General features: G+C 63.8%; 805 protein-coding genes, 13 tRNA genes, 6 rRNA genes, 1 other RNA gene, 7 pseudogenes and 6 riboswitches (1 of these 838 running past the window's edge). Of the genes and pseudogenes, 312 read left to right on the forward strand and 520 right to left on the reverse strand.

What is annotated here, in order from left to right:
- A protein-coding gene (locus BC1002_RS11820; protein WP_013090266.1) for an amino acid permease crosses the window boundary here: on the reverse strand, positions 1-692 show its 5' portion. It extends 691 nt beyond the left edge of the window; 692 of the gene's 1,383 nt are visible here — the first part of the coding sequence; it begins with the start codon at positions 690-692; its stop codon lies off the left edge, out of view.
- A gap of 263 nt (positions 693-955) precedes the next feature.
- Between BC1002_RS11820 and BC1002_RS11825 the strand changes: the two genes are divergently transcribed.
- A complete protein-coding gene (locus tag BC1002_RS11825; protein ID WP_013090267.1) occupies positions 956-1,843 on the forward strand; it encodes an alpha/beta fold hydrolase in 888 nt (295 codons plus the stop codon).
- A 40-nt stretch (positions 1,844-1,883) separates the two neighbouring features.
- Here the strand turns inward: BC1002_RS11825 and BC1002_RS11830 are convergent, their stop codons facing one another.
- From BC1002_RS11830 to BC1002_RS11870, 9 genes are all read right to left on the reverse strand, one after another.
- Entirely contained in the window at positions 1,884-2,717 is an 834-nt protein-coding gene (locus tag BC1002_RS11830; RefSeq protein ID WP_013090268.1) for a M55 family metallopeptidase, read from the reverse strand.
- Complete coding sequence (locus BC1002_RS11835) at positions 2,714-3,799, reverse strand: DmpA family aminopeptidase (protein WP_013090269.1); 1,086 nt, start codon at positions 3,797-3,799, stop codon at positions 2,714-2,716. The genes BC1002_RS11830 and BC1002_RS11835 overlap by 4 nt, the downstream gene beginning before the upstream one ends.
- Complete coding sequence (gene gsiD / locus BC1002_RS11840; protein ID WP_013090270.1) at positions 3,796-4,701, reverse strand: glutathione ABC transporter permease GsiD; 906 nt, start codon at positions 4,699-4,701, stop codon at positions 3,796-3,798. The genes BC1002_RS11835 and gsiD overlap by 4 nt, the downstream gene beginning before the upstream one ends.
- A 7-nt stretch (positions 4,702-4,708) precedes the next feature.
- Entirely contained in the window at positions 4,709-5,629 is a 921-nt protein-coding gene (gsiC, locus tag BC1002_RS11845; RefSeq protein WP_013090271.1) for a glutathione ABC transporter permease GsiC, read from the reverse strand.
- Positions 5,630-5,767: 138 nt separating this feature from the next.
- Positions 5,768-7,330 carry a glutathione ABC transporter substrate-binding protein GsiB gene (gene gsiB / locus BC1002_RS11850; RefSeq protein ID WP_013090272.1) on the reverse strand — a complete coding sequence of 521 codons (1,563 nt, stop codon included), beginning with the start codon at positions 7,328-7,330 and terminating at the stop codon, positions 5,768-5,770.
- Positions 7,331-7,466: 136 nt separating this feature from the next.
- Positions 7,467-9,389 carry a dipeptide ABC transporter ATP-binding protein gene (locus BC1002_RS11855; protein ID WP_013090273.1) on the reverse strand — a complete coding sequence of 641 codons (1,923 nt, stop codon included), beginning with the start codon at positions 9,387-9,389 and terminating at the stop codon, positions 7,467-7,469.
- A gap of 70 nt (positions 9,390-9,459) precedes the next feature.
- Complete coding sequence (locus BC1002_RS11860) at positions 9,460-10,449, reverse strand: isoaspartyl peptidase/L-asparaginase family protein (protein ID WP_013090274.1); 990 nt, start codon at positions 10,447-10,449, stop codon at positions 9,460-9,462.
- Positions 10,446-11,504 carry a MurR/RpiR family transcriptional regulator gene (locus BC1002_RS11865; RefSeq protein ID WP_013090275.1) on the reverse strand — a complete coding sequence of 353 codons (1,059 nt, stop codon included), beginning with the start codon at positions 11,502-11,504 and terminating at the stop codon, positions 10,446-10,448. The genes BC1002_RS11860 and BC1002_RS11865 overlap by 4 nt, the downstream gene beginning before the upstream one ends.
- Before the next feature lie 134 nt (positions 11,505-11,638).
- Positions 11,639-12,904 (reverse strand): MFS transporter, encoded by a 1,266-nt coding sequence (locus tag BC1002_RS11870; RefSeq protein WP_013090276.1) that lies wholly within the window; start codon positions 12,902-12,904, stop codon positions 11,639-11,641.
- A gap of 94 nt (positions 12,905-12,998) precedes the next feature.
- Here BC1002_RS11870 and BC1002_RS11875 point away from each other — a divergent pair, with 94 nt between their 5' ends.
- The gene (locus BC1002_RS11875) at positions 12,999-13,709 is read left to right on the forward strand and encodes a pseudouridine synthase (RefSeq protein WP_013090277.1); all 711 of its coding nucleotides are present in this window, start codon (positions 12,999-13,001) and stop codon (positions 13,707-13,709) included.
- Positions 13,710-13,876: 167 nt separating this feature from the next.
- Complete coding sequence (locus tag BC1002_RS11880; protein ID WP_013090278.1) at positions 13,877-14,065, forward strand: hypothetical protein; 189 nt, start codon at positions 13,877-13,879, stop codon at positions 14,063-14,065.
- Positions 14,066-14,181: 116 nt separating this feature from the next.
- Here BC1002_RS11880 and BC1002_RS11885 read toward each other — a convergent pair whose 3' ends face one another.
- On the reverse strand, positions 14,182-15,219 hold the full coding sequence (locus BC1002_RS11885) for an NAD-dependent epimerase/dehydratase family protein (RefSeq protein ID WP_013090279.1): 1,038 nt from the start codon (positions 15,217-15,219) through the stop codon (positions 14,182-14,184).
- A gap of 94 nt (positions 15,220-15,313) precedes the next feature.
- Here BC1002_RS11885 and BC1002_RS11890 point away from each other — a divergent pair, with 94 nt between their 5' ends.
- The 4 genes from BC1002_RS11890 to BC1002_RS11905 all read left to right on the forward strand — a co-directional run bounded on the left by BC1002_RS11890 (position 15,314) and on the right by BC1002_RS11905 (position 18,885).
- Positions 15,314-16,345, forward strand: a complete 1,032-nt coding sequence (locus tag BC1002_RS11890) for a CDP-6-deoxy-delta-3,4-glucoseen reductase (RefSeq protein WP_013090280.1) — start codon at positions 15,314-15,316, stop codon at positions 16,343-16,345.
- A 313-nt stretch (positions 16,346-16,658) separates the two neighbouring features.
- Complete coding sequence (locus BC1002_RS11895) at positions 16,659-17,843, forward strand: acetylornithine transaminase (RefSeq protein WP_013090281.1); 1,185 nt, start codon at positions 16,659-16,661, stop codon at positions 17,841-17,843.
- 19 nt (positions 17,844-17,862) lie between these two features.
- The gene (locus tag BC1002_RS11900; protein WP_013090282.1) at positions 17,863-18,336 is read left to right on the forward strand and encodes a GNAT family acetyltransferase; all 474 of its coding nucleotides are present in this window, start codon (positions 17,863-17,865) and stop codon (positions 18,334-18,336) included.
- Positions 18,337-18,591: 255 nt separating this feature from the next.
- On the forward strand, positions 18,592-18,885 hold the full coding sequence (locus BC1002_RS11905) for a GYD domain-containing protein (RefSeq protein WP_013090283.1): 294 nt from the start codon (positions 18,592-18,594) through the stop codon (positions 18,883-18,885).
- 122 nt (positions 18,886-19,007) lie between these two features.
- Here the strand turns inward: BC1002_RS11905 and BC1002_RS11910 are convergent, their stop codons facing one another.
- The 7 genes from BC1002_RS11910 to BC1002_RS11940 all read right to left on the reverse strand — a co-directional run bounded on the left by BC1002_RS11910 (position 19,008) and on the right by BC1002_RS11940 (position 26,079).
- The gene (locus BC1002_RS11910; protein ID WP_026228503.1) at positions 19,008-19,712 is read right to left on the reverse strand and encodes an ABC transporter ATP-binding protein; all 705 of its coding nucleotides are present in this window, start codon (positions 19,710-19,712) and stop codon (positions 19,008-19,010) included.
- 17 nt (positions 19,713-19,729) lie between these two features.
- Entirely contained in the window at positions 19,730-20,521 is a 792-nt protein-coding gene (locus BC1002_RS11915; protein WP_013090285.1) for an ABC transporter ATP-binding protein, read from the reverse strand.
- Positions 20,522-20,541: 20 nt separating this feature from the next.
- Positions 20,542-21,711 carry an ABC transporter permease subunit gene (locus tag BC1002_RS11920; RefSeq protein ID WP_013090286.1) on the reverse strand — a complete coding sequence of 390 codons (1,170 nt, stop codon included), beginning with the start codon at positions 21,709-21,711 and terminating at the stop codon, positions 20,542-20,544.
- Between the two features lie 26 nt (positions 21,712-21,737).
- Positions 21,738-22,688 carry a branched-chain amino acid ABC transporter permease gene (locus BC1002_RS11925; protein WP_013090287.1) on the reverse strand — a complete coding sequence of 317 codons (951 nt, stop codon included), beginning with the start codon at positions 22,686-22,688 and terminating at the stop codon, positions 21,738-21,740.
- Between the two features lie 228 nt (positions 22,689-22,916).
- The gene (locus tag BC1002_RS11930; protein ID WP_013090288.1) at positions 22,917-24,119 is read right to left on the reverse strand and encodes a branched-chain amino acid ABC transporter substrate-binding protein; all 1,203 of its coding nucleotides are present in this window, start codon (positions 24,117-24,119) and stop codon (positions 22,917-22,919) included.
- Positions 24,120-24,661: 542 nt separating this feature from the next.
- Complete coding sequence (ispH, locus tag BC1002_RS11935; protein ID WP_013090289.1) at positions 24,662-25,621, reverse strand: 4-hydroxy-3-methylbut-2-enyl diphosphate reductase; 960 nt, start codon at positions 25,619-25,621, stop codon at positions 24,662-24,664.
- A 2-nt stretch (positions 25,622-25,623) separates the two neighbouring features.
- The gene (locus BC1002_RS11940; protein ID WP_013090290.1) at positions 25,624-26,079 is read right to left on the reverse strand and encodes an FKBP-type peptidyl-prolyl cis-trans isomerase; all 456 of its coding nucleotides are present in this window, start codon (positions 26,077-26,079) and stop codon (positions 25,624-25,626) included.
- 212 nt (positions 26,080-26,291) lie between these two features.
- On the opposite strand from BC1002_RS11940, the gene radC reads away from it, so the two are divergent.
- The 4 genes from radC (at position 26,292) to nadB (ending at position 29,650) form a co-directional block, all read left to right on the forward strand.
- Positions 26,292-27,203, forward strand: a complete 912-nt coding sequence (gene radC, locus BC1002_RS11945) for a RadC family protein (RefSeq protein WP_013090291.1) — start codon at positions 26,292-26,294, stop codon at positions 27,201-27,203.
- A 210-nt stretch (positions 27,204-27,413) separates the two neighbouring features.
- A complete protein-coding gene (gene rpmB, locus BC1002_RS11950) occupies positions 27,414-27,647 on the forward strand; it encodes a 50S ribosomal protein L28 (RefSeq protein WP_006050117.1) in 234 nt (77 codons plus the stop codon).
- A gap of 10 nt (positions 27,648-27,657) precedes the next feature.
- Positions 27,658-27,825: a 50S ribosomal protein L33 gene (rpmG, locus tag BC1002_RS11955; protein ID WP_008919555.1), complete on the forward strand. Its 168-nt coding sequence runs from the start codon at positions 27,658-27,660 to the stop codon at positions 27,823-27,825.
- A 226-nt stretch (positions 27,826-28,051) separates the two neighbouring features.
- Entirely contained in the window at positions 28,052-29,650 is a 1,599-nt protein-coding gene (gene nadB / locus BC1002_RS11960) for an L-aspartate oxidase (protein WP_013090292.1), read from the forward strand.
- A 123-nt stretch (positions 29,651-29,773) separates the two neighbouring features.
- Here the strand turns inward: nadB and nadC are convergent, their stop codons facing one another.
- From nadC to purN, 6 genes are all read right to left on the reverse strand, one after another.
- Positions 29,774-30,697: a carboxylating nicotinate-nucleotide diphosphorylase gene (gene nadC / locus BC1002_RS11965; protein ID WP_013090293.1), complete on the reverse strand. Its 924-nt coding sequence runs from the start codon at positions 30,695-30,697 to the stop codon at positions 29,774-29,776.
- On the reverse strand, positions 30,697-31,836 hold the full coding sequence (gene nadA, locus BC1002_RS11970; protein ID WP_193373040.1) for a quinolinate synthase NadA: 1,140 nt from the start codon (positions 31,834-31,836) through the stop codon (positions 30,697-30,699). The genes nadC and nadA overlap by 1 nt, the downstream gene beginning before the upstream one ends.
- 130 nt (positions 31,837-31,966) lie before the next feature.
- Complete coding sequence (locus BC1002_RS11975) at positions 31,967-33,163, reverse strand: DesA family fatty acid desaturase (RefSeq protein WP_013090295.1); 1,197 nt, start codon at positions 33,161-33,163, stop codon at positions 31,967-31,969.
- A gap of 200 nt (positions 33,164-33,363) precedes the next feature.
- Positions 33,364-34,752 (reverse strand): mechanosensitive ion channel family protein, encoded by a 1,389-nt coding sequence (locus BC1002_RS11980; RefSeq protein ID WP_238537893.1) that lies wholly within the window; start codon positions 34,750-34,752, stop codon positions 33,364-33,366.
- A 72-nt stretch (positions 34,753-34,824) separates the two neighbouring features.
- On the reverse strand, positions 34,825-36,084 hold the full coding sequence (locus BC1002_RS11985; RefSeq protein ID WP_013090297.1) for an RsmB/NOP family class I SAM-dependent RNA methyltransferase: 1,260 nt from the start codon (positions 36,082-36,084) through the stop codon (positions 34,825-34,827).
- Positions 36,081-36,734: a phosphoribosylglycinamide formyltransferase gene (gene purN, locus BC1002_RS11990; protein ID WP_013090298.1), complete on the reverse strand. Its 654-nt coding sequence runs from the start codon at positions 36,732-36,734 to the stop codon at positions 36,081-36,083. Before purN ends, BC1002_RS11985 begins: the two co-directional genes overlap by 4 nt.
- A 129-nt stretch (positions 36,735-36,863) precedes the next feature.
- Between purN and BC1002_RS11995 the strand changes: the two genes are divergently transcribed.
- The 6 genes from BC1002_RS11995 (at position 36,864) to dut (ending at position 44,326) form a co-directional block, all read left to right on the forward strand.
- Positions 36,864-37,859 (forward strand): bifunctional riboflavin kinase/FAD synthetase, encoded by a 996-nt coding sequence (locus tag BC1002_RS11995; protein ID WP_041734688.1) that lies wholly within the window; start codon positions 36,864-36,866, stop codon positions 37,857-37,859.
- Positions 37,860-38,025: 166 nt separating this feature from the next.
- Positions 38,026-40,863: an isoleucine--tRNA ligase gene (gene ileS, locus BC1002_RS12000; RefSeq protein ID WP_013090300.1), complete on the forward strand. Its 2,838-nt coding sequence runs from the start codon at positions 38,026-38,028 to the stop codon at positions 40,861-40,863.
- Complete coding sequence (gene lspA, locus BC1002_RS12005; RefSeq protein WP_013090301.1) at positions 40,863-41,369, forward strand: signal peptidase II; 507 nt, start codon at positions 40,863-40,865, stop codon at positions 41,367-41,369. The genes ileS and lspA overlap by 1 nt, the downstream gene beginning before the upstream one ends.
- 127 nt (positions 41,370-41,496) lie before the next feature.
- Complete coding sequence (gene coaBC, locus BC1002_RS12010) at positions 41,497-42,714, forward strand: bifunctional phosphopantothenoylcysteine decarboxylase/phosphopantothenate--cysteine ligase CoaBC (protein WP_013090302.1); 1,218 nt, start codon at positions 41,497-41,499, stop codon at positions 42,712-42,714.
- An 81-nt stretch (positions 42,715-42,795) separates the two neighbouring features.
- Positions 42,796-43,812 (forward strand): LLM class flavin-dependent oxidoreductase, encoded by a 1,017-nt coding sequence (locus BC1002_RS12015; protein WP_013090303.1) that lies wholly within the window; start codon positions 42,796-42,798, stop codon positions 43,810-43,812.
- 67 nt (positions 43,813-43,879) lie between these two features.
- Positions 43,880-44,326, forward strand: coding sequence for a dUTP diphosphatase (gene dut, locus BC1002_RS12020; protein WP_013090304.1), 447 nt, complete (start codon positions 43,880-43,882; stop codon positions 44,324-44,326).
- Between the two features lie 148 nt (positions 44,327-44,474).
- Here the strand turns inward: dut and clpA are convergent, their stop codons facing one another.
- Both clpA and clpS read right to left on the reverse strand, forming a co-directional pair.
- A complete protein-coding gene (gene clpA / locus BC1002_RS12025) occupies positions 44,475-46,772 on the reverse strand; it encodes an ATP-dependent Clp protease ATP-binding subunit ClpA (RefSeq protein WP_013090305.1) in 2,298 nt (765 codons plus the stop codon).
- A complete protein-coding gene (gene clpS, locus BC1002_RS12030; RefSeq protein ID WP_008919570.1) occupies positions 46,769-47,083 on the reverse strand; it encodes an ATP-dependent Clp protease adapter ClpS in 315 nt (104 codons plus the stop codon). The genes clpA and clpS overlap by 4 nt, the downstream gene beginning before the upstream one ends.
- A 555-nt stretch (positions 47,084-47,638) precedes the next feature.
- Between clpS and BC1002_RS12035 the strand changes: the two genes are divergently transcribed.
- Complete coding sequence (locus BC1002_RS12035) at positions 47,639-47,845, forward strand: cold-shock protein (protein ID WP_007180614.1); 207 nt, start codon at positions 47,639-47,641, stop codon at positions 47,843-47,845.
- A gap of 183 nt (positions 47,846-48,028) precedes the next feature.
- On the opposite strand, the gene icd is transcribed toward BC1002_RS12035, so the two are convergent.
- Positions 48,029-49,285, reverse strand: coding sequence for an NADP-dependent isocitrate dehydrogenase (icd, locus tag BC1002_RS12040; protein WP_013090306.1), 1,257 nt, complete (start codon positions 49,283-49,285; stop codon positions 48,029-48,031).
- Between the two features lie 260 nt (positions 49,286-49,545).
- On the opposite strand from icd, the gene BC1002_RS12045 reads away from it, so the two are divergent.
- From BC1002_RS12045 to BC1002_RS12065, 6 genes are all read left to right on the forward strand, one after another.
- Complete coding sequence (locus BC1002_RS12045) at positions 49,546-50,115, forward strand: pseudouridine synthase (RefSeq protein WP_013090307.1); 570 nt, start codon at positions 49,546-49,548, stop codon at positions 50,113-50,115.
- 440 nt (positions 50,116-50,555) lie between these two features.
- Complete coding sequence (locus tag BC1002_RS36250) at positions 50,556-50,747, forward strand: hypothetical protein (protein WP_083788686.1); 192 nt, start codon at positions 50,556-50,558, stop codon at positions 50,745-50,747.
- A 144-nt stretch (positions 50,748-50,891) separates the two neighbouring features.
- Positions 50,892-51,407 carry a DUF192 domain-containing protein gene (locus tag BC1002_RS12050; protein WP_013090308.1) on the forward strand — a complete coding sequence of 172 codons (516 nt, stop codon included), beginning with the start codon at positions 50,892-50,894 and terminating at the stop codon, positions 51,405-51,407.
- A 331-nt stretch (positions 51,408-51,738) separates the two neighbouring features.
- Entirely contained in the window at positions 51,739-53,847 is a 2,109-nt protein-coding gene (fusA, locus tag BC1002_RS12055; RefSeq protein ID WP_013090309.1) for an elongation factor G, read from the forward strand.
- Between the two features lie 161 nt (positions 53,848-54,008).
- Complete coding sequence (locus tag BC1002_RS12060) at positions 54,009-54,536, forward strand: cupin domain-containing protein (RefSeq protein WP_013090310.1); 528 nt, start codon at positions 54,009-54,011, stop codon at positions 54,534-54,536.
- A 110-nt stretch (positions 54,537-54,646) separates the two neighbouring features.
- Positions 54,647-55,666 carry a HoxN/HupN/NixA family nickel/cobalt transporter gene (locus BC1002_RS12065; protein WP_013090311.1) on the forward strand — a complete coding sequence of 340 codons (1,020 nt, stop codon included), beginning with the start codon at positions 54,647-54,649 and terminating at the stop codon, positions 55,664-55,666.
- Between the two features lie 541 nt (positions 55,667-56,207).
- Here the strand turns inward: BC1002_RS12065 and BC1002_RS12075 are convergent.
- The 6 genes and pseudogenes from BC1002_RS12075 to BC1002_RS12095 form a co-directional block, all read right to left on the reverse strand.
- A pseudogene (locus BC1002_RS12075) lies at positions 56,208-56,582 on the reverse strand (IS66 family transposase); the annotation flags it as partial.
- A gap of 48 nt (positions 56,583-56,630) precedes the next feature.
- Positions 56,631-56,801 (reverse strand): annotated as a pseudogene (gene tnpB / locus BC1002_RS38845) (IS66 family insertion sequence element accessory protein TnpB); the annotation flags it as partial.
- Positions 56,741-57,209, reverse strand: a pseudogene (tnpA, locus tag BC1002_RS38850) (IS66-like element accessory protein TnpA). The pseudogenes tnpB and tnpA, both read right to left, overlap by 61 nt.
- A 137-nt stretch (positions 57,210-57,346) precedes the next feature.
- On the reverse strand, positions 57,347-58,591 hold the full coding sequence (locus BC1002_RS12085; RefSeq protein ID WP_013090312.1) for an HlyD family type I secretion periplasmic adaptor subunit: 1,245 nt from the start codon (positions 58,589-58,591) through the stop codon (positions 57,347-57,349).
- Complete coding sequence (locus BC1002_RS12090; protein WP_013090313.1) at positions 58,588-60,981, reverse strand: type I secretion system permease/ATPase; 2,394 nt, start codon at positions 60,979-60,981, stop codon at positions 58,588-58,590. The genes BC1002_RS12085 and BC1002_RS12090 overlap by 4 nt, the downstream gene beginning before the upstream one ends.
- A gap of 769 nt (positions 60,982-61,750) precedes the next feature.
- Complete coding sequence (locus BC1002_RS12095) at positions 61,751-62,080, reverse strand: hypothetical protein (RefSeq protein ID WP_083788687.1); 330 nt, start codon at positions 62,078-62,080, stop codon at positions 61,751-61,753.
- Between the two features lie 181 nt (positions 62,081-62,261).
- Here BC1002_RS12095 and BC1002_RS12100 point away from each other — a divergent pair, with 181 nt between their 5' ends.
- Complete coding sequence (locus BC1002_RS12100; protein WP_013090314.1) at positions 62,262-62,969, forward strand: response regulator; 708 nt, start codon at positions 62,262-62,264, stop codon at positions 62,967-62,969.
- 308 nt (positions 62,970-63,277) lie between these two features.
- Here BC1002_RS12100 and BC1002_RS12105 read toward each other — a convergent pair whose 3' ends face one another.
- Positions 63,278-64,621 carry a TolC family protein gene (locus BC1002_RS12105; protein ID WP_238537894.1) on the reverse strand — a complete coding sequence of 448 codons (1,344 nt, stop codon included), beginning with the start codon at positions 64,619-64,621 and terminating at the stop codon, positions 63,278-63,280.
- Between the two features lie 924 nt (positions 64,622-65,545).
- Positions 65,546-66,892 carry a pyridoxal phosphate-dependent aminotransferase gene (locus BC1002_RS12110; protein ID WP_274380038.1) on the reverse strand — a complete coding sequence of 449 codons (1,347 nt, stop codon included), beginning with the start codon at positions 66,890-66,892 and terminating at the stop codon, positions 65,546-65,548.
- 658 nt (positions 66,893-67,550) lie between these two features.
- On the opposite strand from BC1002_RS12110, the gene BC1002_RS12120 reads away from it, so the two are divergent.
- Positions 67,551-67,627 (forward strand) — tRNA-Asp (locus BC1002_RS12120).
- Positions 67,628-68,021: 394 nt separating this feature from the next.
- Here the strand turns inward: BC1002_RS12120 and BC1002_RS12125 are convergent.
- From BC1002_RS12125 to BC1002_RS38855, 6 genes are all read right to left on the reverse strand, one after another.
- The gene (locus BC1002_RS12125) at positions 68,022-68,978 is read right to left on the reverse strand and encodes a D-alanine--D-alanine ligase (RefSeq protein ID WP_013090317.1); all 957 of its coding nucleotides are present in this window, start codon (positions 68,976-68,978) and stop codon (positions 68,022-68,024) included.
- 411 nt (positions 68,979-69,389) lie between these two features.
- Positions 69,390-70,448 (reverse strand): alpha/beta hydrolase family protein, encoded by a 1,059-nt coding sequence (locus BC1002_RS12130; protein ID WP_013090319.1) that lies wholly within the window; start codon positions 70,446-70,448, stop codon positions 69,390-69,392.
- A 125-nt stretch (positions 70,449-70,573) separates the two neighbouring features.
- On the reverse strand, positions 70,574-73,714 hold the full coding sequence (locus BC1002_RS12135; RefSeq protein ID WP_013090320.1) for a UDP-N-acetylmuramoyl-tripeptide--D-alanyl-D-alanine ligase: 3,141 nt from the start codon (positions 73,712-73,714) through the stop codon (positions 70,574-70,576).
- A 182-nt stretch (positions 73,715-73,896) separates the two neighbouring features.
- On the reverse strand, positions 73,897-74,112 hold the full coding sequence (locus tag BC1002_RS12140; protein WP_013090321.1) for a hypothetical protein: 216 nt from the start codon (positions 74,110-74,112) through the stop codon (positions 73,897-73,899).
- Between the two features lie 523 nt (positions 74,113-74,635).
- On the reverse strand, positions 74,636-75,658 hold the full coding sequence (locus BC1002_RS12145; protein ID WP_013090322.1) for an OmpA family protein: 1,023 nt from the start codon (positions 75,656-75,658) through the stop codon (positions 74,636-74,638).
- A gap of 116 nt (positions 75,659-75,774) precedes the next feature.
- Entirely contained in the window at positions 75,775-82,317 is a 6,543-nt protein-coding gene (locus BC1002_RS38855; RefSeq protein ID WP_157874664.1) for an Ig-like domain-containing protein, read from the reverse strand.
- A gap of 944 nt (positions 82,318-83,261) precedes the next feature.
- On the opposite strand from BC1002_RS38855, the gene BC1002_RS12170 reads away from it, so the two are divergent.
- The 6 genes from BC1002_RS12170 to BC1002_RS12195 all read left to right on the forward strand — a co-directional run bounded on the left by BC1002_RS12170 (position 83,262) and on the right by BC1002_RS12195 (position 91,100).
- The gene (locus BC1002_RS12170; protein ID WP_013090326.1) at positions 83,262-84,935 is read left to right on the forward strand and encodes an ABC transporter substrate-binding protein; all 1,674 of its coding nucleotides are present in this window, start codon (positions 83,262-83,264) and stop codon (positions 84,933-84,935) included.
- A 40-nt stretch (positions 84,936-84,975) separates the two neighbouring features.
- Positions 84,976-86,004: an ABC transporter permease gene (locus BC1002_RS12175; protein WP_049870228.1), complete on the forward strand. Its 1,029-nt coding sequence runs from the start codon at positions 84,976-84,978 to the stop codon at positions 86,002-86,004.
- Positions 86,001-86,915, forward strand: a complete 915-nt coding sequence (locus BC1002_RS12180; RefSeq protein WP_013090328.1) for an ABC transporter permease — start codon at positions 86,001-86,003, stop codon at positions 86,913-86,915. Before BC1002_RS12175 ends, BC1002_RS12180 begins: the two co-directional genes overlap by 4 nt.
- Positions 86,912-89,101: an ABC transporter ATP-binding protein gene (locus BC1002_RS12185; protein ID WP_013090329.1), complete on the forward strand. Its 2,190-nt coding sequence runs from the start codon at positions 86,912-86,914 to the stop codon at positions 89,099-89,101. Before BC1002_RS12180 ends, BC1002_RS12185 begins: the two co-directional genes overlap by 4 nt.
- Before the next feature lie 396 nt (positions 89,102-89,497).
- Positions 89,498-90,310 carry a hypothetical protein gene (locus BC1002_RS38435; RefSeq protein ID WP_013090330.1) on the forward strand — a complete coding sequence of 271 codons (813 nt, stop codon included), beginning with the start codon at positions 89,498-89,500 and terminating at the stop codon, positions 90,308-90,310.
- 328 nt (positions 90,311-90,638) lie between these two features.
- Entirely contained in the window at positions 90,639-91,100 is a 462-nt protein-coding gene (locus tag BC1002_RS12195; protein ID WP_013090331.1) for a Rap1a/Tai family immunity protein, read from the forward strand.
- A 93-nt stretch (positions 91,101-91,193) separates the two neighbouring features.
- Here the strand turns inward: BC1002_RS12195 and BC1002_RS12200 are convergent, their stop codons facing one another.
- Positions 91,194-92,039, reverse strand: coding sequence for an aldo/keto reductase (locus tag BC1002_RS12200; RefSeq protein WP_013090332.1), 846 nt, complete (start codon positions 92,037-92,039; stop codon positions 91,194-91,196).
- 195 nt (positions 92,040-92,234) lie between these two features.
- Here BC1002_RS12200 and BC1002_RS12205 point away from each other — a divergent pair, with 195 nt between their 5' ends.
- Positions 92,235-92,981 (forward strand): GntR family transcriptional regulator, encoded by a 747-nt coding sequence (locus BC1002_RS12205; protein WP_013090333.1) that lies wholly within the window; start codon positions 92,235-92,237, stop codon positions 92,979-92,981.
- Positions 92,982-93,062: 81 nt separating this feature from the next.
- Here the strand turns inward: BC1002_RS12205 and BC1002_RS12210 are convergent, their stop codons facing one another.
- Complete coding sequence (locus BC1002_RS12210) at positions 93,063-94,472, reverse strand: CoA transferase (RefSeq protein ID WP_013090334.1); 1,410 nt, start codon at positions 94,470-94,472, stop codon at positions 93,063-93,065.
- A gap of 126 nt (positions 94,473-94,598) precedes the next feature.
- Here BC1002_RS12210 and BC1002_RS12215 point away from each other — a divergent pair, with 126 nt between their 5' ends.
- Positions 94,599-95,840 carry a citrate/2-methylcitrate synthase gene (locus BC1002_RS12215; protein WP_013090335.1) on the forward strand — a complete coding sequence of 414 codons (1,242 nt, stop codon included), beginning with the start codon at positions 94,599-94,601 and terminating at the stop codon, positions 95,838-95,840.
- Positions 95,841-95,886: 46 nt separating this feature from the next.
- Here the strand turns inward: BC1002_RS12215 and BC1002_RS12220 are convergent, their stop codons facing one another.
- Positions 95,887-96,192, reverse strand: a complete 306-nt coding sequence (locus BC1002_RS12220; RefSeq protein WP_013090336.1) for a DUF2917 domain-containing protein — start codon at positions 96,190-96,192, stop codon at positions 95,887-95,889.
- Positions 96,193-96,374: 182 nt separating this feature from the next.
- On the opposite strand from BC1002_RS12220, the gene BC1002_RS12225 reads away from it, so the two are divergent.
- The 3 genes from BC1002_RS12225 to BC1002_RS12235 all read left to right on the forward strand — a co-directional run bounded on the left by BC1002_RS12225 (position 96,375) and on the right by BC1002_RS12235 (position 100,979).
- A complete protein-coding gene (locus BC1002_RS12225) occupies positions 96,375-97,793 on the forward strand; it encodes an aminotransferase-like domain-containing protein (protein ID WP_013090337.1) in 1,419 nt (472 codons plus the stop codon).
- Between the two features lie 129 nt (positions 97,794-97,922).
- A complete protein-coding gene (gene mdtD / locus BC1002_RS12230) occupies positions 97,923-99,383 on the forward strand; it encodes a multidrug transporter subunit MdtD (RefSeq protein WP_013090338.1) in 1,461 nt (486 codons plus the stop codon).
- A gap of 321 nt (positions 99,384-99,704) precedes the next feature.
- Positions 99,705-100,979: an EAL domain-containing protein gene (locus tag BC1002_RS12235; protein ID WP_013090339.1), complete on the forward strand. Its 1,275-nt coding sequence runs from the start codon at positions 99,705-99,707 to the stop codon at positions 100,977-100,979.
- Here the strand turns inward: BC1002_RS12235 and BC1002_RS12240 are convergent.
- Complete coding sequence (locus BC1002_RS12240; protein ID WP_013090340.1) at positions 100,935-101,990, reverse strand: sigma-70 family RNA polymerase sigma factor; 1,056 nt, start codon at positions 101,988-101,990, stop codon at positions 100,935-100,937. The two genes, BC1002_RS12235 and BC1002_RS12240, sit on opposite strands and share 45 nt — an antisense overlap.
- Positions 101,991-102,250: 260 nt before the next feature.
- Here BC1002_RS12240 and clpP point away from each other — a divergent pair, with 260 nt between their 5' ends.
- Together clpP and BC1002_RS12250 are read left to right on the forward strand one after the other, a co-directional pair.
- Positions 102,251-102,898, forward strand: coding sequence for an ATP-dependent Clp endopeptidase proteolytic subunit ClpP (clpP, locus tag BC1002_RS12245; protein WP_013090341.1), 648 nt, complete (start codon positions 102,251-102,253; stop codon positions 102,896-102,898).
- A gap of 153 nt (positions 102,899-103,051) precedes the next feature.
- Positions 103,052-104,599, forward strand: a complete 1,548-nt coding sequence (locus BC1002_RS12250; protein WP_013090342.1) for an NYN domain-containing protein — start codon at positions 103,052-103,054, stop codon at positions 104,597-104,599.
- Between the two features lie 121 nt (positions 104,600-104,720).
- On the opposite strand, the gene BC1002_RS12255 is transcribed toward BC1002_RS12250, so the two are convergent.
- The 3 genes from BC1002_RS12255 to xseA all read right to left on the reverse strand — a co-directional run bounded on the left by BC1002_RS12255 (position 104,721) and on the right by xseA (position 107,898).
- On the reverse strand, positions 104,721-105,275 hold the full coding sequence (locus tag BC1002_RS12255; protein ID WP_013090343.1) for a glycine zipper family protein: 555 nt from the start codon (positions 105,273-105,275) through the stop codon (positions 104,721-104,723).
- A gap of 449 nt (positions 105,276-105,724) precedes the next feature.
- Positions 105,725-106,303, reverse strand: coding sequence for a superoxide dismutase [Fe] (gene sodB / locus BC1002_RS12260; protein WP_013090345.1), 579 nt, complete (start codon positions 106,301-106,303; stop codon positions 105,725-105,727).
- Between the two features lie 215 nt (positions 106,304-106,518).
- On the reverse strand, positions 106,519-107,898 hold the full coding sequence (xseA, locus tag BC1002_RS12265; RefSeq protein ID WP_013090346.1) for an exodeoxyribonuclease VII large subunit: 1,380 nt from the start codon (positions 107,896-107,898) through the stop codon (positions 106,519-106,521).
- A gap of 557 nt (positions 107,899-108,455) precedes the next feature.
- On the opposite strand from xseA, the gene lpxK reads away from it, so the two are divergent.
- The 5 genes from lpxK to BC1002_RS12290 all read left to right on the forward strand — a co-directional run bounded on the left by lpxK (position 108,456) and on the right by BC1002_RS12290 (position 112,549).
- On the forward strand, positions 108,456-109,472 hold the full coding sequence (gene lpxK / locus BC1002_RS12270) for a tetraacyldisaccharide 4'-kinase (protein WP_013090347.1): 1,017 nt from the start codon (positions 108,456-108,458) through the stop codon (positions 109,470-109,472).
- Positions 109,453-109,656, forward strand: coding sequence for a Trm112 family protein (locus tag BC1002_RS12275; protein WP_007180583.1), 204 nt, complete (start codon positions 109,453-109,455; stop codon positions 109,654-109,656). The genes lpxK and BC1002_RS12275 overlap by 20 nt, the downstream gene beginning before the upstream one ends.
- A 203-nt stretch (positions 109,657-109,859) precedes the next feature.
- Positions 109,860-110,654 (forward strand): 3-deoxy-manno-octulosonate cytidylyltransferase, encoded by a 795-nt coding sequence (kdsB, locus tag BC1002_RS12280; protein ID WP_013090348.1) that lies wholly within the window; start codon positions 109,860-109,862, stop codon positions 110,652-110,654.
- A 211-nt stretch (positions 110,655-110,865) separates the two neighbouring features.
- The gene (gene adk, locus BC1002_RS12285) at positions 110,866-111,531 is read left to right on the forward strand and encodes an adenylate kinase (RefSeq protein ID WP_013090349.1); all 666 of its coding nucleotides are present in this window, start codon (positions 110,866-110,868) and stop codon (positions 111,529-111,531) included.
- 259 nt (positions 111,532-111,790) lie between these two features.
- Positions 111,791-112,549, forward strand: coding sequence for a 3-hydroxyacyl-CoA dehydrogenase (locus BC1002_RS12290; RefSeq protein ID WP_013090350.1), 759 nt, complete (start codon positions 111,791-111,793; stop codon positions 112,547-112,549).
- Positions 112,550-112,631: 82 nt separating this feature from the next.
- Here the strand turns inward: BC1002_RS12290 and BC1002_RS12295 are convergent, their stop codons facing one another.
- Positions 112,632-113,474, reverse strand: coding sequence for a SirB1 family protein (locus tag BC1002_RS12295; protein WP_013090351.1), 843 nt, complete (start codon positions 113,472-113,474; stop codon positions 112,632-112,634).
- Positions 113,475-113,479: 5 nt separating this feature from the next.
- The gene (gene murJ, locus BC1002_RS12300; RefSeq protein ID WP_013090352.1) at positions 113,480-115,030 is read right to left on the reverse strand and encodes a murein biosynthesis integral membrane protein MurJ; all 1,551 of its coding nucleotides are present in this window, start codon (positions 115,028-115,030) and stop codon (positions 113,480-113,482) included.
- A 476-nt stretch (positions 115,031-115,506) separates the two neighbouring features.
- On the opposite strand from murJ, the gene rpsT reads away from it, so the two are divergent.
- Complete coding sequence (gene rpsT, locus BC1002_RS12305; protein WP_013090353.1) at positions 115,507-115,785, forward strand: 30S ribosomal protein S20; 279 nt, start codon at positions 115,507-115,509, stop codon at positions 115,783-115,785.
- Positions 115,786-115,941: 156 nt separating this feature from the next.
- Here rpsT and BC1002_RS12310 read toward each other — a convergent pair whose 3' ends face one another.
- Entirely contained in the window at positions 115,942-116,289 is a 348-nt protein-coding gene (locus tag BC1002_RS12310; RefSeq protein ID WP_013090354.1) for a DUF3579 domain-containing protein, read from the reverse strand.
- 538 nt (positions 116,290-116,827) lie between these two features.
- Here BC1002_RS12310 and argF point away from each other — a divergent pair.
- A complete protein-coding gene (gene argF, locus BC1002_RS12315) occupies positions 116,828-117,757 on the forward strand; it encodes an ornithine carbamoyltransferase (protein ID WP_013090355.1) in 930 nt (309 codons plus the stop codon).
- 135 nt (positions 117,758-117,892) lie between these two features.
- Here the strand turns inward: argF and murB are convergent, their stop codons facing one another.
- Entirely contained in the window at positions 117,893-118,933 is a 1,041-nt protein-coding gene (gene murB / locus BC1002_RS12320) for a UDP-N-acetylmuramate dehydrogenase (RefSeq protein ID WP_041734422.1), read from the reverse strand.
- Between the two features lie 284 nt (positions 118,934-119,217).
- Between murB and BC1002_RS12325 the strand changes: the two genes are divergently transcribed.
- A complete protein-coding gene (locus BC1002_RS12325) occupies positions 119,218-119,703 on the forward strand; it encodes a YajQ family cyclic di-GMP-binding protein (RefSeq protein ID WP_013090357.1) in 486 nt (161 codons plus the stop codon).
- A 90-nt stretch (positions 119,704-119,793) separates the two neighbouring features.
- On the opposite strand, the gene plsY is transcribed toward BC1002_RS12325, so the two are convergent.
- Together plsY and ybaK are read right to left on the reverse strand one after the other, a co-directional pair.
- Positions 119,794-120,429, reverse strand: a complete 636-nt coding sequence (gene plsY, locus BC1002_RS12330) for a glycerol-3-phosphate 1-O-acyltransferase PlsY (protein ID WP_013090358.1) — start codon at positions 120,427-120,429, stop codon at positions 119,794-119,796.
- Between the two features lie 142 nt (positions 120,430-120,571).
- Positions 120,572-121,063 (reverse strand): Cys-tRNA(Pro) deacylase, encoded by a 492-nt coding sequence (ybaK, locus tag BC1002_RS12335; RefSeq protein ID WP_013090359.1) that lies wholly within the window; start codon positions 121,061-121,063, stop codon positions 120,572-120,574.
- Positions 121,064-121,211: 148 nt separating this feature from the next.
- On the opposite strand from ybaK, the gene BC1002_RS12340 reads away from it, so the two are divergent.
- Positions 121,212-122,795 carry a class I adenylate-forming enzyme family protein gene (locus BC1002_RS12340; RefSeq protein WP_420798738.1) on the forward strand — a complete coding sequence of 528 codons (1,584 nt, stop codon included), beginning with the start codon at positions 121,212-121,214 and terminating at the stop codon, positions 122,793-122,795.
- Positions 122,796-122,828: 33 nt separating this feature from the next.
- Here the strand turns inward: BC1002_RS12340 and xerD are convergent, their stop codons facing one another.
- From xerD to queG, 3 genes are read right to left on the reverse strand one after another with little or no spacing between them, the layout of a single operon-like run.
- Positions 122,829-123,779 (reverse strand): site-specific tyrosine recombinase XerD, encoded by a 951-nt coding sequence (xerD, locus tag BC1002_RS12345; protein WP_013090361.1) that lies wholly within the window; start codon positions 123,777-123,779, stop codon positions 122,829-122,831.
- Complete coding sequence (locus tag BC1002_RS12350; RefSeq protein WP_013090362.1) at positions 123,776-124,246, reverse strand: methylated-DNA--[protein]-cysteine S-methyltransferase; 471 nt, start codon at positions 124,244-124,246, stop codon at positions 123,776-123,778. Before BC1002_RS12350 ends, xerD begins: the two co-directional genes overlap by 4 nt.
- A 52-nt stretch (positions 124,247-124,298) precedes the next feature.
- Entirely contained in the window at positions 124,299-125,573 is a 1,275-nt protein-coding gene (gene queG, locus BC1002_RS12355; RefSeq protein WP_013090363.1) for a tRNA epoxyqueuosine(34) reductase QueG, read from the reverse strand.
- A 17-nt stretch (positions 125,574-125,590) separates the two neighbouring features.
- Between queG and tsaE the strand changes: the two genes are divergently transcribed.
- The gene (gene tsaE / locus BC1002_RS12360) at positions 125,591-126,187 is read left to right on the forward strand and encodes a tRNA (adenosine(37)-N6)-threonylcarbamoyltransferase complex ATPase subunit type 1 TsaE (protein ID WP_013090364.1); all 597 of its coding nucleotides are present in this window, start codon (positions 125,591-125,593) and stop codon (positions 126,185-126,187) included.
- Positions 126,181-127,785, forward strand: a complete 1,605-nt coding sequence (locus tag BC1002_RS12365) for an N-acetylmuramoyl-L-alanine amidase (protein ID WP_157874665.1) — start codon at positions 126,181-126,183, stop codon at positions 127,783-127,785. Before tsaE ends, BC1002_RS12365 begins: the two co-directional genes overlap by 7 nt.
- Positions 127,786-127,867: 82 nt before the next feature.
- Here BC1002_RS12365 and BC1002_RS12370 read toward each other — a convergent pair whose 3' ends face one another.
- Positions 127,868-128,749 (reverse strand): O-acetylserine/cysteine exporter, encoded by an 882-nt coding sequence (locus BC1002_RS12370; RefSeq protein ID WP_013090366.1) that lies wholly within the window; start codon positions 128,747-128,749, stop codon positions 127,868-127,870.
- 167 nt (positions 128,750-128,916) lie between these two features.
- Between BC1002_RS12370 and BC1002_RS12375 the strand changes: the two genes are divergently transcribed.
- Together BC1002_RS12375 and trxA are read left to right on the forward strand one after the other, a co-directional pair.
- Positions 128,917-129,792, forward strand: a complete 876-nt coding sequence (locus tag BC1002_RS12375; RefSeq protein WP_013090367.1) for a pirin family protein — start codon at positions 128,917-128,919, stop codon at positions 129,790-129,792.
- 90 nt (positions 129,793-129,882) lie between these two features.
- Positions 129,883-130,731 carry a thioredoxin gene (gene trxA, locus BC1002_RS12380; RefSeq protein ID WP_013090368.1) on the forward strand — a complete coding sequence of 283 codons (849 nt, stop codon included), beginning with the start codon at positions 129,883-129,885 and terminating at the stop codon, positions 130,729-130,731.
- A gap of 68 nt (positions 130,732-130,799) precedes the next feature.
- Here trxA and tcdA read toward each other — a convergent pair whose 3' ends face one another.
- On the reverse strand, positions 130,800-131,657 hold the full coding sequence (gene tcdA, locus BC1002_RS12385) for a tRNA cyclic N6-threonylcarbamoyladenosine(37) synthase TcdA (protein ID WP_013090369.1): 858 nt from the start codon (positions 131,655-131,657) through the stop codon (positions 130,800-130,802).
- Positions 131,658-131,906: 249 nt separating this feature from the next.
- On the opposite strand from tcdA, the gene pdxH reads away from it, so the two are divergent.
- From pdxH to BC1002_RS12400, 3 genes are all read left to right on the forward strand, one after another.
- Complete coding sequence (gene pdxH, locus BC1002_RS12390) at positions 131,907-132,548, forward strand: pyridoxamine 5'-phosphate oxidase (RefSeq protein ID WP_013090370.1); 642 nt, start codon at positions 131,907-131,909, stop codon at positions 132,546-132,548.
- Positions 132,549-132,697: 149 nt separating this feature from the next.
- Positions 132,698-133,912, forward strand: coding sequence for an SAM-dependent methyltransferase (locus BC1002_RS12395; protein WP_013090371.1), 1,215 nt, complete (start codon positions 132,698-132,700; stop codon positions 133,910-133,912).
- A gap of 84 nt (positions 133,913-133,996) precedes the next feature.
- Complete coding sequence (locus tag BC1002_RS12400; protein WP_013090372.1) at positions 133,997-135,349, forward strand: DUF72 domain-containing protein; 1,353 nt, start codon at positions 133,997-133,999, stop codon at positions 135,347-135,349.
- A 63-nt stretch (positions 135,350-135,412) separates the two neighbouring features.
- On the opposite strand, the gene msrA is transcribed toward BC1002_RS12400, so the two are convergent.
- Positions 135,413-135,952: a peptide-methionine (S)-S-oxide reductase MsrA gene (msrA, locus tag BC1002_RS12405; RefSeq protein ID WP_013090373.1), complete on the reverse strand. Its 540-nt coding sequence runs from the start codon at positions 135,950-135,952 to the stop codon at positions 135,413-135,415.
- Between the two features lie 563 nt (positions 135,953-136,515).
- Between msrA and BC1002_RS12410 the strand changes: the two genes are divergently transcribed.
- On the forward strand, positions 136,516-137,025 hold the full coding sequence (locus tag BC1002_RS12410) for a flavin reductase family protein (RefSeq protein WP_013090374.1): 510 nt from the start codon (positions 136,516-136,518) through the stop codon (positions 137,023-137,025).
- Between the two features lie 74 nt (positions 137,026-137,099).
- On the opposite strand, the gene BC1002_RS12415 is transcribed toward BC1002_RS12410, so the two are convergent.
- Positions 137,100-137,615 (reverse strand): Lrp/AsnC family transcriptional regulator, encoded by a 516-nt coding sequence (locus BC1002_RS12415; protein WP_013090375.1) that lies wholly within the window; start codon positions 137,613-137,615, stop codon positions 137,100-137,102.
- Between the two features lie 130 nt (positions 137,616-137,745).
- Between BC1002_RS12415 and kynB the strand changes: the two genes are divergently transcribed.
- From kynB to BC1002_RS12445, 6 genes are all read left to right on the forward strand, one after another.
- Positions 137,746-138,408 (forward strand): arylformamidase, encoded by a 663-nt coding sequence (gene kynB, locus BC1002_RS12420; RefSeq protein ID WP_013090376.1) that lies wholly within the window; start codon positions 137,746-137,748, stop codon positions 138,406-138,408.
- 27 nt (positions 138,409-138,435) lie between these two features.
- Positions 138,436-139,686 carry a kynureninase gene (gene kynU, locus BC1002_RS12425; RefSeq protein WP_013090377.1) on the forward strand — a complete coding sequence of 417 codons (1,251 nt, stop codon included), beginning with the start codon at positions 138,436-138,438 and terminating at the stop codon, positions 139,684-139,686.
- A 10-nt stretch (positions 139,687-139,696) separates the two neighbouring features.
- The gene (kynA, locus tag BC1002_RS12430; RefSeq protein ID WP_013090378.1) at positions 139,697-140,632 is read left to right on the forward strand and encodes a tryptophan 2,3-dioxygenase; all 936 of its coding nucleotides are present in this window, start codon (positions 139,697-139,699) and stop codon (positions 140,630-140,632) included.
- A gap of 121 nt (positions 140,633-140,753) precedes the next feature.
- Positions 140,754-141,584 carry an RNase A-like domain-containing protein gene (locus tag BC1002_RS12435; protein ID WP_013090379.1) on the forward strand — a complete coding sequence of 277 codons (831 nt, stop codon included), beginning with the start codon at positions 140,754-140,756 and terminating at the stop codon, positions 141,582-141,584.
- A gap of 17 nt (positions 141,585-141,601) precedes the next feature.
- Positions 141,602-141,886 (forward strand): contact-dependent growth inhibition system immunity protein, encoded by a 285-nt coding sequence (locus BC1002_RS12440; RefSeq protein ID WP_013090380.1) that lies wholly within the window; start codon positions 141,602-141,604, stop codon positions 141,884-141,886.
- 71 nt (positions 141,887-141,957) lie between these two features.
- A complete protein-coding gene (locus BC1002_RS12445; RefSeq protein WP_013090381.1) occupies positions 141,958-142,242 on the forward strand; it encodes a contact-dependent growth inhibition system immunity protein in 285 nt (94 codons plus the stop codon).
- Positions 142,243-142,254: 12 nt separating this feature from the next.
- Here the strand turns inward: BC1002_RS12445 and BC1002_RS12450 are convergent, their stop codons facing one another.
- The 7 genes from BC1002_RS12450 to BC1002_RS12480 form a co-directional block, all read right to left on the reverse strand.
- Positions 142,255-142,992, reverse strand: a complete 738-nt coding sequence (locus tag BC1002_RS12450) for an SDR family oxidoreductase (protein ID WP_013090382.1) — start codon at positions 142,990-142,992, stop codon at positions 142,255-142,257.
- Positions 142,989-144,533 carry an FGGY-family carbohydrate kinase gene (locus BC1002_RS12455; protein WP_013090383.1) on the reverse strand — a complete coding sequence of 515 codons (1,545 nt, stop codon included), beginning with the start codon at positions 144,531-144,533 and terminating at the stop codon, positions 142,989-142,991. The genes BC1002_RS12450 and BC1002_RS12455 overlap by 4 nt, the downstream gene beginning before the upstream one ends.
- Before the next feature lie 31 nt (positions 144,534-144,564).
- On the reverse strand, positions 144,565-145,653 hold the full coding sequence (locus BC1002_RS12460) for an erythritol/L-threitol dehydrogenase (protein WP_013090384.1): 1,089 nt from the start codon (positions 145,651-145,653) through the stop codon (positions 144,565-144,567).
- Positions 145,654-145,696: 43 nt separating this feature from the next.
- Positions 145,697-146,704, reverse strand: coding sequence for an ABC transporter permease (locus BC1002_RS12465; protein WP_013090385.1), 1,008 nt, complete (start codon positions 146,702-146,704; stop codon positions 145,697-145,699).
- The gene (locus BC1002_RS12470) at positions 146,691-148,211 is read right to left on the reverse strand and encodes a sugar ABC transporter ATP-binding protein (RefSeq protein ID WP_013090386.1); all 1,521 of its coding nucleotides are present in this window, start codon (positions 148,209-148,211) and stop codon (positions 146,691-146,693) included. The genes BC1002_RS12465 and BC1002_RS12470 overlap by 14 nt, the downstream gene beginning before the upstream one ends.
- A gap of 62 nt (positions 148,212-148,273) precedes the next feature.
- A complete protein-coding gene (locus tag BC1002_RS12475; RefSeq protein WP_013090387.1) occupies positions 148,274-149,227 on the reverse strand; it encodes a substrate-binding domain-containing protein in 954 nt (317 codons plus the stop codon).
- A 110-nt stretch (positions 149,228-149,337) separates the two neighbouring features.
- Positions 149,338-150,315 (reverse strand): AraC family transcriptional regulator, encoded by a 978-nt coding sequence (locus BC1002_RS12480; RefSeq protein WP_013090388.1) that lies wholly within the window; start codon positions 150,313-150,315, stop codon positions 149,338-149,340.
- Between the two features lie 434 nt (positions 150,316-150,749).
- Here BC1002_RS12480 and dalD point away from each other — a divergent pair, with 434 nt between their 5' ends.
- The 3 genes from dalD (at position 150,750) to BC1002_RS12495 (ending at position 154,750) form a co-directional block, all read left to right on the forward strand.
- The gene (gene dalD / locus BC1002_RS12485) at positions 150,750-152,162 is read left to right on the forward strand and encodes a D-arabinitol 4-dehydrogenase (RefSeq protein ID WP_013090389.1); all 1,413 of its coding nucleotides are present in this window, start codon (positions 150,750-150,752) and stop codon (positions 152,160-152,162) included.
- Positions 152,163-152,243: 81 nt separating this feature from the next.
- Complete coding sequence (gene xylB, locus BC1002_RS12490; RefSeq protein ID WP_013090390.1) at positions 152,244-153,725, forward strand: xylulokinase; 1,482 nt, start codon at positions 152,244-152,246, stop codon at positions 153,723-153,725.
- A 77-nt stretch (positions 153,726-153,802) separates the two neighbouring features.
- On the forward strand, positions 153,803-154,750 hold the full coding sequence (locus BC1002_RS12495; RefSeq protein WP_013090391.1) for a sugar-binding transcriptional regulator: 948 nt from the start codon (positions 153,803-153,805) through the stop codon (positions 154,748-154,750).
- Between the two features lie 542 nt (positions 154,751-155,292).
- On the opposite strand, the pseudogene BC1002_RS12500 reads toward BC1002_RS12495, so the two are convergent.
- The 7 genes and pseudogenes from BC1002_RS12500 to BC1002_RS12530 form a co-directional block, all read right to left on the reverse strand.
- Positions 155,293-156,015, reverse strand: a pseudogene (locus BC1002_RS12500) (RNase A-like domain-containing protein); the annotation flags it as partial.
- Positions 156,016-156,309: 294 nt separating this feature from the next.
- Positions 156,310-157,419, reverse strand: coding sequence for an ABC transporter ATP-binding protein (locus BC1002_RS12505; RefSeq protein ID WP_013090392.1), 1,110 nt, complete (start codon positions 157,417-157,419; stop codon positions 156,310-156,312).
- Between the two features lie 87 nt (positions 157,420-157,506).
- Positions 157,507-158,217: an HAD family hydrolase gene (locus BC1002_RS12510; protein ID WP_013090393.1), complete on the reverse strand. Its 711-nt coding sequence runs from the start codon at positions 158,215-158,217 to the stop codon at positions 157,507-157,509.
- On the reverse strand, positions 158,217-159,092 hold the full coding sequence (locus BC1002_RS12515) for a carbohydrate ABC transporter permease (protein WP_013090394.1): 876 nt from the start codon (positions 159,090-159,092) through the stop codon (positions 158,217-158,219). Before BC1002_RS12515 ends, BC1002_RS12510 begins: the two co-directional genes overlap by 1 nt.
- Positions 159,089-160,024, reverse strand: coding sequence for a carbohydrate ABC transporter permease (locus BC1002_RS12520; protein WP_013090395.1), 936 nt, complete (start codon positions 160,022-160,024; stop codon positions 159,089-159,091). Before BC1002_RS12520 ends, BC1002_RS12515 begins: the two co-directional genes overlap by 4 nt.
- Before the next feature lie 194 nt (positions 160,025-160,218).
- Positions 160,219-161,541: an ABC transporter substrate-binding protein gene (locus BC1002_RS12525; protein WP_013090396.1), complete on the reverse strand. Its 1,323-nt coding sequence runs from the start codon at positions 161,539-161,541 to the stop codon at positions 160,219-160,221.
- Between the two features lie 97 nt (positions 161,542-161,638).
- The gene (locus BC1002_RS12530; protein WP_013090397.1) at positions 161,639-162,418 is read right to left on the reverse strand and encodes an L-iditol 2-dehydrogenase; all 780 of its coding nucleotides are present in this window, start codon (positions 162,416-162,418) and stop codon (positions 161,639-161,641) included.
- A 251-nt stretch (positions 162,419-162,669) separates the two neighbouring features.
- Between BC1002_RS12530 and BC1002_RS12535 the strand changes: the two genes are divergently transcribed.
- From BC1002_RS12535 to BC1002_RS12550, 4 genes are all read left to right on the forward strand, one after another.
- Positions 162,670-163,167: a Fur family transcriptional regulator gene (locus BC1002_RS12535; protein WP_013090398.1), complete on the forward strand. Its 498-nt coding sequence runs from the start codon at positions 162,670-162,672 to the stop codon at positions 163,165-163,167.
- Positions 163,168-163,258: 91 nt separating this feature from the next.
- Complete coding sequence (locus BC1002_RS12540) at positions 163,259-164,242, forward strand: metal ABC transporter solute-binding protein (RefSeq protein ID WP_013090399.1); 984 nt, start codon at positions 163,259-163,261, stop codon at positions 164,240-164,242.
- Entirely contained in the window at positions 164,239-165,207 is a 969-nt protein-coding gene (locus BC1002_RS12545) for an ABC transporter ATP-binding protein (protein ID WP_013090400.1), read from the forward strand. The genes BC1002_RS12540 and BC1002_RS12545 overlap by 4 nt, the downstream gene beginning before the upstream one ends.
- A complete protein-coding gene (locus BC1002_RS12550) occupies positions 165,200-165,982 on the forward strand; it encodes a metal ABC transporter permease (protein ID WP_013090401.1) in 783 nt (260 codons plus the stop codon). Before BC1002_RS12545 ends, BC1002_RS12550 begins: the two co-directional genes overlap by 8 nt.
- 86 nt (positions 165,983-166,068) lie before the next feature.
- Here the strand turns inward: BC1002_RS12550 and fghA are convergent, their stop codons facing one another.
- The 3 genes and pseudogenes from fghA to BC1002_RS12565 form a co-directional block, all read right to left on the reverse strand.
- On the reverse strand, positions 166,069-166,923 hold the full coding sequence (gene fghA / locus BC1002_RS12555; RefSeq protein WP_013090402.1) for an S-formylglutathione hydrolase: 855 nt from the start codon (positions 166,921-166,923) through the stop codon (positions 166,069-166,071).
- A gap of 105 nt (positions 166,924-167,028) precedes the next feature.
- Positions 167,029-167,163, reverse strand: a pseudogene (locus BC1002_RS38860) (zinc-binding alcohol dehydrogenase); the annotation flags it as partial.
- A 154-nt stretch (positions 167,164-167,317) separates the two neighbouring features.
- Positions 167,318-168,784 carry a xylulokinase gene (locus tag BC1002_RS12565; RefSeq protein ID WP_013090404.1) on the reverse strand — a complete coding sequence of 489 codons (1,467 nt, stop codon included), beginning with the start codon at positions 168,782-168,784 and terminating at the stop codon, positions 167,318-167,320.
- A 467-nt stretch (positions 168,785-169,251) separates the two neighbouring features.
- Between BC1002_RS12565 and BC1002_RS12570 the strand changes: the two genes are divergently transcribed.
- Positions 169,252-170,661: a nucleobase:cation symporter-2 family protein gene (locus BC1002_RS12570; protein ID WP_013090405.1), complete on the forward strand. Its 1,410-nt coding sequence runs from the start codon at positions 169,252-169,254 to the stop codon at positions 170,659-170,661.
- 115 nt (positions 170,662-170,776) lie between these two features.
- Here BC1002_RS12570 and BC1002_RS12575 read toward each other — a convergent pair whose 3' ends face one another.
- From BC1002_RS12575 to BC1002_RS12585, 3 genes are read right to left on the reverse strand one after another with little or no spacing between them, the layout of a single operon-like run.
- On the reverse strand, positions 170,777-172,297 hold the full coding sequence (locus BC1002_RS12575) for an efflux transporter outer membrane subunit (RefSeq protein ID WP_013090406.1): 1,521 nt from the start codon (positions 172,295-172,297) through the stop codon (positions 170,777-170,779).
- Between the two features lies 1 nt (position 172,298).
- Positions 172,299-175,529 (reverse strand): efflux RND transporter permease subunit, encoded by a 3,231-nt coding sequence (locus tag BC1002_RS12580; RefSeq protein WP_013090407.1) that lies wholly within the window; start codon positions 175,527-175,529, stop codon positions 172,299-172,301.
- Positions 175,530-175,547: 18 nt separating this feature from the next.
- Positions 175,548-176,771, reverse strand: coding sequence for an efflux RND transporter periplasmic adaptor subunit (locus BC1002_RS12585; RefSeq protein WP_013090408.1), 1,224 nt, complete (start codon positions 176,769-176,771; stop codon positions 175,548-175,550).
- Positions 176,772-177,198: 427 nt separating this feature from the next.
- Between BC1002_RS12585 and BC1002_RS12590 the strand changes: the two genes are divergently transcribed.
- Complete coding sequence (locus BC1002_RS12590) at positions 177,199-177,840, forward strand: TetR family transcriptional regulator (RefSeq protein ID WP_013090409.1); 642 nt, start codon at positions 177,199-177,201, stop codon at positions 177,838-177,840.
- A gap of 93 nt (positions 177,841-177,933) precedes the next feature.
- Here the strand turns inward: BC1002_RS12590 and BC1002_RS12595 are convergent, their stop codons facing one another.
- Positions 177,934-178,572: an isochorismatase family protein gene (locus tag BC1002_RS12595; RefSeq protein ID WP_013090410.1), complete on the reverse strand. Its 639-nt coding sequence runs from the start codon at positions 178,570-178,572 to the stop codon at positions 177,934-177,936.
- Positions 178,573-178,745: 173 nt separating this feature from the next.
- Between BC1002_RS12595 and BC1002_RS12600 the strand changes: the two genes are divergently transcribed.
- Positions 178,746-179,741, forward strand: a complete 996-nt coding sequence (locus BC1002_RS12600) for a helix-turn-helix domain-containing protein (protein WP_013090411.1) — start codon at positions 178,746-178,748, stop codon at positions 179,739-179,741.
- Positions 179,742-179,835: 94 nt separating this feature from the next.
- Here BC1002_RS12600 and BC1002_RS12605 read toward each other — a convergent pair whose 3' ends face one another.
- The 6 genes from BC1002_RS12605 to BC1002_RS12630 form a co-directional block, all read right to left on the reverse strand.
- On the reverse strand, positions 179,836-180,570 hold the full coding sequence (locus tag BC1002_RS12605; RefSeq protein WP_013090412.1) for an SRPBCC family protein: 735 nt from the start codon (positions 180,568-180,570) through the stop codon (positions 179,836-179,838).
- A 34-nt stretch (positions 180,571-180,604) separates the two neighbouring features.
- The gene (locus BC1002_RS12610; RefSeq protein WP_013090413.1) at positions 180,605-180,985 is read right to left on the reverse strand and encodes a DUF427 domain-containing protein; all 381 of its coding nucleotides are present in this window, start codon (positions 180,983-180,985) and stop codon (positions 180,605-180,607) included.
- Between the two features lie 146 nt (positions 180,986-181,131).
- The gene (locus tag BC1002_RS12615; protein ID WP_013090414.1) at positions 181,132-181,626 is read right to left on the reverse strand and encodes a hypothetical protein; all 495 of its coding nucleotides are present in this window, start codon (positions 181,624-181,626) and stop codon (positions 181,132-181,134) included.
- Positions 181,627-181,896: 270 nt separating this feature from the next.
- On the reverse strand, positions 181,897-183,423 hold the full coding sequence (locus tag BC1002_RS12620; RefSeq protein ID WP_013090415.1) for a DegQ family serine endoprotease: 1,527 nt from the start codon (positions 183,421-183,423) through the stop codon (positions 181,897-181,899).
- A 167-nt stretch (positions 183,424-183,590) separates the two neighbouring features.
- Positions 183,591-184,889, reverse strand: coding sequence for an ATP-binding protein (locus tag BC1002_RS12625; RefSeq protein WP_013090416.1), 1,299 nt, complete (start codon positions 184,887-184,889; stop codon positions 183,591-183,593).
- A 4-nt stretch (positions 184,890-184,893) separates the two neighbouring features.
- Positions 184,894-185,556, reverse strand: coding sequence for a response regulator (locus BC1002_RS12630; protein WP_013090417.1), 663 nt, complete (start codon positions 185,554-185,556; stop codon positions 184,894-184,896).
- 258 nt (positions 185,557-185,814) lie between these two features.
- On the opposite strand from BC1002_RS12630, the gene dacB reads away from it, so the two are divergent.
- From dacB to BC1002_RS12645, 3 genes are all read left to right on the forward strand, one after another.
- Complete coding sequence (gene dacB, locus BC1002_RS12635; RefSeq protein ID WP_041734425.1) at positions 185,815-187,455, forward strand: D-alanyl-D-alanine carboxypeptidase/D-alanyl-D-alanine endopeptidase; 1,641 nt, start codon at positions 185,815-185,817, stop codon at positions 187,453-187,455.
- 185 nt (positions 187,456-187,640) lie between these two features.
- Positions 187,641-188,648, forward strand: a complete 1,008-nt coding sequence (locus tag BC1002_RS12640) for a sterol desaturase family protein (protein ID WP_013090419.1) — start codon at positions 187,641-187,643, stop codon at positions 188,646-188,648.
- Between the two features lie 95 nt (positions 188,649-188,743).
- Positions 188,744-189,949 (forward strand): SGNH/GDSL hydrolase family protein, encoded by a 1,206-nt coding sequence (locus BC1002_RS12645; RefSeq protein ID WP_013090420.1) that lies wholly within the window; start codon positions 188,744-188,746, stop codon positions 189,947-189,949.
- A gap of 160 nt (positions 189,950-190,109) precedes the next feature.
- Here the strand turns inward: BC1002_RS12645 and BC1002_RS12650 are convergent, their stop codons facing one another.
- The 9 genes from BC1002_RS12650 to BC1002_RS12690 form a co-directional block, all read right to left on the reverse strand.
- Positions 190,110-191,162: an L-threonylcarbamoyladenylate synthase gene (locus BC1002_RS12650; protein ID WP_013090421.1), complete on the reverse strand. Its 1,053-nt coding sequence runs from the start codon at positions 191,160-191,162 to the stop codon at positions 190,110-190,112.
- Positions 191,163-191,172: 10 nt separating this feature from the next.
- Positions 191,173-192,369: a 5-(carboxyamino)imidazole ribonucleotide synthase gene (locus BC1002_RS12655; protein ID WP_013090422.1), complete on the reverse strand. Its 1,197-nt coding sequence runs from the start codon at positions 192,367-192,369 to the stop codon at positions 191,173-191,175.
- Positions 192,370-192,473: 104 nt separating this feature from the next.
- Positions 192,474-192,992 carry a 5-(carboxyamino)imidazole ribonucleotide mutase gene (gene purE, locus BC1002_RS12660; protein WP_013090423.1) on the reverse strand — a complete coding sequence of 173 codons (519 nt, stop codon included), beginning with the start codon at positions 192,990-192,992 and terminating at the stop codon, positions 192,474-192,476.
- Positions 192,993-193,049: 57 nt separating this feature from the next.
- A complete protein-coding gene (locus BC1002_RS12665; RefSeq protein WP_013090424.1) occupies positions 193,050-193,940 on the reverse strand; it encodes a phosphoribosylaminoimidazolesuccinocarboxamide synthase in 891 nt (296 codons plus the stop codon).
- Positions 193,941-194,073: 133 nt separating this feature from the next.
- Complete coding sequence (gene fba / locus BC1002_RS12670) at positions 194,074-195,138, reverse strand: class II fructose-bisphosphate aldolase (protein WP_008920440.1); 1,065 nt, start codon at positions 195,136-195,138, stop codon at positions 194,074-194,076.
- 187 nt (positions 195,139-195,325) lie between these two features.
- Positions 195,326-196,762, reverse strand: coding sequence for a pyruvate kinase (gene pyk / locus BC1002_RS12675; RefSeq protein ID WP_013090425.1), 1,437 nt, complete (start codon positions 196,760-196,762; stop codon positions 195,326-195,328).
- A gap of 394 nt (positions 196,763-197,156) precedes the next feature.
- A complete protein-coding gene (locus tag BC1002_RS12680; protein ID WP_013090426.1) occupies positions 197,157-198,350 on the reverse strand; it encodes a phosphoglycerate kinase in 1,194 nt (397 codons plus the stop codon).
- A 284-nt stretch (positions 198,351-198,634) separates the two neighbouring features.
- Positions 198,635-198,958, reverse strand: a complete 324-nt coding sequence (locus BC1002_RS12685; RefSeq protein WP_013090427.1) for an AzlD domain-containing protein — start codon at positions 198,956-198,958, stop codon at positions 198,635-198,637.
- Complete coding sequence (locus BC1002_RS12690; RefSeq protein ID WP_013090428.1) at positions 198,955-199,710, reverse strand: AzlC family ABC transporter permease; 756 nt, start codon at positions 199,708-199,710, stop codon at positions 198,955-198,957. The genes BC1002_RS12685 and BC1002_RS12690 overlap by 4 nt, the downstream gene beginning before the upstream one ends.
- Before the next feature lie 225 nt (positions 199,711-199,935).
- Between BC1002_RS12690 and BC1002_RS12695 the strand changes: the two genes are divergently transcribed.
- From BC1002_RS12695 to BC1002_RS12720, 6 genes are all read left to right on the forward strand, one after another.
- On the forward strand, positions 199,936-200,859 hold the full coding sequence (locus tag BC1002_RS12695; RefSeq protein WP_013090429.1) for a branched-chain amino acid transaminase: 924 nt from the start codon (positions 199,936-199,938) through the stop codon (positions 200,857-200,859).
- A gap of 74 nt (positions 200,860-200,933) precedes the next feature.
- The gene (locus tag BC1002_RS12700) at positions 200,934-201,128 is read left to right on the forward strand and encodes a zinc-finger domain-containing protein (RefSeq protein ID WP_013090430.1); all 195 of its coding nucleotides are present in this window, start codon (positions 200,934-200,936) and stop codon (positions 201,126-201,128) included.
- A gap of 201 nt (positions 201,129-201,329) precedes the next feature.
- A complete protein-coding gene (gene waaF / locus BC1002_RS12705; RefSeq protein WP_013090431.1) occupies positions 201,330-202,355 on the forward strand; it encodes a lipopolysaccharide heptosyltransferase II in 1,026 nt (341 codons plus the stop codon).
- A 166-nt stretch (positions 202,356-202,521) separates the two neighbouring features.
- Positions 202,522-202,968 carry a nuclear transport factor 2 family protein gene (locus BC1002_RS12710; RefSeq protein WP_013090432.1) on the forward strand — a complete coding sequence of 149 codons (447 nt, stop codon included), beginning with the start codon at positions 202,522-202,524 and terminating at the stop codon, positions 202,966-202,968.
- 52 nt (positions 202,969-203,020) lie between these two features.
- Positions 203,021-204,073 (forward strand): hydrolase, encoded by a 1,053-nt coding sequence (locus BC1002_RS12715; protein ID WP_013090433.1) that lies wholly within the window; start codon positions 203,021-203,023, stop codon positions 204,071-204,073.
- The gene (locus BC1002_RS12720; RefSeq protein ID WP_013090434.1) at positions 204,066-204,641 is read left to right on the forward strand and encodes a DUF2946 family protein; all 576 of its coding nucleotides are present in this window, start codon (positions 204,066-204,068) and stop codon (positions 204,639-204,641) included. Before BC1002_RS12715 ends, BC1002_RS12720 begins: the two co-directional genes overlap by 8 nt.
- A gap of 30 nt (positions 204,642-204,671) precedes the next feature.
- On the opposite strand, the gene BC1002_RS12725 is transcribed toward BC1002_RS12720, so the two are convergent.
- A complete protein-coding gene (locus tag BC1002_RS12725) occupies positions 204,672-206,405 on the reverse strand; it encodes a M48 family metalloprotease (RefSeq protein ID WP_013090435.1) in 1,734 nt (577 codons plus the stop codon).
- A 186-nt stretch (positions 206,406-206,591) separates the two neighbouring features.
- Between BC1002_RS12725 and moaC the strand changes: the two genes are divergently transcribed.
- Both moaC and BC1002_RS12735 read left to right on the forward strand, forming a co-directional pair.
- Entirely contained in the window at positions 206,592-207,071 is a 480-nt protein-coding gene (gene moaC, locus BC1002_RS12730; RefSeq protein WP_013090436.1) for a cyclic pyranopterin monophosphate synthase MoaC, read from the forward strand.
- Between the two features lie 31 nt (positions 207,072-207,102).
- The gene (locus tag BC1002_RS12735) at positions 207,103-207,453 is read left to right on the forward strand and encodes a nucleotide pyrophosphohydrolase (protein ID WP_013090437.1); all 351 of its coding nucleotides are present in this window, start codon (positions 207,103-207,105) and stop codon (positions 207,451-207,453) included.
- 57 nt (positions 207,454-207,510) lie between these two features.
- Here the strand turns inward: BC1002_RS12735 and BC1002_RS12740 are convergent, their stop codons facing one another.
- The 8 genes from BC1002_RS12740 to recA form a co-directional block, all read right to left on the reverse strand.
- A complete protein-coding gene (locus BC1002_RS12740) occupies positions 207,511-209,295 on the reverse strand; it encodes a PglL family O-oligosaccharyltransferase (protein ID WP_013090438.1) in 1,785 nt (594 codons plus the stop codon).
- 163 nt (positions 209,296-209,458) lie between these two features.
- The gene (locus tag BC1002_RS12745) at positions 209,459-210,082 is read right to left on the reverse strand and encodes a pilin (protein ID WP_013090439.1); all 624 of its coding nucleotides are present in this window, start codon (positions 210,080-210,082) and stop codon (positions 209,459-209,461) included.
- Positions 210,083-210,239: 157 nt separating this feature from the next.
- Positions 210,240-210,944, reverse strand: coding sequence for a TerC family protein (locus BC1002_RS12750; protein ID WP_013090440.1), 705 nt, complete (start codon positions 210,942-210,944; stop codon positions 210,240-210,242).
- 166 nt (positions 210,945-211,110) lie between these two features.
- A complete protein-coding gene (sucD, locus tag BC1002_RS12755) occupies positions 211,111-211,992 on the reverse strand; it encodes a succinate--CoA ligase subunit alpha (RefSeq protein ID WP_013090441.1) in 882 nt (293 codons plus the stop codon).
- 130 nt (positions 211,993-212,122) lie between these two features.
- Positions 212,123-213,292: an ADP-forming succinate--CoA ligase subunit beta gene (gene sucC, locus BC1002_RS12760; RefSeq protein ID WP_013090442.1), complete on the reverse strand. Its 1,170-nt coding sequence runs from the start codon at positions 213,290-213,292 to the stop codon at positions 212,123-212,125.
- A gap of 55 nt (positions 213,293-213,347) precedes the next feature.
- Complete coding sequence (locus BC1002_RS12765) at positions 213,348-214,022, reverse strand: DUF2889 domain-containing protein (protein ID WP_013090443.1); 675 nt, start codon at positions 214,020-214,022, stop codon at positions 213,348-213,350.
- A 129-nt stretch (positions 214,023-214,151) separates the two neighbouring features.
- Positions 214,152-214,919, reverse strand: coding sequence for a recombination regulator RecX (gene recX / locus BC1002_RS12770; protein WP_041734429.1), 768 nt, complete (start codon positions 214,917-214,919; stop codon positions 214,152-214,154).
- Between the two features lie 7 nt (positions 214,920-214,926).
- Positions 214,927-216,003, reverse strand: coding sequence for a recombinase RecA (gene recA / locus BC1002_RS12775; protein WP_013090445.1), 1,077 nt, complete (start codon positions 216,001-216,003; stop codon positions 214,927-214,929).
- Between the two features lie 253 nt (positions 216,004-216,256).
- Between recA and BC1002_RS12780 the strand changes: the two genes are divergently transcribed.
- The 4 genes from BC1002_RS12780 to BC1002_RS12795 all read left to right on the forward strand — a co-directional run bounded on the left by BC1002_RS12780 (position 216,257) and on the right by BC1002_RS12795 (position 220,653).
- On the forward strand, positions 216,257-217,054 hold the full coding sequence (locus BC1002_RS12780; protein WP_013090446.1) for a response regulator transcription factor: 798 nt from the start codon (positions 216,257-216,259) through the stop codon (positions 217,052-217,054).
- A gap of 9 nt (positions 217,055-217,063) precedes the next feature.
- Positions 217,064-218,602: a sensor histidine kinase gene (locus tag BC1002_RS12785; RefSeq protein WP_013090447.1), complete on the forward strand. Its 1,539-nt coding sequence runs from the start codon at positions 217,064-217,066 to the stop codon at positions 218,600-218,602.
- A 229-nt stretch (positions 218,603-218,831) separates the two neighbouring features.
- On the forward strand, positions 218,832-220,490 hold the full coding sequence (locus BC1002_RS12790; protein ID WP_013090448.1) for an MFS transporter: 1,659 nt from the start codon (positions 218,832-218,834) through the stop codon (positions 220,488-220,490).
- Between the two features lie 86 nt (positions 220,491-220,576).
- A tRNA-Met gene (locus BC1002_RS12795) sits at positions 220,577-220,653 on the forward strand.
- A gap of 178 nt (positions 220,654-220,831) precedes the next feature.
- Here the strand turns inward: BC1002_RS12795 and BC1002_RS12800 are convergent.
- Entirely contained in the window at positions 220,832-222,043 is a 1,212-nt protein-coding gene (locus tag BC1002_RS12800; protein WP_013090449.1) for an MFS transporter, read from the reverse strand.
- 299 nt (positions 222,044-222,342) lie between these two features.
- Positions 222,343-222,442: riboswitch (guanidine-I (ykkC/yxkD leader) on the forward strand.
- 57 nt (positions 222,443-222,499) lie between these two features.
- Between BC1002_RS12800 and BC1002_RS12805 the strand changes: the two genes are divergently transcribed.
- The 8 genes from BC1002_RS12805 (at position 222,500) to BC1002_RS12840 (ending at position 232,817) form a co-directional block, all read left to right on the forward strand.
- The gene (locus BC1002_RS12805; protein WP_013090450.1) at positions 222,500-223,570 is read left to right on the forward strand and encodes a putative urea ABC transporter substrate-binding protein; all 1,071 of its coding nucleotides are present in this window, start codon (positions 222,500-222,502) and stop codon (positions 223,568-223,570) included.
- Between the two features lie 75 nt (positions 223,571-223,645).
- A complete protein-coding gene (locus tag BC1002_RS12810) occupies positions 223,646-224,458 on the forward strand; it encodes an ABC transporter permease (RefSeq protein WP_013090451.1) in 813 nt (270 codons plus the stop codon).
- The gene (locus BC1002_RS12815) at positions 224,455-225,246 is read left to right on the forward strand and encodes an ABC transporter ATP-binding protein (protein WP_013090452.1); all 792 of its coding nucleotides are present in this window, start codon (positions 224,455-224,457) and stop codon (positions 225,244-225,246) included. The genes BC1002_RS12810 and BC1002_RS12815 overlap by 4 nt, the downstream gene beginning before the upstream one ends.
- Positions 225,247-225,259: 13 nt before the next feature.
- The gene (locus BC1002_RS12820) at positions 225,260-225,976 is read left to right on the forward strand and encodes an urea amidolyase associated protein UAAP1 (RefSeq protein ID WP_013090453.1); all 717 of its coding nucleotides are present in this window, start codon (positions 225,260-225,262) and stop codon (positions 225,974-225,976) included.
- Between the two features lie 15 nt (positions 225,977-225,991).
- Complete coding sequence (locus tag BC1002_RS12825) at positions 225,992-226,633, forward strand: urea amidolyase associated protein UAAP2 (RefSeq protein WP_013090454.1); 642 nt, start codon at positions 225,992-225,994, stop codon at positions 226,631-226,633.
- 172 nt (positions 226,634-226,805) lie between these two features.
- The gene (gene uca / locus BC1002_RS12830) at positions 226,806-230,405 is read left to right on the forward strand and encodes an urea carboxylase (protein ID WP_013090456.1); all 3,600 of its coding nucleotides are present in this window, start codon (positions 226,806-226,808) and stop codon (positions 230,403-230,405) included.
- Between the two features lie 18 nt (positions 230,406-230,423).
- Positions 230,424-232,256 (forward strand): allophanate hydrolase, encoded by a 1,833-nt coding sequence (gene atzF, locus BC1002_RS12835; protein WP_013090457.1) that lies wholly within the window; start codon positions 230,424-230,426, stop codon positions 232,254-232,256.
- Between the two features lie 225 nt (positions 232,257-232,481).
- Positions 232,482-232,817: a hypothetical protein gene (locus BC1002_RS12840; protein ID WP_013090458.1), complete on the forward strand. Its 336-nt coding sequence runs from the start codon at positions 232,482-232,484 to the stop codon at positions 232,815-232,817.
- A gap of 77 nt (positions 232,818-232,894) precedes the next feature.
- Here BC1002_RS12840 and BC1002_RS12845 read toward each other — a convergent pair whose 3' ends face one another.
- Complete coding sequence (locus BC1002_RS12845; RefSeq protein WP_013090459.1) at positions 232,895-233,338, reverse strand: MarR family winged helix-turn-helix transcriptional regulator; 444 nt, start codon at positions 233,336-233,338, stop codon at positions 232,895-232,897.
- Between the two features lie 212 nt (positions 233,339-233,550).
- Here BC1002_RS12845 and BC1002_RS12850 point away from each other — a divergent pair, with 212 nt between their 5' ends.
- Positions 233,551-235,020, forward strand: a complete 1,470-nt coding sequence (locus BC1002_RS12850; RefSeq protein WP_420798753.1) for a DHA2 family efflux MFS transporter permease subunit — start codon at positions 233,551-233,553, stop codon at positions 235,018-235,020.
- A gap of 23 nt (positions 235,021-235,043) precedes the next feature.
- Here BC1002_RS12850 and BC1002_RS12855 read toward each other — a convergent pair whose 3' ends face one another.
- Positions 235,044-235,757: a FadR/GntR family transcriptional regulator gene (locus tag BC1002_RS12855; RefSeq protein ID WP_041734431.1), complete on the reverse strand. Its 714-nt coding sequence runs from the start codon at positions 235,755-235,757 to the stop codon at positions 235,044-235,046.
- A 134-nt stretch (positions 235,758-235,891) separates the two neighbouring features.
- On the opposite strand from BC1002_RS12855, the gene dgoD reads away from it, so the two are divergent.
- Both dgoD and BC1002_RS12865 read left to right on the forward strand, forming a co-directional pair.
- The gene (gene dgoD / locus BC1002_RS12860; RefSeq protein WP_013090462.1) at positions 235,892-237,040 is read left to right on the forward strand and encodes a galactonate dehydratase; all 1,149 of its coding nucleotides are present in this window, start codon (positions 235,892-235,894) and stop codon (positions 237,038-237,040) included.
- A 179-nt stretch (positions 237,041-237,219) separates the two neighbouring features.
- The gene (locus tag BC1002_RS12865) at positions 237,220-237,522 is read left to right on the forward strand and encodes a hypothetical protein (RefSeq protein WP_013090463.1); all 303 of its coding nucleotides are present in this window, start codon (positions 237,220-237,222) and stop codon (positions 237,520-237,522) included.
- A gap of 180 nt (positions 237,523-237,702) precedes the next feature.
- Here the strand turns inward: BC1002_RS12865 and BC1002_RS12870 are convergent, their stop codons facing one another.
- Both BC1002_RS12870 and copC read right to left on the reverse strand, forming a co-directional pair.
- Positions 237,703-238,632: a CopD family protein gene (locus BC1002_RS12870; RefSeq protein WP_013090464.1), complete on the reverse strand. Its 930-nt coding sequence runs from the start codon at positions 238,630-238,632 to the stop codon at positions 237,703-237,705.
- Positions 238,629-239,006: a copper homeostasis periplasmic binding protein CopC gene (gene copC / locus BC1002_RS12875; protein WP_041734432.1), complete on the reverse strand. Its 378-nt coding sequence runs from the start codon at positions 239,004-239,006 to the stop codon at positions 238,629-238,631. Before copC ends, BC1002_RS12870 begins: the two co-directional genes overlap by 4 nt.
- Before the next feature lie 341 nt (positions 239,007-239,347).
- Between copC and BC1002_RS12880 the strand changes: the two genes are divergently transcribed.
- From BC1002_RS12880 to BC1002_RS12895, 4 genes are all read left to right on the forward strand, one after another.
- Positions 239,348-240,079, forward strand: a complete 732-nt coding sequence (locus BC1002_RS12880) for a c-type cytochrome (RefSeq protein ID WP_013090466.1) — start codon at positions 239,348-239,350, stop codon at positions 240,077-240,079.
- A gap of 21 nt (positions 240,080-240,100) precedes the next feature.
- Entirely contained in the window at positions 240,101-241,402 is a 1,302-nt protein-coding gene (locus tag BC1002_RS12885; protein WP_013090467.1) for a c-type cytochrome, read from the forward strand.
- A gap of 133 nt (positions 241,403-241,535) precedes the next feature.
- Entirely contained in the window at positions 241,536-242,156 is a 621-nt protein-coding gene (trhA, locus tag BC1002_RS12890) for a PAQR family membrane homeostasis protein TrhA (protein ID WP_013090468.1), read from the forward strand.
- 226 nt (positions 242,157-242,382) lie between these two features.
- Positions 242,383-243,939 carry a DEAD/DEAH box helicase gene (locus tag BC1002_RS12895; RefSeq protein WP_013090469.1) on the forward strand — a complete coding sequence of 519 codons (1,557 nt, stop codon included), beginning with the start codon at positions 242,383-242,385 and terminating at the stop codon, positions 243,937-243,939.
- Positions 243,940-243,998: 59 nt separating this feature from the next.
- On the opposite strand, the gene BC1002_RS12900 is transcribed toward BC1002_RS12895, so the two are convergent.
- The 4 genes from BC1002_RS12900 to BC1002_RS12915 all read right to left on the reverse strand — a co-directional run bounded on the left by BC1002_RS12900 (position 243,999) and on the right by BC1002_RS12915 (position 249,019).
- Positions 243,999-244,532: a hypothetical protein gene (locus BC1002_RS12900; RefSeq protein ID WP_041734701.1), complete on the reverse strand. Its 534-nt coding sequence runs from the start codon at positions 244,530-244,532 to the stop codon at positions 243,999-244,001.
- Between the two features lie 109 nt (positions 244,533-244,641).
- Positions 244,642-245,469: a ferritin-like domain-containing protein gene (locus tag BC1002_RS12905; protein WP_013090471.1), complete on the reverse strand. Its 828-nt coding sequence runs from the start codon at positions 245,467-245,469 to the stop codon at positions 244,642-244,644.
- A gap of 351 nt (positions 245,470-245,820) precedes the next feature.
- Positions 245,821-247,191, reverse strand: coding sequence for an MFS transporter (locus BC1002_RS12910; protein WP_013090472.1), 1,371 nt, complete (start codon positions 247,189-247,191; stop codon positions 245,821-245,823).
- Between the two features lie 187 nt (positions 247,192-247,378).
- Positions 247,379-249,019: a gamma-glutamyltransferase family protein gene (locus BC1002_RS12915; protein WP_041734702.1), complete on the reverse strand. Its 1,641-nt coding sequence runs from the start codon at positions 249,017-249,019 to the stop codon at positions 247,379-247,381.
- A gap of 337 nt (positions 249,020-249,356) precedes the next feature.
- On the opposite strand from BC1002_RS12915, the gene BC1002_RS12920 reads away from it, so the two are divergent.
- The 3 genes from BC1002_RS12920 to BC1002_RS12930 all read left to right on the forward strand — a co-directional run bounded on the left by BC1002_RS12920 (position 249,357) and on the right by BC1002_RS12930 (position 251,394).
- A complete protein-coding gene (locus BC1002_RS12920; RefSeq protein WP_013090474.1) occupies positions 249,357-250,136 on the forward strand; it encodes a DeoR/GlpR family DNA-binding transcription regulator in 780 nt (259 codons plus the stop codon).
- A gap of 307 nt (positions 250,137-250,443) precedes the next feature.
- On the forward strand, positions 250,444-250,641 hold the full coding sequence (locus BC1002_RS12925; protein WP_013090475.1) for a hypothetical protein: 198 nt from the start codon (positions 250,444-250,446) through the stop codon (positions 250,639-250,641).
- Between the two features lie 99 nt (positions 250,642-250,740).
- Positions 250,741-251,394, forward strand: coding sequence for a TetR/AcrR family transcriptional regulator (locus tag BC1002_RS12930; RefSeq protein ID WP_013090476.1), 654 nt, complete (start codon positions 250,741-250,743; stop codon positions 251,392-251,394).
- Positions 251,395-251,451: 57 nt separating this feature from the next.
- On the opposite strand, the gene BC1002_RS12935 is transcribed toward BC1002_RS12930, so the two are convergent.
- Positions 251,452-251,811, reverse strand: a complete 360-nt coding sequence (locus BC1002_RS12935; protein WP_013090477.1) for a hypothetical protein — start codon at positions 251,809-251,811, stop codon at positions 251,452-251,454.
- Between the two features lie 213 nt (positions 251,812-252,024).
- Here BC1002_RS12935 and glpD point away from each other — a divergent pair, with 213 nt between their 5' ends.
- The 3 genes from glpD (at position 252,025) to BC1002_RS12950 (ending at position 256,031) form a co-directional block, all read left to right on the forward strand.
- Positions 252,025-253,554, forward strand: coding sequence for a glycerol-3-phosphate dehydrogenase (gene glpD, locus BC1002_RS12940; protein WP_013090478.1), 1,530 nt, complete (start codon positions 252,025-252,027; stop codon positions 253,552-253,554).
- A gap of 167 nt (positions 253,555-253,721) precedes the next feature.
- Positions 253,722-255,221: a glycerol kinase GlpK gene (glpK, locus tag BC1002_RS12945; protein WP_013090479.1), complete on the forward strand. Its 1,500-nt coding sequence runs from the start codon at positions 253,722-253,724 to the stop codon at positions 255,219-255,221.
- A gap of 123 nt (positions 255,222-255,344) precedes the next feature.
- Positions 255,345-256,031 (forward strand): HAD family hydrolase, encoded by a 687-nt coding sequence (locus BC1002_RS12950; RefSeq protein ID WP_013090480.1) that lies wholly within the window; start codon positions 255,345-255,347, stop codon positions 256,029-256,031.
- Positions 256,032-256,126: 95 nt separating this feature from the next.
- Here the strand turns inward: BC1002_RS12950 and ribB are convergent, their stop codons facing one another.
- From ribB to BC1002_RS12970, 4 genes are all read right to left on the reverse strand, one after another.
- Positions 256,127-256,846: a 3,4-dihydroxy-2-butanone-4-phosphate synthase gene (gene ribB / locus BC1002_RS12955; RefSeq protein WP_013090481.1), complete on the reverse strand. Its 720-nt coding sequence runs from the start codon at positions 256,844-256,846 to the stop codon at positions 256,127-256,129.
- A 146-nt stretch (positions 256,847-256,992) separates the two neighbouring features.
- A riboswitch (FMN riboswitch) is annotated at positions 256,993-257,176 on the reverse strand.
- A gap of 115 nt (positions 257,177-257,291) precedes the next feature.
- On the reverse strand, positions 257,292-257,999 hold the full coding sequence (locus BC1002_RS12960) for a helix-turn-helix domain-containing protein (RefSeq protein WP_013090482.1): 708 nt from the start codon (positions 257,997-257,999) through the stop codon (positions 257,292-257,294).
- A gap of 130 nt (positions 258,000-258,129) precedes the next feature.
- Complete coding sequence (locus BC1002_RS12965) at positions 258,130-259,296, reverse strand: MFS transporter (RefSeq protein WP_013090483.1); 1,167 nt, start codon at positions 259,294-259,296, stop codon at positions 258,130-258,132.
- Between the two features lie 26 nt (positions 259,297-259,322).
- The gene (locus BC1002_RS12970) at positions 259,323-259,730 is read right to left on the reverse strand and encodes a VOC family protein (protein ID WP_013090484.1); all 408 of its coding nucleotides are present in this window, start codon (positions 259,728-259,730) and stop codon (positions 259,323-259,325) included.
- 109 nt (positions 259,731-259,839) lie between these two features.
- On the opposite strand from BC1002_RS12970, the gene BC1002_RS12975 reads away from it, so the two are divergent.
- From BC1002_RS12975 to lnt, 7 genes are all read left to right on the forward strand, one after another.
- A complete protein-coding gene (locus BC1002_RS12975) occupies positions 259,840-260,793 on the forward strand; it encodes a LysR family transcriptional regulator (protein WP_013090485.1) in 954 nt (317 codons plus the stop codon).
- Between the two features lie 156 nt (positions 260,794-260,949).
- Complete coding sequence (miaB, locus tag BC1002_RS12980) at positions 260,950-262,335, forward strand: tRNA (N6-isopentenyl adenosine(37)-C2)-methylthiotransferase MiaB (protein ID WP_013090486.1); 1,386 nt, start codon at positions 260,950-260,952, stop codon at positions 262,333-262,335.
- Positions 262,336-262,387: 52 nt separating this feature from the next.
- On the forward strand, positions 262,388-263,461 hold the full coding sequence (locus BC1002_RS12985) for a PhoH family protein (RefSeq protein ID WP_013090487.1): 1,074 nt from the start codon (positions 262,388-262,390) through the stop codon (positions 263,459-263,461).
- Between the two features lie 90 nt (positions 263,462-263,551).
- Entirely contained in the window at positions 263,552-264,013 is a 462-nt protein-coding gene (ybeY, locus tag BC1002_RS12990; protein WP_013090488.1) for an rRNA maturation RNase YbeY, read from the forward strand.
- A gap of 32 nt (positions 264,014-264,045) precedes the next feature.
- Positions 264,046-264,705: a gamma-glutamylcyclotransferase gene (locus tag BC1002_RS12995; RefSeq protein ID WP_013090489.1), complete on the forward strand. Its 660-nt coding sequence runs from the start codon at positions 264,046-264,048 to the stop codon at positions 264,703-264,705.
- A 219-nt stretch (positions 264,706-264,924) separates the two neighbouring features.
- On the forward strand, positions 264,925-265,830 hold the full coding sequence (locus BC1002_RS13000; protein WP_013090490.1) for an HlyC/CorC family transporter: 906 nt from the start codon (positions 264,925-264,927) through the stop codon (positions 265,828-265,830).
- Positions 265,831-265,949: 119 nt separating this feature from the next.
- Positions 265,950-267,701, forward strand: coding sequence for an apolipoprotein N-acyltransferase (gene lnt / locus BC1002_RS13005; RefSeq protein ID WP_013090491.1), 1,752 nt, complete (start codon positions 265,950-265,952; stop codon positions 267,699-267,701).
- An 87-nt stretch (positions 267,702-267,788) separates the two neighbouring features.
- On the opposite strand, the gene BC1002_RS13010 is transcribed toward lnt, so the two are convergent.
- Positions 267,789-268,403, reverse strand: coding sequence for a glutathione S-transferase C-terminal domain-containing protein (locus tag BC1002_RS13010; protein ID WP_018437709.1), 615 nt, complete (start codon positions 268,401-268,403; stop codon positions 267,789-267,791).
- A 210-nt stretch (positions 268,404-268,613) separates the two neighbouring features.
- Here BC1002_RS13010 and BC1002_RS13015 point away from each other — a divergent pair, with 210 nt between their 5' ends.
- The 5 genes from BC1002_RS13015 to purH all read left to right on the forward strand — a co-directional run bounded on the left by BC1002_RS13015 (position 268,614) and on the right by purH (position 274,426).
- Positions 268,614-270,032, forward strand: a complete 1,419-nt coding sequence (locus tag BC1002_RS13015; protein WP_041734434.1) for an aminopeptidase P N-terminal domain-containing protein — start codon at positions 268,614-268,616, stop codon at positions 270,030-270,032.
- Between the two features lie 6 nt (positions 270,033-270,038).
- Positions 270,039-271,310 (forward strand): UbiH/UbiF/VisC/COQ6 family ubiquinone biosynthesis hydroxylase, encoded by a 1,272-nt coding sequence (locus BC1002_RS13020; protein ID WP_013090494.1) that lies wholly within the window; start codon positions 270,039-270,041, stop codon positions 271,308-271,310.
- A gap of 187 nt (positions 271,311-271,497) precedes the next feature.
- A complete protein-coding gene (gene dusB / locus BC1002_RS13025; protein WP_013090495.1) occupies positions 271,498-272,574 on the forward strand; it encodes a tRNA dihydrouridine synthase DusB in 1,077 nt (358 codons plus the stop codon).
- Positions 272,571-272,804, forward strand: a complete 234-nt coding sequence (locus BC1002_RS13030; RefSeq protein WP_013090496.1) for a Fis family transcriptional regulator — start codon at positions 272,571-272,573, stop codon at positions 272,802-272,804. Before dusB ends, BC1002_RS13030 begins: the two co-directional genes overlap by 4 nt.
- A 56-nt stretch (positions 272,805-272,860) precedes the next feature.
- Complete coding sequence (purH, locus tag BC1002_RS13035) at positions 272,861-274,426, forward strand: bifunctional phosphoribosylaminoimidazolecarboxamide formyltransferase/IMP cyclohydrolase (RefSeq protein WP_013090497.1); 1,566 nt, start codon at positions 272,861-272,863, stop codon at positions 274,424-274,426.
- A 74-nt stretch (positions 274,427-274,500) separates the two neighbouring features.
- Here the strand turns inward: purH and BC1002_RS13040 are convergent, their stop codons facing one another.
- Entirely contained in the window at positions 274,501-274,740 is a 240-nt protein-coding gene (locus tag BC1002_RS13040) for a hypothetical protein (RefSeq protein ID WP_013090498.1), read from the reverse strand.
- Between the two features lie 131 nt (positions 274,741-274,871).
- On the opposite strand from BC1002_RS13040, the gene ruvC reads away from it, so the two are divergent.
- From ruvC to BC1002_RS13060, 4 genes are all read left to right on the forward strand, one after another.
- Entirely contained in the window at positions 274,872-275,414 is a 543-nt protein-coding gene (gene ruvC, locus BC1002_RS13045) for a crossover junction endodeoxyribonuclease RuvC (protein WP_008919621.1), read from the forward strand.
- Positions 275,415-275,503: 89 nt separating this feature from the next.
- Positions 275,504-276,085, forward strand: coding sequence for a Holliday junction branch migration protein RuvA (gene ruvA, locus BC1002_RS13050; RefSeq protein WP_013090499.1), 582 nt, complete (start codon positions 275,504-275,506; stop codon positions 276,083-276,085).
- Positions 276,086-276,115: 30 nt separating this feature from the next.
- Positions 276,116-277,177, forward strand: a complete 1,062-nt coding sequence (gene ruvB, locus BC1002_RS13055; protein WP_013090500.1) for a Holliday junction branch migration DNA helicase RuvB — start codon at positions 276,116-276,118, stop codon at positions 277,175-277,177.
- A gap of 23 nt (positions 277,178-277,200) precedes the next feature.
- Positions 277,201-278,175, forward strand: coding sequence for an oxygenase MpaB family protein (locus BC1002_RS13060; RefSeq protein WP_013090501.1), 975 nt, complete (start codon positions 277,201-277,203; stop codon positions 278,173-278,175).
- Positions 278,176-278,211: 36 nt separating this feature from the next.
- On the opposite strand, the gene BC1002_RS13065 is transcribed toward BC1002_RS13060, so the two are convergent.
- From BC1002_RS13065 to tyrS, 3 genes are all read right to left on the reverse strand, one after another.
- Complete coding sequence (locus tag BC1002_RS13065) at positions 278,212-278,886, reverse strand: histidine phosphatase family protein (RefSeq protein ID WP_013090502.1); 675 nt, start codon at positions 278,884-278,886, stop codon at positions 278,212-278,214.
- A 103-nt stretch (positions 278,887-278,989) separates the two neighbouring features.
- Positions 278,990-279,448, reverse strand: coding sequence for a D-aminoacyl-tRNA deacylase (gene dtd, locus BC1002_RS13070; protein ID WP_013090503.1), 459 nt, complete (start codon positions 279,446-279,448; stop codon positions 278,990-278,992).
- Positions 279,445-280,695 carry a tyrosine--tRNA ligase gene (tyrS, locus tag BC1002_RS13075; protein ID WP_013090504.1) on the reverse strand — a complete coding sequence of 417 codons (1,251 nt, stop codon included), beginning with the start codon at positions 280,693-280,695 and terminating at the stop codon, positions 279,445-279,447. Before tyrS ends, dtd begins: the two co-directional genes overlap by 4 nt.
- A 179-nt stretch (positions 280,696-280,874) precedes the next feature.
- On the opposite strand from tyrS, the gene BC1002_RS13080 reads away from it, so the two are divergent.
- The gene (locus tag BC1002_RS13080) at positions 280,875-282,005 is read left to right on the forward strand and encodes an anhydro-N-acetylmuramic acid kinase (protein WP_013090505.1); all 1,131 of its coding nucleotides are present in this window, start codon (positions 280,875-280,877) and stop codon (positions 282,003-282,005) included.
- A gap of 97 nt (positions 282,006-282,102) precedes the next feature.
- On the opposite strand, the pseudogene BC1002_RS13085 reads toward BC1002_RS13080, so the two are convergent.
- The 4 genes and pseudogenes from BC1002_RS13085 to rplM form a co-directional block, all read right to left on the reverse strand.
- Positions 282,103-283,421, reverse strand: a pseudogene (locus tag BC1002_RS13085) (IS4 family transposase).
- Between the two features lie 135 nt (positions 283,422-283,556).
- Positions 283,557-283,922, reverse strand: coding sequence for an iron-sulfur cluster insertion protein ErpA (gene erpA / locus BC1002_RS13090; RefSeq protein WP_013090506.1), 366 nt, complete (start codon positions 283,920-283,922; stop codon positions 283,557-283,559).
- 234 nt (positions 283,923-284,156) lie between these two features.
- Complete coding sequence (gene rpsI / locus BC1002_RS13095; RefSeq protein ID WP_013090507.1) at positions 284,157-284,549, reverse strand: 30S ribosomal protein S9; 393 nt, start codon at positions 284,547-284,549, stop codon at positions 284,157-284,159.
- Positions 284,550-284,560: 11 nt separating this feature from the next.
- Complete coding sequence (gene rplM / locus BC1002_RS13100) at positions 284,561-284,989, reverse strand: 50S ribosomal protein L13 (RefSeq protein WP_013090508.1); 429 nt, start codon at positions 284,987-284,989, stop codon at positions 284,561-284,563.
- A gap of 621 nt (positions 284,990-285,610) precedes the next feature.
- On the opposite strand from rplM, the gene BC1002_RS13105 reads away from it, so the two are divergent.
- Positions 285,611-286,033: an OsmC family protein gene (locus BC1002_RS13105; RefSeq protein WP_013090509.1), complete on the forward strand. Its 423-nt coding sequence runs from the start codon at positions 285,611-285,613 to the stop codon at positions 286,031-286,033.
- An 87-nt stretch (positions 286,034-286,120) separates the two neighbouring features.
- Here BC1002_RS13105 and rnpB read toward each other — a convergent pair.
- The 3 genes from rnpB to pyrC all read right to left on the reverse strand — a co-directional run bounded on the left by rnpB (position 286,121) and on the right by pyrC (position 288,569).
- Positions 286,121-286,534, reverse strand: an RNA gene (rnpB, locus tag BC1002_RS35645) — RNase P RNA component class A.
- A gap of 35 nt (positions 286,535-286,569) precedes the next feature.
- A complete protein-coding gene (locus BC1002_RS13110; protein WP_013090510.1) occupies positions 286,570-287,496 on the reverse strand; it encodes a DUF3025 domain-containing protein in 927 nt (308 codons plus the stop codon).
- An 11-nt stretch (positions 287,497-287,507) separates the two neighbouring features.
- Positions 287,508-288,569 (reverse strand): dihydroorotase, encoded by a 1,062-nt coding sequence (gene pyrC / locus BC1002_RS13115; RefSeq protein ID WP_013090511.1) that lies wholly within the window; start codon positions 288,567-288,569, stop codon positions 287,508-287,510.
- A 161-nt stretch (positions 288,570-288,730) separates the two neighbouring features.
- Between pyrC and BC1002_RS13120 the strand changes: the two genes are divergently transcribed.
- Positions 288,731-289,690, forward strand: a complete 960-nt coding sequence (locus BC1002_RS13120; protein ID WP_013090512.1) for a class II glutamine amidotransferase — start codon at positions 288,731-288,733, stop codon at positions 289,688-289,690.
- Positions 289,691-289,791: 101 nt separating this feature from the next.
- On the opposite strand, the gene BC1002_RS13125 is transcribed toward BC1002_RS13120, so the two are convergent.
- From BC1002_RS13125 to BC1002_RS13150, 6 genes are all read right to left on the reverse strand, one after another.
- Entirely contained in the window at positions 289,792-290,517 is a 726-nt protein-coding gene (locus tag BC1002_RS13125) for an amino acid ABC transporter ATP-binding protein (RefSeq protein ID WP_013090513.1), read from the reverse strand.
- Positions 290,514-291,191, reverse strand: coding sequence for a glutamate/aspartate ABC transporter permease GltK (gltK, locus tag BC1002_RS13130; protein ID WP_013090514.1), 678 nt, complete (start codon positions 291,189-291,191; stop codon positions 290,514-290,516). Before gltK ends, BC1002_RS13125 begins: the two co-directional genes overlap by 4 nt.
- A complete protein-coding gene (locus BC1002_RS13135) occupies positions 291,191-291,931 on the reverse strand; it encodes an amino acid ABC transporter permease (protein ID WP_013090515.1) in 741 nt (246 codons plus the stop codon). The genes gltK and BC1002_RS13135 overlap by 1 nt, the downstream gene beginning before the upstream one ends.
- Before the next feature lie 91 nt (positions 291,932-292,022).
- Positions 292,023-292,916 carry a glutamate/aspartate ABC transporter substrate-binding protein gene (locus tag BC1002_RS13140; protein ID WP_013090516.1) on the reverse strand — a complete coding sequence of 298 codons (894 nt, stop codon included), beginning with the start codon at positions 292,914-292,916 and terminating at the stop codon, positions 292,023-292,025.
- A gap of 283 nt (positions 292,917-293,199) precedes the next feature.
- Positions 293,200-294,522 (reverse strand): Glu/Leu/Phe/Val family dehydrogenase, encoded by a 1,323-nt coding sequence (locus BC1002_RS13145; RefSeq protein ID WP_013090517.1) that lies wholly within the window; start codon positions 294,520-294,522, stop codon positions 293,200-293,202.
- Positions 294,523-294,684: 162 nt separating this feature from the next.
- Entirely contained in the window at positions 294,685-295,641 is a 957-nt protein-coding gene (locus tag BC1002_RS13150; RefSeq protein WP_013090518.1) for a LysR family transcriptional regulator, read from the reverse strand.
- Positions 295,642-295,827: 186 nt separating this feature from the next.
- Between BC1002_RS13150 and purB the strand changes: the two genes are divergently transcribed.
- Entirely contained in the window at positions 295,828-297,216 is a 1,389-nt protein-coding gene (gene purB / locus BC1002_RS13155) for an adenylosuccinate lyase (RefSeq protein WP_013090519.1), read from the forward strand.
- Between the two features lie 111 nt (positions 297,217-297,327).
- Here the strand turns inward: purB and BC1002_RS13160 are convergent, their stop codons facing one another.
- The 4 genes from BC1002_RS13160 to edd all read right to left on the reverse strand — a co-directional run bounded on the left by BC1002_RS13160 (position 297,328) and on the right by edd (position 302,079).
- A complete protein-coding gene (locus tag BC1002_RS13160) occupies positions 297,328-297,822 on the reverse strand; it encodes a gluconokinase (protein ID WP_013090520.1) in 495 nt (164 codons plus the stop codon).
- A 10-nt stretch (positions 297,823-297,832) separates the two neighbouring features.
- The gene (locus tag BC1002_RS13165; protein ID WP_013090521.1) at positions 297,833-299,218 is read right to left on the reverse strand and encodes a GntP family permease; all 1,386 of its coding nucleotides are present in this window, start codon (positions 299,216-299,218) and stop codon (positions 297,833-297,835) included.
- Between the two features lie 252 nt (positions 299,219-299,470).
- On the reverse strand, positions 299,471-300,112 hold the full coding sequence (eda, locus tag BC1002_RS13170; protein WP_013090522.1) for a bifunctional 4-hydroxy-2-oxoglutarate aldolase/2-dehydro-3-deoxy-phosphogluconate aldolase: 642 nt from the start codon (positions 300,110-300,112) through the stop codon (positions 299,471-299,473).
- A gap of 2 nt (positions 300,113-300,114) precedes the next feature.
- Positions 300,115-302,079, reverse strand: a complete 1,965-nt coding sequence (gene edd, locus BC1002_RS13175) for a phosphogluconate dehydratase (protein WP_013090523.1) — start codon at positions 302,077-302,079, stop codon at positions 300,115-300,117.
- Between the two features lie 298 nt (positions 302,080-302,377).
- Here edd and BC1002_RS13180 point away from each other — a divergent pair, with 298 nt between their 5' ends.
- Complete coding sequence (locus BC1002_RS13180) at positions 302,378-303,223, forward strand: MurR/RpiR family transcriptional regulator (RefSeq protein WP_013090524.1); 846 nt, start codon at positions 302,378-302,380, stop codon at positions 303,221-303,223.
- A gap of 113 nt (positions 303,224-303,336) precedes the next feature.
- Here the strand turns inward: BC1002_RS13180 and BC1002_RS13185 are convergent, their stop codons facing one another.
- The 9 genes from BC1002_RS13185 to BC1002_RS13225 form a co-directional block, all read right to left on the reverse strand.
- On the reverse strand, positions 303,337-303,753 hold the full coding sequence (locus BC1002_RS13185) for a CopD family protein (protein WP_013090525.1): 417 nt from the start codon (positions 303,751-303,753) through the stop codon (positions 303,337-303,339).
- Positions 303,754-303,816: 63 nt separating this feature from the next.
- Positions 303,817-305,088: a glutamate-5-semialdehyde dehydrogenase gene (locus BC1002_RS13190; protein ID WP_013090526.1), complete on the reverse strand. Its 1,272-nt coding sequence runs from the start codon at positions 305,086-305,088 to the stop codon at positions 303,817-303,819.
- 246 nt (positions 305,089-305,334) lie between these two features.
- Positions 305,335-306,462 carry a DNA polymerase III subunit delta gene (gene holA / locus BC1002_RS13195; protein ID WP_013090527.1) on the reverse strand — a complete coding sequence of 376 codons (1,128 nt, stop codon included), beginning with the start codon at positions 306,460-306,462 and terminating at the stop codon, positions 305,335-305,337.
- 54 nt (positions 306,463-306,516) lie between these two features.
- Positions 306,517-307,068 carry an LPS-assembly lipoprotein LptE gene (locus tag BC1002_RS13200; RefSeq protein ID WP_013090528.1) on the reverse strand — a complete coding sequence of 184 codons (552 nt, stop codon included), beginning with the start codon at positions 307,066-307,068 and terminating at the stop codon, positions 306,517-306,519.
- 88 nt (positions 307,069-307,156) lie between these two features.
- On the reverse strand, positions 307,157-309,748 hold the full coding sequence (gene leuS / locus BC1002_RS13205; protein WP_013090529.1) for a leucine--tRNA ligase: 2,592 nt from the start codon (positions 309,746-309,748) through the stop codon (positions 307,157-307,159).
- A 197-nt stretch (positions 309,749-309,945) separates the two neighbouring features.
- Positions 309,946-310,377 carry an ExbD/TolR family protein gene (locus BC1002_RS13210; RefSeq protein WP_013090530.1) on the reverse strand — a complete coding sequence of 144 codons (432 nt, stop codon included), beginning with the start codon at positions 310,375-310,377 and terminating at the stop codon, positions 309,946-309,948.
- Between the two features lie 91 nt (positions 310,378-310,468).
- On the reverse strand, positions 310,469-311,185 hold the full coding sequence (locus BC1002_RS13215) for a MotA/TolQ/ExbB proton channel family protein (protein ID WP_013090531.1): 717 nt from the start codon (positions 311,183-311,185) through the stop codon (positions 310,469-310,471).
- A gap of 78 nt (positions 311,186-311,263) precedes the next feature.
- A complete protein-coding gene (dapB, locus tag BC1002_RS13220) occupies positions 311,264-312,061 on the reverse strand; it encodes a 4-hydroxy-tetrahydrodipicolinate reductase (RefSeq protein ID WP_013090532.1) in 798 nt (265 codons plus the stop codon).
- Between the two features lie 367 nt (positions 312,062-312,428).
- Positions 312,429-313,265 carry an outer membrane protein assembly factor BamE gene (locus BC1002_RS13225; protein WP_013090533.1) on the reverse strand — a complete coding sequence of 279 codons (837 nt, stop codon included), beginning with the start codon at positions 313,263-313,265 and terminating at the stop codon, positions 312,429-312,431.
- Positions 313,266-313,417: 152 nt separating this feature from the next.
- Between BC1002_RS13225 and fur the strand changes: the two genes are divergently transcribed.
- Complete coding sequence (gene fur, locus BC1002_RS13230) at positions 313,418-313,846, forward strand: ferric iron uptake transcriptional regulator (RefSeq protein WP_013090534.1); 429 nt, start codon at positions 313,418-313,420, stop codon at positions 313,844-313,846.
- 104 nt (positions 313,847-313,950) lie between these two features.
- Here the strand turns inward: fur and BC1002_RS13235 are convergent, their stop codons facing one another.
- The 3 genes from BC1002_RS13235 to BC1002_RS13245 all read right to left on the reverse strand — a co-directional run bounded on the left by BC1002_RS13235 (position 313,951) and on the right by BC1002_RS13245 (position 316,961).
- On the reverse strand, positions 313,951-314,463 hold the full coding sequence (locus tag BC1002_RS13235; RefSeq protein ID WP_013090535.1) for an ureidoglycolate lyase: 513 nt from the start codon (positions 314,461-314,463) through the stop codon (positions 313,951-313,953).
- 27 nt (positions 314,464-314,490) lie between these two features.
- Positions 314,491-315,501: an allantoicase gene (alc, locus tag BC1002_RS13240; RefSeq protein ID WP_013090536.1), complete on the reverse strand. Its 1,011-nt coding sequence runs from the start codon at positions 315,499-315,501 to the stop codon at positions 314,491-314,493.
- Between the two features lie 131 nt (positions 315,502-315,632).
- The gene (locus tag BC1002_RS13245; protein ID WP_013090537.1) at positions 315,633-316,961 is read right to left on the reverse strand and encodes a C4-dicarboxylate transporter DctA; all 1,329 of its coding nucleotides are present in this window, start codon (positions 316,959-316,961) and stop codon (positions 315,633-315,635) included.
- Between the two features lie 235 nt (positions 316,962-317,196).
- Between BC1002_RS13245 and BC1002_RS13250 the strand changes: the two genes are divergently transcribed.
- Positions 317,197-317,883: a FadR/GntR family transcriptional regulator gene (locus tag BC1002_RS13250; RefSeq protein WP_013090538.1), complete on the forward strand. Its 687-nt coding sequence runs from the start codon at positions 317,197-317,199 to the stop codon at positions 317,881-317,883.
- Between the two features lie 76 nt (positions 317,884-317,959).
- On the opposite strand, the gene gap is transcribed toward BC1002_RS13250, so the two are convergent.
- Together gap and tkt are read right to left on the reverse strand one after the other, a co-directional pair.
- A complete protein-coding gene (gap, locus tag BC1002_RS13255) occupies positions 317,960-318,970 on the reverse strand; it encodes a type I glyceraldehyde-3-phosphate dehydrogenase (RefSeq protein WP_013090539.1) in 1,011 nt (336 codons plus the stop codon).
- Between the two features lie 112 nt (positions 318,971-319,082).
- The gene (gene tkt / locus BC1002_RS13260; RefSeq protein WP_013090540.1) at positions 319,083-321,104 is read right to left on the reverse strand and encodes a transketolase; all 2,022 of its coding nucleotides are present in this window, start codon (positions 321,102-321,104) and stop codon (positions 319,083-319,085) included.
- A 269-nt stretch (positions 321,105-321,373) separates the two neighbouring features.
- Here tkt and BC1002_RS38280 point away from each other — a divergent pair, with 269 nt between their 5' ends.
- From BC1002_RS38280 to BC1002_RS13275, 3 genes are all read left to right on the forward strand, one after another.
- Positions 321,374-321,682, forward strand: coding sequence for a hypothetical protein (locus BC1002_RS38280; RefSeq protein ID WP_162094065.1), 309 nt, complete (start codon positions 321,374-321,376; stop codon positions 321,680-321,682).
- A 133-nt stretch (positions 321,683-321,815) separates the two neighbouring features.
- Complete coding sequence (locus BC1002_RS13270) at positions 321,816-322,229, forward strand: VOC family protein (RefSeq protein WP_008923880.1); 414 nt, start codon at positions 321,816-321,818, stop codon at positions 322,227-322,229.
- Positions 322,230-322,248: 19 nt separating this feature from the next.
- On the forward strand, positions 322,249-322,989 hold the full coding sequence (locus tag BC1002_RS13275; RefSeq protein WP_013090541.1) for a 16S rRNA (uracil(1498)-N(3))-methyltransferase: 741 nt from the start codon (positions 322,249-322,251) through the stop codon (positions 322,987-322,989).
- A 129-nt stretch (positions 322,990-323,118) separates the two neighbouring features.
- Here the strand turns inward: BC1002_RS13275 and BC1002_RS13280 are convergent, their stop codons facing one another.
- From BC1002_RS13280 to BC1002_RS13290, 3 genes are all read right to left on the reverse strand, one after another.
- A complete protein-coding gene (locus BC1002_RS13280; protein ID WP_013090542.1) occupies positions 323,119-323,679 on the reverse strand; it encodes a barstar family protein in 561 nt (186 codons plus the stop codon).
- Positions 323,680-323,695: 16 nt separating this feature from the next.
- Positions 323,696-324,109, reverse strand: a complete 414-nt coding sequence (locus BC1002_RS13285) for a ribonuclease (protein ID WP_013090543.1) — start codon at positions 324,107-324,109, stop codon at positions 323,696-323,698.
- A 420-nt stretch (positions 324,110-324,529) separates the two neighbouring features.
- Positions 324,530-326,869 (reverse strand): NADP-dependent malic enzyme, encoded by a 2,340-nt coding sequence (locus tag BC1002_RS13290; protein WP_013090544.1) that lies wholly within the window; start codon positions 326,867-326,869, stop codon positions 324,530-324,532.
- 176 nt (positions 326,870-327,045) lie between these two features.
- Here BC1002_RS13290 and thiL point away from each other — a divergent pair, with 176 nt between their 5' ends.
- From thiL to BC1002_RS13310, 4 genes are all read left to right on the forward strand, one after another.
- Entirely contained in the window at positions 327,046-328,047 is a 1,002-nt protein-coding gene (thiL, locus tag BC1002_RS13295; protein WP_013090545.1) for a thiamine-phosphate kinase, read from the forward strand.
- Positions 328,037-328,612 (forward strand): phosphatidylglycerophosphatase A family protein, encoded by a 576-nt coding sequence (locus BC1002_RS13300; RefSeq protein WP_013090546.1) that lies wholly within the window; start codon positions 328,037-328,039, stop codon positions 328,610-328,612. Before thiL ends, BC1002_RS13300 begins: the two co-directional genes overlap by 11 nt.
- 108 nt (positions 328,613-328,720) lie before the next feature.
- Complete coding sequence (locus BC1002_RS13305; RefSeq protein ID WP_013090547.1) at positions 328,721-329,221, forward strand: CinA family protein; 501 nt, start codon at positions 328,721-328,723, stop codon at positions 329,219-329,221.
- Between the two features lie 33 nt (positions 329,222-329,254).
- The gene (locus BC1002_RS13310) at positions 329,255-329,785 is read left to right on the forward strand and encodes a cupin domain-containing protein (RefSeq protein ID WP_013090548.1); all 531 of its coding nucleotides are present in this window, start codon (positions 329,255-329,257) and stop codon (positions 329,783-329,785) included.
- A gap of 61 nt (positions 329,786-329,846) precedes the next feature.
- On the opposite strand, the gene pyrF is transcribed toward BC1002_RS13310, so the two are convergent.
- The 16 genes from pyrF to mpl all read right to left on the reverse strand — a co-directional run bounded on the left by pyrF (position 329,847) and on the right by mpl (position 347,659).
- Complete coding sequence (gene pyrF / locus BC1002_RS13315; protein ID WP_013090549.1) at positions 329,847-330,662, reverse strand: orotidine-5'-phosphate decarboxylase; 816 nt, start codon at positions 330,660-330,662, stop codon at positions 329,847-329,849.
- Between the two features lie 110 nt (positions 330,663-330,772).
- Positions 330,773-331,834, reverse strand: a complete 1,062-nt coding sequence (locus tag BC1002_RS13320; protein WP_013090550.1) for an aldose 1-epimerase — start codon at positions 331,832-331,834, stop codon at positions 330,773-330,775.
- Positions 331,835-332,053: 219 nt separating this feature from the next.
- A complete protein-coding gene (locus BC1002_RS13325; RefSeq protein ID WP_013090551.1) occupies positions 332,054-332,995 on the reverse strand; it encodes an SMP-30/gluconolactonase/LRE family protein in 942 nt (313 codons plus the stop codon).
- A complete protein-coding gene (locus BC1002_RS13330; protein WP_013090552.1) occupies positions 332,992-333,792 on the reverse strand; it encodes an SDR family NAD(P)-dependent oxidoreductase in 801 nt (266 codons plus the stop codon). Before BC1002_RS13330 ends, BC1002_RS13325 begins: the two co-directional genes overlap by 4 nt.
- A 41-nt stretch (positions 333,793-333,833) precedes the next feature.
- A complete protein-coding gene (gene araH, locus BC1002_RS13335; RefSeq protein WP_013090553.1) occupies positions 333,834-334,850 on the reverse strand; it encodes an L-arabinose ABC transporter permease AraH in 1,017 nt (338 codons plus the stop codon).
- 54 nt (positions 334,851-334,904) lie between these two features.
- Positions 334,905-336,467 carry an L-arabinose ABC transporter ATP-binding protein AraG gene (araG, locus tag BC1002_RS13340; RefSeq protein WP_013090554.1) on the reverse strand — a complete coding sequence of 521 codons (1,563 nt, stop codon included), beginning with the start codon at positions 336,465-336,467 and terminating at the stop codon, positions 334,905-334,907.
- 103 nt (positions 336,468-336,570) lie between these two features.
- Positions 336,571-337,569: an arabinose ABC transporter substrate-binding protein gene (locus tag BC1002_RS13345; protein WP_013090555.1), complete on the reverse strand. Its 999-nt coding sequence runs from the start codon at positions 337,567-337,569 to the stop codon at positions 336,571-336,573.
- A gap of 120 nt (positions 337,570-337,689) precedes the next feature.
- Positions 337,690-338,472 (reverse strand): SDR family oxidoreductase, encoded by a 783-nt coding sequence (locus BC1002_RS13350; RefSeq protein WP_013090556.1) that lies wholly within the window; start codon positions 338,470-338,472, stop codon positions 337,690-337,692.
- Positions 338,469-339,149, reverse strand: coding sequence for a 2-dehydro-3-deoxy-6-phosphogalactonate aldolase (locus BC1002_RS13355; RefSeq protein WP_013090557.1), 681 nt, complete (start codon positions 339,147-339,149; stop codon positions 338,469-338,471). Before BC1002_RS13355 ends, BC1002_RS13350 begins: the two co-directional genes overlap by 4 nt.
- A 45-nt stretch (positions 339,150-339,194) precedes the next feature.
- Complete coding sequence (locus tag BC1002_RS13360) at positions 339,195-340,310, reverse strand: 2-dehydro-3-deoxygalactonokinase (RefSeq protein WP_013090558.1); 1,116 nt, start codon at positions 340,308-340,310, stop codon at positions 339,195-339,197.
- Complete coding sequence (locus BC1002_RS13365; protein WP_013090559.1) at positions 340,307-341,314, reverse strand: IclR family transcriptional regulator; 1,008 nt, start codon at positions 341,312-341,314, stop codon at positions 340,307-340,309. The genes BC1002_RS13360 and BC1002_RS13365 overlap by 4 nt, the downstream gene beginning before the upstream one ends.
- A gap of 362 nt (positions 341,315-341,676) precedes the next feature.
- Positions 341,677-342,411 carry a monofunctional biosynthetic peptidoglycan transglycosylase gene (gene mtgA / locus BC1002_RS13370; RefSeq protein WP_013090560.1) on the reverse strand — a complete coding sequence of 245 codons (735 nt, stop codon included), beginning with the start codon at positions 342,409-342,411 and terminating at the stop codon, positions 341,677-341,679.
- 25 nt (positions 342,412-342,436) lie between these two features.
- Positions 342,437-343,300: a shikimate dehydrogenase gene (gene aroE, locus BC1002_RS13375; RefSeq protein ID WP_013090561.1), complete on the reverse strand. Its 864-nt coding sequence runs from the start codon at positions 343,298-343,300 to the stop codon at positions 342,437-342,439.
- Complete coding sequence (locus tag BC1002_RS13380; protein ID WP_013090562.1) at positions 343,297-345,435, reverse strand: ribonuclease catalytic domain-containing protein; 2,139 nt, start codon at positions 345,433-345,435, stop codon at positions 343,297-343,299. The genes aroE and BC1002_RS13380 overlap by 4 nt, the downstream gene beginning before the upstream one ends.
- A gap of 218 nt (positions 345,436-345,653) precedes the next feature.
- Positions 345,654-346,268: a YqiA/YcfP family alpha/beta fold hydrolase gene (locus BC1002_RS13385; protein WP_013090563.1), complete on the reverse strand. Its 615-nt coding sequence runs from the start codon at positions 346,266-346,268 to the stop codon at positions 345,654-345,656.
- Positions 346,265-347,659 carry a UDP-N-acetylmuramate:L-alanyl-gamma-D-glutamyl-meso-diaminopimelate ligase gene (gene mpl, locus BC1002_RS13390; RefSeq protein WP_013090564.1) on the reverse strand — a complete coding sequence of 465 codons (1,395 nt, stop codon included), beginning with the start codon at positions 347,657-347,659 and terminating at the stop codon, positions 346,265-346,267. Before mpl ends, BC1002_RS13385 begins: the two co-directional genes overlap by 4 nt.
- Before the next feature lie 189 nt (positions 347,660-347,848).
- On the opposite strand from mpl, the gene BC1002_RS13395 reads away from it, so the two are divergent.
- The 10 genes from BC1002_RS13395 to BC1002_RS13440 all read left to right on the forward strand — a co-directional run bounded on the left by BC1002_RS13395 (position 347,849) and on the right by BC1002_RS13440 (position 356,210).
- Positions 347,849-348,499, forward strand: a complete 651-nt coding sequence (locus BC1002_RS13395; protein ID WP_013090565.1) for a hypothetical protein — start codon at positions 347,849-347,851, stop codon at positions 348,497-348,499.
- A gap of 19 nt (positions 348,500-348,518) precedes the next feature.
- Positions 348,519-349,079, forward strand: a complete 561-nt coding sequence (locus tag BC1002_RS13400) for a TlpA family protein disulfide reductase (protein ID WP_013090566.1) — start codon at positions 348,519-348,521, stop codon at positions 349,077-349,079.
- A gap of 209 nt (positions 349,080-349,288) precedes the next feature.
- Positions 349,289-349,744, forward strand: a complete 456-nt coding sequence (gene aroQ, locus BC1002_RS13405; protein ID WP_013090567.1) for a type II 3-dehydroquinate dehydratase — start codon at positions 349,289-349,291, stop codon at positions 349,742-349,744.
- A gap of 76 nt (positions 349,745-349,820) precedes the next feature.
- On the forward strand, positions 349,821-350,288 hold the full coding sequence (gene accB / locus BC1002_RS13410) for an acetyl-CoA carboxylase biotin carboxyl carrier protein (RefSeq protein WP_013090568.1): 468 nt from the start codon (positions 349,821-349,823) through the stop codon (positions 350,286-350,288).
- A 116-nt stretch (positions 350,289-350,404) separates the two neighbouring features.
- On the forward strand, positions 350,405-351,769 hold the full coding sequence (gene accC / locus BC1002_RS13415; protein ID WP_013090569.1) for an acetyl-CoA carboxylase biotin carboxylase subunit: 1,365 nt from the start codon (positions 350,405-350,407) through the stop codon (positions 351,767-351,769).
- Positions 351,770-351,772: 3 nt separating this feature from the next.
- Positions 351,773-352,675, forward strand: a complete 903-nt coding sequence (prmA, locus tag BC1002_RS13420; protein ID WP_013090570.1) for a 50S ribosomal protein L11 methyltransferase — start codon at positions 351,773-351,775, stop codon at positions 352,673-352,675.
- 47 nt (positions 352,676-352,722) lie between these two features.
- Positions 352,723-354,102, forward strand: a complete 1,380-nt coding sequence (locus BC1002_RS13425) for a zinc-ribbon and DUF3426 domain-containing protein (RefSeq protein ID WP_013090571.1) — start codon at positions 352,723-352,725, stop codon at positions 354,100-354,102.
- 72 nt (positions 354,103-354,174) lie between these two features.
- Complete coding sequence (gene tpx, locus BC1002_RS13430) at positions 354,175-354,675, forward strand: thiol peroxidase (RefSeq protein ID WP_013090572.1); 501 nt, start codon at positions 354,175-354,177, stop codon at positions 354,673-354,675.
- 94 nt (positions 354,676-354,769) lie between these two features.
- Complete coding sequence (locus BC1002_RS13435) at positions 354,770-355,708, forward strand: carbohydrate kinase family protein (RefSeq protein ID WP_013090573.1); 939 nt, start codon at positions 354,770-354,772, stop codon at positions 355,706-355,708.
- Positions 355,709-355,733: 25 nt separating this feature from the next.
- The gene (locus tag BC1002_RS13440) at positions 355,734-356,210 is read left to right on the forward strand and encodes an outer membrane lipoprotein (protein ID WP_013090574.1); all 477 of its coding nucleotides are present in this window, start codon (positions 355,734-355,736) and stop codon (positions 356,208-356,210) included.
- Positions 356,211-356,442: 232 nt separating this feature from the next.
- Here BC1002_RS13440 and BC1002_RS13445 read toward each other — a convergent pair whose 3' ends face one another.
- The 7 genes from BC1002_RS13445 to BC1002_RS13470 form a co-directional block, all read right to left on the reverse strand.
- Positions 356,443-357,069, reverse strand: a complete 627-nt coding sequence (locus BC1002_RS13445) for a histone H1-like DNA-binding protein (RefSeq protein ID WP_013090575.1) — start codon at positions 357,067-357,069, stop codon at positions 356,443-356,445.
- 29 nt (positions 357,070-357,098) lie between these two features.
- On the reverse strand, positions 357,099-357,416 hold the full coding sequence (locus BC1002_RS36265; protein WP_013090576.1) for a hypothetical protein: 318 nt from the start codon (positions 357,414-357,416) through the stop codon (positions 357,099-357,101).
- Between the two features lie 87 nt (positions 357,417-357,503).
- Positions 357,504-358,727 (reverse strand): ribonucleotide-diphosphate reductase subunit beta, encoded by a 1,224-nt coding sequence (locus tag BC1002_RS13450; RefSeq protein WP_018437643.1) that lies wholly within the window; start codon positions 358,725-358,727, stop codon positions 357,504-357,506.
- A gap of 585 nt (positions 358,728-359,312) precedes the next feature.
- Positions 359,313-362,324 carry a ribonucleoside-diphosphate reductase subunit alpha gene (locus BC1002_RS13455; protein WP_013090578.1) on the reverse strand — a complete coding sequence of 1,004 codons (3,012 nt, stop codon included), beginning with the start codon at positions 362,322-362,324 and terminating at the stop codon, positions 359,313-359,315.
- Positions 362,325-362,856: 532 nt separating this feature from the next.
- The gene (gene ampD / locus BC1002_RS13460; protein ID WP_013090579.1) at positions 362,857-363,453 is read right to left on the reverse strand and encodes a 1,6-anhydro-N-acetylmuramyl-L-alanine amidase AmpD; all 597 of its coding nucleotides are present in this window, start codon (positions 363,451-363,453) and stop codon (positions 362,857-362,859) included.
- Positions 363,450-363,752 (reverse strand): PP0621 family protein, encoded by a 303-nt coding sequence (locus tag BC1002_RS13465; protein WP_013090580.1) that lies wholly within the window; start codon positions 363,750-363,752, stop codon positions 363,450-363,452. The genes ampD and BC1002_RS13465 overlap by 4 nt, the downstream gene beginning before the upstream one ends.
- Before the next feature lie 8 nt (positions 363,753-363,760).
- A complete protein-coding gene (locus tag BC1002_RS13470) occupies positions 363,761-364,684 on the reverse strand; it encodes a cytochrome C assembly family protein (protein ID WP_013090581.1) in 924 nt (307 codons plus the stop codon).
- Between the two features lie 81 nt (positions 364,685-364,765).
- Between BC1002_RS13470 and ffh the strand changes: the two genes are divergently transcribed.
- Both ffh and BC1002_RS13480 read left to right on the forward strand, forming a co-directional pair.
- Entirely contained in the window at positions 364,766-366,133 is a 1,368-nt protein-coding gene (gene ffh, locus BC1002_RS13475; protein ID WP_013090582.1) for a signal recognition particle protein, read from the forward strand.
- Between the two features lie 156 nt (positions 366,134-366,289).
- The gene (locus BC1002_RS13480; protein WP_013090583.1) at positions 366,290-366,841 is read left to right on the forward strand and encodes a hypoxanthine-guanine phosphoribosyltransferase; all 552 of its coding nucleotides are present in this window, start codon (positions 366,290-366,292) and stop codon (positions 366,839-366,841) included.
- A 93-nt stretch (positions 366,842-366,934) separates the two neighbouring features.
- On the opposite strand, the gene BC1002_RS13485 is transcribed toward BC1002_RS13480, so the two are convergent.
- Positions 366,935-367,534 (reverse strand): MarC family protein, encoded by a 600-nt coding sequence (locus tag BC1002_RS13485; RefSeq protein ID WP_013090584.1) that lies wholly within the window; start codon positions 367,532-367,534, stop codon positions 366,935-366,937.
- Between the two features lie 12 nt (positions 367,535-367,546).
- Entirely contained in the window at positions 367,547-369,283 is a 1,737-nt protein-coding gene (locus tag BC1002_RS13490) for a proline--tRNA ligase (RefSeq protein ID WP_013090585.1), read from the reverse strand.
- Positions 369,284-369,582: 299 nt separating this feature from the next.
- Here BC1002_RS13490 and BC1002_RS13495 point away from each other — a divergent pair, with 299 nt between their 5' ends.
- Complete coding sequence (locus BC1002_RS13495) at positions 369,583-370,332, forward strand: RNA pyrophosphohydrolase (protein WP_013090586.1); 750 nt, start codon at positions 369,583-369,585, stop codon at positions 370,330-370,332.
- 77 nt (positions 370,333-370,409) lie between these two features.
- Positions 370,410-370,967, forward strand: a complete 558-nt coding sequence (locus BC1002_RS13500; RefSeq protein WP_041734440.1) for a CNP1-like family protein — start codon at positions 370,410-370,412, stop codon at positions 370,965-370,967.
- A 121-nt stretch (positions 370,968-371,088) separates the two neighbouring features.
- On the opposite strand, the gene proB is transcribed toward BC1002_RS13500, so the two are convergent.
- From proB to rplU, 4 genes are all read right to left on the reverse strand, one after another.
- Entirely contained in the window at positions 371,089-372,207 is a 1,119-nt protein-coding gene (gene proB, locus BC1002_RS13505; protein ID WP_013090588.1) for a glutamate 5-kinase, read from the reverse strand.
- Between the two features lie 69 nt (positions 372,208-372,276).
- Positions 372,277-373,398, reverse strand: a complete 1,122-nt coding sequence (cgtA, locus tag BC1002_RS13510; RefSeq protein WP_013090589.1) for an Obg family GTPase CgtA — start codon at positions 373,396-373,398, stop codon at positions 372,277-372,279.
- 234 nt (positions 373,399-373,632) lie between these two features.
- On the reverse strand, positions 373,633-373,893 hold the full coding sequence (gene rpmA / locus BC1002_RS13515) for a 50S ribosomal protein L27 (RefSeq protein ID WP_008923994.1): 261 nt from the start codon (positions 373,891-373,893) through the stop codon (positions 373,633-373,635).
- Positions 373,894-373,918: 25 nt separating this feature from the next.
- Positions 373,919-374,230 (reverse strand): 50S ribosomal protein L21, encoded by a 312-nt coding sequence (gene rplU, locus BC1002_RS13520; protein WP_007180329.1) that lies wholly within the window; start codon positions 374,228-374,230, stop codon positions 373,919-373,921.
- Between the two features lie 285 nt (positions 374,231-374,515).
- On the opposite strand from rplU, the gene BC1002_RS13525 reads away from it, so the two are divergent.
- The 9 genes from BC1002_RS13525 to yacG all read left to right on the forward strand — a co-directional run bounded on the left by BC1002_RS13525 (position 374,516) and on the right by yacG (position 382,741).
- Positions 374,516-375,508: a polyprenyl synthetase family protein gene (locus BC1002_RS13525; RefSeq protein WP_013090590.1), complete on the forward strand. Its 993-nt coding sequence runs from the start codon at positions 374,516-374,518 to the stop codon at positions 375,506-375,508.
- Between the two features lie 49 nt (positions 375,509-375,557).
- A tRNA-Pro gene (locus tag BC1002_RS13530) sits at positions 375,558-375,634 on the forward strand.
- A 240-nt stretch (positions 375,635-375,874) separates the two neighbouring features.
- Entirely contained in the window at positions 375,875-377,173 is a 1,299-nt protein-coding gene (locus BC1002_RS13535; RefSeq protein ID WP_013090591.1) for an HlyC/CorC family transporter, read from the forward strand.
- Positions 377,174-377,320: 147 nt separating this feature from the next.
- Positions 377,321-378,577, forward strand: coding sequence for a GspE/PulE family protein (locus tag BC1002_RS13540; RefSeq protein ID WP_013090592.1), 1,257 nt, complete (start codon positions 377,321-377,323; stop codon positions 378,575-378,577).
- Entirely contained in the window at positions 378,574-379,812 is a 1,239-nt protein-coding gene (locus tag BC1002_RS13545) for a type II secretion system F family protein (protein ID WP_013090593.1), read from the forward strand. Before BC1002_RS13540 ends, BC1002_RS13545 begins: the two co-directional genes overlap by 4 nt.
- A gap of 27 nt (positions 379,813-379,839) precedes the next feature.
- Positions 379,840-380,781 carry a prepilin peptidase gene (locus tag BC1002_RS13550; protein ID WP_013090594.1) on the forward strand — a complete coding sequence of 314 codons (942 nt, stop codon included), beginning with the start codon at positions 379,840-379,842 and terminating at the stop codon, positions 380,779-380,781.
- A 3-nt stretch (positions 380,782-380,784) separates the two neighbouring features.
- Positions 380,785-381,399, forward strand: a complete 615-nt coding sequence (gene coaE / locus BC1002_RS13555) for a dephospho-CoA kinase (protein WP_013090595.1) — start codon at positions 380,785-380,787, stop codon at positions 381,397-381,399.
- 259 nt (positions 381,400-381,658) lie between these two features.
- A complete protein-coding gene (gene zapD, locus BC1002_RS13560; protein WP_013090596.1) occupies positions 381,659-382,414 on the forward strand; it encodes a cell division protein ZapD in 756 nt (251 codons plus the stop codon).
- Positions 382,415-382,537: 123 nt separating this feature from the next.
- Positions 382,538-382,741, forward strand: a complete 204-nt coding sequence (gene yacG, locus BC1002_RS36275; protein ID WP_013090597.1) for a DNA gyrase inhibitor YacG — start codon at positions 382,538-382,540, stop codon at positions 382,739-382,741.
- 88 nt (positions 382,742-382,829) lie between these two features.
- Here yacG and BC1002_RS13565 read toward each other — a convergent pair whose 3' ends face one another.
- The 4 genes from BC1002_RS13565 to secA all read right to left on the reverse strand — a co-directional run bounded on the left by BC1002_RS13565 (position 382,830) and on the right by secA (position 388,396).
- Positions 382,830-383,276, reverse strand: a complete 447-nt coding sequence (locus BC1002_RS13565) for an NUDIX domain-containing protein (RefSeq protein ID WP_013090598.1) — start codon at positions 383,274-383,276, stop codon at positions 382,830-382,832.
- Entirely contained in the window at positions 383,273-384,142 is an 870-nt protein-coding gene (locus BC1002_RS13570; RefSeq protein WP_013090599.1) for an ATP-binding protein, read from the reverse strand. Before BC1002_RS13570 ends, BC1002_RS13565 begins: the two co-directional genes overlap by 4 nt.
- Before the next feature lie 37 nt (positions 384,143-384,179).
- Entirely contained in the window at positions 384,180-385,421 is a 1,242-nt protein-coding gene (argJ, locus tag BC1002_RS13575; RefSeq protein WP_013090600.1) for a bifunctional glutamate N-acetyltransferase/amino-acid acetyltransferase ArgJ, read from the reverse strand.
- A gap of 152 nt (positions 385,422-385,573) precedes the next feature.
- A complete protein-coding gene (secA, locus tag BC1002_RS13580) occupies positions 385,574-388,396 on the reverse strand; it encodes a preprotein translocase subunit SecA (RefSeq protein ID WP_013090601.1) in 2,823 nt (940 codons plus the stop codon).
- Positions 388,397-388,680: 284 nt separating this feature from the next.
- Here secA and BC1002_RS13585 point away from each other — a divergent pair, with 284 nt between their 5' ends.
- Positions 388,681-389,163 carry a DciA family protein gene (locus BC1002_RS13585; RefSeq protein WP_018437619.1) on the forward strand — a complete coding sequence of 161 codons (483 nt, stop codon included), beginning with the start codon at positions 388,681-388,683 and terminating at the stop codon, positions 389,161-389,163.
- A 40-nt stretch (positions 389,164-389,203) separates the two neighbouring features.
- On the opposite strand, the gene BC1002_RS13590 is transcribed toward BC1002_RS13585, so the two are convergent.
- From BC1002_RS13590 to coq7, 19 genes are all read right to left on the reverse strand, one after another.
- Entirely contained in the window at positions 389,204-390,532 is a 1,329-nt protein-coding gene (locus BC1002_RS13590) for an IS4 family transposase (RefSeq protein WP_041734442.1), read from the reverse strand.
- 135 nt (positions 390,533-390,667) lie between these two features.
- Entirely contained in the window at positions 390,668-391,585 is a 918-nt protein-coding gene (gene lpxC / locus BC1002_RS13595; RefSeq protein WP_013090604.1) for a UDP-3-O-acyl-N-acetylglucosamine deacetylase, read from the reverse strand.
- Positions 391,586-391,872: 287 nt separating this feature from the next.
- Positions 391,873-392,376, reverse strand: coding sequence for a peroxiredoxin (locus tag BC1002_RS13600; RefSeq protein WP_013090605.1), 504 nt, complete (start codon positions 392,374-392,376; stop codon positions 391,873-391,875).
- 264 nt (positions 392,377-392,640) lie between these two features.
- The gene (ftsZ, locus tag BC1002_RS13605; RefSeq protein ID WP_013090606.1) at positions 392,641-393,843 is read right to left on the reverse strand and encodes a cell division protein FtsZ; all 1,203 of its coding nucleotides are present in this window, start codon (positions 393,841-393,843) and stop codon (positions 392,641-392,643) included.
- A 116-nt stretch (positions 393,844-393,959) separates the two neighbouring features.
- On the reverse strand, positions 393,960-395,192 hold the full coding sequence (ftsA, locus tag BC1002_RS13610; RefSeq protein ID WP_008921172.1) for a cell division protein FtsA: 1,233 nt from the start codon (positions 395,190-395,192) through the stop codon (positions 393,960-393,962).
- A 27-nt stretch (positions 395,193-395,219) separates the two neighbouring features.
- Positions 395,220-395,972 carry a cell division protein FtsQ/DivIB gene (locus tag BC1002_RS13615; RefSeq protein ID WP_013090607.1) on the reverse strand — a complete coding sequence of 251 codons (753 nt, stop codon included), beginning with the start codon at positions 395,970-395,972 and terminating at the stop codon, positions 395,220-395,222.
- 24 nt (positions 395,973-395,996) lie between these two features.
- Positions 395,997-396,938, reverse strand: a complete 942-nt coding sequence (locus BC1002_RS13620; RefSeq protein WP_013090608.1) for a D-alanine--D-alanine ligase — start codon at positions 396,936-396,938, stop codon at positions 395,997-395,999.
- Position 396,939: 1 nt separating this feature from the next.
- Positions 396,940-398,343 carry a UDP-N-acetylmuramate--L-alanine ligase gene (gene murC / locus BC1002_RS13625; RefSeq protein WP_013090609.1) on the reverse strand — a complete coding sequence of 468 codons (1,404 nt, stop codon included), beginning with the start codon at positions 398,341-398,343 and terminating at the stop codon, positions 396,940-396,942.
- Positions 398,340-399,464 (reverse strand): undecaprenyldiphospho-muramoylpentapeptide beta-N-acetylglucosaminyltransferase, encoded by a 1,125-nt coding sequence (gene murG, locus BC1002_RS13630; protein WP_013090610.1) that lies wholly within the window; start codon positions 399,462-399,464, stop codon positions 398,340-398,342. Before murG ends, murC begins: the two co-directional genes overlap by 4 nt.
- 246 nt (positions 399,465-399,710) lie before the next feature.
- A complete protein-coding gene (ftsW, locus tag BC1002_RS13635) occupies positions 399,711-400,988 on the reverse strand; it encodes a putative lipid II flippase FtsW (RefSeq protein ID WP_013090612.1) in 1,278 nt (425 codons plus the stop codon).
- Positions 400,985-402,523, reverse strand: a complete 1,539-nt coding sequence (gene murD, locus BC1002_RS13640; protein ID WP_013090613.1) for a UDP-N-acetylmuramoyl-L-alanine--D-glutamate ligase — start codon at positions 402,521-402,523, stop codon at positions 400,985-400,987. The genes ftsW and murD overlap by 4 nt, the downstream gene beginning before the upstream one ends.
- A 25-nt stretch (positions 402,524-402,548) precedes the next feature.
- The gene (mraY, locus tag BC1002_RS13645; RefSeq protein WP_013090614.1) at positions 402,549-403,718 is read right to left on the reverse strand and encodes a phospho-N-acetylmuramoyl-pentapeptide-transferase; all 1,170 of its coding nucleotides are present in this window, start codon (positions 403,716-403,718) and stop codon (positions 402,549-402,551) included.
- Between the two features lie 15 nt (positions 403,719-403,733).
- A complete protein-coding gene (locus BC1002_RS13650) occupies positions 403,734-405,146 on the reverse strand; it encodes a UDP-N-acetylmuramoyl-tripeptide--D-alanyl-D-alanine ligase (RefSeq protein ID WP_013090615.1) in 1,413 nt (470 codons plus the stop codon).
- Positions 405,143-406,705 (reverse strand): UDP-N-acetylmuramoyl-L-alanyl-D-glutamate--2,6-diaminopimelate ligase, encoded by a 1,563-nt coding sequence (locus BC1002_RS13655; RefSeq protein ID WP_013090616.1) that lies wholly within the window; start codon positions 406,703-406,705, stop codon positions 405,143-405,145. Before BC1002_RS13655 ends, BC1002_RS13650 begins: the two co-directional genes overlap by 4 nt.
- A complete protein-coding gene (locus BC1002_RS13660) occupies positions 406,702-408,567 on the reverse strand; it encodes a peptidoglycan D,D-transpeptidase FtsI family protein (protein WP_013090617.1) in 1,866 nt (621 codons plus the stop codon). The genes BC1002_RS13655 and BC1002_RS13660 overlap by 4 nt, the downstream gene beginning before the upstream one ends.
- The gene (ftsL, locus tag BC1002_RS13665) at positions 408,564-408,914 is read right to left on the reverse strand and encodes a cell division protein FtsL (protein ID WP_013090618.1); all 351 of its coding nucleotides are present in this window, start codon (positions 408,912-408,914) and stop codon (positions 408,564-408,566) included. The genes BC1002_RS13660 and ftsL overlap by 4 nt, the downstream gene beginning before the upstream one ends.
- The gene (rsmH, locus tag BC1002_RS13670) at positions 408,911-409,864 is read right to left on the reverse strand and encodes a 16S rRNA (cytosine(1402)-N(4))-methyltransferase RsmH (protein ID WP_035492159.1); all 954 of its coding nucleotides are present in this window, start codon (positions 409,862-409,864) and stop codon (positions 408,911-408,913) included. Before rsmH ends, ftsL begins: the two co-directional genes overlap by 4 nt.
- A 15-nt stretch (positions 409,865-409,879) precedes the next feature.
- Positions 409,880-410,308 carry a division/cell wall cluster transcriptional repressor MraZ gene (gene mraZ, locus BC1002_RS13675; RefSeq protein ID WP_013090620.1) on the reverse strand — a complete coding sequence of 143 codons (429 nt, stop codon included), beginning with the start codon at positions 410,306-410,308 and terminating at the stop codon, positions 409,880-409,882.
- Between the two features lie 457 nt (positions 410,309-410,765).
- A complete protein-coding gene (gene coq7 / locus BC1002_RS13680; RefSeq protein ID WP_013090621.1) occupies positions 410,766-411,404 on the reverse strand; it encodes a 2-polyprenyl-3-methyl-6-methoxy-1,4-benzoquinone monooxygenase in 639 nt (212 codons plus the stop codon).
- 303 nt (positions 411,405-411,707) lie between these two features.
- Between coq7 and BC1002_RS13685 the strand changes: the two genes are divergently transcribed.
- Positions 411,708-412,904 carry a porin gene (locus tag BC1002_RS13685; RefSeq protein WP_013090622.1) on the forward strand — a complete coding sequence of 399 codons (1,197 nt, stop codon included), beginning with the start codon at positions 411,708-411,710 and terminating at the stop codon, positions 412,902-412,904.
- Between the two features lie 123 nt (positions 412,905-413,027).
- Here BC1002_RS13685 and BC1002_RS13690 read toward each other — a convergent pair whose 3' ends face one another.
- Both BC1002_RS13690 and BC1002_RS13700 read right to left on the reverse strand, forming a co-directional pair.
- A complete protein-coding gene (locus BC1002_RS13690; protein WP_013090623.1) occupies positions 413,028-414,701 on the reverse strand; it encodes a long-chain fatty acid--CoA ligase in 1,674 nt (557 codons plus the stop codon).
- A 147-nt stretch (positions 414,702-414,848) separates the two neighbouring features.
- Positions 414,849-416,927 carry a molybdopterin-containing oxidoreductase family protein gene (locus tag BC1002_RS13700; RefSeq protein WP_013090624.1) on the reverse strand — a complete coding sequence of 693 codons (2,079 nt, stop codon included), beginning with the start codon at positions 416,925-416,927 and terminating at the stop codon, positions 414,849-414,851.
- A 187-nt stretch (positions 416,928-417,114) separates the two neighbouring features.
- Here BC1002_RS13700 and BC1002_RS13705 point away from each other — a divergent pair, with 187 nt between their 5' ends.
- Positions 417,115-418,311, forward strand: coding sequence for a M20 aminoacylase family protein (locus tag BC1002_RS13705; RefSeq protein WP_013090625.1), 1,197 nt, complete (start codon positions 417,115-417,117; stop codon positions 418,309-418,311).
- 117 nt (positions 418,312-418,428) lie between these two features.
- On the opposite strand, the gene rrf (BC1002_RS13710) is transcribed toward BC1002_RS13705, so the two are convergent.
- The 6 genes from rrf (BC1002_RS13710) to BC1002_RS13735 form a co-directional block, all read right to left on the reverse strand.
- Positions 418,429-418,542, reverse strand: a 5S ribosomal RNA gene (gene rrf / locus BC1002_RS13710).
- 200 nt (positions 418,543-418,742) lie between these two features.
- Positions 418,743-421,623: ribosomal RNA gene (locus BC1002_RS13715) — 23S ribosomal RNA — on the reverse strand.
- 307 nt (positions 421,624-421,930) lie between these two features.
- Positions 421,931-422,006: transfer RNA gene (locus BC1002_RS13720), tRNA-Ala, on the reverse strand.
- Positions 422,007-422,064: 58 nt separating this feature from the next.
- Positions 422,065-422,141 (reverse strand) — tRNA-Ile (locus BC1002_RS13725).
- An 80-nt stretch (positions 422,142-422,221) separates the two neighbouring features.
- A 16S ribosomal RNA gene (locus BC1002_RS13730) occupies positions 422,222-423,754 on the reverse strand.
- Together the 16S, 23S and 5S rRNA genes with 2 tRNA genes alongside form the textbook arrangement of a ribosomal RNA operon.
- 461 nt (positions 423,755-424,215) lie before the next feature.
- Positions 424,216-424,992 (reverse strand): enoyl-CoA hydratase, encoded by a 777-nt coding sequence (locus BC1002_RS13735; protein WP_013090626.1) that lies wholly within the window; start codon positions 424,990-424,992, stop codon positions 424,216-424,218.
- A 135-nt stretch (positions 424,993-425,127) separates the two neighbouring features.
- On the opposite strand from BC1002_RS13735, the gene paaN reads away from it, so the two are divergent.
- The 4 genes from paaN (at position 425,128) to paaK (ending at position 429,668) form a co-directional block, all read left to right on the forward strand.
- Complete coding sequence (gene paaN / locus BC1002_RS13740) at positions 425,128-426,828, forward strand: phenylacetic acid degradation protein PaaN (RefSeq protein WP_013090627.1); 1,701 nt, start codon at positions 425,128-425,130, stop codon at positions 426,826-426,828.
- Positions 426,829-426,996: 168 nt separating this feature from the next.
- A complete protein-coding gene (gene paaG, locus BC1002_RS13745) occupies positions 426,997-427,788 on the forward strand; it encodes a 2-(1,2-epoxy-1,2-dihydrophenyl)acetyl-CoA isomerase PaaG (protein WP_013090628.1) in 792 nt (263 codons plus the stop codon).
- 1 nt (position 427,789) lies between these two features.
- On the forward strand, positions 427,790-428,251 hold the full coding sequence (paaI, locus tag BC1002_RS13750; RefSeq protein ID WP_013090629.1) for a hydroxyphenylacetyl-CoA thioesterase PaaI: 462 nt from the start codon (positions 427,790-427,792) through the stop codon (positions 428,249-428,251).
- A 112-nt stretch (positions 428,252-428,363) separates the two neighbouring features.
- Complete coding sequence (gene paaK, locus BC1002_RS13755) at positions 428,364-429,668, forward strand: phenylacetate--CoA ligase PaaK (protein ID WP_013090630.1); 1,305 nt, start codon at positions 428,364-428,366, stop codon at positions 429,666-429,668.
- A 195-nt stretch (positions 429,669-429,863) separates the two neighbouring features.
- Here paaK and mltA read toward each other — a convergent pair whose 3' ends face one another.
- On the reverse strand, positions 429,864-430,982 hold the full coding sequence (mltA, locus tag BC1002_RS13760) for a murein transglycosylase A (RefSeq protein ID WP_013090631.1): 1,119 nt from the start codon (positions 430,980-430,982) through the stop codon (positions 429,864-429,866).
- A 28-nt stretch (positions 430,983-431,010) separates the two neighbouring features.
- Between mltA and BC1002_RS38440 the strand changes: the two genes are divergently transcribed.
- Positions 431,011-431,172 carry a hypothetical protein gene (locus tag BC1002_RS38440; RefSeq protein WP_013090632.1) on the forward strand — a complete coding sequence of 54 codons (162 nt, stop codon included), beginning with the start codon at positions 431,011-431,013 and terminating at the stop codon, positions 431,170-431,172.
- A 144-nt stretch (positions 431,173-431,316) separates the two neighbouring features.
- On the opposite strand, the gene apaG is transcribed toward BC1002_RS38440, so the two are convergent.
- Positions 431,317-431,691 (reverse strand): Co2+/Mg2+ efflux protein ApaG, encoded by a 375-nt coding sequence (gene apaG / locus BC1002_RS13770; protein WP_013090633.1) that lies wholly within the window; start codon positions 431,689-431,691, stop codon positions 431,317-431,319.
- 329 nt (positions 431,692-432,020) lie between these two features.
- On the opposite strand from apaG, the gene rpe reads away from it, so the two are divergent.
- The 8 genes from rpe to BC1002_RS13810 all read left to right on the forward strand — a co-directional run bounded on the left by rpe (position 432,021) and on the right by BC1002_RS13810 (position 439,380).
- A complete protein-coding gene (gene rpe / locus BC1002_RS13775) occupies positions 432,021-432,704 on the forward strand; it encodes a ribulose-phosphate 3-epimerase (RefSeq protein WP_026228348.1) in 684 nt (227 codons plus the stop codon).
- Positions 432,705-432,711: 7 nt separating this feature from the next.
- Positions 432,712-433,428, forward strand: a complete 717-nt coding sequence (locus BC1002_RS13780) for a phosphoglycolate phosphatase (protein WP_013090635.1) — start codon at positions 432,712-432,714, stop codon at positions 433,426-433,428.
- A gap of 379 nt (positions 433,429-433,807) precedes the next feature.
- Positions 433,808-435,301: an anthranilate synthase component I gene (gene trpE, locus BC1002_RS13785; RefSeq protein ID WP_013090636.1), complete on the forward strand. Its 1,494-nt coding sequence runs from the start codon at positions 433,808-433,810 to the stop codon at positions 435,299-435,301.
- 13 nt (positions 435,302-435,314) lie between these two features.
- Positions 435,315-435,932, forward strand: a complete 618-nt coding sequence (locus BC1002_RS13790) for an aminodeoxychorismate/anthranilate synthase component II (RefSeq protein WP_013090637.1) — start codon at positions 435,315-435,317, stop codon at positions 435,930-435,932.
- A gap of 19 nt (positions 435,933-435,951) precedes the next feature.
- Positions 435,952-436,983, forward strand: coding sequence for an anthranilate phosphoribosyltransferase (trpD, locus tag BC1002_RS13795; protein ID WP_013090638.1), 1,032 nt, complete (start codon positions 435,952-435,954; stop codon positions 436,981-436,983).
- Positions 436,984-437,001: 18 nt separating this feature from the next.
- Positions 437,002-437,787: an indole-3-glycerol phosphate synthase TrpC gene (gene trpC / locus BC1002_RS13800; protein ID WP_013090639.1), complete on the forward strand. Its 786-nt coding sequence runs from the start codon at positions 437,002-437,004 to the stop codon at positions 437,785-437,787.
- Positions 437,788-437,819: 32 nt separating this feature from the next.
- The gene (locus tag BC1002_RS13805; protein WP_013090640.1) at positions 437,820-438,446 is read left to right on the forward strand and encodes a CYTH domain-containing protein; all 627 of its coding nucleotides are present in this window, start codon (positions 437,820-437,822) and stop codon (positions 438,444-438,446) included.
- Positions 438,447-438,555: 109 nt separating this feature from the next.
- Complete coding sequence (locus BC1002_RS13810) at positions 438,556-439,380, forward strand: uracil-DNA glycosylase (protein ID WP_013090641.1); 825 nt, start codon at positions 438,556-438,558, stop codon at positions 439,378-439,380.
- A 122-nt stretch (positions 439,381-439,502) separates the two neighbouring features.
- Here the strand turns inward: BC1002_RS13810 and BC1002_RS13815 are convergent, their stop codons facing one another.
- The 5 genes from BC1002_RS13815 to BC1002_RS13835 form a co-directional block, all read right to left on the reverse strand.
- The gene (locus BC1002_RS13815; protein WP_013090642.1) at positions 439,503-440,099 is read right to left on the reverse strand and encodes an FMN-dependent NADH-azoreductase; all 597 of its coding nucleotides are present in this window, start codon (positions 440,097-440,099) and stop codon (positions 439,503-439,505) included.
- Between the two features lie 192 nt (positions 440,100-440,291).
- A complete protein-coding gene (locus BC1002_RS13820) occupies positions 440,292-442,082 on the reverse strand; it encodes a M61 family metallopeptidase (RefSeq protein ID WP_013090643.1) in 1,791 nt (596 codons plus the stop codon).
- A 144-nt stretch (positions 442,083-442,226) separates the two neighbouring features.
- Positions 442,227-442,952 (reverse strand): DsbC family protein, encoded by a 726-nt coding sequence (locus tag BC1002_RS13825; protein ID WP_013090644.1) that lies wholly within the window; start codon positions 442,950-442,952, stop codon positions 442,227-442,229.
- Positions 442,953-443,152: 200 nt separating this feature from the next.
- Positions 443,153-444,325: a UbiH/UbiF family hydroxylase gene (locus BC1002_RS13830; protein WP_013090645.1), complete on the reverse strand. Its 1,173-nt coding sequence runs from the start codon at positions 444,323-444,325 to the stop codon at positions 443,153-443,155.
- Between the two features lie 86 nt (positions 444,326-444,411).
- Positions 444,412-444,774, reverse strand: a complete 363-nt coding sequence (locus tag BC1002_RS13835; protein WP_013090646.1) for a hypothetical protein — start codon at positions 444,772-444,774, stop codon at positions 444,412-444,414.
- 274 nt (positions 444,775-445,048) lie between these two features.
- Here BC1002_RS13835 and ychF point away from each other — a divergent pair, with 274 nt between their 5' ends.
- Positions 445,049-446,143 carry a redox-regulated ATPase YchF gene (gene ychF / locus BC1002_RS13840; RefSeq protein WP_013090647.1) on the forward strand — a complete coding sequence of 365 codons (1,095 nt, stop codon included), beginning with the start codon at positions 445,049-445,051 and terminating at the stop codon, positions 446,141-446,143.
- A gap of 78 nt (positions 446,144-446,221) precedes the next feature.
- On the opposite strand, the gene BC1002_RS13845 is transcribed toward ychF, so the two are convergent.
- A complete protein-coding gene (locus tag BC1002_RS13845) occupies positions 446,222-446,698 on the reverse strand; it encodes a hypothetical protein (protein WP_013090648.1) in 477 nt (158 codons plus the stop codon).
- 465 nt (positions 446,699-447,163) lie between these two features.
- Here BC1002_RS13845 and ugpB point away from each other — a divergent pair, with 465 nt between their 5' ends.
- The 6 genes from ugpB (at position 447,164) to BC1002_RS13875 (ending at position 454,696) form a co-directional block, all read left to right on the forward strand.
- Positions 447,164-448,489, forward strand: coding sequence for a sn-glycerol-3-phosphate ABC transporter substrate-binding protein UgpB (gene ugpB, locus BC1002_RS13850; RefSeq protein WP_013090649.1), 1,326 nt, complete (start codon positions 447,164-447,166; stop codon positions 448,487-448,489).
- Positions 448,490-448,561: 72 nt separating this feature from the next.
- A complete protein-coding gene (gene ugpA, locus BC1002_RS13855; RefSeq protein ID WP_013090650.1) occupies positions 448,562-449,446 on the forward strand; it encodes a sn-glycerol-3-phosphate ABC transporter permease UgpA in 885 nt (294 codons plus the stop codon).
- Positions 449,443-450,288 carry a sn-glycerol-3-phosphate ABC transporter permease UgpE gene (ugpE, locus tag BC1002_RS13860; RefSeq protein WP_013090651.1) on the forward strand — a complete coding sequence of 282 codons (846 nt, stop codon included), beginning with the start codon at positions 449,443-449,445 and terminating at the stop codon, positions 450,286-450,288. The genes ugpA and ugpE overlap by 4 nt, the downstream gene beginning before the upstream one ends.
- Before the next feature lie 50 nt (positions 450,289-450,338).
- A complete protein-coding gene (locus BC1002_RS13865; RefSeq protein WP_013090652.1) occupies positions 450,339-451,427 on the forward strand; it encodes a sn-glycerol-3-phosphate import ATP-binding protein UgpC in 1,089 nt (362 codons plus the stop codon).
- Between the two features lie 315 nt (positions 451,428-451,742).
- Positions 451,743-453,407, forward strand: a complete 1,665-nt coding sequence (gene ettA, locus BC1002_RS13870; protein ID WP_013090653.1) for an energy-dependent translational throttle protein EttA — start codon at positions 451,743-451,745, stop codon at positions 453,405-453,407.
- A gap of 164 nt (positions 453,408-453,571) precedes the next feature.
- A complete protein-coding gene (locus tag BC1002_RS13875; protein WP_013090654.1) occupies positions 453,572-454,696 on the forward strand; it encodes a DUF748 domain-containing protein in 1,125 nt (374 codons plus the stop codon).
- Between the two features lie 14 nt (positions 454,697-454,710).
- Here the strand turns inward: BC1002_RS13875 and BC1002_RS13880 are convergent, their stop codons facing one another.
- The 3 genes from BC1002_RS13880 to BC1002_RS13890 are packed head-to-tail and all read right to left on the reverse strand — an operon-like array spanning position 454,711 to position 457,468.
- Positions 454,711-455,334, reverse strand: coding sequence for an HAD family hydrolase (locus BC1002_RS13880; RefSeq protein ID WP_013090655.1), 624 nt, complete (start codon positions 455,332-455,334; stop codon positions 454,711-454,713).
- Between the two features lie 34 nt (positions 455,335-455,368).
- Positions 455,369-457,183 (reverse strand): aminopeptidase P family protein, encoded by a 1,815-nt coding sequence (locus BC1002_RS13885; protein WP_013090656.1) that lies wholly within the window; start codon positions 457,181-457,183, stop codon positions 455,369-455,371.
- A gap of 18 nt (positions 457,184-457,201) precedes the next feature.
- Entirely contained in the window at positions 457,202-457,468 is a 267-nt protein-coding gene (locus BC1002_RS13890; RefSeq protein WP_013090657.1) for a hypothetical protein, read from the reverse strand.
- 229 nt (positions 457,469-457,697) lie between these two features.
- Here BC1002_RS13890 and BC1002_RS13895 point away from each other — a divergent pair, with 229 nt between their 5' ends.
- The 7 genes from BC1002_RS13895 (at position 457,698) to BC1002_RS13925 (ending at position 463,862) form a co-directional block, all read left to right on the forward strand.
- A complete protein-coding gene (locus BC1002_RS13895) occupies positions 457,698-458,408 on the forward strand; it encodes a response regulator transcription factor (RefSeq protein WP_013090658.1) in 711 nt (236 codons plus the stop codon).
- Positions 458,409-458,487: 79 nt separating this feature from the next.
- Positions 458,488-459,774: a glutamyl-tRNA reductase gene (gene hemA, locus BC1002_RS13900; protein ID WP_013090659.1), complete on the forward strand. Its 1,287-nt coding sequence runs from the start codon at positions 458,488-458,490 to the stop codon at positions 459,772-459,774.
- Between the two features lie 120 nt (positions 459,775-459,894).
- Complete coding sequence (prfA, locus tag BC1002_RS13905) at positions 459,895-460,977, forward strand: peptide chain release factor 1 (RefSeq protein ID WP_013090660.1); 1,083 nt, start codon at positions 459,895-459,897, stop codon at positions 460,975-460,977.
- A gap of 10 nt (positions 460,978-460,987) precedes the next feature.
- A complete protein-coding gene (gene prmC / locus BC1002_RS13910; protein WP_013090661.1) occupies positions 460,988-461,875 on the forward strand; it encodes a peptide chain release factor N(5)-glutamine methyltransferase in 888 nt (295 codons plus the stop codon).
- A 112-nt stretch (positions 461,876-461,987) separates the two neighbouring features.
- Positions 461,988-462,299, forward strand: coding sequence for a Grx4 family monothiol glutaredoxin (gene grxD, locus BC1002_RS13915; RefSeq protein WP_008918687.1), 312 nt, complete (start codon positions 461,988-461,990; stop codon positions 462,297-462,299).
- A gap of 40 nt (positions 462,300-462,339) precedes the next feature.
- Positions 462,340-462,942: a UbiX family flavin prenyltransferase gene (locus tag BC1002_RS13920; protein WP_013090662.1), complete on the forward strand. Its 603-nt coding sequence runs from the start codon at positions 462,340-462,342 to the stop codon at positions 462,940-462,942.
- Between the two features lie 134 nt (positions 462,943-463,076).
- Positions 463,077-463,862 carry a DODA-type extradiol aromatic ring-opening family dioxygenase gene (locus tag BC1002_RS13925; protein ID WP_013090663.1) on the forward strand — a complete coding sequence of 262 codons (786 nt, stop codon included), beginning with the start codon at positions 463,077-463,079 and terminating at the stop codon, positions 463,860-463,862.
- Between the two features lie 122 nt (positions 463,863-463,984).
- On the opposite strand, the gene BC1002_RS13930 is transcribed toward BC1002_RS13925, so the two are convergent.
- A complete protein-coding gene (locus BC1002_RS13930; protein ID WP_013090664.1) occupies positions 463,985-465,580 on the reverse strand; it encodes an APC family permease in 1,596 nt (531 codons plus the stop codon).
- A gap of 422 nt (positions 465,581-466,002) precedes the next feature.
- On the opposite strand from BC1002_RS13930, the gene BC1002_RS13935 reads away from it, so the two are divergent.
- The gene (locus BC1002_RS13935) at positions 466,003-466,206 is read left to right on the forward strand and encodes a cold-shock protein (protein ID WP_013090665.1); all 204 of its coding nucleotides are present in this window, start codon (positions 466,003-466,005) and stop codon (positions 466,204-466,206) included.
- 133 nt (positions 466,207-466,339) lie between these two features.
- On the opposite strand, the gene BC1002_RS13940 is transcribed toward BC1002_RS13935, so the two are convergent.
- Entirely contained in the window at positions 466,340-467,590 is a 1,251-nt protein-coding gene (locus BC1002_RS13940) for an Hsp70 family protein (protein WP_013090666.1), read from the reverse strand.
- A 188-nt stretch (positions 467,591-467,778) separates the two neighbouring features.
- Here BC1002_RS13940 and BC1002_RS13945 point away from each other — a divergent pair, with 188 nt between their 5' ends.
- A complete protein-coding gene (locus BC1002_RS13945) occupies positions 467,779-469,302 on the forward strand; it encodes an MFS transporter (protein WP_013090667.1) in 1,524 nt (507 codons plus the stop codon).
- 42 nt (positions 469,303-469,344) lie between these two features.
- On the opposite strand, the gene BC1002_RS13950 is transcribed toward BC1002_RS13945, so the two are convergent.
- Together BC1002_RS13950 and BC1002_RS13955 are read right to left on the reverse strand one after the other, a co-directional pair.
- A complete protein-coding gene (locus BC1002_RS13950) occupies positions 469,345-469,938 on the reverse strand; it encodes a nitroreductase family protein (RefSeq protein ID WP_184141689.1) in 594 nt (197 codons plus the stop codon).
- A 191-nt stretch (positions 469,939-470,129) separates the two neighbouring features.
- Positions 470,130-471,413: an MFS transporter gene (locus BC1002_RS13955; protein ID WP_013090669.1), complete on the reverse strand. Its 1,284-nt coding sequence runs from the start codon at positions 471,411-471,413 to the stop codon at positions 470,130-470,132.
- A 153-nt stretch (positions 471,414-471,566) separates the two neighbouring features.
- Between BC1002_RS13955 and BC1002_RS13960 the strand changes: the two genes are divergently transcribed.
- Complete coding sequence (locus BC1002_RS13960) at positions 471,567-472,214, forward strand: TetR/AcrR family transcriptional regulator (RefSeq protein WP_013090670.1); 648 nt, start codon at positions 471,567-471,569, stop codon at positions 472,212-472,214.
- Positions 472,215-472,272: 58 nt separating this feature from the next.
- Positions 472,273-472,827: a DUF1415 domain-containing protein gene (locus BC1002_RS13965; protein WP_013090671.1), complete on the forward strand. Its 555-nt coding sequence runs from the start codon at positions 472,273-472,275 to the stop codon at positions 472,825-472,827.
- A 20-nt stretch (positions 472,828-472,847) separates the two neighbouring features.
- Here the strand turns inward: BC1002_RS13965 and BC1002_RS13970 are convergent, their stop codons facing one another.
- Positions 472,848-473,690, reverse strand: coding sequence for a class I SAM-dependent methyltransferase (locus BC1002_RS13970; protein ID WP_041734706.1), 843 nt, complete (start codon positions 473,688-473,690; stop codon positions 472,848-472,850).
- Between the two features lie 387 nt (positions 473,691-474,077).
- On the opposite strand from BC1002_RS13970, the gene BC1002_RS13975 reads away from it, so the two are divergent.
- Positions 474,078-474,398, forward strand: a complete 321-nt coding sequence (locus BC1002_RS13975; protein WP_013090673.1) for a type II toxin-antitoxin system HicA family toxin — start codon at positions 474,078-474,080, stop codon at positions 474,396-474,398.
- Between the two features lie 133 nt (positions 474,399-474,531).
- Here the strand turns inward: BC1002_RS13975 and BC1002_RS13980 are convergent, their stop codons facing one another.
- A complete protein-coding gene (locus tag BC1002_RS13980; protein WP_013090674.1) occupies positions 474,532-474,741 on the reverse strand; it encodes a DUF1059 domain-containing protein in 210 nt (69 codons plus the stop codon).
- 338 nt (positions 474,742-475,079) lie between these two features.
- Here BC1002_RS13980 and BC1002_RS13985 point away from each other — a divergent pair, with 338 nt between their 5' ends.
- Positions 475,080-476,348, forward strand: coding sequence for a TIGR03862 family flavoprotein (locus BC1002_RS13985; RefSeq protein ID WP_013090675.1), 1,269 nt, complete (start codon positions 475,080-475,082; stop codon positions 476,346-476,348).
- A 15-nt stretch (positions 476,349-476,363) separates the two neighbouring features.
- Here the strand turns inward: BC1002_RS13985 and BC1002_RS13990 are convergent, their stop codons facing one another.
- Together BC1002_RS13990 and BC1002_RS13995 are read right to left on the reverse strand one after the other, a co-directional pair.
- Positions 476,364-477,488 (reverse strand): methyltransferase, encoded by a 1,125-nt coding sequence (locus BC1002_RS13990; protein ID WP_013090676.1) that lies wholly within the window; start codon positions 477,486-477,488, stop codon positions 476,364-476,366.
- A gap of 622 nt (positions 477,489-478,110) precedes the next feature.
- Positions 478,111-478,752 carry a CGNR zinc finger domain-containing protein gene (locus tag BC1002_RS13995; protein WP_013090677.1) on the reverse strand — a complete coding sequence of 214 codons (642 nt, stop codon included), beginning with the start codon at positions 478,750-478,752 and terminating at the stop codon, positions 478,111-478,113.
- Between the two features lie 173 nt (positions 478,753-478,925).
- Here BC1002_RS13995 and BC1002_RS14000 point away from each other — a divergent pair, with 173 nt between their 5' ends.
- Together BC1002_RS14000 and BC1002_RS14005 are read left to right on the forward strand one after the other, a co-directional pair.
- A complete protein-coding gene (locus BC1002_RS14000; protein WP_013090678.1) occupies positions 478,926-479,621 on the forward strand; it encodes an alpha/beta fold hydrolase in 696 nt (231 codons plus the stop codon).
- Positions 479,622-479,719: 98 nt separating this feature from the next.
- Positions 479,720-480,574 carry an alpha/beta fold hydrolase gene (locus tag BC1002_RS14005; RefSeq protein WP_013090679.1) on the forward strand — a complete coding sequence of 285 codons (855 nt, stop codon included), beginning with the start codon at positions 479,720-479,722 and terminating at the stop codon, positions 480,572-480,574.
- Positions 480,575-480,733: 159 nt separating this feature from the next.
- On the opposite strand, the gene BC1002_RS14010 is transcribed toward BC1002_RS14005, so the two are convergent.
- The 7 genes from BC1002_RS14010 to BC1002_RS14040 form a co-directional block, all read right to left on the reverse strand.
- Positions 480,734-480,809, reverse strand: a tRNA-Thr gene (locus BC1002_RS14010).
- A gap of 19 nt (positions 480,810-480,828) precedes the next feature.
- On the reverse strand, positions 480,829-481,326 hold the full coding sequence (locus tag BC1002_RS14015; RefSeq protein WP_013090680.1) for a ClpXP protease specificity-enhancing factor: 498 nt from the start codon (positions 481,324-481,326) through the stop codon (positions 480,829-480,831).
- A gap of 65 nt (positions 481,327-481,391) precedes the next feature.
- Positions 481,392-482,003 carry a glutathione S-transferase N-terminal domain-containing protein gene (locus tag BC1002_RS14020; protein ID WP_006052302.1) on the reverse strand — a complete coding sequence of 204 codons (612 nt, stop codon included), beginning with the start codon at positions 482,001-482,003 and terminating at the stop codon, positions 481,392-481,394.
- Between the two features lie 95 nt (positions 482,004-482,098).
- Positions 482,099-482,854, reverse strand: coding sequence for a cytochrome c1 (locus BC1002_RS14025; protein WP_013090681.1), 756 nt, complete (start codon positions 482,852-482,854; stop codon positions 482,099-482,101).
- Between the two features lie 23 nt (positions 482,855-482,877).
- The gene (locus BC1002_RS14030; protein WP_013090682.1) at positions 482,878-484,257 is read right to left on the reverse strand and encodes a cytochrome b; all 1,380 of its coding nucleotides are present in this window, start codon (positions 484,255-484,257) and stop codon (positions 482,878-482,880) included.
- Positions 484,257-484,877 (reverse strand): ubiquinol-cytochrome c reductase iron-sulfur subunit, encoded by a 621-nt coding sequence (gene petA / locus BC1002_RS14035; protein WP_041734446.1) that lies wholly within the window; start codon positions 484,875-484,877, stop codon positions 484,257-484,259. The genes BC1002_RS14030 and petA overlap by 1 nt, the downstream gene beginning before the upstream one ends.
- 220 nt (positions 484,878-485,097) lie before the next feature.
- The gene (locus tag BC1002_RS14040; protein WP_013090684.1) at positions 485,098-485,844 is read right to left on the reverse strand and encodes a Nif3-like dinuclear metal center hexameric protein; all 747 of its coding nucleotides are present in this window, start codon (positions 485,842-485,844) and stop codon (positions 485,098-485,100) included.
- A gap of 21 nt (positions 485,845-485,865) precedes the next feature.
- Here BC1002_RS14040 and BC1002_RS14045 point away from each other — a divergent pair, with 21 nt between their 5' ends.
- Positions 485,866-487,086 carry a Do family serine endopeptidase gene (locus tag BC1002_RS14045; RefSeq protein WP_013090685.1) on the forward strand — a complete coding sequence of 407 codons (1,221 nt, stop codon included), beginning with the start codon at positions 485,866-485,868 and terminating at the stop codon, positions 487,084-487,086.
- 87 nt (positions 487,087-487,173) lie between these two features.
- Here BC1002_RS14045 and tatC read toward each other — a convergent pair whose 3' ends face one another.
- From tatC to BC1002_RS14185, 28 genes are all read right to left on the reverse strand, one after another.
- Positions 487,174-487,959, reverse strand: a complete 786-nt coding sequence (gene tatC / locus BC1002_RS14050) for a twin-arginine translocase subunit TatC (RefSeq protein WP_013090686.1) — start codon at positions 487,957-487,959, stop codon at positions 487,174-487,176.
- A 34-nt stretch (positions 487,960-487,993) separates the two neighbouring features.
- Positions 487,994-488,536, reverse strand: coding sequence for a Sec-independent protein translocase protein TatB (tatB, locus tag BC1002_RS14055; RefSeq protein WP_013090687.1), 543 nt, complete (start codon positions 488,534-488,536; stop codon positions 487,994-487,996).
- Positions 488,537-488,584: 48 nt separating this feature from the next.
- On the reverse strand, positions 488,585-488,827 hold the full coding sequence (gene tatA, locus BC1002_RS14060) for a Sec-independent protein translocase subunit TatA (RefSeq protein WP_013090688.1): 243 nt from the start codon (positions 488,825-488,827) through the stop codon (positions 488,585-488,587).
- A 274-nt stretch (positions 488,828-489,101) separates the two neighbouring features.
- Positions 489,102-489,467: a histidine triad nucleotide-binding protein gene (locus BC1002_RS14065; RefSeq protein WP_013090689.1), complete on the reverse strand. Its 366-nt coding sequence runs from the start codon at positions 489,465-489,467 to the stop codon at positions 489,102-489,104.
- Positions 489,468-489,559: 92 nt separating this feature from the next.
- Positions 489,560-489,955 carry a DUF4870 family protein gene (locus BC1002_RS14070; protein ID WP_013090690.1) on the reverse strand — a complete coding sequence of 132 codons (396 nt, stop codon included), beginning with the start codon at positions 489,953-489,955 and terminating at the stop codon, positions 489,560-489,562.
- Positions 489,956-490,045: 90 nt separating this feature from the next.
- A complete protein-coding gene (locus BC1002_RS14075) occupies positions 490,046-490,441 on the reverse strand; it encodes a phosphoribosyl-ATP diphosphatase (RefSeq protein WP_013090691.1) in 396 nt (131 codons plus the stop codon).
- Positions 490,438-490,848: a phosphoribosyl-AMP cyclohydrolase gene (gene hisI, locus BC1002_RS14080; RefSeq protein WP_013090692.1), complete on the reverse strand. Its 411-nt coding sequence runs from the start codon at positions 490,846-490,848 to the stop codon at positions 490,438-490,440. The genes BC1002_RS14075 and hisI overlap by 4 nt, the downstream gene beginning before the upstream one ends.
- 1 nt (position 490,849) lies before the next feature.
- Positions 490,850-491,623, reverse strand: a complete 774-nt coding sequence (hisF, locus tag BC1002_RS14085; RefSeq protein ID WP_013090693.1) for an imidazole glycerol phosphate synthase subunit HisF — start codon at positions 491,621-491,623, stop codon at positions 490,850-490,852.
- Between the two features lie 245 nt (positions 491,624-491,868).
- Positions 491,869-492,621: a 1-(5-phosphoribosyl)-5-[(5-phosphoribosylamino)methylideneamino]imidazole-4-carboxamide isomerase gene (hisA, locus tag BC1002_RS14090; RefSeq protein WP_013090694.1), complete on the reverse strand. Its 753-nt coding sequence runs from the start codon at positions 492,619-492,621 to the stop codon at positions 491,869-491,871.
- A gap of 181 nt (positions 492,622-492,802) precedes the next feature.
- Entirely contained in the window at positions 492,803-493,444 is a 642-nt protein-coding gene (gene hisH, locus BC1002_RS14095) for an imidazole glycerol phosphate synthase subunit HisH (protein ID WP_013090695.1), read from the reverse strand.
- 159 nt (positions 493,445-493,603) lie between these two features.
- Positions 493,604-494,191, reverse strand: a complete 588-nt coding sequence (gene hisB, locus BC1002_RS14100; protein WP_013090696.1) for an imidazoleglycerol-phosphate dehydratase HisB — start codon at positions 494,189-494,191, stop codon at positions 493,604-493,606.
- A 114-nt stretch (positions 494,192-494,305) separates the two neighbouring features.
- Complete coding sequence (gene hisC / locus BC1002_RS14105) at positions 494,306-495,376, reverse strand: histidinol-phosphate transaminase (RefSeq protein WP_013090697.1); 1,071 nt, start codon at positions 495,374-495,376, stop codon at positions 494,306-494,308.
- A 142-nt stretch (positions 495,377-495,518) separates the two neighbouring features.
- Complete coding sequence (gene hisD, locus BC1002_RS14110; RefSeq protein WP_013090698.1) at positions 495,519-496,853, reverse strand: histidinol dehydrogenase; 1,335 nt, start codon at positions 496,851-496,853, stop codon at positions 495,519-495,521.
- Between the two features lie 59 nt (positions 496,854-496,912).
- On the reverse strand, positions 496,913-497,611 hold the full coding sequence (gene hisG, locus BC1002_RS14115) for an ATP phosphoribosyltransferase (RefSeq protein ID WP_013090699.1): 699 nt from the start codon (positions 497,609-497,611) through the stop codon (positions 496,913-496,915).
- Positions 497,608-498,870 (reverse strand): UDP-N-acetylglucosamine 1-carboxyvinyltransferase, encoded by a 1,263-nt coding sequence (gene murA, locus BC1002_RS14120; protein WP_013090700.1) that lies wholly within the window; start codon positions 498,868-498,870, stop codon positions 497,608-497,610. Before murA ends, hisG begins: the two co-directional genes overlap by 4 nt.
- A gap of 111 nt (positions 498,871-498,981) precedes the next feature.
- Positions 498,982-499,221 carry a BolA family protein gene (locus tag BC1002_RS14125; RefSeq protein WP_013090701.1) on the reverse strand — a complete coding sequence of 80 codons (240 nt, stop codon included), beginning with the start codon at positions 499,219-499,221 and terminating at the stop codon, positions 498,982-498,984.
- Positions 499,222-499,236: 15 nt separating this feature from the next.
- Complete coding sequence (locus BC1002_RS14130) at positions 499,237-500,001, reverse strand: ABC transporter permease (protein WP_013090702.1); 765 nt, start codon at positions 499,999-500,001, stop codon at positions 499,237-499,239.
- Positions 499,998-500,930 (reverse strand): ABC transporter ATP-binding protein, encoded by a 933-nt coding sequence (locus BC1002_RS14135; protein WP_013090703.1) that lies wholly within the window; start codon positions 500,928-500,930, stop codon positions 499,998-500,000. Before BC1002_RS14135 ends, BC1002_RS14130 begins: the two co-directional genes overlap by 4 nt.
- Positions 500,931-501,120: 190 nt before the next feature.
- A complete protein-coding gene (locus BC1002_RS14140) occupies positions 501,121-501,441 on the reverse strand; it encodes an STAS domain-containing protein (protein WP_013090704.1) in 321 nt (106 codons plus the stop codon).
- The gene (locus tag BC1002_RS14145) at positions 501,438-502,070 is read right to left on the reverse strand and encodes an MlaC/ttg2D family ABC transporter substrate-binding protein (RefSeq protein WP_013090705.1); all 633 of its coding nucleotides are present in this window, start codon (positions 502,068-502,070) and stop codon (positions 501,438-501,440) included. Before BC1002_RS14145 ends, BC1002_RS14140 begins: the two co-directional genes overlap by 4 nt.
- A gap of 114 nt (positions 502,071-502,184) precedes the next feature.
- On the reverse strand, positions 502,185-503,249 hold the full coding sequence (locus tag BC1002_RS14150; RefSeq protein WP_013090706.1) for an MlaA family lipoprotein: 1,065 nt from the start codon (positions 503,247-503,249) through the stop codon (positions 502,185-502,187).
- 12 nt (positions 503,250-503,261) lie between these two features.
- The gene (mlaD, locus tag BC1002_RS14155) at positions 503,262-503,801 is read right to left on the reverse strand and encodes an outer membrane lipid asymmetry maintenance protein MlaD (RefSeq protein ID WP_041734708.1); all 540 of its coding nucleotides are present in this window, start codon (positions 503,799-503,801) and stop codon (positions 503,262-503,264) included.
- Positions 503,802-503,881: 80 nt separating this feature from the next.
- On the reverse strand, positions 503,882-504,649 hold the full coding sequence (mlaE, locus tag BC1002_RS14160; protein WP_013090708.1) for a lipid asymmetry maintenance ABC transporter permease subunit MlaE: 768 nt from the start codon (positions 504,647-504,649) through the stop codon (positions 503,882-503,884).
- Complete coding sequence (locus tag BC1002_RS14165) at positions 504,646-505,467, reverse strand: ABC transporter ATP-binding protein (RefSeq protein ID WP_041734709.1); 822 nt, start codon at positions 505,465-505,467, stop codon at positions 504,646-504,648. Before BC1002_RS14165 ends, mlaE begins: the two co-directional genes overlap by 4 nt.
- Positions 505,468-505,561: 94 nt before the next feature.
- A complete protein-coding gene (gene thiE / locus BC1002_RS36280; protein ID WP_013090710.1) occupies positions 505,562-506,665 on the reverse strand; it encodes a thiamine phosphate synthase in 1,104 nt (367 codons plus the stop codon).
- Entirely contained in the window at positions 506,662-507,477 is an 816-nt protein-coding gene (locus BC1002_RS14175) for a thiazole synthase (protein ID WP_013090711.1), read from the reverse strand. Before BC1002_RS14175 ends, thiE begins: the two co-directional genes overlap by 4 nt.
- 106 nt (positions 507,478-507,583) lie before the next feature.
- Complete coding sequence (thiS, locus tag BC1002_RS14180) at positions 507,584-507,781, reverse strand: sulfur carrier protein ThiS (protein WP_041734713.1); 198 nt, start codon at positions 507,779-507,781, stop codon at positions 507,584-507,586.
- A 65-nt stretch (positions 507,782-507,846) separates the two neighbouring features.
- The gene (locus BC1002_RS14185; protein ID WP_013090713.1) at positions 507,847-508,977 is read right to left on the reverse strand and encodes an FAD-dependent oxidoreductase; all 1,131 of its coding nucleotides are present in this window, start codon (positions 508,975-508,977) and stop codon (positions 507,847-507,849) included.
- A gap of 221 nt (positions 508,978-509,198) precedes the next feature.
- Positions 509,199-509,322, reverse strand: a riboswitch (TPP riboswitch).
- Positions 509,323-509,751: 429 nt separating this feature from the next.
- Here BC1002_RS14185 and BC1002_RS14190 point away from each other — a divergent pair.
- The 4 genes from BC1002_RS14190 to BC1002_RS14205 all read left to right on the forward strand — a co-directional run bounded on the left by BC1002_RS14190 (position 509,752) and on the right by BC1002_RS14205 (position 513,788).
- The gene (locus BC1002_RS14190; protein ID WP_013090714.1) at positions 509,752-511,503 is read left to right on the forward strand and encodes an ABC transporter ATP-binding protein/permease; all 1,752 of its coding nucleotides are present in this window, start codon (positions 509,752-509,754) and stop codon (positions 511,501-511,503) included.
- A 233-nt stretch (positions 511,504-511,736) separates the two neighbouring features.
- The gene (locus BC1002_RS14195; RefSeq protein WP_013090715.1) at positions 511,737-512,210 is read left to right on the forward strand and encodes a hypothetical protein; all 474 of its coding nucleotides are present in this window, start codon (positions 511,737-511,739) and stop codon (positions 512,208-512,210) included.
- 64 nt (positions 512,211-512,274) lie between these two features.
- On the forward strand, positions 512,275-512,943 hold the full coding sequence (locus BC1002_RS14200; protein ID WP_013090716.1) for a hypothetical protein: 669 nt from the start codon (positions 512,275-512,277) through the stop codon (positions 512,941-512,943).
- A 101-nt stretch (positions 512,944-513,044) separates the two neighbouring features.
- Positions 513,045-513,788 carry a response regulator gene (locus BC1002_RS14205; protein ID WP_013090717.1) on the forward strand — a complete coding sequence of 248 codons (744 nt, stop codon included), beginning with the start codon at positions 513,045-513,047 and terminating at the stop codon, positions 513,786-513,788.
- An 83-nt stretch (positions 513,789-513,871) separates the two neighbouring features.
- Here the strand turns inward: BC1002_RS14205 and BC1002_RS14210 are convergent, their stop codons facing one another.
- The 4 genes from BC1002_RS14210 to BC1002_RS14225 all read right to left on the reverse strand — a co-directional run bounded on the left by BC1002_RS14210 (position 513,872) and on the right by BC1002_RS14225 (position 515,777).
- Positions 513,872-514,543: a flagellar basal body L-ring protein FlgH gene (locus BC1002_RS14210; protein WP_013090718.1), complete on the reverse strand. Its 672-nt coding sequence runs from the start codon at positions 514,541-514,543 to the stop codon at positions 513,872-513,874.
- Positions 514,544-514,655: 112 nt separating this feature from the next.
- Positions 514,656-515,369: a hypothetical protein gene (locus BC1002_RS14215; protein WP_013090719.1), complete on the reverse strand. Its 714-nt coding sequence runs from the start codon at positions 515,367-515,369 to the stop codon at positions 514,656-514,658.
- 3 nt (positions 515,370-515,372) lie between these two features.
- Positions 515,373-515,531, reverse strand: coding sequence for a DUF6726 family protein (locus tag BC1002_RS38445; protein ID WP_041734448.1), 159 nt, complete (start codon positions 515,529-515,531; stop codon positions 515,373-515,375).
- A gap of 54 nt (positions 515,532-515,585) precedes the next feature.
- Entirely contained in the window at positions 515,586-515,777 is a 192-nt protein-coding gene (locus BC1002_RS14225; protein WP_013090721.1) for a hypothetical protein, read from the reverse strand.
- A gap of 392 nt (positions 515,778-516,169) precedes the next feature.
- Here BC1002_RS14225 and BC1002_RS14230 point away from each other — a divergent pair, with 392 nt between their 5' ends.
- Together BC1002_RS14230 and BC1002_RS14235 are read left to right on the forward strand one after the other, a co-directional pair.
- Positions 516,170-516,910: a response regulator gene (locus BC1002_RS14230; RefSeq protein WP_013090722.1), complete on the forward strand. Its 741-nt coding sequence runs from the start codon at positions 516,170-516,172 to the stop codon at positions 516,908-516,910.
- A complete protein-coding gene (locus BC1002_RS14235) occupies positions 516,907-518,214 on the forward strand; it encodes an ATP-binding protein (protein WP_013090723.1) in 1,308 nt (435 codons plus the stop codon). Before BC1002_RS14230 ends, BC1002_RS14235 begins: the two co-directional genes overlap by 4 nt.
- A 176-nt stretch (positions 518,215-518,390) precedes the next feature.
- Here the strand turns inward: BC1002_RS14235 and BC1002_RS14240 are convergent, their stop codons facing one another.
- The 4 genes from BC1002_RS14240 to BC1002_RS14255 all read right to left on the reverse strand — a co-directional run bounded on the left by BC1002_RS14240 (position 518,391) and on the right by BC1002_RS14255 (position 526,994).
- Positions 518,391-519,266 carry a tyrosine-protein phosphatase gene (locus BC1002_RS14240; RefSeq protein WP_013090724.1) on the reverse strand — a complete coding sequence of 292 codons (876 nt, stop codon included), beginning with the start codon at positions 519,264-519,266 and terminating at the stop codon, positions 518,391-518,393.
- A gap of 391 nt (positions 519,267-519,657) precedes the next feature.
- On the reverse strand, positions 519,658-521,127 hold the full coding sequence (locus BC1002_RS14245) for a glutamate synthase subunit beta (protein WP_013090725.1): 1,470 nt from the start codon (positions 521,125-521,127) through the stop codon (positions 519,658-519,660).
- 104 nt (positions 521,128-521,231) lie between these two features.
- The gene (locus BC1002_RS14250; protein ID WP_041734450.1) at positions 521,232-525,935 is read right to left on the reverse strand and encodes a glutamate synthase-related protein; all 4,704 of its coding nucleotides are present in this window, start codon (positions 525,933-525,935) and stop codon (positions 521,232-521,234) included.
- Between the two features lie 351 nt (positions 525,936-526,286).
- Positions 526,287-526,994 (reverse strand): transposase, encoded by a 708-nt coding sequence (locus BC1002_RS14255; RefSeq protein ID WP_013090727.1) that lies wholly within the window; start codon positions 526,992-526,994, stop codon positions 526,287-526,289.
- Between the two features lie 187 nt (positions 526,995-527,181).
- Here BC1002_RS14255 and BC1002_RS14260 point away from each other — a divergent pair, with 187 nt between their 5' ends.
- Positions 527,182-527,907: an OmpW/AlkL family protein gene (locus tag BC1002_RS14260; protein WP_013090728.1), complete on the forward strand. Its 726-nt coding sequence runs from the start codon at positions 527,182-527,184 to the stop codon at positions 527,905-527,907.
- 364 nt (positions 527,908-528,271) lie between these two features.
- Positions 528,272-528,652, forward strand: coding sequence for an ElaB/YgaM/YqjD family protein (locus BC1002_RS14265; RefSeq protein ID WP_013090729.1), 381 nt, complete (start codon positions 528,272-528,274; stop codon positions 528,650-528,652).
- A 100-nt stretch (positions 528,653-528,752) separates the two neighbouring features.
- Here the strand turns inward: BC1002_RS14265 and BC1002_RS14270 are convergent, their stop codons facing one another.
- From BC1002_RS14270 to pilM, 7 genes are all read right to left on the reverse strand, one after another.
- Positions 528,753-529,940: a deoxyguanosinetriphosphate triphosphohydrolase gene (locus tag BC1002_RS14270; protein ID WP_049870230.1), complete on the reverse strand. Its 1,188-nt coding sequence runs from the start codon at positions 529,938-529,940 to the stop codon at positions 528,753-528,755.
- A gap of 159 nt (positions 529,941-530,099) precedes the next feature.
- Positions 530,100-531,185, reverse strand: a complete 1,086-nt coding sequence (aroB, locus tag BC1002_RS14275) for a 3-dehydroquinate synthase (protein ID WP_013090731.1) — start codon at positions 531,183-531,185, stop codon at positions 530,100-530,102.
- The gene (locus BC1002_RS14280) at positions 531,185-531,736 is read right to left on the reverse strand and encodes a shikimate kinase (protein WP_026228368.1); all 552 of its coding nucleotides are present in this window, start codon (positions 531,734-531,736) and stop codon (positions 531,185-531,187) included. The genes aroB and BC1002_RS14280 overlap by 1 nt, the downstream gene beginning before the upstream one ends.
- 114 nt (positions 531,737-531,850) lie before the next feature.
- A complete protein-coding gene (locus tag BC1002_RS14285) occupies positions 531,851-533,569 on the reverse strand; it encodes a type IV pilus secretin PilQ (RefSeq protein ID WP_013090733.1) in 1,719 nt (572 codons plus the stop codon).
- Entirely contained in the window at positions 533,566-534,504 is a 939-nt protein-coding gene (locus BC1002_RS14290; protein WP_013090734.1) for a hypothetical protein, read from the reverse strand. Before BC1002_RS14290 ends, BC1002_RS14285 begins: the two co-directional genes overlap by 4 nt.
- The gene (locus BC1002_RS14295) at positions 534,501-535,196 is read right to left on the reverse strand and encodes a hypothetical protein (protein ID WP_013090735.1); all 696 of its coding nucleotides are present in this window, start codon (positions 535,194-535,196) and stop codon (positions 534,501-534,503) included. Before BC1002_RS14295 ends, BC1002_RS14290 begins: the two co-directional genes overlap by 4 nt.
- Positions 535,193-536,182, reverse strand: coding sequence for a pilus assembly protein PilM (gene pilM, locus BC1002_RS14300; protein WP_013090736.1), 990 nt, complete (start codon positions 536,180-536,182; stop codon positions 535,193-535,195). Before pilM ends, BC1002_RS14295 begins: the two co-directional genes overlap by 4 nt.
- 249 nt (positions 536,183-536,431) lie before the next feature.
- On the opposite strand from pilM, the gene BC1002_RS14305 reads away from it, so the two are divergent.
- Positions 536,432-538,828 carry a penicillin-binding protein 1A gene (locus tag BC1002_RS14305; RefSeq protein WP_013090737.1) on the forward strand — a complete coding sequence of 799 codons (2,397 nt, stop codon included), beginning with the start codon at positions 536,432-536,434 and terminating at the stop codon, positions 538,826-538,828.
- A gap of 101 nt (positions 538,829-538,929) precedes the next feature.
- On the opposite strand, the gene cyaY is transcribed toward BC1002_RS14305, so the two are convergent.
- Positions 538,930-539,250 (reverse strand): iron donor protein CyaY, encoded by a 321-nt coding sequence (cyaY, locus tag BC1002_RS14310; protein ID WP_013090738.1) that lies wholly within the window; start codon positions 539,248-539,250, stop codon positions 538,930-538,932.
- Between the two features lie 35 nt (positions 539,251-539,285).
- Between cyaY and lptM the strand changes: the two genes are divergently transcribed.
- Both lptM and lysA read left to right on the forward strand, forming a co-directional pair.
- On the forward strand, positions 539,286-539,630 hold the full coding sequence (lptM, locus tag BC1002_RS14315; RefSeq protein WP_013090739.1) for an LPS translocon maturation chaperone LptM: 345 nt from the start codon (positions 539,286-539,288) through the stop codon (positions 539,628-539,630).
- Between the two features lie 9 nt (positions 539,631-539,639).
- Positions 539,640-540,902 (forward strand): diaminopimelate decarboxylase, encoded by a 1,263-nt coding sequence (lysA, locus tag BC1002_RS14320; protein ID WP_013090740.1) that lies wholly within the window; start codon positions 539,640-539,642, stop codon positions 540,900-540,902.
- Positions 540,903-541,022: 120 nt separating this feature from the next.
- Here lysA and msrQ read toward each other — a convergent pair whose 3' ends face one another.
- The 5 genes from msrQ to BC1002_RS14345 all read right to left on the reverse strand — a co-directional run bounded on the left by msrQ (position 541,023) and on the right by BC1002_RS14345 (position 547,131).
- Complete coding sequence (gene msrQ / locus BC1002_RS14325; RefSeq protein WP_013090741.1) at positions 541,023-541,724, reverse strand: protein-methionine-sulfoxide reductase heme-binding subunit MsrQ; 702 nt, start codon at positions 541,722-541,724, stop codon at positions 541,023-541,025.
- A gap of 10 nt (positions 541,725-541,734) precedes the next feature.
- On the reverse strand, positions 541,735-542,730 hold the full coding sequence (msrP, locus tag BC1002_RS14330; protein WP_013090742.1) for a protein-methionine-sulfoxide reductase catalytic subunit MsrP: 996 nt from the start codon (positions 542,728-542,730) through the stop codon (positions 541,735-541,737).
- A gap of 205 nt (positions 542,731-542,935) precedes the next feature.
- Positions 542,936-544,144 (reverse strand): c-type cytochrome biogenesis protein CcsB, encoded by a 1,209-nt coding sequence (gene ccsB, locus BC1002_RS14335; RefSeq protein ID WP_013090743.1) that lies wholly within the window; start codon positions 544,142-544,144, stop codon positions 542,936-542,938.
- Between the two features lie 4 nt (positions 544,145-544,148).
- On the reverse strand, positions 544,149-546,359 hold the full coding sequence (locus BC1002_RS14340; protein WP_013090744.1) for a cytochrome c biogenesis protein ResB: 2,211 nt from the start codon (positions 546,357-546,359) through the stop codon (positions 544,149-544,151).
- Positions 546,360-546,477: 118 nt separating this feature from the next.
- The gene (locus tag BC1002_RS14345; RefSeq protein WP_013090745.1) at positions 546,478-547,131 is read right to left on the reverse strand and encodes a c-type cytochrome; all 654 of its coding nucleotides are present in this window, start codon (positions 547,129-547,131) and stop codon (positions 546,478-546,480) included.
- Between the two features lie 220 nt (positions 547,132-547,351).
- Between BC1002_RS14345 and yihA the strand changes: the two genes are divergently transcribed.
- Positions 547,352-548,014 (forward strand): ribosome biogenesis GTP-binding protein YihA/YsxC, encoded by a 663-nt coding sequence (gene yihA, locus BC1002_RS14350; RefSeq protein ID WP_013090746.1) that lies wholly within the window; start codon positions 547,352-547,354, stop codon positions 548,012-548,014.
- Positions 548,015-548,299: 285 nt separating this feature from the next.
- Positions 548,300-549,298: a porphobilinogen synthase gene (gene hemB, locus BC1002_RS14355; protein WP_013090747.1), complete on the forward strand. Its 999-nt coding sequence runs from the start codon at positions 548,300-548,302 to the stop codon at positions 549,296-549,298.
- Positions 549,299-549,421: 123 nt separating this feature from the next.
- Here the strand turns inward: hemB and dsbD are convergent, their stop codons facing one another.
- From dsbD to BC1002_RS14630, 56 genes are all read right to left on the reverse strand, one after another.
- Positions 549,422-551,302: a protein-disulfide reductase DsbD gene (dsbD, locus tag BC1002_RS14360; protein WP_013090748.1), complete on the reverse strand. Its 1,881-nt coding sequence runs from the start codon at positions 551,300-551,302 to the stop codon at positions 549,422-549,424.
- Positions 551,295-551,627 carry a divalent-cation tolerance protein CutA gene (gene cutA / locus BC1002_RS14365; RefSeq protein ID WP_013090749.1) on the reverse strand — a complete coding sequence of 111 codons (333 nt, stop codon included), beginning with the start codon at positions 551,625-551,627 and terminating at the stop codon, positions 551,295-551,297. The genes dsbD and cutA overlap by 8 nt, the downstream gene beginning before the upstream one ends.
- 191 nt (positions 551,628-551,818) lie before the next feature.
- A complete protein-coding gene (gene rplQ / locus BC1002_RS14370) occupies positions 551,819-552,211 on the reverse strand; it encodes a 50S ribosomal protein L17 (RefSeq protein ID WP_013090750.1) in 393 nt (130 codons plus the stop codon).
- Between the two features lie 182 nt (positions 552,212-552,393).
- Positions 552,394-553,371: a DNA-directed RNA polymerase subunit alpha gene (locus BC1002_RS14375; RefSeq protein ID WP_013090751.1), complete on the reverse strand. Its 978-nt coding sequence runs from the start codon at positions 553,369-553,371 to the stop codon at positions 552,394-552,396.
- Between the two features lie 124 nt (positions 553,372-553,495).
- Positions 553,496-554,119: a 30S ribosomal protein S4 gene (gene rpsD, locus BC1002_RS14380; protein WP_013090752.1), complete on the reverse strand. Its 624-nt coding sequence runs from the start codon at positions 554,117-554,119 to the stop codon at positions 553,496-553,498.
- Positions 554,120-554,266: 147 nt separating this feature from the next.
- Positions 554,267-554,671 (reverse strand): 30S ribosomal protein S11, encoded by a 405-nt coding sequence (gene rpsK, locus BC1002_RS14385; RefSeq protein ID WP_006052224.1) that lies wholly within the window; start codon positions 554,669-554,671, stop codon positions 554,267-554,269.
- 28 nt (positions 554,672-554,699) lie between these two features.
- Positions 554,700-555,065, reverse strand: coding sequence for a 30S ribosomal protein S13 (gene rpsM, locus BC1002_RS14390; RefSeq protein ID WP_008923332.1), 366 nt, complete (start codon positions 555,063-555,065; stop codon positions 554,700-554,702).
- A 41-nt stretch (positions 555,066-555,106) separates the two neighbouring features.
- On the reverse strand, positions 555,107-555,223 hold the full coding sequence (gene rpmJ / locus BC1002_RS36285; RefSeq protein WP_004199844.1) for a 50S ribosomal protein L36: 117 nt from the start codon (positions 555,221-555,223) through the stop codon (positions 555,107-555,109).
- 20 nt (positions 555,224-555,243) lie between these two features.
- On the reverse strand, positions 555,244-555,462 hold the full coding sequence (infA, locus tag BC1002_RS14395; protein WP_004521905.1) for a translation initiation factor IF-1: 219 nt from the start codon (positions 555,460-555,462) through the stop codon (positions 555,244-555,246).
- 8 nt (positions 555,463-555,470) lie between these two features.
- Positions 555,471-556,817 (reverse strand): preprotein translocase subunit SecY, encoded by a 1,347-nt coding sequence (secY, locus tag BC1002_RS14400; protein WP_013090753.1) that lies wholly within the window; start codon positions 556,815-556,817, stop codon positions 555,471-555,473.
- A gap of 46 nt (positions 556,818-556,863) precedes the next feature.
- Positions 556,864-557,298, reverse strand: a complete 435-nt coding sequence (rplO, locus tag BC1002_RS14405) for a 50S ribosomal protein L15 (protein WP_013090754.1) — start codon at positions 557,296-557,298, stop codon at positions 556,864-556,866.
- 29 nt (positions 557,299-557,327) lie between these two features.
- Complete coding sequence (gene rpmD, locus BC1002_RS14410; RefSeq protein ID WP_008923335.1) at positions 557,328-557,510, reverse strand: 50S ribosomal protein L30; 183 nt, start codon at positions 557,508-557,510, stop codon at positions 557,328-557,330.
- Between the two features lie 11 nt (positions 557,511-557,521).
- Positions 557,522-558,040 (reverse strand): 30S ribosomal protein S5, encoded by a 519-nt coding sequence (rpsE, locus tag BC1002_RS14415; protein ID WP_004197945.1) that lies wholly within the window; start codon positions 558,038-558,040, stop codon positions 557,522-557,524.
- A 14-nt stretch (positions 558,041-558,054) separates the two neighbouring features.
- Entirely contained in the window at positions 558,055-558,420 is a 366-nt protein-coding gene (gene rplR, locus BC1002_RS14420) for a 50S ribosomal protein L18 (RefSeq protein ID WP_008923336.1), read from the reverse strand.
- 12 nt (positions 558,421-558,432) lie between these two features.
- Positions 558,433-558,963, reverse strand: a complete 531-nt coding sequence (gene rplF, locus BC1002_RS14425) for a 50S ribosomal protein L6 (protein ID WP_013090755.1) — start codon at positions 558,961-558,963, stop codon at positions 558,433-558,435.
- An 18-nt stretch (positions 558,964-558,981) separates the two neighbouring features.
- A complete protein-coding gene (rpsH, locus tag BC1002_RS14430) occupies positions 558,982-559,377 on the reverse strand; it encodes a 30S ribosomal protein S8 (protein WP_013090756.1) in 396 nt (131 codons plus the stop codon).
- A 14-nt stretch (positions 559,378-559,391) separates the two neighbouring features.
- The gene (gene rpsN, locus BC1002_RS14435; RefSeq protein WP_013090757.1) at positions 559,392-559,697 is read right to left on the reverse strand and encodes a 30S ribosomal protein S14; all 306 of its coding nucleotides are present in this window, start codon (positions 559,695-559,697) and stop codon (positions 559,392-559,394) included.
- A 7-nt stretch (positions 559,698-559,704) separates the two neighbouring features.
- Positions 559,705-560,244 carry a 50S ribosomal protein L5 gene (gene rplE / locus BC1002_RS14440; protein ID WP_008923339.1) on the reverse strand — a complete coding sequence of 180 codons (540 nt, stop codon included), beginning with the start codon at positions 560,242-560,244 and terminating at the stop codon, positions 559,705-559,707.
- A 16-nt stretch (positions 560,245-560,260) separates the two neighbouring features.
- A complete protein-coding gene (gene rplX / locus BC1002_RS14445; RefSeq protein ID WP_008923340.1) occupies positions 560,261-560,569 on the reverse strand; it encodes a 50S ribosomal protein L24 in 309 nt (102 codons plus the stop codon).
- A gap of 9 nt (positions 560,570-560,578) precedes the next feature.
- Complete coding sequence (gene rplN, locus BC1002_RS14450; RefSeq protein ID WP_006998478.1) at positions 560,579-560,947, reverse strand: 50S ribosomal protein L14; 369 nt, start codon at positions 560,945-560,947, stop codon at positions 560,579-560,581.
- 290 nt (positions 560,948-561,237) lie between these two features.
- Entirely contained in the window at positions 561,238-561,510 is a 273-nt protein-coding gene (gene rpsQ, locus BC1002_RS14455) for a 30S ribosomal protein S17 (RefSeq protein WP_007180129.1), read from the reverse strand.
- Positions 561,507-561,701, reverse strand: coding sequence for a 50S ribosomal protein L29 (gene rpmC / locus BC1002_RS14460; RefSeq protein WP_007180130.1), 195 nt, complete (start codon positions 561,699-561,701; stop codon positions 561,507-561,509). Before rpmC ends, rpsQ begins: the two co-directional genes overlap by 4 nt.
- Positions 561,702-561,711: 10 nt before the next feature.
- Positions 561,712-562,128: a 50S ribosomal protein L16 gene (rplP, locus tag BC1002_RS14465; RefSeq protein WP_008923342.1), complete on the reverse strand. Its 417-nt coding sequence runs from the start codon at positions 562,126-562,128 to the stop codon at positions 561,712-561,714.
- A gap of 2 nt (positions 562,129-562,130) precedes the next feature.
- On the reverse strand, positions 562,131-562,937 hold the full coding sequence (gene rpsC, locus BC1002_RS14470; RefSeq protein WP_012434570.1) for a 30S ribosomal protein S3: 807 nt from the start codon (positions 562,935-562,937) through the stop codon (positions 562,131-562,133).
- A gap of 11 nt (positions 562,938-562,948) precedes the next feature.
- Positions 562,949-563,278 carry a 50S ribosomal protein L22 gene (gene rplV / locus BC1002_RS14475; protein WP_007730533.1) on the reverse strand — a complete coding sequence of 110 codons (330 nt, stop codon included), beginning with the start codon at positions 563,276-563,278 and terminating at the stop codon, positions 562,949-562,951.
- A gap of 12 nt (positions 563,279-563,290) precedes the next feature.
- On the reverse strand, positions 563,291-563,566 hold the full coding sequence (gene rpsS, locus BC1002_RS14480; RefSeq protein WP_006998484.1) for a 30S ribosomal protein S19: 276 nt from the start codon (positions 563,564-563,566) through the stop codon (positions 563,291-563,293).
- Positions 563,567-563,576: 10 nt separating this feature from the next.
- Positions 563,577-564,404, reverse strand: coding sequence for a 50S ribosomal protein L2 (gene rplB / locus BC1002_RS14485; RefSeq protein WP_013090758.1), 828 nt, complete (start codon positions 564,402-564,404; stop codon positions 563,577-563,579).
- Positions 564,405-564,406: 2 nt separating this feature from the next.
- Positions 564,407-564,721 carry a 50S ribosomal protein L23 gene (rplW, locus tag BC1002_RS14490; protein WP_008923345.1) on the reverse strand — a complete coding sequence of 105 codons (315 nt, stop codon included), beginning with the start codon at positions 564,719-564,721 and terminating at the stop codon, positions 564,407-564,409.
- On the reverse strand, positions 564,718-565,338 hold the full coding sequence (gene rplD, locus BC1002_RS14495; protein ID WP_008923346.1) for a 50S ribosomal protein L4: 621 nt from the start codon (positions 565,336-565,338) through the stop codon (positions 564,718-564,720). The genes rplW and rplD overlap by 4 nt, the downstream gene beginning before the upstream one ends.
- Entirely contained in the window at positions 565,338-565,997 is a 660-nt protein-coding gene (rplC, locus tag BC1002_RS14500) for a 50S ribosomal protein L3 (RefSeq protein WP_013090759.1), read from the reverse strand. Before rplC ends, rplD begins: the two co-directional genes overlap by 1 nt.
- Before the next feature lie 201 nt (positions 565,998-566,198).
- A complete protein-coding gene (gene rpsJ / locus BC1002_RS14505; RefSeq protein ID WP_006998489.1) occupies positions 566,199-566,510 on the reverse strand; it encodes a 30S ribosomal protein S10 in 312 nt (103 codons plus the stop codon).
- Positions 566,511-566,637: 127 nt separating this feature from the next.
- Entirely contained in the window at positions 566,638-567,828 is a 1,191-nt protein-coding gene (gene tuf, locus BC1002_RS14510) for an elongation factor Tu (RefSeq protein ID WP_013090760.1), read from the reverse strand.
- Between the two features lie 48 nt (positions 567,829-567,876).
- Positions 567,877-569,979 carry an elongation factor G gene (fusA, locus tag BC1002_RS14515; RefSeq protein ID WP_013090761.1) on the reverse strand — a complete coding sequence of 701 codons (2,103 nt, stop codon included), beginning with the start codon at positions 569,977-569,979 and terminating at the stop codon, positions 567,877-567,879.
- A gap of 132 nt (positions 569,980-570,111) precedes the next feature.
- Positions 570,112-570,582 (reverse strand): 30S ribosomal protein S7, encoded by a 471-nt coding sequence (rpsG, locus tag BC1002_RS14520; RefSeq protein ID WP_006053291.1) that lies wholly within the window; start codon positions 570,580-570,582, stop codon positions 570,112-570,114.
- A gap of 180 nt (positions 570,583-570,762) precedes the next feature.
- Positions 570,763-571,143, reverse strand: a complete 381-nt coding sequence (rpsL, locus tag BC1002_RS14525) for a 30S ribosomal protein S12 (RefSeq protein ID WP_006053290.1) — start codon at positions 571,141-571,143, stop codon at positions 570,763-570,765.
- 220 nt (positions 571,144-571,363) lie between these two features.
- On the reverse strand, positions 571,364-573,211 hold the full coding sequence (gene recQ, locus BC1002_RS14530) for a DNA helicase RecQ (RefSeq protein WP_013090762.1): 1,848 nt from the start codon (positions 573,209-573,211) through the stop codon (positions 571,364-571,366).
- A gap of 225 nt (positions 573,212-573,436) precedes the next feature.
- Positions 573,437-577,675 carry a DNA-directed RNA polymerase subunit beta' gene (gene rpoC / locus BC1002_RS14535; RefSeq protein ID WP_013090763.1) on the reverse strand — a complete coding sequence of 1,413 codons (4,239 nt, stop codon included), beginning with the start codon at positions 577,673-577,675 and terminating at the stop codon, positions 573,437-573,439.
- Between the two features lie 21 nt (positions 577,676-577,696).
- Positions 577,697-581,803: a DNA-directed RNA polymerase subunit beta gene (gene rpoB, locus BC1002_RS14540; protein WP_013090764.1), complete on the reverse strand. Its 4,107-nt coding sequence runs from the start codon at positions 581,801-581,803 to the stop codon at positions 577,697-577,699.
- A gap of 369 nt (positions 581,804-582,172) precedes the next feature.
- Positions 582,173-582,550: a 50S ribosomal protein L7/L12 gene (gene rplL, locus BC1002_RS14545; protein WP_013090765.1), complete on the reverse strand. Its 378-nt coding sequence runs from the start codon at positions 582,548-582,550 to the stop codon at positions 582,173-582,175.
- Between the two features lie 63 nt (positions 582,551-582,613).
- Entirely contained in the window at positions 582,614-583,117 is a 504-nt protein-coding gene (gene rplJ, locus BC1002_RS14550) for a 50S ribosomal protein L10 (protein WP_008922978.1), read from the reverse strand.
- A 303-nt stretch (positions 583,118-583,420) separates the two neighbouring features.
- Positions 583,421-584,119: a 50S ribosomal protein L1 gene (gene rplA, locus BC1002_RS14555; RefSeq protein ID WP_013090766.1), complete on the reverse strand. Its 699-nt coding sequence runs from the start codon at positions 584,117-584,119 to the stop codon at positions 583,421-583,423.
- Positions 584,120-584,551 (reverse strand): 50S ribosomal protein L11, encoded by a 432-nt coding sequence (gene rplK, locus BC1002_RS14560; RefSeq protein WP_008922976.1) that lies wholly within the window; start codon positions 584,549-584,551, stop codon positions 584,120-584,122.
- A 161-nt stretch (positions 584,552-584,712) separates the two neighbouring features.
- Positions 584,713-585,270 (reverse strand): transcription termination/antitermination protein NusG, encoded by a 558-nt coding sequence (gene nusG, locus BC1002_RS14565; RefSeq protein WP_013090767.1) that lies wholly within the window; start codon positions 585,268-585,270, stop codon positions 584,713-584,715.
- Position 585,271: 1 nt separating this feature from the next.
- Complete coding sequence (gene secE, locus BC1002_RS14570) at positions 585,272-585,652, reverse strand: preprotein translocase subunit SecE (RefSeq protein ID WP_041734457.1); 381 nt, start codon at positions 585,650-585,652, stop codon at positions 585,272-585,274.
- A gap of 35 nt (positions 585,653-585,687) precedes the next feature.
- Positions 585,688-585,763: transfer RNA gene (locus tag BC1002_RS14575), tRNA-Trp, on the reverse strand.
- Positions 585,764-585,827: 64 nt separating this feature from the next.
- Positions 585,828-587,018, reverse strand: a complete 1,191-nt coding sequence (gene tuf, locus BC1002_RS14580; protein ID WP_013090760.1) for an elongation factor Tu — start codon at positions 587,016-587,018, stop codon at positions 585,828-585,830.
- Between the two features lie 62 nt (positions 587,019-587,080).
- Positions 587,081-587,155: transfer RNA gene (locus tag BC1002_RS14585), tRNA-Thr, on the reverse strand.
- A 16-nt stretch (positions 587,156-587,171) separates the two neighbouring features.
- A tRNA-Gly gene (locus tag BC1002_RS14590) sits at positions 587,172-587,245 on the reverse strand.
- Between the two features lie 40 nt (positions 587,246-587,285).
- Positions 587,286-587,371, reverse strand: a tRNA-Tyr gene (locus BC1002_RS14595).
- 156 nt (positions 587,372-587,527) lie between these two features.
- Positions 587,528-587,641: ribosomal RNA gene (rrf, locus tag BC1002_RS14600) — 5S ribosomal RNA — on the reverse strand.
- Positions 587,642-587,841: 200 nt separating this feature from the next.
- Positions 587,842-590,723, reverse strand: a 23S ribosomal RNA gene (locus tag BC1002_RS14605).
- 307 nt (positions 590,724-591,030) lie between these two features.
- A tRNA-Ala gene (locus tag BC1002_RS14610) sits at positions 591,031-591,106 on the reverse strand.
- 58 nt (positions 591,107-591,164) lie between these two features.
- A tRNA-Ile gene (locus tag BC1002_RS14615) sits at positions 591,165-591,241 on the reverse strand.
- A gap of 79 nt (positions 591,242-591,320) precedes the next feature.
- A 16S ribosomal RNA gene (locus BC1002_RS14620) occupies positions 591,321-592,853 on the reverse strand.
- Between the two features lie 352 nt (positions 592,854-593,205).
- Positions 593,206-594,486, reverse strand: a complete 1,281-nt coding sequence (locus BC1002_RS14625) for an SGNH/GDSL hydrolase family protein (protein ID WP_013090769.1) — start codon at positions 594,484-594,486, stop codon at positions 593,206-593,208.
- Positions 594,487-594,571: 85 nt separating this feature from the next.
- Positions 594,572-596,194: an NAD(P)/FAD-dependent oxidoreductase gene (locus BC1002_RS14630; RefSeq protein ID WP_013090770.1), complete on the reverse strand. Its 1,623-nt coding sequence runs from the start codon at positions 596,192-596,194 to the stop codon at positions 594,572-594,574.
- A 248-nt stretch (positions 596,195-596,442) separates the two neighbouring features.
- Here BC1002_RS14630 and paaA point away from each other — a divergent pair, with 248 nt between their 5' ends.
- From paaA to BC1002_RS14670, 8 genes are all read left to right on the forward strand, one after another.
- Positions 596,443-597,441 (forward strand): 1,2-phenylacetyl-CoA epoxidase subunit PaaA, encoded by a 999-nt coding sequence (gene paaA, locus BC1002_RS14635; RefSeq protein ID WP_013090771.1) that lies wholly within the window; start codon positions 596,443-596,445, stop codon positions 597,439-597,441.
- A 36-nt stretch (positions 597,442-597,477) separates the two neighbouring features.
- Positions 597,478-597,762, forward strand: coding sequence for a 1,2-phenylacetyl-CoA epoxidase subunit PaaB (gene paaB, locus BC1002_RS14640; protein WP_013090772.1), 285 nt, complete (start codon positions 597,478-597,480; stop codon positions 597,760-597,762).
- A gap of 16 nt (positions 597,763-597,778) precedes the next feature.
- Positions 597,779-598,582, forward strand: a complete 804-nt coding sequence (gene paaC, locus BC1002_RS14645; RefSeq protein WP_041734458.1) for a 1,2-phenylacetyl-CoA epoxidase subunit PaaC — start codon at positions 597,779-597,781, stop codon at positions 598,580-598,582.
- A 7-nt stretch (positions 598,583-598,589) separates the two neighbouring features.
- Positions 598,590-599,174: a 1,2-phenylacetyl-CoA epoxidase subunit PaaD gene (gene paaD, locus BC1002_RS14650; RefSeq protein ID WP_013090774.1), complete on the forward strand. Its 585-nt coding sequence runs from the start codon at positions 598,590-598,592 to the stop codon at positions 599,172-599,174.
- A gap of 1 nt (position 599,175) precedes the next feature.
- Entirely contained in the window at positions 599,176-600,264 is a 1,089-nt protein-coding gene (gene paaE, locus BC1002_RS14655) for a 1,2-phenylacetyl-CoA epoxidase subunit PaaE (protein ID WP_013090775.1), read from the forward strand.
- A gap of 171 nt (positions 600,265-600,435) precedes the next feature.
- Positions 600,436-601,257 (forward strand): DUF1835 domain-containing protein, encoded by an 822-nt coding sequence (locus tag BC1002_RS14660; RefSeq protein ID WP_013090776.1) that lies wholly within the window; start codon positions 600,436-600,438, stop codon positions 601,255-601,257.
- A 12-nt stretch (positions 601,258-601,269) separates the two neighbouring features.
- Positions 601,270-601,881, forward strand: coding sequence for a TetR/AcrR family transcriptional regulator (locus BC1002_RS14665; protein WP_013090777.1), 612 nt, complete (start codon positions 601,270-601,272; stop codon positions 601,879-601,881).
- Between the two features lie 277 nt (positions 601,882-602,158).
- On the forward strand, positions 602,159-602,827 hold the full coding sequence (locus BC1002_RS14670; RefSeq protein WP_013090778.1) for a GNAT family N-acetyltransferase: 669 nt from the start codon (positions 602,159-602,161) through the stop codon (positions 602,825-602,827).
- Positions 602,828-602,917: 90 nt separating this feature from the next.
- Here the strand turns inward: BC1002_RS14670 and BC1002_RS14675 are convergent, their stop codons facing one another.
- Entirely contained in the window at positions 602,918-603,415 is a 498-nt protein-coding gene (locus BC1002_RS14675; RefSeq protein ID WP_013090779.1) for an Lrp/AsnC family transcriptional regulator, read from the reverse strand.
- A gap of 188 nt (positions 603,416-603,603) precedes the next feature.
- Between BC1002_RS14675 and hppD the strand changes: the two genes are divergently transcribed.
- Positions 603,604-604,701, forward strand: coding sequence for a 4-hydroxyphenylpyruvate dioxygenase (hppD, locus tag BC1002_RS14680; RefSeq protein ID WP_013090780.1), 1,098 nt, complete (start codon positions 603,604-603,606; stop codon positions 604,699-604,701).
- Positions 604,702-604,845: 144 nt separating this feature from the next.
- Here hppD and BC1002_RS14685 read toward each other — a convergent pair whose 3' ends face one another.
- Positions 604,846-605,046, reverse strand: coding sequence for a hypothetical protein (locus BC1002_RS14685; RefSeq protein ID WP_013090781.1), 201 nt, complete (start codon positions 605,044-605,046; stop codon positions 604,846-604,848).
- Between the two features lie 388 nt (positions 605,047-605,434).
- Between BC1002_RS14685 and BC1002_RS14690 the strand changes: the two genes are divergently transcribed.
- Entirely contained in the window at positions 605,435-609,034 is a 3,600-nt protein-coding gene (locus BC1002_RS14690; RefSeq protein ID WP_013090782.1) for an indolepyruvate ferredoxin oxidoreductase family protein, read from the forward strand.
- A 164-nt stretch (positions 609,035-609,198) separates the two neighbouring features.
- On the opposite strand, the gene BC1002_RS14695 is transcribed toward BC1002_RS14690, so the two are convergent.
- Positions 609,199-611,481 carry an NADP-dependent malic enzyme gene (locus BC1002_RS14695; protein WP_013090783.1) on the reverse strand — a complete coding sequence of 761 codons (2,283 nt, stop codon included), beginning with the start codon at positions 611,479-611,481 and terminating at the stop codon, positions 609,199-609,201.
- Positions 611,482-611,774: 293 nt separating this feature from the next.
- Positions 611,775-613,019, reverse strand: coding sequence for an MFS transporter (locus BC1002_RS14700; protein ID WP_013090784.1), 1,245 nt, complete (start codon positions 613,017-613,019; stop codon positions 611,775-611,777).
- 312 nt (positions 613,020-613,331) lie between these two features.
- On the opposite strand from BC1002_RS14700, the gene BC1002_RS14705 reads away from it, so the two are divergent.
- Positions 613,332-614,018: an orotate phosphoribosyltransferase gene (locus BC1002_RS14705; RefSeq protein ID WP_013090785.1), complete on the forward strand. Its 687-nt coding sequence runs from the start codon at positions 613,332-613,334 to the stop codon at positions 614,016-614,018.
- Between the two features lie 158 nt (positions 614,019-614,176).
- Here the strand turns inward: BC1002_RS14705 and BC1002_RS14710 are convergent, their stop codons facing one another.
- A complete protein-coding gene (locus tag BC1002_RS14710) occupies positions 614,177-614,866 on the reverse strand; it encodes a response regulator (RefSeq protein WP_013090786.1) in 690 nt (229 codons plus the stop codon).
- 269 nt (positions 614,867-615,135) lie between these two features.
- On the opposite strand from BC1002_RS14710, the gene BC1002_RS14715 reads away from it, so the two are divergent.
- The 3 genes from BC1002_RS14715 to argC all read left to right on the forward strand — a co-directional run bounded on the left by BC1002_RS14715 (position 615,136) and on the right by argC (position 617,561).
- Positions 615,136-615,732: a YbhB/YbcL family Raf kinase inhibitor-like protein gene (locus BC1002_RS14715; protein ID WP_013090787.1), complete on the forward strand. Its 597-nt coding sequence runs from the start codon at positions 615,136-615,138 to the stop codon at positions 615,730-615,732.
- Positions 615,733-615,823: 91 nt separating this feature from the next.
- Positions 615,824-616,396 (forward strand): flavodoxin family protein, encoded by a 573-nt coding sequence (locus BC1002_RS14720; RefSeq protein ID WP_013090788.1) that lies wholly within the window; start codon positions 615,824-615,826, stop codon positions 616,394-616,396.
- Positions 616,397-616,613: 217 nt separating this feature from the next.
- Positions 616,614-617,561 (forward strand): N-acetyl-gamma-glutamyl-phosphate reductase, encoded by a 948-nt coding sequence (gene argC / locus BC1002_RS14725; protein ID WP_013090789.1) that lies wholly within the window; start codon positions 616,614-616,616, stop codon positions 617,559-617,561.
- Between the two features lie 307 nt (positions 617,562-617,868).
- Here the strand turns inward: argC and BC1002_RS14730 are convergent, their stop codons facing one another.
- Together BC1002_RS14730 and BC1002_RS14735 are read right to left on the reverse strand one after the other, a co-directional pair.
- The gene (locus BC1002_RS14730) at positions 617,869-618,504 is read right to left on the reverse strand and encodes a LysE family translocator (protein WP_013090790.1); all 636 of its coding nucleotides are present in this window, start codon (positions 618,502-618,504) and stop codon (positions 617,869-617,871) included.
- Positions 618,505-618,612: 108 nt separating this feature from the next.
- On the reverse strand, positions 618,613-619,482 hold the full coding sequence (locus BC1002_RS14735; protein ID WP_013090791.1) for an NAD(P)-dependent oxidoreductase: 870 nt from the start codon (positions 619,480-619,482) through the stop codon (positions 618,613-618,615).
- A gap of 93 nt (positions 619,483-619,575) precedes the next feature.
- Here BC1002_RS14735 and BC1002_RS14740 point away from each other — a divergent pair, with 93 nt between their 5' ends.
- Together BC1002_RS14740 and BC1002_RS14745 are read left to right on the forward strand one after the other, a co-directional pair.
- Positions 619,576-620,334: a Mut7-C RNAse domain-containing protein gene (locus BC1002_RS14740; protein WP_018432580.1), complete on the forward strand. Its 759-nt coding sequence runs from the start codon at positions 619,576-619,578 to the stop codon at positions 620,332-620,334.
- A gap of 51 nt (positions 620,335-620,385) precedes the next feature.
- Positions 620,386-620,664, forward strand: a complete 279-nt coding sequence (locus BC1002_RS14745) for a hypothetical protein (protein ID WP_013090793.1) — start codon at positions 620,386-620,388, stop codon at positions 620,662-620,664.
- Between the two features lie 151 nt (positions 620,665-620,815).
- On the opposite strand, the gene BC1002_RS14750 is transcribed toward BC1002_RS14745, so the two are convergent.
- Together BC1002_RS14750 and BC1002_RS14755 are read right to left on the reverse strand one after the other, a co-directional pair.
- The gene (locus BC1002_RS14750; RefSeq protein WP_013090794.1) at positions 620,816-621,025 is read right to left on the reverse strand and encodes a hypothetical protein; all 210 of its coding nucleotides are present in this window, start codon (positions 621,023-621,025) and stop codon (positions 620,816-620,818) included.
- Between the two features lie 269 nt (positions 621,026-621,294).
- A complete protein-coding gene (locus BC1002_RS14755; protein ID WP_013090795.1) occupies positions 621,295-622,047 on the reverse strand; it encodes an IclR family transcriptional regulator domain-containing protein in 753 nt (250 codons plus the stop codon).
- A 238-nt stretch (positions 622,048-622,285) separates the two neighbouring features.
- Here BC1002_RS14755 and BC1002_RS14760 point away from each other — a divergent pair, with 238 nt between their 5' ends.
- Complete coding sequence (locus BC1002_RS14760) at positions 622,286-623,215, forward strand: DMT family transporter (protein WP_013090796.1); 930 nt, start codon at positions 622,286-622,288, stop codon at positions 623,213-623,215.
- A gap of 79 nt (positions 623,216-623,294) precedes the next feature.
- Here the strand turns inward: BC1002_RS14760 and BC1002_RS14765 are convergent, their stop codons facing one another.
- The 3 genes from BC1002_RS14765 to BC1002_RS14775 form a co-directional block, all read right to left on the reverse strand.
- Entirely contained in the window at positions 623,295-623,546 is a 252-nt protein-coding gene (locus BC1002_RS14765) for a hypothetical protein (RefSeq protein WP_013090797.1), read from the reverse strand.
- A gap of 780 nt (positions 623,547-624,326) precedes the next feature.
- Positions 624,327-625,139, reverse strand: coding sequence for a DUF2242 domain-containing protein (locus BC1002_RS14770; protein ID WP_041734715.1), 813 nt, complete (start codon positions 625,137-625,139; stop codon positions 624,327-624,329).
- Positions 625,140-625,323: 184 nt separating this feature from the next.
- Positions 625,324-626,007, reverse strand: a complete 684-nt coding sequence (locus tag BC1002_RS14775) for a lytic transglycosylase domain-containing protein (RefSeq protein ID WP_013090799.1) — start codon at positions 626,005-626,007, stop codon at positions 625,324-625,326.
- Positions 626,008-626,531: 524 nt separating this feature from the next.
- Between BC1002_RS14775 and BC1002_RS14780 the strand changes: the two genes are divergently transcribed.
- Positions 626,532-626,792, forward strand: a complete 261-nt coding sequence (locus BC1002_RS14780) for a DUF6723 family protein (protein WP_013090800.1) — start codon at positions 626,532-626,534, stop codon at positions 626,790-626,792.
- Between the two features lie 49 nt (positions 626,793-626,841).
- Here BC1002_RS14780 and BC1002_RS14785 read toward each other — a convergent pair whose 3' ends face one another.
- The 6 genes from BC1002_RS14785 to BC1002_RS14810 all read right to left on the reverse strand — a co-directional run bounded on the left by BC1002_RS14785 (position 626,842) and on the right by BC1002_RS14810 (position 633,324).
- Positions 626,842-627,441, reverse strand: coding sequence for a rhomboid family intramembrane serine protease (locus BC1002_RS14785; protein ID WP_013090801.1), 600 nt, complete (start codon positions 627,439-627,441; stop codon positions 626,842-626,844).
- A 185-nt stretch (positions 627,442-627,626) separates the two neighbouring features.
- Positions 627,627-629,444 carry a glutamine--fructose-6-phosphate transaminase (isomerizing) gene (gene glmS, locus BC1002_RS14790; protein WP_013090802.1) on the reverse strand — a complete coding sequence of 606 codons (1,818 nt, stop codon included), beginning with the start codon at positions 629,442-629,444 and terminating at the stop codon, positions 627,627-627,629.
- 59 nt (positions 629,445-629,503) lie between these two features.
- On the reverse strand, positions 629,504-630,865 hold the full coding sequence (gene glmU, locus BC1002_RS14795) for a bifunctional UDP-N-acetylglucosamine diphosphorylase/glucosamine-1-phosphate N-acetyltransferase GlmU (RefSeq protein WP_013090803.1): 1,362 nt from the start codon (positions 630,863-630,865) through the stop codon (positions 629,504-629,506).
- Between the two features lie 141 nt (positions 630,866-631,006).
- On the reverse strand, positions 631,007-632,008 hold the full coding sequence (ttcA, locus tag BC1002_RS14800) for a tRNA 2-thiocytidine(32) synthetase TtcA (protein WP_013090804.1): 1,002 nt from the start codon (positions 632,006-632,008) through the stop codon (positions 631,007-631,009).
- Between the two features lie 3 nt (positions 632,009-632,011).
- Entirely contained in the window at positions 632,012-632,407 is a 396-nt protein-coding gene (locus BC1002_RS14805; protein WP_013090805.1) for a dihydroneopterin aldolase, read from the reverse strand.
- An 89-nt stretch (positions 632,408-632,496) separates the two neighbouring features.
- Positions 632,497-633,324, reverse strand: a complete 828-nt coding sequence (locus tag BC1002_RS14810) for an SDR family oxidoreductase (RefSeq protein ID WP_013090806.1) — start codon at positions 633,322-633,324, stop codon at positions 632,497-632,499.
- Between the two features lie 13 nt (positions 633,325-633,337).
- Here BC1002_RS14810 and BC1002_RS14815 point away from each other — a divergent pair, with 13 nt between their 5' ends.
- Together BC1002_RS14815 and BC1002_RS14820 are read left to right on the forward strand one after the other, a co-directional pair.
- The gene (locus tag BC1002_RS14815) at positions 633,338-634,540 is read left to right on the forward strand and encodes a class I SAM-dependent methyltransferase (RefSeq protein WP_013090807.1); all 1,203 of its coding nucleotides are present in this window, start codon (positions 633,338-633,340) and stop codon (positions 634,538-634,540) included.
- A gap of 31 nt (positions 634,541-634,571) precedes the next feature.
- On the forward strand, positions 634,572-634,766 hold the full coding sequence (locus BC1002_RS14820; protein ID WP_013090808.1) for a DUF2905 domain-containing protein: 195 nt from the start codon (positions 634,572-634,574) through the stop codon (positions 634,764-634,766).
- 31 nt (positions 634,767-634,797) lie between these two features.
- Here BC1002_RS14820 and BC1002_RS14825 read toward each other — a convergent pair whose 3' ends face one another.
- From BC1002_RS14825 to BC1002_RS14840, 4 genes are all read right to left on the reverse strand, one after another.
- Positions 634,798-636,030 carry a multifunctional CCA addition/repair protein gene (locus BC1002_RS14825; RefSeq protein ID WP_013090809.1) on the reverse strand — a complete coding sequence of 411 codons (1,233 nt, stop codon included), beginning with the start codon at positions 636,028-636,030 and terminating at the stop codon, positions 634,798-634,800.
- Positions 636,027-636,680, reverse strand: a complete 654-nt coding sequence (locus BC1002_RS14830; RefSeq protein WP_013090810.1) for a glutathione S-transferase family protein — start codon at positions 636,678-636,680, stop codon at positions 636,027-636,029. Before BC1002_RS14830 ends, BC1002_RS14825 begins: the two co-directional genes overlap by 4 nt.
- A gap of 29 nt (positions 636,681-636,709) precedes the next feature.
- Positions 636,710-637,663, reverse strand: a complete 954-nt coding sequence (locus BC1002_RS14835; protein ID WP_013090811.1) for a complex I NDUFA9 subunit family protein — start codon at positions 637,661-637,663, stop codon at positions 636,710-636,712.
- An 82-nt stretch (positions 637,664-637,745) separates the two neighbouring features.
- On the reverse strand, positions 637,746-639,713 hold the full coding sequence (locus tag BC1002_RS14840; protein WP_041734461.1) for a lytic transglycosylase domain-containing protein: 1,968 nt from the start codon (positions 639,711-639,713) through the stop codon (positions 637,746-637,748).
- A 77-nt stretch (positions 639,714-639,790) separates the two neighbouring features.
- Here BC1002_RS14840 and BC1002_RS14845 point away from each other — a divergent pair, with 77 nt between their 5' ends.
- Positions 639,791-640,333 carry a 5-formyltetrahydrofolate cyclo-ligase gene (locus BC1002_RS14845; protein ID WP_013090813.1) on the forward strand — a complete coding sequence of 181 codons (543 nt, stop codon included), beginning with the start codon at positions 639,791-639,793 and terminating at the stop codon, positions 640,331-640,333.
- 50 nt (positions 640,334-640,383) lie between these two features.
- Here the strand turns inward: BC1002_RS14845 and BC1002_RS14850 are convergent, their stop codons facing one another.
- Positions 640,384-640,896 (reverse strand): winged helix DNA-binding protein, encoded by a 513-nt coding sequence (locus BC1002_RS14850; RefSeq protein ID WP_013090814.1) that lies wholly within the window; start codon positions 640,894-640,896, stop codon positions 640,384-640,386.
- Between the two features lie 210 nt (positions 640,897-641,106).
- Between BC1002_RS14850 and pxpB the strand changes: the two genes are divergently transcribed.
- The 5 genes from pxpB (at position 641,107) to BC1002_RS14875 (ending at position 645,517) form a co-directional block, all read left to right on the forward strand.
- Positions 641,107-641,760, forward strand: a complete 654-nt coding sequence (gene pxpB, locus BC1002_RS14855; protein ID WP_013090815.1) for a 5-oxoprolinase subunit PxpB — start codon at positions 641,107-641,109, stop codon at positions 641,758-641,760.
- On the forward strand, positions 641,757-642,809 hold the full coding sequence (locus BC1002_RS14860; protein WP_013090816.1) for a 5-oxoprolinase subunit C family protein: 1,053 nt from the start codon (positions 641,757-641,759) through the stop codon (positions 642,807-642,809). The genes pxpB and BC1002_RS14860 overlap by 4 nt, the downstream gene beginning before the upstream one ends.
- A 20-nt stretch (positions 642,810-642,829) precedes the next feature.
- On the forward strand, positions 642,830-643,582 hold the full coding sequence (gene pxpA, locus BC1002_RS14865) for a 5-oxoprolinase subunit PxpA (RefSeq protein WP_013090817.1): 753 nt from the start codon (positions 642,830-642,832) through the stop codon (positions 643,580-643,582).
- Positions 643,583-643,790: 208 nt separating this feature from the next.
- On the forward strand, positions 643,791-644,564 hold the full coding sequence (locus BC1002_RS14870; RefSeq protein WP_013090818.1) for a DUF969 domain-containing protein: 774 nt from the start codon (positions 643,791-643,793) through the stop codon (positions 644,562-644,564).
- Entirely contained in the window at positions 644,561-645,517 is a 957-nt protein-coding gene (locus tag BC1002_RS14875) for a DUF979 domain-containing protein (protein WP_013090819.1), read from the forward strand. Before BC1002_RS14870 ends, BC1002_RS14875 begins: the two co-directional genes overlap by 4 nt.
- A gap of 65 nt (positions 645,518-645,582) precedes the next feature.
- Here the strand turns inward: BC1002_RS14875 and BC1002_RS14880 are convergent, their stop codons facing one another.
- From BC1002_RS14880 to BC1002_RS14935, 12 genes are all read right to left on the reverse strand, one after another.
- A complete protein-coding gene (locus BC1002_RS14880; protein ID WP_013090820.1) occupies positions 645,583-646,851 on the reverse strand; it encodes a TraB/GumN family protein in 1,269 nt (422 codons plus the stop codon).
- Entirely contained in the window at positions 646,844-647,863 is a 1,020-nt protein-coding gene (locus tag BC1002_RS14885; protein ID WP_013090821.1) for a peptide ABC transporter ATP-binding protein, read from the reverse strand. The genes BC1002_RS14880 and BC1002_RS14885 overlap by 8 nt, the downstream gene beginning before the upstream one ends.
- Positions 647,860-648,864: an ABC transporter ATP-binding protein gene (locus BC1002_RS14890; protein ID WP_013090822.1), complete on the reverse strand. Its 1,005-nt coding sequence runs from the start codon at positions 648,862-648,864 to the stop codon at positions 647,860-647,862. The genes BC1002_RS14885 and BC1002_RS14890 overlap by 4 nt, the downstream gene beginning before the upstream one ends.
- A 2-nt stretch (positions 648,865-648,866) precedes the next feature.
- Complete coding sequence (locus BC1002_RS14895) at positions 648,867-649,784, reverse strand: ABC transporter permease subunit (RefSeq protein ID WP_013090823.1); 918 nt, start codon at positions 649,782-649,784, stop codon at positions 648,867-648,869.
- A 6-nt stretch (positions 649,785-649,790) separates the two neighbouring features.
- On the reverse strand, positions 649,791-650,801 hold the full coding sequence (locus BC1002_RS14900; RefSeq protein ID WP_013090824.1) for an ABC transporter permease subunit: 1,011 nt from the start codon (positions 650,799-650,801) through the stop codon (positions 649,791-649,793).
- Positions 650,802-650,941: 140 nt separating this feature from the next.
- Positions 650,942-652,573: an ABC transporter substrate-binding protein gene (locus tag BC1002_RS14905; RefSeq protein WP_013090825.1), complete on the reverse strand. Its 1,632-nt coding sequence runs from the start codon at positions 652,571-652,573 to the stop codon at positions 650,942-650,944.
- Positions 652,574-652,776: 203 nt separating this feature from the next.
- Positions 652,777-654,420 carry an ABC transporter substrate-binding protein gene (locus BC1002_RS14910; RefSeq protein WP_041734463.1) on the reverse strand — a complete coding sequence of 548 codons (1,644 nt, stop codon included), beginning with the start codon at positions 654,418-654,420 and terminating at the stop codon, positions 652,777-652,779.
- A 173-nt stretch (positions 654,421-654,593) separates the two neighbouring features.
- Positions 654,594-655,424 (reverse strand): methylenetetrahydrofolate reductase [NAD(P)H], encoded by an 831-nt coding sequence (gene metF, locus BC1002_RS14915; protein WP_013090827.1) that lies wholly within the window; start codon positions 655,422-655,424, stop codon positions 654,594-654,596.
- A gap of 11 nt (positions 655,425-655,435) precedes the next feature.
- Positions 655,436-655,789 (reverse strand): phage holin family protein, encoded by a 354-nt coding sequence (locus BC1002_RS14920; RefSeq protein ID WP_013090828.1) that lies wholly within the window; start codon positions 655,787-655,789, stop codon positions 655,436-655,438.
- Positions 655,790-655,969: 180 nt separating this feature from the next.
- On the reverse strand, positions 655,970-657,388 hold the full coding sequence (ahcY, locus tag BC1002_RS14925; protein ID WP_013090829.1) for an adenosylhomocysteinase: 1,419 nt from the start codon (positions 657,386-657,388) through the stop codon (positions 655,970-655,972).
- Between the two features lie 33 nt (positions 657,389-657,421).
- Positions 657,422-657,556, reverse strand: a riboswitch (S-adenosyl-L-homocysteine riboswitch).
- Positions 657,557-657,620: 64 nt separating this feature from the next.
- On the reverse strand, positions 657,621-658,346 hold the full coding sequence (locus BC1002_RS14930; RefSeq protein WP_013090830.1) for an LrgB family protein: 726 nt from the start codon (positions 658,344-658,346) through the stop codon (positions 657,621-657,623).
- Positions 658,343-658,834 carry a CidA/LrgA family protein gene (locus tag BC1002_RS14935; protein ID WP_013090831.1) on the reverse strand — a complete coding sequence of 164 codons (492 nt, stop codon included), beginning with the start codon at positions 658,832-658,834 and terminating at the stop codon, positions 658,343-658,345. The genes BC1002_RS14930 and BC1002_RS14935 overlap by 4 nt, the downstream gene beginning before the upstream one ends.
- Before the next feature lie 112 nt (positions 658,835-658,946).
- Between BC1002_RS14935 and BC1002_RS14940 the strand changes: the two genes are divergently transcribed.
- Positions 658,947-659,897 carry a LysR family transcriptional regulator gene (locus tag BC1002_RS14940; RefSeq protein WP_013090832.1) on the forward strand — a complete coding sequence of 317 codons (951 nt, stop codon included), beginning with the start codon at positions 658,947-658,949 and terminating at the stop codon, positions 659,895-659,897.
- Positions 659,898-659,974: 77 nt separating this feature from the next.
- On the opposite strand, the gene BC1002_RS14945 is transcribed toward BC1002_RS14940, so the two are convergent.
- Entirely contained in the window at positions 659,975-661,600 is a 1,626-nt protein-coding gene (locus tag BC1002_RS14945; RefSeq protein WP_013090833.1) for a GMC family oxidoreductase, read from the reverse strand.
- A gap of 317 nt (positions 661,601-661,917) precedes the next feature.
- Between BC1002_RS14945 and BC1002_RS14950 the strand changes: the two genes are divergently transcribed.
- From BC1002_RS14950 to BC1002_RS36295, 4 genes are all read left to right on the forward strand, one after another.
- Entirely contained in the window at positions 661,918-663,606 is a 1,689-nt protein-coding gene (locus BC1002_RS14950; RefSeq protein WP_013090834.1) for an isovaleryl-CoA dehydrogenase, read from the forward strand.
- Positions 663,607-663,713: 107 nt separating this feature from the next.
- Positions 663,714-665,132 (forward strand): coniferyl aldehyde dehydrogenase, encoded by a 1,419-nt coding sequence (locus BC1002_RS14955; RefSeq protein WP_013090835.1) that lies wholly within the window; start codon positions 663,714-663,716, stop codon positions 665,130-665,132.
- Positions 665,133-665,162: 30 nt separating this feature from the next.
- Positions 665,163-665,414: a hypothetical protein gene (locus tag BC1002_RS37715; protein WP_157874669.1), complete on the forward strand. Its 252-nt coding sequence runs from the start codon at positions 665,163-665,165 to the stop codon at positions 665,412-665,414.
- Between the two features lie 86 nt (positions 665,415-665,500).
- Entirely contained in the window at positions 665,501-666,019 is a 519-nt protein-coding gene (locus tag BC1002_RS36295; protein ID WP_013090836.1) for a DUF2778 domain-containing protein, read from the forward strand.
- Between the two features lie 703 nt (positions 666,020-666,722).
- On the opposite strand, the gene BC1002_RS14965 is transcribed toward BC1002_RS36295, so the two are convergent.
- The 9 genes from BC1002_RS14965 to fliE all read right to left on the reverse strand — a co-directional run bounded on the left by BC1002_RS14965 (position 666,723) and on the right by fliE (position 672,782).
- On the reverse strand, positions 666,723-666,926 hold the full coding sequence (locus BC1002_RS14965; protein ID WP_013090838.1) for a hypothetical protein: 204 nt from the start codon (positions 666,924-666,926) through the stop codon (positions 666,723-666,725).
- A 38-nt stretch (positions 666,927-666,964) separates the two neighbouring features.
- Positions 666,965-668,098 (reverse strand): LAPAL motif-containing putative phage structural protein, encoded by a 1,134-nt coding sequence (locus tag BC1002_RS14970; RefSeq protein ID WP_049870216.1) that lies wholly within the window; start codon positions 668,096-668,098, stop codon positions 666,965-666,967.
- Positions 668,099-668,128: 30 nt separating this feature from the next.
- Entirely contained in the window at positions 668,129-668,587 is a 459-nt protein-coding gene (locus tag BC1002_RS14975) for a hypothetical protein (protein WP_013090840.1), read from the reverse strand.
- 160 nt (positions 668,588-668,747) lie between these two features.
- Positions 668,748-669,335: a phage major capsid protein gene (locus tag BC1002_RS14980; protein ID WP_083788691.1), complete on the reverse strand. Its 588-nt coding sequence runs from the start codon at positions 669,333-669,335 to the stop codon at positions 668,748-668,750.
- A 183-nt stretch (positions 669,336-669,518) separates the two neighbouring features.
- Positions 669,519-669,887, reverse strand: a complete 369-nt coding sequence (locus tag BC1002_RS14985) for an EscU/YscU/HrcU family type III secretion system export apparatus switch protein (protein WP_013090841.1) — start codon at positions 669,885-669,887, stop codon at positions 669,519-669,521.
- Positions 669,887-671,311 carry a flagellar hook-length control protein FliK gene (fliK, locus tag BC1002_RS14990; protein WP_013090842.1) on the reverse strand — a complete coding sequence of 475 codons (1,425 nt, stop codon included), beginning with the start codon at positions 671,309-671,311 and terminating at the stop codon, positions 669,887-669,889. The genes BC1002_RS14985 and fliK overlap by 1 nt, the downstream gene beginning before the upstream one ends.
- A gap of 106 nt (positions 671,312-671,417) precedes the next feature.
- The gene (locus BC1002_RS14995) at positions 671,418-671,744 is read right to left on the reverse strand and encodes a flagellar protein FliT (RefSeq protein WP_013090843.1); all 327 of its coding nucleotides are present in this window, start codon (positions 671,742-671,744) and stop codon (positions 671,418-671,420) included.
- Positions 671,741-672,175 carry a flagellar export chaperone FliS gene (gene fliS / locus BC1002_RS15000; RefSeq protein WP_013090844.1) on the reverse strand — a complete coding sequence of 145 codons (435 nt, stop codon included), beginning with the start codon at positions 672,173-672,175 and terminating at the stop codon, positions 671,741-671,743. Before fliS ends, BC1002_RS14995 begins: the two co-directional genes overlap by 4 nt.
- A 271-nt stretch (positions 672,176-672,446) precedes the next feature.
- Positions 672,447-672,782 (reverse strand): flagellar hook-basal body complex protein FliE, encoded by a 336-nt coding sequence (fliE, locus tag BC1002_RS15005; protein ID WP_013090845.1) that lies wholly within the window; start codon positions 672,780-672,782, stop codon positions 672,447-672,449.
- A gap of 236 nt (positions 672,783-673,018) precedes the next feature.
- On the opposite strand from fliE, the gene fliF reads away from it, so the two are divergent.
- The 6 genes from fliF (at position 673,019) to BC1002_RS15035 (ending at position 680,156) form a co-directional block, all read left to right on the forward strand.
- The gene (gene fliF / locus BC1002_RS15010; RefSeq protein ID WP_013090846.1) at positions 673,019-674,815 is read left to right on the forward strand and encodes a flagellar basal-body MS-ring/collar protein FliF; all 1,797 of its coding nucleotides are present in this window, start codon (positions 673,019-673,021) and stop codon (positions 674,813-674,815) included.
- Positions 674,805-675,800, forward strand: a complete 996-nt coding sequence (gene fliG, locus BC1002_RS15015) for a flagellar motor switch protein FliG (RefSeq protein WP_013090847.1) — start codon at positions 674,805-674,807, stop codon at positions 675,798-675,800. The genes fliF and fliG overlap by 11 nt, the downstream gene beginning before the upstream one ends.
- Entirely contained in the window at positions 675,793-676,476 is a 684-nt protein-coding gene (fliH, locus tag BC1002_RS15020; protein ID WP_013090848.1) for a flagellar assembly protein FliH, read from the forward strand. Before fliG ends, fliH begins: the two co-directional genes overlap by 8 nt.
- The gene (gene fliI / locus BC1002_RS15025) at positions 676,470-678,110 is read left to right on the forward strand and encodes a flagellar protein export ATPase FliI (protein WP_013090849.1); all 1,641 of its coding nucleotides are present in this window, start codon (positions 676,470-676,472) and stop codon (positions 678,108-678,110) included. Before fliH ends, fliI begins: the two co-directional genes overlap by 7 nt.
- Before the next feature lie 2 nt (positions 678,111-678,112).
- On the forward strand, positions 678,113-678,562 hold the full coding sequence (fliJ, locus tag BC1002_RS15030; RefSeq protein WP_013090850.1) for a flagellar export protein FliJ: 450 nt from the start codon (positions 678,113-678,115) through the stop codon (positions 678,560-678,562).
- 61 nt (positions 678,563-678,623) lie between these two features.
- Positions 678,624-680,156 (forward strand): flagellar hook-length control protein FliK, encoded by a 1,533-nt coding sequence (locus BC1002_RS15035; RefSeq protein WP_013090851.1) that lies wholly within the window; start codon positions 678,624-678,626, stop codon positions 680,154-680,156.
- Positions 680,157-680,329: 173 nt separating this feature from the next.
- Here the strand turns inward: BC1002_RS15035 and BC1002_RS15040 are convergent.
- A pseudogene (locus tag BC1002_RS15040) lies at positions 680,330-681,471 on the reverse strand (IS481 family transposase).
- A 618-nt stretch (positions 681,472-682,089) separates the two neighbouring features.
- On the opposite strand from BC1002_RS15040, the gene BC1002_RS15045 reads away from it, so the two are divergent.
- Positions 682,090-682,869, forward strand: coding sequence for a hypothetical protein (locus BC1002_RS15045; RefSeq protein WP_013090852.1), 780 nt, complete (start codon positions 682,090-682,092; stop codon positions 682,867-682,869).
- A 1,294-nt stretch (positions 682,870-684,163) separates the two neighbouring features.
- Here the strand turns inward: BC1002_RS15045 and BC1002_RS15050 are convergent.
- The 10 genes from BC1002_RS15050 to BC1002_RS15095 form a co-directional block, all read right to left on the reverse strand.
- A complete protein-coding gene (locus BC1002_RS15050; protein ID WP_013090854.1) occupies positions 684,164-684,355 on the reverse strand; it encodes a hypothetical protein in 192 nt (63 codons plus the stop codon).
- 148 nt (positions 684,356-684,503) lie between these two features.
- Positions 684,504-685,133 carry an HK97 family phage prohead protease gene (locus BC1002_RS15055; protein ID WP_013090855.1) on the reverse strand — a complete coding sequence of 210 codons (630 nt, stop codon included), beginning with the start codon at positions 685,131-685,133 and terminating at the stop codon, positions 684,504-684,506.
- A complete protein-coding gene (locus BC1002_RS15060; RefSeq protein ID WP_013090856.1) occupies positions 685,130-686,143 on the reverse strand; it encodes a phage major capsid family protein in 1,014 nt (337 codons plus the stop codon). Before BC1002_RS15060 ends, BC1002_RS15055 begins: the two co-directional genes overlap by 4 nt.
- A gap of 87 nt (positions 686,144-686,230) precedes the next feature.
- Positions 686,231-686,509 (reverse strand): hypothetical protein, encoded by a 279-nt coding sequence (locus BC1002_RS15065; protein WP_013090857.1) that lies wholly within the window; start codon positions 686,507-686,509, stop codon positions 686,231-686,233.
- A 21-nt stretch (positions 686,510-686,530) separates the two neighbouring features.
- A complete protein-coding gene (locus BC1002_RS15070; protein WP_013090858.1) occupies positions 686,531-687,418 on the reverse strand; it encodes a hypothetical protein in 888 nt (295 codons plus the stop codon).
- A 154-nt stretch (positions 687,419-687,572) separates the two neighbouring features.
- Entirely contained in the window at positions 687,573-688,664 is a 1,092-nt protein-coding gene (locus tag BC1002_RS15075) for an AAA family ATPase (RefSeq protein ID WP_013090859.1), read from the reverse strand.
- Positions 688,661-688,909 (reverse strand): hypothetical protein, encoded by a 249-nt coding sequence (locus BC1002_RS15080; RefSeq protein ID WP_013090860.1) that lies wholly within the window; start codon positions 688,907-688,909, stop codon positions 688,661-688,663. The genes BC1002_RS15075 and BC1002_RS15080 overlap by 4 nt, the downstream gene beginning before the upstream one ends.
- 11 nt (positions 688,910-688,920) lie before the next feature.
- Positions 688,921-689,166: a helix-turn-helix domain-containing protein gene (locus tag BC1002_RS15085; protein WP_013090861.1), complete on the reverse strand. Its 246-nt coding sequence runs from the start codon at positions 689,164-689,166 to the stop codon at positions 688,921-688,923.
- A gap of 116 nt (positions 689,167-689,282) precedes the next feature.
- Complete coding sequence (locus BC1002_RS15090) at positions 689,283-689,861, reverse strand: hypothetical protein (RefSeq protein ID WP_013090862.1); 579 nt, start codon at positions 689,859-689,861, stop codon at positions 689,283-689,285.
- Between the two features lie 132 nt (positions 689,862-689,993).
- Positions 689,994-691,310, reverse strand: coding sequence for a site-specific integrase (locus tag BC1002_RS15095; RefSeq protein ID WP_013090863.1), 1,317 nt, complete (start codon positions 691,308-691,310; stop codon positions 689,994-689,996).
- Between the two features lie 361 nt (positions 691,311-691,671).
- Here BC1002_RS15095 and fliL point away from each other — a divergent pair, with 361 nt between their 5' ends.
- The 7 genes from fliL to fliR are packed head-to-tail and all read left to right on the forward strand — an operon-like array spanning position 691,672 to position 696,125.
- Complete coding sequence (gene fliL, locus BC1002_RS15100; RefSeq protein ID WP_013090864.1) at positions 691,672-692,172, forward strand: flagellar basal body-associated protein FliL; 501 nt, start codon at positions 691,672-691,674, stop codon at positions 692,170-692,172.
- 58 nt (positions 692,173-692,230) lie between these two features.
- Positions 692,231-693,229: a flagellar motor switch protein FliM gene (gene fliM, locus BC1002_RS15105; protein ID WP_013090865.1), complete on the forward strand. Its 999-nt coding sequence runs from the start codon at positions 692,231-692,233 to the stop codon at positions 693,227-693,229.
- Complete coding sequence (gene fliN, locus BC1002_RS15110) at positions 693,222-693,686, forward strand: flagellar motor switch protein FliN (protein WP_013090866.1); 465 nt, start codon at positions 693,222-693,224, stop codon at positions 693,684-693,686. The genes fliM and fliN overlap by 8 nt, the downstream gene beginning before the upstream one ends.
- The gene (fliO, locus tag BC1002_RS15115; RefSeq protein WP_013090867.1) at positions 693,683-694,198 is read left to right on the forward strand and encodes a flagellar biosynthetic protein FliO; all 516 of its coding nucleotides are present in this window, start codon (positions 693,683-693,685) and stop codon (positions 694,196-694,198) included. Before fliN ends, fliO begins: the two co-directional genes overlap by 4 nt.
- Positions 694,198-695,007, forward strand: a complete 810-nt coding sequence (gene fliP / locus BC1002_RS15120; protein ID WP_013090868.1) for a flagellar type III secretion system pore protein FliP — start codon at positions 694,198-694,200, stop codon at positions 695,005-695,007. Before fliO ends, fliP begins: the two co-directional genes overlap by 1 nt.
- 34 nt (positions 695,008-695,041) lie before the next feature.
- Positions 695,042-695,311: a flagellar biosynthesis protein FliQ gene (gene fliQ, locus BC1002_RS15125; RefSeq protein WP_013090869.1), complete on the forward strand. Its 270-nt coding sequence runs from the start codon at positions 695,042-695,044 to the stop codon at positions 695,309-695,311.
- Between the two features lie 31 nt (positions 695,312-695,342).
- Positions 695,343-696,125: a flagellar biosynthetic protein FliR gene (gene fliR / locus BC1002_RS15130; RefSeq protein WP_013090870.1), complete on the forward strand. Its 783-nt coding sequence runs from the start codon at positions 695,343-695,345 to the stop codon at positions 696,123-696,125.
- A gap of 75 nt (positions 696,126-696,200) precedes the next feature.
- Here the strand turns inward: fliR and flgL are convergent, their stop codons facing one another.
- The 12 genes from flgL to flgB all read right to left on the reverse strand — a co-directional run bounded on the left by flgL (position 696,201) and on the right by flgB (position 708,672).
- Positions 696,201-697,427, reverse strand: coding sequence for a flagellar hook-associated protein FlgL (flgL, locus tag BC1002_RS15135; RefSeq protein ID WP_013090871.1), 1,227 nt, complete (start codon positions 697,425-697,427; stop codon positions 696,201-696,203).
- An 11-nt stretch (positions 697,428-697,438) separates the two neighbouring features.
- Positions 697,439-699,433, reverse strand: coding sequence for a flagellar hook-associated protein FlgK (gene flgK, locus BC1002_RS15140; protein ID WP_013090872.1), 1,995 nt, complete (start codon positions 699,431-699,433; stop codon positions 697,439-697,441).
- 227 nt (positions 699,434-699,660) lie between these two features.
- A complete protein-coding gene (locus tag BC1002_RS15145; RefSeq protein WP_184139714.1) occupies positions 699,661-700,434 on the reverse strand; it encodes a flagellar brake protein in 774 nt (257 codons plus the stop codon).
- A 359-nt stretch (positions 700,435-700,793) separates the two neighbouring features.
- A complete protein-coding gene (flgJ, locus tag BC1002_RS15150) occupies positions 700,794-701,792 on the reverse strand; it encodes a flagellar assembly peptidoglycan hydrolase FlgJ (RefSeq protein WP_013090874.1) in 999 nt (332 codons plus the stop codon).
- A 12-nt stretch (positions 701,793-701,804) separates the two neighbouring features.
- Positions 701,805-702,974 (reverse strand): flagellar basal body P-ring protein FlgI, encoded by a 1,170-nt coding sequence (locus BC1002_RS15155; protein WP_013090875.1) that lies wholly within the window; start codon positions 702,972-702,974, stop codon positions 701,805-701,807.
- A gap of 2 nt (positions 702,975-702,976) precedes the next feature.
- Positions 702,977-703,675, reverse strand: a complete 699-nt coding sequence (gene flgH, locus BC1002_RS15160; RefSeq protein WP_041734720.1) for a flagellar basal body L-ring protein FlgH — start codon at positions 703,673-703,675, stop codon at positions 702,977-702,979.
- A 29-nt stretch (positions 703,676-703,704) separates the two neighbouring features.
- Positions 703,705-704,493, reverse strand: a complete 789-nt coding sequence (gene flgG, locus BC1002_RS15165; protein WP_013090877.1) for a flagellar basal-body rod protein FlgG — start codon at positions 704,491-704,493, stop codon at positions 703,705-703,707.
- A 54-nt stretch (positions 704,494-704,547) separates the two neighbouring features.
- The gene (flgF, locus tag BC1002_RS15170) at positions 704,548-705,306 is read right to left on the reverse strand and encodes a flagellar basal-body rod protein FlgF (protein WP_013090878.1); all 759 of its coding nucleotides are present in this window, start codon (positions 705,304-705,306) and stop codon (positions 704,548-704,550) included.
- 17 nt (positions 705,307-705,323) lie between these two features.
- Entirely contained in the window at positions 705,324-706,856 is a 1,533-nt protein-coding gene (locus BC1002_RS15175) for a flagellar hook protein FlgE (RefSeq protein WP_013090879.1), read from the reverse strand.
- A 43-nt stretch (positions 706,857-706,899) separates the two neighbouring features.
- Entirely contained in the window at positions 706,900-707,607 is a 708-nt protein-coding gene (locus tag BC1002_RS15180) for a flagellar hook assembly protein FlgD (RefSeq protein WP_013090880.1), read from the reverse strand.
- Between the two features lie 10 nt (positions 707,608-707,617).
- Entirely contained in the window at positions 707,618-708,043 is a 426-nt protein-coding gene (gene flgC / locus BC1002_RS15185) for a flagellar basal body rod protein FlgC (protein WP_013090881.1), read from the reverse strand.
- Between the two features lie 128 nt (positions 708,044-708,171).
- Entirely contained in the window at positions 708,172-708,672 is a 501-nt protein-coding gene (gene flgB, locus BC1002_RS15190; protein WP_013090882.1) for a flagellar basal body rod protein FlgB, read from the reverse strand.
- A 216-nt stretch (positions 708,673-708,888) separates the two neighbouring features.
- Between flgB and flgA the strand changes: the two genes are divergently transcribed.
- From flgA to BC1002_RS15210, 5 genes are all read left to right on the forward strand, one after another.
- Positions 708,889-710,370 carry a flagellar basal body P-ring formation chaperone FlgA gene (flgA, locus tag BC1002_RS15195; protein ID WP_013090883.1) on the forward strand — a complete coding sequence of 494 codons (1,482 nt, stop codon included), beginning with the start codon at positions 708,889-708,891 and terminating at the stop codon, positions 710,368-710,370.
- A gap of 177 nt (positions 710,371-710,547) precedes the next feature.
- The gene (gene flgM, locus BC1002_RS15200) at positions 710,548-710,907 is read left to right on the forward strand and encodes a flagellar biosynthesis anti-sigma factor FlgM (protein ID WP_013090884.1); all 360 of its coding nucleotides are present in this window, start codon (positions 710,548-710,550) and stop codon (positions 710,905-710,907) included.
- Between the two features lie 94 nt (positions 710,908-711,001).
- Complete coding sequence (locus BC1002_RS15205; protein ID WP_013090885.1) at positions 711,002-711,448, forward strand: flagella synthesis protein FlgN; 447 nt, start codon at positions 711,002-711,004, stop codon at positions 711,446-711,448.
- Between the two features lie 291 nt (positions 711,449-711,739).
- Entirely contained in the window at positions 711,740-711,922 is a 183-nt protein-coding gene (locus BC1002_RS36300) for a type II toxin-antitoxin system HicA family toxin (RefSeq protein WP_013090886.1), read from the forward strand.
- Positions 711,919-712,329 carry a type II toxin-antitoxin system HicB family antitoxin gene (locus BC1002_RS15210; RefSeq protein WP_013090887.1) on the forward strand — a complete coding sequence of 137 codons (411 nt, stop codon included), beginning with the start codon at positions 711,919-711,921 and terminating at the stop codon, positions 712,327-712,329. The genes BC1002_RS36300 and BC1002_RS15210 overlap by 4 nt, the downstream gene beginning before the upstream one ends.
- A gap of 94 nt (positions 712,330-712,423) precedes the next feature.
- On the opposite strand, the gene BC1002_RS15215 is transcribed toward BC1002_RS15210, so the two are convergent.
- From BC1002_RS15215 to flhD, 20 genes are all read right to left on the reverse strand, one after another.
- Positions 712,424-713,158: an RNA polymerase sigma factor FliA gene (locus tag BC1002_RS15215; protein WP_013090888.1), complete on the reverse strand. Its 735-nt coding sequence runs from the start codon at positions 713,156-713,158 to the stop codon at positions 712,424-712,426.
- A 30-nt stretch (positions 713,159-713,188) separates the two neighbouring features.
- Positions 713,189-714,058 carry a MinD/ParA family ATP-binding protein gene (locus BC1002_RS15220; RefSeq protein WP_013090889.1) on the reverse strand — a complete coding sequence of 290 codons (870 nt, stop codon included), beginning with the start codon at positions 714,056-714,058 and terminating at the stop codon, positions 713,189-713,191.
- On the reverse strand, positions 714,051-716,039 hold the full coding sequence (gene flhF, locus BC1002_RS15225; protein ID WP_013090890.1) for a flagellar biosynthesis GTPase FlhF: 1,989 nt from the start codon (positions 716,037-716,039) through the stop codon (positions 714,051-714,053). The genes BC1002_RS15220 and flhF overlap by 8 nt, the downstream gene beginning before the upstream one ends.
- Positions 716,040-716,321: 282 nt before the next feature.
- The gene (gene flhA, locus BC1002_RS15230; RefSeq protein WP_013090891.1) at positions 716,322-718,424 is read right to left on the reverse strand and encodes a flagellar biosynthesis protein FlhA; all 2,103 of its coding nucleotides are present in this window, start codon (positions 718,422-718,424) and stop codon (positions 716,322-716,324) included.
- The gene (gene flhB / locus BC1002_RS15235) at positions 718,421-719,656 is read right to left on the reverse strand and encodes a flagellar biosynthesis protein FlhB (RefSeq protein ID WP_013090892.1); all 1,236 of its coding nucleotides are present in this window, start codon (positions 719,654-719,656) and stop codon (positions 718,421-718,423) included. The genes flhA and flhB overlap by 4 nt, the downstream gene beginning before the upstream one ends.
- Before the next feature lie 174 nt (positions 719,657-719,830).
- Positions 719,831-721,147: a DUF3443 domain-containing protein gene (locus tag BC1002_RS15240; RefSeq protein WP_013090893.1), complete on the reverse strand. Its 1,317-nt coding sequence runs from the start codon at positions 721,145-721,147 to the stop codon at positions 719,831-719,833.
- 14 nt (positions 721,148-721,161) lie between these two features.
- Positions 721,162-721,707 (reverse strand): DUF2844 domain-containing protein, encoded by a 546-nt coding sequence (locus BC1002_RS15245; protein WP_013090894.1) that lies wholly within the window; start codon positions 721,705-721,707, stop codon positions 721,162-721,164.
- Between the two features lie 337 nt (positions 721,708-722,044).
- Positions 722,045-722,755 carry a protein phosphatase CheZ gene (cheZ, locus tag BC1002_RS15250; protein WP_013090895.1) on the reverse strand — a complete coding sequence of 237 codons (711 nt, stop codon included), beginning with the start codon at positions 722,753-722,755 and terminating at the stop codon, positions 722,045-722,047.
- Position 722,756: 1 nt separating this feature from the next.
- A complete protein-coding gene (cheY, locus tag BC1002_RS15255) occupies positions 722,757-723,152 on the reverse strand; it encodes a chemotaxis response regulator CheY (RefSeq protein WP_008923965.1) in 396 nt (131 codons plus the stop codon).
- Between the two features lie 61 nt (positions 723,153-723,213).
- On the reverse strand, positions 723,214-724,302 hold the full coding sequence (locus tag BC1002_RS15260; protein WP_013090896.1) for a protein-glutamate methylesterase/protein-glutamine glutaminase: 1,089 nt from the start codon (positions 724,300-724,302) through the stop codon (positions 723,214-723,216).
- A gap of 5 nt (positions 724,303-724,307) precedes the next feature.
- The gene (cheD, locus tag BC1002_RS15265) at positions 724,308-725,021 is read right to left on the reverse strand and encodes a chemoreceptor glutamine deamidase CheD (protein ID WP_013090897.1); all 714 of its coding nucleotides are present in this window, start codon (positions 725,019-725,021) and stop codon (positions 724,308-724,310) included.
- Positions 725,018-725,980, reverse strand: a complete 963-nt coding sequence (locus BC1002_RS15270; protein WP_013090898.1) for a CheR family methyltransferase — start codon at positions 725,978-725,980, stop codon at positions 725,018-725,020. Before BC1002_RS15270 ends, cheD begins: the two co-directional genes overlap by 4 nt.
- Positions 725,981-726,184: 204 nt before the next feature.
- Positions 726,185-728,044 (reverse strand): methyl-accepting chemotaxis protein, encoded by a 1,860-nt coding sequence (locus tag BC1002_RS15275; RefSeq protein WP_013090899.1) that lies wholly within the window; start codon positions 728,042-728,044, stop codon positions 726,185-726,187.
- A 39-nt stretch (positions 728,045-728,083) separates the two neighbouring features.
- Positions 728,084-728,617, reverse strand: a complete 534-nt coding sequence (locus tag BC1002_RS15280; protein ID WP_013090900.1) for a chemotaxis protein CheW — start codon at positions 728,615-728,617, stop codon at positions 728,084-728,086.
- Between the two features lie 78 nt (positions 728,618-728,695).
- Complete coding sequence (cheA, locus tag BC1002_RS15285; protein ID WP_013090901.1) at positions 728,696-731,035, reverse strand: chemotaxis protein CheA; 2,340 nt, start codon at positions 731,033-731,035, stop codon at positions 728,696-728,698.
- 96 nt (positions 731,036-731,131) lie between these two features.
- Entirely contained in the window at positions 731,132-731,509 is a 378-nt protein-coding gene (locus tag BC1002_RS15290) for a response regulator (protein WP_013090902.1), read from the reverse strand.
- Between the two features lie 83 nt (positions 731,510-731,592).
- A complete protein-coding gene (motB, locus tag BC1002_RS15295; RefSeq protein WP_013090903.1) occupies positions 731,593-732,603 on the reverse strand; it encodes a flagellar motor protein MotB in 1,011 nt (336 codons plus the stop codon).
- Between the two features lie 22 nt (positions 732,604-732,625).
- Entirely contained in the window at positions 732,626-733,486 is an 861-nt protein-coding gene (gene motA, locus BC1002_RS15300) for a flagellar motor stator protein MotA (protein ID WP_013090904.1), read from the reverse strand.
- Positions 733,487-733,622: 136 nt separating this feature from the next.
- Positions 733,623-734,273, reverse strand: coding sequence for a flagellar transcriptional regulator FlhC (gene flhC, locus BC1002_RS15305; protein WP_013090905.1), 651 nt, complete (start codon positions 734,271-734,273; stop codon positions 733,623-733,625).
- Positions 734,273-734,593, reverse strand: a complete 321-nt coding sequence (gene flhD, locus BC1002_RS15310) for a flagellar transcriptional regulator FlhD (RefSeq protein ID WP_013090906.1) — start codon at positions 734,591-734,593, stop codon at positions 734,273-734,275. Before flhD ends, flhC begins: the two co-directional genes overlap by 1 nt.
- An 802-nt stretch (positions 734,594-735,395) precedes the next feature.
- On the opposite strand from flhD, the gene BC1002_RS15315 reads away from it, so the two are divergent.
- Positions 735,396-736,460 (forward strand): glycosyltransferase family 4 protein, encoded by a 1,065-nt coding sequence (locus BC1002_RS15315; protein WP_013090907.1) that lies wholly within the window; start codon positions 735,396-735,398, stop codon positions 736,458-736,460.
- 291 nt (positions 736,461-736,751) lie between these two features.
- On the opposite strand, the gene BC1002_RS15320 is transcribed toward BC1002_RS15315, so the two are convergent.
- Entirely contained in the window at positions 736,752-737,054 is a 303-nt protein-coding gene (locus tag BC1002_RS15320) for an H-NS histone family protein (protein ID WP_013090908.1), read from the reverse strand.
- 286 nt (positions 737,055-737,340) lie between these two features.
- On the opposite strand from BC1002_RS15320, the gene aqpZ reads away from it, so the two are divergent.
- The 3 genes from aqpZ to BC1002_RS15335 all read left to right on the forward strand — a co-directional run bounded on the left by aqpZ (position 737,341) and on the right by BC1002_RS15335 (position 739,604).
- Complete coding sequence (aqpZ, locus tag BC1002_RS15325; protein ID WP_013090909.1) at positions 737,341-738,081, forward strand: aquaporin Z; 741 nt, start codon at positions 737,341-737,343, stop codon at positions 738,079-738,081.
- A gap of 174 nt (positions 738,082-738,255) precedes the next feature.
- Positions 738,256-739,023, forward strand: a complete 768-nt coding sequence (locus BC1002_RS15330) for a histidine phosphatase family protein (protein ID WP_013090910.1) — start codon at positions 738,256-738,258, stop codon at positions 739,021-739,023.
- Between the two features lie 287 nt (positions 739,024-739,310).
- A complete protein-coding gene (locus BC1002_RS15335) occupies positions 739,311-739,604 on the forward strand; it encodes a PXPV repeat protein (protein WP_013090911.1) in 294 nt (97 codons plus the stop codon).
- Positions 739,605-739,717: 113 nt separating this feature from the next.
- Here the strand turns inward: BC1002_RS15335 and BC1002_RS15340 are convergent, their stop codons facing one another.
- Together BC1002_RS15340 and BC1002_RS15345 are read right to left on the reverse strand one after the other, a co-directional pair.
- Complete coding sequence (locus BC1002_RS15340) at positions 739,718-740,539, reverse strand: Cof-type HAD-IIB family hydrolase (protein WP_013090912.1); 822 nt, start codon at positions 740,537-740,539, stop codon at positions 739,718-739,720.
- Between the two features lie 47 nt (positions 740,540-740,586).
- Positions 740,587-741,477, reverse strand: coding sequence for a glucosamine kinase nucleotide-binding domain-containing protein (locus BC1002_RS15345; RefSeq protein WP_013090913.1), 891 nt, complete (start codon positions 741,475-741,477; stop codon positions 740,587-740,589).
- A gap of 140 nt (positions 741,478-741,617) precedes the next feature.
- Between BC1002_RS15345 and BC1002_RS15350 the strand changes: the two genes are divergently transcribed.
- Complete coding sequence (locus tag BC1002_RS15350) at positions 741,618-742,214, forward strand: DNA-3-methyladenine glycosylase I (RefSeq protein WP_013090914.1); 597 nt, start codon at positions 741,618-741,620, stop codon at positions 742,212-742,214.
- 162 nt (positions 742,215-742,376) lie between these two features.
- The gene (locus tag BC1002_RS15355; protein WP_013090915.1) at positions 742,377-742,802 is read left to right on the forward strand and encodes a hypothetical protein; all 426 of its coding nucleotides are present in this window, start codon (positions 742,377-742,379) and stop codon (positions 742,800-742,802) included.
- Between the two features lie 101 nt (positions 742,803-742,903).
- Here the strand turns inward: BC1002_RS15355 and rpsU are convergent, their stop codons facing one another.
- Positions 742,904-743,116, reverse strand: coding sequence for a 30S ribosomal protein S21 (gene rpsU, locus BC1002_RS15360; RefSeq protein WP_006050883.1), 213 nt, complete (start codon positions 743,114-743,116; stop codon positions 742,904-742,906).
- A 418-nt stretch (positions 743,117-743,534) separates the two neighbouring features.
- Complete coding sequence (locus BC1002_RS15365) at positions 743,535-744,476, reverse strand: aldo/keto reductase (RefSeq protein WP_013090916.1); 942 nt, start codon at positions 744,474-744,476, stop codon at positions 743,535-743,537.
- 272 nt (positions 744,477-744,748) lie between these two features.
- Here BC1002_RS15365 and BC1002_RS15370 point away from each other — a divergent pair, with 272 nt between their 5' ends.
- Positions 744,749-749,653, forward strand: a complete 4,905-nt coding sequence (locus BC1002_RS15370) for an O-linked N-acetylglucosamine transferase family protein (protein ID WP_013090917.1) — start codon at positions 744,749-744,751, stop codon at positions 749,651-749,653.
- Positions 749,654-749,746: 93 nt separating this feature from the next.
- Here BC1002_RS15370 and BC1002_RS15375 read toward each other — a convergent pair whose 3' ends face one another.
- From BC1002_RS15375 to BC1002_RS15425, 11 genes are all read right to left on the reverse strand, one after another.
- On the reverse strand, positions 749,747-750,382 hold the full coding sequence (locus BC1002_RS15375) for a DapH/DapD/GlmU-related protein (RefSeq protein ID WP_013090918.1): 636 nt from the start codon (positions 750,380-750,382) through the stop codon (positions 749,747-749,749).
- A complete protein-coding gene (locus BC1002_RS15380; protein WP_013090919.1) occupies positions 750,379-751,515 on the reverse strand; it encodes an aromatic ring-hydroxylating oxygenase subunit alpha in 1,137 nt (378 codons plus the stop codon). The genes BC1002_RS15375 and BC1002_RS15380 overlap by 4 nt, the downstream gene beginning before the upstream one ends.
- A gap of 9 nt (positions 751,516-751,524) precedes the next feature.
- Entirely contained in the window at positions 751,525-752,757 is a 1,233-nt protein-coding gene (locus BC1002_RS15385) for an FkbM family methyltransferase (protein WP_013090920.1), read from the reverse strand.
- Between the two features lie 19 nt (positions 752,758-752,776).
- The gene (locus tag BC1002_RS15390) at positions 752,777-753,508 is read right to left on the reverse strand and encodes an acetyltransferase (RefSeq protein ID WP_013090921.1); all 732 of its coding nucleotides are present in this window, start codon (positions 753,506-753,508) and stop codon (positions 752,777-752,779) included.
- A 32-nt stretch (positions 753,509-753,540) separates the two neighbouring features.
- A complete protein-coding gene (locus BC1002_RS15395; RefSeq protein ID WP_013090922.1) occupies positions 753,541-754,296 on the reverse strand; it encodes an SDR family NAD(P)-dependent oxidoreductase in 756 nt (251 codons plus the stop codon).
- Between the two features lie 2 nt (positions 754,297-754,298).
- On the reverse strand, positions 754,299-755,336 hold the full coding sequence (locus BC1002_RS15400; RefSeq protein WP_013090923.1) for a ketoacyl-ACP synthase III: 1,038 nt from the start codon (positions 755,334-755,336) through the stop codon (positions 754,299-754,301).
- A gap of 4 nt (positions 755,337-755,340) precedes the next feature.
- Positions 755,341-755,583: an acyl carrier protein gene (locus BC1002_RS15405; RefSeq protein WP_013090924.1), complete on the reverse strand. Its 243-nt coding sequence runs from the start codon at positions 755,581-755,583 to the stop codon at positions 755,341-755,343.
- Positions 755,583-756,701: a DegT/DnrJ/EryC1/StrS family aminotransferase gene (locus BC1002_RS15410; RefSeq protein WP_013090925.1), complete on the reverse strand. Its 1,119-nt coding sequence runs from the start codon at positions 756,699-756,701 to the stop codon at positions 755,583-755,585. The genes BC1002_RS15405 and BC1002_RS15410 overlap by 1 nt, the downstream gene beginning before the upstream one ends.
- A gap of 91 nt (positions 756,702-756,792) precedes the next feature.
- Positions 756,793-758,469, reverse strand: a complete 1,677-nt coding sequence (locus BC1002_RS36305) for a glycosyltransferase family 2 protein (RefSeq protein WP_013090926.1) — start codon at positions 758,467-758,469, stop codon at positions 756,793-756,795.
- 306 nt (positions 758,470-758,775) lie between these two features.
- On the reverse strand, positions 758,776-759,966 hold the full coding sequence (locus tag BC1002_RS15420) for an FkbM family methyltransferase (RefSeq protein ID WP_013090927.1): 1,191 nt from the start codon (positions 759,964-759,966) through the stop codon (positions 758,776-758,778).
- Positions 759,967-760,087: 121 nt separating this feature from the next.
- The gene (locus BC1002_RS15425) at positions 760,088-761,203 is read right to left on the reverse strand and encodes an aromatic ring-hydroxylating oxygenase subunit alpha (protein WP_013090928.1); all 1,116 of its coding nucleotides are present in this window, start codon (positions 761,201-761,203) and stop codon (positions 760,088-760,090) included.
- Positions 761,204-761,698: 495 nt separating this feature from the next.
- On the opposite strand from BC1002_RS15425, the gene BC1002_RS15430 reads away from it, so the two are divergent.
- Positions 761,699-762,916, forward strand: coding sequence for a flagellin (locus BC1002_RS15430; protein ID WP_013090929.1), 1,218 nt, complete (start codon positions 761,699-761,701; stop codon positions 762,914-762,916).
- A 105-nt stretch (positions 762,917-763,021) separates the two neighbouring features.
- Here BC1002_RS15430 and BC1002_RS38875 read toward each other — a convergent pair whose 3' ends face one another.
- Positions 763,022-763,225, reverse strand: coding sequence for a hypothetical protein (locus BC1002_RS38875; RefSeq protein WP_238537896.1), 204 nt, complete (start codon positions 763,223-763,225; stop codon positions 763,022-763,024).
- Between BC1002_RS38875 and fliD the strand changes: the two genes are divergently transcribed.
- A complete protein-coding gene (gene fliD, locus BC1002_RS15435; RefSeq protein ID WP_238537897.1) occupies positions 763,218-764,663 on the forward strand; it encodes a flagellar filament capping protein FliD in 1,446 nt (481 codons plus the stop codon). The two genes, BC1002_RS38875 and fliD, sit on opposite strands and share 8 nt — an antisense overlap.
- A 19-nt stretch (positions 764,664-764,682) precedes the next feature.
- Positions 764,683-764,982 carry a flagellar protein FliT gene (gene fliT, locus BC1002_RS15440; protein WP_013090931.1) on the forward strand — a complete coding sequence of 100 codons (300 nt, stop codon included), beginning with the start codon at positions 764,683-764,685 and terminating at the stop codon, positions 764,980-764,982.
- Positions 764,983-765,233: 251 nt separating this feature from the next.
- Here the strand turns inward: fliT and BC1002_RS15445 are convergent.
- Positions 765,234-765,309, reverse strand: a tRNA-Arg gene (locus BC1002_RS15445).
- A 307-nt stretch (positions 765,310-765,616) separates the two neighbouring features.
- Here BC1002_RS15445 and BC1002_RS15450 point away from each other — a divergent pair.
- A complete protein-coding gene (locus tag BC1002_RS15450) occupies positions 765,617-766,534 on the forward strand; it encodes a c-type cytochrome (RefSeq protein ID WP_013090932.1) in 918 nt (305 codons plus the stop codon).
- A gap of 117 nt (positions 766,535-766,651) precedes the next feature.
- On the opposite strand, the gene BC1002_RS15455 is transcribed toward BC1002_RS15450, so the two are convergent.
- On the reverse strand, positions 766,652-768,742 hold the full coding sequence (locus tag BC1002_RS15455; RefSeq protein ID WP_013090933.1) for a UvrD-helicase domain-containing protein: 2,091 nt from the start codon (positions 768,740-768,742) through the stop codon (positions 766,652-766,654).
- 249 nt (positions 768,743-768,991) lie between these two features.
- Here BC1002_RS15455 and BC1002_RS15460 point away from each other — a divergent pair, with 249 nt between their 5' ends.
- The 8 genes from BC1002_RS15460 (at position 768,992) to BC1002_RS15495 (ending at position 780,413) form a co-directional block, all read left to right on the forward strand.
- Positions 768,992-770,041, forward strand: a complete 1,050-nt coding sequence (locus BC1002_RS15460) for an oxidoreductase (protein WP_013090934.1) — start codon at positions 768,992-768,994, stop codon at positions 770,039-770,041.
- A gap of 218 nt (positions 770,042-770,259) precedes the next feature.
- Positions 770,260-770,610: a hypothetical protein gene (locus tag BC1002_RS15465; RefSeq protein ID WP_013090935.1), complete on the forward strand. Its 351-nt coding sequence runs from the start codon at positions 770,260-770,262 to the stop codon at positions 770,608-770,610.
- 216 nt (positions 770,611-770,826) lie between these two features.
- Positions 770,827-770,928: riboswitch (glycine riboswitch) on the forward strand.
- Between the two features lie 20 nt (positions 770,929-770,948).
- Positions 770,949-771,109: riboswitch (glycine riboswitch) on the forward strand.
- An 80-nt stretch (positions 771,110-771,189) separates the two neighbouring features.
- Positions 771,190-772,308: a glycine cleavage system aminomethyltransferase GcvT gene (gene gcvT, locus BC1002_RS15470; RefSeq protein WP_013090936.1), complete on the forward strand. Its 1,119-nt coding sequence runs from the start codon at positions 771,190-771,192 to the stop codon at positions 772,306-772,308.
- A gap of 61 nt (positions 772,309-772,369) precedes the next feature.
- Positions 772,370-772,750, forward strand: coding sequence for a glycine cleavage system protein GcvH (gene gcvH, locus BC1002_RS15475; protein WP_013090937.1), 381 nt, complete (start codon positions 772,370-772,372; stop codon positions 772,748-772,750).
- Between the two features lie 82 nt (positions 772,751-772,832).
- Positions 772,833-775,769 carry an aminomethyl-transferring glycine dehydrogenase gene (gcvP, locus tag BC1002_RS15480; protein WP_013090938.1) on the forward strand — a complete coding sequence of 979 codons (2,937 nt, stop codon included), beginning with the start codon at positions 772,833-772,835 and terminating at the stop codon, positions 775,767-775,769.
- Between the two features lie 124 nt (positions 775,770-775,893).
- Positions 775,894-777,024, forward strand: coding sequence for an alginate lyase family protein (locus tag BC1002_RS15485; RefSeq protein ID WP_013090939.1), 1,131 nt, complete (start codon positions 775,894-775,896; stop codon positions 777,022-777,024).
- Between the two features lie 28 nt (positions 777,025-777,052).
- Complete coding sequence (locus BC1002_RS15490; RefSeq protein ID WP_013090940.1) at positions 777,053-778,441, forward strand: L-serine ammonia-lyase; 1,389 nt, start codon at positions 777,053-777,055, stop codon at positions 778,439-778,441.
- 244 nt (positions 778,442-778,685) lie between these two features.
- Entirely contained in the window at positions 778,686-780,413 is a 1,728-nt protein-coding gene (locus BC1002_RS15495) for a thiamine pyrophosphate-binding protein (RefSeq protein WP_013090941.1), read from the forward strand.
- A 99-nt stretch (positions 780,414-780,512) separates the two neighbouring features.
- Here the strand turns inward: BC1002_RS15495 and BC1002_RS15500 are convergent, their stop codons facing one another.
- The 6 genes from BC1002_RS15500 to hemE form a co-directional block, all read right to left on the reverse strand.
- The gene (locus tag BC1002_RS15500; protein WP_013090942.1) at positions 780,513-781,661 is read right to left on the reverse strand and encodes a branched-chain amino acid ABC transporter substrate-binding protein; all 1,149 of its coding nucleotides are present in this window, start codon (positions 781,659-781,661) and stop codon (positions 780,513-780,515) included.
- Between the two features lie 88 nt (positions 781,662-781,749).
- A complete protein-coding gene (gene putA, locus BC1002_RS15505; RefSeq protein ID WP_013090943.1) occupies positions 781,750-785,688 on the reverse strand; it encodes a trifunctional transcriptional regulator/proline dehydrogenase/L-glutamate gamma-semialdehyde dehydrogenase in 3,939 nt (1,312 codons plus the stop codon).
- A gap of 598 nt (positions 785,689-786,286) precedes the next feature.
- Positions 786,287-786,460, reverse strand: coding sequence for a hypothetical protein (locus BC1002_RS15510; RefSeq protein WP_238537898.1), 174 nt, complete (start codon positions 786,458-786,460; stop codon positions 786,287-786,289).
- A 110-nt stretch (positions 786,461-786,570) separates the two neighbouring features.
- Positions 786,571-788,001 (reverse strand): YeiH family protein, encoded by a 1,431-nt coding sequence (locus BC1002_RS15515; RefSeq protein WP_013090946.1) that lies wholly within the window; start codon positions 787,999-788,001, stop codon positions 786,571-786,573.
- 169 nt (positions 788,002-788,170) lie between these two features.
- On the reverse strand, positions 788,171-790,417 hold the full coding sequence (locus BC1002_RS15520) for a primosomal protein N' (RefSeq protein ID WP_193373025.1): 2,247 nt from the start codon (positions 790,415-790,417) through the stop codon (positions 788,171-788,173).
- 464 nt (positions 790,418-790,881) lie between these two features.
- Positions 790,882-791,982, reverse strand: a complete 1,101-nt coding sequence (gene hemE / locus BC1002_RS15525; protein ID WP_013090948.1) for a uroporphyrinogen decarboxylase — start codon at positions 791,980-791,982, stop codon at positions 790,882-790,884.
- A gap of 294 nt (positions 791,983-792,276) precedes the next feature.
- Between hemE and BC1002_RS15530 the strand changes: the two genes are divergently transcribed.
- Positions 792,277-793,068 (forward strand): transporter substrate-binding domain-containing protein, encoded by a 792-nt coding sequence (locus tag BC1002_RS15530; protein WP_013090949.1) that lies wholly within the window; start codon positions 792,277-792,279, stop codon positions 793,066-793,068.
- Positions 793,069-793,886: 818 nt separating this feature from the next.
- Here BC1002_RS15530 and BC1002_RS15535 read toward each other — a convergent pair.
- The 26 genes from BC1002_RS15535 to BC1002_RS15660 all read right to left on the reverse strand — a co-directional run bounded on the left by BC1002_RS15535 (position 793,887) and on the right by BC1002_RS15660 (position 824,423).
- Positions 793,887-795,617, reverse strand: coding sequence for an AMP-binding protein (locus BC1002_RS15535; RefSeq protein WP_013090950.1), 1,731 nt, complete (start codon positions 795,615-795,617; stop codon positions 793,887-793,889).
- A gap of 219 nt (positions 795,618-795,836) precedes the next feature.
- Positions 795,837-796,262, reverse strand: coding sequence for a F0F1 ATP synthase subunit epsilon (locus tag BC1002_RS15540; protein ID WP_008917918.1), 426 nt, complete (start codon positions 796,260-796,262; stop codon positions 795,837-795,839).
- A gap of 158 nt (positions 796,263-796,420) precedes the next feature.
- Entirely contained in the window at positions 796,421-797,815 is a 1,395-nt protein-coding gene (gene atpD / locus BC1002_RS15545; RefSeq protein WP_013090951.1) for a F0F1 ATP synthase subunit beta, read from the reverse strand.
- 101 nt (positions 797,816-797,916) lie between these two features.
- Complete coding sequence (gene atpG / locus BC1002_RS15550; RefSeq protein WP_013090952.1) at positions 797,917-798,801, reverse strand: F0F1 ATP synthase subunit gamma; 885 nt, start codon at positions 798,799-798,801, stop codon at positions 797,917-797,919.
- A gap of 91 nt (positions 798,802-798,892) precedes the next feature.
- Positions 798,893-800,434, reverse strand: coding sequence for a F0F1 ATP synthase subunit alpha (gene atpA / locus BC1002_RS15555; RefSeq protein WP_013090953.1), 1,542 nt, complete (start codon positions 800,432-800,434; stop codon positions 798,893-798,895).
- A gap of 56 nt (positions 800,435-800,490) precedes the next feature.
- Complete coding sequence (locus BC1002_RS15560) at positions 800,491-801,030, reverse strand: F0F1 ATP synthase subunit delta (RefSeq protein ID WP_013090954.1); 540 nt, start codon at positions 801,028-801,030, stop codon at positions 800,491-800,493.
- 2 nt (positions 801,031-801,032) lie between these two features.
- The gene (locus BC1002_RS15565; RefSeq protein WP_013090955.1) at positions 801,033-801,503 is read right to left on the reverse strand and encodes a F0F1 ATP synthase subunit B; all 471 of its coding nucleotides are present in this window, start codon (positions 801,501-801,503) and stop codon (positions 801,033-801,035) included.
- Between the two features lie 136 nt (positions 801,504-801,639).
- Positions 801,640-801,909: a F0F1 ATP synthase subunit C gene (atpE, locus tag BC1002_RS15570; RefSeq protein WP_007180033.1), complete on the reverse strand. Its 270-nt coding sequence runs from the start codon at positions 801,907-801,909 to the stop codon at positions 801,640-801,642.
- A gap of 81 nt (positions 801,910-801,990) precedes the next feature.
- Positions 801,991-802,842: a F0F1 ATP synthase subunit A gene (gene atpB / locus BC1002_RS15575; protein ID WP_013090956.1), complete on the reverse strand. Its 852-nt coding sequence runs from the start codon at positions 802,840-802,842 to the stop codon at positions 801,991-801,993.
- A gap of 164 nt (positions 802,843-803,006) precedes the next feature.
- Positions 803,007-803,552: an ATP synthase subunit I gene (locus BC1002_RS15580; protein WP_013090957.1), complete on the reverse strand. Its 546-nt coding sequence runs from the start codon at positions 803,550-803,552 to the stop codon at positions 803,007-803,009.
- Positions 803,553-804,128: 576 nt separating this feature from the next.
- Complete coding sequence (locus tag BC1002_RS15585) at positions 804,129-805,016, reverse strand: ParB/RepB/Spo0J family partition protein (RefSeq protein WP_013090958.1); 888 nt, start codon at positions 805,014-805,016, stop codon at positions 804,129-804,131.
- A gap of 18 nt (positions 805,017-805,034) precedes the next feature.
- Positions 805,035-805,826 carry a ParA family protein gene (locus BC1002_RS15590; RefSeq protein ID WP_013090959.1) on the reverse strand — a complete coding sequence of 264 codons (792 nt, stop codon included), beginning with the start codon at positions 805,824-805,826 and terminating at the stop codon, positions 805,035-805,037.
- 71 nt (positions 805,827-805,897) lie between these two features.
- Positions 805,898-806,581, reverse strand: a complete 684-nt coding sequence (rsmG, locus tag BC1002_RS15595; RefSeq protein ID WP_013090960.1) for a 16S rRNA (guanine(527)-N(7))-methyltransferase RsmG — start codon at positions 806,579-806,581, stop codon at positions 805,898-805,900.
- Positions 806,578-808,536, reverse strand: coding sequence for a tRNA uridine-5-carboxymethylaminomethyl(34) synthesis enzyme MnmG (mnmG, locus tag BC1002_RS15600; RefSeq protein ID WP_013090961.1), 1,959 nt, complete (start codon positions 808,534-808,536; stop codon positions 806,578-806,580). The genes rsmG and mnmG overlap by 4 nt, the downstream gene beginning before the upstream one ends.
- A gap of 175 nt (positions 808,537-808,711) precedes the next feature.
- Positions 808,712-809,488, reverse strand: a complete 777-nt coding sequence (locus BC1002_RS15605) for an ABC transporter ATP-binding protein (protein WP_041734471.1) — start codon at positions 809,486-809,488, stop codon at positions 808,712-808,714.
- Positions 809,488-811,272 carry a branched-chain amino acid ABC transporter ATP-binding protein/permease gene (locus BC1002_RS15610; RefSeq protein WP_013090963.1) on the reverse strand — a complete coding sequence of 595 codons (1,785 nt, stop codon included), beginning with the start codon at positions 811,270-811,272 and terminating at the stop codon, positions 809,488-809,490. Before BC1002_RS15610 ends, BC1002_RS15605 begins: the two co-directional genes overlap by 1 nt.
- A gap of 4 nt (positions 811,273-811,276) precedes the next feature.
- Positions 811,277-812,332, reverse strand: coding sequence for a branched-chain amino acid ABC transporter permease (locus tag BC1002_RS15615; RefSeq protein ID WP_013090964.1), 1,056 nt, complete (start codon positions 812,330-812,332; stop codon positions 811,277-811,279).
- A 220-nt stretch (positions 812,333-812,552) separates the two neighbouring features.
- On the reverse strand, positions 812,553-813,713 hold the full coding sequence (locus BC1002_RS15620) for an ABC transporter substrate-binding protein (RefSeq protein ID WP_013090965.1): 1,161 nt from the start codon (positions 813,711-813,713) through the stop codon (positions 812,553-812,555).
- A 418-nt stretch (positions 813,714-814,131) separates the two neighbouring features.
- Entirely contained in the window at positions 814,132-815,298 is a 1,167-nt protein-coding gene (locus tag BC1002_RS15625) for an ABC transporter substrate-binding protein (protein WP_013090966.1), read from the reverse strand.
- A gap of 559 nt (positions 815,299-815,857) precedes the next feature.
- The gene (locus BC1002_RS15630) at positions 815,858-816,829 is read right to left on the reverse strand and encodes a branched-chain amino acid ABC transporter permease (protein WP_018432441.1); all 972 of its coding nucleotides are present in this window, start codon (positions 816,827-816,829) and stop codon (positions 815,858-815,860) included.
- Positions 816,829-817,713, reverse strand: coding sequence for a branched-chain amino acid ABC transporter permease (locus BC1002_RS15635; RefSeq protein ID WP_013090968.1), 885 nt, complete (start codon positions 817,711-817,713; stop codon positions 816,829-816,831). The genes BC1002_RS15630 and BC1002_RS15635 overlap by 1 nt, the downstream gene beginning before the upstream one ends.
- A 191-nt stretch (positions 817,714-817,904) precedes the next feature.
- On the reverse strand, positions 817,905-819,119 hold the full coding sequence (locus tag BC1002_RS15640; RefSeq protein ID WP_013090969.1) for an ABC transporter substrate-binding protein: 1,215 nt from the start codon (positions 819,117-819,119) through the stop codon (positions 817,905-817,907).
- A 62-nt stretch (positions 819,120-819,181) separates the two neighbouring features.
- Entirely contained in the window at positions 819,182-819,940 is a 759-nt protein-coding gene (locus BC1002_RS15645; protein ID WP_013090970.1) for an ABC transporter ATP-binding protein, read from the reverse strand.
- Entirely contained in the window at positions 819,937-820,716 is a 780-nt protein-coding gene (locus tag BC1002_RS15650; protein ID WP_013090971.1) for an ABC transporter ATP-binding protein, read from the reverse strand. The genes BC1002_RS15645 and BC1002_RS15650 overlap by 4 nt, the downstream gene beginning before the upstream one ends.
- A gap of 300 nt (positions 820,717-821,016) precedes the next feature.
- Complete coding sequence (locus BC1002_RS15655) at positions 821,017-822,732, reverse strand: GMC family oxidoreductase (protein ID WP_013090972.1); 1,716 nt, start codon at positions 822,730-822,732, stop codon at positions 821,017-821,019.
- A gap of 137 nt (positions 822,733-822,869) precedes the next feature.
- Complete coding sequence (locus BC1002_RS15660; protein ID WP_013090973.1) at positions 822,870-824,423, reverse strand: CoA-acylating methylmalonate-semialdehyde dehydrogenase; 1,554 nt, start codon at positions 824,421-824,423, stop codon at positions 822,870-822,872.
- 145 nt (positions 824,424-824,568) lie between these two features.
- Here BC1002_RS15660 and BC1002_RS15665 point away from each other — a divergent pair, with 145 nt between their 5' ends.
- Positions 824,569-825,468 (forward strand): LysR family transcriptional regulator, encoded by a 900-nt coding sequence (locus BC1002_RS15665; RefSeq protein ID WP_013090974.1) that lies wholly within the window; start codon positions 824,569-824,571, stop codon positions 825,466-825,468.
- Between the two features lie 239 nt (positions 825,469-825,707).
- The gene (locus BC1002_RS15670) at positions 825,708-826,244 is read left to right on the forward strand and encodes a class IV adenylate cyclase (RefSeq protein WP_013090975.1); all 537 of its coding nucleotides are present in this window, start codon (positions 825,708-825,710) and stop codon (positions 826,242-826,244) included.
- Between the two features lie 84 nt (positions 826,245-826,328).
- On the opposite strand, the gene BC1002_RS15675 is transcribed toward BC1002_RS15670, so the two are convergent.
- Positions 826,329-826,820, reverse strand: a complete 492-nt coding sequence (locus tag BC1002_RS15675) for an Lrp/AsnC family transcriptional regulator (protein ID WP_013090976.1) — start codon at positions 826,818-826,820, stop codon at positions 826,329-826,331.
- 151 nt (positions 826,821-826,971) lie between these two features.
- On the opposite strand from BC1002_RS15675, the gene phhA reads away from it, so the two are divergent.
- Both phhA and BC1002_RS15685 read left to right on the forward strand, forming a co-directional pair.
- Positions 826,972-827,862 carry a phenylalanine 4-monooxygenase gene (phhA, locus tag BC1002_RS15680; RefSeq protein WP_013090977.1) on the forward strand — a complete coding sequence of 297 codons (891 nt, stop codon included), beginning with the start codon at positions 826,972-826,974 and terminating at the stop codon, positions 827,860-827,862.
- A 92-nt stretch (positions 827,863-827,954) separates the two neighbouring features.
- Entirely contained in the window at positions 827,955-828,269 is a 315-nt protein-coding gene (locus BC1002_RS15685) for a 4a-hydroxytetrahydrobiopterin dehydratase (RefSeq protein ID WP_375791802.1), read from the forward strand.
- 103 nt (positions 828,270-828,372) lie between these two features.
- Here BC1002_RS15685 and BC1002_RS15690 read toward each other — a convergent pair whose 3' ends face one another.
- Positions 828,373-828,597 carry a DUF3717 domain-containing protein gene (locus BC1002_RS15690; RefSeq protein WP_013090979.1) on the reverse strand — a complete coding sequence of 75 codons (225 nt, stop codon included), beginning with the start codon at positions 828,595-828,597 and terminating at the stop codon, positions 828,373-828,375.
- A 149-nt stretch (positions 828,598-828,746) separates the two neighbouring features.
- On the opposite strand from BC1002_RS15690, the gene BC1002_RS15695 reads away from it, so the two are divergent.
- Positions 828,747-829,433, forward strand: coding sequence for a response regulator (locus BC1002_RS15695; protein ID WP_013090980.1), 687 nt, complete (start codon positions 828,747-828,749; stop codon positions 829,431-829,433).
- Between the two features lie 168 nt (positions 829,434-829,601).
- The gene (locus tag BC1002_RS15700) at positions 829,602-831,116 is read left to right on the forward strand and encodes a sensor histidine kinase (RefSeq protein ID WP_013090981.1); all 1,515 of its coding nucleotides are present in this window, start codon (positions 829,602-829,604) and stop codon (positions 831,114-831,116) included.
- Between the two features lie 83 nt (positions 831,117-831,199).
- On the opposite strand, the gene BC1002_RS15705 is transcribed toward BC1002_RS15700, so the two are convergent.
- The 7 genes from BC1002_RS15705 to mnmC form a co-directional block, all read right to left on the reverse strand.
- Positions 831,200-831,733, reverse strand: coding sequence for an SET domain-containing protein (locus tag BC1002_RS15705; RefSeq protein ID WP_013090982.1), 534 nt, complete (start codon positions 831,731-831,733; stop codon positions 831,200-831,202).
- 212 nt (positions 831,734-831,945) lie between these two features.
- Positions 831,946-833,058, reverse strand: coding sequence for an NADH:flavin oxidoreductase/NADH oxidase (locus BC1002_RS15710; RefSeq protein WP_013090983.1), 1,113 nt, complete (start codon positions 833,056-833,058; stop codon positions 831,946-831,948).
- Between the two features lie 85 nt (positions 833,059-833,143).
- The gene (locus BC1002_RS15715) at positions 833,144-833,881 is read right to left on the reverse strand and encodes a glutamine amidotransferase (RefSeq protein ID WP_013090984.1); all 738 of its coding nucleotides are present in this window, start codon (positions 833,879-833,881) and stop codon (positions 833,144-833,146) included.
- 142 nt (positions 833,882-834,023) lie between these two features.
- The gene (locus tag BC1002_RS15720; RefSeq protein WP_013090985.1) at positions 834,024-834,662 is read right to left on the reverse strand and encodes a MarR family winged helix-turn-helix transcriptional regulator; all 639 of its coding nucleotides are present in this window, start codon (positions 834,660-834,662) and stop codon (positions 834,024-834,026) included.
- Between the two features lie 580 nt (positions 834,663-835,242).
- A complete protein-coding gene (locus BC1002_RS15725; protein WP_013090986.1) occupies positions 835,243-836,358 on the reverse strand; it encodes a YbdK family carboxylate-amine ligase in 1,116 nt (371 codons plus the stop codon).
- 86 nt (positions 836,359-836,444) lie between these two features.
- Positions 836,445-837,650 carry a cation:proton antiporter gene (locus BC1002_RS15730; RefSeq protein WP_013090987.1) on the reverse strand — a complete coding sequence of 402 codons (1,206 nt, stop codon included), beginning with the start codon at positions 837,648-837,650 and terminating at the stop codon, positions 836,445-836,447.
- A 970-nt stretch (positions 837,651-838,620) separates the two neighbouring features.
- Positions 838,621-840,588, reverse strand: a complete 1,968-nt coding sequence (mnmC, locus tag BC1002_RS15735) for a bifunctional tRNA (5-methylaminomethyl-2-thiouridine)(34)-methyltransferase MnmC2/FAD-dependent 5-carboxymethylaminomethyl-2-thiouridine(34) oxidoreductase MnmC1 (protein WP_013090988.1) — start codon at positions 840,586-840,588, stop codon at positions 838,621-838,623.
- A 447-nt stretch (positions 840,589-841,035) separates the two neighbouring features.
- Between mnmC and BC1002_RS15740 the strand changes: the two genes are divergently transcribed.
- Entirely contained in the window at positions 841,036-841,314 is a 279-nt protein-coding gene (locus BC1002_RS15740; protein ID WP_013090989.1) for an HU family DNA-binding protein, read from the forward strand.
- A 99-nt stretch (positions 841,315-841,413) separates the two neighbouring features.
- On the opposite strand, the gene BC1002_RS15745 is transcribed toward BC1002_RS15740, so the two are convergent.
- Positions 841,414-842,775, reverse strand: coding sequence for a GTP-binding protein (locus BC1002_RS15745; RefSeq protein ID WP_013090990.1), 1,362 nt, complete (start codon positions 842,773-842,775; stop codon positions 841,414-841,416).
- Between the two features lie 145 nt (positions 842,776-842,920).
- Positions 842,921-843,364 carry a lytic transglycosylase domain-containing protein gene (locus BC1002_RS15750; protein ID WP_013090991.1) on the reverse strand — a complete coding sequence of 148 codons (444 nt, stop codon included), beginning with the start codon at positions 843,362-843,364 and terminating at the stop codon, positions 842,921-842,923.
- A 495-nt stretch (positions 843,365-843,859) separates the two neighbouring features.
- Between BC1002_RS15750 and gspD the strand changes: the two genes are divergently transcribed.
- The 3 genes from gspD to gspF are packed head-to-tail and all read left to right on the forward strand — an operon-like array spanning position 843,860 to position 849,037.
- A complete protein-coding gene (gene gspD, locus BC1002_RS15755; RefSeq protein WP_013090992.1) occupies positions 843,860-846,295 on the forward strand; it encodes a type II secretion system secretin GspD in 2,436 nt (811 codons plus the stop codon).
- 5 nt (positions 846,296-846,300) lie between these two features.
- Positions 846,301-847,815, forward strand: a complete 1,515-nt coding sequence (gene gspE, locus BC1002_RS15760; protein ID WP_041734725.1) for a type II secretion system ATPase GspE — start codon at positions 846,301-846,303, stop codon at positions 847,813-847,815.
- A 4-nt stretch (positions 847,816-847,819) separates the two neighbouring features.
- The gene (gene gspF / locus BC1002_RS15765) at positions 847,820-849,037 is read left to right on the forward strand and encodes a type II secretion system inner membrane protein GspF (protein ID WP_013090994.1); all 1,218 of its coding nucleotides are present in this window, start codon (positions 847,820-847,822) and stop codon (positions 849,035-849,037) included.
- A gap of 74 nt (positions 849,038-849,111) precedes the next feature.
- Here gspF and BC1002_RS15770 read toward each other — a convergent pair whose 3' ends face one another.
- Positions 849,112-849,525 carry a general secretion pathway protein GspC gene (locus tag BC1002_RS15770; protein WP_013090995.1) on the reverse strand — a complete coding sequence of 138 codons (414 nt, stop codon included), beginning with the start codon at positions 849,523-849,525 and terminating at the stop codon, positions 849,112-849,114.
- A gap of 136 nt (positions 849,526-849,661) precedes the next feature.
- On the opposite strand from BC1002_RS15770, the gene gspG reads away from it, so the two are divergent.
- From gspG to BC1002_RS15810, 8 genes are all read left to right on the forward strand, one after another.
- Positions 849,662-850,126, forward strand: a complete 465-nt coding sequence (gspG, locus tag BC1002_RS15775) for a type II secretion system major pseudopilin GspG (RefSeq protein ID WP_013090996.1) — start codon at positions 849,662-849,664, stop codon at positions 850,124-850,126.
- Between the two features lie 118 nt (positions 850,127-850,244).
- Positions 850,245-850,784, forward strand: coding sequence for a GspH/FimT family pseudopilin (locus tag BC1002_RS15780; RefSeq protein WP_013090997.1), 540 nt, complete (start codon positions 850,245-850,247; stop codon positions 850,782-850,784).
- A 52-nt stretch (positions 850,785-850,836) separates the two neighbouring features.
- On the forward strand, positions 850,837-851,229 hold the full coding sequence (gene gspI / locus BC1002_RS15785; protein ID WP_018438258.1) for a type II secretion system minor pseudopilin GspI: 393 nt from the start codon (positions 850,837-850,839) through the stop codon (positions 851,227-851,229).
- Complete coding sequence (locus BC1002_RS15790; protein WP_013090999.1) at positions 851,207-851,881, forward strand: PulJ/GspJ family protein; 675 nt, start codon at positions 851,207-851,209, stop codon at positions 851,879-851,881. Before gspI ends, BC1002_RS15790 begins: the two co-directional genes overlap by 23 nt.
- A 1-nt stretch (position 851,882) precedes the next feature.
- Positions 851,883-852,986: a type II secretion system minor pseudopilin GspK gene (gene gspK, locus BC1002_RS15795; protein WP_013091000.1), complete on the forward strand. Its 1,104-nt coding sequence runs from the start codon at positions 851,883-851,885 to the stop codon at positions 852,984-852,986.
- A 28-nt stretch (positions 852,987-853,014) separates the two neighbouring features.
- The gene (gene gspL, locus BC1002_RS15800; protein WP_013091001.1) at positions 853,015-854,424 is read left to right on the forward strand and encodes a type II secretion system protein GspL; all 1,410 of its coding nucleotides are present in this window, start codon (positions 853,015-853,017) and stop codon (positions 854,422-854,424) included.
- Complete coding sequence (locus BC1002_RS15805) at positions 854,421-854,924, forward strand: type II secretion system protein M (RefSeq protein WP_013091002.1); 504 nt, start codon at positions 854,421-854,423, stop codon at positions 854,922-854,924. The genes gspL and BC1002_RS15805 overlap by 4 nt, the downstream gene beginning before the upstream one ends.
- Positions 854,925-854,952: 28 nt before the next feature.
- Entirely contained in the window at positions 854,953-855,732 is a 780-nt protein-coding gene (locus BC1002_RS15810) for a type II secretion system protein N (RefSeq protein WP_013091003.1), read from the forward strand.
- Positions 855,733-855,838: 106 nt separating this feature from the next.
- Here BC1002_RS15810 and BC1002_RS15815 read toward each other — a convergent pair whose 3' ends face one another.
- Positions 855,839-857,434 (reverse strand): efflux transporter outer membrane subunit, encoded by a 1,596-nt coding sequence (locus tag BC1002_RS15815; protein ID WP_013091004.1) that lies wholly within the window; start codon positions 857,432-857,434, stop codon positions 855,839-855,841.
- A 182-nt stretch (positions 857,435-857,616) separates the two neighbouring features.
- The gene (locus BC1002_RS15820; protein WP_013091005.1) at positions 857,617-858,096 is read right to left on the reverse strand and encodes a hypothetical protein; all 480 of its coding nucleotides are present in this window, start codon (positions 858,094-858,096) and stop codon (positions 857,617-857,619) included.
- Positions 858,097-858,355: 259 nt separating this feature from the next.
- On the opposite strand from BC1002_RS15820, the gene BC1002_RS15825 reads away from it, so the two are divergent.
- Together BC1002_RS15825 and BC1002_RS15830 are read left to right on the forward strand one after the other, a co-directional pair.
- Entirely contained in the window at positions 858,356-858,865 is a 510-nt protein-coding gene (locus tag BC1002_RS15825) for a MarR family winged helix-turn-helix transcriptional regulator (RefSeq protein ID WP_013091006.1), read from the forward strand.
- Between the two features lie 211 nt (positions 858,866-859,076).
- Positions 859,077-860,639, forward strand: a complete 1,563-nt coding sequence (locus tag BC1002_RS15830) for a DHA2 family efflux MFS transporter permease subunit (protein WP_013091007.1) — start codon at positions 859,077-859,079, stop codon at positions 860,637-860,639.
- Positions 860,640-860,690: 51 nt separating this feature from the next.
- On the opposite strand, the gene BC1002_RS15835 is transcribed toward BC1002_RS15830, so the two are convergent.
- The 4 genes from BC1002_RS15835 to ada all read right to left on the reverse strand — a co-directional run bounded on the left by BC1002_RS15835 (position 860,691) and on the right by ada (position 865,343).
- Positions 860,691-861,206, reverse strand: a complete 516-nt coding sequence (locus tag BC1002_RS15835; protein WP_013091008.1) for a hypothetical protein — start codon at positions 861,204-861,206, stop codon at positions 860,691-860,693.
- Positions 861,207-861,430: 224 nt separating this feature from the next.
- Entirely contained in the window at positions 861,431-863,047 is a 1,617-nt protein-coding gene (gene gshA, locus BC1002_RS15840; RefSeq protein ID WP_013091009.1) for a glutamate--cysteine ligase, read from the reverse strand.
- A gap of 218 nt (positions 863,048-863,265) precedes the next feature.
- Positions 863,266-864,186, reverse strand: a complete 921-nt coding sequence (locus BC1002_RS15845) for a DNA-3-methyladenine glycosylase family protein (RefSeq protein ID WP_013091010.1) — start codon at positions 864,184-864,186, stop codon at positions 863,266-863,268.
- Positions 864,183-865,343, reverse strand: a complete 1,161-nt coding sequence (ada, locus tag BC1002_RS15850; RefSeq protein ID WP_041734473.1) for a bifunctional DNA-binding transcriptional regulator/O6-methylguanine-DNA methyltransferase Ada — start codon at positions 865,341-865,343, stop codon at positions 864,183-864,185. The genes BC1002_RS15845 and ada overlap by 4 nt, the downstream gene beginning before the upstream one ends.
- 435 nt (positions 865,344-865,778) lie before the next feature.
- On the opposite strand from ada, the gene BC1002_RS15855 reads away from it, so the two are divergent.
- Positions 865,779-866,204 (forward strand): VOC family protein, encoded by a 426-nt coding sequence (locus BC1002_RS15855; RefSeq protein ID WP_013091013.1) that lies wholly within the window; start codon positions 865,779-865,781, stop codon positions 866,202-866,204.
- Positions 866,205-866,249: 45 nt separating this feature from the next.
- On the opposite strand, the gene BC1002_RS15860 is transcribed toward BC1002_RS15855, so the two are convergent.
- Together BC1002_RS15860 and BC1002_RS15865 are read right to left on the reverse strand one after the other, a co-directional pair.
- Complete coding sequence (locus BC1002_RS15860; RefSeq protein ID WP_026228986.1) at positions 866,250-866,804, reverse strand: YaeQ family protein; 555 nt, start codon at positions 866,802-866,804, stop codon at positions 866,250-866,252.
- A 142-nt stretch (positions 866,805-866,946) separates the two neighbouring features.
- A complete protein-coding gene (locus BC1002_RS15865; protein ID WP_013091015.1) occupies positions 866,947-867,924 on the reverse strand; it encodes a LysR family transcriptional regulator in 978 nt (325 codons plus the stop codon).
- A gap of 171 nt (positions 867,925-868,095) precedes the next feature.
- On the opposite strand from BC1002_RS15865, the gene BC1002_RS15870 reads away from it, so the two are divergent.
- The 4 genes from BC1002_RS15870 to araH (BC1002_RS15885) all read left to right on the forward strand — a co-directional run bounded on the left by BC1002_RS15870 (position 868,096) and on the right by araH (BC1002_RS15885) (position 873,460).
- The gene (locus BC1002_RS15870) at positions 868,096-869,544 is read left to right on the forward strand and encodes an aldehyde dehydrogenase family protein (protein ID WP_013091016.1); all 1,449 of its coding nucleotides are present in this window, start codon (positions 868,096-868,098) and stop codon (positions 869,542-869,544) included.
- A 179-nt stretch (positions 869,545-869,723) separates the two neighbouring features.
- A complete protein-coding gene (locus BC1002_RS15875; RefSeq protein WP_013091017.1) occupies positions 869,724-870,728 on the forward strand; it encodes an arabinose ABC transporter substrate-binding protein in 1,005 nt (334 codons plus the stop codon).
- 93 nt (positions 870,729-870,821) lie between these two features.
- The gene (gene araG, locus BC1002_RS15880) at positions 870,822-872,381 is read left to right on the forward strand and encodes an L-arabinose ABC transporter ATP-binding protein AraG (RefSeq protein WP_013091018.1); all 1,560 of its coding nucleotides are present in this window, start codon (positions 870,822-870,824) and stop codon (positions 872,379-872,381) included.
- 74 nt (positions 872,382-872,455) lie between these two features.
- Positions 872,456-873,460, forward strand: a complete 1,005-nt coding sequence (gene araH / locus BC1002_RS15885) for an L-arabinose ABC transporter permease AraH (protein ID WP_013091019.1) — start codon at positions 872,456-872,458, stop codon at positions 873,458-873,460.
- Positions 873,461-873,714: 254 nt separating this feature from the next.
- Here araH (BC1002_RS15885) and sap1 read toward each other — a convergent pair whose 3' ends face one another.
- A complete protein-coding gene (gene sap1, locus BC1002_RS15890) occupies positions 873,715-874,053 on the reverse strand; it encodes a surface attachment protein Sap1 (protein ID WP_013091020.1) in 339 nt (112 codons plus the stop codon).
- 494 nt (positions 874,054-874,547) lie between these two features.
- On the opposite strand from sap1, the gene BC1002_RS15895 reads away from it, so the two are divergent.
- Complete coding sequence (locus BC1002_RS15895; protein ID WP_013091021.1) at positions 874,548-874,727, forward strand: hypothetical protein; 180 nt, start codon at positions 874,548-874,550, stop codon at positions 874,725-874,727.
- 204 nt (positions 874,728-874,931) lie between these two features.
- Here the strand turns inward: BC1002_RS15895 and BC1002_RS15900 are convergent, their stop codons facing one another.
- Together BC1002_RS15900 and BC1002_RS15905 are read right to left on the reverse strand one after the other, a co-directional pair.
- Positions 874,932-875,357 (reverse strand): HIT family protein, encoded by a 426-nt coding sequence (locus BC1002_RS15900; protein ID WP_013091022.1) that lies wholly within the window; start codon positions 875,355-875,357, stop codon positions 874,932-874,934.
- A 103-nt stretch (positions 875,358-875,460) separates the two neighbouring features.
- On the reverse strand, positions 875,461-876,396 hold the full coding sequence (locus BC1002_RS15905) for a GlxA family transcriptional regulator (RefSeq protein WP_013091023.1): 936 nt from the start codon (positions 876,394-876,396) through the stop codon (positions 875,461-875,463).
- A 175-nt stretch (positions 876,397-876,571) separates the two neighbouring features.
- On the opposite strand from BC1002_RS15905, the gene BC1002_RS15910 reads away from it, so the two are divergent.
- Complete coding sequence (locus BC1002_RS15910) at positions 876,572-877,411, forward strand: SDR family NAD(P)-dependent oxidoreductase (protein ID WP_013091024.1); 840 nt, start codon at positions 876,572-876,574, stop codon at positions 877,409-877,411.
- A gap of 34 nt (positions 877,412-877,445) precedes the next feature.
- Here the strand turns inward: BC1002_RS15910 and BC1002_RS15915 are convergent, their stop codons facing one another.
- Entirely contained in the window at positions 877,446-878,561 is a 1,116-nt protein-coding gene (locus tag BC1002_RS15915) for a diguanylate cyclase (protein ID WP_013091025.1), read from the reverse strand.
- Between the two features lie 273 nt (positions 878,562-878,834).
- Here BC1002_RS15915 and BC1002_RS15920 point away from each other — a divergent pair, with 273 nt between their 5' ends.
- Positions 878,835-879,164, forward strand: a complete 330-nt coding sequence (locus BC1002_RS15920; RefSeq protein WP_013091026.1) for a hypothetical protein — start codon at positions 878,835-878,837, stop codon at positions 879,162-879,164.
- 98 nt (positions 879,165-879,262) lie between these two features.
- Here the strand turns inward: BC1002_RS15920 and BC1002_RS38450 are convergent, their stop codons facing one another.
- The 3 genes from BC1002_RS38450 to mnmE form a co-directional block, all read right to left on the reverse strand.
- Positions 879,263-879,424 carry a hypothetical protein gene (locus BC1002_RS38450; protein WP_013091027.1) on the reverse strand — a complete coding sequence of 54 codons (162 nt, stop codon included), beginning with the start codon at positions 879,422-879,424 and terminating at the stop codon, positions 879,263-879,265.
- A gap of 246 nt (positions 879,425-879,670) precedes the next feature.
- Entirely contained in the window at positions 879,671-880,861 is a 1,191-nt protein-coding gene (locus tag BC1002_RS15930) for a tyrosine-type recombinase/integrase (RefSeq protein ID WP_013091028.1), read from the reverse strand.
- Between the two features lie 182 nt (positions 880,862-881,043).
- Positions 881,044-882,438, reverse strand: coding sequence for a tRNA uridine-5-carboxymethylaminomethyl(34) synthesis GTPase MnmE (gene mnmE, locus BC1002_RS15935; RefSeq protein WP_013091029.1), 1,395 nt, complete (start codon positions 882,436-882,438; stop codon positions 881,044-881,046).
- A 380-nt stretch (positions 882,439-882,818) separates the two neighbouring features.
- Between mnmE and BC1002_RS15940 the strand changes: the two genes are divergently transcribed.
- Positions 882,819-883,226, forward strand: a complete 408-nt coding sequence (locus BC1002_RS15940; RefSeq protein ID WP_013091030.1) for a transcriptional regulator — start codon at positions 882,819-882,821, stop codon at positions 883,224-883,226.
- Between the two features lie 135 nt (positions 883,227-883,361).
- Here BC1002_RS15940 and yidC read toward each other — a convergent pair whose 3' ends face one another.
- From yidC to rpmH, 4 genes are all read right to left on the reverse strand, one after another.
- Positions 883,362-885,020, reverse strand: coding sequence for a membrane protein insertase YidC (gene yidC, locus BC1002_RS15945; RefSeq protein WP_013091031.1), 1,659 nt, complete (start codon positions 885,018-885,020; stop codon positions 883,362-883,364).
- 30 nt (positions 885,021-885,050) lie between these two features.
- Positions 885,051-885,281: a membrane protein insertion efficiency factor YidD gene (gene yidD, locus BC1002_RS36315; RefSeq protein WP_013091032.1), complete on the reverse strand. Its 231-nt coding sequence runs from the start codon at positions 885,279-885,281 to the stop codon at positions 885,051-885,053.
- A gap of 112 nt (positions 885,282-885,393) precedes the next feature.
- Positions 885,394-885,873: a ribonuclease P protein component gene (gene rnpA, locus BC1002_RS15950; protein ID WP_013091033.1), complete on the reverse strand. Its 480-nt coding sequence runs from the start codon at positions 885,871-885,873 to the stop codon at positions 885,394-885,396.
- 19 nt (positions 885,874-885,892) lie between these two features.
- A complete protein-coding gene (rpmH, locus tag BC1002_RS15955; protein WP_004198824.1) occupies positions 885,893-886,027 on the reverse strand; it encodes a 50S ribosomal protein L34 in 135 nt (44 codons plus the stop codon).
- Between the last annotated feature and the right edge of the window lie 21 nt (positions 886,028-886,048).

Raw genomic sequence — 886,048 nt, forward strand, 5'->3', positions numbered from 1 at the left:
TTCTGCGGCTCGGCGGCCTCGGCCGCCGTAATGCCGATCAGCTCCAGCCCGCCGAACGAGAACATGATCACCGCGAGCATCATGAACAGACCGTGAAAGCCGTGCGGGAAAAAGCCGCCGTGGCTCCACAGGTTCGCGACCGTCGCCTGCGGGCCACCGTGACCGCTGATCAGCAGATAGCCGCCGAATACGATCATGCCGATCACCGCCGCGACCTTGATGATCGCGAACCAGAACTCGGTTTCGCCGTAGGCCTTCACGTTGGCGAGATTGATCGCGTTGATGATCGAGAAGCACACCAGCGCCGACAGCCATGTCGGCACGCCCGGCCACCAGAAATGCACGTAGGTGCCGACTGCGGTCAGCTCGGCCATGCTGACGAGCACATAGAGCACCCAGTAGTTCCAGCCCGACAGGAAGCCCGGAAAATCGCCCCAGTACTTGTACGCGAAGTGGCTGAACGAGCCGGCGACCGGCTCCTGCGCGACCATCTCGCCGAGCTGGCGCATGATCATGAACGCGATGATGCCGCCGATCGCGTAGCCGAGGATCATCGACGGACCGGCGGCCTGCAGCACGCTGGCGGAGCCGAGAAAGAGGCCGGTGCCGATCGCGCCACCCAGCGCGATCAACTGGATGTGACGATTCTTGAGCCCGCGCTTCAGGCCCTCTTGCTGCTTTGCACTATTCATTACGCCCTGCTGTGTGGAGATCGCTGCGTGTGGCCTCTGCGTGTAGAACGCTGTCGAAGGCAGCGCCGTGGCCGATTGCGCGGCCGGACAGAGCGGGTCCGGCCCGGCAAAACCGGTAATTTTATCCCGACCGATATTCCTCCGACATTCGGAGCCGCCCGCCTTCGTTCTGCGCCGCACTTAAGCGCGCGGATTGTGATTGTCACGGGCATGGCACGCGAGTATGTTGCCGAAGTCCACTTTTCAAGCCGCGGAGCTTCAACATGTTGCCGAAACATCCGCTTTGCGCCGCCATGTTGTGCCTCTGTTTCGCGGGCGTCGGTACGTCCGTGCTCGGCCAGACGGCGCCCGCCGCCCAGCAACCGGCCAACGACGCCGCTTCGCCGGCAAGCGGCCAGCCGCCGCCCGCCCCCGCTACCGCCAGCACGGCGCCGGCCGCCGCGCTCGGCGGCCCGGTGCGCAACATCGTGCTCGTGCATGGTGCATTCGTCGACGGCTCGAGCTGGAACGGCGTGGTCGCGAAGCTGCAGCAAAAGGGTTATCACGTGAGCTCGGTGCAGAACCCGCTGACGTCGCTCGCCGACGATGTCGCCGCGACCCGCCGCGTGCTCGATCGCGAGAACGGCCCGGTGCTGCTGGTCGGGCATTCGTGGGGCGGCGTCGTGATCACCGAGGTCGCAGCGAATGCGCCGAACGTCGCAGGGCTCGTGTATGTCGCCGCGCTCGCGCCGCAACTGCATGAATCGGCGATGGACGTAATGAAGGCCGGCGGGCCGATGCCGGCCGGCCAGAGCATCAGTAAGGACGCGAACGGGTTTTTGTGGATCGACCGCGCGCGCTATCACGCCGACCTCGCCGCGGACGTGCCCGAGACCGTCACCCGCGTGCTCGCCGCCGCGCAGGTGCCGATCGCCGCGAGCGCGTTCGACGAGCCGGTCGATCAGGTCGGCTGGAAAGACAAACCGTCGTGGTACGTGCTGACGACGAAAGACCGCGCTGTGTCGCCTGATCTACAGAAAATGATCGCCGGGCGCATCGGCGCGAAGGTGGTGCCGGTCGCGTCGAGCCATCTCGCGCCGGTGTCGCACGCGAGGGCGGTGGCCGAAGCAATCGATCACGCGGCGCGCGAGTTGAACCGGCAGCAACAGTAGGCCACCGCGATGAGCTGTCAGCGGCCCGGCGTGCCGCGGCTCAGCGCAGCATGAACGACATCGCGGACAGACAGTTCAGCATCCGCACCGCATGCTCGGCCGATTCCGCACCGAAGCGCAACGTCACGCCATCGACACGCGTGAGCGTCGGCCATTGGCCGAACAGATCGGCGAGCCCGCTCGTTTGTACGCGCAGTTCGCAGTCGATGGCTTGCGGCTTTGCGCGTGTCGCGGCAGGCGCGTGGCCCGCTTCTCTGTGCTGACGGACCACGTCGCGCGCGGCGGCCTGCAGCGCCTCGCGCACGCTCGCGGGCGACTGCGTGACGCCGCTTGCCTGGCCGGTCGCGGTCTTCGTGACGACGAAACGCGCACCGGGAAAACGCGGCGCGGTTTCCTCGGCGAACACGTCGTCACCCGATAAAAGCGCGACACGTGCGCCATATTCTTCAGCGAGCGCGCCGTACAACCCCGCTTCGCCGAGCTCCACGCCATTGAACGCGACACGCGCGAACGCGAAGCTGTTGATCGTGTGCGCGAGGATGCCGCGCGTTTGCGCCTTCGAGTGATAGCCGATCATGAAGACCAGCGCTGCGCCGTATTCGAGTCCGGCCATCATGCCGAGCGTGCGCGGCTTGCCGAGCACGACCTGCGCGCGCGGATCGAGCAGATCGGGCAGCAGGTTGCGAAAGCCGCCGTGCGAATCGTTGACCCACACGTCGGTCGCGCCGCCCGCGAACGCGCCTTCGATGGCGGCATTGGCTTCGAGCGTCATCCAGCGTCGCGCGGCTTCGTATTCGCCGTTGCCCGCGCGCGTCTGCTCGGCATGGAAGACCCCGGCGACGCCTTCGATGTCGGTGGAGATCAGGACTTTCATCGCGCGGAATTCCTCAGTAGTTGGGCAAGGTCGGGCACGCTGTCGCGCAGTGACAGCCGCCGGTGGCCGTCGCGACCGGTGACGGACTCGGCACTCCACAATGCATCGACGATCGCTTGTTCGACGCTGTCGGCGCAGGCGCGAAATAGGGGGTCGAGGCAATGATCGGCGACCAGCGGCGGCAGCGCGACGAAGTCCGCGCCGTGCGGCACCGTGTACGCGGTCGAAAACGCCAGCGCGATATCGCCGCTGCCGTGACCGTACACCGAGCCGGTACGCGCGAGACCGGCCGCCGCGCGCAACGACAGGCGTTTCAATTGGCGCGCATCGAGCGGCGCATCGGTTGCGACGATCATGATGATCGAGCCTTGCTCGGGTTTGTCGCAGCTTGCATTGGCGGCGGCCGCGCGTTCGGCCAGCACGCGGCCGAGCGGCGTGCCGTCGATCGTCAGCATCGGCAGACGGCCGAAGTTGGCCAGCACGAGCGCGCCGACGATGTAGTCACGGCCCGCCGCGCTGACCACCCGCGACGCAGTGCCGATGCCGCCCTTCAGATCGAAGCACGACATGCCGCGCCCGGCGCCGACCGCACCGCTCGCGACATCGGAACTCGCCGCGTCGAACGCCTCGTTGAAATGCTGTTCGGTCACGACGAGCGCCTGAATATCGTTCAGGTAGCCGTCGTTGCATTCGAACACGAGCGGATTGACCGTCGACCATTCGCGGCCGATGCGCGGATTCGCGCGAATCGCCGCGCGGATCTGCGCCTGCGCGAGCGCAGCGACGCCGAACGTGTTGGTCAGCGCGATCGGCGTCTCCAGCGTGCCGAGTTCGTCGAGCTGCACGAGACCGACGCTCTTGCCGAAGCCGTTGATCACCGACGCGGCGGCCGGCACCTTTTCGACGAACGGATCGCCGCGATGCGGCCGGATCACGGTCACGCCGGTTTGCAGCGCGCCTTCGGCAAGCGTGCAATGACCGACGCTGACGCCCTCCACGTCGGCAATCGTGCCCAGTGCTCCGGCCGGCAACGTGCCGATATGCGGCGCGCGCTCAGCCGAATGATGGTTGCCCATGCTCATGGCCGATCCAGCTTCGGATCGAGCGCATCGCGCAGACCGTCGCCGAGCAGATTGAACGCGAGCACGGTCAAGAAGATGGCGAGGCTCGGAAACAGCGCGATATGCGGCGCGGTCACCATATCGGCGCGCGCTTCGTTGAGCATTGCGCCCCACTCGGGCGTCGGCGGCTGCGCACCGAGACCGAGGAACGACAAACTCGCCGCCGTGATGATCGACGTGCCGATGCGCATCGTCAGATACACGACGACCGATGAAATCGTGCCCGGCAGAATGTGCCGCACGATGATCGTCCAGTCCGACGCGCCGATGCTGCGCGCCGCCTCGATATAGGTGAGCTGCTTGAGCATCAGCGTATTGCCGCGCACGAGCCGCGCAAACGCGGGAATGCTGAAGATCGCCACCGCGCTGATCACGTTGATCATGCCGTTGCCGAGAATCGCGACCACGCCGATCGCGAGCAGAATGCCGGGGAACGCGAACAGCACGTCGGCCACGCGCATCGTGATGCGATCCCACCAGCCCTCGTAGTAGCCGGCAAGCAGACCGAAGAACGTGCCGATCACCGCGCCGATCGCAACGGACAGGAAGCCGGCTTCGAGCGAAATGCGCGAACCGACGAGGATGCGGCTGAAAATATCGCGGCCCAGCGAATCGACGCCGAACCAGTGCGCGGCCGACGGCCCCGCGTTCAGCGCGTCGTAGTCGAAGAAATTCTCGGGGTCGTACGGCACGATATGCGGCGCGATGATCGCGACCACGATCAGCAGTAGCACGAACACGCCGGCGGCCAGCGCGACATGCTGCTTGCGGAACTTGCGCCAGAACTCGCTCCACGGTGTGCGGATCGCGCGTTCGGCTGCTGGGGGATTGGCCGCGTTCGGCCCGGTGGCAGTGGTGCTCATGCGGGCCTCACTTGAAACGGATGGTCGGGTTGATCACCGCGTACATCACGTCGACGATCAGGTTGATGATGATGAATTCGAGCGAGAACAACAGCACCTCGGCCTGGATGATCGGATAGTCGCGCATCGACACCGCATCGACGAGCAAGCGCCCGAGGCCCGGCCAGTTGAACACGACTTCGACGACGATCGAACCGCCGAGCAGAAAGCCGAACTGCAGACCCATCATCGTGACGACGGGAATCAGCGCGTTGCGCAGGCAGTGCTTGATGATCACGAGCCGCTCGGGCACACCCTTCGCGCGCGCGGTGCGCACGAAGTCCTCGTGCAGCACCTCGACGAACGAGGCCCGCGTGAAGCGCGCCATCACGGCCGCGACTGCGGCGCCGAGCGTCAGCGACGGCAGCACGTAGCCGCGCCACGAACCGTCACCGACGATCGGCAGCCAGCCGAGCTGCACCGAGAAAATCTCCATCAGCAGCATGCCGAGCGCGAACGCCGGAAACGAGATGCCCGATACCGCGAGCGTCATGCCCAGGCGATCCGGCCAGCGGTTGCGCCACACCGCCGAGGCGATGCCGGTCGCCATGCCGATCACGACCGCCCACACCATGCTCGCGATCGTCAGCCACAGCGTCGGGAAGAAGCGCTCCGCGATCTCCTGGCTCACCGGTCGCTTGCTGCGCGTCGAAATGCCGAAGTCGCCGTGCGCCATGCGCCAGAAGAAACGGACGAACTGCTGCGGCATCGGTTTGTCGAGGCCGAGGTCGGCGCGCACCAGCGCGACGGTCGCCTCGTCCGCTTCAGGACCGGCGGCGAGCCGCGCCGGATCGCCCGGCAGCAGATGCACGAACAGGAACACCAGCACGGCGACGATGAAAAGCGTCGGCAGCAGGCCTAGCAGACGTTTGACGAGGAAGTTCAGCATGAGACCGGTCCGGCAGATGAGCGGCAGATGAGCGGCGAATGTGCGGCAAGCGAGGCGGCCAACGACGAAACGTGTGCGGCGGTGGCGCGGCGGCGGGCTCAGTGAACCGCCGCCTGCGCATGCCGCCTCGTCAGCTCATCACTTGATCGCGATCTCGTCGAAGTTGAACGAGCCGTCCGGCGCGACGTAAGCGCCCGACAGACGCTTGCTGCGCGCATACACGACCTTCTCCTTGACGAGGAAGATCCACGGCGCGTCGGCCCAGATGCGCTTCTGCGCGTCGGCGTACAGCGCGGCCTTCTGCGTGCGGTCGGTGGTTTCGAGCGCCTGCTTCAGATCGTTGTCGACCGCGTCGCTCTTGTAGTACGACGTGTTGACCATCTTCGGCGGGATCGAGTAGCCCGCGAGCAGCGGGCTGATCGCCCAGTCCGCCTCGCCGGTCGACGACGACCAGCCCGCGTAGTACATGCGCACCGGCGCGGTCGCCGGGTCCTGCGCGCTTTCGACCTTGGCGACGCGCTGACCCGCTTCGAGCGCCTCGACGCTCGCCTTGATGCCGACCTGCGCGAGCTGCTGCTGCACGAACTGGATCACCTTCTGCGCGGTCGAGTAGTTATACGCGGACCACAGCGTCGTTTCGAAACCGTTCGGATAGCCCGCTTCCTTCAGCAGTGCGCGCGCCTTCGCCGGATCGTACGGCCAGGGTCCGAGCTTGACCGCGTAGTCGACGCCCTCCGGCACCACGCCGTCGGCCGGCGTCGCGTAACCGGCGAACGCGACCTTCGTCAGCGCTTCCTTGTTGACCGCGTAGTTCAGCGCTTCACGCACCTTCGGGTTGTCGAACGGCTTCTGGTTCATGTTCATGCTGATGTAGCGCTCGATGATCGACGGCGCCGCGATCAGATCGACCTTCGGGCTCGACTGTAGTTGCGCGGCCTGTTCGAACGGCACCTGGAACGCGAAGTCCGCTTCGCCGGTGCGCATCAGCGCGGCGCGCGTGTTGTTGTCGACGACCGGCTTCCAGTCGATCGCATCGATCTTCGGATAGCCCTTCTTCCAGTAGCCGCCGAACTTCTTCACAGTCAGGTCGCCGGCCGGGTCCCACTTCACGAGTTCGAACGGACCCGTGCCGACCGGATGAAACGCGATGTCCTTGCCGTACTTCTTCAGCGCGTCCGGCGAAATCATCACCGCCGACGGATGCGCGAGCACGTTGATGAACGCCGAGAACGGCGCCTTCAGCGTGACGCGCACCGTGTACGGATCGACTACTTCCGTTTTCTCGATGCGGCTGAACATGTTGTAGCGCTTCAGCTTGTTGGCCGGATCGGTCACGCGATCGAAGTTCGCTTTCACGGCGGCCGCGTTGAAGTCGGTGCCGTCCTGGAACTTCACGCCATGGCGCAGCTTGATCGCATAGACGCGCGCGTCGGGGCTCGCCTCATAGCTGTCGGCGAGCACGTTGACGAGCTTCATGTCCTTGTCGAAACCGAACAGCCCCTGGTAGAACGATTTCGCGACCGCCTGCGACAGCGTGTCGTTCGCGTCGTACGGATCGAGCGACGTGAAGGTCGACGCGACGGCCATCACGGCCGTGGTTTCGGCGTGCGCCAGATTGCCCGCGAGCATCGCGAACACCACCGCGCCGCCGCTGACGAGCGCGCGCAAACGAAACGGAGAGGACGGGAACAGCAGGTTCATGAGATTGCTCCAGGCTGCGAGTTAAAGGTGTGACAGGGTCTTTATGGTTGGCTTGATTTCAATTGCGGGTGTTTCTATTGCGGGTGCTTCGAGTTTTGTTTCAGGTCTTCCGCTTCGACGCGATGCGGCGCTTCGCTCAATAGGCACCGCCGACGCGATGCTGTGCGACGAAGTGATCCGGTCCCACCGCCACGAGCGGCGCGACCACCGGCTCGTCGTGCAGAGCGCGAATCGGGCTCGGTATATCGTCGGCGGCAAGCAGGCGTTTCGCGTGACGGCGCGCGGGATCGGCGACCGGCACCGCGCTCATCAGCTTCTTCGTGTACGGATGCTGAGGCGCCTCGAACACCGCGCGGCGCGGACCGATCTCGACGATCTGGCCGAGGTACATCACCGCGACGCGATGACTGACGCGCTCGACCACCGCCATATCGTGCGAAATGAACAGATACGCGACGCCGAGTTCACGCTGCAGATCGAGCATCAGGTTGACGATCTGCGCCTGCACGGACACGTCCAGCGCGGACACCGATTCGTCGGCGATCACGACTTTCGGATTCAGCGCGAGCGCGCGTGCAATCGCGATACGTTGACGCTGCCCGCCCGAAAATTCATGCGGATAGCGGCGCGCGGCCTCGGCCGGCAAGCCGACTTTCTCGAGCAGCCACGCGACGCGCGCCTGCGCTTCGGCACCCTGCGCGACGCCGTGCACGAGCAGCGGCTCCATGATCGAGAAGCCGACGGTCAGGCGCGGATTCAACGACGCGAACGGGTCCTGGAAAATAAACTGGATATCGCGGCGCAGCGCCTGCAACGCGGGCCCGCTCAGCGAGCTGATTTCCTTGCCGGCGAATTCGATCGAGCCGCTCTGACTTTCGACGAGCCGCAGCAGCGAGCGGCCCGTGGTCGACTTGCCGCAACCCGATTCGCCGACCAGCGCGAGCGTCTCGCCGGGCCGCAGATCGAAGCTGACTTTTTCGACCGCATGCACGCGGCCCGTCATGCGGCCGAACAGGCCGCTACGCACCGGAAAACGCGTGACCAGATCGCGCACGCGCAGAATCGGCGGCGTGTCGTCGCGCACCGGAGGCTGCGCCTCTTCGGCGACGGCCGCGGCGGGCTGCACCGCGGCATCGGCGCCGGCCGCGCCGGCCTGCTCCACGGTCAGGATCGGGAAGCGCGCGGGCTGATCGGTGCCGTGCATCGAGCCGAGCCGAGGCACCGCCGCGAGCAGCGCCTTCGTGTACGGATGCGACGGCGCGGCGAACAGCGCGTCGGACGCGCCCTCCTCGACCTTCTCGCCCCGATACATGACGAGCACGCGGTCGGCCACTTCGGCGACCACGCCCATGTCGTGCGTGATGAAGATCACGCCCATGTTCATCTCGTCCTGCAAGCCGCGGATCAGTTGCAGAATCTGCGCCTGGATCGTCACGTCGAGCGCGGTGGTCGGCTCGTCGGCGATCAACAGCGCGGGCTTGCACGACAACGCCATCGCGATCATCACGCGCTGGCGCATGCCGCCCGACAACTGATGCGGGTAACGCGCCGCGACGCGCCTCGCCTCCGGAATCCGCACGAGTTCGAGCAGACGCAAGGTTTCGGCGCGCGCAGCCTCGCGGCTCTTGCCCTGGTGCAGCGCGATCGCCTCGCCGATCTGGTCGCCGACCGTGAAGACCGGATTGAGCGAGGTCATCGGCTCCTGGAAGATCATCGCGATGTCGGCGCCGCGCACCGTGCGCATCGTGCCGGAAGACGTCTTCGCGAGATCGAGCACGCTGCCGTCGCGCCGCCGGAACGCGATGCTGCCGCCGGCAAGACGGCCGCCGCCATGCTCGATCAGCCGCATCAGCGCCAGCGACGTGACCGACTTGCCCGAGCCCGATTCGCCGACGATCGCGAGCGTCTCGCCGCGCTCGACCGTAAACGACAGATTGCGCACCGCGTTGAAGGTCGAGTCGCCGCGGCGGAACGCGACCGTCAGATCGTCGACCGCGAGCACGCGCTGCGGCGGCAGGGTTTCGATCAGCGGGCGGGCGGTGTGCGAGGAAGTCGGCACGGTGATTCCTTTGCTTTGAATTCGAACGCGGCTAACGGGGTTTCAGCAGTGTGGCGACACACCGCGGCGCCTAGCGATAGATCGCCGTGACCGGCGCTTCGCCCAACCGCGCGAAACCTCGGTACATGCCTTCGGTGTTGAACGGCAGCGTGACGTTGCCATGCACGTCGACAGCGACGAGTCCACCGCGTCCGTCGATCTTCGGCAGGCGGTTCATCACGACGTCGTGCGCGGCTTCTTCGAGCGATATCCGGCGATAGGCCATCTGCGCGGCGACGTCGTAGGCGGCGACCATGCGCATGAACATCTCGCCGGAGCCGGTGGTCGAGACCGCGCAGGTCGCGTCGTCGGCGTAGCAGCCGGCGCCGATCAGCGGCGTGTCGCCGACGCGGCCCACCTGCTTGTTGGTCACGCCGCCCGTCGAGGTCGCGGCGGCCAGATGCCCGTGACGGTCGAGCGCGACCGCGCCGACGGTGCCGAACTTGCGGTTCGGATCGATCGGCTCGTGCGGCATCGGGTCGCCGTTGTTCGGCGACGTGGACACGAGCGTCGCGGCGTCGTGATCGAGCATTGGACGCTGCTGCTCGCGCGCAAGCTGCCATTGGCGATAGCGCGCGTCGGTATCGAAGTAGCTGTTATCGACAAATTCGAGCCCCTGCGCGGCCGCGAACGCTTCCGCACCTTCACCGGTGAACAGCACGTGGTCGCTGCGCTCGAGCACGCGACGCGCGGCGAGGATCGGATTGCGCACGCGCTTCACGCAGCAGATTGCGCCCGCGTCGAGCGTGCGGCCGTCCATGATCGCGGCGTCGAGTTCGTGGGTGCCGGCCGCGGTGTAGACCGCGCCGTGACCCGCATTGAAGAGCGCGCAGTCTTCGAGCAGCCGCACCGCTTCACTGACCGCGTCGAGCGCGCTGCCGCCGTCGGCGAGCACGCGCTGGCCGGCGCTTAGCACCGCGTTGAGCGCCGCGTGATATTCGGCTTCGGCGTTGGCCGACATCGACGTGCGCAGGATCGTCCCTGCCCCGCCGTGAATGGCAATGACTGCGTTGGAGTTCATCGTTTGGATCGTGGAGTGCGGTTGGTTCGGGAAGTGCGGACTGCCGCGATGGCTTTTGCCTCGGTATCCGTTGCTTTGATGCCTTTGACCTGGCTGCCGTCGGCCTTCGCGCGTGCGGCTTTGCTCGGGGCGCGCGCCGGTTCCTGCGCGGCGCCGGCAGCGCCGGATTGCGGATCGAACAGCCACGGCAGCACGAACTCGCTGACCTCGGCGGCCGCCTTGACCGAGCGCTGCGCACGATACGCGACCGCGTCGCACAACGCCTCGATGACCGCGAGCACGGCCGAATCGGCATTCGACGCGAGACGCCGGTCGGTGCGGACATACAGCGCTAGCTCCGCGAACCGCACGAGCGGCGAGCGCGGACCGTCGGTCAGCGCGAGCACGCGCGCACCGCGTTCGGACGCGCGGCGCGCAAGCTCGATCGTGTCCTCGACATAGCGCGGAAACGCGATGCCGATCACGAGATCGCCCGCGCCCGAACGCACGAGGTGCCGCGCCGCATGCGACGGCCCGCCGCTCAGCGCAAGCGAATGCACGTTGTCGTGATACGGCAGCAGCCCGTGCTCCATCAGGCTCGCGAGAAACGCGCTGGCGCCGAAGCCGATCACGAACACGCGGCGCGCGGCGATGATCGCGTCGACGGCGGCGTCGGCGGTCGCGCGATCGATCGACGTACGCGTTGCATGCAGATTGTTGGCGGCCTGCTCGAGCGACGCGTCGATCAGGTCGTCACCGGCCGCGAGCGTTTCCTGCGCGCTGCGCAGCCGCTCGACCGGCGCGAGCGTCGCCTCGAAGCCACGCACGAGCGCCTCGCGAAACTGCGGATAACCGTCGAAGCCGAGCGCGCGCGCAAAGCGATTCGCGCTCGCGACCGACGCGCCGACCACGCTCGCGAGCTCGTCGATACGCATCGTCGCCGCGCGGAACAGATTGGCCAGCACGTACTCGCCCATGCGCTGGTGGATCGGCGTCAGCGTCGGCATCGCGGCGCTGATGCGCGCGGCAATGGCCTGCTCGGCGGGGTTCGACACAGCGGACGGGTGATGGATCATGCGAGCGGACAGGCGCGGTTGTTCTAGATGGACTCGATGAAAACATATTTACATGAAACCCGCACCGAAAAAAATTCATTTTCATGTTGCGAGGGTTTTCACCGACCAAAGCCCTTCAGGGAAAGGGGGTTCGCTCAGCACGCCGTCGTGCTCTGCTCGGGAATGTCCATGAGCCGCGCCACGGGCGACATCAAGATGATCAGCGCCTGCACGAGAAACGCGAGCGCGGCCGCGACGAGACATACGTCGATGCTCCAGCGCGCGCTGAGCGCGGCGCCCAGCAGCGCGCCCACCGGCCGCGCGCCATAGGTAGCCGTGCTGATCAGCGCCGACACGCGGCCGATCATTCGTTCGGGCGTGATCGCCTGACGCAGCGTGGTCGAGGCGACGACCCACAGGATCGGTCCCGCGCCGAGCAGGAAGAAACTCGCGAGCGCGAGCCAGAACGATGGCGCGACGAGCGTCGCGACCATGACCAGCGACGCGAGCAGGCCGCACGACGGTCCGATGATCAGCAGACGGCCGAACGCGACCCGCCGCGCGATCGCGGGCGCAGCGAGCGCACCGCACACCATACCGACACCGTACGCGCCGAGCGTCACGCCGACCGCCGATGCATCGAGCCCGAGCCGATGCACCGCGTACGGCACATAGACCGCCTGCAGGATGAAGAAGCCGAGGTTAAAGAACACCGCGGTCAGCAGGATCGGCAGCAGCAACGGATCGCGCAGCACGAAGCGCGTGCCGTCGCGCAGCTCCAGCATGAAGTGCCGCCGCGGCGCGGCCGCGCGTGGCGGCTCGCGCAATCCCGCGAGCAACGCGACCGCGAGCGCCGACAACGCCGCCGCGGCGCCATACGCCCAACCCGCGCCGATCCAGCCGACCAGCACGCCGCCCAGCGCCGGCCCCGCCGAGTACGCGACGCTGCGCGCGAGTTCGAGCCGGCCGTTCGCGCTCGCATAGGCGTCGCGCGGCACGATCGACGGCACCAGTGAAGGCGCCGCGACGTTGTAGGCAACCGTGCCCGTCGCGGCGACGAAGCCGAGCGCCGCGAGCAGCGGCAGGTTCAGCGCATGCGTGAGCACCAGCAGCAGCACGCACAGCATCGCGCAGAGCCGTACGCTTTCGGCGAGCGTCATCAGCACGCGGCGCGAGCGGCGATCGGCCCAGACGCCGAGCGGCATCGACAGCAACAGGAACGGCAGCGTCTGCGCGGTTTGCAGCAGGCCGGTATCGCGCGCGTTGGCGCCGAGCGCGAACACCGCGACGAGCGGGGCGGCGGCGAGGCTGATCTGCTCGGCCGATTGCGCGCACAGGTTCGACCAGGCAAGGCGCTGGAAAGCGCCGGGCAGTCGCTGTGCGTTGGAAGGCGAAGACGACGAAGACGTGGTGGCGGACATCGATGCACTCCCGAGGTTTGACGTGAGGCATTCATCGTCGGCGCTTGGGACTTGCGGGGCGCCCCGCTTCTTGCGGTGTTATTCTTCGCTCGCCATGAATCTCGAAAGCATCCTTTTTACTCAAGGTTTCGGTTCGCGCCGCCAGTGCCGCGCGCTGATCGGCGACGGCCGCGTCGGCATCGACGGTGCAATCTGCACCGATGCCGACGCTGATTTCGCTGTCGATAGCGGCGCGTTGCGCTTCAGCGTCGACGGCGTCGAATGGCCGTATCGCGAGCACGCGTACCTGCTGCTGAACAAGCCCGTCGGCTATGAATGCTCGCGCGATCCGCAGCATCATCTGAGCGTGTTCAGCCTGCTGCCGCCGCAGTTCGCCGAGCGCGGCGTGCAGTGCGTCGGCCGTCTCGATCAGGACACCACAGGCCTGCTGCTGCTCTCCGACGACGGCAAGTTCGTGCATCAGTTCACGTCGCCGAAACGCAAGGTGCCGAAGCTTTACGTCGCGACCACGCGCCATCCGCTCGACGACGCGCAGCTCGCCGCACTGCGCGACGGCGTACTGCTGCACGGCGAGACGAAACCGAGCGCCGCGCTCGACGCAGAGGCGCGCGACACCCACACGCTCGCGCTCACCGTGCTCGAAGGCAAATACCACCAGGTCAAGCGGATGATCGCGGCCTCGGGCAACCGCTGCGAGGCGCTGCATCGCGAGCGGATCGGCGGCCTCGTGCTGCCCGCGACGCTCGCGCCCGGCGCATGGCAATGGCTCGACGAAGCGGGCCTCGCCGCGCTGCGGGCCGGGTAAACGACTAGCGCGCAGTGAGTGCCACCTAAGCCTTTGATGCGCCGGAGAAAGACTGCGCGCATTGCGGTGCACCGCACATAGGCCGCTGCGTTGCAGCATGCCGTTGCTTACATGTCGCCCTATACTCGTCTAAACAAACGACTACAAAGGTTTCAAGGAGGGGCGCCATGCATATCGACGGCACGATGGCGTTTTCGCACGCGATGATCGCGTTTATCTGCTTTGCTCTGCTGCTGGTCGGCGGATTGCTGGTCATCATGCGGCGGCGGCACCAGTACCACCCGAACCTGATCGGCGCGTTGATCGGCGGCATGCTGTGCTTCCTGTTGCTGGAAGTGCTGCCGACGCTGACCTGATGCCGGTTGGACCGCGCGGCTCGTTTTGCGCGGTGCATTGATGCGGTGCGGCGCAGGTGCTATTTCTGCGGGGCCAGGTGGCCCCGCGAGGCGGCATTTTTGCTTCTGTTGCTGGCCTAGCCGCCCTTGCCCTTCCCCTTCGCTTCGCGCAAGAAATCGTCGACGCTCGGATAGCGCAGACGTACTCCCAATTCCTCCTTCAGACGCCGGTTCACGAGGCGGCGCGACTCGCGCATGAACGACAGCAGCATCGGATCGATCTGCTGCTCCGCCTGCTCGCGCGTGATGCGCGGCGCTCGCGCGAGCCCGAAGGCATCGGCGACCGCGTCGAAATACTCTCCCATTTTCAGCGACGAATCGTCGGACGCGTGCAGCGCGCGCGCCGGCCGGCCATGCTTGGCGAGACGCACGAGGATCGCGGCGAGGTCGTCGGCGTGGATGTGATTCGTGTAGACGTCGTCGGCATCGACGAGCGCTGGCGTGCCTCTTTCGAGCCGCGCGAGCGGCAGACGGTTAGCCGCATAGATGCCCGGAATCCGCGCGATGCTCGCGGCGACGCTGCCGCGCGCGGTCGCGCGCCGCAACTGCCGCTCTGCCGACACGCGACGTTTGGCGCGCGCATTCGCGGGCTGCGTCGCGCGTGTTTCGTCGATCCACGCGCCGCGACAATCGCCGTAGACGCCCGTCGTGCTTGCGTAAACGATGCGCACCGGTGCCCGCGAAGCGCCGGTCCGTCGCACCCCGTCGGGTACAATAGCGGGTGTTTCAGCGCCCAGACCTGAAGCGCGCGCACGGCGCAGCCGCGCGATCGGCGCGACGGACGACCGCGCCGCGCAAGCGTTCATGCGGCCCGCTGCACCTAGCGTCGCAAGCAGCGCGCGAGTGCGCCGGTCGTCGTCGCCGGACTTTTGCGGTGGCGCCAGATGCAGCACCGTCGGCGCGAGGCGCGCGAGCCGTTTGAGGCTGCCGCGCATGTCGAGATCGCCGACGAGCGGCGTCACGCCCGCGGCGCGCAACTCGTCGCAGCGCGCGGCATGGCTGGTCAATGCGAAGACATGCGCGCGCTGCCGCAACAGAGGCACGCAGCGCATGCCGACGTCGCCGCATCCTACGATCAGCACGCGCGGCCGGCGGAAGTTTCGTGTCGCTTTCATGGTGGGCGCATTGTAGCGGTCACACGCAACAGGTACCGCGCGGTTGATCCGGCGGGTCCGATTTCGATTCCGTTTTTTCGATTCCGAACACTTTATGGCATTTAACGTCACGCTCCGGCAAAGCGGCCGGCAGTTTCAGGTAGAACAGGACGAACCGGTGCTCTCCGCAGCCCTGCGTCAAGGCATCGGCCTGCCGTACGGCTGCAAGAACGGCGCGTGCGGTTCGTGCAAGGGCACAGTCGTCAGCGGCGAGGTTGAACAGCGTGCGCACTCGTCGTCGGCGCTGTCGAACGACGAAAAGACGCGCGGCATGGCGCTCCTGTGCTGCGCGACCGCGTGCTCCGATCTCGAAGTCGACATCCGCGAAGTGGCCGGCGTCGGCGACGTGCAGGTCAAGAAGCTGCCGTGTCGCGTGAACGCGATCGAGCGCAAGGCCGACGACGTGATCGTCGTCAAGCTGCAACTGCCCGCCAACGAGCGTCTGCAATATCTGGCCGGCCAGTACCTCGAATTCATCCTGAAGGACGGCAAGCGCCGCAGTTATTCGATGGCGAATGCGCCGCACGTCGAAGGCCCGATCGAGCTGCACATCCGCCATATGCCCGGCGGCGCGTTCACCGATCATGTATTCAACACGATGAAGGAGCGCGACATCCTGCGCTTCGAAGCACCGCTCGGCACGTTCTTCCTGCGCGAAGACTCGGACAAGCCGATCGTGCTGCTCGCGTCGGGCACCGGCTTCGCGCCGCTGAAGGCGATCGTCGAGCATGCGGTGTTCAAGAACCTCACGCGCCCCATGACGCTCTACTGGGGCGCGCGCCGCAAGAAAGACCTGTATCTGCTCGAACTCGCCGAGCAATGGGCGCGCGAGATTCCGAACTTCAAGTTCGTGCCGGTGCTCTCCGAGCCCGATGCGGGCGACGCATGGACGGGCCGCATCGGCTTCGTGCATCGCGCGGTGATCGAGGATCTGCCCGATCTGTCGGCCTACCAGGTGTACGCATGCGGCGCGCCGGTGATGGTCGAATCGGCGCTGCGCGACTTCACGCAGCATCACCAGCTGCCGGAAGACGAGTTCTACGCGGACTCGTTCACGAGCGCCGCCGATCTCGCGAACGCGGTCTGATTGCACGCCGGCAAAATCGCCCTGATGCAGCACCAGTGCAAATTCATGGTTTACACCGGTGCTTTTCTTATCGTATTCTTTCGCGCATGAACCGCATCCAGTCCGAACTCCGACGTCGCCGCTCGCCGCTCCCCTAGGGACGCCGCTGGCTTCGTCACGGACTCGCGCCACACACAAATTTGGGCGCAAGCTGTTCGAATCATGAAAGCCACGGCATGCCGTGGCTTTTCTGCTTTTCCGGCCGCCGTTTTTATTGGCCGAACCGTCACCGTTTCTTCATTCTGCTTTTACCTTTGCCCTGGAGCCCGCCGACATGAATTTCAATGAGTATCCAATCGATTCGCTGATGTACATCACGAACCGGCCCGAAATCGTTTTCACGCACGGCAAAGGCTCGTGGATTTACGACAACAACGGCAAGCGCTACCTGGATTTCATTCAGGGCTGGGCAGTCAACAGCCTCGGCCACTGCAACGACGGCATGATCGAAGCGCTGAACAGCCAGGCCAAGCTGCTGATCAACCCGTCGCCGGCGTTCTACAACGAGCCGATGGCGAAGCTCGCGGGTCTGCTCACGCAGCACAGCTGCTTCGACAAGGTGTTCTTCGCCAACAGCGGCGCCGAGGCGAACGAAGGCGCGATCAAGCTCGCGCGCAAGTGGGGCAGGAAGTTCAAGGACGGCGCGTTCGAGATCATCACGTTCGACCACAGCTTCCACGGCCGCACGCTCGCGACGATGTCGGCCAGCGGCAAGCCGGGCTGGGACACGATCTACGCGCCGCAGGTGCCGGGCTTCCCGAAGGCGGAGCTGAACGACATCGCGTCGGTGGAAAAGCTGATCAATGCGAAAACCGTCGCGGTGATGCTCGAGCCGATCCAGGGCGAAGGCGGCGTGATTCCCGCTACCCGCGAATTCATGCAGCAACTGCGCGAGCTGACGAAAAAGCACAACATTCTGCTGATCGTCGACGAAGTGCAAAGCGGCTGCGGTCGCGCCGGCACGCTGTTCGCGTATCAGCTGTCGGGCATCGAGCCGGACATCATGACGCTCGGCAAGGGCATCGGCGGTGGCGTGCCGCTCGCGGCGCTGCTGTCGAAGGCGGAAATCGCCGTGTTCGAAGCGGGCGACCAGGGTGGCACCTACAACGGCAATCCGCTGATGACCGCGGTCGGCTACTCGGTGATCTCGCAGCTGACGGCGCCGGGCTTCCTCGAAGGCGTGCGCTCGCGCGGCGAATATCTGCGCGCGAAGCTGCTCGAGCTGTCCGAGGAGCGTGGCTTCAAGGGCGAGCGTGGCGAGGGTCTGCTGCGCGCGCTGCTGCTCGGCAAGGACATCGGCAACCAGATCGTCGAGAAGGCGCGCGAAATGCAACCCGACGGCGTGCTGCTGAACGCCGCGCGCCCGAACCTGCTGCGCTTCATGCCAGCGCTGAACGTGACGACCGAAGAGATCGACCAGATGCTGGCGATGCTGCGCTCGGTTCTCGACTCGCTGTAATCCACTGCGGAGCGCACCGATGACGACGAACACGACGCCGTCGATCCGCCGCTTCGACGCGAGCGATACCGAAGCGGTGATCGCGCTATGGCAGCAGGTGTTTCCCGAGTATCGCGACGTGACGCGACCGCAGCGTAATCCGCGTCTGTCGATCGCGAACAAGCTCGCGATGCAACCGGAACTGTTCTTCGTCGCGGTGCTCGATGGACGCATCGTCGGCACGGTGATGGGCGGCTATGATGGACATCGCGGCTGGCTGTATTCGCTCGCGGTCGACACTTCGCTGCGACGTCATGGCATCGGCACGCGGCTCGTCGCGCACGTCGAGAGCGAGTTGACGAAGCTTGGCTGTCCGAAGCTGAACCTGCAGGTACTGTCGTCGGCGTCGCCTGAAGTGCGCGCGTTCTACGATGCGCTCGGCTATCGCGCCGATGCGGTGATCAGCCTCGGCAAGCGGCTCGGCCAATACGCGGACGCAGCCCCGGCGAGTTGATTCGCGTCGCACACCTCATGAAAGAAGGCCGCATGCGCTGGTTGGCGGATGCGGCCTTTTTCATTGTTCTCGCGAGCAGCGCACATATCGGCGGATTCGGACAAATAGCAGATGGCGGGCAGACGGATTGCCTAGAATCGTTTACGCACGAGACGACGCCGGGGCTGGAAGAGACCTTCGCGGCGGTTCGCGACGCTCCCCGCGGCGGCTCATGCATCCGAGTCCCAACGCGTTTGAATCCTGAGGGGAATCTTCATGGCGACTTATGTGGTGCTCCTGCAATTCACGGATCAGGGGATCCGCACGATCAAGAACACAGCACAGCGAGCCGGGCAGACGGCAGAGATGGCGAAAACTTTTGGCTGCGAGATGAAGCAGATCTACTGGACCTTGGGGGAATACGACATTGTCTCGGTCGTCGAAGCGGCAGACGAGCAGAGCTTCCTCGCCTTCGGCTTCGCACTCGGCTCGGCCGGCAATGTCCGCTCGCAAACACTGCGTGCGTTCACCAAAGACGAAATCAGTGCGGTTATCGGGAAACTCCCATAATTCACGCCCTGGTCGGCAAGAAAAAACGCGCCGCACGACGTTGCATCGTGAGGCGCGTCGCAAGCCGGATGTGTGCGAGAAAACGGGCACACGTCCAACTCATCAGCTACTTATTCAGCCACTCATTCACCCAGGTAGGCGGCCCGAACCTTCGGATCGTCGAGCATCTGCTTCGCGTCGCCCGACATCGTGATCAGACCGGAGTCCATCACGTAGCCGCGATTGGCCGCCTGCAGCGCGAGACGCGCGTTCTGCTCGACGAGCAGCACCGTCATACCTTCCGCGGAAATCGAGCGCACCACTTCGAAGATCTTCTCGACCATGATCGGCGACAGGCCCATCGACGGTTCGTCGAGCAGCAGCAGTTTCGGGCGCGAAATGATTGCGCGCGCCATCGCGAGCATCTGCTGCTCGCCGCCCGACAGCGTGCCCGCGTATTGCGAGGCGCGCTCCTTCAGACGCGGAAAGAAGCCGAACATGCGCTCGACGTCCGACTTGATACCGTCGACATCGTTGCGCAGATAGGCACCCATCTGCATGTTCTCGACGATCGACATGCGCGCGAAGATGCCGCGCCCTTCCGGCACCATCGCGAGACCGCGCTTGAGCAACTCATGCGCGGGCAGGCCTTTGATCGACTGGCCCATGTACTCGATGTCGCCGGCCGCGTACGCCTTCAGGCCCGTGATCGCCTTCATCGTCGTGGTCTTGCCCGCGCCGTTCGCGCCGATCAGCGTGACGAGTTCGCCCTGCCCGACCTCGAGGTCGACACCCTTGACCGCCTGGATGCCGCCGTAGTTGACCTGCAGGCCCTTGATTTTCAACATTGCTTGCGTCGTGGACATCAGTGGACCCCCGCACCCAGATAAGCTTCGATCACCTTCGCATCCTTCTGCACGTCCTGCGGCAGACCCTGCGCAATCACCTTGCCGTAGTCGAGCACCGTCATCTGGTTGCACAGGCCCATCACGAGCTTCACGTCGTGTTCGATCAGCAGAATCGTCTTGCCGTCCGCGCGGATCTTGTCGAGCAGCCTGGTCAGCTCGACCTTCTCGGTGGCGTTCATGCCGGCCGCCGGTTCGTCGAGCGCGAGCAGCTTCGGATCGGTCGCCAGCGCACGGGCGATTTCGAGGCGCCGCTGGTGGCCATACGACAGGTTGCGCGACGTGTAGTCCGCGTATTGCGTGATGCCGACGTAGTCGAGCAGTTCGAGCGCGCGCTCCTTGATTTCGCGCTCTTCCTTGCGTTCGGCCGGCGTCTGGAACACCGCGCCGAGCAGACCGTGCTTGGTGCGCACATGACGGCCGACCATCACGTTTTCGAGCGCGGTCATGCCGCCGAACAGGCGAATGTTCTGGAACGTGCGCGCGATGCCCGCCTTCGCGACCTGATAGACCGCGGTCGGCGTGTAGTTCTCGCCGTCGAGCTTGAACTCGCCCGAATCCGGCGTGTACAGACCCGTGATCACGTTGAAGAAGGTCGTCTTACCGGCGCCGTTCGGGCCGATCAGACCGTAGATTTCGCCCGCGCGGATCTGCAGGCCGACCTCGGAAAGCGCCTGCAAACCGCCGAAGCGCTTGTTGACGCCCTTCACCGACAGACGGATCGCCGCGTTGTTGCTTACGTTATCGCTCATGTCTTTTTCTCCACCGGACCTTATGCGCGCACCGGCTTCTTGCCGCTACGCTTTGCCAGCTTCGCAATCTTGTCTTCGTGCTTCGGCGCGGGCCACAGGCCTTCCGAGCGATACAGCATGATCACGACCATCGCGAGACCGTACAGCAGCTGACGGATCACTTCGGTATCGACCATTTCATGGCCGAAGATCATGTTCTGCAGCGGACCCATCGTCGAGCGCAGGAACTCGGGGAACACCGCGAGCAGCACCGCGCCGAGGATCACGCCAGGAATGTGGCCCATGCCGCCGAGCACCACACAGGCGAGCACCACGACCGATTCCCAGAACGTGAACGATTCCGGCGACACGAAGCCTTGGAACGCACCGAACATCGCGCCCGACAAGCCGCCGAACGACGCGCCCATCGCGAACGCGAGCAGCTTCACGTTGCGGGTGTTGATGCCCATCGCCTTGGCGGCAATTTCATCTTCGCGGATCGCGGCCCATGCGCGGCCGATTCGCGAATGCTGCAGACGCGTACACGTCCAGATCACGAACAGCGCGCACAGCACGAACAGGTAGTAGTACAGGTACACCGCCGGGAACTGCATGCCGAACAGCGAGTGCGACTGCGCGAAGCTGAAGCCGCCGATCTGCACCGGAGCGATCCCGGTGATCCCCTTCGGACCGTTGGTGATATTCACCGGACGGTCGAGGTTGTTCATGAAGATCCGCACGATTTCCCCGAAGCCGAGGGTCACGATGGCCAGATAGTCGCCACGCAGTCGCAGCGTCGGCGCGCCGAGCAGAATCCCGAACATCGCGGCCAGCGCCATCGCGATCGGCACGATGATCCAGATCGGCACGTTCAGACCGTGCGGCGCGAGCGCCGCGATCCACTCGAATTGCGTCGACAGGTGCGGCGAGCTGAGCAGCGCGGCCGTGTAGGCACCGATCGCGTAGAACGCGATGTAGCCCAGGTCCAGCAGGCCGGCAAAACCCACCACCACGTTCAGGCCCAGTGCGAGCATCACGTACAGCATCGCGAAGTCGAGCACGCGGACCCAGTAGTTGCCGCCCGCCGCACCGATGATCATCGGCGCCGCGATCACGAAGATCGTCGTCAGGATGCCGATGGTCAGCGTCTTGGTGCGGTTCTTTTCGGGAATGAGCGTCGTGGACGGCTCGATCGGTTGAATTGAGGTCATGATTGTTGACTCCTTGTGGCCCGGGATCAGGCGCGATCCGCGACACGTTCGCCGAGCAGACCCGACGGACGGAACACGAGCACGACGATCAGCACGATGAACGCGAACACGTCCTGGTAGTTACTACCGAACACGCCGCCCGTGAGGTTGCCGATATAGCCGGCACCCAGCTGCTCGATCAGGCCGAGCAGCACGCCGCCGACCATCGCGCCGCCGAGATTGCCGATACCGCCGAGCACCGCCGCGGTAAAGGCCTTCAGGCCGGGGATGAAGCCCATGTAGAAGTGCGCGTTGCCGTATTCGGACGCGATCATCACGCCGGCGAGGGCAGCCAGCGCCGAGCCGATCATGAAGGTTGCCGAAATCACGAAGTTCGGGCTCACACCCATCAGGCTCGCGACGTTCGGATTCTCGGCGATCGCGCGCATCGCGCGGCCGAGCTTGGTCTTGTGCACGAGCAGCAGCAGGCCGCCCATCACGACGAACGCCACCACGATGATCACGATTTCGGTCATCGAGATCACGGCGCCGGGCGTTGTGTCGGTGGCCTTGATCACGTTGATCGGGTCAGTGGGCAACAGCTGCGGGAACGGCAGCGGATTGCGCGACCAGATCATCATCGCGAGCGTCTGCAGCAGAATCGACACACCGATCGCGGTGATCAGCGGCGCGAGACGCGGTGCGCGGCGCAACGGCCGGTAGGCCACGCGCTCGATCGTGTAGCCAACCACCGCGCAGACTGCCGCCGCGATGACCAACGCGATGACCAGCGTCAGCACGTTGCCGAGGCCGGGGAAGTGGTTCTGCAGCACACCTATGGCGGAGAGCGCAACCATCGCGCCCACCATCAACACATCGCCGTGAGCGAAGTTGATGATGCCCAGAATGCCGTAAACCATCGTATAGCCCAGTGCGATGATGGCGTAGACACTGCCAAGCACCAGTCCATTCAGGATCTGCTGGATGAAGATATCCATTTATTGCTCCTTAGCCCGTGCGACTGGATTCGCGTTTCTCATCTGCCGGTGGGCGGTGATGCACTACGAATCTCAACGGCACTGCGGGTACTGATGTAAAAGACCGGTAAGGGTTATCCGCTGCCGGCTTGCCCTGACGACCGTGATGCGGTCGCGGGCTCCCCTTGGGCGGATGCAAAAACGGCACCGTTGGATGGTGTCGGTGCCGTCAGGCCGAACTTCCCGTCATCACATCTTTACGACGTCGAGCACTGCTTTCTTGCCGTCCTTGAAGTCGTAAAGCGTAATGGCGCCCTCTTTCAAATCACCCTTGTCGTCGAACGCGATGTGGCCGATTACCCCGTTGTAATCGGTCGAAGGCATCGCAGCCAGCACCTTGGGCGCCTCGATCGAATTAGCGCGCTTCATTGCATCGACGATCACGTACACAGCGTCATACGTGAACGGCGCGTAAATCTGCACCGGCGTGTGGAAGCGGTCCTCGTACTTCTTTTCGAAGTCCGCTCCATTGGTCATTTTCGAAAGCGCGAGTCCTGCTTCCGAACACACCAGGTTTTGCACGGCGGTACCCGCCAGCTCACCTACCTTGTCGGTACACACACCGTCGCCGCCAAGGATTTTTGCCCTGATACCGAGCGCCGCCGCCTGCTTCGCAAACGGCCCGCCCGTCGCGTCCATGCCGCCGAACATGATCGCGTCCGGCTGAACACTCTTGATCTTCGTGAGAATGGCCCGGAAATCCGTGGCCTTGTCGTTCGTCGCCTCCCGCGCGACGATCTTCGCGCCGCTCGCCTCGGCGGTCTTCGCGAATTCGTCCGCGAGACCTTTGCCATAGGCGGTCGCATCGTCCACGACCGCAATACGTTTGGCACCGAGCGCCTTCGTCGCGTAATTGGCGAGCGCCGGACCCTGCTGCGCATCGGTCGCGACCACCCGATAAGTCGTCTTGAACCCCTGCTGCGTGTAGGCCGGATTCGTCGACGACGGCGAGATCTGCACGATGCTCGCGTCGCTGTAGATCTTCGACGCCGGAATCGAAACCCCGGAGTTCAGGTGCCCAATCACCGCGACCACATGATCGTCGACCAGTTTCTGCGCGACGGCGGTGCCCGCTTTCGGGTCCGCCGCATCGTCCTGCGCGTCGAGTTGCAGCTGGATCTTGCGACCGTCGATCGTCAGACCCTGCGCATTGATTTCCTCGACCGCGAGGCGCGCCCCATTTTCGTTGTCCTTGCCCAGATGCGCGATGCCGCCCGTCAACGGGGCCGCATGACCGATCTTCACGATAGTCGCTTCGCTCGCCGCGGCGACCGCCGCGGACGAAGCCGCCGATGCGCCCGCTCCCGCTTCGCCATCCTGTTTCTTGCCGCACGCGGTCAGCAGCGCGACCGCGGCCGCGATGGACACGGCGTAAGCAAATTTGACTCGCATCAAGTAAGGTCTCCTGCGCCTTGCAAAATCCACTGTCCAGGACCTCAAGGCCTTGAGAACGCGCGCATTGTAACTCCAATTATGCGGGTGGCAATATTGTTGAACCGGTGGGGTTTTCCTGCATTGCAACCTGCTATTTAAAGCAAAATCCGCTAAAAAGAGCAACCCGGTTGCGATCCATTTTCGTGCATCAGTTGCACCGCCGCCGAACCCGATGGCATCAAGTGTTGCGGCCCGTCGGCTTGAAGCCCGGATAGGCCGGGGCTTGCGTCAGATATGTCCTTTTAGCTCGCGCCGTCAAGAGCACCAATTCAGTGCATGATTAATTCGTCTTAAGCCCCTTGCTTAGCTTAAAACGGGGGCGCATCGCTCGAAAATCAATAAAAGACCCGATCACAATCCGAAATAATTTGTGCGCGAGAGCACTGAAACGTGCGAATTCGCTCGATCCGGCACCTAATTTCCTCAGTGACTCCGCAGAGCGTCGCCATAAAAAAACGCGCCCTCGGGCGCGCTTTCCTTTCAGCGATGCAAACTGATTGTCAGGCTGGCAGACCGAGCCCGCGCGGCAGCGGAAACGCGATGTTTTCCTCGATGCCTTGGAGCGCGCGCACGTTGCGCACGCCCAGTTCACGCAGACGCGCGATCACTGCCTGCGCCAGCACCTCCGGCGCGGACGCACCGGCGGTGACGCCGATGCGGCGCTTGCCCTCGACCCAGACCGGATCGATCTGATCAGGCGAATCGACCATGTAGGCCGGCACGCCGAGCTTCTCGGCAAGCTCGCGCAAGCGGTTCGAATTCGAGCTATTCGGGCTGCCGACGACGATCACCAGGTCGCACTGCGGCGCCATGAACTTCACGGCGTCCTGGCGATTCTGCGTGGCGTAGCAGATGTCCTGCTTCTTCGGCTCACGGATGGACGGATACTTGGCCTTCAGCGCGCCGATGATTTCGGCGGCGTCGTCGACCGACAGCGTGGTTTGGGTGACGAACGCGATCCGCTCGGGATCGGCGAGCTGCAGCGCCTGCACATCCTCGATGTCCTCGACCAGATGCATGCCCTCGGCCGCCTGGCCCATCGTACCTTCGACTTCCGGGTGGCCCTTGTGGCCGATCATCACGATGTCGAAACCGTCCTGGCGCATCTTCGCGACTTCGATATGCACCTTGGTCACGAGCGGACAGGTGGCGTCGTAGACCCGCAGCCCGCGCGACTCCGCCTCCGAACGCACGGCCTTCGACACGCCGTGCGCGCTGAAGATCACCGTGTTGCCCGCCGGCACTTCCTCCAGGTTCTCGATGAAGATCGCTCCCTTCTTGCGCAGGTCTTCGACCACATAGGCGTTATGGACGATTTCGTGACGCACGTAGATCGGCGAGCCATACAGCTTGATGGCCCGCTCGACGATCTCGATCGCCCGGTCGACGCCGGCGCAGAAACCGCGTGGCTGGGCCAGCAGGATCTCCGCTTCGGCAAGAGTCGTATCCGTGATGCTCATGTTTACAAAATCCCGATGATTTTCACTTCAAACGCCAGCGCCTGGCCGGCAAGCGGGTGATTGAAATCGAACAGGGCCGACGTTTCGCCGACTTCCTTCAGCACGCCGGCGTAGCGCCCGCCGCCCGGCGCGTTGAATTCGACCAGGTCACCCGGGGAAAAATCCTCGCCGATCATGCTGTTCTCCCGCAGCGTGGCGAGGGACACGCGCTGGATCAAATCCGGATTGCGTGGGCCGAACGCCTGACCCGGCGCTAGCTGAAAGGTCGAGTGGTGGCCCACCTGCAAACCTAGCAAAATATCTTCCAGCGGCGGCGCCAGTTGGCCTGCACCGAGCAGCAACGTGGCCGGCTTGTCGTTGAACGTGTTGATCACTTCGGCGCCATCGGCAAGGGAAAGCCGGTAATGCAGCGTGACGTGTGAACCGGGTTTCACCTCGGAAATATCGATGATGCTCATGCAATGCTCGCTCAGTCGAAGCGCGCTGCACGCGTGCGCCGCGGGCGCAGTCGACGCGTGTGGCAAACCGTCGGGGTGCCGTGCGCAAAGCGTCTATTGTAAGCCACCTAGCGGGTGCCGGCTTGAGTCCGTCGCGCGCAAGGGCGGCACGGCCCTCCGGCGCGTTGCGCCGCGTGTGCGCCGTCAACCCATACGCGGAGGACTCTATATATATGGCTGATTTCGCCAGCACAATCGACGAAACACCTGCGGCAACGCTGCGACCGAAGGCGCGCGCACGCGCCAAAGGCGGCGCGAAAGATGCCGCGGATCGGTCGGCCAAGGCTCCTCCAGAAGCCACCGACTCCGCCGTCCGTAGCCGGCGGCAGCTATTCCGGGGCAAATGGCTCCGGCGCGACATGCCGCGCGAGCGACTGATTGACCAGGGCCCCGAGGTGCTGTCGGACACCGAAATGATCGCGCTCGTGCTCGGCTCCGGCCTGCCCGGTCACGACGTGTTCAGCGTCGCGCGGGCGCTGCTCGATCGCTTCGGCTCACTGCGCGCGATGCTCGACGCGACTTATGCGGACTTCGACGGCATTCGCGGCATTGGCCCGGCGAAAAAAGCGCAATTGCTCGCGATTATGGAAATGGCGCGTCGCTCCCTCGTCGACAAGATGCGCAAGCGCGAGTTGATGAATTCGCCTGAAGCGGTCGAAAGTTATCTGCGCCTTCTGATCGGCGGACAGCCGCAGGAAGTCTTCGTATCGCTGTTTCTCGACGCGCGGCATCGGCTGATCCGCTGCGAGGAAAGCGCGCGAGGCTCGCTCACGCGCATGGCCGTGTATCCACGCGAAATCGTGCGGCGGGCGCTCGCCGCGAACGCGGCCAGCCTGATCGTCGCGCACAATCATCCGTCCGGCGCCGTCGAGCCGAGTGCCAGCGACTGCCGCCTCACGCAGACACTGCGCGACGCGCTCGCACTCGTCGATGTGCAGCTGATCGATCATCTGGTGATCGGCGCGGACAGCGTATACTCGTTCGCCCGCGCCGGCTGGCCGGGGCTCGCGCGCAAGCCCGCTCGAGCGCGGGAAACGGAAGGACCACCGCACAGCGCCGTGTCTCGCGTCGCAAATAAGGTTTGATTTTGCGGCTTTTTTTCTGCTAGAATTCCGGTTTGCCTATTTCCAACCCCCTGTTCCGAAGCCATCAAGGCGTTCCGCAAAGGTCAGGCGGCTGTGGTAGCGAAGTGCCTCGATGCAAATTCGACGCAACATCGCACACCTTCAGCGCGGCTCTTTTCGGGAAACTTTCACGGCGTTCGAACTCAGAATTAGCGTATTAGGAGTGCTCTCATGGCACGCGTATGCCAAGTAACTGGGAAAGCGCCGATGAGCGGCAACAACGTTTCCCACGCGAACAACAAGACCAAGCGCCGGTTCCTGCCGAACCTGCAAAGCCGCCGTATCTGGGTGGAAAGCGAAAACCGTTGGGTGCGTCTGCGTATTTCGAACGCCGGCCTGCGCCTGATCGACAAGAACGGTATCGACGCTGTGCTCGCAGACCTGCGCGCACGCGGTGAAGCCTAAGGAGTAAATCATGGCGAAAGGCGCACGCGATAAGATCAAGCTGGAATCGACCGCAGGCACGGGTCACTTCTACACGACAACGAAGAACAAACGCAACATGCCGGAAAAGATGCTGATCAAGAAATTTGATCCGGTCATCCGCAAGCACGTTGACTACAAGGAAACCAAGATCAAGTAATCTTGGCTCTCCAGCCTGACGAAGGCAAAAACATAAAAAGCCTCGCATCCGTGCGAGGCTTTTTTGTTTTTGGGCGGGCTTCGCGATAGCGCAGCAATGCGCGCGCAAACCGCCCTATTCCGTTCGGCCAGCTTTCGCTAGTGCGTCGCGGCGCGTATCCTTTGTCGTTTTCGCGGCGTGCGGTTCGCGCGCCGTCATCGCAATATGAAAGACGGAGATGTGGGCAATGGAATTCGATGTGGCGATTGTCGGTAGCGGTCTGGCTGGGTTGAGCGTCGCGCTCAACCTCGCGCAGACACGGCGCGTTGCTGTGATCGCCAAGCGATCGCTGACCGAGGGCGCGAGCGACTGGGCGCAAGGCGGCATCGCCGCGGTGCTCGATTCCGCAGACAGCGTCGAGAATCACGTGCGCGACACGCTGATCGCAGGTGGCGGCCTATGCGACGAGGCGGCAACGCGCTTTATCGTCGAGCACGGGCGCGCCGCGATCGAATGGCTGATCGAACAGGGCGTGCCGTTCACGAAAGACGACGCCGCCGAACTGGGCTTTCATTTGACGCGCGAAGGCGGCCATAGTCATCGCCGGATCATTCACGCGGCCGACGCGACCGGCCATGCGGTCGTCGCTACGCTCAGCGAGCAGGTGCGCCATCATCCGAACATCACGCTGTTCGAAGATCATCACGCGATCGACCTGATCACGTCCGAACGCCTCGGCCTGCCCGGCCGTCGCTGCCATGGTCTGTACGCGCTCGATCTGCAAAGCGGCCGCACCGTTACGATCGAAGCGCCGCATACGGTGCTCGCGACCGGCGGCGCCGGCAAGGTCTATCTGTACACGACCAACCCCGACACCGCGACTGGAGACGGCATCGCGATGGCATGGCGCGCCGGCTGCCGCGTGTCGAACATGGAATTCATCCAGTTCCACCCGACGTGCCTGTTTCATCCGTACGCGAAGTCGTTCCTGATTTCTGAAGCAGTGCGCGGCGAAGGCGGCATTCTGAAGCTGCCTGACGGCACGCGCTTCATGCCCAACCATGACGAGCGCGCGGAGCTTGCGCCGCGCGACATCGTCGCGCGGGCGATCGACTTCGAGATCAAGAAACGCGGCATCGACTGCGTGTACCTCGACATCAGCCACCAGCCGGCCGCGTTCCTGCACGAGCATTTCCCGACGATCCTCGCCCGCTGCCTGGAGTTCGGCATCGACATCACTAAAGAGCCGATTCCGGTGGTGCCGGCCGCGCATTACACGTGCGGCGGCGTCGTCACCGATCTGGCGGGGCGAACTGACCTCGCGGGTCTTTACGCGGTCGGCGAAACGTCCTGCACCGGCCTGCACGGCGCGAACCGGCTCGCCAGCAATTCGCTGCTCGAATGCCTCGTAGTTGGCCGCGCCGCCGCCGAGGCGATCGAAGCGGAAGGCTTCGCTGCCGCCGTGCACGCGCCGCTGCCGGCGTGGGACGAAAGCCGCGTGTCCGATCCGGACGAGGAAGTGGTGGTCGCGCACAACTGGGACGAACTGCGCCGGCTGATGTGGAACTACGTCGGCATCGTGCGCACCGACAAGCGGCTCGAGCGCGCGAAGCACCGGCTCGCGCTGTTGCGCGACGAGATCCACGAGTACTACGCGAACTTCAAGGTGAGCCGCGATCTACTGGAGCTGCGCAATCTGGTCGATGTGGCGTCGCTGATCGTGGACGGCGCGCGCTCGCGGCGCGAGAGCCGCGGCCTGCATTTCAGCCGCGACTGGCCGGCCACATTGCCCAAGGCGCTGCCGACGGTGCTCACGCCGAAGTATGTCCGCAGGCCGAATGCCTGATGGCGTCGCGACGAAATACGCGCTGAATCAGCGCCGTAAACGACAAGGCCATTGCCGGCAAATCCGGCAATGGCCTTGTTCAGTCTTCACGAACGTCGACCGATGCGCTAAAACGCGCGACGCTCAAACGAGCCGCATAGAGTAGTCGGTCGCGCGCACGTCCTTGGTCAGCGCGCCGATCGACACGCGGTCCACGCCCGTCTCCGCGATCGTCCGCACGGTCTCGAGATTGACTCCGCCGGACACCTCGAGCACCGCGCGCCCGGCCGTGGTGCGAACGGCGTCGCGCATCATGTCAAACGAGAAGTTGTCGAGCAGGATCGACTGCGCGCGATGCGCGAGCGCGATTTCCAGTTGTTCGAGCGTTTCGACCTCGATCTGGATCGGCACGCCCGCATTCAATGCGAGCGCCGCGTCCATCGCCGCACCCACGCCGCCGGCCGCAGCAATGTGGTTTTCCTTGATCAGAATGCCGTCGTACAGCGCGAGCCGCTGATTGGCACCGCCGCCGACGCGCACCGCGTACTTCTGCGCGAGCCGCAAACCCGGCAGCGTCTTGCGTGTATCGAGAACGCGCGTGCGCGTGTGAGCAATCGCGTCGACATAGCGGCGGGTCGCGCTTGCCACGCCCGACAGCAGCTGCAGGAAATTCATCGCGTTACGCTCGGCGGTCAGCAGCGCGCGTACCGGCCCGCGCAGATCGCAGACCGTCGTGTCGGCGCTCATGCGGTCGCCCTCGCCGTAACGCCATCGAACTTCGATGCGCGGATCGACCGCACGCATTACCGCGTCGAACCAAGGTACACCGCACAGCACCGCTTCCTCGCGCACGATGATGCGCGCGTTGCGAACGTCATCGGCAGGCACGAGGCGGCCGGTCTGATCGCCGCTACCGATATCTTCGGCGAGCGCATCGGCGACGTTGCGCGCGAGCGCCGCGTCGAACGCCGCGCCGTACTGCGCGTGAATCTCCGCGAAAAGCTGCGACGTTGCGTTGGCCCCTTCGCGCGCCACTGCCTGCTCAGGCGCCTTCTGCACCACTGTCATTACGCTGCCCCCACGTTCGAATACAGTTGCGCGTCGCGCGCGAGATCGCCGCTCGCCTGCACACGCTTCTTGTGACGCGCCGCGAAATCGAGCATGCGGTCAATCGGCAGACGCGCACGCTCACCAATCTCGCGATCGACGAAGATCTCGTTGTGGCCGCGCTCGAGCACATCGGCCAGGTTCGCGAGTCCGTTCATCGCCATCCACGGGCAATGCGCGCAGCTCTTGCAGGTCGCGCTGTTGCCGGCTGTCGGCGCGGCAATCAGCGTCTTGCCGGGCGCGGCGAGTTGCATCTTGTGCAGGATGCCGAGGTCAGTCGCGACGATAAAGTGCGTCGCGTCGAGCTTCTGCGCAGCCTCGATCAACTGCGTGGTCGAGCCGACCACGTCCGCCTGCGCGACCACGTTGGCAGGCGACTCCGGATGTACGAGCACCTTCGCGTGCGGATACTCGGCGCGCAGCAGATCGAGCTCGATGCCCTTGAATTCGTCGTGCACGAGGCACGAGCCCTGCCACATCAGCATGTCCGCGCCGGTCTTGCTCTGGATGTAGCTACCGAGATGACGGTCCGGCGCCCAGATGATTTTCTCGCCGCGCGCATGCAGATCGGCGACGATCTCCAACCCGATCGACGACGTCACCATCCAGTCCGCGCGCGCCTTCACGGCCGCGCTCGTGTTCGCGTACACGACCACCGTGCGGTCTGGGTGTGCGTCGCAGAACGCCGAGAACTCGTCGACCGGACAGCCGAGGTCGAGCGAACAGGTCGCGTCCAGATCCGGCATCAGAATGCGCTTGTCCGGGCTGAGAATTTTTGCGGTCTCACCCATGAAGCGCACGCCTGCGACCACCAGCGTCTGCGCTTGGTGATCGCGCCCGAAGCGCGCCATTTCCAGCGAATCGGCCACGCAACCGCCGGTTTCGTCGGCGAGCTCCTGCAATTCAGCGTCGACATAATAATGCGCGACTAGCACCGCTTTCTCGCGCTTGAGTAACTCGCGAATGCGCGCCTTCAGCGCCCGCTTCTGCTCCGCCGACGGCGTCTCGGGCACCTTGGCCCACGCCTGCCCGATCCCACAGGTCGTGCCCTGCGCCTGAGGCCGATCGAATTCGACGGTCCTGATCGCCTGCTGCTCCATCATCTTCTCTGCCCTCACCTGGCCGCCGCGGCCTGCCACTTGCGCTACCCACGCAATGCATTTCCACGGCCCAAAAATGCAAAACCCCGCCAACGCGGGGTTTTGTGACGTCCTGAAATTTTAATGGATTTCAGGCATAGCGACGCAGTCGCATCGCGAAGTCTTGCAGCGCCTTGATACCGCTCTCCTCGGCGCGATGGCACCAGTCCTGCAATTGCGCCAGCAATTGCTCACGCGACGCGTTGGAGCGCTCCCACATCGCTGCCAGTTCATTGCGCATGTCGATGTAGATCTTCAACTTCTGGCTGCTCGCAAAAATCTGCGGCAGTTGGAGCCTCTGCGGCTCATTGAGGCCCGCCTCTTCCTTGTGGAACCAGCTACGCGCACCGCGCATCACCTGGTACTTCTCGCGAGCGCCGACTTCCTTCAGATGCGCGAGCTCCTGACGGTACGCGCGCTTGATCGCCTTCGCGTAACGCTCCATCACTTCGTAGCGGTTTGCCAGCACGGCCTGCAGCGTGTCCTGATCGAGCACGAGCTTGCCGGTGGTCAGGCGCGGCGTCGGCGCGATTTTCTTCACCTTGGCCAGACGAAACGCCTGCATGATTCGGATGTACATCCAGCCGATGTCGAACTCGTACCACTTGTTCGACAGCTTCGCCGACGTCGCGTAGGTGTGGTGATTGTTATGCAGTTCCTCGCCACCGATGATGATGCCCCACGGGAAGATGTTGGTGCTCGCATCCGACGAATTGAAGTTGCGATAGCCCCAGAAGTGCGCGAGGCCGTTGACCACGCCTGCGGCCCAGAAAGGAATCCACACCATCTGCACGGCCCAGATAGTCAGGCCGACGACGCCGAACAGCGCGACGTTGATCACCATCATCAGGCTCACGCCAAGAATCGGGTATTTCGTGTAGACGTTCCGCTCGATCCAGTCATTCGGCGTACCGTGACTGAACTTGCGCATCGTTTCTTCGTTTTTCGCTTCGCTGCGATAGAGTTCGGCGCCTTCGAGCAACACCTTCCAGATGCCGCGCGTCTGCGGGCTGTGCGGATCCTCTTCGGTTTCGCACTTCGCGTGATGCTTACGGTGAATCGCGGCCCACTGGCCGGTCAACATGCCGGTGGTCATCCACAGCCAGAAACGGAAGAAATGGCTGGCGACCGGGTGCAGATCCAGCGCGCGATGCGCCTGGCAGCGATGCAGATAGACGGTCACGCCGATAATCGTGATGTGCGTCACGATCAGCGTGTACACGACGAGTTGCCACCACGAGAAATGCAGCAGTCCGTGGGCAAGAAAATCGAGCAAAGAATTCAACAAGGTAAGTTACCTGCAGAACGAGGGATACGAAGCACACGCGGCGCGTGTGTCATGAAAGTGAAAGCATACAGCGGGATAGGACGATATTCTACTGGAAGCGTTCCAAGTGTTTGTAACAAATAGGGATTTTTTGTGCGCTATCAAGCTGATAGCGATTGGCTGGGCACTGGCGTATCACTTGCGACGGCCAAAAGCTGGGCCTAGCGACCGTCGTTGGTAGCCCCGTCGGCGGGCCTGAGCGCTGAATCGGTCGCGGCGTCGGGCGCTGGGTCGGTCATGGCTGCCGGGTGCGGCATTGCGCCGCTTGCCTGGCCGACGATGCGCACCTCGCGTTGCGCAAGCGGAATCCTGATGCCGTGCTCGGAAAAAAGACGCCAGATGTTACGGTTGACCGCCGAGAGCACGCCACGTGTGCCGCTTGCCGCGTCTTCGATCCAGAATCCCAACTCGAGATTGACGCCGTCCGGGCCGAAACCGACCAGAAATGGCGTCGGCGCCGGTTCGCTCAACACCCGCGGCACGTCGGCGGCGGCCAGCGCGAGCAGCGTCATCGCCTGTTCGACGTCGGATGTGTAGGCGATCTGCACCGGCACCCTCGCGTGGCCACGAGTCAGAAACGACGACTGGTTCTGTACGACGTCGGTGATCAGCTTCTCGTTCGGAATCAGCGTTTCGATACCGTCGAGTCCGCGCACGACGGTATAGCGCGTGCGGATCTGCGTGACGCGGCCCTGCAGGCCGCCCACGTTGATCGCGTCGCCGATCCGCAACGAGCGATCGAGCAGGATGATGAAGCCCGACACGTAGTTGCTCGCGATCTTCTGCATGCCGAAGCCGAGCCCGACACCGAGCGCGCCGCCGAACACGCCGAGCACCGTGACGTCGATGCCGACGATCGACAGGCTGATCAGGATCGCCGCGAGCACGAAGGTCGCGCGGCCGACGCGCGCGACCACCACCTTCAGATTCGCGTCGAGCGTCTTCGAGCGCATCAGGCGATCCTCGAACGACGAGCCGAGCCACATCGCGACGATCATCGTGACCGCGACCCACAACAGCCCCGTGATCAGCGACAGCAGCGTCATATGCGCATTGCCGATGCGAAAGCGCACGCTGTCCATCCATGCGATCACGGCGTTCTGAATGCCCAACAGCGTGAGCACCATGCCGACCCAAACGACCACCGACACGACTTTCTCGACCAGAAACAGCCACGGATGCTCGCCCCCTTCGCGGTTGAACACCCGCCGCGCGAAGAAGAACACGATGTAGATCAGCCCGATCCCGACGAGCGGCACCAGCGCCAGATCGAGCAGCGCGGTGTCCATGAACTGGCCGGCGATCGCCCGCGCGAGCCACACGAGCGCCGCGCCGATCAGCGGAAAAGCCGCCCGGTCGAGACTCTCCATGCCGAAGCGCAGGCTCTCGTAGCGCGGCGATTGCGACCGCTTGATCCGGCGGCGCAGCGTCCGCGCGAACAGCCACGCGACCAGCAGCGTCCCGAGCAGGATCGCGACCTGCCACAGCATCACGGGCTGACCGAAGTCGCGGGCGATGTCGCTGAACATGTGAGGAACAGTCGTGTGCATGGATGTCGCCGAAATCGCCGGCACGTGCGGATTCTTCAGCCGATCCGCGCGCGCCGGCCTGCAGCCGCTTGCCTAGCTCTGGCGCTCGAGCACTGCGGCGAAGAAACCGTCGGTCGCGTGGCGGTGCGGCCACAGCGACAGGTAGTCGCCCATCTCCAACTCGATGCGCTGCTCGGCGAGCACGTCGCGCACGGGCACCAGCGCGAAATCACTGTGCTCGGCGAGGAACTGCTGCACGACCGCCTCGTTTTCCGCTTCGAGAATCGAGCACGTCGCATAGACGAGCCGCCCGCCCTTCTTCACGAGCCGCGCCGCGCTCGCGAGAATCGACGCCTGCTTCGGCGCCAGCTCGGCGATCGACTCCGGCGACTGGCGCCACTTCAGGTCCGGATTGCGGCGCAGCGTGCCGAGGCCGCTGCATGGCGCATCGACGAGCACGCGGTCGATCTTGCCAGCCAGACGCTTGATCTTCGCGTCGTGTTCGCTGTCGATCAACACAGGGTTCACGTTCGACAGGCCGCTCCTCGCGAGCCGCGGCTTCAGCTTGGCGAGACGCCGCTCGGAGATGTCGAACGCGTAGAGCCGGCCGGTCGAGCGCATCGCCGCGCCGAGCGCCAGCGTCTTGCCGCCCGCGCCGGCGCAAAAATCGACGATCATCTCGCCGCGCCGCGGCGCGACCAGCGAGCAGAGCAGCTGGCTGCCCTCGTCCTGCACTTCGAGCCAGCCCTGCTGGAACGCGTCGAGCTTCGTCAATGCCGGCTTGCCGACCACGCGCACGCCGAACGGCGCGAACGGCGTCGCGCCCGCCTCGATGCCGGCCTTCGCCAGCGCACCCAGCACGTCGTCGCGGCTCGCCTTGATCGGGTTCGCGCGCAGATCGAGCGGCGCCGGGTAGTTCAGCGCAGCGGCCAGCTGCGCGAGTTCGGCACCCTCGAAACGCATGCTCAAAGCCTGGCAGATCCAGTCGGGCAGATTCAGGCGAATCCGCAGCGGCAGGCTTTCCGGGTCGATCTTCGACACGTGTTCGAGCCACGTCGCCTCGGCCTCGCTGACGAACGGCTTGAGCGCCGAACGTCCGACCGTCTGCATCAGGCCCAGCAGCGCCATGCGGCGCGCCGGACTGCCGGTGCCGCTTTCGGCCAGATGCGCGAACTCCATCCGGCGGCGCAGCACCGCGAACACGGCCTCCGCGATCACACCGCGCTCGGCGTGGCCGAGCTTCGGATGCGCGCGGAAGAAGCGGCTCGTGGTGGCGTCGGCGGGGCCGTTCAGCCGCAGCACTTCGGCCAGCAGCGTTTCAGTTTGTCCAATCAGGAAACCATGCAATCTCATGCGCCCTCTCCGGCGGTGTGACCGGCAAAGAGCCATTGCGGCTCCGACGGCGTAAGCGTGACGCGCGAGCCGTCCAGAGCGAGACGCCCTTCGACGAACCAGCGCACCGCGCGTGGATAAATGATGTGTTCGGTGGCGAGCACGCGTGCGGCGAGCGTCTGTGCGGTATCGCCCGCCTCGACAGGCACGGCCGACTGCAAGACGATCGGCCCGTGATCCAGCTTTGATGTGACAAAATGCACCGACGCGCCGTGGAACCGCACGCCGGCGTCGAGCGCCTGCTGGTGAGTCTTCAGGCCTGGAAAGCTCGGCAGCAGCGATGGATGCACGTTCAGCATGCGCCCGGCGTAATGGTCGACGAAGCGCTCGGTCAGCACCCGCATGAAGCCCGCGAGCACGACGAGATCCGGCGCGATGGCGTCGATCTGCTCGGCGAGCGCCGCGTCGAAGCTGTCGCGATCCGGAAACTGGCGGTGGTCGACCACCGCCGTGGCGATGCCGTGCGACGCCGCGAATGCGAGCCCCGCGGCATCGGGACGGTTGGCAATCACGGCGGCGACCCGCGCCGGCCAGCCTTCGCTCGCGCAAGCGCGCACGATGGCTTCCATGTTGCTACCCCGCCCGGAAATCAGGATGACGAGTTTTTTCATGCGCGGATTTTATCATTCGGCAATCGCCCGACCGCGACCGCGCAGCCGTCTGTTGCGCCAAGCGTTTATAATCGATTGTTTTGCGGCATCCTGCCCGCGTCCCTATTGCAATCGCAGCAACCCGCTATCGTGAGAGTCTTCCGCGGTCTTCCCAATGCCGAGAGCCGCGCGCCGTGCGCGCTGACCATCGGCAACTTCGACGGTGTCCACCGCGGCCACCAGGCTCTGCTCGCGCACGTGCGCGCGGCCGCCAACGCGCGCGGCCTGCCCGTCTGCGTGATGACCTTCGAGCCGCACCCGCGCGAGTTCTTCAACCCGGCCGGCGCGCCGCCGCGCATCGCGATGCTGCGCGACAAGCTCGAGGCGCTGCGCACCAACGGCGTCGACCGGGTCGTCGTCGAGCACTTCAATCACACGTTCGCGAGCCAGTCGCCCGATGCGTTCGTCGAGCGGATCATCGTCAACGGACTGCACGCGCGCTGGGTCATGATCGGCGACGACTTCCGCTACGGCGCGAAGCGGGCCGGCGATTTCGCATCGCTGCGCGAGGCCGGCAAGCATTACGGCTTCGAAGTCGAACAGATGGCGACCGTCGCCGATCCGTCGGGCGCGCGCATCTCGAGCTCGGGCGTGCGCGCGGCGCTGGTCGCGGGCGACCTCGACTCGGCGCGCGCCGCGCTCGGCCGCGACTATCTGATCAGCGGCCACGTCACCCATGGCATGAAGCTCGGCCGCGATCTCGGCTTTCCGACGCTCAATCTGCCGATCGCGCACAAGCGTCCGGCTCTGGCCGGCATCTTCGTCGTACAGGTGCACGGCATCGACGAGCACCCGCTGCCGGGCGTCGCGAGCCTCGGCCTGCGCCCCACCGTCGACGATTCCGGCCGCGTGCTGCTCGAAGTGCACCTGCTCGACTGGCATGGCGACGCGTATGGCAAACTCGTGCGCGTCGAATTTCTGAAGAAGCTGCGCGACGAGGAGAAGTTCGTCGACCTCGAAACACTGACCGCCGCGATCGCGCGCGACGTCGCCAATGCGCGCGCCTGGTTCGCCGCGGTCGGCGCCGGCACGTCGGGCAGCCGTTCCACCGGTTTCGCCACCTCGGCCACCGACCGAATTAGATAACCGCCGCGGTTCGGGCCGGCGCGCCGCGCCGCACGAACCGTCGCCGCGTGCATCGAAGGGCGTCCGGGCTTCACGCGGAGCCGCCTGCCGGGCGCGCCCCGCTCCTCGCGCAGCGCGCAATCCGCGCGCCGCTACGCATAGAAACGAATTCACCGCCACCCACATCATGAGCAACAAGAAAGCCGATTCGAAACCGCAGTCCCGCTACCCGGTCAACCTGCTCGACACGCCGTTTCCGATGCGCGGCGACCTGCCCAAGCGTGAGCCGCAATGGGTCAAGGACTGGCAGGAGCGCAAGGTGTACGACAAGATCCGCGCCGCCTCCAAGGGCCGCACGAAATTCATCCTGCACGACGGCCCGCCGTATGCGAACGGCGACATCCACCTCGGCCACGCGGTGAACAAGATCCTGAAGGACATGATCGTCAAGGCGCGCAATCTGGCGGGCTTCGACGCGGTCTACGTGCCGGGTTGGGACTGCCACGGCATGCCGATCGAAATCCAGATCGAAAAGCAGTTCGGCAAGTCGCTCCCGGCGGCCGAAGTGATGCAGAAGGCGCGCGCCTACGCGACCGAGCAGATCGAGAAGCAGAAGGCCGGCTTCCGCCGTCTGGGCGTACTCGGCGACTGGGACAATCCGTACAAGACGATGAACTTCGCGAACGAAGCCGGCGAAATCCGCGCGCTCGCGAAAATCATGGAAAAGGGCTACGTGTTCCGCGGCCTGAAGCCGGTCAACTGGTGTTTCGACTGCGGCTCGGCGCTCGCTGAAGCGGAAGTCGAGTACAAGGACAAGACCGATCCGACCATCGACGTGCTATTCAGCTTCGCCGAACCTGAGAAGACCGCGCAGGCGTTCGGCCTCGCCGCGCTGCCGCACAACGAAGGCGGCATCGTGATCTGGACCACCACGCCGTGGACCATCCCCGCCAACCAGGCGCTGAACCTGCATCCGGAAATCGTCTACGCGCTCGTCGACACGCCGCGCGGCCTGCTGATCCTCGCCGAGGAACGCGTCGAGGCATGCCTGAAGCTGTACGGCCTCGAAGGCACGGTCGTCGCGACGACGCCGGGCGAAAAGCTCGTGAACCTGCGCTTCAACCACCCGCTCGCGTCCGCGCATCCGGGCTACAAGCGTACCGCGCCGGTCTACCTCGGCGACTACGTGACGACCGAAACCGGCACCGGCATCGTGCACTCGTCGCCGGCGTACGGCGTGGAAGACTTCGTGTCGTGCAAATCGCACGGCATGGCCGACTCCGACATCATCAACCCGGTGATGGGCGATGGCCGCTACATCGAATCGCTCGCGCTGTTCGGCGGTCTGTCGATCTGGGCGGCGAATCCGCAGATCGTCGAGGCGCTGCAAGGCGCCGGCGCGCTGCTGCGCACCGAAAAGTACACGCACAGCTACATGCACTGCTGGCGCCACAAGACGCCGATCATCTACCGCGCCACTTCGCAGTGGTTCGCCGGCATGGACGTGAAGCCGAACGACGGCGACAAGACGCTGCGCGAGACCGCGCTCGAAGGCATCGAGAACACGGCGTTCTATCCGTCGTGGGGCAAGCAGCGCCTCTTCAGCATGATCGCGAACCGGCCGGACTGGACGCTGTCGCGCCAGCGCCAGTGGGGCGTGCCGATGGCGTTCTTCGTACACAAGGAAACCGGCGAGCTGCATCCGCGCACGCTGGAGTTGCTCGAACAGGTCGCGCAGCGCGTCGAGAAGGAAGGCATCGAGGCATGGCAAACGCTCGATCCTCGCGAGCTGATCGGCGACGACGCCAACCTGTACGAAAAGAACCGCGACACGCTCGACGTGTGGTTCGACTCGGGCACCACGCACTGGCACGTGCTGCGCGGCTCGCACAAGGACGAGCTGCAATTCCCGGCCGACCTGTACCTCGAAGGCTCGGACCAACATCGCGGCTGGTTCCATTCATCGTTGCTGACGGCGTCGATGCTCGACGGCCGCCCGCCCTACAACGCGCTGCTCACGCACGGCTTCACCGTCGACGGCGAAGGCCGCAAGATGAGCAAGTCGCTCGGCAACGGCATCGACCCGCACGAAGTGGCGAACCGCCTCGGCGCGGAAATCATCCGCCTGTGGATCGCGTCGACCGACTACTCGGGCGAGCTCGCTATTTCCGAGGAAATCCTGAAGCGCGTGACGGAAGGCTATCGCCGTATCCGCAATACGCTGCGCTTCCTGCTCGCGAACCTGTCGGACTTCGACTTCGCGCAGCACGCACGTCCGGTCAAAGACTGGCTCGAAATCGACCGTTACGCGGTGGCGCTGTCGGCGAATCTGCAGAACGACATCCTCGCGCACTACGAGAAGTACGAGTTCCACCCGGTCGTCGCCAAGCTGCAGACGTTCTGCTCGGAAGATCTTGGCGGCTTCTACCTCGACGTGCTGAAGGACCGCCTGTACACGACCGCGGCGGATTCGGTCGCGCGCCGTTCGGCGCAGACGGCGCTCTACCACATCGCCCACGGCCTGCTGCGCGTGATGGCGCCGTTCCTGTCGTTCACCGCGGAAGAAGCGTGGAAGGTGTTCCAGCCGAACAGCGAAACGATCTTCACCGAGACTTACCACGCGTACCCCGCCGTGCCGGATGCGGGTGCGCTGCTCGACAAGTGGACGCTGCTGCGCTCAGTGCGCGGCGACGTGACCAAGGCGCTCGAAGAGGCACGGGTCGCGAACCTGATCGGCTCGTCGCTGCAGGCGGAAGTCGAAATCCGCGCGAGCGGCGCGCGTTACGACGCGCTCGCGAGCCTCGGCGACGACCTGAAATTCGTGCTGATCACGTCGGCGGCGAACGTCGTCAAGGTCGACAGCGAAGCGGACGAAGGTGTCGAAGTGATCGCCTCGAAGTACCTGAAGTGCGAACGCTGCTGGCACTATCGCGCAGACGTCGGCGCGAACGCCGAGCATCCGTCGCTGTGTGGCCGCTGCTTTAGCAACCTGTTCGGCGGTGGCGAAACGAGGAGCGCGGCATAATGGCGAGAACCATGTCGAAAACGTCCACCGCAAGCGGTTCGCTCGCACCCTGGCTCGGCATCGCGCTGATCGTCATCCTGTTCGACCAGCTGACGAAAATCGCCGTGCGCAAGGTGTTCGCCTATGGTGTGCCGCATGAGGTCACGCCGTTCTTCAACCTGATTCTCGTGTTCAACCGCGGCGCCGCGTTCAGCTTCCTCGCGATGGCGGGCGGCTGGCAGCGCTGGGCGTTCACCGCGCTCGGCGTCGTCGCGGCGCTCGTGATCTGCTACCTGCTCAAGCGGCATAGCGGGCAGAAAATGTTCTGCACGGCGCTCGCGCTGATTCTCGGCGGCGCGCTCGGCAATGTGATCGACCGGCTCGCGTACGGCCACGTGATCGACTTCCTCGACTTCCACGTGGGCGGCTGGCACTGGCCGGCGTTCAATCTCGCCGACAGCGCGATTACGATCGGTGCGATCCTGCTCGTGATCGACGAGCTGCGGCGGGTGCGCGGCACACGCTAACGTCGCCGACGTAAGGCACGGCCGCGATTGCGAGAGCCGCGCCTCACGTCCTGTTTGAAACGCGCGGCGACGGCGACGGGCTACGCCCCCGCGCCGCCTCGCGATCACGCTTTGTCGGAGGCTTTCGTTGGCAACCGCTGAACTCGCAGGCAAACACCTCGTCCTCGGCATGACGGGCGGCATCGCCTGCTACAAGATCGCCGAACTCACGCGTCTGCTGACCAAGGCAGGCGCGACCGTGCAGGTCGTCATGACCGAAGCGGCCACGCAGTTCATCACCCCAATCACGATGCAGGCGCTGTCGGGCCGGCCGGTCTACACGAGCCAGTGGGACGCACGCGTGCCGAACAACATGGCGCACATCGATCTGTCGCGCGAAGCCGATGCGATCGTGATCGCGCCGGCGTCGACCGACTTCCTCGCCAAGCTCGTGCACGGCATTGCCGACGATCTTCTGTCGACGCTGTGCATCGCACGCGACTGCCCGCTGCTCGTCGTGCCGGCGATGAACCGGCAGATGTGGCAGAACCCGGCAACGCAACGCAACGTCGCGCAATTGCGCGCGGACGGCGTCGAAGTGCTCGGCCCCGATTCGGGCCCGCAGGCCTGCGGCGAGATCGGCGATGGCCGCATGCTCGAAGCGGCGGCGACCTATGAAGCGATCGCGTCGTTCTTCGCGCCGAAAATCCTGTCCGGCCGGCGCGTGCTGTTGACCGCCGGGCCGACCTTCGAACCCCTCGACCCGGTGCGCGGTATCACCAATCGTTCGAGCGGCAAGATGGGCTTCGCGCTCGCGCGCGCCGCGCAGCAGGCCGGCGCCGACGTGCATCTGGTGGCTGGTCCGGTCGCGCTGGAAACGCCGTGGGGCGTATTGCGCGAGGACGTGCAGACCGCGCAGCAGATGCACGACGCGGTGATGCGCGCGGTCGTGGAGGCGGACATCTTCATCGGCGTCGCGGCGGTGGCCGACTGGCGCGTCGACCACGTCAGCGATCAGAAGATCAAGAAGACCGCCGAGCGCACGCTGCCGAGCTTTTCATTCGTCGAGAATCCGGACATCCTCGCCGCGGTCGCCCGGCTGCCGAAGCCGCCGTTCGCGGTCGGCTTCGCCGCCGAAAGCGACAATCTCGAGGTCCACGGCGAGGAAAAGCGCGCGCGCAAAAACGTGCCGCTGTTGATCGGCAATCTGGGGCCGCAAACGTTCGGGCTCGACGACAATGAAGTGGTTCTGTTCGAAGCAGGCCGCGCGACGAAGCTGCCACGCGCCGACAAGCAGACGCTGGCGCGCGCGTTGATCGCGGAAATCGCAAAGCGTGTGCCGCCCGGCATCAGTCCGGTTGGCTGAACGAGCGAGCGGCGGTGGGCCAGTGTGACCCTGCCGCCTTAGCCCGGCTAGCCGACCGGAATCATCTGGAGCACCACTGCCATGACGCTACTCTCCGTGCTCGATCAAACACCGGTGATCGCCGGCCATTCGGTGGCGGACGCGATCGCCGCGACCGTCGAACTCGCGCAACTCGCCGACGACCTCGGCTACACGCGCTACTGGTGCGCCGAGCACCACGGCCTGCGCGGCGTGTCGAATCCGTGCCCTGAGGTGATGCTGGCGCGCCTCGGCAGCGTGACCAAACGCATTCGCATCGGCTCGGGCGGCATCATGCTGCCGTACTACAGCCCGTTCAAAGTCGCCGAGCAGTTCATGATGCTCGAGGCGCTGTTTCCGAACCGCGTCGATCTCGGCGTCGGACGCGCGCCGGGCGGCGACATGCGCACCGCGCAGGCGGTCGCCGCCGGCGCATACAATCGCGGCGAGCTTTTTCCGCAGCAAGTCGCCGAGCTGATCGGCCTGATGCACGGCGCGCTGCCAGACGATCATCTCGCGCAGGGTGTGCTGCTGCAGCCGCAGATCGAGACGCGCCCGCAACTGTGGATGCTCGGCTCGAGCGAATTCGGCGGTCTGCTCGCGGCGCAGCTCGGCATCCGCTTCTCGTTCGCGCATTTCATCAACGCGCATTTCGGCAAACAGGTCGCGCTGGCGTATCGCGAGCGCTTCCAGCCTGGCAACGAAGCGTCGCAGCCGTATCTGGCTGCTGCCGTCTTCGTGATCTGCGCGGACACCGAGCAGGAAGCCGCGGACCTCGAAAAAGCCGTCGATCTGCGTCGCGTGCAGATGGCGTACGGCCTGAACGAACCGATTCCGTCAATCGAGCAAGGCATCGCGCAGGAATATGGCGAGCGCGAACAGCTCGTGATCGACCGCGAAAAGCCGCGCAGCATCATCGGCACGCCTGAGCGCGTGACCGAGCGGCTCACGGATTTGCAGCAGCAGTTCCAGGCCGACGAGCTGATGGTATTGACCGTCGCGGGCAGCTATCGCGCCCGGCTGCGCTCCTACGAACTGCTCGCCGAGGCGTTCCAGCTCGGCTCGAATCAGGCGGCTTGATCGCAGAGGTTTTGCCAGAGTCCGCCGCGTGCCCCTTCACCACACCCACCCCCACTATCGAACCTGAATGAAACTCGACCTGAAGATTCTCGATCAGCGCATGCGCGAACAGCTCCCCGCTTACGCGACGACCGGTAGCGCCGGCCTCGATCTGCGCGCTTGCCTCGACGAACCGCTGACGCTGAAGCCCGGCGAAACCGCGCTGGTACCGACCGGACTCGCGATCCACGTCGGCGACCCCGGCTATGCGGCGCTGATTCTGCCGCGCTCGGGTCTCGGCCATAAGCATGGGATCGTGCTCGGCAATCTGGTCGGCCTGATCGATTCCGACTACCAGGGCCAACTGATGATTTCGACGTGGAATCGCGGCGAAACGACGTTCGTGCTGAATCCGATGGAACGCCTCGCGCAACTGGTGATCGTGCCGGTCGTGCAGGCCAGGTTCAACATCGTCGAGGACTTCGAGGAAAGCGTGCGCGGCGCGGGCGGGTTTGGCAGCACCGGCAAGCATTGATCGATTGCTGCGACGCGGCGGCTGCGGCGTTCAGCGTACGCCGCCGCGAGCAGAAAATCAGAGCATAAAAAAACGGCGCGGGATAAAACCCGCGCCGTTCTGTTTTTATGTGTCTGGCCAGCTGGACTTCACGCCGGCCTGACTGACATCACTCGACTTCCACCGCCTCCGGATTCGGATTACGCGGCGCCGGATGCTCGTCGAAGGTCAACTGCACCTTGTCGTCGGCATCGACGTCGACCGTTACGCGGCCGCCGTTCATCAGCTTGCCGAACAGCAGCTCGTCGGCGAGCGCGCGACGGATCGTGTCCTGGATCAGGCGTTGCATTGGCCGCGCGCCCATCAGCGGATCGAAACCGTGCTTCGCCAGATGCTTGCGCAGCGCGTCGGTGAACAGCGCATCAACCTTCTTCTCGTGCAGCTGATCTTCCAGTTGCATCAGGAACTTGTCGACCACGCGCATGATGATTTCCTCATCGAGCGCACGGAAGCTGATCGTCGCGTCCAGACGGTTGCGGAACTCCGGCGTGAACATGCGCTTGATGTCGACCATCTCGTCGCCCGCCTCGCGGCGGTTCGTGAAGCCGATCACCGACTTGCCCATCGCCTCGGCGCCCGCGTTCGTCGTCATGATGATGATGACGTTGCGGAAGTCCGCCTTGCGGCCGTTGTTGTCCGTCAGCGTGCCGTGGTCCATCACCTGTAGCAGCACATTGAAGATATCCGGATGCGCCTTCTCGATTTCGTCGAGTAGCAGCACGCAATGCGGCTTTTTCGTGATCGCCTCGGTCAGCAGGCCACCCTGGTCGAAACCAACGTAGCCCGGCGGCGCGCCGATCAGCCGGCTCACCGCGTGACGCTCCATGTATTCCGACATGTCGAAGCGGATCAGCTCGATGCCGAGGGTGAACGCGAGCTGCTTCGCGACCTCGGTCTTGCCGACACCGGTGGGACCCGAGAACAGGAACGCGCCGATCGGCTTGTCGAGCTTGCCGAGGCCCGCGCGCGCCATCTTGATCGCGGCCGACAGTGCGTCGATCGCCGGGTCTTGCCCGAACACGACGCTCTTCAGGTCGCGGTCGAGCGTCTGCAGCTTGCTGCGATCGTCCTGCGACACGCTCTGCGCCGGCACGCGCGCGATCTTCGAGATGATTTCCTCGATCTCGTTCTTGCCGATGGTCTTCTTCTGCTTCGACTTCGGCAGAATGCGTTGCGCCGCGCCCGCTTCGTCGATCACGTCGATCGCCTTGTCCGGCAAATGGCGATCGGTGATGAAGCGGGCCGACAGCTCAGCCGCCGCCGACAGCGCACCCGACGAATACTTGACGCCGTGGTGCTCTTCGAAACGCGACTTCAGTCCGCGCAGGATCGCCACCGTCTGCTCGACGGTCGGCTCGGTCACGTCGACCTTCTGGAAACGACGCGACAGCGCCGCGTCCTTTTCGAAGATGCCGCGATATTCGGTGAAGGTGGTCGCGCCGATGCACTTCAGCGTGCCCGACGAGAGCGCCGGCTTCAGCAGGTTCGACGCATCCAGCGTGCCGCCCGACGCGGCGCCCGCGCCGATCAGGGTATGGATTTCGTCGATGAACAGAATGGCGTGCGGACGCTCCTTCAATTCCTTCAGCACCGTCTTCAGACGCTGCTCGAAGTCGCCGCGATACTTGGTGCCAGCGAGCAACGCGCCCATGTCGAGCGAATACACCTGGGCATCCGCCAGGATGTCCGGCACCTCGCCGCGCGTAATGCGCCATGCGAGCCCTTCGGCGATCGCGGTCTTGCCGACGCCGGCCTCACCGACCAGCAGCGGATTGTTCTTGCGCCGGCGGCAGAGCACCTGCACCACGCGCTCGACTTCCGACTCGCGCCCGATCAGCGGATCGATACGGCCGTCCTTCGCCATCTGGTTCAGGTTCTGCGTGAACTGGGCGAGCGGCGTTTCCTTCTGCGCGGCGGCTTCGTCGGACTCGGCATTCGCGTCGCTTGCTTTCGCGGCGTCGGAGCTGCTGGTCTTGGCGATACCGTGCGAGATGAAATTGACCACGTCCAGACGCGTGACGCCCTGCTGCTGCAGGTAGTACACCGCATGCGAATCCTTCTCGCCGAAGATCGCGACCAGCACGTTCGCGCCGGTCACTTCCTTCTTGCCGTTCGAGGTGGACTGCACATGCATGATCGCGCGCTGGATCACACGCTGGAAACCGAGCGTGGGCTGCGTGTCGACGTCGTCCGTGCCCGGCACGGTCGGCGTGTTGTCATGAATGAAGTTGCGCAGGTTCTGGCGCAGATCCTCGATATTGGCCGCGCATGCGCGCAGTACCTCTGCCGCCGTCGGGTTATCCAACAGCGCGAGCAAAAGATGTTCGACCGTTATGAACTCGTGCCTTGCCTGGCGCGCTTCCATGAACGCCATATGCAGGCTGACTTCCAGTTCCTGGGCAATCATGCTTCCTCCATCACACACTGCAGCGGATGCCCGGCCTGCCGTGCGTGGGTAACGACTTGCTCGACTTTGGTCGACGCGATGTCCCGCGTATAGACCCCACAAACTCCCCTGCCCTCGCGATGCACCTTCAACATGACCTGCGTTGCGGTTTCACGATCCTTATTGAAATATTCCTGCACGATCATCACGACAAATTCCATCGGCGTGAAGTCGTCATTCAGCAGCACCACCTTGTACATGGATGGCGGCTTGAGTTTCTGCTCCTGCCGCTCCAGTACGGTGCCGTCCTGCTTGTCCGGGATAATCGCCATACACCCATTCTAAACAACTAGGACAGGCCCGCAATCCTGTCAAAACCCGGCCGCCTGGCCGATGAGCCCGTTCGCTGCCGCCCGGCGGTCACGACGCTGTCATGATCGGCCGGTCTGTCGCGTTTTCGACGGGCCGATTGCGGTGCCGGCCCCCATCCTGTCATGCACGGTGCGTGCTGCACCGCGGTCGGATCGAGTATCGCACAACCTGCCGGTACTGGCTGCCAGCGCTCGCCGCGCTGGGCGTCGGCGCCGCGGGCACAGTCAGCATGTGAGTCGATTATGCGACTTTTCAAGCCACGCCGCTTGCGCCACCGCACATACGGAAGCGGTAAAAACCCTGGAAAGCGGCCTGTTTGCAACGCGACAACGACGTCTCAAAATTTTCTTGACACTCGAATAAAGAGCCCCAACAATCAAGCTGGCACTTTTTTCACTAAGCCATAATTTCGAAAAAATGCCGATGGTGAGCTTGTGAGGAGGGAACGACTGCCTCGCGTAGTCGTAGCTTTTCGAGGGCTCGTGGTAGTGACATGAGTTACAGGGGAAGTTGGAATGGCAACTGGTACGGTCAAATGGTTTAACGACGCAAAGGGTTTCGGATTTATCACGCCTGACGAGGGCGGTGAGGATCTGTTTGCACACTTCTCGGCCATCCAGATGAATGGCTTCAAGACGCTGAAGGAAGGCCAGAAGGTCACCTTCGAAGTCGTGCAAGGCCCGAAAGGTAAACAGGCATCGAACATTCAGGCACCAGCCTGAAGCGTTTCGATACCCGTCCTTTTTGAAACCCGGCTCCGCGCCGGGTTTCTTTTTTGCGGCGGCTTTCTGTTGCGGCGGATTTTCCCGCCGGAAAATCGCGCGAAAATTCCGGGTAAAAAAATACCCCGGCCGCTCGCTGGCGCCGGGGTTTTTTATGCAAACCGGATAATCCCGGCGCATCAATTACATATTTTCGATCATCACTTGCCCAAATGCGGAGCACGACACCTGGGTCGCACCTTCCATCAGGCGGGCAAAATCGTAAGTCACGCGCTTTTGCAGGATCGATTTTTCCATCGAACTGATTATCAGATCCGCCGCCTCGAACCACCCTAAGTGGCGCAGCATCATTTCCGCTGACAGGATTTCCGAGCCGGGATTCACGTAGTCCTTGCCCGCGTATTTCGGCGCCGTGCCGTGAGTCGCCTCGAACATCGCAACCGAATCCGACATATTCGCGCCCGGCGCGATGCCGATACCGCCGACCTGCGCGGCGAGCGCGTCCGAGATGTAGTCGCCGTTCAGGTTCAGCGTGGCGATCACGTCGTATTCGGCCGGGCGCAGCAGGATCTGCTGCAGGAACGCGTCGGCGATCACGTCCTTCACGACGACGTCGCCGCCGGTCTTCGGATTCCTGACTTTCATCCACGGACCGCCGTCGATCAGTTCCGCGTTGAACTCTTTCTGCGCGAGTGCGTAGCCGTAGTCGCGAAACGCGCCTTCGGTGTACTTCATGATGTTTCCCTTGTGCACCAGCGTCACCGAGCGGCGTTCATTGTCGATCGCATACTGGATCGCCTTGCGCACCAGACGCTCGGTCCCTTCGCGCGACACCGGCTTGATGCCGATGCCCGACGAATCCGGAAAGCGGATCTTCTTCACGCCCATTTCTTCGCGCAGAAACCTGATGATCTTCTTCGCCTGTTCGGACTCGGCCGGCCATTCGATGCCCGCGTAGATGTCTTCCGAGTTCTCGCGGAAGATCACCATGTTGGTCTTCTCGGGCTCGCGCACCGGCGACGGCACGCCCTTGAAATACTGCACCGGGCGCAGGCACACATAGAGGTCCAGTTCCTGACGCAACGCGACGTTCAGCGAGCGGATGCCGCCGCCGACCGGCGTGGTGAGCGGCCCCTTGATAGATACGATGTATTCCTTGACCGCCTGCAGCGTTTCGTCCGGCAGCCATACGTCCGGGCCGTACACCCGGGTCGCCTTCTCGCCCGCGTAGATTTCCATCCAGTGGATTTTCTTTTTGCCGCCGTACGCCTTTTCAACCGCCGCATCCACGACCTTGAGCATGACCGGCGTGATGTCCAGACCGGTGCCGTCGCCTTCGATGTACGGGATGATCGGCTCGTCTGAAACGTTGAGCGAGAAGTCGGCGTTGACGGTGATCTTATCGCCACCTGTCGGAACCTTGATGTGCTGATACGGCATGATCGGACTCCATTGAAAGCCGTGCAAAAGCTGATGGGAGACTGCCAAGAGATGCCCTCGCCACGCAATGCCGCACCGCCGCGAGCGGCCTGGCCGCTATTCTAGCCCACGCCCCAAGCCCGACGCGGCCGCCCCGGGCTGCGTGTTTTCCAACATGGACGGCACCTCGGGCGCGCCACGCTCGTCTATAAGATACAAGAATCTGCCTCCCGATTTATGCATTATCATCGCGCCGTATCGCTCTGCCGTCTCGCTCTCCTATGCGCCTTCTCGCCTTCAACAAGCCATTCGGCACCATCTGTCAATTTTCGCCACATGAGACGCGCGCGTCGCTTGCAGACTGGGTCAAGGTACCGGGTGTCTATCCGGCCGGCCGGCTCGACTCCGATAGCGAAGGCCTGCTGCTGCTCACCGACGACGGCGCGCTGCAGGCGCGCATCGCGGAGCCGCGTCACAAGCTCGTCAAACGCTATTGGGCGCAAGTCGAAGGCGCGCTCGACGACGCCGCGTTGAAAAAGCTCGCACGCGGCGTCGATCTCGGCGACTTCGTGACACGCCCATGTCAGGCGAACTACGTCGAACCGTCCAGCTCACTATGGACGCGCACGCCGCCGATCCGCTATCGCGCGGCGATCCCGACCACGTGGATCGAACTGTCGATCACAGAAGGCAAGAACCGACAGGTGCGTCGCATGACGGCAGCGGTCGGTTTTCCGACGCTGCGACTCGTGCGCGTCGGCATCGGTGCACTTGACATTTTTTCACTCGGACTACAGCCCGGCGAGAGCATCGAGTTGCGAGCGAACGCGCCATGGGATGGTGTCGCCTGAACGTGAATCAGCGTGCACGTGATCACTCGAAACAGGTTTCACGGCTGTGCCAATCAACGCTAACTCGTTGTAGCTACAGGCGAAACAATGCGTGAAACGCAAGCGCGAAGTGCGTGAAACTAATGAGCTCGCGCGAGCCTGCGTGATGCAGTCCGATCGCGTGTGATGACGATAAAAATTTCCGCGCAATTCGCGTCAACCGCCGTACAACTCCATGCGTTATTCGACGCAGATGCCGCCGAAGCTATCCGGCATTCAGCCTTAAAGACCTTTGCATAAGCCGTTTTTGCGCGGCGAGTACGAAAGTCCGAACGCTAGCAGACGCGTCGAAAATTTTGTTCGATGCGGCTGTCAACCGAAAGGTGGATGGCACGTTTACCGACATGACTCTACATTTGCCGGGTCATTTGGTTAATTAACTCAAGCTGAGGATTCACAAAATGAACAAACTGATCGCCGCTCTGGTCGCTGGCCTCTTCGCAACGGCAGCATTCGCACAAGCATCCGCACCGGAAGCAGCTCCGGCAGCTCCGGCAGCAGCTTCGTCGGCAAAGAAGACCACCAAGCACGCTCACAAGAAGTCGCACAAGAAGGCAGCAGCAGCTGCTGCAGCTTCGGCAGCTTCGGAGTAAGTTGCTTGTAAAAACGCAGTAAAGAACTAGCTTCGTTGCCGTTCTTACGGCGTTGTAAGGCAGATCACCGCGAGGCGATCTGCCTTTTTGTTTTTGACGCGCTCGCGTAACATGCGCGAGTTGATTTCAGCAAGGAGTCTTGTCGTGCGATTTTCCATCCGCTCGTCGATGGCGCGTTTCGCCGTCGCCGTTGCACTGCCGCTCGCGGCGCTGTCATTCGCCGCCACCCCGGCTCCCGCCGAGGCGCAGCAGATGCCCTCGGGCGCCAAGCAGCCGAGCGAGTTTCCGCGCGTCAAGCTGACCGCCGGCATGTTCGTGATCGACGCGGCCGTCGCCGCCAACGACGCGGATCGCGAACAGGGTTTGATGTATCGCACGAAGCTCGGGCCGAACGAAGGCATGCTGTTCGTGTTCAACGAGAACGCGGGCCACTGCTTCTGGATGAAGAACACGCTGATTCCGCTGTCGATCGCGTTCATGCGCGCCGACGGCACGATCACCGACATCGACGAAATGCAGGCCGAGACCACCAACAACCACTGCCCGACGCACAACGGCGTGTTCGCGCTGGAAATGCCGAAGGGCTGGTTCACGGCGAAGGGCATCAAGCCGGGCATGCAGATCCAGGGCTTGCCGCCGGTGCCGGGGATCACGCAGTAACGCCTCTCACCGCCGGGCTGCGCGCCTACGCAGCCCTATAAATGGCCACCTGAGCGGTTCCGCAAGCCGCCATCTGGGCAGCCCGACCGCCCCGCCCTGCTGTCCGAGAAAAGCCGGCGCCTCGACCCGAGGCGCCGGCTTTTTTTCGCCCGCGCAGCCCCGCGCGGTCAGCCTTCGCGCCGGCTGGCAGGATTCATGCAAAAGACCAATCGACGCGCTATCCTTGTAATCTCGATTTGGTAACGCCACATACAGCACCACCCAGACTCCCCGGGCGGCTTACGCGGTCGCCCGGCATGCGTTTCAGGCGCGCCATTACAAGGAGATTCACGTGCCCCGCAAGACTCCCATCGAGCGCTACCGGAATATCGGCATCAGCGCTCACATCGATGCCGGCAAAACCACCACCACCGAACGGATTCTGTTCTACACCGGCGTGACCCACAAGATCGGCGAGGTTCACGACGGTGCGGCCACGATGGACTGGATGGAACAGGAGCAGGAGCGCGGCATCACGATCACGTCGGCCGCCACGACAGCGTTCTGGAAAGGCATGGCCGGCAACTATCCCGAGCACCGGATCAACATCATCGACACCCCCGGGCACGTCGACTTCACGATCGAAGTCGAGCGCTCGATGCGCGTGCTCGACGGCGCGTGCATGGTGTACGACTCGGTCGGCGGCGTGCAGCCGCAATCGGAAACCGTGTGGCGCCAGGCGAACAAGTACAAGGTGCCGCGCATCGCGTTCGTCAACAAGATGGACCGCGTCGGCGCGGACTTCTTCCGCGTGCAGCGGCAGATCGGCGAACGCCTGAAGGGCGTCGCCGTGCCGATCCAGATTCCGATCGGCGCGGAAGAGCACTTCCAGGGCGTGGTCGACCTCGTCAAGATGAAGGCGATCTACTGGGACGACGCGAGCCAGGGCATCAAGTTCGAGTATCGCGACATCCCGGCTGAACTCGCCGCAACGGCGAAGGAATGGCACGACAAGATGGTCGAGGCCGCGGCCGAGGCGAACGAGACGCTGCTCGAAAAGTACCTGGGCGGCGAGCATCACCTGACCGAAGAAGAAATCAAGCAAGGCATCCGCGCGCGCACGATCGCCAACGAGATCGTGCCGATGCTGTGCGGCAGCGCGTTCAAGAACAAGGGCGTGCAGGCGATGCTCGACGCGGTGATCGACTATCTGCCGTCGCCGGTCGACGTGCCTGCGATCACCGGTCACGACGAGCACGACAAGGAGATCGAGCGTCATCCTAACGACGACGATCCGTTCTCGGCACTCGCCTTCAAGATCATGACCGACCCGTTCGTCGGCCAGCTGATCTTCTTCCGCGTGTACTCGGGCGTCGTCAATTCGGGCGACACGGTCTACAACGCGGTCAAGGAAAAGAAGGAGCGCCTCGGCCGCATCCTGCAGATGCACGCGAACGAGCGCAAGGAAATCAAGGAGGTCTACGCGGGCGACATCGCCGCGGCCGTCGGCCTGAAGGAAGCGACTACCGGCGACACGCTCTGCGATCCAAACCACGTGATCATCCTCGAAAAGATGATCTTCCCGGACCCGGTGATCTCGCAGGCCGTCGAGCCGAAGACCAAGGCCGACCAGGAGAAGATGGGCATCGCGCTGAATCGTCTCGCGCAGGAAGATCCGTCGTTCCGCGTGCAGACCGATGAAGAATCCGGACAGACGATCATCTCCGGCATGGGCGAGCTGCACCTGGAAATTCTGGTCGACCGGATGAAGCGCGAGTTCGGCGTCGAAGCAACTGTGGGCAAGCCGCAGGTCGCCTATCGCGAGACGGTGCGTAACAAGGTCGAGGACGTCGAAGGCAAGTTCGTCAAGCAGTCGGGCGGCCGCGGCCAGTACGGTCACGCGGTGATCGCGCTCGAACCTTCCGAACAGGGCAAGGGCTACGAGTTCGTCGATGCGATCAAGGGCGGCGTGATTCCGCGAGAATTCATCCCGGCCGTCGACAAGGGCATCCAGGAAACGCTGAAAGCCGGCGTGCTGGCGGGCTATCCGGTCGTCGACGTGAAAGTCACGCTGACCTTCGGTTCGTATCACGACGTCGACTCGAACGAAAACGCGTTCCGCATGGCTGGCTCGATGGCGTTCAAGGAGGCGATGCGCAAGGCGAAGCCCGTGCTGCTCGAACCGATGATGGCCGTCGAGGTGGAAACGCCCGAGGACTTCATGGGCAACGTGATGGGCGACCTGTCGAGCCGTCGCGGCATGGTGCAAGGCATGGAAGACATCGCGGGCGGCGGCGGCAAGCTGGTCCGCGCGGAAGTGCCGCTCGCCGAGATGTTCGGCTACTCGACGTCGCTGCGCTCGGCCACCCAGGGCCGCGCGACTTATACGATGGAGTTCAAGCACTACGCCGAAACGCCGGGCAACGTCGCCGAAGCCGTGATCAACGCGAAGAAGCAATGACGCTGACGCGGCGCTGCCGGGCATCATGAGTCGAAGCCCGCTCCATGTGAGCGGGCTTTTTATTTCGTGGCGCCCGTGGCATGGTCGCGCGACGCAGCCGTTTTTTGAACGTGCCAGAATGTCGACCAGGTACGCGGCACGCAAGCCGAGGAGGAGAGACGATGAGCCAGGATCACGAACATCCGCATTACCGGGCCGAGCACGAAGCCGCCGAAACCGGCGGTCAGGTCGACTGGCGCGAGCACGGCGTGAAGGTCATCCGCGGCGATCAGCTCGATACCAATACCGCACAAACGCCGGGCATGAACCGCGCGGCTGCGATCAACGCCGCGCGCGTCGGCGCGCAGAAGATCTGGGCCGGCACCGTGACGATCCATCCGAACGCGAAGACCGGCGCACATCATCACGGCGCGCTCGAAAGTGTGATCTACGTGGTGCGCGGCCAGGCGCGCATGCGCTGGGGCGAGCATCTGGAATTCACCGCCGAGGCCGGTCCCGGCGATTTCATCTTCGTGCCGCCGTACGTGCCGCATCAGGAGATCAATGCGAGCACCGACGAGCCGCTCGAATGCGTGCTCGTACGCAGCGACAACGAAGCGGTCGTCGTCAATCTGAACATCGACGCGGTCGAGCAGCCGGACACGGTCTACTGGGTCGATCCGATCCACAAGCATCCGCACGATCACTAAGGCGCTCATTTGCCAGCTCATTTGCCAGCTCATTTGCCAGCTCATTTGCCAGCTCATTTGCCAGCTCATTTGCCCGCTCATTCACCTGCTGATCGACCCGCCCGCGCCACATGACGCCTACCGCTTCGCTGCGCCATCGCCTCGTCACGCTCTACGCGGTGCTGATCGCCGCCAACGTCGGCGCGTGGCTGTGGGCGCTGATCGCGTTTCGCCAGTACCCGCTGCTGCTCGGCACCGCGCTGCTCGCGTATGGTTTCGGTCTGCGTCATGCGGTCGACGCCGACCACATCGCGGCGATCGACGCCGTCACGCGCAAGCTGATGCAAACGGGCAGGCGACCGCTCGGCATCGGGCTCGCGTTTTCGCTCGGACACTCGACGATCGTGATCGCGGCGACGATCGGCATCGCGTGGACCACGCATTCGCTGCATGGGCGCTTCGAGAGCCTCAGGGAAGTCGGCGGCGCGCTCGGCACGCTGGTTTCCGCGACGTTCCTGCTGGTGCTCGCGGCGGTCAATCTCGTGATCCTGCGCGATGTGTGGCGCCGCTACCGGCACGCGCAACATGATAGCGTGGCGGCCACCGCGTCAGCCGATCCGCTCGCCCCAGCCGGGCTGCTGTCGCGTGCGTTGCGGCCGCTGTTCCGGCTGGTCACCAAAAGCTGGCACATGTACCCGGTCGGCGTGCTGTTCGGGCTCGGCTTCGATACCGCGACCGAGATCGGCCTGCTCGCGATCGCCGCGTCGCAGGCGAACACCGGCCTGCCGCTCTACTCGATCCTCGTGTTTCCGGCGCTCTTCACGGCCGGCATGACGCTCGTCGATTCGACCGATAACGTGCTGATGGTGCACGCATACGGTTGGGCGATGGACGACCCGAAGCGCAAGCTGTACTACAACGCGAGCATTACGTTCGTGTCGGCGGTGGTCGCGATCGTGATTGGCGGCATCGAGGCGTTGGGACTGTTGTCGGACGGCTTCTGCTGGAGCGGCGGCGTGTCGGATGCGATCGCCCGCATCAACGATCATTTTGGCGCGCTCGGCTATGCGATCGTCGCGGCCTTCATGGCGTGCTGGATCGGCTCGGTACTGTTTCATCGCTGGAGACGGCCGGATGTGGCGGAACGATAAGTCGCCGCTGGCCGCCGTGGCGAGAAATTGCCCAATGCGCCGCAGTTGAATGCGGATACCGAACCCTCACGATGACTATTCGTGAGAGTGATCGAATGATTTTGTGAGGCGTCGTTGTCTTTCAAGCTCGCCATGAAGCTGGCGCCGATGCTGTGTGAACGAGCAAAGGATCTCTCTCATGATGCGCAGTAGCTCCCGGGATTGCGACGAGTCCATCCCTTTTCTCTGGGCGTCCTGAACGCGCCTTTCTTGGAGGCTGATTCGCTGCAGTGCTTCCATGATATGGCGAGCCGCAAGCGCGAGTGTTGACTCTTCCTCAGTCAGGAACGTCACGGAGGCCTCCCGGTTCGATCACCGCAGCAAGCGGCGCGCTTGCTGCCGTTACGAGCATACACCTGGCAACTCGCGGCGGACCGTCTGGCAGGACCATGTCGCGCGGCCATCAGCATGAGCGACATCTTGTGAACGCAGACTACGCGAAGGCACCGCAGGCGCGAGTAATGGGGCGCTGTCGCGGGTTAAGTCACGCAGGGTCGCCAGTTGTGAGCATCAAACTGTAGACCATGGCGCTTGCTTTCGCGCCGGCAACCGTGTCACTGAACAGCCGTGACGACCGGCCGGTACAGAATGGTCTGATGTCGCGCTCGATGACATTATTTTCGATGGCGGCACGCCCGTCGCTTACGTATCGACAGAGATACGTCCACTGGTTTCTCGCGTATGAGATCGCCTTGCCCAGCAGGCTTTCGGGCAAGACCTGCGGCGCCTGTTCGTCCAGCCAGGCTCCAAACGCTTCGAGCAGTGGCACGCTGTGCTGCTGACGCAGCTGGTACGTATAGTCAACCCGTGTTTCGCCTTCGCGCAGATCGGCCTTGGCGAGCGTTTCGACCTGATACAGCGCCTTGAAGTATTTGATCCGGTTGCGTCTGCGGTTGTGGAAGGCGGACACGGCACGCGCAAACGTGTCCAGTTGCATGGACTGCTCGACCAGCGTCACCAGACTGTTGATGCCTGCTCGGAAGTCGACTGGCTCGCGGTGCAGGAACACCCTCAGGTCGGCCTCGAAGCGAAACATCAGTGCAGTCCCAATGCCGCGATCATGGCGCTCACGAGGGCGGCGTCGTGTTCCGAGCATTCAAGCTCCAGCTTCACGCCATTGGGCAACTGGGCCGACAGCCAAGCCGAGGTCGGCGACCGCGAAGACCGATGCGGCGACCGATCTTGTTGCTGCGCGTATACAGCCGGCGTTGAAGCCGGCGCCGGTGCCGGCTTCGCGATCGCGACGACTGGCACAAACGCCGACGCTGAAGCGGTCATGTCGCTGTTGCTCGCGGGCGTTTCCGCCTGCCGGTGCAGCCGAACCTATTTGCGCAACTGGTTGGCGTTCACCCCGGCCTTCAGCGCCAGACCAGACAATGACGCCCCCGGGTTGCTCGCAGGCCGCGACCAGTCGCCGCTTGTCCAGAGGATCGAAGCTGCGCTTGCCGCCTATCCCAACGCGCGTCACGCGCAAAGGCAAAAACGAAAGGTCATCCTGGGTCATGAATTGCGTCCGCAAGTTGTGGTTGCGGACGCAATCGTGGCGCTTGCTGGATGCAAAAGCCGGGTGGCGGAAATTGCGCGCTTACGGAACTATTGCAGACCTTCCCAACCGCGCGAAAGCATATTTCGCAGCAACTTCTAACGCTCCCGGAACGCTTCTCGCGCTTTGAAAATCGGCTTCAGCAGATAGTCAAGGATAGTTTTCTCACCGGTACGGATGTCGACCGTCGCAACCATGCCCGGCAGAATCGGCAAGCTTTTCCCGCCAGCATGCAACTCACTGGTGTCTGTCAGCACAAGCACGCGGTAGTAGGTGGCATCGGCACGACCCGCTGCGGCCTTCTGGTCATCCTTGAGGGTGTCAGGACTGATGTGCTCGACCTTGCCCGTCAGGCCGCCATAAATGCCATAGTCGTAGGCGGTGATCTTCACCGTGGCCGGTTGACCGGGATGCAGAAATGCGACGTCCGAAGGCTTGATATGGGCCTCCACTAGCAACTGATCCTCCAGCGGCACGATTTCCATGATGTGCTCGCCCGGCTGAATGACGCCCCCAATCGTATTGACGCGCACGTTCTTCACCGTGCCATATACCGGTGCCACCACCGTCGTCCGCTCCAGGACATCCGCGCGACCAACCACAGTTTCGCTGGTTTGCGCCAGTTCCAGTTCCAACTTCGTCAGTTCCGAGTTCGCATCGGCCTGAAACTTGTTACGCCGCTCGACGATCTGAGAACGCAAGTCGTTTGCCTGACGACGCATGCGTAAAAGTTCGACTTCGGATACCAACCCCTTGGCCGCAAGCGGCTCCGCCAGACCGATTTCCTTGCCCGAGAGCGAATAGCTCTTTTCCAGCGCAGCCACGCTGTCGTCCAGTGCTCGCCGCCGCGCATTGTATGCGAGCGTCTCCTGCTTCACGACCGCAGGCACGCCTTTCACGTCGTCCGGAAAGGTCAGAGCTTGCCCGTACGCCTCGGCGCGCAAACGCGCAATCGTCGCCTTCAGTCCAACTGATTTCGACCACGCTTCGCGATAGCTCGTCTCTGCTCGCGTTGGATCGATCTTTGCCAACACCTGGCCCTTTTTGACGATATCGCCTTCGCGTACATCCAGTTGCTCGAGAATCCCGCCTTCGAGACTCTGGATAACCTGCTCGCGGCTCTTCGAAATGATGGTTCCGTCGCCGTGCGTAATCTCTTCCACGCGAGCGAAATGCGACCACGTCAAACCGACTGACAGAATCGCGAGAATAACGTAAAGCATGATCACCGAGCCTGGAGTCGACTGCGTAAGCAGCGATTCCTTGATGTCGTTCATGAATGCGGCGTCGCCTGGGGTGAGCTTGGCGTCCTTTGCGCCGCGTCTGCGAATATTGAAGTTCATTGAAATTGCTCCTCGTTCGGCACGCCTGCCCGTGTGTTACCGACTTGCGCCGTAACTGCTGAAACCGGCCTTTGTGCGGCCATGATCTTGATACTCCGAGCGGCCGCATTGGGCGCCACGGGCGTACCGGATGTGTCGGGAGCGGTTGTGGCCACGGTTCCCGGCGAAGTGCGCTGTTGCACGTGCGAGTGCGCTTCACCCTCTCCAGCTGTCTTGGCCTTACCCGACAGCGCGGCGAGAATCTTGTCCTTCGGACCGTCAGCAACGACTTTACCTTCCTCGACAACGACAATCCGGTCAACCAGGGCCAACAAGGACGGCCGATGGGTCACGACAACCAACGCCTGTCCGACCGTTGCACGGGCGAGGTGCTCGAGGAAAACCGCCTCGGTCTGGCTGTCCATCGCACTGGTCGGCTCGTCGAGCAACAGAAGCTGCGGCCGGGCCAGGAGGCTGCGAGCTAACGACACCAGTTGACGCTGGCCGCCGGAGATGCCCAGGCCACCTTCTCCGATCGGAAGGTTGATCCCCTTTGGATGGCGGCTGGCGAAGTGGTCAAGGCCGGTCAGACGCATCACGCGCAAAAACTCGTCAGCGCTCGCTTCGGGCCGGCCGATCATCACGTTTCCGCGCAGGGTGCCGTGAAAGAGACGCGCGTCTTGACCCACGTAACCCACCGCTTTGCGCCAGTCGGCCAGGTCAATCTGCTCGACATCCAGACCGTCCGTGAATACTTGGCCGCCGACCGGTGCATAAAGACGCGCCATCACACGCAGCAGGGTCGATTTACCGCTACCCACGCGTCCCAGTATGGCAACCCGCTCACCCGCCCCGATGGTCAGATTGACGTCCTTGAGAACCGACGGAGTCGGCTGCGTGTCTGGCGCGGGATACGAGAAGCACACGTCCTTCAGCGTGATTTGTCCCGAGAGCAGTGGTTTGGGCAGATAGGTGCGTGACGAATCACGATCGACGGGCATCGCCATCAGGCTATTCAGCGAGTGCAGCGCGGCCTTCGCCTGCTGGAAGCGCAAGGCGAGTCCCATCACCTGGCCTAGCGGCGCGGTAATTCGACCGGCCAGCATCACGGTACCGATTAGCGCACCTTGCGTCAGCTCACCGTCGCCAATCAGGTACACACCGAGCACGACCAGTACCACCGTCTGCAACTGCTGCATCAGAGTGATGAAGCTCATCGCCTTGCTGGAAATCTGGCGAGACTTCATCGACGACGATGCCGCCATCCCGCTGAAGGTCTCCCAACGTTTTTGCATATGGCCTTCACCACCCACCGCCTTGAGTGTTTCCAGACCTTCAATCGACTCGATCAGTACACCTTGCTTGAGCGAGGCTTCCTTGAGATTCTCTTTCATCAGTCGGGCAAGCGGCCACTGCACAAACAGACTCGCCCCGATGATCAACGGAATCATCAGCAACGGCACCCAACCGAGCAAGCCTCCGACCGCGAAAACCACACCTACGAAGACGAACACGAACGGCAGATCGGAAATCGCGGACAGCGTCGCGGAGGCCGCGAAGTCTCGTACTGACTCGAACTCACGCAGTTGGTTCGCGAAGGAACCCGCCGATGTCGGCTTATGCTCCATCCGGATGGAGAGCGCTCGCCGGAATAAAAGCGTGCCCATGATGAGATCCGCTTTCTTCCCGGCGACGTCCAGCAGATGGCTGCGAACATGACGAGAGATCGCTTCAAACAACATCGCAATTCCAACCCCGATCGCGAGTGACCAGAGCGTGACGTAGGCTTGGTTCGGTACCACGCGGTCGTATACGTTCATCGTGAAAAAGACGCTGGCGAGGCCGAGCACATTGATAAGCAATGCGCCAAGCGCCGCACTCGCGTAGTAGCGCCGATAACGCCATAGCGTACCGAGGAGCCAGTGGCCGGCCGGCTCGACGCTGTCCCCTTCGCTCAACTCGACCCTGGCCGTCGGCTTGACCAGAATGGCGTAGCCTGCGTAGATGTCATCCATTTCCTCTTGGGTGTACTCCACCGGCTCGTAGCCGATTTCCGGCACGATCACCTGGTACAAAATGCGGCTTTTGGCCTCCCTGTCTGGATTCGCTCGTCGACCAACTAACACGCAGCCGCCCATGCGGCGATGCAGCAAAATGACCGGCAACACATGCCCCGGCAGCAATTGCAGGTGGCGCTCCACGAGGCCGGCCGTAAGACCCGCATTAGACAGAGCGCCGAGCGCCAGTGACGGCGAAAGCATACCGCTCTTGGGAAGGCCCGCGGTCAGCGCCTCCGCGGTCTTGCCACAACCGTAGCGCTCACAGATCCACATTACGGAACTGAGTAGGCCGTCCTCGTTGGTGAGGGCCTGTGCCGCAGCCTGCACGTCAGGAAAAACGTCTTGAGTCATGATCGGAACCGGTTAGATTGATCGTGGTAGCGCGATACCTGAACCGTGATCTGGACGTACAGAACGTTGAAATCCTTGTCGTCTAAGGGTCGATTCGGTTACTTCGCGTGATTGGTAAACGAAACATGAAATTTCGCAACGGCTTCCATTGTCTAAAAAACATTCAGTTGAAGAAATCAGACGGTCGCACCGATATGGCAGGACCAGTACGAATTAGTAGTTCGCTCCCCTTTCGCCGCAACGCCATTGGACGAAGCAGCGTTAAGACCTCGCACTTACGGGAGTGGCCGTAAAACCAAGACGGAAGTTCGCTTTTGCACCGCGCATCGGTGCACGACGACACTCTGAACTGAGATTGACCCGCGAAGACGGACACCTATCCTTTTGATGAGGGGGTGTCGAAATGGGAGAGGCTCGTACCTCATAGCCTATGGAGTCAAAGCTAAGGCTCTATGGGCTGAATTCTGACAAAGCGTTCCAGTTGTTTTCCGGGTGGGCTGCCTATTTTTGTGCCGTCGCGATTGTTGTGCGCGATATTCTGACATAATCACTCAACTTCGGAATAACTAGGAATTTCTCAGAGTGGTCACCTTGTTGAACTGGACGAACCCTCCGCACGCGAACTGAGAGAGGTGGCCCCGCACGGTCCGACCGGTTTTCGATATTTTTGAGCGGAGCGTACGACGCAAACATGCTGCCGACTTGATCGCTGGCAGCGTCGCGTATGCTTCATCCGGCGTCTGATCTCTGCCAGACTCGAATGGGGCCATTACGGGTTGTACAGCTCTATGTAATTGCCAATGGAGCGCCGAGCATGGCTGACCGACTCGCTGGGCTTCAGATAGACTTCCGCGTTCTTGATGCGCCGGACTCTTTCGACGAACACGTTGTCACGCCAGCTGCCACGGCCATCCATCGACAGCCGGATGCCACACGCGTCGGTGAATGCGCCCGCCTCGAACAGACGCCCCTGATCGGTACTCAGGATGTCGGGCTGCACGTAGTGAGCAAATGCCTTTTCGACTATCTCAACAGCTTGCGTGGCTTTCAGCGCAATGACGACCCGGTGACCGAGCACCTTTCGGGCCGGCCAGTCCATGCCGACCAACCCCGTCTGTCGCTAAACCGACAGCACATACGTACGGTCGATCATCGCTTTGCGCCTTGTACTCCCGCCTTGGTGAGTACCGTCCAAATTTGCGCGACTAGCATTCAATTGTTACCGATCAGATCGAAATCTGTCACGTATGTGACTACACCTCAAAGCAGGAAGCCTTCAAATGGATGACTTTACCATCCGGGTCATTCTCGCCGATGACCATCCAGCTGTCGTTGCCGGATTACTCCATACGCTCAAGAAGTACCCCACGCTTGACGTTGTAGATACGGTTGGCAACTCCACTGAATTACTTGCTGCGCTTGGCAAACAGCCCTGCGACGTCCTCGTATCCGATTACTCGATGCCCGGCGGCGATTACGGCGACGGTATCACACTGTTTTCGTTTTTGCGACGCCGGTACCCGGCTCTACGAATCGTTATATTGACTATGATCGACAATCCTGGCGTTATTCGCTCTATTCTCAAGCTCGACATTCAATGCATTCTCAGCAAGGCTGATACGACCGACCATCTGCTAGCGGCGATCCACGGCGCATATGCAAATGGTCGTTATTTTTCCCCTGCTATTTCGAAGATTGTCTGGCAGCTTGACATTGAATCATCGACTTCCAGTAGCCGGACGCTCACCAAGCGCGAGTCCGAGGTAATTCGGCTGTTTGTATCGGGACTCTCCGTCAACGAAATTGCGGCGCAACTCAAGCGCAGCAAACAGACCATCAGCGCGCAAAAAACCAGTGCGATGCGCAAACTTGGAGTGGCAACCGACACTGATCTGATCAAGTACTCCATCGGCGCGGCGCTGGCGCAAGAGCCGGATAGCGAAGATCGCAATAATGGGCCGGACGACACAAAACCGGAGGCAAGCTAGTGTGAACCGCCGTGTATTTGGTAGGAGGCTCCAACTCTCGAGGGAATGGAGCTATAAGCAAGTCGAACAGGTTTTTTGCTGAAGTCCGCGAACATCCCGTGCGCATGGTGCAAGAGCATCGGGGGCGAGTATGGCAGACAGGATTCAGCAGCGAATCCATCGCCCGCGAAGTTTGGTGTACGAACAGGATGCTGCAGGGATTGGGTAAGCGATAAGAAGTTAATCGCCTCGTCTGTCGCGACAGCGGACAACGCATACATGAGGGTCGATCATCGCTTTGCGCCCTGCAATCCCGCTTTCGTGGGCCCTCAACCGCCTGTGCGGCCAGTCTCTAGCCAGCCGACCAGCGCACCTGCCGACGAATATTCCTGCAGTACCGCCGCGTAGCCGTCGAAGCGATTCGTCACTTCGCTCACGCTGTTGCCATAGTGATCGTTCTCGGCGAGCAATACATCCAGCAGAGTTCGTTTGCCCAAGTGGTACCACTGTTCGAAAAAGGCCTTGCGCACCTGATCGGTCTCGGCGGAAAGTCGTGCGTATTGGTCGGCGCGGCTCAGCATGGTGTGCGCATCCTGATCCGCGGCACGGATGCCATACTCAAGGTCACGTCGCTGCTGATCGAAGCGCTGCCACGTGGCCTGTGCCCGATACCCGGCCGCGGCCGTTGCCGCCTTCGTCGAACCGCCGCGAAATGCCGCCCAGTTAAGCGTCAGCATGGTCTGCCACGGCGCCCGTTGTCCCGAACCTCCTACCCCAGCATTCGCACTGACAACCCAGTTCACCGTCGGCAGCCCCGACGCTTTCACCGCCTTTGCATTCAGATCGGCCGCATTAGCCTCGGATTGAATTTGACGCAGACTCGAATGAGCATCTACCTGCTGCAGAAGTTGCGGCAGATTGCCCGGTTGGATGGGCCAATTGCGCGTGCGCGGAATCTCGGGCGTTGTCTCACCCACCAGCTTTTGCAATTTCAGTTCCGCATCGCGCACCTTGGCTTGTGCGGAATCGCGCGCGGCTTCTGCCTGCAACAGACGGGCCTTCGCCTGCGTGAGTTCGCTGCCTCGGCCTCGGTCGACAGCCACGATTTCACTGAGCATTTTCACGAGCGTGGCCATGCGCTCGACGAATTTCTGACTCAAGTCAACGATCGCACGTTGCTTCCCCAGCTCGACAAGCGTGCTAGTCACGTCGAACGCATTCTGATCTCGAGCCATAGTGTAATTGCTACGCGCCGCATCCGAGAGATGCTCACGGCTTCCGATCGTGTTCTTTGTGCGGCCCCAGTCGTACACCGTCGTCGTGATGGTCGCCGTGGCCACATTGCCGTTGTCGTAGCCATTCCGATTGCTGGGACCAAAATTAATGCCCTGCGTCTGCGAGCCGATGTCGACTTGTGGCCACCGCAGCCCTTTCGCTTCGTCCACATCTGCATTCGCAGCTTCGAAGGCTGCATACGCCTGCCCCACTTCGGGACTACGCTTCTCTGCCTTCTCGACAGCGTCAAGGAAGATACGACGTAGCGTGGCGGAATCCACCGAAGGCACGCCATCGGTACTGGACGGTTGCGCTTCAAGCCACTGCGCGAACGTCTCTGGGGGCGTGCGGCTTTCCGACTTCGACGGCTGTTTCGCTTCCGCGGAAATTGACTTCATTGCAATTTCGGCGTCGCTTGCCAATGACTGATCGGGCTTCGTGTGCGCACCCACATGGCCACTCACCGCCAAGCTAAACAGTGACAGAATCAGCCATGTTATAGGGCGTTGCGCCAAACCGTGGGAGCCGTCCTCTAAGCTCGAGGCCTCCACCGCAGCTTGCACGTTAGGTCGAATTGCTTGAGTCATAATCGGAATCGGTCAGATTGATCGTGATGACGCGACACCTAGCCGAGGCCGGAACTTACAAAGCGATGAAACAATCCTTGTCGTTTTTGGGGGCCGATTCGGCTACTTCGCGTGACAGATGAACGAAAAATGAAAATTTTGTAGTGCATCCATTGTCGGGAATTCAGTCAGTTGCCGAAATCAGACCGGCGCACCGAGCCGGCAGGACTAGTACGAATTTGTATATCGCCCGGACTTCGACTATTTGCCGGCTTCGCCCGCGCCACCTTCGCCTTGGCCGCTGGGGAGTGCGCACGTCGATTCCTTCTCTTTGCGTTTTTGGGTTTTTCTCTGTCGGCCATCATGGCCGACTAAAGTTGAGCAGCATTGGCGCAAATGTTGAGCGCGCACGGAGACATCGAGTTGTCGCACCTGGAAGCTGAGGACAATCCCCCGCAGATGGGGTTGACAATGAAAAAGATTGCAGCGGCGTTCTTGTGCGGCTGCAACAAACTCCGCCGACTCAATGACCGCGCGTTGGACGTGAACCCGCGTCCGCATCCGAAATCCTGGCAGGATGCCGCTGACCGATCACGATCGCCACAGTGTGGTCATGCGCGCCCGTTCATCGCGAGTGTATTTTGGTACGGCATACTGATTTCACGGATTGCGTCGAACAGACTCATTCATAGGGTCATGGCTTCCTTTGTCTTCCAATTGGGTTCGAACGTGATGCTGACATTTGCGAAACATTCCTCAAATCAGTCTGCTCGCTTGTCGTCCACGACAGCTTCCGTCGAGCGAAACACCGTTCTCTAGCCCACTTTTAAGCGATATGGCTGTCTGGGCCGCGCTTAAGACCGCGTGACGCTTGCGGTAGCCATCGAGGAAGCGCGCGATCCGGTTGATCGAATCCGCGAGGTCGTCGACGTTCGGCAGGAACACGACGCGGAAGTGATCCGGGGTCTTCCAGTTGAAGCCGGTGCCCTGCACGAGCAGCACGCGCTCTTCGAGCAGCAGATCGAGGATGAACTGCTGGTCGTTCTGGATCGGATACACCTTCGGGTCGAGGCGCGGGAACATGTACAGCGCCGCTTCTGGTTTCACGCAGCTTACACCGGGGATCGCCGTGAGCATGTCATACGCGAGCTCGCGCTGCTTGTACAGGCGACCGCCCGGCACGATCAGGTCGTTGATGCTCTGATAGCCGCCGAGCGCGGTCTGGATCGCGTATTGGCCGGGCACGTTCGGGCACAGCCGCATCGATGCGAGGATGCCGAGCCCTTCCAGATAGTCTTTCGCCAGCCGTCGGTTCTCGCCGGTCAGGCCCGAAATGGCCATCCAGCCGGCGCGGTAGCCGCACGAGCGGTAGCTCTTCGACAGGCTGTTGAACGTGACGGTCAGCACGTCCTCGGACAGCGACGCCATCGACGTGTGCTTCTTGCCGTCGTAGATGATCTTGTCGTACACCTCGTCGGCAAAGATCACGAGGCCGTGCTGGCGCGCGATCTCGGTCAGGCCGAGCAGCAGTTCGTCCGAATACAGCGCGCCGGTCGGGTTGTTCGGGTTGATCACGACGAGCGCACGCGTGTTCGGCGTGATTTTCGCGCGGATGTCGTCGAGATCGGGCATCCAGCTATTCGACTCGTCGCAGATGTAGTGCACCGGCGTGCCGCCCGCGAGGCTCACGCCGGCGGTCCACAGCGGGTAGTCGGGCGCCGGCAGCAGCACTTCGTCGCCGTCGTTGACGAGGCCCTGCAGCGCCATCACGATCAGCTCGGACGCGCCGTTGCCGATGTAGATGTCGTCGAGCTCGACGCCGTGCACGCCCTTTTGCTGCGTGTAATGCATGATCGCCTTGCGCGCGGCGAACACGCCCTTCGAATCGGAGTAGCCCGACGAACTGGGCAGGTTCAGGATCATGTCCTGAATGATTTCATCGGGCGCCTCGAAGCCGAACGGCGCCAGATTGCCGATGTTCAGCTTGATGATGCGATGGCCCTCTTCTTCGAGCCGCTTCGCGTGTTCGAGGACGGGCCCGCGAATGTCGTAGCAGACATTCAACAATTTGTTGGATTTGAGAATCGGTTTCACGACAGCCACTCTCATACTGAACAATTAACCGGGCAAACCCTCAACTTGTGGGGCTAGCAAACAACTGCAACTCCATAAGGTACTGAAGTCCATTGCCGTGCAACCAGCAACTTTGCATTCCTTAAAACATAACTAATTAACCTGCATAAAATCCTGTTTGCCGCGCAGCAACTTCAACTTAACGGATGGCGGGAGTCATGAGATGACTAATAGGAAACCGATAGATCGTGAACAGGCCAGAAGATTCCTTTTTTTCGGCATGAGGTTCAACCTTCTTCTTTCTTACCCCTCTGTTACAGCCTTCACGACAATTGCTGATTTGGCGAGCGGCTCCATCATGATTCTTGCCTCGGGTGACATCATGGCCTCGCCCTCGATCGAACCGGAAAGCGCCCGGACAGCAAGGCACCGTCCAACAATGAGGTAATCGCCACCACCCAATCTCGAGGGGCCCTTACCCGCTCAAGGTCCAGCAAGCTAAGCACCACAAGCAGGCGCTCATCGCTCTTGCCCGACAACGCTATAAGGCGCTGCTTGCCATGGACGACGGTATCGTCTGCCACGCGAAATTCGCCCTACTGTTTGACGAAGCACATAAACTTCGCATTCCGACAGAAATCCAGCTCGCAAAATGCGTTCAGATGCACTAAACTTAACCCACGAATTAGGCGTGGTAGTTCAGTTGGTTAGAATACCGGCCTGTCACGCCGGGGGTCGCGGGTTCGAGTCCCGTCCACTCCGCCAGCATCACCCAAAGGCGAACAATTGTTCGCCTTTTTTATTTGGGTTGGCGCGATACACGGATGCCCCTTCGCGCATTGAAGTTCGTTGCGCTTTTGTACAGGGAAGCGTCGCGGACCCTCAGGCGGCACAGAACGCCCGCCTGCTGATACCCCGGCCGAATGCCCGGCAGTGATCGCCACGCAGAGGTTCTCAAACGGACTCCGCGACAATCGGCCGATACACGGGTGCCTTCCGCCGTCCTGTTCCAATCCGGGGCGTCGTGTGATCCGTCAATTGCCTGCCTTCGGAACCGCGATGTTAAGAAATCCGTAAGGATCGGTCCGCGCATGCGGGAGATAACGACACAAGTACAAAACAGGTCGCTGCCGGCGAAGCCGAACTGACGAACCTTGCTTCACGTACCGACTCCGTCGGCCTTCAGCGTCAGTGACAATACCGTCATGATCAGTTCCTCGTAGCTGATACCAACCGCGCGGGCGGCCTTCGGTGGTAGGGAATGGTCGGTCATTCCGGGCGCCGTATTCACTTCAAGGAAGTACGGATTGCCTTCACCGTCCAGCATAAAGTCAGCGCGGCCCCAGTCGCGGCAGCCAAGAACCTCAAACGCTCGGCGCGCCAAGGCCTGCAGGCGGATCTCCTCTGAGGATGTCAGTCCGCACGGAATCAGGTATTGAGTGGTGTCGGAAATGTACTTCGCGTCGTAGTCGTAGAACTCACCTGCCGGCACGATAAGGATGACTGGCAAGTCCAGATCACCCGCAATGCACGCAGTGTATTCACCACCGCCTTCGATGCTCTTCTCGACCAGCACTATTGTGTCGAACTTTGCCGCATGCGCGATCGCTGCAGAAAGCTTCGCGGCTGTCTTTACCTTGATCACCGCGACGCTCGACCCTTCACTCGCCGGCTTCACAAAAAGCGGCAGGCCGAGCTGCGCGACGATCGCGCGCGCGCGTGCATCGTAATCATCGCCGCGCATCACGGCTTCGAATGGCGGCGTTGGAATGCCCAACTGCTGCCAAACGAGTTTTGCGCGAAACTTGTCGAGCCCAAGTGCCGAACCGAGCACGCCGCTACCCGTATAGTGAATGCCGTAGAAATCGAGCGCGCCTTGAATCTGCCCGTTCTCGCCGTAGCCGCCGTGCAGCACGTTGAACGCGCGCGCAAAGCCCTCGTCTTTCAGAGCTGACAGCGGCCTTGCGGAAGGATCAAAAAGGTGCGCGTCGACGCCTCCATCCTGCAATCCCTGCAGCACGAGACGGCCGGAATTGATGGACACTTCACGCTCAGCGGATACGCCGCCCGACAGTACCGCCACCTTACCGAATCGTTTCGGATCTATACCAGCCATCTCATCCCCCTGTTTTTGCGCGAGGCGCCCAAGCCGCAGTCACGAAAACCGCGATCATCGCAATCACCGCATTGCGAGCGCGCGCCACCACGCGAGCGCATCAACACGCGGTCCGTTCCGCACTACCGTGGCAAATCGAGACTAGAATCGAGGCGGTGACACTCACCCGAACTTCACGCTCTCTCGAAGCCCGAAACGAGGCGAACAACAAACTATCCATCACCGCACGAGCATACGAAGATGAACACCAGCTGTCCATTAGCAGTCCGCAGTGGCGTGGATGAAATCGGCATAGCTGAGATGGCTGCCAGACAAAAAGGTGCGCGGCCCAATTTGCTGGAGAACGGTCTCACTCTGCCGTTACGGACAATGCTTCACCCGAGTTCACACTTCCCCGGCGATTTATCGAACCTACTGTACGTCAAGCTTTGCAAGCGCCATGCGGATTTCCTGCGCAGACTTTCTCTGAGCCAATAGCGCCGCTGCGCGTTTCGCGTGTCTTGCGAGCAGATGACGTTGAGGCCCGGGAGCATAGGCGTAGATGTGATGCGGCCTGAGGCCGACGCTGCGCAAGCGGCGGACGTAATACAACTGACTGTAAAAGGGAACAATACGATCCTCGGGATCCGAAATCAGATAGATTTCCGGCAGCGGGGCCCGACGAATATTCCCGATTTCGTCGACAGGATCGTAATAACTCTGTGCGTCATACAGCAGTCGGCCTGGAATTTCACGCCTGAATTCCCAGTACGCGGTGACTTGTTTCACGGAAACAAGGCCGGAAGAGATCACCGATGCCGCTATGTCCTGCCGCCTGTTCAGGAGCGCTGCGACGATCTGCGCTCCAGCGGAATGTCCGGTCAGGATGAATGACGTGATGTTGTAACGCTCCTTGAGCAGGTCCAGCGCACGCTCCATCAATTCGATCTCGCGGTGAGTGCGCCGCGTGTTGTGGTCGCCAGAGGAGCCATAGATACCTGGGCGGGCAAGATAGAGCGCGGGGTGTCCGGCATCGGCAGACCAGCCGGCCATCTCTTTCTCAATCTCCTTGGGTGAAGCAGATTGGTAGGATTGTGTAATGTACCTGACTCCTTTCGCGGTTCTTAGCATCACATCGCCGCTGAAATAAACAAGGACGGTAGGATTCTCACCGCTGGAAAGACCATGCGCATAGTACCGGATGCAATCTCCCTTGCCTTTGACTTCAACCCAGAGGCTATCGGGCACCTGTGCACAGTGTTCCCGTGAACTAAACGAACCATTCAGGGCTTGCACGGCATCGAAAGGCTCACCTTCCACAGGGATGTTGAGCTCTCCCGGGCGCGGGTCCTCGAACGGCGCTAAGGCGGGTCGCCCTCCCAGAGAGGGTTCGACCACTCCCCAAATGCCAAATGTGACGAACAGGAAACGCCGAAGTCTCCAGCGCAGAAGGTGCGATAAACGCCGAAAATATCGGCCAGGCCATTGCATGAATAAAGTTCCGTGAAGTTGTGCAGAACAAAACAGGGGAGGTCAACCATCTTTTTGCGCTCGTACGACCGACCTGCCGCGGGTTCCCGTCACGGGAACGACGCTGCCGTCTTGGGGTAATTCAGTCAAGCCTGATGGGGTGTATTGCCCGTAGGCTTGGAGGCAGTCGGTACGGCCTGCGCTTGCGCACATACCTTCATCCACGCAACGATGTGGTGTATGCCCGTACTGTTGGAACCCTTGAGCAGGACCACATCCTCGTCGGCCAGTTCTTCGCTAAGTGCCGACTTCAGTTCATCCAGAGAATTCGTGTGGCGCCCACGGCGTGCAGCGGGCAATTGCTCCCAGAAACCGGTATAGAGTTCGCCCATGACGTAGACACGATCAATCCCACAACGCTCGACCACCGCGGCGAGGTCAGCATGAAGCATCGGGGCCTCGGGACCAAGTTCGGCCATCTCGCCGAGCACAGCGACTCGTCTGCGAGCATGCTTCATGTCCCGTAAATGCTCCAAGGCCGCCTGCATCGAACCGGGATTGGCATTGTAGGCATGGTCAATGATGGTCATGTGCCGTCCGTCAAGCGTCAGTTCAAGCTCCTGGCCCCGGCCGGACAGCGCAGTAAAGCGCGCGATCCGTTCGAGCGCGGGTTCAAGCGGATAGTTGAGCGCCAGGACGGCAGCAAGGACGGCCACGCTGTTCAGCGCCATGTGCAAGCCGGCAGCCCCAATCGGGTAAGTGATATCGCGCCCTCTGATGCGGACCGTAGCCGACTGCCGCAACGCATCATGGTCCACGAGCTGAAAGTCACTCTGAGCAGTGGTGCCATAAGTGACGATATTCAGATCCTGTTCCATAGCCGCCTGGTAGACTGTCTCCCACTCCAGCATGTCGCGATTGAGTATCACGATACTTCCTGCCGACATGCCGCGGAAAATCATGCTCTTGGTACGGGCAATATCGGTGATTGTGCTGCTTTTGCCGAGGTGCGCAGGCTGGATGTTGGTGAAAATGCTGATGTTCGGGCGGGCAATGAGCGCACTCTTTCCCATATTGCCCACGGCAACTTCCAGGACGACATGAGGGGTGTCCCAGTTGATTGACGCAAGATTCCAGCTCAAACCGTGGGGGAGGTTTGCGTTGAAAGCACTCGCGGCCGTCTGGCCGTAAGCATTGAGGGCGTCAGCCAGCATGGCCACGAGCGTAGTCTTGCCAGCGCTTCCGGTTACCGCCAGGACGGCGCCGCTCATCTGCTTGCGTGCGTAGGAACCCATCGCAAGAATTGCCTTCCCCGTATCTGCGACATGTAAGACCGGCAAATCTTTGAGTTGGGCCTGCACGTCAGGATCGCTCGTGATGACACCCACCGGGCGCGTATGCATCCGTCGAATGACAGGCACGGGAATCCCCCGGTCGGTCTCACCGACTCGCGCGACCACGACATTTCCGGCCTGCATGGCAGGCACATAAATGCAAAGGCCGTTTGCTGTCCACTCCGAAGGTGGCGGCGTAAGCCATGTCCCTTGCGTGACCGACTGGATCACCGAGGCGCTCCATTGCCGCCCCGATGTAGAGGATTCCGACTGCTGCTGTTTATTCAGATAACTCAGGTAGGCGACAAAACCTGACAGATAGTGCTCGACGTCGTCAATGCGGACCCGGAAGGCGTGGTGGCGGATAAAAAAGCTGCCGGTGATCCTGCCCGGATTGGCGAAGTACATCGCCAGTTCCGGCCAGAAATAACCATTCAGAAGGCGCTGTGCCCGCGAGTGCAGTGCATGGAAGAATCTATCCAGATCAACCTCAGCGAGCAGGTGCGCCATTTCTGGCTGCTGCTGCAGACGACCGATCATCTGCTCGGCAGCCATCATTAATTCGAGCAGGGTCGGGAATGTCGTGACTCTCCCGATAACAAAGTCGAGATAACCAGCGAAATTCTGGATCCCGAACTTGTAATACGCTTCCAGCGGCTTGTGACGTGTCAATTCGTTCACGCAATAGCTAAGCCAGTGGTCATGCGCCTTCCAGTGGTCCGCCTCGATGAAATGACCGAACGCCTTTTCCACTGCTTCTAGCCATCTCGCATCAGCGGTCAGGCCGTAAAGGCGCATCAGACCGAAGGCCGCTTCCCCGTCGTAATAAATGATCCGGAATTCCTGCTTCACCGACAGATCAGGATAGTTCAGCACATGGCTGAACTTGCCGCTGTCGGCATCCTGCATGAAGAGGATGCCTGTCGCGAGCTGCTCAAGCAGTGTCAGATATTCGGCCGAGCCCGTCAGCTGGCTATATTTGACTAGCGCCAGCAGGCACACGCCGTTTCCACCCAGTTTGATTTCGTCCCGTGTATCAACCAAAAACGCCGCCTGGACGCCGGATGGCAACTCCATCGGCTTGATGAGTTCATTGACGAGATAATGCAGAGCTGCGTCGATTGCAATCTTGAGGTCGTTATCGCGGGTCACCTCCCACGCTTCGAGCATCGCATAGACCGAACTTGCATGGCGCAGAGTGTTGTAGGTGCTGATGGCGCGATCGAAGCATGGATGCCAGCCATAATGAAAGCGTCCGCCTTGCTGTACCTGCCCGGCCAGATAGCGGCTGCCGGATGTGACGAGCGCCCTGACATCCGCCGGCTGGAGATGTTCAATGATGCGGCGACCTGCATTCAGGCCAGTACCGTGCAAAAGATGCACCTCCTGCGATTGCAGACTCGTGAACGCTCCGCGGGTCGAAAAGATATACACCTCCCGCGCGTCTGCGAAATCCACATTGGCGAGCTGGTGCCGGATGGTGGCATATCGCTCGAAGTTCTTCGAGTTGACAACGGCATGTGCGTGTGCCGCGCCTCCATACAGCATGGCATTGGCATTCAGTTCGGTCTCGAGGAAGGCATGCCGGAAACTGCTGTCCAGCGACAGGCCGCAACGGAAGTAGTTGCGTTTGGTCTGTTCGAGGCGGCCCCGCAGTGCTTCCCAGGTCGTGCCCTCAACGTTTTCAACCCAGTCCACGCGCAGCCACTGGACAGCCACTCCGGTTGCACCGGCAGTCTGCTTCGCCCGCTCCATGCCGACGTCCCACGCCTCTGCAAATGTCAGTGCCGTTGCACTCACGACGTCGGCTCGCCGCTGCCCGTCGCTCCATGAAAAGAACAGGACAAAGCACGGCCAAGGCGCTGCCAGGGGATTGACCTGCGGTTCAACGATAGAGCGCAGTCGTGCGAACAGTGCGGGAAAATCTGTAGGAGTGAGCGGGGTGGGCATCATGGTTTTACTCTCGGTATGGGGAGGACAATACGTCTTCGGCCAGATAGCTGGCGACAATGCTTCGTCTGGAAGCAGCTAATCAAATCTGACCGGATACGATTGACCAATCCAGTATATACATGCGCCGAACGATGCTTTTGCAGAGGTTCGAACCTGTAATCGAAAGACCGAGCCCCTGAATTTCACCTTCCGGAGGGGCGGTCGTGCATCGACATAATGAGCGTTGTGCCGGCGGACGCGAGCTCCCGTCGCCACTGCTCGATAAACTCTCGTCTGCGCAACGGGGATGCAAAGGTGAACTCATTGAGCATCCTGTTAAATAACTCCTGATCACTGTCTTGCAATGCCGCATAGGCGAGCAATACATTGATTGCTGGAATAGTTGGTTGTTTGGCCATTCACAACTCCGTACCTGAAGCGTGGTCGTTTCGTTTGTCTATCGGACGCGACGCCTAAACAACTAACAGACGAACCGTGTCATTCGTCGAACCACTGCTGCCTGAAGCGCACCGCGCAATGAACAATATGAGGCGCAAACCGACATCCAACCACGCCGTACGGGCAGGATTGTGTTCGAGCTGCGCTCAGGCGTTGCATGGGATCCACTACCGCAATAGGTGGATACGGTTCTGGCACCGCCTCGTGGCGACAGGTCGTCGCATGGCAGGAAACAGGTGTCTCGCAACGCATTCACGAAATTTGGCCCGTCGAGCGCTCTGCATGAGTTCACTCGCTCCGACGCCGGAAGATTTGCTACGAACGCTACCTGGTATTCGCGAGGCCTTCCTGTCCCTCCCTTGCACCTTGATTTGCTGGACGCTCGTCAAGCCCCTTTTGATTCATTTCGCAACAGCTTCTTGGTGCGAACGCAACCTCTCCGATTCAGAAAGGTCGCGTGCCCAGAGCCTGCGGGCCGTGCCGTCAAGCCGGATGGGACAGGTTCACACGCACCACCACGCGGCGGTTGGGTTCGTTGCAGGCAATCTTCCGCTGCATCGTCCCGCTGCACTCCGCAACCACAGGATCGGAATTGCCCGCGCTTTCGGCTGTAATCTTCAACGTCGGAACACCCTGCTCAATCAGCATCCGGCGAACCGTCATCGCACGCTGCTCGCCAAGTTTCTGCGCCGCCGCATCCGAGCCGATCAGGTCCGCGTGACCAATCACCGTGACAGCTTCCAGCGACGCGTTCTCCGCGAGAATCTTTTCGGCAAGACGAGAAATCTCCGCCTGGCCTTTGCCGGTCATGTCCCGACTACCAGACTTGCCGAAGGCGAACAGCGTGTCGCCCTTGAGTGTGTAGTTTTTTACCACGGCAGGTTGTGCCGCCGCAGCAGGCTGTACCACGGGGACTGACGGATAGTCACACGCCTGAACGGCAGACGCGCGGGATAGCACGTGCATTTGCGCACGCATGCCCTGCAACTGGGTTTCGGCTTCGTTGCGCGGCACCACCACCGGTGCGCCATTGCTGTCAACCGGCGCGACCTTAACAAAGTAGGTCATGCCGCCCTTCAGTTCAGCGCGGGATCCACCGGTGGTCTTGCCTTTGTAGAGCGGTGCATCGTGGATGTACGCACCCAACGTATGTTCGCCCGGCTTCACGCAGAAGATGCTGTACCCCCCCGGCAACAACGCGGTATGCAGATCGCCATCAACGTAAACGTCAGCGGCGGCCGAACGGCCCGCCCCTGCGGATGCGTCACGGTAGTAGACGACCTGCGCCTGCTGCGAGCTAACCTGCCCAAGAGGCGCGTAAGTCTGGCCGAATACCTTACCAGGCTGTGTGCCAGCGCCGGACATCGAGCCGGTAACGGGTGCGCCGACCTGGGTCGCCAGCGGCGGCTGGTTGGAAAAAGTTTGCTGTGCGACGGCGGGCAGGATGCCCGCCATCACGAGCAATGCGCCTGCGAGCGCACGTTTCAGGGTTTGATTGAAAGTCATGATCAGTTCGTCAAAAACGGTCCCCCGGGCAGTGCGATGCTGCTCAGGGAGCCTGATTAAATGGTTGGTGACTCCGGGTCCGCGACGCAGGTCATGCGTCGCGGACCATCCGAAGATCAGTGGTTGCTCAGCGTTGTATCAACACCATGCTGTACCAGCAGTTCGGCGTTCAGAGCCGTGTGGTAGAAGACGTCATATGAGACACCGCCTACCGTCGTGGTGCCAGACTGCCGCACCCAGTCGCCAACATCGCCTCCGTCCGGCAACAGATCAGACAGCTCGACCTTGTCGCCCGCATCGCCCTTGACCATCACCTGCGTGCGGCCGTCAGCAACGAACAGGTCCTTGCCGCCCAGTTCGAGCACATCGCCCAGCGACAGCTTGAGCGTGTTTTTGCCGGTGCCGGTGATGTCGAACACTTCGACCGATGACAGTGTGCCCTCCGACCTCAGCCTGCTCAGGTCCAAGGTCTGGTCTGCGCCCTTCAGCTTCAGCGTGTCGATACCGCCATTACCGTAAACCGCCCCCAAAAAATCCCCAGATAACGTGAAGATGTCGTTCGCCGAAGTCCCGTGGTAGGACAGGCCCCCTGGCACGACTTCATTGTGGCCACCACCGTTGATCACCTCCGACGTATAACTGGAAGCATTGCCCGCAGAATCCACAAGCGCAACTCCATAGGCACCATTTGATCGAATGAACTCTCCTTCCTCGTCACTAACGCCACAAACCAAGCCACCTCTGCTAATCGCACCCTCATCCAATCTATAAGCGTATCGCGCGTTGCCGACTGCAAGTGAGACGAAATCGCCCACTTTGGCACTCGCGGGCAATTCCACATATACCGCCGTGCCACCATTCACAACCCGCGTCGAAATTGGCGCATCCGGGGCAGTCGTGTCGAGCGTTACATTTTGCGACGACACGTTGCTGCTATTGCCTGCTGTATCGACCACGCGCGCTTGGATCGTCCAGTCAGCATCATGTGCCGTATTGTCCTGGAACACCCAGTTCCCCAAATTGTCGATCAACGCATCGTGCCAGGTCTTTCCACCGTCCACCGAGACCTGGACCTTCTCGCCAGCTGCGAGTTGTGCCGTCAGCGAACCCATAATCAAGCGGCCCGCCGAACCATCATTGGTCAGGTAGTGTTGCCATGCAAAGCGGATGTCTCCCACGCTATCCTTGCCCATCATCGTGATGGTCGCTTCAGCGCTTGGCGGGGTCGTGTCCACGACCACCACGTGCGGCTCCGACGGCCTACTTTCGTTGCCCGCAGGATCGCGTTCCACCACCGTGAACTCATGCTCGCCCTCGGCCAGCGGCGTATCCGGCGTGAAGCTCCAGTTGCCCTCCTCGTCGACCTTCGTCTCGCCAATCGGCGTGCCGTTGTCGATCACGACGATCGTGTCACCCGGCTCACCTCTGCCCACCAGCGTCGGCGTCGTGTCGTCCGTGCTCTCACCATTTCCCACCGGACCCTGGATCGGACCCACGTCGTCAATCACTTCGCCAATTTCCGGCGTGTCCGGCCCCATCGTGTAAATCCTCACATGGGTAGTCGGGCTCGGCGATGAGATATGGCCCGCTGCGTCCGTCACCGTATAGGAGATGTCGAACTCCGCGTCCTGCCCGATCAGATCATCCACCGGAATATTGAGCTTGATCTTCCCGGTGATCTCATCGACCATCGACACCACGTGCTCATAGGTCTTGCCGTTCCACTCCAGCGTGATCGTGTCACCCACGGCCATGCCAGCATAGGACGGGATAATCACCCACGTGCCATCGCTGGCCTCTGCCGAGTCGATTACACCGTCTGCCATCTCCGGTACTTCAGGTGCCTTCAGTATCAGTGGCACTGCCGTATCGATGATCACCACGTGCGGCTCCGACGGCCTGCTTTCGTTGCCCGCAGGATCGCGTTCCACCACCGTGAACTCATGCTCGCCCTCGGCCAGCGGCGTATCCGGCGTGAAGCTCCAGTTGCCCTCCTCGTCGACCTTCGTCTCGCCAATCGGCGTGCCGTTGTCGATCACGATGATCGTGTCGCCCGGCTCACCCCTGCCCACCAGCGTCGGCGTCGTGTCGTCCGTGCTCTCACCATTGCCCACCGGACCCTGGACCGGACCCGCGTCGTCAATCACTTCGCCAATTTCCGGCGTGCCCGGCGGCGTCGTATCGATGATCACCACGTGCGGCTCCGACGGCCTGCTTTCGTTGCCCGCAGGATCGCGTTCCACCACCGTGAACTCATGCTCGCCCTCGGCCAGCGGCGTATCCGGCGTGAAGCTCCAGCTGCCCTCCTCGTCGACCTTCGTCTCGCCAATCGGCGTGCCGTTGTCGATCACGATGATCGTGTCGCCCGGCTCACCCCGGCCCACCAGCGTCGGCGTCGTGTCGTCCGTGCTCTCACCATTGCCTACCGGACCCTGAACCGGACCCGCGTCGTCAATCACTTCGCCAATTTCCGGCGTGCCCGGCGGCGTCGTATCGATGATCACCACGTGCGGCTCCGACGGCCTGCTTTCGTTGCCCGCAGGATCGCGTTCCACCACCGTGAACTCATGCTCGCCCTCGGCCAGCGGCGTATCCGGCGTGAAGCTCCAGTTGCCCTCCTCGTCGACCTTCGTCTCGCCAATCGGCGTGCCGTTGTCGATCACGATGATCGTGTCGCCCGGCTCACCCCGGCCCACCAGCGTCGGCGTCGTGTCGTCCGTGCTTTCACCATTGCCCACCGGACCCTGGACCGGACCCGCGTCGTCAATCACTTCGCCAATTTCCGGCGTGCCCGGCGGCGTCGTATCGATGATCACCACGTGCGGCTCCGACGGCCTGCTTTCGTTGCCCGCAGGATCGCGTTCCACCACCGTGAACTCATGCTCGCCCTCGGCCAGCGGCGTATCCGGCGTGAAGCTCCAGTTGCCCTCCTCGTCGACCTTCGTCTCGCCAATCGGCGTGCCGTTGTCGATCACGACGATGGTGTCGCCCGGCTCACCCCGGCCCACCAGCGTCGGCGTCGTGTCGTCCGTGCTCTCACCATTGCCCACCGGACCCTGAACCGGACCCGCGTCGTCAATCACTTCGCCAATTTCCGGCGTGCCCGGCGGCGTCGTATCGATGATCACCACGTGCGGCTCCGACGGCCTGCTTTCGTTGCCCGCAGGATCGCGTTCCACCACCGTGAACTCATGCTCGCCCTCGGCCAGCGGCGTATCCGGCGTGAAGCTCCAGTTGCCCTCCTCGTCGACCTTCGTCTCGCCAATCGGCGTGCCGTTGTCGATCACGACGATCGTGTCGCCCGGCTCACCCCGGCCCACCAGCGTCGGCGTCGTGTCGTCCGTGCTCTCACCATTGCCCACCGGACCCTTGACCGGACCCGCGTCGTCAATCACTTCGCCAATTTCCGGCGTGCCCGGCGGCGTCGTATCGATGATCACCACGTGCGGCTCCGACGGCCTGCTTTCGTTGCCCGCAGGATCGCGTTCCACCACCGTGAACTCATGCTCGCCCTCGGCCAGCGGCGTATCCGGCGTGAAGCTCCAGTTGCCCTCCTCGTCGACCTTCGTCTCGCCAATCGGCGTGCCGTTGTCGATCACGACGATCGTGTCGCCCGGCTCACCCCTGCCCACCAGCGTCGGCGTCGTGTCGTCCGTGCTCTCACCATTGCCCACCGGACCCTGAACCGGACCCGCGTGGTCAATCACTTCATCTAGCGACGGAGTCTCCGGCGCATCGGCGTCAGCGTCAGCATCAGCATCGGCATCGGCATCGGCATCGGCATCGGCATCGGCATCGGCGTCGGCATCGGCATCGGCATCAGCGTCCGCATCCGCATCCGCATCGGCATCGGCATCAGCGTCCGCATCCGCATCAGCGTCCGCATCCGCATCCGCATCAGCGTCCGCATCCGCGTCCGCATCGGCATCGGCATCGGTATCCGCGTCGGCATCAGCATCAGCATCCGCGTCGGCATCAGCATCCGCGTCCGCATCGGCATCAGCATCAGCATCAGCATCCGCGTCGGCATCCGCGTCGGCATCGGCATCGGCATCGGCATCGGCATCAGCATCAGCGTCAGCGTCAGCGTCAGCGTCAGCATCCGCATCAGCATCCGCATCAGCGTCGGCATCCGCGTCGGCATCGGCATCGGCATCCGCGTCAGCATCAGCATCAGCATCAGCATCAGCATCAGCATCAGCATCAGCATCCGCGTCGGCATCGGCATCGGCATCGGCATCGGCGTCCGCGTCCGCATCCGCATCCGCATCCGCATCCGCATCAGCATCAGCATCCGCATCAGCATCCGCATCCGCATCCGCGTCAGCATCCGCATCAGCGTCGGCATCCGCATCAGCGTCGGCATCCGCATCAGCGTCGGCATCAGCATCGGCATCAGCGTCCGCATCCGCGTCGGCGTCGGCATCCGCGTCCGCATCCGCATCAGCGTCAGCATCCGCGTCGGCATCCGCATCGGCGTCCGCGTCGGCATCCGCGTCAGCATCGGCATCGGCATCCGCGTCAGCATCAGCATCGGCATCTGCATCTGCATCCGCATCGGCATCGGCATCGGCATCAGCGTCCGCATCCGCGTCGGCATCCGCGTCGGCATCCGCATCAGCGTCCGCGTCCGCATCCGCATCAGCGTCCGCATCCGCGTCCGCATCCGCATCCGCATCCGCATCGGCATCAGCATCCGCATCAGCATCAGCATCAGCATCAGCATCAGCATCAGCATCAGCATCAGCATCAGCATCAGCATCAGCATCAGCATCAGCATCAGCATCAGCATCGGCATCGGCATCGGCATCAGCGTCGGCATCCGCGTCCGCATCAGCGTCCGCATCGGCATCGGCATCGGCATCGGCATCCGCGTCGGCATCCGCATCCGCATCCGCGTCAGCATCCGCATCAGCGTCGGCATCCGCATCCGCGTCGGCATCCGCATCAGCGTCCGCATCCGCATCAGCATCCGCATCAGCATCCGCATCAGCATCCGCATCCGCATCCGCATCAGCGTCCGCGTCCGCATCAGCGTCGGCATCAGCATCGGCATCTGCATCGGCATCTGCATCGGCATCTGCATCGGCATCGGCATCTGCATCTGCATCTGCATCTGCATCTGCATCTGCATCCGCGTCCGCGTCCGCGTCCGCATCAGCATCAGCATCCGCATCCGCATCAGCATCCGCATCGGCATCGGCATCGGCATCGGCATCGGCATCCGCATCCGCATCCGCATCGGCATCCGCATCCGCATCAGCATCAGCGTCCGCATCCGCATCCGCGTCCGCGTCAGCATCGGCGTCCGCATCGGCATCAGCATCCGCGTCCGCGTCAGCATCGGCGTCCGCATCGGCATCAGCATCTGCGTCCGCGTCCGCGTCCGCGTCCGCATCAGCATCAGCATCCGCGTCCGCGTCGGCATCCGCATCCGCATCGGCATCGGCATCGGCATCGGCATCGGCATCCGCATCGGCATCAGCATCCGCATCGGCATCAGCATCAGCATCCGCATCGGCATCAGCATCAGCATCAGCATCCGCGTCCGCGTCCGCGTCGGCATCCGCATCAGCGTCGGCATCAGCGTCGGCATCCGCATCCGCATCGGCATCGGCATCGGCATCCGCGTCAGCATCGGCGTCCGCGTCGGCGTCGGCGTCCGCGTCGGCATCCGCATCAGCGTCCGCATCCGCATCCGCATCCGCATCCGCATCCGCATCCGCATCCGCATCCGCATCCGCGTCCGCGTCGGCATCCGCATCCGCATCCGCATCGGCATCGGCATCCGCGTCCGCGTCCGCATCGGCATCGGCATCGGCATCCGCGTCAGCATCGGCATCCGCATCCGCATCAGCGTCAGCATCCGCGTCGGCATCCGCATCCGCGTCGGCATCCGCATCCGCATCAGCGTCCGCATCCGCGTCGGCGTCGGCATCCGCGTCCGCATCCGCATCAGCGTCAGCGTCAGCATCAGCATCCGCGTCGGCATCAGCATCGGCGTCCGCATCCGCATCGGCATCCGCATCGGCGTCGGCATCAGCATCAGCATCAGCATCCGCGTCACCGTCCGCGTCCGCGTCGTCTTGCTCACCCGGTGGCGTCAGCGCATCTTCAACCGGCTCTACGCCCCCTGAGCCGTCACTCTTACCCCCGCTGGCGGCAGCAATCCCTGCACCCAGCGCTGCAAGCGCACCTAGACCCAAAATGCCGAGACCGCCCACGCCCATCCCAGACGCGGCTGCGGCATTCGCGCTGAACCCGTTCAGCTGTTGCGCGCCCAGCACGAGAGGCGAGTCGGCGCCGTCCAAAAGGAACGCAGCCTCATGGTCGTTCTCGCCGTCTGCAGCGATATATTCGTGGTACGCCTCGTCTTCGCCCAAGCCGATCAGCGCGCCTTCACTGCCGTAAAAGTCTTCGATGATCAGTTGCGGTTGGTCGAGCTCCGTCCCTTCCAGGCTGACTAGAAGCTTCTTGCCCGAACGGCGCACGGTAATGTTTTGAGGAGCATGGCCAGTATCGTTGTGGGCCAGAATGAACTTGCCACCCTTGATGGCGTGGATATGAACGGGTGCGCCTTGCGCGGAATCGCGCAATTCGACCGTCTGCTTGATCGTGCTGCCGTCGATGACGGCCAGCTTCACTGAGCTCGTACTCACTGTAATATTCCTTTCCCTAGGAGTGGGCGCGCTGGCCCAGCTGGCCAGCTATAGATGGAAAACGTGAACCGGTTGCCGCCGGATTCATCTACGTTCATTTTTGATAAGTGGCCCTTAAAGCGAAACTGGACCGATCCGTTTTCAATTAGGACTGGAACGAAAACGATGTTTGGCTGGGAAATCAAGCAGGGCCACCGCCCGAGGTGGCTGCCAGGAAATGTCCGAAAAATCTCAGGCGTTCAAATCCCAGTGAACTACCTTGGGAGTACAGGACTCAGCCGCGGAGAAACTTGACCTTTCCCCGCGATTTCGCCTAGGACCTCCTCTGAAGGGCGCCTCACTTTGAGGCGCATTGCCGGTACTTTTTCGCGAGCTCGCTGTGCGAGGTTCTGTCAGTGCGGGCGAATTCAATCGGTGGATGCAATGGTTTGCTCGAACCGTTCGGCTGGCGTTCCGTAGTTCAGTGCCATCCCCGGACATTCACTGGTCCTGTCGTCGAAGCACGTGAAGCGTCGGTCGCGTTTGGGAATCAGCATTCCGATCGCGTGGCACCTCGATGCAGATCCGGCTTATTCAAGAGCAGGTCGCCCTGTGTCGAGTGGCCGATGAGGCCACCGAAGACATCAACTTTCCCTCGCGCGGCGCAGTCCCTGCCAATCCGTCCGCGATGGCGGCCGCCTCTCGCGGGCACGCGTCCGATAACCGTTGTGAGGGCGACACACCGCGGGCCATTTATCGGCCGATCGGCTAGCGCGGCGCGGCGCCGGAACGCCAGAGCCGCGAGCAATCGCTTAAACTGAGACCGCTCTGCACAACGTTGCGCTTTCGCGATGGCGGGCTCGCCATCTCGCGCCGCCCATCGCAAAGCGCGCTGCCCCTCGCGCCGTCGCGCTGCTCGCGCGACGCCTCCGAACCAGCAACAGAACGGACTGGACACGCCAACGATGAAAACACCTGCGGACCGATTTCTCGCACCCGACGCACTGAACGCAGCCCGCCTCACCGCCGACGCCTACGGCAATCACGCCCTCGACGAGTTCCTCGCCGGCCGCATCACGCGCCGCGAACTGTTGCGCCATGCAAGCGTGATCGGTCTGTCGCTGGCGGGCGGCGGCCTGCTCGGCGTGCCGCGTGCGAGGGCGCAAGCTGCGCCGGCCACATCGAACCAGACGATCCGCGTCGCGCATCTGACACCGGCGGGCGCCGTCGATCCGCTGACGGTCACCGACGCCGCGAGTCTCGCGCTGCTGAACCAGACTGGCGAATTCCTGATCGACGACGACGGCGAAAAGCTGATGCTGAAGCCGGCCCTCGCCCTATCGTGGAAACCGAATGACAAGGGCGACGTCTGGACCTTCAAGCTGCGCCAGAGCGTGAAATTCCACGACGGCCAGAGCTTCGGCGCGAAGGACGTGGTCGCCACCTTCGACCGTCTCGCCGACCCCGCGAGCGGCTCGGCCGCGCTATCGGTTTTAAAGGGCGTGTTGTCGAAAGGCGGTGCGAAGGCCGTCGACGAACACACGGTCGAGTTTCATCTCGACGCGCCGATCGGCAATTTCCCCTACTATGTTTCCTCGGATAATTACAACGCGGTGATCCTGCCCGCGAACTTCGCGGGGAACTACGAAAAGAGCTTCATCGGCACCGGTCCGTTCAAGTTCGAAAAGTATCAGCCGAAGGTCGGCGCGTCGTTCGTGCGCAATCCCGACTACTGGGGCGACAAAGCGTTACCGCAACGCGTACAGTTTTCGTTCTATGCGGATGAACAGGCGCAACTGCTCGCGCTGCAAGGCCACCAGGCAGACGTGATGGGCACCTTCACCGTGCAGGGCGGCGCGGCCATCCTGAACAATCCGGACTACAAGGCAGTCGGCGTGAAGTCGAGCGCGCATCGGCAGATCCATATGCGCAACGACAGCCCGCTCTTCAAGGACAAACGCGTGCGCCAGGCGCTCGCGTTGTCGCTCGATCGCGACGTGCTCGTGCGTGGTCTCTTCAAGGGTCGCGCTCAACTCGGCAACGACAGCCCGTTTGCGCCGGTGTTTCCGTCGTCGGACGCGGGCGTGCCGCAACGCAAGCTCGACGTCGCAAAGGCGAAGCAACTGCTCGCGCAGGCCGGCATGCCGAACGGTTTCGACGTCACGCTGACCACCGAAAAATACATGGAGATCCCCGACCTCGCGGTCGTCGTGCAGAACGCCGCGAAGGCGATCGGCGTGCGCATCAACCTGAAGGTCGAAAGCCAGTCGCTGTACTACGGCGCGGGCACGCCGGGCAAATCCGACTGGCTCGACTCGCCGCTCGGCATCACCGACTACGGCCACCGCGGCGTGCCGAACGTTTTCCTCAACGCACCGCTGACGAGCAACGGCACGTGGAACGCCGCGCACTTCAAGAATCCGCAATACGATCGACTGGTCGCGCAGTTCGTCGCGGCGATCGACCTCGCCACGCAAAAGAAAATCTCCGGACAGATCCAGACGCTGCTGCTCGACGAAACGCCGCTGATCATCCCGTTCTTCTACGATCAGCTGATCGCGATGCGCAAGGGCGTGAACGGCGTGCGTTTCACCGCGCTCGCGCAGCTGTATTTCGATCGCGCGACGCTGAGCGCATAAGTACCGCGCTGCTCAGCGTACCTCCGCAAGAGAACTCATGATGTCGGCTCCGGCGCCCTCTCCCGCCTCGAATCCATCGCGTTTGCCGCGCGCGACGAACGGCAACGCGGGCCGCATCGCGCGTTTTCTGGCGACGCGCGTGGGTCTGTCGCTGATCACGCTGTGGCTGCTGTCGCTGATCGTGTTCGCGGGCGGCCAGCTGCTGCCCGGCGATATCGGCCGCGCGGTGCTCGGACCGCTCGCCGATGCGCGCGCGGTCGCCGCGCTCAATCATCAGCTCGGTGCCGATCGGCCGCTGTTGACGCAATACGTCGACTGGATCACGCATTTCGTGCGCGGCAATATGGGGCTGTCGTACGCGTATCGCGAACCGGTCGGGCCGTTCATCGCCGACGCGCTCGCGCATTCGGCGAAGCTCGGCCTGTTCGCATTCATCGTCGTCGTGCCTCTCGGCATTGCGGGCGGCGTGTGGTCGGCAATGCATGCGGGACGCTGGCTCGATCGCACGATCAGCATTGCCGGCTTGTCGGCGACCGTGGTGCCGGAGTTCGTGTCGTCGATCGTGCTGATCCTGGTGTTCGGCGTGTGGCTGCGCTGGCTGCCGATCGAGGCCTCGTTTCCGCCCGATGCAAACGTGCTCGAACAGCTGCGGCATCTGGTGCTGCCGGTGCTGCCGCTCGTCTTCGTGTTCTTCGGCTATATCGCGCGGATGGCGCGCGCGGGCACCGTCGAAGCGCTCGACGCCGACTACACGCGCACCGCGATCCTCAAGGGCCTGCCGCGCCACGTCGTGATCTGGCGGCACGTGCTGCGCAACGCGCTGCTGCCGACGATCACCGTCGCCGCCACCCAGCTCGGCTACATGATCGGCGGACTCGTGGTGGTCGAGACGCTGTTCCACTACCAGGGAATCGGCTCGTTGATCTACAACGCCGCCAAAGCGAAAGACTTTCCGATGCTCGAAGCGGGCGTGCTGACGATCGGCGTCGTCTATACGCTCGCGAATCTGGTCGCCGATGCGCTGCACGTGCTGCTCAATCCGCGGCTGCGGGTGAGGACCACCGAATGAATACGACCGTGCCGCCAGCTTCTTCGACGCCGCCGGGCTCGCCCGCGCCAGGCGCGCCGGACTCCGCGCCGCGAGCGGCCGCCGAACCACGCTTCCCGCGCCTTCTGTTGCTTCTTAGTTCGCCGACCTTCATCGTGGGCGTGCTGATCGTCGCGTGGTGGATCGTCTGCGCGATCGCCGGGCCGTGGTTCGTGCATCTCGATCCGTACGCTTCCGATCCGCTCAATTCGCTCACGCCGCCCGATCGCACGCACTGGTTCGGCACCGACCAGCTCGGCCGCGACGTGTTCTCACGCGTGATCGTCGGCGCGCGCGACATCCTGACGATCGCGCCGCTCGCGACGCTGCTCGGCACCGCGGCGGGCACCGCGCTCGGCCTGCTGGTCGGCTACTTCGACGGTTGGGTCGACGACGTGATCGGCCGCGTGATCGACGCGGTGCTCGCGCTGCCGCTCGTGATCATCGCGCTGCTCGCGCTCGCCGCGGTCGGCGCGTCGAACCTCACCGTGATTCTCGTGATCGGCATCACGTTCACGCCGATCACCGCGCGCACCGTGCGCGCCGCCGTGTTCGCCGAGCGCCATCTCGACTACGTGGCCGCCGCGCAGCTGCGCGGCGAGCGAGCGCCGTACATCATGTTCGTCGAGATCCTGCCGAACGTGCTGCCGCCGATCGTCGTCGAAGCGACGGTGCGGCTCGGCTATGCGATCTTCGCGGTCGCGACGCTGTCGTTTCTCGGCTTCGGCATCCAGCCGCCGTCGGCGGACTGGGGGCTCGCGCTGTCCGAGTCGTACACGCTGATGGCGGGCGGCGCGTGGTGGACCGTCGTGTTCGCGGCGGGCGCGATCGCGTCGCTGGTGGTCGGCGTCAATCTGATCGCCGACAGCGTGCAGGGAGTGCTCGATCGATGAACGGCGCGCCGCCCTCCTCGTTCGCCGCGTTCGACGTGTCGAAGAGCGATCGCACCGATGCGCTGACCGTGGTCGGCCTGACGGTCACCTACCGCATCCGCGGACGCGATCGCGAAGTGCTGCAAGACGTGTCGTTTCGCGTGCGGCGCGGCGAGGCGTATGGGCTCGTCGGCGAATCGGGCTGCGGCAAGTCGACCGTTGCGATGGCGACGCTGCGCTATCTGCCGCGCAATGGCAAGGTGAAGGCCGGCAAGATCGTGATCGCCGGCACGGACGTGCAAAAGCTCGGGGCTGATGCGCTGCGCAGCATGCGGGCGACGACCGTCTCGATGGTCTATCAGGACCCGGGACGCGCGCTGAACCCATCGTTGACGATTGCCCGCCAGATATCCGAAGCATTCGAGGCGGCCGGCGTCGCGCGCGACCAGGCGTTGCATCGCACGCTCGAGATGTTGCAGCGCGTGCGCATCGCGGCACCCGAGCGCGTAATGGACAGCTATCCGCATCAATTGTCGGGCGGCATGCAGCAACGCGTCGTGATCGCGATGGCGCTCGCATCGAACCCCGCGCTGCTGATTCTCGACGAACCGACCACCGGCCTCGACGCGACCGTCGAAGCGGAAGTGCTCGACCTCGTCGCGCAGTTGCGCGAGGAGCTCGGCACCGCGGTGCTGTTCATCAGCCACAACCTCGCGGTGATCGGCCGCATGTGCGAACGCGTCGGCGTGCTGTACGCGGGCAAGCTGGTCGAGGAAGGCGCGACCCAGGACGTGTTCGCGCGGCCGCGTCATCCGTACACGGTCGGGCTGCTGCGCTGCCTGCCGAGCCCCGGACGCAGCAAGGACCGCCAACGGCTCGATACGATCGCGGGCGGCTTGCCGCTACCGGGCTCGGTCACGCAGGGCTGCATCTATGCGGAGCGCTGCCGTCTCGCCGACGAACGCTGCCGCCGCGACGCGCCGCCGCCCTATCGGCTCGGCGCTCCGCACGGCGACCAGATGGCGCGCTGCCACTATCACGAGCGCGCGATCGAGTTGCCGCGTGCGGCATCGAGCGAGGCGCCGGTGATGTCCGCATCAGCCAACGCGGCGGCGCGCGCGTTCTCTGCGCCGGTCCTGCGCGCTCGCAACCTGTCGAAAACATTCCACGTATCTGGCGCGCCGCTGCGCGCGGTCGACGACGTGTCGCTCGAACTCGCGAGCGGCGAGACGCTCGGCCTCGTCGGCGAATCGGGCAGCGGCAAGACGACGCTCGCGCGGCTGATGCTCGGCCTGCTCGCACCCGATGCCGGCAGCCTGCTCGAACTCGACGGCGCACCGCTCGCCGCGCGCGTCACGCGACGCAGCGACGAGCAGCTGAAGTCGCTGCAGATCGTGTTCCAGAATCCGGACTCGGCGCTCAATCGCGCGCATTCGGTCAAGCGGCTGATCGGTCGCGCGCTCGCGCGCTTCACCGCGCTGCGCGGACGCCAGATCGACGAAAGGCTCGGCACGCTGACGGACGCCGTGCGGCTTCCCGAGCGCTATCTCGACGCACGTTCGCGCCAGCTATCGGGTGGGCTCAAGCAGCGCGTCGCGATTGCGCGCGCGTTTGCCGGCGAACCACGCGTCGTCGTGTGCGATGAGCCGACTTCATCGCTCGACGTGTCGGTGCAGGCCGCGATCCTGAACCTGCTCGCCGATCTGCAGCGCGAGCGCGGCGTCAGCTACGTGTTCATCTCGCACGATCTGCACGTGGTGCGCTATGTCTCGGATCGCATCGCGGTGCTCTATCTCGGCCGGCTGCTGGAAATCGGGCCGGCGACGGCCGTGTTCGATGGACCGCAACATCCCTACACCGAGGCGCTGTTATCCGCCGTGCCGACGCTGCCGGGCGACGGCGCAACGGGCGACGCACATCAACGTACGCGCATCCATCTGACGGGCGAGTTGCCCGGGCCCGGCGCGATGCCGTCGGGCTGCGTGTTTCACACGCGCTGTCCGCGCAAGCTCGGCGCGATCTGCGAGCAGCAGGACCCGCCGTTTCTCGACGCCGGCGGCCCCGCTGACTCGCCTTCCGCGCACCGGATTCGCTGCCATATACCGGTCGCCACACTGCGCGAGCTGCAATGCAAGCCGCGCGACGACAACGCGGGCAAAACGACGAATGGCGCCGACTCCGACGACGCGTCGAAAAGCGCCAGCTAGCATCGACTCCAACCCATCGACTTCGCATCACCCGGCACACCGCTCCCTTGACGAATCCCGCGTCGAAACACGCTTTTGCGTCCGCGCGTTTCATCGTCGCAACGTTTTGAGCCGTTTTTCCGGCGTGCGCATCGCACATCCCGAGATCGCCCGCGTCGCTTCAAGGCTCGGCGACGCGTGGCATGGATATCGCTAAATTTGCGGCCAGAGATTCGAAGCCAAACCGGGCGCGCAACACCGCGCACATCCGCACGACGAGCGTCATCACGCGATGACGCGACCTCAAGCGATCAGCACGGCAGCGACGCGCGGGCAACTTCGACACGACGGACTCGGGGTTCGGCAAGACCCGCGTGCAGACAGGTCGGCCGCCGCTGTGGCGGCTGGAGACGCGCGATGAAAATCAGAAAATCAGATCGGCATTACTGCGCAATGATGCGCCGCGCAGCGGTGCTCGCGGGGGTGGCGGTGCTGGCGGGCGAGGCCGCGTACGGGGCGTCGACGGACGTGATCCCACGCTCGATGGTGATGGCCTACGCGTCGCCGGCGCAAACCGGAGATTCGGCGCCGCTGCTGCTCGCGCAGAACGACGACAGGGCGACCGCCGCCACGGCCGCCGACGATGCCGCTTCGGTGTTCGCGCCGACTGGCTGCGGCGGGCTCGGCGGTCCGGGCTGCGGCCGGCTCGCCGGCGGCAGTGGCAATGGCAATGGCAGCGGAAGTGGCGGCGCGGCGGGTTCGAGCAATAGCGGGGCTGGCGCAAGCGGTAACAGCGGCGCCGGGGCGGCGGGTTCAGGGAGCGGAAGTGGGAGTGGCGGTGCGGGCACGGGCGGTAAGGGAAATAGAGGCGGCGGAAGTAATGGTGGTGGTAGCAGTAGTGGTGGCGGAAATGGTGGGGGAGGCAGTGGAGGCGGTGGAGGCGGTGGAGGTGGAGGCGGAAGCGGCGGTGGCGGTGGCGGTGGCGGTGGCGGTGGCGGTGGCGGTGGAAGTGGAAGCGGAAGCAGCGGCGGCAGCGGGAGCGGCAGCTGCGGTTGCGGAGGCTCCAGCGGTGGCCCGAGTGGTGGTTTCGGCGGCGCGCATGGTGGAGGCTTTGGCGGTGGCCTCGGTGGCGGGTTCGGCGGAGGCTTTGGCGGAGGCTTCGGCGGCGGTCACGGAGGCAAGGGTGGCGGCAGCGGCGGCAGTGGCAACGGTGGCGGGAACGGGCACTAGGCGTCGCCCGTTGCTCCGGGTAGGGAGCCCCCGCGCCCTACCCGCCGGCGACATGTCCCGGCATACTGTCCGCTATCCGCTGGCAACGGCGGTGGCGTCCCGATCCCCCGGTCGGGCGTCACCGCCGCGGGCCGGTTGGAGCGGCCCGCCCGCCTGCGGCGCGCGCTGACGGAATGGCCCGGACAGCGCGCGAGCCGCGCCTCGCATCGTCGCGCGAACCGCACCGCGAGCGGCGGGAACACAACCTCCACTGCGTGTGAGTGTTATGGAACCAATCCGAGACGACCGCCTCATATCAAATTCATCGTTCGATATGAGGGCCCACAACATGCATAGAAGTGTCCCCCCCTCCGCGACCCGCACGGCAGCCGCCGTGCTGATGGCTACCGCCCTGGGCCTCGCATCGCTCGCCAATGCGCAAACACCCGCGCAGCCAATGGCGCAAACCTTGTCGCAAGCGGCGCCACCGGTCGACCCGAGTTTCTCCGCCTACTCGCTCGTACAGAGCTGCAAGCAGCGCCACGACAACGTCGCGCAAGGGCAATGCGTCGGCGCGATCCGCGGCATCATCCACGGTTATCAGTACGGCGTGCTGTTCCTCGCCCAACGCGCCACCTTCCCCGCCAACGAAACCCAGCGCGTGTCGCTATGTCTGCGCGACGTGCCGGTGTCGTCGATCGTCGACGACTTCCTCGCCGATGCCGCCCAGGTACCGGACGACGCGCTGCAGCACACGCCCGCCGAAGTCGCCGTGCTCGGCTCCGTGCATCAGCACCACCCCTGCACCTGAGCGCCGCGTCAGCGCGAGCGGCGTCAGCGGCGCCCACAGCGCTTCGAGCCACTCGCGCCGCCGCTCCGCAACGGACGGCGGCCGCGCCAGCACTTACAACATCTCCAGCGCACGCTTGCGGCGCGGCGGCTTGAAGTACGCGTCGAGCGCGGCGAGTTCGCCGGCTTCCAGCACCAGTTGCGACGCGCGATGGTTGTCGCGCACATGCTCGACCCGCGCCGCCTTCGGAATCGCGCACACATCGGACTTGCCCAGCACCCACGCGAGCGCCACCTGGAATACGGAGACGCCGCGCGCGTCGGCGATGTCGTCGAGCGGCGAGCGTTTCGGTAGCCGCGCATGATCGACCGGGCTATATGCCATCGCCGGCATGCCGCGCGCGGCGAGCCATGGCAGCAGATCGAACTCCGGCCCGCGCCGCGCCACGTTGTACAGAATCTGGTTGGTCGCGCACGCGTCGCCGCCCGGCGTCGCCACGAGTTCTTCCATGTCGTCGGTATCGAAGTTGCTCACGCCCCAGTGACGGATCTTGCCCGCGCGCCGCAGCGCCTCGAAGCCGTCGATGGTGTCTTCGAGCGGCACCGAGCCACGCCAATGCAGCAGATACAGATCGAGCCGGTCCGTCTTCAGACGCTTCAGGCTTTGCTCACACGCGGCGATCACGCCGCGTCGGCTAGCGTTGTGCGGATACACCTTACTGACCAGAAACACCTTGTCGCGCAAACCGGCGAGCGCTTCGCCGAGCAGCGACTCGGTTGCGCCGTCGCCGTACATTTCGGCGGTGTCGATCAGCGTCATGCCGAGTTCGATGCCGCAGCGCAGCGCATCGATTTCCGCCGCGCGTCGTGCCCGCTGCTCGCCCATCTCCCACGTGCCCTGCCCCAGCGCCGGAATGCTCTCGCCGCCCGGCAAGCTCACGCTTGCGATCTCGCTCGTCATGCTGACTCCTCGAATGTGGTTCGATCTGGATGCGATGCAATTGCACGCCGTCTCGCCGCGCAACGCATGCTACGAAAAACCTGGAGACGAGTTTAGCGGCTCCGCAGACTCACATCGGCGCGCCAGGCAAAAGCCCGCTATAACGGGGCGCGCCGATGTTTTAAAATTGCCGCTTGCCCATCTTGCGTGAGCCCCATGACCTCTGCCTCGGAAGACCGCTGGCGCGACCTGCGCCCGGACCCGGAAAACGACACGCCGCTCTATCTGCAACTTGCCCGCAAGCTCGGCAGCGCGATCCACGAAAACCGCTGGAATGCCGGCGAGGCGCTCCCCTCGGAGCGCGTGCTTTCGGAGGCGCTCGGCGTATCGCGCATCACGTCGCGTAAGGCGATCGCGCTGCTCGTCGAGCAGGGCTTGATTCGCCGCACCCAAGGCGCTGGCAGCTTCATCACGCCGCGCTATGAAGATCCGTTGTCGCGTCTGTCGAGCTTCAGCGAAATGCTGCGGCGGCGCGGCTTTACACCGAGTTCGAAGTGGCTGTCGCGCGAAATCTCGCCGGCCAATCGCGACGAGGTGATCCAGCTGGGACTGTCGCCGGCCGCCGCGGTCACGCGGCTGCGGCGGCTGCGGCTCGCGGACGGCATCGTGATGGCGGTAGAGAATTCGACGTTCCCCGCCGCGGTGATTCCCGATCCGCAAGCAATCGGCGACTCGCTGTACACGTACCTGGAGAACCGCGGATTGACGATCGTGCGCGCGCTGCAGCACTTTCGCGCGGTGAACGCGAGCGACGAGATCGCGCAGCAGATGAGCATCGCGCCGAACGAGGCGTTGTTGTTGATCACGCGCGTGGGCTATACGGCGGATCAGCGCGCGATCGAGTTGACGGACACGTACTGCCGCAACGATTACTACGACTTCGTGGCGGAATTGAGGAAGTAGGCTGCGACTCGGTGAATGGTCCGGCAGCCGCGCGCGCCGCGGTTCAAACTCCAAACTCCAACACGAGCGCACGCTACCCCGTCACGTCCAACGGGCTTCGTGCGCGCCGATGCGGGCAGGCGGCAGCGCATAAAACGCCGGTGTCTGTTCCAGTTCTTCGGCAGGCTGAACGCCTAGCACGCGCCCGAACTCCGATTGCACGCTCGCGACGCAATCGCGCACATCGTCGAGCGACACCTCGGGCGCCTGCTGCCCATCGGCCAGCAGCCCGAACGACTGCAGCCAACGCCCGGTCTGCGCAAGCGACACCTTCACATGCCAGCTGCCGCCTTCGCGAGCCCGCCGCGCGAGCGCGACCATCGCGCCGAACGCGGCCAGATAGCCGGTCGCGTGATCGAGCGCCTGACACGGCAGATGCCGCGGCTCGGCCGAACCCGCCGCCGCGCGCTCAGTCCACGCGATGCCGCTCGCCGACTGCACCAGACTATCGAAACCGCGTCGCTGCGCCCACGGCCCCGTGTACCCGTAAGCGCAAACCGACACATAGACGATGCCAGGCCGCAGCCGCGCCAGTTCGTCGGGCCCGAAGCCGCGCGCCGCGAGCGCGCCCGGACGATAGGCCTGCAGGAACACGTCGGCATCGCGCGCGAGTCCGCGCAACGTATCGCAGCCCGCTGCGTCGCGCAGATCGACGAGCGCCGAACGTTTGCCGCGGCCGTTGTCGATCACGAGCGGCGCGATGTTCGGCAGATGCGGCCCGTTGATCGTCATCACGTCCGCGCCATGATGCGCGAGCGCGCGGCCGGCCACCGGTCCGGCGATGATCCGCGACAGATCCAGCACCCGCACGCACGCGAGCGGACGGTCGATGCCGGGTTCGGCGTCAGCGTCGGCGTGGCGCGGCGGCTCGGCCAGCGCGTCGCCGATGCGCTCGATCTCGAACAGCGGCAGGCGCGCGATCGCTTTGGCCTGCTCGAGCGCGGCCCATTCGTCGGGCGTGCGAATCAAGGCGGCGCACAGGCCCGCGTCAGCGAGCGTTTGATCGAGCGTCGCGCCCTCCCAGCCGCGAATCGCGGCCGCCACCGATTCGCGCCCATTCTCACAGCCGAGCACGTCGAGCACACCCTTCAAGTGATGCGCAAAATTCGTGTGCAGCTGAATCCAGCGGCCGTCGCCCGTTTCGTAGAAGCCGGTAACCGGATCGCGCAGCGCGGGCGGCGGCCCATCGTCGATTCGCAGATAGCGTTCGCTGCGAAACGCCGCCAGCGCGCGACGCATCCGCACCGATACCCGTTGCCTGCGTCCGCTGCGCAGTCGCCAGTATTCGGCGGCCGCGAGGCCGGTCGCGGCGATGGTCGACGACGCGAGGCTGCCGACGTGATAGACCGACGGCAAGCCGGGGTCCGCACCGGCGAGCGACACAGCGTGCAGCGCGACCGGATCGCAGCCGGCGAGAGTCCAGATGTGCTTGAGGGCGAGTTCGGGTGTCATGGCATCGGGCGCGTTGACCGCGCGGACAGGAAGCAGGTGCACCGAGTCTAAATTTGCGCCTTGCCGCAATCAATCTTGATTATGATAATCAACATATATTGATTTCTTCGGTTTCCGCGCGCTTTCATGTCAGCTCCGCTTTACCTGACCGCCGCCGAAGCGGCCGCAACGCTCGGCGTCAGCGTGCCGACGCTGTACGCGTACGTGAGCCGCGGCATGCTCGGCTCGTCGCCGGATGCGCAAGGCCGTCATCGACTCTACGATGCCGCCGAGGTGCGCCGCCTCGCGCGTCGCAAGGCGGACGGCAAGCGTGCGGGCAAGGTCGCGCAGAAAGTGCTCGACTGGGGCGTACCGGTACTCGAATCGTCGATCACGCTGGTCGCGGACGGTCAGCTGCTATATCGCGGGCACGATGCGATCGAGCTCGCCCGCGGTGCGTCACTCGAAGACGTCGCGGCGCTGCTATGGGAATGCAGCGCACGGCGCATTGCCGATGCGCCCGCCGTGCCGCTCGCCTCCGCGCAATGGGCGGGGTGGCTCAAGTTGTGGAGTGACAGCACGCCGCTCGATCGCGCGCTCGTGCTGCTGCCGGCCGCGGCCGCGCAGATGCCGCGCGTGTGGGCGCTCGGCCGCGACGCGCAGCTCGACACCGCGTGCTGCGTGATGCGGCTGCTGGCCGCCGCGATGCTGCCGGCGGCGCCGTCGAACGAACCGCTGCATCGGCAGATCGCGACGGCCTGGCGGGTGCGCAGCCGGCAGCAAAGCGGGCTGCTGCGCGCGGCGCTGGTCGCGTGCGCGGATCACGAGCTGAATGCATCGACGTTCACGGTCCGCTGTATCACGTCGACGGGCACGCACTTGTTCGGCGCGGTCGCGGGCGGGCTCGCGGCGCTCTCCGGGCCGCGTCACGGCGGCGAGACCGTGCGCATCGCGGCGCTGCTCGACGAGGCGTCGCGCTCGCCCGATCTGGACCGCTATCTGGCGAACCGTCTCGCGCGGCACGAGCACGGCGCTCAAGGTCCGGTGTTGTCGGGCTTCGGTCATCCGCTCTATCCGGACGGCGATCCGCGCGCGCGGCTGTTGTTGACGATGCTCGCCGACTGCGCGCCGGCCCGCTCGCCGCTCAACGAGGTGCTGCAGCTTGCGCGAGCGGTGCGCGACACGACCGGCGCGGAGCCGACGGTGGATTTCGCGCTTGCGGCAATCGAGCGCGTGCTCGGCTTGCCGACCGGCGCCGCGTTCACGCTGTTCGCGCTCGGACGGGTGGTCGGCTGGATCGCGCACGCGATGGAGCAGACGCGCGATGGCCGGTTGATCCGGCCTCGAGCGCGGTATATCGGGGAGTATGAGGCGGGAGGGGCTGCTTAAGGGCTGCTTAGGGGCTACGTCTGGCCTGCTCGCCGTTCGCCCCGCATCAGACGACACCTGGCCGACGCGCGAGCCAAGTCGGTATCGGCCAGCCGAATAGCAGCGCCGGCAGCTTGCGTGCCGAACCGCTCGCCAGCGCGAAACGCGCCCCCTCCCGCCCCGCGCTGATCCAAGCCACCGATCCACGCGCCAGCTCGATCGACTGCCCTGCCGCCAGCCAGTGATCTTCATGCTCGCCCTCGACGGTCAGCCAGACATTGCCACTGATCATCTTGAAAATCGACGGACGCGCAACCCGCCAGGCCGTGACGGGCTCGCTGTGTTCCAGTTCGAAAACTCGCACTTCTCGCATCGCCGTTCTCCTCGAAGAACTTTCTGTTGTACCGATTATTGGCGTGCGATGATCGGAAACCCATGCACAGTTCCGAACACTTTCATCGGAACTGTTCAGTCAAAAAACCGAACAGTTGACATGGCTCGCGCGACGCAGGTTAAAAGCTTGCGCTTCGCAGGCCGGCGACAGAAGGCAAGCGTATGAAACTCGAAATCCGGCTCGATCGGGACAACGGCGTACCGCTTACCGAGCAGATCGTCACCGGCGTGTCGGCGTGGATTCGCTCGCGCAATGCGCATCCCGGCTCGAAGCTGCCGTCGATCCGCCAGTTCGCCGCCGACTTCGGCGTAAGCCGCTTTCCGGTGATCGAGGCGTACGACCGGCTGGTGTCGCTCGGCTATGTCGACTCGCGCCACGGCTCCGGCTTTTACGTCGCCGATCGCCAACCGACGGACATGCGCTGTCAGGGCACATCGGACCCGCGCCGAGCCGATGTCGAGTCGGACCATTTGCTCGAACAATTCAACTTTCCGGGCGAGACGCTGAAGCTCAGCACCGGATTCATTCCCGAAAGCTGGCGCGACATCGATGGCATTGCGCAGGCGATCCGTCACGTGTCGCGAACCGATCCGGCGAGCATGGTCGAGTACGCGACGCCGCTCGGCAATCCTGTCTTGCGCGAACAGTTGCGCGGCCGTATTGGCCAATTGGGCATCCAGGCGGACGCGTCGCAGATTCTGATCACCAATGGCGCGAGCCAGGCGTTCGATCTGCTGGTGCGCTACATGCTGAAGCCTGGCGACACGATCTTTGTCGAGGACCCCGGTTACTACAACTTGTACGGCCTGTTGCGACTGCACGGCATGAAGCTGATCGGCATCCCGCGCACCGGCAGCGGTCCCGACCTCGACGTGATGCAGGCGCAATTGAAGCTGCACCGGCCCAGATTGCTGCTCATCAACACCGTGTTCCACAATCCGACCGGCACCACGGTCGCACCGCAGGTCGCGTTCCGTTTGCTGCAAATGGCGCGTGAGTATGGCTTCCATATCATCGAAGACGACATCTACGCGGATTTTCAGACCGAGATCACCGATCGCCTCGCGACCCTCGACCAACTCGAACAGGTGATCTACATCGGCGGATTGTCGAAGACGCTGTCGTCGTCGCTACGGATCGGCTGCGTGGTTGCGAATCACGCGATCATCAAGGATCTGGTCGATATCAAGATGCTGACTAGCATCGGCTGCTCGCGCTTTGCCGAAGCGGTGGCGGTGTCGATGCTGGAGCGCGGCGCATATCGCAAATATCTGGAGCGACTGCGCCGCCAGATGCGCGGCGCGCTCGGCTCCACCGTCCAGACACTCGAAGATGCCGGCTGGGAGATTTTCGAGGAACCCGCGGGCGGCAAGTTCGTGTGGGCGCGGGTGCCCCATGTCGCGGACGCCGAGCGGCTCGTTGAATGCGGTGTGCCGCTCGGTGTGACGGTGCTGCCTGGACAACACTTCAGGCCGAACCGGGAGGCGAGCCCGTGGATCAGGATTCATGTGGCGTTTGGCAACGAGCCACGGGCGCAGGCGTTTTTTCAGGCGGCGGCCCAGTTGCCGGCTGATGTGTGAACACGGCGCAGAACTCGGCCTGGATGCAGCCCCGACACCTGCGCAAGGCTGCGCCGCTCGCTGCGCCGGGACCCGCTTTTCCCTAGAATAGCGAGTCCCAGCCCGACCGAGCGCGCCCTGCCGCTTCATATGTCCACGACGCCGACTCCGCCCGCCCTCGCTCCCAACCTCCCCTCTGGCCCGTCGCCCCGCGCACTGACGGTGATGCTGTGGCTGGTCGCCACCGGCTTCTTCATGCAGACGCTCGATTCGACGATCGTCAACACCGCACTTCCCGCGATGGCGACAAGCCTCGGCGAGCTGCCGCTGCGCATGCAATCGGTGGTGATCGCCTACTCGCTGACGATGGCGGTGATGATCCCCGTGTCCGGCTGGCTCGCCGACAGACTCGGCACGCGGCGCGTGTTCTTCAGTGCGATCCTCGTGTTCGCGGTGGGCTCGTTGCTGTGCGCGAACGCGCACACGCTGAACCAACTGGTGCTGTTCCGCATTCTGCAAGGCGTGGGCGGCGCGATGCTGCTGCCGGTTGGACGGCTCGCGGTGCTGCGTACCTTTCCGGCAGAGCGTTATCTGCCGGCGTTGTCGTTCGTGGCGATCCCGGGTCTGATCGGACCATTGATCGGACCGACGCTCGGCGGCTGGCTCGTCAAGATCGCGACGTGGCACTGGATCTTTCTGATCAACGTGCCGGTGGGCATCGTGGGCTGCATTGCGACGTTTATCTTCATGCCGGATAGCCGCAACGAACACACGGGCAAATTCGACCTCGGCGGGTACCTGCTGCTGGTGGTGGGCATGGTGGCAATTTCGTTCGCGCTCGATGGCCGCACCGAGTTCGGCATTCAACATGCGACGGTGCTGGTGCTGCTGATTCTGAGCATGGCGTGCTTCGTTGCCTATGGTCTGCACGCAGTGCGCGAGCCCGCGCCGATCTTCCCGCTCGATCTGTTCAAGATCCACACCTTTAGCGTCGGGCTGCTCGGCAATCTGTTCGCGCGAATCGGCAGCGGCTCGATGCCCTACCTGATTCCTCTGCTGTTGCAGGTGAGCCTCGGCTATAGCGCATTCGAAGCCGGACTGATGATGCTGCCCGTGGCGGCCGCGGGCATGGCAACGAAGCGTCTCGTGACGACGCTGATCCTGAAGTACAGCTACCGGCGCGTGCTGATGGCGAACACGATTCTGGTCGGCCTGATGATGGCAAGTTTCGCGCTCACGAGCACGAATCAGCCGCTGTGGCTGCGGCTCGTGCAACTGGCGATCTTCGGCGGCGTGAACTCGATGCAGTTCACCGCGATGAACACGTTGACGCTGAAGGACCTGGGTACCGGCGGAGCGAGCAGCGGCAATAGCCTGTTTTCGCTCGTGCAGATGCTTTCGATGAGTCTCGGCGTGACGGTGGCCGGTGCACTGCTGACGACCTTTACCGGCATCATGCAACGCGTGACCGCTGCCAATTCGCTGCCCGCGTTTCATGCGACATTCCTGTGTGTCGGCATCATCACCGCATGCTCGTCATGGATCTTTGCGCAGTTGTCGCCGCAGATCCGCACGCCGGCGAAAAAGACCGATCCTTCAGAGCGGACCTGAAAGCCGCGCGAGCCAGCACGACGCATCCCTCGCGCACTCGCAACCGGATTTCCGGGCATCCCTCCGCGGAGCCCGCACGCAGCCTCCTCGAACAGCGTCAGCGACCCGCAACAGGGCGCGTCCCGCACCAGCGAAGTGCGTGTCATCGCCTTCGTCCCGGAGCGGGCGCACAATATTTTCCTCGGAGCATTGCTGGTGGGCGCTCGACCCTTGTTGTTGCACGCGCATAGTTCTTGCTCGACTATCCTGTAAACTCTTAGTCTGCGCGTGCGAACTCCTGCCGAGCCCTGCAAGCGCCGCCATTTCCACACGACCGACACGATGAGCATGATCGAACTCGATCCTCCCGGCTTCCAGCCACCACGCCCGATGGCCGGCGACGAAGGCTCCCGCCGAACCGTTCTGTATGGCGGCTACACCGTTTTCAGCGTATTTCAACCGGTCTTCTCGGTATCGCACCGGCGCGCGATCGGCTATCACGCGTCGCTGCGCGTGCACGACGAGCATGAGCGGCAAGTGCCCTCGCACGAAGTCTTTACGCAGGCCGCGCGACGCGGCGACCTGCTGGAACTGGGACGGCTGGCCGAATCGCTTCACCTCGGCAACTTCAATGCGTTCGACAGCCACGACGAATGGCTCTTCCTGAGCCTGCATCCGGCCGCACTGATGGACACCAGCTACGGCGACGCGCTGCTTGCCAGCCTGAAGACGCTCGGCCTGCCGCCGCAACGCGTGGTGCTCGAAGTATCCGAACAGGCCGGCGGCGAAACCACGCGCTTTGCTGAAATCGTCGATTCCCTGCGCAAGTCCGGTTTTCTGATCGCGCTCGACGGCTTTGGCGCCAAGCATTCGAACATCGACCGCGTGTGGAATCTGCGGCCGGACATCGTGACGCTCGACCGCTGCATCCTCGCGCAAGCGAGTGAACACTCGCACATCGAGCGCGTGTTGCCGGGCCTCGTCTCTCTGTTGCACGAGTCCGGGCAACTGGTGCTGATGGGCGGTCTGAGCACCGAGCGCGACGCGCTGATCGCGCTCGAATGCAATGTGGACTTCGTCCAGGGCGCATTTTTCGCAGGCCCGAGCGTCGAACCCGTCAAGCCGCAAGTGGCCGCTGGCTTGATGGATTCGCTGTCCGCTTCGCTGCGCGAACGCGTTGCCGCTCGAGAGAAAGCGCAATCCGCGCGGCTCGCTCCGTATGTCACCGCGCTCGAGGCCGCCGCAGCTCAGTTGATTGCCGGGGAATCGATCACACAGGCGACCGCTCCTCTGCTCGCGCTTGGGGAAACGGCGCGCTGCTTTGTCCTGGACGGATCGGGCCGGCAGATCGGCGACAACGTGCTGCCGCCGGGCCGCACATCGCAACGCGCGAAGCGCTTTAGCCCGCTGCTGCATTCCGAAGGCGCGAGTTGGGAGCGTCGCCCGTACTTCATTCAGGCGATGCGTCAACCGGGGCGGGTTCATCTAACGCCGCCGTATCTGTCGATCAACGAAGCGCATCTGTGCGTTACGGCCTCGATTGCCGCGCATAACTCGCATGGTACGCAGGTGCTATGCGTCGACATCAACTGGGAAGTTGCGGCTCACCGCAACTGACACCCCGGGATGGCCCTTGATGCGGGCAAGCAGTTCCTTGACCGCGTCACGGCCCAGCATCTGGTTGGCCGCCCGCAAATGCGCGGCGCTGGTCAGGATGCGCAGCGAGATGATTTTCGCCGAAAGGTCCGTTGTGCCATCCGTCACCACGTCGATCAATCCGACGATGTCGCCGTCGCAGAACAGTGCGATACACACGGCACCCGCCATCGACACCACCTCGGTATAGCTCGCCTGTTGCGCGAGCGATGTAATCACAGCCATCCACTTTGGACCGGAACCCGGTTCGCGGGCACGCTGCGCTTTGGCTCCAGGCGTTGGCCCTTGCGCTCGAAGAGCCACGTTGGCCGTGGGGAATGGAGTGGGCGTCGCGTACAAAGGTGCGTCGCTGATCAGTTGAGGCGTGTCGCTGAAAAGCTGCAGCAAGCCCGCCCGGTCTTGCGCTTCGAGCGCCGCGCGCAATCGCTCGACGATTCGCCCATGCACCGCTGGATCGGGCCGCTCCAACGGCGCGCCCGCACGTTTCAGACGCTCCTTGGAACGATGAACCATTTGCCGGCAGGCGGCCGGTGTGCGCTCGAGAATCGACGCGATTTCGGCATAACCGCACTCGAACGCTTCATGCAGGACGAACGCCGCGCGTTCGTCTGGCTTCAGATGTTCGAGCAGCAGCATCACGCCGTATGACATATCCGCCGCGCGCAATGCCAACTCCTCGGCCGATGGTGCGACCTCGTCGAGCCACGGCTCCGGCAACCAGCCGCTAGCCTGCGACGCGCGCTCGCGCTGCGCGTGCCGCAGACGGTCGATCGCAGTGCGCGTGGTGAGCGTGGTGAGCCACGCGACCGGCGTTTGCACCGCCCGCGTATCGGCCAGATGCCATTTGAGCCAGACGTCCTGCATCACGTCTTCGGCCTCCGCACGACTGCCAAGCATCCGATACGCGAGCGCCAGCAGACGGGCGCGCGCGGCCTCGAAACTGGATGCCTTGTCGATTCCCTGTTCCGTCATGCGTAGACCTCCCGATGGTGCGTGGTGAAAAAGCGGCTGCATACCAGTGGCATGGCTCAGGCGCGCGTCATGTTCGCTATTCCTGAGCTTGACGCATGGGCAACGGGTGATGTGACAGTTCAGCGCAAAAAAATTTTCTGTCACAGCGCCGGCCGCTGCTTCGTCAAATGAGCAACAAGCGGCGCATGTCACCCGGCCTCTGGTTCGCGGCCGCCTGCGCATCCCCGAATGCCCGTGCATCCGTCCTGATCGAGGAATCCATGCCCTCCAGTTACCCGTCTGTCTCCGCCTTGGGCCTTGTGCCCACTGTGATCGAACAATCCGGCCGGGGCGAGCGCGCCTATGACATCTACTCCCGCCTGCTGCGCGAGCGCATCGTGTTTCTTGTCGGGCCCGTGAACGAGCAGTCAGCCAGTCTGATCGTCGCACAATTGCTGTTTCTCGAATCGGAGAACCCCGACAAGGATATTTCTTTTTACATCAACTCGCCCGGCGGCTCGGTGTATGACGGCCTCGCGATTTACGACACCATGCAGTTCATCAAGCCGGAGGTCTCTACCTTGTGCACGGGCTTTGCCGCGAGCATGGGCACCTTTCTGCTCACCGCGGGTCAACGCGGCAAACGGTATGCGCTACCCAATGCGCGCATCATGATTCACCAGCCGTCCGGCGGCGGTCAGGGCACCGCGGCGGACATCGAAATCCAGGCGAAGGAGGTGCTGTATGTGCGAGCACGTCTGAATGCGATGATGGCCGAGCGCACCGGACGCACCATCGACGATATCGCGCGCGATACCGACCGCGACAACTTCATGTCGGCGCTCGAAGCGAGGGAATACGGATTGATCGATGACGTGCTGGAAGCTCGCGCGACGTGGAACAGCGCAGGTCGTCGCGACAGCCTGTAACGGAACGCTCGGTGGGCCGCCGGATAGACCGCCTTGCCGCCAATTCCCATCCACCTATCGGTGCGAGCGCACCACAAAAGCTGCTCACCTTCGCTGGAATCGCTATCATGTCGCGATTCGTCGACTTCGACGACCGCTTCAATGGAGATACACATGGCGTCATCCAACGAAAACGTCAGCATGGCGCTGTTCTGCGACTTCGAGAATGTCGCGCTTGGCGTGCGCGACGCGAAGTACGACAAGTTCGACATCAAGCTTGTACTCGAGCGCCTGCTGCTGAAGGGCAGCATCGTCGTCAAGAAAGCGTATTGCGACTGGGATCGCTACAAGAGTTTCAAAGGGGCCATGCACGAGGCCAATTTCGAGTTGATCGAAATTCCGCACGTGCGCCAATCGGGCAAGAATTCAGCCGACATCCGGCTGGTCGTCGATGCGCTCGATCTCTGTTATACAAAATCGCACGTCAATACGTTCGTCATCATCAGTGGTGATTCGGATTTTTCGCCGCTCGTGTCGAAGCTGCGCGAGAACGCCAAACAGGTCATCGGCGTCGGTGTGCAGCAGTCCACCTCGGATTTGCTGATCGCGAATTGCGATGAGTTCTTCTTTTACGACGATCTCGTACGCGAAAGTCAGCGCGCAGTCGCGAGGCGCGAATCGTCGCGCCAGCAGCAGAGCGCGCAGCAGGCAGCCAAACGTGCGGCAGATGAAGAGAAGGCCCCACCCAAGGAGGACCTGGAGAAGCGTCGCAGCAAGGCCGTAGAAATTGCGGTTCAGACGTTCGACGCACTCGCTTCCGAACGTGGCGACAGCGGCAAGATCTGGGCGTCCGTGCTGAAGAACGCGATCAAACGGCGCAAACCGGATTTCAACGAGACGTATTACGGGTTTCGCGCTTTCGGCAATCTGCTGGAAGAAGCGCAGGCACGCGGGCTGCTCGAATTCGGCCGCGATGAAAAATCAGGCGCGTACGTTTATCGAAGCACGGCTGTGAACGTCGGGAGTGAAGCGGCCAATGAAACTATTGGCGAAACCGCGGCGGAGTCTGCCGAAACGGGGTCGGGTGAAGCGGTGCCGGCTGAACAGGCGGCCGAACATTCGTATCAAGCGCAGGCGGCACAAGCGGCCGCGTCCGAGTCGGGGGGCAAGCACAAGTCGCGTCGTAAGGACCGCAGCAACCGCAAGGCGGGGCGGGGTCAGGAGGCCGCGCACGGCAAGCGCGGTCACCATGAAACGGCTGATGAAGAACCTGCGGCTGCCGCTCCGGCTCTTGCCGAACCGGCGGAGTCCGCCGAACAGGTCCAACGGGAGGAACCGCGTGAACACGCGCCGCTCCCACATGAATTCGTCATTGAACCGATAGCTGAAGAGACCGAAGCTCGTACTGTAGCAGCGGCAGCGGATACAGCCGCTGAACAAGTCGTCCTCGGTCAAGAAAGCGACCAAACCGCCGATAGCGACCAACCCGCGCAGCGTCAAAGCGCCAAAAAGCGCGCATCGCGCAAAACGGCCGCGAAGAAAGTGAAGAAAAGCACGCCGCGCTCGATCGGGGAAGTCCTTGAGATCGCGGCGCCGGCCGAGGCCCCTGCTCCAGCAGTCAATATGGAAGATGGGCCTAAGGCCGCCACGAAGGCCCCCCGTAAAACAGCGTCTCGCAGCCGTCGTCCGCGCAAAACGGCGTCGACGGACAGCACGGAGTAAGCAGCGGCACGGATTCGACAATCGTCGCCGCAAGCTACCGCTCAACCGTTCTACGCATTTGAAACGCAGTACCGGCCGACGATGCAAGACAAGCAAGCAGGCCGGCCCCCAATATCACCGCTCAGTAAGCCGGATAAGGCGCATACATAACGGGCGGAGGCGGAGCGTAGTAATACGGACGGGGCGCGACATACACCGGCTGCGTCGAATAGTAAGGCTGCGGCTGAACAATCGTCTCGCCCTTCGAGGTCATGCACTGGGCGTAGGCGGTGTCATAGCGTGCCTGCATGCCGGCCGCCGAATACTGGGCGCCATTCGCTCCGTTCGCGCCGCCAATCAGCAGGCCGCTGCCCGCCCCGATCGCCGCGCCAGCGCCAGCGTTGCCCGCCGCGGCGCCGAGCAGCGCGCCGACGGCCGCGCCGCCGAGCGTCCCGAGCGCCGCGCTGTTCACGCTGTTCGTGCTGGCCGCCTGCGCAGCGCCGGACGGGTTCGTCGTTTGATTCGCGTAGTCGCGGCACGCGTAGTCGTTTTGCTGGAACTGGCTGAGCGGCTCGCCGCTGCGCGGCATCGCGGCTATGCTCGGCCCGCTCGGTGGCGCCACTGCGCAGCCGCCTAACGCGAGCGCGATGACGGCGGCGGGAATCGCCAGGCTGATCGTTTTATTGCTGGAAATCATGGTGGTGCACTTCGGAGGATTGGAATTCAAACGTTAGGCTAATCGGGAAATTCCGTGGTTACGGCTAAGTTACAGAAAGTTTTTGCACGGCCGGCTGGTCTCGACCCGGCAGTCGCCTCAAACGATTCCCGCCGCCCAAGCCGATCGACCGCGCGGAGGACGCCTCAATGAACCGGCTCATTCTCGCCGTCGCAGCGGCTTGCGTAGCCTGCATCGCGCCGGGCGCCGCAGTTCGGCGAAGTCGAGGGGCGTTGGCCGAGGTCCACTTCGCACCCCGCGAAACCGCAGTTACCAACTGTGACAAACTTCTTTCAGAAGCGATCCCTGCCCTTCCAATCGCCTCGGAAAAAGAAAAAGCCCTCGCGATGGAGGGCTTTCGTCTCTAGCTGTCATCTTCCATCGCGATCGCAAGGATCACGACATCAGACGACGAGCTGCAACTGGCAATCTCAAGCGAAGTTCTTCGCTGCGAAGTCCCAGTTGACGATGTTCCAGTACGCTTCGACGAACTTCGGACGCGCATTGCGATAGTCGATGTAGTAAGCGTGCTCCCAAACGTCGATGGTCAGCAGTGCCTTGGCGTCGGTGGTGAGCGGCGTGGCGGCGTTGCTCGTCGACACGAGGTCGAGCGAACCATCAGCCTTCTTCACGAGCCATGCCCAGCCCGAGCCGAACGTGCCGACCGCGGTCTTCGCAAACTCTTCCTTGAACTTGTCGAACGAACCCCACTTCGCGTTGATCGCGTCAGCGAGCGCGCCGGTCGGTGCGCCGCCACCTTGCGGCGACAGGCTGTTCCAGAAGAACGTGTGATTCCACACTTGAGCCGAATTGTTGAAGATACCGCCCGACGACTTCTTGACGATCTCTTCCAGCGACAGGTTCTCGAACTCCGTGCCCTTGATCAGATTGTTCAGGTTGGTCACATAGGTCTGGTGATGCTTGCCATAGTGAAACTCGAGCGTCTCTTCCGACATGTGCGGAGCGAGCGCGTTTTTCGCAAACGGCAGCGGCGGGAGCGTATGTTCCATGGTGCTTTCCTTCTCTATATCTGTTGTGGGGAGTCTGCGGATGACGCTATCGAGCACTCGATTGTAGGCGAGTTGGAATAACCCCGCAAACGACCGGCCTTTATGTCCGGCATGTCGAACACGCCGCGCGCAAGGCCCTTCGGAAGGGCGCGCACGGCGCGTGCCCGGGTCGTCGGTAAACAGGACATAGGCGCCACGCACTCACCGGTAAAACGTCAGAAGCCGTCGGTCAGACGCGCCTGCACGTCGGCGAGCGCGACGTCGGCCGAGCCTTCGGCGAGATGCATCGTCAAACGACGGCCGGGTTTCAGCGACGACGGCGTGCGAATCGCCCGACCGCTTTGCGTATCGAGCACGGCCGCATAACCGCGCTCGAGCGTGCGCTGTGGACTCAGTACTTCGAGTCGCGCGCTGAGCATGCAGATGCGTGCGACCTGACGTTCATGCTGGCGCGACAGCGCTGCATTCAGGCGCTGCGCCAGCGTGTCGACGCGCGTGCGCTCGCCCGCGAGATCCGGACGCCAGCGTTGCCAGCGCATCTGCAGCAGCGAGAATCGCGCACGAGCGTCGCGTACCGGCCGCGCGCCGGCCGACGCGAGCCGCACGCGCAATTGCTGCAAATGCGTGCGCTGCCGCGCGAGCCGCTCGGCCGGCGAAACGAGCCGGCGCGCCAGCCAGTCGAGCTGCTGCGCGCGCCGCTCCATCATGCGGCCGAACGCGCGCGCGAGCGTCGCGTGCCGATGATCGAGTTCGCGCAGCAGCATGACGCGCTGCGGACTCACGAGTTCGGCGGCACCGGTCGGCGTCGGCGCACGTACGTCGGCGGCGAAATCGGCAATCGTGAAATCGGTCTCGTGACCGACGCCGCTCACCACGGGTATCACGCTTTCGGCGATCGCGCGCGCGAGCACTTCTTCGTTGAACGCCCATAGATCTTCGATCGAGCCCCCGCCGCGACACACGATCAGCACGTCGACCTCGCGGCGCGCGCCAGCCGTCTCGACCATCGCCGCGAGCTTCGCGCTGACACCCGCGCCCTGCACCGGCGCTGGATAAACGATCACCGGAATATGCGGCGCGCGGCGCGACAGCGTCGTCAGCACGTCGCGCAATGCGGCCGCCTGCAACGACGTGACGATACCGATCGCGCGTGGATGGGTCGGCAGCGCGCGCTTGCGTTCAGCGGCGAACAACCCTTCGGCTTCGAGTTGCGCCTTCAACCGCAGAAACGCTTCGTATAGGCGACCCTGACCGGTGCGGCGCACCGCTTCGACATTCAGTTGCAGTTCACCGCGCGGTTCGTACATCGTCACGAGCGCGCGCACTTCGATGCGATCGCCTTCGCGCGGCATGAATTCGGCGTACTGCGCGCGACCGCGAAACATCACGCAGCGCATCTGCGCCTGTGCGTCCTTGATCGAAAAATACCAGTGACCACTTGCGGCGCGCGTGAAGTTCGACACTTCGCCCGCGACCCAGACGAGTGGAAACGAGCGTTCGAGCATCGTGCCGATCGCGCGATTGAGCGCGGAGACGGGAACGACGACCTCACCGCCTGGTGTGGCCGCCGAAGCAAAAGGATTTTCGGGGTTCATGCGAGGGATAAATAGCGCTGGCCGGACAGACGATAGACCGAGCGACGAGCGGCGTCCAGCCGGAATCGCAGGATTGTTAAAAGTGTCCACATGGCGGGAACCGCCTGACGAATTCCGCCAGAACGCCCGCCAACGCCAATAAACGCCTGGCAGACCCTTGATTTATATGGCGTTTGCATCTCAATAGCGAGCGAGCACTTCGATCCAAAGCGCACGGAATGGCCCTCCCGGACGATCGGATGGCAGGTTCTCCACAAAGTTATCCACAGACTGTGGGCGACCGCACATAGCGAGGACCGGCGTCCATGATGTCCCACGCGACTTGCCGGCCGGGATGCCCGCGCGCTAGAGTGGCGGGTTCGATGGCATGCCAATCGCGCAGCGCGCCGGGGAGCTTGCCGGCCTGAGGCCGCCTGCGGCTAATAAGTACGAGCCCTTTCGCCGCGCCGTTTGCACCTCATTTTTCGACCGTATTCGCATTCGATTGTCCGGAGAACCGCGTTGATGTTGACCCCGCGTAGTGCGCACGGCATGCAGTCCTTGCCCGCAACCCGCCCATGAGCGAACTCAGCGACCGTCTCGCAGCGCGCCTAGCGCGCGAATGGCAGCAACGCGGCCCGCTCGCCTGGGCGCTGACGCCGCTCGCCTGCGTATTTGGCACGGTCGCGGCCGCGCGCCGCGCCGCGTTTTCGCAAGGCTGGCTGAAGTCGGTGCGCGTCGGCGTGCCGGTGGTGGTGGTCGGCAACGTGACGGTTGGCGGCACCGGCAAGACGCCGACCGTCATCGCGCTCGTCGAAGCGTTGCGCGCCGCGGGCTTCACGCCTGGCATCGTGTCGCGCGGTTACGGCGCGCGCGTGAGCACGCCGACCCAGGTCACGCCCGGTTCATCGGCGCGTGTCGGCGGGGACGAACCGTTGCTGATTGCGCGCCGCACCGGCGCACCCGTATGGGTCTGTCCGGATCGCGTCGCCGCCGCGCAGGCGCTGTGCGCCGCGCATCGCGACGTCGACGTGATCGTCAGCGACGACGGCTTGCAGCACTATCGCCTCGCGCGCGACGTCGAACTCGTCGTGTTCGATCACCGGCTCGGCGGCAACGGCTTCCTGCTGCCGGCCGGGCCGCTGCGCGAGCCGTTGTCGCGCCGCCGCGACGCGACGCTGATCAACGATCCGTACGCGCGCACGCTGCCCGCGTGGCCGAACTCATTCGCACTGCAGCTCGCGCCCGCCGACGCTTGGCATCTCGACAATCCCGCGCTGCGCCGCCCGCTCGCGCAATTCGCCGGTCAACGCGTGCTGGCCGCGGCCGGCATCGGCGCGCCGGAACGCTTTTTCGCGACAGTGCGCGCAGCCGGCATCGCGCCCACGACGCGCGCCCTGCCCGACCACTACGCGTTCGAGCGTAATCCGTTCACCGACGTCGACGCCGACGCGATCCTGATTACCGAAAAGGATGCGGTAAAATTGGGGGCCTGGCACGACGCGCGCATCTGGGTAGTCCCGGTCGAAGCCGCGCTTGATCACCGCCTCACTGCATTAGTTGTGGAGAAAGTCCGTGGACGCTCGCCTGCTTGAAATCCTCGTTTGCCCGATCTGCAAGGGCCCGCTCAGCTACGACCGCGCCGCGCAGGAACTGATCTGCAACGCGGACAAGCTCGCGTATCCGATCCGCGACGGCATTCCCGTAATGCTCGTCGACGAAGCACGGCAGACCGTCGAGGGCACGCCGGTCGATCTGAATCCGGGCTCGGTCGCCTGACCCGGCGCGGCGCTGCATCGAGGCGCCGCGTCGCCTCGCTCGCCCCGCGGGTCAAGGAGCAAAGCCCGTCAACGCCAAGGCCGGCCCGCATGTGCGCCACAATCGATCCGTAGCCGTTTCCGCCGCCCCGCTTATGTCCGACTCCGCGTGCGCGTCGCGCGCAGCCTCTTCCTCCGGCCTGATCGCCGCCCGTTCTTGATCCGATGATCCACACCACCCCTCATCCGTTTATCGCCGTCGTGCCGGCCCGTCTGGCGTCGACCCGGCTGCCCAACAAGCCGCTCGCGGACCTCGGCGGCAAGCCGATGGTCGTGCGCGTCGCGGAGCGCGCGCGCGAATCGGGCGCGCAGCAGGTGCTGGTCGCGTCGGACGCGCAGGAAGTGCTCGACGCGGCGCACGACCACGGCTTCGACGCAGTACTCACGCGCGCCGACCATCCGTCGGGCACCGACCGTCTCGCGGAAGTGGCGACGCGCTTCGGCTGGAGCGATGACACGATCATCGTCAACGTGCAGGGCGACGAGCCGCTGATCGACTCGGCGCTGGTGCGCGGCGTCGCCGCACATCTGGCAACGACGAGCGACTGCGCGATTGCGACGGCCGCCCATCCGATCACCGATCCCGCCGAAATTTTCAATCCGAACGTCGTCAAGGTCGTGCCTGATGCGCGCGGCGTCGCGCTGTATTTCTCGCGGGCGCCGATCCCTTGGGCGCGCGACGCATGGCAGCCGCACTGGCCCAACGTCGCGTCGATGCCGACGCCGCCCGCCCCCGCCGTCGTATACCGGCACATCGGCCTGTACGCGTATCGTGCGAAATTCCTGCGCACGTACCCGAGTCTCGCGATCTCCCCGATCGAGCAGGTCGAAGCGCTCGAACAGCTGCGCGCGATGTGGCATGGCGAGCGCATCGCCGTCCTCGTCACGCATGACGTGCCGTTGCCGGGCGTCGATACCCCCGCCGATCTCGCGCGCGTACGGGCTTTATTCGGGTCTTGAGCGCGGGAAGCCGTGGCATAATCGAACGGTTATGCGCGCCTCCCAGCGCAGGCGACATCCGGGTTATCCCCGTCGCGCCGTGCGGATCTTGCAGCGCCGTCATCTTCGACGTGCAGCGCGAGCTAGCCAACGGTGAACGATGCGGAACCTGCGAGAATCGCCGGGAAGCCTGCTGCGTAAACAAAGAATTCACATAGATCTGGAGATATCCATGCGTTTGATCCTGTTGGGTGCACCGGGTGCTGGCAAAGGCACTCAGGCCAACTTCATCAAGGAAAAGTTCGGCATCCCGCAAATTTCGACCGGCGACATGCTGCGCGCGGCCGTCAAGGCTGGTACGCCGCTCGGCCTCGAAGCAAAGCGCTTCATGGACGCCGGTGAGCTGGTCACGGATGAGCTGATCATCAACCTCGTGAAGGAACGTCTGCAGCAGCCGGACTGCGCGAACGGCTACCTGTTCGACGGCTTCCCGCGCACGATTCCACAAGCTGAGGCAATGAAGCAGGCCGGTGTCGCGATCGACTACGTGCTCGAAATCGACGTGCCGTTCGACGAGATCATCGTGCGCATGAGCGGCCGCCGCTCGCACCCCGCGTCGGGCCGCACGTATCACGTGACGTTCAACCCGCCCAAAGTCGAGGGCATCGACGACGTGACTGGCGAGCCGCTGATCCAGCGCGACGACGACAAGGAAGAAACGGTCAAGAAGCGTCTCGAAGTGTACGAATCGCAAACCAAGCCGTTGATCGAGTACTACAACAGCTGGGCGAAGAACGGCGATACGTCAAGCTCGGTGAAAGCGCCCCAATATCGCCGCATTTCGGGCCTCGGCAGCGTCGATGAAATTCGTGCCCGTGCGTTCGATGCGCTGAAGTAAGCGGGATTGATCTAAACATTTCCGCTGTTTGCGTTAAACCAAAACCCGCCCACATTGGGCGGGTTTTTTACTGGTTCGGTGCGCCGACCGCAACGGCAAGCGCTGGGTGCGGAACGTCCAGCACAGCCAGTTAGTCTTCCATAGCACTCGCATGCCGCTGCCCGCTTCGCTTTCCGCAGCGCAGCACAGCCGCTACAATCGATCGTCGAAAAATGCTTCGATCCAGACTGCACCGAACAACCGTAGCGAAGGAGAAGACATGGAAATTCGTGACAACGTGTTCCTGATCACCGGCGGTGCATCAGGGCTCGGCGCTGCCACCGCGCGCCTGCTGGCGGAGAACGGCGGCAGGGTCGTGCTCGCCGACCTGAATCTGGACGCGGGCGAGGCGCTCGCCAAGGAACTCGGCGGCGTATTCGTCAAATGCGACGTGAGCCGGGAAGAGGACGCGCAACAGGCCGTCGACACCGCGACGAAACTCGGCACGCTGCGCGGACTCGTCAACTGCGCGGGCGTCGCGCCGGCCGCGAAGACCGTCGGCAAGGATGGCCCCCATCCGCTGGATCTGTTCACGCGCACGATCTCGATCAACCTGATCGGCACGTTCAACATGATCCGGCTCGCCGCGACGCAGATGTCGAAGAACGAGCCGAACGCCAACGGCGAGCGCGGCGTGATCATCAACACCGCATCAGTCGCCGCGTTCGACGGCCAGATCGGCCAGGCCGCGTACTCCGCGTCGAAAGGCGGCGTGGTCGGCATGACGCTGCCGATCGCGCGCGACCTGTCCCGCAACGCGATCCGCGTGATGACGATCGCCCCCGGCATCTTCGAAACGCCGATGCTGCTCGGCATGCCGCAAGAAGTGCAGGACGCGCTCGGCGCGATGGTGCCGTTCCCGCCGCGCTTAGGCAAACCGGCTGAATACGCGATGCTCGCCAAGCAGATCTTCGACAATCCGATGCTGAACGGCGAGGTGATCCGGCTAGACGGCGCGATCCGCATGCAGCCGAAGTGAGGAGCGCCTCGCGATAAAAAAACGCCTGTACATGTACGACATGTGCAGGCGTTTGCGTCTCATGCGGCGTGAAAACGCGTCGCTATTCGCCACCATCATGCCGGGTGCGCTGCCGCAATTCATGCAGTTGCGACTCGACTACGGTGGCGTCTTCCGCATCGGGTCGATCCCCGAGGTAACTTTCGAGGTCTTCGAGCGCGGGCCGCAGATAGTCGAGCCGCGCATACGCGAAACCGCGATCACGCACTTCCTCGATATTGTCCGGCAGCAGAATGACGAGCCGCTGTTGCACCGCGAGCAGACGTTGCCAACGCTCGGTTTGCAGATAGATCGCCTTCAGGTTGCGCAGCATCCGCGCGACGATCTCGCGACGCGTGGCCGGCTGTAGCAGCATGCGCAGCGCGCGGCCGACCGAATCTCCAGCCGACGCGACGTATGGTTCGAGCATCTCGACCATCTGCGCTTCGGACAGCGAATGACCGGTCGTCGGATCGAGCATCACGTCGCCGTCGGGCGTCGTCACGCGCAGCAGGAAGTGGCCCGGAAACGACACCCCGCGCACCGGAACGCCGAATTGCTCAGCCATCTCCAGATAGAGCACCGCGAGTGAAATCGGAATGCCGCGGCGACGTTTGAGTACGACGTTCAGATGACTGTTGTCGGGGTCGTAGTAATCGTTCAGATTGCTCGCGAAACCGAGTTCACGGAAAAAGAACCGATTGAGGACGCCAACCTTCTGACGGATGTCGGCATCGTCTGGCATGCGGCGGCGCAGCCGCAGCACCAGCTCATCGATCTCGGCGAGCACCGACTGCAGATCGAGATCGGGGTAGGCGTCCTGCGCGAGCGAGAGCGCCGTCTCGGTCAGCGGCAGGCTCTCGTCTTCGGCGACGAGCGTACTGAAATAATCGAGAACCCGCGACATGGTGATCACTTCACTCGCCTTTTGAAATACGCGTACTTGAAGCCCATCAGCCAAAGCATACCGAAATATAGCGCGGCGAACAGCACGAGACACGCACCGAGCAACACCATCCGGCTAACCGGCTGGGTATGCATGCCGACCCAGTCGAAGCTGATCGCAAGCCAGCGCATCACGCCGGCGAGCACGAGGCACGCGCCGAGCAATTGCACGAAAAACTTGAGCCAGCCGCTCGACGGCGTATAGATGCCGCGTTTGCGCAGACCGATGAACAGCAGCAACGCATTCACGCAAGCGCCGAGCCCGACGCTCAGGGTGAGACCCGCATGCGCGAACACCGGCACGAACGCGTAGTTGCACAGCTGCGTGACAATCAGCACGCCGATGCCGATTTTCACCGGCGTCTTGATGTCCTGCTTCGCGTAGAAGCCCGGTGCGAGGATCTTGATCAGGATCAGGCCGATCAAGCCGACCCCGTAGGCGGCGAGCGCGCGGCTCACCATTACGACCGCGTTACCGTCGAACTTGCCGTAGTTGAACAGCACGGCCGTCAGCGGCTGGGCGAAAAAGAACAGCGCGATCGCGCTCGGCGCGGCGAGCAGGAACGTGACGCGCAGCCCCCAGTCGAGCAGCGACGAATACTCGTGCGAGTCGGCGTCGACGTGCGCCTTCGATAGGCTCGGCAGCAGGATCGTGCCCAGCGCGACGCCGAGCAGCGCGGTCGGAAACTCCATCAGCCGGTCGGCGTAGTTAATCCACGACACCGCGCCGGGGCCGATGTGCGACGCGATGTTGGTGTTGATGATCAGGCTGATCTGCGCGACCGACACCGCGAACATCGCCGGCACCATCTTCGCGAGCACCCGTTTTACGCCGCGATGCGCGAGCGCGTGCAGCGGGTTCAGGCGGATGCGCGGCACCATGTCGATCTTCTTGAGGCCCGGCAACTGCACCGCGAATTGCAGCACGCCACCGATGATCACCGCCCACGCGAGCGCATAGACCGGCGTTTGCAGGCGCGGCGCGAGAAACAGCGCAGAGACGATGAACGCAACGTTCAACAGCACGGGAGCGAACGCGGGCAACGAAAAGTTCCGGTACGTATTCAGCACGCCCGACGCCAGCGACGTCAGCGAAATGAAAATGATGTAGGGGAACATGATGCGCGTCATCGCGACCGCGAGCTGGTACGCGTGGCCCTCGCGCGCGAGGCCCGACGCGACGACAAACACGACGCCCGACGCGCCGACCACGCCAATCACCGACAGCACCGCGAGCGCCCACGCGAGCACGGTCGAGGTCGCGTCGACGAGCGCCTTGGTGGCGTCGTGGCCTTGCTGGTTCTTGAACTCGGCGAGGATCGGCACGAAGGCCTGCGAGAACGCGCCTTCGGCGGAAATGCGGCGCAGCAGATTCGGAATGCGAAAGGCGACGTAGAAAGCGTCGGTGTATTGACTGGCGCCGAACGCACGGGCGATCAGCGTTTCGCGGGCCAGTCCGGTCACGCGCGACAGCAGCGTGAAGCCGCTGACCGTCAGCAGGGCTCGGAATAGATTCATGGGGCGCTTATTATACGGGTCCCGCTAATGCGGGCGACGAGCCGGAAACCCGATTCCGACCGATTTGCCGGGCGGACGTTCGCCGCAATCGGCCGGGAAATGCGATTTTTTGTGCTTTTAGCGGTTTTCCGTGCTGAGCCAACACGTCAACGTCAACATGACGCCACTCTCGTCACTGTGACGCCGTTGCGCGTTTTCCGTTGTCACGTGCCTGATTTTGTTGCTATAATCGTCGGTTTCGAAGCTTGCTCCGTTTTCGAACGGTCTTCGGACGGGATTCTCAGGTTGGCGCTGCGCCGCCTGTCAATACGTCCGGAAGCCTGGAAACACGGGCCCGCCTTCGCGTAGTTTGATCGATTTTTTCGACACTTTTGCGCCCTTGGGCAATCGCTTCCAAGGGTTCGGATCGAGAAGCAGCACCTCGCCTCATCATTGCAGGCCGGGTACTGGAAACAGGAACAGGATAAGGAACCGTCATGGCTAACTCCGCACAAGCACGCAAGCGCGCCCGCCAGGCCGCGAAGGCAAACTCGCACAACTCGGCACTGCGCTCGAAGTTCCGCACGGCTATCAAGGCTGTTCGCAAGGCAATCGACGCAGGCGACCAGGCTAAGGCCGCCGAAATCTTCAAGGCATCGTCGAAGACCATCGACATCATCGCCGACAAGAACATCATTCACAAGAACAAGGCAGCTCGCCATAAGAGCCGCCTCGCTGCAGCCATCAAGGGTCTGCAAGCGCCCGCAGCGCAGTAATTCCAGTCGGCCCGCTTCGGCGGGCTAGCTCCTGTTTCCGCTGCACAAGAAGCCCGCTTTGGCGGGCTTTTTTGTTTTGGCCGGATGACCAGCCACAAAAAAACCCGCTGCTTGCGGGTTTTCGTTTTTTGCTTTTGCCGATCCGGCCAGCTTGCGTCAGATCGCATGACGTTTGGCTTGCGGCGCAGGCGCATGCTCGAGTTCCAACTCGCACGCCTCGGTGACGAGGAGGTCGTTGTCTTTTGCGAAGTTCAGAACGAAATCGAAGGCCATTGGCTCGATGTCGCGCAGTCTCGAATCAAGAATCACGCATTTGAGGTCGCCGATCATGGTCGGCCGCACGTACAGCGAGTACTGCATATAGGCGTTCGGCCCCTTCCTCACGCCGGGCCCGAACGACGACATGACGCCCGCGAGCCGCTCCGACCAGTCGCTCGGCCGAAATCTTTTTCCGGTCGACGTAATGCCCTGAATGAAATATTCGATTGGAGCTGCTTCGGCCATGTAGAAATACCTGTGTGACTGCCCAGCGGAATGACGACCAACCGGCGGCACCAGTTGCGCGCTTACATTCACCGCAAGCGACATGCGCGGCAAGAGCTTGCAGCCACCTGCGACGTGCGTGGGACCTGGCGCTAACGCAACAATGACGAGCCGCACCACGAGAACCGCTGCGGCAAACCGGCTGTACCGCTCTGGCGCCTGTCATGACGGCCACGCCGTGACAGGCTTTCCGCGCCGCGCGAGCCGCGTTTCTTCACGCGAAACGCTGGCCTGCTGGGCTATGGGATAACCCTTAAATTATAGCGCAGAGGGCCCTTTTCCGCAGCGCACACAAACGCCCTTCGATGCTCCCGCGCAGCCCGATATGAAGCCTCCTACTCGCTTCCAAATAGCTTCCTAATCGCCTCCGAATCGCTTGCGACCCCTGCCGGCCGACTCGTCAAACAGGGCGAAATCCTTTATGCTGGATTGAGTTACCACCAAACCGACGGCGGCACAGTCCGGCAACCCTGCCGGGTGAGACCGCCGTATTTGTTTCATGACCGCCAAGAAAATTCGCCACTACCTGCAGTTCAAGGACTTCTCGCTGGAAGACTACGAGTACGTGCTGGAACGCGCGCGCATCCTGAAACGCAAATTCAAGAACTACGAGACCTATCACCCGCTGCATGACCGCACGCTGGCGATGATCTTCGAAAAGAATTCGACGCGCACGCGCCTGTCGTTCGAAGCCGGCATCTTCCAGCTGGGCGGCCACGCGGTGTTCATGAGCACGCGCGACACGCAGCTCGGCCGCGGCGAGCCAATCGAAGACGCCGCCCAGGTCATCTCGCGCATGGTCGACATCATCATGATCCGCACGTTCGGCCAGGACATCATCCAACGCTTCGCCGAGAATTCGCGCGTGCCGGTGATCAACGGGCTCACGAACGAATATCACCCGTGCCAGGTGCTCGCGGACATCTTCACGTACTTCGAGCATCGCGGTCCGATCCGCGACAAGACGGTCGCGTGGGTCGGCGACGCGAACAACATGCTGTACACGTGGATCGAAGCCGCGCAGATCCTCGGCTTCAAGCTGCGCCTGTCCACGCCGCCCGGCTACAAGCTCGACCGCGCGCTCGTCGCCGCGGAAAGCGCGCCGTTCTACGAGGAGTTCGACGATCCGAACGAAGCCTGCGCAGGCGCCGATCTCGTCACCACCGACGTGTGGACCAGCATGGGATTCGAGGCCGAGAACGAAGCGCGCAAGAAGGCTTTCGCCGACTGGTGCGTCGACGCCGACATGATGGCGCGCGCGAATCCCGACGCGCTTTTCATGCACTGCCTGCCCGCGCATCGCGGCGAGGAAGTCAGCGCGGAAGTGATCGACGGACCGCAGAGCGTCGTCTGGGATGAAGCGGAAAACCGTCTGCACGTGCAGAAGGCGTTGATGGAATACCTGCTGCTCGGCAAGCTCAATCACTGAGCGAGCCATTGGACCAGGCACCAGCCGCGAGCGCGGTAATAAAAAGCGCCGGGAGGAAACTCCCGGCGCTTTTTTTGCATTCGCCGACGGTGAAGCTCGGCGCGGCAAGTCAGCGCGAAAAGAGCGCGCTTCCGCTCACAGGCAAACCGGCTCCGCCTCCAGCTCCACGCCAAATCGCTCGCGCACGTCGTGCTGGATCGCCCGCGCCAGCGCCAGCACTGCTGCGCCACTCGCGCCACCGCGATTCACCAGCACCAGCGCCTGGCGTTCGTGCACGGCCGCCGCGCCCATCGCACGGCCCTTCCAGCCGCATCGGTCGATCAGCCAGCCGGCCGCCAGCTTGATCCGCCCGTCGGCTTGCGGATACGACACGAGTTCCGGTTCGCGGCGCTTGAGCACCTCGAACTGCGCGGCGTCGATCACCGGATTCTTGAAGAAGCTCCCCGCGTTGCCCAGTTCGAGCGGATCGGGCAGCTTCGTGCGCCGCACGGCGACGACCGCATCGAAAATCGCCTGCGCGGTCGGCTGCATGGCCGCATCGTCGGCTTGCCTGGTGCTCGCTCCCGGACCCCGCGCCGCCAGCTCGCGCGCGAGATCCGCGTAGCCCGCGCGCGGCTGCCATGCCTTCGGCAAACGGAACGTCACCGACGTGATCACGAAGCGCTCGCGCCCTTCCCGCTTGAAAAAGCTGTCGCGATAGCCGAACCGGCACGCATCGGCGCCGAGTTCGACCGCATTACCGGTCGCCAGCTCGATCGCCCGCAGCGACGCAAAGCGATCGCACATTTCGAGTCCGTACGCGCCGATGTTCTGGATTGGCGCCGCGCCGACGGTGCCAGGAATCAGCGCGAGATTCTCGAGGCCGGGCATGCCCTGCGCCAGCGTCCACGCGACGAACTCGTGCCACGGCTCGCCGCCGGCCGCCTCGACATACCACGCATGCTGATCCTCGCGCACCACGCGACGGCCTCGCAGCGCCACCAGCAGCACCAGCCCGGCGAAGTCGCCGGTCAGCACGACGTTGCTGCCGCCACCGAGCACGAGGCGCGGCAGGCCCGCGACGCGTGGATCGCGCACCGCCGCGAGTAACTGCTCCTCACGCTCGATCAGGCACGCGAACTGCGCGCGCACGTCGAAGCCGAACGTGTTGTGGGCCTTCAGCGGATAGCCGGTCATCAGGGATGCGACGGCGGGAGAGGCAAGTGCGGATTGGGGCATCGGAATGGCAACAGAGCAACAACGGGCAGCAACACGAAACAACGAAAAACGACCAATGATGCGCCTGACGACACGAGCGGCGCGGCCCGCCGCGGGATCGCCCGCCGTCGCGACGCCGCGCGGCGGCCTTGGGCAAAAGAGAGCGGCGTCGGTAAAATGACGTCCGGTCCGTGATTATAGCGAGTGCCTCGCGCGCAGCCGACCGGCCGCGTCGCGCACTGCCGCACTATTGGGAGAATGCAATGCCATCGTTTGACGTCGTCTGCGAAGCCAACATGATCGAAGTCAAGAACGCGATCGAGCAGTCCAACAAGGAAATTTCGACGCGCTTCGACTTCAAGGGGTCCGACGCGCGCATCGAGCACAAGGAAAACGAAATCACCGCGTACGCCGACGACGACTTCAAGCTCGGCCAGGTGAAGGACGTATTGCTGTCGAAAATGGCCAAACGCAACGTCGACGTTCGCTTCCTCGACTACGGCAAGATCGAGAAGATCGGCGGCGACAAGGTCAAGCAGGTCATCAAGATCAAGAAGGGCGTGTCGGGCGATCTGTCGAAGAAAATCGTGCGCCTGGTGAAGGACAGCAAGATCAAGGTTCAGGCGAGCATTCAGGGCGATGCGGTGCGCATCACCGGTGCAAAGCGCGACGATCTGCAAAGCGTGATCGCGATGCTGCGCAAGGACGTTACCGACACGCCGCTCGACTTCAACAACTTCCGCGACTAAGCGGTACGGCGCGCGAGGCTTGCAACGCAACGCCCCGCGCGCAAAGTCCAAGCCGCCTCGCCTGGGCCGGGCGCTGCGGCTCAGTCCACTTCAAAGATCGTTGCCCGCGGCCGGACTCGCGGCCTTCTTCTTGTCGCCGATCCGGCTCTCCTGCCCCTTCATCAGCTTCGCGATATTGCCGCGATGTCGCCACACGAGCAGCAGGCTCATCACCAGAACCGCGAGCGCGACGATGCGCGGCCCGAACAGGAACACGTAGAAAAGCGGCGCGAACAGCGCCGAGCACAGCGCCGCCAGCGACGAGTAGCGCGTGAAGAACGCGACGATGATCCATGTCAGCAAAGTCGCGACGCCGAGCGTCGGATTGATCGCGAGCAGTACGCCCGCGGCGGTCGCGACACCTTTGCCGCCCTTGAAGCGGAAGAAGATCGGATACAGGTGGCCGAGAAATACCGCGAGCGACGCAACCGCAATCGAGCGCTCGTCGAGCCCGTAGCGTGCGCCGAAATGCACGACCAGCCAAACCGGCAGCCAGCCCTTGAAGGCGTCGCCGATCAGCGTCAGAATCGCGGCCTTCTTGCTGCCGCTGCGTAGCACATTGGTGGCGCCCGGGTTGCCCGAGCCGTACGAGCGCGGGTCGTCGAGACCCATCGCGGCGCTCACGATCACGGCAAACGACAACGAACCGATCAGATAGGCAACGACAGCGACGATCAGGTTTTGCATCTAGGACTCTTATAAGGATCGCGGTCTGACATTCGATACCCCAACCGCAACAGGGTACGCCCGTCGAAACAAGGCGGCGCACATTTTACCGAAGGCGTCCGCGCGAAAAACATTCAGGCAAACGTCAACCCGAGCGTCGGCGTCAGTCCACGCTCGCGCACTGCACGGGCTTCGCCGCGAGCAGATCGGTGAGCACCTTCGGCTCGATGCTGACGAGAAAGCCGCGCCGCCCTCCGTTCAACCAGATTTTGTCCATCTCGAGAATGGTCGACTCGACATACACCGGCATCTGCTTGCGCGTGCCGAACGGCGACGTGCCGCCGATCAGATAACCCGAATGCCGGTTCGCGACTTCGGGCTTGCACGGCTCGACGCGCTTCGCGCCGATCTGCCGCGCGAGGTTCTTGGTGCTGACGGTGCGATCGCCGTGCATCAACACGATCAACGGCTTCGCGTGCTCGTCCTCCATCACCAGCGTCTTTACGACGTGATGCTCGTCGACGCCGAGCTGGCGCGCCGACTCCTCGGTGCCGCCGTGCTCGACGTAGTCGTAAGGATGTTCGCCGAACGTGACGCCGTGACGGCGCAGCAGCTGCGTGGCGGGGGTTTCGGACACGTGTCTGGATTTGCTCATCGGCGCATTGTAATGGCGAGATTGCACAACGGCTATTTGCCGAACGGGCGATTGTGAGGGTTCGACGCTTGTGGCACGATCGTTCGAAATTATGCCCGGTTGGCGCGATAGTACGGCTGGGCTACGAATTAGTCTTGCAATTACTTGCATGGGACCAGAGGAGACAGCGTTGAACCAGCCTTCATCCATCCGTTCCACAATCGACATCCCAGCGCTGCTCGCCGCCCTGCCCGCGCGCATCAGCGACATCCCGGCGCTCGCCGCCGCACGCGATCCGCGGCATGTCGCGCTGATCGAAGATGCGCGCCGCCTCACCAACGCGCAACTCGTAGCTGCCGTCGATGCCGTCGCCGCGCTGCTGCGCGAATGGGGCGTACGCGGCGGCGATCGCGTGATGATCGTCGCGGAGAACAGCATCGCGCAGGTCGTGCTGCTGTTCGCGACCTCCAGGCTCGATGCGTGGGCGCTGGTGTCGAACGCGCGACTGTCGGCGGCCGAACTCGATTCCATCCGCGCGCATGCGCAACCGCGTGCCGTCGCGTATGCGGTCGAAAGCTCGCCCGACGCGCGCCAGCATGCGCAGCGTCATCGAGCGACACCCGCACCCGCGCTGTCGCCGGACATCGGCGCATGGTCGTATGCGGTGGACAGCAGCGTCCGAGCCGAAGCGGTCGAAGCCGCCAGCGACCGCCAATGCGCGGCGCTGATCTACACGACCGGCACCACCGGCGCACCGAAGGGCGTGATGCTGTCGCATCGCAATCTGTTGTACATCGCGGCCGTGTCGAGCCGGCTGCGCCAGGTCGGGCCCGACGACGTCGTCTATGCGGTGTTGCCGATCTCGCATGTGTACGGCTTCGCGTCGGTATGCCTCGGCAGCCTGCATGCGGGCGCGACGTTGCGGCTCGCGCCGCGCTTCATGCCGGAAGCGGTGCGCCGCGCCCTCGCCGACGAGCACGTGTCGATCTTCCAGGGCGTTCCGGCGATGCACGCAAAGCTGCTCGAACATCTGCACACGCACGGCTACGCATGGTCCGCGCCGCGGCTGCGCTTCGCGTACTCGGGCGGCTCGCCGCTCGACGCCGCGTTGAAGGCGCAGGCCGAAGCCGTCTACGGCCTGCCGCTGCACAACGGCTACGGCATGACCGAAAGCAGCCCGACCGTGTCGCAGACGATGGTCGACGCACCGCGCGCCGATTGCTCGGTCGGCGAAGTCATCCCAGGCGTCGAGGTGAAGTTCGTCGGACTCGACGGCGTCGAAGCGGCGCCGGGCGAGATCGGCGAGCTGTGGGTGCGCGGCCCGAACGTGATGCTCGGCTACTACCGCAGCCCTGAACAGACCCGCGCGACCCTCACCGAGGATGGCTGGCTGAAGACCGGCGATCTCGCGCGTCGGGACGCGGACGGTGCGTTGCATATCGTCGGGCGCAGCAAGGAACTGATCATTCGCTCGGGCTTCAACGTGTATCCGGCCGAGGTCGAGCACGTGCTGAACGCGCATCCGCAGGTCGTGCAATCGGCGGTGATCGGGCGCGCGGTCGAGGGCAACGAGGAGGTGATCGCGTTCGTCGAGCTGATTGCCGGTGCGACGGTCATGCCCGCGGAGTTGATCGCGTGGTGCGGCGAGCGGCTCGCGCCGTACAAGCGGCCGGCCGGGGTGAAGGTGCTCGACGCGCTGCCGGCCGCGTCGACCGGCAAGATTCTCAAGCACCGATTGCGCGAGTTGGTGTGAAGTGCCCGCATGCCCGCGCGCTTCACGTCGAGCTCATCCGCGCGGATGATGCTGCGCATGCAGCGATTTCAGACGCTCTCGCGCGACGTGTGTGTAGATCTGCGTCGTCGAAATATCGGTGTGGCCGAGCAGCAATTGCACGACGCGCAGATCGGCACCGTGATTGAGCAGATGCGTCGCGAACGCATGCCGCAACGTATGCGGCGACAACGGCGCATGCACACCCGCCGCCTGCGCGTGTCGCTTGATGATGTTCCAGAACTGCTGGCGCGTCATGCCTTCGGCGCGTGCCGTCACGAAGAGCGCGTCGGCCGCGCGCGGGCCCAGCAGCGCCGGGCGCGCCTCGCGAAGATAGCGCTCGATCCACGCGTGCGCTTCTTCGCCGAACGGAACGAGCCGCTCCTTCGAGCCTTTGCCGGTGACGCGCACGACGCCTTCGTTGAGTCCCACCTCGACGGTCTTCAGCGTGACCAGTTCGGTCACGCGCAAACCACTCGCGTACATCAGCTCGAGCATCGTGCGATCGCGCAAGCCGAGCGGCGTGTCGATGTCGGGCGCGCCGAGCAGCGCTTCGACCTGTGCTTCGCTCAACGTCGACGGAAAACGCGGCGGCTGCTTCGCCGAGCGGAGGCGCAATGTAGGATCGGCGGCCGCGCGATGCTCACGCACCGCCCACGCGTAATAGCGGCGAAACACCGACAGCCGGCGGTTCGCCGAGGTCGCCTTGTCCTTTTGCCGCGCCGCGCTGTAGGCGCTCAGGTCGGCTTCGCTCGCGGTATCGAGCGACGCATTGCGCGTGTGCGCGAGCCATTCGCAGAACAGACGCAAGTCGCGGCGATACGCGTCGAGCGTGTTGCGCGACAGGCCGTGTTCGAGCCACAGCGCGTCGCAAAAGGCGTCGATCGATGCGCAGCTGGTCAGCAGCAGCGGCGATACGGCGGCTGTGTCTTCGACTCGTTCAGCGGTATCGGGGGTCGTGCTCATACGTACGGCACACCTTCATGCGCGAGCAGCCAGCGCTTCACGTCGCGAAAGAAGCCGTCGCCGCCATCGTGCGCGAAGCCGCCGATGCCGCTCGCACTCACCACGCGGTGACAGGGAATCACGATCGGAAAGAAATTCGCGCCGCAAGCCTGGCCGACCGCGCGAGGCACGCTGCCTAGCTGCTTCGCGAGTTGTCCGTAAGTCAGCACGACACCCGGCGGGATGTAGCAAATCGCCTGCCATACGCGCCGCTGGAACGCGGTGCCGCACTCGGCGAGCGGCAGCGCGAACTTCGCGGACGCGCTCTCGAAGTAACGCTCGATCTGTTCGACCGCCTCGCGTGCGAGCGGCGTCTCGGGCGCGACGTTGCGCGTCGAGTCGGGCAGATAGACGATCTCGCGCACCGCCTCGCCTTCGAGCCGGATGCCGACCTTGCCGAACGGCGCATCGATCACTGCGTTGAACATGATTGCCTGCTCCTCTAGCGTGCCGGATTGCCGGCACCGAATTGCCACGACTTTACGCCGCTTCCAGCGCCCACTCCACATGCTCGCGCACGAGCGCCGACGGATCGTCGGCTCGCTGCTTCAAAGCCCGCACGATCGCAGCCCGCGCGTCTACGTCGAGAGTTCCGGGCGCGGCGCGCAACGCGTTGCCCATGCCGACCGCGAGATTGCGCAGCCAGCACTCATAGCCGATGCGGCGAATCGCGCTGCCCTGCATGCGCGTATCGAACTCCTGCGCGCTCCACCCGAACAGTTCGACCAGCGACGCGCGATCGAGCCCGTGCCGCACGTCGAAATCGGCGACCGGCGCGGCCTGCGCGAACTTGTTCCACGGACACACGAGCTGGCAATCATCACAGCCGTACACCCGATTGCCGATCAGCGGCCGCAATTCGAGCGGAATACTGCCCTTCAGTTCGATCGTCAGATACGAGATGCAGCGCCGCGCGTCGACCTTGTACGGCGCGACGATCGCGCCGGTCGGACAGGCGCCGATGCAGCGCGCGCAGCTGCCGCAATGCGAGCCCGGCGTTTCGGGCGCGGCCTCGGGCGAGGTTTCGGCGTCGGTTGGCAGCGGGATGTCGACATAGATCTCACCGAGAAAAAACAGCGAGCCGACGTCGCGCTGCAGCAGCAAGGTGTGCTTGCCGCGCCAGCCGATACCGGCCTTCTGCGCGAGCTCGACTTCGAGCACCGGCGCCGAATCGGTGAACACGCGATAGCCGAACGGCCCGATCGCCGCTTCGATCCGGTCCGCGAGTTGTTGCAGACGCTGACGCATCACCTTGTGATAGTCGCGCCCGCGCGCATAGATCGACACGACCGCCGTCGATGGGTCCGCGAGCCTCGCATGCTCGGCCGCGCGCCAGTCGCGCGTGCGGGGTGTCGCGCGTGAGGCGCGTGGCGTTACGTCTTCCGGCATGCTTTCAGGCGCCTCTCCTTCCAGCGTCCGCGCAGGCAAATAGGCGATGCGCACGGTGATCACGCGTCGCGTGCCGGCCACAAGCTCGGCTGGCCTCGCGCGTTTCATGCCGTGTTTGGCCATATAATCCATCTCGCCGTGGCAACCCGCTTCGAGCCACGCTGCAAGCGGCGCTTCGGCGGCCGACAGATCGGTATCGCTAATGCCGATCGCCCCGAAACCGAGTTCACGGCCCCACGTCTTGATGTCGAGCGCGAGCGCACGAAGCGCCGCCTCATCGAAAAGGGACGTTGCATCAGAAGCGCGCGCGGCATCATCGGCCGATGCGGGCGTGCAGGAAACAGGGGACTTCGGACTTCGGTTCATCACGCCATTTTACGAGAATGCCCGTCAATCCCGATCACGCGACCCTACCGTCCGCTCCCGTGCTGCTCGAACGCTCTTTCGCGCTCGCGGACGAAGCCGCCACGCAGACGTTCGGCGCGCGCTTCGCACAGGCGATCGAAAGCGTGCGTGCGGCCTCGCATCAGGCACAGTCAGCACAGCGCGGCACCGCAACCGACCTCGCGTTCCACGGCCTGCAAGTCCAACTCGTCGGCGATCTCGGCGCCGGCAAAACCACGCTCGTGCGCGCGACCTTGCGCGGCCTCGGTCACACCGGCCGCGTGCGCAGTCCGACCTACACGCTCGTCGAACCGTATGTGCTCGCGCGGCCCGCCGGGGAACTCGCGCTCTATCACTTCGATCTGTACCGATTCTCCGATCCGGCCGAATGGGCCGACGCGGGCTTTCGCGAATATTTCGATAGCGGCGCGGTCTGCCTCGTCGAATGGCCGCAACGCGCGGGACCGCTGCTCGGTGTGCCGGATCTCGTCTTCTCGCTCGGGCTCGTCGGCAACTCGGACGCAAACGAGGACGCACGCGTACTCGTCGCACGCGCTTATAGCGAATCAGGAAAGGCATGTCTCGAAAGATGTTAATCAAACCATTCCATTCGATCGAATCGGCAGCGGGCGCAACGCATAACTGGCGGCGCCGGCAGATCCTGCGCGCGGGCGCGTCGACGCTGCTGCTCGGCCTCGTCGCGCCGCGTCTCGCGTTGGCGAGCTCGGTGCTCGGCGTGCGCGTGTGGCCCGCGCGCGACTACACGCGCGTGACGATCGAATCCGATCAGCCGCTGCAAAACACGCAGCAACTGCTGCAGGGACCGGACCGGCTCGTCGTCGATCTGAACGGCCTCGATCTCGATCAGGCGCTCAAGGAGCTGGTGTCGAAGATCACGCCGAACGATCCGCAGATTTCGTCGGTGCGGGTCGGGCAGTATCAGCCGCACGTGGTGCGCATGGTGTTCGACCTGAAGGGCTCGGTGAAGCCGCAGGTGTTCGCGCTGCCGCCGGTCGGCGCATACAAATACAGGCTCGTGTTCGACCTGTATCCGGCCGTCGCGCCCGATCCGCTGATGGACCTGCTCGCGCAGACCGAGCGCAAGCAGCAGGCGCTCAACGAAGAAAACAACCCGCCGCCCGCGACGCTTTCCGGCCCCGGCACGCCGCCGCCGGTCGACAACAGCGATGCATTCTTCGAGCATTACGCGCAGAACGGCGGCGCAGGCAATGGCGCCGCGGGCGTACCGCGTCCGCCCGCGCGCGGCACGACGGCGCCGTCAGCGCCGGCCATTGCCGGCAGGCAGCCCACACCCTCTGCGCCGTCGGCGCCGTCGGCGCCGCCCAGCGTGATCGCCCGCAACAAGGGTGGCAACGCCAACGGCAACAGCACCGCACGCGGCCTCGACAGCAACAACGACAACCTCGCCGACAACGGCGACACCTACGCATTCACCACGCCGAAGTCGGGCCGCAGCAACACCGTGCGACTGCTCACCGTCGCGATCGATCCGGGTCATGGCGGCGAGGACCCGGGCGCGATCGGCGGCTCAGGCACCTACGAGAAGCACGTCGCGCTCGACATCGCGAAGAAGCTGCGCGCGAAGATCGACGCGCAGCCGAACATGCGCGCGATGATGACGCGCGACGCCGACTTCTTCGTGCCGCTGAACGTGCGCGTGCAGAAGGCGCGCCGCGTCGGCGCGGATTTGTTCGTGTCGATTCACGCGGACGCGTTCACGACGCCCGAGGCGAAGGGCTCGTCGGTGTTCGCGCTGTCGGAGCACGGCGCGTCGAGCGCGGCCGCGCGCTGGATGGCGAACAAGGAAAACTCGTCGGACCTGATCGGTGGCATCAACATCAAATCCGACGACGCCACCGTGAACCGCGCGCTATTCGACATGTCGACAACCGCGCAGATTCGCGACTCGATGCGCTACGGCAACTTCGTGCTCAAGGAGATCGGCGACATCAACAAGCTGCACAAGGGCTCGGTCGAGCAGGCCGGCTTCGCGGTTCTGAAGGCGCCGGACATTCCGTCGATCCTCGTCGAGACCGCATTCATCAGCAATCCGGACGAGGAGCGGCGCCTGAACGACGACGCGTATCGCGACAAGATGGCCAACGCGATTCTGACCGGCATCAAGCGCTATTTCGCGGCGAATCCGCCGCTCGCGAAGAGCCGTATGACGTGAGGTCGGCACACAGGAAGCAACAAAAAAACGGCCTCACGGCCGTTTTTTCATTCACGCTCGCAACGCGTGGCCCAACGGTTGCTCAGCGCGCCGGCATCAAGCGCTGCACGACCCAGCCGCCGAACACGTTGACCGCGAGCCCCGCCATCACGAGCAATGCGCCCGCCACCTGCATCGCCGACAATTGCTCGCCGAGCAGCAGCGACGCCGACGCGAGTCCGACGATCGGCACCAGCAGCGAGAACGGAGCGACCTGGCTCGCCGGATAGTGCGACAGCAGACGGCTCCACAAGCCATAGCCGACCAACGTCGCGATAAACGCCAGATAGACGATCGCGAAGATCGACAGCGCGCTGATACCGGTCAGCGCGGCGGCGATCTCGCGCGGCCCCTCGAACACGAACGACGCCGCGAAAAACGGCAGCGGCGGAATCAGGCTGCCCCACACGACGAGTCCGACCAGATCGACCTTGCCGACCTTCTTCGTGACGATATTGCCAAGCGCCCACATGCACGCGGCGCACAGCGTCAGCAGGAAACCGACGAGCGACATCGTGTGGCCGCCTTGCAGGCCGATCACCGCGAGCCCCGCCGCGGCGATCAGCAGACCCACGACGTTCGGCAATCGGAAGCGCTCGTGCAGAAACAGCGCCGCGAAGATCAGCGTGAAAAACGCCTGCGCCTGGAGCACCAGCGACGCGAGCCCCGCCGGCATGCCGACGTACATCGCCGAGAACAGGAACGCGAATTGCCCGAACGAGATGGTCGCGCCGTAGGCGAACAACCAGCGCCACGGCATCTGCGGCCGCTTGACGAAAAACACCGCCGGCACCGCGGCGAGCGCAAAGCGCAGCGCGCCGAGCAGCATCGGCGGCACGCCATGCAGGCCGACCTTGATCACGACGAAATTGACGCCCCACGCGACCACGACGATCAGCGCGAGCAGCAAGTCCCTGGGCGACATCCAGGTCTCCAATGAAATGGTTCGATCCGGCAGTGTAGCCGAGGCGGCGATCCCGGTTCATCGCGCCCGCGGATGGCGAGCGTGCACCGTCGCCGTCGGACGCGCGCGACGCGCAGTAGAATCGACCATTCGAGCCTTCTCCTTCCACTTTACCGTCGAGCCTGCTCATGACTTCCTCGATTAAAGCCGTCCTCAAACCGCACGTACGCGACATCGGCAATCTGGCCGTGCGGCGCGTGCTGCCGGCGATGGCGGCCCGCCTCGTCGGCCCGTTCATCTTCTTCGACCACATGGGCCCCGCAACCCTCGAACCCGGCACCGGCCTCGACGTGCGCCCCCATCCGCATATCGGCCTCGCGACCGTCACCTATCTGTTCGACGGCGCGATCATGCATCGCGACAGCCTCGGCTCCGAGCAGAAGATCGTCCCCGGCGACGTCAACTGGATGACGGCCGGGCGCGGCATCGTCCATTCGGAGCGCACGCCGGCCGAAGACCGCGCGCGCGGCCAGAGGGTTCACGGCATCCAGACCTGGGTCGCGCTGCCGCTCGCCGATGAAGACGCCGAGCCGTCGTTCGCGCATCATGCGGCGGCGACCTTGCCGGTCGTCGAGCGCAATGGTGTGACACTGCGCGTGATCGCGGGGACCGCATTCGGCGCGGTGTCGCCGGTCGCGACGTTCTCGGGCACGCTTTACGTCGCCGCCGACTTCACGCCGGGCAGCGCGTTCGCGCTCGAACCGGAACACGAGGAGCGCGGCGTATATCTGGTGGAAGGCGATCTGGAGATCGACGGCGCCACGCTCGAAGCCGGCGAGATGGCCGTGCTCGCGCTCGACGAAACCGTGACGCTCGCGAGCACCCACGGCGCGCGCGTGATGCTGCTCGGCGGCGAGAGGCTCGACGGCGAGCGCTTCATCGAATGGAATTTCGTCGCGAGCTCGCGCGAGAAGATCGAAGCGGCGAAGCTCGCGTGGACGAATCAGGAAATGGGACACGTGCCCGGCGAAACCGAATGGATTCCGCTGCCGCAGCGCAAGTGACGGCGCGAGGGGCCGCGCGCGAATCCCCACATTGAATTCGCACGATTCGGCCCCACCTAGCCACAATCCGTTTCTATCGACGAGGACGCAATGGACACCACTCTGGCCACTTTCGAACAGGACGTCATCAAGGCGTCGATGCTGGCCCCCGTGCTGGTCGATTTCTGGGCGCCGTGGTGCGGCCCCTGCAAGAGTCTCGGCCCGATGCTCGAAAAGCTCGAAGCCGAAGCCGCCGGCAAATGGAAGCTCGTGAAGGTCAACGTGGACGAGAACCACGAGCTGGCCGCGCACTTCCAGGTGCGCAGCATTCCGCACGTGATCGCATTCGCCGACGGCCAGGCCGTCGATCAGTTCATCGGCGTGCTGACGGAAGGACAGCTGCGCGAGTTCCTCGACCGGCTCGTGCCGCAGGGCGCGCCGGCCGCGCGCATCGAAGCGCAGACCGCGCTCGCCGAAGGTCGCCGCGACGACGCCTACGACCTGCTGCAAGCGGCGCTCGCGTATGACCCGGGCTTCGACGACGCGCGCATGGACCGCATCGAGTTACTGCTCGAAGACAACCGCATCGACGAGGCGCGCAGCGAAGTCGATCTGCTGTCGCCGAAAACCACGCAAGGCATCGACGCGCGTTTCAACGCGATCAAGACGCGGCTCGACGCGGTGGACGCCGCCGCGGACCTGCCGCCCACCGATGCGCTAGAAGCACGCGTCGCGGGCAATCCCGACGATCTCGAAGCGCGCTTCGATCTCGCGAATGCGTTTATCGCGCGGCGCAAATACGCGCAGGCGCTCGAACATCTGCTCGCGATCGTGCAGCGCGACCGCGCGTTCCGCGACGATATCGGCCGCAAGACGATGTTGTCCGTGTTCGATCTGGCCGCGCATCAGCCCGAGTTGGTGGCGCAGTGGCGGCGCAAGCTGAGCGCGTCGTTGTATTGATCGTTTCTGATGTTCTGCCCGATGGCAGCCTGGGTCAGAGCGGCTGACACCGCCGCCCAGGCTGCCACCTAAACCGTCGCCTTCTTCGCCAGCTCCCGCAACACATACGCCGCGGCCGCAAAACCAAAGCTCGCGGTCACGCACACGCTCGACCCGAACCCCGCGCAGTTCAAGCCGACCGGCCCCGTATGTCCGGGCGACGTGCTCACGTGCTCGGCTGCTTCGTCGATATCGCAGACGGCCACCTCCGGATAGATCAGCGGCTCGTCGGAATACACGGCACTCACCTTGAACTTCGCTTTCGGCCCGCGCGGAAAGCCGTGCTGCTTGCGCAGCTGCCCGCGCACCTTCGACAGCAGCGGGTCCTGGATCGTCAGCGCCAGATCGTCGATGCGGATGCGCGTCGGGTCGAGCTGACCGCCCGCGCCGCCGACCGTGATCAGCGGCTGCTTGCGCTCGACACACCACGCGATCAGCGCGGTCTTCGTGCGCACGCTGTCGATCGCGTCGATCACATAGTCGAAGCCGCCGCCGAGCGTCGCTGCGAAATTGTCCGGCTCGACGAAGTCTTCGATCAGCCGCACGTCGCAGTACGGATTGATCGCCGTGATGCGCTCGGCCATCGCTTCGACCTTCGGTTTTCCGTAGTTGCCGTCGAGTGCGTGAATCTGCCGGTTAGTGTTGCTCTCCGCGACGTTGTCGAGATCGATCAGCGTCAGCGTGCCGAGCGCGCTGCGCGCAAGCGCCTCCGCGACCCAAGACCCCACCCCGCCGATGCCGATCACCGCGACGTGCGCACCCTCGAACGCGGCGAGCGCGGGCGCGCCATACAGACGGGCGATGCCGCCGAACCGGCGCGCGCGGTCGGCGGTTTCGTTCGCGTCGAGGCTGGTAGTAAGATCGGATTGCGCGGTGGTGCTGGACATGATGGCAGGGCTCGAAAACACAGGCGGAACGTAGTAGGCGGCGGCGCATTGGCTATTCGCTTTGGCCAATAAAGCGCGCAGCCCGTATTTTGCCTGAACGCGTGAAAGCAGCCGCGTAGGACCACGAGCAGCGACGCAACGTTACAGGCTTGGCGCTCGCAATACGCGCCCGTCATACGTTGATCCGCTCGCGCGCAAAAACCTGGCGCCTTGGCTATACTTGGCCCACTGTAGCGTTCGCATAAGAACATGATCTCACTCGCCGAGCTTCGAAAAAACTACTCGCTGGGCTCACTGGACGTTGCCGACGTCAACCACGATCCGTTCCGCCAATTCGACACGTGGTTCCAGCAGGCGATCGACGCCAAGCTGCCTGAGCCGAATGCAATGACGCTTGCCACGGTCGACACGCGCGGCCGGCCTTCGGCACGCATCGTGCTCATCAAGGGCGTCGACGAGCGTGGTTTCGTGTTCTTCACCAACTACGAAAGCCGCAAGGGCCGCGAACTGAGCGCGAACCCCTACGCGAGCCTGCTGTTTCACTGGATCGAGCTCGAGCGCCAGGTGCGCATCGAGGGCCGCGTCGTCAAAACGAGCGAGGCAGACAGTGACGCGTATTTCGCATCGCGTCCGCTCGGCTCGCGGATCGGCGCATGGGCATCGAATCAGAGTCAGGTGATTGAAAGCCGCTCGCAGCTCGAAGTACGCGAACGCGAAATCAGCCTGCAATACGGCGAAAATCCTCCGCGTCCGCCGCACTGGGGCGGCTACCGTCTGGTGCCCGACGCGATCGAATTCTGGCAGGGGCGGCCATCGCGGCTGCACGATCGTCTGCTTTATACGCGCGCGGAAGAAAACGCGAACTGGCTGATCGCACGCCTGTCGCCCTGACCGGACGATGACGGGACGAATGACGCCGGCGGCGCCGCCATCGTAGCGGCGTGCGTCGGCGGGATTGCGTTGCGCGGCCCGCGGAATGCGCCGCGCCCTATCGCGATCCACATAGCTTTGCTTTAAATCAACGAACACGGAGAGATCACATGTTCTGGGAGAAGAAGCTGGCGCAGTGGGTTGAAGATGTCAAAGCCACAGCTAACCTGCCCGCACGCCTCGTGCTGTGGGACGGTCAGCAACACGACTTCGGGCAGTTCGCCGCGCCCCAGGTCACGCTACACGTGAAGAGCGCAACCGCGCTGCCCTATCTGCTCGAACCGAGCCTCGACAATCTTGGCGAAGCCTATGTCAAAGGCAAGATCGACATCGAGGGCAAGCTGTCGGACATCATCAATATCGGCTACCAGCTCGCGCGCAGTACCGTGACGAGCGCCGGCAAGCTCGCGCGCGTGCGGCGCTACTTCAATCATTCGAAGACGTCGGATAAGAAAGCCATTCAGTACCACTACGACGTGTCGAACGAGTTCTACAAGCTGTGGCTCGACGAGAACATGGTCTACTCGTGCGCGTACTTCGAGACCGGCACCGAAGACCTCGCGACCGCGCAGCTGAAGAAAATCGATCACATTCTGACCAAAATCCAGTTGCAGCCCGGGCAGCGTCTGCTCGACATCGGCTGCGGCTGGGGTGCGCTCGTGCTGCGCGCCGCGCAGAAGTTCGGCGCGAAGTGCGTCGGCGTCACGCTGTCGCAGAACCAGTTCGATCTCGCCACCGCGCGCGTCAAAGCGGCGGGGCTCGAGAACCAGATCGAAATCCGCCTGCAGGACTATCGCGACATCCCGGGGCAGTTCGACCGCATCACGAGCGTCGGCATGTTCGAGCACGTGGGCCGCAAGAACCTGCCCGGCTATTTCCAGAAGATCCACGATCTGCTCGCCGACGACGGCATCGCGATGAACCATGGCATCACGTCGAGCGACGCCGATAGCGGCGAAACCGCACTCGGCGGCGGCGAGTTCATCGACCGCTACGTGTTCCCGGACGGCGAGCTGCCGCATATCAGCCTCGCGCTCGAATCGATGCAGCGCGGCGGACTCGAACCGATTGACGTCGAAAGCCTGCGCCGTCACTATGCGCACACGCTCGACATCTGGGCGGAAAATTTCGAAGCCCACGCGGATCAGGCGCGCAAGCTCGTCGACGACGAAAAATTCCGCATCTGGCGCGTGTATCTGGCCGGCTGCGCGTATGCGTTCGAAAACGACGACGTGTCGATCTTCCAGGTGGTGTGCCGCAAAGCCGGCCGCAGCGCGAAAACCCTGCCGTGGTCGCGCCGCTACATGTACGAAAAACCGCTGTGACCCGGCTGTGACCGGCTGCGCCGCGGCGGCGTGCATGAAGCCCGCGCCGCGGCGCAAATCTGATCAACAGCAGGCCGGACATTGATGGACCAGAGCAGGACGAGTGACGTTGAGGAGCCGTTGAACGGCAAGGACGGCAGCGCGGACGATGCAGCGCACGACGCCACGCAGCAGTTCGATCTGTTCGGAATGCCGGTCGAGGCTGCGGTAGAAACACCGGCTGTGCCCGCCAGCGAAGCCGATTCGGCCGCAAGCACTGCCGCGCAGCCACAGCGCAAGCGTGCGCCGAAAACCGCAAAAGCCCGCGCTGCCGCGTCGCTGTTCAAAGACGACGCCGCGCCCAACGGCCCGGGTCTTGAACCGGACCGCGCACCCGCACCCGCCCCCGCCGACGCCCCGAAAAAACGCCGCGGCCGCGACGTGCTCGCCGCGCCGCCGTCGCCCGAACTGCTCGCGCTCGCGGCGCAATTGCCGCCGCAGATCCACCTCGGCACGTCGACATGGTCGTTCCCGGGCTGGAGCGGCATCGTCTACGGCGACGACTACAGCAACAGCAAACTGTCGCGCGAGGGCTTGAGCGCGTACGGCGCGCATCCGCTGCTGAAGACGGTCAGCATCGACCGCTCGTTTTACCAGGCGCTGACGGTCACCGAATACCTGCGCTACGCGCAGCAGGTGCCCGAGCACTTCCGCTTCATCGTCAAGGCGCCGATGACGATCACCGACGCCACCGTGCGCGCCGAGCGCGGCGAGCCGGTATCGCTGAACCCGTGCTTCCTGAACGCGCAGATGGCGATCGACGATTTCGTCACGCCGTGTCTCGAAGGCCTCGGCGCAAAGGCCGGCGCGCTGGTGTTCCAGTTCTCGCCGCTGCCGGATCAGATGCTCGCGCAGCCGGCGGTGTTCATCGAGCGTCTGGGAGAGTTTTTCGGCGCGCTGCCGAGGCTGCGCGAAGGCAGTTGCTACGCGGTCGAGATTCGCGACGCGAGCCTGCTCACGCCACGCTTCATCCGTATGCTGAAGACGGCGGGCGTGCGCTACTGCGTCGGCATTCATGCGCGGATGCCCGATCCGCTGCGTCAGGCCGCGGCGCTCGCGCTGCTCGACGGCGAGCCGGCTGGTCCGCTGATCGTGCGCTGGAGCCTGCACGGCGGTTTCAAGTACGAACAGGCGAAGGCGAAGTACGAGCCGTTCAATCGGCTCGTCGACGAAGATCCGGCGACGCGCGCATCGCTCGCCGAGCTGGCCGCGCGCTACGCGCTGGCCGGTCAGCCGGTGGTGATCGCGGTCAACAACAAGGCGGAAGGATCGGCGCCGCTCAGCTGCGTGAAGCTCGCCGAAGAGATTGTCGAAGCCTGCGTGCGCGTCACTAAGGGACGCGGGGATGGTGGTTCCGGCGCTGATGATGCGCGATCACAGCCCCAGGAACCGCAGTAACGAACGGCAGCGGGTGGCCTTGCGTATCCGCCCGCCGCCGACTTCAATCCTCGCGCCGCGCCGTTAGCCTGCCTTGATCCGATGCGCGAACTTCCGGCGGAATTTCGCGACCTTCGGCGCTACCACGAACGAGCAGTAGCCCTGATTCGGATGCTGCGCGAAATAGTTCTGGTGGTAAGCCTCGGCGGGCCAGTAGTTGTCGCCGAGCGGCAGCACCTCGGTCACGATTTTGCCGTCGTAGATGCCCTGTTCGCCGATCTCGCGAATCGTCTGCAGCGCGGTTTCGCGTTGCGCATCGGATTGCGTGAAGATCACCGAGCGGTATTGCGTGCCGACGTCGTTGCCCTGCCGGTTCACCTGGGTCGGATCGTGGATCGCGAAGAAGATGTCGAGAATCTCGCGATAGCTGATCTTCGCCGGATCGAAGTCGACCTTGACCACTTCCGCGTGACCGGTGTCGCCGTCGCAGACCTGCTCGTAGCTCGGACGGCGCGTGTGACCGCCCGCATAACCCGACTCCACCGCATTGACGCCCTCGACGTCCAGATACACCGCTTCGAGGCACCAGAAACATCCACCGCCGAGCGTTGCCGTCTCGTTCATAAGCTTCACCCCAGGATCAGATTCAAACAATGATCGGCAGTCGGCCTGCGTAGCGCCGCCGGGTCTGCCACCGCATCCGAATGTATAGCCGAAAACGCGGACTAAAAGGCACAACCGATGCACCCGTCGCGCGGCGCCGCTTGCAACGCGTCGCGCATTTTCCACGCGAATCCCGCAGTGCAGATATCGAGTATAGAAAGGCCGTCGCGCGACGGGTGAATAACCATGCAGCACACCAGCAAGCGCCGCGCCCGCGCGATCGCCTGCTCAGCGAAGCGAATCGAAAAATGCGGCGAGACGATGCATGATGATCGGAGTATCCGGCGCGACACGCGGCGGCCAGTTCGTGCTCGACTGTGAGCGAGCTAGCGCCGGGACCACGCACCGTACGCAACCCCGTGCGGCGCGCGCGGCGATTACAGTTAAAATTGGCGGAAATCGATGATTTTCACCATGACTTTCGAAACATCCGCTGCCAACCGCGCATATCCGCGTTCTTATCCGCGCCTTGATTCGCGCATTAGTCCGTCTTTCACACGGCGCGCGCCGGGGACCCTGCCCCGATGAAAAGCGCAAGCCCACCCAACTTCGACCAGTCCGCGTTTAGACAGGCGCTCAGCCAGTTCGCGACCGGCGTCACCGTGATCACGACACGCGCCGCGTCCGGCCAGCTGATCGGCATCACGGCCAGCTCGTTCAACTCGGTGTCGCTCTCTCCGCCGCTCGTGCTGTGGAGTCTCGCGACGCGCTCGGCGTCGATGCCGGTGTTCCGCGCCAACAGTCACTACGTGATCAATGTACTGTCGTCGACGCAGCTCGATCTGTGCAAGCGCTTCGCGACCGTGAAGGGCGACCGCTTCGAGGGCGTATCGCACGCGGCGGGCGACACCGGCATGCCGGTGCTCGACGGCGCGCTTGCGTGGTTCGAATGTCATAACCGGAGCCGCTACGACGAGGGCGACCACGTGATTTTCGTCGGCGAAGTGGAGCGCTGCGGCGTGCACGAAAATGCCGCGGACATGCTGCCGCTGGTGTTCCAGAACGGACTGTTCCACGGCCTGAAGCCGCTTTGAGCGGCGCGGCGCTTCAGGGCGCCTGCAATGCCTGTCGGTAGGACGCACCGAAAACGGCGCGCCCCTCATCATCGTCAACGGTCGCTATGCGTGGCCCCGTGCCCGCTGTTCTTCTTCACGAGCGACACCGGCACGCCCGAATCTTCCTTCAGCGTTTCGAGCACGATGTTCGAGCGGATGTCCATCACGCCCGGCGCCTTGTACAGGCGGTTGAGCACGAAATCCGAATAGTGTTTGAGGTTGTGCGCGAGCACGCGCAGCAGGTAGTGGGTTTCGCCGGTCACGACGAACGCGCCGACCACTTCGGGCCAGTCGCGCAACGCTTCGGCAAAGCGCTCGTGCCAGTTCTGCTGGTCGTTGCGCATCGATACCTGCACGAACGCTTCCAGCTCGAACCCCAAAACTTCGCGGTTCAGACACGCGCGGTAGTGTTCGATGACGCCCTGCTCCTCCAGCAGACGCAGGCGTCGCAGACAGGCTGATGGCGACAGCGAGATGCGCTCCGCCAGGTCGAGATTGCTGATCCGTCCTTCCTGCTGAAGCACCGTCAAGATACGGCAATCGGTGGCGTCGAGCGAGATCGCGTTCATATTCGGTCTCCATTTCCGGTTTGGCTCAAATTATGTTCCAAGACACGGCTGGTTAGGAGATTTTTTCGCAATCACATTTCACGGCTTGACCTCTATCATTTAGAGATAGTCACCTTCCGTCGAAACCGTCATGCGAGCACTCTGGGACATCACCCCCGCCGTCGATCCCGCCACGCCCGTCTGGCCGGGCGACACGCCGGTCGGCATCGAGCGCGTCTGGCGCATGGAGGCTGGCTCGCCGGTCAATGTCGCGCGTTTGACGATCTCACCGCACACCGGCGCGCATACCGACGCGCCGCTTCACTACGACGCCGACGGCGCCGCGATCGGCGAGGTGCCGCTCGACGCGTATCTCGGTTTATGCAGAGTAATTGACTGTATCGGCGCGTCGCCTGTTGTGAGGCCACAACACCTGACCGGCTCGCTCGACGATCTGCCGCCGCGAGTCTTACTGCGCACTTACAGAAATGCGCCGACGCGCGAGTGGGATAGCGCGTTCTGCGCGGTCGCGCCCGAGACCGTCGATCTGCTCGCCGCGCGTGGCGTGAAGCTGATTGGCATCGATACGCCATCGCTCGATCCGCAGGAATCGAAGACGATGGACGCGCATCACCGCATTCGCGCGCACGGCATGGCGATTCTCGAAGGCATCGTGCTCGACGCGGTCGAAGCCGGTGACTACGAACTGATCGCGCTGCCGCTGAAGCTGACCACGCTCGACGCGAGCCCGGTGCGTGCAGTGCTGCGCGCACTACCCGGCTCGCGCCAAGCCACGCCCGCGGCGAGCTACTAACCCGACAACCCAACCCAGCGAACCACCATGAACCATCGTGACGAAGCCGTGGCGCTCGACAGCGCCGACCCGCTCGCAGCGCTGCGCGACCAGTTCGCGCTGTCGGCGACGACCATCTATCTCGACGGCAACTCGCTCGGCGTGCCGCCGGCCGCCGCCGCGCAGCGCGCGCAGACCGTGATCGCCGCCGAATGGGGCGAAGGGCTGATCCGCAGCTGGAACAACGCCTGCTGGTTCGCGCTGCCGCGCCGGCTCGGCAACAAGCTCGCGCCGTTGATCGGCGCAGCCGAAGACGAAGTCGTGATCACCGACACCATCTCGATCAACCTGTTCAAGCTGCTGTCGGCCGCGCTGCGGCTCGCCGATGCGCGCGAGCCGCAGCGTCGCGTGATCGTGTCCGAGCGCTCGAACTTCCCGAGCGATCTGTATATCGCACAGGGCTTGATCGAGCAGCTCGATCGCGGCTACGAGCTGCGCCTCGTCGACGATCCGTCCGAGCTGCCCGACGCGATCGGCGCGGACACCGCGATCGCGATGATCACGCACGTGAACTACCGCACCGGCTATATGCACGACATGGCCGCGCTGACGAAGCTGATTCACGACAGGGGCGCGCTCGCGCTATGGGATCTCGCGCATTCGGCGGGCGCGGTGCCGGTCGATCTGAACGGTGTCGGCGCCGACTACGCGGTCGGCTGCACCTACAAGTATCTGAACGGCGGCCCCGGCTCTCCCGCGTTCGTGTGGGTGCCCAAGCGTCACCAGAACGAGTTCGCGCAGCCGCTGTCGGGCTGGTGGGGGCATCGCGCGCCGTTCGAGATGAACCCGACGTATCAGCCCGACAACGGCGTAGGCCGCTTCCTGTGCGGCACGCAGCCGATGGTATCGATGGCGCTCGTCGAATGCGGGCTCGACGTGTTCCTGCAAACCAACATGCAGGCGGTTCGCGAGAAGTCGCTCGCGCTGACCGATCTGTTCATCGAACTGGTCGAGACGCGTTGCAGCGAATTTCCGCTGAAGCTCGTGACGCCGCGCGAGCATGCGCAGCGCGGCTCGCATGCGAGCTTCGAACATCCGCACGGCTACGAGGTGATGCAGGCGCTGATCGCGCGCAACGTGATCGGCGACTATCGCGAGCCGCAAGTGCTGCGCTTCGGCTTCACGCCGCTGTACACGCGCTTCGTCGACGTATGGGACGCCGTCGAAACCTTGCGCGACGTGCTCACCCGCCAGGCCTGGAAGGCTCCTGAATTCGCCCAGCGCGGCGCCGTTACCTGAGGACCGCACAATGACTGACCATATGCAAACGCCGGGCTTGCCAGAAGAAACGGCGGCGCAAGGCTGCCCGTTCGGGCATGGGCGGAGGGCTTCGACGACGGCCGCAAGCGCCACGAGCACGGCCGATAGCGGCTGGCACGATGCGCAGCTCGACTTCTCGGAGTCGATGAGCTACGGCGATTATCTGTCGCTCGGCACGGTGCTGGACGCGCAGCATCCGTTGTCGCCGGATCACAACGAGATGCTGTTCATCATCCAGCACCAGACGAGCGAGCTGTGGATGAAGCTCGCGCTGTACGAGCTGCGCGCGGCGCTCGCGGCCGTGCATCGCGACGAGCTGCCGCCCGCGTTCAAGATGCTCGCGCGCGTGTCGCGGATCATGGAGCAACTGGTGCAGGCGTGGAGCGTGCTCGCGACGATGACGCCGTCCGAATACACGGCGATGCGGCCGTACCTCGGCAGCTCGTCGGGCTTCCAGTCGTATCAGTATCGGCAGATCGAATTCCTGCTCGGCAACAAGAACGAGCAGATGCTGAAGCCGCACGCGCATCGCGCCGACGTGTACGACCAAGTGAAGGCATCGCTCGAAGCGCCCTCGTTCTACGACGAAGTGGTGCGGTTGCTCGCGCGTCGCGGTTTCAAGATTTCGCCGGCGCGGCTCGAACGTGATTGGACCAGGCCGACTGAACATGATGCGTCGGTGGAGGCCGCCTGGCTCGAGGTGTATCGCAATCCGTCAGAGCATTGGGAGCTGTACGAGATGGCGGAAGAACTGGTCGATCTCGAGGACGCGTTCCGCCAATGGCGCTTCCGTCATGTGACGACCGTCGAGCGCATCATCGGCTTCAAGCAGGGCACCGGCGGCACCAGCGGCGCGCCGTATCTGCGCAAGATGCTCGATGTCGTGCTGTTCCCCGAGCTTTGGCATGTGCGGACGGTGCTGTAACGGTTGGCGAGTGTAAGGCACCCGCGCATCGGGCTGCTGAAAATTCGGAGCCATCCGAATCTTGAGAGATGGTCAGCATGGCAGCATCGGAACCCCATAAAAAACATCAGAGGGTTTCGATATGCCCGGTGTCGATAACGCCGAAGGAGTGAAGGTTGTACTGAGTGCCCCGCAACTCGCGGCCGTGTTATCCCGCCAGTCGATCAGCCACACGGAGATGCTTTCCAACCGGCTTTGGGGCGGGTTACAGGTCGTCGGCGGCGTGCTGGAAATGGTCGGTGCGGGTGCGCTGTGCGTTTTGCCGGAGCCGACGATGGCGAGCAAAGCCGGGTGTGTCGTTTTCGGGGTACATGGCTCGGACTCGGCGGCGGCGGGCCTGCGGCAGGTCTGGACTGGTCGGGACACGGCCACGCTGACCCAGCGGGGCACGACGAAACTCGCTGAAGCGATGCAGGCGAGCCCCGACATCGCGAACAATATCGGCCTTTCCCTCGATATCGCTGTGCCGTTCGGCTTTGCTGGCTCGATCAGGGCGGCACGCGCTGCGCGCGTCACGATGGGCCGGATATACCTGAACATGCATGAGGCGAAGGCTGGCAGCCGGATTGGTGGACATACGCTGTTGAAACATGTCGGGAGAACTGAAGCGCAGTTGCGGGAGAGGCTCAGGCTGGAACCGGAAAGGAAAGTAGTTTCGTCTTTCGTAAATCTTGAAGAGGCGGAGTGGGCTATTTCGGAAACGATGCGCGCAAACGCCTCGCAGATTCAGGCATGGACAAAAGCACCAAACCGGGTTCTGACGCTGAGAAGGAACGTTGGAAGAAAAGTAGGTTACGCATTGGTCAGGAAGACCGACAGGTTGGTAGATAGCAGTAAAGTGGAGGTTGTCTTGAAGTACGGGACGTATAACGGGATGCCGTACTACATCCTCACGGCTATGCTCGATAATTGATTGGTGGGTATTGATGCATGAAATATTATGATCTGGGGCAATTGATCGGTGGCTACTTCAATGAAGATTTCGACTACTGGGGAAACACAATTGAAGAGTTGGTTCGGGCTTGTGCAAGCGGATGCACGCCAGAAATGATTAACGCGACGGTGGCCGACATAGACCGGTTCAAGAGCGATCATGCTGGAAATCTTGACGCCGCCTTCGAGCAGGAATTTGGCTACCAGTGCGATCCGACCGCGTGGGAGCAGACCACTGAGGCCTTCCTTGACAAGCTTAAGCGTCTTCTTCTGAGCGAGTAGCCCGCGTTTCCCCGCACCGGACGGCCACACACCGTCTGGTTCAGTGAATGATTTCGAGTGAACATCGATACATGAGATACGACAATCTGGATCAATTGATCGGTGTTTACTTCAATGAAGATTTCGACTACTGGGGAGACACAATCGAAAAGTTGGTTCGGGCTTGTGCAAGCCGATGCACGCCAGAAATGATTAACGCGAAGGTGGTCGACATTGACCGGTTCAAGAGAGATCACGCAGGAAATCTTGACGCTGCCTTTGAGGAAGAATTTGGCAGGCAGTTCGATCCGACGCTGTGGGGTCACACCGCCGAATCTTTTCTCGACAAGCTTAAGCGTCTTCTTCCGAGTGAGTAACCTGCGCCTCCTCTAGCGCGCGGTATAACCACCATCGATCGGCAAACACACCCCGCTAACCATCGACGCCGCGTCGCTCAACAGAAACAGAATCGGCGCGGCAACTTCAGCGGATTCGGCAAAGCGCCTGAGCGGAATCGCCTGCAACGCAGGATCACGTTTGACGGGATCGCTCCACGCCAGCACCGCCATCGGCGTCAGCGTGACCGTCGGGTTCACGCTATTCACCCGAATCCCGTGCGGCCCCAGCTCGATGCACAACGCGCGCGTAACCGCATCGAGCGCCGCCTTCGACGCCGAATAGCTCAGATGATCGTCGAGTGCGACGAGCGCGGCCTGGCTCGACACGTTGACGATGCTGCCCGCGCGCCCCGCGTCGAGCATGCCACGCGCGACGTGCTTCGCGACCAGCACCGCGCCGCGCGTATTCACCGCCATCACGCGATCGAAGCTCGCGGCCGTGGTATCCACCGCGCGTTCGAGCAACGCGATGCCCGCGCAATTGACGAGACCATCGAACGGTTCGAGCGACGCGAATGCTTCGTCGATCGCGGCTTCGTCGCTGACGTCGAGCTTCAACGGCTCGCAGCCGGTTTCCTCGGCGAGCCGCGCGAGCTCGTTCACGTTGCGCGCGGCCGCGACGACCGATGCGCCGCTCCCGCACAGCGCCTCGACCGTCGCGCGGCCGATGCCGCTGGAGGCGCCCGTCACCAGAATCGAGCGTCCGGAAAAATCGAAAGTAGCGTTCATGATGATTGCAAGCGATGCATGACCGGCTTCAACGCCGGATAGAGATCCACGTACACGCCGAAGCGCTGCTCGTATAACGTCATGCGCCGTGCGTCGGGCTGCGCGCGCTCGATCAGCGTGACCCAGCCGCCTTGCGCCGCTTCACGCGACACGAGACCGACGCCGACCGCGGCGAGCAACGCCGCGCCCATTGCCGCTTCGACGTCCTGCTCGATCGTGTAGACCGGATAGCCGGTGACATCGGCGATGATCTGCATCCACAGGTCCGAATGCGCGGCACCGCCTACGACGATCAGCTTGTCGTCGAGCGATTGCGCACCTTTGCGCCCGGCCTCGATGTTGTGCTTCAGCGCGAACGACACCCCTTCGAGCACCGCGCGATACAGATGCGCGCGCGTATGAAACAGCGACAACCCGACGAACGCGCCACTCGCCTTCGCATCCCACACCGGACTGCGCTCGCCCATCAGATACGGCAGAAACAGCACGCCGTCGGCGCCGGCCGGCACTTGCGCGGCCGCTTCTTCGAGCAACCGATGCGGATCGCCATGCGGTGTCGCGCGCGCGGCCTCGATCTCCGCGTGACAGAACTGCTCGCGATACCAGCTGACCGATGCGCCCGCGGTAATCGCGCCGCCGAACACGTAGATGTCGTGCTGCCCGTTGAAAACATGCGGCATGCTGATCAAACCGTGCCGCGCGTCGACGCGCTGATTGATGTAGCCCCAGCACATGCTCGTGCCGATCATCGCGACGTGCTGTCCCGCCCGTGTGACACCGGCCGCGAACGTCGCCATCGCCGCATCGACGCCGCCCGCGACGATCGCAGTCCCCGCGTCGAGCCCGAGCTGCGCGGTCCATTGCGACAACAAGCCGCCCACCACCTCCGACGAGTCCACAAGCCGCTCCGGCATCATCGTCGCGGGAATGCCGAGCATGTCGAGCGCTTCGTCCGACCAGTCGCGCCGCGCGATATCGTAGACGCCGCCGATATTGCCGGCCGAACTATGATCGACGGCGACCTCGCCGGTCAGCATGTAGATCACATACGCGTTCGGCGGCAGGAAATAGCGCGTATGCGCCCACACGTCCGGTTCGTTCTCACGCAGCCACAACATCTTCGTGTAGCCGTAGTAGCTGTCCACTCCGTTGCCGGTGATCGAATGGAGCCGTTGGACATCGACGTTCTCGCGCACCCAGTCCACTTGGGCGGTCGCGCGCCGGTCCATCCAGATCAGGCACGGCGCGAGCGGCCGCATGTCGGTGTCGACCGGAATGCCCGAGCCGCCGTACAGGCTGCTCACGCACAGCGCCTTGATCGCACCCGGCCCGATACCGGCCGCCTTCGCCTCGCCGACGCACGCGGCCACGCATTCGACCACGGCCTTCAGCCACACCGCGGGCCACTGCTCGGCCCACAACGGCTTCGGCGTGTCGGGTTGATAGCTCGACGCATGCTGCGCGACGATCGCGCCGTGCTCATCGACCAGCAGCGCCTTCGTGCTCTGCGTGCCGATATCGACGCCGATGACGTAGTTCATAGAGTCTCCGTTGAAACGCCGCACACTAGATTCATGCGCGCGGCTTCATCAGCACCTTGATCGAGTCGAGCGAGTTCGCGATCCTGATCGCTTCGTCCCATTCTTCCAACGAAAAGCCGTGCGTGACGATGCCCTTCGACGTGACGAGTCCGCGCGCGAGTAGATCGATCGCGATCGGATAGCAATAGGGACCGAGATGCGCGCCGCGCACGTCGAGTTCCTTGCGATCGCCGATCACCGACCAGTCGAGCGTCGTGTCCGCGCCGAATACCGAGAATTCGACGAAGCGCCCGAGCTTGCGGATCAGGTCCATCCCCTGATTCACGCCGATCGGTGCGCCCGTCGTTTCAATATAGACGTCACAGCCGTAGCCGTCGGTCAGTGAACGAATGATCGCGAGCGCATCGTCCTTCTGAGGATTGATCGTCACGTCCGCGCCGTATTCGCGCGCGAGTGCGAGCCGTTCTTCGACGAGATCGATCACGACGAGCTTCTTCGGCGTCTTCAGATGCGCGACCTGCGTCATCATCAGACCGAGCGGCCCCGCGCCCGCGATCACGACGACGTCGTCAAGTTGCAGATCGCCGCGATTGACCGTGTGAATCGCGCACGCGAGCGGCTCGATGATCGCGGCGTCTTCGAGCGAGATGCCATCGGGAATCTTGTGGACGATCGCGGTCGGCGGAATACGCATGTACTCGGCCATGCCGCCGTCCGCGACTTCACGCTGAAAGCCGAAGATGTTGTGCACTTCGCACATCCAGTACTGGCCGGATTTGCAGTAGCGGCACTTGCCGCACGGCACGATCTGCTCGGCGATCACGCGCTCGCCCTTTTGCACGCCGAAGTGCTCGGCCGCACCCTCGCCCAGTTCCTCGACATAGCCGAAGAACTCGTGGCCCGGAATCACCGGCGCCTTGACCCACGGGCTCGGGCCGCCCCAGAACATCTTCGCGCCCGAATGACATTTGCAGTCGCTCGCGCAGATGCCGCACGCGGCGATGCGGATCACCAGTTCATGCGCGCGGGCGCGTGGCTTCTGTACCTGCTCGACGCGATAGTCTTTCGGTGCGTGACAGACGATGGCGGTCATGTTCTGCTGGTCGGATTGAGTCGTCATTGCGTGGTCCTGCGATTAAGAGGGATGTGGGAAAGAGTGAGCGTCACTTTCTGCGGTCGCGGCTGATATAGATCGCGAGCAGAATGATTCCGCCTTTGATCACGTTCTGCACGTATGGATTGACGCCGACCATGTTCAGGCCGTTATTCAGCACACCGAGCAACAGCGCCCCGATCAGCGTGCCGATGATCGAACCGCGTCCACCGGAGATCGACGTGCCGCCCATCACGACGGCGGCGATCGCATCGAGTTCGAAACCGACGCCCGCGTTCGGCTGGCCGCTCATCAGACGCGCGGTCAGCACGATCGCGGCAAACGCGGACGTCAAGCCGGCGATCGTGTAGACGATCAGCTTCACGCGCGCGACACGCACGCCGGATAAGCGCGTCGCCTGCTCGTTGCCGCCGATCGCATACACGTAGCGGCCGAACGGCATTCGTTCGAGCAGCACCCACGCGATCACATAGATCACCGCCATGATCACGACCGGCGCCTGGATGCCGAGTATCTTGCCGCTGCCGAAGAAGCTGACCCAGTCGGGCAGACCGTCGATCGGATAGCCGCCCGTGTAGATCAGCGCGAGACCGCGCGCGATACCCATCGTCGCGAGCGTGACGATGATCGGCGGCATGCCGGCGAACGCGACGAAAAAGCCGTTGGCCGCGCCGAAGCCGAGACCGACCGCGAGGCCGACCGCAAGCGCTGCCACCGCATTCATGCCGGCGACCATCAGCCCGGCCGACAGCGTGCCCGCGAGCGCCATCACCGAGCCGACCGACAGATCGATGCCGCCCGTCAGGATCACGCAGGTCATGCCGACCGCGATGATCGCGTTGATCGACACCTGGCGCAGCACGTTCTCGATGTTCGCGGCCGATAGAAAGCTGTCGCTCGCGAACACCATCACGATGCAGACCATCAGCAGGCCGATAAATGGATAGAACAGCGTCGAGCGTTTCAGCGCGGCCCACGTGAAGCGCACCGGTGCGCCCGGCGTATCGCTGCTGACGGTCGAGGTTTTCGGCGAAGAGGAAGGATTAGGCATGTTCATGAGAAGCTCCAAGCGAACCGGCGGTCGCATAGGTCATCACGGCGTTCGATTCGATCGCGTCGCCTTCGAGCAGCGCTTCGATGCGGCCCTGCCGGAACACGGCGACGCGGTCACACATGCCGACGATCTCCGGCAACTCGGACGAGATCATGATGATCGAGTAGCCGCGCGCGGTCAGTTCGCGCATCAGCAGATAGATTTCAGCCTTCGCGCCGACGTCGATGCCGCGTGTCGGTTCGTCGAAGATCAGGATGTTGGTGTGGTGATTGAGCCAGCGCGCGATCACGACCTTCTGCTGATTGCCGCCCGACAGCGTCGCCACTTCGGTGTGCATCGTCGGCGCCTTCACGCCGACGCGCTTCATGATGTCGGCGGTCGCGCGCGCCTCGCTGCGCTGGTCGATGAAGAATCGCAGCGAGCGGTACTTGCCGAGGTTGTTGATCGAGATGTTCTGCTTGATCGAGAAGTCGGTAATGAGCCCTTCGGTCTTGCGGCTCTCGGGCAGAATGCCGACGCCCGCGCGCAACGCATCGGCCGGATCGGCGAGCTTCGCCGCTGCGCCGTTGACGCGAATCTCCTTCGCGTACGCACGGTCCGCGCCGATCACCGCGAGCGCGGTTTCCGTGCGCCCCGAACCGACGAGTCCCGCGAAGCCGAGAATCTCGCCTTCGCGCAGCGTGAAGCTCAACTCGGGGCTGTCTTTGAACAACTGCAAGCGCACGACGTCGAGCACGACCTTGGCGTCGGCGCGCGGCGCCGGCTTCGGCGGAAAGCTGCTTTCGATGCGGCGTCCCACCATCATCTGCACGAGCCGGCTCACGTCGGATTGCGCGACCTCGGTCATGCCGACGTACTGGCCGTCGCGCAGCACCGTGATGCGGTCGCACACCTCGAAAATCTCTTCGAGATGGTGCGAGATAAAGATCATCGCGACGCCCTGCTGCTTCAACTCGCGCATGATCGTGAACAGATGCGCGGCTTCGGCCGGTGTCAGCGTCGCGGTCGGCTCGTCGAGAATCAGCACGCGCGCATCGAGCGACAGCGCCTTGCCGATTTCGACGAACTGCTGCTGCGCAACGGAGAGCTCCCGGATCGGCACCGACAGATCGATCTCGACGCCGAGCCGCTGAAAAATCACGGCCGCCGCGCGCCGCATCCTGCCGCGTTCGAGCAGGCCGAAGCGATTGCGCATTTCACGGCCGAGAAAGATGTTCTCCACCGCGTTCAGATACGGAATCAGGCTGAACTCCTGAAACACGATCCCGACACCCGCAGCCACCGCGTCGTGATAGTTCGCGAAGTGGCGTTGCTCGCCGTCGAGCGTGATCGTGCCTTCGTCCGGCTGATAGATGCCGCACAGAATTTTCATCAGCGTCGACTTGCCCGCGCCGTTCTCGCCGAGCAGCGCGTGAATCTCGCCGCGCGCGATCTCGAGGTGAATGCCTTGCAGCGCCTTCACACCGGGAAAGCTCTTGCTGATGTTGTCGAGCTTCAGAATCGTGTCCATCGCGTGTTCCTCTGCCGCGCACCGCCGCGCGTGATCGTCACGCGCGGCGGCCTGCGTTTGCATTACCAGCTGAAGCCGTTCGCGTTGCTCTTGTCGATCATTTTCACGTCGACCGGAATCGCTTTCGGCACATTGGCGCCCCACTTCTTCGCGAGCGCGATGCCGAGCGCGATGCGCACCTGGTCGGCCGGGAATTGCGCCGACGTCTCGACGAATTTCGAATTCGGCTTCTGGATCGCGGCGATCGCTTCAGGCGCGCCATCGACGCTCGTCAGCTTGATGTCCTTGCCCGACGATTCGATCGCCGACAGCGCACCCATCGAGCCGCCGTCGTTGACGCTGAACACGCCCTTCAGATTCGGATGCGCCTGGATCATGTTCTCGGTGACGGACAACGCGGTCGCGCGCTCCTGCTTGCCGTTCTGCGTATCGACGAGCTTCACGCCCGGCGACTTCGCCAGCGCAGCCTTGCAGCCGCGCACGCGTTCGAGAATCGGCACGACCGGAATACCGTCGAGAATCGCCACTTCGCCGCTGCCGCCGATCGACTTCGCGAGGTAGTCGCAGGCCATCACGCCCGCGTCGTAGTTCTTCGAGCCGACGAACGAATCGACCGGACCGTTCGCGTTCGCATCGACCGCGACGACGACGACGCCCGCTTTCTTCGCCGACGTGACCGCCGACTGGATGCCGGTCGAGTCGGTCGGATTGACGAGCAGGATGTCGATCTTCTTTTGCAGCATGTCTTCGACATCGCTGACCTGCTTGCTGACGTCGTGATGCGCGTCGGTGACGACGACCGTCGCGCCGGTCGACGCAGCCGCGTCGTTCAGCGCTTTCTGCATCGTCACGAAGTACGGATTGTTCAGTTCCTGGAACGTCATGCCGATTTTCAGCGGCGCGGCCTGCGCGGTCTGCGCGGCGGACATCGCGACGAGCGACAAACCGAACGTGAGCGCGGCAACGCGGCGCGCGAACATCATCGAAGGGTTGAGCGAAAGAGTAGACGGCTTCATGGTTGTCTCCATTTTTTGAAGTGAGCACGCTCCCTCGCGCTGTGGGTACACAGCGCGATCGATGCGTGTTGAAACGCGAGTGGACTAAAACAGCGGACAACGGGCGGGCACTATGTGACCGGATACGCGACGCCGCTACGCGGCAAGCCCGGCGCGAGCACGATCGCCGGCGCATTGTCGATGCCCCGGCCATGCGCGGCCGCCTGCTCGGAAGCGTCGCGGCTCGCATCGTTCAATTGCTGATAACGGCGGAACGTCGATGGCGCCATGCCTTTCATTGCAAGAAACTGCCGGTTGAAATTCGACAGATTGTTGAAGCCCGCCTTGAAGCAGATGTCGGTCACGCTCAGTTCGCCATCGGTCAGCAACTGGCATGCGAGATTGATACGCATGCGATTCACGTACTGCACGAACGGCAGGCCGGTATGACGGCGGAAATAGCGCGAAAACGCGCTGACGCTCTGGCCGGCGAGTTGCGCAAGCTCCGACTCGCGCAACTCGTTCGAGAGGTTCTTGCCGATATACGCGAGCACATGATTGATACGGGTCGCCGCGAAGCTGGTCGGATCGGCCTGATACGCGGGACTCGCGAGCGTGTCGCGATCCGGCGCGTTCATCAGGATCTCCAGCATCGACATGAATAGCACGAGCCGGCGCAGCCCGCGCGCCGCGAGCAGTTCGAGAAAGAGCGGCTTGATCTGCGCCGAAGTCTCCAGACCAAACGACAGGCCGCGACGCGCATCGGCGAGCAGCGCCTCCACCTGACGCCATTCCGGAAAACTCTCGAGACAGTTGGATACGAACTCCTGGCCGAACTGCACGACCAGATTGCGCTGCGCGACGCTCTCGCCTTCGGGCACGTCGCTGACCCAGTTGTGCGGCAAGTTCGGCCCCATCAGCACGAGATTGCCGGGCGCGAAGCTGCCGATGTGATCGCCGACGAACATCTTGCCGGTCGTCGCGACGATCAGATGGATCTCGTACTCCGGATGAAAGTGCCAGCGCACCGTGCGATACGGATAGCCATGCGACCACACTTTGAACGACTCGTCGTGACGTACGGCCACGATTTCGAGATCAGGTTGCACTGTCTGCCTCCATGAAGCGGCACGGGTGAGGCGCCGCCGATCTTGATCTTGTAAAGCGAAAAGTAACCGCCAAACGCGTTGGCGGCCACTTAAAAAGAAACCGCGGACCGATACTTTTTTGCATTCGGGTTAGCCCCAACGGCGCGCGAAGTCAAATTTGATGCAATGCAATATGCCTGACGCAGCGCGTTTTCCGCCCTCGGATGCTCGTCGTTGCCGCCCGTGCATCCCGCATGCCGCGCTGCGCCATCAAAACCCCGCCCCGTTGCCTTGACTTTCGTTTCGCCGGGTACGATCATTCGCTCACATACAGAGCAAATGCTCTGCACGCACAAAACGCGCGCCACGAGCGCCGTTGACGTTTGCAACTACGTTGCATATGGGACCAGAGCAAGCGCTGAAGCGCTAACGCTGGCCGACACTGGAGACACGACATGAACAGCGGGCAAGGCAGCGGCGCGGCCGCACACGTAATCCTGCATATCGGCGCGGGATCGTTTCATCGCGCGCATCAGGCGTGGTATCTGCACCGGCTGAACGAAGCGGGCGCGGCCAGCGATCCGCACTGGTCGCTGACCGTCGGCAATATTCGCGGCGACATGAACCCGGTGCTCGAAGCACTCGCCGCGCAGAACGGCGTCTACACGCTCGAAACGGTCACGCCGCAAGGCCAGCGCGCTTACGAGAGGATCCACTCGATCGAACGCGTGCTGCCGTGGAGCGAAAGCCTCGACGGGCTGATCGAAGCGGGCTCCGATCCGGCCTGCAAGATCATCGCGTTCACCGTGACCGAAGGCGGCTATTACCTCGACGAACACGACCGGCTCGACACCGCGAATCCCGATCTCGCCGCCGACCTCGCCGGCGGCCACAAGACGATCTACGGCGCGCTCGCGGCGATTCTCGACGCACGCGTGAAACGGAGTGCGGGACCCGTCACCTTGCAGACCTGTGACAACCTGCGCAGCAACGGCGAGCGCTTTCATGCGGGCATGAGCGAGTTTCTCGAACGACGCGGCGCGAACGAACTGGCGCAATGGTTCGACGACAACACCTCGTGCCCGTGCTCGATGGTCGATCGCATCACGCCGCGTCCGACGCCCGACGTGCGCGAGCGCGTGAAGGCCGCGACCGGCGTCGACGACGCGAGCCCGGTGATGGGCGAGGCGTTCATCCAGTGGGTGATCGAAGACCGCTTCATCGCGGGACGGCCGGCCTGGGAGAAGGTCGGCGCGGAACTCGTCGATTCTGTGCTGCCGTACGAGGAAGCGAAGATCCGCATCCTCAACGCGACGCATAGCTGCATCGCTTGGGCGGGTACGCTGATCGGCCTGAACTACATCCACGAAGGCACGCTCGACGCCGACATCCGCCAGTTCGCGTACGACTACGTGACCGAGGACGTGATCCCGTGTCTGACTCCGAGCCCGCTCGATCTCGAACGCTATCGTGACGTCGTGCTCGAGCGCTTCAGCAATCCGCATATTCTCGACACGAACCAGCGCGTCGCCGCCGATGGCTTCTCGAAGCTGCCCGGCTTCATCGCGCCGACACTCGCCGAATGTTTCGAGCGCGGCGTCACGCCTGCGGCGACCGCGATGCTGCCCGCGTTGTTCTTCCGGTTTCTGGAACGCTGGCATTCGGGCAAGCTGCCCTACGCGTACCAGGACGGCGTGATGGACGAGCGCGTCGCGCACGGCTTTTTCACCGCACCCGATCCGCTGCGCGCGTTCGCAGCCGACCGGCTGCTGTGGGGCGGCATGGCGCAGACGCCCGAGCTCGAAGCGGCGCTCGCGGGCGCGCTCGCGCGTGTCGACGCATGGCTCGCGAAACGCGGCGCGGCTTGACGAGCCAGGCTTAATGCGCATGACAGCGCGCGCGATGTGCGGATACAGTAGCGCATCCCCAACGACGAAGGTTTCGCTCCCATGTACCTAGGTATCGACCTCGGCACGTCCGAAGTGAAAGTTTTGCTGCTCGCCCCCGATGGCCGCGTGATCGGCACCGCAGGCTCGCCGTTCACCGTTTCGCGTCCGCACCAGCGCTGGGCCGAGCAGAATCCCGAAGACTGGTGGGCGGGCACACGCACCGCGCTCGCCGCGTTGCGCGCGCGTCATCCCGACGAGTTCGCGCAAATTCGCGGCATCGGCCTTTCAGGGCAGATGCACGGCGCCGTGCTGCTCGACGCGGAGAACCGCGTGCTGCGGCCCGCGATCCTGTGGAACGACATGCGCAGCGACAAGGAATGCGCGGAGCTGACCGAGCGCGCGCCGGATCTGCACAGCGTCGCCGGCAATCTGGCGATGCCCGGTTTTACCGCGCCGAAGCTGCTGTGGGTCGCGCGTCACGAGCCGGAAATTTTCGCCAGGACTGCCTGCGTGCTGCTGCCGAAAGACTATCTGCGTCTGCAACTGACGGGCGGCAAGGTGTCCGATCCGTCGGACGCGGCCGGCACGCTGTGGCTCGACGTCGCGAAACGCGATTGGTCGGATTCGCTGCTCGCTGCCTGCAACATGAAGCGCGCGCAGATGCCTGTGCTGCGCGAAGGCAGCGCGCCGGCCGGCGCGCTGCTGCCGGAACTCGCACGCGAATTCGGCCTGCGCGACGACGTGATCGTCGCGGCCGGCGGCGGCGACAATGCGACCAGCGCGATCGGCATCGGCGCAACGCAGCCGGGCGACGGCTTCGTGTCGCTGGGCACGTCGGGCGTGCTCTGCGTGGTCGGCGACAGCTTCCGGCCGAACCCGGCCTCCGCCGTGCACGCGTTCTGTCATGCAATCCCGGACCGCTGGCATCAGATGAGCGTGGTGCTGTCGGCGGCGAGCTGTTTGCGCTGGGTCTGCAAGCTCACGTCGACCGACGAGCCGACGCTGCTCGCCGAAATCGAGGCGCTGCCCGCCGAAGCCTTGACCAGCGCGCCGCTCTTTTTGCCGTATCTGTCGGGCGAGCGCACGCCGCACAACGACCCCTACGCGCAAGGCGTGTTCTTCGGCATGACTCACGCGACCGACCGCGCGCTGCTCGGCTACGCGGTGCTCGAAGGCGTGACGCTCGCGCTGACCGACGGCCTCGACGCGCTGCGCGCGGCCGGCACCGAAGCGAAGGTGCTGTCGCTGCTCGGCGGCGGCGCACGCAGCGATTACTGGGCCCAGTTGCTCGCCGATGCGCTCGACACCGTCACCGTCAAGCATGGCGGCGGCGAGACCGGCGCGGCGCTCGGCGCGGCGCGTCTCGGCTGGCTCGCGGCAGGCGGCGAGCCGGCCACCGTGCTGACCAAGCCGCCCGTCGAAAAGGAGTTCACGCCGAATCCGCGCCGCCACGCGGAATTGCGCACGCGCCTCGAAGCGTACCGCGCGCTGTATCGCCACGTACGGCCGCTGTTCGATCCCGCCCGCGCCCCGCTCGCCTGAGCGACATCCGCGGCCGGCCTGCGCGACAGACGCGCCGCCGGTCGCTATCATCGGCACACTTCAAGCGAAATCTCATCGTGCCCAGGTCCACAGAAAAACTCGATCTCGCCACGCGCGCCGCGTGGCTCTACTACGTCGCGGGCAACACCCAGAACGAAATCGCCGAGAAGCTGCAGGTGTCGCGGCCGGTCGCGCAGCGGCTCGTCGCATTCGCGGTCGAAAAGAACCTGATCCGCGTGCGGGTCGATCACAAGCTCGCCGATTGTCTGTCGCTCGCCGATCAGTTGTCGAAGCGCTACGGCCTCAGCATGTGCGAGGTCGTGCCGATCGACGGCGATACCTCCGAGGAACTCGACCGCAAGCTCGCGGTGGCCGGCGCGCAGGTGATGGAGCGTTATCTGACCGCGGAAAAGCCGATGGTCGTCGCGGTCAGCAGTGGCCGCACGCTGAAGGCCGCGGTCGATCAGATCGCGCAGCTAGACCGTCCGCAGCACCGGTTGGTATCGATGGTCGGCGCGATCGCGCAGGACGGCTCCTCGAACCGCTACGACGTCGCACTGCACATTTCTGAAAAGACCGGTGGCAAGTATTTTCTGTTGCCGGCTCCGCTGCTCGCCGACAGTGAGGCCGAGCGCGCGCAGTGGTGCAATCACCGGCTTTATCGGATCGTGGAGTCGCTGTCCGCGCAGGCGGATGTGGCATTCGTCGGCATCGGCAACATCGGCATGACCTGTCCGTTGCACGAGGACGGTTTCATCACGGAAGGCGAGGTGAAGGAGCTGATGCACAACGGCGCGGTCGCCGAAATGCTGGGCCTGCCGATCGATGCGGCCGGCGCGTCCGTCGAATCGCCGACCGGCCGGCGCGTGACGAGCATCGCGCTCGACGCGCCGCCGCGCCGGCCGACTATTGGGTTTGCGGGCGGACAGCGCAAGCGTGAGGCGTTGATCGCGGTGCTCAAGGGTGGGTGGTTGTCGGGGCTGGTGACCGATGAGTTGTGTGCGCGGGCGGCGTTGGAGGCGTGAAAAAGCGCCCGCAAAAAAGGCGGGCGCGATCGGTGTGTAGACGCGCCGGAAATTGACGCACTCGGGGGCCTTACTCGCTCAGGAGCTGCTTCAACTCCTCAAGAAACGAGGCGGTCACTCATCAGATCAATCTTCGTCCTCAAACCAGATACAAAAATATTGCCCATCTCCACTACTTATAAGAACACCCGAGTCGAATGTTGAGTCCGTAAAACCATTCCACGAATCTGATGATGGCGATTCCTTGTTTGAAAAGTATTTGCTGTCCTTTGACTCATTTTCCGCAATTATTTCTTCAGCCAGCTCTTCCGCTTTACCCTGTCCATGCGTTCACAATCATAAGCCTGTTCTTTCCACAGCAGGTTCGTCAGAATAGCAATTGCCCCGGCTCTGTCCAAGGTCACTAGCATCGCCTGATCCTGACTCAGGCCGAACTTGGACAGTACCAGGGGCAGGTCATTTGAATAGTCCAGAACATTGGAAACTCTAACCATCGTTGGACCTCTCGCCGCAAGGATGTCCGCAATTAAACTCATTTTTACGCTCAAGGTATAGCCAACATTTTTCCCGACGTCTTTTTTTAAAGCCAAATCTCTTGACGGTGAAGCAGCCCACGATCTGATCGCAATGGCGTTCGCCCGCATCGTCTCCGATATGGCCCATTCCGCCGCAGCAATATTCGCAAATGACGAGACCCGGTCCCGCCACGGTTCCTTCAACAATCTCTCCGACAATTGTGCCTCAGTGCGTCAGACATGCTTCAAAAGCGTATGTCCGCCAAGTCCGCTGCCTGCCTTCGCTTCATGCATCTGCAACCTGATCCGGCCCAGTGTGATCGCCGACGCCCGCACAGCCTTGATCGAAGCCGCCATGCCTGCCGACACGGCGATGTCGAGCGAAATGCCGATATTGTTGGCCAAGTCGGGACTGGCCTTCATTGTTTCCGCCAGCTTCGCCGTACCGCGTTGAGTGAGCGTGGCGGTATCTCGCCCGGTCCAGACCTGTCGCAGACCTGTTGCGACGGTATCCGAGCCATGCGCGCCAAACACGATGCACCCGGCCTTGCTTGCCATCGTTGGCTCTGGCAGCACGCATAACGCGCCCGCCCCTACCATTTCCAATACCCCACCGACAACCTGCAAACCGCCCCATAACCGGTTAGACAGCATCTCAGTCTGGCTAATCGACTGACGGGCCAGAACGGCGGCCAGTTGCGGGACACTCAGTACGACGCGAACGCCGTCTGATTCATTCATCTGTGACATGCAAAGAGTCCTCTCCATTCATCTCGGACTCCCAAGCTAACCGGTAGATTCACGGTCCGTCTATGGGCGATGGATGATTCGGAGAAGAAGGCGCTGTTCGGCGGCCAAAACCGGGCCGCGGCAGCTGCTATCGCTGATCGACAGTCAGCCTGCGCGGCGGCACAACATCAGTTAATTCCAATGTGACAAAACAAGGATGCGCGAGCGTGCACGGAAAGGCGCGGCTCATGCTTATAGCGCACGCCGACCGTCGCAATCGCGAAAAACGGCGCCCACGCGCCGATTTTCCGTTGCTCAAGCCGCCAACACCTCAACAATCTTGCGTTGAAACGCCTTCCCGTCGCTATCGAACAGATGGCAATGCTCCGGCGTCGCCCCAAGCTTCTGCGTATTGCCCTTCACATGCCTCTCGAGCGGCGGAATCCGCGCGATCAAACCGTCCGGCGCGACGCTCGACTCCGCGTACAGATACGCGGCGTCGCCGAGCGATTCGACCGTCATCGTGCGTGCCTCGATACCGTCCTCGGTCGCGCTGACGTGCAGGTGCTCGGGGCGGATGCCGACCGTCACCTTGTCGCCCTGCTTCGCCGCGCCGGGCTCGACCGACACGCGCTGCGTCTCGCCGGTCTCGTAACGCACCGTGACGCCGTCGCGCGACACCGACTGCACGACGCCTTCCATGAAGTTCATCTTCGGCGAGCCGATGAAGCCAGCGACAAAGCGGTTCGCGGGCGCGTGATACAGCATCGTCGGGCTGCCGACCTGCTCCAGATTGCCCGCCGACAGCACGACGATCTTGTCGGCCAAAGTCATCGCCTCGACCTGGTCGTGCGTCACGTAAATCATCGTCGTCTTCAGCTCATCGTGCAGGCGCGCGAACTCGAGACGCATCTTCACGCGCAGCGCGGCGTCGAGATTCGACAGCGGCTCGTCGAACAGGAACACCTTCGGCTTGCGCGTGATCGCGCGGCCGATCGCGACGCGCTGCCGCTGCCCGCCCGACAACTGCTTAGGCTTGCGATCGAGCAGATGGTCGATATGCAGAATCTTCGCCGCGTTGCGCACGGCCGCGTCGATCTCCGGCTTCTTCGCGCCGGCGAGCTTCAGGCCGAACGCCATGTTGTCGTACAGCGTCATGTGCGGATACAGCGCGTACGACTGGAACACCATCGCGATGCCGCGCTTGGCCGGCGGCACGTCGTTCATGCGCACCGCGTCGATGTTCAGATCGCCGCCCGTGATGTCCTCGAGGCCCGCGATCATCCGCATCAGGGTCGATTTGCCGCAACCGCTCGGTCCGACGAATACGACGAACTCGCCATCGGCGATGTCGAGATTGATGTCGCGCATCACTTCGTTGTCGTCGTAGGCCTTTCTGATGTTGCGCAAGGTTACGCTTGCCATGATGTGTCTCCGTGTAATGCTGTTCGATGCTGCTCGTTACTTCATTCTGCTACCTGATGCCGTGTCGTGTCGCGTTCGTTCGCGCTCTCATCGCGCCGCGGCCGTCGCGGACAGTGTCCATTGCGCGACGAGGTCGGGCAACTGCCGCATGTCGTCGAACACGTGACGCGCGCCCGCCGCGCGCAGACGGTCGATCTGCGCATCGCTCGCATGACCGCCGCCGATGAACCCCAGCACCGCCATGCCCGCCGTGGCCGCCGCCGTGACACCCGTCACGCTGTCCTCGACGACGAGGCACGCGGCGGGCGCAATCCCGAAGCCTTGCGCCGCCGCCAGATAGACGTCCGGTGCGGGCTTCGGATTCGGCACCGCGTCGGCGCAGAACAGCCGTTCGCCGAAGAAACGCTTCAGGCCCGTGCGCGCCAGCACCGTCTCGACGTACGGCCGGAAGCTATTGCTCGCGCAGCCTTTGACGAGCGGCACCTGGGTCAGCGCCATCTCGATGCCGTCGACCGCGGGCGCCTCGATCGCCGCCGCTTCGACCGCGCGGCGGATCGCGTCGATATCGTCGACGCCGAGTTGCTGCCCGAGCTGCGTCGCGGTGTCCTGCAACACGCGCTCGATGCGCAGCCCGAGCAGCGGCAGCACGACCGGCTCGACATCGACGCTGGGCCAGCGCGCCTCGAGTTCTCGCACCAGCATCCGCGCAGCCACCGCTTCGCTGTCGATCAGCACGCCGTCGCAATCGCAGATCAACGCATATCGCGCGATGCCCGGACCCGCCGTCGGGTCCGCCATCACTTGACCGCCCCGAACGTGAGGCCGCGTACCAGCTGCTTCTGCGACAGCCAGCCGACGATCAGGATCGGCGCGACCGCCAGCAAAGAAGCAGCCGACAACTTCGCCCAGAACAACCCTTCAGGACTCGAATACGATGCGATGAACACGGTCAGCGGCGCGGCGTTCGAGCTCGACAGGTTGATGCTCCAGAACGCCTCGTTCCACGCCAGGATCACGAGCAGCAGCGCGGTCGACGCGAGTCCGGGCAGCGCCATCGGCATCAGCAGATAGACGATCTCCTGCCATGTCGCCGCGCCGTCGATACGCCCGGCTTCGAGAATGTCGCGCGGAATCTCGGCGAAGTACGTGAACGCCATCCAGACCGCGATTGGCAGATTGATCAGCGTGTAGACGATGATCAGGCCCGACACCGTATCGAGCAGGCCGCTGTTTTTCCACAGCAGATAGATCGGCACCAGCACGCCGACCGACGGCATCATCTTCGTCGACAGCATCCACAACAGCACTTTCTGCGTGCGGTGCGTCGGGAAGAACGCCATCGCGTATGCACACGGCACCGCGAGAATCAGGCACAGCAGCGTGACGCCGACCGAGATCAACACCGAGTTCCACGCGAATGCGAAGTAGTTGCTGCGTGCGAACACCTCGCGGAAGCTGTCGAGCGTCGGCATGAAAAACAGCGACGACGCGTAGGCCTGCTGCTCGGTCTTGAACGCGGTGATCGTCATCCAGAAGATCGGGAAGAACAGCAGCAACGCGACGAGCCACGCGATGACGCCGGGAATACCGCGGCGAATCGTGTCGAACGGCGATTTGGTCGGCACCGCGACGGGTTGCGTCGTCGATGCCGCAGTGGAGGCAACGTGGCTCATTTTTCGTACTCCCCTTTCAGGTTCTTCGCGAGCATCCGCACGAGGAAGAACGACACGATGTTGGCCAGCACGACCGCGAGAATACCGCCCGCCGATGCGAGACCGACGTCGAACTGTTGCAGGCCGAGCGAGAAGATCAGGTACGACAGCGTGGTGGTCGCGTTGCCGGGACCGCCGCCCGTGGTCGTGTAGATCTCGGCGAAGATCGACAGCAGGAAAATCGTCTCCATCATCACGACCACCGCTATCGCGCGTCTCAGGTGCGGCAGCGTGATGTAGAAGAACATCGAGAACGGACCCGCGCCGTCGATCTTCGCGGCTTCCTTCTGCTCCTGGTCGAGCGACTGGATCGCCGTGAACAGGATCAGGAACGCGAACGGCAGCCACTGCCACGCGACGATCATGATCACCGCGGTCAGCGGATAGTCGGCGAACCAGTCGATCGGCTGCATGCCGAGCCCGCGCATGCCCTGCGCGACGAGGCCATACACCGGGTGCAGGATCATGTTCTTCCAGATCAGCGCGCTGACGGTGGGCATCACGAAGAACGGTCCGATCGCGAGCAGGCGCGCGATGCCCTGTCCGTAGAACTTGCGATCGAACAGGATCGCCATCAGCACCCCGCCGACCACGGTGATCACGAGCACCCATACGATCAGCTCGATCGTGTGCGCAATCGACGGGCCGAACGACGGATCGGTGGCGAGATAGCGGTAGTTGTCGAAACCGGCGAACCCGCGCAGATCAGGATTCAGCAGGTTGTAGTGCGAGAACGAGAACCAGATCGTCATCGCGAGCGGAATGACCATCCACAGCACGAGAACGCTGACCGACGGCGCCACGAGCCAGCGGGCCGAATTGGCCTTACGCTCCTCGCGTTCTTTTTCTGTCTGGGGATGAGCGTGCATCAGAGGTAGGCGCAAAGGACGCATGATGGACCACCTGTTCGGTAATGCGCGGAGCGTTCGCCCGAGCCGCGTGCGTGCGACGGGGCGTGCCGTGCTGAATCGCGCACGGCACGCGCCGCATCGCTTACGGCGCAGACCAACGGCCGCCCTGCTTCACGAGCCGCATCGGTCGATGCGGCGGGCCTGCCGGGTCACTTCTGCGGAGTCACTGCTCGCAGTTACTTCTGGTAACCCGCCTGCTTGACCGCGCGATCCGCAGCCGCGTTGCCGGCCGCGAGCGCCTGGTCGACCGTCATCTGACCTGCGATCGCGCCGGAGATGCTCTGCCCGACCACCGTGCCAAACGACTGGAACTCAGGAATTCCGACGAACTGCACACCGGTGTACGGGACCGGCTTCGAGGTCGGATGATCCGGGTCGGCGGTCTGGATCGCCTTCAGCACGAAGTCGCCGAACGGCGCGGCCTGCTTGTACTCGGGGCGCGCATAGGTGGACTGGCGCGTGCCCGGGGGCACCGAGGCCCAGCCTTCGTCCTTCGCGACCATTTCAATGTACTCCTTCGAGGTCGCCCACTCGATGAACTTCTTCGCCGAATCGGCCTGCTTCGACGACTTCGGAATCGCCAACGCCCACGCCCACAGCCAGTGCGAGCCCTTCGGCGTGACCGCGACCGGCGCCGCGGCGAAGCCGACCTTGTCGGCGATCTGCGACTGCTGCTTGTTGTACAGCATGCCGGCCGCGACCGTCGCGTCGATCCACATCGCGCACTTGCCGGACGACATCAGCGTCAGGTTTTCATTGAAGCCGTTCGAGCTCGCTCCCGGAGGGCCGTCCTTCTTCAGCAGATCGACGTAGAACGTCATCGCCTTCTTCCATTCCGGCGAGGTCAGCTGCGCGTTCCACTTCTCGTCGAACCAGCGGCCGCCGAACGTGTTCACGACCGTCGTGCCGTACGCCATGTTCTCGCCCCAGCCCGCCTTGCCGCGCAGGCAGATGCCGTATTGCTCCTTGGACTTGTCGGTGAGCTTGTCGGCGAATTGCGCGATCTGGTCATAGGTCGGCTGGTCGGGCATCTTCAGGCCTGCCTTGTCGAACAGATCCTTGCGGTAATAGGTCATCGAGCTTTCGACGTAGAACGGTAGCGCGTACAGCTGGCCGTTCGCGGACAGGCCGTCGCGCGCCGTCTTGACGACGTCGTTCAGGTCGTAGTTCGCGGGCAGGTTCGTGATCGGCGCGAGCCAGCCGCGCTTGCCCCATTGCGGCGTTTCGTATGCGCCGATCGTCATCACGTCGAACTGGCCGCTGCCGGTCGTGATGTCGGTCGTCGCGCGCTGGCGCAGCACGTTTTCCTCGAGGATCACCCAGTTCAGCTTGATGTCCGGATTCGCTTTTTCGAACGCCGGCGACAGCTTCTTCAGCTCGATCATGTCCGGATTGTTCAGCGTCGCGATCGTCACCGTCGCCGCCGATGCGCTCAGCGCGAAACAGGTGGCCGCGCCGGCACCGGCCGCCTTCAGCGCGAATTTGAAAGCTGGTTTCATGGTTGTCTCCTTTCTCATACGTTATGTGATGCTGCGTTCGTTTGGCGGAATGACGCGCCGCTCCGTGCAGCCAACGTGCCCGCTTACTGCTCTTCGTTCAGCTCATCCAGTTGCCGCCGTCGACGTTCAGCGTCTGCGCGGTGATGTAGTCGGCATCGGCAGACGCGAGGAACAACGCGGCGCCGGTCAGGTCGTCGGGCACGCCCATGCGGCCGAGCGGCACGGCCTCGCCGACGAGGCGCTTCTTCTCGCCGAGCGGCCGGTTCTCGTAGCGTGCGAACAGCGCGTCGACCTCGTTCCACATCGGCGTGTCGACGACGCCCGGCGCGATGCCGTTTACATTGATCTTATGCGGCGCGAGCGCGAGCGCCGCGGACTGCGTATAGCTCAACACCGCCGCCTTGGTCGCGCAGTAGTGCGACACCAGCGCCTCGCCGCGCCGGCCGGCTTGCGACGACATGTTGATGATCTTGCCGCCGTGGCCCTGCTCGACCATCTGCCGCGCCACCGCCTGCATCAGGAAGAACATGCCCTTCACGTTGACCGCGAACAGGCGGTCGAACACGTCCCAGGATTCGTCGAGGAGCGGGCGCATGTCGAACAGCGCCGCGTTATTGAAAAGGATGTCGATCTGGCCGAAGCAGCCGAGCGTGCTCGTGACGATGCGCTCGATGTCCTCGCGGCGCCGGACGTCGGCGCTGACGCTCAACACGCGCTCGCCGTAGGTGCCGCGCAGCGCGCCGCCGATGCTGTCGGTCGGCTTCACGTCGACCAGCACGCAGCGCGCGCCTTCGTCGAGATAGCGCAGAGCTACCGCTTCACCGATACCGCTGGCCGCGCCCGTCAGAATGGCGACCTTGTCCTTCAATCGTGCCACTGCCTGTCTCCGGTTCGTTTTTACATTTTGGCGTAGTGAGCGAACGCTCATTGCGCGATCAATTGCTCGGCTAGTGATCGAATGATCGGATACGGGCCGGGTCATGTCAAGGCACGCGGACGAATTTCGATGGTGCAGCGCGGCAGGCTTCCCGCCACGCGAAGATGCGCGACTGACAAAAAATCGCGATACGTTATATCATTTCGACCTCGCCGCCTGCCGGGGGCTGCCACGCCAGGAGATCCACGTCGATGACTACTTCGCTCGCCGAACAGCACGCCATGCGGCTCGCGCATGCGGATGCGCACGCCGCGGCGCAGGGGCTCGCGCTGACACCGCTGCGTCGCCAGGTGTACGCGGCGATCGTCGCGAGCGAGCGGCCGGTCGGCGCGTACGAATTGCTCGACGCGCTCGCGCCCGAGCGCGGTCGCATGCCGCCGACTACCGTCTATCGCGCGCTCGACTTCCTCGTCGCGCATGGCTTCGTGCATCGGATCGAATCGAAGAACGCGTTCGTCGCCTGCTGCGAAATCGGCGTGCCGCATCGCAGCCAGTTCCTGATGTGCGACGGCTGCGGCGCGACCGTCGAAATTCCCGGCGACGAACTCGCCGACCGCCTGTCGCACAGCGCGCCGGCGCATGGCTTCGAGGTGCATCGCCAGGTGATCGAGCTGAGCGGCCTGTGCGGGCTATGCGCGCGAGCGGCGAAGCCTGGCGGCGCCGGCGGCTCGCCAGGCGCCTCGTCGTAATCAGCCGCGCGGCGCCGCGCCGGGCGCAACGCTGTATTCGGCCTTGCCACCCCGAGTGGCTCATTAAACTCTCAAGCAGCAGGAAACAACGATGAAAACGATCCGCTTGATGTTGTCGAAAGCGCAGCGCGCGCTGAAGCGTTCGATGTCTGTTCGCAACCATCTGTGGACCTGTCTGCTCGCGCTCGCGGCGCTCGGCTTCGGCCATGGCGCGTTCGCCGCCAACGCGAAAATCCCGGTCGTCGCCGCAGAAAACTTTTATGGCGACGTGGTGCGGCAACTCGGCGGCGATCGTGTCGACGTGACCAGCATCCTCAACAACCCGGACCAGGACCCGCATCTGTTCGAAGCCAGCCCAGCCACCGCACGCGCGTTGCAGCACGCGAGTCTCATCGTCTACAGCGGCGCCGACTACGATCCGTGGATGGCGAAGCTGCTGGCCGCGTCGAAAGGCACGCAGCGCACCGTGATCGTCGTGGCTGATCTCGTCGGCAAAAAAGGCGGCGACAATCCGCACCTGTGGTACGACCCGGCGACGATGCCGAAAGTCGCGCGCGCGGTCAGCGACGCGCTCAGCGCTGCTGACCCGGCGCACAAGTCGGCGTACGATGCGAACCTCGCGAAGTTTCTCGATTCGCTGAAGCCGATCGACGCCAAGGTCGCCGAGCTGCACGGCCGCTATGCAGGCCTGCCGGTCACGGCGACGGAGCCGGTGTTCGGCTATATGTCGGACGCGATTGGCCTGAACATGCGCAACCAGCGCTTCCAGCTCGCCGCGATGAACGACACCGAAGCGAGCGCGGCCGATATCGCCGCGTTCGAACGCGATCTGCGCGAGCGGCGCGTGCGCGTGCTGATCTACAACAGCCAGGCCACCGAGGCGCTGACCCAACGCATGCTGAAGCTCGCGCAACAATCGAAGGTACCGACGATGAGCGTCACCGAAACCCTGCCGGCCGGCAAGACCTATCAGACGTGGATGCTGACGCAGCTCGACGCGTTGCAGAAGGCGCTCGCGGCGGGCGACACGAACGGCGCGAACGGTGCAGCCAACGCGAAAGGAAAAACTCCATGATTCCGACTGGCCATCGAACGCCAGCAGGTGCGCTGACAGGCGCACGCACGCCGCAGGGCGACACGCCCGTGCTCGAACTCGACAACGTGACGCTCGATCTGGGCGGCCGCACGATCCTGCGCGACACCAGCTTCGTCGTAAACCAGGGCGAGTTCATCGGTGTGCTCGGGCCGAACGGCGCGGGCAAGACGACGCTGATGCGCGCGGTACTCGGCCTCGTGCCGGCCGCGGACGGCGCGATTCGCGTGCTCGGGCAGACGGTCGAGCGCGGCAACGCGTCGATCGGCTATATGCCGCAGACGCGCAGCGCGCTCGCCGGCCGCCGTGTGCGCGGCCGCGATTTCGTCGCGATGGCCGCCGATGGTCATCGCTGGGGCTTGCCGCATGCGGATGCGAAAACGCGCGCGGACGTCGATCGGGTGCTCGACCTCGTCGGCGGGACGAATCTCGCGAAGCGGCCGCTGTCGGAGTTGTCGGGCGGCGAACGGCAGCGGCTGCTGCTCGCGCAATGCCTGCTCGGTAATCCGAAACTGCTGCTGCTCGATGAACCGTTGATCAGTCTCGATCCGCATCATCAGAAGAGCGTCGTCGAACTCGTGCGGCGCGTGCAGCAGGAACTCGGCATTGCGGTGCTGTTCTCCGCGCACGAACTCAATCCGCTGCTGAACTCGATCGATCGCGTGCTGTATCTCGGCAGCGGCGTCGCGGCGCTCGGCACCGTCGATGAAGTGATCACGCGGCCGGTGCTGTCGCGTCTGTACGGCTCGCCGATCGATGTGATGCGCGTGAACGGCCGCATCTTCGTGATGTCTGGCGGTGTCGAAGTCGAGAAGCACGATCACGAGCACGAACACGACGAGGACGGCGGACATACGCATTCGCACGGTCACTCGCACGACCACGGCCACTCACACAGTCACTCAAACCCGCACGACTCACGCGACGGACACACGCACGATGTTTGAATACGATTTCATGGTGAACGCATTCGCGGCGTCGGGGATCGTCGCGGTACTGGCCGGCGTGGTCGGCTATTTTCTGGTGATGCGCGGACAGACGTTCGCGGGCCACGCGCTGTCGCATGTCGGCTTTACCGGCGCGACCGGCGCGGTGCTGATCGGCATTTCGCCGATCTGGGGGATGATCGGCTTCACGCTCGCGGCCGGTGTCGGTATGGGTGCGCTTGGCGAGCGACTCGCTGGACGCGATGTCGCGATCGGCGTGATTCTTTCCTTGTCGCTTGGCTTCGGGCTGCTGTTTCTGCATTTCTTCACCGCGTATGCGACGCAGGTGACGGCGCTGCTGTTCGGCAACGTGCTCGGCGTCAATGCATCGACGCTCGGGGTGCTTGCAGCGCTCGGTGTGGTGAGTCTCGTGGCGCTGGCGGCCATCATGCGGCCGCTACTGTTCGCATCGCTGCAGCCGGAGCTGGCCGAAGCGAAGGGCGTGTCGCTGCGCCGCGTGTCGGTGCTGTTTCTCGCGATCGCCGCGCTGGCCGTCGCCGCCTGCACGCAGATCGTCGGCGTGCTGCTCGTGTTCACGCTGATGGTGGGCCCGGCCGCCGCCGCGCAGAACCTGAGCACGCGGCTGTCGACGGGTCTCGTGCTCGCGGCCGTGTTCGCGCTCGCGCAGGCGTGGCTGGGGCTGACGCTCGCGTTCTATACCGATTGGCCGACGAGCTTCTGGATCACCGTGCTATCGGCGGCGGTGTATGGCGGGAGTTTGCTGAAGCGGCATTGAGCGGCGCTTGCGTCGATCACATGAAAAAACGGCGGCACGTGATGTGCCGCCGTTTTTTCATTTAGCGCCGCGTTTTACGACGTTTTTCAGCCGAGCAACACCTTCGCGTGATGTGCGAGATGATCCTCGATGAACGTCGAGATGAAGTAGTAGCCATGGTCGTAGCCTTCGTGCCGGTGCAACGTCAACGGCTGCCCCGCGGCCTTGCACGCCGCTTCGAACACGTCGGGATTCAGCTGCGTGGGCAGGAACTGATCCGCGAGTCCCTGATCGACGAGAATTCCCGCCGCGAACTTGTGCGTTGCGTGCGCGACCAGTTCGCTCGCGTCGTACTGCTTCCACGCCTCACGGTTCTCGCCGAGGTAGCCGCTGAACGCCTTCTCGCCCCACGGACAACGCATCGGCGCCGCGATCGGCGCGAACGCCGACACTGACCGATAAATGTTCGGATTGCGCAGCGCGAGCATCAGAGCGCCGTGCCCGCCCATCGAGTGACCGAAGATGCCGAGGCGCTCGCCATCGATCGGCAGGTTCGCAAGCACAGTCTCGCGCAGTTCATCCCGCACGTATGAGTACATCCGGTAATTCCTCGACCACGGCTCCTCGGTCGCGTCGACATAAAAGCCCGCGCCGACACCGAAGTCCCACGCATCGCTCTCGCCTGGCACACCCGCGCCGCGTGGACTCGTGTCCGGCGCGATCAATGCGATGCCGTGCTGTGCCGCGAAGCGCTGGGCGCCGGCCTTGATCGGAAACGTTTCTTCCGTGCAAGTCAGTCCGGCCAGATAGAACAATGCCGGCACACGTCCCGCATTCTCATGCAACGCCTGCGGCGGCAGATAGATCGAGAAGCGCATCGGCAGACCGATCGCGCGCGACTCGTGCCGGTAAAAGCGCTGCTCGCCGCCATGACAGGCGTGCGACGATAGTAGTTCGAGCATCGTGATATTCCTCGCTTAGTAGAGCACGACCGAGCGGATCGACTCGGCCTTCTTCATCAGGTCAAAGCCCTCGTTGATGCACTCGAGCGGCAGACGGTGCGTGATGTAGTCGTCGGTATGGCAGATGCCCGTCGCCTTCACTTCGCTCAGCACCTCACCGGCGCGCGGACCTTCGAGATCGACTTCCTCGATCGTCAACGGGGCGCCGGCTTTCCATGCGACTGCTCCTTTGCTCTTCATCATCAATGCTCCTCCGAGTGCGTGAGTGCGTGAGTGCGAAAAGCGCATCGCGTGCCCAGTGACTACGTGGCGCGCGAAAGGCGTAATGGTATTGCATAGAGCGCAAAGGCTGCGCCGCCGATCGCACTCGGCGCCGCGTTCGACGCCGTCGCTGCTACTGCGCTTCGCGCGGCGCCCTGCCACCGAACCACGGCTCGACCCGGCCATACAAATCGACGAAGCGCGCATAGCGTCCGGCAAGCGCCGCATCGCCTCGCGGACCCGCGACGCATGTCGCGCCCGGCGCGAGCGCGGCGAGATCGCGCGTTAGCCAGTGACCGCACGCGAGACCGCCGAGGATCGCCGCGCCGCGCGGCGCCGCGTTCGGGCAATCGACCGCGTGCAATTCGACGTCGAGCGCATCGGCAAGCAGCTGTCGCCAGCGCAAATCGACAGAGCCGCCGCCCGCGAGCTTGAGCGCCGTCACCGGCGCGCCGCTCGCGCGAATCGCGTCGAGCCCCGCGCGCAACGAGAACGCGACGCCCTCGAACGCGGCGCGCATCATCGTCCCGCGCGTATGCTCGAGCGATAAACCGAGCCAGCCGCCTCGCGCCTGCGGGTTCAGCCACGGCGTGCGCTCGCCGGTCAGGTACGGCAGGAAGGTCAGCGTCGACGCCGCGTGACCCGTTGCATCAGCGGCTGCATTCGCCGCATCGCCGAATGCCTCGCGGTAAGCGTCCGCCCACTCATACGACAGCCATCCGCGTACCCGCTCCAACGCGATGCCGACGTTCTGCATCGCCGCCATCCGATACCAGTGATCGCTCGCCGCGCGATAGCGATGCAAGCCCTTCAGCGGCGCCGGCTCATGGTTCGCGAGCACGACGATCTGTCCGCCGCTGCCGGTCGTCAGCAGCGCGTCGCCGTCGTGCGCGAGTCCGCTGCCGAGCGCCGCGCACGGCGTGTCCGCGGCGCCGGTCGCGAGCACGATACCGGCCCGCAAGCCGAGTGCCTGCGCGGCCTGCGGCGACAGCGCGCCCGACACCGCATACGACGGCGCCAGCGGCGCGAACCACTCGCGCGGAATCTCGAGGCGTTCCAGCAGCGCCGCGTCCCACGCGCCGGCAGGATCGGCGAGCGCGGTCGCGCACGCGTCTGACGCATCGGTCACGCACGCGCCGCCGAGCGCGACGCGCAGCCAGTCTTTCGGCTGCAGCGCCCAGCGCGTGCGGCGCGCGGCTTCCGGTTCATGCAGCACGAGCCAGCGCAGCAACGGACCGGCCATGCCGGGCGCGACCGGATTTGATTGCGACTCCGGCCATGCGTCGAGCACGGCGAGCGCGCGCGAGTCGGGCCACAGCATCGCGCGCCGCACCGCCGCGCCGTTTGCATCGAGCAGCACGACGCCGTGCATCTGGCCGGAGAAGCCGATCGCGCGCACGCCGTAACGCAACTCGCGCGGCAGGCCCGTCATCGCATCGACGAGCGCGTTCCACCAGGTCTCGACGTCGATTTCGGCCCAACCCGCGTGCGGCGTAACCAGCGCATACGCGACGCTCGATACCGCCTGCTCGCGTCCATGTTCGTCGACGATTGCCGCTTTCAGGGAGCCGGTGCCGAGATCGATGCCGAGAAAACTCATGAGCGCAGGGACGTTGAAATGAGGATCAGGAAGGAGCCAGCGAGGCTGGCGACGAGACCGGCAAGCGAAGCAAAAAACGAGGCCGCCGCGACACCGCGAACGTTCGGCGAACGGGCCAAAACACACGCGGGAAAAAGCCCATTCGCGGGTTAACCCCCTCGTGCGGCGAGCATCGTCAAAACAGGACTATGCGTGCAGCGTGATACACGTCATTGATTCTCACACATATCCCCGCCGGCGACGAAGCCGCGCCGCGCACGCGACGCACCGCCCGCAATCGCCACCGCATGGGGCTCTTCGCCGCTGCGCTGCCGATCCGTCCCACCCGTGGCTATAAATTGCCGTTCAAAATAGGCCTTTGCATATCGTCGCCGGGAATGCCGGAATAGCCACGTACGGTCTTGTTACGACTTTTCGTCCCCGCTACCTTGGAGTCATCCCAAAACGAGATGGTGGAGACAGACGACATGCAAGCGAACACGGTTCACCCGTGCGACGAGCGCCTACCGGCCGGCCAGTTGCTCACTCTCGGCATCCAGCACGTGCTGGTCATGTACGCTGGCGCGGTCGCGGTGCCGCTGATCATCGGCGCGGCGCTGAAGCTGCCGAAAGACCAGGTCGCCTTCCTGATCAGCGCCGACCTGTTTTCCTGCGGCATCGCCACGCTGATCCAGACGCTCGGACTGTGGATCTTCGGCATCCGTCTGCCCGTCATCATGGGCTGCACGTTCGCGGCCGTCGGCCCGATGGTCGCGATCGGCACCAATCCTTCGCTCGGCCTCCTCGACATCTTCGGCTCGACGATCGCGGCCGGCGTGATCGGCATTCTGCTCGCGCCCGCGGTCGGCAAGCTGCTGCGCTTCTTCCCGCCGGTCGTGATCGGCGTCGTGATTTCGGTGATCGGCTTGTCGCTGATGGAAGTCGGTATCAACTGGGCGGCCGGCGGTGTCGGCAATCCCGAATACGGCAATCCGGTCTACCTCGGCCTGTCGCTGCTCGTGCTGACGCTGATCCTGCTGATCAACAAGTTTGCCAGGGGTTTCGTCGCCAATATCTCGGTGCTGCTCGGCATCGTCGCGGGCTTCGCGATCGCGCTGATGCTCGGCCGCGTCAACCTGGACGGCGTCATGCACGCGCCGTGGGTCGGCTTCGTGATGCCGTTCCACTTCGGTTTGCCGCACTTCGATCCGCTGTCGATCGCGACGATGGTCACCGTCATGTTCGTCACGTTCATCGAATCGACCGGCATGTTCCTCGCGGTCGGCGACATGGTCGATCGTCCGGTCGATCAGAAGACGCTGGTGCGCGGCTTGCGCGTCGATGGTCTCGGCACGCTGATCGGCGGCATCTTCAACTCGTTCCCGCATACGTCGTTCTCGCAGAACGTCGGGCTGATCGGCGTGACCGGCGTGAAGAGCCGCTTCGTCTGCGCGATGGGCGGCGTGATCCTCGTGCTGCTCGGCCTGTTTCCGAAGATGGCGCAGGTGGTCGCGTCGGTGCCGGCGTTCGTGCTCGGCGGCGCGGGCATCGTGATGTTCGGCATGGTCGCGGCGAACGGCATCAAGGTGCTGTCGCGCGTCGACTTCGTCAGGAATCAGCACAACCTGTTCATCGTCGCGGTGAGCATAGGGCTCGGCCTCGTGCCGGTCGTGTCGCCGCACTTCTTCTCGCAGCTGCCGCCGGCGTTGTCGCCGCTGCTGCATAGCGGGATTCTGCTCGCGTCGGTGTCGGCGGTCGTGCTGAACCTGATCTTCAACGGCGTGAAGAGCGAGAAGAAGGCGAAGAGCGAGCTTCGCCGCGCCGGGCACGATCTGGACAAGAGCGCGGGCAGCGAGCCGCAGGGCAACGAGATGCTACGAGCGGCGGACCTGCATTGAGCTTTTGATGCACCGCTGACGCGGTGAGCGGCACCGAACGCCGCGCCTCAGCAAAAACGCCACGGCATGCCGTGGCGTTTTTGCTTTACATCAGCGGTTCATCGAGCCGAAGGGCTTACCCTGCCCCTGCCGTCGCCGCCGAAGCCGCGACCGGTGCGCTTGCCGCACCGTAGTCGACCGGCGCGTCGGCGGGACGCGGCTGGTCGCCGTTGTGCTCGATCCAGCCGCCGCCGAGCGCCTGGTACAGCGTGACCAGATTCTGCAGACGTCCCATGCGCGCGGTGACCAGCGCCTGCTGCGCCACGTACAACGAGGTCTGCGCGGTCAGCACCGCCAGGTAGCTGTCGACGCCGTTCGTATAACGGAGCGTCGACAGATCCAGCCGGCGCTGCTCGGCCGCGACGTCCCGCTCGAGCGCCGCGATCTGCTCGTCATAAGTGCCGCGCGCGGCCAGTCCGTCCGCCACTTCGCGGAAGGCCGTCTGGATCGCCTTTTCATACGTGGCGATCTGCACGTTCTTCTCGATGTTGGCGAGATCGAGATTGGCCATGTTCTGACCGCCCTCGAAGATCGGCAGCGTGATCGACGGCGCGAAGCTCCACGCCGCCGAACCCGGCTTGAACAGCCCGCCGAGCGTCGGGCTCAGCGTGCCGGCGCTGCCGGTCAGCGTGACCCTCGGGAAGAACGCGGCGCGCGCCGCGCCGATGTTAGCGTTGGCCGCGAGCAGATTCTCTTCGGCCTCCATGATGTCGGGACGGCGCGTCAGCAGATCGGACGGCAGGCCCGCCGGAATATCCGTGAGCAGGCTCTGGTCGTTCAGCGGCAGGCCCGTCGGCAGGTCAGCCGGCAACGGTTCGCCGATCAGCAGCACCAGCGCGTTGTCAGCCTGGGCCCGCAACCGCGTCTGCGTCTGCAGGTCCGCGCTCGCGGTCTCGACGACCGTTTGCGCCTGGCGCAGATCGAGTTCCGAACCGGTGCCGTTGTCGAACTGCAGCTTGGTGATCCGAAACGACTCCTGTGCCGTCTTCAGCGTGTTCTGCGTGACCTTCAGCAAATCGTCCAGTTCGAGCACCGTCATGTACTGGTTGGCCACCTGCGCCACCAGCGCGATTTCCGCGGCCTTGCGCGCCTGCGCGGTGCCGAGATACGTGGCCAAGGCTTGATCCTTCAGACTCTGCACGCGCCCGAAGAAGTCGATTTCCCACGACGCGTTCAAGCCCACCGAATACGTGTTGGAGATCGTCACGCCGGTGAACGTCAGGTCCTTCGGCGTGCGCGACCTGCTTTGCGAGGCCGCGGCGTCGAGCGTCGGGAACAGACCCGCGCGCACGATGCGGTACTGCGCCGCCGACGCCTGCATGTTCAGCACCGACACCCGCAGATCGCGGTTGTTCTTCAGCGCGATCTCGATCAGCTGCTGCAGACGCGGATCGACGAAGAAATTGCGCCAGCCGATGTCGGCGGCGGCCTGGCCGTTCGCGCTGCGCTCGCCCTGCGCGCCCGGCTGCTGGTCGTACACGCCGCCGGTCGGGAAGGTCGCCGTTACGGGCGCCGCGGGCCGCTGGTAGTGCGGCGCCAGCGTGCAACCCGTGGCGAGCAGCGCGACCGCCACTGCAATCAAAGAGTGTTTTTGCATCTCAATGCCCATCCTTGCCCGAGCCATTGCCATTCGACCCGTCGGTCGTGCCACCCGTCGCGCCGCCTTGCGGATCGTGCGGATGGTGCTGTTCGTAGTGGCGCAGCGCCTCATCCGGGTCTTCCTTCTCACCGCCGAACTTCGCGCGAATCACGACGAAGAACATCGGGATCATGAAGATCGCGAGGAAGGTCGCCGTCAACATACCGCCGATCACGCCGGTACCGATCGCATGCTGGCTGGCCGAGCCCGCGCCGTTACTGATCGCGAGCGGCAGCACACCGAGAATGAACGCGAGCGAGGTCATCAGAATTGGACGCAACCGCAGACGCGCCGCTTCGAGCGCGGCCTCGATCGGGCCCATGCCTTCACTCTGCTGCAGTTCTCGCGCGAATTCGACGATCAGAATCGCGTTCTTCGCCGACAGACCCACGGTGGTCAGCAGACCCACCTGGAAGAACACGTCGTTCTCGAGCCCGCGCAGCGTCGCCGCCAGCAGTGCGCCGATCACGCCGAGCGGCACCACCATGATCACCGAGAACGGGATCGACCAGCTTTCATACAGCGCCGCGAGACACAGGAACACGACGAGAATCGAGATGCCGTACAGGATCGGCGCCTGCGAGCCCGACTGACGCTCCTGCAGCGACAGACCTGTCCACTCGTAGCCGACACCCGCCGGCAACTTGGTGACGATCTGCTCCATCGCCACCATCGCCTGACCGGTCGACTTGCCCGGCGCGGCCGCACCCTGGATTTCCACCGACGGGATACCGTTGTAGCGCTCGAGCTTCGGCGAACCGAAGGTCCACGCGGTGTTCGTGAAGGCCGAGAACGGCACCATCGCGCCCGCGCCATTGCGCACGAACCAGGCATTCACGTCTTCCGGTTTCATCCGGAACGGCGCGTCGCCCTGCAGGTACACCTTCTTGATCCGGCCGTCGGTGTCGAGGAAGTTTTGCACGTACGCCGAGGCCCAGGCGATCGAGAACGTCTGGTCGATCGAGGCCAGCGACACGCCGAGCGCCGAAGCCTTCTCGTGGTCGATGCTCACCTTGAACTGTGGCGTATCGTTCAGGCCGTTCGGACGCACCTGCGCGAGCGTCGGGTCCTTCGCGGCGAGACCAAGCAGCATGTTGCGCGCTTCCATCAGCTTCGCGTGACCGAGACCCGCGCGATCCTGCAGCTGGAAGTCGAAGCCCGCCGCGGTGCCGAGCTCAGGAATCGACGGCGGATTGACTGGAAATACGACCGCATTCTTGTAGCTGCTGAAGTGCATGTAGAGACGCCCAACCAGCGCCTGCACCTTCTGGTCCGCATGCTGACGCTGCGCGTAGTCCTTCATCCGCACGAACACGAGACCTGCATTCTGGCCACGGCCGGCGAAGCTGAAGCCGTTCACGGTGAAGGTCGATTCGACGATCGCCTTCTCTTCGTTCAGCAGGTAGTCCGACACGTCCTTCAGCGCGTGCGCGGTGGTCTCCTGCGTGGAACCCGACGGCGTTTGCACCAGCACGAACATCGTGCCCTGGTCTTCGTCAGGCAGGAACGACTTCGGCAATCGCACGAACAGCAAGCCCACCGCGAAGATCACCACCATGTAGATGATGAGCCAGCGGCCCGAGCGCTTGATCACGTGGTGCACGCCCGAGTGATACTTGTCGCGGCTCCTGTTGAACGTACGGTTGAACCAACCGAAAAAGCCGGTGGCTTTTTCGTGATGACCCTTCGGAATCGGCTTCAGGATCGTCGCGCACAGCGCCGGCGTCAGAACCAACGCGACGAGCACGGACAGCACCATCGCCGCGACGATGGTCAGCGAGAACTGCCGGTAAATCGCCCCGACCGAGCCGCCCGAGAACGCCACCGGCACGAACACCGCCGACAGCACGAGCGCCACGCCGACGAGCGCGCCGGTGATCTGGTCCATCGCCTTGCGGGTTGCCTCGCGAGGCGATAAGCCCTCCTCCTGCATCACCCGCTCGACGTTTTCCACCACCACGATCGCGTCGTCCACCAACAGACCGATTGCGAGCACGAGACCGAACATCGACAGCACGTTGATCGAGAAGCCGACCACGCTCATGATCGCGAACGTACCGAGCAGCACCACCGGCACCGCGATCGTCGGGATCAGCGTGGCGCGCAGGTTCTGCAGGAACAGGTACATGACGAGGAACACCAGCACGATACCTTCGAGCAGCGTCTTGACCACTTCCTCGATCGACAGGCGCACGAACGGCGTCGTGTCGTACGGGTACTGCACCACCAGGCCGTGCGGGAAGTACTTCGACAGTTCGGCGATCTTCGTGCGCACCGCCTTCGCGGTGGCGAGCGCGTTCGCGCCCGTGGCGAGCTGGATACCGAAGCCTGCCGTCGGCTGACCGTTGTACTTGGTGTCGAAGTTGTAGTTTTCGCCGCCGAGCTCGATGTGCGACACGTCGCGCAGACGCACCTGCGAGCCGTCCTGATTCACCTTCAGCAGAATGTTGCCGAACTGCTCGGGCGTATTGAGCAGCGTGGCCTGCGTAATCGTGGCCTGCAGCACCTGACCCGGCACCGACGGCGTGCCGCCGAGCGCGCCGCCCGCGACCTGCACGTTCTGCGCCTGCAGCGCAGTTTCGACATCGAGCGGCGTCAAGCTGAAGTTATTCAGCTTGTTGGCATCGAGCCAGACCCGCATCGCGTACTGCGAGCCGAACAGCGTCACCGTGCCCACACCGTCGATACGGCTGATCGGATCCTGGATGTTCGACGCGACGTAGTTCGCGAGGTCGTACTTGTTCATGCTGCCGTCGGTCGACACGAACGCCATCACCAGCAGGAAGCTGCTGCTCGACTTCGTGACCCGGGTGCCGAGCTGCTGCACCGCCTGCGGCAGCAGCGGCGTGGCGAGCTGCAGCTTGTTCTGCACCTGCACCTGCGCGATGTCAGGGTTGGTGCCGGCAGCAAACGTCAGCGTGATGGTGGCCGTGCCCGAGTCGTCCGAGGTCGACGCGAGGTACAGCAGGTGGTCCAGACCGCTCATCTGCTGCTCGATCACCTGCGTGACGGTGTTTTGCACCGTCTCCGCCGAAGCACCCGGATAGGTTGCGCTGATCTGGATGGCCGGCGGCGCGATGGTCGGGTATTGCGCGATCGGCAATGTGAACACCGACGCGAGACCCGCGAGCATCAGAATGATGGCGATCACCCATGCAAAAATCGGGCGATCAATAAAGAACTTTGCCATGAGGCGGGCTCCCTGTTATTACGCGCCCGAAGCGGCGGAGGCAGGCTGAGCCGCGGGTTGACCTGTCTGGGCGCCGCCAGCGGCCGCGTTGGAAGCCGGGGTGCCGGGGAGTTGCGCCGGCACGGGCTTGACCTGCTGGCCGGGACGCGCCTTTTCGGTGCCCTGGACGATCACGCGGTCACCCGGCTTCAGCCCGTTCGACACCACCCAGTACGAGCCGAAGGTGCCCGTGGTGACGAGCTGACGCAGCTCGACCTTGTTGTCGTTGTCGACGACGAGCGCGGTGGGCTGACCCTTCTGGTCGTGCGTGACGCCGACTTGCGGCACGATCAGCGCGTTCTGGTTCACGCCCTCTTCGATCTTCGCGCGCACGAACATGCCCGGCAGCAGCACGTGGTTCGGGTTCTTGAAGATCGCGCGCACCGTGACCGAGCCGGTGCCCGGGTCGACGGTCACGTCGGTGAACTGCAGCTTGCCCTTCTCGGAATAGATGCGGCCGTCCTCCAGCACCAGCGAGACCTGCGCGGCGCCCGGGCCGGTCGTCTTCAGACGCCCTTCCTGCATGTCGCGGCGCAGCTTCAGTCCATCGAGGCTCGATTGCGTGAGGTCGACGTACATCGGGTCGAGCTGCTGGACCGTGGCCATCAGTGTGGCCGCGCTCTGCTGCACGAAGGCGCCCGGCGTGACCTGCGACACGCCGATCTGGCCGGTCACGGGCGAGGTCACGTCGGTATAGCCGAGATTGATCTGCGCGGTATCGACCGCGGCCTTGCCGGCGGCGACGTCGGCGGCGGCCTGTCCTTCGGCGGCGACCGCGTTGTCGTAGTCCTGCTTGCTGACCGCGTTCGCTGCGACCAGCACCTTGTAACGACTGGCCTGCGCAGTGGTTGTCACGAGGTTCGCCTGCGCCTTCGCGAGCGATGCCTTCGCGTTGTTCAACGACGCGATGAAGGGCGCCGGATCGATCTTGTACAGACGCTGGCCTGCCTTGACCTCGCTACCCTCGGTGAACTCGCGGCGCAGCACGATGCCGTCGACCCGCGCACGCACTTGCGCGACGAGGAAGGCACTGGTACGACCGGGGAGTTCGGTGACGACGGGCACGGTCGTCGGCTGGAGAGTGACGACGCCGACTTCGGGCGTCTGGGGCGGCGGGGCAGATTGTTTTGGTCCGCACGCCGCCAGCAAGATGGCAGCCGTCGCGGCACTGATTAAGCGGAATGGAACCCGTTCGACGCGCATGGAGCGACCTCTGTCAAAGACTGAGAATGAAAAAGTGCGCGCATCCCTACCCCGGGGACGACAGCGCACACAGGCGTCTCTCGACGCTCAACCGGAAGCCCACGGATGCAAACCTGCGCCTGCAGGGCACCCTGCTGCGAATGCGCCATACCGGGGAATGCCGCACAGCACCGCCGTTTGGCGGTTGCGATAGCGTTCTGGAAGACAACAGTGACGGATATTAACCGGTCGTCACGGCTTGGGCTATCCGATCGTGGGGTGCTATTATATATACATTCACGAATGCATGTAAAAGTGCATTTATATCTTCCAAGGGGTCGGGGGCTGCAAGTTCGCGTCGCAATTCGGTTCAGAAATAGTCAAATTGTCATCAGGCCGACTTAAAAACGCCAGCATAAACCCCAGGATCAGCGCAGGTCATACCAATATGGTCAGAAGAACCAAAGAAGAGGCGCTGGAGACGCGCAACCGCATTCTCGACGCGGCCGAACGGATCTTCTTTCAGAAGGGCGTCTCGCGCACTTCGCTGGCCGATATCGCCCAGGCCGCAAGCGTTACGCGCGGGGCCATTTATTGGCACTTCGCGCACAAGAGCGAGCTCTTCACTGAAATGTTCGACCGCGTGCTGCTGCCGCTCGACGAACTGAAGGCGGCATCGCTCGATCCCAACGAAACCGATCCGCTCGGGCGCATCATGGAAATCTGCGTGGTCTGCCTGCGCGACACCGCCAACGATCCCCGCCGCCGCCGCGTATTCGACATCCTGTTCCTGAAGTGCGAGCTGGTCGAAGAGATGGGGCCAGTGATGGAGCGGTATCAGACCAACATGCGCGAGGGGCTCGCGAAGCTCGAGGGGGGTCTGCGCAACGCGATCTCGAAAGGCCAGATGCCCGCCGACCTCGACACGAAGCTTGCCGCGGCGATGGTGCACGCGTTCGTCGGCGGCTCGTTGCGCGACATGCTGTTTTTACCCGACGCGACCGACTTCGGCGCGCACGCGCAGCGGATGGTGGAAGTGATATTCGACGGCTTGCGCGTCAGTCCGGCATTGCGCAGAAAGGCGGCGTAGAAGGCGCGCAAGGGTTGAGGATTGGCGCAGCGGGCGGTTCAGTGAACCGCCCGTTTCTATTTGTGGACCGGACCGCCCGCCCCCGCGCCGGGTTCAGGCAACCGCCCGGCGCGCTCGCGCCGCCTGATTCGACGCATAGATGTTGCCGCGCTCGAGCGGCGCGCCGCTCTTGAGCGCCGCGATCCACTGGTCGGTGCTCGCGACCGCCGCGAAGCGCGACTGCAGCACCACGCTGAACACGCGATGGATCTCCTCCGCGCTCGCGAAGCCCGCACTGTTTTCATACGGCACCGAGCCGGTTGCATCGTGCAGGAACTCGACGGCGAGGCCGGCATGCACCGCGTGGTTGATCGTCGACGCATCGCAGTTGTGGGTCATGTAGCCGGTGACCGTCAGCGTATCGATCTGCCGTGCGGCGAGCCAGTCGGCCAGATCGGTGCCAGCGAATGCGCTCGGCAGCGATTTCTCGACGAAATGATCATGAGCGCGCGAGCTCACGACCGTGTGCAGTTCCGCGGCCGCGCTGCCGCGCGCGAACAGCGGCGAGGCGGCGGGCGCGACGTTCTGCACGACGACGACCGGCACGCTGGCGGCGCGCGCCGCATCGATCGCGCGACCGATGTTGGCGAGCGACGTGCGCACGTCCGGAAATTCGATCGGCAGGTCGCCGCTCACGTACTCGTTCTGCACGTCGATGACGATCAGCGCACGGCGCGGCGCGGGTGTGCTCATGGCATGGCTCCTGGTCAGAAAAACGGTCGATGGCGCGCGCCCAGCTCAATGGCCACGGCGCGACGACAATGACGGCATTGTTGCTCCGCTGCCCGTCCGCCGACAGCGGCCCGGATGACAAGCTTCGCTAGAATCGGGCCATACTTGTGACATTCATGAGCGAGGCACCCGGCATGGCCACCGTTGCATCTTCCGACGATATCTCCGACCAGGTGCCGCGCCACGTCGTCGCCGTCGTCGCGTTCGACCGCATCAGCCCGTTCCATCTGTCGGTGCCGTGCGTCGTATTCGGCGAGGACCGTCGCGGCGGCGGCGTTCCCGCCTTCGACTTCCGCGTCTGCGCCGCGGAAGCCGGCGCGCTCGCGACGACCGCGGGCTTCTCGATCGCGGTCACGCACGGACTCGAAGCGCTTACCGACGCGCAAACGATCATCGTGCCGAGCTGGCGCGATCCCGATGAACCGCCGCCCGCCGCGCTTCTCGACGCGCTGACGGCCGCGCACGAGCGCGGCGCGCTGCTCGTCGGCCTGTGCCTCGGCGCTTTCGTGCTGGCCGCGGCGGGCATCCTCGATGGACGGCCCGCTTCGACGCACTGGGCCTGGGCCGACGACTTCGCGCGCCGCTACCCGCGCGTGCGGCTGGACCCCGACGTGCTGTACGTCGACGACGGCAACGTGCTGACCTCGGCCGGCACCGCCGCCGGTCTCGACTGCTGCCTGCATGTGCTGCGCAAGATTTGCGGCGCGCGGGTGGCGAACCACGTCGCGCGCCGGCTGGTCGTGTCGCCGCATCGTCAGGGTGGCCAGGCGCAATACGTGCAGCAGCCGATGCCGCCGAACCCGCGCGGAGATCGTCTGTCTGGCCTGCTTGACTGGGTGAGCGGCAACCTCGCCGCGCCGCATACGCTCGACACGCTCGCCGCGCGTGCGTTGATGAGCCGCCGCACCTTCACGCGACGCTTCCGGCTCGCGACCGGCAGCACCGTCGGCGCCTGGCTGCTCGCGCAGCGGCTCGCGCGGGCGCAACAACTGCTGGAAAGCACCGACGAGTCGGTCGAAGCGATCGCGGCGAGCGCCGGTTTCGGCTCGGCCGCATCGCTGCGGCAGCATTTCGCGGACGCGTTTCGCACTTCACCGAGCGCGTGGCGGCGGGAGTTTCGCGGGGATTAGGCGGGGGAGCACCGCCAATTCGTAGTGCGCCGCCGGGATTTCGTAGTCGCGCAGGGATGTTTATCGCGCGGTCCAACAGGCGCTGCACGCGACGCTAATGCTCGCTGAACCAGCGGGCGACATACAACAACAGCGCGACCAGAAAGATCATTCCAGCCCACGCCCAGTACGGCACGACATGCTGACCAGGCTCTTGATGCGGCACGCCATGCGACCAGCTATGCGACGCGCTCGCCGCGCGTCCCGCCAGCGCCTGGCCGTGCTCGATGCGCGTGCGCCGCGCGATGCCGCCGAGTGTGATCGGCCGTAAAAACACGTACTGGCGACGCGGCGCCGTGCCGCTCGCGCGGTTCGGCCCCTTGCCGTGCTTGGCGCGCACGACGGCGTCGAACTCGGCGAAAAAGTCGTCGGCGATCTGACGCAAGGCGTTCTCGAGTTGGCGCGTCGGCAGCTCGGCGAGCGGACCCGACGACGTCGCCCACAACGTGTAATCGATGCGCGTGCCGCGCTCACGCCCCTCGTCCGCGCGCAAACGCACTTCGATCTGACCGCGCAACGCGCCGATGCCCTCCGCCCGTGCCTTGAAGTTGATGGTGCGGCGCTGCGCGTCCGCCGGGCCGGAATCCTGACCGGCAACATGCGCGCGCGCCTGATAATGCGCGCGCAACGGGCCGAGCGGCACGGTCATCGTCAGCGCGTATTCGCCGTGGGCGAGACGCACGAACGATTCACAGTTGTCGAGGCTGGCACGCAACAGCGCCAGGTCCTGCAACGCGTCCCAGACCTCGGACGGCGGCAGCGGAATCCGTAACGCGTCGTTCAGTTCCATGACAACCTCCCCGATGAACGCGCCGAGTGCGGGATCAGGACGTCTGATCGATGCGGTCGACGCGCGATGCGTAAAAAGCGAGATAGCCCTTGATTCGACTGACCTGCTCGAACGGCGCTTCGTAACACCACACCGCGTTCTCGATCACGCCATCTTCGGTGCGCAGATGGAAGTACGACGCGTCGCCCTTGAACGGGCAATGCGACGTGTGCGTCGAGCGTTCGAGCCGGGCCATGTTCACGTGCTCGCGCGGGAAATAGAACACGTCGGCGAGGCCGGTCTCCGATAGCGTCAGCGCGGCCTGGGTGTCGGCCATCGTCACGCCGCCGTGAATCACGCGCACGCGATGGCCGTTGTCGCGAATCACGATGGTATGGCCGTCCGGCCGTTCCGCAGATGTCGACGCATCGCTCATGTCCAGGCTCCGTGATGGGGTGGGCGCTGCACTACCGGCTGTTGCCTGGGAAGGGCAAAGCCACGGGACACGCCCGTGGCTTCATTATCGGCCAAACTTCGGCCGATTGCGCGCGCTTCCTGCGCAGCGGCGGACGGATCGACCCGTTACTTCATGTTCCAAGTGAACGCAGATTTGACGTTGCCGTGCGCCGGCACGCTGACCGAGCGCGTCTGTTCGCTGTCGTTGTAGTTCGCGTGCACCGTATAGCGGCCGGGGCTCAGGCGCACCAGCATGAACGGTCCGCGCGACGTCGTGTTCAGCACTTCGCTGTTATGCGCATCGACGATGCGCACGTGCACATCGGCGAGAAATTCGGCGTTGGGTCCGGTGAAACGCAGCGTCAATGGCCACTGGGTTTGCGCTTGTCGCAGTGCTCGCGATTCGTCAAGGCCGACACCGCCCGACACGTACGATACGTCGCCCTGCTGCTGGATTTGCGGCAGCCCCCCGCTGTTGGTGTTGCCCGCGCTGGTGTTGTCGGTCGTCGATCCACCGGTCACGCCCGCCTGCTGCGCGTTCGCGCCGCCCGCGAGTCCGAGCGTGAGCGCCGCGCACAGCGCGGCGGCTACGATCCTTTGCTGCTTGCGTTGGATTTTCATCGATTCTCTCTCCTTGCTTCGGTCCTCGCCCAGCCCCTGAACGGTGGAAGCAACCTATGTGCCAATTACCCCGGCTGCCTCGACGGACGATGCGCGACCATCGTGCCCCCAAGCCACCCGGCGCCCTTCTGTTTGTCCGCGCCGCTCGCGGCAGCACGGTTCGGACAGGCGAAAAAAAGCCGGTCCTTGCAGTAAATGCAATGGACCGGCAATCGCTACTACAGCTCAAACTGGGGTGGGCGATCCGTTCGAATCGCCCGGATAACTGGATCAGCCGAGATCGACAGGCACGAAAATCTGCGCGTTGTCCCGCTGGATCAGCAGCGCAACGCTGTTGCCTGCGCCCGAAACCATCTGCTTCAACTGATCGATGTTGGCGACTGGACGACCGTTGACCGCGAGAATGACGTCGCCCGCCTGGATGCCGGCGCTCGCCGCCGCACCGCCCGCCTGCTGCACGAGCAGACCGTGCGACACCGACGCGCTGCTCTTCTCTTCCGGCGTCAGCGGTCGCACCGCGACGCCGAGACGGCCTTGCAACTGGGTCGGCTGATCCGTTTTGCTTGCCGACGCGACCTTCGCGTCCGAGAACGAGCCAATCGTCACCTTCACGTCCTTGCTGGCCTTATCGCGCCACACTTTCAGCGTCGCCGAGCTGCCCGGCGCGAGGCCTGCGATCTTCGACGGCAGATCCGTCGAATCGCTGACTTCGTCGCCATTCACCGACAGGATCACGTCGCCCGGCTGCAAGCCAGCCTTGGCCGCCGGACCGTTGGCGTCCACCGAACTGACCAGCGCGCCTTGCGGCTTCTGCATGCCGAACGACTCGGCGAGCGTCTGGTTCAAGCCCTGCACCGCGACGCCGAGGCGGCCGCGGCTCACGTGACCGGTCTTGACGAGATCGTCCTTGACCTTGATCGCCTCGCTGATGGGGATCGCGAACGACAGGCCCTGGAAGCCGCCCGTCTGCGAGTAGATCATCGAGTTGATGCCGATGACTTCGCCTTGCAGATTAAAGAGCGGACCGCCCGAGTTGCCCGGGTTCACCGGCACATCGGTCTGGATGAATGGCGTGTAATTTTCGTTGGGCAGCGTGCGCGACTTCGCGCTGATGATGCCCGAGGTCACGGTGTTGTCGAAGCCGTACGGCGAGCCGATCGCGACGACCCACTGACCAACCTTGCTCTGGCGCGGATCGCCGATCTTCACGGTCGGCAGATCGCTCGCGTTGATCTTCAGCACGGCGACGTCGGACTGCTTGTCGGCGCCAACCACCTTCGCCTTGAACTCGCGTTTGTCGGTGAGCTTCACGGTGACGACGTTCGCGCCATCGACGACGTGCGCGTTCGTCAGAACGTAGCCGTCATTGCTGATGATGAAGCCCGAGCCGAGGCTCGCGCTCGGCTGGTCAGGCAGGTCGCCGCCATCACCGCCATCGCCGCCCTGCATGCCGGGCACGCCGCCGAAGAACCGCTTGTAGAACTGATAGAAAGGATCGTTCGGATCGATCGGCAACTGATGGCCATTGCGGCTGCCGCCATTACCGCGCATCGCAGCTTGCTTCACGACGTGCTTCGCGCTGATGTTGACGACGGCCGGGCCATAGGTCTCGACGAGACCGGAGAAATCAGGGATACCGGTTTTGGCGGCAGCTTCTGCTGGCATCATCGCGGCGGCTTCAGCCGGCGAGATGATCTGCGGTGCGGGCACATCGCGATGGCCCGCCACATAGCCGGCTGAAAGCGCAGCGGCCACAGCTACCGCAACGGCGCCGCGGGACAAGGTTTTCGCGTTCATCATGAGCTCCTGACTGGAGAAAGTGACTTTGAATGTCGAGGAGCGTAAGCGGCATCACTTAAAAGAGGCTTAAGCAGCGCCAGATCGCGGGAACCTCATCGGACCGGCCGCAACAGCCCGTCGCGACAGCATTAGCGCCGGTTTGGCCCAACAGCAAACCACGATGTTCAGAAGCGCACGATGACCTGCAAACCACCGGCCGGCGATTCATCGAGCGAGACTTGCGCATGATGTTGCGTGGCAATCCGGCGCACGATCGCGAGACCGAGTCCGCTGCCCGCCACGTCGGTGCGCGCGCGATTCGCGCCCGCTCCCGCGCGATAGAAGCGGTCGAACACGCGCTCGCGATCGGCCGGATCGATACCGGGGCCGCTATCGGCGATCCGCACCACCGGACGGCCGTCCTCGACGCGCAGGCTGACGTCGACACTGCCGCCGCGCGGCGTGTACTTGGTCGCGTTGTCCAAGAGGTTATTGAACATGACGCGCAGCGCTTCGGCGTCGCCGGTCACGCTGGCGGGCTCGCTCGCCTCGATGCCGAGGTCGACGCCGCGATTCACCGCGAGCGGCGCGTAGGTCGCGACGCACTCCTGAAGCAGCTCGCGCAGATCGAGCGTCCCGGCGACGGCGGCGCCGTCCGGCTCGGCGCGCGCGAGCGCGAGCAGTTGCTCGGCGAGGCGCGTCGCGCGCGTGACGCCCGCCTGCAAATCGGCGAGCGCTTCGCCGCGGGCCGTGTCGTCCTTGGCGCGCGCGACCAGTTGCGCCTGAATCTGTACCGCGGCAAGCGGCGTGCGCAATTCGTGCGCGGCATCGGCGACGAACGCCTTCTGGATATCGAGCGCGGTCGCGAGCCGTTGCAGCAGCCCGTTCAACGCCCGCACGAGCGGCCGCACTTCGAGCGGCAAGCGCTGATCGGGCAATGGATCGAGCGCTTCGGGATGACGCGTGTCGAGCGCGCTCGTCACGCGCCGCAGCGGCTGCAGGCCACGGCCGACGATCACCCACACCGCCAGTCCGAGCAGCGGCAGCAGCACGATCAGCGGCCACAGCGTGCGCAGCGCGACGTTAGCGGCGAGCCGGTTGCGCACCGACAGCGGCTGCGCGAGCTGTACGACGTTATCGCCGACGATCGCGCCATACACGCGCCATTCGCCGCGGTCGGTACGCTCGGTCGAAAAACCCAGCTCGGCGCGTGGCGCGAGCGGCGCGCGCGGCCGCGAGTAATACATCAGCATGCCGTTGCGGTTCCAGATCTGCAGCACGATGCCCTCGTCGCCGGTATCGCGGCCGAGCACCTGCGAGAACGGTTCCGCCGGCAGCGCCGCGGCGATTTGCTCTAGCTGGTAGTCGAACAGCTCGTTCGCTTCGGCGAGCGCCTGCCGGTAGATCAGCCAGCCCGCTATGCCGACGCCGAGCAGCATCAGCGCGAGCAGCCAGAACAACAGTTGTCGGCGAATCGAGCGCATCGGCTCAGGCGTCCTTCGCGATCATGTAGCCCAGCCCGCGCACGTTGCGGATCAGATCGGCGCCGAGCTTCTTGCGCAGCGCGTGGATATACACCTCGACGGTGTTGCTGCCGATCTCCTCGCCCCAGCCGTACATCTTTTCCTCGAGTTGGCTCTTGGACAGCACCGCGCCGGGCCGAGCGAGCAGCGCTTCGAGCAACGCGAATTCCCGCGCGGATAGCGCGACCGGCGCGCCATCGAGCGTCACCTGGTGCGACGCGGGATCGAGGGTCAAGTTGCCGTGGCGAATCGTCGAATCGCTGCGGCCGGACTGTCGCCGGATCAGCGCTCTCATGCGGGCGCCGAGCTCGTCGAGATCGAAAGGTTTGACAAGGTAATCGTCAGCGCCGGCGTCGAGGCCTTTGACACGATCGGCGACCGCGTCGCGCGCGGTGACGATCAGCACCGGCAGCGCATTGCCGCGCGCGCGCAGTGCCCGCAGCACCTCGAGACCGTCGCGCTTGGGCAGACCGAGATCGAGCAACGCGAGGTCGTAAGGCTGGGCGGCCGCCGCGTGCAGCGCCGCTTCGCCGTCCTCGACCCAATCGACGGCGAAGCCTTCGCCGCGCAGCGCCTTGCGCACGCCTTCGGCGATCATCCGGTCATCTTCGACTAGCAGGATGCGCATGGTTGTCCGTTCCAAAACATTGGATGATGCCGCATTCTAGCGCCCGCTTCCGGCCTGCGCGGCGTGTGGCGCTTTTTTCACCGCAGCGTCGCGGCATGTCACTACAATGGGCGCTTTGCGTCGCGCGACGGCCGTCGGGTAGCGCGACGGCGCACTACCGCGCCGTCGAACCGCCCAGCTTGCCGTTTCATTGTCCCGCGCACGCTGCACACCGCACACCTTGAAATCCCGCTCGTCCGTTTGCCCGTTCACCCGTTCATGACGCACGCTTTTCTGTCTTCCGTCGCACGCCGTATGGCGCTGCGCTCGCGCCGTATGCTTCGTCGCGCAGTCTTCATGCCTAACCGCCTCGCGACGCGCGCGGCCGTCTGGCTCTGCGCCGCCGCGTTCGGCGCGGGCGCGCTGCTGCCGCTGGACGCGCAGGCACGCATCAAGGCCACACATCCGAGCGTCAACGTCACGACGGTACTGCCGCAACCGGTGATGGTCGGTCTGCACCGCGCGCACGTGCCGTTGTCGTCGATCAGCGTGGTTGTCGAAAAGGTCGGCGATCGCACGCCGATCCTGGCGTTGAACGCCGGCAAGCCAATGATGCCCGCCTCGACGATGAAGCTCGTCACCACCTATGCAGGCCTGTCGATCCTCGGCCCCGGCTACCGCTGGCGCACCAGCGCGTACGCGGACGGCCCGCTCGACGCGAGCGGCGTGCTGCACGGCAATCTGTACATCCAGGGCACCGGCGACCCGAAGCTCGTGCCCGAAGAACTGATCGACCTCGTGCAGAAGATTCACAAGGCTGGCATCAAAGGCATCGACGGCGCGCTGGTGCTCGACAAGCGCTACTTCGATCCGTCGACCCGCGACCTGCCCGCGTTCGACGACGACGTGAACGCACCGTACAACGTCGGCCCCGATCCGTTGCTGTACGCGTTCAAATCGCTGTCGTTCACGCTGACGCCATCGCCGGACGGCACGGTGGCGATCGACGTGTTGCCCTCGCTCGCTCAACTGCACGTCGACAACCAGTTGCGCGCGACCAACGGCCCATGCCGCGGCGAGCTGCCGACGCCGACCGTCACGCCGCAGCCCGACGGCACGCTCGTTGCGTCGTTCATCGGCGACCTTCCGGTGCGCTGCGACACACGCACGATCAACGTCGCCGTGCTCGATCACTCGACGTTCTTCGCGCGCGGCTTCCTCGCGCTGTGGCAGCAGACTGGCGGCACCTTCACGGGCACGACCCGCGAAGGCCCGCTACCCGTCGGCGCGAAGCTCGTCGCGACGCACGAGGGGCCGATGCTGTCGGACATCGTTCGCGACATCAACAAGTTCAGCAACAACACGATGGCGCGCAACCTGTTCCTGACGATCGGCGCCGCCGAGGAAAGAGCGCCCGCCACGCCCGCAAAAGCCGCGCGCGCGGTCGAAGCTTTCCTGACGCGCGACAGCCTGAACACCGAATACCTGTCGCTCGACAACGGCTCGGGCCTGTCGCGCGACGAGCACATCACCGCGCTCGCGCTCGCCGATCTGCTGCAGCGCGCGAACGCGAGCCCGGTCGCGCAGGTGTTCGTCGATTCGCTGCCGATCGCCGGTGTCGACGGCACGATGCGCAACCGTCTGACCAGCCAGGGCGCGGGCGGCAACGCGCACATCAAGACCGGCACGCTGCGCGACGTGCGCGCCATCGCGGGCTATGTCGCGTCGGCCGACGGCAATAGCTACATCGTCGTCAGCCTGATCAACGATCCGCATTCGGAAGCGGCGCGCGCCGTGCATGATGCTCTGCTCGAATGGGTGTACGAAGGCCCGTCGCAAGGCTTCACCAAGGTCTCCGCGCCTATCGGGGAAGTGCGCGAGAAACCCAGGAAAAACCCGCGCAAGCGCGGCGGCCACTGAGTATTCCTTCTAGCGATGCCGCGCGCGGCAAGCTTCTAACCGTGTACGCTGTCGGGCAATATGCGGTGCGCGACATCACGCGCTTGCCGCGTAGGGCGCCGGTCGTTCGGCGCAACCTTCACCAACGATAACGACACCACCCGCCGCGTACCGCGCGGCGGTCAGGGACCAGGAAGGGAGACACGATGCAATTCGATGCCGAATTGCTGCTGCTCGCCATGGCGCCCGTCTTTCTTGCCTGCATCGGCTGGGAGGCGTGGCACGTGAGCCGCACGCGCCCGGCCGAGCGGCTCTATAGCTGGCGCGACACGCTGTGCAACGCCGCGCTCGCGCTGCTGCAGCAGGCCGCCGACAAGCTCGCGTGGCTCGCGATCATCCCTGTCTACGCGTTCTTCTACGAGCACTACCGCATTCATACATGGCCGGCGACGTGGCTGTCGTTTGTGGTGCTGTTCGTCGCCCAGGACCTGCTCTACTACGTGTTTCATCGCTGCAGTCATCGCGTGCGCTGGCTGTGGGCCGCGCACGTCGTGCATCACTCGTCGGAGCGGATGAATTTTTCGACCGCGCTCCGCCAGAGCCTGATGTACCCAATCGCCGGGATGTGGCTGTTCTGGATTCCGCTCGCGTTCCTCGGCTTTGCGCCGAAGCAGATCGTCGCGATCGTGCTGATCAATCTCGGCTTCCAGTTCTTCGTGCATACGCAGGTGATCGGCAAGCTCGGCTGGCTCGAGTACGTGTTCAATACGCCGTCGATCCATCGTGTGCATCATGCGCGCAACGATCGCTATATCGATCGCAATTACGCAGGTGTACTGGTGATCTGGGATCGCCTGTTCGGCAGCTACGTCGATGAAGATCCGCACGAGGCGCCACGGTACGGCATCGTCGAGCCGCTTTACACGTACAACCCGCTGAAGGCGACGTTTCACGAATGGGCGTCGATGGCCGCGGACTTCGCGAGCGTGCGCGGCTGGCGCAACAAGTGGCGCGCGCTGTTCGCGCCGCCCGCCTGGGCCGCCGCTTATCATGCGCAGCGCGCGGTAGTGCCTAGGGGCGGCAGCGAGCTCCACGCGCAACCGAACGCGCATACGCATTCGGGTAAAGACAGCACCATGAGCAAAGCCACCGCCGAACTACCCGGCTTGAACCCAAACCATACGGCCGCGCTTAGGACATCGCGCAGGCCGTAGAAGATTCTGTAAGCTGTCGTCACGCCGTCAACGCGGTGGACGCCGCCTGCAACACATGGCATCAAGGGCCACACATACGAGGAGATGCAGTCAACATGGATCAAACCGCTTCGAAGAAACAGCAATGGATGCGCGTCACGCAGATCGCCGTGGCGAGCGCAGCGTTCGCCGCGCTCGCGGCATGCGGCGGTGGCGGCGACAACAATAGTTCGAGCAGCAGCACGCCGGCAGGTGGCGTCAAGTTGCAGGTCGTGTCGTTTGGCGACAGCCTGTCCGATGTCGGCACATATTCGCCAGTGATCCAGGCCAGTTTCGGGGGCGGTCGTTTCACGACGAATCCGGGCGAAGTCTGGACGCAGAAGGTCGCTGAGTACTATGGGGACACGCTGACGCCAGCGTTTGTGGGAGGCTTCGGCGTGCCACTGAAAGCCAACGGCGGCTTGGGCTATGCACAAGGCGGCTCCGATGTGGCGAACCCCATCGGCATTGGCTACGCCCCCAATAACATGGCGGCTACGACCATACCTGTCACGTCGCAGATCGCCCAGTATCTGACGGACCACGGCAGCTTCAATTCGAATCAGCTCGTGCTGGTCAGCGGCGGCGCCAACGACGTTCTGCAACTGTTGCAGAACACGCAGTTTATGACCGCCCTCCAGACCCAGCTCGCGACGGCGAACTCGTTGCAGCAACAGCAGTTGATCATTGGGACGGCGGTTGGAACCCAGCTTCAGACGACTATCCAGAGCTTTGTGGGCGTCGTGGGCACCGCCCTGTCTAAAGGTGCGACGCATGTCGTCGTGATGGACGTGCCGGACATCGGCCAGGCGCCGCTCGCGGCCGCCCAAGCAGCAGCAAGCAATGCGCCGCAACTGCCGACACTGATCACTGCCATCGTGACCGCATACAACACGCTGGTCGCGAATGGACTCAAGACGGCCGGGCTTGATACGAAAGTGATTCCGGTCAGTTCGTTCGCCTGGCAGCACCAGTTGCTCGCCAGCTACCAGTCGCAAGGATTCTCCAATGCAACGGGCACGGCCTGCGCGCTCCAACAGATGGAGAAGAACGCGACTGCGTATGCGACGGCGAATCCGTCGGTGCTGCAAGGTGGCATGACGGCGGCGCAGTACGGCCAGCAATTCGGCTCGTCGCTGTTCTGCTCGCCGCAGACCCTCACGGTAGCGGGCGCCGACCAGTCGTACGTCTTCGCGGACACGCTCCATCCGACGACGCACGCACACGCTGCGTTCGCGACTTTCGTCGAACAACAGATCGCGGCGTCGGGTCTGGGCAAGTAAGTGCACATCCGGCGTCCGGCGGGAGGACTGTCTCTCCCGCTGACGTGATCTCGAACTTTAGTTCGATACGAAAAAGCCCGCCTCATTACGAGCCGGGCTTTCTGCTTTTGCGTGTTCGCTCTTGCTGAGCGCGAAGTATCAGAGGCGAAAAGTAGCGCCTTCAGGACCCGTGCGCCTCGAATGCCGCCGCCGCGCGCCCGAGACGATCGTTGACCGCAATCCATTCGATCGTGTCCGGCAGCTTCTCGATCAGAATCCGCGTGACGTTGGCGCGATCCAGCGCGCGCAGCAAGCCGTAGAGTTCGCGTGCATAGACGTGCGGATCTTCCGGCGCGGCGACGAAATACACGCCGTCGGCATCGGCCCACTGTCCCGCACGCGACGCACGCGCGACCAGCGCGACGCGCTCGCCCGGCTCGCGCACCGCGAGCAGCGGCTCGAGTTCGCCGAACGGCAGCAGCGCTAGCGGCGTGCGCGGCGCGTAATGCGCTTTCAACGTGCCCGACGCGCGCGGCGCGGTCGCGTCCGACCCGTCGGGCAGACGCGGCGCCTCGCCGAGCACGTCGGCGATATCCTGCGGCGTCACGCGCCCGGGCCTCAGCAGCGCCGGAAAGCCGCGCGACAGATCCAGAATCGTCGATTCGATGCCGACATCCGACGCGCCGCCATCGAGTACATGAATCGCGCTGCCGAACTCGTCGCGCACATGCTGCGCGGTCGTCGGGCTCACATGTCCGAAGCGGTTCGCCGACGGCGCGGCGACGCCACCATGCCCACCGCGCAACGCGCTGAACGCTTCGAGCAACGCCTGCGCAACCGGATGCGACGGGCAGCGCAAGCCCACCGAGTCCTGCCCGCCGCTGACCGCCGCGGGAATGCGCGCCGCGCGCTTCAGGATCAGCGTCAGCGGTCCGGGCCAGAATGCGTCGATCAGGCGCTGGGCGTCCGCCGGCAAATGCTCGACCCAATAGTTCGGATCGCCATGTGGCGCGAGATGCACGATCACCGGATGATTGGCCGGCCGCCCCTTCGCCGCGTAAATGCGCGCGACAGCGTCCGGGTTCTCGGCATCGCCACCGAGGCCGTACACGGTCTCCGTCGGAAACGCGACCAGTCCGCCCGCGTCGAGCAAGGCCGCCGCGTGCTCGATCTGCGCGGCGCTGACCGGCAACGCGCTGGTAGCGTCCTCGGCGGGTTTCTGTTGATCCGGCATGGCGCGCGCTTCAGCTGGTAGCGATATGCAGCAGCCGCGCGCAATCGCGCGCCGCCGTGCGGGCTTCTTCGAGCGTCGGCGCGGTGAAGTTCACGTGACCCATCTTGCGGCCGCAACGCGCCTCTTCCTTGCCGTACAGATGCAGGCGTGCGGCCGGCATCGCGGCGACTTCCTGCCATGGCGGCGTGACCGCCGCGCGCTTCGGACCGTCCGGGAACCACACGTCGCCGAGGATGTTCAGCATCACCGCCGGCGAATGCTGGCGTGTGTCGCCGAGCGGCATGCTGGTCATCGCCCGCACCTGCTGCTCGAACTGGCTGGTCGCGCAGGCATCGACCGTGTAGTGGCCGGAGTTGTGCGGACGCGGCGCCATTTCGTTGGCGACTAGCGAGCCGTCCTCGAGAATGAAGAACTCGACGCACAGCACGCCGACATAGCCGAGCTTCCCGGCGATCTGCAGCGCGGCCTGTTGAGCCTGCTGCACGAGCGTGGGCGACGCGTCCGGCGCGGGAACGATGGTGTGCGACAGCACGCCGTCGCGATGGGTGTTCTGCGCGAGCGGATAGACGACCGACGCCCCGCTCGCCGCGCGTGCGATCAGCGCCGACACCTCGAACTTCAGCGGCAGGCGCTTCTCGAGCACACACGGCACGCCGCCGAGCGCCGCGTGCGCCTCGCGCACTTCCTCGGCGTTGCGCACGCGAACCTGGCCCTTGCCGTCGTAACCCATGCGCGCCGTTTTCAGGATGCCGGGCAGCACCGCTTCGAGCTCGGCGTCGCCCAGCGCCGCAAGCGCATCCGACGACTCGATCACGACGTGCGGCGCAACCGTCACGCCCGACGACGCGATAAAGCGCTTCTCGGCGATCCGGTCTTGCGCGACGGCGACGCAACGCCCCGCCGGGCTCACGAAGGTGGTCTTGCCGAGAAAGTCGAGGCTCGCAGCCGGCACGTTCTCGAATTCGGTCGACACCGCCGCGCACAGCCGCGCGAGTTCGGTCAGCGCCGCTTCGTCGTCATAGGCCGCGCGCAGGTGGCGATCCGCGACCGCGCCGGCCGGGCTGGTTTCGTCCGGATCGAGCACGGCGACGCGATAGCCCATCGCCTGGGCGGCAAAACAGAACATGCGGCCGAGCTGGCCGCCACCGACCATGCCAAGCCATGCGCCGGGCAGAATCGGTGAAACCGGTGTGTTGTCAGGGTTCATCTTGGTGGTCGGTCGCGGCCGGATACGCGTCGCGCTCGCATACAGAGCGGCGGGCACCCGACCGGGGGTCGGACAGGGGACGTCTAGTAAAACAATCGGCGCGCTTACAGCGCCGGCAATACCATCGCGTGAGCCGCTTCGTTCTGGCGCACGCGGAATGCAGCGAGCTTGTCCGCGTATTCGGCGCTCGTGCCGGACAGCAGCGACACCGCGAACAGCGCCGCGTTCGCGGCACCCGCTTCGCCGATCGCAAACGTCGCGACCGGCACGCCCTTGGGCATCTGCACGATCGAATGCAGCGAATCGACGCCCTTCAGGTACTTGCTCGCGACCGGCACGCCGAGCACCGGCACCGTGGTTTTCGCGGCCAGCATGCCGGGCAGGTGCGCCGCGCCGCCCGCGCCCGCGATGATTGCACGAATGCCGCGCTCGCGCGCGCTTTCAGCATAGGCGAACATTTCGTCGGGCATGCGGTGCGCGGACACGACCTTCGCTTCGTACGGCACGCCGAATTCCTGCAGGATCGCAACGGCGTTTTTCATCACTTCCCAGTCGGAACTGGAGCCCATCAATACGCCGACGACCGGCGCATCATGCTTATGGGCGGTTTGTGCTTCACTCATCTTTACGGCTTCCTTGTTTCCGGGCGATGCGCGCCTGACCCGGCGCGCGCAATCAGATCAGTCGAGCTTGTGCCCGGTCAGACGCTCGAGCGCTTCCTGGTACTTCTCGCCCGTCTTTGCGACCACGTCGTCCGGCAGCTTCGGCGCCGGCGGCTCTTTCTTCCACGGCTGGGTTTCGAGCCAGTCGCGCACGAACTGCTTGTCGAACGACGGCGGGTTGGTGCCGACCTGGTACTGGTCCGCCGGCCAGAAGCGCGACGAATCGGCGGTGAGTGCCTCGTCCATCAGGTACAGCTTGCCGTGGTTGTCGAGACCGAATTCGAACTTCGTGTCCGCGATGATGATGCCGCGCGTCGCGGCGTAATCAGCGGCTTCCTTGTACAGACGGATCGAGATGTCGCGGATCGTGGCCGACAGCTCGGTGCCGATGCGGCGCTCCATCTCGTCGTAGGTGATGTTTTCGTCGTGGTGACCCATCTCGGCCTTGGCGGCCGGCGTGAAGATCGGCTCGGGCAGCTTCTGCGCGTTCTGCAGACCCGCCGGCAGCTGCACGCCGCAGACCGAACCGGTGGCCTGGTAATCCTTCCAGCCGCTGCCGGCCAGATAGCCGCGCACCACCGCTTCGACGAGGATCGGCTCGAGACGCTTGACGACCACCGCGCGCCCCTTGACCTGCTCGACTTCGTCCGGCGCGACCACCGATTCGGGCGCGACGCCCGTCAGGTGGTTCGGCACGACATGCTGCAGTTTCTCGAACCAGAAATTCGCCATCGCGTTGAGCACGCGGCCCTTGTTCGGAATCGGCTCGCCCATGATCACGTCGAACGCCGACAGACGGTCGGTCGTGACGATCAGCAACTGGTCATTGCCCACCGCATAGTTGTCGCGGACTTTGCCGCGGCCGAGCAGCGGCAGCGAGCGGAGCGTGGATTCGTAGAGGGTAGACATCGTCGTGGTTCGCTAAAAATGGGGCAAAAAATATGACCGGAACAAAAGGGAAACGCCGTTCCCCCGATGATGCGGGAACGGCGATCGGACGACAACCTGGCCAAACGACCAGGCGCGGAGCCAAAACTACAGCTTAGCGGACGACTTGCGCGAGCTCGCCCGACTTGTACTTCTCCGCAATTTTATCAAGCGAAACCGGCTTGATCTTGCCAGCCTGGCCTTCGCAGCCGAATTGCATGTAGCGGTCGATACAGATCTTCATCGCCGCTTCGCGCGCCGGCTTCAGGTAATCGCGCGGATCGAACTTGCTCGGGTTGGTCGCCATGTAGCGGCGGATCGCGCCCGTGATCGCCAGACGCAGGTCGGTGTCGATGTTGACCTTGCGCACGCCGTGACGGATACCTTCCTGGATTTCCTCGACCGGCACGCCGTAGGTTTCCTTCATGTCGCCGCCGAATTCACGGATTTCCGCGAGCAGCTCCTGCGGCACCGACGACGAGCCGTGCATCACGAGGTGCGTGTTCGGAATGCGTTGATGGATTTCCTTGATGCGCTGGATCGACAGGATGTCTCCCGTCGGCTTCTTGCTGAACTTGTAGGCGCCGTGCGAGGTGCCGATCGCGATGGCCAGCGCGTCGCACTGGGTCAGCTTGACGAAGTCGGCGGCCTGCTCCGGATCGGTCAACAGCTGCTCGCGCGTCATCGTGCCTTCGGCGCCATGACCGTCTTCCTTGTCGCCCTTCATCGTTTCGAGCGAACCGAGCACGCCCAGCTCCGCCTCGACGGTGACGCCGATCGAGTGCGCCGCTTCGACGACCTTGCGCGACACTTCGACGTTGTACTCGTACGATGCGACCGTCTTGCCGTCGGCTTCGAGCGAGCCGTCCATCATCACGCTGGTGAAACCACTGCGAATCGCCGCCATACACACTGCCGGCGACTGACCGTGATCCTGGTGCATCACGACCGGAATGTGCGGATACGACTCGACCGCCGCTTCGATCAGATGACGCAGGAACGGCTCGCCCGCGTACTTACGCGCACCAGCCGACGCCTGCATGATGACCGGGGCGTTGACCTTGTCGGCCGCGGCCATGATCGCCTGCACCTGCTCCAGGTTGTTCACGTTGAATGCCGGAAGGCCATAGCCGTTTTCCGCGGCATGGTCCAGCAGTTGACGCATTGATACGAGAGGCATGCTTAAACTCCTTGGATTGAAACGAATTCTTTTGCCGTCGGCATCTTTTGCGGCGATTTTATCGCGAAGCAGGCCGCGTTCCCGCAGCGACACCGGCGCTTTGGTGCGCCGTCGCACATGGACCGTGCGGGTTTTGCCGCCCTGCTTCGCTCAATCGAGCCCGTGCCGATCGAACAGTCCTGCCTGATCAGTACGGTTCACCGACCCGCACGATCTTCAACGTATTGGTGCCGCCCGCCTGACCCATCGGCTCGCCGACCGTCAGCACGACCATGTCGCCGTGCGACGCGTAGCCCTTGCCGACCACGGTTTCGAGCGCTTGCTGCAGCGCCGTGTCGCGGTCGGTGTTGGTGTCCAGATGCAGCGACGTCACGTTGCGGTACAGCGCCATCGCCCGTTCGCTGCCGACGCGCGGCGTCAGCGCGAAGATCGGCACGTGGGTCCAGTGGCGCGACATCCACAGCGCGGTCGAGCCCGACTCGGTCAGCGCGACGATCGCCTTGGCGCCGAGGTGGTAGGCGGTGAACAGCGCGCCCATCGCGATCGACTGGTCGATCCGCGTGAACGTGCGGTCGAGGAAGTCCTTGTCGAGTTCCGACTGCTCGGACTTTTCCGCTTCGACGCAGATCGCGGCCATCGTCTCGATGGTCTGCACCGGGTACTTGCCCGCCGCCGATTCCGCCGACAGCATCACCGCGTCCGTGCCGTCGAGCACCGCATTGGCGACGTCCGACACTTCCGCGCGGGTCGGCACCGGCGCGTGGATCATCGACTCCATCATCTGCGTCGCGGTGATCACGAACTTGTTCGATTCGCGCGCCATGCGGATCATGCGCTTTTGCAGCGCCGGCACCGCGGCATTGCCCACTTCCACGGCCAGATCGCCACGCGCGACCATGATGCCGTCCGACGCGTCGAGGATGCCTTGCAGCGCCGGAATCGCTTCCGCGCGCTCGATCTTCGCGATCATCTTCGGCTTGATGCCGTACGGCGCGCCGGCGATGTTCGCGAGCTGGCGGGCCATTTCCATGTCGGTCGCGTTCTTCGGGAACGACACCGCGATGAAATCGACACCGAGCGACATCGCCGTGCGGATGTCCTCCATGTCCTTCGCGGTCAGCGCGGGCGCCGAAAGACCGCCGCCCTGGCGGTTGATGCCCTTGTTGTTCGACAGCTCACCGCCGATTTTCACGATCGTGTGGATCTCCTGCCCGATCACGCGCTGCACGTTGAGCACGATCAGGCCGTCGTTGAGCAGCAGCACGTCGCCCGGCTTCAGGTCGCGGGGCAGATCCTTGTAGTCGAGGCCGACGCGCTCGTCATTGCCGAGCTCGCATTCGGCATCGAGGATGAAAGGATTACCGGTGACGAGCGTCGTGCGGCCGTTCTCGAATTTGCCGACACGAATCTTCGGGCCTTGCAGGTCCGCCATGATGGCGACTTCGCGGCCGGCCTGGCGGGCCGCCTCGCGAACGTATTCGGCGCGCTGGCGATGATCGTCGGCGGTACCGTGTGAGAAATTGAGCCGCACCACGTCCAATCCTGCCTGAATCATTTGCAGCAGGATTTCCGGCGTACTGGAAGCCGGACCGACAGTAGCGACAATCTTGGTGGCGCGATGCATGAGTCTCCTCGTCTGGATAGGATCGCTGGAAAGAGCGCTGCGGGGCTGCTGCGGAGGTCGCGCATCGAAAGATGCTACGTGGGGTCGCGCGCCGGTTGTGGCCGGTGTCGCTTTGTGGAGTGAGGCGGGTGATGCGGTATTCGAGACCGGCGCCTCGCGCGCCGGAGATTTGCTGTCCTGCTTGCCGGAGGGCTGTTCCGGCTGGGCCGAATCGCGTTCAGCAGATTCGGCATGTGCCGTTGGCGGCGGCTCCGTTTCGGCCGCCGCGGGCGCTACCAGCGCCTCGGCGGCCGCGCGTTTCGCGCGCTCCCTTGCCGGTGTCGCCGCGTTGCCGCGCGGCGCTTTCGCGTCACGCGCCTTGGTCGACTTCGCCGCTGGGGAGCGCGTCGCCACGTTAAGCCCGCGATTCCAGAACTTCGACCGCCGGCAGCTTCTTGCCCTCGAGGAACTCAAGGAATGCGCCGCCGCCCGTCGAAATGTAGCTGACCTGATCGTGGATGCCGTACTTGGCGATTGCCGCGAGCGTGTCGCCGCCGCCTGCGATCGAGAACGCCGCCGAGCGCGCGATCGCGTCCGCGAGCGTCTTCGTGCCGTTGCCGAACTGGTCGAACTCGAACACGCCGACCGGGCCGTTCCACACGATCGTGCCGGCCTTCTCGAGCTGTGCGGCGAGCACCTTGGCCGTTTCCGGGCCGATGTCGAGGATCATGTCGTCGTCCTGCACATCGGCGACGGCCTTCACTTCGGCCTTCGCGGTCGGAGAGAACTCCTTGGCCGTGACCACGTCGGTCGGGATCGGCACCGAGGCGCCGCGGGCCTTCGCTGCGTCGATGATCGCCTTCGCTTCGGCGACGAGATCGGCTTCGGCGAGCGACTTGCCGATCTTCAGGCCGGCCGCGAGCATGAACGTATTGGCGATGCCACCACCGACGATCAGCTGGTCGACCTTCTCAGCGAGCGACTTCAGGATGGTCAGCTTGGTCGACACCTTCGAGCCCGCGACGATCGCCACGAGCGGACGCTTCGGCGCGCCGAGCGCCTTGCCGAGCGCTTCGAGCTCAGCCGCGAGCAGCGGACCCGCGCAGGCAACCGGCGCGTACTTCGCGATGCCGTGCGTGGTCGCTTCGGCGCGGTGCGCGGTGCCGAACGCGTCGTTCACGTAGATATCGCAGAGCTTGGCCATTTTCTGCGCGAGCTCGTCGGAATCTTTCTTTTCGCCCTTGTTGACGCGGCAGTTTTCGAGCAGCACGACCGAGCCCGGCGCGACGTTCACGCCGTTTTCGACCCAGTTCGCGACGAGCGGCACGTCGCGGCCGAGCAACTCGGCGAGACGCTTCGCCACCGGTGCGAGCGAGTCTTCCGGTTTGAAGTCGCCTTCCGTCGGACGGCCAAGGTGCGAGGTGACCATCACCGCGGCGCCGGCGTCGAGCGCGGCCTTGATGGCCGGGACGGAAGCGCGGATGCGGGTGTCTTCGGTGATGTTGCCTTGATCGTCCTGCGGCACGTTCAGATCGGCGCGGATGAACACGCGTTTGCCGGACAGCTTGCCTTCGGCGATCAGGTCGGAGAGACGCAATACCTTGTTCATGGGCTTGAGTATGCGAGTTGATGAGAAGGCGGTGGCGGACAGCGCGCGGGGACGAGGCGCGGCGAACTCCAGCGCTTCGGCCCAACGGCTCCGCGGGATCGGGCGCCGGCGGCCGGCCGCGGCACTAGGCGCCTTGCTGCGGCGCGCTCAACCCGGAAAAGGGCATTTTAACTGATCCCAACGGCCTTCTGACCGCGACGCGGCGAATGTCGCGTATTTGACCGCGAGGGCGTCGATGCCGCGCGGCGCGGCGCGGCATCATCGCCACATCCCGGGCCGGACCGTCACAGGAAGACACGCATCAGCGTGAACACGACCATCCCGGTCACGATCGTGCCGAGCATGGTGCGGCGCCACAAAAACCAGCCGAGGCCGGCGAGGGTCGCATAGAGCTCATGGTTGGAAGCCGCGAACGACAGCCCGTCGGGCGTCGTCAGCACGTCGGGCACCACCACGGCAGCGAGCGCGGCGGCCGGCGCGTAGCGCAGCATCTTCTGCACGCGCGGCGGCAACACCGTGCGCTCGCCGCCGATCAGGAACATCGCGCGCGTGAGCGCGGTGACGAAGGTCATGCCGAAAATGGCGAGCCAGATTTGCGTTGAGGTCATCGGGAGTCTCCGGCGCGATCGTTCACGCCACGGATGCGGCGCAGGTCCGCGCGCTCGATCATCAGGTCGGCAGCGCTGCCGGCGACGATCGCCGCAATCACCGCGAACGGCAGCGCGAGCCGGTACGGCAGATCGAGCGCGAGCAGCGCCACGACTGCAGCCACGCTGACCGCGGCCAGCGTGGAGCGCGTCGCGACCGCGGACACCATGATGGGCAGCAGCGCGAGCGTGCCGGCGAGCGCGAGCCCCCAGTTATCGGGAATCAGGCTCGCGAGCAGGATGCCGACGATCGACGATACCTGCCACGACAGCCAGCTCGCCACCGCCATGCCCCAGAAATACGCCTCCTTGCCCGGCACGTAGCCGGTCGGAAAGTTCTTTTTGACGAACAGCAGATAGATCACGTCGCCGTTGAAGTAGCCAAGCACGATGCGCCGCCACATCGGCAGATACGAGAAGTGGGGCGCGAGGCCGACACTGAAGATCACGAAGCGGGTGTTGACCATCGCCGCGGTCAGCAGCACGGTCCACACCGGCAGTTTCGCCGCGAGCAGCGGCAGCACCGCCAGCTGCGACGAACCGGCGTAGCACAGCAGCGACATCGTGAGCGCCTGTGGCAGCGTCAGCACGGACTTGCTCATCGCGATGCCCGTCACGAGGCCCCAGGAAAAAATCGCCATCAGCGTGGGGGCATAGGCGCGCGCGCCTTCACGGAAAGCGCGGCGATCGGTGTCGGACAGTCGAGCGAGCATCGGGCGAAGGGTGCGGGGGGAGAAACCCCGTCAAGAAGGCCGGGCCGGCACCAGCTTGCGAGACCACCCGCTGGCGCATCCGGATTTGATTTATGCGTGTGCTGGATTATAGCGTCCGGGGTGCGCCCAAATGCCCGTTGTGTGTGCAAAAGACGCTAAAATAGCGCTCCCGGCTATGTCCTGCGCTCATGGCCGCACCTCATAACGCACCTGCTGGAGAACCGTATGTCAATGGCCGACCGCGACGGCAAGATCTGGATGGATGGCAAGCTCATCGAGTGGCGCGATGCCAAAATCCACGTGCTCACCCACACGCTGCACTATGGCATGGGCGTGTTCGAGGGCGTGCGCGCTTACAAGACCGCCGATGGCGCCACCGCGATTTTCCGCCTGCAGGAGCACACCAAGCGCCTGCTGAACTCGGCGAAGATCTTCCAGATGGACGTGCCGTTCGACCATGAAACGCTCGCCGCCGCGCAGCGCGAAGTGGTCCGCGAGAACAAGCTCGATTCCTGCTATCTGCGCCCGATCATCTGGGTCGGCTCGGAAAAGCTCGGCGTGTCGGCCAAGGGCAACACGATTCACGTCGCGATCGCCGCGTGGCCGTGGGGCGCGTACCTCGGCGAAGACGGGATCACCAAGGGTATCCGCGTGAAGACGTCGTCGTTCACGCGCCATCACGTGAACGTGTCGATGGTGCGAGCGAAGGCGTCGGGCTGGTACGTGAACTCGATCCTCGCGAACCAGGAAGCGATCGCCGACGGCTACGACGAAGCGCTGCTGCTCGACGTCGACGGCTACGTGTCGGAAGGCTCGGGCGAGAACTTCTTCCTCGTCAACAACGGCAAGCTGTACACGCCCGACCTGTCGTCGTGCCTCGACGGCATCACGCGCGACACCGTGATCACGCTCGCGCGCGACATGGGCATCCAGGTGATCGAAAAGCGCATCACGCGCGACGAAGTCTATACCTGCGACGAAGCGTTCTTCACGGGCACGGCAGCCGAAGTCACGCCGATCCGCGAACTCGACAACCGCAAGATCGGCGCCGGCGTGCGCGGCCCGATCACCGAAAAGCTGCAGTCCGCCTTCTTCGACGTCGTGAACGGCAAGGGCGAGAAGTACGCGCACTGGCTCACGAAGATCTGAGCGACGTTTTGAGATGCGCCGCGCCGCCCATCGGCGGCGCACTGCAAGCACCCCGCATACAACGAGAAAGTGTCATGAGCGAAATCAAGGAAATGCCGCTGGTCGAACTGACGGCAAAAGATCTGCCGGCGTATTGTCCGAACCCGGCCATGCCGCGCTGGAGCGCGCATCCGCGCGTCTTCATCGACGTGTCGCACGGCGAAGCGCGTTGCCCGTATTGCAGCACGCGCTACAAGCTGCGCGACGGCGAAGTGATCAAGGGCCATTGATCCAACGCATCGAGCGGTCCTGAGCCGGCTTCAGCGGCACGAGGCGCGGGTTTCGGATCGCGCGCTCGCCGCGCCGCAGGCTCGATCGCACGACCCGCGGGCCCTCGCGCCGCGCGGCTTCCCGCTTTCCCTTTCTACCCATCCGAGGGCCACGCGCATCGCGCGCGCGGCGCTTGTTATCGACACCGGACACTCACTCTGATGCGTCGCGCGTTGGTTATCGCACCGAACTGGATCGGTGACGCATTGATGGCGCAGCCGCTGTTTGCGCGCCTCGTGAAATTGCATCCGCGCATCGTCATCGACGCGGTCGCGCCCAGCTGGGTCGCCCCCGTGCTCGAACGCATGCCGGAAATCCGCGACGTCTACGCGACCGATCTCGCCCACGGCAAGCTGCAGATGCTGCGCCGCTGGCAGCTGTCGAGCGATCTGCGCGACGTCGGCTACGACGCGGCCTACGTGCTGCCGAACTCGTTCAAGTCGGCGCTGATTCCGTGGCTGGCGGGCATTCCGCTGCGCATCGGCTACACCGGCGAGAGTCGCTACGGCATGCTGAACGTGCGTCACGCGAATCCGCGCAAGGACGCGCGTCCGCCGATGGTCGGCCACTACGCCGCCCTCGCCTATGCGCCCGGCGCAAAGGTCCCCGAGGATCTGCCGATGCCGCGCCTCGATACGGATCTGAACGAGGCGTCGCGCGTGTCGGCGCGCTTCAATCTCGATACCCGCGTGCCGCTGCTGGTGTTCTGCCCGGGCGCCGAGTACGGTCCCGCCAAGCGCTGGCCGCCCGAGCACTTCGCGGCGCTCGCGCAGATGGTCGGCCAGTCGTTCCCATACACGCAGATCGTCGCGCTCGGGTCGCCGAAAGACGCGCCGCTCGCGCAGGCAATCGCCGAAAAGGCGCCGAACGTGCGCAACCTGTGCGGCCAGACCGCGCTCGGCGAGGCCTGCGCGCTGATCTCGCGGGCCAACGCGGTCGTCACTAACGACTCCGGCCTGATGCACGTCGCCGCCGCGCTGCGCCGCCCGCTCGTGGCCGTTTTCGGTTCGACCGATCCGCGCCACACCCCGCCCTTGTCCGAGCTCGCGAAGGTACAATGGCTTCATCTCGAATGCAGCCCCTGTTTTGAGCGCGAGTGCCCGCTCGGTCATCTGAACTGTCTGAAGCTGCTGAGCGCCGAGCAGGTTTTCGGCGATTTGCGCGGCATGCTGCTCGCGCAGCGCTGAGCCGACTGGTACTTGTACGCAACACCGCACGCCCCCGAGCGCGTCGCGTCACGTTCGCGCCTTGCGGCACGGGCAAGCTGACGCCGGGGGCGATGGTCCGGCGCTCTGGACCGTCCCGCTACCGCTGACCCGCAACCGCGCGCCGCGCACTAGAGACTGACGAGCCATGCCACGTTTTGCCCATATCTTCGAAGCCGCCGCCGATACCCTGAACGCCTACTATCAGGCCGTCGCCGAGGTCAATATCGACAGCTTGATGGGCTTGTGGATCGACGAGGAGTTCGTCAGCTGCATCTGCGCGGACGGCTCGCATCTGCACGGTCTCGAGAACATCCGCAATGGCTTGCAGACTCAGCTCGAAGCGATGCCGGTGTCTATCGAGCCGCTCGACATCCGCGTTTACGACAGCCTCGGCACCGTCGTCTATGCGATTGCCGAAGCGCATCGTCCGGCCGATCCGACCGCCACGCCGGCGATGGTCTTCACCACCTACGTGATGGTCCACGAACGCGGCGAATGGCGCATTGCGCATATTCACGCGAGCCCGATGCCGAACGAGACCGCCAGCCAGTTCGCGACCAAGATGCGGCATGGCCAGGGCCCGCTGCACTGACGCGCGGCAGGCCGACAGATCCAGATTCACGCTTTCTCGCTTTTGCGCCGGTATGAGTTCGACGCCACATAAACCCGCTTCCTCCGGTACCTCCCCCGCCAGGGTGGCGGCCGCCGTCGAGGCGACCGTCGAGCTGCTGTATCGCGCGCCGCTGTGGCTGCCCAACCGGCATGTGCAGACGATCGTCCCGTCACTGTTCGCGCGCCGACCCGCCGTGTCGTTTCGCCGCGAGCGCTGGGACACACCGGACGGCGATTTCATCGATCTCGACTGGGTCGCGCACGATACTCCGCCCACCGAGACCGCCCCGCTCTTCGTGCTGTTCCACGGCCTCGAAGGCAGTTCGTCGTCGCACTACGCGGTCGCGCTGATGGCCGCCGCGCGGGAATACGGCTGGCACGGCGTGGTACCGCACTTTCGCAGCTGCAGCGGCCCGCTGAACCGGCTGCCGCGCTTCTACCATCTGGCCGACAGCAACGAAGTGGACTGGATCCTGCGCCGCCTGCGCGCCGCGCATCGCGGGCCGGTGGTCGCGGCGGGCGTGTCGCTCGGCGGCAACGTGCTGCTGCGCTGGCTCGGCGAGCGGCAACACGATGCGGTGCAGGTGGTAGCCGCCGCCGCCGCGATTTCGACGCCGATCGACGTCCATGCGGGCGGCCGCGCGCTGTCGCAGGGCTTCGGCCTCGTCTACACGCGCAGCTTCCTGAAGACGCTGAAGCACAAGGCCAATCAGAAGCTCGAGCAGTTCCCGGGCCTGTTCGATCGCGACGCGATGCTCGCGAGCCGCACGATGTACGAGTTCGACAACGTCGTGACCGCGCCGCTGCACGGCTTTCGCAATACCGACGACTACTGGAGCACCGCAACCACCCGCCCGCTGCTGCCGCACATTCAGGTGCCCACGCTGGTGCTCAACGCGCGCAACGACCCGTTCCTGCCGGCCGAAGCGCTGCCGTCGCGGCACGAGGTGTCGGCGGCGGTCGAGCTGTATCAGCCTGAGCACGGCGGCCACGCGGGTTTCATGACCGGGCCGTTCCCGGGCCGCATCGACTGGCTGTCGCGGCGCGTGTTCGGCTATCTGGAGCGACACATCGATCATGGATGACATCGTCAAACAGTCGCTCGCCAAATGGCCGAACGTGCCGAGTTGCACCGGCTGGTTGATGCTCGACCGGCGCGGCAACTGGCGCATGCGCGACGAAGCGGCCCAGGCGAGCGGCGCGCACGGCGTGCCGATCCGGCACGAGGCGCTGCTTGGCTTCATCAACCGGAACTACGAGGCCGATGAACGCGGGCAGTGGTTTTTCCAGAACGGACCGCAGCGCGTGTATGTCGAGCTGGATTACACGCCGTGGGTGGTCAGATTGTCCGCGCACGCGGATGGAACGCTCGCGTTGCACGACCAGGGCGGCGGCACGTTCGAGCCGTCGGCGGTGTTCGTCGATGAAGACGGCGGCATTCTGTTCGCTGATCGCTCGCAGCCGGCACGCATCGCGGCGCTGCACGATCACGACCTCGAGATTTTCTCCGATCATGCGACGCTCGCCGACGATGGCTCATTGAGCGGCGCATTCCACTGGAGCGCTCAACTCACACTGCCGCTGCAAAGCGTGCGACGCGATCAGGTGGCCGCGCGCTTCGGCTTCGTCGCGAGCCCGGCGGCACAGGTTTGACGCACGCGCCGGCGTGCGCCTGCGTACACCCTACCCCTTCTCGTCGAGCCGCTCCTCCTTGTAGCGGCTTTCCATCTCATGCAGGCGCGCGTCGACGGTTGCCAGGTCGTAATAGCCGATCGTCTTTAGGTCGCGCGCGTCCTTCAACTGCCGGATCGCCGATGGCCACGCGCCCTCCAGCGCGAATTTCTCCGCCATCGCGCGATGCTGCGTCAGTGCATCGCCACTGCCCGCGCTCGCCTGCGCGAGATATAGCCACCACGCGGGTTGATCGGGGTGCGCGCGGGTTTCCTGCTTCGCGAGCGCCTGCGCATCGGTGAAACGGTGCAGCGTCAACAGCGTGCGGATATGGATGTCGATCGCGGCGTTCGACTGCGGCCAGCGCTTCTGCGCGAACTCGGCGAGACGCGCGGCTTCGTCGGCGTGACCGGCGCTGCGCGCGATGTCGGTCGCGAGCACGTCGAGGCTCGGCGAATCGCGCTCCGGCTCGCCCTCTGTACGCGCGCCCGAGACGAAGGTCGCGCGCGAGTTCGCTAGCGAGGCGGCCGCGTCGTCGTAGCGCTCGAGCAGCATCTGGCCATACGCGATGCCGTACCAGTTCGCCGCGACGTTCAGCGCGGTGCGATCCTCGATTTCCGAGCGCAAACGCGAAATCTCGTCCGCGTATTCGCTGCGCGAGTGGCCCTGCAACAGACCCGCGCGCGCCCGCACGAAGCCATACTCGGGGTCTTGATGCGGCTGTCGATACGGCGCGCGGCGCGCGCGGTCGTCCATGTCGGCGATCCGTTCACCGGTCAGCGGATGTGTGCGCGCGTAGGCCGGAATGCCGTTGTCGTTTAGCGCCGCGCGGTCGAGCCGATGGAAGAACGTCGGCATCGCGTAGGGATCGTAGCCGGCGCCGGCGAGCAGCAGAAAGCCGACGCGGTCCGCCTCCTGCTCGGCCGATCGCGAGAAGCGCAACTGGCTGTCGACCGCATACGCCTGGCTGCCGAGCGCGATCGCGCTGCCGAGGTCACCGCTATGCGCGAGTACGCCTGCCAGCACGCCGAACAGCACGCCGACGAGCGCCGCGTAGCCGCTGCGCTCGCCGTTCGAGATCATCCGCGAGATGTGTCGCTGCAACACGTGCCCCATCTCGTGACCCAGCACCGCTGCCAGCTCTGATTCGGTCTGCGTCGCGACGATCAGCCCCGTGTTCACGCCGATGAAACCGCCCGGCAGCGAGAACGCGTTGATCTGCGCGTCGCGCACCCCGAACAGTTCGAAATCCGGACGATAACCGCCGATATACAACGCGCTGGCCGCTGCCGCGAGCTTGGCGGCGACCGAATTCAGGTAGTCGCGCACGAGCCAGTCGTCGAGATAATCGGGGTCGCGGCGTATGTCGCGCATCACGCGCTCGCCGAGCTTGCGTTCGGCCTGCGGAGTCAGCGAGCCGGCGCCGCCGCTGCCGAGATCGGGCAACTGCTGCGCGACGATCGGCGCGCGCCAGTCGTTGCTGCCGGTTTTGCCGCCATTGCTGCCGCTAGCGCCGCCATTGGAAAAACGGCTCTGCGCGCCGCCGTAGGTGCCGAACACGCCGCGCGCGATGTCGGGCGGCAGGATCGGATCGGCATGCGCGTCGCTCGGACCGCTAACGAGCGGCGCCTCAGACGATGAGGTTCCCGGCGCGATGGCCGCCCTGCCGGTCGATTGCGCGAACGCGCCGGGCGGCATCGCGAGCGCGACGGATAGCCATGCAGCGAGGAATCGTTTTGAACGCATCGCGAAGCCGGTCTGACGAAGTCGAAAAACGCCGCCCGTGGCCCGGACTAAGATAACGGGCAAGGGCGTCAAGGACGCGTACAAGGCAAAACGCAAGGTACGACACAGCGCAAGTGTAACCAGTCGCCGCGACGATTCGGGGCCGCGCCGCACTGCTATGATAGGCGCCCTCTGAAGGAGTCAACCATGCCTGAACTCACTCATTTCGATGCGTCCGGTGACGCGCATATGGTGGACGTCGGCGGCAAGCAGGAGACCAGGCGCATCGCGATCGCGCGTGGCTCGATCCGCATGCTGCCCGACACGTTCGCGCTGATCCGCGACGGCAACGCCAAAAAGGGCGACGTAATCGGCATCGCACGAATCGCGGCGATCCAGGCCTCAAAGCGCACCGCCGATCTGATTCCGCTGTGCCACCCGCTCGCGCTGACACGCGTGAAGGCAGATTTCGAGCTCGACGAGCAGATGCCCGGCGTGCATTGCACGGTCCGGGTCGAGACGTTCGGACGCACGGGCGTCGAAATGGAAGCGCTCACCGCCGTGCAGGTCGGGCTGCTGACCGTCTACGACATGTGCAAGGCCGTCGATCGCGGCATGACCATCACCGATGTGAAGGTGATGGAAAAGCACGGCGGGAAGTCGGGGGATTGGGTCGCGCAAGCTTGAAGCGCGGTTAGGCAACTATCCGGGTAGCACCATGACCATCGACGAACTGCTCAAGCAGCTACTTGCGTTTCGCGACGCGCGCGACTGGCGGCAGTTTCATACGCTGCGCAACCTGATCGTCTCCACCGGCATCGAAGCCGGCGAGCTTCTGGAGACGATTCAATGGAAGTCCGACGCGCAGATCGACGCGCTGCTCAGCGATCCCGAGCAATCGACGAACCTCCGGCACGAGTGCGCCGACGTGTTCATGTACCTGCTGCTGGTCGCCCATACCGCGGGCTTCGATCTCGTCGACGCGGCAGCGGAAAAACTGAAGCTCAACGAAGCGCGCTACCCCGTCGATAAGGCGAAAGGCACCGCCGCGAAGTATTCCGAGCTTTGAGCTTCGTGGCGCGGAGACCTGTCTTGGCGCGAGCATCGCCAAGCCTCCGCAGTCCGATCAGTCCTCGTCGCTGTCGTCATCCGGTGCCGCGTCCGATGCCGGCGTGCCGTAGCGTTTCACCAACTGCTCCCTGAAGCCCGCGAGCGACTTCTGCTCATCGACGAGCTGGTACACATAGCCGAGCTGCACCGGCCAGTCCTTCAGTTCCTCCGCGAAAATCCGCAAGCGTTCGACCGTATCGAGCGCCGCCGCGGTGTCGCCGGCCAGCGCCTGCAGCACCGCGTAGCGCCGCAGCACCGTTTCGCCCGGCAACAGCGCGATCGCCCGCTTGTGCATCGCGAGCTTGCGTTGCAAGTTCAGTGGATTCATCGGTTGCAGCGTCGCCAGACCGTATTCGCCCCACGCGCCGAACATGAACGACGGATCGGCGCCGTACTGCTCGGCTGGACGCTGGCCGTAGTACAGCACCTCGGCACGCGCATAGTCGCGATACACCGGATACAGCGCGGCGAGTCCGCCGAATACCACGACCCCGAACGCGCCGAGCGATAGATTCGCCGGCACCATGCGCAAGGGCCGCGTTTCGAGCAGACCGAACACGAACATCGCGGGCAGCAGGAAGAACATGTACTGCTGCGGATACTCGACGAGCGCATGCATCGTGAGCACGCCGATCAGCGCGATGCCAAACACGCGCGTGGCGCTTTGCGGCGCACGCACGACGCGCACGAGCCAGGCAACGAGACCCACGAGCACGATCGCGAGACCGATCAGGCCGGTTTTCGCGAGCAGATCGACGAAGATGTCGTGCGAGTTGTTGGCGATTTCGACGCCACCGAGTTGCCTGACGAGCTCGAACTGATAGCTCGGGAATTCGCCCCAGCCGACGCCGAGCAGCGGATGCTGCTTGAACATCGTCCAGCCGTATTTCAATAGCGCGATGCGCGGCGCGATCTGACCGGCATCCTGGAAGCGCTCGGCCGCCGACTGCCCGAGTTCGAGGTGAAAGCGCACGTTGGCCCAGCGGATCACCGCATTGACCACGAAAAACAGCACACCGAGCGCGATCGGCACCAGCCAGTCACGGTTGCTCCGGCGCGATTGCGGTTCGTTGCGAGTCTGCGCGAATGCCATCCAGAAGCCGGCCACGACGATCACACCCATCTGCAGCCACGGACCGCGCGACACGGTCAGCGCGAGGCCGACCGAGAAAATCGTCGACACGAGCAGCCAGACAGGCACCGCGATGCGGCGCGTCTGCACGAGGTACAACGCACCCGCCATTGCGAACGCAATATACGTCGCGAGGTGGTTCGCCTGCGCCATGTTGCCGAATGGCCGCCGGTCGACGGTGATGTTGTACGCGACGACGAGCGGAGCCACGCGCGCCTCGAGGTGAAACAGCTGGATCACCTGGCTGAACACCGCGAACAGACCGCCGACGATCAACGCCCCCGCCGCCCAGCGCAACGCGGTCTCGTCGAGCTTCACGCGCGCGAAGCCATAGCCCACGTGCACGGCCATCAACGCAGCGAGCAGGAAGCCGGCGCCGAGCCAGTTCATCGACGGCTCAGTGACCGGCAGCACGAACGTCTGCACGACCAGCACGAGGCCGAACAGCAAGGGCACGAGCGCGACCGTTGGCGACGCGAAGCTCACGCGAGGCCGCGTGGTCGCGACCATCAGCATGACGGCCGCCCCGGTCAGCAGATACAGCGCGAGCGACGTGAATTCGGAGTAGAAGGTTGGGATCGGATACGTATGGTTGGCAACCGCGTAGGGCAGAATCAACGCAAGAGCCAGCAGTACGAGAGACAGGTAGCGCGCGAAAGGGGTGGGCATCGAATCAACGGTGGGCGTCAGCAACCGGCGCACTATACAAAAATTTCGTTGCACTGTGCGCCGGTTCGGCCGAAATAGGCTGCAAATCAGCCCTTTACGTTGTGGCTTCGAGTCGTCCGGTCAGCGCCTGGTCGTCGTCTCGTTCGCCCCTTCATCTGCCCCCTTACGATCGGCATTCAGGCGGTGCCAGGTTCGCTGCGAGCGTGGGCGCTTCGCCCGGCATCGGCCCCGAACCCGGCGCCGGCAACGACGACGCGCTCTTGCCGCTCGCGAAGCATTCCCACGTCAGCGCGCCCGTCTGCACCGTGTCCTTGCTCAACGCGACACGTGCGCTCGGCGCGTCGGCGTTGTCCGGCACCGAGGGCACCAGCGTCATCGTGTTGGCGCCGGCCTGCGCGACGCGCGTCGAGTACGTGATCGTGATCTGGCCGGTGTCGTCGTCGATCTGGATGGACTCGACGTTGCGCGTGGCGGGCGGCGACGCATAGCCGCCACTGAACGCGTTGCCGCTCGCGGCGTTTTCGGCCACCGCGAGCCGCGCCGACGCCGCCAGCGACAAGCCCTCGCCGACCCGGCTGCGCGCCAGATAGTCCTGATACGCGGGTATCGCATAGGCTGCGATCACACCGACGATCGCCAGCACGATCATCAACTCGATCAGCGTGAAACCGACGCCGCAGCGCCGGCAAAGGCGCGCGAACCAATTCTCGCGCCAGCGTGCGCGGCGTGACCTACGCGAAAATTGCGTCGATTGAGAGTAAGGGGAATATGGCAGGATAACGATCATCGGCAGACTCCTGATACGAGAAACGCCTGGCCCGTGGATCGGGAACAGGCTTTTCAATCGTAGCGAGCGAAGCTCGCGCGTCACAGTCAGCCGGATGGCCAGGCTTGCATTCGGACGGCATCGCGGATTAGGCAGCGGCGCACCGTCAATGCCGTGCTCACACCGCCGCGCGTTTCGCGTTACGGCGCTTCAACAGATAACCGACGATCACGACGAACAGCGCGCCCGCGATGCTCATCCCGTATTCGGCGACGGGCGTGTCGAGGACCGGCCAGCGGTCGCCGGCCGGGTCGTTGACCATCAGGCCGCCCGCGATCCAGCCGAGCAGACCCGCACCGAACAGCACGATGCCCGGAAAGCGATCGAGCAGTTTCAGAATCAGCTGGCTGCCCCACACGATCAGCGGAATGCTCACGACGAGGCCAAAGATCACCAGAGCCAGCCTGTGCTCGTGCTCCGCGGCTTCGGCCGCGCCCGCGATCGCGATCACGTTGTCCACGCTCATCACCGCGTCCGCGATGATGATCGTCTTCACCGCCGAGATCAGCTTGTCGGCCGGCTTCACGTTGTCGTGAATGTCGTGCGCGGGCGCGAGCAGGCGCACACCGATCCACAGCAGCAGCAGGCCGCCCGCGAACTTCAGGAACGGCACATCGAGCAGCGCGACCGCGAACGCGATCAGCACGACCCGCAGCAGGATCGCGCCGGCGGTCCCCCACACGATGCCGCGCATGCGCTGCGACTGCGGCAGGTTGCGACAGGCGAGCGCAATGACGACCGCGTTATCGCCGCCGAGCAGAACGTCGATGACGATGATCTGAAAAACCGCGCCCCAATTGAGCGTCGTGAAGAATTCGAGCATGGAAAAAAGAATAAGAAAAAATCGACCGGGCGGACAGCACGACGGCGCGAGCACGGACGAAAAAAAAGCGGGGGAGTCTGCACTCCCCCGTTTTTCGGGACCGCTCGCTCACGAAAGGACTTCGTAAGCGTATCAAAATCGCGCGCCTACGGCACGCGAATTCTATTTACAGCATCGCCTTCAGAAGACGCGCCATTTCCGACGGGTTCTTCGTGACCTTGATACCGCATGCGTCCATGATTTCCAGCTTCGCTTCAGCGGTGTCGGCACCGCCCGAGATCAGCGCGCCGGCGTGGCCCATGCGCTTGCCCGGAGGCGCCGTGACGCCAGCGATGAAGCCAACCACCGGCTTCTTCATGTTGTCCTTGATCCAGTGCGCGGCGTTTGCCTCGTCCGGACCGCCGATTTCGCCGATCATGATGACGGCATCCGTATCCGGATCGTCGTTGAACATCTTCATCACGTCGATGTGCTTCAGACCGTTGATCGGGTCGCCGCCGATACCGACTGCCGACGACTGGCCGAGGCCGATCGCGGTCAGCTGGCCGACTGCTTCATACGTCAGCGTGCCCGAACGCGACACGACGCCGATGCGGCCCTTGCGGTGGATGTGACCCGGCATGATACCGATCTTCAGCTCGTCCGGCGTGATCGTGCCCGGGCAGTTCGGTCCGAGCAGCAGCGTCTTGCGGTTTTCGCGACGCATACGGTCCTTGATCTCGATCATGTCGCGGACAGGGATGCCTTCCGTGATACAGATTGCGAGATCCAGGTCGGCTTCGACTGCTTCCCAGATGGCTGCAGCAGCGCCTGCCGGCGGAACGTAAATCACCGACACGGTTGCGCCCGTTTCAGCCTTGGCTTCAGCGACGCTCGCGTAAATGGGGATGCCTTCGAAATCTTCGCCGGCGCGCTTCGGGTTCACGCCCGCGACGTACGCTTCGCGGCCGTTTGCGTATTCACGGCATGCACGCGTGTGGAACTGACCGGTCTTGCCGGTGATGCCCTGCGTGATGACCTTGGTGTCTTTGTTGATCAGAATCGACATGTATTGACCTCTGTTCGTTTGGCGTCGCGCGGTAGCGCCACGCGGCGCGATGCTTCACGCCTGTGTCGCTCGCGCGCCGCCACTCGTCATTTTGGCAAATGAGCTGGTAAATGCGCCGCAGACAGGTGGCTTACGCCTTGCCCGAAGCAGCCGCGACGACCTTCTGAGCCGCTTCTTCCATGCTGTCCGCCGAGATGATCGGCAGGCCGGATTCGGCGAGCATCTTCTTGCCCAGGTCTTCGTTCGTGCCCTTCATGCGGACCACGAGCGGCACCTTCAGCGACACGGCCTTCGACGCCGCGATCACGCCTTCCGCGATCACGTCGCAGCGCATGATGCCACCGAAGATGTTGACCAGAATCGCGGTCAGGTTCGGGTTCTTCAGCATGATCTTGAACGCTTCGGTGACCTTCTCGGTCGTAGCTCCTCCGCCGACGTCGAGGAAGTTCGCCGGTTCGCCGCCGAACAGCTTGATGGTGTCCATCGTTGCCATCGCGAGGCCTGCGCCGTTCACGAGGCAGCCGATGTTGCCGTCGAGCGAGATGTACGCGAGGTCGAATTTGGACGCTTCGATTTCAGCCGGATCTTCTTCGTCCAGATCGCGGTAAGCGACGATTTCCGGGTGACGGAACAGCGCGTTCGAGTCGAAGTTGAACTTCGCGTCGAGTGCGATGACCTTGCCGTCGCCGGTCAGGATCAGCGGGTTGATTTCGGCGAGCGATGCGTCGGTTTCCCAGAATGCCTTGTACAGGCCTTGCAGGATCGCGCGGGCTTGCGGGATCGAAGCGTCGGGCACGCCGATCTTCTTCGCGAGGTCGTCTGCTTCCGAGTCCTTCAGGCCGGTCGACGGATCGACAGCAACCTTGTGGATCAGCTCAGGCGTCTTTTCCGCGACTTCTTCGACGTCCATGCCGCCTTCGCTCGACGCCATCACGACGATCTTCTGCGAAACGCGATCGATCACGAGACCGACATACAGTTCCTTCTTGATGTCAGCGCCTTCTTCGATCAGAAGGCGATTGACCTTCTGGCCTTCCGGACCGGTCTGGTGCGTGACGAGCTGCATGCCGAGGATCTGGTTCGAGTACTCGCGAACCTGTTCCAGCGACTTGGCGACCTTGACGCCGCCGCCCTTGCCACGGCCACCTGCGTGGATCTGAGCCTTGACGACCCACACCGGGCCGCCGAGCTCTTCCGCGGCCTTGACCGCATCATCCACCGAGAAGACCGGCTTGCCGCGCGGTACCGCGACGCCGAATTTCCGCAGGATTTCCTTACCCTGGTACTCGTGAATCTTCATGCGTGATTCCCTTCAGTCTGAGAGTTGGATAGAACTTCGATTCCGTTGCCGCCGTTCAGGCCGACGCGTCGCCGCTTGGTGCGCGGGCCGCCGCGTCGTCCGACGAGGCCGCGCGTTCCGCCGGACGCGGTGCGTGGCCATACCAGCGCGGATAAAACTGTTTCACCGCCTCGCCGTCGAAACGCAGCGCGTGGCAGCGTCCCAACTGGAATGGCGGTTTGTCGTTGGAATGCTCGCCTGTGCCGTTGGACGATTCGTCTCCCGAACCCGCGTTCGCGCCCGGCGTGCCTTCATCGGTGTTCCACACTTCGCCGGCGAACGCCTGGATCGCGGCAGTCGGCAACATCGCGCACAGCTCGGTGAGATGCGTGCAACCGGCCGTGCCGGCCAGCAAACGGGCAGCATCGCGACGGAAGTTGTGGAACAGATTGAGCCCGATGAGGGCACGGTAGGCGGGATTGCTGGCCTGGCATAACCCTGGATAGGGCACCCAGTCGGACGACGCCTCGGCGTCGACGACATTGAGCTTGCGATCGATGGTGATGCGAAGCCAGAGTTCATGGATCGGCTGACCATTGGGCCGGATTCCCGACGGAAGCGCCACATCGCGAGGCTTTTCGTCGGTCAGGCACGCTTCCACATCCCACAGGCCATCGGCTCGCTCGTAAGCTTCCGCTCTGATTGCGCGACGGTGGCGCAACTGACGGGACACTGGCGGGGAGAGCGACATGCGGGAAGGAAAGGCCGGATTGGAAAACCTCTGGATTTTAGCATAACGGGTATTTGGGACAGCCCCGATTGCGCATGGCCTCGAGCCGGGTTACGGCGCGGCAATCGACCGGCCGTCAGGGCTGCCGTGCTAGTCGCCGTCGCAGATGTCGTCGATACCCTTCAGGATCTTGCCGATCGTCGCGCCGGAGAAGCCGCGCGACGCCAGGAAGCGCGCCTGCTTCGCGTGCTCCGCCGGCGTTTGCGGCAGCTGGCCGAACTTCTTGCGCCAGACCGCCTGGGCGCGCGCGAGTTCGGTTTCGCGCAATTGCGCACTCGCCTCTTCGACGAGCGCCGGGTTCAGCGCGTGCAGCTTCAGTTCGCCGAGGATGCGGCTCGTGCCGAGCCGCGATGCGCGCCGGTGAACCAGACTTTCCGCGAAGCGCGAGTCCGATAGCCAGTTTTCGGCTTCCAGCGAGTCAAGCACCGCGTCGAGCGAATCGGTTTCCTCGACATACGGTTTCAGCTTGCGCGCGAGTTCGGCGCGGCTATATTCGCGGCGCGACAGATAACCGAGTGCGCGTGCTTTCAACGAACGGGTTGGGCGTTGGGATTTTCTGCTGTCGTCCTGGTCGGCCTGCCCCGGCTTTGCTTCGCCCGCCTGGCGACGCGAGCGGGTGTAGGTGACTTCGGACGGGGGTGGGGAATCGCGCCCGGAGAAATCCGGGCTGGACGATGCTGCAGCGGATGCAGACCGCGTGCGCTGCGGGCCGCGGCCTGCGGCGCGGTCGTGTGCGTCGAACGATTCGAACGGATCGAATGGATCGCCGGAATCAGGCGATCCATCCGCCGTGTCGCGCGGGCCGTCCGGATAGCGTCCGGAGTCGGAACCGGACAACGGCCGGCCTTTGCGTATCACGTGATGCTTACTCTTCTTCGTCCGCGACTTCAGCGTCCGCGCCGGTCACGGCGTCCGCCATCGCGGTAACGCCCAGCGATTCGCGGATACGGTTTTCGATTTCGCGAGCGATGTCCGGATTTTCGCGCAGGAATTCACGCGCGTTGTCCTTGCCCTGACCGATCCGCTCGCCGTTGTAGCTGTACCATGCGCCGGCTTTATCGACGATCTTCGCCTGCACGCCGAGGTCGATGATTTCGCCCTGACGCGAGATGCCCTCACCGTACAGGATGTCGAAGATCGCTTCGCGGAACGGCGGCGACACCTTGTTCTTGACGACCTTCACGCGTGTTTCGTTGCCGATCACTTCGTCGTTCTTCTTGATCGAACCGATGCGGCGAATGTCCAGACGCACCGACGCGTAGAACTTCAGCGCGTTACCGCCCGTGGTGGTCTCCGGGTTGCCAAACATCACGCCGATCTTCATGCGGATCTGGTTGATGAAGATCACGAGGCAGTTCGTACGCTTGATCGTGCCGGTCAGCTTGCGCAGTGCCTGCGACATCAGACGCGCCTGCAGACCCGGCAGCGAGTCGCCCATTTCGCCTTCGATTTCCGCCTTCGGCACCAGCGCCGCGACCGAGTCGATCACGATCATGTCGATCGAGCCCGAGCGCACCAGCGCGTCGGCGATTTCGAGCGCCTGTTCGCCGGTGTCCGGCTGCGAGACCAGCAGGTCGGCAACGTTCACGCCGAGCTTGCCCGCATATTGAATGTCCAGCGCGTGTTCCGCGTCGATGAACGCCGCGGTGCCGCCGAGCTTCTGCATTTCGGCGATGACCTGCAGCGTCAGCGTGGTTTTACCGGACGATTCCGGACCGTAGATTTCGACCACGCGGCCGCGCGGCAAACCGCCGACGCCCAGTGCGATGTCGAGGCCGAGCGATCCGGTGGAGACCACCTGGATGTCTTCGACTGCCTCACCTGCGCCGAGCCGCATGACCGACCCTTTGCCGAACTGCTTTTCGATCTGCGCGAGCGCGGCGGCGAGAGCCTTGCTCTTTTCAGCAGTCAGTCCAGCCGAGCCTTTCTTGCTTTCTTCCATGAATCGTCCTTTGCTATGATGAACGGCGTCTGAGGCAGGTGTACGTCCGGAATTCGGCTCGAATTGAGCGCAGTCTTCAGGACATCACACGAAACGCAGACACTGTATAAAAAAACAGTGGTTTTGGCAAGCGCGATATGATGCGAACGCGCATTTTTACTGTCGCGTCACCCCCACTACCCACAATAATGTTCGGAGACCGCTGCGCGCCGGGGCAAGCCCCACGGTGCCGGCAAAGCCAGGCTGGCGCACCATGCGAATTCTGATTGCCGAAGACGACAGCATACTCGCGGACGGTCTGGTTCGATCACTCCGCCAATCGGCCTATGCGGTCGATCACGTCAAAAGCGGCGTAGAAGCCGATACCGCGTTGTCAATGCAGACGTTCGACCTATTGATCCTCGATCTGGGCCTGCCGCGCATGTCCGGGCTCGAGGTGCTGCGCCGCCTGCGGGCGCGCAATTCGAACCTGCCGGTGCTGATCCTGACCGCCGCAGACAGCGTCGACGAACGCGTCAAAGGCCTCGATCTCGGCGCCGACGATTACATGGCCAAGCCCTTCGCGCTGAACGAACTCGAAGCGCGCGTGCGCGCGCTGACGCGGCGCGGCGCCGGCGGCGGCCCGACCGTCGTGCGGCATGGCTCGCTGTCGTTCGATCAGGTGGGCCGCATCGCCTATGTCAACGACCAGGTGATCGACCTCTCCGCACGCGAGCTCGGTCTGCTCGAAGTGCTGCTGCAACGGATCGGCCGGCTGGTCTCGAAAGAGCAGTTGGTCGACCATCTGTGCGAATGGGGCGAGGAAGTCAGCAACAACGCGATCGAAGTCTACGTGCACCGGCTGCGCAAGAAGATCGAGCCGAGCGGCGTGCGCATCATCACCGTGCGCGGGCTCGGCTACTGCCTCGAAAAGGCGGCGCCGCCGGCAAATGCGAACGCGCCCGCTGCCCCTGCCGGCTCCGAGTCGCAAACGGCACAAGCGGCACAAACGGCACCACCGTCCACCGCGCCGTCGTCCGCCGCGATGCCGGCGAGCCATCACTACAAATAGAGGCCAGCGATGTCCGCACGCGCTGATCGCGCCACGGCGCACGCGGCGGACCTCGACGAGGCGCGCGACGCGCGCTACGCCAATCCGTTCGCCCCGCCCGACGAAACCGAGGCCGCCGCCGAAGCGCGTCCGCGCTCGCTGTTCGGCGAGATTCTCGACTGGATGCTCGCCCCGCTGCTGCTGCTGTGGCCGATGAGCCTCGCGGTCACCTATCTGGTCGCGAAGTCGATCGCGAACGGGCCGTTCGACCGCGCGCTCGAAACCGACGCCTACGTGCTCGCGCGCCAGATCCACCCGGTCAACGGCGTCGCGGAGCTGTCGTTGCCCGAGTCGACTCGCGATTTCCTGCGCGCCGACAACGTCGACAGCGTGTTCTTCCAGGTGCTCGGCACGCGCGGCGAACTGGTGGCCGGCGAGCGCGACATGCCGCTGCCGCACGAGGAAGACCGCCCGCCACCGGGCCTCGTCGAATTCCGCGACGACGTGCTGCGCGGCAACGACATCCGCGTCGCATATACCACCGTCGAGTTTCCGCAGACGCCGGGCGCTCAGCCCGTGCTGGTACAGGTCGCCGAAACGCTCGACAAGCGCAGCCAGCTCGCCAACGACATCATCAAGGGCGTGATCCTGCCGCAGTTCGTGATTTTGCCGCTCGCGATTCTGCTCGTGTGGTTCGGGCTGTCGCGCGGGCTCGAGCCGCTGCATGCGCTGCAGGCCCATATCCGCGCGCGCCGGCCCGACGATCTGTCGCCGCTCGAAGCGCGCCGCGCGCCGCCGGAAATCGAGCCGCTCGTCACGTCGTTCAACGATCTGCTCACGCGCCTCGAACAGAACATGGAGCTGCAGAAGCGCTTCATCGCCGACGCCGCGCATCAGATGAAAACGCCGCTCGCCGGCCTGCGCACGCAGGCCGAGCTCGCGCTGCGCCAGAACGCGCCCGCCGAGGTGCATCGCTCGCTCGAACAGATCGCGACCAGCTCCGAGCACGCCGCGCGGCTCGTCACACAGCTGCTCGCGCTCGCGCGCGCGGAGAACCGTCGCTCGGGGCAGATCTTCACGCCGGTCGAACTCGGCGAACTCGCACGCAGCGCGGTGCGCGAATGGGTGCAGGCCGCGCTCGCCAAGCAGATGGACCTCGGCTACGAAGCGCCCGACGAGCCGGTCGAAGTCGCCGGCAATCCGGTGATGCTGCGCGAAATGCTATCGAACCTGATCGACAATGCGATCCGCTATACGCCGGCGGGCGGCCGCATCACCGTGCGGGTGCGGCACGACGCTCCCGCGCGGCTCGTGCATCTGGAAGTCGAGGACACCGGGCTCGGCATTCCGGCCAGCGAGCGCTCGCGCGTGGTCGAGCGCTTCTACCGGATTCTGGGCCGCGAGGGTGACGGCAGCGGCCTCGGTCTCGCGATCGTGCGCGAGATCGCGGCGATGCACGGCGGCGAGCTCGCCATCGACGACAACGTCTATCAGGAGTCGCCACGGCTCGCCGGCACCCTGGTGCGTGTCAGCTTGCACGTGCTCGCACGGGGGCGGGACTTACCCTAACATGGCCGGATCGGCAGCTTGACCGTCAGCGTGTTTTTGAGATATTTCAGCGAGGATTGCGCAAACATCGCTGCACATTGACCGAAGTTGAGCGCCTCCTTGCCGCTTTACCGGACGACCCCAGGTTGTGGCGTCGAGTCAGAACGCCGTAAGTTTCCACTCCAATAATCGGTTGCACGGGGACGCCTGCGCTGGCGATCCGTGTGTATATCAATATTGGAGACGACATATGGCTACCGTTGGCGGGCAACTCTCGCACGCGCCGATGACGCGCGATGAGAAGCGGGTGATCTTCGCATCGTCGCTGGGTACGGTTTTCGAGTGGTACGACTTTTATCTGGCCGGCTCGCTTGCGGCCTTCATCAGCAAGAGCTTCTTTTCCGGCGTCAATCCGACCGCGGCGTTCATTTTCACGCTGCTCAGCTTCGCCGCGGGCTTCGCGGTGCGGCCGTTCGGCGCGGTCGTATTCGGACGGCTCGGCGACATGGTCGGGCGCAAGTACACGTTCCTGATCACGATCATCATCATGGGCCTGTCGACGTTCCTCGTCGGCTTCCTGCCGGGCTATGCGGCGATCGGCATCGCTTCGCCGGTGATCTTCATCGCGATGCGTCTGCTGCAGGGTCTCGCGCTCGGCGGCGAGTACGGCGGCGCCGCGACCTACGTGGCCGAACACGCGCCGGCGAACCGCCGCGGCTTCTACACCGCGTGGATCCAGACCACCGCGACGCTCGGCCTGTTCCTGTCGCTGCTCGTGATCCTCGGCGTGCGCACTTTCATGGGCGAAGACGCGTTCGGCGCCTGGGGCTGGCGCATCCCGTTCGTCCTGTCGATCCTGCTGCTCGCGGTGTCGGTATGGATTCGCCTGCAACTGCATGAGTCGCCGGTGTTCGAGCGCATCAAGGCCGAGGGCAAGACCTCGAAGGCGCCGCTCTCCGAAGCGTTCGGCCAGTGGAAGAACCTGAAGGTCGTGATTCTCGCGCTGCTCGGCCTGACGGCCGGCCAGGCTGTCGTGTGGTACACGGGCCAGTTCTACACGCTGTTCTTCCTCACGCAGACGCTCAAGGTCGACGGCACGAGCGCCAACATCATGATTGCGCTCGCGCTGCTGATCGGCACACCGTTCTTCCTGTTCTTCGGGTCGCTGTCGGATCGCATTGGCCGCAAGCCGATCATCATGGCCGGTCTGCTGATCGCCGCGCTGACGTACTTCCCGCTGTTCAAGGCGCTCACGCACTACACGAACCCGGCGCTCGAAGCCGCAACGTTGAAGTCGCCGATCGTCGTGATCGCCGATCCTGGCGAGTGCTCGTTCCAGTTCAACCCGGTGGGCACGGCTAGGTTCGTGACCTCGTGCGATATCGCGAAGGGCGCGCTGTCGCGAGCCGGCCTGAACTACGACAACGTCGCGGCACCGGCCGGCACAATCGCGCAGATCCGCGTGGGTGATACGGTCGTCAACACGTTCGACGGCCGCGCCCCCGACGCGAAGGAGCAAGCCAAGACGTTCGAGAAGACGCTCGCCGCGACGCTGAAGGCTGCCGGCTACCCGCCGAAGGCCGATCCGGCGCAGATCAACTGGCCGATGAGCGTCGTGATCCTGACGATCCTCGTGATCTACGTGACGATGGTCTACGGGCCGATCGCGGCGATGCTGGTCGAGATGTTCCCGACGCGCATCCGTTATACGTCGATGTCGCTGCCGTATCACATCGGCAATGGCTGGTTCGGCGGCTTCCTGCCGGCGACCGCGTTCGCGATCGTCGCGGCGAGGGGCAACATCTACTCGGGGCTCTGGTATCCGATCATCATCGCGGTGATCACCTTCGTGATCGGCATGCTGTTCGTGCGTGAGACCAAGGACTCGGATATCTACGCGAAGGATTGAGTGGACCGCCAGTTTGGGCTATCTGAAAAAGTTGTGCGCCGGGGGTTGACAGCCTCCGGTTGCCCCAGCATAATCTCGCTTCTTTCGGCGAATTAGCTCAGTCGGTTAGAGCGACGGAATCATAATCCGCAGGTCCGGGGTTCGAGTCCCTGATTCGCCACCAGCTTCAAGAAAAAGCCGCTGTCCCACAAGGACAGCGGCTTTTTTGCTTTGAAGCGCCGCCACGCCCGGTAGGCATCCGGGTTCAGGCAGTTAGTTGCCGCTACACACACCACTCACCGTTGGGAAAGCAGCGGCAACAACGCGTGCATTTTCCAGACTGATACTCCGGCTATCCCAAGTCAGCTCAACTCGTCACGAGCTTCGGCCGGTGTCGGATGAAAGAGAAGCAGCACGACGGTCATCAAACCGAAGGCTGCCCCCGCATAAAACGTCGTGGCTGCACCCAGACGCTCCCACAACTGGCCTGCGATAACACTCGCAACCAGCGTCACGATGCCGCTCAGCAGATTGAAGAAGCCAAACGCAGTCCCGCGCAGATGCGCAGGCGCCGTGTGTGCGACCATCGTCGCGAGCAGGCCTTGCGTCATCCCCATGTGCAGCCCCCAAAGCGCTACGCCCACGACGACGATGCTCCAGTGGGTGCCGTGTGCAAGCACGAGGTCGGCGCCAATCAACATGACGAGACCACCTATCAGCAGCCGCGTATGGCGCATCGTGTCCGCAAGCTTCCCGAACGGATACGCGGACAGCGCGTAGACGATATTCATTGCCACCATGACCAGCGGAACGAGCGCAATCGGTACGCCGCTACCCATCGCACGAAGCACCAGAAAAGCCTCGCTGAATCGCGCCAACGCGAAAACAGCGCCTATCCCGACGACCCACCAGTAGTCCAAGCCAAGGTCCCTGAGACTCTTCCACCGCACAGGGTTGCTCCCTTTGGCGAGAGGCTCGTGCTCAGGCTCCGTGATACCAAACATCAACAGCGCGACCGCGAGCGCACCGGGAATGACGGCAAGCCAGAAGGCAAGCCGAAAATTATCTGCCCACACCAGCATGATCAGGACGGCCAGCAGCGGTCCGAGGAACGCACCAACCGTATCGAGCGACTGACGCAGGCCGAAGGCCGCGCCACGCAGGTGCTGCGGCGTCACATCTGCGATGAGCGCATCGCGGGGCGCACCGCGAATGCCCTTGCCGACACGGTCGATGATGCGCGCAGTCACCACGACACCCACAGACGACGCAATGGCAAAGAGCGGCTTGCTCATTGCGCCGAGCGAATACCCGGCCACGGCGAGCCACTTCCGGTTGCCGAGGTAGTCGCTCAGCGTTCCCGAAAACACCTTGACGATTTGGGCCGTGGCCTCCGCGATGCCCTCGATCAAACCAATCGCGCCGGCGCCGGCGCCAAGGCTCGCCAGCAGAAACATCGGCAGCAGGCTGTGGATGATTTCGGATGAGATGTCCATCAAAAGACTCACACATCCTAGAACCCATACGCTGCGTGGAATCTGCCGGACGACATTGACTTGCGGTTCGTTTCGCATTCGATAGGAATGGCATCAAATAGCAGGTTCGAACGGCGCGGCCGCATGGCGAGCGCCAGGACAGCTCGCCACGACCGCTACATCTTATCTGGCATCGCTGAGTCGTATACCGGTCCGCTGCGCCCGAATCGAGTGCACTCGCTGACGCACATCAGTGCACGCCCTCCCAGCCCCAGGGCAAAAACTTCCCCTTCGTCGCACCTGGCCGCCGACTAGTCCAAGACAGCCGGTCTGGCACACTTCCCGCTTTAAAGAGCGCGCAAGGAGCCGGCGCAACCTCCGGTTCGACAAACAATCTGGAAATGGACGGCTAGGGTTCCGACCTGCTTCACGCAGGTGCTGGTCCGAGAGCTGTCGACCTCAGGCGAGGTTACACGGCGGGACAAAAGCCCGGGAGAGAACGCGATGTTTGCGCTGCTCCCTGCCGTCGCTAACCGTCCCCTCCGAGGTCAACCCATGTTCAAGCTCGTTCGCTGTCTTGGCATTGCCGCCGTCTCCCTCGCCACCTTCGCCTCGAGCCCCACGTTCGCCGCGGGCCGCAACGACTTCAAGGTCTGCTGGACCATCTACGCCGGCTGGATGCCGTGGGGTGAAGCGAAAACCCAGGGCATCGTGTCCAAATGGGCCAGGAAGTACGGCATCAATGTCGATGTCGTGCAGCTGAACGACTACGTCGAGTCCATCAATCAGTACACGGCCGGCAAGTTCGACGGCTGCGCGATGACCAACATGGATGCGCTGACGATTCCCGCCACCGGCGGGGTGGATTCGACGGCCCTGATCGTCAGCGACTATTCGAACGGCAACGACGGCGTGCTGATGAAGGGCAAGGGCAAGCAGATCGCCGACCTGAAGGGACAGCAGGTCAACCTCGTACAGTTCTCCGTCTCCCACTACCTGCTCGCGCGCGCACTCGAAAGCGCGCATATGAGCGAGCGCGACCTCAAGGTCGTGAACACCTCGGATGCCGACATCTCGGGCGCATTCGCGACCCCCACGGTTCACAACGCGGTCACGTGGAATCCGATGCTCGCCGATCTGAAGTCGCAGCCGAACGTCAGCGAAGTCTTCGATTCCAGCAAGATCCCCGGCGAAATCATGGACATGATGGTCGTCAACACGAAGACGTTGCAGCAGAACCCCGCTCTCGGCAAAGCGCTGACCGGCGCATGGTTCGAAATGGTCGCGCTGATGCATACCAACTCCGCTGCCAGCACGTCCGCCCTGACTGCGATGGCCAAGGCCTCGGGCACCGATCTAGCCAACTTCAAGGGCCAACTGTCGACGACCGCCCTGTTCTATTCGCCGCAAGCCGCGCTCGACTTCGTCACCAGCGCCGACATGCCGAAGATCATGACGCGCGTCGCGAAGTTCTCTTTCGATCACGGCCTGCTCGGACAGGACGCGAAAAGCGCGGACGCGGTCGGCATGGCGTTCGACAAGGGCGTCGTGGTCGGCAACAAGAACAACGTCAAGCTGCGTTTCGATCCGACCTACGTCGCGATGGCGGCCGCGGGCAAGCTCTGAGACGGACCTTGCTCGCACTCGCCGCGGGCTCGCCATTGCGGGCCTGCATTCCAGGTTTCCAACCAGGCGCTCACCATGCGACTCATCAATCGACATCCGAGCCGGATCGGCGGCTTGATGCTGCTCCTGTTGCCGTTCGTCGTGCTATTCGCGGTCTACTTCACCGGGTCCTCGATGCGGCTCTCGCTCAATCCCGATGACAAGCTGCTGCCGAGCGCGGCGCAAATGAGCGACGCGGTCAAGTTAGCCGCGTTCACCGAGGACAAGCGCACCGGCGAGTATCTGTTGTGGACCGACACGGCGTCGAGCTTGCGGCGCCTCGGCATCGGCCTCGTCGTCAGTGCCGTGATCGCGCTGGTGGCTGCGATCGCGACCGGCTCGTTGCCGCTCGTCAGCGCGACGCTTTCGCCATTCATCACCGTGGTCTCGATGGTGCCGCCGCTGGCGGTGCTGCCGATCCTGTTCATCGTGTTCGGGCTCGACGAGTTGTCGAAGGTCGTGCTGATCGTCGTCGGCATCACGCCGGTGATCATTCGCGATCTGCATGCTCGTGCCCGCGAGATTCCAGTCGAGCTGTGGGTCAAGGCGCAGACGCTTGGCGCCACCAGCTGGACATTGATTCTGCGTCTGGTACTGCCGCAACTGCTGCCGCGTCTCCTGGTGGCGACGCGTCTGTCTCTCGGCGCGGCGTGGCTCTTTCTGATCGCGGCCGAAGCGATCGCGTCGACCGATGGCCTCGGCTATCGGATCTTCCTCGTGCGCCGCTATCTGTCGATGGACCTGATCCTGCCCTACGTCGCGTGGATCACGCTGCTCGCATGGCTCACCGACGAGCTGCTGCGCCGGATCACGCAATGGTGCTTCCCGTGGTACGGAGGCGCGCGATGATCGAAGTCCGCAACGTCTGGAAAGAGTATGGCGACCAGGTCGTGCTCGAGCGTTTGAATCTGACCGTCAAGGAAGGCGAGTTCTGTTCGATGGTCGGCGCATCCGGCTGCGGCAAGTCGACGTTTCTGCGCCTGCTGCTCGGTCAGGAGCGCGCGACCCGCGGCGAGATCCTGCTGAACGGCAAGCCGCTGCCCGCTGAGCCGGACAGGCATCGCGGCGTCGTGTTTCAGCGCTACTCGGTGTTCGACCATCTGAGCGTGTTGCGCAACGTGATGCTGGGGCTCGAGCTTCCCCAGGCGAAGTTCACCGGCCGGCTATTCGGTTCCCGTCGGCGCGTAGCGCGAGACGAGGCAGCGGCCATGCTCGAGCGCGTCGGTCTGGGTGCGGCGTTGAACAAGTTTCCGCAGCAACTGTCGGGCGGCATGCAGCAGCGCCTCGCGATTGCGCAGGCGCTGATGATGAAGCCTCGCGTGCTGCTGCTCGACGAACCGTTCGGCGCGCTCGACCCCGGCATCCGCAAGGACATGCATGAGCTGCTGTCCGACCTGTGGCGCGAAGCGAAGCTCACGATCTTCATGGTCACGCATGACCTGAAAGAAGGCTTCACGCTGGGCAGCCGCGTGCTGGTTTTCGACAAGGTGCGCGTCGACCCGCAAGCGCCGGGCGCCTATGGCTCGCGTATCACCTACAACATTCCGCTCGATCGCAGCCGCGATTCGGTGTCCGCCGTGCATATCGCCGAGGCTGCCGTGCGAGACGCATCGCATATCGAACTGGTCTCCGACTGAAGGGAACTCAGGTATGAACTCAGATACGACCTTACTGCTTGAAGAAACCGTCCCGGGTGGCGGTCATATGTCGCTGATTGTCAAGCGCGGTCAATCGCTGCGCATTACCGACCTGCGCGGCGGCGCGAACGTCAGCGTGATGATGGTCAACGCGACGGAAAAAAGCGAACGGCTCAATCTGCCGGATTCGTTGAAGTGCCAGCACACGGCCAGGTTCACGGTTGGACACTGCCTTTACTCGGACATGGGCCGTGTGCTTGCCGCGATCGTCGCGGATACCTGTGGCTGGCACGACAGCATCGGCGGCGTTTCGAATGCGGACGAGGTTCGCGAACGATGCGGCGCGGGCCGCTACCAGGAGCTGCGCAACGCGTTCTATCGCAACGGCACGGACAACCTGCTCGTCGAGATGGGCAAGTGGGGACTCGGCATCAAGGACCTGTTGATGACGCTCAATCTGTTCAGCCGCGTCGACGTCAGCGACGACGGTGTGCTCAGCTTCGTGCCCGGCAACTCCAAGGCCGGCAACTACGTCGAGCTTTACGCGCCGATGAACACGCTCGTCGTGCTCACCGCGATCCAGCACCCGCTCGACCCGAACCCCGAATACGCGCCGAGGCCCGTCAAGCTCGAATTGAGCGACGCGCGGCCCGAGGTCGCCGAAGTTTGCCGTACCGCATGCGAAGAGAACGCACGCGGTTTCATCAACACAGAACGCTTCTTTCTTTGAGCGAAGGCCACGCTTATGACCAGCACGCTTATCGTCAGCGACAAACGTCCGGAAACCGCGGTCCATCGCGAGACACTCGCCGCGGGCGAGCCGTGGCTTCACGAGGTGAAGGCCGGGCAAACGCTGCGCATCGTCGATCTCGAAGGCAATCAGGCGGTCGACACGCTGTTCTACAGCCTCGCCGATCCGCGCGAGCGCTTCGATCCGCAACGCACGTTGCGCCGGCAAAAGAGCCTCTATCTGACGACGGGCTCGGTGCTGTACTCGAATCTCGGCAACCCGATGCTGACGATCGTCGCCGACACGTGCGGCCGCCACGATACGCTCGGCGGCGCCTGCGCGCAGGAGAGCAACACAGTGCGCTACGCATTGGAGAAACGCTATATGCACAGCTGCCGCGACAACTTCCTGCGTGCCTGCGCTCACGACGGCCGCCTGTCGAAGCAGGACATCGGCGCTAACGTGAACTTCTTCATGAACGTGCCGGTGACGGCGACGGGCGGGCTCAGCTTCGAAGACGGCATTTCCGCGCCGGGCAAATACGTCGAATTGCGCGCCGAGATGGACGTGATCGTGCTGATCTCCAACTGCCCGCAGCTGAACAATCCGTGCAACGCCTACAACCCGACGCCCGCGGAGCTGCTGATATGGAACTGAAGCGCATCCGCCACTGGCTCTTTCTCATCATGCTGGTTCGCTCGGGCCGCTATCTCACGCGCACGCGCGAAGAACTGACCCACACCGATCGCTGACGCGACTTCGGCCGTGGACGACCACGGCCGGCCATTCCCACGGCGGGACGGCCCGCCTCCGAATCAACACACCTTCCATGTTCGAGAAGATTCTGATCGCCAATCGCGGCGCTATCGCATGCCGCATTCTCAGGACGTTGCGCGAACTCGACGTCACCGGCGTCGCCATCTATGCGGAAGCCGACCGAGCGAGCCGCCACGTCAGCGAAGCGCCTGTCGCGCATGCGCTCGGCGACGGACCGGCCGCGCTGACTTATCTCGACGTGGACAAGATCCTCGCGATCGCGCGTCGCGAAGGCGTGCAGGCGATCCATCCCGGCTATGGGTTCTTGTCGGAGAACGCGGCATTCGGCGAAGCCTGCGAAGCGGCGGGGATCGCGTTCATCGGACCCACGCCCGCGCAGCTTCGCGCATTCGGCCTCAAGCACACGGCCCGCGAAATCGCGGCCAACGAAGGCGTGCCGATGCTCGAAGGCACCGGCCTGCTCGCAGACGTGCCGGCCGCGCTCACCGCCGCGCAGACCATCGGCTACCCGGTGATGCTGAAAAGCACCGCGGGCGGCGGCGGCATCGGCATGCGGGTGTGCTGGAATGCCGACGAACTCGGCGCCCATTTCGACGCGGTCAGACGCCTCGGCGAAAACAACTTCAGCGATGCCGGCGTGTTTCTGGAGAAGTACATCGAACGGGCGCGGCATCTGGAAGTGCAGGTATTCGGCGATGGCAAGGGCGACGCGCTCGCGCTCGGCGTGCGCGACTGCTCGGTGCAGCGGCGCAATCAGAAGGTGCTCGAGGAAACGCCCGCGCCGTGCCTGCCCGATGGCGTTCAGGCCGCGTTGTGCGAGGCAGCGGTCAGGCTCGCGAAAGCCGTCGACTATCGCTCAGCCGGCACCGTCGAGTTCGTGTACGACAGCGCCGCCGAACGGTTCTACTTTCTCGAAGTCAATACGCGTCTGCAGGTCGAGCATGGCGTCACCGAACAGGTGTGGGGCGTCGACCTCGTGCGCTGGATGATTGAACTCGCGGCCGGCACGCTCGCGCCGCTGAAGGTTCTGGCGGCGGGTCTGACGCCGCGAGGACACGCAATCCAGGCGCGACTCTACGCGGAAGATCCGGGCCGAGATTTCAAACCGAGTCCGGGCCTCTTGACCGATGTCGCGTTCCCGCACGCGGACGGCCGCGCATTGCGAATCGATACCTGGATCGAGGCCGGTTGCGAAGTGCCGCCCTACTTCGACCCGATGCTTGCGAAAGTGATCGCGTGGTCGCCGACTCGCGATCAGGCGCGCGATGCGCTCGACGATGCGCTGCGCGACACCCGCCTCTATGGCGTCGAGACGAACCGCGACTATCTGCGCCAGATTCTGCGCGACCGGCCGTTTGCGTCGGGCGAACCGTGGACTCGGTGTCTCGAAGGGCTCAGGTATCAGGCCAGCACGGTCGAAGTCGTCAGCGGCGGCACGCAGACGACGGTGCAGGACTACCCGGGCCGCCTGGGCTACTGGGCGGTCGGCATTCCGCCTTCTGGGCCGATGGATGACCGGGCGATGCGGCTCGGCAATCGCCTGCTCGGCAATGCCGCCGACGCCGCCGCGCTCGAAGTCACGATGAGCGGGCCGACGCTGCGCTTCAACACGGATGCCGTGGTCGCCATCACTGGCGCGCAGATTCCGGTGCTGCTCGACGATGTCGCACAGCCGCTGAACACGAGCCTCCATGTTCGGGCGGGCTCGACGCTCGCACTCGGCACGATACGGGGCGCGGGCGCGCGCGCTTATCTATGCGTGCGCGGCGGCTTCGACGTCGCGCTGTATCTCGGCAGCCGCAGCACCTTTACGCTCGGCCAGTTCGGCGGCCATGGCGGCCGCGCGATCCGCGCGGGCGATGTGCTGCATCTTTATCCGCTCGACGATGCGCAGGCCGGCGCGGCGCTCGTCAACGCACCGGCACTCGACGGCGTGCGCACCCTTCGAGTTATCTACGGCCCGCACGGCGCACCGGAATATTTCAGCGCCCGCTATATCGCGCAACTGCTCGACACCGAGTGGGAGGTTCACTTCAACTCCAGCCGTACCGGCGTGCGCCTGATCGGACCGAAGCCCGAGTGGGCGCGCGAGGACGGCGGCGAGGCCGGACTGCATCCGTCGAACATTCACGACAATCCGTATGCGGTCGGCGCGGTCGACTTCACCGGCGACATGCCCGTGATTCTCGGACCCGATGGCCCGAGTCTCGGCGGCTTCGTGTGTCCGGTGACGATAATCGAGGCGGACCTCTGGCAGGTCGGCCAGTTGAAAGCAGGCGACAGGATCCGCTTCTTGCCCGTCGAAGTCGACGAAGCGCGTGAGGCTGCGCGTGAGCGCCGCCGGGAAATGGAGAACCTCGACGTTGCACCGAGTGCGCCGAGCGAAAGAAGAGCCCCGCTGACGTCGCCGATCGTGCTCGATACCGGCGCGGACCGCGACAGACTCGTTGCGCGCGTATCCGGCGACACGCATCTGCTGCTCGAAATCGGACCTGCGGAACTCGACCTGGTGGCACGGTTTCGCGGACATGCGCTGATGCAGTCCCTCGAAGCGAAGCATCTGCCTGGAGTCATCGATCTGACGCCGGGCATCCGTTCGCTGCAGATCCACTACCGGCCGGAAGAATTGCCGCTCGCGCGATTGCTCGACGCCGTCGCGCAGGCGTGGGACGACGTCCTGTTGCACGAGGATCTGCGGGTGCCATCGCGAATCGTTCATCTGCCGCTGTCCTGGGACGACCCCGCGTGCCAGCTCGCGATCGAAAAATACATGACCACCGTGCGCAAGGACGCGCCGTGGTGCCCAAGCAACCTCGAATTCATTCGCCGCATCAACGACCTCGACTCCATCGACGCGGTCAGGCAGATCGTCTTCGATGCGAGCTATCTGGTGATGGGACTCGGCGACGTGTACCTCGGCGCACCGGTCGCGACACCGCTCGACCCGCGACATCGGCTGGTCACGACGAAATACAACCCGGCCCGCACGTGGACCGCCGAGAACTCGGTCGGCATCGGCGGCGCGTATCTGTGCGTGTATGGCATGGAAGGACCTGGCGGCTATCAATTCGTCGGCCGCACGTTGCAGATGTGGAATCGCTACCGCGATGTCGAGGATTTCGCCGGACAGCACTATTTGCTGCGCTTCTTCGACCAGATTCGCTTCTATGAAGTATCGGCCGACGAACTGTTGCGCATCCGCGCGGACTTTCCGCTCGGGCGTTATCCGTTGCGGATCGAGGAGTCCGAGCTTTCGCTGCCGGACTATCAGGCATTTCTCGCACGCGAGTCCGTCAGCATCGAGCAGTTCCGTTCAAGGCAGCAGGTGGCCTTCCAGGCGGAGCGCGAGCGGTGGCGTGAAGCGGGCACCGCGGAAGGCACGTTCGAGACGCCGGTCGCCGAAGACACTCAGTTCGCTCCGCTCAAAGACGGCGAAGTCGCCGTGGACAGCGAGATCGCCGGCAGCCTCTGGCAGGTCAAGGTGAAAACCGGCGACGCGATCGACGCGGGCGACGTGTTGCTCATCATCGAGTCGATGAAGATGGAAATCTCGGTGTGTGCGCCGTGCGCCGGAACCGTCGGCGAGATCTACGTGGCGCCGGGTTCGCCCGTGCGCGCGGGGCAGCGCGTCGCGGTCGTCGAACGTCATTAAATATCTGGACCGAAAACCATGTCTTCACTCTCGTCATTCGATCTTCGCCTACCGACACTTCGCGCCGCTTACCGTGCGGGAACGCTCACGCCGCGCAGGCTCGTGGCTGAACTGCTCGCAAAAGCCGCGGCGCTGAATCCTTCGTTCAATCTGTTCATCCATCTTCTGAGCGAAGATGAAGTCGCGCCCTACCTTGACTGGCTCGATACGCAAGATGTCGAAAGCCTGCCGCTCTATGGCGTTCCGTTCGCGATCAAGGACAACATCGATCTCGCCGGCACTCAGACGACCGCCGCTTGCCCCGCGTTCGCGTATACGCCGTCGCGATCGGCGACGCTCGTTGCGCAGTTGATCGCGCTCGGCGCGATACCGCTCGGCAAGACCAATCTCGACCAGTTCGCGACCGGCCTGAACGGCACCCGCTCGCCGTATGGCAAGTGCCGCAATAGCGTGCATCCCGACTATCCGTCGGGCGGCTCGAGCGCGGGGTCGTCGCTCGCGGTCGCGCTCGGCGTCGCCAGCTTCGCGCTCGGCACCGACACGGCCGGTTCCGGTCGCGTGCCTGCCGCGCTGAACAATCTCGTCGGTCTCAAGCCGACCAAAGGCCTGCTGTCCACCGCGGGTGTGGTGCCCGCGTGCCGCACGCTCGATTGCGTGACGTTCTTCACGGCGACGCCGGAAGAAGCGAGCGAGCTGCTTGCGCTGAGCGCGAACTCCGATCCTCGCGATGCATACAGCCGCGTGAATCCGCAATGGAATACGGCACGCGCGTTTGGCAGGCCGACGGCGTTCAGGTTCGGCGTGCCGACGCAACTCGAATTCGCCGGCTGCGCCGAGAGCCCCGAGCTGTTCGCGAAGGCACGCGCGTTACTCGAAGCGGCAGGCGGCGAAGCCATCGAAATCGACTTCACGCCGTTTGTCGAAGCCGCCAGTCTGCTCTATCAGGGTCCGTGGGTGGCCGAGCGTTACAGCGTGGCGGGCGAGTTGATGACGGAAAAACCCGCTGCGGTTTTGCCCGTCATTCGCGACGTGTTGGCGAAGGCGCCCGGCGCGACCGCCATCGAGCTGTTTCGCGCGCAGTATCGCTTGCAGGAATTGAAGGCCGTCTGCGACGCATCGATCGATTCGCTCGATTTCGTTCTGACGCCGACCTATCCGCGCCCCGTGACCCTCGACGAGTTGGAGCGCGACCCGATCGGCCCGAACTCCCTTCTCGGCTATTACACGAACTTCATGAATCTGCTGGACTATGCCGCCGTCGCTACGCCGACGGGCTTCATGAAGAACGGTCTGCCGTGGGGTGTGACCGTTTTTGGCCGTGCATTTACCGACCAGTATCTGTTGGGCGTGGCCGATTTGCTGCAACGAAAGAGCGGAGTGCGCTGCGTCGGAGGCGTAAGCATCGATCCGGAACAGCCCGGCGAACGGTGCGCGGCGACTCGCGATCGCATGCGGATCGCGGTCTGCGGCGCCCACATGCAAGGTTTGCCACTCAACCGGGATCTGCTCTGCCGACGCGCACGGCTCGTGCAGGCGACTCACACCGCCGCGAAATACGGGCTGTCGGCGTTGCCTGCTTCGGCGGATGGCACGAGGCGCCCGGGCCTGTGGCGCGTCGCCGAGGGCGGCGCAAGAATTGCTATCGAAGTGTGGGAAATGCCCAGCGCGGAGTTCGGTTCGTTCATCGCGACCGTTCCGTCCCCGCTCGTTCTGGGGAAGGTGGAACTACAGGACGGTTCGTGGGTTACCGGCTTCCTGTGCGAGGCGTATGGCGTGCAGTCGGGAACCGACATCTCGGAGTTTGGCGGATGGCGGGCATGGCTCGCCAGCGAGCGTTGCGCGAGCTTCTGAGGGAACGAACGATGGCGAGCGGCGTCGCATTGTATGGGCAGTGAAGCGCTGCGGGTTGTGTTGCGACCTCCGTCTCTTGAGACAATAGCGTCCCGAGCAGGTCTGGCAGGTTCTCTTCGGAGGTTCAACGCGTCCACGATGCAGGACCTGACAGGCTTCCTTCCAGAATCGCAACTTCGTCGCAACTTCGTCGCAATTCCATCGCAGCTTCGAGGAGGTTCCTTGATGACGTTCCGCACCGTCGCGCTTGCCGCAACCACCGCTGCGCTCACGCTCGCCGGCACGACCGCCGCCCTCACCGCACAGGCCCAAACGCCTGGCACGTCCGACAGTCAATGGCGCGCCAGCTCGACCATGCTCGCGACGCTGCTGCAGGACGGCTACAAGATCGTCGCCGTCGTCAACAACGGGCCGGCCGACACGATCTTCGTGCAGCGCGATCAAAGCGCGTTCAAATGCATCGATCCGCAACAACCGGAAGCAAAAACGAAAACGGCAGCAGCGGGCTGTTACGAGCTGGTGCCGCCGAGCGGCACCTCCCCCGCGTCGGAATCCAAATAACGTGATTTGAAGCGCGAGCCCAACGTCGCTCGGGCGCGCGCGAATGACTTCGACGTCGCGCCAAACACCGCGACGCTTCAGCGATCCACCAGCCGGCTCAGATTGCCGCGCACCCGCTGCAGAAGCTCGATCAACTGCGCCGCTTCTTCATCGCTGAAACCATTGAGCGCTTCGAGCGCGACTTCGTCGCCGACCTTGCGCGCCTTGCCGAGCGTGCGCTCGGCCTTCGGTGTCATGCGCACCTGGCGCTCGCGGCGATCCTGCGGATTCGCGGTCCGCTCGATCCAGCCGCCCTCCTCCATCCGGTCGAGCAGCCGGCCCGCCGAGATCGGCGCGACCTCCAGCAGATCCGCGAGCCGGGCCTGATTGATCTCGCCGTAATGGCCGAGATAAGCCAGCACGCGACACTGCGCGCGAGTCAGATCGACCGACGACTTCGCATGATCGTCGAAACGCTTGCCCGCCAGCCGGCCGACGTCGTAGATCAGAAAGCCGAAGCGCTCTTCGAATTGGGTTTTCATGCGCGGATTATACGGAAGCACTTCGGCTTGCAGCGCGCCTGCGCCTGCGCGTGTGTTCCAGGTTCAGCACAACTCCCGATAGCGCGAATTCGCATTGACGATATACTAAGCATGCTTACGATATCGACCCTCCCTACCCTTTCATGTCTTCCGCCTCCACGTCGGCGAGCGCCACTGAGCTGCTCAACCGGCCGATGATCACGATCTCGATCATGCTCGCGACGCTGATCCAGACGCTCGACAGCACGATCGCCAACGTGGCGCTGCCGCATATGCAAGGCGCGCTGTCCGCGTCGCAGGACGAGATCACGTGGGTGCTGACTTCCTATATCGTCGCCGCCGCGATCGCCACGCCGCTCACCGGCTGGCTGGCGGACCGCCTGAGCGTCAAGCGGCTGCTGCTGATCGCGATCGGCGGCTTCACGGTGTCATCGGCGTTGTGCGGACTCTCTGAAACGCTGCCGCAGATCGTCGTGTCGCGTTTGCTGCAAGGGATTTTCGGCGCGTCGCTCGTGCCGCTGTCGCAATCGATCCTGCTCGACATCAACCCGCGTGAAAAGCAGGGCCAGGCGATGGCCGTGTGGGGCATGGGCGTCATGGTCGGGCCGATTCTGGGGCCGACGCTCGGCGGCTGGCTCACCGATAGCTACAACTGGCGCTGGGTGTTCTTCATCAACGTGCCGATCGGCGCATTCGCGCTGTTCGGCGTCGCGACCTTCCTGCCGACGCGCGAGCCCAAACACGACGTGAAGTTCGACGCGTTCGGCTTCGTCACCCTCGGCCTCGCGATCGGCGCACTGCAGGCGATGCTCGATCGCGGCGAGCAGCTCGACTGGTTTTCGTCGACCGAGATCGTGATCGAGGCGCTCGTCGCGGCGATCAGCTTCGCGTTTTTCCTCGTACACACGGCGACCGTCGGCGAGCGCTCGTTCTTCAAGTACAAGTTGCTGAAGGACCCGAACTTCGCGACCGGCACGTTCTTCATCTTCGTGATCGGTGCGGTGATGTACGCGACCCGCGCGCTGCTGCCGCCGATGCTGCAAAACCTGATGGGCTATCCGGTCGCGACCACCGGCCTCGTCACCGCGCCGAGCGGCGCCGGCACGATGGTCGCGATGCTGATCGCCGGCCGGCTGCTCAAGCGCGTCGACGCGCGGCTGCTGCTGCTCTGTGGTTTCCTGATTTCGGCGTTCGCACTGTGGCAGATGATGCATTACACGATCGTGCTGTCGGAGTCGAACATCGTGTGGCCCGGCGTGATCCAGGGCTTCGGGCTCGGCCTCGTGTTCGTGCCGCTGTCCGCGCTGACGTTCTCGACGCTGTCGCCGGAGCTGCGCGCGGACGGCACCGCGACCTATAGCCTGATGCGCAATATCGGCAGCAGTATCGGCATTTCGTTCGTGCAGACGCTGATGACGCGCAACACGCAGATCTCGCACGCGGACCTCGCCGCGAACGTGACCGCGTTCAATCCGGCGCTGCAATCGATGCTCGACGGCGGCTCGCGCTACGACATCGCGGCACTGAACGCGTCGATCACGCAGCAGGCGGCGATGGTCGCGTACCTGAACGACTTCAAGCTGATGTTCGTCGCGACGCTGCTGGTCATCCCGCTATTGCTGCTGATCCGGCCGTCACACAGGGCGCCGGATGCGTCGGCCGCGCATGCGGCGATGGATTGAGCTCGAGCGCGGCGCCGTCCGTCTCAGCCTTCGATCCGCCCGCGCGTCACACCGAGCAATGACGCCATCGCCGCATACGCCGCGGCGGCATCGCGCGCGCGGATCGCGTCGTACACCGCCGTGTGCTCGGCGAGCGACGCGTTGAACACATCGGCGCGTTTCGCATTGAGCCGCAACTGTGCCTCGAGCGTGCGCTCGATCAGCGCGCCGAGCGGAATCAGCAATTCGTTGCTGCATGCGGTGAGCACGCAGAGGTGGAACTGCAGATCCGCGCGCACCCATTCGTCGACGTTACGCGCCGCCACCATCGCGGTATGGGCGGCCGCAAGCGCGCCCAACGTGTCGTCGGTGTACGCGGCGGCCGCGAGGCCGGCCGCGTAAGGCTCGATCATCTCGCGCATTTCCTGCAGCTTGAGCGCGAACGCCATTGGCTCGGCGACGCGTGAATACCAATCGAGCAGATCGGCATCGAGCAGATTCCACGCGGACTTGACCCGCACCCGCGTACCCACGCGCGGCCGCGATTCGATCAGCCCTTTCGACGTCAGCGTGCGCAGCGCCTCGCGCAGCACCGTGCGGCTCACACCGAACGTCTCCATTAACTCGGCTTCGCGAGGCAGGATCGACTCCGGCAGATAGTCGCCGCGCAGAATCGCGGTCGCGAGCAATTGGGTAACTCGCCCATGCAGATCGTGCGGAATGGTTTTCTCCTCGCGGGTGGTGGTCTCGTCGCGCAACGCGGCGACAAGTATTCCAAATCTCGCCACTATATGGCAAATAATACTATTAATAGTATTTAAGTGCACTTTTGTTGTAGCATGGAGTCCCCAAAATTCTTTGCGTGCCGGCAGATCGTCAGGAGACACACACCATGAAAATTACCAAGCTCGAAACCTTCATCGTCCCGCCGCGCTGGTGCTTCCTCAAGATCGAGACCGACGAGGGCATCGTCGGTTGGGGCGAGCCGGTGGTGGAAGGCCGCGCGCATACGGTCGCCGCGGCCGTCGAGGAACTCTCCGATTATCTGATCGGGAAGGACCCGCTGTTGATCGAGGATCACTGGCAGGTGATGTACCGCGCGGGCTTCTATCGCGGCGGCCCGATTACGATGAGTGCGATCGCCGGCGTCGATCAGGCGCTGTGGGACATCAAGGGCAAGCATCATGGCGTGCCGGTGCATGCGCTGCTCGGCGGCCAGGTACGCGACAGGATCAAGGTGTACTCGTGGATCGGCGGCGACCGGCCGAGCGATGTCGCGAACAACGCGCGCGCGGTGGTCGAGCGCGGCTTCAAGGCCGTCAAGATGAACGGCTCGGAAGAGTTGCAGATCATCGACACCTTCGACAAGGTGCAAGGCGTGATCAACAACGTTGCGGCGGTGCGCGAGGCGGTCGGCCCGAACATCGGCATCGGCGTGGACTTCCACGGCCGCGTGCACAAGCCGATGGCGAAGGTGCTCGCCAAGGAACTCGACCCGTACAAACTGCTGTTCATCGAAGAGCCGGTGCTGTCGGAGAACGCCGAGGCGCTGCGCGACATCGTCAACCAGACCAACACGCCGATCGCGCTCGGCGAGCGTCTCTATTCGCGCTGGGACTTCAAGCACATCCTGTCGGGCGGCTACGTCGACATCATCCAGCCGGACGCATCGCACGCGGGCGGCATCACCGAGTGCCGCAAGATCGCCGCGATGGCCGAAGCCTACGACGTCGCGCTCGCGCTGCATTGCCCGCTCGGCCCGATCGCGCTCGCGACCTGCCTGCAGATCGACGCGGTCAGCTACAACGCGTTCATCCAGGAACAGAGCCTCGGCATCCACTACAACCAGGGCAACGACCTGCTCGATTACATCAAGAACCCGGAAGTCTTCGAGTATGAAGACGGCTTTGTGTCGATTCCCCAGGGCCCGGGACTCGGCATCGAGGTCAACGAGCAGAAGGTCCGCGAGATGGCGAAGGTCGGTCATCGCTGGCGGAATCCGGTGTGGCGTCACGCGGACGGCAGCGTCGCCGAATGGTGATTGGTGGGCCATTGCGCCCGCGCGTTCCGGCCACGTGACGCGCGGGCAGCCCGAACCTGCCTCAATCCCCGCACCGCCTTATTCCGCCTCGCTCCCGCGACGTTTGTTCGGTATCGGACAGACGCATCGTCTGCTCCTTGCTGAAATGCATGCCAACAACGCATGCAGCGGGGAACACCATGGGCGAATTCCTTCCTGACTATCTGATCCGCGAACAGGCGGCGGTCGGTGCGCTGGTCGTCTTCGGCGTGCTGCGCATCATCGGCGCGATGGTCGCCTACGAGCGCGGCTGGAGCATCGCGGTGGTCGGGAAGTGCTTTATCGCCGCGGCAGTGCTGTACTGCCTGCCGCAGGTTTTCGATCTGCTCACGCAAATGGTCGGCACGCACGCGGCCGGCGCCGAACTCGAAGGCAAGGCCGCCGGCTGCGCGATCGCATTGTTCTGCGCGCCGATTCTCGGTCATCGCCTCGGCCTCGAGTAAGCGCGCAGCGAGCCGGTCCGCGCGATGCGACTGATGCCTGCATTGCTGGAACGGGCGCGCGACGACGCGCTGCTTGCCTGAAAAGTAGTAGCGGGTGTGCTGGCCACAGCCAGGCGACCGTGTGTATTGCGCCGCACGTGCTTCGCAGTGCGGCGCTTTTTTATGCAGCGCGCGTCGCGTTCAACCGAGCGCAGCGAACGCCGGCACGGTGTGTGACAACGCTGCCGCGACGACGAACACGCCGATCATCACGAGCGCTTCCAGATACATCACGTTGACGAAAGTATGCGCATCCATCGTCGACGCGGTGCGACGCAGGCGCGGCAGCGCCGACGTGCGGTTCAGCGCGCCGAGCACCAGCGCGAGCGCGACCAGCACGAGCTTCAACGTCAGCACGTGACCCCACGTGCTCGCCTGAATCGCTTCGAACGAGCCACCCGAGCCGCGCACCGCATTGAAGACACCCGATAGCAACACCAACGCGACCGCGACGAGCGACACGTTCGACACCTGAGTGGCCGTGCGAATCAGCATGCCGCGCGCGGTCGATGCGCCGAGCGCCGGCAGCACCGCGAAGCCCGCGGCCATCGCGACGCCGCCCCAGACGCTCGTCGCGAGCACGTGCAGCGTCTGCATGCCGATCGCGGCCGATACGACGCCGGCATCGGCCGCATGACCGAGCGACGCCTTGCCCGCCGAGATCGCGAGCACCGCGAGCCACAGCAGCGTGTTGCGTAGCATGCCCGTGCCATGGCTCAGCGCGGTGCCGAGCAGCACCAGGGCGCCGCCGAACGCGACGCTCCAGCCGTAGCCAACATGCGTTTGCGTCAGCACCGTCGGCACCGCGCCGAACGCCGCGGGCAACGCGACGCCGCTCATCGACGCCGCCTGATACAACAGCCAGCCGAGATCCGCGAGCACCAGCACGATGGTGGCCGCGAGCATCGAGCGATGCGCGCGCATCCAGCCGGGGCGCGCGGGTGACGTGCCTTGCTGCCCGTCCTTCGCGAGCCATGCGCCGAGTAGCGCCGAGCCAACGGCGAAGCCGAACGCGACGTTCATGAGCGCGGCCATTGCGACCTGCCCGATCCACAGTCCGTCGAAGTTCATTTGACGTCGAACGCGAAGTCGCCTTGCGTACGATGGCCATCGGTGGCCACCGCGATCCAGTGCACCGCATAGCGGCCGCTCGTCAGCTGAGGCAGCGCGAGGTGCATCTCGCGGGCGTCAGCGCCATCGACTGTCGATGCGGTCGAAGTCGCGGGCTTGCCGCTTGTATCGGCGAGTGTGATTTTGCTGAACGCCGGCTCGAGCGGCTCGGTGAAATGAATGGTTACGTCGGCGGGCGCGATGGCCTCGGCGTTCGCGGCCGGCACGCTCGAGATCAGATGCGCATGCGCGAACGCGGTGGATGACATGGCCAGCGCCACCGCGCCGGACATCAACGCTCGCAGCGTCGACGAGGAGAAATCGAATAGCTTCATGTAGGGCCGATAGCGGATGAGAACGAACGGAACAGAGCCTGGCCGACGACGCGCATCGTCTGCACGACGGCCGGCGAGCCCGGAAGTGTACGCTTCGATGGCGCGCGCGGGGATCGGTTCAACATGGCTCGATGAGACAAAGGCATTGACCACGACGCACGACGCAACTGAAGTCCGAAACTGGCAAACGCGACACACTGTCGCATGGCGGTCACACCTGGAACCGCATCTAATGCGGCAAATAGTCACCATTACCCTTCGATGATAGAATGCTGCGTCGCCGCAGCGACGGCTGTCCTTCACACCGAGCCGCCCGAAGTTCGGTCAGGTCCCCGATTCTGATGGAGTTACGCGTGTCTTCAAGACGCCTCTTCCGCCCGTTGCTTGCCCTTCTGCTGATCGGCTCCGCGGGTGTCTATAGCGCTGCGAAAGCGCAGACTCAACCGAAGGCCCCCGACACGATGGAAGCGCGCGTGCAAGGCTGCACGGCCTGCCACGGCTCGCATGGGCAAGGCACCGACAACGACTACTTCCCGCGTCTCGCGGGCAAGCCGGCGGGATATCTGTTCAATCAGTTGCAGAACTTCCGTGAAGGGCGTCGCAAGTACCCGCCGATGAACTACCTCGTCACGTACCTCTCCGACGACTATCTGCATCAGATCGCCACCTTCTTCTCGCAGCAGCGCCCACCGTATCCGACGCCGGCCAAGCCGACGGCCTCGGCCACCACGCTCGCGCGCGGTGAGCAGATCGTGCTGCATGGTGATGCGAACAAGCAGGTGCCTGCTTGCGTGGCCTGCCACGGCAAGGCACTGACCGGTATGGAACCGGCGATCCCCGGTCTCGTCGGCCTGCACGCCGACTACATCAGCGCGCAGCTCGGCTCATGGCGTTCGGGCACGCGCCGTGCGATCGCACCGGACTGCATGCACACCATCGCCACGCGCCTTAGCGACGAAGACGTGAACGCCGTCGCGGCCTGGCTTGCCACGCAGCAGGCTCCGCAAAACCCCGTGCCGGCTCCGGCCCGCTCCTTGAAGACTCCGCTTGCCTGCGGCAGCGCACCGCAATAAGGCGCCGGGAGAGACATTCAAATGAAACGCAAGTCTTTGTTCGCCCTCTCGGCAGTCGTCGTGGTCGCGGCCGCCGCACTCGTTCCCGTCCTGTGGTCGGGCGGCGATCATCTGCATAGCAGCGGCGCGGCCGTCGCGGCAACGCCCGCGGACCAGGCCGACCTGATCAAGAAGGGCGAGTACCTCGCCCGCGCCGGCGACTGTATCGCCTGCCACACCGTGCGCGGCGGCCAGCCGTTCGCCGGCGGCCTGCCGATGGCCACGCCGTTCGGCACGATGTTCACGCCGAACATCACGCCTGACGACCAGTACGGCATCGGCAAGTGGACCCAGGACGACTTCTATCGCGCGATGCACACCGGTCGCTCGAAAGATGGCAGCCTGCTCTATCCGGGCTTCCCGTTCACGAGCTACACGAAGGTCACGCGCGCCGACTCCGACGCGATCTACGCGTACCTGCGCTCGGTCACGCCGGTCAACGTACCGAGCCGTCCGCACGAACTGAAATTCCCGTTCAACCAGCGCAACATGCTGATCGGCTGGCGCACGTTGTTCTTCCGTGAGGGCGAGTTCAAGCCGGACCCGACCAAGTCGGTCGAATGGAACCGCGGTGCGTATCTGGTCGAAGGCCTCGGCCACTGCGGCATGTGCCATACGTCGATCAACGCGATGGGCGGCCCGGTCAGCTCTGCGGCGTTCGCGGGCGGTCTGATTCCGCTGCAGAACTGGTATGCGCCGTCGCTGACGTCGAACAAGGAAGCCGGCCTCGGCGACTGGGACCTAAAGGACATCGCCGATCTGCTGAAGACCGGCGTGTCGAGCCGCGGCGCGGTGTTCGGTCCGATGGCCGAAGTGGTTCATAACAGCCTGCAGTATCTGTCGGCCGAAGACATCAACGCGATGGCGACGTACCTGAAGACGATTCCGCAGAGGAGCGAAGCACCGGAACCGCTGCAGCTCGAAACCTCGGAAAAGTTCGGCGGCGAACTGCTGAAGCAAGGTCAGAAGATCTATGCTGACAACTGCGCGAAGTGCCACGAAGACAATGGTCTCGGCCGTCCGCCGGCATTCCCGCCGCTCGCGAACAACCAGTCGATCCAGATGCCGTCGGCGGTCAACCCGATCCGCATGGTGCTGAACGGTGGCTATCCGCCGAGCACGGACGCGAACCCGCATCCGTACGGCATGCCGCCGTTCGCGCAATCTCTGTCGAACCAGGAAGTTGCAGCGGTCGTGACGTACATCCGTATGTCCTGGGGCAACCACGGCACGGCCGTATCGCCGCAGCAAGTGGCCGAGCTGCGTTCGGCGCCGCTCGACTAAGCAGGGTTTGACGCACCCCGGGCGCGGCCTGCGAGTTTCGCAGGCCGCGCCCTTCGTTTTTGCAGGACCGGTATCATGTGGGCCTGTTTGTGTTCGTGGTCGCCTTCGTGGGACCGTGCAGGAGGAAAGAGTCGTGCCTGTCGGTGAGCGTTTGAACAGCATCACCCATCTCGTCGGCGCCGTGCTGTCGGTGGTGGGGCTGGCGGCGCTCGTTACGATGGGCGCGCTCGCCGGCGACGCGTACAAGGTCGTCAGCTTCAGCGTGTATGGGGCGATGCTGTTCGTGCTGTATGCGATCTCGACGCTGTATCACAGCGTCAGCCATCCGCGTCTGAAGGCAATTCTGCAGAAATGCGATCATTCGGCGATCTACCTGCTGATCGCCGGCAGCTACACGCCGTTCACGCTCGTCACGTTGCGTGGACCGTGGGGCTGGTCGCTATTCGGCGTGAGCTGGGGGCTCGCTGCCCTCGGCATCGTGCAGGAACTCACGCTCGGGCGACGCACCCGCAGCGTGTCGATGGTGCTGTATGTGTTGATGGGATGGCTCGCGCTCGTAGCCGTCCGCCCGCTGGTGCAGGCGTTGCCGGCCGCGGGGACCGCGTGGCTCGTGGCCGGCGGCGTCATCTATAGCGCCGGCATCTATTTCTTCATCAACGACGAGCGCATCCGCCACGGACATGGTATCTGGCACCTGTTCGTACTGGCGGGCAGTCTGTGTCAATTCGTCAGTGTCGCGCGATATGTCGCGTGACGTTCCACGGCGACGAATTGCAACTTAAGGCCAGTCGACGTGTCTGCATAGCGCGTTGAAACCATTCGGCACATCTGTGATCGTGCCGCCGATTTCTCCGTGAACGGAACCGGGCTGCGGCCTCGCACACGCCATAGAGGCGTGTCGATGCCGCGCTGGTTTTTCCGCGTTGGGGTCCTATGGGCTCAGCGGGGCCGTTCGCGAAACTGCATTGCAAAGAGCTTTTATGTCTTTTGATTCCCTCGGCTTGTCCGAACCGCTGGTCCGTGCTGTCAACGAACTCGGCTACACCAGCCCGACTCCGATCCAGACTCAGGCGATCCCAGCCGTGCTCAACGGCGGCGATCTGCTCGCCGGCGCGCAAACCGGCACCGGCAAGACTGCCGGTTTCACGCTGCCGATCCTGCAACGCCTGAATTCGATGGCGCCGGCCGCCGGCGGCAAGCGGGTGGTGCGCGCGCTGATCCTCACGCCGACGCGCGAACTCGCCGCGCAGGTCGAAGAAAGCGTGCGTGCGTACGGCAAGTATCTGAAGCTGAAATCCACCGTGATGTTCGGCGGCGTCGGCATCAATCCGCAGATCGACGCGTTGAAGCGCGGCGTCGATATCGTCGTCGCGACGCCGGGCCGTCTGCTCGACCATATGCAGCAGAAGACCATCGACCTGTCGCATCTCGAGATTCTCGTACTCGACGAAGCGGACCGCATGCTCGACATGGGCTTCATCCACGACATCAAGCGCGTGCTCGCGAAGCTGCCGCCGAAGCGCCAGAACCTGCTGTTCTCGGCGACCTTCTCCGACGAGATCAAGGCGCTCGCCGACAGCCTGCTCGACTCGCCGGCGCTGATCGAAGTCGCGCGTCGCAACACGACGGCCGAAACGGTCGCGCAAAAGATTCACCCGGTCGATCGCGACCGCAAGCGCGAGCTGCTCACGCATCTGATCCGGCAGCACAGCTGGTTCCAGGTGCTCGTGTTCACGCGCACCAAGCACGGCGCGAACCGCCTTGCCGAGCAGCTGACGAAGGACGGCATCAGCGCGCTCGCGATCCACGGCAACAAGAGCCAATCGGCCCGCACGCGCGCGCTCGCCGAGTTCAAGGACGGCACGCTGCAGGTGCTGGTGGCGACCGACATCGCGGCACGCGGCATCGATATCGATCAATTGCCGCACGTGGTCAACTTCGATCTGCCGAACGTGCCGGAAGACTACGTGCACCGCATCGGCCGCACGGGTCGCGCGGGCGCGACGGGCGAGGCGGTGTCGCTCGTGTGCGTCGATGAACTGCAGTTGCTGAAGGACATCGAGAAGCTGATCAAGCGTCCGGTCCCGCAGGAAGTGATCGCCGGTTTCGAGCCAGACCCGACCGCGAAGCCGGAGCCGATCCAGCGACGCGGCCAGGGCGGCGGCGGGCGTTCACCGCGCCAGGGACAAGGCGCGGGACGTCGTGACGGCGGTGCTGGTGGCGGCGCATCGGCCAAGCCGGCTCAAGGCTCCGGTCAGCGTTCGGGCCAGCGTGCTTCGAACGCTCCGCCCGCGCCCCGGACGCAAGGTGTGAAGCCGGCCGGCAATGGCGGTCAGCCGCGTCGTGAGACGCAGCGGCACGACGATCGGCCGCGCGCCGCCGCGCACGATGGCGCTCCCGCCCACCATGCGCCGCGCAAGCCGCAAGGCAATCGTTCGGCCAACGGCAATCCGGGCGCGTTGCTCGGCGGTGGCGTGAAGCGCAACGATGCGCCGCGTGGCGCGCAGCCGTCGCGCAACGGCGACCGCGGCCGTTAAGCGTCGCTCTGCCTAAAGGTTGCCGGCATAGCAGCCGTTAGCGCTTCCCTGCTAGAAGACTAACGGCTGCTCGCGGCGGCAGCCCGCTTCAAATGCTCGATCTGCTGTTCCCATCGCTCGAGCACCGCACTCCCCTCTCCTTGCAATTCGAACGTGATGCCGCTCGTCAGGCGTGCATAACGGACGCTTTGCGCTTCCGCTGTGTCGATCGAGCCGAGCAGATAGACGAGGCCGCTGTCGTCGCCCTCGACACCGGGCAGCGGCGCCATACGCAATTGCACCTGATAGAACGCCGCATCGCAGACGAAACTCAACGCCGCGCGCCCGCTTTTCGCGATCGCGCGCGTCGCGCGCGCCTGCGGCCATAGCGCGATGCACAGGGTGCGCGAATCGGGTGCATAGAGTTCGCCGACGCTCAGCAGCGAGGTGCGCACGTGGCCGTTCGCATCGACGCTCAGCAGCGATGCGGTGAAGCCCAGTTTGTCCGCAAGCGACGAACCGTCGAACAAAGCGCGCACGTTGGCCGGCCATTCATCGAACGCGTTCTGTTCGAGCGGACGCGCGGACGTCGATGAGGAGGAGGAATCGCTCATGCCATCGATCCAGTCGAAGTAGTGGGTAAAGCTCAATCATGCCTCGAAAAAAGCAAAGCCCGCTGATGCGGGCTGATGCGGGCTTTGCTCTTTGATTCGCTTTCAAGGCTCAGCGAAAGAACACGTGCTGCGTGATTTTCGCGAGCGGGTAATGCACACCGGGCAGAATGCGCGCCGGCAGATCGAGCGGCTTGAGCAGCATCTTTACGCACATGTCGGCGGACAGATTGCGCCGCACCAGCTTATTGATGCGCGCCGCGCGCTCGCGGTTATACGCGCAGTCGTGCACGCGCTCCGGATAGCGAATCGCGAACACGTGGCGCAGTGCGATCTCCGAATCTTCGTTCTTGATTTCCATCACGCGACGCATCAACGCGCCGAGCACCGCGAGCCGGCCATTGCCCTCGATCCGGTTGTACTTCTTGAAGTACTTGAAAAAGTGCTTGTAGTGACGGACTTCGTCGGTGCGGATGTTGTCTGTGATCTGCTTGAGCACCGCTTCGTCCGAGCATTCGTTGATCGCTCGATACAGCGTCGCGGTACCCGTTTCGACTACGCAACGCGCGACCATCTCGAGCGCGCGGGTCTTTTCGAAGTCCTCGACCGAGCACGTCAGCGAATACTCGCCCATGAAATTGCGGAACGCGGTATGCCAGTCGAACTCGGGCCATACATACGCGATATAGGTCTGCAGCGCCCGGCCGTGCTGCATTTCCTCGGGCTCCCACTCGTGGTTGAGCCAGGCCGAGACCTCGGGGTCGTCGTGGAAAAAAGTACTCAGATTACTGGTGTAGAGATCAGTGCCGCTTTCGATGAACGAAGCAGCGCATAGCAACAGCAGCAGGTCTTCGTTGGCCGCGGCCTTCTGCCGGTCGATGCGCGTCAGATCGATGTCCTCGATCCGCCAGGGCATGACATGGTTCAGCTCCGTGTGCATTGTGTCTTGCTCCCATGCTGTACCGACCCGTGGAGTTCTTTGCAACCGCCCCCGCGCTCGCGCTCGCGCTCGCCGTGATGTTCTGCGTGCCGGATACAACGCCGTGAATTAGAGTTAGGCCCTTGTACTCTGCATGTTAGCCGGAGATATCCGACCATGCAGTTCACACAGCACAGACCATGCCGCAACGACGCAGTTCCGATTTCAAGATAGTCGAAATCTTGCAGCGTATTAAAACGAGATGCGCAAGGCAAAAAAAAGCCAGCCCAAAAGGCTGGCTTTTCGGACAGACACCAGGTCCGGCGGGTTGGGCACACGGGTGGAGCGAAGCCCACGGGCGGCCCCTCCTCGTCAGGCAGGTTGTATCTCGCCCGACATCGGACGCACGCGACGCATGCGCAGCGCCACGATGATCAGCGATACGCCCGACAGCACCGCCGCAAGCAGCACGTAATAACTCGGCGCGAGTTTGTCGCCGGTCAAATGAATGAAGGTTTCGACGATGGTCGGCGCGAAGCCGCCGAAGATCGTCACGCCGATGCTGTAACCAATTGAAAGGCCAGTCGAGCGCACCTGGGTCGGGAAGATTTCCGACATCAGCGCCGGCATCGGCCCCGAGTACGAGGCCTTGAAAATACCGGCGACGCCTTGCAGCACGAGCAGCCAGCCAATCGTCGGATGGGTCTGCAACCATGCGAACATCGGATAGATCAGCAGGCCCATCAGGATCGACGTGCTCAGCATGATGCGAATTCGTCCGATGCGATCGGACAGCGCGCCCATGATCGGCGAGAAGATGAACTGCATGCCGCCGTTCAGCACGACCACGCCGAACGACGCGGCCGCCGCCATATGCAGTTGCTTGACCGCGTAGAGCGGCATATAGAGCTGCAGCACGTACACGCCGACCGTCGACTGCGCAACGATACCGATCGCGAGCAGCAGGTTGACCCACTGATTCGAGAACGACGCGTCTTTCGATCCGTTCACGACCTTGCGCTCGCCGGCCGCCTCGCTAGCCGCGCGCGCTTCACGCAGTGCGAGGAATTCGGGCGTCTCGTCGAGATGCGAGCGGATGTAGTAGCCGACCGGCCCGACCAGCAGACCGAACACGAACGGCACACGCCAGCCCCAGCTGTTCAGGTGCTCGGCCGGCAGCCATGCGGTCAGCAGTGAACCGAAGGCCGCCGCGGTGATCGCCGCGAGGCCCTGGCTCGCGAACTGCCAGCTCGCGTAGTAGCCGCGCCGCGTCGCGCTGTGTTCGACCATGAACGCGGTCGCGCTGCCGAACTCGCCGCCGACCGCGAAGCCCTGCACGAGCCGCGCGAACAGCACCAGCAGCGGCGCCGCGAGACCGATCGTCGAAAACGGCGGCATCACGGCCATCGTGAAAGTACCGACCATCATCAGCGCGATCGCGAGCGTGAGCGCCGCCTTGCGGCCCTTGCGGTCGCCGTACACGCCGAGCACGATCGCGCCGAGCGGGCGCATCAGGAACGAGATGCCGAAGGTGGCGATCGCGAGCAGCGTCGACAGCCACTCGTCCTGCATCGGGAAGAACTGCTTCGCGATGATCGTCGCGAAGTAGCCATAGACCAGAAAGTCGAACCATTCGAGCGCGTTGCCAATCGACGACGAGAAAACGATCCGCCGCACCATCGCTTTCGAAAGCGGCGCGGCGTGAGGAGAAGCAGTCGTCGAATGCGACGCGGGGGTGTTCATGATGGTCTCCTGCTTGTCTGCTGCGTGATAGCTGTCTTGGGCGCCGCTTCGCCTGCATCGGCGAGGCGGCTGGGGTGGGCGCGCAATAGCGCGGCATGGGGAACGCCGCGCATTCGTTGCCTGTTGCCTCGGTGCCGGAGCTGAGTTCCGGCGTGGACGTCAGCTCCGGGCGTTGCCTCGTCGTGCGCTAGAAGCCGGCGGCGAGACCGTCGCGGCGGCTGTCGCTGGCCGCCACGTAGCCGCGTTCCGGCTCGTTGCGATCGAGCTTCCAGATGAACTGGCCGGAACCGAAGTCCATGTACGGATCGTCGACCGACTTGATCGTGTGGCCGAGCTTCTGCAGGCCCTCGGTGGTCTTCGGATCGAGCGTCGACTCGATATCGACCGTGAAGTCGCGGTTGACCTTCCAGCGCGGCGCATCGCAAGCGGCCTGCGGCTGCTGACCGTAGTCGAGCATGCGCACCACGGTCTGCAGATGGCCTTGCGGCTGCATGTCGCCGCCCATCACGCCGAAGCTCATCACCGCTTCCTGTTGGCCATTCACCTGCTGCGTGAGGAACGCCGGGATGATCGTGTGGAACGGCCGCTTGCCGCCCTCGACGACGTTCGGCGACTTCGGATCCATCGAGAAGCCACAGCCGCGGTTCTGCAAGGCGATGCCGGTGTCCGGCACCACCACACCCGAGCCGAAGCCCATGTAGTTCGACTGGATGAAGCTGACCATCATGCCGCTCTCGTCCGCGGCCGACATGTAGATCGTGCCGCCCGCCTTCGGCATGCCGAAGTCGAAGTGCGTTGCGCGCTTCGGGTCGATCAGCTTCGCGCGCGAGCTCAGGTACGCGTCGTCGAGCATCTGCTCGGGCGTGACTTCCATCGACCGCGGATCGGCGACGTAGCGATACAGATCGGCGAACGCGAGCTTCATCGCTTCGATCTGCAGATGCTGCGATTCGACGCTGTCGACCTTCTGCGAGTTCACGTCGAACTTTTCGAGGATGCCGAGCGCAACCAGCGCCGCGATGCCCTGGCCGTTCGGCGGAATCTCGTGCACCGTGTAGCCGCGATAGTCCTTGCCGATCGGCTCGACCCAGTCCGCACGGTAGTTGCGCAGATCGTCGGCGGTCAGCGCGCCGCCGCCTGCGCGCGCGAACGCGGCGATCCGCTCGGCGATCTCGCCTTCGTAGTACGAGCGCGGACCTTGTTCTGCGAGCAGGCGCAGCGTCCTGGCGTGACCGGGGAAGCGCACCAGCTCGCTGACCTCAGGCGCGCGGCCGCGCGGCATGAAGGTCTGCGCGAAGCCCGGCTGATCCTTCAGTTCCGGCACCGCGGCCGCCCACTTGTACGCGACGATGCTCGCCACCGCGTGACCGCGCTCGGCGATCTCGATGGCCGGCTCCATCAGGTCGGCGAACGGCAGCTTGCCGAACTTCTGGTGCAGCGCTTCCCAGCCGGCGATCACGCCCGGCACGGTGACCGCATCCCAGCCGCGCTTCGGCTGCATCGCGAGGCCGTTTTCCTCGCCGTATTTGCGCTTGAAGTAGTCGACGTTCCACGCGGCCGGCGCCACGCCCGACGCGTTCAGACCATGCAGCTTCTTGCCGTCCCACACGAGCGCGAACGCGTCGCCGCCCAGGCTGCACGACACCGGCTCGACCACCGTGATCGCGGCGGCGGCCGCGATGGCCGCGTCGACGGCATTGCCGCCCTTCCACAGCATGCGCAGCCCGGCCTGCGCGGCGAGCGGGTGCGACGTCGAAACGATATTGCGTGCGAATACGGGCAGACGTTGCGTCGGATAAGGGTTTTGCCAGTTGCTGAAGCCAGTCATGTCGAACACTCTCGAAAGCGCGGGCCGGCACAAAAAGTCGCCGGACATCAGGGGAAAGGTTGTAAAGCAGCTAAATCGCGAAACCCAGGATTGCATCGCGAAGCGCGCCAAAAAACAAATTCATTTATTAAATGAATAAATGCGTAATGCGCCTGAATGAGGGTTCGAGCAGATCCGGCGTGGTCGGGGCGAGTTCCAGCGGACTGCGCCAGTTGGCGGACAAGAGGCGCGATGGTCTTACAATAGCCGCAACCGCGTTCGTCCACGGCGGGCTTCCGGCCAGCCGCTCGATAACGTCGACGGACTGCGCCGACATCACAGCCACGACACAACACACATGACACGAGACCCCCGCCTGACTCTCAACGCCCGGCAACAGGAATTGCTGGAGTGGGTGCAACGCGACGGCTTCGTGACCGTGGACGACCTCGCGAGCCATTTCGACGTCACCCCGCAGACGATCCGCCGCGACGTCAACTGGCTCGCCGATATGAACCTGCTGCGCCGCTATCACGGCGGCGCCAGTCTGCCGACCAGTTCCGAGAACGTCTCCTACACCGCGCGCCAGCGCATGTTCCATGACGAGAAGCGACGCATCGCGGCGCTGGTGGCCACTCACATTCCGGATCAGGCATCGCTGTTCATCAACCTCGGCACGACCACCGAGGAAGTCGCACGCGCGCTGAACCGTCACCGCGGCTTGCGCGTGATCACGAACAATCTGAACGTCGCGAGCATGATGAGCGGCTACCCGGACTGCGAGGTGCTGGTGACGGGGGGCATCGTGCGGCCGTGGGACAAGGGTATCGTCGGTGAACTGGCGATCGATTTCATCCGCCAGTTCAAGGTCGACTTCGCGATCATCGGCACGTCGAGCATCGAAACGGACGGTACGCTGCGCGATTTCGACACGCGCGAAGTGCGTGTCGCCGAGGCGATCATCGAGCATGCACGCACCGTTTTCCTCGCCGCCGATCACTCCAAGTTCGGCCGGCCCGCGCTAGTTCGTCAGGGACATCTGGAGCAGATCGACGCGCTGTTCACCGACGCCGCACCGCCCGCCGACATGGCAGAGGCGCTGAGCGCCGCGAATTGTCAAATCTATATTGCCGGATAATTCCAGGCGTTCTCCGCCATGTTGCGGTGCACGCAAAACCTCGCGTGAAATCAAGAATTTGGCTGCACGGGCGGACCGCCTATCGTTCGGCCAATTGTCAAAGGGAAAATTTACGGGGACCAGGTTGGCGTTTCATCGGTGCTCGCCTACACTCCAGTTCCCCAGCGTACGTTGCGAGTCTCGCACGGCGTCGGTTGTGTGAATCTGTCGTGTAAGCCGTACCTCCCGCCCTGATCCTTAGCGGACCCCGCCCCGACCTACCGGTCGGCAGCAAGGCTGTCCGCAATTTGCTGACATGGAGAGAACGATGCTGAGTCCGCATGAATTCGCCACGTTGTTGCTCGTCAAGGACGCCCCCAACCAGGTCGAAATGGACCGAGAAGAACTCGACGCGTTGCTCGAACGCCAACTGGTGCAACTCGAACGCCTCGCATCGGGCAACGAAGAATGGCGCGTGACGGAAACCGGCGACACCGCATTGCGGGCCATAAAACGTTATTCCTGAGTTATCCCTGCAGTTGACAGCGGGCCGCCTTCGCGGCCCTTTGTCGTGCGTATCTCATTTACACAGTAAATTCGCGCGACGGACTTCCCACCCTCGCGCATGCCCAAGACGCTCTCCGCCGACGACATCCAGCAGTTTCGCGAAGCCATGCGACGCGTCGCGGAAAACGCGTTCGCGACCCGCGGAGCACAAGGCGTGACGATGCGCGAGCTGGCGAAGGAGCTCGGCTGCAGCGCGATGACTCCCTATCGCTATTTCCGCGACAAGGAAGAAATTCTGGCGATGGTCCGCGCCGCCGCGTTCAACCGCTTCGCCGCGCGCCTCGAAGCGGCCGCGAAAGCCATCCCCGCGACCGCCCCCGCCATCGATCACAGCGCCGTCAGCCGGGCCTATGTCGACTTCGCGCTCGATGAGCCGCACGCCTACCGTTTGATGTTCGATCAAACGCCGCAACGGCAACGCGCTTACCCTGAACTGGCCGCAGCGTCGCAACGCGCGTGGCGTCTGCTGGAAGCGCACTTCGAGCGGCTCGTCGAGGCGGGTGTTCTCGAAGGCGATCCACGCCTGATCGGCTACGCGTACTGGACGAGCCTGCACGGCTTCACGATGCTCGCGCTCGCGAACCAGTTGCCGCCACCGGCGGCGCAACAGGCCGATTCCGCCGGCGACCACGCACATGAGCCGTCGCGCGAAGCGGTGTTCGCGCAGATCCTGCGCATGCTGTGGCGGGGAGCGTTGGCGCCGCAAAAGTGAACCGATGGGCTGGGCAGGCGGCCCGAGAGTCGGGCTCGCCAGTCAACCCGCTGGCACTTAGCCGCTACGCAAAGTCGAATCGACCGTCGCCCGCCAGCTGATCGCCCTTGCGCGCTGCTCGTTGAAGAACTCGACCCACTGGTTGCGCACCTTCGGATCGCTGCTCGTCCCCTCGCTCGCATGGCGCTGCGCGATCGACGCCTGGAACGCGCAGAAGTCGTCGTTCGATAGCCGGCCGCGCCGGTTCGCCACATAGGCATCGAAGAACGTCTCGTAGACGATCTGCGCGTCGTGGCCGTAATCGACGGTTTGCGGCGAACACATCTTCTGCAACGCCTCGAACGACGTCGCGCCCCTCGTCCCTTCCAGACTCGGCGTGCTCACGCATCCTGCCAGAAGTGCGGCAGCGCCGATCATCAAAAATCCTCGCATTCATCACCTCGAAATGGCTGCTGCCAAGAGTATCGTCCGCGGTCGCGCGTTACGCCACTGCGTCGCCATTCGGTCCACATTCGTTCGAAACAAGCGAACTTTACTTTTTCGAATATGTTCATTAAAGTTCGAAAACGAACATGATTCGTTCAATTAGCTTTCCAACTCAGTTCCGGATTCGATGCAGAGGGCTCGCAGGTGACGCAAGGCACGAAATACGATCTGCTCGTCGTCGGTGGCGGGATCAACGGCGCCGGCATCGCCCGCGACGCGGCCGGCCGTGGTCTGTCGGTGCTGCTGTGCGAACAGGACGATCTGGCCGCGCACACGTCGTCGGCGAGCACCAAGCTGATCCACGGCGGGCTGCGCTACCTCGAGTACCGCGAGTTCGGGCTCGTGCGCAAGGCGCTGCAGGAGCGCGAAACGTTGCTGCGCGCGGCGCCGCACATCATCTGGCCGCTGCGCTTCGTGATGCCGCACATGCCCGAGCTGCGCCCCGTGTGGCTGATTCGCGCGGGTCTTTTCCTCTACGACCATCTGGCCAAACGCGAACTGCTGCCGGGCTCGCGCGGCATCGCGATGAGCCGGCATCCGGCCGGCGCGCCGCTCGTCGAAACGATCAAGCGCGGTTTCGTTTATTCGGACGGCTGGGTCAACGACGCCCGCCTCGTCGTGCTGAACGCGCTCGACGCGCACGAGCGCGGCGCCACGATCCTCACGCGCACGAAGCTGATCGCCGCTGTGCGCGCCAGCGGCGAGTGGCGCGCGCAACTGCAACGCGCGGACGGCACCACGCTCGACGTGCGCGCCGCCGCGATCGCGAACGCGGCGGGCCCGTGGGTCGGCGAGCTGCTGAAGGGGCCGCTCGGCCGGCCGTCGTCGCATAGCGTGCGGCTCGTCAAGGGCAGCCACATCGTCACGCGGCGCCTGTTCGAACACGACCACGCGTACATCTTCCAGAACCCGGACAAGCGGATCATCTTCGCGATTCCCTATGAGCACGACTACACGCTGATCGGCACGACCGACCTCGAATATCGCGGCGACCCGTCCCGAGTCGCGATCGACGCCAACGAAACGCAGTACCTGTGCGATTCGATCAACCGCTACTTCAGGCAGAAGATCTCGCCCGCCGACGTGCGCTGGAGCTATTCGGGCGTACGCCCGCTGCTGGAGGACGAGAACGCGGACAATCCGTCGGCGGTCACGCGCGACTACTCGCTCGAACTCGATGCGCCCGCGAACGAGGCGCCGCTGCTGTCGGTATTCGGCGGCAAGATCACGACTTTTCGCAAGCTCGCCGAGCAGGCCGTCGATACGCTCACCGATGCGCTGCACCATGGCGCGCCAGCGTGGACCGCCGACGCGCCGCTGCCGGGCGGCGACATCGCACAGGCGAACTTCAATCGCTTCCTCGGAGAGTTCTCGCGCGAACATGCGTGGCTGCCGGCATCGCTCGCGCATCGGCTCGCGCGCGCGTATGGCACGCGTGCGAATCGCGTGATCGGTCCCGCGCGCTCACGCGCCGAGCTTGGTCGCGAGTTCGCGCCGGGTCTGCACGAAGCCGAGCTGGTTTATCTGCGCGATACCGAATGGGCGCGCACCGCGCAGGACGTGCTGTGGCGGCGCTCGAAGCTCGGCCTGCATGTCGAGCCGGGCACGCTCGAGCCGGTCACGCGCGACATCGACGCGTGGTTTGCGCATGAACCGGCCCGGCAGAGCGCATAGGCGACACGGCAGACCACACCCGCGAGCGGAGCAGGCCACCCACCGCAGCTTCGGCTGGACGACGCCGGCACACGCCCTCACACTATGGCGGCCCGCTCACAACAACACGCCGCCCGCATCGCCGGCCAGGCAATCCGGCGATCCGTACCATGCATGGAGAAGAGACAATGCAGGATCAGTACGTCCTCGCGCTTGACCAAGGCACCACCAGCTCACGCGCGATGCTGTTCGACCGCCGCGGCAACGTCGTGTCGACCGCGCAAAAGGAATTCCAGCAGATCTACCCGCACCCGGGCTGGGTCGAACACGATCCGCAGGAAATCTGGTCGACGCAGGCCGGGGTCGCCGCCGAGGCGGTCACGCGAGCCGGCATGAACGGCACGTCGATCGCGGCGATCGGCATCACGAACCAGCGCGAAACCACGATCGTGTGGGATCGCGAAACCGGCCACCCGATCTACAACGCGATCGTCTGGCAGGACCGCCGCACCGCCGACTTCTGCGACGAACTGAAGGCGCAAGGTCTCGAAGCGAGCGTGCGCGCGAAGACCGGTCTGCCGATCGACTCGTACTTCTCGGCGACCAAGATCCGCTGGATTCTCGACAACGTCGAAGGCGCGCGCGAAAAAGCGCGTCAAGGCCGGCTCGCGTTCGGCACCGTCGACAGCTGGCTCATGTGGAATTTCACGAAAGGCGCGCTGCACGTCACCGATGTGACCAACGCGTCGCGCACGATGCTGTTCAACATCCACACGCTGCAGTGGGACGACGAGTTGCTTGCCGCACTCGACATTCCGCGCAGCATGCTGCCGGAAGTGCGGCCGTCGTCGGAGGTGTATGGACCGACTGTGACCACCGTGTTCGCATCGAAGATTCCGCTCGCGGGCATCGCCGGCGATCAGCACGCCGCATTGTTCGGCCAGATGTGCACCGAGTCCGGCATGGTCAAGAACACCTACGGCACCGGCTGCTTCCTCGTGATGAACACGGGCGCCAAACCGATCGAATCGAAGAACAATCTCGTCACGACGATCGCCTGGCAAATCGGCGATCGTATCGACTACGCGCTCGAAGGCAGCATCTTCATCGCCGGCGCGGTGGTGCAGTGGCTGCGCGACGGCCTCGGCATCATCAGGAACGCGGCCGAAATCGAAACGCTCGCGCGCAGCGTGCCGCATTGCGACGGCGTGTATCTGGTGCCCGCGTTCGCCGGCCTCGGCGCGCCGCACTGGAACGCACGCGCGCGCGGCACGCTGTTCGGCGTCACGCGCGGCACGACCTCCGCGCATATCGCGCGTGCGGCGCTCGATTCGATCGCGTATCAATCGCTCGACGTGCTGAAGGCGATGGAAGCCGACTCGGGCATTCGCATCGGCGAGCTGCGCGTGGATGGCGGCGCCTGCGCGAACAATCTGCTGATGCAGTTCCAGGCGGACATCCTCGGCGTCGACACGGTGCGCCCCCAGGTGTCCGAGACGACCGCGCTCGGTGCCGCCTATCTGGCCGGTCTCGCGGTCGGCTACTGGAAGGATATCGACGAGTTGAAAAGCCAGTGGAAGCTCGAGCATCGCTTCACGCCGGCGCTGCCGCACGCGGAGGTCAGGACCTGCCTCGATGGCTGGCAGCGCGCGATCCGCGCGGCGAAGGCCTGGGCCGATACACCGTAAGGCCGCAGGCGCGCACAACATCGAAAGGACGGGGTTCGAAAGCACGTATGATGACGCTTTTCACCCCGGCGAGCGGGCCAGCAGCCCGCCGCCCGCGCGTCTTGCGCTTATCGTTCTTCAGGCATGATCGACCACCTCATCTGTGACTGCGACGGCGTGCTCGTCGACAGTGAAGTCATCGCCGATCGCGTAATGTTCGACACGCTGACGGCCACCTTTCCCGGCATCGATTTCGCCCCCGTCGTCAAAACCGCGTTCGGCCAGCAGACCTCGCGCTTTCTCGCCAGTCTCGAAAAGCAGTTCGACATCACGCTGCCCGCGAACTTCCTCGATACGATCGAGCACAACGTCGAGCTCGCGCTCGCCACGTCGCTCGGTCCGATCCACGGCGTGCGCGATGCGCTGCAACGCGTGACACTGCCGGCCGCGGTCGTGTCGAACAGCCGTATGACGCGCGTCAGCGCATCGGTACGGCGTGCCGGTCTGCAGCAGATTTTCGGCGAGCGCGTATTCAGCGCCGAGCAGGTCGCGCGGCCGAAGCCCTATCCCGATGTTTATCTATTCGCGGCCACGTCGCTTGGCGTCGAGCCGGCGCGCTGCCTCGTCGTCGAAGACAGCGTCTCGGGTTTGAACGCGGCGCGCGCGGCCGGCATGAAGACGATCGCTTTCGTCGGCGCGAGCCATATTCCGGACGGCTATGCGGATGCGCTGCGCGCGATGGGCATCACGCGGATCATCAAGCACATGGATGAACTGCCCGCGCTGATCGACGCGGGCGTGCGCGGCGAGTTCGGCGACGTGCAGTCGTAGCGGTTTTGCCCAACGCCGATAAAAAAAGCCGGTTCTTCTTGCGAAGAACCGGCTTTTTGCTTAATGGCGTCGCGCGCCGCTCGATGGATGCTTCGTCAAGCCTCAGCCACCGCACCCTCGCGCACCTGCGCGAGCATCTCGCGAAACTCGACCAGCTCGGCGATCGTCAGCATCGGCAGATCGTGTTGCGCGGCAAAGCGCTCGACGTCCGCGCCGCGCGTCATCGTGCCATCGGCGTTCATCAGTTCGCACAGCACGCCGGCCGGCTTCAGCCCCGCGAGGATCGCGAGATCGACCGTGCCTTCGGTGTGGCCGCGGCGCGCCAGCACGCCGCCCGGCATCGCGCGCAGCGGGAACACGTGGCCAGGGCGCACGATGTCGGCGGGCTTGGCCGAATCGGCGATCGCCGCGCGGATCGTGGTCACGCGATCCTGTGCCGACACGCCGGTGCTGACGCCTTCACGCGCTTCGATCGACACCGTGAACGCGGTGCCGTGACGGCTTTCGTTGTTGACGGCCATCGGCGGCAGTTCGAGCGCGCGGATCTTGTCGTCGGGCAGGCACAGACACACGATGCCGCTGCATTCGCGGATCAGCAACGCCATCGTTTCGACCGACAGGCGCTCAGCCGCGACGATCAGATCGGCTTCATTCTCGCGGTCGTGGTCGTCCTGCAGCACCACGGCGCGCCCCTCGCGCAGCGCCTGCAAGGCGGCGGCGATACGCGGCGGAACGGCTTCGGTGACAAGCAGAGGGAGATCGGCGAAGGCATCGTCTGCGATCGTCGACGGAGCGGGAAAAGTAGCAAAGGACATGTTGAAACGCTCATCGCAAAAGTTGGGCGAGAAACGTTTCAGGGCATTGCAAACAGACTGACACGCTGCCGCCGAGCACCGCACGAAGCGGACGCTTATCGGCCGCCCACGCTACGGGCGGCGTCGCGGAACGCACATGACTATCTGCACATCTTCTTCCATCCGGACTATGACCGTCGGCTCTGGCTTCTGACCAGATCTGCTGACCCCGCCGCTGTCTCCACTACTGCGAAGACCACTCGATGCGGGCGCTCGCGGGCTTGCCGGCTCACGCTATCGCGCTGCCGGCCTACCGCCGGTGGGGAATTGCACCCCGCCCTGAAGACGCACTGATTGCCGGTTCGACCGGCCGGCGAAGCATACAACAGTCGCGCAAGCACTGCAGCGCGACGAGTAAAGACCCTACTGACGGCGTTGGACTTGCGTCATCGAACGCCGTCGATTCTCAACCCGGCGCGGCTTCGCGCGCGGCTTCATCGCGTGCGGCGCTCGCGGGCCGCACCTCCCAGCGCGGCGGCGTCTCAGCCCGCAGCGTCACGCGAAACGCGCGCGCCTCGGTGTCGCCGGGATTGCGCAGGCTGTGCGGCTGGTCGGCGTCGAACACGATCGCGTCACCGGTCGCGAGCAGTTGGCGCTGGTCGTGCACGCTGACTTCGAGCGTGCCGTCGCTGACCACCAGATTCACCGTGGTGCCCGGCGCGCGACGAATGCCCGCCTCCGTATGCAGCGGCGCGATCCGCAGTTCGTGAAACTCGGCGGCGATCGACTCGTCGTCGGGATACAGCGGACGCACCGAGTAGCGCCCGTTCGCGCTGACCACGCGCGCCGAGCGCTCGGCCGGCAGATGCTCGAAGCCGTTGGTCGCGTGACGCCGCAGAAACGCCGCCACCGACACCTTCAGCGCCGCCGCCACCTTGCACAGCACCTTGATCGACGGCACGCTGCGCGCCGACTCGATCTGCGCGAGCATCGCGCGCGACACGCCGGACGCGCGCGCCAGCGCATCGAGCGAAAGCTGCCGTTCGGCGCGCAGCCGCGCCAGATTCACACCGACCAGTTGTTCGAGCGCATCGAAGGGTTCGGCGGAGCGCGGCCCGGCGTTGGAGTCGGCATCGGCCGAAGGATCGCGGACCAGCGCGAGCGGGGAATGCATATTGGCCTCCAGAGCGCCGCCACGCGGCGCAAGAGCAGTAAGTGGAGGCAAGATAGCATCGGCATTCGCCGCGCCCAACGAAGTTATCTTCACACTGTTATCAGGATCGCAGAGGCAAGCAACTGACGACTTACGTGCCTTGCGCGAGCGCGCGCGCCGGCGCATCCATGCGCGCCGCGAACCACGTGAGCAGCAGCGCGGCCACGCTGACCGCGGCCGCGACCCAAGGCAAGGTATCGAGCGCGTGACCGTGATCGATCACGAGACCGCCGAGCCACGCACCCGCCGCGTTGCCGACGTTGAACGCACCGATGTTCAGCGTCGACGCGAGATTCGGCGCGGCAGCCGCCTTCTGGACCACGCGCATCTGCAGCGGCGGTACCGTCGCAAACGCCGCGATGCCCCATACGAATACCGTGACTGCGGCGGCCACCGGCGAATGGCTGGTGCGCGCGAAGAGCGCCATCACGACCGCGAGCGCGGCGAGGATGCCCATCAGCGACGGCATCAGCGCGCGGTCCGCGAGCTTGCCGCCCACCATGTTGCCGACCGTCAGGCCCACGCCGAACAGCACGAGAATCAGCGTCACGCCGCGCGGCGAGAAGCCGCTCACCTGCTCGAGGATCGGCGCGATATAGGTGAACACGACGAACACGCCGCCGAAGCCGAGCACCGTCATCGCGAGCGCGGTCCACACTTGCGGGTCCCTCAGCACGCGCACTTCGTGGCCGAGGCCGGCCGGCCCGGTGTCGTGGCGGTTCGGCACCAGCGCGCTGATGCCCGCGAGCGACAGCACGCCGAAGCCGCTGACGATCCAGAACGCCGCGCGCCAGCCGAACTGCTGGCCGATGAAGGTGCCGAACGGCACGCCGAGCACGTTCGCCAGCGTCAGGCCCGTGAACATCAGCGCGATTGCGCTCGCGCGCTTGTCTGCCGACACGAGCGAGGCGGCGACCACCGCACCGATGCCGAAGAACGAGCCGTGCGCGAACGAGGTCACGACGCGCGCGATCATCAGCACCGAATAGCTCGGCGCCACCGCGCACAGCACATTGCCGACGATGAACACGCCCATCAGCAGTTGCAGCGCGAATTTGCGCGACATCCTGCTCGTGATCACCGCGAGCAGTGGCGCGCCGACCGCGACGCCAAGCGCATAGCCGCTGACGAGCAGGCCCGCGGACGGAATCGACACGGCCAGATCGTGCGCGACCTCGGGCAACAGGCCCATGATGACGAATTCGGTCGTACCGATCGCGAATGCGCTAATCGCGAGCGCGAGTAATGGAATGGGCATTTTTCTGCTCCGGGAATGAGGTGTGATCAGGATTCGGGTTGGATGGTCTGGCACGCCGCCGTCACGAATTCGATGACGACGCCCGGCGCGAGCGCGACGAACAACTGCCGCTCCGCCGGTTGCGCGGCGCTCGCCGGCACCTGCGCGGTTTGATAGCCGATGTGGTGCGCGTCGAGCCGCTCGAGCAACGCTTGCCATTCGCCGGCGCTATCGAGCCGAAAGGGGATGTGATCGATGCGCGGCGTGATGCGGCCCACCGCGCCGGTAGCCGGCGCGCCGATCAGATGCACGACCGGGCGGCCGCTTGCGTACAGCCAGTAGCCGTCGACGGAAAACGGCGGGCGCGCGCCGTCGGTAAGCCCGGCGATATCGACGAAGAAACGTCGGGCCGAATCGAGGTCGGCGGTGACGATGGTCGCGTGATCGAGTTGCATGGCCAAGGACAGCAGCGGAGTTTCGACGGCTGCATTGTCGTGGCGCCGCGCCGATTTGATAATTGGCGTAGCATTTGAAGCATTTTCAATTTGTGCTTGAAAGCCAGCGATGGATAACCTCGGCGACATCCGCCTCTTCGTCGAAGCGGCGCAGCAAGGCAGCCTGTCGGCGGCGGGCCGCAAGATGGGCCTGACGCCCGCCGCGGCGAGCGCGCGGCTCGCGAAACTCGAAGCGAGGCTCAAAGCGCGCCTGTTCGAGCGCACTACCCGGCAACTCCGGCTCACCGACGAAGGCCGCCTCTACCTGAACTGCTGCCGCCAGGCGCTGCAATCGCTCGACGACGCCGAAGCCGCGCTGCAAGCGGGCCAGGGCGTCGTGCGCGGCAAGGTGCGGGTGTCGGCGACTTCGGACTTCGGCCGCAATCTGCTGATGCATTGGCTCGACGAATTCAACGCGCTGTACCCGGACGTGACGTTCGCGTTGACGCTGTCGGATGCGCTGGCCAATCTCGTGCAGGAGGACATCGATCTGGCGATTCGCTTCGGCGTGCCGCAGGACAGCTCGCTGGTCGCGCGCCGGCTCGCGCCGAACCGGCGCGTGCTGTGTGCATCGCCGGAATACATCGGGCGTCGCGGCGAGCCGAAAGACCCGCTCGACCTCGCCAATTTCGACTGCATCGTGCTCGGTACCACATCGGGGCCGGCCAGCGAATGGCGCTTCACGCGCGGCGACGAGGTGCAGCACTACAGCGTGCCGTTCGAAGCGGCGCGCGAAACCAACGACGGCGCGGTCGCGCGCGAATGGGCGTTGCGCGGCTACGGCATTGCGATCAAATCGATGTGGGACGTGGAAGCGGACCTGCGCGCCGGCCGCCTGAAGATCCTGCTGCCGGAGTGGCGCTATCCGGATGCGCCGCTGCACGCGCTGTATCACCGCAACCGCTTCATGGCGCCGCGCGTGCGCGTGCTGCTCGATTTCCTCGCCGAGCGCTTCGCGCAGGTGTCGGATGAACTGGAAAGCCTGTTGGGACTGCCGCCGGACCGGCCAATGGGCGCCCAGTGAGCGACAAAAACCCCCGCAGCTTGAAGGGCTATAATATGCAGTTACGCTGCGAAGACATGCGCAAGCCGGCCATCACGCGCCGCGCTGCCCCGCGCCGCGGCCTCCTTCACCTTTTTACGACGCCCCCAGGTTAACCACTGCGACCGGCGAAATTCGATGACCAAGAAAGTTTATGTAAAGACCTTTGGCTGCCAGATGAACGAGTACGACTCCGACAAGATGGTCGACGTGCTCGGTGCCGCTGAAGGACTCGTCAAGACCGACACGCCGGAAGACGCCGACGTGATCCTGTTCAATACCTGCTCGGTGCGCGAAAAAGCGCAGGAAAAAGTCTTCTCCGACCTCGGCCGCGTGCGCGAGCTGAAGGACGCGAATCCGAATCTGATCATTGGCGTGGGTGGCTGCGTCGCGAGCCAGGAAGGCGCATCGATCGTCGCGCGCGCGCCTTACGTCGATATCGTGTTCGGTCCGCAAACGCTGCACCGCCTGCCGCAAATGATCGACGAGCGCCGCGCGAGCGGCCGCGCGCAGGTCGATATTTCGTTTCCCGAAATCGAGAAGTTCGATCACCTGCCGCCGGCGCGCGTCGAAGGTCCGAGCGCGTTCGTGTCGATCATGGAAGGCTGCAGCAAGTACTGCAGCTACTGCGTCGTGCCGTACACGCGCGGCGAGGAAGTGTCGCGTCCGCTCGACGACGTACTGACCGAAATCGCCGGTCTCGCCGACCAGGGCGTGCGCGAAGTCACGCTGCTCGGCCAGAACGTGAACGCTTATCGTGGAAAATTCGGCGGCGCGCTGACCTTGGGCTCGACCGAGATCGCCGACTTCGCGACGCTGATCGAGTACGTCGCGGACATCCCCGGCATCGAACGGATTCGCTACACGACGTCGCATCCGAAGGAATTCACGCAGCGCCTGATCGACACCTACGCGAAGGTGCCGAAGCTCGTCAGCCACCTGCATCTGCCGGTACAGCACGGCTCCGACCGCATCCTGATGGCGATGAAGCGCGGCTACACCGTGCTCGAGTACAAGTCCGTGATCCGCAAGCTGCGCGCGATCCGCCCGGACCTGTCCCTGTCGACGGACATGATCGTCGGCTTCCCCGGCGAGACCGAGGAAGACTTCGCGAAGATGATGGCGCTCGTCGAAGAGATGAAGTACGACACGAGCTTCTCGTTCATCTACAGCCCGCGCCCCGGTACGCCGGCCGCGAACCTGCACGACGACACGCCGCGCGAGGTGAAGCTGAAACGTCTTCAGCATCTGCAGGCCACGATCGAAGAGAACGTGCAGCGCATCAGCGACGCCATGGTCGGCAACGTCGAGCGCATTCTGGTCGAGCGCCCGGCGCGCAAGGACCCGAACGAGCTCGCGGGCCGCACCGAGAACAACCGCGTCGTCAATTTCCCGGCGCCGGTGGCGTCGCATGCACGGCTGATCGGTCAGATGGTCGACGTGAAGATCGTGCACGCGTACCCGCACTCGCTGCGCGGCGAACTGGTGATGGTTCGCGACGACAGCACCGCCGCGACGCACTGAGCGCACTGACCGACATTCTGAGTATCGCAACCGACAGGATCGACTCACCGCCTTGAAGACCACTCAGCAGCATCTGGAATTCACCGCACCGCGCGAAGACAACGCGCGGCTCGCCAACCTCTGCGGACCGCTCGACGAAAATCTGCGGCAGATCGAGCAGGCCCTCGACGTGACCCTGTCGCGCCGCGGCCACCGCATCACGATTCGCGGGCGCGGCGCGAAACTCGCGCTCACCGCCCTCGAAAACTTCTACAACAGCGCACGCGAGCCTTTGTCGGTCGACGACATCCAGCTCGCGCTCGTCGAAGTGCGTCATCCGGCGCGCCATCGTTCGAATGGCAATGGCGACGGCGACGGCGACGCGCACTTCGCGGGCAACCCCGATCATCCGTTCGACCAGCCCGCCGATGCGAATGCGAGCGAAGACGACTTCGAGGAATACGGCCCGAAGCTGTACACGCGGCGCGCGGATCTGCGCGGCCGCACGCCGGCGCAACGCGAATACCTGAAGCAGATCGTGTCGCACGACGTCACGTTCGGCGTCGGCCCGGCCGGTACCGGCAAGACCTACCTCGCGGTGGCCTGCGCGGTCGACGCGCTCGAGCGCGATCAGGTCAAGCGCATCGTGCTGACGCGCCCGGCCGTCGAAGCGGGCGAACGCCTCGGCTTTTTGCCGGGCGATCTCGCACAGAAGGTCGATCCGTATCTGCGTCCGCTGTACGACGCGCTGTACGACCTGCTCGGCTTCGACAAGACCGCGAAGATGTTCGAGCGGCAAATGATCGAAATCGCGCCGCTCGCGTACATGCGCGGCCGCACGCTGAATCACGCGTTCATCATCCTCGACGAGGCGCAGAACACCACGCCCGAGCAGATGAAGATGTTCCTCACGCGGATCGGCTTCGGCTCGAAGGCGGTCGTCACCGGCGACACGACCCAGGTCGACTTGCCGCGCGGCCAGAAGAGCGGGCTGATCGAAGCGCAGCAGGTGCTCGCGAACGTGCGCGGCATCGCGCTCACGCGCTTCACGAGCGCGGACGTGGTGCGCCATCCGCTGGTCGCGCGAATTGTGGAGGCGTACGATGCGCATGCGCAGAAGTCGACGGCTGCAGCCGATCCGCGCTAAAGCGATGCGCTTCGCAGCGCGACGCCCGAGTGGCCTCGCCACCACGCCGCAAAAAACGACTGAGCCACGAACGCCACGCATAGACACCGCATGAGCCGCACCCCGAAACTAACGCTGAGCCTGCAATTCCCCGCCGCCAAAGCCTGGCCGGAACATAAGGCGCTGCTGCCGCGCACGACGGTGGCAGGCTGGATCAAGGCGGCGCTGTTCGCGGACGGCGAACTGACGGTTCGCTTCGTCGACGCCGAAGAAGGCCGCACGCTGAACCGCACCTATCGCGGCAAGGATTACGCGACCAACGTGCTGACCTTCGCCTACGCCGAATCGGAAGACGACCCGGTGACGGGCGATCTGATTCTGTGCTGCCCGGTCGTCGAGAAGGAAGCCGCCGAGCAGGGCAAGCCGCTCGCTGCGCATTACGCGCACCTGCTCGTGCACGGCACGCTGCATGCACAAGGCTACGACCACGAGGTCGAAGAAGAAGCCGAGGAAATGGAAGCGATCGAAACCGAAATCCTCGCCAGACTCGGCTTTCCGGACCCTTATCAATAGGCGTCCCCGCCCCTCCTACAACCGAACCCACCGTGAGCACTCCGTCCCCCGAAGCCGAGATCCCCGTGCGCTGTCCGGACTACCCGCCGGTGCTCGGCGAATCGCGGCTTCTGACGAACGACGAACTGCACGCGTCGCTCGAATGCACATTGCGCGGCTGGGACCGCCAGAGCGATCTGTGGCTGTTCGGCTATGGCTCGCTGATCTGGAATCCGGGCCTGCCCACCGTCGAAGCGATGCGCTCGAAGGTGCACGGCTATCACCGTGGCCTCTATCTGTGGTCGCGAGTGAATCGCGGCACGCCCGAGCAACCCGGCCTCGTGCTCGCGCTCGACCGCGGCGGCTCGTGCACCGGCATGGCGTTCCGGCTCGCCGCCGATGGCTCGATGCCGCATCTCGAAGCACTGTGGCGTCGCGAAATGCCGATGGGCTCGTACCGTCCCGCGTGGCTGCCATGCGTGCTCGCCGACGGCCGGCGCGTCGACGCGCTCGCCTTCGTGATGCGCCGCGACGTACCGAGCTACACCGGCAAGCTGCGCGACGACATCATCCAGACCGTGCTGGGCTGCGCGAGCGGCCGCTACGGCACGACCTTCGATTACGTCAGCCGCACCGTGCATGCGCTGCGCGAAAGCGGCATGCCGGACCGTGCGCTCGAAGCGCTGCTCGCGCGCTGCAAGCCGGCCGTGTAATTTCGTCATCTCGGCGAAAACCCCACCCGCGACTTTTTTGCCGGCGAGCGCTTTTGCCCGCGTAATCGGTTAGGATGATTCCACGCCACGCCATCGCGGCGCGGCCGTTTCACCCTGGCTTCGCTCATCGCCCGGCCCGGCGGAACACGGTTCCGCCATGTGCCTGGTGTATCCTTAACGCTCTGTAACAGCGCGCCCAGTCTCGCCGGGCGCACTACCATGAACGACACGTATCCCAGTCGACGCCATACCGGACGCCAACTCGACAAACCGCAGGAAAAGCGCTCGCTGCTCGAGCGCCTGACCGACTTCATCTCGCCCGAACCCGACTCGCGGGCCGAACTTCTGGAAATTCTGCAGGACGCGCACGAGCGCAACCTGATCGACGCCGACTCGCTGTCGATGATCGAAGGCGTGTTCCAGGTGTCGGAACTGAGTGCACGCGACATCATGGTGCCGCGCGCGCAAATGGACGCGATCAACATCGCGGACAATCCCGCTGAATTCATCCCCTACGTGCTGGAGAAAGCGCATTCGCGCTATCCGGTCTACGAGGGCAATCGCGACAACATCATCGGCGTGCTGCTCGCGAAAGATCTGCTGCGCTACTACGCCGAAGAAGAATTCGACGTGCGCGGCATGCTGCGCCCGGCCGTGTTCATCCCCGAGTCGAAGCGGCTGAACGTGCTGCTACACGATTTTCGCGTGAACCGCAATCACCTCGCGGTGGTCGTCGACGAATACGGCGGCGTCGCGGGCCTGATCACGATCGAAGACGTGCTGGAGCAGATCGTCGGCGACATCGAGGACGAATACGATTTCGACGAGGAAAGCGGCAACATCATCGCGTCGCCGGACGGACGATTCCGCGTGCGCGCGCTGACCGAAATCGAGCAGTTCAACGACACTTTCGGCACGCATTATTCAGACGAAGAAGTCGACACGATCGGCGGGCTGGTCACGCATCACTTCGGCCGGGTGCCGCATCGGGGCGAGAAGGTCCGCCTCGACGACCTGATCTTCGAGATCTTGCGCGGCGACGCCCGCCAGATCCACATGCTGCTGGTGCGCCGCGATCCGCTCGCGGGTCAGCGCGAACGCGAGTCTCAGCACGTGCAGACCTGAGCCAGCGGCTCGGGCCGCTGCACGGCCCGAGCGCGCGCGCACTTTTATTGCGGGCGCATGTCGCCTACTCGTTTGCCTACTGATTTGCCCTTTCAACTTCCGACGCCGACCGAGCAACAATGGCCGACCCGATTACTTCCCGTTCACACCGCGGCGTGAGCGCCCCCGCTCCCACCGACGCCACCACCCGCAGCCGCGCGCTGCCGCGCTGGCACTACCTCGTCGCACTGGCCGCGGGCGCGGCCAATACGCTGTCGTTCGCGCCGACGCCGCATGGCGGCTGGCTGCAACTCGCAATCTTCGTGTTCTTCTTCGCGTGGCTCACACGCAGCACCGGCTGGAAAAGCGCCGCGCTGACGGGTGGCGCGTTCGGCTTCGGCAACTTCGTGAGCGGGGTCTGGTGGCTGTATGTGAGCATGCACTACTACGGCGGCATGCCGGCGCCGCTCGCCGGCACGGCGCTCGTGCTGTTCTCGCTGTATCTCGCCCTCTATCCGGCGCTCGCCGCGGGGATATGGTCGTTCTGCGCGGGCCATGCGCGCAACGGCGCGGCCGACGACCGCGCGCCATTCTCGCCGACCTGGCACGGCGCGCTTGCCTTCGCCAGCGCGTGGGCGATCGGCGAATGGCTGCGCGGCACGGTATTCACCGGCTTTCCGTGGCTCGCCACCGGTTATGCACAAGTCGACGGCCCGTTGGCGGGGTTCGCGCCGGTAGTCGGCGTGTATGGCGTCGGCTGGATGGTCGCGCTGACGGCCGCGTTGATCACGCAGGCGTTGCTGGCGCTGCTGCCGTCGTGGCGCCCCGGGCGTGCCAATGAATCGCGCGAGCCGAACGCCAGCGCCGCTGGTGACGTCGACACCCGCGCCGTGCAAGGCCGCGGCACGCGCGTCGCCCGCATCGCCGTGCCAGCCGGCGTCGCGCTCGCGCTGCTCGTGATCGGCCTGCTGCTGCCGCTCGTGCAGTGGACCACGCCCGCCAACGCGCCGCTGACGGTGCGTCTGCTGCAAGGCAACGTGAAGCAGGAGATGAAGTTCGAGGAAGCCGGCTTGCGCGCGGCGGTCGACGAGTATCAGAAAATGATCACGTCGAAGCCGGCCGATCTGATCGTCACACCGGAAACCGCGATCCCAGTGCTCGCGCAGCAGCTGCCGCCGAACTTCGCGGCGGCGATCCGCCAGTTCACCGATTCGACCGGCAGCGCGCTGCTGTTCGGCGCGATCGGCGGCACGATCACGCCGGACGGCCGGGTGGTCGACTACACCAACAGCCTGTTCGGCGTCACGCCCGGCTCGCACGAGATCTATCGCTACGACAAGCACCATTTGGTGCCGTTCGGCGAATTCGTGCCGTGGGGCTTCCGCTGGTTCGTGAACCTGATGAACATTCCGCTCGGCGACTTCTTCCGCGGCCCGCCGGTGCAAAAGCCGTTCATGGTGCATAACCAGCCGGTCGCGGTGAACATCTGCTACGAAGACATCTTCGGCGAAGAAATCGCGCGCACGCTGCGCGAGAACTCGACGCCCGCCGGCGTGCTGATCAACTCGACCAATCTCGCGTGGTTCGGCGACACAATCGCGCTCGACCAGCATCTGCAGATCGCGCGCATGCGCTCGCTCGAAACCGGCCGCCCGATGCTGCGCGCAACCAACACCGGCATGACCGCCGCGATCGACGCGAACGGCCGCGTGATCGGCCGCCTCACGCCGTACACGGTCGGCTCGCTCGACGTCGACGTGCAAGGCACCGCCGGCAACACGCCTTACGTGACGAGCGGCAACAACACGGTGCTCGCGGTGTCGGTGCTGCTGCTCGCGATCGGTTTCGCGTTCGGACCGGGAATCGCGCGGCGACGCAACGTCAAGCGGTAACGCCTACGCTGACGTAACGGGAACACCACCCGCAAAAAAAATGCGCCTGACATGCAGGCGCATTTTTGTATGCTCATTCGAGCTTCATCAATCCTTCGGCGCGGTATCGATGAACGACTGCCGCTGCGACAGCTTCTGGAAATGCTTGTCCAGGTTCGGATGCGATTCGCGCCAGTTCAGATCCGGCATACGGAAGTCCAGATACCCGAGCGCGCAGCCCACCGCGATGTCGGCGAGCGTGTAGTGATTGCTCGCGCACCACGGCTTGCTGCCGAGCCCCTGCGACATCGCGATCAACGCTTCGTCGATCTTGCGCTGCTGCCGCGCGACCCACGCGTCCACGCGCTGCTCGGGCGCGCGCTGCGTGCTTTCGAGACGGATCAGCACGGCCGCGTCGAGCACGCCGTCGGCGAGCGCCTCCCAGCAGCGCACTTCGATGCGCTCGCGCCCCGACGGCGGAATCAGCTTGCCTACCGGCGACAGCGTATCGACGTATTCGCAGATCACGCGTGAATCGAACACGGCTTCGCCGTCTTCCATCACGAGGCACGGCACCTTGCCGAGAGGGTTGAAGGTGTGAATCCGGGTATCCGGCGCCCAGACGTTCTCGGGCACCAGTTCGTAGTCGATCTTCTTGTCGGCGAGCACGATGCGCGCTTTACGCACGTACGGGCTGCCGAACGAACCGATGAGTTTCATCATGACCTTCTGCCTTTTTCTGAATCCGGCGAAAGTATAAGTGGTCTAAGGCTTTCGCGAGATGCTGGCGGCATCTTCGCGAACCGCTCGCCGAGCCGCTGTGGACGGATTGCAACATGACGGCGGCCGCCGCGCCGTCGGAATCCGCACAAAGCGAGGCAATGTCGTGCGCGGAGAATGGGGCCAGCAGACACGCGGCGCTACAATCGCACGATGAACCAGCCGACCGAACCCACCATCGCCATCGACGTCTACCGCACGCGCCGCGAGCGCGTTCTCGCCGCGCTGCGCGCCGCCGGCGGCGGCGTCGCCATCGTCCCGACCGCGCCGGAAGCGCTGCGCAACCGCGACACCGACTATCCGTACCGCCACGACAGCTACTTCTATTATCTGACCGGCTTCACCGAGCCCGAAGCGCTGCTGGTGCTCGATGCGAGCGCCGCGCCCGGAGCGCCCGCGTCAGTGCTGTTCTGCCGCGAGAAAAGCGTCGAGCGCGAGACGTGGGAAGGCTTCCGCTTCGGCCCCGACGGCGCGCGCGAAGCATTCGGGCTCGATGCCGCGTTCCCGATCGGCGAACTCGACACGCAGTTGCCGCGCATCATCGCCGACAAGCCGGCGCTGCACTACGCGTTCGGCACCTCGGCGCATCTGGACGAGCAGGTGCGCGGCTGGCTCGACGCGGTGCGCGCACAAAGCCGCAGCGGCACCGTCGCGCCCACGGCCGCGCGCGACCTGCTGCCGTTGCTCGACGACATGCGGCTCGTCAAGGACGACCACGAACTCGCGATCATGCGCCGCGCCGGACAGATTTCGGCGGCCGCGCATCGTCGCGCGATGGCGGTGTGCCGGCCCGGTATCCGCGAGTACGAACTCGAGGCCGAACTGCTGTACACGTTCCGCAAGTTCGGCGCGCAGGCGCCGGCCTATACGTCGATCGTCGCGGCCGGCGCGAATGCATGCGTGCTGCACTACCCCGCCGGCAACGCCATCGCGCGCGACGGCGACCTGATCCTGATCGACGCGGCCTGCGAACTCGACGGCTATGCGTCCGACATCACGCGCACGTTCCCGGCGAGCGGCCGGTTCACGCCGGCGCAGCGCGAACTGTACGACATCGTGCTGGCCGCGCAGCAGGCCGCCGTCGATGCGACGCACGCCGGCGCGAGCTTCGACGATCCGCACCGGGCCGCGCTGCGCGTGCTGTCGCAGGGGCTGCTCGACACCGGAATCGTGCCGCGCGCGAAGTTCGCATCGGTCGACGACGTGATCGCCGAGCGCGCCTACGCGCCGTTTTACATGCACCGCACCGGCCACTGGCTCGGCATGGACGTGCACGATTGCGGCGATTACCGTGAGCGTGGCGCGCCTCGCGACGAGACCGGCGCGCTGCCGTGGCGCACGCTGCGCGCGTCGATGACGCTGACGATCGAGCCGGGCCTGTACGTGCGCCCGGCCGAAGGTGTGCCCGAGCGCTACTGGAACATCGGCATCCGCATCGAGGACGACGCGATCGTCACGCCGGGCGGCTGTGAGCTGATCACGCGCGACGTGCCGGTCGCCGCCGACGAGATCGAGGCGCTGATGCAGCAAGCACGAGCGGCCGATCAAGCGTTTCCTCAACAGAGGACCTGATCCGCGATGAACGATGCATCTCCATCGGCGGTGATCCTGAGGCCCGCCTCCCACCAGCAGGGGTTCGATTTCGATGTGACGATCGTCGGCGCCGGCCCGGTCGGCCTCGCGCTCGCCGGCTGGCTCGCGCGCCGCAGCGTGACGCGCGAACTGAAGATCGCGCTCGTCGACGCGCGCGAGCCGGAAGACTCGATCGCCGATCCGCGCGCGATCGCGGTCTCGCACGGCAGCAGGATGATCCTCGAGCCGCTGCGCTGGCCGGCCGACGCCACCGCGATCGAGCGCATCCACGTGTCGCAGCGCGGTCATTTCGGCCGCACGCTGATCGATCATCGCGAGCACGGCCTGCCCGCGCTCGGCTACGTGCTGCGCTACGGCTCGATCGTGCACGGCCTCGCCGACGCCGTGCACGCGACGCCGGTCCACTGGTTCCGCTCGACGTCGGCCGGCGCGCCGGTTCAGGAGCTCGACGGCGTCACCCTGCCGATCGAAACCGCGGGCGTCGCGCGCCAGTTACGCACGCGGATTCTGGTGAACGCCGAGGGCGGTCTGTTCGGTGACCAGAAGCACGCGAAAAAACCGGGCCGCGCCCCGGACGAAGGCCCCGGCGCACACAGCATCGGTAAAAACAACACCGGCTCGCGCGACTACGGCCAGACCGCGCTGGTCGGCACGGTCACCGTGTCCGCGCCGCAGCCGCACGTCGCGTGGGAGCGCTTCACGTCGCAAGGCCCGATCGCGCTGCTGCCGATGGGCGGCGTACGTGGCGCCGACTACGCGCTCGTCTGGTGCTGCGCGCCCGACGAAGCCGCGCGCCGCGCTCAGCTTTCCGACGAAGCGTTCCTGCGCGAGCTCGATGCCACGTTCGGCGACCGCATGGGCCGCTTTACGCACATCAAGGGCCGCGCGTCGTTTCCGCTCGGTCTGAACACGGTCGACACGCTCGTGAACGGGCACATCGTCGCGATCGGCAACGCAGCGCAGACGTTGCATCCGGTGGCGGGCCAAGGCCTCAACCTCGGCCTGCGCGACGCGCACGCGCTCGCCGACGCGCTGTCCGCCGAAGGCCCGACACCGCTCGCGCTCGCCACTTTCGCGCAGCGCCGCGCGCTCGACCGGCGCCTGACGATCGGCTCGACCGACACGCTCGCGCGCCTGTTCACCATCGACTTCGCGCCGCTCGCGGTACTGCGCGGTCTCGCGCTGACCGCACTCGAATTCGTCCCTCCGGTGAAAACCGCGCTCGCCCGTCAGATGATGTTCGGCCAGCGGCGCTAGCGGCGCAAAACGCCGCGCGGCTCTATGAGCCGCGCGACTTTCATAGAAGATTTAACGGGTTACGAGACCCGGTTCGCGAGTCTCGGCAACCCGTTAACGCTAAAATGGTAGTTTTCCCTCGCATTTCGCGCTGCGTCGGCCGTCACGATTGTCAAATCCTGACCCGTCGTCGGCGCACGCTCACGTCATGCCCACTCTCGGCCCCCACAATCTGCGCAATAACCTGTTCGTCGCCCCGATGGCCGGCGTGACTGACCGGCCGTTCCGCCAGCTGTGCAAACGGCTCGGCGCGGGCTACGCGGTGTCGGAAATGGTCGCGTCGAACGCGCAGCTGTGGAAAAGCGAAAAGACCATGCGCCGTGCGAATCACGAAGGCGAGGTTGAGCCGATTGCGGTGCAGATCGCCGGCGCTGACCCGGACATGATGGCCGAGGCCGCCCGCTACAACGTCGGGAACGGCGCGCAGATCATCGACATCAACATGGGCTGCCCGGCCAAGAAGGTTTGCAACGTGGCGGCCGGCTCGGCGCTGCTGCAGAACGAACCGCTCGTGCAACGCATCGTCGAGGCCGTCGTGAACGCGGTTGGCGTCGGGCCCGACGCGGTGCCCGTCACGCTGAAAATCCGCACCGGCTGGAATCGCGAGAACAAAAACGCGCTGAACGTCGCGCGTCTCGCGCAAGCCGCGGGCATTTCGATGCTGACCGTGCACGGCCGCACGCGCGCCGACCTGTACCACGGCGACGCCGAGTACGAAACCATCGCCGCCGTGAAAGCGGCGGTGGACATTCCGGTCGTCGCGAACGGCGACATCACGTCGCCGCAAAAGGCGCGCGAGGTGCTCGCCGCGACCGGCGCGGACGCGATCATGATCGGGCGGGCCGCGCAGGGCCGTCCGTGGCTGTTCCGCGAGATCGAGCATTTCCTGCAGACGGGCGAGCTTCTGCCGCCGCCGCGCATCGATGAAATCCAGCAGGTGATGAACGAGCATCTCGAAGATCACTATGCTTTTTACGGGGAATTTACCGGTGTTCGCACTGCGCGCAAGCACATCGGCTGGTACACTCGCGGCCTTTCCGGCGCCAACCTGTTCCGGCATCGCATGAATACGCTGGACACCACGCGCGAACAACTCCTCGCCGTCAACGAGTTCTTTGACGCGCAAAAGGCGATCTCAGACCGCCTCGTCTACGTCGACGAAGCGCCCGGCAACCCCGGGCTCGACAGCCAGGGCGAGGACAACACCGACCGACTAGCAGCATGAGCAAGAACAACATCGAACAATCTGTCCGCGACAGCCTGGATGTGTATTTCCAGGATCTCGACGGCTCCAATCCGCACGACGTCTACGACATGGTCATTTCATGCGTGGAAAAACCCTTGCTCGAAGTGGTGCTCGAGCAGGCCAACGGCAACCAGTCGCTGGCCGCCGAGTATCTCGGCATCAACCGCAATACGCTGCGCAAGAAGCTGCAACAACACGGTTTGCTGTAGCGCGTTGTAGTTTCTCGCGCCCTGCCACGTTTCCCCTTCGGCTTTTCGTCTTCATCATGATCAAGCAAGCGCTCATCTCCGTTTCCGACAAGTCCGGCATCGTCGATTTCGCCAAATCGCTGTCGGACCTCGGCATCAAGATCCTGTCGACCGGCGGCACCGCGAAACTGCTCGCGGACGCGGGCCTGTCCGTCACCGAAGTCGCCGACTACACGGGCTTCCCGGAAATGCTCGACGGGCGCGTGAAAACGCTGCATCCGAAGGTGCACGGCGGCATCCTCGCGCGCCGCGATCTGCCCGAGCACATGGCCGCGCTCGAGAAGCACGACATTCCGACCATCGACCTGCTGGTCGTGAACCTGTACCCGTTCGTGCAGACCGTGTCGAAGGAAGAGTGCTCGCTCGAGGACGCGATCGAGAATATCGACATCGGCGGTCCGACGATGCTGCGCTCGGCCGCGAAGAATCATCGTGACGTCACGGTGGTGGTCGATCCGGCCGACTACGCGGTCGTGCTCGACGAAATGCGCGCGAACGGCAACTCGGTGTCGTACAAGACGAACTTCCGCCTCGCGACCAAGGTGTACGCGCACACCGCGCAGTACGACGGCGCGATCACGAACTACCTGACGAGCCTGACCGACGAGTTGCAGCACTCGTCGCGCAACGAATACCCGGCCACCTTCAACATGGCGTTCAACAAGGTGCAGGACCTGCGCTACGGCGAGAACCCGCACCAGAGCGCGGCGTTCTTCCGCGACCTGACCGTGCCGGACGGCGCGCTCGCGAACTACAACCAGTTGCAGGGCAAGGAACTGTCGTACAACAACATCGCCGACTCCGACGCGGCGTGGGAATGCGTGAAGACCTTCGACGTGCCGGCCTGCGTGATCGTCAAGCACGCGAATCCGTGCGGCGTCGCGATCGGCGCGAACGCGCACGAAGCGTACTCGAAGGCGTTCCAGACGGACCCGACCTCGGCGTTCGGCGGCATCATCGCATTCAACCGTGAAGTCGACGAGGCGGCCGCGCAGGCCGTCGCGAAGCAGTTCGTCGAAGTGCTGATCGCGCCGTCGTTCAGCGCCGAAGCGCGCCACGTGTTCGCGGCGAAGCAGAACGTGCGTCTGCTCGAAATCGCGCTGGGCGAAGGCCATAACACGTTCGATCTGAAGCGCGTCGGCGGCGGCCTGCTGGTGCAGTCGCTCGACTCGAAGAACGTGCAGCCGCGCGAACTGCGCGTCGTCACGAAGCGTCATCCGACGCCGAAGGAAATGGACGACCTGCTGTTCGCATGGCGTGTCGCGAAGTACGTGAAGTCCAACGCGATCGTGTTCTGCGCGAACGGCATGACGCTCGGCGTCGGCGCGGGTCAGATGAGCCGCGTGGACTCGGCGCGCATCGCGAGCATCAAGGCGCAGAACGCCGGTCTGACGCTGGCCGGTTCGGCGGTCGCATCGGACGCGTTCTTCCCGTTCCGCGACGGTCTCGACGTGGTGGTCGCGGCAGGCGCGACCTGTGTGATCCAGCCGGGCGGCTCGGTGCGCGATGACGAAGTGGTCATGGCCGCCGACGAGCACAACATCGCTATGGTGCTGACGGGCGTGCGTCACTTCCGTCATTGACCGGCTGAAGTTCGCTAGCTGAAAAAAGGCCCGGCGGGTTGTCCCGCCGGGCCTTTTGTCTTGCAGCGACGTGTTCAATCATCCGGATCTTTGCGCGCGTAACCGTCCCGCACTTGCGCATGCTGGCTGATGTACGTGCCCAAACCCTGGCCGCGCCGCGCGAGACGCTTCAGCACCGAGAGATGCTCGGCGCCGACACTTGCCTCTGTGTACCAATACACGACGCCCGGCCGAAAACGCACCTTGATGAAATCGTCGCCGATTTCATAGGCGTCGACGCCCGAGTCGCGGCTGAGATTGCGGTAGCGCTCCATTCCCGATCGCCCTCCTCGTGCAAAGCCTTTAGCAGGTTTTATTCCGCTAGGCATGCTGCCAGCAGTCCGCCGCACGCCGCGTTCGTTGTAGTATCGCAGGCACCTGGTTTTTATCGCTTGTGCGGCACTTCATGAGAATTCTCGGCATCGACCCCGGCCTGCGCGTGACCGGCTTCGGCGTGATCGAACAACACGGCCACACACTGCGCTACGTCGCGAGCGGCGTGATCCGCACCGCCGACGCCGATCTGCCGTCGCGGCTCGGCACCATCTTCGCAGGCATCTCGACGCTGATCCGCGAGCACGCGCCCGATCAGGCGGCGATCGAAAAAGTCTTCGTCAACGTCAATCCGCAGTCGACGCTGCTGCTCGGCCAGGCGCGCGGCGCCGCGATCTGCGGGCTCGTCGCGGGCGGCGTGCCGGTCGCCGAATACACCGCGCTGCAGCTGAAGCAGTCGGTGGTCGGCTATGGACGCGCGACCAAAGAGCAGATGCAGCAGATGGTCGTGCGCCTGCTGAGCCTGTCGGGCGTACCCGGCACCGACGCCGCCGACGCGCTCGGCATGGCCATCTGCCACGCGCACGGCGGCTCGACGCTGAGCACGCTCGGCGGCATCGCACCGGCGCTCGCGAAGAAGGGGCTGCGCGTGCGGCGCGGGCGTCTGGTCGGCTAGCGCGACGCATGGCCCGTAACGCCGTTCGCACCGCCGATCCGCTGCGCTACACTCGCGCATTCCCTTCCGACTCTGAAAACTAATCCGCCATGATCGGTCGCATCGCCGGCGTTCTGCTGGAAAAAAACCCGCCGCATCTGCTCGTCGACTGCAACGGCGTCGGCTATGAAGTGGACGTGCCGATGAGCACGTTCTACAACTTGCCGTCGACGGGCGAGCGCATCGTGCTGCTCACGCAGATGATCGTTCGCGAGGACGCGCATCTGCTGTACGGCTTCGGCACCGCACAGGAACGCGCGACGTTCCGCGAGCTGCTGAAGATTTCCGGCATCGGCGCGCGCATGGCGCTCGCGGTGCTGTCGGGCATGAGCGTCGCGGAGCTCGCACAGACCGTCACGATGCAGGACGCCGCGCGCCTCACGCGTGTGCCGGGCATCGGCAAGAAGACCGCCGAGCGGCTGCTGCTCGAACTGAAGGGCAAGCTCGGTGCGGACCTCGGCGCGATGGCGGGCGCCACGTCGCCATCCGACCACGCGTCCGACATCCTCAATGCGCTGCTCGCGCTCGGCTACTCGGAGAAAGAAGCGCTCGCGGCGATCAAGAACGTGCCGGCCGGCACGGGCGTGTCCGAGGGCATCAAGCTCGCGCTGAAGGCGCTGTCGAAGGGCTGATACGCGATCCGCGCGCGGTACAATGAACAGATGATCGAAACCGACAAACTCGCCGCCGAGCGCATCATCGCGGCCACGCCCGTGTCGCCGAACGAAGAAGCGTTCGAACGCGCGCTGCGCCCGCGTCAGCTCGACGAATATGTCGGGCAGGAGAAAGTGCGCGGCCAGCTCGAAATCTTCATCGAGGCCGCGAAGCGCCGTTCCGAATCGCTCGACCACGTGTTGCTGTTCGGCCCGCCTGGCCTCGGCAAGACCACGCTCGCGCACATCATCGCGCGCGAGATGGGCGTCAATCTGCGGCAAACGTCGGGGCCGGTGCTCGAACGCGCCGGCGACCTCGCCGCGCTGCTCACCAATCTCGAAGCCAACGACGTGCTGTTCATCGACGAAATCCACCGGCTGTCGCCGGTCGTCGAGGAAATCCTCTATCCGGCGCTCGAGGATTATCAGATCGACATCATGATCGGCGAAGGGCCGGCCGCGCGCAGCGTGAAGCTCGATCTGCAGCCGTTCACGCTGGTCGGCGCGACCACGCGCGCGGGTATGCTGACCAATCCGCTGCGCGACCGTTTCGGCATCGTCGCGCGACTCGAGTTCTACAACGCCGAGGAGCTCGCGCGCATCGTCACGCGGTCGGCCGCGCTGCTCGGCGCGCAGATCCATCCGGACGGCGCGTTCGAAATCGCCCGTCGCGCGCGCGGCACACCGCGTATCGCGAACCGCCTGCTGCGGCGCGTGCGCGACTTCGCCGAAGTGAAAGCCGACGGCAACATCACCGCGCAAGTGGCCGACGCCGCGCTCAGCATGCTCGACGTCGACGCGGTCGGCTTCGACCTGATGGACCGCAAGCTGCTCGAAGCGATCCTGTACAAGTTCGACGGCGGTCCGGTCGGTGTCGACAACCTCGCGGCGGCGATCGGCGAGGAGCGCGACACGATCGAAGACGTGCTCGAGCCGTATCTGATCCAGCAGGGCTTTCTGCAGCGCACGCCGCGCGGCCGCGTCGCCACGCTGCTCACGTATAGGCACTTCGGACTGGCCGCGCCGGATTCCTCGAGCGCGCTGCCGGGTCTGTGGAATTCCACGAACTGAGTCACACGGCGAGGCCGACCAGGATGTCCGATCAGACCCAGCAACCCGGCCCTTCCAACCGTTCACCCGTCAATCCCGCCGGCGACCCGTCCGGCAATTTCGCGGCGCGCCTCACCCACCGCCTGCGCTCGAAACTCGCCGCCGGCGTCACGCATCTGACGACCGGCAGCGGACCGGTGCTCGATTACTCATCGCCGCCGGGCGATCCTGGCCTGTTCGGGCCGGACTCCGTCTGCTGGAAAGTCCACGCCGACTTCACGTCGATGATGACGGGCGGCATCAGTGCGCTGCTGCTGCAAGCGCTGCATCCACTCGCGCTCGCGGGCGTCTGGGACCACTCGAGTTTTCGCACCGACATCCTGGGCCGGCTGCGCCGCACGGCGACGTTCATCGCCGGCACGACGTACGGCAGCAAGAGCGATGCGCTCGCGTTGATCGAGCGTGTGAAGCGCATCCACCTGGACGTCGCCGGCGTCGCGCCGGACGGCCAGTCGTATCGCGCTTGCGAGCCCGCGCTGCTGACGTGGGTGCACGTCGCGGAAGTGTCGAGCTTCATGACCGCGCATCTGCGCTATGTGAATCCGATGCTGTCCGTCGCCGCGCAGGATCAATACTTCGCGGAAACCGCGCGCATCGCGGAAATGCTCGGCGCCGTCGATATTCCTCGCTCGCGCGCCGAAATCGAGGCGTACCTGCTCGCGATGCGGCCCGCGCTCGTTGCCAGCGAGCGCACGCGCGAAGTCGTCAGGATTCTGATGAACGCGCCGGCACCGAGCTTCGCGATGCGGCCCGCCGGCACGCTGATGCTCAACGCGGGGGTCGATCTGTTGCCCGACTGGGCGCAGACGATGCTCGATTTGAATCGCTACGCGGTGCTGCGTCGAACCTTCGCACGGCCTGGCGTGCGGGTTGTCGCGCCGGTGATCCGCTGGGCGCTGGTCAATGGCGTATCGAAGCGAGCGCGGCGGCGCGCGGCGGCGGCGCGACGGCAGGATTAATTGCGCCGCGCAAGCCGGGCCATTGTCGGCTTCGGCTTACCGCTTCGACTCCGGTCCCTTCCTGAAACCATCGTCGTCGGCGCTGCCGGCTTCGAGATGCGATACGTCTGCCCACGTCACGATCGTCGCGCGATCGTTCCCGTAATCCACGACGTTCAGGCTGGTGTTCAGCAGCGGGTAATTGCGCGGTGCGTCGAGCGGCATACTGGTTGCAAAGCGGTGCACGCAGTCGAGCACGCCGCCATGCGTGACACACACGATGCGCCCACCCGGATGCGCGGCGACGAGCGGCTCGATCGCATGCATGATGCGGTGGTAGAACACGCGATGCGACTCGCCCTCGGGCGGCGCGAAGCCGGGATCGCGGGTTTGCCAGTGCGCATATTCGTCGGGGAAACGTAGCGCGATCTCGTCGCTGTCATGGCCCTGGAACGCGCCGTACGAGCGCTCGCGCAAGTTCTCGCGCGATTGCAGCGGCAGGCCGAGCGCCTCGCCGATCGGCTGTGCGGTCTGCTGCGCGCGCTGCAGGTCGCTCGAATAGATCGCGTCGAGGCGCGCTCCCTGCTTCGCCTCGGCGGCTAGACGCTGTGCGAGACGTTGCGCCTGCGCGATGCCGGTCGTCGCGAGCGGAATGTCGATGTGGCCTTGAATGCGCTTGATGCGGTTCCAGTCGGTCTCGCCGTGTCGGATAAACAGGATCTGCGTCGTCATGAGAGAGGGGGGCCGTTCGCGGTTGTGTCCAATGGCTATTGTCGCAAAAAGCGGCGGCGCGGCTCGCGTGCCGCAGCCGCGCGCTCGCATCGTTCGCGCTCTTTTACGCGTTGGTCTGCAACCAGAACGTGACCGGCCCGTCGTTGACGAGCGACACCTGCATCTCCGCGCCGAACTCGCCGGTCTCGACGATCGGATGCTTTGCGCGCGCGGCCGCGACGAAGTAGTCGAACAGGCGCTTGCCTTCGTCGGGCGGCGCGGCCGGCGTGAAGCTCGGGCGCAGGCCGCTGTTGGTATCGGCCGCAAGCGTGAACTGCGAGACGAGCAGCAGGCCGCCCGCGCGTCCGGCGCCGTCGAGATTTTGCACCGACAGGTTCATCTTGCCGGCCGCGTCGCTGAACACGCGGTAGCCGAGCACCTTGGCGAGCAGCTTGTCGGCCACGGCCTCGGTATCGCCGCGCTCCGCGCAGACGAGCGCGAGCAGGCCCGCGTCGATCGCGCCGGTTACACGATTGGCGACGCGCACTTCGGCGCGCCGCACGCGTTGGATCAGCGCAATCACGCCGTCAGCGTCACGCGTGCGAAGCGGCGCTTGCCGACCTGCACGACGTATTCGCCCGCTTCGACCTTCAGGCCTTTGTCGGACACCGCGGTGCCATCGATTTTCACGCCGCCTTGCTCGATGTTGCGCAGTGCCTCGCTCGTCGACGGCACGAGGTTCGCCTGCTTCAGCAGCTGGCCGATCGCGAGCGGTGCGCCCGCGAGCGTCACGGCCGGAATGTCGTCCGGCACACCGCCCTTGGCGCGATGGTTGAAGTCCTCGAGCGCACGCTCGGCATCCGCCTGCGAGTGGAAACGCGCGACGATTTCCTGGCCGAGCATCACCTTGAAGTCGCGCGGATTACGGCCCGCCTCGGCCTCGCGCTTGAAGCCGGCGATTTCGTCCATCGGACGGAACGACAGCAGCTCGAAGTAACGCCACATTAGCGTGTCGGAAATGCTCATCAGCTTGCCGAACATGTCGGTCGGCTTTTCGCTGATGCCGATGTAGTTGTTCTTCGACTTCGACATCTTCTCGACGCCGTCGAGCCCTTCGAGCAGCGGCATCGTCAGGATGCACTGCTGCTCCTGGCCGTACTGCTTCTGCAGCTCGCGACCGACCAGCAGATTGAACTTCTGGTCCGTGCCACCGAGTTCGAGGTCCGCGTTCAGCGCGACCGAGTCGTAGCCCTGCATCAGCGGGTACAGGAATTCGTGGATCGAGATCGGCACGCCGCCCTGGAAGCGCTTCGTGAAGTCCTCGCGCTCGAGAATACGCGCGACCGTGTAGCGCGACGCGAGCTTGATCATGCCGTCGGCGCCGAGCGGCATCGACCATTCGCTGTTGTAGCGGATCTCGGTCTTGTCGCGATCCAGCACGAGCGCCGCCTGCTCGAAGTAGGTCTTCGCGTTCGATTCGATCTGCTCGCGCGTGAGCGGCGGGCGCGTCGCGTTGCGCCCGGACGGGTCGCCGATCAGCGAGGTGAAATCGCCGATCAGGAAAATCACCGTGTGGCCGAGGTCTTGCAGCTGGCGCATCTTGTTGAGCACGACAGTGTGGCCGATGTGAATGTCGGGCGCGGTCGGATCGAGCCCGAGCTTGATGCGCAGCGGCTTGGCCGTGGCCGCGCTGCGCGCGAGCTTTTGCGCGAATTCGTCTTCGATCAGCAGTTCGTCGACGCCGCGCTTGGTCACGGCGAGCGCGTGACGGACTTCGTCGGTGATCGGGAAGGCGGAAGCGGGAGTGGGCTGGGTGGACTCGGTGCTCATGCTGGAAACGTGAAGTCGCGAAAAAACAGGATTGTCCCATAGATGCGCGCCGCCGCGCCCACTGACACGACCTGCGCGGCTCCGCGACGGGCGATTTCGTTGCCGCTCGCGTCACCTTCGGCGTTTGCGCCGATAATCTGCTACAACGAATCGCAATGAACATCGACAGGAGCAGCGACGTGGCGCAAGACCCCGCAGACGGCATCTATTTCGGACTTATGTCGGGAACCAGCATGGACGGTGTGGACGGCGTGGCCGTCCGGTTTGCCACAGGGAAACCGCCCGAAGTGCTGGCCGAGGCGTTCGTCGGGTTTTCGGCCGGCATCCGCGAGGCGCTGTTCGCGCTGCAACAGCCGGGGGACAACGAGATCGAGCGCGAAGCGCTTGCCGCCAATGCGCTCGCGACGCGCTACACGGTGTGCTGCCACGATCTGCTGCGCGACAGCCGCGTATCGGCCGATGAGGTCCGCGCGATCGGCGTGCATGGACAGACCGTGCGACATCGGCCGGAAAAGGGCTATACGCGGCAGATCAACAACCCGGCGTTGCTCGCGGAAATGTTGCATATCGACGTGGTCGCCGATTTCCGCAGCCGCGACGTCGCAGCGGGCGGCCAGGGAGCGCCGCTCGTGCCCGCTTTTCACGCGACGATCTTCGGTGCGAAGGACGAAACGCGCGTCGTCTGCAATCTCGGCGGCATCAGCAACATCACGATCCTGAACGCAACCGGCGGGGTGCGCGGCTTCGACTGCGGCCCGGCGAACGCGCTGCTCGACGCGTGGGCCGAGCGCCATCTCGGCAAGCCATTCGACGAAAACGGTCATTTCGCGGCGAGTGGTCAGGTCGATCGCGAGCTGCTGAACGCGTTGCTCGACGAGCCGTTCTTCGCCGAGCAGCCGCCCAAGAGCACCGGCCGAGATCTGTTCAACACCGCATGGCTCGATGCGAAGCTCGAGCCGTTCACCGCGCTCGCACCAGCCGACGTACAGGCGACGCTCGTCGCGCTGACTGCGGTGACGGTTGCGCGCGAGATCGAACGACATGCATCCGACGCGCGGGCCGTGTACGTGTGCGGCGGCGGCGCGCGCAATCCGGAGATCATGAAGGCGTTGCAGCAGGCGCTCGAAGACAGCGGCGTAAGCGGCGTCCCCGTGATGACGACCGACGCGCTCGGCGTGCCGCCGAGCCAGGTCGAGCCGCTGGCGTTCGCGTGGCTCGCGATGCGCTGCATCGCGCGTCTGCCGGGCAGTCTGCCAAGCGTGACGGGGGCGTCCGCGGAGCGCGTGCTGGGGGCGATTTATCCGCGTTGACGAGAGGTAAAGGCGAAGAAATTGACGCCTATTGTCGTCACGCGCTGCTTCGCGGTGTGAAAGCAATAAAAAAACGGGGCCGAGGCCCTCATGCCGTTCAGTTAAGGTCTCGTTTAAGGACTCGAACGGTATAACGAAATGGTCTGGATTTGACGGTCCGAGCGCAGGAGCGCCCGGGCCGTTTTTCATTGGGGAACTGCTTGAGTCGCTCACGCAGGCGCTTGAGCAGCGCGGGCAGTTTGCCATACGAGCGGGTCACAGCTGCCCACGTCACTTCGTACTGAAAGGTGTGGAATGCGCGGGTGAAGCTCAGTTCGTCGGGCGCGTGCCCGACACCGATCGCCGCTTTGGCCATCTCAGGTTATAGGCGATCAGGGCGCCCCAGAACTCCTGATAGACGCCCTCCACGGTCTGGCTGCGAAGGGTCAGTTCCATGCCCAGCATCGACTGCTTCAGCTCATGGTAGCTGGTCTCGATCTTCCAGCGACGCTCGTAGCACGATGCGATATCGGCTGCCTTGAAACGCCGTCGATCCGTCAGCGACGTCAGCAATATGCGTTGCCTGCCACGTGCGTCGATGGCAAGCACGGCGCGCGCTTGCCAGAATTCGGGCAGATCAGGACATTTGGTGCGGGCCTGCGGTGACACGCGCATGCGTACGATCTGGTCGCCGTCTGAGCCGCTCACGACCTGCCAGCGCAGATTGGATTTGGCCGGAATGATGAAGTGCCGGTTCTCGCCGCCTGAAACCAGATTGCACAGCAGCTGCGCCGACAGGAACCCTTTATCGAATACGGTGATGGAATTGGCTGGAACACGAGCGATGAGCTCACGCGCCCAGATCATCTCGTTGATATCGTAAGGACCGAACAGCGCATCACACACGAGGTGTGTCGCAAGGGCGGTGAGCGTGACCGCGCGCAGCTGGGGGTAACTGCCAATGCGGCCATGAGTAGCGGCCGAGGCGCCGAAATGCTTGCGATTGGCGGCGCTGTCGGCGGTTCGCAGCGTGGTGCCATCCATCGCGAACAATGAGAACCCCTTGAAGAGGTATTTCGCCTGATCCTGCACGACCCAGTTCCTGGCCGACTCGTGAAACAGCCACGCCAGGGGCGCGGCGCCGATGCGCTGCCGCGCCTGGGCGATGGCGCTCTTACTGACAAACGATGCATCGGCTGCGGGTAGCGCAAGATCCAGTTCATCAACGACTTCGCTGATCGACTGGTGCCGGTACAACGCCAGTGCAATCACCAGCCATCCGACCTGCTGTGCGGGTAGTCGACGCCGACGTACGCTGGCACTGCCACTGGCCTGCACTGCATGCTCGATCCATTCGTACGGCAGATGCTGGCCCAGCCGGTCCCATTCGAGTGGCGGCTGTGATTCAACGAGTAGGCGCAGATCATCGACCAGCATGGCGATGAAAGTTAACATCGCCGCGTCCCGTTTACAACCGGTTTGCGCCAAAAACAAAAATGCCGTTCAGTCGCTTAACTGAACGGCATTAGGGCCGGGGCCCCGTTTGCGCTGTGGCTGAATGAGCCTTTCCGCTCAGACCGAGAACGACGAACCGCAACCGCAGGTCGTGGTCGCGTTCGGGTTCTTGATGACAAACTGCGCGCCGTTGATGTCATCCTTGTAGTCGATCTCTGCGCCGACCAGGTACTGGTAGCTCATCGAGTCGATCAGCAGTTGGACGCCGCTCTTGTTCATCACGGTGTCGTCTTCGTTGATCGCTTCGTCAAACGTGAAGCCGTACTGGAAGCCCGAGCAGCCGCCGCCCTGCACGAATACGCGCAGCTTGAGCTCCGGGTTGCCTTCCTCATCGATCAGTTGCTTGACCTTGTCAGCCGCTGCGTCGGTGAAGACGAAGGGGGCCGGCATCTCGGTCACGGGGGTGTCGGTGACTGCGTTCATTCGAACTCTCCAAAAAGCTTTAGCCGATATTGTAGGGCTGTTCCGAAGATCGTGCTGATGCCCACAAAATCAATGGGTTCTTGTTGCAAGGTCGATGCAAGGCAAGCCGTTGCCGCTCGAGCGAACGAGACCGGGCCGCAAACCCCAGTGAATCATAAAAAAAGCCGCCTTCGCGCGTGGCGTTGGCGGCTTTTGTTGCAAACCGGCGTGAAGGCCGGTTCGCGCCCGAAACGATTAACGCTTCGAGAACTGCTTGCGGCGACGTGCCTTGTGGAAGCCAACCTTCTTACGTTCGACTTCACGAGCGTCACGCGTCACGAAGCCAGCGTTCGACAGTTGCGGCTTCAGCGTTGCGTCGTAGTCCATCAGCGCGCGGGTGATGCCGTGGCGAACCGCACCGGCTTGACCCGTTTCACCGCCGCCGGTCACGTTCACCTTGATGTCGAACGTGGTGCCGTGGTTCGTGAGTTCCAGCGGCTGGCGCACGATCATCAGCGACGTTTCGCGCGAGAAGTAGTCGGCGATGGGCTTGCCGTTCACAACGATGTCGCCCTTGCCTGCCTTGATGAACACGCGAGCGACGGCGCTCTTGCGGCGGCCCGTGCCGTAATTCCAGTTACCGATCATGTGGGCTCCCCTTAGATCTCGAGCGCCTTCGGCTGTTGTGCCGAATGCGGATGCGTTGCGTCAGCGTAGACCTTCAGCTTCTTGATCATCGCGTAGCCGAGTGGGCCCTTCGGCAGCATGCCCTTGACCGCCTTCTCGAGCGCGCGGCCCGGGAAGCGTTCCTGCATCTTGCCGAACGTCGTTTCATAGATACCGCCCGGGTAGCCCGAGTGACGGTAGTACTTCTTGTCGGTAACCTTGTTGCCCGTGACCTTCAGCTTGCCTGCGTTGATAACGATGATGAAATCACCGGTGTCGACGTGGGGAGTGAATTCAGGCTTGTGCTTGCCGCGAAGACGGTGTGCCACTTCGCTGGCGACACGCCCGAGAACCTTATCCGTCGCGTCAATCACGTACCATTCGCGCGTCACCTCATGGGCTTTTGCGGAAAACGTCTTCATGATCGATCCAAAAAAATTGCTGCGCCCAATGTGTTCTTTCCTGCTTGTAGTGTGCGCATCGAGGCGCGTGCAGGCTCTCCCTGGTTCTTCTTCCGCGGGCGCGGATGCGGAAAAGCCCTGAATTATAAAGGAATTTGTGCTCGCAAGTCAAAACGTGCGATGCGCACGCTAAAGCGGTCCGAAATCGGGGCAAAACGCCGGACAAAGGCAGACAAAAAAAACCCGAACAAGTGGTTCGGGTTTAATCCACCAAAGGAGGAGGTGGAGGAGACAGCGGAAGTTGCAGACCTGCTGCAACCATGGGCGAATTATAAGAGTCGCTCTTGTGCAACGCAAGAATATTTGCATTGCGAAATGCGTTTTCATAATGTGACACATCCGGCACACTGAGCACTTGGGGCAAAATACCTTATGGATCAACCGCGAACGGCGAAATAATTCATACCGCATCGGACATCTCCTAGAGTAAAAACACTAAACCGGATGCAGACAGCGAATCGAGCGCCCATTCCGCACTGCAGCAAGAAAGCAATCAGTGTGCATGGAAACAGCCTCAGCTAATTGTCAGACGCCGGGCTACAATGCCGTCTCGACAAAGCGATGCGCGGTGGGAGTGACAGCATGGAATGCAAAGTAAGCTGGATGGGACAAGACGGGATGGCATTCGCAGCCGAGACGGGCAGCGGTCATCTGGTGGCGATGGACGGCGCACCCGAGGGTGGCGGACGCAACCTCGCGCCGCGTCCGATGGAAATGGTGCTGCTTGGCACCGGCGGCTGTACCGCCTACGACGTCGTGATGATCCTGAAGAAGAGCCGCCAGGAGATCGCCGGCTGCTCGGTGACGCTGAAGGCCGAGCGCGCAAGCGAAGATCCGAAGGTGTTCACGAAGATCCACTTCCACTTCACGGTGACGGGCAAGAATCTGAATCCAGCGACCGTCGAGCGTGCGATCAATCTGTCGCACGACAAATACTGCTCGGCGTCGATCATGATCGCGAAGACCGCAGAACTCACGCATTCGTTCGAAATCGTCGCGCTCTGAGCGCGATAGCGATAGCGGCCACGGCCGCCACCCTCGCCTCAAATGAAAAAGCCGGCGCGCCAACGGACGCCGGCTTTTCTTATTCAGCGGCAAAGCAGGCCGATAAGCCGGATTCTGTGCACACGCCGTGTCCGGAGACGCGACGCGCGTGGCAGCCATTCCTCTAGGCGCGCCATTACTGACGCGCTCAAGCTTCCTACCCGCAGACGAGACGGGGGCCCCGCCCTGCATCGCGAAGATGCGCGCCTGCCTACTTGGAATTGCTCCGGGTGGAGGTTACCGTGCCGGTCTGCCTTGCGACAGCCGCGGTGCGCTCTTACCGCACCGTTTCACCCTTACCTGATCCCGGCTTGCGCCGGGCCATCGGCGGTTTGCTTTCTGTTGCCCTGTTCCGCGTGTCGCCACGGATGGCCGTTAGCCATCACCCTGCCCTGTGGAGTCCGGACTTTCCTCGCCCTCGTTGGCCAAAGCCGCCGAGGCCGCGACTGCCTGGCCTGCTTTGCTGGCGCGGATTTTACCACCGAACGCAAAAGCGTCTAACGCTTGCGCCGCCCAGCTCGAAACACGGTCGCGTCGTCATAGAACGCGGGTGATTCGTTCTCCGGCCACCAGCCCGGAATGCCGAGCACCGGCAGCGGTGCGAACAGGCTGCTCGTCAAAGCCTCGGTACCCAGCAGCGCCGTGCTGACCGCTTCATCTAGCCATGCGTCGCGCGCCAGGGTGTCCCAGTCGAAATACTCGGCCGGCACGTCGACGATCCACGCATGACCTGTGCAGCCCTTGAACGGCGCGATCAGCTTTTCCAGCAGCGCATGGCCGAAGCAGCGCACTTCGCAGCCGCGCCCCCACGCATCGCGCCGCGCGACGAACAGCATCTGCCAGTCGAAGCTCCGTAGCGCGGCGCTCAGCGCAGGATCGGCGCAAGCGAACAGCAGCGCGTTTTCGTCGAACAGAGTCAGCATGTCGCGCACGCCGCCACGCGTCGGGCCGACCCCGAGCACGTCGAGTTCGGCCGACTGGCGGGCGTTCAACGCCGCCTTGATGCGCGGAAACGCGAACCACATCGAACCGTTGAAGAAGTCGTGCAGATTGTGGCGCGTCGGCACGCAACCGGTCGACGCGATGTGCCCCTCGTACGCGGCGCCCGGTGGCAGATCGTCCTGCGCGATAAACGCGAGACGGCGGCCGCGACCAGTGGTCTGTTGCATCAAAGCGGCGTCGGCGTTCATTGCGGCGAGCAAATCGGCATAGCCGGTCAGCGCGGCTTGCTGCCAACGCTGACCGCGTGCGGCGAATTGCGCGAACCACGGCGTCGACCAGTCGATCGCGGCGAAGCCTGGTGGCACAGGCTCGGGTGCCATGCCGCGCGCAGCTTTGGCCGCGGCTTCATGTGCTAGCGCGGAGCTCGGGTTCGCCGCCACATTAACATTGGCAGCGCGCTGGCCCGCGTCACGCTCGGGCATCTAACGCAGCCTCAAACGAGACGCCACCCAATCGATTCGCCGCCGCGCAGCGGCACGACCGGCGTATCGCCAGCCGGCAGTTCGGCCGGCAGCGTCCATTCCTCGCGACGCAGCGTGACCTTCTCCGTATTGCGCGGCAGACAGTAGAAGTCCGGCCCGTGGAAGCTCGCGAAGCCTTCGAGCTTGTCGAGCGCGCCGGCCTTGTCGAATGCCTCGGTGTAGAGCTCGAGCGCGTGCAGCGCGGTGTAGCAGCCCGCGCAGCCGCACGCGTGCTCCTTCAGCCCCTTCGGATGCGGCGCGCTGTCGGTGCCGAGGAAGAAGCGCGGATCGCCCGAGGTCGCCGCCTCGACCAGCGCAACGCGATGCGTCTCGCGCTTGAGCACCGGCAGGCAGTAATAATGCGGACGGATGCCGCCCTGGAAGATCGCATTGCGGTTGTACAGCAGATGGTGCGCGGTGATCGTCGCGCCAAGCAGTTCCGGCGCGACGCCCGCTTCGCGGACGTAATCGGCCGCGTCCTTTGTCGTGATGTGCTCGAACACGACCTTCAGCGCCGGAAACGCGCGGCGCAGCGGCATCATCACGCGATCGATGAAGACCTTCTCGCGGTCGAACAGATCGATGTCCGAATCCGTCACCTCTCCGTGCACGAGCAGCGGCATGCCGACTTCCTGCATCACTTCCAGCGTCTTCGCGCACTTCATCAGATCGGTGACGCCCGCGTCGGAGTTCGTCGTCGCGCCCGCCGGGTACAGCTTCACGCCGTGCACGAAGCCGCTCTCGCGCGCGCGGCGGATTTCGTCGGGCGGCGTGTTATCGGTCAGGTACAGCGTCATCAGCGGCTCGAATTTCGCGCCCTCGGGAATCGCGGCGATGATGCGCTCGCGATACGCCTTCGCCATCTCGGTCGTCGTGACCGGCGGCTTCAGGTTCGGCATGATGATCGCGCGACCGAACTGGCGTGCAGTGTCAGGCAGCACGGCCGCGAGCATCGCGCCGTCGCGCACATGCAGGTGCCAGTCGTCCGGACGGACCAGCGTGACGGAGTCGGGGGAAACGTTGGAAGCAGTCATGGCAGGAATACGAGACTTCGCGCGCCACGCTGATCGACCGGTCAAACCGCGTTGTAGCGGCCCAAACACGTGTCAATTTTGCTATTTGGCGTCTTCGGCTCGGTGATATGCTTGGAAAATCATCATTGTAACGGCTCGCTCCGTTCACAGGCTCACCTGCAATGTGCCAACTTCTCGGAATGAATTGCGCCGCGCCGACGGACGTCACGTTTTCGTTTACCGGCTTTGCGGCGCGCGGTGGCGTCACCGATCACCACGCCGACGGCTGGGGCATCGCCTTCTTTGAAGACAAGGCCTGCCGCCTGTTCATCGATCATCAATCGTCGGCCACCTCGCCGATCGCCGAGATGGTCAAGCGCTACCCGATCAAATCGAAAAACACGATCGCGCACATCCGCAAGGCGACGCAAGGGCACATCCTGCTCGAAAACTGCCACCCGTTCATGCGCGAACTGTGGGGGCGTCACTGGATCTTCGCGCATAACGGCGATCTGCAGGCTTACGCGCCGGAGTTGAACGGCGTGTATCAGCCGGTCGGCACGACCGACAGCGAACTCGCGTTCTGCGCGCTGCTGCAAGGTTTGCGCAAGGCTTTTCCGGGCACGCAGCAGCCGCCGCTCGACGAGCTGTTCGCCGCGCTCGAAGCGCTCACGCGTGAAATCACGCAGTACGGCGTGTTCAACTTCCTGATGTCGAACGGCCAGGCGCTGTTCGCGCATTGCTCGACGCATCTGCATTACCTCGTGCGCCACTGGCCGTTTTCGACCGCGCATCTGGTCGACGCGGACGTATCGATCGATTTCGCCAAATACACGACGCCGGAAGACCGCGTCGCCGTCATCGCGACCAAGCCGCTGACCGACAACGAAGTGTGGACTGCGTTCGAGCCCGGCGATCTGCTGATGTTCCGGCATGGCGAAGTGATCGGCCAGGCCAATATCCCGGTGCCGGACTCGGTGCTCGAAAAACTGCGCAATCCCACGCTCGATGCATCCGCATCGGCCACGACGATCGCGGCATCGAACGGCGCGCTCGCAGTGGGCACGCGCGGAACCACACTTTCGCCTGACAGCGAAACCGATCTCGAAGCCGCGGATGATGCAGCGGCGTTCGAGTCATAAGCCGCTGACGTTGCCCTCAGCCAGCCAACAAAAAGCCGCTCCACGGAGCGGCTTTTTTCATCCGCACGCAAGCCTCGGCAACGAGGCCTACGCGGCGAATCTCAGTGCAGGATCTTCGCGAGAAAGTCCTTCGCGCGATCGGATTTCGGATTCGCGAAGAAGTCTTCCTTGCGGTCGTCTTCGACGATCAAGCCCTTGTCCATAAAGATCACGCGATGCGCGACCTTCTTCGCGAAGCCCATTTCGTGCGTCACGCACATCATCGTCATGCCTTCCTGCGCGAGTTCGACCATCACATCGAGCACTTCGTTGATCATTTCCGGGTCGAGCGCCGAAGTCGGCTCGTCGAACAGCATCGCGATCGGGTCCATGGACAGCGCTCGCGCAATCGCCACGCGCTGCTGCTGACCACCGGACAGCTGCCCAGGATACTTGTCCGCATGCGCGCGCAGTCCCACGCGATCGAGCAGCTTCAGGCCCTTCGCGGTCGCCTCGTCGTTCGAACGGCCGAGCACCTTGATCTGCGCGAGCGTCAGATTCTGCACGATCGACAGATGCGGGAACAGCTCGAAGTGCTGGAACACCATACCGACCTTCGAGCGCAGCTTCGACAGATTGGTTTTCTTGTCGGTCAGCGACTGGCCGTTGATGACGATCTCGCCCTTCTGGAACGGCTCGAGGCCGTTGACGGTCTTGATCAGCGTGGACTTGCCAGAGCCGGACGGCCCGCACACGACGACCACTTCGCCCTTTTTGACTTCCGTCGTGCAGTCGGTCAGCACCTGGAAATGGCCGTACCACTTCGAAACATTCTTGATAGAGATCATCTTGCGACCTTTTTCTGAAGACCTTTGACGAGGCTCGACGCGATCACGCAGATCACGAAATAAACCGCACCCGCGAACAGTACCATCTCGACATTCGTGCCGTCACGATCGCCAATATTTGTGGCCGTGCGGAAGAAGTCAGCGAGGCTGATCACGTACACGAGCGATGTATCCTGAAACAGCACGATACCTTGCGTGAGCAGCAGCGGCACCATCGCGCGAAACGCCTGCGGCAGCACGATCAGACGCATTGACTGCCCATAGGTCATGCCGAGCGCGAACGCCGCGTTGACCTGGCCGCGTGGCACCGCCTGAATGCCGGCGCGGATGATCTCCGAATAGTACGCGGCCTCGAACAGCGAGAACGCGACCATCGCCGATGCGAGCCGGATGTCGATGTCGGCCGACAAACCGAGCACGCTTTGCAGCACCTGCGGCACGATCAGGAAGAACCACAGCAGCACCATCACGAGCGGGATCGAACGGAACAGCGTCACGTAGCCCTTCGCGAACCATTCGAGCGGCTTGACCGACGACAGTCGAAACATCGCGAGAATGGTGCCCCAGATGATGCCGAACACGATCGCGATCAGCGTGATCTTGAACGTGATGATTGCGCCGGTCCACAGCGTAGGCAGCGCGCCCGGAATACCGCTCCAGTCGAAATGATGCATCACTTGCCTCCGATATAGCCGGGCAACCGGGTCTTCGCTTCGACCCAGCGCATCAGGAGCATCACGACCAGATTGATCAGCATGTACGCGACCGTGACCGCGATGAACGACTCATAAGTTTGCGACGTATAGTCGACCAGCTGGCGCGCCTGCGCGGACAGATCGAGCAGACCGATCGTCGAGGCAACCGCGGAGTTCTTGAAGATGTTCAGAAACTCGGAGGTGAGCGGCGGCACGATGATCCGGTATGCGACCGGCAGCAGCACGTAGCGATACGTCTGCCATTGCGTGAAGCCCACCGCGAGACCGGCCGCGCGCTGGCCGCGCGGCAACGCGTTGATGCCCGAGCGCACCTGCTCGCACACGCGCGCGGCGGTGAAGAGGCCCAGACACACGATCGACGCCGAGAAGAACTGTGCGCTCGGCGGCAATTGCTTGAACCAGGTGCCGATCGACACGGGCAGCAGCTCCGGTATCACCAGATACCAGATGAAGAACTGCACGATCAGCGGAATGTTACGGAAAATCGCGACGTAGACGGTGCCGACGCCCGACGCCCATTTGTTCGGCACCGTGCGCAGCACACCGAACAGCGAGCCGACGATCAGCGCGATCACCCATGCCGACAGCGACACGGTGACCGTCACCCACAGCCCCGAAAGCAGCCAGCCCAGGTAGGTGGTCGGCTCGCCCGTGGAGACGGGACTCAGCAGAATGCCCCAGTTCCAGTGATATGACATGACCAAGACTCCGGCAAAAAGAAACGGAAGAAGCGCGTGGCCCCTTCCGTTCCGTTCAGCGTTTCGAAAGTGTCGAAAAAGCAGCTAGGGTTTAGTCGATTGCCTTGTCGTTCGGATTCTTGAACAGCGCGCGCATGTCGTCGCTCATCGGGAAGTTCAGGTTCAGGCCCTTCGGCGGGATCGGCGATTCGAACCAGCGCTTGTAGATCGTTTCGCCTTCGCTCGACAATTGGACCTTCGCGATCGCGTCGTCGGCGACCTTCTTGAAGTCGGCGTCGTTCTTGCGCAGCATGCAGCCGTAAGCCTCACGCGATTGCGGCGTGCCGACGATCACGAAATCGTTCGGGTTGCTCGACTTGGCGCGCTCGCCGGCGAGCAGCGCGTCGTCCATCATGAACGCGGCTGCACGGCCCGTCGACAGCGTCAGGAACGACTCGCCGTGATCCTTCGCGCTGATGATGTTCATGCCCATGTTCTTGTCCTGGTTCATTTTGCGAAGCAGGCGCTCGGACGTGGTGCCGGCGGTCGTCACGACCGTCTTGCCCTTCAGATCCGGGAAGTCCTTGATGCCCGAATCTTTCTTGGTCATCAGACGCGTGCCGATCACGAAGATCGTGTTCGTGAACGCAGCCTGTTGCTGGCGCTCGAGGTTATTCGTGGTGGAGCCGCACTCGATGTCGACCGTGCCGTTCTGCACGAGCGGAATACGGTTCTGCGACGTGACCGGCACGAGTTTCACCTTCAGGTTCGGCATGTTCAGCTTCTGCTTGACGGCCTCGACGATCTTCACCGCGTAATCCTGCGAGTAGCCGATCACGTTCTGCTTGTCGTCGTAATACGAGAACGGGATCGACGATTCCCGATGACCCAGCGAAATGACGCCAGTATCCTTGATCTTTTTCAGCGTCCCCGAGTCTTGCGCATGCGCGCCAACCGTAAACAGTCCGAGAGTGGCGAGCAACAGCGCAGCTTTTTTAACCTTCATCTTGATCTCCTTGGCAAGAACCGGCGCCAGTGTAACAAAGTAATTTTTCTGAAAGTATGCCTATTAACCATGCTGTTGCGCGCACGCCGCGATGGGCCCGGGGCGCGGTCGCACAGCCGTGTCGCACATACGAGAAGGCGGGCGGCATCGATACGATGCCGCCCGCCGGTCAAACACGCCGTCTCGTGGACCGCGCTGATGCACAAAATTTCGACGGTTTCGCCTCCCGGCCCGGATACCGGGCCGTGTCACCGCCGCTTTCAACAAGATAGGACAGGGTCCATCAGGGATACAAGCCGCGCATCTCGCGCGCCTGCAAAATCCGCTTACACGCGACGATGAACGCCGCCGTGCGCACCGACACGCCCTGCTCGCTCGACACCTGCCACACCGCCGCGAACGCTTCGCGCATCACGCGCTCGAGGCGCTCGTTGATCTCGTCCTCGGTCCAGAAGAAGCTCGAAAAGTCCTGCACCCATTCGAAATATGACACTGTCACACCACCCGCATTCGCGACCACGTCCGGAATCACGAGGATGCCGCGATCGTGCAGGATGTCGTCGGCGGCCGTGGTGGTCGGGCCGTTTGCGCCCTCGACGATGATCCTGGTCTTGATCTTGCCTGCGTTCTTTTCGGTGATCTGGTTTTCCAGCGCTGCAGGAACCAGGATGTCCGATTCGACGGTCCAGAACTCGTCGGCGGTGATCGCATCGGCTTCGGGGAATCCGCCGACGCCGCCCTTCTTCGCGACGTAATCGAGCAGCGCGACCGCGTCGATGCCGGTGGACTTGTACACCGAGCCGGTGTGGTCCTGCACCGCGACGACTTTGGCGCCCGCCTCCTGGAACAGACGCGCGGCGATGCCGCCGACGTTGCCGAAGCCCTGCACCGCGATACGAGCGCCTTCGATGTCGAAGCCGATGCGGCGAGCCGCTTCGCAGCCCACCACGAACACGCCGCGGCCGGTCGCCTCGCGGCGGCCGAGCGAGCCGCCGAGCGTGATCGGCTTGCCGGTCACGACGCCGGTGGCCGTCTGGCCCTGATTCATCGAGTACGTGTCCATCATCCACGCCATGATCTGCTCGTTCGTGTTCACGTCCGGCGCGGGGATGTCGGTATTCGGTCCGATGATGATGCCGATCTCGCTCGTGTAGCGGCGCGTCACGCGCTCGAGCTCGCCCCGCGACAGCGTGCGCGGATCGACGCGGATGCCACCCTTCGCGCCGCCGTACGGCACGTTCACCGCCGCGTTCTTCACCGACATCCACGCGGACAACGCCATCACTTCGGAGAGCGTAACGTCCTGGTGATAACGCACGCCGCCCTTGCCCGGACCGCGCGACACGTTGTGCTGCACACGATAGCCCTCGAAGTGCGCAACCGTGCCGTTATCGAGTTCGATGGGCACGTCGACGACGAGAATGCGCTTCGGGCGCTTGAGGGTTTCGAGCCAGCGGGACAGCGAACCGAGATACGGCGCGACGCGGTCGACCTGGCGCAGATAGTTGCCCCAAGGGCCGAGGTCTTCTTTATTGAGGTAGGAGGGAACGGACTGCAACGTTGAGGCGGCTTGTGCCGATTCTGCGGCTTGTTGCTGGGATGACATGAACGCTCCGGCGTTTGATCGAGTACGGGCATTGTGGAAAAACGCCGTATTGAAATCCAATGCCGTTTCCTTATCTGGTTATGTTTTTCTTGCATAACGTTCGGAAAGCCGCAAATTCACGTCGCCGCGACGCAGGTTCGAACTCGACTTTTATGCCGCGTTTCAGGCGGCGCTCTGTCGGAGCTCCTCCGACACCACGTCCCACAACTGCCGCACGAGGATCTGGCGTGAGTCGTCGCTTTTCGCGGCAAGTTTGTCGCGGTACAGGCGAATCTCCATGCTGAGCGTCAGTTGCCCTTCGGGCGTGCCGCGGGTCGCACGATCGAGGCGGATCAGCCGGCCCTCGGCCACCGCATCTTCGACCGCGCTATGCGGCAGAAACGCGATGCCGTGACCGGCGAGCGCCATCGCTTTGAGTCCCTCGGCCATGTCGGTTTCATAGAGCCGGTCGAGGTACAGGCGCTCCGGCGCGTTCGCGAGAATCACCTCGGTCATGCGCCCGAGGTATGCGTTCGGCGTGTACGACAGATACGGCGCGGGTGCGTCGGCCGAGCCCGGCAGCGTGTGACGCGGACGGCCCGCGCGGGCCGGCGCAGAGAACGGGCTGATCGGCTCGTGACCGAGCGTCAGCATGTCGTAGCGCGCCGGGTCGAGCGCGACTGGATGGCTCGGATGGTGGTAGCCCATCATCAGATCGCAGCCGCCTTCCACCAGCGACAGCGCCGCGTCGTGCACGTTCAGCGCACGCAGCCGCGTGTGAATCGGGCCCATCTGCGCCTCGATGCGCTGCAGCCAGCGCGGGAAGTATGTCAGCGACAGCGTGTGCGGCACTGCGAATTCGATCGTCGCTTGCGGCGTCGCCGTGTGGCCGCGCAACAGCGCGCGCGCCTCGTGGAATTGCGACAGCATCGCGAGCGCCTGCTCGTTGAATACCTGGCCGGCCGCCGTGAGCCTCGTCGGATAAACAGAACGGTCGATCAGTTCCGTGCCGAGCCACGCTTCGAGCGCCTGGATGCGGCGCGAGAAAGCCGGCTGCGTGACATGGCGCAGTTCGGCCGAGCGGCTGAAACTACGCGTTTCCGCGAGCGAAATGAAGTCTTCGAGCCATTTCAGTTCCATGCGAGTGCGTTTGCCGGCGAGAGGAAGAAGTCTGCATTCTAGCGGCGCGACGTGCGGCCGACGCATCCGGACGGGCGCATCGCATCACAGTGGTAAAATCCACGGTTCCCTCCGTTCCAGATCCGCTCGCTGAGCGCTCAGTGCCTTAATCCGCGCCTCAACCTGCGCCTCAACCCGGTCCTCATCATGTCCGACACCCGCCCCGACACCCTGTTCGCGCTGAACGCGCTCTCCCCGCTCGACGGCCGCTATGCCGCCAAAACCGAAGCCCTGCGCGACTGGCTTTCGGAAGCCGCCTTCATGCGCAATCGCGTGACGGTCGAAATCCACTGGCTGATCGCGCTGTCGCGCGCCGGCTTCGCCGAAGTGCCGCGCTTCTCCGAGGCGTCCGAGCAGTTCCTGCTGCAACTGGCCGAGCGCTTCACCGCGCACGACGCCGCGCGCATCAAGGAAATCGAGCGCGTGACCAACCACGACGTGAAGGCCGTCGAATACTGGCTGAAGGAGTCGGTGAAGGGTCAGGAAGAACTGGAGCGTGCGAGCGAGTTCATCCACTTCGCGTGCACGTCGGAAGACATCAACAACACGTCGCACGGCCTGATGCTCGCCGGCGCGCGCGAGCACGTGATCCTGCCGGCGCTGCGCTCGGTGCATCAACGCCTCGTTGCGCTCGCGCATGCGCAAGCCGCCCAGCCGATGCTGTCGCGCACGCACGGTCAGCCGGCCAGCCCGACCACGCTCGGCAAGGAAATCGCCAACGTCGCCGCGCGTCTCGCACGGGCGATCGAGCGCATCGCGAAGGTCGAACTGCTCGGGAAGATGAATGGCGCGGTCGGCAACTTCAACGCGCACCTGTCCGCGTATCCGGAGTTCGACTGGGAAGCGTTCTCGAAGGACGTCGTCGAGAACCGCCTGAAGCTCACGTTCAATCCGTACACGATCCAGATCGAGCCGCACGACTACATGGCCGAGCTGTTTGATGCAATCTCGCGCGCAAACACGATCCTGCTGGATCTCGACCGCGACGTGTGGGGCTACATCGCGCTCGGTTACTTCAAGCAGCGCACCAAGGCCGGTGAAATCGGCTCGTCGACGATGCCGCACAAGGTCAACCCGATCGACTTCGAAAACTCCGAGGGCAACCTCGGCCTCGCCAACGCGACGCTGCGCCATCTCGCCGACAAGCTGCCGGTGTCGCGCTGGCAACGCGACCTGACCGACTCGACGGTGCTGCGCAACATCGGCGTCGCGTTCGGCTACTCGCTGCTCGCGTACGACTCGCTGATCCGCGGCCTCGACAAGCTCGAAGTGAACGCCCTGCGTCTGAACGAAGACCTCGACAACTGCTGGGAAGTGCTGGCCGAGCCGGTGCAGACCGTGATGCGCCGTTACGGCATCGAGAACCCGTACGAGCAGCTGAAGGAACTCACGCGCGGCAAGGGCATCACGCGCGAGGCACTGCAGAGCTTCATCGGCAGCCTGGCGATTCCGCAGGACGCGAAGAGCCGTCTGCTCGAAATGACGCCCGGCTCGTACATCGGCAAGGCCGTCGAACTGGCGAAGCGGATCGACTGATCGAGTGATCGGCTGATCGGCTGGTCCAGCTTCCGCGCATAAAAAAGCCGCTCCGAGGAGCGGCTTTTTTTCGTCCCACGTTCGAAGCTGGAACGCGGGGGAATCAAAGACTCAGCGCGCTTCGACCTGCTTGAGCACCTCGTCGACGATCTGCTCCGGCGTCAGATCGATGCTGACCGTGATCGCTTCGTCGTCACCCGGCTCCTCGAGCGTGTCGAGCTGGCTTTGCAGCAGCGACGGATCGAAGAAATGCCCGGTGCGATGACCGAGACGCTCCGCGAGCACCTCGCGCGAACCCTTCAGGTAGACGAAGCACACGTCCTTGTCGCCGGCACGCAGAATGTCGCGATACGAGCGCTTCAGCGACGAACACGTGAATACCGCCGTTTCGCCCGCCTTCTGCTTTTCCTCGATCGCCGCGCGGATCGTCTTCAGCCACGGCCAACGGTCTTCGTCGGTGAGCGGGATGCCGTGGTGCATCTTTTCCTTGTTCGCCGCGCTATGGAACGCGTCGCCGTCGGTGAACGCACAATGCAGGCGCTCGGCCAGCATTTCGCCAATCCTCGTCTTGCCGGCGCCCGACACGCCCATTGCGATCAGAATCATTTGAAACTCCTTACAGGACCGCCGCGAGTGCGAAGGTCAAGGCCAGCCCCATCACCGAAATGATGGTTTCGAGGAGCGACCACGTCTTGAAGGTCTGCACCACCGTCATGCCGAAATATTCCTTGATCAGCCAGAAACCGCCATCGTTCACGTGCGAGAAGATCAGCGAGCCCGAGCCGGTCGCGAGCACCATCAGTTCCGGTTTCACCTGCACCGCACCGGCCGCCGCGATCGGCGCGACGATGCCGCAGGCGGTCGTCATCGCGACGGTGGCCGAACCGGTCGCGAGACGGATCATCGCCGCGACGATCCAGCCGAACAGCAGCGGCGACAGATGCACCGCGGTCGCCACGTTGGTGATTTCCTTCGAAATGCCGCTATCCATCAGCACCCGGCCAAAACCGCCGCCCGCACCGACGATCAGTGTAATACCCGCGATCGGCGCCAGACACTCGCCGCAAAACTTCTGGATCTGCTCGCGGTTAAAGCCGCGGCTCGCGCCGAAGGTCCAGAAGCTGACCAGCACGGCCGTCAGCAGCGCGACGTCGGTGTTGCCGAAGAAGCGCAGCAGATCGTTCGGCAGCGTCTTCGGTTCGAACACCAGGTCAGCCCAACTGCCGACCAGCATCAGAACCACCGGCAACAGGATCGTGGCCAGCGTGATGCCGAAGCCCGGCAGTTCGCGCTTCGGTGCGTCGGTTTTCACGCCGTTGCCGTTATTCGCGTCGTGGCTGAGAAATTGCGCGGCAAGCGGATTTTCCTTCGGCAACTGGATATGGCGGCTCACCAGCAGCGCGAACAGCGGACCGGCGACGATCGCGCAGGGGATGCCGACGATCAGACCATAGGCGATCGTCTTGCCGATATCCGCGTGATACGCCTGCACGGCGAGCAGCGCGGCCGGGTGCGGCGGAATCAGCCCGTGCACGACGGACAGACCCGCGACCATCGGCAGGCCGACCAGCAGCAGCGATTTGTTGGTGCGCTTCGCAACGTTGAACGCAATCGGAATCAGCAGCACGAAACCGACTTCGAAGAACACCGGCAAGCCGACGATGATCGCGACGACCATCATCGCCCAGTGAATGTGTTTCTCACCGAACCAGTTGATCAGCGTGGTCGCGACGCGCTCGGCGCCGCCCGATTCGGCCATCATCTTGCCGAGCATCGTGCCGAGACCGACGACGATGGCTATGTGTCCGAGCGTGTTGCCGTTACCCGTTTCGAACGATTTGACGATGGTCTGCATCGGCATGCCGGCCACGAGGCCCAGCAGCAACGACACGATGATCAGAACGAGAAACGGATAGACCTTCAGGCGCGTGATCATGAAGATCAGCAACGCGATCGCGATTAACGCGTAGACCAGCAGCATGCTTCCGTGGGCAGATTCCATGAAGCCCCTCCTTAGGTTTATTGGTTTCAGAGTGCGGATGCGGCCGGCACTTCGTCTCACGGCAATCTGCGCGATGCCTGAAACCCGGCTGACCGCGCGGACGCTGAATTTTACTGTTTGTTTCAAAAACGCGCGCAAATCCAGCACGCATATCAAGCAAAAAAGAGTCTCGGCGCGACAGCCTGATGCGGCTGTATCGACGAGACTCCTGGGCCCGGTTCAGTTAACCGATGCGCTGGTGTGTCGTGGGGCTTAGTGCGCGGGCGCCGCCAACTGGCTCGCGGCGCGCGCTAGGCGCGTTACCTCGTCCCAGTTCTGCGCGGCGAGCGCGGCCTTCGGCGTGAGCCACGAACCGCCGACGCAGACCACGTTCGGCAGCGACAGGAAGTGCGGCGCGCTTTCAGGCGTAATGCCGCCGGTCGGGCAGAACTTCAGTGCCGGGAACGGACCGTGGAATGCCTGCAGCATCGGCACGCCGCCCGCCTGCTGCGCGGGGAAGAACTTGACGATCTCGTAGCCGAGTTCGAGCGCGAGGATGATGTCCGACGGCGTCATCACGCCGGGCAGCAGCGGCAGACCCACGTCCTGCGCGGCCTGGTGCATGTCCTTGGTCAGACCCGGCGACACGCCGAACTGCGCGCCCGCCTTCTTCGCTTGCGCGCAATGCTCGGGCTTCGTGATCGTGCCGACACCGACCACGATGTCGTCGGCGAGCTCACACGCACGCTCGATCGCGCCGAGGCCCGCCGGCGTGCGCAGCGTGATTTCGAGCACCTTCACGCCGCCCGCGTGCAACGCGCGCGACACGTGTTCGCCCTGTTCGACCGTGTCGAACGCGAGCACCGGAATCACCGGGCCGAGGCGCACGATATCGCTTACTGTTTTCGACGTCATAGTCAGACTCCTTGTTTCTGCAGCGCCGCGCCGGCTTGCGCGGTGCTCGCGTGATGGTCGCTGGGTTGATGGGCGTGCTTGTCGGCGTGCTTGTGGTGGCTGCCGTGGCCGTGCTGGCCGTCGAGCGCGCCGCCCTCGCCGATCAGCTTGCCGAACACCGACGCACCCTGCTCCGCCGGCGCCGCCGCGGCGCGGAATACGCCGAACAGCTCACGGCCGAAGCCGGCTTCGTTGTCCGCCTGATGCAACGGCTCGGCGTTCGGACGCGCGGCCCATTCGGCGGCGTCGATCTCGATGTCGAGCACGCCCGCTTCGGCGTCGATGACCAGCATGTCGCCAGTGCGAACCTTGCCGAGCGGGCCCTGCAGCAACGCTTCCGGCGACACATGAATGACCGCCGGCACCTTGCCCGACGCGCCCGACATACGGCCGTCGGTCACCAGCGCGACATGGAAACCCTGATCCTGCAACACACCGAGCAGCGGCGTCAAACGATGCAGCTCGGGCATGCCGTTTGCGCGGGCGCCCTGGAAGCGCACCACCGCGATGAAGTCGCGCTTGAGCTCGCCCTTGTCGAACGCTTCCTGCACCGCCTCCTGCGAATCGAACACGATTGCCGGCGCCTTCACCTTGCGATGCTGCGCCGCGACCGCTGAAATCTTGATCACGCCGCGGCCGAGTTTGCCCTGCATCAGACGCAGGCCGCCGTCCGGCTGGAACGGCTCATGGATGCCGCGCAGCACCGCGGTGTCCGCGCTCGCCTCGACGCCCGCGACCCATTGCAGCTTGCCGTCGAGCAGCTTGGGCTCCTCGGTGTAGCGCTTCAGGCCCTTGCCCGCGACGGTGTTCACGTCTTCATGCAGCAGACCGCCTTCGAGCAGATTGCGCACGAGGAACGCGACGCCGCCCGCCGCGTGGAAGTGGTTCACGTCGGCCTTGCCGTTCGGATAGATCTTCGCGAGCAGCGGCACCGCCTGCGACAGCGTGTCGAAGTCGTCCCAGTCGATGATGATGCCGGCCGCGCGCGCGATCGCGACGAGGTGCAGCGTGTGATTGGTCGAGCCGCCGGTTGCCAGCAGCGCGACGATGCCGTTGACGATCGCCTTCTCGTCGATCACATGGCCGATCGGCATGTAGTGGCCGCGCTCGACCGTCAGATCGAGTACGCGGCGCGCGGCCTGGGCAGTCAGCGCGTCGCGCAGCGGCGTGTGCGGATGCACGAAGGCCGAGCCCGGCAGATGCAGGCCCATCACTTCCATCAGCATCTGGTTGCTGTTCGCGGTGCCGTAGAAGGTGCAGGTGCCGTGGCTGTGATACGCGGCCGCTTCCGCTTCGAGCAGCGCTTCGCGGCCGCACTGGCCGGTCGCGAACTGCTGGCGCGTCTTGGCTTTGTCGTCGTTGGACAGGCCGCTCGTCATCGGGCCGGCCGGCACGAAAATGGTCGGCAGATGGCCGAATTGCAGCGCGCCGATCAACAGGCCCGGCACGATCTTGTCGCAGATGCCGAGGCACAGCGCCGCGTCGAACATGTTGTGGGTGAGCGCGACGGCTGTGCTCATCGCGATCACTTCGCGCGAGAACAGCGACAGTTCCATGCCCGCGTTGCCCTGCGTGATGCCGTCGCACATCGCCGGCACGCCGCCCGCGAATTGCGCGACGCCGCCGTTTTCGCGCGCGGCCTGCTTGATGATGTCCGGGTAGTTTTTGTACGGCGCGTGCGCCGACAGCATCTCGTTGTACGACGACACGATGCCGATGTTGGGCTCGCGGATCTGCTTGATCACGAGCTTGTCGTTGCCTTCGAGACCGGCGAAACCGTGGGCCAGGTTCGCGCACGACAACGCGCCGCGTGCCGGAAAGCGCCCCTGCGCGTGCTGGATGCGGGCCAGATACGCTTCACGCGTGGGCTTGCTGCGCTCGATCACGCGTTGCGTGACCTTCAACAATTGCGTATGCGGGGAAACCATCGGAGCTCCTTCGTCGCTGGCGGCAGGCGCACGCATGACACCAGGCGGTATCGCGGGGTTGTGATATCGAACGACGCCATATTAGTAGAAAAACTACATGCTCGCAATTACGAACGCTGTTGCGGTGCCGCATCGCATGAATCGATGAGTCGCCCAATTGGCGGCGTCTCAGCGCTTTGCAGCCGAAACCCAGGGAATACACTGACTCGCCGATATGTAGTTTTTGTACCTAGCTTTTGTGCGCCAACCACCAATCGGATATAGTCCACACGTTCTTCAGCATAGTGCGAGTTTTCCGATGATGCTGTCCCAAGTGGAAGAGATGCGTGACCAGCTGCGCCCGTCCGAGCGCAAGCTGGCCGATTATGTGATCGAGGCGCCGCGCGAAGTGCTCGATCTGTCGATGACCGAGGTCGCCGCGCGCGCGGGCGTGAGTCAGCCGACGATCGCGCGCTTCTGCCATGCGCTCGGTTTTTCCGGCTTTCGCGAATTCAAGATCCGGCTCGCGCAGGGCATCGCCAGCGAAGTGCCCGCCGTCTATCGCGACGTGCGGCCCGACGAGCCGACGCCGGGCGTCGCCGCGAAGGTGCTCGACCGGACCATCGGCGCGCTTATTCAGGTGCGCAACAATCTGTCGGCGGATAGCGTCGCGGCGGCGATCGACATGCTTGCGCAGGCGAAGCGCATCGAGTTCTATGGCGCGGGCGGCTCGGGCATCGCCGCGCTCGACGTGCAGCACAAGTTCTTCCGGCTCGGCATGCCGAGCGTCGCGTATTCGGACCCGCACACGTTTTTGATGTCGGCCGCGCTGCTCGGGCCGGGCGACGTAGTCGTCGCGATTTCCAACACGGGCCGCACGCGCGACATCATCGATGCCGCGAAGGCCGCGCTTAATGCGGGCGCGAAGGTGATCGCGATCACCCACGGCAACTCGCCGCTCGCGCGGCTCGCAACCGTGGGCCTCTTCGCAAACGTCGACGAAGACACCGACATCTTTTCGCCGATGACCTCGCGCGTATCGCATCTGGCGATCGGCGACATTCTGGCGGTCGGCGTCGCGTTGAGCCGTGGGCCCGAACTGGTGGAGAAGCTCGCGCAGACGAAGGAAGTGATTCACCGGCGGCGGGTGGACTCGCAGGGGTAATCCGGTCCGATAAAGAGCGGAACGACGGAGATAACGCAAAAGGGCGGTGTGCCATTCAACCGGCACACCGCCCTTTTGTCTTTTCCAGCGCCCTGCCGAACGCCGTCAGCCGCTCAGAACGGCTTGATCACCACCAGCGCGACCGCCGCGAGCATCCCGAGCACCGGCAGCTCGTTGAACATTCGATACCACTTGTCCGAGCGGCGATTTTCGCCGCGCTCGAATGTGCGCAGCAGCACGCCGCAATACGCGTGATAGATGACGAGCAGCACGACCACGCCAACCTTCGCGTGAATCCAACCCTGCCCGCTGCCGATGCCGATCACGAGCCACAACCACAAGCCGCACGCGATCGCGGGCACGGCGATGAAGCTCATGAAGCGGAACAGCTTGCGCGCCATCAGCAAAAGACGCGCCGTCGCGGCGGGTTCCGTTTCCATCGCCAGATTGACGAAGATGCGCGGCAGATAGAACAGGCCGGCAAACCAGGAGGCAATCAACACGATGTGAAACGTCTTTACCCAAAGCATCGGCGGGGGTCCTTGTGGTCCTTGTTGTTGTGGTGTTCGTTGTTGCGGTGCTTCGATTCGTGCTTATTGACGAGCTTCGCCGTGGCCGAGCACGACGTACTTCAGCGACGTCAGCCCTTCGAGGCCGACCGGGCCGCGCGCGTGCAGCTTGTCGTTCGAAATCCCGATCTCGGCGCCGAGGCCGAACTCGAAGCCGTCCGCGAAACGCGTCGACGCATTGACCATCACGCTCGCCGAATCGACTTCGCGCAGGAAGCGCATTGCGCGGTCGTGGTCTTCGGTGACGATCGCATCGGTGTGCTGCGAGCTATACGAGTTGATGTGCTCGATCGCCGCGTCGATGCCGTCGACCACCTTGATCGCGAGCACCGGCGCCAGATATTCGGTGCGCCAGTCTTCCTCGGTCGCGTCGACGAGCGGGCCGACGCCCGCATCGGCCAGCACCGCGCGCGCCGCCGCATCGACGCGCAGCTCGACGTCCTTGCTGCGATACAGCTTGCCCAGCGGCGGCAGCACTTCGGCCGCGATACCGCGCGCGACCAGCAGCGTTTCCATCGTGTTGCAGGTGCCGTAGCGGTGCGTCTTCGCGTTGTCGCAGACGTTGAGCGCCTTCGCCAGGTCCGCGCGATCGTCGACATAGACGTGGCAGATGCCGTCGAGGTGCTTGATCATCGGCACGCGCGCTTCGCTCATCAGACGCTCGATCAGGCTCTTGCCGCCGCGCGGCACGATCACGTCGACGTATTCGGTCATCGTGATCAGCTTGCCGACCGCCGCGCGGTCCGACGTCGCGACCACCTGCACCGCGTCTTGCGGCAGACCGGCTGCCTCGAGCCCTTCGCCGATCAGCTTCGCGAGCGCGGTATTGCATTCGAGCGCTTCCGAGCCGCCGCGCAGAATAGTCGCGTTGCCTGACTTCAGGCACAGCGCGGCCGCGTCGATCGTCACGTTCGGGCGCGATTCGTAGATGATGCCGATCACGCCGAGCGGCACACGCATCTGGCCGACCTGGATGCCGCTCGGCCGATACTTCAGATTGCTGATTTCGCCGATCGGATCGGCCAGCGCCGCGACCTGGCGCAGGCCTTCGACCATCGTCTTCAGCGCCTTGTCGGACAGCGTCAGACGGTCGATGAACGCGGCGTCGTGGCCCTTGCCGCGGGCGCGTTCGAGGTCGCGCGCGTTGGCGGCCTTCAGCAAATCGGCATCGCGCTCGATCGCCTCGGCAACGGCTGCAAGCGCCGCATTCTTCGCGGCGGTCGACGCCCGCGCCATCGCGCGCGAAGCCTGGCGAGCGCGTTGGCCGAGGTCGGTCATGTACTGGTCGATATCCATGGTCATTCTCGTGATGCCCGCACGTTGGCGTGCGGTGGTCGGGCAAGATTAGCGAAAGATCAAACGATTGTAAGTCGGGTACCGGGCCTTTGCTCGCGAGGGGCAGCGGGTGCGCTGTGCTGTCGCGGGCTTGCCGATGCGTTGCGTCGAGCGTGTGGCACGCGAAACGCAGTGGTCTGCATGCGAAGCGACTGACGGTTGCTGCGCGATAGCAATCGCTGCCGAAGCTCCCCCGCGCCCAGCTGCTTAGATTGGCCGCCGCGCTGGCGCCGCAGTCGGTGCCCGAGGTCGCGGCGGCGGCACTGGCGACGCCGCCGACGTTTTTGGCGCGGCCACCGTCATCGCGAGTTCGAACAGGCCGTCCCACGGATCGGGCGGCGGATCGTTGCGATGATTGCCCGGCGTGCCGCCCGACAAGCCCTTGACCTGCCGGTCCAGCCGCGCCGCCAAAGCGAGCGCCTTCTCGAGCGCCGCCTCGCTGACACGCGACAGCGCCGGCCCGATCAGCCGTTCGCGCGGACCCCACACGCGGTTCTCGCGCGTGAGCATCGCGAGCGGCTTGCCGGCCGCGACGCCGCGCTTGATCCGCAACAGCGTGCGCACTTCCTCGACAACGGCCCACAGCACGAGCACCGCCGCCTCGCCTTCACCGCGCAGGCCGTCGAGCATGCGCGCGAGACGGCCGACGTCGCCCGCGAGCATCGCCTCGTTGAGCTTGAACACGTCGTAGCGCGCGACGTTGAGCACTGCGTCCTGCACCTGATCGAAGCTCAGCGAACCGCTCGGATACAGCAGCCCGAGTTTCTGGATTTCCTGATGCGCGGCGAGTAGATTGCCCTCGACGCGCTCGGCGATGAACGCGAGCGCGCGCCGCCCTTCCTCGCCGGCTGCGACGCGCTGGCCTTGAGCCGCGAGTCGCTGCCCGACCCAGTTCGGCAGCTGCGCGCGCTCGACCGGATCGATCTTCAGCGCGACGCCGGCGTCGGCGAGCGCGGTGAACCATGCCGACTTCTGCGTGGCCGCATCGAGACGCGGCAGGGTGATCATCGTCAGCACGTCGTCGTTGACGGTGGACGCTAGCGCCTTCAGCGCATCGGCGCCTTCCTTGCCCGGCTTGCCCGACGGAATGCGCAACTCGACCAGTTGCCGGTCGCCGAACAGCGACATCGACTGACTCGCGCCGAGCAGCGAACTCCAGTCGAAACCGCGCTCGACCGTGAACACCGAGCGATCGGTGAAACCCGCCGCGCGCGCCGCCGCGCGGATGAGGTCGCACGCTTCCTGGGCGAGCAGATGCTCGTCGCCGTACACGACGTACAGTCCGGCAAGGCCCTTGGCGAGATGCGCTTCGAGCGCGTCAGGTCGCAGTTGCATGGCTGGCGGTTGACGGAATGGATGAGGTTCGACGCATCGCGGACGGCGCGATGCTCACAGCGGCGGCGGCGGCAGCGGCGCGCGCGGAACGATACCCGGCACGGCCTCGGCAGGCGTCGGATGCAGCGAGCGCACCACGCCGAGACGGCGGATCAACTGATCGACCGCGTCGTTTTCCATGTCGGCGAACAGGATATCGGACTCGGCGGCCTTCGCCTGCGAGAACTGGTCGCTATAGGTCATCGCGCGGTTCAGTGCGATCACGCTGCCCGGAATCAGCACGGTGCCGTCCTTGCCGGTCAGCGTGTAGGTCATCTGCAGATTCAGCTGATACTCGGCGACGACGCCCAGCGAATTCAGCGTCAGCGTGCTGAGGTTGCGGTTCTGCGTGATCTGCAGGATCGCGTCGGCATTGGCGACCGAGTTCACCACGACGGTGTCGCTGCCGCCCTGCACGATGCGCGTGAAGCGCGCGATGGCCGCGGGCGAGCCGCCCGACACATAGAGACGCTTGAATGCGAAGTCCTGCTGGCCGCGCAACTGGAAGCCGCAGGCCGACAACATTATTACGCTGCAAGCGAGCGTCAAAAACGATCTGCGAGTCACATTCGCTCCCGGTTCGCAGTGGATTCGCGGTGCCGAGGAACGTCGCCGGGTGGGCGGCGCTCCATCTGCCGGATGAGGGTTCGGAACGTCAAACGACCACGTTCACGAGACGGCCCGGCACCACGATGATCTTCTTCGGCGCCTTGCCTTCGCTGAATTTGGCGACCATTTCGTGCGCGGCCGCTTGCTGCTCGATCGCTTCGCGCGATGCGTCCTTCGCGACCGTGATCGCGCCGCGCACCTTGCCGTTCACCTGCAGCACGAGTTCGATCTCGGCCTGTTCGAGCGCCTTCTCGTCGACCTTCGGCCACGGTGCGTCGAGCAGCGGGCCGAATTCGTCCGCGTAGCCGAGTTCCTGCCACAACTGGAACGTCAGGTGCGGCACGACCGGGTACAGCACGCGCAGCATCACGCCGTAGGTCTCACGCAGCACGGCCGTCTGCGCGCCCTTCGCGCCGTCGAGCGCGTTGAGCATCTTCATCGCGGCCGATACCACCGTGTTGTACTGCAGACGCTGATAGTCGAAATCGGCCTGCTTCAGCACGCTATAGATCTCACGACGCAGCGCCTTGTCCGCGTCGTTGAATTGTGCGGCGTCCAACTGGCCACCCGTGCGCAGCGCGGCTTCGTTCGTATAGCCGAAGTTCCACACGCGACGCAGGAAGCGGCTCGCGCCTTCGACGCCCGACCCCGACCACTCGAGCTGCTGCTCGGGCGGAGCCGCGAACATCACGAACAGACGCGCAGTGTCCGCGCCGTGCTGATCGATCAGCATCTGCGGATCGACGCCGTTGTTCTTCGACTTCGACATCTTCTCGACGCCGCCGAGCACGACCGGTTGGCCGTCAGCGTTCAGCACCGCGCCGACCGGGCGGCCCTTGTCGTCGAACGACACGGTCACATCCGCCGGGTTGTACCAGGTCTTCTTGCCCGCTTCGTTTTCGCGGTAGTAGGTTTCGTTCAACACCATGCCCTGCGTGAGCAGGTTCTTCGCCGGCTCGCCGAACTTCACGAGACCGAGATCGCGCATCACCTTCGCCCAGAAGCGCGAGTACAACAGGTGCAGAATCGCATGCTCGATACCGCCGATGTACTGATCCATCGGCGCCCAGTAGTCGGTGCGCTCGTCGACCATCGTCTTCGCATCCGGCGACGCGTAGCGGTAGAAGTACCACGACGAATCGACGAAAGTGTCCATCGTGTCGGTTTCGCGCTTCGCCGCACCGCCGCAGTTCGGACACGTGCAGTTCAGGAACGCCTCGGACTTCGCGAGCGGATTGCCCGTGCCGTCCGGCACGAGGTCTTCCGGCAGCACGACCGGCAGGTCTTTTTCCGGCACCGGCACGTCGCCGCACTTCGGGCAGTGGATGATCGGAATCGGCGTGCCCCAGTAACGCTGGCGCGACACGCCCCAGTCACGCAGACGCCACGTGATCTGCTTGTCGCCGAGGCCGAGTTCCTTCAGATCGGCGGCGATGCGGTCCACCGCTTCGTCGTACGCGAGGCCGTCGTACTTGCCGCTATTGACCAGCGTGCCGGTCTTTTCGCCGTACCACTCCGCCCAGGCTTCCGTCGAAAACTCCTTGCCCTCGACCGCGACCACCTGCTTTACCGGCAGACCGTACTTCTTCACGAACGCGAAGTCGCGCTCGTCGTGCGCCGGCACGCCCATCACCGCGCCTTCGCCGTAAGTCATCAGCACGTAGTTGCCGATCCACACCTCGACCTGCTCGCGCGTCAGCGGATGCGTGACGTAGAAGCCGGTCGCCATGCCCTTCTTTTCCATCGTCGCGACGTCGGCTTCGGCGACGCCGCCGCGCTTGCATTCGTCGATGAACGCCTGCAGTTCTGGCTTGTCTTGCGCGAGACGCGTGGCGAGCGGATGCTCGGCGGCGATCGCGCAGAACGTGACGCCCATGATCGTGTCGGCGCGCGTCGTGAACACACGCAGCAGTTTCTGCTCACCGTCGATTTCGTACGGGAAGCCGAAGTTCACGCCGAAGCTCTTGCCGATCCAGTTCTGCTGCATGATCTTCACGCGCTCGGGCCAGCCGAGGCCGTCGAGATCGTTCAGCAGTTCATCGGCGTACTGCGTGATGCGCATGTAGTACATCGGGATTTCGCGCTTTTCGACGAGCGCGCCCGAGCGCCAGCCGCGCCCGTCGATCACCTGCTCGTTCGCGAGCACGGTCTGGTCGACCGGGTCCCAGTTCACGGTGCCGGTTTTCTTGTACGCGATGCCCTTTTCGAGCATCTTCAGGAACAGCCACTGGTTCCACTTGTAGTAGTCGGGGCTGCAGGTGGCGACTTCACGCGACCAGTCGATCGCGAGGCCCATCGACTGCATCTGCTTCTTCATGTAAGCGATGTTGTCGTAGGTCCACTGCGCGGGCGGCACGTTGTTGGCCATCGCGGCGTTTTCCGCCGGCATGCCGAACGCGTCCCAACCCATCGGCATCAGCACGTTGTAGCCGTTCATCCGCAGATAGCGGTACATCACGTCGTTGATCGTGTAGTTGCGCACGTGCCCCATGTGCAGCTTGCCCGACGGATACGGCAGCATCGAGACGCAGTAGAACTTGGGCTTGTCGGTGGTTTCCGTCGTCTTGTAGGCGTCGATGGCGCGCCATTGCCCTTGCGCGGCGGTTTCGACGTCGGAGGGAACGTATTTTTCGTGCATGGTGTGATGGGATCGCTAGGTTCGGTGCTTTTGCACCGGCCCGGTGCTCTGCAGAATGTCGTTGCGTCGTTTCCCCTTCGGCGGGGAAAGGGCTGATTATACCGTTCGCGGACGGGTGCGCCGCTACGCGCGGCATGGCGGGGCGGGGTATGCCGGATTCGTCGACGCGGTGCGCGCCCGGCGGCGCCCGGCGATGCTCAGTGCTGCGCGGCGGGCGGCGGCGGGTCCGTCACGAAGCCGATCCGCTCGAGCCCCGCCTGCTGCGCGGCGCCCATCACCTGCGCGATCACTTCATAGCGGGTCGAGCGCTCCGCGCGCAGTTGGATGTCCGGCTGGTTCGCCTGCTTGCCGGCCTCGGCGAACTGCGCGCGCATCTGCGCGAGCCTGATCGGCTTGCCGTTCCAGTAGAGCTTGCCGGCGCCGTCGATCGACAGCGAGATGGTCTGGGGGGTCTGGCGCGCGGGCGCCGCCGCGACCTTCGGCAGCTCGAGCCGGATCGCGTGCGAGAACAGCGGCGCGGTAATGATGAAAATCACCAGCAGCACCAGCATCACGTCGATCAGCGGCGTCATGTTGATCTCGGCCATCGGGGCGGCCGTCTGCTTCTTCTCGAGTCCGCCGAATGCCATGTCGCCTCCTTGCGTCTGAGCTTGGTCCTGCGATGGGCAGTGTGTCGTGTGGGGTAGGTCGCGATTTATCGTGCCCGCCGCACACCAGGCGTCAGCGGTGTGCCTCGTGCGCCGCCTGCTGCGCGCGCGGCGGCGTCGGCGCGTGCTCCGGGGAGCACACGTACGCGTGCAGATCGTGCGCGAAGCCGTCCAGCTCCTCGGTCAATTGCCGCACGAGGCGGCCCAGCACGTTGTACCCGAGCACGGCCGGAATCGCGACCACCAGACCGAACGCGGTCATGATCAGCGCCTCGCCGACCGGTCCTGCGACGTTCTCGATCTGCGCCTGCCCGCTCGCCGCGATGCTGCCCAGCGCGTGATAGATGCCCCACACGGTGCCGAGCAGACCGACGAACGGCGCGGTGCTACCGACCGACGCCAGCAGCACCTGACCGAACTCGAGCCGCCGGTGCGACGCGTTGAGCGCCTGGCGCAGCGCGCGCAGCACCCGTTCGCTGCGCTCGACGCGCGCGAGCAGCGCGCCCGGAATGTCGACCTCGGCCGCATGGAGCGCCGCTTCGGCGAGCGGCGCGAACACGCGCTCGCGGTCGGCGCGGCGCAGGATGGCGACGCCCTCGGCGAGCGTCGGAGCCTGCCAGAAGCGCGTGATCGCTCGCGAGGACTGGCGTTTCGCGCGCGTCAGAATCCAGCTCTTGACGATCAGAAAACACCAGCTCGCAATCGACATGGCCAGCAGCACATAGGCGACGGCATGCGTAATCGCGTCGCTCGTTTGCAGGTAATGGATGATGCCGCTGCTGCCTGTCATCTGACCTCGCCTTGGGAAAGTGACTTCGGGAGGGCGCGCTCGGGATGCGCTGCCCCGCCTATGCGCAACCAACTTCGCTCAACGCAGGCCGAGCACGTCCTGCATGTCGAAGAAGCCGTTGTCGTGACCTTCGAGGAAGCGTACAGCACGAAGTGCGCCTTGTGCATACGACAGGCGGCTCGCCGATTTGTGCGTGATCTCGATGCGCTCGCCGATGCCCGCGAACAGCACCGTATGATCGCCGACGATATCGCCGCCGCGAATCGCCGAGAAGCCGATCGTCGACGGATCGCGCTCGCCGGTCACGCCTTCACGGCCGTAGACCGCGCAATCGTCGAGATTGCGGCCGAGCGCGCCCGCGATCACTTCGCCCATCGTCAGCGCGGTGCCGGACGGCGCGTCGACCTTGTGGCGATGATGCGCCTCGATGATCTCGATGTCGTAGCCGGTCGAGAAGTGCCGCGCCGCGTATTCGAGCAGCTTCAGCGTAACGTTCACGCCGACGCTCATGTTCGACGCGAACACGACGCCAATCTTCTGCGCCGCCGCGCGCAGCTGCGCTTTTTGCGCGTTGTCGAAGCCGGTCGTGCCGATCACCATTTTCACGTCGTGGCGTTGCGCGGCTTCGAGATGCGCGAGCGTCGCATCCGGGCGCGTGAAGTCGATCAGGTAGTCGGATTCGGCAAACACGCGCTCGATATCGTCGGACAGCAGCACGCCGGTCTCTTTGCCGAGGAACGCGCCGGCGTCCTGGCCAAGCTGCGGCGCGCCCGTGCGGCAGAGCGCGCCGGACAGCGTCGCGTCGGCATCGTTGAGGACGGTTTCGATCAGCATGCGGCCCATACGGCCCGATGCGCCTGCAATGGCAATTTTCATGACGATGAGGATTCGAAAAGAGTCAACCGGGATGGAGCCCGGCAAACGCGGCCCGGCGAATGCACCGACCAGTGTGCCGGGGAATGCGCCAGCTCGATATAGGGACAAGCGGCGACAGGCGGCACGATCTTGCGGCAACACCGGTCGGCTCGCTGCGGAAGTCAATGCGCGCGGCCAACCGGGACGGCTCGCTTATATGACTGACTGATACGGCCCGCTGCGGCGACCCACTGCCGCGACCCACTGCGGCAACGGGTTCATGCGGCCCAAGCGGCGCATTTCGGCCTCGCCTGACGCCGGACAAACACACATCTGACGGGCGCCGGCCATCTGGCGCGCAGCCCGCCTTACAACACCGACGAGTGGATCAGTTGCTCGTTCCGGACGTCGACGGCGAAGCGCTCGGCGTCGAGCTGTCGCCGCTTTGCGAGCCCGTCGGGCCGACCGGGTTGCTCTCGTTTTCCGGCGCCGGCGGCGGCGGACGTTTGAACTGGAACTGCGGCTGACCACCGGCCGTCGGGCCTTGCGTCGGGATCCCGCCAGCGCCCGCTCTCGGCACGGCCGAACGCACGGACGGCGTGCCGCTCGGCGTCGACACCGCGCTGGTCGCGCGATTGGCCGCCTGGGCGGCTTCCGCGTTGGCGTCCATGGACGGCGTGGCGGCCTGCTGGGCGCCTTCTACCGACGGCGAGCGCGTCGTATCCACCGTGGCCGGCGCCGCGGCGGCTGCGGCCGCGCTTGCGGCGGCTGCGTCGCTGGCGGCCACGGCCGCGCTTGCGGCGGCCGGCGGCGTCGCGGTCGAGCGGCGGCCACTGCGGTCGCCGTCGATTTCGGCCAGCAATTCGAGATTGGTCGGCAGATCCTCGCCGCCCGTCCAGTGGGTCACGGTGTCGCCCGAGAAGAACACGACGAAGTCACGCTGCTGAACGATCGCGGTGTTGCCGCGCTTGAAATAGAACGTGTAATCCCACCGATCGGCGTGGAACATGTCGGTCAACAGCGGCGTGCCGAGCACCTGACGCACCTGCGCGCGCGTCATGCCGACCTTCATCTGGCCGGCCATTTCCTGCGACACGAAGTTACCTTGCACGACCGTAATCCGATACGGCGTAATGCTTTGGGCAACGCGCTGGGTCAGGCTGTCGTACGTGGAACATCCGGCAAGAACCGCGACAGTCGCAACAGCGATCAAGGTACCCCGCATGCGGCTCCCCCGGTAAATCAATTGAGATTTAGAAATCATTTCACTCACCGTGCGGGCCCGCTTGCGGGCCGCGCTCATTCCATCGAAAATGACCAGAACGGCAAAACACATTACTATGAGAGCCCAGCATTGTACTCTAGGGATCCCTTGTCATGACCAATCCAACCGATCTCAAGAATATCGGGCTCAAGGCGACCCTTCCGCGCCTCAAAATCCTTGAGATTTTCCAACACAGCCCGGTGCGTCACCTGACCGCCGAAGACGTGTACCGCAACCTTCTGCACGAGGAACTCGATATCGGTCTCGCCACCGTGTATCGCGTGCTGACACAGTTCGAGCAGGCCGGCCTGCTTTCGCGCAGCAATTTCGAATCGGGCAAGGCGGTCTTCGAACTCAACGAGGGGTCGCACCACGACCATCTCGTGTGCCTCGATTGCGGGCTGGTGGAAGAGTTTTTCGACCCCGAAATCGAAAGTCGTCAGCAGTCCATCGCCAAGGCACGCGGCTTCAAGCTGCAGGAACACGCGCTGGCATTGTATGGGGCATGCACGAAGGAGAATTGCCCGCATCGTAAGCACTGATGCGTCGCGGGCCGCCTGCGAGTGCGCGGCCTGGCAAGTCAGAAGAAAGACCCGACCGATGGGGATCGGTCGGGTCTTTTTCATTCAGTCGGCGGCAAATACGGCTATCCGACCAGCTCCACGCTCGGCTCGAAAGCGAGCCGCCACGGCTCGGCCAACTGCAATTCGTCGCAATTCGGCGCGTCGCCGCCACGATCGACGACAAGGAAGTCGCTAACCTGATCCAGCGCGAGCAGCGGATGGTGCCAGACCCCTTTCGCGTAGTTGACGCCCTGCCACGCGTCGGTCCAGAACCCGCGCATCTGCGTGGCGTCGAACTCGCCGGCCGGCGCGACCACCACCAGATAGCGGCCCGCGCACAAGGGAATGAAAGCCTGGCTGCCGAGCGGATGCCGCTCCATCATCGTGATCTCTACCGGCAGCGCGCGCGGCTGCGCGCGAAACAGATTGACGAGCGGCCGGCCGCCCTGCTCCGCCACGTCGACGCGCGCGAGGTCGTGATAGCGCTCGGTGGTGCCGCCATTGATCGGAAAATGACGCGCGCCGTCGAGTTCGATCACATCGCCGAACGGCGCGAAGGCCGCGCGCGTCAGGCGTTCCATCTGCAGGATCTTCATGCGTGCCGCTCCATCACGTAGCTTGCGTTAAGCGATCTCGCCCCACAGACGCAGGCGCGACACGCCGCCGTCCGGGAAGATGTTGAAGCGCACGTGCGTGACCGGCCCGAGTGCGGCGAGGTCGTCCGTGAACGTGTGCACGTGATCCATCTGCAGCTTCTGTTCGCCGAGCAGCACCGGCCAGAACATCGCCTGTGTGACGAGGGAATCGTCGGTGCCACCGGTCACCGATGCCGCCTGCAGCGAGCAGCGGTCCGGGAAGTTGCCTTTGAAGTGCGCCGTGTCCACTTCGATCCTGCGGATCACGCCGGGCCGCGCGAGCGCGACGATCGCCCAGTCGTTGCCCGGCTCGCGACGCCGCCGGGTTTCCCAGCCGTCGCCCATGTTCACGCCACGGCCCGGCATCAGCATCTGCGAGGCTGGCCCGAAATGCTGGTTGTTCGCGGCGACGAGGTACGCGCCGTTTTCGATCGCGGCAAGATCGAGCAGCGTGCCGCGCTCGACGCGGCTCCAGTCGCGCTGCGGCTGGCCGTATACACGCAGTCGCGCGAGCCCGCCGTCCGGATACAGATTCACGCGCAGATGGGTGACCGGGCGCGCGTCTTTCACCTCGACGTAGTGATGCTGGTTGCCCTGGAGCGTCGTCGCCGGCACGAGCGGCTGCCACTCGGCGTGCTCGGGCGGCACGTCGGCGTCGCTGTGGCAGGCATCGATCGACGCCGCCGGCGGGAAATTGCCGGTGAAGTGGCTCGTGTCGAGATCGACGCCATGCACGACGCCCGGCCGCGCGAGACGGATCACGCAATGGTCGTGGCCGTTCGTGCGCTTGCGACGCGTCTCCCAGCCGTCCATCCACTTGCCGTGGTCGTCGTATTTGCCCGGGATGAACACCGCCGGCTGCGGCTCGAGCATGCGCTCTTTCGGTGCGAAGAATTCGTCGCTGGCGAACAGCGCTTTCGCGCCGAGGCGCGGATCGGCGAGGTTCATGTAGCGGCGCGTGAAGGCGGGAGCGTTCGGGTCGAGGATCGGGTTGGCCATGATGTCGGTCAGTGTCGAAGAGGTCAGAAACAACCGGCGGCGCCATGGCGGCCGCCGGTCTGCGAAAAAGGTCGAAAAGCTGTCTAAAACGATGCCGGTTGGTCTGGTCCGACCAGATCGCCGTGCCGCCGTCAGACTGCCGGCGCGTGTTCGCCCGCACCCGGCTCGGCGAGCGTGTCGTCGACGGCGGGCACGTAGCGAAGTGCCGCATCGCGATTCAGCACGCGGTGCGCACGCGCCTTGTCGATATCGTTTTCCCACACGGCGACCACCACCGTCGCGACGCAGTTGCCGATCAGGTTGGTCAAGGCGCGGGCGATGCCGACGAACCAGTCGACCGGCAGAATCAGCACGAGGCCGAGCACCGGAATCGCGGGAATCGCGGACAGCGTCGCCGCGAGAATCACGATCGCCGAGCCCGGAATGCCGTGCGCGCCCTTCGACGTCACCAGCGACACCAGCACCACGACGATCAGGTCATGAATCGACAGCGGGGTGTTGGTCGCCTGCGCGATGAACAGCACCGCCAGCGTCAGATAGATCGAGAAGCCGTCGAGGTTGAACGAGTAGCCGGTCGGAATCACGAGACCGACCGTCGAGTCCTTGACGCCCATCCATTCGAGCTTGCGCATGATCTGCGGCAGCACGGCGTCGGACGACGCGGTGCCGAGCACGATCGACAGTTCTTCGCGCAAATAGCGGATCAGCTTGAAGATGCTGAAGCCGGCGAACCGCATCACCGCGCCGAGCACGAGCACGACGAACACTACGCAGCTCGCGTAGAACACCAACACCAGCATGCCGAGCTGCTTCAGCGACTCGACGCCGTAGGTGCCGGTCGTGAACGCGATCGCGCCGAGCACGCCGAGCGGCGCGAGCTTGATGATGAAGCCCATCACACGGAAAAACACCTGCGAAAGCTCATCGATCAACCCGCTCACGCGTTGCGCGCGCTTGCCGAGCAGCGACAGCGCCGAGCCGAACAGCACCGAGAACACGAGGATCTGCAGGATGTCGCCGGTCGCGAACGCGTTGATCGCCGTATCGGGGATGATCTTCAGCAGGAAGCCCGCGGTGTCCTTCAGGCTCTTCGCGTGCTCGGTATAGGTGGTGAGCGACGCCGCGTCGAGCGAACTCAGGTTCACGTTCATGCCGGCGCCCGGACGCGTCGCGTAAGCGAGCACCGCGCCGATCACGAGCGCGATCGTCGTCATCGCCTCGAAATAGATCACCGACTTCAATCCGACGCGGCCGACCTTGCGCAGATCGCCAGCGTGCGCCATGCCGCTCACTACTACGCAGAACACGATTGGCCCGATCACCATTTTGATCAGCTTCAGGAAGCCGTCGCCAAGCGGCCGCAAGGACTGCGCGAAATGCGGAAACACGGCACCGAGCACGATGCCGACCACGAGCGCTATCACGACCCGGCCAAATAGCGAATTGAAGAATTTCAACACGGCTTCCTCCTGCGGATGGTTGTCTCGATCACTTCTGTTCAGACTGGTCCGACCAGAACTGTTATGGCGAATAGTAGGAAGCGGATATAGTCCCGTCAAGGATTGATCGAACAGTGTTTACCCGTTGTTTTTTCGGCGATTCCGGGCCGGGGTCGGGTTTTCTCAGGTCGTGCGGCGCGCCGTTTTCGAGCGCGTATTAGAATTGCGGTCAGACCACGCCACCAAGTGAGTTTTTATGAAAAACGTCCCGCACACCGTCACCGACGCGGCCATCGCGACGATTCGCGAGCGTATCGAGGGGGGCGTCTATCCGGTGGGCAGCCTGCTGCCGGCGCAGCGCCAGCTATCCGATGAACTGTCGATCAGCCGAGCGTCACTGCGCGAAGCGCTGTCCACGCTCGAAGCGCTCGGCCTGCTGGTGATCCGCCCCGGCAAGGGCGTGTACGTGGAAAGCGCGCAGGCGAAAACCGCTCAGGCGTGGCGTTTCGCCGAGCAGTCGTCGCTGCCCGACACGTATCAGATGCGCTACGCGCTCGAAGGCTTCGTTGCACGCATGGCGGTACTCGCGGTCACCAAAGACGACCTCGCGTGGCTCGAGGAAAACGTCACCGCGATGCAAAGCGCGCTCGCCTGCGAGGAACTCGACGAAGCGGCGCGGCTCGACTACGCGTTCCATATGCGCATCGTCAGCATCGCGGGCAATGCGGCGATCGAGTCGATCCTGCGCAGCAGCGCCGAGATCATGAAGGAAAGCCAGCGCATGCCGTTCTACCGGCGCGAGCGGGTGCTATCCACCTACACCGAGCATCGCGCGATTCTCGACGCGCTGAAGGCCCGCGACTCGCTCGCCGCCGGCAAGGCGATCGAGACGCACATCGCGAACGCTGCGCAGCGCGCGGGCGTCTATTTCCCGACGCCGTAGCCGCCGCGCCGATACCGCAGACGAAAAAAAAGCCGCTCCGAGGAGCGGCTTTTTCATGCAGCGCGAAACCCGGAACTTACTTCGCGTTCGCGAGCGCCACAGCCGTGTCCAGCATGCGGTTCGAGAAGCCCCACTCGTTGTCGTACCAGCTCGACACCTTCACGAGACGGCCCGACACCTTGGTCAGCGTCGAGTCGAACGTCGACGAAGCCGGGTTGTGGTTGTAGTCGATCGACACGAGCGGCGCGTCGTTGTAACCGAGAACGCCCTTCAGCGAGCCTTCCGATGCTTCCTTCATGATCGCATTGACTTCCTCGACCGTCGTATCGCGCGCAGCGATGAACGACAGGTCGACGACCGACACGTTGATCGTCGGGACGCGGATTGCGTAGCCGTCCAGCTTGCCGTTCAGTTCCGGCAGCACGAGGCCGACCGCCGATGCCGCACCGGTCTTGGTCGGGATCTGGCTATGCGTGGCCGAACGCGCGCGGCGCAGGTCTTCGTGGTACACGTCGGTCAGAACCTGGTCGTTCGTGTACGCGTGGATCGTCGTCATCAGGCCGTTCACGAGACCGATCTTGTCGTTCAGCGGCTTGACCAGCGGCGCGAGGCAGTTGGTCGTGCACGATGCATTCGAGATGACCGTGTCCGATGCCTTCAACACGTTGTGGTTCACGCCGTAGACGACGGTCGCGTCGACATCCTTGCCGCCCGGCGCCGAGATGATGACCTTCTTCGCTCCGCCCTTGATGTGCGCGCTGGCCTTTTCCTTGGTCGTGAAAAAGCCCGTGCACTCCATCACGACGTCGACGCCCAGTTCGCCCCACGGCAGTTCGGCCGGGTTGCGGTTCGCCAACACACGGATCTTGTCGCCGTTCACGACGAGGTAGTCGCCGTCCACCGACACCTGGCCCGGGAACTTGCCGTGCGCGGTGTCGTACTGCGTCAGGTGGGCGTTGGTCTTCGCATCGCCCAGATCGTTGATGGCGACGATTTCGATATCGTGCTTCTTGCCGTTTTCATAGAAGGCGCGCAGGGTATTGCGGCCGATCCGGCCGTAGCCGTTGATTGCGACGCGAATCGTCATGATTTATCTCCTGATGGCTAAAAAATCCGTTTATGTTCGCCTGGTCGGACATCCGGTTCGGTGCGTCGCCCCGCGCAGCCACGAGGGGCGCAAGGGCAACGCGACGCAACCATCAGCCGAGAGCGGCCTTGACCGTCGCCACCACGTGCTCGACGGTGAAACCGAAATGCTTGAACAGCACACCTGCCGGGGCCGATTCGCCGAACGTGTCGATGCCGACCACGCCGCCTTCCAGACCCACGTACTTGCGCCAGAAATCCGACACACCCGCTTCGATCGCGACGCGGCGCACGCCATGCGGCAGCACGCGTTCGCGGTACTCGGCGTCCTGCTTGTCGAACACGGTCGTCGATGGCATCGACACCACGCGGGCGGCGATGCCTTCGCGCGCGAGCGGCTCGACGGCCTTCATCGCCAGTTCGACTTCCGAGCCCGTCGCGATCAGGATGATCTTACGCGCGACGATCTCTTCGTCCCAGTCGCGCAGCACGTAGCCGCCCTTCTCGATGTTGGCGATCTGCGCGTCGGTGCGTTCGTTGAACTGCAGGTTCTGACGGCTGAAGATCAGGCACGACGGACCTTCATGTTCGATCGCATGGGTCCAGGCCACCGCGGTTTCGACCGTATCGGCCGGACGCCACGTTTGCAGATTCGGGATCAGGCGCAGGCTCGCGACGTGTTCGATCGACTGGTGGGTCGGGCCGTCTTCGCCGAGACCGATCGAGTCGTGCGTGAACACGAAGATCGATTGCGACTTCATCAGCGCGGCGACGCGCAGCGCATTGCGGCTGTAGTCCGAGAACGTCAGGAACGTGCCGCCGAATGCCTTGTAGCCGCCATGCAGCGCGACCCCGTTGATTGCCGCGCTCATGCCGAACTCGCGCACGCCGTAGTTCACGTAGTTGCCGGCGGCACGGCCTTCGGCGTTCACGCGCACCGGCTTCGCGGCCTTCCAGTTGGTCAGGTTCGAGCCGGTCAGGTCGGCGGAGCCGCCGAGCAGTTCGGGCAGCGCGGCCGACAGGCCTTCGATGGCCTGCTGCGACGCCTTGCGCGTCGCCACGGTCTCGGCGCGTTCGTTCGCGCCGGCGATGATCGCCTTTGCCTTGTCCTTCCAGTCGGCCGGCAGCTGCTTCGCGCTGCGGCGCTTGAACTCGGCCGCTTCCTGCGGATACTTGGCCGCGTAGGCAGCGAACGCCTTGTCCCACTCGGATTCGAGACGCGCGCCCGCATCCTTCGCATCCCATGCCGCGTAGACTTCCTGCGGAATCACGAACGGCTCCCACTTCCAGCCGATCGCTTCACGGGTTGCCGCGATTTCCTTGTCGCCGAGCGGCGCGCCGTGCGAGTCGTGCGAGCCCGCCTTGGTCGGCGCGCCTTCACCGATCACGGTCTTGCAGCAGATCAGCGTCGGCTTGTCCGACTGCTTCGCCTGCCTGATCGCCGCATCGACCGCGTCGACGTCATGGCCGACCACGTTCGGGATCACGTTCCAGCCGTACGCTTCGAAGCGCTTCGGCGTGTCGTCGTGGAACCAGTGCACCACTTCGCCGTCGATCGAGATGCCGTTGTCGTCGTAGAACGCGATCAGCTTGTTCAGCTTGAGCACGCCCGCGAGCGAGCAGGCTTCGTGCGAGATGCCTTCCATCAGGCAGCCGTCGCCGACGAACACGTACGTATGGTGATCGACGATCTTCGCGTCGGGCTTGTTGAATTCGGTGGCGAGCAGCGACTCGGCGAGCGCCATGCCGACCGCGTTCGCAAGACCCTGGCCGAGCGGGCCGGTGGTGGTCTCCACGCCCGGCGTGATGCCGTATTCCGGGTGACCCGGCGTCTTCGAATGGAGCTGGCGGAAGTTCTTCAGTTCTTCCATCGGCAGGTCGTAGCCGGTCAGATGCAGCAGCGAGTACAGCAGCATCGAGCCGTGACCGTTCGACAGCACGAAGCGGTCGCGATCGGCCCATTGCGGGTTCTTCGGGTTATGGCGCAGATGACGCGACCACAGGGCAACGCCGATTTCGGCCATGCCCATCGGCATGCCGGGGTGGCCGGAGTTCGCCTTTTGAACGGCGTCCATGGACAACGCGCGGATCGCGTTGGCCATCAGGGAGGTGGGTGCGGGAGACGGGGTCGTCATGTCGAGTCCGGAGACAGAGTCAGAAAGCGGGGCGCGCTTGAGGCCCGGAAGCTCGGCGGCCAGTTCGCTACGGCGCACGATGCGGCGCCAGGAGACGCGAAACGGGCAGAGCAAGCGGACAAGGCTGAAAGCGTCACATTCTAGCAGAAGGTTAACCCCTACCCGGCCGGAAAGCCGCTTGGCCGCGTGGTTCAACGCACTCCGCCCGGCGGCGGAATTTACAATTCGAGCAGCTGTTTCGCACACGCTGCCGATCGAGCCCGTCCGCCGTGAACGCCCCGCTATTGTTCCAGCCTTGTGCCGACGCCGTCTACGGATTTCCTCATGCGCGCCTCGATTCGTTCGATGCCCAGACGCCTGTCGCGCTTCGCGACTGCCCGCCGGATTCGACCGCGGCCGGTCTGTACACCGACGTTCTGCGCACATCGCACATCGCCGGGCTGCCCGGCGATATGCGCGCCGTGCTCGCCCGCTCGCAGAACGCCTCGCCGCACGCGACATCGATTCGCTGCGTCATGACGAACCAGCCCTGCACGCGGGGCTACTCTCGGCAGCACGAACGGCGCGCGATAAACTGAGTCCGACGACGAAGCCATCCAATTGAAGAAGCGCGGCCACCTTGCGCGAATCGGTTCGAGCGATGCCGGCATGCCGCGCCCGACCGAAACCCGCAACAGTGGCCTCGCTGCCCCACGAGATCCGGAGAACCCCATGACCGCCCCCCGCCCCGCCGGTGTGCCCTGGCTGACCCCCTATCTGACGGTGCGCGACGCGCGCGCGTCGACGGCGTTTTTTTCGGCGGCGTTCGGCTTCGACGTGCGCGACAGCGTCCAGGACGACGGCGTCGTCATGCACGTCGAAATGACCTATCAAGGCCAGTTGATCGTGATGTTCGCGCCCGAAGGCGCGTTCGGCTCGACCGCGAAGACACCGAAAAGCGCGGGCACGATCGCGCCGCAATCGTTTTATGTCTATGTCGAGGACGTCGACGCCGTGTATGCTCGCGCGCTCGCGGCCGGCGCGAAGTCGCTGAGCGAGCCGCAAGACCAGTTCTGGGGCGACCGCTTCGCGCAGGTCGAAGATATCGACGGCTATCGCTGGGCGCTCGCCCGCCACCTTTCCTGAATCCAGGAGTCTTTCGTCGATGCCCCGTTTTTTTGTTGATGCGCTGCTTTACCCCGACGACGTGATTGCATTGCCCGACGACGTCGTGCGCCACGTGGCCGTGCTGCGTTTGCAGCCTGGCGATTCGCTGGTGCTGTTCAACGGCCGGGGCGGCGAATACGGCGCCGAACTCGTCGAGGTCGAGCGCCGTTCGGCTCGCGTGAAAATCGGCGAATTTCGCGCGGTGGAGGTCGAGCCGCCGTATCGGCTGACGCTCGCCCAGGGCATCGCCGGCGGCGACAAGATGGACTGGCTGATCGAGAAGGCGGTCGAGCTCGGCGCCTCGGGCTTCGTGCCGCTCGCGACCGCACGCAGCGTCGTGCGGCTGACCGGCGAGCGCGCGCAGCGGCGGCAGCAGCACTGGCAAGGTGTGGTGCGAGCGTCTTGCGAACAGTGCGGGCGGAATCGGCTGCCGGACGTCACCCCGGTGGGTGAGATTGGTCCGTGGCTCGATACCCTATCGCGCGAGCCGGCGCCCGACGAACTGCGCCTGCTGCTGTCGCCGCGCGCGAGCATCGGCTTCGCGGCGCTGCCCGACGCGCCGCCGCCTGGCGGCGTAACGCTGCTGATCGGCCCCGAAGGCGGCCTTTCCGCCGACGAGGAAGCCGCCGCCGTCGAGCAGGGCTTTACCGCGGTTGGCCTGGGACCGCGTGTACTGCGCACCGAGACCGCGGGGATCGCGGTGCTGGCGGCACTCGCGGCGCGCTGGGGCGGTTGGTAAGGGCCGCTTGGCGAAGTAGCGCCACAAAAGGCAAAGGCCCGCTAGTTAGCGGGCCTTTGCCGTCTATACTGCTTCGTTCACCGCAAGATCCGAGCAAGTACGCCCGAACAGGCGAACATCCTCCGAGCCTCAGGCGAACGAGTAAAACACCCGGAACGCAACCTTGCGCTCGGCCCAGAATTCGGCCGCTTCGCGGAACACGTCGAGCAGCGTCTCGCGCCCTTCCTTGTCGAATTTCTGCGCGATCGGCAGGTGTTCGAGCACGATCACGAAGCCGGGCTGCGCGCCGGCCTTGTGCACGAGGTCGGTCAGGCAATCGTAGAGCGCGTCGTAGTTTTTGCCGAAATGCTTGGGAAACAGGAACGACGTCGCGATCGTCTCGAGCACTTCCTGCTTCGAGGCGGCGTTCGCGCAGTATGCATACAGAAAGTGCTGACCAAGGTGGTTGGCCTCGTCGGCGAGATCCTGCACGCGAAACGCGCGGATCGACTGCACGATGTTCGGCCGCACCGTCCTGAAAAGGCTCATGGGCTCTTCGTTCGATGAAACCACCGTGCCAGCCTCGCTTTGGTTGTCGCGACCCTGCTCGTCGGCGCGCATCTTCATGACGCGTTGGAACAAATTGCCGTCGCCGGCCGCGAAAAGATCCGTCGCGACTCCGGAATCGTGCGCGTAGATGTTGTCGCTCATGCCGTTCATCCCAATGTCATTCAACAATACGGTTAAAACTGGTGTAATGGTCGTCCGAGTAATAACAATTGTCGGTTCGCTGTAGCGGACCTCCGCAGACGATGCGGCGCGCCCCGCGATTACGCTCGTGAGGCGTGGGGACGGTGTATTCGTGGTAATAGCCTCGCCGATGGGCGGGCAGCACCCGTTCGTAGTTGCCGAATACGATGCCGTCCTTCTGATATGGGTAAGGCCCGCCGGTAGCAATGAGGTTCAACGTATCGACGGCCTCGCGCGGCAATTGCGCCAGCGCGATGGTGCCTACCTGCGCTTCCGCCGCAGCTGGCGCCGAGTAATCTCGCGCCAGCGCCTCGGGCGCCGAACCTGACAACGCGCAGAGCGCGGCAGCACCGATCAGCACGCCTTTCATGCGCAACCAGTTGCGTGCCATGTATCAGGTTTCCCGCTGTCAGACCACGAGTTTGACGACCATGAAAGTCGTAAGGGTATCGCTAATAGCCTTTGGAATCAACGTTCGACGGCCCGGCGACACCCGGCGTCACTGCCTGGAAAAGCCGGCGGTCGGGCCTTTGACGACTTTTGACAGAATGTTTAGCTCGATCGGGCTAAACTGACCTCAACCCTGATCGAACGCAGTGCAGACAGTGCGAGCGGCCGCTGGCCGAGGCGATCGATTGCGGTTTTAGAGCCTGGAACTACTCAGCCGAAAGGCTGTGTCATTGCCATTTTTCGGGGTGGCGATCCCCAGCTTGCCCTGAGGGCGTGCCCATTGCGGGCACGCCATTTTTTTCAGGTTGCACCGGTTGGAGAATCGGCGCCGGGCCCGTCGCGGCCCGGTCACGATGCGCGGTTAGCGGGTTGCGCTGACGTCCGCAACCAGCAGCGCCGCCATGTTGACGATCCGGCGCACCGTCGCCGACGGCGTCAGCACGTGCACCGGCTTGGCCGCGCCGAGCAGGATCGGGCCAATCGCGATGTTGTTGCCCGCCGCCGTCTTCAGCAGGTTGTACGCGATGTTGGCCGCATCGATGTTCGGCAGCACCAGCAGGTTGGCATCACCTTCGAGCGTCGAATCGGGCAGCACTTCGCGGCGCAGATTGGAGTCGAGCGCGACGTCGCCGTGCATTTCGCCGTCAACCTGCAGCTCCGGCGCGCGTTCACGCAGGATCTCGAGCGTATCGCGCATCTTCTGCGCGCTCGGCGCGTTGCTCGAACCGAAGTTCGAATGCGAGACAAGCGCGACCTTCGGCTCGATACCGAAACGGCGCACTTCCTCGGCCGCCATGATCGTGATCTCGGCCAACTCCTGCGGCGTCGGATCGACGTTCACGTGCGTATCGACGAGGAAAATCTGCCGATTCGGCAACACCAGCCCGTTCATCGCCGCATACACCTTCGCGCCCGGCTTCTTGCCGATCACCTGGTCGATGAAGTGGATGTGACGGTGCGTCGTGCTGACCGTGCCGCAGATCATGCCGTCCGCCTCGCCCTTCTTGACCATCATCGAGCCGATCAGCGTGGTGCGGCGGCGCATCTCGAGCTTGGCCATCTGCGTGGTGATGCCCTTGCGCGACATCATCTTCGCGTATTCCTGCCAGAACTCGCGGTAACGTTCGTCATGATCGGTGTTGACCACTGTGTAATCCTGCCCGGCGACGAGCCGCAGACCATAACGCGCGATCCGCTGTTCGATCACCGCAGGCCGGCCGATCAGAATCGGCTTGGCAAGCTTTTCGTCGACGACGATCTGGATTGCGCGAAGTACACGTTCCTCTTCGCCTTCCGCGAACACGATACGCTTCTTCTCCGGCTCGACGCTGCGCGCGAGCTGGAAGATCGGCTTCATCGTCGTGCCGCTGTGGTAGACGAATTGCTGCAGATGCTGCGCGTACGCGTCCATATCCTCGATCGGGCGCTCGGCGACGCCGCAGTCCATCGCGGCCTTCGCCACCGCAGGCGCGACCTTGACGATCAGACGCGGATCGAAGGGCTTCGGAATCAGATATTCCGGTCCGAACGACAGATCCTGAATGCCGTACGCAGTCGCGACGATGTCGCTCTGCTCCTGGCGCGCCAGTTCGGCGATCGCGTTGACGGCGGCGATTTCCATTTCGCGCGTGACCGTCGTCGCGCCGGCATCGAGCGCGCCGCGGAACAGGAACGGGAACACCAGCACGTTGTTGACCTGGTTCGGGTAGTCGGTGCGGCCCGTGCACAGCACCGCGTCCGGACGCACTTCGAGCGCGAGTTCCGGCAGGATTTCCGGCGTCGGATTCGCGAGCGCCAGGATCAGCGGCTTGGCGGCCATCTTCTTGACCATATCCTGCTTGAGCACGCCGCCAGCCGACAGGCCAAGGAACACGTCCGCGCCGTCGATCACCTCGGCGAGCGCGCGCGCGCTGGTTTCACGCGCGAAACGCTCCTTGTCCGGGTCCATCAGTTCGGTGCGGCCCTTGTAGACGACGCCCGCGAGGTCGGTCACGGTGATGTTTTCGAGCGGCAGGCCGAGGTCGACCAGCAGGTCCAGACAGGCGAGCGCCGCCGCGCCAGCGCCCGAGGAGACCAGCTTGACTTCCTTGATGTCCTTGCCAACGACCTTCAGACCGTTGGTGACCGCCGCCGCGACGACGATCGCCGTGCCGTGCTGGTCGTCGTGGAAGACCGGAATCTTCATGCGCTTGCGGCATTCGCGTTCGACGATGAAGCAGTCCGGCGCCTTGATGTCTTCGAGGTTGATGCCGCCGAAGGTCGGCTCGAGCGCGGCGATCACGTCGACCAGCTTGTGCGGATCGGTCTCATTGATCTCGATATCGAACACGTCGATGCCGGCGAACTTCTTGAACAGGACGGCCTTGCCTTCCATGACCGGCTTCGACGCGAGCGGGCCGATGTTGCCGAGACCCAGCACCGCGGTACCGTTCGTGACGACGCCGACAAGGTTGCTGCGCGCGGTGAAGCGCGCGGCGTTCAGCGGGCTCTCGACGATTTCCTCGCACGCGAACGCGACGCCAGGCGAATACGCCAGCGCGAGGTCGCGCTGGTTGATCATCTGCTTGGTCGGGGCGATCGCGATTTTGCCGGGAGTCGGGAACTCGTGGTAATCGAGAGCTGCTTCGCGGAGTTTGGTATTGACGGGATTCGACATAAGGCGGGCTTCGGAGGGCAGATTAGAATAGACGTTCGACGGCATTGTAGCCCCAATTGCCTACTCAATTCCTTCAATACGGGTACAACTGCCGCGACTGAAACAGCGTGAAAGCGCGTTGCCCGTTGCACGGTTGGTCCGGCGCTTGCGGCGGGGCATTACGCTCGAACCTCTCGATCCACGCTATTTCTCCAACCGTTCTCCGCTCATCGTCCGCCATCATGCTTTCCGAGTTTTCGCTGATCGACCGCTTCTTCGCCCGCCGCGCCGCCGACGCACGGCCCTCCAATGCCGAAGGCGGCACTCTCGGCATCGGCGACGACTGCGCGTTGCTGGCACCGCCTGCAGGCGAAATGCTGGCGATATCGACGGACATGTTGGTCGAAGGCCGCCATTTCTTCGCCGATATCGATCCCGAAGCACTCGGTCACAAGGCGCTCGCGGTCAACCTGTCGGACCTCGCCGCGATGGGCGCCCAGCCGCGGGCGTTCACGCTCGCCTTCTCGCTGCCGCAAGCCGACGAAGCCTGGCTATCGGGGTTCAGCGAAGGCCTGTTCGCGCTGGCCGAGCGCTATGGTTGCGAGCTGATCGGCGGCGATACGACGAGCGGCCCGCTCAATCTGTGCATTACGGTGTTCGGCAGCGTGCCGCCGCAAACGGCATTGCGCCGCGATGCTGCGCAACCCGGCGACGACATCTGGATTTCCGGCACGCTCGGCGACGCGCGCGCCAGCCTCGGCGTGCAGCGCGGCGAATGGTCCGCCGACGCGAACGACGCCACGGCGTTCCGTCAGGCACTCGAACGGCCTGAGCCGCGCATTGCGCTCGGCCTCGCGCTGCGCGGCGTCGCACACGCGGCGCTCGACCTGTCGGACGGACTCGCCGGCGATCTGCTGCATATCCTCGAGCGCTCGTCGGTAAGTGCGAGCGTCGACGTCGATGCGGTGCCGCGCTCGGCCGCGCTGCGCCGCCTGCCGCCCGACGTGCAGCAGCGCTGCACGCTCGCCGGCGGCGACGACTACGAGCTGTGCTTCACCGCGCCCGCCGCCGCGCGCGCCGCGGTCGAGGCGGCCGCGCAGACGGCGGCTGTGCCGGTCACTCGCATCGGTACAATAAGCGCACTTGAGGCGGCCACCGACCGCCCGGCCATCGCGTGGCGCAACGCCACCGGCGCGCCGCTCACTCTGACGTTGCAAGGTTTCGATCACTTTCATGCAGAATGACCCCCCGCTCGGCCCCGCCGACGACTTCCTCGGCAGCGAGCCGCCCCAGGCGCCAAGACCGCGCGCGCCGAAGCCCGCTCAGCCACGCCGCGCGACCGCGCGCTTCATGCTGTCGCATCCGGTCCACATCCTGTCGCTCGGTTTCGGCAGCGGGCTGTCGCCCGTCGCGCCGGGCACGATTGGCACCCTGTTCGGGTGGGCGTCGTTCGCGGTACTGAGCCGCTATCTGACCGTTATCGAATGGGGCGTGTTGATCGGCGTCGGCTTTCTCGCCGGCATCGCGCTGTGCGGCTTTACCGCGAAGCGGCTTGGCGTCGAGGACCCGTCGGCGGTCGTGTGGGATGAAATCGTCGCGTTCTGGCTCGTGCTGCTGATGGTCACGCCTGCCACGCTCGCCGCTCAGGTGTGGGCGTTCGTGATCTTCCGCTTCTTCGACATGGTGAAGCCGCCGCCGATCGGCTACTTCGACCGCCGGCTGAAAGGTGGCTTTGGCATCATGTTCGACGACCTGATCGCCGCGTTCTTCACGTTGCTCGTGATTGCGCTGTGGCGGATGTCGGTTTGAGCGCTGCCCGAGTGCTACCTGATCATCGTTCGACTCTTTTAGTCACCGCCCGGCCTCGCCGTTCGCCGCGCCTCACGGCCGGCTTCGTTTTCCGGATTGACTGACGCCATGCCTACCGATTCCGTCGTTCACCAGCTTGCGATCCGCGTGAGCAACCGTCTGCGCGACGAGCGACTGATGCTCGTGACCGCCGAGTCCTGCACAGGCGGCATGGTCGCGACCGCGATCACCGACATCTCCGGCAGCAGCGGCTGGTTCGAACGCGGCTTCGTCACGTATTCGAACCAGGCGAAGAGTGAAATGATCGGCGTGCCGGCCGACCTGATCGAAAAGCACGGCGCGGTCAGCGAACCGGTCGCACGCGCGATGGCCGAAGGCGCGCTGCGTAACAGCCGCGCGCAGGTGTCGCTGTCGATCACCGGTGTCGCCGGGCCCGGTGGCGGCACCGAAACCAAGCCGGTCGGCATGGTGTCGTTCGGCTGGACCAACCGGCTGCATACGTCGGTGGAAACGAAGATTTTCAAGGGCGATCGCGAGCAGATCCGGGTACAGGCCGCGGCGCACGCGCTTCGCGGTCTGCTGGCGCTACTCGACGAACGCGAGCATTGAGCGGCGCCTGACTATCGCTGAGGAGGCGGACCTATGCCGGATTCGCGCGCGAACGCAGAACAACTGATCCGCCGCTTCGATCTGAAGCCGCATCCTGAGGGCGGTTTTTTCGCGGAGACCTATCGCTCAGCCGCGCGTGTGCTGCGCGCCGGAGAACCGAGCGAGACTGAGAACACCCGTGCGGCGTCGACCGCGATTTACTACCTGCTGTGCGACGGCGCGCATTCGGCATGGCATCGGATCCGTTCAGACGAGGTCTGGCATTTCTACGCCGGCGAGCCGCTGCTGGTCCACGTGCTCGATGAAAGCGATGCCGGCGGTGCGCTCGTCACGCACCGGCTCGGCAATCCCCTCACTCATCCCGATACGGTGTGTCAGGCCGTCGTGCCGGCCGGCATGTGGTTCGCGGCCGAGTGCGCCGATCCGGTGGCGTTCGCGCTGGTCGGCTGCACGGTCGCGCCGGGTTTCGAATTCAGCGAGTTCGAGCTCGCGGAGCTCGACTCGCTGAAGGCGCGGCATCCGCGCCATGCGGAGTTGATCGGGCGGCTCGGACCGGCGCGCTGACGCGTCGCCCGCCGCGGGATCGCCCGCCGCGGGATCGCCCGCCGCGGGATCGCCCGGCGAATCAACGAAACGCGTTGATCCGGTCGCGCGTGTCTTTCGCGGCCTGCGCGGCCGCTTGCGCGAAGTCGTCACCCTTGCCCGCGTAGATGATTGCGCGCGAAGAGTTGATCAGCATGCCGGTGCCGTTCGCGGTGCGTCCGGCGCTGACGGTGGCCTGCACGTCGCCGCCTTGCGCGCCGATGCCCGGAATCAGCAGAGGCATGTCGCCGACGATCCCGCGCACCACTTCGATTTCCTTCGGAAACGTCGCGCCGACCACGAGCCCGAGCTGACCGGTCGCATTCCACTTCTGCGCGGCCAGTTGCGCGACGACCTGGTACAGCGGCCGGCCGCCCGTCTCGAGAAACTGCAGATCCGAGCCGCCCGCGTTCGACGTGCGGCACAGCACGATCACGCCCTTGCCCGCGTGCTCGAGATACGGCTCGATCGAATCGAAACCCATGTATGGATTGACCGTGACCGCGTCGGCCTGGTAGCGCTCGAACGCCTCGCGCGCGTACTGCTCGGCGGTGCTGCCGATATCGCCGCGCTTGGCGTCGAGAATCACCGGCAGGCCCGGATGGTTCGCGTGAATGTGGGTGATCAACTGCTCGAGCTGGTCCTCCGCGCGATGCGCGGCGAAGTAGGCGATCTGCGGCTTGAACGACGACGCATACGGCGCGGTTGCATCGACGATCGTGCGGCAGAACTCGAAGATCGCGTCGGCGCGGCCCGCGAGCGCGCCCGGAAATTTGCTGGGCTCGGGATCGAGCCCAACGCACAGCAGCGAGTTCGTGCGCTGCCAGGCGTCGTTGAGTGTCTGAATGAAGTTGGACATGGTGAGTCTCGCGGCGAGCCGATAATCGGAGGAGGCGCGTATTTTACCCGTCCCACGATCGCCATCCGTCGATGGCGGTCACCGCGCGGCCCGCACCTCATTGACTGTGGCTACTGCCTGCGCCGCGCGCCACGCCCGCCCGGCATCGAGCGCAGCCCGGTCCGCTCGACCGTGAAGCGGAACGTACGCGTCAACCGCTCACCGCGTTTGAGCAGCGTCATGCCGTTTTCGCTCGCGCCGCCGGCCAGGTTCATCGCATTGATCGGATGATCGACCGGCTCGAAGCAGAAGAAGTCTTCGCCGGGCGGCGTGTACAGCACGTAGTAGTCGGTATCGGCAGCGATATTCAGCGACAGCCGGCGCTTCGGCCACACCACCGCCGCCTGACCGCTCCAGCCGGTGAACGCGTGATTGACGATCGTCTCCGGCAGCGGATACGCGACGCCGAACTGCCACGCGGGCGGCGCAGGCACATGGCGCACCGGCAGCCAGTCGTCGCCCGACAGCCACAGGCCGCCGGCCGCCGCCGACAACTCGGTGTCCTCATCGCGCACGAAGAACGGATGCACGCCGAGCCCGAACGGCAGCGTCTCGCGGCCAGCGTTTTCGATTTCGAGCGCGACGATGAGCGTCGGGCCGTCGAGCGTATAGTTTTGCGTCGCGCGGAACGCGTACGGCTTGCCGTCGCTGCGGTCAAGCGCGAGGCGCACGTGCTCGCGGCCCGCGTCGAGCACCTGCCACTGCGCGAGCCAGCCGTCGCCGTGAATCGGCAGCGGCTCGTCGGCGCGGTTGCGCGGCACCTCGACGCGCCGCCCGCCCACGCTGAAATGACCGCCGCCGATGCGGTTCGAGTACGGCAACAGCGGATAGCAGGCAAGCTGGTTCGGTTCCGTATCGACGCCGACTTCACTGCAGCGCCGGAAGATCGGCGTCAGCGCGCCGTCGTCGCGCCAGTCGAAGCGGGTCACGCCGCCGCCGAGCGTCGGCGCCACATCGAGACGCAATTGCGAGTTGGCGAGCGTGATGCACGCGACATCGCCGGCGCTGCCTTCGCCGAGCGCGACCGCCGACGTGCTCGGGCCCGCCAGCACCGGATTGGCCGCCGCGGCAAGCCGCGAGCGTCGCGTTTGAGAGGTTGGGGATGAGGCTGAAACGAGATTCGCAACAGTCATATCTGGCTCCATCGAGAGGCGTGGGACATTGCCGTCAGGGTTGACGGGAGTTGCGGGCGATTTTTTATGACCAGTTCGCCTCGAGTCCGAACTGCATGCTGCCGATTCATTGCCGGCCGGACGCGAGCGTGCCGCTCGCAGACCGAAACTGCTACATCGACTTCTGCTTCACCTTCAGGATCGCGGCCCGGCGCGCGGCCGGGGCTGCGTCATTCTGCGCTAGATAGGCGCGCCCTGGAACAGCGGCTCCGCAACACCACGCCGCGCGAGTGTGGCGACGAACAGGTCGCCCGCGAGCGTATCGGCCGCGCGCGCCGTCGCATCGAGCTCGGCGTAGGCGCTCGTGATGTACAGCGTGTCGAGCGCCGTCTCGCCCTGGGCGCTGCCCGCGGCCTTACCGAGCGCGGCACCGCCGATCGCGACGCAGCTCGGCTGCGTGGTCGGCACGTCGATGCGCTCGGTTTCCACGCCGTCGGGTCCGTAGCGCACCACGCGCGCGCCGCCCCACTGCGCGTTCCATAGGCCGCCGTCGCTGTCGACGGTCGAGCCGTCGGGGATGCCGTTCGCGTCGCTCAGCCGCGTGAACAGGCGATCGTTCGCGATGCTGCCATCGGCGCGATAGTCACACGCGCGGATTTCACGCGTCGGCGAATCGCAGTAGTACATCGTCGCGCCGTCGGGACTGAATGCGATGCTGTTCGAAATCGCCGGCGCTGGCAACGGTAAACGTTCGAGCGATAGATCGTGATTCAACCGATAGAAGCCGGCGACCGTCTGCCGTTGCCCGCTTTCGTCCTTGGTGCCGAACACGAAGCGCCCTTGCCGATCGCAGCGGCCATCGTTCACGCGCGTGTTCATGCCGGGTTCGACGTCGACGATCCGCTGCGTAGTGCCGGTCTGCAGATCGAAAAACGCCAGATGCGATGCGAGCCCGAGCAGCACGTAGCGCGGGTTTTCGCACAGCGCGAAGGTGGCGAGCCGCTCGGGCATGTCGAACGAATCGTTGCTGCCGTCGGCCGGATCGTAGCGCCACAGCCGCGCGCCTTCGATGTCGGTCCAGTAGAAACGGCCGCTGCGGGCGCACCAGGTCGCGCCTTCGCCGAGCTCGCACTGCGCGTCGAGCAGCAGCGTGGCCCGTTGCACGCGCGGGCTGCCGCTCACGCCCAGCCTCCGTCGACGACGATGTCTTGCGCGGTGATCATGCGGCTATCGTCGGCGGCGAGGAACAGCGCCATGCGCGCAAGGTCGGCCGGCATCAGCTCGGCGTCGATGCACTGGCCTTCCTTGATCTGGCGGCGGCCGTTGTCGTCGAGCCACAGGCGCAGCTGCTTCTCGGTCATCACCCAGCCCGGCACCAGCGTGTTGACGCGGATATTGAAGTGGCCGAGGTCGCGCGCGAGCCCGCGAGTCAGCCCCTGCACCGCCGACTTCGACATCACGTACACCGGATAGCCGCCGTTCTTCAGCATCCAGCTGATCGAGCCGAGGTTGATGATCGAGCCGCTACGCGCAGCCTTCATATCCTCCATCACGGCCTGCGCAGCGAAGAACTGGTGGCGGATGTTGACGGCGATGCCGGCGTCGAACGACTCGCGCGTCACGTCGGCGATCTGATGGCGCTTGTCGTTCGCCGCGTTGTTGATCAGCACCTGGATAGGACCCAGCGCCGCCTTCACGTCGGCGATCGCTTTTTGCAGCGCGTCGACATCGGTTAGATCGCAGGCCAGAAAGAGCGGCTTGTACTTCGAATCGCCGAGCTGGTCGGCGAGGGCTTCGCCCGCGTTCGCGTCGATATCGAAGAACGCGACGCGCGCGCCCTGCGCCGCGAAGTGCTCGACGAACGATGCGCCGATGCCGGTCGCGCCGCCCGTGATCAGCACCGTACGGTCGACGAGGCTCGGATAGCGCGCGTACGCGGTGTCAGCGAGACTGGCGTTTGCATTGGCCGGAGACGACATCGTTCGATTCCTTTATGAGCTTGGGATGAGGTGAAAGCGACTCAGTCGCGCGAGCCGCGGTTCTTCAACTGGTCGAGCAACACGGCCGCGAGCAGGATCGCGCCGCGTACCAGGTACTGATAGAACGCGTCGATGTTCAACAGGTTCATCACGTTCTCGACCGTGCCCATGATCAGCACGCCGATCACGACGCCCGAGATGGTTGCACGGCCGCCCAGCAGCGACACGCCGCCGAGCACGCACGCGGAGATCACGTTCAGCTCGAAGCCTTCGGCGGCGTTCGGCTGACCCGACGTGATACGCGACGCGAGAATCACGCCGGCAAGCGCGGTGACGGCGCCCTGGATCAGGAAGATGTAGACGCGCGTACGCTCCACGTTGATACCGGCCAGGCGCGACGCTTCCGGATTACCGCCGATCGCGAGCGTATTGCGGCCGTACACGGTCTGGTTCAGCATCACGCCGAACACGATGAAGCAGATCAGCGTGACCCAGATCGGCAGCGACACGCCGAAGAACGTCAGGCCGCCCAATGCGATGAAGGTATCCGACGATACGCCGACCGCCTGACCATGCGACACGATGAAGCCGAGGCCGCGGACGATTTCCATCGTCGCGAGCGTCGTGATCAGCGCGTTGATGCGCAGATAAGCGATCACCGCGCCGTTGACGAAACCGATCACCCCGCCCGCCGCGACCGCCGCGATGATCGCGATGACGGTGCTATTGGTCGCGTTGAGCACCATCGCGCACAGCACGCCGGCGAACGCGACGGTCGAGCCGACCGACAGGTCGAAGTCGCGCGACGCGAGGCAGAACATCATCGTGCACGCGACCATGCCGATCTGCGAGATCGACAGCGCGAGGCCGAGCATGTTCTCGATCGAGAAGAAATGATCGACGGTCAGCGACATCGTGACGAACATCACGATGAAGATCACGATCAGGCTGTACTCGGTGATCTGCTGCCACCACCTGGCCTTGTCGCTGGTCTGCGGAATCAGCGCGTCGGCCGCGCTCTTGGCGGCCTGCTGCGCGAGGTTTTCTCTGGCTTGCATGTTCAATACTCCTCCCCGTTCCCCACGGGTTGCGGACTCTCGTCCGGATAAGGTTCAGGCCGCGCGCGAGCCGCTCTGGTTGGCTGCGTTGGCATTCGTGTTCGAGTCACCAGGTAGCGCGGTCGAGCTTTGCGGCAGCGCGAGGCTCAGCACGGACTGCTCGGTCGCATCCTTGCGCGCGAGCTCGCCGGAAATGCGGCCCTGGCGCATCACGACGATCCGGTCGGACACGCCGAGCACTTCCGGCAATTCCGACGAAATCATCACGATCGCGCAGCCGCGCTCGGCGAGCTGATAGATCACGTTATAGATCTCGTGCTTCGCGCCGACGTCGATGCCGCGGGTCGGTTCGTCGAGAATCACGACCTTCAGATCGGGCTCGGCGAGCCAGCGCGACAGAATCGCCTTCTGCTGGTTGCCGCCCGACAGGAAGCGGATCTTCTGCCGGCGATGCGGCGTCTTGATCTTCAGCAGCTTGATAAAACGGTCGGCCGTCTGCGCCTCTTTCTTGCGATCGAGAAACACACCCGCGCGCAGATAGTGACGGCGGCAGCTGATGTTGATGTTCTCCGCGACGCTCGCCATCGCGACGATGCCCTCTTCCTTGCGATCCTCGGGGCACAGCACGATGCCGTGTTTGATCGCCTCGCCCGCGTTGCGCACCTTGATCGGCTTGCCGTCGAGCACGAGTTCGCCGCCCTTGCGATGCTCGGCGCCATACACCAGATGCATCAGCTCGCTGCGGCCGGCGCCGACGAGTCCGAAGAAACCGACGATCTCACCGCGCCGCACCTCGAAGCTGGCCGGCTGCGCGAGCGGATGACCTTCGATCGCCTTCGCCGCGAAACGCACTTCGCCGAGCGGCCGCGCCGTATAGCTATAGATGTCCGAAATTTCACGCCCGACCATCTCGCTGACGATCGTGTCGCGCGACACGCCTTCGAGCGTCGGATGCGACGCGACCTTGCGGCCGTCGCGGAAGATCGTGCACGCGTCGCACAGCTCGTAGATCTCGTCCATCCGATGCGAGATGTAGATCATCGCGCGGTTGTCGGCGCGCAGATCGCGCACCAGCTTGAACAGCACCTCGGTCTCGCGATGCGACAGCGAGCTGGTCGGCTCGTCGAGCGCGATCACGCGCGCGTTGCGCATCAGGGCCTTGCAGATTTCCACCATCTGCCGCTGCGCGATCGACAGCTTGCGCAGTTTCGCGTTCGGATCGAGCGCCACGCCCATCGCTTCGAGCCGCTCGCGCACGAAACGCTTCGCCTCGCGCTTGTTGACCCAGCCGAGCGCATTGGGCAACTGGCCGAGCAGCAGATTTTCCGCGACCGTGAGGTCCGGCACGTACTGCAGTTCCTGGTGAATCACCGCGATGCCGGCACCGATCGACGCGGCCGCGCTCGGAAAGCGCACCTCTTTGCCGTCAATCATCATGCGGCCCGAGTCGGGCTGATACTCGCCACCGAGAATTTTCAGCAGCGTCGATTTTCCCGCGCCGTTTTCGCCCATCAGGCCGTGCACCTGGCCGACGTTGACGTCGAAGGACACACCGTCGAGCGCACGCACGCCTGGAAAGACCTTGCCGATATTGTCAAAACGTAGCGTCGCTGACACTTCGCCTCCTCATCCCTCATTTGAACCCTACGCGCCGCCCTCCGCGCGATGCGGAAAGAGCGGCGCGCCAGCGGCGTACTTCAGGTCACCGCGAGACCCGCGATTACTTCGACGCGAGGCCCATCTTCTCGCGCACTTCGCCGACGTTGTCGCGCGTCGCCAGCATGCCGGTCGTCAGCGTCAGCAGCGGCGGCTCCTTGCCCTGCGTGATCCACGAGTACATCAGTTCCGAGGTTTCCTCGCCGTGGCGCTTCGGGCTGATGATCACGGTGCCGAAGAAGCCTGTCGGCTGCGGCTTCTTGAACTCGTTCAGCGCGGATTCCGAGCCGCCGATGCCGATGCCGATCATGTTGTCGGCCTTGAAGCCACGGCCTTCCGCCGCGCGCACCGCGCCGAGCACGCCTTCGTCGTTCAGCGCGTAAGCGACCCAGTGCTTGAACTGCGGGTTCTTAGTCAGCGCGATGTTGGCCGCGTTGAACGCGTTTTCCGTGTCGGTCTTTGCCTGCGGCGCGGTGATCACGTTCGCTTTCGGGAAGCCCGCGGCGATCAGCGCGTCGGTCGCGCCGGTGGTACGGTCATGCGCGGTCGGCAGCTGTTCGTAGGTTACGTCGATCGCGCCGACGTCCTTCATGTCCCAGCCGCGCTTCTTGATTTCAGCCGCGATGCCGTCGCCGACCTGCTTGCCGATGTTATACGCCGAGATGCCCATATGCGGCACCGCTTCGATCGGCTTGCCCGCGCCGTCGACGAGGCGGTCGTCGACCGTCATCATCTTCAGGCCGTCGGCCTTCGCCTTCGCGACGATGCCCGGCCCGAGCTTGACGTCGGGCGTGCAGATCACGAAGCCCTGCGCCTTCTGCGCGGCGAGGTTATCGATTGCGCTCATCACCTTCTCGCCCGACGGCGCGCCGATCTTCACGAGCGTGAAACCCTTCTCCTTGGCGGCGATCTCGGCGAACTTCCATTCGTCCTGGAACCACGGCTCTTCCGGCTGCTTCACGAGGAAGCCGATCTTGACCGTATCGGCAGCCTGTACGACCGGCGCGTTGAAGAGCACACCCGTCGCCGCCGCTGCCAGCGTGAGGAAAATTCTGCGTTTCATGATGCGTGTCTCCTGACTAATTGATAACGAGAAGGTAATCGGCCGCGTCTTCTAATACCGGTCCTGACACACGCGGCCAGCGCGTCGTCCGGTGTTCTGTGCGTCTTTGGCGATGCGAATTCAGTCGTGATACAGCGCCGAGCGGCCACCATCGACGGTGATGCAGCTCGCGTTGATGAACGGCGCCTCGTCCGATGCGAGGAACACCGCGGTCATCGCCACTTCCTCCGGGCGGCCGATGCGCTTCATCGGTTGCAGATCGAGCGTCGCCTGCCTGGCGGTGGCCGGATCGGGCTGCTCGTTCCACCAGTCGTGCGTCAGCTGCGTCTCGATGTAGCCCGGCGCGATCGCGTTCACGCGCACGTTGCGCGGCGCGTACTCGATGCCGAGCGCGCGCGTGAGGCCGATCACGCCATGCTTCGCGACCGGATACGGGAAGCAGCCCGGAATGATCTTGAACGCGTGCGTCGACGCGATGTTGACGATGCTGCCCGAGCCGCGCTCGACCATGCCCGGCAGCACCGCGCGACAGCCGTTCCACACGCCGTCGAGATCGACCGCGAAGCAGCGCCGCCAGTCGGCGTCGGTCATCGTCAGCGGATCGCAGAACACGTTGATGCCCGCGTTGTTGACGAGGATGTCGAGCGCGCCGAACGCGCGCTCGCCTTCGCTGACCGCATGCCGTACCGACGCGGGTTGCGTCACGTCGGTCTGCACCGCGAGCACGCGGGCGCCGGCGCCGACTTCCGCCTCGATCCGCGCGGCCGTGCGCTGTGCGGTATCGACGTCGAGTTCCGCCAGCACGACCGCCGCGCCCTCGCGCGCGAATGCGAGCGCGATCGCGGCGCCGATGCCGCGCCCGGCACCGGTCACGAGAGCAGCTTTGCCGGCGAGCCGGTTCATTTCTTCACGCCCGCGCGGGCGATTCGCAGACCGTTGATGAACGCCTTCGCGTGCGACGCGGTCACCGCCGCGCTCTGGCCCGGCTTGTACAGCGCCGAGCCGAGGCCGAAACCGTTGGCGCCGGCGCTCAGGAACGGGCCCATGTTGTCCGGCGTGATGCCGCCGACCGGCACGAGCGGCACCTGCGCGGCAATCACCGCACGCCATGCCTTGACGACCTGGCAGCCGAGCTGCTCGGCGGGGAACATCTTCAGCACGTCGGCGCCGTTCTTCAGCGCGATGAACGCTTCGGTCGGCGTCGCGACGCCGGGCGCGCAAGCGAGGCCGCGCGCCTTCGCCGCGATCACGACTTCCGGATCGCTGTGCGGCATCACGACGAGCTCGCCGCCCGCCGACTTCACGTCGTCGACGTACAGCGGATGCAGCACCGTGCCCGCGCCGACGATCGCGTCGGCCGGCAGCACCTTGCGGATCGCGGAGATGCTGTCGAACGGCTGCGGCGAATTGAGCGGTACTTCGACGATGCGAAAACCCGCTTCGTACAGGGCTTGACCGTGATCGGCCGCGTCGGCGGGCGTGACGCCGCGCATGATCGCGATCAGCGGACAGGCTTCGAACGCGGCGATCAGACCCGCGTGCGGCATGTACTGTCCGGGCAGATTGATGTGTGGTTGCATGTCGGTTCCTTGTTTCGTGAGCGTCGTAAAGGGCTCTGCCGCCGGTCAGCCCGCGCGCGCCGCCTGGGCGGACGGCCGGACGAGCCCCGCCTCAACGGCAACGCGCCACAGGCCGCGTTCGGTCGCGTGCCTGACCGGCTCCGCGCGCAGACAGCCGAATTGCGCGAGCGCGAGGCGGTAGCGCTCGCACAGCGCGTCGTTGCCGATCAGCCGCAGACTCTGCTGCGCGAGCGAGCTGCCTTGCTGAGCGAGTACCGCTTCGAGGCCTGCCAGTTCGTGTCCGATCAGCAGGCCCGACAGATAGTCGGGCTGTGCCTCGCTCGACAGCGCGCCGGTCAGGCCGAGCGTGCGAGTGCTGAACACGGTCGCGAGCACGCCAGCCTGACCTTTCTCGCGCGCGATGTTCACACCGCGCAAGAATGCTTCGGTATCCGGCCGATCGGGCGTGACCATCGTGCGGCCGAGAATCGTGTGCTCGCGCAGCGCGGCGAACACCTCGCCGGTCATGAAAGTATGAAAACGCTCGATGCGCTCCGCCTGCACGAGCGCCCATTTCGCGTGGGTGCCGGGCAGGCCGATCAGTGAGCGGGCGTTGCTGTCGACGGCGCTCGCGTCTTGCGCGCCGTCCGCGTCCGCGCTGAGTGCGCCGACAATCTGCGTCTCCTCGCCGCGCATCACGTTCGGCAGCTCTCCGCGCTGCAGCACGCCCGGCACGATGTGCAGCGTCGCGCCGCGCGCGGTCTGCACGCGGACGATGCCGGCCACCAGCGCATCGGCGTTCGCCGGTGTCTCGACATACGGCGCTTCGAGCCAGCCCTGCGCGCTGCCCACCATTCCCGCCGCAATCACCGGCACACCGCGCGCGTGGTCGAGCCATGCGCCGCAGGCGTCGTCGAACGCGGCGTCGAAGCCGCCCTCGGCCGCGCTGCGCGGCAGATTCATGATGCCGGCCGTCGATGCGCGCGTCGCCAGCACGCGACCGTGCGCGTCGAACAGATAGGCGCGCAGCGACGTCGTGCCCCAGTCGAGCGCGATCAGTGCGGCGTGCGTGAAATCGTCGGCGGCGGCATCCGTGCCGTCGGTCGCCTCCGACTTCACGCCCGCGTTGGGCGCGGCGGGCGCCTGGTGGTTCGCCAGCGTGGCAGTGCCCGCTTGTTTCATCGCTTGATCCTGCGCGTGGCCGGTTGCGGTGCGCGCCAACCGAGTTCTTCCGAGATCGCGCGTGCCTCGCGCTGCACGACCGGAATCAGTTCGTCCATCCGTTCGAGCGGCATATAGGGAATCGTGCTCGCCACCGACAACGCCGCGACGATCGCGCCCGACGCATCGCGCACCGGCGCCGCGACGCAACGGATCGACGCTTCGTTCTCTTCCAGATCGAATGTGTAGCCGCCGGCCGCGTAGTTCGTCATGCGCTGCAGGAAGGTCGGCGCGTCGGGGCGGTTGTCGGGCTTGAAGCTGACGCCCGCGAGCGCGCGGCGCGACGCGTCGAACAGCGACTGCCATGCGCCCGGCGCGAGGTCGAGCATCATCGCCTTGCCGATGCCGGTCGACGCGAGCGGCATCCGATGGCCGACGCGCGAGCGCATTTCAAGGCCGCGCGTGCCGGGGATCTTGTCGATGTACAGCACGTCGTCGCCGTCGCGCACACCGAGGTGGATCGTGTCGAGCGTCTGCTCGGCAAGCGACTGCAGGTGCGGACGTGCGACGGCCGTCAGCGGCATCTGTTCGAGCGCGATCGTGCCGAGCTCGATCAGCTTCGGCCCGAGCAGATAGCCGCCCTGCACCTGACGCAGATAGCGCGCCTGCACGAGGCTGCTGACGAGACGATGCGTGGTGCTGCGGGTCGTGCCGAGCGCGGCGCCGAAGCTGCGCAGGTCTCGCACGCCGGCCGCGGCGGCCTCGAGAATTGCGAGACCGCGCAGCAACGTCTGCGTGCCGGCCTGCTGCGGCGTAATTTCCAGCAGCGTGACCGGCAGCCCGAGGCCGTCGACGGTCGCCGCGCGCTGCACCGGGCGCGACGCCCTCGCGGTAGCGGACGCACTGGCGGCGACATTGGCGGTGGCCTCGCGCGGCGCGGGATTCGCGGCGCTGTCCGGCTCGCCGGTCGACCCCGGCGCCACCTCGGCCGGGCTGGCTCCGTGAGTGTGCATCGCTTTAATCATGGCGATTCGCTTTCGGATGGTTTCTGCGCTTAGCGCGCGGGGCACGAGAACAGGGCGGGAATGCGTGCGGCGCCGCGCTCGCGCGGCTGCTGTGGTCGGCTGCCAGACATGTTGGCCTCGTCTCCGGTTTTTTCTGTCGCGGCTCGCTGTTTCGGCGCGCTGGAGCGCCTACGTGCGATGGATGTTGGCTTGGATTGTAGGGCGACTTTTGAGAATCACCAATATGTGAATGTTGAGTCCAGATAATGAGATTTTAGTTGGCGAGCCGGTGTTTAGCGGAACGCCGTGGCGCTGCGAAAACACGTAAAAAAGCCCGCGCGAGGCGGGCTTCGGAACGGGATAAATAGGGAAAGCGTGCGCTTTCAGTCCGGCAATTCGGCCGCGCCCATTCGCCGCGCGATCACGCGCGCGCGTTGCGTCAGATACGCGGAATTCCGGTGTTCGTCGAAATATTTGGGGCGCGGCAGCATCACCGCGAGCCGCGCCGACTGCGCGGGCGTGAGCTTGCTCGCCGAGGTCTTGAAGTAGTACTGCGCGGCCGCCTCGGCGCCGTACACGCCATTGCCCCATTCGACCGAATTCAGATAGATCTCGAAGATGCGCTGCTTGTCCATCAGCGTTTCGAGCATCCACGTGATGATCAGCTCCTGGCCCTTGCGGATATAGCTTTTCTCGCGCGACAGGAACAGATTGCGTGCAAGCTGTTGTGAGATCGTCGAGCCGCCGCGCACGATCCGGCCTTGAGCCTTGTTGCGCTCCCATGCCTGCAGCATCGCGTCGGTTTCATAGCCCTTGTTGGTGACGAAGTTCGCGTCTTCGGACGCGATGATCGCGCGCTTCAGGTTGCGCGAAATCTGGTCGTACGGCACCCATGTGCGCTGTACCGACAGATCCGGCCGGTCCTGCGCCAGACGCCACGCGTCCGAGCGCATGAACGCGGTCGAGCGCGGATTGACGACGTTCCAGATCGCGATCTGCGCGAAGTAGTACGCCTGCGTCGCGAGCCAGGCGATGGCCACGACCGCGATCAGCCAGGCGAGCCAGCGCAGCGGGCCGGCCTGGCCGCGCGAACCGCTGGCGCGCCGCGTCGCTGTCATGGTGCGTGCTGTCCGCGCGCTGACGTTATGCGGGCGACCGCGCCGTCAGCAGCGCGCGCAACTCGGCGAGCACCGGCGCGCCGTCGGGGCGCACACCGCGCCACACATAGAACGATTCGGCGGCCTGCTCGACCAGCATGCCGAGGCCATCGGCGCCACGCGCTCCGAGCTTTGCCGCGTGCTGCATGAAGACGGTCGGATGCGCGCTGTACATCATGTCGTAAGCCAGCGTGCCGTTGCCGAACGCGCAGTCGTCGCACTCGGGCAGCGACGCATCGAGGCTGCCCGCGGTCGCGTTGACGATCACGTCGTACTGCCCCGCTTCGATCGCGCGGGCGCTGCCGCCGCTCAGACGGCAGTGCGCGTCGCCGGCAGCCTGCGCGAACTGGTCGACCAGCGCCTCCGCTTTCTGCGCCGTGCGATTGACGATCGTCAGCGTATGCGGCGCGCGGTCGAGCATCGGCAGCACCACACCGCGCGCGGCCCCGCCTGCGCCGAGCAACAGGATGCGCGCGCCTTTCAGCGACACACCGAGGTTCACCTCGATGTCGCGCACGAGGCCGAAGCCATCCGTGTTATCGCCATAGATGCCGTCCGCGTCGACCCTCAGCGTGTTCACCGCGCCGGCCGCCGCCGCACGCGGCGACAGCGTGTTCGCGAACGCATGCGCGTCGAGCTTGAACGGCACCGTCACGTTCAGCCCGCGCCCGCCCGCCTCGATGAACGCGCGCACGTGCGGCACGAACGCGTCGACCGGCGCGAGAAGATGACCGTACTCGACCGGCTCGCCGGTTTGCGCGGCGAAGCGGCCGTGGATGAACGGCGACTTGCTATGTCCGACCGGATTGCCGATGACCGCGTAGCGGTCTCGCGTTGGGTTGCCGCTCATCGTCCCGGCTCCGTGATGTGTTGGTCGTTGTCGGCGGTGTTCGCGGCGTCGTTGTCGTTGCCGTTGCCGCCTGCCGCGGATTCGCCGGCGCCGGGGTTGTCGTTCGGATTGCCGCCGTCGGCTTCGGCCTCCGCCTCCGCTTCGCTTTCGGCGCTGTCGTCCGCGGCGTCGAGCAATTCTTCGTCGCCCTCGTCCTCGCCTTCTTCGGCTTCGGCGCCGCTCGTCACGGTCGGCGCATCGAGCACGTGCAACAAACGCACCGACGCTTCGATCGTCAGTTCATCGATCGACATCACTTCCAGTTGCAAGCGCGTGCCGCGCGCATGCACGCCGAGACCCGGCACGTGCAGCAGCAGCGGAATTTCCTCGAGCCGCACGAGATCGCCCTTCACGACCGACGCGACGACCTGCTTGCGGTTTTCCTGCGTGAGCCAGCGCAGACACCAGAAGTACTCCATGCGGCGCTGGTAGTCGGCATATGCGGTGTAGGTGTCGTCGAAGCCCTGCACGACCGCGAACAGATCGGCGTCCTTCGGCTTGAACGGCGCGGCGAGCTTGGCGGTCACGCCATGCTGCACGCATGCGATCAGCTGCCACTGGTTCACGAGGTCGACGTAGCGGCGCAGCGGCGACGTGCTCCACGCGTATTGCGACACGCCGAGCCCTTCGTGCGGTGCGGCGTTGGTCTGCATGCGCGTGCGCTTCGGGCCGCTCGGCGCGCCGAACGCGCGCTGCGTGCGATAGATGCCCGGCACGCCGTGATCGTGCAGGAACGCGCCCCACGACGAGTTCGCGAGAATCGCCAGTTCGGCGACGATCGTGTCGAGCGGCGAACCGCGCCGGCGTGGCGTGATCGTGATGTGCTCGCCGTCGACGTAGAAATTGAAGTCGGTATTGCGCTGCACTTCACGGCGCAGGCCGTAGCCGGCGCGCGCGGTCTGGCGCTTTTCGAACAGAGCCTGCGCGAATGGCCACAGCACGGCGATATCGTCCTTGTGCGGATACTCGCCGGTGCCCTCGGCGAGCGCCTCCTCGGTGACGACTTCGTCGAGCGTGTTGTGGCGCAGATTGTTCTTCACGAACACGCGCTCTGCGCGCGTTTCGCTCGCGACGATCTCCTGCGTCTCGCGATTGACGATCACATACAGCGACAGCGCCGGCCGATACCCGCCCTCGGCGAGCGTGAAGGTGTCGACGACGCTGTCGGGCAGCATCGTGATCTTGTCGCCGGGCATGTAGACCGTCGACAAACGCGCACGCGCGATTGCATCGACGTCGTCGCCGCGCTGGATGCCGAGCGCCGGCGCGGCGATGTGCACGCCGATCCGCACGCGGCCGTCGGCCAGATGCTCGACCGAGAACGCGTCGTCGATTTCGGTGGTGGTGATGTCGTCGATCGAGAACGCTTCGACGTCGGCCTGCGGGAGATCGTCCGGTACGTTCGCGGCCGCGACGGACGGGAAGCCGGTGCCGTGCGGAAAGTACTCGGACAGGAATTTCGCTTCGTGCAGCGCGCGCGGCGACGCGATCGCGCCGCATTCGAGCATCAGCCGCGCCTGCGAGATGCCGCGCGCGGCCGCGGCACCTTCGAGCGCCTTGTACTCGATCGTGTTCTTGTCGGGCTTCGTCAGGAGCGCGAGGCCCTTGCCGCCCGCGAACGCTTCCGGCAGACGGCCTGCCTTCAGTTCTTCCTCGTACTGCGCCTGCACGAGCGCCTGCTGGCGCTTGCGCTCGAGGCCCGCGAGCGCCATCTTCAGCTGCTCTTGCGGCGCGCGCTGGTACATGCCGCGGCCCTTGCGCCGGAAGTACACCGGCGAACCGTGCATGCGCAGCACCAGCGCCGCGCGCTCGATCGCGCCGAAGCTCGCGCCGAAGTACTCGGCGCCCAGCGTCGCGAACGGGAATTCATCGTCCGGTGCGCATTCCCACAGGAAGTCCAGATCGATTTCCTGCGCCAACGCGTCGGCCTGCTGCATCAGTTCGGCCGCGGTGGGCTTCTCGAACTCGATCAGCACATCCTTGGCGCGCACCTTCGCGCGCCGCCCGCCCGGCAACTCGACCTGAAACGCGTCACCCTGACGCGACAATACGCTGCCGGCCTTGAAACTGCCCGATTCCTCGAAGAAAACGTTCACTCAATACTCTCGTTCTGACTTGCATCTGCCGGCGCGCCCGACGCCCTGTGGCGATCGATCACTGCATGCGCGGCACGGCAACCTGTTCGTGATAGTGAATCCGCGGCGCGCACTGCGCGTGCCAGCGGGTTGAATCTTGCGACCAGCGGCGGCGGCTGTCGGTGTGTCTTTCCGGCTGTTGTCCTTGTGGCGATCGGTGCCGCCGCCCTTGCGCGCCGTCAGGCCGCCGCGCGCGGCGCCGGCGGCTCGACGTGTTCGGCGTCGCAGAAGGCCAGCACGTCGTCGAGATACTGCGCGAACTCGCTGATCGCGTGGTCACTGCCCTCGATCAGCGTGGTGCGCGCGCCCGGATAGTGCGCGAGCATTTCGCGGTAGTCGAGCACTTCGTCGCCGGTGGCTGCCATCAAATAATAGCGTTCGGGCCGCGTGATCGACGCCACGCCGAGCGCGCGCAATTCATCCAGATGATGCGGCTCGACGACGATGCTGCCGCCGCCATGCCACAACGGCTGCTCGCCGAGATAGGCGCTCAGGTCACGCTGCGGCACGACCGCCGGGTTCAGCAGCACGGCCGGCCAGCCGTGCTTCTCGGCCAGATGCGTGGCGAAGTAGCCGCCGAGCGAACTGCCGATTACGGTCACCTGCCCTGCATCGCCGTTCGCGCGCGCGTCGGCGACCAGCGATTCGGCGAGCGCCACGGTTTCGAACGGCGACACCGGCAGCATCGGGCAGCACCATTCGTCGGCGCGGCCCAGCTCGGCGAGACGCGTCGCGAGCAGACGCGCCTTGAACGAATTCGGCGACGAACGGAAACCGTGCAGATACAGAATCACGACGCGCCTCGCGTCGAAAGACCGTCGAGCAACTTCTGATGCACGCCGCCGAAGCCGCCATTGCTCATCACCAGAATCTGATCGCCGGGACGCGCCGCGTGGACCACCGCCTTCACGAGCGCGTCGAGGTTGTCGAACGCCTGAGCCTTGCCGTCGAGCGGCGCGAGCGCTTCGCCGAGGTTCCACCCGAGCGCGTCGCGCCCGCTCGGCGCGCCGTAGCCGAACACGAGGTCGGCGTCGGCGAGGCTTGCCGGTAGTTGCGCTTTCATCACGCCGAGCTTCATCGTGTTCGAGCGCGGTTCGAGCACCGCGAGAATTCGCGTGTTGTCGCGGCCGACGCGCGCGCGCAGTCCGGCCACCGTCGTCTCGATCGCGGTGGGGTGATGAGCGAAGTCGTCGTATACGGTCACGCCGTCGACACTGCCCCGCACTTCCATGCGACGCTTGACGTTGCGGAAGCTCGACAGCGATTTCGCGGCCTGCGCGGGCGGCACGCCGATATGGCGCGCGGCGGCGATCGCGGCGAGCGCGTTCATGCGGTTATGTTCGCCCTGCACCTGCCAGTCGACCACGCCGACGCGCTCGCCGTTGCGATAGACGGCAAAGCGTTCGTCGACGGGCACGCCCTGCTCCGCCGGCTGGATCTCCCAGCCACCCTGCACCCCGAAGCGCTCGACCTCGCTCCAGCAGCCGCGCGTCAGCACGCGCTCGAGCGCGTCCTCGCGGCCGTTCGTGACGACGCGGCCAAGGCGCGGCACTGTACGGATCAGATGGTGGAACTGCGTTTCGATCGCAGCGAGATCGGGGAAGATGTCGGCGTGATCGAATTCGAGATTGTTCAGCACCGCCGTTTTCGGGCGGTAATGGACGAACTTCGAGCGTTTGTCGAAGAATGCGGTGTCGTATTCGTCGGCTTCGATCACGAAGAAGCTCGAATCGGTGAGCCGCGCCGACACGCCGAAGTTCAGCGGCACACCGCCGATCAGGAAACCCGGATTCAGGCCCGCGTCTTCGAGCAGCCAGGTCAGCATCGAGCTCGTGGTGGTCTTGCCGTGCGTGCCGGCCACGGCCAGCACCCATTTGCCGTTCAGCACGTGCTCGCCGAGCCACTGCGGACCGGACACGTACGGCAGGCCGCGGTCCAGAATCGCTTCCATCAGCGGGTTGCCGCGCGTGACCACGTTGCCGATCACGAACAGATCCGCGTTCAGGCCGTTCAGCTGTTCCGCGTCGTAACCCTCGATCAGACGGATGCCTTGCGCCTCGAGCTGCGTGCTCATCGGCGGATAGACGCCGGCGTCGCAGCCGGTCACCGTGTGGCCCGCATTGCGCGCGAGCACCGCGAGTCCGCCCATGAAGGTGCCGCAGATGCCGAGGATGTGGATATGCATAAGCCTGTCGTGCCGCGGGGGCGTTTTTTTGCGAGGGATGGGAGGCCGCAGGACGGCCGGAAACGACCGTCTGCAAAGGACGCCTATTGTAACCGACGCAGCGCGCGCCGCCCCTGCGGGCCACGCCAGGCGCCGCCCCGTCCGGGCCGCCCAACCGCGTCGCCAGGCCCGATCTAGTATGATGCAGGGATGGTCCGCAAATCATATTTCGATCCGCAACGCGTGCGCGAGGAAATCGCGATCGCGGCTGCGCGCATGATTGCCGAGGACGGTCTGGACTACGCCAGCGCGAAGCGCAAGGCGGCCCGGCAGGTCGTCGGCGAGACCCGTGTTGCCGGCGAATGGCTGCCGGATAACGACCAGATCGAAGAAGAAATCCGCGAATATCAGTCGCTGTTCCAGGGCGACAGCCAGCCGGCCCTCTTGCGGCGGCTGCGTGTGATCGCGATCGACTGGATGGAGCGGCTCGCGCCGTTCAATCCGTATCTGACGGGCGCAGTGCTCGGCGGCACGGCCGGCGAACACTCGGACGTGCATCTGCAGGTGTTTTGCGACAACCCGAAGGAAGTCGCGATCTACATGCTGAATGCGAACATCCAGTACGACGTGTCGGAAACGCGGCATTTCGCGGGACGTGGCTATGTTGAGACGCTGAGCTTTCTGTGGCGTCCCGCGGACGATCGCAACGCCGAGCCGGTCGGCATCCACGTCGCGCTGTACGAAACCGACGACCTGCGCGGCGCGGTGCGCGCCGACGCGCGCGGCCGCACCGCGCGGGCGAACTTGCAGGCGGTGCAGGCGCTGCTCGACGGCGACCAGGTGCCGTCCTTCACCAATTGACCAGATAGAACGGAGCACGATGAACACAAGACGTATGCTGGCGGGCGCGGCCGTCGCGCTGGTCGCTGCAGGCGGCGGCGTGCTGGCCAATCACTGGCTCAATCGCGGTACCGACGTCGCGTACGCGGCCCAAGGCGGGTCACAGCCCGACACTCATGCGAGCCCCGTCCAGCAGCTGTGGAGCGCGCCGGTCACGAATGTCGACGGCAAGCCGCAGTCGCTGAGCCTGCTCAAGGGCCACCCGATCGTCGTCAACTTCTGGGCGTCGTGGTGCGCTCCGTGCGTCGAGGAAATGCCGGCGCTGTCGCAAATCCAACGCGAGTACGCGAAGAAAGGCATCCAGTTCGTCGGTCTCGGCGTCGACTCGGAAAAGAACATCCAGACCTTCCTGCAGAAGGTCAAGGTCGCGTACCCCATCTACATCACCGGCTTCGGCGGCGCGGACCTCGCGCGCGCCTTCGGCAACACCGCCGGCGGTTTGCCGTTTACCGTCGTGATCGACGCAAAAGGCAACATCCGCTCCACAAAATTGGGCCAGATCGACCCCGCAGCCCTGCGCCAGACGCTCGATACGCTGTAAATTCCCCCGATTTCCGACGCTGCGCTTTTTGGCATCCGATTCCGTGCAGAACGAGTAAAAATGCATGGATAATCCCCGAATTTGAGTGAAGTTGGGCTCACGGCTGTGCGGCGGCCCGCCTCGGCCGTCGCCGCGTACGCGCGCGAAACTAGACAAGTTTCTCTAATCAGCGCTAAAGTGCGCGCAATTCCACGGAAAAAGAAGCGACCATGACGCGCCTGCTGGTACTGCACGGACCCAACCTCAACCTTCTCGGCACCCGGGAACCCGAGGTCTACGGTCGCGTGACCCTGCCGCAGATCGATCAGGCGCTGACAGACCGTGCAACCGATGCAGGCGTCGAACTCGCGTCGTTCCAGAGCAACCACGAAGGCGCGTTGGTCGACCGTATTCAGGCGGCCCGCACCGAGCAAACCGATTTCATCCTGATCAATCCCGCCGCGTACACGCACACGAGCGTGGCCATCCGGGACGCACTAGCGGGGGTCGGCATCCCGTTCGTCGAGATTCATCTGTCGAACGTGCATCGCCGGGAACCGTTCAGGCATCACTCGTATTTCTCCGACCAGGCAGAGGGCGTAATTTGCGGCCTCGGCTGGAAGGGGTATCTGTACGCGCTCGAATTCGCGCTCGACCGGCTCGCCGCCGGCACGCCGCGCGGCTGAATCCAAACACGTCCAATTTGAGCCGGCTACTGCACTTGCACACGCCGGCACACTACGCATTGAAAGGGGCACCCTGATGGATCTACGTAAACTCAAAACTCTGATCGACCTTGTCTCGGAGTCCGGTATTTCCGAACTCGAAGTGACCGAGGGCGAAGGCAAAGTCCGCATCGTCAAGAATGCGCCGCCGGTTTACGTCCAACCTTCCGCCTCGTACGCTGCACCGCAATTCCCGCAAGCCGCGCCGGCAGCAGTCGAAGCGCCGGCCGCCGCCAACGCGCCGGCCACGCCGGCAGCCGCCGCGCCGCAGGGTCACGTCGTCACCTCGCCGATGGTCGGCACGTTCTACCGCGCGCCGTCGCCGGGTGCCGATCCGTTCGTGCAGGTCGGCGACACGGTCAAGGAAGGCCAGACCATCTGCATCATCGAAGCGATGAAGCTGCTCAACGAGATCGAGTCGGACAAGTCCGGCGTGGTCAAGGAAATCCTCGTCGAAAACGGCCAGGCGGTCGAGTACGGCCAACCGCTGTTCGTGGTCGGCTAACGCGGCACGCACCAATCGCCGCCCGCGCGCCGCTCGTCCCGAGGCGCGCGACCGATCCCATGCGGCAGCCAGCGTCGTGACCGACCCGGCGCCCATTGATGAGTCGAAAACCCGCTATGTTTGAAAAAATCCTCATTGCCAATCGTGGCGAGATCGCGCTTCGTATCCAGCGCGCCTGCCGCGAGCTCGGCGTCAAGACGGTCGTCGTCTATTCGGAAGCCGACAAGGAAGCCAAGTACGTGAAGCTCGCCGACGAGGCGGTCTGCATCGGCCCGGCACCGTCGAATCTGAGCTATCTGAACATGCCCGCGCTGATCAGCGCGGCCGAAGTCACCGACGCCGAAGCGATCCACCCCGGCTACGGCTTCCTGTCGGAGAACGCCGACTTCGCCGAGCGCGTCGAGCAGTCCGGCTTCACCTTCATCGGCCCGCGTCCGGAAACGATCCGCATGATGGGCGACAAGGTCACGGCCAAGCAGACCATGATCAAGACCGGCGTGCCCTGCGTGCCGGGTTCGGAAGGCGCTCTGCCGGACGATCCGAAGGAGATCGTGAAGATTGCCCGCCAGATCGGCTATCCGGTCATCATCAAGGCGGCCGGCGGCGGCGGCGGCCGCGGCATGCGCGTGGTGCACACGGAAGCGGCGCTCGTGAACGCGGTCAACATGACCCGCGAGGAAGCCGGCCGCGCGTTCGGCAACCCGCAGGTCTACATGGAGAAATTCCTCGAGAACCCGCGGCACATCGAAATCCAGGTGTTGGCCGACTCGTTCAAGAACGCCGTGTGGCTCGGCGAGCGCGACTGCTCGATGCAGCGCCGTCACCAGAAGGTGATCGAGGAAGCGCCGGCGCCGGGCATCGCGCGCCGTCTGATCGACCGGATCGGCGATCGTTGCGCGGATGCGTGCAAGAAGATGGGCTATCTCGGCGCGGGCACCTTCGAGTTCCTGTATGAAAACGGCGAGTTCTACTTCATCGAGATGAACACGCGCGTGCAAGTCGAGCATCCCGTGACCGAACTGATCACCGGTGTCGACATCGTGCAGGAACAGATCCGCATCGCGGCCGGCGAGAAGCTCGCGTTCCGTCAGCGCGACATCCAGTTCCGCGGCCATGCGATCGAATGCCGGATCAACGCCGAAGATCCGTTCAAGTTCACGCCGTCGCCGGGACGCCTGACGTCGTGGCATATGCCGGGCGGTCCTGGCATCCGCGTCGATTCGCACGCCTACAATGGTTATTTCGTGCCGCCGAACTATGATTCGATGATCGGCAAGCTGATCGCTTACGGTGCCACGCGCGAACAGGCGATCAGCCGGATGCGCATCGCGTTGTCGGAAATGGTGGTCGAAGGCATTCAGACCAACATCCCGCTGCACCGCGAGCTGATGCTCGACGCGAAGTTCGTCGAAGGCGGCACCAGCATCCACTACCTCGAAAACCGGTTGGCCGCGCGTCAGCAGGTCGCAGAAGAAGCGTAAGTCATGAGCTATCGGGAACTGGTCGCGGAACTGGCGCGCGAGCACGCTGAGGAGTTGTCCGACGCGCTGCTCGAACTGGGCGCGCTGTCGGTGTCGGTCGAAGACGCCGACGCCGACACGCCCGACGAGCAGCCGCTGTTCGGCGAGCCCGGTCTCACGCCGGATCGCACGGCGTGGCAGCATTCGCGCGTGATCGCACTGCTCGCGCCGGAGCATGATCCGGCCGTGCTGCTGACCGCCGCGGCCAACGAAATCGGACTCGAAACCGCGCCGACATATACCGTGCGCGAGGTCGAGGAGCAGGACTGGGTGCGGCTCACGCAGTCGCAGTTCGATCCGATCCAGATCGGCGAGCGCATCTGGGTCGTGCCGTCGTGGCACGATGCGCCCGACCCCGACGCACTCGTGCTCGAACTCGATCCGGGCCTCGCGTTCGGCACCGGCAGCCATCCCACCACGCGTCTGTGCATGGAGTGGATCGAGCAGTCGATCAAGCCCGGCCAGTCCGTGCTCGACTACGGCTGCGGCTCGGGCATCCTCGCGATTCTCGCGAAGAAGTGCGGCGCCGATCCGGTGATCGGCATCGACATCGATCCGCAGGCGGTCGAATCGGCGCGTCACAATAGCGAGCGCAATCACGCCGACGTGACCTACGGCCTGCCTGATGCCTGTCCGGCCGGCGAATTCGATGTCGTGGTCGCGAACATCCTGTCGAATCCGCTGAAGCTGATGGCGTCGATGCTGTCGTCGAAGGTGAAGCCGGGCGGTCGCATCGCGCTGTCGGGCATTCTCGCGCGCCAGGCCGACGAAGTCGCGCAGGTCTACGCGCGCTGGATCGATATCAGCGTGTGGCGCGAACATGAAGGTTGGGTGTGCCTCGCCGGAACGCGTCGCGAAAGCAATTAGAATAAGGCGTATTGTCAACCTAACGGCCTCTGGCTCAACGGCTCGATATGCACCTGGCGACGCGTTGCCCCTTCTGCGAAACTGTCTTCCGTCTGCAACCGGCGCAGCTTGCACAGCGCCGCGGCCTCGTGCGGTGCGGGCATTGTCAGGAAGTCTTCGACGCGTCGAGCAGTTTGTTCGACGTCTCCGAAGGCGGCGATTTTTCCACGGCCAAACCGGTTGCCGCCGCGGCGGCGATCGAAGCGCTGTCGGGAGTGCGGCAACCAGGCCCGGACTCCAGTGGCGACGCATGGGCCCCGGGAGCACCGGCTCCGGAACAGGACTCCACCAGCATTTCCCGCAGCACGCTCGATAGCCGTTTGCGCGACCACGCGAGCAGCGTGCCGCTCGCGCCGCTGCCGCTTGGCGGCACCGGGCACGCAACCGTCACATCCGGCGCTCCGCGCCAGACCGAACCTGAATTGCCCGCTGGCGCTTTCTCGGCGCCACTACCCGCGGACGATGAGCCGACGCTGGCCGACGCGCCGCTCGAACCGTTCGCCTATCCCGCCGACGACGCGGTCGATGAACCGCCTGTCGTCCCGCCCTCCGCGCCTGCTGCCCCACCGCGAGTCGAAGACGAAGCGCCGCGCGTCTGGCACAAGGTCGAACGCCCCGAGCCGTCCATGCTCGACGAACGCGCGCGGCGCGAGCCAGCAAGCCTGCATGGCATGCGCGACAACGAACCGCACTTCGGTGCGTCCGGCTTAGGTGCGGCCGGCTTAGGTGCGGCCGGCTTAGGCGCCGCCGCGGGCGCTTCGGGCGCCGGCGGTCCCGGCGGCCCGCGCCCGCCGGGCGGTCCTTCGTCCGCCCCGTCGAGCGGCGAGCCGTTCTCGGTCAATCCTCCGATCAGCGCTGGCGACGATCCGTTCCCGGTGATGCGCGAAACCCGCCCGGTGGACGCCGGACGCGTCGGCTGGATCGTGGCCGGCGTGGTGCTCGCCGCGCTGCTCGTCATTGCGCTGCTCGCGCAACTCGCGTGGTGGCAACGCGAGACCATCATGGTCAACGTGCCGCGCTCGCAGATCCTGTATGCGCAGGCCTGCGCGCATCTCGGCTGTCAACTGACGCCGCCGCACGACATCGAAGGCCTGCTGGTCGAGCCCTCCGATCTGCGGCAGATCGACGGCCCGCACAAGCTCGAGCTGAAGATGCCGCTGCACAACCGCCTGAACATCGCGCTCGCCTATCCCGCGATCGAACTCACGCTGCTCGACGATCAGAACAACGTCGCGGTACGGCGCGTGCTGTGGCCGCAGGATTACGTGCCGCCCGGCACCGTGATCGCGGCCGGCCTGCCCGCGCATGCGACGCAGACGATGATCGTGCACCTCGACACCGGCACCGCGATCGCCTCCAATTTTCGCGTACAGATTTTTTATCCGTAACGCACCCTCGCGCGCCCGCTCCCGAGCGGGCGCATCATTGTCGTCACTGACGCCCTTTTCGGAGCACAACACATGAGTCAAGTCACGCTGGGTGGCAACCCGATCGAAGTAAGCGGTACGTTCCCGTCGGTCGGCCAGCAGGCCGCCGCGTTCTCGCTGGTCGGCAAGGACCTGAAGCCGCTGACGCTCGCCGACTTCGCCGGCAAGCGCAAGGTGCTCAACATCGTCCCGAGTCTCGACACGCCGACCTGCGCGACGTCGACGCGCAAGTTCAACGAAGCCGCCGCGAAGCTCAGCAACACGGCCGTGATCGTCGTGTCGGGCGACCTGCCGTTCGCGGCGTCGCGCTTCTGCACGACCGAGGGCATCGAGAACGTGGTGACTGCGTCGACGTTCCGCGGCCACGAGTTCGCGCAAGCGTACGGCGTCGACGTGACGAGCGGCCCGCTGACCGGCCTGACCGCGCGCGCGGTCGTCGTGCTCGACGAGAACGACAAAGTCCTGCACGCAGAACTGGTCGGCGAGATCAAGAACGAACCGAACTACGACGCAGCGCTCGCCGCGCTGAAGTAAGCCCTCTTGCGCACGAACGACAGCGCCGCGCCTCGCGCGGCGCTGTCGGCGCGGCGCGTCTTTTCCCCACCGCTTTCATACAGGAACGCTCGCCTTGGCTACGCTTATCTGCGGCTCGCTCGCGTACGACAACATCATGACCTTCGAAGGCCGCTTTCGGGAGCACATCCTGCCGGAGCAGGTCCACATCCTGAACGTAAGCTTTCTCGTGCCGACCATGCGTCGCGAGTTCGGCGGCTGCGCGGGCAACATCGCGTATGCGCTGAATCTGCTCGGCGGCGACGCGCGCATCATGGGCGCGATCGGCGCCGTCGACGCGCAGCTTTATCTGGACCGGCTCGCAGAGCTCGGACTGTCGACGGAAAACGTGCTCGTCGTACCCGACACCTACTCGGCGCAGGCGATGATCACGACCGACCTCGAGAACAACCAGATCACCGCGTTCCATCCGGGCGCGATGATGCAGTCGCATCGGAATCGCGCCGACGAAGTGAAAGGCCTGACGCTCGGCATCGTCGCGCCGGACGGCTATGACGGCATGGTTCAACACTCGGAACAGCTGGCCGCCGCGGGCGTGCCGTTCATCTTCGATCCGGGCCAGGGCTTGCCGCTGTTCGACGGCGAGACGCTGCGGCGCGTCATTGAACTTGCTACCTATGTAGCGGTCAACGATTACGAAGCCGCGCTGGTGAGCAACAAGACCGGCTGGTCGATCGAGCAGATCGCGAGCAAGGTCGATGCGCTCATCATCACGCTCGGCGAGAAGGGTGCTCAGATCCATCACGGCGGCGGTATCGAAGAGATCCCGGCGGTCACGGCCAGGCGGGTACTCGATCCCACCGGTTGCGGCGACGCATTTCGCGGCGGCTTGCTCTACGGTATCGAGAAGGGCCTCGGCTGGGCCACGACCGGCCGTCTTGCCAGCCTGATGGGCGCATTGAAAATCGAGCATCAAGGCCCGCAAAACTACGCGCCCAGCCGGGCGGAAATCAACGAGCGGTTCAAGCAGGCCTTCGGATACGACCTGCACTGATATCGCGTGCTATGGGAGTTTGGGAATGAGAACCTCGAGTCGCCTGATCGTCGCCACCTTGATCGCCGGTTCGCTGGCCATGTCGGGGTGTGCGGTCAACAGCAGCTCTCCCGACGTTTTCACGGCTTCGCAGGCGCAGCGTGAACAGACGGTTCGGATGGCCACGGTGGAGAGCGTGCGCGCGGTGCGGATCAGCACGAACGAAGGTCAGCCGATCGGCATCGGCGCACTCGGCGGCGCCGCGCTCGGCGCGCTCGCCGGCACTGCGTTCGGCGGCGGACGTGGCCAGGTCGCGACGGGTATCGTCGGCGGCATCGGCGGTGCGGTCGCGGGCAATGCGATCGAAAACCGCGTCGCGATGCGCGACGGCATCGAAATCACCGTGCGGCTCGACAACGGCGACATGCGCGCCATCACCCAAACTGCCACCGGCGAAATCTTCCGCGCCGGCGATCGCGTGAGGCTGCTGTCGAGCGGCGGCGTCACGCGCGTCACGCACTAGCGCAGTTTCCCTCCCGCGCGGCCGCGCGTAGTTCAGCGCCGCGACGACGACATCACACGCGTGCGCCCTCACGGGTCCATGCGTGTTTTTCTTTCTGGGCGACGGGCAAAAAAAACCCGCCACCGGCACGCCGGCAACGGGACATTGACCGGGTGGCGCTCGCAACAGCTTGAGCGCGACCCGGTCATCCGACACATCGTGCGATGCGTCGACGTACAGCTACTGCTACTACTTACGGACGGCTGCCCGTCGGGAACGGCCATGCCGCTGCCGGGTTCAGCGCGGTCTTCACCGTCGCCGCCGGTGCGCTCGAGACAGCAGGCGCAGCGGGAGCAGGCGCGGCCTTCTTGGCGACAGCCTTCTTCGCAGGCGCAGCCTTCTTCGCAGGTGCAGCGGCCTTCTTCGCGGCAGCCTTCTTGGCAGGTGCAGCTTTCTTGGCTGCAGCCTTTTTCGCAGGCGCGGCCTTCTTGGCAGCGGTCTTCTTCGCCGCGGCCTTCTTCGCCGGTGCTGCCTTCTTTGCTGCGGCCTTCTTCGCCGGTGCTGCCTTCTTCGCTGCGACCTTCTTCGCGGCGACCTTCTTCACCGCGGCTTTCTTCGCCGGTGCTGCCTTCTTCGCCGCGACCTTCTTGGCTGCGACCTTCTTCGCCGCGACCTTCTTCACTGCGGCTTTCTTGGCCGGTGCTGCCTTCTTCGCCGCGACCTTCTTCGCTGCAACCTTCTTCGCTGCGACCTTCTTCACTGCGACCTTCTTCGCGGCGACTTTCTTGGCCGGAGCAGCCTTTTTAGCCGGAGCAGCCTTCTTGGCTGCGGTCTTCTTTGCTGCGGTCTTCTTGGCCGCGGCTTTCTTTGCAGTTGCCATCATTTTCTCCTTCAGGTTTTCAGATGAGGTCAGTTCAAACTACACCCTTCGTCAAAACCCGCTTCCCGCGGACGCTTCTCAGGGCGCGCGCTACGAAGCGGGCTATTCATCGGCGTACGCAGGTGCGGCGCGCTTACGCTAATGAATGCGGTAAGGCGCGCCGTGCCCCAAGGCACCGCGCGCCAAATCTGGTCGGCGTCGCGAGGCGACGCCGGCAATTGCTTGATCGGGCCGCCGGCAACGACGCCAGCGGCTTTTTCCGGGGGGAAGTTTGCCCATCCCACTGAAGGGTCCGCAAAGTGCCTGTCATGTTTGTGGGCCGTCAAGGCACCGGGCACGCTTTGCATCAGGCCGTTCTGCTCCTAACCCGGGGCGCCGCGGCCACAGGCGGCGGCATCCCCATCAATGAAACCATCCGCGACGCGAATCCCGGCTCACTCCCAGGAAAGCGCACCGCCAGTCTGATATTCGATCACTCGCGTCTCGAAGAAATTGCGTTCTTTCTTCAGGTCGATCATCTCGCTCATCCACGGGAACGGGTTTTCCTCGTTCGGATACAGCGGATCGAGACCGATCTGCTGGCAACGACGGTTGCAGATGAAGCGCAGATAGCTCTTGAACATCGACGCGTTGAGGCCGAGCACGCCGCGCGGCATCGTATCTTCGGCGTAACGGTATTCGAGCTCGACCGCCTGCTGGAAGATCGCGCGAATTTCGGCGCGGAACTCAGCCGTCCACAGGTGCGGGTTTTCGAGTTTGATCTGGTTGATCAGGTCGATGCCGAAATTGCAGTGCATCGACTCGTCGCGCAGGATGTACTGGTACTGCTCCGCCGCGCCGGTCATCTTGTTCTGGCGGCCGAGCGCCAGGATTTGCGTAAAGCCGACGTAGAAGAACAGGCCTTCCATCACACAGGCGAACACGATCAGCGAGCGCAGCAGCGTCTGGTCTGCTTCGAGCGTACCGGTTTTGAAGGCCGGGTCGGTCAGCACGTGGATGTACGGAATCAGGAATTCGTCTTTCGCGCGGATCGACGGGACCTCGTGATACGCGTTGAAGATTTCGCCCTCGTCGAGACCGAGCGACTCGACGATGTACTGGTAAGCGTGCGTGTGGATCGCCTCTTCGAACGCCTGTCGCAGCAGGAACTGGCGGCATTCGGGCGCCGTGATGTGGCGGTAGGTGCCCAGCACGATGTTGTTGGCGGCGAGCGAGTCGGCCGTCACGAAGAAGCCCAGGTTGCGCTTGACGATGCGGCGCTCGTCTTCGGTCAGCCCGTTCGGGTCTTTCCACAGGGCGATGTCGCGCGACATGTTCACTTCCTGCGGCATCCAGTGGTTGGCACAACCCGCAAGATACTTTTCCCAGGCCCACTTGTACTTGAACGGCACGAGCTGATTGACGTCAGTCTGGCCGTTGATGATGCGCTTGTCGGCGACATTGACGCGCGCTTCGGAAGCAGCCGCCGCGTTGCCAGCATGAGCGACGGGAGCGACAGCGATGTCGTTCGCGAAGACTTCTTGAGCGGAGGGAGCATGAGGAGCGGAACGCGTTCCGATTTGCGAACCCACAGCCGACCCCGCAGCGTTGCGCAACACGTTCGGTTGCGTCGCGCTCGAGGGAGTTACGGCAGTGATCTCGTCATCCCAGTTGAGCATAAATGTCACCATCAATTTAGAACGGTTTGTACCATCTTTTCACGAGCGATAAAAGAGCTCACTCGCGAAAATTCCTGTTTTCGATTCGCGTTGCTACGTTCATACAACACTTTGTTCGACATGCTTCGTGCGACTCATGCAGTAACGCATCGAGTGACACGTGATGAACGCGTGTTGAACATGTGTTGCCGAGGTCCTTCGCGAGCTCGAAGAGCAACGTTACGACACGACGTTTCGTTGCTCTATCTATATGTATTGCGCAGTGCGCTCGCGGCATCCGCCGACTGATCGATGGACCGATCGATGCCGCGCGAATCGCTCATCGCGAGAGTCGGCGGTGAGCCGCGTTGAGCATGTTGCGTCAGCGTTGGCGGTTGAGGTGCGATGCCATGTCGAGCGATCGTCTGGTGTTGCCAACTACTGGGTTGCTTCTCTGCATCGACGAGCGGTGAGGCTTCGATACTGCTCACCGCTCATCGACCTGCTTCTACTTCATCAACGGGGCGCGTCGCTCGCCGCCTGCGGGTCACCACCTACGACCCTCGTGTGCAGTTAGCAAGCATCGCTCCCGCTGCTTGCCTGTCGTTACTGGCAAGCCTCGCACTCGTCGAAGCCGGGATCGCCAGGACGCATCATGCAGACCGGACCATCCGCTTCGGGTGCTGCTTCGACTGCGACCGCGGCAGTTGCTGCCGCTGCCTGGAAGCCGCCGTTCACGCCGCCCGCCAGACCACCCGTCGAGCCGCCCACACCGAAGCCGCCTGCCGCGCCGCCTGCGCCGCCCGAGCCGTCATGCCCTGAGCTCACCGCGTTCAGCGCGCCGTGCGCGACCGTCGATTTCTCGACGTGCGTCGCCGCCATCGTGCGCAGGTAGTAGGTGGTCTTCAAACCGCGCAGCCATGCGAGCTTGTAGATCTCGTCGAGCTTCTTGCCCGATGCGCCCGCCATGTAGATGTTCAGCGACTGCGCCTGGTCGATCCACTTCTGACGACGCGAGGCCGACTCGACGAGCCACACCGGATCGACTTCGAACGCGGTCGCGTAGATCGCGCGCAGGTCGGCCGGGATGCGGTCGATGCGCGACAGCGTGCCGTCGAAGTACTTCAGATCGGCGACCATCACTTCGTCCCACAGGCCGCGCGCCTTCAGGTCGCGCACCAGGTAGTCGTTGACCACCGTGAACTCGCCCGACAGGTTCGACTTCACGTACAGGTTCTGATAGGTCGGCTCGATGCACGCCGACACGCCGATGATGTTCGAGATCGTCGCGGTCGGCGCGATCGCCACGCAGTTCGAGTTGCGCATGCCGTAGGTCGCGATGCGCGAGCGCAGCGCGGGCCAGTCCATCGACTCGCTCGAATCGACCTCGACATAACCGCCGCGCGCTTCGGCGAGCAGCGCCACCGAATCTTGCGGGAGGATGCCGCGATCCCACAGCGAGCCGCGGTAGCTCGAGTAGCGGCCGCGCTCTTCGGCGAGCTCGGTCGACGCGTAGTACGCGTAGTAGCAGACCGCTTCCATCGAGCGATCGGCGAACTCGACCGCTTCGGGCGACGCGTACGGCGTGCGCAGCACGTGCAGGCAGTCCTGGAAGCCCATGATGCCGAGGCCGACCGGACGGTGCTTCAGGTTCGAGTTGCGCGCCTTGGCGACCGCGTAGTAGTTGATGTCGATCACGTTGTCGAGCATGCGCATCGCGACGCTGATCGTGCGCTTGAGCTTGTCGTGGTCGAGCGCCACCGTGCCGTCGGCCTGTTCCTTCAGGTGCGCGACGAGGTTCACCGAGCCGAGGTTACAAACGGCGATTTCGGCGTCGCTCGTATTCAGCGTGATTTCCGTGCACAGGTTCGACGAGTGGACGACGCCGACGTGCTGCTGCGGCGAGCGCACGTTGCACGGGTCCTTGAACGTGATCCACGGATGGCCGGTTTCGAACAGCATGCCGAGCATCTTGCGCCACAGCTGCGCCGCCGGGATCTTCTTGAACAGCTTGATCTCGCCGCGCGCGACCTTGTCTTCGTAAGCTGTGTAAGCCGTTTCGAACTCGGCGCCGAACTTGTCGTGCAGATCCGGGCAGGTGGACGGCGAGAACAGCGTCCAGTCGCCGCCTTCCATCACGCGCTTCATGAACAGGTCGGGAATCCAGTTCGCGGTGTTCATGTCGTGCGTGCGACGACGGTCGTCGCCGGTGTTCTTGCGCAGCTCGAGGAATTCTTCGATGTCGAGGTGCCACGACTCGAGGTACGCGCACACCGCGCCCTTGCGCTTGCCGCCCTGGTTCACCGCGACCGCCGTGTCGTTGACGACCTTCAGGAACGGCACCACGCCCTGCGACTTGCCGTTGGTGCCCTTGATGTGCGAGCCGAGCGCGCGCACACGCGTCCAGTCGTTGCCGAGACCACCGGCGAACTTCGACAGCAGCGCGTTTTCCTTCAGCGCTTCGTAGATGCCGTCGAGGTCGTCGTCGACCGTGGTCAGGTAGCACGACGACAGCTGCGAGCGGCGCGTGCCCGAGTTGAACAGCGTCGGCGTCGAGCTCATGAAGTCGAAGCTCGACAGCACGTTGTAGAACTCGATCGCGCGTGCTTCGCGGTCGATCTCGTTCAGCGACAGACCCATCGCGACACGCATAAAGAATGCCTGCGGCATCTCAATGCGGACGTTGTCGTGATGCAGGAAGTAGCGGTCATACAGCGTCTGCAGACCGAGGTAGCCGAACTGCAGGTCGCGGTTCGCGTCGAGCGCGGCGCCCAGACGCTTCAGGTCGAACTGCAGCAGCTTGTCGTCGAGCAGCTCGGCTTGCACGCCGCGCTTGATGAACTGCGGGAAGTACTCGGCATAGCGCTCGCCCATTTCGGCTTGCGTGACTTCTTCTTCGAGGATCTCGCGGCGGATCGTGTGCAGCAGGATGCGCGCGGTGACCTGGCTGTAGGCCGGGTCCTTTTCGATCATCGTGCGGGCAGCGAGGATGGCCGAGTCATACACCTGGCTCATCGGCACGCCGTCGTACAGGTTCTTCACCGTTTCCGCGACGATCGGCTCGGCGCTCACCGCGTCGCCGAGGTTCGCGCAGGCGGACTCGATGATGCCGCGCAGCGCGGCCATGTCCAGCGGACGCGTGATGCCGTTGTCGGTCACGTTCAGGCCCGGCGTGCTCGCGGCATCTGCGTGGTCGTCATGCGCGCGCGCCTGGTTGCGCTTCTCGCGATACAGTACGTAAGCACGCGCGACGTTGTGCTCGCCGCCGCGCATCAGCGCGAGTTCGACCTGATCCTGAATGTCTTCGATATGGAACGTGCCGCCGTTCGGACGGCTGCGCAGCAGCGAGCGCACCACGTTCTGCGTGAGTTGCTCGACCAGTTCGCGCACCCGTGCCGACGCCGCGCCCTGACCACCGTTGACGGCGAGGAACGCCTTCGTCACGGCGATCGCGATCTTCGACGGCTCGAACGACACCACGGTGCCGTTGCGGCGGATCACCTTGTAGTCGGCGTAGTTCGCTTGCGGCGCGAGCGACTGTGCGCCTTGAGTCTGGCCGAACGCCTGGCCAGTCGGTGAGCCCTCGTACCGGGTCGTCACGTTGTCGGTGGTTTGCATTTGCAAAGCTCCTGGTCTTGGAAATGGCGGCGGATGCCGCGGATTAAATCGAACGCCGCGCCGTCGCGTGCGCGAGCGATGAGGTGCAGGAAGGCCGGCTACGCCGGTTGGCGGGATGCAACTGCGAGGAAGCCTGGTTCGATTTGATGACGGTCTTCATCGGGTCGGTCGCGATCACTGGCTGGTCCTTTCCTGAATGCTTCTGGATGCGGCCGGAGATCCCCCAACGGCTGCGCCCCAGGAATTTTTTCGCTGTCTGGAATGCTTGCGGCGCCGTGCTCGGGGAGCGGGGCGCCGCAGACTTATCCACTCTTATTCACTCGGTTATGCACATGGTTATTCACAGCACAACACAAGATATAGTGCGAAACTCAGTTGTCGGCACCAAGTATAGTGGAGATTCGAGACAGGTCAAACCGTTTTATTTGCGTTCGAAGTCTTGACTTTTGCGTCGCACGACGCGCAGAAGCTCCCCGGAGAAGCAGGCTGCGCCTCGTTCTCTGCGGATCACGCAAGATCGTGCGAAGGGGGATTACCGCGTTTCGGAAAACTTGAGATAGGGGAAATACCGAGCGTCGAGCAACGTGTCGCGTTGCAGCCGCGGCCACTCGAAATGTGGACCGGGATCGGTCTTGCGACCGGGTGCGATGTCGGAGTGTCCGGCAAGCGCGTCGATCGGATAACGCGCCTTCAGTGCGATCACGAGCGCGGCGAGTGTGCGGTATTGCGCCGCTTCGAAGGCGGTAGTGTCGCTGCCTTCGAGTTCGATGCCGATCGAGAAGTCATTGCAACGCTCGCGGCCGAAAAAATTCGACGGTCCCGCGTGCCACGCGCGCTCATTGCAGGACACGAACTGCTCTAGCGCGCCGTCGCGATGAATCACGAAATGCGCGGACACGCGTACGCCGCGCAGATGCGAGTCGTAGTACGGGTGAGCGTCGCAGTCGAGCGTGTTCTGGAACAGCTCGGCAATCGCGGTGCCGCCGAACTCGTTCGGCGGCAGGCTGATGTTGTGAACGACGATCAGCGTCGGCACCGTGCCTTGCGGCCGCGCTTCGAAGTTCGGCGAGGGGAGCTTGCGTGCGGCGGGAACCCAACCGTCGGCATCGACGGTGAACACGTTGCTCATCGGGCGTCGCGGCCGCTCGGACGCGCGCCGTGGCGCTGCGCGTGCGCGGCGCAGCAGAACGCCTGCCCCGCGACGCTGACCGAGTCGCTTTTCGGTGCGTGCACGCCGCACTCGACGCAGCGAATCATCGGTTCGGCGAGCTGCGGCTGTTGTCCATTCGAAGTACGCGCGCTGCCATTCGCGGCGCCGGCACCGTCGGCGCCGCGGGCGCCGGTGCGTTGCGCGTCGTGGCGGCGCAGCGCCTTAACGAGCCACTGACCGACGATGAACAGCAGAATCAGCAAAACGATTTGTCGCATGGGGACACTCACACTACAGGCCGGTGCAACAGCACCTCTAAAACGAAACGGCTGCCGACGTACGCGAGCAACAACGCGACGAACGAGGCCAGCACCCAGCGCAATGCCGCGCGGCCGCGCCAGCCGGACACCTTGCGCGCGGTCAGTAGCGCGCCGAACATCACCCACGAAAGAATCGCGAACACGGTCTTGTGATCGAGCCGCAACGCGCGGTCGAGCAGCTGCTCGCTGAACAGGATGCCCGACAGCAGCGTCAGCGTGAGCAGCACGAAGCCGGCGCCGATCAGACGAAACAGCAGCTTCTCGAGCGTGAGCAGCGGCGGCAGCGTGTCGAGCCAGCTCGACCACCAGCCGTTGCCGGCCGACGCGTGTCGCTGCGCGAGAGCGCCGCGCATCGAATGCAAACGCCGCTCGACCGCCAGCATCAGCACCGCGTGTAGCGCGGCGATCGCGAACAGACCGTACGCGATGTTCGCGATCAGGAAGTGCAGCTTGAACATCGGCGCGGCCGCATACGGCAGCACGCGCACGCCGCCGAACGCGAGCGGCAGCAGCGACGCGGCGCACGCGAGCGGCAACACCAGCAGGCGCAGTCCGTCGAGCGGGAAGAAGAAGCTTTCGATCCAGTAGATGCCGGCGCCGAGCCAGAACATCGCCGACAGCGCGAACGCGAAGCCGAACACCATCGCGTTCTGCGGGAAGATCGTGGTATGCAGCAGTACGCCGTGAGCGAGCAGCGCGACGAATAACAGCGCGCGCCCGGGCGCGCTCATGCCGGAGGAGACCAGAGCGCCCGCGTGGGCGGCTTGATCGGGCAGCGGCGGCACGCTCTCGAGCAGCGGACGCACTGCCGCGTGCCGGTGCGAGCGCCAGCCGGCCACGGCGAGGCCGCCGTAGAGAAGCGCGGTGAGGGCATACAGTACAATATCCATATTCGAAGTTTACACTAGGGCCCCTCCCCGCGACGCCTTCCGCTTCGCGCGCTGCGCGGGCCCCACCGTTCATCGCTCCCCATGCTCGACAATCTGACTCAACGGATGGCGCGCGTCGTCAAGACGCTGCGCGGCGAAGCCCGGCTCACCGAGGCGAACACCCAGGAAATGCTGCGCGAGGTGCGTCTCGCACTGCTCGAGGCCGACGTGGCGCTGCCCGTCGTGCGCGAGTTCATCGCGAAGGTCAAGGAGAAGGCGCTCGGCGAGGAAGTGATCTCCAGCCTGTCGCCAGGTCAGGCGCTCGTCGGCGTGGTGCAGCGGGAGCTGACCGCGGTGATCGGCGGTGACTACGAAGGCAAGGCCTCCGAGCTCAATCTCGCCGTCACGCCGCCCGCGATCATCCTGATGGCGGGTCTGCAGGGTGCCGGTAAAACGACCACGGTCGGCAAGCTCGCGAAGCTGCTGCGCGAGAAGTACAAGAAGAAGGTGCTGACGGTTTCGTGCGACGTCTATCGTCCCGCCGCTATCGCGCAGCTGAAAACGGTGACCGAGCAGGTCGGCGCGGACTTCTTCCCGTCGGAGCCGAACCAGAAGCCGGTCGACATCGCGCGCGCCGCGGTCGACTGGGCCAAGCGCCACTATCACGACGTGCTGCTCGTCGACACGGCCGGCCGTCTCGGTATCGACGAAGCGATGATGAACGAAATCGCCGCGCTGCATGCCGAGCTGAAGCCGGCGGAAACGCTGTTCGTCGTCGACGCGATGCTCGGTCAGGACGCGGTCAACACCGCTAAGGCGTTCAGCGACGCGCTGCCGCTCACCGGTGTGGTACTGACCAAGCTCGACGGTGATTCGCGCGGCGGCGCGGCGCTGTCGGTGCGTCATGTGACGGGCAAGCCAGTCAAGTTCGTGGGTGTCGCCGAAAAGCTCGACGGCCTCGAAGTATTCCACCCCGACCGCATGGCGAGCCGGATTCTCGGCATGGGCGACATTCTCGCGCTCGTCGAGGAAGCGCAGCGCGGCGTCGACGTGCAAGCCGCGCAGAAGCTCGCCGACAAGGTCAAGAAAGGCGGCGACTTCGACCTCAACGATTTCCGCGCGCAGCTCTCGCAAATGAAGGGTATGGGCGGCTTGTCGTCGCTGATGGACAAGCTACCCGCGCAGTTCCAGCAGGCCGCAGCCGGCGCCGACATGAGCCAGGCCGAGAAGCAGATGCGCCGCATGGAAGGCATCATCAACTCGATGACACCGACCGAGCGCGCCAAACCCGAGTTGATCAAGGCGACCCGCAAGCGTCGCATCGCCGCGGGCGCGGGCGTGCAGGTACAGGAAGTCAACCGCATGCTGAACCAGTACGAACAGATGCGCACGATGATGAAGAAGCTCAAGGGCGGTAACCTGCAGAAGATGATGCGCGGCATGAAGGGCATGATGCCCGGCATGCGCTAAGCTTGATGGGACGCGCGCGCTCGCGCCGATGCGCGGCGCGGCTGACTTCGGTATCGTGCGGGTTTATTCTGTAGCGCATCGCGTCGTCCCTCGCGGGAACGTCCCTCGGGATGTTGCCACCCACACTATGTATACAGTTATCGGCCGTCAGACGTCATGAACCGCGAAGAAGCCCTGCAGATTTTTCAACATTCCGAAGAGATCGTTTCGGCCTCGGACGTCACTGCGTCGATCGCCCGCATGGCGACCGCCATCCGCGACGAGATGAGCGAGGACTTCCCGCTCGTGCTGTCGGTGATGGGCGGTGCCGCGGTGTTCACCGGCATGCTGCTGCCGCACCTCGATTTCCCGCTCGAGTTCGACTACATCCACCTGACGCGCTACCGCAATACGACGAAGGGCAGCAACGAGATGCAATGGCGCGTCGCGCCGGCCGAGTCGGTCAAGGATCGCGTGGTGCTCGTGCTCGACGACATCCTCGACGAAGGCGAGACGATGGCGGCGATCCGCGACCGCATCCTCGCGATGGGTGCGAAGCGCTTCCTGTCCGCGGTGCTGTGCGAGAAGATCATTCCGAAGGCGAAGCCGCTGCGTCCCGATTACTGCGGCTTCGAAGTGCCGGACCGGTACGTGTTCGGCTGCGGGATGGATGCGAAGGGTTACTGGCGCAACCTGCCGACCATTCGGGCGTTGACCGAGGGGGCGTGAGCGGCGCATCCGCGTACCGGTGAAAAAAAAGCAGCCTGCCTGGCTGCTTTTTTTATGGCTGCGACGCTGGCCGCTCGCGCACCGGTTTCCGGTTCAAAGCTTGTGCACGAAAGAGCGGATCCCGCCGAGCATCATCTCGACTGAAATCGCGACGAGCACGAGCCCCATCAGCCGCTCGAACGCCGCCATCACCCGTTCACCGAGCCACGCCTGAATGCGCTCGGCGAGCATCAGTACGATCGCGCAGATGATCATCGTGACGGTCAGCGCGCCGACCCACTCGAATGTCTGGCCCGGCGCCTGCGAGGTCAGCAGCATGACCGTCGCCAACGCCGACGGACCCGCCAGTGCCGGAATCGCGAGCGGCACGATCAGCGGCTCGCCGCCGCGCGCGTCGCCGCCGAATGGACCGTCCGGATGCGGAAACACCATGCGCAGCGCGATCAGAAACAGCACGATGCCGCCGCCGATCCGCAGCGACTGGTCACTCAGGCTCATCATGCGCAGAAAGCTCTGCCCGAGCACCATGAACACCAGCAGGATCGCAAACGCGATCGCGACCTCGCGCAGGATCACGACCGTGCGGCGCTCCGGCGACACCCCGCGCAGACAGCTAATGAAGATCGGGATGTTGCCGAGCGGATCGGTGATCAGGATCAGCAGCACCGTCGCGGACAGGAAGGTGTACTCCACTGCCCGCCCCGCTTAGTTCGCGAGCGCCGCGCGCACTTTGTCGATCACGGTCTGCGCGGCGTCCGCGACCGGCAGCAGCGTCGCTTCGGCGTCGCGACGGCCCTGATACTCGATCTTGCCGTCCTTCAGCCCGCGATCGCCGATCACCAGCCGATGCGGCACGCCGATCAACTCCCAGTCGGCGAACATCACGCCCGGACGCTCGCCGCGATCGTCGAGGATCACGTCGATGCCGGCCGCGGCCAGTTCCGCGTACAGCTTGTCGGCCTGCTCACGCACCGCGTCGCTGCGGTCATAGCCCATCGGGCACAGCACGACTTCGAACGGTGCGATCGACTCCGGCCAGATGATGCCCTTGTCGTCGAAATTCTGTTCGATCGCGGCGCCGAGAATGCGCGTGACGCCGATGCCGTAACAGCCCATTTCCATCGGCTGCGGCTTGCCAGTTTCGTCGAGGCAGGTCGCGTTCATCGCTTCGGAATACTTGGTGCCGAGCTGGAACACGTGGCCCACTTCGATGCCGCGGCAGATGTCGAGCACGCCCTTGCCGTCCGGCGACGGATCGCCCTTCTTCACGTTGCGGATGTCGGCGACGACCGGCTCCGGCAGGTCGCGGCCCCAGTTCACGCCGGTGGTGTGATAGTCGACCTCGTTCGAGCCGACCACGAAATCGCTCATGTTCGCGACCGTGCTGTCCGCGATTACCTTGACCGGCTTCTTCGTGTTGATCGGGCCGAGATAGCCCGGCGGCGTGCCGAACGTTTCGATGATCTCGGCTTCGGTCGCCATGCGGAAGTCGGCGAGACCGGGCAGCTTGCCGACCTTGATCTCGTTGAGGTCGTGGTCGCCGCGCAGCATCAGCAGCCAGATGGTCGGCTCGGCGCCTTCGTTTTCGGTGGCGAGAATGACCGACTTGATCGTGCGCTCGAGCGGAATGTTCAGCAGTTCGGCGACCGCCTCGCACTTCGCCTTGCCGGGCGTCGCGGTCTTCTTCATGTCCTCGGCGGGCGCGGCGCGTTGCGCGATCAGCGGCAACGCGTCGGCGGCCTCGACGTTCGCGGCGAAATCGGAACTCGGGCAATAGGCAATTGCGTCTTCGCCGGTGTCGGCGATCACGTGGAACTCATGCGAGCCGCTGCCGCCGATCGAGCCGTTGTCCGCCGCCACCGCGCGGAACTCGAGGCCGAGGCGCGTGAAGATGCGCACGTACGCGTCGTACATCTTGCGATACGACTCGCGCAGACCCTCCGCGTCCTTGTCGAACGAGTACGCGTCTTTCATGATGAACTCGCGGCCGCGCATCACGCCGAAACGCGGACGGATCTCATCGCGGAACTTCGTCTGGATCTGATAGAAGTTAACGGGCAGCTGGCGATAGCTCTTGATCTGGTTGCGCGCGATGTCGGTGACGACTTCCTCGTGCGTCGGACCCAGCACGAAGTCGCCCTGGCGGCGGTCCTTGAAACGCAGCAGCTCGGGACCGTACTTCTCCCAGCGGCCCGATTCCTGCCACAGTTCGGCCGGCTGCACGGCCGGCATCAACAGCTCGATGGCGCCAGCCCGGTTCATTTCCTCGCGCACGATCGCTTCCACCTTGCGGATCGAACGCAGGCCGACCGGCAGGTAGTTATAGATACCGCCCGCGACGCGGCGGATCATGCCCGCGCGCACCATGAGCTTGTGGCTGATGATTTCGGCGTCGGCGGGCGCTTCTTTGAGGGTGCCGATAAAGAAACGGGAAGCTTTCATTCAAGGTGTCCAAAAGCGGCGGCTTCCGGTGGGACCGCCAGAAAAGGTGAAAACATGGGGAAAATCGACACAGATCAGCGGCGAAGCCAGCGGGCTTCACCCGACTGGCGGCACCCTGTCCCCGTGCGGCGCCGAAACCGCCGCGCAAAGCCTCTCGCAAGGGATCGGGCACGGAAAACCGACAGGCTACCGCAAACACGGCTGTTGCGGCGAATCGCGGCAATCTCATGCGATTCGGTGCGTAGGGTCCGTTATCTGTTTATAATCAAAGCAATTTTAAAGGATTCGAAGGTGGTTGTATGCTGGATCGTGAAGGCTTTCGCCCGAACGTCGGCATCATCCTCTTGAACGCGCACAACGAGGTGTTTTGGGGCAAACGGCTCCGTGAACATTCCTGGCAGTTTCCGCAAGGGGGCATCAAATATGGCGAGACCCCCGTGCAAGCGATGTATCGGGAGTTACACGAAGAGACCGGACTGCTTCCTGAGCACGTCAAGGTGATCGGTCGCACGCGCGACTGGTTGCGTTATGAGGTGCCTGACAAGTTCATCAAGCGCGAAGTACGCGGTCATTACCGCGGCCAGAAACAAATCTGGTTTTTGCTCCGGATGGTAGGACGCGACTGCGACATCTGTTTGCGCGCCACCGACCACCCTGAGTTCGATGCGTGGCGTTGGAACGAGTATTGGGTACCGCTCGACTGTGTGATCGAGTTCAAGCGGGATGTGTATCAGTTGGCGCTGACGGAGCTGTCCCGTTTCATGCGCCGGCCTGCGCCGCGTGCGGAAAAACCTGGCGGGCATCATGGGTCGCGCTATCCGCGGATAGCGTCGTCGATGCAAAGCCCGCCGGATTCCACGGTAAGCACGGTGGTCACCACCGTCACAACCGTAAGTTCGGTCAGCGTCGAGACTTCGACGCGCGTGCTGGTCGTGCCGGATTGCGGTCCCGGCTCACCGGATGCGAACATCGCCCCGGAGCATGAGCGCGAAACGGCCGAAGCCGACGAGGCCGTCGCCCCGATAGTCCGACGAGGCGTGCGCGATTGACCATTCAAAGGCGGCGGCTCGCGCCGCCTCTCTCTGGCGCGGCTTTCGAGCCGCGTCCGTCTTTCGAGGGCATCATATTGAAAGCATTTGCACTCGCCGTGGCGTGCGTCGCCACCGGCGCCCTGCTGGCAGGCTGTTCGAGCGCCGGCAAACCGACCAACAAAGACGACAGCGCGTTCGTCTATCTGCTGGATCGCAAAAGCAACTGGGTTGAAAACAAGGTCGACACGTTGCCGCCGCTGCCCACTGACGCGAACCTTCTGCCGTTCGAGGTCTCCGGCAATACGCCGCTCCAGTTCGCGATCGACCCGAAATCGGTCAGCGTCGGCGACGACGGTGTCGTGCGTTACACGGTGGTCGTCACGAGCCCGGGCGGCGCGCGCAACGTCAATTACGAGGGCATCCGCTGCGACACGTATGAATGGCGCCAATACGCGGGCCTGAACGCCGATCACGACGGTTGGGACACGACGGTCGCGAACCAGTTTTCGCGCATCGAAAACGGCGCGCTGAACGCGTACCAGGCCGCGCTGTATCAGGACTATATGTGCGCGAACAAGATTCCGACCGGCAGCGCGCAACGCATCGTCGAGAACATTCGTTACAAGCGCACGCAGACGTCGCAGATTCATTGAGGCATTTCACGCGGCGGACCCGATTCAGGCGCCGTTGCTTGTGCGTGACGAAAAAAAGCCGTTCCAGCCTTTGCTGGAACGGCTTTTTTGTCGGCTCTTTGCGCGCGCGCAGTCCGAAAGATCAAAGCAGCACGAGATTGTCGCGATGAATCAGCTCCGGCTCGAGCATATAGCCGAGCACCGACTCGATTTCGCCGCTCGGACGTCGCTGGATCAGCCTGGTTTCCGCGCTGCTGTAGTTCGTCAAACCACGTGCGACTTCGCGGCCCGACGCGCTCAGACACGCGATCACCTCGCCGCGCGCGAAAGCGCCCTGCACGCCGACGATGCCGATCGGCAGCAGGCTCTTCCCACCGGCGGTCAGTTTTTCGACCGCTCCATCGTCGATCACGACGTGGCCGCGCACCTGCAGATGATCCGCCATCCATTGCTTGCGCGCCGCCATGCGCGCGGTGCGCGCAATTAGCTGCGTGCCGATCGCCTCACCGGCCGCCAGTCTCAGCAGCACATCCGCCTCGCGCCCACTCGCGATCACCGTATTGGCACCGCTATGGGCTGCGCGCTTCGCGGCAAGAATCTTGGTCAGCATGCCGCCGCGGCCGAGGCTCGAGCCCGCGCCGCCCGCCATCGCCTCGAGATCGGGCGCGCCGGCGTCGGCTTGCTGGACGAGCGTCGCGTTCGGGTTCTTGCGCGGATCGGCGGTGAAGAGTCCTTGCTGATCCGTCAGAATGATCAGTGCATCGCCTTCGATCAGATTGGCGACGAGCGCGCCGAGCGTGTCGTTGTCGCCGAACTTGATCTCGTCGGTGACGACCGTATCGTTCTCGTTGATGATCGGTACAACTCCGAGCCGCAGCAGCGTAAGCAGCGTGGAGCGCGCATTCAGATAGCGCTCGCGGTCGGCGAGGTCGGCGTGAGTAAGCAGGATCTGCGCAGTCTGGATGGAGTGCTCGGCGAAGCGGCTTTCGTACACTTGCGCGAGGCCCATCTGGCCGACCGCCGCTGCCGCCTGCAATTCATCGATTTCACGCGGCCGCTTCGTCCAGCCGAGCCGCTGCATGCCCTCGGCGATTGCGCCCGAGCTGACCAGCACCACTTCTTTGCCCTGCGCGCGCAGTTCGGCAATTTGTGCGGCCCAGCGGCCAATCGCCGCATGATCGAGGCCGCGCCCATCGTTCGTGACGAGGCTCGAACCGACTTTGACGACCAATCGCCGTGAATCTGCGATGACGGAACGCATTGTGCGCTGTCTCCCAAGATGACGCGTGATGCATGCCGACACCCGCCGCAGGTGCCGGCGCTCAAGTTGTTATTCCTGCGGATCGGTGCCGGCTTCGCCGGTGGCGGACGGCACTTGTGTCCCCTCGCGGAAACGCACGTCGGAGGCCAGGTCTTCGGCTTCGGCCGCGCGTTGCGCGTCCGAGTGCTCGGCGAGGTAGTCGAACACCGCATAGCAAAGATTTTCACAGCCCTGGCCAGTCAGCGCCGAAATTTCGAACACCGGACCGTCCCAGCCGAAGCCTTCGAGGAAAGCCGCCACGCGCGCTTCGCGATCGTCCTCAGGCACCATGTCCAGCTTATTCAGCACGAGCCAGCGCGGTTTCTGATAAAGCTCTTCGTCGTACTTGCGCAGTTCGTTGACGATCGCCTTCGCTTCCGCGATCGGATCGATCGATTCATCGAATGGTGCAATGTCGACGATGTGCAGCAGCAGCCCAGTGCGCTGCAGGTGACGCAAGAATTGATGGCCGAGGCCGGCACCTTCCGCCGCGCCTTCGATCAGCCCCGGAATGTCCGCAATCACGAAGCTGCGGCTCGGGCCGACGCGCACGACGCCGAGGTTCGGCGCGAGCGTGGTGAACGGGTAATCGGCAATTTTCGGCTTCGCGTTCGACACCGATGAGATAAACGTCGATTTGCCTGCATTCGGCATGCCGAGCAGACCGACGTCGGCCAACACTTTCAGTTCGAGGCGGACCATGCGGCGCTCGCCCGGCTTGCCGTCGGTCTTCTGACGCGGCGCGCGGTTCGTGCTGGACTTGAAATGAAGGTTGCCGAGACCGCCGGCGCCGCCTTGCGCGATTTGCACGCTCTGGTTGTGCTCGGTCAGATCGGCGATCAGCTCGCCGGTTTCCATATCCGTGATGGTCGTGCCGACCGGCATGCGCAGCGTGATGTCGTCGCCGCCCTTGCCATAACAATCGGAGCCGCGGCCGTTTTCGCCGTTACGCGCCAGATGTTTTTTCGCGTAGCGGTAGTCGATCAGCGTGTTGATGTTGCGGTCAGCAACCGCGATCACACTGCCGCCCCTGCCGCCGTCACCGCCATCAGGGCCGCCAAACGGAACGAACTTCTCGCGGCGCATCGACGCGCTGCCATCCCCTCCGTCGCCGGCGATGACTTCAATCCTCGCTTCGTCAATGAACTTCATGCGTTACTCCGTCCCGTGGTGTACTGCCCGATTCGATGCAGGGGTTGATACTGATTGGATGCTGCTATTTTGCCGCGCGCGCCGCGCGTTGAGCAATCGACCGAACGGCATAGTCGCCGGTGACGAGCGTCAGCTACGCGGCTTCAGCGCCAAGCGAAAGAGGCGCCGCAATAAAAAAGGCCCCGCGAACTTCGCGGGGCCTTTTCCGGTCCTGAAGCCCGTGCCTGATTAAACTCAGGCTGCCGGGACGACGGAAACGGTGTGCTTCTTCGCCGCGCCCTTCGTCGAGAACTGGACGTGGCCGTCCTTCAGCGCGAACAGGGTGTGATCCTTGCCCATGCCGACGTTCTCGCCAGCGTGCATCCGCGTACCGCGCTGACGCACGATGATGCCACCAGCATTGATAGCCTGGCCGCCGTAAACCTTAACGCCGAGGCGCTTCGATTCGGAGTCGCGGCCGTTCCGGGACGATCCGCCTGCCTTTTTGTGTGCCATTTGATTTGCTCCTTAACCGGTGCGCTTACGCGTTGATCGCGTCGATGCGCAGTTCGGTATAGTTCTGGCGGTGGCCGCCATGCTTTTGGTAGTGCTTCCGGCGACGCATCTTGAAGATCGTCACTTTGGCGTGACGCCCTTGCGACACGACGGTAGCCTTGACGGAAGCCCCACTGACCAGCGGCGTACCGAACTTAATCGATTCGCCTTCGCCCACTGCGAGAACCTGGTCGAGCGTGATTTCAGCGTCAATGTCTGCCGGTATCTGTTCTACTTTAAGTTTTTCGCCGACGGCAACCTTGTACTGCTTGCCACCGGTTTTTATGACCGCGTACATTGAGAACCTCACTCTGTATTCATTTTTCCCACGCACCGCGCGCGGAAACTCTCAATTATACATAGAGTTAGCTGCTCGGTCAAAACCTGCTTACCAAACGGCCTACCGTTTGGGTTCGCCCTCTCTCGCAAGCGCTGGCAGACAATAAACCAGCGACGCGCAGCGGCCCGCAGACGGCCTTGGCGAGCGGCCCTCCCGCCATGCGGAAGGCATCCGCGCCGCAGCCAACGACCCGGACGCGCCCCGATCGCCTTATAATTCGCGGCACTACCCAATTCAGCCATCATGTCGTCGACTGCCACCACCTCCCCCAACGTCGCCAGCCTGCTTGCTCCGATCGCCGAAGACATGCAGCAGGTCAATCGCGTCATCCGGCAACGTCTTGCGTCGGACGTGATGCTGATCAATCAGATTTCCGAGTACATCATCAGCGCCGGCGGCAAGCGGCTGCGGCCCGCGCTGCTGTTGCTGGTGGCGGGCGCGCTGGGCGATACGACGGGGCACCGGCACGAACTGGCCGCGGTCGTCGAATTCATTCACACGGCCACGCTGCTGCATGACGACGTGGTCGACGAATCCGACCTTCGGCGCGGCCGTCAGACCGCCAACGCGCTGTTCGGCAACGCCGCGAGCGTGCTCGTCGGCGATTTCCTGTATTCGCGCTCGTTCCAGATGATGGTCGGCGTGGGCAAGATGCGCGTGATGGAAATTCTGTCGGAGGCGACCAACATCATCTCCGAAGGCGAAGTGCTGCAGTTGTTGAACATGCACGATGCCGACGTCGACGAAGCCCGCTACATGCAGGTGATCCGCTACAAAACCGCAAAGTTGTTCGAGGCGGCCGCCCAACTCGGCGCGGTGCTGGCTGGCGCGGACGCGAAAACCGAAGCCGCCGCCGCCGAATATGGCCGCCGCATCGGCACCGCATTCCAGATCATGGACGACTGGCTCGACTACACGGGCACGGCCGAGTCGATGGGCAAGAACGCCGGCGACGATCTGCGCGAAGGCAAACCGACGCTGCCGCTCATCTACCTGATCGAACGCGGCACGCCCGAGCAATCGGCGCTCGCGCGCGAAGCCATCGAGCAAGGTGGCACCGACCGTTTCGATACGATTTTCGACGCGATCACGCGCTCGGGCGCGCTCGACCACACGCTCGAGTGCGCGAAGCAGGAGGCGCAAGCAGCTGCGGCAGCAGTTTCTTCATTTCCCCATTCCATTTTCAAAGAGAGCCTGCTAGAATTATGTTCTTACTCGACGGCAAGACAGTCTTGAACGAGACTGAAACGCCGAATTAGTCTGAGTCGAGTCCGCAGTACCAAATCGGGGTGTAGCTTAGCCTGGTAGAGCGCTACGTTCGGGACGTAGAGGCCGGAGGTTCGAATCCTCTCACCCCGACCAGATTCTCCTTGTTAGCCCAAGGTTCAAAAACCGCCGCAGCATTGCTCGGCGGTTTTTTGTTTTGCGCGGCAGTTTTTTGCTGCTCTCGTGCCTTTCGATGCTTTCTTTTCCTCCGGCTCGACAGACACAGCGCGTACGTTGCGACGTTGTCGTTCTAGCGGGATCAGCTGCCGCCCACGGCCGAGCGCGCGGCCCCCTCTGCTATATTCTGTCCATCCTTTCCCTTATTTATCACGACGCGTGGACCAACTTCCCTTATGGGCGCAGATCGGCGCCGTCCTTCTGCTGCTTGTCTGCTCCGCCTTCTTTTCCATTTCCGAGACAGCGATGATGGCGCTCAACCGTCATCGACTCAAACATCTCGCCAGCAAAAACACCCTCGGCGCGAAAACTACCCAGGGACTACTCGCAAAAACCGATCAGTTGCTGAGCGTGATCCTGATCGGCAACAACCTGTTCAACACCATCATTCCGGTACTGACCACATCGCTCGCGTTGCATACGTTCGGCCGCAATAGCCTCGTGCTGTCGATCGCGACCGGTATCGTCGCCTTCCTCATCATCGTGTTCGCGGAAATCACGCCGAAGATCGTCGGCGCAACCTTTCCCGAAAAAATCGCGCTGCCCGCGAGCCTGCTGATCGCGCCGCTGATGCGCGTCGCGAAACCGGTGATCTGGTTCGTCAACCTGTTCGCCACCGGCATCCTGCGCGTGCTGCACATCAACACGAAGGGCGCGCGCGATCAGCGACTGTCCACCGAAGAACTGCGCACCATCGTGCTCGAGTCGGGCAGCTTCATGCCGACCAAACACCGCAGCATCCTGCTGAATCTGTTCGACCTCGAAAACATCTCCGTCGATGACGTGATGATCCCGCGCCGCCGCATCGAAGCACTCGACTTCGATGCACCGTTCGAACAGATCCTGCATCAACTGGAGACCTGCTACCACAACAAGCTGATCGTCTACCAGGGCGACATCGACCGCGTGCTCGGTGTGCTGCACGTGCGCAAGACGCTGTCAGCGCTGCACAACCAGGAACTCGAACGCGATACCTTGCGCGAGCTGCTCGCCGAGCCGTACTTCGTGCCGAGCGGCACGCCGGTGTTCCAGCAGCTGCAATACTTTCAGGAGAGCCGGCACCGCATCGCGCTCGTCGTCAACGAATACGGCGAACTGCAAGGCCTCGTCACGCCGGAAGACATCATCGAGGAGCTGATCGGCGAATTCACCACGTCGATTCCGCGTGGCGCCAGTTCGCGCGGCGGCTGGAACGAGGCGGGCGAATGCATCGTCGCGGGCAGCATGCCATTGCGCGAACTGAACCGCTGGCTGCAACTCGCGCTGCCCACTGATGGCCCCAAAACGCTCAACGGCCTGATTCTCGAAATTCTCGAAGACATTCCCGACGGCGACGTCTGCGTGCGCATCGGCGACACCAAGCTCGAAGTGATGCGCAGTGACGATCAGGCAATCCGCACCGTCAAGCTGTTCAAATCGTCATCGCGCACGAAGGCCGGAAAAGCAAGGTCTGGCTGAAGCTCGCGCCGTCGGTTGTTGATGCATGGTCATCGTTGCACAGGCCCACGACGCGCGCCATTAGCCGAATGGCCGAATGGCATTCGGACGCCCGCATCCGGAAGATGACGCCATCATGTTCTACAGGCGGCTCATCACCGGTCTCTCATGCAAACACCCTTCGCCACCGCCGCGGCGTTGCCGCGCCCACTCGCTGCCGACGGCGAATCCAGCGCAACGAACCTGAACGATCAGGACAACGCCCCGGCCGTGCGTCTGTTGACCGACACGTTGCACGAAGCGACGCGGCGCAATGCGTCGGATATCCACATCGAGCCGGCCGAGCATGGCTGGCGTGTACGGCTGCGCATCGACGGCGTACTGCATGAAATCCCGCGGCCGCCCGCGCATCTACGCGACGCGTTCGTCACCCGTGTGAAGGTGCTCGCGCGCATGGACATCGCCGAGCGTCGCGTGCCGCAGGACGGCCGGCTACGCCTTGCGACGTCGCCCGGGCGGCTCGAGGATTACCGCGTCAATTCGCTACCGACGCTGTTCGGCGAAAAGCTCGTGCTACGACGGCTCGACGCGCTGCCCGCCGATCTTTCGCTCGATTCGCTCGGCCTCGATCCGCGGCAGCGCGAAGCCGTGGACGCCGCGATCCGCGCGCCGCACGGTCTGATGCTCGTCACCGGACCAACGGGCAGTGGCAAGACGCTGTCGCTGTACTGCTTCCTGAATCTGCTGAACGGCGAGGCGCGCAACCTCTGCTCGGTGGAAGACCCGGCCGAGATCCAACTGGCCGGCATCAACCAGGTCAGCGTGCGCGAAAAAGCCGGGCTGACGTTCGCGGTCGCACTGCGCGCGTTCCTGCGTCAGGACCCGGACGTGATCATGGTCGGCGAAATCCGCGACAACGAAACCGCCGACGTCGCCGTGAAGGCCGCCCAAACCGGCCACCTCGTGCTGTCCACGCTGCATACGAACGACGCGCCCGCGGCCATCGCGCGGCTCATCGATATCGGTGTCGAGCCATACAACCTTGCCGCCGCGCTGCGGATGGTGACCGCGCAGCGGCTGGTGCGGCGACTGTGCGTCGCGTGCCGCGCACCCGCGCCGCATTCGGCGACGGCGCTTCACGCCGCGGGCTTCGGCGAACATGAGCTCGACGGCTGGCAACCGTATGCGGCGACCGGATGCGCGGCTTGCCATGGCATCGGCTATCGGGGGCGCGTCGGCATCCATCAGGTGATGCCCGTTTCCGACGCAATGCGCGAGCTGATCGTCGCAAGCGCGGGCGCGCACGAACTGGCCCGCCTCGCGCAGACCGAACAGGTCGCGACACTACGCGACGCGGCGTTAGCGCGCGTGCGCGACGGCACCACCAGTCTCGCCGAAGCGCTCGCCGCCACGGAGGTCGCATGAGTACCGCCGCGCTGTCACCGACGCGGCCCGTCTCAGCCGACCTGCGCTTCAGATGGCGAGGCGTCGACGCGGACGGCACGCGCCAGAGCGGCACTCTGATCGCACCCGACGCGAGCGCCGCGCGCACGCTGCTCAAACGCGACAACCTCTTTATCGTCGAGCTCGCAACGCAAGGGCCGGCGCCGCGCCCGAAGACCAGCGCGGCCGATGTCACGCTGTTCACGCGGCAACTTTCGAGTCTGCTGCGGGCCGGCTTGCCGCTCGCGCCCGCGCTCGAACTGCTCGCGCAGACGCCGACGTCTGGTCAGCGGCAAGGCATGCCGCGAATCGTCGGCACTGTCGCGCGCGACATCACCGCCGGCCTGCGGTTTTCGGCGGCCTTGCAGCGGCATCCGGCGCAGTTCAATCCGCTGTATTGCCAACTCGTCGAGGTGGGTGAAGCGGCGGGCGCACTGGTCACCGTGCTCTCCCGCCTCGCAGACGATCGCGAACGCGCCGCCGCGCAGCGTGCCAAGGTGCGCGCGGCTCTCACCTATCCAGTCGCGATCCTGCTGCTCGCGATCGCGATAACCGCCGCTTTGCTGGTGTGGGTCGTGCCGACGTTCAAGCAGATCTTCGATGGCTTCGGCGCGAAGTTACCCGCGCCGACGCAGTTCGTGCTGGCACTCTCGGCGGGTGCCGCGCGCTGGAGTGTGCCGCTGTTCGTGCTGATGGTCGCAATGAGCTCGACAATCACGTTCGTGCTGCGTCGGTCGATAAACGCGCGCATTCGCTTCGCTCGCCTGTCGCTCAACCTGCCGGTGGCCGGCCCGCTACTGCGCACGCTGTGCGCGGCGCGCTGGAGTCGCGCGCTCGGCACCCTGCTGTCCGCCGGCACACCGCTCGCCGACGCGTTCGATTCGCTCATTCAAGCGACCGGCAATGCCTTCTTCGATCGCGCGACGGCAAGCATCGCCATCAGACTGCGGCGCGGCGAACGGCTCGCCGCGGCGATGCGCGCGGCTCGCTGCTTTCCTGCCGAGGTCGTGCAGCCCGTCGCGGTCGCCGAGGAATCCGGCGCGCTCGACAGCATGCTGCTCGATGTCGCGTCGCTTGCGGACCGCCAGGTCGACGACAGGATCGGCACGCTATCGAGCCTGTGCGAACCGCTCGTGATCGTCGTGCTCGGCACGCTGGTCGGCGGCCTCGTAATCGCGATGTATCTTCCCATTATTCAACTCGGCAACGTGGTGTAGCATCGCAGCCGAACCCACACCATCACCATGCAGGCTCCTCTTCCGCTCGTGTCACAAACTTCCTCCAGCCTGCTTGCGGGCTCAGTGCCAGGCCGCTGTGCCAGCGATATCGGCCTCGTGCTCGCGAGCCTGCCAGCCGGCGTGCAGATCGCGTTCGCGATCGTGCTCGGCCTCGTCATTGGCAGCTTCCTGAACGTGGTCGTGCATCGACTGCCGATCATGCTCGAGCGTGCGTGGCGCACCGAAATCAGCGAGGCCACCGACGCGCCGCAACCCGACGACGAACTGCCCGAGCGCTATAACCTATGGGTGCCGCGTAGCGCGTGCCCGCATTGCGGCCACGTACTGAGCGCGTGGGAAAACTTGCCGGTGTTGAGCTACCTGCTGTTACGCGGCCGTTGTTCCGCATGCGGCACGCGCATCAGTGCACGCTATCCGCTGCTCGAAATCGCGAGCGCAGCTTTCGCGGCAGGCGCACTGATGGCCTTCGGCCCGACGCTGATGGCACTTGCAGCGTTCGGCCTGTGCGCAACGTTGCTTGCGATGAGCGCGATCGATATCGACACGCATCTGCTGCCCGATTCGTTGACCTTGCCGCTGTTGTGGGCCGGCCTGATCGTCAATTTCAACGGCATGTTCGCGAACCTGCATGATGCGGTGCTCGGGGCTATCTTCGGATATCTGGTGTTATGGGCCGTGCATTGGGCGTTCAGGCTCGTGCGCGGTATCGAAGGCATGGGCTATGGCGACTTCAAACTGCTCGCGGCGCTCGGCGCGTGGCTCGGCTGGCCAGCGCTGCCGCAGATCGTGCTGGTCGCCGCGGTGGCCGGTGCCGTGATCGGCCTCGCGGCGACGTGGGGCGGCCGTATGCGCTTCGAGGAGCCGCTGCCGTTCGGACCATTTCTCGCGGCGGGCGGTGCGCTCACGCTGTTTGCCGGCACGCCGCTTTACCTGGCTTTGGGAGGCTGAAGCATGTTCGTTGTGGGACTCACCGGCGGCATCGGTAGCGGCAAGTCGACGGTTGCCAATCTGTTCGCCGCGCGCGGCGTGCCGCTCGTCGATACCGACGTGATCGCGCATCGCATCACCGCGCCGCATGGCCTCGCGATGCCGCACATTGCCGCCGAATTCGGTACAGAGTTCGTCGCCGCCGACGGCTCGCTCGATCGCGCGCGCATGCGCACGCTGGTGTTCAGCGACGACACCGCGCGCAAACGTCTCGAAGGCATCACGCATCCGCTGATTCGCGCGGAAACCGAGCGCGAAGAGCGCGAAGCGCAAGGCCCGTATGTGATCGTCGTGGTGCCGTTGCTGGTCGAGTCCGGGACCTGGAAGAACCGCGTGAATCGCGTGCTTACCGTCGATTGCAGCGTCGACACGCAAGTCGCGCGGGTGATGAGCCGCAACGGCTTCAGCCGTGAGCAGGTGCTCGCGATCATCGCGCGCCAGGCTACGCGCGAAGCGCGCCTCGCCGCCGCCGACGACGTGATCGTCAATGACAATGCGCCGCGCCTGGAACTCGAGGCGCAGGTGGACGCTCACCACCAAGCGTATCTGTCGCTCGCGAAGGGTGAGGCGGAGTCGTAGTGCGCGAAGGTCTCAGGTCGGCCTCGCCGCAAGCATCAAACGCACGATGCCCTGTGCAGGCAGATTCGCATCCTCGACACGCGTCGTCACCGACACAATTGAACTTTTGCGCGCATGCGGGAGCCGAAGCGCTCATACCACGGGGAACTGACAAAAAAGTTGCGAAAGCACGCGGAAAGCGTGCGTGATTGCCTGGGTAGTCCCACGGCATTAGAATGTTTTGCATTCCTGTCACCGACCACGCCCGAGGCGAGCCCGCTTGATCCTTTACGAGTACCCCTTCAATGAGCGAATCCGGACGCTGTTGCGGCTCGAAGATCTGTTCGAGCGCTTCACGTTCTTTCTGACTCAGGAAGACGCGCGGGAACATCACGTCGCACTGACAACGCTGTTCGAAATCTCCGAAGTAGCGGGCCGCGCGGATCTGAAGTCGGATCTGATGAAAGAGCTCGAGCGCCAGCGGCAAACGCTCGCGCCGTTTCGCGGCAATCCGGGCATCGAGCAAGACGCGCTCGAAGCGGTGCTCGGCGAAATCGAGCAGACCCTTGCGGGGCTCACGCAGATGCAAGGCAAGACCGGCCAGCATCTTGCAGACAACGAATGGCTCGCGAGCATTCGCAGCCGCGCAATCATCCCCGGTGGCACCTGCAAATTCGACCTACCCTCGTATTACGCGTGGCAACAGTTGCATCCCGATCAGCGTCGCCAGGACATCGCCAAGTGGGTCACGCCGCTTTTGCCGTTGCGCGACGCGGCCACGATCGTGCTGCGGCTCGCGCGCGAGTCGGGCCAGGCGTCGAAGGTGATGGCGATGCAAGGCAGCTACCAGCAAATGCTGTCGGGCCGCTCGTATCAATTGATGCAGGTTCGCGTCGCTCCCGAATTGCGCGTGATTCCCGAAGCGAGCGCCAACAAGTACATGCTGTGGGTGCGCTTCACGGTGCAGGACGGCGATCTGCGGCCGCGTGCGGTCGACGTCGACGTGCCGTTCCAGCTCACGCTCTGCAGCCTGTAACCGCCCGTCAATCACCGCCGCATTGAGCGGCGCATACCGGATTTGACCGAACGCGCCTTTGAAGCGGCGCGAAATAGCCCTATATTCGTTACTTGTTCCGTTTGCGATCGACCGTCCGACCGTATGCCTACCGTCGTCAAATGTCCTACCTGCGGTAAAGATGTCCGCTGGACCCCCGAGAGCCGCTTCCGTCCTTTCTGCTCCGAGCGCTGCAAGCAGATCGATCTTGGCGCATGGGCCGCCGAAAAATACCGGATTGGCGGCAATGAACAGGAAGGGTCTTCCTCCGAAGAGGAAACGCCGCGCGGCGACTACAACCCGCACTGAGCGAGCCAGTAAAAAAGCCACGCGTACCGACGCTGCCGAGACAGCGCCCGCTATCGCGTGGCCTTTTCAGTCACTCTGTTTCAATCAATCACTTGTGCTCGGCCGCGAGCCACTCCAGCACCGGAATTGTGGCCGGCAGCAACGGCGAGACATCCGCAGGCAAGCTCTGCCACACGAAGGCCTGGCCCTCACGCCCGTGCGGCTCGCCGGACCACTGCGTCACCTTGCAGAAGAAAAGGCGCACATACGCGTGCGGATAATCGTGTTCGAGCGTATGCCACAGATGGCTCGCCTCGACCTCGATTCCGAGCTCCTCGTGCAGCTCGCGCGCAAGCGCGGCCTCGACCGATTCGCCCGCTTCGAGCTTGCCGCCCGGAAACTCCCAATAGCCCTCGTACGGCTTGCCCGCCGGACGCTGGGCGAGCAGATAGCGGCCATCCGGCTGCACCAGCACGCCGACCGCGACTTCGGTGACGGGACGGCCAGCGCCGTTGGCGGCGGCGCGATTGCCCGCGCTTTTGCTAGCGTCGCTCATGCCGGCGTCTTACGTCCGGACCAGTCGCGCGCGAACTGCCACGCGACCCGCCCGGAGCGTGAGCCGCGTTCGAGCGCCCACACGAGCGCATCACCGCGCGCCGCTTCGATCTCGGCGTCGTCGCAACCGAAATGGCGCAGCCAGTGCGCGATGATCGTCAGATAGTCGTCCTGCTTGAACGGATAGAAGCTGACCCACAGCCCGAAACGCTCCGACAGCGAAATCTTCTCTTCGACCAGTTCACCCGGATGAATCTCGCCGTCCGACGTGTGCTTGTAAGTCTCGTTGTCGCTCATGTACTCGGGCAGCAGATGGCGGCGGTTCGACGTCGCGTAGATCAGCACGTTGTCGGACTGCGCGGCGACCGAGCCGTCGAGCGCGACCTTCAGCGCCTTGTAGCCCGACTCGCCTTCTTCGAACGACAGGTCGTCGCAGAACACGATGAAGCGCTCCGGGCGCTTCGCGATCAGATCGACGATGTCGCCGAGGTCGTGCAGATCGTCCTTGTCCACTTCGATCAGACGCAGGCCGTCTTTCGCGTACGCGTTCAGACACGCCTTGATCAGCGACGACTTGCCGGTACCCCGCGCGCCCGTCAGCAGCACGTTGTTGGCCGGCTGGCTGCGCACGAACTGGCGCGTGTTCTGTTCGATCAGCCCTTTCTGGCGATCGATGTTCTGCAGGTCGTCGAGCGTGATCGACGAAATCGCGGGCACCGGCTGCAGGTAGCCGCGCCCCTGGCGCTTGCGCCAGCGAAAAGCGACCGCAGCCGACCAGTCGATGTCCGGCTCGGCGGGCGGAAGCATCGCTTCCAGGCGGCCGAGCACGGCTTCGGCCCGGGTCAGAAACTGTTCGAGTTTGTCCATGATAAGTGGGCGGCCAGCGGCCGCGCTTTGAACCTGATTACGAGCGGTAGTCGGCGTTGATGCTCACGTAGTCGTGCGACAAATCGCAGGTCCAGATCGTGGCTTGCGCATTGCCGCGGCCGAGCACCACGCGAATGCCGATCTCGCTCTTTTTCATCACGCGTTGGCCGTCTTCTTCGCGGTAGGCCGGGTTGCGGCCGCCGGCAGTCGCGACCAGCACGTCGTCGAGATACAGATCGATCTTGCCGACGTCGAGATCGTCCACGCCGGCATAGCCGATGGCCGCGAGAATGCGGCCGAGGTTCGGGTCCGATGCATAGAAGGCCGTCTTGACGAGCGGCGAGTGGCCGATCGCGTAGGCGATCTGGCGGCATTCGCCGACACTCGAGCCGCCTTCGACATGCACGGTCATGAACTTGGTCGCGCCTTCACCATCGCGCACGATCAGTTGCGCGAGGCTTTGTGCGACCTCGGTCACCGCGTCGCGCAGCGCTGCATAAGCGGGCGAATCGGTGGACGTGATCGCGGGCAGGCTCGATTTGCCCGACGCGATCAGAATGAACGAATCGTTGGTCGACGTATCGCCATCGATCGTAATGCAGTTGAACGAGCGGTCCGCGACGTGCTTGACGAGCTCGTCGAGCACCGGCTGCGCGACGGCTGCGTCGAACGCGAGGAAGCCGAGCATGGTCGCCATGTTCGGCTTGATCATGCCGGCGCCCTTGCTGATGCCGGTCAGCGTGACCGTGTGGCCGTCGATCGTGACTTGACGCGAGACCGCCTTCGGCAGCGTGTCGGTCGTCATGATCGACTGGGCCGCGTCGTACCAGTTCGCTTCCTTGCGGTTCGCGAGCGCGGCCGGCAAACCGGCCTTCAGACGATCGACCGGCAGAGGTTCGAGAATCACACCCGTCGAGAACGGCAGCACCTGCTCGGGCGCGATGTCGGCGAGGCGCGCGAGTTCCGCGCAGGTTTCGCGCGTCGCCGCGAGGCCCGGCTCGCCGGTGCCCGCGTTCGCGTTGCCGGTATTGATCACCAGCGCGCGAATCGGCTTGCCGCCCGCGCGTGCGCGCTGCAGGTTCTCCCGGCAGACCGTAACGGGCGCCGCGCAGAAACGGTTCTGCGTGAACACGCCGCCTACCGTCGCCCCTTCGTCGACGGAAATGACGAGCACGTCCTTGCGGTTCGGCTTGCGGATATTCGCTTCCGCCCAGCCTAGCGTGACGCCGGCGACGGGGTGGAGTTGAGCGGGATCGATCGAGGGAAAGTTGACAGCCATGGTCGCGACCTGTCGAAGAAAATGCCGGCGGACGCCGGCATCGGGGAAACGGAACTGATGACCCGGGCGTGTTGCCGGGTCACCCGCGAAATCAAAACGGCCAAGCGGCGCTTAAAACGATGCGGCGCGCCATGAAGCGCGCCGCGTCGGCATCAGGCGATCTTGCCGTGGCACTGCTTGTACTTCTTGCCGCTGCCGCACGGGCACGGGTCGTTGCGGCCGACCTTCGGCACGTTGTCGGTATTCATGTGCACGGCCGCCTGCGGCGCTGCGCCGTGGCCGTGGCCATGGCTCATCGCGTCGCCGATCATTGCGGCGGTGGCCGCTTCGGCAGCAACCGGCGCGGCGGCGCCGGCTTCCGCGAACTCGGCATGACGGAACTCGACGTTCTCCAGATGACCGCCCTGCTCTTCCATCTGCTCCGCGGCCGCTTCGAGCTGCTCCGGCGACTGGATCTGCACGTTCATCACGATGCGCGTGACTTCTAGCTTCACCGCGTCGAGCATCGCGGCGAACAGTTCGAACGCCTCGCGCTTGTATTCCTGCTTCGGGTTCTTCTGCGCGTAGCCGCGCAGATGGATGCCCTGACGCAGATGGTCGAGCGCGGCCAGATGCTCGCGCCATGCGCGGTCGAGCGTCTGCAGCATGATCGAGCGCTCGAACGCGCTGAACGATTCGCGGCCGACCAGCTGGACCTTCGCTTCGTATCCCTCGTCCGCGGCGGCCTCGACAGCCTCGAGAATCTCTTCCGCGCTGATCGAGTTCGACTCGTTGATCATTTCCTGGATCGCGAGGTCGAGCTGCCATTCGTTGCGCAGCACTTCCTCGAGCTCGGGCACGTCCCACTGCTCTTCGATGCTGCCCACCGGCACGAACTGATGCACGATGTCGCCGACCACGCCGTGACGCATCGCGGTTATGGTCTCGGTGATGTCGTTCGCTTCGAGCAGTTCGTTGCGCTGCTGGTAGATCACCTTGCGCTGGTCGTTCGACACGTCGTCGTATTCGAGCAATTGCTTACGAATATCGAAGTTGCGCGCCTCGACTTTGCGTTGCGCCGATTCGATCGAGCGCGACACGATGCCTGCTTCGATCGCCTCGCCTTCCGGCATCTTCAGACGGTCCATGATCGCGCGCACGCGGTCGCCCGCGAAAATGCGCAACAGCGGATCTTCCAGCGACAGATAAAAGCGCGACGAACCCGGGTCGCCCTGACGGCCAGCACGGCCGCGCAGCTGGTTGTCGATCCGGCGCGACTCGTGACGCTCAGTGCCGATGATGTGCAGACCACCCGCGGCCTTCACCTGATCGTGCAGCGTCTGCCATTCGTCGTGCAGCTTCTGGATGCGGCGCTGCTTTTCTTCGTCGGAGAGCGTTTCGTCCTGCTCGATGAAGGACGCCTGCTTCTCCGCGTTGCCGCCGAGCACGATGTCCGTACCGCGGCCGGCCATGTTGGTCGCGATCGTGATGCGTTGCGGACGGCCCGCTTCGGCGACGATCGCCGCTTCGCGCGCGTGCTGCTTCGCGTTCAGCACTTCGTGCGGCAAGCCGGCCTGCTTCAGCAGATGCGACAGCAGCTCCGAGTTCTCGATCGACGTCGTGCCGACCAGCACCGGCTGACCGCGCTCGTAGCACTCGCGGATGTCACGGATCACCGCGTCGTAGCGTTCCTTCGCGGTCTTGTAGATCTGATCCTGCTTGTCGATCCGCTTCGGCGGACGGTTGGTCGGGATCACGACCGTTTCGAGACCGTAGATCTCGTTGAATTCGTACGCTTCGGTGTCGGCCGTGCCGGTCATGCCGGCCAGCTTCGCGTACATGCGGAAATAGTTCTGGAACGTGATCGACGCGAGCGTCTGGTTCTCGCTCTGGATCTTCACGTGCTCCTTCGCCTCGACGGCCTGGTGCAGACCGTCCGACCAGCGGCGGCCGGCCATCAGACGGCCGGTGAATTCGTCGACGATGATCACTTCGCCGTTCTGCACGACGTAGTGCTGATCCTTGAAGAACAGCGTGTGTGCGCGCAGCGCCGCGTACACGTGGTGCATCAGCGTGATGTTCTGCGGCGCGTACAGGCTTTCGCCCTCACCGATCAGGCCCCACTCGGAGAGCAGGCGCTCGGCCTTTTCGTGGCCAGACTCGGTCAGGAACACCTGCCGGCCTTTCTCGTCAAGCGTGTAGTCGCCCGGCTTCTCCACGCCGGTGCCGTCCGCCTTTTCTTCGCCGATCTGGCGCTCGAGCAGCGGCGGCAGCGCGTTCATGCGCACGTAGAGTTCGGTGTGATCTTCGGCCTGGCCGGAGATGATCAGCGGCGTACGCGCTTCGTCGATCAGGATCGAGTCCACCTCGTCGACGACCGCGAAGTTCAGGCTACGCTGCACGCGCGCGTCGGTCTCGTAGACCATGTTGTCGCGCAGGTAGTCGAAGCCGAATTCGTTGTTGGTACCGTAGGTGATGTCGGCGGCGTAGGCTTGCTGCTTCGCCGTGTGCTCCATCTGCGACAGGTTGATACCGACCGACAGACCGAGGAAGTTATAGAGACGCGCCATCCATTCGGCGTCGCGCTGGGCAAGGTAGTCGTTGACCGTGACCACGTGGACGCCGCGGCCCGACAGCGCGTTCAGGTAGACCGGCAGCGTCGCGACGAGCGTCTTGCCCTCGCCGGTGCGCATTTCGCTGATCTTGCCGTAGTGCAGCGCCATACCGCCGATCAGCTGCACGTCGAAGTGGCGCATTTTCAGTACCCGCTTGCTGGCCTCGCGGCAAACCGCGAACGCCTCGGGCAGGATCTTGTCGAGCGATTCGCCGCTCGCGACGCGCTGGCGGAATTCACCCGTTTTGGCGCGCAGTTGGTCATCCGTCAATTGCTCGATCTGCGGCTCGAGCGCATTGATCGCCGCGACGGTCTTTTGATATTGCTTGACAAGCCGCTGATTACGGCTGCCAAAAATCTTCTGTAGAAAACCGGTGGTCATCGGATCGGTGTCTGCGTCGCGGCTTCGGCTGGCTCGCGGTGTGCGCTACGCGCATACCGCGCCTGTGTCGGAAAGTCCTCGGCGGCTTAGTCCAAGAGTGAATTCGAATCGGGCATTTTAGCACGCGCCTCCGGCTGCGCTCGTGTCGGAGCCGTGACGGCGCCGGCCCCGGCCAGCCCCGCCGGGCAACCTTCGGCGCCGTGCGGACCGGCTTCGCAAGCTGCCCGCGCGGTACAATCGCGGCGTGAGCGCGCATGGGGCGAGCTCACGTGTCAATCCCAAACATGAGCCGTTTTTCGTCCTTTTCAAGGCCGCCGAAGCAGTTCGATCTGCGCCGCCCGCAACCGCTCGCCGAGGTTCTCGGCCGTACGGACGCATTCGCGGCGCTGCGCGCGGGCGTCGAGCAGATCGCCGCGCTCGAGAAGGATCTCCGCGAGCTTTTGCCCGATTATCTGGCGACTAGCGTCGAGCCCGGCTTCATCAAGGAGGGCGTGCTAGCCCTATTCGCTGCGCACAATGCACTCGCGGCGCGTCTGCGGCATCTGGAGCCGCGGCTGCTGGCGGACTTGCAGCAGCGCGGCTGGCCCGTGCAGGCACTGAAGATTCGCGTGCGGCCGCAGCCTCTGAAGGAACCGCCGCCCGTGAAGCAGGCGCGCATGACGCCGGCCGGCGCCGCCGCGCTGCAGGCGTTGAGCGAATCGCTCGAGCCGTCGCCGTTGCAGGAAGCGCTCGCGCGCATGGCTGCGCGGCATCGGCGCAATCGCTGAACGCTGAACGAAAAAAACGGCCCCGAGGGGCTAATGCCGTTCAGTTAAGGTCTCTTTTGAGGACCCGAACGGTATAACGAAATGGTCTGGATTTGACGGCCCGAGCGCAGGTGCGCCCGGGCCGTTTCTCGTTGGGAAGTTGCTTGAGCCGCTCACGCAGGCGCTTGAGTAGTGCGGGCAGTTTGCCGTACGAGCGCGTCACGGCCGCCCAGGCCATTTCGTACTGAATTGTGTGGAACGCGCGGACAAAGCTCAGTGCTTCGGGCGCGTGCCCGGCCTCCAGCGCTGCTTTGGCCATCTCCAGGCGAATCAGGTTATAGGCGATCAGGGCGCCCCAGAATTCCTGATAGACACCCTCCACGGTCTGACTGCGAAGGGTCAGCTCCATACCCAGCATCGACTGCTTCAGTTCATGGTAGCTGGTCTCGATCTGCCAGCGTCGCTCGTAGCACGACACAATGTCGACTGCCTTGAAACGTCTTCGATCAGTCAGGGAGGTCAGCAATATCCGCTGCCGTCCCCGCGCATCGAGGGCAAGCACGGCGCGCGCTTGCCAGAATTCGGGCAGATCCGGGCATTTGGCGCGGGCTTGGGGCGACACGCGCATGCGCACGGTCTGGTCGCCAGGTCCGCCACTCACCACCTCCCAGCACGTATTGGCCTTGGCCGGAATGATGAAGTGCCGGTTCTCGCCGCCTGAAACCAGATTGCACAGCAGCTGCGCCGACAGGAACCCTTTATCGAATACGGTGATGGAATTGGCTGGCACACGAGCGATGAGTTCACGCGCCCAGATCATCTCGTTGATATCGTAAGGACCGAACACCGCATCACGCACCAGATGCGTCGCAAGCGCAGTGAGCGTTACCGCGCGCAGCTGGGGATAGCTGCCAATGCGGCCATGAGCGGCGGCCGAGGCGCCGAAATGCCTGCGGTTGGCCGCACTGTCGGCGGTGCGCAGCGTGGTGCCATCCATCGCGAACAATGAGAACCCCTTGAAGAGGTGCTTCGCCTGATCCTGCGCAACCCAGTTTGCGGCCGATTCGTGAAACAGCCACGCCAGGGGCGCGGCGCCGATGCGCTGCCGCGCCTGGGCGATGGCGCTTTTACTGACAAATGACGCATCGGCTGCGGGTAGCGCCAGGTCCAGTTCATCGACGACTTCGCTGATCGACTGGTGCCGGTACAACGCCAGCGCAATCACCAGCCATACCACCTGCTGCGCGGGTAGCCGACGCCGACGCACGCTGGCGCTGCCACTGGCCTGCACTGCATACTCGATCCATTCGTACGGCAGATGCTGGCCCAGCCGGCCCCATTCAAGCGGCGGCTGTGATTCGACAAGCAGGCGCAGATCATCGACCAGCATGGCGATGAAAGTTAACATCGCCGCGTCCCGTTTACAACCGGTCTGCGCCAAAAACGAAAATGCCGTTCAGTCGCTTAACTGAACGGCATTAGCCCCGAGGGGCCGTTTTTCATTTGCCTGCCTGTCACGCTGGCTTTATGCGAAAGCCGTCTGCGTCTCGTACGCGAAGCCGCGCGGGGCCTTCTGCGTGTCGTCGAAGGTGACGATTTCGTACGAGTCTTCGTGCGCGAGCAACTCGCGCAGCAGCGCATTGTTCAGACCGTGGCCCGACTTGTACGCGGTGTACGACGCGAGCAGCGGGTGACCGATCACGTACAGGTCGCCGATCGCGTCGAGCATCTTGTGCTTGACGAACTCGTCGTCGTAACGCAGGCCGTCGTTGTTCAGGATGCGGTACTCGTCGAGCACGATCGCATTGTCCATGCTGCCGCCGCGCGCGAGGCCGAGCTCACGCATCATTTCCACTTCATGCGCGAAGCCGAACGTGCGGGCGCGCGCGATTTCGCGCACATACGACGTGTTGGCGAAATCCACTTCCAGCGCCTGGCCGGTTTTGTCCACGGCCGGGTGACGGAAGTCGATCGTGAACTTGAGCTTGAAGCCGAAGTACGGATCGAGGCGCGCGAACTTGTCGCCGTCGCGGATTTCGATCGGCTTCGTAACTTTGATGAATTTCTTCGGCGCGTTCTGCTCTTCGATGCCCGCCGACTGGATCAGGAACACGAATGAACCCGCGCTGCCGTCCATGATCGGGATTTCTTCGGCGGTGACGTCGACGTAAAGATTGTCGATGCCAAGACCGGCGCAGGCGGACATCAGATGCTCGATGGTCGACACGCGCGCGCCGTCTTTCTGCAACACGGAAGCCAGACGCGTATCGCCAATCGCCATCGCCGACGCAGGAATGTCCACCGGCGTGGGCAAATCCACGCGCGAAAACACGATGCCAGTGTCCGGCCCCGCCGGACGGAGCGTCAGATTGACTTTACGGCCGGAGTGCAACCCGATGCCGACAGTCTTGACGATCGATTTGATTGTGCGCTGCTTCAACATGGTGGTCTTCTGTTCGATTGAAAATCCTAATCAGGACTTTTTATTCCATAGCGCGAATTATACTCCAATCGCCAGACCAGCGTCTTTGCGGGGAACGTGACAATCTGTTTCGCTGCATTACCCATTGGACTTAGCGACGGAAAGCGTGACGGGCCGATGCCCCGGAACGGAGGCGTTTCCGGTCATCGGCCCGCGTAACGGCCTGTCACAAAAGCGTCGCAATCACCGTTGCCGTCACGCCACGCGGCATAAGCGCGCGGGTCGCGGCGAAGGTGCGACGTCAGCAACTAGCTCAACGTGGCGAGAATACTCGCTGCATCGCTGACTTCGAATTTGCCGGCAGCCTCGACGTTCAGCGTCTTGACCACGCCGTCGTCGACCACCATCGCGTAGCGCAGGGAACGAATCCCCATGCCGCGCGCCGACAGATCCTGCTCGAGACCAAGCGCCCGTGTAAAAGCCGCACTACCGTCCGCCATCATGCGCACCTTGCCCGAGGTGTGCTGATCGCGTCCCCACGCGCCCATGACGAACGCGTCGTTGACGGACACGCACCAGATTTCGTCGATGCCGGCAGCGCGCAACTGCTCGGCATGCTCGACATAGCCCGGCACATGTTTGGCCGAACAGGTCGGCGTAAACGCGCCGGGCAATCCGAAGATCACCACGCGCTTGCCCGCCGTCTGCTCGCGCACGTCGAAACTGTTCGGTCCGATCGTGCAGCCCGCCCGGTCGTCTTCGACATACTCGAAGAGCGTCGCGTCGGGCAGCTTTTCACCTTCCTTGATCATGCTCAGTCCTTTGCATCGATGCGAAGCACGCTCGCACGTCCTCGTGTCGCAGTGAATATCGGTTCGGCCGTATCAACTATAAGCCACACCGTGCGGCGGCAGTCACTCCGTCCGCTTCGCGAATCCGCAGAGGGCAGTTGCCCCTGCCGCGAACCAGACGATACGCGACCTGCTTGCCGTTCACCCGCCACGCTCGTGCATTCGTCCGCCAGCGCTGCACTTGCGACCCCAGTCGCAGCGCCGCAACGAAGCCTGCCCGTGCGCTCAGTCCGCCTGCTTGCGCAGGAACGCCGGAATGTCGTACGTATCGACGCCCTTTTCCTGCAGCGCCTGCACGTGCGAGGCCGCCGTGTCGCGCGAGGTGCGCCACACCGCAGGCGTGTCGAGCGCGCCGTAGTCGGCCGTGCTGGCATGGCCCGCCGCCGGTGCGTACGCTGCGTGCGCCATCGCGCCGACCGGCTGGTTGTCGGTGCCGGTGCGCAGCAGCGTCATCGGTGCCGATTGCTGCTTCTTCGCAGCGCGGCCGAGACCCGTTGCCACGACCGTCACGCGCAGCGCGTCGCCCATTGCATCGTCGTATACGGCGCCGAAGATCACCGTCGCATCTTCCGCGGCATAGCTCTTGATCGTGTTCATCACTTCGCGCGTTTCCGACAGACGCAGCGAACGGCTCGACGTGATGTTGACCAGCACGCCACGCGCGCCGGACAGATCGACGCCTTCCAGCAGCGGGCTTGCGACGGCCTGTTCGGCCGCGAGACGCGCGCGATCGACACCGGCAACCGTCGCCGTGCCCATCATCGCCTTGCCCTGCTCGCCCATCACGGTCTTCACGTCTTCGAAGTCGACGTTGACGAGACCGTCGACGTTGATGATTTCCGCAATGCCCGCAACCGCGTTGTTCAGAACGTCGTCAGCGCACTGGAAGCACTTGTCCATCTCGGCGTCGTCGCCCATCACCTCGAACAGCTTGTCGTTCAGCACGACGATCAGCGAGTCGACGTGATCCTCCAGTTGCTGCGAACCGGCTTCCGCCACGCGCATGCGCTTGCCGCCTTCGAATTCGAACGGCTTGCTGACGACGCCGACGGTCAAAATACCCATTTCCTTCGCGATCTGCGCGACGACCGGTGCCGCGCCAGTGCCGGTGCCGCCACCCATGCCGGCGGTGATGAACACCATGTGCGCGCCGCGCAGTGCGTCGGCGATACGCTCGCGTGCTTCTTCAGCGGCTGCGCGGCCCATTTCCGGCTTCGCGCCAGCGCCCAGACCCGTGTTGCCGAGCTGGATCACCGCGGTGGCGCGCGAACGCGACAGTGCCTGCGCGTCCGTGTTCATCACGATGAAGTCGACGCCTTGCACGCCTTTGTTGATCATGTGCTGAACGGCATTGCCGCCAGCGCCACCGACTCCGACGACCTTGATGATCGTGCCGCTCGTTTCGGTTTCCAGCATCTGGAATTCCATGTTGCCTCCGTCAAGATAAAAAGTTACTGCCACTCGGCGTTATCCGGCAGGAGATCGGGCAACCTCCTGTCGCGCACCGGCCGCCGGCACCAGCGCGAATTTCTCGAAACCCTTGGTCAGAAGTTGCCGAGGAACCAGTCCTTCATGCGCGAGAACACCTGTCCCATCGACCCCGACTGCACCGCAACCTTGCGCCCGCGCATGCGCTGCGAGCGTCCTTCGACGAGCAAGCCCATCGCCGTCGAATAGCGCGGATTGCGCACGACGTCGGCGAGACCGCCCGCGTATTCCGGCACGCCAATGCGTACCGGCTTCAGGAAAATGTCCTCACCGAGCTCGACCATGCCGATCATCATCGACGCGCCGCCCGTCAGCACGACGCCCGAGCTCAGCAGCTCCTCGTAACCCGACTCGCGCACCACCTGCTGCACGAGCGAAAACAGTTCTTCGACGCGCGGCTCGATCACGGCCGCCAGCGCCTGGCGCGACAGCGTGCGCGGACCGCGCTCGCCGAGCCCCGGCACTTCGATCATCTCGTCCGGATCCGCGAGCGCCTGCTTGGCGATGCCGTAGTCGACCTTGATGTCTTCGGCATCCGGCGTCGGCGTGCGCAGCGCCATTGCGATGTCGCTGGTGATCTGGTCGCCGGCGATCGGAATCACGGCGGTGTGGCGGATCGCGCCTTCGCTGAAAATCGCGATGTCCGTCGTGCCGCCGCCGATGTCGACCAGCACCACGCCCAGCTCCTTTTCGTCTTCCGTCAGCACCGCGAGCGACGACGCGAGCGGCTGCAGGATCAGATCGTTCACTTCGAGGCCGCAGCGGCGCACGCACTTGACGATGTTCTGCGCCGCGCTGACCGCGCCGGTGACGATATGCACCTTCACTTCGAGGCGGATGCCGCTCATGCCGATCGGCTCGCGCACGTCTTCCTGACCGTCGATGATGAATTCCTGCGTGAGGATATGCAGCACCTGCTGATCGGTCGGGATGTTGATTGCCTTGGCCGTTTCGATCACGCGCGCGACGTCCGCCTGCGTGACTTCCTTCTCCTTGATCGCGACCATGCCGCTCGAATTGAAGCTGCGGATATGGCTGCCGGCGATCCCGGTGAACACGTTCGTGATCTTGCAGTCGGCCATCAGCTCGGCTTCCTCGAGCGCGCGCTGAATCGACTGCACGGTGGCTTCGATGTTCACCACCACGCCCTTCTTGAGCCCCTTCGACTCGCTCTGGCCGAGACCGATCACCTCGTAGTGACCCTCGCCCTTCAACTCGGCGACGATGGCCACTACCTTCGACGTCCCGATGTCGAGGGCGACCAGCAGATCCTTATAGTCTTTACTCATAGCGTGCTCAGTGCGTGTGATGTCCGTTTACTTCTTGCCCTTGTCGGGTTCGCTGATGAAGCGCATGCCAGCGGCACGAATCGCGAAACCGTTCGGATAGCGCAAGTCCGCATTCTCGATATCCTTTCCCCAACGTTGCGTCACCGCGCCCCATGCCGCGGTCAGGCGCTTGCTGCGATCGGCCAGCGTGTCCTGATTGCGTTCGCGGCCCAACTCCACCTGCGTGCCGTTCGACAGCTTCACCGTCCACGCATAGCGCGGCGACAGCGTCACTTCCTCGGGCGTCGCGTTGATCGCCGCGAACCACTTCTGGAAGTCGTGATAACGCGCGACGACTTCCTTCGCCGTACCGTCCGGGCCGTCGAACGCGGGCAGCTCTTCTTCGAGTTCGCCCTGGTTCGCGGTGAACAGCTCGCCGTCGACGCTTACCAGCTGATCGCTGCCCCACGTCCCTAGCGGCTTGTACTCCTCGAGCGTGACAGCCAGCGCATTCGGCCACACGCGCCGCACGCTCGCGTGACGCACCCACGGCATCTGCTCGAACGCCTGACGCGCGGCGTCGAGATCGACCGTGAAGTAGTTGCCCTTCAGGCGCCCCACGACGCCGGCGCGCACCGTCGGCGAATTGATGTGCTCGGTATCGCCGTCGATCTGGATCTCGCGCAGCGCGAAGTTCGGGCGCTGGATCAGCCAGTAACCGCCCGCCGCCAGCAGCACGAGCACCAGCAACGCGTGCAGCGCGTTGGTGGCGAGATTGAGCTGGCGAACGTTGTTCCACATGGTGTTGCTTGCGCTTACCTTTGGTTAATCCTGCAGCGTCAGCGCCAACACGCCGACCACGAGTTCCTGATAGCTGATGCCGACCGCGCGCGCCGCTTTCGGCGGCAGCGAGTGATCGGTCATGCCAGGCGCCGTGTTCACCTCGAGGAAGTACGGCTTGCCGTCGCCATCGAGCATGAAGTCCGCGCGGCCCCAGTCGGTGCAGCCGAGCACGTCGAACGCGCGGCGCGCGAGCACTTTCAGGCGCGCTTCTTCTTCGGCGCCGAGACCGCACGGAATCAGATACTGCGTGTCGTTGGCGATGTACTTCGCGTGATAGTCGTAAAACTCGCCGGCCGGCACGATGCGGATCACCGGCAGGTCCAGATTGCCGGCGATGCACGCGGTGTACTCGCCGCCGCCTTCGATGCTCTTCTCCACCACGACGATACGGTCGTACTTCACGGCCTCGATCAACGCGGCCGGCAGCGCGTCCGCGCTCTTCACCTTGATCACGGCGACGCTCGAACCTTCGCTCGCCGGCTTCACGAACAGCGGCAGACCGAGCTTCGCGACGATCTCTTTCGCGCGCGCTTCGTAGTCGTCACCGCGCAGCACCGCTTCGAACGGCGGCGTCGGAATGCCGAGCTGCTGCCACACGAGCTTGGTGCGGAACTTGTCGAGACCGAGCGCCGAGCCGAGCACGCCGCTACCCGTGTAGCGGATGCCGTAAAAATCGAGCGCGCCCTGGATCTGGCCGTTTTCGCCGTAGCCGCCATGCAGCGCGTTGAATGCGCGCACGAAGCCTTCATCCTTCAACGCCGACAGCGGACGCTCGGCTGGATCGAACGGATGCGCGTCGACGCCGGCGTCGCGCAGACCTTGCAACACGAGGCGCCCGGAATTGAGCGACACTTCGCGCTCGGCGGAATTACCACCGAGCAGCACGGCCACCTTGCCGAATTGTTTGGGATCGATACTGCTCATCTCACACCTTCAGTTCCTGAGCGAGGCGACCCGGCACACCGCCGATCGAACCCGCGCCCATCGTAATCACCACATCACCGTCGCGCACCACCGTAGAGAGCGCGTCCGGCACTTCATCGACCGTATCGACGAACACCGGCTCGACCTTGCCGGCGACACGCAGCGCGCGCGCCAACGCGCGGCCGTCCGCGGCGACGATCGGCGCTTCGCCGGCCGCATAGACTTCGGTCAGCACGAGCGCGTCGACGGTCGACAGCACCTTCACGAAATCCTCGAAGCAATCACGCGTGCGCGTGAAGCGGTGCGGCTGGAACGCCAGCACCAGGCGCCGGCCCGGAAATGCGCCGCGCGCCGCCGCCACCGTGGCGGCCATTTCGACCGGGTGGTGACCGTAGTCGTCCACCAGCGTGTAGGAGCCCGCGGCCTGGCCGTCGCTGACGACCGGTACTTCGCCGTAACGCTGGAAGCGTCGGCCGACGCCGTTGAAATCCGCGAGCGCTCGCTGGATATCGGCATCTTTCACCTCAAGTTCAGTCGCAATTGCAATTGCGGCCAATGCGTTCTGCACGTTGTGCTCGCCCGGCAGGTTCAACGTGACGTCGAGCGGCGCCGCGTCTTCGCGCATCACGGTGAAATGCATGCGACCTTCGCGCGCTTCGACGTTGACCGCGCGCACCTGTGCATCGGCCGCTAAACCGTAGCGGATGATCGGCTTCGACACGAACGGCAGGATCTCCTTCACGTTCGGATCGTCGACGCACAGCACCGCGATGCCATAGAACGGCAGACGGTGCGTGAATTCGATGAACGCCTGCTTCAGACGCGCGAAGTCGTGACCATAGGTATCCATATGATCGGCGTCGATGTTCGTGATGACTTCGATCACCGGGAACAGGTTCAGGAACGAGGCGTCCGATTCGTCCGCCTCGGCGACGATGAAGTCGCCGGTGCCCAGACGCGCATTCGCGCCCGCGCTGATCAGCCGTCCGCCGATCACGAAGGTCGGATCGAGCCCGCCCGCTGCGAGCACGCTCGCGACCAGCGACGTGGTGGTGGTCTTGCCGTGCGTGCCGGCGATCGCGATGCCCTGCTTCAGCCGCATCAGCTCCGCGAGCATCACCGCGCGCGGCACGATCGGAATGCGGCGATGACGCGCGGCCAGCACTTCCGGGTTGTCGCTGCGCACCGCGGTCGACACCACCACCGCGTTCGCGCCTTCGATGTTCTCCGCTGCGTGCCCGATCGAAATGCGCGCGCCGAGCCCGGCGAGCCGCTCGGTGACCGCGTTGCCCGACAGGTCCGAGCCGCTCACCTGATAGCCGAGATTGACGAGCACTTCGGCGATGCCGCTCATGCCGACGCCGCCGATGCCGACGAAATGAATGTGTTTGACGATGTGTTTCATTGCTTTCCTTCTGGGCTCACGCCCGCCATCGAACCCGCACCCGCCACCGTCGCGCAGATCTGCGCGACCTGTTCGGTGGCATCCGGTTTCGCGAGCGAGCGCGAACGCTCCGCCATTTCCGCGAGGCTTTCCCGCGTCTGGCTGCGCAACCAGTCGGCGAGCTTTTCCGCCGACAGATCGCGTTGTTGCACGACCAGCGCCGCGCCGTTATCGGCGAGGAACGCTGCATTAGTGGTCTGGTGGTCGTCGACCGCGTACGGGAACGGCACGAACAGCGCCGCGACGCCGACCGCCGATATCTCCGACACCGTCATCGCGCCCGAGCGGCAGATCACCAGATCGGCCTGCGCATAGGCGCTCGTCATGTCGTCGATGAACGGCACCAGCGACACGTCCGCGCCTGCCTGCAAGCCCGCGGCCGCGTAGTTCTCGCGCAGTGCGTCGATATGCTTCGCGCCCGCCTGATGCACAATGCGCGGCCTTTCATTGGGCGCTAACAGCGCGACCGCGCGCGGCACGACTTCGTTCAACGCGGCGGCGCCGAGACTGCCGCCCACCACGAGCACGTTCAGCGGACCGTTACGCTGCGCGTAGCGTGCTTTGGGTGCATTCGCGCGCGCAAGTTCCTCACGAATCGGATTGCCGGTCCATTCGCCATGCGGCAGCGCATTCGGAAACGCCACCAGCACGCGTTTCGCGAGCTTCGCGAGCACCTTGTTCGCGAGACCCGCGATCGAATTCTGTTCGTGCAGCACGAGCGGGCAGCCGCTCAGCGTGGTCATCAGCCCGGCCGGGAACGTGATGTAGCCGCCCATGCCGAGCACGACGTCGGGCTTCACACGGCGCAGCACGCTCAAGCTCTGCGCGCATGCGCGCAACAGGTTCACCGGCAGCATCAGCTTGGTCTTCAGACCTTTGCCGCGCACGCCGCCGAAGCGGACGTACTCCATCGGGATGCCGTGCTTCGGTACGAGCGTCGCTTCCATGCCCGCGGGGTTGCCGAGCCAGACGACTTTCCAGCCCCATGCCTGCATCAGATGCGCGACCGCGAGTCCCGGGAACACGTGTCCCCCGGTGCCGCCGGCCATCACCATCAGCGTGCGTTGTGGCAGAGCCGTCATACCTTGCCCCCACGCATCAACAAAAATGACGATTCGTTTTGGCTCCGGCCGCTGCGCTTAACTTCGCGCGCGTTGCGCACGAAGTTAGCCTGCGCCGAAATCGTGTGTTGCTGCGTGGGGGTCATACCTTCCCCCCACGCATCAACAAAAATGACGATTCGTTTTGGCTCCGGCCGCTGCGCTTAACTTCGCGCGCGTTGCGCACGAAGTTAGCCTGCGCCGAAATCGTGTGTTGCTGCGTGGGGGTCATACCTTCCCCCCACGCATCAACACACGATTTTCATAATCCACCCGCATCAGCACGGCGATCGCCACACAGTTCAGCAAAATGCCCGATCCGCCGTAGCTGACGAGCGGCAACGTGAGGCCCTTGGTCGGCAGAAGACCGAGGTTCACGCCCATGTTGATGAAGGTCTGCGCGCCGAACCAGATGCCGACGCCCTTCGCGACCAGACCTGCGAACGTGCGATCGAGCGCGAGCGCCTGACGGCCGATCTCGAACGAGCGGCGCACGATCCAGTAGAACATCAGGATCACGACGAGCACGCCGACGAAACCGAGCTCCTCGCCGATCACCGCGAGAATGAAGTCGGTATGCGCTTCGGGCAGATAGTTGAGCTTCTCGACGCTGCCGCCGAGACCAACGCCGAACCATTCACCGCGTCCGAACGCGATCAGCGAGTGCGTCAGCTGATACGCCTTGCCCTGCGCGTAGCGATCGTCCCACGGATCGAGGTACGCGAAGATCCGCTCACGACGCCAAGGCGACGCCCAAACCAGCAACGTGAACGTGCCCACCGCGGTCGCGACGAGGCCGCCGAACAGCTTGCCGTTCACGCCGCCGAGGAACAGCACGCCCATCGCGGTCGCCGCGATCACCATGAACGCGCCCATGTCCGGTTCGAGCAGCAGCAGCGCGCCGACCAGACCGACCGCGACCGCCATCGGCAAAAAGCCCTTGGCGAAGCTGTGCATGTATTCCTGCTTGCGCACCGTGTAGTTCGCCGCGTAGATCGTCACCGCGAGCTTCATGATTTCCGACGGCTGCATGTTCGTGATGCCGAGCGGAATCCAGCGGCGCGCGCCGTTCACGCCCTTGCCGACGTGCGGAATCAACACGATCACGAGCGCGACGAGCGAGATCAGGAAGAGCTTCGGCGCGTACTTGTCCCACGTCGAAATCGGAATGCGGAACGATACGATGCCGACCGCCGAGCCCATCAGCACGAAGACGATCTGGCGCACGAGGAACGCCCAGTCGCGATACGACGCGTACTTCGGCGAATCGGGCATCGCGATCGACGCCGAGTACACCATCACGATGCCGAGTCCGAGCAGCGCGACGACGACCCACAGCAGCGAGTGGTCGTAGTCGAGCATGCGCGAGCGCAGCGGCCGCGCGCCGTTGACCGCGCTCGCGAGACCGCTGCCGCCCGTGCGGGTCGACGTGCGGGAAGACGTACCTGCGGCGGCGCCGTTGCCGCCGGCGGCTTCGCGCGAGCCGAAACGTTCCGACCAGCTCATATCATCGTCCCCCGCTCGGCCGCGATATCTTCGACCGTGCTGCGGAATACCGCCGCACGGTGTGCGTATCCCTTGAACATGTCGAAGCTCGCGCACGCGGGCGACAGCAGCACCGCGTCGCCGGGCTGCGCGATTGCGGTGGCCGCGCGCGTCGCTTCTTCGAGCGTCGCGTGATCGGTCATCGCGACGCCGCAATGTTCGAGCGCCGCGCGAATCTGCGGCGCGTCGCGGCCGATCAGCATCACCGCGCGGCACCAGCGCATCACCGGGGCGGCGAGCGGCTCGAATTCCTGGCCCTTGCCATCGCCGCCCGCGATCAGCACGACACGCTGGGCGAGACCGTCGAGCGCGGCGACCGTCGCGCCGACGTTGGTGCCCTTGCTGTCGTCCACATAGTCGATGCCGTCGATCGACGCAATCAGCTCCACACGATGCGGTTCACCGCGGTATTCGCGCAAGCCGTGCAGCAGCGGCGCACCGGGCAGGCCGATCGCGCGTGCGAGCGCGTATGCGGCCAACGCGTTCGCGGCGTTGTGCAGGCCGCGGATGCGCAGCGCGTCGGCGGGCATTAGACGCTTCAGCGCGATGTCGGGCGTTGCGGCTGCTTCGTTCTTGCGACGGCGCTTCGGCGTGGGCGCCCCGAAGGAAGTCCCCCTGGGGGATTCATCGGTCGCATCACGATCTTGTGCTTCGACGAGCCACACCATGCCGTCGTCGCGAAACAGGCCGTAGTCGCCGTCGTTCTTCGGCTCGGTCACGCCAAACGTGATGACCTCCGCCTCGCCGCTGGTGGGCGCGAGCGACATCACACGGGCGTCGTCGCGATTCAGCACGCGCACCGTTCGTGTCCCGAAGATGCGGCCCTTCGCGGCCGCGTACGCATCGAGTCCGCCGTGCCAGTCCAGGTGATCCTGCGTGATGTTCAGCACGGCGGCCGCGTCCGGCGTAAATGTATGCGAGGTCTCCAGCTGGAAGCTCGACAGTTCGAGCACCCACACGTCGGGCAGCGCGGTCTGGTCGATCGCTTCGGACAGCTTGTCTAGTAGCGACGGGCTGATGTTGCCCGCCACCGCGACCTTCTTGCCCGCGCGTTCGCACAGCAGGCCGGTCAGGCTCGTGGTCGTGGTCTTGCCGTTCGTGCCGGTGATCGCGATCACCTTCGGCGCGTAGCCGGACTCGCCGAGCGTGCGCAGCGCCTGCGAGAACAGCTCGAGTTCGCCCCACACCGGAATGCCGCGCTCGCGTGCCGCCGTGATCAGCGGCAGCAGATCGGCGGCCAGCGGCGACAGCCCCGGGCTGATCGCAACCAGCTCGACGCCTTCGAGCAGTACCGGCGAAAACGGACCGCCGACGAAATCGGCATCGACACCATGCGCTTCGAGCGCGGACAGGTTCGGCGGCACTTCGCGCGTATCCGCCACGCGCAGCCGACAGCCGTGCCTGGCGCACCAGCGCGCCATCGCGAGACCGGATTCACCCAGTCCCAGCACGAGCACCATCGGCTTTTGCCGATCCCGAAACTTCTCGCCGAACATCGCCTGCTTCCTTAAATACTGCTGCTTAACGCAATTTGAGAGTGGACAAACCGAATAGGCACAACATCAACGTGATGATCCAGAACCGCACGACCACCTGGGTTTCCTTCCAGCCCGACAATTCGAAATGGTGATGCAGCGGCGCCATCTTGAAGAACCGCCGCCCTTCGCCGTAACGGCGCTTCGTGTATTTGAACCACGTGACCTGCAGCATGACCGACAGCGTTTCCGCAACAAAAATGCCACCCATGATGAACAGCACGATTTCCTGACGCACGATCACCGCGACCGCGCCGAGCGCGCCGCCGAGTGCGAGCGCGCCGACGTCGCCCATGAACATCTGCGCCGGGTGCGTGTTGAACCACAGGAACGCAAGCCCCGCGCCGCCCATCGCCGAACAGAAAATCAGCAATTCGCCCGCGCCGGGAATGTGCGGAAACAGCAGGTATTTCGAGTAGACCGAGCTGCCCATCACGTACGCGAACACGCCGAGCGACCCGCCGACCAGCACGACCGGCATGATCACGAGGCCGTCGAGGCCGTCGGTCAGATTCACCGCGTTGCTCGCGCCGACGATCACCAGATACGTCAACACGATGAAGCCCCACACGCCGAGCGGATAAGTGATCGACTTGAAAAACGGCAGCAACAGGTCGGCGCGTGCGGGCAGGCCCATCGACAGGCCGCTGCGCACCCACGCCATGAACAGGTCGAACACTCGCACGTTGCTCGCCTCGGACACGCTGAACGCGAGATAAACCGCCGCGAACAGCCCGATCACCGATTGCCAGAAATACTTCTCGCGCGATGACATGCCGCGCGGGTCCTTGTAGACGACCTTGCGGTAATCGTCGACCCAGCCGATCACGCCGAAGCCGAACGTGACGAGCATCACGATCCAGATGAAGCGGTTGGTCAGATCCGCCCACAGCAGCGTGGCCACGCCGATGCCGAGCAGGATCAGCACGCCGCCCATCGTCGGCGTGCCCGATTTGACGAGGTGAGTTTGCGGGCCGTCCTTGCGAACGGCCTGGCCGACCTTCATCGCGGTCAGCTTGCGAATGACCGCCGGGCCGCAGACGAGCCCGATCAACAACGCGGTGATGGTCGCCATCACCGCGCGAAACGTCAGATAACTGAACACGCGCAAGAAGCTTGCGTCATTCTGCAGCCATTGCGCCAGCGCCAGTAGCATGCCTGGATCCTTCTTTTAATGTGCGGCGGGCGTCGAGCCCGCGGCGTTGGGTTGTGGACTCGTAACGGCGTCCACCACGCGCTCCATTTGCATGAAGCGCGAGCCTTTCACGAGAAGCGTTGCGGCAGCGCCGAAACCGGCCTGCTGCAGTTGCGCGACCAGCGCGCCGACATCGGCGACGTGGTGCGCGCCCGCGCCGTACGCGGTGCAGGCGTCGCGCGAGGCGTCGCCCATCGCATACAGCGCGTCGACACCGCGCTCTTTTGCATACGCGCCGATTTCGCGGTGAAACACCGGGCCGTTGTCGCCGACTTCGCCCATGTCGCCCATCACGAGCACACGCGGCGATTCACGCGACGCGAGCACGTCGATCGCGGCGCGCATCGAATCGGGATTCGCGTTGTAGGTGTCGTCGATCACGGTTGCGCCCGCGAGCGAGCCGAGCGCGGCCTGCTTGACTTGTAGACGGCCCTTCACCGCGCCGAACGATTCGAGACCGCGCTGGATCGCGTCGAGCGATACACCCGCGGCCAACGCGGCCGAAGTCGCCGCGAGCGCGTTGTGCGCGTTGTGATTGCCGAGCACCTGCAGCGTCACGTCGAGACGGCCTTGCGGCGTGTCGATGCTCAAGCGCTTGCCGTCGAACGTGCCCTGCACCGCGGCTTCGGTGGTGCGCTCCGCATTGTTCAGCGCGAAGTCGATGATGCGATTGCCGGTGGCGGCGACACGCCAGATGCTCGCGTACGCGTCGTCGGCGGGGAACACTGCCGTGCCTTCCGGCGACAGCGCGTGAATCACGCTCGCGTGTTCGAGCGCGACCGCTTCGACGGTCGCCATGAATTCCTGGTGCTCGCGCTGCGCATTGTTGACGACCGCGACCGTCGGCTCGGCGAGCTTCGCGAGCTGTTCGGTTTCGCCCGGATGGTTCATGCCGAGTTCGACCACCGCGAGCCGATGCGCGGCATGCAGACGGAACAGCGTGAGCGGCAGGCCGATGTCGTTATTGAAATTGCCGGCGGTGGCGAGACGCGCATCCGCGCCGACCGCGGCCGCGAAAATCGACGCGATCATCTCCTTGACGGTGGTCTTGCCGTTGCTGCCGGTGACCGCGACGAGCGGAAGGTCGAACTGACGACGCCAGCCGCGCGCGAGTGCGCCGAGCGCTTCGCGCGTATCGGCGACGCGAATCGCTGGCACGCTCCAGTTCTCCGGCGTGCGCGCGACCAGCACGGCCGCGACGTTGCGCTCGGCGACTTGCGGCAAGAAGTCGTGCGCGTCGAATCGATCGCCCTTGATCGCGATGAACAGATCGCCGGGGCCGGCGCTGCGGCTGTCGGTCGACACGCGTTCGAAGCGCACGCTGTCGTCGCCGGTGACGCTCGCGCCGGGGATCTGCGCGGCGGCTGCACGTAGCGAGAACATCGTCATTCGCCACCTCCGCGAGTTTGTGTGGCCCGCGCGGCGAGCGCGAGGCGGGCGTGGTCCTGATCGGAGAAAGCGCGTTTCTTGCCCATGATTTCCTGTGTGGCTTCGTGCCCCTTGCCGGCCAGCACGATCACGTCTTCGCGCGCGGCGCCGCGGATCGCCTGCAGGATCGCGCTCGCGCGGTCCTCGACGCGGCGCGCCTTCGACGCATCCTGCATGCCCGCGGCAATCTGCTCGATGATCGAGAGCGGATCTTCGCTGCGCGGGTTGTCGCTCGTCACGACGACGTTGTCCGCCAACCGCTCGGCGATCGCGCCCATCAGCGGACGCTTGGTCGCATCGCGGTCGCCGCCGCAGCCGAACATGCAGACGAGTTCGCCGCCGCGCGCGGTTGCGATCGGGCGCAGTGCCTCGAGCGTTTTTTCGAGCGCGTCGGGTGTGTGCGCGTAATCGATCACGACGAGCGGCTCGTCGTTTTGCAGGCGGCCGCCCAGACGCTGCATGCGGCCGTTCACCGGCTCCAGCTTTGCGAGCTCGGCGAGCGCCGCGCCGAACGGCACGTCGGCGGCGAGCAGCACGCCGAGCACCGCGAGCAGATTGCTGACGTTGAACAGGCCGAGCGTCTGCACTTCGACATCGGCGTTGCCCCAGTCCGAAGTGCTCAGATGGAACGCGGTGCCGGTCGCGGTGGCACGCACGTTCGATGCAGCGAGCCACGCGTCGGCTTGGTGTGCGCCCTTGGCGTCGGCGTCGCCATGCTCGCCCTCGATGCCATAGGCGATCGTGCGCGCGTGACCACGCGTGCTCGCGAGCAAACGCCGGCCGGCGGCATCGTCGCGATTGATCACGGCCGCGCGCAGTTCGGGCCATGCGAACAGACGCGCCTTGGCGGTTTCGTAGGCCTCGAACGTGCCGTGATAGTCGAGATGGTCCTGCGTCAGATTCGTGAACACGGCGATGTCGAAAGCGGTGCCGTTCACGCGCCCTTGATGCAGCGCATGCGACGACACTTCCATCGCCACCGCCTGCGCGCCGGCGTCACGCAATTGCGCGAGGCTGCGCTGCAATTGTGGCGCGTCGGGCGTCGTGAAGCCGGTGTGCACGAGCTGGCCAACGAAGCCGGTGCCGAGCGTGCCGACGATCGCACAGCGCGTGCCGCGCGCGGACAGCGCCGCGGCAACCCACTGGCTGCACGACGTCTTGCCGTTCGTGCCGGTGATGCCGACCGCGAGCATCGCGTCGCTCGGATCGCGATACCACGCGCTCGCGATCGTGCCGGCGAGTTCGTTCAATGCCGGCACCGCATGCGTGACGGACGCGTCGAGCTTGCCGGTGAAGCCTTCGGGTTGCACGAGCACGGCGGCCGCGCCGCGCTCGATCGCCGCATCGATGAATGCGCGGTTGTCCGCACCATCGACCGCGTACGCGAAGAACGCGTCGCCCGCTGCTAGCGAGCGCGTATCGGCGTGCAGATGCGCGTCTGGCTGCACGTGCGCGTGCAGCCAGCTGAGGGCGTCGGCGATCTGCCGGTGCGCTGGATGTTGCTCGCGCAGCGCGCTCATCGCTCGACTCCTGGATGGGTTTTCTGGTTGGCGGAAATGGTCATTTTCTTCACGCCGGGGTTCGTCGACAGCTTCTTCGCCCCGGACGGCGCGGACGGAGTGCCGGGCGCGGGCGGCGCCGAATCGTCGGACACGACCATCTGCTTGACGGGCATGTCGGGCGGCACGTTCAGGGCGCGCAGCGTATCGCCGACGATGCCCGAGAACACCGGCCCCGACACCTGGCCGCCGAAGTGGCTACCCGCCGTCGGCTCGTCGACCGACACGGCGACGACGATGCGCGGATTCGGCATCGGCGCCATGCCGACGAACGACGCGCGATATTTCGAGTGGTCATAGCCGTGCGGCCCATGCTTGTACGCGGTACCGCTCTTGCCACCGACGCGATAGCCGGGCACCGCCGCATCCGGCGACGTGCCTTGCGCCGACACGACGGTTTCGAGCATCGCGCGCACTGCACGTGCGGTGGTCGGCGAAAAGATCTGCGGACCGGTGGCCGGCTGGTCACCCGGCGCATGGAAAATCGTCACCGGCATGATCTGGCCGTCGTGCGCGATCGCGGTGTACGCGCGGCCGAGCTGGAACAGCGACGCCGACAGGCCGTAGCCGTACGACATCGTCGCCTGCTCGATGCGGCGCCAGCTCTTCCACGGACGCAGACGGCCCGCCGCCGCGCCCGGAAAACCGACCTTCGGCGCCTGGCCGAGACCGATGCTGGTATACATGTTCCACATTTCTTCGGGCCGCAGTTGCATCGCGATCTTGGTCGCGCCGATGTTGCTCGACTTCTGGATCACGCCGCCGACCGTCAGCACGCCGAAGCCGCTGTCGTCGGTGATCGGCGCGCCGTCGAGTACGAAGTGACCGTTGCCCGTATCTACCAGTGTAGTCGGCGTCACCCGGTGCAGATCGAGTGCGAGCGACACCGTGAACGGCTTCATGATCGAGCCCGGCTCGAACGTGTCGGTCAGGATGCGGTTGCGTAGCTGCTCGCCGGTCAGGTGCGAGCGGTCGTTCGGGTTGTAGGTCGGGTAGTTGACGAGCGCGAGCACTTCGCCGGTGCGCACGTCGATCACCACCGCCGCGCCGGCCTTCGCCTTGAATTTCTCGACGGCCGCCTTCAGGTTCGTATAGGCGATGTACTGGATCTTGCTGTCGATCGACAGATCGACGTCCTTGCCGTTGTGCGGCACGACCTGCTCGTCGACGTCCTCGATGATGTGGCCCATCCGGTCCTTGATCACGCGACGGCTACCCGATGTGCCCGCGAGCAGCTTCTGGTCGCCGAGCTCGACGCCTTCCTGGCCCTCGTCCTCGACGTTGGTGAAGCCGATCAGGTGAGCGGTGATCTCGCCTTCCGGATAGAAGCGCTTGTACTCGGCGCGCGAGTAAATGCCGGGGATGTCGAGCGCCGCGACTTTTTCGGCGACGTCGACCGGCACCTGGCGCTTCACGTAGACGAAGGTTTTGTCTTCCGACAGCTTCGAGCGCAGTTCCTTCGTGGTCATGCCGAGCAGTTTGCCGAGCGCGTCGAGCTTGTCGGCGCCGAGGTCGTCCGGCACCGATTCGGGAATCGCCCAGATGGCGCGCACCGGCAGACTCGTGGCAAGCACGAGGCCGTTGCGGTCGAGAATCTTGCCGCGCGTGGCCGGCATGTCGATGCGGCGCTGATAGCGGATTTCGCCTTGCTTCAGATAGAACGCATTACCCGGCCCCTGAATCCAGAACGCGCGCGCGGCGAGCGCGACGAACGCCATGAACAGCAGGAACACGACGAGCTTCGAGCGCCACATCGGCAGGCGCACCGACAGAATCGGGTTGGCCGAAAACGCAACGCTCTTGCGGGCCGACGATTTTTTCATCGCGTGGCTCCGCGACGGGTCGCGACCGGCGCCGAGGCAGGCGCGGAAGTCGGAATGGGAGCGTCGGTCGCCGTCGCGGCACCCGGGGCGAGCGTCAGGTACTGCGTGCGGCCCGTGGTGGCCGATTGCATCTTCAGCGAGGCCGTGGCGAGTTGCTCGATGCGCGAGGTTTTGGACAGCGCGCTCTGCTGATATTGAAGCTGCGAATAGTCCTGCTGCAGCTGACGCTCCTGCGACTGCGCGCGCTGCAGCTGGATAAAGATCTGACGCTGCTGATTGGTCGCGTTGACGACCGACAAGGCACAGCCCATCACGATGATCAGCAGGAAGATATTGAGGCGGTTCATGGCGCGATCCGCTCCGCCACGCGCATCACGGCAGAACGGGCGCGCGGGTTGTCGGCGACTTCAGCGTCGCTCGCAAAGACGCGGCCGATGATCTTGAGCGGAGGGCTCGGCAGGTCGACCGCGCGGATCGGCAGGCGGCGATCGACCGCCGGCGCACTTGCGTGCGCCTGCATGAATCGCTTGACGATACGGTCCTCGAGCGAATGAAAGCTGATGACCACCAGCCGCCCCCCTTGCTCCAACAACGACAACGCTGCTTCTAGAACGACTTGCAGCTCCGCAAGCTCTTGATTGACGTGAATCCGTATAGCCTGAAAGGTGCGGGTTGCCGGGTCCTTGCCCTTCTCACGGGTTTTGACGACGTTAGCCACGATTTGGGCAAGCTCGCCCGTGCTGACGAGAGGCCCAAGACGGTCGGACTCTGCCCGGCGAGCAACAAGCGCCTTTGCAATCTGAAAAGCAAACCGTTCTTCCCCATAATCTCGTATCACCTCCGTCAGTTCCTGCACCGTAGCCCGCGCGAGCCAGTCAGCCGCGGATTCGCCGCGCGTCGGGTCCATCCGCATGTCGAGCGGGCCGTCGGCGCGGAAGCTGAAGCCCCGCTCCGGATCGTCGACTTGCGGCGACGACACGCCCAGATCCAGCAACACTCCCGACACACGCCCTACCCCGCGCTCCGCCATCGCGGCGCGCAGTGAAGCAAAACTCTCGTGGACGATGGCAAAGCGCGGGTCGGCGATCTTCTGCGCCGTCGCGATCGCGAGCGGATCTTTATCGAACGCGATCAGCCGCCCCGCTTCACCGAGCCGCTCAAGTACGAGGCGGCTATGGCCGCCACGGCCGAACGTGCCGTCCACATACGTGCCGTCGGCGCGCGTGACCAGCGCATCGACCGCTTCGTTTAACAGCACCGTGCGATGCTGCAATTCGTTTCTCATCGCAGAAGCCATATAAATAAGCCGCGATCAGAACGTGAAGTCTTTCAACGCGTCGGGCATGCCCTCGGCGATCGCCGCCTGTTCCTTCGCGGCGTAAATCTGTGCATCCCACAGCTCGAAGTGACGGCCCATGCCGAGCAGCGTCACCTCTTTCTCCAGCGAGCCAGCCGCGCGCAACTCCGGCGACACGAGCACACGGCCTGCGCCGTCCATATCCACATCCATTGCATTGCCGAGAAAAATGCGTTTCCACCAGGCCGCGTTCATGGGCAGCTTGTCGACCTTGTCACGGAAGATTTCCCATTCGGGGCGCGGAAAGAGCAACAGGCAGCCGTCCGGGTGCTTGGTGATCGTCACCCGGCCCTCTGCCTGTGTTTGCAGCGCATCCCGATAACGAGAGGGAATCGACATCCGCCCTTTCGCATCGAGCGTCAGCGCCGACGCCCCTTGGAACACTTCGCTCTCCCCTATTGCGGTGCTGTTTGCGCCGCCCGCCCCGTCCGTGAAAATCTACCTGAAAGTGGTGTCGAGAACACACAAAAATACACTTTCTCACACTGTCTCCCACTTTAGAGTAACGCTAAACACGGGTCAAGGGAGCGGCCCGCTTTTCGGGCGGATTTTGTTTGTTAGAACAAGGACTTAGCGCGACTCCTTCACATCCCGTATAAAACGGAAAACCGTTATAAATGAAAGGGCTAGTGCAACTTGTGAAGGTGATACTTGAAAAGTGCGAGGAAACAGCGCGGAATGAAAGAGATCGTTAAGGGATTTTGAAAGGGAGAAGGCGGCGCCGCGGGGACGGATGACGAACGGCGCGTGCGGCGCCGTCCCACTTACGAATAGTGCGTTCAGCGATGGTCGAAGCGATACGTGCGGCGCTCCGGTCGGCGAAGCAAGGCCGGCGCAACGCTCATATGTAATAGGCGGTGCGCGTCATCACCTTCGACATCGCGCGCATCAGCGCGCGCGCCGGAAACGGCAACTCGATGCCTCCCGCGTCCATCGCGGCCTTGCCGTGCTGCGCTTCATCGACGCGCATCTGCTCGACGATCGCGCGCGATTCATGGTCCGTGGCGGGAAGCTGATCGAGATGACTGTCGAGATGCTGTTCGACCTGGCGCTCCGTCTCGGCCATGAAGCCAAGACTCACGCGATCGCCGAGACGTCCCGCGGCGAGACCGATCGCGAGTGCGCCGGTGTACCACACAGGATTGAGCAGACTCGGGCGCGAGTCGAGCGCCTCGAGGCGTTTGGCGGTCCACGCCAGATGATCTTCTTCTTCCGACGCAGCATGATCGAACATGGCTCGCAATGACGGGGAGTTGGTGGCGAGTTTCTGCGCCTGGTAAAGCGCCTGCGCGCACACTTCGCCGACGTGGTTCACCCGCATCAAGCCAGCCGCATGCGCGCGCTCCGCGGGCGAGAGTTCGGGCGCCTCGGTCGTCGCCGCGGACGCCTGCGGCAGCGGCAGCGGACGGGTCATCCGCGAGACCCCCGTCAGTGAGCGTAAACCCCGATCAAACTCGCCAATCAACTCGTCCAGCAACATAAAGCGCTCCCTGATTCGACAACCGCCGCATCTTTCCGGAAGGTCCGTGCGACAAGGCCTTGCGACGCGAAACCCGCGGTCCGACAGGCATCAATCCGCATGAAATGAGCGGTTAATTTCGGATTCTAGACCATGTTGCGTAAACGAAACAGCGGCCGTCCGGAGCGCCTCCTTTTTCTTTGTCCCATGTATGCCTTTTGTTACATTACGTGGCAACTTCTCGCGAAGTTGGACAAGCAAGGCTCAGCACTAACTAAATATCTCGCCTTGAACAAAAGATTCGTAATCCTTGGAGATCATTCGATGAAAAAGTCGCTTCTCGCTCTCGCAGCACTGGGCGCATTCGCAGGCGTCGCTCATGCGCAGAGCAGCGTGACCCTGTACGGCATCGTTGACGTTGGTATCAACATGAATACCAACGCAGGTGGCTTTCACAAGTACGACATGTCCAGCGGCGTCCTGCAAGGCTCGCGTTTCGGCCTGCGTGGCACGGAAGATCTGGGCGGCGGTCTGAAGGCGCTGTTCGTGTTGGAAAACGGCTTTGACTTGACCAACGGCAAGCTCGGCCAAGGCGGTCTGATGTTCGGTCGCCAGGCATATGTCGGTCTGTCGAGCAACTTCGGCACGGTCACGCTGGGTCGTCAGTACGATTCCGTCGTCGACTACGTGGGTCCGTTCGAATCCGGTGATCAGTGGGGCGGCTACATCGCCGCTCACCCGGGCGATATCGACAACTTCAACAACGCGTATCGCACGAACAACACGATCAAGTACACGAGCGCGAACTACAGCGGCCTGACGTTCGGCGGCACGTATAGCTTCGGCGGCACCGCTGGTGACTTCTCGCACAACCAGATCTGGTCGTTGGGCGCTGGCTATAACAATGGTCCGCTGGCATTGGGCGTTGGTTACCTGAACGCCCGTACGCCGGCAGCTTCGGGTGGCCTGTTCAACAACGGCGGCACGATCGCAACGAACACCCCGGCCACGGGTACTACTGCGGCTAGCTTCGCAGTCACGACCCCGATCTACGCTGGCTTCGCATCGGCCAACACGTACCAGGTCATCGGCGCGGGCGGTGCATACACGTTCGGCGCGGCAACCATCGGCCTGACGTACTCGAACATCCAGTTCGGCAACCTCGGCAAGACGTTCGCGTCGCCGTTCGCCGGCCAGAAGGCAACGTTCAACAACGGCGAAATCAACTTCAAGTATCAGTTGACCCCGGCACTGCTGGTCGGCGCAGCGTACGACTACACGCGCGGCGAGCAGATCGAAGGCAACTCGCGTGCTCAGTACCATCAGGGCGCCCTGGGTGTGGACTACTTCCTGTCGAAGCGTACCGACGTGTACCTGGTCGGCGTGTACCAGCACGCTCTGGGCGACACGGTCAACACGGCGGGCCAAGTGGTCGCAGCAACGGCCGCCATCAACGGCCTGACCGGTTCGACGACCAACAACCAGTTCACGGCTCGCGTTGGTATCCGCCACAAGTTCTAATAAGTCGTAAAAAAGCAGTTTGTCTCAAAGGCGCCTTCGGGCGCCTTTTTTTATGCGCGGGTTTTGGTGGCACAAAAAAAGCCCGGCGCACTTTCGTGCGCCGGGCTTCTGTTCTTCGCTCGCTTAAGCCCTGCCGTCGCGCAATTCACGGCGCAGGATCTTGCCGACGTTGCTCTTCGGCAGCTCGGTGCGGAATTCGACGACCTTCGGTCGCTTGTAGCCGGTCAGTTGCGTTTTGCAGTACGCGAAGATCTGTTCGTCGGTCAGCGACGGATCCTTCTTGACGACGAACAGCTTCACGGCCTCGCCCGAATGCTGATCGGGCACGCCGACCGCCGCGACTTCGAACACGCCCGGCAGCTTTGCGACGACGTCCTCGACTTCATTCGGATACACGTTGAAGCCGGACACCAGAATCATGTCCTTCTTGCGATCGACAATCTTCACGAAGCCGTCCGCACTCATGATGCCGACGTCGCCCGATTTGAAGAAGCCGTCCGCCGTCATCACCTTTGCGGTTTCGTCGGGCCGGTTCCAGTAGCCCGCCATCAACTGCGGGCCGCGGATGCAGATCTCGCCTGCCTGGCCGGGCGGCACTTCGTTGCCTGCGTCGTCGCGGATCGAGATCTCGGTCGACGGCAGCGGCAGGCCGATCGTGCCGCTGTATTCAGTGACGGTGACGGGGTTGCAGGTCACGCACGGCGACGTTTCCGACAGCCCATAGCCTTCGACGATCGGCGTGCGCGTCCGCTCGAACCAGCGCTTCGCGACCGCCTCCTGCACCGCCATGCCGCCGGCGTTCGCGGTCAGCAGCTTCGAGAAGTCGAGCTTGTGGAAGTCGGGGCTGTTCAACATCGCGTTGTACAACGTATTGACGGCGGGAATCGTCGTGATCGCATAACCCTCGAGCGACTTGATCATGCCGGCGATATCACGCGGATTCGGAATCAGCACGCCGAGACCGCCTGTGCGGATCGTCAGCAGCCCGCACACGGTCAGCGCGAACACGTGATACAGCGGCAGCGCGACGACCGTGATGAATTGGTCGATATCGGTGCGGTTTGCGCGCACCGGATTGAGCCAGACCTCCGACTGCAGCACGTTCGCGATCAGGTTCCGGTGCAGCAGCGTCGCGCCCTTGGCAACGCCGGTTGTGCCGCCCGTGTATTGCAGAAATGCGATATCGTCAGGCCCCTGCTTGACCGGCTTGAAAGTCTGGCGCGCGCCCTCCGAGACCGCGTCGTTGAACTTGACGTGTCCGGGCAGGCTCCACGCCGGCACCATCTTCTTGACCTTGCGCACGACGAAGTTCACGAGCGGGCCTTTGATGCCCATCAGGTCGCCCATCGCCGCGACGAGAACGTGCTTGACCGGCGTATTGCGCACGATTGCCTGCAAGGTCCCCGCGAAATTCTCGAGCAGGATGATCGCTTCAGCGCCGCTATCCTTCAATTGGTGTTCGAGTTCGCGCGGTGTATACAGTGGATTCACATTCACAACCACATAGCCCGCGCGCAGAATCGCGGCAATTGCGACCGGATACTGCAGCACGTTCGGCATCATGATCGCGATACGCGCGCCGCGCGCGAGCCCCTTCGACTGCAGCCACGTCGCAAGATTGCGCGAAAGCTCGTCGAGTTCACCGTAGCTGATCTGCTTGCCCATGCACACGAACGCCGGCTTCGCGCGGTGTTCGCGAAAGGCTTCCTCGAGCAACTCGGCCACCGACGAATAGCGTGTCGGGTCGATCTCTGCGGGAACGCCGGGCGGATAAGATTTCAGCCAGATTTTCTCCATGCAGCGTCTCCTGAATTATTTTCGAATGATCGTGCTAAAAACGCATCGTAGCATGGGCATATTGCGGCCAATGGCCAAAGCGATGGGGTTAGACGGCAACCTCGAACTTGCGAGGCTTGCCATCGGCTTCAAGGTGCGGTGCGGCTTTCAGGCCGGCTCGACTTCGACGAGACAGTCGTAAAACGTCGCGGAACCGCCGAGATCGGTGAGCGCCTGGCTCGTCAACTGATTGGCGTTGCGGCCGTCCGGCGCGAGCTTCTTCCACCAGATCGATAACCCGACGACGAGGCCTTCGCGCGCCCGGTCCGTCACGCGCGCGCGCGCCTGCATCGAGCCGCGGTCGTTGAAGATGCGCACCTGATCGCCGTCGCCGATGCCGCGCGCGCGTGCGTCGGCAGGGTGGATATCCAGATGCGGTTCGCCTTCCGTCGCGCGCAGACTCTCGATGTTCACGAAGGTGCTGTTCAGGAAGTTGCGCGCGGGAGGTGAAATCATCGCGAGCGGATAGCGGGCCGCCAGTTCGGGCGCACCGTCTGCGGATTCGTAGGGTGGCAGGTAGTCCGGCAGCGGGTCGAGGCCCTGTTGCGCAAGCCGCTCGCTGTAGAACTCGCACTTGCCGGACGGCGTGCGAAAACCGCCGTCGGCAAATGGCGCGTCGGGCAGATTGAGACGAGCCCAGCCCGCTTGCTTCAGCATCGGCCAGTCGACACCGTCGAGCGTCTTGTCTTCCCAGCGAAATGCGGCTTGCGCGACAGCTTCGTCGCTGTCGAAGAGTGACGGTTCCGTCAGGCCCATGTGGCGCGCGAGGCCGCGGAAGATCTCGGTATTCGGGCGTGCGTCGCCGAACGGCGCGATGGCGGGCAGGTTGACCATCACGTGCGTGTGGCCGTATGACTTGTGCACGTCGAGATGCTCGAGCTGGGTCGTGGCGGGCAGCAGCAGGTCGGCGTAATCCGCGGTGTCGGTCTGGAAATGCTCGAGTACGATTGTGAACAGATCCTCGCGCGCAAAGCCGGCCGCGACGCGTTCTGAGTCCGGCGCGACCGCGACCGGATTCGAGTTGTAGACGACGATCGCCTCGACCTTGGGGCCGAACGTCGCGTCGCCCGGATGCAGCAGCGCGTCGCCGATCGCATTCATATTGATCACGCGGCTCGGCTTCGATGGCCAGCCCGGCATCAGGTCGGGACGCTGCAACGCGTGCGAGTCGACCGGCGCCCAACCGCTCGACGACAACAGCGCCCCGCCCGCGCGCTCACGCCATGCGCCGGTCAGCGACGGCAGACACGCGATCGCGCGCACCGCATTGCCGCCGCCGCGCACCCGCTGCAGACCGTAGTTCAAGCGGATCGCGGCTTTCTTCGTGCTGGCGTAAAGTCGCGCAAGATCAGCGATTTCCTGTTCTTCAACGCCACAAATTTCACTAACGCGCGACAGTGGATAGCTGAGCGCCCGCTCCTTCAGGTCAGCGAAGCCCAGCGTGTGCGCCGCGATGTATTCGTGGTCGAGCAGGTCCTCGTTGATCAGCAGGTTCATGACGCCCAGCGCGAGAGCTCCGTCGGTTCCGGGCTTTAGTGCGATGTGCTGGTGGCATTTCTCCGCGGTCAGCGAGCGATACGGGTCGATTGCGATCAGCCGGGCGCCGCGACGCTTGGCTTCCTGCGCACGCGTCCAGAAATGCAGATTCGATGCGATCGGGTTGGCTCCCCAGATCAGGATCACCTCGCTCTCGGCGAAAAACTCGGTGTGCATACCGACGCCGGCGCCATACGTGTATTTCAGGCCAGCTGCGCCGGCAGCCGCACAAATCGTTCGATCCAACTGCGATGCGCCGAGCTTGTGGAAAAAGCGTTGCGCGATGCTATCGCCTTGCACCAAGCCCATCGTACCCGCGTAGCTGTAAGGCAGAATCGCTTCCGGCGCGCGATGGGCAATTTCGCCGAGGCGGCTTGCGGCAAGGTCGAAAGCTTCGTCCCAACTGATTGGCGCGAAGCGGCCCTCGCCCTTGCGGCCCACACGCTTCATCGGCGTCGTCAGTCGGTTCGAATGATATACACGCTCCGCGTAGCGGCTGACCTTCGTGCACAGCACGCCCTGAGTCGGCGGATGGTCGGGATCGCCGGCGACCTTGATCGCCCGTCCGTTGTCGACGGTCACGCGCATCGCGCAGGTGTCTGGGCAATCGTGCGGGCATACGGCGCGCGCGAATTCGGTCGGGGCGTTCATCGGCGAGGTGTCCTGGCGAGCAGTAAGCGGTCGGGCAATATGGAATTTTATTACGTCAATGGGCCGCGAACCCGGGTGGTGCCTCCAAAATTGCCTTCGGCGTAGAATGAATTATCCGCAGTGCCCGGGCCGACGCGGTCCGCGGCTATCTCATGCTCGTCGAGCACAAACGCATAATCACTCCATCATGAAACTCATCCCCGAAATTCAGGCCGCTCGCGGCGAAATCCAGACCCTTCGACGAACCATCCATGCCCACCCGGAACTGCGCTACGAAGAGACGGCGACCGCTGATCTCGTCGCGCGTTCGCTCGAGGCTTGGGGCATCGAGATCCACCGTGGTTTAGGCAAGACGGGCGTGGTCGGCGTATTGAAGCGCGGGAACGGCTCGCGCGCGATTGGTTTGCGCGCCGACATGGATGCGCTCCCGATCCAGGAGCTCAACAGCTTCGATCATCGTTCGACGAACGACGGCAAGATGCACGCGTGCGGGCATGATGGACATACGGCGATGCTGCTCGGTGCCGCGCACTACCTGGCCAAACACGGTGATTTCGACGGCACGATCGTGTTCATTTTCCAACCGGCCGAAGAAGGCGGCGCCGGCGCGAAGGCGATGATCGACGACGGCCTGTTCACCAAATTTCCGGTGGACGCCGTGTTCGGCATTCACAACTGGCCGGGCATGCCAGCGGGCCACTTCGGCGTGACCGAAGGCCCGATCATGGCATCGAGCAATGAATTTCGCATCGAAATCAAAGGCGTCGGCTCGCATGCGGCGCTACCACACAATGGCCGCGACCCGGTCTTTACGGCGGTGCAAATTGCCAGCGGGCTGCAAAGCATCATCACGCGAAACAAAAAGCCGCTGGATACCGCGGTGTTATCGATTACGCAAATACATGCCGGCGATGCGGTCAATGTCGTGCCGAACGACGCTTGGATCGCGGGAACCGTGCGGACCTTCACTACAGAAACGCTCGACCTGATCGAGACACGCATGCGCAAGATCGCGCAGAGTACCGCCGATGCATACGATTGCTCCGTTCAGATCCAGTTCCACCGGAACTATCCGCCCACGATCAACAGCAGCGAGGAAGCGCGTTTTGCGGCGTCGGTCATGAAGGAGGTCGTTGGCGCTGAAAATGTCGATGATGCAGTTGAACCGACCATGGGCGCCGAGGATTTTTCGTTCATGCTGCTGGCGAAACCGGGTTGCTATGCGTTTTTGGGCAACGGCGATGGCGGCCACCGCGAAGCCGGCCACGGCGCGGGCCCTTGCATGCTGCACAACGCGAGTTATGACTTTAACGACGAGCTATTGCCGGTGGGGTCGACGTATTGGGTTCGACTGGCGCAGAAGTTTCTGGCGCAGGGGAAGTAGGAGGATGAGAAGCATTGAGGCGGGTCGAGGTTTCGCTTGCTTCAATGCTGTTTGTTAATTTCGACGCGTAAACGCAAAAACCCCACCGCTGGGGGTGGGGTTTCTGGCTTTGGGGGAGCCTGACGATTACCTACTTTCACACGGGCAATCCGCACTATCATCGGCGTGGAGTCGTTTCACGGTCCTGTTCGGGATGGGAAGGGGTGGGACCGACTCGCTATGGTCATCAGGCATGACGGGTTGCTGCGTCGCTCTCAGGTTGGGGTCAACCCGGCGCCACAGCCAATCGGGAAGAAGCGTAAAGGATTCGTGTGTGGGGTTGTGTTGTTTCTGGCACAACACCGATCTCAACCGGCATGTCTTCATCCCCTTCGGGGATCGGACACCCGTAAGCGCTGAAGCGCTGACGGTTGTCGAGACACACCTGTTATAGGATCAAGCCTTACGGGCAATTAGTATCAGTTAGCTCAGTACATTACTGTACGTGCACACCTGACCTATCAACGTCCTGGTCTTGAACGACCCTTCAAGGGGCTCGAAGCCCCGGGGATATCTCATCTTAAGGCGAGTTTCCCGCTTAGATGCTTTCAGCGGTTATCTCTTCCGAACATAGCTACCCGGCGATGCCACTGGCGTGACAACCGGTACACCAGAGGTTCGTCCACTCCGGTCCTCTCGTACTAGGAGCAGCCCCCTTCAAATATCCAGCGCCCACGGCAGATAGGGACCAAACTGTCTCACGACGTTTTAAACCCAGCTCACGTACCTCTTTAAATGGCGAACAGCCATACCCTTGGGACCGGCTACAGCCCCAGGATGAGATGAGCCGACATCGAGGTGCCAAACACCGCCGTCGATATGAACTCTTGGGCGGTATCAGCCTGTTATCCCCAGAGTACCTTTTATCCGTTGAGCGATGGCCCTTCCATACAGAACCACCGGATCACTATGACCTGCTTTCGCACCTGTTCGACTTGTCAGTCTCACAGTCAAGCACGCTTATGCCATTGCACTATCAGCACGATTTCCGACCGTACCTAGCGTACCTTCGTACTCCTCCGTTACACTTTGGGAGGAGACCGCCCCAGTCAAACTGCCTACCATGCACTGTCCCCGATCCGGATTACGGACCAAGGTTAGAACCTCAAACAGATCAGGGTGGTATTTCAAGGACGGCTCCACGCAAACTGGCGTTCACGCTTCATAGCCTCCCACCTATCCTACACAGACCGGTTCAAAGTCCAATGCAAAGCTACAGTAAAGGTTCATGGGGTCTTTCCGTCTAGCCGCGGGGAGATTGCATCATCACAAACACTTCAACTTCGCTGAGTCTCGGGAGGAGACAGTGTGGCCATCGTTACGCCATTCGTGCAGGTCGGAACTTACCCGACAAGGAATTTCGCTACCTTAGGACCGTTATAGTTACGGCCGCCGTTTACCGGGACTTCAATCAGGAGCTTGCACCCCATCATTTAATCTTCCGGCACCGGGCAGGCGTCACACCCTATACGTCCACTTTCGTGTTTGCAGAGTGCTGTGTTTTTATTAAACAGTCGCAGCCACCAGTTTATTGCAACCCTTTCACCCTTCTGGCGCAGGCCAGTCAAGCTACCAGGGCGTACCTTATCCCGAAGTTACGGTACCAATTTGCCGAGTTCCTTCTCCCGAGTTCTCTCAAGCGCCTTAGAATACTCATCTCGCCCACCTGTGTCGGTTTGCGGTACGGTCACTGTGAAACTGAAGCTTAGAGGCTTTTCCTGGAACCCCTTCCAGTTGCTTCGCTTCCGAAGAAGCTCGCGCCACACCCTTGAGTCCTGTGCCCGGATTTGCCAGGGCACCCTCTCCAATGCAGCGACCGGGACTTCCAACACCCGGACAACCTTCCGCGATCCGTCCCCCCATCGCATTTCACAATGGTGCAGAAATATTAATCTGCTTCCCATCAGCTACGCATTTCTGCCTCGCCTTAGGGGCCGACTCACCCTACGCCGATGAACGTTGCGTAGGAAACCTTGGGCTTACGGCGAGGGGGCCTTTCACCCCCTTTATCGCTACTCATGTCAGCATTCGCACTTCCGATACCTCCAGCACACTTTCCAGTGCACCTTCGCAGGCTTACGGAACGCTCTCCTACCATGCACATTAATGTGCATCCGCAGCTTCGGTATATGGCTTAGCCCCGTTACATCTTCCGCGCAGGACGACTCGATCAGTGAGCTATTACGCTTTCTTTAAAGGGTGGCTGCTTCTAAGCCAACCTCCTGACTGTTTTAGCCTTCCCACTTCGTTTCCCACTTAGCCATATTTGGGGACCTTAGCTGGCGGTCTGGGTTGTTTCCCTCTTGACACCGGACGTTAGCACCCGATGTCTGTCTCCCGTGATTGCACTCTTCGGTATTCGGAGTTTGCTATGGCGAAGTAATCCGCAATGGACCCCACAACCATGACAGTGCTCTACCCCCGAAGGTGATACACGAGGCACTACCTAAATAGTTTTCGGAGAGAACCAGCTATTTCCAGGTTTGTTTAGCCTTTCACCCCTATCCACAGCTCATCCCCTAACTTTTCAACGTTAGTGGGTTCGGTCCTCCAGCACGTGTTACCGTGCCTTCAACCTGGCCATGGATAGATCACCTGGTTTCGGGTCTACACCCAGCGACTGGACGCCCTGTTCGGACTCGCTTTCGCTACGCCTGCCCTAATCGGTTAAGCTCGCCACTGAATGTAAGTCGCTGACCCATTATACAAAAGGTACGCCGTCACCCCTTACGAGGCTCCGACTGTTTGTATGCATGCGGTTTCAGGATCTGTTTCACTCCCCTCCCGGGGTTCTTTTTCGCCTTTCCCTCACGGTACTGGTTCACTATCGGTCGATCACGAGTATTTAGCCTTGGAGGATGGTCCCCCCATCTTCAGACAGGATTTCACGTGTCCCGCCCTACTTGTCGTACACCCAGTTCTTTCCCGCTGTTTTCGTCTACAGGGCTATCACCTGCTATGGCCGCACTTTCCAGAGCGTTCGACTAACAATGAGAATAAAGAGTACAGGCTGATCCCATTTCGCTCGCCACTACTTTGGGAATCTCGGTTGATTTCTTTTCCTGCGGTTACTTAGATGTTTCAGTTCACCGCGTTCGCTTCACATGACCTATGGATTCAGTCATGGATACTCCATTAGGAGTGGGTTTCCCCATTCGGACATCTCCGGATCAAAGCTCGTTTGCCAGCTCCCCGGAGCTTTTCGCAGGCTACCGCGTCCTTCATCGCCTGTGATCGCCAAGGCATCCACCACATGCACTTGTTCGCTTGACCCTATAACGGGTGTGTCTCAATGATTGCTCACCGCAGATCACATGCCGCTACAGGTTGAGTATTCGTGTTGCGCCGTATTCCAAAGGCAATCTCTCGATTCCCTTAAAATACATCGATACAATCACAACCCTGATTCACCTACTCACGCACCCATCTCCAGGTACGCTTTCGTGAATCTCTTTACTACTTCTTCCTGATTGTTAAAGAACGACAGCCGATATCACGATTTGATCGTGTACCGCTCTGACTGGCTCAATCGCCAATGCGCAACGCTCTGCCTTCATGCAGAACCCTGCGCATTGAGGATTGGTGGAGGATGACGGGATCGAACCGACGACCCCCTGCTTGCAAAGCAGGTGCTCTCCCAGCTGAGCTAATCCCCCAGTCTCACACAACACACACTCCAGAGGTTTCACCCGACCAGCTCACCAGACAAGACAGTGGTGGGTCTGGATGGATTCGAACCATCGACCCCCGCCTTATCAAGACGGTGCTCTAACCGACTGAGCTACAGACCCCTGAGTCTGTCTGCGTTGCTTCTACCAAACTACAGCCGATAAGCGTGAGCACTTGAGTGCAAAGGAATGCATAGCTCTGGAAAGGAGGTGATCCAGCCGCACCTTCCGATACGGCTACCTTGTTACGACTTCACCCCAGTCATGAATCCTACCGTGGTGACCGTCCTCCTTGCGGTTAGACTAGCCACTTCTGGTAAAACCCACTCCCATGGTGTGACGGGCGGTGTGTACAAGACCCGGGAACGTATTCACCGCGGCATGCTGATCCGCGATTACTAGCGATTCCAGCTTCACGCACTCGAGTTGCAGAGTGCGATCCGGACTACGATCGGTTTTCTGGGATTGGCTCCACCTCGCGGCTTGGCAACCCTCTGTTCCGACCATTGTATGACGTGTGAAGCCCTACCCATAAGGGCCATGAGGACTTGACGTCATCCCCACCTTCCTCCGGTTTGTCACCGGCAGTCTCCCTGGAGTGCTCTTGCGTAGCAACTAGGGACAAGGGTTGCGCTCGTTGCGGGACTTAACCCAACATCTCACGACACGAGCTGACGACAGCCATGCAGCACCTGTGTGATGGCTCCCTTTCGGGCACTCCCAGCTCTCACCAGGATTCCATCCATGTCAAGGGTAGGTAAGGTTTTTCGCGTTGCATCGAATTAATCCACATCATCCACCGCTTGTGCGGGTCCCCGTCAATTCCTTTGAGTTTTAATCTTGCGACCGTACTCCCCAGGCGGTCAACTTCACGCGTTAGCTACGTTACCAAGCCAATGAAGGCCCGACAACCAGTTGACATCGTTTAGGGCGTGGACTACCAGGGTATCTAATCCTGTTTGCTCCCCACGCTTTCGTGCATGAGCGTCAGTATTGGCCCAGGGGGCTGCCTTCGCCATCGGTGTTCCTCCACATCTCTACGCATTTCACTGCTACACGTGGAATTCCACCCCCCTCTGCCATACTCCAGCGCTGCAGTCACCAATGCAGTTCCCAGGTTAAGCCCGGGGATTTCACATCGGTCTTACAGCACCGCCTGCGCACGCTTTACGCCCAGTAATTCCGATTAACGCTCGCACCCTACGTATTACCGCGGCTGCTGGCACGTAGTTAGCCGGTGCTTATTCTTCCGGTACCGTCATCCCCCCGGGGTATTAACCCAGAGGTTTTCTTTCCGGACAAAAGTGCTTTACAACCCGAAGGCCTTCTTCACACACGCGGCATTGCTGGATCAGGCTTGCGCCCATTGTCCAAAATTCCCCACTGCTGCCTCCCGTAGGAGTCTGGGCCGTGTCTCAGTCCCAGTGTGGCTGGTCGTCCTCTCAGACCAGCTACAGATCGTCGGCTTGGTAGGCCTTTACCCCACCAACTACCTAATCTGCCATCGGCCGCCCCTTGAGCGCGAGGTCCCGAAAGATCCCCCGCTTTCCTCCACAGAGCGTATGCGGTATTAATCCGGCTTTCGCCGGGCTATCCCCCACTCCAGGACACGTTCCGATGTATTACTCACCCGTTCGCCACTCGCCACCAGACCGAAGTCCGTGCTGCCGTTCGACTTGCATGTGTAAGGCATGCCGCCAGCGTTCAATCTGAGCCAGGATCAAACTCTTCAGTTCAAACCTGTTACTGTTTTCGGTTCAGTTACGAACCGGTCGCTCACTCAACGTACTGACGATGATTGATCCGTCTTTCGACAGACAAACCTTCCTCTAATACTGTGTGAGGCTTCTGATACTTTTGCCTTGCGGCAGACTCCGAAGAATCCGCCACCGCATTCCGCATCAAGCGCCCACACTTATCGGCTGTTAGTTTTTAAAGATCGATCCGCCCAACCCGCAGCACCAGAACCACCACTACCCGGCACCGCTTCGTTTGCGTCGCTGCGTCTGCAGCAGAGAAACGAGATTATGGAGAACTTCCGCCGGATCGTCAACAGGTTTTTATCACTTGCTTAACCTGCCCACGCCGCCGGAGCCCTCGCCAGCAAAGGCTTCCCGCTTCCCCGCGCCCGGAGCACGAAAGAGCGGAATTCTAGTCGCCGCCATCCCGACTTGCAAGCGATATTTTGACAAGCGTATTAACGGTGTTTGAAAACCGGTTTGCGCTTCTCTACGAACGCGGCCATGCCTTCTTTCTGGTCTTCGGTGCCAAAGAGCGAATGGAACAGGCGACGCTCAAAATGCACGCCCTCCGCGAGCGTCGTTTCATAGGCTCGATTGACCGACTCCTTGACCATCATCACCGCCGGCAGCGGGAATTCCGCAATGGTGGCGGCCGCGCCAACCGCTTCGTCAAGCAGCGATGCAGCCGGAATCACGCGCGAAACCAGTCCGGCGCGCTCCGCTTCGGCGGCATCCATGAAACGGGCGGTCAAACAGAGGTCCATCGCCTTCGCTTTTGACACTGCCCGCGGCAAGCGCTGCGTGCCGCCCGCCCCCGGCATGATCCCGAGCTTGATTTCCGGCTGACCGAACTTCGCCGTGTCGGCGGCGAAAATGATGTCGCACATCATCGCCAGTTCGCAGCCGCCGCCGAGCGCGAAGCCTGCCACCGCAGCAATGATCGGCTTACGGATCGAGCGAACCGCTTCCCAGTTGCGCGTGATGTAGTCACCCTTGTAGACATCCATATAGGTGTAAGACGCCATCATGCCGATATCCGCGCCGGCCGCGAACGCTTTCTCGCTGCCCGTCACGACGATTGCGCCAATCGCCTCGTCGGCATCGAACTCCCGCAACGCGGCACCCAGTTCGTCCATCAGCGCGTCGTTCAATGCATTTAGCGCCTTCGGACGATTGAGCGTAATCAGTCCAACCCGCCCCCGCGTCTCAACCAGAATGTTTTCGTAAGCCATGCCACCTCCATAAGGGTTTATCGCACGCGAAAAACGCTTCGCGCATCGTTCGCAGTGATGCTACCATTCCCCAACCAACCGGTCGGTCAATTATTTGACAGGTTTTCCCCCAACATACAGCCGAGCCCCTTTGCCATGACACATCCGCTATTCACCAAGCACGAAGACACGCTGCACAAAGCGCTCGCCGCGCTCGAGACGCGCGGCTACTGGAGCCCGTTCGCCGAGATGCCCAGTCCGAAAGTGTACGGGGAAACAGCCAACGCGGATGGCGAAGCCGCGTTCAAGGCGCATCTAGACAAGGCGTTCGACCTGGACCAACCGTCGACCGGGGAGACAGTCGGCGCGGAAGTCTCGCCGTTCGGCTTCCCGCTCGGCGTGCGTTACCCGAAAGCCGATCCGAACGCGCTTATCGCCGCATCCACGGCGGCGCAACGCGAGTGGCGCGCGGCCGGCCCGCAGGCATGGATCGGCGTTAGTCTCGATATCCTCGCGCGTCTGAATCGCGCCAGCTTCGAACTCGGCTACAGCGTTATGCACACGACTGGCCAGGCGTTCATGATGGCCTTCCAGGCAGGCGGCCCGCACGCGCAGGATCGCGCGCTCGAAGCGGTCGCGTATGCGTGGGATCAGCTGCGCCGTATTCCCGCCGATGCGCACTGGGAAAAACCGCAAGGCAAAAACCCGCCGCTCGCGATGCATAAGCGCTACACCGTCGTGCCGCGCGGCATCGGTCTCGTGCTCGGCTGCTGCACATTCCCGACGTGGAACGGCTATCCGGGCCTGTTCGCCGACCTGGCCACCGGCAACACGGTAATCGTCAAGCCGCATCCGGGCGCAATCCTGCCGCTCGCGCTGACCGTGCGCATCGCGCGTGACGTATTGCGCGAAGCGGGCTTCGACCCGAACGTCGTCACGCTGCTGGCCACCGACCCGAACGACGGCGCCCTCGTCCAGCAACTAGCCCAACGCCCCGAGATCAAATTGATCGACTTCACGGGCAGCACCCAGAACGGCACCTGGCTCGAGCGCAACGCACACCAGGCGCAGGTCTACACCGAAAAGGCCGGCGTCAACCAGATCGTCATCGACTCGGTCGACGACATCAAGGCGGCCGCCCGCAACATCGCGTTCTCGCTGGCGCTGTACTCGGGCCAGATGTGCACCGCACCGCAAAACATCTATGTGCCGCGCGGAGGCATTCGCACCGCAGATGGCACACTCAGCTTTGACGGTGTGGCCCAGGCACTTGCCGGTGCGGTACAAAAGCTCGTCGCCGATCCGGCCCGCGCGGTCGAACTGCTCGGCGCGATCCAGAACGATGGTGTCATGCAGCGCATCGACGAAGCCGCCAAACTTGGCCACGTTCTGGTCGCGAGCCAGACGCTCGAACATCCAGCCTTTGCGGGCGCTCGCGTGCGCACACCGCTGGTACTGCAACTCGACGCCGCGACCGACCACGCCCAGTTCACGAAAGAATGGTTCGGGCCGATCTCGTTCGTCATCGCGACGGACTCGACCGCACAGTCGCTCGACCTCGCTGGCGACATTGCCGCTGAGCATGGCGCGCTGACGTTGGCGGTCTACAGCACGGACGCCGCGGTGCTCGACGCCGCGCACGAAGCGTCGATTCGCGGCGGTGTCGCGCTGTCGATCAACCTGACCGGTGGCGTGTTCGTCAACCAGTCAGCGGCGTTTTCGGACTTTCACGGCACCGGCGCCAACCCGGCTGCCAATGCCGCGCTGGCCGACGCCGCTTTCGTCGCCAACCGCTTCCGTGTCGTTCAAAGCCGCGTTCATGTTGAACCGAAAACGGCGCCGGCAGTAGCTGGCTGAACGGCACAAGACACGGCTTCAACACAACGCACGACCTCGTCCTATGCCATTCGGCGGATGGACCGGGTCGTGCGCTCTGACTAATATCAGACATCGAGTCGGCATCACCCGCCGACACTAGCCGAGCCACCGTGCCCATCGGCCAAAGAGAGTTTGAGGAGACACACCATGTCATACGAAGCGATCCGGCTGGACATCGACTCATCGAGCCACGTCGCCACCATCACGTTGAGTCGCCCGGACAAGCTCAACAGCTTCACGCGCGCGATGCATCAGGAACTCGGCGCGGCGCTCGATCAGGTCGAAAAGTCCGGCGCCCGTGCGCTCGTGTTCACCGGCGCCGGTCGCGGCTTCTGCGCCGGCCAGGATCTCGCCGACCTCGATTTCACGCCAGGCGGCATGACCGACCTGGGCGCCGTGATCGATGAATATTTCAATCCGTTGATCCGCCGTCTGCAGGCGCTGCCGTTTCCGGTTATCGCGGCGGTCAATGGCACGGCCGCCGGTGCGGGCGCCAATCTGGCGTTCGCGTGCGACCTGGTGCTCGCGGCTCGCTCCGCGAGTTTCATCCAGGCGTTCGTGAAGATCGGCCTCGTCCCGGATTCGGGCGGCACGTGGTTTCTGCCGCAGCGCGTTGGCATGGCACGCGCGCTCGGCCTGGCGATCACCGGTGACAAGCTCAGCGCCGACAAGGCCGAAAGCTGGGGTTTGATCTGGCAAGTGCTCGACGACGCCGAACTGGCTCCGGCAGCGGCAAAGCTCGCGGCCCAGCTTGCCCAGCAACCGACGCGCGCGATCGCGGCGATCAAACAGGCGATGCGTGCCGGCACGACCCATACGCTCGACCGGCAACTCGATCTCGAGCGCGATCTGCAGCGCGAACTGGGCGCCTCGCACGATTACGCGGAAGGCGTGCAGGCATTTATCGAACAACGCGCGCCGCGCTTCGAGGGACGTTGAGATGTCGACACAAACCACCCGCCCCGACCAGATGACGGCAGACGAACTCGCCCGCGCGACAGCCGCTGCAATGTACGAAAACGACGCCTGCAGCCGCGCGCTCGGGCTCGAGATTCTCGAAGTGCGCCCCGGCTATGCGCGGCTGCGCATGGCGGTGCGCGACGACTTTCTGAACGGCCATCAGATCTGCCATGGCGGCCTGATCTTCACGCTCGCCGATTCGACTTTCGCGTTCGCCTGTAACACCTACAACATCAACACGGTCGCGGCGGGCTGCTCGATAGAGTATCTGCGGCCAGTCTACGGCGGCGACGTGTTGAGCGCCGAAGGGGTCGAGCAGACGTTGAACGGGCGCACTGGAATCTACGATATTCGCGTGACGAATCGCGCCGGCGAGACAGTCGCAATGTTTCGCGGCAAGTCGGCGCAAATCAAGGGTAACCTGATTCCCAACGGCGACTAACAATTAGCGGCGGCACGCCATCATCGCCCACGCGGAAAGCTGTCCGCGTGGCGCTCTGGCGCCAACGCGTCACATATCAGACTTAGATACTGAGCCAGCAAGGAGACATTCGATGAGCACCGCTATTCCGCTCGATCCGATCGAGACCGCCAGCCGCGACGAGCTCGCCGCGCTCCAACTTGAACGGCTCAAATGGTCGCTCACCCATGCGTATGAAAATTCGCCGGTGTATCGGCGCAAGTTCGACGAAGCCGGCGTCCATCCGGGCGATGTCAAGTCGCTCGCGGACCTCGCGCGGTTTCCATTCACGACGAAAAAGGACTTGCGCGACAACTATCCGTTCGGGATGTTCGCCGTGCCGCAAGAGCAGATTTCGCGAATCCATGCATCGTCCGGGACGACCGGCAAGCCGACCGTCGTCGGCTATACGGCGCGCGACATCGATACGTGGGCGGACCTCGTCGCCCGTTCGGTGCGCGCCGCCGGCGCGAAGCGCGGCGACAAGGTGCACGTGAGCTACGGCTACGGCCTCTTCACGGGCGGCCTCGGCGCGCATTACGGCGCCGAGCGCGCGGGGCTCACCGTGATTCCGTTCGGCGGTGGCCAAACCGAAAAGCAGGTGCAGCTGATCCAGGATTTCCGGCCTGACATCATCATGGTGACGCCGAGCTACATGCTGTCGATCGCCGACGAATTCGAACGCCAGGGTATCGACCCGGCCAGCTGCTCATTGCGCATCGGCATCTTCGGCGCTGAGCCGTGGACCAACGACATGCGCGAGGCGATCGAAAAACGCATGGGTATCGACGCGGTCGACATCTACGGTCTGTCCGAAGTGATGGGCCCCGGTGTCGCCTCGGAGTGCGTCGAGACCAAAGACGGCCCGACGATCTGGGAAGATCATTTCTATCCCGAGATCATCGACCCCGAAACGGGCGAGGTGCTGCCCGATGGCGAACTCGGCGAGCTCGTGTTCACGTCGCTGACGAAAGAAGCGCTGCCGATCATCCGCTACCGCACGCGCGATCTCACGCGCCTGCTGCCGGGCACCGCTCGCACGATGCGGCGCATCGAAAAGATCACGGGCCGCTCGGACGACATGATGATCGTGCGCGGCGTCAACGTGTTCCCGACGCAGATCGAAGAACTGTTGCTCAAGCAGCGCGCGCTCGCGCCGCACTATCAGATCGTGCTGACGAAGGAAGGGCCGCTCGACGTGTTGACGCTGAACGTCGAACCGTGCCCCGAAAGCGCGCCGGATACCTCGGCGCTAACCGCCGCGAAAAACGCGCTGGCTTACGACATCAAGGCGCTGATTGGCGTGAGCGCCGTGGTAAACGTGCTGGCGGTGAATGGAATCGAGCGCTCGGTGGGCAAGGCGCGGCGCGTGGTGGACAAGCGCAAGTCGGGCCTCTAAGTCGGGAAAGAGGCAACGGGAAACGACGCGCAGCGTACGAGCCCAACAAACAAACGGCGTCACGCACGGACCTGATCCACACGTGACGCCGATTTCAACGACATCTATTGAAGGCTTCGCGGCAGCCTCAAACCCGCCTCACGAAAGCCGCTGCAACTCAAGCGGCGGTCACGCTTCCGTCACCGCCCCACCGCCTCACGAATTCGGCAGCAGCAACCACATCCTGCCGCCCTGCTTCATCTTGCCAGCCAGATCACCGGCATCGTCGCCGAGGCCCCAGAAATAGTCGGCGCGCACGCCACCTTTGATCGCGGTGCCAGTGTCCTGCGCGAACACGAGGCGGTTCATCGGCGAATTCGTCAACGGCCGCGTGGTCTGCAGGAACACCGGCGTGCCGAGCGGAATCGCGCTTGGATCGACCGCGATCGAGCGCTCCGGCGTCAACGGCACGCCGAGCGCGCCGATCGGACCGTCCGCGCCGCCGCTCGGCATACTTTCGGCGGAAGGCATCTCGCGGAAAAACACGAAGCGAGGATTGGTATCGAGCAGGCCATCGACGCGCGTCGGATTCGCACGCGCCCAGGCCTTGATGCCCTGCATCGTCGCCTGCGCAGGCGTGATCTCGCCATGATCGAGCAGCCAGCGCCCGATCGACTTGTACGGCTGATTGTTGGTCCCGCCAAAGCCGACGCGCATCACGCTGCCGTCTTCCATCACGATGCGCCCCGAGCCTTGCACCTGCAGAAAGAAGGCTTCAATCGGATCGTCGACCCACACGAGTTCGTTGCCGCTGAGCGCGCCCGAGCGTTCGAGCTGCGCGCGCGCCGGCAATGGCGCCCCCGCGCGATAGCCGGCGGGCCAGCGGTACAGCGCCGTCTGATACACGCCGTGCCGCGTGCGCGAGCCCCGCAGCAAGGGTTCGTAGTAACCGGTGACCAGACCGTCGAGCGTGCCGTCGCTATTCGCAAGCTGAAACGGCGTGAAGTAGGCTTCGAAGAAGGCGCGCGCGCCGGTGACGTCGAGATCGTCGATTTGAGCGGCCGCCGCGCATGCACGCGACCAGTTCGGCTGACGCGCGAGCCTCGTGCAGTTTTGCCGCAATGCGGCGGTCGCGCCGATCAGCGAATCGTCCTGCCAGCCCGGCACCTGCTGCCACGCAACCGCGGTCAGGCGCGCCGACGCGATCTGGCCGGGGATGATTGCCGCGCCGCTCGGCGGTGAAGGCCGGATCGCGCCACCGCCACCGCAGGAGGCAAGCAATACTGCAACCGACAGTGCTCCGAGCCACGCGCCGGCCCTGCGGACAAAACGCATACAATGTTCGTTCTTGATGGAAACCGCCATGTCTGATCTGTTCGACGAATACCCGATGCTCATCTTCGCGCTGGAATCGCTTGTCGCGCTATTCCTGCTCGTCTTTATCGTTGTGTGGACGTCGTCCGGCAAGAAAAGAGCGGGACGTGCCGGGTCGGCTGAACGGTCCAAACAGCAAAAGCCGCAGTGACCGTGGCCTGCGGGCTGCACGCAGAACCGCGCAAGCCTTCATGCATCAAGCACTCACCCGAGCGCTCATCCAACCAGCCACTCAACTGCCCGCTGCGTCGCGCGCCATACGAACTCCTTAAAGACCGCGCAGTACCGCGCCGGTTCAATGCAACGTTCGCGGCATGCGCAATACGAACTCGGGCACCGGCGCCTCGAAGCGCTCGCCATCCTCCGCCACGCAGAAGTAATCGCCTCGCATCGTGCCGACCGGCGTCGCGATCACTGCCCAACTCGTGTATTCGAAATGCTCGCCCGGTTTGAGCAGCGGCTGATGACCGACCACGCCCAGGCCTTTGACTTCCTGCACGGTGTTTTCGCTGTCGGTGATGATCCAGTGACGCGCGATCAACTGTGCAGGCACCTGGCCGCTGTTACGGATGGTCAGCGTGTAGGCAAAGGCGTACTGGCGACGCTCCGGGTCCGATTCTTCGGGCAGGTATTGCACCTGCGCCGAGACGCTGAATTCGTACTGGCTCATCCTGATTCCGATCTGATCAAACGGGGTGTGAAAAATCGTGGAAGGCCCCGAACGCCAATGGTCTGCGGGTGCAGCGGCGATGCGGCGCTCATGGAGTGGCATTCTGCTTGATGCGCGGCATGGCCGCAACCGAACACGCGTTTTGGCCAGGGGCGTCTAAGACGCCGGGACACGGCCGCTTTGCGGCGCCGCCTCTCGATGCCGTTTTTGCGCCGGCGCTTTGCGTCGTTTCATCGCGCGATTCCGCCATGCCAACCGCGGCCAGCGCGCCGGTCCGCGCGCGCAAAAACGGTAAAATGGCGCTTTCCCGCTTGCATCCGCCTCCCGTCATGACGCAATTTCGCATCGCCCCCAGCATTCTCTCCGCCGATTTCGCCCGTCTGGGTGAAGAGGTCCGCAACGTCGTCGCCGCCGGCGCCGACTGGATCCACTTCGACGTGATGGACAACCACTACGTGCCGAATCTGACCATCGGCCCGCTCGTTTGCGAAGCGATCCGCCCGCACGTCGACGTGCCGATCGACGTGCACCTGATGGTGCGCCCCGTCGACCGCATCGTGCCGGACTTCGCGAAAGCCGGCGCGAACCTGATCAGCTTTCACCCGGAAGCGTCGGAGCACATCGACCGCACACTGTCGCTGATCCGCGACCACGGCTGCAAGGCCGGCCTCGTGTTCAATCCGGCGACGTCGCTGAACTATCTCGATCACGTGATGGACAAGGTCGACCTCGTGCTGATCATGTCGGTCAACCCGGGCTTCGGCGGCCAGTCGTTCATCCCCGAGGCGCTCAACAAGCTGCGCGAAGCGCGCAAGCGCATCGACGCCTACAACGAGCGCACCGGCCGCGACATTCACCTCGAAGTGGACGGCGGCGTGAAGGTCGACAACATCGCGGAAATCGCGGCGGCCGGCGCGGACACGTTCGTGGCCGGCTCGGCGATCTTCGGCCAGCCCGATCACAAGGTCGTGATCGACAAGATGCGCGCCGCCCTCGCCACCGTCCAGCGCTGATCCGACGATGACTGCTCCGTACCCCGCCCCGTCCTTCACCGGTCCGCGCCTCGAAGCCGCGATCATCGACCTCGACGGCACGATGATCGACACCGCCGACGACTTCACCGCCGGCCTGAACGGCATGCTTGCTCAGCTCGACGCGGAAGAAACGACGCGCGAGGAAGTGGTCGGCTATGTCGGCAAAGGTTCGGAGCATCTGATCCGCAGCGTGCTCGCGCCGCGCTTCGAAACCGAACATGCGCAAGAGCGCTTCGACGAAGCGCTCGCGATCTATCAGGCCGAGTACGCGAAGATCAATGGCGTGCACACGCGGCTTTACCCGGACGTCGAAGCCGGGCTGCGCGCGATGCGCGACGCGGGCCTGAAACTCGCCTGCGTGACCAACAAGCCGCACCGCTTCGCGCTCGAATTGCTGCAGCAATACGGACTCGCACAGTATTTCAGCGTCGTGCTCGGCGGCGACAGTCTCGCGAAAAAGAAACCAGACCCGCTGCCGATGCTGACCGCCGCCGCGCAACTCGGCGTCGAGCCGAGCGCCACGGTCGCGATCGGCGACTCGGAAAACGACGCGCTGGCGGGCCGCGCGGCCGGCATGGCGACGCTGACCGTGCCCTACGGCTACAACCACGGCCAAGCTATACAAACAATAAAATCCGATGGTATAGTTGCCTCGCTGCTCGACGCCGCCAAGGCGATCGCAGCGCACCAATCCACGACTTAACAGTCCTTCATCCTCATGTTTCTGAATAAAAAACGGAGTCTGATTAGCATCGACCGGGGAGCCTGGCCCTGGCGTCGCTGGTCGCGCTAACCTCGCCTGAGGTACGCTGAAGCTTGTCTTCGGCAACCGTTTTTTACTTCGCTGCGCTTACGCGCTTTTTCCATCGTTCTATATTTGCGCTGCTGCATCGGCTGCTTGAGCCTGCGCGTACCCGCAAGGTGCCGTTGCTGCTCACCCGCACCGCTCGCACGCGCCGATGGAAGACCCGCGCCGGTCGGTATCATCGTGTCGAGAACGTCGACCCACGCCCTGACCGGAGGCGCTTCGCCCCGCTTTGCCCGACGCTTGCTGCCGCCGGACCACCGTACAGGATCGGAACATGACCGAACTCGAATTCCAGTCCCTCGCCAACGAGGGTTTCAACCGCATCCCGCTGATCGCCGAAGCGCTCGCCGACCTCGAAACGCCGCTGTCCCTGTACCTGAAGCTCGCGCAGACCGAGCGCAACGGCGCCAACTCGTTCCTGCTGGAATCGGTAGTCGGCGGCGAACGCTTCGGGCGCTATTCGTTCATCGGCCTGCCGGCGCGCACTTTGGTACGGACGCGCAACGGCGTGTCGGAAGTGGTGCGCGACGGCAAGGTCGTCGAGACGCACGACGGCGATCCGCTCGCCTTCATCCAGCAGTTCCAGGCGCGCTTCAAGGTCGCGCAACGCCCGGGGCTGCCGCGCTTCACGGGCGGTCTCGCCGGCTACTTCGGCTATGACGCGGTGCGCTACATCGAAAAGAAGCTCGCGCACAGCGCGCCGAAGGACGATCTGAACCTGCCCGACATCCAGCTGCTTCTGACCGAGGAAGTCGCCGTCATCGACAACCTCGCGGGCAAGCTCTATCTGGTGGTCTACGCGGACCCGACCCAGGCCGAGGCGTATACGAAGGCGAAGCAGCGTCTGCGCGAACTGCGCCAGCGGTTGCGCGTCACTGTCGAGCCACCTGTCGTGTCGGCCAGCGTGCGCACCGAGATCTACCGTGAATTCGCCAAAGACGACTATCTGGCCGCCGTGCGCAAGGCGAAGGAATACATCGCCGCCGGCGAGCTGATGCAGGTGCAGGTCGGCCAGCGCCTGACCAAGCCGTACCGCGACAATCCGCTGTCGCTGTATCGCGCGCTGCGCTCGCTGAATCCGTCGCCGTATATGTACTACTACAACTTCGGCGACTTCCACGTGGTCGGTGCGTCGCCGGAAATTCTGGTGCGCCAGGAAAAGCGCGGCGAGGACCGTATCGTCACGATCCGCCCGCTCGCCGGCACGCGTCCGCGCGGCAACACGCCCGAGCGCGACGCCCAGCTTGCGACCGAGCTGCTGAACGACCCGAAGGAAATCGCCGAACACGTAATGCTGATCGACCTCGCACGCAACGACGTCGGCCGCATCGCGCAGATCGGCTCGGTCGTCGTGACCGACAAGATGGTGATCGAGAAGTACTCGCACGTTCAGCACATCGTCAGCTCGGTCGAAGGCAAGCTCAAAAAAGACATGACCAATTTCGACGTGCTGCGCGCCACCTTCCCGGCCGGCACGCTGTCGGGCGCGCCGAAGGTCCGCGCGATGGAGCTGATCGACGAGCTCGAACCCATCAAGCGCGGCCTCTACGGCGGGGCGGTCGGTTATCTGTCGTTCACCGGCGAGATGGATCTGGCCATCACGATCCGCACCGGCGTGATCGCGAACGGCAATCTGTATGTGCAGGCGGCCGCGGGCGTGGTCGCCGATTCGGTGCCGGAATCCGAATGGCAAGAGACCGAGAACAAGGCGCGTGCGGTGCTGCGCGCTGCCGAGCAGGTCCAGGACGGCCTCGATAGCGACTTCTGACCGGAGACACACCATGCTGCTCATGATCGACAACTACGACTCGTTCACCTACAACCTGGTGCAGTACTTCGGCGAACTCGGCGAAGACGTGCGCACCTTCCGCAACGACGAAATCACGCTCGATGAAATCGCCAGGCTGAACCCCGAGCGCATCTGCCTGTCGCCGGGTCCGAGCAATCCGCAACACGCGGGCATCACGCTCGACGTGCTGCGCGAATTCGCCGGCAAGACGCCGATTCTCGGCGTGTGCCTCGGCCATCAGGCGATCGGCGAGGCGTTCGGCGGCCGCGTCGTGCGCGCGCAAACCATCATGCACGGCAAGGTCAGCACGATCGAAACCGACTGCAAGGGCGTATTCGCGGACCTGCCGAAGCACTTCACGGTGACGCGCTACCACTCGCTCGCGATCGAACGCGAATCGCTGCCCGACTGCCTCGAAGTATCCGCATGGACCGAAGACGGCGAAATCATGGGCGTGCGCCACAAGGAACTGGCCGTGGAAGGCGTGCAGTTCCACCCGGAATCGATCCTCTCTGAACACGGCCACGCGCTGCTCGAAAACTTCGTCAAGCAGTCGAAGCTCGCCGTCGGCGGCAAGGCTGCGCATCACCCGGCTTCCCGCAATGCCTGACCACAAGAGAGACGAGATCATGTCCATTACGCCCCAGGAAGCCTTGCAGCGGACCATCGAGCACCGCGAGATTTTCCACGACGAAATGCTGCACCTGATGCGCCTCATCATGCGCGGCGAGCTGTCGCCGGTGATGTCCGCGGCGATCATCACGGGCCTGCGCGTCAAAAAAGAGACCATCGGCGAAATCACCGCCGCCGCCACGGTGATGCGTGAATTTGCCCGGCACGTCGACGTTCAGGACAACTCGAACTTCGTCGACATCGTCGGCACCGGCGGCGACGGTGCACACACGTTCAACATTTCCACCGCGACGATGTTCGTGTCGGCCGCGGCTGGCGCGAAGGTCGCGAAGCACGGCAATCGCAGCGTATCGAGCAAGTCGGGCAGCGCGGACGTGCTCGAGGCGCTCGGCGTCAACATCGATCTGCAGCCCGAGCAGGTCGCCGCATCGATCGCGGAAACGGGCATGGGCTTCATGTTCGCGCCGAATCATCATCCGGCGATGAAAAACGTCGCGCCGGTACGCCGCGAACTCGGCATCCGCACGATCTTCAATATCCTCGGGCCGCTCACCAATCCGGCCGGCGCGCCGAATCAGCTGATGGGTGTGTTCCACCCTGACCTCGTCGGCATTCAGGTACGCGTGATGCAGCGCCTCGGCGCCAAGCACGTGCTCGTCGTGTACGGGATGGACGGCATGGACGAGGTGTCGCTCGGCGGCGCCACGCTGGTCGGCGAGTTGCGCGACGGCGAAATCCGCGAGTACGAGATCCATCCGGAGGACTTCGGCATGCAGATGGTGTCGAATCGCACGCTGAAAGTCGCCGACGCGAACGAGTCGAAGGTCATGCTGCTCGACGCACTCGACAACAAGCCCGGCGTCGCGCGCGAAATCGTCACGCTGAACACCGGCACGGCACTCTATTCGGCAAACGTCGCTGCCACGATCGCGGACGGCATCGTGCTCGCGCGCGAAGCGATCGCGAGCGGCAAGGCGCGCGCGAAGGTCGACGAACTGGTGCGCTTCACCCAGCAATTCAAGCAGTAATCACGTAGCGAGACATTTATGAGCGACATTCTCGACCGCATCATCGCGGTCAAACGCGAAGAAATCCGGGCGGCCGAACAAAGCGCACCGCTCGAAGAATTGCGGCTCGAAGCGTCGTCGCGCGATCTGCGCGACTTCGTCGGCGCAATCCGCGCCAAGCACGCGGCGGGTCTCGCCGCGGTGATCTCGGAAGTGAAGAAGGCGAGCCCGTCGAAGGGGGTACTGCGCGAGCACTTCGTGCCGGCCGACATCGCACGTTCGTACGAGAAGCACGGCGCGGCGTGTCTGTCCGTGCTGACCGACGTGCAGTTCTTCCAGGGCAGCGTCGCGTATCTGCAGCAAGCGCGCGCCGCGTGCCAGTTGCCGGTGATTCGCAAGGACTTCATCGTCGATCCGTATCAGGTCGTCGAAGCACGCGCGATGGGTGCCGACGCGATCCTGCTGATCGCCGCCGCGCTCGAAACCGCCGAGATGCAGGACCTCGAAGCGCTCGCGCATTCGCTCGGTCTCGCGGTGCTCGTCGAAGTGCATGACAGCGATGAACTCAAGGAAGCGCTGACGCTGAAGACGCCGCTGATCGGCATCAACAACCGCAACCTGCGCACCTTCGAAACCTCGCTCGACACGACGCTCGGCATGCTCGACGCGATTCCGGACGACCGCATCGTCGTGACCGAGTCGGGCATCCTGTCGCGCGACGACGTCGAGCGCATGCGCGCGCGCAACGTGCATACGTTCCTCGTCGGCGAGGCGTTCATGCGCGCGGACGAGCCGGGCGTGGAACTTGCGCGGATGTTTTTCTGAGCACGGCGCTCGCATAAGCAAGGACACGTACCATGAGCATGGAACGCGAAATCAAGCTGGCACTGCCGGCTTCGCAGGTGCAGGCGGCGACGCAGTGGTTCGCCGCCCGCGCCGGCAAGAACGGTCGCGCCATCAAGCTCGTGAACATTTACTTCGACACGCCGCAATTGACGCTGGCGTCGTCGAAGAGCGCGCTGCGTCTGCGGCAGACGCCGGACGGCTGGCTGCAGACCTTCAAGACGGTCGGCACGGCGACGAACGGCTTGCATAGCCGGCACGAATGGGAAATGCCGGTCGCCGGCGCGAAGCTCGAAATCGATTCGCTGCTGAGCGCTTGCGACGAACCCGCCGCCGCGGCCGCTCTGAAACAGGCCGCGCCTGCGCTGATCGAGCTGTTCCACACGAATTTCACGCGCACGCTATGGCTGCTCGACACCGACGGCGCCCAGATCGAGGCGGCGATCGATCAAGGCGACGTGCTTGCCGAAGTCGACGATGAAGCGCGCCGCGCGCCGATCTCGGAGATCGAGCTCGAACTGAAGTCGGGCGACGAAGCGGCGCTTCACACGCTCGCCGCCGAACTCGGCAAACGGATTGCCGGCCTCGCGCCGGATGACATCAGCAAGGCGCAGCGCGGCTATCGGTTGCGCGCGGGCTGAGCGCGGGATGGGCGCGGGATGGGCGCGGGTTGCCCGAAACCCGCGGCACCTCATGCGCTTGCTTGTCGCAGCTTGAGCTAGCCAGCGTTTGCTGCGACACTTCCCCGCCATGACCTCCGCTACCCGTACCCGCTCCAGTTCGCCGCAGGCATCGTTGTTCGACGATGCCGCCCCAGCTCCCGCCGCAGCCTCGGCGGACACCACCACCGCCGCCCCGCCCACGCTCGAAGCTCAATTCGCCGCGCTGCCGGCGGCCTGGCGCGCGCATTTGAAACCCTTCATCGACAGCGACAGTTACGCGCCGCTGTGCCGCTTCGTCGACGGCGAGCGTGCCGCCGGCAAAACCATCTATCCGGCCGACGTGTTCCGCGCGCTGCGCCTGACGAGTCCCGACGAAGTGAAGGTCGTGATCCTCGGCCAGGACCCGTACCACGGCGAAGACCGCGGCACGCCGCAGGCGCACGGTCTCGCGTTTTCGGTCGCGCCCCACGTGCGGCCGCCGCCGTCGCTGCGCAACATCTTCAAGGAAATCGCCGCGAGTCTCGGTCACGCAACGCCGCAGCACGGTTGCCTCGACAGCTGGGCCAGACAGGGCGTGCTGCTGCTGAACACGGTGCTGACCGTCGAGCGCGACAGTGCCGCGAGCCACGCAAAACGCGGCTGGGAAAAATGCACGGACACGCTGATCCACGAACTCGCGACGCGGCATCGGAACCTCGTGTTCATGCTGTGGGGCGCGCATGCGCAGGCCAAGCGCGCGCTGCTCGGCGGCAAATCGCACTATGTGCTGGAGGCGCCGCATCCGTCGCCGTTGTCCGCGCATCGCGGCTTTCTCGGTTGCGGCCATTTCGCGAAGGCGAACGAATATCTGCTGCAGCACGGCCGGGAGCCGATCGACTGGCGTCTGCCGGACGACGCGCAAATGCTTGCGTGACAGCGTCGCCTTCGGAGGATGGCGATACAAAGCGAAAACGCCACGGAGGGTGAACCCCTCCGTGGCGTTTTTTATTTCACCGCTTGCGCCGCATCCAGGCGGCACAAGGCAGGCGGACCCGCTTAAACCGCGGCGATCGCTTCGCGTGCCGAGCTCAGCGCGGCGGTCGCGGCGTCCGGGCCCATGTTCAGGCCTTCGGCGTAGATGAAGTTCACGTCGGTCATGCCGAGGAAGCCGAGGAAGCTCTTCAGATACGGCGTCTGGCTATCGTTCGGCGTGCCCAGATACTTGCCGCCGCGCGCCGACACGACGTGGACCTTCTTGCCCGTCACGAGGCCTTCCGGACCGTTCGCGGTGTAGCGGAACGTGATGCCCGCACGCGCGATGAAGTCGAAGTACGTCTTCAGTTGCGACGAGATGCCGAAGTTGTACATCGGCGCGCCGATCACGATGACATCGGCGGCTTGCAGTTCAGCAATCAGCGCTTCGCTGCGAGCGGCGATCTCGGCTTGTTCCGGCGTACGCTGCTCGGCAGGCGTGAAGAACGCGCCGAGCACGGCGTCGTCGAGATGCGGCAGGGGTTCGGCTTGCAGGTTACGGACGACGACTTGCGCGCCCGGATTCGACTGTTGCAGCTTTTCGGTCAGTTCGTTGACGAGAAGCGTCGAGTTCGCGCCTTGCGAACGGGCTGCCGAGTTGATTTGCAGGATCGTGGTCATGGTTGACTCCAGTAGAGGGCGCGCAGTGTTGCGCGAGTGGAGCCATTGTGTTTTTTTAACGACCGGCGAAAAAGCCGTCCGGCGGCGACGGATTGTTGCATGGGTGGGACAATCGACTACCCTCCTCCGCCGATTGACGCCGAGACGGGCGACGATGGGTGGACCGCCCGGTGCGGCCCACCACCCCGCCGATCACTTCGTCAGCCAGCGCTCCAGGGCTTTGCGCGCGGCGGGACGGCGATCGCTGACCGTAAGCTTGTAGCGCGCCACTTCGGGACCGTCGAGCTTCACCTGTGCGACCCGCAGCTCGTCGCGGCGGAACGCGTGCACCTCGACCTTTGCGCCCGGCTGGTAGCGCGCCAGCAGAGCATCGATATTCCCGCCGGTCACGCGCAGGCCATCGAGCGCGATCAGCACGTCGCCAGCGGAAAGGCCCGCTTTCTGCGCGGCGCTGCCCTCGTGCACCGTCGCGAGCGCGCAGTCAGCGCCGCCGCGCAACCGCACGCCGAGCGACGGCTTGCCGTTCTTGTCGGCGTCCGGCGCGAGCGTGATGCCGAACGGCGCGAGCAACGCGTCGAGCGGCAGGTCGCGCGTGCCGCGCACGCCCTCGGCGAACAGTTCGGCGAGTTCCGCGCCGCTCGCTTCCGCAAAAATCGCCTCGATCTCGCTTTCGTCGACGCCCACTGGCTTGCCGCGATAAAAATCACGGCCAAAGCGCTTCCACAGCAGACGCATCACGTCGTCGAGCGATTTCTGGTTGCCGGTCTGCACACGGATCGTCAGATCGAACGCGAGCGCGATCAGCGAGCCCTTCGTGTAATAGCTGACGATCGCGTTCGGCGCATTCTCGTCCTGCCGGTAGTACTTGACCCATGCGTCGAACGAGCTTTCGGCGACGCTCTGCTTAAGGCGCCCGCTGCCGCGCTGCACGCCGCCGATCACCTTGCCGAGCAGGCCGAAATAGTCGTCCTGCGAGATCACGCCGCTGCGCACGAGAATCAGGTCGTCGTAATACGACGTGAAGCCCTCGAACAGCCACAGCAGCGATGTGTAGTTTTCGACGCCGAGGTCATACGGCGCGAACACGGCCGGCTTGATCCGCTTCACATTCCATGTGTGGAAATACTCGTGGCTGCATAGACCGAGATAGGTCCGATACCCCTCGCTCATCGCGTCGCGGCCCTGCACCGGCAGATCGGTGCGATTGCAGATCAGCGCGGTCGACGCGCGATGCTCGAGTCCGCCGTAGCCGTCGGTGACGGCCTGCGTCATGAACACATAGCGCTCGACCGGCGCCTTCTTCGATTTCGGCTCGAACAACGCGATCTGCGCCTCGCAAATGCGCTTCAGATCGTTGCACAGCCGCTCCATGTCGAGCCCGATCACACGACCAGCAATCACGACGTCGTGCGGCACGCCGTGCGCCTTGAACGTCGCGAGCGCGAACTCGCCGAGCGTCACCGGATGGTCGACCAGCTCGTCGTAGTTCAGCGCGCGATACTCGCCGAAACCGTAGCGCTTAGTGCCGCGCGCTTCCGCCAGCGCGGTCGCGACACGCCAGTCGCGATACGCGGCACCTTGAGGCTTCTGGATATCGACCACGCACTGCGCGTCTTCATGGCCGAGCGGCGACAGGAACACGCTCGTGCCATTAAAAAAACCGATGGTGTCGTCCAGATGCGCGGCGCGCACCGACATGTCCCAGGCGTACACCTCGTAGCGCAGCGTCAAGGCGCCCTTGACCGGCGCGGCCTGCCACGTGTGCTTGTCGATCTTCTCGACGCGCACCTTGCGGCCCGCTTCGTTGACCCCGCGCAGCGTCACGATGTTGCGCGCGAATTCGCGCACCATGTAGCTGCCCGGAATCCATACCGGCAGCATGAAACGCTGGCCGGCCGGATCGGGATCGGCGACGGTCACGGTGACTTGGAACAGGTGGGCGGCGGGGTTACTCGGAACGATGGTGTAGCGGATCGGCTTCATCGGCGGCGTTTGGGAGTGTCAGGGGAGTGAGGCGAAGAAGTTCGAGGCTCGATGCGAAAGGAGGCGCTGCGTGCGCCTCCTTTCGGTTGAAACTGCATCTGTCGCGCGCCTCAGGCGTGCGTGGCGCTGCGTGCAGCGCGCTGCTCAGTGCACCGCGGACAGTTCCTTGTCGAGCCGGTCGGCCGGCACGGCACCTGGCAAACGGCGACCGTCGGCGAGGAACACCGTCGGCGTGCCCTCCACGTTCATCGAACGGCCGAGCGCGAGGTTCTTGTCGATCGCGGCGGTGTCGCAGGTGGCGGCGGCGGTCGGCGCCTGACGGTCCTGCATCCACGATTCCCACGCCTTCGCGCGGTCGGCCGAGCACCAGATCGACTTCGACTTGGCCGTCGAATCAGGCGACAACACCGGGTACAGGAAGGTGTAGACCGTTACGTTGTCGATTGACTGCAGCGATTTTTCGAGCTGCTTGCAGTACGGGCAGTTCGGATCGGAGAACACCGCGATCTTGCGCGCGCCGTTGCCGCGCACGACCTTCACCGCGTTGCCGAGCGGCAGGCTCGCGAAGTCGATGCGGTTGGTTTCCGACAGGCGCGCCTCGGTCAGATTCTTGCGCGTCTTCGAGTCCACCATGTCGCCGAGCATCAGGTAGTCACCGCTCGCATCGCTGTAGATGATCTGCGTGCCGAGGTTCACTTCGTACAGGCCCGCGATCGGCGTCTTCGACACGCCCTTGATCGTCACGTCGGACAGACGGCTTTGCAGGGTGGCTTTGAGCTTGTCGGTGGTCTGGTCGGCCTGCGCCGAGCAGCCGAGCGTGGCGGCAGCAATCGCGAGCGCGGCGGCGGCGATGCGGAAGGTCTTTTTCATGCTGGAGTCCTGGGGGTCATTCGCGCATCTGCGCGTTTGTTACGTTCCGGCCGCGCGCTTTGGCCGCTATCGGTTCAATCAGGCTCGATCAGGTTCGACCGGGGTCGGATTGCGGTTCGCAGCGCGTCGATGCGGTCATGATACCTGTCCCGGGCGCCCGTGACCGACCATCGGCTATCCGCACGACGCCTCGTTGCGGTTTACCCCAGCGCGGCCGACACGAGCCAGCGCTTGATGAATGGCTGCGCGCCGACGAACGCCATGCCGGTATTGCGCACGGCGCGCGCGAGCGGACCGGGGACCGAAAACAGTTTCTGCAGGCCGTCGGTGGCGATCATCAGCGCGCGAATGTCTTCGCGACGCGCGCGTTCATAGCGACGCAGCAGCACCATGTCGCCGAGATCGCGAAACGACTCCTTTCCGCCGATCGTGCTCGCTAGCGCGGCGACGTCGCGCAAGCCGAGGTTCATGCCCTGCCCCGCCAGCGGGTGGATCAGATGCGCGGCATCGCCGACCAGCGCGACACGCGGCGCGACCAGCCGGTCCACGGTCTGCAACGCGAGCGGGAAGCCCTGCGCGGGCGTCACGCACTCGAGCGCGCCGAACTGCTCGCCGCTCACGTGCTCGACTTCCGCGGCGAGCCGCTCGGGATCGAGCGCGAGCAATTGCTCAGCGTGTTCGGTGCGGGCCGACCAGACTAGCGACACGTGGCCGTCCGGCATCGGCAGCAACGCGATGATCTCGCCGTCGCGGAACCATTGGTACGCGGTTTCGCCGTGCGGCTTGGCAGCCTTGAAATTGGCGACGACGCCGATCTGCCGGTAGTCGCGCCGCACCATCTTCGAGCCGATCTGCGCGCGCACCCACGAGTGCGCGCCGTCCGCGCCGACTACCAGATCCGCTTCGAGCACGTTGCCGTTCGCGAGGCCGACGCTCGCGCTGTCGACGGAGAAATCGAGAGCCTGCGCGCGCGTGTCGATCCACGTGAGGTTCGGCTGGAAGCGCAGCGCGGCATCGAGCGCGCGCTCGATCACCGACGACTCGACGATCCACGCAAGCTGCGGCACCGATGCCTGAAACGCGGAGAAATGCAGTTCGGCGTGCGCGTCGCCGTAGACGCGCATGTCGTAGACGGGACCGAGCCGTGAGTGATCGAGCGCCTGCCAGACCCGCAGCCGTTCGAGCAAGGCCTGCGAACTCGACGACAACGCATAGACGCGCGAGTCGAAGGCAGCACCGGCGGGCAGCGCCGCACAAGGCTGCGCGAGCAGTGCGACGCGCAGTCCGGCTTGCGTGAGCGCGAGCGCCGCGGTCTTGCCGACGAGCCCGCCGCCGATCACGGCGGCATCAAAGGTCTGGTGGTGTGCGTTCATGCGCGCATTATAGCCGCGGGGGGTGCGGGGGACGGATCGACGGGCGCGGCATTCAGGCTCGGTGGGCGGGCCCCCGATGGCTCGTGCTAACGCGTCGCGGCGCTCGCCGCGAGCGCCGCATTCGCCTCGCGCATGCGCATGAAGTCGCGATCGGACGAGAGGTTGCGCCATGCGGCCGCCTCGAGCTCGGCCTTGCGATCGCGCTGATCGCTGCGTACCGCGCAGTCGGGGAACACGCGGTCGAACACGCTCCACAGCGAGTCGTAGTCGTTCTTATCCGCGAACCGCGCGATGTCGGCGCGGTCTTCGTGCGACAGGTGGGTCGACAAACAGTCGATCGTCTGACGGTCTGTGGTGGCCTGCGCTTCGTCGAAATTCGGAGCGACCCATGCAGCGACCACGCCGACCACGATCGCGGCGGCGACGCCGATCCCGACCCATCTCATCATTCGCACGCTGGCCCCCCGGAAATGGAGCTCTACCGGCTCTGAACTGACGATTCTACAGTGGCTATGCGCAAATGCGCCGCCCGGTACGCGCGGGCGAACGGGTTACAATTGCATTTTTCGTGAAAACTCGCACTCAATCGTCGAGCCAACGCCCCGATTCGGTGACTTGTCCGCTCCGCTGAGCCTGCCGCACCCCACCTTACGCGAAGGCTTTCCGAATCCGCGCGCAGCGTCGAGCGCATCACGCAACCTACTGATTCACTGAAGGATTTCCATGAGCCTCCAATGCGGCATCGTCGGCCTGCCTAACGTCGGCAAGTCCACCCTGTTCAACGCACTCACGAAGGCGGGCATCTCCGCTGAGAACTACCCGTTCTGCACGATCGAGCCGAACGTCGGCATCGTCGAGGTTCCGGACACCCGTCTGAAGGCGCTTGCCGAAATCGTCAAGCCGGAGCGCATCCTGCCGGCGGTGGTCGAGTTCGTCGATATCGCGGGTCTGGTGGCCGGCGCGAGCAAGGGCGAAGGCCTCGGCAACCAGTTCCTCGCGAACATCCGCGAAACCGATGCGATCACGCACGTCGTGCGCTGCTTCGAGGACGACAACGTGATTCACGTCGCGAACAAGGTCGATCCGCTGTCGGACATCGAGGTGATCAACACCGAACTCGCGCTTGCCGACCTCGGCACCGTCGAAAAGGCGCTCGCGCGCTATTCCAAGGCGGCCAAGTCTGGCAACGACAAGGAAGCCGTGAAGAACGCGGCGGTGCTGGAGAAGGTGCGCGCGCAACTCGACCAGGCGAAGCCGGTCCGCGCGCTCGATCTGAGCGATGAAGAAAAGGCCACGCTCAAGCCCTTCTGCCTGATCACCGCGAAGCCGACGATGTATGTCGCCAACGTGAAGGAAGACGGCTTCGAGAACAATCCGCACCTCGACGCGGTCATGAAGTTCGCGGCCGCGGAAGGCTCGCCGGTCGTGGCCGTGTGCGCGGCGGTCGAAGCGGACATCGCCGACCTCGACGAAGCCGACATGGAAGTCTTCCTCGCCGACATGGGCATGGAAGAGCCGGGCCTGAACCGCGTGATCCGCGCGGGCTACAAGCTGCTCGGCCTGCACACCTACTTCACGGCCGGCGTGAAGGAAGTGCGCGCGTGGACGATCCACATCGGCGATACGGCGCCGAAGGCGGCCGGCGCGATCCACACCGACTTCGAGCGCGGCTTCATCCGCGCGCAGACGATCAGCTTCGCCGACTACATTACCTACAAGGGTGAACAAGGCGCGAAGGAAGCCGGCAAGATGCGCGCGGAAGGCAAGGAGTACGTCGTGCACGATGGCGACGTGATGAACTTCCTGTTCAACGTGTAAGCGCGAAGCGGCGCACACTGCGCTGCGCGAGTAAGGCCCGCGAACCCTCCAGGGTTGCGGGCCTTTTTTGATTGCGCGCTACGACGTGCGCAACGCGTCGAGACAACGGGCATTGATGTGCGGATTTGCAGTGGTGACGGCCGAGACAGCGTGCAATGTTTTGGACTTGTAGTTTTTCGGCGCATCTTCAATAAACGGAATGCCGCACACACGGGATATCGCCAGAATGTGGCTATCGCCCTGGACCGGGTCTACGACCTTCGACACAGCAGCGGGATTCCTCGGCAACGCATAGGCAAAAGCGATTCCTAAACCTTCCGCGTTCGCGCCGTCGGCCGCTACGGCCAGTTTGGGCGCAAGTGCAACCCAATCTGCGCGACCTGTTCCGATCCGTTCGAAAAGCCGATCGACAGCTGCTTCGTCCAGCGACCTGAGAAACGCGCCCGCCCCTTGCCGGCCAATCGCCGCCGATACCTCAGCAGGAGTGTTGCCTTGCACGGCCCCCACTGCTCCTGACGCACACACCAAGTTCATGACCGCAAGAAGTTTTTTCATCGTTCTACCCGAAGCTGTCGGTCACCACTTGACGAGACTCGTTCGCGGACGATGCGGTCCGAAATGACGATGCATCCGTTCGACGCGCTACCCGGATGACCTTCCGGTATCGGCCCAACGGATCGGACCGCCTGCATAACGGGATTGTTTTTGCCCGCGCCATCATGTTAGACACTCAATACCAGTTCGAGCGCTCGAGCTTACGGCATAGACAGATGGGCGAATGTCAAAAGTAATGGTCGCGGAACACATCCATGCGGCACCTCGCCAGGCTTTGAATCGCCCGCGATCCTCCCGAACCACCGGCCATTTATTTCCTTTCCGTGACAGCCAATGCTAAATTTCGGCTTCCGGCGCGCCGCCACCCATGGTCCGCGCCGCACGGCATCCGACGCCGGAATGTCATCGAACACAACTAGAATCGCGCGATTCGCGTCCGCGCCCTTACGAACAGGAGATAAATCGATGAATTACAAGCCGCTGTTCCGTTCACTATCCGTCGCCGCTGTATTGAGCTTCGCCGTCAGCCAGGCGGCTCATGCCGCGACCGAAATCCAGTTTTGGCATGCGATGGAAGCCGCCCTGGGCGAACGTCTGAACGACATCGCGAACGACTTCAACAAATCGCAGAGCGACTACAAGATCGTGCCCGTTTTCAAGGGCACCTACGACCAGACTCTCGCCGCCGGCATCGCCGCCTATCGCAGCGGCAACGCACCGGCGATCCTGCAGGTCTACGAAGTCGGCACCGCGACGATGATGCAGGCGAAGAAAGCCATCGTCCCGGTCACGCAGGTATTCAAGGACGCGGGCGTGCCGCTCGACCAGAAGGCCTTCGTGCCGACCATCGCCAGCTATTACAGCGACTCGAAAACCGGCGAACTGATCTCGATGCCGTTCAACAGCTCGACGCCGGTGCTGTACTACAACAAGGATGCGTTCAAGAAGGCCGGCCTCGATCCGAACCAGCCGCCGAAGACCTGGGCCGAGTTGCACGCCGATGCGCAGAAGTTGAAGGCCTCGGGCATGTCGTGCGGCTACTCGTCGGGCTGGCAGAGCTGGATTCAGCTCGAGAACTACAGCGCGTGGCATGCGGCGCCGTTCGCGTCGCGTAACAACGGCTTCGACGGCATGGATGCGCAGCTCGAATTCAACAAGCCGCTGCAGGTCGCGCACATCCAGTTCCTGCAGAACATGGCGAAGGACGGCACCTTCACCTATGTGGGCCGCAAGGACGAACCGGTGTCGAAGTTCTATAGCGGCGACTGCGGCATCATCACGAACTCGTCGGGCTCGCTCGCGACGATCAAGAAATACGCGAAGTTCAACTTCGGCACCGGCATGATGCCGTACGACGACAGCGTGAAGGGCGCGCCGCAGAACGCGATCATCGGCGGGGCAAGCCTGTGGGTGCTGTCGGGCAAGGACCCGGCCGTCTACAAGGGCGTCGCGCAGTTCCTCGCGTATCTGGCCACGGCGCCGGTCGCCGCAAAGTGGCATCAGGACACCGGCTATCTGCCGATCACGACCGCCGCGTACGACCTGACGCGCCAGCAGGGCTTCTACGACAAGAACCCGGGCAGCGACACCGCGATCCGCCAGATGCTGAACAAGCCGCCTCTGCCGTTCACGAAGGGTCTGCGTCTGGGCAACATGCCGCAGATCCGCACCGTGATCGACGAGGAACTCGAACAGGTGTGGGCTGAGAAGAAGACGCCGCAACAGGCGCTCGATTCGTCCGTCTCGCGTGGCGACGACCTGCTGCGCCGCTTCGAGAAGGCCGGTAACTAAGCATCGCCTGCTGGCACGGTTCCGGCGCGGGAGCGCCGGAATCCGTCGTTGCAGCACACTCTGGAAATCCCGATGGATAAGCGCTCTTACTTCGGCACCAGCGCACTGCCCTACCTGCTCGTCGCGCCGCAGCTGATCATCACGCTGGTGTTCTTCCTATGGCCGGCCGGCGTCGCGCTCTGGCAATCGACACAAACTCAGGACGCGTTCGGTACATCGAGCGAGTTCGTCGGACTCGCGAACTTCAAGCAGCTATTCGCCGATCCTCTATATCTCGCGTCGTTCAATACGACGATCGTGTTCTGCACGCTCGTCACCGTGTCGGGCCTCGTGATCTCCCTGTTGCTCGCGGTCTGCGCGGATCGCGTGACGCGCGGCGCGAAGGCCTATCAAACGCTGCTGATCTGGCCGTACGCGGTCGCGCCCGCGATTGCCGCGGTGCTGTGGTCGTTCCTGTTCAACCCGAGCATCGGCCTCGTTACGTATGCGCTCGCGAAATACGGCCTCGTGTGGAATCACGCGCTGAACCCCGGTCAGGCGATGTTCCTCGTCGTCCTCGCATCGGTCTGGCAGCAGATCAGCTATAACTTCCTGTTCTTCTATGCGGGGCTGCAGGCGATTCCGCGCTCGCTGATCGAAGCGGCCGCGATCGACGGCGCCGGTCCGGTGCGGCGCTTCTTCGGCATCGCGCTGCCGCTGCTGTCGCCGACCACGTTCTTTCTGCTGGTGATCAACATCACCTACGCGTTCTTCGACACTTTCCCCGTGATCGACGCGGCGACCGGCGGCGGGCCAGGCCAGTCCACCCGTACGCTGATCTACAAGATCTTCGCCGAAGGCTTCCAGGGGCTCGACATCGGCAGCTCGGGCGCGCAGTCGGTCGTGCTGATGATCATCGTCGTCGCGCTGACCGTCGTGCAATTCCGCTTCATCGAACGCAGGGTTCAATACTCATGATCGAGAACCGACGCGGTTTCGACCTGTTCTGTCACGCGGTGCTGATCATCGGCGTCGCGCTGGTGGTGTTTCCGGTGTACGTCGCGTTCTGCGCGGCGACGATGAGCGAACACGAGGTGTTCACGGTGCCGCTATCGCTCGTGCCGAGCACGCACCTGTTCGAGAACATCGTCACGATCTGGACACAGGGCACCGGCAATGCGGCGGCGCCGTTCAATCGCATGCTGCTCAACAGCCTCGTGATGGCGCTCGTGATCGCGATCGGCAAGATCGCCGTGTCGATGATCTCCGCGTACGCGATCGTCTACTTTCGCTTTCCGTTTCGCACCGCCGCGTTCTGGCTGATTTTCATCACGCTGATGCTGCCGGTCGAAGTGCGGATTTTTCCGACCGTGCAGGTGGTGTCGTCGATGCATCTGAGCAATACGTACACCGGTTTGACACTGCCGCTGATCGCGTCGGCGACCGCGACGTTCCTGTTCCGCCAGTTCTTCAAGACCCTGCCGGACGAGCTGATGGAAGCCGCGCGCATCGACGGCGCCGGAGCGCTGCGCTTCTTCTGGGACGTGGTGCTGCCGCTGTCGCGCACCACAATGGCCGCCCTCTTCGTGATCACGTTCATCTACGGCTGGAACCAGTATCTGTGGCCGATCCTGATCACCAGCCAGCAGTCGCTGACCACCGCGGTGATCGGCATCAGAGGCATGATCGCCTCGGGCGATACGGCGACCGAATGGCACCTGGTGATGACGGCCACGCTGCTCGCGATGCTGCCGCCGCTCGTCGTGGTGCTGACGATGCAGCGCTGGTTCGTGCGCGGCCTCGTGGATTCGGAAAAATGATCCGGCATCGCGGACTGCGACAAGCACTCAAAATTAAAGGCTAGAACGGCATGGCTGCACTGACTCTGCAAAGCGTTAAGAAAACCTACGACGGCAAACAGTTCGTGCTGCACGGCATCGACGTCGACGTGGCCGACGGCGAATTCGTCGTGATGGTCGGCCCGTCCGGGTGCGGCAAATCGACGTTGCTGCGGATGGTCGCCGGCCTCGAGCGCATCTCCGACGGCAGCATTTCGATCGCGGGCAAGGTCGTCAACGAACTGGAACCGAAGGATCGCAACATCGCGATGGTGTTCCAGAACTACGCGCTGTATCCGCATATGAGCGTGGCCGAGAACATGGGTTACGCGCTGAAGATCGCGGGCGTCGATCGCGCGCAGATCGCGAAGCGCGTCGATGCCGCCGCTCAGATTCTCGAACTCGGCGCGCTGCTGCAGCGCAAGCCGCGCGAGCTGTCGGGCGGTCAGCGGCAGCGTGTCGCGATGGGCCGCGCGATCGTGCGTGAACCGGCTGTGTTTCTGTTCGACGAGCCGCTGTCGAATCTCGACGCGCGTCTGCGCGTGCAGATGCGCCTCGAAATCCAGCGCCTGCATGCGCGGCTCAAGACCACGAGCCTGTACGTCACGCACGATCAGATCGAAGCAATGACGCTGGCGCAACGCGTGATCGTGATGAACAAGGGCCACGCCGAGCAGATCGGCGCGCCGACCGAAGTCTACGAGCGGCCGGCCACGGTGTTCGTCGCGAGCTTCATCGGCTCGCCGGGCATGAACCTGCTGGAAGGCCGCATTTCCGACGACGGCTCGACCTTCGACGTCGCCGGCAACGGCCCGAAGCTGCCGCTCGCGGGCGTGCCGTCGATCGGCCGCGAAGTCGCGACGGGCCGTGAATGGACGCTCGGCATTCGCCCCGAGCATCTGAGCCCGGTCACGGCCAACGCACCGTCCGCGACGCTCACCGTCGATTCCTGCGAAATTCTCGGCGCGGACAATCTCGCGCACGGCCGCTGGGGCAAGCACGATGTGACAGCGCGGCTGCCGCACGCGCATCGCCCGGCCGCCGGCGAGGTGCTCCAAGTCGTGTTGCCCGCGCAGCATCTGCACTTTTTCGACCCGGCGACGGGACGGCGCGCGAACTGACACCGCGCCTGGACGCCGCCGCCTGCTCACGAACGGCGGCGCCGCGCAATGGCTCCGACGATCGGCGATATGGAGCGCGCAAATATCCCACTACCCGGTGCACGACGCGGCCCGCCACCGGTCCGTCCCTGCCGCCCGGCCCCCGCCGCGAAGTACAATGCCACCTGAACCACATGCCGCGCGCGGCAGCGTCGTCGAATCCGACGCCGCGCCGGCCGGCGCCGGGTGTTCCGCCCGGCCCTCACACCGATTACCCATTCAACCCCGACTGCCCGCCCGCATGCGGCCGGCGTCGTCAACGTCTACTGCAAGCAAATGGCCCAATACGTTTTCACCATGAACCGGGTCGGCAAAATCGTGCCGCCCAAGCGCCAGATCCTCAAAGACATTTCGCTATCGTTCTTCCCCGGCGCGAAGATCGGCCTGCTCGGCCTGAACGGCTCGGGCAAGTCGACGCTGATCCGCATCATGGCTGGTGTGGACACCGAGATCGAAGGCGAAGCAACGCCGATGCCGAACCTGAACATCGGCTACCTGCCCCAAGAGCCGCAACTCGATCCGCAGAAAACCGTGCGTGAAGCGGTCGAGGAAGGCCTCGGCGACGTGTTCAACGCACAGAAGAAGCTCGACGAAATCTACGCGGCCTACGCGGAGCCGGACGCCGACTTCGACGCGCTCGCCGCCGAGCAGGCGAAGTACGAGGCGATCCTCGCGACGACCGACGGCAGCGCCGAGCAGCAGATCGAAATCGCCGCCGACGCGCTGCGCCTGCCGGCGTGGGACGCGAAGATCGAGCATCTGTCGGGCGGCGAAAAGCGCCGCGTCGCGCTGTGCAAGCTTCTGCTGCAAAAGCCCGCCATGCTGCTGCTCGACGAGCCGACCAACCACCTCGACGCGGAATCGGTCGAATGGCTCGAGCAATTCCTGACGCGCTTCCCGGGCACCGTGGTCGCCGTCACGCACGATCGCTACTTCCTCGACAACGCCGCCGAGTGGATTCTCGAACTCGACCGCGGCCACGGCATTCCGTGGAAGGGCAACTACAGCAGCTGGCTCGATCAGAAGGAAGAGCGCCTGAAGCAGGAAGAAGCGTCGGAATCGGCGCGCCAGAAGGCGATCAAGAAGGAGCTCGAGTGGGTGCGCCAGAATCCCAAGGGCCGCCAGGCGAAGTCGAAGGCGCGTATCGCGCGCTTCGAGGAACTGAACAGCCAGGACTACCAGAAGCGCAACGAAACGCAGGAAATCTTCATTCCGGTCGGCGACCGCCTCGGCAATGAAGTGATCGAGTTCAAGAACGTCAGCAAGTCGTACGGCGATCGTCTGCTGCTCGACAACGTCAGCTTCAAGATCCCGGCCGGCGCGATCGTCGGCATCATCGGTCCGAACGGCGCCGGCAAGTCGACGCTGTTCCGGATGCTGACCGGCCGTGAGCAACCCGATTCGGGCGAAATCGTGCAGGGCCCGACCGTCAAGCTCGCTTACGTGGACCAGAGCCGCGAAGCGCTCGCGGCCAACAAGACCGTGTTCGAGGAAATCTCGGGTGGCGCCGACGTGCTGACGGTCGGCAAGTACGAAACGCCGTCGCGCGCGTATATCGGCCGCTTCAACTTCAAGGGCGGCGACCAGCAGAAGATCGTCGGCAATCTGTCCGGCGGCGAACGCGGTCGTCTGCACCTGGCGAAGACGCTGATCGCGGGCGGCAACGTGCTGCTGCTCGACGAACCGTCGAACGACCTCGACGTCGAAACGCTGCGCGCGCTCGAAGACGCGCTGCTCGAATTCGCGGGTTCGGTGCTCGTGATCTCGCACGATCGCTGGTTCCTCGACCGTATCGCGACGCATATCCTCGCGTTCGAAGGTGACTCGCAAGTCACGTTCTTCGACGGCAACTACCAGGAATACGAAGCGGACAAGCGCGCGCGTCTCGGCGAGGAGGGCGCGCGGCCGAAGCGTCTGCGCTACAAGCCGATCTCGCGTTAACGAGCGGGGCACACCGGCCTGTTTGGCGCAATGCCGGACGGGCCACGGGGCATGCGCGTTGCTATTCGTCACTTGATGCAGGCGCGCGTTAAAGTCCCGCGCACACGACAGACGGTCAACACGGCGCCGCGCGACGCGCGGCGCCGTGACGAGGAGACACAGGCATGGCGATGTCGAAGGGCAGGCGCTGGATCGTCGTCGTGGGCGGAACGCTATTGGCGTTGATTCTGATGACGATCGGCGCGATGCAATTCGCGCAACAGGAAGTCAAGAATCGCGTCAGCGCGGCGCTCGGGCCGCTCGGCAGCGTCGATAGTATCGATGTCGGCCTCACCTCGGTACACCTGACCCACGTCGTGCTGAAGGCGCCGCCAGGCTGGCCGGCGGGCGAACCTCTACGCGCCGACGAAATCACGATCACCCCCGATGTGCGCGACCTGATCGCGCGGCGCATGCATATTCGCGAGGTCGTCGTGCGCGGCTTCGACATGGCCGTGCTACGCACGAAGGACGGTTCGCTGAATCTGCTGCCGAACCTGCGCGAATCACTGAACCGCGGCGATCATCCGGGCGGCGCCGGCACGGCGCCGCCGATCCCGCGCGAAAAACTGGTCGACCGTATCCGCTTCGAACACGGCAATTTCCACTTCTACGACATGAGCGTCGGGCCGCCGCCTTTCAAGGTCACGGTCAGCAACGCGAACGCGAGCGTCGACAATCTGCATCTGCCGTCGCTCAGCGAGCCGACCAATGTCAGCGTTCGCGGCTCGCTGAAGGGTCCGGCGCATACCGGCACCGTGACGTTCGACGGTTGGATCAAGATCGCCAGCCGCGATTCGCAGACCACGACCACGCTGCACGGTGTCGATGTCGCGATGCTCGATCCGTATCTGCTGAAGAAGGCCGGCGCACGCGCGCAGGTGACGGGCGGTACCGTCGATCTGTCGATTGAATCGACGGTGCGCAACTATCACCTGCACGCGCCCGGCACGGTGACGGTCCACAATCTGCAACTCGCCGAAACCGACAATCCGCTCGAGACGTTCATGTCGATTCCGACTCGCGCCGCCGTCGCGGCGCTGAAGACGCATGACGGCAACATCACGCTGCATTTCGTGCTCGACGGCGATCTGCGCGATCCGAAGTTCTCGGTACGCGAAGGGATCCTCAAGCGCATCGGCGAGGGGTTTGCGAAGGCGCTCGGGGTCAGCGTCGAAGGCGTCGCGAAGGGTGCGGGTGAGACCGTCAAAGGCCTCGGCAATGCGCTGAAGAATCTGTTAGGACAGTAGGGGCAGCGCTCCGCTCAAACCGGCAAACCCAACTCGCGCAGCTTTGCTTCCGTTTGCGCGGCGTTCGTGTGATGCACGCCGTGCCAGCCGAGCGCCGTCGCGGCTTCGGCGTTTTTCGCGTTGTCGTCGATGAAGACGAGTTCGGCCGGCTCGACGCCGGGCAACTGCAACTCGATGCGCCGGCGCATCTCCGCGAAGATCGCAGGGTCGGGCTTCACGAGTTTCACGCGCCCCGACACGACGATGTCGCGAAAGCGCCGCAGCACAGGATAGTGTTCCCACGCATACGGGAAGGTCTCGGCCGACCAGTTGGTGAGCCCGAAGAGCGGCACCTCGGCCGCTTCGAGCTTTTCCATCAGCGCGATGCCGTCGTCTAGCACGCCCGCCACCATCTGGTGCCAGCGCTCGTAGAACGCGCGGATCAGCGGCGCGTGATCGGGAAACTGCGCGATCAGCTCGTCGGTGGCTTCGACGATCGGCTGGCCGCCATCCTGGCGGATCACCCAGTCCATCGAGCAAACGTGCGTGAGGAACCAGCGGCGCTCCGATTCGTCGGGAATCAGCTCGCGGTACAGGTACTCGGGACTCCAGTCGATCAGCACGCCGCCGAAATCGAACACCACTGCCTTGATCGCCATGCACCACGCTCCGTTTGAAAGGTCGCCGCTACGCTCAGATAGGTTGTGTGCGCAGTTCGAGCCACGCCTTTGCGTCGCCCGACACATGCGGCGCGAGGCGCGCGCGCACCGTCTCGTGATACGCGTTGAGCCACGCTCGCTCGTCGTCGCGCAGCAGCGACAGCTCGATACAGCGCGTGTCGATCGGGCACAGCGTCAGCGTCTCGAACTTCAGGAAGTCGCCGAATTCGGTTTTTTCGGCGGCCACGTTCAGCACGAGATTTTCGATACGCACGCCCCACTTGCCCGGCCGATACAGACCCGGCTCGTTCGACGTGATCATGCCCTCCTCCATCGCGGTCCACGGTTCGGCCGGCGCGTAGTGCGAGATCACCTGCGGGCCTTCGTGCACGTTCAGGAAGTAGCCGACGCCGTGACCGGTGCCGTGGCCATAGTCGGCGCCGGCCTGCCAGATCGGCGCACGCGCAATCGCGTCGAGCATCGGCGAGCGGATGCCACGCGGGAATTGCGCGCGTGACAGCGCGATCATGCCCTTCAGCACGACGGTGAAATCGCGGCGCTGTTCGTTGCTCGGCGTGCCGATCGGGACGACGCGCGTGATGTCGGTCGTGCCGCTCAGGTACTGGCCGCCCGAATCGATCAGCAGCAGGCCGTTGCCTTCGATCACCGCATGCGACTCCTCGGTCGCGCGATAGTGCGGCATCGCGCCGTTCGCGTTGAAGCCCGCGATCGTCGCGAAGCTCAGCGACACGAAGCCGGGACGGCGCGCGCGGGCGGCCGTCAGACGCTCGTCGATCGTCAGTTCGGTGACGCGCTCGCGGCCCAGCGCGCTTTCGAACCACGCGAAGAATTCGGCGAGCGCCGCGCCGTCCTGCTCCATCGTGTCGCGCACGTGCGCGGCATCGGCGGCGGTCTTGCACGACTTCAGGAACGTGGACGGATTGATCGCCTCGACCACCTTGACCGACGACGGCACCGCCTGCAGCGAGCCATACGTGATGCGGCGCGGGTCGATCAGCAGCGTGCTGCCGGCAGGCAGCGCGGCGAGCGCGTCAGCGGCTTTGGCGTACGGCTCGACGCTGATGCCATCGCGCGCGAGCACGTCGGCGAGCGCCGGCGACACTTTGCCGTCGGCGATAAACAGCGATACGCGATCCAGGCCGATCAGCGCGTGCGCGACGAACACCGGGTTGTAGCTGACGTCGGCGCCGCGCAGGTTCAGCAGCCAGGCGAGGTCGTCGAGCGTCGAGATGAAGTGCCACTGCGCGCCTTTGTCCGCCATCGCGCGGCGTAGCTGCGCGAGCTTGTCCGCGCGCGCGACGCCCGCTTGCGGCGCGGCGTGCTCGAAGACGGCGTCGGCGGGCAGTGGCGGGCGCTGCGCCCAGATCGCGTCGAACAGGTCGACGTCGGTGCGCAGCTGCACGCCGCGCGCGCTCAACGCGGCACTCAGCGCGCGCGCGGCCGCGACGCCGAGCACAGCGCCGTCCACACCGACCGTGCCACCGCTCGCGACGTTCTGCGCGAGCCATTCGAAATGCGGCGTCGTCAGCTGGCCGCCGGTCATTTTCATCAGCTCGACACCGGTGCCGGCGAGCTGCGCGCTCGCCTGCTCCCAGTAGCGGCTGTCGGTCCAGACGCCGGCGAAATCGGCGGTGACGATCAGCGTGCCGGCCGAGCCGGTGAAGCCCGACAGCCACTGGCGGCCTTGCCAGCGCCCCGGCAGATACTCGGACAGATGCGGATCGGCCGACGGCACGAGGTAAGCGGCGATGCCTTCGCGCGCCATCGCGGCGCGCAGGCTCGCGAGGCGCTCGGGAATGGAGGAGGTTTCGGGAAGTCGGGCGTTCATGGAGTTACCTGCAAGGATTCATCGACGGATTGACCGGCGCGAAAGCAGGCCGACCGTCACGGCGACGGCGACGAGCGCGACGGCGGTGGATACCGGCCATTCGAGCATGTCGCCGTCATGGAAAAGACCCGTCACGTTGCCGGCCATGCGCGCGATGCTCGTGCCTAGCACGCCGGCCAACAGCGCGGCCCACCAGCGCGCGCGGCTCGCCCGGCGCAGCGGGTGCAACCACCAGCCCGCGAGACCGATCACGGCGCCGAGAACGAGAATGCCTGGCCAACCCATCAGGCGTGGGCTCCGGATTGGGTGCCGAAACAGGGCAAGTTCAATTTCGGATTCGTCTCATAGGCCGACGGAGCCGCCAAGGCTAGCATTTCGGGCTCTTAAACTATAGAAGTTCAGCACGGCGCTTTCCGCATAGCGGTTGAGTTTAGGGGTCGGGGTGTGCTTAGGCAAGTTGCAAGCCTGACGAAAACGCCTCACGCTCCGCTCGTTGCCTGGCTGACGCCGCGCCATGCGCATCGCCCTTATCGAACCCGACCTACAACACGCCAAACTGGTCGACCGGCTCATTTTCGCCGGCGGCCACGTATGCCTGCACTTCACCACCAGCGCCACCTTCCTGCAGCGCGCCACCGACGAATTTTTCGACCTGCTGATCACCGAAAGCTGGGCCGGCGACCATTGCGCCGAAGACGTGATCCCGCGCGCGCGTTCCATCCTGCCAGGCCTGCCCATCATGATGCTGATTGCGGCACCGCGCGAATGCCAGATCGTCGCCGCGCTGCACGCCGGCGCCGACGACTGCCTCAGCAAACCGGTGCGCGGCCCTGAAATGCTCGCGCGGGTCGAGGCGCTGCAGCGCCGTGCGGGCCTGCGGCGGCCGCCCAAACGTCGGCGCGACGTGATCGGCGGCTATACGTTCGACGCGGCGAATTTCGCCGTGACCTTCCGCGAGCTGACCGTCATCCTGACGCCGAAGGAATTCCGCCTCGCGCTGCTGCTGTTCAACAATCTGGCGCGACCGGTGTCGCGCGCGCATATTCTCGAAACCGTGTGGTCGCGCCGCCGCGACGTAAAGTCGCGCACCATCGACACCCACGCGTCGCGCGTGCGCGGCAAGCTGCAACTGCGTCCGGAGCTTGGCTACGCGCTGACGCCGGTCTATGGTTACGGTTATCAGCTCGACGCGATCCCGCCGGAGACCCAGCCAGGCGAGAGCTGACGCATGCGGGGTATACGGCGTGCAGGATGTGAGAATCGTGAAAACGCTATAATATAGGGCTGAACGATAGCTCCCCCAAATGCAGCTTCTAACGATCGGAATTAACCATCACACTGCGCCTGTCGCCTTGCGCGAACGCGTGGCGTTTCCGCTCGAACAGATCAAGCCCGCTCTGGATACGTTCAAAGGCATCTGGGTGGGCCGCATGGCCCCCAATGCGCCGGAAGCGGCAATTCTGTCCACCTGTAACCGCACCGAACTCTACTGCGCGACCGACGACCTCGCCGCGCGCGAAGCTTCGGTCCAGTGGCTGTCGAAGTACCATAACCTCCCCATCGATGAACTCGCGCCGCACGTCTACGCGCTGCCGCAGTCCGAAGCCGTGCGCCATGCGTTCCGCGTCGCGTCGGGGCTCGATTCGATGGTGCTCGGCGAAACGCAGATCGTCGGACAAATGAAGGACGCGGTGCGCACCGCCTCCGAAGCCGGCGCCCTCGGCACCTATCTGAATCAGTTGTTCCAGCGCACCTTCGCCGTTGCGAAGGAAGTGCGCAGCACCACCGAAATCGGCGCGCAGTCGGTATCGATGGCCGCCGCCGCGGTGCGCCTCGCCCAACGCATTTTCGACAAGATCTCGAACCAGCGGGTGCTGTTCATCGGTGCTGGCGAAATGATCGAGCTCTGCGCGACGCATTTTGCCGCGCAACATCCGCGTGAACTCGTCGTCGCGAACCGCACCGCCGAGCGCGGCATGCGGCTCGCCGAGCGTTTCAACGGCCGCGCCATTCCGCTTTCCGAACTGCCCTCCCGGATGCACGAATTCGACATCATCGTGTCGTGCACGGCGTCCACTTTGCCGATCATCGGTCTCGGCGCTGTCGAGCGCGCGGTCAAGGCGCGCCGTCACCGGCCGATTTTCATGGTCGACCTCGCAGTGCCGCGCGACATCGAACCCGAAGCCGGCCAGCTCGAAGACGTGTTCCTGTACACCGTCGACGACCTCGGCGCGATCGTCCGCGAAGGCAATGCGTCGCGCCAGGCCGCGGTCGCGCAAGCCGAAGCGATCATCGAAACGCGCGTCCAGAACTTCATGCAGTGGCTCGACGCGCGCAGCATCGTGCCGGTGATCCGCCACATGCACACGCAGGCCGACACGCTGCGCCGCGCGGAAGTCGAACGCGCGCAGAAAATGCTCGCGCGTGGCGACGACCCGGCCGCAGTGCTCGAAGCACTGTCGCAGTCGCTCACCAACAAGCTGATCCATGGTCCTACTCACGCGTTGAACCGCGCGAGTAGCGACAACCGCGACAAGCTGATCGAGCTGATGAGCGGCTTCTACAAACACTCCGGCTCTTCCGAGCGTTAGCGGCGCAGTGCTCGCCGCACCCCGCACGCCATCGCCGTGGCTCGCGAAGTGCTTCCGCCCCGGGCATTCGCCCGTTCCCCTGGCCGCATCCTTTCCGGAGTCCGCTCCGCTACCCGCCCGATGAAAACGAGCATGCAACGCAAGCTCGACCAGCTGACCACCCGGCTGGCCGAACTGAACGACCTGTTGAGCCGCGAGGACATCACCGCCAACCTCGACCAATACCGCAAGCTCACGCGCGAACACGCGGAGCTTGGCCCGGTCGTCGAGCATTACGGGCTTTGGCGGCAGGCGCAGAACGATGCGGCCACCGCGCAGGAACTGCTCGCCGACGCGTCGATGCGCGATTTCGCCGAAGAGGAAATCCGCGCGGCGCGCGATCGTATGGAAACGCTCGGCGTCGAGCTGCAGAAAATGCTGCTGCCGAAAGACCCGAACGACGAGCGCAACATCTTCCTCGAAATCCGCGCCGGTACCGGCGGCGACGAGTCCGCGCTGTTCGCTGGCGATCTGCTGCGCATGTATCTGCGCTATGCCGAACGCAACCGCTGGCAGGTCGAGATGATGTCGGCGAGCGAATCGGATCTCGGTGGCTATCGCGAAGTCATCGTGCGAATTGCCGGCGATGCCGCGTATTCGAAGCTGAAGTTCGAGTCGGGCGGGCATCGCGTGCAGCGTGTGCCGGCCACCGAAACGCAAGGCCGCATCCATACGTCTGCCTGCACGGTCGCGGTGATGCCCGAAGCGGACGAGATCGGCGAGGTCGAGATCAATCCGGCCGATTTGCGCATCGACACGTTCCGCGCGTCGGGCGCGGGCGGCCAGCACATCAACAAGACCGATTCCGCGGTGCGCGTCACGCACTTGCCGACGGGCATCGTCGTCGAATGTCAGGACGACCGCTCGCAGCACAAGAACAAGGACCGAGCGCTGAAGGTGCTCGCCGCGCGCATCAAGGACAAGCAAACGCACGAGCAGCAAACAAAGGAAGCGGCGACGCGCAAGAACCTGATCGGTTCGGGCGACCGTTCGGAGCGCATCCGCACCTACAACTTCCCGCAGGGGCGCCTCACCGATCACCGCATCAACCTGACGCTGTATCGCCTCGACGCGATCATGGACGGCGATCTCGAAGAACTGATCGCGGCGCTCGTCAGCGAGCATCAGGCCGAACTGCTGGCCTCGCTCGGCGACGCGGACTGACGCCCCTGCAATGACCGACGCCTCCCCGGTTCCGCTCGACCCCGCCGCTCCGCCCGCGACGGCCGACGCGCTCTTGCGCGCTTCGCCGCTGCCGCCGCTCGAAGCGCGGATTCTGCTTACGCATGTGCTCGGCTGGCGGCGCACGCAGCTGATCACGCGCAGCGAGGAGCCGCTCGAGCGCGCGAGCGTCGAGTGTTATCGCGCGCTGGAGGCGCGGCGCATGGCCGGCGAGCCGGTTGCGCAACTCGTCGGCGCGCGTGAGTTCTTCGGGCTCGAATTCGAAGTGACGCCGCACGTGCTGATTCCGCGCCCCGAAACCGAGCTGCTGGTGGAGACCGCGCTCGCGGCAATCGAAGCCCGGCCGCGCCCGCGTGTGCTCGATCTCGGCACCGGAACCGGCGCAATCGCGGTGGCGATCGCGTCGATGCGGCCCGAGGCCCACGTCTGGGCACTCGACCGCTCGGCCGACGCGCTCGCCGTCGCCGCGCGCAACGGCGCGCGCCTGCTCGACGCGAAGCGCCCCGGCGGCGCCGTGACGTTCCTGCACAGCGACTGGTACGGCTCACTCGACACCGCGCTGCGCTTCGACGCGATCGTCAGCAATCCGCCGTATATTGCGAGCGGCGACCCGCATCTCGCCGAAGGCGATCTGCGCTTCGAGCCGCGCGGCGCGCTCACCGACGAGGCCGATGGCCTCAGCGCGATCCGCGCGATCATCGCCGGCGCGCCCGAGCGTCTCGCCGCCGATGGCGTGCTTTGGATCGAGCACGGCTACGACCAGGCCGAAGCCGTGCGCGCGTTGCTGGGCGCGCGTGGTTTCGCCGAGGTCCGCTCAGAGCGCGATCTCGCCGGCATCGAGCGAATCAGCGGGGGCGTGTTGCGCGCCGCCGCGGCCTAAGCGCGGTCGCCAATGCTAAAACCCCAGGCGCGACGCGGCTGCGGCCGCCCGTAGCGAAATCCGCTATCATTTCAGCCTATTCCCATCCTTTATCGGAACCGCAAGGTCAGTCATGGATACGCAACAACGCATTAAGCAAATCGTCGACGGCAACAACGTCGTTCTCTTCATGAAGGGCACGGCCCAGTTCCCGATGTGCGGTTTTTCCGGCCGCGCCATCCAGATCCTGAAAGCGTGCGGCGTCGGTGAAATCAAGACCGTCAACGTTCTCGAAGACGACGAAATCCGTCAGGGCATCAAGGTGTTCTCGAACTGGCCGACCATTCCGCAGCTCTACGTGAAGGGCGAATTCATCGGCGGCTCGGACATCATGATGGAGATGTACGAATCGGGCGAACTGCAGCAGCTGTTCGCCGCGGCCTGAGCGCTCTACGGTTCGTTCGCATCATCAGGCGCCGCTAGCCATGCAGCAAGCACGCACCGCGGCGCCCCGCCGGCTGATCGTCGCGATCACCGGCGCCACCGGCGCCATCTACGGCATCCGGCTGCTCGAGACGTTACGGCGGCTCGGCGGCGTCGAGAGCCACCTGCTGATTTCGAGCGCCGGTTGGCTCAACATCCAGCATGAACTCCAGTTGGGCAAAGAAGACGTGCATCCGCTCGCGGATGTCGTCCATTCGGTTCGCGACGTCGGCGCGAGCATCGCGTCCGGCTCGTTCGCGACCGATGGCATGATCGTCGCGCCCTGCTCGATGAAAACGCTCGCGAGCATCGCGCACGGTTTCGCCGACAACCTGATCACCCGCGCCGCCGACGTCACCCTGAAGGAGCGTCGCCGTCTCGTGCTGCTGGTGCGCGAAACGCCGTTCAACCTCGCGCATCTGCGCAATATGACGGCCGTCACCGAAATGGGTGGAGTGATCTTTCCGCCCCTGCCCGCGTTCTATAACCGGCCTGCTTCGATCGACGAGATGGTCGACCACACGGTCGCACGCGTGCTCGATCTTTTTGCGCTGGGACCGTCGTTGTCGCCGGCGTGGCAAGGACTGCGGGAAGCGCAGGAATAACTGCGGCAACGCAGATTAACAACGCGCGCGACACAATCAATTCCCCCCCCGCCCATTTATCAAACTGGTGTGCGAACCTATATTGGTAGCAACCCAATTTCTCCGTGCCGTGCTGTCACGGCCGCGCTGCTGTCATGAACCGCTTACCTTCCCTTTTCCTGTCCCACGGCTCGCCCACACTGCCGATCGATCCTTCGATGCCGTCCGCCGAGTTCGGGGCGCTCGGCACGCAATTGCCCCGTCCCGAGGCGATCCTGATGTTGTCGGCGCACTGGGGCACCGCGCAGCCACTCGCGAGCATCGCGACGGCGCCTGAAACCATCCACGATTTTTTCGGCTTTCCGCGCCAGCTCTATGAAATCCAATACCCGGCACCGGGCGCACCCGACGTCGCGCGCAGCGCCGCCGCGCTGCTCGGCGCGAGCGGCATCGTCGCGGACGTGCAGCCGCACGGACTCGACCACGGCGCATGGGTGCCGATGTTGCTGATGTTCCCGCAAGCGGACGTGCCGATCGCGCAGTTGTCAATCCAGCCGCACAAGGACGCCGCGCATCATTTCCGTGTCGGCCGCGCGCTGCGCGCGCTGAAAGACGAAGGTGTGATGGTGGTCGGCTCCGGCCAGATCACCCATAACCTGCGCGCCGCCGATTTCTCCGCTCGCCCGGAAGACGCCGACCCGCGCGTGACCGAATTCACCGACTGGTTCGAAGACAAGCTCGTCGCGCGCGATATCGACGCGCTGCTCGACTATCGCCGCCAGGCGCCGCACGCGGTACTGATGCATCCGACCGACGAGCATCTGTTGCCGGTGTTCGCCGCCCTCGGCGCCGCCGACGACGACTATTCGATTGCGATCCAGTCGCTCGGCACCTATCAGCGCTCGCTCGCAATGACGAACTACGTGTTCGGCACCGCCTGACCCGCCGCGAAACCACCCGACAGCAACGACCAACGAAAAAGCCCGCCTGATCATCGATCAAACGGGCTTTTTATCCAACGCGAAGGACCCGCTTCGAGCGGCCCCTTCGTTGCGGCGAACGCTCAGTGCGCGCCGATGCCTTCGAGCACTTCGTCGTGCACGAGCCGCTCGTCCAGATACTCCGAACGGTAGCCGCTGTTCACGCCCCAGAAATAGAACACCAAAGAGAAGGCGATCACGACGAGCATGTCCCAGCCGTACGGCAGAATGCCGAAGCCGCCGAACTCCTTGCTGCCGATCAGCGACAGGATCGCCATGATCGGCAGATACGCGACCAGCCACCAGGCGGCCTTCAGATCGCGGTTCCAGCCCTCGAAGCCCTGCTTGGCCTGGAAGTAGAAGTACACCGGCAACGCGACGACCATCAGCAGAATGATTTCGCCGGTCAGCGGCCACTTCGCCCAGTACAGGATCAGCGACGCACAGACGAACGCGAACGGCGCGATCACCTTCATGCCGGCGATGTGCAGCGGGCGCTCGAGATCGGTTGCCGCGCGGCGCAGCGCCATCAGGCTGATCGGGCCGGTCAGGTACGAGATCACGGTCGCGACCGAGATCACCGCCGCGAGCGAGCTCCATCCGCGGAAGAAGAACAGGAAGATGAACGACACGAACAGGTTGAACCACATCGCCTGACGCGGCACGCCGTAGAACGGATGCACCCGGCCGAAAATTTTCGGCATCGTGTTGTTGCGCTCCATCGCGTAGATCATCCGCGTCGTGGTCGCCATATAGGTCGTACCGGTGCCGCTCGGGCTCACGAACGCGTCGACGTACAGCAGGAACGCCAGCCAGTTCAGGTTCAGCGCAATCGCCAGCTCCGCGAACGGCGAAGCGAAGTTGAAGTGGCTCCAGCCCTTCATCACGTCGGCCGGATTCACAGCGCCGATGTAGGCGATCTGCAGCAACACGTAGATCACGAGCGCGAGCAGGATCGAGCCGATCACCGCGAACGGCACGCTCCTGGCCGGATCGCGCGCTTCACCGGCCAGGTTGACCGGGCTCTGGAAACCGTTGAACGCGAACACGATGCCGCTCGTCGCGACCGCAGTCAGCACCGCCGACCAGCCGTACGGCGCGAACGTGGTCGTCTGGCCGAAGTTCTCGGTGTGGACGCCGGTCATCATCAGACCGACGATCGTTGCGCCCGGGATCAGGAACTTGAAGATCGTGATGGCCGAGTTGGCGCGCGCGAACAGCTTGACGCCCCAGTAGTTGAGCAGGAAGTAGATGATCACGAGGCCGGCGGACAACAGCAGGCCGTTGGTGGTCAATGACCCGTCGACGAAGAGAGCGTGCGCCCACGGATAGGGCCACGTACTCATGTATTGAATCGATGCTTCGGCCTCAATTGGGATCACCGATACGATCGCGATCCAGTTGGCCCAGGCGCTGATGAAACCAACCAGCGCACCGTGCGAGTAGCGCGCATAGCGCACCATCCCGCCAGATTCCGGAAACATCGCGCCGAGTTCCGCGTAGGTCAGTGCAATCGCGAGAATCACCACCGCGCCGATGATCCATGCGCAAATTGCAGCGGGACCGGCAATCTTTGCAGCCTTCCACGCGCCAAACAGCCACCCGGACCCAATGATCGAACCCAGACCGGTCAGCATCAGCGCGAATGGCCCGATGTTCCGTTGTATAGAACTTTTCACGTCTTCTCCTAAATCAGAACCATGTCGGCACCGCGTGGCATCGCTTGTGGCGGTGGGGACGGGTGACGCGCATGTAAGCGCGTGCAGATGCGAAATAGGTGCAACCGACGCGCGGCGCGTAGTTTAACGGTTGCACCGCGTTGCTGCAGGGAAACCAACTAAGGGTTCTCCCTGGCAAGAGATCAGTCTGATACGTAAAATTTGTAAGAAACCATCGCGCCAGTCCGATAAGTTTCGTGCAGACTGTTGACCTCCGTCCGAATTCGCCGTATAACGTTCCAGCAGGATTTCAAGCGGCGAGTGAAGTGGTTCTTTCGTAGTTCGCCCATCAACGGTACTCCGGTTGGTCCCATTACCCCCTTCCTTGATTTTCATGCACCCCCGGGCTTCGGCCTTATTCACCATTTTTAGGAAAAAGTAATATGGAAACCGGTACCGTCAAGTGGTTCAACGACGCTAAGGGCTTTGGCTTCATCACTCCGGACGGCGGCGGTGAAGATCTGTTCGCGCATTTCTCGGAAATTCGCGTCGACGGCTTCAAGACGCTGCAAGAAAACCAGAAGGTTACGTTTGAAGTGAAGACGGGCCCGAAGGGCAAGCAAGCAGCTAACATCAAGCCGGTGTAAGCTTCTAGCTTCCTTCTGGACGCAAAAAACCCCGCCTCGGCGGGGTTTTTTATTATCGGCGGCAAATCAAATCAATCGATTAAATTTGCCGTCTTCGCAATTCGCGGCGGATTATTTTTCCGATTATTCGCGATTATCCGAACACGCGCCGGGCGTGAATACCGAGGCCTGTCGCCACGCTCGCGAGGCGATCGCCGAACACCGCTTTCGCGTCCGGAAACGCCGCCGCCAGCGCGCCCGACAGAAACGCGAGGCCGGTCGAGCCGCCGGTAAAATAAATCGCGTCGACGTCGCGCGGCGCGACACCCGCCGCCTGCACCGTATCGCGCGCGGCCTGCACGATACGTCGCGTTTCGTCCTGGCCGGCCTTGATGAGTTGCACTTCGTCGAACGCGAGGCGCAGATCCTCTTCCACTTGTTCGAGATCGATCACGGTCTCGCCGCCCGCTGCCACGCCGATCTTCGCCTCTTCCGCGTGCGCGGCGAGCGCGTGCCCGAACCGCTGCTCGACTACGCGCATCAGCCGGTCATGGTGCTTCGTCTCCGTGAAAAGGTGCCGCATCAGCGCGAGTTCGCTGATCCGCTTCGGCGTGTAGACGGTATTGATCAGGTGCCACGTCGCGAGATCGAAATAAATTCGGTTCGGGATTTCTCGCCCCTGTGGATCGAGCGACTGATAACCGAGCTCGCGCAGGATCGTCACGAGTTCCACGCGGCGGTCGAAGTCCGTACCCGCGACGTGCACACCGTGATGCGCGAGCACGTCGTCCTTGCGTTCGACGCGCTTCCTCCGTTCCGGCCCCACCCGCACGAGCGAAAAGTCCGACGTACCACCGCCGATGTCCGCCACAAGCACGAGTCCTTCGGCGCTCAGATGCGATTCATAGTCGAACGCAGCCGCGATCGGTTCATACTGAAAGTGGATCTCGCGCAAACCGACCGTGCGGGCAGCGGCTTCGAGCTGTTGCTGCGCCATCTGGTCGGCGCGCGGGTCGTCGTCGACGAAGAACACCGGGCGGCCCAGCACCGCGCGGTCGATCGCGCCGCCGGCGCTCGCCTCGGCCGCGCGCTTCAGATGGGTGAGGAATGTCGCGATCACGTCGGTGTACTTGATCGCACTGCCGTCACCGAGATCGGTCGTATTTTCGGCGAGCGGCGAGCCGAGAATGCTTTTCATCGAGCGCATCAGCCGGCCGTCGAAACCGTCGATGTAGGCGGCAAGCGCCGCGCGCCCGAATTCGCTGGTGTTTTCGTCGGTGTTGAAGAAGACCGCGGTGGGCAGCGTCGTGTACGCGCCTTCGACCGGCGCCAGCTTAAGCTGCGGGCCGCTCGGAATCGCGACGGCCGAATTGGAAGTACCGAAGTCAATCGCGCAATAGTTCATGGCAGGAATGGCCGCTCACGGCTGGCGCGCACAGATAGGGGAGCGGCTTTGTATCACGAAAACTCCGGCAGCATCAACTGAAGTTGCGGAGACCGTGGCAAGATCGGCTGGAATCGTCGCGCGGAACGGATTTTGCTGCGGCCGACCGGATACGCCGCCCCATTTCGCCATCGAGGAGACTTCGCGTCATGAGCGTGCCGCCCACCGCCGCCGTCGATGACCAACCCGCCATGCTGATCGAAACCGACTTGCCGTCGCGGCTAGACCGCCTGCCGTGGGGCCGCTTTCATACTCTGATCGTAGTCGCGCTCGGCGTGACGTGGCTGTTAGACGGGCTCGAAGTGACGCTCGCCGGCGCGGTCGCGAGCGCGCTGAAAACGAGCCCGGCGCTGCGCTTTTCGAATGCCGACGTCGGCCTCGCGGGCAGCGCGTACATTGCCGGCGCGGTGCTCGGCGCGCTCGGTTTCGGCTGGCTGACTGACCGGCTCGGCCGCCGCAGGCTGTTCTTCATCACGCTGACGCTCTACCTGGCCGCGACCGCGGCGACCGCGCTGTCGTGGAATCTGATGAGCTTCATGCTGTTCCGCTTCCTGACCGGCGCGGGTATCGGCGGCGAATACACGGCGATCAACTCGACGATCCAGGAATTCACGCCGGCACGCGTGCGCGGCTGGACCGACCTCGGCATCAACGGCACGTTCTGGGTTGGCGCGGGGCTCGGCGCCGCGGGCTCGCTGGTGCTGCTCGATCCGCATCTACTGCCTTCCGACTGGGGCTGGCGCGCGTGTTTTTTCATCGGCGCGGTACTCGCGCTCGGGATTCTGCCGATGCGCATCTGGATACCCGAAAGCCCGCGCTGGCTGCTCACGCACGGTGACGAGCGCGACGCACGGACGATCGTCGAGGGCATCGAAACGCGTTTTCGCGACGACGGCCACCCGCTCGCCGACGACGCCCTCACGCGGCTGCGCCTGCGCGCGCGCGACCATACGCCGTTGCGCGAGGTGTTCCATACGCTGTTCAACGTGCACCGGCGCCGCTCGCTGGTCGGTCTCACGTTGATGACCGCGCAGGCATTCTTCTACAACGCAATCTTTTTCACCTACGCGCTCGTCCTCACCGACTTCTATCATGTGCCGGGCGGCGATATCGGCTGGTATCTGCTGCCTTTCGCGCTCGGCAATTTCCTGGGGCCCCTCGTGCTCGGGCGGCTATTCGATGTGATCGGCCGACGCAAGATGATCGCCGGAACGTACGCGATGTCGGCGATCCTGCTGACGCTGTCGGGCTATCTGTTCGAGCAGCAACTGCTCACCGTCGTCACGCAGACGGTCGCCTGGATGGTGATTTTCTTCTTCGCGTCGGCGGCCGCGAGTTCCGCGTATCTGACCGTCAGCGAATCGTTCCCGCTCGAAATCCGCGCGCTCGCGATTGCGGTTTTCTATGCGTTCGGCACCGCGCTCGGCGGCATCGTCGGACCGGCGTTTTTCGGCCGGCTGATCGACACGCACCAGCGCAGCGAAGTGTTTTCGGGCTATCTGGTCGGCTCGGGGTTGATGCTCGCGGCGGCGCTCGTCGCGGCGATCTGGGGTGTCGACGCGGAGCGCAAGTCGCTCGAGCATGTGGCGGCGCCGCTGTCGAGCGTGGCGGATGAGGAGGACGGCGTGGTCGGCACCGATGAAAAACGCGCGGACCGTGCCGCGCGGACCTGACCGCTTTGCGAAGTCACGCGGCAAACGCCGCGAGTCCGTCGCTCAGAACGCCTTCTTCCACCCGCCGCCGTACGCGATTTCCGCGAGCGCCACGCGCTGACGCGGCGCCTTCTCGCGTTCGCGCAGGACCGGGTCCAGTTTGTCGACGTCGCCGTAATGGCCAAGCGAGATCATCGCGATCGGCTCGACGTCTTTCGGCAATTCGAAGGTAGTGCGGAACGCGTTCACATCGAAGCCGCTCATCTGGTGCGCGGCGAGGCCGAGCGCGTGCGCCTGCAGCACCAGCGACATCGCCGCCGCACCCGCGTCATAGAGCGCGCAGCGATTGACGTCGCCTTTGTTGGTCAGGGTGTGCGCGGTCACCGCGATCAGCACCGGTGCGGGCGCATTCCAGCCCTGGTTGAACGGCACCAGCGTGGCGAAAGCCTTTTTGAACGCGACTTCATCGACGCTGCGATCGAATACGACAAAACGCCAGGGCTGCGCGTTATACGAGGACGGCGCCCAGCGCGCCGCTTCGAGCACCGCGCGCAATTGATCGCGGCTCACCGGCTCGCTCGAATACGCGCGCGGGCTCCAACGGCCTGCAATCAGTTCGTGAATGGCAACTTCGGTTGAGGCGGGTTTCTTGGCCATGCGCTTCTCTCGGTAGAAATTCATGATCGTCGGGCGGTTGCCCGAGGCCACATAGCATAACGGGCTTTCGGTGCGCGCTCCAACTTGCGGCGGGGGGCTATGCGCGCTGGCTGAAAAGCGCGCACGGCCCCGTAGTGGGGCCGTACGTCGTTGCGTCGCTGACGTGAATCTACGCGGTTCGCGAAGGCGATTCAGATTGCCTGCGGCGTCGGCACCTTGGCGGGGCGGTTGATGCGCAGCACGATCACCGCGGCGATCAGGCACAAGCCGCCGGAAATCATCGACGCGATCGTGTAGGTGCCGAGGCTCGCGCGCAGCATGCCCGCGCCGAGCGCCGCGAACGCCGCGCCGAGCTGGTGGCCGGCGACCACCCAGCCGAACACGATCGGCGCCGATTCCTTGCCGTAGACATCGGTGGCAAGACGCACGGTCGGCGGCACAGTGGCGATCCAGTCGAGACCGTAGAACACCGCGAACAAGGGCAACCCGAAAAAATCGATGCCGAACGCGTGCGGCAGATACATCAGCGACAGGCCGCGCAGCCCGTAGTACCAGAACAGCAGCACGCGGCTATTGAAGCGATCCGACAGCCAGCCCGACAGCGTCGTGCCGAACAGGTCGAACACGCCCATCGCCGCGAGCAGCGACGCGCCCTGCACTTCGGTCATCCCGTAGTCGCCGCACATCGCGATCAGATGGGTGCCGACATAGCCATTGGTGCTCGCGCCGCAAATGAAGAAGCTGAAGAACAGCAGCCAGAAGTCGCGCGTCTTGCTCGCCGACGCGAGCGTGCCGAACGCGATCGCGAGCGGATTCTGCCTGGTGACGGTGGTGTTCATCGGCGCGTCGTGCGGTTCGCCGTACGGGCGCAGTTGCATATCGGCCGGATGCTCGGGCAGCAGGAACGCAACGAGCGGAATCACGATGCCCGCCGCGAGCGCGACGACCCAGACGACCTGACGCCAGCCGTAATGCTCGGCGATCGCCGCGAGCAGCGGCAGGAACACCAGTTGGCCGGTCGCCGAACTGGCGGTCAGGATACCCATCACGAGACCGCGGCGCGTCGTGAACCAGCGCGTGACGACGGTCGCCGATAGCGACAGCGCCGCCACCCCGGTCGATCCGCCGACCATCACGCCCCAGATCAGCACCATCTGCCACGGATGCGTCATCAGCGACGACAGCGCGACGCCCGCGGCCATCGTGCCGAGCGCGGTCAGTAGCGTCGGGCGCACACCGAAGCGCTGCATCGCGGCGGCCGCGAACGGCCCCATCAACCCGTACAGCGCGATGTTCACGGAGATCGCGAGCGAAATCGTCGCGCGGCTCCAGCCGAATTGGTGCTCGAGCGGCACCATCATCACGCTCGGCGTCGCGCGCGTACCGGCCGCCGCGAGCAACACCAGGAACACCACGGCGACGGTCAACCAGCCATAGTGGAAACGTCCGCCTATCAGTCGCGCAGCCCAGTTCATCGGTTCTCCAATCGACGCGGCCCCGGTGGCGGCATCCTTCGTATTGTTACGGCTTCGGTAAATGATTTGTGACAGATCAGTCACAATAGTGTTGCGATGTTAGTTACTGGTCGGTAACATGTCAAGGCGTCAATTTCATTCGGGTGACTTGCCATGTCCGACAGCGAAACTCTCAAGCCTGCCGCTACTCGGGCGCGGCGCGCGCGCGGAGCGCAGACCGCCGGGCCGCAGGCGCAACAGCATCTGCTGCGCGCGGCCAGCGAGTTGTTCTATCGCGAGGGCGTGCGCACGGTCGGCGTCGATGCGGTGGTCGAGCGCGCGGGTGTGAACAAAATGAGCCTGTACCGGCAGTTTTCGTCGAAGGACGAGCTGGTCATGGCGTATCTGGAACAGAAGGACGAACAGTTCTTCGGCTACATCGAGAAGAGTTTCGCCAAACATCCGGGCGAGCCGGCGAAGCAGCTTCAGCAATACTTCGACGACCTCGCGGTGCGCGCTTCGGTCGACCATTACCGCGGCTGCCCGTTCGTGAACGTGTCGGTGGAGTTTTCGGATACCGCGCATCCGGCGCGGCAATTCGTGTTCCGCAACAAGCAGCGCTTGATGGCTCGGCTCGTCGAACTGTCGACGGCGGCTGGCGCCGACGATCCGCAAGCGCTCGCCGATGGACTCGGTCTGCTGATCGAGGGCGTGTACGCGGCGAGCCAGACTTACGGGCCGGGCCGCGGGCCGATCCTCGCCGCGCCGAAAGTCGCCGCGCAGTTGATTGCGGCCGCTTGCGCAAAGAAGCAGGCTCGCTGAGCCAGTCCTTCGGCCGGGTCCTTTAGAATTGCGCGCTTCCCCGTCACATCCGTCCGCCATGCCGTTGCCCGCCGAATCCCACGATGCCGTTGTCGCCGCGACCCGTCACTGGCTGACGGAAGCCGTGATCGGCTTGAACCTGTGCCCGTTCGCGAAGGCTGTGCATGTGAAGGGGCAGATTCGCTATGCGGTCAGCGAAGCGGACACGCTGGAAACGGTACTCACCGACCTGGAGGCCGAGCTGCAGACGCTCGTCGCCGCCGACCCCGCCGCCATCGACACGACGCTGCTGATCCTGCCGCGCGCGTTCGGCGACTTTCTCGACTTCAACGACTGCCTGTTCTTCGCCGACCGGCTGATCCGGCAGTTGCGGCTCGAAGGCGTGATTCAGATCGCGAGCTTTCATCCGCACTACCAGTTCGAAGGCAGCGAGCCCGACGACATCGAAAACTACACGAACCGGGCGCCCTATCCGATCCTGCATCTGCTGCGTGAAGACAGCATCGAGCGAGCCGTACAGGCCTTTCCCGACGCGGAAGAGATTTACGAGCGCAATCAGGAAACGCTGCGGCGCATTGGCCTCAAGGGCTGGGATGCGTTGATGAAGCGCTAGGTGACGCGCCAGCCTGGGCCTCAAGCCGGCACGAAAAACCGCTCCTTGAGCGCATCGAGCCCGAGCGTGTCCAGCACTTCGCCGAGTCGCTCAGCCGGCCGGCGCCGCGGCAGGTCCTTGTACTGCGCGATGATCAGCTCGTTTTTCATCGAGTGTTCCCAGCCGACCAGCTCGGTCACACTGACCTGATAGCCATGCGCTTCGAGTTGCAGGCAGCGCAGCACGTTCGTGATCTGACTGCCGAATTCGCGCGTGTGCAACGGATGCCGCCAGATTTCCGTCAGCGCGCTCTTCAGGGCCTTGCGCTTGTTCTGCCGCAGCACGCCGGCCACCTCGGCCTGGCAGCACGGCACGACGACGATGTACTTCGCGTGCTTTTCGAGCGCGAAACGGATCGCGTCGTCGGTCGCCGTATTGCACGCGTGCAGCGCAGTCACGATGTCGATCTCGGCGGGTAGCCGCGTCGACGTGATCGACTCCGCCACCGACAGATTCAGAAACGACATGCCCTTGAAACCGAGCCGCGCCGCCAGCTCTTCGGACTTCGTCACCAGATCTTCGCGCGTTTCAATGCCATAAATGTGCGAAGCCCCACCAGCGGCGTCCTGAAACTCCTTGAAAAACAGGTCGTACAGGATAAAACCGAGGTATGACTTGCCCGCGCCGTGATCGACGAGCGTCAGCGAACCGTGCTGGTCCTTCAGGTCCTTGAGCAGCGGCTCGATGAACTGGAACAGGTGGTAGACCTGCTTCAGCTTGCGACGGCTGTCCTGATTCATCTTGCCGTCACGCGTGAGGATGTGGAGTTCTTTGAGCAGTTCGACGGACTGGTTGGGACGGATTTCGTGGGTTTTGCCGGACATCGTGTGGGTCGCCATCAATTGCAGCGCGAACGTGCGACAGATGACGGAAAAAGAGAAAAGTTACTGCCAGTTTACCCAAACTGCGGCATTCCCAGCGAGCACGCCGCGCGGACCACGCGACATAGGTACTCTGCTGGGAAAATTTCCTGCTCGCCAAGGCGCTGCGCGCAAGTGGCTCGAGAATGGCTGAAAACGGCTTGCGCGCTGGCTGAGGCTGCGGGTGCAAGCCGTGTCGCCGAAAACAGGAGGCTGTCCGGCCGAGCGACCGGACATGCGAACCGGATGCATGTGGGGAGAGCGGTCCCGCAACGGGCCGAACGTTACGTAACCAGCAGCGACCGGCTTTGCAACCTGTCGCGCGCTCGGATGATCACAGAAGAGGCGGCAATGGATACGGTACCCAACGGAAACGTCGAACAGAAGTTTCAGGAAATGCTGGCGAAGCTGACCACCGCGCCGGCATGGTCGGAGAAACAGCAACTCGAACTGGAGATGGCTCGCGACATCTCGACGGAAATGCTGCGGCTCGCGGAGGTCATGCGCGACGGCAACGTCGACCTCGAAACCTGCCTGACGATGCTCAAGTACGCCAAGGTACTCGACTTCGTGATGACGACGCTCGCATCGCGACGCGACATCAAGCCGCAGACGTTGCGGGTGATCTTCAAGCTTGCCGGCCTGAAGGTCGATGAGGCGTATCCGGGTTAGCGCGTCGGCGTGTCGGTTAGGATGGCTTGGTATCGCGTTTCGCGTGTCACCACAAGACTGCAGCAACACCACCGCGCGGGCGGCTAGATGCCGCTCGCGACGCGGGCTTCCACACTCCCGTTGCACGGGTACCTCAAGCGCGCGGCGCCTCGACGGGCGGCGTTCCCTCATGAAATAGCGTCTTAAGCTGCGCGCGCAGCTCCGGTGAATCCGCGTGCTTGTGAACGCTGACGGCATGCTGGACTGCGGCTTCGAGCAGTTCGCTGTCACTGTCGGCGGACATCGCGACGGTGCAGTTCATTTCGCTCGGAAATTCGCGACAGTCGATATATTTGCGGGTCATGGCAATCTCCTTGAACCAGACGATCGATCTTCCATCGATTCGACAGGCGCCGCGCGTCGGCTACCGGCGCGCGACAGTGAAGGGCGCCGCAGCGGTTGCGTCGCAAGTGACGTGAATGGGGATTGACGCGAGGGAACGACGCGAACGACGTCCGATGGAAGATGTGTGAAAAGTATAGGTCGCGTGCGGCGCGAGCCAAGCGATGAACGAAGTTCAACACCAGTCGGCGGCGTTTGCCGTGCGCCGCGCGCGGTGTGACAATAACGCCCTTCGCGCCGTCCGTCCGTTCGGTCGCTGGCGGTGCACCGCCCTTTTCCCCCACAGATCCGCCGAACCGCATGCCCTCCTCGCTCGCTTCCGCCCGCGTCGCCGTGATCGGCGGCGGCCCCGCCGGCCTGATGGCCGCCGAGACGCTCGCCCGGCGCGGCGTGCAAGTCCACGTGTATGACGCGATGCCGTCGGTCGGCCGCAAATTCCTGATGGCGGGCAAAGGCGGCATGAACATCACGCATTCAGAAGCGCTCGAACCGTTTCTCGACCGCTACGGCGCGCGCCGCGAGCACATTGCGCCGCTGCTCGACGCGTTCGGTCCCGGCGCGCTGCGCGCATGGTTGCACGAGTTGGGCGTCGAGACGTTCGTCGGCAGTTCGGGGCGCGTATTTCCGTCCGACATGAAGGCCGCGCCGATGCTGCGCGCGTGGCTGCATCGGCTGCGCGAAGCGGGCGTGCAATTCCATATGCGTCACAAGTGGACCGGCTGGGCGTCACTGTCCGAATGCAACGCCGCGCACGCGCTGCGCTTCGCCACGCCCGACGGTGAGCAGACGGTCGGCCACGACGCGGTCGTGTTCGCGCTCGGCGGCGCCAGTTGGCCGCGGCTCGGCTCCGACGCCGCGTGGGTGCCGCTGATGACGTCGCGCGACGTGCCGGTGACGCCACTACGCCCGGCGAACTGCGGCTTCGACGCGGACTGGAGCCCGTATCTGCGCGAGCGCTTCGCCGGCCAGCCGCTCAAGACGATCGCGATTTCCCTCACCGACGTAGACGGAAAAGTCTACAATCGACAAGGTGAAATACTTCTGACCGAAACGGGCCTCGAAGGGAGCTTGATTTACGCGTTGTCGGCGCTGATCCGCGAGCGGATTCTGGCCGACGGCGAGCTCACGATCGCGCTGGATCTCGCGCCAGGCTTGCCGCTCGAGCGAGTCGTCGAGGAAGTGACGCGGCCGCGCGGCTCGCGCTCGATCGCGAGTCATCTGCACGGGCGGATCGGCATCGGCGGGGTCAAGCTGGCGCTATTGCACGAGATTCTGTCGAAAGAAGCATTCGCCGATGCAAGCGGCCTCGCGTACGCGATCAAGGCGCTGCCGGTGCGACTGCTGCGCGCGCGGCCGATCGACGAAGCGATCAGCACGGCGGGCGGCATCCCGTTCGAAGCGCTGGACGCGCATCTGATGATCGACCGGATGCCCGGCGCATTCTGCGCGGGCGAAATGCTCGATTGGGAAGCGCCGACCGGCGGTTATCTGCTGACAGCCTGTTTTGCCAGCGGGCTGGTGGCTGGCCGGGGCGCATGCGCGTATCTGGAAGCGCGCGCATCGGCGTGACGCGCGCACGCGCCGTCACCGCACCTTGAGCCGCCACAACGACGTGATCTCGGCCGCTCGCGCAACATACAGCGGATCGTTCTGATCGCTGGCCTTCGGATGGCGTGGACGAATGTCCTCGCGGCCCACCACAGTGAGCCCCGCGTGCCCAATCGCCGCCAGCAGCCATTCGCGCGTGCGCAGCCCGAGGTGCTCGGCGAAATCCGAAATGATCAGCCAGCCCTCGCCGTCCGGCGTCAGATGATCAGCCAGGCCGTTCAGGAAGCCGAGCAGCATGCGGCTGTCCGGATCGTAAACCGCGTATTCGAGCGGCGACGCGGGCCGCGCCGGCACCCACGGCGGATTGCAGACGACGAGCGGCGCCCTACCGTCCGGAAACAGATCGGCCTGCACGACCTCGACCTGCCCGGCGTAGCCAAGACGCGCCAGATTTTCACGCGCACACGCGAGCGCTCGCGCGTCCTGATCCGTCGCGACGATCTTGCGCACGCCGCGCTTGGCCAGCAGCGCGGCCAGCACGCCGGTGCCGGTGCCGATATCGAACGCGAGTTCCAGCGACGGTAGCGCCGTGCGCGCAACCAGATCGACGTACTCGCCGCGCACCGGTGAGAACACGCCGTAATGCGGATGAATGCGCTCGCCGAGCGCAGCAATCTCGACGCCCTTCTTGCGCCATTCGTGCGCGCCGATCAAGCCCAGCAACTCGCGCAACGACACCACCGACGCATCGCCGGTCGCCGGCCCATACGCTTCGATGCAGGCCTGCCGCACGTCGGGCGCGCGGCGCAACGGAATGCCGTAGTCGGCATCGAGCGGGATCAGGATCATGCCGAGTGTGCGGGCGCGCTGCGACTGCGCCTGCCGATGCAGGTGGAACGCGTCGAGCGGTGTCGCTCCGTGCTTGCGCGGCTTGCGTTCGAGCCGGCGCGTGACCGCCTGCAGCAGTTGACGCGCGTTCTGGAAGTCGCCGTGCCACAACAGCGCAGTGCCTTCGCAGGCGAGGCGGTAGGCCGAATCGGCGGTGGTGCGGTCGTCGGCGACGACGACGCGCTTCGGCGGCGGCACGGCCGCTTCGGAACGCCAGCGTGCAGTGCGCGGGCCGTCGGCTTCGGGCCAGGTGAGAGTTGCGGGGCTGGTCATGGTGCAATGGAGTCGATGTGACGTCGCCGGCGACGTGGACCGTGGCAGCGGGCTGGAATGTCCGGCGGCTGGCCCCCATCCGGGCGACGCCCGAATAGTACCGTACCGCCGCCGTGCGGATTCAGGGCGCGGCATGGATTGCGACGATGATCAGGTGAGTTTAGACACGACGAACATGGACTGCGGAGTCCACATTCGACAAGGTGAAAGAGATAGCGTGATTTTTGAGCCAACGAGCGGCGCACCTTAGGCCGTAATGCATTTCGGCGCGCCGCTTGTAGATAAAAAAGTCTACTATCGACAAGGTGAAAGAGATATCGTGATTTTCGAGCTATCCGGCGCCTCACCCAAGACTGTAGACGAACCGCGATTGGCCAACTCAAGACTGTAGTGTCCAGAATCGACAAGGTGAAAGAGATATCGTGATATTTGGCCCGTTGAGCGGCTCACCTCGCGCCGCCTTCAGTCTCTTTCGGGGCCGTTGACCGACGCGTTGTTGACTAAGCCGCCGCGGTTCATATTGGCCTTGAATCGCATCGCGATGTTGTGCGGGGTGCTCGTCCAAGTGGGCCAAAAAAATGGTGCCGCGCCGGTGCGGGCACGGCACTGTCGCAATCTCAGCCTAGTCTGGCAGTTGGGAACCAGCTCCCTCCTGATCCTTGCGCCGCTTGCGATGCGCCGCTACTTTCGCGCGGTTTCCGCAGACCGCCATGCTGCACCAGCGCCGCGCATGTCCGCGGGTGTGGTCCGCGAACAGCAGCGTGCAACGGGGACCTTCGCACGCCTTGACTTGTGTGAAATCCTCGTCGCAAACAAGCCTTGCCAAGGCTTCCGCAATTGGCATCAACAACGATTCGGGTGACTTCCACCTCCGTCGCTCGCGGAATTCGAACGCAGATCCAGCGCCGGGAACGACTGCGCCGAATCGTTCGTCCCGCTCGAGCAATCGATTTAGCGGCTCGAGCTCGCGTAGGTCCGCGGCCGTGAGTGGCCGCCCTTTCCTCGCCTTGACGAAGCGCCTGAACCACTCGCGCAGTTCGCGCGCCTCGCCCGCCACCGCGTCGAACTCAGCCGACGCAAACCGCCCGCGCATTTCAGCTAACGCCTCGGTCGACACCATGCCGGCCTGTTGCAACCAATCCTGCAGGCCCGCTCCGTCGACGATCCAGTCGATTTGCTCATCCACGGGCCTGGCCACCGAATTCAGAAAATCGAGGCCCGGTGCTTCGGCCACGAACAGCGCGGGAATCTGACGGTAGTCCATTTTTCAAGGTGACGGAGCTGATGATCATCACTGCATGGTAACCATCAAAATCGCCATTGACAAGTTACATCACTCATTAGTAACCTGCAAAAACACATTATGGCAGTTACAAATCAACGCGTCTGATTCCTGCCGCTCAGCCGAACGTTTCTTTCGCTCAAAGGAGCAACAGCATGTCTTTTCGCAATGTGAACGTAGTGCTCGTGCATGGCCCATGGGCGGATGGGTCGAGTTGGAGCCGGGTCATCGAGCGGCTCGCCGCCCGGCATATCGATGCCGTCGCGGCGCCCTTGCCGCTGACTTCGCTCGGCGACGACACGGTTGCCCTCGAGCGCTCGCTCGCGCGAATCGAGGGACCCGTCGTACTGGTCGGGCATGCGTACGCGGGCGCGGTAATCGGCTCCGTGCGTGCGGCGAACGTGAAAGCGCTGGTGTACGTCGCGGCGTTGGCGCCCGACGAAGGCGAAACGGTGGCCGACGTGTTCCACCGCGGTCACGCGCATCAGCCGGCGCCGACGCTCGCGCCCGATCGCGACGGCTTGATCTGGCTCCCGCGCGATGCGTTCGCGAGTGTCTTCGCGCATCACGCGACTGCGAGCGAAGCGAACGTGTTCGCTGCGATCCAACGTCCGATCGGGGCGGCGTGCATCGGCGAACCCGTTGGAAGGCCGTTGTGGAAAAACCTGCCGAGCTGGTTCCTCGTCGCCGGGCAGGATCGGATGATCGCGCCCGAGACCCAGCGTTCGACCGCCCAGCGCATGGGCGCGCGCATCCACACGTTCGACGTCGATCACACGCCGAGCGTGACGGCGCCCGACACCGTCGTCGAAGTCATCGTCGAGGCGGCGCAGACGGCATCCACCGACTGAGCCTCATCACCGCGTGAGGTCGACGAGATGCCTCTGACCACCTCACGCGTCTGTATCCGCATCCACCATCCACGTTACTTTTCGCACGGAGAATGATCATGACCGCTATCACCTATCACCACGCCGACGTCGACGGTCTCAAGGTGTTCTATCGTCAAGCCGGACGCGAGGACGCCCCGAAACTCCTGCTGCTGCATGGTTTTCCGAGTTCGAGCCACATGTTTCGCGATCTGATCCCGCGGCTCTCAGACAGTTTTCACATCGTCGCGCCCGATCTGCCCGGCTTCGGACAGTCCGACATGCCCGCGCGCGAGGACTTTGCCTACACGTTCGCCCATATTGCGGACGTGATCGGCCGATTCACCGAGGTGATCGGCTTTGACCGCTTCGCCATCTATGTTTTCGACTACGGTGCGCCGACCGGCTTCCGGCTGGCGCTCGAGCATCCCGAGCGGGTCACCGCGATCGTCACGCAGAACGGCAACGCCTACGAAGAAGGACTCAGCGACGGCTGGAATCCGATTCGCGCGTACTGGCAGGACGCGTCGCCGGCCAATCGCGAAGCGTTGCGTGCGCTGCTCGCATACGAGGCGACCGTATGGCAATACACGCATGGTGTGCCGGACACGGCATCGGTCTCGCCGGACGGCTACTCGCTCGACGACTTCTACCTGCGCCGCCCCGGCGCTGACGAGGTCCAGCTCGATCTGTTCCGCGACTATCGCCATAACGTCGCGCTGTACCCGGCGTTTCAGGAATATTTCCGCACCTACCGACCGCCGCTGCTGGCGGTATGGGGCAAGAACGATCCGTTCTTTCTACCGGCGGGTGCCGAGGCATTCAGGCGCGACCTGCCTGAGGCGCAGGTGCGTTTTCTGGATACCGGCCACTTCGCTCTTGAAACGCATGCGGCCGAGATCGCGACGGCGATCCGCGAGTTTCTTGGGCGATGAAAACAACTGTCGCTCACTAGATCACCCCACCTTTTAGGAGAAGCGCAATACCGAGCAGAGTTGCTATCGACACCGGCGCGAATGCCGAAAAAAGAAAAACCCCGCCGAAGCGCGTGCTTCGACGGGGTTTCAAGCATTTCCAGTTACTGCTGATAAATCTGGTGCCGGCTGCAGGACTCGAACCCGCCACCTCATGATTACAAGTCAAGCGCTCTACCTGATGAGCTAAGCCGGCATGAGGCCGTGATTCTACTTCATTTCACGATCTTAAGGCGAGCCCTTCCGCCACCTTTCGAGCCATCGTCGTCGGGTTGCGGTTTGTCGTGGGCGTCGCTGGCCGCGGCCCGGTCGGCCGGCGCGGTTTCGACGGCGCGCGGAGCCGCCGGCGTGTCGGCTTCGTCCGCGGCATCGGCGCCCGAATCCTGAGCCTCGCCGCCCGCCGATTCGACCGGGAACGCCATGCCCTGGCCGTTCTCGCGCGCGTAGATCGCAAGGATATTGGCGACCGGTACTTCGATCTTGTGCGACTTGCCGGAGAAGCGCGCGTTGAACTCGATCCACTCGTTGCCCATCTGCAGCTGGCTGGTCGCCTCGAAGCTGATGTTCAACACGATCTCGTTGTCTCGCACGAACTGACGCGGCACGCGCGTCTGATTGTCGACGCGGACCGCAATGTGCGGTGTGTAGCCGTTATCCGTGCACCACTCGTAGAGCGCGCGCAGCAGATATGGCTTCGTGGAAATCTCTTGCATCAACAGTCCTCTTGCGGGCGCAGGCGCGCATCGAAGCGATGCGCGCCTGCACGCCAAAGCCAAACTCAACGACGCATCACCTTTTCCGACGGCGTCAGCGCTTCGATATAAGCCGGGCGGCTGAAAATGCGCTCGGCGTACTTCATCAGCGGCGCGGCGTTCTTCGACAGCTCGATACCGTAGTGGTCGAGACGCCACAGCAGCGGTGCGATCGCGACGTCGAGCATCGAGAACTCTTCGCCGAGCATGTACTTGTTCTTCAGGAAGATCGGCGCGAGCTGCGTCAGGCGATCGCGGATCGCGAGACGCGCCTTCTCGTGGTTCTTCTCCGCTGCCTTGCCCTTCTCGTTTTCGAGCGTGCCGACGTGGACGAACAGCTCTTTCTCGAAGTTGAGCAGAAACAGGCGGGCACGCGCGCGCTGCACCGGATCGGCCGGCATCAGCTGCGGGTGCGGGAAGCGCTCGTCGATGTACTCGTTGATGATGTTCGATTCGTACAGAATCAGGTCCCGTTCGACGAGAATCGGCACCTGACCATACGGATTCATCACGGCGATGTCTTCCGGCTTGTTGAACAGGTCGACGTCGCGGATCTCGAAGTCCATGCCCTTTTCGAACAACACCAGCCGGCAACGCTGGGAGAACGGGCAAGTAGTGCCGGAATACAGAACCATCATGTTTACGTTTCCTCAAAAAGCTGAAGGGCCAGCGCACGGAAAAACCGTTCAGCAGGTCTTTCCTGGCGCCGGCCCCACGCCGTGTAGCGGCGTGATTATTTGATATGTTTCCAGTACGCGGCGTTCAGTCGCCAGGCGAAAAAGCTCAGGATACCGAGGAACAACAGCACCCACACGCCAAGTTGCTTGCGGGTTTGCTGCGTCGGTTCGGACATCCATGACAGGTACGACACGAGGTCGGCCACAGCAGAATCATAATCTACCGGCGACATCGTCCCCGGAGTGAGTTGCTGGAAGCCGAGGAATTTGTGTACCTTTTCGCCGGTTTTCTCGTCGGTTTCGTCACCGAATTTCGCCGCCCGCTGCCCCTGAAGCTGCCACAGCACGTGAGGCATGCTCACGTTTTCGTACACCAGATTGTTCCAGCCGGTCGGCCGCGTATCGTCGCGGTAAAAACTACGCAGATACGTGTACAGCCAGTCCGTGCCTCGCGCCCGCGCCTCCACCGACAAATCCGGCGGCGTCGCCCCGAACCACGCTTTCGCGTCGTCCGGACGCATCGCCACGGTCATCGTGTTGCCGACCTTGTCGGTGGTGAACAGCAGATTCGCCTGGATTTCGTTCGGCGTGATGCCGAGGTCGTTCAGGCGGTTGTAGCGCATCAGGTTCGCGCTGTGGCAATTCAGGCAGTAGTTTACAAACAATTGCGCGCCGCGCTGCAAAGAAGCGAAATTGTTCGTGTTGTCCGGCGCGCGATTGAGCGGGAAATTCTCGTCCGCGTGGACCGGAGCGGCCAGCAACGCAAGCACGGTCGCGCCGACCAGCGCGCACATCGAAAGCAGTTTTTTCATCTTCGTGTTCTCCTGGCTCGCGATTAGTGAGGCTTGAACCGCACCCGTTCCGGCGGCTGCTTGAACTTGCCAAGCCGCGTCCAGAAGGGCATGCCGAGGAAAAACGCGAAGTAGATCAGTGCGCAGATCTGGGCAATCAGCGTCGCGGCCGGCGATGGCGGCCGTGTGCCGAGGAAGCCGAGCGTCAGGAACGCGATCACGAAGATCCCGAAGAAAACCTTGTGGAAGAACGGCCGGTAGCGAATCGACCTGACCGGCGAGCGGTCCAGCCACGGCAGGAAGAACAGCGAAATCACCGCGCTGCCCATCACCACGACGCCCCAGAACTTCGATTCGGTGAACACCATCGCGACGATCACCAGCACCGCGAGCACCGGCAATCCGAGCTTCCACTTGCCGCGCGCGCGCACGAGCGCGAGCAGCCCGAGCAGTGCGATGACGATCATCAGCACGATCTTGAATGGATCGGTGGTGGCGCGCAGCATCGCATAAAAAGCGGTGAAGTACCAGACCGGTGCAATTTCCGGCGGCGTCTGCAGCGGATTCGCGGGGATGAAGTTGTTCGCTTCCAGGAAGTAGCCGCCCATTTCCGGCGCGAAGAAGATGATCGCCGCGAAAATCAGCAGGAAGATGGCCACGCCCATGAAGTCGTGCACCGAGTAGTACGGGTGGAACGGAATGCCGTCGAGCGGCACGCCATCCGGCCCTTTCTTCATCTTGATTTCGATGCCGTCCGGGTTGTTCGAGCCGACTTCGTGCAGCGCGACGAGGTGCGCGATCACGAGGCCAACCAGCACCAGCGGAATCGCAATCACGTGGAACGCGAAGAAGCGGTTCAGCGTGACGTCGGACACGACGTAGTCGCCGCGAATCCACAGCGACAGATCCGGGCCGATGAACGGAATCGCGGAGAACAGATTCACGATCACCTGCGCGCCCCAGAACGACATCTGGCCCCACGGCAACAGGTAGCCGAAGAACGCCTCGGCCATCAGACACAGGAAGATCAGGCAGCCGAAAATCCACACGAGCTCGCGCGGCTTGCGGTACGAGCCGTACATCAGCCCGCGGAACATGTGCAGATACACGACGACGAAGAACATCGACGCGCCGGTGGAGTGCATGTATCGGATCAGCCAGCCCCACGGCACCTCGCGCATGATGTACTCGACCGACGAAAACGCGAGCGTCGCGTCGGGCTTGTAGTTCATCGTCAGGAAAATGCCGGTGACGATCTGGTTGACCAACACCAGTAATGCAAGCGAACCGAAGAAGTACCAGAAGTTGAAGTTCTTCGGCGCGTAGTACTCGGAAACGTGCTTCTTCCACGTGGCAGTCATCGGGAAGCGCTGGTCGATCCAACCAGCCAGCCCGGTCGTCTCTACTTCGTGCTCGCTCGCCATTACGCTTCTCCTTTTTCGTCCTTCCCGATCACAAGGGCCGTCGCCGACGTGAACATGAAGCGTGGGATGTCGAGGTTCTGCGGGGCGGGTTTGTTCTTGAAGACGCGGCCGGCCATGTCGTAGGTCGAGCCGTGGCACGGGCACAGGAAGCCGCCGGGCCAGTCGTCCGGGAGATTGGGCTGCGGGCCCTCCTGGAAGCGCGGAGTCGGCGTGCAGCCCAGATGCGTGCAAACGGCGACGGCAACCAGCAGATGCTTGTTCTCGGCGCGTGAGCGGAATTCGTTGTTGCAGTAGTCCGGCAGCGGCATCGAGAAGGGATTCTGCGTGTGGGGGTCCGCTACCTGGTTATCGGCTTTTTGAACATCGGCGAGCATGCGGTCGGTGCGGTTGATGATCCACACCGGCTTGCCACGCCAGGCGACCGTCATCATGTCGCCGGGCTTCAGACCACTGATATCCACTTCGACCGGGGCACCTGCAGCCTTGGCCTTTTCGGATGGTGCAAACGAACTAACAAAGGGTACGACAACGGCAACACCTCCTATGCCGCCTGCTACGGTCGTCGCTACCAGCCAGTTACGGCGGCTGCCATCGACGCGTTCCTCTTCTTTGTCTCGCATCACACGCCCCACTTCTGAGTTGGATTTTTCCTTCACGTCGCTTCTACCGCCGCTAGTTTGCTCGAATGGAGTCGCCATTTACAAGGGCCGATTGCCAAAAACCGTGCGAAGCCCTTGATAACTCAGGGTTTGTCCGTACCGATCGCAAACTTTTTTGTATCTCCTTTTAAGTGCCTTCTACGGTATTCGCGCCTTTTTCTTCGTTAATGCAATTTGCAATTCAAACGGGATTGGGAATATCGATAAACAGGTGTTCGATACCGAACGATTCGGACAGATGCTTGCCCACCGCCTGCACGCCGAAGCGTTCGGTCGCGTGGTGGCCGGCCGCGAGAAACGCGACGCCGCTTTCCGCGGCCGTATGCATCACCGACTCCGACACTTCGCCGGTCACGTAGACGTCGACGCCCGCGTTGATCGCCGCGTCGAACATCCCTTGCGCGGCGCCGGTGCACCAGCCGATGCGTCGCAGCTGCATATCGGGATCGCCGAACACGAGCGGCGTGCGGCCCAGCGTCTGCTCGATTTCCGCGGTCAGGTGCGACAGCGTGATCGGCATCGGCAACGTCGCGAGCCAGCCGAGGTCGTTGTCGCCGAAACGCGCGTCGCTGATCCAGCCCATCTTCGCGCCGATCTGCGCGTTGTTACCGAATTCGGGATGATCGTCGAGTGGCAGGTGGTAGGCGAACAGGTTCAGGTCGTTGGCGAGCAGCAGCTTCAGTCGAGCATGCTTGCGGCCGGTGATCTGCGGCGCCTCGTTGCGCCAGAAGTAGCCGTGATGGACCAGCACGGCGTCCGCGCCCCAGTCGAGCGCGGCCTCCAGGAAGGCCACCGACGCGGTCACGCCGGTCGCGAGTTTGTTGATCCGACGGCGCCCTTCGACCTGCAGTCCGTTCGGGCAATAGTCCTTGAAGCGCGCGGTTTCAAGGAGATTGTTCAAGTACAATTCAAGTTCAATCCGATCCATATAGAGACCTCTTGTCTTCAGATGCTTAGACGCTTTTGGCTGTTATTTGCCCAAGCGGTGACGGTGCTGTTGGCGCTGATGTTCATCATTGCGACCCTCAAACCGCAGTGGCTGCAGCGTCAAGGACAATTCGGCAGACAACTGGCCGAACCGATCGTGGCGCTGCGGGAAGTGGCGCCGGGCATCAGCAAAGGGCATGCCGAAACGTCCTATGCCGAAGCGGCGCAAAAAGCCATGCCCGCGGTCGTCAACGTGTTCTCCAGCAAGGATGGCTCGCTGCCGCCCGACCCGCGTGCCAAAGATCCGCTGTTTCGCTACTTCTTCGGCGACAGGAACAATCGCAAGCAGCAGGAACAGCCTGCCTCGAATCTCGGCTCAGGCGTGATAGTGAGTTCGGAAGGTTACATTCTAACGAACCAACACGTCGTCGACGGCGCCGATCAGATCGAAGTCGCGCTCGCCGACGGCCGCACCGCCAGCGCGAAGGTCATCGGCATCGACCCGGAAACCGATCTGGCCGTGCTCAAGGTCAACATGAGCAATCTGCCCACCATCACGCTCGGCCGGATGGACCAGACCCGCGTCGGCGACGTCGTGCTTGCGATCGGCAATCCGTTCGGCGTCGGTCAGACGGTGACGATGGGCATCGTCAGCGCGCTCGGCCGCAACCACCTCGGCATCAACACGTTCGAAAACTTCATCCAGACCGACGCCCCGATCAACCCCGGCAACTCGGGCGGCGCACTCGTCGACGTGAACGGCAATCTGCTCGGCATCAACACCGCCATTTACTCGCGCTCGGGCGGCTCGCTCGGCATCGGCTTCGCGATTCCTGTATCGACCGCGCGCAGCGTGCTCGAGAGCATCATCACGACCGGTACGGTCACGCGCGGCTGGATCGGCGTCGAACCGCAGGACGTGACGCCGGAAATCGCGGAGTCGTTCGGGCTCGATCAGAAGTCGGGCGCGATCGTCGCGGGCGTGCTGAAGAGCGGTCCGGCCGACCGCGCGGGCATCAGGCCCGGCGACATCCTGACGAGCGTGAACGGCCAGGTGATCACCGATACCACGCGCCTGTTGAACGTGATCGCGCAGATCAAGCCGGGCACGCCGGCGAAAGTGCATCTGGTGCGCAAAGGCCATCAGATCGACCTCGACGTGATGATCGGCAAACGCCCGCCGCCGCCGAAACAGCCGGAAGAGGAGAACGGCGGCGATCAGCCGGATGATGAAGGCGGTTGAGGTCAAGGCCGCGACGTAATGCAACGAAAAAGGGCAGTCCGATGGACTGCCCTTTTCATTTGACGCCCGGCACCGACTCGCGGCACTTCAACTAGATGGCGGCGGACTCGCATCCTCGACGACCACCGGCTGCTTGCCGACGATCAACCGCGCCGCGACGAGGCCTGCTTCGTACAGCAGAATCAGCGGAACCGCGAGGATCAGTTGCGAAAACACGTCCGGCGGAGTCACGATGGCCGACACGACGAATGCGCCGACGATCACATACGGCCGGATCTCTTTCAGCTTCTTCAGCGTCACCACGTTCATCCGCACCAGCAGCACGACGACGATCGGCACCTCGAACGTGACACCGAACGCGATGAACATCGTCAGCACGAAGCTCAGGTAATTGTCGATATCGGTTGTCATTTCCGCGCCGAGCGGCGCGTTGTAGTGCGCCATCACGCGGAAGATGGTCGGAAACACGACGAAGTACGCGAACGCCATGCCGCACAGGAACAGCGTGTAGCTGCTCGCCACGAGCGGTGCGACCAGCTTCTTCTCGTGCTGATAGAGTCCCGGCGCAACGAACGCCCAGATCTGGTACAGCACGACCGGCAGCGCGATCACGAAGGCGACCAGCATCGTCACCTTCATCGGCACGAAGAACGAGCCGGTGACGTCGGTGACGATCATCTTGCCGTCCTTCGGCAGATTCATCATCAGCGGACGTGCGAGCAGTTTGAAGATGTCCGGCGCCCAGTACACGAGCCCGATAAACACGACGACGACGGCGAGTCCCGCACGGATGATGCGGTCACGCAGTTCGACGAGGTGGGAAATGAAGGTCTCTTCAGCGCCTTCGTTCTGGGATTGCTGGGGGTCGCTCACACCGGCCCTCGGTTAGAGATTGTCGATCTGAACATCAGAAAAACCGCGTCGGACGACGCAGGTTGGCAGGTGTGTGCCGCGCAACGCGCGCGGCGCCCGACTGCACGCGCGTGCGACGCAGGCTCGCTCGCTTGTACCAGGTGGGGGTGGCGCTCTGCTGGACGCGCCAGTTCTTGCGTTTGGGCGCGGCGGAAGGCGTACTGACGGGCCACGAGGTGGCACCGGTGGTGCCGCTAACGCCGCTGCCGGCGTCGTCGAGCGCGCCGCCGGCGATGCTCGGCGACACCGACGTACCGCTCTTCCATGCCTCGTTCAGTTCATTCTCGTGCTTGCGCAGATTATCCTGAACTGCAGTTTCGACATTGCTCGCGGCCTTCTCGAACTCGGTCTTCATGCGCCGCAATTCGTCGAGTTCGATTTCGCGCGTGACTTCGGCCTTCACGTCGTTGACGTACCGCTGTGCGCGGCCGAACAGCGCGCCGGCCGTGCGGGCGACACGCGGCAGGCGCTCAGGCCCGAGGACGACCAGCGCGACGACGCCGATCAGCGCCATCTTTGTTAGACCGAGGTCCAGCATGAAGTGGAATGTCCGTCAGAAACGCGGGAACGGCGCGAACGCCGCGGCTTAGCGGTAATCGCCCGATTGCTGCGTCTTTTCTTTCGCTTCGACGTCCACCGCACCGTTGCGCGGCAGTTCGCGCTGCTGTTGCGCGTCGGCCGACGGCGATTCGGCTTCTTTCATGCCTTCCTTGAAGCCCTTCACAGCGCCGCCCAGATCGCTGCCGATGTTGCGCAGCTTCTTCGTGCCGAACACCAGCGCGACGATCAACAGAACGATCAACCAATGCCAAATACTCAACGAACCCATGACTACTCTCCTTAACCCCGACGCCGCATCTCGATGCGGCAAATTTGCCTAATCTGAAGCGCGTGCGCTTCGTCTCCGCCTATCTCTACGTTACCGCAGGTCGCACCACCGCGCTCGCAAAGTGCGCCGTCGTCTGAACCGCCGTCATTGTGGCCAGGCGATCGCGTCGACGGTATTACATAGTGGTAAATATAACGGCGGCGCTATTTTCCTCGACCAAAACTCGCGGCGGTGTGCTTTCTTAGCGCGGCACGCATGACGCATGCGCGCCCTCTCAGCCCATGCGGTGCCAGGGGCGTGGTCCCGCGAGAATATGCGCGTGCAGGTGATACACCTCCTGACCACCTCCCGGACCGGTATTGATTACCGTGCGAAAGCCCGTTTCGCCGCCGCTATACGCGACCCCCAATTGCTCGGCCAGTCGCGCGGCCAGGACAAGCATTCTACCAAGCAGAGGCGCGTCGCTTTCCGTGCAGTTCGACAGCGTCGCAATGTGCTTGCGAGGGATCACCAGCACATGTGTCTCGGCCGCCGGACGGATGTCGCGGAAGGCGACGAACTCGTCGTCTTCGTGAACCCTGGTCGAGGGGATTTCGCCAGCGGCGATCTTGCAGAAAAGACAGTTCGGATCGTGACTCATCGTATTCCTGACGCGGTGTGACTTAGGCGAGCGAAGCCGCGCGCGACGAGGTTCGACCCGAAGCCGATCCGCGCGTGCAGACCGGCTAGCGTTCAGACCCAGCCGGCCGGATTCGCAAATGGCTTGTTATCGTACAGATACAGCCAGCCTTTGATAATACGGTACAACATCCATATGCTGACCGCCCACAGCACCGGGATGCCAATCACGACGACCAACAGCAACGCGCCGATCGCATAACCGACGAGGCCCATCCAGAACGTGCGAATCTGCCATTCGAAGTGCGCTTCGTATGGCGTACCGGCCACGTCGGGCCGTTTCACGTAGTTGATGATGATCGCGATCAGGATGGTGAGCCCGCCGGTCAGCCAATGGACCGCATACAGCGCGTACAGCACGTGTGTGAGCGTGCGCAGGCTGCGCTCCCGCTCAGGCTCCATCGCGTGGCGGTAGACCGGCGGCGGATAGCTTCCTTGCGGCTGTTCCATGCTTGCGTCCTCACGAAGGTGCGGTTACCGCTATATAGGTGCCAGCGCGCGCGAGTTCAAGCGGAAACGCCAGATTTCCGCACCGGCTGCTCAGTCGCCGTTTTCCTCACGCTCGCGGCTCTTGCGCAGCGCCTTTTCCTCGATGCCCGACAGGCCTTCGCGACGCTCGAGTTCGGCGATCACGTCGGCGGGGCTCAGATTGAAATGCGACAGCATCACGAGGCAGTGGAACCACAGATCCGCGACCTCGCCGACCAGCGCCTTCGGCGCGCCGCCGTGGCGTGTGTCCTTTGCGGCCAGCACGACTTCGGTGGCTTCTTCGCCAATCTTCTTCAGAATCGCGTCGTCGCCCTTGTGGAACAGGCGCGAGACGTACGAGGTGTCCGGATCGCCGCCCTTGCGACCATCGATCACCGCCGCGAGGCGCTGCAGCGTGTCGAGCGTGGAAGCCTCGGAGGGCGACAGGTTTTGCGTGGATTGCGTCATTTGTAGATGTGTTCGGGGTCTTTCAGCACGGGATCGACGGCCTGCCAGTCGCCGTCGTCCATCGAGCCTTCGAATTTCTGGAAAAAGCACGAGTGGCGGCCTGTGTGGCATGCGATGCCCGACACCTGCTCGACTTTAAGCAGCACGACGTCTTCGTCGCAATCGAGCCGCACTTCGTGCACATGCTGCACGTGGCCCGACTCTTCGCCCTTGAACCACAGGCGCTGGCGCGAACGCGAGAAATACACCGCGCGGCCGGTCTCGACGGTCTTCGCCAAGGCCTCGCGGTTCATCCATGCGAACATCAGCACGTCGTTCGTCGATGCTTCCTGCGCGATCACCGGCACGAGGCCGTTCGCGTCCCAATTGACCTTGTCGAGCCAGTTCACTGCCGCAGGATTCGTCACGTCACAACCTCACCGAAATGCCCTGGTCGGCCATGAAGCGCTTGGCCTCGCCGACCGTATGTTCGCCATAGTGGAAGATGCTCGCGGCGAGCACCGCGTCCGCGTGACCGCTTTTGATGCCGTCGGCGAGATGCTGCAGATTGCCGACGCCGCCCGAAGCGATCACCGGTATCGGCACCGCGTCCGACACCGCGCGCGTCAGCGCAAGATCGAAGCCGCTCTTGGTGCCGTCGCGATCCATGCTGGTCAGCAGGATCTCGCCCGCGCCGAGCTGGGCCATCTTGCGCGCCCATTCGACCGCGTCGAGACCGGTGGCCTTGCGCCCGCCGTGCGTGAACACTTCCCAGCGCGGCGTTTCGCCGTCGGCCGACACACGCTTCGCGTCGATCGCGACGACGATGCACTGCGAGCCGTATTTGTCGGTCGCGTCCTTCACGAGCTGCGGATTCGCGACCGCCGACGAGTTCATGCTGATCTTGTCGGCGCCCGCGTTCAGCAGGCGCCGCACGTCTTCGACCGCGCGCACGCCGCCGCCGACCGTCAGCGGAATGAACACCTGCGAGGCGACCGCCTCGATGATCGGCAGGATCAGGTCGCGCTGATCCGAAGTCGCGGTGATGTCGAGGAACGTCAGTTCGTCGGCGCCCTGATCGTCGTAACGGCGCGCTATTTCGACCGGGTCGCCGGCGTCGCGCAGTTCGACGAAGTTGACGCCCTTGACCACGCGGCCCGCGGTGACGTCGAGACAGGGGATGATGCGTTTAGCTAGAGCCATGATCGTGCAATTCTGCCAATACCGCTGATGAGGCCGCTCGCTTGCGGGCAAGCGGCACGGTGCCGGCGCGACGGGTTGCGTCGCGCCGCGAGTGAGGTGCTGGCCGCGGGCCGACGGTTCCGGTTGCGTGATCACGCGAAGCGCGCTACCCGGCAAGCCGTCGGTCGAGCGGGTGCCGCGAGCCGAGGTGAGTGCCACGCCGGCACGCGGCGCAAGCTTCCCGGCAAGCGCAGCCGATGCCGCGCTTAAGCGTCGTCCGCTTCGCGCAGCTTGTCCGCGAGCGTCTGCGCGGCCGCGAAGTCGAGGTCGCCCGAATAGATCGCGCGGCCGCAGATTACGCCTTCGATGCCCTCGCCTTCGACTTCACACAGCGATTCGATGTCCGTGAGGTTCGACAGACCGCCGCTCGCGATCACCGGAATCTTGACCGCGCGCGCAAGGCGCACCGTCGCTTCGATGTTGATACCTTGCAGCATGCCGTCGCGGCCGATGTCGGTGTAGATGATCGACTCGCAGCCGTAGTCCTCGAACTTGCGCGCGAGGTCGGCCACTTCGTGACCGGTCAGCTTGCTCCAGCCGTCGGTGGCGACCTTGCCGTCTTTCGCGTCGAGACCGACGATGATATGGCCGCCGAACGCGGTGCACGCGTCCTGCAGGAAGCCGGGATTCTTCACCGCCGCGGTGCCGATGATTACGTACGACAAACCGTCGTCCAGATAGCGCTCGATCGTGTTCAGGTCGCGGATGCCACCGCCGAGCTGAACCGGAATTTCACCGCCCACTTCATCGATGATCGCCCGAATTGCATCGCCGTTCTTCGGCTTGCCGGCGAACGCGCCATTCAGATCGACGAGATGCAGACGACGCGCGCCGCGGTCGACCCAATGTCGGGCCATTGCCGCCGGTTCCTCGGAGAAAATCGTCGCCTGGTCCATATCGCCCTGTTTGAGGCGTACACACTGACCATCTTTCAGGTCGATGGCGGGAATCAGCAGCATAGCAATCGGGTGTTATCTGGGAGTGGATTGAAGGTCGGCGGCAGCGGCTGGCGGATCAGCCCGCCGCAATACCGTCTCGCTAGTTTAGTACAACTCTTTCGGCGCTCCAGTGGGGCGCCGGTCGGAAGCGGGACCGCGGCGCCGCGCGACGCACGCGCGGCAACGGGATAAAGAAAGGCGTTCACGGGTTCCAGTGCACGAAGTTGCGATACACGCGCAAACCCGCCTCGGCGCTCTTTTCGGGGTGAAACTGGGTGGCGAAGATGTTATCCCGCGCTACCGCCGAGGTAAAGGGCACGCCGTAGACCGTTTCGCCCGACGTGTGCGCCGGGTTGTCCGGCACCACGTAGTAGCTGTGCACGAAATAGAAGAATGCGTTGTCGGCGACGCCGTCCCACAGCGGATGCGGTTGCGCCTGACGCACGCGGTTCCAGCCCATCTGCGGAACCTTGAAGCGCGAGCCGTCGTCCTGCAAGCGGCCTTCGAGCTCGAAGCGCATCACCTTGCCGGGCAACAGGCCCAGCCCCGGCGTGTCACCTTCGGCGCTCCAGTCGAACAGCATCTGCTCGCCAACGCACACGCCCATCAGCGGCTTGCTGCGCGACGCCTCGACGACCGCTTCCTGCAACCCGGACGCGCCGAGACTGCGCATGCAGTCGGGCATCGCGCCCTGGCCGGGCAGCACCACGCGGTCGGCCGCGCGGATCGCTTCCGGACGATCGACGATCGCCACGTCCGCTTCCGGCGCCGCTTTGCGCAGTGCCTGGGCAACCGAGCGCAGGTTGCCCATTCCGTAATCCACAATCGCTATCGAAGTTTTCATTTCAAGTTTGGCCCTCTGCCCTCGATATCGATGCCGCCGCGCGGCGTCGAACGACGTGCCGGCAAATGCAGTCCTGCCCGATGGGTCGCGTGAGGGTGAGTGGCCTGAAGACGTTGGGGGCGATGAAACCCTGTGTTAAAGCCTGCCACGGCCGTTGCGTCAGAGACTGCCCTTGGTCGACGGAATCTGCCCAGCCGCGCGCTCGTCGAGTTCGACGGCCATGCGCAGCGCGCGCCCGAACGCCTTGAACACCGTTTCGAGCTGGTGGTGGGCGTTGATGCCGCGCAGATTGTCGATATGCAGCGTCACGCCGGCATGGTTCACGAAGCCGCGGAAGAATTCGATCGACAGGTCGACGTCGAACGTGCCGATGCGCGCGCGCGTGAACGGCACGTGGAACTCGAGGCCCGGACGGCCGGAAAAATCGATCACGACGCGCGACAGCGCTTCGTCGAGCGGCACGTAGGAATGACCGTAGCGGCGGATGCCCTTGCGATCGCCGATCGCCTTGGCGACGGCCTGACCGAGCGTGATGCCGGTGTCTTCGACCGTGTGGTGGTCGTCGATATGCAGGTCGCCATGCGCTTCGATCTCGAGGTCGAACAGCCCGTGGCGGGCGATCTGGTCGAGCATATGGTCCAGGAACGGCACACCGGTGGCCAGCTTCTGCTGGCCGGTGCCGTCCAGGTTGATCTTCACACGGATCTGCGTTTCGCTAGTGTTGCGAACGACTTCCGCAAGGCGCATGGCAATTCCTCGAATCTGGCTTAAAAGCGCTAGTAATGTGGGGTGGACAAATGGCGGGCTGCCTGGCGCAGCCGTTCAATGCAGCGGCTCAGTGCCGCCGCTCGATGCGGCGGATTACCGCAACACGAGTTTCAGGCCGGCGAGCAACTGGGCGTTCTCGTTCGGCGAACCGACGGTCAAACGGACGCAGTTGACCAGCAATGGGTGCATTTTACTCACGTTTTTGATCAGAATACGCGCCGTTAGCAGGGTTTCGAACAATACCGACGCATCGGGCACCCGTACGAGCAGGAAGTTGCCCGCGCTGGCGAACACTTCAGCGCCCGGCAGCGCGGCCACCGCCTGCGCGAGCTTCTCGCGTTCGTCGCGCAATTGTGCGGCCTGCGCGTCGAGCACGCCGATGTGGTCGAGCAGGAAATCGGCGGCGGCCTGCGTCAGCACGTTGGTGTTGTACGGCGGGCGCACCTTGTCGAACTCGGTCAGCCACGCGGGCTTGCCCACCAGGTAACCGAGGCGGATCCCGGCGAGGCCCAGCTTCGACACCGTGCGCATCACGACGACGTTGTCGAACTGGTCGGCGCGCGGCAGCCAGCTCTTCTGCGCGAACGGCTGATACGCCTCGTCGATCACGACGAGGCTCTTGCCCGCCGCGGCTATGATGCGCTCGATTTCGCCGTCATCGAACAGCGTGCCGGTCGGGTTGTTCGGATACGCGAGATAGATCAGCGCCGGTTCGTGCTCGGCGATCGCCGCGAGCATCGCGTCGGTATCGAGCGTGAAGTCGGCTTTCAGCGGCACGCCGACGAATTCGAGATGCGCCAGCTTGGCCGACATCTGATACATGACGAAGCCCGGCACGGGCGCGAGCACCTTCGCGCCCGGCTTTGCGCACGCGACCGACATGATGCTGATGATTTCATCCGAGCCATTGCCGAGCAACACGTCGCAGGCCGCCGGCACGCCCATCACATGACGGATGCGCTCGATCAATTGCTCGGGACGCGGCGCCGGATAACGGTTCAACGCGACGCCGGCCAGACGCTCGCCGAGATGCGCGGCAAGTTCCGACGGCAGCGTAAATGGGTTCTCCATCGCGTCGAGCTTGATGAAGCCGGTGGCGTCCGGGACCGGATAGCTCGTCATTGCGAGCACGTCGCTGCGGATGATGTCTTGAGGTGTCGTCATAGCTTCGGGTCCGGGCCGTGCGAAGACCGCCGGGTCGGCGTCGGTGCAGGGCGTTCGGGTTGGTCTCGGTCGTCGTTATTGAATGCGGCGGCGGGCTCGATGCGTCGCTCGCGCGGCAGTTGCCGCCCTCGCCGCTTCCGTCTCAGCCGCGTTCGTTGTTGTTCTGCCGCATCCGGAATTCGGCGCTGCGTGCGTGCGCTTGCAGACCTTCGCCATATGCGAGTTCGGCGGCGATCTCGCCAAGCGTTTGCGCGCCTTCCGCGCTGACCTCGATCAGGCTCGAACGCTTGAAGAAATCATAGACGCCGAGCGGCGACGAGAACCGTGCGGTACGCGACGTCGGCAGCACGTGGTTCGGGCCCGCGCAGTAGTCGCCGAGGCTCTCGCTCGTGTAGCGGCCAAGGAAGATCGCGCCCGCGTGGCGGATCTGCTGCGCCCACTGATGCGGCTCCAGCGCCGAAATTTCGAGGTGCTCCGGCGCGATGTCGTTGGCGATCGCGCAGGCCTCGGCCATATCGCGCACCTTGATCAGCGCGCCGCGGTTTTCGAGCGACGTGCGGATCACTTCGTGGCGCGGCATCGTGGGCAGCAGTTCGTCGATCGCTTCCTGCACGCGCGCGATAAACGCGTCGTCCGGGCACAGCAGGATCGACTGCGCGAGTTCGTCGTGCTCGGCCTGCGAGAACAGGTCCATCGCGACCCAGCGTGGATCGGTCGTGCCGTCGCACAGCACGAGGATTTCCGACGGCCCGGCGATCATGTCGATGCCGACCGTGCCGAACACGCGACGCTTCGCCGACGCGACATACGCGTTGCCCGGGCCGCAAATCTTGTCGACCGCGGGCACCGTTTGCGTGCCGTACGCGAGTGCGCCCACCGCCTGCGCGCCGCCGATCGTGAACACGCGATCGACGCCGCCGAGCAGTGCAGCCGCGAGCACGAGCGGATTCTTCACACCGTCCGGCGTCGGCACGACCATCACGATTTCGCGCACGCCGGCCACCCGCGCCGGAATCGCGTTCATCAGCACCGACGACGGATACGCGGCCTTACCGCCCGGCACATAGATGCCCGCGCGATCGAGCGGTGTGACCTTTTGGCCGAGCACGGTGCCGTCCGCTTCGGTGTACTGCCAGCTATGGCTGCCGCACTCGATCTTCTGTTTCTCGTGATAGCCGCGCACGCGCGCCGCCGCCGCTTCGAGCGACGCACGCCGCTTGGGCTCGAGACTTTCGAGCGCCGCTTCGAGCTCCACCATCGGCAGTTCGAGCTCGGCCACGCTTTTCGCGGCGATGCGATCGAAGCGGTTCGTGTACTCGAGCACCGCGTCGTCGCCACGCGCCTTCACGTCGTTCAGAATCTGCGCGACCGCGCGCTCGATGGCTTCGTCTTCGCTCGCCTCGAAGGCGAGCACCGCATGCAGCGACTTGTGAAAGTCGCGAGCGGTGGAATCGAGTTTGCGAATCTTGGTAGACATACAGGTATCCGTTTCGGTAAGGCGCTGAGTCGCAGCGTGATCAGCGTGCCATCGTTCAGTCAGGCCGGGGCGCCGGGCTTCGACGACGCATCGGCAAACGCGTCGAGAATCGGCCGCAACGCGGCGCGCTTCAGCTTCAGCGCTGCCTGGTTCACCACGAGGCGCGACGAAATTTGCATGATCTCCTCCACCTCGACCAGATTGTTCGCGCGCAGCGTATTGCCCGAGCTGACCAGGTCGACGATCGCGTCGGCGAGGCCGACCAGCGGCGCGAGTTCCATCGACCCGTACAGTTTGATCAGATCGACGTGCACGCCCTTGGCGGCAAAATGCTCACGCGCGGTTTCAACATACTTGGTCGCAACCCGCAGACGCGCGCCCTGGCGCACCGCGTTCGCATAATCGAAACCCGCCGCGACCGCGACCGACATCCGGCAACGCGCGATGTCCAGATCGACCGGCTGATACAGACCGCTGCCGCCATGCTCGAGCAGCACGTCCTTGCCGGCCACGCCGAAGTCGGCCGCGCCGTACTCGACATAGGTCGGCACGTCGGTCGCGCGCACGATGATCACGCGCAGGTTCGGGTCGGTGGTCGGCAGAATCAGCTTGCGCGAACTCTCCGGATCTTCGGCGACCTCGATGCCGGCCGCCGCGAGCAGCGGCAGCGTTTCCTCGAAGATACGCCCTTTCGACAACGCGAGCGTGAGCGGCGCGCTCACCGCCGGCGACGACGACGTTTGCGGCATCGAACTCATGCCTGGCTCCCGGACACGCGGCGCACCTTCGCACCGATCGCATTGAGCTTCGCTTCCATGCGGTCGTAGCCGCGATCGAGGTGATAGATGCGGTCGATCAACGTCTCGCCCTCGGCGCGCAGCGCGGCGATCACGAGACTCGCGGATGCGCGCAGATCGGTGGCCATTACCTTCGCGCCGGACAGTTTCTCGACGCCGTTGACGAGCGCGGTGTTGCCGTCGATCGTGATGCTCGCGCCGAGACGGTTCAGCTCCTGCACGTGCATGAAGCGATTTTCGAAGATCGTCTCGACGACCTGCGACGTACCGTCGGCGATCGTGTTGAGCGCCATGAACTGCGCCTGCATGTCGGTCGGGAACGCCGGGTATTCGGAGGTGCGGAACGTGACCGCGCTCGGGCGCTTGTCCATGCGCACGCGCATCCAGTCGTCGCCTTCTTCGACCGTCACGCCCGCTTCGCGCAGCTTTTCGGTGACGGCTTCGAGCAGCAGCGGACGCATCTTGCGCAGCGTGACGTCGCCGCCTGCCGCCGCGACCGCGCACAGGAAGGTGCCCGCTTCGATCCGGTCCGGAATGACCGTGTGCTTCGCACCGTGCAGCTTGTCGACGCCCTGGATCACGAGGCGATCCGTGCCGATGCCTTCGATCTTCGCGCCCATCGCGACGAGCAGATGCGCGAGGTCGACCACTTCGGGTTCGCGCGCGGCGTTCTCGATGATCGTTTCGCCTTCCGCGAGCACCGCCGCCATCAGCAGGTTCTCGGTACCGGTCACGGTGATCATGTCGGTGACGATGCGCGCGCCCTTCAGACGCTTCGCGCGCGCTTCGATGAAGCCGTGCTCGATCGTGATCTCGGCGCCCATCGCCTGCAGACCCTTGATGTGCTGGTCGACCGGACGCGCGCCGATCGCGCAGCCGCCCGGCAGCGATACGCGCGCATGACCGAAGCGCGCGACGAGCGGACCGAGCACGAGAATCGACGCACGCATCGTCTTCACCATCTCGTACGGCGCGACGAGGTTGTCGACTTTCGACGCGTCGAGCGCGACGCGCCCTTCGCCCGCTTCGATACGCACGCCCATCTGGCCGAGCAGCTTGAGCATCGTGCGCACGTCCTGCAGATCGGGCACGTTCTCCAGATGCACCGGATCCGCGCTCAACAGACCCGCGCACAGGATCGGCAATGCCGCGTTCTTCGCACCCGAGACGACAACTTCACCGGAGAGCGGGTAGCCACCTTCAATGATGAGTTTATCCATGCCTGTCGGTTCCTGATCGGTCCGGTTCGCACCCGGACCTGCTTTGTCTGTGTTCGGCGTGCCGCTCGCTGCGTCGCGCCCTTCGTGAGTAATTCGCACTAAATTTCCAGATTACGCGTTCTGCCATTCGGCGGGCGTCAGCGTCTTCATGCTGAGCGCGTGGATTTCTTCGCGCATGCGCTCGCCGAGCGCCGCATACACGAGTTGGTGACGCTGGATCAGGCGCTTGCCTTCGAAGCTCGGCGAGACGATCGTCGCAAAGAAATGCTGACCGTCGCCTTCGACTTCGAGATGCTCGCACGCGAGTCCAGCTGCAATGTACTGTTTGACCTGTTCGGGAGTCGGCAACATGAGAGAAGCTCCTCGTCAGTGGCGCAGCTTGTAGCCGGTGGCGAGCATGCGCATCGCCACGACAGCCAGCACCACGAAGAAACCGGCGACGATCGCGAGGCTCACCAGCGGATCGATATCCGACACGCCGAAAAAGCCATAACGAAAGCCGTCGATCATGTAGAAAAACGGATTGAGCCGCGATACTTCGCGCCATCCGGGCGGCAGCGTGTGCGTCGAGTAGAACACGCCCGACAGGAAGGTGAGCGGCATGATCAGGAAGTTCTGGAACGCGGCGAGCTGATCGAACTTCTCGGCCCAGATGCCGGCGATCAGACCCAGCGTGCCGAGAATCGCCGCTCCGAACATCGCGAACACGATGATGTAGAGCGGCGCGGTGAACGCGAGCGGCACGAACCAGATCGTCACGATGAACACGCCGAAGCCCACGCACAGCCCGCGCGCCACGGCCGCGAGCACGTAGGCCGCGAACATCTCCTGGTGCGACAGCGGCGGCAGCAGCACGAACACGAGGTTGCCGGTGATCTTCGATTGAATCAGCGAAGAAGAACTGTTCGCGAACGCGTTCTGCAGCACGCTCATCATGACGAGACCCGGAATCAGGAAACTCGTATATTCGACGCCCGGATAGACCTCGACGTGGCCGCGCAGCGCGTGGCCGAAGATGGTCAGATAAAGCAGCGCGGTGATGACCGGCGCGAGCACGGTCTGGAACGATACCTTCCAGAAACGCAGCAGTTCTTTGTAAAACAGCGTGCTGAATCCACTGTAGCCGCTCATGCGAGCCCCTCGATCACTTCCGGACCGTTCATCACCTGAACGAATACGTCTTCGAGGTCGGCTTTGCGGACCTCGATTTCTTCGAATGTACAACCGGCCGCGCGGCATTGCGCGAGGATGCGCTCGACGTCGTCGTAGCTCGTCAAGCGCAGCAGATGCTGGCGGCCATTGCCGTTGCCCGCGCCGCTTTCCGCCTCGAGCGGACGCAGATCGGCGGGCAGCACGCCGTGTGCGAAGCGCACGAACAACTGCATGCCGGCGAAGCGCTGCAGCAGCGTGCTGGTGCGATCGAGCGCAACGACCTCGCCACGGCGCAGCATCGCGATGCGGTCGCACAGCGACTCGGCTTCTTCCAGGTAGTGCGTCGTCAGCACGATCGTGTGGCCTTCGCGATTCAGGCGCGAGATGAACTTCCACAGCGTCTGGCGCAGTTCGACGTCGACGCCCGCGGTCGGCTCGTCGAGCACGATCACCGGCGGTCGGTGCACGAGCGCCTGCGCGACCAGCACGCGGCGCTTCATGCCGCCCGACAGCGCGCGCATGTTGGCATCGGCTTTTTCGGTGAGATCGAGATTGGCCATGATCTCGTCGATCCACGCGTCGTTGTTGCGCAGACCGTAGTAGCCCGACTGGATACGCAAGGTTTCGCGCACCGTGAAGAACGGATCGAACACGAGTTCCTGCGGCACCACGCCGAGCGCGCGACGCGCGTTGCGGAAATCGTCGACGACGTCGTGACCACGCACCGCGATGCTGCCTTCGTCGGCGCGTGCGAGACCCGCGAGAATGCTAATGAGCGTTGTCTTGCCCGCGCCGTTCGGACCGAGCAGTCCGAAGAACTCGCCTTCTTCGACCGTGAGGCTGACGCCCTTGAGCGCCTGCAAGTCCTTGTAGCGCTTCTTGACGTTACGAATTTCTATGGCTGACATGACTATGGGCCGCGCGCGTCGCGGCGCCTGAAGTAGCCCCGATGGAGCCTGGGGACGTGCAAATGCTGGAAGAAACGGAACCGGGGCCGATTAGGGGGCCAGTTCAACGCCCCAAAAAAACGTTTGATTATAGGGCAAAAACTGACACCCCCGGACTGGCCGGAAAGCGGGAGACGACGCTAGAGGAGCGTCAATGTCGCGCTGACGCAACCATGCTGGAGGCGCCAGGAGAGAGAAGCGTATCGACGCCGTAGGCCTGCGCGAGACTGGCGAGACCAGCCGGCAGATTGACGATTTCGAACTTGCCGCCGCGCGCCGTCGCGGCCCGCACCCACGCGAGCAGGACGGCGAGCGCCGACGAATCGAATTGCGTGAGCGGCGCGCAATCGACGCCGCGCGCGCCCGCCGCAATGCGTTGCAGACCCGCCGCGAGCGCGGCCTTCGCGCTCTCGTGGGTCAGCGTCGCGCCGCTGTCGAAGCGGTTCGCGACCTGGTTCAACACGTCGCTCACGACTGCTTGCCCGCGGCGAGTTGCTGATTGCGCTGCGTGAGGAACTGGATCAGTCCGTCCACGCCTTTCTGCTGGATCTGCTCGTTGAACTGCTGCTGATACGCCTGGATCAGCCATGCGCCGAGCACGTTGAGGTCATACACGCGCCAGCCTTGCGGCGTCTTGTACAGGCGATAGTCGAGTTCGATCGGCTGGCCGTTGTTCATCACGACCGAGCGCACCACCGTGTCGGTGTCGTCCGGGTTCATGCGGAACGGCTTGAACTGGATCTGCTGGTCGCGCACCTGCGCGAGCGCGCCCGAGTACGTGCGGATCAGAAGCATCTTGAACTGCTCGACCACCTGGTTCTGCTGCTCGGGCGTCGCGGTGCGCCAGTTGCGGCCCATCGCGAGCTGGGTGGTGCGGCGGAAGTCCGTGTACGGCAGGATCTTTTCGTTGACGAGCGCCGTGATGTGCGTGATGTCGCCCTGCTGGATCGACTTGTCGCCGCGAATCGCGTCCATCACCTGCTGGGTGACGGTTTTAATCAGCGCCTCGGGGGAGTTGGTGTCGACGGTTTGCGCCGATGCGCCCGCGCTGATGAATGAAAACAACACGGCAAACAACGGAATCAGGAAGAATTTTTTCATATCGAGCTTCGCCTCAAAAATAGTGCAACAGTTTGAACGGACCTTATCACGCGAGTTCGACGGCAATCCATGCGCAAACTGCGAGAGTCGTATCGATCTGTTACGGCTGCACGTTCAATGCAATCTAAACGACGGGAAGTTGAAGCGCGTGGGCGGCACCAGCTGACCGGCCGGAATCTGCGTTTCAGGGCCGCCTTTCAGGTCGAGCGGCGGGGTCTCGGTACCCGACGCGGCCTCCGGCGCCGACGCGCCTTGCGGTGCCGATGCGCCTTGTGGCGTGGCCACGGCCGCGCCGGATGCGGGAGCCGCCTTTGCCGGAGCACCCTGCGTGCCCGCGGCGGCGCCGGCCGCGCCGGTTGCAGCGCCGGCCGGCGCACCTGCCGCCCCTGCGGCCGCGCCCGTCTCGCCTTCGTCGTACTTCGGCAGCGGCGCTTCTTCGTCGTAGCTCGGCAGGTCCTGCGGACGCCGGCGGTTATCCGACAGCAGATACTGGCGGCGCTGCAGATACGCGTTGCGGACGAACGAGTATTTGTCGAGCGCCGCGCCTTCCAGCAGATTGCTCGCGCCGAGCAGGTTCGCGCGCGTATTGACGATGTTCAGGCCCCACAGGGCCCAGCTCAGCCCCGGCGGATCGATGTAGCTGATCGGGTTCACGTAGTAGTTGCCGAGCGAGCCGAACGCGTCGCGCACCGTGCTCGGTCCGAACAGCGGCAGCACCAGGTAAGGGCCCGCCGGCACGCCGTAGTGACCGAGCGTCAGACCGAGGTCGTTGTCGTGCTTGGGCAGCTTCGCGAGCGTCGCGACGTCGAACAGGCCGCCGACGCCGAACAACGTGTTGATCACGATCCGCATGATGTCCGACACGCCGTCCGCGATACGCAACTGCAGCAGATTGTTCGCCGCGATATAGACATCGCCGATGTTCGAGAAGAAGTTCGTCACGCTGTCCCGCACCGGCTGCGGCGTAACAAACACGTAGCCCTGCGCGACCGGCTTGATCGCGTACTGGTCGACCTTGTCGTTGATGGTGAAGATCGTGCGGTTCAGCCCTTCGAACGGATCGCCCTTGGTAGGCGTCTGCACGGTCGTGCAACCGGCGAGCAGCGCAGCCGCCACGGCGACCTTGCCGAACTGTAGGACGCGCGCACCGCTGCGCGGGGTCTGCAGTTTCGTCTGCATCGTAGTTTCTCCTTATTGGCCTGACTGGCCGGCGGCGCCGGCGGCCGGCGCTGCCGGCGCCGGTGCGGGGGCGGAAGCGGCGGGCTTCGCCGCGCCGGAATCCGCGGCCTTGCTATACAGGAACTGGCCGATCAGGTTTTCCAGCACGATCGCCGATTGCGTCATCGCGATGCTATCGCCCGCCTTCAGCATTTCCGAGTCGCCGCCCGGCTCGAGCCCGATGTACTGCTCGCCGAGCAGACCTGAGGTCAGGATCTTCGCCGAAGTGTCCCTCGGAAACTCGAATTGCTTGTCGATATCGATCGTGACGAGCGCCTGGTAGGTGTTGCTATCGAAGCCGATCGACGCGACCCGGCCGACCGTCACGCCCGCGCTCTTTACCGGCGCGCGCGGCTTCAGCCCGCCGATGTTGTCGAACTTGAGCTTGACCGGGTAGGTTGCCTGGAACGACAACGAGCTCATGTTGCCGACCTTCAGCGCAAGAAACAGCAACGCCACGAAACCCAACACCACGAACAGGCCGACCCAGAAGTCGAGAACATTCTTTTTCATCGTCATCCCAAAGTGAATCCGCCACGTCCCGCCGTGCGCCGCGCAGCGTGCGCCGCCGGCAGCCGGCATGCTGCGCGGCCTTAGCTGAACATCAGTGCGGTCAGCAGGAAGTCGAGCCCGAGCACCGCGAGCGACGCGTACACGACCGTGCGGGTCGTCGCGCGCGACACGCCTTCCGGCGTCGGCTTCGCCTCGTAGCCCTGAAACAGCGCGACGAAGGTCACCGCGAGGCCGAACACCACGCTCTTGACGACCCCGGCGCCCACGTCGCGCCACACGTCGACGCCGCTTTGCATCTGCGACCAGAACGCGCCGGCATCGACGCCGATCAGCAGCACCCCCACCACGTAACCGCCAAGAACACCGACCGCGCTGAAGATCGCCGCGAGGATCGGCATCGAGATAATGCCCGCCCACAGGCGCGGCGCGATCACGACTTTGACCGGATCGACGGCCATCATTTCCATCGCGGTGAGTTGCTCGCCCGCCTTCATCAGGCCGATTTCTGCAGTCAGCGACGTGCCCGCGCGCCCGGCGAACAGCAGCGCGGTCACGACCGGGCCGAGCTCGCGCACGAGCGACAGCGCGACCAGCAACCCGAGCGCCTGCTCGGAGCCATAACGGTTCAGCGTGTAATAGCCTTGCAGCCCGAGCACGAAGCCGACGAACAGCCCCGACACCGCGATGATCACGAGCGAATAATTACCGACGAAGTGGATCTGCTTCGTGACAAGACGCGGACGGCGCAGCAGCGGAAAAATTTCGAGCACGAGCCGCAGGAAGAAGCGCGTCGCGTAGCCGGCGGTGCCGAGCCCGGTGATGACCGAGCGACCGATCGTACTGATCATGACTGGCCTCCGCCGATGCCGAAGTCCGCCGCGAGCGGCGTCTGCGCCGGATAGTGGAATCTGAACGGGCCGTCCGGCGCGCCGTCGATGAACTGCCGCACGGTCGGGTCGGTCGACGCGCGCAGCTCGTCCGGCGTGCCTTCGGCGAGCACGCCGCCGTTGGACAGGAAGTACACGTAGTCGGCGATCGCGAACGATTCCGGCACGTCGTGCGTGACGAGAATCGACGTCGCGCCGAGCGCCTGGTTCAGCGTGCGGATCAGGTTCGCGGTGATGCCGAGCGAGATCGGATCGAGGCCGGCGAATGGCTCGTCGTACATCATCAGTTCGGGGTCGAGCGCGATCGCGCGCGCGAGCGCCACGCGCCGCGCCATGCCGCCCGAAATCTCCGACGGCAGCAGGTCGCGCGCGCCGCGCAGGCCGACCGCGTTGAGCTTCATCAGCACGAGGTCGCGCAGCAGTTCTTCAGGGAGATCGGTGTGTTCGCGCAGCGAGAAGGCGACGTTTTCGAACACCGACATGTCGGTGAACAGCGCGCCGAACTGGAACAGCATGCCCATCTTCCGGCGCAGCGCGTAAAGTCCTTCGCGCGTCTGCCCGCCGATGTCCTGGCCATGGAACAGCACCTGGCCGCGCTGCGCGCGCACGAGGCCGCCGATCAGCCGCAGCACTGTGGTCTTGCCGCAACCCGAGCCGCCCATGACCGCGACGACCTGACCGCGACGAAAGCGCAGATTCAGATTCGACAGGACGAGCCGGTCGCCGTAACCGAAGTCGACGTCGCGCAGCTCGAGTATGGTCTCGGGGGAGGAAGGCACCAAACTGACAGTCCTTTTACACGGAAGGCCGAATTATAGGGCCATCATGCAAAAGCTGCCTTGAGGTGCCCCGTTCCTTGACTATGCCTGACGATTATTGCGTAAACGTGTGTTGCAGCGCCGAAACGGCGGCGGCCGGGTCGGCCGCTTCGGTGACCGCGCGCACCACCGCTGCGCAGCCGACGCCCGTTGCGAGCACGTCCGGCAACACCTGCAGATCGATCCCGCCGATCGCGACGAGCGGCACCACGCCGTCGAGCAGCCGCACATAGCGTGCAAGGCGCCGCAAGCCCTGCGGCGCGGTCGGCATGACCTTGGTCGTGGTCGGGAATACGGCGCCCAATGCAATGTAGCTCGGACGGAAATGCAGCGCCTTCAGCATCTCGTAGAAGCCGTGCGTGGACAAGCCCAGGCGGATGCCCGCGTTGGCCAGCGTGGACAGATCCGCGGTATGCACGTCTTCCTGGCCGAGGTGCACGCCGTACGCGCCCGCCTCGAGCGCCGCCTGCCAATGATCGTTGATGAACACCTGCGCGTCGTGCGCGCGGCCGGCAGCCACGCAGCGGGCGATCTCGCGCTTCAGTTCGTCGGCGGGTTCGGCCGACTTGCGGCGCAACTGCACCGTCTTCACGCCGAAGCCGACCACCCGTTCGACCCAGTCCGCGGTCGGCAGCACCGGATACAGGCCGAGCCTTTCCGGGCAGCGCGCGAACGCCCTGGCGGGTGCCGGCGGCAGGTCGGTAAGGCGCGGAAAGCGGCCGAGGTCGGACGGGAAAGCGTCGTCGGCGCGGGTCTCGTCGCCGTCGCGCCACGCGAGCGCGAGCACCAGCGCGTCGTGCGGATCGAAACCGCAGTCGAGGAACGCGGCCAGCGCGGCAATCCAGTCTTCCGCCAGACGGCCTTCGAGGCCGTATTTCTCACCGCCCAGATGCAGCGTCGCGCGGTTTTCCGCAGCGACGATCACGCCAGCGCCCCGCGTCAGCCAGCGCGCGATCTGCTCGCCGTGCGGCTGCGCGTCGGCGATCACGATCAGGTCGCCGCCGTTCGGTTCGTCGGGCGCGGTCAGGCAGATGCGCCACGGTGCGTGGGTCGGCGGCCAGTCGCCGAGCCGCGCACGGATGCGCTCGGCGGCTTCGATGAGTTCGTCGGCCGTCGGCCAGAACAGATCGCGATCCTTCAGCGTCAACGACTGCGTCATGCCGCACCTCCATCCTGATGCCAGAACGGCATGCCGACCACCGGCGTGCTCGCGTGCGCACTCTCGCGCTCGGCCATCGGGCCCGCTAGATACGCTTGCCGGCCCGCCTCGACGCCCAGCGCAAATGCGCGCGCCATTGCGTCGGGATGCGTCGCCTGCGACACCGCCGTGTTCAGCAGCACGCCGTCGAAGCCCCATTCCATCACCTGCGCCGCATGCGATGGCACGCCGAGCCCGGCGTCGACGATCAGCGGCACGTCGGGCAGCCGCTCGCGCAATACCCGCAGCCCGTACGGATTGATCACGCCCTTGCCGGTGCCGATCGGCGCGCCCCATGGCATCAGCGCCTCGCAGCCGGCGTCGAGCAGACGGCGGCCGATCACCAGATCTTCGGTGCAGTACGGCAGCACCTTGAAGCCATCCTTGACGAGCCGCGCGGCGGCTTCGATCAGACCGACCGGGTCGGGCTGCAGCGTGTAGTCGTCGCCGATCAGTTCGAGCTTGATCCACTCGGTCTCGAAGATTTCGCGCGCCATGTGCGCGGTCGTCACCGCTTCACCGACGCTCAGGCAGCCCGCCGTATTCGGCAGCAGCGGCACGCCGTGGCGCTTGAGCAGCTCGAAGAAGCCGGCTTCCGCGTTGCCCTCGTTCATCTGACGGCGCAGCGCGACGGTCACCATGCCGGGGCGCGCGGCGTCGATCGAATCGGACAGCGATTGCAGCGACGGGTAGCGCGACGTGCCGAGCAGCACGCGGCTTGCGAAAGTTTGACCGTATAGCGTCAGCGCGTCGGCGCTCTCGTGAGAAGTCATTTGCATCATCCTGGTTTGCCGTCGCGGCTAGAACCGACCGCTTGACGCAATGGGTTTTCGGCGACGGTTGTTGCGTTCGGTATGCGACAGGCTGGCGCGAGCGCGCTCAGCCGCCCGCGACCGGCTGCACGACGTCGAGCCGGTCGCCCGTGTGCAACGCGCGCGCCGCATGCTGCGCACGCGCGACGAAATCGCCGTTGAGCGCAACCGCGAACGGCGGGCGCGCGCCAAAGGCAGCGAGCGCATCGGCGACAGTCGCGCCTTCGGGCAGCGACAACGGCTTTTGATTGATATGAATGTCCATGGTGTTCGAATACGGTTCAATCGATGGCGCCAGCGGCATTGCGCGCGGCACGTTGGCCGCTGGGCTCAGGCCGGCTCGCGCGCGAAATGCTGTTGGAACAGCTCGCTCCAGCGTGCGTCGCGCCGCCAGCCGGCGAATGCGTCGGCGTCCCCGACACGGCCGTCGAGCAGCGCTCTCGCAAACCGCACGGCTTCGTCGGCGACTTCCGGCGCGATCATATAGCCGTGCCGATACAGGCCGTTCACGCGCAGCGTGCGCGCGCCGTCCCACAGCAGCGCGGGACGGTGATCGGGCAAGGTCGGACGACACTGCGAATTCAGCTCGAGGATGCGCGCCTCGCCAAAGCCCGGATGCACCGAGAACGCCGCGCTCAGCAACTCGAGCGCCGAACGCACGCTGACGGGCGACATGTCCTCGCCCTCCACCTCGGTCGCGCCGATCACATAGAGGCCGTTCTGCTTCGGCGCGATATACAGCGGGTAGCGCGGATGCAGCAGCCGCACCGGGCGAGTCAGTTGCAGGTGAGGTGCATGCACGCGCGCAACTTCACCGCGGATGCCGCGCAGCGTCGGTAGCACGGCTTTCGCCCCGAGCCCGCGGCAATCGATCGTGATGCCGGCATCGGGCAGCGACGCGTCGTCGATCGGCGTGTTCCAGTGCGTGTCGACGCCGCGCTCGGCAAGCCCCGCCGCGAGCGCGGACAGCACCTGACGGTTGTCGAGTTGCCCCTCGCGCGGCAGCAGCCAGCCCTGATTGAAGCGGCCGGCCAACGCGGGTTCGGCGGCACCGAGCTGTACGCCCGAAAGCGCGACGAAGCCGCCGTCGAGCAACTCGGCCGGCGCGTTCGCACGCACGCGGCGCTCGAACAGCGGCGCCTCCGTGCGATCCGCGTGATGCCAGACGACGAGCGTGCCGTTGCGCTGGAAAAACACCGGCTCCGGCAGTTCGGCGAGCACGCGCGGCCAGCTTTCGAGCGAACTCGCGCCAAGCCGCGTGATCAGCAACTCGGCGCTCGCGGCTTCTGCCAGCGGCGCGAGCATCGCGGCGGCAACCCACGCGGCAGCCTGCGAGCCGGCGGCATCGCCGCGCTCGTAAAGGGCCACGCGATGCCCCTCGCCCGCGAGGCGCCACGCGACCAGCCGGCCGCACAAACCGCCACCGAGCACCGCGAAATCAGGTCGAGCGGAACGGTTCATCGCGCGCGCTCCGGTTGACTGCGGCGGGCAAAACCAAAGAGGCACGACACGCCGGAGGCGGCGTGACGAAGAGAAAGATGCATGTCTGAAGAATAGGCGGTCATCGAGTCCTTTCCGTACGGCCAAAAACGCACGTACCCAGGACGAAACCGGCGGGTGAAGCCGGCCGGTCACGGCGTGTGCATGTGAGCTGCGCTCGCCGCCCGGCGGGGAATGGAAGACGGTTGCTTCCGGAAACTTCCCGCGCCGGTATTACCCGGATCGGGTGCAAAGGGTCTCTCTCAGCCTCGCCGCCCCGGCATGAAAGTCATGCCGCCTGTGGGCGAAGCACCCCTGTTTCGTCGCAGGTCATTAGACCATAAAAGGCGCGGCGCCCGCAAACCAGCGGCCCGCCGTCGCTGCCGCGATTTTGATCTGGCACCGTCTAACTAGATGCCGATGCGAAGCGGCCCGGCGCTCTGGCACAATGCCGTGAACGGTGCCGCAAAAACGCGGCGTGCGCGGCGCTCGTGGCCGCATGCGCGGCGGCGGCATCCCGGCGGACGCCGGCCCGAAAAATTAATTTTCGCTTAAGGGCGTCACGCCAGAATCGGGCGCCCGTCCGGACTCGCGTTCATCGAGCGTGATGGCGCGATGCCCGGCCAGGTATTGCAGACCCGCCGCAGTCACGGCCTCGAAAAGGTCCGACTGTTAGCGGGATCGCCCGACATGGGTCAACCAGATCGGACCGTACGCCGGAATGGCACTTCGGGTTAGCACATCATCAGGACGCTCATGACACCACATACTTCCGCCAGCCCCGCGCTGCCGCCCGACGAAAAGGTCTCCGCCTGGAGCCTGATCAAGCCTTACTGGGTTTCCGAGGAACGAGGCATCGCATGGGGGCTGCTCATTACGATCATCGTGATGAACCTGATCGTCGTCTGGATCAACGTGCGCCTGAACCGCTGGAGCGCGGACTTCTACAACGCGCTGCAGCAGAAAAACGTCCACGACTTCCCGCATCTGCTGATGATTTTTACCGGACTCGCGTTCGGCTTCATCATCCTCGCCGTGTATGGACGCTATCTGCGCCAGATGCTCGGCTTCCGCTGGCGCCAGTGGCTGACCACCCGCTACCTGAACGAGTGGCTCAACGACAGCGCGTTCTACCGCATCGAGCGTGACCGCCTCGCCGACAACCCCGACCAGCGGATCAGCGACGACCTGCAGTCGTTCGCGACCACCACGTTGTCGCTGACGCTCGATCTGCTGTCGACCGTTGTCACTCTCGTATCGTTCATCACGATCCTGTGGACGCTCGCGGGCGCGCTGAGTATTTCGCTCGGCGGCATGCCGCTGCATATCCCCGGCTATATGGTGTGGGCCGCCGCGCTGTATGCGGTGGCCGGTTCGCTCGTCATGCAGAAGGTCGGCCATCCGCTCGTGTCGATCAACTATCAGGCGCAGAAAGTGGAGGCTGATTTCCGTTTCGGTCTGATCCGGCTGCGCGAGAACGCCGAGCAGATCGCGTTCTACAACGGCATGGAAACCGAGAAGACGAACGCGCGCACGCTGTTCGGCCGCATCCGCGACAACTGGTGGCAGGTGATGAAGTACACGAAGCGCCTGACCTTCGTGCTGAGCTTCTACGGCCAGATCGCGATTATTTTCCCGATCGTCGTCGCCGCGCCGCGCTACTTCGCGGGCGCGTTCACGTTCGGCGTGCTGATGCAGATTTCGAGCGCGTTCGGCACCGTCAGCGATTCGTTCTCGTGGTTCATCAACAGTTATACGAGCCTCGTCGAATGGCGCGCGACCGTGAACCGGTTGCGCGAATTCAAGCGCGTCGTGCATTCGCCGCGTCTGAAGGAATCGGTGTCGCCGGCCACGGAACACGGCGGCATCAATCTGCATTTCGTCGACAGCAACACGCTTACCACCGACAGCCTCACGCTTGCGCTGCCCAATGGCAACCCGCTGTCGCGCATCCGCGATATCGCGATCCGGCCGGGCTCGCGCTGGCTCGTGCGCGGTCCGTCGGGCGCCGGCAAGAGCACGCTGATGCGGGCGCTCGCGGGCCTGTGGCCGTTCGGCGACGGCTCGATCGACGCGCCGGTCAATGCGCGCATGATGTTCATCCCGCAGGTCAGCTACATGCCGATCGGCACGCTGAAGGCGGCGCTCGCGTATCCGTCGGCGGCGGACACCTATGGCGACGACGAATGCCGCGACGCGCTCATCACCTGCCATCTGTCGGAATACGCGGACCGTCTGCAGGAAACGGGGCACTGGACCCGCGTGCTGTCGCCGGGTGAGCAGCAGCGCTTCGCCGCCGCGCGCGTGCTGCTGCACAAGCCCGACTACCTGTTCCTCGACGAAGCGACCAGCGCGCTCGACGCGGAAAACGAGGCGCGGCTCTATCGACTGTTCACCGAGCGGCTGCCGAAGGCGGCGATCGTCAGCGTCGCGCATCGCGAATCGCTTGCTGCCTTCCATGACGAAACGCTCGACGTCGAGCGTTCGGCCGAAGCGATAGCGGCGTGAGCGACGCGCGCGGCGCTCAAGTCAACTAAGCGCACGACGCCCCCCCGCGCGTCGTGCGCAACATCCGGAAAGACACGAGAAGAGTTCGGAAGCATTTGCGAAGCGCGCAAGCTGTTCCGCGCTTTGAAAATGCCTGCGAGCAGCGACGATAGTCGTACAGGCCGCGCCATGCGACGGCCTTCGTTGACGTCAGTCACGTCTTTGATCGCAACCGCTCTCTGGACTCCTCGCCCATGTCATTCGCCCGCCGTGTTTCACCTCTGCTCCCGACTTTGCTCCCACGCCTCGCGCTCGCCTGCGGCGCGGCGCTGCTCTTCACTAACGCCGTCGACGCCGCGCAATCGGCCGAGCAGAACCAGCCCGCCGATATCTGCGCGGCGCTCACGCAGATCGTCGATGCGAGCGATTTCCGGCAACTGCCGAGCGAGACCGCCGTGCAACTGCCGGGCGTCTCCTACACCGACGATTGCCGCGCTACCCCCCACGCTTACGACTGCCACTGGCGCGCGCACTGGCAAGCCGACGGCGTCGTCAACGATCCGCTCGAAGAACTCGGCGCCGACATCGCCGCCTGCTTTCCGCGCGTCGTGCACGACGTCAACACACCGGTGCGCCAGCATTTCGTCGTGACCACCGACGCGCGCCGCGTGGACGTCACCGCAAGCGTGCAAGGTCAGAACGAACTGCGGCTGCGTGTGACGCGCTGAGCGCGCGGCCCTCGCTGCTTTCGATGACCCAGCGAACCTTGTGACCGGAATCGGGCGCCGCCTCATGACCTCGCCGCCGACCGTGCGCGCGCCAGAGGCATCCAGGCGTTCGAGCCTGAGTCTGTTCGCCTCGCTGATATCCCGGCGTCGCTGCGCCCTCGCCGCCTTCGCCGCGACGCTGACACTCACGCTAGACGGCTGCGCATGGACGCTGATCCAGGTCGCCGACGCCACCGGCTCCGTGATCCAGGCCGGCTACGCGATCGCGTCGAACTACTCGTCGCCGACCTTCGTCAACGGCCGGCCCGCGGATGTGCAGCACGTGTGCATCGAAGTAAACCCGACGGTATCGGTCGGCGATTTCGTGCCGGCGCTGCAACTCGCGCTCGAGCGGCGCGGTATTCGTTCGGACGTCTACAATCCGGGCACCTCGCCGGCCGGCTGCGAGGCGCGGCTCGTCTATAACGCCGCGATCGACTATGGGCGCCGCTCGTTCAGCGACGAATCGATCCAGTACCTGTCGATCATCGATCTGACGCTGATCCAGAGCGGCCGCATTCTGGTCACCGCGCGTTATCAGACCGGCGGCCTGAACACCGACCGCTTCTCGTCGGCCTCGGTGAAGCTCGGCGGGTTGATCGAGCGGATGGTCGTCGATCGGACCGATTTTGCGCGTCAAGAGCAGCAACAGCAGACCCTGCAAACCTCGCAGGCCTTCCCGCCGAGCCACTGAGTACCCGCGGCTCTTCCGTCGCTTGCAGCGCCTTACACGGGAAAGGATCGGAAAGCGGCATGCGCTTTGCGCAGCGCGTGCGCCTCACTAAGATGACCTGAATGAACCAGACCATCCTGATCGTCGATGACGATCCCGTCGTACGCGAGCTCGTCAGCGAATATCTGCACGGGCGCGGCTTCAACGTCGCCACGCTGGAAAATGGCCTGGCGTTGCAGCGCAGATTGCAGCAGGAGCGACCCGCGCTGGTCGTGCTCGACATCATGATGCCGGAGCTCGATGGCATCAGCGCACTACGCGCGCTGCGTGTCGCCGGCGACGACATTCCCGTGATTCTGTTGACCGCGCGAGCCGATCCGATCGATCGCGTGATCGGCCTCGAACTCGGCGCCGACGACTACCTCGGCAAGCCGTTCGAACCTAGCGAGCTGGTCGCGCGGATTCGCACCGTGCTGAGGCGTCGCGGCTCGATCGCGCCGGGCGCGCCCGAGCAACGTGCGCCCTATCATTTCGGCCGCTTCGAGGTGAACTTCCCGGCGCGCGAACTGCGCCGCGACGGCGAACGCATCACGCTGCGTTCGAGCGAATTCGCGATGCTTAAGGTGTTCGTCACGCACGCGATGACCGTGCTCACGCGCGCGCAGCTGCTCGAAAAACTGCACGGCAATAGCGAGGCGCATCGCAATCGCAGTCTCGACGTATCGATCTGGCGCTTGCGTCGACTGATCGAAGTGGACCCGTCGGAGCCGCGCTACGTGCAGACGGTGTGGGGACGCGGTTATGTGTTCGTGCCGGACGGCGAGATCGGCGCGGCCGAACGCGGGCTCGCGCCGCCGCTCGGCTAGCTGTGCGAGTCGATCTGATCGGGGGCCGGGTGATATGACCTGCTTGTCGCGCATAACGCGCACCGCGCTGATGCGGCCGACGGTCAAAACGTCAGCACACTCAGAAACATCCGCTGTAGCCAGCCCATCGTTGTCGCATCGTTGACCATGCCGAGGCCAGCCTGCTCGATGCGCGCGTTCGCGACCTTGCTGGACGCGACGTAATTGCCTGCTTCGATATCCTTGGGATTGACGATGCCCGACAACCGAAGACGGTCACGGGTACCGCTCATCGCGATCACCTTCTCGCCCGACACGACGAGATTGCCGCCCGACACCGTGCCGATCACGGTCACGGCGAGCGTGCCCGTCATGTCGCTGATGTCGCTCAGACGGCCCTGCCCTTTGTAGTCGGTGCTGGCCGAGCCGATGTTGAACAGTTTGGCAAGCCGCGCCGCGGCGCTCGTCGATTGGTCCGCGGCGGTGGCGGTGATGCTGCTCGCGCGGTTCGCCGATGCGCTCGCGCTGTTGCTGCCGCTATACGATTCCGACAGCCGGATCGTCAGCACATCGCCGATATGCTGCGCGCGCGGCGTCTCATACAGCAGCAGCGGCGCTCCGGCCTGATAGATCGCGCCTTGCGTGTTGACGTTCAATGGCGCGGACGCGAGCGGGGGCGCCATCGGCGTTTCGACGATCGACCTGGTCTGCGTGCTCGAACAGGCCGCGACACAGCTCGCGGCGCCCAGCACGAAGGTGAGACGTAGCGCGGTCATACCATCTCCGTGGCGAGAAAGATGAAATGGAGTCGAAGCGAGGCGGCGCTAGCCGGCGCCACCCGCTTTCGGCAATGGGCTCATACCGATGGTCATGCTTGCCGGGCAATCATCAGCCCGCGCCGGTGCCGCTCGCCTGCCACTGCCGCACGACCGCTTTCATCCACGCATCCGAGCCCTTCAGCAGATATGTGAGCGTGCCATTGCGGCTGCCCGGCAGGAAGCACAGCGTGATCGAACTGACCGCGTTCTCCCATACGTACATCGGCATCGCGCCCGGCGCCGCCGCGTTGCGTGTCGCGTGACGCGGCGGCCCATAACGATCCTCGAGCGCGTCGCGCAGATCCTCGGCGGTCAGCTCGTCGATCAAGAACGACATCTCGTAAAGACGCAACGCGCCTTGCCCGTCGATGCGCGTGAAGCGCATCACGTGTTCGAGCGCCGGCGCGCCATCGACTACCGCCTGCGACACCGCCCAGCGCTCGTCATCGCGATGCGCCCAGCGGCACGCGACGCTCAGGCTATCGTGCGACTTCAACCGCATGCCGAGCGCACCGGCCTGCACGTCGGTCTCGCAGATCGGCACGCTGCCGACCGGCGTCGCGCGTACGGTCGAGCCCGCGCGGAATTCGTCGAGCGTGATGCCTAGCGCGACGCCGCGAAACGAAAACGGCGCGTCCGGCGAGCGCCGGCGCGGGTCGGCGACGACGCCATTCGATGCCGCGCTGGCCGCCTTCGGACTGCGCGCGACAGGCTGCGCATGCGCGGCGCACGACAGCACACCGCCGAGCAGCATCAATGCACCAACCATCCGGGTGAGCGTCATGATTCAATCGATCGCGGAAGCGCACATGTCGAAAGGCGTCGCCGCCGCATGGCCGACGACCGGCAGCACTTTCAGGGTCGCCGCCGTGACCCGGCACGGCAGCGCCGCGGCGCCGCAGCCGCCGAGCGGCAACAGCAGCGCGCCGGCAACGAGCCACGCCACGGCGCGACGCCGATGCTCAGTAGTTCTGGAGAGCGGCACGTGGACCTCGCCGGTTCACGCAGTGGTGTTGACGAGATGGCCGATGAGCCCCAGCCCCGGCGCAGGCAGTGCAGGCTGCGCGAGCGTGCTGCTTTGCTGCGATTTCGCCGCTGCGCCGGTGGGGCTCGAACTGGTGGACTTCGCCGTGGTCGGCGTCTTTGCCGGCGCGGAGAAAGGCGTGGAACCGAGCGTGTTGTGGATCGTCATGATGGACCTCGCGAAGGCGCGCATTGCGCGCTGGTGTCGGTTGAACGCCGCGCTGCGGCGTCCGAGGCAGCGGACCTCGTTCGGCGTGCGGCGCGACGTGCTGCGGAACGAATCATCGCGCCGCGCAAGTGCCGACGATGGGCGAAGCAAAGCACGCTTTCGCGCGGTTGTTACGACCCGTTCCGTGGGCTTGCGAGGGCTTCCGAGTGCTTGCCAAGCGTTGTCATCGCGTGGCGGTCGTTGGGGAGAGCAGGATCAGGCAGTGCTAAAGTAGGCGCGGAACCTTCGCTGATCCGCCCCGGCGCAAGCCCGCCAGCGCCACGCGGCACACAGTAAGCGTTGGTAAGGAAATGCGCGGTCGCGCGTCGGGCGCGCCAGTCTAGAATTTCGCCATGAATCCACAGGTCCTTATCGTCGACGACGATCCGGTCGTACGCGATCTGCTTTGCAAGTTTCTGCAGTCGAACGGCTTCGATGCGTCCGTGCTGCATGACGGCACCCACTTGCAGCGTCGTCTCGAGCGTGAGCGGCCGTCGGTCGTCGTGCTCGACATCATGATGCCGAACACCGACGGCCTGCGCGCGCTCACCGCGTTGCGCGCCGCCGGCGACGACATCCCGGTGATCTTCGTGACCGCGCGCGGAACCGTGGCCGATCGCATCGTCGGTCTGTCGCTCGGCGCGGACGACTACTTGACCAAACCATTCGATCCGCGCGAACTGCTGGTGCGCATCCAGACCGTGCTGCGCCGGCGCGGGCCCTCCACCACGAGCGCGCCAGAAGCACGCAAGCGCTATCGCTTCGGTCCGTTCGAACTGGACTTCGCGACGCGCTCGCTGAGCCGCGACGACACCAAGCTGCCGCTGCGCGATAGCGAATTCGCGCTGCTGAAGATCTTCGTCAACAACCCGTACAAGGTGCTGTCGCGCGTGCTGATTCACGATCTCGTGCATCGCGACGACCTCGCGTTCCGCGACCGCAGCCTCGACGTGCCGATCTGGCGCTTGCGCCGCGTTATCGAGGACGACCCGTCGAACCCGTGCTACGTGCAAACGGTGCGCGGCAAGGGTTACGTGTTCGTGCCCGACGCCAACGGCCCCCCCTTCGAGCACGGGGCCGCCCCGAGCGCATGAGAAATCCGCTGAACACGCTGTTCGGCAGAATGGCGTTGCTGTCGGCGGCGGTGCTGTTCACGATTCAGGCGAGCTGGTTCGTGCTGGTGACGATGCAGCCGCCGCGCCATGAAATCGACGGCTTTGCGCGCGGCATTCTGCTCGTGCTGCAGGCGATCAACGGCGAGCCGATCAAGGGCACCGCGCTCGCGCCGGCGATGCGCGTGCATCTGGTACCCACCTGGAACATGCCGACCAGCGTGCATCTGCGCGAGCCGCACGAGCATATGCTGGTCGAGTTGAGCCGGCATCTGCGCGAGAACCTGCCGGCCGGCACGCAGATCGCCGTCGACGATCTGCGTCCGCCGCAACTGTGGGTGCTGTTTCCGGGCAAGTCGAACTGGGTCGTCGTGCCGGTCGATGTTCCGCCACCGCCGCGCTTTCTGATCGAATCGGTATCGATGCTGGCCGCCGGGCTGATCCTGTCGTTGTTCGCGGTATGGCAGATGCAACGGCCGTTGTTGCGCGTGGCCGATGCGTCTCGCGCGTTCGGCTCGGGCGGCCGGCCCGAACCCGTGCCGGTGCAGGGCCCGCGCGAACTGCGCGATCTGATCGGCTCGTTCAACGACATGATGCGGCGCCTGAACGAAGCGGGCGACGACCAGGCGGTGATGCTCGCCGGCGTCGCGCACGATCTGAAGGCCCCGCTCACGCGCCTGAAGTTGCGCGCAAGCGTGCTAGTCGACGAAAACGAACGCGCTGGCCTGATCCGCGACGTCGATTCGCTGACCAATATCGTCCAGCAGTTCCTCGAATTCGCTGGCCAATCGGCGGACGCTGGACCGCCTGTAGAAGTCGACGAGTTCTTGCGAGAGCAGTTTTCCTCAGGCGATTTCGCGGAAGCCACTGAAACCGCCGAAGCCGCGGACCCCGCCGAGTCCCCGCTCTTCGCACTCGACTTGCGCGCCGGCCCCTCGTTTACGCTGCCGCGCACGCTGCTCGACCGGCTCGTGACGAACCTCGTCGACAACGCGCTCGAACACGGCATGCCGCCGGTGGAAATCTCAACCGCGTGCAACGACCGTCATTGGACCATCAGCGTGCGCGATCACGGCCCAGGCATTCCCGACGACCGTATCGCCGCGGCAATGAAGCCGTTCGTGCGGCTCGACGCCGCGCGCGGCGGCGAAGGTCATTGCGGCCTCGGTCTAGCGATCGTCGCGCGGCTCGCGCACCATCGGGGCGGACGCTGCCTCGTGCGCAATCATGTGCGGGGCGGGCTCGACGTACGGATCGAATTGCCGGTGGACCCGGCGCTGACGTGAGGATGCTCGCAGGTAAGGGGACGCGGACCGAGGCACTTACCTGTCCTTACCGCATCGGCTGTCACGCGAGTTGCGGCCTGATAGTCGCTCCCGGCAACCTCGATGCCGCCCTTCTCTGTCCGCCCGCAACTCTGGGGCGGATTCTTTTTGCGCTATCGCCCGGCCAGCGAAGCGCGTCAGTGCACGAGCCGATTGCGCAGCGCGTCGACCGTCGCCGTGGAAAGACCGAGGCCTTGCGTTAAATAGCTCGCCATCGTGCCGTAGCTCGCCTGTACCTGGTCGAATCCCGCCTGCAGATAATTTTCGTCGACGTCGAACAACGGCGCTCTCGCCGCGGCGATGGCCGCGCCTTCCTGCGCGCGCAGCGTGGTAGTTTGCGCAGCGATCGATGGCGCGAGATAGACGTTGCTGAGCAGGTAGTCCTGCATGATCACGTCGAGCGGAACGTTGGCGATGCTGAGCAGCAGCGCCGCGACCCAGCCCGCGCGGTCCTTGCCCGCACTCGAGTGGAATAGCTGCGCGCCCGTGCCGTTGGCGAGCGCGCCGAGCAACGCGCCATAGACGGCTCGCTGCGGGCCGCCCGTCACATACGCGCGCGCCTGCTCCTGCATGAACGCCACGGCGTCGACGGGCGAATCGACCGGGGGCGTGACGAAGTCGTTCGTGCCGAGCACATTCAGCGTGGCGGATGTCGCGCCGCTCGGCAGCACGTCGGCGATGCGCGCGATTTCGGCGGGCGTGCGCAGGTCGTAGACCGACACGATGCCGAGCTTGTCGAGCGTCGCCACGTCCGTGCCGCTCAGCGTCAGCGCATTCGCGCGAAAGAACACGCCGCGCCGCATCTGCTTGCCGTCGACGGTCAGATAGCCGGCACCCGCGCCGCCGACATCGCGGAAATTGCTGACCGACACGAGTCGCGGCGTAGCCGGCTGCTCGGCTTCTAGACTGCCGCCGCACGCGGACAGCAGCGTGCTGCCGAAACCCGCGGCCAGCATCGCACCGGCCGAGCCCCTCAGAAAGCGTCGCCGCGCCGCCGACGTTTCGCCGGGCATGCCGCGCTCCACGGGCACGGTCGTGCTCGTAAGGGCGCGGAAAGGCGAACGGTTTTTCGCGGTGACGGGCATTGGGGGCGACGGGTTATAGGAGGATCGAGTGCGCAGCCGGGCTGCAAACGCAGTTTAACGTTGACCAATAAATTTTGCGTTACATCGTAGGGGTTAGTAAGAAAAAAGAGGGCCGGGTGCGCGCCAACAAATGCCGCGGGACGCTCGGGCGTTATCGCAAATGAGGCGGACATAACGCACCGCGACGAGGCAAAAAGAAAACCGGGCTCCCCCTTTCAGGCGAGCCCGGTTTCTTTCTTACTGCATCGCTTTACCGCTACAGGTGCCCTTCATGGGGCACCTTGTCGTCTCCACGTCTTCCTGCAAATTGAAGAGACGCTTAACGCGGCAGTTCCGAATGACCCATCAGGAATGCATCGACCGAACGTGCGCACTGACGGCCCTCGCGGATCGCCCACACCACGAGCGACTGGCCGCGACGCATGTCGCCCGCCGTGAACACCTTGTCCACCGACGTGTAGTACGCTTTTTCACCCTCGGTCGTGGCGCGCACGTTGCCGCGCGCATCCTTGTCGACGCCGAACGCTTCGAGCACCGGCGAAACCGGCTGCGTGAAGCCCATCGCGAGCAGCACGAGGTCGGCCTTCATTTCGAATTCGGAGTTCGGCACTTCGACCATCTTGCCGTCCTTCCATTCGACGCGTGCGGCGATCAGCTTCTCGACCTTGCCGTTCTTGCCTTCGAGACGCTTGGTCGCGACCGCCCAATCGCGCTCGCAGCCTTCCTCGTGCGACGACGACGTGCGCAGCTTGATCGGCCAGTAGGGCCACACGAGCGGCTTGTTCTCTTCTTCCGGCGGCTGGGGCAGCAGTTCGAACTGCGTGACGCTCTTTGCGCCATGACGGTTCGACGTACCCACGCAGTCCGATCCGGTATCGCCACCGCCGATTACGACGACGTGCTTGCCCTTCGCGACCAGCTGGTTCGGCACCTTGTCGCCGGCATTGACTTTGTTCTGCTGCGGCAGAAACTCCATCGCGTAATACACGCCTTCGAGCTCGCGGCCCGGCACCGGCAGATCGCGCGGCGTTTCCGAACCACCGGCGATCACGACCGCGTCGAACTGTTCGTTCAGCTCGGCCGGCGTGATGGTTTCCTTCGCGGTGTTGCCGATGTGCGCCGGCAGCGAATCCGGCTTGCCGATGAACACGTTGGTGCGGAACGTCACGCCTTCGGCTTCCATCTGGCGCATGCGGCGGTCGATCTGCCACTTCTCCAGCTTGAAGTCGGGGATGCCATAACGCAGCAGACCGCCGATCCGGTCGTTCTTCTCGAACACGGTCACGTCATGACCGGCGCGCGCGAGCTGCTGAGCAGCCGCGAGACCCGCGGGGCCCGAGCCGACCACGGCGACTTTCTTGCCGGTCTTGTGCTTCGGCGTTTGCGGCGCGACCCAGCCTTCGGCCCAGGCCTTGTCGATGATCGCGTGCTCGATCGACTTGATGCCGACCGGGTCGTCGTTGATGCCGAGCGTGCACGCCGCTTCGCACGGCGCCGGGCAGATGCGGCCCGTGAACTCGGGGAAGTTGTTGGTCGAATGCAGCACTTCGATCGCGTTCTTCCAGTCCTGACGGAACACCAGGTCGTTGAAGTCCGGGATGATGTTGTTGACCGGGCAGCCGTTGTTGCAGAACGGAATGCCGCAGTCCATGCAACGTGCGCCTTGAATCTTCGCTTCGTCGTCGGTCAGCGCCGCGACGAATTCCTTGTAGTGCTTCACACGCGTGAGCGGAGCCTCGTACGTCTCGTGGCGACGTTCGAACTCGAGAAAACCGGTTGCCTTGCCCATGTGGTTCTCTTCTCTATCTGTATCTAGGGGTAATCTGGACCCGCCGCGCGCCGATCGATCGGAACGCGGCGGGTACGTCTAAAGGGGACTTCCGTGAAGGCAGCTCAGGCGGCGAGCACTTCGCTGTTCGCCTTCTTCGCCGCGAGTTCGCCGAGCGCGCGCTTGTATTCGGTCGGGAACACCTTCACGAACTGACGGCGTGCCGCGTCCCAGTTTTCGAGCAGCGCCTTCGCGCGCGGGGAGCCCGTGAACTGGAAGTGACGCTCGATGAGCCCCTTGAGCAGCGCTTCGTCGGTCGTGTCGCGATGCCACACGCCCTTGTCGACCGTACGCTCCTGTTCGGCCTGTTGCAGCACCGGGTCGAGCGAAACCATCGACTTGTTGCACTTGCTCGCGAACGTGCCGTCCGGATCGAACACGTACGCGATACCGCCCGACATGCCGGCCGCGAAGTTACGGCCCGTCTCGCCGAGCACGACCACCGTGCCGCCCGTCATGTATTCGCAGCCGTGATCGCCCGTGCCTTCGACGACCGCCGTCGCGCCCGAATTACGCACGCAGAAACGCTCGCCCGCCACGCCGCGGAAGAAGGCTTCACCTTCGATCGCGCCGTACATCACCGTGTTACCGCAGATGATGTTCTCTTCCGACTTGCCGCGGAAATCGTTGGTCGGACGGATGATGATGCGGCCGCCCGACAGGCCCTTGCCCACGTAGTCGTTGCCGTCGCCGACCAGATCCAGCGTGATGCCCTTCGCGAGGAACGCGCCGAAGCTCTGCCCCGCGGTGCCTTTCAGCTGGATGTGGATCGCGTCGTCCGCGAGACCTTCGTGGCCGTACTTCTTCGCGATCGTGCCCGACAGCATCGCGCCGACCGTGCGGTTCACGTTGCGCACCGGCTGGATGAACGACACGTGCTCGCCCTTCTCGATCGCGGCCTTCGCCTTTTCGATCAGCGTGTGGTCGAGCGCGCGGTCGAGGCCGTGATCCTGCACGTCGACGTGCTTGCGTGCGACTTCCGCCGGCACTTGCGGCTGATAGAACACGCGCGAGAAGTCGAGGCCCTTCGCCTTCCAGTGCTCGATGCCCTTCTTCGTATCGAGCAGTTCCGCGCGGCCGATCAGGTCGTCGAACTTGCGGATACCGAGTTGCGCCATGATTTCGCGCGCTTCTTCCGCAACGAAGAAGAAGAAGTTCACGACGTGTTCCGGCTGCCCCTGGAACTTCGCACGCAGCACCGGATCTTGCGTCGCGACGCCGACCGGGCACGTGTTCAGATGGCACTTGCGCATCATGATGCAGCCTTCGACGACAAGCGGCGCCGTCGCGAAGCCGAATTCGTCCGCCCCGAGCAGCGCGCCGATCACGACGTCGCGGCCAGTCTTCATCTGACCGTCGGCCTGCACGCGGATACGGCCGCGCAGCTGGTTCAGCACCAGCGTCTGCTGCGTTTCCGCGAGACCCAGTTCCCACGGCGTGCCCGCATGCTTGATCGACGACAGCGGCGACGCACCCGTGCCACCGTCATGACCGGCGATCACGACGTGATCGGCCTTCGCTTTCGCGACACCGGCGGCAACCGTACCGACGCCCGACTCCGACACGAGCTTCACCGAGATGCTCGACGACGCGTTCACGTTCTTCAGATCGTGAATCAGCTGCGCCAGGTCTTCGATCGAGTAGATGTCGTGGTGCGGCGGCGGCGAAATGAGGCCGACGCCCGGCACCGAGTAACGCAGCTTGCCGATGTAGTCCGACACCTTGTGGCCCGGCAGCTGACCGCCTTCGCCCGGCTTCGCACCCTGCGCCATCTTGATCTGGATCTGATCGGCCGACGCGAGGTACTCAGCCGTCACGCCGAAGCGGCCCGACGCGACCTGCTTGATGCGCGAGCGCAGCGAATCGCCTTCCTTCAGCGGAATATCGACGATCACTTCGTCGCCGATCACGGACTTCATCGTATCGCCGTTCTTGATCGGAATGCCGCGCAGTTCGTTGCGATAACGGTTCGCATCTTCACCGCCCTCACCCGTGTTCGACTTGCCGCCGATGCGGTTCATCGCGACGGCGAGCGTGGCGTGCGCTTCGGTGCTGATCGAGCCCATCGACATTGCGCCGGTCGCGAAACGCTTGACGATTTCCTTTGCCGGTTCGACTTCGTCGAGCGGGATCGCCTTGGTCGGATCGAACTTGAACTCGAACAGGCCGCGAAAGGTCATGTGGCGCTTGGTCTGATCGTTGATCAGATGCGCGTATTCCTTGTACGTCTGGTACGAGTTGCTGCGCGCCGAGTGCTGCAGCTTGGCGATCGCATCCGGCGTCCACATATGTTCTTCGCCGCGCACGCGGTATGCGTATTCGCCGCCCGCGTCGAGCATGTTCGCGAGGACCGGGTTGTCGCCGAACGCCTCGCGATGCAGACGGATAGCCTCTTCCGCAACGTCGAACAGACCAATGCCGCCGACCTTCGACGACGTACCGTGGAAGTACTTCGCCACCAGATCCGACGCAAGACCGACCGCTTCGAAAATCTGCGCGCCGGTGTACGACATATAGGTCGAAATGCCCATCTTCGACATGACCTTCTGCAGGCCCTTGCCGACCGCCTTCGTGAAGTTGTAGACCGCCTTCTCCGCCGACAGGTCGCCCTTCAGGCCAGCCGCGAGCTGACTCAGCGTTTCCATCGCGAGGTACGGGTGCACGGCTTCCGCGCCATAGCCCGCGAGCAGCGCGAAGTGGTGCGTTTCACGCGCCGAACCGGTTTCGACGACGAGACCCGTGCTCGTGCGCAGACCTTGCTGCACGAGGTGCGTGTGGATCGCAGCGGTCGCTAGCAGCGCCGGAATCGCGACGTTGTCGCGGTCGGTCTTGCGGTCCGACACGATCAGCATGTTGTAGCCGGATTTGACCGCATCGACGGCTTCCGCGCACAGCGATGCGAGACGCGCCTCGATGCCTTCCTTGCCCCAGGCGACCGGGTAGCAGATGTTCAGCTCGTACGAGCTGAACTTGCCGCCGGTGTACTGATCGATCGCGCGGATCTTCGCGATGTCCTTGAAGTCGAGCACCGGCTGCGACACTTCGAGTCGCATCGGCGGGTTGATGTTGTTCGTGTCGAGCAGGTTCGGCTTCGGGCCGATGAACGACACGAGCGACATCACCATGTTTTCACGGATCGGGTCGATCGGCGGGTTCGTGACCTGCGCGAACAGCTGCTTGAAGTAGTGGTACAGCGTCTTGTTCTTGTTCGACATGACCGCGAGCGGCGAGTCGTTGCCCATCGAGCCGACGGCTTCCTCACCCGCTTGCGCCATCGGCGCCATCAGGAACTTCAGGTCTTCCTGGGTGTAGCCGAACGCCTGCTGGCGATCCAGCAGCGCAGCAGCTTCGCGGCGCTCCGTCACGACGTCTTCGGCCTTCGGCTCGATCTCGTCGAGCTTGATGCGCACGGCGTCGATCCAGCTCTTGTACGGCTTGGCGTTGGCGAGGTTGTCCTTCAGTTCCTTGTCGTCGATGATGCGGCCGTGCTCCATGTCGATCAGGAACATCTTGCCCGGCTGCAGACGCCACTTCTTGACGATCTTCGATTCCGGAATAGGCAGCGTGCCGGCTTCCGACGCCATGATCACGAGGTCGTCGTCGGTGACGATGTAGCGCGCCGGACGCAGACCGTTACGGTCGAGCGTCGCGCCGATCTGGCGGCCGTCGGTGAACGCGATCGCGGCGGGGCCGTCCCACGGCTCCATCATCGCGGCGTGGTACTCGTAGAACGCCTTGCGGTTTTCGTCCATCAGCGTGTGCTGTTCCCAGGCTTCCGGGATCATCATCATCATTGCGTGGACGAGCGGGTAGCCGGCCATCACCAGCAGTTCGAGACAGTTATCGAACGATGCCGTATCCGATTGGCCCGGATAGATCAGCGGCCACAGCTTCGGCAGGTCGTCACCGAGCACGTGCGAGGCGATCGCGCCGGTACGCGCGTTCAGCCAGTTGACGTTGCCCTTCACCGTGTTGATTTCGCCGTTGTGGGCGATCATGCGGTACGGGTGTGCCAGTTCCCACGCCGGGAACGTGTTGGTCGAGAAGCGCTGGTGCACAAGGGCGAGCGCCGACACGACACGCTCGTCCTGCAGGTCGCGGTAGTAGACGCCGACCTGACCCGCGAGCAGCAGACCCTTGTAGACGACCGTCCGCGCCGACATCGACGGCACGAAGTATTCCTTGCCGTGCTTGAGCTTCAGCGCCTGGATGCGGTGGCTCGCGGTCTTGCGGATGACGTACAGCTTCCGCTCGAGTGCATCGGTCACCATGATGTCCTTGCCGCGGCCGATGAAGATCTGGCGGATCAGCGGCTCGCTCGCCTTCACGGTCGGCGAGATCGGCATCGCGTGGTCGACCGGCACGTCGCGCCAACCGAGCACGACCTGACCTTCGGCCTTCACCGTCCGCTCGAGTTCCTGTTCGCAGGCGATGCGCGACGCGTGCTCCTTCGGCAGGAAGATCATGCCGACGCCGTATTCGCCAGCCGGCGGCAGCGTCACGCCTTGGCGGGCCATTTCTTCACGGTAGAAGCCGTCCGGAATCTGGATCAGGATGCCCGCGCCGTCGCCCATCAGCGGATCGGCGCCGACGGCGCCCCGGTGGTCGAGGTTCTCGAGAATCTTCAAGCCTTGCTGGATGATTTCGTGACTTTTGTGGCCCTTGATATGGGCGACGAAGCCGACGCCGCAAGCGTCGTGCTCGTTTTGTGGGTCGTACAGACCTTGGGCGGCGGGAACCGGGTGAATCGGTTGCTGGTGGTCGTTCATGGGGACACCGTCTGTGAGGAGGCCGGACAGGCCGTTAAACCATTGTTTTTTTGCCGCAGTGCGCTTCGCAACCACGACGGCGCTCTTCTCGCAGCAGAACTGCGCGGGAGGAAAAGCGTCGGAAATCGGAATATACGCGACGAATCAAGGAAATAGCAAATAAAACATAGTGATCAGGCACCAATTACCAAAATGGTGCATTGCGACTATTTTTTATTGGTGCCATATCAATGCGGCGCAAAAGAAAACGGCATACGAAATGCCGTCTTCATGCAGTCCTTTGATGCAAAACGCTTTATGCGGATTTAAAGCGGCTCTATCGGCGGCGCTGGGTGTCGCCTTTCCGCCGCCTCACTGCGTATGCGGCGTCTCGCGCACCTTGCGTGGCCGGCCACGCGGTAGCGGTGACACACGCCGGTTCGCGGCGCGCGCCGCCCATTCGCGGTAAGTGTCGCTGCCGAGCACCCAGCCCTTCAACGTGGCTTGCTGAAGCTGACTTGCCTCGCGCTCGTCGAGCGGCTGCTCGCACAATTCGCGATAAGCACGCTGCCGCTCGAACGGCGTATTGCCGAGCGACCAGTAGAGAGGGTGATCCGTGATCAGGCTGTCGAGGGTAAGGCCGATGTGATGACGATAGCTCGACCAACGATAATCCTCGGCCGCGTTGACCAACTGCAAGCGCACCGGGCACATTTCGACCACCCGGCTAGCAAGCAGGAAGTAGCGCTCACCTTCAATCACCGTGGCGCGGTAACGGCCTTCCCACAAGGTGCCGCGACGGGCATAGCGCCGGTTGAAGTGCGCGACGTAGCGCCGCCCGACAGCCTGCATCGCCTTGGGCAGGCTCGACTCCTCGGTGGGCGTGACGAGCAGTTGCACGGCGCCCGGCATCAAGGCGTAAGCGTGGATGGAAAGATGATGGTCCCGGGATGCCGCCTTCAGACAGTCGATGAAAAGCTCGTAGTCCTGGTCGTCGACGAAGGCGGGCTGCTGATCGAGCCCGCGGAGGATGACGTGCTGCGGCTGGTCGGGGACATAAAGACGTGCAAGCCGTGCCATGCTGGAGTGTCCAATAGTCGCGTTGGTATATACCCGAAGGTCCGAAGATCCGCATGCGCGCAAGGTTCGGCGCCATGCGGCCAAGCCAGAACCCACGGGGCGCTTAGGGAGAAAACTCTAACCGCCGCGTATGGTTTGTTTCAAACGTTGTAGTCATAATGAGCGGGCCTTTTTTGGAGGAGCACATATGAAATTAAAACAGGCCGTAACGGGGATGGCAGTGCTTGCCTGCATGAGCACGGCAGCGCACGCACAATCGGCCGGCAGCTTTTACGTCACGACGGGCTGGTTCCATCTGGCGCCCCAATCGAGCAGCGACCCGCTGACCGTGACCAGCATCGGCGGTAGCCCAACCAACATCACTGAAGCCAACACCGGCGCTTCGCTGGGTTCGGCCGACACCATCGGTTTCACCGCCGGATACTTCGTCACCGACCACATCGCCACCGAATTCGTCATTGGCGTCCCGCCTACTTTCGACCTGTCAGGCACGGGCAGCCTCGCGCAGTTCGGCAAGATCGGGCAGGCCAAACAGTGGAGCCCGACTCTGCTGTTCAAGTACTACTTCAACGCGCCGACCGCTGCGTTCCGGCCGTATCTCGGTGTCGGTGTGAGCCGCATCTGGTTCACCGACGAACACATCACCAACAGCTCATTCCAAGCCAACGTTCTGCATGGTCCGACCAGTGTCTCGACGGATAGTTCGTGGGAACCCGTGTTTAATGCAGGCTTCCATTACTCCTTCAATCAGCACTGGTTCGCCGGCGTGTCGATCTCATACTTGCCGCTCAGCACGACCGCGAAGCTCAATTCGGCGGCCACCACGCCGGTCGGCACGCTGACCGTGCAATCGCAGACCAAGATCAAGCTGAACCCGATCGTCACCTACGTCAACATCGGTTACCGTTTCTAACGCATCGCGACAGCAGGTGGCTTGAATTAGGGTAGTCGAATTTTCGCGCCCTGGGGAACGCCGTCATCGAACAGATGACGGCGTTTTTGTTTGGCCTCCCGCTTGTATCGGTATGGCAATGTCATCCGGCATCGGCGTTTGTAAATTTGACGCGAATGCGGCGTACCTGCGTGCAATATTGGGCAACGCTAACGGCACGCGGACCGTGTCGCGAGCCCCGCGCTGTCGCGTTACGGGCAATGCGACGCTTGGCATCGAAGTTGCGTTAGATGGCGTTTCCTATGCTGCGACGTGATACTGCGTCTGCCCATAGCGTATCCGCGCGACGATGCGCGGGGCCTTTCAACTCATCGACGGAGCGACCATGACAGCACTTCCAAATACGCGAGACGCCCTCGGCGAATCCTGGACCAGCGCGAGTCGCCGCGCACGCCGCATTGCTCGCCATAGCCGCCATGCGGCCGAAGATATCGCGGTCGAGTTGCGCACCCTGCTGTCGGAACTCGAATCGACCTTGGCCGACGGCACGCAGGCCGACGCCGTGGCCTTGCGCGGCAGGCTGCGTAAACAACTGGACGCCGCGCGCGAGCGGCTGAACGACACGCGCGATGCCATGCGTGATCGTGCGGGCGTCGCGATCTCGGACGCCGATCACTATGTGCATGAAAATCCGTGGCAGACGATTGCGATCGTCGGCGGACTTGCGCTGGTGGCGGGAGCGCTGTTCGCATCGCGCTCGCGATGACGCTGACCTGCGCGGTCTGATGGTGCTGGCAAGGCGACGCGACAGCCGCTTCGATGCGGCAAGGTTGAACGTTCCCCTTGCCGCGCAAAGCCGCTAGCGCCTAATTGTCGTCGATCACGAACAGCCGTCGATACTCCTTCAACGCGTAGCGATCGGTCATCCCCGCGATGTAATGCGCGATCAGACGCGGCTGGCGCGTCGCATCGCTCGACTGATAGTCCGGCGGCAGCAGCCGCGGGTCGTCGGTGAACGCGTCGAACAGTCCGACCACGACGCGGCGCGCCTTGTTGGCCATGCGCATCACGCGATAGTGGCGGTACATGTTTCTGAATAGAAAGCGCTTGAGCGCCGCGGCCTGCGCGGCAATCGCATCACTGTGCGCGACGAGCGGCGGCGCAGCGCGCACGTCGTCGAGTGACGCCGGTGCGTAGCGCGCGAGGTTGGCCCGCGTCGTCTCGATCAGATCGACGATCAGCGTATTGATCACGCGCCGCACCGTCTCGTGAATCAGCCGACGCCCTTCGATCTGCGGGTAGTCGCCGCGCGCCGCCTCACAATGCGTCTGCCAGAGCTCCACTTCGGCGAGCTGCTCGAGCGACAGGAGACCGGAGCGCAAACCGTCGTCCACATCGTGATTGTTGTAGGCGATTTCGTCGGCGACGTTGGCGATCTGTGCTTCGAGCGACGGTTGACGTCCTTCGAGAAAGCGCTCGCCCAATTCGCCGAGCCGGCGCGCGTTGTCGCGCGAGCAATGTTTAAGAATGCCCTCGCGCGTCTCGAAACACAGGTTCAGGCCGTTGAATGCTCCGTAGTGCTCCTCAAGTTCGTCGACGACCGCGAGGCTCTGCAGATTGTGCTCGAAGCCGCCGTGCTCGCGCATGCATTCGTTCAATGCATCCTGGCCGGCATGGCCGAACGGCGTATGGCCGAGATCGTGCGCCAGCGAAATCGCTTCGACCAGATCTTCATTGACGCGCAGATTGCGCGCGACCGAGCGCGCGATCTGCGCAACTTCGAGGCTATGGGTGAGGCGCGTGCGAAACAGGTCGCCCTCGTGATTGACGAATACCTGAGTCTTGTATTCGAGCCGCCGGAATGCGGTGGAGTGGACGATGCGGTCGCGGTCGCGCTGAAACTCGGTGCGCGCGCTCGGCGCGGTTTCCGCATAGCGACGCCCGCGCGACTGGCTCGAATGCGCCGCGTACGGCGCGAGATGCGCTTCGAGCGCCTGCTGGGTCGGCGCGGGGACGGCGGGTGCGGCGACCGCGGCAGCGGCATCCGCGGCGATGGCAGTGGCGCCGATGGCGCCGTTCCCGGCGCCTGCGCGCGCACTTGTCGAGTCACGCTGGATATCGTCGCTGCGCCTGTCAGTCACCGGGTTCTCCGAAACATGGGCGGCGCCTCGTGACGCGGGTGCGTGAAGCGTGGTTGCAGGGCCGCGTTGAATCTAGACGGCGGCGGCGAGCGTCGCATGCACTTCGGCGTCGGGCGCGCGGGTGATCAGTGTCTCACCGAAACGCTTCAGCAGAATGAACTTGATCGCGCCGCCTTCTGCTTTCTTGTCGATCTGCATCAGCTCGACGTAGCGATCCGTGCCGAGCGCGGGAGCGCGCGTGGGCAGATGTGCGGCAAGCACCACGTCGACGAGTCGCTTGCGCGACGCTTCGTCCAGATGGCCGAGGCGCACAGACAGATCCGCCGCCATCACCATTCCGCAGCCAACCGCCTCGCCATGCAGCCACTCGCCATAGCCGAGCCCGGCTTCGATCGCGTGGCCGAACGTATGGCCGAAGTTCAGGATCGCGCGCAGACCACCTTCGCGCTCGTCCTGCGCCACCACCGACGCCTTGATCTCGCACGAACGTTTGACCGCCTCGGTCAACGCCGCCGGTTCGCAGCGGTTCAAAGCCTCGATATTGGCCTCGATCCAGGTGAAGAAACCGGCATCGGCGATCGCGCCGGTCTTGATGACTTCGGCGATGCCCGCCGCGAGTTCGCGCCCGGGCAGCGATCGCAATACGCCGATGTCGGCGATCACCGCCTGCGGCTGGTAGAACGCGCCGATCATGTTCTTGCCGAGCGGATGATTGATGCCGGTCTTGCCGCCGACCGACGAATCCACCTGCGACAGCAACGTGGTCGGCACCTGGATGAACGGCACGCCGCGCATGTAGCAGGCGGCGGCAAACCCGGTCATGTCGCCGATCACACCGCCACCGAGCGCGATCAGCGTGGTCTTGCGGTCGGCGCGCGAGCCGAGCAGCGCGTCGAAGATCAGGTTCAGCGTCTGCAGATTCTTGTGCGCTTCGCCGTCCGGCAGAACGACCGTGGACACCTGCTTGTTCAGCGGCGCGAGCGCCGCGCGCAGCTTGTCGCCGTAGAGCGGATCGACGGTGCTGTTGGTGACGACCGTGATCGAGTTGCCGGCGATATGCGGCGCGAACAATTCAGTCTGGCCGATCAGGTCGGCACCGATATGGATGGGGTAGGCGCGCTCGCCCAGTTCGACGTTGACGGTAATCATACGGTCCATTATGACGCAGGATGTTTGGCGACGCCGGCCATCTCGAGCTGCATCAGAACCATGTTGACGAGTCCGTTGACCGAGGGCCGGCCGGTTTCAATCACGAAGTGCGCGCATTCGCGGTACAGCGGGTCGCGCACTTCATAGAGCGCTTCGAGGCGCGCCTTGGGGTCTTCCGTTTGCAGCAGCGGACGATTCTTGTCGCGCCGCGTGCGCAGCCACAGGTCATGCGGATTGGCGCGCAGATAGATCACGAGGCCGCGGCTTTTCAGCGCTTCGCGGTTTTCCGGCCGCAGCACCGCGCCGCCGCCGGTCGCGAGCACGATATTGTCGCGCGCGGTCAGCTCCGAGATCACGCTCGCTTCGCGATCGCGAAAGCCCGCTTCGCCCTCGAGCTCGAAGATCACGGGAATGCGCGCGCCCGTGCGCGCCTCGATTTCATGGTCGGAATCGAAGAACGGGCGCTCGAGACGGCGCGCAACCGCCCGACCCACAGTGGTCTTTCCTGCCCCCATGAGCCCTACGAAAAAAACATTGGCGTGTGCGTCCCGCGCTTGCAACGGTGTCCTCTGGCTAATCCGGTGTAGTTCGTGCCGCAGCTTACTGGCAAAGCGGCCGCCTTGTCGAGCCTGCGCGCCGCCGGCGGACGGCGGCGCATGCGTGCCCTATATGCCCTAATTTTCCCGCACCACGCGCGGCGTGATGAAAACCGCCAGTTCGCTACGCGTGTCGCGATGAGTCCGATGGCGGAACAGGGCACCCAAAACCGGTATTTTGCCAAGGACGGGCACCCGCTCGACGTCGTCCCGGTCGTCGGTCTCATAAATTCCGCCGATCGACACCGTACCGCCATCCTCGACCTCGACGCGCGTTTGCACGTGCTTGGTGTTAATCGCGGGCCCGGCATCGGTCTGCTCGCCGACGCTGTCCTTCGCGACGTCGAGATCGAGCACTACGCGGCCATCCGGCATGATCTGCGGCTCGACCTCCAGTTTGAGCGTCGCGCGGCGAAACTGCACGCCGGATACGCCCTGGCCGACCTTCGCCTGATACGGCAGCTCGGTGCCCTGCTCGACGATCGCCTTCATCCGGTCCGCCGTGACGACCCGCGGGCTCGACACGATTTTCCCATGTCCCTCTGATTCGAGCGCCGAGAGTTCGATGTTCAGCAGCCGTGTCGCGTGCGCCGCGAATAGCGTGAGGCCGGCGGTCGCGGCATCGAATCCGGAGATCGGACGGGCCGACAGATCGTACACGGTGCCGTCCGTTCCTCCCGTCAGCCCCCTCGACGTACCATCCGCGCTCGTGCCGGCGAGCGACAGCCGCACCCCGAGATTGCGCGAAAAACCCTGCTCGCCTTCGACGATCTGAGCCTCGATCAGCACCTGGCGAGTCGGCCGGTCGACGGAGGCGATCAGCGCCGCGATCTGCTCGAGCCGCCCCGCGAGATCGGTGACGAACAGCAGGTTGGTGCGCGGATCGGCGGTGACGGCGCCGCGTTTGGACAGCACGCGCTGGGTGCCGGAACCGGTCAGCAGGCGCCGCACGTCCTCGGCGTGCGCGTAGTGCAGCTCGAACGTGCGGCTCGCGAGCGGTTCGAGGTCCGCGGCGCGCGCGTGAGCTTCGAAGCGCTGACGTTCGCGCGCAGCGAGTTCGGCGGCAGGCGCGACCCAGATGACGTTGCCGTGGCGCTCAATCGCCAGATTGTTGACGTCGAGCAGCGTGTCGAACGCGGTGCGCCACGGCACCTGGTCGAGCCGTATCGACACGGCACCGCGTACTTTGTCACTGGCGACGATGTTCAGGCCGGTGAATTCGGCGAACGCTTTCAGGACCGCGCCGAGTTGCGCATGCTGGAAGTTCAGCGAAATCGGCTTGTTGCCCGCGGGAAGGCCCGAGTCGGCACCGGCCGATGCGTCGGCGAGGCGCAGCCGCGGCGGCAGTGGAACCGGCGGGCCCTCGAGGCTCGGCGCGCCGGCGCTGTCGTCGCGAGCCGGAGCGGCCGGTTGTTTTGGCGACGGCGGCAGGATCGGGCCGTCGGCGGCGTCGTCCGGGGAAGCGTCGGGGGCTGTCGCGGCACGCAGGGCCGGCTCGACGGTGTCCGGGTCTTGGGCTGCTTTTGGCGTGGAAACGTCGCCGAACGGATTCGCCGCTTGGCCTAGACCACCGCTCGGCAGCGGTGCTGTCTCGTGGGCGGTATTGGCCGATACGGCTGGATCGTCGAGCGCCGCGTAGGTCGGCAACGGCGGTTGCAACGGTGGCGTCGCAGCCTGTGCGACGCCGGCGCCCAGCGTCGCAGCGACGTAGAGCCTGAAACACAGCGCGGAGACGACGCGGGCCTCGCGTTCACTCCCCAACGCCGCCACGCCACATCGCTTGAGTATGCGCATCATGACGCCTCCGTCGGCGTCAGCGTCAGCGTGCGCGTCGCGCCGCCGTTCGCGAGCGTAATGCCGAGCGCATCGAGCTGCGTGACTCGCTCGACGCCCAGTTGCTGCCCGGCCGCGACCGTCGTCGTGCCGTCTGGCGTGTCGAGCAGGGCGAGCCCGCGGGTGCGGTCGCGCAGCAGACCGACAAGGCGCAACTCAGAGGCATCGCCCGGCACGCCGCTCGCGGAGATTTGCGGCTTCGCAAACGGATCGAAGAACACGAGGCCTTCGTCGTCATCGTCGGCAGCCTTGTCGGCGTCACGGCTGGCGTCGGCGCTTGCGGCCGGGATCTCGGGCGCCGGTCGCAGCGCGCCGTACATCTGCAGCGTCGCGGCCACCGCGAGACCTTTGCCGTCCTGCTTGACGGTCACATCGACGGGAACGATCAGCACCGGCAGTTGCGCGAGCCCGTGGAAAAAAGCCATCAGGTGGACGAAGTCCGTGCGCGCGGTGAGCTGCAGCTCGCGCATCCGCTCGACGCCCTCGCCGCTCGCCGCGCCCGGTTCGACCGCGAGCAACGCGACGCCGCTTTGCGTGGCCAGCTCGGAGACGATGCGCACGTCGTCGGCGGAATTCCACGGCAAGGCGCTCGACACCGTAGCCGACATCGCCGAGGCTGCACGGCGCAGCGACGGCAGCTGTGCGAGCGTGTGCCGGGCGTCCGCGAGACGCTGCGTGCTGAGCGCGAGCGCCGCCCGGCTCGCCTCCAGTCCGGCGAGATCGGCCGTGTTCCAACCGTACGCGCCGAGGCCGAACACGAGCGCAGCAAGCGTCGCCGCGACGAACCAGCGACGGCGCGAGCTCCACGCCTCGAGCGGCACACGCGCCCGCTTGACCCAGCGTGAAAAAACCGCGGTGCCGTGCGCCGCACCGCCCGGCTCGAAAAAGGTCGTGCTCATCGTGCACCTCCCTTTCGTGCGGCCCTCGAGGCGTGCGTCGCTTGGGGCGGCGGTTCGCCCCAGCGCAGGCGCGCATCGAATTCCACCGGTCCGCCTATCGCTGGTTCCGTCGACGCGCCGCCCTTCGCCGTCGGCCGACGCAGATCGCGCATCTCCGCGCCCTGTACGCCGTGAACCGCGCCGAGCCGCTTGAGCCACTCAGCCGACGCGATATGGCCGCTCGAAGTCGCCAGCAATTCGGTCTCGTACTCGCGCTGTCGAAACTGCCGCAACACGACGCGATCGCCGGGCTCGAAGCTCAGCGCGTCGAGCAGATCGCGCAGATGGACGAGCGGCCTCGCGAGACTCGCGGCGCGGGCCGCGGCCTGGCGCTGCTGCTGTTCGGCCTGCGACAACTTCGCGTGCTCCGCGAGCGGCACGGCGAGTGGGGTCAGCGCCTGCTCGACCGCTGCGCGCCGCGCATCGAGCCCCGCCGCAGCGAAGCTCTGCCAGCCGGCGACGAGCAACACACCGGCGGCACCGACGCAAGCCGCCGCAGCCCAGTCGCGCATGCAGCGGTGCCGCGCGAGTCGCGCGTTGCGTTGGCGATACGGCAGCAGATTAAAGCCGCCGAGCCATGGCACAGCGGCACGCTGATCACACCGATCGAGACTCGCGCCCGCGCCAGATGAAAACGACAGAACGCCCCTCATTCCAGCACCCCGCGCAACGCAAGCCCAAACGCGACAGCGCCCGCCGGCTCGTGCAGCAACGCGTCGTCGAGCGGCCGCGCGTGGCTGCCGAGCAGCGCACACTCGAACGGCAGCGCCGAGCAGCCGAGCACGTCGCCGATATCGGCGAGCGAAAAACCGACGCCGTCGAGCAGATCGATTTCGCCGCCGATCAACGCGCAGTCGAACTCCGGTCCGTGCGTAAGATCGCGCAACGCGTCGGCGAGATCGGCATGCTCGGGCGCCGGATAGCGCATCTCTCCGACGCTCGCGCCATCGACGACGCTCCAGCCGTACACGCCGTCCGTACCGACCCACACCGCCGCGTATGGCTCGTTCGGGTCGAGCTCGCGACTCGCCGCGTGGCGCAAGGCGCGCAATGCCGCGTGCGGCTCGCCATCGATAGCGGACAGCGAAATGCCCGCAGTCGCCGCGCATTCGATCCGCGCTTCCAGATGTTGGCGCGAGGTCGCGGCGATTTTCACCGAGCGCTGCGGCGACGGCGTCTCGTCGACGTACCAGTCGACCGCGAGCGCATGACGCTCGAGCCCGGCGATGCGCTCCGCTTCGCCCATCACCGCGGGCGCGAGTCCGGCGAGCGCAACGCCGCCGTCCTCCGCCTCGCAGTCGCTCTGCGCGGCGAGCCGTTCGAGCGGCACTGTCGTCGTCAGCGTGGCCGACGAAGGCACGGCCATCGCGCAGCGCAGCGCGTGCGTCGCGCATACGCGCGGCAAACCGGCGAACGCATCGCGCAACGCCCGCGCGACGGCCTGCCGATCGACGATTTCGGCGCCGGCCATTACGCCGGCCGCGAGCGGCACCGTGCTGATATGTTCGAGATGCAGCGCGCCCCGTGCGCGTTGACTCACCACCACGAGACGCACGTTTTGCGAGCCGACGTCGATGCCGGCGGCGAAACGCTGCCGGCCCTCCCGCACCGCCTGAAGCCATGAATTTTTATAAGCCATAGCGCCCTCCCTCTGAACGCGAATAACGAGGGATCATTGTCGGCAGACGCGCGTCCTAACGACATTCAGCCGAATGGCTAACGCAGCTGCGAAGGCGCCCCGAGCGACATCAAAGCGACTACAGTTGGGACTACAGCGAAGTCATTCCTGCGCCGTCTGGCGGGTGCCGATTGCACGCCATGCGTAAGCTTGTCGAAAGCAGAAAAACCCTGGCGGCTATAATCGCGGGACTGTTTTTCCGGTACTCCTATGCAAGCCTCGTCTCCTACGTCCCCGCCGCCCGCGCCGAAAAAGCGCAAACGTCCGCTTTGGCTGAAGCTGATCCTCGGCTTTTTCGGCTTGATCGCGGCGGGCATCGTGTCCGTGGCGCTGGTGCTCGGCTATGCGCTCGTCGTCGCGACGCCGAACCTGCCGTCACTCGATGCGCTGACCGACTATCAACCCAAGGTGCCGCTGCGAATCTATACGGCCGACCACGTGCTGATCGGCGAATTCGGCGAGGAGCGGCGCGACATCGTGCACATTCAGGACGTGCCCGACAGCCTGAAGAAAGCGATCCTCGCGATCGAGGACGCGCGCTTTTATGAGCACGGTGGCGTCGACCTGACCGGCATCGCGCGAGCCGGCATCGTCGCGCTGACCAACGGACATGCGACGCAAGGCGCGAGCACGATCACGATGCAGGTGGCGCGCAACTTCTTTCTATCCAGCGAAAAAACCTACACGCGCAAGATCTACGAGATGCTGCTCGCGTACAAGATCGAGTCGAAGCTGAGCAAGGATCAGATTCTTGAGGTGTACATGAATCAGATCTATCTCGGTCAGCGCGCGTACGGTTTCGCGAGCGCCGCGCGCGTGTACTTCGGCAAGGATCTGAAGGACCTGACGCTCGCCGAATCGGCGATGCTCGCCGGTCTGCCGAAGGCGCCGTCCGCGTATAACCCGGTCGTCAATCCGAAGCGCGCGAAGGTGCGCCAGGAGTACATCCTGCAGCGCATGTACGAACTGCGCTACATCACCCGGGAACAGTACGACGAGGCGAGCCGGCAGCGGCTCGTGGTGAAGGGCATGGGCAAGGAGTACAGCGTGCACGCGGAATACGTCGCGGAAATGGTGCGGCAGATGATGTACGCGCAGTATCGCGAGGAAGCCTACACGCGCGGCCTGAACGTCGTGACCACGATCGACTCGGCCGATCAGGACGTCGCCTATCACGCGGTGCGCAAAGGCTTGATGGACTACGAGCGCCGTCACGGCTATCGCGGCCCGGAGGCGTTCATCGATCTGCCGGCCGACGCCGACGAGCGCGAGCAGGCCATCGACGACGCGCTGCTCGAGCATCCCGACAACGGCGAAATCATCGCGGCCGTCGTCACGGCGGCGAGCCCGAAGGAGGTGCAGGCGGCCTTCATCGACGGCAACGTCGCGACGGTTCAGGGCGACGGCCTGCGTTATGCGCAGTTCGCGCTCGGCCCGCGCGCGCAGCCGAATCAGCGCATCCGGCCCGGCGCGATCGTGCGGCTCGTGAAGAACGACGAGGGCGACTGGTCGATCACGCAATTGCCGCAGGTGGAAGGCGCATTCATCTCGGTGGTGCCGCAGGACGGTGCGATCCGCTCGCTGGTCGGCGGCTTCGACTTCAACAAGAACAAGTTCAATCACGTGACGCAGGCGTGGCGTCAGCCGGGCTCGAGCTTCAAGCCGTTCATCTATTCGGCGTCGCTCGAAAAGGGCCTCGGGCCCGCGACGATCATCAACGACGCGCCGCTCTTTTTCAGCGCCGCCGAAACCGGCGGCCAGGCATGGGAGCCGAAGAACTACGGCGGCGGTTTCGACGGTCCGATGACGATGCGCACCGCGCTGCAGAAGTCGAAGAATCTCGTGTCGATCCGCATCCTGAACCAGATCGGCCCGAAGTACGCGCAGCAATACATCACGCGCTTCGGCTTCGACGCGGACCGCCATCCCGCCTATCTGCCGATGGCGCTCGGCGCGGGCCTCGTGACGCCGCTGCAAATGGCGGGCGCGTTCTCGGTGTTCGCCAACGGCGGCTACCGGATCAATCCTTATCTGATCGCGGAAGTCACCGATCAGCGCGGCGGCGTCGTCGCGCAAGCGCAGCCGCTCGTGGCCGGGCAAAACGCGCCATATGCGATCCAACCGCGCAACGCCTATGTGATGAACAGCCTGCTGCAAAGCGTCGCGCAGCACGGCACCGGGGCGAAGAGCAACGTGCTCAAGCGCACCGATCTCGCCGGCAAGACCGGCACGACCAACGACTCGCGCGACGCGTGGTTCGCCGGCTATCAACACACGCTCACCGCGATCGCGTGGATCGGCTACGACAATCCGCGCAGCCTCGGCGACAAGGAAACCGGCGGCGGCCTCGCGCTGCCGGTGTGGATCGAGTACATGGGACGCGCGCTGAAGGGCGTGCCCGAGTACAAGATGGCACGCCCCGACGACGTCAGTGAAATCGGTTCGGAGCTTTATTTCGACGATTTCACGCCGGGCCACGGGTTCATCGCAACGGTCGGCGTCAGTCAGGCGACGCTCGACGCCCAGGCGAGCGCGGCGGCCGCCGCGCCGGAGCAGGTCGGCGAGCAGGAGAAACAGGACATCATGAATCTGTTCCGCGGGCACTGAGGCCGGGTCGACGTACCGCTAGAAAAGAAAAAACCGCCGCGTTTGTTATGCGGCGGTTTTGTTTTGACAGCGTCTCGCGCTTCGCGCTTATTGCGCCACGCTTACTGCGCGGCGAACTGCACCGGCTCGTCAGCCTGCTCGGTCGCATACTGCGACAGCGCCGCGAAAAACTCCGAGCCGCTGCGCGTGTCGCGCCATTCGCCGTCGACGAAACGGAAGTGAAAACCGCCGGCCTTCGCGGCGATCCAGATCTCGCTCATCGGCGGCTGAAGGTTGACGATGATCTTCGTGCGGTTCTCGAATTCGAGCGTCAGAACGTTGCCGCTGCGCTCGAGCTCGATGTCGGCGTCGATGTCATCGAGTGCGCTCTCGATGGCGGCCAGTACGGCTTCCGCACGGGTCAGGTAATCACTATCGGACATGCTAAACTCCATCGATTATTCATTCAGGGACAGTCATGCGAGTCGTAACTCGGATGCGCGCGGCAGCGCCCGGCCGCGCGATTGTAGCGGTTTTAGCCATTCTCGCAGGTTGTGCGCTTACCGGCTGCGGCCAACGCGGCTCGCTCTATCTGCCAACCGTACCGCCGCTGCCTGCCCCGCCGGCTCATCGCACGCAAACGCCGCCGACCGATCAAACGCAACCCGCTACCGGCAGCGCGGCCGACACGGATTCGATCCCGGACACCTCGGGTACGCCGCTCACGCTCGCCCCCGAAGACCAGCTCAAGACGCCGCCCGCTTCGGCGGCATCGGCTCCCGCAGTGCCGCTGCCCGCCTCTGCCGTCCCTTCCGCCCAATAAGACCTTCGCATGACTCGATCCGTATTTGACTACGTCGACGGCGTATTGCACGCCGAAGGCGTGTCCGCCGTTTCCCTCGCCGAGCAGTTCGGCACGCCGCTGTACGTCTATTCGCGCGCCGCGCTCACCGCGGCGTGGAACGCCTATGCGGGCGCCTGCGCAGGGCGTCGCGCGAGCGTGCACGTGGCCGTCAAGGCCAACAGCAATCTCGCGGTGCTGAACGTCTTCGCGCGCCTCGGCGCGGGGTTCGACATCGTGTCGGGCGGCGAACTCGCGCGCGTGCTCGCGGCCGGCGGCAAAGCGGAAAACACCGTGTTTTCGGGCGTCGGCAAGCAGGCGAGCGAGATGCGCGACGCGCTCGTGGCGGGCGTCAAATGCTTCAACGTCGAGTCGATTCCCGAGCTCGATCGACTCAACGCGGTGGCGGGCGAGATGGGCAAGAAGGCGCCGGTGTCGCTGCGCGTGAATCCCGACGTCGACGCGAAAACGCATCCGTACATTTCCACCGGACTGAAGACGAACAAGTTCGGCGTCGCGTTCGAAGATGCACGTGCCACTTATCAGGCGGCCGCGGCGATGGCGAATCTCGAGGTGGTCGGTATCGACTGCCATATCGGCTCGCAAATCACCGAAGTCGCGCCTTACCTCGACGCAATCGACAAGGTGCTGGAACTCGTCGAGCAGATCGAGCAAGACGGCGTGTCGATTCGCCATATCGACGTCGGCGGCGGACTCGGCATCACCTACGACGACGAAACGCCGCCGGAAATCGGCGAGTTCGTGCGCACGGTGCTCGATCGCATCGAAGCGCGTGGCCACGGTCACCGCGAAGTCTATTTCGAGCCGGGTCGCTCGCTGGTCGGCAACGCGGGTGTGCTGCTCACGCGTCTCGAGTTTCTGAAGCCGGGCGAGGACAAGAATTTCGCGATCGTCGACGCGGCGATGACCGATCTCGCGCGCCCCGCGATGTACGACGCGTATCACGCGATCGAGCCGGTCGTGAAGCGCGACGTGCCCGCGCACGTCTATGACGTGGTCGGCCCGGTTTGCGAAAGCGGCGACTGGCTCGGCCGCGAACGGCTGCTCGCGGTCGAACCCGGCGATCTGCTCGCGATCCGTTCGGCCGGCGCTTACGGGTTCGTGATGAGCTCGAACTACAACACCCGTGCGCGCGCCGCCGAAGTGATGGTGGATGGTACACAAGCGCACGTGGTTCGCGCGCGTGAAGAGGTCAAGCAGCTGTTTGCAGGTGAAACGACTCTGCCGGCGTAAACGTCCGATCTGGCCGCAAAGCCAACGGTAAATGAAGCACAGCAACGAAAAAATGGCGATGCCGGGGAGGCATCGCCATTTTTCTTTGCGGCAACGCGCGTGATGCGAAAGTTCGCGCAATCACCGTCGGCGCGTGGTCATCCTTCGCTCCCGTATCCACACTACGAGCCGCCACCCCAACAGCGCGATCATCACCGCGCCGTAAATCTTCGGCAGCAGCAGATCGTGCTTGCCCGCCTTCATCCACCAGAAATGCAGGATCGCGAGCGCGCCGATCACGTAGATCGCACGATGCAGGGTCTGCCAGCGACGTCCGAGCTTGCGCACCATCGCGCGCGGCGACGTGACCGCAAGCGCGATCAGCAGCACGAACGCGGCGAAGCCTACCGTGATGAATGGCCGCTTGCCGATGTCCTTCACGATCTCCGCAACATCGAACCACTTGTCGAACCACAGGTACGTGGTGAAATGCAGCGTCGCGTAGAAAAACGTGTAGAGGCCGAGCATCCGACGGAAACGCACGAGCGCGGCCACGCCGGTCATACGGCGCAACGGCGTCACCGCGAGCGTGACGCACAGGAACACGAGTGTCCACAGACCCGTCGAGCGCGTGATGAATTCGATCGGATTCGCGCCGAGCCGCTCGGTCAGGCCAAACAGCACGAGGCGCGCGAGCGGATAAAGCGCAGCGATGAAGACCGCGACTTTCGCCGGTACGACCCAGCGCGCGCCGCCCGCGGGCCGTGGCTTCGCCGCCGACATCGGCGCCGTGCGCCGTGTCGCAGGCTCGTTGCGGGTGACAGTTTGCATATCGGAAGCCATCGCGCGCGCCTTAGAAGTTCTTCTTCAGGTCCATGCCCTGATAGAGCGACGCGACCTGATCGCCGTAACCGTTGAACATCAGCGTCTTGCGCTTCGGCGTAAAAAAGCCGTCTTCGCCGATGCGTCGTTCAGTCGCCTGGCTCCAGCGCGGATGATCGACATTCGGATTCACGTTCGAATAAAACCCATATTCGTTCGACGCGTACGTGTTCCAGCTGGTGGGCGGTTGCTTCTCGACAAAACGGATCTTCACGAGCGACTTTGCGCTCTTGAAGCCGTACTTCCACGGCACCACGACGCGCACCGGCGCGCCGTTCTGATTCGGCAGCACCTGGCCGTAGAGCCCCATCGTCAGCAGCGTCAGCGGATGCATCGCTTCGTCCATCCGCAGGCCCTCGGAGTAAGGCCAGTCGAGTATGGGCTGCGACAGTCCGGGCATCTGCGACGGATCGGCGAGCGTGATGAACTGCACGTACTTCGCATTGCCGGTCGGCTCGACGCGTTTGATCAATTCGGAAAGCGAGACGCCGATCCACGGCACCACGATCGACCAGCCTTCGACGCAGCGATGCCGGTACACCCGTTCCTCGAGCGGCGCGAGCTTCAGCAGGTCGTCGATGTCGTACACCTTCGGATTCTTGATCGCGCCCTCGACGCTCACCTTCCACGGATGCGGCCGCAACGTGCCCGCGTGCTGCGAGGGGTCGGATTTGTCGGTGCCGAACTCGTAGAAATTGTTATAGGTGGTGATGTCCTTGTACGGCGTGATCTTGTCGAGCGCGACGAACCTGGTGTTGGTTTTCGCCGCGAGCTTCTGCGCCTTCGGATCGGGGGACGAGTATGTCGCGAGCGCCTCGCCGCTCACGCCGATCAGGCTGCCGAGCGCCATCGCGCCGGCTGCCTGCAGGATGCGTCGGCGGTTCTCGAACACGTGCCGCGGCGCGATTTCGCTGCGCGCGATGTCATCGCCGGTCAGTTGAATTCTGTCGCTTCGCTTGATCCACATCGTGCTGCTCCTTGCCGGCCCGCCGCGTCGTGCGCGTTGCGGTGCCATATTGATGATCGCCCGTTTGGGGGCGGCTGTCATCCACAGGTACTTGCTCAGGTGCTTGACTGGTGAACACCGGGGCGCGATGAATATTCCGTCAGCCATAAAAAAACCGCCGGTGCGAAGCACGCGGCGGTTCTTAGTCGGTTCAGCGCGGCGGATCTTACAGCTTGCCGTAGCTATGCAAGCCCGACAGGAACATGTTCACGCCGAGGAACGCGAAGCTCGTGACCAGCAGGCCGGTCAGCGCCCACCAAGCGGCGACCGCGCCGCGCAGGCCCTTCATCAGACGCATGTGCAGCCAGGCCGCGTAGTTCAGCCAGACGATCAGCGCCCACGTCTCCTTCGGGTCCCAGCTCCAATAGCCGCCCCACGCTTCGGCGGCCCACAGCGCGCCGAGAATCGTCGCGATCGTGAAGAACGCGAAGCCGACCGCGATCGACTTGTACATCACGTCGTCGAGCACGTCGAGCGCCGGCAGACGATCCGCGAGCACGCCGCGTTCCTTCGCCAGATATGCGACGCCGACCATCGCCGACAGCGCGAAGCTGCCATAGCCGATGAAGTTCGCCGGCACGTGAATCTTCATCCACCAGCTTTGCAGCGCCGGCACGAGCGGCTGGATCTGCTGCGCGTCGCGCGAGACCGAGTACCACATCAGGAAGCCGACGGCCGCGCTGATCACGAGCAGCACAAACGCGCCGAGCGCGCGCGTGTTGTAGTGCTGCTCGTAGTACAGATAGAACAGCGCAGTGATCAGGCTGAACAGCACGAACACTTCATACAGGTTCGAAATCGGAATATGGCCGACGTCCGAGCCGATCAGGTACGACTCGTACCAGCGCACCATCATGCCGACGAAGCCCATCAGCACCGCCACCCACGTCATCTTCGAGCCGATCGCGGCGCCGGTCGGCGAGCGCGACAGCAGCGCGATCCAGTAGAACACGGTCGCGAAGACGAACAGCGCGCTCATCCACAGGATCGCGGACTGGCTCGACAGGAAATACTTGAGGAAGAACGCGTTGTCGGCGCGGCTCAGATCGCCTTGGTAGATCTGGATCGCAAGCAGCGACAGCGCCGCGATTGCCACCATCAGCGGCCGCACCGGCTTCCAGCGCCAGCCGAGCACCACGAAAACCGGCACCGAGCACACCAGCACCAGTTTGTCGTAGTAGTTCATGAACGGGTAATAGCGCGACAGCGCGAAGCCGGCGCCCCCAACCAGCGCGAGCGCGAACAGCCAGTCGAAGATACCCAGGCGTTTCAGGAACGGCCGTTCGTCGAATTGCTGGAGTTCGGGCGTGCTGCTCGCAAACGCCTTGTCGGTGCGTGAAGCAGAAGAAGAGGAGGAAACCTGAGTCAAGTCCATGATCTTACCGGGTCGAATCCTGTGAACTTGCCGACGGGGCGGCGGCCTGAGCGGCCGGACGGGCATCGGCTGCTTCGATGAGTTTCGCGCCTAGTGCGGCGCTCACGGCGTCGCGCGTCTGGACGAAGTCCTTCTCGAAGTCTAGCGTCTTACGCGCGCTCGACATCGCCATCACGACGCTGGTGCCGTGGTCCGTATCCTTGAGCCAGAACCACAGACGCCGTTCGCGGACGTAGAACATCGAGAAGATGCCCAATACGAGAAGCAGGCTGCCAAGATACACGACTTTTTTGCCCGGTGCGCGCGTCAACTGAAATACCGAAGCTTGCACCTGCTTGAACGAATCAAGCTGCAAGTAGACCGGTGATCCATACAGAAAGCTGTCGGATATCGCATTTAGCGAACTCTGAATGAAGCGGCTCGTGTCTGCATTGGCCGGCGCGGCGGGCTCGCCGAGTCGCTGGCGTGACAGTTGCCACAGGTCCCACGTGACGCCTTCGAGCATCCGAAGCAGCAGGCCCGCGGCCTTTTCCTGCTCGCCCTTCGGTACCGAGCGGTCGATAAACCCAGCGACCGCCTGGAAGCCGCCGAGCGTTTCGCCGTTCGGCATCTTCATGCCAGCGTCGGCGCCCGCAAACAGGGTCAGCACCCGCAGCGCGCTTTCCTCCAGATGCTGCTGCAACTCAGCGTTGGCGCCCGGCACCGAGCGCTGCGCGAACTGATGAGCGGCGATGGCGCGTTGGTTCGGATCTTCGAGCGTGGCGCGCAGGTTCATCCATTCCTTGAGCGTGCCGCCGCTGTCGGCGGGAATGCGCAGGTAGCGGAACGGGTCGTCGGGATTCAAGCGCATGCCGGCGAGGAACATCTTCTCGCCGTTCACGTCGACGGGCAGCATGTAGTTGTTGTACTCGCGCGCCTGGCCATCCTTGCCGCGAATCTTGTATTGCACCGACGGGCCGACGTTGTGCAGATCGAGCGGCTTCGAGGATTTCGCGCCGGAGCCGAGTCGCTCGTCGAACGCTTCCTTCAGCGAGTGCTGCGCGGCGACCCCGCGCGCATCGTTCTGGCCATTGGCGTTCGAGATGTTTTCGACGTTGATCGCGCGGAAGTCGGTGAATTCGACGGTCTGGCCATCGGCGAGCGGTGTGGCCGAACTCAACGGCGCGCTGCCGCCGATCGTGCCGCCAAACGGCGCGGACTTCGCGCTGGGGCCGGACATCGGGAAGGCGGTCATCTGCATCTGCGAGCCGCCGTCCTGGAAGCTCGATTGATAAATTGACACGCCATCGTATTCGAACGGCTTGTTGACCTCGACGCGTGCCGGGACGCGCGCGCCGGTCTTGTGATCGACGACGACGATGTCGCTCGCGAACAGCTTCGGCATGCCGGTCGTGTAGTAATCGACGATGAACTTGTTCAGTTCGATCGAAAACGGCAGGTCCTGAATCAACGAACCGTTGGGCTGGTTCAGGATCGCGGTCGACACGTGCTGCCCCTCCGGCACCCACGCGTAGCCACGGAACGTCGGGTTCGACTCCGACAGCCGATGGTCGGGCGAAATCTCGTTGATCACCATGTTCGAATTGATCGGCGACTTGTCGAACAGCCACATTTGCAGCTTGATCGGCAGATTGCTGTCGAGCAGGCCGCCGAGGCAGATCACGACGATCGCAAGGTGCGCGGAGATGTAGCCGAACCTGGTCAGCGCGCCACGCTTCGCGGCGATCAGCGTCGCGCCGTCCGACTCGCGCGTGACGAACTTGTAGTCGAGCTTCGCCGACAGTTTGGCGAGCACTGCCGCGGTCTGCGCGCGCGTGCCGTGCACGGCAAACTCGCCCTTGTGATGGAATGCACGCAGGCTGCCTTCGCGAACCTTGTCCTTCCAGCTCTTCGCATCAGCGAGCATCTTCGGTGCATTGCGGATAACGCACAGCGACACGGACACCATCAGGAAGCCGAGAATCAGCATGAACCACCACGAGCTGTACACCGTGTAGAGGCTCAGCGCGCGGAAGATGTCCGCCCAGAACGGACCGAACTGGTTGACGTAGTTGGGATACGGATCGTCCTGCGTAAGGACGGTACCGATGATGCTGGCGATGGACAGAATCACGAGCAGCGCAATGGCGAAACGCATCGAGCTCAGGAGCTCGATGGTGCTGCGCATGACGCGATTGCCCGACTTCGACTGCAGACCCGACGTGGTGACGCTCATTCAAACTCCGACTGAACAGCAAAAAAGGGTGAAGAGCTGTCGCAGCTACGACACCCTCACCCTTTTCTTGTTTTTCACCGACCTCGCCGGGCCGGTTGGATTCGCGCGAGCGAACTGCTTAATGCAGACCCGCGATGTAGTCGGCAACCGCCTTGATCTCGTTGTCCGACAAACGCGATGCTATCGCATGCATCGCGTCGCTGTTATTACGAGCGCCCGGACCTTGCGTGAACGCGGTCAGCTGCGTCACCGAGTACTCGGCCCACTGTCCGGACAGGCGCGGATACTGGATCGGAATACCCTGTCCCGCGGGGCCGTGGCAGGCCGCGCAGGCGGGCACGCCGCGGTCGGCAATCCCACCGCGATAGATCTGCTGCCCCACCGCGACTGTGCTCTTATTGTGCGCATAGCCTGGCTTGGGCGTCTGCGTCGAGAAGTAAGCCGCAACGTTGATCATGTCCTGCTCGGAGAGCGCGGCGGCCATGCCTGCCATGATCGCATTATTGCGCGCGGCCTGTTTGGCGCCCGGTTGCGTCTTGAAATCTCTGAGCTGCTTGACGAGATACTCAGGATGCTGGCCCGCCAGCTTCGGATATGCACCGCCGGCACTGTTGCCGTCTGCCCCGTGACATGACGCGCACACTTGTACCGCGATTGCCTGCCCCCGATTGATGTCCGGCTTTGCCGGATCTGCTGCTCGTGCCTGAATTGCCAAACCTGAAAGACCTGCCGTTACATGAAGCACCATCAGAGTCTTGCACAGTCGATTCATTCGCACACCCTGTCTCGTCTTGTGGGATTTTAGAGGTTCTGCAAAGTACGACGACGGCGACCGAGTGACCGCCAGGAGCCGCCAAGGCACGTGGGGCGGGCTCCCAAGGTATTCAGTAAACCATCGTATTGTACAATAACTCGCTAATCGCTTAGACGCCAGTCGGGCTTGACCCCGTTCCCGCTGCGGTCTCCGCGGCGTCTCCAATCTGGCTTCCACCATGCCCTTCCTGCTCCACGAATCCCGCTTCTATACCACCGTCAATCATCTGCGTGACCTGCCGGCCACCGCGCAGCCTGAGATCGCTTTCGCGGGACGCTCGAACGCGGGCAAGTCGACCGCGATCAACGTGCTTTGCAATCAGAAGCGACTTGCGTTCGCGAGTAAGACGCCTGGCCGCACGCAGCACATCAATTATTTTTCGGTCGGCAAGGCAGATTTGCCGGCCGGCTATCTGGTCGACCTGCCGGGCTACGGTTATGCGGAAGTGCCGGGAGCGGCGAAGGCGCACTGGGAAGCGCTGCTGTCCACGTATCTGCAATCGCGCTCGCAACTGCGCGGCATGATCCTGATGATGGATTCGCGCCGCCCGCTGACGGATCTCGATCGACGCATGATCGAGTGGTTCGCACCGACCGGCAAGCCGATCCATACGCTACTCACGAAATGCGACAAATTGACGCGTCAGGAAAGCACGAACGCATTGCGCACCGCGCAGAAGGGGTTGGCCGAATATCGGGCCGCCGGCTATCGCGGCGAGTTGAGCGCGCAGCTCTTTTCGGCGCTCAAGCGAACGGGCCTCGACGAAGCGCATGAGCTGATCGAGAGCTGGCTGATCCCCGACGCAGTGGGCGAAGCAGGCGAAAAGCCGGCCGCGGACTGAATGACTATCGATGCCGGAATCACGCAGCGCGCGTGACGCGTGACATGCCTTGAATACCCACATCAGAGCGCGTTTCCGGCGCCCCATAAAAAAACCCGCCGCTTGAACGGCGGGTCAAACAGCCTAATCGAAAAACGACAGGCACCCGCTCAGGGAGGAGAAGCGGGGAGGTCAGCGCTAGGCGCCTTGCTCGATCGGTATGATATACCATTGTCTCGAAAAGTTTCCGGGAGCGGAGCCAGGTGCTATTTGTCTACTCCACCTATCCACGATCTTCGATTTGATATGAGCTTCTACCCGCATTACCGTCCGCGCCGTATGCGCCGTGACGACTTCTCGCGCCGCATGATGCGCGAAAACATCCTCACCACCAACGACCTGATTTACCCGGTATTCATCGTCGAAGGCACCAACGTTCGACAAGCCGTGCCGTCGATGCCGGGCGTCGAGCGCGTGTCGGTCGATCTGCTGATGGGCGTCGCCGAGCAGTGCGTCGAACTGGGCGTGCCGGTGCTGTCGCTGTTTCCCGCGATCGAGCCCTCTCTGAAGACGCCAGAAGGCCGCGAGGCAGCCAACCCGGCGGGTTTGATCCCGCGCGCGGTGCGCGAATTGAAGAAGAATTTTCCCGAGCTCGGCGTGCTCACCGACGTCGCGCTCGATCCGTACACGAGCCACGGTCAGGACGGCGTGCTCGACGAAGCAGGCTACGTGATGAACGACGAGACCGTCGAGATCCTCGTCGAGCAGGCGCGTGCGCAGGCGGAAGCCGGCGTCGACATCGTCGCGCCGTCGGACATGATGGACGGTCGCATCGGCGCGATCCGCGAAATGCTCGAGAGCGAGGACCACATCCACACGCGCATCATGGCGTACGCGGCGAAGTACGCCTCGGCGTTCTACGGCCCGTTCCGCGATGCAGTCGGTTCCGCGACGAACCTCGGCAAGAGCAACAAGATGACCTACCAGATGGACCCGGCCAATTCGAACGAGGCGCTGCGCGAAGTGCAGGCCGACATCAACGAAGGTGCGGACATGGTGATGGTCAAGCCCGGCATGCCATATCTGGACATCGTGCGTCGCGTGAAAGACGAGTTCCAGTTTCCTACCTATGTGTACCAGGTGAGCGGCGAATACGCGATGCTGAAGGCCGCCGCGCAGAACGGCTGGCTCGATCACGACAAGGTCATGATGGAATCCCTGCTCGCGTTCAAGCGTGCCGGCGCGGACGGCGTGCTGACGTATTTCGCGCTGGATGCCGCGAAGATCCTTCGTTCGCAGAAGTAATCAACGCGAGGTTTGGCACGCGGCTGCCAGACAAGAAAACGGAGGCGAACCTTGGGGTTTCGCCTCCTTTTTTTTCGCTGCTCATTGCGCCGCGGCGGCCTGCAACGCCTCCGCGGCGTTCGATTACACCCCCGACGCGCTCGCCCGATCCAGAGTGCGCAGGAATTTATCCGCCGATTCGTAGCCGACCACCCGCAGCACTTCCTTGCCACCCTGATCGAAAAAAATAATCCCCGGCGGCCCGAACAGGTTGAAGCGCTTGAGCAGCGCCTGATCGTCGGTATTGTTCGCCGTGACGTCGGCGCGCAGCAGATTCATCTGCTTCAGCTTCGCCTGAACGCGCGGGTCGCTGAAGGTGAATTTTTCCATTTCCCTGCAGCTCACGCACCAGTCCGCGTAAAAATCGAGCATCGCAGGCTGTGCGGCCGTTTTGACGGCCTCGTCGAGCTGCTCCGATGAGCGTACTGGCGCGAAGTGCAAATCGCTGTGCGACGCCGTTGAGGCCGCGTTGGAGCCATCTTTCGCGATGCTCGCCTGATTGCCGGCGCGAGCCGCGAGCACCGCCAGCGGTCGCAGCGGGTCCGACGATCCCGCGGCCAGGCCAATTAGTAGCGCGGCCGCCCAGATCGCCATCACGACGCCGACAGCACGGCCGAGCCGGTGCCATATCGAGCCGCCCGCAACCGAGCTGGAAAACAGACCGAGGGCGACTGCGGCGATGAGCAGCCAGAGGGCACTCAACAGCATCGTCGCCGGGCCGCCGAGCACCGGCCAAACGATCCACAACGCCGCGGCGAGCAGAACCACGCCGAAAAACACCTTTACGCTGTCCATCCACTTGCCCGCTCGCGGCAGCAGCGTACCCGCGCCGAAACCAATGATCAGCAGCGGCAGCCCGAGCCCGAGGCCCATCGAGAACAGCGCTGCGCCGCCGAGCACCGCATTGCCGGAATGCGCGATGAACGCCAGCACCGCAAAAAGCGGCGCGGTCATGCAGGCGCCGACAACCAGGGCCGACAGCGCGCCCATCACGGCGACCGCGGTAAATTTGCCTCCCGGGCGTCCCGCTGACGCGCTCGAAATGCGATCGCGCCAGCGCGGCGGCAGTTCGAGATCCACACCGGCGATCAGCAGCAGCGCGAAGATCGTCAGAAGCCCGCCGAACGCGCCGAGCACCCACGGGTTTTGCAGCCATGCGCCGAGACTCTGCCCGACGAGTGCCGCCGCGACACCCAGCACCGTGTACACGAGCGCCATCCCCATCACGTACGCGAGCGACAACGCAAAACCACGCCCACGCGAGACGCGCGCCCCCTCTCCGATGATGATCGCCGACAGGATCGGAATCATCGGATACGAGCACGGCAGCAGGCTCAGAATCGCGCCAGCAACGAAATAAAGCCCAACGATCGCCAAGAAACCGCCCCGCTGTAGCACCGTCTGCGCATAGTCGGCGCTCGTCGCGCGTTCGTACCAGGGTTCGTCGTCAATGGCCGCGGATTGTTGCACGGTTGGACCCGCTGCCGCACTGCCGGCCGGCTGCAGCGCCTCGCCGCTCACGTGGTACACCCGCTCCATTGGGGGGTAGCAGATTCCAGCGTCGGCGCAACCCTGTGACGTCACCGCAAGATCGAACGAACCGTCAGCCTGCTTGACCGGAATCCGAATCGTCAGCTCGTTGCGATACGTCTCGACATTTTTGTTGAAGGTCTGATCGAACTTGACGTGACCGGCGGGCAGCTGAGGCTCGCCAAGCGTCGCCGTGCCGTTGCGGGTCGCGAACGCGAAGCGCTCTCGGTACATGTAGTAACCGTCCGCAATCTTGTAAGTGACGACGACTTGTCCAGGCTGCTCTGCCGCACTGAACCGGAACGCGACGGAGGGGTCGAGGAAGTCGTCTGCGGCGCGCGCGAGCGTCGCGAGTTGCGCGAGGAACACGCAGCCGAGCAGAAAGAATGCGGTGCGCAGCGCGCCGCGCGCGCGCCGGTCGAGACCGTTAAACATGAAGAGGGCGTTGGGTTTCAGCAGTGATCCACTGGCCGTAGGCAGCGGAGGCCGTTGCTTGCCATGAGAGGATTTCCGGCGTGTCGTAGGGATGGTGAGCCTGAATATATCGCTCCAGTTCGAGCGCGCGAGCGGCGCTGGTCTTGAACAACAGCTGAATTTCCTGCGCCGTTTCGATCGAGCCCTGCCAGTGATAGCTCGAATGCACGCTGCCGAGCTGCGTGACGCATGCACAAAGACGCGCGGCGAGCGCGTCGGCCGCAAGTTTTTGAGCGACGGCCACATCCGGCACCGTCGTCAGCACCAAGGTCACATTCACACTCACACCAGGCTCCGGCGGCGTAGGATTTCGATCTCGATATCGTATCACCTGGCCTTGCCGCCCCGCAGCGCGCCCCGCAGTGCGGCCGCGGCATTTGGTCACCGGGACACGGCTTTCGGGATCGATGAAAAGTCCGCCGCCAAAAACAAAAAAGCCAGGCGACGCGCCTGGCTTTTCGTCGGAACCCAAAAAGCTTACTCAGCTTCTTGCACTTCCGTTTCTTCAACTTCCGGACGGTCGAGCAGTTCGACCAGTGCCATCGGCGCATTGTCACCAACGCGGAAGCCGAACTTCAGCACGCGGAGGTAACCGCCCGGACGGTTTGCGTAACGCGGGCCGAGCACGTCAAACAGCTTCGTGACCGAGTCACGATCGCGCAGGCGGTTGAACGCCAGACGACGGTTTGCCAGCGACGGCTTCTTGCCGAGCGTGATCAGCGGCTCGACGACTTTACGGAGTTCCTTCGCCTTGGGCAGCGTGGTCTTGATGACTTCGTGCTCGATCAGCGAGTTGGACATGTTACGGAGCATTGCCAGACGGTGGCTGCTCGTGCGGTTCAGTTTCCGCAGACCATGACGGTGACGCATGTTAATTCCTTCAGTTCAAAGTTTTAGTCCAGCTCTTCTATCGCACTCGCTCTGCAGCAAACAGTGAGCGCACGGGCCGGTAGTTAAAAAAGACAAGACGCGGATTTTAAAGGAAAATCCGCGTCTTTGCCAGTACAGTACAGCGGTGCAATTCGCGGGTTACACCCGACCGAGCTGTCCGCTTACTTGTCGAGACCAGCCGGCGGCCAGTTTTCGAGCTTCATGCCGAGCGTCAGACCGCGCGATGCCAGAACTTCCTTGATCTCGTTCAGCGACTTGCGACCCAGATTCGGAGTCTTGAGCAGCTCGTTCTCGGTACGCTGGATCAGGTCGCCGATGTAGTAGATGTTCTCGGCCTTCAGGCAGTTCGCGGAACGAACCGTCAGTTCGAGATCGTCGACCGGGCGCAGCAGGATCGGATCGATCTGCGGTGCGCGCGACGGCGTTTCTGCCGCTGCTTCGGTACCTTCCAGCGCCGCGAACACCGAGAGCTGATCGACCAGAATGCGCGCCGATTGGCGGATCGCTTCTTCCGGCGAAATCACACCGTTGGTTTCGATGTTCATCACGAGTTTGTCGAGGTCGGTGCGCTGCTCGACACGAGCGCTTTCCACCGCGTAGCTCACGCGACGAACCGGCGAAAACGACGCGTCCAGCACGATTCGGCCGATAATCTTCGACGACTCTTCACCGTAACGACGCACATTGCCCGGCACATAGCCGCGGCCCTTTTCCACCTTGATCTGCACGTCGAGCTTGCCACCCTTCGACAGATGCGCAATCACGTGGTCCGGATTGATGACTTCGCAATCGTGTGCGAGTTCGATATCACCGGCGGTTACCACGCCTTCGCCTTCCTTGCGCAGCGTAACCGTCACTTCGTCACGGTTATGCAGCTTGAAGACGACGCCCTTCAGGTTCAACAACAGGTTGACCACATCCTCTTGCACACCGTCGAGCGTCGAATACTCATGCACGACGCCTGCAATCGTCACCTCGGTCGGGGCATAACCGACCATCGACGACAACAGCACGCGCCGAAGCGCGTTACCCAAGGTGTGGCCATAACCGCGTTCAAACGGCTCCATGACCACTTTCGCGTGGCTCTCGCCAAGCGATTCAACTGCAATGATCTTGGGCTTCAACAAACTGGTTTGCATAGGTTTTCCTTTTCAATACCCTCGGCTCGTTACACCGATAAGGCTGACCGGTAACAACCTGAAAATAAACAGCCGAGACGCCCCCTTGCGCAACGCAATCAGGGCGCCCCGGCCGTCAATCCGATTACCGCGAATACAATTCGACGATCAGGCTTTCGTTGATGTCGCCAGCGATGTCGCTGCGTTCCGGCTTCTGCTTGAAGGTACCTTCGAACTTCTTCGCGTCGACCGCAACCCAGCTCGGCATGCCGCCTTGTTCAGCGAGCGACAGCGCCTCGATGATGCGAGCCTGCTTCCGCTTCTGTTCGCGCACAGCGACGACGTCGCCAGCCTTCACTTGCATCGACGGGATGTTCGTCACGACGCCGTTCACGGTGATTGCCTTGTGGCCAACCAGCTGCCGTGCTTCAGCACGCGTCGAGCCGAAGCCCATCCGATACACGACGTTGTCCAGACGCGATTCGAGCAGTTGCAGCAGGTTTTCACCCGTGTTGCCCTTCAGGCGGTCTGCTTCAGCGAAGTAGCGACGGAACTGGCGCTCGAGGACACCGTAGATACGCTTTACTTTTTGCTTCTCGCGGAGCTGTGTGCCATAGTCGGACGTGCGCGCGCCCGAGGTGCGGCCGTGCTGGCCGGGCTTGCTGTCCAGCTTGCACTTGTCAGCGAGCGAACGGCGAGCGCTCTTCAGGAAGAGGTCAGTGCCTTCACGGCGGGACAGCTTGGCCTTGGGGCCGATATAACGTGCCACGTTGATTCCTTCTGTGATTAATCACGCGAGTGCTTCCACTCGCGCTAGTCCGAACCCTTTGGGTCGAACGGTGGGCTTAGTCAATTCAATAACGCGCGCAGCCCGCCGCCGCGCAAGGCGGCAACAGGCGCTCGCAAAACCCGCGTCTTAGATACGACGACGCTTCGGCGGACGGCAGCCGTTGTGCGGGACCGGCGTCACGTCGGAGATCGCGGTGATCTTGATGCCAAGACCATGCAGCGCGCGCACCGCCGATTCACGGCCAGGACCGGGGCCCTTGATCCGCACTTCGAGGTTCTTCACGCCGTATTCCATCGCCACGCGGCCAGCCGACTCAGCTGCGACCTGAGCTGCAAACGGGGTCGACTTACGTGAACCCTTGAAGCCCTGACCGCCGGAGGTTGCCCAGGCAAGCGCGTTGCCTTGACGATCGGTGATCGTGATGATGGTGTTGTTGAACGACGCGTGAACGTGAACCACGCCCTCGGCGACGTTCTTCTTGACCTTCTTGCGAACGCGTTGCGCCGCGGAGTTGTTCGAAGCCTTAGCCATTACGTTTTCCTGTAACTGTCAGTTCCGCTTACTTCTTCAGCGATTGCGCTGCACGACGCGGACCCTTGCGCGTACGGGCATTCGTACGCGTACGCTGGCCGCGCAGGGGGAGACCCTTACGATGCCGCACGCCACGATAGCAGCCGAGATCCATCAGGCGCTTGATGTTCATCGTCGTTTCACGGCGCAGATCGCCTTCAACGATGAACTTGCCGACTTCTTCACGCAGCTTTTCGAGGTCTGCGTCAGTCAGGTCTTTGACCTTCTTCGAAAATGCCACACCAGCAGCGACGCAAATGTCGCGCGAGCGCGTGCGACCGATACCGTAAATAGCCGTCAGGCCGATTTCAGTATGCTGGTGATTCGGGATGTTAACCCCTGCGATACGAGCCATTGTTTTTCCTCAAACAAAAAGCGCAAGCAAAAGCGCGGCGTTCAGCCTTGACGCTGTTTGTGGCGCGGATCAGAGCTGCAAATCACGCGCACAACGCCTTTGCGCTTGATAATCTTGCAATTGCGGCAAATGCGCTTAACCGATGCCATCACTTTCATGATATTACCCTTTTTTCAAATCACTTCGCCCGGAAGACGATCCGCGCACGCGACAGATCGTAAGGCGTCAATTCAACCGTCACCTTGTCGCCCGGCAGGATTCGGATGTAGTGCATCCGCATCTTGCCGGATATGTGTCCCAACACGACATGGCCGTTTTCCAGCTTCACCCTGAAGGTAGCGTTAGGCAGGTTCTCAATTACTTCGCCCTGCATCTGGATCACATCGTCTTTGGCCATAAGTCCTTTCAACGCATCGGGACGCCGCCGCCTTTGAAATTAGCTTTCTTCAGCAGCGATTCATACTGTTGCGACATAACGTACGACTGCACCTGCGCCATGAAATCCATTGTGACGACGACAATGATCAGCAGCGACGTTCCACCAAAATAAAACGGCACGTTCCAGCGCAGCACCAGAAATTCGGGCAGCAGGCAAACGAACACGATGTAGATCGCACCGGCCAGCGTCAGACGCGTAAGGATGCGGTCGATATATCGCGCCGTCTGATCGCCCGGGCGGATGCCAGGGACGAAAGCGCCGCTCTTTTTCAGGTTGTCGGCCGTTTCCCTGCTGTTGAACACCAGTGCGGTGTAGAAGAAGCAGAAGAAAACGATCGCCAACGCGTACAGCAACACGTACACGGGTTGACCGGGCTTCAGGGCTTCGGCCACGTTGTGCAACGTGTCTGCGAACCAGCTGGTACGCGAACCCGAACTGAACCAGTTCAGGATAGTTGCCGGGAAGAGAATGATCGACGATGCGAAGATCGGCGGAATCACTCCCGACATGTTCAGCTTCAGCGGCAAATGCGAAGACTGGCCGCCGTAAATCTTGTTGCCCACCTGCCGCTTCGCGTAGTTCACAAGAATCTTGCGCTGGCCACGTTCGATGAACACCACCAGATACGTCACAGCAGCAATCAGCGCGACGACGATAATCGCCGAGATGATACTCATCGAGCCGGTTCGCACCAGTTCAAAGAGCCCACCGATTGCGTTCGGGAAACCCGCCGCAATACCGCCAAAAATGATGATCGAGATACCGTTGCCAAGCCCGCGCTCCGTGATCTGCTCACCCAGCCACATCAGGAACATCGTGCCGGTCACCAGCGTCACGACCGTCGTCAACCGGAAAACCATTCCCGGATCGATCACGAGGCCCGGCTGATTTTCCAGCGCGACGGCAATACCGAACGCCTGGAACGTCGCCAGCACAACCGTGAAGATCCGCGTGTACTGCGTAATCTTCCGTTGACCTGCCTGCCCTTCCTTTTTCAGCGCCTCGAGTTGCGGCGAGACAATCGCCAGCAACTGCATGATGATCGACGCCGAAATGTACGGCATGATCCCCAGCGCGAAAATCGTGAACCGCGAAAGTGCGCCACCCGAGAACATGTTGAACATGCCAAGGATGCCGCCCGACTGGCTTTGGAACAACTTCGCCAGTTGGTCCGGGTCGATACCCGGCACCGGAATATGCGCGCCGATACGGTAGACGACCAGCGCCAGCAGCAAAAACACTGCTCGCCGACGCAGATCGCCAAACTTCGCCGCGCTGCGACCGGGTTTTGCGAGACTCGGGCTGTTAGCCAAGTACCTTCTCCGATGCAAATGCTAGTGACGGCAAATAACTTGCGCGTTACTCGGCAAACGAGCCACCGGCTGCTTCGATAGCAGCGCGTGCGCTCTTCGTCGCACCGAGACCCTTCACAACGACCTTGCGCTTGAGCTCGCCCGTTGCAATGATCTTGGCGCTACGGATCAGCTCGCCGACCAGGCCGGCTTGTTTGAGAGCCAGCAGATCGACTTCGTCGACCGGCAGCTTCTCCAGATCCGAAAGACGCACTTCACCGACGAATTCCTTCGTCAGCGAGGTGAAGCCACGCTTCGGCAGCCGACGTTGCAGCGGCATTTGACCGCCTTCGAAGCCAACCTTGTGAAAGCCGCCCGAACGCGACTTCTGACCCTTGTGACCACGGCCAGCGGTCTTGCCGAGGCCGGAGCCGATGCCGCGACCAACGCGACGCTTTGCGTGCTTCGCGCCTTCAGCCGGCTTCAGGTTATTCAATTCCATTATCAACTCCTTGAGTCCTGATCAGCCGCTTAGCTGATGACCTTAACGAGGTACGAAACCTTGTTGATCATGCCGCGCACAGCCGGCGTATCCTGCAACTCGCTAACTGAGTTGAGTCGGCGCAGGCCCAAGCCACGCACCGTTGCACGGTGCGATTCACGGGTGCCGATCAGGCTCTTGACGAGCTGGACCTTGACAGTTTTATCAGACATGGTGTCCACCTTTAGCCCAGAATTTCTTCGACGGACTTGCCACGCTTCGCAGCGATGTCGGCCGGCGTGGACTGCTTGCGCAGGCCGTCGAGCGTCGCACGAACGAGGTTGTACGGGTTCGTCGAACCGTGGCTCTTAGCCACGACGTTCTGCACGCCCATCACGTCGAACACTGCGCGCATCGGGCCGCCAGCGATCACACCGGTACCATCCTTCGCCGGAGCGAGGAGGACCGTCGATGCGCCGTGCTTGCCGTGCACTTCGTGTTGCAGGGTACCGTTCTTCAGCGGCACCTTGAACATGTTGCGGCGAGCCTGTTCCATCGCCTTCTGGACAGCGACCGGCACTTCCTTGGCCTTACCCTTGCCCATACCGACGCGGCCATCACCGTCGCCAACCACGGTCAGTGCAGCGAAGCCGAGAATACGGCCACCCTTCACGACCTTGGTCACGCGGTTGACCGAGATCATCTTTTCACGAAGGCCGTCGTCGCGTTCGTCAGCCTGAACTTTAGCTTGCATCTTTGCCATGACGAATTCTTCCCTTAGAACTTGAGTCCGGCTTCGCGCGCCGCATCAGCCAGCGCTTTCACGCGGCCGTGGTAACGGAAACCCGAACGGTCGAAGGCGACGGATTCGATGCCGGCAGCCTTAGCCTTTTCTGCAATGCGCTTGCCGATCAGGGTCGCAGCAGCAACGTTGCCGCCCTTGCCCGATTGATCGGCCAGTTGCGCACGCACTTCGGCTTCGAGCGTCGACGCGCTGGCGAGCACCTTGGTGCCGCACGGCGAGAACACTTGCGCATAGATGTGCGTGTTCGTGCGATGCACGGCGAGACGCGCGACCTGCAGCTCAGCGATCTTGATACGCGTCTGACGAGCGCGGCGCAGGCGAGATTGAGTCTTATCCATGATTGCGCACCCTTACTTCTTCTTCGTTTCTTTGAGGATCACAACCTCATCGGCGTAACGCACGCCCTTGCCCTTGTAGGGCTCCGGCGGACGGTAGCCGCGCACTTCTGCAGCGACTTGACCGACTTGTTGCTTGTTGATCCCCTTGATCACGATTTCGGTTTGCGACGGGGTTTCTGCCTTGACGCCAGCCGGCATCTGGTGCACCACCGGGTGCGAGAAACCCAGCGACAGGTTCAGCTTGTCGCCTTGCGCCTGTGCGCGATAACCAACGCCAACCAGCGTCAGCTTGCGCTCGAAACCCTTCGTCACGCCGTGCACCATGTTCGCAACCAGTGCGCGCATCGTGCCCGACATCGCATTCGCTTCGCGGCTTTCATCGACCGGCTCGAACTTCAGCGTGCCGTTGTCGTTCACCACCTTCACGAGGCTGTTAGCAGCCTGCGAAATCGTACCCAGCGGCCCCTTGACAGTGATGCTGTCGCCGCTCAGGGCCACTTCCGCGCCTTGCAGCGCGATCGGGCTCTTACCTACTCGAGACATGTTTCTCTCCTTTCGGCCTTAAGCGACGTAGCAGATGACTTCGCCGCCAACGCCCGTTGCACGTGCCTTGCGGTCCGTCATCACGCCCTTCGGCGTCGACACGATTGCCACGCCCAGGCCATTCATGACCACGGGAATGTCGTTACGGCCGCGGTACACACGCAGACCAGGCTTCGAGACGCGTTCGATGCGCTCGATGACCGGACGGCCAGCGTAATACTTCAACACGATGTTCAATTCCGACTTCGCACCTTCGGACTTCACTGCGAAACCGTCGATATAACCTTCGTCCTTCAGGACCTGCGCGATCGCAACCTTGACTTTCGACGAGGGCATAGTCACCGAAACCTTCTCGACCATCTGCGCATTGCGGATGCGAGTCAGCATATCGGCGATAGGATCACTCATGCTCATTTATGTTTCTCCTATTACCAGCTCGCCTTGGTCAGGCCAGGAATCTCGCCGCGGAACGCGATTTCACGAATCTTGTTACGCGCCAGGCCGAATTTACGGAACGTGCCGCGCGGACGACCGGTAATTGCGCAACGATTGCGCTTACGGGTCGGGTTAGAGTTGCGCGGCAGTTGCTGCAGTTCCAGACGTGCTGCGTAATGCTCTTCTTCCGACTTGCTCATGTCGCCAATGATTGCCTTCAGTGCAGCACGCTTGGGAGCGTACTTGGCGGCGAGGCGAGCACGCTTCTTTTCACGTTCGATCAGTGCCAGTTTAGCCACGGTAACCTCAGTTTCTGAACGGGAACTTGAAGCTGGCGAGCAGAGCCTTTGCTTCGTCGTCAGTCTTCGCAGTCGTCGTGATGCTGATGTTCAGCCCACGCAGTGCGTCGATCTTGTCGTAGTCGATTTCGGGGAAAATGATCTGCTCTTTCACACCGATGTTGTAGTTGCCGCGACCATCGAAAGCCTTGCCCGAGACGCCACGGAAGTCGCGCACGCGGGGGAGCGCAACCGTCACGAAACGGTCGAGGAATTCGTACATTGCCTGGCCACGCAGCGTGACCATGGCGCCGATCGGGTAGCCCTGACGGATCTTGAAGCCAGCGATTGCCTTTCGTGCCTTCGTGATCACCGGCTTCTGACCGGCGATCTTCGTCAGATCGCCAACGGCGTTTTCGATGATCTTCTTGTCAGCGACGGCTTCGCCAAGACCCATATTCAGGGTGATCTTGGTGATGCGCGGCACTTCCATCACGGACTTGTAACCGAACTTCTCGATGAGGCCGGGTACAACTTTCTCTTTGTAAAACTCTTGCAAACGAGCCATTTTTTACTCCGCAGCGTCAGGCGCTCAGCACGGCACCGGTCGTCTTCAGGAAACGGACCTTCTTGTCTCCTTCGACCTTGATGCCTACACGCGATGGCTTGCCATTCGCGTCGACCAATGCGACGTTCGAAATTTGCAGCGGCATCGTCTTGGCTTCCACGCCGCCAGTCGTACCCTTCATCGGGTTCGGCTTGACGTGCTTCTTGACGAGGTTGATGCCCTCGACAGTCACGGTTTCGCCGTGAACGGCCAGCACAACGCCACGCTTGCCCTTATCTTTGCCGGTGATGACGATAACTTCGTCACCCTTGCGAATCTTGTTCATCGCGACTCCTTACAGCACTTCAGGCGCCAGCGAAACGATCTTCATGAATCGTTCGCTACGCAACTCGCGCGTGACCGGCCCGAAAATACGGGTACCGATCGGTTCGAGCTTGGTGTTGAGCAACACAGCTGCGTTGCCGTCGAACTTGATCAGCGAGCCGTCCTGACGGCGCACGCCCTTGGCGGTGCGAACCACCACGGCGTTGTAGATTTCGCCTTTCTTCACGCGCCCGCGCGGCGTTGCCTCTTTGACAGTCACCTTGATGATGTCGCCAATGCTGGCATAACGACGCTTCGAGCCGCCGAGCACCTTGATGCACATGACTTCACGTGCACCCGTGTTGTCGGCTACTTCAAGCCGAGTTTCGGTCTGGATCATGGTTTATCTTTCCCAACTTAATCCGGTCACACCACCATGGTGCTTCCCGGTCAGTCTTGGTCCCGTCAGCCGATCGGCTGCTTGGGTTAGAACAGCAGCGACGGCAAACGAAACCCGCCATCGCAATCCGGTGAATCCTTCGGCACAGGCTGGCGCCCGAACCGCTTCCCCCACCAACTTCGCCCGCGACGGGGCTCCCATAAAGAGGGAAGACCGAGATTATATCAAATAATCTCGGTCTTGCAAGCGAAACTTACTGCGATTTCAACTACTTCTACAGCGTTGCGACATTAGATGACGCGAGCAGCCTCGACCAGGCGAGCCACAACCCAAGCCTTCGTCTTCGAAATCGGACGGGTCTCTTGGATTTCAACGAGGTCGCCTTCGTTGTACGTGTTCGCGTCGTCATGCGCGTGGTACTTCTTCGAACGCACGACGTACTTGCCGTAGATCGGGTGCTTGACGCGGTGCTCGACCAGCACGGTAACCGTCTTGTCCATCTTGTTGCTGACGACCTTGCCGACCAGCGTCCGCTTGAGCGAGGTTTTTACGCTATCGTTCATTTCTGGTTCGCCTTCTCAGTCAGGACGGTCCGCACACGTGCGATATCGCGACGAACCTTCTTCAGCTGGCTCGTGTTCGTGAGCTGCTGGGTCGCGAGTTGCATGCGCAGGCCGAATTGCGCCTTCAACAGGTCCGACAGCTCCTTGTTGAGCGCGGCCTGATCTTTCTGGTGAAGTTCGGAAGCCTTCATCATTTGCTCCTTAGGCGCCGAGCTGACGCACGATAAACGTCGTCTTCAGCGGCAGCTTCGCTGCAGCGAGACGGAACGCTTCGCGCGCCAGTTCTTCGGTTACGCCGTCCATTTCGTACAGCATCTTGCCCGGTTGAATCTCAGCGACGTAGTACTCCGGGTTACCCTTACCGTTACCCATACGCACTTCCGCCGGCTTGGTCGAGATCGGCTTGTCCGGGAAAATCCGGATCCAGATGCGGCCACCGCGCTTGATGTGACGCGTCATTGCACGACGCGCCGCTTCAATCTGGCGCGCGGTCAGACGGCCACGACCGACAGCCTTCAGGCCGAACTCACCGAACGACACCGCGTTGCCGCGGGTAGCAACGCCGGTGTTACGACCTTTCTGCTCTTTGCGATACTTTCTGCGTTTCGGTTGCAGCATCGTTATTCTCCAGTCTTCCCGTCGCCGCCGGCACCGCCAGCACGACGAGGAGCGCCACGGCGTGCACCTGCCGGGCCACCACCTTCACCATCACGACGCGGACGGCGATCGCCACCCGGACGTGCGTTGCGGCGCGGACGCTTTTCTTCGGCGACTTCTTCGACCACCGGTGCGTCGTTGCGGCCGAGCGTGTCGCCCTTGTAGACCCACACCTTCACGCCGATGATGCCGTACGTCGTCTTTGCTTCCGACGTTGCGTAGTCGATATCAGCTCGCAGCGTATGAAGCGGCACGCGACCTTCGCGATACCACTCCGTACGGGCGATTTCGATACCGTTCAGACGGCCAGCGCTCATAATCTTGATGCCTTGAGCGCCCAGACGCATCGCGTTCTGCATCGCACGCTTCATCGCGCGACGGAACATGATCCGGCGCTCAAGTTGCTGCGTGATCGAATCAGCGATCAGTTGCGCGTCGGTTTCCGGCTTGCGGATTTCTTCGATGTTGACGTGAACCGGAACGCCCATGCGCTTTTGCAGCTCGGACTTCAGCAGTTCGATGTCTTCACCCTTCTTACCGATCACGACACCCGGACGCGAGCTGAAAATCGTGATACGGGCGTTCTTTGCAGGACGCTCGATCACAACGCGGCCGACGGACGCGTTCTTCAGCTTCTTCTTCAGGTATTCACGAACACCGATGTCTTCCTGCAACATCGCCGCGAAATTGTTGTTGTTCGCGTACCAACGCGAAGCCCAATTGCGGCTGACGGCCAAACGGAAGCCAGTCGGATGAATTTTCTGTCCCATCGTATGACCCCTTAATTCCCGACCGTCACAGTGATGTGACAGGATTGCTTCTCGATGCGGTTACCACGGCCCTTGGCGCGCGCAGTAAAACGCTTCAGCGACGCTGCCTTGTCGACGTAGATGCTCGTGATCTTGAGCTCGTCGATATCGGCGCCTTCGTTGTGCTCCGCATTCGCGATCGCCGACAGCACGACCTTTTTCACGATTCCCGCAGCCTTCTTCGGCGAGAACGTCAGAACGTTCAGCGCCTTGTCGACCGGCAAACCGCGGATCTGGTCAGCCACAAGGCGCGTTTTCTGCGCCGAGATGCGGGCACCGCGATGAATTGCTTTCACTTCCATCTTGATTGCCCCTTATTTCTTGGCCTTCTTGTCGGCCGCGTGACCCTTGAACGTACGGGTCAGTGCGAACTCGCCAAGCTTGTGGCCGACCATGTTTTCCGTGACATACACCGGAACGTGTTGACGGCCGTTGTGAACGGCGATCGTCAGACCGATGAAGTCCGGCAGAATCGTCGAGCGACGCGACCAGGTCTTGATCGGTTTCTTGTCACGCGATGCTGCAGCCGCCTCAACCTTCTTCAGCAAATGGGCGTCGCAGAACGGACCTTTCTTAATAGAACGTGCCATTGCCTACTCCTTAACGCTTGTGACGGCGCTGGACGATCATGCTCGTCGTGCGCTTGTTGCTGCGGGTGCGATAGCCCTTCGTCGGCGTGCCCCACGGGCTCACCGGATCGCGGCCTGCCGCAGTCTTGCCTTCGCCACCACCGTGCGGGTGGTCGACCGGGTTCATTGCAACGCCACGCACCGTCGGGCGGATACCGCGCCAGCGGTTCGCGCCAGCCTTACCGATTTGACGGAGGCTGTGCTCTTCGTTACCCACTTCCCCGATCGTCGCGCGGCACTCAACGTGCACGCGGCGGATTTCGCCCGAACGCAGACGAACCTGCGCGTAGACGCCTTCACGAGCCAGCAGCATTGCCGACGTGCCAGCCGAACGCGCCATTTGCGCGCCCTTGCCCGGCAGCATTTCGATGCAGTGAATCGTCGTACCGACCGGAATGTTGCGGATCGGCAGCGTGTTACCTGCGCGGATCGGAGCTTCCGAACCTGACATCAGTTGCTGACCGACGGTGATACCCTTCGGAGCGATGATGTAGCGGCGCTCGCCGTCTGCGTACAGAACCAACGCGATGTTCGCGCTACGGTTCGGGTCATACTCAAGACGCTCGACCTTTGCCGGAATACCATCTTTCGTGCGACGGAAGTCGACGACACGATAGTGATGCTTGTGACCACCACCCTTGTGACGCGTGGTGATGTGACCGTTGTTGTTACGGCCGGCGGTCGACGACTGCGTGTCGAGCAGTGCCGCAAACGGCTTGCCCTTGTGCAGTTCTTTGTTGACCACCTTGACCATCGCGCGGCGGCCCGGCGAAGTCGGCTTAACTTTCACGATTGCCATGATTACTTGGCCTCCGCTTCAAAGTTGATTTCCTGGCCGGGCTTCAGGCAGACATACGCCTTCTTCACGTCCTTGCGCTTGCCCATGAAGCGGCCAAATCGCTTGGCCTTGCCCTTCGCGACCAGCACGTTGACGGAATCGACTTCCACCTTGAACAGCAGCTCGACTGCAGCTTTCACTTCCTGCTTCGTGGCATCCGGCGCGACTTCGAACACAACCTGCTCGTTCTTGTCAGCAACCAGCGTCGCCTTTTCGGAGACCACCGGCGCGAGCAGGACCTGCATCAAACGATGATCGTTCTTGCGAATCTCGCTCATGACAGCAACTCCTCAATCTGGGCGACCGCAGCCTTCGTGATCAGGACCTTCTTGAAGTAGATCAGCGACAGCGGGTCGGCGTAACGCGGCTCGACAACCGCCACGTGGGCGAGGTTGCGCGACGCGAGGTACAGGTTTTCGTCAACCGTGTCGGTAATCACCAGCACGGAGTCGAGACCCATCGCCTTGAATTTTTCAGCCAGCAGCTTCGTCTTCGGCGCCTCGAGCGTCAGCTCGTCGACCACCGAGATGCGGCCTTCGCGGGCCAGCTGCGAGAAGATCGAGCAGAGACCTGCGCGATGCATCTTCTTGTTGACTTTGTGCGAAAAGTTTTCTTCCGGCGAATTCGGGAAGATACGGCCACCGCCGCGCCACAGCGGGCTCGACGACATACCGGCACGGGCACGGCCCGTACCCTTCTGGCGCCACGGCTTTTTGGTCGTGTGCTTGACCTGCTCACGATCCTTCTGCGCGCGGTTACCACTACGAGCATTCGCCTGGTACGCAACCACCACCTGGTGAATCAGGGCTTCGTTGTAATCGCGGCCGAACACGACGTCCGACGCGCTAACGCCCGCACCTTCCTGACCATTGGCATTCAGGAGCTTAAGTTCCATTATTTCGCTCCTTTCACGGCACGCGTCTTCACGGCCGGCGTAACGAATACCTTGCCACCCTTCGCACCCGGAACGGCGCCCTTGACCAGCAGCAGCTTGCGGTCAGCGTCGATACGAGCGATTTCGAGGTTTTGCACCGTTACCTTCTCGTCACCCATGTGACCGGTCATGCGCTTACCCGGGAAAACACGACCCGGATCCTGCGCCATACCGATCGAACCCGGCACGTTGTGCGAGCGCGAGTTACCGTGCGATGCACGGCCAGACGAGAAGTTGTAACGCTTGATGGTACCGGCGTAGCCCTTACCGATCGACACACCTTGCACGTCGACCTTCTGGCCTACTTCGAACAGCTCGGGACCAACCACGGTGCCGCTCGACAGCTCGGCAGCCTTAGCGGCATCGATCTGGAATTCTTTGAGGATTTCACCGGCTTGAACGCCAGCTTTGGCGAGATGACCTGCCAACGGCTTCGTCACGCGCGATGCACGGCGCGAACCGAAAGCAACCTGCACGGCCGTGTAGCCGTCGGTTTCAACAGTCTTGATCTGCGTCACGCGGTTGTCGGACACGTCCAGCACGGTGACGGGAATCGAATCCCCTTCAGCCGTGAAGATACGGGTCATGCCAACCTTGCGACCTACGAGTCCAAGGCTCATCGTTTTCTCCATTCCCGACTGCGATTGGTCGGGGCTAATTTACAAAATGCCGGCGCCGTTTCGGGCATGAAACCATGCTGCAGCACGCCGACTTTTTTACGCAAATGCGCGAAAAGCCCACCAGTATAGCGAGCCTTTTCGTTTTCCGCAAGCAATCAAAGACTTAGCGCTGTCCGGGTTGCCGGACAAGGGCTGGAAGCCTTACTGCAGCTTGATTTCAACGTCCACGCCGGCCGGCAGGTCCAGCTTCATCAGCGCGTCGACGGTCTTGTCCGTCGGATCGACGATGTCCATCAGACGCTGGTGCGTGCGGATTTCCAGCTGATCGCGCGACGTCTTGTTGACGTGCGGCGAACGCAGGATGTCGAAACGTTGAATGCGAGTCGGCAGGGGCACCGGACCACGAACGATTGCGCCAGTCCGCTTTGCCGTGTCGACGATTTCAGCTGCCGATTGATCGATCAGGCGATAGTCGAAAGCCTTCAGGCGAATGCGGATTTTCTGGTTCTGCATGACAAATTCCTTGGAAAGAGCGAGGCGATATTGCACCGCCGTGTAGAAAAAGAACGTAGGCTCGGGCGCCGGCGGAGAGCGGGCGCCCAAGCCCGGGCACTACATACTGCTACAGCAATCTACGATTTTACTCGATGATCTTTGCGACGACACCAGCGCCGACCGTACGACCGCCTTCGCGAATTGCGAATCGCAGGCCTTCTTCCATCGCGATCGGGTTGATCAGCTTCACCGTGATCGACACGTTGTCGCCCGGCATCACCATTTCCTTGTCCTTCGGCAGCTCGATCGAGCCCGTCACGTCCGTCGTACGGAAGTAGAACTGCGGACGGTAGTTGTTGAAGAACGGCGTGTGGCGGCCGCCTTCGTCCTTGCTCAGCACGTACACTTCAGCCGTGAAGTGCGTGTGCGGGTTGATCGAACCCGGCTTGGCCAGAACCTGACCACGCTCCACGTCTTCACGCTTCGTGCCGCGCAGCAGGATACCAACGTTGTCGCCTGCCTGACCCTGGTCGAGCAGCTTGCGGAACATTTCCACGCCCGTGCAGGTCGTCTTGGCCGTTGCGCGGATACCGACGATCTCGATTTCCTCGCCGACCTTGATCACGCCACGCTCGACGCGGCCCGTCACCACCGTGCCACGACCCGAGATCGAGAACACGTCTTCCACCGGCATCAGGAACGAACCGTCAACCGCGCGCTCCGGCGTCGGGATGTAGGTGTCCAGCGCGTCGGCCAGGTTCATGATCGCCACTTCGCCCAGCTCGCCCTTGTCGCCTTCCAGCGCCAGCTTGGCCGAACCCTTGATGATCGGCGTGTCGTCACCCGGGAAGTCGTACTTCGACAGAAGTTCGCGAACTTCCATCTCGACGAGCTCCAGCAGCTCGGCGTCGTCCACCATGTCGCACTTGTTCAGGAACACGATGATGTACGGAACGCCAACCTGACGCGCCAGCAGGATGTGCTCACGCGTTTGCGGCATCGGGCCGTCTGCAGCCGAGCACACCAGGATCGCGCCGTCCATCTGTGCCGCGCCCGTGATCATGTTCTTCACGTAGTCAGCGTGGCCCGGGCAGTCGACGTGTGCGTAGTGGCGGTTAGCCGTTTCGTACTCGACGTGCGCGGTGTTGATGGTAATGCCGCGTGCCTTTTCTTCCGGCGCCGCGTCGATCTGGTCGTACGCCTTTGCTTCGCCGCCAAACTTCTGCGTCAGAACCGTCGTGATCGCTGCCGTCAGCGTGGTCTTGCCGTGGTCAACGTGACCGATCGTGCCCACGTTCACGTGCGGCTTGGTCCGTTCGAATTTACCTTTAGCCATGTTTCTCTTCTTTCAAAAAGTTAATCGTTGAATGACTTTGCCGCGCGATTACTTCGACTTCGCGTTGATGATCGCTTCCGACACGTTACGCGGAGCTTCAGCGTAGTGCTTGAACTCCATCGTGTAGGTTGCACGACCCTGTGTCAGCGAACGCAGCGACGTCGAGTAGCCGAACATTTCCGACAGCGGCACCTCGGCGCGAACGATCTTGCCGCCACCCACCATGTCTTCCATGCCCTGTACGATACCGCGACGGCCCGACAGGTCGCCCATCACGTTGCCCATGTAATCTTCCGGCGTTTCGACTTCCACAGCCATCATCGGTTCGAGGATGACCGGGCTTGCCTTACGCATTGCTTCCTTGAACGCCATCGAACCAGCCATGCGGAAGGCATTTTCGTTCGAGTCAACGTCGTGGTACGAACCGAACGTCAGGTGAACCTTCACGTCAACGACCGGGAAGCCCGCCAGCACGCCAGCCTTCAGCGTTTCCTGGATACCCTTGTCGACTGCCGGAATGTATTCACGCGGAATCACGCCGCCCTTGATCTCGTCGAGGAACTCGTAACCCTTGCCTTGCTCGTTCGGCTCGAGCGTGATGACTGCGTGACCGTACTGACCGCGGCCGCCCGACTGCTTGACGAACTTGCCGTCAACGTCAGCAGCCGTGCTGCGGATCGTTTCGCGGTAAGCCACCTGCGGCTTGCCGACGGTCGCTTCCACGCCGAATTCACGCTTCATCCGGTCGACCAGAATTTCGAGGTGCAGCTCGCCCATACCCGAAATGATCGTTTGACCCGATTCTTCGTCCGTCTGAACGCGGAACGACGGATCTTCCTGAGCCAGGCGGTTCAGTGCCAGACCCATCTTTTCCTGGTCAGCCTTGGTCTTCGGCTCGACAGCCTGCGAAATCACCGGCTCCGGGAAAATCATGCGTTCGAGCACGATCGGGTTCTGCGGATCGCACAGCGTGTCACCCGTGGTCGCTTCTTTCAGGCCGACCGCAGCAGCGATGTCGCCTGCGCGCACTTCCTTGATTTCTTCGCGCTGGTTCGCGTGCATCTGCAGAATACGGCCCAGACGTTCCTTCTTGTCCTTGGTCGCGTTCAGCACGGTGTCGCCCGAATTGACGACGCCCGAGTACACACGGAAGAAGATCAGCTGGCCGACGAACGGGTCGGTCATGATCTTGAATGCCAGTGCTGAGAACTTTTCGTCGTCGGCCGCGCGGCGCTCAGCCTTTTCACCGTTTTCCAGCTCGCCGGTAACCGGCGGGATGTCGATCGGCGACGGCAGGAAGTCGAGCACGGCGTCCAGCATGCGCTGCACACCCTTGTTCTTGAACGCGGTGCCGCACAGCATCGGCTGGATTTCGCAAGCGATCGTACGGTCGCGCAGACCCTTGATGATTTCCTCTTCGGTCAGCTCACCCGACTCGAGGTACTTGTTCATCATGTCTTCGTTCGCTTCAGCCGCGGCTTCGACCATCTTTTCACGCCATTCGTTGCACGTGTCGACGAGCTCTGCCGGGATATCTTCGTACGAGAATTTGGTGCCTTGCGACGCGTCGTCCCAAATGATCGCCTTCATCTTCATCAGATCGACGACGCCCGTGAAATTCTCTTCCGCGCCGATAGGCACGACGACCGGAACCGGGTTCGCCTTTAGGCGCAGCTTGAGCTGATCGTAGACCTTGAAGAAGTTCGCGCCGGTACGGTCCATTTTGTTGATGAACGCGAGACGGGGAACCTTGTACTTGTTAGCTTGGCGCCACACGGTTTCCGACTGGGGCTGCACGCCGCCCACAGCGCAGTACACCATGCACGCGCCATCGAGCACGCGCATCGAGCGCTCGACTTCGATCGTGAAGTCGACGTGACCCGGGGTGTCGATGATGTTGATGCGGTGCTCGGCGCGGTCGCCCGCCATGCCCTTCCAGAATGCCGTCGTAGCAGCGGAAGTAATCGTGATGCCGCGTTCCTGTTCTTGCTCCATCCAGTCCATGGTGGCAGCGCCGTCGTGAACTTCACCAATCTTGTGGTTCACGCCCGTGTAGAACAGAATGCGCTCGGTCGTCGTCGTTTTGCCGGCGTCGATGTGAGCGCTAATACCGATGTTACGGTAGCGCTCGATAGGAGTCTTGCGAGCCACTTTGATCCTCTATGGGGATGACGCGATGCGAAAGATACCCATCGCGCTGTAACACAAACGGGCGAGGCGCCTTTGAAGCGCACCCGCCCGGAATTTCTTTCCGTTTTTCCGCTATTCCCGGGGTCTGGAAGCTTAGAAACGGAAGTGCGAGAACGCCTTGTTGGCTTCTGCCATCCGGTGAACTTCGTCGCGCTTCTTCATCGCGCCGCCACGGCCTTCGGCCGCTTCGGAGAGTTCACCTGCCAGACGCAGGGCCATCGACTTCTCGCTGCGCTTCTTCGCGGCTTCACGCAGCCAACGCATCGCCAATGCCATACGACGCGACGGGCGCACTTCGACCGGAACCTGATAGTTCGCACCACCAACGCGGCGGCTCTTCACTTCGACCACCGGCTTGACGTTGTTGAGCGCCACCGTGAACACTTCCAGCGGGTCCTTGCCACCCTTGGTCTGGATCTGTTCGAAAGCGCCGTACACGATACGCTCGGCAACCGACTTCTTGCCGGAGAGCATCAGCACGTTCATGAATTTTGCTACATCAACGTTGCCGAATTTCGGATCCGGCAACACTTCCCGCTTGGGGACTTCGCGACGACGCGGCATGTTTCTTCCTTTACTTTTCAGTTGGAGCTGATTGCAGCCCCGCGGCCACCAACTAACCCGATTCATCCATAAGACTAACCAGCCTGGTCGGGTGACCACTTACTCGATAGCACCGGCGATTCCGGCACCATCGCCATTACCGCCCTTGCAGGCGACCTGAAACTACGATTGACCGGCTAATTACTTGCCAGCCTTGGCACGCTTCGCACCGTACTTCGAGCGAGCCTGCTTACGATCCTTGACGCCCTGGGTATCAAGCGAGCCGCGAACCATGTGGTAACGCACACCCGGCAAGTCCTTCACACGGCCGCCGCGAATCAGCACGACCGAGTGTTCCTGCAGGTTGTGGCCTTCACCACCGATGTACGAAATGACTTCGAAGCCATTCGTCAGACGAACTTTGGCGACCTTACGGAGTGCCGAGTTCGGCTTCTTCGGCGTCGTGGTGTACACACGGGTGCACACGCCGCGACGCTGGGGGCAGTCCTGCAAAGCCGGGCTCTTGCTCTTCGTCGTTTCCGACGTGCGGCCTTTGCGAACCAGTTGATTGATGGTTGGCATTGTTTATTCCTGAAATTGAACAAAATCGACGCATCTGTTTCCGGGCAAAGCGGAAACGCCTGCGCATCGAACTTCCGGTTGGCCTGCTCACGCACGAATTGAAGCCGCGCGCAGGCATCCCAAGAACCGGAACCTAGCATAATATTCCGAAAATACTAAGGGAGTCAACAGGTTGCGATGGTTCGCATCCCTGTCAATCCGGCGAAACAGCAAGATGAGGTCAGTCGGCCGCCACGACGTTCAGCAATTCGTAGCCGAAACGGTCGAGTTTTCGCGCGCCCATGCCCGGAATCCCACGCAGATCGTCGATAGAATCGGGGCCGAGACGGGCGATTTCCGCAAGCGTCGCGTCATGGAAAATCACATACGCCGGCACGCCGTCGCTCTTCGCGGTTTCGGTGCGCCACATGCGTAGGCGGTCCCAGCGAGCGCGCTCGCGAGGGCCCATACCGATGGTCGGATCGGCGCGCTCGCTGGTGCGTCCCGACGATTGACGCGTGCGTGTGGGCTTGACGTAGCGCCGCATCGTCACTTTCTGCTCGCCCTTGAGCACCGGCTTGCTCGCCTCCGTGAGCACGAGCGAACCGTAGCCCTCGTGGTCGACCGTCAGGTAGCCGAACGCGACTAGCTGGCGGAAGATCGCACGCCACTCCGGCTCACCGAGCGCCGCACCAATACCGAACGTGGTCAGCTTCTCATGGCCGCGCTGCAAGATTTTCTCGCTGCGGTTTCCGCGCAAAATATCGATCAGATGTCCGGCGCCGAAATGGAAGCCGCTCGCACGCTGCGCGCGAAACACGCACGACAGCGCCATCTGAGCCTCGCGTGTCGCGTCCCAGGTTGGGGGCGGCTCGAGGCAGTTGTCGCAGTTGCCGCATGGTTGGCTTGTTTCGCCGAAGTACGCGAGCAGGCGCACCCGCCGGCAGGCCGCCGTTTCGCACAAACCGAGCAGCGCGTCGAGCTTGCCGGTCTGGACGCGCTTGTGCGCGTCATCGGCTTCGGATTCGTCGATCATCTTGCGCTGCTGCACGACGTCGCCGAGGCCGTAGGCCATCCACGCGTTCGACGGAAGCCCGTCGCGGCCCGCACGGCCGGTCTCCTGGTAGTACCCTTCGACGCTCTTTGGCAAATCCAGATGCGCGACGAACCGCACGTCGGGCTTGTCGATGCCCATGCCGAACGCAATCGTCGCGCACATCACGATGCCTTCCTCGCGCTGGAACATTTCCTGATGCTTCTGGCGCACCTCGAATTCCATGCCGGCGTGGTATGGCAGCGCACGCATGCCCTTTTCCTTGAGCCACTCCGCGGTTTCCTCGACCTTGCGGCGCGACAGGCAATAGACAACGCCCGCGTCGGTTGTGCCGTCGGCCTTAGTATGCTCGGCGCGGATGAAGTCGAGCAGCTGCGCGCGCGCGTTGTCTTTTTCGGCGATGCGATAGCGGATGTTCGGCCGATCGAAACTCGACACGAACACGCGCGCATCGTCGAGCGCGAGACGATGAATGATTTCGTCGCGCGTGATCGCGTCGGCGGTCGCCGTCAGCGCAATGCGCGGCACGTTCGGAAAACGCTCGTGCAGCACCGACAGCTGGATATATTCGGGCCGGAAATCGTGTCCCCATTGCGACACACAGTGCGCTTCGTCGATCGCGAAGAGACCGATCCGCGTGCGCTCGAGCAGCTCCTGGAAGCGCGACGTCATCAGCCGCTCCGGTGCGACGTAGAGCAGATCGATGTCGCCGTCGCGCAGCGCCCGCTCGGTGGCCATCGCCTCAGCGCTCGACAACGTCGAGTTCAGGTACGCGGCCCGCACGCCGACTTCCGTCAGCGCGGCCACCTGATCCTGCATCAGCGCGATCAGCGGCGACACCACGATGCCGGCGCCAAAGCCGCGTTCGCGCCGTACCAGCGACGGAATCTGATAGCACAGCGACTTGCCGCCGCCCGTCGGCATCAGCACGAGGCAATCGCCGCCGTCGGCGACGTGCTCGACAATTTCGCCCTGCTGTCCTCTGAACGCGGGATAACCAAAGACTTCGTTGAGGATTTCGAGCGGACGGGACATGTATTTGACAGAGACGGCGAAGGAAACGGCACGCAGGCGGTGAGACGAATTTTACCAACGCATTCGCGCCGCGCCTGCGGTTTGCGACAACGCTGGCCATCAGGCTTAGGATTGCGCCGGCGCGTGGGAATGGTGCGCGCGCAAAAAAGAGCATAAAAAAGCCGCTCAGTCGAAACTGAGCGGCTTTCGTGGCTCGTCGGGCAAGGCGGCTTGCGCCGCCAGCACTTACTCGCCCGAGTGCTGCTGTTCGGCAGCCGGGGTTTCCGGCGTACCGAATTCGAACGACTCTTCCGCTGCGATCTGATCGAAACGCTCGCGGTCGGCCAGTTCCTTGCTCTTGCGCGCCTTGTGGAACGCGAGACCCGTGCCGGCCGGGATCAGACGGCCGACGATCACGTTTTCCTTCAGGCCACGCAGGTCGTCGCGCTTGCCCATGATCGCCGCTTCGGTCAGCACGCGGGTCGTTTCCTGGAACGACGCCGCGGAGATGAACGAGTCGGTCGACAGCGACGCCTTCGTGATGCCGAGCAGGACGTTTTCGTACGTTGCCGGACGCTTGTCTTCCGCGATCATACGGTCGTTCTCGTCGAGCATATCCGACCGCTCGACCTGTTCGCCCGGGATGAAACGCGTATCGCCGTTGTCCGTGATCTGGACGCGGCGCAGCATCTGACGCACGATCACTTCAATGTGCTTGTCGTTGATCTTCACGCCTTGCAGACGGTACACGTCCTGCACTTCGTCCACGATGTAACGCGACAGCGCCTCGACGCCCTGCAGACGCAGGATGTCGTGCGGATCCGCCGGCCCGTCGACGATCATTTCGCCCTTGTTGACGACCTGACCATCGTGCACGAGAACCTGCTTTTCCTTCGCGATCAGGAACTCGTGCTGGTTGCCCTCGAGGTCCGTGATAACGAGACGCTGCTTGCCCTTCGTGTCCTTACCGAACGACGTCGTACCCGTGACTTCCGCGAGGATACCCGCGTCCTTCGGCGAACGTGCTTCGAACAGTTCCGCCACACGCGGCAGACCACCGGTAATGTCACGCGTCTTCTGCGATTCGGTCGGGATACGTGCGAGCACTTCACCAACCTGGACCTGCTGACCGTCCTTCACGGTGATCAGCGCGCCGACCTGGAAGCCGATCTGCACCGAGTGCTCGGTGTTCGGGATCTTCACTTCCTCGCCGTTCGCATCGAGCAGCTTGACCTGCGGACGCACCGTCTTCGACGCCTGTGAGCCACGACGCTTCACGTCGATCACGACGAGCGTGGACAGACCCGTCACGTCGTCGATCTGCTTAGCGACCGTCACGCCTTCCTCGACGTTCTCGAACTTCACCGTACCACCGTACTCGGTGATGATCGGACGCGTCATCGGATCCCACGTGGCCAGTTGCGTGCCAGCCTTGATCTGCGCACCGTCGAGCTGCAGCAGCGTGGCGCCGTACGGCACCTTGTGACGCTCGCGCTCGCGGCCGTGATCGTCGGTGATCATCGCCTCGCCCGAACGCGAGATGACGATCTGCTCGCCCTTCGCATTCGTGACGTAACGCATCGTCGACGTGAAACGCACCGTACCGTTCGACTTCGCTTCGACCGACGAAGCCACCGCCGCGCGCGACGCCGCGCCACCGATGTGGAACGTACGCATCGTGAGCTGCGTGCCCGGTTCACCGATCGACTGCGCCGCGATCACACCGACCGCTTCGCCGACGTTCACCAGCGAACCGCGGCCAAGGTCGCGACCGTAGCAGGCCGCGCACAGACCGTAGCGCGTTTCGCAGGTGAGCGGCGTGCGCACGCGAACTTCGTCGATGCCGAGGCGTTCGATGTCTTCGACCGCGTCTTCATCGAGCAGCGTGCCAGCTTCGAACAGCGTTTCCTGCGATTCCGGGTTGACGATGTCAGCCACGGCCACGCGTCCCAGAATACGGTCACGCAGCGCTTCGACCACTTCACCGCCTTCCACGAGCGCCTTCATCGCCACGCCGTTCGACGTGCCGCAATCTTCCTCGACGACGACCAGATCCTGCGTCACGTCGACGAGACGACGCGTCAGGTAACCCGAGTTCGCGGTCTTCAGTGCCGTATCAGCCAGACCCTTACGTGCACCGTGGGTCGAGATGAAGTACTGCAACACGTTCAGACCTTCGCGGAAGTTCGCCGTAATCGGCGTCTCGATGATCGAGCCGTCCGGCTTCGCCATCAGACCGCGCATACCTGCCAGCTGACGGATCTGAACCGCGGAACCACGAGCACCCGAGTCCGCCATCATGTAGATGGAGTTGAACGACTCCTGGCGCGTCTGGTTGCCGTCACGGTCCGTGACCGGTTCCGTCGACAGCTGCTCCATCATCGCCTTGCCGACCGCTTCCGACGTCGCCGACCAGATGTCAACCACGTTGTTGTAGCGTTCCTGCGCGGTGACGAGACCCGACATGTACTGACGGTCGTATTCCTTCACCTTCTTCGCGGCATCGCCGACGATGGTTTCCTTCTGCGGCGGCACGAGCATATCGTCGACGCAGATCGAAATACCAGCGCGCGTTGCCAGGCGGAAGCCCGACTGCATCAGCTGGTCGGCGAAAATCACCGTCTCACGCAGACCGCACTTCCGAAACGCGGTGTTGATCAGACGCGAGATTTCCTTCTTCTTCAGCGGCTTATTCAGCACCGAGAACGGCAGACCCGGCGGCAGGATTTCCGACAGGATCGAGCGGCCGACCGTGGTCGCGTACAGCGTGATCTTCGGCACGAACGCCGGCGCGCCTTCTGACTTGTCTTCGTTGTGGACCATTTCGGTGATCCGCACGTTGACGCGCGAGGCCAGCTCGACTTCCTTGTTCTCGTACGCACGCAGCACTTCCGACACGCCCGTGAACGTCAGGCCTTCGCCCTTGCCGTTCACCGCTTCGCGCGTCGCGTAGTACAGGCCGAGCACGATGTCCTGCGACGGCACGATCGACGGATCGCCGTTGGCCGGGAACAGCACGTTGTTCGACGCGAGCATCAGCGTGCGCGCTTCCATCTGCGCTTCGAGCGACAGCGGCACGTGAACGGCCATCTGGTCACCGTCGAAGTCGGCGTTGAACGCCGCGCAGACGAGCGGGTGCAGCTGGATTGCCTTACCTTCGATCAGCACCGGTTCGAAAGCCTGGATGCCAAGACGGTGCAGCGTCGGCGCACGGTTCAGCATGACCGGATGTTCGCGGATCACCTCTTCGAGGATGTCCCACACGACCGGCGTCTGGTTCTCGACCTCCTTCTTCGCAGCCTTGATGGTGGTAGCGACACCCATCACTTCGAGCTTGTTGAAGATGAACGGCTTGAAGAGTTCGAGCGCCATCAGCTTCGGCAGACCGCACTGATGCAGCTTCAGCGTCGGGCCAACCACGATCACCGAGCGGCCCGAGTAGTCGACACGCTTACCGAGCAGGTTCTGACGGAAGCGACCGCCCTTACCCTTGATCATGTCAGCGAGCGACTTCAGCGGACGCTTGTTCGCGCCGGTCATCGCCTTACCGCGACGGCCGTTGTCGAGCAGCGAGTCGACGGCTTCCTGCAGCATCCGCTTTTCGTTGCGGACGATGATTTCCGGCGCCTTCAGCTCGAGCAAACGCTTCAACCGGTTGTTACGGTTGATCACGCGGCGATACAGGTCGTTCAGGTCCGACGTCGCGAAACGGCCGCCGTCGAGCGGCACCAGCGGACGCAGTTCCGGCGGCAGCACCGGCAGCACTTCGAGGACCATCCAGTCCGGCTTGATGCCCGAACGCTGGAACGCCTCGAGCACCTTCAGGCGCTTCGCGTACTTCTTGATCTTCGCTTCCGAGCCTGTGTTGCGCAGTTCCGTGCGCAGCAACTCGACCTGCTCGTCGATGTTGATCGCGCGCAGCAGTTCGCGAATACCTTCCGCGCCCATTTCGGCACGGAATTCGTCGCCGTATTCCTCGACCTTGTTGTAGTAATCCTCTTCGGTCATGATCTGCCGCGCTTTGAGCGGCGTCATGCCCGGATCAATCACCACGTATGCTTCGAAGTACAGCACGCGCTCGATGTCACGCAGCGTCATGTCGAGCACCATGCCCAGACGCGACGGCAACGACTTCAGGAACCAGATGTGCGCGACCGGCGAGGCCAGCTCAATGTGGCCCATGCGCTCACGACGCACCTTCGCGAGCGTGACTTCGACGCCGCACTTCTCGCAGATCACGCCACGATGCTTCAGGCGCTTGTACTTGCCGCAAAGGCATTCGTAGTCCTTGATCGGACCGAAAATCTTCGCGCAGAACAGACCATCGCGCTCCGGCTTAAACGTGCGGTAGTTGATGGTTTCCGGCTTCTTGACTTCACCGAACGACCACGAACGGATCTTGTCCGGCGAAGCCAGGCCGATCTTGATCGCGTCAAAAACTTCAGGTTGTTGGACTTGCTTGAATAGATCGAGCAAAGCTTTCATCGCTTCTCTCCAGTAGTCCGATTAGTTCCGGTCCAGGTCGATGTCGATACCCAGCGACCGGATTTCCTTCACCAACACGTTGAACGACTCAGGCATGCCGGCATCGATCACGTGATCGCCCTTGACCAGGTTCTCGTAAACCTTGGTCCGGCCCGTCACGTCGTCCGACTTCACCGTCAGCATTTCCTGCAGCACGTACGATGCGCCGTACGCTTCGAGCGCCCACACTTCCATTTCACCGAAACGCTGCCCACCGAACTGCGCCTTACCGCCCAACGGCTGCTGCGTCACGAGCGAGTATGGGCCCGTGGAACGAGCGTGCATCTTGTCGTCGACCAGGTGGTGCAGCTTCAGGTAGTGCATGTAACCGACCGTCACCGTACGTTCGAACATCTCGCCCGTGCGGCCGTCGAACAGGCGGACCTGATTCTTCGATGGCGTCATGCCGAGGTTCTGAGCGATCTCGTCCGGGAAAGCCAGATCCAGCGCGCGCGACATTTCTTCTTCCGTCGCACCATCGAACACCGGCGTTGCGAACGGCACGCCTTCGCGCAGGTTCTTCGCCAGTTCGAGGATTTCGTCGTCGCTGAAGCTGTCCAGCTCTTCGGCGCGGCCCGATTCGTTGTAGATCTTGATCAGGAATTCGCGCAGTTCAGCGATCTTCGCCTGACGCTGCAGCATTTCGCCGATACGCCAGCCGAGACCCTTCGCGGCCCAACCCAGATGCACTTCGAGAACCTGACCCACGTTCATCCGCGACGGCACGCCGAGCGGGTTCAGAACGACGTCAGCCGGACGGCCGTCGGCCATGTACGGCATGTCTTCGATCGGCACGATCTTCGACACGACACCCTTGTTACCGTGACGGCCCGCCATCTTGTCGCCAGGCTGCAGACGGCGCTTCACTGCCAGATAGACCTTGACCATCTTCAGCACGCCCGGCGGCAATTCGTCGCCTTGGGTGAGCTTCTTGCGCTTCTCTTCGAACGCGAGGTCGAACTGGTGGCGCTTCTCTTCGATCGAGTTCTTGATCGCTTCGAGCTGGGCCGCTGCTTCTTCATCCGCGAGGCGAATGTCGAACCAGTGGTAGTGGTCCAGATCTTCGAGGTAAGCGCGCTCGATCTTCGTGCCCTTGGCGAGCTTCTTCGGACCTCCGTTCGCAACCTTGCCTTCGAGCATGCGCGCGAGACGCTGGAACGCATCGCCTTCCACGATACGCAGCTGGTCGTTCAGGTCGAGACGATAGCGCTTCAGTTCATCGTCGATGATCTGTTGGGCGCGCTTATCGCGCTGGATGCCTTCACGCGTGAACACCTGAACGTCGATGACGGTACCGCTCATGCCCGACGGCACACGCAGCGACGTGTCCTTCACGTCAGATGCCTTTTCACCGAAGATCGCGCGCAGCAGCTTTTCTTCCGGCGTCAGCTGAGTTTCGCCCTTCGGCGTGACCTTGCCGACCAGCACGTCACCCGCTTCGACTTCCGCGCCGATGTACACGATGCCCGACTCGTCGAGACGGCCAAGCTGCACTTCCGCGAGGTTCGAGATGTCGCGCGTGATTTCTTCCGGTCCGAGCTTCGTGTCACGTGCAACGACGTTCAGTTCTTCGATGTGGATCGACGTGTAACGGTCGTCCGCAACCACCTTCTCCGAGATCAGGATCGAGTCTTCGAAGTTGTAACCGTTCCACGGCATGAACGCGATCAGCATGTTCTGGCCGAGCGCGAGCTCGCCCAGATCGGTCGATGCGCCGTCAGCCAGCACGTCACCGCGCGCAACCTTGTCGCCCATCTTCACGATCGGACGCTGGTTGATGTTCGTGTTCTGGTTCGAACGCGTGTACTTGATCAGGTTGTAGATGTCGACACCGACTTCACCCGCAACCGCTTCGTCGTCGTTCACGCGAATCACGATACGGCCCGCGTCGACGTAATCGACCACGCCGCCACGCAGTGCCTGAACCGTCGTGCCCGAGTCGACCGCCACGGTGCGCTCGATGCCCGTACCGACGACCGGCTTTTCCGGACGCAGACACGGTACAGCCTGACGTTGCATGTTCGAGCCCATCAACGCGCGGTTCGCGTCGTCGTGCTCGAGGAACGGAATCAGCGAAGCTGCGACCGACACGATCTGCGACGGCGCCACGTCCATGTACTGGATGCGATCCGGCGTGACCATCAGCGTTTCGCCCGCTTCGCGCGACGAGACGAGTTCGTCAGTCAGCGTGCCGTCGTCGGCCACCGCCGCGTTCGCCTGAGCGATCACGTAACGGCCCTCTTCGATCGCCGACAGGTAGTCGATCTGGTCGGTCACCTTGCCGTCCGCAACCTTGCGATAGGGCGTCTCGAGGAAGCCGTATTCGTTCAAGTGCGCGTACAGAGCGAGCGAGTTGATCAGACCGATGTTCGGACCTTCCGGCGTTTCGATCGGGCACACGCGGCCGTAGTGGGTGGGATGCACGTCGCGGACTTCGAAGCCTGCGCGCTCACGCGTCAGACCTCCCGGGCCCAGTGCGGAAACACGACGCTTGTGCGTGATTTCCGACAGCGGGTTGGTCTGGTCCATGAACTGCGACAGCTGCGACGAACCGAAGAACTCGCGAATCGCCGACGAGATCGGTTTCGAGTTGATCAGGTCGTGCGGCATCAGGTTTTCGCTTTCGGCCTGGCCGAGGCGTTCCTTCACTGCACGTTCGACACGCACGAGGCCTGCGCGGAACTGGTTCTCCGCGAGTTCGCCGACGCAACGCACACGACGGTTGCCGAGGTGGTCGATATCGTCCACTTCCCCCTTGCCGTTGCGCAGCTCAACCAGGATCTTGATCGTCGCGAGGATGTCGTCGTCCTGCAGCGTCATCGGGCCGACGATTTCGTCGCGGCCGACGCGGCGGTTGAACTTCATACGACCCACCTTCGACAGGTCGTACGCTTCTTCGCTGTAGAACAGGCGGTTGAACAACGCCTCGACCGCTTCTTCGGTCGGCGGCTCGCCCGGACGCATCATGCGGTAGATCGCGATGCGCGCGGCCATCTTGTCGGCCGTTTCATCGATACGCAGCGTCGACGAGATATACGGCCCCTGGTCCAGATCGTTCGTGTAGAGCGTCTGGATGTCCTTGATCTTCGCTTCGCGCAGCTTCTCGAGCACGGATTCGGTGATTTCGTCGTTCGCGTTCGCGATGACTTCACCCGTATCGCCGTCGATCACGTTCTTCGCGAGCACGCGGCCGAGCAGATAGTCTTCAGGTACCGAGATGAACTTGGTCTTCGCGTTGTCGAGGTCGCGAATGTGCTTGGCGTTGATCCGCTTGTCCTTCTGGACGATCACGTTGCCGTCGCGGTCCGTGATATCGAAGCGCGCGACTTCACCGCGCAGACGCTCCGGCACGAATTCCATCTGCGCGCCTTCCGGCATCAGCGTGAAATTGTCGAACACGAAGAAGTTTGCGAGGATCTGTTCCGGCGTCAGGCCGATTGCCTTCAGCAGGATCGTGACCGGCATCTTACGGCGACGGTCGACGCGGAAGTACAACACGTCCTTCGGGTCGAATTCGAAGTCGAGCCACGAACCGCGGTAAGGAATGATACGTGCCGAGAACAGGAGCTTGCCCGAGCTGTGCGTCTTGCCCTTGTCGTGTTCAAAGAACACGCCTGGCGAACGGTGCAGCTGCGAAACGATCACGCGTTCCGTGCCGTTGATGACGAACGAACCGGTCGGTGTCATGAGCGGGATTTCGCCCATGTACACTTCCTGTTCCTTCACTTCCTTGACGACCGGCTTGCTCGGCGATTCCTTGTCGAGCAGCACCAGACGTACCTTGGCGCGGAGCGCCGAGCAGTACGTCAGACCGCGCTGCTGGCATTCCTTGATGTTGAATGCCGGCGGCGACAGCATGTAGCTGACGAACTCGAGACGCGCGAAGCCGTTGTGCGAAACGATCGGGAAAACGGAAGTAAACGCTGCCTGCAGGCCTTCCGGCTTGCGCTGCGTAGACGACGTATCTGCTTGCAGAAACGTGCTGAATGATTCAAGCTGGGTAGCCAGCAGGAAAGGTACTTGGTGAACGATGGGGCGCTTCGCAAAACTCTTGCGAATACGCTTCTTCTCGGTGAAGGAATATTGCATACGATCTCCGAATCACGGCGGGCATAGTTGTCGAGGCAGGATACCTTGATGAGACAACCCGAGTGTTCACCGACTGAGACCCGATGGCCGTCCGATGGCTTGAACGAGCCTAGAAGCTTGGTGGTTGGCCGCTACCAACCGCTGGCTGACGGCAGCGGATGCCTGTGTTGCCCGCTACCCGACCAAACTTGCCTTCTGCAGTCGCTTCAGAAGACAAAGAGAAACGCCGGTCAATATTACCGAAGGCGTTTTTCTTTGGCTTCTGGAAATCACATTCCTGTTGGCATACGCCCGCAAAAACGCGCCCTCCACAAAGCACAAAAAGGCCGGCGGTGGAAAACCGCCAGCCTTCGCACAGCGCGGTGAAGCTTACTTGATTTCAACCTTCGCGCCGGCTTCTTCCAGCTTCTTCTTGGCTTCTTCAGCAGCAGCCTTGGGCACCGCTTCCTTAACGGGCTTCGGTGCGCCGTCGACCAGATCCTTCGCTTCCTTCAGGCCGAGACCCGTCAGTTCGCGAACAGCCTTAATGACCGAAACCTTGTTTGCACCGGTTTCAGCTAGGATGACCGTGAATTCGGTCTGCTCTTCAGCAGCAGCTGCGCCGCCGGCGACGCCTGCCGGGCCTGCCACTGCAACAGCAGCTGCCGACACGCCAAACTTTTCTTCAAAAGCCTTGACCAACTCGTTCAGTTCCAGAACCGACATCGAGCCTACGGCTTCGAGGATGTCTTCTTTTGCGATTGCCATTTGAAATACTCCTAAATTGAATTCGGATACAGCCAGCGATCAATCACGCTCGACCGAAGTGCATTACGCAGCGGTTTCTTCGCCTTGTTTCTTTTCTGCCAGCGCGGCCAGAGCGCGCGCGAAGCCGGAAACAGGTGCCTGCATAACGTACAACAGCTTGGAGAGCAGTTCTTCGCGGCTCGGGATGTTTGCCAGCGCTTGCACGCCAGCCTTGTCCATCACCTTGCCTTCGTAGGAACCAGCCTTGATGACCAACTTGTCATTGCTCTTGCTGAAGTCATTGACGACCTTAGCAGCAGCAATTGCATCTTCCGAGATGCCGTAGATCAGGGGGCCAGTCATCTGCTCTGCCAGCGGAGCAAACGGGGTACCCTCGACGGCGCGACGCGCCAGCGTGTTCTTCAACACGCGAAGGTAAACCTGTTGCTCACGCGCTTTCGCGCGCAGCTTGGTCAGATCGCCAACCGCGATTCCACGATACTCAGCCAGAACCACGGTCTGAGCTTTCGCGACTTGCGCGGCAACCTCAGCGACGACGGCCTGCTTGCTTTCTTTGTTGAGTGGCACGGTTAACCTCCAGATTCGATACACGCGGCGTGCGCCTTGTGTACCGCGTTCAATAACGGCGTCCGACCAGTCAGGAGTATTTCGACCGTCCAAAGCCCGCATTGCTACGGACATCCGACGGCTTCATCACCACAAAACCTTTTCGGGTTCGCCATCTGCGTTGGCTTTACATTAAGGACCCGCCTACCTGCTACGTGCCCGCCAACGGTCTTTGACAACCGGTTGCGCAGTGCAGACCGCCACCTCGCAACCGCCCAAAGCCCTTAAAAACCGCCCCGATTCGCATCAGAGCGGCCAAATTCTTTACTGTGCAGCGATCGACGTCTGGTCAACGCGAACGCCAACCCCCATCGTGCTCGACAGAGCAACCTTGCGCAGGTACACGCCCTTGCTCGTTGCCGGCTTCGCCTTTTGCAGCGCTTCGATCAGCGCGTTCAGGTTGTTGCGCAGAGCTGCAGGTTCAAACGAAGCGCGGCCGATCGTTGCGTGGATGATACCGGCCTTGTCGACACGGAATTGCACCTGACCCGCCTTGGCGTTCTTGACCGCGGTCGCCACGTCCGGCGTGACCGTCCCGACCTTCGGGTTCGGCATCAGCCCGCGTGGGCCGAGGATCTGACCGAGCGTACCGACAATACGCATCGTGTCCGGCGAAGCGATCACGATGTCGAAGTTCAGGTTGCCGGCCTTGACCTGTTCAGCCAGGTCTTCCATACCGACGACGTCAGCACCAGCGGCACGGGCCTGCTCAGCCTTGTCGCCCTGCGCGAACACAGCGACGCGGACCGACTTACCGGTACCAGCCGGCAGCACGACCGAACCACGAACCACTTGATCCGACTTCTTTGCATCGATGCCGAGTTGCACGGCGACGTCGATCGACTCGTCGAACTTCGCGCTTGCACATTCCTTTACGAGCGAAAGAGCATCTTCAATCGGGTAAAGCTTCTGACGATCCACTTTGGCTGCAAATGCTTGCAGACGTTTCGAAAGCTTAGCCATTTACACGCCCTCCACGGTGATGCCCATCGAGCGGGCGCTACCAGCGATTGTACGAACCGCTGCGTCCAGATCAGCAGCCGTCAGATCGGGCATCTTGGTCTTGGCGATATCTTCGGCTTGAGCACGGGTGATCTTGCCGACCTTGTCGGTATGCGGCTTGCTCGAACCCTTGTCGAGCTTCGCTGCCTTCTTGATCAGAACCGTTGCCGGCGGCGTCTTCAGAACGAACGTGAAGCTCTTGTCCGCGAATGCGGTGATCACGACCGGAATCGGCAGACCCGGTTCCATGGCTTGAGTCTGCGCGTTGAACGCCTTGCAGAACTCCATGATGTTCAGGCCGCGCTGCCCCAGTGCCGGACCAACCGGCGGCGACGGGTTGGCTTTACCTGCAGGAATCTGCAGCTTGATAAAGCCGATAATTTTCTTTGCCATTTCGAGAACCTCTTTGGAGCGCCGACTTACGTGCGAGCGCTCAGTGAGTAGTAGCGCGTGTTCGCCGACAGTTGGCTAGTTACGCTCCTCAACGGCCATTACGCGGACCGTAAGCGCGAAATACGAAACGCACCAAGTGGTGCGTTCCGGTTAAATCTGGACTACAACTTTTCGACCTGACCGAATTCCAACTCGACCGGCGTTGCGCGGCCGAAGATCGTAACGGAAACACGGACTCGCGACTTTTCGTAGTTCACTTCTTCGACGCTGCCGTTGAAGTCTGTGAACGGGCCTTCTTTCACCCGTACCATCTCGCCCACTTCAAACAGGGTCTTGGGACGCGGCTTTTCCACGCCTTCCTGCATCTGCGACATGATTTTCTCAACTTCCCGAGGGGAAATCGGACTGGGCCGGTTGCGGGCTCCCCCGACGAAACCGGTCACCTTCGCCGTGTTCTTCACGAGGTGCCATGTCTCGTCTGTCATTTCCATTTCGACTAAAACGTAGCCGGGAAAGAAACGACGTTCCGTCACTGATTTGTGACCGCCCTTTACCTCAACAACTTCCTCTGTGGGAACGAGTATCTGGCCGAACTGTTCCTGCATACCAGCTCGTTCGATGCGCTCCTGAAGCGCTCGTTGCACGCTCTTCTCCATACCGGAGTATGCGTGCACGACGTACCAACGTTTACCGCTCGGGGATGCCGGAGTATCACTCATATCATTTCCAACCCAGAATCGCCGAGAAAATCGCCCACTCGATGGATTTATCACAAACCCACAGGAAGATGGCCATCACGACGACGAAGCCGAACACTACAAGCGTCGTTTGGGTCGCTTCTTTACGAGTCGGCCAAACAACCTTACGGACTTCTTTGTACGAGTCTTTGGCGAAAGCAATGAACCCCTTGCCAGGCGCTGAGAGAAGACCGACTGCGGCACCCGCGATCGCACCAACAGCCAAGGCAGCTCCGCGGATGTACCATTCTTGGCCACTCAGCCAGAAGAACCCCACGAACCCGGCCAAGACCAGCAACACACCGGCGATCAACATCATCTTGTCGCCGGATGTATTTACAGTTTCGACGGAAGGATTCGCCATAACACCTTAACGAAGCGCCACTTCGACGCGATAGTTGGCAGGGGCAGAGGGAATCGAACCCCCAACCTTCGGTTTTGGAGACCGACGCTCTGCCAGTTGAGCTATACCCCTAAACCATTTGGGGTTGGCGACACCGCCAACCCCGATACAACCGATTATCGAGAACTGCCTGGCGTTACTCGATGATCTTTGCGACGACACCAGCGCCGACCGTACGACCGCCTTCGCGAATTGCGAATCGCAGGCCTTCTTCCATCGCGATCGGGTTGATCAGCTTCACCGTGATCGACACGTTGTCGCCCGGCATCACCATTTCCTTGTCCTTCGGCAGCTCGATCGAGCCCGTCACGTCCGTCGTACGGAAGTAGAACTGCGGACGGTAGTTGTTGAAGAACGGCGTGTGGCGGCCGCCTTCGTCCTTGCTCAGCACGTACACTTCAGCCGTGAAGTGCGTGTGCGGGTTGATCGAACCCGGCTTGGCCAGAACCTGACCACGCTCCACGTCTTCACGCTTCGTGCCGCGCAGCAGGATACCAACGTTGTCGCCTGCCTGACCCTGGTCGAGCAGCTTGCGGAACATTTCCACGCCCGTGCAGGTCGTCTTGGCCGTTGCGCGGATACCGACGATCTCGATTTCCTCGCCGACCTTGATCACGCCACGCTCGACGCGGCCCGTCACCACCGTGCCACGACCCGAGATCGAGAACACGTCTTCCACCGGCATCAGGAACGAACCGTCAACCGCGCGCTCCGGCGTCGGGATGTAGGTGTCCAGCGCGTCGGCCAGGTTCATGATCGCCACTTCGCCCAGCTCGCCCTTGTCGCCTTCCAGCGCCAGCTTGGCCGAACCCTTGATGATCGGCGTGTCGTCACCCGGGAAGTCGTACTTCGACAGAAGTTCGCGAACTTCCATCTCGACGAGCTCCAGCAGCTCGGCGTCGTCCACCATGTCGCACTTGTTCAGGAACACGATGATGTACGGAACGCCAACCTGACGCGCCAGCAGGATGTGCTCACGCGTTTGCGGCATCGGGCCGTCTGCAGCCGAGCACACCAGGATCGCGCCGTCCATCTGTGCCGCGCCCGTGATCATGTTCTTCACGTAGTCAGCGTGACCCGGGCAGTCGACGTGTGCGTAGTGGCGGTTAGCCGTTTCGTACTCGACGTGCGCGGTGTTGATGGTAATGCCGCGTGCCTTTTCTTCCGGCGCCGCGTCGATCTGGTCGTACGCCTTTGCTTCGCCGCCAAACTTCTGCGTCAGAACCGTCGTGATCGCTGCCGTCAGCGTGGTCTTGCCGTGGTCAACGTGACCGATCGTGCCCACGTTCACGTGCGGCTTGGTCCGCTCAAACTTACCCTTGGCCATTTTCGACTCCTAAGAGGATTTTCCGTACGTTGCGCCGGGCGCAAACAATCACCGAGTACTTCTGGTGCCCATGGGCAGGATCGAACTGCCGACCTCTCCCTTACCAAGGGAGTGCTCTACCACTGAGCCACATGGGCGCTACATCTGTGTTGCTGGAGCGGGTGAAGGGAATCGAACCCTCGTCGTAAGCTTGGAAGGCTTCTGCTCTACCATTGAGCTACACCCGCAAGGATCATGGATTCCCAACAACTGCTACAACTTGCATTCTGGTGGAGGAGGTTGGATTCGAACCAACGTAGGCGTAAGCCAACAGATTTACAGTCTGCCCCCTTTAGCCACTCGGGCACCCCTCCGCAGAGAACTGATGATTATGGGGGAACAACATTCTTTTGTCAAGGCCCGCTTGACCGTTCCGATCCCAACGCTCTCACTTATATAGTGATTGGCGGTTAGCTTTCCGTAAACGCAAAAACCCCACCGCTGGGGGTGGGGTTTCTGGCTTTGGAGGAGCCTGACGATTACCTACTTTCACACGGGCAATCCGCACTATCATCGGCGTGGAGTCGTTTCACGGTCCTGTTCGGGATGGGAAGGGGTGGGACCGACTCGCTATGGTCATCAGGCATGACGGGTTGCTGCGTCGCTCTCAGGTTGGGGTCAACCCGGCGCCACAGCCAATCGGGAAGAAGCGTAAAGGATTCGTGTGTGGGGTTGTGTTGTTTCTGGCACAACACCGATCTCAACCGGCATGTCTTCATCCCCTTCGGGGATCGGACACCCGTAAGCGCTGAAGCGCTGACGGTTATCGAGACACACCTGTTATAGGATCAAGCCTTACGGGCAATTAGTATCAGTTAGCTCAGTACATTACTGTACGTGCACACCTGACCTATCAACGTCCTGGTCTTGAACGACCCTTCAAGGGGCTCGAAGCCCCGGGGATATCTCATCTTAAGGCGAGTTTCCCGCTTAGATGCTTTCAGCGGTTATCTCTTCCGAACATAGCTACCCGGCGATGCCACTGGCGTGACAACCGGTACACCAGAGGTTCGTCCACTCCGGTCCTCTCGTACTAGGAGCAGCCCCCTTCAAATATCCAGCGCCCACGGCAGATAGGGACCAAACTGTCTCACGACGTTTTAAACCCAGCTCACGTACCTCTTTAAATGGCGAACAGCCATACCCTTGGGACCGGCTACAGCCCCAGGATGAGATGAGCCGACATCGAGGTGCCAAACACCGCCGTCGATATGAACTCTTGGGCGGTATCAGCCTGTTATCCCCAGAGTACCTTTTATCCGTTGAGCGATGGCCCTTCCATACAGAACCACCGGATCACTATGACCTGCTTTCGCACCTGTTCGACTTGTCAGTCTCACAGTCAAGCACGCTTATGCCATTGCACTATCAGCACGATTTCCGACCGTACCTAGCGTACCTTCGTACTCCTCCGTTACACTTTGGGAGGAGACCGCCCCAGTCAAACTGCCTACCATGCACTGTCCCCGATCCGGATTACGGACCAAGGTTAGAACCTCAAACAGATCAGGGTGGTATTTCAAGGACGGCTCCACGCAAACTGGCGTTCACGCTTCATAGCCTCCCACCTATCCTACACAGACCGGTTCAAAGTCCAATGCAAAGCTACAGTAAAGGTTCATGGGGTCTTTCCGTCTAGCCGCGGGGAGATTGCATCATCACAAACACTTCAACTTCGCTGAGTCTCGGGAGGAGACAGTGTGGCCATCGTTACGCCATTCGTGCAGGTCGGAACTTACCCGACAAGGAATTTCGCTACCTTAGGACCGTTATAGTTACGGCCGCCGTTTACCGGGACTTCAATCAGGAGCTTGCACCCCATCATTTAATCTTCCGGCACCGGGCAGGCGTCACACCCTATACGTCCACTTTTCGTGTTTGCAGAGTGCTGTGTTTTTATTAAACAGTCGCAGCCACCAGTTTATTGCAACCCTTTCACCCTTCTGGCGCAGGCCAGTCAAGCTACCAGGGCGTACCTTATCCCGAAGTTACGGTACCAATTTGCCGAGTTCCTTCTCCCGAGTTCTCTCAAGCGCCTTAGAATACTCATCTCGCCCACCTGTGTCGGTTTGCGGTACGGTCACTGTGAAACTGAAGCTTAGAGGCTTTTCCTGGAACCCCTTCCAGTTGCTTCGCTTCCGAAGAAGCTCGCGCCACACCCTTGAGTCCTGTGCCCGGATTTGCCAGGGCACCCTCTCCAATGCAGCGACCGGGACTTCCAACACCCGGACAACCTTCCGCGATCCGTCCCCCCATCGCATTTCACAATGGTGCAGAAATATTAATCTGCTTCCCATCAGCTACGCATTTCTGCCTCGCCTTAGGGGCCGACTCACCCTACGCCGATGAACGTTGCGTAGGAAACCTTGGGCTTACGGCGAGGGGGCCTTTCACCCCCTTTATCGCTACTCATGTCAGCATTCGCACTTCCGATACCTCCAGCACACTTTCCAGTGCACCTTCGCAGGCTTACGGAACGCTCTCCTACCATGCACATTAATGTGCATCCGCAGCTTCGGTATATGGCTTAGCCCCGTTACATCTTCCGCGCAGAACGACTCGATCAGTGAGCTATTACGCTTTCTTTAAAGGGTGGCTGCTTCTAAGCCAACCTCCTGACTGTTTTAGCCTTCCCACTTCGTTTCCCACTTAGCCATATTTGGGGACCTTAGCTGGCGGTCTGGGTTGTTTCCCTCTTGACACCGGACGTTAGCACCCGATGTCTGTCTCCCGTGATTGCACTCTTCGGTATTCGGAGTTTGCTATGGCGAAGTAATCCGCAATGGACCCCACAACCATGACAGTGCTCTACCCCCGAAGGTGATACACGAGGCACTACCTAAATAGTTTTTCGGAGAGAACCAGCTATTTCCAGGTTTGTTTAGCCTTTCACCCCTATCCACAGCTCATCCCCTAACTTTTCAACGTTAGTGGGTTCGGTCCTCCAGCACGTGTTACCGTGCCTTCAACCTGGCCATGGATAGATCACCTGGTTTCGGGTCTACACCCAGCGACTGGACGCCCTGTTCGGACTCGCTTTCGCTACGCCTGCCCTAATCGGTTAAGCTCGCCACTGAATGTAAGTCGCTGACCCATTATACAAAAGGTACGCCGTCACCCCTTACGAGGCTCCGACTGTTTGTATGCATGCGGTTTCAGGATCTGTTTCACTCCCCTCCCGGGGTTCTTTTCGCCTTTCCCTCACGGTACTGGTTCACTATCGGTCGATCACGAGTATTTAGCCTTGGAGGATGGTCCCCCCATCTTCAGACAGGATTTCACGTGTCCCGCCCTACTTGTCGTACACCCAGTTCTTTCCCGCTGTTTTCGTCTACAGGGCTATCACCTGCTATGGCCGCACTTTCCAGAGCGTTCGACTAACAATGAGAATAAAGAGTACAGGCTGATCCCATTTCGCTCGCCACTACTTTGGGAATCTCGGTTGATTTCTTTTCCTGCGGTTACTTAGATGTTTCAGTTCACCGCGTTCGCTTCACATGACCTATGGATTCAGTCATGGATACTCCATTAGGAGTGGGTTTCCCCATTCGGACATCTCCGGATCAAAGCTCGTTTGCCAGCTCCCCGGAGCTTTTCGCAGGCTACCGCGTCCTTCATCGCCTGTGATCGCCAAGGCATCCACCACATGCACTTGTTCGCTTGACCCTATAACGGGTGTGTCTCAATGATTGCTCACCGCAGATCACATGCCGCTACAGGTTGAGTATTCGTGTTGCGCCGTATTCCAAAGGCAATCTCTCGATTCCCTTAAAATACATCGATACAATCACAACCCTGATTCACCTACTCACGCACCCATCTCCAGGTACGCTTTCGTGAATCTCTTTACTACTTCTTCCTGATTGTTAAAGAACGACAGCCGATATCACGATTTGATCGTGTACCGCTCTGACTGGCTCAATCGCCAATGCGCAACGCTCTGCCTTCATGCAGAACCCTGCGCATTGAGGATTGGTGGAGGATGACGGGATCGAACCGACGACCCCCTGCTTGCAAAGCAGGTGCTCTCCCAGCTGAGCTAATCCCCCAGTCTCACACAACACACACTCCAGAGGTTTCACCCGACCAGCTCACCAGACAAGACAGTGGTGGGTCTGGATGGATTCGAACCATCGACCCCCGCCTTATCAAGACGGTGCTCTAACCGACTGAGCTACAGACCCCTGAGTCTGTCTGCGTTGCTTCTACCAAACTACAGCCGATAAGCGTGAGCACTTGAGTGCAAGGAATGCATAGCTCTGGAAAGGAGGTGATCCAGCCGCACCTTCCGATACGGCTACCTTGTTACGACTTCACCCCAGTCATGAATCCTACCGTGGTGACCGTCCTCCTTGCGGTTAGACTAGCCACTTCTGGTAAAACCCACTCCCATGGTGTGACGGGCGGTGTGTACAAGACCCGGGAACGTATTCACCGCGGCATGCTGATCCGCGATTACTAGCGATTCCAGCTTCACGCACTCGAGTTGCAGAGTGCGATCCGGACTACGATCGGTTTTCTGGGATTGGCTCCACCTCGCGGCTTGGCAACCCTCTGTTCCGACCATTGTATGACGTGTGAAGCCCTACCCATAAGGGCCATGAGGACTTGACGTCATCCCCACCTTCCTCCGGTTTGTCACCGGCAGTCTCCCTGGAGTGCTCTTGCGTAGCAACTAGGGACAAGGGTTGCGCTCGTTGCGGGACTTAACCCAACATCTCACGACACGAGCTGACGACAGCCATGCAGCACCTGTGTGATGGCTCCCTTTCGGGCACTCCCAGCTCTCACCAGGATTCCATCCATGTCAAGGGTAGGTAAGGTTTTTCGCGTTGCATCGAATTAATCCACATCATCCACCGCTTGTGCGGGTCCCCGTCAATTCCTTTGAGTTTTAATCTTGCGACCGTACTCCCCAGGCGGTCAACTTCACGCGTTAGCTACGTTACCAAGCCAATGAAGGCCCGACAACCAGTTGACATCGTTTAGGGCGTGGACTACCAGGGTATCTAATCCTGTTTGCTCCCCACGCTTTCGTGCATGAGCGTCAGTATTGGCCCAGGGGGCTGCCTTCGCCATCGGTGTTCCTCCACATCTCTACGCATTTCACTGCTACACGTGGAATTCCACCCCCCTCTGCCATACTCCAGCGCTGCAGTCACCAATGCAGTTCCCAGGTTAAGCCCGGGGATTTCACATCGGTCTTACAGCACCGCCTGCGCACGCTTTACGCCCAGTAATTCCGATTAACGCTCGCACCCTACGTATTACCGCGGCTGCTGGCACGTAGTTAGCCGGTGCTTATTCTTCCGGTACCGTCATCCCCCCGGGGTATTAACCCAGAGGTTTTCTTTCCGGACAAAAGTGCTTTACAACCCGAAGGCCTTCTTCACACACGCGGCATTGCTGGATCAGGCTTGCGCCCATTGTCCAAAATTCCCCACTGCTGCCTCCCGTAGGAGTCTGGGCCGTGTCTCAGTCCCAGTGTGGCTGGTCGTCCTCTCAGACCAGCTACAGATCGTCGGCTTGGTAGGCCTTTACCCCACCAACTACCTAATCTGCCATCGGCCGCCCCTTGAGCGCGAGGTCCCGAAAGATCCCCCGCTTTCCTCCACAGAGCGTATGCGGTATTAATCCGGCTTTCGCCGGGCTATCCCCCACTCCAGGACACGTTCCGATGTATTACTCACCCGTTCGCCACTCGCCACCAGACCGAAGTCCGTGCTGCCGTTCGACTTGCATGTGTAAGGCATGCCGCCAGCGTTCAATCTGAGCCAGGATCAAACTCTTCAGTTCAAACCTGTTACTGTTTTCGGTTCAGTTACGAACCGGTCGCTCACTCAACGTACTGACGATGATTGATCCGTCTTTCGACAGATAAACCTTCCTCTAATACTGTGTGAGGCTTCTGATACTTTTGCCTTGCGGCAGACTCCGAAGAATCCGCCACCGCATTCCGCATCAAGCGCCCACACTTATCGGCTGTTAGTTTTTAAAGATCGATCCGCCCAACCCGCAGCACCAGAACCACCACTACCCGGCACCGCTTCGTTTGCGTCGCTGCGTCTGCAGCAGAGAAACGAGATTATGGAGACTCTTTCGCGTCTCGTCAACACCCATTTTCACTTTCGCCTAAAAAAGTTGTGACTCACTTCCGAACCGCGCTCACCACGGCCTCAACTGGAACAGCATCGGCCATCGCCGCGTAGCCCGCGTCGCTCGGATGGATGTGATCGCCGCTATCGAAAACGCGCTGCAAACGCTCCGGCTGCGCTCGGTCGCGCAACGCCGCGTCGAAATCGACGACGCCGTCGAATGCGCGACTGGTCCTGATCCACTGATTAACCGCGAGTCGGATACTTTCCCGCTCCGGCGGCAGCGACGCCGGCGTCAGCGTCGCGCCGAACACCTTGACACCGTTGCGTCGCGCGGCCGCGATCACTCGCTGGTAACCGGCGATCAGATCCGCAGCGGCGACCGACGTATGAGGAAAATCACAGTCGAGCCCGCCATGAGGCGGCATTGCCGCAAAGTTGATGTCGTTGATGCCAATCAGCAGGACCGCCGCCTTGACGCCCGGACGTTGCAAAACGTCCCGCTCGAAGCGGCTCGCAAGCGCGTCGCCATAACAAGGCGAGTCGCTAAGAAGCCGGTTGCCGCTGATGCCGAGATTCACGATCGCGGTCGACGGCGCGCCGCTCGCCGCGATTCGCCGAGCCAGCGCATCCGGCCACCGACGATTCTGATTCAGGCTGGAGCGCATGCCGTCGGTGATCGAGTCGCCGATCGCGGCCACGGCAACCGACGATGCCGCCGCATCCAGCGACAAGCCCGTGACCCACACATATTGCGTGAAGCGGCCGCGAAATGCTGCAGCGGACGCGTCGGCGGTGTGATTGCCCGGCTCCGACACGTAATTCACCTGATTCGACACGCGGTGCCACGCGACGATCCGCTGCTCCGGTCCCATGAACGCGCTGATCGCATACGGCGCGCCCTCGACGACGTCGAGCACGATCGGATCGCTGTCCAACTCGCCGCCGGGCGGAATGCTGACCGCGCCCTTACCAGCGAACATCACTCGACTGCCGCCCCTCTCGACCACAGACGCGCCGCCGGCCGAGCGCGCGATGCGCAGTTCGTCGACGACGAGAGGTGTCTTGCCGTATGCGTTGCTCAGATGAATTCGCGCCGTCTTCCCCGACAACGTCGGATACACGATCTGCCGAACGGTTCGCCCGGCGACGTCCGGCGCGCGATACAGCGGTGGCAATTCGGCCCGCTGGGGAATCGGTTGCAGCGCGGTCGCCCACACGGCAACCCAATGCTCGGGCGCTTCGGCAGCGAACGCACTCGAGGAAACGGCAACCGGAGCAATTTGGGCAAGCAGCGCCGCGCCGCATGCGGCAGCCAGGGTGCGAATGGTCATTCGGAGAATCGGTTCGAGGCGAAACGGGCATTGTGCCCGAACGACGCAGCAATCGCCGGTGCCCGACGGCTGTGCGCGCTCGGACTCACGCCGTTTGCTGACTCATTATCTTCATGGCGACGGCTTCGGCGACCTCGATCCCGTCGATTGCCGCCGAGTAGATCCCACCTGCATATCCGGCACCTTCGCCGGCGGGATACAGCCCCTTGACATTGACGCTCTGAAAATCGTCCCCGCGACGAACGCGTACCGGCGACGACGTTCGCGTTTCAACACCGGTCAGCACCGCATCATGCATCGCGAAACCGGCGATTTTCTTTTCCATCTGCGGCAGCGCTTCGCGAATCGCCTCGATCGCGTAGTCGGGCAGTGCAGTGCTGAGATCGGTTGGCCGCACACCGGGCTTATACGACGGCACGACTGAGCCGAGCGACGTGGACGGCCGCCCCGCGATGAAATCGCCGACGAGTTGCCCCGGCGCCATATAGTTCCCGCCACCGAGCTCGAACGCCCGCTCCTCCCACTTGCGCTGGAACGCGATGCCGGCGAGCGGGCCGCCCGGGTAGTCGTCTGGCGTGATGCCTACCACGATGCCCGCATTCGCGTTGCGCTCCGCGCGCGAGTACTGGCTCATGCCGTTCGTGACGACGCGCCCCGGCTCCGACGTGGCCGCCACCACGGTGCCGCCGGGACACATGCAAAAGCTATAGACCGCGCGCCCGTTGCTGCAGTGGTGGACCACCTTATAGTCGGCTGCGCCGAGCTGTTTGTGACCGGCAAATTTCCCGAACCGGCTGCGATCGATCACCCCTTGCGGATGCTCGATCCGAAACCCGAGCGAAAACGGCTTCGCTTCGACGTGAACACCGCGGTCGTACAGCATCTGGAAGGTATCGCGCGCGCTATGGCCGACCGCCAGCACCACGTGGTCGCTGCGCAGCGTCTCGCCGGTCGACAGCTTCAGTCCGCGCACCTGACCGTTGTCGATTTCGATGTCCTCGACACGCGTCTCGAAGCGCACTTCGCCGCCCAGTTCGTGGATGCTCGCGCGCATCTTTTCGACCATGCTGACGAGGCGAAACGTGCCGATATGCGGCCGGCTCAGGTACAGGATGTCCTCCGGCGCACCGGCCCGCACGAATTCGTCGAGCACCTTGCGGCCGTAGTGTTTCGGGTCCTTGATCTGGCTATAGAGCTTGCCGTCCGAAAAAGTGCCGGCGCCACCTTCGCCGAACTGCACGTTCGACTCCGGATTCAGCACCGATTTGCGCCACAGGCCGAACGTGTCCTTAGTGCGCTCGCGCACGGCCTTGCCGCGCTCGAGGATGATCGGCCGGAAGCCCATTTGCGCGAGGATCAGTCCCGCGAACAGACCGCACGGTCCCATGCCGATCACGACCGGACGCGGCGTGCTCAATTGCGCGGGCGCTTTGGCGACGAACTTGTAGCTCATGTCTGGAGTCACGCCGCAATGCGGCACGTCGGCGAGCCGTTTCAGCGCGGCCGCTTCATCCTTGACCTCGACATCGACGATGTAGGTGAGCTTGATGTCGGCACGCTTGCGCGCGTCGTGCGCGCGGCGAAACACGGTGTATCGGATGAGCCCGTCCCGCGCGACGCCGAGGTCCGCGAGGCGCGCACGGATGGCGGCTCCGAGGGCGCTTTCGGGGTGATCGAGCGGGAGTTTGATTTCGCTTAGACGTAACATGAGTACCGGAGATGCAAGTGGGCCGCAAATCGCGGCCAATTCGCAATTTTACCGGTAAGTGTCGGGGCGGGGTGACGTCCGGTCAGGAGCCGCAGGCACATCTAAACCGCGGCAAAGCCGCCGGCCCGCTCCTACGACACTGAATGGCGCTATCAAAGCCAATACCCATCCACAAAAAATTTATTAACCGACCGGTCGGTTGATTTATACTACGCCGACACAGACCACTCCTCCAGAGAGCGTCCCTCATGTACACCCAATCCCTCGATATCCCCGGCAACGTCGCCCCGCTGGACGCGGACGCGAATTCGCCCGAACAGGCGCGCTTCGACGCGGTCATGGCCGCCGACGGCAAGATCGAGCCGCAGGACTGGATGCCCGACGCCTACCGCAAGACGCTGGTGCGGCAGATCTCGCAGCACGCGCACTCGGAGATCGTCGGCATGCTGCCCGAGGGCAACTGGATCACGCGCGCGCCGAGCCTGAAGCGCAAGGCGATCCTGATCGCCAAGGTGCAGGACGAGGCCGGCCACGGGCTCTACCTGTATAGCGCCGCCGAAACCCTCGGCGTGTCGCGCGAGCAGCTGATCGACGCGCTGCACGCGGGCAAGGCCAAGTATTCGAGCATCTTCAACTACCCGACGCCCACCTGGGCCGACGTCGGCGTGATCGGCTGGCTGGTCGACGGCGCGGCGATCATGAACCAGATCCCGCTGTGCCGCTGCACCTACGGGCCCTATGCCCGCGCGATGATCCGCATCTGCAAGGAAGAGTCGTTCCACCAGCGCCAGGGGTTCGATGCGCTGCTCGCGATGATGGCCGGCACCGACGCGCAGCGCGAGCTCGTGCAGCAGGCGGTGAACCGCTGGTGGTGGCCGGTGCTGATGATGTTCGGCCCGAGCGACAAGGACTCGGTGCACAGCAACCAGTCGGCGCAATGGGGCATCAAGCGCATCACCAACGACGACCTGCGCCAGAAATTCGTCGACGCGACCGTCGAGCAGGCGAAGGTGCTCGGCGTCACGCTGCCCGATGCGGAGCTCAAATGGAACGAGGCGCGCGGCCATTACGACTACGGCGACATCGACTGGGAAGAGTTCTGGCGCGTCGTCAATGGCGACGGCCCGTGCAACCGCGAGCGCCTCGCGACCCGCGTGAAGGCCCATGAAGACGGCGCCTGGGTGCGCGAAGCCGCGCTGGCCCATGCCGGGAAGCAGCGCCAGCGCGCGCAACAGCACGCCGCCTGAGCGGCACCGCACATCACAGGAATCAGGAGATCAGCAATGAACAAGGAATGGCCGATTTGGGAAGTGTTCGTGCGCAGCAAGCAGGGACTCGACCACAAGCACTGCGGCAGTCTGCACGCGGCCGACGCGCCGATGGCGCTGCGCATGGCGCGCGACGTCTACACGCGCCGCCAGGAAGGCGTGAGCATCTGGGTGGTGCCGTCCTCGGCGATCACCGCCTCGGCACCCGACGAGAAGGCCGAACTGTTCGAACCGGCGGGCGACAAGATCTATCGCCACCCGACGTTCTACACGCTGCCCGACGAAGTCAACCACATGTAAGCGCGCCATGACCACTATGTCCATCACGCCCGAACATCTGCAGTACGTGCTGCGCCTCGCCGATACCGCGCTGATCCTCGGTCAGCGCAACAGCGAGTGGTGCGGCCACGGCCCGATCCTCGAAGAGGACATCGCGCTGTCGAACATGAGCCTCGACCTGATCGGCCAGGCGCGCCTGCTGTACACGCATGCGGCCGCGCTCGAACAGCAGCTCACCGGCCGTCAGCGCAGCGAGGACGACTACGCGTATTTCCGCGCCGAGCGCGAGTTCGCGAACTACACGCTCGCCGAGCTGCCGCACTACGGGCCGCTCGCCGGCACCGCGCAGGCGCAGAAGGACTACGCGGTCACGATCGTGCGCAACTTCCTGTACGCGACGCTGATGAGGCATCTGTGGAGCGCACTGACGGATTCCGCCGACGAACAGCTCGCCGCGATCGCCGCGAAGTCGATCAAGGAAACGCAGTACCACGTGCATCACGCGAGCGAGTGGCTGATCCGTTTCGGCGACGGCACCGACGAATCGCACCGTCGCGCGCAGGCCGCGCTCGACTACCTGATGCCGTACACGTACGAGTTCTTCAGCGCGGACGCGGTGGAAGACGCGATCGCCGCGGCCGGCCTCGGCCCGCGCACCTCGACGCTGGAAGCCGCATGGCTCGACGACGTGCGCGCCACGCTCGACGCAGCCACGCTGACGCTGCCCGCGGCGCTGCGGCACGTGAGCACGGGCAAGCATGGCGAGCATTCGGAGCACATGGGTTTCGTGCTCGCGGAAATGCAGAGCCTTGCGCGCCAGCATCCGGGCGCGAGCTGGTGAGCCCACGATGACGACCTCGACCGCCGCGCAGGCCGTGAATACAGCCGCTGCCACCACCGCCACCACCGATCCCGCGCTCATCCGCGCCTGGAGCGTGCTCGAAGCGGTACCCGACCCGGAGATCCCGGTGGTATCGATCCGCGAACTGGGCATCCTGCGCGACGTGCGACGCGCCGCGGACGGCGCGCTCGAAGTCGTGATCACGCCGACCTACTCGGGCTGCCCGGCGATGTCGCAGATTGCCGAGGACATCGGCCGTGCGCTCGAGGCCGCGCAGCTCACGCCGTACCGCGTCGCCACCGTGCTCGCGCCGGCGTGGACCACCGACTGGATCACCGGCGAAGCGCGCGAAAAACTGCGCGTCTACGGCATCGCGCCGCCCACGGGCAACTGCGGCGGCGCCACGCAAGCGCACGCCGCGCCGCAGGAAAAAGTGCTGCGCTTCGTGCCGCGCGCGCTGCCCGCACCGTCCTGCCCGCGCTGCGGCTCGGCGCACACGGAGCGGCTCGCGCAGTTCGGCTCGACCGCCTGCAAGGCCCTGTATCGCTGCCTCGACTGCCGCGAACCCTTCGACTACTTCAAACCGTACTGATATGGCCACCCCGCAATTCCATCCGCTGCGTATCCGCGAAGTACGTCCCGAAACCGCCGATGCGGTGTCGGTTGCCTTCGAAGTCCCGCCCGAACTGCGCGACCAGTATCGCTTCACGCAGGGCCAGTTCGTCACGCTGAAGACGCATATCGACGGCGAGGAAACGCGCCGCTCGTATTCGATCTGCGTGGGCGTCACCGACTACGACCGCGACGGCGAGTTGCGCATCGGCATCAAGCGCGTGCGCGGCGGGCGTTTCTCGAACTTCGCGTTCGACACGCTGCAGCCCGGCCACACGATCGACGTGATGACCCCGGACGGGCGCTTCTTCACGCACCTGAACGCCGAACAGGGCCAGCAGTACCTCGCGTTCTCGGGCGGCTCGGGCATCACGCCGGTGCTCGCGATCATCAAGACGACGCTCGAAGTCGAGCCGCGCAGCACCTTCACGCTGGTGTACGGCAACCGCAGCGTCGACCAGATCATGTTCGCCGAGGAGCTCGAGGATCTGAAGAACCGCTTCATGAACCGCTTCGTGCTGTATCACGTGCTGTCGGACGACCTGCAGGACGTCGAGCTGTTTAACGGCGTGCTCGACCAGCAGAAGTGCGCGGCGTTCCTCGAACAGCTGCTGCCGGCCGACGCGATCGACGAGGCGTTCATCTGCGGCCCCGCGCCGATGATGGACGCGGCCGAGGCGGCGCTGAAGGCAGCCGGCGTGCCGCCCGCGAAGGTGCATGTGGAGCGCTTCGGCACGCCGCTGCCGCAGGCGGGCGTGCCGCCCGTCGAGATCACCGCGGACACCCCCGCGGCCGACCTCGAAATCGTGCTCGACGGCAAGCGGCGCAAGCTGCGCCTGCCGTACCAGGGCGTGAGCGTGCTCGACGTCGGGCTGCGCGCCGGTCTCGCGCTGCCGTATGCGTGCAAGGGCGGGGTGTGCTGCACGTGTCGCGCGAAGGTGCTCGAGGGCGAAGTGAAGATGGAAAAGAACTACACGCTCGAAGAACACGAGGTCCGCGACGGGTTCGTGCTGACGTGTCAGTGTCATCCGGTGAGCGGCAAGGTCGTCGTCAGTTACGACGAACGTTGAGTGGTATTCGTGGCCTGGGCGTGGACTCGCTTCGTGTAACGGCCGCCGCCGCTTTCGGCCGTTTCGCGATCCGCTTACACTAGGGGCCGCTCGTCGCTCGGGACATCGGTTTCCAGTCGGCGAGCGGCCTCTTTTTGTTACAGCAGCAAGCGTCATAGCAAGCCCTTGCCCATGAGCACGATTCACCTCACCAACGGCGACGTCGCCGCCGAGTCGCTGCGTACCGCGCTGGCCCAGGCGGGCCGCGACGATCGCGTGCAACCGTTGCGGGACGATCTGGCGGTCGGCCCGTTACGCGGCGTCGACGACGCTCTGCACGTGCGCGCCAACTTTTGGGAACGTGTCAGCGCCGACACGAAACGCGACTTCGCGCGTGAATTCCGCGAACAGGCCGCGGTGCTCGACGGCCTCGCGAGCGATACCGCGAATCTCGTCGTGTGGCATGGCGAAAGCGCGTCCGATCAGCTGCTGCTGCGCCGCGTCTGCTACCTGGTGCGCAACAGCCCGCAGCGTTTGAACGAAGTGCGGCTGTCGATCGCCGACCTCACCGATCCGCAAGCGTGGGCGCATACCCGCAAGGATCACGCGACATCGGTCGGCATGTTTGCGCCGGACGTATTGCAGGCACATCTGCCGGACGCTGCGCCGATTTCCGTGCTGCGCATCAGCCGGCTCGCGCTCGAATGGCAGGAGGTCAAGCAGGCGAACGGCGAGACGCGGCGCTGGCGTGACAACACCTTCACGAGCGGCAGCTTTGCAGAAATCGACGCGCTGATCCTCGAACGTGCAACCGACGACTGGCAGCCCGCCGCGCGCGCCGCCGCCTACGTCATGGCCGCCGAACTGTGGTTTCTCGCCAGCGACAGCATCGTGCTGTGGCGCATGCGCGAACTCGCGACGCAACGACGGATCCACCTGCGTGGCGACGCGAACGAATGGCGCTCGCTCGAACTGCGCGCGGCATCCGCCCCCCTGCCCACCCCAATAAGATAAAAACAGACAACTATGGCCCGCACCCGAGCCCCCGACCACGAAACCCAACGCGAGCAGATTCTCGAACTGGCCGCCGCGAAGTTTGCGCAGACCAGCTATCCAAGCACGTCGATGGCCGATCTTGCCGCGGCGAGCGGCACCTCGAAGGCGCGCCTCTATCACTACTACGAGAGCAAGGAAGCGATCCTGTTCGACCTGCTCGATCGCTACACGAAGCGGCTGATGCTGATCATCGCCGAGGTGGAGGGGTCGAGCCAGCGGCGTGAACTGAGCGAGCGGGAAACCTTCGCGGAACTGATCCGCGCGTTCCTGTCCGAGTACGAGACGTCGCACAGCCGCCACGTCGCGCTGCTGAACGACGTCAAGTATCTGGTCGATTCGCAGCGCGAGATCATCCTGAACCGCCAGCGCGACGTGGTCGCCGCGTTCGCGCGACAGCTCGCGCGCGCCTACCCTGAACGCGCGACACGCGACAACCAGACCGCGCTGACGATGATGGTGTTCGGGATGATCAACTGGACCTTCACGTGGCTCAAGCCGGAAGGCCGCATGGGCTACCGCGAATTCGCAGAGCAGGTGGTCGGCATGGTCGAGCATGGTCTCGGCACCGCGCCGGCTAAGTGAGACGACCGTCCGAACCGATCGCTACCCATGCCGCGGATGATGCAAAGCAACAACGGTCAGACGGAACAAGTCAGCGCGGGGATACGTGCGGCATTGTGTCACGAACGTGCGTTCACTTTAAATTTCCCTTTAAATTCAAGCAATTAAATTTAGGCTTCAGCGTTCTAGATAATCACTTCAGTTTTTGGTACGGGTTTTCCCTAGTGAATGGCTGGGGTTTCCGCTAAAATCGGTTTTGCGGTGCACAACACCGCCTGATTAAAAGGAGAACCCGACCATGAACATGCCGACCCATCGCACCACCGAGCCGATCGCGTCGAACGATCGCGCGACGCTGCCTGCTGGACGCGCGCACGTTCTGGTTCGTGAACTCACCGCGGTCGATCGGGAACGCCTGCTCACGCACTTTCTCGCGCTCGACGAAGAGGACCGCCTGCTGCGCTTCGGCCAGGTCGTGCCGAACCACGTGATCGAGAACTACGTGCGCACGATCGACTTCACGCGCGACACCGTGTTCGGCGTGTTCAACAGCAAGCTGGAACTGAGCGGCGTCGGCCATCTGGCCTACCTGCCGGCTGAAGGCAACAAGCGCACCGCCGAGTTCGGTGTCTCCGTGCTCGAAAGCGCGCGCGGCATCGGTATCGGTTCGAAGCTGTTCGAGCGCGCCGCGATCCGCAGCCGCAACACGCATGTGACGACGCTGTACATCCACTGTCTGGCGCGCAATTCGACCATGATGCACATCGCCAAAAAGGCCGGCATGAAGATCGAGTACGCATACGGCGAAGCCGACGCCTATCTGACGCTGTCGCCGGCAGATCAGTCGAGCATCCTCGCGGAAATGCTGCAGGAGCAGGCCGCCGTGTTCGACTACGCACTGAAGCGCCACGCGCGCCAGGCATCGCGACTGTTCGAGTCGTTCATGCCGGTGCCTGTCGCCGCCTGAATAATCGCTACGGGGAAATGAGACTGGGGCGGCCGCAAGGTCGCCTTTTTTTCTATCTGTACGCCTTGCGCAGGCCGTTCCGCGTGCAGCCTACAAAATGGGCAGCGCTGTCGTTTCCTTGATCTTTTCGAGCGAGAAGCTCGATTTCACATCGATCACCGACGGATGCCGCAGCAACTGGTCCTGTACGAAGCGCGAAAAGTGCGCCATGTCCTCCACCTGGACGCGCAGCAGGTAATCCATCTCACCCGTCATCGCGTGGCACGCGACCACTTCGGGCCACGTCTGCACGGCCGCGCCGAACAGATCGGCGTGCGTGGCCTCGCCATGGGGACTGAACGCGCGACCGCCACCCTTTTCCAGCCGCACGTTGACATACGCAAGCAGGTCGAGTCCGAGACGCTGCGCGTCGAGGAGCGCGACATAACCGCGAATCACGCCGCTTTCCTCGAGCCGGCGAATCCGCCGCAGGCACGGACTCGGCGACAGGTTGATCCGCTCCGCTATCTCCTGATTCGACAGCCGGCCATTCTCCTGAAGGATCGCCAGAATGCGTCGATCGATCGCATCTATCTCGCTATTAGCCATGTTCTGCCACTTTTCTCTCGAACCGAGCCATAAAGTAGCTCAAGCGTACCGACGCGCGATTAAGTTCGCAAGTTCTTGCCTCCATCACCGTTCTACACTTGCCCTATCCGGTCGTGCTCAGCCGACCATCCCGCGCGCTCACCGCCAGCGCGCCTCGGCAACCCCTTGCATGAGATTGGAGACAGACAATGCAGGTTTCTACTTGGGAGAATCCGGTCGGCACCGACGGCTTCGAATTCATCGAATACACGGCGCCGGACCCGAAAGCGCTCGGCAAGCTGTTCGAACGGATGGGCTTCACGGCCGTCGCGCGGCATCGTCACAAGGACGTGACGCTGTATCGTCAAGGCGACATCAACTTCATCGTCAACGCGGAGAAGCATTCGTTCGCGCAGCGCTTCGCGCGCTTGCATGGCCCGTCGATCTGCGCGATCGCGTTCCGCGTGCAGGACGCCGCGAAGGCCTACGCCCAAGCGCTCGAAAAAGGGGCGTGGGGATTCGACAACAAGACCGGCCCGATGGAGCTGAACATTCCGGCGATCAAGGGCATCGGCGATTCGCTGATCTATTTCGTCGACCGCTGGCGCGGCAAGAACGGCGCGGCGCCGAACAGCATCGGTGACATCGACATTTACGACGTCGACTTCGAGCCGATTCCCGGCGCGAACCCCAATCCGGTCGGCCACGGTCTGACCTATATCGATCACCTGACGCACAATGTGCATCGCGGCCGCATGCAGGAATGGGCGGAGTTCTACGAGCGCCTGTTCAACTTCCGCGAGGTGCGCTACTTCGACATCGAGGGGAAGGTGACGGGAGTGAAGTCGAAGGCGATGACCTCGCCGTGCGGCAAGATCCGCATTCCGATCAACGAGGAAGGCTCGGACACCGCCGGCCAGATCCAGGAATATCTGGACGCGTACCACGGCGAAGGCATCCAGCACATCGCGCTCGGCACCGGCGACATCTACCGCACCGTCGACGGCCTGCGTGCGTCGAACATTTCGCTGCTCGACACGATCGACACCTACTACGAACTCGTCGACCGACGCGTGCCGAATCATGGCGAGCCGCTCGAGGAACTGCGCAAGCGCAAAATCCTGATCGACGGCGCGCCCGACGATCTGCTGCTGCAGATCTTCACCGAAAACCAGATCGGCCCGATCTTCTTCGAGATCATTCAGCGCAAGGGCAACCAGGGCTTCGGCGAGGGCAACTTCAAGGCGCTGTTCGAATCGATCGAACTCGACCAGATTCGCCGCGGCGTCGTGCAGGACAAGACCTGATCGCGGTGACTCGCGCCTGATCGGCGCGCAGAAGAAAAAAGGGCGAGGATCGCAGGATCCTCGCCCGTTCAGTTTGCAACGCCGCCGCTCTCTTCGGAACGGCGGCCGGTTGTCATAAGACAAGACCGCGCGCGATGCGGCGCGTCACGAGTTCTGCCGGTACCCGTTGTTGCCGATCGCACCGTCGGCCCGCCCCATTCCCACAGGCGCCGGCGCTACCTGCGCCGTGCGAAGGATCGCGTTCGACAGCGCCCCCGTGCTGCCCGGATTCGAGTGCATCGGCGCGCTCATCGCGAAGAATGCGGCGGAAACCATCAGGAACGTCTGGATGTTTCTTTTGTTCATGCGTACTCCTTTTCTCACTACCCTGCTGTCCAGTAGCTGCGCAGAATGCGCAGCGATCGGCATCGCTCGCAGGTCGGGGATTAGACAGTGCTTTTCACTGCGGTTCCGCAGATTTGTAGGTTTTACAGCTTGTTACATGCGCAGGCGAAACCCAGCTCGATTCCACTGAAAACCCGCGTCAACTGCTGACAAGACGTAGCCAACTTGCCGCGAAACCGTCTGAAATCGGACCTCGCGCGGGCGATTTTTGATCCGCTGCGGCGGGTTTCCACCAGTGCTACCATCGCTTGAAACCCGTCAATATGACGACCCCGGCCCCAGCATTCACAAGATGCCGGGAGCCAGAAAAGTTTTGGTGATCCCAAGCTGAAGTGGAGGAGTACACATAATGAATGCCCCGCTAGACGCAGGTCAGCGAGCCTCGCTCGAAGCCGCGTTGTCTTCCGTCACGCTCGACGACAAATACACCCTCGATCGCGGCCGCGCCTACATGAGCGGCATCCAGGCGCTGGTGCGTCTGCCGATGCTGCAGCAGGAACGCGACCGCGCCGCCGGCCTCAACACGGCCGGCTTCATCTCCGGCTACCGTGGTTCCCCGCTCGGCGGACTCGACCAGTCACTGTGGAAAGCCAAGAAGCACCTGTCCGCGCATCAGGTGGTGTTCCAGCCCGGCGTCAACGAAGACCTCGCGGCCACCGCCGTGTGGGGTTCCCAGCAGGTCAATCTGTACCCGAGCGCCAAATACGACGGCGTGTTTTCGATGTGGTACGGCAAGGGCCCCGGCGTCGACCGTTCCGCTGACGTCTTCAAGCACGCCAACTCCGCCGGCTCGTCGAGGCACGGGGGCGTTCTGGTGCTCGCCGGCGACGATCACGCGGCCAAATCCTCGACACTCGCGCACCAGTCCGAACACATCTTCAAGGCATGCGGGCTGCCCGTGCTGTTTCCGTCGAACGTGCAGGAATATCTGGACTTCGGGCTGCACGGCTGGGCGATGAGCCGCTATTCGGGCCTCTGGGTCGCGATGAAGTGCGTGACCGACGTGGTCGAATCGTCCGCATCGGTCGACATCGATCCGCACCGCACCAGCATCATCCTGCCGGAAGACTTCGTGATGCCCGACGGCGGGCTGAACATTCGTTGGCCCGATCCACCGCTCGTACAGGAAGCGCGTCTGCTCGACTACAAGTGGTACGCGGGCCTCGCCTATGTGCGGGCGAACAAACTCGATCGCGTCGAAATCGATTCGCCGCATGCACGCTTCGGCATCATGACCGGCGGCAAGGCTTATCTCGACGTGCGTCAGGCGCTGACCGACCTCGGTCTCGACGACGAAACCTGCTCTCGCATCGGCATCCGGCTGTACAAGGTCGGCTGCGTGTGGCCGCTCGAGGCGCAAGGCGCGCAGGCCTTCGCGCGCGGTCTCGATGAAATTCTCGTGGTCGAGGAAAAGCGCCAGATCCTCGAATACGCGATCAAGGAAGAGCTGTACAACTGGCCCGACGCGCAACGCCCGCGCGTGTTCGGCAAGTTCGACGAAAAAGACGGCGCCGGCGGCGAATGGTCGGTGCCGATGGGCAACTGGCTACTGCCGGCGCACTACGAGCTGTCGCCCGCGATCATCGCGAAGGCAATCGCCACGCGGCTCGACAAGTTCGATCTGCCGTCGGACGTGCGCGCCCGCATCGCCGCGCGCATCGCGGTGATCGAAGCGAAGGAAAAGGCGCTCGCGCGGCCGCGCGTCGAAGTCGAGCGCAAGCCGTGGTTCTGCTCGGGCTGCCCGCACAACACGTCGACCAACGTGCCGGAAGGCTCGCGCGCGATGGCCGGCATCGGCTGTCATTACATGACGGTCTGGATGGACCGCAGCACCAGCACGTTCAGCCAGATGGGCGGCGAAGGCGTCGCGTGGATCGGCCAGGCGCCGTTCACGAACGACAAGCACGTGTTCGCCAATCTCGGCGACGGCACCTACTTCCACTCGGGGCTGCTCGCGATTCGCGCGGCGATCGCGTCGAAGGCGAACATCACGTACAAGCTGCTGTACAACGACGCGGTCGCGATGACGGGCGGCCAGCCGGTCGACGGCGTGCTGACCGTGCCGCAGATCACGCATCAGCTCGCCGCCGAAGGCGCGACGAAGATCGTCATCGTCACCGACGAGCCGCAGAAGTACGCGGCGAACGTCGGCCTCGCGCCCGGCGTCGACATTCATCACCGCGACCAGCTCGACGACGTGCAGCGCCAGCTGCGCGAGGTCCCGGGCACCACGGTCCTGATCTACGACCAGACCTGCGCGACCGAAAAACGCCGACGCAGGAAGCGCGGCGCGTATCCCGATCCGGCACGGCGCGTCGTGATCAACGAGGCGGTGTGCGAAGGCTGCGGCGACTGCTCGGTGAAGTCGAACTGCCTGTCGGTCGAACCGCTCGACACCGAGTACGGCACCAAGCGCCAGATCAACCAGTCGACCTGCAACAAGGACTTCTCGTGCGTGAACGGCTTCTGCCCAAGCTTCGTCTCCGTTGAAGGGGGCCAGTTGCGCAAGCCGAAGGCGGCGTCGGGCGCCGGCGCCGAAATGCCGTCAGTGCCGGACCCCGAGTTGCCGTCCATCGAGCGTCCGTACGGCGTGCTGGTAACGGGCGTCGGCGGCACCGGCGTCGTCACGATCGGCGCGCTGCTCGGCATGGCCGCGCATCTCGAGAACAAGGGCGTCACCGTGCTCGACGTCACCGGCCTCGCACAGAAAGGCGGCGCCGTGATGAGCCACGTGCAGATCGCCAATCAGCCGGCCGACATCCATGCGACCCGCATCGCGATGGGCGAAGCGAGCCTCGTGATCGGCTGCGACGCGATCGTGACCGCCAGCGACGAGTGCGTGTCGCGCATGCAGGCGAACCGCACGCGCGTCGTGCTGAACAGCGCGCACACGCCGACGGCCGAGCTGATCAAGAACCCGAACTGGCGCTTCCCCGGCAGCAGCACCGAAGCCGACGTGCGTGCCGCGGCCGGCGACGACAACGTCTCGGCCGTCGACGCAAATCACTTCGCCGTCGCGCTCCTCGGCGACGCGATCTACACGAACCCGTTCGTGCTCGGCTACGCGTGGCAGCGCGGCTGGGTGCCGCTCACGCACGAGTCGCTGATTCGCGCGATCGAGCTGAACAACGTGCAGGTGGAGAAAAACCGCGCCGCGTTCGAATGGGGCCGGCGTGCCGCGCACGATCTGGCCGCGGTACGCAAGCTCGCGCAAACGCAGAGGCGCGGCGAGTCGGCCGACAGCGCAAGCGGCAAGATCATCGCACTACATACGCCGAAGGCGCTCGACACGCTGATCGACAAGCGCGCCGACTATCTGACCGCCTGGCAAAACAGTGCGTACGCGCAGCGCTATCGCGCGCTGGTGTCGCAGGTGCGGACCGCCGAAGAAGCGCTCGATTCCGCCGACGGCCAAATGCCGCTGACCGAAGCGGTCGCGAAGAACCTGCACAAGCTGATGGCGTACAAGGACGAATACGAAGTCGCGCGTCTGTACAGCGACCCGGCGTTCATCGAAAAGCTGAACGCGACGTTCGAAGGCGACTGGAAGCTGCATCTGCATCTCGCGCCGCCGACGCTATCGAAGAAGGACGCGCACGGCCATCTGGTGAAGAAGAAGTACGGTCCGTGGATGTTCCGCGCGATGCACGTGCTCGCAAAGCTCAAGTTCCTGCGCGGCACCGCGCTCGACGTGTTCGGCAACACCGAGGAGCGCCGCACCGAGCGCGCGCTGATCGGCGAATACGAGGCATTGGTGCGCGAGCTGATTGGCGGGCTGACTGCGCAGAAACGCGATCTCGCCGTCGAACTCGCTAATCTGCCCGACGGCATCCGCGGTTATGGGCACGTCAAGGAGAACAACCTGAAAGGCGTGCGCATCAAGTGGAACGAGCTGCTCACGCGTTGGCGTTCGCCCGATGCAGGCAAGACGACGCAGCACGCGGCTTGATCGACTCTGGCAGTTGAACTGAAAAGCGGCGGTCTTCACGGACCGCCGTTTTTTTTCGGTCCCCCCAAAAAAAAACGCTACGAAACCGGAGTTTCGTAGCGCTTTTGCCGAGGCCGTTGCGCGCGCGTTACTGCCGCGCCCGCTTCAACCTCACGCGATGCACGTTACTTCGCGCTTACCGACCTGCGCGCGTTCGCCGAAGCGACCGCCGTCATGTTGATGATCCGGCGCACGGTCGCGGCCGGCGTCAGGATGTGCACCGGCTTTTCCGCGCCGAGCAGGAACGGTCCGACCGTCACGCCCTCGCCGCCCACTACCTTCAGCAGGTTGTATGCGATGTTCGCCGCTTCGACGTTCGGCATGATCAGCAGGTTCGCTTCGCCGGCGAGCGTCGTGCCCGGGAACGCGGCCTTGCGGATCGTCTCCGACAGCGCCGCGTCACCGTGCATTTCACCGTCGATCTCGAGCGACGGCGCGCGTTGCGTGATCAGCTTGCGCGCCGCGGCCATGCGCTGCGACGACGACGACGGCGCGCTGCCGAAGTTCGAGTTCGACAGCAGCGCGACCTTCGGCGTGATACCGAACTTCTCGATTTCGCGCGCGGCGAGCATTGTCATGTCGGCGAGCTGCTCGGCGGTCGGCACTTCGTTCACGTACGTGTCGCAGATGAACAGGTTGCGGCCCGGCAGCATCAGCAGGTTCATCGCGGCGAAGTTATCGACGTTGTCGGCCTTGCCCAGCACCTGCTCGATGAAGTTCAGGTGCGTGTGGTACTGGCCGATCATGCCGCAGATCATGCCGTCCGCATCCCCGAGATGCACGAGGATCGCGCCGATCAGCGTGTTGAACTTGCGCATCGCGGCCTTCGCGACGTCCGGCGTCACGCCTTCGCGCGCGCCGATTTCGTGATAAGCCTGCCAGCTCTTGTGATAGCGCGGATCGTCTTCCGGATCGACGATTTCGACGTCTTCGCCGCACTTGAGCTTCGAGCCCATCTTCTTCAGACGCATCTCGATCACCGACGGACGGCCGACCAGGATTGGCTTCGCGATCTTTTCGAGCAGCACGAACTGCGCGGCGCGCAGCACGCGCTCGTCTTCGCCTTCCGCGAACACGATGCGCGCCGGTGCCGACTTCGCTGCCGCGAAGACCGGCCGCATCACCATGCCCGAACGGTAGACGGTCGCGCCGAGCTGCTCGCGGTACGCGTCCATGTCCTGGATCGGACGGGTCGCGACGCCCGAATCCATCGCGGCCTGCGCGACGGCCGGCGCGATCTTGATGATCAGGCGCGGATCGAACGGCTTCGGAATCAGGTATTCGGGACCGAATTCGAGCGAGTGGCCTTCGTAGGCCTTCGCGACTTCATCGCCCTGGTCGGTTTCCTCGGCCAGCTCGGCGATCGCGCGCACGCACGCGAGCTTCATTTCTTCGGTGATCGTCGTCGCGCCGACGTCGAGCGCGCCGCGGAAGATGAACGGGAAGCACAGCACGTTGTTGACCTGGTTCGGATAGTCCGAACGGCCGGTCGCGATGATGCAGTCCGGGCGCACCTTGCGCGCTTCTTCCGGACGGATTTCCGGCTCGGGGTTCGCGAGCGCGAGAATCAGCGGCTGCGTGCCCATTTCGGCGACCATCTCCGGCTTCAGTACGCCGGCGCTCGAGCAGCCGAGGAACACGTCGGCGCCACGGATCGCATCGGCGAGCGAGCGCGCGTCGGTGTGCGCCGCATAGCGTTCCTTCGACGGATCGAGGTTGCCGCGCCCTTCGTAGATCACGCCCTTCGAGTCGGCGACGATAATGTTCTTCTTCGACAGGCCGAGATTGACGAGAAGATCCAGACACGCAATGGCGGCCGCACCCGCGCCCGAACAGACCAGCTTCACATCCTCGAGCTTCTTGCCGACCACTTTGAGGCCGTTCAGGATCGCCGCCGACGCGATGATCGCTGTGCCGTGCTGATCGTCGTGGAAGACCGGAATCTTCATACGTTCGCGCAGCTTCTTCTCGATGTAGAAGCATTCGGGCGCCTTGATGTCCTCGAGGTTGATGCCGCCCAACGTGGGCTCGAGCATCGCGATCGCCTCGACGAGCTTGTCCGGATCGGATTCGGAGAGCTCGATGTCGAACACGTCGATCCCCGCGAACTTCTTGAACAGACACCCCTTGCCTTCCATCACCGGCTTCGCGGCGAGCGGGCCGATATTGCCGAGGCCGAGCACGGCGGTACCGTTCGTGATCACACCCACCAGGTTGCCGCGCGACGTGTACTTCTGCGCGTCGAGCGGTTCCTCGTGAATCGCCATACAGGCTGCGGCCACGCCCGGCGAATATGCGAGCGACAAATCCAGCTGGTTCGACAGCGGCTTGGTGGGCGTCACCGAAATCTTGCCAGGTTTCGGATTCTGGTGATATGCGAGAGCGCTTTGCTTGAGTTGTTCGTCCATTTCTAGGCCTGCGAGACGTAAGTGATTGGGCCCGGTGCCCCACACCGTTGCGGCGTTTTCATCTGTCGAATGGATAGCCGACCGAGGCGGTTTTCGCACGCGCCCGGCAAGGCGCGATGGCTTACCTCGACGAAGACGGGACGATGTGGAGTGCTTCGCGGGTCGATCAGTGTACACCCCGGAAGTGTCGATGCACTGAGTGGTTAACAGAACTCGCCATTGGCGAAATAGCCGCTATAAATGCCGAGTCGCTGCATCTGGCAGTGCTTTTCCGCCATGTGGCGGTGACACGCTTAGTCGAGCTCGGCGCCGCGTCGTTCAGGGATCAGAAATAGTGTCGCGAAGATGTCGAGCAGGTAAATCGACGCGAGCAGCGCGAGCGCCGCGCCGAACGAGTAGCGCGCCGCCAACGCGCCCACCACCACCGGCCCAAAGCCGCCCACGGCCCGGCCGGCGTTGAACAGCACGTTTTGCGCGGTGGCGCGCGCATCGGTTGGATAGAGCTCCGAAATCAGCGCGCCATAGCCGCCGATCATGCCGTTGACGAACACCCCCATCGCCGCGCCGCCGATCAGCAAGGCCATCGGCGTCGTCAGTTGCGCATACACGAACACCATCACGACGGCGCCCGCCTGGTAGAACAGGAACGTCGGCTTGCGGCCGAAGCGGTCGGCGGCGATGCCGAATAGCCAGATGCCGGCCGCCATGCCGAGAATCGTCGCGGCGGTCCACAGCCCCGATTTGGTCAGCGAATAGCCGAAGGTCTTCGACAGATAGCTCGGCAGCCAGATCATCAGCCCGTAATAGCCGAAGTTCTGTACCGAGCACAGGATCGTGACGCCAAAGCTCGCGCGCGTCGTGCGCGCATCGACAAACAGCAGTTTCAGCGGCAGCTTGCGCATACCGCGCGCGACGCGCTGGTTGAACAGCGCCGGCTCCTCGACGCGGCGCCGCACGAAAAACGACATGACCGCCGGCAGCAGCCCCAGCGCGAACATGCCGCGCCAGCCGATCACCGGCAGCAACAGCGGCGTCAGCAACGCGGCCGCCAGCACGCCGAGCTGCCAGCCAAGCCCGACATACGACGACACCCGCGCCCGCTGCGACGCCGGCCACGCTTCGGCGACCAGCGTCATGCCGATGCCGAATTCGCCGCCCAGTCCGATGCCGGCGATGGTCCGGTAGACCAGCAGGTCCGTATAGCCCTGCGCGAGCGCGCACAGGCCGGTGAACACCGCGAAGATCAGGATCGTCCACGTCAGCATGCGCACGCGGCCGAAATAATCGCTGAGCACGCCGAACAGCACGCCGCCCGCGACTGCGCCGATCAGCGTCCATGTAACCAGCGCGCCGGCCTGCGACGAGCTCAGATGCAGGTCGGCGGCGATCACCGGCAGCATGAAGCCGAGGATCAGCAGATCGAAGCCGTCCATCGCGTAGCCCAGCACCGACGCAAGCAGCGCGCGGCCCGCATGGCCCGGTTTGACGGCCGGACGGATTTCGGTGGCGGAGGCAGAGACGGGTGGAGCGGCGTTCATTGAAAGCATTCCGTAGGTCTGAAGGCGTCTGCGTGGGCAGCGGCCCGGGGAAAGTCGCGTGAGTGTAAAGGCGGCCTCAGCCGGTCACAAGCCGATGCACACGCCGAAGCGCCCGCCGGCGGCGGCGCAGCGCACGACGCCTCCTCGGTGCGACCCATTTCAGGTAAAATAGCGGCCCACGCGCGCAGCAAAAGCCGGTCTGTGCTCTTCCCCCGGCCGCGTATCCCGCCCAGCATGGCGCGGCATACCCCGCTTGCTGCGCCACCGGGCCCAGCGCCCGCTTCTCCCCCGCTCACTCCGAAGGATCCGCCCATGACAGGCTTCGATCGCCAGACGATCTCCGACACCACCGCCAAAATGCTGCTCGAAGTGCAAGCAGTGCATTTCAACGCGGAGAAACCGTATATTTTCACGTCCGGCTGGGCGAGCCCGGTGTATATCGACTGCCGCAAGCTGATCTCGTATCCGCGCGTGCGCCGCGGCCTGATGGAAATGGCCGAAGCGACGATCCTGCGCGACGTCGGCTATGAGCAGATCGACGCGGTCGCCGGCGGCGAAACCGCGGGCATCCCGTTCGCGGCATGGCTGTCCGACCGCCTGATGGTGCCGATGCAATACGTGCGCAAGAAGCCGAAAGGTTTCGGCCGCAACGCGCAGATCGAAGGTCTGCTGACCGAAGGCCAGCGCGTGCTGCTCGTCGAAGACCTGACGACCGACAGCCGCAGCAAGATCAACTTCATCAACGCACTGCGCACCGCCGGTGCGACGGTGAACCACTGCTTCGTGCTGTTCCACTACAACATCTTCAAAGAAAGCGTGTCGGTGCTGAAAGACATCGACGTCGATCTGCACGCGCTCGCCACGTGGTGGGACGTGCTGCGCGTCGCGAAGCAAAACAACTACTTCGACACGAAGACGATCGACGAAGTGGAGAAATTCCTGCACGCGCCGGCCGAGTGGTCCGCCGCGCACGGCGGTGCGACGTCTGCGCCGCAGTAAAGCCATCTCGGTAAAGCAGTGCCAATGAAAATGTAGCCGCTTTATGCGCATTGAATAAAAAAGCCGCCTGTTGCGAAACAGGCGGCTTTTTTTATCGCCGATTGTTTATTGCCGCTTGCTTTTCGGCCATTACCCGGCGGGCAAAACGAGGCGCGATATCAGGACTCGTTCGCGATGCTCCTGGTCGAGTTCGACGACAGGTTCAGCAAACCATTGCTCTGCGCATACTGGAATAGTTGGGAGTCTCGATCGATTCCGAGCTTGCGCATGGCCGCATTCTTCTGCGTGCTGATCGTCTTGATGCTGCGATTCAACCGCTCCGAAATTTCCTTGATCGTCATACCCGACACGAACAGGCGCACGACTTCGAGTTCGCGCCTCGACAGCTTCGAGTCGTCGCGCATGCCGGCTGAATTGACCCGCAATCCATCGAGCACCGCCTTCACCGACGGGCTCATATAAGTCATGCGACGGCCGACATGCTGTACCGCAAGCGAAATATGGCTTAGATCGTCCGACTTGTTCACGACGGACGTCACGCCAAGCTCCTTGAGCCGTTTGAGCAAGGCGGCATTCTCGAGCATGGTGAGCACGACGATCGGCAGGTTCGGGAAATTGCGGCGCAAATAGTCGATCAGTTGCAGGCCATCGCCGTACTGACCGCCGGGCATGGCCAGGTCGGTGACGAGCACGTCGCATTCGGTGGATTGCAACAACTTGATGAGTTCAGTCGACTGTCTTGCGCGGCCAACGACTCGCATACCGGGAAATTTATGCAGCGCATTTTCAGCACCAAACAGAATAACCGGATGATCGTCTGCCACCACGACCCTGAGTGAAGCTTGCATCGTCCTCCTCTGGACGGATAAACCGGTCTCCACAACTTCTAACACTTCTTTCGACGCTCGCTATTTAAGCGAGACAAATACAGCCAGGATCGCAGGATATTCCTCTTACTATAGCTGATTTCCTATCTGCTAATTCCGCGGGACGCGAACATATTGCGTCGCAGAGCTAATCAGCGCTGATGTTAGACTTTATTCGACCTTGGGGCACAATTCAGGACAACGACCATCGCGAGGACCCGCGCCTCGCGCCCTGACAGGAGAACCGGCATATGCGCATGCGTTGCCTGGTTGTTTCGTTGGCTTCATCTTGGCGGCATCGATCGCTCCGCGTCGGCGCGATGCTCGCGATTTTGGCGGCGCAGACTGCCGGTGCGCGGGCCGACGAGCCGTTCACGCTGACTAGCGCGAGCGTGCGCGCGGGCGGCGCCGTGCAGAATGCGCAGGTGTTCGACCAGAACGACTGCAAGGGCGGCAATCGTTCACCACAGCTCTCATGGCGCGCCGCACCGGCCGGCACGCGCGGCTTCGCGATCACGATGTTCGACGAGGACGCGCCGGGCCGCGGCTGGTGGCACTGGGCGGTCGCGGGCATCCCCGCCACGGTCGACAGCCTGCCCGAGAATGCGAGTTCGTCCGGTTTCCTGCGCAAGCTCGGCGCAGTCGAAGCGCGCAACGACTTCGATACCGACGGCTATGGCGGCCCCTGCCCGCCGCCCGGCAAACCGCATCGCTATATCATCACCGTGTACGCGCTGAACTCGGCCGATCTGCGTCTCGCGCAAGGACGTCCCGCGTTGATGTTCGATCACGAGATCGGCACGGCCGTGATCGGCAGCGCGAAGCTGGTGGTCAATTACGGGCGCTAGTGGCGGCCATCGCGGTCGTCGTGGCGCACCGCCGCGCCGCGTCGCGTTTCATTTCCCGTTCACCTTGCTAACCGCCTTGCTGGAGCAGTCCATGTCGAAGATCGTCATCGTTTATCACAGCGGCTACGGCCACACGAAGAAGGTCGCCGAAGCCGTGCTGGCGGGTGCGCTCGAAGCCGGTGCGCAGGCGAAGTTGATGCCGGTCGGCGAGCTCGACGACGCGTCGTGGGACGAACTCGCCGCCGCCGACGCGCTGATCTTCGGCGCGCCGACCTACATGGGCGGCCCGTCGGCCGACTTCAAGAAGTTCGCCGATGCGAGCTCGAAACCGTGGTTCGCGCAGGCGTGGAAAGACAAGATCGCGGCCGGCTTCACGAATTCGGCGACGATGAACGGCGACAAGTTCTCGACGATCCAGTACTTCGTCACGCTGGCGATGCAGCACAGCATGATCTGGGCGGGCACCGGCATGATGCCGTCGAACACGAAGGCCGCGACGCGCAACGACTTGAACTTCGTCGGGGGCTTCACCGGACTGCTCACGCAATCGGCCGCCGATGCGTCGCCCGACGAAGCGCCGCCGCCGGGCGATCTCGAAACCGCGCGCCTGTTCGGCGCGCGCATTGCGGGCGTCACCGCGCGCTGGATCGCGGCGCACGGGTGATGGCAGAACGGGCTGAACGGCGCCAAAACGTCGTCGCGCCGCATCTTTGGTCCATCTTCGGTCATCAGCCCGCATTCGCCGCGCAACGGGTCACGCCGATGTCACGTTGCGCGCGCATCGTCGTTTTTTCGCGCTGTGCCGCACGGTCGCGGCGATGACGTCTTAAAATAACGTTCCGGCGCGGTGTCGCGCCCCGTTTTCAGCGAGTGAGATTGAGATGAGCACGAAAGTTTTTGTCGACGGACAGGAAGGCACGACCGGCCTGAAGATTTTTGAATACCTGTCGCAGCGCGCCGACGTCGAAATCCTGCGTATCGAAGAAGCGAAGCGCAAGGACCTCGACGAGCGCCGTCGTCTCATCAACGCATCGGACGTCACGTTCCTGTGTCTGCCCGACGTCGCCTCGCGCGAATCGGCTTCGCTCGTCGAGAACGACCGCACGGTGCTGATCGACGCGAGCACCGCGTTCCGCACCTCGCCCGACTGGGCGTACGGCCTGCCTGAGCTGGCCCGTTCGCAGCGCGAGCGGCTGCGCACCGCCAAACGCGTCGCCGTGCCGGGCTGCCACGCCTCGGCGTTCGTGCTCGCGATGCGTCCGCTCGTCGAAGGCGGCGTCGTCGCGCCCGAGTTCGCCGCGCATGCCTACTCGATCACCGGTTACAGCGGCGGCGGCAAGAAGATGATTGCCGACTACGAAGCCGGCGGCAACGACAGGCTGAAGAGCCCGCGCCCGTACGCGCTCGGCCTCACGCACAAGCATCTGCCCGAAATGGCCGCGCATACGGGCCTGAAGTCGGCGCCGATCTTCACGCCCATCGTCGGCGACTTCTACAAGGGCCTCGCGGTCACCACGTATTTCTCGCCGGGCCAGCTCGCGAAGAAGACGACGCCGCAGGACGTGCAGGCTCTGTTCGCCGAGTACTACGCAGGCGAAGCGTTCGTGCACGTCGCACCGTTCGACGCCGACGCGAACCTCGACAACGGCTTCTTCGACGTGCAGGCGAATAACGACACCAACCGCGTCGACCTGTTCGTGTTCGGCAACGAGGAGCGCTTCGTGACCGTCGCGCGTCTGGACAATCTCGGCAAAGGTGCGTCGGGTGCGGCGATCCAATGTATGAATCTCGCGATCGGCGCGGCCGAAGACAGCGGTCTGAAACGCTAAGCGAGTCGACCCGCGGACGTCGCCGCGACCCTACGAAAAAGCCGGTCTTTGCAGACCGGCTTTTTTCGTTTTAATACCGCGAACCCGATCGTTTGCGCACCCGCGGGGAATTCCGGGCAAAAAAAAGCCCGCCTAGGTTGGCGGGCTGAATCCATATCAGAGGAGACATGGAGGAGACAAGACGTACTATAGCAAACCGCTTGGTGCGTTGCAACATGCAAATTAGGGTTGACCCTCGATGTTGCAAACATACAACGGTCCCATAAATGCGCTTCAGTTTCCCCTTGTCTGCCAGCAGGCGCGGCGCTCAGTGCCGCACCAGCGCCATCATCGCGCCGAAACCGACGAACACGCCTCCGGTCAGCCGGTTGAACATCCGCGCGACGCTGCGGCTCTTCAGCTTCGCGCCGATGCGTGTGCCAAATCCCGCGTACACCAGATACCAGCTGACCTCGATCAATGCGAACGTCGCGAGCAGCACGCCGAACTGCGGCAACTTCGGTTCGGTAGCATCGATGAATTGCGGCAGCAGCGCGGCCGCGAACAGGATCGCCTTCGGATTGCTGCTCGCGACCAGAAAGCCGTTGCGAAACAGCGCGAAGCGCGAGCGCGCGGGCCTCGCCGTCAGGTCGTCGACGCTTTCCGCGGCGGCTTCGTCGGCCGGCGCGCGCCACGCCTTGATGCCCAGATAGACAAGATAGGCCGCGCCAATCATCCGCAGTGCGTTGAACATGGTCGGCCATGCCGCCAGAAACACGCCGAGTCCCGCCGCCGATACCGCCAGCATCAGCACCAGCGCCGACAGACAGCCGGCCATCGTTGCGCTCGCGCGGCGCAGGCCGTGCTGGGCGCCGTGCGTCATCACGAGCAGCATGTTGGGACCGGGAATCGCGGAAACGACGAAAACGGTGGCGACGAACAGCCACCAGGTATGCAGAGTCATCGAAATCGGGTGTGAGGGAAACGGGCGGCCATTATGCCTTGCCGCCCTGCGTGACTCCATGCGGTCACATTGCGCCGATCGCTCGCGTGCGGCGATCGACGGCCTTCGTCAACGGCCGGCGCGCCGCGCGGCCACCTGGCCCAGCACCGCGAAATCCTTCTCGCCGTCGCCGTGCGCGATCGCCTCGATCAGGCTGTCGCGCACCACGCTCGCGACCGGCATCGGCGTCGTCACCGCATCGGCGGCGGCGAGCGCGAGGCGCACGTCTTTCAGTCCCAGACGCGCCTTGAATAGCGCCGGTTCGAAGCGCTGCTCGGCGATCAGCTTGCCGTAGCCCGAATACACGGGTCCCGGGAACAGGCCGCTCGTGATCACGTCGAGGAAGTCCTGCATTCCGACGCCGTGGCCCGTCACGAGCGCGGCCGCTTCGCCGAGCGACTCGATCGCCGCGCCGAGCATGAAGTTCGCGGCCAGCTTCATCACGTTCGCCTGCTGCGGCAGCGAGCCGATGCGCCAGGTCTTCTGGCCGAGCACGTCGAAAATCGGCTGGATCTGGTCGATCGATTCGGCCGGGCCGCCCGCGACGATGGTCAGCTTGCCCGCGGCCGCGACGTCGGGCCGACCGAGCACCGGCGCGGCCACATAGTGCACGCCGCGCGACGCGTGCGCGGTCGCCAGTTCCTCGGCGAGCGCCACGGAGATCGTCGCCATGTTCGCGTGGATCAGCCCGCGTGGTGCATGTTCGAGCAGCGACGCGGTGATGACTTCGCGCAGCGCGGCATCGTCGGCGAGCATCGAGAACACGGCGTCGCCCGCAAACGCTTCAGCCGGCGTCGCGACCACTTGCGCGCCCAGCGCGGCCAGCGGCTGAGCCTTTTCCGGCGAGCGGTTCCACACCCGCACCTGGTGCCCGGCTTTCAGAATGTTTGCAACCATCGCGGCGCCCATCTCGCCGAGACCGATAAAACCGATGTCCATCTATCGCTCCGTCTTCTAAAGAACCCGAAGTAAAGCACACTCATGCGACACGCGCAGGACAACACGCAGCCCGGGCGGTGCGATACTGCTGGCATGGTCACCGCGACATTCCGCTTCTACGAGGAGCTGAACGACTTCATCGCCCGGCCGCTGCGCCGGCGCGCGTTCACCTGCGTGTGCGCGCGCGACGCGACGACCAAGCACATGATCGAAGTGCTCGGTGTGCCGCATACCGAGGTCGAGCTGATCCTCGTGAACGGCGACTCGGTCGGTTTCGACCATCCGCTCGCCGACGGCGACCGCGTCGCCGTCTATCCAAAGTTCGAGGCGCTCGACATCCAGCCGCTATTGCGGGTGCGCGAGCGTCCGTTGCGCGTGATGCGCTTCATCGCCGACGCGCATCTCGGCGGCCTCGCGCCGCTTTTGCGACTCGCGGGCTTCGATACGCTGTACGACAACCACTTTCCCGACGCCGATATCGAGGCGCTCGCCGCCGCGCAGCAGCGCATCGTGCTGACGCGCGACCGCGAACTGCTCAAACGCCGCAACATCACGCATGGCTGCTACGTGCGCGCGCTGCGGCCGCGCGAGCAGTTGCGCGAGGTGTTCGAGCGGCTCGATCTCGCGCGCAGCGCGCAACCGTTCCGACTATGCCTGGTATGCAACGCGCCGCTGCGGCGCATCGGGCGCGAGGAAGCCGGCCCGCGCGTACCGCACGGCGTCCTGCTGCGGCATAGCCGCTTCGTCACCTGCGATGTATGCGGACGCGTGTTCTGGGAAGGCACACATTGGCAGAGGATGCGCGCGTTGATGGACAGCGTCTCCACTGGCGCGCCGGAGCGGGTCGGCTGACGTCGCGCTTGCGTACAATGCGGGTTGATCTATTTTGCAGAGGCCTTTCCAATGGCAATGAAAAAAACCGACCTTGAAAAGAACAAGGCGCTGAAACTGGGCAATGCGATGAAGCAGGCGGCCGTGAACCGCGGCGGCAAGAACGTGGCGACCGAGCCGAAAGTCGACCGGCGCGAGCAGCGCAAGCTCGATCAGGCGCAAGGCCTCGTCCCGTTTGCGTGCAAGCTCAATAGCGGGCTGGTGGAAGAATTGAAAACACGTGCCGCCGCGCACCCGGACGGCCTGAACGGGCTACTCGATGAAGTGATCCGGCGCGGGCTCGTGGACTGATCTTCCCGCGCGCAATATTCGCCGCAAAAGCAAAAAGGCCAGAGCTCGCGCTCTGGCCTTTTTGCTTGCAACGCATCTGCCTTCACCGGCTGCATCGACCGGCAAGCGGCCAGATGCAGCGGTATGGCACGCCCGACGAGCGGGCGTCGGCTTAGTTCTGCGTGCCCTTGTCGTTCGTGCCGGCGGCCGAAGCTGCAGCGGAAACGGGTGCCTTCTTGCCGTGGGTCTTCAGTTGCTTGATGTGGTGCTTCTTCGGTGCGCTTGCTGCTTCCGTAGCGGCGGCATCCGATGCCTGTGCGAAAGCCTGAACGGAAACGAGTGCGATCGAAGCGGCTGCGAGCGAGACGATAACTTTTTTCATGTGTTGATCCCCAAACCAGACGACTTAGTCAATGTGAATGAATACAACAGCTGCACGGTAGAGCGGGCCGGACCTCGAGGCGCCTTTTGCTCCCCGCGGGAGAGTATTACCCAAGCGTAGGCGGTTTGTCATGCGCAAAACTCGATATGTATTTTCCGGGAGACAGGCTGCTTTCAGCGTGCTTTCATCGACCTGCAAGCCGCACCACGGACACTACCAAGTTCTTACGACTCCCTCTGCCGCGCGCCTCGCCGACCGCTTCGCCACGCTCAGACGAGGTTCCGCAGCAGACTCGCGGTTTCCTGCAGCGCCGGCAGAACCCGGTGCAGCGCGGCGTTCGCCGACTCCTCGCCGATCGGCATGCTGACGCTGATCGCCGCGACCACCGTACCATGCCGGTCGCGCAACGGCACCGCGACGCCGCGCACCCCGAGCTCGAGCTGCTGGTCGGTGACCACGTAGCCGTTGCGGCGGATTTCGCCGAGCACTTCCCTGAGCCGCTCCACGGTCGAATAGGTGTACGGCGTGAAAACCTTGATCGGATAAGACGCGAGCCACGGGTCGATGCTGTCGGGCGGCTGAAACGCGAGCAGCACGAGGCCCGCCGACGATAGCGGCGCCGGCGCGCGCGCGCCTGTCACGAAGCCAACCGCCATCGCCCGATTCACGCCGTTGCGCGCGACGTAGACGACATCGTGTTCGTCGAGGATCGCGACCAGCGCGGTTTCCTGCACGGTCGCAGTGATTCGCTGCAGGAATGGCTGCACCGTGCGCGGCAGCCGCGCCGAATCGAGGTAGGACTGGCCGAGCCGCAGCACGCGCGGCGCGAGCCAGAACAGCTTGCCGTCGGTGTCGACGTAGCCGAGCTCGCGCAGCGTCAGCAGATAGCGGCGTGCGGCCGTCCGTGACAGGCCCGCGCGCGCGGCGACCATCGTGGGCGTCATGCGCGCGTGCTCTTCGTCGAATGCTTCGATGATCGCGAGCGCCTTCGCGGCGCCCGCGATCCAGTCCTTGTCGTCCATTTCGTTTGCTCGTGGAAAGCGCCAGGGATCACGGTCCGGTTTGCAAGTCGCCTGATCACAGCGGTCCGCACGCCGGCGACCGCGCGCCCGTTGCGCGATTATCGCGCGGCTCGCGGCCTTTGCCTGCCCGGTGCTCGACGCCCGCGTATCATGTGAGCGATTCCTTACCGGCTGCGCCCCGCGTGGCGAGCCCTTGCGGCGTCCCAGCCCGATCCACACGACAAATCAGAACAAAACCTTGAATCCCGATACCCGCCAACACCTGCGCGCGAACGTGCTGATGCTGATCGCCGCGATGATCTGGGGCTCCGCGTTCGTCGCGCAGCGATTGAGCCTCGATTCAATCGGCCCGTTCCTGTTTACCGGCTTGCGCTTTCTTCTCGGCGCGCTCGTGGTGCTGACGATGATCGTCTGTGTGCGCCGCCCGGCGCTTGCCGAACTGACGAAGCGCGCGCCTGGCGGCGCCCGCGAACTGCTTGGCGCGGGCGGGCTGCTCGGTGTCGTGCTGGCCGTGTCGATCTCACTGCAGCAGATCGGCCTGCAGTACACGAAGATCGCGAACGCGGGCTTCATCAGTTCGCTGTACGTGGTGATCGTGCCGCTGCTCGGCGTGCTGTTTCGCCACCGGACCGGCCTCGGTACGTGGCTTGGCGCGGTGCTCGCGGCAGTTGGCATGTACTTCCTGAGCGTCGACGAGCACTTCTCGATGCTGTCTGGCGACTGGTATCAGCTCGCCGGGGCGCTGGTGATTTCCGCGCAGATGATGCTGGTCGGCCGCTTCGCGGCGCGCCACGACACGCTGATGCTCGCACTCGTGCAGTTCGTGACTTGCGGGCTCGTGTGTCTGTCGATCGGCCTCGTCGTCGAGCCGGTCAGCGCCGCGGTTCTTGCGCGAGCCGCGCCGACGATCGCGTACGGCGGGGCGTTATCGGTGGGCGTCGCGTATACGATCCAGGTGGTCGCGCAGCGCTATGCGGCGCCTTCGCATGCGGCGGTGATTTTCAGCATGGAAGGCGTGTTCGCGGCGTTCGCGGGCTGGCTCGTGCTCGACGAAACGTTGACGGCTCGCGCATTGTTCGGCTGTGCGCTGATGCTCGCGGGATTGATCGTGTGTCAGATAGTGCCGGGCTGGAAACGCGCCCGGCAGCGTGCTCCGCAGGGATTGTGATTGACAGCGGTTAAAACGATTCGACGCCGACGCTCGGTGCTCGACGCGCACCGGCAGGCGTCTTGCCCATTCGTCCAAACTATGCCGCGCGCGGATGAGCGAATAGGCTCGGCGTATCGGCTGTCGGCGGAAACACGCACCAGCAGCCGTCGTCGTGGCGAAAGAAGAACAAACCGCGCCCGCCCTCTTCCGACGAAGTCTCCACCCGCACATAACGCCGCCCGCCCGCACGCGTACGGCTGAACTCCGTCACGTGAACCGGCTCGGCCGGCGATGGCGAAAGCCACTTGTCGACCAGAAACCGCAACGACTGTTCGCTCGCGGTTCTCATGATCTGCTCCGGAACAGCTTGTCGCGCTGCGCATCGCGCGTGGACTGGGGACTGTCGTCGTCGCGAGTGGTGTCGCCGTTCTCGGCAGCCTCGGCGGCTGCCAGCGCCATCATCCGATTGGTCGCGGCTGCGCGCAACGATCTGCAATGGGCCGCATGTCGAAGGTCCGAGAGAAGACGGACGAGCTGTCGTGCTGATCTGCGTTTCATACATCCCCCGCACTGCACCAGAAACCTCACAAAGCACTTTAACTCTATGCCGGATTGTTCGCTGGGCAAATGGATTTGGCGAAATAGCAACAGTTGCGCTTGCAATAAGAACGCTCGCAATCTTCGTACCGCGTTATCAATGTGCGCGTTCGGTGGGCGAAACTCTGTGCGTTGGCGAGCGCTTCGCATCGCGCGAAGCATTGGGACGGGCGACAGGAAGTGTCGTTTGGAGGCGGTGGTTATCCACAGCGACCTCTGAATAACTTCGGGATAGCGCAACGAACAGCCTGTGCGCGAAATCTTGATAAAGGCGGGGTCGGTTAACGGGTGTTCGAACTTATCCCAGTTATGTAGTTTTTCTACCGATGTGTTCCGCAGGGTTATCGGTTTCGCAGGGTGTTGAAGCGCCGCGACATTTGCGACTTATCCACAGAATCGGTTAACCCTTGTTAACTACTACTACGTATGTATACGTATCAAGTAAACACCATAAGGTGAATCTCGCTGCGCGCATCAATCAGAGGCTGACCGGATCTTGACCAGCCTCGATGCGAAAGCCGCTGCGCCGCTGTCACGGCACCAGCGCCGTGCCGCTCGCGGGTGCGATCGCTGCGGCCTGGCCGATCGGATCTATTGGTTGCACCGGGGAGGACGGCGACGGCGTGGTTAACGGAACCGGCGCGGGCGCGGCTAACTGCACTGGCGCCAGCGTCGACTGAACGGCAGCTGGAGCGGCCGCAGGTACCGGTTCGGGGACCGCGTCAGGAATCGTCAGCTGCAGCGGCGTGGCTACCTGCATCGGCAGCGTGCGCGTTTCGATCGAGCTGCTCGTCACCGGCTGCGTACGCACGACGGTCTGCAAGTAATGATCGACGAGGCCGAAAAAGCGGTCGTAGAACTTGCCAGACGGGATCGTTTCGCTCGAGATCTTCACCATCGCGTCGCTATTCGAGCGAATCGGCAGCGACAGCGAACCGAGGACACTGAGCCCGACGCTCGCCGACGTATCGCTCTTCTTCAATGCGAAGCCGTTCTGCACCGCGTTCACATAAACGATGCTGGTATCGGCCGCCTGTTCGCCGGGCGTGCAGACGACGTGAAACTCGACGACTACGTGTGAATCGCCGGTCGGCTGAAAGTTTTTCGTGCCGTCGACGGTATCGGGGCGCGACATCGTCGTCAGATAGCCTTGGCTCAGCAGTGCGCGACGCGCGGCTTCGCAGCTATCGCCGGTACTCGAATTGAAATTGCGCGCGTACGGGCTTGCGCCGGTTTCGAACAGTTCCTGCGTGAATTTGGGTTGCGGCGTGCTACTGCTGCATGCCGTGAGCGCGAACAGGCCGAGCAGGGCCGTGGCGGTGGTGCGGGAGAAGGGGATCTGCATGATCAGGTGCAAGAAGCGCCTCATGAGCGCGAATGGGAATGCATTGTAGAGCGGGCAGCGCCACGTGCGTAAAAAGCGTGCAAGCCGGAGCCGGAACCCTACTACAACGTAACGCAGCACCTCAACTTGATGCACGCCGCCCGGCCTTCGCAGCGCATAAAGGGGCGATACCTCGCGAGCGCGCCTAGTTCGATGTCGAGCGCGTCGAGCCGGCTGTCGCGGCCGAAGTCGACCCTGAGGCCGCGGCCGACGATGCCGCGGCGGCGCCGCTCGCCGCAGGTGTATTGAGCGCCGCCGGCACGCTGAACGCGTCGGCCCACGGGTTCACGCCGGCGCAACGGTCGGCTTCGCATGACGGGGCCCGTCCACCGGCTCCTGAAGCGCCGTCCGCGGGCGTCGCAATCGCCGCGAAATCTTCGACGCGCAGATTCACCTTCTGCGCGTAGGCCTTCGAGCCGCCATAGCTCTTTAGCGCGATATTCAGATCGCCGTTCGCCGAGCGCATGTAACCGTACAGGATCGCCGAGCCGGCTTCGATGTTCGCACCCGGTTCGGTCAGGTCCTTCACATTTCGTAGCAGCCCGCGGTGCGCCTGTGGCACGACCTGCATCAGGCCCGTCGCGCCATTGGCGCCGCGGGCCTTTTCCTTGAAGCGGGATTCGATCGAGATGATGGCGAGCAGCAGCGCCGGAGGAAGGGAGTATTTGTTGGCGGCGGATTGCACCGCGTCGGAGATCTTTTGAGCTTTTTCTTTGCCAACACCGAACTTCTGGATCAGGTACGCCGATATTCGGTCGGTGTTTTCGTCGGCCGACGCGGTTTGCGCGAGGCCGAGCGAAAGCACGATCAGGCAAAGTAACCGGCTCATAGCGGACGTTTGAGGAAGCAAAGATCCGCGCATTATAGCGCCGCTGTGCCGGGCGGCGCCTTTCGTCGACAGTTTTTGTCTTTTAAATCAAGGGTGACCAGAACTCTTCGCGTTTTTCGATCCGCGCATTTGCCCGCCTTGGCCTTCAGGTCATAACCGTCGGTCAGCGCCGGGAGGACCGGGGCGCTACGTCGATATCATGCTCCGACCAGACCGGACGCTCGCCCGTTTTGCGCGTCAGCGGCGCGTCGGTCATGTTGACGTTCACGCGCAGAGCGACCGGCGCGGAGTGGTCAAACAGCGTTTTGCCGTGCAACTTTGTTCAGTTAGTTGCACTTTTGCATCGAGGTAGCAATCGGACCTGCTCGTGGACGGATGAAGGCTCGGGTCTTCAGGCTCGAAGCGCTCGATCGCGCGGCGACGGGTCACCTGCTCGCGTCATGGTTCGCGCGGATTTGAGACAATGCGCGTCGGCCGTGCGTCTCGTTGCGCACCGCTTCGATGAACAACCGATGTTTTCAACTATGAGCAAGACCGCGTTTATTCCCAGCGTCCCGGGCACATCGGAGGACGACTTCGAGATTTCGGCGGGCGCGAAGATGGCCGGCTACCAGCGCTTCTTCGGCGTGTTGAAGGTCGTGCGCACGACCGACGGTCGCGTACTGTTTCCGTTCGACGGCGCGCCCGAACTGGGCCCGCATCCGAGCCGCGTCGAAGCGCTCGCGGCCGCTCAGGTGTATGGCGAACATATCGTCGCGAGCGATCTGGCGCGGCCGGAGTTGTAGGCCGATACGGCCTCGAACCGGGCCCATCCCAACGGACCGGAGATCTCCGTCAACGCGCCCGCACCCGGCGCGCAGCCCCGGCCCCCGAACGCGCCGCGAGCACGCCACCGATCACGCCGCCGATATGGCTCTGCCACGACACATCGGGATAGATCGGCAGCACACCGAACAGCAAACTCAGCCCGTAGCTGCCGACCACGACTAGAGCCACGAGGATCGACACCAGATTGCGCGTGTAGTAGCCGCGTGCGACCAGGTAACCCGCGTAGCCGAACACCAGTCCACTTGCGCCGATGTGCACCGAATACGGCGCACCGAAGAGCCACGCGCAAAGGCCGGCGCCGAGCATCGAGCCGATGGTCGCGCGCCAGAAGCCGCCGATGTCCGGCCACGTACACAGCCAGCCCAGCACGACGAGCCCGCTCGTGTTGGCCGCGATGTGCCCTACGCTCGCATGCAGCCACGGCGCGAACAGAATTCCCTGCAAGCCATCCAGTGAACGCGGCACGACGCCGTGTTCGTCCAGATGCAGGAACGGCAGCGCAACCGACAGAAAGAACACGGCCCACATCGAACCGACGAACAGCGCGATCAGTACGACTCGCGACTTGAGCCTCTCGTTGAGCGGGTTCGGAGATGAGGTCTTCATAGTGACGAGGCCACGGGGATGTCGACAGAGGGTAGTCGATGTGGCGTCGTCACGTCGAGGCATCGTGGGACCACAGATGCCGATTGGAGCGGTGAATGTTTGGTCAGCCGCACCGCATGGCGGTGCGGCTGATTTGGCGCGATCCTGTGCGGCCTGGTTCGTTCGCCGTTACGTCTTCGGCTTCGTCACTCCACCGTCACCGACTTCGCCAGGTTGCGTGGCTTATCCACATCCGTGCCACGCGCACAAGCGGTGTGATACGCGAGCAACTGCAGCGGCACCACGTGCAGGATCGGCGACAGCAGGCCATAGTGCTCCGGCATCCGGATCACATGCAGTCCTTCGTCGTTGACGATCCTCGTATCCGCATCGGCGAACACATACAGCTCGCCGCCGCGCGCACGCACTTCCTGGATGTTCGACTTCAGCTTTTCGAGCAGCGCGTCGTTCGGCGCGACCGTCACCACCGGCATCGCTTCGGTCACGAGCGCCAGTGGCCCGTGCTTCAGCTCGCCGGCCGGATAGGCCTCGGCGTGGATATACGAAATCTCCTTGAGCTTCAGCGCACCTTCGAGCGCGATCGGATAGTGCATGCCGCGTCCGAGGAACAACGCATGTTCCTTGCGCGAAAACTCTTCCGACCACGCGATGATCTGCGGCTCGAGCGCGAGCACGCTGTTGAGCGCAGCCGGCAGGTGGCGCAACTGCTTCAGATAACTCGCTTCCTGCTCGTCGTTCAGGCGGCCGCGCAGCTTCGCGAGCGTTGCCGCCAGCGTGAACAGCGCGACCAGCTGGGTCGTGAATGCCTTGGTCGATGCAACGCCGATCTCGCGGCCCGCGTGCGTGAGGAACGACAGTTCGGTCTGTCGCACCATTGCGCTCGTGCCGACGTTGCAGATCGCGAGCGTGTGCTTGTGGCCGAGTTCCTGCGCGTGCTTGAGCGCCGCGAGCGTGTCGGCGGTTTCGCCCGACTGCGAGATCACCACCACCAGCGACTTCGGATTCGGCACCGACTCGCGATAGCGATACTCGCTCGCGATTTCGACCTGAGTCGGAATCTTCGCGACCGACTCGAGCCAGTACTTGGCCGTGAGTCCCGAGTAGTAGCTGGTGCCGCACGCGAGAATCAGCAGGCTATCGATGTCCGCGAACACCTGGCGTGCGCCTTCGCCAAAGATCGACGCATCGAACGCGTCGGCTTGCGGAATCGTGTCGGTGATCGCGCGCGGCTGCTCGAAGATTTCCTTCTGCATGAAGTGGCGATATGGGCCGAGTTCGACCGCGCCGCCATAGGCCGCGACCTGACGCACCTCGCGTTGCGCGATCTCGCCCTGGCGATCGGCGATGCGCACGCCATCGAGCGACAGTTCGCAGACGTCGCCTTCCTCGAGGAAGATGAAGCGCTCGGTGCTGCCCGCGAGCGCGAGCGCGTCCGAAGCGAGGAAGTTTTCGCCGTTGCCGAGTCCGACCACGAGCGGCGAGCCCTGGCGGGCGCCGACCACGGTATGCGGCTGATCCTTATGCAGCACCGCGATCGCATACGCGCCGTGCAGTTGTGCGATCGCCTCGCGCACCGCGGCGAACAGGTCGCCGCGATACAGGCTATGGATCAGGTGAGCAATAACCTCGGTGTCGGTCTGCGAAACGAACTCGTAACCCTTGCCGCGCAGCATTTCGCGCAAGGTCTCATAGTTTTCGATGATGCCGTTGTGTACCAACGCCAGCGCATCGCGCGAGAAGATCGGGTGCGCGTTATCGGTGACCGGCGCGCCATGTGTGGCCCAGCGTGTATGCGCAATGCCCGTCACGCCTTCGAGGTGAGTGTCGCGCACCTGAGCGTCGAGATCGGCGACGCGCGCGACGCTGCGTGCGCGGCTCGGCCCGCGAGCGCCGAGCACGGACACGCCGCACGAATCGTAGCCGCGATATTCGAGGCGCCGCAGTCCTTCGATCAGGACGGGAACGATGTTACGTTGCGCAACCGCGCCGACAATGCCGCACATGGTGTATTCCTTTTCAGTGCCGGATTCAGTGAGCGCGCCTCGTGGACACGCCGTATCGATCAGCTTTTCTTTTTGACAGGGCGCACGTAGCCCGTCTTGCTCGTCTGGGTTTTATCGTTCAACACCAGCGCGTTGGCGGCGACGTCTTTCCACACCGTAGTGCCGGCCGCGATCGTCGCGCCGCGCTGCACGCGCACCGGTGCGACCAGTTGCGTGTCCGAGCCGACGAACACGTCGTCCTCGATCACGGTGCGGAATTTGTTGGCGCCGTCGTAGTTGCAGGTGATCGTGCCCGCGCCGATGTTCACGCGCGCGCCGACATCCGCATCGCCGATGTAGGTGAGGTGGTTGGCTTTCGAGCCATGACCGAGCACCGCGTTCTTGATCTCGACGAAGTTCCCTACATGAGACTCGTCTTGAAGCGCCGCGCCTGTGCGCAAGCGCGCATACGGACCGACAACGGCATTCGCGCCGACTTCCGCGCCTTCGATGTGCGTGAACGCATCGACGCGCGTACCCGCGCCGATACGCGCGTTGCGGATCACGCAGTTCGGCCCGATGCTGACGTTGTCAGCGAGCGACACGCGGCCTTCGAACACGCAGTTGACGTCGATCGATACGTCGCGGCCGCATTCGAGCGTGCCGCGCACGTCGACGCGCGCGGGGTCGGCGAGCGTCACGCCCGCGACCAGCAGTGCGTCGGCGACATTGCGCTGATGAATCCGCTCGAGTTCGGCGAGCTGCTGCTTGCTGTTGACGCCGAGCGTTTCCCACTCGTCGTCGGGCTGCGTGGTGACGACTTCGAGGCCGGCTTCGATCGCCATCTCGACCGCATCGGTCAGATAGAACTCGCCTTGCGCGTTATCGTTCTTGAGCGCTGCGAGCCAGCCGGTGAGGCGCGCGGTGGGCGCGACGATGATGCCGGTGTTGATTTCAGCGATCTTCAGCTGCTCGGGATTCGCGTCCTTCTGCTCGACGATGCGCTGCACGTTGCCGTGCTGATCGCGCACGATGCGGCCGTAGCCGGTCGGGTCGTCGAGCGTGACGGTGAGCACGCCGTAGCCGTCCTGGCCGGCGCGCTCTGTCAGTGCACGCAGCGTTTGCGCGCGCGTGAGCGGCACGTCGCCATAGAGCACCAGCGTGGACGACGAAGGATCGAGCAGCGGCAGCGCCTGCTGCACCGCGTGGCCGGTGCCGAGCTGTTGCTCCTGCACCGCGAACTGGATATCGGGCGCGGCGACGGCTTCTCGCACAGCTTCGGCGCCGTGGCCGATCACGACGATCAGGCGTGCGGGCTTCAGCGCGCGGGCGGTGTCGATGACATGAGCGAGGAGCGGCCGGCCGGCCAGAGGATGGAGCACCTTGGGAAGCGCGGACCGCATGCGCTTGCCGGTACCTGCCGCCAAAATGACGATGTTCATGGCGTCGGCAAATAGACGAGTTTGGAGCGGACGATTCTATCATGCTGCACCTGCAACAAAGGCCGCAGACGCGGCCTTCGCAGGGCGCGCAAGCCAGTGAAAAACCGCCGGAATGCCGCCAAAACAAGCAATTTTCGCTCGTTACAGGTCGTCGAACTGGACCAGCGGAATGGTCTTCGCGCCGCTGAGCGGCGCGACTTCGTCGCCGGTCGAGCACGGTTCTTCGTCGAACGCGATGTCGCCCTGCGGGTCGGCCTCGCCGGTCGCGCGCAGCCCCGCGAACGGAAACAGCTGGTGATCCATCAGATGCGACGGCACGACGTTCGACAACGCATTGAACATGTTCTCGATGCGGCCCGGGAAACGCTTCTCCCAGTCGCGCACCAGCGCCTTCATTTCCGCGCGCTTCAGGTTTGGTTGGCTACCGCACAGATTGCACGGAATGATCGGGAATTCGCGCAGCTCCGCGTACTTCTCCAGATCGGTTTCCTTCACGTAGGCAAGCGGCCGGATCACGATGTTTTTGCCGTCGTCCGATTGCAGTTTGGGCGGCATGCCCTTCAGCTTGCCGCCGTAGAACAGGTTCAGCAGCAGCGTCTGCAGGATGTCGTCGCGATGGTGGCCGAGCGCAATCTTGGTCGCGCCGAGTTCGCCGGCGACGCGATACAGGATGCCGCGCCGCAGCCGCGAGCACAGCGAGCAGGTGGTCTTGCCCTCCGGCACGAGCCGCTTGACGATGCTGTAGGTGTCCTGGTTCTCGATATGAAACGGGATGTCGAGCTGGGTCAGATACTCGGGCAGCACGTGCTCGGGAAAGCCCGGCTGCTTCTGGTCGAGGTTGACCGCGACGATGTCGAAATTGATTGGGGCGCGCTCGCGCAGGCGCATCAGGATGTCGAGCATCGCGTAGCTATCTTTGCCGCCGGACAGGCACACCATTACCTTGTCGCCGTCCTCGATCATGTTGTAGTCGCCGATCGCCTGGCCAACCTGGCGCGCGAGGCGCTTGAACAGCTTGTTGTTCTCGTACGCTTCCTTCTGTTCGCGGCGCGTCAGCGGCGATTTCGGGGCGCGCGCCGCGTTCGGCGCCGCGCTGGTCTCGGCGGCCTGGTTGCCTGCGTTCAGCATTTCCGGTGCATTCATCGCTCAGTCCTCCTTGATGCGGAAGACTTCGACACCGACCGCATCGCAGTCCGGATACACGTCCGGCTTCTCGGTCGACACGCGCGCGCCGCGCACCTGCGGATGTTCGAGCATCACGCGCACGAGGTCGTCGCACAGCGTTTCCTGCAGATGGATGTGACCTTGCGACACGCGCTTGGCGATCGTCGAGCGCATGAAGTCGTAGTCGACGACTTCGGTGAGCTTGTCGTGCACCGGCGTGGACATCGCGAGCGGCACGAACAGTTCGACGTTGATCACGACGCGCTGCTCGCCGCGCTTTTCGAAGTCGTGCACGCCAATATTGATGTGCACTTCGTAATTGCGCAGAAACAGCCGGCGGCAATCGGCGAGCCGGGGGTGCGAAAGAGCGGCAAACATGTTCGTTCCAATCAAAAAAGCGTGCGGGCACGCAAAGGGACGCTGCGCTACACGCGACGGCGGCCTCGAAGGCCGGCCGCGCGCGCGTATCAGGCGCCCGTCAAAAACATTACGTCGCGCGGCAGCGGCACGAGATGCTGCCCGCCGTCGACCACCAGCGTCGTTCCGGTGACGCCGGCTGCATCCGCGAGATACAGCGCGGCGGCGACGATATCCTCGGGCCGCGACGCACGGCCCAGAGGCGTCATACGGTGAGCGGCCTCGAACCCGTGCTGGGTCTGGTCGCCCGATTGCATCGTCAGGCCGGGCGCGAGCCCGACCACCCGGACCTTCGGCGCGAGCGCCTGGGCGAGCGCGACCGTCGCGGTCTGCAGCGCCGCCTTCGACAGCGTGTACGACAGATAGTCCGGGTTCATGTTGTATAGCTTCTGGTCCAGCACATTGATGACCACGCTGCGCTGGCTTTCGTCGCGCAACGCGGCATCGGGCGTCGCGTCGTAAAGCATGCGCGCGAGCACCAGCGGCGCGCCGACGTTCATCGCGGTCAGCTTCAGCAGCAGGTCATAGCCGACGTCGCGCGCCGTGTCTTCCTCGAAGCGCGACGCGTTGTTGACGATGCACGACGGCCGCCCGAGCGCCGCGGTGCAGTCCGGCAGCAGCCGCGCGACCTGCGCTTCGTCGCCAAGCTCGGCATGCAGTGCGACCGCGCGGCGGCCCAGCGCGCCGATCTGCGCGACCACTTCGTCGGCGTCCTCGCGGGAGGCGCCGTAGTGCACGGCCACGTCCCAGCCGCGTGCGGCGAAGCCGAGAGCGAGCGCGCGCCCGATGCGGCGCGCGGCGCCGGTAACCAGCACGACGCGCGGCGGTTCAGTCGGCGCTTCGGCCGCGCGGGCAGCGATGTCCGGGGAAACGGTCATTTACAATGCGGGGATGAATCCGAAAGCTCACCAACCCGATAGTTTACCTGCTCCCGGCCAGAGCGCGCTCGCGCAGTCCGACGCGCTCGTCGCCGAAATCCGCGCGCAGCTCGACGCGGCCGGCGGCTGGCTGCCGTTCGACCGCTACATGGAGCGCGCGTTGTACGCGCCGGGGCTCGGCTACTACAGCGGCGGTGCGCGCAAATTCGGCCTGCGCGCCGACGACGGCAGCGACTTCGTCACCGCGCCGGAATTGTCGCCGCTGTTCGCCGCGACGCTCGCGCGCCCGGTCGCCGAAGCGTTGGAGGCGAGCGGCACGCGCGACGTGATGGAGTTCGGCGCCGGCACCGGCAAGCTCGCCGCGGGACTGCTCAATGCGCTCGACACGCTCGGCGCCGAATTCGACAGCTATTCGATCGTCGATCTGTCGGGTGAACTGCGCGAACGGCAGCGCGAAACGATCGCGGGGGCCGCGCCCGCGCTGCTCGCCAAAGTGCGCTGGCTCGACGCGTTGCCGGAGCGCTTCGAAGGCGTGGTGATCGGCAACGAGGTGCTCGATGCGATGCCGGTACGGCTCTTCGCGCATAACGGCGGTGTCTGGCACGAGCGCGGCGTGGTGTGGCGCGACGGCGCATTCGGGTTCGACGACCGCCCCGTCGCGGCCGCCGCGGATCAGGCGCTGCTGACCGAAATCGATACAGATCGCGAGAACGCCGGCAACGGCTATGTGACCGAAACGCACGAAGCCGCGCGTGCCTTCACGCGCACGATCTGCACGATGCTCGCGCGCGGCGCGATCTTGCTGATCGACTACGGCTTTCCGCGCCACGAGTACTACCACGATCAGCGCGCGCAGGGCACGCTGATGTGCCACTACCGGCATCGCGCGCACGGCGACCCGTTCCTGTACCCCGGTCTGCAGGACATCACAGCGCACGTCGAATTCACCGGCATCGCCGAGGCGGGCGTCGAGACCGGCGCGGATCTGCTCGGCTTCACGTCGCAAGCGCGCTTCCTGCTGAACGCGGGCGTCACCGAGGTGCTCGGCGAAATCGATCCCGCCGACACCAGGCGTTTTCTGCCAGCGGCCAACGCGGTACAAAAGCTGCTGTCCGAGGCGGAGATGGGCGAGCTCTTCAAGGTGATCGCGTTTTCGCGCGGACTCGACGATACGCTGCGCGCCTTTTCGAGCGGCGACCGCTCGCATACGCTGTGATTGTGAAGCCGCTCAGGTTCGAGGACTCGCGATGATTCGCTGGCTTTTGACTACCTTCGTCGCCGTCGCGGTGCTGTCGTCGTGCTGGCCCTGGCTGAGGAAGCTCGGCATCGGCCGGATGCCCGGCGACGTGACCTTGCGGCTGTTCGGCCGCGAGTATCCGTTTCCGTTCATGTCGACGCTGGTGCTGTCGATACTGTTGTCGCTGTTGGCGCGGGTGCTGTAGGCACCGCGCGCCGCTTCACGTTACCGCCGCTTCAGGCAAGCGCCGCCTCCACCGCGCGCACCCGCTTCTCATGCACGGCGTCCTTGATGCCCGCCGGCGCATCGGCGAGCCGCTTGGCCACCGCTCCCGCATCCACGCCTCGCGCGGCCACCAGCGCCACCCTCAGCCGCTCGGCCTGCGGGTACTCGCTCATCTCGAGGCCGAGCCGCCCGCGCGCATCGGACTCGCAGGCCTGCAGCGCCTCGGCGAAGCGCGCCGGCTTCCTGATCGCGTCGCTGCGCTCGAGCAGGCGCACCAGCGCCGCCGCCCCCATTTCCATCACGCGATGAATATTGCCGTGCTCGCGCGCGACCAGCACCGCCAGATCGCGACACTCGTTCGGCACGCGCAGCCGCTCGCACAATGGCTTCAGCAGATCGACGCTGCGGCCCTCGTGACCGATGTGCCGCGGCAGTTGCTCCTCGGGCGTGGTCGCCTTGCCGAGATCGTGTGTCAGCGCGGCGAAGCGCACCGGCAGCGTGTAGCCCTGCCGCGCGGCATGGTCCAGCACCATCATCACGTGCACACCGGTATCGACCTCGGGGTGATAGTCGGCGCGCTGCGGCACGCCGAACAGCGCGTCGATCTCCGGCAGAATCCGCGCGAGCGCGCCGCACTCGCGCAGCACGTCGAACATCCGCGACGGCTTCTTCTCCATCAGCCCGCGCGATACTTCCTGCCACACACGTTCGGCCACCAGTGCATCGGCTTCGCCGTCGGCGACCATCTCGCGCATCAGCGCCAGCGTTTCCGGCGCGACCGTGAAGTCGACGAAGCGCGCCGCAAAACGCGCGATGCGCAGAATCCGCACCGGATCTTCGAGGAACGCATCGCTGACATGGCGAAACAGCCGCGCCTGCAAGTCAGCCTGGCCGTTGAACGGATCGATGACGGGGCCGGTCAGCTCACCGTCCGGGCGCACCTCGCGCGCCATCGCGTTGATCGTCAGATCACGGCGCGCGAGGTCTTCTTCGAGCGTCACGTCGGGCGCATAGAAAAACTGGAAGCCGTGATAGCCGGCCGCCGTCTTGCGCTCGGTGCGCGCGAGCGCGTACTCCTCGTGCGTCTGTGGATGCAGGAATACCGGAAAGTCCTTGCCCACCGGCCGATAGCCCTGCGCGACCATCTGCTCGGGCGTCGCACCCACCACCACATAGTCGCGGTCCTGCACCGGTACGCCGAGCAGCTCGTCGCGGACCGCGCCACCTACTGCATAGATATTCATGGGCATTCGTCTTGATAGGCGATCGCGTGCGTTTCGCGGCGCGAGGCGTCGATCCATGCATTGACCGCGGGCAGCTCGGTAAGCCGCTCGACATAAGCGACTGAGGCCTCGGACAACGCCGGCTTCCACGTGTTGAAGCGCATCGCGACAGGCGCGTACATCGCGTCCGCAATGCCGAATTCGCCGAACAGGAACGGACCGCCGTAGGTGTCGAGGCAGTCGCGCCAGATCGTCTCGATCCGCGCGATGTCGGCGAGCGCGCCCGGCGTCGCGTTCTTGCCCGGGAACGACGCGCGGATGTTCATCCACATCTTCGAGCGCAACTCGCCGAAGCCCGAATGCATCTCGGCGCTGACGCTGCGGGCATGCGCGCGCGCCGCCGCGTCGCGCGGCCACAGCGCGTGTTGGGGAAAGCGCTCGGCAAGCGTTTCGGCGATCGCGAGCGAATCCCACACGGCCTGCCCGGCGTCGTCGATCAGGCACGGCACCTTGCCCGGTCCGCGGGGCGCCTGAGCGCGGATCTTCGCATTCGTGTCCGCTTCGTTTAGCAGGATCAGTTCCTCGTCGAACGGAATGCCGAAGTGCGTGAGCAGCAGCCACGGACGCATCGACCACGACGAATAGTTCTTGTCACCAATCAGCAGTTTCATGCTTGTTATCAGGGAGTGGGAAATAGGTTTCAGCGCCCCGCGCTGGCGCGGAACGTGTCGAGTCGCGATCCCGAGGCCGCGCCGGTCAGATACGTCGGCACGATCGCTTCGATGCTGACCGGTTCGAGTCCGAGCTCCGGCGCGAGCGGCCCGCTGAGAATATCGGCGACCTTCATCGAATCGAGATTGTCGCGCGAAATCACCGGTTCGCCCGGCGCCAATTCGAAGCTCAGCGCCTGCAGCCGCGCGAGCGGCTCGGGCAGACGGATGATGCGCGCATGCTTGCCGATCACGTCGCCGCAATACGACACCAGGTCTTCGAGCGTATAGACGGTGGGGCCGCCGAGTTCGTAGGTGCGGCCGCTCCCGCCATCCATATCGAGCACGTTGACGATCGCCTTCGCGACGTCGCCGACATAGACCGGCTGGAATTGCGCGTCCGGCATCGCGAGCGGGATGGCCGGAAACACGCGCTGCAAAAACGCGAACTTGTTCAGAAACGCGTCCTCGGGACCGAACACGACGGACGGCCGGAAGATCGTCCACGCGACGTTCGCCGCATGCACGGCTTTCTCGCCGTCGCCCTTCGAGCGCGCATACATGCTCGGGCCGCCCGGATTGGCGCCGAGCGCGCTCAGATGAATCAGCCGATGCACGCCCTTGCCTTCGCAGGCGGCGACGATGCGCGTCGGCAACTCGACGTGCGCATGCGCGAACTCCCGTCCATAAGGCTTGCCGCGTTTGCCGTTCAGGATACCGACGAGGTTGATCACGCAATCCGCGCCTTCGACGAAGCGCGCGAGCTGCACTGGATCGAACACGTCGGTTTCGAGCACGTCGATTGGCAGCATGGTCAGATGGCGCGCGTTGTAGCGTCGCCGTGTGGCGACGCGCACGTCCTTGCCCATTTCGACGAGCGAGTTGACGAGGTAGCTGCCGATGAATCCGGAGCCGCCGATGACCGCGATAGCTTGATGTCGCATTTTTCGACTCCCTGATGGAAGCCGCGGCAACGGCTGGCGAAGCGCGCCGCAACCTCGAAACGAGATTGCGGCGGCAAGGCGCTTACGGTGCGATGTAACCCAGGCGCGCCTTCAGCGATTGCGGACGGCCTTCGAACAATGCCGCGTAGTAGACCGTGTTGGACAGCACATTCTTGACGTAGTCGCGAGTTTCCTGGAACGGAATCGCCTCGGCGAACACCGCGCCTTCGACCGGGCGCTGCAGCGACTGCCGCCAGTTGCGCGGACGGCCCGGACCTGCGTTGTAGCCAGCGGTGGCCAGCACGGCGGACCCGTCGAACTGATTGTAGATCATCGCCAGGTAGTTCGTGCCGAGCAGGATGTTGGTGTTGATGTCGTTCATCTGCTCGCGCGAGAGCGGGCCCAGACCGATTTTCTTCGCGACCAGTTGCGCGGTGGCGGGCATCAGCTGCATCAGTCCGCCCGCGCCGACGTCCGAGCGCGCGTTGATGATGAAGCGCGACTCCTGGCGAATCAGCCCGTACGCCCACTCGACGTCGAGCCCGCTCGACTGCGCGTCCTGCTCGACGATGTTGCGGAACGGCGATAGATAGCGCAGTGAAAAATCGTGCTCGCTCTTCGTGCGGTCCGCGGTGTTGACGGTGCGGTCGTACAGCTCGATGCGGCGCGCGTACTCGGCGGCCGCCAGCAGTTGCCGGTCGGTCATGCCGCGCAGCGGCCAGTTCCACTCGCGATTGCCTTCGAGCCGCAGATTCAGCTCATAGAAGCGCTGCGCCAGATCGAAGCCCGGCGTGGTGCCGGCCTGTTGCACTTCGGCGTCGGTGACCGTGGTTTTCGGCGGCACGGTGATCTTCTGGCCGAGTTCTTCGAGCGCAAGCTGGCCGTAGAAGTTGAAGTTCGACGCGATCGACTGGAATTCCTGGTTGGCCGTGGCCGTGTCGCCGGCCTGCTTCAGCGCGCGCGCGTGCCAATACACCCACGACGGCTGCTTGCGCAGCGACTCGGGCATCTGCTCGATCGACCAGCGCGCCATGTTCCAGTCGCCGGCGAGCAATGCACTGCGCGTGCGCCACTCATACGCGGGATTCGACAGCGGCGCGTTCGCCGACAGCCGGAACCAGTCAACCGCGCCAGGCATCTGCTTGAGCGCACCCTGATAGCCGATCGTGCCCCAGCCGATCGCGCGCTCCGGCGAATTCAGCGACGGCGCGACCGACGCGAACGTGGCCGCGGCCATGGCCGGATCGTTGCGCGCCATGCGCGTGATCGCGAGCAGCGCCAGCTGATGCGATTGCGCATCCGGTCCGACGCCGCGCGCGAGCAGTAGCGGCGGCGTATTGGCGGCCTGGCTGAACAGCACCGGGTCGGGCGGCTGGTCGCCGAGTGCGTCGACGAGCTTGCTGCCGGTGTTCGTGTAGTTCTGTTCGTACGCGAGACGGATCTGCGCCCAGATGTCGTCGGCGCTGAACTGGCGGTTCACGCCGAGCACCGTGATCAGATCGACGCAGCCGTCGCCGTACCACTTCGGATCGACGAGCAGCGTGCGCGCCGCGTCCGCGACGTTCTCACCGCGCGACGCGCGCGATTCGAGCGCGTAGCACTTGACCTGAGTGTCGTCGTCGAGCACGAACTTCGCGTACTGCTGGTCGAAGTTGCGCCAGTCATGGCGCGTGCCGAGCACGGTCAGGTAGTCGTTGCGCATGCGATCGGCGATCGCCTGACCGTCGTACTTCTGCAGGAACGCGAGCACCGGCGCGTCCGGCGCGTCGATGCGCGCATGGCCGGTCGAATCGAACAACTGCGGCTTGATCTGGAAGTACTCCAGATACGAGGGCGCCGGATAATTCGGGATCATGCTCGCTAGCTGGGCTGCACGCGCTGCGTCGTTAGTGCGCGCGGCTTCGCGAAGCTGGACGAAAATCTGGTCGTCGTTCGTAAGTTGGGAGATCGGAAGAGGCTTGACGGCCGAGGCAGTGGTGCAGGCCACGAGTGCCGCTGCAGCCAGCGCGATACCGGCCGCGCGATATACTCGAAAAAGGCGTTTTGACATCGTTGTTTCTGGAGCGCGAATTGGACCCAAGCATAGCATGCAACCCTGTCCCCGCAACGAAAAAGGCGCTGCGCCGGATGTTGCTGGAAAGCCGTCTGCATGCGGCTTCCGAGCCGTCGAAGAACGCCGCGCTCGGGCGTCGAATACTCGATGCTTTGAAGCACTACGCGGTACGCAGCGCCGGATTCTACTGGCCGCTCGCCGGAGAGTTCGACGCGCGCGGCGCGATCGGGGTCTGGCTCGCCGCGGATCCGCATCACGAAGCCAGTCTGCCAATCATTAAAGAACGTGGCATGGCACTCGAATTCCATGCGTGGACCCCCGCGACACCGATGAAAATCGGTCATCACAAGATTGCCGAGCCCACCTCGGGGCGCGTCGTGCTGCCCGAACTGCTGTTCGTGCCCTGCGTGGGTTTCGACTCGGACGGCTACCGCCTTGGCTATGGCGGCGGCTATTACGACCGCACGCTGGCCGGCTGGCCGGCAGCTCACAAGCCGATCACGGTAGGCATCGCGTACGAAGCGTGCCGCACCGACACGCTGGAACGCGAGGCCCACGACATTCCGCTCGATCTGATCGTGACCGAAGCGGGGTTTCATCCGGCGCTGCCGGACTGAACTCGCGATGCACGGCGTGTGATGCGCAGCGTTTGCGCGGTATTTCCTCGTTACAGCGAAGCGGCCGCGCGCGCCGCCGTGTCGTACAGCCCCGACGCATTGCGCATCAACTGCGCGGCCTCGCCGATCTGCTGGTTGGTCAGGCCGCTTTCCTTGAGCGTCGAGATCAGGCAGTTTTCGCGCACCTCCCGATACTTCAGGCATAGCTCGCGGCCCGCCTCGGTTGCGGAAAAGAACACTTCCTTGCCGGTCTTTTCGCTTTTTACGTACCCTCTAGCTACGAGCTTCTTCAACGCGTAAGTCGCGACGTGCGTGTCTTCGATGTTCAGCACGAAGCAGATGTCCGCGAGCTTCTTGCGGCGCTCGCGATGGCTCACGTGGTGCAGCAGCGACACCTCGATCGCGGTCATGTCCTTGTCGCCGGCCGCCGACATGCAGCGCACCATCCAGCGGTTGAACGCATTGCCCGCCATGATCAGCGCGTACTCGAGCTCGGACAGTTCCGCGCTGCTCTCGGAGACGAGGTGTTCCGACGAAATGATCTTGGTGGGATGACGCGTCATACGAGGGTCCCGTGACGAAAATGGGCTGGAAAAGTGTCGCAAGTGTACGACGATGCCTCATCGCCGACGAGCCTGGCAAAAACGCTTATTGGTAAATCGTCAATATTTTATTGATAATGTATTCTCCAATCGTCGCCGACTCCATGCGGACATGCGCCCACGCGTCGCGCCGTCCGCCTCATTTTCAGACTCGATCCGGGCCGCCCACACATGAGCCAACCACGAATCTTTCCACTCGGCGATGCCGCGCTCGTCTGCGAAGCGCCCCCGCCCGCCACGCTGGAGTGCCAGCAGCGCGTATGGGCTGCCGCTGAAGCCGCGCGCGAGTGGCCGCAGGTGCTGGAAGTCGTGCCCGGCATGAACAATCTGACGCTCGTGTTCGACCCGCTCGTAACCGACGCCGATGCGCTCGGCGAGCAGTTGCTGACGGCGTGGAACGCAGCGGCCAAAGTCGCCGCGCCGGGACGCGACGTCGAAATACCGGTGCAGTACGGCGGCGCATTCGGCCCCGATCTGCAGGCGGTCGCCGAACATACGGGCTTGAGCGCAAACGAGGTCGTCGAGCGTCATGCGGGCGGCGCCTACGTCGTGTTCTTTCTCGGCTTCCAGCCCGGCTTCGCCTATATGGGTGGGCTCGACGCCGCGCTGCACACGCCGCGCCGCGCGTCGCCACGGCTGGAGGTGCCGGCGGGCTCGGTCGGCATCGGCGGCGAGCAGACCGGCATCTATCCGGCGGTGTCGCCGGGCGGCTGGCAGCTGATCGGCCGCACCGAGGTGCCGCTGTTCGACCCGGCGCGCCGCCCGCCCACCCTGCTGCAGCCCGGCGACCGGGTGCGCTTCACGATCGCGGGGATGCACACATGATCGACGTGATCCGCGCGGGTCTCCAGACCACGATCCAGGACCTCGGCCGCCACGGCTACCGGCATCTCGGTGTCGCGATGAGTGGTGCGCTCGACCGGCTGTCGCTCGAAGTCGGCAACCGGCTGGTCGGCAATCGCCCCGACGCGGCCGGGCTCGAAATCACCTTCGGCCCGACCGTGCTGCGCTTTCTGCGCGCAACGCGCGTCGCGATCGCCGGCCCCGACTTCGGCTCGACGCTCGACGGCAAGCCGGTCTATTCATGGTGGAGCCTGCCCGTGCAGGCAGGCCAGGAGCTCGTGCTGAACGCGGCCAAGCGCGGCATGCGCGGTTATGTCTGCGTGGCGGGCGGCATCGACGTGCTGCCGATGCTCGGCTCGCGCAGCACCGACCTCGCCGGCCGCTTCGGTGGACTCGGCGGCCGCGCGCTCAATGACGGCGACCGTCTGCCGGTCGGCGCGCCGCCGCAGCGCGGCCACCTCGGCTTCGCGCCCGAGGCGCCCGCGTTCGGCGTGAAGGCGCCCACATGGTGCAAATTCGTGCTGGTCCCCGAGCCGCTGCGGCGCGGCCGACATCCGTCGGGCGTGCCGTGGGCGATTCCGATCCGCGTGCTGCGCGGCCCCGAATACGACAGCTTCACCCCGGATGCGCAGCACTCGTTCTGGTCCGACGAGTGGCTCGTCACGCCGAACAGCAACCGCATGGGCTACCGCCTCGCCGGCACGGAGCTCAAACGCACGCACAAGACCGATCTGCTGTCGCACGCGGTGCTGCCCGGCACGATCCAGGTGCCGCCGAACGGTCAGCCGATCGTGCTGATGAGCGACGCGCAGACCACCGGCGGCTATCCGAAGATCGGCGCGGTGATCCAGGCCGATCTGTGGAAGCTCGCGCAGGTGCGGCTGAACGCGGCGGTCCGTTTCATCCCGACGACGCCGTACGAGGCGCGCCAGGCTTTGCTGGAAGAACGCACGTATCTGCGGCAGATCGATGCCGCGATCGCGATGCATGAAGAGCGTTGCACGCGCCAGGCGGCGCTCGCGGCGCTGTAACGGTGAATAGAGGAATCCCCATGGAAATCGATCTGAACGCCGATCTCGGCGAAGGTTGCGGCTCCGATGAGGCGCTGCTCGACCTCGTGAGCTCGGCCAACATCGCGTGCGGCTGGCATGCGGGCGGTCCCAACGCGATGCGCGACTGCGTGCGCTGGGCCGTGCAGAAAGGCGTGTCGATCGGCGCGCATCCGAGCTTCAACGATCCCGAGAATTTCGGCCGCAAGGAGATGGATCTGCCGGCGGGCGAGATCTATGCGGGCGTGCTGTATCAGCTCGGCGCGCTGTCGGCGATCGCGCAGGCCGAGGGCGGACGCATCGCGCACGTGAAGCCGCACGGCGCGCTGTACAACCAGGCCGCGCGCGACGCGAAAATCGCCGACGCGATCGTCTCCGCGGTGCACGACTTCGATCCGTCGGTGGCGGTGTTCGCGCTGGCCAACAGCGGGCTCGTCAGCGCCGCGCGCAACGCGGGTCTGACCGCGATCGAGGAGGTGTTCGCCGATCGCGGCTATCGCGCCGACGGCTCGCTGGTGCCGCGCAAGGAGCCTGGCGCGCTGCTCGACGACGAGGACGAAGTGCTCGCGCGCACGCTCACGATGATCCGCGAGCAACGCGTGCAGGCCGTCGACGGACAGTGGGTGCCGTTGAAGGCGCAGACCATCTGCCTGCACGGCGACGGCCCGCACGCGCTCGCGTTCGCGCGACGCATTCGCGGCGCGCTCGCCGAGGCCGGCATCGAAGTGCACGCGGCGGGCGCGGCGCGCGTCTGAGCGTTCGCATCACCGCCGTGCCCACCGCACGCGCGGTGATGCCCGCTGCTAACCCGCCGATGCCGACGCACACGCATCCGCGGGGCAGGTAAAGAGAGTTCGACGCGGCCGCAGAGCCGCGGCAGCACGCCGGCGCATGAGACCGCATGCACCGGTTCACGTCAGCCGCGACCCGCGGCGAAGTTGAATATCCTCTTTGGAGACCCTGATGCAGACAACCGTCAGTCTATGGCCGCTCATCGGTGTGGCCGTCATCATCGTTGGCTTTCTGTTGCGCTTCAATCCGATGCTGATCGTGGCCGTGGCCGCGATCATCACCGGTTTCGCCGCGCATTTCCCGCCGGAAAAAATTCTCGCGCTGATCGGCACCGGCTTCATCAAGACGCGCAACATCCCGCTGATCATCCTGCTGCCGCTCGCGGTGATCGGCCTGCTCGAACGGCACGGCCTGCGCGAACGCGCGCAGGCGTGGATTAGCGGCATCAAGGCGGCGACCGCCGGGCGGCTATTGATCGTCTATCTGGCCGTGCGCGAGCTGACCGCCGCGGTCGGCCTGACCGGGCTCGGCGGCCATCCGCAGATGGTGCGTCCGCTGATCGCGCCGATGGCCGAGGGCGCGACCGAGAACCGCTTCGGCAAGATCAGCGACGCGGTGCGCTTCCGGCTGCGCGCGTTCTCGGCCGCAACCGACAACGTCGGCCTCTTTTTCGGTGAGGACATCTTCGTCGCGTTCGGCGCGATCGTGCTGATGACGACCTTCCTGAAGGAAGCGGGCATCGTCGTCGAGCCGATTCACGTGGCGGTGTGGGGCATTCCGACCGCGATCAGCGCATTCATCGTGCATGGCTTCCGGCTCTGGCTGCTCGACCGGTGGCTCGAGCGTGAATTGCGCGGCAAGGTGTCGGGCGGTACTCCGAGCGCGAAAGCGACTGCCACATCGACGCCGTCGTCGGCCCCGCGTGCTACCGGAGACGAAGCATGACCTTCACGATCACCTATCTGTTCTGGTTGCTCGGCATCGTGCTGCTGATCGTCGGCGGCATGATCGTTACGGACCGCCAGCATCCGCGCCGCTTCACGGCGGGCGGCTTCTGGATTCTTTACGCGCTGATCTTCCTGATCGGCGACCGGCTGCCGCCGGCCGTGGTCGGCGTCGCGGTGATCGCGATGGCGCTGATCGCGGGCTTCGGCGGCGTCACGGCGGGCAAGCCGAAGACGCTGTCGCTCGAAGCGCGCCAGGCGAGCGCCGCGCGTCTGCGCAACAAGCTGTTCGTCCCCGCGCTGACGATTCCGGTCGTCACCGTGATCATCACGTTGGCCGCGAGCCACCTGATGTTCGGTGGCGTGCCGTTGATCGAGAAGGCCAACGTTACGCTCATCGGCTTCGGTCTTGGATGTGTGATCGCGCTCGCGATCGCCTGTGTGATCACGCGCGACACGGTCGGTCAGTCGATGAAGGAAGCGCGCCGCCTCGTCGATGCGCTGTCCTGGGCCGCGGTGCTGCCGCAGATGCTCGGCATGCTCGGCCTCGTGTTCTCGGACGCGGGCGTCGGCAAGGCGGTCGCGCACGTGACCACGTCGTATATCAGCCTCGACTACCGATTCGTTGCGGTGGCCGTGTACTGCATCGGCATGGCGCTGTTCACGATGGTGATGGGCAACGGCTTCGCCGCGTTTCCGGTGATGACGGGCGGCGTCGGTGTGCCGATCCTCGTCGGGGTATTCCACGGCAACCCGGCCGTGATGGCCGCGATCGGCATGTTCTCCGGCTACTGCGGCACGCTGATGACGCCGATGGCCGCAAACTTCAACATGGTGCCGGTCGCGCTGCTCGAATTACCCGACAAGAATGCGGTGATCAAGGCGCAGATTCCGACGGCGTTGACGCTGCTGGTGATCAACATTTTTTTGTTGAATTTCTTGATGTTTTTGTAGCGCTGTTGAGAAACGCGTCGTTCAGACAAGCGGCGCATGAAAAGACGCGCACGGTCTTGCGCCGTTCACCCCGCCTCCACCACGAAGCCGTGCTGCCGCAACAACTGCAGCACGCCCTTCGGCCCACCCAGATGCAGCGCGCCGATCGCGACGAACAGCGGCTTGTTCGGCGCGGCGAGCTGCAGCATCTTCGCGACGAAGCGGCGATTGCGCTCGTAGACGATCCGGTTGTCGATCGAATCGGAGATGCGGAGATCGCGCGCGAGCTTCTCCGATTTGGCAGCCTGCCACGCGGCGATCGCATCGGCATCGCCGACCTGCCACAGACGATGCAGCGTGCGCACGTCCTGGACGTTCTGCGCCGGCGTCTGCACCAGGTCCTGGGCGAGCATCTCTCGCTGCTGCGCGGCCGACAGTCCGGTGAACGAACGCATCTGCTGCGCGAGCGTTTCGAGTCCGACGATCTTGCCGCGCGTCTTCAGATACACGTTCTGCAATTGCGCTTCGGTGCCGTACTCCGTCTGCAGACCCGCTGACAGCGAGTCGTAGGTCTCGACCACCAGCGACGCAAGCCACGGCCGCATCTTCTTGATCGCATCGAGCGCGGCCGGGTTGCCGCGCAGCCGCAGCGCGAGCTTGTGCCATAACGGTTCGGGCAGCAGGCCCGGCAGGCAGTCGTGCTTGCACACGCCGTACCTGGAGACGTCGTCCTGCGACACCAGCAGTTCGTCCGGCGACAGTTCGAGCGCGAGCGTTGGCGACGCGGCGAGCGCCGCGAGGATCGGCGCGCGGAACGGCTGTCCCGCCGGATAGTCGGCCGGATCGCCGACGTGCAGCGTGCCGAGCACATAAATGGTGATATTGCCGTGTGTCGCGACATAGAACGGCATGCGCGCCGGTTGCTGACGCACCGGTCCGCTAGCGGTGGTGCCGGGCACCGGGGGCGGCGCAATCGACGGCGGTGGCGTGGCTGGCACAGTGACCGCCGGCCGGGCCGCCTGGGCCGCCTGGGCACTTTGGACTGGCGTATTGGCCGCCGCGCCGGCGGCGTCAGCGATGCCGGGCACGGCCACGCCGACCGACAGCGCGCAGCCAAGCCGCAAAAAAGCGGACAGCGACGCGGGAAGAAATACGGAAAACAAGGCGTGCGCGAGCGCATCAACAAACGCACAGAAAAACGCGCGAAAAAACTCGCTGACGAAGCTTCCCGCAAATGCGCCGCAGGGCGCGGCGCCTCCCGGCGCACGCGCCCCGCGGCGCCGCGCGAAGGCGGCTATCCCGCCGCCCTCACACAAGCGGCGCGCAAGACGACGCGCCGCCACCACATCAGGCATCCATGTCCCCCACCTCTTCGGCGCGGTGACACGAGACGAGGCGCCCGTCCACTTCACGCAGCTTCGGCACCTCGCTGCGGCAACGATCGATCACGTACGGGCAGCGCTGATGGAAAGTGCAGCCCGACGGCGGATTCAGCGGCGACGGCATTTCGCCTTGCAACTTGATCTTGATCGTGCGGTCCGCCTCGAAGATCGACGGGGTCGCCGACATCAGCGCGCGCGTGTACGGATGGCGCGGCTTCGAGAAGATGCGCTTCTTGTCGCCGAGCTCGGCGACGCCGCCGAAGTACATGACCATCACGTCGTCGGCAATATGCTCGACCACCGACAGATTGTGCGAGATGAACACGTAGCTGGTCTTGAACTCGTCCTGCAGGTCCATGAACAGGTTCAGGATCTGCGCCTGGATCGACACGTCGAGCGCGGACACCGGTTCGTCGGCGACGACGATCTGCGGATCGAGAATCATCGCGCGCGCGATCGCGACCCGCTGACGCTGGCCGCCGGAGAACATGTGCGGATAGCGCTTCGCGTGCTCGGGCCGTAGGCCGACCGTGCGCATCATCTGCGCGATGCGCTCGGCGCGCTCGGTCGCGCTCATCTGCGTGTTGATCGCGAGCGGTTCGCCGAGCGTCTGCTCGACGGTCTTGCGCGGATTGAGCGACGCAAACGGGTTCTGGAACACCATCTGCACGCGCCGTCTGAGCGCCGCGATCTTCTCGTGATTCGCACCGGCCACGTCCTCGCCATCGATCAGCAGGCGGCCCGCGCTCGGCGTTTCGATCATCGTCAGCTGACGCGCGAGCGTCGACTTGCCGCAGCCGGACTCGCCGACTACCGCCAGCGTCTTGCCGCGTTCGAGCGCGAACGACACACCGTTCAGCGCCTTCACCGTGCCGTGCGCGAACATGCCGCGCTTGACGGTGTAGTAGCGCGCGAGTTGGTCGGCGACGAGCACGTGGTCGCCAGGACGATCCGACTGGCGACGGGGTTCGAGTGCTGCGCTCATCGGGCGCCTCCTTGCGTGTGAACGTTGGCGTCCTTCTCGAGGTTCAGCGGCTTGATGCAGCGCACGCGCGTGAACTCCGCGTGAGCGGGCAGTGGAGCGAGCGCGGGGCGCGCCTTCATGCAGTCGTCGACCACGTACTTGCAGCGCGGCGCGAACAGGCAGCCCTTGGGCCGGTCGTCGCGGCCCGGCACCATGCCCGGCAGCGCCGAGAGCCGCACCGCGCCCACGTTGTGCTCGGGAATCGCGGCCAGCAGCGCTTCCGTGTACGGATGATGAGGCGCGGCAAAGATGTCGGGCACCTTGTTCGTCTCGATCACCTCGCCCGCGTACATCACGGCGACGCGCTGCGCGACCTCGGACACCACGGCCAGGTCGTGCGAAATCAGCACGAGCGCCATGCCGCGTTCCTTCTGCAGGCGCATCAGCAGTTCCATGATCTGCGCCTGGATCGTCACGTCGAGCGCGGTGGTCGGCTCGTCGGCGATCAGCAGCTTCGGGTTGCAGGCGATCGCCATCGCGATCATCACGCGCTGGTTCATGCCGCCCGACATCTGATGCGGAAACGCGCCGATGCGGTTCTTCGCATCGGGAATGCCGACCTGGTCGAGCAGTTCGAGCGCGCGTTTGTCGAGCGCGCTGCCGCGCAAGCCTTCGTGCAGCTTAAGCACTTCCTTGATCTGATAGCCGACGGTGTAGCTCGGGTTCAGGCTCGTCAGCGCGTCCTGGAACACCATCGCGATGTCCTTGCCGATGATCTTGCGGCGTTCCTTCGCGGAGGCGTTCAGCAGGTTCTTGCCGTCGAACGTGATTTCGTCGGCGGTGACCTTGCCGGGCGCGTCGATCAGGCCCATCAGCGCCATCATCGTCACGCTCTTGCCCGAGCCCGATTCGCCGACCACGCCGAGCACTTCGCCCGGCGCGACGTCCAGATTGATGCGGTCGACCGCGGGCAAGCCGCTGAAGTTGACCGCGAGATTGTGGATGGTCAGTAGATTACTCATGGTCAGGCCATCCGTTTCAGTTTGGGGTCGAGCGCGTCGCGCAGCCCGTCGCCGAGCAGGTTGATCGCCAGCACCGAGATCAGGATGGACAGACCAGGCATCGTGACGATCCACCATGCGCTGTCGATGTAATCGCGCGCCGACGCGAGCATCGCGCCCCACTCCGCCGACGGCGGCTGCACGCCGAGGCCGAGGAAGCCGAGCGCGGCGGCATCGAGAATCGCCGACGAAAAGCCGAGAGTGGCCTGCACGATCAGCGGCGCGGTGCAGTTCGGCAGCACCTGCGAGAACATCAGCCGCAACGTGCTCGCACCCGCGACGCGCGAAGCGGTCACATACTCCTTCTGCAACTCGCCCTGCGCGGATGCGCGCGTCAGACGCACATAGCCCGGCAGCGCGACGATCGCGATCGCGAGCATCGTGTTGACGAGACCCGGACCGATGATCGCGACCACCGCGACCGCGAGCAGCAGCGACGGCAGCGCGAGCAGCACGTCCATGATGCGCATGATCGGCGTGTCGGCCCATTTCTCGAAGAACGCGGCGATGAGGCCGAGCACGACGCCCGGAATCAGCGCGAGCACGACCGACACGAAGCCGATCCAGAACGACAGCCGCGCGCCGTACATCAGCCGCGAGAGGATGTCGCGGCCCGCTTCGTCGGTGCCGAGAATGAACTTCCAGTTGCCGCCGTCGAGCCACGCGGGCGGAATCTTCACGGAGTCGCGATACTGCTCGATCGGGCTGTGCGGCGCGATCAGCGGCGCGAAGATCGCGATGAAGATCAGCACCAGCACGATGATGCCCGCGCCGACCGCGCCGCGGTTGCGCGAGAAGTTCGCCCAGAATTCGCGTGCCGCGATGGCGCGGCCGCTCGGTGGGGTGACCGCTTGGGGGACGGTGTTTTGGATATCAGCCATTGTCATTTACCTCGTATGGCGGATGCGGGGATTCAACACGCCGTACAACAGATCGACGACGAGGTTCACGACGATCACCAGCGTCGCGATGAGCAGGATACCGCCCTGCACGACCGGATAATCGCGCCGGCCGATCGCGTCGATCAGCCACTTGCCGATGCCCGGCCATGAAAACAGCGTTTCGGTCAGCACGGCGCCCGCAAGCAGTGTGCCGACCTGCAGGCCGATCACGGTGACGACCGGAATCAGCGCATTGCGCAGCGCATGCACGACGATCACACGTCCCGGCGACAAGCCCTTCGCTCGCGCGGTGCGGATGTAATCCTCGCGCAGCACTTCGAGCATCGACGAGCGCGTCATGCGCGCGACGACCGCGAGCGGGATCGTGCCGAGCACGATAGCGGGCAGGATCAGGTGACTGAGCGCGGACTTGAACGCACCTTCGTCGGTGGACATCAGCGAGTCGATCAGCATGAAGCCGGTCACGTGCGGAATGTCGTATTCGACCGCGATGCGGCCCGACACCGGCGTCAAGCCGAGCTTGACCGAGAACACCATGATGAGGATCAAGCCCCACCAGAAGATCGGCATCGAGTAGCCGGTCAGCGCGGTGCCCATCACGCCGTGATCGACCACCGTGCCGCGCCTCAGCGCCGCGAACACGCCCGCCGGCAGACCGACGATCAGCGCGAACAGCATCGCGCAGATCGACAGTTCGACGGTGGCGGGAAAGCGCGCGAGGAATTCGCCCATCACGCTGGTGTTGGTGATGATCGAGGTACCGAGGTTGCCGTGCAAGGCGCGGACGATGTAGTGGAAGTACTGGATCGGCAAGGGCTCGTCGAGCCCGAGGCGGTGCATCGCGGCCGCATGCATGGCGGGATCGACGCCGCGCTCGCCCATCATCACTTCAATGGGGTCGCCCGGGATCAGGTGAATCAGCGCGAACGCGAGGATCGTGATGCCGATGAACGTCGGTATCACCATGCCGATGCGGCGCAAAACGAAGCGGAACATAGTTCGCTCCTATAGTACTGGTGATGAAAAAACGCAACCGGCGACGAGGGCTCGTGACCCCGGTCGCCGGACCATTTCGACCAGTTTTCTAACCGTGCGAAAGCGTACTCTACTGCGGCGTACTGTGCGAACTTTACGAATTACTTGATGCTGACGCCGTCGAAGCGCGCGTAGCCGAGCGGTTCGATGCGCATGTCGACCACCTTCTTGCTGACCGGCTGATAGACGGTCGAGTGTGCGATCGGCGAGAACGGCAGTTGCTGCGCGAAGATATGCTGCGCGTCGCCGTAGATCTTCGTGCGGGTCGCCACGTCCGAAGTCGTGCGGCCTTTCTGGATCAGATCGTCGAACGGCTTGTAGCACCACTTCGAGAAGTTGTTGCCGTTGATCGCCTCGCAGCCGAGCAGCGTGCCGAGCCAGTTGTCCGGATCGCCGTTGTCGCCGGTCCAGCCGATCAGCATTGAGTCGTGTTCGCCCGCGTGCGCGCGCTTGATGTACTCACCCCATTCGTACGTGACGATCTTCGCCTTCACGCCGATCTTCGCCCAGTCCGCCTGGATCATTTCCGCCATCAGACGCGCGTTCGGGTTGTACGCGCGCTGCACCGGCATTGCCCACAGCGTGAGGTCGAAGCCGTTCGCGTAGCCCGCCTTCGCCAGCAGATCCTTCGCCTTGGCCGGATCGTACGAGGCGGCCGGCAGGTTCTTGACGAACGACCATTGCGTCGGCGGCATCGGGTTCGTCGCGAGCTGGCCCGCGCCCTGGTAGACCGAGTCGATGATCGCCTTCTTGTTGATCGCCATGTCGAGCGCCTGACGCACTTCGAGCTTGTCGACCGGCTTGTGCGTCACGTTGTACGCGAGGTAACCGAGGTTGAAGCCCGGCTGCGACGGCATATCGATGTTCGGCTCCGCTTTCAGCGGCGCGATGTCGGCCGGGCGCGGATAGCTCATCACCTGGCATTCGTCGCGCTTGATCTTCTGCACGCGCACGCCGGCGTCCGGCGTGATCGAGAAGATCAGCTTCGAGATCTGCACCGCGTTCGGCTTCCAGTATTCCGGATTGCCGTCGAAGCGGATCGTCGCGTCCTTCGTGTAGCTACGGAAGATGAACGGACCGGTGCCGACCGGGAACTGGTTGATGTCGGCGGCCTTGCCTGCCTTCAGCAGCTGATCCGCATATTCGGCCGACAGAATCGACGCGTATTCCATCGCCAGATTCTGGATGAACGGCGCGTTGACTTCCTTCAGCGTGAACTTGACCGTGTACGGGTCGACCTTCTCGACGCTCGTGATCAGTTTGTCGAGGCCCATGTCGGTGAAGTACGGGAACTGCACCGGATACGCCTTGCGGAACGGCTGGTTCGGGTCGAGCATGCGCTGGAACGAGAACACCACGTCGTCCGCGTTGAATTCGCGCGTCGGCTTGAAGAACGAGGTGGTCTGGAACTTCACGCCGTGACGCAGATGGAACGTGTAGGTCTTGCCGTCGGGCGACACATCCCACTTCTCGGCGAGGCCGGGCTCGACCTTGGTGCCGCCGCGCTCGAACTCGACGAGGCGGTTATAGACGGTGAACGTGTTGGCCGTGAAGTCGACGCCCGTGGTGTATTGGGCCGGATCGAAACCCGCGGGACTGCCTTCCGAGCAGTAGACGAGGGTTTTGTTCGGAATCCCAGCGGCCTGCGCGCTCGTGACGCCAAGCAGGGATGCCGCTGCGGCTGCGACGAGCGTAGACACACGCGCGACGCGCAACAGATTGTTTTGCTTCATGTTTCCTCCAGGTTCAGGGCCGGCTTGCGCCGGCGTAGCGGGATATTACTTGAGCTTGGGCCGGCCACCAAGCGGAGCAAAATCCCTCTGTTGACGATAGGAAACACTTCGTGCAAACGTTTTGCCACGGTACTGACACGGTCCGGGCGGCCCATTCGAGCCGCCCGGCGACGGAAGCGGCCCAAAAAGCGCGCCGCGTCCGCTTACTTCAGCCCAACCTCCAGGAATTGCGTCGGTCCGAACGGATCGATCTTGAAGCCCGTCACGTTCTTGCTGATCGGCTGATAGACGGTCGAATGCGCGATCGGCGTGAACGGCACCTGGTCCTTGAAGATCTCCTGAGCCTGCGTATAGGCCTTCAGCCGATCGGGCATCTTGGTGGTGCTGCGGCCCTGCTTGATCAGATCGTCGTAAGGCTTGTAGCACCACTTCGAGAAGTTGCTGCCGTTGACGGCGTCGCAGCCGAGCAACACGCCGAGCCAGTTGTCCGGGTCGCCGTAGTCGCCGGTCCAGCCGATCAGCATCGCCTGATGCTCGCCGGCGTGCCCGCGGCGGATGTACTCGCCCCACTCGTACGTGGCGATATTCACCTTGACGCCGATCTTCGCCCAGTCCGACTGCAGCATTTCGGCCATCAGGCGCGCGTTCGGGTTATACGGGCGCTGCACCGGCATCGCCCACAGCGTCAGCTCGAAGCCGTCGGGGTAGCCGGCCTCCTTCAGCAGCGCTTTCGCTTTGTCGACGTCGTACGGCGCGTCCTTCAGGCTCTTGTCGTAGCCCCATTGCGTCGGCGGCATCGGGTTGGTCGCAAGCTGGCCCGCACCCTGGTAGACCGCTTCGATGATCGCCTTCTTGTTGACCGACATGTCGAGCGCGCGGCGCACCAGCACGTTGTCGAGCGGCTTTTTGGTGGTGTTGTACGCGATATAGCCGAGGTTGAAGCCCACTTCGCTCGGCATCGCGAGCGACCCCTCGGCCTTCACGGTCGGGATGTCGGCCGGACGCGGATACGACATCACCTGGCATTCGCCGCGCTTCAGCTTTTGCAGGCGCACGGCCGGATCGACGGTGATCGCGAAGATCAGCTTGCCGACCTTCGCGACGCCCGGCTTCCAGTAGTCAGGGTTGCCGTCGAAGCGGATCGTGTCATCCTTCGTATAGCTGCGGAAGATGAACGGACCGGTGCCGACCGGGTACTGGTTGATATCCGACGCCTTGCCCGCCTTCAGCAGCTGATCCGTGTATTCAGCCGACAGGATCGATGCGAAGGGCATCGCGATCTGCTGCAGGAACGGCGCGTCGACTTCCTTCAGCGTGAAGCGCACCGTGTACGGATCGAGCTTCTCGATTTTGGCGATGTTCTTCGCGAGACCGAGGTCGTTGAAGTACGGGAAATTGACCGGATACGCCTTGCGGAACGGATTCTCGGGATCGCGCATGCGCTCGTAAGTGAACACGACGTCGTCCGCGTTGAATTCGCGGGTCGGCTTGAAATACGACGTGGTCTGGAATTTGACGCCGCGACGCAGATGGAAGGTATAGGTGAGGCCGTCGGGCGACACGTCCCACTTTTCGGCGAGTCCCGGCTCGATGTCCGTGCTGCCATGCGCAAACTCGACGAGCCGGTTGTAGACCGTGTACGAGCCGGCGCTGAACTCGACGCTGGTCGTGTATTGCGCGGTATCGAAGCCCGCCGGGCTGCCTTCGGAGCAGAAAATCAGCGTCTTGTCGGGCAGCGTGGCCGCCTGCGACGCGGCGGGCGCGAGGCCGCTCGTGGCGACCGCGAGCGCGGCGAGAGCCGGCAGGCAGAACTGGTGAAGCGCGAACAGTCGGTGTGCCGCAGTCATTCTTGTCACTGTCATATCGTCCTCCGCACAGCAGCCGGGGTAGCTGCTTTTCGATGATAGACAGCCCAAAAATGAGCTTCAACAGGGACTTACCACGCTATTTGGGACAAATTCGAGACCCACGCCCGACTGGCGGGGACCGCGCGGCCGTTGCGGCCGCGCGGGCATGGCCGTTACACGGCGAGCCGTTCGCAGATCGCCTTGGTCGACGTGGCGGCGTTCAGCGTATAGAAGTGCAGACCTGGAACGTTCGCGTCGACGAGCCGTTGACACAGATCCGTCACCACGTCGAGCCCGAACGCGCGGATCGACTCGCGGTCGTCGCCGAAGCTCTCGAGCCGGCGCGCGATCCAGCGTGGCACTTCAGCGCCGCACATTTCGGAGAAGCGCATCAGCTGCGAGAAGTTCGTGATCGGCATGATGCCGGGCACGATCGGCACGTCGACGCCGAGCTGGCGCGCATCGTCGACGAAACGGAAGTACGCGTCGGCGTTGAAGAAGTACTGCGTGATCGCCGAGTTCGCGCCGGCCTTCACCTTGCGCGCGAAATTCTCCAGATCGTGACGCGGCGAGCGCGACTGCGGATGGTATTCCGGATAGCCGGCCACCTCGATCCAGAACCAGTCGCCGAACTCGGCCCGGATGAAGCTGACGAGCTCCGACGCATAGCGCAGCTCGCCGACCGCGCCCATGCCCGAGGGCAGATCGCCGCGCAGTGCGACGATATGGCGAATGCCGTGCGCGCGGTACTCGTTAAGAATCGCGCGCAGGCTTTCCTTCGACGAGCCGATGCACGACAGATGCGGCGCCGCCTCGAGCCCTTCCTTCGCCATGTCGATGACGGTATCGAGCGTGCCTTGCTGGGTCGAGCCACCGGCGCCGAACGTGACGGACACGAACTTCGGTTTGAGCGACACGAGTTCCGCGCGCGTCGCGCGCAGTTTGTCGATGCCTTCCTGCGTCTTCGGCGGGAAGAATTCGAATGAGAGTTCGATCGGATTCATAGTCAATGAGGTCAACCGAGACTGCGGTTGCCGAAAATGAGCGCGGACAGCAGCCACGACACGATGCTGTACAGGATCGAGCCGAAGAACGCCGACCAGAAGCCCGACACCTCGAAGCCCTTCAGCAGCGATGCGCACAACCAGAAGCACAGCGCATTGACGACCAGAATGAAGAGTCCGAGCGTGAGGATCGTGACGGGCAGCGTCAGCAGGATCAGCACCGGCCGCAGAATCGTGTTGATGAGACCGAGCACGATCGCGACGATCAGCGCGGTGCCGAAGCTGCGGATATGGATCGACGGAACGATGTAGGTGATGATCAGCAGCGCGAGCGCGTTGATGAGCCAGGTCAGCAGCACGGTCATGTGAGAACTCCTTGTAAGCACCTGTGCGGAGAAGATGTCCAGCAAACGAAAAGCGGCGCTGTCGAACAAAGCGGCGCATTGTGCGCCGCCCCGAGATCAGACCGTCAAGCCTGTTACCGCCGCCGCCCGCGTGGCCGGACGCGCCGAAGCGCGCACTGAACCGTGCGGGCGGCCGCGTGCTTAGTAGCGGTAGTGGTTCGGCTTGAACGGACCGTTCTTGTCGACGCCGATGTAGCCGGCCTGCGCGTCGGACAGCACGGTCAGGTTCGCGCCGATGCGCGCCAGATGCAGACGCGCGACCTTCTCGTCGAGATGCTTCGGCAGCACGTACACCTTGTTCTCGTACTTCGCGCCCTGCGTGAACAGTTCGATCTGCGCGAGAGTCTGGTTCGTGAACGAGTTCGACATCACGAACGACGGGTGGCCCGTCGCGCAGCCGAGGTTCACGAGACGGCCTTCGGCCAGCAGGATCACGCGCTTGCCGTCCGGGAAAATGATGTGATCGACTTGCGGCTTGATGTTTTCCCACTGGTACTGACGGGTCGACGCGACGTCGATTTCCGAGTCGAAGTGGCCGATGTTGCAGACGATCGCGTTATGACGCATCGCCTTCATGTGATCGTGGTTTATCACGTGGTAGTTGCCGGTCGCGGTCACGAAGATGTCGGCTTTATCCGCCGCATATTCCATCGTCACGACGCGGTAGCCTTCCATCGCCGCTTGCAACGCGCAGATCGGATCGATTTCGGTGACCCACACGGTCGCGCCCAGACCGCGCAGCGATTGCGCGCAGCCCTTGCCCACGTCGCCGTAACCGGCCACGACCGCGATCTTGCCGGCGATCATCACGTCGGTCGCGCGCTTGATGCCGTCGACGAGCGACTCGCGGCAGCCGTACAGGTTGTCGAACTTCGACTTCGTGACCGAGTCGTTGACGTTGATGGCCGGGAACGGCAGACGGCCTTCCTTTTCCATCTGGTACAGACGATGCACGCCAGTGGTGGTTTCTTCCGTGACGCCCTTGATTGCCGCGAGGCGCTTCGAGTACCACGTCGGGTCGATCTCGAGGTGCGCGGCAATCGACTTGTACAGCGCGGTTTCTTCCTCGTTGGTCGGCTTGGCGATCACCGAGCGGTCTTTCTCGGCCTTCGAGCCGAGGATCAGCAGCAGCGTTGCGTCGCCGCCGTCGTCGAGAATCATGTTGGCGAACTCGCCGTTCGGCCATTCGAAGATGCGGTGCGAGAACTCCCAGTATTCGTCGAGCGATTCGCCCTTGAACGCGAACACCGGCGTGCCGGCCTGCGCGATCGCGGCGGCCGCATGGTCCTGGGTCGAGAAGATGTTGCACGAGGCCCAGCGCACGTCCGCGCCGAGCGCGGTCAGCGTCTCGATCAGCACGCCGGTCTGGATCGTCATGTGCAGCGAGCCGGCGACGCGCGCGCCCTTCAGCGGCTGCTGCGCCTTGTACTCTTCACGCGTCTGCATGAGGCCGGGCATTTCGGTCTCGGCGATCGTGAGTTCCTTGCGGCCCCACGCGGCGAGCGACATATCGGCAACGACGTAATCCTGCTTTTGCGAATCGATAACTGCGGCGTTCATCACGCCCTCCTTTCTAAGAAATTGACTAGAAATGTGACGTGAGCGCGGTTTGAGGCAACGCACGGATTCGCGTGATGCGCATTCCATGCTGCCGATTGAAGCCTTCGAGCCTGGCGGGCGGCCGGCGAATGCGGATTCGCGGTACCCGTCGCAACGCTCCTCGAAGACGAACGGCGATTGTAGCAAATCGAGGTGACTTCGGCGCGCGCGGGATGGTGCGGCGCGCGCTGGTTCAGATCGGCAGCAGTCCCAGCATCGGCGCGAGCAGCACCATCGCGACGCCGGCAATCATCATCGTCAGGCTGGACACCACGCCCTCCTCGCTGCCGAGTTCGCGTGCCTTCGCGGTGCCGACGCCGTGCGCGGCCGCGCCGAACAGCGCGCCGCGCGCGAGCCGCGTGCGCAGCGGCACGAACGCGAGCACGAGTTCGCCGAACAGCATGCCGCAGACGCCCGTCGCGATCACGAACAGCGCGCTCAGATCCTTCTGCGCGTGAATCCTGTCGGACACGGCGAGCGCGAACGGCGTCGACACCGAGCGCGTCATCAGGCTGCGCTGCAATTCCGGCGACAGATGCAGCAGCTTCGCGAGCATCAGCGAGCCGCCGACGCCGACCAGAATGCCCACCGTCACGCCGACGGACAGCGAAATCCAGTGGCGCTTCAGCAGTGCGCGGTACTCGTAGATCGGCACGGCGAACGCGACCGTCGCGGGACCGAGCAGCCACATCAGCCAGCGCGTGTCCTCGAAGTACAGCGAATACGGAATGTGGGCGAGCACGACGATCGCGACCAGCGCGGCCGGCACGGTCAGCATCGGCGTGAGCCAAGGCGAGCGCACGCGCGCATACAGCGCCTTCGACGCGAAATACAGCGCGATCGTCAGCACGAGGCAGCCGGCCGCGATCAGGCGGGAGGCGTCGTCGGACAACAGCGAAGTCAAAAAGAGCGGGTTCATCGGTGCTCGCGCGCCAGACTGCTGGTCTTACGCGCAACCCGCACGCGGCGCAGCGCGAAACGCCGTTCGACGCGCGCGGCCTGATCGACGGCGAACGCCACCGCGACCATCACCATCAGCGTGCCGGCGATCACGACCAGGGCGAGCCGCCAGCCGTCCGCGCGGAACAGGCCGCCATATTGCACGGCGGCGACCGCGGCCGGAATGAAGAACAGCAGCATGTCGGACAGCAGCCAATCCGCGCCGGCCTTGACCCAGCGAGGCGCGACGCCGCCGCAGAACAGCAGCGCGAGCAGCACGACGAGGCCGAGCACGCCGCCCGGCACCGGCAAATGCAGCCGGCGCACGATGAAATCGGCGCCGATCCACAGCGCGGCAATCGCGGCACTTTGCACGGCGATGCGTGCAACGCGGCCGATGCCGCTCGCGCCGCCGCTCGTACCGCCGTCGGCGGGAGGCGCGGAACGGACGAAAACTGGCGTGGACATGGCATTCCCTGACTGACTCGGAAGGGGCTCAGTATGAGGCTCGTCGCACCATAAACAAAATGACTTACAATCATCGAAACCATTCCAATCTGGAATCCTGGGGGCCACGGTCATGGAACTCCGCGCGCTGCGCTATTTCGTCGAAGTAGTCCGTCAACAGAGCTTCACGGTCGCCGCCGAGCAGATGTTCGTCACGCAGCCGACCATCAGCAAGATGGTCAAGTCGCTGGAGGATGAGATCGGTTCGCCGCTGCTGCTGCGCGATGGCCGTCAGATGGTGCTCACCGACGTCGGCCGGATCGTCTATCAGCGCGGCCAGGACGTGCTCGCCGCGCACGCGCAACTACAGGCCGAACTGAACGATCTCGACACGCTCGGGCGCGGTGAACTCGCCATCGGCATCCCGCCAATGGGCGGTGAACTCTTCACACCCGCAATCGCCGCGTTCCGCAAGCGCCATCCGAAGATCGAACTGAAGCTGTTCGAGCAGGGCTCGCGCGCAATCGAAGCCGCGCTGATCAACGGCGAGCTGGAACTCGGCGGGGTGCTGCAGCCGGTCGATCCCGACAACATCGACGTGCTGCCGATGTCGCGCCAGTTGCTGTGGCTCGTCGCGCGCACCGGCTCGCGCTGGGACGCGTTGAACGAGGTGCCGCTCGCGCAGCTCGCGAACGAGCCGTTCGTGTTTTACGGCGAGAGCCTCGCGCTGAACGACGTCGTGCTGAACGCCTGCCGGGCGGCGGGGTTTGCGCCCGCGATCGTTGGGCGCAGCGGGCATTGGGACTTCATGGCGGCGCTGGTGCTGGCCGGCGTCGGCATCGCGCTGCTGCCCGCGCCTTATTGCCGGCGGCTCGATCCCGCGCAGTTCACCTGCCGCCCGGTCGTCGAACCGGAGATCCCGTGGGAAATGGCGATCGGCTGGCGCCGCAACGGCTATCTGTCGCACGCGGCGCGCGCATGGCTCGACGTCGCGCGTGAAACGCTGCCGACGCACGTCAGCGACGATTTCATGCTCGGACCGGGAATCGGCTTCAACGGAATCGCAGCGCCGGACGAAGCCTAGCTACCCGCGGACCAGTGAAGCGCGGCGGGCGGTTGCATCGCGCCGCCCGCGTTTGTCGAACTCGTCGTCGACGGCGATCAAGCCGCCTGCGCCGATATCCCCGCTCCCTGTCGCCGGCTCGCCGCGATGAACTCCGCCGCCCGTTCGCCGATCATCACCGTCGGCGAGTTGGTGTTGCCGCCGATCAGCGTCGGCATCACCGAAGCATCCACGATCCTCAACCCCGTCACGCCGCGCACGCGCAATTGCGGATCGACGACCGAGCGCTCGTCGCCGCCCATCCGGCAAGTCGCGACCGGGTGATAGATCGTGTCCGCGCGCTCGGCGATCGTCTGGCGCAGTTCGGCATCCGTTTGCGCCGGCCGCGTGTACAACTCCTCGCCGCCATGCAGCGCGAGCGACGGCGCGTCGAGAATGCGCCGCGCGATCTTCGCGCCTTCGACGAGCAGATCGAGGTCGCGCGCATCGCTCAGAAAGCGCGGATCGATCAGCGGCGCCACACGCGCATCGGCGCTCGCGAGCGTCACGGTGCCGCGGCTATGCGGACGCAGCACGCACACGTGCAGCGAATAGCCGTGGCCCCAGTGCATATGGCGGTTGTGATCGTCGACGATCGCCGTGCAGAAATGCAATTGCAGATCGGGCCGCTCGAGCGTCGGCAGGGTCTTCAGAAAACCGCCCGCCTCGGCGACGTTGCTCGACAGCATGCCGCGCCCATGCCGCATGAAGGTGACGAACTGCGGCAGCATCCGCGCGATGCCGCGCACCGAGAAACCGACCGGCTCGATCGACCTCACCCGCTTGTTGATCGTGAAATCGATGTGATCGATCAGGTTCTGACCGACTTCGGGCGCATCGTGCAGCACGTCGATGCCGAGCGAGCGCAATTGCGCGGCCGGCCCGATGCCCGAGCACATCAGCAATTGCGGTGAGTTGAACGCACCCGCGGCAAGCACGACCTCGGTGCGCGCGGCGAGCGCTTCGATCCGGCCGCCGCGCACGATCTCGACGCCGCTCGCGCGCTTGCCGTCGAACACGACGCGCAGCACGGTTGCGTCGGCGATCGTGTGCAAGTTCCCGCGCGGCCGGTCGTAGATATAGGCACGAGCAACGCTGCAGCGTCGCCCGTCACGTTGCGTGACCTGATAAAAGCCGATGCCTTCCTGGTCCGCGCCGTTGAAATCGTCATTCGCCTTGTAGCCCGCTTCGAGCGCGGCCTGCACGAAGCGCTTTGAAAACGGATTCTTGAAGCGCAGATCGGACACCGTCAGCGGACCGGCCTCGCCATGCCACGCATCGGCGCCGCGCTGGTTGTCTTCGGCGCGGCGGAAATACGGCAGCACCTCGGTCCACGACCAGCCATCGCAGCCGAGCCGGGCCCACTCGTCGTAGTCGAGTGGATGGCCGCGCGTGTAGATCATCGCGTTGATCGCGCTCGATCCGCCGAAACCGCGTCCGCGCGGCTGATAGCCCTGACGACCGGCGAGCCCCGGCTGCGGCGTGGTCAGGTAGCCGTAGTTGGTCTTCAGCCGGTTCGGCACCACGGCCGCGACGCCGACCGGCATGTTCACCAACAGATTGCGCCCGGTATGCGGACCGGCTTCGATCAGCGCGATGGTCGCGTCGGGACAGTTGTCCGCGAGACGGCTCGCGAGCGTGCAGCCACCCGAGCCCGCACCGACGATGATGTAGTCGTATTGCATGCGCTCCTCCTGATGGGCCGCGTTGCTCGCGGACCCTGTCTCGTGCACACTTGTCTACGTGTGTTTTCTGCGCATTGTAGGGAGCGTTTTGAGGCTGCGGCGGCTTGCCGACAGAACGAATCCTCTAAACGCCGGCGGCATCGCGCCCCTATGATGAAAGGCGCTCACGGCTCGCGCGCGGCACTCGAACATGGCGCGGCGCGCACCCTCCACCCCGCATGCAACACCATTCCCGGCGCTCGAACAGACGTGTCGAAACGCATCGCGGATGCCGTCGGCAAAGCGGCGCACAATAGCGAAAACACGGAGACAGCGAGATGGAACGGCACGGCTTCGGCCAGACTCACGAGGTGACGAATCAGGCGCCTGCGCTCGCGGACTACAACCTGTTCGCGAGCGACGCCGCCTTAAGCGCGGCCGTCGATCGCGACGGCGCGAGCTGGCATCGCGAGGCGCTGCTGCGACACGGCGCGACGCTGACGACGCCCGACACGCTCGCGCTCGCCGAACTCGCCAACCGCCATACGCCGGAGCTGGTCACGCATAGTCCGCGCGGAGAGCGCATCGACGCGCTCGAGTTTCATCCCGCGTGGCACGAACTGCTCGCGCTGCTGCGCCGCGAAGGGCTGCACGCGCTGCCGTTTTCCGATCCGCGAAGTGGCGCGATGGCCGCGCGCTGCGCCGGCTACTTCATGCATGCGCAGATCGAATCCGGCTCGCTGTGTCCACTGACGATGACCTTCGCGAGCATTCCGGTGTTGCAGCGCGAGCCCGTGCTGTTCGACACACTGCGCGTGCAGTTGTACACGCGCGAGCACGATCCGCGCGACGTGCCGCTCACGCAGAAGCGCTCGATGATGATCGGCATGGGCATGACCGAGAAACAGGGCGGCTCGGACGTGCGCAGCAACCGGACGCGAGCGCATGCGCTCGACGGTGCCGGCGGCCGCGGCGGCGCCTACGGGCTCATCGGTCATAAGTGGTTTTTCTCGGCGCCGCAATGCGACGCGCATCTGGTGCTCGCGCGCACCGACACCCACGAAGGACTGTCGTGCTTTTTCGTGCCGCGCTTCGCGCCGGACGGCAGCAAGAACGCGGTGCAGATCCAGCGCCTGAAGGACAAGCTCGGCAACCGCTCCAACGCAAGCAGCGAAGTCGAATTTCTCGACGCATACGGCGTGATGATCGGCGACGAAGGACGCGGCGTGCCGACCATCATCGAGATGGCGAACTACACGCGGCTCGATTGCGTGATCGGCAGCGCCGCGCTGATGCGCGCCGCACTCGTGCAGGCGATCCATCATGCGCGGCATCGCAGCGCGTTCGGGCGGCACCTCGCCGAGCAACCGCTGATGCGCAACGTGCTCGCCGATCTCGCGCTCGAATCGGAAGCGGCGACGGTGCTGTTCATGCGTCTCGCGCGCGCGTTCGAGGAATCGGCCGACGCGTCGTCGGCTTCATCGGCCGAACGCGCGTGGCGGCGCATCGTTACGCCGGCCGCGAAGTATTGGGTCTGCAAGCGCGCGCTCGAATTCACCGGCGAGGCGATGGAAGTGTGGGGCGGCAACGGCTACGTCGAAACCGGGCCGATGGCGCGCTTCTATCGCGAGGCGCCGGTCAACTCGATCTGGGAAGGCTCGGGCAACGTGATGTGCCTCGACGTGCTGCGCGCGATCGAGCGCGAGCCGCAAGCCGCGCAAGCGCTGTTCGCCGCCTGGCAGGACGTCGCGCGCGCGCATCCGGCATTGGGTGCGGCGCTCGTGCGGCTCGCCACGACGCTGAACGGGCCAGCCGAACAGCGCGAGGCGTCGGCACGGCGTATCGCGCAGCAGATCGTGCTGATCGCGCAGGCGACCCTGCTCGCGCAGCACGCGCCCGCGGCGGTCGCCGACGCGTTCATCGCGACGCGGGTCGCCGACGGCTGCGGCGAAAACGGCCGCGTGTACGGCACGCTGCCGGCCACGTTCGATCACGCGGCGATCATCGAGCGCGCCTTTCCCGCGTAAGCGCGGCGGGCATGCTAACTCCGGGCGCTCCGCTCGCAACACCGACGCAAGCTCAAACCAATCAGCGCGCTCGACGCGCATCGTCATCCATCAGGGAGTGGACTCACATGAAGAATGATCTGTCGGGGGTCGCCGCGCTCGAAGCGCTGCTGCGCGATCAACGTCACGCGTATCTGCGCGCGCCGTATCCGTCGTGGGACACGCGCGCGACGCATCTGCGCTCGCTGCGCAAGCTGATGCTCGACAATCGTGACGCGCTCGCCGATGCGATGCACGCGGACTTCGGCAATCGCGCGAAGGAAGAAGTGCTGCTCGCCGAATTCCTGCTCGTGAAGGAGGAGATCGACGCCGCACTGCGTCACGGCAAGCGCTGGATGAAAGCGCAGCGCCGCCGCACCAACAAGTGGCTGTTGCCGGCGCGCGCGAAGGTGGTGCCGCAGCCGCTCGGCGTGGTCGGCATCATCGTGCCGTGGAATTATCCGGTGCTGCTCGCGGTAGGTCCGTTGATCAGCGCACTGACGGCCGGCAATCGCGCGATCATCAAGATGTCCGAGCTGACACCGCGCACCTCGGCGCTATTCGAGTTGCTGATCGGCCAGACCTTCGCGCGCAATCACGTCGCGGTCGTCAACGGCGACGCGGCGCTCGCGGCCGCGTTCAGCGCGCAGCCGTTCGATCATCTGCTGTTCACCGGCTCGACCAAGGTCGGTCACGAAGTGATGCGCGCGGCGGCCGAGCATCTGACGCCGGTCACTCTCGAACTCGGCGGCAAGTCGCCGGCACTGATCGGCGCGCATGCGCGTTTCGACAACGCGGTCGACAACCTGATCGCCGGCAAGACGCTGAACGCGGGGCAGACCTGTATCGCGCCCGACTACGTGCTGGTGCCGCGCGGCAAGGAGCAGGCGTTCATCGAACGGGCGCGCGTGAGAATGGCGAGGATGTATCCAGACTTTGCGCAGAACCCGGACTACACGTCGATCATTTCGGCGCGGCACTTCGAGCGGCTCGAACGTCTCGCCGACGAAGCGCGGGCTGCGGGTGCGCAGTTGCATCCGCTGACCGACGCGACGCCCGATGCCGCGAGCCGGCGCTTTCCGCTGATCGCCGTGACTGGCGCGCCGAATGAATGCGCGCTGATGCAGGAGGAGATTTTTGGGCCGCTGTTGCCGCTCGTGCCGTATGACACGCTCGATGATGCGATCGCGTGGATCAATGTGCGGCCGCGGCCGCTGGCGCTTTATCTGTATGCCGACGATGCGCGGACTGTTGAGCGTGTCACGCTCGAGACTATTGCCGGTGGCATGGCGGTCAATGAGACGCTGATGCATCTTGCTTGCGAGAGTTTGCCGTTCGGCGGGGTCGGGGCGAGTGGGATGGGGGCGTACCACGGGTATGAGGGGTTCGTTACTTTTTCGAAGATGAAGCCCGTGCTCATGCAGGCGCGCCTCAACGCGCGTGGGTTGATCTCGCCGCCGTACGGGAGACGCGTGAATGCGTTGTTGAAGTTGATGATGAGGTTTTGATTTTCTTCTTGGGCGTGGTGAGGCCTTTTCTTGTCTTTGTTCTTTGCGGGGTTGGCCTTTCCTTGCCTTCTTATCGGTCTATTGGCGTTGCCCCTGTGCGGGGCGGCACCTACTTTCTTTGCTGCTGCTGCAAAGAAAGTAGGCAAAGAAGACAGCTTTAAACCGCTAACTCTTAAGCGCTGTTCCAGAGCCACCGGTTATTTCGGCGCGTCGCTGGGGCGCAGCCATGTGCTCGCAAATATTCAGCACGCTCTTATAGCCATTCAGATTTCAACCGAGTAAAAAATGATGCCCGCATTTTGTATTACTCAGCGGCGACATTTTCATAGCTGCGCGGCGGTCATAAACCTTCTCGAGGAACAACATACGTGGCTTACGAAGGAAAATTTCTTGTGAATAACGCACCGTTGTCGCCACTGACGATTTTCGGCGTCGGCACATTCAACGCGTTTTCAGGTCACCATCAATATCGCAATCGCGGCGGATGCACTGCAGTGCCCAACGACGGCCCGATCCCGGCGGGTAAATACTGGATCGTTGATCGCCCCAAGGGCGGCATCCGCTCTCAGGCTTACGCGTGGGCTCAAGATACCTTCAACTCAGCATTCGGCACGCCTTCGAATCATAATGAATGGTTCGCGCTTTATCGGGATGACGGCAGCATTGATGACATAACCTGGGTTAATGGTGTGAGGCGCGGGCAGTTCCGGTTACATCCGGCAGGAGGCCAAGGTATTTCACTTAGTTGTATTACCGTGCCGAGCCATAGCGATTTCATGAGAATTCGCAACGCGCTGATCCACACCGCTACTATTCCTGTCCGCAGTTCGGGGCTTCGCGCGTACGGAACAATCGAGGTCATCACGTATGGAAGCACTTGCCCGTAGGCTATCCAAGCTCGCGCTGTTTGTCGGTCTGTTCTGTCTCGCTGTGCCCTATGTCCACACGTATCCCTGGCCAATGCCTGAAAGCCAGTCGGTGATTTGGTGGCGTGCTTCGCGCTGGCTTGGAATCCGCGATCCCGAGGATTTGTATTTCGTCGTGTGGGTGACTATTGATCTGCTTGTGGCGGGGTTAGCGTACTCGGCGATCGTCAGGCTATGGCGGTACTGGCGGGGCCGGAATAGACACATGGGATCGTAACGGCTTGTAGAGCGCCGCATAGCGTGATGGCTTCGATAGAAGGATAGTTATCTTGTCGGTGTTCTTTACGGGTTGGCCTTTCCTTGTTTTTTTATCGGTCTATTAGCGTTTCCCCTGTGCGCGGCGGCACCTACTTTCTTTGCTGCTGCAAAGCAGCGAGTCGGCCGCTGAGCCCCGTCCGGCGGGATTTTCGAGGAAAATCAGGCCCCGTACCCCCACTCGCGCATACACCGTGATTTTCAGAAAACCCCTTCGAGGCGGAATTTTTTAAAATTCGCGTGTGGGCTTCGTGGGCCTCGGGGTACCCGACCCTACGGCAGGGAGCGTGAGCCCCACAACGGCCCGATTTCAGGCCTCGCCGCGTCGAACGGGCGGGCGAAGAAAAGCCCGCGCGAGGCGGGCTGTAGGTAATGACCGATCCGGCGCGGGCTATCGCGCGCCTGCCTGTCAGTCCTCAATCACTTCCACAAGCATATGTGCGGGGACAGTCGCGACCTCGACGTTGTCCGGCTTGCCCAGCTGGTGGCTCGTGATTTCCACGTAGCCTCCGGTCCTGCCGATGGGCGTAACGGAGACGATCGTCTGACGGACCATCCCGGCATGCAGTTGCACGTCCCCGACCTGCAGATCCTTCGCCTCTTTCTTTGGCATGGTGCAGTCCCTCATCGTTGAAAAGGCGGCCTCGTCTGCTACTTGGTTTGCAGCCGGCGCTTCGCTGCTTTGACGCCGGTTTTAGGTTTAGACCCACGTTCGCGGTTGGAGCCCTGATCGTGCTTTTCCTGATCAGCCGGCTCGACAAAGGGGAGCCGAATCTGCTGGTAGGCCGGCCGGTGCTCAAGCACCTGATCAATGAAATACTCGGACTTGATCTGTCCGCCGCTTATGGTCTGGCGTTGCCGAACATGGACCTTTAGAACATCGCCGCTCGCGAAAGAGATCTCGTTGTGCGCGATCTTTTGCAAGAAACTTTCGTCAATGATAGACGCGTAGAACGACAGGTTGCCGTCTGTAAACCGCCACTTGTTGTCCTGATTGAACTCGATGCGGACGATTTGAACCGTCGCGGTAAAGGTCGACTCCCCAAGATCCTCGTCCACAGCGGCCGGCACAGAAAACCAGCGCGCCTCAGCCTTTGAGATCTTCTCGTGAACCTCGGAGTCCGTGCCCGACGCAAACGTGTCGATGCCCTCCTTGGACAGAGGTTTCGTGATCACACCTTCCAACGCTTCGCGCGTTTTTAGATCGCGAAGCAAAGCCAGCACGGCCAATTCGATCTCAAGCGTCTCCCGATCTATGGTCAGAATGGCCTTAGACTCGGTGGTTTGGACCGTGCTGATCGGCCGCCCCCGAATCCACTTCAACACTTGGATCAACCCTTTGTGCGCCCCTGACAATCCATCTTTCGCGCTAATCCCCAAGTAGGCGAGGAGCAAGCCGACTGCCTGTACCTCCCTGCCCGAAAAGAAGTCCACCAAGTGCGAGGTGATTGACTGGTAGGACGCAAGGTCGATACCGAAGCAACCGGTTTTGAACGAACCTTTGACGTTGACGGCGACCTTCGCGGCTTCCCCGTTCAGGACGCGATTTGCATGCTCAAGTAGGTCGCCCATCGCATGCAGCGCTGGGGCAAGTTCGCGGACCTCCATTTCGCTGGTCGCGAGAGCCGGCCCGTCGTATGTGATTCGGAAGGTCGCCTGCTGCATGGCAAGAATTTTTGTAATAAACGCCCGCCATTCTATCCGACCAAGTCGAGTCTTCGTGTCGTTTTTGTCACCAAAGCCGTCCGTCGCTCTTGAGCCGATGATCGATCGGCACGCGAACATAAACCCAATTTTGGGTTCATGTTCGGAAGGCTACGTGGGCAGCGTCCACGACGAGGACCCGAAGGCTTTGTGCTTGTCCACACGCAGGCGCTCGGCGGCTGCATGGATCGCCGTCCATGCGAAGCCTGCGGCGAGCGCCGCCTGCTTCACCTCGCCGCCAGAGCGGGGGCCGTCCGCGAGCAGCCTGCGCAGGAACGCATCGGCCCTCGCGCGCTTCGCGGCCTGCGAGCCGAACTTGGCCTTGGGCTGAACTGCCTTTTTTTCGATCGGGCGATCCTCGTCCGCATCTTCGTCGTCCCGGCTCCACTCGCCCTTGTGCTCGACGGGAGCCGTTGCGAAGTCAACGGGCGGGGCGTGGCGTGCACGCATTGCCTCGACGATCAGATCGCCGGCAAGGCGCTCGGGCGTCTCGCCCTCGCTCCGCGCGTACTGCAACAATTGTTGCCGCACGCCGTTGGTCGTCCACGCGATTAGAGGGGTGAAGGCCATGCCCGTGCTCCGTAGGAAAGAGCCGCCACACCGGGACCGAACCGGCGCGGCGGCTATACCGCAGTTGCCGCTTGTCTGCCCGGGAGCGGCTCCCGTGGAGTACGCCGCGCGGGAGCATGGATGACCCCCGCGAGGCGCTGCAGCCGTTACGTCGAAGTCTTCACGGCGCGGGCGGCGTCAGGCTCACCGACATGATGCCGTTCAGATCGTACAGCGCGAGCAGCAGCCGGCACTCGGCCAGCAGTGTGACCATGTTGCGCCGGAAGTTGTCGCTGTCCTCGCGGCTTACCTCGACCGTGGGCGTCTGCCGCTCCAGCAGCGCACCGATCGAGGAGTCGAACACGAGAACCTGACCCGCCGGAATCGCAGACCCCGCCACGAGGTTCAGGCCGATGCGCTGCGCGAGGTCGGCGTCGAACAGGTACTCGCCCGTCGAGGTTTTCATCGTCAGCAGCGCGATATAGTCGCCAGTGTTCAGCGCGGCGGTCGTGGCCGTGCGTCCCTGATCGTCGATCTCGGCGCGCGCGTACAGGCACGCGTCCGCGAGGTTATCGGCGGTCACGACAAGGGGCGGCGCGAGCGTCACGAGTTGAGTGCCGAGGCTCGCATCGACCTTGCGCGCGAGGCCCGCGAGCAGCACCGAGTTGATGAACGCCTCCAGCCCCGCCGAGTCGTCGAGCACCTGCAACGAGGTCAGAATCCAGTGCGCCCACGTATCGACCGTCTCGTTCTTCAGCGTCGCGACGATCGAGGACTGCGCCTTGAGGTCAGTTCACCGCAGCGGGGCCTCTTCTACGTCACGCGACGATCCACCAATTGCGATGGGACAGGGTCAACGTCAATAGACCGAAAAGCAAGCAAGGTAAGGCCAACACCGCAAGAACAAGAACAAAAAAGAGCTCCGACCTGCAAAAAGGGCAAACGCGCACCGTCAATGATCCGCAGCCCCCGTGCCGCCAGGCACATCAGTAGCAACAACATCCACCGCATCCTGCGCGCCAGCGCTCTCCCCCTCATGCGCCGGCTCAACATGGGCCCCACTCTCAAGCCGATGCAACCACGCCAACAACTCGGCAACAGCCTGATAAAGCTCCGGAGGAATCCGCGCATCCAGATCGACTTGCATCAACAGCGACACCATCTCGGGCGCCTCATGCACATACAGCCCTGCTTCCTTCGCGCGCTGCACGATCATGTCGGCAAGCAGCCCATACCCCTTCGCGACCACACGCGGCGCGGGCTCCCCGCCATGAGCGTCATAAACGAGCGCAGCCGCGCTGCGACGATGGGTGCGGCTCATCAGATATCCCAATCGAAGTCGTCGCGCGACGCGGTGCTCGCCGCCGCCGACCCGGTTACAGCCGCCGACGCCGACCGTGCATACGCGCCCGCCGCCTGTACACCCGCCGCCGAGGCGCCAGCCGCAGTAGCACCTGGCGCACCGCCGCCGATCTCCCGTATCGTCAATCCCTGCAGCTCGATCCCCGCCGCCGCGAGCCGCTGACGGAAACCGTCTCCCTGCATCGCGAGCCGCGCGGCGCCCCGCGGGCTCGCCTGCACGCGCGCGGTCAGCCGCGTGCCGGTCAACGTCAGTTCAGCATCGACGGTGCCGAGGCTCGGCAGCGACAGCGTCAGGCGCGTACGCCACGGCTGGTCGTCCTCGCTCGCGAGGCCGCCGCCGCTGCGGTCCCATTCGTCGCCATCCTGTTCGATGGTCCAGTCCAGACGCGCGCCGGGCCACGCCTCGCCGGTCCAGCGAAACTGTCCGGTCGCAAGCAGATCGAGCTGTTGGCGCACGAGCGGCACGGTCGCCGGATGCACCGCCGCCGCCATCGCCTGCGCGCTCTGCGAGGGACCGCCATCGGCAGCCTGGGACGCGGCGCTGTGCGGCCCCGCATGCGTGGACTGTCCGTTCAGGTCGGACACCGAACTGGCCAGCAGTTCGCCCGCGACAAGGCGCGCGGCCTGCGCGGTCAGGATCGACGGCATCGCGTGCGAGGCAGGGTTGTTATCGGCAGCGTTCGGCGTGCCGGCCGGTGCGCCGTTGGGCGCGCCGCGTGGCGTTGCCCCGGGGGCTCCGTTCGCCGAAGCGGACCGTGCGCTCGCGTCGCCAGCGTCGGCGCTCCAGCCGGGGGGCAATTGAGAATCTGCGACGAGCTGATTCTGTGCCTCGTTCGCCAGTTGAGTCGGCGAACGCTGGCCGACCAGCCACGCCGCGAGATGCGCCTCGTAGAACAGGCCGCTGTCGGCCACTGTTTTTTGCAGCGCGGCCGCGAGCGCCGCGACCGGCACTTCGGTCGCCGCCACGCTCGCGGTGGTAGCCGCGGTTGCGTTGGCTGCAGCGTGGGGATTGGTATTGATATTCGCGGAAGCGGCGGAAGCGGCGGAATCGCCGGTAGCAGATCCCGCATTGGTCAGCGGCAAGCTCTCGATGGCGACGTCGAGCGCCGGCGCGGCCGCCCAGATGGGCGCGCGGCCGAGCACCGCCGGTGTCGCGTCGCCGCCCGAGTGCGCGATCGCATTCAGCGTCAGCGCGACGGCCGACAGCGCGGTTTGCGCGGACGACTGCGGCGCGGGCGTCGCGCTCGCAGGCGCCGAGGGAACCTTCGTATCGACGCCGGCGGCGCCGGTCTGCGAGGTGGTCGCGGTTCCCGGCGCGATGCTGAGCAGGCTGTCGATCCGGCTCGACAGCACCGAAGCGAGGGCCGAATCGATTCCGTTCATGCCGGTTCCTTGGTCGCATCGGCGGCAATGCGCGCGATGCTCTGATTGCTCCGATCCTTCAGACGCGTACGGCGTGGCGTCAGCTCACACGCGTGCCCGCCCGCACTCAGCGCGCCCCGTACAACTCCTTGAGCACACGCGTCGGCCGGCCGGCGAACAGCGCCGACAGATGCGCCATGGTCGGATTCGCGAGGTCGCGGATCGCGGCGTCGTCGGCGAGGATCTGGCGGATCAGCGCGTACTTGCGCAGGCGCTCGGCTTCGTCGAGCTTGACGCCCACGTCGGCTTCGCGCAGCGCTTCGACCAGATGCCGATACTCTTCCTGCAAGTGCACCAGGTCGTTCCACAGTGCACGGCGGGCCGCGATCAGCATGCGGCAGGACAGCGCGGCGACCGCTTCATAGCGGGCAAAATATTCTGCGTTCGATGTCATCTCAAACTTTCCGCGGCTGGCTGTGCCGCCATCCGCGCGATCTCCGGGGCAATCCCGATCCATGCCTCTTCGAGCGTCGCGAGCAGTCGGTCCACTTCCACGAGCATCGCCTCGCTCTGATTGATATTGGCCTGCAACAGCCGACGCGCCATATAGTCGTACAACGCATTGAGCCGTTCGGCGATTTCGCCGCCCACCTCGAGATTGAGCGACGCCTGCAGCCCGCTTTCGATGATCCGGATCGCCTTGCTGATCGCCATGCCACGCTCCGCCACGTTGCCCTGCTGCAAATGCAGGCGGCTTTGCGCGATCGCCTGACGTGCGCCCTGGTACAGCAACACGATCAGACGATGCGGACTCGCGCCCATCACGGATGTCTCGATGCCGACACGCGCATACGCGTTGGCTCCAGCGTGTCCTTGGGAAAACATCGGCGCTCCTCCTCTGATACTGGCTGCGGTTAAGTCGTGGCGTGGCCGCGCGGCGCGTCGCCGCGCCAATCGCTGACATGTAATTTGGTTATCGGATGCGCGACGACAAAGCTTTAGTCCGGTGTAAGGAGGATCGAAAGCGCCGCTGGGCGGGCATGGGAAACGGGGCGCGAAGCCGCCGACGCAAGCGCCGGCAGCGGCTTGCCGGATCGTCGGACGGGACTCAGATGGACCTTCGGGCAATCCTTCATGCAGTCCCGCGCGATCCCGCTCAGATCGACATCTGCGCGATGTCGTTGTACGCGGCGACCAGCTTGTTACGCACCTGCAGGCCGAACTGGAAGCCGATGTTGGCCTTCTGCATGTCGACCATCACGTCGTTCAGTGACACGTTCGACGCGCCGAGTTCGAACGCCTGTGATTCGCCGATCGCCTTCTGCTGGTCGCTGCTGATCTTGTCCAGCGAGGCCTTCAGCGCCGCCGCGAAGTTGGTCGGCGTCGCCGCGCCGGATTGCTCCGCCACTGGGGTCGCGCCGCCGGCCGCCTGCGCCGCCATCGCCTGCATCTGTTGCAGCGCCGACGATAGCGCGTTCACGGGCATGGTCATCTTTTTCTCCGTTGAATAGGCGATCGGACCACTGGAAGGTGTACCGATCTGGACGAAAGCATAGCAGCGGCCCCTCGCCGAAAGTCCCGAAACTAGGGGGAAAACCCGGCTCTATTCAAGCAATCGGGTTGAGCGGCGCTGCGGATAATTTCAACGTGAAAGTCTCTGTCCGTCCGCCGAGCCCCGGCGCGGCATCACGGCAGAACGCCAAGGCATTCCCCGGAGAAACCCGACGCATGGATTCGTCAGCCAACTCTTTGATCAACCCCGACGCCCGCATGGGGCTCGCCGGCGCGCAGCCCGCGGCCGCTCAGGCCGCAGGCGGCCAGACCGGCGGCACGGCCGACCTCGGTGGCCTCGGCGGCCTCGGAGGTCTCGGCGGCAATTTCGGCCAGCGTCTGTCCGGACTCGCGCAGATGCGCGGCAACCCGCGCGCGCCGCTGGTGTTCGCGGTCGCGCTGCTGGTGGCGGTCGTCGCCGGTCTGTTCCTGTGGTCGCGCGCGCCTAGCTACAAGGTGCTCTATAGCAATCTGTCCGACCGCGACGGCGGCTCGATCATCACCGCGCTGCAGCAGGCCAATATCCCATACAAGCTGTCCGAAAGCGGCACCGCGGTGCTCGTGCCCGCCGAGCAGGTCCACGAGACCCGCCTGCGCCTCGCATCGCAGGGACTGCCGAAGAGCGGCTCGGTCGGTTTCGAGCTGATGGACAACCAGAAATTCGGCATCAGCCAGTTCGACGAACAGGTCAACTATCAGCGCGCGCTCGAAGGCGAACTCGAACGCACGATCGGATCTATCTCGAGCGTCAAATCGGCGCGCGTGCACCTCGCGATTCCGAAGCCGAGCGTATTCGTGCGCGACAAGGAACCGCCGTCGGCGTCGGTGCTCGTGAACCTGTACCCGGGCCGCGTGCTCGACGAAGGGCAGGTGGTCGCGATTACGCATATGGTGGCGTCGGCGGTGCCGCAAATGCCGGTGCGCGGCGTGACGATCCTCGACCAGGACGGCAACCTGCTCACGCAGCCAACCAACGGCAGCGGCCTCGATGCGACCCAGCTGAAGTTCCGCCAGCAGATCGAACGCAACACGCAGCAGCGCATCGACACGATCCTCGCGCCGCTGTTCGGCGCCGGCAACGCGCGCTCGCAGGTCAGCGCCGACATCGACTTCTCGCACAGCGAGCAGACTTCGGAGAAGTACGGCCCGAACGCCAATCCGCAGGACGCCGCGATCCGCAGCCAGCAGACGAGCAGCGCCACCGAAATGTCGCAGGGCGGCGCCTCGGGCGTGCCGGGCGCGCTGTCGAATCAGCCGCCGCAGCCGGCCTCCGCGCCGATCGTGGCCGGCAACGGCGCGAGCTCCGTGAGCACGACGCCGATCAGCGATCACAAGGATTCGACCACCAACTACGAGCTCGACAAGACCGTGCGTCACATCGACCAGCCGATGGGCGGCATCCGCAGGCTGACGGTCGCGGTGGTCGTCAACTATATGCGGGTCGTCGATCCGAAGGGTCACGTGACGATGCAGCCGGTCAGCGCCGACAAGCTCGCGCAGATCACGCAGCTCGTGAAGGACGCGATGGGCTACGACGCGTCGCGCGGCGACTCGGTCAACGTGGTCAACAGCGCGTTCACTACCGACCTCGACCCGAACGCCGACCTGCCGTGGTGGCGCACGCCGGACATGCTGGCGCTGTACAAGCAGATCGCGACGTACCTCGGCATCGGCGCGGTGGCCCTGTTCCTCTACTTCGTGATGGTGAAGCCGGCGCTGCGCCGCGCGTTCCCGCCGCCGCCCGAGCCGGTGCCCGCGCTGATGTCGCCCGACGAACCGGTGCTGCTCGACGGCATCCCGGCCGACGAGCGCGATGGAGCGGTGGTCGAAATCGAAGCGGATAGCGAAAAGCTCGCGCTCGAAAACGCGAAGCACAAGTACGAGCGGAACCTGGAGTTCGCGCGCAACATCGCGCGTCAGGATCCGAAGATCGTAGCAACCGTCGTCAAGAACTGGGTGTCCGATGAGCGCTGAAGGCGTAGTGAAGAGCGCGCTGCTGCTGATGTCGATCGGCGAGGAAGAGGCGGCGCAGGTGTTCAAGTTTCTGGGCCCGCGTGAGGTTCAGAAAATCGGCGTCGCGATGGCCGCGCTGAAAAACGTCACCCGCGAGCAAATCGACGAGGTACTGCAGGAGTTCGTGCGCGAGGCCGAGCAGCACACCGGCATGTCGCTCGATTCGAGCGATTACATCCGCTCGGTGCTGACCAAGGCGCTCGGCGACGACAAGGCCGGCGCGATCATCGACCGCATCCTGCAGGGCAGCGACACGAGCGGCATCGAAGGCCTGAAGTGGATGGACTCGTCGGCGGTCGCGGAACTGATCAAGAACGAGCATCCGCAGATCATCGCGACGATTCTCGTGCATCTGGACCGCGATCAGGCCTCGGAGATCGTGTCGTGCTTCCCGGAGCGCCTGCGCAACGACGTGCTGCTGCGGATCGCGACGCTCGACGGCATCCAGCCGGCCGCGCTGCGCGAGCTCGACGACGTGCTGACCGGCCTGCTGTCGGGCAGCGACAACCTGAAGCGCAGCCCGATGGGCGGCATCCGTACGGCCGCCGAGATTCTGAACTTCATGTCGAGCAACCACGAGGAAGGCGTCATCGAAAACGTGCGCCAGTACGACGCCGAGCTCGCGCAAAAGATCATCGACCAGATGTTCGTGTTCGAGAACCTGCTCGACCTCGAAGACCGCGCGATCCAACTGCTGCTGAAGGAAGTCGAATCCGAGGCGCTGATCATCTCGCTGAAGGGCGCGCCGCCCGCGCTGCGTCAGAAGTTCCTGTCGAACATGTCGCAGCGCGCGGCCGAGTTGCTCGCCGAAGACCTCGACGCACGCGGCCCGGTGCGCGTGTCCGAAGTCGAGACGCAACAGCGCCGCATCCTGCAGATCGTGCGCAACCTGGCCGAGAGCGGCCAGATCGTGATCGGCGGCAAGGCGGAAGACGCATATGTCTGATCCGAACGCCCCGGCAAAGGACGGCCTCTCGGCTTACCAGCGCTGGGAGATGGCGTCGTTCGACCCGGCTCCGCCGCCGCCCCCGCCGGCCGAGCCCGAGTTCGACGAGCGCGCGTTCGAAGCCGAACTCGAGCGCCGCCGTGAAGCCGCGCATGCGCAGGGCGTCGCGTCCGGTCATGTGGCCGGCCAGGCGCTCGGTTATCAGGCGGGCTACGACCAGGGGCACGCGCAGGGTTTCGCACAGGGCCAGACCGAGGCGCGCGAGGAAGCGATGCGGCTCGCCGCGCTCGCCGAAACCTTCAAGACCGCGCTCGACGGCGCGCAGCACGCGATCTCCGAAACGCTGATCGCACTCGCGCTCGACATCGCGCAACAGGTCGTGCGCCAGCATGTGCAGCACGACCCGACCGCGCTGATCGCGGCCGCGCGCGAGGTGCTCGCGGCCGAGCCCGCGCTCTCCGGCGCGCCGGCGCTGATCGTGAGTCCCGCCGATCTGCCGGTGGTCGAGGCGTATCTGCTCGAAGAATTGCAAACGCGCGGCTGGACCGTGCGCACCGATGCATCAGTGGAGCGTGGCGGTTGCCGCGCGCAGGCCGGTACCGGTGAAGTCGACGCGGGCATCGATACGCGCTGGCAGCGCGTCGCCGCCGCGCTCGGCAAGGTGAGCACGTGGTGAAGCCGACACTCGACGAGATCCGCGCGAGCGACCTGACGCCGCTCGAACGCGAGCTCGCGTTGGCGTCTTTCGGCGCCGAGGCGCTGGCCGATGTCGAGTCGTCCGGTTTTCCGGAGCCCCCGGATGCGGCATGGCACGCTCCCGCGACTGCGCATCCGGCGACAGGCGCGGCGGTGAGCCGCGAGTCCGCCGCGACGGACCACGCCGCTCACGCCCCGCACGCACCGTCCTACGATCCCGCGCTCGACATCAATCCGCACATGCAGGCATGGCGCGGCCAGCTCGACGCGCTGCGCGCACGCAATGCGATCGCGAAGCCGCTGCGCGCGTGCGGGCGCCTGACACGCGCGGCCGGTCTGGTGCTCGAAGCAGTCGGTCTGCGCCTGTCGGTCGGCGCCGAAGTGATGATCGAGCTGCCGCCCGGCAGTTCGCTGCCGATGGCCGAAGCCGAAGTGGTCGGCTTCTCCGGCGACAAGCTGTTCCTGATGCCGACCACCGAAGTGATCGGCCTGTTGCCCGGTGCGCGCGTCTTTCCGCTCGAAAGCGCGCCGATCGCAGATCCGCTCGCCGGCGCGAAGCGTCTGCCGGTCGGCTGGGAATTGCTCGGCCGCGTGCTCGACGCATCGGGCCGTCCGCTCGACGGGCTCGGCCCGCTTGGCACGCAAACCGATGCGCCGCTGTCCGCGCCGGTCATCAATCCGCTCAATCGCGAGCCGATTCACAAGGTGCTCGACGTCGGCGTGCGCGCGATCAACTCGCTGTTGACCGTCGGCCGTGGTCAGCGCATGGGGCTGTTCGCGGGTTCGGGCGTCGGTAAATCGGTGCTGCTCGGCACGATGGCGCGCTACACCAGCGCCGAGGTGATCGTGATCGGCCTGATCGGCGAACGCGGCCGGGAAGTGAAGGAGTTCATCGAACAGATTCTCGGCGAGGAAGGCTTGGCGCGCTCGGTCGTGATCGCCGCGCCGGCCGACGTGTCGCCGCTATTGCGGATGCAGGCCGCCGCGTACTCGACCTCGCTCGCCGAATACTTCCGCGACCAGGGCAAGCACGTGCTGCTGCTGATGGATTCGCTGACCCGTTACGCGATGGCGCAGCGCGAGATCGCGCTGGCGATCGGCGAGCCGCCCGCCACCAAGGGCTATCCGCCGTCGGTGTTCGCGAAGCTGCCGGCGCTGGTCGAGCGCACCGGCAACGGACCGGCGGGCGGCGGCTCGATCACCGCGTTCTACACGGTGCTCACCGAAGGCGACGACCAGCAGGACCCGATCGCCGACTCGGCGCGCGCGATTCTCGACGGTCACATCGTGCTGTCGCGCTCGCTCGCCGAAGCCGGCCACTACCCCGCGATCGATATCGAAGCGTCGATTAGCCGGGCAATGACCGCGTTGATCGACGATAACCATCTGAATAAAACGCGTATGTTCAAGCAGATGCTGTCGCGCTATCAGCGCAACCGCGATCTGATCAACGTCGGCGCTTATTCCGCCGGGCGCGACGCGTTGCTCGATCGCGCGATCGCGCTGTACCCGCGGATGGAAGCGTTCCTGCAGCAAGGTTTTCGCGAGTGCGCTAACTTCCAGCCGAGCATCGACATGCTGAACGCGCTGTTTGCCCAGGATCGAGGAGGCTGATTATGTCGAAACACTTTCCGATCAAGACGCTGATCGGTCTCGCGCAGGACGACGTGGACGCCGCCGCGCAGCGGCTCGGCCGCGCGCAGCGCGAGCGCAACGACGTACAGGCGCAACTCGATGCACTCGTGCAGTACCGCAATGAATACTACGCACGCTTCACCGAGAGCGCGCAGTCGGGGATGCCCGCCGGCAACATGCGCAACTTCCAGGCGTTCCTCGACACGCTCGACGGAGCGATCGAGCAGCAGCGCAACCTGCTCGCGGCGGCGAGCGCGCGCGTCGAGATGGCGAAGCCCGACTGGCAGCGCCAGAAGCAGAAGCTCGGCTCGTACGAAGTGCTGCAGGCACGCGGCGAGGCGGCCGAGGCGAAGGTTGCGGCGCGTCGCGAACAACGCGACGCCGACGAATTTGCGGCGCGGAGTCTGCGCATGCGAGCCGACGGCGCGTGAGGCCTTGCCTCACGGTTAATGCCTGACGGCACACCCGTTTGACCGATTCACAGGATTCTTTATGTCGCTTCTTTCACAGATCGGCTCGCAACTGAGCACGCTGCTCGACGCGAGCAGCAATGGATCGAGCAGCGCGGCCGCGAACGCCGCGAGCTCGACCCCGTTCGCGCAGACCTTGCAGCAAAGCATCGACCAGCAGAACAGCGCGAATCAACAGCAGACCAGTTCAACGAAGGCGTCGCAAGCCTCGGCACCGAGCGCGCCCAGCGCACCCGCGCCCGTGCCCACTCCCTCACGGCAGAGCGCGGGCAGTAGCCAGAACGGCAGCGGCACGGCGAGCAACGCGGCCAGCGCCAGCGCGTCATCGTCGTCCACAACATCCGCGACGTCGACGACACCCGCGCAGCAGGCATCGAACAGCCAGTCGACCACGACGCAAACCGGGCAGCAAGACACCAAGGCCCAAACCGACGCTGGCGCGCTCGCTGCCGCGGCGGCCGCCGCCCAGGCGCAGGCGCAAGCGCAGGCACAGGCCGCCGTCATTAACACCGACGCGAACGCGACCACCGCGACCGATGCCGCAAGCTCCGCGGCCGACGCGCTGAGCGCGCTGAGCGCGCTGGCCGGCACGGCCACGAGCGCGCTCACGGCCACCGCGGCAGGCAGAAAAGGCGCAGTCGATCCGAAGTCGCTGCAGGACGCGCTGCAGAATGCGCTGTCCGCGCTATCGAGCGGCCAGGGCGCGGTGCCCGCGGCCTCGCTCGCTAGCGGCGCGGCGGCGAAAGCCGCGAGCGTATCGAGCGCGGTACGCGGCCTTAGCAACCCGAAAAACGACCTGAACGGCACCTCGGACGACAAGACGCCCGTCACCGGCAAGGGCGCGTCGACCACCCACACGACGCCGACGACGGCAACGGCCGTCGCGAGCGCGCTGGCCGATCCATCGACAGCGAAGTCGGCCGCCGATGCAATCAGCGCCGCGGCCGCGACCAGCGGCCAGGCCGACAGTCTCGCGTCGACGCGCAGCGCGTCCGAGGCGGCGAACGCGGCGCTGGCCGCGACGCAAGCGGCAGCGAACGCCGCGAGCACGACGGCGGCGGTGCAGAGCACCGGCAACGCGAGCGCGGCCGCCGCCGCGAACGCGTTGACGCCGCAGGTCGGCACGAGCGCCTGGGAAGAAGCGCTGAGCCAGAAGGTGGTGTTTTTGTCGAATGCGCATTCGCAGAGTGCCGAGCTGACGCTCAATCCGAAGGATCTGGGGCCGTTGCAGGTCGTGTTGCAGGTGGCGGATAACCATGCGCATGCGCTGTTCGTGTCGCAGCACCAGTCGGTGCGGGAGGCGGTCGAGGCGGCGTTGCCGAAGCTTCGCGAGGCGATGGAATCCAATGGAATTGGGCTCGGCAGTGCGAGCGTGAGTGATGGGTTTGCCCGGCAAAGCGGGCAACAGCAGCAGCAGAGCGCTGGCGCGGGTGGGGCGAATGGGAAGGATGGTCGTGGTGGTTCCCTTGCAGGGGACGGTTCTGCGGACTCCAGCGATGCCATCGCTAATGTTGCCGTGCGGCAGAAGGTTGGATTAGTCGATACGTTTGCCTAGGGCGAGGCGGGCGCTTCTTTTTCGTTGTTCCGGCGTTCTTGGCCTTTCCTTGCTGGCTTGTCGGTCTATTGGCGTTGCCCCTGTGCGGGGCGGCACCTACTTTCTTTGCTGCTGTGTATGGACCGGACACATGGGTAACAGGTGTGCGGGGACATGGGTAACACATGATCCGCTCATCGCTGCTGGTTCAGGTTGATGGTTCCAAACCGGTGATGCGCAAAAAACAGGTCATAACAGTTCTCTTCGCCCACGCGTTCGCGAATCGCAACGGGCAGATTGTGCAAGGCGCTCGATACCTTGAAGCGCCGCTTCCTGAAGCGTAGTTCACCGTTCCAGCCCACGCGTTGCACGATATCGTTCTCACCATATTCGATCGGCGGCAGAATCTCGGGGTAGGCGCGCGGACTCGGCCGATAGCGCGTGACTGGCGTCGCCATGTCCAGCGCCTGATGCGGGCGCTGATGGTTGTAGACCGAGCGCCATGCATCGAACGCCCGCTGGGCGCTGGGCAGGTCCTTGAAGTGGTGCCCGGCGATCACCTCGGCCTTCAGTGTGCGGTGAAACCGTTCCTCCTTGCCGTTGGTCTGCGGATGGGCGACGCGACTGTGAGACAGGCTATGCCCAGCCGGATGAGCCAGATCGCCAGTTCGGTCAACTGGCCCGCCTGGCTGGGGCTGCCCCACGGTGAACCGTTGTCCGCGTTGATGCGCAGCGGCAGCCCGTAGCGGCGGAACGTGCGTTCCAGGTGATGTTGCACGGTCCGTGTATCGGTGCCGATGCAGGCATCGAGCGTGACGTTGTAGCGCGAATGATCGTCCAGCATCGTCAATGGCGAACAATGCCGTCCGTCCTGCAGGTCGAACCAGCCCTTGAAATCCATCTGCCAGAGATCGTTGGGCTGCTCGTGCTCGAAACGCTGCCACGGCGTGGCTGCCGCAGAGGCGGCGGCATCGATCAGCCCGTGGCGATGCAGGATGTCCGTCACCGTGCTGGGAGCAGGCACATCCGTATGTCCCAGATCACTCAGGCGCCGGCTGATCTTGCGCCCGCCCCATGCAGGATGGGCCTGACGCAGTTGCACTACCTGCTGCTCGACGCACGGCGCCGTGCGGGCCGGAGTCTGCCGCGGCCGACGGGAGCGATCGGCCAGAGCCATGGCTGTCGAGTCCTGCGCATGACGTGACAGCCACTTGTAGCCCGTCTTCGCACTGATGCCGAAGCGCCGGCACAGCTCACGCCGGTTGGCGCCTTCCTGCAAGGCCAGACAAACGAATTCCAGACGCAGGTTCATGGTCTCTCTCGGGTTCCAGGGCATGACCGGCTCCGCGCGATTCACTCGCCCAAAGTGTTACCCATGTCCCCGCACACCTGTTACCCATGTGTCCGGTCCATACACTGCTGCAAAGAAAGTAGGTGCCGCCCCGCACAGGGGCAACTTCGACTCTCACGCGTAAACCGCCAGAACCCTTGTCCATCAAGACCTTCGCGACGATTATAGCGTGCTGGCGACGGTCAGAATTGCGCCGCGAGGACTGCGCGGGGACTAGTGCCGCGCGTTTTCCGCGCGAGACACTGATTCGCCGCTTTCCGTTGCTGGACGGGCGTCTCGCGGATTTGCGGCCTTCTGGCGGCTTCGCGCCGCTGCCTATGGTTCGGTATCGGTCGTGCTGCGCGGACGTCCCTGCGCGTCTGTATGCGGTCCGCTGCGCTTTCGGCGGTTCATTGCCTGCGCCGCCAACCGTCGGTCTGCGGTCGGTCGCTAATGGTAGGATGAGTTCGACCAGTATTTACGCATCTCCTTGCCGGCAAACGGGCTAGCCGGGACGAGTGCTGCGTGAATAGCGGCTGCTCTGCCAATGGGAATCCGGTACTAGGATTCAAGCGTTTTGCATCGACCAAGAACGTCTAGTCCCCTATAAAGACATCACCTGCTATGACTTATGCCGAAGCAGATACAGAATTCTTTGCGTTAATCGAAAAACACATGCCGCAACTGACCGGTACGTTAGGGAAAACGAAGTTCCCTAACACGTACCGCGCGATGTTAACGTTTGTCATCAAGATAAATAGCCTCAAGACGGCAATGTTCGATATGGTGGATTCGAACAACCCGTATGCGTTCAAATTGCTATTCCGGTGTTTCAGTGAGCACTACCTGCGCTTCACATATGTGTTCGTCCGGTTCGCGAGCGAGAAGACGGATACGGCAGGCGATGACTACTACTCCTTTTGCGGAGCTGCTGAAGCGATGGACTACGTGTCTGCAGTCAAGGCTGCGGAGGCGTTGCTTGGGAACACCCTGGTTGGAGACATGCGGAACGCGCTCACCCAGTTATACCCGCGTACAGAGCGAATGAGCGCGCGCCAGATCGAAGCGGAATCCGGCAAATTCAAGTATCGCGCAATACTTCGATTCCTTGCTGAAACCGCGCCTGGCATGATTGCAAAAGGGCAGCCGTTCCTCGCTCAAATCGTTCCGGCCTACGCGCTCCTGTCGTCGTTCGTACATGGCGGTCCATACGCTGAGATGGAAATGTCAGATTTCGCCAAGGCCGAAGCCCTCGAAGGCTGTGTACAGGACGCCGACCTCGTTTGCCTGATGGCAGCATCGGTCTTCGCGTTTACAGCGGCCGCTATCTCGCGAGAAGTTCACGATTGCCGTCCCGTTGCGTCCGAGTTGTTCGCCTGGATTAAGCGATACTCCGATCGTTGAAAAGGCAGGCGAGGCCCCGATGAAACTTGTCGCACGACACTGACATCACCGTCCTTTGTCAGTCCGGGGTCGTCCAGCCGGGGGGCGGTTCCAAAATCTTTGGGGTCTGGCGGAAACCCCCGAAGAAGTTTTTCTCCCATCGGCGCGGTTCGTGCACCGGGGATCGAGCCGCCCACCACCCGAGCCGGACCCCGGCTGCACCCGCAGCGCCCGCCACCCGTACGCCGACGGCAACGAATGCTGACCCGGCAGGAATCGGCCAGGAGGGGATATTCGTCGCTCGTCTCGAAAGCGGTCATCCAGATGGCAAGATGCATCTCCCCGGAAGACGACGGGCGATCTCCGCCATGACTGCGCGCAGGGTCAACGCACAGTTAGTGCAGCACTATCGGTCTGCCGGCAGTCGGTTCGTTAGCGAACAGAACGCTTTTTTCACAGATGTATAAATAAACGAACGGCTGATAGCCCTGTCCCAGATTGAGCCATGCCAAGACGAAAGCTGGTAACAGCGGTGAGTGTTCTGTTCAGCCTGACTGGACATACGATGCTGGCACAATCACAGCCAGCCGCGGCGCAGTTTCACGAGCATTCTGAAGCGGAACGGGATCGTTTTTTCGATAGACCGCAAATTAACCCGACCCCCGGAAGAGTCTTGGTGCTACAGGGGAGCAAGGATGCGCACGTCGAAGTCTGGTTAAGTGTGGACTACGCAACGAACGACGAAAATTGCAAGACGCAGACGTTGCTCGCCTATATTTTTGGTGCGCCGGACGTGGCTCAGACTGTAACCGATTCTGTCCGGATACCAGCCGGGAAAACGACATTTTCTGCGCGTTTCTTTCTCGACCGGTATCTACCCGGTCGTTGCAAGTGGCAACCGTTAGCAGCCAGTCACGCAGAATTCGAACCGGACCAAGCTGCTGGACCATTCGTGGAGAGCGGAGTTGTCGTGATACGGCCAGAGGGAAAACGCAGAACCAAGTTAACCTGGGTCTGCCACCGCAAGCCGTCGTACCTTTCCGAGGATGAGCCGAAGCGACTTGATTGCAGGCCAGGAGAACGTTTCTCGCCTGCGAACACGACGGTATCGATTGACGGCGCTGTTGTGGAAGTTGACTTCACGTTAGCGCCCGGGCCTGACTCGCCTTAAGCGATCCCTCGAGGAGCGGAGGCTCCTTCGCGTTATCCAAGGACCTCGTTACACGCTCGCTCGCATAGGCTCGTTGCATTGCCTCCGAATGTCCGCTGCTAACTTGTAACTGTCCGCTCCGGGTCGATTCGCGCCGGTCGGCGCTCATGTCGGCTTCCCGCTGCGACGGGCACGCTGGCGGCGTTTGCGTTCGGCGTCGTAGCGACGGCGATCCTCGGCGGTCAGGAGCAGCGGCGCCGGGTGGACTTCGCGCTCGGGCAGCTTTGCGGTCCAGTGAGCGCGTCCGTCGATCACGTCGGCGACAAGTCGGCAAAAGGTCTGCTGGCCGGTATCCACAATCGCCTCCGCTCGTTGTTCGCGCAACGATCGATTCTGAACCTCCTTGGACGGACAGCGCAACAAAAAGGCCGTGCGACGCGCACCACGCCGCACGGCCAGCCGACATCGCGGATATTTTCAAATCCCGCCGCGCCCCGGGATTGTGCTAATCGTCGCGCACGCCGCGCGGATAGCGCCTGCGGTAGTCGGCGATCCGGCGCTCGAACACGGCATCGGCCGGTGAGATACGGGTCCCGGTCACTGCGGCCGACCGGCGCGCACGATCCTCAGCCAGCGTGCGCTCGACCAGCGCTTCGGCAGGCGTCAGGCTGCGCATGTCGGTGATCGTGGCTTCGGGCTGCGCCGGCACGGCACACAGCGACAATTCCAGCCACTCCCATTTCGTGAAGCGCACGCCGCCGCCCTGCATCGGCTCCGCTTCGAGCGGCCGGAAGCCGATCGACACCGAGCGCAGCAGGCCGGCCTTCACGCTGGCCCACGCGTCGTCACACAGGCTTTTCAGCGGCCCGTCCTGCTCGATCTTCGCAATCACCGCCTTGAAGTGAACGCCGAGCTTCGACGCCGCGCCGAGCACCACACTACCGACGCTTCGGGTGTGATCGTGGCCGACCAGCAGCGGCAGCGGCGTCACGAATTTCACGCCGAGCGGTTCGATCACGTCACCGTACCTGTCCGGGGTCGGTGTCGATGCGGTCCCGCTGATCTCGCGCAGATCCTCGTTGGCGCTGCGGATGACCAGCAGCGTGCTGGCGTGCTGGATATCGACCTGTCTCAAGGTGTGTGCCCCTTGCGTTTCGTTGCGGCAGCGGCCGTCGCCCATGCCGCGCCCGACAGGTACGCAATCGAGCCGGGGGCGGCCTGCCAGGCTACAAAGCGGCGGGCCAGATAGCCGACCAGGTTCTCGGCCCACAGCGAGTGCATCACACCGTCAATGGTCACATCCGCCTGCGTGGCAACGTCGAGTTCCACGCCGCCGTCGCCATAGGCGATGCCGCCCGCATCGACCAGCGCGAGCAGACCATCGGCGAGCGCTGACGACGCGACGACCGGCAGGCCACAGAAGACGCCACCCTTTACACCCAGCCCGGCCGCGCTGCCAACCAGAGAGGGTTGCACGCACAGCGACATCGCAGTGTTCGACGACATGACCAGCACCGCGCGCTCGATGTCACCTTCGAACGCCGCGGTCAGCGCGGCCATGTCAGCGCGCACGTCCCCGGTCGACGACACTTCGACCGCATCGACAAGCAGTGACGCAGGCGCACCCGGGACCGGCGCCGCGGCGAACGCGGCCGCACTGGTGAGCTTCGCTACCGCGCGCTGAAGGCTGCGGGTCAACGATGCCTCGGCAGCGTCGGTTGCTAGCGCAACGACTTCCTTCGTGACGGTGATCAGTCCGCAGGCCTTCTGCGGTTCGACCTTCGTTTCCGTGAACGACGCGCCGCTCACCACGACCGGCTCGCCTTCGCCCGTCCAGAGTGCGACCGGGTCCTCGTCCTGAACGAGAACGCGTGTACGAAGCGGGATGGTGTGCAGCGGACTAATTGCGTCGATGCGCGGCAGAAGATCGTAGAAGCCCGCGCCCGCCATGAATTCCGCCATCGCCCCGCGCCAAGCGGCATCCCCGCCGAGGTCGGACGTGTCGACGATGACCGCTTTCTGCAGCAGGCCGATCACCGGTCCTTCGCTGTAATCCCTGCGCGCGATTTCCACGGCGGCAACCGGGTCGCCGTCTGCTCTCGCCAGGCATCGCATCGCCTTGATGAAAGTGTTGCCGTTGATCACGTTGCCCCCGCTTCACTTCGTCCGGATGGCTGGATGATCGTCGTGGGCCGGTCGGAAGTCGATGCCGGAATTTCCGCGTGATCCGCGTTATCCGTCGCCGTTGTAGCTGCGTTCGATCTCGCGCGCCAGATCGAGAATGCGGTACAGGCGCCGGTTGCCGAGCAGCCGGAACGGCACCCGGTTCACGCCTTCGGCTGCCTGCCTGCGCAGTGCATCGGGACCGGCATAGCCGAGCACCTTCGCCGCCGCCGCTTCATCGATCCCACCATCGGCGGCGACCGCGATCTCGTTGCGTCGGCAATAGCGCTCGATCTGGCGCGCCGTTGCTGCGATGCGCGCGGCGAGTCCGGCATCGAGGTCGGTCATCTTCTATTCCGGTGCTTGCCATCAAATAGAATTGCCGCCGTCGAATCTCTCTCGCAACGCGCCCATGAAGTCGTTCATCGACTGACGCTGGGCAGCCTCGATCTTCATGCAATGGTCCCACGCGTCGCGATCAATCAGGGCCTCGATTTCTTCGCGCACCCGCTCGCGCAACTCGCGCGGATCCATTGCGTCAAGTTCCCAGAACTGGTTGCCGTAGTGCGTTCTGTACCAGTGATGGCGCGGATCGCCTGCCTTCGAGTCGGTCGCGAATCCGGGCAGTTCGGGATTCATCACGTCTGTTCGCGTGAGCGCGATCCGTTTGAGAAAATATGCGAATTCGTCGCCGGCGCCATAGCGCGACAGCCGTTCGGGTAAATCCATTTCGCTCATGTGCATGCCGCTCGGATCGAAGTCGCCGATGTACAGCAGGTTCGTGAACCTGTCGTCATCCGCAATCTCGTCGGCGATGTCATGCACGGTCGTCGCCGAGCCGTACCCGTGTAACACCCTGAACGTCACGCCCAGTTCGTCGAGCACGGGCGCAATCGTGCCGCGCACCGTACCCTTTTCACTGATGACTTCGACCCGTTGCGGCTGGTCGTTCCAGTAGTCGAGCCGATACCCGCGTACCGCCGCATTCATGATCTGCATCGGGTTGTCCCACTGCTGTGCTCGCTCGGGACGGCGTGTCTCGTCAACGATCCATTCCCATTCGATGTCCTCGTTTTCGCGCGCCCGCGTCAGTAGCGACGACACCCTGTTTGTACTCGACTTGGCCATGTTCGGGATCAGGCCCATCGTGAACAGCTTGTAGCAGACCGCGCGAACGGTCGCCGGCTGAATGACTTCGAGTATGTCGATTGCGGCGGCGATCAGTTGCTTCGACGCCTCGTGCATTCCGCGTCCCATGACGACCTCGCGTTGAAAGAGTGGTTGACAGGATTACTGTGTTGACAAGTTGACGTTGCATACAAACCTGTAAAACCCGTCAAGCCGTTAAAGTCAGTAAAGCTAATAAATCAGATTAGCTATATAGAGTAAGTAAACTCTCTCTCTTATATAACTACAGTGATTCGCTCATGGCCTCGACCATCTGGCGGGCGATAGGCGTCAGACTTGGAATGCCACCCGGTAACGTGACATAGCCGCCTGCCTGAAGACGGCGGATCATCTGCCAGACCGCCTGACGCGTCACACCGAGTGCCGTCATGAGTTCGGCCGGCAGTCGTTCGCCGCGATAGATCGCCGCCAGATAGCGCATCTGCTCGCCTGTCGCCACGTTGTCGGCGTCGCACACAAACCGGAACTGAAGGTCATCGCCAAGACGCAACACCAACCGGCTATCCGCCACGTCGCGGCCGGTGACGTGCAGCACGCGCCGGTCGTCGCCTTCGTTGCGCAGCACGAACAGCGCGTCCGCACCGCCCGCCACGGCGGTCGATCCGCCGATCTGCGCGTAGATGTCGGCGAATTCGTTTTTCGTTGTATGACCTACCGCGATAATCGACATCGCGCGCTCGTTGGCCTCGCGGGCCAGAAACGAAAGTTCGGCGGACTCCTGTTCATACTGGTCCTGCCGCCGGTCGAGCGGCGCGCGAAACTTGGCCCATACGTCGATCACCAGCAGCTTCACCGGCATCCGGTCCAGCGTCGCGGTGAGCGCGTTCTGGTTGCCGCGCTTCCATTCGAAGGACCAGGCGAGATCAGGAAGATGGGCGGTGTCGATCCCGGCGCGCTGAAGGCGGTCGTACACGCGCCAGCGCGCGTTCTCAATGTCGATGTACCAGCAACGTCCCGCATCCACGTCACGGCCCCACAGCGGCGTGCCGCTCGCCACGGCGACCGCCATCTGCAACGCGAGCAGCGACTTGCCGCCTTTCGGTCGGCCCGCGAGATAGATCAGGCCGGTCGGCAGCAGGCCGTTGATCACGAACTTCGGACGCACGGGCGGCGCGGCGATCAGGGTCTCGGTCATCACAATTTCAGGACTCCATATCTCGACTGTTTGCCCAGCGCCGTTCGGTTGCGCGGCGGCGGCCTTCGTCGCGCGCCGTTCGGCGGCTTCGCGCTGCTCCCGCCGGTTGCCGCTGTGCTCGATCAGGTGGGCATACACCGGCGCATCGACGCTTCCCGGCACGTCGCGTTCGGCGCTCATAGCTCACCCCGATCCGCACGGGCGCGCAGCGCTTCGAGCAGTGAGGCACGTGCGTTCGCCTCGATCCAGTCGTGGTGTTCGTTCCAGTCGGCTTTAGACATGAACACGCGACACCGTTCGAGTTCGCGCGCAATGCGCGTCTCGAACCAGTGCTCAAGCGCTTGCGCGTCGGCGAAGCGCGGCCTATCCTGCGGCTGAAGTTCTCCATGCCCGTCCGCTGCGACGGGCTTTTTTTCGGCGGTCATGATGCGCTACCTCACGCCGGTTCGGCTTCGGGGCGGCGCTTCGTCATGCGCGCTTCCCATTCGCGGGCGGCGGCATAGGTGATCAGGATCTTCCGCCCGAGTTGAAGCTCGGCTGGCCCGAGGCCATCACGGCGCAGCTTGTACAGGCCCACGCGACTGACGTGGTAAATCTCGCAGAACTGCGCAATCGTCATGGCGCCGAGTTCGGCAACGGACGAAGGCGGCGCATCAGGCGCACGATTCACGAGCGTTTTCATGGAAGTCCTCACGGTTGCTGAAGTTGCCGTAAGGACAAATCTAGGCGGGGATAGAGCGTCTGGAAACGAACCGGAAAGGCCACGCAAAATCTGCGTGCCTTGATTTTTTCGCGGTGTTATCCCTGATTACCGTAAGCGCGGGCCAGTTGCCGCATCAGTTCGACCGCCACCCGGTTGTCGTCGTAAGCCTTTTCGATGGCGCGCTCGCCGAGGTGAAAGCGCAGGGCGACTTCCTTGACGGCATCCTTGCGAGGCGCTTTTTCGCCTGCTGCCTTGCGCCGTTCGATGCTCTCGCAAACGGCGTGGCAAATCTGAAAGTTCTTTTCGCGGCTGCGCCGTTGCTGCTGGCTGGGTGGCATGGGACGCAGGCACGGGAACGAGACCCGCCAGTTCTTCAGATCGTCGCCGTCGCTCGGCGGCGTCCACAGGCGTTGTGCAATCTCTGCGCCAGCGCGCTGGGCGAGCGTCGGCGCACCGGTCGAACTGATGGCGGCGTGGGCGTCGTGCGCGAATACCCACATGGAAAGCATGAGCACGTCCTCATCGAGCGCCCTGATGAAGTCCGTCGCATCCTGCAGGCTGCACGGCAATGTCCAGTTCGCGCCGTCCATCATCTGGCGGAAGTGATCGCGCATCGCGAGCTTCTCGGCCAGTTCGGCACTGTAGCGCTGATACGGCGAATCGTCGGCGTCCATCCTTGGTCCCGTTTGAACTACAGGGAAGTTAGATTAACACCGGTAAACGGCTACGCATCAACAGGCTGGCGCGGACCCGAGCCGCGAAAAAAGCCTGCGGGTAGCAGGCTTTCGTGAGGGGTGCGTGGCTTCTTAGGCGGCGATCCCGTCAGCATCGCCCGCTTCGGGCGTGCGTGGCCGGTCGAGCAGCGAGAGTGCTTCGGCCAGCTTCGTCTCGCGTGCCTTCATGTAGCGCTGCGTCATGCGGCTGTCAGCGTGACCGAGAATCTTCTGCACGTGGTACTGCGAGGCGCCTTCGTTGATCATCCTCGTGGCCGTGTGATGGCGCGTGTCCATGAAACGGAAGTCGGTGATCTGCGCGGCCCGCTTCACCTCGTCCCAGTCGCGCACCTCGCGTAGCGCCCGACCGAGTTCGTCGGTGAAGACGCGCGCCCACTTCACCTGACGCCGCCACGCCATCAGCGTCTCGTAGGCTTCGCGGTTCATCGGAACCACGCGGCGCCGCTTGACCTTGGACGTGGCCGGCTCGACCGTGATCGTCCTTGCCTTCAGATCGACCGACTTCCATTCGAGCCGCAGCAGTTCCGAGCGGCGCAGGCCGGTATTGATCGCGACGATGATCGCCGGGCGGACGTGATCGACAAACGCGTGATGTGCGGCCGGCAGGTTCGTGATCCGGCGGCCGTCAGCGAGTTCTGCCGCTTCGCGGATACGCGCCTCCCGCGCCACGAGCGCGCCACGCAACCGCGCCTCTTCGTCAACCGTCAGTTCGCGACCGTGCCCGGCTTCTTCCTCGGGATCGGTCTTGCAGCGCAGCCGCGCGCAGGGATTGCTGCCGATGATCTCGTGCTCAACTGCGTGCGTGAACAGTCCACCGATAGCGCCGAGCGTGCGGTTGATACCGGAAGGCTTGTGGCCCGCCGCGATCCGCGCCTCGATCCACTTCTTCATCATCGGCCTCGTGACCTCATCGAGTCGTTTCGCGATCAGGCCGGGGAAGTCGCGCCGGATGTTCTTCAGGTTCTGTTCCGGCGTGTCAGACTTCGTTGTGCCGAGCCAGAACGTCCGGTAGTCGCCGTCGAGATACTGGCCGACGGTTGGCATCGTCACCAGCTTCGCGTCGGCCGTGCGCCGCTCGTGCTTGGCGACGCGCGTGGACATCGTATCGGTCTTGTGATCGGTGCGGCCGATGAACGCCTTTGCCGCCGCGCGCGCCTGCTCGACCGACATCGCCGGATGCCGGCCGATAGTCCTTTTCTGCTGACCTTCGGGCGCCGACCACCGGTACACGAACGACACCGAGCCGTTCGGCCGTATCCGCAGACCGAAGCCGGTCAGCTGGTCGTCGTAGATGTCGCGCAGCTTCGGCGCGCCGCCGTTCGCCATCGTGGCGGCGCGCTCGTTTTCGAGTCGCCGGACCAGTTCGCGGTTGATTCTTTCCTTCGCCATTTTTCTGTCCTCAAGTGACCTGTTCACGACGCGAGGACAAATAAAGGACAATTCGCGCCGTGAACAATCGTGAACCCCGGGATGCGGGGATGACATTAAGGTCTTGATTTCATTGACGAAATGGAACTTTAGTGCACAGCGAGAAACAGTCAAGTAGCCCCGCACAGGGGCAACGCCAATAGACCGATAAGAAGGCAAGGAAAGGCCAACACCACAAAGAACAACGACAAAAAAACAACCAAAAACGAGAAACACCCAGAAATAGCCAGAAATAGCCCTTCTTTTCGACCCATAGCGCCGCAGGCAAATCAACAACAATCACCCTAACCCTTACTACGCCAGCACCAGGCTGGCAACCCAAATGGCAACTACGACCGCCCCGCAACAAGCCGCGCCCGCCTCGCCGGGCCCCATGAAGCGCATCATCCTGATCGTCCTCATTGCGCTGATCGCCGCGGGCGCTGCCGGTGCCGGCGTGTGGTTCTTCATGTCGAAGCGCGCACCCGTCGCCGTATCGGCCGAAGCAGCGCCGGCGCTGTCCGCCGCGCCGCTGTTCTTCCCGCTCGAATCGATGACCGTCAACCTGCAATCGGACGACGGCCAGCAACACTTCCTGCGCATCGGCCTCACGCTGAAGCTCGGCGACGCCGGCACCCAGCAGGCGCTCACCGATCACATGCCGGAAGTGCGCAGCCGCATCCTGCTCGCGCTGTCGAACAAGCACCCCGAAGAACTCGCGCCGCTCGAAGGCAAGCGCGCGCTCGCCGAAGAGCTGAAGACGCTGATCACGGAGCCGATCGAGCGGGGCGTCGCACCGATCCGCGTGCAGGACGTGCTGTTCACCGAGTTCGTCGTGCAGTGACGTGGCCTTGTCTAGCGCTGCCATCATCAATCGCCAAGGGACGCACGAGGAATAAGCAATGAGCCATGAAGAGTTCATGTCCCAGGAGGAGGTCGATGCCCTTCTGAAGGGCGTCACCGGCGAATCCGACACGGAATCCGAGCAGAACGACCGCACGGGCGTACGCCCGTACAACATCGCGACGCAGGAACGTATCGTCCGTGGCCGGATGCCGGGCCTCGAAATCATCAACGACCGCTTCGCGCGCCTGTTGCGCGTCGGCATTTTCAACTTCATGCGGCGCTCGGCGGAAATCTCCGTCGGCCCGGTGAAGGTGCAGAAGTACAGCGAATTCACGCGCAATCTGCCGATCCCGACCAATCTGAACCTGGTGCACGTGAAGCCGTTGCGCGGCACGTCGCTGTTCGTGTTCGATCCGAACCTCGTGTTCTTCGTGGTCGATAACCTGTTCGGCGGCGACGGGCGTTTCCATACGCGCGTCGAAGGACGCGATTTCACGCAGACCGAGCAGCGCATCATCACGAAACTGCTCAATCTGACGTTCGAGCACTACACGGCGTCGTGGAAGAGCGTGCGCCCGCTGCAGTTCGAATACGTGCGCTCGGAAATGCACACGCAGTTCGCCAACGTCGCGACGCCGAACGAAATCGTCATCGTCACGCAGTTCTCGATCGAGTTCGGCTCGACGGGCGGCACGCTGCACATCTGCATGCCCTACTCGATGATCGAGCCGATCCGCGACGTACTGTCGTCGCCGATCCAGGGCGAAGCGATGGACGTCGACCGCCGCTGGGTGCGCGTGCTGTCGCAGCAGGTGCAGGCTGCCGAAGTGCAGCTGACCGCCGACCTCGCGCAGGTGCCGGTCACGTTCGAACAGATCCTGAACATGCGCAAAGGCGATGTTCTGCCGATCAACATCCCCGAGCACATCACCGCGAAAGTCGACGGCGTGCCGGTGATGGAATGCGGCTACGGAATTTTCAATGGTCAGTACGCGTTGCGGGTCCAGAAGATGATCAGCGCAGCCGACACGATGAAGGAAGGTGGATATGAGTGACCTGAACGCAAAGCCCGAGAGCGATCTCGAGGCAGCCGAGCAACTCGCCGCCGGCGCGCTGTCCGCCGCGGAAGACGACGCGGCGATGGACGACTGGGCCAGCGCGCTCGCAGAGCAGAACGGCAACGCCGAGGTCAACCCGGCCGCGGCCGGTGTGTTCCAGCCGCTGTCGAAGGTCGAGCCGACCGCGACGCACAACGATATCGACATGATTCTGGACATCCCCGTCCAGATGACGGTCGAGCTCGGCCGCACCAAAATCGCGATCCGCAATCTGCTGCAGCTCGCGCAGGGCTCGGTGGTCGAACTCGACGGTATGGCCGGCGAGCCGATGGACGTGCTCGTCAACGGCTGTCTGATCGCTCAGGGCGAAGTGGTGGTCGTCAACGACAAGTTCGGTATCCGGCTGACCGACATCATCACGCCGTCCGAACGCATCCGGAAACTCAATCGATGAAACGTTTGGCAGGTCGCGGCGTGTTGCTCGCGCCGCTCATCGCGTCCAGCGTCGCGCACGCCGCCGACATGAACGCGGTCAACAACGCCGCGAAGATCGCCTCGGGTGTCGGCGCTAGTAGCGCGGTGCCGGCGCTCGGCGTCGGCGCGGTGCTGCAAACCTTCGTCGGGCTCGCGGTCGTGATCGGCCTCGTGTTCGGCTGCGCATGGCTCGCGCGACGCTTCGGCCTGCAACCGGGCCAGCGCGGCGGCCTCGTGAAGACGGTCGGTGGCGCTTCGCTCGGCGGCAAGGAGCGCGTCGCGGTCGTCGAGATCGGCGATACGTGGCTCGTGCTCGGCGCTGCGCCCGGCAACGTGCGGCTGCTGCATACGATGCCGGCGGGTTCCGTCGCGGCCGATACGGTTGCCGCTTCGCCCGCACCGCTTTCCGGCACCTTTGGTCAACGCTTTCGCGACGCCATGAAGGGCGAAGTGGGCAAACGTTTCAACGCGCACCGCGGCGGGGATCGGTAATGCAGGTCAGTTTCAGGCAGTCAGGTTGGTTCTTCACGCTATCGCGCCGTGCGGCGCGCTCGCTCCCCGCAGTGCTTCGACTCGCGCTGCCGGCACTGCTGGTCGCGCTGCCGACGCTGTCGTTCGCGCAAACCGCCGGCCTGCCGGCCTTCACGACGAGCCCCGGCCCGAATGGCGGCACGACCTACTCGCTGAGCGTGCAGACGATGCTGCTGCTCACGATGCTGTCGTTCCTGCCCGCGATGGTGCTGATGATGACGAGCTTCACGCGCATCGTGATCGTGTTGTCGCTGCTGCGCCAGGCGCTCGGCACGACTACGACGCCGCCGAACCAGGTGCTCGTCGGTCTTGCGCTGTTTCTGACGTTTTTCGTGATGTCGCCGGTGCTCGATAAGGCCTATAACGAAGGCTACAAGCCGTTTTCCGAAGGCACGCTGCCGATGGACCAGGCGGTGTCGCGCGGCGTCGCGCCGTTCAAGACCTTCATGCTGCGGCAGACCCGCGAAAGCGACCTCGCGCTGTTCGCCCGCATCTCGCACGCGGCGCCGATGCAGGGGCCCGAAGACGTGCCGCTGTCGCTGCTGGTGCCGTCGTTCGTGACAAGCGAGTTGAAAACCGGCTTCACGATCGGCTTCACGATCTTCATCCCGTTCCTGATCATCGACATGGTGGTCGCGAGCGTGCTGATGTCGATGGGCATGATGATGGTGTCGCCGGCGACGATTTCGCTGCCGTTCAAGCTGATGCTGTTCGTGCTCGTCGACGGCTGGCAGTTGCTGCTCGGCTCGCTCGCGCAGAGCTTCGTCTGATTATTTTCGACTCCTCGTTCTTCAGGTACGCACGATGACACCCGAAGCAGTCATGACGCTGGCCCACCACGCCATGTACATCGGCCTCATGATGGCCGCCCCGCTGCTGCTCGTCGCGCTCGTCGTCGGTCTGGTCGTAAGCCTGTTTCAGGCGGCCACGCAGATCAACGAGAGCACGTTGTCGTTCATCCCGAAACTGCTCGCGATTGCGGCCACGCTGGTGATCGCCGGGCCGTGGATGCTGACCACAATGCTCGACTATCTGCGCCAGACGCTCACCAGCATTCCGACGCTCGTCAACTGAGCGCCGCTCGCACGTCCGCCCTCCCCGCTCCATGTTCACGGTCACCTACGCGCAACTGAACGTCTGGCTGACCGCGTTCCTGTGGCCGTTCGCGCGCATCGCCGCGCTGATCGCGACCGCACCGGTGTTGGGCAACACGTCGCTGCCCTCGCGCGTGAAGATCGGCCTTGCCGCGTTCACGACGATCATCGTCGCGCCGACGATCGGCGCGCTGCCGCAGGTCACCGTGTTCTCCGCGGACGGCGTGTGGATTCTCGCCAACCAGTTCCTGATCGGCATCGCGCTCGGCGTGACGATGCAGATCGTGTTCCAGGCGATCGACGCGACCGGCTACTTCATCGGCCTCGGCATGGGTCTCGGCTTCGCGACCTTCTTCGACCAGCAGGCGACCGGCTCGGGCGTCGTGATCTCGCGCTATATGACGACGATCGCGATGCTGGCGTTTCTCGCTGTCGACGGTCATCTGCAGATGATCGCCGCGCTCGTGACGACGTTCCAGTCGGTGCCGGTGTCGGCCAACCTGCTCGCGCCGCACGGCTGGCAGACGCTGGCGAACTGGGGCAGCTCGATCTTTTCGGCGGGGCTGCTGCTGTCGTTGCCGGTCGTCGTCGCGCTGCTGATCGCCAACCTCGCGCTCGGCATTCTCAATCGCGCGGCGCCGCAGATCGGCGTATTCCAGATCGGCTTTCCGCTGACGATGCTGGTCGGTCTGCTGCTCGTGCAACTGATGCTGCCGAACATGATCCCGTTCTTCGTGCGGCTGTTCGATAGCGGCATCGATGAGATGGGACGGGTCGCGGCGGCGCTGAAATAACCCGGAAAATCACGGACATAAAAAAACCGGCTCGAGTTCATCGCGCCGGTTTTTTATTGCGCCGCCGAAGCGGCATCAGCTATTGATGTACTGGAACAGCGACATGTTCTGGATCTGCACGAACGCTTGCTGCGAAGCCTGCAAGGCCGCCTGCTGCAGCGTGTACTTGCTGATCGTCGAGACCATGTCGGTCTGCGTCAGGTCCGCGAGGTTGCTCTGCGTTTGCAGCGAGTTGGTCTGCGTGACCGTTTGCAGCGCCTTGACTTCCTGCTCGCGGCCGCCCACCGATGCCTGCACCGCGGTGATGTTGTCCAGCGTGTTGCCGAGCTGCGACAGGCCTGTGTTCAACGCGTTCTGCAGCGTCGCCGCGGCCGCGGGGTTGCCGCTCACCGGCTGCTGGAGCGCCGTGATCATCGCGTTCAGGTTCGCGAACACATTGGTGCCCGCCTGGTTGGCCGGCTGTACGGTGAACGTGTCGTTGGCGGCCGGCGTGCCCGTGATCTGGACCTTTTGGCCGGCGATCGTGATGTCCGCGCCGGATGTGTACGCTTGCGGCGTACCCGCGACGCCGGTCGTCGTGTCGGTGATCGTGTAGGTGAGCGAGCTGCCGCTGCCGCTGAACTGAATCTGGTACGAGTGCGCGTTCGCCGCGTTGGTCGGATCGTTGACCGACACCGCGCCGATCACGCCGCTGCCCGTATTGGCCGGGTTGCCCGAGGCGATCGGCTGCGCGTTGGTCGCGCCGACGCTCATGAACACCGCCAGTCCATTGTCACCCGTCGCGACCGCGTTGCTATCGGTGACCTGCACCGTGCGCGAGCCGGTGTCGCCCGTATAGGTGACGTTGCCGGCCGCATCGGTCGTGAAGGCCTGGGTCGAATTCTGGAAGCCAGCGAACAACGCATTGCCGGAGCCGTCGGTCGCATTCGCGTAGGTGAGGAGTTGGTCGCGCAGCGTGGTCAGCTGCGCGGCGATCGCCGTGCGGTCGGCGTCGTTCAGTGCGCCGTTGCCGGCGCGCAGGCCCAGCGTGTTCGCGCTTTGCAACGTCGTGATGACGGTGGACAGCGTCGAATCCTCGGCCTGCAACGACGTGAGCGCCTCGGTCTGGTTCGTCGTGTACTGCGACAGCGCCGCCGCCGTCGAACTGAGCTGCACGGCCTGGGCGGCGCCGAGCGGATTGTCGGCGGGCGTGGTCAGGCTCTGGCCGCTCGAGATTTCCTGATAGATCTGCGACAACTGAGCCTGCTGATTGCTCATGTTCGCGACGTTCATGCTGAAGTACTGCTGGGAAGAAATTCGCATGGTTCAACGCCTTACGAGAAGATGCCAAGCAAAGTCTGGAACAGCGTCTGCGCCGTCTGGATGACCTTGCTGTTGGCCTGATAGAGCTGCTGGTATTGAAGCAGGTTAGCCGCTTCCTCATTGATATTGACGCCCGACACCGACTGCTGCGCCGACGTGATCTGCGTAACGAGCGAGGTTTGCGTCGTCGCCATCGCCTGGATCTGCGTGGCCTGGTTGCCGATGTTGTTGACGTAGCTCGCGTACGCGTTCGTCAGCGTCGCGGTGCCGCCCGCGAGCACCTGTGCCTTCGTCAGGTTCGACAACAGTTGCGCGTTGCGGCCGTCATTGGTCGCGCCGGTATTCGGTCCGATCGTGAACGAGTCGCCGTCGGCGGGCGTGCCGCTGATGGTGACCGTCACGTTGTTCATCACGCCCGCGCTCGTTGAGTTGGTCGGGTTGGTGATCGTCAGCGTTGCGCCCGAATTCGGCGAGTACGGCACCGCGTCCGTCGCCGTGTTGATCGTGTACGACGTGGACGGCGAGCCGGCGACCGTCACCACCGAGCCGATCGGGAAGCCGGTGAGGCCGGTGCCCGCGGTGTAGGTGATCGTCGACGTGCTGGTCGGCGCGCTATAGCCGGCCGATACCGTACCCTGCGTGATCGTCGCGCTGCCGGTGTTCGACGTCGACGCCGACGCGAGCACCGGCGCCGCGGCCGCGATCGCCGAGGCCGCCGTGGTGGTCAGCGCGAAGCCGTTCAGCGCGCCGCGGGTCGGCTCGACCGTGAACGAGTCGCCGGCGTTCATCGTGCCGCTCGCGACCGAGAACTGCAGGCCGCCGATCGGGTTGGTCAGGTCCGCCGCCGAGCCGACGATGCTGCCCGTCTGGTTGTCGGTCAGCGTGTAGGCGCTGCCGTTGTACGACAGCGTGTAGTCGCCCGTGGTCGGCTGGCTCGCGTTGGCGAACGAGACGCCGAGCGTCGCGGTGCCGCTGTTCTGCGAGTTCGCGTACACGGTCGGCGAGCCGACGGTGAACAGCGCGCCGCCCGCGGTGCCGTTCAGCGTCAGGCCGAGTTCGTTCTGCGCATTGACCTGCGCGGCGAAGCTGGTCGCGATCGCACCGAGTTGCGCCTCGGCCGGATCGAGCGTTTGCGAGCGGAATTGCAGCAGGCCGCCCAGCGTGCCGCCGGACACGCTCGTGTCGGACAGCGTCTGCGGGGTAGGTGTCGCCTTCGCGCCGGCCTGGCCGAGATACTGGACCGACAGCTCGCTCGGATCGCCCGACGAAGTCGCCGTGCCGAGGTTGAAGCTGTTGCCGGCCAGCACGAGCGGCTGTCCGTTCGACATGAACAGGCTATAGCTGCCGTTGTCCTGCACGACCGACACGCCGATCAGCTGCGACAGGTTCGACACCGCCAGGTCGCGTTGGTCGAGCAGCTGGTTCGGCGGTTGGCCCTGGCTGCTCGCCTGCGTGATCTGCGTGTTCAGCGACGCGATCTGCGCCGTGAAGGTGTTGATCTGCGTGACCGCGTCGCTCAGCTGCGTGTTGACGCTCGCGCGCAGCTGGTCGTATTGCTGGCCCGCCGCGTTGATCTGGTTCGCGAGCGTCTGCGCGGCGCTGATCGCGGTCTGCCGCGTCGACACGCTCGACGCGTCGTTGGCGACGTTCTGCAGCCCCGTGAAGTAACCGCTGATCGCGCTCGCAATCCCCCCGGTCGGACTGCCGACGAGGTTGTTGAGCTGGCTGATCATCGTGTTGTACGTGCCGAGCGAGCTGCTCCACGACTGCGCGGTGTTGAGCTCGGTCGTCAGGTACTGGCTATATGCGCGCGTGACGGTGTCGGTGGACACGCCCATCGGCAGGTAGCCCGAGCCCGTATAGTTGCCGCCCACCTCCGAAAACACCGGAGTTTCCATCGTATAGCCGGGTGTCGACGCGTTGCTGATGTTCTCACCAGTCGTCGTCAAACCCCATTGGGCCGCGTTGAGTCCGCTAAGGCCGATATTCAACAGATTGCTGGACATGCGTCATCCTGAAGGGCGGCATCGCAGACATGCCACCGTGTTAGTGGAACATCCTCTTTAACGGCCCGTCGTGCGAAAAATTGAGGGCCATTCCACCTCGTTGCGCGCGCCGCGATGGGTTCCGCGCTATTGCTTCCACTGCGTGTGCAACGTTTGCTTCGCCGGCCAAAAACATTCGCGCGGCGGCCGCGCGTTTTGCGCACGCCCGCCGCGCGTTGGCTCGCCGCTCAGCGCGCCAGCGAGCGGCGCTTCATTTCGAGCTGCGTGATCAGCCGCTGCAGCGTGTTTTCCGCGCTGCCGGGCAGCGACAGGAAACGGAAGCCGAGCTGATAGCGCTGCGTGCCGTTCGGCATCGCGAGCGAGCGATGCGAGACGAGCTGCAGATCGAGCGACAGACGGCCGAGCGCGCCGAGCGTGAGCTCGCAGTCCATCAGGCGCGCGCCCATCGGCAGTTCGGCGACGCGCAGGTCGGTCGTGCGCATGCCGACGCCGCCGAGCGACAGGTCGTGCACCTCGAAGCGGAACGTGTCGCCGTCGGGCAGGCGGCCCGTACACATGAACGGGTCGAGAATCGGCGCGGCGACGCGGAAGTACTCGCGGCGCTGCACGTAGAACAGCACCTCGGGAAAGTCGGCCTCGAACGCCGGCATTCCCTCGAAGCGCGTCTCGCGCGGCGTCGGCGTCGTGAACTCGACGCGCACACCGTCGGGCGACGCGTGGAACTGGCAACGCGGGGCGCTGAGCAGCCCCTTGTTCTGCTCGGCGAGCGCGCCCCAATCGAAGGTGAAGGTGCGCTCGCGCACGTCGACGTCGAGCAGGCGCGTGACGAGCTGCCCGCCCGCATATTCGACCGTGAGGAAATCGCCGCGATTGACGATATTGCGCAGCTGCACGCCGATTTCCAGCGGATTGCGGCGGCCGAAATCGGAAGGGTTCTCGTCTTGCGGGACGTGCGGCTGACCGTTCGTGTCAATCAGGCCGTTCGACTGGTTCATATCCATGGGCTTGCCGGTAAGCATGTTCTTGCGGGCACGTGCCAAGGCCTAGCCATCGACTCTGAGGGTCTTCATGCAAAGCCGCAACACACGCGTTCGACCGGACCTTGCAGCGCTGTTCCGGTATCGGGTCTAACTCGTTAGCGGCAGCATCGAGCCAAAATTTAGGGGCTCAATTTAAATATTCGCCGGAAAAGTTCGCGCAAACGTTAAAAGCGTATCCGCCCCATTTCCCGCGATTTTGCGCGCGCGGGATGATGCGGAGCTTCTTACCGGCGTCGGTTTTTCCGCCGCTGCTTTCTATGCCGAACTTACCGATACTTCCAAAATCCGCTTCAATGCTCCATCGTCTGCACGATTTCTAATCAGCCCATTTTCTGCATGATCGACAGCAGCTTTTTCGCGTAATGCGGGTCGGTCGCATAACCGGCGCGCTGCATGCCGTTCGCAAAACCATTCACGTCGCGCGACGAATTGATCACCTGCGCGTAACGCGGATTGTTCTTCAACAGGCTCGCGTAATCGGTCATCGCTTCCTCGTACGAGTCGTACGCGCGGAATTTCTCGACCGTGCGATGCGGCTTGCCGTTCACGTATTCGGTCGTGACCGTCGACACGGTCTTGCCGGTCCAGTCATTGCCCGCCTTGATGCCGAACACGTTGTGGCTCGTCGAGCCGTCGGCTTTCTTGATCTCGCTCTTGCCCCAGCCCGATTCGAGCGCGGCCTGACCGATGATGAAGCGTGCCGGAATGCCGGTCGCCGCGCTTGCGGCCTGCGCCGGCGCGGCGAGCTTGTCGACGAACGCATCGACCTTCGGCGAGCTGCCGTCGCCGCGCGTCGGCGGTGTCAGCGCGCTATTGGCCGAGTAGCCGCGGCCCAGCGCGAGCTGGCCGTTGGCCTGGGCGTTGCCGTAGGCGCGCGCGAGCGCGTTGAGCGCGGCGCTCTGGCCTTCATCGCCGCCGCCGATGCCGCCGCCGAGCGCGTTGGCCATGCCGCCGAGACCACCCGCCCCGTTCGCGCCGCCCACCTGCATGCCCTGGTTGCGCATCAACTGCTTGAGCATCGCGTCGGCAACGCCGATGCCTCGCTTCGACAGCTGCTGCGCCATCTGCTGGTCCATCATCGACGTGAAGGTCGCCGTGTCGTGCGAATCGAACGGACTGTCCTGCGGCGTCGCATCGCGCATGCTCTTCAGCATCATCTGCGTGAACACGGCGTCGAACTGCTGCGCGGCCATCTTCATGCCGGCTTGCGGCGAGGCCTTCGCCTGCGCGCTCAGTGCGCCGAAGCCCTGGACGTCGAGCGCGAACCGGCTGGTCAGGTCGCTGGCGGCGTTGGCGCCATTGGTCGGATCGGAATTCATCTCGCGTGCTCCTTAGATGATTTCAAGGTCGGCGCGTAAAGCACCGGCTGCTTTCATGGCTTGCAGGATCGACATCAGATCCGCGGGCGTCGCGCCGAGCGCGTTGAGCGCCTTCACCACCTCGGCGAGGTTCGCGCCGGCGTTCACGAGTTTCAGCGAGCCGTTGTCCTGCTTCATCTGGATCTGCGACTGCTGCGCGACCACGGTGCGGCCGTTCGAGAACGCGCCCGGCTGGCTCACCACCGGCTGCGTATTGATCACGACCGACAGATTGCCGTGCGCGACCGCGCAGCTCTGCAGCGTGACCATCTGGTTCATCACGATCGAGCCGGTGCGCGCGTTCAGGATCACCTTCGCGGCCGCCTGCCCTGGCCTCACTTCGAGGTTCTGCAATTGCGCCATGAAGGAGACCTGCTGCTGCGGATCGGCCGGCGCGCGCAGCTGGATCGTGCGGCCGTCGAGCGCGGTCGCGGTGCCGCTGCCGAACGCGTTGTCGATCGCCGCGACGACGCGCTGCGTGGTGTCGTAGTCCATGTCGTTCAGGTCGAGCTGCATCATGCCCGCCTGCGATACCGCGGTCGGCACCGCGCGCTCGACGATCGCGCCGCCGGTGACGCGCCCCGCGGCCAGCTGGTTGACCTGCACCTTGCTGCCGTTCGCGCTCGCGCCCGCGCCGCCCACGGCGACGTTGCCCTGGCCGAGCGCATACACCTGGCCGTCGGCGCCCTTGAGCGGCGTGAGCAGCAGCGTGCCGCCGCGCAGGCTTTTCGCATTGCCGAGCGACGACACGGTGATGTCGATCGCTTCGCCCGGCCGCGCGAACGGCGGCAGCACCGCGGTCACCATCACGGCGGCGACGTTCTTCAGCTGGATGTTCGACAGCGACGACTGCGAGTTGCTCGAACCCGCCGCCTGGTTATTGATCGAGATGCCGAGGTTCGCGAGCATGTTCGCGAGCGTCTGCGTCGTGAAGGGCGTCTGCGTGGTCTGGTCGCCGGTGCCGTCGAGACCGACCACGAGGCCGTAGCCGATCAGCGGGTTGTCGCGCACGCCCTGGATCTGCGCGAGATCCTTCAGACGCTCGGCATGCGCGGGCGTCGCGGCCGGCAGCGCTGCGCAGGCGAGCGCGACGAATATCAGTGCGCGGCCCGCGCGCGACAGCGTGTCGAAAACAGTACCCATGATCACCACGGCGCCACGTTGAGGAAGAACCGCTGCAGCCAGCCCATGGTCTCCGCTTCGTTGATGTATCCCTTCGCGGAGTATTCGATTTTCGCGTCGGCGACCTGGGTCGAGTACACGGCATTCAGGCTCGAAATCGTGTTGGGATTGACGACGCCCGAAAAGCGCACGAACTCGTTGCCCTGGTTGATCAGCATCTGTTTCTCACCGCTCACGATCAGGTTGCCGTTGGCCTGCACGCCGGTCACGGTCACGGTGATCGTGCCGTTGAACGTGTTCGACGCGTTCGCGCCGCCGGTACCGGCAAAACCGTTGGCGCCGGCTGCGCTCAGGTTGGTCTTGGCGAACAGTCCGCTGAGAAAGCCCGCGGTCGGTACGCTCAAGTTCGTGCTGCCATTGCGGCTCGCATTCGCGCCCGAGTTCTTCGTCGCGTTGATGTTCTCGGCGATCACGATCGTGATGATGTCGCCCACGTTGCGCGGCCGCTGATCCTCGAATAGCGGACGGCCCGCGTAGCCCGGGTTGTAGATCGAGCCCGGCGCCTGCGCCTGCGGCGGCACCGGCGGCAGCGCGGTCATCGGCTGTTGCGTGATCGGTTGCTTCGGCACGAGCGCGCAGCCGCCGAGCGCGGCGAGCAGCGTGAGCTGCACGAGCGCCTCGGCCGTGCGCGAATGAACCGGAGTGCGAGAGGAATGCGACATCATCGTTTACCGCCTTAAATTTCCAGTCCTCAAACCGGCATCTGGCTCAAGGTCTGCAGCATCTGGTCGGAGGTCGTCACGGCCTTGCTGTTGATTTCGTACGCGCGCTGCGTCTGGATCATGTTCACCAGCTCCTGCACGACGTTCACGTTCGACGCTTCCACGTAACCCTGGTTGAGCGTGCCCGCGCCGTTCAGACCCGGTTGCGCCACGTTCGGCGCACCCGACGACGCGGTCTCCGCGAACAGGTTCTCGCCCTTCGAGTCGAGGCCGGCCGGGTTGATAAAGGTCGCGAGCTGCATCGTGCCGAGCTGCTGCGTGTTGCTCGAACCCGCCACGGTGATCGACACCGAACCGTCGCTGCCGATGGTCAGCGAGGTCGCGTTGGCGGGAATCGTGATCGCCGGAATCACCTGATAGCCGCTCGACGTGACGAGCTGACCCTGCGCGTTGGTCTGGAACGAGCCGTCACGCGTGTAGGCAGTCTGGCCGTCGGGCATCTGCACCTGGAAGAAGCCGGCGCCGTTGATCGCGACGTCCTTCGAGTTGCCGGTCTGCTGCAGGTTGCCCTGCGTGTACAGACGCTCGGTCGCGACCTGTTGCACGCCGGTGCCGAGCTGAATGCCGGACGGCAGTTCGGTTTGCTGCGTCGAGTTCGCACCCGGCTGGCGGATGGTCTGGTACAGCAGGTCCTCGAACACCGCGCGCGAGCCCTTGAAGCCGTTGGTGCTGACGTTCGCGAGGTTGTTCGAGATCACGTCCATCTGCGCCTGTTGCGCATTCATGCCGGTGGCGGCGATATAGAGTGAGCGGTTCACTTATGGTTCTCCTGGTCTCGGGGCGAGCCTCGTAAGGCGCCCCGTGGCAATCCGTTAGCTGAAGCTGAGAATCTGGTTGGCGGACTGATCGTTCTTGTCGGCGTTTTGCAGCAACTGCGTCTGCATCTGGAACTGGCGCGCGTTGGTGATCATCGAGACCATCGCGCTGACCGGATTCACGTTGCTGCCTTCGAGCGACGCCGGCGCGAGCGTCACGGTCGGATCGGCGTCGGCGGGGTTGCCGTCGGCGGTGCGAAACAGACCGTCGTCGCCGCGCGTGATCGACTGCGGATCGGGATTGACGAGCTTCAACTGATCGATCGTGACGACCGCGGTGGGCGGATCGCCCGGCGTCAATGCCGTCACCGTGCCGTCCTTGCCGATCGTGATCTGGGCGCCCGGCGGCACCGATACCGGCCCGCCGTTGCCGAGCACGACCTGATTGGTCGCGTTCACGAGCTGGCCGTTTTCGTCGATGTGCAGATTGCCCGCGCGCGTGTACGCCTCGTTGCCGTCGGCGGTCTGCACCGACAGCCAGCCGGCCCCCTGAATCGCGACGTCGAGCGGATTGCCGGTCTGCTGGATCGGCCCCGGCGTGAAGTCGGCGCCCGGTGTCGACGACAGCACGAAGGTGCGGGTCGTGTTGTCGTTGATCGTGCTGCCGTCGCCGAACGACATCGGCACGGCGCGGTAGGTTTCGAGCTGCGCGCGAAAGCCCGTGGTCGACGCGTTCGCGAGGTTGTTCGCGACGATCGCCTGCTGTTCGAGCGCTTGCGCGCTGCCCGACATCGCGGTGTAGATCAGCCGATCCATGAAGAGGTCCCGTTGGCTTACAGGTTGATCAGGGTCTGGTCGACGGCCTGCTGGGTCTTGATCGTCTGCGCGTTCGCCTGATAGTTGCGTTGCGCGGTGATCAGGTTGACCAGCTCGCTCGTCAGATCGACGTTCGAGTTCTCGACCGCGCCGCCTTGCAGCACGCCGTGATTGGTCGAGCCCGGCGTCGAGATCTGCGCGACGCCGGAGGCCGACGTCTGGCCGTACTCGTTGTTGCCGAGGTTGACGAGGCCGTTCTGATTCGCGAAGTTCGCGAGCACGATCTGGCCGAGCGCCGCGGTCTGGCCGTTCGAGTAGTTGCCGGTCAGCGTGCCGTCGGCACTGACCGTGAAGCTGGTCAGCTGGCCCGCCGCGTAGCCGTCGGTGGACAGGTTGTTCACGCCGTTCTTGCCGCCGTACTGCGTGGTGGCGCCGAGGTTCAGCGTGATGTTCTGCGGCGTGCCCGAACCGTCGGTGGTCGGGATCGACAAGCTGAACCCGCCGAGCGTCGTAGTCGCGGTGAACGTAGGCGGGTTGGCGATCGGGGTGTTCACCTGGCTCGTGCTGACCAGCGTGCCCGACGAGTTGAAGTTCGCCGTGCCGATCAGCGTCGCGGTGCCGGTCGCCGGGCCCGCGTACACGTTCCACGTGCCCGAGCCGGTCTTCGCGAAGTACATGTTGACCGTCTGCGAGCCGCCGAGCGAATCGTAGGCGGTCGTGCTCGTCGAGTAGTTGTAGGTCGTCGAGCTGTTCTGGTTGAACGCGGTCGGATTCGGCGCGACCGTGTAGCTGTCGTTGGTCGCCGGCGTGCCGCTGAAGGTGATGCTCTCGCCGTTGCCGAGCGTGATCGCAGTGCCGGGCGTGTAGGGCTGCGCCGCCGAGGCCGGGCCGCCGTTTACCGAAACCGTGTAGGTGGTCGGGCTCGTGAAGTTGATCGTGTAGTTGTCGGTGTTGCTGCCCGCGGCCGCGTTGGTGATCGTCGCGCCGGTCGTGGTCAGCGTGCCGGTGTTGGCGCCGCCGGCCGTGACGGACGGCGCGCCGAGCATGATGTTGTCCTGCGCGTTCAGGTTCAGGCCCGCGGTGATCGAGGTGGTCGCCTGCGGCGCGATGTTCGCGGTCGGCACGGTCAGCGGCACGGTCTGCGCGGTGTTGATGATGCCCGCGCTACTGGCCGCATAACCCATTAGCTTCAAGCCCTGCGCGTTCGTGATGAAGCCGTTCTTGTCGAGCTGGAACACGCCGTTGCGCGAATACACCAGCGTGCCGTTGTCCGACAGCTGGTAGAAGCCGTTGCCGTTGATCGCGACGTTCAGCGCCTGGTTGGTCGTCGTGATCGTGCCTTGCGAGAACTGCTGCTGCACTTCGGAGAGTTTCGTACCGATGCCGATCTGCTGGCTCGTCGCGGTCGCGACCGAATTGGCGTACATGTCGGCGAATTCCGCGGTGCCGCTCTTGAAGCCGACGGTGTTGGCGTTGGCGATGTTGTTGCCGATCACGTCGAGATCGCTCGACGACGCCGACAGCCCGCTCAAACCTGTTTGATAACTCATGACGTACTCCGTATCTGGAAAGTCGTAACTGGATGGATCCGGACTACAGGATCGCGGCGACGCTGGTCAGGCCGACCGTCGTGCCGTTCGACAGCACGAGGCCCGGCGTGCCGCTGCTCTGCTGGACGATGCCTTGGACCGTCGCGCTGGTGAGCGTGGTGGCGGTCGCCTGCTGGCCGTTGATCGTGCCGGTCGCGGTAATCGTGTAGGTGCCGTCGGGCAGCGTGTTGCCTGCAGTGTCGGTCGGTGTCCAGCCGACCGGAACCGTGCCGGCCGACTGCTTGCCGAGATCCAGCGTGTTGACGATGGTGCCGGCCGAGTTCTTCACGACGATCTGCAGGTCGCTGACGGCATTCGCGAGCGTGACGCCGAACTCGTTCGCCTTGCCGCTCGACACCGTGACCGAGTTGCCCGGTGCGAGCACGGTCGAGCCGATCAGCAGCGCGGACTGCGCCTGCTGGCTGGCCGACAGCTGCGTCGACAGCGAGGTCAACGACGTATTGAGGTTGCTGATGCCCTGCACCGTGCTGATCTGGGCAAGCTGCGAGGTCATCTGCGAGCTGTCCATCGGATTGGTCGGGTCCTGGTTCTTCAACTGCGCGACGAGCAGTTGCAGGAAGGTGTTCTGCAGGTCCGACGCCGAAGTGCCCGAGGTGCCGCTCGTCGAGCTGCTGCCCGTGCCGTTCATCGTGTCGAGCAGCGTCTGCGAAACGGTCGTGCCGTTGCTGCCGATCGTGGTGTTGGTGGTCAAGGCTCTCTCCTCAGGTTCCGATCGTGAGCGTTTTCAGCATCAGGGTTTTGGCCGTGTTCAGCGTTTCGACGTTGGCCTGGTACGAACGCGAGGCCGAGATCATGTTGACCATCTCCTGCACCGGGTCGACGTTGGGCAGCGTCACGTAGCCGTTCGCGTCGGCGGCCGGATTGCCGGGGTCGTACGCGGTCTTCATCGGCGACGGATCGTCGACCACGCCGGTCACCCGCACGCCGCCGACCTGCTGGCCGGAGCGCGTGCGCGCGCCGCCGATCGGATTCACCGCGAATATGACCTGCTTGGCCTTGTACGGCTGACCGTCGGGGCCCGTCGTACTGTCCGCGTTGGCGAGGTTCGACGCCGTCACGTTGAGCCGCTCCGACTGCGCCGACATCGCGGAACCCGCGACACCAAAAATATTCATCAGGGATGGCATGTTTCCTGACCTCTCCTGCCGGTTCGCACCGGCTTCACGTTAAGTCCCGTAGCGTTTCTGTTCGTGCGTGCATGCTGCCTGTGTTCAGCCGCTATGCGCCCTGCTCGTGCGGCGTACTCGTGCCCGGCTTACGACGAGCCCGACGTGATCGCCGACAGCATCGTCTTGATCTGGTTCGACACGACCGTCATACCCGACTGGAAGTGCACCGTGTTGTCGGCAAACTGCACGCGCTCGACGTCGACGTCGACCGTGTTGCCGTCGAGCGCCGGCTGCAGAGGCATGCGGTATTGCAGGTTGCCGTAGTCGTCGGGGCTGCCGCCCGTCGCGCTCAGCCTGGCCTTGCCGCTCATGTGGCCGGTCTCGGTCGTGTTCATCGACATGCCGCTCGTCACGCCGGCGGGCTGCGCCATCGCGAGCGTCGAGTTGTTCGATGCGCCCTGTCCGGCGGTGCTGCCGCCCGTTTTCTTCAGCGCGCCGGCGAGCGACGACGCAAAGTCGATATCGCGCGCCTTATAGCCGGGCGTATCGGCGTTCGCGATATTCGACGACAACAGTTCCTGCCGGTATGCGCGTACATCCATCGCCTGCCGGCCGAACGCGAATTCGGCATCGAGTTTGTCCAGCATCGGAATCTCCCGAGAACGTTTCCAAGGCCGTCCCGTGCGCATCGTGAAAGACACGCGGCGGGGGCGAAGGCCTTTTTGCATGTGATGCATCTTATGGGCCGGGCGCAAGCGGCAATCGGACGAATAACCGGGAAAGGGGGCTTCTATTCAACGTTTGCGCGAAAGGGGTGCTCACTAGAATGCAAGGCGTACCGATGCATTCGATGGAGACCCGCGATGGACCAGCCCACCAACACCTTGCCGCAGCGTGCGAGCGGCACGACGATGCGTCGCGTGGGTGGCCGCGGGGCCGATGAGCGGGTCGATGGTTCGGAAGGCGCGCTCGCGCAGCCGCTGCCGCGCTCTATCTCGCGATGCGTTGCGCGTTGCCTGACGCGGGTGGTCGTCAACGTCGCCGTATGGGTTGCGGGCGGCATCGTGTTGCTGCCGGCGACGACCAAGGCGCAGGATGCGGCTGGCCCGATCGTGATTGCGGGGCCCGCCGAGAAAAATCCCGCCGCACTGAACGATCTCGCGCAACGGATTCAGACGCCGGCGCAGCGCAGCGCGTCGGCGGCGTCGCTGGCGGCGGCGACCGCGCAGTCGCTCGGCCGCGCACCCGCGTCGCGCGACACCGATACGTTCAGCCGTGCCGCGAGCGCAAGCGGCGCGATCGTCGTTCCGGGCGCGGGCGAGCCCGCATCTGCCGCGCCGGCAATCATCCGCACCAACTTCAAACCGGACGCCAACGGCGTCGTGACGATTCCGCCGGCGGCCAGCACGGAGGCATCGGGCGTCGCGCGCGTCAATGTCGAAGCGGGCCCGGCCGCCAGCGTCGCGAATTCGCGCGCGGTTGCCGCGAATCCGCCGCACGGCGATGACTTGGACAGTCTCGCGGCACGCGGCGAGCCGCCCGAGTTCGGCGCGAATGGCAAGCCGCTCGCGGTCGCTGCCGCGCAGCCGGCCCATCCCGCGAGCGCGAGAGTGCCCGCGACGTCGCCGGGCGCGCGCCAACCAGCCGCCACCACCGCCATCGCTCAGAGAACGCCGCAGACCGCTGCGGCCGCGACGCCGGCCCAAGCCGCGCCGCTGCCCGGCCAGCAGGACCCGGAAGCGATCCATGCAGCCGCGCTTGCGTTCCTGAAACAGCAGGCCGCCGGCCTGCCCGGTAAGGCCGACATCACGGTCGCCTCCGCGTTTCCGCGCGGCCTCGCCGCGTGCACGTCGCTCGAACCGTTCATGCCGAGCGGCGGGCGCTTGTGGGGTCGGCTGACGGTCGGCGTGCGCTGTGCGGGCGAGCGGCCGTGGACCATTTATCTGCAGGCGCGCATCTCGCTGCATGCGACCTACTACCTGGCCGCCCGCGCGATGGCGCCGGGCGAAGTGCTCACGGCCGCCGACCTCGTCGCGCGCGAGGGCGATCTGACCGGCCTGCCGCAGGCGATCGTCACCGACCCGTCGCAGGCGGTCGGTTCGGTGTCGCTGGTACGGATCTCCGGCGGCATGCCGCTGCGCCGCGACATGCTGAAGAGCGCGTCGGCGGTGGTGTTCGGCCAGACCGTGCGGGTCGTCGCGGCCGGCGATGGTTTCTCGATTTCGTCCGAGGGCAGCGCGATGAACAACGCGTCGCCGGGCCAGCAGGTGCGCGTGAAGACCGCGAACGGTCAGATCATCTCCGGCATCGTCAAGGACGGCGGCACGGTCGAGATCCAGATGTGAGCGGACTGACGGCAACGAGCACCGTCGAAGCCTTCGAAGCAGCGGTGGCGACGGCAGACAGCCGGGTATTGAAAGGGGCTGATGGCCGCCTGCTGGCGGGCCGGGTGTCGCGCGATTGCGCTAAAGTTTTGATCAGCAGTTGCCGTTATCAGGATCAAATCGTTAGGGAAGCCAATCGTGAAAGTCGATCCCACCACCTCTTCGAATCTGCCGTCGTTGAAAGACGCTTTGTCCCGTTCGCAGCACAGCGGCGAAGCCACGCCGGCAACCAGCGCCACGCAGGGCGCGGCGGGCACGGCCGCGCCGGCCGCGAGCAGCTCGTCGGGCGACGCGAGCGTGAGCCTGTCGGGTCTGTCGCAGCATCTGCGCAGCCTCGCGGCCTCCGGCTCGGCCGACATCGACACCGCGCACGTCGAGTCGATCAAGCAGGCGATCAAGGACGGCACGTTGCAGATCGACTCCGGCAAGATCGCCGACGGCGTACTGCAGACGGCGCGCGATCTGTTGCAGAACAAGACCTCGTCGACCGGCAACTGATCGGCATTTCGCCGCGCGGTGACCTGCCGGGCGGCGTTCGACCAACGCGGTTCGCGCATCGTTCGCGAGCCGGTGTGCGTAGCGAGTTGTTGACATGAAAGACGCCCTGGTTGCTACCCTGATCGAAGAATATTCGACCGTCGAGGCCTTCGCCTCGATTCTCACTCTCGAAACCAAAGCACTGACGACGGTCTCGCCCATGGAGCAGCTGCCCGCGATCGTGGAGAAGAAAACCGAGCTGATCGGCGTGCTCGCGAGGCTCGAAGCCGCGCGCGACGCGCAGCTGACCGAACTCGGCTTTCCGACCGGCTGGTCCGGCATGGAGCTCGCGGCGAGCACGGACGCGCGCATCGCGACGCAATGGACGCTGCTGCAGAAAGCCGCGGATCGCGCGCGGCGCGTCAACACCAACAACGGCGAGCTGATCCGCGTGCGGATGGACTACAACCAGCGCGCGTTGAAGGCGCTGCAAGTCAACGTGCCGCGCAAGACGAATCTGTATGGGCCGGATGGACGCGTTCCGGCTTATTCGGGACTCTGATCGTCCCGCCTGCCCGGCCTGCAATCGAGCAATATCCGAAATGAATGAAGAGGCCCGTCAGATGACGGGCCTTTTCGTTTTTCGCCACCGCTTTTTCATCCACATCCCTCCGCTACGCACGCCGCGTTAGCCGTTCGGCTAGCTGGCGCTAATACACCTCAGCACGTTGAAATGGTGCCTTCGTTCGAGCTTTCGCCAACGCCGCGGCTTCGACGCGGCCGTACATCGACAGGCGGAAACGCATTCGCGAATTTGTTTGTGTAGTAGTGTGTATAATGGAGGGTATGATGTATGAACAGTGCCGAGGTCGTCAAACTGATTCAAGCAAATGGCTGGCAGCTCGTCCGCATAGCGGGCAGTCACCATCATTTCAGGCACGCGGGAAAACGGGGGCTTGTCACCGTTCCCCACCCGAAAAAAGATCTGCCAGCCGGCACCCTGAACAGCATTCTGAAACAGGCGGGGCTCAAATGAAGCATCTGATCTTTCCGATCGCCATCGAACCGGGGGACAACACGCACGCGTTCGGCGTCGTGGTGCCCGATATCCCGGGCTGCTACTCCGCGGGCGACACGCTCGAACAAGCGTATGTGAACGCGAAAGAGGCGATCGAATCGCATCTCGAAACCTTGCTCGACGAAGGGTTGCCGCTGCCCGAGCCGCTCACGCTCGGCGAGCATCGGCGCAATCCCGAGTTCGAGGGGTTCACATGGGGTTTCGTGACAACGCGCAATATTCCGGCGTTGAAGAAGGCCGTTCGCATCAATATCTCGCTGCCCGAGGTGCTGGTGCAGGAGATCGACGCGTATGCTCAGGCGCGCGGCATGTCGCGCTCGGCGTTTCTCGCGCTCGCCGCCGAGCATGAGATGGCGGACGCTTGAGTAACGCAAGGCGGCGCAGGCGCGCATCCGCATCGGCGCACTGCCGCATCTGAACGGCAGCGCTTGAAAAGCGGCGCGCCGCCCCGCGGTGGCGTCAGTTCGTTTCTGCGTTCGCCCAGGCCATTTCGCGCAGCCGGGCGCGCAGCCGTGCCACCGCCTGACTGTGCAACTGGCACACGCGCGATTCACTGACTTCCATCACCGCGCCGATCTCGCGCAGATTCATGCCGCGCTCGTAGTACAGCGACATCAGTAGCTTCTCGCGTTCCGGCAAGCGGTCGATCGCCTCGATCAGCGCCGAGCGCAAGCTGTCGTCGAGCAGCGCCGACAGCGGATCGGAATGATCGACGCAGTAGCGGTCCAGAAAAGGTTCGTCGTCAGCGGAGCGGTCGAAGTCTTCGTAGTAGATCAGCTGGCTGCCGTGCAGGTCCTGCAGCATCGACTGATATTCGTCGAGCGGCATTTGAAGGTGCTCGGCGACCTCCGCCTCGCTCGCCGAGCGGCCGAGGTTCTGCTCCACCTTGTGCACCGCAGTTTCCACTTCGCGCGACGTGCGGCGCAGGCTGCGCGGCAGCCAGTCGTTGCTGCGCAGCTCATCGAGCATCGCGCCGCGAATCCGCTGGCTTGCATAGGTCTCGAACTGCGCGCCCTGGTCTTCCTTGTAGCGGCCGGCAGCGTCCAGCAGGCCGATCATGCCGGCCTGGATCAGGTCGTCGAGATCGACGCTCGCCGGCATTTTCGCGACGAGCTGCAAGCCGAGTCGACGCACGAGCGGTGCGTACTTCGTCAGAACGTCGGCCTGAGAAATCTTTCCCTGAGCGTTGTACATCGTGCTCCCCTTATCCTTCGTGCACGCCTTTTAAGCGTGATGCGCGGACGGTTGGTCGGCGTGGTGCGCCGCTGTAACTGTCGCAGGCGCCCGCCAGGGCGTTTGCGACGACATCGCTGGCCGCATCGGCCAGTACTGCAATTCGGCGGCGAGGTGGCGGAAGTCGCGCGCGGCCGGTGTCGACGGAAACGCGTCGACCACACAGCGCGACAGCTCCAGCGCGCGCGCCATGCGCACGTCGGCCGCGATGCAGCCGGCGTGCTCCAACGCGACGGTCAGGTAACGACCGGCCACGCCGGCGAGCTTCGCGAACGCGGCTTGCGCGTCGTTGGTGCTTTGCACGTGATTCGCGAGCACGCGCAACTGCGCGATCGCGTGCGCGTAATGCAACCGCTTGATGCACGCATACGCGTCGGTGATCGCCTCGCCCGACATGCGCGCGACGATCATCACGTCGTGGGCCTGTTTCGCAAGCGACGACAGATGCCCTTCAACATCGAGCTGCGCATCGATCAGCACGATGTCGGCCGAACCGCCGAGCAGCACGCCGAGTTCGGCCTCCGTGTGTCCCTCGCGGTTGTTGCGCGACGCGGCCAGCACCGAAAAACCGAGCGGGTGACGCGCGGCGGCGAAATCGACCGGCGTGTCGCCACGCATCACCGCCGCGAAGTTGCCCGCGCCGCGCAAGCCGCCAAGCATCGCGCTCACCGAGTTCTCACCGACGCATTCGTCGATCACCAGCACGTCCTTACCCTGCTGCGCGAGCGCCGCGGCGAGATTCACCGCCACGGTCGTATTGCCGACGCCCGACGAGGCGGCTGCCAACGCGATCACGCGCGCACCGCCGCGCGCGAGCATCCGCCGCAACCCTTCGGCTTGGTCTGAACCGAACTTATCCAAAGCGAACCTCGTGCAGCTCGGCCGTCGAACGTGCGGACAGCGAGGACAGCAAAGCAGGGATGTCGTCGTCGTGCGGCACGAACGGCGAGTTGTCGCGCGGAATGCAGAAGGTGCTCTTGATCAGGAATTTCTTCGTCGCGACGTACAGGTTCTCCGGCACCTTCTGTCCGGTCGACACGTAATGCACCGGCAGCTTGTAGCGGATCACCGTATCGAGCACGCCGCCGAGGTTGGTCGCTTCATCGAGCTTGGTCAGGATGCAGCCGGCGAGCGGCTGCTGATCCGGCGCGCGCTGATAGGCCTGCACGACTTCGTTCAACGTGTCGCCGTGGCTCGTCGCGTTGAGCAGCAACAGACGCTGCACCGGCTGGCCGGCGCGGCTCAGCATCGCGATCTGGTCGGACACGAGGCGGTCGCGCTGACTCATGCCGATCGTGTCGATCAGCACGATGTGCTTGTTGCGCAATTCGGAGAGCGCGAGTTGCAGATCGGCGCTGTCCTTCACCGCGTGCACCGAAACACCGAGAATCTTGCCGAAGATGCGCAGCTGCTCATGACCGCCGATGCGGTAGCTATCGGTCGTCAGCAGCGCCACCTTGCTCGCGCCGAAGCGCATCACGCAGCGCGCGGCGAGCTTCGCCGTGGTCGTCGTCTTGCCGACGCCGGTCGGCCCCATCAGCGCGAACACGCCGCCGCGCTCCATCAGCGCGTCTTCGTTCTCCATCACCGGCAGGTTCGATTCGAGCACCGAGCGCACCCAGTCCATGCCGCCGTCCATCGTGTCGACGGCTTCGGGCAGGTTGTCGACCAGCATCTGCACGAGCTGCGCGGAAAAGCCGGCGGCGAACAGATGCTTGGTGAGCGCGGCGCGCGCGGGACTGCGGCGCTGTCGGTCGCCCCACAGCAGACCCGCGAATTGCTCTTCCATCATGTCGCGCATCGACGACAGCTCGTTCATCACGGTGTCCTTGACGACCTGCTCCATGCGCCCCTTGATCGCTTCGGCGACGGCGGCCGGCGTGCGGCCTTCATCGCTGGAGGAGGCCGGCGCGATCTTCTGCGCGGTGCGGCGCGCGGCGACTTCGGCGGCTTCGCGTGCCCAGACGGGCGTGTCGATCACCGGCCGCGCGTCGACCGCGCTGCCGAGGCCTTTGGCGGTCGCGACGGCGGGCGTCATCGCGGCGGGACGCGCGCTGTATTGACCGTCCTGTTGCTGCTGCTCGGCCGCGATGCGGCGCGCGTGATCGATGAGCCACGGATTCGATTCGGCCATCGTGCGCGGCGCGGCGACCTCGCTCGATGCGACAGCCGGTGGTACCGGCACGCCGGCGGCCTTCAGCAGATCCGCGCGAATGTCTTTCGACAGGCGCGTGGCCGCGGCGCGGGCACTCGCGCCGGAAGGTGCGGCGGAAGCGGGCTGGCTCGCGACGGGCGCGGCGCCTGTCGCGCTGGCCGCGGGCGCACCGCTCGTACCCAGCATCGCCGGACCAGCTGGCGAATTGGCGGGCAACGAGGCAGACGCTGCTTCACTCGCGGACAGCGTGTCGACCGCCTGGCTGACTGCAGAATTGAGCGCCGAATTGAGCCCGGTCTTGTTCGCCGAGCTGCCCATGAGATCCGCGGCCGCATTCGCCTGCTCGTTCGCCGTCATCGCTTCGGCACCCGCTTCCGGGCTCGCGCCGAACACCGACGAAAACACGTCCGGCATGGCGCTCGCATACGGATTCATCGGCGCCGCGGACAAGCCGCGCTGCCCCCCAGCCGACGCCGCACCCGAGCCCATGCCTAGCGCCGCAGCCTGCGCGCCTTCGCGCGCTTTCGGCGTGAGCGCGGCGAGCTCGCTATCGGCGAGCGCGACGATTTCGACGCTGCCGTCGTCCATCGTGCGATTCGACAGCACGACCGCATCGGGGCCAAGTGCTTCGCGAACGAGACGCAACGCATCGCGACTGGTAGCACCGACAAATTTACGAATGTTCAAGCTGGACCCCCGATGAGGTATACGGACTGACGGACCGGCAATACACCGCTTCCCATTGCGATCAATTATTGCGAAACGCGTCGGGCGACGATCGATGGATAAAGACCGTTAAAGGTGGGCAATTCGCGCGATGGACACACGGCAGACACACCGTTTGACGAGGCCCGCAAAGGCGTTTTTACCGATCCGCCGGCAGGTGGAACCGGAGGCGCAAACAAAAACCGGCGCCCCACTGGAGCGCCGGTTTGCGTCGTACCGACCGCCACGAGCGAGCGGCCTGCGTCAGCCGTGCGCGCCGATCAGGTTCACCACCTTGACGTTGCGCGTATCGGGCACTTCCGCATACGACAGCACCTTCAGCTGCGGCAGGCTGCGGCGCAGGAAGCGCGCGAGCATCGGCCGCAGCGCGTGCTGCACGAGCAGCACCGGTGCGAGGCCGAGGTTCTGCTGACGCATCATCGCCTTCTGCGTTTCGGTGAGCAGCGTATTCGCGAGACCCGGTTCGAGGCCCGGGTTCGGTCCGGTCGACAGCGCCTGCGACAGCACCCGTTCGAGGTTCGCGTCGAGCCCCATCACCTGCATGTCGGCAGTGCCGGGGAACCACTGCTGCGTGATCGCGCGACCCAGCGCGAGGCGCACCGCGGCGGTCAGCTCGTGCGGATCGGTGATCTTGGCCGCGTGTTCGGCGAGCGCTTCGAGGATCGTGCGCATGTCGCGGATCGGCACGCCTTCTTCGAGCAGGTTCTGCAGCACCTTTTGCAGCGTGGTGAGCGGCAGCATCTTCGGCACCAGATCGTCGACGAGCGACGCGGTGTCCTTCTGCATCCGCTCGACCAGCGACTGCACCTCGCGACGGCCGAGCAGCTCCGACGCGTGCGTGACGACGAGGTGATTCAGGTGCGTCGCAACCACCGTGCTCGAATCGACGACCGTGTAGCCGTACACCTGCGCCTGTTCGCGCAGGTTCGTATCGATCCAGATCGCGGGCAGGCCGAACGCCGGGTCCTGGGTCGGCGTGCCCGGCAGCGCCGCCGATACCTGGCCCGGGTTGATCGCGAGCCACTGGCCCGGATAGGCCTCGCCCGAGCCGACCTCGACGCCCTTCAACGCGATCCGATAGCCGTTCGGCCGCAATTCGAGGTTGTCGCGGATATGAATGACCGGCGGCAGGAAGCCGATTTCCTGCGCGAACTTCTTGCGGATGCTCTTGATCCGCTTGAGCAATTCGCCGTCCGAATTCTTGTCGACGAGTGGAATCAGCCGGTAGCCGACTTCGAGGCCGAGCGTGTCGATCATCGTCACATCGTCCCAGCTCGCCTCGGCGTTTTCGACCGGCGCGAGCGCGGCCGGCGCGACGTCGACGAGCGCCGGCGCGTTCTTGCGCTCCTCGTTGCGCTTCTTCATCGTGCGGCCGAGCTGGATCAGGCCGCCGCCCAGAATCAGGAAAGCGAAGTGCGGCATGCCCGGGATCAGGCCCATCAGCACGAGAATGCAGCCCGTGATCATCAGCACGCGCGGGTTCGTGAAGAGCTGCCCGGTCAGCTGCGTGCCGATGTCCTCGTTGGTCGCGACGCGCGACACGATCACGCCGGCCGCCGTCGAAATCACCAGCGACGGAATCTGCGCGACGAGGCCGTCGCCGATCGTCAGCAGCGTGTAGTTCTTGCCCGCCGCGGCAAAAGTCATGTCGTGCTGGACCATCCCGACGATCAGCCCGCCGATGATGTTGATCACCATGATCAGTAGACCGGCGATCGCATCGCCGCGCACGAACTTGCTCGCACCGTCCATCGAGCCGTAGAACTCGGCTTCCTGCGAGATTTCCGTGCGACGCTTGCGGGCCTGCTCTTCGTTGATGAGGCCCGCGTTCAGATCGGCGTCGATCGCCATCTGCTTGCCGGGCATCGCGTCGAGCGTGAAGCGCGCGGACACTTCGGCGATCCGCCCCGCGCCCTTCGTGATCACCATGAAGTTGATCACCATCAGGATCACGAACACGACGATACCGACCGCGAAGTTGCCGCCGACGAGGAAGTGGCCGAACGACTCGATCACCTGGCCGGCCGCGTCGGGACCGGTATGGCCTTCGAGCAGCACGATCCGCGTCGAGGCGACGTTCAGCGACAGCCGCAGCAGCGTCGAGAACAGCAGCACGCTCGGGAACGCGGCGAAGTCGAGCGGCTTCATCGTGTACATGCTGACGAGCAGCACCATCACCGACAGCGCGATGTTGAACGTGAACAGCAGATCCAGCAGGAACGGCGGCAACGGCAGAATCATCATGCCGAGGATCATGCAGATCAGCACCGGCCCGGCGAGGGCGCGCAAGTTGGTGCTGCTCAGCGCATCCGGCCGTCGGGCGAGGAAACCGGCGCGAGCGTTCATGCGGAGGCTCCGTTGTTGTCGCCGCTAGTGGCGTCGTTGGCGTTGTCGGCGGCCGGGTTCAGCGTGTCGGCGGCTTCTTCGGCGGCGTCCTGGTCCGACACGCCGCCCTTGTCCAGTTCCGGCGGCACGTCGAGTTCGGTCGGCGCGAGCGGCACGTCGCCGCCTTCGGCCTTGAAGCGGCGCAGCTGATAGACCCACGCGAGCACTTCGGCGACCGCGCCATAGAGCGGCCCCGGAATCTCGCGATTCAGATCGACGTTGTGATAAAGCGCCCGCGCGAGCGGCGGCGCTTCGAGCAGCGGCACGTTGTTTTCGGTGGCGATCTCGCGAATCCGCGCGGCTACGAGGTTCACGCCCTTCGCGACCACCTTCGGCGCGCGCATCTCGCCGTCCGTGTATTGCAGCGCGACCGCGAAGTGCGTCGGGTTCGTCACGACCACGTCGGCCTTCGGCACTTGCGCCATCATGCGGCGCCGCGCGATCGCGCGCTGCTGCTGGCGAATCTTGCCTTTGATGTGCGGATCGCCTTCGCTCTCGCGATGCTCGCGCTTCACTTCTTCCTTCGTCATGCGCAGCTTCTTGTGGTACGACCACAGCTGGTACGGCACGTCGAGCGCGGCCACCGCGAACATGCCGGCCACCGTCATGCCGCAGCACACCGCGATCAGATGCATGGAGTTGGCGAGCGCGACATTGAGCGGCTGCGTCGCGAGCGCGAGGAATTGCTCGTGCCGATTCCAGATCGCCGTGCCGCCGATCAGGCCCACCACCAGCGTCTTCGCGAGCGACATGCCGAGCTGGATCGGTCCGTTGATCGAAAACATGCGGCCGAAGCCCTCGATCGGGTTCAGCCGGTTGAACTTGGGCTCGAGCCCTTTCGCCGACAGCTGCCAGCCGCCCAGCGCCATCGGCGCGAGCAGCGCGGCTAGTCCGGTGACGCCGAGTACCGGCACGAGCGCGTACAGTCCTTCGCGACCGGCCGTGCCCGCGCCGATCAGCATGCGGTTGGTGTCGAACACGCTCGCATGGTTGAACATCAGCGACGCACGCACCATGTTCTGCAAATGCTCGCCGATGTTCCCCGACATGCCCCATACACCGTAGAACCCGGCCGCGAGCAGCGCAAAGGTCGACAGCTCCCGCGAACGCACGATCTGCCCCTCCTCGCGCGCCTTCTGCAGGCGCCGAGGGGTGGCGGATTCGGTTTTTTCGAGGTCGCTGTCCTCTGCCACAAAGCTCTCCAGTCGGCCGAGGCACGGCGCCTCTTTCCAGTGAGAGCGATTATTCCTGCTCGACGCAAGCGCCGATCGGCGGATAAAGGAGGAGAAACGGGGGTATTTCGACGGATGACCGGACGGCTCGCGCGTGTCTCGCGCGCGCCGTCCGGCCTCGGATCGACGTGCGGCTCAGTAGCCGACGAACGGGGAGGGACCGCCGCTCGCGGTCTGGTCGATGTGGTAGTACACGTGGCGGCCGTAGAAGAATGGCAGACCCAGGTCGAAGCTGGCGTTGCCGCCGATTTGACCGGCGAGGTTGTTGAACGCGAAGTTGCTGCCGTTCGCGAACAGCGTCTGCGCGCTCAGAATGCCTATGCTCGCGACCGCCGACACCTTGTTCAAGCCCACCAGCGTGACCGTGCGGGTCTGCGCCGACGACGGGCAATAGAAGCCCGCGAACTGGCTGCCGCACAGAGTGATCGAGCTATCGGTGAAGAAATAGCCGTTCGAGCCGGAATCGAGGAACGCCTGGACCGTCGTGCCATTGAAGGTGCTGTTGTTGAGGTTGCCGAATGGGTCGGTCGTGAAGACCTGCTCAGCGGCAAGCAGGTTGTTCCCCTGCGTGCCGATGCCGAACACCAGCGTGCCGGTCGCCGACGCCTGCCCGAAGTTCGACACGGGTGCCATCTGCACGATCACGCCGTTGTTGTCGAGCGGGAAGTTCGCGACCGGGTTCGCCACCTGTTGCGTGAGCGGCACCGCGGTGCGCGTGCACGACGTGCCGTTCGGGCAGGCGAAGTAGTTGCTGTAGGTCGCCGCGGTCGACGGGTTCGCACAGGTCGCGCCGCAATCGGTCAGCGCGGTGCCGACGCCGAGAATGCCGTTGGCGCCCAGATCGCTGACCGTGTTTTCGGGCGAGCCGCTTCCGCAGCCGCGCGTGGGTACCGTGCTCGTGGGCTTGTCGCCGATGATCTGCAGCGGGATGGCGCCGGTCGTCGTTTCACCGCCGATCGTCACGAGCGCGGTGCGCACCGAGCCCCACGTGAAGCCGTCCGCGAACGTCGCGCACTCGGCGAGCTGCGCGCCGTTGCTGCCGATCGTGCTGACCGGCAGCGCGCCGAGCAGCGTCGGACCGAGCGCCGAACTGACCACGCGCAAGCCGAACGAACCGGTGTCGAGCTGGATGTTGTCGATGGTCTGGCAGTTGGTGGTCGAGCCCGGCGCGCAGACCCTCACGCTGACGGTCGGGATGTTGATCACACCGGCCGCGCCCCGGCCGACCGTGATCGGCACCGTGTTCGACGCGTTCGCGGAGATCGGCTGCTGGGTCGGGCTGGGCGGCAGCGAACCGCCGTTCAGTCCGTTCGACGTGCCGCCGCCATTGTTGGAACCGGAGTTGTCATCGCCACCGCCTCCGCCGCAGGCGACGAGCGTCGCCGCCAGCAGCACGGCAAGCGCGGCCTGCATCCAGCCTTTCAGATTCGCGGTCGTGAGCATGATTCGCATCGTCGTCCTCGCCGTTACTGGATGTCGGAACCGCTGACGCCGGCCGGCAGAGCCGACGGCAGCCACGCGACACCGCTGAACGCGCCCATGTGGCCGCCCGAACGCACCACGATGTCGCTGTCGTTCACGGCAACCGGGCCGCGCGCGTTGCCGCGCGCGGCCCGAGCGGCCTTCACGCCGGCCACGTACTGCGGGAAATAACTGCCGAGCAGATCATTGAGATCGGGCATTTGCGGACCACGCCACGCAATGCCGAATACCGCGCCACTGGTGCTCAGATATTCGCGCACCACGGTGCCGTTGCCGAACGTGGTCTCGCGTACCGTGTAGGAAGCGGGTGTGGAGGAGGTGGAAGATGCGCCGCTCGCTTGAGAACGCATCACACTTTGCGACGATCCGCTGGCGGGCTGCACCACACGGGACGATACCGACGCGTCGGACGGGGGGGTAAGCGGCGCGCTGCCCAGCGCTGCATGGGCTGACTGCGCGGCCGACAGGGCCAGTAACGAACATGGCAACACGAGCGCCGTGACTCCGGCGCGACCAATACGACTCCACATGAGAAGTTCCTCCCGGGCCGCGGTACGCTTCGCCGATTGCTCGAAGCGGCCGCTTTTAGGCAGATGATACGGCACCACCGCGGCCGCAATGCTGAGGGATGTCCTCACCACGCGACTGCCCGGCGTTGCGCGGGCCGGGTGCCGTACCGCTTTGACCTCGTAGTATGCCTGTGGATTCTTTCAGCCGGCGCAAGGTGCGCCCGCATGTGCGACTTACCGACTATTACTAGCAGGAAATCGTACGGAAGATCGGGAGTCGGTGCTAATTGAACGCGTGTTTGGCGTAAATCGCGGAGAAACCACCAGCCCGGCGCGCTTGCCGGGCCGAATCGCTTGCTCAGAAACCGAGGCTAGCGAGCAGATCGTCGACCTGCGATTGATCCTGGACCACGTCCGTCTTGCCTTCCGGATTGATCTGCGGACCGTTGAGCAGATGCTCGGGGCTGCCCGTCGACGACACCTCGGCCTTCAGGGCCGCCGCGTGCGCCGCGAACTGCTCGCGCCTCTCGAGCGCGATGTTTTCGACCAGCACACCGAGCAGCTGCTGCTCGATCAGATAGACGACCTCGGTGATCTTCTTGATCACCTGGCCGGTCAGATCCTGGAAGTCCTGCGCGAGCATGATCTCCATCAGCTGCGAGTTGGTCGCGCTGGTCGAGTCGGGCACGCCGCGCAGGAAGGTGCGCGTGTCGTTCATCAGCGCGCGCACTTCCTCGCGTTCGATCGGCGCCGCGTACCACTGCTCCCAGCGCGCGTCGAGCGTGCCCGCGTCTTTCTGCAACTGCTCCTGGATCGGCTTCGCGATGTCGATCGCCGAAAGCACGCGCTCGGCGGCCTGCTCGGTCATGTTGGCGATGTACTTCAGCCGATCGCGCGCGTCGGGCACTGCTTCGGCCGCGCGCTCGACGTGCTTGTCGAGCCCGAGCTCGCGCATCGAATCGCGCAACGTGCGCGTCAGTTGACCGATGCGCGCAAGGATGCGGTCCGACGCGAAGTCGCCGCTATCGTTGCCCGCTTCGGCGCCAGGCGTTTGGGTCGGCGGCGTCACGTCAGCTCCCGGCTTTCGCCATCTTCTCGAGGATCTTGTTGAGCTTCTCGTCGAGCGTCGCGGCCGTGAACGGCTTGACGACGTAACCGCTCGCGCCGGCCTGCGCCGCCGCGATGATGTTCTCCTTCTTCGACTCGGCCGTCACCATCAGCACCGGCAGATGCGCGAGGCTCGCGTCGGCGCGAATTTCCTTCAGCATCGCGAGGCCGTCGAGGTTCGGCATGTTCCAGTCCGAAATCACGAACTCGTAGCTGCCGCTGCGCAGACGCGCGAGACCGGCCTGACCGTCTTCCGCCTCGTCGACGTTCGAGTAGCCCAGTTCCTTCAGCAGGTTGCGGACGATCCGGCGCATCGTCGGAAAATCGTCAACCACCAGAATCTTCATTCCCTTATCCATTTCTATCCCTTTGCTTGATCCATGTTGCGGCGTTGAACCGCGTCATTCCATCCGGCACGCATCATACCCGCTGAACGCGGTCACCCATCGACGACAAACGCGCCATCACGCGCCGGCTCATGTCCGGCAGCGAGGCGATTTCGTCGGCCGCGCCGAGCGCGATCGCCTCGCGCGGCATGCCGAACACGATGCAGCTCGCTTCGTCCTGCGCCAGTGTGTAGGCACCGGCCTTTTTCATCTCCAGCAGACCGGCCGCGCCGTCGCGCCCCATACCGGTCAGAATCACGCCGACCGCGTTCTTACCCGCATGCTGCGCGGCCGAGCGGAACAGCACATCGACCGACGGACGATGCCGATTCACCGGCGGGTCGTCGGACAGATGCGCAATATAGTTCGCACCGCTCCTCGCGAGCAACAAATGCGCGTGGCCCGGCGCGATGTACGCGTGCCCCGGCAGCACCCGCTCGCCGTGCTCTGCTTCTTTAACGGTAATCCGGCACAAACCATTGAGGCGTTGCGCGAAAGATTTCGTAAAGCCCGGCGGCATGTGCTGCGCGATCAGCACCGCGGGCGCATCGGGCGGCAGCGGCACCAGCACTTCGCGAATCGCCTCGGTGCCGCCCGTCGACGCACCGACGATGACCAGCTTCTCGGTACTGAGCAGCGGGTTGTTGAAGAGCGGCGCGGAGCCGACCGGCGTGTGCGCCGCGTGCGCGGCCGCATGCTGCGCGGGGGCCGCCTGGCGCACGCGCGCGCGGGCCGCCGCGCGAACCTTGTCGGCGAGCTTTTCCGCGTAGTCGAGCATGCCGTCGCGAATGCCGACCTTCGGCTTGGTCACGAAATCGACTGCGCCGAGTTCGAGCGCGCGCAGCGTGATTTCGTTGCCGCGCTCGGTCAGCGACGACACCATCACGACCGGCATCGGCCGCAGACGCATCAGCTTCTCGAGAAAATCGAGGCCGTCCATGCGCGGCATTTCGACGTCGAGCGTCAACACGTCCGGGTTGTGCTGCTTGATGAGCTCGCGCGCGACGAGCGGATCGGGTGCCGTCGCCACCACCGTCATGTCCGGCTGGCCATTGATGATCTCGGTCATCAGGCTGCGGATCAGCGCCGAATCGTCGACGCACAATACCTTGATCTTTTGCACAGCGCTCACGCCTCCTCTGTGGTTCTGGCGTTGTTGGAATAAATCGGGCGCGGGCTCGCGCCGAACAGTTCGATTTTCGGCCGCGCGGCGGCCGGCTTCGCGAACAGCTCGACCCGGCTGCGCGCCGCGGCGAGCCGCTCGGCGCGCGCTTCGGCGCTCTGCCGCACGAGCGCCTGTTCGCGCTCGGCGACGCCCGCTTCCTGTTGCAAGCGCAGTTTCTTCACCATCACCTGACCGGTGCGCGGCATGAACGCGACCTTGCGCGGATGCGAACCCTGCAGGTCCTCGGCGACGATGCGGATCTTTTCGGTGGCCAGATAGCGGCGCACGAACTCCGAGTTGCGATCGCCGATGTTCATCGTCGTCATACCCGCGAGCACCGCGCCGCCGCCGAACACCTTGGCCTCGAAGCGCTCGCGCCGGCCGCCCGCCTTGATCAGTTCGTTGATCAGCACTTCCATCGCGTACGCGCCGTAGCGCATCGAGTCCGACACGGCCTGCGCGACGTCGGCGCCGTCGTCCGGCAGCATGAAGTGATTCATGCCGCCGATGCCCGCGGTGCGGTCCTGGATGCAGGCCGCGACGCACGAGCCGAGCACGGTCACGAGCACCATGTCTTCGCTGGTCGTGTAGAACTCGTTGGGCAACAGCTTCACGCCGGGGCGCTGGAAGTGGTTGTCGTAGTACAGGTTCGAAGCGATCGGCAGCGTGCTGCTCATGCGGCCACCCCGCTCGATTGAAGCGCGTCATGCGCGTGGCCGCGCGACGGCGCGCGCGCGCCGCTGGCGTCGCGCGTCAGTTCATAGACGGTCTGGCCGCGCAGCCGGAACGCCTGCGTCACGTACGTGAAGTTCTCCGAATGGCCGGCAAACAGCAGGCCGCCCGGCTTCACCAGCGGCTCGAAGCGCGTCAGCACCTGCGCCTGCGTCGGCTTGTCGAAATAGATCATCACGTTGCGGCAGAAGATCGCGTCGAACTGCGTGCGCAACTGGTAATCGCGATCGGTCAGGTTCAATTGCTCGAAGCGCACGAGCGCGCGCACTTCGGGACGCACCTTGACCATCCCCGCATGCGCGCCCGTGCCCTTCAGGAAGAAGCGCTTCAGGCGCTCGGGCGACAGGTGCTTGACCTGATCGAACTGGTAGACGCCGGCCTCGGCCTTCGCGAGCACCTGGGTGTCGATGTCGGTCGCGAGCACCGACGCCTGGCGCGCGCCGGCCTCGCCGAGCGCCTCGATCAGCGTCATCGCGATCGAGTACGGCTCCTCGCCCGTCGATGCCGCCGAGCACCACACCGACACCGGTTGCGAACGGCGCGGCACGAACTCGGCGAGGATCGGAAAATGATGGGCTTCGCGGAAGAACGCGGTCAGGTTGGTGGTCAGCGCATTGGTGAACGCTTCCCACTCGGCCGGATCATTTTCCGCTTCGAGCAGATCGAGATACTGGCGGAACGTATCGATGCCGCGCGCCCGCAAGCGTCGCGCGAGGCGGCTATACGCCATGTCGCGCTTGTGGTCCGACAGCGAGATGCCCGCCACGCGATGAATCAGATCGCGGATGCGGGCGAAATCCGCCGCCGTGAATTCGAAATCGCGTCCCGTCTCGACGGACCTGGCTGGCTCCATGCCGTCAGGCGCCGCCCGTACGGGACGTTGTGTTGCGCGCGTTGCCATCATCAAAATTCCTGTCTGCGATATGAGCCGTCACGCTCCCCGCCCAGCCGGACTGCCTGGGAGGTAGGAATTGTCTTCGCGGGGTCGCGCCCTCCCGCGAGTGCGATCGACATACGGCCGGCTCGCGACACGCGTGCTGCGCGTGCTTCGATGCTTCGCCCATCCGCGGGCGCGATGCCGGTTGACCACATATCACGCTGCCGTTGCCTAAAACGTTTCCCAATCCGCGTCCGCGCTTGCCTTCGGCGGGCTCGCCGGAGCGGCGCGCGGGGGCGTGTCGGTCGTGACGCGAGCCGCGGCTGCGGCCGGCCTGGAGGACTTCAATGCCGGTTCGACGCGTGCGGCTGCGTCGTGCTGGGTCGGGGCCGCCGGCGCCGCCGCGGGTGCCTTGGCTTCGCTGCCCGCGCCAGCCGGGTTCACCGGAGTCGCCGCGCTCGCCGCTTGCGGCGCCGCCCTGGCGAACTGCGCGGAACTCTGCGCACGCGTCGCCGGTGCGCTCTGACGTGCCGGTGAGCCGGTCACCTTCCAGCCGCTCAGCACCGCCTGCAACTGCCGCGTCTGGTCTTCGAGCGACGCCGCCGCGGCCGCCGCCTGTTCGACCAGCGCCGCGTTCTGCTGCGTGACCGAATCCATCTGCACGACCGCGCGATTGACCTGCTCGATGCCACCCGACTGCTCTTCCGACGCCGCGCTGATCTCGCCCATGATGTCCGTCACGCGACGCACCGCCTGCACGATTTCGTCCATCGTCGTGCCCGCGCGGCCGACCAGCTCGGAGCCGCTCTTCACCTTGTCGGCCGAATCGCCGATCAGCTCCTTGATCTCCTTCGCGGCGCTCGCGCTGCGCTGCGCGAGGCTGCGCACTTCGCCCGCGACGACCGCGAAGCCGCGGCCCTGTTCGCCGGCGCGGGCGGCTTCGACCGCCGCGTTCAGCGCGAGGATGTTGGTCTGGAATGCGATGCCTTCGATCACGCCGATGATGTCGACGACCTTGTTCGAACTGGTCGCGATCTCCTGCATCGTCGTGACGACCTGGCTCACCACCTCGCCGCCGCGCGTCGCGATGTCCGACGCGTTGACGGCGAGCTGGCTCGCCTGGCGCGCGTTCTCGGTGTTCTGCCGCACGGTGCCGGTCAGCTGATCCATGCTCGACGCGGTTTCCTGCAGCGACGCCGCTTGCTGCTCGGTGCGCTGCGACAGATCGGTGTTGCCCATCGCGATTTCGCGCGCGCCGGTGTCGATCGACTCGGTGCCGCTGCGGACCGCGCGCAGCATCGTCGCGAGGCTTTCCTGCATCCGCTTGATGCCCGCGAACAGGCGGCCGATTTCGTTGTTGCTGAATGCCTCGACGGGGGTGGACAGATCGCCCGCGGCGATCCGCTCGAAGCACGCGGTCGCGTCGTTCAGCGGCTGCACGATGAGCCCGCGCAGCGCGAAGCGGATGCCGACCACCACCAGCAGCGCGAACGCCGTGATCACGCTGATCAGCGTGATCATCAGCGATGTGTTCGACTGCGCGCTCGTCTCCTGATCGGCCACGCTCTGCTGCAGCGCCTGGATCACCGCGGCGGCGGCCGCGTCGTAGGCGATGAACATCGGACTGATCCTGGTGTCCGCGACCGCGTGATATGCGTCGAGATTGTTCGCGTTCAACGCGGCGAATTCGACGTCGACGCCGTCGTGCATCACCGTCGTATGCCTGGCGAGCACATCGTCGAGCAAGGGCTGCTCGACGCCGTGCTTCGGCGCGTCGAGATACGCCTGCCAGCTCTGATTGCTCTTGCCGAGCAGCTCCTGCGCGCGATCGAGTGCCTTCTTCGCCTCGTCCGCGTTGCCGGCGGCCGTCAGCGTGTTGAAGCGTTCGATCGCGATGCGCGAGCGCAACAAATACGCCGACGCGTCGTCGAGCGCATGAATCGCGACCAGTTCGCCGCGCGCGATGCGATCGAGCGAGCCGCTCGCGCGATTCAGCGCGGTCAGCCCGAGCGCGCCGACCGCCACGGTCAGTGTCACCAGAAGAATCCCCACTATCGTCAGCGACGTGCGGATCGACCACCTGCTCAGCATGTTGATGCTCCTTGTGCCGGGTTCCGTTACTGCCTGCCGTCAGACGCCGAGCGTTTCGGTCAGCGCCATCTCGGAGCTGGTCATCAGCTTCTCGATGTCCATCAGGATCAGCATGCGGCCGTCGACGGTGCCGAGGCCGGTCAGGTACTCGGTCGTCAGCGTCGCGCCGAATTCCGGCGCCGGCATGATCTGGTCGACCGTCAGCGTCAGCACGTCCGACACGCCGTCCACGACCATGCCGACCACACGATGCGCAACATTCAGGATGATCACGACGGTCTGATGGTCGTACTCGACGCGGCCCAGATGGAACTTGATCCGCATGTCGACGATCGGCACGATGATGCCGCGCAGGTTGATCACGCCCTTGATGAACTCGGGCGCGTTGGCGATGCGCGTCACGTTGTCGTAGCCGCGGATTTCCTGCACCTTCAGGATGTCGATGCCGTATTCTTCCGCGCCGAGCGTGAACACGAGGAATTCCTGACCGCCGGCGTCCGCCTGCGCGTCGCGGCGGCCATTCGTACCGCTCGCGTTTGCGACGCTCGAATTGATGGATTGGACTTCTGCCACGTTAGCCCCCAAACGGTTGGGATAAATTGAGTTGAAGTTGTGTTGCGATGTATGTCAGTACCGTGTTTGCTGCATGCGTCACGCGAGGCTCATCGCCTGCGCATGCCCATGCGCATGACGGGTTTCGCGGTTCAGCGCGGCGACGTCCACGATCAGCGCGACGCTGCCGTCGCCCAGAATGGTCGCCGCGGAAATGCCGTGCACCTTGCGGTAATTCGTTTCCAGATTCTTCACGACCACCTGCTGCTGGCCGACCAGTTCGTCGATCAGCATCGCGAAGCGCCGTCCCTCGGTCTGCATGATCGTGACGATCCCCTGGGTCGGCTCCTGCTTCGCCTCCGACACGTTGAACACCTCGTGCAGCGCGACGAGCGGCAGGTATTCGCCGCGCACGCGCACCACGCGCTCGCCGTTGGCGACCGTGTAGATGTCTTCGGCTTGCGGCTGCAGCGACTCCATCACGAAGTTCAGCGGCAGGATGAAGATCTCGTTGCCGACCTTCACCGACATGCCGTCGAGAATCGCCAGCGTGAGCGGCAGCACGATCCGCGTGGTGCTGCCCTTGCCCGCGTGCGACGTGATCTCGACGTGACCGCCCATCGACTGGATGTTGCGCTTCACCACGTCCATGCCGACGCCGCGGCCGGACACATCGGTGACCTGCTCGGCGGTCGAGAAGCCCGGCAGGAAGATCAGGTTCCAGACTTCGTCGTCGGTCATCGTTTCGCTGACCTGCATGCCTTGCTTGACCGCCTTCGCGAGAATCTTGTCGCGGCGCAGGCCCGCGCCGTCGTCGCTGACCTCGATGACGATGTTGCCGCCATGGTGGGCCGCCGACAGCACCAGCTGACCGGTCGAATCCTTGCCCGCCGCGCGCCGCGCCTCGACGGTTTCGATGCCATGGTCGAGACTGTTGCGCACGAGGTGCGTCAACGGATCGATGATTCGTTCGATGAGGCTCTTGTCGAGTTCGGTCGCCTGACCGAAGGTGACGAGTTCGACCTCCTTGCCGAGTTTCGCCGCGAGATCGCGCACCAGACGCGGGAAACGGCTGAACACGTAATCCATCGGCATCATGCGGATCGACATCACCGCTTCCTGCAGATCGCGCGCGTTGCGCTCGAGTTGCGCCATGCCGTTGAAGAGCCGGTCGTGCAGCGCCGGATCGAACGTGCTGGTGGTCTCCGCGAGCATCGCCTGCGTGATCACCAGCTCGCCGACCAGGTTGATCAGCTGATCGACCTTCTCGACGCCGACGCGAATCGAGCTGCCTTCGCCGCTCGCCGCCGCGGCGGCCGGACGGGCCGCCTTGCGGTCGTGGTCGGCGGACGCTGCCGCAGCCGGTTTGGCTGCCGCCGGAGCCGCTGCGGGTAGCGCTGGCGGCGGCTCGATGCTGTCGGCGTGACCGGCCGCGCTTGCGGGCGCAGCGGTGTGAGCCGCCGGACTCGACGATGCCGCTTGCTCCGCGTGAGCGACCGGCTGCGCTTGCGCTTGCGCCGCGGGAGCGGCGGGAGCGACAGGCGCGGTTTGCGCCGGCGTCGGAGCGGCGGCAGCGTCGGGCGTTCCAGGTTCGCCCTGCTGCGCGTCGTCCGCCGGCGCGGTGCCACGGCCGATCGTGATCTGACTTTCGTCGATCACGAAGCAGCACACGGCGATGATGTCGTCGGAGGGTACGTCGCTCGAGAGCCACAGCATCAGATCGCCGCCGCTCTTGACCTGCCCGACGATATTGCCCAGGTTGCCCAGCTCTTCGGCGAGCAGTTCCTGGTCTTTCTCTCCCACGCCCCGTAGCGTTATTTTCAGATGTGGGCCGGCGCTATCGTCCATGCCCGCGGCTTGCCCGGTCTGTGCCGGTTCGCCGTCCATCCATTCGCCCGCCATCTGCACCGCCTGTTCGACGACGTGCTCGGGCGGGGTGCCGCCTTGCTGCTGTACCGCGGTTGTTGGTGTTGTTGTTTGGGTTGCCGTCGGCTGCGCCGCGACCGGCGCGGTCTCGACGGCTGCCGCTGCCGGCGCGCCGCCCATGCGGCTTTCCGCGTGCAGCTGCTCGAGCTTCGCGCAGATCGCGCGCGCCACTTCGGCGTCGGGCTCGGCGCTCGCGCGGTAGTCGGCGAGCTGGCCGGACAGCACGTCCTTGGTTTCGAGGAACGTGTCGATCATGTCCTTGCGCAGCACCAGCTCGTTGTTGCGCGCGCGATCGAGCAGCGACTCGAGAATGTGCGTGGTCTCGGTGAGCGCGGTGAAGCCGAACGTCGCCGCGCCGCCCTTGATCGAATGCGCGGCGCGAAAGATCGCCGCGAGGTCTTCGGGGTCCGGGCGGGCCACGTCGAGATTGAGCAGCAATTGCTCCATCTGCGCGAGCAGTTCGTCCGCTTCGTCGAAGAACGTCTGATAGAACTGTGTGATGTCGAGTGTCATGCCTGGTTCACCGCGAGAGTGCCTGTCTGGCGTGAGTTGCCGGAGAGGCGCGTCGAGAGCTATCTGTACTGTGTCTAAAGGTATTGATTACGCGGATCAATCCGGGTCCGGTTCGGCCAGCGCAGCCACCAGCTCGGTCAGCATGTCCGGGTCGAGCGGCTTTTCGATCCAGCCGGTCGCGCCCGCTGCGCGCGCCGCCTGTTTGAAGGGTTCGCCCGATTCCGTCGTGAGGACGAGGATGGGCGTCGCCTGATAGGCCGGATTTCCGCGCAGCGCGGTGATCAGATCGAGACCGGTCTTGCCGGGCATGTGCTGGTCGGTCAACACGAGGTCGAACGCCATCGCGAGCGCGTTTTCGAGCCCTTCGTTGCCATCCGCCGCGAGCGTGACCTCGTAGCCGGCGCCTGTCAGCGTCGCGGCGAGGATCTGCCGCATCGATGCCGAATCGTCGACTGCCAGGATGTGCCTGATCATGAAAACCTCGCTGCGCTTAACACTCGGCCTCCGGGCGGGGCGCGCCGTTCGGGCGCGGGCCGCGGCCCGGCGGCCGCGGTCTGTTACTTTGCCGGCGGCGCCGCCGCCGGCAACTTCGGTGCAGCCGTCACCGGCTGCGCAAGTTTTTGCAGCAACGGCTTCGAGCCGGCTGCGTCGTCCGACAGCGTGGTCGTCGTCGAATCGTCGTGATCGAGCGCCGCCTCGGACTTCTTGTTCAACACGATGATGCTGATGCGACGGTTCTCCGGATCGAGCGGGTCCGCCTTGTTCAGGTTCTGCGTCGACGCGAGACCGAGCACGCGCATCACCTTCGCTTCGTCCATGCCACCCGCGACCAGCTCGCGCCGCGACGCGTTCGCGCGGTCGGCCGACAGCTCCCAGTTGCTATAGCCCTTCTCGCCGCCCGCGTACGGCACGGCGTCGGTGTGGCCCTGGACGATGATGCGGTTCGGCACGTCGTTCAGCGTGTGGCCGATCTCGCGCAGGATGTCGCGCATGTAGGGTTCGACGACGTCGCGCGCGGTCGCGAACATCGGCCGCTTCTGCGAGTCGACGATCTCGATGCGCAGGCCGGTCAGGGTCGAGTCGATGCGGATCTGCTGCTTGAACTGGCGCAGCACCGGGTTCGCCTCGATCGCGGCCATCAGCTTGACCTGCAGGTCGTGCAGGCGGACCTGCTCGCGGCGTTCGAGCTCGCCTTGCAGCTGCTTCACCGAGTCTTCGTTATTGCGCGACGCGGTGCGCTCGGCGCGGTTGCTGCTGCCGTCGGTCGAGCGGGTCACGCCCTGCGCGTCGGTCGAGATGTCGCGCCCGCCGCCCTTCAGGATGCTCGAGTCTTCGGCGCTGCGATCACCGCCCCACAGCGTGATCTTCAGCGGCTGGTTGAAGTACTCGGCGATGCCCTTCAGCTGTACGGTGGAGGCCGAGCTCAGCAGCCACATCAGCAGGAAGAACGCCATCATGGCGGTCATGAAGTCCGCGTAGGCGAGCTTCCATGCGCCACCGTGATGTCCATGCTTCCTCGGCGCCGAGCGCTTGACAACGATTGCGCGGTCTTTGTCCTTGCTGCTCATCGATTCGATTCCCGTCTCAGCCTTATTTCGCCTTGACGCGGCGCACGTGCTCTTCGAGCTCGGCGAACGACGGGCGCTCGGTCGAGAACAACACCTTGCGGCCGAACTCGACCGCAATCGCCGGCGCGTAGCCGTTCAGGCTCGCGAGGATCGTCACCTTGATGCACTGGAACATCTTGGTGGACTCGGTCACGCGCTGTTCGGCGACGCTCGCGAGCGGTCCGATCAATCCGTACGAAAGCAGAATGCCGAGGAAGGTGCCGACCAGCGCCTGCGCGATCATCTCGCCGAGCACCGCGGGCGGCCGGTCGGCCGAGGCCATCGTGTGCACGACGCCCATCACCGCGGCGACGATACCGAACGCAGGCATCGCGTCGCCGACCTTGGCCAGCGCCTGCGCGGGCGCCTCACCTTCCTGGTGGTGCGTCTCGATCTCCTCGTCCATCAGGCTTTCGATCTCGAACGCGTTCATGTTGCCGCCGACCATCAGCCGCAGGTAGTCGGTCAGGAACTCGATGATGTGCTTGTCGGCGAGGATCTTCGGGTACTGCGTGAAAATCGGGCTCTTCGACGGATCGTCGATGTCGGCTTCGAGCGTCAGCGTGCCTTCCTTGCGCGCTTTCGCGAGCAGCACGTACAGGAGCGCCATCAGCTCCATGTAGACGTCCTTGTTGTACTTCGCGCCCTTGAACAGGGTTGGAATGACGCGCAGTGTCGCCCGGATCGTCTTCATTCCGTTGCCGAGAATGAACGCGCCAAGTCCGGCGCCGGCGATCATCAGCACCTCAACGGGTTGCAGCAGCGCGCCGAGATGGCCCCCTTCCAGCGCGTAACCGCCGAAGACGGACAACAGCGTCACGAGTGTTCCCACGAATATCAGCACTGCCGAGCCCTCACAAAAAAGCGACGGACACCGTCGTTAGTCAGGTTTACGGCACCGAGGCGAAAAACTTTGGGGAAAAAGACGGCGCTTGCGTCCGGTGTAAACCAGAGGCTTGCGCTGCCTCAACGTGTGTCACTCAGACTTCGGCGGTGACGAAGGTGTCGAGCGTGGGGGCGGTGCAGCGGGCCTCGTGAGCCCGCGCTTCGGCCACTTGCGGCACCTCGGCCGGAATTCCGGCGACGGCGCTTTGCCGCTCGGGCCGCGTTTGTGCTGCCTTCTTCGTCTTGCCCGCGCGCGACGGCGGCTGGCACAGCCCGCAAACGAACGCGTGCTGCGGATCGTGCGCGTGCGCGACGAATTGGCCGCCGCAGCGGCGACAGACGCTCAGCTGCAGCATGCCCGAGTCGAAGAAGCGCACCAGCGTCCACGCGCGCGTGAGACTGAGCACCGGCTCGTCGTCTTGCAACTGCACGTGCTCCAGATACAGCCGGTAGCTCTTCACGATCGATTCGATCGCGCGGCAGCCGCCGTGGCCGGCCATGAAACGGTAGATGTTGTAGAACAGCGATGAATGAAAGTTCGGCTGCCAGGTCATGAACCAGTCGGTCGAAAACGGCAGCATGCCCTTGGGCGGAGACACCCCTTTCAGTTCCTTGTATAGCTTGACGAGCCGGTCGCGCGACAGGCTGGTTTCCGCCTCCAGCAATTGCAGACGCGCGCCCAGTTCGATCAGCTCGATCGCGAGGGTGATTTCCCGAGCTTCGAGTACGACGCTCTTACTGGCCATCAGCCGAGTTGCTCGACCGGCTGGCTCGCCATCAGGATCGCCGAATGCGCCTGCGCGACCGCGCTGGACTTGTCCTTATCCGCGAGGGCGGTCAGCACCGCGTGATCGTCGAAGCGGAAGCGGCACAGCATCTGGTTGGACGCCGCGAGCTTGACGGTCTGCGCCAACGACAGATTGGCGAGCACGTCGGCCAGCTGGTCCGAAATACCCATGCGGAACATGCCCATTGGCTTGTCTTCGCGCAGCAGACGCTGGGCGAGCAGCAAATAGGACAGATTGACTTCCCTGATCTCACTGAGCATGTGGCTGGTCGTGCTCATGATTCCCCCGTTCGTATGCCCGGCTGGTCAGGCCGATTTTTTTTGCGGAAACGTTTGCTCGAACGCGCGCGCTGAACCCGCGCGAATCGACTCGTCTCTGGTCTTGCAAGCATTGTCTCGAAAGGGGGCACAGCCGAAAATCGGAGAGACACCCCACCTGGATGACGGATTAATCCGTCATTTGTGTAGGAATAATTCCTACAACTGAGGGTGCGGCGAGGCTCGAATTGGGACGAATTGAGGCGCTGGGCGGGACTGACGATGCGCGCTGGGAATTTATTCGGTTGCGGCGTGTACCGGTCGGTGAGTCTCCGGAACTTCACCGCCGCACCGTAAAACGGTGAGAAAGAATTATAAGACGTTTTCACCCGCCTGCAATCCGGCTCGGTCAGACACGTTTCGCGCGTCATCGGACCCTCAGGTCCGCCGCTTGCTACGGTGCATTTCGCTTGTTGGGCCGTTGACTGAGTCGGCGGAATTCGGTTTGCCGATTATCGGGAGCGGTTGCGATTGGACGGTGCGCGCGAGCTGTAACGGTCCATGTTTCGCGCTGTAACAACATTAAGCGTTTGAAAAATAACTCGAATTACCGCGGTCGATCCCGATAATGGAGGCTAAGGGATTACCCGATACCTATTTCGGAGCACCCTTCGGGCCGGGCCAACCGCGCCCAAACGCCCGTTAGGCCTACGTACCTCGAGCAATCCCACCGTCGTGCGAAGCCCCGGTAAGTGTCAAAAATCTGCATGGGATTCGGGTCAGCGCCCCCCGCGCTAACTCCGATCGATACAGGAGAAAACGCATGCGAATCGCACAAATCGCGCCGCTCTATGAAGCTGTCCCACCGAAACTCTATGGCGGCACCGAACGTGTCGTGTCGTATCTGACCGAAGCGCTCGTCGACCTCGGCCATGACGTCACGCTGTTCGCGAGCGGCGACTCGGTCACGTCCGCCAATCTCGAGGCGTGCTGGCCGCGCGCGCTGCGCCTCGATCCGACGATTCGCGATGCATTGGCGCCGCACGTGCTGATGATGGAAAAGGTCCGCAAGGTCGCGCACGAGTTCGACGTGCTGCACTTCCATCTCGACTACATGCCTTTCCCGCTGTTCACGACGATGGACACGCCGTTCGTGACCACGCTGCACGGCCGCCTCGACTTGCCGGAATTGCAGCCGGTGTTCGACGCGTTCTCGCATGTGCCGGTGGTGTCGATTTCGGATTCGCAGCGTCTGCCGCTGCAGCAGGCCAACTGGCTCAGCACGATCTATCACGGCCTGCCGGACCAACTGCTGACGCCGCAGCCGCACAAGAAGCCCGAGTACCTCGCGTTCCTCGGCCGGATCTGCCCGGAAAAGCGCGTCGATACAGCCATCAAGATCGCCGCCCAAAGCGGTCTGCCGCTGAAGATCGCCGCCAAGGTGGACAAGGTCGACATGGAGTACTTCAAGCGCGAGATCGAGCCGCTGCTGTCGATGGCGCATGTCGAGTTCGTCGGCGAAATCAACGAGGCGCAGAAACCCGAGTTTCTGTCCGGCGCGAAGGCGCTGCTGTTCCCGATCGACTGGTCCGAGCCGTTCGGCCTCGTGATGATCGAGTCGATGGCTTGCGGCACGCCGGTTATCGCGTTCAACCGCGGCTCGGTGCCCGAGGTGATCGACCACGGGGTGACCGGCTACATCGTCGAGGACGTGCAAGGCGCCGTAGCGGCTCTGCAGCGTCTGGAGGAGCTGTCGCGCACCGAAATCCGCGCCCAGTTCGAACGCCGCTTCAGTTCGAAAACGATGGCGCAGAACTATGTCGACGGCTATTCGGCCTTGATTGAAACGTCGCGGCGCCCGGTATTGCGCCAGGTCGCGGTCGGCTAAGCGTGCTTGAAAACGGCCGGCGCTTTTACGGCCGGCCGTTCTCGGTCCACTTTGAAGCGGCGCTGTGAACCTTCGCCTGTAGCGCCCAATAGCGGACGAATTCGGCTTCGGAATCGTTTGCATGACCGGAAAACCAAGTCTTTCTCGCCGCCGGACGCGAAAAAGCCGCCCTGTATGGGCGGCTTTTTTAATACTGCGATGGTGGCGCTTCCACCGCGGATTAGCGCGCGCCAATTAAGCCAAGCGGCAAAAAACTTCACACCGCTTGCACCGCGCCACCTCGGGCGGACATCAAGCCGAGCCAATCAGAAAGCGCTCGCGATTCTTGCCGACGATCCATTTGGGTGGCTTGCCGCGCCCGCTCCACGTATTGCCCGACTTCGGGTCCTGATATTTCGCCGGCAGCGGCGTCTTCTTGGGCGGGCGGCCGCGCTTGGCGGCGACCGCGAAACCCAGATCCTGCGCGGTCAGACCGTATTCGGCGATCTTTTGGCGGATGTCGGCGACGACATTGTCGATTTCTGTGCGTCGCGCTTCTTCTGCCTGTGCCTGCAATTTGGCTATCTGCGCCTTGAGGTCTGCATATTGAGACATTCGGTTCTCCCCTTTCTAGAACTCATTCGACCGCAGACTAGCTGCAATTATAAAAATTCGCAATGGCCACTAATACCGGTTTAGCGAATTTTCCTCTGATAATTATTAAAGCGTGTGAATTGTAAAACCTGCGCTTTATCTCGTAATAGTTTATAAATTCTGTCCGGATTGACAATCCTTGACACCTGATTTGGCGCTACCTACCTAGAATTGCGCGCTCAAGGTACGTACTCGCCCTTTTCGATGCGTGCTTCTGAAGTACCAATTCTTTTTAGGATCGCCAAACATGCAGTTGTCAAAGCGCCTCGTTGCCGAACTGTTCGGCACCTTCTGGCTCGTGCTCGGAGGCTGCGGCAGCGCGGTCCTCGCCGCCAGCTTCGCCGGGCCGGTTCATGGTCTGGGCATCGGTTTCGTCGGCGTGTCGCTGGCCTTCGGCCTGACCGTGCTGACGATGGCTTTTGCGATCGGCCACATTTCGGGCTGTCACTTGAATCCGGCAGTGAGCGTCGGTCTGACCGTCGCCGGCCGGTTTCCGGTGCGCGATCTGCTGCCCTATATCGCCGCGCAGGTAGTCGGCGCGGTGTTGGGCGCATTCGTGCTGTCGCTGATCGCGTCGGGCAAGCCGGGCTTCGACCTGGTCGCGAGTGGCTTCGCGACGAACGGTTACGGCGAGCAATCGCCGGGGCACTACGCGCTCGCCGCCGCCTTCGTTTGCGAAGTGGTGATGACGGGCTTCTTCCTGTTCGTGATCCTCGGCGCGACCGATCGCCGCGCGCCGGCCGGCTTCGCGCCCATCGCGATCGGCCTGTGCCTGACGCTGATCCACCTGATCTCGATTCCGGTCACCAATACGTCGGTCAATCCTGCGCGCTCGACGGGCCCGGCGCTATTCGTCGGCGGCGCGGCGATCGATCAACTTTGGCTGTTCTGGGCTGCGCCGATCATTGGTGCGGTGATCGCGGGTGTCGTCTATCCGCTGATCGCCGAGGATCGCTGCAGCGATGCGAGCAAGCTGGCGCTCGACTGACGGCCGGTTCGACGCGTCGGTCGAATGATCGTCGCGTAGTCCGCATGAATGGGCGTCCCGGCGCCCATTTTTCATTGCGAGCGCCAATGCGAATATCAGTGCCGCGGCGGCCGCGTGACGCTGCGCACCGCTGCTAGAATCGGGCGACTTCCCAGCCTCGCACAGGTGTTTTCGATGAACCGTTTCCGCGGATTCCTGCAAGGCGTTGCACTGTCGCTCGGCGGCTTGTGCGCGAGCACGCTGACGTTGCCGGCCGCGAACGCGGCGACGAACACGGCGACTGTCGTCGCAACCGCGGCCCCCGCCGTAGCTGCGGCGGGCGGCAATATCGAAACCCTCGTATTCGTTCGTCACGGCGAGAAGCCCGCGCAAGGCTACGGCCAGCTAGACTGCCAGGGCCTCAACCGCGCGCTCGCGTTGCCGGCCGTGATCGCCGCCAAATTCGGCAAACCCGATGCGATCTACGCGCCCGACCCCGGCCAGCAAAAAGACGACGGCGGTCATCCGTACTATTACGTGCGCCCGCTCGCGACGATCGAGCCGGCCGCGATTCAATTCCAGATGCCGGTGCAAACGCCGTACGGCTTTGCGCAGATCGACCAGCTCGGCAACGCGCTGGTCGATCCGGCCAATCGCGGCAAGCTGATCGTCATTGCTTGGGAGCACAAGCTGATCGAAAAGCTATTGCGGCAGATGTTGAGCGCGCATGGCGGGCGCGCGGCCGACGTGCCGAAATGGCAAAGCGACGACTTCGACAGCATTTACATCGTCCGGCTCGACTGGCAAAACGGCACGCCGCGCGCGAGCTTCAAACACGACCGCGAAGGGCTCGATGGCCGGGCGACCGATTGCCCTTGTGCGGCATTGCCGGCGGTGCCGGCGTCTTCGGCGGGAGCGGCTTCTTCCTCCAGTTCGATCGCTTCGGCGCCTGCGGCGGATTAATTGGGTAATACAGATGTAAGCCGGGATTACGAGTGCTGGCTCATCAAGCGGCAAGCGCGCGCGGCCAGCCGCCGGCCGGCTTGAATTGACCGGCCGCAAGACCCCGTGGGGCGCGGCTGCCAGTGAAGTAAGCTGCCTGCGCGCACCGTCCGCGCAATCTTTCCGCCTGCCCGCGACGACTTCGACGATGCTTGCAGTCCGTAACATCTAGTCGCAGTCCGCCCCGCCTCGAGTGCGTACATTGGTCCTGTGCGACAAACCTACGTCGCCTCACAGGAGAGACCAACATGAAACGCATCGTCACTCACTTGCTGGTTGCTGCCGGACTCGCGGCGGGCGCATGCGGTGTCGCCCAGGCGCATACGGATCTGAGCGTCGGCCTGTCGCTCGGCGCCCCGGTTTATGCCGCGCCCGCGCGCGTCTACGCGGCGCCGGAGCCCGTGTATTACGGCGGCTGGGATCATCGCTACCCGCGTGGCGACTATTACCGCGACTATCACCGCTATGACCGCGGCTGGGGTCACGACAATCGTCGCTGGGGTCATGACTATCGCGGTGAGCACCGCGGCTGGCGCGATTGACGAGCGTAAGCGGAGTGCAGCGCGCTCCGCGCTTCTCGCTTCGCGAGCAACTTCTGCGGCCCGCATCCACGCAAGTGTGGATGCGGGCCGCTTTCAATTTGAGTAATTGCGGTTCAGGACGCCAGTTCGTCGTTGAGGGCAAAGAGTTTGCGCAGATGATGCGCAACGCCGGCCTCGAAATTGTTGCCGATGCGCGGCACATGCGGCAGACGCGTGATCAGATCGGGATTGGCGTTGTTCATCATAAATGGATGGCCGGCCGTCTCGAGCAGATCGATATCGTTCATGTTGTCGCCGAACGCGACGCACTGCGACGCGTCGACGGAGAGCCGCTCGAGCACGATCTGCAGCGCGCGCCCCTTCGACACATTCGCGGTCATCACTTCGAGACAATCCGGCAACGAATACGTCACGTATAGTCGCTCGCCGAATTCGCGTTCCAGATTGGCGGCCACCTGCGCGAGATCGGCGGGATCCCCGATATACAGCGCCTTGGCAATGTCGACGCCATCGTGCTTCGGCAGATCGGTCACTTCGTACCTGAAGCCCGAGTCCTGGTGAAATTCAAGCAGATGGGGCGCGTCGCGATCGATCAGCCACGCTTCGTCGGCAAACAGACTGACGATCACTCGGCCATGCGCGCCGACAATTTCAGGCTGCACGAGACGCTGGACGATCGCGGGCTGCAGATCGTCCGCGTGGATCACCGTGTTGTCAGGCGCATGAACCCGCGCGCCGTTCGACGTGATCAGATATGGATTGATGCCGAGCAGATCGCGAATGCCGGCGACGTCGCAGTAATGCCGGCCCGTGGCAATCACGAACTGCAGCCCGTCGCTTTCGAGCTTGCGCACCGTGGCGACCGTGAACGGGTCTAGCTGGTGATCGGCGTTGAGCAGTGTGCCGTCGAGATCCGTGGCGATGACTTTATACATGGTGAGTCCGGCGGCTGAGCCGTCGAGGCAGCGTCAAAGCGGATATTTTACAGGTCTCGTCCAGCCAGCCGCTGCGCCTCGCGCCGCGCCAGTTGCAGGCCGCCATGCGCCGAATCCGCCCGTGGCTCGCGCAGGCGCGCCTGATACACCTGGGGCACGTACTCGCGTAACGGCACGCCGAGGCCTCCGCATAACGCGACCGGCAGCGAGCCCGTCGCGTCCAGCGCGGCGATCATCTTGCCGACTTCGACACCGGCCTCGCCGAGCAAGCGCGCCGCGAATGGATGTGCGCGGTGTTCGATCGCGATCGGTGCGAGCCGTGCGTAGGCAGTTTGATTGGCCGCGCACAGCCACACGACCAGGCTGTCGCGATCCTCAGTGCCGGTATGCGCGAGCAACGCATGCGCGAGATCGTCGACGGGCGCACGGCCGTCTAGCGCCTGCTGCGCGTGCACGATCAGTCGGAGGCCGAGCCACGCGCCACTCGCTTCGTCGCCCGACGGAAAGCCGTAGCCGCTAGCCATGCGGAATTCGCCGTCGCTCGCGAGCGAGGCCGCGACGCTGCCAGTGCCGAGTGCGACGATCACGCCGGCCGCGCCGTCGTGCGCGCCGAGCAGGGTCGTGTAGGCGTCGGATTCGACGGCCAGTCCGGCCAGTCGCGGCGCCTGCTCGTGAAACTCGGCGAGCCAGTCGCGATTGTTGACGCCCGCAAGTCCGCAACCAAGCACGCAGCGCGACCAGTCCAGCGCGACTCCGGCTCGCTCGAACGCTTCACCGCAGGCGGCTTGAATGGACTGCCATGCTCGCGGGATGCCGAGCCCGAGACCTGATGGGCCGCTTGCCGCCTGCGCCAGTTCGCGGCCCTGCGCATCGCTGAGCACGACGCGCGTGCCGGTGCCGCCGCCGTCGACGCCGATCAAAAAGAAGTCGTGGTTCATCGAATCGAATCAGTTCCGTGGGTGAATAACGCTTAGCGTGGCAGGTCAGTTTGAATCGCGCAATTAGCCAATTGGCCAGCTTGCGGCATACACCGCTTCCGCTATGCTGGCGATCGATACGACCACGCGGGAGCGCGACAGTGACACAACGATGCAACTGGGTATCGAGCGAAGCGCTCGCACAGTACCACGACACCGAGTGGGGTGTACCCTCGCGCGACGACCAGCACCTGTTCGAAATGCTCGTGCTCGAAGGCGCGCAGGCCGGTTTGTCATGGTCGACGATACTCAACAAGCGCGCCGGCTACCGCCGTGCTTTCGCCGACTTCGACATCGGCAAGGTCGCGGCCTTTACGCCGAAGCAGGTGGATGCGCTTGTCGCCGATGAGAGCATCGTGCGGCACCGCGGCAAAATCGAGGCGGCCATCCAGAACGCGCGCGCCGTGCAGCAGATCCAGGCCGAACATGGCTCACTGGCGAGCTTCGTGTGGTCATTCGTCAACGACACGCCGATTCAGAACGAATGGGCTTCGTATAAGCATGCGCCTGCATCTACGGAAGTATCGGACGCGCTGAGCAAGGCGCTCAAGCGCTACGGCTGCAAATTTGTCGGTTCGACGATCTGCTATGCATTCATGCAGGCGGTGGGCATGGTCAACGATCATGAGACGACCTGCATGTGCCGTGAGCGATGCGCGTCGCTGGGCAAGAAGGGGCGTCGGCGGAAGGCAGGGTGAGGCCGAGGGGTCCGCCGCACGCGCAAACTCGCGAATTGGCGCCCTTTCATGCTCGTAGTCGGTCCTTCGTCGGACGGCGCACGGTGGATACTCATCGCCATGCGCTCACTCGATGCGCGCTCAACAACAAATAGCTGCCGCCTCGGACGCGGGAGACCAACCATGAAAACTCTTAGCTTCCTGACCCACCAGGAGATTTACGATCAGTCCGTCACGCATCTGTTCGAACAGAAACGCGCCGCATTGCTGCCGAGGGGCGGCGGCGCCTACCGCGGCTATTGTGGCGGCTGCCCGGTCGGCAACCTGATCAAGCCGCGCGACTATATGACTGCGATGGAAGGCGTGCCAGTGCGCTTCATCGGCAAACCTCCGACGGAAGTGCCCGCTTACATGGATGTCGGCGTGGCCGCGCTGAAAAAAGCGCTGCTGCGCGCTCGCATCAACGTGTATGACCCGGCCACCATCGCTCTGCTCAGTTGCCTGCAAAACGTGCACGACGTGTTCGGCACATGGGAGTGGCACGACCGTCTGGGCTCGATCGCGCGCGAATTCGGACTGTCGGCCGAGCGGCTGAAGACCGCGGCGTAACGGCTGCACGGCGGCGCATAAATCCGCCGCCTTAAAAGCAAAACGGCGATGCGGCTTCTTTCGAAGCTCACACCGCCGTTCGGCGTACGTAAAAAGCGTGCTTAGTGCAGCTTTTTCGGCAGCATCTGGCTGCGCAGACGCTTGTGCAGGCGCTTGACAGCTGCTGCCTTCTTGCGCTTACGAGCCGTGGTCGGCTTTTCGTACGACTGGCGCTCACGCAGTTCAGCGATCAGGCCATTCTTTTCGATTGCGCGACGAAAGCGGCGAATTGCCACTTCGAACGGCTCGTTTTCCTTCAGAAGAATCGTCGTCATGTAATTCCTAACTCAATCACTAGATACGGGTTTAATTGCTTGGCAGTAACCGCTCAGGTCACCACTTATGCACCGGCACTCCGGTCACTCCGATTCATGGCCAGTAACAGGCAAACGCGAGGCTCATAAACAACCCCGGCCAAACCACGAATGAAGCGAGAGGCAAAGCGGCCACGGAGGCCGGAAAAGAGAGGTGGGGAGTTCACCGCGGAACGCGGACAGACGTAATGCAAAAGCCGCGTCTGTTGCCGTTTCGCCAACCCTTCATCAATGATGAACACTGACGAAACAGGCAAAGATCTCAATTCACTCCCGATGATATCAGGAAACTCTCCATCCTACCAGGGGTTTACCGATTGCGCCAGGCTTTTCCCTGGCGCGGATGACGTCCACATCGGCCACCAAGGCGCTCGCCCTATCAGGCGCTCGCTTCGTCCAGTTCACGGATATCGTCGGCGGTGAGGGACAGGTGGACGGCGGCGACCAGGCTCTTCAACTGCTCGACCGAGGTCGCGCTCGCAATGGGGGCCGTAACGCTCGGCCGCGCGATCAGCCATGCAAGCGCGATCGCGGCCGGCGTGCTGTCGTGCCGTTGCGCGACACGGTCGAGCGCGCCCAGAATCCGCAAGCCGCGCCCGTTCAGGTATTTTTCGACCCGGCTCCCGCGTGCCCTGCCGGCCAGATCGGCCTCGCTGCGGTATTTGCCTGACAGGAACCCGCTCGCGAGGCTGTAATAGACCACCACGCCGAGACGATTCGCCAGCGCCACCGGCTCGCTGTCGCTCTCGTATTGCGCTCGGTCGAACAGGTTGTATTCGGGCTGCAATAACTGGTACTCGGGCAGGCCGTGCTCGCGCGACACCGCAAGCGCTTCCTCAACGCGCGCGCCACGATAGTTGGACGCGCCAATCACGCGCACCTTGCCCGCCTCGAGCAGCTTCTGATACGCACCGAGCGTTTCGACGAGCGGCGTCGCGGTGTCGTCGTCGTGGGAGAAATAGACGTCGATGTAATCGGTTTGCAGGCGGCGCAACGAGTCTTCGACCGCCGCCCGGATATTTGCGGCCGACAGCCCCTTGCGCTGCGGATGCTTCGACACCTTGGTCGCGAGCACGATCCGCTCGCGCTTGCCGCTCCGCCGGAACCACTTGCCGAGGATCGTCTCCGACTCGCCGCCCTGGTTGCCGGGCACCCAGGCCGAGTAGACATCGGCGGTGTCGATGAAATTGAGTCCGGCGTCGACGAACGCATCGAGGATCGAGAAAGAGGTGGCTTCGTCGGCCGTCCAGCCGAATACGTTGCCGCCGAACATCAGAGGGGCGACCTGCAACGAGGAAGTGCCGATCCTGCGTAGTTCCATGGCGGCTCCAGTACTAGTGGGCGAACGCAATGCGGGAGGTGGGTGAGCAATCCCAGGACCGTTGAGCATACGCCGCCCCGAACAAGGCTGCAGCACGGCGCAGAAGAGCTCGCAATAGTGGCACGGTTCGCCTTGTCTTTGCGCAGACCCCGCAATTCCGGGATATGCCGCCAAATTGACGACCGTTTTGGCGTTAGCTCGACGCATCGGCCCACCAGACCCCACCCCATAATCGCAGACTTAGCCTCCTTGCGACCTCGCGCGAATTCGACATGTCCTTTCCTACCCTCCCAACCGACGCCCTGGCGCCCGAACAACAGCTGGAGCACGACATCGCGATCGTCATGCAGGCGGCGTTCGAGCATCATCGCAGGCAGGAATTCGACCAGGCCGCTTCGCACTACACCGCGATTCTCGACGCGATTCGCGATCACGCCAGTGCCAATCACCACCTCGGCCTGCTGCTCGTGCAAACCGGGAGGCAGGACGAGGCGTGGCCGCATTTCGAAGCCGCACTCGGCCGCGAACCGAACAACGGCGCGTATTGGGTCGGCTACATCAACGCCCTGATCGAGACCGGCCAGACCGAAGCGGCCCGGGCGGCATGCGACGCGGCACAGCAACTCGGCGTGCGCGAGCCGGCGCTCGCTACGCTGCTCGCCCGTCTGCCATCGACTGATACGCGTCGCGCGAGCACAGAGGAGCTGAACCAGCACGCGGCCCTCTTCAGTAGAGGAGAGATCGAGGCATCGCTGAACATCGCCCTTCGTCTGACGACGCACTATCCGTCGCACGGAGAATGCTGGCGGGCGCTCGCGCTGTCCCAGCAGCGTCTGGGGCAGTACGCCGAATCCGTGCCCGTCGCGGAGCACGCCGTGCGCCTGCTCGGCGACGATCTGGTTTCCTACGTGCTGCTGGCGAGCGGCCTCTGCGCCATCGCCGATTGGCCGCGCGCCGAGGCCCACTGCCGCGAGGCGCTCGCGCGATTCCCCAACTATGCGGAACTGCATCGCATGCTGGCGAACAGCCTGACGGGTATGCACCGCTACACCGACAGCATCGCCAGTTGCCGCCGCGCCGCGGCGCTGGCGCCCGGCCATGCGGACATCCATGGCACGCTCGGCACCGCTCTGCTCGGGCACGGGCAGAACGAAGAGGCGGAAACCGCGTATCGCCGGGCACTCGAATTGACGCCGATGGATGCGAGCGCGTACACCGCCTTGCTGCACTGTCTGATGCACAAGGTCGATCGCGACATGGCGATGTTCCAGGCCGAGGCCCGCGAGTTCGCGAAGCGACACGAAGCGTCCCTTCGCGAGCGGTGGCCCCGCCATGAGAACGCCCGCGATCCATCGCGGCGCCTGCGCATAGGCTTCGTTTCGGGCGATCTTGTGAATCACCCCGTGACGTCGTTTCTTTTGCCGACCGTGGAGCATCTGGCGCGGGACAACAACCTGTCGCTGCACTTCTATTCGAACAATCCGGCCAGCGACAGCGTCACCGCACAGATCCGCCGCCATGCCGATGGATGGCGTGAAGTGTACGGCTTCGCTGACGGCGCGCTCGCACAGCAGATCCGCGCTGACGGCATCGACATTCTGATCGACCTCGCGGGCCATTCGGGCCGCAACCGGCTTGCGGCATTCGCGCACAAACCGGCGCCGGTTCAGGTCAGCTGGATCGGCAATCCCGCCACGACCGGCCTGACGTCGATCGACTATTACCTGTCCGACCGTTTCGTCACGCCCCTCGACCAGTTCGCCGGAAAGTTCTCAGAAAAACTCGTGTTCCTGCCAGCCCTCGCCCCGTTCAGGGCGCCGGAAAACTCACCGCCCGTCAACGAGTTGCCAGCGTTGCGCAATGGCTTCCTGACGTTCGGCAGTTTCAGCCGGATGAGCAAGATCGGGCCGGCCGTCGTGGCGCTGTGGGCGCGTGTACTGCGCGAGGTGCCGGATGCGCGTCTCGTCATCGGTTCGATTTCCGGTCAGGACGAGATGGACAAGCTGACCGAGCGGTTCGCCGCCGAAGGGATCGGTGCCGCGCGCCTCGGTTTTCTGCCGCGCAAAGGCATGCTCGTTTATCAGGAACAACACCACCAGATCGACGTCTGCCTCGACGCGTTTCCGTTCGGCGGCTCGACCACGACACTGCAAGCCTTGTGGATGGGTGTGCCCACGGTGACGCTGCCCGGCGATTCGATGGCAAGCCGCAGCAGCACGGGCTGGCTCTCATTGCTGGGACTCGACGCGCCCTTCGTCGCGCACGACAAGGACGACTATGTGCGCAAGTGCGTAACCCTCGCCGCCGACATCGAGGCTCTCGCGACGCTGCGCCGCGAGCTTCGCCCGCATTGCGCGCAGTCACCCGTGTTCAGTGCGAAACCGGTCGCGGACGCTGCGTCGCGCGCGCTGCGCATCATGTGGCAGCGCTGGTGCGACGGACTCGCGCCCGAACATTTCGATGTCGCTTCTCCGGTTCCAGACGAAGCCGCCGCACCAGCCGCCGATCGGCAACCGGAACACGACCTCAAGGCAGCGGATGCAGCCGCACCCGCAAGAAGCGATGTCCGACGCGCCAGCGCCAAGGAGATGCGCCAATACACGGATCTCTTCGCGAAGGGAGAAATCGAAGCAGCGATCAAGATCGCGCATCGTTTGACGGAGCAATACCCGTCGCACGGCGAATGCTGGCTCGCCCTTGCGTGCGCGTTGCAGCGCGCGGGCAAGCTCACTGAGTTCGCGAGCGCCGCGGAGCGTGCTGCCACCCTGCTCCCCGATACCCTTTCCGCACAGACACTGCTGGCCGACGCGCTGAAAATCACGCGTCAGTTCGAGCAAGCCGAAAGGCACTGCCGCGAGGCACTCAAACGCCATCCAGAGAGCGCGGGACTGCACCATTCGCTGGGCGTCGTCCTGCAATCGATGGGGCGACACGCGGACAGCATCGCCTGTTTCCGCCGTGCCGTGGCGCTGACACCGGACAACGCCCTCGCGTACGACGCGCTCGGCGTCGCACTCCTCGAGTATGGCGAGAGCAAAGAGGCCGAGTCCGCGTTGCGCCGGGCGCTGGAATTGGCGCCGACGCAGGCGCAGGTGCGCAGCAACCTGCTGTTCTGCCTGATGCATAAGTACGGTATCGATGCGGCGAGCGCCTGCGCGGAATACCGCGAATTCGCGACCCGCCATGAGGCGCCCCTGCGCGCGCGCCGGCCAAAGCACGCCAATCAGCGCAATCCGTCACGGCGTCTGCGGATCGGCTTCGTTTCGGGCGACCTGTCGAATCACCCGATCGCATATTTCCTGCTGTCGATCGTCGAATATCTGGCGCGCGACACGAGCCTCGCACTGCACTTCTATTCGAACCACACGATCAGCGACGGCTACACCGAGCAGATCCGCGCCCATGCGCAAGGCTGGCACCCGGTTGCCGGCATCAGCGATGCCGCGCTCGCTGAAAAGATCCGTGGCGACGGTATCGACATCCTGATCGATCTGTCCGGCCATACCGGCCGCAACCGGCTCGTGACCTTCGCGCACAAACCCGCGCCGGTGCAGGTGAGCTGGATCGGCAATCCATCGACAACCGGTCTGACGGCCATCGACTATTACATGTCGGACCGCTTCGTCACGCCGCTCGAGCAGTTCGCCCGGCAGTTCTCCGAAAAGCTCGTGTTCCTGCCGGCGCTCGCACCGTTCAAGCCGCATCCGCACGCGCCGGACGTCAACGCGCTGCCCGCCCTGCAGAACGGCTTCATGACCTTCGGCAGCTTCAGCAAAATGCTGAAGATCGGACCGGAGGTCATCGCGCTGTGGGCGCGCGTGCTGCGCAAGGTGCCGCATTCGCGGATGGTGATCGGCGCGATCGTGGCGCCGGAGCAGATCAGCAAGGTGAGCGCGCTGTTCGCCAACGAGGGAATCGACGGTAGCCGCATCAGCTTCCTGCCACGCGCGGGAATGGCGGCCTACCTGGAGCAGCATCATCAGATCGACGTGTGTCTCGACGCATTTCCGTTCGCCGGTTCGACCACGACCATGCACGCGCTGTGGATGGGCGTTCCGACCGTGACGCTGCCCGGCGTCTCGATGGCGAGCCGGGGCAGCACCGGATGGCTGTCGCAGCTCGGCATCGACGAAGCGTTCGTGGCACGCGACGAGGACGATTTTGTGAGCAAGTGCGTCGCACTGGCCGCCGATCCGGACGCGCTCGCCATGGTGCGCCGCGAGCTTCGAGCGCACTGCGCGCAGTCGTCGCTCATCAGCGCCGGCACGATCGCCGACGCGGCATCGCGTGCGCTGCGTGCGATGTGGCAACGCTGGTGCGACGGGCTGGAACCCGCACACTTCGAGGTTACGGCACGTGATGCAAATGCGCCGGCGCAGCCAGCCGCGACGCGCGAAAGCGATACGCCAGCCGCCGCCGGGACAACGGCTACGGCCGCAGCGGCGGCATCGGTCACGTCGGGCGAGAAGGCAGACAGCGTCCCCGCGGCCATCAAGCCCATCCGTTTCGTCTGCGGCACCCGTTGCAGCCGCGAGCAGTTCTGGAGCGAAACCGCACTGGGCCGCACGCTGAAGCCCTACGCGAACCAGCCGGACGTCCAGCTCCAACTGTTCGACAACAACACGCGCGGGCTCTCGAGTATCTACAACGAAGTCATCGAACGCGCCAGACAGAACCCGGCGATTCTCGTGTTCATTCACGACGACATCTGGCTCAACGACTTCTTCTGGAACCAGCATATCCGCCGATCGCTGACGCGTTTCGACGTGGTGGGCCTTGCCGGCAATCTGCGTCGCGTGCCGCACCAGCCGTCATGGGCATTCGTCACGCCGGAACTGCGCTGGGACGAGCGACGGTATCTGAGCGGCACGGTCGGGCACGGCAAGGGCTTCCCGTGCAACGAGATATCGAACTTCGGCCCGGCCGGACTCGAATGCAAGCTCCTTGACGGTCTGCTGCTGATCGCCGACAGCGAAACGCTCGTGAGCCGCGACGTGCGATTCGACGAGCAGTTCAAGTTCCACTTCTATGACATGGATTTTTGTCGCGAGGCCGAGCTTAAGGGACTGCGCATGGGCACCTGGCCGTTGAGCGTGGTGCATGAAAGCGGTGGGGCTTTTGGGTCGCCGGGATGGCGGGAGGGGTATGAGCGGTATTTGCGGAAGTACGGGAGCTAGGCCGGATTCGTACGGGGCTCACACGGTGAAGAGAGCCCGCTGAAATCCTTCCCCGTCATGCGGCCCGCCGGTGTCGAAACACGGGCGGGGCGATCAGCCTTTCTCAAAGAGATAGACCGGTGACCTGAATAGAGGATCGGTGAATAACGTGGTTGGCGGCGATTGCGTCAAGGTCGTGTGACTATCGATGACAGACCATGCTGGCAGCACGACATCTGGGCCGATGACAACGCCCTCACCGAGCGTACAGTTTTTGCCGACGACAGCGCGTTCGGACACGCGGCAATGTGCACCGATCCAGCATGAACTCCCGATCTTGCTGTCGGTTCCAATCTCGGCACCCTGCATCACCCATGTGTTTGCACCGATATTCGCCCTCGGCAGGACGCGTACCGCATGGTCGATATACACGTTCTCGCGCAGCCTGATCCCGGCGGCAAGCGATGCACTCGTACTGCGCAACGCCACAATAGGCCAGCCACGGCGTTTCACTTCCATGTAGGCCGACAGACGATGCTGATTGAGCATTCGCTGGTCGCCCGCGATGAAAAAAGCGCTGTTCTCGCGGGCATCGTCGGTGACTGCGTTCAAGTCCGCGAAATGTGGGATACCTGCCGGTGCGGGTTGTCCTCCGATCACGCCGGCAATCTGATAATCACCTGCTTGCGCGATCTCATGCATGGCACGTTCGAGATTGCCACCCGCGTCGATGATGAGCAGCTTCTTCATAAGGCTAACTCGGCGACTTCTCCGATCTCCATTTGCGCTAGATATGCAGCCTGAAAATCAAGAATGCCCGTTTCATAAGCACCATGGATGAATTCCAACCCACCCTCTGATTCCAGATTCTTCTGTAGGGCTTCGAGGCATTCGATGTCTTCCTGCAACACGACCATGTCGCTCTTCAAATGCTCCCAAAGGACGACCGGCTTGTAGGAGAGCTCTTTTTCCGGCTGGGTCAAAGCGACCATCATCTGCACTTCCGTCTGTCTTGCCGACAGTGGGTTATAGATCTGAATAGCAAAACTACTGCCGTCCACGATCATGAGATTCACATTGGGGAATAGGTGGAAGGTTTGATAGAAGCCTCGAGAGTCCAGCCGATGCACCGATTGCTGCCAATCATGCGACGGCTGCCCGTCCATCGTGACACGGCTCCGAATGGTCGCCTGTGACAGGCTCGGGGTGCACGGCAGATACTCGCTGTCTCGACTATTGATCCTGGCACTCCCCGAAATATTCACCCGAAAGTATTCGGGGAACGTGGAATTATGCAGACAGGTAACGTGGAGCGGATCCTTTATGTTTTCCATGCCTGTCTTCCAGTTGAAATCTCCGTTGTAACGGGTGTAGATAAAACTGGAATCCATCCGCCCGGTATATCGCTCCAACAGCTCGATGGTCTCCTGATCGAATTGCTCCGTAATTGGCAGCGGATCAGGATCAAGATTAACGAACACCAGACTGCCGATCGTGGCAACGGCATATTGCTGCAAACGGATATCGGCGGCTTCTTCCCGCGTGATTCCAAACACTGCCGGATCGCGGTGCGTGTGAATCAGCTCACCTTGCTCGCCATAACACCAATGATGATAGGAGCAGACCAAAGCCCGATTGCCGAACTCCTCGTTCTGGATGCGAGCCATACGATGACGGCAAACATTGCTGAACGCGCGAATCGTTCCTTGATGGTTCTGCAAAACGACGGGCTTTCCGGCCAACGTCAAAGTACGATAATCGCGATGCTTGGCAAGCATGGGCTTGACCGCGGCCAGCATCCACAACTTGCCAAAGATGCGGGATGACTCCCGCTCGAACCACTCATCTGAGGTGTAGTGTGCAGGCTTAAGCAAAGGGCGCACGATATTGTCCTAGACTGCGTAAATACAAAGCACACCCGGCTCCAGGGACTGATGGCGCAAAGACAGCTGATAGTCCAGACCGGTTTCTTCCATGAATTTCAACAGGTCGGGGAAGTCCGTGGCCAAATGATAGGCAGACACGGTCATGGTCGGCCGATTCTTAAGAATGAGCTGATGAGCACCATGCAGGGCCGGAAGTTCCGCCCCTTCGATCTCAAGCCGCAAGTGCGTCAATTCATCGAGCAGGTTGTCGAGCTTGCAGACGTGCAGCCCCGAGCCTGAAGTTGCCGGTTGACCGGTGATCGTCACACCATCGGCATAACCGTCAGCCTGCAAATAGCCGTCCCGATCGAACACGCCTAGTTCGTGGCAATAAATTGGCGAGGCTCCGTGATCCGCAACATAGCGATTGATCGTGTCGGTGAGCATGATGAAGTTGCGATGATCAGGCTCGAACGCATGCACTGCCTTGAATCGATGCTTGACTCGCTCTGCAAAAATCATCACCTCTGATCCGTCATGCGAGCCGCAGTCCGCATAGACCGTATCCGCACCGAGCTTCAGGTCGATGTCCGGCGAAAAGTAACGCTGCTGGAAATCACCGCAATGCAACGCGAAATACTGATAGTTCAAGCTGATGAACGATGCGAGCGCGTAGTAGTACACCTGGCGCGACAGGTTATCCGCCCAATGCCTTTCCAGTGCGAGAAATTCGTCGAACCTGGCCAGCATGAGATCGCCATGCGAGCGATAGGAAGTGGTAATGGCCTCGAAGCCGGGCGCATTGAGAAATTGCTCGACGCGCAGCACATCAAAGCCCGCCTGCTTCAGCGTGATCTTGTAGCGAATGCCCGGATACCACGTGCTGGTGCGGTCAACGATCAGGCAACCCGTATAGGCAGCCGCGTTTGCAAAAAACTCTTCCGTAGTAATCTGCCGATAAGCCGCGAGCCTGGGGTTGTTACGATTGTCGTGATCGTCTTTGTCATGCACAAGGGCGTCGACACGTCCGCCCCGGAGCCTCAGCACTGCTTCGATCTCGTCGAGCTGATGGCAAAAACCCAAACCGCGCGTACTAAATACGACAACGCGCAATTCGTGCCGGCGACCGATCAGTTCGGCAATATTCTCTGGAAAAAAGGCATAGCGGTTTTCCCGGCAACGTCGATGAATATTGATCAGCTTGTCTCGCGCAACGCGCGTAGCCTCATCACTCAAATAGTCACTGGCAGTTTGGAACATAAATACCTTTCAAGAACGTCTAAGCCTGGCCCTGATCGGGTGCGTCGTCGGGCTTCCAATCGAAACGCCGTGCAGGATTGCCCAACACGGTCGTGTTGGACTTCACGTATTTGAATACGACGCTTCCTGCCGCGACCACGGCATCTTCGCCAACCCTGGATTTGGCCGTGATGATGGAGCCGGGATGAATGCGTGCGCCGCTACTAACGCTGACATTGCCGGCAATCAGACAGTGGGCGCCGATTTCGACCCAATCTCCGATCGTGGTGTCGTGCGCAACCGCCGTGTAGTTGCTGATCGTGACGTGCTGTCCGATACGACAATCCGGCGACAAACTCGCATAAGCACCGATGATGCTGCCGGGGCCGATACTGGCGAAAGAGGAGACTGCCGCGAGAGGATGCACAAGCTTTACAAACTCAACACCCCTCTCGATCAAGGCGGCTGTGTATTTTCTGCGCTGAGCTGGATCGCCTATTGCGCAAAGGAATACATCGCCTTCTTGCGGCACATAGGTCAACGGGTCACCGAGGACAGGATAGTCACGACGATAACGAGAAAGCTTATCCTCATCGTAATCCATTGGATCCCTGATCAATCCCGGATGCCTGGTGAAGCCATCGAGAACGCCCGGCCTGTTATCAAGGAAACCCTTGATAGTCCAATTCACGTTGTAATTGGGATTGTCCACCGCCATCGTCAGGACTTCGCGGCCAAATCCGCCTGCACCAATAATGAGGAGTTTTTTCATTTGTGACCACTCATACTCGAAGCTCCCAGCTATCAGCTGATCGTCAATCCGCCATCCATCACGATCGTCGTACCGGTGATCCAGCGACTGGCGTTCGACAGCAGGAACACGGCGGCATTGGCCACATCTTCCGGCTTGCCGAACCCGAACGGGTGATTGTTTCGCTGCTGCTCCATTGATCCTGCCATGGTGGCGGCCGCCTCAAACAGAGGCGTTTCGACCAGTGACGGCGAAAGGCAATTGGCGCGAATACGGCGCTTGACCACCTCCATGGCGAGACAACGCGTCATGGCAATCAGCGCGGCCTTGGTTCCCGAATAGGCCCCTACGCCGGCAACGCCGATGTGCGCCGCGATCGAGGCGACAAAGACCAACGAGCCTTCCGGGGCGACGAGATTGCGCTTGAGCAGCGCCTGCGTCAGCATCATGGGCGCGTCGACATTGATGGACTGCACCTCACGCAAATGTTGTTCGGTGAACATGCGTACCGGACTCAGGCGAGAAATGCCCGCGCTATGCACGACTCCATTCAGCGGAACGCTATCGAGCGCAGCGACCAATGCCTCACGCTCGGCCGCGTTCGTCAGTTCGGCTTGAACCGCCTGATGTCCTGCCGACGCCGATTTATCGAGCATCTCCAGCGTCTGTTTCAGGCGGTCGCGGTCGCGGCCCGTGATAACGACCTGCGCGCCCATCTGCGAACAGGAAATTGCGACCTGACGACCGATGCCGGATGAAGCGCCTGTGACGAGGATGCGCTTGCCGGAAAGCGAAAACGGGTTTTCCATACTCAAGACTCGATCAATGCCGGAAACCTGGCGCCTTCGATATCCAAAATGACCGTGCCCCACGACAGGCCGATACCGAAACCGCTCAACAACAAGCGATGCTTACCCTTGCCCAGTTCGTCGTGCAATCGGGCCGTCATCGTGACGGGCAGGGATGCGCCGCTGGTATTGCCGAAATCCGGCAAGGTGGTAGGCACTTTCTCCTCCGGCAAACCTAGCTTCTTGCGGATGGTTTCGTTGATCATCCTGTTGGCCTGATGGAAGACGAAGTAGTCGATATCGCCCTTGCTCATGCCGGTTTTTTCCAGAATCTTTTCTACGGCGGGCGGTATGCGCTGCGTCGAAAAGCTCAGCACGGCCGGACCGTCGAGGATCAGGTCCGTTCCAAAATTCAAAAAGCCGCCTTCGCTGCGAGTCGGTATCAGATGGTGAATACCAACCGGCTCCCGATGTCCGCCGACCGGCAAGCAGATGGCTTTGTAACCGCTGCCGTCGCTGTTGAGGTCGAAGTGCATGGGCGGCGCGTTCTCATCGAACTCGAGTGCGGTCGCCGTACCGGCATCGGAGAACAAAGGATCGCGAACATTGCCCGAGCGATCCCCGATCAGCAACAACGCCTTCTTGATGGCGCCGGCGGCAATCATGCTGCCCAGCAGATGCAAACCGAAGGGATAGCCGGAGCAGCCCAGGTTCACGTCATAGGCAATCGTCGCCTGTGACAGCTGCAAGCGATCCTGCAGGATGATTGCTGTCGATGGAATCGGGTAATCCGGCGACTGCGTCACGACAACCAGCGCATCGACCTCCTCCCGCTTCCACTCGATCTCTGCGAGCAATTTCTCCGTTGCATCGAAAGCGAGGTCGGAAAAGCATTGCCACCCCGGGCAAAGGCGCCGCGTCCTGATGCCGATATTGCGGACCAGGCGCTCGCGCTCCGAACGGATCTCCGGCGGAGCATCGCGGACATTGTCGTAGACATGTCTGGGCACACAGGTCGCCATGCCTGCGAAGCGCACGTTGCGCAGAGTGGAAAAAGCCATGTTCTTACCCGAGCAGTTTGTAGAGGTCGGTGATCGTCGCGCACTTCTTCAGGTCATCGCCCGAGATCGCCTTGCCGAACTCGGTGTCGAACATCACGATCACGCCCAGCGCAGCCAGGGAATCCCACTCCTCCAGGCTGCTCAGTTCCGTCTCCGGCTTTACTTCCACCGGATTCTGAAAATCGGTGGCAACCAGAAAATTCTCAATGAAGTGTTCGATGCTGGGCATTACGTATTCGGTAGTCATTAAATATCTCCAATTAGTGCTGCGATCGTCTCGACCTCATCATTCGTGAGGTTCGGATAAATCGGTAGGCAAATCACTTCCGCTGCGACCTTCGTCGCCACCGGCAAATTGCTGCGCGCGGCGCCGGGCATGCCGCGATACATCGGGAACTCGGTGACCAGCGGGTAGAAATACCGGCGGCCATGTATCCCTTTTTCCCGCAATCGCTCAAACAGCGCATCCCGGCTGAGCGGATACTCCTGCCCGACCAGGATCGGGTAATACGAGAAATTCCTTCCGTTCCCCTCCCGTTGCTGCACGCATTCGATGCCAGGAACGTCTCTCAAGAGCTCACCGTACCGCTCGCCGATCTCGCGACGGCGCGCCAGCGCCTTGTCGATGTGTTGCAGCTGCAGCAATCCGAACGCGGCATTGACCTCGGCCATCTTGCCGTTTATGCCCGGTGCGACGACTGTGGTTTCGTCAACGATCCCGAAATTCTTCAGGTTGTCGATGCGTTGCTTGGTCTTCTTGTCCGGGCAGACGATGGCGCCGCCCTCGAAGGTCGTAAATACCTTGGTGGCGTGAAAGCTCAATACGGACAGGTCACCGTGTCGCACGATACTGCCGCCTTCGTCACGCACACCAAAGGCGTGCGCGGCGTCGTAGATCACTTTCAGGTTGTAGGTGTCGGCGATTTTCTGAATGGATTCGACGTTGCAGGGATTGCCGTAGCAATGCACCGGCAGAATCGCCGTGGTCTTGGGCGTGATGGCCGCTTCGATCTTCGCGGAATCAAGATTGAGCGTGATGGGGTCGATGTCCACGAAGACCGGCTCGATGCCATTCCAGCGCAGGGAGTGTGCCGTGGCGATGAACGAGTACGGCGTCGTGATGACCTCGCCTGTGATCCGCAAAGCTTGCAGGGCCGTGACCAGCGCCAGGGTACCGTTGGAAAAGAGCGCGATATGTTCGACGCCGAGATACTCGGCGAGCGCCTTCTCGAGGTGCTCGTGCATCGGCCCATGATTGGTCAGCCGCCTCGAGTCCCAGATCTTTTCCAGATAGGGAATGAAATCCTCCAGCGGTGGCATGTACGGCTGGGTGACGTAGATGGGCGTGTGGCCGGGCGATTTCATGGGCGATCGAGATAAGTCGGTCCCGAGATTTTGAGCCTGGCACCACCATTTCAGTCCGGCGAACTAAGGGGCTTTTCCCCCTTACTACGCCTCATTGGGCATAAACCTGCGCGATCGGCTTGTCATACCGCGCCTGTTCGCCGTATTTCTGCAGATACCGGACGTAGCCTTCCAGCCACGATTGGGTGCCGTACCGATGCCCACCCTCGTGAATTACGCTGAGCGACCACGTTCCGATCCGCAGGCCAGCCAGTTCGGCCTGGCGGCAGAAGTCCAGATCGTAGAAGTCGAACGCAAAACGCTCGTCGAAGCGGACACCGCGGGCAAGCAGCGTTTCGCTGTCGGCGATCAGCATCAAGCCGTCGAGCAGCTTGCATTCTTGCTCCGATGGCCCGTGCAGATCGACTTCGTCGCAGGGCATGCCCCGACCGCGGCCGGCGCTTCCGCTTAGATGCTCAGCGTCCGGTTCAAGGCTGAGCGCCGTCGAGTGCCAGGCCGGCTGGCCCGGCACGCGGCGCTTGTTGCCAGCGATACCGACCAGATTGAAGTGGTCAAGAGCCTCGTGGATGCGCTGCTGCCAGAAAAAGTCGGCAAGCCAAACGTCATCGTGAATAAAGACGAGGATCGCGGGATCTGTGGCCGCAGCTTCGATCGCGGCGTTGTAGATCGCAGGCAACCCCTGGGTGTTGTTGATCGTTAGCCTGATCTGCACATCTTCTTCACGCATGGCCGAGCTGTACAGCCCTAGCGAACGACCAAGCGCGGTTTCGGCCATGAACTGCTGCTGGCTTCCACGCGTGGCACAGACGAGCCGCACGCGTTTGCGGTTCTTTGCTGCCGCCACCGCGCGCGAGTGGGCGATGCCGTCGAGAAACCGGCGCGATTCGGGTAGTTCGCGAGGCGGCACGCGCCCGAGTTCGTCCAGACTCTGCCTCAACGGTTCGAGCGAAGACAGACCGCGCTGTTCAATGGCAAAGCGGTAAACCTCGCCGAGCCGCTCGCGAGCCTTGCCGATCTCCTGCACGCCAATGGTTCCGGCGGCTATCTCGCCGCGCACCATGATTTCCCATTCGTAGAAGCCCACCGCAAGCCACGGGTTCCCCACGCCGGAGTTTTGCGCCGCGTGCCGCCGAAAGCAACTGTGATAGCCGCCGGCGAGGACGATCGGCCCCTGTTCCGCCATGTTCAGGTACATTGCGACGTCGGTCAGATAGCCGATTCCGTGCCCTCTGTACTTCATCATACAGGCGACATCGACCCGCTCGCGTACGAGCATGACGTTGCTGGGTTCACCGACGAAGTTGTTCGCGGTCGCCACCATATTCGCGACCAGAAACGCCCGATCGAGAAGCGCCGTCTCGCCGGGCTGGATCAGTGCGGCCGGCACGTCGATCACGGTGTCGTCGGTGTCGATGACCACGCGCTGGTGGAAGGCCAGCGTCGATTCGGGATGACTTTCCAGTGCGGCGACGAGCGTAGCTACCGAGGTCGGCATCAACAGATCGTCGTCGTAAAGCCACTTCACGTACCGGCCGCTGGCATGTGCCCACAAAGCCTCCTGATTGCGAAGGCCATTTTGAAACCCGTGGTGAAAATATCGGATCCGCGGATCGTTCGCGCCATCGACAATTTCGCGAAGCCTGGCATCCGGTGTATCGTCGCCGACGAGGATTTCGATGTCCGTGTAGCTTTGCGCGCAGGCGCTCGCCAAAGTCTTGGCCAGGTAGCTCGGCTTGAACGCTGGAATGAGGATGCTGACTGTTGGCATGAGACCGGCGGCTGAAATAAGCGGTCAGGCAGTGTAGCGATCGCCGCAAAAGAGTGATCAGGCAGACAGACACGCTTTTCGCGCTCAATTCCGCAGATGCGAAACGCCGGGGAAGCGCCCGCTATGGCTCAGCCAAGGTGCAGCCAGGTGCGAGTCACAAAATCGCTGTCGTCGCGGACGTCAATCCACAAGCATGCAGATGTCCAGGTTCGATCGAACAGGATCGACTGATCCGGCAGCAAGGACTGCCGGATCAGAGAATCATTGCGGAGAAAGCTTCGATTCAGGTGCGTTGCCGACTGCGTCCTATTCGGCCCGTGTCAGCGGCGCCCAGTCATCGCGTGGCGAAGCGTAGATGATGCTGTCGTAGAAGAAGCTGTAGTGATGACGCAAGTGCAGGCGATGTTCTGGGACGATCTCGCGCAGCATATCGGCCACGTCGAGCAGATCGGTCGCATAGTGGTAAGAGGCAATCGCCATTCTCGGTTTCGCACGGGCGATCAACTGTGCCGCGCCGCGCAAGGTGCGCGGCTCAAAACCTTCCACATCCATTTTGATAAAGGTGGCGTCTTCCACCATGTCGTCGAGCTTCACGCAAGGTACCTCGACCCCTCCGCTGGCACTGACATGACTGCTCATCGTGCCGGTCTGGTGGAAACGCAACGTCTCGCTACGATCGGATACAGCAGCGCAGTGTGTGTGCATGAAAGGCAGCGGATAGGGCATCAGCTTGTTCAATGCCTGATAGTTTTGCGAATCCGGCTCAAACGCATGCACACTTGCCACGTTCCAGTCGGTCGCCCCCAACAACTTCGCGACAATAGTGCCGGTATGCGCACCGCAATCGACGAAGTGTTCCCTGGTGCCGATCGTGAATGTTTCGCTCTGTGCACGACTCACCCCAAAATATTCGTCTTGCGGACAAGCCATGACCGAATCCAGCACGCGGCGATCGAATTGCAGTCGCTGCAGCAGCACGGCATATAGCGTTTCGCGGCTGCGCTCGTCTTCGAGGCGTTCAGCGAAAGCAAGCCAATCATCGGCACGCTCCATGGTACGAGCACGATACTGCAAGACAGGCTCGTATACGCCCGGGCAATCATATGCCGCGAACAATTCCAGAAGATCGTGAATCGGCAAACCCAGGTGTCTGGCTAGCGCGCGGAAACGCGCCTGCGCATAGCGGTTCTGCGTGAAATCCACGGCCCGGACCTCCGTGCCTGCTGGCACGCGCCGCGCCAGTTCCGCGGACAATTGCGCCGATGTGCACACCGGGATGCCGGACATTTCCTCCGTGCGGGACCAGTCGTCCACACCCAACACCACGTTTGCGCCGCGCGCGAGCAAGCCCGGCAGATAAATCGATGCGAGCAATGAGCCGGGACCGAAGACGACCAGCGCCACGCCCTTCAAGTTTTCAGCAGCACGTGCGGGCGCCGTATCGTCAGCAAATGCGAGCAACAATCGCTCGCGCAAGGATAGGGAAGCGTTTGTCATTTATGTTCTCTGTTCAGTGAATTGCGACGATAAAAATGTGACCGATTGCCATGCTTTTCCTTGTCGCCGGATCAGTAAAAGTACAGGCAGGCGCCCCACCGGACCCAGGTATTGACGGCACTCATTGCTGCGCTTCGATTGGTTGCGCGGCAACATAGGCACGCTGAAAATGACGCACACGGTCTTCGATTCCCGCGCCAAGAACAGCCAGCTTCATTGCATTGCGCACACCCGCCTGCACCTTGGCGCAGATCCCGCCATCCTCGGCGAACACCTTCCTGGTGAAGGCGTGTCCATCTGCATAAATGTGTTCCATCATTTTTTTGCCCGCCTCCGTGCTTCCTTCGAATTTCACGCCGAGCGTGCGGGAATGCACTGTGGTGGTCTCCACGGCGGTCGGATCGAAACGCTGCACGTGGAAGCTATAGCCCATGAAGGACGTGACGGTCAGGTTGGGAAAAATATGATGGTGCGTGTAATGCTCGAAACGCCATGGCCAGCGGCCGATTCGGGACTCCATGCGCTGGAAGCGAGCGACCCAATCAGCGTTGGCGTCGTGCTCCAGTGAACTGTGCCGCGCGTCGTCGAAGAAAAAGCGCGGAGCTTCCTTCTCGCGACTCATCCCATCGGCTTCCATGAAAGTGCCCGAATGCACCGAGGGGACGTGATAGCCCTCCAGGGAGTTTTCAATAACGACTTTCCAGTTGGCTGCGACATCTTCGCGGAATTCATCCAGCACGGTGTCCATGCCTTCGCTTGCGCGTTCCAGGAAGCCGTACTGCGAGCCGAGATAGTCGCGCAGACCCAGTCCGTCCTCCGACAAGCGCACAAAGACAAACTGCCCGGCCGTGTCGCAAGCGAACTCATGCAGGCGAAACTTCTCCGGCTCCGCGACGACTTGAGGAAACGCCTGTCGCTGAGGCACGCTCAGCGGCACACCACATTTGTCGTATACCCAACTGTGGTAGGGGCAACGCACGAATCCGCGATGCGTACCGGACTCGCACAAACGGGCATGTCGATGCGAGCACACATTCAGGAACGCGCGCGGTTTGCCCGTCTCGTCGCATTGCAGGAGGACTTCCGTATTCCCCAGGCGCACGCCTTGATGAACGTTGCCCTGCAGTTCCAGCTTCAGGCCAGCGAAAATCCACGACTGACGGAACAGGCCATTCAACTCGTTTTCGTGATGGGCGGAATCGACGTAGGCTCGGGGAGGAATTTGGTGAGTCGACATATAAATCAGCGAAATGAAGAATGATTGGCTGGATTCCGGGTAGCGTCGAGCGCAGACGCTCCCCACGTCCTGGCCAGATCAGTCGGCGCGGACGCGGGAATCGGGATACTGATGGTTGGCATACGACCGGCGGCGGCTGAATTTAGGGATCAGGCAGTGTAACGACCGCCGCCGGACACTGATTCGGTAGACAAGCACGGTTTTCGCACCTAATTCCGCAGATGCGGGGAAGGCCGGGGTCCGACGGAAAGATGCGCAGTGAATCTCGTGACTGCCTTCGCAGTCGGGCGCAGCCTCATTGAAGGGAACATGTAATATTAAGCGCAGGATCTATCGCCGAACCTGCACGCGGCCCCTGCGCGCCATCTGACCTACCTGATTGATTCTCCCCTTAAAGTTTTCCCAGTAGGGACCGATATCCCAAACAAGGCGGCCAACACACACACCACGCCGCCATTTTTGGGATCGGGCCCGTGCCCTACTCGGAGAATTGAAATGCTCGGAATCAATACAAACATCAACTCGCTCGTTTCGCAGCAGAACCTGACCGGTTCGGGCAGCGCACTGTCGCAGGCGATCACGCGCCTGTCGTCGGGCAAGCGCATCAACAGCGCAGCCGACGACGCGGCAGGCCTCGCGATCTCGAACATCATGCAGACCCAGATCAACGGTCTGAACCAGGGCGTGTCGAACTCGAACGACGGTACGTCGATGGTGCAAACCGCATCGAGCGGTCTCGCCTCGCTGACGAGCAGCCTGCAGCGTATCCGCCAGCTGGCCACGCAAGCAGCGAACGGCTCGATGACCAGCGACGACCGCGCGGCCCTGCAGAAGGAAGTCTCGCAACAGATCTCGGAAGTGAACCGTATCTCGTCGCAGACGACGTACAACGGCATGAATCTGCTGAACGGTTCGCTGGGCACCGTGACGTTCCAGGTCGGTGCGAACGTCGGCCAGTCGATCAGCCTGAACCTGACGCAAGACATGTCGGCTGCGAAGCTCGGCACCGGCAACGTGCAAGTTGGCAACACGCTCGGTTCGTTCGGCGACCTGTCGCTGAACAATAGCGGCCAGACGGTTGCTACGGGCGCCACGATCACGTCCATCAACGTTTTGGCCGATGGCAAGGGCGGTTACACGCTGACGGACCAGAACAACCAGGCACTGTCAGCAACCACCGCTACGGCAGTGCTCAGTGGCGTTACCATCACCGCCGACGCCAACGGCAACGCAACGATCACGGCAGCCAATGCTACCGGCGCAGGCGCGGCTATTGCCACGGCGCTTAAGACTGACATGACGACGACGGTCGGCGGCTCCACCGCTACGCTCACCACGTCGTTCACCGCGGCTTCGAACACCGCCACCGGCGCGACGATCGACGCACTCAACGTCCCGACCAACGTTGCGAGCATCGACGTCAGCAGTCAGACCGGCGCAAGCGCAGCGATGGAATCGATCGACAACGCGCTGACCACGCTGAACAACCTGCAAGCTACGCTCGGCGCGGCACAAAACCGCTTCAGCGCCATCGGCTCGACGCAGCAAGCGCAATCGACCGACCTGTCGAGCGCCCAGTCGTCGATCCAGGACGCGAACTTCGCGGCAGAAACGGCTAATCTGAGCAAGGCGCAGGTTCTGCAACAAGCTGGTATCTCGGTGCTGGCGCAAGCGAACTCGCAGCCGCAGCAGATCCTGAAGCTCCTCCAGTAAGGCGCTTCCGGCTGCAAGCGTCCGACGCGCAGCGCATCGCGCGCCGGACGCAAATCCGTCGGGAGGCTCGCCTCCCGATTGTCGTTTCCAGCGTTACACCGCGAATTAAAAAATCGCGCGTTCAATCGCGCATTCAACCGTTTTGACCGGCCTTGCCGACGCACGGAGCCTCCTCATGTCCACCGTAACCGGATCCACGACTTCTGCGATCTCGAGCGCAGTCGCCACCACGACTGCCTCCGCCCAGGCGGCGGTGCAGTCAGCCGCCCAGTCGATCATCAGCGGCTCGACCAATTCGTCGATGGACACGAGTTCGCTCGTCACCGCGCTCGTCAACAGCAAGACCGCCGGCCAGGCCGCGACCATCGCCGCCGAGCAGACCGCGGACAACACGCTGATTTCGGCCTACGGCACGCTCTCCGCGGGACTGTCCGCGTTGCAGGCAGCCATCTTGCCGCTCAGCGACGGCCAGACGCTGAACACGTTCAAGAGCACCCTGAGCGGCACCGGCGTCACGGCCACGGCCACGACCGGCGCGGTCGCGGGTTCGTACTCGCTCAATGTCGCGCAGGTCGCCACCTCGCAGGTCCTCACCTCGGCGGGTTATAACGCGAGCACGAACCTGGCATCCGGCGCAGCCACGATGACCCTGACGGTCAACGGCAAGAGCAGCACGATTTCCCTGAACAGTTCGAACAGCACGATTGCCGGCATTGCGTCGGCGATCAATTCGGCCAACGACAATCCCGGCGTCACCGCGACCGTGGTGACCGGCGCGGACGGCGCCCACCTCGTGCTGCAATCGAACTCGACTGGTGCGTCGGGCGGCATCAGCATCTCGGTCAGCGATTCGACTTCGTCCGACGATCTCAACAAGCTCGCGGTGGCGACCACCGCCGGCAAGTCGATATCCAGCGCGAGCGACCTGACCGCTACCGATAGCAGCGGCAACACGTACAACCCCAGCCAGTCGACCATCTCCGGCTCAGGCTGGACACAGACGCAGGCCGCCCAGGATTCGTATTTCACGCTCGGCGGCGTCGGCGTGAGCAGTTCCACGAACGCCGTGAAGACGGCCCTGTCCGGCGTCACGCTGAATCTCACGTCGGCGGCCGTCGGCACCACGCAGACGCTGACGATCGCGCAGGACACCAGCGCGGAGCAGACGGCGATCGACAATTTCGTCACCGTCTACAACACCCTCGTCACGACGATGGGCTCGCTGACGTCTTACAACAAGAACTCGACGTCGCAAGGGGTTCTGCTCGGCGATTCCACGTTGAGCGTGATCCAGAACCAGCTCGCCAAGATCGTGGGCAGCGGCGTGGGCAGCGGCAGCACGAAGACAACGCTTGCGGCAATCGGCATTACGCTGCAGTCGGACGGCACGCTGTCGGTCGACGACACGAAGCTCGGCGATGCGCTGCAGAACAACCAGTCGGCCGTGGCCTCGGTGTTCAATCCGACCACCGGCATCGCGGCGCAACTGGACGACAGCATCACGAACTACACGTCGCCCACCGGGATCATCAAGAACCGTACAGACGCGATCAACAGCGACCTGGCGAGTCTCGCGAACCAGCAGACGACGTTGACCGCGTGGCAGGCGCAGCTCACTAGCCAGTACACCGCGCAGTTCACGGCACTCGACAAGCTGATGGCAACGATGAACAACAACTCGCAGTACCTCACGCAATTGTTCGGTGGCACCAACAGCGCAGGCGCGCTTGCCACGAACAAGGGCTGAGTGTGGCGCGGAGCGCACCATGCAGAACGTAACCCTGATCGAGCGCATCTGGCAGAAGACGAAAGACCTCGAACTGGCGGCCGCTGTCGGCGACTGGGAGCGGGCCGCGCAGCTCGCCGACGAGCGCTCGCCGCTGTTGACGGCGCTCGGCGCGCAGCCGCCGCGGGATGTGATGGCACGGCTCAGGGAGATTCACGACATCGACCGCCGCATTTTCGAAAACGCGCGTGTCGCGCAGCAGGAGCTGGGTGCCGAGTATCAGGCGAGCATGCAGGCGAGTCGCAATGCGGGGCGGTATTTGAGTGTGGCGCTTGGTTGATGTAGAAGCCGTGATTGGCTGTGCATGTGCGCATCACCCCAGCCCGCCTTGTGCGGGCTTCTTTCTTTGCTGCGGCCGGGTTTTGGATCGGGCGGGATTGCGTCTGGATTATTTCCGACGCCGGCACTTTTCTCCAAGCGGCGCAATAAGCAGAGGCTTCCGACGCCGCCCGAAATGAAAAAAGGCCCTCGGCATTTGCCTTAGGGCCTTCGTTTATCCAGGTTTCTTCAACCCGGCATCACTTCGATTTTTGGCGCGCCCGGCTGGGATCGAACCAGCAACCCCTGCCTTCGGAGGGCAGTACTCTATCCATTGAGCTACGGGCGCATCACTACAAACTGCGGGGACTTAACACGAAAGCGCGACAACCAGAATGGACTCGACGCCAACGCGAGAGACCGCAAGCATACCCGGTTTCAGCCGAACCGTCCACCGGACGGCCTCCGACGCCCGCCTCAGCGTCTTCCCCGAGCTCTGTCATCGTGCATGCCGATCCGGGTAAACGCCTGCTGAACACCGTCCAGGCCCCCTCGCCGCCGCCGAAACCTTGCGTCTATAATCGTCCGTGGCTGATCAAGAACAAGAAGTTGCCGTCGCGCTGTACCGCTCACATACCCACGGAGACGAGACAAGCATGAGCGAAGCACCACACGGAGCCCCGATCAAAACCCCAGCACAGCTCATCGCCGCGGTCATCGCCGGGTTTGCTGTGCCAATCATCATCATCGTTCTGCTCGCCGTCTACGTCGATAATTCGACACGGACCGGCGCTGGTACCGACTCCCTCTCCGAAGCCGAAGTCACTTCCCGCATCCATCCGATCGCCCAGGTCGAGATCCGCGACGCCAACGCGCCGCGCGTCTACAAGAGCGGCGAGGATGTATACAAGGCGGTCTGCTCGGCGTGTCATGCGTCGGGTGCCGCGGGCGCGCCGAAATTCACCAACACCGCCGACTGGGCGCCGCGCATCGCGCAAGGCTTCGACACGCTGTGGCACACCGCGCTGTCCGGCAAGGGCGCGATGCCGCCGCGCGGCGGCACGAGCCCCGACGACTATAGCGACTTCGAGATCGCGCGCGCGGTCGTCTATATGGCGAACAATTCGGGCGCGAGCTTCCCCGAGCCGGCGCAGCCGGCGGCGGGCGCAGCCGCGGCATCGGGCGCAGCCGCGGCATCGGGCGCCGCTGCGGCATCCGGCGCGGCAGCCGCATCGGACGCGGGCGCGGCCCAGGCCGCCGCGGCGATGGCAGCCATGGCCAGCGTGCCGCAGACTCCCGCCCCGGCAGCAGCTGGCGCACAAAGCGCGGACGCTTCGCAGGCCGGCAAGGCGCTGTATCAGTCGGTATGTCAGGCGTGTCACGCGGCCGGCGTGTTGAACGCGCCGAAGTTCGGCGACAAGGAAGCATGGGCGCCGCGCCTGAAGGACTCGATGGACACGGTCTACAACTACGCGCTGCACGGCAAGGGCGCGATGCCACCGAAGGGCGGCTCGAACGCATCGGATGCGGACGTGAAAGCCGCGGTCGACTATATGGTCAGCGCGGTGAAGTGAACCGCGCGGCGTCGGCCGCTGAACGAAAAATCCCTGCATGCGCTAACGCGATGCAGGGATTTTTTTATGCGCAATGACAAGCAACCGCACCTGGCGGACATTTGATGCCTGGCCCGCTCACGCCTTCTGCAACAGCGCCTTCAGACTCGCGAGCCGATCCTTCGGCGACATCGGCGCTTCTTCCGGCGTGGGCGGCGGCGCGTCGTCGAGCAGCATTTCGTTGATGAAGCGCGACGGCTCGCAGACGATCGTCTCCCGCGCCCGCTTGCGCTTCTTGCACCAGTTCAGATGCAGGCTGCGCTGCGCGCGCGTGATCGCGACGTACATCAGCCGGCGTTCCTCCTCGATGCGCGCGTCGTCGATCGGCTCGTCGTCCGCGCCGCCGCGATGCGGCATGATGCCTTCCTCGACGCCGACCAGGAACACGTGCGGATACTCGAGCCCCTTCGACGCGTGCACGGTCGACAGCCGCACCGCATCCGGATCTTCCTCGCGACCTTCGAGCATCGACATCAGCGCGACCGTCTGGATCAGCCCGAGCAGGTTCTTGCCGGTGTCGCCGAAGCCGTCGGCGGTGTCGTAGCCGGTCGCCTCGTTGCCGCTGCCGTGCTCCGGCTCCTCCTTGGTGCCCTTGCGCTTCAACCACTCGATGAATTCGAGCACGTTCTGCCACTTCGCCTGCGCCTGGCGTTCGTCGAAAGCGTCGTACAGATACGCTTCGTAGTGGATCGCCTCCATCAGCTCGTCGAGCAGCGTGCCCGCCGCGTCCTTCTCCGCGCGGTCGGTCAGGCGCTGCATGAAGTCGCAGAACGCGCGCATCGGCTCGATCTGACGCGGCGACAGACGCGCCTCGATGCCGCCCATGTAGACCGCCTCGAACAGCGACACCTTCGCCTGACCCGCGAACGCGCCGAGCGCCTCCAGCGTCGTATTGCCGACGCCGCGGCGCGGTGTGGTGATCGCGCGGATGAACGCGGGGTCGTCGTTCGCATTGGCGATCAGGCGCAGGTACGCGCAGATGTCCTTGATCTCGGCCTTGTCGAAGAACGACTGGCCACCCGACAGCACGTACGGAATCCGTTCACGGCGTAGCACCTGCTCGAAGATGCGCGCCTGGAAGTTGCCGCGATACAGGATCGCGTAGTCGCGGAAATTCGCGCGTCGCTCGAACTTGTGCGCGGACAGCCGAAACACGACGGACTCCGCCTCGTGCTCCTCGTCGTTGCAGCCCGTCACCGTGATCGTGTCGCCCATGCCGTGCTCAGACCACAGCTTTTTCTCGAACAGCTTCGGGTTGTTCGCGATCACGTTGTTCGCGGCGGTCAGGATGCGCACAGTCGAGCGGTAATTCTGCTCGAGCTTGATCAGGTGCAGATTCGGAAAATCCTTGCCGAGCTGGCCGAGGTTTTCGAGCGTCGCGCCGCGCCAGCCGTAGATCGCCTGGTCGTCGTCGCCGACCGCCGTGAACGCCGCGCGCTTGCCGGCCAGCAGCTTCACCAGTTCGTACTGGCACGCGTTGGTGTCCTGATACTCGTCGATCAGCAGATAGCGCAGCTTGTTCTGCCAGCGGTCGCGCACCTGCTCGTTGCTCGCGAACAGTTCGGCGGGCAAGCGGATCAGATCGTCGAAATCGACCGCCTGATAGGCATGCAGCGTCGCCACGTAGTTGCGATAGACGATCGCCGCCTGGTGCTCGTCCTCGGTCGATGCGGTCGCAATTGCCTGTTCGGGCATGATCAGGCCGTTCTTCCACAGCGAGATGATCGACTGGATCTTGCGAATGAAGCCCTTGTCCGTCGAGCCGACCTGCTCCTGGATCATGCCGAAGCAGTCGTCGGAATCCATGATCGAGAACTGCGGCTTCAGGCCGACGTGTTCCGCCTCCTGCCGCAGGATCTGCACGCCGAGCGAGTGGAAGGTACACACCGTCAGCTGGTTCACGGGCACCTTGCGGCCTTCTTTGCCGGGCGCGGTCAGCGTCTTGCCTTCGAGCAGCTTGCCGACGCGCTCGCGCATTTCCGCCGCGGCCTTGTTCGTGAACGTGACGGCGGCGATGTGACGTGGCTCGAAGCCCTTCGCTTCGATCAGGTGCGCGATTTTCTGTGTGATCACGCGTGTCTTGCCGCTACCGGCGCCGGCGAGCACGAGACAGGGGCCGTCGAGATAACGGACCGCTTCACTTTGAGCGGGGTTCAGGCCTGCGGACATCGTTTGTGGATGGGTAATACGGTTGAGGGCCGCTGAAGTCGGACCGGCGGAAGGCGCCGGCCGAAGGCCCGGGACATGCTGCGCGGCTCGATGCGCGCGAGAGGTGCGATGTTAACATGGACAACCGCGACGGACCCCGCGATGGGGCCATGCTCAGCCCCCGGTCCAACCCACAAATGCCACAATAATGAGATTGCGCGCCGCCGCCGCGGTGGCAAGGCGGCGCGCCGTTCCTTCAGGAAGAATCGCATGTCCGCATCGCTGAAGATTGGATTGATGGGCTACGGCTTCGCCGGCGCGACGTTTCACGCACCCGTGATTGAGCATTGCGGACGCGCGAGCGTCGCCGCGATTGCGACCGGGCAATCCGAGCGCGCGCACGCCGACTATCCGCACGCGAAGATCGTCGCCGATCTCGACGCGCTGCTCGCGCTCGACGACATCGATTGCGTCGTGATCGCGACGCCCAACGACACCCACTTCGACCTCGCGCGCCGCACGCTGGAAGCCGGCAAGCACGTGGTCGTCGACAAGCCTGTCACGCTGAGCGCCGTCGACGCGCACACGCTTGCGAATATCGCGCTCGCTCGTAGCAAGCTGTTCGCGCCCTTTCACAACCGCCGCTGGGACGGCGATTTTCTGACCGTGCGCGATCTGCTCGCGCGCGTGGAACTGGGGCGTGTCACGCACTACGAATCGCATTTCGACCGCTTCCGGCCGGGCGTGCGTCAGCGCTGGCGCGAAGACGTGACGCGCGGCGGCGGTCTGCTGTTCGATCTCGGTCCGCATCTGATCGACCAGGCGCTCGCCCTCTTCGGCGCGCCGCAGACCGTCTCGGCGACGGTGCGCGCGCATCGCGACGACGCAAGCGCACCCGACTACGTGCACATCCAACTCGGCTACGAGGCGTTCGAGGTCGTGCTGCACGCAAGCGCGCTGACCGCATTGCCGGGACCGCGCTTTGCTATTCATGGCACGCGCGGCAGCTATGTGAAGCACGGGCTCGACACCCAGGAAGATCAACTGAAAGCCGGCCCGCGCCCCGGCGACGCAGGCTTCGGCGCCGGCAACACCCCCGGCGTGCTGCGCGTGCTCGAAGGTGACCAGGAAGTCGAGCGCGAATTGCCGACCCGCAACGGCGAGTACGCAGGCTTCTATATTGCGTTGGCCGATGCGATCCAGAACGGCGTTGCATTTCCGGTCAGCGCGCGCGCCGCGGTCGACGTGATGACGATCATCGAACTGGCCGCGCGCAGTTCCGAGCAAGGCGTGCGGCTGCCATTCGAGCGCATTCGCTGAGCCTTGCATCACTGCGCGTCGGACCGTGCCCGCGCGGTCTGCGTACCAAAAACGGAATGACCTTTCGCGCCGCGAAGGCCGTCGGCGCGGGGCTTTCCTGACGTTCCAGAAAGGAACATAACGTTACAAGTTCGCCCGCGGCCGAGTCAGCGGGCGTTCCTCGTCATCCGTTGCTAGCGAGGTAGCAATTCGATACGACAACGACTCCGGGAGAATCCATGTCTCGAATCATCCGTGCCCTGGTTGCATGCGCGCTGCTCGGCTCCGTCACCGCCTGCGTGGTGACGCCCCCGCCGGCGCCGCATCCGAGTCCCACTCCGAAGCAGATCGCGGACCAGCGCCTGCGCCAGGTCGAAGGCCGCATCGACAATCTCGCGCGCCGTATCGACACTCGCGTGAATCGAGGCTATTACCCGCCGCCGCAAGGCGCCGCGCTACATCACCGTCTCGAGACGATCCGCCAGGAAGCGCATGACATGGCCGCACAGCATGGCGGCGGTTTGTCTTCGGAAGAACAGCGCGTGCTGAACCAGGAACTGGACAGTGCGGCTCATGCGATCGGCGAGTGAGTCAGTGGGCAAGTCGGCAAACGAGTTGGCGAACGCGTCCGCAGGTGAGCACCCACTATCGCTCAGCGTGCGGTGACGGATAGCGCCGGGACACGCAACTGAAAAGCGCGGGCATACGACCCGCGCTTTTCTTTTTGCGCTCCGAACCGTCGCGGTCACTCCCGACAGCGCTCCCGGCCCTTTAATTGACAAGCCTCGGCCCGTCGCGTACATTCGCCGCACGCGTCGGGAGAGCGCGCTGGCAAGCGAAAAAACGCAGGCCGCGCCGCCGAAGGGGCACACCCGCAAACTCTCAGGCAAAAGGACCGACCGCGTCGAAAACCCGTCTTCCGGCGGTTTTTTCGCACTCTGGAGAGCGGCAGTAGCCATCCGCGTCGCACGTCGTGCACCGCAGGCAGGCTGCCCACCGAAGGGGCGCGCGTTTCACTGTGACGGATCGAGCTCATTGAGCCAGTCGCGGCGGCGCAATCTCTCAGGTATCGAGGACAGAGGGGTCATGCAGAACCACGCTCGCAGGCACAAGGCCGCGAGGCAGTGCGCCGCATGGCCTTTTTTGTTTCGCGAGACGCCCGAGGCCCCATGACCGAACTCAAACACACCCCGCTCCACGCCGCTCACCGTGCGCTCAATGCCCGCATGGTCGACTTCGGCGGCTGGGACATGCCCGTCAACTACGGCTCGCAGATCGAGGAACATCGCGCGGTGCGCACCGACGCCGGCATGTTCGACGTGTCCCACATGTGCGTGGTCGACTTCACCGGCGAGCGCGTCCGCGCGTTCTTCGAATACGCGCTCGCGAACAACGTCGCGAAGCTGCAAACGCCGGGCCGCGCGCTCTACTCCTGCATGCTGAATCCGAACGGCGGCGTGATCGACGACCTGATCGTCTATTACTTCGGCGAAGACCACTTCCGCGTGGTCGTCAACGCCGGCACCGCCGACAAAGACATCGCCTGGTTCGGCCAGCTCAACGCCGAAGGCGGCTTCGGCCTCACCATCACGCCGCGCCGCGACCTGGCGATCGTCGCCGTGCAAGGCCCGAACGCGCGCGAAAAAGCCTGGCAAACCGTGCCGGCCGCGCGCGACGCGACCGAAGCGCTCAAGCCGTTCAACGCCGCGCGCATCGACGGCACGCCGTTCGGCGAGCTGACCGTCGCGCGCACCGGCTACACCGGCGAAGACGGCTTCGAGATCATCGTGCCGGCTACCCACGTCGAAGCGCTGTGGAATGCACTCGCCGCCCACGGCGTGCGCCCGGCCGGTCTCGGCGCACGCGACACGCTGCGCCTCGAAGCCGGCATGAATCTTTACGGCCAGGACATGGACGACAATGTCTCGCCGCTCGACGCCGGCCTCGCATGGACCGTCGACCTCACCTCACCGCGCGACTTCGTCGGCAAGAGCAGCCTGGAAGCCGGCGGCTCGCGCGCCGCGTTCGTCGGCCTGATCCTGCTGAAGGACAACGGCAAGGCCGCCGGCGTGCTGCGCGCGCATCAGAAAGTCGTCACGCCGCACGGCGACGGCGAAATCACCAGCGGCACGTTCTCGCCGACCATGCAGGAATCGATCGCCTTCGCGCGCGTGCCGCAAGGCGTGCAGCCGGGCGACACGGTGCATGTCCAGATTCGCGACAAAGCCTGCCCCGCAAGCGTGGTAAAACTGCCCTTCGTGCGCAACGGCAAGGTGCTGGCGGTCTAAGCGGCCGGCGCACGCCCCCTACATTCAAACCACCACCGAACATACCGATTAGGAGCATCCAATGAGCATCCCGGCCGATCTGAAATACACCGAATCGCACGAATGGGTCCGCACCGAAGCGGACGGCACGCTGACGGTCGGCATCACCGACCACGCGCAGGAAGCGCTCGGCGACATCGTCTTCTTCGAAGTCCAGGAACTCGGCAAGTCCGTGACCGCGGGCGACACCGTCGCCGTGATCGAATCGGTGAAGGCCGCGTCCGATATCTACGCGCCGGTTTCGGGCGAAGTCATCGAAGCGAACACGGCCGTCGGCGACTCGCCGGACACCGTCAACAGCACGCCGTACGACAGCTGGCTGTTCAAGATCAAACCGGCCGCCGATGCGTCGCTGGAGCGTCTGCTCGACGCCGACGCGTACGCGAAGTCGATCGGCGCCTGAGTCGCTGCCTGATTCACTTTTCGTTTTAACCGTCAGGCGCGGCGCTCGCACAACGGCGCGCGCCGCGCCGCCAGGAACACCCATGAAGCTCGAACACCCGGATCGTCTGATGAACCGCACTCCTCTCTCGCTCGCCGCGCTCGAAGTGCACGACGCCTTCGCCGAACGGCATATCGGCCCGGACACGGCCGACCAGCAAGCGATGCTCGAAGCAATCGGCTTCGCGTCGCGCGCGGCATTGATCGACGCCGTCATCCCGAAGACGATCCGCCGCACCGAAGCGCTGCCGCTCGGCCCCTTCGCGCAGCCGAAGAGCGAAGCCGAAGCGCTCGCCGCCCTGCGCGAGCTCGCGGACAAGAACCAGGTGTTCCGCTCCTACATCGGCCAGGGCTATTACAACGCCCATACGCCGACGGTGATCCTGCGCAACGTGCTGGAGAATCCGGCGTGGTACACCGCGTACACGCCGTACCAGCCTGAAATTTCCCAAGGCCGTCTGGAAGCGCTGCTGAACTTCCAGCAGATGGTCACCGACCTGACCGGCCTCGCGATCTCGAACGCATCGCTGCTCGACGAAGCGACCGCTGCAGCCGAAGCGATGACGCTGCTGCAACGCGTCGGCAAACCGAAGTCGAACGTGTTCTTCGTCGCCGACGACGTATTGCCGCAAACCATCGAAGTCGTGAAGACGCGCGCGACGCCGGTCGGCATCGAAGTGAAAGTCGGCCCAGCCGCTGAGGCTGCCGACGCCAACGCATTCGGCGTGCTGCTGCAATACCCGGGCGTGAACGGCGACGTGCGCGACTACCGTGCGCTGACCGAAGCGATCCACGCGGCGGGCGGCCATGTGGTCGTCGCCGCCGACCTGCTCGCCTTGACGGTTCTGACGCCGCCGGGTGAATGGGGTGCGGACGTGGCCGTCGGCAACACGCAGCGGTTCGGCGTGCCGGTCGGCTTCGGCGGCCCGCATGCCGCGTACCTCGCGGTGCGCGACGAATTCAAGCGGCAGATGCCGGGACGTCTGGTCGGCGTGACCGTCGACGCGCAAGGCAACCCCGCGCTGCGTCTCGCGCTGCAAACGCGCGAGCAGCACATCCGCCGCGAGAAGGCGACCTCGAACGTGTGTACCGCGCAGGCGCTGCTCGCGATCATGGCGAGCATGTATGCGGTCTATCACGGGCCGCACGGCCTGAAGACGATTGCGCTGCGCGTGAACCGCATCGCCACGCTGCTCGCCGAAGGCGCGAAGCAACTCGGCTACAAGCTCGTCAACGAAACCTTCTTCGACACGCTCACGTTCGACACCGGCGCACGCACGCAAGCGCTGCACGACGCGGCCACGGCGAAGGGCATCAACCTGCGCCACGTGAGCGCGACGCAAGTCGGCCTGTCGATCGACGAAACCACCACCCGCCACGATCTGACCGACCTGCTCGCGGTGTTCGCGCAAGCGGCCTTCAAGAGCGACGTGCCGCAAGTCGACGCGCTCGACGCCGCACTGAGCGCATCGAAGACCGCGTCGGTGCCGGCCGCGCTCGAACGCACGAGCGCGTACCTGACGCATCAGGTGTTCAACCGTCATCATTCGGAAACGGAAATGCTGCGCTATCTGCGCAGCCTGTCGGACAAGGACCTCGCGCTCGATCGCTCGATGATCCCGCTCGGCTCGTGCACGATGAAGCTGAACGCGACGTCGGAAATGCTGCCGGTCACATGGCCCGAGTTCGGCCAGATCCATCCGTTCGCACCGGCCGAACAGACCGTCGGCTACCGCGAGATGATCGATCAGCTCGAAGAGATGCTGGTCGCCGCGACCGGCTATGCGGCCGTATCGCTGCAGCCGAACGCGGGCTCGCAGGGCGAGTACGCGGGTCTCCTGATCATCCACGCCTATCACGCGTCGCGCGGCGAGGCGCAGCGCAACGTCTGCCTGATTCCCGCTTCGGCGCACGGCACGAACCCGGCGTCGGCGCAGATGGCTGGCATGCAGGTCGTGGTCGTCGCATGTGACGCTCAGGGCAACGTCGATATCGAAGACCTGAAGAAGAAGGCCGCGCAGCACACCGATAAGCTTGCGGCGATCATGATCACATACCCGTCGACGCACGGCGTGTTCGAGCAGAACGTCCGCGAAATCTGCGAGATCGTGCATGCGCACGGCGGCCAGGTGTATGTGGACGGCGCGAACATGAACGCAATGGTCGGTCTGTGCGCTCCGGGTCAGTTCGGTGGCGACGTCTCGCACCTGAACCTGCACAAGACCTTCTGCATTCCGCACGGCGGCGGCGGACCGGGCGTCGGTCCGGTGGCGGTCGGCGCGCACCTCGCGCAGTTCCTGCCGAACCAGACTTCGTCGGGCTACGAGCGGGCGCCGCAAGGCATTGGCGCGGTGTCGTCCGCGCCGTACGGCTCGGCGTCGATCCTGCCGATCTCGTGGATGTACATCGCGATGATGGGCGCGAAGAATCTGACCGCCGCGACCGAAACCGCGATCCTCAACGCGAACTACGTCGCGAACAAGCTCGCGCCGCACTATCCGGTGTTGTACTCGGGCCCCGGCGGCCTCGTCGCGCACGAGTGCATTCTCGATCTGCGTCCGATCAAGGACACGAGCGGCATCACCGTCGACGACGTCGCCAAGCGCCTCGCCGACTACGGCTTCCACGCGCCGACGATGAGCTTCCCGGTGCCGGGCACGCTGATGGTCGAGCCGACCGAGTCGGAGTCGAAGGAAGAGCTCGACCGCTTCATCGAGGCGATGATCGCGATCCGCGAGGAAATCCGCGCGGTCGAGGAAGGCCGCTCGGACCGCGAGGACAATCCGCTGAAGCACGCGCCGCATACGGCGGCGGTCGTCATCGCCGACGACTGGAAGCATGCATATGCGCGCGAGACGGCCGCGTATCCGCTGAAGACGCTGATCGCGAACAAATACTGGCCGCCGGTCGGCCGCGCGGACAACGTGTACGGCGATCGCAACCTGTTCTGCTCGTGCGTGCCGATCGCCGATTACGAGTAACAGCGAGTCACGGGACGTCACGCGCGGCGCTGCAAAGGTCCATCAGCGTCCGCGCGCGATCCTGTTGTTGAAAGCCGCAACCGGCTAACATCACACACCGAATCAGCCTAACGAGGAGTTTCGCATGGCGCGAAAGGTGCGATTGATGCAAAGCCGGGACGAGGCGGCGGGTCGCCGTCCGTGGCGACCCGCTTACGCCGTGTTGCTGGCCGGTGCCGCCGTGCTGCTGCCGCTGCGCGAGGCGCAAGCCGCGATGAATTTCTGCGCGGCGCCGGCGCTGCAAACGAGCGAGCGCACCAATGCCGATCCCGGCGTCAAGGCGCTCGTCGCCAACGTGCTGGCGCATCTGAACGAGCAGCCCCACGCGCTCGCGAAACTGCACACCGAAGGCACGCTGCCGCACGAGGGTATCTACGATCAGAGCGTCGAAGCGCAGAAGGATCTCGACCTGCTGCGCGACGCCGCGCTCGCGTGGCGCGCGACCAGCGACGACCGGTTCCTGAAGCTCGTCGACCGCCTGCTGTATGCATGGGTCACGACCTATCAGCCGAGCTTCAATCCGATCGACGAAACGGGTTTCGAAGGGCTGATCCTCGCGTATGACATGACCGCGAGCGCGCTGCCCGTCAAAACGCGCAACGCGGCGATGGCGTTTCTGACTAAGTTCGCCAACGGCTATATCGCACAGATCGACGCGCAGCCGCGGCCGCTCACCGGCACGTTCCGTAACAATTGGCAAAGCCACCGCATCAAGCTGATCGCAATGGCCGCGTTCACGCTCGACAATCGCAAGATGATCAACGCCGCACAGCGGCTGTTCGTGGAGCATATCGGCGACAACATCGCACCGGACGGCTCGACGATCGACTTCGGCGAGCGTGATGCGCTGCACTACGTCACCTACGATCTGCAACCACTGGTGACAGCCGCGCTCGCCGCGCGCCGCCATAACCGCAACTGGCTGCAGGAGAAGGGCGCGAACGGCGCGACGCTGCTCGCCGCGCTGAACTGGCTCGTGCCGTTTGCGATGGGCACCCAGACGCACGAGGAATTCGTGCATTCGAACGTCGCGTTCGATGCGAGACGTCGCGAGGCCGGCTTGCCCGGCTATTCGGGTCGGTGGGACCCGAAGAACGCGGCGGAACTGTTTCACCTGGCGGCGCGTCTCGATGGACGCTTTACGCCAGTCGCGCTGCAGCTCGCACCGACGCCGCCCGCGTGGCTCGCCGTGTGCTTGCCGCTGCCGGCGCGCTAAACTCTTATCCATAGGCAGGGAGCAGTACATGGCAGTCAGCGTCTTCGATCTCTTCAAAATCGGCATTGGTCCGTCGAGCTCGCATACGGTCGGGCCGATGCGCGCGGCGCTGATGTTCGTCCAGGGACTCGAGCGCGACGGGCTGCTCGATTCCACCGCAGCGGTGAAAGCGGAGCTGTACGGCTCGCTCGGCGCGACCGGCAAGGGGCACGGCACCGATCGCGGGGTGATGCTAGGCCTAATGGGCGATGCGCCCGACACCGTCGATCCCGACACGATCGCGCAACGGCTCGAAGCGGTGCGCACGTCGCGCAAACTCGCGCTGCTCGGCACGCACGAGGTACCTTTCGTGCAGAAGGAGCAGATCGCGTTTTATCGCCAGGCGCTGCCCGAGCATCCAAACGGCCTGAAGCTGTTCGCGTTCGATGCGCAAGGCGCGACGCTGCGCGAGTCGACCTATCTGTCGGTCGGCGGCGGCTTCGTCGTGACGGCCGGCGCGCCGAACACGAAGGTGTTGAGCGCTGTCGACCAGCTTCCGCACTCGTTTCGTACCGGCAACGAATTGCTCGCGCTGTGCGCGTCGAGCGGCAAGAGCATCGCGCAGCTGATGTGGGAAAACGAACGAGTCTGGAACAGCGAGGAAGAAACGCGCGCGGGTCTGCTGAAGATCTGGGACGTGATGCAATCATGCGTCGCGCGCGGGTGCGGCATCAACAATCCCGACGCCGATGGTCACTTGCCCGGCCCCTTCCAGGTGAAGCGGCGCGCGCCACAACTGTATCGCGCGTTGACGGGCAATCCTGAGCGCGCGTTGCAGGACCCGCTGTCGATGGTCGACTGGATCAACCTGTACGCGATCGCCGTCAACGAAGAGAACGCCGCGGGCGGGCGCGTCGTCACCGCGCCGACCAACGGCGCGGCCGGCATCATTCCGGCGGTGCTGCATTACTACACGCGCTTCATGCCGGGCGCGAACGAGCAGGGCGTGATCGACTTCCTGATGACGGCCGCCGCGATCGGCACCCTGTACAAGCTGAACGCGTCGATCTCCGGCGCGGAGGTGGGCTGTCAGGGCGAAGTCGGCGTCGCCTGCTCGATGGCCGCGGGCGCGCTGGCCGCCGTGATGGGTGGCACGCCGAAGCAGGTCGAGAACGCGGCGGAAATCGGCATGGAGCACAACCTCGGGCTCACCTGCGATCCGGTTGGCGGCATGGTGCAGATTCCGTGCATCGAGCGCAATGCGATGGCATCGGTGAAGGCAGTCAATGCCGCGCGCATGGCGTTGCGCGGCGACGGCAGCCACTATGTGTCGCTCGATTCGGTGATCAAGACGATGCGTGAAACCGGCGCGGACATGAAGACAAAGTACAAGGAAACGTCGCGCGGCGGACTCGCGGTGAATATCGTCGAATGTTGACTCGTTGAGCGCCGCATTCAATTGCACGCGATCGCATCGGAAAAGCGCGGGCCCTGCGGCCCGCGTTTTTCATTTGGGCGATCGCGTTGCGCCTATGCCGATCAAACAGTTGCGCTGCGCCATGACAGCGCCCTCGTGCTCGGCGTAAGCTGACGTAGCACCCATCGCATCGGCCGCTCTTGGAGATTTTGTCGATGCGGCTCCATTCCAACGCACTCACGCACTGCCAGGAGGCTTCTTCGCAATGTCGCTGCCGAATGCTCCCGCTGCCAATTCCGCTTCCCAGACCGCACGCACGACCGGCGCGCGCCTCGTCGTCGATGCGTTGCTCACGCACGGCGTCGAACGCGTGTTCTGCGTTCCCGGCGAAAGCTTTCTCGCCGTGCTCGATTCGCTGCACGACGAAACCGAGCGCATCCAGACGATCGTCTGCCGTCACGAGGCCGCGGCCGCGAACATGGCCGAAGCGGTCGGCAAGCTGACCGGCCGTCCGGGCGTCGCGCTGGTCACGCGCGGACCGGGCGCGACGCATGCGTCGATCGGCGTGCACACCGCGTTTCAGGACTCCACGCCGATGATCCTGCTGATCGGCCAGTGCGCTCGCGAACACCTCGATCGCGAGGCGTTCCAGGAGATCGACTACCGGCGCATGTTCGGTCAGATGGCGAAGTGGGTCGCGCAGATCGACGACCCGAAGCGTATCCCCGAATATCTGAGCCATGCGTTTCATACGGCCACTTCGGGGCGGCCGGGGCCGGTCGTGCTGGCATTGCCCGAAGACGTGTTGAGCGATGCCTGCGATGCGGTGCCTGGCGCGCCCGCTTATCATCGCGTGGCGGCGTCGCCGTCGGCAGCGCAGATCGCGCGACTGCGCGAGTTGCTCGAAGACGCGCAACGGCCGATGGTGATCGCTGGCGGCAGCGGCTGGACAGAGGCCGCATGCGCGGACCTGCGGCGTTTCATCGAAAACTGGCAGTTGCCGATCGGCCTCGCGTTCCGCTTCCAGGACACTTTCGACAACGAGCATCCGAACTACGCGGGCGACGTCGGTCTCGGCATCAATCCCGCGCTCGCTCAGCGCATTCGCGACGCGGACTTGCTTCTCACGCTCGGTCCGCGCCTCGGCGAAGCGACGACCAACGGCTACGCGCTGCTCGACATTCCGAAGACGAAGCAGACTCTCGTGCACGTGCATCAGGGAGCGGAAGAACTCGGTCGTGTCTATGCGGCGGATCTGCCGATCGTCTCCGGCATGCCTGAGCTTGCGGCGATGCTTGCGGAGTTGAAGCCGTCATCGTCAGGCAAGCTGGCTTGGGCCGGTGCTGCCGGGGAAGCGCATCGCGTGTATCTGGAATGGCGCAAGCCGCGTCCAATTACCGGCGACGTACAGATGGGCGAAGTCATCCAGCAATTGCGCGCGCACTTGCCCGAGGACGCGATCCTCACCAACGGCGCGGGCAATTACGCGACGTGGCTGCATCGGCATTTCTCATATCGACACTTCCGATCGCAGCTCGCACCGACGAGCGGCGCGATGGGTTACGGCGTGCCGGCGGCGCTCGCGGCAAAATCGATGTATCCACAACGCGCGGTGGTCGCGCTCGCCGGCGACGGGTGCTTCATGATGGCCGCGCAGGAGTTGGCAACCGCGATGCAGTACGACCTGCGCGTGCTGTTTATCGTCGTCAACAACAGCCATTTCGGCACGATCCGCATGCATCAGGAGCGGCACTATCCGCATCGCGTGCATGGCACCGGTCTCACGAATCCGGACTTCGCTGCATTTGCGCGGTCGTTCGGCGCGCATGGCGAGACCGTTGAGCGTACCGAGGATTTTCTGCCGGCGTTGCAGCGCGCGATCGAATCGCAGCTGCCGGCCGTGATCGAAATTCGGATGCCGCAGGAAGCCAGCACGCCGGCGGCGACGCTCGAGATGATTCGTGAGCAGGGGAGGAAGATGCGAGGGGAGTGAAAGTGACCGCGTGACCGGATAGCGCGTCGAATGCGCCGCTCATGAAAAAACCCCGCCGAAGCGGGGTTTTTTTGTGGTCAACCGGGTTCAGCAAAAAACTTACTTGCCGCCCACGCTTTGCAGCGTCGTCCACTTGCCATCGACGACCTTGTACAGCGTGATACCGCCGTTTTTCAGATCGCCGCGCTCGTCGTACGCGAGGTTGCTCGACGTGACGGCCGGCTTCGAGGTCTTCGCGAGCACCGGCAGGTACTTGGCCGGATCGGTCGAGTTCGCGTTCTTCATCGCGGCGAACATCGCCATCGCGCCATCGAACGCGTACGGCGAGTACGTTTGCACGTCTTCGTTGAAGCGCGCCTTGTACTTCTCGACATACGCCTTGCCGCCCGGCATCTCTTCGAGCGGCAGACCGGCGAGCGAAGCCACCGTGCCGTTCGCCGCGTCGCCGGCGAGCTTGATGAAGGTCGGCGTGTGGACCATTTCGCCGCCCATCAGCGGCGCCTTCACGCCGAGCTGCTTCATCTGCTTGACCATCGGTGCGGCTTGCGAATCCGCGCCGCCGTAATAGATCAGATCCGGGTTCGACGACTTCAGCTTGGTCAGGATCGACTTGAAGTCGACGGCCTTGTCGTTCGTGTATTCACGATCGACGATCGTCGCGCCAGCCGCCTTCGCTGCCTTCTCGAACTGATCCGCGAGACCCTGGCCGTACGCGGTGCGATCGTCGACGATCGCGATCTTCTTCATGCCGAGGTTCTTCACCGCGAACGTGCCGGCGACCGAGCCTTGCTGCGTGTCCGACGTCATCATGCGGAAGGTCGTCTTGAAGCCCTGCTGCGTGTATTCCGGCGCGGTCGCCATCGCGATCTGCGGAATGCCCGCGTTCGCGTAGATGCGCGAGGCCGGAATCGTCGTGCCCGAGTTGAAGTGGCCGAGCATGCCCTTGATGCCGTCATCCACGAGCTTCTGCGCGACCGTCGTGCCGGTACGCGGGTCGGCCTGGTCGTCGGCCGAGTCGAGCACGATGCGAACCGGCTTGCCGCCGATCACCGGCTTCGTCGCGTTGAACTCTTCGACCGCGAGCGTGATGCCGTTCTGGAAGTCCTTGCCGTAGTGCGCCTGTGCGCCCGTCATCGGACCGGCGAAGCCGATCTTCACGTCTTCCGTCGATTGAGCGTTGGCCGTCCCCGCCAGCGACATAGCGGCAACCAGAGCTGCGCCTGCCAGCTGTTTCATTTTGTGTTGCATAGCTTCTCCTTGATACCAGGTGTGGATGAAGCGGTGTCGGGGTCGCCGTGCCCGCTTCCTTTCTATTGAAGAAATCGCCGAGGTTCGCTCAACCGATCGTCATCAAATTCGCATTACCGCCTGCCGCCGCGGTATTCACGCTGACCGAGCGCTCGGTCAGCAGACGCTCGAGCGCGTAGTCCTCGTCGCCGCTCGCGAGCGCCCGGGCCGCGACGCCCTGCACCGACACGATCGGCCCCGCGCGCTTCGCTACCTCTTTCACGAGCGTGAGTAGCTCGTCGCTGTCGCCTTCGAACAGCACGGCGTCGAACGGCGCGTCGGCGCTCTTCTTCACGCTCGCGTGCGCCTTCAGCGACGCCGGCAATTGCGAGACCAATTGTTCACCGGCCGCGCCTTCGAACAACGCACGATTTCCCGTAGCCAGCGCTGCCGCGAACTGCACGCGCGCGCCGCTCGCCGTCGACGCGATACACAGCACCGTGCCGCGCGGGCCCAGCGTGTAGGTATTGCGCTCGCCGGTCGGCCCCGACAGTACCGCAGTCGCGCCCGCCGGCACATGCGACAGATAGCCGTCACAACGCGCGGCAAGCTGCGGCTCGCGCTCGGCGATCAGCCAGTCGCGCAATGCGGTCAGCGCGGCCGCCGGATTGCCGCCCTTTTCCGCGGCCTGCGCCGCCTGCGGTACTTCGACCACCAGCGCCTGCGCGAGCGACTTCGGCAGACCGGCCGGACGCTTCGCAAGCAGACGCTGCAGATACAGCGCGCCACCGGCCTTCGGCCCCGTACCCGAAAGTCCTTCGCCGCCGAACGGCTGCACCCCGACCACCGCGCCGATCACGTTGCGGTTCACGTAGATGTTGCCCACGTGTGCGTGGCTGATCACGTGCGCGATCGTTTCGTCGATGCGCGTATGAATGCCGAGCGTCAAACCGTAACCCGTCGCGCGAATCTGTTCGAGCAGCTTGTCGAGCTGGCTGCGACGATAGCGCACCACGTGCAGCACCGGGCCGAACACTTCGCGCTTCAGCTCGTCGATGCTGTCGAGTTCGATCAGCGTCGGCGGCACGAAAGTGCCTTGCGTCGCGCCTTCCGGCAGCGGCAGTTGCTCGACCTTGCGGCCCTTGTCGCGCATCGCCGCGATGTGCGCGTCGATGCCGCGCTTCGCGTCGAGGTCGATCACCGGCCCGACGTCGGTCGACAGCCGGTCCGGGTTGCCGAGCGCGAGCTCGCGCATCGCGCCGGTCAGCATTTCGAGCGTGCGGTCCGCGATATCGTCCTGCAGACATAGAACGCGCAACGCCGAACACCGTTGACCGGCGGAGTCGAAAGACGATTGCAGCACGTCGGCGACGACCTGCTCTGCGAGCGCCGACGAGTCGACGATCATCGCGTTCTGGCCGCCGGTTTCGGCGATCAGCGGGATCGGTTTGCCATCCGGATCGAGCCGGCCGGACAGCGTCTTGTTGATCAGACGCGCGACTTCGGTCGAACCGGTGAACATCACCGCACGCGTGCGCGGATCGGCGACCAGCGCGGCGCCGACCGTCTCGCCATTGCCCGGCAGCAGTTGCACCGCGCCCGCCGGCACGCCCGCTTCGCGCAGAATCCGCACCGCTTGAGCGGCGATCAGCGGCGTCTGCTCGGCCGGCTTCGCGAGCACCGTGTTGCCGGCCGCGAGCGCGGCAGCCACCTGGCCCATGAAAATCGCCAGCGGGAAATTCCACGGGCTGATACAGACCACCGGACCGAGCGGCCGATGCGTGTCGTTCGAAAACTCGTCGCGGATCTGCGCCGAGTAGTAGCGCAGGAAGTCAATCGCCTCGCGGATTTCCGCGACCGCGTTGGCGAGCGATTTGCCCGCCTCGCGCACCACGAGTCCCATCAGCGTGTGCATCTGCGCTTCGAGTAGATCGGCGGCACGCGCGAGGCAATCGGCGCGCGCCTCGACCGGCGTCGCCTGCCAGATCGGCGCGGCGGCCACCGCATGGCCGAGCGCGGCGCTCACGTGCTCCGGCGTCGCTTCGACGACCGTACCGACGAGGTCACGCTGGTCGGCCGGGTTGCGCACGTCACGCCCGGCGCCGACGGCGATCTGGTTGTCTTCCAGCATCGGCGCGGCGCGCCACGGATGATGCGCGCTCGCGAGCAGCGCCGAGGACAGCGACGCGAGCCGATGCTCGTTCGACAGATCGAGGCCCATCGAATTGAGCCGTTCGGCACCGTACAGATTGCGCGGCAGCGGAATGCGCGCGTGCGGCGCGCCGAGCGGCACGATCTTCGACGCTTCCTCGACCGGATCGGCGACCAGGTCCTTGATCGCGACGGATTCGTCGGCGATGCGATTCACGAACGACGTGTTCGCGCCGTTTTCGAGCAGCCGGCGCACGAGGTACGCGAGCAGCGTCTCATGCGTGCCGACCGGCGCGTACACGCGGCACGGGCGGTTCAGTTTGTCGCGGCCGGTGACTTCTTCGTACAGCGGCTCGCCCATGCCGTGCAGGCACTGGAACTCGTACTGGCCGGGGTAGTAGTTGTTGCCGGCGAGGTGATAGATCGCCGACAGCGTGTGCGCGTTGTGCGTCGCGAACTGTGGATAAACGGCATCGGGCGCGCCGAGCAGTTTTTTCGCGCAGGCGAGGTACGACACATCGGTGTAGACCTTGCGCGTGTAAACCGGATAGCCCTCGAGGCCGTCGACCTGCGCGCGCTTGATTTCCGTATCCCAGTACGCGCCCTTCACGAGCCGCACCATGATGCGGTGACGGCTGCGGCGCGCCAGATCGACGATGTAGTCGATCACGAACGGGCAGCGCTTCTGATACGCCTGCACGACGAAACCGATACCGTTCCAGCCTTGCAGCTCCGGATCGAAGCACAGCGCTTCGAGCAGGTCGAGCGACAGTTCAAGGCGGTCGGCTTCTTCGGCGTCGATATTGAGCCCGATGTCGTAGCGGCGCGCGAGGATCGCGAGCGAACGCACGCGCGGCAGCAGCTCACTCATCGTGCGTTCCTGCTGGGCGCGCGAGTAGCGCGGATGCAGCGCCGACAGCTTGATCGAAATGCCCGGGCCTTCGTAAATGCCGCGGCCGCCGGCGGCCTTGCCGATCGCGTGGATCGCCTGCTCGTAGGAGGCGAAGTAGCGCTGCGCGTCGGCTTCGGTGGTGGCCGCTTCGCCGAGCATGTCGTACGAATAGCGGAAACCGCGCGCCTCGTACTTGCGGCTGTTCGCGAGCGCTTCGGAGATGTTCTCGCCCGTGACGAACTGCTCGCCCATCAGGCGCATCGCCATGTCGACGCCCTTGCGGATCAGCGGCTCGCCGCCCTTGCCGATCAGTCGCGTGAGCGCCGACGACAGGCTCGTCTCGCTATTGGTCGTCACCAGCTTGCCGGTGATCATCAGACCCCAGGTCGCCGCGTTGACGAACAGCGACGGCGCCTGGCCGACGTGCGATTTCCAGTCACCCTTGCTGATCTTGTCGCGGATCAGCGCGTCGCGGGTCGCGCGATCGGGAATGCGCAGCAGCGCCTCGGCGAGGCACATCAGCGCAACGCCTTCCTGGCTCGACAGCGAAAATTCGTGGATCAGCCCTTCGACGCCGCCGCCTTTGCTCTTCGTGCGCAGCGTTTCGACGAGCTTGCCGGCCATCGCCTGGACGTCGCCCGCGAGGTTGGCCGGCAGACGCGCCTGGCCGAGCAGGAACGGCACGCACTCGGGCTCGGGGCGGCGATACGCGGCGGTGATCGCCGCACGCAGCACCGACTGCGGCTGCACGTTCTGCGCGAAATCGAGGAACGGATGCGACGCGCCGTCTTCCTCGTTCTCGACCGCCGCGCCGTCGGCGAGATCGGCCGTGCCGGCTGCGCCCGACAGTTCGGCCGGCAACTGGCCGTGCTCGATCTTTTCGAGGTAGGCGAAAATCGCCTGCTTGATCAACCAGTGCGGGGTGCGTTCGAGGCGGGTGGCGGCATCTTTGAGCCGGGAACGCAGGAGGTCGTCGACCTTGACGCCAAGGGTGGTGCTAGCCATGTTTCCTTCTTTGATACCGGGCGTGAGCCTGGCGAAAGACTAAAAAGTTGGGCGAATCGTACGCCTACAAATAAAAAGGTGCAACCAATTCGACAGGCTGGTTGCACCACGCCGGGAGCCTTATGCGGTGGGGGTTTCCGGGAGGTGCGCGAGAGTTGGACTGGGTTGTTTTCGATCGGTACTTTCCCTGGCGTGATTCTTTTTGAAATAAGCCTTATCAAACGACTTCGCGCGCCGATATACAGAAGCACGATGACGGACAGCCCGAAACGTCGGTTTCAGGGCATGCAGAAAAGATAAACGGGGTTCCCGAGGGTTGGTGTGATGGAAAAGTGGCTGGTGATACTGGGCATCTGGGTGATGTGCGCGGCCTGTGCGGTATTTTTTATTCGAGGCGCGACCAGAAGCTCGAATCGGCGCGAACAGGAGCGCAAACAGGCAAGCGCGGCCTCGCGTGGATCGGCGGGCGATGCGCAAAACGTGCTCAACGACTGAGATCAGCGGAGCCCGCGCGACGGTTCATGAAGCCGGACGCGCGCGGATGGGGCGCTCGCGGATGAATTGGCGCCGAGCTTGGCGCCCGAAGATCGCTGATGGGTCAGCGCGGCCCGAGCGACGGCGCAACCGACTCGAACTGCGCACAGACATCGCCGGGTGATACCAGCTGGTCGTGCAGACGGCACAGCCTGCTATCGGCGACGCTCGCGCCGAACCCCGAACTAAACGCGACAAGCCCCGGAATGCGCTGCTCGAGCCCGTCCCGTTCGCTCACGCGATGCCGGCATCCTGCACAGCACGGCGCGTCAGCTGCACCGCCGCGCTCTACGGCGCCTGTGTATGGGGCACCGCCGGCACCCCGACCGATCGAAATCTTCATGGGCGCTATCCGAGGCTGTTCCAGTACGACGCGAATACGTGCGCGGACAATGCATAACCGATCCCGATATTGACTACCACGCCCGCCGTGAACGCGAGGAACGGTTTCAGACCGGTCGCGGCAAGCGAGCGGAAGCGCGTCGTCAGACCGATGCTCAGGAAGCAGAAGGTGAACGCCCACGTGCGCAGCACCGTGATCGGCGCGACGAACGCCGGCGTGACGACCTTGCGGTAATCGGCGAGCGAATAATGACTCGCGATCCACGTGACCAACGCCGACGCGATCACGAAACCGAGCACGAACTTCGGGAAACGCGCCCAGATCTCACCGGCATTCGCGCGCGCGGTAACGCCGCTGTCCTGCGCTTCCCAGCGCGTCGTCGCGACGATTGCGAGCACGAACGCCCAAATGCCGATCCAGATGTCGCGGCCGACCACCTTCATCAGCGTGAACGCCTGCAACGACGCTTCCGGCGCGCCGGCGATCGCGCCGCCCGCGTGCCGCGCGAAATCGCCGTAGGCTTGGGCGGCGGCGATGCCCGCGGCGTCGGCGAATTCGGACGTGCCGATCCAGGCGCCGGCGACCGCCGTCGACAGTCCTAGCGAGCGCGACACGAACGGCAGCACGAAGATCATCACGACCGCCCACAGCACGACCAACGTGATCGCGACCGACGCCTGCTCGCGCTTAGCCCGTACCGCGCCGGCAATCGCGATCGCCGCCGACACGCCGCACACCGCGCCGCCGACACCAAGCACGGCGGCGAAGCGCCGATCGAGCCCGAACGCGCGCGCAACGAAGAAAATTACGAAGAACGTCACCAACGACACGATGCTCGCCTGCACGACCGCCACCGGCCCCGCCCACACGAGCAGTGTGAACGGCAGCGTCGCGCCGAGCAGCACGATGCCGACCTTGATGTAAAACTCGACGCGCAACCCGGCCCCGAGCCACTGCGGCAGCGTAAACAGGTTCGACACGAGCAGCCCGAGCGCGAGCGCGACGAGCGGCGGCTCGAGGTTGTACTTCGACGCGTCGACCCACGCGCCGAGCGTCAGGATCAACGCGGAAGCGACGAATACGACGACGAACGCGGCCAGAAACGCCCCGACACGCTGCCTGAGCAGAGCGACGCTCGCGCCGAACAGCACGGCGAATGTCGCGAACAGCGCGAGGTAGTTGGGTAGATGTTTGCCGATGTCCTGCGCAGCCTGTGGGACGCTCGACCATTTGGCCGGCGCCACCGCTAGCCACTTGATGCTGCTGCCCGACGCGAACAACGCCCACGCAATCACGATCACCAGCAGGCCGACGCCGGCAGCGAGCCAGTCTTCGGTCAGCGAAAAGCCGCTGCCTCGTGTCGTTTGCGCGTCTTGTGTACCTTGCCGCTGACCCGGCGCGGCGCCCGCCGGCACGGTGTGATGGCTGTCGCTCATTGCAGATGCCCCGAGAAGGTTGGATGGCATCGGCGCGAAGTTATTGTCGTTTAGCCGCAAAATGCGCCGATTTGGCGAATATAGGCGAGCGCGATCGCAAAGCGAAACGACCATTCGCTCTATGGATATGACTCGAAGAAGTAAGGCCGGCGTAACCTGGCCCGTGGCGTCAGATGTCGAGCGGATCGACCTCGAGATTCCAGCGCAGCACGCCCTTGACGGCGCGCAACAGCGGCTGCCACGCGCGCAGCGTAGCCTGCAGCGCCGCGCGCGACGCGCTTTCGATCAGCAACTGCGCGCGATGCACGTGCATCACCTTGACGATAGTAAGCGGCACCGCGTCGTACACTGTGACGCGCTCGGCGGCTGGAATCTGCCCAAGTTCGGCGGCGGCCTTCTCCAGAAACGCGAGCGCCGCTTCGAGCGTGCGGCCTTCGGCGCGCAGCAGCGCCTGGTAGACGAACGGCGGCAGGTGCGCGTCGCGTCGCTCGGCGAGCGTGGCATTGGCGAAGCCGACGTAGTCGTGGCGACCCAGCGCGTGATACAGCGCGTGACGCGCATAGCGCGTCTGCACCAGCACTTCGCCCGGCAGACCGGCGCGGCCAGCGCGGCCGCTCACCTGCATCAGCTGCGCGAACAGGCGCTCGCTCGCGCGGAAATCGTGCGAAAACAGCGCGGTGTCGGCATTCAGGACGCCAACCAGTGACACGCGCTGGAAGTCGTGTCCCTTCGCGATCATCTGCGTACCGACCAGAATATCGACTTCGCCCGCGTGCACATCCGAGAACAACGCCTGCGCACTGCCCTTGCGGCGGGTGCTGTCGGCATCGATACGCAGCACGCGGGCGCCCGGCACCGCGCTGGCGAGCGTTTCCTCGACGCGCTGCGTGCCGCGCCCAAGCGGTGCGATATCGACGTTGCCGCACTCCGGGCACGAACGCGGGATACGAGACTCCCAGCCGCAGTGATGGCAGCGCAGCGCGCGCTCGGGCTTGTGCAGCACGACGTAGGCGCTGCAGCGCGGACAACCGGCCACCCAGCCGCACGCGTCGCAGGCGAGTTGCGGCGCGTAGCCACGTCGGTTCAGGAACACGAGGCTCTGCTCGCCGCGTTCGAGCCGCGCCTTCATCGCGGCGATCAACGGACCCGACAAGCCTTCTATCGACGCCCGCCCGCGCCGGAGCTCGTCTTCGAGATCGATCAGGCGCACGGTCGGCAGCGCGGCGTCGGCGACGGCCCGGCGCGACAACGTGAGCCGCTTGTAGCGGCCCTGATCGGCCTGCCACCAGCTCTCGAGCGATGGAGTCGCCGAGCCGAGCACCACCGGCACACCGAGCTGCTTCGCCCGATAGATTGCGAGATCGCGCGCCGAATAGCGCAAGCCCTCCTGCTGCTTGTAGGCCGGATCGTGCTCTTCGTCGACAACGATGATCGCCAGCCGCGGCAGCGACGCGAGTACCGCGAGCCGTGTGCCGAGCACGATGCGCGCACGGCCGGTGTGGGCGGCGAACCAGTTGCGGGCGCGCTCGCCTTCGGCGAGGCCGCTATGCAGCGTGACGATCGCGCTGGCGTCGAGCGCGGCGAAGCGGGCGCGGAACGCCGCCTCGAACTGCGGCGTCAGGTTGATTTCCGGCACCAGCACGAGCGCCTGCGCATCGGGCTTGGCCGCCAGAATCGCGGCGAGTGCGCGCAGGTACACCTCGGTCTTGCCGCTGCCCGTCACGCCGTGCAGCAGGAACGGCGCGAAGCCGTCGGCGTCGCGGATCGCTTCGACGGCACTCGCCTGCTCGTCGGTGAGAGTCGGCAGGACCGGCGCTGGCGTGCCCGGCAGTGAAGCCGCGGCGGGCACGGCGGCGGCGTCGATCACTTCGAGCGTCACCCAGCCGGCGGTCTGCCATGTGTCGAGTGTCGCGAGCGCCTTCGGATGCAGCGCGCGCGCGTCAGCGGCGAGCAGGAAGTCGGCTTGCGCGAGTGCTTGCGCGAGCGCTCTGAGCGCCGTCGCGCGGGCCGGCAACGCGTCAGGCAATGCCCTGCGGCCCTCGGCCGTCAACCGATAGCGCTCTTCCGGCGCGAACAGCCGCGCCCAGCGCGACGCGTCGCGCAGCGCCTGCGGCAGCGCGGGCAGCGCTACTTCCCCGAGACCGCGTTGATAATAGTCAGCGGCGAACGCGGCGAGCGCGAGCCAATGCGCTGATACCGGCGGACACGACGTGCAGACCTTATCCACATCCCGCAGGCGTTCGGCGGGCACGTCGCTGTGGGCAGCCACTTCGCAGACCAAACCCACCACGTGCCGCTTGCCGAAGGGAACGCTGACGAGCGTGCCCACGACAGCCGCTTCGGATGTTCCGCAGCGGTAGTCAAACAGGGTCGGCAGCGGATGATCGAGCGCGACGCGGACGAACACTTCGTTCACTCGGCGTGACGCTGAGGATGAGCCGGCACGAGGCCGAATCGCGGCGCGGGGTGGCTCGTGCGGGACGCCAAGCCGTCGAAGTTAAAGTAAAACCTTAATTTCACCGCTAAGTTTTGGATTCGACTGAACAATTGCGCTCGCTCGCGGCCCTGTGGATAACTTTGTTGAGAACTTCGCCTCGATAGGCCGCAAACGGCGTGGCGACGGCCTTGTGTGGGATTCCGTACATTTCCTCTCGCTCCCCGCAAAGCCTTGCCCGACAAGGCTTAGATCAAATGCGCCGGGTATGTGCAAGGGTCGGGCCACGATTAAACCCTCTACTGCGCCGCAGCGTGCGAAGTGTGCATAAGTCAACTCTTGACTTTCGTAAGACCACCATCTGACGGCCTCTTCGCGGAACTACGGTCCTTAGGCCCAGAGCCCAATTCGCTGCGATGCAACACGAAACGGTAACGATTACAGTCTCACGCAGGCGTATGTGCACTACTACGAATAGCGCGGCTGTGACGATGCACTTCGTCGACCAGCTCGGCAACATGCTCTGGCGGCGTGAACTGCGAAATGCCATGACCCAGATTGAAAACGTGGCCGGGATGATTGCCGAAGCTGTCGAGCACCGCGCGCGCTTCCATGCGGATCGCGGCGGGCGGTGCAAACAGCACCGACGGATCGATGTTGCCCTGAAGCGCCACCTTGCCACCGACACGCTCGCGCGCCTTGCCGAGGTTCACGGTCCAGTCGAGGCCCACCGCGTCGACACCGCTCGCGGCGATGTCGTCGAGCCACAGGCCGCCGCCCTTCGTGAAGGCGATCACGGGCACTTTTTCGCCGTCGTGCTCGCGCTTCAGCTGACTGACCACCTGCTCGATGTAGCGCAGCGAAAAGCGCTGATAGATGCCGTCGGCGAGTGCTCCGCCCCATGTGTCGAAAATCATCACTGCTTGTGCGCCGGCTTCGATCTGTGCGTTCAGATAGGCGGCGACGGCGCGCGCGTTGATCTCGAGAATCCGCTGCAGCAGATCTGGACGAGCGTAGAGCATCGATTTGACCGTGCGAAAGTCCGCCGAGCCTCCGCCTTCGACCATGTAGCACGCGAGCGTCCACGGGCTGCCTGAGAAGCCGATCAGAGGCACGCGCTGGCGGCCTTGCGCGTCCTTCAGCGCCATGCGGATTTCACGCACGGCGTCGGTCACGTAGCGCAGTGTCGCGTCGATGTCCGGCACCGCGAGGCGCGCGACGTCGTCTTCGGTGCGCACCGGACGGGCAAATTTCGGCCCCTCGCCGTTAACGAACTCGAGACCAAGGCCCATCGCGTCGGGCACGGTCAGGATGTCGGAGAACAGGATCGCGGCGTCGAGCGGATACCGATCGAGCGGCTGCAACGTGACTTCCGTCGCGAAAGCCGGATTCTTCGCGAGACCGAGGAAACTGCCCGCGCGGCCACGCGTGGCGTTGTATTCCGGCAGATAGCGGCCAGCTTGCCGCATCAGCCAGATCGGCGTGTAGTCGGTGGGCTGGCGCAGCAGCGCGCGCAGGAAAGTGTCGTTCAGGAGTTGATGGGCCACGTTGCGTGCGACTGGAGAGCTGAGGGCAGAGGAGCATTTTACCGGAGGCGGCTGCGGACATCGCGCATCGCGGGGTAATCGATGTTGCGACGGCGCGTCGTGGAAAGTACGGGCGGGCTGCAGTTCGGCGCACCTCTGTCGCTACCGGCCGCCACTGCGTGCACGGCTTCGGGATCGCTGGCTTCCGCTGCCCGCGTCGCCCTGGCTGAATGGCCGATGTTCAAGCCCGCGCTGCCAAGCTACTATCCGACAGCTTTACCGATGAATTACACACTACACAACACAGGAGACTCGATGAAGAAAGCAGCACTCGCAATGCTCGGCGCGCTCGCCGGCGTCCTGATGCATGTCGGCGTGGCCAACGCGCAAAGCGCCGCGGCCGCGCCGTCCAGGCTCGACGACATCGTCAGCCACGGCACGATACGCGCCTGCACTACCGGCGACTACAAGCCGTACTCGTTTTACAAAGGCGATGGCCAGTTCGAGGGCATCGATATCGACATGGCTGAGTCGCTCGCGAAGTCGCTCGGTGTGAAGGTCGAATTCGTCAAGACGTCGTGGTCGAACCTGATGAACGACTTCGTCGCGAAGTGCGACATCGGCATCGGCGGTGTGTCGCCGACGCTCGAGCGCCAAAAGCATGCGTTCTTCACTCAGGCTTACATGATCGACGGCAAGACGCCGATCGTCCGTTGCGACGACGTCAGCAAATATCAGACGGTCGCGCAGATCGATCAACCGTCCACGCGAGTCATCGTCAATCCCGGTGGCACAAACGAGAAGTTCGCGAAGCAATACTTCACGCACGCGAACGTGACCGTTTATCCCGACAACGTGACGATCTTCAAGCAGATCCTCGCGGGCAAGGCGGATGTGATGGTGACGGATGCGTCGGAAACGCTGCTGCAGCAGAAGCTCAATCCCGGCCTATGCTCTGTGCATCCGGACAAGCCGTTCCAGTACGGCGAGAAGGCATGGCTCGTGCCGCGCGGCGACGTCGCGTTCCAGCAATACGTCGATCAGTGGCTGCACCTCGCTCGGGCGACCGGCGAGTATCAGGCCATTTCGGACAAGTGGTTGAAGTAAGCCGACCGTGTCCATGCGAGGCCGTCAGCTGCAAACTAATTGCGGCATGGGCGGCCTGCGCAGGCCTGACGGTTTCGTGTCGGCGAGGATGTAACCAGGAGCGACGTCTTTGGGTCGTAATAACTGTCGGCTTAGCTCTCCGACGAAGCGTTACGCCCCTTTTTAACAAACTGCACAAGCGGATTCGCATTGCTGCATCGCCGCTCAACTTCTCGCCGGATTGCGTGGTATTTCGGGGCAGAGTCGGAGTGCTTGTTACACAGGAAGTGCGTCCCCCCAAAGCTGCAGATGCAACGATTTCACACTGATCAGTGACCTCATTTCTACTGCAATATGCGTCATGAATGGCATCAATCATGCGTATTAAATTGCGGCGCAGTCACCGGTAAAAACTACTTTTCATGTGCTTTATCTTGGCAATAAATCCCGCAGCGCCATATCTGGCGGGCGTTACAACCTGAAACACTTTGTTACCGCCTTCGTAGGTTAATTCGCCCACAATGCCCTCAACGGTTTCAACACGGATGTGGCTGTGTGCGTGGTGTGAGCGGATACAATGCACTTGCCGGTCGGCGCTTGCCGAAGCCCTGTGAAGGGGCATCCCTGCTGGGGCCGTAATCGACGCAGGGTCGTCGGCGTAACCGTCCCATCATTGGTCTCCTCGCGCTAACCCCGTAGCGTGTGGTTTTTAGCGGGCTCCAGGCCCGCTTTTTTTTCGTCTGCTCAAACGTTTGCGCGCGACGAATCCTCGGCGCGCAACTCCAGTTCGGCCCTCTACCTATTGCTCATCTTTGCCTGACTAGCGCTCCGCGGCAGCCTCATGCCGTCTTGTCCTCCCGGAGTTTCAATTCGCCGATCATGCGCTCGCGCATCACGAATTTTTGCACCTTGCCGGTCACGGTCATCGGCAGTTCGTCGACGAAGCGGATGTAGCGCGGCACCTTGTAGTGGGCAATCTGTCCCTGGCAGAACTGCTGGATCTCTTCTGGCGTTGCCTGTTCACCCGGACGCAGGACGATCCACGCGCATACTTCTTCGCCGTACCTGGTATCGGGCACGCCGAACACCTGTACGCTCTGGATTTTCGGGTGGCGGAACAGAAACTCCTCGATCTCGCGCGGATAGATGTTTTCGCCGCCGCGAATCAGCATGTCCTTCAGCCGACCGACGATGTTGCAATAGCCTTCGGCGTCGAGCGTCGCCAGGTCGCCCGTGTGCATCCAGCCATCGACGATGCTCTCGCGCGTCTTCGCCTCGTCGTCCCAGTAACCGAGCATCACCGAGTAGCCGCGCGTGCATAGCTCGCCGGTTTCGCCAACCGGGACGATATTGCCGAGCGGATCGACGATTTTCACTTCGAGATGCGGCTGGATGCGCCCGACCGTCGTCGTCCGCTTGTCGAGCGGGTCGGTCGTCGAGCTTTGGAACGAGACCGGGCTAGTTTCCGTCATGCCGTAGGCGATCGTGATCTCACTCAGATGCATCTTCGAGACGACCTTCTTCATCGTCTCGATCGGGCACGGCGAGCCCGCCATGATGCCGGTGCGCAGCCGCGAAAAGTCGTACGAGGCGAACGTCGGATGGTCGAGTTCGGCGATGAACATCGTCGGCACGCCGTGCAGCGCGGTGCATTTTTCCTCGGCGGTCGCAGCGAGCGTCGCGGCCGGATCGAAGCCCTCGCCCGGAAACACCATGTTCGCCCCGACCGACACACACGCGAGCACCGCCAGCACCATCCCAAAGCAGTGGTACAGCGGCACTGGAATGCACAGGCCGTCCTGCTCGCCGAGCCGCATCGTCATCGCGATATAGCGCGCGTTGTTCACGACGTTGCGATGCGTCAGCGTCGCGCCCTTCGGATTGCCCGTCGTGCCACTCGTGAACTGGATGTTGATCGGTTCACTGCACGACAGCGTCGCACCGATCGCATCGAGCCGGGCGGCGTCGAAACTTGCACGCCCGCGCTCGATCACGTCGGAAAAGCTCAGCATGCCTGGCGTCTCCGTGTCGCACATGCGGATCACGTAGCGGAGCTCCGGCAACCGCGCGGCGTGCAGTTCGCCCGGCGGCTGCGTCGCGAGTTCGGGCGCGAGCTCCTGCAGCATCTCCAGGTACATCGACGTCTTGAAGCGCTCGGCGGTGATGATCGCCTTGCAACCGACCTTGTTCAGCGCATATTCGAGCTCCGCGAGCCGGTAGGCCGGATTGATATTGACGAGGATCGCGCCGATCCGCGCGGTCGCGAACTGCGTGAGCAGCCACTCGATGCGGTTCGGTGACCAGATGCCGACGCGATCGCCCTTTGCGATGCCAAGTGCAAGCAGCCCGGACGCAAGCACATCCACTTCTTGCGCAAATTCGCTCCACGTCCAGCGGATGCGCTGTTCGCGAAACACCACGGCCGGCCGGTCCGGAAAGCGCGCGGCGGTGTCGCGCAGAAACTCGCCGACGGTCGCTTCGCTCAGCGGATTTTCAGTCGACCCACGCACATACGACAGTCCATCCGCGGGTTCGATGAGTGCAGCTTCGCCCGAGCTATGCGTTGCCATGGTGTTGTCTCCGTGAGCGCCAGCGCGCTCGATTGAAATGAATTTGAAATCGATTGTGCACCAGCGCGTATCTGGCCGGAATGAAGTCTTACCCGCACCGCCCCTGCCGACCGACGCCTCTGTCTCCCACCTCGTGGATTTTGCCGACCTTTACGTAAACGTCAATCAGATATCAAAAAAAGCAGCCACGCGGGCTGCTTTCTTCTACTACGTCCTGCTTTAGTGCTGGCCGCGCAGCTTGCGCAGACGCTGGATTGCCGCGAGCTGCGCCGTCGCGTACGCAAGTTCCGCCTGTGCGGTTGCGTACTCGAGGTTCGAGCCCGTGTTTTGCAGCGCCTCTTCCGCACGCTTGCGTGCGTCTTCGGCCTTGGCTTCGTCGAGATCCTTGCCGCGGATCGCGGTGTCGGCAAGAACCGTCACTGCGCCCGGCTGAACTTCGAGGATGCCGCCGGCGACGAAGACAAACTCTTCTTCGCCATTTTCAACTTCGATGCGCACCGCACCCGGACGGATCCGCGTGATGAGCGGCGTGTGGCCCGGCAGAATGCCGAGTTCACCCGCTTCGCCTGGCAGCGCGACGAACTTCGCCTGGCCCGAGAAGATTTCCTCTTCCGCACTGACGACGTCTACTTTAATGGTTGCCATATGTGTCGACTCCTGTCGACGAGAGTTAGCGCTTGGGTGCTGACTCCCGTCCCATGCAAGGCGGGTTGAGCGTAATCAGAGACGCCGGCTTTGCGCAACACTACCGTCTAGGCAGTCGTGATGCGCGAGGCCCGCGCCCGCTTCGTTACACCCGACCTTTACTGGATCTTCTTGGCCTTTTCGAAGGCTTCGTCGATCGTGCCGACCATGTAGAACGCTTGCTCCGGCAGGTGATCGCACTCGCCTTCGACGATCATCTTGAAGCCACGGATCGTTTCCTTCAGCGGCACGTACTTGCCGGGCGAACCCGTAAACACTTCAGCGACGTGGAACGGCTGCGACAGGAAACGCTGGATCTTACGAGCGCGCGCGACGGCGAGCTTGTCTTCCGGTGCGAGTTCGTCCATGCCCAGAATCGCGATAATGTCGCGAAGTTCCTTGTAGCGCTGCAGCGTTTGCTGCACTCCGCGCGTGATCGAGTAGTGCTCTTCCCCGATCACGTGCGGGTCGATCTGACGCGAGGTCGAATCGAGCGGGTCCACCGCGGGGTAGATACCGAGCGAAGCGATGTCACGCGACAGCACGACGGTTGCGTCCAGGTGGCCGAAGGTCGTAGCCGGCGACGGGTCGGTCAAGTCGTCCGCAGGGACGTACACGGCCTGCACCGACGTAATCGAGCCAGTCTTCGTTGACGTAATACGCTCTTGCAGCTTACCCATTTCTTCAGCCAGCGTCGGCTGATAACCCACTGCCGACGGCATACGGCCGAGCAGCGCCGACACTTCGGTACCGGCCAGCGTGAAACGGTAGATGTTGTCGACGAAGAACAGCACGTCGAGGCCTTCATCACGGAAGTGCTCGGCCATCGTCAGGCCGGTCAGCGCGACGCGCAGACGGTTGCCCGGCGGCTCGTTCATCTGGCCGTACACCAGCGCGACCTTGTCGAGAACGTTCGAGTCCTTCATTTCATGATAGAAGTCGTTCCCTTCGCGGGTACGCTCGCCCACACCGGCGAACACGGAGTAACCGCCGTGTTCCTTCGCGATGTTGTTGATCAGTTCCATCATGTTCACGGTCTTGCCCACACCGGCGCCACCGAACAGACCCACCTTACCGCCCTTTGCGAACGGGCAGATCAGGTCGATAACCTTGATGCCGGTTTCGAGCAGCTCGGTCGACGGCGACAGTTGATCGAACGCCGGAGCCTTCTGGTGGATCGCACGCGTGGTTTCGCTCGAGATCGGACCGGCTTCGTCGATCGGACGGCCCAGCACGTCCATGATACGGCCGAGGGTCGGCTTGCCGACCGGCACGCTGATCGGGTTGCCCGTGTTCTTGACGACCGTGCCGCGGCGCAGACCGTCCGAAGCACCCAGACAGATGGTACGGACCACGCCGTCGCCCAGCTGCTGCTGGACTTCGAGCGTCAGCTCCGAACCTTCGAGAATGAGCGCGTCGTAGATCTTCGGCATGGATTCACGCGGAAATTCCACGTCGATCACCGCGCCGATGCACTGTACGATCTTGCCTTCTACCAAAGCAGTAGTACTCATCGCTTTTCCTTTAAATACTCAATTCTTCACTCGCGCAAAGGCGCAGTTTCTCCGATGGGTGCGCCACTCGGGCGCACACGCAACGACCTGTCTGACCGAGGTCAGACGGCCGCCGCTCCACCGACGATTTCCGACAGTTCTTTCGTGATCGCGGCCTGACGGCTCTTGTTGTAGACGAGCTGCAGATCGCTGATGACCGTCTTCGCGTTGTCCGAAGCGGCTTTCATCGCGACCATGCGGGCCGACTGCTCCGATGCCATGTTTTCAGCGACAGCCTGATAGACCAGCGCTTCGACATAACGCACCAGCAGTTCGTCCACCACTGCCTGCGCATCCGGCTCGTAGATGTAGTCCCACTGTGTGCTCGGCGTTGTACCGTCTTCTTCCGTGCGCTCGAACTGGTCCGCCGACAACGGCAGCAATTGCTCGATCACCGGCTCCTGCTTCATCGTGTTGACGAAGCGCGTGTACGCAAGGTACACCGCCGAAATCTTGCCTTCCGAGAACAGGTCGAGCTGCACCTTCACGGCGCCGATCAGTTTTTCCAGATGCGGCGTATCGCCCAGTTGCACGACGTTCGACACGACCTTCGCCTGCAGACGGTTCAGGAAACCCAGACCCTTGCTGCCGATCGCGGTTGCCTCGATCGTCTTGCCCTGGCCTTCCAGTTCCTTGAACTTCTGCAGCGACGCGCGCAGCACGTTGGTGTTCATCCCGCCGCACAGACCTTTGTCAGTCGTGACGAGGATGATGCCAGCCGCCTTCGCGCCTTCGTTCGACACCATGAACGGGTGACGATACTCCGGGTTCGCACGACTCATGTGCGCGGCGATGTCGCGGACCTTGTCGGCATACGGGCGAGCAGCGCGCATGCGCTCCTGAGCGCGGCGCATCTTCGACGCGGCCACCATCTCCATCGCTTTCGTGATCTTGCGCGTGTTTTGCACGCTCTTGATCTTGCCGCGAATTTCCTTCATTCCAGCCATTGCTTGCTCCTTGATCGAAGCAGCGCGGGAGCATTCGCATGCGGCCCGCGCCGCTTCAAGGTCCGTTTATGCCTTGCGGATCACTCGCGGATCAATAAGCGCCGGACTTCTTGAAGTCTTTGACGGCCGTGTGCAACAAGCCTTCGTCGTCCTTCGAGAGTTCCTTGGTATCTTCGATACGCTTGACCAGGTCAGCATGGCTCGACTTCAGGTAATCGCGCAGGCCCTTCTCGAACGGCAGGACTTGAGTAACTTCGAGGTCGTCGAGATAGCCGTTGTTCGCCGCGAACAGCGACACAGCCAGTTCCCACACTTGCAGCGGCTGATACTGCGGCTGCTTCAGCAGTTCCGTCACGCGGCGGCCGCGCTCGAGCTGCTTGCGGGTTGCTTCGTCGAGGTCCGATGCGAACTGCGCGAATGCAGCGAGTTCACGGTACTGCGCGAGGTCGGTACGGATACCGCCCGACAACTTCTTCACGACCTTCGTCTGAGCCGCGCCACCCACACGCGACACCGACACGCCAGCGTTAATTGCCGGGCGGATACCTGCGTTGAAGAGGTCGGTTTCAAGGAAGATCTGGCCGTCGGTGATCGAGATCACGTTCGTCGGAACGAATGCGGTCACGTCACCTGCCTGCGTTTCGATGACCGGCAGTGCCGTCAGCGAACCGCTCTTGCCTTTCACTTCACCGTTGGTGAACTTCTCGACGTACTCTTCCGACACGCGAGCAGCACGCTCGAGCAGACGCGAGTGCAGATAGAACACGTCACCCGGGTAAGCTTCACGGCCCGGCGGACGGCGCAGCAGCAGCGAGATCTGACGGTATGCCCAAGCCTGCTTGGTCAAGTCGTCATAAACGATCAGCGCGTCCTGACCGCGATCGCGGAAGTATTCGCCCATCGTGCAGCCGGCGTACGGCGCGAGGTATTGCATCGCGGCCGAATCCGAAGCCGAAGCAGCCACGACGATCGTGTATTCGAGCGCGCCCGATTCTTCGAGCTTGCGCACTACGTTCATGATCGACGAAGCCTTCTGGCCAATCGCGACGTAGATACAGACGAGGTTCTTGCCTTTCTGGTTGATGATCGCGTCGACTGCAACCGCGGTCTTGCCGCACTGACGGTCGCCGATGATCAGCTCACGCTGGCCGCGGCCGATCGGCACCATCGAGTCGATCGACTTCAGACCGGTTTGGACCGGTTCCGAAACCGACTTACGCCAGATCACGCCCGGTGCAATCTTTTCGATTGCGTCGGTCATCTTCGCATTGAGCGGGCCTTTGCCATCGATCGGGTTACCGAGCGCGTCGACCACACGGCCGAGCAGTTCCGGACCAACCGGCACTTCGAGAATGCGGCCCGTCGTCTTGACGATGTCGCCTTCCGAAATGTGTTCGTATTCACCCAGAATCACGGCGCCGACCGAGTCGCGCTCGAGGTTCAGTGCCAGACCGAAGGTGTTGCCCGGGAATTCGAGCATTTCGCCCTGCATCACTTCCGACAGACCGTGGATACGCACGATACCGTCGGTCACGGAGATCACGGTGCCTTGGTTGCGAACGTCTGCGCTCGCTTCAAGGCCCTGGATCCGGCTCTTGATCAGCTCGCTGATCTCAGAGGGATTGAGTTGCATTATTCGCTCCTGATAGTCAATTCTGTTGCGTGCCAGCCGCTAAAGCGCGAAGCGCTTCAGGCCGTCAGGGCCGTTTGCATCCTGGCGAGCCGCGCGCGGACCGAGGTATCGAGCACTTCGTCGCCGACCGTCACGCGTACGCCGCCGATCAGCGACTGATCGACTTCGACCGTCGGTTTCAGCTTGCGCTTGAACTTGCGTTCGAGACTTGCGACGAGTTCGTTCAACTGCGCACCTTCGAGCGGGAATGCGCTGACGACCAGCACATCTGCCGCCCCTTCGCGGGCGTTCTTCAACTCTTCGAACTGCGAGGCGATTTCCGGCAGCAGCTGCAGGCGATGGTTATCCACCAACATCTGCACCAGATTCTTCGCTTGCGCGTTGTCCTTGAGCGGCGACTTGACCGCGGCCAGCAGCAGATCGCTAACCTGGGCGCGGCTCACTTTCGGGCTCGAGGCGATCGACAGCACTTCGGGCAGACGCGCAACCTGTGCCAGCTCCTGCACGAGCGTGGACCAGGCGGCGATGTCACCAGCTTCGGCCACGCCAAACAGCGCTTCCGCGTACGGACGGGCGATGGTTGCAAGTTCGGCCATGATCAGAGCTCGGCTTTCAGTTGATTCAGCAGGTCAGCGTGGGCTGCCTGGTCGACTTCGCGCTTCAGGATCTGTTCAGCGCCCTTCACAGCGAGTGCAGCGACTTCGCCACGCAGCGCTTCGCGCGCCTTCACGACTTGCTGCTCCGCATCGGCCTTCGCCTGCGCGATGATGCGGGCGGCTTCCACCTGTGCCTGAGCCTTGATTTCGTCGGCGACTGCGACAGCGCGCTTTTCAGCGTCGGCGATGCGTTGCTGGCCATCGTTGCGAGCCTGAGCCAGTTCCTGATCGACGCGCTTGTGAGCGGCTTCGAGTTCCTGCTTGCCCTTTTCCGCGGCGGACAGACCGTCGGCGATCTTCTTCGCGCGCTCGTCGAGGGCGTTGATCAGCGGCGGCCACACGAATTTCATCGTGAACCACGCGAGGATCAGGAACACGACCATTTGCGCAAACAGGGTTGCGTTGAGATTCACGGTGTTTCCTTAAACGTTGCTTGTTCGGAAAGTGAAACGGCAAGGCGCTCATCGATTCTGCTCGATCAGCGCCCCAGTACCCGTTCCGCCCTGCGCCTTTACCTGTTATAGCTCAGGCGCAAACCTCCGAGGAACCTCAGCCTGCCAGCTTCGAGAGCAGCGGGTTCGCGAACGCAAACAGCATTGCCACACCAACGCCAATCAGGAACGCCGCATCGATCAGACCAGCCAGCAGGAACATCTTGGTTTGCAGCGGGTTCATCAGTTCCGGTTGACGGGCGCATGCTTCGATGTACTTGCCGCCCATCAGACCGATACCGATACAGGCGCCGATAGCACCCAGGCCGATGATGATGCCGATACCGATGGCGGTCAGACCCTGGATGTTGGCGATGAAAGCTTGCATGATCACTCCTTTGTGAAAAGTCTTTTAGAACTGGTTGGAACTGGGATTTAAAAAACTACGATTCTTTGCCGACAACGCGGGTTAGTGCGCGTCGTGTGCCTGGCCGATGTACACCAGCGTCAGCATCATGAAAATGAACGCCTGCAGCAGAACGATCAGGATGTGGAAGATTGACCACACTGTGCCGGCGACCACGTGGCCGATGAAGCCAAGCACCGTCGTGTCCGCGCCGAAGCTCCAGATGCTGCCGAGCAGGGCAATCAGCAGGAACAACAGTTCGCCCGCGTACATGTTGCCGAACAGCCGCATGCCGAGCGAGACCGTCTTCGCGACGAACTCGATGATGTTCAGTGCCAGGTTCGGGATCCACAGCAGCGGATGCGCGCCGAACGGAGCGGACAGCAGCTCATGCACGAAGCCACCGGCGCCCTTGATCTTGAAGTTGTAGTAAATCATCAGCACGAACACGCCGAGTGCGATGCCGATCGTGCCGTTCAGGTCGGCGGTCGGCACGAGGCGGTGGTGCGGAATGACTTCGGAGAGACCCAGCCAGCCGATCAAGCGGCCCGGCAGGTCGACGGGGATGAAGTCGAGCGAATTCATCAGCGCGACCCAGACGAACACTGTCAGCGCGAGCGGCGCGATGAAAGTCCGTGAGCCGTGGATCATGGCCTTCGATTGATCCTCGACCATTTCGACCAGCATTTCGATCGCGCATTGGAAGCGCCCCGGCACGCCGGACGTTGCCTTGCGGGCTGCCAGATGCAGCACGAGGATCGTGACGAGACCGCACACGATCGACCAGAAAAGGGTGTCGAGATTCCACACATGGATGTCGAAAATCGACGTCTGGTGTGCGGTGGAAAAGTTCTGCAAGTGGTGCGCGATGTACTCGGACGGATCCATTGCGCGCGTGCCTTCGCTAGCTGCCATATCGTTAAAGCCACCCAAATTGTCGAAAATCGTTTGAGGCCGTTCCCGCCGAAATACCGTGTTGCGGGAACGCGCCGGGTGCGGCCCTATCTCATCCGCACACCCTCGCCGGCGCTGCGCGCCGGCCTTAAATTCTTTTTGCTGCTATTTTTTGTGCTGCTACCTTAGCGCCACGCCAACGCGATCCAGTAAGTCTTCAACGCGATGAGGTAGGTCACCAGCAGCGGAATCCAACGTACGTCGTGATACCAGAAGGCGATTGCGACAAACATCGCAATAGTTGTCCCCATCTTTAGTGCTTCGCCGATCATCCAACTCATCACGGTCTCGGCACCGCCCAGCTTTTTCAGTCGCGCCGCGAACAACGCGCCCGGCACCCAGCAGATCGCCCCCCCCAGGAACGCTGACAGCGCAGCAGCGCCCGGCGGCTTGTAGAACAGCCACCACAACAGCGTTGCAACCAGGGACAAAACCATTTGCGCTGCGACGACCCTGAACGGCGTCACGCGCGATGGACGACCCACGCCGGGACCAAACAGCTTTTCCGCCTCGGCCCGCGTGAGCGGAACGATATTGTTTTCTTCCTGCGCGTCATCCCACGCTTCGGCCGGATCGAACTTCCGACGGGCGGACGTCTCAGGTGCGGAGCGTTCAGCGCGCTGTCTGTCGTCACCATTTTCCGGCGACAGATTCGACGTTTTGACCGCCATCGCAATGTTCCGAAAGTCTCGTTCAGCCCGCGAGTTTACGCAGCGCTTACGGGGTTGCCGTGCAATTAAATCCGGGCGATTGTAAGCGATAGTTGCAGGCAATTCAAGACTTTAGGCCAGCCTATAACCGCGTGAAACGTGCGTTCACGATGCGGTAAAACGTATGCGAACGACGCGAAACACGTGAAATGTAAGGCGGGCGGGGGAAGGCAAAACCTGCGGGGGTAGTCGCGTGGATCGAAGCACGTTGGCAGGGCGTTTTGACGCTGCGGCGGCCGTCTCGAAAACGCAACAAATGCCGCTTTTTTAAGGGCTGAACCGCGCAGCTCTTCAATTGACGTGATTCTTTTTCGCCGCAATTTTCGATGATGATCGAGCCGCTTTGTGATAGCGGCTCGTAAGGATAATTACCGCACAATGTCGAACGTTTGAAACTAGGATTACTGATTATTTTTGCATTGGCTGATTTTGAAATCGACGGTGGTCGCTCGCGCTGCGGTAAACCAACTCGCGGCAGTGCTCATGCACAGGCCGCCAGCCGTTCACCACCCTTCCCTGCTAAGCGCCAATTGGCACTCAAACGTTCGCGTTCCCGCGCAAGCGAACAAGAATGCCTTCCAACGCGTCGAGATTGCCAAAGTCCACCAGCACCTGGCCGCGACCGCGTCGGCCGAGCTTGATTTTCACCGTCGCCGACAACAGGTCCGACAGTTCCTCTTCTAGCCGTCGCGTGTCACGGCCGCCATCCGGGTTCGCGCGCGCCTTGGCCGCCGGCGTCACCTTCATGGTCATCGCGACCAGCTTTTCGGTCTCGCGCACAGATAGGCGCTTGTTGACGACCTGATTGGCCAGCGTGATTTGCGTCGCGGCATCGACGGCGAGCAGCGCGCGAGCGTGGCCCATGTCGAGATCGCCGGCGAGCAACATCGTCTGTACCGGCGTCGCGAGGTTCAGCAGACGCAGCAGGTTCGACACCGCGCTGCGCGAACGACCCACCGACTCCGCCGCCTGCTCATGCGTGAAATTGAATTCGTCCAGCAGGCGCTGGATGCCCTGGGCCTCTTCCAGCGGATTCAGATCCTCGCGCTGGATGTTTTCAATCAGCGCCATCGCCGCTGCGGCCTGGTCGGGCACGTCCTTCACAAGCACCGGCACCTCGTCGAGGCCAGCGAGTCGCGCCGCGCGAAAACGACGCTCGCCCGCGATGATCTCGTAGCGATCCGCCGCGATCGGACGCACGAGGATCGGCTGCATCAGCCCTTGCGCGCGGATGCTCGCCGCGAGCTCCTGCAGCGCGCCTTCGTCCATGCGCGTGCGCGGCTGGTATTTGCCGGCCTGCATCTTGCCGAGGGGCAGCACGTTCGGCGCGCCGTCGATCACCGCTGCTTCGGTGATATCCGCGGTGCCGCCGAGCAATGCCTCCAGACCGCGGCCTAGTCCCTTCTTTCTTGCTACTGCGTTCATCGTGCTTCCTCGATCCGCTTAGGATGCCTGGGGCGCGTCATTCAGCGCGCGCACCCGTTCAATCATTTCAACGCCGAACTGCACGTACGCCTGCGCGCCTCGCGACGCCCTATCGAACACCACACCGGGCAGCCCGTAGCTGGGCGCCTCAGCCAATCGCACATTGCGCGGAATCACCGCGTCGAACACCTTGTCGCCGAAGTGCTCTTTCAATTGATCCGAGACTTGCTGTTGCAACGTGATGCGCGGATCGAACATCACGCGCAGCAGACCAATCACCTTGAGGTCGCGATTCAGGTTCGCGTGCACTTGCTTGATCGTGTTGACGAGGTCGGACAGCCCTTCGAGCGCGAAGTATTCGCACTGCATCGGGATGACGACGCCGTGCGCGGCGCATAGTCCGTTGAGCGTCAGCAGCGACAGAGCCGGCGGGCAATCGATGAGCACGAAATCGTATTCGCCCTCGACCGCGGCCAGCGCCGTCCTCAGTTGACGCTCGCGATTCTGCATGCTGACGAGTTCGACTTCGGCGCCCGCGAGCTCACGGTTCGCCGGCAGCACGTCGTATCCGACCGCCTCGGGCCGCACGCGCGCATCGGCCACGGACACGCTGTCCACGAGCACCTCGTAGACCGTGTTCGCACATTCGGCTTTGTCGATACCGCTGCCCATCGTGGCGTTGCCTTGCGGGTCCAGATCGATGAGAAGGACTCGCTGTCCCTGCGCTGCCAGGCTTGCGGCCAGATTGACTGTGGTGGTCGTCTTGCCGACACCGCCCTTCTGGTTCGCAACGCAGAAGATTTTTGCCATCGTTGGTGTGTCCCTTTTGCTGCTTGGATGAAGTGAAAATTACTGAGGGTACTTAGAGGTCGCGGCGTCCGTTAGCTTTCGGTGTCCACTCGCACCTCGATCAGGTGCCGTTCGGCGTCGAGCGACGGCACATTCAGTCGGACGATCTGTTCAACGTGGGCGCCCGCCGGCAGACGCGCGATTTCGGCATCCGGCCGCACACCCTTCATCGCCCAGATCGAGCCCTGCTCCGCAACCAGATGACGGGCCAGTGTAACGAAATCCGCGAGTTCTGCGAATGCGCGCGAGACGATTACGTCGAACTTTGCCGGTACTTCGGCGCCAGGCTGCAGCGTCTCCACCCGGCCGGTCACGACCGACAGATTCGCGAGGCCCAGTTCGGCCTTCGCCTGCGATTGAAATGCCGTCTTCTTATGGACGATGTCGTTCGTCGTGACGGTCCAATCGGGCAGCACAATCGCGAGCACGATGCCCGGCATGCCACCGCCAGAGCCCACGTCGAGCACCGACGACGGTCCGCGCGGCGCCAGGTGCGGCACGATCGACACCGAATCGAGGATGTGCTGAACCAGCATCTGCCGCGGATCGCGGATTGCCGTCAGGTTGTAGACGTTGTTCCACTTCGCGAGCAGCGCGACGTAATCGAGCAGCTTGCGCTGCTGCGCGTCGCTGAGTTCGAGGCCAAGTTCACGGACACCGTCCGCCAGCAATGACGCCAAGGCCTGCTGGTCGACTCCCCTTTGCGCTGCCGTCATTGCACCACCGGCGTGCTGTCGGCGCCGGGTTCGGCGGGTTTCGACGGGCGACGCCCGAGGCCACGCTTCAGATGAACCATCAGCAGCGATATCGCGGCAGGCGTGATGCCCGAAATACGCGACGCCTGGCCGATCGTTTCCGGCCGGAACTGCATCAGCTTCTGGCGGGCCTCGAACGACAGCCCACGCACCTCGGTGTAGTCCAGCCCTTCTGGCAGACGAGTGTTCTCTTGGGCCTCGTTGCGCTCGATCTCACCGGCCTGTCGGTCAATGTAGCCCTGATATTTGACGCCGATTTCAATCTGTTCCTTGATCTGCCCGAGCAGCACGGGGTCTTCCGCCAGTGCTTCGGGCGCGCCACAAGTGCCGTCACGCAGCGCGCAGACGCCGTCGTAGCTGACACCCGGACGACGCAGCAGGTCTGCGAGACTGTATTCGTGGTCGATCGGCTTGCCGAGCAATTCGGTCGCTTGTTCCGCCGATAAGGTCTTAGGATTGACCCACGTTGAACGCAAGCGCTGTGTTTCACGTGAAACAGCGTCCCGCTTGCGACTGAAGGCGTCCCAACGGGCGTCATCGACTACACCGAGTTCGCGCCCGATCTCCGTCAACCGCATGTCGGCATTGTCCTCGCGCAAGCTCAGACGGTACTCTGCACGACTCGTGAACATTCGGTACGGCTCGGACACCCCGCGCGTGACCAGATCGTCGACGAGCACGCCGAGATAAGCCTGGTCGCGCCGCGGGCACCATGCTTCCTTGCCTTGGACGAATAGGCCCGCATTGATGCCAGCCAGAACGCCCTGCGCGGCCGCCTCTTCGTAGCCGGTCGTACCGTTGATTTGTCCGGCGAAGAACAGGCCATTGATCACCTTCGTTTCCAGCGATGCCTTGAGTCCACGCGGGTCGAAATAGTCGTACTCGATTGCATAGCCAGGCCGCAGGATATGCGCGTGCTCGAGACCTTGCATCGATCGCACCAGTTCAAGTTGTACGTCGAACGGCAGGCTCGTCGAGATTCCGTTCGGATAGAACTCGTTCGTGGTCAGACCTTCCGGCTCGAGGTAGATTTGATGCGATTCCTTCGACGCGAACCGGTGAATCTTGTCCTCGATCGACGGGCAATAGCGCGGCCCCACCCCCTCGATCACGCCCGTGTACATCGGCGAACGATCGAGACCGCCGCGAATGATGTCGTGTGTCCGTTGATTCGTATGCGTGACCCAGCACGGAACTTGGCGCGGGTGCTGCTCGACGCGACCCAGGAACGAGAACACTGGCACCGGGTCCAGATCGCCCGGCTGCTCTTCGAGCTGCGAATAGTCGATTGTGCGACCATCGATCCGCGGCGGCGTACCCGTCTTCAGCCGGCCCTGCGGCAGTTTCAGCTCTTTCAACCGCGCCGATAGCGAGACCGCGGCGGGGTCACCCGCGCGGCCGCCGGTGTAGTTATTCAAGCCAACGTGAATCTTGCCGTCGAGGAACGTGCCAGCCGTCAGCACCACCGCGCGCGACCGAAAACGAATACCTACTTGTGTGACGGCGCCGACCACGCGGTCGCCCTCGACGATCAGATCATCGACCGCCTGCTGGAACAGCCACAGATTCGGCTGATTCTCGAGACGATGGCGGATCGCCGCTTTGTACAGCACGCGGTCGGCCTGAGCCCGCGTCGCGCGGACCGCCGGCCCTTTCGACGAATTCAGGATACGGAATTGGATGCCGCTTTCATCGGTGGCAGCCGCCATGGCGCCGCCGAGCGCGTCGACTTCCTTGACCAGATGGCCTTTGCCGATGCCGCCAATCGACGGGTTGCAGCTCATCTGACCAAGGGTCTCTATGTTATGGGTCAAGAGCAGCGTTTTATTGCCCATGCGCGCCGAGGCCAAAGCGGCTTCGGTGCCAGCATGACCGCCGCCGACGACGATTACGTCAAATTCTGTGGGAAAAAGCATCGCGGGATCTCACGCCCGATCGTCGCGTGAGCCTTCAAAGGAAAATGTATGGCCGAATTATAACGGGTTCGGTTTCGGTCCGAATTTCGTCCGAATGGTGAAACAATAAAAAAGCGGTGTGTTTCACGTGAAACACACCGCTTCGAAAGACAGCGGTCGCCGAAAAAGTGCGAATTTAAGCGACTTTTTTTGCCAGGCCGAGATAGGTTTCGATCACGCGAGGATTCTGTGCCAGGTCGGCCGCCGGCCCTTCCAACGCCAGTTCGCCGGTTTCCAGCACGTAGCCGTAGTCCGAGATCTGCAATGCGGCGCGCGCATTCTGCTCGATCAGTAGCGTCGCGACGCCCGTCTGGCGCAACGCGCTGATGATATGGAAGATTTCCTTCACGATGAGCGGCGCGAGGCCGAGGCTCGGCTCGTCCAGCATCAACAGATCGGGCTTGCCCATCAGCGCTCGGCCGACCGCGAGCATTTGCCGCTCGCCACCCGAAAGCGTCCCCGCCGCCTGCTTGCGCCGCTCCTTCAGCCGTGGGAATAGTTCGAACACTGGTTCCAGTTGATCGAGAAAGTTGCGCTCCCCTGCCCGCTTGCGTCGGTAGGCGCCAAGAAGCAAATTGTCCTCGACGGTCATCGAAGCGAAAAGCTCGCGCTTTTCCGGCACCAGGCACATCCCCAGTGCGACCCGTTTTTCCACGGGCATTGCGCCGACGTCCTCTCCCTGATAGGAAATCACGCCTTTCGCATGACCGGACGTCGGCAACGCCCCCATGATCGCGTTCAGCAGCGTCGACTTCCCCGCGCCGTTCGGGCCGATTACCGAGACGATCTGCCCCGCCCGCACCTTGATCGCCGCATTGTGCAGCGCCTCGACCTTGCCGTAACGGACCGACAGATGGTCCACTTCGAGAATCGATCCCGCTGCCGCCACGCCGGTCGTTGTCGTGTTGTCCATCATTCCACCCCACCCAGATACGCTTCGAGCACCGCCGGATCCTGCTGCACTTCCTGCGGCAGACCTTCAGCGATTCGCGTGCCAAATTCCATCACCACGAGCCGGTCCGTCAGATTCATGACGAAATCCATGTCGTGCTCGACAAGCAGCACACTCATCCCTTCCGCTTTGAGTCGCCGCAGCAGATCGGCGAGCTGCAGCTTCTCCTGATAGCGCAGACCGGCTGCTGGTTCATCGAGCAATAGCAGAGTCGGATCGCAGCACAACGCGCGCGCAATTTCGAGGATCCGCTGTTGGCCGAGCGCGAGACTGCCCGCTTCGTCATACATATGCTGTTCGAGGCCGACGCGGCGAATCTGCCGAGCGGCTTCCGCCATCAATCGCGCCTCTTCCGAGCTGTTCAGCCGCACGATACTGCGCCACACACCCGCATGGCCACGCAGATGCGCGCCGATCGCGACGTTCTCGAGCACGGTCATGCCCGGCAGCAGCTTTACGTGCTGAAACGTCCGGCCGATGCCTCGCTTGACGATTTCACGTGAACTCAGCGCATCGATGCGCTCGCCGCGGAAGGTAATCTCTCCGCTCGTCGGCTGCAGCACTCCGGTCACGAGATTGAACGTCGTCGACTTACCGGCGCCGTTCGGCCCGATCAGCCCGATGATCTGCCCCGCTTTGACCTCGAAGCTGACGTCGTTCACCGCAACCAGACCGCCGAACTGCTTGCGCGCCTTATTCACTGTCAGCAAGTCTTCGCCGGCCTGCGGCTTGTTGCGTTGCGGCAGAGAATCGGCGTGATCCGCGAGATGCGCCCGCGGGCCACGCGGGAAAAAGCGTGCGACGAACGGCCAGACGCCCTGCCGCGCATACTGGAGCAGCAGCACCATGATGATGCCGAACACGATCACTTCGAAGTTGCCGTTCTCGCCGAGCAGTTTCGGCAGCAACGTCTGCAGATAATCCTGCAGTACGGTCAGAATCGCCGCGCCCAGCACCGCACCCCAGACGTGCGAGACACCGCCCACCACCGCCATGAACAGAAACTCGATGCCGTGATTCAGCCCGAACGGCGTCGGATTCACCGCGCGCTGCAGGTGCGCGTACAGGAAGCCCGACACCGACGCCAGCACCGCCGCGTAGACGAAGATCACGACGCGCATCCAACCGGTGTTGACCCCCATCGCCTCGGCCATCAGACCCCCGCCGCGCAGTGCACGAATTGCGCGACCCGGCCGGCTATTAAGCAGATTTTGAACAGAGACCACCGCGCCGAGCACGACCAGCCAGATCAGGTAATAGATATGGCGGCCGGACTCGAGGTTGATCCCTAATACATTCAACACCGGGATGCCGTTGATGCCGTCGTACTTGCCGAGCATGTCGAGATTGCCGAACAGGTAGAACAGCGCGAGCCCCCACGCAATCGTGCCGAGCGGCAGGAAGTGGCCGGACAGACGCATCGTCACGAGACCGAGCATCAGCGCGATCAGCGCAGTCAAGATCACGCCCGCGATCAGTGCGAGCCACGGCGACACACCGAAGTTCGTCGTCAGATACGCGGTTGCATAAGCGCCGATGCCGACGAACGCGGCCTGCCCGAAGCTCGTCATGCCGCCGATACCCGTCAACAGCACGAGGCCGATCGCGACGATCGAATAGAGACCGATGTAGTTCAACAGCGTGACCCAGTACTCGGGCACATGAATCGGTTGCGGCAGAACCGGCAAAGCGAACAGCACCACGAGGAACAACCAGAAAAACTTCTTTTGCATGATCCGTTTCATCGTGTTACTCCTCTTCCTCTTCGGCATGTGGGCTCGCAAGACTGCGCCACAGCAGCACCGGGATGATTAGCGTGAACACGATCACTTCCTTATAAGCACTGGCCCAAAACGACGAATACGATTCCAGCAGACCGACGAGAATCGAGCCGGCCGCCGCCAGCGGATAGCTGACCAGACCGCCGATGATCGCGCCGACGAAGCCCTTCAAACCGATCAGGAAGCCCGAGTCGTAGTAGATCGTCGTCAGTGGCGCGACGAGAATGCCGCACAGTGCGCCGAGACCCGCCGCAAGCGTGAACGCGAGCCGTCCCGCCTGCGTCGTGCCGATGCCGACGAGCTGTGCGCCGAGCCGGTTCACCGACGTCGCGCGCAACGCCTTGCCCGAGATCGAGCGATCGAAGTACAGATACAGCGCGCCGATCAGCACAACCGCGGTGCCGATCACCCACAGGCTCTGCCCGGAGATCGACAACGTGCCGATGTTGAACGTCGCATCGGAAAACGCGTTGGTGCGCGAGCCTTCGGCGCCGAACATCACGAGGCCGAGACCGACCATCGCGAAATGCACGGCCACCGCGACGATCAACAGCAGCAGCGTGGGCGACTCGGCGATCGGCTCATAGGCAAGGCGATAAACGAACGGCCCCATCGGAATCACGATCAGCAGTGTCAGCGCGATCTGCACGATCATCGGCAGCGGCTGCAGAAAGATGCCGCGCGTGAGCGCGTAGACCGCGATCGGAAACAGCAGGTACTTCCCTGCCAGCACAGGCAGCGTGCGCGCCGCATGTCGACGCCGCTCAGCGTGCCGCAATACGGCCACCGTCTCGACGACGAAGCATGCCGCGCCCATCGCCATCAACAGCCAGCAGGTGGCAGGAAACTTCTGCGTTTGCAGTGCGGCGAGCGTCAACGCGCCGTACGAAACGAACTCCCCTTGCGGGATGAAGATCACCCGCGTGACGGAGAACACCAGCACCAGCGCAAGCGCGAGCAGCGCGTAGATCGCGCCGGTCGTGATGCCGTCTTGCGCGAGGATCGCCGCAATTGATAGATCCATACTTCCTCGTCCTGAAGCGTCGAAATCAAAAAACCGGGAAACAGTCGTGACGGCGCGGCGCGTAGCCGGCCATCGATCTGCAATGTCTGAAAAGACAACCGCCGCGCCGGGTCACGGCGCGGCGGTCGATGCCATTGTCGTCGAGCACAATGGCAATGCGGCGTCATGCACCGCAGATTGCGCGAGAGGCGCGTACCGCTAGTTGCTTTTGTAAATCGTCTTAGTCGTTCTGCAGCTTCCACTTGCCGTCGACGATCTGCACGATCACGCGCGCGCGCTGGTCGAGGCCGTTGTGGTCGTTCGCGGTGGTGTTCATGATGCCGTGCGACACCGGCAGCTCCTTGATGTTTTCGAGCGCGTTGCGCAGCGCCACGCGGAACTCGGGCGTGCCTGGCTGTGCGGTCTTCAGCGCGACCGGAATCGCAGCCTGCAACATCTGGCCGGCATCCCACGCATGACCGCCGAAGGTCGCGACCGAACCCGCGCCATAAGCCTTCTCATAGGCGTTCTTATAGGCTTCCGAGGACTTCTTCACAGGGTTCGAATCCGGCAATTGATCGACGACGAGGATCGGACCAGCCGGCAGCAGCTCGCCTTCGCAATCCTTGCCGCACACGCGCAGGAAGTCGTTGTTCGCGACCCCGTGCGTCTGATAGATCTTGCCCTTGTAGCCACGCTCCTTCAGCGTCTTGGCCGGCAGCGCCGACGGCGTGCCCGAGCCCGCGATCAGCACCGCGTCGGGATTCGCGCCCATTGTCTTCAGCACCTGGCCCGTCACCGAAGCATCGGTGCGGTTAAAGCGCTCGTTCGACACGATCTTCAGGTTGTGCGCTTTCGCCACGGCGTCGAACGTCGCGTTCCAGCTGTCGCCATAGGCGTCCGAGAAACCGATGAAGCCGACCGTCTTCACGCCGTGGTGCTGCATGTAATCGGCGATCGCGTCGGCCATCAGGCTGTCGTTCTGAGGCGGTTTGAACGCCCATGCGCGCTTCGCATCCATCGGCTGGATGATCGCCGCCGACGCCGCGAGCGAGATCACCGGCGTCTTGCCCTCGGCGGCCGGATCGAGCATCGCGAGCGAATTCGGCGTGACGGTCGAGCCGATGATCGCGTCGACGTGGTCTTCGTCGATCAGCTTGCGCGTATTCTGCACGGCCTTGCTGGTGTCCGATCCGTCGTCGAGGATGATGTACTGCACGCTCTTGCCGCCGATCTCTTTCGGCAACAACGCGATCGTGTTCTTCTCTGGAATTCCGAGCGACGCGGCCGGCCCCGTCGTCGACAACGTGACGCCGATCTTCACCTGCGCGAATGCCGCCCCCGCGCCGCACATCAGCGCCATCGCGATGCCGGTGCGTACCCAATGCCTTGTCTTTTTCATTGCGAGTCTCCAAACGCCTTCAAAAGCGCCTATCTATAAACCGGCTTGCTTGGCCGGGTGTCTGAATCTAGTGAGCGAGTTCAGGTGTGCCAAGCATGGTTTTCCCTGCTCGGCACGCATACCTTCCCCGCTTTGTTGGGTACCGCTCCTCTCGCGTCGCGCAAATGCGCATTCGCGTCATACGCCGCGTTTCTTTGCCGCGGCTCTATTCCATCCGGACCTTCCTAAACCACTAATATGTTAGTAGCTTGCGGTCTGCAATATCGACGGTCAAGAGAGCGTGCGCCAAATGCGGGTTTGTCCTGAAGCAGCGAAACCACACTTTTGCGCGCTGCAGACACCTGGCACGGGCAACAAAAAAAGACGCGTCAACTGCACGCGTCTTCTTCGATGAGGTCCCGTGGCGCAGAGCCTTCGCTCAGTCGCCGGCGAGCTTCCACTTGCCATCGACGATCTGCACCATCACGCGCGCCCGCTGATCGAGACCGGCGTGGTCGTTCGCGCTCATGTTGAAGATGCCGTGCGACGCCGGCAAATCTTTCGTGCCCTCGACTGCGGCACGCAGCGCGTCGCGGAATGCCGCCGTGCCGGGCTGGCCCTTCTTCAACGCGAGCGGGATCGCACGCTGCAGCAGCAGACCCGCGTCCCACGCGTGACCACCGAACGTCGACACCGAACCCGCGCCGTACGCCGTTTCATACGCATGCTTGTACGCGAGCGCGCTCTTCTTCACCGGATTCGCCTCGGGCAGTTGCTCGGCGACCAGCAGCGGGCCGGCGGGCAGCCACGTGCCTTCGCAATCCTTGCCGCACACGCGCAGGAAGTCGTTGTTCGCGACGCCGTGCGTCTGATAGTACTTGCCCTTGTAGCCGCGTTCCTTCAGCGCTTTCTGCGGCAGCGCGGCCGGCGTACCCGCACCGGCGATCAGAACTGCGTCCGGGTTCTGCGACATCATCTTCAGCACCTGACCGGTGACCGACGCATCGTTGCGCGCGAAGCGTTCGTTCGCGACGATCTTGAGCTTCGCGAGGTCTGCGGCTTTGCTGAATTCCCTGAACCAGCTCTCGCCATACGCGTCGGAAAAGCCGATGAACGCGACCGTTTTCACGCCGTGATTGGCCATGTGCTGCGCGATCGCCGTGGCCATCAGAATGTCGTTCTGCGGCGTCTTGAAGACCCATGCGCGTTTCGCGTCCATCGGTTCGACGATGCCCGCAGCCGCGGCCAGCGAGATCATCGGCGTGGAAGTTTCGGCGGCGATGTCGATCATGGCGAGCGAGTTCGGTACGACAGTCGAGCCTATCAATGCATCGACGTGGTCTTCGCTAGTGAGCTTACGAGCGTTCTTGACTGCCTGGGTGGAATCGGTTGTGTCGTCGAGAACGATGTAGTCGATCTTCTGGCCCGCGACTTCTTTCGGCAGCAGCGCAATCGTGTTCTTTTCCGGAATACCGAGCGATGCGGCCGGTCCTGTTGCCGACACCGTGACGCCGATTTTCACGTCCGCGAAAGCATGGCCGCTCCATGCAGCCGAAACCCCAGTGGCGACCAATGCCGCGCTGATCCAACGCAATGCCGACTTCATCCTGCTCCTCTATTAAACCCGTTATTCAATTGCAATTAAATCCACGGATTTAATTGCCAACCCAGTGGTCGGTGAATAGCGAGTTTAGCGGACCCAAGTGCCGTGCTGCAAGCGTTTCGCAGGCTTTTGATGTTTAGCTGCAGCGGCTGCCGAGGAATAAAAATGGCGCGCGAAATAAGCGAGAGTTCGCATCGAGACATTCGATAAACAGCAATAAAAAAAGCGCTGTTGGATATCAATCCAACAGCGCTTTCTTCTGGGCACTTAGTGCCTCAATTGTCTCCTCGTTCTCCACCTGCAAATTCGTGGTGCATCAGAACTGGATGAAGATTAAACGACCACCCCAGCAGTCACAACTAGCAATTACCCTAGTGGTGCACTGCGGCACCAGATTGGGGCGCGAAAGGCTCATTTCGTCACACGGTTTGCCGCAGGTTTGCTCAAGTCCCCGATCCAGCGGACCTTCGGCACGAGCCACAATTGGATCGGATGTCGAAGCAATCGCGTATCGCACTGCATCAGGCAAGCGCCCTCGCGGGCGGGAACCAGGCAGCCAATCTCAAGCCCGCAACGGTCGCACTCGCGCGACGATCTCACCGACGATGCCCCGCCGGAACGCCAGCACACACGCGATGAAAATCAGCCCCGTGACGATCGTCACCGATTCACCGAGCGAGCGGAACCAGTCGATGCCGGTCATCGACGCGAGCGCCGCGCCGATATCGCCGAGCCTGTCTTCGAGCGACACGATCAGCGCGGCGCCGAGCAACGGCCCGAACAGCGTGCCCATGCCGCCCACCAGCGTCATCAGGATCACGAGGCCGGACATCGTCCAATAGGCATCGCTCAGCGTTTCGAAGCCTTGCACCAGCACTTTCAGCGAACCCGCGAGACCTGCGATACCGGCCGACAGGATGAATGCGAGCAGCTTGAAACGGTCGGTGTCGTAGCCGAGCGATACCGCGCGCGGCTCGTTTTCCTTGATCGCGACGAGCACCTGCCCGAACGGCGAATGCACGATCCGCACGATCAGCAGGAACGCCGCGACGATCACCGCGAGCACGACGAAATACAGCGCGACATCCGACGACAGACTCAACAGGCCGAACAGGTTCCCCCGCGGCACGCCTTGCAGACCGTCTTCACCGTGCGTGAACGGCGCCTGCAGGAACACGAAGTAGACCATCTGCGCGAGCGCGAGCGTCACCATCGCGAAGTAGATGCCCTGACGACGAATCGCGAAGAAGCCGACGACGAGCCCAAGCAGCGTCGCCGCCGCGGTGCCGCTCAGCACGCCCAGCTCGGGCGAAAAGCCGAGCGTCTGCATCGCGTAGCCGGTCACGTAACCGGCCGACGCGAGAAACATCGCATGACCGAAGGACAGCAAGCCGGTATAGCCGATCAGCAGATTGAAGGCGGCCGCGAACAGCGCGAAGCACAGCACCTTCATCACGAAGAGCGGATAGATGCCGAGCACCGGCACCGCGAGCAGCACGATCAGCAGCAGACCGTAGAGCACTTTTCTCTGCATCATTTTTCCCTGCCGAAAAGACCCGCCGGACGCACGAGCAACACGAGCGCCATAATCACGAAGACGACGGTCGCCGACGCCTCGGGGTAGTACACACGCGTGAGTCCTTCGACCACGCCCAGCATCAGGCCGGTCAGAATCGAGCCCATGATCGAGCCCATGCCGCCGATCACGACCACCGCGAACACGGTGATGATCATGGGTTGGCCCATCAGCGGCGAGACCTGAATCACCGGCGCGGCTAGCACGCCGGCAAACGCCGCGAGCGCGACGCCGAAGCCGTATGTCAGCGTGATCATCAGCGGCACGTTGACGCCGAACGCCTCGACCAGCTTCGGGTTTTCGGTGCCCGCGCGCAGATACGCGCCAAGCCGCGTCTTCTCGATCACGAACCATGTCACGAAGCACACGATCAGCGACGCGACGACCACCCACGCTCGATAGTTCGGCAGATACATGAAGCCGAGATTGGTCGCGCCCGACAGCGCCGACGGCACGTCGTACGGCTGGCCCGACGAGCCGTAGATCGAATGGAATACGCCTTCGATCACGAGCGTGATGCCGAACGTCAGCAACAGGCCATACAGATGATCGAGCTTGTAAAGCCAGCGCAGCATCGAGCGCTCGATCGCGACGCCGACGAGCCCGACGATCAGCGGCGCGAGCACGAGCATCACCCAGTACGGCAGACCGAAATACGACAGCCCCATCCACGCCAGCATCGCGCCGAGCATGAACAGTGCGCCATGCGCGAAGTTGATCACGTTGAGCAGGCCGAAAATCACAGCCAGCCCGAGGCTCAGAATCGCGTAGAAAGAGCCGTTCACGAGCCCGAGCAGAAGCTGGCTCAGCATCGCCGGCAGCGGAACGCCAAAGATGTCCATTGAAGCCCTTAGCCCTTCAAGCCATCGTCAAGGTGAGATCGGTACCGCACGATCCGGCCGGCACGCGGCGAGCGGCGACACCGCCCATCGCGTGCAGCATCTGAAACGGTTGCCCGCCAGCGCGTACCGCTGCAGCGCCGGCGGTTCTCTCAGGTCTGCGCGGTCCTCGACCGCATCCTGCCCGTCCGCACTTACTTCCACAGCGCGCAGCGAGTCTGCGCCTTGGTCGTGAAGGCCTGATCGCCCGGAATCGTCGCCATGATCTTGTAGTAGTCCCACGGCTCCTTCGATTCGGCCGGCGTCTTCACCTGCATCAGGTACATGTCGTGGATCATGCTGCCGTCCTGACGGATGTAGCCCTTCGCGTAGAAGTCGTCGATCTTGGTCTTGCGCAGCTGCGCCATCACCTTATCCGGGTCGGTCGAGCCCACCGCCTGCACCGCCTTCAGATAGTTCATCGCCGCCGAGTAGTCGGCAGCCTGCAGGCTCGACGGCATCTTCTTCATCTTGTCGAAGTAGCGCTGCGACCACTTGCGCGTGTCGGCGTCCTTGTTCCAGTACCAGCTGTCGGTCAACACGAGACCCTGCGTCGTTCCGAGACCGAGGCTGTGCACGTCGTTGATGAACATCAGCAGCGCGGCGAGCTTCATCGTCTTCGTGATGCCGAATTCCTTCGCGGCCTTGATCGAGTTGATCGTGTCCCCGCCCGCATTCGCGAGGCCGAGGATCTGCGCCTTCGACGCCTGCGCCTGCAACAGGAACGACGAGAAGTCCGACGCCGACAGCGGATGACGCACCGAGCCGAGCACCTGACCGCCATTCGCCTTCACGACGTCCGAGGTCGCTTTTTCGAGCGCCTTCCCGAACGCGTAGTCGGCGGTCAGGAAGTACCACGTCTTGCCACCCTGCTTCGTAACCGCCGAGCCCGTGCCGTTTGCGAGCGCGGTGGTGTCGTATGCGTAGTGGATCGTGTACGGCGTGCATTGCTCGTTGGTCAGCGTATCGGCGCCCGCGCCGACGTTGATGTAGACCTTGTGCTTCTCGCCCGCGACGGTGTTCGTCGACAGAGCGGTCGCCGAGTTCGTGCCGCCGATCACCATATCGACGCCATCGCGGTCGAACCATTCGCGAGCGCGCGACGCCGCGATGTCCGCCTTGTTCTGGTGATCCGCGTACAGCACCGTGATCGGCTTGCCGTTGACCTTGCCGCCGAAGTCGGCGACCGCCATCCGGATCGCTTCAAGACCGCCCTGCCCGTCGATATCCGCGTACAGTCCCGACAGATCCGTGATAAAGCCGATCTTCACGGCATCGTCGGCCGCTTGCGCGCTGCCCAGCGTCAGTGCGGTGCCGGCGGCGACCGCGAAGCAGAGTGATGCAATTCGCGCGAGTGGGTTCTTTTTCATGCATGTCTCCTGGTTCTTCGCTTGTGGTTATCAGAGGCAGTCGGGCGCGTGCGTGTCCGTGTCTATACGCCCAGTAAATCGTGCAGCACCGGCATCTTGCCTTCGAGCTCGCTAGCCCCGAAATGCTCGACGATCATGCCGTGCTCCATCACATAGAAACGATCCGCGAGCGGCGCCGCGAAGCGGAAGTTCTGCTCGACCATCACGATCGTGTAGCCGCGCGCCTTCAACGTGATGATCATCCGCGCGAGCGCCTGCACGATCACTGGCGCGAGTCCTTCCGAAATTTCGTCGAGCAGCAGCAGATTCGCACCGGTGCGCAGAATCCGCGCGACCGCGAGCATCTGCTGTTCGCCGCCCGAGAGCCGCGTGCCCTGACTCATGCGCCGCTCGTGCAGATTCGGGAACATCGCGTAGATTTCCTCGAGCGACATCATGTGCGCCCTGTCGCCGACGGGCGGTGGCAGCAGCAGATTTTCCTCGCACGACAGGCTCGAAAAAATGCCGCGCTCTTCCGGGCAATAGCCGATGCCGCAATGCGCGATGCGATGCGTGGGTAGGCCGATCGTTTCGCGTCCGTCGATCCGGATGGAGCCGGTACGGCGGCCCGTGAGGCCCATGATCGCGCGCAGTGTCGTGGTGCGGCCCGCGCCATTGCGCCCGAGCAACGTCACGACCTCGCCCCGACCGACCGACAGATCGACGCCGTGCAGAATATGGGATTCCCCGTACCAGGCTTGCAGTCCCGCAATTTCAAGCGCGGGTGCGCCGCTTTTCGTTTCGTTCGCTTCGAGGCCTTCGCGCTCGACCGTCGTATTCATGCGTGGGCTCCGGCGAGCGCCGCGTCGGCGCTGCCCATGTAGGCTTGCATCACGAGCGGATTCTTCGACACTTCCGCGTAGCTGCCCTCGGCGAGCACTTCGCCCCGTTGCAGCACGGTGATCGTGTCGGAGATACCGGCGATCACATTCATGTTGTGCTCGACCATCAGGATCGTGCGGCCCGCCGATACTTTCTTGATCAGCGCGGTCACGCGGTCGACGTCCTCATGACCCATGCCTTGCGTCGGCTCGTCGAGCAGCATCAGTTCCGGCTCCATCGCTAGCGTGGTCGCGATTTCGAGTGCACGCTTGCGGCCGTAGGCGAGTTCGACCGTCAACACATCGGCGAAATCGGTCAGGCCGACCTGTGTCAGCAGATCCATCGCGCGATCGTTCAGGCTTCGCAATGTACGCTCGCTCTTCCAGAAGTGAAATGCGGTGCCGAGCGAGCGCTGCAATCCGATGCGCACGTTCTGCAATGCCGTCAGATGTGGAAATACAGCGGAGATCTGGAACGAACGGATGATGCCGCGCCGCGCGATCTGCGCCGGACGTTCGCCGGTGATATCGACACCGTTGAAAACGATCTGCCCCGCGGTGGGTTCGAGAAATTTGGTGAGCAGATTGAAGCAGGTGGTCTTGCCCGCTCCATTGGGCCCGATCAGCGCATGGATCGAGCCACGGCGCACGCGCAGGTTCACGCCGTTCACGGCGACAAAGCCTTTGAACTCGCGAGTGAGGCCGCGCGTTTCGAGAATCGTATCGCCGAGAATCATGTTCCCTTCCATACGGAGTAAGGCGAAGCACTACGATCTTTCCGCGCGAAGTTCTGCGCGACTTGTTATGTTGGCGGCACCCCTTGCCACTCGTTGGCGTGCTGCACCAATTCGGACGGTGATCCATGGCGCGGCACGCAGCATGGCTGCCATTGTCGCCCCAATGATGCAGCGCATTCATTGGGATTTGCACTTAGTGAACGAGGCCCGCGCCGTGCGTACGTGGCATGCGGTTAGCACGCGTCATGGACGCGGCGGAAAACATGACCGATCCGCTCAGTTTCGATCGAACGTTGCATGTCACACAGACGACATCGACGCGGCGACACTGATTTGCGCGGCCATGCTGCCGCTCACGCGCGCACGACGATCCTCGCGGATCATGTCGCTCGCGCGCTCGGCGATCATCAGCGTGGGCGAATTGGTGTTGCCCGATGTGATGTTGGGCATCACCGACGCATCGACGACACGCAAGCCCTCGACTCCGATAACCCGTAGCCGGTTGTCGACGACCGCGGCAGGATCGTCGGTGGTGCCCATGCGGCAGGTGCCGACCGGATGGAAGATCGTCGTGCCGACCGCGCCCGCGGCCTGCTGCAATTCTTCTTCACTTTGATACTGCAGGCCCGGCAGAATCTCGCGCGGCTGATAGCGCGCCAGCGCGGGCGCGGCGACAATGCGGCGCGTCAGACGTAGCGCGTTCGCGGCGACGTGGCGGTCGTACTCGGTCGACAGATAATTCGGCGCGATCAACGGTGGTGCGGCAGTATCGGCCGACGCAATATGAATGCTGCCGCGCGACGTGGGGCGCAGATGACACACCGAAGCCGTGAACGCATTGAAGCGATGCAACGGCTCGCCGAAGCGATCGAGCGACAAAGGCTGCACGTGATACTCGAGATCGGGCCGCGACAACGAGCGATCGTCGGCATCGGACTTCGCGAACGCGCCGAGTTGCGACGGCGACATCGACATCGGTCCGCTCTGAAACAACGCGTACTGCATGCCTATCATCAGCTTGCCCCACCAGTGCGCGGACATCGTATTCAACGTGCGCACGCCTTGCACCTGATATGCCATGCGCAGTTGCAGATGGTCCTGCAGATTTTCGCCGACGCCGCGCAGATCCTGAACGACCTCGATGCCGAGATTCTGCAGCCGCGCACCGTTGCCGACGCCGGACAATTCGAGCAGTTGGGGTGAGTTGACCGCACCGGCCGAAAGGATCACTTCGCAACGCGCTTTGGCGAAATAGTCGACGTCGCCGCCACGATATTCGACCCCGGTACAGCGGCGGCCGTCGAACACGACACGCTGCGTATGGGCACCCGTAATAACCGTGAGGTTCCCACGCTTCAACGCGGGCCGCAAAAACGCCTTCGACGCATTCCAGCGGATGCCGCGCTTCTGGTTGACGTCGAAGTAGCCGACGCCGGTATTGTCGCCGCGATTGAAATCGTCGGTGGCGGGAATGCCGGTTTGCTGCGCGGCCTGCGCGAACTCTTCGAGAATCTTCCATTTGAGGCGCTGCTTCTCGACGCGCCACGGTCCGCCCGCGCCGTGCGCCTCGTTGGCGCCACCGTGGTGATCTTCGCTGCGCCTGAAGACCGGCAACACCGCGTTCCACGACCACGTGCTGTCGTTGGTCACGCGCGCCCACTCGTCGTAGTCTTCACGCTGACCGCGCATATAGATCATGCCGTTGATCGACGAACTGCCGCCGAGCACACGCCCGCGTGGATACGACAGCGTGCGGCCGTTCAGACCCGGCTCGGCCTGAGTCTTGTACAGCCAGTCCGTACGGGGATTGCCGATGCAGTACAGGTAGCCGACCGGCACATGAATCCAGTGATAGTCATCTTTCCCGCCAGCTTCCAGCAGCAGCACGCGGATCTCGGGATCTTCGGTGAGCCGGTTCGCCAGCACGCAGCCGGCGGTACCCGCGCCGACGATGACGTAGTCGAACTCGCCTTCGAGCCGACGTGCGGCGCGAGGCGTACTGTCGGTATGACCCATCGTTCAGCCTCCTAAGCATTTTGCGGCGCAGGCGTGGAAGCTCGATCACTTCCACGCTGACGCCGCGACGCGCTCTTATTCGCTTTTACTCTTTTGCTCGCGCGTTCGCCGACTTGATGCGGCGCAAAGCCGCCAGCTTATTTGGCGACCGGCATCGTGAATTCCGCGCCCTTCGCGATGCTGTCTGGCCAGCGCTGCATGATGCTCTTGTAGCGCGTGTAGAACCGCACGCCTTCCTCGCCGTACGCATGATGATCGCCGAACAGCGACTTCTTCCAGCCGCCGAACGAATGCCAGGCCATCGGCACCGGAATCGGCACGTTGATGCCGACCATGCCGATCTCGATCTGCCGGGAAAACGCGCGCGCAATGCCGCCGTCGGACGTGAACAGCGATACGCCGTTCGCAAACTGATTCGCGTTGATCAGCTCCACTGCCGAGGCGAAATCGGGCACGCGCACGACGCACAGCACCGGCCCGAAAATTTCCTCGCGGTAGATCTTCATGTCGGGCGACACATCGTCGAACAGCGTGCCGCCGAGGAAAAACCCCTTCTCATGCCCCACGACCGGATGACCGCGTCCATCGACGACGAGCTTCGCGCCTGCGGCGACGCCAGCGTCGATATAGCCGACCACCTTGTCGCGATGCGCGCCGGTGACGAGCGGTCCCATCTCGGCCGCCGCTTCCATGCCGTTGAGGATCTTCAGGCTCTTCACGCGCGGCGTCAGACGCTCGATCAGTTCGTCGGCGATATGCCCCACCGCGACCGCCACCGAAATCGCCATGCAGCGCTCGCCCGCCGAACCGTAGGCGGCGCCGATCAGTGCGTCGACGGCCTGGTCGAGATCGGCGTCGGGCATCACGACGAGGTGATTCTTGGCGCCGCCCAATGCCTGCACGCGCTTGCCGTGCTTCGTGCCTTCCGTGTAGATGTATTCGGCGATCGGCGTGGAGCCGACGAACGACAGCGCACTCACTTCCGGATGCACGAGCAGCGCATCGACCGCGACCTTGTCGCCGTGCACGACGTTGAACACACCGTCAGGCAGGCCCGCTTCCTTCAGCAGTTCGGCGAGCCGGATCGACGCGGATGGATCGCGTTCGGACGGCTTCAGCACGAAGGTGTTGCCGCACGCGAGCGCGACCGGGAACATCCAGCACGGCACCATCATCGGGAAATTGAACGGCGTGATGCCCGCGACCACGCCGAGCGGCTGCCGCAGATTCCAGTTGTCGATGCCGCCGCCGATCTGATCGGTGAAATCAGTCTTCAGCAGGTTCGGGATGCCGCACGCGAATTCGACGATCTCGATGCCGCGCATCACCTCGCCCTTGGCGTCGGAGAACACCTTGCCGTGCTCCCGGGTGATCAGCTCCGCGAGTTCGTCGTGGTGACGGTCGAGCAGTTCCTTGAACTTGAACAGCACCCGCGCGCGTTTGATCGGTGCCGTTTCGCTCCAGGCGGGAAACGCGGCTTTGGCGGCGGCGACCGCGGCGTCGACCTCGGCGACGCTCGCGAGCGGCACGCGCGCGCTGACGCTGCCGAGCGCCGGATTGAAGACGTCGCCGAAGCGCCCGCTCGTGCCATCGAGGGTCTTGCCGTTGATGAAATGGCTCAGCGCGCGTGCGCTCGCCGCGCTGCGTGCGGCGGCGTCCTGCGCGGTTGCGTCGGAATATGTCTCGCTCATCTCGTTCCTCTTTGCTGTGAAATCTTTAACTTCGCGCTCGATGTCGCGCGCCGAAGCATGCTCAACGCTCAGCGTACGGCGTCTACGAGCGACAAATCCAATGAGTAATGCTCAACTGCGCTATAAGCCGCGCTAATATCAGGATATGGATCTGACTCTTCTCAGGGCTTTCGTCACCGTCGCACGCGAGGGCAACCTCACGCGTGCTGCGGTGCAACTGCATCTGACACAACCCGCCGTCAGCCTGCAAATCAAGCACTTGCAGGAGACGCTCGGCGTGACGCTGTTCACGCGGACATCGCACGGACTCGCGCTGACGCGCGACGGCCAGGCGCTGCTGCCGCACGCCGAACGCGCGCTCGGCGCGGCAGCCGACGTAGAACGCGCGGCGCAGACGCTCCGCCAGGAAGTGCGCGGACGTCTGCGGATCGGCACCATTCTCGACCCCGAGTTTTTGCGCCTCGGCGGTTTCCTGAAGCAGCTCGTCGAGACCAGGCCACAGATCGAAACGGCGCTGCGCCACGGCATGTCGGGCTGGGTGCGCGAGCAGATTCGCGCGGGCGAACTCGACGTCGGCTATTACATCGGCCTGCCCGACGACGACGACACCCGCGACGGCGCCACGTTTCACGCGGTCACGCTCACGCATTTCCAGTATCGCGTGCTCGCGCCGGCGGGCTGGAAAGATCGCGTGAAGGGTGCGCGGGACTGGCGCTCGCTCGCGGCGCTACCGTGGATCTGGACGCCGCCGGCGTCCGCGCACAACCGGCTGCTGTCGCGCTGTTTCGGCGAAGCGGGAGTGAAGCCGGTCAAGGTGGCCGAGGTGGACCAGGAGCCGTCGATGCTCGATCTGGTCAAGTCGGGAGTCGGTCTCACGCTTGCGCGCGACGCAACCGCGATCGCCGAGGCGCATGCACACGCGCTGACGATCGTCGATGGCATCACGGTGCCGACGCAGCTGAGCTTCATCACGCTCGACGAGCGCAAGGACGAGCCGGCGATCGCGGCGGCCTTGAAGCTGATCGAACAGCAGTGGGCGATTTGAGCGAGGACGGTCTGACGCGTTGCGATATGAGTCTCGCTAATGCCCGCCCTTCTCCCTGCTGCCCGCCGAGCTGAAACCACTCCGTCACGAAGTTTTTGCTAGATTGTCGGTTTGCGCTCGCGCAGCGCCCTCGTATCGCTTTCCGTTCCGCCTGACTTCGTCCTTCCCGGCGGCTTCGCGCCGGCAATCCAGCAACCCCGGAAGCCGCCGATCACTCCGTCCATCCACAGGAGCCCGACATGGCACGCAACATCGAAATCAAAGCCCGCGCCCGGCATTTCGACCAACTGCGCGAGCGCGCCGCGCAGCTCGCGACGGACGCGCCGCTGATCTTTCGCCAGCAGGACTTTTTCTACGACGTGCCGCGCGGCCGCCTGAAGCTGCGCCAGTTCGACGACGGCACGCCGGCCGAACTGATCTTCTACCAGCGCGACGACCGCGACGGCCCGAAAGCGTCGTACTACACGCGCAGTCCGGTCACGAATCCCGAAGCGATGCATGCGCTGCTCGCGACCGCGCTGACCACGCGCGGCATCGTCTCGAAAGAGCGGCACGTGTATCTGAGCGGGCGCACGCGGATTCATCTGGATCGCGTCGATGGTCTCGGCGATTTCGTCGAACTCGAAGTGGTGCTCGCGCAGGACGACGACGAAGAAGGCGGCCACGCCGAAGCGGAAGCGCTGTTCAAGAGCCTCGGCGTATCCGAAGCGGATCTGGTGCCGGTCGCCTATGTGGATCTGCTGAATGCCGACGACGAGCCGAAGCAGGCGGCATAAAGATCGCGTCCCTGGCGGCCGCGGCGCCACACGCGCGGCTCGCTATACCTGCCGGTCGTCACCGCCGGCGACGGCCTCAAACCCTCAAACCGGCGCCGCCCCCGGCGCCAGATGCCCGAGCGGCAACGGCCCATTGCGCTTGAACGTGGTCAGCACGATATTCGAGCGCACGCTATCGACACCGGGCACGCGCATCAGCTTCTTCATCACAAAGGTCGACAGGTAGTTCAGATCCGGCGCGACGATGCGCAACAGATAGTCGGCATCGCCGACGACCGCGTGACATTCAAGCACTTCGGGCAGCACGTCGATCTGCTGCTGAAACTGCTCGATGATCGAATCGCCGTGATGCTTCAGCTTCAGGCTCGTGAAAGCGGTGACGCCGAGGCCGAGCTTTTCGGGCCGCAGCACGACGCGATAGCCATCCACCACCCCGACCTGTTCCAGCCGCTGCAGCCGTCGCCCGATCTGCGAGGGAGACAGCGGCACCTGCTCTGCCAGCTGTTGATGCGTGGCGCGGCCGAAGCGCTGCAGCACGTCGAGCAGCGCGAGATCGAAGTGGTCGAGTTCAAGCATGGTGATATCCCGCATTAATTGGCCAACTTACGCACGATTGTCGCATACGTGTGCGATCTAGAGCACATATTGCGCCCACTGCGCATGAACTCCGCTCTACACTCGCATAGGCCGATTTCCTGCGATTTCCCCCTGTCAAGGCAGCTTCGCCATGCCCACCGCCAGCACCGCCAAACTCAAAGAGCAGTTCGACGCCGGTCTCGAGACCCGCGCCGACTTTACGATCGACCAGCCGCTCGAACGCTACGGCACGGTTGACCATGCGGTCTGGCAACAGCTGTACGCGCGCCAAACGGGCTTGCTCGAAGGCCGTGCCTGCGATGAATTCCTCGCGGGCGTCGAGCGTATCGGCCTGCCGTCCGAGCGCGTGCCGTGCTTCGACGACGTCAACGCGAAGCTCACGCCCGCCACGGGCTGGCGCATCGCCGCGGTGCCTGGGCTCGTGCCGGATCAGGTGTTTTTCGAGCATCTGGCGAATCGCCGCTTTCCGGTCACGTGGTGGATGCGCCGCCCCGATCAGGTCGACTACCTCCAGGAGCCCGACTGCTTTCACGATCTGTTCGGCCATGTGCCGCTATTGATCAACCCGGTGTTTGCCGACTACATGCACGCGTACGGCCGCGCCGCGCTCGCTGCCAATGAAGCGGGCGCGCTGCCGCTGCTCGCGCGGCTCTATTGGTACACAGTGGAGTTCGGGCTGATCCGCGATGCCGCGAGTCCTAACGGCGTGAAGATCTACGGGGCCGGCATCGTCTCGAGCAAGGCCGAAACGGTATACAGCCAGCAAAGCGCGGCGCCGAACCGGCTCGGCTTCGCGCTGGAACGGGTGATGCGCACGCGTTACCGCATCGATACGTTCCAGCAAACCTACTTCGTCATCGATGACTTCGCGCAACTGTTCCGCGTCGCACAAACCGACTTCGCGCCGCTGCTGACGCAGCTCGCCAATGCACCGGCCTACGCAGCGGGCGACGTGCTCGACGGCGACCGCGTGATCACGCGTGGAACCCGCGAGGGTTGGCACACCAGCGGCGACGTTTGAACGTCAAGCCGCCGCAAGCCCATCCGGCCCAGCGTCCGGCGAGCGTTGCGCAACCGTGAAAAAATAACGGATTCGCCGGCCTGCCGGCGAGCGTGTTCTACCAGCGAGGTAACACCATGATTCAGAAACTGACTTCCGACGAGCGCACCCAGCAACTGGCGAAACTGCATCGCTGGGAAAGCGTGGCGGAGCGTGACGCGATTCGCCGCACCTTCGAATTCGCCGACTTCAACGAGGCGTTCGGTTTCATGACGCGCGTGGCGATCAAGGCGCAGGAGATGGATCATCATCCGGAGTGGTTCAACGTGTACAACAAGGTCGACATCACGCTGTCCACCCACGAAGCGAACGGCGTGACTGAACGCGACATCGCGCTTGCCACATTCATCGACAGTGTTACTACGTAATACAAATAATTACGGACGCTGATGCGCGTTCATAACAACTTGCCGCGTAATCGGTCCACAATGAAAGGACAATGCAGGCAATACCCTGGGCAAACCTTCAGTTCTACAGGCTATTCTTAAGTTGAACGTAAGCTTCCCAGGCCTGCCTTGCAATCGGGTCAAAACGATCGAGTGATAGCGACTGCTGACGCTGTACAATCAGCAGCGCATACGGCTTGGAGAGCGCGCTTGCCTCCTTGCACAGAACGTGTTCGTCGCCGCTCGAAGGTGAGCGGGCGCGCCAGAAGTTGATCGCGGCTTCCAGTTCGTGAATGCTGATCTCGGACATGACTTCGTGATGACTGGCACGGCGCTTCGAATCGGCTCGACAGCTGCTTCGTGGGGCCTCTGCCGCCGCTTCGCACGCTGGCTGTGTTGCAGGCGCCCCGGCGAACCGCTTGCCCAAACGCCTAAACCCATTGTACTTGAGCGAAATCCATGCGACTCCTTCTGATCGAAGATGACCGCCCCATCGCACGCGGCATCCAAAGCAGTCTCGAACAAGCCGGCTTCACCGTCGACATGGTCCATGACGGCATCTTTGCCGAACAGGCCCTCACGCAAAACCGCCACGAACTCGTGATCCTCGACCTGGGTCTGCCGGGCATCGACGGCATGACGCTGCTGTCGCGTTTCCGCCAGAGCAACCGTCACACCCCGGTGATCATCCTGACCGCGCGCGACGAACTGAACGACCGCGTGCAAGGCCTGAACTCGGGCGCGGACGACTACATGCTGAAACCGTTCGAACCGGCCGAGCTCGAAGCGCGCATTCGCGCGGTGATGCGCCGCAGCGGTCCGCACGGCGACATGCCGCGTCCGGAAGTGTCACTGGGTGGCGTGCGCCTGTCGGGCGTCGACCGCCGCATCTTCAACGACGACAAACCGCTCGAACTGTCGCCGCGCGAATTCGCGGTGCTCGAAATGCTGCTGCTGCGTCACGGCCGCGTCGTCAGCAAGGCGCAACTGCAAGATCACCTGACGCACTTCGGCGGCGATCTCGGCGATACCGCGATCGAAGTCTACGTGCACCGTGTGCGCAAGAAGCTCGAGAACTGCCGTGTCGAAATCGTCACCGTGCGTGGCTTTGGCTATCTGTTGCAGGAAATTCGCCAGGCCGCATAATCGTCGTGAAGGCCGCGCATCGCGTCGCGGCCTGACGGCGCCGGACCGGCGCCGCGCATCGGCTGTTCCCGCTGCGCCCGGTGCCGGGCCCCCGGACTGTCTTAAGGCGTTTAGCGCCGTCGCTATCGCAGTTTCCACCTCGGTCACAACTTTCCCGCGCCTACGATCATGCACCAGCCGGCCGCCAATAGTCTGCGCCGCACGCTGCTGCGGCGCCTCGCTGCTCCCCTGTCGCTGCTCGCGCTGATGAGCGGTCTGATCGCCTACTGGCTCGCGTGGCAGTACACGCAGCACGTAGTCGACCGTTCGCTCGCGGACCTCGCGACCGCGATCTCCAAACAGATCCAGATTGCCGGACCGGAAGCGCCGATCACGGTGCCGCCGCTCGCGCAAGCAATGTTCTCCGACCCGGTCGAACATCTGGTCTACCGCATCAGCACCGGCGACAGCGAAATCGCCGGCGACCACAATTTGCCGCTGCAAGGCACCAACGTGCGCCGCATGCATTTCGCGTACGTGTTCGAGACGCAGCACGAAGGCGTGACCGTGCGGGTCGCTCAGGTGCGCGTCGATCAGCCGACCGGCAATCCGATCGTCGTCGAAGTCGGCCAGCCCGTGCACCACCGCTTTCGTATCGCCGCGGAGTTCCTGATCGCGATCATGATGCCGTTGTTGCTGCTTCTGCTAGCCGGCTGGGTGATCGTGTGGCGCGTCGTCAATCAGCAGCTAAATCCGCTCACCACGCTCGCCGATTCGCTGAACCGGCAAACGCACACGTCGCTCGAGCCGGTCGACGAAACCTATGTGCCGGTCGAAATCCGCCCGCTGACGGGCGCGTTGAACGCACTGCTCGATCGGCTGAAGGCCGCCCTCGATGCGCAACGTAAATTCATCGCCGATGCCGCGCATCAGCTGCGCACGCCGCTCACCGCGGTGAAGCTGCATGCGGAGCAGGCGGTGGTCGCCCGCGATCCACAGCAAACGCTCGCCGCCGTGCACGAACTGCGCGCTGCGGCCGATCGCGCCGTGCGGTTGTCGAATCAATTGCTGTCGCTCGCGCGCGCCGAGCCGGGCGAACAGGCGGCCCGCTTCGTCAATGTCGACATGGCCGCGCTCGCATTCGACACCGGCGCCGAATGGGTGCCGCGCGCGCTAGCGGTACACGTGGACCTCGGCTTCCAGCGCCTCGACGATCCGTCGAACGACGACCCTCTGATGGCGCGCGGCAACCCGGTACTGCTGCACGAAGTGATCGCGAATCTGCTCGATAACGCGCTGAAGTATGTGCCGCCTTCGCGGACCGACGGCGGGCGTATCACGGTCACGGTTTCGCAGACCCTGATCGATGATCTGCGCATGGCCGAGATCGTCGTCGAAGACAACGGGCCGGGCGTGCCGCGTTCGCAGCAGGCGGATCTGTTCAAGCGGTTCTTCCGCGGCGACGGCCAGGCCGAGGCGGGCGTCGACAGCGGCGCGGGTCTGGGCCTCGCGATCGTCCACGACATCATGGTGCTGCATCATGGCAGCGTGCATTACGAGGACGCGCCGGAGGGTGGCGCACGCTTTATCGTGAGGATTCCGTTGCTGGCGCCCGGTGCGTCGGCAGGGGCTGCCACCGCCAGCGATGCCAACCCACAGCGCGCCACGAAAAAACCGGCGCACTCGGCGCCGGTCGATTTGTAGAAGGTTTGCCGGACTGCCGCGGCGGCGTGCCCGTCAGCGCTTCGAGGAGCACAGACAGCTAACGCCGCGCACCGGCGCGCGGCTCATTTCTTCTTCGATTTCTTCGCCGATTTGCTCGACTTTTCCGACTTGTCGGCGCCTTTTGCCGACTTGCCGCCGCCCTTGCCCTTTTGCGGCGGCGCCAGCATCGTGCCGCGGCACTTGCGTGCGCCGCAGCGGCATTCGTATTCCTTTTTCAGCTTCTTGGTCTGCCGCGCGTCGATCACGAGGCCGTAGTCGTAAAAGACTTCCTCGCCCTCCGCGATATCGCGCAGCGCATGCACGTACACGTGCCCGTCGATTTCCTCGGCCTCGCAGTTCGGCGCGCATGAGTGATTGATCCAGCGCGCGCTATTGCCGTTCACCTTGCCGTCGATGACCTTGCCGTTATCCAGCGCGAAATAAAACGTGTGATTCGGTTCAGCCGGATTATGCGGATGACGGCGCAACGCTTCTTTCCAGGTAATCCGCTCGCCCTTGTATTCGATCAGTCGTTCGCCCGCCGCGATCGGTTCGAGAGCAAACACGCCTTTGCCGTGCACACCCGAACGGCGCACGGCGATCCTGCGTGAATTCATTGAATGAATCCTTGTGAAGAACTGGGGGATCAAGTCTGGCAATCGTCAGGCGCGTCTCGCGCGCGGCCTTTTCTGACGCGAATAGCAAACGCGGCGCCCTGCGAGCGCCGCGTCGACTTGCGACGCGCATCGCGCCACAACCGGCATCCTACACGTTGTCGACGGCTTCCTTCAACCGTCAGCCGATGCGTGTGTTCAACGTGCGACGAGCGTCACCGTTGACCGAACGTAATGTCGCCGAACAGCGCTTTCTGGTCGCGCGGTTGCGAACGCCAGTACTGCGGCGGCGCTTCGACGGTCGCGCCGAGGTTGGCGGCCGCATGCCACGGCCAGCGCGGGTTATAGAGCAGCGCGCGCGCCAGCGCGATCAGGTCGGCATCGCCCGCTTCGATCAACTGCTCGGCGTGCAGCGGATCGGTGATGAGCCCGACGCCGATCGTCGCCAGACCGGTCGCGTGCTTGACCGCCTTCGCGAATGGAATCTGATAGCCCGGCTCCAGCGGAATTTTCTGCAGCGGCGACACACCGCCCGACGACACGTCGATCCAGTCGCAGCCACGCCTTTCCAGCTCGTGTGCGAACGCGATCGTGTCTTCGAGCGTCCAGCCGCCTTCGACCCAGTCGGTCGCCGACACGCGCACGCCGACCGGTTTGTCGGCAGGGAATGCGGCCCGGACGATGTCGAAGATTTCGAGCGGGAAACGCATGCGGTTGTCCAGCGAGCCACCGTAGTCGTCCGTGCGCTGATTCGCAATCGGCGACAGGAACTGATGCAGCAGATAGCCATGCGCGGCATGCACTTCGAGCGCATCGATGCCAAGACGCGCGGCGCGGCGCGCGGACGCGGCGAACGCCTCGCGAATCCGGTGCAGGCCGGCGACATCGAGCGCAAGCGGCGGCTCCTCACCCGGCTTGTGCGGCAGCGCCGACGGCGCATGCGGCAGCCACCCCCCTTGCGACACGGGGATCAGCTGGCCGCCTTCCCACGGCACATGACTCGACGCCTTGCGGCCCGCGTGTGCCAGTTGCATCGTCACGTTGATGTGCGAATGCTTGCGGATCGCCGCCAGCACTGGCACGAGCGCCTCTTCGGTCGCGTCGTCCCACAAACCGAGATCGCCGGGAGTGATCCGGCCGTCCGGCTCGACGGCGGTCGCTTCGATGCACAGCATGCCTGCGCCGGACAGCGCGAGACCGCCGAGGTGAATCATGTGCCATGCGGTCGCTTCGCCACGTTCGGCGGAGTACTGGCACATCGGGGAGACGACGATACGGTTGGGAAGCGTCACGCTACGCAGCGTGAGCGGAGAAAAAAGCGCGCTCATGGATTAGGTCCAGTGAAAGCCTGGGAGCGATCGAGCATAGCACCGCACGCGGTTTACTGCATGAACGTGGCACCTGGCTGGCCATTTACGTCTCCCTTCGGTCAGCCATTAGGACTTTCGTCTCGACCTGATCGAGCCATTCGCCGAACATGCGGCACCCGGCTGCCTCGAGCGCGGGACCGTATCGTACGGTGTCGGCGCGCAACTTCCGGGCGTCGATGCCGTGGCCCGAAAGTTCATTCGCATTGCCAATCAGCCAAGGTTCGAACCGGTCGGTGCGGATCTCGGGATGACACTGCAAGCCCAGCACGTGATCGCCCCACGCGAAGGCCTGATTCTCGCAAGTGGGAGTCGATGCGAGACGGGTCGCGTTGGCGGGCAGATCGAAGGTATCGCCGTGCCAATGCAGCATCGACGTGTGAGCGCCATCGAGATGACGCAGTGGCGAAGCGCGGCCCGCATCGGTCAGCGTAAGCGGCGCCCAGCCTAGTTCAGCCTGAGCCGCAGGGTAGACGCGTGCACCCAGCGCCCGGGCGATCAGTTGTGCGCCGAGGCAGATACCGAGTGTCGGCAAACCGGCCGCGATGCGTTTTTCGATCAACGACAGCAGCGGCGCGAGCGTCGGGTAGAGCGCGTCGTCGGTGGCACTGATGGGGCCGCCCAGCACGACCATCAGCGACGCGCCAGCAGGATTGGGCGCCTCGATACGGGCGACGCCCACATCGAGATAGCGGACCGGCCGCCCGCGCTCGCCGAGCACGAGCTCGAGACTGCCCAGATCCTCGAAGTGCACATGGCGGATGGCGAGTACTTCCCGATTCATCGGCCTGCCCTATCTTCAGGTTGACTAACGACTTGCCGCCAACGGCTCTACCCTTGCACGGCACCAGCCGGCAAGCAGGCGGTGTACACCGCCCGCCGTAGCCGGCCAGGCCATGTTAGCGGATTGCCCCGGAAGACGCAGATTATTGGGCGAAGATCTTCCAGGTTTTCTTCTGGGTGGCGACGTCCGCCGTTTCGTGCACGGAGCAGTCGAGACGCACATCGGTATCCAACATGTTCAGGTCGAGCAGCGCGCAGTGATGCGGCGTCTTCTTCGGATTCTTGCTCGCCTGGAAATGCGTGCAGCTCAGGCACATGCGATGCGAGGGAATCGTGTTTTGCGCTTCGAGCTGATAGATGGTCTTGAGCAGCGTGCGATAGAACACCGACTGTTCGTCCTCGCGCAGCGTGCCGACCGCCTTGGACAGGAAGTCCGGCCATTGCGCGGCGCGTTTGGCAGCGGTGCGGCCACGCGAGGTCAGGCGTACCGCGAGCGCGCGACCGTCGTCGAGTGCGCGACGCTTTTCGACGAGACCCTTGGTCTCGAGCGTGCTGACCGCATCGCTGGTGGTCGCGGCGGTCAGCGCCGTTTCGCGCGCGATCTCGCCGAGACGCATCGGCCCCTTGCGTTGCATCAACAGCACGAGGATCTCACCCTGGGTCGGCGTAAGGCCCGCGCCTTCCGCCCATTCCCAAGCCTGGCTTCGCATCGCCGTGCTCAATCGCAAGAGGCTGTGGGTCACTCGCCCGTTCGCCTGTTCTCCGTATACGCCTTCGCTCATAATCTTCGATTCGTTTATTTACCGCTCTGGTGCGATGCCGGCGGTTGCCTGCCCGGGTACGCCCGTCGCGTGTGTGGGTAGCTTCGTCCAACCGCTGATGAAGCCGTTTGTACTATCTCAAAAATACACCGCCTTGAAACTCCAAGGCGGCGAAAAAACGACATTCTATGCGAGACCTGCAAATCGTACAGCTAACTTATCCAACGCGAGCTGTGGATAAGCAGGGGAAAACGCTTGAACAGCCTGTGTACCGTTTTCCCACAAACATTTGCAGCGGATGAACGTTTCCTCGATGGCGCCTGCCCGGCATGGTCAGAGCGTCTTTTAGGAGCCGGTTATCAATTCCCCAGAGCATTGACTTTGCAGGAATTTATTCAGTTGTCCACAGCCATTGGCAGCACCTGCTCACTGCTACTACGCTGGTATACGTAAACTTTCGAAAAACCTGAAGGGTTGGACGCGTGAAAAATCATAAAAATTTTCTTACGAAAAAAAACCCGCACGCGGCGGGTTTTCGTTGGAACGTCGCGGACCAGGCGCACGCAAACGGTTTCATGACGGTTTCATGAGGTCTTCGCGACTAGGCGCGCCACTGCAGACACTGCTGGCGGACCGCTTCGTGCAAGGACTTTTCTTGGGCAAATACGCTGCGCAACCACGTCGCGTCGTTGACCTGTCCACGCGCTATCGCGCCAACTTCGGCCAGCGCATTGACCGAGCCGAGCGCTTGCGCATGCGGTCCGATCTGTTCGAGCGTTTCGAGGATATCTTCGGAAATCGTCTTTCGTTCACCGGTTTGCGGATTGATGCAGGTTCCGCCGAGTCCGAAACGGCAGGCTTCGAAGCGGTTGAACGTGTAGACCAGATAGTCGTCTTCCTGCGGCGTGATCGGCTTGTCGAGCAACAAATGACGCGCAAGCGTCTGGATGTAGCAGGCGATCGCCGCGGCACGATCCACCGAAAACGGCGTATCCATCACACGAACCTCGATGGTGCCGAACCCCGGCTTCGGACGGATATCCCAGTAGAAATCCTTCATGCTGTTGACCACGCCCGTGTGGACCATCTTCGAGAAATACTCCTCGAAGCTGTCCCACGTCAGCACGAATGGCGCGCGGCCTGACAGCGGAAACGCGAACACGGAATTCAACCGTGCCGAATGAAATCCGGTATCGACACCCTGTACGAAAGGCGACGACGCGGACAGCGCAATGAAATGCGGGATGAAGCGCGACATCGAATGCAGCAGATAGAGCGCGCTGTTCGGATTCGGGCAACCGATGTGCACGTGTTGGCCGAACACCGTGAACTGCTTCGCGAGATAGCCGTACAGTTCGGAAATGTACTGAAAACGCGGCGTATCCACGATCTGCCGCTCGCTCCATTGCTGGAAGGCATGCGTTCCGCCGCCGCACAGACCGACGTTCAGATGGTCGGCCGCGGACACCAGCGTGTCACGAATCTTGCGCAGATCGGCAACCGCCTGTTCGTGCGACGTGCAGATGCCGGTCGACAGCTCGATCATGCTTTCGGTGATTTCCGGCGTGATGTTGCCGGGAATTTTTTCGTCCTTGATGAGGCGCAGCAGATCCGTGCCGGCTTTGGTCAGATCATAGTCGTGAGTATTGACGATCTGCATTTCGAGTTCGATACCGAACGTGAACGGTTTCGAATCGATGAAGGGTTCGAGTGACATGGCGTCCCCTGAGTCAGGTCGTTTGAGGCAAAGGAATTAAAAAACAGGTTCGTGAACGCGCATGGCAGCCCACGCGCGTTTCACGCTTACTTCTCGCGCCGCTCCGCGACCAGCGCGAGGCTGCGATAGACGAGCCACGGCCCGAGAATCTGCAGCACGAAAATCGAACACATGACGATCGCGCGCAGTTGCGGATCGAAGCTCGGATACAGGTCGTACGTGTCGTCGACGAGCAGATACGCGAGCGCCGACATCGGTGACAGCGACAGTCCGAGCGCGATCCCCTGCTTCAGATTCAGACCGCTCGGCTTCGCGAACGCCAACACGCCGACCAGCTTCGCGACGAGGCGAGCAACGATCAGACCCAGCGCCGCAACTCCGCCCAACGCGATGTGCTTCCATTCGAACGACGTCAGCGTCAGCACGAACAGGATCACCGTCAGCAGCCATCCCGCGGTGCCGAAATGCTCCGGCCACAACTGCGGACGCGCTTCGTGATTCTTGACGATGATGCCTGCGGCGAGCAGCGCGAGAATCGTCGACAGCTTGAACAGATGCGCGACCGCGATCGCAAGCAGCACGAGACCGAACAGCGCAACGAACGAATGCTCGTCGTGCATGTTGAGGCGCCGATAGAAGAACGTGCAGGTGCGCGCGAGCAGATACGCGAGCACGAGCGAGCCGACCAGCAGGTACAACGGCTGCAGGATCGTCGCGAACACGTTGCCGTAAACCTCCTGATGCAGCCAGCTCGATACGAGCTTTTCGATCACGACCGCGTACATGCTGTTCAGCGCGGTCAAGGTCAGAAGACGCTGCGTGACCTGGCCTTCGGCGCGCAGTTCGGTTTTGAGCTGAATCACCATCGCCGGCGATGTCGCCATCGCGATCGCGGCGAGTACGGTCGCGACCATCAGCGGCACGTGCAGGAATAGGAGCACCGGCAGCACCAGCACGAAAGTCAGCGTGGCTTCGGCGACGCTCGACAGAATCAGCCACGGATTACGGCGAATCCAGCGCAGATCGAGCCGGCTGCCCAGTTCGAACAGCAACAGGCCGAGCGCGACGTCGAGCAGCGGCCGCGCGGCGTTCGCGGAATCGGCATCGATCACGCCAAAGCCGGCCCCGCCGGCTATCAGGCCGATCACCGCATAGCCGGAAATGCGCGGTAAACGCCACGCACGAAAGCAAAGCTCGCCGCATAGACCAGCGACAAGCAATGCAAGACCTGCCCAGAAAATGGCGTCGGGTGAAAGCGGCCACGCTGGCAGAAACGAAAACGCCGAATTCATCGTAATGGGTTCTCCTTGGCAGCAACGGCAGACGACACGAACCGGCGCGCACGCACGCCGTGGCACGAGCGAACCGAGAGCGCTCGTTGTCGCAAGCGCTTCGCGAGGTCAGCGTTGCGAGGTTTCAATGATCGGATGATCGGAATGCGCCGCGGCCGCAAAAAACCGCACGGAGTCGGGCACATTCACGGGATGCGGCAGTAGCAACAGGCACGGTGAAGGAACGCCGTCGACCTTGAATCAGATTCTGTTTGACCGGCACCGTTCCATTGCTGCGCGTGCCGTCCGATGCGGTGGCACGACGCGGAAAAGAATCGGGATTGTGCCATAGCTTTTTCCGCGTCAACCGAAAAGACGTTAACTCGCAGGCAAAACGGTAAAAAAGTACGTTATTTTCATACTGAACGGAAAAAGCGACCTTTTTTCGAGGCATCGCGTCAATTTCGACAACGTCGCAAACGGCGATTCCGCTCCCTGGTGTTACCGCTGCGTGTGTGATTTTGATGTGCGTTTTCGTCCGCAGTTTTGGCGCTCTGGGGGGTTAACGGGGCGCATCGCCAGTCGTCCGTTTACGTGAGCCCGAACGAAATTCATCCAGCCCGATAGGCGAGGCGCTAGCCCTCGTCTTTGCTGTTTACTGGTTTACCGTATGTATACGTAGTAACAGTTAACAAGCTGGCTCGGTTTCTGTGGATAACCTATGTTTACCGAAATAAATCATCGAGTTGTCGGCCGCATAACCGGATGTACAGCATGTGCGGCGGCGGCCGGTATACGCGAGCAACTTTTCGCACTTTTCCCTGCTGTCCGAGTTACCCCGTTTACGTCCACAACGGCTCCACACGACTTGCGCCGGTTAACTGCGCGGTTATCCACAGGTTGCGGTGGATAAGCGCGGGTGCCGGTTAACGTGGTTTACAGAGGGGCGGGGTTAACGAACGGGCGTTAACTCCGCAATGGTCGAAGCCGGTTATCCGATCGTCCCCTGCCGCAACGAACGCAGCAGAAAGCGGGCGGGGTCGATGTCTTCGGCGAGATCGCGTTCGAGCGGCCACGGCTCGCCTTCGATCTGTGACGCGATCAGTTCAGCGCCGAGCGCGGCCCACACCAGCCCGCGAGAACCATAAGCGAATGCGCCGTACAGACCGTCGACGCGCGGCAGATCGAGCGGCCATGCGCCGCGCAGGCGGACGGCATCTCGTGCGGCAGCGGCTTCGTCGGCGAGCTGGCCGATCATTGGCATGCGGTCCGAGGTCACGCAGCGAAACGCAACGCGTCCGCAGAGCGAGGTCAACGACGCGTCATCGAGTGCGTCTGCGAACGACGGCAGCATCTGCGCAACACGCTCGAGATTCTCGCGATGACCGTCCGCGCGCAGCGACGTGTCGGGGTCGTCGAGCTCATAGGTCGCGCCTGTCAGCGTGACACCGTTCACGAGCGGCACCGCATAGCCCTCACCGATCACCGGCAGCGCGAGCGGCGCGACGGTCCCTGCCGGCAGCAAGCTCAATTGACCGCGAATGCTGCGGGTCGGCGCATGACGCAAGCCAGCGATGCGCGCAGCTTCATGCGCACCCGCGACGATCACGACCGGCGCTCGCGCGACCACCTTTCCCGCGATATCGAAGACGGTCCACCGATCGCCGCACCGTTCGAGCCGCGCGACGTCGACGCCGAAGCGTCGTTCGAGCAAGCCGCCTGCCGATGCGAATTGCGCCGCGCAGAGAGAGGCCGGGTCGATCCAGCCGCCGCGCGGAAAGAACCAGCCGCCACGCGCAAGCGGCATGCCGGCGAGTCGTGCTGCATCGGCCGCGGCGACCGGCGTCACGTAGTCGGACGGATAGCGAAACGTGGCGATGGCCTCGCCGATCGCGCGTGCCTCGTCGTCGTCCGCGGCGATCTGCAGCAGGCCGCGATCGCCGCGCGCGAGCCGATGTCCTGCGCTTTCGAGCGCGGCCCAACGATTGAGCGCGTACAGAAAACCCGCCCGCGTGACGCGCGACGCGACGCTGTCGTCGCGCGAAATCATTGGGTGGAAGACACCGGCCGGATTACCCGACGCATCCTGTGCAACCGACCCATGCCGCTCGAGCGAAGTCACGCGCCAGCCGCGTGCCGCAAGTCGCTCTATCACTGCGCAGCCGGCCAGGCCCGCTCCGATCACGACCGCGTGTCGTTCGTCGTGGCCGAACGGCGCAGGCGGCTCATAACGACGCACGCGCCAGCGCGGCGCGAAGCGTCCGACCAGCATCGCGCGTTTCCAGCCGAAGCCGTCGACCTTGCGATACTCGAAGCCGCATTGCGTCAACGCGCGTTTGACGTCGCCCGCGCTGCTATAGGTGGAGAAAGTCGCGTCATCGCCGGCGACACGCGCGAGCGCCTTGAACACCGCCGGACTCCACAGCTCGGGATTTTTCGCGGGCGCGAAACCATCGAGATAGAACGCATCGGCACGCAGCCGTAATGCGGGCAGGCTGTCGAGCGCATCGGCGAAGATCAATGTCAGCACCACGCGGCCGCCTTCGAATTCGAGCCGGTGCGTACCGGGCACGAGCATCGGCCATGCGTTCGCGAGCGTGTCCGCGAGTTCGGCGATCAGCGGGTCGGAGATCGTCGATGCGTGGACGCGGCGCAGATCGGCGGCGCTAAACGGATGCTTCTCGGTCGACACGAAATGCAGCCGCTCGCAGCGCGCGGGATCGGCGCGCCACGCGGCCCACGTGACGAGAAAATTGATGCCGATGCCAAAGCCGGTTTCGAGCACGGTGAACGTTCGACGGCTCTGCCATCTTTCGGGCAATTCGTTGCCGCGCAGAAAGACATATTGAGCCTGCTCGAGCGCGCCGACCGCGCTGTGATAGATGTCGTCGTAGTGCGGTGAAAAGGGGCTGCCGTTGTCGCGGAAAGCGAGGACGGCGGGAATCAGCGGATCGGTCATGCGCGGCAGGAAAACACGCTCAAAAGATCGCTCGAAAGAGCGGGTTCGATGGTCGGAGTCGGCGCGCGCCGCGCGCGAGTCGCCCCAAAAGACGCATCAGGACGCTTTTTAGACGCTTTGCTGCGTTGGCAAAAACCAACGCTAACCCCCGCCAGGACTGGGTTTCAGCCCTCGTTTAGGGGGTGCTGAGGGGCAGAATTTCGATTTCCTTGCAAGAACGGCCTGAAAACCGTGCAATTCCTCGAAACCCTTATCCTGATTGGGTTTGCGCTGCGCTATCATAGCAAGCGCCGCGAAGGGAGCGGCAGCACGGCCGCCGAACAGTGTTCTGTCCGGCGCGGGAGATCTTCAGGATCGGGGCCGCAGCTGCTCGACAGCGCGGTGCGCGCACGTATAATCGGCGCGGTCGCGCTGTTCGTATCAACCTAAACTCAGAAAGGAACCTTAATGAACAAACAGGAACTGATCGACGCTGTCGCAGGACAGACGGGCGCCAGCAAGGCTCAAACCGGTGAAACGCTGGACACGTTGCTTGAAGTGATCAAGAAGTCTGTGTCGAAGGGTGAGGCGGTCCAGTTGATCGGCTTCGGTAGCTTTGGTTCGGGCAAGCGCGCAGCGCGTACGGGGCGTAATCCGAAGACCGGCGAAACTATCAAGATCCCGGCTGCCAAGACCGTCAAGTTCACGGCAGGCAAGGCGTTCAAGGACGCAGTCAACAAGCGCTAAGCAGACTACTGCCGGGCAGTTGACACCCGCGAGAAAAACCCGCCAGTGGCGGGTTTTTTTTCGTCCATGCGTGTGGTTCAAACGCGGCGCGTGCTTCGTTCAGTCATGACGATGCGCGTTCTTGCCGTGGTCATGTCCGCAATGCTCGCAGTCGTCGCGGTGCCCGTGATGATGATGATGGTCGTGATCATGATCGTCGTCATGATCGTGGTCGTCGAAGTCCCACGCCGGGAACGGATCGGGGAACTGCTGCCAGGTTTGTGCCCCGAGCGCGTATTCGTCGTCGCTGAGCAGACAGGCGTCGAACTTCGCGCGCCAGGTGGCGGGGTCGATATCGACACCGATCAGCACGAACTCCTGACGGCGATCGCCGATGGCCATATCGTCCGGCGCGCCGTACCAGTCGGCGGCGATTTCGGCGGCCAGCTCGTCGTCGCCGTCCGGCCATTCGCTGCGATCCTGCGCTGCCCACCACATGCCCGCGGGACCGTGCCGGCAAGCACCACCGGCCTGCGATAGTGAACCGCCGATATCGTTACGCGTCGCGAGCCAGAAGAATCCCTTGCTACGCAGTACGCCCTTCCACTCCTGATGCAGCAGCTCCCACAGCCGCTGCGGATGAAACGGCCGGCGTGCGCGATAGACGAAATAGCCGACGCCATATTCGTCGGCTTCGCTGTGATGCAGGTGGCCGTCTTGACCGCCGTGCTCATTCTCATCTCTGTGCTCGAGCGCCGCGAGCCAACCCGGCGCATTCGACGCTTCGTCGAAATCGAAGCGTCCGGTGTTTAGCACGTCGCCGAGGGGCACGTCGGCGAAGCGGCTCGCGAGTTGTACCGCGCGCGGGTTCAGGCGCGCGAGGATGCGCTGCAAACGCGCGAGCTCTTCCGCGCTGACGAGATCGATCTTGTTCACGACGAGCACGTCGCAAAACTCGATCTGCTCGATCAGCAATTCGACGATCGTGCGGTCGTCGTCTTCGTCGACCGTCACGCCGCGTTCGGAGAGCGCGTCGGCAGACGCGTAATCGCGCAGAAAGTTGAACGCATCGACGATCGTGACCATCGTATCGAGCCGCGCGACTTCGCCAAGCGAGGGCCCTTCGTCGCCGTCGAATGTGATGTTTTCGGCAATCGACATAGGCTCGGCGATGCCACTCGATTCGATCACGAGCGCGTCGAAGCGCTCCTCGCCGGCGAGGCGACGGATTTCGCTTTGCAGATCGTCGCCCACCGTGCAGCAGATGCAGCCGTTCTTCAGTTCAACGATCTGCTGGTCGACGCCCGACAGCTCGGCCGCATTACGCACGAGTGTCGGGTCGATGTTGACGTCGGCGAGATCGTCGACGATCACGGCGACGCGCAAACCGGCGCGATTCGCGAGGATGTGGTTCAGGAGCGTGGTCTTGCCGGCGCCCAGAAAACCGGAGAGCACGGTGATGGGCAATAGCGGCTGGTTCATCGCGGTACGGAATACGGGAAGATTGGAAGGCGTGCCGGGCGCGGGGCCAAATCGTCGGCGTCGCTGCGACGGCGCGACAAAAGCACGAAGTCGCATTGTGCATTAAAATGCGTGCTGCTCGTGCGAGCGACGGCGTTGGAATGGCTTACTGCGCGGGCATCAACTTCCAGCTGCGCAGGATTGCGGCGATTTGCTGCGCGTATTTGTCCCGCAGCGTAGGCGTCTCCGAGTGGTATGCTCCGACCGCCTGCCAGGTATTGCCGTACTTGTTCATCTGGCGGCGCAGATGCCACGCCGCGATATAAACGTTCTTGCACGGCTCCATCAGCGTGCCCTGCGAGATCCCGTACTGGGCGAGCACCGGCAGATGCACCGAATTGATCTGCATCACGCCATAGTCGGTCGAGCCGTTCGCGTTCTTGTGCTGCGCATCCGGCCGGTTGTGCGACTCCTGCCACGCGATAGCCCGTAAGATCAGCGGATTGACCTTCTGATACTTCGCCGCTTCATCGAAGCAGTCGGCGCGCGCGGAGCCGGCCGCGGCGAGCAGCGCGAGCGTGGCGGCAACGGTGACGAGCGGACGTTTCATCGGTCAATAGGACTAAGCAAACCCGAGGTAAGAATCGGTAAGGCAGTTCGCCGACCGCGTTTCGGCCGCAACGGCAAGCTGGCCGGGCGTTTGTCGAGCATCGGGGAAAACCCGCGTCAGCAAACACATAACAGTGGGTCGAACGGCTCGTATCATACCGGCAGTCCGACCTTCGTCAAGTTGGCTAACCGACATAAGACCGTACAAAGCCGGGTAATGGCGCGAGTGTACCGAGCTGGTTAGCTTTCAATTTAATAACAGCTCTGCGATTCCACGGATTCGCATGAGGCGCCTTGTTTTGTTTCAATTCCGACATGAAAAGCTGTTACTGTTCGTTTTTTTCGGACGTCGGGATGCTGGAACTCGAAGCGAAACTCGCTTTTAGGGCCGGCTCACAGACCGACCGGGCGGTAGCTTGCCGCCAGGTCCGCATCGCATGACCGTCGGTGGCAGAGGCTGCCGGCATCGATATCACATCCCATGAGAAGAAATTGTATGGCTTTGCGTCGGGTGGCAACGGCGCTGCTGGTGGCTGGACTGATCACCGCGCAAACTGCACACGCACAGGTGACACTCAACTTCGTCAACGCCGACATCGACCAGGTCGCCAAGGCGATCGGCGCGGCGACCGGCAAGACGATCATCGTCGATCCGCGGGTGAAGGGGCAACTGAACCTCGTGTCCGAAAATTCGGTGCCCCAGGATCAGGCGCTCAAAACCCTGCAGTCCGCGCTGCGCATGCAGGGTTTCGCGCTCGTGCAGGATCATGGCGTGCTGAAAGTGGTGCCCGAGGCCGACGCCAAGCTGCAAGGCGTGCCGACCTACGTCGGCAACGCGCCGACGGCGCGCGGAGACCAGATCGTCACGCAAGTCTTCACGCTGAGGAATGAGTCAGCCAACAACCTGCTGCCGGTACTGCGTCCGCTGATCTCGCCGAACAATACGGTCGCGGCGTACCCCGCCAACAATACGATCGTCGTCACCGACTACGCCGACAACGTGCGGCGCATCGCCCAGATCATCGCGGGCGTCGATAGCGCGGCCGGCCAGGCGGTTGCAGTCGTGCCGCTGAAGAACGCGAACGCGATCGACATCGCGCAGCAGATGAACAAGATGCTCGATCCGGGCTCGATCGGCAGCACGGACGCGACGCTCAAGGTGTCGATCTCATCGGATTCGCGCACCAACTCGCTGCTGATGCGCGCGTCGAACACTGCACGCCTCGCGGCGGCCAAGGAGCTCGCCAAGCAGCTCGACATGCCGACCGCGATGCCGGGCAACATCCACGTCGTGCCGCTACGCAATGCCGACGCGACGAAACTCGCGCGCACGCTGCGCAGCATGCTCGGCAAGGGCGGCGGCGAGGGCTCGTCGGGAGGCGCGAACGAGGCGAACTCGTTCAACCAGAACACGAGCGGCGGCGGCGGTGGTGGCGGCGGTGGCGGTCTGTCGAGCAGCAGCTATTCGACGGGCTCGTCGGGCACGCCGCCGTTGCCGTCGGGCGGCCTCGGCGGCGGCTCGATGAACTCGCCGATGGGCGGCGGCGCTTCGGGCTCGAGCAGTAATACCGGCGGATTTCTCGGCGGCGACAAGGAAAAGAGCGAGGATCAGGGCGGCGGTATGATTACCGCCGATTCCGCGACCAACTCGCTGATCATCACCGCGCCCGAAGCGACATACCGCAACTTGCGCGCGGTGATCGACCAGCTCGATGCGCGTCGCGCGCAGGTGTATATCGAGGCACTGATCGTCGAGCTGAACTCGAATACGAGCGGCAACCTCGGCATCCAGTGGCAGGTCGCGAACAACTCGCTGTTTGCCGGCACGAACCTGCAGACGGGTTCGAGCAACAGCATCATCAACCTGACGGCCGCGGCGGCCGCGGCGGGCGCCACCGGTGCCACGGGCGGCGCCGCCCTCGTGTCCGGGCTCAGCGGCCTGCAACAGGGCCTGAACGTCGGCTGGATTCACAACATCTTCGGCGTGCAGGGTCTCGGCGCGCTGCTGCAGGCGCTGTCGCAGACCGCCGACGCGAACGTGCTGTCCACGCCGAACCTGATCACGCTCGACAACGAAGAAGCGAAGATCATTGTCGGTACCAACGTGCCGATCCAGACCGGTTCCTACTCGAACCTGACGAGCGGCACGACGAGCGCGGCGTTCAATACGTTCGACCGTGTCGACGTCGGTCTGACGCTGCACGTGAAGCCGCAGATTACCGACGGCGGCATCCTGAAGCTGCTGCTCTACACGGAAGATTCGGCAATCGTGAACGGCACGAACAACGCAGCGACGAACCCGGCGGGCCCGGAATTCACGAAGCGTTCGATCCAGTCGACCGTGCTGTGCGATAACGGCGAGATCATCGTGCTCGGCGGCCTGATGCAGGACAACTACCAGGTCAGCAACAGCAAGGTGCCGCTGCTTGGCGACATTCCCTGGTTGGGCCAGCTGTTCCGCTCCGAGCAGAAGACGCGCAACAAGACTAACCTGATGGTGTTCCTGCGCCCGGTCATTCTCGCCGACCGCGACACCACGCAGGCCGTCACGGCGAACCGCTACGACTACATCCAGGGTGTGCAGGGCGCGTACCGTCAGGACAACAACATCATGAGGGATCGCGACGATCCGGTCGTGCCGCCGATGCCGCTCGGCCCGAGCCAGGGCGGGGTGCCGGCGATGAACCTGTTCGACCTGAACCAGATGCGCCGCCAGCAGATGATGCCGCAGCAGGCACCGCAACAGGTTCCTCAACAGGTACCGCCGCAGGCCGTACCCCAAGCTGGCGCGCAGGCCGTGCCGCAAGCTGGCGCGCAGACCACGACCCAACCCGTGCCGCAGACGGTGCCGCAAACCATGCCGCAACCGGTCGTCGTCGAGCCGGCCAGCGGCCCGGTGCCGAGCACGGTGTCGCCGGGAGCGCGTCCGTGACGCAGATGCCCGCGCAAACCGCGCCCTCGCAACGTCCGCTGAACGGTGACGCCGCGGCCGGCGAGCGCGCGGCGCCCTCGCCGCTTGCCGCCCGGCTGGTGCCATACGGTTTTGCGCGCAGCGGTCAGATCCTGGTCGCGCATCAGCATGGCGATAGCCTCGAAGTCTGGATCAGTGAACGCACGAGCGAAGCCGCGCTTGCCGAAGTCGCGCGCAACTACGGCGTGGTGTCGGTCGTGCGCGTGCCCGCCGACGATCTCGCGCAGGCGATCAACCAGGCCTATGCGCGCCAGGACGGCAGCGCCGCGCAGGTGGTCGGCGAAGTGGAAGGCGAAGTCGATCTGTCGCGGCTGATGCAGGACATCCCCGAGGTCGAGGATCTGCTCGAATCGGAAGACGACGCGCCGATCATCCGCATGATCAACGCGCTGCTCACACAAGCGGCGCGCGAGCAGGCATCGGATATTCATATCGAGCCGTTCGAGAATGCGTCGGTGGTGCGTTTTCGCGTCGACGGCACGCTGCGCGACGTCGTGCGGCCGAAGAAAGCGCTGCATGGCGCGCTGATCTCGCGGATCAAGATCATGGCGCAGCTCGACATCGCGGAAAAACGTTTGCCGCAGGATGGCCGCATTACGCTGCGCGTCGGCGGTCGTCCGGTCGACGTGCGGGTATCGACGCTGCCCACCGGCCATGGCGAGCGCGCGGTTTTGCGTTTGCTCGAGAAAGACGCGGCACGGCTCAATCTCGAAGCGCTCGGCATGGCGTCCGATACGCTCGGCCAGTTCGACAAGCTGATCGGCAAACCGCACGGCATCGTGCTGGTGACGGGCCCGACCGGCTCAGGCAAGACGACGACGCTGTATGCGTCGATGTCGCGACTGGAGACGGCGACCACCAACATCATGACGGTGGAAGACCCGATCGAATACGACCTGTCCGGCATCGGCCAGACCCAGGTCAACGAGCGGATCGGCATGAGCTTCGCGCGCGCCTTGCGCTCGATTCTGCGTCAGGACCCGGACGTCATCATGATCGGTGAAATCCGCGACCTCGAAACCGCGCAGATCGCGGTGCAGGCATCGCTGACCGGCCACCTGGTGCTCGCCACGCTGCACACGAACGACGCGGCATCGGCCGTCACACGTCTGACCGACATGGGCGTCGAACCGTATCTGCTGGCGTCGTCGCTGCTCGGCGTGCTCGCGCAGCGGCTGGTGCGGCGCCTGTGCCCCGTCTGCCGCGAGGAGCGCACCGAGGAAGACGGCAGCAAGCGCTGGCATCCGGTCGGCTGCGACCGTTGTGGCCAGTCGGGTTACGCGGGACGCCGCGGCGTCTATGAGCTGTTGCTGATCGACGAATCGATCCGCTCGCTGATCCACCGCAACGCGGCCGATGCCGAAATTCTCGAAGCGGGCCGCTCCCAAGGCATGCGCACGCTGCGCGAGGATTCGGAGCGCTGGCTCGCGTCGGGACTGACGTCGCTCGAAGAAGTGATTCGCGTGACGGGCGGAGCATAAGCGCATGCCGGCATTCCGTTTTGAAGCGATCGACGCGGCGGGCAAGGCACAAAAAGGCGTGCTCGACGCCGACAGTGCACGCGGCGCGCGCACCAACCTGAGGTCGCAGGGACTCACGCCGCTAGTCGTCGAACCGGCGGCGTCGCGCACGCGCGGCGAGCGCAATCAGCGGCTCGCGCTCGGCCGTCGCCTGTCGCAGCGCGAGCAGGCCATTCTGACGCGGCAGCTCGCGAGTCTGCTGATCGCGGGCCTGCCGCTCGACGAAGCGCTCTCGGTGCTGACCGAGCAGTCGGAGCGCGACTACATCCGCGAGCTGATGGCGGCGATTCGCGCCGAAGTGCTCGGTGGTCACTCGCTTGCGAACGCGCTGCAGCAGCATCCGAAGGATTTCCCCGAAATCTACCGGGCGCTCGTCGCGGCCGGCGAGCACACAGGCAAGCTCGGCCTGGTGCTGTCGCGGCTCGCCGATTACATCGAGCAGCGCAATGCGCTGAAGCAGAAGATCGTGCTGGCGTTCACGTATCCGACGATCGTCACGATTATCGCGTTCGGCATCGTCACGTTCCTGCTCAGCTATGTGGTACCGCAGGTCGTCAACGTGTTCGCGAGCACGAAGCAGCAACTGCCGTTTCTGACGATCATGATGATGGCGCTGTCCGGTTTCGTGCGGCACTGGTGGTGGGCGATGCTGATCGGCGTGATCGTGGTCGTGTATCTGGTGCGCGCGACGCTAAGGCAACCGGGGCCGCGTCTCGCCTTCGACCGCTGGCTGCTGACCGCGCCGCTGCTCGGCAAGCTCGTGCGCGGCTATAACACCGTGCGCTTCGCCAGCACGCTCGGCATTCTCACTGCGGCGGGCGTGCCGATCCTGCGCGCGTTGCAGGCCGCCGCCGATACGCTCAGCAACAACGCGATGCGCGAGAACATCGACGATGCGATCGTGCGGGTGCGCGAAGGCACGTCGCTGTCGCGCGCGCTCGGCAATACGAAGACGTTTCCGCCGGTGCTCGTGCACCTGATCCGCTCGGGTGAAGCGACCGGCGACGTGACGACGATGCTCGATCGCGCGGCCGACGGCGAAGCGCGCGAGCTGGAGCGTCGCACGATGTTCCTGACGAGCCTGCTCGAGCCGCTGCTGATTCTGGCGATGGGGGGCGTAGTGCTGGTGATCGTGCTTGCGGTGATGCTGCCGATCATCGAACTGAACAACCTCGTGCAGTAGCAGTAGCCGTAGCGCGAGGAAGAAAGAAAGGATTTGCGCGGCATGCCGTATCGGCCGCGCAACCGCTTCATGTTTCAGCGCACGTAAATGGTGGGACCGCTGGAATTGGCGGGCAGGAAGATTTCCGAGTGTGCGCCGTTGCGGTCAATGATGATCGAGCGGGCGCGAACTTCGGAGAGCCTGGTGTCTTGCATCAGTGTGCTGCCGAGCGACACCGCGTGCGGCGGCTCGCCACCGACGCTGACGATCGCCGCGGCGCCTTCGCTCAACGCGAGGATGCCGAACAGATGGATGTCCTGATTGACGTTGCGGGTGAGCTGTCCGCCGAACAGCGTCGCGGCCTGGTCGGTCGAGACCTGCGCGTGTGCGGCGGCAGCCGGTAGCGGCGCGCCGGACATCGTGGTGAGCGTGATGACCCAATAGGTCAGCGTCGCGCAGAAAGCGGCGAACAGCGCGAGCGACAAGAGGCGGATTTGGATGGCGTTCATGCGCACATTGTACGGACTATTGTGAAAATTGCGGTGGGTTGAAAGCCTTCAACTACATGACATTAAAATGACCGGCCCGGCGTGTTCAATCTGACAACCCGAGCCGAAAAATTCACCTGAAAAGAGGTAGCAAGCTATGCAACTGTCGACCATTCGCCGCGCTGACAACGCGGGTTCACGCGGCCGTCGTCAACGCGGTTTCACGCTGATCGAAATCATGGTCGTGATCGCGATTCTCGGCATTCTCGCCGCGCTGATCGTGCCGAAGATCATGAGCCGTCCGGACGAAGCGCGGCGCGTCGCCGCAAAGCAGGATATCGGCACCGTGATGCAGGCGTTGAAGCTTTATCGCCTCGACAACGGCCGTTATCCGACCCAGGAGCAAGGCCTGCGCGCGCTGATCGAAAAGCCGAGCACCGACCCGGTGCCGAACAACTGGAAGGACGGCGGCTATCTCGAGCGTCTGCCGAACGATCCGTGGGGCAACGCGTATCAGTATCTGAATCCGGGCGTGCACGGTGAGATCGATGTATTCAGCTACGGCGCCGATGGCAAACCGGGCGGCGAAGGCAACGATTCGGACGTCGGGTCCTGGCAATAAGCACGCCGAACCCAGCATCCCGCCAGGCTCGATGATGTTCACGCACGCGCCCTCTTTGTTACTTGGTTGGCCGCTGGTTTCACCGATGCATTGCTGTTTGAATATTCGTTGATCGTCGATGGCCGGCATTATGCGAACGTCCGCTTGCAAGTCCCGTGTGGACACTCCGTGTACGGCTTCGCGGCCGCGCTCCCGGCCACGCCGCGGCCGCGCGGCCGGCTTCACGCTGCTCGAAATGATGGTCGTGCTGGTGATCGCGGGCCTGCTCGTGTCGCTAACCGCGCTTACGATGACCCGCAATCCGCGCACCGATCTGAACGAAGAAGCGCAGCGTCTCGCGCTGCTGTTCGAATCGGCTGGCGACGAAGCGCAGGTGCGCGCGCGGCCGATCGCGTGGCAGCCGTTCGAGGGCGGCTTCCGGTTCGATCAGCGCACCCAGGACGGCTGGCGTCCGTTGCGTGACGATCTGCTCGGGCCGCGTAAGTGGGAAGGCGGCGTGACCGGTGTCGCGATCAGTTACCCGGGCTCGGATTCGCACGCGGATCGCATCGTGTTCGGTACCGAGGCGATCGACGTGCCGGTGCAGGTCACGCTGTTTTCGGCGGCCGGACAGGCGACGATCGTCAGTACCGGCAATGGCCGCTACGAGGTGCGCTGACATGCGGATGCGTCGTTATGGCAGGCCCGCCCATGCCTCTTCTCTCTTCAACATGCGCCCTATCGCGTGCCGAAATGAGCGCGGCTTCACGATGATCGAGGTGCTGGTCGCGCTCGCCATCATCGCGGTCGCGCTTGCCGCGTCGCTGCGCGCCGTCGGCAGTCTGGCGAGCGGCGAAGCCGATCTGCACCGGCGGCTGCTCGCCGGCTGGAGCGCGGACAACGCGCTCGCGGACCTGCATCTGAAGCATGCATGGCCCAACATCGGCTCGACGAGCTTCGATTGCTCGCAAGGCAATCTGCAGCTGCGTTGTACTGAACATGTTACGGCGACGCCGAATCCGGTGTTTCGCCGTGTCGAAGTGATGGTAACGATGCCTGGCCAGTCCGGGAATCTCGCCCAGATGGTCACGGTGGTCGCGAATGAAAACAACCGCTCGCTGTGAGCGCCGCCGCCGTGACGGCGCGCGCGGCTTCACGCTGATCGAACTGCTGGTCGCGATCGCGATCCTCGCGGTGATCGCCGTGCTGTCGTGGCGCGGGCTCGATCAGATCATCCGCGCCCGCACGACGATCACGAACGCGATGGAAGACGAGCGGGTGTTCGCGCAGCTGTTCGACCAGATGCGCATCGACGCGCGCCAGGCCGCCAGCGACGACGAGGCCAGCCAGGCCGCGGTCTCGGTCTCCGGCAACACGCTGCAGATCGTGCGGCACATGGTGCTGCCGGGCGCCGCGCCGCGTCTGCAGGTGGTGCGCTATCAGATCTCGAACGGCCGCGTGGTGCGCTATGCGTCGCCGCCGATCGGCAACGTCGGCGACCTGCGGCGCGCGTTGCACGGCAGCGACGAAGGCTGGAGCGCGGTGCCGCTGATGGGCGGCGTCGGCTCGATCTCGGCGCGGATGTACGTGCCGAAGCTCGGCTGGACCATCCAGATGAACGACGTACAAACCGCAATGAACGAAGCCGTCAACAATCTGAAGGTGCCGCAGCTCGGCAATGCGCCGATGCCGCGTTCGGTGACGGGGCTACAGGTCAGCATCGGCGCGACATCGCTCGCACAGCCGATCACGCGCGTTTTTCTGGTCGGAGAATGACATGACGTTCTCCTCGTCGTTGCCGAAGAAGTCCGCATCCGCTTCACGTGCACGCGAGCGCGGCGCGGCCATCATCAGCGCGCTGCTCGTCGTCGCGCTGTCGGCGATCCTCGTGTCCGGCATGTTGTGGCGCCAGCAGGTGCAGATCCGCCGCATCGAGAATCAGCGGCTGCTGTCGCAGGCCCAATGGGTCGCGCGCGGCGCGCTCGACTGGACCCGGCTGATCCTGCGCTCCGAAGGCGACACGTCGGCGGGCATCACGTATCTGGGCGGCTTGTGGGGCGTGCCGATCGCGAAAACGCGGCTGTCGGACTTTCTCGGCCAGATCGGCGAGGTGCGCGCTGAGCAAGGCGCGGCCACGTACCTGTCGGGCTCGATCGAGGATGCGCAGTCCAGATTCAATCTGCGCAATCTGGTCGCGAGTCCGGCGCCCGGCGTGACGCAAATCAGCGCCGAGCAGATGGCCGCGTATCAGCGCCTGCTGGTGTCGCTCGGCCTGAGCGGGCAGCTCGCCAAAGTGACCGCGCTGCACGTGCGCGCGGGGCTGTCGCAATCGGCGACGCGCTTTCAGACCGGCACCTCGATCAGCAGCTCGCCGCAGGTCGGCGGCGGCGGTATGACGGGCGGCAACTTCACGAACCAGCCCGGCATCGAGGACGGCGACGATAACGTCGGGGTCGCGCCGCTGCTGATGATCGGCGTCGATTCGCTGCTCGACATTCCGGGCTATACGCCGGAGATCGTCGCAAAGCTGCGGCCGTTCGTCACCGTGCTGCCGACGGTCACCGCGATCAACATGAACACCGCGTCGGCTGAAGTGATCGCGGCGGTGGTGCCGGGCATGACCGTGTCGCAGGCGCAGGCCCTGGTCGCGCGGCGCCAGACCGTGTTTTTCCGCAACGCCGGTGACGTGCAGCTCGCGCTGACCGCCGCCGGCGTGCAATCGACGTCGATCGATCCGAATCAGTTCGACGTCAATTCGAGCTACTTTTTAGTCCACGGTAGTGTGCAGCACGAGCGCGCCGAAGTGGATCGCACGACGCTCGTCTATCGCGATCCGCTGACTCACACTACGCGTATCGTGCGGGTACAAGACCAACTATGAATATCGCAATCCACAGAGAGAGTGGCCTTTGAGCACGCTGATCGTCCTATTGCCGCCGCGTGATCCGGCGGTGCCCTCGCAGGAGTGGCAACTGCCCGAGCTGCCGTTCGTGCTGCTCGACAAGGCCGGGCGCACGCAGCGCGCCGGCCGCTCGGCGCTCGCGCTGCTGCCGCGCGCGAACACGACGGTGCTGATGGTGGCCGCGCGCGACCTGCTGCTGATGCCCGCGACGCTGCCGCCGCTGCGCGGCCCGAAGCTGCGCCAGGCGCTGCCCAATATCGTCGAGGATCAACTGATCCAGGACCCGCAGACCTGCCATATCGCGGTTGATCCGCAGGGGCTTGGGGAAGGCCGGCACCTGCTCGCGATCATCGATCGCGGCTGGTTCCGATTCATCTGCGAGGCGTTCACGACGGCGGGTCATCGCAGTCTGCGGGCGGTGCCGGTCACGCGTTGCCTGCCGCCGGCGCCGGTGACCGAAGCTGCCGCGAATGTTGACGAAACAGTCGAAGCGCGCGAGCCGGTGACGGCCGGCGCGGCGAACGTGGCGACGTCGCTGCCGGGCGTCGCACCGGTAGTCGCGCCCGAAGCGCCGTCCATCGTGCCGATGGTGGCCGCGGTGCTCGGTGCGGTCGTGCAGACCGCGCCCGCGCTGCTGGTCGAAGGCGCGGTCGACAGCGGCGTGCCGCGCGTCGAACTGGCGATTGCGCGCGGCGTGCAGGGCGAGGGTCTCGCGGCACCGGCCAATGCGGTGAACGCGACGCTCTCCGCGCTAGCGGGTGCAGCGCCGGTGTCGCTGTACATGCTGACCGAGGTGCCGGGTAATGAGCCGAACCATCCCACCACGAGTCCCGCGCGGCTCGCCTCGCATATCCACGGCGCGAGTCCACTTCCGTTCGAGCAGCTCGCGCGGCGCGCGCTCGAATGCCGCTTCGACCTGTGCCAGTTCGAATTCGCGTCGCAGCCGTGGCGTCTCGATCGTGCGACGCTGCGGCGTCTGCGTCTGCCGATCGTGCTCGCGGTCGCCGCGCTCGTCGTCGCGATCATCGGCGCGAACGTGCAGTGGCTGATGCTCGCGCGTCAGCGCGACGCGATCAACACGCAGATGACGGAGCTGCTGCTCAACACGTTCCCGAAGACGACCGTCGTACTCGACGCGCCCGATCAGATGGCGCGTCAGTTGCAACAGCTGCGCGTCGCGGCAGGTGAGCTGTCGCCGGAGGATTTTCTATCGCTCGCCGACGGCCTCGCACGCTCGTTGTCGCCACTGCCCGTCAACGGCATCGCCGCGCTCGACTATCACGAGCATCGCCTCGACGTGACCTTCAAACCCGCGATCAAGGTCGACCCCGACTTCGCCAAGCGCCTCGCGCGCAATGGCCTGACTGGCGCGATCGACAGCAGCACCGGCAAGTGGACCATCAGGAACGGACAATGAAAGCTCAACTCGCTCAAACCTGGGCTGGCTTTTGGGACCAGCGCACCGATCGCGAAAAGGCGCTGCTGACGTGGGGTGGCGCCGCGCTCACCGTGGCGATCGCATGGTCGGTGCTATGGGCGCCCGCGCAGGAAGGCCGCGCGCATCTGCGGGAATCGCTGCCCAGCCTGCAGCGGCAGCTTGCGCAGATGACCGCGCGGGCGAACGAGGCGCGTTCGCTGTCAGCGGCCGCGCAAGGTGTCGCGCCGACCGGCGCGGCGCTGAAGGACGCGCTCTCCGCATCGCTCGGCGAGCATGGCCTCGCCGCGACGCAGGTGCAGTTCGTCGGCAACGCGGTACAGGTGCAGATGAAAAACGTGGCGTTTCCGGCCTGGACCACATGGGTCGATGACGTGCGCAAGCAGTTCAAGGTGCAGGTCTCCGAGGCGCACATCACCGCGTTGAAAGACGACGGCCAGGTGGATCTGACGGTCGCGCTGCAACCGTCGACCGCGAAATAACGACGCGCCGCTCGCTACAGGATCTCGCATGAATTACTGGATGTGGCGCCTGCGTAGGGCGCTGCCGTGGCTGGTGGTCGCCGTTTTGTCGGTGGCGGCGGTGACGCTCGCGTTGCTGCCGGCCGCCTGGATTACGCCGCAGTTCGCGCGGCAAACCCATGGGCACGTCAATCTCGTCGACGCGGAGGGCTCGCTGTGGCACGGCTCGGCGACGCTGATGCTGGCCGCCGGCTCCGATATGAGCGCGGCGACGCTTCTGCCTGGGCGGATCGAATGGCGCACCGCGTTCTGGCCGCTTTTCACCGGCCGCCTGCGCATGGTCATGCGTCATAGCGAGGCGATGCCCGACCCGATCACGGTCGATGCGACGCTGCGCGGCGCAACCGTCACGCCGGGCGTGCTCGCGGTGCCGGCGTCGCTGCTCGCGGGGCTTGGCGCGCCATTCAACACGCTCGATCTGCAGGGCAATGTGCAGTTGTCGTGGACCGACTGGCGCAGCTTCAACGGCGAAGCGTTCGGCCAACTGACGATGACGCTCGACGATGTCAGCTCACGCGTGTCGCTCGTGAAGCCGCTCGGGTCGTACCGGGTCAGGTTTCAGGCTCAGGGCAAGTTGTCGGCGCTCGATCTGAGTACGATCAAAGGACCGTTGACGCTGACCGGCAGCGGCACGATGTCGGCCGCATCGACGTCGTTTCGTGGCACGGCGAGCGCCGCGCCGGAACAGCACGATAACCTCGCCGGCCTGCTGAATCTGCTTGGCCGGCCGAGCGGGCCGGATACGGTGGCGCTGACGTTCATGCACTGAGGTGCGCTTCGTGCGCGTAGCGCGATGTAAAAAGAGGCATGGCCGCGAATCGCGGCCATGCCTCTTCTATATTGCGATTCTGCTGCGCGAGGGGCGCAGCGGGCAATTATTTGCTCTGCACCCGCGCTTGCGGCGCGTTGCTCTGTGAGATGGACGCCGCGCCGACTGTCGCTGCCGCAGCCGCCGGAGCCGATGCCGGCAGCGGCGCGGGCGCCGCGACATCGCCGGTCTCGCGATTCATCTGCGAAGCATCCCAGCCGCCGCCGAGCGCCTTCACGAGTCCCACCGACGACACCATCCGCTGCCCGGCGATATTCTCGAGCTTCTGTTCGGCCGTGAACGCCGTGGTCTGCGCGGTCAGCACGTTGACGAAGCCGACCGTACCCGCCTTGTACTCGTTCGTCACGATGGCGAGCGCCTGGCGCGCCGAGTCGACCGCCTGCCGCTGCACGACGATTTCCTGCTCGAGGATCCGCAGCGACGCGAGGTTGTCCTCGACGTCCTGGAACGCGGCGAGCACCGTCTGCCGATAGGTCGCGACATCCGCGTCATAGGTGGCGCGGGCGGCCTCGGTTTGCGCCTTGCGCAGGCCGGCGTCGAAGATCGTCCCGGCCAGTTGCGGGCCGAGCGTCCAGAAGCGCGACGGCAAGGACAACAATTGCGAGAACACTGAATTTTCGAAGCCGCCGGTCGCCGACAGCGTCAGCGACGGGAAGAACGCGGCGATCGCCACGCCGATCTGCTCGTTCGCCGCTGCGGCCTTGCGTTCCGCCGATGCGATATCCGGCCTGCGTTCGAGCAGCGCGGACGGCATCTGCGCGGGCACGGCGGGCGGCGTCGCGGTAAGCGGCATCGGCGGCAGCGAGAACATCGACGCGGGCACGCCGATCAGCACCGCGATCGCGTGCTCGTCCTGCGCGCGCTGGATGCCGTTGTCGATCGCGGCGGCCTGCGCCGATTGCAGCTGCGTTTGCGCCTGGATCACGTCCGAGCGCGCGGCGACGCCGGCCGCGTACTGATTCTGCGTGAGCTGCAGCGAGCGCTGATAGGCGAGGACGGTGTCGTCGAGCAGCTTCTGCGTGGAGTCGAGCGCGCGCAGCAGGAAATAGGTCTGCGCGAGCGTGGCCTGAGCGGATAGGCGCGCGTTCGCGAGGTCGGCGGCCGCGCCCTGCTGGCCGGCTTTCTGTGCGTTGACCGAGCGCGTGACCGAGCCCCACAGGTCCGGCTCCCAGCTTGCCGTCATCTGGACGTTGAAGCTGTTATTGATGCCCTCGCGACTGGTCGCCGTCGTCGCATTGCCACCGGTTTGCGTGCCGTTGCCCGAGCGGGTCGCGCCCGCCGACGCACCGATGATCGGGAAGTACGCGGCCCGCGCTTCGCCGACGAGCGCGCGCGCCTGCCGGTAGTTCGCGGCGAATTGCGCGATCGTCTGGTTCGCGGCGTTGAGCTTGTCTTCGAGTTCGTTGAGCTTCGGGTCTTCGTAGATCGCCCACCAGTCGCCGCGGTCGTGTTGATCGGCGGGTTCGGCGACTTTCCAGCCCGGTGCGGCTTCTTTAAACGACGCCGGGATCTCGGTAGCCGGCCGTTGATAGTTCGGGCCGACCGCGCAGGCGGCGACGAGTGCCGCGCAGGCCACGCTGACGGCAAGGGACAGGACGCGCGGCGCAATTGCCCGCGCGCGCGAGATTCGAACAGACTGCATGCAATGAATTCCTTCTGGACGCCGCGGTATGGCCGGGAACGGCGCCACCGGCCGGGCGAGATCGTGGTCTGCCGGAATGTTAGCGTATGGGCCCGCGCGAGCGCGGGAAACTGAAAGCTGAAAGGTTAATGCGAGGCGGCGCGCAGGTGTGTTACTTGCCGTGACGTGATGGTTACGCGTTGTTACCGGCAGCGCGAGGGGCTGCGGGTTTGCGGTGGTTCGGATGGCGAGAAAAGCCCGCGGCGAATCGATGCGCCTTCAAAGCCTCGTTTCTGCGGATTGGGCCTGCTGGCGTTGACGCTGATGCTGGCCGCGAGCTTGCCAGCCGAAGCCCGGCAGGACGCCCCACCGGATGCGAAGCAAGCGTTGCCGCTGCCGGCCGTCGCAGCGACGACCTTTTCCGACGCAATCGCGAAGCTGTCCTTCGGCAATACGATCTCGCTGGATTCCCCGACCACGGCGTTGCCGTTCTTCGCCCGCTTCGTTTCCCGTCGACGCTCGGCCCAAGCGAGCAGCGCGACACCCACCGACCCTCCCGGCAGCACGAACAATCCAGCGAATAATGCAAGCTTCCACCAGCGGTGCCGGCCATGGAAGCTATGGAGTGCGGAATCGGTCAGTGAGCGGCTGAGGCCGCCAAGCGTGTTTTTGAGGTACCGCATTCGGGGGGAAATCCTTTGGCGCAGGTCGCGAGGTGAGCGGCGTGCGGTCGATCGGTCAGAACATGGTCTCGAATGGCGCAGAACGCGCGAAACTCATTGCTTGTCATAATATTGACCATGCAAGCAAATTTCAAGATACTGTGCGGCGAAGATGATTCGACTGTTGTTTTTAGGTTGGCTCGTTGCGCACCGCAAATGTGATTTGACTTGTCTGCTTAGGCAGCTAAACTTCGTCTTGCCTGGATGTTTCGGATACCCCATGGTTGATGGCCCCTACAAAGCGGACGAAGTCGAGCTGACAAGCAGTCTTGGCTACTATCTGACGAAAGCGCGCAACGTGCTGGTCGAGCGCACGGACCGTGCCGTCAAGCCGCTCGGGCTCACCGCGCAGCAGATCGGCGTGATTCTGATGCTGTCGTCGAGACGCGCGAGCACGCCTTTCGAGCTGTCGCGCGCAATGTCGTACGACAGCGGCTCGATGACGCGACTGCTGGATCGCCTGGAAAAGAAAGGCTTCGTCGTGCGCACGCGCAGCAACGACGACCGACGCATGGTGAAGCTGGAACTGACGCCGCAGGGCCATGAGGCCGCGCGGCAGTTGCCGAACCTGGGCGCGACCGTGCTGAACGACCAACTGCGCGGCTTTACCGCCGAGGAGCACGCGACGCTGATTCACCTGCTCGCCCGTTTCATCGCAAACGGTCCCGAGGGAGAAGCCGACGTGGGTTGCGGACCGCCGCCACCACCGCCGGACGAGCCGCGGCGATGAGCCGAAGCATGCGTCGAAGCGCGGTCGTCGTCGGATGGCGGCGGCGCTTCATCACGAAGTACTAGCAAGACAATCACAAGACGCCTGTCCCACGCATCATTGTCACCAGATATCTGTCTGGGCAGAGGGTGATGTGGCATGTAAGCATCATGTTTGAAAGACCTGATAAAGCTGCCACGACAAGCTTTTCCGCCTGAGGAGAACAAAACCTATGGATGCCACGGCCCCCAACGCCGCGCTGCCCGCAGCCGAACCCGCTCCGCTCAAAGGCGGCACGCTCGCGCTGTTGACCGTCGGCCTTGCGCTCGGCACCTTCATGGAGGTGCTCGACACCTCGATTGCGAACGTCGCGGTGCCGACCATTTCCGGCAGCCTCGGCGTCGCGGCCAGCCAAGGCACCTGGGTGATCTCGTCGTACTCGGTCGCTTCGGCGATCGCCGTGCCGCTAACCGGCTGGCTCGCGCGACGCGTCGGCGAGGTACGACTCTTCACATTGTCGGTGCTGCTATTCACGATCGCGTCGGCGGCCTGCGGTTTCGCCCATAACTTCGAATCGCTAATCGCATTCCGGCTTGCGCAAGGGCTGGTGTCCGGCCCGATGGTCCCGCTGTCGCAGACGATCCTGATGCGCTCCTACCCGCCCGCGAAACGTGGCCTCGCGCTAGGCTTATGGGCGATGACCGTGATCTGCGCGCCGATCTTCGGCCCGGTGATGGGCGGCTATATCACCGATCATTTCACGTGGCCGTGGATCTTCTACATCAACGTTCCGATCGGCCTGTTTTCGGCGTTCTGCGCATATCTGCTGCTGCGCGGCCGCGAGACCCGGACGACGCGCCAGCGCATCGACGTGGTGGGTCTCGTACTGCTCGTGACCGGCGTGTCGTGTCTGCAGATGATGCTCGATCTCGGCAAGGACCGCGACTGGTTCAACTCGACGTTCATCGTCGCGCTCGCCGTGATCGCGCTGCTGTCGATCGCGTTTCTCCTCGTGTGGGAGTTGACCGAGGAGGAGCCGATCGTCGACCTGTCGCTGTTCAAGGATCGCAATTTCGCGCTTGGCGTCGTGATCATTTCGTTCGGCTTCATGGCGTTCTTCGGCTCGGTGGTGATCTTTCCGCTATGGCTGCAAACGGTGATGGGCTACACGGCCGGCCTCGCGGGTCTCGCCACCGCACCGGTCGGACTGCTCGCGCTGTTTTTATCGCCGATGATCGGCAAGAACATGCACCGGCTGAATTTGCGCATGGTCGCGAGCTTCGCGTTCATCGTGTTCGCGATCGTATCGTTCTGGAACTCGACGTTCACGCTCGACGTGCCGTTCGGCCACGTGATCTTGCCGCGGCTCGTGCAGGGCATCGGCGTCGCGTGCTTCTTCGTGCCGATGACGACGATCACGCTGTCGAGCGTGCCCGACGAGCGTCTTGCGAGCGCGTCGGGTCTGTCGAACTTTTTCCGCACGTTGTCGGGCGCGATCGGCACCGCGATCAGCACGACGTTCTGGGAAAACGACACGATCTATCATCACGCGATGCTCGCCGATACGGTCAACACGTATTCGGCGAACACCAACGCCTATACGAATGCGCTTGCGGGAGCCGGGCTGTCCGGCGACAGCCTGACCGCGCAGTTGAACCAGGTGGTGACGAGCCAGGCGTACATGATGGCCACCAATGACTTTTTCCGCATCTCGTCCGCGGCGTTTATCGTGCTGGCCGTGCTTGTGTGGATCACTAAGCCGCGCAAGGGCACCGGGCCCTCATTAGGACACTGAAGCGAACACGCGGCAGTGGCGAATGCATCGCCGCTGCCGCCGCTGCTTCAGCTATTGCGACATCGCTTCGCCATTCGGCAGCGTAGTGGTCTTTCCGGGCATCGTCTCCGGATGCGTCGCATCGGGTGCGTTCTGCGATGGCGTCGCACTGCCTTGCGGCGCGCTGGCGGCTGTGCCCGTGGTGCCTCTCACATACTGTTTGAAATCGGCACCGGCTTCCCAAGGATTCGGCTTGCAGCCGAGCGAGCTGTCGCAGTGTGCGGAAAAGCCGATCGTAACGGTGCCATCCGGACCCGCGGCGCGCGTGATCTGAAACGCGAGCGCGCGCTTGCCGCCGTCGGGGCCGGCGGTCTGGATCAGCGAGTCGTTAGAGGTCTCGATCTTGTACTTCGAATGGCTTGCGACCCATGTTTGCGCCCGTTGCCACCACAGGTCGCATTCGGCCTTGTTCGAACACGTCAACGGCTTGGTCGCGATCTGCATGACGTCCGGATTGACCTGACCCTGCGTTGAACATCCCACTGTCGCTACGAGACACAGTGCGGCCAACAGAGCTTTGTTCTTCACGTCGATACCTCCCCTGTGGAGCCTGTCATAACATTTTGGACCACCTCATCGAAGCGGTGTTTCACCGAGATCAGAGAATCACGACGACGCGCGGAGTATTTGCCGATTCCACGCACGGCGCAACAGCGCAATCCGTAGAGGTTACCTGCGCGTGATTCGGGGCCAAGAAAAAGCGGCCACATGGGCCGCTTGAATCACTTCTGCAGCTACTGTGGTCCGAACGCTCAGACACTGAAACGATTGAGCGTATAGGCCCGATACGCAGCGACGAACGCATCGAACGAACCAACCTCCTCGCGTTCGAGCTTCGCCTGTTCGTCGAGCGATTGCACCGCGAGGGCCGCAAACGCCTTGGACTGTTCGGCATCGAGCGGACGCGCGCGGAAGTACGCGGCGTGCGCTTCGCTTTGCGCTAGGCCGAACGCGAGGAAGCTCTGCTGCTGGTCACGCATCGTTTGCAGCACGCGCGCCGATGGCGTCAGCGATACGTCCGCGAGCTTCGCGCGTTGCGCGGCGACCGCGCGCGCGTGTTCGTCGCCGCCCTTCAACCGATCGAGCACGGCCGCCGCCGCGTCGATTTTCACGAGCAGTTCGTCAGCCCAGTCGATCATCGCGACCGGCTTGCCGTCGCGAACCAGTTCGAGGCCCGGCTTGCGGCCTTCCATCGTCACGCGGCCGAAGTTCTGATTCGCTTCGGTGTATGCGGGCGGAGGCAGCGGCGCGCTGTCGTCGAACGCACACACGAGCAGGTAAGCGTCGAGAAAGCGCGATGTTTCGAGCGAAATGCCGTTCGGCTCGAACGGATCGATGTCCATGCAACGCACTTCCACGTATTGCACGCCGCGCACTGCGAGCGCATGCAGCGGCCGCTCACCCGGATACGTGACGCGTTTCGGACGAATCGTCGAATAGAACTCGTTTTCGATTTGCAGAACGTTGGTGTTGATCTGCACCCACTCGCCGTCGCGTTGCGTACCGATCTGCTCGTAGGCGGGATACGGCTGGCTCACGGCTTTCGCGAGCGCGTCCAGATAGCCGGGCAGCGTGTCGTAGTCGGCGTGCAGCGCGGCTTGCGCGGTCGTGTTCGAATAGCCGAGGTCGCTCATGCGCAGGCTCGTCGCGTACGGGCGATACAGCGTGTCGGCGTCGAACGTGTCGAGCGTGTGTTTGCGATCGCGGAGGAATCGACGATCGAGCGCCGGCGACGCGCCGAACAGATACATCAGCAGCCAGTTCGTGCGGCGGAAATTGCGGATCAGCGCGAGATAGCGGTCGGACTGGAAGTCGACGGCGTTCGCGGTGGATTGCTGATCGGCGTGCAGCAGGCGCCACACTTCTTCGTTCAGCGAATAGTTGTAGTGGATGCCTGCGATGCACTGCATCGTGCGGCCATAGCGCAGCGCGAGGCCAACCCGATACACGTACTTCAGCTTGCCGATGTTGGACGTGCCGTAGTGCGCGATCGGAATGCCGTCGTCGGTGGCGGGCAACAGCCCCGGCATCGAGTTGTTCCACAGGATCTCGTCGCCGAGCTCCGCGTAGACGAAACGATGCAGCACGTCGAGCTGCGCGAGCGTTTCGGCGGCGTCCTGCTCGGCCGGCGTGATCAGCTCGAGCAGTGCCTCGGAGTAGTCGGTCGTCAGCGACGGATGTGTGAGCGCCGAGCCGAGCGCGCGCGGATGCGGCGTCATCGCGAGCTGGCCGTCGCGCGTTACGCGCAGGCTTTCCCTTTCGATGCCGCGCAGGCCGCGTATCAGCGCATCGCGCTGCGGGCTCGAGTCGAGCACGGACAGGCGGTGCGAAAGCGCGTCGGTCGTGCAGGATGGTGTGGTGTTTGGCATTGATGCAAGTCGGGCGTTGCCGGCCGCCGTGTATCGCCAGACGATTCACAGACGATGTAGCGGCTGACAACGTTCGGCGGAATTTTCAGTAGCGGGCACTTTAACATCTCGCCAGAACGGCTGCTTGCGGCCGCTTCGGCGGGATTTGAGCGGGTACGTCGGGGTCACGCTGAACGACGCCATCGCCATCGGTACCTCGTGACGACGCTCGGCTCAACTCACCCGCCGCGCGCCGCGCCCGCCCGATCCGCTACCTCGTTCCACAGATGCATCGCGGCATACGCGCGATAGGGCCGCCACGCGTCGGTGCGACTGCGCTGCTGCGCGGGCCGTACCAGCGAAGGATCGCGCGCGCTGATCGATTGCATCAGCACGAGATCCGACGCGGGCCATGCATCGGGATCGCGCCATGCGCGCATCGCGACGTATTCGACGGTCCATGGGCCGATGCCCGCGAGCGCGAGCAACGCGGCCCGCAGGCCGGCGGCGTCGACGGTATCGCTGCTGTCGAGCGGCACGTCGCCGCTCGCGACCGCGCGCGCGAAGCCTTGCAACGCGGCGACGCGTTTACCAGGCATGCCGATCTGCGCGAGATCGACTTCGGCGAGCGCGGCCGGCGTCGGAAAACGCCACGCGGTGTTCTGATGCGGATGCCCGTCGATGCGTTCGCCCGCGCGCTGCACGAGCCGTCCGATGATGGTCGTCGCGGCCTTCACGCTGACCTGCTGACCGACGATCGCACGCACCACCAGTTCGAAGCCGGACCACGCGCCCGGCACTCGCAGGCCAGGCACCGCGGCGACGAGCGGCGCGAGCCACGGGTCGGAGGCGAGTCCGGCGGCGATCTTCTTCGGATCGGCGCGCAGATCAAACATCTTCGCGATTGGCGCGGCGAGTGCATCGGCATGCCGGCTCGCCGGCCCGTCAATGCTAGCGACGATGCAGCGCTTGCGCGGATGCAAGCGCACGCTGAGTGTGCCGCTGTCGCCGTCCCAGTCGATCGCGCGACGATACGCGCCGTCTTCGACGGCTTCTACACCAGGCGTCGCGCGGCCGCTGAAAAAGCGCAGCAGCCGCGGCCAGTCGAACGGTGCGTTGAACGGTAATTCGAGAGTTGCGACGTCGTTAAGCGTGCTCAAGCGGCGTGATCCAGTTTGGAGTGGTGGGAGTCGTCATCGGGGCGGCTTGCGCGGCGGCGTGGCGCGTCGCTGGCTGAAGCGTCGCCTGCGTGCTGAGCCTCATTGTCGAGCAAGGCGGCCTTACGCGGCAGCCCCCAGCGATAGCCGGCGAGCGCCCCGCCCTTCTGCACGACGCGATGGCAAGGAATCGCGAGCGCGACCGGATTGGTCGCGCATGCACTCGCGACGGCGCGCACAGCGCGCGGCGAGCCGACCGCCTCGGCGATCTGCGAGTAGCTGCGCGTCTCGCCGTACGGAATGCGCCGCAGCGCATCCCACACGCGCTGCTTGAACGCGGTCGACGCGATATCGAGCGGCAGGTCGAAGTCCTGGCGCGTGCCGCGCAGATATGCGTCGATCTGCGCGATGAACGGCGCGAGCCGCCCGGCGTCTTCGCGCAGCTCGGCGTTCGCGAACTCGCCACGCAATTCGTCGATCAGCAGCGCGGTGTCGTCGCCGAAACCGATCTTGCAGATGCCCTTATCGGTCGCCGCGACCAGCACGACGCCCAGCGAGGTCGGCGCGCTCGCGTAGCGCACCGTGAGCCCGGCGCCCTTGCGCCGGTACGCGGACGGCGCCATGCCGAGCTCGGCCGGCGCGCTGTCGTACATGCGCGACGGCGAGCCGAAACCGGCGTCGAGCGTCGCGCGCGTGACGTCGGCGCCGCCCTGCAGTGCATCGCGCAACGCGGCGCCGCGCTGCGCGGCCTGGTACTGACGCGGCGACACGCCGACCACGCGCTTGAACAGGCGCTGCAAATGGAACGGGCTCACGTGCACGGCGTCGCTGAGTTGCGCGAGCGTGAGGCGCTGCTGCGGATCGGCGTCGAGCGCGGCGCACGCCCTCGCGACGATGTCGAGCTCGCGCGGCAGGCCGCCGGGCTGGCAGCGCTTGCAATCGCGAAAGCCCGCGGCGCGCGCGGCGGCGGCATCGGTGAAAAAGGCGACGTTTTCGCGGCGCGGCTGGCGCGACGCGCACGACGGCCGGCAGAACACCCCGGTCGTCCTGACCGCGTAGAAGAATGAACCGTCGGCATCGCGGTCGCGGCGGGTGACGGCGTCCCAGCGTTCGTCGTCCGTGCGCCACTGTTTGGTGTCGACGTCGGCGGAGGTGCGCATTTGGGTCGAATGGCGAGTGGTAGCGTTCATGATGTCTTGGGCCCCGGATGGGCAGTCAGTGTCGATGCTCATCAATCTAGGCCCCTTCACTACACAGTACGCGCCGGTTCTTGCTCTGTCATTCGGACGCGCTTGTCCTTATCCGTCGTGGGGTCAAACCCGGCAATTCGCAGACTGAAGCGCCGCGGAACGCCCTGCGGCCGGGCGTTTTGCCCAAAAGTGCGACAATTTCGCACGATGTCGGGTTTTCCCTTAAAAAGTTATTGCGTCGCACCAAGCCGATGTGTATATTAGTACCTGTCTCCTCCATGTCTCCTCCTGATATGGATTCAGCCCGCTCCAATTGAGCGGGCTTTTTTTTGCCCGCCGATCCGCCCCCGCCCTTTCTCCTACACTTCCTAATCGGTTCTCCGTACTGGCGAAAGGGCGTTCGACATGAAAATCCACATTCGCGAGATCGACCACGTCGTGATCCGGGCGACGCACGTCGAAACCCTCGCGCGCTTTTACTGCGACGTACTCGGTTGCAGCGTTGAAAAGGAGCAGCGCGAACTCGGCCTCACGCAACTGCGTGCGGGCCGATCGCTGATCGATCTGCTGCAGGTCGGCGCGAAGCTCGATCGCGCGGAAAACGGTGAGGCGGGCACGGGGCGCAACATGGATCACCTGTGTCTGCGCGTCGAGTCCTTCGACGCCGACGCGCTGAAGGCGCATCTGAGCGCGCACGGCGCGCGGCTCGGCGAACAGGGGGTGCGTTACGGTGCAGACGGATTCGGGCCGTCGCTGTATCTGTTCGACCCGGAGGGCAACATGGTCGAACTGAAGGGGCCGCCGGAGGCGGCACGACTCACGTCGCTCTGAATGCGCCAACGAAGCAGCGCAAAAGCCGGCTAAGACTCTGTGCCATCAGGCGTCGGCGGGCGCTTTGAGTACGGTCCAGTCGATCTTCACCGCATCGGCTTCGGCGCTGCCGAGCCAGGCTTCGCCGTCCTGCACGGTGCATTGCAGCCGCATCGTGCGTTCGGCGAGTGAGCCGAGCGACGCCGCGACGTCCTCGCCGAGCGTCCAGACCGTCACGTTGCGCAGGCGCTCGACCTTGTTGCGCACACCCTGCCACCAGATTTCCGAGGTGCGCCCGCCATACGCGATCACGACCACGTGATTGGCCCGGCCGCTCGCCTTCGCGATACGGCGCTCATCGGGCTGGCCGACCTCGATCCAGGTATCGATCGCGCCGGTCAGATCCTTCGCCCACAGATCCGGCTCGTCGACATCCGACAGACCTTTGCAAAACTCCAGCCGCTCCTGCGCGAACAGCGCAAACGCGGCGACACGGACCATCATCCGTTCGTCGGTTTCCGACGGGTGACGGGCGATCGTCAGCGAATGGTCGGCGTAATAGTGCCGGTCCATGTCCGCGATCTGCAATTCCGCCTTGTATATTGTCGATTTGAGAGCCATGCCGTTGCTAAACCAGGCGCTCGCTCCACCGGAGCGCAGCGAAAATGAATCGTCGACGGCGCGTTGCCGTTTCTTGTGTTTGCTGTACATCGTCTGTTCCTCCCGCGCCGTCAGCCGGTGCCTATGACACGGAAGGAAGCATTTACCGGGCCACCGCTGCTTCCATGGCGGTACCGTACACGTCGTGAGCCGCCTCCCGCAGCGCCTCGAGCACGACAGCGGCCGCCGGAGACAACAGATGCGACTGGCGCGTGATGATACCGAATGTGTCCATCCTGCACGGTAAATCGATCGGTACACGCTTCAATACCCCGTACTGTTGGTACTGACGCGCCACTTCATCGGGCAATACGGCCAACATGTCGCTTTGCAGCAGCAGACTCGAAATCGCGAGGAAGTTGTTCGTATTGACGACGTTCTGCGGCGGATTCAGGCCGATTTGCGAAAACATCAGATCGAAGCGGTGACGCAGCACGCTGCCGGGCGGATGCAGCACCCACGCCGCGTTGACGATACCGCGCAGCGTCAAACCCGTTTCGTTTTCGAGCGGATGACCGGGACGCGCGACCACGCACAACGGCTCGTCGGCGAGCGGTTCGTAGCGCACGTCGGTCTTGAACTGGTTCTGCCGTTCCAGCACGCGGCCGATCATGATGTCGAGATCGCCTTCGGCGAGACGCGGCAGCATCACGTCCGAGGTCTCGACCTCGGTCCAGATCTGCAGTTGCGGATACCGCTCCTTCACGCTCGCAATCGCGCGCGGCACCATCGTCGCGGCGGCCGCGGCGATCACGCCGATGCGCACCTGACCCGCGAGCCCCGAGCGCAGCGCCGAGATTTCGTCGTGTGCCTGGCTCAGGTTCGACAGCACCATGCGCGCGTGGCGGATCATCACCTCGCCATACAGCGTCGCGTGCATGCCGTGCGGTGTGCGGTCGAACAGGCTCACGCCGAGCATGTCCTCGAGTTCTTTCAACAGGCGCGACGCGGCCGGCTGCGTCATGCCGAGCACGTCGGCCGCGCGGCGCACGTTGCCCTCCTCCTCCATCGCGGCAAGCAGCAGCAACTGGCGCGTCTTCAGCCGCGCGCGCACGAACCAGTTCGAATAGCTACGCGTCATTGCAGGGTCTCCAGGTCTTTTCGAGCGATGTTTGTACGTTCTTCCTCCGAAGTTCCCATGATGCCATATCGAAACTGATATCGGAGAAGCCTAAAAAGGGATTGGAAAGTTATTGGGACCGCTCATACCATTCGTGGACTTTTGTGAACTTCCGGTGCGCCTTTTCCGCCGATGAACCGCGATCCGCTCGTCCCGCTCGTTACCAGCCCGTTTCGCCATTACATCAATGGCGGATGGGAGACGGGCGCGACCGCGGGCGTGTCGCTCAATCCGTCGGATCTCGACGAGCCGGTCGGCGAATACGTGCGGGCCGACGTGCGGCAGACCGACAGCGCAATCGAGGCGGCGCACGCGGCGTTTCGCGACTGGTCGCTCGCTTCCGCGCAGCGCCGCGCCGACGCGCTCGACGCGATCGGCAGCGAAATGCTCGCGCGCCGCGAGGAACTGGCGCGCCTGCTCGCGCGTGAAGTCGGCAAGGTGCTGCCCGAGGCGCTCGCCGAAGCGACGCGCGCGGGGCAACTGTTCAAGCTGTTCGCGGCCGAGGCGCTGCGCGCGTTCGCCGAACCGCTCGCGTCCGCGCGTGCCGGCGTCGAAATCGACGTGACGCGCGAGCCGCTCGGCGTAGTCGGCATCATCGCGCCGTGGAGCGCGCCGCTCGCGATCGCCGCGGCGAAGATCGGCGCCGCGCTGGCACATGGCAACTGCGTCGTCTACAAACCGGCCGAATCGGTGCCGGCCTGCGCGGCGGCGCTTGCGTCGATCATCAGTCGCGCGGGCTTGCCGGCCGGCGTATTCAACCTCGTGATGGGCAGCGGCCGCAAAGTCGGTGCGCGAATCGTCGCGCATCCGCTCGTCGCGGCGATCAGCTTCACCGGTTCGTCCGATACCGGTACGCGTGTGCTGCAGGCCGCCGCCACGCGCCAGGCGCGCGTGCAGCTCGAGATGGGTGGTAAGAATCCGTTCGTCGTGCTGGCCGACGCCAATCTCGACGGCGCGGTCGATGCGGCGCTGACCGGCGCCTTCAGCGCGACGGGCCAGCGCAGCACCGCGGCCGCGCGGCTGATCGTCGAACGCGCGGTGTTCGCGTCGTTCGTCGACGCGTTGCAGGAAAAGCTCGCGAAACTCACCGTCGATCACGCGTTGAAGCACGGCACCGACATCGGCCCGGTGGCGAACGCCGCGCAGCTCGAACGCAATCTCGAATACGTGCGCGTCGGCGAGCAGGAAGGCGCGCAGTTGCTGCGTGGCGGGCGGCAATTGCAGCGTGCGACACACGGCTATTTTTTCGAGCCGGCGCTGTTTATCGGCGAACCGGAGCATCGCATCGCGCGCGAAGAGATTTTCGGGCCGCTCGCGGTCGTGCTGCGCGCGGACGATTACGAACACGCGCTGCATCTCGCGAACGACACCACCTACGGATTGTGCGCAGGCATCTGCACGCGCTCGCTCGAACGCGCGCGCCATTTTCGCCGCCACGTGCAGAGCGGTCTCGTCACGATCAACCTGCCGACCACGGCCGTCGAGCATCACGGACCCGGCGGCGGGCGCAAGGCGTCGGCCTATGGCGCGAGCGATGCCGCGTTCTGGACCGCCGTCAAAACGGCGTACGTGGCGGGCTAGAACCGATGAGCCGCACCACGGTTTTCGCCGCGCCACTCGTCGTGCGCCCCGTTTCACGAATCGCCCGGCTTGCCGGGCCCAGATCCACCCTCAATCCGCGCGTCGGCTGACGCCGCCCGTGTTACCCCGCTGCAACTACCACGACATCAATGCAGCTTTTCAACCTCAGGAGACAGTAGATGACCAGCAAGCTTCGCCGTTTGACCCTGACCGCGATGGCCGCCGCCGCCCTCGCCGCGCCGTTTGCCGCGCAACTGTCCGCGCATGCGGATGAGCCGCTCAAAGTCGGCTTCCTCGTGAAGATGCCGGAACAGGCGTGGTTCATCAACGAACAGAAAGCCGCGACCGCGCTCGGCCAGAAGGACGGATTCTCGGTCGTCAACATCGGTACGCCCGACGGCGAAAAAGTGCTGGCCGCGATCGACAACCTCGGCGCGCAAGGTGCGAAGGGCTTCGTGATCTGCGCGCCCGACGTGCGTCTCGGACCGGCGATCCAGGCGCGCGCGAAGCGCTACAACATGAAGTTCGTGACCGTCGACGACCAGCTGGTCGATTCGACCGGCAAGCCGCTTGCGAACGTGCCGCACCTCGGCATGTCCGCGTTCAAGATCGGCAACCAGGTGGGCCAGGCGATCTCCGACGAAATGAAGCGCCGCGGCTGGAAGCCCGAGGAAGTCGGCGCGCTGCGCATCACCGACTACGAACTGCCGACCGCGAAGCTGCGCACCGACGGCGCGACGCAGTCGCTGCTCGCCGGCGGCTTCAAGAAGGAAAACATCTTCGACGCGCCGCAGAAAACCACCGACGACGAAGGCGGCTTCAACGCGGTCTCGCCGGTGCTCGCGCAGCATCCGAACATCAAGAAGTGGGTGATCTTCGCGCTCAACGAGGAAAGCGTGCTCGGCGGCGTGCGTGCGACCGAACAGCTGCATATTCCGGGGACGGACGTGATCGGCGTCGGCATCAACGGCGCGGGCGAGGCGTTCGCCGAGTTCCAGAAGAAGGAACCGACGGGCTTCTACGGCACGATCGCGGTCAGCTCGACGAACCACGGCAAGGAGAGCACCGAAAACCTCGTCGAATGGATCAAGGGCGGCAAGCAGCCGCCTGCCGATACGCAGACCACCGGCAAGTTGATGGTGCGTAGCAACTGGCAGGACGTGCGCAAGGAACTGGGCATTTAAGCGAAGTTCTCGCAGCAGACGGCGGGCCGCATCGCGCCTTGCGTTTAGCGTGAGCGTGGCCCGCTCTGGTTACATCCGTTCGAGGTTTTTCCGATGACGTCCCTATTCACCGGGTCTCATGCCGGCGACGCGGCGCTTGCGCCCTCGCCTGCATCGACGCCCGCATCCGACGCCCCCTATCTGCAGCTCGACGGCATCACCGTGCGCTTCCCGGGCGTGCTTGCGCTCGACCAGGTGTCGCTCGAAGTGCGCCGCGGCGAGGTGCACGGCCTGATGGGCGAAAACGGCGCCGGCAAGTCGACGCTGCTGAAGGTGCTGTCCGGCGTCAATCATCCTGTGTCGGGCACGCTGTCGCTCGATGGCGTCGAGCAGCAGTTCGCGACGACCAAGGCGGCGATCGCCGCGGGCATCGCGATCATCTATCAGGAACTGCATCTGGTGCCGGAGCTGACCGTCGCCGAGAACCTGATGCTTGGCGCGCTGCCGAATCGCTTCGGGGTTCTGGACGAAAAGGCCTTGGTCGCGCGCGCGATGCGCGAGCTCGAACGGCTCGGCGAAAAGCTCGATCCGTCGCAGCAGGTCAAGCATCTGTCGATCGGTCAGCGGCAGATGATCGAAATCGGCAAGGCGCTGATGCGCGACGCGCGCGTGATCGCGTTCGACGAACCGACCAGCTCGCTGTCGTCGCGCGAAACCACGCAACTGTTCCGCATCATCCGCGCGCTGAAGGCCGAAGGCCGCGCGATCATCTACGTCACGCACCGGATGGACGAAGTCTACGAGCTGTGCGATCGCGTCACCGTGTTTCGCGACGGCCGCCGCATCGACACCTTCGAAGCCGGCGCGGGACTCGATCGCGATCGGCTGATCAGTTGCATGGTGGGCCGCTCGATCACCGATGTGTACGGCTATCGCGCGCGCGAGCACGGCGACGTGCAGCTTCAGGTCGACGGCCTGATGGGACCGGGCCTGCGCGAACCGGCGTCGTTTTCGGCGCGCAAGGGCGAGATCGTCGGCTTTTTCGGGCTCGTCGGCGCGGGCCGCTCCGAGCTGATGAAGCTGATCTACGGCGCGGTCAAGCCGAGCGCCGGCGGGGTTGCGCTAAAGGGCAAGCGCGTGCAGTTCGCCACGCCGCGCGACGCGGTGCGCGCCGGTGTCGCGCTGTGTCCCGAGGATCGCAAGCAGGAAGGAATCGTGTCGATCGCGTCGGTGTCGGACAACCTGAACATCAGCTGCCGCCGCCATTTCAGTCGCTTCAACGTGCTCAACGGCCGCAAGGAAGCGCAGACCACGCGCGACTACATCGGCAAGCTCGCGATCAAGACCCGCAACGGCGACACGCCGATCGGCACGCTGTCCGGCGGCAATCAGCAGAAGGTGATCCTGTCGCGCTGGCTCGCCGAAGAAATCGACGTGTTCCTGATGGACGAGCCGACGCGTGGCATCGACGTCGGGGCGCGCAGCGAGATCTACGGGCTGCTGTATGGGCTCGCCGAGGCGGGCCGCACAGTCATCGTCGTGTCGAGCGATCTCGCCGAAGTGATCGGCGTGACCGATCGCGTGATCGTGATGAAGGAAGGCCGCATCGTCGGCGATCTTCCGAAGGCGCAGGCCACGCCGGATGCGCTGATCAAGCTGGCGTTGCCGCGCTGATCGGCCAACGGCTCGCGCCACCAGACCTCTTACCGAATACCGCAACGAAAACGGCATTGAATGGAACAGACATCATGAGCATACCTTCGACCGATTCCTCGACCCCCGCCGTCGCCTCCGCCGGTTTGACCGCGCGTGCCGCGCGCACCTGGGACCTGATCAACAAATCCGGCATCGTGATGGTGTTCGTCATCCTGTTCGCGGTGCTGTCGTTCACGGTCCCCGGCTTTCTGAGCTCGCGCAATATCCAGGGCCTGCTGTTGTCGGTCACGCTGATCGGCTCGATCTCCGTCACCATGATGTTCGTGCTCGCGCTCGGCGAGGTGGACCTGTCGGTCGCGTCGATCGTCGCGTTTTCCGGCGTGGTGGCCTCCGTGCTGATTACCGCGACGCATAGCGTGTTCGTCGGCGTCGCGGCCGGCGTGCTTGCGGGCGGCGCGGTCGGACTCGTCAACGGCACGCTGGTCGCGCGCTACAAGATCAACTCGCTGATCGTCACGCTCGCGATGATGGAGGTCGTGCGTGGCCTCGCCTACATCACCTCGAACGGCGACGCGGTGATGATCTCCGAGGAGCGCTTCTTCGATCTCGGCGGCGGCTCGTTCCTCGGCATTTCTTATCCGATCTGGAGCAACATCATCGGCTTCGTGCTGTTCGGCTTCCTGCTGAAGAAGACAGTGTTCGGCAAGAACGTGCTGGCCGTCGGCGGCAATAGCGAAGCAGCCGTGCTGGCCGGGCTGCCGGTCACGCGGATCAAGATCACGGTTTTCGTGCTGCAGGGGCTCGTGACCGGCTTTGCGGGCGTGATGCTCGCGTCGCGCATGAGCCTCGGCGATCCGAAGACGTCGGTCGGGCTCGAACTCGGCGTGATTTCCGCGTGCGTGCTCGGCGGCGTATCGCTGACAGGCGGTGTCGCGACCATCTCCGGCGTGCTGGTCGGCGTGCTGATCATGGGCTCTGTGCAGGACGCCATGAGCCTGCTTAACGTGCCGACGTTCTATCAGTACCTGATCCGCGGCGGCATCCTGCTGCTCGCGGTATTGTTCGACCAGTTCCGCCGCAGCAAGCGCGTGCACTGACGCGCCGGTTGCAGGTGGCCGGTTTCCTGCGCTTTGCGAGAAGGCGTACTGCCGATGCGGGTCGATAAAACCCGCATCGGCTTTTTTATTGCACGTGAAGCCTGGCGGTATAAAAAGAAATAAAAAAAACGGCTTGGCATCCGAATGCCCAAGCCGTCCTTTTTTAGCTCACGCGTTCACGCCTGCGACTTTAAAGCCGCAGTTGATACGCATGCGACCGTATTCCGGCTTTTGCCGGAATACCGGTGTTGTACTTATTGCTTGATAAATCGGTCGTTTGCCCAGAGTCCCTCGGTGTCGCTATTGGCTGCATTCACGAACTCGACGTCGTGGCCGACCACGCGCACCACCCGGAAACTCGAGTCGGTCGGTGTCGATACGCATTGATATCCGGAGAAGAATTCCTGCATCTGCTGCTGCTCACCGGCTTGCGCGTGGTGATCGACGGCATCGAGCTTGTCCTTCGATACGCAGCCGTACGCATTGGCCTTGAATTGGATAGTTTGCTGCGGCTTGATCACGACGTCTTGCGCCTGAACGCTAGCGGCAGCCAAACCCGCGATGGCGAAAACAACGGCAATTCGAGTTTTCATTTATTCCTCCGGGGCGGGCCGAAAAAATACTCGGTTAGCTATGTATTTAACTTTAACGGTGAACACACAGCTTGTACTCTAGGAGAATCAGTAAGAACGACAAGCACATCTTGTGTGCGGTCGCAACAGTGGCGAATTGTCGCACCCGCTGTGGTGGCTGATTAAGGCTTGCGGAGCCGTCTGATCGAATGGCAATGAAATGAATAACTAAAAGCCCTAGCTCACTCATCGCTTTAACTGATAAAGCTTTGCGCGCGTATTCGCGTAAACGCGTAGCGCCAATTAAGCGAGCTAATACAATTTAATCCACCCGTTTGTGCATCGCACACAAAGTCATCCGGCAGGCAAAAGGCGTTACGTGCAACAACGCGGCAAGTGCTGAAAATAAACAGTGCCAGCCGCCGCTCGCGAGCTTTCGTAAAGCGCCTGCAACGGCATGCGGGTACAGGCGGTGCTCTACAATTGAAACAAATCTCCTGCACCTGGAGGCTATCGTGAACGAGCACGTGATACTCGGGATTTTTCTGGTCGTGCCGCTGCTGATCGTGATGTTTCTTTTTTCCGACGAGCTGTGGCAGGAGCATCGCGACCTGCATGACGGACGGCCGTTGTCAGCGCGCCCCCGACGCATCGACTGGCGCCATCCGCTCCGCCGTTCTCGCGATCGGTCCTGAGATTGCGAAACGGGTCCACCAAGAAAAAAGCCTGCCACAGGGGCAGGCTGAAAAAAGAGATCCACACTCAATGCCTTGAACGCAAGGCAATAGCAGTCTAGTCGCGACACGCCGAGCGGTGGTTTCAACGGTTTTTACAGTTGTTACCGCACGTGACCGTGATGCTGGGCGCGGCGTTGTGTCGGCAGGCCCACGCGTCGCGCTTCAATGGGCGCGCCAGTGCGCGCGAATCCGTTTGGCGAGCGCTTCAAGTGTGTCGGCGTCGGCGACCTCGCGCGCATGCAGCTTCAGCGGCTGACCTTCCCAGCGCGGAATCACATGGAAATGGACATGCGGCACCGTCTGTCCCGCCGCCGCGCCATTGAACTGGCCGATGAACACGCCGTCCGGACGCAGCGCCGCGCGTACCGCGATCGCGAGCTTTTGCGCCATGCGCGCCGACGCGACGAGCGCCGCATCCGACAGATCGAAAATCTCCGCGACCGCTTCCTTCGGCACGACGAGCAGATGACCGTCGGCTTGCGGCATCAAGTCCATGAAAGCCAGCGCCTGGTCGTTTTCGGCCACCTTGATGCATGGTAGTTCGCCGCGCAAGATTTTGGCGAACGGGTTGCTGTCGTTGTAGCTCATCGCGTTTCCTTTCGTTTGGTCTGGTTTCGATTCGTGGGCCGAGCGGGACACTGCTGTTTCGCGCAGCTTTGCATCGCGGGTTGCCTATTTTCCACCCGAATGCTTACGGCACGCGTGCGGCGCGCCGGATCGCTTGAGGCGGCTGGCCGAACGCGCGCAAAAACGCGCGCCGCATCCGCTCGGGGTCGATGAAGCCAGTGTCGGCTGCGACCGTTTCGATCGAATGACGGCCGGTTTCGAGCATCGTGCGGGCCGCTTCGACGCGCAGCGCCTCGATCGCTCGGGCCGGCGACTGGCGTGTCTCGTCGCGGAACGCGCGGCTGAACTGGCGCGGGCTCAGATGCGCGACCTCGGCGAGCTGTTCGACGCTCAGCGGCTCGTGCAGATGACTCTTCGCATACGACAGCGCATTCTGAATCCGATCGGACTTCGGCTCGAGATCGAGCATCGCCGAGTACTGCGATTGCCCGCCGGTGCGGCGGTGATAGACGACGAGCTTCTTCGCGATCGCGCGCGACACCGCGACGCCGAGGTCGTTCTCGACCAGCGCGAGGCACAGATCGATGCACGCGGTCATGCCGGCCGAGGTCCACACCGAGCCGTCGACGATGAAGATGCGGTCCTCGTCGACCCGCGCGCGCGGAAAGCGCCGCTGCAGATCGCGGGCATGCGCCCAGTGCGTGGTCGCGTGGCGGCCGTCGAGGATGCCCGCTTCGGCGAGCACGAACGCGCCGGTGCAGATGCTCGCGGTGCGGCGCGAGGCGGCGAGGGCGTCGTTCAGAAACGCGAGCAGCCCCGGCGACGACGGCGCGATTTCCATTGCGCCGGTGACGATCACCGTGTCGTAGGCGGGATCGCCGAACGGCCGCGTCGCGACCTCGACGCCCGCCGAACTGCGCACCATGCCGCCGTGCTCGGAGATCAGCGCGACATCGTATGCGGGCTCGTCGGTGTCCTGATTGGCGAGTTCGAAAATCGATACGGCGACCATGTCGAGGATCTGGAAGCCCGGAAACACCACTACGCCGATGCGTTTCATCTGCGATGTCCTGAAACGAGGGAAATACGACATTTGAGACAAAACGGTACGCGCCTAAACTCACTCCGTCAACACTGCCGCATCAGCGCGAAAGCCGCGATGCAGCGAGTTCACGGATGTTCCCATTCATCGGACAGGGCGGTCGCATCAGGCGCAGCCCGCAAGGAGAGTTTCAATGGCAACGCAGGCAGACAAGGGCGTACAAGGCGATTCCAACGAAGGCAAGGGCACGGCGGTGGTCACGGGCGCATCGTCGGGTATCGGCGCGGTCTATGCGGACCGGCTCGCGCGACGCGGCTACGATCTGCTGCTGATCGCGCGCGACGGCGCGCGCCTCGGCAGCCTCGCCGATCGGCTGACGAAGGAGACCGGCCGGCGCGTGAGGACCGTCAGCGCAGATCTGACCGACAAGGCCGACGTGCGGCGCATCGAGAACCAGTTGCGCGCCGAGCGCGGCATCACGATGCTGGTCAACAACGCGGGCGTCGGCGCGACCGCGACACTGCTCGATTCCGACATCGATGAACTCGAGAAGATGATCGATCTGAACGTGACCTCGCTCACGCGCCTGACGGCGGCAGTGTTGCCGGGTTTCATCGCGCGTGGCGCGGGCACGGTGATCAATATCTCGTCGATCGTCGCGCTGTCACCGGAATTGCTGAACGGCACCTATAGCGGCACCAAGGCGTACGTGCTGAACCTCACGCAGTCGCTGCATCACGAGGTGGGCGGCAAGGGCGTGCGGCTGCAGGCGGTGTTGCCGGGCGCGACGAGCACGGCGTTCTGGGATCGCGCGGGTCTCGCGGTCGAGAACCTGCCTTCGCAGATCGTGATGAGCGCCGAGGACATGGTCGACGCGGCGCTGGCCGGTCTCGACCAGGGTGAGCTGGTGACGATCCCGTCGCTGCCCGATGCCGCCGACTGGGAGCGTCTGAACAGCGCGCGTCTGCATCTGCAGCCGAATCTGTCGCGCAGCGCGCCGGCCGAGCGCTATACGCGCGCCTTGGCGGCGTGAAATAGCGGGTGGTGGGGGTGGGGCGCCGCAAGACTCAGCCGCTCACCGCCACATGATTCTTACCGTCGTGTTTCGCGCGATACAGGCCGACACTGGCGGCCTCGATCAGCGTCGGGACCGGTTCGGCCGCCGACGGCACCATCAGCGCCGCGCCGATGCTGATCGTGACGACGCCCTCGGCCGAGCCCGCATGGGTGATCGCGAGGTCTTCGACCGCGATGCGGATTTTCTCCGCGAGCAACCGCAACCCGCCCGCCGACGTGCCCGGCACGACCACCGCGAACTCCTCGCCGCCGAAGCGCGCGGCGAGATCCGGTGAATGGCGGAGGCACGCTTCGATCGTATGCGCGACGCTCTTCAGCACTTCGTCGCCGGCGACGTGCCCGTAGGTGTCGTTGTAGGCCTTGAAGTTGTCGACGTCGATCATCAGGAGGCCGAGGCCGGTGTTGTCGCGCGTGCCGCGGCGCCATTCGTCGGCCAGATGCTGGTCCAGGTAGCGGCGGTTCGACAGGCCGGTGAGACCGTCCGAATGCGTGAGCCGCTGCAACTCCAGATTCGTCGCCAGCAGTTGCTGCTGTGACTGCCGCAGCGCGCGGTACGCCTCGTCGCGTTGCCGCAAATTCAGATACGAGCGCGAGTGATAGCGGAGGCGCGCAATCAGCTCGATGCGATCCGGCAGTTTCACGAGGTAATCGTTCGAGCCGGCCGCGAACGCTGCGCTTTTGACGAGCGGCTCTTCCCTGGTCGACAGCGCGATGATCGGAATGTCCCGCGTGGCCGGATTCAGCCGGTATTGCTGCACCAGCGTCAGACCGTCGGTGCCCGGCATCGCGAGATCTTGCAGGATCACCGTCGCGCGCGTTTCCTCGGCGCAGCGCACCGCGTCTTCCCATGATGCGCAGTAGTGGAAGTCCACCCCCGGCTCGTCGGCGAGCGCCTCGCGCACCCCGTCGGCGATGGCCGCCTGGTCGTCGACCAGCAGCACCATGATCGGGCACTCGGCCGCCGGCGGGACAGCGAGGATGCGCGCGAGCGAGTCGTCGATGGCAAGCCCGGGCGCATTCTCCGCGACGAGCGCGTGTGCCTGCGCCTGTGCTTCGCCTGCGGGATGCAGCGTTGCGGCGTTCTGATGCGGTTTAGACGTGTCCATGCGGTTCAGCCCGAATGAAGGTCAGGAAAGGCACATGAGGTTGCGGGGAGGGGAGGCGCCCATTGACCACTTCCATTGGTCAGATAATAGTCGCCGCCAGGAACAAGACCAGCACGGCAATCGTCCTCGCTGTAGCCGCGCAATGCGATGCGTAGGCTGACGCATCCGACGTTATGCGTCTGTTACAGAGTTAATGTCCGGTTACCAACTGCAGCATCTATTTCCGCCCGCGCCAGCGACAATTCGTCCATGCCTGAACGGCGGGAGCTCAATATGAAGAAGATCGCAGTGGCGTTGGTAATGGCGGGTAGTTTGACGGTGGCGGGCCAGGCGTCCGCACACGGACACGGCGGCGACGTGGTGGGTGCGCTGATCGGCGGCGCGGTGCTGGGCGCGGTGGTTAGCTCGGTGTTGACGCCGGCGCCGGTGGTCGCGTATCCGCAGCCGGTCTATGCGGAGCCCGCGTATCAGCCCGCGCCGGCCTATGTGGCACCGCCGCCCGGATATTGCTATGACCAGTATCAGCGCGCCTACGTCGCGTGCGGCGCACCGCCACCCGGACAGTACGGCTATGCACAACCGCAACCCGAGCCGCAGTGGTGAACGCGGCAAGGCTCTGATGCGGAGATGATTCAGACTAACCACGCGCAGACAAAAAAGGCCGTCGCTCAATGCGACGGCCTTTTCATTTGAGGCACGCCTTAATGCTTGTGATGCAGCCACTCCGCGTAATGCGTGTCGAGCCAGCGCTCCAGCTTGGGCGGTTTGGATGGGTCGCGGTGACGCGACATCATCCAGATGGCAACGCCGACCACCAGCATGACGGCAGGCCCCATCAGATAGGCGAGCATTGATTCAGGCATCGGAACCTCCGTATCGACTTGCATCCGTCTATCAGTTTAGGCGAAGGAAGCGGGGAAAGAACGACGATGTGAAACGGTCGCAAGGAGCGGAAAAGGGCGCATTTTCGCCCAGTTTGGAAACCTCGTTTTTTATGATTCTTTCCTTTATTTGATTGGGTTTGGGACGAGGTCGCCTCGGCCTGTGTACCATCCCGTTTCCGGCATGACAGCAAGCGTCACATCACGCCAAAACCCATGACAATGCCGTCAAGCCGTCCTGGCCACAGTCTGCCGTGCGAGTTCCATCTGGCTATCGACAAAGTCCGCCCAACTCTGAAGCGTGCGACGGTCCCGCGCCGCTTCGTCGGTTGCTTCACGATTCGTGATGTCGGCCCCCGCGGCTGATTGCTGCTCCATGTCGCGCAAATGCGTGGACGCGGTGCGACGAAAGTCATGCAGCACGAAATGCTCCACGTCGAGCCCCAATGCTTTGACCGCCTGGTTCAGCGTGCTTTTCGCGATCGGCCGATCGTCGCCTCTGACGCTCGGGAACACGAACGTCTCGCTGGTGCGCGCGCGCTGCAACTCACGCAGCAGCGCAACCGCCTGACGCGCCAGACGGACGATGCGGTCCTCGCGCGCGTTTACGCGCGCAGCGGGGATCGTCCACAGCGCGTTGTCGAGATCGAACTCGGCCCATCTGGATTCGATGAGGTCCGATTTGCGCGCCATAGTCAGCACCAGCAGATGCAGCGCTAGCTTAAGCGGGCGGCGGATATTCGACGTGTCGATCGTGCGCAGCATGACACCGATCTCGGCGCCGGACAGCACGCGGGTGCGGCTGTCGAAGGTCGCGATCGAGCGCGCCGGCACGACTTCCGCTGGGTTGCTGGTCGCGAGCTGACGTGCGATCAGGTATGCGTACAGGCGCTTCACGACGTTGCGCGTGTGCAGCGCCATTTTCGGCGCGCCGCGGCTTTTGATGCGCTCGCAGATCGCGACGACGTCGTCGGCGGTGACTGCGCCGATCGGCTTGTTGCCGATCGCGGGCAGCACGTCCTTGTCGAGCGCGCGCCGCGTAGTGCGGCGATATTCGTCCGACTTGCCGGCCAGCGCCGTCGTGACATAAAGCTCGGCGGCTTCGCGCAGCACATCGGCCTTGCTCTCGGCGCCACGATCGCGCCGCGCGGTCGCGACCGGCGAGATGCCCTGCGCGACGAGTGCCGCGTACCTCTGGGCCTTCGCGCGCGCGACGCGCAGCGAAATCATCCGGTAATCGCCGATCGTCGCGAGTGGCTGACGCTTGCCATTCAACGTATAGCGGAAGCGCCAGATCTTGGTGCCGGTCGTCATCACTTCGATCACGAGACCGTTGCCGTCGGCGACGCAGTAGCGAGTCGCGCGCGGTTCGAGCGCGCGGATCTCGGATTCGGTGAGCGGGGTGGCGAGGCGAGGCATGCTTTGGGCGCTGTACGTTTAGATTCGGACAGCGGGGATTTTAACTTTTGCCGCGGCTGTGTACCAAAAATTCGCTTGGTTTTTGGCCTACCGAGCGTGGTTTTCGATTGCGAAGCAGCGGCCCCTATCCGACCGCAAGACGCTATAGAGCGTTGGGATTGCGCCGACGCGCAATCCCGGCGTTACTTGCCAATACAGAACCGGCTGAAAATCACTCCGAGCAGATCGTCCGAACTGAACTCACCTGTGATCGAATTCAACTGATCCTGCGCGAGCCGCAATTCCTCGGCGAACAAATCTAGCGCCTGCGCGTTCTGCTCCGCATGCGCGGCGGCGGTCGCCAGATGCTCGTCGGCAGCGCGTAATGCGATCAAATGCCGCTCGCGCGCGAGATAGACGCTCTCCGCGCCAGCCTGCCACCCGGCAATCCGCAGCAGTTCGTCGCGCAGCAACGCGACGCCGTCACCCTGCTTCGCCGACAGCCGCACCTCGCTGAGTTCGAGATCGGCGTCGAGTGCCTGCGTCGCGGGCGCGAGTCCGGTCAGGTCGGTCTTGTTCAACACGCGCACGACCGGCACGCCGCGCGGAAAGCGTCCGGCGATCGTTTCGTCGTCGGTCGTCATGCCGGCGCGCGCATCGAGCAGATGCAGCACCACGTCCGCGCGCTCGATCTCGCCCCACGTGCGCTCGATGCCGATCTTCTCGACCTCGTCCTCGGTGTCGCGCAGGCCCGCCGTGTCGATCACGTGGAGCGGGATGCCTTCGATCTGGATCGTCTGCGCGACCTTGTCGCGCGTCGTGCCGGCGATCGGCGTGACGATCGCGAGTTCGGCGCCAGCGAGCGCATTCAGCAGCGACGATTTGCCAACGTTCGGCTGCCCCGCCAGCACGACCGATAAACCCTCGCGCAGCAACGCCCCTTGGCGCGCCTCGCTCAGCACATGCGCGAGACGCTCGCGAATGCGCGCAAGTTTGCCGCGCGCGTCGGCGGCTTCGAGAAAGTCGATTTCCTCTTCCGGGAAGTCGAGCGTCGCTTCGACCAGCATCCGCAGTGTGATCACTTCTTCGACCAGCGCGTGGATGTCGCGCGAGAACGCGCCGTCGAGCGAGCGGCCGGCCGAACGCGCGGCCGCCTCGGTGCTCGCCTCGATCAAATCGGCGACGGCTTCGGCCTGCGCGAGGTCGAGCTTGTCGTTCAGAAACGCGCGACGCGTGAATTCGCCCGGCTCGGCGAGCCGCAGACCGAACGCGCGGCCGGCGTCGATGCAGCGCTGCAGGACCAACTGCAGCACGACCGGGCCCCCATGGCCCTGCAGTTCGAGCACGTGCTCGCCGGTGTACGAATGCGGCGCCGGAAAGTACAACGCGATGCCGCGATCGAGCGGATTGCCGCTCGCGTCGAGAAACGGTACATAGCTCGCGTGACGCGCAGTGAGCGTCTGGCCGGTGAGCGCCTGCATCAACGGCTGGGCCGCCGCCGCGCCGGCGCGGCCGAACGAAATCCGCACGACGCCGATGCCTCCCCGGCCGGGCGCGGTAGCAATGGCAACGATGGGGTCGGAGTCGGTCGTGAGCATGTGAGATCGGCGAAACGGGAGGGGAAGGGCAGTGCCGTGTTGGTCGAGTCGGCGCGAGGCATTGTAACGCGCGCGCTTCGGACGAAAGGGCTCGCGGCAAGGACGCGAGGCGGAAGACGTGCCTGTTCGCGCTATCGTTTGAACATCTCAGATTTATCCCAAGTAAGCTAGGATAATTATCGCGATACTTAAGAAAAATTGAGACTCGGCAGCAGCTGTAGTTCAGGCAAAGCCAAGCCTGGCAATAAAGAGATGAAAAAAATCGAATTCGCGCAACGCTTTATCGGGCGCACACTGCAAGCTAAAACTATCTCAAATAAGGGAAAACAAAGCTTGGTCGGTTGTCAACTGGTTGAACGCTGAATTGCACAATCTGGCCCATGCCGACCGACAAAGAAAAAGCCGCCTTCGCCAAGAGGCTCAAGGATCTGCTCGAGCCGCTGAAGATCCGCGGCGGGACCAAACTCGCCGAGCAATTTAATCTTCGCTATCACGGCGAGCGTCCCGTGACACCCCAAACCGCGCACAAATGGCTGACGGGCACGACGATTCCGAAGCCGGACAAGTTGCGCACGCTCGCCGAATGGTTGAACGTCAACGAGCACTGGCTTCATTACGGACCACCGCCCGGCGCTAGTACACGACCGATGGCACGTGGCGAAAAGTATCCACCGACGCCCGAAACGATCGAACTCGCTTCGAAGATTGCATCGTTGACACCGAAGGATCGGAATCTGGTCGAGGAAATGATCGTGCGCTTTTACGGCGAAGATTCCGACGAAGAGTGAACCCCGAAACCTAAGCGCAACCGCCCGTCGCATTTCATCGACAGCACAATAAAAAAACCGCCCGGTTCACACCGGGCGGTTTTTCGTTTTCAGCTTTGCGTCGCGGCGGCCATGCAGCCGCCGCGGGACGGAACATCAGGCCGGCTTCGCCTTCGAGGCACCCATCATCCGCGTGATGTAGTACTGCTGCGCGATCGACAGCACGTTGTTCACGACGTAGTACAGCACCAGACCCGCGGGGAAGAAGAAAAACATCACCGAGAACGCGATCGGCATGAACATCATCATCTTCGCCTGAACCGGGTCCGGCGGCGTCGGGTTCAGCTTGGTCTGCAGGAACATCGACACGGCCATCAGCACCGGCAGGATGAAGTACGGGTCCTGTTGCGACAGATCCTGAATCCACCAAATCCACGGCGCGCCGCGCATTTCCACCGACGACAGCAGCACCCAGTACAGCGAGATGAACACCGGAATCTGGATCACGACCGGCAGACAGCCGCCGAACGGATTGACCTTCTCGGTCTTGTACAGCTCCATCAGCGCCGCGTTCATCTTCTGCGGATCGCCCTTGAAGCGTTCGCGCAGCGCCTGCATGCGCGGCGTGATCGCCTTCATGCGCGCCATCGACTTGTAGCTCGCGGCCGACAGCGGGAAGAACACCGCCTTGATCAGCAGCGTGAGCAGCACGATCGACCAGCCCCAGTTGCCGACATAGCTGTGGATCTTCGACAGCAGCCAGAACAGCGGCTTAGCGATGATCGTGACCCAACCGTAGTCCTTCACCAGATCGAGGCCCGGCGCGATGCCCGCGAGCATCTGCTCTTCTTCCGGACCGGCGAACAGACGCGCGGACACGCTGACGGTCTGGCCCGGCTGGATGGTCGGCATTGCCTGCTTCATGCCGACGCGATACAGCGACGGATCGATCTTCTCGGCGTAGAAGTCACGCTTCACGCCTTCCTGCGGAATCCAGGCCGACGCGAAGTAGTGCTGGACCATCGCAACCCAACCGTCGTTGGCCGACGTCGCGAAGTCCTGCTTGTTCTTGTCGAGATCGCCGAACGTCATCTTCTGGAAGTGATGTTCGTTCGTGTAAACAGCCGGTCCGATGAACGTGTGCGAGAAGCGCGGCGTTTCGACCGGCTGATCGTCGCGCACGAGTTCCATATAGACCTGCGGCGTCACCGGCGCGGTGCCGACGTTCTGAACCTTCGTCTCGACGCCGATCACGTAGCTGCCGCGCGTGAACGTATACGTCTTGATGACCCGGAGGCCGCCCTTTTCCGGCGACTCGAAGCTCATCTGGAACGAGTTCTGACCGTCAGCCAGGTGGGTAGGCTGATTCGGCATCAGCGTGAAGACGTCGTTGTGATTCGGGAAGTCACCGCCGAGCAGGCCGGTGCGCGCCAGATACGTGTGGCTGTTCGTCTTGTCGAACAGTGTGATCACGAGATCCGGCTGCTTGCCGTCGCCCTGCTTGATGAGCGACAGGCGCGACAGTGTGCCGCCGCGGGTGTCGATTTCGCCGGTGTAGACGTCTGTGCCGAACTTCACGAGTTGCGATTGCTCGGCCGCCGGCGCGTTGCCGGGGGCGGCCGCGTTAGTGGCCGGCAGATCGGCCGGCTGGGTACCCGGCGTCGTTGTGCCCGGCGCGGCAGTGCCGGCGGTCTGGGTCGGCGTCGTGCTCGGGAAGAACATCGACGGGCGTCCGTGGTCGCGTTGCCAGTTGTCGAACAGCATGACAGCTGACATAAAAAAGATGACCCATAGGACGGTGCGTTTGATATCCATGCGTTGTCTCAGTGTCGATGGAACGGCGCGTCAGCGCTTTTCAGAAGTGGGTGGCGGGACGAGATCGATGCCGCCCGCGGAAAACGGGTGGCAGCGGCAAACACGCCTCACGGCGAGATAAGTCCCGCGCGCGGCGCCATGATACTGGATTGCCTCGCGCGCGTAATCAGAGCAGGAAGGGTAAAAACGGCACCGGTTGCCGAGCATGGGGCTCACGGCAAGCTTGTAAAAACGCAATAAAGCGAGAAGTACCGTTTGCATGGCAGGTGCGGCCGTACGGCGCCGCGCAACGTGAAGTACCGGGCGACGCCTGCGCCGCGAAGCTGCCGGCGTAACGCCCGTTGCAGCGACCTTATTGTGGGCGGTCACTGCGTCATTCCGTCCTGGGCGCCTCCGCGGGCGGCGCCTGACGACGGGTAATTTCGCGCGCTGCCTTGTCGAGCAACGCCTCGATTTCGCTGCGGCACAGCGCCTTTAACGGCGACGACGACGCGCTCGGCAAAGCTTTTTTGTCGAAACGCGTGTGTAGACGCAGCAGCACATCCCAACCGCCGAATTCCGCGCGACGCAGTCGGAAGGCTTCACGCGCGATCCGACGCACCAGATTACGCGTGGCTGCGCGCGGCGCATACTTCTTGCCGATCACGAGGCCAAGACGCGCCTCGTTGCCGGTGGGCCGGCCGTACACGACGAAGTGCGCGGTACGGCGCCACGGCCGCAAACGAAAAACGGATGAAAATTCATCCGTTTTTAGCAGCCTTGCGGCTTTGGGGAAGGCGGCTTGCGCTCGCAACGGAACCGAGCCCGGTTGCTGCGCCCCGGCCGCTCCCGCTTCGCCGCAGGCTTCGGTCACAGCGCGCAATCCGCTTGCCTTAGATCGCGAGGCGCTTGCGGCCCTTTGCGCGACGTGCGTTGATGACCTTGCGGCCGCCAGCGGTCTTCATGCGAACGCGGAAGCCATGGGTGCGCTTGCGACGGGTAACGGAAGGTTGGTAAGTACGTTTCATGTTGCTCTCACTTGATCGAAA

Source organism: Paraburkholderia atlantica (genome assembly GCF_000092885.1).
Taxonomy (GTDB): Bacteria; Pseudomonadota; Gammaproteobacteria; order Burkholderiales; family Burkholderiaceae; genus Paraburkholderia; species Paraburkholderia atlantica.

What these genes read in the sequence shown, in the direction of transcription:
- BC1002_RS15710 (WP_013090983.1), bottom strand. Translation starts at nt 833,058, where the DNA reads ATGAGCGCGCTTTTTTCTCCGCTCACGCTGCGTAGCGTGACGCTTCCC.
- BC1002_RS13445 (WP_013090575.1), bottom strand. Translation starts at nt 357,069, where the DNA reads ATGGCAACTGCAAAGAAAGCCGCGGCCAAGAAGACCGCAGCAAAGAAG.
- BC1002_RS12400 (WP_013090372.1), top strand. Translation starts at nt 133,997, where the DNA reads ATGGACCAGAGCAGGACGAGTGACGTTGAGGAGCCGTTGAACGGCAAG.
- BC1002_RS14820 (WP_013090808.1), top strand. Translation starts at nt 634,572, where the DNA reads ATGATTCGCTGGCTTTTGACTACCTTCGTCGCCGTCGCGGTGCTGTCG.
- tkt (WP_013090540.1), bottom strand. Translation starts at nt 321,104, where the DNA reads ATGACGACCCCGTCTCCCGCACCCACCTCCCTGATGGCCAACGCGATC.
- BC1002_RS15145 (WP_184139714.1), bottom strand. Translation starts at nt 700,434, where the DNA reads ATGGATATGAACCAGTCGAACGGCCTGATTGACACGAACGGTCAGCCG.
- BC1002_RS13950 (WP_184141689.1), bottom strand. Translation starts at nt 469,938, where the DNA reads ATGGCCAAGAAACCCGCCTCAACCGAAGTTGCCATTCACGAACTGATT.
- murG (WP_013090610.1), bottom strand. Translation starts at nt 399,464, where the DNA reads ATGACGGCTCTGCCACAACGCACGCTGATGGTGATGGCCGGCGGCACC.
- recA (WP_013090445.1), bottom strand. Translation starts at nt 216,003, where the DNA reads ATGGAAGAAAGCAAGAAAGGCTCGGCTGGACTGACTGCTGAAAAGAGC.
- BC1002_RS12475 (WP_013090387.1), bottom strand. Translation starts at nt 149,227, where the DNA reads ATGAAGCCGTCTACTCTTTCGCTCAACCCTTCGATGATGTTCGCGCGC.
- ileS (WP_013090300.1), top strand. Translation starts at nt 38,026, where the DNA reads ATGAGCAACAAGAAAGCCGATTCGAAACCGCAGTCCCGCTACCCGGTC.
- uca (WP_013090456.1), top strand. Translation starts at nt 226,806, where the DNA reads ATGTTCGAGAAGATTCTGATCGCCAATCGCGGCGCTATCGCATGCCGC.
- xseA (WP_013090346.1), bottom strand. Translation starts at nt 107,898, where the DNA reads ATGAACCCCGAAAATCCTTTTGCTTCGGCGGCCACACCAGGCGGTGAG.
- BC1002_RS13615 (WP_013090607.1), bottom strand. Translation starts at nt 395,972, where the DNA reads ATGTGGAACAACGTTCGCCAGCTCAATCTCGCCACCAACGCGCTGCAC.
- rpmB (WP_006050117.1), top strand. Translation starts at nt 27,414, where the DNA reads ATGGCACGCGTATGCCAAGTAACTGGGAAAGCGCCGATGAGCGGCAAC.
- prmC (WP_013090661.1), top strand. Translation starts at nt 460,988, where the DNA reads ATGACCGACGCCTCCCCGGTTCCGCTCGACCCCGCCGCTCCGCCCGCG.
- fliD (WP_238537897.1), top strand. Translation starts at nt 763,218, where the DNA reads ATGGACACGAGTTCGCTCGTCACCGCGCTCGTCAACAGCAAGACCGCC.
- atpE (WP_007180033.1), bottom strand. Translation starts at nt 801,909, where the DNA reads ATGCAAGCTTTCATCGCCAACATCCAGGGTCTGACCGCCATCGGTATC.
- BC1002_RS11920 (WP_013090286.1), bottom strand. Translation starts at nt 21,711, where the DNA reads ATGACCTCAATTCAACCGATCGAGCCGTCCACGACGCTCATTCCCGAA.
- BC1002_RS15045 (WP_013090852.1), top strand. Translation starts at nt 682,090, where the DNA reads ATGACTTATGCCGAAGCAGATACAGAATTCTTTGCGTTAATCGAAAAA.
- BC1002_RS14750 (WP_013090794.1), bottom strand. Translation starts at nt 621,025, where the DNA reads ATGAAAAAAGTTATCGTCTCGCTCGCAGCCGCTTCGATCGCACTCGTT.
- BC1002_RS15315 (WP_013090907.1), top strand. Translation starts at nt 735,396, where the DNA reads ATGCGAATCGCACAAATCGCGCCGCTCTATGAAGCTGTCCCACCGAAA.
- BC1002_RS14950 (WP_013090834.1), top strand. Translation starts at nt 661,918, where the DNA reads ATGGAACGGCACGGCTTCGGCCAGACTCACGAGGTGACGAATCAGGCG.
- tpx (WP_013090572.1), top strand. Translation starts at nt 354,175, where the DNA reads ATGAGTCAAGTCACGCTGGGTGGCAACCCGATCGAAGTAAGCGGTACG.
- BC1002_RS12920 (WP_013090474.1), top strand. Translation starts at nt 249,357, where the DNA reads ATGACACGAGACCCCCGCCTGACTCTCAACGCCCGGCAACAGGAATTG.
- BC1002_RS13425 (WP_013090571.1), top strand. Translation starts at nt 352,723, where the DNA reads ATGCACCTGGCGACGCGTTGCCCCTTCTGCGAAACTGTCTTCCGTCTG.
- BC1002_RS12200 (WP_013090332.1), bottom strand. Translation starts at nt 92,039, where the DNA reads ATGACGAGCGAGATCGCAAGCGTGAGCTTGCCGGGCGGCGAGAGCATT.
- mpl (WP_013090564.1), bottom strand. Translation starts at nt 347,659, where the DNA reads ATGCATATCCACATCCTCGGCATCTGCGGCACCTTCATGGGCGGACTC.
- BC1002_RS15540 (WP_008917918.1), bottom strand. Translation starts at nt 796,262, where the DNA reads ATGGCAACCATTAAAGTAGACGTCGTCAGTGCGGAAGAGGAAATCTTC.
- BC1002_RS11895 (WP_013090281.1), top strand. Translation starts at nt 16,659, where the DNA reads ATGAATTTCAATGAGTATCCAATCGATTCGCTGATGTACATCACGAAC.
- tcdA (WP_013090369.1), bottom strand. Translation starts at nt 131,657, where the DNA reads ATGTCCAGCACCACCGCGCAATCCGATCTTACTACCAGCCTCGACGCG.
- BC1002_RS15690 (WP_013090979.1), bottom strand. Translation starts at nt 828,597, where the DNA reads ATGTCCGAGATCAGCATTCACGAACTGGAAGCCGCGATCAACTTCTGG.
- BC1002_RS15075 (WP_013090859.1), bottom strand. Translation starts at nt 688,664, where the DNA reads ATGAGCGCCGAACGCGACGTGCCGGGAAGCGTCGATGCGCCGGTGTAT.
- BC1002_RS36305 (WP_013090926.1), bottom strand. Translation starts at nt 758,469, where the DNA reads ATGCCAACAGTCAGCATCCTCATTCCAGCGTTCAAGCCGAGCTACCTG.
- BC1002_RS11830 (WP_013090268.1), bottom strand. Translation starts at nt 2,717, where the DNA reads ATGAAAGTCCTGATCTCCACCGACATCGAAGGCGTCGCCGGGGTCTTC.
- BC1002_RS12935 (WP_013090477.1), bottom strand. Translation starts at nt 251,811, where the DNA reads ATGATCGGCGCTGCCGCACTTCTGGCAGGATGCGTGAGCACGCCGAGT.
- BC1002_RS14900 (WP_013090824.1), bottom strand. Translation starts at nt 650,801, where the DNA reads ATGTTCCGCTTCGTTTTGCGCCGCATCGGCATGGTGATACCGACGTTC.
- BC1002_RS15660 (WP_013090973.1), bottom strand. Translation starts at nt 824,423, where the DNA reads ATGAGCGAGACATATTCCGACGCAACCGCGCAGGACGCCGCCGCACGC.
- ruvA (WP_013090499.1), top strand. Translation starts at nt 275,504, where the DNA reads ATGATCGGTCGCATCGCCGGCGTTCTGCTGGAAAAAAACCCGCCGCAT.
- hppD (WP_013090780.1), top strand. Translation starts at nt 603,604, where the DNA reads ATGCAGGTTTCTACTTGGGAGAATCCGGTCGGCACCGACGGCTTCGAA.
- BC1002_RS13285 (WP_013090543.1), bottom strand. Translation starts at nt 324,109, where the DNA reads ATGGCACGCAACTGGTTGCGCATGAAAGGCGTGCTGATCGGTGCTGCC.
- yidC (WP_013091031.1), bottom strand. Translation starts at nt 885,020, where the DNA reads ATGGATATCAAACGCACCGTCCTATGGGTCATCTTTTTTATGTCAGCT.
- BC1002_RS14825 (WP_013090809.1), bottom strand. Translation starts at nt 636,030, where the DNA reads ATGAATATCTATGCAGTAGGTGGCGCGGTCCGCGACGAGCTGCTCGGC.
- purN (WP_013090298.1), bottom strand. Translation starts at nt 36,734, where the DNA reads ATGAAAAAACTCGTCATCCTGATTTCCGGGCGGGGTAGCAACATGGAA.
- BC1002_RS14190 (WP_013090714.1), top strand. Translation starts at nt 509,752, where the DNA reads ATGACACCACATACTTCCGCCAGCCCCGCGCTGCCGCCCGACGAAAAG.
- BC1002_RS15410 (WP_013090925.1), bottom strand. Translation starts at nt 756,701, where the DNA reads ATGAAATCGCCCGGCCACACGCCCATCTACGTCACCCAGCCGTACATG.
- BC1002_RS12325 (WP_013090357.1), top strand. Translation starts at nt 119,218, where the DNA reads ATGCCATCGTTTGACGTCGTCTGCGAAGCCAACATGATCGAAGTCAAG.
- BC1002_RS13945 (WP_013090667.1), top strand. Translation starts at nt 467,779, where the DNA reads ATGAGCGTGCCGCCCACCGCCGCCGTCGATGACCAACCCGCCATGCTG.
- tuf (WP_013090760.1), bottom strand. Translation starts at nt 567,828, where the DNA reads ATGGCTAAAGGTAAATTCGAACGGACCAAGCCGCACGTGAACGTGGGC.
- rsmH (WP_035492159.1), bottom strand. Translation starts at nt 409,864, where the DNA reads ATGGCTTCTGCGATGAGAAACGAATTGCAGCATCGCACGGTGCTGTTA.
- BC1002_RS12195 (WP_013090331.1), top strand. Translation starts at nt 90,639, where the DNA reads ATGCATAGAAGTGTCCCCCCCTCCGCGACCCGCACGGCAGCCGCCGTG.
- BC1002_RS13455 (WP_013090578.1), bottom strand. Translation starts at nt 362,324, where the DNA reads ATGCAAACCACCGACAACGTGACGACCCGGTACGAGGGCTCACCGACT.
- recQ (WP_013090762.1), bottom strand. Translation starts at nt 573,211, where the DNA reads ATGTCCCGTCCGCTCGAAATCCTCAACGAAGTCTTTGGTTATCCCGCG.
- paaI (WP_013090629.1), top strand. Translation starts at nt 427,790, where the DNA reads ATGTCGACACAAACCACCCGCCCCGACCAGATGACGGCAGACGAACTC.
- BC1002_RS12905 (WP_013090471.1), bottom strand. Translation starts at nt 245,469, where the DNA reads ATGCACACGGAGCTGAACCATGTCATGCCCTGGCGGATCGAGGACATC.
- ispH (WP_013090289.1), bottom strand. Translation starts at nt 25,621, where the DNA reads ATGAGCATCACGGATACGACTCTTGCCGAAGCGGAGATCCTGCTGGCC.
- rplN (WP_006998478.1), bottom strand. Translation starts at nt 560,947, where the DNA reads ATGATCCAGACCGAAACTCGGCTTGAAGTAGCCGACAACACGGGTGCA.
- BC1002_RS13685 (WP_013090622.1), top strand. Translation starts at nt 411,708, where the DNA reads ATGAAAAAGTCGCTTCTCGCTCTCGCAGCACTGGGCGCATTCGCAGGC.
- tatB (WP_013090687.1), bottom strand. Translation starts at nt 488,536, where the DNA reads ATGCTGGACCTCGGTCTAACAAAGATGGCGCTGATCGGCGTCGTCGCG.
- gsiD (WP_013090270.1), bottom strand. Translation starts at nt 4,701, where the DNA reads ATGAGCACCACTGCCACCGGGCCGAACGCGGCCAATCCCCCAGCAGCC.
- BC1002_RS13970 (WP_041734706.1), bottom strand. Translation starts at nt 473,690, where the DNA reads ATGTCCGGCAAAACCCACGAAATCCGTCCCAACCAGTCCGTCGAACTG.
- BC1002_RS14670 (WP_013090778.1), top strand. Translation starts at nt 602,159, where the DNA reads ATGAACATGCCGACCCATCGCACCACCGAGCCGATCGCGTCGAACGAT.
- rplD (WP_008923346.1), bottom strand. Translation starts at nt 565,338, where the DNA reads ATGGAACTTAAGCTCCTGAATGCCAATGGTCAGGAAGGTGCGGGCGTT.
- BC1002_RS13065 (WP_013090502.1), bottom strand. Translation starts at nt 278,886, where the DNA reads ATGACGACGCAGATCCTGTTTATCCGACACGGCGAGACCGACTGGAAC.
- atpA (WP_013090953.1), bottom strand. Translation starts at nt 800,434, where the DNA reads ATGCAACTCAATCCCTCTGAGATCAGCGAGCTGATCAAGAGCCGGATC.
- putA (WP_013090943.1), bottom strand. Translation starts at nt 785,688, where the DNA reads ATGGCTAGCACCACCCTTGGCGTCAAGGTCGACGACCTCCTGCGTTCC.
- msrP (WP_013090742.1), bottom strand. Translation starts at nt 542,730, where the DNA reads ATGTGGATCAAGCGAAGCGACAGAATTCAACTGACCGGCGATGACATC.
- paaG (WP_013090628.1), top strand. Translation starts at nt 426,997, where the DNA reads ATGTCATACGAAGCGATCCGGCTGGACATCGACTCATCGAGCCACGTC.
- kynA (WP_013090378.1), top strand. Translation starts at nt 139,697, where the DNA reads ATGACTGACCATATGCAAACGCCGGGCTTGCCAGAAGAAACGGCGGCG.
- fliP (WP_013090868.1), top strand. Translation starts at nt 694,198, where the DNA reads ATGCAGGTCAGTTTCAGGCAGTCAGGTTGGTTCTTCACGCTATCGCGC.
- gspK (WP_013091000.1), top strand. Translation starts at nt 851,883, where the DNA reads ATGACGTTCTCCTCGTCGTTGCCGAAGAAGTCCGCATCCGCTTCACGT.
- BC1002_RS14785 (WP_013090801.1), bottom strand. Translation starts at nt 627,441, where the DNA reads ATGAAGACCTCATCTCCGAACCCGCTCAACGAGAGGCTCAAGTCGCGA.
- BC1002_RS36250 (WP_083788686.1), top strand. Translation starts at nt 50,556, where the DNA reads ATGAACAAACTGATCGCCGCTCTGGTCGCTGGCCTCTTCGCAACGGCA.
- gspG (WP_013090996.1), top strand. Translation starts at nt 849,662, where the DNA reads ATGCAACTGTCGACCATTCGCCGCGCTGACAACGCGGGTTCACGCGGC.
- BC1002_RS13820 (WP_013090643.1), bottom strand. Translation starts at nt 442,082, where the DNA reads ATGAAGCCGATCCGCTACACCATCGTTCCGAGTAACCCCGCCGCCCAC.
- yihA (WP_013090746.1), top strand. Translation starts at nt 547,352, where the DNA reads ATGCCCTTCCTGCTCCACGAATCCCGCTTCTATACCACCGTCAATCAT.
- BC1002_RS11905 (WP_013090283.1), top strand. Translation starts at nt 18,592, where the DNA reads ATGGCGACTTATGTGGTGCTCCTGCAATTCACGGATCAGGGGATCCGC.
- BC1002_RS14775 (WP_013090799.1), bottom strand. Translation starts at nt 626,007, where the DNA reads ATGAGCCGGTTACTTTGCCTGATCGTGCTTTCGCTCGGCCTCGCGCAA.
- murB (WP_041734422.1), bottom strand. Translation starts at nt 118,933, where the DNA reads ATGACCGGCTATCCGCTGAAGGCCCACAACACGTTCGGCTTCGACGTG.
- BC1002_RS12590 (WP_013090409.1), top strand. Translation starts at nt 177,199, where the DNA reads ATGGTCAGAAGAACCAAAGAAGAGGCGCTGGAGACGCGCAACCGCATT.
- BC1002_RS14830 (WP_013090810.1), bottom strand. Translation starts at nt 636,680, where the DNA reads ATGAAACTGCTGATTGGTGACAAGAACTATTCGTCGTGGTCGATGCGT.
- rsmG (WP_013090960.1), bottom strand. Translation starts at nt 806,581, where the DNA reads ATGACGGCAGCGCAAAGGGGAGTCGACCAGCAGGCCTTGGCGTCATTG.
- hisH (WP_013090695.1), bottom strand. Translation starts at nt 493,444, where the DNA reads ATGAAAACTTCGATAGCGATTGTGGATTACGGAATGGGCAACCTGCGC.
- BC1002_RS12370 (WP_013090366.1), bottom strand. Translation starts at nt 128,749, where the DNA reads ATGTCGCCCAGGGACTTGCTGCTCGCGCTGATCGTCGTGGTCGCGTGG.
- BC1002_RS12865 (WP_013090463.1), top strand. Translation starts at nt 237,220, where the DNA reads ATGGGCGAATTCCTTCCTGACTATCTGATCCGCGAACAGGCGGCGGTC.
- BC1002_RS13225 (WP_013090533.1), bottom strand. Translation starts at nt 313,265, where the DNA reads ATGCGGGGTACCTTGATCGCTGTTGCGACTGTCGCGGTTCTTGCCGGA.
- BC1002_RS15620 (WP_013090965.1), bottom strand. Translation starts at nt 813,713, where the DNA reads ATGAAAAAGACAAGGCATTGGGTACGCACCGGCATCGCGATGGCGCTG.
- BC1002_RS15730 (WP_013090987.1), bottom strand. Translation starts at nt 837,650, where the DNA reads ATGAATTCGGCGTTTTCGTTTCTGCCAGCGTGGCCGCTTTCACCCGAC.
- ttcA (WP_013090804.1), bottom strand. Translation starts at nt 632,008, where the DNA reads ATGAATGCACCGGAAATGCTGAACGCAGGCAACCAGGCCGCCGAGACC.
- BC1002_RS13995 (WP_013090677.1), bottom strand. Translation starts at nt 478,752, where the DNA reads ATGGACTACCGTCAGATTCCCGCGCTGTTCGTGGCCGAAGCACCGGGC.
- BC1002_RS12215 (WP_013090335.1), top strand. Translation starts at nt 94,599, where the DNA reads ATGTCAGCTCCGCTTTACCTGACCGCCGCCGAAGCGGCCGCAACGCTC.
- BC1002_RS12470 (WP_013090386.1), bottom strand. Translation starts at nt 148,211, where the DNA reads ATGGACACGATTCTGAAGCTCGACAACATCAGCAAGAGCTTTCCCGGT.
- BC1002_RS12060 (WP_013090310.1), top strand. Translation starts at nt 54,009, where the DNA reads ATGAGCCAGGATCACGAACATCCGCATTACCGGGCCGAGCACGAAGCC.
- BC1002_RS14975 (WP_013090840.1), bottom strand. Translation starts at nt 668,587, where the DNA reads ATGGCCTTCACCCCTCTAATCGCGTGGACGACCAACGGCGTGCGGCAA.
- BC1002_RS12440 (WP_013090380.1), top strand. Translation starts at nt 141,602, where the DNA reads ATGAAATATTATGATCTGGGGCAATTGATCGGTGGCTACTTCAATGAA.
- mnmC (WP_013090988.1), bottom strand. Translation starts at nt 840,588, where the DNA reads ATGACCGATCCGCTGATTCCCGCCGTCCTCGCTTTCCGCGACAACGGC.
- BC1002_RS12845 (WP_013090459.1), bottom strand. Translation starts at nt 233,338, where the DNA reads ATGAAAACCCAATTCGAAGAGCGCTTCGGCTTTCTGATCTACGACGTC.
- BC1002_RS15155 (WP_013090875.1), bottom strand. Translation starts at nt 702,974, where the DNA reads ATGGGTACTGTTTTCGACACGCTGTCGCGCGCGGGCCGCGCACTGATA.
- ybeY (WP_013090488.1), top strand. Translation starts at nt 263,552, where the DNA reads ATGAGCCGCACCCCGAAACTAACGCTGAGCCTGCAATTCCCCGCCGCC.
- BC1002_RS14920 (WP_013090828.1), bottom strand. Translation starts at nt 655,789, where the DNA reads ATGACCGTGCTGCTGACCTGGCTCATCAACGCGCTCGCGCTGCTGATC.
- BC1002_RS12570 (WP_013090405.1), top strand. Translation starts at nt 169,252, where the DNA reads ATGCAAGCGAACACGGTTCACCCGTGCGACGAGCGCCTACCGGCCGGC.
- BC1002_RS12135 (WP_013090320.1), bottom strand. Translation starts at nt 73,714, where the DNA reads ATGATGCCCACCCCGCTCACTCCTACAGATTTTCCCGCACTGTTCGCA.
- BC1002_RS12700 (WP_013090430.1), top strand. Translation starts at nt 200,934, where the DNA reads ATGAGCGAAATCAAGGAAATGCCGCTGGTCGAACTGACGGCAAAAGAT.
- BC1002_RS13310 (WP_013090548.1), top strand. Translation starts at nt 329,255, where the DNA reads ATGCCGGATTCGCGCGCGAACGCAGAACAACTGATCCGCCGCTTCGAT.
- BC1002_RS15780 (WP_013090997.1), top strand. Translation starts at nt 850,245, where the DNA reads ATGGCCGGCATTATGCGAACGTCCGCTTGCAAGTCCCGTGTGGACACT.
- BC1002_RS12035 (WP_007180614.1), top strand. Translation starts at nt 47,639, where the DNA reads ATGGCAACTGGTACGGTCAAATGGTTTAACGACGCAAAGGGTTTCGGA.
- leuS (WP_013090529.1), bottom strand. Translation starts at nt 309,748, where the DNA reads ATGCACGAAAAATACGTTCCCTCCGACGTCGAAACCGCCGCGCAAGGG.
- BC1002_RS12340 (WP_420798738.1), top strand. Translation starts at nt 121,212, where the DNA reads ATGGGACCAGAGGAGACAGCGTTGAACCAGCCTTCATCCATCCGTTCC.
- BC1002_RS15650 (WP_013090971.1), bottom strand. Translation starts at nt 820,716, where the DNA reads ATGATTCTCGGCGATACGATTCTCGAAACGCGCGGCCTCACTCGCGAG.
- BC1002_RS12975 (WP_013090485.1), top strand. Translation starts at nt 259,840, where the DNA reads ATGGATAACCTCGGCGACATCCGCCTCTTCGTCGAAGCGGCGCAGCAA.
- trxA (WP_013090368.1), top strand. Translation starts at nt 129,883, where the DNA reads ATGGACACCACTCTGGCCACTTTCGAACAGGACGTCATCAAGGCGTCG.
- hisC (WP_013090697.1), bottom strand. Translation starts at nt 495,376, where the DNA reads ATGACGACACCTCAAGACATCATCCGCAGCGACGTGCTCGCAATGACG.
- BC1002_RS12610 (WP_013090413.1), bottom strand. Translation starts at nt 180,985, where the DNA reads ATGAGCGATGCGTCGACATCTGCGGAACGGCCGGACGGCCATACCATC.
- BC1002_RS13365 (WP_013090559.1), bottom strand. Translation starts at nt 341,314, where the DNA reads ATGATTAAAGCGATGCACACTCACGGAGCCAGCCCGGCCGAGGTGGCG.
- BC1002_RS15905 (WP_013091023.1), bottom strand. Translation starts at nt 876,396, where the DNA reads ATGAAACGCATCGGCGTAGTGGTGTTTCCGGGCTTCCAGATCCTCGAC.
- ampD (WP_013090579.1), bottom strand. Translation starts at nt 363,453, where the DNA reads ATGAGCAACGTGTTCACCGTCGATGCCGACGGTTGGGTTCCCGCCGCA.
- secE (WP_041734457.1), bottom strand. Translation starts at nt 585,652, where the DNA reads ATGGCGAATCCTTCCGTCGAAACTGTAAATACATCCGGCGACAAGATG.
- atzF (WP_013090457.1), top strand. Translation starts at nt 230,424, where the DNA reads ATGTCTTCACTCTCGTCATTCGATCTTCGCCTACCGACACTTCGCGCC.
- BC1002_RS15420 (WP_013090927.1), bottom strand. Translation starts at nt 759,966, where the DNA reads ATGACAAACGCTTCCCTATCCTTGCGCGAGCGATTGTTGCTCGCATTT.
- rplV (WP_007730533.1), bottom strand. Translation starts at nt 563,278, where the DNA reads ATGGAAGTGAAAGCAATTCATCGCGGTGCCCGCATCTCGGCGCAGAAA.
- BC1002_RS13565 (WP_013090598.1), bottom strand. Translation starts at nt 383,276, where the DNA reads ATGAGCGACGCTAGCAAAAGCGCGGGCAATCGCGCCGCCGCCAACGGC.
- BC1002_RS14130 (WP_013090702.1), bottom strand. Translation starts at nt 500,001, where the DNA reads ATGAGCGGCTACAGTGGATTCAGCACGCTGTTTTACAAAGAACTGCTG.
- BC1002_RS14660 (WP_013090776.1), top strand. Translation starts at nt 600,436, where the DNA reads ATGAGCACGATTCACCTCACCAACGGCGACGTCGCCGCCGAGTCGCTG.
- BC1002_RS13990 (WP_013090676.1), bottom strand. Translation starts at nt 477,488, where the DNA reads ATGACCAGCCCCGCAACTCTCACCTGGCCCGAAGCCGACGGCCCGCGC.
- cheA (WP_013090901.1), bottom strand. Translation starts at nt 731,035, where the DNA reads ATGACACTCGACATCACACAGTTCTATCAGACGTTCTTCGACGAAGCG.
- nadC (WP_013090293.1), bottom strand. Translation starts at nt 30,697, where the DNA reads ATGACAGTGGTGCAGAAGGCGCCTGAGCAGGCAGTGGCGCGCGAAGGG.
- BC1002_RS15330 (WP_013090910.1), top strand. Translation starts at nt 738,256, where the DNA reads ATGAACCGTTTCCGCGGATTCCTGCAAGGCGTTGCACTGTCGCTCGGC.
- BC1002_RS13250 (WP_013090538.1), top strand. Translation starts at nt 317,197, where the DNA reads ATGAAAAACGTCCCGCACACCGTCACCGACGCGGCCATCGCGACGATT.
- BC1002_RS13620 (WP_013090608.1), bottom strand. Translation starts at nt 396,938, where the DNA reads ATGAGCAGTATCGATCCCAAACAATTCGGCAAGGTGGCCGTGCTGCTC.
- BC1002_RS12520 (WP_013090395.1), bottom strand. Translation starts at nt 160,024, where the DNA reads ATGCGTCCTTTGCGCCTACCTCTGATGCACGCTCATCCCCAGACAGAA.
- BC1002_RS15210 (WP_013090887.1), top strand. Translation starts at nt 711,919, where the DNA reads ATGAAGCATCTGATCTTTCCGATCGCCATCGAACCGGGGGACAACACG.
- BC1002_RS15625 (WP_013090966.1), bottom strand. Translation starts at nt 815,298, where the DNA reads ATGAAGTCGGCATTGCGTTGGATCAGCGCGGCATTGGTCGCCACTGGG.
- BC1002_RS13400 (WP_013090566.1), top strand. Translation starts at nt 348,519, where the DNA reads ATGAACACAAGACGTATGCTGGCGGGCGCGGCCGTCGCGCTGGTCGCT.
- trpC (WP_013090639.1), top strand. Translation starts at nt 437,002, where the DNA reads ATGAGCGACATTCTCGACCGCATCATCGCGGTCAAACGCGAAGAAATC.
- BC1002_RS14685 (WP_013090781.1), bottom strand. Translation starts at nt 605,046, where the DNA reads ATGAACAAAAGAAACATCCAGACGTTCCTGATGGTTTCCGCCGCATTC.
- BC1002_RS12880 (WP_013090466.1), top strand. Translation starts at nt 239,348, where the DNA reads ATGGAGTTACGCGTGTCTTCAAGACGCCTCTTCCGCCCGTTGCTTGCC.
- lnt (WP_013090491.1), top strand. Translation starts at nt 265,950, where the DNA reads ATGGCCGACCCGATTACTTCCCGTTCACACCGCGGCGTGAGCGCCCCC.
- BC1002_RS15455 (WP_013090933.1), bottom strand. Translation starts at nt 768,742, where the DNA reads ATGTCCGCAGGCCTGAACCCCGCTCAAAGTGAAGCGGTCCGTTATCTC.
- BC1002_RS14985 (WP_013090841.1), bottom strand. Translation starts at nt 669,887, where the DNA reads ATGAGCCGCACCCATCGTCGCAGCGCGGCTGCGCTCGTTTATGACGCT.
- BC1002_RS14840 (WP_041734461.1), bottom strand. Translation starts at nt 639,713, where the DNA reads ATGTCAAAACGCCTTTTTCGAGTATATCGCGCGGCCGGTATCGCGCTG.
- BC1002_RS15080 (WP_013090860.1), bottom strand. Translation starts at nt 688,909, where the DNA reads ATGACCGCCGAAAAAAAGCCCGTCGCAGCGGACGGGCATGGAGAACTT.
- flhD (WP_013090906.1), bottom strand. Translation starts at nt 734,593, where the DNA reads ATGAGCACGACCAGCCACATGCTCAGTGAGATCAGGGAAGTCAATCTG.
- BC1002_RS13805 (WP_013090640.1), top strand. Translation starts at nt 437,820, where the DNA reads ATGAGCATGGAACGCGAAATCAAGCTGGCACTGCCGGCTTCGCAGGTG.
- BC1002_RS13060 (WP_013090501.1), top strand. Translation starts at nt 277,201, where the DNA reads ATGTCCGATCAGACCCAGCAACCCGGCCCTTCCAACCGTTCACCCGTC.
- rpsG (WP_006053291.1), bottom strand. Translation starts at nt 570,582, where the DNA reads ATGCCGCGTCGTCGCGAAGTCCCCAAGCGGGAAGTGTTGCCGGATCCG.
- ychF (WP_013090647.1), top strand. Translation starts at nt 445,049, where the DNA reads ATGAGCCTCCAATGCGGCATCGTCGGCCTGCCTAACGTCGGCAAGTCC.
- xerD (WP_013090361.1), bottom strand. Translation starts at nt 123,779, where the DNA reads ATGAGCACGACCCCCGATACCGCTGAACGAGTCGAAGACACAGCCGCC.
- BC1002_RS14935 (WP_013090831.1), bottom strand. Translation starts at nt 658,834, where the DNA reads ATGTCCACGCCAGTTTTCGTCCGTTCCGCGCCTCCCGCCGACGGCGGT.
- BC1002_RS38450 (WP_013091027.1), bottom strand. Translation starts at nt 879,424, where the DNA reads ATGCCTGAATCAATGCTCGCCTATCTGATGGGGCCTGCCGTCATGCTG.
- BC1002_RS14225 (WP_013090721.1), bottom strand. Translation starts at nt 515,777, where the DNA reads ATGACGATCCACAACACGCTCGGTTCCACGCCTTTCTCCGCGCCGGCA.
- paaC (WP_041734458.1), top strand. Translation starts at nt 597,779, where the DNA reads ATGTCCATCACGCCCGAACATCTGCAGTACGTGCTGCGCCTCGCCGAT.
- BC1002_RS12620 (WP_013090415.1), bottom strand. Translation starts at nt 183,423, where the DNA reads ATGAACGCGAAAACCTTGTCCCGCGGCGCCGTTGCGGTAGCTGTGGCC.
- BC1002_RS12310 (WP_013090354.1), bottom strand. Translation starts at nt 116,289, where the DNA reads ATGGCCGAAGCAGCTCCAATCGAATATTTCATTCAGGGCATTACGTCG.
- pyrC (WP_013090511.1), bottom strand. Translation starts at nt 288,569, where the DNA reads ATGACTGCTTCCAACGTTTCCCCCGACTCCGTCACGCTGGTCCGTCCG.
- BC1002_RS13450 (WP_018437643.1), bottom strand. Translation starts at nt 358,727, where the DNA reads ATGCTCAACTGGGATGACGAGATCACTGCCGTAACTCCCTCGAGCGCG.
- moaC (WP_013090436.1), top strand. Translation starts at nt 206,592, where the DNA reads ATGCCTGAACTCACTCATTTCGATGCGTCCGGTGACGCGCATATGGTG.
- msrA (WP_013090373.1), bottom strand. Translation starts at nt 135,952, where the DNA reads ATGAACGAGACGGCAACGCTCGGCGGTGGATGTTTCTGGTGCCTCGAA.
- BC1002_RS13125 (WP_013090513.1), bottom strand. Translation starts at nt 290,517, where the DNA reads ATGATCTCTATCAAGAATGTTTCGAAGTGGTACGGCCATTTCCAGGTG.
- ribB (WP_013090481.1), bottom strand. Translation starts at nt 256,846, where the DNA reads ATGTCCTTTGCTACTTTTCCCGCTCCGTCGACGATCGCAGACGATGCC.
- clpP (WP_013090341.1), top strand. Translation starts at nt 102,251, where the DNA reads ATGCCCTCCAGTTACCCGTCTGTCTCCGCCTTGGGCCTTGTGCCCACT.
- BC1002_RS15805 (WP_013091002.1), top strand. Translation starts at nt 854,421, where the DNA reads ATGAAAGCTCAACTCGCTCAAACCTGGGCTGGCTTTTGGGACCAGCGC.
- pxpA (WP_013090817.1), top strand. Translation starts at nt 642,830, where the DNA reads ATGGAAATCGATCTGAACGCCGATCTCGGCGAAGGTTGCGGCTCCGAT.
- rpmG (WP_008919555.1), top strand. Translation starts at nt 27,658, where the DNA reads ATGGCGAAAGGCGCACGCGATAAGATCAAGCTGGAATCGACCGCAGGC.
- rpmJ (WP_004199844.1), bottom strand. Translation starts at nt 555,223, where the DNA reads ATGAAAGTGATGGCATCGGTTAAGCGCATTTGCCGCAATTGCAAGATT.
- BC1002_RS12105 (WP_238537894.1), bottom strand. Translation starts at nt 64,621, where the DNA reads ATGAAGTCAATTTCCGCGGAAGCGAAACAGCCGTCGAAGTCGGAAAGC.
- BC1002_RS15670 (WP_013090975.1), top strand. Translation starts at nt 825,708, where the DNA reads ATGGCACGCAACATCGAAATCAAAGCCCGCGCCCGGCATTTCGACCAA.
- BC1002_RS12750 (WP_013090440.1), bottom strand. Translation starts at nt 210,944, where the DNA reads ATGCTCGAATTCTTCACGACGCTCAATTGGGGCGCGGTTTTTCAGATC.
- fghA (WP_013090402.1), bottom strand. Translation starts at nt 166,923, where the DNA reads ATGCTCGAACTACTATCGTCGCACGCCTGTCATGGCGGCGAGCAGCGC.
- purH (WP_013090497.1), top strand. Translation starts at nt 272,861, where the DNA reads ATGATCAAGCAAGCGCTCATCTCCGTTTCCGACAAGTCCGGCATCGTC.
- rpsC (WP_012434570.1), bottom strand. Translation starts at nt 562,937, where the DNA reads ATGGGACAGAAAATTCATCCGACTGGCTTCCGTTTGGCCGTCAGCCGC.
- BC1002_RS13465 (WP_013090580.1), bottom strand. Translation starts at nt 363,752, where the DNA reads ATGCGACAAATCGTTTTGCTGATTCTGCTGTTCATCGTCGGTCAGTGG.
- BC1002_RS12435 (WP_013090379.1), top strand. Translation starts at nt 140,754, where the DNA reads ATGCCCGGTGTCGATAACGCCGAAGGAGTGAAGGTTGTACTGAGTGCC.
- rpmC (WP_007180130.1), bottom strand. Translation starts at nt 561,701, where the DNA reads ATGAAGGCTTCCGAACTTCACCAGAAAGATCAGGCCGCGCTCAACAAG.
- kynU (WP_013090377.1), top strand. Translation starts at nt 138,436, where the DNA reads ATGAACCATCGTGACGAAGCCGTGGCGCTCGACAGCGCCGACCCGCTC.
- BC1002_RS13345 (WP_013090555.1), bottom strand. Translation starts at nt 337,569, where the DNA reads ATGAAACGCAGAATTTTCCTCACGCTGGCAGCGGCGGCGACGGGTGTG.
- BC1002_RS14805 (WP_013090805.1), bottom strand. Translation starts at nt 632,407, where the DNA reads ATGTTTGCCGCTCTTTCGCACCCCCGGCTCGCCGATTGCCGCCGGCTG.
- flgC (WP_013090881.1), bottom strand. Translation starts at nt 708,043, where the DNA reads ATGCCATCCCTGATGAATATTTTTGGTGTCGCGGGTTCCGCGATGTCG.
- araG (WP_013091018.1), top strand. Translation starts at nt 870,822, where the DNA reads ATGACGTCCCTATTCACCGGGTCTCATGCCGGCGACGCGGCGCTTGCG.
- BC1002_RS15820 (WP_013091005.1), bottom strand. Translation starts at nt 858,096, where the DNA reads ATGCGGTACCTCAAAAACACGCTTGGCGGCCTCAGCCGCTCACTGACC.
- BC1002_RS15665 (WP_013090974.1), top strand. Translation starts at nt 824,569, where the DNA reads ATGGATCTGACTCTTCTCAGGGCTTTCGTCACCGTCGCACGCGAGGGC.
- rplC (WP_013090759.1), bottom strand. Translation starts at nt 565,997, where the DNA reads ATGAGCCTTGGACTCGTAGGTCGCAAGGTTGGCATGACCCGTATCTTC.
- BC1002_RS12720 (WP_013090434.1), top strand. Translation starts at nt 204,066, where the DNA reads ATGGATGACATCGTCAAACAGTCGCTCGCCAAATGGCCGAACGTGCCG.
- BC1002_RS12655 (WP_013090422.1), bottom strand. Translation starts at nt 192,369, where the DNA reads ATGAACCCTGACAACACACCGGTTTCACCGATTCTGCCCGGCGCATGG.
- BC1002_RS12550 (WP_013090401.1), top strand. Translation starts at nt 165,200, where the DNA reads ATGTTTGAATACGATTTCATGGTGAACGCATTCGCGGCGTCGGGGATC.
- thiS (WP_041734713.1), bottom strand. Translation starts at nt 507,781, where the DNA reads ATGGACATTCATATCAATCAAAAGCCGTTGTCGCTGCCCGAAGGCGCG.
- BC1002_RS13980 (WP_013090674.1), bottom strand. Translation starts at nt 474,741, where the DNA reads ATGACCCGCAAATATATCGACTGTCGCGAATTTCCGAGCGAAATGAAC.
- BC1002_RS13960 (WP_013090670.1), top strand. Translation starts at nt 471,567, where the DNA reads ATGTCCGACAGCGAAACTCTCAAGCCTGCCGCTACTCGGGCGCGGCGC.
- BC1002_RS14265 (WP_013090729.1), top strand. Translation starts at nt 528,272, where the DNA reads ATGACAGCACTTCCAAATACGCGAGACGCCCTCGGCGAATCCTGGACC.
- BC1002_RS13705 (WP_013090625.1), top strand. Translation starts at nt 417,115, where the DNA reads ATGAAACTCATCCCCGAAATTCAGGCCGCTCGCGGCGAAATCCAGACC.
- BC1002_RS11890 (WP_013090280.1), top strand. Translation starts at nt 15,314, where the DNA reads ATGGCATTTAACGTCACGCTCCGGCAAAGCGGCCGGCAGTTTCAGGTA.
- gap (WP_013090539.1), bottom strand. Translation starts at nt 318,970, where the DNA reads ATGACGATTCGCGTCGCAATCAACGGCTACGGCCGGATCGGCCGCAAT.
- BC1002_RS15240 (WP_013090893.1), bottom strand. Translation starts at nt 721,147, where the DNA reads ATGCGAATCATGCTCACGACCGCGAATCTGAAAGGCTGGATGCAGGCC.
- BC1002_RS11900 (WP_013090282.1), top strand. Translation starts at nt 17,863, where the DNA reads ATGACGACGAACACGACGCCGTCGATCCGCCGCTTCGACGCGAGCGAT.
- BC1002_RS14965 (WP_013090838.1), bottom strand. Translation starts at nt 666,926, where the DNA reads ATGCCAAAGAAAGAGGCGAAGGATCTGCAGGTCGGGGACGTGCAACTG.
- BC1002_RS15655 (WP_013090972.1), bottom strand. Translation starts at nt 822,732, where the DNA reads ATGGGTCATACCGACAGTACGCCTCGCGCCGCACGTCGGCTCGAAGGC.
- BC1002_RS12140 (WP_013090321.1), bottom strand. Translation starts at nt 74,112, where the DNA reads ATGGCCAAACAACCAACTATTCCAGCAATCAATGTATTGCTCGCCTAT.
- edd (WP_013090523.1), bottom strand. Translation starts at nt 302,079, where the DNA reads ATGGTTTCCCCGCATACGCAATTGTTGAAGGTCACGCAACGCGTGATC.
- ftsA (WP_008921172.1), bottom strand. Translation starts at nt 395,192, where the DNA reads ATGAGTAAAGACTATAAGGATCTGCTGGTCGCCCTCGACATCGGGACG.
- BC1002_RS11925 (WP_013090287.1), bottom strand. Translation starts at nt 22,688, where the DNA reads ATGGATATCTTCATCCAGCAGATCCTGAATGGACTGGTGCTTGGCAGT.
- yacG (WP_013090597.1), top strand. Translation starts at nt 382,538, where the DNA reads ATGCCTACCGTCGTCAAATGTCCTACCTGCGGTAAAGATGTCCGCTGG.
- BC1002_RS12365 (WP_157874665.1), top strand. Translation starts at nt 126,181, where the DNA reads ATGTTAATCAAACCATTCCATTCGATCGAATCGGCAGCGGGCGCAACG.
- flhC (WP_013090905.1), bottom strand. Translation starts at nt 734,273, where the DNA reads ATGGCCAGTAAGAGCGTCGTACTCGAAGCTCGGGAAATCACCCTCGCG.
- BC1002_RS15640 (WP_013090969.1), bottom strand. Translation starts at nt 819,119, where the DNA reads ATGAAAAAGAACCCACTCGCGCGAATTGCATCACTCTGCTTCGCGGTC.
- BC1002_RS14700 (WP_013090784.1), bottom strand. Translation starts at nt 613,019, where the DNA reads ATGAACGCCGCTCCACCCGTCTCTGCCTCCGCCACCGAAATCCGTCCG.
- BC1002_RS15635 (WP_013090968.1), bottom strand. Translation starts at nt 817,713, where the DNA reads ATGGACATCTTTGGCGTTCCGCTGCCGGCGATGCTGAGCCAGCTTCTG.
- BC1002_RS12145 (WP_013090322.1), bottom strand. Translation starts at nt 75,658, where the DNA reads ATGACTTTCAATCAAACCCTGAAACGTGCGCTCGCAGGCGCATTGCTC.
- BC1002_RS15370 (WP_013090917.1), top strand. Translation starts at nt 744,749, where the DNA reads ATGTCCTTTCCTACCCTCCCAACCGACGCCCTGGCGCCCGAACAACAG.
- BC1002_RS15645 (WP_013090970.1), bottom strand. Translation starts at nt 819,940, where the DNA reads ATGAATACGACGGTCGAGCGCGAAGGCCTCGAAGCGAACGAAACGAAA.
- BC1002_RS14210 (WP_013090718.1), bottom strand. Translation starts at nt 514,543, where the DNA reads ATGACCGCGCTACGTCTCACCTTCGTGCTGGGCGCCGCGAGCTGTGTC.
- araH (WP_013091019.1), top strand. Translation starts at nt 872,456, where the DNA reads ATGAGCATACCTTCGACCGATTCCTCGACCCCCGCCGTCGCCTCCGCC.
- rpsJ (WP_006998489.1), bottom strand. Translation starts at nt 566,510, where the DNA reads ATGCAGAACCAGAAAATCCGCATTCGCCTGAAGGCTTTCGACTATCGC.
- BC1002_RS14285 (WP_013090733.1), bottom strand. Translation starts at nt 533,569, where the DNA reads ATGATGCGCATACTCAAGCGATGTGGCGTGGCGGCGTTGGGGAGTGAA.
- BC1002_RS15830 (WP_013091007.1), top strand. Translation starts at nt 859,077, where the DNA reads ATGGATGCCACGGCCCCCAACGCCGCGCTGCCCGCAGCCGAACCCGCT.
- argC (WP_013090789.1), top strand. Translation starts at nt 616,614, where the DNA reads ATGAGCACGAAAGTTTTTGTCGACGGACAGGAAGGCACGACCGGCCTG.
- rpsQ (WP_007180129.1), bottom strand. Translation starts at nt 561,510, where the DNA reads ATGAACGATAGCGTAAAAACCTCGCTCAAGCGGACGCTGGTCGGCAAG.
- BC1002_RS12460 (WP_013090384.1), bottom strand. Translation starts at nt 145,653, where the DNA reads ATGACGACTCAATCCGACCAGCAGAACATGACCGCCATCGTCTGTCAC.
- BC1002_RS15090 (WP_013090862.1), bottom strand. Translation starts at nt 689,861, where the DNA reads ATGGACGCCGACGATTCGCCGTATCAGCGCTACAGTGCCGAACTGGCC.
- sap1 (WP_013091020.1), bottom strand. Translation starts at nt 874,053, where the DNA reads ATGAAAACTCGAATTGCCGTTGTTTTCGCCATCGCGGGTTTGGCTGCC.
- ahcY (WP_013090829.1), bottom strand. Translation starts at nt 657,388, where the DNA reads ATGAACGCCGCAGTTATCGATTCGCAAAAGCAGGATTACGTCGTTGCC.
- trpD (WP_013090638.1), top strand. Translation starts at nt 435,952, where the DNA reads ATGTCCATTACGCCCCAGGAAGCCTTGCAGCGGACCATCGAGCACCGC.
- BC1002_RS14185 (WP_013090713.1), bottom strand. Translation starts at nt 508,977, where the DNA reads ATGAACCGTTCCGCTCGACCTGATTTCGCGGTGCTCGGTGGCGGTTTG.
- BC1002_RS12545 (WP_013090400.1), top strand. Translation starts at nt 164,239, where the DNA reads ATGATTCCGACTGGCCATCGAACGCCAGCAGGTGCGCTGACAGGCGCA.
- pilM (WP_013090736.1), bottom strand. Translation starts at nt 536,182, where the DNA reads ATGGCTTATAAAAATTCATGGCTTCAGGCGGTGCGGGAGGGCCGGCAG.
- msrQ (WP_013090741.1), bottom strand. Translation starts at nt 541,724, where the DNA reads ATGGCTTCCGATATGCAAACTGTCACCCGCAACGAGCCTGCGACACGG.
- BC1002_RS14720 (WP_013090788.1), top strand. Translation starts at nt 615,824, where the DNA reads ATGTCGAAGATCGTCATCGTTTATCACAGCGGCTACGGCCACACGAAG.
- BC1002_RS13180 (WP_013090524.1), top strand. Translation starts at nt 302,378, where the DNA reads ATGATGCTGTCCCAAGTGGAAGAGATGCGTGACCAGCTGCGCCCGTCC.
- rplL (WP_013090765.1), bottom strand. Translation starts at nt 582,550, where the DNA reads ATGGCAATCGCAAAAGAAGACATCCTCGAAGCCGTAGGCTCGATGTCG.
- argF (WP_013090355.1), top strand. Translation starts at nt 116,828, where the DNA reads ATGACCGCCAAGAAAATTCGCCACTACCTGCAGTTCAAGGACTTCTCG.
- cyaY (WP_013090738.1), bottom strand. Translation starts at nt 539,250, where the DNA reads ATGTCCGATAGTGATTACCTGACCCGTGCGGAAGCCGTACTGGCCGCC.
- rplO (WP_013090754.1), bottom strand. Translation starts at nt 557,298, where the DNA reads ATGGAATTGAATAACCTGAAGCCGGCTGAAGGCGCGAAGCACGCAAAG.
- BC1002_RS14715 (WP_013090787.1), top strand. Translation starts at nt 615,136, where the DNA reads ATGCGCATGCGTTGCCTGGTTGTTTCGTTGGCTTCATCTTGGCGGCAT.
- BC1002_RS13825 (WP_013090644.1), bottom strand. Translation starts at nt 442,952, where the DNA reads ATGAAAAAGACCTTCCGCATCGCCGCCGCCGCGCTCGCGATTGCTGCC.
- BC1002_RS13215 (WP_013090531.1), bottom strand. Translation starts at nt 311,185, where the DNA reads ATGACAGGCAGCAGCGGCATCATCCATTACCTGCAAACGAGCGACGCG.
- coq7 (WP_013090621.1), bottom strand. Translation starts at nt 411,404, where the DNA reads ATGTTGCTGGACGAGTTGATTGGCGAGTTTGATCGGGGTTTACGCTCA.
- accB (WP_013090568.1), top strand. Translation starts at nt 349,821, where the DNA reads ATGGATCTACGTAAACTCAAAACTCTGATCGACCTTGTCTCGGAGTCC.
- rplW (WP_008923345.1), bottom strand. Translation starts at nt 564,721, where the DNA reads ATGAGCGAGATTCGCAAGAACGATCATCGTTTGATGCAGGTCCTGCTC.
- nadB (WP_013090292.1), top strand. Translation starts at nt 28,052, where the DNA reads ATGGAATTCGATGTGGCGATTGTCGGTAGCGGTCTGGCTGGGTTGAGC.
- BC1002_RS14755 (WP_013090795.1), bottom strand. Translation starts at nt 622,047, where the DNA reads ATGGACGACAAGGACTGGATCGCGGGCGCCGCGAAGGCGCTCGCGATC.
- BC1002_RS13495 (WP_013090586.1), top strand. Translation starts at nt 369,583, where the DNA reads ATGCTGGATCGTGAAGGCTTTCGCCCGAACGTCGGCATCATCCTCTTG.
- BC1002_RS13890 (WP_013090657.1), bottom strand. Translation starts at nt 457,468, where the DNA reads ATGGGTTGGCCAGGCATTCTCGTTCTCGGCGCCGTGATCGGTCTCGCG.
- rplF (WP_013090755.1), bottom strand. Translation starts at nt 558,963, where the DNA reads ATGTCTCGAGTAGGTAAGAGCCCGATCGCGCTGCAAGGCGCGGAAGTG.
- BC1002_RS14880 (WP_013090820.1), bottom strand. Translation starts at nt 646,851, where the DNA reads ATGCCTGATGTGGTGGCGGCGCGTCGTCTTGCGCGCCGCTTGTGTGAG.
- BC1002_RS14145 (WP_013090705.1), bottom strand. Translation starts at nt 502,070, where the DNA reads ATGAAAAAATTCTTCCTGATTCCGTTGTTTGCCGTGTTGTTTTCATTC.
- BC1002_RS14945 (WP_013090833.1), bottom strand. Translation starts at nt 661,600, where the DNA reads ATGCAATACGACTACATCATCGTCGGTGCGGGCTCGGGTGGCTGCACG.
- hisD (WP_013090698.1), bottom strand. Translation starts at nt 496,853, where the DNA reads ATGTCTACCAAGATTCGCAAACTCGATTCCACCGCTCGCGACTTTCAC.
- BC1002_RS14885 (WP_013090821.1), bottom strand. Translation starts at nt 647,863, where the DNA reads ATGAGCGCAGCACTCGAACCCCGTCGCCAGTCGGATCGTCCTGGCGAC.
- aqpZ (WP_013090909.1), top strand. Translation starts at nt 737,341, where the DNA reads ATGCAGTTGTCAAAGCGCCTCGTTGCCGAACTGTTCGGCACCTTCTGG.
- BC1002_RS13120 (WP_013090512.1), top strand. Translation starts at nt 288,731, where the DNA reads ATGTGCCAACTTCTCGGAATGAATTGCGCCGCGCCGACGGACGTCACG.
- BC1002_RS13190 (WP_013090526.1), bottom strand. Translation starts at nt 305,088, where the DNA reads ATGGATATCGACCAGTACATGACCGACCTCGGCCAACGCGCTCGCCAG.
- BC1002_RS12690 (WP_013090428.1), bottom strand. Translation starts at nt 199,710, where the DNA reads ATGCTCGCTCGACTGTCCGACACCGATCGCCGCGCTTTCCGTGAAGGC.
- BC1002_RS12785 (WP_013090447.1), top strand. Translation starts at nt 217,064, where the DNA reads ATGTCCGCACGCGCTGATCGCGCCACGGCGCACGCGGCGGACCTCGAC.
- BC1002_RS13550 (WP_013090594.1), top strand. Translation starts at nt 379,840, where the DNA reads ATGCAGGCTCCTCTTCCGCTCGTGTCACAAACTTCCTCCAGCCTGCTT.
- tuf (WP_013090760.1), bottom strand. Translation starts at nt 587,018, where the DNA reads ATGGCCAAGGGTAAGTTTGAGCGGACCAAGCCGCACGTGAACGTGGGC.
- BC1002_RS13300 (WP_013090546.1), top strand. Translation starts at nt 328,037, where the DNA reads ATGCAGAATGACCCCCCGCTCGGCCCCGCCGACGACTTCCTCGGCAGC.
- BC1002_RS12575 (WP_013090406.1), bottom strand. Translation starts at nt 172,297, where the DNA reads ATGCAAAAACACTCTTTGATTGCAGTGGCGGTCGCGCTGCTCGCCACG.
- BC1002_RS14175 (WP_013090711.1), bottom strand. Translation starts at nt 507,477, where the DNA reads ATGACTTCTCACGAGAGCGCCGACGCGCTGACGCTATACGGTCAAACT.
- petA (WP_041734446.1), bottom strand. Translation starts at nt 484,877, where the DNA reads ATGCGAGACAAAGAAGAGGAACGCGTCGATGGCAGCCGCCGTAACTGG.
- fliK (WP_013090842.1), bottom strand. Translation starts at nt 671,311, where the DNA reads ATGAACGGAATCGATTCGGCCCTCGCTTCGGTGCTGTCGAGCCGGATC.
- BC1002_RS14745 (WP_013090793.1), top strand. Translation starts at nt 620,386, where the DNA reads ATGGCAATGAAAAAAACCGACCTTGAAAAGAACAAGGCGCTGAAACTG.
- nadA (WP_193373040.1), bottom strand. Translation starts at nt 31,836, where the DNA reads ATGGAGCAGCAGGCGATCAGGACCGTCGAATTCGATCGGCCTCAGGCG.
- BC1002_RS15425 (WP_013090928.1), bottom strand. Translation starts at nt 761,203, where the DNA reads ATGTCGACTCACCAAATTCCTCCCCGAGCCTACGTCGATTCCGCCCAT.
- murA (WP_013090700.1), bottom strand. Translation starts at nt 498,870, where the DNA reads ATGGATAAACTCATCATTGAAGGTGGCTACCCGCTCTCCGGTGAAGTT.
- BC1002_RS14735 (WP_013090791.1), bottom strand. Translation starts at nt 619,482, where the DNA reads ATGGACATCGGTTTTATCGGTCTCGGCGAGATGGGCGCCGCGATGGTT.
- BC1002_RS12680 (WP_013090426.1), bottom strand. Translation starts at nt 198,350, where the DNA reads ATGAACAAGGTATTGCGTCTCTCCGACCTGATCGCCGAAGGCAAGCTG.
- BC1002_RS15320 (WP_013090908.1), bottom strand. Translation starts at nt 737,054, where the DNA reads ATGTCTCAATATGCAGACCTCAAGGCGCAGATAGCCAAATTGCAGGCA.
- BC1002_RS12735 (WP_013090437.1), top strand. Translation starts at nt 207,103, where the DNA reads ATGACCATCGACGAACTGCTCAAGCAGCTACTTGCGTTTCGCGACGCG.
- paaD (WP_013090774.1), top strand. Translation starts at nt 598,590, where the DNA reads ATGACGACCTCGACCGCCGCGCAGGCCGTGAATACAGCCGCTGCCACC.
- BC1002_RS14710 (WP_013090786.1), bottom strand. Translation starts at nt 614,866, where the DNA reads ATGCAAGCTTCACTCAGGGTCGTGGTGGCAGACGATCATCCGGTTATT.
- BC1002_RS13955 (WP_013090669.1), bottom strand. Translation starts at nt 471,413, where the DNA reads ATGAACTGGGCTGCGCGACTGATAGGCGGACGTTTCCACTATGGCTGG.
- alc (WP_013090536.1), bottom strand. Translation starts at nt 315,501, where the DNA reads ATGGCCAACCCGATCCTCGACCCGAACGCTCCCGCCTTCACGCGCCGC.
- BC1002_RS12645 (WP_013090420.1), top strand. Translation starts at nt 188,744, where the DNA reads ATGGATCAAACCGCTTCGAAGAAACAGCAATGGATGCGCGTCACGCAG.
- BC1002_RS12395 (WP_013090371.1), top strand. Translation starts at nt 132,698, where the DNA reads ATGTTCTGGGAGAAGAAGCTGGCGCAGTGGGTTGAAGATGTCAAAGCC.
- BC1002_RS14940 (WP_013090832.1), top strand. Translation starts at nt 658,947, where the DNA reads ATGGAACTCCGCGCGCTGCGCTATTTCGTCGAAGTAGTCCGTCAACAG.
- BC1002_RS12445 (WP_013090381.1), top strand. Translation starts at nt 141,958, where the DNA reads ATGAGATACGACAATCTGGATCAATTGATCGGTGTTTACTTCAATGAA.
- BC1002_RS13545 (WP_013090593.1), top strand. Translation starts at nt 378,574, where the DNA reads ATGAGTACCGCCGCGCTGTCACCGACGCGGCCCGTCTCAGCCGACCTG.
- BC1002_RS12725 (WP_013090435.1), bottom strand. Translation starts at nt 206,405, where the DNA reads ATGCGTTCAAAACGATTCCTCGCTGCATGGCTATCCGTCGCGCTCGCG.
- BC1002_RS14295 (WP_013090735.1), bottom strand. Translation starts at nt 535,196, where the DNA reads ATGAGGGGCGTTCTGTCGTTTTCATCTGGCGCGGGCGCGAGTCTCGAT.
- BC1002_RS12290 (WP_013090350.1), top strand. Translation starts at nt 111,791, where the DNA reads ATGGAAATTCGTGACAACGTGTTCCTGATCACCGGCGGTGCATCAGGG.
- BC1002_RS15705 (WP_013090982.1), bottom strand. Translation starts at nt 831,733, where the DNA reads ATGAATTCACGCAGGATCGCCGTGCGCCGTTCGGGTGTGCACGGCAAA.
- thiE (WP_013090710.1), bottom strand. Translation starts at nt 506,665, where the DNA reads ATGACGCAGTCGTTGACGCTGAAGGATCGCGATCTGTTCTGGCCGACG.
- rpoC (WP_013090763.1), bottom strand. Translation starts at nt 577,675, where the DNA reads ATGAAAGCTTTGCTCGATCTATTCAAGCAAGTCCAACAACCTGAAGTT.
- purE (WP_013090423.1), bottom strand. Translation starts at nt 192,992, where the DNA reads ATGAGTGAAGCACAAACCGCCCATAAGCATGATGCGCCGGTCGTCGGC.
- BC1002_RS14015 (WP_013090680.1), bottom strand. Translation starts at nt 481,326, where the DNA reads ATGCAAGAGATTTCCACGAAGCCATATCTGCTGCGCGCGCTCTACGAG.
- BC1002_RS12600 (WP_013090411.1), top strand. Translation starts at nt 178,746, where the DNA reads ATGGCCACCGTTGCATCTTCCGACGATATCTCCGACCAGGTGCCGCGC.
- BC1002_RS12065 (WP_013090311.1), top strand. Translation starts at nt 54,647, where the DNA reads ATGACGCCTACCGCTTCGCTGCGCCATCGCCTCGTCACGCTCTACGCG.
- BC1002_RS14340 (WP_013090744.1), bottom strand. Translation starts at nt 546,359, where the DNA reads ATGAGCGTCACCACGTCGGGTCTGCAGTCGAAGTCGGGCAATCGCGTC.
- BC1002_RS13135 (WP_013090515.1), bottom strand. Translation starts at nt 291,931, where the DNA reads ATGTCATATCACTGGAACTGGGGCATTCTGCTGAGTCCCGTCTCCACG.
- BC1002_RS15290 (WP_013090902.1), bottom strand. Translation starts at nt 731,509, where the DNA reads ATGATCAGGCACATCCTGGCAGTCGACGATTCGGCATCGATGCGGCAG.
- rplP (WP_008923342.1), bottom strand. Translation starts at nt 562,128, where the DNA reads ATGCTGCAACCGAAACGCAGAAAGTATCGCAAAGAGCAGAAAGGTCGT.
- pdxH (WP_013090370.1), top strand. Translation starts at nt 131,907, where the DNA reads ATGATCTCACTCGCCGAGCTTCGAAAAAACTACTCGCTGGGCTCACTG.
- BC1002_RS12090 (WP_013090313.1), bottom strand. Translation starts at nt 60,981, where the DNA reads ATGACTCAAGACGTTTTTCCTGACGTGCAGGCTGCGGCACAGGCCCTC.
- BC1002_RS14255 (WP_013090727.1), bottom strand. Translation starts at nt 526,994, where the DNA reads ATGGCACGGCTTGCACGTCTTTATGTCCCCGACCAGCCGCAGCACGTC.
- paaB (WP_013090772.1), top strand. Translation starts at nt 597,478, where the DNA reads ATGAACAAGGAATGGCCGATTTGGGAAGTGTTCGTGCGCAGCAAGCAG.
- queG (WP_013090363.1), bottom strand. Translation starts at nt 125,573, where the DNA reads ATGAACCGAAGTCCGAAGTCCCCTGTTTCCTGCACGCCCGCATCGGCC.
- BC1002_RS15855 (WP_013091013.1), top strand. Translation starts at nt 865,779, where the DNA reads ATGAAAATCCACATTCGCGAGATCGACCACGTCGTGATCCGGGCGACG.
- BC1002_RS13835 (WP_013090646.1), bottom strand. Translation starts at nt 444,774, where the DNA reads ATGATGAGATGGGTCGGGATCGGCGTCGCCGCCGCGATCGTGGTCGGC.
- BC1002_RS12965 (WP_013090483.1), bottom strand. Translation starts at nt 259,296, where the DNA reads ATGCCCATTCCATTACTCGCGCTCGCGATTAGCGCATTCGCGATCGGT.
- rpsK (WP_006052224.1), bottom strand. Translation starts at nt 554,671, where the DNA reads ATGGCTAAGGCTTCGAACAACTCCGCGGCGCAACGCGTTCGCAAGAAG.
- BC1002_RS12800 (WP_013090449.1), bottom strand. Translation starts at nt 222,043, where the DNA reads ATGCGAAACGAACCGCAAGTCAATGTCGTCCGGCAGATTCCACGCAGC.
- BC1002_RS15630 (WP_018432441.1), bottom strand. Translation starts at nt 816,829, where the DNA reads ATGCAGAGAAAAGTGCTCTACGGTCTGCTGCTGATCGTGCTGCTCGCG.
- BC1002_RS12130 (WP_013090319.1), bottom strand. Translation starts at nt 70,448, where the DNA reads ATGCAATGGCCTGGCCGATATTTTCGGCGTTTATCGCACCTTCTGCGC.
- BC1002_RS15535 (WP_013090950.1), bottom strand. Translation starts at nt 795,617, where the DNA reads ATGGCAACGCATAGCTCGGGCGAAGCTGCACTCATCGAACCCGCGGAT.
- BC1002_RS13015 (WP_041734434.1), top strand. Translation starts at nt 268,614, where the DNA reads ATGAACCAGCCGACCGAACCCACCATCGCCATCGACGTCTACCGCACG.
- BC1002_RS15345 (WP_013090913.1), bottom strand. Translation starts at nt 741,477, where the DNA reads ATGAACCACGACTTCTTTTTGATCGGCGTCGACGGCGGCGGCACCGGC.
- BC1002_RS15390 (WP_013090921.1), bottom strand. Translation starts at nt 753,508, where the DNA reads ATGAAAAAACTCCTCATTATTGGTGCAGGCGGATTTGGCCGCGAAGTC.
- icd (WP_013090306.1), bottom strand. Translation starts at nt 49,285, where the DNA reads ATGCCGTATCAGCACATCAAGGTTCCGACAGGTGGCGATAAGATCACC.
- BC1002_RS15270 (WP_013090898.1), bottom strand. Translation starts at nt 725,980, where the DNA reads ATGATGGCAACGCGCGCAACACAACGTCCCGTACGGGCGGCGCCTGAC.
- BC1002_RS12415 (WP_013090375.1), bottom strand. Translation starts at nt 137,615, where the DNA reads ATGAACGCGATCTCGCTCGACGCCACCGATTGCCGTATCTTGACGGTG.
- BC1002_RS14895 (WP_013090823.1), bottom strand. Translation starts at nt 649,784, where the DNA reads ATGGCTGATATCCAAAACACCGTCCCCCAAGCGGTCACCCCACCGAGC.
- BC1002_RS13355 (WP_013090557.1), bottom strand. Translation starts at nt 339,149, where the DNA reads ATGCAACCACACATCAATCTGCCCGGACAGTACATGCCGCACGCGGGT.
- BC1002_RS13270 (WP_008923880.1), top strand. Translation starts at nt 321,816, where the DNA reads ATGACCGCCCCCCGCCCCGCCGGTGTGCCCTGGCTGACCCCCTATCTG.
- BC1002_RS15530 (WP_013090949.1), top strand. Translation starts at nt 792,277, where the DNA reads ATGAAGAAAGCAGCACTCGCAATGCTCGGCGCGCTCGCCGGCGTCCTG.
- BC1002_RS13490 (WP_013090585.1), bottom strand. Translation starts at nt 369,283, where the DNA reads ATGAAAGCTTCCCGTTTCTTTATCGGCACCCTCAAAGAAGCGCCCGCC.
- BC1002_RS15875 (WP_013091017.1), top strand. Translation starts at nt 869,724, where the DNA reads ATGACCAGCAAGCTTCGCCGTTTGACCCTGACCGCGATGGCCGCCGCC.
- rplM (WP_013090508.1), bottom strand. Translation starts at nt 284,989, where the DNA reads ATGAAGACGTTTTCCGCAAAAGCCCATGAGGTGACGCGCGAATGGTAC.
- kdsB (WP_013090348.1), top strand. Translation starts at nt 109,860, where the DNA reads ATGATCCACACCACCCCTCATCCGTTTATCGCCGTCGTGCCGGCCCGT.
- BC1002_RS12255 (WP_013090343.1), bottom strand. Translation starts at nt 105,275, where the DNA reads ATGATTTCCAGCAATAAAACGATCAGCCTGGCGATTCCCGCCGCCGTC.
- BC1002_RS15815 (WP_013091004.1), bottom strand. Translation starts at nt 857,434, where the DNA reads ATGCAGTCTGTTCGAATCTCGCGCGCGCGGGCAATTGCGCCGCGCGTC.
- BC1002_RS12840 (WP_013090458.1), top strand. Translation starts at nt 232,482, where the DNA reads ATGACGTTCCGCACCGTCGCGCTTGCCGCAACCACCGCTGCGCTCACG.
- gspE (WP_041734725.1), top strand. Translation starts at nt 846,301, where the DNA reads ATGCCCGCGCAAACCGCGCCCTCGCAACGTCCGCTGAACGGTGACGCC.
- gspD (WP_013090992.1), top strand. Translation starts at nt 843,860, where the DNA reads ATGGCTTTGCGTCGGGTGGCAACGGCGCTGCTGGTGGCTGGACTGATC.
- BC1002_RS12900 (WP_041734701.1), bottom strand. Translation starts at nt 244,532, where the DNA reads ATGAGCGATTCCTCCTCCTCATCGACGTCCGCGCGTCCGCTCGAACAG.
- accC (WP_013090569.1), top strand. Translation starts at nt 350,405, where the DNA reads ATGTTTGAAAAAATCCTCATTGCCAATCGTGGCGAGATCGCGCTTCGT.
- gspI (WP_018438258.1), top strand. Translation starts at nt 850,837, where the DNA reads ATGCGCCCTATCGCGTGCCGAAATGAGCGCGGCTTCACGATGATCGAG.
- adk (WP_013090349.1), top strand. Translation starts at nt 110,866, where the DNA reads ATGCGTTTGATCCTGTTGGGTGCACCGGGTGCTGGCAAAGGCACTCAG.
- BC1002_RS12615 (WP_013090414.1), bottom strand. Translation starts at nt 181,626, where the DNA reads ATGAAAATCCAACGCAAGCAGCAAAGGATCGTAGCCGCCGCGCTGTGC.
- fba (WP_008920440.1), bottom strand. Translation starts at nt 195,138, where the DNA reads ATGCCTCTCGTATCAATGCGTCAACTGCTGGACCATGCCGCGGAAAAC.
- mtgA (WP_013090560.1), bottom strand. Translation starts at nt 342,411, where the DNA reads ATGACAGCGACGCGGCGCGCCAGCGGTTCGCGCGGCCAGGCCGGCCCG.
- BC1002_RS15790 (WP_013090999.1), top strand. Translation starts at nt 851,207, where the DNA reads ATGAAAACAACCGCTCGCTGTGAGCGCCGCCGCCGTGACGGCGCGCGC.
- BC1002_RS15405 (WP_013090924.1), bottom strand. Translation starts at nt 755,583, where the DNA reads ATGACTACCGAATACGTAATGCCCAGCATCGAACACTTCATTGAGAAT.
- BC1002_RS15900 (WP_013091022.1), bottom strand. Translation starts at nt 875,357, where the DNA reads ATGAGCTACAACGACAGCAACCCGTTCGCCAAAATCTTGCGCGGCGAA.
- BC1002_RS15065 (WP_013090857.1), bottom strand. Translation starts at nt 686,509, where the DNA reads ATGACCGACCTCGATGCCGGACTCGCCGCGCGCATCGCAGCAACGGCG.
- glmU (WP_013090803.1), bottom strand. Translation starts at nt 630,865, where the DNA reads ATGAACATCGTCATTTTGGCGGCAGGTACCGGCAAGCGCATGCGGTCC.
- rplU (WP_007180329.1), bottom strand. Translation starts at nt 374,230, where the DNA reads ATGTACGCGGTCATAAAAACCGGTGGCAAGCAGTACAAGGTTGCCGTC.
- BC1002_RS13185 (WP_013090525.1), bottom strand. Translation starts at nt 303,753, where the DNA reads ATGCTTTGGGTAAAGACGTTTCACATCGTGTTGATTGCCTCCTGGTTT.
- BC1002_RS14260 (WP_013090728.1), top strand. Translation starts at nt 527,182, where the DNA reads ATGAAATTAAAACAGGCCGTAACGGGGATGGCAGTGCTTGCCTGCATG.
- fliF (WP_013090846.1), top strand. Translation starts at nt 673,019, where the DNA reads ATGGATTCGTCAGCCAACTCTTTGATCAACCCCGACGCCCGCATGGGG.
- BC1002_RS15615 (WP_013090964.1), bottom strand. Translation starts at nt 812,332, where the DNA reads ATGGATCTATCAATTGCGGCGATCCTCGCGCAAGACGGCATCACGACC.
- BC1002_RS14150 (WP_013090706.1), bottom strand. Translation starts at nt 503,249, where the DNA reads ATGCAGACGAAACTGCAGACCCCGCGCAGCGGTGCGCGCGTCCTACAG.
- BC1002_RS12765 (WP_013090443.1), bottom strand. Translation starts at nt 214,022, where the DNA reads ATGTCGCTCTCCCCGCCAGTGTCCCGTCAGTTGCGCCACCGTCGCGCA.
- gcvT (WP_013090936.1), top strand. Translation starts at nt 771,190, where the DNA reads ATGACCGAACTCAAACACACCCCGCTCCACGCCGCTCACCGTGCGCTC.
- BC1002_RS13160 (WP_013090520.1), bottom strand. Translation starts at nt 297,822, where the DNA reads ATGATTCTGATCGCAATGGGCGTGTCGGGCGCCGGCAAGACGAGGATT.
- ccsB (WP_013090743.1), bottom strand. Translation starts at nt 544,144, where the DNA reads ATGGACTTGACTCAGGTTTCCTCCTCTTCTTCTGCTTCACGCACCGAC.
- BC1002_RS14135 (WP_013090703.1), bottom strand. Translation starts at nt 500,930, where the DNA reads ATGTCAGCCATAGAAATTCGTAACGTCAAGAAGCGCTACAAGGACTTG.
- proB (WP_013090588.1), bottom strand. Translation starts at nt 372,207, where the DNA reads ATGCGTTCCGTCATCGCAGATTCACGGCGATTGGTCGTCAAAGTCGGT.
- BC1002_RS14235 (WP_013090723.1), top strand. Translation starts at nt 516,907, where the DNA reads ATGAGAAATCCGCTGAACACGCTGTTCGGCAGAATGGCGTTGCTGTCG.
- BC1002_RS15860 (WP_026228986.1), bottom strand. Translation starts at nt 866,804, where the DNA reads ATGGCTCTCAAATCGACAATATACAAGGCGGAATTGCAGATCGCGGAC.
- rplX (WP_008923340.1), bottom strand. Translation starts at nt 560,569, where the DNA reads ATGAACAAGATTCGCAAGGGTGACGAAGTTATCGTCATCACCGGCAAA.
- gsiC (WP_013090271.1), bottom strand. Translation starts at nt 5,629, where the DNA reads ATGCTGAACTTCCTCGTCAAACGTCTGCTAGGCCTGCTGCCGACGCTT.
- rpsS (WP_006998484.1), bottom strand. Translation starts at nt 563,566, where the DNA reads ATGGCACGTTCTATTAAGAAAGGTCCGTTCTGCGACGCCCATTTGCTG.
- BC1002_RS14905 (WP_013090825.1), bottom strand. Translation starts at nt 652,573, where the DNA reads ATGAAGCAAAACAATCTGTTGCGCGTCGCGCGTGTGTCTACGCTCGTC.
- BC1002_RS13350 (WP_013090556.1), bottom strand. Translation starts at nt 338,472, where the DNA reads ATGAACCGGCTCGCCGGCAAAGCTGCTCTCGTGACCGGTGCCGGGCGC.
- BC1002_RS36300 (WP_013090886.1), top strand. Translation starts at nt 711,740, where the DNA reads ATGAACAGTGCCGAGGTCGTCAAACTGATTCAAGCAAATGGCTGGCAG.
- BC1002_RS13925 (WP_013090663.1), top strand. Translation starts at nt 463,077, where the DNA reads ATGAACCGCTTACCTTCCCTTTTCCTGTCCCACGGCTCGCCCACACTG.
- rplK (WP_008922976.1), bottom strand. Translation starts at nt 584,551, where the DNA reads ATGGCAAAGAAAATTATCGGCTTTATCAAGCTGCAGATTCCTGCAGGT.
- BC1002_RS14200 (WP_013090716.1), top strand. Translation starts at nt 512,275, where the DNA reads ATGACCTCGCCGCCGACCGTGCGCGCGCCAGAGGCATCCAGGCGTTCG.
- BC1002_RS12375 (WP_013090367.1), top strand. Translation starts at nt 128,917, where the DNA reads ATGACTTCCTCGATTAAAGCCGTCCTCAAACCGCACGTACGCGACATC.
- BC1002_RS11980 (WP_238537893.1), bottom strand. Translation starts at nt 34,752, where the DNA reads ATGCACACGACTGTTCCTCACATGTTCAGCGACATCGCCCGCGACTTC.
- flgK (WP_013090872.1), bottom strand. Translation starts at nt 699,433, where the DNA reads ATGTCCAGCAATCTGTTGAATATCGGCCTTAGCGGACTCAACGCGGCC.
- BC1002_RS13650 (WP_013090615.1), bottom strand. Translation starts at nt 405,146, where the DNA reads ATGACGATGTTCTCGCTACGTGCAGCCGCCGCGCAGATCCCCGGCGCG.
- BC1002_RS12535 (WP_013090398.1), top strand. Translation starts at nt 162,670, where the DNA reads ATGACTACTTCGCTCGCCGAACAGCACGCCATGCGGCTCGCGCATGCG.
- cheD (WP_013090897.1), bottom strand. Translation starts at nt 725,021, where the DNA reads ATGAGCAGCACGCTGCCGATCGCTTCGAACCTGTACTACGACAACCAC.
- BC1002_RS12205 (WP_013090333.1), top strand. Translation starts at nt 92,235, where the DNA reads ATGACCTCTGCCTCGGAAGACCGCTGGCGCGACCTGCGCCCGGACCCG.
- BC1002_RS14195 (WP_013090715.1), top strand. Translation starts at nt 511,737, where the DNA reads ATGTCATTCGCCCGCCGTGTTTCACCTCTGCTCCCGACTTTGCTCCCA.
- aroE (WP_013090561.1), bottom strand. Translation starts at nt 343,300, where the DNA reads ATGAGCGGCAACCCAACGCGAGACCGCTACGCGGTCATCGGCAATCCG.
- BC1002_RS15070 (WP_013090858.1), bottom strand. Translation starts at nt 687,418, where the DNA reads ATGGGACGCGGAATGCACGAGGCGTCGAAGCAACTGATCGCCGCCGCA.
- BC1002_RS14835 (WP_013090811.1), bottom strand. Translation starts at nt 637,663, where the DNA reads ATGCGACATCAAGCTATCGCGGTCATCGGCGGCTCCGGATTCATCGGC.
- tyrS (WP_013090504.1), bottom strand. Translation starts at nt 280,695, where the DNA reads ATGAGCACCGAGTCCACCCAGCCCACTCCCGCTTCCGCCTTCCCGATC.
- gsiB (WP_013090272.1), bottom strand. Translation starts at nt 7,330, where the DNA reads ATGAACCTGCTGTTCCCGTCCTCTCCGTTTCGTTTGCGCGCGCTCGTC.
- flgJ (WP_013090874.1), bottom strand. Translation starts at nt 701,792, where the DNA reads ATGAATTCCGATCCGACCAATGGCGCCAACGCCGCCAGCGACCTGACC.
- ffh (WP_013090582.1), top strand. Translation starts at nt 364,766, where the DNA reads ATGCTCGACAATCTGACTCAACGGATGGCGCGCGTCGTCAAGACGCTG.
- BC1002_RS13110 (WP_013090510.1), bottom strand. Translation starts at nt 287,496, where the DNA reads ATGCCCGAGCGTGACGCGGGCCAGCGCGCTGCCAATGTTAATGTGGCG.
- BC1002_RS12250 (WP_013090342.1), top strand. Translation starts at nt 103,052, where the DNA reads ATGGCGTCATCCAACGAAAACGTCAGCATGGCGCTGTTCTGCGACTTC.
- ettA (WP_013090653.1), top strand. Translation starts at nt 451,743, where the DNA reads ATGGCCCAATACGTTTTCACCATGAACCGGGTCGGCAAAATCGTGCCG.
- dalD (WP_013090389.1), top strand. Translation starts at nt 150,750, where the DNA reads ATGAACAGCGGGCAAGGCAGCGGCGCGGCCGCACACGTAATCCTGCAT.
- prfA (WP_013090660.1), top strand. Translation starts at nt 459,895, where the DNA reads ATGAAAACGAGCATGCAACGCAAGCTCGACCAGCTGACCACCCGGCTG.
- BC1002_RS12665 (WP_013090424.1), bottom strand. Translation starts at nt 193,940, where the DNA reads ATGTCTACCCTCTACGAATCCACGCTCCGCTCGCTGCCGCTGCTCGGC.
- BC1002_RS13735 (WP_013090626.1), bottom strand. Translation starts at nt 424,992, where the DNA reads ATGGCTTACGAAAACATTCTGGTTGAGACGCGGGGGCGGGTTGGACTG.
- kynB (WP_013090376.1), top strand. Translation starts at nt 137,746, where the DNA reads ATGCGAGCACTCTGGGACATCACCCCCGCCGTCGATCCCGCCACGCCC.
- BC1002_RS15590 (WP_013090959.1), bottom strand. Translation starts at nt 805,826, where the DNA reads ATGGCAAAAATCTTCTGCGTTGCGAACCAGAAGGGCGGTGTCGGCAAG.
- fliN (WP_013090866.1), top strand. Translation starts at nt 693,222, where the DNA reads ATGAGTGACCTGAACGCAAAGCCCGAGAGCGATCTCGAGGCAGCCGAG.
- BC1002_RS12235 (WP_013090339.1), top strand. Translation starts at nt 99,705, where the DNA reads ATGAGCATGATCGAACTCGATCCTCCCGGCTTCCAGCCACCACGCCCG.
- secA (WP_013090601.1), bottom strand. Translation starts at nt 388,396, where the DNA reads ATGACCACCGGTTTTCTACAGAAGATTTTTGGCAGCCGTAATCAGCGG.
- fliR (WP_013090870.1), top strand. Translation starts at nt 695,343, where the DNA reads ATGTTCACGGTCACCTACGCGCAACTGAACGTCTGGCTGACCGCGTTC.
- BC1002_RS15560 (WP_013090954.1), bottom strand. Translation starts at nt 801,030, where the DNA reads ATGGCCGAACTTGCAACCATCGCCCGTCCGTACGCGGAAGCGCTGTTT.
- BC1002_RS15175 (WP_013090879.1), bottom strand. Translation starts at nt 706,856, where the DNA reads ATGAGTTATCAAACAGGTTTGAGCGGGCTGTCGGCGTCGTCGAGCGAT.
- BC1002_RS12525 (WP_013090396.1), bottom strand. Translation starts at nt 161,541, where the DNA reads ATGAAACCAGCTTTCAAATTCGCGCTGAAGGCGGCCGGTGCCGGCGCG.
- BC1002_RS12515 (WP_013090394.1), bottom strand. Translation starts at nt 159,092, where the DNA reads ATGAGCCACGTTGCCTCCACTGCGGCATCGACGACGCAACCCGTCGCG.
- dacB (WP_041734425.1), top strand. Translation starts at nt 185,815, where the DNA reads ATGACGCACGCTTTTCTGTCTTCCGTCGCACGCCGTATGGCGCTGCGC.
- ugpA (WP_013090650.1), top strand. Translation starts at nt 448,562, where the DNA reads ATGGATAAGCGCTCTTACTTCGGCACCAGCGCACTGCCCTACCTGCTC.
- flgH (WP_041734720.1), bottom strand. Translation starts at nt 703,675, where the DNA reads ATGTCGCATTCCTCTCGCACTCCGGTTCATTCGCGCACGGCCGAGGCG.
- BC1002_RS15810 (WP_013091003.1), top strand. Translation starts at nt 854,953, where the DNA reads ATGAATTACTGGATGTGGCGCCTGCGTAGGGCGCTGCCGTGGCTGGTG.
- BC1002_RS15940 (WP_013091030.1), top strand. Translation starts at nt 882,819, where the DNA reads ATGCCGACCGACAAAGAAAAAGCCGCCTTCGCCAAGAGGCTCAAGGAT.
- BC1002_RS12930 (WP_013090476.1), top strand. Translation starts at nt 250,741, where the DNA reads ATGCCCAAGACGCTCTCCGCCGACGACATCCAGCAGTTTCGCGAAGCC.
- BC1002_RS13360 (WP_013090558.1), bottom strand. Translation starts at nt 340,310, where the DNA reads ATGAAACAAGCGGGCACTGCCACGCTGGCGAACCACCAGGCGCCCGCC.
- gspF (WP_013090994.1), top strand. Translation starts at nt 847,820, where the DNA reads ATGCCGGCATTCCGTTTTGAAGCGATCGACGCGGCGGGCAAGGCACAA.
- rpsI (WP_013090507.1), bottom strand. Translation starts at nt 284,549, where the DNA reads ATGATCGGTAACTGGAATTACGGCACGGGCCGCCGCAAGAGCGCCGTC.
- BC1002_RS15335 (WP_013090911.1), top strand. Translation starts at nt 739,311, where the DNA reads ATGAAACGCATCGTCACTCACTTGCTGGTTGCTGCCGGACTCGCGGCG.
- BC1002_RS15700 (WP_013090981.1), top strand. Translation starts at nt 829,602, where the DNA reads ATGCACCAGCCGGCCGCCAATAGTCTGCGCCGCACGCTGCTGCGGCGC.
- BC1002_RS14250 (WP_041734450.1), bottom strand. Translation starts at nt 525,935, where the DNA reads ATGAACGACCACCAGCAACCGATTCACCCGGTTCCCGCCGCCCAAGGT.
- lspA (WP_013090301.1), top strand. Translation starts at nt 40,863, where the DNA reads ATGGCGAGAACCATGTCGAAAACGTCCACCGCAAGCGGTTCGCTCGCA.
- BC1002_RS13235 (WP_013090535.1), bottom strand. Translation starts at nt 314,463, where the DNA reads ATGAAGATCCTGCAGATGGAACGCCTGACGCGCGCGGCCTTCGCGCCG.
- BC1002_RS15375 (WP_013090918.1), bottom strand. Translation starts at nt 750,382, where the DNA reads ATGAAGAAGCTGCTCATCATCGACGCGGGTGGCAATCTCGAACGTGCC.
- metF (WP_013090827.1), bottom strand. Translation starts at nt 655,424, where the DNA reads ATGAATCCGATCGAACTCTCATTCGAATTCTTCCCGCCGAAGACGCAG.
- BC1002_RS13040 (WP_013090498.1), bottom strand. Translation starts at nt 274,740, where the DNA reads ATGGAGCGCTACCGCAATCTCAGCCGCGACTCGGGCGTCGACGCCTAT.
- BC1002_RS11985 (WP_013090297.1), bottom strand. Translation starts at nt 36,084, where the DNA reads ATGAGATTGCATGGTTTCCTGATTGGACAAACTGAAACGCTGCTGGCC.
- BC1002_RS13845 (WP_013090648.1), bottom strand. Translation starts at nt 446,698, where the DNA reads ATGAAAAAACTTCTTGCGGTCATGAACTTGGTGTGTGCGTCAGGAGCA.
- BC1002_RS14860 (WP_013090816.1), top strand. Translation starts at nt 641,757, where the DNA reads ATGATCGACGTGATCCGCGCGGGTCTCCAGACCACGATCCAGGACCTC.
- BC1002_RS12210 (WP_013090334.1), bottom strand. Translation starts at nt 94,472, where the DNA reads ATGACACCCGAACTCGCCCTCAAGCACATCTGGACTCTCGCCGGCTGC.
- ada (WP_041734473.1), bottom strand. Translation starts at nt 865,343, where the DNA reads ATGCGCACCTCCGCCGACGTCGACACCAAACAGTGGCGCACGGACGAC.
- trpE (WP_013090636.1), top strand. Translation starts at nt 433,808, where the DNA reads ATGACCGAACTCGAATTCCAGTCCCTCGCCAACGAGGGTTTCAACCGC.
- dsbD (WP_013090748.1), bottom strand. Translation starts at nt 551,302, where the DNA reads ATGTTTAACGGTCTCGACCGGCGCGCGCGCGGCGCGCTGCGCACCGCA.
- atpG (WP_013090952.1), bottom strand. Translation starts at nt 798,801, where the DNA reads ATGGCTGGAATGAAGGAAATTCGCGGCAAGATCAAGAGCGTGCAAAAC.
- BC1002_RS14995 (WP_013090843.1), bottom strand. Translation starts at nt 671,744, where the DNA reads ATGACATCGAACGCAGAATATTTTGCCCGCTATGAAGCGGTCGCCGCG.
- fliO (WP_013090867.1), top strand. Translation starts at nt 693,683, where the DNA reads ATGAAACGTTTGGCAGGTCGCGGCGTGTTGCTCGCGCCGCTCATCGCG.
- BC1002_RS15450 (WP_013090932.1), top strand. Translation starts at nt 765,617, where the DNA reads ATGAGCGAAGCACCACACGGAGCCCCGATCAAAACCCCAGCACAGCTC.
- paaN (WP_013090627.1), top strand. Translation starts at nt 425,128, where the DNA reads ATGACACATCCGCTATTCACCAAGCACGAAGACACGCTGCACAAAGCG.
- BC1002_RS15355 (WP_013090915.1), top strand. Translation starts at nt 742,377, where the DNA reads ATGAAAACTCTTAGCTTCCTGACCCACCAGGAGATTTACGATCAGTCC.
- BC1002_RS13330 (WP_013090552.1), bottom strand. Translation starts at nt 333,792, where the DNA reads ATGTCGTCTCCGGCCAATGCAAACGCCAGTCTCGCTGACACCGCGTAC.
- BC1002_RS12125 (WP_013090317.1), bottom strand. Translation starts at nt 68,978, where the DNA reads ATGGCTGGTATAGATCCGAAACGATTCGGTAAGGTGGCGGTACTGTCG.
- BC1002_RS12815 (WP_013090452.1), top strand. Translation starts at nt 224,455, where the DNA reads ATGATCGAAGTCCGCAACGTCTGGAAAGAGTATGGCGACCAGGTCGTG.
- BC1002_RS11865 (WP_013090275.1), bottom strand. Translation starts at nt 11,504, where the DNA reads ATGATCCATCACCCGTCCGCTGTGTCGAACCCCGCCGAGCAGGCCATT.
- rpe (WP_026228348.1), top strand. Translation starts at nt 432,021, where the DNA reads ATGACGCAATTTCGCATCGCCCCCAGCATTCTCTCCGCCGATTTCGCC.
- gltK (WP_013090514.1), bottom strand. Translation starts at nt 291,191, where the DNA reads ATGCATCATTTCGACTGGAGCGGTATTCCGGGCGCGCTGCCTACGCTG.
- xylB (WP_013090390.1), top strand. Translation starts at nt 152,244, where the DNA reads ATGTACCTAGGTATCGACCTCGGCACGTCCGAAGTGAAAGTTTTGCTG.
- BC1002_RS12895 (WP_013090469.1), top strand. Translation starts at nt 242,383, where the DNA reads ATGTCTTTTGATTCCCTCGGCTTGTCCGAACCGCTGGTCCGTGCTGTC.
- ugpE (WP_013090651.1), top strand. Translation starts at nt 449,443, where the DNA reads ATGATCGAGAACCGACGCGGTTTCGACCTGTTCTGTCACGCGGTGCTG.
- fur (WP_013090534.1), top strand. Translation starts at nt 313,418, where the DNA reads ATGACCAATCCAACCGATCTCAAGAATATCGGGCTCAAGGCGACCCTT.
- BC1002_RS13655 (WP_013090616.1), bottom strand. Translation starts at nt 406,705, where the DNA reads ATGAGCGCGCTGCGCGAGCAACATCCAGCGCACCGGCAGATCGCCGAC.
- BC1002_RS11880 (WP_013090278.1), top strand. Translation starts at nt 13,877, where the DNA reads ATGCATATCGACGGCACGATGGCGTTTTCGCACGCGATGATCGCGTTT.
- rpsU (WP_006050883.1), bottom strand. Translation starts at nt 743,116, where the DNA reads ATGACGACGATTCTTCTGAAGGAAAACGAGCCGTTCGAAGTGGCAATT.
- BC1002_RS14770 (WP_041734715.1), bottom strand. Translation starts at nt 625,139, where the DNA reads ATGCAGATCCCCTTCTCCCGCACCACCGCCACGGCCCTGCTCGGCCTG.
- BC1002_RS13790 (WP_013090637.1), top strand. Translation starts at nt 435,315, where the DNA reads ATGCTGCTCATGATCGACAACTACGACTCGTTCACCTACAACCTGGTG.
- BC1002_RS12685 (WP_013090427.1), bottom strand. Translation starts at nt 198,958, where the DNA reads ATGACCTCAACGCAAATCTGGCTCGCCATTTTCGGCATGACCTTCGTC.
- glpK (WP_013090479.1), top strand. Translation starts at nt 253,722, where the DNA reads ATGCAGGATCAGTACGTCCTCGCGCTTGACCAAGGCACCACCAGCTCA.
- BC1002_RS13935 (WP_013090665.1), top strand. Translation starts at nt 466,003, where the DNA reads ATGGAAACCGGTACCGTCAAGTGGTTCAACGACGCTAAGGGCTTTGGC.
- ftsW (WP_013090612.1), bottom strand. Translation starts at nt 400,988, where the DNA reads ATGAGCTGGTCGGAACGTTTCGGCTCGCGCGAAGCCGCCGGCGGCAAC.
- fliE (WP_013090845.1), bottom strand. Translation starts at nt 672,782, where the DNA reads ATGACCATGCCCGTGAACGCGCTATCGTCGGCGCTGCAACAGATGCAG.
- BC1002_RS14870 (WP_013090818.1), top strand. Translation starts at nt 643,791, where the DNA reads ATGCAGACAACCGTCAGTCTATGGCCGCTCATCGGTGTGGCCGTCATC.
- eda (WP_013090522.1), bottom strand. Translation starts at nt 300,112, where the DNA reads ATGACGTCGAAAACAGTAAGCGATATCGTGCGCCTCGGCCCGGTGATT.
- BC1002_RS13525 (WP_013090590.1), top strand. Translation starts at nt 374,516, where the DNA reads ATGTCGTCGACTGCCACCACCTCCCCCAACGTCGCCAGCCTGCTTGCT.
- BC1002_RS13395 (WP_013090565.1), top strand. Translation starts at nt 347,849, where the DNA reads ATGGTCCGCAAATCATATTTCGATCCGCAACGCGTGCGCGAGGAAATC.
- BC1002_RS14065 (WP_013090689.1), bottom strand. Translation starts at nt 489,467, where the DNA reads ATGAGTCACGATCCGAACTGTCTTTTCTGCAAGATCGCCGCTGGCGAA.
- BC1002_RS13940 (WP_013090666.1), bottom strand. Translation starts at nt 467,590, where the DNA reads ATGAACTATTGCGCGATTGACTTCGGTACTTCCAATTCGGCCGTCGCG.
- BC1002_RS15245 (WP_013090894.1), bottom strand. Translation starts at nt 721,707, where the DNA reads ATGTGGAGTCGTATTGGTCGCGCCGGAGTCACGGCGCTCGTGTTGCCA.
- BC1002_RS12170 (WP_013090326.1), top strand. Translation starts at nt 83,262, where the DNA reads ATGAAAACACCTGCGGACCGATTTCTCGCACCCGACGCACTGAACGCA.
- BC1002_RS13865 (WP_013090652.1), top strand. Translation starts at nt 450,339, where the DNA reads ATGGCTGCACTGACTCTGCAAAGCGTTAAGAAAACCTACGACGGCAAA.
- BC1002_RS13440 (WP_013090574.1), top strand. Translation starts at nt 355,734, where the DNA reads ATGAGAACCTCGAGTCGCCTGATCGTCGCCACCTTGATCGCCGGTTCG.
- BC1002_RS14665 (WP_013090777.1), top strand. Translation starts at nt 601,270, where the DNA reads ATGGCCCGCACCCGAGCCCCCGACCACGAAACCCAACGCGAGCAGATT.
- BC1002_RS15515 (WP_013090946.1), bottom strand. Translation starts at nt 788,001, where the DNA reads ATGAGCGACAGCCATCACACCGTGCCGGCGGGCGCCGCGCCGGGTCAG.
- prmA (WP_013090570.1), top strand. Translation starts at nt 351,773, where the DNA reads ATGAGCTATCGGGAACTGGTCGCGGAACTGGCGCGCGAGCACGCTGAG.
- waaF (WP_013090431.1), top strand. Translation starts at nt 201,330, where the DNA reads ATGCGTCGCGCGTTGGTTATCGCACCGAACTGGATCGGTGACGCATTG.
- ybaK (WP_013090359.1), bottom strand. Translation starts at nt 121,063, where the DNA reads ATGAGCAAATCCAGACACGTGTCCGAAACCCCCGCCACGCAGCTGCTG.
- BC1002_RS14290 (WP_013090734.1), bottom strand. Translation starts at nt 534,504, where the DNA reads ATGAGCACGACCTTTTTCGAGCCGGGCGGTGCGGCGCACGGCACCGCG.
- BC1002_RS14810 (WP_013090806.1), bottom strand. Translation starts at nt 633,324, where the DNA reads ATGACCGTTTCCCCGGACATCGCTGCCCGCGCGGCCGAAGCGCCGACT.
- BC1002_RS13105 (WP_013090509.1), top strand. Translation starts at nt 285,611, where the DNA reads ATGGAATGCAAAGTAAGCTGGATGGGACAAGACGGGATGGCATTCGCA.
- BC1002_RS11915 (WP_013090285.1), bottom strand. Translation starts at nt 20,521, where the DNA reads ATGAGCGATAACGTAAGCAACAACGCGGCGATCCGTCTGTCGGTGAAG.
- BC1002_RS15215 (WP_013090888.1), bottom strand. Translation starts at nt 713,158, where the DNA reads ATGTACAACGCTCAGGGAAAGATTTCTCAGGCCGACGTTCTGACGAAG.
- BC1002_RS12095 (WP_083788687.1), bottom strand. Translation starts at nt 62,080, where the DNA reads ATGGACTGGCCGGCCCGAAAGGTGCTCGGTCACCGGGTCGTCATTGCG.
- BC1002_RS13570 (WP_013090599.1), bottom strand. Translation starts at nt 384,142, where the DNA reads ATGGACAAACTCGAACAGTTTCTGACCCGGGCCGAAGCCGTGCTCGGC.
- BC1002_RS15485 (WP_013090939.1), top strand. Translation starts at nt 775,894, where the DNA reads ATGGCGCGAAAGGTGCGATTGATGCAAAGCCGGGACGAGGCGGCGGGT.
- rpoB (WP_013090764.1), bottom strand. Translation starts at nt 581,803, where the DNA reads ATGCAATATTCCTTCACCGAGAAGAAGCGTATTCGCAAGAGTTTTGCG.
- mnmG (WP_013090961.1), bottom strand. Translation starts at nt 808,536, where the DNA reads ATGCTTTTTCCCACAGAATTTGACGTAATCGTCGTCGGCGGCGGTCAT.
- BC1002_RS12885 (WP_013090467.1), top strand. Translation starts at nt 240,101, where the DNA reads ATGAAACGCAAGTCTTTGTTCGCCCTCTCGGCAGTCGTCGTGGTCGCG.
- flgA (WP_013090883.1), top strand. Translation starts at nt 708,889, where the DNA reads ATGGACCAGCCCACCAACACCTTGCCGCAGCGTGCGAGCGGCACGACG.
- BC1002_RS12715 (WP_013090433.1), top strand. Translation starts at nt 203,021, where the DNA reads ATGAGTTCGACGCCACATAAACCCGCTTCCTCCGGTACCTCCCCCGCC.
- BC1002_RS14780 (WP_013090800.1), top strand. Translation starts at nt 626,532, where the DNA reads ATGAGCAAGACCGCGTTTATTCCCAGCGTCCCGGGCACATCGGAGGAC.
- motB (WP_013090903.1), bottom strand. Translation starts at nt 732,603, where the DNA reads ATGAGCAGCAAGGACAAAGACCGCGCAATCGTTGTCAAGCGCTCGGCG.
- BC1002_RS12185 (WP_013090329.1), top strand. Translation starts at nt 86,912, where the DNA reads ATGAACGGCGCGCCGCCCTCCTCGTTCGCCGCGTTCGACGTGTCGAAG.
- BC1002_RS14630 (WP_013090770.1), bottom strand. Translation starts at nt 596,194, where the DNA reads ATGTTACGTCTAAGCGAAATCAAACTCCCGCTCGATCACCCCGAAAGC.
- hemB (WP_013090747.1), top strand. Translation starts at nt 548,300, where the DNA reads ATGAGCTTCTACCCGCATTACCGTCCGCGCCGTATGCGCCGTGACGAC.
- flhA (WP_013090891.1), bottom strand. Translation starts at nt 718,424, where the DNA reads ATGAACGCTCGCGCCGGTTTCCTCGCCCGACGGCCGGATGCGCTGAGC.
- cgtA (WP_013090589.1), bottom strand. Translation starts at nt 373,398, where the DNA reads ATGAAGTTCATTGACGAAGCGAGGATTGAAGTCATCGCCGGCGACGGA.
- thiL (WP_013090545.1), top strand. Translation starts at nt 327,046, where the DNA reads ATGCTTTCCGAGTTTTCGCTGATCGACCGCTTCTTCGCCCGCCGCGCC.
- BC1002_RS12595 (WP_013090410.1), bottom strand. Translation starts at nt 178,572, where the DNA reads ATGAGCACACCCGCGCCGCGCCGTGCGCTGATCGTCATCGACGTGCAG.
- BC1002_RS12585 (WP_013090408.1), bottom strand. Translation starts at nt 176,771, where the DNA reads ATGCGCGTCGAACGGGTTCCATTCCGCTTAATCAGTGCCGCGACGGCT.
- hisB (WP_013090696.1), bottom strand. Translation starts at nt 494,191, where the DNA reads ATGCGCCTTGCGGAAGTCGTTCGCAACACTAGCGAAACGCAGATCCGT.
- BC1002_RS13145 (WP_013090517.1), bottom strand. Translation starts at nt 294,522, where the DNA reads ATGTCATCCCAGCAACAAGCCGCAGAATCGGCACAAGCCGCCTCAACG.
- BC1002_RS13020 (WP_013090494.1), top strand. Translation starts at nt 270,039, where the DNA reads ATGAACGATGCATCTCCATCGGCGGTGATCCTGAGGCCCGCCTCCCAC.
- BC1002_RS12510 (WP_013090393.1), bottom strand. Translation starts at nt 158,217, where the DNA reads ATGGCGGACCCGACGGCGGGTCCGGGCATCGCGCGATATGCGTTGATC.
- BC1002_RS15585 (WP_013090958.1), bottom strand. Translation starts at nt 805,016, where the DNA reads ATGAACGCAGTAGCAAGAAAGAAGGGACTAGGCCGCGGTCTGGAGGCA.
- mlaE (WP_013090708.1), bottom strand. Translation starts at nt 504,649, where the DNA reads ATGATCAGTACGATCGGTCGCTCGGTCATCACCGGGCTCGGCACCGCC.
- BC1002_RS12295 (WP_013090351.1), bottom strand. Translation starts at nt 113,474, where the DNA reads ATGTCGCGGGTTCTCGATTATTTCAGTACGCTCGTCGCCGAAGACGAG.
- BC1002_RS15385 (WP_013090920.1), bottom strand. Translation starts at nt 752,757, where the DNA reads ATGTTCCAAACTGCCAGTGACTATTTGAGTGATGAGGCTACGCGCGTT.
- miaB (WP_013090486.1), top strand. Translation starts at nt 260,950, where the DNA reads ATGACCAAGAAAGTTTATGTAAAGACCTTTGGCTGCCAGATGAACGAG.
- flgL (WP_013090871.1), bottom strand. Translation starts at nt 697,427, where the DNA reads ATGCGAATTTCTTCCCAGCAGTACTTCAGCATGAACGTCGCGAACATG.
- BC1002_RS13585 (WP_018437619.1), top strand. Translation starts at nt 388,681, where the DNA reads ATGAGCCGTTTTTCGTCCTTTTCAAGGCCGCCGAAGCAGTTCGATCTG.
- sucC (WP_013090442.1), bottom strand. Translation starts at nt 213,292, where the DNA reads ATGAAGATTCACGAGTACCAGGGTAAGGAAATCCTGCGGAAATTCGGC.
- BC1002_RS12045 (WP_013090307.1), top strand. Translation starts at nt 49,546, where the DNA reads ATGCGCCTTCTCGCCTTCAACAAGCCATTCGGCACCATCTGTCAATTT.
- tatA (WP_013090688.1), bottom strand. Translation starts at nt 488,827, where the DNA reads ATGGGTTCGTTGAGTATTTGGCATTGGTTGATCGTTCTGTTGATCGTC.
- BC1002_RS12640 (WP_013090419.1), top strand. Translation starts at nt 187,641, where the DNA reads ATGCAATTCGATGCCGAATTGCTGCTGCTCGCCATGGCGCCCGTCTTT.
- BC1002_RS15430 (WP_013090929.1), top strand. Translation starts at nt 761,699, where the DNA reads ATGCTCGGAATCAATACAAACATCAACTCGCTCGTTTCGCAGCAGAAC.
- fliT (WP_013090931.1), top strand. Translation starts at nt 764,683, where the DNA reads ATGCAGAACGTAACCCTGATCGAGCGCATCTGGCAGAAGACGAAAGAC.
- BC1002_RS12410 (WP_013090374.1), top strand. Translation starts at nt 136,516, where the DNA reads ATGAAAAGCGCAAGCCCACCCAACTTCGACCAGTCCGCGTTTAGACAG.
- BC1002_RS15365 (WP_013090916.1), bottom strand. Translation starts at nt 744,476, where the DNA reads ATGGAACTACGCAGGATCGGCACTTCCTCGTTGCAGGTCGCCCCTCTG.
- BC1002_RS15725 (WP_013090986.1), bottom strand. Translation starts at nt 836,358, where the DNA reads ATGTCACTCGAACCCTTCATCGATTCGAAACCGTTCACGTTCGGTATC.
- BC1002_RS12540 (WP_013090399.1), top strand. Translation starts at nt 163,259, where the DNA reads ATGAAAACGATCCGCTTGATGTTGTCGAAAGCGCAGCGCGCGCTGAAG.
- fliJ (WP_013090850.1), top strand. Translation starts at nt 678,113, where the DNA reads ATGTCGAAACACTTTCCGATCAAGACGCTGATCGGTCTCGCGCAGGAC.
- lysA (WP_013090740.1), top strand. Translation starts at nt 539,640, where the DNA reads ATGACTCGATCCGTATTTGACTACGTCGACGGCGTATTGCACGCCGAA.
- infA (WP_004521905.1), bottom strand. Translation starts at nt 555,462, where the DNA reads ATGGCCAAAGACGATGTGATCCAGATGCAGGGCGAAGTAATTGAGAAC.
- BC1002_RS14690 (WP_013090782.1), top strand. Translation starts at nt 605,435, where the DNA reads ATGAATGCCCCGCTAGACGCAGGTCAGCGAGCCTCGCTCGAAGCCGCG.
- flgB (WP_013090882.1), bottom strand. Translation starts at nt 708,672, where the DNA reads ATGCTGGACAAACTCGATGCCGAATTCGCGTTCGGCCGGCAGGCGATG.
- BC1002_RS12630 (WP_013090417.1), bottom strand. Translation starts at nt 185,556, where the DNA reads ATGCGCATCCTGCTAGTCGAAGATGACCGGATGATCGCCGAAGGCGTG.
- BC1002_RS12580 (WP_013090407.1), bottom strand. Translation starts at nt 175,529, where the DNA reads ATGGCAAAGTTCTTTATTGATCGCCCGATTTTTGCATGGGTGATCGCC.
- BC1002_RS13600 (WP_013090605.1), bottom strand. Translation starts at nt 392,376, where the DNA reads ATGATCAAGGAAGGTGAAAAGCTGCCCGACGCGACGCTCTTCGAGTAT.
- BC1002_RS11875 (WP_013090277.1), top strand. Translation starts at nt 12,999, where the DNA reads ATGAATCTCGAAAGCATCCTTTTTACTCAAGGTTTCGGTTCGCGCCGC.
- BC1002_RS13290 (WP_013090544.1), bottom strand. Translation starts at nt 326,869, where the DNA reads ATGCCGTCGAACGTCTATTCTAATCTGCCCTCCGAAGCCCGCCTTATG.
- BC1002_RS12465 (WP_013090385.1), bottom strand. Translation starts at nt 146,704, where the DNA reads ATGAACATGCCTAATCCTTCCTCTTCGCCGAAAACCTCGACCGTCAGC.
- BC1002_RS13700 (WP_013090624.1), bottom strand. Translation starts at nt 416,927, where the DNA reads ATGAACGCCCCGACCGAATTCGCGCGCGCCGTATGCCCGCACGATTGC.
- BC1002_RS13010 (WP_018437709.1), bottom strand. Translation starts at nt 268,403, where the DNA reads ATGATGAAACTCATCGGTTCGTTCGGCAGCCCGTACGTGCGTAAAGCG.
- rpsM (WP_008923332.1), bottom strand. Translation starts at nt 555,065, where the DNA reads ATGGCTCGTATCGCAGGGGTTAACATCCCGAATCACCAGCATACTGAA.
- rpsL (WP_006053290.1), bottom strand. Translation starts at nt 571,143, where the DNA reads ATGCCAACCATCAATCAACTGGTTCGCAAAGGCCGCACGTCGGAAACG.
- gcvP (WP_013090938.1), top strand. Translation starts at nt 772,833, where the DNA reads ATGAAGCTCGAACACCCGGATCGTCTGATGAACCGCACTCCTCTCTCG.
- BC1002_RS14625 (WP_013090769.1), bottom strand. Translation starts at nt 594,486, where the DNA reads ATGACCATTCGCACCCTGGCTGCCGCATGCGGCGCGGCGCTGCTTGCC.
- BC1002_RS15495 (WP_013090941.1), top strand. Translation starts at nt 778,686, where the DNA reads ATGTCGCTGCCGAATGCTCCCGCTGCCAATTCCGCTTCCCAGACCGCA.
- BC1002_RS12825 (WP_013090454.1), top strand. Translation starts at nt 225,992, where the DNA reads ATGACCAGCACGCTTATCGTCAGCGACAAACGTCCGGAAACCGCGGTC.
- BC1002_RS15395 (WP_013090922.1), bottom strand. Translation starts at nt 754,296, where the DNA reads ATGGAAAACCCGTTTTCGCTTTCCGGCAAGCGCATCCTCGTCACAGGC.
- BC1002_RS13150 (WP_013090518.1), bottom strand. Translation starts at nt 295,641, where the DNA reads ATGGAACTGAAATGGCTCGAAGACTTCATTTCGCTCGCGGAAACGCGT.
- BC1002_RS12225 (WP_013090337.1), top strand. Translation starts at nt 96,375, where the DNA reads ATGAAACTCGAAATCCGGCTCGATCGGGACAACGGCGTACCGCTTACC.
- fliM (WP_013090865.1), top strand. Translation starts at nt 692,231, where the DNA reads ATGAGCCATGAAGAGTTCATGTCCCAGGAGGAGGTCGATGCCCTTCTG.
- BC1002_RS15465 (WP_013090935.1), top strand. Translation starts at nt 770,260, where the DNA reads ATGTCTCGAATCATCCGTGCCCTGGTTGCATGCGCGCTGCTCGGCTCC.
- BC1002_RS15610 (WP_013090963.1), bottom strand. Translation starts at nt 811,272, where the DNA reads ATGAAACGGATCATGCAAAAGAAGTTTTTCTGGTTGTTCCTCGTGGTG.
- BC1002_RS13660 (WP_013090617.1), bottom strand. Translation starts at nt 408,567, where the DNA reads ATGAAAAAATCGTCGGCCCGCAAGAGCGTTGCGTTTTCGGCCAACCCG.
- BC1002_RS12820 (WP_013090453.1), top strand. Translation starts at nt 225,260, where the DNA reads ATGAACTCAGATACGACCTTACTGCTTGAAGAAACCGTCCCGGGTGGC.
- BC1002_RS11825 (WP_013090267.1), top strand. Translation starts at nt 956, where the DNA reads ATGTTGCCGAAACATCCGCTTTGCGCCGCCATGTTGTGCCTCTGTTTC.
- BC1002_RS14345 (WP_013090745.1), bottom strand. Translation starts at nt 547,131, where the DNA reads ATGAATCGACTGTGCAAGACTCTGATGGTGCTTCATGTAACGGCAGGT.
- fliQ (WP_013090869.1), top strand. Translation starts at nt 695,042, where the DNA reads ATGACACCCGAAGCAGTCATGACGCTGGCCCACCACGCCATGTACATC.
- BC1002_RS15750 (WP_013090991.1), bottom strand. Translation starts at nt 843,364, where the DNA reads ATGAAACGTCCGCTCGTCACCGTTGCCGCCACGCTCGCGCTGCTCGCC.
- BC1002_RS12915 (WP_041734702.1), bottom strand. Translation starts at nt 249,019, where the DNA reads ATGACTGGCTTCAGCAACTGGCAAAACCCTTATCCGACGCAACGTCTG.
- BC1002_RS15825 (WP_013091006.1), top strand. Translation starts at nt 858,356, where the DNA reads ATGGTTGATGGCCCCTACAAAGCGGACGAAGTCGAGCTGACAAGCAGT.
- BC1002_RS13210 (WP_013090530.1), bottom strand. Translation starts at nt 310,377, where the DNA reads ATGGCATTCGGCGGACTCGAGAAGAAGCAGACGGCCGCCCCGATGGCC.
- fliS (WP_013090844.1), bottom strand. Translation starts at nt 672,175, where the DNA reads ATGTTTTCCCAAGGACACGCTGGAGCCAACGCGTATGCGCGTGTCGGC.
- BC1002_RS14000 (WP_013090678.1), top strand. Translation starts at nt 478,926, where the DNA reads ATGTCTTTTCGCAATGTGAACGTAGTGCTCGTGCATGGCCCATGGGCG.
- BC1002_RS13305 (WP_013090547.1), top strand. Translation starts at nt 328,721, where the DNA reads ATGCCTACCGATTCCGTCGTTCACCAGCTTGCGATCCGCGTGAGCAAC.
- BC1002_RS11940 (WP_013090290.1), bottom strand. Translation starts at nt 26,079, where the DNA reads ATGAGCATCATCGATATTTCCGAGGTGAAACCCGGTTCACACGTCACG.
- BC1002_RS12870 (WP_013090464.1), bottom strand. Translation starts at nt 238,632, where the DNA reads ATGAACTTCGACGGACTGTGGATCGGGCAGGTCGCAATGGCCGCGCTC.
- BC1002_RS14970 (WP_049870216.1), bottom strand. Translation starts at nt 668,098, where the DNA reads ATGTTCGCGTGCCGATCGATCATCGGCTCAAGAGCGACGGACGGCTTT.
- holA (WP_013090527.1), bottom strand. Translation starts at nt 306,462, where the DNA reads ATGCAACTGCGACCTGACGCGCTCGAAGCGCATCTCGCCAAGGGCCTT.
- BC1002_RS15910 (WP_013091024.1), top strand. Translation starts at nt 876,572, where the DNA reads ATGGCAACGCAGGCAGACAAGGGCGTACAAGGCGATTCCAACGAAGGC.
- BC1002_RS12970 (WP_013090484.1), bottom strand. Translation starts at nt 259,730, where the DNA reads ATGCAACTCGATCACGCGACCATCGTCACCGCCGACCTCGATTCGGCC.
- BC1002_RS14230 (WP_013090722.1), top strand. Translation starts at nt 516,170, where the DNA reads ATGAATCCACAGGTCCTTATCGTCGACGACGATCCGGTCGTACGCGAT.
- fliL (WP_013090864.1), top strand. Translation starts at nt 691,672, where the DNA reads ATGGCAACTACGACCGCCCCGCAACAAGCCGCGCCCGCCTCGCCGGGC.
- BC1002_RS38440 (WP_013090632.1), top strand. Translation starts at nt 431,011, where the DNA reads ATGTCTGATCTGTTCGACGAATACCCGATGCTCATCTTCGCGCTGGAA.
- BC1002_RS13780 (WP_013090635.1), top strand. Translation starts at nt 432,712, where the DNA reads ATGACTGCTCCGTACCCCGCCCCGTCCTTCACCGGTCCGCGCCTCGAA.
- plsY (WP_013090358.1), bottom strand. Translation starts at nt 120,429, where the DNA reads ATGCAAAACCTGATCGTCGCTGTCGTTGCCTATCTGATCGGTTCGTTG.
- atpD (WP_013090951.1), bottom strand. Translation starts at nt 797,815, where the DNA reads ATGAGTACTACTGCTTTGGTAGAAGGCAAGATCGTACAGTGCATCGGC.
- sodB (WP_013090345.1), bottom strand. Translation starts at nt 106,303, where the DNA reads ATGGAACATACGCTCCCGCCGCTGCCGTTTGCGAAAAACGCGCTCGCT.
- coaE (WP_013090595.1), top strand. Translation starts at nt 380,785, where the DNA reads ATGTTCGTTGTGGGACTCACCGGCGGCATCGGTAGCGGCAAGTCGACG.
- BC1002_RS13030 (WP_013090496.1), top strand. Translation starts at nt 272,571, where the DNA reads ATGAGCAAGAACAACATCGAACAATCTGTCCGCGACAGCCTGGATGTG.
- BC1002_RS14125 (WP_013090701.1), bottom strand. Translation starts at nt 499,221, where the DNA reads ATGTTGCCGACTCCCGAACAGGTCAAACAGTACATTGCAGCTGGACTC.
- BC1002_RS14850 (WP_013090814.1), bottom strand. Translation starts at nt 640,896, where the DNA reads ATGACGCGTCATCCCACCAAGATCATTTCGTCGGAACACCTCGTCTCC.
- BC1002_RS12180 (WP_013090328.1), top strand. Translation starts at nt 86,001, where the DNA reads ATGAATACGACCGTGCCGCCAGCTTCTTCGACGCCGCCGGGCTCGCCC.
- BC1002_RS14240 (WP_013090724.1), bottom strand. Translation starts at nt 519,266, where the DNA reads ATGCCCGGCGAAACGTCGGCGGCGCGGCGACGCTTTCTGAGGGGCTCG.
- BC1002_RS15580 (WP_013090957.1), bottom strand. Translation starts at nt 803,552, where the DNA reads ATGGCGGTCAAAACGTCGAATCTGTCGCCGGAAAATGGTGACGACAGA.
- BC1002_RS14075 (WP_013090691.1), bottom strand. Translation starts at nt 490,441, where the DNA reads ATGACGCAATCCACGCAAAACCTGTCGCCCTCCGAGGCTTCCACGCTC.
- tsaE (WP_013090364.1), top strand. Translation starts at nt 125,591, where the DNA reads ATGCCCGTCAATCCCGATCACGCGACCCTACCGTCCGCTCCCGTGCTG.
- BC1002_RS12650 (WP_013090421.1), bottom strand. Translation starts at nt 191,162, where the DNA reads ATGCCGGATCAACAGAAACCCGCCGAGGACGCTACCAGCGCGTTGCCG.
- BC1002_RS11870 (WP_013090276.1), bottom strand. Translation starts at nt 12,904, where the DNA reads ATGTCCGCCACCACGTCTTCGTCGTCTTCGCCTTCCAACGCACAGCGA.
- BC1002_RS13985 (WP_013090675.1), top strand. Translation starts at nt 475,080, where the DNA reads ATGCCCTCCTCGCTCGCTTCCGCCCGCGTCGCCGTGATCGGCGGCGGC.
- rplB (WP_013090758.1), bottom strand. Translation starts at nt 564,404, where the DNA reads ATGGCAATCGTGAAAGTTAAGCCGACTTCGCCGGGCCGCCGCGCGATG.
- BC1002_RS11860 (WP_013090274.1), bottom strand. Translation starts at nt 10,449, where the DNA reads ATGAACTCCAACGCAGTCATTGCCATTCACGGCGGGGCAGGGACGATC.
- murC (WP_013090609.1), bottom strand. Translation starts at nt 398,343, where the DNA reads ATGAAACACATCGTCAAACACATTCATTTCGTCGGCATCGGCGGCGTC.
- pyk (WP_013090425.1), bottom strand. Translation starts at nt 196,762, where the DNA reads ATGCATCGCGCCACCAAGATTGTCGCTACTGTCGGTCCGGCTTCCAGT.
- hisG (WP_013090699.1), bottom strand. Translation starts at nt 497,611, where the DNA reads ATGAGTTCGATGCCGCAAACGTCGTCGTCGCCGGCGGTGAGCGCGCCG.
- rpsH (WP_013090756.1), bottom strand. Translation starts at nt 559,377, where the DNA reads ATGAGCATGAGTGATCCTATCGCCGATATGCTGACTCGCATCCGCAAT.
- BC1002_RS13470 (WP_013090581.1), bottom strand. Translation starts at nt 364,684, where the DNA reads ATGGATATTGTACTGTATGCCCTCACCGCGCTTCTCTACGGCGGCCTC.
- BC1002_RS11930 (WP_013090288.1), bottom strand. Translation starts at nt 24,119, where the DNA reads ATGCGAGTCAAATTTGCTTACGCCGTGTCCATCGCGGCCGCGGTCGCG.
- grxD (WP_008918687.1), top strand. Translation starts at nt 461,988, where the DNA reads ATGGATACGCAACAACGCATTAAGCAAATCGTCGACGGCAACAACGTC.
- BC1002_RS14845 (WP_013090813.1), top strand. Translation starts at nt 639,791, where the DNA reads ATGTTGCTGGAAAGCCGTCTGCATGCGGCTTCCGAGCCGTCGAAGAAC.
- BC1002_RS14205 (WP_013090717.1), top strand. Translation starts at nt 513,045, where the DNA reads ATGAACCAGACCATCCTGATCGTCGATGACGATCCCGTCGTACGCGAG.
- clpS (WP_008919570.1), bottom strand. Translation starts at nt 47,083, where the DNA reads ATGGCGATTATCCCGGACAAGCAGGACGGCACCGTACTGGAGCGGCAG.
- mraY (WP_013090614.1), bottom strand. Translation starts at nt 403,718, where the DNA reads ATGCTACTGGCGCTGGCGCAATGGCTGCAGAATGACGCAAGCTTCTTG.
- BC1002_RS12015 (WP_013090303.1), top strand. Translation starts at nt 42,796, where the DNA reads ATGACGCTACTCTCCGTGCTCGATCAAACACCGGTGATCGCCGGCCAT.
- rplQ (WP_013090750.1), bottom strand. Translation starts at nt 552,211, where the DNA reads ATGCGTCACCGTCATGGTCTGCGGAAACTGAACCGCACGAGCAGCCAC.
- rpsE (WP_004197945.1), bottom strand. Translation starts at nt 558,040, where the DNA reads ATGGCAAAGATGCAAGCTAAAGTTCAGGCTGACGAACGCGACGACGGC.
- BC1002_RS15275 (WP_013090899.1), bottom strand. Translation starts at nt 728,044, where the DNA reads ATGCTGAGCAGGTGGTCGATCCGCACGTCGCTGACGATAGTGGGGATT.
- yidD (WP_013091032.1), bottom strand. Translation starts at nt 885,281, where the DNA reads ATGCAAACGGTACTTCTCGCTTTATTGCGTTTTTACAAGCTTGCCGTG.
- phhA (WP_013090977.1), top strand. Translation starts at nt 826,972, where the DNA reads ATGCCCACCGCCAGCACCGCCAAACTCAAAGAGCAGTTCGACGCCGGT.
- radC (WP_013090291.1), top strand. Translation starts at nt 26,292, where the DNA reads ATGGCTGATTTCGCCAGCACAATCGACGAAACACCTGCGGCAACGCTG.
- gcvH (WP_013090937.1), top strand. Translation starts at nt 772,370, where the DNA reads ATGAGCATCCCGGCCGATCTGAAATACACCGAATCGCACGAATGGGTC.
- BC1002_RS15205 (WP_013090885.1), top strand. Translation starts at nt 711,002, where the DNA reads ATGAAAGACGCCCTGGTTGCTACCCTGATCGAAGAATATTCGACCGTC.
- mlaD (WP_041734708.1), bottom strand. Translation starts at nt 503,801, where the DNA reads ATGAAAAAGAATGTTCTCGACTTCTGGGTCGGCCTGTTCGTGGTGTTG.
- BC1002_RS14025 (WP_013090681.1), bottom strand. Translation starts at nt 482,854, where the DNA reads ATGAAAAAACTGCTTTCGATGTGCGCGCTGGTCGGCGCGACCGTGCTT.
- BC1002_RS15035 (WP_013090851.1), top strand. Translation starts at nt 678,624, where the DNA reads ATGTCGCTTCTTTCACAGATCGGCTCGCAACTGAGCACGCTGCTCGAC.
- BC1002_RS13810 (WP_013090641.1), top strand. Translation starts at nt 438,556, where the DNA reads ATGACCTCCGCTACCCGTACCCGCTCCAGTTCGCCGCAGGCATCGTTG.
- BC1002_RS12175 (WP_049870228.1), top strand. Translation starts at nt 84,976, where the DNA reads ATGTCGGCTCCGGCGCCCTCTCCCGCCTCGAATCCATCGCGTTTGCCG.
- BC1002_RS14910 (WP_041734463.1), bottom strand. Translation starts at nt 654,420, where the DNA reads ATGACTGCGGCACACCGACTGTTCGCGCTTCACCAGTTCTGCCTGCCG.
- fliH (WP_013090848.1), top strand. Translation starts at nt 675,793, where the DNA reads ATGTCTGATCCGAACGCCCCGGCAAAGGACGGCCTCTCGGCTTACCAG.
- BC1002_RS13140 (WP_013090516.1), bottom strand. Translation starts at nt 292,916, where the DNA reads ATGAAGGTTAAAAAAGCTGCGCTGTTGCTCGCCACTCTCGGACTGTTT.
- paaA (WP_013090771.1), top strand. Translation starts at nt 596,443, where the DNA reads ATGTACACCCAATCCCTCGATATCCCCGGCAACGTCGCCCCGCTGGAC.
- BC1002_RS12790 (WP_013090448.1), top strand. Translation starts at nt 218,832, where the DNA reads ATGGCTACCGTTGGCGGGCAACTCTCGCACGCGCCGATGACGCGCGAT.
- BC1002_RS12505 (WP_013090392.1), bottom strand. Translation starts at nt 157,419, where the DNA reads ATGGCAAGCGTAACCTTGCGCAACATCAGAAAGGCCTACGACGACAAC.
- BC1002_RS14930 (WP_013090830.1), bottom strand. Translation starts at nt 658,346, where the DNA reads ATGAACCCGCTCTTTTTGACTTCGCTGTTGTCCGACGACGCCTCCCGC.
- sucD (WP_013090441.1), bottom strand. Translation starts at nt 211,992, where the DNA reads ATGTCGATTCTGATCAACAAAGACACCAAGGTCATCACGCAGGGCATC.
- dusB (WP_013090495.1), top strand. Translation starts at nt 271,498, where the DNA reads ATGCCCACTCTCGGCCCCCACAATCTGCGCAATAACCTGTTCGTCGCC.
- BC1002_RS12805 (WP_013090450.1), top strand. Translation starts at nt 222,500, where the DNA reads ATGTTCAAGCTCGTTCGCTGTCTTGGCATTGCCGCCGTCTCCCTCGCC.
- BC1002_RS15745 (WP_013090990.1), bottom strand. Translation starts at nt 842,775, where the DNA reads ATGAACCAGCCGCTATTGCCCATCACCGTGCTCTCCGGTTTTCTGGGC.
- cheY (WP_008923965.1), bottom strand. Translation starts at nt 723,152, where the DNA reads ATGGATAAGGGAATGAAGATTCTGGTGGTTGACGATTTTCCGACGATG.
- BC1002_RS14375 (WP_013090751.1), bottom strand. Translation starts at nt 553,371, where the DNA reads ATGCAAACCAGTTTGTTGAAGCCCAAGATCATTGCAGTTGAATCGCTT.
- BC1002_RS14815 (WP_013090807.1), top strand. Translation starts at nt 633,338, where the DNA reads ATGAATCCGAAAGCTCACCAACCCGATAGTTTACCTGCTCCCGGCCAG.
- BC1002_RS12450 (WP_013090382.1), bottom strand. Translation starts at nt 142,992, where the DNA reads ATGAACGCTACTTTCGATTTTTCCGGACGCTCGATTCTGGTGACGGGC.
- apaG (WP_013090633.1), bottom strand. Translation starts at nt 431,691, where the DNA reads ATGAGCCAGTACGAATTCAGCGTCTCGGCGCAGGTGCAATACCTGCCC.
- ruvC (WP_008919621.1), top strand. Translation starts at nt 274,872, where the DNA reads ATGAGAATTCTCGGCATCGACCCCGGCCTGCGCGTGACCGGCTTCGGC.
- BC1002_RS12740 (WP_013090438.1), bottom strand. Translation starts at nt 209,295, where the DNA reads ATGCCCACCCCTTTCGCGCGCTACCTGTCTCTCGTACTGCTGGCTCTT.
- pyrF (WP_013090549.1), bottom strand. Translation starts at nt 330,662, where the DNA reads ATGTCCAACTTCATTCAGACACTCAACGACGCCTGGCAGCGCACGAAC.
- BC1002_RS14740 (WP_018432580.1), top strand. Translation starts at nt 619,576, where the DNA reads ATGGTCACCGCGACATTCCGCTTCTACGAGGAGCTGAACGACTTCATC.
- BC1002_RS15605 (WP_041734471.1), bottom strand. Translation starts at nt 809,488, where the DNA reads ATGGACAACACGACAACGACCGGCGTGGCGGCAGCGGGATCGATTCTC.
- BC1002_RS15490 (WP_013090940.1), top strand. Translation starts at nt 777,053, where the DNA reads ATGGCAGTCAGCGTCTTCGATCTCTTCAAAATCGGCATTGGTCCGTCG.
- BC1002_RS14765 (WP_013090797.1), bottom strand. Translation starts at nt 623,546, where the DNA reads ATGAGAACCGCGAGCGAACAGTCGTTGCGGTTTCTGGTCGACAAGTGG.
- BC1002_RS12850 (WP_420798753.1), top strand. Translation starts at nt 233,551, where the DNA reads ATGCTCGCGACGCTGATCCAGACGCTCGACAGCACGATCGCCAACGTG.
- aroQ (WP_013090567.1), top strand. Translation starts at nt 349,289, where the DNA reads ATGACGCGCCTGCTGGTACTGCACGGACCCAACCTCAACCTTCTCGGC.
- mnmE (WP_013091029.1), bottom strand. Translation starts at nt 882,438, where the DNA reads ATGCTCACGACCGACTCCGACCCCATCGTTGCCATTGCTACCGCGCCC.
- BC1002_RS15715 (WP_013090984.1), bottom strand. Translation starts at nt 833,881, where the DNA reads ATGAATCGGGAAGTACTCGCCATCCGCCATGTGCACTTCGAGGATCTG.
- BC1002_RS11835 (WP_013090269.1), bottom strand. Translation starts at nt 3,799, where the DNA reads ATGAGCATGGGCAACCATCATTCGGCTGAGCGCGCGCCGCATATCGGC.
- BC1002_RS13920 (WP_013090662.1), top strand. Translation starts at nt 462,340, where the DNA reads ATGCAGCAAGCACGCACCGCGGCGCCCCGCCGGCTGATCGTCGCGATC.
- BC1002_RS12455 (WP_013090383.1), bottom strand. Translation starts at nt 144,533, where the DNA reads ATGAACTACGTCATCGGCGTCGATATCGGCACGCAGAGCACGAAGGCG.
- BC1002_RS13590 (WP_041734442.1), bottom strand. Translation starts at nt 390,532, where the DNA reads ATGCTGGTCGATGATCTGCGCCTGCTTGTCGAATCACAGCCGCCGCTT.
- lptM (WP_013090739.1), top strand. Translation starts at nt 539,286, where the DNA reads ATGCGAGTCGTAACTCGGATGCGCGCGGCAGCGCCCGGCCGCGCGATT.
- murD (WP_013090613.1), bottom strand. Translation starts at nt 402,523, where the DNA reads ATGTTCGGCGAGAAGTTTCGGGATCGGCAAAAGCCGATGGTGCTCGTG.
- BC1002_RS12240 (WP_013090340.1), bottom strand. Translation starts at nt 101,990, where the DNA reads ATGACGGAACAGGGAATCGACAAGGCATCCAGTTTCGAGGCCGCGCGC.
- ruvB (WP_013090500.1), top strand. Translation starts at nt 276,116, where the DNA reads ATGATCGAAACCGACAAACTCGCCGCCGAGCGCATCATCGCGGCCACG.
- BC1002_RS36265 (WP_013090576.1), bottom strand. Translation starts at nt 357,416, where the DNA reads ATGCAAAGCGTGCCCGGTGCCTTGACGGCCCACAAACATGACAGGCAC.
- BC1002_RS11885 (WP_013090279.1), bottom strand. Translation starts at nt 15,219, where the DNA reads ATGAAAGCGACACGAAACTTCCGCCGGCCGCGCGTGCTGATCGTAGGA.
- argJ (WP_013090600.1), bottom strand. Translation starts at nt 385,421, where the DNA reads ATGGCTGTCAACTTTCCCTCGATCGATCCCGCTCAACTCCACCCCGTC.
- BC1002_RS13540 (WP_013090592.1), top strand. Translation starts at nt 377,321, where the DNA reads ATGCAAACACCCTTCGCCACCGCCGCGGCGTTGCCGCGCCCACTCGCT.
- BC1002_RS14955 (WP_013090835.1), top strand. Translation starts at nt 663,714, where the DNA reads ATGAAGAATGATCTGTCGGGGGTCGCCGCGCTCGAAGCGCTGCTGCGC.
- BC1002_RS15920 (WP_013091026.1), top strand. Translation starts at nt 878,835, where the DNA reads ATGAAGAAGATCGCAGTGGCGTTGGTAATGGCGGGTAGTTTGACGGTG.
- BC1002_RS14890 (WP_013090822.1), bottom strand. Translation starts at nt 648,864, where the DNA reads ATGAGTAATCTACTGACCATCCACAATCTCGCGGTCAACTTCAGCGGC.
- BC1002_RS15720 (WP_013090985.1), bottom strand. Translation starts at nt 834,662, where the DNA reads ATGAGCGAAGGCGTATACGGAGAACAGGCGAACGGGCGAGTGACCCAC.
- pxpB (WP_013090815.1), top strand. Translation starts at nt 641,107, where the DNA reads ATGAGCCAACCACGAATCTTTCCACTCGGCGATGCCGCGCTCGTCTGC.
- paaK (WP_013090630.1), top strand. Translation starts at nt 428,364, where the DNA reads ATGAGCACCGCTATTCCGCTCGATCCGATCGAGACCGCCAGCCGCGAC.
- BC1002_RS14245 (WP_013090725.1), bottom strand. Translation starts at nt 521,127, where the DNA reads ATGGGCAAGGCAACCGGTTTTCTCGAGTTCGAACGTCGCCACGAGACG.
- BC1002_RS12780 (WP_013090446.1), top strand. Translation starts at nt 216,257, where the DNA reads ATGCGAATTCTGATTGCCGAAGACGACAGCATACTCGCGGACGGTCTG.
- gshA (WP_013091009.1), bottom strand. Translation starts at nt 863,047, where the DNA reads ATGCCAAACACCACACCATCCTGCACGACCGACGCGCTTTCGCACCGC.
- BC1002_RS15340 (WP_013090912.1), bottom strand. Translation starts at nt 740,539, where the DNA reads ATGTATAAAGTCATCGCCACGGATCTCGACGGCACACTGCTCAACGCC.
- BC1002_RS14730 (WP_013090790.1), bottom strand. Translation starts at nt 618,504, where the DNA reads ATGACTCTGCATACCTGGTGGCTGTTCGTCGCCACCGTTTTCGTCGTT.
- rpmD (WP_008923335.1), bottom strand. Translation starts at nt 557,510, where the DNA reads ATGTCTGATAAAACTGTCAAGGTCCAGCTCGTCAAGAGCCTGATCGGC.
- BC1002_RS14020 (WP_006052302.1), bottom strand. Translation starts at nt 482,003, where the DNA reads ATGATGGTTCTGTATTCCGGCACTACTTGCCCGTTCTCCCAGCGTTGC.
- dut (WP_013090304.1), top strand. Translation starts at nt 43,880, where the DNA reads ATGAAACTCGACCTGAAGATTCTCGATCAGCGCATGCGCGAACAGCTC.
- BC1002_RS12925 (WP_013090475.1), top strand. Translation starts at nt 250,444, where the DNA reads ATGCTGAGTCCGCATGAATTCGCCACGTTGTTGCTCGTCAAGGACGCC.
- BC1002_RS14705 (WP_013090785.1), top strand. Translation starts at nt 613,332, where the DNA reads ATGACAGGCTTCGATCGCCAGACGATCTCCGACACCACCGCCAAAATG.
- rplA (WP_013090766.1), bottom strand. Translation starts at nt 584,119, where the DNA reads ATGGCTAAGCTTTCGAAACGTCTGCAAGCATTTGCAGCCAAAGTGGAT.
- dgoD (WP_013090462.1), top strand. Translation starts at nt 235,892, where the DNA reads ATGAAAATTACCAAGCTCGAAACCTTCATCGTCCCGCCGCGCTGGTGC.
- lpxC (WP_013090604.1), bottom strand. Translation starts at nt 391,585, where the DNA reads ATGTTGAAGCAGCGCACAATCAAATCGATCGTCAAGACTGTCGGCATC.
- BC1002_RS14675 (WP_013090779.1), bottom strand. Translation starts at nt 603,415, where the DNA reads ATGGCTAATAGCGAGATAGATGCGATCGATCGACGCATTCTGGCGATC.
- dapB (WP_013090532.1), bottom strand. Translation starts at nt 312,061, where the DNA reads ATGAAAATTGCCATTGCAGGCGCATCGGGCCGTATGGGCCGCATGCTG.
- erpA (WP_013090506.1), bottom strand. Translation starts at nt 283,922, where the DNA reads ATGAACGCAGTCACCGACACCCCCGTGACCGAGATGCCGGCCCCCTTC.
- araH (WP_013090553.1), bottom strand. Translation starts at nt 334,850, where the DNA reads ATGCAAGCCAGAGAAAACCTCGCGCAGCAGGCCGCCAAGAGCGCGGCC.
- BC1002_RS13000 (WP_013090490.1), top strand. Translation starts at nt 264,925, where the DNA reads ATGAACGACACGTATCCCAGTCGACGCCATACCGGACGCCAACTCGAC.
- BC1002_RS15770 (WP_013090995.1), bottom strand. Translation starts at nt 849,525, where the DNA reads ATGAACGCCATCCAAATCCGCCTCTTGTCGCTCGCGCTGTTCGCCGCT.
- BC1002_RS15400 (WP_013090923.1), bottom strand. Translation starts at nt 755,336, where the DNA reads ATGGCTTTTTCCACTCTGCGCAACGTGCGCTTCGCAGGCATGGCGACC.
- BC1002_RS13895 (WP_013090658.1), top strand. Translation starts at nt 457,698, where the DNA reads ATGCGCATCGCCCTTATCGAACCCGACCTACAACACGCCAAACTGGTC.
- ftsL (WP_013090618.1), bottom strand. Translation starts at nt 408,914, where the DNA reads ATGAACCGCCTCAATATCTTCCTGCTGATCATCGTGATGGGCTGTGCC.
- atpB (WP_013090956.1), bottom strand. Translation starts at nt 802,842, where the DNA reads ATGGCAGCTAGCGAAGGCACGCGCGCAATGGATCCGTCCGAGTACATC.
- BC1002_RS12605 (WP_013090412.1), bottom strand. Translation starts at nt 180,570, where the DNA reads ATGGAACTGAACGACGCGTTACGGATTCCGCTGCCGCCGTCCGAGGTC.
- BC1002_RS12910 (WP_013090472.1), bottom strand. Translation starts at nt 247,191, where the DNA reads ATGAACACCCCCGCGTCGCATTCGACGACTGCTTCTCCTCACGCCGCG.
- BC1002_RS12100 (WP_013090314.1), top strand. Translation starts at nt 62,262, where the DNA reads ATGGATGACTTTACCATCCGGGTCATTCTCGCCGATGACCATCCAGCT.
- BC1002_RS13320 (WP_013090550.1), bottom strand. Translation starts at nt 331,834, where the DNA reads ATGACTGTTGCGAATCTCGTTTCAGCCTCATCCCCAACCTCTCAAACG.
- glmS (WP_013090802.1), bottom strand. Translation starts at nt 629,444, where the DNA reads ATGTGCGGCATTGTCGGCGCGGTTGCGCAACGTAACATCGTTCCCGTC.
- BC1002_RS12085 (WP_013090312.1), bottom strand. Translation starts at nt 58,591, where the DNA reads ATGAACTTCAATATTCGCAGACGCGGCGCAAAGGACGCCAAGCTCACC.
- BC1002_RS14305 (WP_013090737.1), top strand. Translation starts at nt 536,432, where the DNA reads ATGCAAGCCTCGTCTCCTACGTCCCCGCCGCCCGCGCCGAAAAAGCGC.
- rpmA (WP_008923994.1), bottom strand. Translation starts at nt 373,893, where the DNA reads ATGGCACACAAAAAGGCAGGCGGATCGTCCCGGAACGGCCGCGACTCC.
- BC1002_RS15870 (WP_013091016.1), top strand. Translation starts at nt 868,096, where the DNA reads ATGAACCGCGATCCGCTCGTCCCGCTCGTTACCAGCCCGTTTCGCCAT.
- ftsZ (WP_013090606.1), bottom strand. Translation starts at nt 393,843, where the DNA reads ATGGAATTCCAGATGCTGGAAACCGAAACGAGCGGCACGATCATCAAG.
- BC1002_RS11910 (WP_026228503.1), bottom strand. Translation starts at nt 19,712, where the DNA reads ATGTTGAAAATCAAGGGCCTGCAGGTCAACTACGGCGGCATCCAGGCG.
- BC1002_RS13280 (WP_013090542.1), bottom strand. Translation starts at nt 323,679, where the DNA reads ATGAGCGACAACATCTACGCGCACGATTCCGGAGTCGCGACGGATCTT.
- BC1002_RS13690 (WP_013090623.1), bottom strand. Translation starts at nt 414,701, where the DNA reads ATGGAGAAAATCTGGCTGAAATCTTATCCGCCCGGCGTTCCCGCAGAG.
- BC1002_RS14070 (WP_013090690.1), bottom strand. Translation starts at nt 489,955, where the DNA reads ATGGAACAGCCGCAAGGAAGCTATCCGCCGCCGGTCTACCGCCACGCG.
- BC1002_RS13885 (WP_013090656.1), bottom strand. Translation starts at nt 457,183, where the DNA reads ATGAACGCCCGACTTCCCGAAACCTCCTCCATTCCCGAGCGCCTCGCG.
- hemA (WP_013090659.1), top strand. Translation starts at nt 458,488, where the DNA reads ATGCAGCTTCTAACGATCGGAATTAACCATCACACTGCGCCTGTCGCC.
- rpmH (WP_004198824.1), bottom strand. Translation starts at nt 886,027, where the DNA reads ATGAAACGTACTTACCAACCTTCCGTTACCCGTCGCAAGCGCACCCAT.
- BC1002_RS15865 (WP_013091015.1), bottom strand. Translation starts at nt 867,924, where the DNA reads ATGACGCGTAGCTATTCGAACTGGTTCGTGCGCGCGCGGCTGAAGACG.
- BC1002_RS15915 (WP_013091025.1), bottom strand. Translation starts at nt 878,561, where the DNA reads ATGGACACGTCTAAACCGCATCAGAACGCCGCAACGCTGCATCCCGCA.
- BC1002_RS15460 (WP_013090934.1), top strand. Translation starts at nt 768,992, where the DNA reads ATGTCCGCATCGCTGAAGATTGGATTGATGGGCTACGGCTTCGCCGGC.
- lpxK (WP_013090347.1), top strand. Translation starts at nt 108,456, where the DNA reads ATGAGCGAACTCAGCGACCGTCTCGCAGCGCGCCTAGCGCGCGAATGG.
- BC1002_RS13815 (WP_013090642.1), bottom strand. Translation starts at nt 440,099, where the DNA reads ATGACCACGATCCTGCAAATCAACTCGGCAGCCCGTTCGCAAGGCGCG.
- BC1002_RS15085 (WP_013090861.1), bottom strand. Translation starts at nt 689,166, where the DNA reads ATGAAAACGCTCGTGAATCGTGCGCCTGATGCGCCGCCTTCGTCCGTT.
- BC1002_RS15740 (WP_013090989.1), top strand. Translation starts at nt 841,036, where the DNA reads ATGAACAAACAGGAACTGATCGACGCTGTCGCAGGACAGACGGGCGCC.
- BC1002_RS12695 (WP_013090429.1), top strand. Translation starts at nt 199,936, where the DNA reads ATGTCAATGGCCGACCGCGACGGCAAGATCTGGATGGATGGCAAGCTC.
- BC1002_RS14040 (WP_013090684.1), bottom strand. Translation starts at nt 485,844, where the DNA reads ATGGATCGGATTGAACTTGAATTGTACTTGAACAATCTCCTTGAAACC.
- purB (WP_013090519.1), top strand. Translation starts at nt 295,828, where the DNA reads ATGTCCGACACCCGCCCCGACACCCTGTTCGCGCTGAACGCGCTCTCC.
- hisF (WP_013090693.1), bottom strand. Translation starts at nt 491,623, where the DNA reads ATGGCTCTAGCTAAACGCATCATCCCCTGTCTCGACGTCACCGCGGGC.
- BC1002_RS38435 (WP_013090330.1), top strand. Translation starts at nt 89,498, where the DNA reads ATGAAAATCAGAAAATCAGATCGGCATTACTGCGCAATGATGCGCCGC.
- paaE (WP_013090775.1), top strand. Translation starts at nt 599,176, where the DNA reads ATGGCCACCCCGCAATTCCATCCGCTGCGTATCCGCGAAGTACGTCCC.
- BC1002_RS12350 (WP_013090362.1), bottom strand. Translation starts at nt 124,246, where the DNA reads ATGTTCAACGCAGTGATCGATGCGCCGTTCGGCAAGGTCGGCATCCGG.
- BC1002_RS14215 (WP_013090719.1), bottom strand. Translation starts at nt 515,369, where the DNA reads ATGACGCTCACCCGGATGGTTGGTGCATTGATGCTGCTCGGCGGTGTG.
- BC1002_RS13165 (WP_013090521.1), bottom strand. Translation starts at nt 299,218, where the DNA reads ATGGAATCTGCCCACGGAAGCATGCTGCTGGTCTACGCGTTAATCGCG.
- BC1002_RS13965 (WP_013090671.1), top strand. Translation starts at nt 472,273, where the DNA reads ATGCCGTTGCCCGCCGAATCCCACGATGCCGTTGTCGCCGCGACCCGT.
- BC1002_RS13875 (WP_013090654.1), top strand. Translation starts at nt 453,572, where the DNA reads ATGGCGATGTCGAAGGGCAGGCGCTGGATCGTCGTCGTGGGCGGAACG.
- BC1002_RS12625 (WP_013090416.1), bottom strand. Translation starts at nt 184,889, where the DNA reads ATGCGCTCGATTCGCCGACAACTGTTGTTCTGGCTGCTCGCGCTGATG.
- flgF (WP_013090878.1), bottom strand. Translation starts at nt 705,306, where the DNA reads ATGGATCGGCTGATCTACACCGCGATGTCGGGCAGCGCGCAAGCGCTC.
- BC1002_RS13830 (WP_013090645.1), bottom strand. Translation starts at nt 444,325, where the DNA reads ATGAACGCACACCACCAGACCTTTGATGCCGCCGTGATCGGCGGCGGG.
- BC1002_RS12960 (WP_013090482.1), bottom strand. Translation starts at nt 257,999, where the DNA reads ATGCATTCCCCGCTCGCGCTGGTCCGCGATCCTTCGGCCGATGCCGAC.
- BC1002_RS13975 (WP_013090673.1), top strand. Translation starts at nt 474,078, where the DNA reads ATGGATACGGTACCCAACGGAAACGTCGAACAGAAGTTTCAGGAAATG.
- copC (WP_041734432.1), bottom strand. Translation starts at nt 239,006, where the DNA reads ATGAAGCTATTCGATTTCTCCTCGTCGACGCTGCGAGCGTTGATGTCC.
- mdtD (WP_013090338.1), top strand. Translation starts at nt 97,923, where the DNA reads ATGTCCACGACGCCGACTCCGCCCGCCCTCGCTCCCAACCTCCCCTCT.
- mltA (WP_013090631.1), bottom strand. Translation starts at nt 430,982, where the DNA reads ATGCGTTTTGTCCGCAGGGCCGGCGCGTGGCTCGGAGCACTGTCGGTT.
- rplE (WP_008923339.1), bottom strand. Translation starts at nt 560,244, where the DNA reads ATGGCTCGTTTGCAAGAGTTTTACAAAGAGAAAGTTGTACCCGGCCTC.
- BC1002_RS12710 (WP_013090432.1), top strand. Translation starts at nt 202,522, where the DNA reads ATGCCACGTTTTGCCCATATCTTCGAAGCCGCCGCCGATACCCTGAAC.
- clpA (WP_013090305.1), bottom strand. Translation starts at nt 46,772, where the DNA reads ATGATTGCCCAGGAACTGGAAGTCAGCCTGCATATGGCGTTCATGGAA.
- BC1002_RS13480 (WP_013090583.1), top strand. Translation starts at nt 366,290, where the DNA reads ATGAACCGCGAAGAAGCCCTGCAGATTTTTCAACATTCCGAAGAGATC.
- BC1002_RS15695 (WP_013090980.1), top strand. Translation starts at nt 828,747, where the DNA reads ATGCGACTCCTTCTGATCGAAGATGACCGCCCCATCGCACGCGGCATC.
- BC1002_RS14695 (WP_013090783.1), bottom strand. Translation starts at nt 611,481, where the DNA reads ATGGACGAACAACTCAAGCAAAGCGCTCTCGCATATCACCAGAATCCG.
- nusG (WP_013090767.1), bottom strand. Translation starts at nt 585,270, where the DNA reads ATGAGTGATACTCCGGCATCCCCGAGCGGTAAACGTTGGTACGTCGTG.
- aroB (WP_013090731.1), bottom strand. Translation starts at nt 531,185, where the DNA reads ATGGACCGTATGATTACCGTCAACGTCGAACTGGGCGAGCGCGCCTAC.
- murJ (WP_013090352.1), bottom strand. Translation starts at nt 115,030, where the DNA reads ATGAATCTATTCCGAGCCCTGCTGACGGTCAGCGGCTTCACGCTGCTG.
- rpsT (WP_013090353.1), top strand. Translation starts at nt 115,507, where the DNA reads ATGGCTAACTCCGCACAAGCACGCAAGCGCGCCCGCCAGGCCGCGAAG.
- BC1002_RS14005 (WP_013090679.1), top strand. Translation starts at nt 479,720, where the DNA reads ATGACCGCTATCACCTATCACCACGCCGACGTCGACGGTCTCAAGGTG.
- fliG (WP_013090847.1), top strand. Translation starts at nt 674,805, where the DNA reads ATGAGCGCTGAAGGCGTAGTGAAGAGCGCGCTGCTGCTGATGTCGATC.
- BC1002_RS15500 (WP_013090942.1), bottom strand. Translation starts at nt 781,661, where the DNA reads ATGCAACACAAAATGAAACAGCTGGCAGGCGCAGCTCTGGTTGCCGCT.
- hisA (WP_013090694.1), bottom strand. Translation starts at nt 492,621, where the DNA reads ATGCTGCTGATTCCCGCCATCGACCTGAAAGATGGTCAGTGTGTACGC.
- BC1002_RS12565 (WP_013090404.1), bottom strand. Translation starts at nt 168,784, where the DNA reads ATGAGTTTTCTCGGCATCGATCTCGGCACCGGCTCCCTGAAAGCGGCA.
- ugpB (WP_013090649.1), top strand. Translation starts at nt 447,164, where the DNA reads ATGAATTACAAGCCGCTGTTCCGTTCACTATCCGTCGCCGCTGTATTG.
- BC1002_RS12950 (WP_013090480.1), top strand. Translation starts at nt 255,345, where the DNA reads ATGATCGACCACCTCATCTGTGACTGCGACGGCGTGCTCGTCGACAGT.
- BC1002_RS12745 (WP_013090439.1), bottom strand. Translation starts at nt 210,082, where the DNA reads ATGATCGTTATCCTGCCATATTCCCCTTACTCTCAATCGACGCAATTT.
- BC1002_RS14875 (WP_013090819.1), top strand. Translation starts at nt 644,561, where the DNA reads ATGACCTTCACGATCACCTATCTGTTCTGGTTGCTCGGCATCGTGCTG.
- BC1002_RS14045 (WP_013090685.1), top strand. Translation starts at nt 485,866, where the DNA reads ATGCTTAGACGCTTTTGGCTGTTATTTGCCCAAGCGGTGACGGTGCTG.
- BC1002_RS12810 (WP_013090451.1), top strand. Translation starts at nt 223,646, where the DNA reads ATGCGACTCATCAATCGACATCCGAGCCGGATCGGCGGCTTGATGCTG.
- BC1002_RS14030 (WP_013090682.1), bottom strand. Translation starts at nt 484,257, where the DNA reads ATGGCGAGCGAGCACGAAGTAGAGACGACCGGGCTGGCTGGTTGGATC.
- BC1002_RS15095 (WP_013090863.1), bottom strand. Translation starts at nt 691,310, where the DNA reads ATGGCGAAGGAAAGAATCAACCGCGAACTGGTCCGGCGACTCGAAAAC.
- BC1002_RS12220 (WP_013090336.1), bottom strand. Translation starts at nt 96,192, where the DNA reads ATGCGAGAAGTGCGAGTTTTCGAACTGGAACACAGCGAGCCCGTCACG.
- BC1002_RS15675 (WP_013090976.1), bottom strand. Translation starts at nt 826,820, where the DNA reads ATGCTTGAACTCGACCACTTCGATCTCGCGCTGCTCGACGTGCTGCAG.
- rplR (WP_008923336.1), bottom strand. Translation starts at nt 558,420, where the DNA reads ATGGATAAGACTCAATCTCGCCTGCGCCGCGCTCGTCAGACGCGTATC.
- BC1002_RS13275 (WP_013090541.1), top strand. Translation starts at nt 322,249, where the DNA reads ATGCCCCGTTTTTTTGTTGATGCGCTGCTTTACCCCGACGACGTGATT.
- BC1002_RS15930 (WP_013091028.1), bottom strand. Translation starts at nt 880,861, where the DNA reads ATGCCTCGCCTCGCCACCCCGCTCACCGAATCCGAGATCCGCGCGCTC.
- BC1002_RS13880 (WP_013090655.1), bottom strand. Translation starts at nt 455,334, where the DNA reads ATGGCGATCAAGGCAGTGGTGTTCGATTTCGGCGGCGTGCTGATCGAC.